The sequence below is a fragment of the Rhodopseudomonas palustris genome, assembly GCF_003031265.1.
GTDB classification, from domain to species: domain Bacteria; phylum Pseudomonadota; class Alphaproteobacteria; order Rhizobiales; family Xanthobacteraceae; genus Rhodopseudomonas; species Rhodopseudomonas palustris_H.
In genome coordinates this window covers 909,571-1,825,874 of the sequence record NZ_CP019966.1, presented here as the reverse complement: position 1 = coordinate 1,825,874, position 916,304 = coordinate 909,571, and the positions used below count along the sequence as shown (strand labels likewise).

General features: G+C 65.2%; 841 protein-coding genes, 7 tRNA genes, 6 pseudogenes and 2 riboswitches (2 of these 856 only partly in view). Of the genes and pseudogenes, 341 read left to right on the top strand and 513 right to left on the bottom strand.

From position 1 onward, the window contains the following. Positions 1–60 carry the 5' end (the start) of a superoxide dismutase gene (locus RPPS3_RS08460; protein ID WP_107343674.1) on the bottom strand. It extends 537 nt beyond the left edge of the window, so the window shows 60 of its 597 coding nt (coding positions 1–60); it begins with the start codon at positions 58–60; its stop codon lies off the left edge, out of view. A gap of 200 nt (positions 61–260) precedes the next feature. Beyond that, positions 261–1,496 carry an MFS transporter gene (locus tag RPPS3_RS08455; protein WP_107343673.1) on the bottom strand — a complete coding sequence of 412 codons (1,236 nt, stop codon included), beginning with the start codon at positions 1,494–1,496 and terminating at the stop codon, positions 261–263. 273 nt (positions 1,497–1,769) lie between these two features. Between RPPS3_RS08455 and RPPS3_RS08450 the strand changes: the two genes are divergently transcribed. Together RPPS3_RS08450 and RPPS3_RS08445 are read left to right on the top strand one after the other, a co-directional pair. Beyond that, complete coding sequence (locus RPPS3_RS08450) at positions 1,770–3,143, top strand: MATE family efflux transporter (RefSeq protein WP_107343672.1); 1,374 nt, start codon at positions 1,770–1,772, stop codon at positions 3,141–3,143. Between the two features lie 131 nt (positions 3,144–3,274). Next, positions 3,275–3,718, top strand: coding sequence for a DUF2147 domain-containing protein (locus tag RPPS3_RS08445; protein WP_107343671.1), 444 nt, complete (start codon positions 3,275–3,277; stop codon positions 3,716–3,718). On the opposite strand, the gene RPPS3_RS08440 is transcribed toward RPPS3_RS08445, so the two are convergent. From RPPS3_RS08440 to RPPS3_RS08430, 4 genes are all read right to left on the bottom strand, one after another. Then, entirely contained in the window at positions 3,715–4,878 is a 1,164-nt protein-coding gene (locus tag RPPS3_RS08440; protein WP_107343670.1) for a DUF3095 domain-containing protein, read from the bottom strand. The genes RPPS3_RS08445 and RPPS3_RS08440 overlap by 4 nt on opposite strands. A 71-nt stretch (positions 4,879–4,949) precedes the next feature. Next, positions 4,950–5,084 (bottom strand): hypothetical protein, encoded by a 135-nt coding sequence (locus tag RPPS3_RS24810; RefSeq protein ID WP_013503510.1) that lies wholly within the window; start codon positions 5,082–5,084, stop codon positions 4,950–4,952. Between the two features lie 215 nt (positions 5,085–5,299). After that, positions 5,300–7,555, bottom strand: a complete 2,256-nt coding sequence (locus RPPS3_RS08435; RefSeq protein ID WP_107343669.1) for an AAA family ATPase — start codon at positions 7,553–7,555, stop codon at positions 5,300–5,302. A 236-nt stretch (positions 7,556–7,791) separates the two neighbouring features. Beyond that, positions 7,792–7,868 (bottom strand) — tRNA-Met (locus tag RPPS3_RS08430). Between the two features lie 288 nt (positions 7,869–8,156). Between RPPS3_RS08430 and RPPS3_RS08425 the strand changes: the two genes are divergently transcribed. Both RPPS3_RS08425 and RPPS3_RS08420 read left to right on the top strand, forming a co-directional pair. After that, on the top strand, positions 8,157–9,590 hold the full coding sequence (locus RPPS3_RS08425) for a coniferyl aldehyde dehydrogenase (protein ID WP_107343668.1): 1,434 nt from the start codon (positions 8,157–8,159) through the stop codon (positions 9,588–9,590). 70 nt (positions 9,591–9,660) lie between these two features. After that, the gene (locus tag RPPS3_RS08420) at positions 9,661–11,265 is read left to right on the top strand and encodes a GMC family oxidoreductase (protein ID WP_107343667.1); all 1,605 of its coding nucleotides are present in this window, start codon (positions 9,661–9,663) and stop codon (positions 11,263–11,265) included. A 137-nt stretch (positions 11,266–11,402) separates the two neighbouring features. Here the strand turns inward: RPPS3_RS08420 and RPPS3_RS24460 are convergent, their stop codons facing one another. Together RPPS3_RS24460 and RPPS3_RS08415 are read right to left on the bottom strand one after the other, a co-directional pair. Next, a complete protein-coding gene (locus RPPS3_RS24460) occupies positions 11,403–12,128 on the bottom strand; it encodes a hypothetical protein (RefSeq protein WP_159060657.1) in 726 nt (241 codons plus the stop codon). A gap of 32 nt (positions 12,129–12,160) precedes the next feature. Then, positions 12,161–12,922, bottom strand: a complete 762-nt coding sequence (locus RPPS3_RS08415) for an SDR family NAD(P)-dependent oxidoreductase (RefSeq protein ID WP_107343666.1) — start codon at positions 12,920–12,922, stop codon at positions 12,161–12,163. A 108-nt stretch (positions 12,923–13,030) separates the two neighbouring features. Between RPPS3_RS08415 and RPPS3_RS08410 the strand changes: the two genes are divergently transcribed. Beyond that, positions 13,031–13,813, top strand: a complete 783-nt coding sequence (locus RPPS3_RS08410) for an SDR family oxidoreductase (protein WP_012495252.1) — start codon at positions 13,031–13,033, stop codon at positions 13,811–13,813. 50 nt (positions 13,814–13,863) lie between these two features. Here the strand turns inward: RPPS3_RS08410 and RPPS3_RS08405 are convergent, their stop codons facing one another. After that, positions 13,864–14,490, bottom strand: a complete 627-nt coding sequence (locus tag RPPS3_RS08405; RefSeq protein WP_107343665.1) for a response regulator transcription factor — start codon at positions 14,488–14,490, stop codon at positions 13,864–13,866. 426 nt (positions 14,491–14,916) lie between these two features. Between RPPS3_RS08405 and RPPS3_RS08400 the strand changes: the two genes are divergently transcribed. After that, positions 14,917–17,508: a hybrid sensor histidine kinase/response regulator gene (locus tag RPPS3_RS08400; protein ID WP_107343664.1), complete on the top strand. Its 2,592-nt coding sequence runs from the start codon at positions 14,917–14,919 to the stop codon at positions 17,506–17,508. A 33-nt stretch (positions 17,509–17,541) separates the two neighbouring features. On the opposite strand, the gene RPPS3_RS08395 is transcribed toward RPPS3_RS08400, so the two are convergent. From RPPS3_RS08395 to RPPS3_RS08360, 8 genes are all read right to left on the bottom strand, one after another. Continuing rightward, positions 17,542–18,792 carry an EAL domain-containing response regulator gene (locus tag RPPS3_RS08395; RefSeq protein ID WP_107343663.1) on the bottom strand — a complete coding sequence of 417 codons (1,251 nt, stop codon included), beginning with the start codon at positions 18,790–18,792 and terminating at the stop codon, positions 17,542–17,544. A 229-nt stretch (positions 18,793–19,021) separates the two neighbouring features. Next, entirely contained in the window at positions 19,022–19,336 is a 315-nt protein-coding gene (locus RPPS3_RS08390; protein WP_107343662.1) for a pilus assembly protein PilZ, read from the bottom strand. A gap of 11 nt (positions 19,337–19,347) precedes the next feature. Further along, the gene (locus RPPS3_RS08385; RefSeq protein ID WP_107343661.1) at positions 19,348–20,223 is read right to left on the bottom strand and encodes a CheR family methyltransferase; all 876 of its coding nucleotides are present in this window, start codon (positions 20,221–20,223) and stop codon (positions 19,348–19,350) included. 52 nt (positions 20,224–20,275) lie between these two features. Further along, a complete protein-coding gene (locus RPPS3_RS08380) occupies positions 20,276–20,746 on the bottom strand; it encodes a chemotaxis protein CheW (RefSeq protein ID WP_199852220.1) in 471 nt (156 codons plus the stop codon). A gap of 26 nt (positions 20,747–20,772) precedes the next feature. Continuing rightward, positions 20,773–23,595: a hybrid sensor histidine kinase/response regulator gene (locus RPPS3_RS08375; protein WP_107343659.1), complete on the bottom strand. Its 2,823-nt coding sequence runs from the start codon at positions 23,593–23,595 to the stop codon at positions 20,773–20,775. A gap of 180 nt (positions 23,596–23,775) precedes the next feature. Beyond that, positions 23,776–25,926: a methyl-accepting chemotaxis protein gene (locus RPPS3_RS08370; protein ID WP_107343658.1), complete on the bottom strand. Its 2,151-nt coding sequence runs from the start codon at positions 25,924–25,926 to the stop codon at positions 23,776–23,778. A gap of 642 nt (positions 25,927–26,568) precedes the next feature. Then, the gene (locus RPPS3_RS08365; protein ID WP_107343657.1) at positions 26,569–27,072 is read right to left on the bottom strand and encodes a response regulator; all 504 of its coding nucleotides are present in this window, start codon (positions 27,070–27,072) and stop codon (positions 26,569–26,571) included. Between the two features lie 177 nt (positions 27,073–27,249). Then, on the bottom strand, positions 27,250–29,601 hold the full coding sequence (locus RPPS3_RS08360; RefSeq protein ID WP_107346509.1) for a phosphoketolase family protein: 2,352 nt from the start codon (positions 29,599–29,601) through the stop codon (positions 27,250–27,252). Positions 29,602–29,985: 384 nt separating this feature from the next. Between RPPS3_RS08360 and RPPS3_RS08355 the strand changes: the two genes are divergently transcribed. Beyond that, positions 29,986–30,636, top strand: a complete 651-nt coding sequence (locus RPPS3_RS08355) for a BON domain-containing protein (RefSeq protein ID WP_107346508.1) — start codon at positions 29,986–29,988, stop codon at positions 30,634–30,636. A 46-nt stretch (positions 30,637–30,682) separates the two neighbouring features. Here RPPS3_RS08355 and RPPS3_RS08350 read toward each other — a convergent pair whose 3' ends face one another. Continuing rightward, positions 30,683–32,122: a serine/threonine protein kinase gene (locus RPPS3_RS08350; RefSeq protein WP_107343656.1), complete on the bottom strand. Its 1,440-nt coding sequence runs from the start codon at positions 32,120–32,122 to the stop codon at positions 30,683–30,685. Between the two features lie 3 nt (positions 32,123–32,125). Beyond that, positions 32,126–32,866, bottom strand: a complete 741-nt coding sequence (locus RPPS3_RS08345) for a metallophosphoesterase family protein (protein ID WP_107343655.1) — start codon at positions 32,864–32,866, stop codon at positions 32,126–32,128. 221 nt (positions 32,867–33,087) lie between these two features. Here RPPS3_RS08345 and RPPS3_RS08340 point away from each other — a divergent pair, with 221 nt between their 5' ends. The 8 genes from RPPS3_RS08340 to RPPS3_RS08305 all read left to right on the top strand — a co-directional run bounded on the left by RPPS3_RS08340 (position 33,088) and on the right by RPPS3_RS08305 (position 40,355). Continuing rightward, on the top strand, positions 33,088–33,516 hold the full coding sequence (locus RPPS3_RS08340) for a hypothetical protein (RefSeq protein ID WP_107346507.1): 429 nt from the start codon (positions 33,088–33,090) through the stop codon (positions 33,514–33,516). Positions 33,517–33,672: 156 nt separating this feature from the next. Beyond that, positions 33,673–35,370, top strand: a complete 1,698-nt coding sequence (gene bchE / locus RPPS3_RS08335) for a magnesium-protoporphyrin IX monomethyl ester anaerobic oxidative cyclase (protein ID WP_107343654.1) — start codon at positions 33,673–33,675, stop codon at positions 35,368–35,370. Next, positions 35,342–36,052, top strand: a complete 711-nt coding sequence (gene bchJ / locus RPPS3_RS08330; protein ID WP_107343653.1) for a bacteriochlorophyll 4-vinyl reductase — start codon at positions 35,342–35,344, stop codon at positions 36,050–36,052. The genes bchE and bchJ overlap by 29 nt, the downstream gene beginning before the upstream one ends. Before the next feature lie 28 nt (positions 36,053–36,080). Continuing rightward, positions 36,081–37,430 carry an oxygen-independent coproporphyrinogen III oxidase gene (gene hemN, locus RPPS3_RS08325; protein ID WP_107343652.1) on the top strand — a complete coding sequence of 450 codons (1,350 nt, stop codon included), beginning with the start codon at positions 36,081–36,083 and terminating at the stop codon, positions 37,428–37,430. A 255-nt stretch (positions 37,431–37,685) separates the two neighbouring features. After that, entirely contained in the window at positions 37,686–37,988 is a 303-nt protein-coding gene (locus RPPS3_RS08320) for a preprotein translocase subunit YajC (protein WP_011157224.1), read from the top strand. Positions 37,989–38,144: 156 nt separating this feature from the next. Beyond that, positions 38,145–38,687 carry a VOC family protein gene (locus RPPS3_RS08315; protein WP_107343651.1) on the top strand — a complete coding sequence of 181 codons (543 nt, stop codon included), beginning with the start codon at positions 38,145–38,147 and terminating at the stop codon, positions 38,685–38,687. A gap of 26 nt (positions 38,688–38,713) precedes the next feature. Next, positions 38,714–39,565 (top strand): 3,4-dihydroxyphenylacetate 2,3-dioxygenase, encoded by an 852-nt coding sequence (hpaD, locus tag RPPS3_RS08310; protein WP_107343650.1) that lies wholly within the window; start codon positions 38,714–38,716, stop codon positions 39,563–39,565. Positions 39,566–39,671: 106 nt separating this feature from the next. Continuing rightward, positions 39,672–40,355 (top strand): hypothetical protein, encoded by a 684-nt coding sequence (locus tag RPPS3_RS08305; RefSeq protein ID WP_107343649.1) that lies wholly within the window; start codon positions 39,672–39,674, stop codon positions 40,353–40,355. Between the two features lie 30 nt (positions 40,356–40,385). Here RPPS3_RS08305 and RPPS3_RS08300 read toward each other — a convergent pair whose 3' ends face one another. Beyond that, positions 40,386–40,661 (bottom strand): metal-sensitive transcriptional regulator, encoded by a 276-nt coding sequence (locus tag RPPS3_RS08300; RefSeq protein WP_011157220.1) that lies wholly within the window; start codon positions 40,659–40,661, stop codon positions 40,386–40,388. A gap of 51 nt (positions 40,662–40,712) precedes the next feature. Here RPPS3_RS08300 and RPPS3_RS08295 point away from each other — a divergent pair, with 51 nt between their 5' ends. Further along, a complete protein-coding gene (locus RPPS3_RS08295) occupies positions 40,713–43,625 on the top strand; it encodes a heavy metal translocating P-type ATPase (RefSeq protein ID WP_107346506.1) in 2,913 nt (970 codons plus the stop codon). A gap of 141 nt (positions 43,626–43,766) precedes the next feature. Then, positions 43,767–44,357 carry a hemerythrin domain-containing protein gene (locus RPPS3_RS08290; RefSeq protein ID WP_107343648.1) on the top strand — a complete coding sequence of 197 codons (591 nt, stop codon included), beginning with the start codon at positions 43,767–43,769 and terminating at the stop codon, positions 44,355–44,357. A 66-nt stretch (positions 44,358–44,423) separates the two neighbouring features. Here the strand turns inward: RPPS3_RS08290 and queD are convergent, their stop codons facing one another. Both queD and RPPS3_RS08280 read right to left on the bottom strand, forming a co-directional pair. Continuing rightward, positions 44,424–44,786, bottom strand: a complete 363-nt coding sequence (queD, locus tag RPPS3_RS08285; RefSeq protein ID WP_107343647.1) for a 6-carboxytetrahydropterin synthase QueD — start codon at positions 44,784–44,786, stop codon at positions 44,424–44,426. A 209-nt stretch (positions 44,787–44,995) separates the two neighbouring features. Then, on the bottom strand, positions 44,996–45,184 hold the full coding sequence (locus RPPS3_RS08280; RefSeq protein WP_107343646.1) for a histone: 189 nt from the start codon (positions 45,182–45,184) through the stop codon (positions 44,996–44,998). A 372-nt stretch (positions 45,185–45,556) separates the two neighbouring features. Between RPPS3_RS08280 and RPPS3_RS08275 the strand changes: the two genes are divergently transcribed. After that, on the top strand, positions 45,557–46,771 hold the full coding sequence (locus RPPS3_RS08275) for a GGDEF domain-containing protein (protein WP_107343645.1): 1,215 nt from the start codon (positions 45,557–45,559) through the stop codon (positions 46,769–46,771). A 29-nt stretch (positions 46,772–46,800) separates the two neighbouring features. On the opposite strand, the gene RPPS3_RS08270 is transcribed toward RPPS3_RS08275, so the two are convergent. After that, positions 46,801–47,496 carry a sulfite exporter TauE/SafE family protein gene (locus RPPS3_RS08270; RefSeq protein ID WP_107343644.1) on the bottom strand — a complete coding sequence of 232 codons (696 nt, stop codon included), beginning with the start codon at positions 47,494–47,496 and terminating at the stop codon, positions 46,801–46,803. A 102-nt stretch (positions 47,497–47,598) separates the two neighbouring features. Between RPPS3_RS08270 and RPPS3_RS08265 the strand changes: the two genes are divergently transcribed. The 3 genes from RPPS3_RS08265 (at position 47,599) to RPPS3_RS08255 (ending at position 50,555) form a co-directional block, all read left to right on the top strand. Continuing rightward, entirely contained in the window at positions 47,599–48,807 is a 1,209-nt protein-coding gene (locus RPPS3_RS08265; RefSeq protein WP_107343643.1) for an ABC transporter substrate-binding protein, read from the top strand. Positions 48,808–49,009: 202 nt separating this feature from the next. Further along, on the top strand, positions 49,010–50,023 hold the full coding sequence (locus RPPS3_RS08260; protein WP_107343642.1) for an aldo/keto reductase: 1,014 nt from the start codon (positions 49,010–49,012) through the stop codon (positions 50,021–50,023). A gap of 133 nt (positions 50,024–50,156) precedes the next feature. Further along, complete coding sequence (locus RPPS3_RS08255; protein WP_107343641.1) at positions 50,157–50,555, top strand: translational machinery protein; 399 nt, start codon at positions 50,157–50,159, stop codon at positions 50,553–50,555. 109 nt (positions 50,556–50,664) lie between these two features. Here RPPS3_RS08255 and RPPS3_RS08250 read toward each other — a convergent pair whose 3' ends face one another. Further along, complete coding sequence (locus RPPS3_RS08250; protein WP_107343640.1) at positions 50,665–51,486, bottom strand: flagellar hook basal-body protein; 822 nt, start codon at positions 51,484–51,486, stop codon at positions 50,665–50,667. A 603-nt stretch (positions 51,487–52,089) separates the two neighbouring features. Here RPPS3_RS08250 and RPPS3_RS08245 point away from each other — a divergent pair. After that, positions 52,090–53,307, top strand: a complete 1,218-nt coding sequence (locus RPPS3_RS08245) for an ABC transporter substrate-binding protein (protein WP_107343639.1) — start codon at positions 52,090–52,092, stop codon at positions 53,305–53,307. A gap of 98 nt (positions 53,308–53,405) precedes the next feature. Here RPPS3_RS08245 and RPPS3_RS08240 read toward each other — a convergent pair whose 3' ends face one another. The 3 genes from RPPS3_RS08240 to RPPS3_RS08230 are packed head-to-tail and all read right to left on the bottom strand — an operon-like array spanning position 53,406 to position 56,564. Next, a complete protein-coding gene (locus RPPS3_RS08240; protein WP_107343638.1) occupies positions 53,406–54,086 on the bottom strand; it encodes an ABC transporter ATP-binding protein in 681 nt (226 codons plus the stop codon). Beyond that, positions 54,079–55,305, bottom strand: a complete 1,227-nt coding sequence (locus tag RPPS3_RS08235; protein ID WP_107343637.1) for an ABC transporter permease — start codon at positions 55,303–55,305, stop codon at positions 54,079–54,081. Before RPPS3_RS08235 ends, RPPS3_RS08240 begins: the two co-directional genes overlap by 8 nt. Next, complete coding sequence (locus tag RPPS3_RS08230) at positions 55,302–56,564, bottom strand: efflux RND transporter periplasmic adaptor subunit (RefSeq protein ID WP_107343636.1); 1,263 nt, start codon at positions 56,562–56,564, stop codon at positions 55,302–55,304. The genes RPPS3_RS08235 and RPPS3_RS08230 overlap by 4 nt, the downstream gene beginning before the upstream one ends. Before the next feature lie 152 nt (positions 56,565–56,716). On the opposite strand from RPPS3_RS08230, the gene RPPS3_RS08225 reads away from it, so the two are divergent. From RPPS3_RS08225 to RPPS3_RS08210, 4 genes are all read left to right on the top strand, one after another. Continuing rightward, a complete protein-coding gene (locus tag RPPS3_RS08225) occupies positions 56,717–57,718 on the top strand; it encodes an alpha/beta fold hydrolase (protein ID WP_107343635.1) in 1,002 nt (333 codons plus the stop codon). 76 nt (positions 57,719–57,794) lie between these two features. Beyond that, on the top strand, positions 57,795–58,061 hold the full coding sequence (locus RPPS3_RS08220; protein ID WP_107343634.1) for a hypothetical protein: 267 nt from the start codon (positions 57,795–57,797) through the stop codon (positions 58,059–58,061). 97 nt (positions 58,062–58,158) lie between these two features. Continuing rightward, complete coding sequence (locus RPPS3_RS08215) at positions 58,159–58,386, top strand: DUF3222 family protein (RefSeq protein ID WP_107343633.1); 228 nt, start codon at positions 58,159–58,161, stop codon at positions 58,384–58,386. Further along, positions 58,376–59,125: a transglutaminase-like domain-containing protein gene (locus RPPS3_RS08210; protein ID WP_107343632.1), complete on the top strand. Its 750-nt coding sequence runs from the start codon at positions 58,376–58,378 to the stop codon at positions 59,123–59,125. Before RPPS3_RS08215 ends, RPPS3_RS08210 begins: the two co-directional genes overlap by 11 nt. On the opposite strand, the gene RPPS3_RS08205 is transcribed toward RPPS3_RS08210, so the two are convergent. The 4 genes from RPPS3_RS08205 to RPPS3_RS08190 all read right to left on the bottom strand — a co-directional run bounded on the left by RPPS3_RS08205 (position 59,116) and on the right by RPPS3_RS08190 (position 63,252). Then, positions 59,116–59,982 carry an FTR1 family iron permease gene (locus tag RPPS3_RS08205; RefSeq protein WP_107346505.1) on the bottom strand — a complete coding sequence of 289 codons (867 nt, stop codon included), beginning with the start codon at positions 59,980–59,982 and terminating at the stop codon, positions 59,116–59,118. The two genes, RPPS3_RS08210 and RPPS3_RS08205, sit on opposite strands and share 10 nt — an antisense overlap. Positions 59,983–60,146: 164 nt before the next feature. After that, a complete protein-coding gene (locus RPPS3_RS08200; RefSeq protein WP_234820143.1) occupies positions 60,147–61,667 on the bottom strand; it encodes a diguanylate cyclase in 1,521 nt (506 codons plus the stop codon). Between the two features lie 410 nt (positions 61,668–62,077). After that, positions 62,078–63,133: a helix-turn-helix domain-containing protein gene (locus RPPS3_RS08195; protein WP_107343631.1), complete on the bottom strand. Its 1,056-nt coding sequence runs from the start codon at positions 63,131–63,133 to the stop codon at positions 62,078–62,080. 43 nt (positions 63,134–63,176) lie between these two features. After that, positions 63,177–63,252 (bottom strand) — tRNA-Ile (locus RPPS3_RS08190). Between the two features lie 554 nt (positions 63,253–63,806). Here RPPS3_RS08190 and RPPS3_RS08185 point away from each other — a divergent pair. After that, entirely contained in the window at positions 63,807–65,498 is a 1,692-nt protein-coding gene (locus RPPS3_RS08185; protein WP_107343630.1) for a methyl-accepting chemotaxis protein, read from the top strand. A gap of 84 nt (positions 65,499–65,582) precedes the next feature. On the opposite strand, the gene RPPS3_RS08180 is transcribed toward RPPS3_RS08185, so the two are convergent. Further along, on the bottom strand, positions 65,583–66,827 hold the full coding sequence (locus tag RPPS3_RS08180; protein WP_107343629.1) for an MFS transporter: 1,245 nt from the start codon (positions 66,825–66,827) through the stop codon (positions 65,583–65,585). A 160-nt stretch (positions 66,828–66,987) separates the two neighbouring features. Here RPPS3_RS08180 and flhA point away from each other — a divergent pair, with 160 nt between their 5' ends. Further along, positions 66,988–69,219: a flagellar biosynthesis protein FlhA gene (gene flhA / locus RPPS3_RS08175; protein ID WP_107346503.1), complete on the top strand. Its 2,232-nt coding sequence runs from the start codon at positions 66,988–66,990 to the stop codon at positions 69,217–69,219. A gap of 331 nt (positions 69,220–69,550) precedes the next feature. Next, positions 69,551–69,751 carry a hypothetical protein gene (locus RPPS3_RS08170; protein WP_107343628.1) on the top strand — a complete coding sequence of 67 codons (201 nt, stop codon included), beginning with the start codon at positions 69,551–69,553 and terminating at the stop codon, positions 69,749–69,751. A gap of 262 nt (positions 69,752–70,013) precedes the next feature. Here the strand turns inward: RPPS3_RS08170 and RPPS3_RS08165 are convergent, their stop codons facing one another. From RPPS3_RS08165 to fliI, 4 genes are all read right to left on the bottom strand, one after another. After that, positions 70,014–70,961: an anti-sigma factor gene (locus RPPS3_RS08165; protein WP_107343627.1), complete on the bottom strand. Its 948-nt coding sequence runs from the start codon at positions 70,959–70,961 to the stop codon at positions 70,014–70,016. Further along, a complete protein-coding gene (locus RPPS3_RS08160; protein ID WP_107343626.1) occupies positions 70,961–71,509 on the bottom strand; it encodes a sigma-70 family RNA polymerase sigma factor in 549 nt (182 codons plus the stop codon). The genes RPPS3_RS08165 and RPPS3_RS08160 overlap by 1 nt, the downstream gene beginning before the upstream one ends. A 175-nt stretch (positions 71,510–71,684) precedes the next feature. Next, positions 71,685–72,113 (bottom strand): flagellar export protein FliJ, encoded by a 429-nt coding sequence (fliJ, locus tag RPPS3_RS08155; protein ID WP_011157193.1) that lies wholly within the window; start codon positions 72,111–72,113, stop codon positions 71,685–71,687. Positions 72,114–72,222: 109 nt separating this feature from the next. Continuing rightward, positions 72,223–73,548, bottom strand: coding sequence for a flagellar protein export ATPase FliI (gene fliI, locus RPPS3_RS08150; protein WP_107343625.1), 1,326 nt, complete (start codon positions 73,546–73,548; stop codon positions 72,223–72,225). A gap of 367 nt (positions 73,549–73,915) precedes the next feature. Between fliI and ctrA the strand changes: the two genes are divergently transcribed. Continuing rightward, on the top strand, positions 73,916–74,617 hold the full coding sequence (gene ctrA / locus RPPS3_RS08145; protein WP_011157191.1) for a response regulator transcription factor CtrA: 702 nt from the start codon (positions 73,916–73,918) through the stop codon (positions 74,615–74,617). Positions 74,618–74,905: 288 nt separating this feature from the next. Here ctrA and RPPS3_RS08140 read toward each other — a convergent pair whose 3' ends face one another. The 6 genes from RPPS3_RS08140 to chpT all read right to left on the bottom strand — a co-directional run bounded on the left by RPPS3_RS08140 (position 74,906) and on the right by chpT (position 81,634). Continuing rightward, a complete protein-coding gene (locus RPPS3_RS08140) occupies positions 74,906–75,784 on the bottom strand; it encodes a CheR family methyltransferase (protein WP_107343624.1) in 879 nt (292 codons plus the stop codon). Continuing rightward, positions 75,781–76,956, bottom strand: a complete 1,176-nt coding sequence (locus RPPS3_RS08135) for a protein-glutamate methylesterase/protein-glutamine glutaminase (RefSeq protein ID WP_107343623.1) — start codon at positions 76,954–76,956, stop codon at positions 75,781–75,783. The genes RPPS3_RS08140 and RPPS3_RS08135 overlap by 4 nt, the downstream gene beginning before the upstream one ends. Positions 76,957–77,034: 78 nt before the next feature. Then, positions 77,035–77,400 carry a response regulator gene (locus tag RPPS3_RS08130; RefSeq protein WP_011157188.1) on the bottom strand — a complete coding sequence of 122 codons (366 nt, stop codon included), beginning with the start codon at positions 77,398–77,400 and terminating at the stop codon, positions 77,035–77,037. A 67-nt stretch (positions 77,401–77,467) separates the two neighbouring features. Further along, on the bottom strand, positions 77,468–77,938 hold the full coding sequence (locus RPPS3_RS08125; RefSeq protein WP_174270123.1) for a chemotaxis protein CheW: 471 nt from the start codon (positions 77,936–77,938) through the stop codon (positions 77,468–77,470). Between the two features lie 26 nt (positions 77,939–77,964). Then, entirely contained in the window at positions 77,965–80,787 is a 2,823-nt protein-coding gene (locus RPPS3_RS08120; protein WP_107343659.1) for a hybrid sensor histidine kinase/response regulator, read from the bottom strand. Positions 80,788–80,977: 190 nt separating this feature from the next. Beyond that, entirely contained in the window at positions 80,978–81,634 is a 657-nt protein-coding gene (chpT, locus tag RPPS3_RS08115) for a histidine phosphotransferase ChpT (protein ID WP_107343622.1), read from the bottom strand. 133 nt (positions 81,635–81,767) lie between these two features. Here chpT and RPPS3_RS08110 point away from each other — a divergent pair, with 133 nt between their 5' ends. Then, positions 81,768–82,595: a 3'(2'),5'-bisphosphate nucleotidase CysQ family protein gene (locus tag RPPS3_RS08110; protein ID WP_107343621.1), complete on the top strand. Its 828-nt coding sequence runs from the start codon at positions 81,768–81,770 to the stop codon at positions 82,593–82,595. 8 nt (positions 82,596–82,603) lie between these two features. On the opposite strand, the gene RPPS3_RS08105 is transcribed toward RPPS3_RS08110, so the two are convergent. Beyond that, the gene (locus RPPS3_RS08105; RefSeq protein WP_107343620.1) at positions 82,604–83,110 is read right to left on the bottom strand and encodes a YHS domain-containing (seleno)protein; all 507 of its coding nucleotides are present in this window, start codon (positions 83,108–83,110) and stop codon (positions 82,604–82,606) included. A 107-nt stretch (positions 83,111–83,217) separates the two neighbouring features. Between RPPS3_RS08105 and RPPS3_RS08100 the strand changes: the two genes are divergently transcribed. The 3 genes from RPPS3_RS08100 (at position 83,218) to RPPS3_RS08090 (ending at position 85,549) form a co-directional block, all read left to right on the top strand. Further along, positions 83,218–83,811 (top strand): DUF1134 domain-containing protein, encoded by a 594-nt coding sequence (locus tag RPPS3_RS08100; RefSeq protein ID WP_107343619.1) that lies wholly within the window; start codon positions 83,218–83,220, stop codon positions 83,809–83,811. Between the two features lie 240 nt (positions 83,812–84,051). Beyond that, positions 84,052–85,332, top strand: a complete 1,281-nt coding sequence (locus RPPS3_RS08095; protein ID WP_107343618.1) for a hypothetical protein — start codon at positions 84,052–84,054, stop codon at positions 85,330–85,332. Positions 85,333–85,474: 142 nt separating this feature from the next. Continuing rightward, a tRNA-Val gene (locus tag RPPS3_RS08090) sits at positions 85,475–85,549 on the top strand. 275 nt (positions 85,550–85,824) lie between these two features. On the opposite strand, the gene RPPS3_RS08085 is transcribed toward RPPS3_RS08090, so the two are convergent. After that, complete coding sequence (locus RPPS3_RS08085) at positions 85,825–86,595, bottom strand: hypothetical protein (protein ID WP_159060656.1); 771 nt, start codon at positions 86,593–86,595, stop codon at positions 85,825–85,827. 553 nt (positions 86,596–87,148) lie between these two features. On the opposite strand from RPPS3_RS08085, the gene RPPS3_RS08080 reads away from it, so the two are divergent. Beyond that, positions 87,149–87,469 carry a hypothetical protein gene (locus RPPS3_RS08080; RefSeq protein WP_107343616.1) on the top strand — a complete coding sequence of 107 codons (321 nt, stop codon included), beginning with the start codon at positions 87,149–87,151 and terminating at the stop codon, positions 87,467–87,469. Positions 87,470–87,636: 167 nt separating this feature from the next. Here the strand turns inward: RPPS3_RS08080 and RPPS3_RS08075 are convergent, their stop codons facing one another. Both RPPS3_RS08075 and RPPS3_RS08070 read right to left on the bottom strand, forming a co-directional pair. After that, positions 87,637–88,068, bottom strand: coding sequence for a DUF5413 family protein (locus RPPS3_RS08075; RefSeq protein WP_107343615.1), 432 nt, complete (start codon positions 88,066–88,068; stop codon positions 87,637–87,639). Between the two features lie 112 nt (positions 88,069–88,180). After that, positions 88,181–89,725, bottom strand: a complete 1,545-nt coding sequence (locus tag RPPS3_RS08070) for an acetolactate synthase large subunit (protein WP_107343614.1) — start codon at positions 89,723–89,725, stop codon at positions 88,181–88,183. Between the two features lie 180 nt (positions 89,726–89,905). On the opposite strand from RPPS3_RS08070, the gene RPPS3_RS08065 reads away from it, so the two are divergent. Both RPPS3_RS08065 and RPPS3_RS08060 read left to right on the top strand, forming a co-directional pair. Beyond that, complete coding sequence (locus tag RPPS3_RS08065) at positions 89,906–90,487, top strand: L,D-transpeptidase (protein ID WP_107343613.1); 582 nt, start codon at positions 89,906–89,908, stop codon at positions 90,485–90,487. 68 nt (positions 90,488–90,555) lie between these two features. Beyond that, a complete protein-coding gene (locus tag RPPS3_RS08060) occupies positions 90,556–91,380 on the top strand; it encodes a DUF2927 domain-containing protein (protein ID WP_234820141.1) in 825 nt (274 codons plus the stop codon). Here the strand turns inward: RPPS3_RS08060 and RPPS3_RS08055 are convergent. Beyond that, a complete protein-coding gene (locus RPPS3_RS08055) occupies positions 91,377–92,171 on the bottom strand; it encodes a class I SAM-dependent methyltransferase (RefSeq protein WP_107343612.1) in 795 nt (264 codons plus the stop codon). The genes RPPS3_RS08060 and RPPS3_RS08055 overlap by 4 nt on opposite strands. A gap of 95 nt (positions 92,172–92,266) precedes the next feature. Continuing rightward, positions 92,267–93,439 (bottom strand): isovaleryl-CoA dehydrogenase, encoded by a 1,173-nt coding sequence (locus tag RPPS3_RS08050; RefSeq protein WP_107343611.1) that lies wholly within the window; start codon positions 93,437–93,439, stop codon positions 92,267–92,269. A gap of 346 nt (positions 93,440–93,785) precedes the next feature. Here RPPS3_RS08050 and RPPS3_RS08045 point away from each other — a divergent pair, with 346 nt between their 5' ends. The 5 genes from RPPS3_RS08045 (at position 93,786) to mdlC (ending at position 100,257) form a co-directional block, all read left to right on the top strand. Next, a complete protein-coding gene (locus RPPS3_RS08045) occupies positions 93,786–95,051 on the top strand; it encodes a cytochrome P450 (protein ID WP_107343610.1) in 1,266 nt (421 codons plus the stop codon). A 34-nt stretch (positions 95,052–95,085) separates the two neighbouring features. Further along, positions 95,086–96,258, top strand: a complete 1,173-nt coding sequence (locus RPPS3_RS08040) for an acyl-CoA dehydrogenase family protein (protein ID WP_107343609.1) — start codon at positions 95,086–95,088, stop codon at positions 96,256–96,258. Positions 96,259–96,406: 148 nt separating this feature from the next. Beyond that, positions 96,407–97,501 (top strand): CaiB/BaiF CoA transferase family protein, encoded by a 1,095-nt coding sequence (locus tag RPPS3_RS08035; protein ID WP_011157170.1) that lies wholly within the window; start codon positions 96,407–96,409, stop codon positions 97,499–97,501. Positions 97,502–97,513: 12 nt separating this feature from the next. Beyond that, on the top strand, positions 97,514–98,371 hold the full coding sequence (locus RPPS3_RS08030; protein WP_107343608.1) for an FAS1-like dehydratase domain-containing protein: 858 nt from the start codon (positions 97,514–97,516) through the stop codon (positions 98,369–98,371). A gap of 257 nt (positions 98,372–98,628) precedes the next feature. After that, on the top strand, positions 98,629–100,257 hold the full coding sequence (mdlC, locus tag RPPS3_RS08025; RefSeq protein ID WP_107346501.1) for a benzoylformate decarboxylase: 1,629 nt from the start codon (positions 98,629–98,631) through the stop codon (positions 100,255–100,257). Positions 100,258–100,267: 10 nt separating this feature from the next. Here mdlC and RPPS3_RS08020 read toward each other — a convergent pair whose 3' ends face one another. Genes RPPS3_RS08020 through grxD form a run of 3 tightly spaced genes read right to left on the bottom strand, consistent with a single transcriptional unit; the run spans position 100,268 to position 102,473 of the window. Further along, positions 100,268–101,548, bottom strand: a complete 1,281-nt coding sequence (locus RPPS3_RS08020; protein ID WP_107343607.1) for a serine hydrolase domain-containing protein — start codon at positions 101,546–101,548, stop codon at positions 100,268–100,270. 59 nt (positions 101,549–101,607) lie between these two features. Further along, the gene (locus RPPS3_RS08015; RefSeq protein ID WP_107343606.1) at positions 101,608–102,150 is read right to left on the bottom strand and encodes an O-acetyl-ADP-ribose deacetylase; all 543 of its coding nucleotides are present in this window, start codon (positions 102,148–102,150) and stop codon (positions 101,608–101,610) included. Then, positions 102,147–102,473, bottom strand: coding sequence for a Grx4 family monothiol glutaredoxin (grxD, locus tag RPPS3_RS08010; RefSeq protein WP_107343605.1), 327 nt, complete (start codon positions 102,471–102,473; stop codon positions 102,147–102,149). Before grxD ends, RPPS3_RS08015 begins: the two co-directional genes overlap by 4 nt. A gap of 280 nt (positions 102,474–102,753) precedes the next feature. Here grxD and egtB point away from each other — a divergent pair, with 280 nt between their 5' ends. Next, the gene (gene egtB / locus RPPS3_RS08005) at positions 102,754–104,013 is read left to right on the top strand and encodes an ergothioneine biosynthesis protein EgtB (RefSeq protein ID WP_107343604.1); all 1,260 of its coding nucleotides are present in this window, start codon (positions 102,754–102,756) and stop codon (positions 104,011–104,013) included. Between the two features lie 44 nt (positions 104,014–104,057). Beyond that, positions 104,058–105,026, top strand: coding sequence for an L-histidine N(alpha)-methyltransferase (gene egtD, locus RPPS3_RS08000; protein ID WP_107343603.1), 969 nt, complete (start codon positions 104,058–104,060; stop codon positions 105,024–105,026). A gap of 25 nt (positions 105,027–105,051) precedes the next feature. Here the strand turns inward: egtD and RPPS3_RS07995 are convergent, their stop codons facing one another. Continuing rightward, the gene (locus tag RPPS3_RS07995) at positions 105,052–105,780 is read right to left on the bottom strand and encodes a hypothetical protein (protein ID WP_107343602.1); all 729 of its coding nucleotides are present in this window, start codon (positions 105,778–105,780) and stop codon (positions 105,052–105,054) included. Positions 105,781–105,908: 128 nt separating this feature from the next. Between RPPS3_RS07995 and RPPS3_RS24455 the strand changes: the two genes are divergently transcribed. Continuing rightward, on the top strand, positions 105,909–106,268 hold the full coding sequence (locus RPPS3_RS24455) for a hypothetical protein (RefSeq protein WP_159060655.1): 360 nt from the start codon (positions 105,909–105,911) through the stop codon (positions 106,266–106,268). 186 nt (positions 106,269–106,454) lie between these two features. Beyond that, complete coding sequence (locus RPPS3_RS07985) at positions 106,455–106,979, top strand: MarR family winged helix-turn-helix transcriptional regulator (protein WP_234820139.1); 525 nt, start codon at positions 106,455–106,457, stop codon at positions 106,977–106,979. 83 nt (positions 106,980–107,062) lie between these two features. Here RPPS3_RS07985 and RPPS3_RS07980 read toward each other — a convergent pair whose 3' ends face one another. Then, a complete protein-coding gene (locus tag RPPS3_RS07980) occupies positions 107,063–107,299 on the bottom strand; it encodes a BolA family protein (RefSeq protein WP_107346500.1) in 237 nt (78 codons plus the stop codon). A 162-nt stretch (positions 107,300–107,461) separates the two neighbouring features. Here RPPS3_RS07980 and RPPS3_RS07975 point away from each other — a divergent pair, with 162 nt between their 5' ends. After that, entirely contained in the window at positions 107,462–107,824 is a 363-nt protein-coding gene (locus tag RPPS3_RS07975) for a DUF427 domain-containing protein (protein WP_107343599.1), read from the top strand. Between the two features lie 74 nt (positions 107,825–107,898). Beyond that, complete coding sequence (locus tag RPPS3_RS07970) at positions 107,899–109,080, top strand: acyltransferase family protein (protein WP_107343598.1); 1,182 nt, start codon at positions 107,899–107,901, stop codon at positions 109,078–109,080. A 184-nt stretch (positions 109,081–109,264) separates the two neighbouring features. Here RPPS3_RS07970 and purL read toward each other — a convergent pair whose 3' ends face one another. From purL to RPPS3_RS07950, 4 genes are all read right to left on the bottom strand, one after another. Next, the gene (gene purL, locus RPPS3_RS07965) at positions 109,265–111,475 is read right to left on the bottom strand and encodes a phosphoribosylformylglycinamidine synthase subunit PurL (RefSeq protein WP_107343597.1); all 2,211 of its coding nucleotides are present in this window, start codon (positions 111,473–111,475) and stop codon (positions 109,265–109,267) included. 288 nt (positions 111,476–111,763) lie between these two features. Beyond that, positions 111,764–112,015 (bottom strand): hypothetical protein, encoded by a 252-nt coding sequence (locus RPPS3_RS07960; protein ID WP_234820137.1) that lies wholly within the window; start codon positions 112,013–112,015, stop codon positions 111,764–111,766. A gap of 505 nt (positions 112,016–112,520) precedes the next feature. Next, a complete protein-coding gene (locus tag RPPS3_RS07955; RefSeq protein WP_107343596.1) occupies positions 112,521–113,474 on the bottom strand; it encodes a toll/interleukin-1 receptor domain-containing protein in 954 nt (317 codons plus the stop codon). 316 nt (positions 113,475–113,790) lie between these two features. Continuing rightward, positions 113,791–115,155, bottom strand: a complete 1,365-nt coding sequence (locus tag RPPS3_RS07950; protein WP_107343595.1) for a TrpB-like pyridoxal phosphate-dependent enzyme — start codon at positions 115,153–115,155, stop codon at positions 113,791–113,793. Positions 115,156–115,309: 154 nt separating this feature from the next. Between RPPS3_RS07950 and RPPS3_RS07945 the strand changes: the two genes are divergently transcribed. The 6 genes from RPPS3_RS07945 to RPPS3_RS07920 all read left to right on the top strand — a co-directional run bounded on the left by RPPS3_RS07945 (position 115,310) and on the right by RPPS3_RS07920 (position 120,095). Further along, on the top strand, positions 115,310–115,798 hold the full coding sequence (locus RPPS3_RS07945; protein ID WP_107343594.1) for a PaaI family thioesterase: 489 nt from the start codon (positions 115,310–115,312) through the stop codon (positions 115,796–115,798). 82 nt (positions 115,799–115,880) lie between these two features. Continuing rightward, positions 115,881–116,675: a glutamate racemase gene (gene murI / locus RPPS3_RS07940; protein ID WP_047308310.1), complete on the top strand. Its 795-nt coding sequence runs from the start codon at positions 115,881–115,883 to the stop codon at positions 116,673–116,675. Between the two features lie 53 nt (positions 116,676–116,728). Further along, positions 116,729–117,124, top strand: coding sequence for a cupin domain-containing protein (locus RPPS3_RS07935; RefSeq protein ID WP_107343593.1), 396 nt, complete (start codon positions 116,729–116,731; stop codon positions 117,122–117,124). Further along, positions 117,124–117,900, top strand: a complete 777-nt coding sequence (locus RPPS3_RS07930; RefSeq protein ID WP_107343592.1) for an acyltransferase — start codon at positions 117,124–117,126, stop codon at positions 117,898–117,900. Before RPPS3_RS07935 ends, RPPS3_RS07930 begins: the two co-directional genes overlap by 1 nt. A gap of 188 nt (positions 117,901–118,088) precedes the next feature. Then, positions 118,089–118,706 carry a 30S ribosomal protein S4 gene (gene rpsD / locus RPPS3_RS07925; protein ID WP_107343591.1) on the top strand — a complete coding sequence of 206 codons (618 nt, stop codon included), beginning with the start codon at positions 118,089–118,091 and terminating at the stop codon, positions 118,704–118,706. Between the two features lie 306 nt (positions 118,707–119,012). Beyond that, complete coding sequence (locus tag RPPS3_RS07920) at positions 119,013–120,095, top strand: threonine aldolase family protein (protein ID WP_107343590.1); 1,083 nt, start codon at positions 119,013–119,015, stop codon at positions 120,093–120,095. Positions 120,096–120,098: 3 nt separating this feature from the next. On the opposite strand, the gene RPPS3_RS07915 is transcribed toward RPPS3_RS07920, so the two are convergent. From RPPS3_RS07915 to trhA, 3 genes are all read right to left on the bottom strand, one after another. Then, positions 120,099–120,386, bottom strand: a complete 288-nt coding sequence (locus RPPS3_RS07915; RefSeq protein WP_107343589.1) for a hypothetical protein — start codon at positions 120,384–120,386, stop codon at positions 120,099–120,101. Between the two features lie 185 nt (positions 120,387–120,571). After that, on the bottom strand, positions 120,572–121,372 hold the full coding sequence (locus RPPS3_RS07910; protein WP_107343588.1) for an SDR family oxidoreductase: 801 nt from the start codon (positions 121,370–121,372) through the stop codon (positions 120,572–120,574). Between the two features lie 59 nt (positions 121,373–121,431). Next, entirely contained in the window at positions 121,432–122,127 is a 696-nt protein-coding gene (gene trhA / locus RPPS3_RS07905) for a PAQR family membrane homeostasis protein TrhA (RefSeq protein ID WP_107343587.1), read from the bottom strand. 241 nt (positions 122,128–122,368) lie between these two features. On the opposite strand from trhA, the gene RPPS3_RS07900 reads away from it, so the two are divergent. The 3 genes from RPPS3_RS07900 (at position 122,369) to RPPS3_RS07890 (ending at position 126,925) form a co-directional block, all read left to right on the top strand. After that, positions 122,369–123,838: a YcjX family protein gene (locus RPPS3_RS07900; RefSeq protein WP_107343586.1), complete on the top strand. Its 1,470-nt coding sequence runs from the start codon at positions 122,369–122,371 to the stop codon at positions 123,836–123,838. After that, on the top strand, positions 123,835–124,944 hold the full coding sequence (locus RPPS3_RS07895; protein WP_107343585.1) for a YcjF family protein: 1,110 nt from the start codon (positions 123,835–123,837) through the stop codon (positions 124,942–124,944). Before RPPS3_RS07900 ends, RPPS3_RS07895 begins: the two co-directional genes overlap by 4 nt. 211 nt (positions 124,945–125,155) lie before the next feature. Further along, positions 125,156–126,925, top strand: a complete 1,770-nt coding sequence (locus RPPS3_RS07890; protein WP_107343584.1) for an adenylate/guanylate cyclase domain-containing protein — start codon at positions 125,156–125,158, stop codon at positions 126,923–126,925. A 26-nt stretch (positions 126,926–126,951) separates the two neighbouring features. Here RPPS3_RS07890 and RPPS3_RS07885 read toward each other — a convergent pair whose 3' ends face one another. Further along, positions 126,952–127,599, bottom strand: a complete 648-nt coding sequence (locus tag RPPS3_RS07885) for a hypothetical protein (RefSeq protein ID WP_107343583.1) — start codon at positions 127,597–127,599, stop codon at positions 126,952–126,954. Positions 127,600–127,744: 145 nt separating this feature from the next. Between RPPS3_RS07885 and putA the strand changes: the two genes are divergently transcribed. The 3 genes from putA (at position 127,745) to RPPS3_RS07870 (ending at position 133,300) form a co-directional block, all read left to right on the top strand. After that, positions 127,745–130,747: a bifunctional proline dehydrogenase/L-glutamate gamma-semialdehyde dehydrogenase PutA gene (putA, locus tag RPPS3_RS07880; protein WP_107346499.1), complete on the top strand. Its 3,003-nt coding sequence runs from the start codon at positions 127,745–127,747 to the stop codon at positions 130,745–130,747. 254 nt (positions 130,748–131,001) lie between these two features. After that, positions 131,002–132,210, top strand: a complete 1,209-nt coding sequence (locus RPPS3_RS07875) for a CaiB/BaiF CoA transferase family protein (RefSeq protein WP_107343582.1) — start codon at positions 131,002–131,004, stop codon at positions 132,208–132,210. 316 nt (positions 132,211–132,526) lie between these two features. After that, entirely contained in the window at positions 132,527–133,300 is a 774-nt protein-coding gene (locus tag RPPS3_RS07870) for a ferredoxin--NADP reductase (RefSeq protein ID WP_107343581.1), read from the top strand. A gap of 156 nt (positions 133,301–133,456) precedes the next feature. On the opposite strand, the gene RPPS3_RS07865 is transcribed toward RPPS3_RS07870, so the two are convergent. Continuing rightward, entirely contained in the window at positions 133,457–134,434 is a 978-nt protein-coding gene (locus RPPS3_RS07865) for a hypothetical protein (RefSeq protein WP_107343580.1), read from the bottom strand. A gap of 208 nt (positions 134,435–134,642) precedes the next feature. On the opposite strand from RPPS3_RS07865, the gene RPPS3_RS07860 reads away from it, so the two are divergent. After that, positions 134,643–135,254 (top strand): glutathione S-transferase family protein, encoded by a 612-nt coding sequence (locus RPPS3_RS07860; protein ID WP_107343579.1) that lies wholly within the window; start codon positions 134,643–134,645, stop codon positions 135,252–135,254. Between the two features lie 81 nt (positions 135,255–135,335). Here RPPS3_RS07860 and RPPS3_RS07855 read toward each other — a convergent pair whose 3' ends face one another. From RPPS3_RS07855 to RPPS3_RS07835, 5 genes are all read right to left on the bottom strand, one after another. Beyond that, entirely contained in the window at positions 135,336–135,833 is a 498-nt protein-coding gene (locus RPPS3_RS07855) for a TPM domain-containing protein (RefSeq protein ID WP_107343578.1), read from the bottom strand. A gap of 13 nt (positions 135,834–135,846) precedes the next feature. Further along, the gene (locus RPPS3_RS07850) at positions 135,847–136,773 is read right to left on the bottom strand and encodes a TPM domain-containing protein (protein ID WP_107343577.1); all 927 of its coding nucleotides are present in this window, start codon (positions 136,771–136,773) and stop codon (positions 135,847–135,849) included. A 4-nt stretch (positions 136,774–136,777) separates the two neighbouring features. Continuing rightward, positions 136,778–137,386, bottom strand: a complete 609-nt coding sequence (locus RPPS3_RS07845; protein ID WP_107343576.1) for a LemA family protein — start codon at positions 137,384–137,386, stop codon at positions 136,778–136,780. Between the two features lie 77 nt (positions 137,387–137,463). Further along, complete coding sequence (locus tag RPPS3_RS07840) at positions 137,464–139,794, bottom strand: xanthine dehydrogenase family protein molybdopterin-binding subunit (protein WP_107343575.1); 2,331 nt, start codon at positions 139,792–139,794, stop codon at positions 137,464–137,466. A 253-nt stretch (positions 139,795–140,047) separates the two neighbouring features. Next, positions 140,048–140,923, bottom strand: coding sequence for a dihydrodipicolinate synthase family protein (locus RPPS3_RS07835; RefSeq protein WP_107346498.1), 876 nt, complete (start codon positions 140,921–140,923; stop codon positions 140,048–140,050). Between the two features lie 130 nt (positions 140,924–141,053). Here RPPS3_RS07835 and RPPS3_RS07830 point away from each other — a divergent pair, with 130 nt between their 5' ends. The 3 genes from RPPS3_RS07830 (at position 141,054) to RPPS3_RS07815 (ending at position 145,411) form a co-directional block, all read left to right on the top strand. Further along, complete coding sequence (locus RPPS3_RS07830; protein ID WP_107343574.1) at positions 141,054–143,171, top strand: S9 family peptidase; 2,118 nt, start codon at positions 141,054–141,056, stop codon at positions 143,169–143,171. 158 nt (positions 143,172–143,329) lie between these two features. Then, entirely contained in the window at positions 143,330–144,625 is a 1,296-nt protein-coding gene (locus RPPS3_RS07820; protein ID WP_107343572.1) for an O-acetylhomoserine aminocarboxypropyltransferase, read from the top strand. Positions 144,626–144,628: 3 nt separating this feature from the next. Continuing rightward, entirely contained in the window at positions 144,629–145,411 is a 783-nt protein-coding gene (locus RPPS3_RS07815) for an alpha/beta fold hydrolase (RefSeq protein ID WP_107343571.1), read from the top strand. A 311-nt stretch (positions 145,412–145,722) separates the two neighbouring features. On the opposite strand, the gene cbbX is transcribed toward RPPS3_RS07815, so the two are convergent. From cbbX to RPPS3_RS07785, 6 genes are all read right to left on the bottom strand, one after another. Further along, a complete protein-coding gene (cbbX, locus tag RPPS3_RS07810) occupies positions 145,723–146,649 on the bottom strand; it encodes a CbbX protein (RefSeq protein ID WP_107343570.1) in 927 nt (308 codons plus the stop codon). A 2-nt stretch (positions 146,650–146,651) separates the two neighbouring features. Continuing rightward, positions 146,652–147,074, bottom strand: coding sequence for a ribulose bisphosphate carboxylase small subunit (locus RPPS3_RS07805; RefSeq protein WP_013503624.1), 423 nt, complete (start codon positions 147,072–147,074; stop codon positions 146,652–146,654). Between the two features lie 154 nt (positions 147,075–147,228). Continuing rightward, positions 147,229–148,686 carry a form I ribulose bisphosphate carboxylase large subunit gene (locus RPPS3_RS07800; RefSeq protein WP_107343569.1) on the bottom strand — a complete coding sequence of 486 codons (1,458 nt, stop codon included), beginning with the start codon at positions 148,684–148,686 and terminating at the stop codon, positions 147,229–147,231. Positions 148,687–148,887: 201 nt separating this feature from the next. Next, positions 148,888–151,599 carry a PAS domain S-box protein gene (locus RPPS3_RS07795; RefSeq protein ID WP_107343568.1) on the bottom strand — a complete coding sequence of 904 codons (2,712 nt, stop codon included), beginning with the start codon at positions 151,597–151,599 and terminating at the stop codon, positions 148,888–148,890. Between the two features lie 15 nt (positions 151,600–151,614). After that, entirely contained in the window at positions 151,615–152,451 is an 837-nt protein-coding gene (locus tag RPPS3_RS07790; protein WP_107343567.1) for a response regulator, read from the bottom strand. Between the two features lie 21 nt (positions 152,452–152,472). After that, positions 152,473–153,300, bottom strand: a complete 828-nt coding sequence (locus RPPS3_RS07785) for a response regulator (protein ID WP_234820136.1) — start codon at positions 153,298–153,300, stop codon at positions 152,473–152,475. Positions 153,301–153,758: 458 nt separating this feature from the next. Here RPPS3_RS07785 and RPPS3_RS07780 point away from each other — a divergent pair, with 458 nt between their 5' ends. Beyond that, positions 153,759–154,727 (top strand): LysR family transcriptional regulator, encoded by a 969-nt coding sequence (locus RPPS3_RS07780; RefSeq protein ID WP_107343565.1) that lies wholly within the window; start codon positions 153,759–153,761, stop codon positions 154,725–154,727. A 289-nt stretch (positions 154,728–155,016) separates the two neighbouring features. On the opposite strand, the gene hemA (RPPS3_RS07775) is transcribed toward RPPS3_RS07780, so the two are convergent. From hemA (RPPS3_RS07775) to bchF, 14 genes are read right to left on the bottom strand one after another with little or no spacing between them, the layout of a single operon-like run. After that, positions 155,017–156,228 (bottom strand): 5-aminolevulinate synthase, encoded by a 1,212-nt coding sequence (hemA, locus tag RPPS3_RS07775; RefSeq protein WP_107343564.1) that lies wholly within the window; start codon positions 156,226–156,228, stop codon positions 155,017–155,019. Next, the gene (gene puhE / locus RPPS3_RS07770; RefSeq protein WP_107343563.1) at positions 156,225–157,289 is read right to left on the bottom strand and encodes a putative photosynthetic complex assembly protein PuhE; all 1,065 of its coding nucleotides are present in this window, start codon (positions 157,287–157,289) and stop codon (positions 156,225–156,227) included. The genes hemA (RPPS3_RS07775) and puhE overlap by 4 nt, the downstream gene beginning before the upstream one ends. Positions 157,290–157,302: 13 nt before the next feature. Then, positions 157,303–158,400 (bottom strand): magnesium-protoporphyrin IX monomethyl ester (oxidative) cyclase, encoded by a 1,098-nt coding sequence (gene acsF, locus RPPS3_RS07765; protein ID WP_107343562.1) that lies wholly within the window; start codon positions 158,398–158,400, stop codon positions 157,303–157,305. Continuing rightward, on the bottom strand, positions 158,397–158,696 hold the full coding sequence (locus RPPS3_RS07760) for a hypothetical protein (RefSeq protein ID WP_107343561.1): 300 nt from the start codon (positions 158,694–158,696) through the stop codon (positions 158,397–158,399). Before RPPS3_RS07760 ends, acsF begins: the two co-directional genes overlap by 4 nt. 2 nt (positions 158,697–158,698) lie before the next feature. Then, a complete protein-coding gene (gene puhC, locus RPPS3_RS07755) occupies positions 158,699–159,205 on the bottom strand; it encodes a photosynthetic complex assembly protein PuhC (RefSeq protein ID WP_107343560.1) in 507 nt (168 codons plus the stop codon). 12 nt (positions 159,206–159,217) lie between these two features. Then, complete coding sequence (puhB, locus tag RPPS3_RS07750) at positions 159,218–159,880, bottom strand: photosynthetic complex putative assembly protein PuhB (protein WP_107343559.1); 663 nt, start codon at positions 159,878–159,880, stop codon at positions 159,218–159,220. Further along, complete coding sequence (gene puhA / locus RPPS3_RS07745; protein ID WP_107343558.1) at positions 159,877–160,644, bottom strand: photosynthetic reaction center subunit H; 768 nt, start codon at positions 160,642–160,644, stop codon at positions 159,877–159,879. Before puhA ends, puhB begins: the two co-directional genes overlap by 4 nt. A gap of 22 nt (positions 160,645–160,666) precedes the next feature. Then, positions 160,667–162,100 carry a BCD family MFS transporter gene (locus RPPS3_RS07740; RefSeq protein ID WP_107343557.1) on the bottom strand — a complete coding sequence of 478 codons (1,434 nt, stop codon included), beginning with the start codon at positions 162,098–162,100 and terminating at the stop codon, positions 160,667–160,669. Beyond that, entirely contained in the window at positions 162,097–162,798 is a 702-nt protein-coding gene (gene bchM, locus RPPS3_RS07735; protein ID WP_107343556.1) for a magnesium protoporphyrin IX methyltransferase, read from the bottom strand. The genes RPPS3_RS07740 and bchM overlap by 4 nt, the downstream gene beginning before the upstream one ends. Beyond that, positions 162,798–163,736 (bottom strand): ferredoxin:protochlorophyllide reductase (ATP-dependent) iron-sulfur ATP-binding protein, encoded by a 939-nt coding sequence (bchL, locus tag RPPS3_RS07730; protein ID WP_107343555.1) that lies wholly within the window; start codon positions 163,734–163,736, stop codon positions 162,798–162,800. Before bchL ends, bchM begins: the two co-directional genes overlap by 1 nt. Then, complete coding sequence (locus RPPS3_RS07725; RefSeq protein ID WP_107343554.1) at positions 163,733–167,479, bottom strand: magnesium chelatase subunit H; 3,747 nt, start codon at positions 167,477–167,479, stop codon at positions 163,733–163,735. Before RPPS3_RS07725 ends, bchL begins: the two co-directional genes overlap by 4 nt. Further along, the gene (bchB, locus tag RPPS3_RS07720) at positions 167,454–169,076 is read right to left on the bottom strand and encodes a ferredoxin:protochlorophyllide reductase (ATP-dependent) subunit B (protein WP_107343553.1); all 1,623 of its coding nucleotides are present in this window, start codon (positions 169,074–169,076) and stop codon (positions 167,454–167,456) included. Before bchB ends, RPPS3_RS07725 begins: the two co-directional genes overlap by 26 nt. 2 nt (positions 169,077–169,078) lie before the next feature. Continuing rightward, a complete protein-coding gene (locus tag RPPS3_RS07715; protein ID WP_107343552.1) occupies positions 169,079–170,368 on the bottom strand; it encodes a ferredoxin:protochlorophyllide reductase (ATP-dependent) subunit N in 1,290 nt (429 codons plus the stop codon). After that, positions 170,365–170,850: a 2-vinyl bacteriochlorophyllide hydratase gene (gene bchF, locus RPPS3_RS07710; RefSeq protein WP_107343551.1), complete on the bottom strand. Its 486-nt coding sequence runs from the start codon at positions 170,848–170,850 to the stop codon at positions 170,365–170,367. Before bchF ends, RPPS3_RS07715 begins: the two co-directional genes overlap by 4 nt. Positions 170,851–171,379: 529 nt before the next feature. Between bchF and RPPS3_RS07705 the strand changes: the two genes are divergently transcribed. After that, entirely contained in the window at positions 171,380–172,063 is a 684-nt protein-coding gene (locus tag RPPS3_RS07705) for a cobalamin B12-binding domain-containing protein (protein WP_234820135.1), read from the top strand. A gap of 60 nt (positions 172,064–172,123) precedes the next feature. After that, positions 172,124–172,786, top strand: coding sequence for a heme oxygenase (biliverdin-producing) (locus RPPS3_RS07700; protein ID WP_107343549.1), 663 nt, complete (start codon positions 172,124–172,126; stop codon positions 172,784–172,786). Positions 172,787–173,043: 257 nt separating this feature from the next. Here RPPS3_RS07700 and RPPS3_RS07695 read toward each other — a convergent pair whose 3' ends face one another. Then, entirely contained in the window at positions 173,044–175,239 is a 2,196-nt protein-coding gene (locus tag RPPS3_RS07695) for a GAF domain-containing protein (protein ID WP_107343548.1), read from the bottom strand. Further along, on the bottom strand, positions 175,240–176,628 hold the full coding sequence (ppsR, locus tag RPPS3_RS07690) for a transcriptional regulator PpsR (RefSeq protein ID WP_107343547.1): 1,389 nt from the start codon (positions 176,626–176,628) through the stop codon (positions 175,240–175,242). A gap of 321 nt (positions 176,629–176,949) precedes the next feature. On the opposite strand from ppsR (RPPS3_RS07690), the gene RPPS3_RS07685 reads away from it, so the two are divergent. Continuing rightward, entirely contained in the window at positions 176,950–177,369 is a 420-nt protein-coding gene (locus RPPS3_RS07685) for a c-type cytochrome (RefSeq protein WP_107343546.1), read from the top strand. 144 nt (positions 177,370–177,513) lie between these two features. On the opposite strand, the gene RPPS3_RS07680 is transcribed toward RPPS3_RS07685, so the two are convergent. From RPPS3_RS07680 to RPPS3_RS07600, 17 genes are all read right to left on the bottom strand, one after another. Continuing rightward, entirely contained in the window at positions 177,514–177,786 is a 273-nt protein-coding gene (locus RPPS3_RS07680; RefSeq protein ID WP_107343545.1) for a hypothetical protein, read from the bottom strand. A 33-nt stretch (positions 177,787–177,819) separates the two neighbouring features. After that, positions 177,820–178,284 (bottom strand): TspO/MBR family protein, encoded by a 465-nt coding sequence (locus tag RPPS3_RS07675; protein WP_011157094.1) that lies wholly within the window; start codon positions 178,282–178,284, stop codon positions 177,820–177,822. Positions 178,285–178,303: 19 nt separating this feature from the next. Next, positions 178,304–179,509: a geranylgeranyl diphosphate reductase gene (locus tag RPPS3_RS07670; protein ID WP_107346497.1), complete on the bottom strand. Its 1,206-nt coding sequence runs from the start codon at positions 179,507–179,509 to the stop codon at positions 178,304–178,306. Between the two features lies 1 nt (position 179,510). Continuing rightward, positions 179,511–180,827 carry a BCD family MFS transporter gene (locus RPPS3_RS07665; RefSeq protein ID WP_107343544.1) on the bottom strand — a complete coding sequence of 439 codons (1,317 nt, stop codon included), beginning with the start codon at positions 180,825–180,827 and terminating at the stop codon, positions 179,511–179,513. Positions 180,828–180,829: 2 nt separating this feature from the next. Continuing rightward, positions 180,830–181,723 (bottom strand): chlorophyll synthase ChlG, encoded by an 894-nt coding sequence (gene chlG / locus RPPS3_RS07660; protein ID WP_234820134.1) that lies wholly within the window; start codon positions 181,721–181,723, stop codon positions 180,830–180,832. Continuing rightward, a complete protein-coding gene (gene ppsR / locus RPPS3_RS07655) occupies positions 181,716–183,149 on the bottom strand; it encodes a transcriptional regulator PpsR (protein ID WP_107343542.1) in 1,434 nt (477 codons plus the stop codon). The genes chlG and ppsR (RPPS3_RS07655) overlap by 8 nt, the downstream gene beginning before the upstream one ends. A gap of 285 nt (positions 183,150–183,434) precedes the next feature. Continuing rightward, positions 183,435–184,358 carry a photosynthetic reaction center subunit M gene (gene pufM, locus RPPS3_RS07650; RefSeq protein ID WP_107343541.1) on the bottom strand — a complete coding sequence of 308 codons (924 nt, stop codon included), beginning with the start codon at positions 184,356–184,358 and terminating at the stop codon, positions 183,435–183,437. A 27-nt stretch (positions 184,359–184,385) separates the two neighbouring features. Next, a complete protein-coding gene (pufL, locus tag RPPS3_RS07645; RefSeq protein ID WP_011157088.1) occupies positions 184,386–185,219 on the bottom strand; it encodes a photosynthetic reaction center subunit L in 834 nt (277 codons plus the stop codon). 131 nt (positions 185,220–185,350) lie between these two features. Beyond that, the gene (pufA, locus tag RPPS3_RS07640; protein ID WP_011157087.1) at positions 185,351–185,542 is read right to left on the bottom strand and encodes a light-harvesting antenna LH1, alpha subunit; all 192 of its coding nucleotides are present in this window, start codon (positions 185,540–185,542) and stop codon (positions 185,351–185,353) included. 15 nt (positions 185,543–185,557) lie between these two features. Next, positions 185,558–185,755, bottom strand: a complete 198-nt coding sequence (gene pufB / locus RPPS3_RS07635) for a light-harvesting antenna LH1, beta subunit (RefSeq protein WP_011157086.1) — start codon at positions 185,753–185,755, stop codon at positions 185,558–185,560. Positions 185,756–185,908: 153 nt separating this feature from the next. Beyond that, complete coding sequence (locus RPPS3_RS07630; protein WP_107346496.1) at positions 185,909–186,133, bottom strand: hypothetical protein; 225 nt, start codon at positions 186,131–186,133, stop codon at positions 185,909–185,911. A 76-nt stretch (positions 186,134–186,209) separates the two neighbouring features. Then, the gene (gene bchZ / locus RPPS3_RS07625; protein ID WP_107343540.1) at positions 186,210–187,658 is read right to left on the bottom strand and encodes a chlorophyllide a reductase subunit Z; all 1,449 of its coding nucleotides are present in this window, start codon (positions 187,656–187,658) and stop codon (positions 186,210–186,212) included. Next, complete coding sequence (gene bchY / locus RPPS3_RS07620; RefSeq protein ID WP_107343539.1) at positions 187,658–189,247, bottom strand: chlorophyllide a reductase subunit Y; 1,590 nt, start codon at positions 189,245–189,247, stop codon at positions 187,658–187,660. Before bchY ends, bchZ begins: the two co-directional genes overlap by 1 nt. Positions 189,248–189,270: 23 nt before the next feature. Next, the gene (locus RPPS3_RS07615; RefSeq protein WP_107346495.1) at positions 189,271–190,269 is read right to left on the bottom strand and encodes a chlorophyllide a reductase iron protein subunit X; all 999 of its coding nucleotides are present in this window, start codon (positions 190,267–190,269) and stop codon (positions 189,271–189,273) included. Beyond that, positions 190,269–191,207 carry a chlorophyll synthesis pathway protein BchC gene (gene bchC, locus RPPS3_RS07610; protein ID WP_107343538.1) on the bottom strand — a complete coding sequence of 313 codons (939 nt, stop codon included), beginning with the start codon at positions 191,205–191,207 and terminating at the stop codon, positions 190,269–190,271. The genes RPPS3_RS07615 and bchC overlap by 1 nt, the downstream gene beginning before the upstream one ends. 87 nt (positions 191,208–191,294) lie before the next feature. Further along, complete coding sequence (locus RPPS3_RS07605; RefSeq protein WP_107343537.1) at positions 191,295–192,416, bottom strand: methyltransferase; 1,122 nt, start codon at positions 192,414–192,416, stop codon at positions 191,295–191,297. Positions 192,417–192,465: 49 nt separating this feature from the next. After that, on the bottom strand, positions 192,466–193,332 hold the full coding sequence (locus RPPS3_RS07600) for a polyprenyl synthetase family protein (protein ID WP_107343536.1): 867 nt from the start codon (positions 193,330–193,332) through the stop codon (positions 192,466–192,468). A gap of 121 nt (positions 193,333–193,453) precedes the next feature. On the opposite strand from RPPS3_RS07600, the gene crtD reads away from it, so the two are divergent. Continuing rightward, positions 193,454–195,013: a 1-hydroxycarotenoid 3,4-desaturase CrtD gene (gene crtD / locus RPPS3_RS07595; RefSeq protein WP_107343535.1), complete on the top strand. Its 1,560-nt coding sequence runs from the start codon at positions 193,454–193,456 to the stop codon at positions 195,011–195,013. Between the two features lie 4 nt (positions 195,014–195,017). Beyond that, positions 195,018–195,971, top strand: coding sequence for a carotenoid 1,2-hydratase (locus tag RPPS3_RS07590; RefSeq protein WP_107343534.1), 954 nt, complete (start codon positions 195,018–195,020; stop codon positions 195,969–195,971). 332 nt (positions 195,972–196,303) lie between these two features. On the opposite strand, the gene RPPS3_RS07585 is transcribed toward RPPS3_RS07590, so the two are convergent. From RPPS3_RS07585 to RPPS3_RS24805, 3 genes are all read right to left on the bottom strand, one after another. Then, positions 196,304–196,606, bottom strand: a complete 303-nt coding sequence (locus RPPS3_RS07585; RefSeq protein WP_107343533.1) for a GIY-YIG nuclease family protein — start codon at positions 196,604–196,606, stop codon at positions 196,304–196,306. A 79-nt stretch (positions 196,607–196,685) separates the two neighbouring features. Continuing rightward, on the bottom strand, positions 196,686–196,829 hold the full coding sequence (locus tag RPPS3_RS24610; RefSeq protein ID WP_199852198.1) for a hypothetical protein: 144 nt from the start codon (positions 196,827–196,829) through the stop codon (positions 196,686–196,688). Continuing rightward, entirely contained in the window at positions 196,826–196,960 is a 135-nt protein-coding gene (locus RPPS3_RS24805; protein WP_283810854.1) for a hypothetical protein, read from the bottom strand. Before RPPS3_RS24805 ends, RPPS3_RS24610 begins: the two co-directional genes overlap by 4 nt. A gap of 300 nt (positions 196,961–197,260) precedes the next feature. Here RPPS3_RS24805 and RPPS3_RS07580 point away from each other — a divergent pair, with 300 nt between their 5' ends. Beyond that, a complete protein-coding gene (locus RPPS3_RS07580) occupies positions 197,261–198,097 on the top strand; it encodes a universal stress protein (protein WP_107343532.1) in 837 nt (278 codons plus the stop codon). Between the two features lie 39 nt (positions 198,098–198,136). On the opposite strand, the gene hemF is transcribed toward RPPS3_RS07580, so the two are convergent. The 5 genes from hemF to RPPS3_RS07550 form a co-directional block, all read right to left on the bottom strand. Further along, positions 198,137–199,048: an oxygen-dependent coproporphyrinogen oxidase gene (hemF, locus tag RPPS3_RS07575; protein WP_107343531.1), complete on the bottom strand. Its 912-nt coding sequence runs from the start codon at positions 199,046–199,048 to the stop codon at positions 198,137–198,139. A gap of 237 nt (positions 199,049–199,285) precedes the next feature. Then, positions 199,286–200,353, bottom strand: a complete 1,068-nt coding sequence (locus RPPS3_RS07565) for a phytoene/squalene synthase family protein (protein ID WP_107343529.1) — start codon at positions 200,351–200,353, stop codon at positions 199,286–199,288. Continuing rightward, complete coding sequence (locus RPPS3_RS07560) at positions 200,350–201,885, bottom strand: phytoene desaturase (protein WP_107343528.1); 1,536 nt, start codon at positions 201,883–201,885, stop codon at positions 200,350–200,352. Before RPPS3_RS07560 ends, RPPS3_RS07565 begins: the two co-directional genes overlap by 4 nt. Before the next feature lie 75 nt (positions 201,886–201,960). Next, positions 201,961–202,848, bottom strand: coding sequence for an alpha/beta fold hydrolase BchO (gene bchO / locus RPPS3_RS07555; protein ID WP_107343527.1), 888 nt, complete (start codon positions 202,846–202,848; stop codon positions 201,961–201,963). A gap of 10 nt (positions 202,849–202,858) precedes the next feature. Further along, on the bottom strand, positions 202,859–203,812 hold the full coding sequence (locus RPPS3_RS07550; RefSeq protein WP_107343526.1) for an alpha/beta fold hydrolase: 954 nt from the start codon (positions 203,810–203,812) through the stop codon (positions 202,859–202,861). Positions 203,813–203,922: 110 nt separating this feature from the next. Between RPPS3_RS07550 and hemE the strand changes: the two genes are divergently transcribed. Together hemE and RPPS3_RS07540 are read left to right on the top strand one after the other, a co-directional pair. Then, entirely contained in the window at positions 203,923–204,969 is a 1,047-nt protein-coding gene (gene hemE, locus RPPS3_RS07545; protein ID WP_107343525.1) for a uroporphyrinogen decarboxylase, read from the top strand. Between the two features lie 379 nt (positions 204,970–205,348). After that, positions 205,349–206,077 carry a PilZ domain-containing protein gene (locus RPPS3_RS07540; RefSeq protein WP_107343524.1) on the top strand — a complete coding sequence of 243 codons (729 nt, stop codon included), beginning with the start codon at positions 205,349–205,351 and terminating at the stop codon, positions 206,075–206,077. Positions 206,078–206,341: 264 nt separating this feature from the next. Here the strand turns inward: RPPS3_RS07540 and RPPS3_RS07535 are convergent, their stop codons facing one another. Genes RPPS3_RS07535 through hemC form a run of 3 tightly spaced genes read right to left on the bottom strand, consistent with a single transcriptional unit; the run spans position 206,342 to position 210,131 of the window. Beyond that, positions 206,342–208,114: a magnesium chelatase subunit D gene (locus RPPS3_RS07535; protein WP_107343523.1), complete on the bottom strand. Its 1,773-nt coding sequence runs from the start codon at positions 208,112–208,114 to the stop codon at positions 206,342–206,344. Beyond that, positions 208,111–209,133 (bottom strand): magnesium chelatase ATPase subunit I, encoded by a 1,023-nt coding sequence (bchI, locus tag RPPS3_RS07530; protein ID WP_107343522.1) that lies wholly within the window; start codon positions 209,131–209,133, stop codon positions 208,111–208,113. The genes RPPS3_RS07535 and bchI overlap by 4 nt, the downstream gene beginning before the upstream one ends. 5 nt (positions 209,134–209,138) lie before the next feature. Further along, positions 209,139–210,131, bottom strand: a complete 993-nt coding sequence (gene hemC / locus RPPS3_RS07525) for a hydroxymethylbilane synthase (RefSeq protein WP_415193287.1) — start codon at positions 210,129–210,131, stop codon at positions 209,139–209,141. A 238-nt stretch (positions 210,132–210,369) separates the two neighbouring features. Here hemC and RPPS3_RS07520 point away from each other — a divergent pair, with 238 nt between their 5' ends. The 5 genes from RPPS3_RS07520 (at position 210,370) to RPPS3_RS07500 (ending at position 215,630) form a co-directional block, all read left to right on the top strand. After that, positions 210,370–211,683: a DUF3422 family protein gene (locus RPPS3_RS07520; RefSeq protein ID WP_107346493.1), complete on the top strand. Its 1,314-nt coding sequence runs from the start codon at positions 210,370–210,372 to the stop codon at positions 211,681–211,683. Further along, positions 211,683–213,287, top strand: coding sequence for an alpha/beta hydrolase family protein (locus tag RPPS3_RS07515; protein ID WP_107343521.1), 1,605 nt, complete (start codon positions 211,683–211,685; stop codon positions 213,285–213,287). The genes RPPS3_RS07520 and RPPS3_RS07515 overlap by 1 nt, the downstream gene beginning before the upstream one ends. Beyond that, entirely contained in the window at positions 213,287–213,775 is a 489-nt protein-coding gene (locus tag RPPS3_RS07510; RefSeq protein ID WP_107343520.1) for a CIA30 family protein, read from the top strand. The genes RPPS3_RS07515 and RPPS3_RS07510 overlap by 1 nt, the downstream gene beginning before the upstream one ends. Before the next feature lie 60 nt (positions 213,776–213,835). Further along, positions 213,836–215,065 (top strand): Coenzyme F420 hydrogenase/dehydrogenase, beta subunit C-terminal domain, encoded by a 1,230-nt coding sequence (locus RPPS3_RS07505; RefSeq protein ID WP_107343519.1) that lies wholly within the window; start codon positions 213,836–213,838, stop codon positions 215,063–215,065. A 115-nt stretch (positions 215,066–215,180) separates the two neighbouring features. Then, entirely contained in the window at positions 215,181–215,630 is a 450-nt protein-coding gene (locus RPPS3_RS07500; protein ID WP_107346492.1) for a ferritin-like domain-containing protein, read from the top strand. A 444-nt stretch (positions 215,631–216,074) separates the two neighbouring features. On the opposite strand, the gene RPPS3_RS07495 is transcribed toward RPPS3_RS07500, so the two are convergent. The 9 genes from RPPS3_RS07495 to pufB (RPPS3_RS07455) form a co-directional block, all read right to left on the bottom strand. Further along, positions 216,075–216,530 carry a hypothetical protein gene (locus tag RPPS3_RS07495; RefSeq protein ID WP_107343518.1) on the bottom strand — a complete coding sequence of 152 codons (456 nt, stop codon included), beginning with the start codon at positions 216,528–216,530 and terminating at the stop codon, positions 216,075–216,077. Between the two features lie 126 nt (positions 216,531–216,656). Continuing rightward, on the bottom strand, positions 216,657–219,824 hold the full coding sequence (locus RPPS3_RS07490) for a multidrug efflux RND transporter permease subunit (RefSeq protein WP_107343517.1): 3,168 nt from the start codon (positions 219,822–219,824) through the stop codon (positions 216,657–216,659). A gap of 10 nt (positions 219,825–219,834) precedes the next feature. Continuing rightward, positions 219,835–221,034, bottom strand: a complete 1,200-nt coding sequence (locus RPPS3_RS07485) for an efflux RND transporter periplasmic adaptor subunit (protein WP_107343516.1) — start codon at positions 221,032–221,034, stop codon at positions 219,835–219,837. Positions 221,035–221,381: 347 nt separating this feature from the next. After that, on the bottom strand, positions 221,382–222,923 hold the full coding sequence (locus RPPS3_RS07480) for a flavin-containing monooxygenase (RefSeq protein WP_234820133.1): 1,542 nt from the start codon (positions 222,921–222,923) through the stop codon (positions 221,382–221,384). Positions 222,924–223,063: 140 nt separating this feature from the next. Beyond that, positions 223,064–223,357 carry a hypothetical protein gene (locus RPPS3_RS07475; RefSeq protein WP_107343515.1) on the bottom strand — a complete coding sequence of 98 codons (294 nt, stop codon included), beginning with the start codon at positions 223,355–223,357 and terminating at the stop codon, positions 223,064–223,066. Between the two features lie 15 nt (positions 223,358–223,372). Beyond that, on the bottom strand, positions 223,373–224,023 hold the full coding sequence (locus tag RPPS3_RS07470; RefSeq protein ID WP_107343514.1) for a hypothetical protein: 651 nt from the start codon (positions 224,021–224,023) through the stop codon (positions 223,373–223,375). A gap of 18 nt (positions 224,024–224,041) precedes the next feature. Further along, complete coding sequence (locus tag RPPS3_RS07465; protein ID WP_107343513.1) at positions 224,042–225,478, bottom strand: PucC family protein; 1,437 nt, start codon at positions 225,476–225,478, stop codon at positions 224,042–224,044. 186 nt (positions 225,479–225,664) lie between these two features. Then, positions 225,665–225,844, bottom strand: a complete 180-nt coding sequence (locus tag RPPS3_RS07460; protein ID WP_011157053.1) for a light-harvesting protein — start codon at positions 225,842–225,844, stop codon at positions 225,665–225,667. Positions 225,845–225,856: 12 nt separating this feature from the next. After that, entirely contained in the window at positions 225,857–226,012 is a 156-nt protein-coding gene (pufB, locus tag RPPS3_RS07455) for a light-harvesting antenna LH1, beta subunit (RefSeq protein ID WP_011157052.1), read from the bottom strand. Between the two features lie 345 nt (positions 226,013–226,357). Between pufB (RPPS3_RS07455) and RPPS3_RS07450 the strand changes: the two genes are divergently transcribed. From RPPS3_RS07450 to RPPS3_RS07440, 3 genes are all read left to right on the top strand, one after another. Continuing rightward, complete coding sequence (locus RPPS3_RS07450) at positions 226,358–228,670, top strand: GAF domain-containing protein (protein WP_107343512.1); 2,313 nt, start codon at positions 226,358–226,360, stop codon at positions 228,668–228,670. A gap of 19 nt (positions 228,671–228,689) precedes the next feature. Next, the gene (locus tag RPPS3_RS07445) at positions 228,690–229,361 is read left to right on the top strand and encodes a response regulator transcription factor (protein ID WP_107346490.1); all 672 of its coding nucleotides are present in this window, start codon (positions 228,690–228,692) and stop codon (positions 229,359–229,361) included. 133 nt (positions 229,362–229,494) lie between these two features. After that, complete coding sequence (locus RPPS3_RS07440; protein ID WP_107343511.1) at positions 229,495–230,697, top strand: CaiB/BaiF CoA transferase family protein; 1,203 nt, start codon at positions 229,495–229,497, stop codon at positions 230,695–230,697. Positions 230,698–230,700: 3 nt separating this feature from the next. Here RPPS3_RS07440 and RPPS3_RS07435 read toward each other — a convergent pair whose 3' ends face one another. From RPPS3_RS07435 to RPPS3_RS07385, 11 genes are all read right to left on the bottom strand, one after another. Next, positions 230,701–230,949: a DUF2249 domain-containing protein gene (locus tag RPPS3_RS07435; RefSeq protein WP_107343510.1), complete on the bottom strand. Its 249-nt coding sequence runs from the start codon at positions 230,947–230,949 to the stop codon at positions 230,701–230,703. A 40-nt stretch (positions 230,950–230,989) separates the two neighbouring features. Further along, positions 230,990–232,216, bottom strand: a complete 1,227-nt coding sequence (locus RPPS3_RS07430) for an NnrS family protein (RefSeq protein ID WP_107343509.1) — start codon at positions 232,214–232,216, stop codon at positions 230,990–230,992. 173 nt (positions 232,217–232,389) lie between these two features. Further along, positions 232,390–233,082, bottom strand: a complete 693-nt coding sequence (locus RPPS3_RS07425) for an NnrU family protein (protein WP_107346489.1) — start codon at positions 233,080–233,082, stop codon at positions 232,390–232,392. A gap of 177 nt (positions 233,083–233,259) precedes the next feature. Continuing rightward, on the bottom strand, positions 233,260–234,912 hold the full coding sequence (gene pgm / locus RPPS3_RS07420; protein WP_107346488.1) for a phosphoglucomutase (alpha-D-glucose-1,6-bisphosphate-dependent): 1,653 nt from the start codon (positions 234,910–234,912) through the stop codon (positions 233,260–233,262). A 349-nt stretch (positions 234,913–235,261) separates the two neighbouring features. After that, positions 235,262–236,107: an alpha/beta fold hydrolase gene (locus RPPS3_RS07415; RefSeq protein WP_107343508.1), complete on the bottom strand. Its 846-nt coding sequence runs from the start codon at positions 236,105–236,107 to the stop codon at positions 235,262–235,264. A gap of 130 nt (positions 236,108–236,237) precedes the next feature. After that, complete coding sequence (locus RPPS3_RS07410) at positions 236,238–236,633, bottom strand: response regulator (RefSeq protein WP_264075930.1); 396 nt, start codon at positions 236,631–236,633, stop codon at positions 236,238–236,240. Between the two features lie 102 nt (positions 236,634–236,735). Continuing rightward, complete coding sequence (locus tag RPPS3_RS07405; protein WP_107343507.1) at positions 236,736–237,566, bottom strand: phosphodiesterase; 831 nt, start codon at positions 237,564–237,566, stop codon at positions 236,736–236,738. Positions 237,567–237,590: 24 nt separating this feature from the next. Beyond that, positions 237,591–238,652: an ABC transporter ATP-binding protein gene (locus tag RPPS3_RS07400; RefSeq protein ID WP_107343506.1), complete on the bottom strand. Its 1,062-nt coding sequence runs from the start codon at positions 238,650–238,652 to the stop codon at positions 237,591–237,593. Beyond that, positions 238,649–239,434, bottom strand: a complete 786-nt coding sequence (locus tag RPPS3_RS07395) for an ABC transporter permease (protein WP_107343505.1) — start codon at positions 239,432–239,434, stop codon at positions 238,649–238,651. The genes RPPS3_RS07400 and RPPS3_RS07395 overlap by 4 nt, the downstream gene beginning before the upstream one ends. Positions 239,435–239,438: 4 nt before the next feature. Next, positions 239,439–240,254, bottom strand: coding sequence for an ABC transporter permease (locus RPPS3_RS07390; RefSeq protein ID WP_107343504.1), 816 nt, complete (start codon positions 240,252–240,254; stop codon positions 239,439–239,441). A 46-nt stretch (positions 240,255–240,300) separates the two neighbouring features. Continuing rightward, positions 240,301–241,308 carry an ABC transporter substrate-binding protein gene (locus RPPS3_RS07385; RefSeq protein WP_107343503.1) on the bottom strand — a complete coding sequence of 336 codons (1,008 nt, stop codon included), beginning with the start codon at positions 241,306–241,308 and terminating at the stop codon, positions 240,301–240,303. A 340-nt stretch (positions 241,309–241,648) separates the two neighbouring features. Between RPPS3_RS07385 and RPPS3_RS07380 the strand changes: the two genes are divergently transcribed. The 11 genes from RPPS3_RS07380 (at position 241,649) to atzF (RPPS3_RS07325) (ending at position 253,414) form a co-directional block, all read left to right on the top strand. Next, on the top strand, positions 241,649–241,888 hold the full coding sequence (locus tag RPPS3_RS07380; RefSeq protein ID WP_011157036.1) for a hypothetical protein: 240 nt from the start codon (positions 241,649–241,651) through the stop codon (positions 241,886–241,888). Between the two features lie 254 nt (positions 241,889–242,142). Further along, positions 242,143–242,607, top strand: coding sequence for a hypothetical protein (locus RPPS3_RS07375; protein ID WP_011157035.1), 465 nt, complete (start codon positions 242,143–242,145; stop codon positions 242,605–242,607). 375 nt (positions 242,608–242,982) lie between these two features. Beyond that, complete coding sequence (locus RPPS3_RS07370; RefSeq protein WP_107343502.1) at positions 242,983–244,602, top strand: ABC transporter substrate-binding protein; 1,620 nt, start codon at positions 242,983–242,985, stop codon at positions 244,600–244,602. 179 nt (positions 244,603–244,781) lie between these two features. Further along, a complete protein-coding gene (locus RPPS3_RS07365) occupies positions 244,782–245,795 on the top strand; it encodes an ABC transporter permease (RefSeq protein ID WP_107343501.1) in 1,014 nt (337 codons plus the stop codon). Between the two features lie 10 nt (positions 245,796–245,805). After that, the gene (locus RPPS3_RS07360) at positions 245,806–246,717 is read left to right on the top strand and encodes an ABC transporter permease (protein WP_107346486.1); all 912 of its coding nucleotides are present in this window, start codon (positions 245,806–245,808) and stop codon (positions 246,715–246,717) included. Positions 246,718–246,911: 194 nt separating this feature from the next. Further along, a complete protein-coding gene (locus RPPS3_RS07350) occupies positions 246,912–248,735 on the top strand; it encodes a dipeptide ABC transporter ATP-binding protein (protein WP_107343500.1) in 1,824 nt (607 codons plus the stop codon). A 151-nt stretch (positions 248,736–248,886) separates the two neighbouring features. Continuing rightward, entirely contained in the window at positions 248,887–249,066 is a 180-nt protein-coding gene (locus RPPS3_RS07345; RefSeq protein WP_107343499.1) for a DUF4089 domain-containing protein, read from the top strand. A 13-nt stretch (positions 249,067–249,079) separates the two neighbouring features. Then, positions 249,080–250,471, top strand: coding sequence for an AtzE family amidohydrolase (locus RPPS3_RS07340; protein WP_199852197.1), 1,392 nt, complete (start codon positions 249,080–249,082; stop codon positions 250,469–250,471). Positions 250,472–250,473: 2 nt separating this feature from the next. Beyond that, the gene (gene hpxZ, locus RPPS3_RS07335) at positions 250,474–250,869 is read left to right on the top strand and encodes an oxalurate catabolism protein HpxZ (RefSeq protein ID WP_107343497.1); all 396 of its coding nucleotides are present in this window, start codon (positions 250,474–250,476) and stop codon (positions 250,867–250,869) included. Then, a complete protein-coding gene (locus tag RPPS3_RS07330) occupies positions 250,866–251,612 on the top strand; it encodes a GntR family transcriptional regulator (RefSeq protein ID WP_234820132.1) in 747 nt (248 codons plus the stop codon). Before hpxZ ends, RPPS3_RS07330 begins: the two co-directional genes overlap by 4 nt. Then, on the top strand, positions 251,609–253,414 hold the full coding sequence (gene atzF / locus RPPS3_RS07325; protein ID WP_107343496.1) for an allophanate hydrolase: 1,806 nt from the start codon (positions 251,609–251,611) through the stop codon (positions 253,412–253,414). Before RPPS3_RS07330 ends, atzF (RPPS3_RS07325) begins: the two co-directional genes overlap by 4 nt. A gap of 13 nt (positions 253,415–253,427) precedes the next feature. Here the strand turns inward: atzF (RPPS3_RS07325) and RPPS3_RS07320 are convergent, their stop codons facing one another. Further along, positions 253,428–255,242 (bottom strand): chloride channel protein, encoded by a 1,815-nt coding sequence (locus RPPS3_RS07320; RefSeq protein WP_107343495.1) that lies wholly within the window; start codon positions 255,240–255,242, stop codon positions 253,428–253,430. A gap of 245 nt (positions 255,243–255,487) precedes the next feature. Between RPPS3_RS07320 and RPPS3_RS07315 the strand changes: the two genes are divergently transcribed. Next, positions 255,488–256,291 (top strand): gamma-glutamyl-gamma-aminobutyrate hydrolase family protein, encoded by an 804-nt coding sequence (locus tag RPPS3_RS07315; protein WP_107343494.1) that lies wholly within the window; start codon positions 255,488–255,490, stop codon positions 256,289–256,291. Positions 256,292–256,410: 119 nt separating this feature from the next. Here the strand turns inward: RPPS3_RS07315 and ilvD are convergent, their stop codons facing one another. Further along, positions 256,411–258,270, bottom strand: coding sequence for a dihydroxy-acid dehydratase (gene ilvD, locus RPPS3_RS07310; protein ID WP_107343493.1), 1,860 nt, complete (start codon positions 258,268–258,270; stop codon positions 256,411–256,413). 330 nt (positions 258,271–258,600) lie between these two features. Here ilvD and RPPS3_RS07305 point away from each other — a divergent pair, with 330 nt between their 5' ends. The 3 genes from RPPS3_RS07305 (at position 258,601) to RPPS3_RS07295 (ending at position 261,914) form a co-directional block, all read left to right on the top strand. Beyond that, a complete protein-coding gene (locus tag RPPS3_RS07305; protein ID WP_107343492.1) occupies positions 258,601–259,809 on the top strand; it encodes a GTP-binding protein in 1,209 nt (402 codons plus the stop codon). 154 nt (positions 259,810–259,963) lie between these two features. Beyond that, positions 259,964–260,920, top strand: a complete 957-nt coding sequence (locus RPPS3_RS07300) for a DUF4424 domain-containing protein (RefSeq protein WP_234820130.1) — start codon at positions 259,964–259,966, stop codon at positions 260,918–260,920. Positions 260,921–261,041: 121 nt separating this feature from the next. After that, on the top strand, positions 261,042–261,914 hold the full coding sequence (locus tag RPPS3_RS07295) for a formate/nitrite transporter family protein (protein WP_107343491.1): 873 nt from the start codon (positions 261,042–261,044) through the stop codon (positions 261,912–261,914). Between the two features lie 11 nt (positions 261,915–261,925). Here RPPS3_RS07295 and RPPS3_RS07290 read toward each other — a convergent pair whose 3' ends face one another. From RPPS3_RS07290 to RPPS3_RS07265, 6 genes are all read right to left on the bottom strand, one after another. After that, entirely contained in the window at positions 261,926–263,836 is a 1,911-nt protein-coding gene (locus RPPS3_RS07290; protein WP_107343490.1) for a nitric oxide reductase activation protein NorD, read from the bottom strand. A 144-nt stretch (positions 263,837–263,980) separates the two neighbouring features. Beyond that, positions 263,981–264,793 carry a CbbQ/NirQ/NorQ/GpvN family protein gene (locus RPPS3_RS07285; RefSeq protein ID WP_107343489.1) on the bottom strand — a complete coding sequence of 271 codons (813 nt, stop codon included), beginning with the start codon at positions 264,791–264,793 and terminating at the stop codon, positions 263,981–263,983. 56 nt (positions 264,794–264,849) lie between these two features. Continuing rightward, positions 264,850–266,196, bottom strand: a complete 1,347-nt coding sequence (locus RPPS3_RS07280) for a cbb3-type cytochrome c oxidase subunit I (RefSeq protein WP_107343488.1) — start codon at positions 266,194–266,196, stop codon at positions 264,850–264,852. Positions 266,197–266,233: 37 nt separating this feature from the next. Then, positions 266,234–266,686, bottom strand: a complete 453-nt coding sequence (locus tag RPPS3_RS07275) for a c-type cytochrome (RefSeq protein ID WP_107343487.1) — start codon at positions 266,684–266,686, stop codon at positions 266,234–266,236. Between the two features lie 112 nt (positions 266,687–266,798). After that, on the bottom strand, positions 266,799–267,068 hold the full coding sequence (locus RPPS3_RS07270; RefSeq protein WP_107343486.1) for a cytochrome C oxidase subunit IV family protein: 270 nt from the start codon (positions 267,066–267,068) through the stop codon (positions 266,799–266,801). A gap of 4 nt (positions 267,069–267,072) precedes the next feature. Next, positions 267,073–267,681, bottom strand: a complete 609-nt coding sequence (locus RPPS3_RS07265; RefSeq protein WP_107343485.1) for a cytochrome c oxidase subunit 3 family protein — start codon at positions 267,679–267,681, stop codon at positions 267,073–267,075. Positions 267,682–267,819: 138 nt separating this feature from the next. Here RPPS3_RS07265 and RPPS3_RS24605 point away from each other — a divergent pair, with 138 nt between their 5' ends. Next, a complete protein-coding gene (locus tag RPPS3_RS24605; RefSeq protein WP_012495088.1) occupies positions 267,820–267,975 on the top strand; it encodes a hypothetical protein in 156 nt (51 codons plus the stop codon). Positions 267,976–267,981: 6 nt separating this feature from the next. On the opposite strand, the gene RPPS3_RS07260 is transcribed toward RPPS3_RS24605, so the two are convergent. The 9 genes and pseudogenes from RPPS3_RS07260 to RPPS3_RS24885 all read right to left on the bottom strand — a co-directional run. Then, on the bottom strand, positions 267,982–268,935 hold the full coding sequence (locus RPPS3_RS07260) for a hypothetical protein (RefSeq protein ID WP_107343484.1): 954 nt from the start codon (positions 268,933–268,935) through the stop codon (positions 267,982–267,984). A gap of 32 nt (positions 268,936–268,967) precedes the next feature. Beyond that, positions 268,968–272,276 (bottom strand): acetyl-CoA carboxylase family protein, encoded by a 3,309-nt coding sequence (locus tag RPPS3_RS07255; RefSeq protein ID WP_107343483.1) that lies wholly within the window; start codon positions 272,274–272,276, stop codon positions 268,968–268,970. A 63-nt stretch (positions 272,277–272,339) separates the two neighbouring features. Next, positions 272,340–274,055, bottom strand: a complete 1,716-nt coding sequence (locus RPPS3_RS07250; protein ID WP_107343482.1) for an AMP-binding protein — start codon at positions 274,053–274,055, stop codon at positions 272,340–272,342. Between the two features lie 26 nt (positions 274,056–274,081). Then, the gene (locus RPPS3_RS07245; RefSeq protein WP_107343481.1) at positions 274,082–274,966 is read right to left on the bottom strand and encodes an ABC transporter permease; all 885 of its coding nucleotides are present in this window, start codon (positions 274,964–274,966) and stop codon (positions 274,082–274,084) included. Continuing rightward, a complete protein-coding gene (locus tag RPPS3_RS07240; protein ID WP_107346482.1) occupies positions 274,963–275,919 on the bottom strand; it encodes an ABC transporter permease in 957 nt (318 codons plus the stop codon). Before RPPS3_RS07240 ends, RPPS3_RS07245 begins: the two co-directional genes overlap by 4 nt. Before the next feature lie 52 nt (positions 275,920–275,971). Further along, positions 275,972–277,525 (bottom strand): ABC transporter substrate-binding protein, encoded by a 1,554-nt coding sequence (locus RPPS3_RS07235; RefSeq protein ID WP_107343480.1) that lies wholly within the window; start codon positions 277,523–277,525, stop codon positions 275,972–275,974. After that, on the bottom strand, positions 277,516–278,565 hold the full coding sequence (locus RPPS3_RS07230) for an ABC transporter ATP-binding protein (RefSeq protein ID WP_107343479.1): 1,050 nt from the start codon (positions 278,563–278,565) through the stop codon (positions 277,516–277,518). Before RPPS3_RS07230 ends, RPPS3_RS07235 begins: the two co-directional genes overlap by 10 nt. Then, positions 278,562–278,867, bottom strand: a complete 306-nt coding sequence (locus RPPS3_RS24890; protein ID WP_413776053.1) for an oligopeptide/dipeptide ABC transporter ATP-binding protein — start codon at positions 278,865–278,867, stop codon at positions 278,562–278,564. The genes RPPS3_RS07230 and RPPS3_RS24890 overlap by 4 nt, the downstream gene beginning before the upstream one ends. Before the next feature lie 39 nt (positions 278,868–278,906). Then, positions 278,907–279,470, bottom strand: a pseudogene (locus RPPS3_RS24885) (ABC transporter ATP-binding protein); the annotation flags it as partial. Between the two features lie 468 nt (positions 279,471–279,938). Here RPPS3_RS24885 and RPPS3_RS07220 point away from each other — a divergent pair. The 12 genes from RPPS3_RS07220 (at position 279,939) to RPPS3_RS07165 (ending at position 291,854) form a co-directional block, all read left to right on the top strand. After that, positions 279,939–280,754 (top strand): GntR family transcriptional regulator, encoded by an 816-nt coding sequence (locus tag RPPS3_RS07220; RefSeq protein ID WP_107343477.1) that lies wholly within the window; start codon positions 279,939–279,941, stop codon positions 280,752–280,754. 293 nt (positions 280,755–281,047) lie between these two features. Further along, entirely contained in the window at positions 281,048–281,860 is an 813-nt protein-coding gene (locus tag RPPS3_RS07215; RefSeq protein WP_107346481.1) for a uridine kinase, read from the top strand. 9 nt (positions 281,861–281,869) lie between these two features. Beyond that, on the top strand, positions 281,870–282,700 hold the full coding sequence (locus RPPS3_RS07210; protein WP_107343476.1) for a molybdenum storage protein subunit alpha: 831 nt from the start codon (positions 281,870–281,872) through the stop codon (positions 282,698–282,700). Positions 282,701–282,874: 174 nt separating this feature from the next. Further along, entirely contained in the window at positions 282,875–283,396 is a 522-nt protein-coding gene (locus tag RPPS3_RS07205) for a hypothetical protein (RefSeq protein ID WP_349626925.1), read from the top strand. A gap of 3 nt (positions 283,397–283,399) precedes the next feature. Beyond that, a complete protein-coding gene (locus RPPS3_RS07200; RefSeq protein ID WP_415193329.1) occupies positions 283,400–285,085 on the top strand; it encodes a sigma-54 interaction domain-containing protein in 1,686 nt (561 codons plus the stop codon). 523 nt (positions 285,086–285,608) lie between these two features. Further along, a complete protein-coding gene (gene nifH / locus RPPS3_RS07195; RefSeq protein WP_107343474.1) occupies positions 285,609–286,436 on the top strand; it encodes a nitrogenase iron protein in 828 nt (275 codons plus the stop codon). 48 nt (positions 286,437–286,484) lie between these two features. Then, positions 286,485–288,053 (top strand): nitrogenase iron-iron protein, alpha chain, encoded by a 1,569-nt coding sequence (gene anfD / locus RPPS3_RS07190; RefSeq protein WP_011157000.1) that lies wholly within the window; start codon positions 286,485–286,487, stop codon positions 288,051–288,053. A 12-nt stretch (positions 288,054–288,065) separates the two neighbouring features. Then, positions 288,066–288,506: a Fe-only nitrogenase subunit delta gene (anfG, locus tag RPPS3_RS07185; RefSeq protein WP_107343473.1), complete on the top strand. Its 441-nt coding sequence runs from the start codon at positions 288,066–288,068 to the stop codon at positions 288,504–288,506. Positions 288,507–288,518: 12 nt separating this feature from the next. Further along, entirely contained in the window at positions 288,519–289,904 is a 1,386-nt protein-coding gene (anfK, locus tag RPPS3_RS07180) for a Fe-only nitrogenase subunit beta (protein WP_107343472.1), read from the top strand. An 82-nt stretch (positions 289,905–289,986) separates the two neighbouring features. Next, the gene (gene anfO / locus RPPS3_RS07175; RefSeq protein WP_107346479.1) at positions 289,987–290,679 is read left to right on the top strand and encodes a Fe-only nitrogenase accessory protein AnfO; all 693 of its coding nucleotides are present in this window, start codon (positions 289,987–289,989) and stop codon (positions 290,677–290,679) included. Further along, the gene (locus RPPS3_RS07170) at positions 290,676–291,266 is read left to right on the top strand and encodes a gamma-glutamylcyclotransferase family protein (RefSeq protein WP_107343471.1); all 591 of its coding nucleotides are present in this window, start codon (positions 290,676–290,678) and stop codon (positions 291,264–291,266) included. The genes anfO and RPPS3_RS07170 overlap by 4 nt, the downstream gene beginning before the upstream one ends. A gap of 57 nt (positions 291,267–291,323) precedes the next feature. Beyond that, on the top strand, positions 291,324–291,854 hold the full coding sequence (locus RPPS3_RS07165) for a pyridoxamine 5'-phosphate oxidase family protein (RefSeq protein WP_107343470.1): 531 nt from the start codon (positions 291,324–291,326) through the stop codon (positions 291,852–291,854). Between the two features lie 190 nt (positions 291,855–292,044). Here the strand turns inward: RPPS3_RS07165 and RPPS3_RS07160 are convergent, their stop codons facing one another. Next, on the bottom strand, positions 292,045–292,878 hold the full coding sequence (locus tag RPPS3_RS07160) for an NAD(+)--dinitrogen-reductase ADP-D-ribosyltransferase (RefSeq protein WP_107343469.1): 834 nt from the start codon (positions 292,876–292,878) through the stop codon (positions 292,045–292,047). Between the two features lie 460 nt (positions 292,879–293,338). Between RPPS3_RS07160 and RPPS3_RS24450 the strand changes: the two genes are divergently transcribed. The 4 genes from RPPS3_RS24450 (at position 293,339) to RPPS3_RS07145 (ending at position 296,234) form a co-directional block, all read left to right on the top strand. Continuing rightward, positions 293,339–293,500 carry a hypothetical protein gene (locus RPPS3_RS24450; protein ID WP_159060654.1) on the top strand — a complete coding sequence of 54 codons (162 nt, stop codon included), beginning with the start codon at positions 293,339–293,341 and terminating at the stop codon, positions 293,498–293,500. A gap of 72 nt (positions 293,501–293,572) precedes the next feature. After that, entirely contained in the window at positions 293,573–293,764 is a 192-nt protein-coding gene (locus RPPS3_RS07155) for a hypothetical protein (protein WP_012495068.1), read from the top strand. Between the two features lie 251 nt (positions 293,765–294,015). After that, positions 294,016–294,801 (top strand): MetQ/NlpA family ABC transporter substrate-binding protein, encoded by a 786-nt coding sequence (locus tag RPPS3_RS07150; protein ID WP_107343468.1) that lies wholly within the window; start codon positions 294,016–294,018, stop codon positions 294,799–294,801. Positions 294,802–294,896: 95 nt separating this feature from the next. Then, positions 294,897–296,234 carry a phenylacetate--CoA ligase family protein gene (locus RPPS3_RS07145; RefSeq protein WP_107343467.1) on the top strand — a complete coding sequence of 446 codons (1,338 nt, stop codon included), beginning with the start codon at positions 294,897–294,899 and terminating at the stop codon, positions 296,232–296,234. Between the two features lie 548 nt (positions 296,235–296,782). On the opposite strand, the gene RPPS3_RS07140 is transcribed toward RPPS3_RS07145, so the two are convergent. From RPPS3_RS07140 to RPPS3_RS07115, 6 genes are all read right to left on the bottom strand, one after another. After that, on the bottom strand, positions 296,783–297,556 hold the full coding sequence (locus RPPS3_RS07140) for a MetQ/NlpA family ABC transporter substrate-binding protein (protein ID WP_107343466.1): 774 nt from the start codon (positions 297,554–297,556) through the stop codon (positions 296,783–296,785). 29 nt (positions 297,557–297,585) lie between these two features. After that, positions 297,586–298,254, bottom strand: a complete 669-nt coding sequence (locus RPPS3_RS07135) for a methionine ABC transporter permease (protein WP_107343465.1) — start codon at positions 298,252–298,254, stop codon at positions 297,586–297,588. Then, a complete protein-coding gene (locus RPPS3_RS07130) occupies positions 298,244–299,350 on the bottom strand; it encodes a methionine ABC transporter ATP-binding protein (protein WP_107343464.1) in 1,107 nt (368 codons plus the stop codon). The genes RPPS3_RS07135 and RPPS3_RS07130 overlap by 11 nt, the downstream gene beginning before the upstream one ends. Positions 299,351–299,539: 189 nt before the next feature. Further along, positions 299,540–300,487, bottom strand: a complete 948-nt coding sequence (gene epsC / locus RPPS3_RS07125) for a serine O-acetyltransferase EpsC (RefSeq protein ID WP_107343463.1) — start codon at positions 300,485–300,487, stop codon at positions 299,540–299,542. A gap of 159 nt (positions 300,488–300,646) precedes the next feature. Beyond that, the gene (locus RPPS3_RS07120; protein ID WP_107343462.1) at positions 300,647–302,626 is read right to left on the bottom strand and encodes a family 2A encapsulin nanocompartment cargo protein cysteine desulfurase; all 1,980 of its coding nucleotides are present in this window, start codon (positions 302,624–302,626) and stop codon (positions 300,647–300,649) included. Continuing rightward, positions 302,613–303,557 (bottom strand): family 2A encapsulin nanocompartment shell protein, encoded by a 945-nt coding sequence (locus RPPS3_RS07115; RefSeq protein WP_013503751.1) that lies wholly within the window; start codon positions 303,555–303,557, stop codon positions 302,613–302,615. Before RPPS3_RS07115 ends, RPPS3_RS07120 begins: the two co-directional genes overlap by 14 nt. A gap of 543 nt (positions 303,558–304,100) precedes the next feature. Between RPPS3_RS07115 and RPPS3_RS07110 the strand changes: the two genes are divergently transcribed. The 4 genes from RPPS3_RS07110 to RPPS3_RS07095 all read left to right on the top strand — a co-directional run bounded on the left by RPPS3_RS07110 (position 304,101) and on the right by RPPS3_RS07095 (position 309,628). Beyond that, complete coding sequence (locus tag RPPS3_RS07110; RefSeq protein ID WP_107343461.1) at positions 304,101–304,499, top strand: hypothetical protein; 399 nt, start codon at positions 304,101–304,103, stop codon at positions 304,497–304,499. Between the two features lie 96 nt (positions 304,500–304,595). Continuing rightward, positions 304,596–304,991, top strand: coding sequence for a FixH family protein (locus tag RPPS3_RS07105; protein WP_107346478.1), 396 nt, complete (start codon positions 304,596–304,598; stop codon positions 304,989–304,991). An 87-nt stretch (positions 304,992–305,078) separates the two neighbouring features. Beyond that, a complete protein-coding gene (locus RPPS3_RS07100; protein ID WP_107343460.1) occupies positions 305,079–306,473 on the top strand; it encodes an efflux RND transporter periplasmic adaptor subunit in 1,395 nt (464 codons plus the stop codon). Continuing rightward, positions 306,470–309,628, top strand: a complete 3,159-nt coding sequence (locus RPPS3_RS07095; RefSeq protein WP_107343459.1) for an efflux RND transporter permease subunit — start codon at positions 306,470–306,472, stop codon at positions 309,626–309,628. The genes RPPS3_RS07100 and RPPS3_RS07095 overlap by 4 nt, the downstream gene beginning before the upstream one ends. A 27-nt stretch (positions 309,629–309,655) precedes the next feature. Here RPPS3_RS07095 and RPPS3_RS07090 read toward each other — a convergent pair whose 3' ends face one another. The 6 genes from RPPS3_RS07090 to RPPS3_RS07065 form a co-directional block, all read right to left on the bottom strand. Further along, entirely contained in the window at positions 309,656–310,666 is a 1,011-nt protein-coding gene (locus RPPS3_RS07090; protein WP_107343458.1) for a branched-chain amino acid ABC transporter permease, read from the bottom strand. After that, positions 310,663–311,526, bottom strand: coding sequence for a branched-chain amino acid ABC transporter permease (locus RPPS3_RS07085; protein ID WP_011156981.1), 864 nt, complete (start codon positions 311,524–311,526; stop codon positions 310,663–310,665). The genes RPPS3_RS07090 and RPPS3_RS07085 overlap by 4 nt, the downstream gene beginning before the upstream one ends. 13 nt (positions 311,527–311,539) lie before the next feature. Continuing rightward, the gene (locus RPPS3_RS07080; RefSeq protein ID WP_107343457.1) at positions 311,540–312,244 is read right to left on the bottom strand and encodes an ABC transporter ATP-binding protein; all 705 of its coding nucleotides are present in this window, start codon (positions 312,242–312,244) and stop codon (positions 311,540–311,542) included. Continuing rightward, positions 312,237–312,956, bottom strand: coding sequence for an ABC transporter ATP-binding protein (locus tag RPPS3_RS07075; RefSeq protein ID WP_107343456.1), 720 nt, complete (start codon positions 312,954–312,956; stop codon positions 312,237–312,239). The genes RPPS3_RS07080 and RPPS3_RS07075 overlap by 8 nt, the downstream gene beginning before the upstream one ends. Positions 312,957–312,963: 7 nt before the next feature. Next, the gene (locus RPPS3_RS07070) at positions 312,964–314,208 is read right to left on the bottom strand and encodes an ABC transporter substrate-binding protein (RefSeq protein ID WP_107343455.1); all 1,245 of its coding nucleotides are present in this window, start codon (positions 314,206–314,208) and stop codon (positions 312,964–312,966) included. A gap of 124 nt (positions 314,209–314,332) precedes the next feature. Further along, positions 314,333–315,193 (bottom strand): MaoC/PaaZ C-terminal domain-containing protein, encoded by an 861-nt coding sequence (locus RPPS3_RS07065; RefSeq protein WP_107343454.1) that lies wholly within the window; start codon positions 315,191–315,193, stop codon positions 314,333–314,335. 245 nt (positions 315,194–315,438) lie between these two features. On the opposite strand from RPPS3_RS07065, the gene RPPS3_RS07060 reads away from it, so the two are divergent. After that, positions 315,439–316,251 (top strand): IclR family transcriptional regulator, encoded by an 813-nt coding sequence (locus tag RPPS3_RS07060; protein WP_234820127.1) that lies wholly within the window; start codon positions 315,439–315,441, stop codon positions 316,249–316,251. 157 nt (positions 316,252–316,408) lie between these two features. Here the strand turns inward: RPPS3_RS07060 and RPPS3_RS07055 are convergent, their stop codons facing one another. Beyond that, the gene (locus tag RPPS3_RS07055) at positions 316,409–317,968 is read right to left on the bottom strand and encodes a class I adenylate-forming enzyme family protein (protein ID WP_107343453.1); all 1,560 of its coding nucleotides are present in this window, start codon (positions 317,966–317,968) and stop codon (positions 316,409–316,411) included. A 120-nt stretch (positions 317,969–318,088) separates the two neighbouring features. On the opposite strand from RPPS3_RS07055, the gene RPPS3_RS07050 reads away from it, so the two are divergent. The 8 genes from RPPS3_RS07050 to atzF (RPPS3_RS07015) all read left to right on the top strand — a co-directional run bounded on the left by RPPS3_RS07050 (position 318,089) and on the right by atzF (RPPS3_RS07015) (position 328,852). Next, the gene (locus tag RPPS3_RS07050) at positions 318,089–318,880 is read left to right on the top strand and encodes an enoyl-CoA hydratase/isomerase family protein (RefSeq protein ID WP_107343452.1); all 792 of its coding nucleotides are present in this window, start codon (positions 318,089–318,091) and stop codon (positions 318,878–318,880) included. 193 nt (positions 318,881–319,073) lie between these two features. Then, positions 319,074–319,178: riboswitch (guanidine-I (ykkC/yxkD leader) on the top strand. A 75-nt stretch (positions 319,179–319,253) separates the two neighbouring features. Further along, positions 319,254–320,324: a putative urea ABC transporter substrate-binding protein gene (locus RPPS3_RS07045; RefSeq protein ID WP_107343451.1), complete on the top strand. Its 1,071-nt coding sequence runs from the start codon at positions 319,254–319,256 to the stop codon at positions 320,322–320,324. Positions 320,325–320,358: 34 nt separating this feature from the next. Beyond that, a complete protein-coding gene (locus tag RPPS3_RS07040) occupies positions 320,359–321,177 on the top strand; it encodes an ABC transporter permease (RefSeq protein WP_107343450.1) in 819 nt (272 codons plus the stop codon). Continuing rightward, the gene (locus RPPS3_RS07035) at positions 321,174–321,965 is read left to right on the top strand and encodes an ABC transporter ATP-binding protein (protein ID WP_107343449.1); all 792 of its coding nucleotides are present in this window, start codon (positions 321,174–321,176) and stop codon (positions 321,963–321,965) included. Before RPPS3_RS07040 ends, RPPS3_RS07035 begins: the two co-directional genes overlap by 4 nt. A 38-nt stretch (positions 321,966–322,003) precedes the next feature. Then, complete coding sequence (locus RPPS3_RS07030) at positions 322,004–322,843, top strand: urea amidolyase associated protein UAAP1 (protein WP_107343448.1); 840 nt, start codon at positions 322,004–322,006, stop codon at positions 322,841–322,843. 2 nt (positions 322,844–322,845) lie between these two features. Then, the gene (locus RPPS3_RS07025) at positions 322,846–323,481 is read left to right on the top strand and encodes an urea amidolyase associated protein UAAP2 (RefSeq protein WP_011156969.1); all 636 of its coding nucleotides are present in this window, start codon (positions 322,846–322,848) and stop codon (positions 323,479–323,481) included. A gap of 2 nt (positions 323,482–323,483) precedes the next feature. Beyond that, positions 323,484–327,032: an urea carboxylase gene (uca, locus tag RPPS3_RS07020; protein ID WP_107343447.1), complete on the top strand. Its 3,549-nt coding sequence runs from the start codon at positions 323,484–323,486 to the stop codon at positions 327,030–327,032. After that, positions 327,032–328,852: an allophanate hydrolase gene (gene atzF, locus RPPS3_RS07015; protein ID WP_107343446.1), complete on the top strand. Its 1,821-nt coding sequence runs from the start codon at positions 327,032–327,034 to the stop codon at positions 328,850–328,852. The genes uca and atzF (RPPS3_RS07015) overlap by 1 nt, the downstream gene beginning before the upstream one ends. Before the next feature lie 174 nt (positions 328,853–329,026). Here the strand turns inward: atzF (RPPS3_RS07015) and RPPS3_RS07010 are convergent. The 4 genes from RPPS3_RS07010 to mnmA form a co-directional block, all read right to left on the bottom strand. Continuing rightward, positions 329,027–329,103 (bottom strand) — tRNA-Met (locus tag RPPS3_RS07010). A 116-nt stretch (positions 329,104–329,219) separates the two neighbouring features. After that, the gene (locus tag RPPS3_RS07005) at positions 329,220–329,558 is read right to left on the bottom strand and encodes a hypothetical protein (RefSeq protein ID WP_107343445.1); all 339 of its coding nucleotides are present in this window, start codon (positions 329,556–329,558) and stop codon (positions 329,220–329,222) included. 45 nt (positions 329,559–329,603) lie between these two features. Further along, positions 329,604–330,242, bottom strand: a complete 639-nt coding sequence (locus tag RPPS3_RS07000; RefSeq protein WP_107343444.1) for a class I SAM-dependent methyltransferase — start codon at positions 330,240–330,242, stop codon at positions 329,604–329,606. 19 nt (positions 330,243–330,261) lie between these two features. Continuing rightward, on the bottom strand, positions 330,262–331,455 hold the full coding sequence (mnmA, locus tag RPPS3_RS06995) for a tRNA 2-thiouridine(34) synthase MnmA (RefSeq protein WP_107343443.1): 1,194 nt from the start codon (positions 331,453–331,455) through the stop codon (positions 330,262–330,264). A 312-nt stretch (positions 331,456–331,767) separates the two neighbouring features. Between mnmA and RPPS3_RS06990 the strand changes: the two genes are divergently transcribed. Both RPPS3_RS06990 and RPPS3_RS06985 read left to right on the top strand, forming a co-directional pair. Further along, on the top strand, positions 331,768–333,360 hold the full coding sequence (locus tag RPPS3_RS06990) for a flagellar hook-length control protein FliK (RefSeq protein WP_107343442.1): 1,593 nt from the start codon (positions 331,768–331,770) through the stop codon (positions 333,358–333,360). Positions 333,361–333,372: 12 nt separating this feature from the next. Further along, on the top strand, positions 333,373–334,086 hold the full coding sequence (locus RPPS3_RS06985) for a flagellar hook capping FlgD N-terminal domain-containing protein (protein WP_107343441.1): 714 nt from the start codon (positions 333,373–333,375) through the stop codon (positions 334,084–334,086). Positions 334,087–334,116: 30 nt separating this feature from the next. Here RPPS3_RS06985 and RPPS3_RS06980 read toward each other — a convergent pair whose 3' ends face one another. Continuing rightward, complete coding sequence (locus RPPS3_RS06980) at positions 334,117–334,935, bottom strand: lytic murein transglycosylase (protein ID WP_107343440.1); 819 nt, start codon at positions 334,933–334,935, stop codon at positions 334,117–334,119. 226 nt (positions 334,936–335,161) lie between these two features. On the opposite strand from RPPS3_RS06980, the gene RPPS3_RS06975 reads away from it, so the two are divergent. Continuing rightward, on the top strand, positions 335,162–335,533 hold the full coding sequence (locus RPPS3_RS06975; protein ID WP_107343439.1) for a hypothetical protein: 372 nt from the start codon (positions 335,162–335,164) through the stop codon (positions 335,531–335,533). 195 nt (positions 335,534–335,728) lie between these two features. Here RPPS3_RS06975 and RPPS3_RS06970 read toward each other — a convergent pair whose 3' ends face one another. The 3 genes from RPPS3_RS06970 to RPPS3_RS06960 form a co-directional block, all read right to left on the bottom strand. Further along, the gene (locus RPPS3_RS06970) at positions 335,729–336,292 is read right to left on the bottom strand and encodes a type 1 glutamine amidotransferase domain-containing protein (protein WP_107343438.1); all 564 of its coding nucleotides are present in this window, start codon (positions 336,290–336,292) and stop codon (positions 335,729–335,731) included. Between the two features lie 174 nt (positions 336,293–336,466). Continuing rightward, positions 336,467–337,420 (bottom strand): restriction endonuclease, encoded by a 954-nt coding sequence (locus RPPS3_RS06965; RefSeq protein WP_107343437.1) that lies wholly within the window; start codon positions 337,418–337,420, stop codon positions 336,467–336,469. A 216-nt stretch (positions 337,421–337,636) separates the two neighbouring features. Beyond that, positions 337,637–337,984 (bottom strand): cupin, encoded by a 348-nt coding sequence (locus tag RPPS3_RS06960; protein ID WP_107343436.1) that lies wholly within the window; start codon positions 337,982–337,984, stop codon positions 337,637–337,639. A gap of 299 nt (positions 337,985–338,283) precedes the next feature. On the opposite strand from RPPS3_RS06960, the gene RPPS3_RS06955 reads away from it, so the two are divergent. Together RPPS3_RS06955 and RPPS3_RS06950 are read left to right on the top strand one after the other, a co-directional pair. After that, on the top strand, positions 338,284–339,399 hold the full coding sequence (locus tag RPPS3_RS06955) for a beta-ketoacyl-ACP synthase III (RefSeq protein WP_107346476.1): 1,116 nt from the start codon (positions 338,284–338,286) through the stop codon (positions 339,397–339,399). A 188-nt stretch (positions 339,400–339,587) separates the two neighbouring features. Further along, positions 339,588–340,439 carry an SDR family NAD(P)-dependent oxidoreductase gene (locus RPPS3_RS06950; RefSeq protein WP_107343435.1) on the top strand — a complete coding sequence of 284 codons (852 nt, stop codon included), beginning with the start codon at positions 339,588–339,590 and terminating at the stop codon, positions 340,437–340,439. Positions 340,440–340,689: 250 nt separating this feature from the next. On the opposite strand, the gene RPPS3_RS06940 is transcribed toward RPPS3_RS06950, so the two are convergent. Together RPPS3_RS06940 and RPPS3_RS06935 are read right to left on the bottom strand one after the other, a co-directional pair. After that, on the bottom strand, positions 340,690–342,453 hold the full coding sequence (locus RPPS3_RS06940; protein WP_107343433.1) for a sensor domain-containing diguanylate cyclase: 1,764 nt from the start codon (positions 342,451–342,453) through the stop codon (positions 340,690–340,692). Positions 342,454–342,693: 240 nt separating this feature from the next. Next, positions 342,694–343,785 carry a sensor histidine kinase gene (locus RPPS3_RS06935; RefSeq protein ID WP_107343432.1) on the bottom strand — a complete coding sequence of 364 codons (1,092 nt, stop codon included), beginning with the start codon at positions 343,783–343,785 and terminating at the stop codon, positions 342,694–342,696. A gap of 926 nt (positions 343,786–344,711) precedes the next feature. Here RPPS3_RS06935 and RPPS3_RS06930 point away from each other — a divergent pair. Beyond that, positions 344,712–345,791 carry an RES family NAD+ phosphorylase gene (locus tag RPPS3_RS06930; RefSeq protein WP_159060653.1) on the top strand — a complete coding sequence of 360 codons (1,080 nt, stop codon included), beginning with the start codon at positions 344,712–344,714 and terminating at the stop codon, positions 345,789–345,791. A gap of 32 nt (positions 345,792–345,823) precedes the next feature. Beyond that, on the top strand, positions 345,824–346,147 hold the full coding sequence (locus tag RPPS3_RS06925) for a HigA family addiction module antitoxin (RefSeq protein WP_107343430.1): 324 nt from the start codon (positions 345,824–345,826) through the stop codon (positions 346,145–346,147). A gap of 169 nt (positions 346,148–346,316) precedes the next feature. On the opposite strand, the gene RPPS3_RS24880 is transcribed toward RPPS3_RS06925, so the two are convergent. From RPPS3_RS24880 to RPPS3_RS24845, 5 genes are all read right to left on the bottom strand, one after another. Further along, positions 346,317–346,589, bottom strand: a complete 273-nt coding sequence (locus RPPS3_RS24880) for a type II toxin-antitoxin system RelE/ParE family toxin (protein ID WP_434006774.1) — start codon at positions 346,587–346,589, stop codon at positions 346,317–346,319. Positions 346,590–346,613: 24 nt separating this feature from the next. Continuing rightward, a complete protein-coding gene (locus RPPS3_RS06915; RefSeq protein ID WP_107343428.1) occupies positions 346,614–346,892 on the bottom strand; it encodes a hypothetical protein in 279 nt (92 codons plus the stop codon). Between the two features lie 71 nt (positions 346,893–346,963). Further along, positions 346,964–349,060, bottom strand: a complete 2,097-nt coding sequence (gene rpoD, locus RPPS3_RS06910) for an RNA polymerase sigma factor RpoD (RefSeq protein ID WP_047307036.1) — start codon at positions 349,058–349,060, stop codon at positions 346,964–346,966. A 259-nt stretch (positions 349,061–349,319) separates the two neighbouring features. Then, positions 349,320–351,341, bottom strand: a complete 2,022-nt coding sequence (gene dnaG, locus RPPS3_RS06905) for a DNA primase (RefSeq protein WP_107343427.1) — start codon at positions 351,339–351,341, stop codon at positions 349,320–349,322. 274 nt (positions 351,342–351,615) lie between these two features. Continuing rightward, a complete protein-coding gene (locus tag RPPS3_RS24845) occupies positions 351,616–352,290 on the bottom strand; it encodes a VOC family protein (protein ID WP_107343426.1) in 675 nt (224 codons plus the stop codon). Positions 352,291–352,643: 353 nt separating this feature from the next. Between RPPS3_RS24845 and RPPS3_RS06895 the strand changes: the two genes are divergently transcribed. Further along, positions 352,644–352,886, top strand: a complete 243-nt coding sequence (locus tag RPPS3_RS06895; protein ID WP_011156850.1) for a hypothetical protein — start codon at positions 352,644–352,646, stop codon at positions 352,884–352,886. 16 nt (positions 352,887–352,902) lie between these two features. Here RPPS3_RS06895 and RPPS3_RS06890 read toward each other — a convergent pair whose 3' ends face one another. Continuing rightward, positions 352,903–353,310, bottom strand: coding sequence for a gamma-glutamylcyclotransferase family protein (locus tag RPPS3_RS06890; RefSeq protein WP_107343425.1), 408 nt, complete (start codon positions 353,308–353,310; stop codon positions 352,903–352,905). Between the two features lie 161 nt (positions 353,311–353,471). Here RPPS3_RS06890 and RPPS3_RS06885 point away from each other — a divergent pair, with 161 nt between their 5' ends. Beyond that, on the top strand, positions 353,472–354,257 hold the full coding sequence (locus tag RPPS3_RS06885) for an N-formylglutamate amidohydrolase (RefSeq protein ID WP_107343424.1): 786 nt from the start codon (positions 353,472–353,474) through the stop codon (positions 354,255–354,257). Between the two features lie 136 nt (positions 354,258–354,393). On the opposite strand, the gene RPPS3_RS06880 is transcribed toward RPPS3_RS06885, so the two are convergent. Further along, complete coding sequence (locus RPPS3_RS06880) at positions 354,394–355,011, bottom strand: LysE family translocator (protein ID WP_107343423.1); 618 nt, start codon at positions 355,009–355,011, stop codon at positions 354,394–354,396. Positions 355,012–355,140: 129 nt separating this feature from the next. Between RPPS3_RS06880 and RPPS3_RS06875 the strand changes: the two genes are divergently transcribed. Genes RPPS3_RS06875 through RPPS3_RS06865 form a run of 3 tightly spaced genes read left to right on the top strand, consistent with a single transcriptional unit; the run spans position 355,141 to position 356,473 of the window. Continuing rightward, the gene (locus tag RPPS3_RS06875) at positions 355,141–355,455 is read left to right on the top strand and encodes an ArsR/SmtB family transcription factor (RefSeq protein WP_107343422.1); all 315 of its coding nucleotides are present in this window, start codon (positions 355,141–355,143) and stop codon (positions 355,453–355,455) included. Further along, a complete protein-coding gene (locus RPPS3_RS06870; RefSeq protein WP_107343421.1) occupies positions 355,448–355,927 on the top strand; it encodes an SRPBCC family protein in 480 nt (159 codons plus the stop codon). Before RPPS3_RS06875 ends, RPPS3_RS06870 begins: the two co-directional genes overlap by 8 nt. Before the next feature lie 18 nt (positions 355,928–355,945). Then, the gene (locus tag RPPS3_RS06865; RefSeq protein WP_107343420.1) at positions 355,946–356,473 is read left to right on the top strand and encodes an SRPBCC family protein; all 528 of its coding nucleotides are present in this window, start codon (positions 355,946–355,948) and stop codon (positions 356,471–356,473) included. A gap of 27 nt (positions 356,474–356,500) precedes the next feature. Here the strand turns inward: RPPS3_RS06865 and RPPS3_RS06860 are convergent. After that, positions 356,501–356,851 (bottom strand): annotated as a pseudogene (locus RPPS3_RS06860) (DUF2189 domain-containing protein); the annotation flags it as partial. 172 nt (positions 356,852–357,023) lie between these two features. On the opposite strand from RPPS3_RS06860, the gene RPPS3_RS06855 reads away from it, so the two are divergent. Further along, the gene (locus RPPS3_RS06855) at positions 357,024–358,310 is read left to right on the top strand and encodes a hypothetical protein (RefSeq protein ID WP_107343419.1); all 1,287 of its coding nucleotides are present in this window, start codon (positions 357,024–357,026) and stop codon (positions 358,308–358,310) included. Here the strand turns inward: RPPS3_RS06855 and RPPS3_RS06850 are convergent. Further along, the gene (locus RPPS3_RS06850; RefSeq protein ID WP_159060652.1) at positions 358,307–358,933 is read right to left on the bottom strand and encodes a hypothetical protein; all 627 of its coding nucleotides are present in this window, start codon (positions 358,931–358,933) and stop codon (positions 358,307–358,309) included. The two genes, RPPS3_RS06855 and RPPS3_RS06850, sit on opposite strands and share 4 nt — an antisense overlap. A 206-nt stretch (positions 358,934–359,139) precedes the next feature. On the opposite strand from RPPS3_RS06850, the gene RPPS3_RS06845 reads away from it, so the two are divergent. Beyond that, positions 359,140–359,667 carry an SRPBCC family protein gene (locus RPPS3_RS06845; protein ID WP_107346475.1) on the top strand — a complete coding sequence of 176 codons (528 nt, stop codon included), beginning with the start codon at positions 359,140–359,142 and terminating at the stop codon, positions 359,665–359,667. 27 nt (positions 359,668–359,694) lie between these two features. Here RPPS3_RS06845 and RPPS3_RS06840 read toward each other — a convergent pair whose 3' ends face one another. After that, positions 359,695–360,543: a DUF2189 domain-containing protein gene (locus tag RPPS3_RS06840; RefSeq protein ID WP_107343417.1), complete on the bottom strand. Its 849-nt coding sequence runs from the start codon at positions 360,541–360,543 to the stop codon at positions 359,695–359,697. A 636-nt stretch (positions 360,544–361,179) separates the two neighbouring features. Between RPPS3_RS06840 and RPPS3_RS06835 the strand changes: the two genes are divergently transcribed. Together RPPS3_RS06835 and RPPS3_RS06830 are read left to right on the top strand one after the other, a co-directional pair. After that, complete coding sequence (locus RPPS3_RS06835) at positions 361,180–362,178, top strand: HlyD family secretion protein (RefSeq protein ID WP_234820123.1); 999 nt, start codon at positions 361,180–361,182, stop codon at positions 362,176–362,178. Between the two features lie 10 nt (positions 362,179–362,188). Beyond that, positions 362,189–363,769, top strand: coding sequence for a DHA2 family efflux MFS transporter permease subunit (locus RPPS3_RS06830; RefSeq protein ID WP_107343416.1), 1,581 nt, complete (start codon positions 362,189–362,191; stop codon positions 363,767–363,769). Positions 363,770–363,979: 210 nt separating this feature from the next. On the opposite strand, the gene RPPS3_RS06825 is transcribed toward RPPS3_RS06830, so the two are convergent. Both RPPS3_RS06825 and RPPS3_RS06820 read right to left on the bottom strand, forming a co-directional pair. Continuing rightward, on the bottom strand, positions 363,980–364,435 hold the full coding sequence (locus RPPS3_RS06825) for a GatB/YqeY domain-containing protein (protein ID WP_107343415.1): 456 nt from the start codon (positions 364,433–364,435) through the stop codon (positions 363,980–363,982). 159 nt (positions 364,436–364,594) lie between these two features. Further along, positions 364,595–365,299, bottom strand: coding sequence for an alpha/beta fold hydrolase (locus RPPS3_RS06820; RefSeq protein WP_107343414.1), 705 nt, complete (start codon positions 365,297–365,299; stop codon positions 364,595–364,597). Positions 365,300–365,447: 148 nt separating this feature from the next. Here RPPS3_RS06820 and carA point away from each other — a divergent pair, with 148 nt between their 5' ends. Continuing rightward, the gene (gene carA / locus RPPS3_RS06815; protein WP_107343413.1) at positions 365,448–366,641 is read left to right on the top strand and encodes a glutamine-hydrolyzing carbamoyl-phosphate synthase small subunit; all 1,194 of its coding nucleotides are present in this window, start codon (positions 365,448–365,450) and stop codon (positions 366,639–366,641) included. A gap of 232 nt (positions 366,642–366,873) precedes the next feature. After that, the gene (locus RPPS3_RS06810) at positions 366,874–367,398 is read left to right on the top strand and encodes a hypothetical protein (RefSeq protein WP_107343412.1); all 525 of its coding nucleotides are present in this window, start codon (positions 366,874–366,876) and stop codon (positions 367,396–367,398) included. Between the two features lie 246 nt (positions 367,399–367,644). Here the strand turns inward: RPPS3_RS06810 and RPPS3_RS06805 are convergent, their stop codons facing one another. Continuing rightward, on the bottom strand, positions 367,645–368,172 hold the full coding sequence (locus tag RPPS3_RS06805) for a Dps family protein (protein ID WP_107346473.1): 528 nt from the start codon (positions 368,170–368,172) through the stop codon (positions 367,645–367,647). Between the two features lie 280 nt (positions 368,173–368,452). Between RPPS3_RS06805 and RPPS3_RS06800 the strand changes: the two genes are divergently transcribed. Then, on the top strand, positions 368,453–369,148 hold the full coding sequence (locus RPPS3_RS06800; protein ID WP_107346472.1) for a class I SAM-dependent methyltransferase: 696 nt from the start codon (positions 368,453–368,455) through the stop codon (positions 369,146–369,148). A 258-nt stretch (positions 369,149–369,406) separates the two neighbouring features. On the opposite strand, the gene RPPS3_RS06795 is transcribed toward RPPS3_RS06800, so the two are convergent. After that, entirely contained in the window at positions 369,407–370,516 is a 1,110-nt protein-coding gene (locus RPPS3_RS06795) for an ATP-dependent DNA helicase (protein WP_107343411.1), read from the bottom strand. A gap of 221 nt (positions 370,517–370,737) precedes the next feature. Between RPPS3_RS06795 and RPPS3_RS24600 the strand changes: the two genes are divergently transcribed. After that, a complete protein-coding gene (locus tag RPPS3_RS24600; RefSeq protein WP_199852195.1) occupies positions 370,738–370,893 on the top strand; it encodes a hypothetical protein in 156 nt (51 codons plus the stop codon). Positions 370,894–371,076: 183 nt separating this feature from the next. Here the strand turns inward: RPPS3_RS24600 and flbD are convergent, their stop codons facing one another. The 6 genes from flbD to RPPS3_RS06765 all read right to left on the bottom strand — a co-directional run bounded on the left by flbD (position 371,077) and on the right by RPPS3_RS06765 (position 376,681). After that, positions 371,077–372,456, bottom strand: coding sequence for a sigma-54-dependent transcriptional regulator FlbD (flbD, locus tag RPPS3_RS06790; protein WP_107343410.1), 1,380 nt, complete (start codon positions 372,454–372,456; stop codon positions 371,077–371,079). A 47-nt stretch (positions 372,457–372,503) separates the two neighbouring features. Next, complete coding sequence (fliN, locus tag RPPS3_RS06785) at positions 372,504–372,851, bottom strand: flagellar motor switch protein FliN (protein WP_011156831.1); 348 nt, start codon at positions 372,849–372,851, stop codon at positions 372,504–372,506. Positions 372,852–372,868: 17 nt separating this feature from the next. Beyond that, positions 372,869–373,495, bottom strand: coding sequence for a FliH/SctL family protein (locus RPPS3_RS06780; protein ID WP_107343409.1), 627 nt, complete (start codon positions 373,493–373,495; stop codon positions 372,869–372,871). Beyond that, on the bottom strand, positions 373,495–374,583 hold the full coding sequence (gene fliG, locus RPPS3_RS06775) for a flagellar motor switch protein FliG (protein ID WP_011156829.1): 1,089 nt from the start codon (positions 374,581–374,583) through the stop codon (positions 373,495–373,497). The genes RPPS3_RS06780 and fliG overlap by 1 nt, the downstream gene beginning before the upstream one ends. A gap of 6 nt (positions 374,584–374,589) precedes the next feature. Next, positions 374,590–376,206 (bottom strand): flagellar basal-body MS-ring/collar protein FliF, encoded by a 1,617-nt coding sequence (gene fliF / locus RPPS3_RS06770; RefSeq protein WP_107343408.1) that lies wholly within the window; start codon positions 376,204–376,206, stop codon positions 374,590–374,592. 199 nt (positions 376,207–376,405) lie between these two features. Continuing rightward, positions 376,406–376,681, bottom strand: coding sequence for a DUF1153 domain-containing protein (locus tag RPPS3_RS06765; protein WP_011156827.1), 276 nt, complete (start codon positions 376,679–376,681; stop codon positions 376,406–376,408). A 232-nt stretch (positions 376,682–376,913) separates the two neighbouring features. On the opposite strand from RPPS3_RS06765, the gene RPPS3_RS06760 reads away from it, so the two are divergent. Then, positions 376,914–377,378 (top strand): hypothetical protein, encoded by a 465-nt coding sequence (locus RPPS3_RS06760; RefSeq protein ID WP_107343407.1) that lies wholly within the window; start codon positions 376,914–376,916, stop codon positions 377,376–377,378. Here the strand turns inward: RPPS3_RS06760 and RPPS3_RS06755 are convergent. The 4 genes from RPPS3_RS06755 to RPPS3_RS06740 form a co-directional block, all read right to left on the bottom strand. Next, positions 377,350–378,945, bottom strand: a complete 1,596-nt coding sequence (locus RPPS3_RS06755) for an FAD-binding oxidoreductase (protein ID WP_107343406.1) — start codon at positions 378,943–378,945, stop codon at positions 377,350–377,352. The genes RPPS3_RS06760 and RPPS3_RS06755 overlap by 29 nt on opposite strands. Positions 378,946–379,040: 95 nt before the next feature. Further along, the gene (locus RPPS3_RS06750; RefSeq protein ID WP_107343405.1) at positions 379,041–379,946 is read right to left on the bottom strand and encodes a universal stress protein; all 906 of its coding nucleotides are present in this window, start codon (positions 379,944–379,946) and stop codon (positions 379,041–379,043) included. A gap of 90 nt (positions 379,947–380,036) precedes the next feature. Further along, positions 380,037–382,781, bottom strand: a complete 2,745-nt coding sequence (locus RPPS3_RS06745) for a cation-transporting P-type ATPase (protein WP_107343404.1) — start codon at positions 382,779–382,781, stop codon at positions 380,037–380,039. 259 nt (positions 382,782–383,040) lie between these two features. After that, positions 383,041–383,463: a hypothetical protein gene (locus tag RPPS3_RS06740; RefSeq protein WP_107343403.1), complete on the bottom strand. Its 423-nt coding sequence runs from the start codon at positions 383,461–383,463 to the stop codon at positions 383,041–383,043. 178 nt (positions 383,464–383,641) lie between these two features. On the opposite strand from RPPS3_RS06740, the gene cobS reads away from it, so the two are divergent. Beyond that, positions 383,642–384,439: an adenosylcobinamide-GDP ribazoletransferase gene (cobS, locus tag RPPS3_RS06735; RefSeq protein ID WP_107343402.1), complete on the top strand. Its 798-nt coding sequence runs from the start codon at positions 383,642–383,644 to the stop codon at positions 384,437–384,439. 116 nt (positions 384,440–384,555) lie between these two features. Here the strand turns inward: cobS and RPPS3_RS06730 are convergent, their stop codons facing one another. From RPPS3_RS06730 to urtA, 7 genes are all read right to left on the bottom strand, one after another. Next, on the bottom strand, positions 384,556–384,900 hold the full coding sequence (locus RPPS3_RS06730) for an FmdB family zinc ribbon protein (RefSeq protein WP_011156820.1): 345 nt from the start codon (positions 384,898–384,900) through the stop codon (positions 384,556–384,558). A 179-nt stretch (positions 384,901–385,079) separates the two neighbouring features. Then, positions 385,080–386,309 carry a formamidase gene (gene fmdA, locus RPPS3_RS06725; protein ID WP_107343401.1) on the bottom strand — a complete coding sequence of 410 codons (1,230 nt, stop codon included), beginning with the start codon at positions 386,307–386,309 and terminating at the stop codon, positions 385,080–385,082. Between the two features lie 36 nt (positions 386,310–386,345). Then, on the bottom strand, positions 386,346–387,035 hold the full coding sequence (gene urtE / locus RPPS3_RS06720; RefSeq protein ID WP_011156818.1) for an urea ABC transporter ATP-binding subunit UrtE: 690 nt from the start codon (positions 387,033–387,035) through the stop codon (positions 386,346–386,348). Positions 387,036–387,182: 147 nt separating this feature from the next. Further along, the gene (gene urtD / locus RPPS3_RS06715; protein WP_012494928.1) at positions 387,183–387,938 is read right to left on the bottom strand and encodes an urea ABC transporter ATP-binding protein UrtD; all 756 of its coding nucleotides are present in this window, start codon (positions 387,936–387,938) and stop codon (positions 387,183–387,185) included. Between the two features lie 10 nt (positions 387,939–387,948). Continuing rightward, the gene (gene urtC / locus RPPS3_RS06710; protein WP_107343400.1) at positions 387,949–389,100 is read right to left on the bottom strand and encodes an urea ABC transporter permease subunit UrtC; all 1,152 of its coding nucleotides are present in this window, start codon (positions 389,098–389,100) and stop codon (positions 387,949–387,951) included. 14 nt (positions 389,101–389,114) lie between these two features. Beyond that, positions 389,115–390,041 (bottom strand): urea ABC transporter permease subunit UrtB, encoded by a 927-nt coding sequence (gene urtB, locus RPPS3_RS06705; protein WP_107343399.1) that lies wholly within the window; start codon positions 390,039–390,041, stop codon positions 389,115–389,117. Between the two features lie 162 nt (positions 390,042–390,203). Beyond that, a complete protein-coding gene (gene urtA, locus RPPS3_RS06700; protein WP_011156814.1) occupies positions 390,204–391,466 on the bottom strand; it encodes an urea ABC transporter substrate-binding protein in 1,263 nt (420 codons plus the stop codon). Positions 391,467–391,722: 256 nt separating this feature from the next. Between urtA and RPPS3_RS06695 the strand changes: the two genes are divergently transcribed. Both RPPS3_RS06695 and RPPS3_RS06690 read left to right on the top strand, forming a co-directional pair. Continuing rightward, on the top strand, positions 391,723–395,091 hold the full coding sequence (locus RPPS3_RS06695) for a hybrid sensor histidine kinase/response regulator (protein ID WP_107346471.1): 3,369 nt from the start codon (positions 391,723–391,725) through the stop codon (positions 395,089–395,091). Beyond that, the gene (locus RPPS3_RS06690) at positions 395,081–396,007 is read left to right on the top strand and encodes a response regulator (protein ID WP_107343398.1); all 927 of its coding nucleotides are present in this window, start codon (positions 395,081–395,083) and stop codon (positions 396,005–396,007) included. The genes RPPS3_RS06695 and RPPS3_RS06690 overlap by 11 nt, the downstream gene beginning before the upstream one ends. Here the strand turns inward: RPPS3_RS06690 and RPPS3_RS06685 are convergent. The 6 genes from RPPS3_RS06685 to RPPS3_RS06665 form a co-directional block, all read right to left on the bottom strand. Further along, a complete protein-coding gene (locus tag RPPS3_RS06685; RefSeq protein WP_234820121.1) occupies positions 396,004–396,891 on the bottom strand; it encodes a YihY/virulence factor BrkB family protein in 888 nt (295 codons plus the stop codon). The two genes, RPPS3_RS06690 and RPPS3_RS06685, sit on opposite strands and share 4 nt — an antisense overlap. Before the next feature lie 127 nt (positions 396,892–397,018). Further along, positions 397,019–397,177: a hypothetical protein gene (locus RPPS3_RS24440; protein ID WP_159059317.1), complete on the bottom strand. Its 159-nt coding sequence runs from the start codon at positions 397,175–397,177 to the stop codon at positions 397,019–397,021. Between the two features lie 5 nt (positions 397,178–397,182). Then, the gene (locus RPPS3_RS06680; RefSeq protein ID WP_107343396.1) at positions 397,183–397,896 is read right to left on the bottom strand and encodes a hypothetical protein; all 714 of its coding nucleotides are present in this window, start codon (positions 397,894–397,896) and stop codon (positions 397,183–397,185) included. Then, entirely contained in the window at positions 397,893–398,288 is a 396-nt protein-coding gene (locus RPPS3_RS06675) for a phage holin family protein (RefSeq protein ID WP_107343395.1), read from the bottom strand. Before RPPS3_RS06675 ends, RPPS3_RS06680 begins: the two co-directional genes overlap by 4 nt. Next, positions 398,272–398,880: a hypothetical protein gene (locus tag RPPS3_RS06670; protein ID WP_107343394.1), complete on the bottom strand. Its 609-nt coding sequence runs from the start codon at positions 398,878–398,880 to the stop codon at positions 398,272–398,274. The genes RPPS3_RS06675 and RPPS3_RS06670 overlap by 17 nt, the downstream gene beginning before the upstream one ends. A gap of 15 nt (positions 398,881–398,895) precedes the next feature. Next, positions 398,896–400,083, bottom strand: a complete 1,188-nt coding sequence (locus RPPS3_RS06665; protein WP_107343393.1) for a hypothetical protein — start codon at positions 400,081–400,083, stop codon at positions 398,896–398,898. 326 nt (positions 400,084–400,409) lie between these two features. Between RPPS3_RS06665 and RPPS3_RS06660 the strand changes: the two genes are divergently transcribed. Continuing rightward, complete coding sequence (locus RPPS3_RS06660) at positions 400,410–401,918, top strand: AMP-binding protein (protein ID WP_107343392.1); 1,509 nt, start codon at positions 400,410–400,412, stop codon at positions 401,916–401,918. Between the two features lie 19 nt (positions 401,919–401,937). On the opposite strand, the gene RPPS3_RS06655 is transcribed toward RPPS3_RS06660, so the two are convergent. From RPPS3_RS06655 to exbB, 3 genes are read right to left on the bottom strand one after another with little or no spacing between them, the layout of a single operon-like run. Beyond that, positions 401,938–402,810, bottom strand: a complete 873-nt coding sequence (locus RPPS3_RS06655; protein WP_107343391.1) for an energy transducer TonB family protein — start codon at positions 402,808–402,810, stop codon at positions 401,938–401,940. Further along, a complete protein-coding gene (gene exbD / locus RPPS3_RS06650) occupies positions 402,807–403,244 on the bottom strand; it encodes a TonB system transport protein ExbD (RefSeq protein ID WP_107343390.1) in 438 nt (145 codons plus the stop codon). Before exbD ends, RPPS3_RS06655 begins: the two co-directional genes overlap by 4 nt. A 4-nt stretch (positions 403,245–403,248) precedes the next feature. Beyond that, positions 403,249–404,046, bottom strand: coding sequence for a tonB-system energizer ExbB (exbB, locus tag RPPS3_RS06645; RefSeq protein WP_434006773.1), 798 nt, complete (start codon positions 404,044–404,046; stop codon positions 403,249–403,251). Positions 404,047–404,370: 324 nt separating this feature from the next. Here exbB and RPPS3_RS06640 point away from each other — a divergent pair, with 324 nt between their 5' ends. From RPPS3_RS06640 to RPPS3_RS06630, 3 genes are read left to right on the top strand one after another with little or no spacing between them, the layout of a single operon-like run. Further along, the gene (locus RPPS3_RS06640) at positions 404,371–405,219 is read left to right on the top strand and encodes an enoyl-CoA hydratase (protein ID WP_107343389.1); all 849 of its coding nucleotides are present in this window, start codon (positions 404,371–404,373) and stop codon (positions 405,217–405,219) included. Between the two features lie 3 nt (positions 405,220–405,222). Then, a complete protein-coding gene (locus tag RPPS3_RS06635) occupies positions 405,223–406,359 on the top strand; it encodes an acyl-CoA dehydrogenase family protein (RefSeq protein ID WP_107343388.1) in 1,137 nt (378 codons plus the stop codon). 18 nt (positions 406,360–406,377) lie between these two features. Next, positions 406,378–407,574, top strand: a complete 1,197-nt coding sequence (locus RPPS3_RS06630; protein ID WP_107343387.1) for an acyl-CoA dehydrogenase family protein — start codon at positions 406,378–406,380, stop codon at positions 407,572–407,574. Positions 407,575–407,752: 178 nt separating this feature from the next. On the opposite strand, the gene RPPS3_RS06625 is transcribed toward RPPS3_RS06630, so the two are convergent. The 12 genes from RPPS3_RS06625 to iorA form a co-directional block, all read right to left on the bottom strand. Next, positions 407,753–408,958, bottom strand: coding sequence for an ABC transporter substrate-binding protein (locus RPPS3_RS06625; protein WP_107343386.1), 1,206 nt, complete (start codon positions 408,956–408,958; stop codon positions 407,753–407,755). A 37-nt stretch (positions 408,959–408,995) separates the two neighbouring features. Next, complete coding sequence (locus RPPS3_RS06620; protein WP_107343385.1) at positions 408,996–410,696, bottom strand: AMP-binding protein; 1,701 nt, start codon at positions 410,694–410,696, stop codon at positions 408,996–408,998. Further along, positions 410,680–411,429, bottom strand: a complete 750-nt coding sequence (locus tag RPPS3_RS06615) for an ABC transporter ATP-binding protein (RefSeq protein ID WP_107343384.1) — start codon at positions 411,427–411,429, stop codon at positions 410,680–410,682. The genes RPPS3_RS06620 and RPPS3_RS06615 overlap by 17 nt, the downstream gene beginning before the upstream one ends. A 4-nt stretch (positions 411,430–411,433) precedes the next feature. After that, positions 411,434–412,195 carry an ABC transporter ATP-binding protein gene (locus RPPS3_RS06610; protein WP_107343383.1) on the bottom strand — a complete coding sequence of 254 codons (762 nt, stop codon included), beginning with the start codon at positions 412,193–412,195 and terminating at the stop codon, positions 411,434–411,436. Further along, the gene (locus tag RPPS3_RS06605) at positions 412,192–413,337 is read right to left on the bottom strand and encodes a branched-chain amino acid ABC transporter permease (protein ID WP_107343382.1); all 1,146 of its coding nucleotides are present in this window, start codon (positions 413,335–413,337) and stop codon (positions 412,192–412,194) included. Before RPPS3_RS06605 ends, RPPS3_RS06610 begins: the two co-directional genes overlap by 4 nt. 1 nt (position 413,338) lies before the next feature. Then, positions 413,339–414,211: a branched-chain amino acid ABC transporter permease gene (locus tag RPPS3_RS06600; RefSeq protein WP_107343381.1), complete on the bottom strand. Its 873-nt coding sequence runs from the start codon at positions 414,209–414,211 to the stop codon at positions 413,339–413,341. A gap of 212 nt (positions 414,212–414,423) precedes the next feature. Next, entirely contained in the window at positions 414,424–415,758 is a 1,335-nt protein-coding gene (locus RPPS3_RS06595; RefSeq protein ID WP_107343380.1) for a phenylacetate--CoA ligase family protein, read from the bottom strand. A 24-nt stretch (positions 415,759–415,782) separates the two neighbouring features. After that, positions 415,783–416,343, bottom strand: a complete 561-nt coding sequence (locus tag RPPS3_RS06590; protein WP_107343379.1) for a 2-oxoacid:acceptor oxidoreductase family protein — start codon at positions 416,341–416,343, stop codon at positions 415,783–415,785. Between the two features lie 14 nt (positions 416,344–416,357). Beyond that, positions 416,358–417,188 (bottom strand): thiamine pyrophosphate-dependent enzyme, encoded by an 831-nt coding sequence (locus RPPS3_RS06585; protein ID WP_107343378.1) that lies wholly within the window; start codon positions 417,186–417,188, stop codon positions 416,358–416,360. A 1-nt stretch (position 417,189) separates the two neighbouring features. Next, the gene (locus tag RPPS3_RS06580; RefSeq protein WP_107343377.1) at positions 417,190–418,353 is read right to left on the bottom strand and encodes a 2-oxoacid:acceptor oxidoreductase subunit alpha; all 1,164 of its coding nucleotides are present in this window, start codon (positions 418,351–418,353) and stop codon (positions 417,190–417,192) included. Then, positions 418,350–419,294: a 2-oxoacid:acceptor oxidoreductase family protein gene (locus tag RPPS3_RS06575; protein ID WP_107343376.1), complete on the bottom strand. Its 945-nt coding sequence runs from the start codon at positions 419,292–419,294 to the stop codon at positions 418,350–418,352. Before RPPS3_RS06575 ends, RPPS3_RS06580 begins: the two co-directional genes overlap by 4 nt. After that, complete coding sequence (gene iorA, locus RPPS3_RS06570) at positions 419,291–421,114, bottom strand: indolepyruvate ferredoxin oxidoreductase subunit alpha (RefSeq protein WP_107343375.1); 1,824 nt, start codon at positions 421,112–421,114, stop codon at positions 419,291–419,293. Before iorA ends, RPPS3_RS06575 begins: the two co-directional genes overlap by 4 nt. 268 nt (positions 421,115–421,382) lie before the next feature. Between iorA and RPPS3_RS06565 the strand changes: the two genes are divergently transcribed. From RPPS3_RS06565 to RPPS3_RS06555, 3 genes are all read left to right on the top strand, one after another. Beyond that, entirely contained in the window at positions 421,383–421,706 is a 324-nt protein-coding gene (locus RPPS3_RS06565; protein WP_107343374.1) for a hypothetical protein, read from the top strand. Positions 421,707–421,828: 122 nt separating this feature from the next. Continuing rightward, positions 421,829–422,761, top strand: a complete 933-nt coding sequence (locus RPPS3_RS06560; RefSeq protein WP_107343373.1) for a CHAD domain-containing protein — start codon at positions 421,829–421,831, stop codon at positions 422,759–422,761. Positions 422,762–422,789: 28 nt separating this feature from the next. After that, positions 422,790–423,581 carry a hypothetical protein gene (locus tag RPPS3_RS06555; protein WP_107343372.1) on the top strand — a complete coding sequence of 264 codons (792 nt, stop codon included), beginning with the start codon at positions 422,790–422,792 and terminating at the stop codon, positions 423,579–423,581. Between the two features lie 54 nt (positions 423,582–423,635). Here RPPS3_RS06555 and RPPS3_RS06550 read toward each other — a convergent pair whose 3' ends face one another. Beyond that, entirely contained in the window at positions 423,636–424,652 is a 1,017-nt protein-coding gene (locus RPPS3_RS06550; RefSeq protein ID WP_107343371.1) for a CBS domain-containing protein, read from the bottom strand. Between the two features lie 483 nt (positions 424,653–425,135). Between RPPS3_RS06550 and RPPS3_RS06545 the strand changes: the two genes are divergently transcribed. Then, positions 425,136–425,771 carry a hypothetical protein gene (locus RPPS3_RS06545; RefSeq protein WP_107343370.1) on the top strand — a complete coding sequence of 212 codons (636 nt, stop codon included), beginning with the start codon at positions 425,136–425,138 and terminating at the stop codon, positions 425,769–425,771. A gap of 291 nt (positions 425,772–426,062) precedes the next feature. Here the strand turns inward: RPPS3_RS06545 and RPPS3_RS06540 are convergent, their stop codons facing one another. Then, on the bottom strand, positions 426,063–426,491 hold the full coding sequence (locus RPPS3_RS06540) for a winged helix-turn-helix transcriptional regulator (protein WP_415193405.1): 429 nt from the start codon (positions 426,489–426,491) through the stop codon (positions 426,063–426,065). A gap of 42 nt (positions 426,492–426,533) precedes the next feature. On the opposite strand from RPPS3_RS06540, the gene RPPS3_RS06535 reads away from it, so the two are divergent. The 3 genes from RPPS3_RS06535 to RPPS3_RS06525 are packed head-to-tail and all read left to right on the top strand — an operon-like array spanning position 426,534 to position 428,158. Beyond that, positions 426,534–427,259, top strand: a complete 726-nt coding sequence (locus RPPS3_RS06535) for an SDR family NAD(P)-dependent oxidoreductase (RefSeq protein WP_107346469.1) — start codon at positions 426,534–426,536, stop codon at positions 427,257–427,259. Between the two features lie 10 nt (positions 427,260–427,269). Further along, positions 427,270–427,938 (top strand): DsbA family oxidoreductase, encoded by a 669-nt coding sequence (locus RPPS3_RS06530; RefSeq protein WP_107343368.1) that lies wholly within the window; start codon positions 427,270–427,272, stop codon positions 427,936–427,938. A gap of 25 nt (positions 427,939–427,963) precedes the next feature. After that, positions 427,964–428,158: a hypothetical protein gene (locus RPPS3_RS06525; protein WP_159060650.1), complete on the top strand. Its 195-nt coding sequence runs from the start codon at positions 427,964–427,966 to the stop codon at positions 428,156–428,158. A 126-nt stretch (positions 428,159–428,284) separates the two neighbouring features. Here the strand turns inward: RPPS3_RS06525 and RPPS3_RS06520 are convergent, their stop codons facing one another. Beyond that, positions 428,285–429,898 (bottom strand): ABC transporter substrate-binding protein, encoded by a 1,614-nt coding sequence (locus RPPS3_RS06520; RefSeq protein WP_107343366.1) that lies wholly within the window; start codon positions 429,896–429,898, stop codon positions 428,285–428,287. Between the two features lie 251 nt (positions 429,899–430,149). Here RPPS3_RS06520 and RPPS3_RS06515 point away from each other — a divergent pair, with 251 nt between their 5' ends. The 10 genes from RPPS3_RS06515 to RPPS3_RS06470 all read left to right on the top strand — a co-directional run bounded on the left by RPPS3_RS06515 (position 430,150) and on the right by RPPS3_RS06470 (position 443,040). After that, positions 430,150–431,280 carry a M20/M25/M40 family metallo-hydrolase gene (locus RPPS3_RS06515; protein WP_107343365.1) on the top strand — a complete coding sequence of 377 codons (1,131 nt, stop codon included), beginning with the start codon at positions 430,150–430,152 and terminating at the stop codon, positions 431,278–431,280. A 164-nt stretch (positions 431,281–431,444) separates the two neighbouring features. Continuing rightward, positions 431,445–432,386: an ABC transporter permease gene (locus tag RPPS3_RS06510; protein ID WP_107343364.1), complete on the top strand. Its 942-nt coding sequence runs from the start codon at positions 431,445–431,447 to the stop codon at positions 432,384–432,386. A 13-nt stretch (positions 432,387–432,399) separates the two neighbouring features. Beyond that, positions 432,400–433,290: an ABC transporter permease gene (locus RPPS3_RS06505; protein ID WP_107343363.1), complete on the top strand. Its 891-nt coding sequence runs from the start codon at positions 432,400–432,402 to the stop codon at positions 433,288–433,290. A 70-nt stretch (positions 433,291–433,360) separates the two neighbouring features. Next, the gene (locus RPPS3_RS06500) at positions 433,361–435,013 is read left to right on the top strand and encodes an ABC transporter ATP-binding protein (RefSeq protein WP_107343362.1); all 1,653 of its coding nucleotides are present in this window, start codon (positions 433,361–433,363) and stop codon (positions 435,011–435,013) included. 144 nt (positions 435,014–435,157) lie between these two features. Then, positions 435,158–436,663: a M81 family metallopeptidase gene (locus tag RPPS3_RS06495; protein ID WP_107343361.1), complete on the top strand. Its 1,506-nt coding sequence runs from the start codon at positions 435,158–435,160 to the stop codon at positions 436,661–436,663. A 225-nt stretch (positions 436,664–436,888) separates the two neighbouring features. Beyond that, entirely contained in the window at positions 436,889–437,884 is a 996-nt protein-coding gene (locus RPPS3_RS06490) for an alpha/beta fold hydrolase (protein WP_107343360.1), read from the top strand. Between the two features lie 182 nt (positions 437,885–438,066). After that, positions 438,067–439,113, top strand: coding sequence for a hypothetical protein (locus RPPS3_RS06485; RefSeq protein WP_107343359.1), 1,047 nt, complete (start codon positions 438,067–438,069; stop codon positions 439,111–439,113). Positions 439,114–439,131: 18 nt separating this feature from the next. Then, on the top strand, positions 439,132–440,241 hold the full coding sequence (locus RPPS3_RS06480; RefSeq protein WP_107343358.1) for an AAA family ATPase: 1,110 nt from the start codon (positions 439,132–439,134) through the stop codon (positions 440,239–440,241). Continuing rightward, entirely contained in the window at positions 440,234–441,610 is a 1,377-nt protein-coding gene (locus RPPS3_RS06475) for a vWA domain-containing protein (protein ID WP_107346468.1), read from the top strand. The genes RPPS3_RS06480 and RPPS3_RS06475 overlap by 8 nt, the downstream gene beginning before the upstream one ends. A 32-nt stretch (positions 441,611–441,642) precedes the next feature. Beyond that, positions 441,643–443,040: a carotenoid oxygenase family protein gene (locus RPPS3_RS06470; RefSeq protein WP_107343357.1), complete on the top strand. Its 1,398-nt coding sequence runs from the start codon at positions 441,643–441,645 to the stop codon at positions 443,038–443,040. 267 nt (positions 443,041–443,307) lie between these two features. On the opposite strand, the gene RPPS3_RS06465 is transcribed toward RPPS3_RS06470, so the two are convergent. After that, complete coding sequence (locus RPPS3_RS06465) at positions 443,308–445,197, bottom strand: sigma-54-dependent Fis family transcriptional regulator (protein ID WP_107343356.1); 1,890 nt, start codon at positions 445,195–445,197, stop codon at positions 443,308–443,310. A 258-nt stretch (positions 445,198–445,455) separates the two neighbouring features. Between RPPS3_RS06465 and adh the strand changes: the two genes are divergently transcribed. Together adh and yiaY are read left to right on the top strand one after the other, a co-directional pair. Next, positions 445,456–446,958, top strand: coding sequence for an aldehyde dehydrogenase (gene adh, locus RPPS3_RS06460; RefSeq protein ID WP_199852217.1), 1,503 nt, complete (start codon positions 445,456–445,458; stop codon positions 446,956–446,958). A 187-nt stretch (positions 446,959–447,145) separates the two neighbouring features. Then, positions 447,146–448,297: an L-threonine dehydrogenase gene (gene yiaY, locus RPPS3_RS06455; RefSeq protein ID WP_107343354.1), complete on the top strand. Its 1,152-nt coding sequence runs from the start codon at positions 447,146–447,148 to the stop codon at positions 448,295–448,297. Positions 448,298–448,425: 128 nt separating this feature from the next. Here yiaY and RPPS3_RS06450 read toward each other — a convergent pair whose 3' ends face one another. Then, positions 448,426–449,262, bottom strand: a complete 837-nt coding sequence (locus tag RPPS3_RS06450) for a DUF1194 domain-containing protein (protein ID WP_107343353.1) — start codon at positions 449,260–449,262, stop codon at positions 448,426–448,428. A gap of 235 nt (positions 449,263–449,497) precedes the next feature. On the opposite strand from RPPS3_RS06450, the gene clpS reads away from it, so the two are divergent. Next, complete coding sequence (gene clpS / locus RPPS3_RS06445) at positions 449,498–449,803, top strand: ATP-dependent Clp protease adapter ClpS (protein ID WP_047309913.1); 306 nt, start codon at positions 449,498–449,500, stop codon at positions 449,801–449,803. A 399-nt stretch (positions 449,804–450,202) separates the two neighbouring features. Here clpS and RPPS3_RS06440 read toward each other — a convergent pair whose 3' ends face one another. The 6 genes from RPPS3_RS06440 to RPPS3_RS06415 all read right to left on the bottom strand — a co-directional run bounded on the left by RPPS3_RS06440 (position 450,203) and on the right by RPPS3_RS06415 (position 456,165). Then, a complete protein-coding gene (locus RPPS3_RS06440; RefSeq protein WP_107343352.1) occupies positions 450,203–451,402 on the bottom strand; it encodes an adenylate/guanylate cyclase domain-containing protein in 1,200 nt (399 codons plus the stop codon). 107 nt (positions 451,403–451,509) lie between these two features. Further along, positions 451,510–452,598 carry a chorismate synthase gene (gene aroC, locus RPPS3_RS06435; protein WP_107343351.1) on the bottom strand — a complete coding sequence of 363 codons (1,089 nt, stop codon included), beginning with the start codon at positions 452,596–452,598 and terminating at the stop codon, positions 451,510–451,512. Positions 452,599–452,702: 104 nt separating this feature from the next. Further along, positions 452,703–453,296, bottom strand: a complete 594-nt coding sequence (locus RPPS3_RS06430) for a histidine phosphatase family protein (RefSeq protein WP_107343350.1) — start codon at positions 453,294–453,296, stop codon at positions 452,703–452,705. Between the two features lie 150 nt (positions 453,297–453,446). Beyond that, positions 453,447–454,268 carry an enoyl-ACP reductase FabI gene (fabI, locus tag RPPS3_RS06425; protein WP_107343349.1) on the bottom strand — a complete coding sequence of 274 codons (822 nt, stop codon included), beginning with the start codon at positions 454,266–454,268 and terminating at the stop codon, positions 453,447–453,449. A 398-nt stretch (positions 454,269–454,666) separates the two neighbouring features. Continuing rightward, the gene (locus RPPS3_RS06420) at positions 454,667–455,635 is read right to left on the bottom strand and encodes a DnaJ C-terminal domain-containing protein (protein WP_107343348.1); all 969 of its coding nucleotides are present in this window, start codon (positions 455,633–455,635) and stop codon (positions 454,667–454,669) included. Positions 455,636–455,754: 119 nt separating this feature from the next. Next, entirely contained in the window at positions 455,755–456,165 is a 411-nt protein-coding gene (locus tag RPPS3_RS06415) for an RT0821/Lpp0805 family surface protein (protein WP_107343347.1), read from the bottom strand. Positions 456,166–456,288: 123 nt separating this feature from the next. Between RPPS3_RS06415 and pdxH the strand changes: the two genes are divergently transcribed. Next, positions 456,289–456,927: a pyridoxamine 5'-phosphate oxidase gene (gene pdxH / locus RPPS3_RS06410; RefSeq protein ID WP_107343346.1), complete on the top strand. Its 639-nt coding sequence runs from the start codon at positions 456,289–456,291 to the stop codon at positions 456,925–456,927. Further along, the gene (locus tag RPPS3_RS06405; RefSeq protein WP_107343345.1) at positions 456,924–457,700 is read left to right on the top strand and encodes an SDR family NAD(P)-dependent oxidoreductase; all 777 of its coding nucleotides are present in this window, start codon (positions 456,924–456,926) and stop codon (positions 457,698–457,700) included. Before pdxH ends, RPPS3_RS06405 begins: the two co-directional genes overlap by 4 nt. Positions 457,701–457,846: 146 nt before the next feature. Here RPPS3_RS06405 and RPPS3_RS06400 read toward each other — a convergent pair whose 3' ends face one another. The 4 genes from RPPS3_RS06400 to petA (RPPS3_RS06385) form a co-directional block, all read right to left on the bottom strand. Next, positions 457,847–458,071: a hypothetical protein gene (locus RPPS3_RS06400; RefSeq protein WP_107343344.1), complete on the bottom strand. Its 225-nt coding sequence runs from the start codon at positions 458,069–458,071 to the stop codon at positions 457,847–457,849. 90 nt (positions 458,072–458,161) lie between these two features. After that, positions 458,162–458,836, bottom strand: a complete 675-nt coding sequence (locus RPPS3_RS06395; protein WP_107343343.1) for a dienelactone hydrolase family protein — start codon at positions 458,834–458,836, stop codon at positions 458,162–458,164. A 156-nt stretch (positions 458,837–458,992) separates the two neighbouring features. Next, complete coding sequence (locus RPPS3_RS06390; protein ID WP_107343342.1) at positions 458,993–461,059, bottom strand: cytochrome c1; 2,067 nt, start codon at positions 461,057–461,059, stop codon at positions 458,993–458,995. A 40-nt stretch (positions 461,060–461,099) separates the two neighbouring features. Further along, positions 461,100–461,627 carry a ubiquinol-cytochrome c reductase iron-sulfur subunit gene (gene petA / locus RPPS3_RS06385; RefSeq protein ID WP_012494887.1) on the bottom strand — a complete coding sequence of 176 codons (528 nt, stop codon included), beginning with the start codon at positions 461,625–461,627 and terminating at the stop codon, positions 461,100–461,102. Positions 461,628–461,903: 276 nt separating this feature from the next. Here petA (RPPS3_RS06385) and RPPS3_RS06380 point away from each other — a divergent pair, with 276 nt between their 5' ends. From RPPS3_RS06380 to RPPS3_RS06370, 3 genes are all read left to right on the top strand, one after another. Next, the gene (locus RPPS3_RS06380) at positions 461,904–462,359 is read left to right on the top strand and encodes a tRNA (cytidine(34)-2'-O)-methyltransferase (RefSeq protein WP_107343341.1); all 456 of its coding nucleotides are present in this window, start codon (positions 461,904–461,906) and stop codon (positions 462,357–462,359) included. A 12-nt stretch (positions 462,360–462,371) separates the two neighbouring features. After that, positions 462,372–463,004, top strand: coding sequence for a 7-carboxy-7-deazaguanine synthase (queE, locus tag RPPS3_RS06375; protein WP_107343340.1), 633 nt, complete (start codon positions 462,372–462,374; stop codon positions 463,002–463,004). A gap of 78 nt (positions 463,005–463,082) precedes the next feature. Continuing rightward, the gene (locus tag RPPS3_RS06370; protein WP_107343339.1) at positions 463,083–463,310 is read left to right on the top strand and encodes a YodC family protein; all 228 of its coding nucleotides are present in this window, start codon (positions 463,083–463,085) and stop codon (positions 463,308–463,310) included. A 129-nt stretch (positions 463,311–463,439) separates the two neighbouring features. Here RPPS3_RS06370 and RPPS3_RS06365 read toward each other — a convergent pair whose 3' ends face one another. The 4 genes from RPPS3_RS06365 to RPPS3_RS06350 are packed head-to-tail and all read right to left on the bottom strand — an operon-like array spanning position 463,440 to position 466,238. Next, positions 463,440–464,696 carry a CCA tRNA nucleotidyltransferase gene (locus RPPS3_RS06365; RefSeq protein WP_107343338.1) on the bottom strand — a complete coding sequence of 419 codons (1,257 nt, stop codon included), beginning with the start codon at positions 464,694–464,696 and terminating at the stop codon, positions 463,440–463,442. Then, positions 464,693–464,956 (bottom strand): DUF6111 family protein, encoded by a 264-nt coding sequence (locus RPPS3_RS06360; protein WP_107343337.1) that lies wholly within the window; start codon positions 464,954–464,956, stop codon positions 464,693–464,695. Before RPPS3_RS06360 ends, RPPS3_RS06365 begins: the two co-directional genes overlap by 4 nt. Then, complete coding sequence (locus RPPS3_RS06355) at positions 464,953–465,618, bottom strand: CoA pyrophosphatase (protein ID WP_199852194.1); 666 nt, start codon at positions 465,616–465,618, stop codon at positions 464,953–464,955. The genes RPPS3_RS06360 and RPPS3_RS06355 overlap by 4 nt, the downstream gene beginning before the upstream one ends. Positions 465,619–465,626: 8 nt before the next feature. Then, positions 465,627–466,238: a DUF1285 domain-containing protein gene (locus RPPS3_RS06350; protein WP_107343335.1), complete on the bottom strand. Its 612-nt coding sequence runs from the start codon at positions 466,236–466,238 to the stop codon at positions 465,627–465,629. A 233-nt stretch (positions 466,239–466,471) separates the two neighbouring features. On the opposite strand from RPPS3_RS06350, the gene RPPS3_RS06345 reads away from it, so the two are divergent. From RPPS3_RS06345 to RPPS3_RS06330, 4 genes are all read left to right on the top strand, one after another. Further along, a complete protein-coding gene (locus RPPS3_RS06345; RefSeq protein ID WP_012494880.1) occupies positions 466,472–467,476 on the top strand; it encodes an AAA family ATPase in 1,005 nt (334 codons plus the stop codon). Next, on the top strand, positions 467,476–468,408 hold the full coding sequence (locus tag RPPS3_RS06340; protein WP_107343334.1) for a DUF58 domain-containing protein: 933 nt from the start codon (positions 467,476–467,478) through the stop codon (positions 468,406–468,408). The genes RPPS3_RS06345 and RPPS3_RS06340 overlap by 1 nt, the downstream gene beginning before the upstream one ends. Next, positions 468,405–471,230 carry a DUF4159 domain-containing protein gene (locus RPPS3_RS06335; RefSeq protein ID WP_107343333.1) on the top strand — a complete coding sequence of 942 codons (2,826 nt, stop codon included), beginning with the start codon at positions 468,405–468,407 and terminating at the stop codon, positions 471,228–471,230. The genes RPPS3_RS06340 and RPPS3_RS06335 overlap by 4 nt, the downstream gene beginning before the upstream one ends. A 149-nt stretch (positions 471,231–471,379) precedes the next feature. Further along, positions 471,380–473,443, top strand: coding sequence for a hypothetical protein (locus RPPS3_RS06330; RefSeq protein ID WP_107346467.1), 2,064 nt, complete (start codon positions 471,380–471,382; stop codon positions 473,441–473,443). A 32-nt stretch (positions 473,444–473,475) separates the two neighbouring features. On the opposite strand, the gene RPPS3_RS06325 is transcribed toward RPPS3_RS06330, so the two are convergent. The 3 genes from RPPS3_RS06325 to RPPS3_RS06315 all read right to left on the bottom strand — a co-directional run bounded on the left by RPPS3_RS06325 (position 473,476) and on the right by RPPS3_RS06315 (position 477,342). Next, positions 473,476–474,330, bottom strand: a complete 855-nt coding sequence (locus RPPS3_RS06325) for a TIGR01459 family HAD-type hydrolase (protein WP_107343332.1) — start codon at positions 474,328–474,330, stop codon at positions 473,476–473,478. Between the two features lie 12 nt (positions 474,331–474,342). Then, positions 474,343–475,899, bottom strand: coding sequence for an EAL domain-containing protein (locus RPPS3_RS06320; RefSeq protein ID WP_107343331.1), 1,557 nt, complete (start codon positions 475,897–475,899; stop codon positions 474,343–474,345). A 96-nt stretch (positions 475,900–475,995) separates the two neighbouring features. Next, positions 475,996–477,342 (bottom strand): aspartate aminotransferase family protein, encoded by a 1,347-nt coding sequence (locus tag RPPS3_RS06315; protein WP_107343330.1) that lies wholly within the window; start codon positions 477,340–477,342, stop codon positions 475,996–475,998. A gap of 214 nt (positions 477,343–477,556) precedes the next feature. Here RPPS3_RS06315 and hisS point away from each other — a divergent pair, with 214 nt between their 5' ends. The 3 genes from hisS (at position 477,557) to RPPS3_RS06300 (ending at position 480,077) form a co-directional block, all read left to right on the top strand. After that, positions 477,557–479,086 (top strand): histidine--tRNA ligase, encoded by a 1,530-nt coding sequence (hisS, locus tag RPPS3_RS06310; protein WP_107343329.1) that lies wholly within the window; start codon positions 477,557–477,559, stop codon positions 479,084–479,086. 223 nt (positions 479,087–479,309) lie between these two features. After that, the gene (locus RPPS3_RS06305; protein ID WP_107343328.1) at positions 479,310–479,513 is read left to right on the top strand and encodes a tautomerase family protein; all 204 of its coding nucleotides are present in this window, start codon (positions 479,310–479,312) and stop codon (positions 479,511–479,513) included. A gap of 168 nt (positions 479,514–479,681) precedes the next feature. Beyond that, positions 479,682–480,077: a thioesterase family protein gene (locus RPPS3_RS06300; protein ID WP_107343327.1), complete on the top strand. Its 396-nt coding sequence runs from the start codon at positions 479,682–479,684 to the stop codon at positions 480,075–480,077. Positions 480,078–480,161: 84 nt separating this feature from the next. Here the strand turns inward: RPPS3_RS06300 and RPPS3_RS06295 are convergent, their stop codons facing one another. Beyond that, positions 480,162–480,557 carry a response regulator gene (locus RPPS3_RS06295; RefSeq protein WP_011156739.1) on the bottom strand — a complete coding sequence of 132 codons (396 nt, stop codon included), beginning with the start codon at positions 480,555–480,557 and terminating at the stop codon, positions 480,162–480,164. Between the two features lie 292 nt (positions 480,558–480,849). Here RPPS3_RS06295 and RPPS3_RS06290 point away from each other — a divergent pair, with 292 nt between their 5' ends. The 3 genes from RPPS3_RS06290 to RPPS3_RS24435 all read left to right on the top strand — a co-directional run bounded on the left by RPPS3_RS06290 (position 480,850) and on the right by RPPS3_RS24435 (position 482,495). Beyond that, positions 480,850–481,707, top strand: a complete 858-nt coding sequence (locus tag RPPS3_RS06290; protein ID WP_107343326.1) for a 23S rRNA (adenine(2030)-N(6))-methyltransferase RlmJ — start codon at positions 480,850–480,852, stop codon at positions 481,705–481,707. Between the two features lie 273 nt (positions 481,708–481,980). Further along, on the top strand, positions 481,981–482,196 hold the full coding sequence (locus RPPS3_RS06285; RefSeq protein WP_012494873.1) for a cold-shock protein: 216 nt from the start codon (positions 481,981–481,983) through the stop codon (positions 482,194–482,196). Between the two features lie 101 nt (positions 482,197–482,297). Continuing rightward, positions 482,298–482,495: a hypothetical protein gene (locus RPPS3_RS24435; protein ID WP_159060649.1), complete on the top strand. Its 198-nt coding sequence runs from the start codon at positions 482,298–482,300 to the stop codon at positions 482,493–482,495. Between the two features lie 347 nt (positions 482,496–482,842). On the opposite strand, the gene RPPS3_RS06280 is transcribed toward RPPS3_RS24435, so the two are convergent. After that, on the bottom strand, positions 482,843–483,466 hold the full coding sequence (locus RPPS3_RS06280) for an outer membrane protein (RefSeq protein WP_012494872.1): 624 nt from the start codon (positions 483,464–483,466) through the stop codon (positions 482,843–482,845). Positions 483,467–483,776: 310 nt separating this feature from the next. Between RPPS3_RS06280 and uvrC the strand changes: the two genes are divergently transcribed. From uvrC to prmB, 5 genes are all read left to right on the top strand, one after another. Next, complete coding sequence (gene uvrC / locus RPPS3_RS06275; RefSeq protein WP_107343325.1) at positions 483,777–485,879, top strand: excinuclease ABC subunit UvrC; 2,103 nt, start codon at positions 483,777–483,779, stop codon at positions 485,877–485,879. Positions 485,880–486,018: 139 nt separating this feature from the next. Beyond that, positions 486,019–486,645 carry a CDP-diacylglycerol--glycerol-3-phosphate 3-phosphatidyltransferase gene (gene pgsA, locus RPPS3_RS06270; protein ID WP_011156734.1) on the top strand — a complete coding sequence of 209 codons (627 nt, stop codon included), beginning with the start codon at positions 486,019–486,021 and terminating at the stop codon, positions 486,643–486,645. Beyond that, on the top strand, positions 486,642–486,893 hold the full coding sequence (gene moaD, locus RPPS3_RS06265) for a molybdopterin converting factor subunit 1 (protein WP_107343324.1): 252 nt from the start codon (positions 486,642–486,644) through the stop codon (positions 486,891–486,893). The genes pgsA and moaD overlap by 4 nt, the downstream gene beginning before the upstream one ends. Positions 486,894–486,919: 26 nt before the next feature. Then, a complete protein-coding gene (locus tag RPPS3_RS06260; protein WP_107343323.1) occupies positions 486,920–487,387 on the top strand; it encodes a molybdenum cofactor biosynthesis protein MoaE in 468 nt (155 codons plus the stop codon). Next, the gene (prmB, locus tag RPPS3_RS06255) at positions 487,387–488,409 is read left to right on the top strand and encodes a 50S ribosomal protein L3 N(5)-glutamine methyltransferase (protein ID WP_107343322.1); all 1,023 of its coding nucleotides are present in this window, start codon (positions 487,387–487,389) and stop codon (positions 488,407–488,409) included. Before RPPS3_RS06260 ends, prmB begins: the two co-directional genes overlap by 1 nt. Before the next feature lie 145 nt (positions 488,410–488,554). Here prmB and rsmD read toward each other — a convergent pair whose 3' ends face one another. Both rsmD and RPPS3_RS06240 read right to left on the bottom strand, forming a co-directional pair. Next, the gene (gene rsmD, locus RPPS3_RS06250) at positions 488,555–489,136 is read right to left on the bottom strand and encodes a 16S rRNA (guanine(966)-N(2))-methyltransferase RsmD (RefSeq protein ID WP_283812319.1); all 582 of its coding nucleotides are present in this window, start codon (positions 489,134–489,136) and stop codon (positions 488,555–488,557) included. A gap of 171 nt (positions 489,137–489,307) precedes the next feature. Beyond that, a complete protein-coding gene (locus tag RPPS3_RS06240) occupies positions 489,308–491,440 on the bottom strand; it encodes a pseudouridine synthase (protein ID WP_107343320.1) in 2,133 nt (710 codons plus the stop codon). Positions 491,441–491,606: 166 nt separating this feature from the next. On the opposite strand from RPPS3_RS06240, the gene RPPS3_RS06235 reads away from it, so the two are divergent. Next, the gene (locus RPPS3_RS06235) at positions 491,607–492,053 is read left to right on the top strand and encodes a nucleoside deaminase (protein WP_047309020.1); all 447 of its coding nucleotides are present in this window, start codon (positions 491,607–491,609) and stop codon (positions 492,051–492,053) included. Here RPPS3_RS06235 and RPPS3_RS06230 read toward each other — a convergent pair. From RPPS3_RS06230 to RPPS3_RS06210, 5 genes are all read right to left on the bottom strand, one after another. Continuing rightward, a complete protein-coding gene (locus RPPS3_RS06230; RefSeq protein ID WP_107343319.1) occupies positions 492,037–492,945 on the bottom strand; it encodes an alpha/beta fold hydrolase in 909 nt (302 codons plus the stop codon). The genes RPPS3_RS06235 and RPPS3_RS06230 overlap by 17 nt on opposite strands. 151 nt (positions 492,946–493,096) lie before the next feature. Next, positions 493,097–494,380, bottom strand: a complete 1,284-nt coding sequence (purD, locus tag RPPS3_RS06225; protein ID WP_107343318.1) for a phosphoribosylamine--glycine ligase — start codon at positions 494,378–494,380, stop codon at positions 493,097–493,099. 157 nt (positions 494,381–494,537) lie between these two features. After that, complete coding sequence (locus RPPS3_RS06220; RefSeq protein ID WP_107343317.1) at positions 494,538–494,840, bottom strand: transcriptional regulator; 303 nt, start codon at positions 494,838–494,840, stop codon at positions 494,538–494,540. 2 nt (positions 494,841–494,842) lie between these two features. Next, positions 494,843–495,394, bottom strand: a complete 552-nt coding sequence (locus tag RPPS3_RS06215) for a hypothetical protein (RefSeq protein ID WP_107343316.1) — start codon at positions 495,392–495,394, stop codon at positions 494,843–494,845. Further along, positions 495,391–496,380, bottom strand: a complete 990-nt coding sequence (locus tag RPPS3_RS06210) for an alpha/beta hydrolase (RefSeq protein WP_107343315.1) — start codon at positions 496,378–496,380, stop codon at positions 495,391–495,393. Before RPPS3_RS06210 ends, RPPS3_RS06215 begins: the two co-directional genes overlap by 4 nt. 117 nt (positions 496,381–496,497) lie before the next feature. Here RPPS3_RS06210 and xseA point away from each other — a divergent pair, with 117 nt between their 5' ends. After that, positions 496,498–498,111, top strand: coding sequence for an exodeoxyribonuclease VII large subunit (gene xseA / locus RPPS3_RS06205; protein WP_107343314.1), 1,614 nt, complete (start codon positions 496,498–496,500; stop codon positions 498,109–498,111). Between the two features lie 144 nt (positions 498,112–498,255). Next, positions 498,256–498,483 (top strand): DUF2093 domain-containing protein, encoded by a 228-nt coding sequence (locus tag RPPS3_RS06200; RefSeq protein WP_107343313.1) that lies wholly within the window; start codon positions 498,256–498,258, stop codon positions 498,481–498,483. 9 nt (positions 498,484–498,492) lie between these two features. On the opposite strand, the gene lpxK is transcribed toward RPPS3_RS06200, so the two are convergent. From lpxK to RPPS3_RS06175, 5 genes are all read right to left on the bottom strand, one after another. Continuing rightward, on the bottom strand, positions 498,493–499,515 hold the full coding sequence (lpxK, locus tag RPPS3_RS06195; RefSeq protein ID WP_107343312.1) for a tetraacyldisaccharide 4'-kinase: 1,023 nt from the start codon (positions 499,513–499,515) through the stop codon (positions 498,493–498,495). After that, a complete protein-coding gene (locus RPPS3_RS06190) occupies positions 499,508–500,812 on the bottom strand; it encodes a 3-deoxy-D-manno-octulosonic acid transferase (RefSeq protein ID WP_107343311.1) in 1,305 nt (434 codons plus the stop codon). Before RPPS3_RS06190 ends, lpxK begins: the two co-directional genes overlap by 8 nt. Before the next feature lie 69 nt (positions 500,813–500,881). Continuing rightward, positions 500,882–501,130, bottom strand: a complete 249-nt coding sequence (locus RPPS3_RS06185) for a DUF4170 domain-containing protein (RefSeq protein WP_107343310.1) — start codon at positions 501,128–501,130, stop codon at positions 500,882–500,884. Positions 501,131–501,167: 37 nt separating this feature from the next. Continuing rightward, the gene (locus RPPS3_RS06180) at positions 501,168–501,983 is read right to left on the bottom strand and encodes a 3'(2'),5'-bisphosphate nucleotidase CysQ (RefSeq protein ID WP_107343309.1); all 816 of its coding nucleotides are present in this window, start codon (positions 501,981–501,983) and stop codon (positions 501,168–501,170) included. Next, positions 501,970–503,367, bottom strand: coding sequence for a TldD/PmbA family protein (locus tag RPPS3_RS06175; protein ID WP_107343308.1), 1,398 nt, complete (start codon positions 503,365–503,367; stop codon positions 501,970–501,972). Before RPPS3_RS06175 ends, RPPS3_RS06180 begins: the two co-directional genes overlap by 14 nt. 298 nt (positions 503,368–503,665) lie before the next feature. Here RPPS3_RS06175 and RPPS3_RS06170 point away from each other — a divergent pair, with 298 nt between their 5' ends. Further along, positions 503,666–504,190, top strand: coding sequence for a DUF6101 family protein (locus tag RPPS3_RS06170; RefSeq protein WP_107343307.1), 525 nt, complete (start codon positions 503,666–503,668; stop codon positions 504,188–504,190). A gap of 36 nt (positions 504,191–504,226) precedes the next feature. Here the strand turns inward: RPPS3_RS06170 and ubiA are convergent, their stop codons facing one another. After that, entirely contained in the window at positions 504,227–505,177 is a 951-nt protein-coding gene (gene ubiA, locus RPPS3_RS06165) for a 4-hydroxybenzoate octaprenyltransferase (RefSeq protein WP_107343306.1), read from the bottom strand. Next, entirely contained in the window at positions 505,174–505,887 is a 714-nt protein-coding gene (locus RPPS3_RS06160) for a hypothetical protein (RefSeq protein ID WP_107343305.1), read from the bottom strand. The genes ubiA and RPPS3_RS06160 overlap by 4 nt, the downstream gene beginning before the upstream one ends. Before the next feature lie 191 nt (positions 505,888–506,078). Between RPPS3_RS06160 and RPPS3_RS06155 the strand changes: the two genes are divergently transcribed. Next, positions 506,079–506,828 (top strand): 16S rRNA (uracil(1498)-N(3))-methyltransferase, encoded by a 750-nt coding sequence (locus RPPS3_RS06155; protein WP_107343304.1) that lies wholly within the window; start codon positions 506,079–506,081, stop codon positions 506,826–506,828. Positions 506,829–506,844: 16 nt separating this feature from the next. Here the strand turns inward: RPPS3_RS06155 and RPPS3_RS06150 are convergent, their stop codons facing one another. Then, the gene (locus tag RPPS3_RS06150) at positions 506,845–507,174 is read right to left on the bottom strand and encodes a helix-turn-helix domain-containing protein (protein WP_107343303.1); all 330 of its coding nucleotides are present in this window, start codon (positions 507,172–507,174) and stop codon (positions 506,845–506,847) included. Between the two features lie 218 nt (positions 507,175–507,392). Here RPPS3_RS06150 and RPPS3_RS06145 point away from each other — a divergent pair, with 218 nt between their 5' ends. The 5 genes from RPPS3_RS06145 (at position 507,393) to RPPS3_RS06125 (ending at position 512,515) form a co-directional block, all read left to right on the top strand. Further along, a complete protein-coding gene (locus RPPS3_RS06145; RefSeq protein ID WP_107343302.1) occupies positions 507,393–508,541 on the top strand; it encodes an ATP phosphoribosyltransferase regulatory subunit in 1,149 nt (382 codons plus the stop codon). Continuing rightward, the gene (gene hisG, locus RPPS3_RS06140; RefSeq protein WP_107343301.1) at positions 508,538–509,515 is read left to right on the top strand and encodes an ATP phosphoribosyltransferase; all 978 of its coding nucleotides are present in this window, start codon (positions 508,538–508,540) and stop codon (positions 509,513–509,515) included. The genes RPPS3_RS06145 and hisG overlap by 4 nt, the downstream gene beginning before the upstream one ends. Before the next feature lie 92 nt (positions 509,516–509,607). Continuing rightward, positions 509,608–510,651 (top strand): glycosyltransferase family 2 protein, encoded by a 1,044-nt coding sequence (locus RPPS3_RS06135; RefSeq protein WP_107343300.1) that lies wholly within the window; start codon positions 509,608–509,610, stop codon positions 510,649–510,651. Beyond that, complete coding sequence (locus tag RPPS3_RS06130) at positions 510,648–511,541, top strand: ChbG/HpnK family deacetylase (RefSeq protein ID WP_107343299.1); 894 nt, start codon at positions 510,648–510,650, stop codon at positions 511,539–511,541. The genes RPPS3_RS06135 and RPPS3_RS06130 overlap by 4 nt, the downstream gene beginning before the upstream one ends. A 116-nt stretch (positions 511,542–511,657) precedes the next feature. Beyond that, a complete protein-coding gene (locus RPPS3_RS06125; RefSeq protein WP_107346466.1) occupies positions 511,658–512,515 on the top strand; it encodes a DUF2076 domain-containing protein in 858 nt (285 codons plus the stop codon). A gap of 84 nt (positions 512,516–512,599) precedes the next feature. On the opposite strand, the gene RPPS3_RS06120 is transcribed toward RPPS3_RS06125, so the two are convergent. Next, positions 512,600–513,388, bottom strand: coding sequence for a L,D-transpeptidase (locus RPPS3_RS06120; protein ID WP_107343298.1), 789 nt, complete (start codon positions 513,386–513,388; stop codon positions 512,600–512,602). 300 nt (positions 513,389–513,688) lie between these two features. Here RPPS3_RS06120 and RPPS3_RS06115 point away from each other — a divergent pair, with 300 nt between their 5' ends. After that, positions 513,689–514,480, top strand: a complete 792-nt coding sequence (locus tag RPPS3_RS06115) for a protein phosphatase CheZ (protein ID WP_107343297.1) — start codon at positions 513,689–513,691, stop codon at positions 514,478–514,480. 15 nt (positions 514,481–514,495) lie between these two features. On the opposite strand, the gene RPPS3_RS06110 is transcribed toward RPPS3_RS06115, so the two are convergent. Both RPPS3_RS06110 and RPPS3_RS06105 read right to left on the bottom strand, forming a co-directional pair. Then, positions 514,496–515,704, bottom strand: coding sequence for an MFS transporter (locus RPPS3_RS06110; RefSeq protein WP_107343296.1), 1,209 nt, complete (start codon positions 515,702–515,704; stop codon positions 514,496–514,498). Between the two features lie 41 nt (positions 515,705–515,745). After that, entirely contained in the window at positions 515,746–516,261 is a 516-nt protein-coding gene (locus tag RPPS3_RS06105) for a hypothetical protein (RefSeq protein WP_107343295.1), read from the bottom strand. 297 nt (positions 516,262–516,558) lie between these two features. On the opposite strand from RPPS3_RS06105, the gene groES reads away from it, so the two are divergent. From groES to RPPS3_RS06085, 4 genes are all read left to right on the top strand, one after another. Next, on the top strand, positions 516,559–516,855 hold the full coding sequence (groES, locus tag RPPS3_RS06100) for a co-chaperone GroES (RefSeq protein WP_107343294.1): 297 nt from the start codon (positions 516,559–516,561) through the stop codon (positions 516,853–516,855). Between the two features lie 39 nt (positions 516,856–516,894). Next, the gene (gene groL / locus RPPS3_RS06095; protein WP_107343293.1) at positions 516,895–518,538 is read left to right on the top strand and encodes a chaperonin GroEL; all 1,644 of its coding nucleotides are present in this window, start codon (positions 516,895–516,897) and stop codon (positions 518,536–518,538) included. 214 nt (positions 518,539–518,752) lie between these two features. Beyond that, the gene (locus RPPS3_RS06090; protein WP_107343292.1) at positions 518,753–519,946 is read left to right on the top strand and encodes a hypothetical protein; all 1,194 of its coding nucleotides are present in this window, start codon (positions 518,753–518,755) and stop codon (positions 519,944–519,946) included. Positions 519,947–520,058: 112 nt separating this feature from the next. Beyond that, positions 520,059–521,564, top strand: a complete 1,506-nt coding sequence (locus RPPS3_RS06085) for a phytoene desaturase family protein (protein WP_107343291.1) — start codon at positions 520,059–520,061, stop codon at positions 521,562–521,564. Between the two features lie 2 nt (positions 521,565–521,566). Here the strand turns inward: RPPS3_RS06085 and RPPS3_RS06080 are convergent, their stop codons facing one another. Further along, complete coding sequence (locus RPPS3_RS06080; protein ID WP_107343290.1) at positions 521,567–521,983, bottom strand: META domain-containing protein; 417 nt, start codon at positions 521,981–521,983, stop codon at positions 521,567–521,569. Positions 521,984–522,125: 142 nt separating this feature from the next. Further along, the gene (locus RPPS3_RS06075) at positions 522,126–523,790 is read right to left on the bottom strand and encodes an L-lactate permease (RefSeq protein ID WP_107343289.1); all 1,665 of its coding nucleotides are present in this window, start codon (positions 523,788–523,790) and stop codon (positions 522,126–522,128) included. Positions 523,791–524,062: 272 nt separating this feature from the next. Between RPPS3_RS06075 and RPPS3_RS06065 the strand changes: the two genes are divergently transcribed. Continuing rightward, the gene (locus RPPS3_RS06065) at positions 524,063–525,823 is read left to right on the top strand and encodes an ABC transporter ATP-binding protein/permease (RefSeq protein ID WP_107343287.1); all 1,761 of its coding nucleotides are present in this window, start codon (positions 524,063–524,065) and stop codon (positions 525,821–525,823) included. A gap of 264 nt (positions 525,824–526,087) precedes the next feature. Here the strand turns inward: RPPS3_RS06065 and RPPS3_RS06060 are convergent, their stop codons facing one another. The 24 genes from RPPS3_RS06060 to RPPS3_RS05945 all read right to left on the bottom strand — a co-directional run bounded on the left by RPPS3_RS06060 (position 526,088) and on the right by RPPS3_RS05945 (position 551,543). Continuing rightward, positions 526,088–527,059, bottom strand: a complete 972-nt coding sequence (locus tag RPPS3_RS06060) for a TorF family putative porin (protein ID WP_107346465.1) — start codon at positions 527,057–527,059, stop codon at positions 526,088–526,090. Positions 527,060–527,479: 420 nt separating this feature from the next. Further along, on the bottom strand, positions 527,480–528,403 hold the full coding sequence (locus tag RPPS3_RS06055; protein ID WP_107343286.1) for a hypothetical protein: 924 nt from the start codon (positions 528,401–528,403) through the stop codon (positions 527,480–527,482). Between the two features lie 74 nt (positions 528,404–528,477). Continuing rightward, positions 528,478–529,791, bottom strand: coding sequence for a glycolate oxidase subunit GlcF (gene glcF, locus RPPS3_RS06050; RefSeq protein WP_107343285.1), 1,314 nt, complete (start codon positions 529,789–529,791; stop codon positions 528,478–528,480). Next, positions 529,788–531,029: an FAD-binding protein gene (locus RPPS3_RS06045; RefSeq protein ID WP_107343284.1), complete on the bottom strand. Its 1,242-nt coding sequence runs from the start codon at positions 531,027–531,029 to the stop codon at positions 529,788–529,790. The genes glcF and RPPS3_RS06045 overlap by 4 nt, the downstream gene beginning before the upstream one ends. A 171-nt stretch (positions 531,030–531,200) precedes the next feature. Continuing rightward, positions 531,201–532,694, bottom strand: a complete 1,494-nt coding sequence (locus RPPS3_RS06040; protein WP_107343283.1) for an FAD-linked oxidase C-terminal domain-containing protein — start codon at positions 532,692–532,694, stop codon at positions 531,201–531,203. Between the two features lie 123 nt (positions 532,695–532,817). Beyond that, a complete protein-coding gene (locus tag RPPS3_RS06035) occupies positions 532,818–533,492 on the bottom strand; it encodes a TetR/AcrR family transcriptional regulator (RefSeq protein WP_107343282.1) in 675 nt (224 codons plus the stop codon). Positions 533,493–533,679: 187 nt separating this feature from the next. Next, on the bottom strand, positions 533,680–533,997 hold the full coding sequence (locus tag RPPS3_RS06030) for an AzlD family protein (protein WP_107343281.1): 318 nt from the start codon (positions 533,995–533,997) through the stop codon (positions 533,680–533,682). Beyond that, the gene (locus RPPS3_RS06025) at positions 533,994–534,743 is read right to left on the bottom strand and encodes an AzlC family ABC transporter permease (RefSeq protein WP_107343280.1); all 750 of its coding nucleotides are present in this window, start codon (positions 534,741–534,743) and stop codon (positions 533,994–533,996) included. Before RPPS3_RS06025 ends, RPPS3_RS06030 begins: the two co-directional genes overlap by 4 nt. 132 nt (positions 534,744–534,875) lie before the next feature. Continuing rightward, positions 534,876–536,792 carry an ATP-dependent zinc metalloprotease FtsH gene (gene ftsH / locus RPPS3_RS06020; RefSeq protein ID WP_011156690.1) on the bottom strand — a complete coding sequence of 639 codons (1,917 nt, stop codon included), beginning with the start codon at positions 536,790–536,792 and terminating at the stop codon, positions 534,876–534,878. A gap of 230 nt (positions 536,793–537,022) precedes the next feature. After that, on the bottom strand, positions 537,023–538,063 hold the full coding sequence (gene tilS / locus RPPS3_RS06015; protein WP_107343279.1) for a tRNA lysidine(34) synthetase TilS: 1,041 nt from the start codon (positions 538,061–538,063) through the stop codon (positions 537,023–537,025). A gap of 53 nt (positions 538,064–538,116) precedes the next feature. Further along, positions 538,117–539,133 (bottom strand): tol-pal system protein YbgF, encoded by a 1,017-nt coding sequence (gene ybgF, locus RPPS3_RS06010; protein WP_107343278.1) that lies wholly within the window; start codon positions 539,131–539,133, stop codon positions 538,117–538,119. Positions 539,134–539,288: 155 nt separating this feature from the next. Continuing rightward, on the bottom strand, positions 539,289–539,786 hold the full coding sequence (pal, locus tag RPPS3_RS06005) for a peptidoglycan-associated lipoprotein Pal (protein WP_011156687.1): 498 nt from the start codon (positions 539,784–539,786) through the stop codon (positions 539,289–539,291). A gap of 323 nt (positions 539,787–540,109) precedes the next feature. Next, entirely contained in the window at positions 540,110–540,856 is a 747-nt protein-coding gene (locus RPPS3_RS06000; RefSeq protein ID WP_107343277.1) for an N-acyl amino acid synthase FeeM domain-containing protein, read from the bottom strand. A gap of 188 nt (positions 540,857–541,044) precedes the next feature. Continuing rightward, complete coding sequence (locus RPPS3_RS05995; protein WP_107343276.1) at positions 541,045–543,375, bottom strand: putative bifunctional diguanylate cyclase/phosphodiesterase; 2,331 nt, start codon at positions 543,373–543,375, stop codon at positions 541,045–541,047. Between the two features lie 160 nt (positions 543,376–543,535). Beyond that, positions 543,536–544,870, bottom strand: a complete 1,335-nt coding sequence (gene tolB, locus RPPS3_RS05990) for a Tol-Pal system beta propeller repeat protein TolB (RefSeq protein WP_107346464.1) — start codon at positions 544,868–544,870, stop codon at positions 543,536–543,538. A 70-nt stretch (positions 544,871–544,940) separates the two neighbouring features. Next, positions 544,941–545,924 carry a protein TolA gene (locus RPPS3_RS05985; RefSeq protein WP_107346463.1) on the bottom strand — a complete coding sequence of 328 codons (984 nt, stop codon included), beginning with the start codon at positions 545,922–545,924 and terminating at the stop codon, positions 544,941–544,943. 50 nt (positions 545,925–545,974) lie between these two features. Then, positions 545,975–546,448 carry a biopolymer transporter ExbD gene (locus RPPS3_RS05980; protein WP_107343275.1) on the bottom strand — a complete coding sequence of 158 codons (474 nt, stop codon included), beginning with the start codon at positions 546,446–546,448 and terminating at the stop codon, positions 545,975–545,977. A gap of 34 nt (positions 546,449–546,482) precedes the next feature. Then, positions 546,483–547,193, bottom strand: a complete 711-nt coding sequence (gene tolQ, locus RPPS3_RS05975; RefSeq protein ID WP_107343274.1) for a protein TolQ — start codon at positions 547,191–547,193, stop codon at positions 546,483–546,485. Positions 547,194–547,499: 306 nt separating this feature from the next. Next, positions 547,500–548,405, bottom strand: a complete 906-nt coding sequence (locus tag RPPS3_RS05970; protein WP_107343273.1) for a sigma-70 family RNA polymerase sigma factor — start codon at positions 548,403–548,405, stop codon at positions 547,500–547,502. Then, on the bottom strand, positions 548,389–548,856 hold the full coding sequence (locus RPPS3_RS05965; protein WP_107343272.1) for a carboxymuconolactone decarboxylase family protein: 468 nt from the start codon (positions 548,854–548,856) through the stop codon (positions 548,389–548,391). The genes RPPS3_RS05970 and RPPS3_RS05965 overlap by 17 nt, the downstream gene beginning before the upstream one ends. A 149-nt stretch (positions 548,857–549,005) precedes the next feature. Continuing rightward, complete coding sequence (locus tag RPPS3_RS05960; RefSeq protein ID WP_107346462.1) at positions 549,006–549,473, bottom strand: DUF2852 domain-containing protein; 468 nt, start codon at positions 549,471–549,473, stop codon at positions 549,006–549,008. 142 nt (positions 549,474–549,615) lie between these two features. Beyond that, on the bottom strand, positions 549,616–550,320 hold the full coding sequence (locus tag RPPS3_RS05955) for a TetR/AcrR family transcriptional regulator (RefSeq protein WP_107343271.1): 705 nt from the start codon (positions 550,318–550,320) through the stop codon (positions 549,616–549,618). A 123-nt stretch (positions 550,321–550,443) separates the two neighbouring features. Then, positions 550,444–550,860 carry a YciI family protein gene (locus RPPS3_RS05950; protein WP_107346461.1) on the bottom strand — a complete coding sequence of 139 codons (417 nt, stop codon included), beginning with the start codon at positions 550,858–550,860 and terminating at the stop codon, positions 550,444–550,446. A 506-nt stretch (positions 550,861–551,366) separates the two neighbouring features. Next, positions 551,367–551,543, bottom strand: coding sequence for a DUF2934 domain-containing protein (locus RPPS3_RS05945; protein WP_107343270.1), 177 nt, complete (start codon positions 551,541–551,543; stop codon positions 551,367–551,369). A 210-nt stretch (positions 551,544–551,753) separates the two neighbouring features. Between RPPS3_RS05945 and RPPS3_RS05940 the strand changes: the two genes are divergently transcribed. Next, positions 551,754–552,542 (top strand): SDR family NAD(P)-dependent oxidoreductase, encoded by a 789-nt coding sequence (locus RPPS3_RS05940; protein ID WP_107343269.1) that lies wholly within the window; start codon positions 551,754–551,756, stop codon positions 552,540–552,542. 20 nt (positions 552,543–552,562) lie between these two features. On the opposite strand, the gene RPPS3_RS05935 is transcribed toward RPPS3_RS05940, so the two are convergent. From RPPS3_RS05935 to ruvC, 11 genes are all read right to left on the bottom strand, one after another. Continuing rightward, positions 552,563–553,831, bottom strand: coding sequence for an RNA polymerase sigma factor (locus RPPS3_RS05935; protein WP_107343268.1), 1,269 nt, complete (start codon positions 553,829–553,831; stop codon positions 552,563–552,565). Next, positions 553,828–554,199, bottom strand: coding sequence for a YciI family protein (locus tag RPPS3_RS05930; protein ID WP_107343267.1), 372 nt, complete (start codon positions 554,197–554,199; stop codon positions 553,828–553,830). The genes RPPS3_RS05935 and RPPS3_RS05930 overlap by 4 nt, the downstream gene beginning before the upstream one ends. A 292-nt stretch (positions 554,200–554,491) precedes the next feature. Further along, on the bottom strand, positions 554,492–555,037 hold the full coding sequence (locus tag RPPS3_RS05925) for a TetR/AcrR family transcriptional regulator (protein ID WP_107343266.1): 546 nt from the start codon (positions 555,035–555,037) through the stop codon (positions 554,492–554,494). Between the two features lie 18 nt (positions 555,038–555,055). Next, a complete protein-coding gene (locus RPPS3_RS05920) occupies positions 555,056–555,523 on the bottom strand; it encodes a DUF1348 family protein (protein ID WP_107343265.1) in 468 nt (155 codons plus the stop codon). Between the two features lie 57 nt (positions 555,524–555,580). After that, positions 555,581–556,789, bottom strand: coding sequence for an OpgC domain-containing protein (locus tag RPPS3_RS05915; protein WP_107346460.1), 1,209 nt, complete (start codon positions 556,787–556,789; stop codon positions 555,581–555,583). A 146-nt stretch (positions 556,790–556,935) separates the two neighbouring features. Continuing rightward, positions 556,936–558,246, bottom strand: coding sequence for an NAD(P)/FAD-dependent oxidoreductase (locus tag RPPS3_RS05910; RefSeq protein ID WP_107343264.1), 1,311 nt, complete (start codon positions 558,244–558,246; stop codon positions 556,936–556,938). Between the two features lie 99 nt (positions 558,247–558,345). Further along, positions 558,346–558,810, bottom strand: a complete 465-nt coding sequence (gene ybgC, locus RPPS3_RS05905; protein WP_107343263.1) for a tol-pal system-associated acyl-CoA thioesterase — start codon at positions 558,808–558,810, stop codon at positions 558,346–558,348. Positions 558,811–558,817: 7 nt separating this feature from the next. Further along, a complete protein-coding gene (gene ruvB, locus RPPS3_RS05900) occupies positions 558,818–559,867 on the bottom strand; it encodes a Holliday junction branch migration DNA helicase RuvB (RefSeq protein ID WP_107343262.1) in 1,050 nt (349 codons plus the stop codon). Between the two features lie 171 nt (positions 559,868–560,038). After that, positions 560,039–560,464 carry a cytidine deaminase gene (locus tag RPPS3_RS05895; protein ID WP_107343261.1) on the bottom strand — a complete coding sequence of 142 codons (426 nt, stop codon included), beginning with the start codon at positions 560,462–560,464 and terminating at the stop codon, positions 560,039–560,041. Continuing rightward, positions 560,461–561,078 carry a Holliday junction branch migration protein RuvA gene (gene ruvA, locus RPPS3_RS05890; RefSeq protein WP_107346459.1) on the bottom strand — a complete coding sequence of 206 codons (618 nt, stop codon included), beginning with the start codon at positions 561,076–561,078 and terminating at the stop codon, positions 560,461–560,463. The genes RPPS3_RS05895 and ruvA overlap by 4 nt, the downstream gene beginning before the upstream one ends. 280 nt (positions 561,079–561,358) lie before the next feature. Beyond that, positions 561,359–561,883, bottom strand: coding sequence for a crossover junction endodeoxyribonuclease RuvC (gene ruvC, locus RPPS3_RS05885; protein WP_107346458.1), 525 nt, complete (start codon positions 561,881–561,883; stop codon positions 561,359–561,361). A 328-nt stretch (positions 561,884–562,211) separates the two neighbouring features. Here ruvC and RPPS3_RS24725 point away from each other — a divergent pair, with 328 nt between their 5' ends. Further along, positions 562,212–562,385 (top strand): hypothetical protein, encoded by a 174-nt coding sequence (locus RPPS3_RS24725; protein ID WP_234820117.1) that lies wholly within the window; start codon positions 562,212–562,214, stop codon positions 562,383–562,385. Positions 562,386–562,430: 45 nt separating this feature from the next. Here RPPS3_RS24725 and RPPS3_RS05875 read toward each other — a convergent pair whose 3' ends face one another. Next, positions 562,431–563,177 carry a YebC/PmpR family DNA-binding transcriptional regulator gene (locus RPPS3_RS05875; RefSeq protein ID WP_107343259.1) on the bottom strand — a complete coding sequence of 249 codons (747 nt, stop codon included), beginning with the start codon at positions 563,175–563,177 and terminating at the stop codon, positions 562,431–562,433. Between the two features lie 196 nt (positions 563,178–563,373). On the opposite strand from RPPS3_RS05875, the gene RPPS3_RS05870 reads away from it, so the two are divergent. Continuing rightward, complete coding sequence (locus RPPS3_RS05870) at positions 563,374–565,125, top strand: methyl-accepting chemotaxis protein (RefSeq protein WP_107343258.1); 1,752 nt, start codon at positions 563,374–563,376, stop codon at positions 565,123–565,125. A gap of 12 nt (positions 565,126–565,137) precedes the next feature. Here the strand turns inward: RPPS3_RS05870 and RPPS3_RS05865 are convergent, their stop codons facing one another. From RPPS3_RS05865 to RPPS3_RS05830, 8 genes are all read right to left on the bottom strand, one after another. Then, positions 565,138–566,070 carry an MBL fold metallo-hydrolase gene (locus tag RPPS3_RS05865; protein WP_107343257.1) on the bottom strand — a complete coding sequence of 311 codons (933 nt, stop codon included), beginning with the start codon at positions 566,068–566,070 and terminating at the stop codon, positions 565,138–565,140. Between the two features lie 189 nt (positions 566,071–566,259). Next, a complete protein-coding gene (locus RPPS3_RS05860) occupies positions 566,260–567,474 on the bottom strand; it encodes an acyl-CoA dehydrogenase (RefSeq protein ID WP_107343256.1) in 1,215 nt (404 codons plus the stop codon). 60 nt (positions 567,475–567,534) lie between these two features. After that, positions 567,535–568,614, bottom strand: coding sequence for a 3,4-dihydroxy-2-butanone-4-phosphate synthase (ribB, locus tag RPPS3_RS05855; protein WP_107343255.1), 1,080 nt, complete (start codon positions 568,612–568,614; stop codon positions 567,535–567,537). A gap of 134 nt (positions 568,615–568,748) precedes the next feature. Beyond that, positions 568,749–569,120, bottom strand: a complete 372-nt coding sequence (locus RPPS3_RS05850) for a carboxymuconolactone decarboxylase family protein (RefSeq protein WP_011156656.1) — start codon at positions 569,118–569,120, stop codon at positions 568,749–568,751. A 75-nt stretch (positions 569,121–569,195) separates the two neighbouring features. Continuing rightward, on the bottom strand, positions 569,196–569,384 hold the full coding sequence (locus RPPS3_RS05845) for a YgaP family membrane protein (protein ID WP_107343254.1): 189 nt from the start codon (positions 569,382–569,384) through the stop codon (positions 569,196–569,198). Positions 569,385–569,499: 115 nt separating this feature from the next. Then, positions 569,500–570,174 (bottom strand): Crp/Fnr family transcriptional regulator, encoded by a 675-nt coding sequence (locus RPPS3_RS05840; protein WP_107343253.1) that lies wholly within the window; start codon positions 570,172–570,174, stop codon positions 569,500–569,502. Positions 570,175–570,325: 151 nt separating this feature from the next. After that, complete coding sequence (locus RPPS3_RS05835; RefSeq protein WP_107343252.1) at positions 570,326–570,586, bottom strand: hypothetical protein; 261 nt, start codon at positions 570,584–570,586, stop codon at positions 570,326–570,328. Between the two features lie 123 nt (positions 570,587–570,709). Then, entirely contained in the window at positions 570,710–572,101 is a 1,392-nt protein-coding gene (locus tag RPPS3_RS05830) for a methyl-accepting chemotaxis protein (protein ID WP_107343251.1), read from the bottom strand. 781 nt (positions 572,102–572,882) lie between these two features. Here RPPS3_RS05830 and RPPS3_RS05825 point away from each other — a divergent pair. Next, entirely contained in the window at positions 572,883–573,161 is a 279-nt protein-coding gene (locus RPPS3_RS05825) for a hypothetical protein (protein ID WP_107343250.1), read from the top strand. 43 nt (positions 573,162–573,204) lie between these two features. Here the strand turns inward: RPPS3_RS05825 and RPPS3_RS05820 are convergent, their stop codons facing one another. From RPPS3_RS05820 to RPPS3_RS05795, 6 genes are all read right to left on the bottom strand, one after another. Further along, positions 573,205–574,020, bottom strand: coding sequence for a lytic transglycosylase domain-containing protein (locus RPPS3_RS05820; protein WP_434006772.1), 816 nt, complete (start codon positions 574,018–574,020; stop codon positions 573,205–573,207). Continuing rightward, positions 574,002–574,943, bottom strand: a complete 942-nt coding sequence (locus RPPS3_RS05815; protein WP_107343249.1) for a CsgG/HfaB family protein — start codon at positions 574,941–574,943, stop codon at positions 574,002–574,004. Before RPPS3_RS05815 ends, RPPS3_RS05820 begins: the two co-directional genes overlap by 19 nt. Before the next feature lie 51 nt (positions 574,944–574,994). Continuing rightward, complete coding sequence (locus RPPS3_RS05810) at positions 574,995–575,411, bottom strand: curli production assembly/transport component CsgF (protein WP_107343248.1); 417 nt, start codon at positions 575,409–575,411, stop codon at positions 574,995–574,997. Next, a complete protein-coding gene (locus RPPS3_RS05805; protein WP_107343247.1) occupies positions 575,408–575,899 on the bottom strand; it encodes a curlin subunit CsgB in 492 nt (163 codons plus the stop codon). Before RPPS3_RS05805 ends, RPPS3_RS05810 begins: the two co-directional genes overlap by 4 nt. Then, positions 575,896–576,264: a curli-like amyloid fiber formation chaperone CsgH gene (csgH, locus tag RPPS3_RS05800; protein ID WP_234820113.1), complete on the bottom strand. Its 369-nt coding sequence runs from the start codon at positions 576,262–576,264 to the stop codon at positions 575,896–575,898. Before csgH ends, RPPS3_RS05805 begins: the two co-directional genes overlap by 4 nt. Positions 576,265–576,329: 65 nt before the next feature. Beyond that, entirely contained in the window at positions 576,330–577,664 is a 1,335-nt protein-coding gene (locus tag RPPS3_RS05795) for a curlin (protein ID WP_107343245.1), read from the bottom strand. A gap of 352 nt (positions 577,665–578,016) precedes the next feature. Between RPPS3_RS05795 and RPPS3_RS05790 the strand changes: the two genes are divergently transcribed. After that, positions 578,017–578,673, top strand: coding sequence for a hypothetical protein (locus tag RPPS3_RS05790; RefSeq protein ID WP_107346456.1), 657 nt, complete (start codon positions 578,017–578,019; stop codon positions 578,671–578,673). Between the two features lie 110 nt (positions 578,674–578,783). On the opposite strand, the gene RPPS3_RS05785 is transcribed toward RPPS3_RS05790, so the two are convergent. The 4 genes from RPPS3_RS05785 to RPPS3_RS05770 all read right to left on the bottom strand — a co-directional run bounded on the left by RPPS3_RS05785 (position 578,784) and on the right by RPPS3_RS05770 (position 582,192). Next, positions 578,784–578,860, bottom strand: a tRNA-Pro gene (locus tag RPPS3_RS05785). 122 nt (positions 578,861–578,982) lie between these two features. Then, positions 578,983–579,885, bottom strand: coding sequence for an amidohydrolase family protein (locus RPPS3_RS05780; protein WP_107343244.1), 903 nt, complete (start codon positions 579,883–579,885; stop codon positions 578,983–578,985). Next, complete coding sequence (locus RPPS3_RS05775; RefSeq protein ID WP_107343243.1) at positions 579,878–581,164, bottom strand: MFS transporter; 1,287 nt, start codon at positions 581,162–581,164, stop codon at positions 579,878–579,880. The genes RPPS3_RS05780 and RPPS3_RS05775 overlap by 8 nt, the downstream gene beginning before the upstream one ends. Positions 581,165–581,289: 125 nt before the next feature. Then, a complete protein-coding gene (locus tag RPPS3_RS05770) occupies positions 581,290–582,192 on the bottom strand; it encodes a helix-turn-helix domain-containing protein (RefSeq protein ID WP_107343242.1) in 903 nt (300 codons plus the stop codon). Between the two features lie 233 nt (positions 582,193–582,425). Here RPPS3_RS05770 and RPPS3_RS05765 point away from each other — a divergent pair, with 233 nt between their 5' ends. Together RPPS3_RS05765 and RPPS3_RS05760 are read left to right on the top strand one after the other, a co-directional pair. Next, positions 582,426–583,424 (top strand): L-threonylcarbamoyladenylate synthase, encoded by a 999-nt coding sequence (locus RPPS3_RS05765; RefSeq protein ID WP_234820111.1) that lies wholly within the window; start codon positions 582,426–582,428, stop codon positions 583,422–583,424. Positions 583,425–583,543: 119 nt separating this feature from the next. Beyond that, entirely contained in the window at positions 583,544–584,971 is a 1,428-nt protein-coding gene (locus RPPS3_RS05760) for an FAD-binding oxidoreductase (RefSeq protein WP_107343241.1), read from the top strand. 108 nt (positions 584,972–585,079) lie between these two features. Here RPPS3_RS05760 and RPPS3_RS05755 read toward each other — a convergent pair whose 3' ends face one another. Then, entirely contained in the window at positions 585,080–585,853 is a 774-nt protein-coding gene (locus RPPS3_RS05755; RefSeq protein ID WP_107343240.1) for an SOS response-associated peptidase, read from the bottom strand. Between the two features lie 61 nt (positions 585,854–585,914). Here RPPS3_RS05755 and RPPS3_RS05750 point away from each other — a divergent pair, with 61 nt between their 5' ends. The 4 genes from RPPS3_RS05750 to RPPS3_RS05735 all read left to right on the top strand — a co-directional run bounded on the left by RPPS3_RS05750 (position 585,915) and on the right by RPPS3_RS05735 (position 587,686). Then, a complete protein-coding gene (locus RPPS3_RS05750) occupies positions 585,915–586,412 on the top strand; it encodes a hypothetical protein (RefSeq protein WP_107346454.1) in 498 nt (165 codons plus the stop codon). Next, positions 586,409–586,852 (top strand): NUDIX hydrolase, encoded by a 444-nt coding sequence (locus tag RPPS3_RS05745; protein ID WP_107343239.1) that lies wholly within the window; start codon positions 586,409–586,411, stop codon positions 586,850–586,852. The genes RPPS3_RS05750 and RPPS3_RS05745 overlap by 4 nt, the downstream gene beginning before the upstream one ends. Before the next feature lie 62 nt (positions 586,853–586,914). Then, positions 586,915–587,292: a TIGR02301 family protein gene (locus RPPS3_RS05740; RefSeq protein ID WP_107346453.1), complete on the top strand. Its 378-nt coding sequence runs from the start codon at positions 586,915–586,917 to the stop codon at positions 587,290–587,292. 130 nt (positions 587,293–587,422) lie between these two features. Next, on the top strand, positions 587,423–587,686 hold the full coding sequence (locus RPPS3_RS05735; RefSeq protein WP_011156635.1) for a hypothetical protein: 264 nt from the start codon (positions 587,423–587,425) through the stop codon (positions 587,684–587,686). A 20-nt stretch (positions 587,687–587,706) separates the two neighbouring features. Here RPPS3_RS05735 and RPPS3_RS24595 read toward each other — a convergent pair whose 3' ends face one another. Together RPPS3_RS24595 and RPPS3_RS05730 are read right to left on the bottom strand one after the other, a co-directional pair. Next, positions 587,707–587,862, bottom strand: a complete 156-nt coding sequence (locus RPPS3_RS24595; protein ID WP_011156634.1) for a hypothetical protein — start codon at positions 587,860–587,862, stop codon at positions 587,707–587,709. A 488-nt stretch (positions 587,863–588,350) separates the two neighbouring features. Then, positions 588,351–589,685 (bottom strand): dihydroorotase, encoded by a 1,335-nt coding sequence (locus RPPS3_RS05730; RefSeq protein WP_107343238.1) that lies wholly within the window; start codon positions 589,683–589,685, stop codon positions 588,351–588,353. 147 nt (positions 589,686–589,832) lie between these two features. On the opposite strand from RPPS3_RS05730, the gene RPPS3_RS05725 reads away from it, so the two are divergent. Continuing rightward, positions 589,833–590,714 (top strand): YgfZ/GcvT domain-containing protein, encoded by an 882-nt coding sequence (locus RPPS3_RS05725; RefSeq protein WP_107343237.1) that lies wholly within the window; start codon positions 589,833–589,835, stop codon positions 590,712–590,714. Beyond that, positions 590,711–591,367, top strand: coding sequence for a DNA-3-methyladenine glycosylase I (locus tag RPPS3_RS05720; protein WP_107343236.1), 657 nt, complete (start codon positions 590,711–590,713; stop codon positions 591,365–591,367). Before RPPS3_RS05725 ends, RPPS3_RS05720 begins: the two co-directional genes overlap by 4 nt. Before the next feature lie 7 nt (positions 591,368–591,374). On the opposite strand, the gene RPPS3_RS24590 is transcribed toward RPPS3_RS05720, so the two are convergent. Next, positions 591,375–591,545 carry a hypothetical protein gene (locus RPPS3_RS24590; protein WP_199852193.1) on the bottom strand — a complete coding sequence of 57 codons (171 nt, stop codon included), beginning with the start codon at positions 591,543–591,545 and terminating at the stop codon, positions 591,375–591,377. A gap of 174 nt (positions 591,546–591,719) precedes the next feature. Here RPPS3_RS24590 and RPPS3_RS05710 point away from each other — a divergent pair, with 174 nt between their 5' ends. The 4 genes from RPPS3_RS05710 (at position 591,720) to RPPS3_RS05695 (ending at position 596,635) form a co-directional block, all read left to right on the top strand. Beyond that, positions 591,720–592,337 (top strand): YfbR-like 5'-deoxynucleotidase, encoded by a 618-nt coding sequence (locus tag RPPS3_RS05710; RefSeq protein ID WP_107343234.1) that lies wholly within the window; start codon positions 591,720–591,722, stop codon positions 592,335–592,337. A gap of 66 nt (positions 592,338–592,403) precedes the next feature. Continuing rightward, a complete protein-coding gene (locus tag RPPS3_RS05705; protein ID WP_107343233.1) occupies positions 592,404–592,910 on the top strand; it encodes a tyrosine phosphatase family protein in 507 nt (168 codons plus the stop codon). Further along, positions 592,907–593,902, top strand: a complete 996-nt coding sequence (locus RPPS3_RS05700) for an NUDIX hydrolase (protein ID WP_107343232.1) — start codon at positions 592,907–592,909, stop codon at positions 593,900–593,902. Before RPPS3_RS05705 ends, RPPS3_RS05700 begins: the two co-directional genes overlap by 4 nt. Before the next feature lie 51 nt (positions 593,903–593,953). Further along, entirely contained in the window at positions 593,954–596,635 is a 2,682-nt protein-coding gene (locus tag RPPS3_RS05695; RefSeq protein ID WP_107343231.1) for a DUF2339 domain-containing protein, read from the top strand. Positions 596,636–596,669: 34 nt separating this feature from the next. Here RPPS3_RS05695 and RPPS3_RS05690 read toward each other — a convergent pair whose 3' ends face one another. Together RPPS3_RS05690 and acuI are read right to left on the bottom strand one after the other, a co-directional pair. Then, complete coding sequence (locus tag RPPS3_RS05690) at positions 596,670–597,254, bottom strand: hypothetical protein (RefSeq protein WP_107343230.1); 585 nt, start codon at positions 597,252–597,254, stop codon at positions 596,670–596,672. Positions 597,255–597,368: 114 nt separating this feature from the next. Further along, on the bottom strand, positions 597,369–598,355 hold the full coding sequence (gene acuI / locus RPPS3_RS05685; RefSeq protein ID WP_107343229.1) for an acrylyl-CoA reductase (NADPH): 987 nt from the start codon (positions 598,353–598,355) through the stop codon (positions 597,369–597,371). Between the two features lie 350 nt (positions 598,356–598,705). Between acuI and nadA the strand changes: the two genes are divergently transcribed. The 3 genes from nadA to nadC all read left to right on the top strand — a co-directional run bounded on the left by nadA (position 598,706) and on the right by nadC (position 602,415). Beyond that, positions 598,706–599,818 carry a quinolinate synthase NadA gene (gene nadA / locus RPPS3_RS05680; RefSeq protein ID WP_012494788.1) on the top strand — a complete coding sequence of 371 codons (1,113 nt, stop codon included), beginning with the start codon at positions 598,706–598,708 and terminating at the stop codon, positions 599,816–599,818. Between the two features lie 93 nt (positions 599,819–599,911). Then, a complete protein-coding gene (locus RPPS3_RS05675; RefSeq protein WP_107343228.1) occupies positions 599,912–601,525 on the top strand; it encodes an L-aspartate oxidase in 1,614 nt (537 codons plus the stop codon). Positions 601,526–601,539: 14 nt separating this feature from the next. Next, positions 601,540–602,415, top strand: coding sequence for a carboxylating nicotinate-nucleotide diphosphorylase (gene nadC, locus RPPS3_RS05670; protein ID WP_107343227.1), 876 nt, complete (start codon positions 601,540–601,542; stop codon positions 602,413–602,415). Between the two features lie 330 nt (positions 602,416–602,745). On the opposite strand, the gene RPPS3_RS05665 is transcribed toward nadC, so the two are convergent. The 3 genes from RPPS3_RS05665 to RPPS3_RS05655 all read right to left on the bottom strand — a co-directional run bounded on the left by RPPS3_RS05665 (position 602,746) and on the right by RPPS3_RS05655 (position 607,758). After that, positions 602,746–604,176 (bottom strand): cell wall hydrolase, encoded by a 1,431-nt coding sequence (locus RPPS3_RS05665; RefSeq protein WP_107343226.1) that lies wholly within the window; start codon positions 604,174–604,176, stop codon positions 602,746–602,748. A 320-nt stretch (positions 604,177–604,496) separates the two neighbouring features. After that, the gene (gene ppdK, locus RPPS3_RS05660; protein ID WP_199852192.1) at positions 604,497–607,511 is read right to left on the bottom strand and encodes a pyruvate, phosphate dikinase; all 3,015 of its coding nucleotides are present in this window, start codon (positions 607,509–607,511) and stop codon (positions 604,497–604,499) included. Positions 607,512–607,602: 91 nt separating this feature from the next. Further along, positions 607,603–607,758: a DUF3096 domain-containing protein gene (locus RPPS3_RS05655; protein WP_013500996.1), complete on the bottom strand. Its 156-nt coding sequence runs from the start codon at positions 607,756–607,758 to the stop codon at positions 607,603–607,605. A gap of 469 nt (positions 607,759–608,227) precedes the next feature. Here RPPS3_RS05655 and RPPS3_RS05650 point away from each other — a divergent pair, with 469 nt between their 5' ends. Next, a complete protein-coding gene (locus RPPS3_RS05650) occupies positions 608,228–609,514 on the top strand; it encodes an MgtC/SapB family protein (RefSeq protein WP_234820109.1) in 1,287 nt (428 codons plus the stop codon). A gap of 13 nt (positions 609,515–609,527) precedes the next feature. On the opposite strand, the gene RPPS3_RS05645 is transcribed toward RPPS3_RS05650, so the two are convergent. The 8 genes from RPPS3_RS05645 to RPPS3_RS05605 form a co-directional block, all read right to left on the bottom strand. After that, positions 609,528–610,634: a hypothetical protein gene (locus tag RPPS3_RS05645; protein WP_107343224.1), complete on the bottom strand. Its 1,107-nt coding sequence runs from the start codon at positions 610,632–610,634 to the stop codon at positions 609,528–609,530. Positions 610,635–611,159: 525 nt separating this feature from the next. Continuing rightward, positions 611,160–613,316, bottom strand: coding sequence for a glycine--tRNA ligase subunit beta (glyS, locus tag RPPS3_RS05640; RefSeq protein WP_107343223.1), 2,157 nt, complete (start codon positions 613,314–613,316; stop codon positions 611,160–611,162). Next, positions 613,316–613,750: an endonuclease domain-containing protein gene (locus tag RPPS3_RS05635; RefSeq protein WP_107343222.1), complete on the bottom strand. Its 435-nt coding sequence runs from the start codon at positions 613,748–613,750 to the stop codon at positions 613,316–613,318. Before RPPS3_RS05635 ends, glyS begins: the two co-directional genes overlap by 1 nt. A gap of 190 nt (positions 613,751–613,940) precedes the next feature. Then, positions 613,941–614,888, bottom strand: a complete 948-nt coding sequence (locus RPPS3_RS05625; protein WP_107343221.1) for a glycine--tRNA ligase subunit alpha — start codon at positions 614,886–614,888, stop codon at positions 613,941–613,943. 424 nt (positions 614,889–615,312) lie between these two features. Continuing rightward, positions 615,313–615,501: a DUF4234 domain-containing protein gene (locus RPPS3_RS05620; protein WP_107343220.1), complete on the bottom strand. Its 189-nt coding sequence runs from the start codon at positions 615,499–615,501 to the stop codon at positions 615,313–615,315. A 119-nt stretch (positions 615,502–615,620) separates the two neighbouring features. Next, the gene (locus tag RPPS3_RS05615; protein ID WP_107343219.1) at positions 615,621–616,523 is read right to left on the bottom strand and encodes a S49 family peptidase; all 903 of its coding nucleotides are present in this window, start codon (positions 616,521–616,523) and stop codon (positions 615,621–615,623) included. Between the two features lie 245 nt (positions 616,524–616,768). Next, positions 616,769–617,548, bottom strand: coding sequence for a tRNA1(Val) (adenine(37)-N6)-methyltransferase (locus RPPS3_RS05610; protein WP_107343218.1), 780 nt, complete (start codon positions 617,546–617,548; stop codon positions 616,769–616,771). Beyond that, the gene (locus tag RPPS3_RS05605) at positions 617,541–617,768 is read right to left on the bottom strand and encodes a DUF2007 domain-containing protein (RefSeq protein ID WP_107343217.1); all 228 of its coding nucleotides are present in this window, start codon (positions 617,766–617,768) and stop codon (positions 617,541–617,543) included. The genes RPPS3_RS05610 and RPPS3_RS05605 overlap by 8 nt, the downstream gene beginning before the upstream one ends. A gap of 208 nt (positions 617,769–617,976) precedes the next feature. On the opposite strand from RPPS3_RS05605, the gene RPPS3_RS05600 reads away from it, so the two are divergent. Further along, positions 617,977–618,987 (top strand): polyprenyl synthetase family protein, encoded by a 1,011-nt coding sequence (locus RPPS3_RS05600; protein ID WP_107343216.1) that lies wholly within the window; start codon positions 617,977–617,979, stop codon positions 618,985–618,987. Positions 618,988–619,164: 177 nt separating this feature from the next. Here the strand turns inward: RPPS3_RS05600 and RPPS3_RS05595 are convergent, their stop codons facing one another. The 3 genes from RPPS3_RS05595 to RPPS3_RS05585 all read right to left on the bottom strand — a co-directional run bounded on the left by RPPS3_RS05595 (position 619,165) and on the right by RPPS3_RS05585 (position 623,865). Beyond that, positions 619,165–620,064: a 4-(cytidine 5'-diphospho)-2-C-methyl-D-erythritol kinase gene (locus RPPS3_RS05595; RefSeq protein ID WP_107343215.1), complete on the bottom strand. Its 900-nt coding sequence runs from the start codon at positions 620,062–620,064 to the stop codon at positions 619,165–619,167. A 105-nt stretch (positions 620,065–620,169) separates the two neighbouring features. Further along, on the bottom strand, positions 620,170–621,951 hold the full coding sequence (locus tag RPPS3_RS05590; protein WP_107343214.1) for a tetratricopeptide repeat protein: 1,782 nt from the start codon (positions 621,949–621,951) through the stop codon (positions 620,170–620,172). Between the two features lie 255 nt (positions 621,952–622,206). Further along, a complete protein-coding gene (locus RPPS3_RS05585) occupies positions 622,207–623,865 on the bottom strand; it encodes an electron transfer flavoprotein-ubiquinone oxidoreductase (RefSeq protein ID WP_107343213.1) in 1,659 nt (552 codons plus the stop codon). A gap of 201 nt (positions 623,866–624,066) precedes the next feature. Here RPPS3_RS05585 and RPPS3_RS05580 point away from each other — a divergent pair, with 201 nt between their 5' ends. Continuing rightward, positions 624,067–624,894 carry a uracil-DNA glycosylase gene (locus tag RPPS3_RS05580; RefSeq protein WP_107343212.1) on the top strand — a complete coding sequence of 276 codons (828 nt, stop codon included), beginning with the start codon at positions 624,067–624,069 and terminating at the stop codon, positions 624,892–624,894. Positions 624,895–624,952: 58 nt separating this feature from the next. Here RPPS3_RS05580 and RPPS3_RS05575 read toward each other — a convergent pair whose 3' ends face one another. The 3 genes from RPPS3_RS05575 to RPPS3_RS05565 all read right to left on the bottom strand — a co-directional run bounded on the left by RPPS3_RS05575 (position 624,953) and on the right by RPPS3_RS05565 (position 628,686). After that, entirely contained in the window at positions 624,953–626,461 is a 1,509-nt protein-coding gene (locus tag RPPS3_RS05575) for a glycosyltransferase family 39 protein (protein WP_107346451.1), read from the bottom strand. A 71-nt stretch (positions 626,462–626,532) separates the two neighbouring features. Continuing rightward, positions 626,533–627,429, bottom strand: a complete 897-nt coding sequence (locus tag RPPS3_RS05570; protein ID WP_107343211.1) for a ribonuclease HII — start codon at positions 627,427–627,429, stop codon at positions 626,533–626,535. A 96-nt stretch (positions 627,430–627,525) separates the two neighbouring features. Next, positions 627,526–628,686 carry a PA0069 family radical SAM protein gene (locus RPPS3_RS05565; protein WP_107343210.1) on the bottom strand — a complete coding sequence of 387 codons (1,161 nt, stop codon included), beginning with the start codon at positions 628,684–628,686 and terminating at the stop codon, positions 627,526–627,528. Positions 628,687–628,867: 181 nt separating this feature from the next. Between RPPS3_RS05565 and RPPS3_RS05560 the strand changes: the two genes are divergently transcribed. Continuing rightward, the gene (locus RPPS3_RS05560; protein ID WP_107343209.1) at positions 628,868–629,434 is read left to right on the top strand and encodes a glycosyltransferase; all 567 of its coding nucleotides are present in this window, start codon (positions 628,868–628,870) and stop codon (positions 629,432–629,434) included. A gap of 155 nt (positions 629,435–629,589) precedes the next feature. Next, a complete protein-coding gene (locus RPPS3_RS05555) occupies positions 629,590–630,531 on the top strand; it encodes a bifunctional helix-turn-helix transcriptional regulator/GNAT family N-acetyltransferase (RefSeq protein ID WP_107343208.1) in 942 nt (313 codons plus the stop codon). 159 nt (positions 630,532–630,690) lie between these two features. Here RPPS3_RS05555 and RPPS3_RS05550 read toward each other — a convergent pair whose 3' ends face one another. The 5 genes and pseudogenes from RPPS3_RS05550 to ypfJ form a co-directional block, all read right to left on the bottom strand. Then, entirely contained in the window at positions 630,691–631,443 is a 753-nt protein-coding gene (locus tag RPPS3_RS05550; protein ID WP_107343207.1) for a CoA-transferase, read from the bottom strand. Further along, positions 631,440–632,258, bottom strand: a complete 819-nt coding sequence (locus RPPS3_RS05545; RefSeq protein ID WP_107343206.1) for a CoA transferase subunit A — start codon at positions 632,256–632,258, stop codon at positions 631,440–631,442. Before RPPS3_RS05545 ends, RPPS3_RS05550 begins: the two co-directional genes overlap by 4 nt. A gap of 112 nt (positions 632,259–632,370) precedes the next feature. Then, complete coding sequence (gene moaB / locus RPPS3_RS05540; protein ID WP_107343205.1) at positions 632,371–632,919, bottom strand: molybdenum cofactor biosynthesis protein B; 549 nt, start codon at positions 632,917–632,919, stop codon at positions 632,371–632,373. Between the two features lie 130 nt (positions 632,920–633,049). Then, positions 633,050–633,336: pseudogene (locus RPPS3_RS05535) on the bottom strand (GIY-YIG nuclease family protein). 118 nt (positions 633,337–633,454) lie between these two features. After that, on the bottom strand, positions 633,455–634,375 hold the full coding sequence (ypfJ, locus tag RPPS3_RS05530) for a KPN_02809 family neutral zinc metallopeptidase (RefSeq protein ID WP_107343203.1): 921 nt from the start codon (positions 634,373–634,375) through the stop codon (positions 633,455–633,457). A gap of 380 nt (positions 634,376–634,755) precedes the next feature. Here ypfJ and RPPS3_RS05525 point away from each other — a divergent pair, with 380 nt between their 5' ends. Continuing rightward, positions 634,756–635,886 (top strand): site-specific DNA-methyltransferase, encoded by a 1,131-nt coding sequence (locus tag RPPS3_RS05525; RefSeq protein ID WP_107343202.1) that lies wholly within the window; start codon positions 634,756–634,758, stop codon positions 635,884–635,886. Between the two features lie 321 nt (positions 635,887–636,207). Here RPPS3_RS05525 and RPPS3_RS05520 read toward each other — a convergent pair whose 3' ends face one another. The 7 genes from RPPS3_RS05520 to RPPS3_RS05490 all read right to left on the bottom strand — a co-directional run bounded on the left by RPPS3_RS05520 (position 636,208) and on the right by RPPS3_RS05490 (position 643,658). Next, entirely contained in the window at positions 636,208–636,573 is a 366-nt protein-coding gene (locus tag RPPS3_RS05520) for a cytochrome b5 domain-containing protein (RefSeq protein WP_107343201.1), read from the bottom strand. Beyond that, entirely contained in the window at positions 636,570–637,832 is a 1,263-nt protein-coding gene (locus RPPS3_RS05515) for a ferric reductase-like transmembrane domain-containing protein (RefSeq protein WP_107343200.1), read from the bottom strand. The genes RPPS3_RS05520 and RPPS3_RS05515 overlap by 4 nt, the downstream gene beginning before the upstream one ends. Positions 637,833–637,836: 4 nt before the next feature. After that, positions 637,837–638,148 carry a hypothetical protein gene (locus RPPS3_RS05510; protein ID WP_107346450.1) on the bottom strand — a complete coding sequence of 104 codons (312 nt, stop codon included), beginning with the start codon at positions 638,146–638,148 and terminating at the stop codon, positions 637,837–637,839. Between the two features lie 235 nt (positions 638,149–638,383). Next, complete coding sequence (locus RPPS3_RS05505; RefSeq protein ID WP_107343199.1) at positions 638,384–639,037, bottom strand: DsbA family protein; 654 nt, start codon at positions 639,035–639,037, stop codon at positions 638,384–638,386. Positions 639,038–639,098: 61 nt separating this feature from the next. After that, entirely contained in the window at positions 639,099–642,323 is a 3,225-nt protein-coding gene (locus tag RPPS3_RS05500; protein WP_107343198.1) for an efflux RND transporter permease subunit, read from the bottom strand. Continuing rightward, on the bottom strand, positions 642,320–643,315 hold the full coding sequence (locus RPPS3_RS05495) for an efflux RND transporter periplasmic adaptor subunit (protein WP_107343197.1): 996 nt from the start codon (positions 643,313–643,315) through the stop codon (positions 642,320–642,322). The genes RPPS3_RS05500 and RPPS3_RS05495 overlap by 4 nt, the downstream gene beginning before the upstream one ends. 1 nt (position 643,316) lies before the next feature. Next, positions 643,317–643,658, bottom strand: coding sequence for an ArsR/SmtB family transcription factor (locus RPPS3_RS05490; protein WP_107343196.1), 342 nt, complete (start codon positions 643,656–643,658; stop codon positions 643,317–643,319). 80 nt (positions 643,659–643,738) lie between these two features. Between RPPS3_RS05490 and RPPS3_RS05485 the strand changes: the two genes are divergently transcribed. After that, positions 643,739–643,942, top strand: a complete 204-nt coding sequence (locus RPPS3_RS05485) for a YgaP family membrane protein (RefSeq protein ID WP_013500959.1) — start codon at positions 643,739–643,741, stop codon at positions 643,940–643,942. Between the two features lie 215 nt (positions 643,943–644,157). Here the strand turns inward: RPPS3_RS05485 and RPPS3_RS05480 are convergent, their stop codons facing one another. The 3 genes from RPPS3_RS05480 to RPPS3_RS05470 form a co-directional block, all read right to left on the bottom strand. After that, a complete protein-coding gene (locus RPPS3_RS05480) occupies positions 644,158–644,550 on the bottom strand; it encodes a NifB/NifX family molybdenum-iron cluster-binding protein (protein ID WP_107343195.1) in 393 nt (130 codons plus the stop codon). Between the two features lie 210 nt (positions 644,551–644,760). Continuing rightward, positions 644,761–645,294 (bottom strand): ubiquinol-cytochrome c reductase iron-sulfur subunit, encoded by a 534-nt coding sequence (petA, locus tag RPPS3_RS05475; RefSeq protein WP_107343194.1) that lies wholly within the window; start codon positions 645,292–645,294, stop codon positions 644,761–644,763. Between the two features lie 88 nt (positions 645,295–645,382). Further along, positions 645,383–645,973: a PadR family transcriptional regulator gene (locus RPPS3_RS05470; RefSeq protein ID WP_107343193.1), complete on the bottom strand. Its 591-nt coding sequence runs from the start codon at positions 645,971–645,973 to the stop codon at positions 645,383–645,385. Positions 645,974–646,277: 304 nt separating this feature from the next. On the opposite strand from RPPS3_RS05470, the gene RPPS3_RS05465 reads away from it, so the two are divergent. Together RPPS3_RS05465 and ccoG are read left to right on the top strand one after the other, a co-directional pair. Continuing rightward, positions 646,278–646,478, top strand: a complete 201-nt coding sequence (locus RPPS3_RS05465; RefSeq protein ID WP_107343192.1) for a hypothetical protein — start codon at positions 646,278–646,280, stop codon at positions 646,476–646,478. 118 nt (positions 646,479–646,596) lie between these two features. Beyond that, on the top strand, positions 646,597–648,039 hold the full coding sequence (gene ccoG, locus RPPS3_RS05460; protein ID WP_107343191.1) for a cytochrome c oxidase accessory protein CcoG: 1,443 nt from the start codon (positions 646,597–646,599) through the stop codon (positions 648,037–648,039). 45 nt (positions 648,040–648,084) lie between these two features. Here ccoG and RPPS3_RS05455 read toward each other — a convergent pair whose 3' ends face one another. The 3 genes from RPPS3_RS05455 to RPPS3_RS05445 all read right to left on the bottom strand — a co-directional run bounded on the left by RPPS3_RS05455 (position 648,085) and on the right by RPPS3_RS05445 (position 650,195). Further along, the gene (locus tag RPPS3_RS05455; RefSeq protein WP_107343190.1) at positions 648,085–648,609 is read right to left on the bottom strand and encodes a carboxymuconolactone decarboxylase family protein; all 525 of its coding nucleotides are present in this window, start codon (positions 648,607–648,609) and stop codon (positions 648,085–648,087) included. A gap of 42 nt (positions 648,610–648,651) precedes the next feature. Continuing rightward, the gene (locus RPPS3_RS05450) at positions 648,652–649,410 is read right to left on the bottom strand and encodes a sulfite exporter TauE/SafE family protein (RefSeq protein ID WP_107343189.1); all 759 of its coding nucleotides are present in this window, start codon (positions 649,408–649,410) and stop codon (positions 648,652–648,654) included. Positions 649,411–649,541: 131 nt separating this feature from the next. Next, positions 649,542–650,195, bottom strand: coding sequence for a 2-hydroxychromene-2-carboxylate isomerase (locus RPPS3_RS05445; protein WP_107346449.1), 654 nt, complete (start codon positions 650,193–650,195; stop codon positions 649,542–649,544). A gap of 262 nt (positions 650,196–650,457) precedes the next feature. Between RPPS3_RS05445 and RPPS3_RS05440 the strand changes: the two genes are divergently transcribed. Next, positions 650,458–652,404 (top strand): alkyl/aryl-sulfatase, encoded by a 1,947-nt coding sequence (locus RPPS3_RS05440; RefSeq protein WP_107343188.1) that lies wholly within the window; start codon positions 650,458–650,460, stop codon positions 652,402–652,404. Positions 652,405–652,506: 102 nt separating this feature from the next. Further along, the gene (locus RPPS3_RS05435) at positions 652,507–652,800 is read left to right on the top strand and encodes a hypothetical protein (RefSeq protein ID WP_159060648.1); all 294 of its coding nucleotides are present in this window, start codon (positions 652,507–652,509) and stop codon (positions 652,798–652,800) included. Between the two features lie 3 nt (positions 652,801–652,803). Here RPPS3_RS05435 and RPPS3_RS05430 read toward each other — a convergent pair whose 3' ends face one another. Continuing rightward, the gene (locus tag RPPS3_RS05430; RefSeq protein ID WP_107343186.1) at positions 652,804–653,991 is read right to left on the bottom strand and encodes a cytochrome P450; all 1,188 of its coding nucleotides are present in this window, start codon (positions 653,989–653,991) and stop codon (positions 652,804–652,806) included. 153 nt (positions 653,992–654,144) lie between these two features. Here RPPS3_RS05430 and RPPS3_RS05425 point away from each other — a divergent pair, with 153 nt between their 5' ends. Further along, a complete protein-coding gene (locus RPPS3_RS05425) occupies positions 654,145–655,035 on the top strand; it encodes a helix-turn-helix domain-containing protein (protein WP_107343185.1) in 891 nt (296 codons plus the stop codon). A gap of 379 nt (positions 655,036–655,414) precedes the next feature. On the opposite strand, the gene RPPS3_RS05420 is transcribed toward RPPS3_RS05425, so the two are convergent. From RPPS3_RS05420 to RPPS3_RS05405, 4 genes are all read right to left on the bottom strand, one after another. Further along, positions 655,415–656,272, bottom strand: a complete 858-nt coding sequence (locus RPPS3_RS05420) for a class III extradiol dioxygenase family protein (RefSeq protein WP_107343184.1) — start codon at positions 656,270–656,272, stop codon at positions 655,415–655,417. 15 nt (positions 656,273–656,287) lie between these two features. Next, positions 656,288–656,662, bottom strand: coding sequence for a protocatechuate 4,5-dioxygenase subunit alpha (locus RPPS3_RS05415; protein ID WP_012494745.1), 375 nt, complete (start codon positions 656,660–656,662; stop codon positions 656,288–656,290). Between the two features lie 140 nt (positions 656,663–656,802). Next, positions 656,803–657,453, bottom strand: a complete 651-nt coding sequence (locus RPPS3_RS05410; protein ID WP_107343183.1) for an NUDIX hydrolase — start codon at positions 657,451–657,453, stop codon at positions 656,803–656,805. Between the two features lie 78 nt (positions 657,454–657,531). After that, positions 657,532–657,738 carry a hypothetical protein gene (locus RPPS3_RS05405; protein WP_107343182.1) on the bottom strand — a complete coding sequence of 69 codons (207 nt, stop codon included), beginning with the start codon at positions 657,736–657,738 and terminating at the stop codon, positions 657,532–657,534. Positions 657,739–657,982: 244 nt separating this feature from the next. On the opposite strand from RPPS3_RS05405, the gene RPPS3_RS05400 reads away from it, so the two are divergent. Continuing rightward, entirely contained in the window at positions 657,983–659,617 is a 1,635-nt protein-coding gene (locus RPPS3_RS05400) for a class I adenylate-forming enzyme family protein (RefSeq protein ID WP_107343181.1), read from the top strand. Positions 659,618–659,870: 253 nt separating this feature from the next. Here RPPS3_RS05400 and modD read toward each other — a convergent pair whose 3' ends face one another. After that, positions 659,871–660,713, bottom strand: a complete 843-nt coding sequence (gene modD, locus RPPS3_RS05395) for a ModD protein (protein ID WP_107343180.1) — start codon at positions 660,711–660,713, stop codon at positions 659,871–659,873. A 247-nt stretch (positions 660,714–660,960) separates the two neighbouring features. Between modD and RPPS3_RS05390 the strand changes: the two genes are divergently transcribed. Together RPPS3_RS05390 and RPPS3_RS05385 are read left to right on the top strand one after the other, a co-directional pair. After that, the gene (locus RPPS3_RS05390) at positions 660,961–661,551 is read left to right on the top strand and encodes a DUF2478 domain-containing protein (RefSeq protein ID WP_107343179.1); all 591 of its coding nucleotides are present in this window, start codon (positions 660,961–660,963) and stop codon (positions 661,549–661,551) included. Between the two features lie 14 nt (positions 661,552–661,565). Continuing rightward, the gene (locus tag RPPS3_RS05385; protein ID WP_107343178.1) at positions 661,566–661,961 is read left to right on the top strand and encodes an ArsC/Spx/MgsR family protein; all 396 of its coding nucleotides are present in this window, start codon (positions 661,566–661,568) and stop codon (positions 661,959–661,961) included. 7 nt (positions 661,962–661,968) lie between these two features. Here the strand turns inward: RPPS3_RS05385 and RPPS3_RS05380 are convergent, their stop codons facing one another. After that, the gene (locus tag RPPS3_RS05380; protein WP_107343177.1) at positions 661,969–662,583 is read right to left on the bottom strand and encodes an SAM-dependent methyltransferase; all 615 of its coding nucleotides are present in this window, start codon (positions 662,581–662,583) and stop codon (positions 661,969–661,971) included. A 193-nt stretch (positions 662,584–662,776) separates the two neighbouring features. Here RPPS3_RS05380 and RPPS3_RS05375 point away from each other — a divergent pair, with 193 nt between their 5' ends. Together RPPS3_RS05375 and RPPS3_RS05370 are read left to right on the top strand one after the other, a co-directional pair. Next, on the top strand, positions 662,777–663,904 hold the full coding sequence (locus RPPS3_RS05375) for an NAD(P)/FAD-dependent oxidoreductase (protein ID WP_107343176.1): 1,128 nt from the start codon (positions 662,777–662,779) through the stop codon (positions 663,902–663,904). A gap of 44 nt (positions 663,905–663,948) precedes the next feature. After that, positions 663,949–664,323, top strand: a complete 375-nt coding sequence (locus RPPS3_RS05370) for a rhodanese-like domain-containing protein (RefSeq protein ID WP_107343175.1) — start codon at positions 663,949–663,951, stop codon at positions 664,321–664,323. Between the two features lie 13 nt (positions 664,324–664,336). On the opposite strand, the gene RPPS3_RS05365 is transcribed toward RPPS3_RS05370, so the two are convergent. Then, complete coding sequence (locus tag RPPS3_RS05365) at positions 664,337–664,765, bottom strand: ArsR/SmtB family transcription factor (protein WP_107343174.1); 429 nt, start codon at positions 664,763–664,765, stop codon at positions 664,337–664,339. A gap of 240 nt (positions 664,766–665,005) precedes the next feature. Here RPPS3_RS05365 and RPPS3_RS05360 point away from each other — a divergent pair, with 240 nt between their 5' ends. After that, on the top strand, positions 665,006–665,875 hold the full coding sequence (locus RPPS3_RS05360; protein WP_107343173.1) for an alpha/beta fold hydrolase: 870 nt from the start codon (positions 665,006–665,008) through the stop codon (positions 665,873–665,875). Between the two features lie 121 nt (positions 665,876–665,996). Here RPPS3_RS05360 and RPPS3_RS05355 read toward each other — a convergent pair whose 3' ends face one another. The 7 genes from RPPS3_RS05355 to RPPS3_RS05325 form a co-directional block, all read right to left on the bottom strand. After that, positions 665,997–666,698 (bottom strand): ABC transporter ATP-binding protein, encoded by a 702-nt coding sequence (locus tag RPPS3_RS05355; protein WP_107343172.1) that lies wholly within the window; start codon positions 666,696–666,698, stop codon positions 665,997–665,999. Next, a complete protein-coding gene (locus RPPS3_RS05350) occupies positions 666,691–667,425 on the bottom strand; it encodes an ABC transporter ATP-binding protein (protein ID WP_107343171.1) in 735 nt (244 codons plus the stop codon). Before RPPS3_RS05350 ends, RPPS3_RS05355 begins: the two co-directional genes overlap by 8 nt. After that, positions 667,412–668,467, bottom strand: a complete 1,056-nt coding sequence (locus tag RPPS3_RS05345) for a branched-chain amino acid ABC transporter permease (RefSeq protein ID WP_107343170.1) — start codon at positions 668,465–668,467, stop codon at positions 667,412–667,414. Before RPPS3_RS05345 ends, RPPS3_RS05350 begins: the two co-directional genes overlap by 14 nt. Positions 668,468–668,825: 358 nt before the next feature. Further along, entirely contained in the window at positions 668,826–670,049 is a 1,224-nt protein-coding gene (locus tag RPPS3_RS05340) for a substrate-binding protein (RefSeq protein ID WP_107343169.1), read from the bottom strand. 4 nt (positions 670,050–670,053) lie between these two features. Next, positions 670,054–670,911, bottom strand: a complete 858-nt coding sequence (locus tag RPPS3_RS05335; RefSeq protein WP_107343168.1) for a branched-chain amino acid ABC transporter permease — start codon at positions 670,909–670,911, stop codon at positions 670,054–670,056. A gap of 34 nt (positions 670,912–670,945) precedes the next feature. Beyond that, positions 670,946–672,460 carry an amidase gene (locus RPPS3_RS05330; RefSeq protein WP_107346448.1) on the bottom strand — a complete coding sequence of 505 codons (1,515 nt, stop codon included), beginning with the start codon at positions 672,458–672,460 and terminating at the stop codon, positions 670,946–670,948. A gap of 160 nt (positions 672,461–672,620) precedes the next feature. Beyond that, complete coding sequence (locus tag RPPS3_RS05325) at positions 672,621–673,805, bottom strand: substrate-binding domain-containing protein (protein ID WP_107343167.1); 1,185 nt, start codon at positions 673,803–673,805, stop codon at positions 672,621–672,623. Positions 673,806–673,964: 159 nt separating this feature from the next. Between RPPS3_RS05325 and RPPS3_RS05320 the strand changes: the two genes are divergently transcribed. Continuing rightward, the gene (locus tag RPPS3_RS05320) at positions 673,965–674,408 is read left to right on the top strand and encodes a MarR family winged helix-turn-helix transcriptional regulator (protein WP_107343166.1); all 444 of its coding nucleotides are present in this window, start codon (positions 673,965–673,967) and stop codon (positions 674,406–674,408) included. A gap of 163 nt (positions 674,409–674,571) precedes the next feature. Beyond that, the gene (locus tag RPPS3_RS05315) at positions 674,572–675,717 is read left to right on the top strand and encodes an acyl-CoA dehydrogenase family protein (RefSeq protein WP_107343165.1); all 1,146 of its coding nucleotides are present in this window, start codon (positions 674,572–674,574) and stop codon (positions 675,715–675,717) included. Positions 675,718–675,780: 63 nt separating this feature from the next. Here the strand turns inward: RPPS3_RS05315 and RPPS3_RS05310 are convergent, their stop codons facing one another. Next, complete coding sequence (locus RPPS3_RS05310) at positions 675,781–676,116, bottom strand: cysteine-rich small domain-containing protein (protein WP_107343164.1); 336 nt, start codon at positions 676,114–676,116, stop codon at positions 675,781–675,783. 190 nt (positions 676,117–676,306) lie between these two features. Continuing rightward, a riboswitch (cobalamin riboswitch) is annotated at positions 676,307–676,505 on the bottom strand. A 52-nt stretch (positions 676,506–676,557) separates the two neighbouring features. Then, entirely contained in the window at positions 676,558–677,133 is a 576-nt protein-coding gene (locus tag RPPS3_RS05305) for a histidine phosphatase family protein (RefSeq protein WP_107343163.1), read from the bottom strand. A 177-nt stretch (positions 677,134–677,310) separates the two neighbouring features. Here RPPS3_RS05305 and RPPS3_RS05300 point away from each other — a divergent pair, with 177 nt between their 5' ends. Then, positions 677,311–678,042: a Crp/Fnr family transcriptional regulator gene (locus RPPS3_RS05300; protein ID WP_107343162.1), complete on the top strand. Its 732-nt coding sequence runs from the start codon at positions 677,311–677,313 to the stop codon at positions 678,040–678,042. A gap of 15 nt (positions 678,043–678,057) precedes the next feature. On the opposite strand, the gene RPPS3_RS05295 is transcribed toward RPPS3_RS05300, so the two are convergent. Beyond that, complete coding sequence (locus RPPS3_RS05295; RefSeq protein WP_107343161.1) at positions 678,058–678,798, bottom strand: Crp/Fnr family transcriptional regulator; 741 nt, start codon at positions 678,796–678,798, stop codon at positions 678,058–678,060. A 254-nt stretch (positions 678,799–679,052) separates the two neighbouring features. Between RPPS3_RS05295 and RPPS3_RS05290 the strand changes: the two genes are divergently transcribed. Continuing rightward, complete coding sequence (locus tag RPPS3_RS05290; RefSeq protein WP_107343160.1) at positions 679,053–681,590, top strand: HWE histidine kinase domain-containing protein; 2,538 nt, start codon at positions 679,053–679,055, stop codon at positions 681,588–681,590. A gap of 19 nt (positions 681,591–681,609) precedes the next feature. Here RPPS3_RS05290 and RPPS3_RS05285 read toward each other — a convergent pair whose 3' ends face one another. The 7 genes from RPPS3_RS05285 to RPPS3_RS05255 all read right to left on the bottom strand — a co-directional run bounded on the left by RPPS3_RS05285 (position 681,610) and on the right by RPPS3_RS05255 (position 689,347). Then, positions 681,610–682,323, bottom strand: coding sequence for an ABC transporter ATP-binding protein (locus RPPS3_RS05285; protein ID WP_107346447.1), 714 nt, complete (start codon positions 682,321–682,323; stop codon positions 681,610–681,612). Further along, entirely contained in the window at positions 682,304–683,068 is a 765-nt protein-coding gene (locus RPPS3_RS05280) for an ABC transporter ATP-binding protein (protein ID WP_107343159.1), read from the bottom strand. The genes RPPS3_RS05285 and RPPS3_RS05280 overlap by 20 nt, the downstream gene beginning before the upstream one ends. Beyond that, a complete protein-coding gene (locus RPPS3_RS05275) occupies positions 683,065–684,063 on the bottom strand; it encodes a branched-chain amino acid ABC transporter permease (protein WP_107343158.1) in 999 nt (332 codons plus the stop codon). The genes RPPS3_RS05280 and RPPS3_RS05275 overlap by 4 nt, the downstream gene beginning before the upstream one ends. Position 684,064: 1 nt before the next feature. Continuing rightward, on the bottom strand, positions 684,065–684,931 hold the full coding sequence (locus tag RPPS3_RS05270) for a branched-chain amino acid ABC transporter permease (protein ID WP_107343157.1): 867 nt from the start codon (positions 684,929–684,931) through the stop codon (positions 684,065–684,067). Positions 684,932–685,307: 376 nt separating this feature from the next. Next, positions 685,308–686,480 carry an ABC transporter substrate-binding protein gene (locus RPPS3_RS05265; RefSeq protein ID WP_107343156.1) on the bottom strand — a complete coding sequence of 391 codons (1,173 nt, stop codon included), beginning with the start codon at positions 686,478–686,480 and terminating at the stop codon, positions 685,308–685,310. A 46-nt stretch (positions 686,481–686,526) separates the two neighbouring features. Continuing rightward, a complete protein-coding gene (locus tag RPPS3_RS05260; protein WP_107343155.1) occupies positions 686,527–687,957 on the bottom strand; it encodes a glutamine synthetase family protein in 1,431 nt (476 codons plus the stop codon). A gap of 31 nt (positions 687,958–687,988) precedes the next feature. Continuing rightward, on the bottom strand, positions 687,989–689,347 hold the full coding sequence (locus RPPS3_RS05255) for an aromatic ring-hydroxylating dioxygenase subunit alpha (protein WP_107343154.1): 1,359 nt from the start codon (positions 689,345–689,347) through the stop codon (positions 687,989–687,991). 359 nt (positions 689,348–689,706) lie between these two features. Between RPPS3_RS05255 and RPPS3_RS05250 the strand changes: the two genes are divergently transcribed. Continuing rightward, positions 689,707–690,498, top strand: a complete 792-nt coding sequence (locus RPPS3_RS05250) for an IclR family transcriptional regulator (RefSeq protein WP_107343153.1) — start codon at positions 689,707–689,709, stop codon at positions 690,496–690,498. A 21-nt stretch (positions 690,499–690,519) separates the two neighbouring features. On the opposite strand, the gene RPPS3_RS05245 is transcribed toward RPPS3_RS05250, so the two are convergent. From RPPS3_RS05245 to RPPS3_RS05110, 27 genes and pseudogenes are all read right to left on the bottom strand, one after another. Beyond that, the gene (locus RPPS3_RS05245) at positions 690,520–692,907 is read right to left on the bottom strand and encodes a PAS domain S-box protein (RefSeq protein WP_107346446.1); all 2,388 of its coding nucleotides are present in this window, start codon (positions 692,905–692,907) and stop codon (positions 690,520–690,522) included. Positions 692,908–693,014: 107 nt separating this feature from the next. Then, a complete protein-coding gene (locus tag RPPS3_RS05240) occupies positions 693,015–694,367 on the bottom strand; it encodes a sensor histidine kinase (RefSeq protein WP_107343152.1) in 1,353 nt (450 codons plus the stop codon). Then, complete coding sequence (locus tag RPPS3_RS05235; protein WP_107343151.1) at positions 694,357–695,805, bottom strand: sigma-54-dependent transcriptional regulator; 1,449 nt, start codon at positions 695,803–695,805, stop codon at positions 694,357–694,359. The genes RPPS3_RS05240 and RPPS3_RS05235 overlap by 11 nt, the downstream gene beginning before the upstream one ends. A gap of 40 nt (positions 695,806–695,845) precedes the next feature. Beyond that, on the bottom strand, positions 695,846–696,892 hold the full coding sequence (gene hypE, locus RPPS3_RS05230; protein ID WP_107343150.1) for a hydrogenase expression/formation protein HypE: 1,047 nt from the start codon (positions 696,890–696,892) through the stop codon (positions 695,846–695,848). Further along, a complete protein-coding gene (hypD, locus tag RPPS3_RS05225) occupies positions 696,889–698,031 on the bottom strand; it encodes a hydrogenase formation protein HypD (RefSeq protein ID WP_107343149.1) in 1,143 nt (380 codons plus the stop codon). Before hypD ends, hypE begins: the two co-directional genes overlap by 4 nt. Continuing rightward, on the bottom strand, positions 698,028–698,261 hold the full coding sequence (locus RPPS3_RS05220) for a HypC/HybG/HupF family hydrogenase formation chaperone (protein ID WP_107343148.1): 234 nt from the start codon (positions 698,259–698,261) through the stop codon (positions 698,028–698,030). Before RPPS3_RS05220 ends, hypD begins: the two co-directional genes overlap by 4 nt. Further along, positions 698,261–700,534: a carbamoyltransferase HypF gene (gene hypF / locus RPPS3_RS05215; RefSeq protein WP_107343147.1), complete on the bottom strand. Its 2,274-nt coding sequence runs from the start codon at positions 700,532–700,534 to the stop codon at positions 698,261–698,263. The genes RPPS3_RS05220 and hypF overlap by 1 nt, the downstream gene beginning before the upstream one ends. A 4-nt stretch (positions 700,535–700,538) precedes the next feature. After that, on the bottom strand, positions 700,539–701,492 hold the full coding sequence (hypB, locus tag RPPS3_RS05210) for a hydrogenase nickel incorporation protein HypB (RefSeq protein WP_107343146.1): 954 nt from the start codon (positions 701,490–701,492) through the stop codon (positions 700,539–700,541). Then, positions 701,492–701,833: a hydrogenase maturation nickel metallochaperone HypA gene (hypA, locus tag RPPS3_RS05205; protein WP_011156506.1), complete on the bottom strand. Its 342-nt coding sequence runs from the start codon at positions 701,831–701,833 to the stop codon at positions 701,492–701,494. The genes hypB and hypA overlap by 1 nt, the downstream gene beginning before the upstream one ends. Beyond that, complete coding sequence (locus RPPS3_RS05200) at positions 701,826–702,935, bottom strand: nickel-dependent hydrogenase large subunit (RefSeq protein ID WP_107343145.1); 1,110 nt, start codon at positions 702,933–702,935, stop codon at positions 701,826–701,828. Before RPPS3_RS05200 ends, hypA begins: the two co-directional genes overlap by 8 nt. Further along, a complete protein-coding gene (gene hybE, locus RPPS3_RS05195; protein ID WP_107343144.1) occupies positions 702,932–703,459 on the bottom strand; it encodes a [NiFe]-hydrogenase assembly chaperone HybE in 528 nt (175 codons plus the stop codon). The genes RPPS3_RS05200 and hybE overlap by 4 nt, the downstream gene beginning before the upstream one ends. After that, entirely contained in the window at positions 703,449–703,661 is a 213-nt protein-coding gene (locus tag RPPS3_RS05190) for a rubredoxin (RefSeq protein ID WP_107343143.1), read from the bottom strand. Before RPPS3_RS05190 ends, hybE begins: the two co-directional genes overlap by 11 nt. Then, complete coding sequence (locus RPPS3_RS05185) at positions 703,658–704,524, bottom strand: hydrogenase expression/formation protein (RefSeq protein WP_107343142.1); 867 nt, start codon at positions 704,522–704,524, stop codon at positions 703,658–703,660. The genes RPPS3_RS05190 and RPPS3_RS05185 overlap by 4 nt, the downstream gene beginning before the upstream one ends. Continuing rightward, positions 704,521–704,922, bottom strand: coding sequence for a hydrogenase accessory protein (locus RPPS3_RS05180; RefSeq protein WP_107343141.1), 402 nt, complete (start codon positions 704,920–704,922; stop codon positions 704,521–704,523). Before RPPS3_RS05180 ends, RPPS3_RS05185 begins: the two co-directional genes overlap by 4 nt. 220 nt (positions 704,923–705,142) lie before the next feature. Further along, positions 705,143–705,445 carry a HypC/HybG/HupF family hydrogenase formation chaperone gene (locus RPPS3_RS05175; protein ID WP_107343140.1) on the bottom strand — a complete coding sequence of 101 codons (303 nt, stop codon included), beginning with the start codon at positions 705,443–705,445 and terminating at the stop codon, positions 705,143–705,145. Positions 705,446–705,465: 20 nt separating this feature from the next. Continuing rightward, positions 705,466–706,059, bottom strand: a complete 594-nt coding sequence (locus tag RPPS3_RS05170) for a HupE/UreJ family protein (protein ID WP_107343139.1) — start codon at positions 706,057–706,059, stop codon at positions 705,466–705,468. A gap of 13 nt (positions 706,060–706,072) precedes the next feature. Then, positions 706,073–706,660, bottom strand: a pseudogene (locus RPPS3_RS05165) (HyaD/HybD family hydrogenase maturation endopeptidase). A 126-nt stretch (positions 706,661–706,786) separates the two neighbouring features. Beyond that, positions 706,787–707,515, bottom strand: a complete 729-nt coding sequence (gene cybH / locus RPPS3_RS05160; protein ID WP_107343138.1) for a Ni/Fe-hydrogenase, b-type cytochrome subunit — start codon at positions 707,513–707,515, stop codon at positions 706,787–706,789. 16 nt (positions 707,516–707,531) lie between these two features. Continuing rightward, entirely contained in the window at positions 707,532–709,325 is a 1,794-nt protein-coding gene (locus tag RPPS3_RS05155) for a nickel-dependent hydrogenase large subunit (RefSeq protein WP_011156496.1), read from the bottom strand. An 18-nt stretch (positions 709,326–709,343) separates the two neighbouring features. Further along, on the bottom strand, positions 709,344–710,456 hold the full coding sequence (locus RPPS3_RS05150; protein ID WP_107343137.1) for a hydrogenase small subunit: 1,113 nt from the start codon (positions 710,454–710,456) through the stop codon (positions 709,344–709,346). Positions 710,457–710,691: 235 nt separating this feature from the next. Next, positions 710,692–712,137 carry a nickel-dependent hydrogenase large subunit gene (locus tag RPPS3_RS05145; RefSeq protein WP_107343136.1) on the bottom strand — a complete coding sequence of 482 codons (1,446 nt, stop codon included), beginning with the start codon at positions 712,135–712,137 and terminating at the stop codon, positions 710,692–710,694. Continuing rightward, positions 712,134–713,135 carry a HupU protein gene (locus tag RPPS3_RS05140; protein WP_107343135.1) on the bottom strand — a complete coding sequence of 334 codons (1,002 nt, stop codon included), beginning with the start codon at positions 713,133–713,135 and terminating at the stop codon, positions 712,134–712,136. The genes RPPS3_RS05145 and RPPS3_RS05140 overlap by 4 nt, the downstream gene beginning before the upstream one ends. Before the next feature lie 953 nt (positions 713,136–714,088). Then, positions 714,089–715,579 carry a malate dehydrogenase (quinone) gene (gene mqo, locus RPPS3_RS05130; protein WP_107343134.1) on the bottom strand — a complete coding sequence of 497 codons (1,491 nt, stop codon included), beginning with the start codon at positions 715,577–715,579 and terminating at the stop codon, positions 714,089–714,091. Continuing rightward, complete coding sequence (locus tag RPPS3_RS05125; RefSeq protein WP_107343133.1) at positions 715,576–715,977, bottom strand: hypothetical protein; 402 nt, start codon at positions 715,975–715,977, stop codon at positions 715,576–715,578. The genes mqo and RPPS3_RS05125 overlap by 4 nt, the downstream gene beginning before the upstream one ends. After that, a complete protein-coding gene (locus RPPS3_RS05120) occupies positions 715,974–717,254 on the bottom strand; it encodes a threonine/serine ThrE exporter family protein (RefSeq protein WP_107343132.1) in 1,281 nt (426 codons plus the stop codon). The genes RPPS3_RS05125 and RPPS3_RS05120 overlap by 4 nt, the downstream gene beginning before the upstream one ends. Before the next feature lies 1 nt (position 717,255). Further along, positions 717,256–718,713: a class II fumarate hydratase gene (fumC, locus tag RPPS3_RS05115; RefSeq protein WP_107343131.1), complete on the bottom strand. Its 1,458-nt coding sequence runs from the start codon at positions 718,711–718,713 to the stop codon at positions 717,256–717,258. A gap of 132 nt (positions 718,714–718,845) precedes the next feature. Continuing rightward, entirely contained in the window at positions 718,846–723,984 is a 5,139-nt protein-coding gene (locus RPPS3_RS05110; RefSeq protein WP_107343130.1) for a trifunctional serine/threonine-protein kinase/ATP-binding protein/sensor histidine kinase, read from the bottom strand. 99 nt (positions 723,985–724,083) lie between these two features. On the opposite strand from RPPS3_RS05110, the gene RPPS3_RS05105 reads away from it, so the two are divergent. Continuing rightward, on the top strand, positions 724,084–725,067 hold the full coding sequence (locus RPPS3_RS05105) for a helix-turn-helix domain-containing protein (RefSeq protein ID WP_234820104.1): 984 nt from the start codon (positions 724,084–724,086) through the stop codon (positions 725,065–725,067). Positions 725,068–725,204: 137 nt separating this feature from the next. On the opposite strand, the gene RPPS3_RS05100 is transcribed toward RPPS3_RS05105, so the two are convergent. Genes RPPS3_RS05100 through RPPS3_RS05090 form a run of 3 tightly spaced genes read right to left on the bottom strand, consistent with a single transcriptional unit; the run spans position 725,205 to position 728,414 of the window. Further along, positions 725,205–726,146, bottom strand: coding sequence for an efflux RND transporter periplasmic adaptor subunit (locus RPPS3_RS05100; protein WP_107343129.1), 942 nt, complete (start codon positions 726,144–726,146; stop codon positions 725,205–725,207). Then, a complete protein-coding gene (locus RPPS3_RS05095) occupies positions 726,143–726,349 on the bottom strand; it encodes a DUF1656 domain-containing protein (protein WP_107343128.1) in 207 nt (68 codons plus the stop codon). The genes RPPS3_RS05100 and RPPS3_RS05095 overlap by 4 nt, the downstream gene beginning before the upstream one ends. Before the next feature lie 13 nt (positions 726,350–726,362). Next, positions 726,363–728,414 carry an FUSC family protein gene (locus RPPS3_RS05090; protein ID WP_107343127.1) on the bottom strand — a complete coding sequence of 684 codons (2,052 nt, stop codon included), beginning with the start codon at positions 728,412–728,414 and terminating at the stop codon, positions 726,363–726,365. A 268-nt stretch (positions 728,415–728,682) separates the two neighbouring features. On the opposite strand from RPPS3_RS05090, the gene RPPS3_RS05085 reads away from it, so the two are divergent. Beyond that, a complete protein-coding gene (locus tag RPPS3_RS05085) occupies positions 728,683–728,913 on the top strand; it encodes a DUF3551 domain-containing protein (protein WP_012494999.1) in 231 nt (76 codons plus the stop codon). Positions 728,914–729,279: 366 nt separating this feature from the next. Here the strand turns inward: RPPS3_RS05085 and RPPS3_RS05080 are convergent, their stop codons facing one another. From RPPS3_RS05080 to poxB, 7 genes are all read right to left on the bottom strand, one after another. Continuing rightward, entirely contained in the window at positions 729,280–729,912 is a 633-nt protein-coding gene (locus RPPS3_RS05080) for a sensor histidine kinase (protein ID WP_234820102.1), read from the bottom strand. Between the two features lie 259 nt (positions 729,913–730,171). After that, on the bottom strand, positions 730,172–731,020 hold the full coding sequence (locus RPPS3_RS24585) for a helix-turn-helix domain-containing protein (RefSeq protein ID WP_199852191.1): 849 nt from the start codon (positions 731,018–731,020) through the stop codon (positions 730,172–730,174). Positions 731,021–731,203: 183 nt separating this feature from the next. Continuing rightward, positions 731,204–731,512: a UBP-type zinc finger domain-containing protein gene (locus RPPS3_RS05070; protein ID WP_199852190.1), complete on the bottom strand. Its 309-nt coding sequence runs from the start codon at positions 731,510–731,512 to the stop codon at positions 731,204–731,206. 107 nt (positions 731,513–731,619) lie between these two features. Beyond that, positions 731,620–732,645 (bottom strand): cytochrome d ubiquinol oxidase subunit II, encoded by a 1,026-nt coding sequence (locus RPPS3_RS05065; protein WP_107343125.1) that lies wholly within the window; start codon positions 732,643–732,645, stop codon positions 731,620–731,622. After that, positions 732,642–734,039: a cytochrome ubiquinol oxidase subunit I gene (locus tag RPPS3_RS05060; protein ID WP_107343124.1), complete on the bottom strand. Its 1,398-nt coding sequence runs from the start codon at positions 734,037–734,039 to the stop codon at positions 732,642–732,644. The genes RPPS3_RS05065 and RPPS3_RS05060 overlap by 4 nt, the downstream gene beginning before the upstream one ends. An 18-nt stretch (positions 734,040–734,057) precedes the next feature. Beyond that, the gene (locus RPPS3_RS05055) at positions 734,058–736,451 is read right to left on the bottom strand and encodes an FdhF/YdeP family oxidoreductase (protein ID WP_283812315.1); all 2,394 of its coding nucleotides are present in this window, start codon (positions 736,449–736,451) and stop codon (positions 734,058–734,060) included. A gap of 253 nt (positions 736,452–736,704) precedes the next feature. Further along, positions 736,705–738,435, bottom strand: coding sequence for a ubiquinone-dependent pyruvate dehydrogenase (poxB, locus tag RPPS3_RS05050; protein ID WP_107343122.1), 1,731 nt, complete (start codon positions 738,433–738,435; stop codon positions 736,705–736,707). A gap of 370 nt (positions 738,436–738,805) precedes the next feature. Here poxB and RPPS3_RS05045 point away from each other — a divergent pair, with 370 nt between their 5' ends. The 10 genes from RPPS3_RS05045 (at position 738,806) to RPPS3_RS05005 (ending at position 749,469) form a co-directional block, all read left to right on the top strand. Continuing rightward, on the top strand, positions 738,806–739,981 hold the full coding sequence (locus RPPS3_RS05045; RefSeq protein WP_107346442.1) for an efflux RND transporter periplasmic adaptor subunit: 1,176 nt from the start codon (positions 738,806–738,808) through the stop codon (positions 739,979–739,981). Further along, on the top strand, positions 739,978–743,145 hold the full coding sequence (locus tag RPPS3_RS05040; RefSeq protein ID WP_107343121.1) for an efflux RND transporter permease subunit: 3,168 nt from the start codon (positions 739,978–739,980) through the stop codon (positions 743,143–743,145). The genes RPPS3_RS05045 and RPPS3_RS05040 overlap by 4 nt, the downstream gene beginning before the upstream one ends. Next, entirely contained in the window at positions 743,142–743,543 is a 402-nt protein-coding gene (gene crcB / locus RPPS3_RS05035) for a fluoride efflux transporter CrcB (protein WP_107343120.1), read from the top strand. Before RPPS3_RS05040 ends, crcB begins: the two co-directional genes overlap by 4 nt. A gap of 2 nt (positions 743,544–743,545) precedes the next feature. Continuing rightward, a complete protein-coding gene (locus tag RPPS3_RS05030; RefSeq protein ID WP_107343119.1) occupies positions 743,546–743,989 on the top strand; it encodes a fluoride efflux transporter FluC in 444 nt (147 codons plus the stop codon). 180 nt (positions 743,990–744,169) lie between these two features. Next, positions 744,170–745,306 carry an oxalate decarboxylase family bicupin gene (locus RPPS3_RS05025; protein ID WP_107343118.1) on the top strand — a complete coding sequence of 379 codons (1,137 nt, stop codon included), beginning with the start codon at positions 744,170–744,172 and terminating at the stop codon, positions 745,304–745,306. A gap of 101 nt (positions 745,307–745,407) precedes the next feature. Then, entirely contained in the window at positions 745,408–746,145 is a 738-nt protein-coding gene (locus RPPS3_RS05020) for a YoaK family protein (RefSeq protein WP_107343117.1), read from the top strand. Between the two features lie 317 nt (positions 746,146–746,462). Beyond that, complete coding sequence (locus tag RPPS3_RS05015; protein ID WP_107343116.1) at positions 746,463–747,443, top strand: RNA polymerase factor sigma-32; 981 nt, start codon at positions 746,463–746,465, stop codon at positions 747,441–747,443. A gap of 130 nt (positions 747,444–747,573) precedes the next feature. After that, positions 747,574–748,479 carry a helix-turn-helix domain-containing protein gene (locus RPPS3_RS05010; RefSeq protein ID WP_107343115.1) on the top strand — a complete coding sequence of 302 codons (906 nt, stop codon included), beginning with the start codon at positions 747,574–747,576 and terminating at the stop codon, positions 748,477–748,479. Continuing rightward, the gene (locus RPPS3_RS24430; protein WP_159060647.1) at positions 748,476–748,727 is read left to right on the top strand and encodes a hypothetical protein; all 252 of its coding nucleotides are present in this window, start codon (positions 748,476–748,478) and stop codon (positions 748,725–748,727) included. Before RPPS3_RS05010 ends, RPPS3_RS24430 begins: the two co-directional genes overlap by 4 nt. A 31-nt stretch (positions 748,728–748,758) precedes the next feature. Continuing rightward, positions 748,759–749,469 carry a sensor histidine kinase gene (locus tag RPPS3_RS05005; RefSeq protein WP_159060646.1) on the top strand — a complete coding sequence of 237 codons (711 nt, stop codon included), beginning with the start codon at positions 748,759–748,761 and terminating at the stop codon, positions 749,467–749,469. A 141-nt stretch (positions 749,470–749,610) separates the two neighbouring features. Here RPPS3_RS05005 and RPPS3_RS05000 read toward each other — a convergent pair whose 3' ends face one another. The 11 genes and pseudogenes from RPPS3_RS05000 to RPPS3_RS04955 all read right to left on the bottom strand — a co-directional run bounded on the left by RPPS3_RS05000 (position 749,611) and on the right by RPPS3_RS04955 (position 758,333). Next, complete coding sequence (locus RPPS3_RS05000) at positions 749,611–750,192, bottom strand: HdeD family acid-resistance protein (protein WP_107343113.1); 582 nt, start codon at positions 750,190–750,192, stop codon at positions 749,611–749,613. A 14-nt stretch (positions 750,193–750,206) separates the two neighbouring features. Further along, a complete protein-coding gene (locus RPPS3_RS04995; RefSeq protein ID WP_107343112.1) occupies positions 750,207–750,728 on the bottom strand; it encodes a Dps family protein in 522 nt (173 codons plus the stop codon). Positions 750,729–750,863: 135 nt separating this feature from the next. Next, positions 750,864–751,685 carry an alpha/beta fold hydrolase gene (locus RPPS3_RS04990; protein ID WP_107346441.1) on the bottom strand — a complete coding sequence of 274 codons (822 nt, stop codon included), beginning with the start codon at positions 751,683–751,685 and terminating at the stop codon, positions 750,864–750,866. 381 nt (positions 751,686–752,066) lie between these two features. Beyond that, positions 752,067–752,753, bottom strand: coding sequence for a response regulator transcription factor (locus tag RPPS3_RS04985; RefSeq protein WP_107343111.1), 687 nt, complete (start codon positions 752,751–752,753; stop codon positions 752,067–752,069). Beyond that, positions 752,750–753,136, bottom strand: a complete 387-nt coding sequence (locus RPPS3_RS04980) for a response regulator transcription factor (protein WP_234820100.1) — start codon at positions 753,134–753,136, stop codon at positions 752,750–752,752. Before RPPS3_RS04980 ends, RPPS3_RS04985 begins: the two co-directional genes overlap by 4 nt. Positions 753,137–753,236: 100 nt before the next feature. Beyond that, positions 753,237–755,135 carry a PAS domain-containing sensor histidine kinase gene (locus tag RPPS3_RS04975; RefSeq protein ID WP_107343110.1) on the bottom strand — a complete coding sequence of 633 codons (1,899 nt, stop codon included), beginning with the start codon at positions 755,133–755,135 and terminating at the stop codon, positions 753,237–753,239. Between the two features lie 226 nt (positions 755,136–755,361). Beyond that, positions 755,362–756,477, bottom strand: coding sequence for an NADH:flavin oxidoreductase/NADH oxidase (locus tag RPPS3_RS04970; RefSeq protein ID WP_107343109.1), 1,116 nt, complete (start codon positions 756,475–756,477; stop codon positions 755,362–755,364). A gap of 546 nt (positions 756,478–757,023) precedes the next feature. Next, positions 757,024–757,346, bottom strand: a pseudogene (locus RPPS3_RS04965) (ATP-binding protein); the annotation flags it as partial. A gap of 249 nt (positions 757,347–757,595) precedes the next feature. Next, complete coding sequence (locus RPPS3_RS04960) at positions 757,596–757,982, bottom strand: hypothetical protein (protein ID WP_159060645.1); 387 nt, start codon at positions 757,980–757,982, stop codon at positions 757,596–757,598. 9 nt (positions 757,983–757,991) lie between these two features. Then, positions 757,992–758,156, bottom strand: a pseudogene (locus RPPS3_RS24875) (DUF6538 domain-containing protein); the annotation flags it as partial. 102 nt (positions 758,157–758,258) lie between these two features. Beyond that, a tRNA-Gln gene (locus RPPS3_RS04955) sits at positions 758,259–758,333 on the bottom strand. A 216-nt stretch (positions 758,334–758,549) separates the two neighbouring features. Between RPPS3_RS04955 and RPPS3_RS04950 the strand changes: the two genes are divergently transcribed. Together RPPS3_RS04950 and RPPS3_RS04945 are read left to right on the top strand one after the other, a co-directional pair. Further along, the gene (locus tag RPPS3_RS04950; protein WP_159060644.1) at positions 758,550–760,331 is read left to right on the top strand and encodes an acyl-CoA dehydrogenase; all 1,782 of its coding nucleotides are present in this window, start codon (positions 758,550–758,552) and stop codon (positions 760,329–760,331) included. A gap of 206 nt (positions 760,332–760,537) precedes the next feature. Beyond that, a complete protein-coding gene (locus tag RPPS3_RS04945) occupies positions 760,538–761,299 on the top strand; it encodes an enoyl-CoA hydratase-related protein (RefSeq protein WP_107343106.1) in 762 nt (253 codons plus the stop codon). Between the two features lie 48 nt (positions 761,300–761,347). Here the strand turns inward: RPPS3_RS04945 and RPPS3_RS04940 are convergent, their stop codons facing one another. Then, on the bottom strand, positions 761,348–761,824 hold the full coding sequence (locus RPPS3_RS04940) for a hypothetical protein (RefSeq protein WP_107343105.1): 477 nt from the start codon (positions 761,822–761,824) through the stop codon (positions 761,348–761,350). Continuing rightward, a complete protein-coding gene (locus RPPS3_RS24425) occupies positions 761,821–762,048 on the bottom strand; it encodes a hypothetical protein (protein WP_159060643.1) in 228 nt (75 codons plus the stop codon). The genes RPPS3_RS04940 and RPPS3_RS24425 overlap by 4 nt, the downstream gene beginning before the upstream one ends. Here RPPS3_RS24425 and RPPS3_RS04935 point away from each other — a divergent pair. From RPPS3_RS04935 to RPPS3_RS04900, 8 genes are all read left to right on the top strand, one after another. Next, on the top strand, positions 762,041–763,723 hold the full coding sequence (locus RPPS3_RS04935) for a bifunctional metallophosphatase/5'-nucleotidase (protein ID WP_107346439.1): 1,683 nt from the start codon (positions 762,041–762,043) through the stop codon (positions 763,721–763,723). The genes RPPS3_RS24425 and RPPS3_RS04935 overlap by 8 nt on opposite strands. A 163-nt stretch (positions 763,724–763,886) precedes the next feature. Beyond that, positions 763,887–764,816, top strand: a complete 930-nt coding sequence (locus RPPS3_RS04930; protein ID WP_107343104.1) for a histone deacetylase family protein — start codon at positions 763,887–763,889, stop codon at positions 764,814–764,816. A gap of 82 nt (positions 764,817–764,898) precedes the next feature. Then, on the top strand, positions 764,899–765,150 hold the full coding sequence (locus tag RPPS3_RS04925) for an exodeoxyribonuclease VII small subunit (protein WP_107343103.1): 252 nt from the start codon (positions 764,899–764,901) through the stop codon (positions 765,148–765,150). A 413-nt stretch (positions 765,151–765,563) separates the two neighbouring features. Beyond that, complete coding sequence (gene dxs / locus RPPS3_RS04920; protein ID WP_107343102.1) at positions 765,564–767,489, top strand: 1-deoxy-D-xylulose-5-phosphate synthase; 1,926 nt, start codon at positions 765,564–765,566, stop codon at positions 767,487–767,489. 71 nt (positions 767,490–767,560) lie between these two features. Further along, positions 767,561–768,124 (top strand): nucleoside 2-deoxyribosyltransferase, encoded by a 564-nt coding sequence (locus RPPS3_RS04915; protein ID WP_107343101.1) that lies wholly within the window; start codon positions 767,561–767,563, stop codon positions 768,122–768,124. Between the two features lie 2 nt (positions 768,125–768,126). Then, positions 768,127–768,867, top strand: coding sequence for a TlyA family RNA methyltransferase (locus tag RPPS3_RS04910; RefSeq protein ID WP_107343100.1), 741 nt, complete (start codon positions 768,127–768,129; stop codon positions 768,865–768,867). Between the two features lie 62 nt (positions 768,868–768,929). Next, on the top strand, positions 768,930–770,354 hold the full coding sequence (locus RPPS3_RS04905; RefSeq protein ID WP_107343099.1) for an MATE family efflux transporter: 1,425 nt from the start codon (positions 768,930–768,932) through the stop codon (positions 770,352–770,354). Positions 770,355–770,400: 46 nt separating this feature from the next. Further along, positions 770,401–771,639: a class I SAM-dependent RNA methyltransferase gene (locus tag RPPS3_RS04900; protein WP_107343098.1), complete on the top strand. Its 1,239-nt coding sequence runs from the start codon at positions 770,401–770,403 to the stop codon at positions 771,637–771,639. Positions 771,640–771,777: 138 nt separating this feature from the next. On the opposite strand, the gene RPPS3_RS04895 is transcribed toward RPPS3_RS04900, so the two are convergent. Together RPPS3_RS04895 and RPPS3_RS04890 are read right to left on the bottom strand one after the other, a co-directional pair. After that, entirely contained in the window at positions 771,778–772,188 is a 411-nt protein-coding gene (locus tag RPPS3_RS04895) for a cell division protein ZapA (RefSeq protein ID WP_107343097.1), read from the bottom strand. Then, positions 772,185–772,529, bottom strand: coding sequence for a DUF4164 domain-containing protein (locus RPPS3_RS04890; protein ID WP_107343096.1), 345 nt, complete (start codon positions 772,527–772,529; stop codon positions 772,185–772,187). The genes RPPS3_RS04895 and RPPS3_RS04890 overlap by 4 nt, the downstream gene beginning before the upstream one ends. 328 nt (positions 772,530–772,857) lie before the next feature. Here RPPS3_RS04890 and tkt point away from each other — a divergent pair, with 328 nt between their 5' ends. The 8 genes from tkt to RPPS3_RS04850 all read left to right on the top strand — a co-directional run bounded on the left by tkt (position 772,858) and on the right by RPPS3_RS04850 (position 781,716). Further along, on the top strand, positions 772,858–774,843 hold the full coding sequence (gene tkt, locus RPPS3_RS04885) for a transketolase (protein ID WP_107343095.1): 1,986 nt from the start codon (positions 772,858–772,860) through the stop codon (positions 774,841–774,843). 215 nt (positions 774,844–775,058) lie between these two features. Then, on the top strand, positions 775,059–776,066 hold the full coding sequence (gene gap / locus RPPS3_RS04880; protein ID WP_107343094.1) for a type I glyceraldehyde-3-phosphate dehydrogenase: 1,008 nt from the start codon (positions 775,059–775,061) through the stop codon (positions 776,064–776,066). Between the two features lie 220 nt (positions 776,067–776,286). Further along, positions 776,287–777,483, top strand: coding sequence for a phosphoglycerate kinase (locus tag RPPS3_RS04875; RefSeq protein ID WP_107343093.1), 1,197 nt, complete (start codon positions 776,287–776,289; stop codon positions 777,481–777,483). Between the two features lie 82 nt (positions 777,484–777,565). Next, positions 777,566–777,760 (top strand): antitoxin MazE-like protein, encoded by a 195-nt coding sequence (locus RPPS3_RS04870; protein ID WP_159060642.1) that lies wholly within the window; start codon positions 777,566–777,568, stop codon positions 777,758–777,760. A gap of 253 nt (positions 777,761–778,013) precedes the next feature. Beyond that, the gene (locus RPPS3_RS04865; protein WP_107343091.1) at positions 778,014–779,048 is read left to right on the top strand and encodes a class I fructose-bisphosphate aldolase; all 1,035 of its coding nucleotides are present in this window, start codon (positions 778,014–778,016) and stop codon (positions 779,046–779,048) included. 5 nt (positions 779,049–779,053) lie between these two features. Continuing rightward, entirely contained in the window at positions 779,054–779,713 is a 660-nt protein-coding gene (locus RPPS3_RS04860) for a thiamine phosphate synthase (RefSeq protein ID WP_107343090.1), read from the top strand. Between the two features lie 16 nt (positions 779,714–779,729). Continuing rightward, positions 779,730–780,824, top strand: a complete 1,095-nt coding sequence (locus RPPS3_RS04855; RefSeq protein WP_107346438.1) for a tetratricopeptide repeat protein — start codon at positions 779,730–779,732, stop codon at positions 780,822–780,824. 103 nt (positions 780,825–780,927) lie between these two features. Then, on the top strand, positions 780,928–781,716 hold the full coding sequence (locus RPPS3_RS04850; protein WP_107343089.1) for an inositol monophosphatase family protein: 789 nt from the start codon (positions 780,928–780,930) through the stop codon (positions 781,714–781,716). Between the two features lie 344 nt (positions 781,717–782,060). Here RPPS3_RS04850 and RPPS3_RS04845 read toward each other — a convergent pair whose 3' ends face one another. From RPPS3_RS04845 to ubiT, 3 genes are all read right to left on the bottom strand, one after another. Further along, entirely contained in the window at positions 782,061–782,981 is a 921-nt protein-coding gene (locus RPPS3_RS04845; RefSeq protein ID WP_107343088.1) for a U32 family peptidase, read from the bottom strand. A 68-nt stretch (positions 782,982–783,049) separates the two neighbouring features. Continuing rightward, entirely contained in the window at positions 783,050–784,027 is a 978-nt protein-coding gene (gene ubiU, locus RPPS3_RS04840; protein ID WP_107343087.1) for a ubiquinone anaerobic biosynthesis protein UbiU, read from the bottom strand. A 3-nt stretch (positions 784,028–784,030) separates the two neighbouring features. Continuing rightward, positions 784,031–784,576 carry a ubiquinone anaerobic biosynthesis accessory factor UbiT gene (gene ubiT, locus RPPS3_RS04835; RefSeq protein WP_107343086.1) on the bottom strand — a complete coding sequence of 182 codons (546 nt, stop codon included), beginning with the start codon at positions 784,574–784,576 and terminating at the stop codon, positions 784,031–784,033. A 115-nt stretch (positions 784,577–784,691) separates the two neighbouring features. Here ubiT and RPPS3_RS04830 point away from each other — a divergent pair, with 115 nt between their 5' ends. Then, positions 784,692–786,230: a UbiD family decarboxylase gene (locus RPPS3_RS04830; RefSeq protein ID WP_107343085.1), complete on the top strand. Its 1,539-nt coding sequence runs from the start codon at positions 784,692–784,694 to the stop codon at positions 786,228–786,230. Further along, positions 786,227–786,829: a UbiX family flavin prenyltransferase gene (locus RPPS3_RS04825; protein ID WP_107343084.1), complete on the top strand. Its 603-nt coding sequence runs from the start codon at positions 786,227–786,229 to the stop codon at positions 786,827–786,829. Before RPPS3_RS04830 ends, RPPS3_RS04825 begins: the two co-directional genes overlap by 4 nt. A gap of 67 nt (positions 786,830–786,896) precedes the next feature. On the opposite strand, the gene RPPS3_RS04820 is transcribed toward RPPS3_RS04825, so the two are convergent. Next, a complete protein-coding gene (locus RPPS3_RS04820) occupies positions 786,897–787,475 on the bottom strand; it encodes a hypothetical protein (RefSeq protein ID WP_107346437.1) in 579 nt (192 codons plus the stop codon). 78 nt (positions 787,476–787,553) lie between these two features. Here RPPS3_RS04820 and RPPS3_RS04815 point away from each other — a divergent pair, with 78 nt between their 5' ends. Both RPPS3_RS04815 and RPPS3_RS04810 read left to right on the top strand, forming a co-directional pair. Beyond that, on the top strand, positions 787,554–788,129 hold the full coding sequence (locus tag RPPS3_RS04815) for a DUF2975 domain-containing protein (RefSeq protein WP_107343083.1): 576 nt from the start codon (positions 787,554–787,556) through the stop codon (positions 788,127–788,129). A gap of 3 nt (positions 788,130–788,132) precedes the next feature. Beyond that, positions 788,133–788,342, top strand: a complete 210-nt coding sequence (locus RPPS3_RS04810; protein ID WP_107343082.1) for a helix-turn-helix domain-containing protein — start codon at positions 788,133–788,135, stop codon at positions 788,340–788,342. A gap of 97 nt (positions 788,343–788,439) precedes the next feature. On the opposite strand, the gene RPPS3_RS04805 is transcribed toward RPPS3_RS04810, so the two are convergent. The 4 genes from RPPS3_RS04805 to RPPS3_RS04790 all read right to left on the bottom strand — a co-directional run bounded on the left by RPPS3_RS04805 (position 788,440) and on the right by RPPS3_RS04790 (position 791,049). After that, a complete protein-coding gene (locus RPPS3_RS04805; RefSeq protein ID WP_107343081.1) occupies positions 788,440–788,634 on the bottom strand; it encodes a hypothetical protein in 195 nt (64 codons plus the stop codon). 87 nt (positions 788,635–788,721) lie between these two features. After that, complete coding sequence (locus RPPS3_RS04800; RefSeq protein WP_205502341.1) at positions 788,722–788,889, bottom strand: hypothetical protein; 168 nt, start codon at positions 788,887–788,889, stop codon at positions 788,722–788,724. Positions 788,890–789,199: 310 nt separating this feature from the next. Then, a complete protein-coding gene (locus tag RPPS3_RS04795) occupies positions 789,200–790,225 on the bottom strand; it encodes an SAM-dependent methyltransferase (RefSeq protein WP_107343080.1) in 1,026 nt (341 codons plus the stop codon). After that, on the bottom strand, positions 790,222–791,049 hold the full coding sequence (locus RPPS3_RS04790; protein WP_434006771.1) for a DUF1295 domain-containing protein: 828 nt from the start codon (positions 791,047–791,049) through the stop codon (positions 790,222–790,224). The genes RPPS3_RS04795 and RPPS3_RS04790 overlap by 4 nt, the downstream gene beginning before the upstream one ends. Positions 791,050–791,229: 180 nt before the next feature. Here RPPS3_RS04790 and RPPS3_RS04785 point away from each other — a divergent pair, with 180 nt between their 5' ends. The 3 genes from RPPS3_RS04785 to RPPS3_RS04775 all read left to right on the top strand — a co-directional run bounded on the left by RPPS3_RS04785 (position 791,230) and on the right by RPPS3_RS04775 (position 793,875). After that, positions 791,230–792,249: a flagellar motor protein MotA gene (locus RPPS3_RS04785; protein WP_107343079.1), complete on the top strand. Its 1,020-nt coding sequence runs from the start codon at positions 791,230–791,232 to the stop codon at positions 792,247–792,249. Then, positions 792,249–793,274, top strand: coding sequence for a peptidoglycan -binding protein (locus RPPS3_RS04780; protein ID WP_107343078.1), 1,026 nt, complete (start codon positions 792,249–792,251; stop codon positions 793,272–793,274). The genes RPPS3_RS04785 and RPPS3_RS04780 overlap by 1 nt, the downstream gene beginning before the upstream one ends. A gap of 148 nt (positions 793,275–793,422) precedes the next feature. Next, the gene (locus RPPS3_RS04775) at positions 793,423–793,875 is read left to right on the top strand and encodes a GNAT family N-acetyltransferase (protein WP_107343077.1); all 453 of its coding nucleotides are present in this window, start codon (positions 793,423–793,425) and stop codon (positions 793,873–793,875) included. Between the two features lie 144 nt (positions 793,876–794,019). Here RPPS3_RS04775 and RPPS3_RS04770 read toward each other — a convergent pair whose 3' ends face one another. Continuing rightward, positions 794,020–795,924 (bottom strand): ABC transporter transmembrane domain-containing protein, encoded by a 1,905-nt coding sequence (locus RPPS3_RS04770; protein WP_107343076.1) that lies wholly within the window; start codon positions 795,922–795,924, stop codon positions 794,020–794,022. 197 nt (positions 795,925–796,121) lie between these two features. Between RPPS3_RS04770 and rpmE the strand changes: the two genes are divergently transcribed. Continuing rightward, the gene (gene rpmE / locus RPPS3_RS04765) at positions 796,122–796,349 is read left to right on the top strand and encodes a 50S ribosomal protein L31 (protein WP_011156453.1); all 228 of its coding nucleotides are present in this window, start codon (positions 796,122–796,124) and stop codon (positions 796,347–796,349) included. Between the two features lie 200 nt (positions 796,350–796,549). Here rpmE and RPPS3_RS04760 read toward each other — a convergent pair whose 3' ends face one another. Next, positions 796,550–797,059, bottom strand: coding sequence for a DUF1465 family protein (locus tag RPPS3_RS04760; protein ID WP_107343075.1), 510 nt, complete (start codon positions 797,057–797,059; stop codon positions 796,550–796,552). 420 nt (positions 797,060–797,479) lie between these two features. Then, positions 797,480–797,671 carry a DUF1192 domain-containing protein gene (locus RPPS3_RS04755; protein WP_107343074.1) on the bottom strand — a complete coding sequence of 64 codons (192 nt, stop codon included), beginning with the start codon at positions 797,669–797,671 and terminating at the stop codon, positions 797,480–797,482. 112 nt (positions 797,672–797,783) lie between these two features. Here RPPS3_RS04755 and RPPS3_RS04750 point away from each other — a divergent pair, with 112 nt between their 5' ends. Continuing rightward, entirely contained in the window at positions 797,784–798,782 is a 999-nt protein-coding gene (locus RPPS3_RS04750; protein ID WP_107343073.1) for an NAD(P)H-quinone oxidoreductase, read from the top strand. A 121-nt stretch (positions 798,783–798,903) separates the two neighbouring features. Continuing rightward, the gene (locus tag RPPS3_RS04745; protein WP_107343072.1) at positions 798,904–801,783 is read left to right on the top strand and encodes an EAL domain-containing protein; all 2,880 of its coding nucleotides are present in this window, start codon (positions 798,904–798,906) and stop codon (positions 801,781–801,783) included. A 204-nt stretch (positions 801,784–801,987) separates the two neighbouring features. Here the strand turns inward: RPPS3_RS04745 and RPPS3_RS04740 are convergent, their stop codons facing one another. Further along, positions 801,988–802,641: a YqgE/AlgH family protein gene (locus RPPS3_RS04740; RefSeq protein WP_107346435.1), complete on the bottom strand. Its 654-nt coding sequence runs from the start codon at positions 802,639–802,641 to the stop codon at positions 801,988–801,990. 134 nt (positions 802,642–802,775) lie between these two features. On the opposite strand from RPPS3_RS04740, the gene RPPS3_RS04735 reads away from it, so the two are divergent. Beyond that, the gene (locus RPPS3_RS04735; RefSeq protein WP_107343071.1) at positions 802,776–803,609 is read left to right on the top strand and encodes a protein-disulfide reductase DsbD domain-containing protein; all 834 of its coding nucleotides are present in this window, start codon (positions 802,776–802,778) and stop codon (positions 803,607–803,609) included. A gap of 14 nt (positions 803,610–803,623) precedes the next feature. On the opposite strand, the gene RPPS3_RS04730 is transcribed toward RPPS3_RS04735, so the two are convergent. Continuing rightward, complete coding sequence (locus RPPS3_RS04730; protein WP_107343070.1) at positions 803,624–804,547, bottom strand: LysR family transcriptional regulator; 924 nt, start codon at positions 804,545–804,547, stop codon at positions 803,624–803,626. A gap of 132 nt (positions 804,548–804,679) precedes the next feature. On the opposite strand from RPPS3_RS04730, the gene RPPS3_RS04725 reads away from it, so the two are divergent. The 3 genes from RPPS3_RS04725 to RPPS3_RS24580 all read left to right on the top strand — a co-directional run bounded on the left by RPPS3_RS04725 (position 804,680) and on the right by RPPS3_RS24580 (position 806,463). Continuing rightward, positions 804,680–805,378, top strand: coding sequence for a pirin family protein (locus tag RPPS3_RS04725; RefSeq protein WP_107343069.1), 699 nt, complete (start codon positions 804,680–804,682; stop codon positions 805,376–805,378). A 173-nt stretch (positions 805,379–805,551) separates the two neighbouring features. Continuing rightward, positions 805,552–806,151, top strand: coding sequence for an NAD(P)H:quinone oxidoreductase (gene wrbA / locus RPPS3_RS04720; protein WP_107343068.1), 600 nt, complete (start codon positions 805,552–805,554; stop codon positions 806,149–806,151). Between the two features lie 162 nt (positions 806,152–806,313). Continuing rightward, the gene (locus RPPS3_RS24580; protein ID WP_199852188.1) at positions 806,314–806,463 is read left to right on the top strand and encodes a hypothetical protein; all 150 of its coding nucleotides are present in this window, start codon (positions 806,314–806,316) and stop codon (positions 806,461–806,463) included. Between the two features lie 294 nt (positions 806,464–806,757). Here the strand turns inward: RPPS3_RS24580 and RPPS3_RS04715 are convergent, their stop codons facing one another. Genes RPPS3_RS04715 through RPPS3_RS04705 form a run of 3 tightly spaced genes read right to left on the bottom strand, consistent with a single transcriptional unit; the run spans position 806,758 to position 810,604 of the window. Next, a complete protein-coding gene (locus tag RPPS3_RS04715; RefSeq protein ID WP_199852216.1) occupies positions 806,758–809,046 on the bottom strand; it encodes a xanthine dehydrogenase family protein molybdopterin-binding subunit in 2,289 nt (762 codons plus the stop codon). Between the two features lie 41 nt (positions 809,047–809,087). Continuing rightward, positions 809,088–810,074, bottom strand: a complete 987-nt coding sequence (locus RPPS3_RS04710) for an FAD binding domain-containing protein (RefSeq protein WP_107343066.1) — start codon at positions 810,072–810,074, stop codon at positions 809,088–809,090. Beyond that, entirely contained in the window at positions 810,071–810,604 is a 534-nt protein-coding gene (locus RPPS3_RS04705; RefSeq protein WP_107343065.1) for a 2Fe-2S iron-sulfur cluster-binding protein, read from the bottom strand. Before RPPS3_RS04705 ends, RPPS3_RS04710 begins: the two co-directional genes overlap by 4 nt. A 215-nt stretch (positions 810,605–810,819) precedes the next feature. On the opposite strand from RPPS3_RS04705, the gene RPPS3_RS04700 reads away from it, so the two are divergent. Beyond that, positions 810,820–811,443 carry a TetR/AcrR family transcriptional regulator gene (locus RPPS3_RS04700; protein WP_107343064.1) on the top strand — a complete coding sequence of 208 codons (624 nt, stop codon included), beginning with the start codon at positions 810,820–810,822 and terminating at the stop codon, positions 811,441–811,443. Between the two features lie 76 nt (positions 811,444–811,519). On the opposite strand, the gene RPPS3_RS04695 is transcribed toward RPPS3_RS04700, so the two are convergent. From RPPS3_RS04695 to cpdR, 3 genes are all read right to left on the bottom strand, one after another. Beyond that, positions 811,520–811,792 carry a hypothetical protein gene (locus tag RPPS3_RS04695; RefSeq protein ID WP_107343063.1) on the bottom strand — a complete coding sequence of 91 codons (273 nt, stop codon included), beginning with the start codon at positions 811,790–811,792 and terminating at the stop codon, positions 811,520–811,522. A gap of 129 nt (positions 811,793–811,921) precedes the next feature. Further along, positions 811,922–811,996, bottom strand: a tRNA-Val gene (locus RPPS3_RS04690). Positions 811,997–812,080: 84 nt separating this feature from the next. After that, positions 812,081–812,440: a cell cycle two-component system response regulator CpdR gene (cpdR, locus tag RPPS3_RS04685; RefSeq protein ID WP_011156442.1), complete on the bottom strand. Its 360-nt coding sequence runs from the start codon at positions 812,438–812,440 to the stop codon at positions 812,081–812,083. Between the two features lie 311 nt (positions 812,441–812,751). Between cpdR and RPPS3_RS04680 the strand changes: the two genes are divergently transcribed. The 3 genes from RPPS3_RS04680 (at position 812,752) to hisN (ending at position 815,448) form a co-directional block, all read left to right on the top strand. After that, positions 812,752–813,639, top strand: coding sequence for an N-formylglutamate amidohydrolase (locus tag RPPS3_RS04680; protein ID WP_107343062.1), 888 nt, complete (start codon positions 812,752–812,754; stop codon positions 813,637–813,639). Between the two features lie 155 nt (positions 813,640–813,794). Further along, entirely contained in the window at positions 813,795–813,968 is a 174-nt protein-coding gene (locus RPPS3_RS04675) for a Flp family type IVb pilin (RefSeq protein WP_107343061.1), read from the top strand. A gap of 697 nt (positions 813,969–814,665) precedes the next feature. Next, on the top strand, positions 814,666–815,448 hold the full coding sequence (hisN, locus tag RPPS3_RS04670) for a histidinol-phosphatase (protein WP_107346434.1): 783 nt from the start codon (positions 814,666–814,668) through the stop codon (positions 815,446–815,448). 15 nt (positions 815,449–815,463) lie between these two features. On the opposite strand, the gene RPPS3_RS04665 is transcribed toward hisN, so the two are convergent. Next, the gene (locus RPPS3_RS04665; RefSeq protein ID WP_107343060.1) at positions 815,464–816,048 is read right to left on the bottom strand and encodes a TetR/AcrR family transcriptional regulator; all 585 of its coding nucleotides are present in this window, start codon (positions 816,046–816,048) and stop codon (positions 815,464–815,466) included. A 62-nt stretch (positions 816,049–816,110) separates the two neighbouring features. Here RPPS3_RS04665 and RPPS3_RS04660 point away from each other — a divergent pair, with 62 nt between their 5' ends. Both RPPS3_RS04660 and RPPS3_RS04655 read left to right on the top strand, forming a co-directional pair. Then, positions 816,111–816,542: a VOC family protein gene (locus RPPS3_RS04660; protein ID WP_107343059.1), complete on the top strand. Its 432-nt coding sequence runs from the start codon at positions 816,111–816,113 to the stop codon at positions 816,540–816,542. 32 nt (positions 816,543–816,574) lie between these two features. Beyond that, positions 816,575–817,342: a sulfite exporter TauE/SafE family protein gene (locus tag RPPS3_RS04655; protein ID WP_107343058.1), complete on the top strand. Its 768-nt coding sequence runs from the start codon at positions 816,575–816,577 to the stop codon at positions 817,340–817,342. Between the two features lie 14 nt (positions 817,343–817,356). Here RPPS3_RS04655 and RPPS3_RS04650 read toward each other — a convergent pair whose 3' ends face one another. Further along, on the bottom strand, positions 817,357–817,989 hold the full coding sequence (locus RPPS3_RS04650; protein WP_107343057.1) for a LysE family translocator: 633 nt from the start codon (positions 817,987–817,989) through the stop codon (positions 817,357–817,359). A 194-nt stretch (positions 817,990–818,183) separates the two neighbouring features. On the opposite strand from RPPS3_RS04650, the gene RPPS3_RS04645 reads away from it, so the two are divergent. Further along, positions 818,184–819,569 carry a lytic murein transglycosylase gene (locus RPPS3_RS04645; protein ID WP_107343056.1) on the top strand — a complete coding sequence of 462 codons (1,386 nt, stop codon included), beginning with the start codon at positions 818,184–818,186 and terminating at the stop codon, positions 819,567–819,569. Between the two features lie 38 nt (positions 819,570–819,607). Here the strand turns inward: RPPS3_RS04645 and RPPS3_RS04640 are convergent, their stop codons facing one another. Next, positions 819,608–819,862 carry a hypothetical protein gene (locus tag RPPS3_RS04640; protein WP_107343055.1) on the bottom strand — a complete coding sequence of 85 codons (255 nt, stop codon included), beginning with the start codon at positions 819,860–819,862 and terminating at the stop codon, positions 819,608–819,610. 345 nt (positions 819,863–820,207) lie between these two features. Here RPPS3_RS04640 and dapA point away from each other — a divergent pair, with 345 nt between their 5' ends. Both dapA and RPPS3_RS04630 read left to right on the top strand, forming a co-directional pair. Beyond that, the gene (gene dapA / locus RPPS3_RS04635) at positions 820,208–821,125 is read left to right on the top strand and encodes a 4-hydroxy-tetrahydrodipicolinate synthase (protein ID WP_107343054.1); all 918 of its coding nucleotides are present in this window, start codon (positions 820,208–820,210) and stop codon (positions 821,123–821,125) included. 146 nt (positions 821,126–821,271) lie between these two features. Next, a complete protein-coding gene (locus RPPS3_RS04630; protein WP_107346433.1) occupies positions 821,272–822,972 on the top strand; it encodes an SGNH/GDSL hydrolase family protein in 1,701 nt (566 codons plus the stop codon). A gap of 111 nt (positions 822,973–823,083) precedes the next feature. Here RPPS3_RS04630 and RPPS3_RS04625 read toward each other — a convergent pair whose 3' ends face one another. Next, complete coding sequence (locus tag RPPS3_RS04625; protein ID WP_107343053.1) at positions 823,084–823,818, bottom strand: SDR family NAD(P)-dependent oxidoreductase; 735 nt, start codon at positions 823,816–823,818, stop codon at positions 823,084–823,086. A 139-nt stretch (positions 823,819–823,957) separates the two neighbouring features. Here RPPS3_RS04625 and RPPS3_RS04620 point away from each other — a divergent pair, with 139 nt between their 5' ends. Further along, positions 823,958–824,734, top strand: coding sequence for an SDR family NAD(P)-dependent oxidoreductase (locus tag RPPS3_RS04620; RefSeq protein ID WP_107343052.1), 777 nt, complete (start codon positions 823,958–823,960; stop codon positions 824,732–824,734). Between the two features lie 864 nt (positions 824,735–825,598). After that, complete coding sequence (locus RPPS3_RS04615) at positions 825,599–829,021, top strand: hypothetical protein (protein WP_107343051.1); 3,423 nt, start codon at positions 825,599–825,601, stop codon at positions 829,019–829,021. A gap of 275 nt (positions 829,022–829,296) precedes the next feature. On the opposite strand, the gene RPPS3_RS04610 is transcribed toward RPPS3_RS04615, so the two are convergent. From RPPS3_RS04610 to gltB, 3 genes are all read right to left on the bottom strand, one after another. Next, positions 829,297–829,701, bottom strand: a complete 405-nt coding sequence (locus tag RPPS3_RS04610) for an endonuclease domain-containing protein (RefSeq protein ID WP_107343050.1) — start codon at positions 829,699–829,701, stop codon at positions 829,297–829,299. Between the two features lie 423 nt (positions 829,702–830,124). After that, positions 830,125–831,579 (bottom strand): glutamate synthase subunit beta, encoded by a 1,455-nt coding sequence (locus tag RPPS3_RS04605; protein ID WP_107343049.1) that lies wholly within the window; start codon positions 831,577–831,579, stop codon positions 830,125–830,127. Positions 831,580–831,776: 197 nt separating this feature from the next. Further along, a complete protein-coding gene (gene gltB, locus RPPS3_RS04600; protein ID WP_107346432.1) occupies positions 831,777–836,504 on the bottom strand; it encodes a glutamate synthase large subunit in 4,728 nt (1,575 codons plus the stop codon). A 480-nt stretch (positions 836,505–836,984) separates the two neighbouring features. Between gltB and RPPS3_RS04595 the strand changes: the two genes are divergently transcribed. After that, positions 836,985–837,743 carry a hypothetical protein gene (locus tag RPPS3_RS04595; RefSeq protein WP_234820097.1) on the top strand — a complete coding sequence of 253 codons (759 nt, stop codon included), beginning with the start codon at positions 836,985–836,987 and terminating at the stop codon, positions 837,741–837,743. A gap of 141 nt (positions 837,744–837,884) precedes the next feature. Here the strand turns inward: RPPS3_RS04595 and RPPS3_RS04590 are convergent, their stop codons facing one another. Next, complete coding sequence (locus tag RPPS3_RS04590) at positions 837,885–838,361, bottom strand: Hsp20 family protein (RefSeq protein ID WP_107343047.1); 477 nt, start codon at positions 838,359–838,361, stop codon at positions 837,885–837,887. 221 nt (positions 838,362–838,582) lie between these two features. Here RPPS3_RS04590 and RPPS3_RS04585 point away from each other — a divergent pair, with 221 nt between their 5' ends. Both RPPS3_RS04585 and galU read left to right on the top strand, forming a co-directional pair. Further along, a complete protein-coding gene (locus tag RPPS3_RS04585; RefSeq protein WP_107343046.1) occupies positions 838,583–839,527 on the top strand; it encodes an alpha/beta hydrolase in 945 nt (314 codons plus the stop codon). Between the two features lie 123 nt (positions 839,528–839,650). Continuing rightward, the gene (gene galU, locus RPPS3_RS04580; RefSeq protein WP_107343045.1) at positions 839,651–840,526 is read left to right on the top strand and encodes a UTP--glucose-1-phosphate uridylyltransferase GalU; all 876 of its coding nucleotides are present in this window, start codon (positions 839,651–839,653) and stop codon (positions 840,524–840,526) included. A 27-nt stretch (positions 840,527–840,553) separates the two neighbouring features. Here the strand turns inward: galU and RPPS3_RS04575 are convergent, their stop codons facing one another. Then, positions 840,554–842,062, bottom strand: coding sequence for a sensor domain-containing diguanylate cyclase (locus RPPS3_RS04575; RefSeq protein ID WP_107346431.1), 1,509 nt, complete (start codon positions 842,060–842,062; stop codon positions 840,554–840,556). Between the two features lie 167 nt (positions 842,063–842,229). On the opposite strand from RPPS3_RS04575, the gene RPPS3_RS04570 reads away from it, so the two are divergent. The 4 genes from RPPS3_RS04570 to RPPS3_RS04550 all read left to right on the top strand — a co-directional run bounded on the left by RPPS3_RS04570 (position 842,230) and on the right by RPPS3_RS04550 (position 845,670). Beyond that, positions 842,230–842,502 carry a DUF7662 domain-containing protein gene (locus tag RPPS3_RS04570; RefSeq protein ID WP_107343044.1) on the top strand — a complete coding sequence of 91 codons (273 nt, stop codon included), beginning with the start codon at positions 842,230–842,232 and terminating at the stop codon, positions 842,500–842,502. A 130-nt stretch (positions 842,503–842,632) separates the two neighbouring features. Next, positions 842,633–843,631, top strand: a complete 999-nt coding sequence (locus RPPS3_RS04565; RefSeq protein WP_107343043.1) for an ABC transporter substrate-binding protein — start codon at positions 842,633–842,635, stop codon at positions 843,629–843,631. A 208-nt stretch (positions 843,632–843,839) separates the two neighbouring features. Beyond that, complete coding sequence (locus RPPS3_RS04555) at positions 843,840–844,637, top strand: ABC transporter ATP-binding protein (RefSeq protein ID WP_107346430.1); 798 nt, start codon at positions 843,840–843,842, stop codon at positions 844,635–844,637. 178 nt (positions 844,638–844,815) lie between these two features. Then, positions 844,816–845,670, top strand: a complete 855-nt coding sequence (locus tag RPPS3_RS04550) for an ABC transporter permease (protein WP_107346429.1) — start codon at positions 844,816–844,818, stop codon at positions 845,668–845,670. Positions 845,671–845,714: 44 nt separating this feature from the next. On the opposite strand, the gene RPPS3_RS04545 is transcribed toward RPPS3_RS04550, so the two are convergent. After that, entirely contained in the window at positions 845,715–847,430 is a 1,716-nt protein-coding gene (locus RPPS3_RS04545) for an outer membrane beta-barrel protein (RefSeq protein ID WP_107343042.1), read from the bottom strand. A gap of 204 nt (positions 847,431–847,634) precedes the next feature. Between RPPS3_RS04545 and RPPS3_RS04540 the strand changes: the two genes are divergently transcribed. Then, the gene (locus RPPS3_RS04540; protein WP_107343041.1) at positions 847,635–848,648 is read left to right on the top strand and encodes a KpsF/GutQ family sugar-phosphate isomerase; all 1,014 of its coding nucleotides are present in this window, start codon (positions 847,635–847,637) and stop codon (positions 848,646–848,648) included. 386 nt (positions 848,649–849,034) lie between these two features. Then, positions 849,035–849,859, top strand: coding sequence for an AraC family transcriptional regulator (locus RPPS3_RS04535; RefSeq protein ID WP_234820095.1), 825 nt, complete (start codon positions 849,035–849,037; stop codon positions 849,857–849,859). A 102-nt stretch (positions 849,860–849,961) separates the two neighbouring features. Here the strand turns inward: RPPS3_RS04535 and RPPS3_RS04530 are convergent, their stop codons facing one another. From RPPS3_RS04530 to RPPS3_RS04505, 6 genes are all read right to left on the bottom strand, one after another. Further along, positions 849,962–850,411, bottom strand: a complete 450-nt coding sequence (locus RPPS3_RS04530; RefSeq protein WP_107343040.1) for an NfeD family protein — start codon at positions 850,409–850,411, stop codon at positions 849,962–849,964. A 16-nt stretch (positions 850,412–850,427) separates the two neighbouring features. Continuing rightward, the gene (locus tag RPPS3_RS04525) at positions 850,428–851,423 is read right to left on the bottom strand and encodes an SPFH domain-containing protein (protein WP_107343039.1); all 996 of its coding nucleotides are present in this window, start codon (positions 851,421–851,423) and stop codon (positions 850,428–850,430) included. A 155-nt stretch (positions 851,424–851,578) separates the two neighbouring features. Further along, entirely contained in the window at positions 851,579–852,616 is a 1,038-nt protein-coding gene (gene hemH / locus RPPS3_RS04520) for a ferrochelatase (RefSeq protein WP_107343038.1), read from the bottom strand. 174 nt (positions 852,617–852,790) lie between these two features. Next, entirely contained in the window at positions 852,791–854,005 is a 1,215-nt protein-coding gene (locus RPPS3_RS04515; protein WP_107343037.1) for a nickel/cobalt transporter, read from the bottom strand. Continuing rightward, positions 854,002–854,655 carry a DUF1007 family protein gene (locus RPPS3_RS04510; RefSeq protein ID WP_107343036.1) on the bottom strand — a complete coding sequence of 218 codons (654 nt, stop codon included), beginning with the start codon at positions 854,653–854,655 and terminating at the stop codon, positions 854,002–854,004. The genes RPPS3_RS04515 and RPPS3_RS04510 overlap by 4 nt, the downstream gene beginning before the upstream one ends. A gap of 4 nt (positions 854,656–854,659) precedes the next feature. Next, the gene (locus RPPS3_RS04505) at positions 854,660–856,750 is read right to left on the bottom strand and encodes a M3 family metallopeptidase (protein ID WP_107343035.1); all 2,091 of its coding nucleotides are present in this window, start codon (positions 856,748–856,750) and stop codon (positions 854,660–854,662) included. A 207-nt stretch (positions 856,751–856,957) separates the two neighbouring features. Between RPPS3_RS04505 and RPPS3_RS04500 the strand changes: the two genes are divergently transcribed. The 7 genes from RPPS3_RS04500 to RPPS3_RS04470 all read left to right on the top strand — a co-directional run bounded on the left by RPPS3_RS04500 (position 856,958) and on the right by RPPS3_RS04470 (position 862,706). After that, positions 856,958–857,218 (top strand): hypothetical protein, encoded by a 261-nt coding sequence (locus tag RPPS3_RS04500; protein ID WP_107343034.1) that lies wholly within the window; start codon positions 856,958–856,960, stop codon positions 857,216–857,218. Positions 857,219–857,881: 663 nt separating this feature from the next. Beyond that, positions 857,882–859,024: a type III PLP-dependent enzyme gene (locus RPPS3_RS04490; RefSeq protein ID WP_107343033.1), complete on the top strand. Its 1,143-nt coding sequence runs from the start codon at positions 857,882–857,884 to the stop codon at positions 859,022–859,024. A 200-nt stretch (positions 859,025–859,224) separates the two neighbouring features. Then, on the top strand, positions 859,225–859,812 hold the full coding sequence (locus tag RPPS3_RS04485; RefSeq protein WP_107343032.1) for a GNAT family N-acetyltransferase: 588 nt from the start codon (positions 859,225–859,227) through the stop codon (positions 859,810–859,812). Between the two features lie 10 nt (positions 859,813–859,822). Next, the gene (locus RPPS3_RS24575; protein ID WP_199852187.1) at positions 859,823–859,981 is read left to right on the top strand and encodes a hypothetical protein; all 159 of its coding nucleotides are present in this window, start codon (positions 859,823–859,825) and stop codon (positions 859,979–859,981) included. Between the two features lie 102 nt (positions 859,982–860,083). After that, positions 860,084–860,470 (top strand): RidA family protein, encoded by a 387-nt coding sequence (locus RPPS3_RS04480; RefSeq protein ID WP_107343031.1) that lies wholly within the window; start codon positions 860,084–860,086, stop codon positions 860,468–860,470. A gap of 292 nt (positions 860,471–860,762) precedes the next feature. Next, a complete protein-coding gene (gene rnk / locus RPPS3_RS04475) occupies positions 860,763–861,167 on the top strand; it encodes a nucleoside diphosphate kinase regulator (RefSeq protein ID WP_107346427.1) in 405 nt (134 codons plus the stop codon). Positions 861,168–861,275: 108 nt separating this feature from the next. Further along, positions 861,276–862,706, top strand: coding sequence for a homospermidine synthase (locus RPPS3_RS04470; protein ID WP_107343030.1), 1,431 nt, complete (start codon positions 861,276–861,278; stop codon positions 862,704–862,706). A 305-nt stretch (positions 862,707–863,011) separates the two neighbouring features. Here RPPS3_RS04470 and RPPS3_RS04465 read toward each other — a convergent pair whose 3' ends face one another. From RPPS3_RS04465 to RPPS3_RS04435, 7 genes are all read right to left on the bottom strand, one after another. Next, the gene (locus tag RPPS3_RS04465) at positions 863,012–863,410 is read right to left on the bottom strand and encodes a hypothetical protein (RefSeq protein WP_107343029.1); all 399 of its coding nucleotides are present in this window, start codon (positions 863,408–863,410) and stop codon (positions 863,012–863,014) included. Positions 863,411–863,470: 60 nt separating this feature from the next. Next, positions 863,471–864,193, bottom strand: a complete 723-nt coding sequence (locus RPPS3_RS04460) for an MgtC/SapB family protein (RefSeq protein WP_107343028.1) — start codon at positions 864,191–864,193, stop codon at positions 863,471–863,473. A 33-nt stretch (positions 864,194–864,226) separates the two neighbouring features. Beyond that, on the bottom strand, positions 864,227–865,246 hold the full coding sequence (locus RPPS3_RS04455) for a WD40 repeat domain-containing protein (protein ID WP_107343027.1): 1,020 nt from the start codon (positions 865,244–865,246) through the stop codon (positions 864,227–864,229). Continuing rightward, entirely contained in the window at positions 865,243–866,292 is a 1,050-nt protein-coding gene (locus RPPS3_RS04450) for a CobW family GTP-binding protein (protein ID WP_012494533.1), read from the bottom strand. The genes RPPS3_RS04455 and RPPS3_RS04450 overlap by 4 nt, the downstream gene beginning before the upstream one ends. A 146-nt stretch (positions 866,293–866,438) precedes the next feature. After that, positions 866,439–867,356 carry a metal ABC transporter substrate-binding protein gene (locus tag RPPS3_RS04445; protein ID WP_107343026.1) on the bottom strand — a complete coding sequence of 306 codons (918 nt, stop codon included), beginning with the start codon at positions 867,354–867,356 and terminating at the stop codon, positions 866,439–866,441. Positions 867,357–867,361: 5 nt separating this feature from the next. Beyond that, complete coding sequence (locus tag RPPS3_RS04440; protein ID WP_107346426.1) at positions 867,362–868,231, bottom strand: metal ABC transporter permease; 870 nt, start codon at positions 868,229–868,231, stop codon at positions 867,362–867,364. Positions 868,232–868,238: 7 nt separating this feature from the next. Then, positions 868,239–868,988 carry a metal ABC transporter ATP-binding protein gene (locus RPPS3_RS04435; protein WP_107343025.1) on the bottom strand — a complete coding sequence of 250 codons (750 nt, stop codon included), beginning with the start codon at positions 868,986–868,988 and terminating at the stop codon, positions 868,239–868,241. A gap of 567 nt (positions 868,989–869,555) precedes the next feature. Between RPPS3_RS04435 and RPPS3_RS04425 the strand changes: the two genes are divergently transcribed. The 5 genes from RPPS3_RS04425 to RPPS3_RS04405 all read left to right on the top strand — a co-directional run bounded on the left by RPPS3_RS04425 (position 869,556) and on the right by RPPS3_RS04405 (position 879,001). After that, entirely contained in the window at positions 869,556–870,272 is a 717-nt protein-coding gene (locus tag RPPS3_RS04425) for an outer membrane protein (protein WP_107343023.1), read from the top strand. Between the two features lie 213 nt (positions 870,273–870,485). Next, positions 870,486–872,624 carry a methyl-accepting chemotaxis protein gene (locus tag RPPS3_RS04420; protein WP_107343022.1) on the top strand — a complete coding sequence of 713 codons (2,139 nt, stop codon included), beginning with the start codon at positions 870,486–870,488 and terminating at the stop codon, positions 872,622–872,624. Between the two features lie 165 nt (positions 872,625–872,789). Next, complete coding sequence (locus RPPS3_RS04415) at positions 872,790–873,854, top strand: MBL fold metallo-hydrolase (protein ID WP_107343021.1); 1,065 nt, start codon at positions 872,790–872,792, stop codon at positions 873,852–873,854. Positions 873,855–874,073: 219 nt separating this feature from the next. Further along, positions 874,074–875,303, top strand: coding sequence for a 5-aminolevulinate synthase (gene hemA, locus RPPS3_RS04410; protein WP_107343020.1), 1,230 nt, complete (start codon positions 874,074–874,076; stop codon positions 875,301–875,303). Positions 875,304–875,491: 188 nt separating this feature from the next. Next, positions 875,492–879,001 (top strand): hybrid sensor histidine kinase/response regulator, encoded by a 3,510-nt coding sequence (locus tag RPPS3_RS04405; protein WP_107343019.1) that lies wholly within the window; start codon positions 875,492–875,494, stop codon positions 878,999–879,001. Between the two features lie 281 nt (positions 879,002–879,282). On the opposite strand, the gene RPPS3_RS04400 is transcribed toward RPPS3_RS04405, so the two are convergent. After that, on the bottom strand, positions 879,283–879,960 hold the full coding sequence (locus RPPS3_RS04400; protein ID WP_011156603.1) for a response regulator transcription factor: 678 nt from the start codon (positions 879,958–879,960) through the stop codon (positions 879,283–879,285). 336 nt (positions 879,961–880,296) lie between these two features. On the opposite strand from RPPS3_RS04400, the gene RPPS3_RS04395 reads away from it, so the two are divergent. Beyond that, positions 880,297–881,961, top strand: coding sequence for an MFS transporter (locus RPPS3_RS04395; RefSeq protein ID WP_107343018.1), 1,665 nt, complete (start codon positions 880,297–880,299; stop codon positions 881,959–881,961). A gap of 191 nt (positions 881,962–882,152) precedes the next feature. Here RPPS3_RS04395 and RPPS3_RS04390 read toward each other — a convergent pair whose 3' ends face one another. The 3 genes from RPPS3_RS04390 to RPPS3_RS04380 are packed head-to-tail and all read right to left on the bottom strand — an operon-like array spanning position 882,153 to position 883,914. Further along, the gene (locus RPPS3_RS04390) at positions 882,153–882,626 is read right to left on the bottom strand and encodes a secondary thiamine-phosphate synthase enzyme YjbQ (protein WP_107343017.1); all 474 of its coding nucleotides are present in this window, start codon (positions 882,624–882,626) and stop codon (positions 882,153–882,155) included. Between the two features lie 23 nt (positions 882,627–882,649). Continuing rightward, positions 882,650–883,243 (bottom strand): hypothetical protein, encoded by a 594-nt coding sequence (locus RPPS3_RS04385; RefSeq protein WP_107343016.1) that lies wholly within the window; start codon positions 883,241–883,243, stop codon positions 882,650–882,652. Positions 883,244–883,290: 47 nt separating this feature from the next. Further along, the gene (locus RPPS3_RS04380) at positions 883,291–883,914 is read right to left on the bottom strand and encodes a 2-hydroxychromene-2-carboxylate isomerase (RefSeq protein WP_107343015.1); all 624 of its coding nucleotides are present in this window, start codon (positions 883,912–883,914) and stop codon (positions 883,291–883,293) included. Positions 883,915–884,216: 302 nt separating this feature from the next. On the opposite strand from RPPS3_RS04380, the gene RPPS3_RS04375 reads away from it, so the two are divergent. From RPPS3_RS04375 to RPPS3_RS04355, 5 genes are all read left to right on the top strand, one after another. Next, complete coding sequence (locus RPPS3_RS04375; RefSeq protein WP_107346425.1) at positions 884,217–884,603, top strand: AtpZ/AtpI family protein; 387 nt, start codon at positions 884,217–884,219, stop codon at positions 884,601–884,603. Between the two features lie 69 nt (positions 884,604–884,672). After that, complete coding sequence (locus RPPS3_RS04370) at positions 884,673–885,419, top strand: F0F1 ATP synthase subunit A (RefSeq protein WP_107343014.1); 747 nt, start codon at positions 884,673–884,675, stop codon at positions 885,417–885,419. Between the two features lie 48 nt (positions 885,420–885,467). After that, on the top strand, positions 885,468–885,695 hold the full coding sequence (locus RPPS3_RS04365) for a F0F1 ATP synthase subunit C (protein WP_009796340.1): 228 nt from the start codon (positions 885,468–885,470) through the stop codon (positions 885,693–885,695). Between the two features lie 56 nt (positions 885,696–885,751). Beyond that, on the top strand, positions 885,752–886,309 hold the full coding sequence (locus RPPS3_RS04360; protein WP_107343013.1) for a F0F1 ATP synthase subunit B: 558 nt from the start codon (positions 885,752–885,754) through the stop codon (positions 886,307–886,309). A gap of 5 nt (positions 886,310–886,314) precedes the next feature. Then, the gene (locus RPPS3_RS04355) at positions 886,315–886,806 is read left to right on the top strand and encodes an ATP F0F1 synthase subunit B (protein ID WP_107343012.1); all 492 of its coding nucleotides are present in this window, start codon (positions 886,315–886,317) and stop codon (positions 886,804–886,806) included. 108 nt (positions 886,807–886,914) lie between these two features. Here RPPS3_RS04355 and RPPS3_RS04350 read toward each other — a convergent pair whose 3' ends face one another. The 12 genes from RPPS3_RS04350 to coxB all read right to left on the bottom strand — a co-directional run bounded on the left by RPPS3_RS04350 (position 886,915) and on the right by coxB (position 897,766). After that, positions 886,915–887,568 carry a hypothetical protein gene (locus RPPS3_RS04350; RefSeq protein WP_107343011.1) on the bottom strand — a complete coding sequence of 218 codons (654 nt, stop codon included), beginning with the start codon at positions 887,566–887,568 and terminating at the stop codon, positions 886,915–886,917. 97 nt (positions 887,569–887,665) lie between these two features. Then, positions 887,666–888,253, bottom strand: a complete 588-nt coding sequence (locus tag RPPS3_RS04345; protein WP_012494521.1) for a GNAT family N-acetyltransferase — start codon at positions 888,251–888,253, stop codon at positions 887,666–887,668. 61 nt (positions 888,254–888,314) lie between these two features. Next, positions 888,315–889,604, bottom strand: a complete 1,290-nt coding sequence (locus RPPS3_RS04340; RefSeq protein ID WP_107343010.1) for a M16 family metallopeptidase — start codon at positions 889,602–889,604, stop codon at positions 888,315–888,317. Next, positions 889,601–891,019 carry a threonine synthase gene (thrC, locus tag RPPS3_RS04335; RefSeq protein ID WP_164633885.1) on the bottom strand — a complete coding sequence of 473 codons (1,419 nt, stop codon included), beginning with the start codon at positions 891,017–891,019 and terminating at the stop codon, positions 889,601–889,603. The genes RPPS3_RS04340 and thrC overlap by 4 nt, the downstream gene beginning before the upstream one ends. Positions 891,020–891,166: 147 nt before the next feature. Then, on the bottom strand, positions 891,167–891,970 hold the full coding sequence (locus tag RPPS3_RS04330; RefSeq protein WP_107343008.1) for an SURF1 family protein: 804 nt from the start codon (positions 891,968–891,970) through the stop codon (positions 891,167–891,169). Continuing rightward, entirely contained in the window at positions 891,967–892,353 is a 387-nt protein-coding gene (locus tag RPPS3_RS04325) for a DUF983 domain-containing protein (protein WP_107343007.1), read from the bottom strand. Before RPPS3_RS04325 ends, RPPS3_RS04330 begins: the two co-directional genes overlap by 4 nt. Positions 892,354–892,457: 104 nt before the next feature. Then, positions 892,458–893,315 carry a cytochrome c oxidase subunit 3 gene (locus tag RPPS3_RS04320; protein ID WP_107343006.1) on the bottom strand — a complete coding sequence of 286 codons (858 nt, stop codon included), beginning with the start codon at positions 893,313–893,315 and terminating at the stop codon, positions 892,458–892,460. Positions 893,316–893,385: 70 nt separating this feature from the next. Then, a complete protein-coding gene (locus tag RPPS3_RS04315) occupies positions 893,386–894,012 on the bottom strand; it encodes a cytochrome c oxidase assembly protein (RefSeq protein WP_107343005.1) in 627 nt (208 codons plus the stop codon). Positions 894,013–894,026: 14 nt separating this feature from the next. Further along, the gene (locus tag RPPS3_RS04310; RefSeq protein ID WP_012494516.1) at positions 894,027–894,194 is read right to left on the bottom strand and encodes a hypothetical protein; all 168 of its coding nucleotides are present in this window, start codon (positions 894,192–894,194) and stop codon (positions 894,027–894,029) included. Positions 894,195–894,205: 11 nt separating this feature from the next. After that, positions 894,206–895,144, bottom strand: a complete 939-nt coding sequence (locus RPPS3_RS04305; RefSeq protein ID WP_107343004.1) for a heme o synthase — start codon at positions 895,142–895,144, stop codon at positions 894,206–894,208. A 72-nt stretch (positions 895,145–895,216) separates the two neighbouring features. Further along, the gene (gene ctaD / locus RPPS3_RS04300) at positions 895,217–896,842 is read right to left on the bottom strand and encodes a cytochrome c oxidase subunit I (RefSeq protein ID WP_107343003.1); all 1,626 of its coding nucleotides are present in this window, start codon (positions 896,840–896,842) and stop codon (positions 895,217–895,219) included. A 66-nt stretch (positions 896,843–896,908) separates the two neighbouring features. Then, positions 896,909–897,766 carry a cytochrome c oxidase subunit II gene (coxB, locus tag RPPS3_RS04295; protein ID WP_107343002.1) on the bottom strand — a complete coding sequence of 286 codons (858 nt, stop codon included), beginning with the start codon at positions 897,764–897,766 and terminating at the stop codon, positions 896,909–896,911. Between the two features lie 410 nt (positions 897,767–898,176). Here coxB and RPPS3_RS04290 point away from each other — a divergent pair, with 410 nt between their 5' ends. Then, positions 898,177–898,725: an invasion associated locus B family protein gene (locus RPPS3_RS04290; RefSeq protein ID WP_107343001.1), complete on the top strand. Its 549-nt coding sequence runs from the start codon at positions 898,177–898,179 to the stop codon at positions 898,723–898,725. Positions 898,726–898,957: 232 nt separating this feature from the next. Here RPPS3_RS04290 and RPPS3_RS04285 read toward each other — a convergent pair whose 3' ends face one another. Both RPPS3_RS04285 and RPPS3_RS04280 read right to left on the bottom strand, forming a co-directional pair. Beyond that, entirely contained in the window at positions 898,958–899,383 is a 426-nt protein-coding gene (locus tag RPPS3_RS04285; RefSeq protein ID WP_107343000.1) for an organic hydroperoxide resistance protein, read from the bottom strand. A 113-nt stretch (positions 899,384–899,496) separates the two neighbouring features. Beyond that, on the bottom strand, positions 899,497–899,967 hold the full coding sequence (locus RPPS3_RS04280) for a MarR family winged helix-turn-helix transcriptional regulator (RefSeq protein WP_107342999.1): 471 nt from the start codon (positions 899,965–899,967) through the stop codon (positions 899,497–899,499). Positions 899,968–900,198: 231 nt separating this feature from the next. Here RPPS3_RS04280 and tldD point away from each other — a divergent pair, with 231 nt between their 5' ends. Both tldD and lepB read left to right on the top strand, forming a co-directional pair. Next, positions 900,199–901,626, top strand: a complete 1,428-nt coding sequence (gene tldD, locus RPPS3_RS04275) for a metalloprotease TldD (RefSeq protein WP_107342998.1) — start codon at positions 900,199–900,201, stop codon at positions 901,624–901,626. Further along, entirely contained in the window at positions 901,623–902,393 is a 771-nt protein-coding gene (gene lepB, locus RPPS3_RS04270) for a signal peptidase I (RefSeq protein ID WP_107342997.1), read from the top strand. The genes tldD and lepB overlap by 4 nt, the downstream gene beginning before the upstream one ends. Positions 902,394–902,412: 19 nt before the next feature. On the opposite strand, the gene RPPS3_RS04265 is transcribed toward lepB, so the two are convergent. The 3 genes from RPPS3_RS04265 to RPPS3_RS04255 form a co-directional block, all read right to left on the bottom strand. After that, the gene (locus tag RPPS3_RS04265) at positions 902,413–902,964 is read right to left on the bottom strand and encodes a PAN domain-containing protein (RefSeq protein WP_107342996.1); all 552 of its coding nucleotides are present in this window, start codon (positions 902,962–902,964) and stop codon (positions 902,413–902,415) included. Positions 902,965–903,109: 145 nt separating this feature from the next. Further along, positions 903,110–904,480 (bottom strand): glutamate--cysteine ligase, encoded by a 1,371-nt coding sequence (locus RPPS3_RS04260; protein WP_107342995.1) that lies wholly within the window; start codon positions 904,478–904,480, stop codon positions 903,110–903,112. Between the two features lie 93 nt (positions 904,481–904,573). After that, positions 904,574–905,065, bottom strand: coding sequence for a MarR family winged helix-turn-helix transcriptional regulator (locus tag RPPS3_RS04255; RefSeq protein WP_107346424.1), 492 nt, complete (start codon positions 905,063–905,065; stop codon positions 904,574–904,576). 122 nt (positions 905,066–905,187) lie between these two features. Between RPPS3_RS04255 and gstA the strand changes: the two genes are divergently transcribed. Further along, the gene (gene gstA, locus RPPS3_RS04250; RefSeq protein ID WP_107342994.1) at positions 905,188–905,802 is read left to right on the top strand and encodes a glutathione transferase GstA; all 615 of its coding nucleotides are present in this window, start codon (positions 905,188–905,190) and stop codon (positions 905,800–905,802) included. A gap of 445 nt (positions 905,803–906,247) precedes the next feature. Here gstA and RPPS3_RS04245 read toward each other — a convergent pair whose 3' ends face one another. The 4 genes from RPPS3_RS04245 to RPPS3_RS04230 all read right to left on the bottom strand — a co-directional run bounded on the left by RPPS3_RS04245 (position 906,248) and on the right by RPPS3_RS04230 (position 912,232). Further along, entirely contained in the window at positions 906,248–908,464 is a 2,217-nt protein-coding gene (locus tag RPPS3_RS04245; protein WP_107342993.1) for a 3-hydroxyacyl-CoA dehydrogenase NAD-binding domain-containing protein, read from the bottom strand. A 123-nt stretch (positions 908,465–908,587) separates the two neighbouring features. Beyond that, on the bottom strand, positions 908,588–909,796 hold the full coding sequence (locus RPPS3_RS04240) for an acetyl-CoA C-acetyltransferase (protein WP_107342992.1): 1,209 nt from the start codon (positions 909,794–909,796) through the stop codon (positions 908,588–908,590). A gap of 165 nt (positions 909,797–909,961) precedes the next feature. Beyond that, entirely contained in the window at positions 909,962–911,752 is a 1,791-nt protein-coding gene (locus tag RPPS3_RS04235; protein WP_107342991.1) for an acyl-CoA dehydrogenase C-terminal domain-containing protein, read from the bottom strand. 93 nt (positions 911,753–911,845) lie between these two features. Then, positions 911,846–912,232, bottom strand: a complete 387-nt coding sequence (locus RPPS3_RS04230) for a nuclear transport factor 2 family protein (protein WP_107342990.1) — start codon at positions 912,230–912,232, stop codon at positions 911,846–911,848. 332 nt (positions 912,233–912,564) lie between these two features. Here RPPS3_RS04230 and RPPS3_RS04225 point away from each other — a divergent pair, with 332 nt between their 5' ends. Both RPPS3_RS04225 and RPPS3_RS04220 read left to right on the top strand, forming a co-directional pair. After that, a complete protein-coding gene (locus RPPS3_RS04225) occupies positions 912,565–913,122 on the top strand; it encodes a TetR/AcrR family transcriptional regulator (RefSeq protein WP_107346423.1) in 558 nt (185 codons plus the stop codon). 254 nt (positions 913,123–913,376) lie between these two features. Continuing rightward, positions 913,377–916,304, top strand: the 5' portion of a protein-coding gene (locus RPPS3_RS04220) for a tetratricopeptide repeat protein (protein ID WP_107342989.1). 408 nt of this gene lie beyond the right edge of the window; the window shows 2,928 of its 3,336 coding nt (coding positions 1–2,928); its start codon is at positions 913,377–913,379; its stop codon lies off the right edge, out of view.

Below are 916,304 nucleotides of genomic sequence, written 5' to 3'. Positions count from 1 at the left end.
CGACATGTACGGCTGCAACGCGTCGTAGGCATACGGCAATTCGGGTAGCGTGAAGGTCATGATGCATTTCCACGGTGGTGGGAGACGTCGTCTTTAACGGGAACCCTTATAAAAGGTTCCCCGGCGGGACCCAATATCTATTCTAACTTGCAACAGCATGTCTCGGCGGTCTGGCCGAAGCGAATACCGCTGCAACCTGAATACCTTACCGTTAGCACCCGATCGTACCATCGAGGCTCGGCAGCCCCCTTCCGGTCCGATCAGGCGGTTGCAGGGACCGCCAATTCGTCCCGCCGGCGCGGCGGCCGGACGTTCATCAGCATCTGGGCACAACCGGCGATCAGGCCGATGAGCACCGCGGCCTGCCAGGCACGATCATAGCTGCCGAGATGGTCGTAGATCACGCCGCCGCCCCAGGCACCGAGGAACGAGCCGACCTGGTGGCTGAGGAAGGCGATGCCGGTCAGCGTCGCCATGTAGCGCAGCCCGAACAGCTGGGCGACGAGGCCGTTCACCAGCGGAATCACCCCAAGCCACAACGATCCCATGATCGCGGCGAACACGATCGTCGAGGTCGCTGAAGCCGGGAAATAGAAATATGCCGCCACCGTCAGCGATCGCACGATGTAGATGCCACCGAGCAAATACTGCTTCGGAAACCGGCCGCCGAGCCAGCCGAACGCATACGAGCCGAACACGTTGAACAGCCCGATCACCGCCAGCGCCGAAGCGCCGAGCGACGGATCGAGGCCGCAGATCGCCAGATAGTTCGGCAGATGCGTGGTGATGAACACGAGCTGCAGACCGCAGACGAAGAACGCGATCGCCATCACCAGGAAGCCGGAATGGCCGAGCGCGGTCTGCACCACCTCGCCGGCCGACTGCTGCACGTCGTCCGACTTGTCGATGTCGAGCTTGTCGGCACGGCCGGCGAACAGCGCCGACGGCAGCATCGCCGCGGCGAGGCCAAGGAAGCCGATCAGCGCCATCTGCCAGCCGGCGGTCGAGATCAGCGTCTGCGCCAGCGGCGAAGCCAGTACCAGGCCGAGTGACCCGGCAGCCGAGACCGCCCCCATCGCGACGCTGCGCTTGGCCGGCGACACCGTGCGCGAGGTCACCGTCATGGTCATGCTGGAGGCGGTACAGGACAGCGCAATGCCGACGCAGACGCCGCAGCCGAGCGTGAACATCAAGGCCGAATCCGCGACCATCATGAGGACAAGACCAGCCGAATAGACCACGACGCCGCCAACCATCACCCAGCGGGTGCCGTAACGATCGGCGATCAGTCCCACCATCGGCTGCGTGACGCCCCAGATGATGTTCTGCAGTGCTGTCGCGAAGGAGAAGTCGGCGCTGGTGATGCCGACGTCGCGGATCACCGAGGGCTGAAACAGCCCGAAGCTCTGACGCATGCCCATGGCCAGGCTGAGCAGCACCGACGCGCCGATCAGGATCGACCAGCGCTGAAACGCGCTGAGCTGAGCTGCCTTCATAGGCGGTTTCCTCTCCCGGAGAATATTTATCCCTCTTCATGCCCTGGTTTGGGAGATTTGACCATCCATCCCAGCGGTATTCTGGTTCTGCGCCCAATGCAGGGATGCCGCGGCGTGGCCGGCCGCCTCAGAGCCCTGCGCGAAACGCCGTCGCGCCCGCGTATCCTGCAATGCCCCGCCGCTTGTGCCGGACAGAGCCTTGCGCTTATTGTATGTTAATCATCATACAAAAGACCGCCGTCAATCGCGAGGCGGCATCCGGGGAGCGACCGCATGACCATCGAGGCACCCGCCGACACGCCACTGTCCGCTCCGCCACCGAACCGGCTGCTGACCGCCCCGATCCTGCCGACACTGGTGCGGCTGGCGATCCCCAACACCATCGCGATGCTCGGCACAGCCTTGGTGGCGGTGGCCGAGACGTCTTATATCGGCCGGCTCGGCACCGAACCTCTGGCGGCGATCGCTCTGGTGTTTCCGTTCGCGATGCTGACGCAGATGATGTCGGCCGGCGCCATGGGCGGCGGCGTCTCATCAGCGATCAGCCGCGCCCTCGGTGCCGGTGATACACACCGGGCCGGCGTTCTGGCGCTCCACGCGATCCTGATCGGGATCGGCGGCGGACTGTTGTTCACGCTGGTGATGCAGCTATTCGGCCGATCGCTGTTCGCGCTGCTCGGCGGCCGCGGCGAGGTGCTGGAGCAGGCCTGCAGCTACTCGGTCGTTCTGTTCTCAGGCGCCGTATCGATCTGGCTGGTGAACACGCTCGCATCGATCCTGCGTGGCACCGGCGACATGGTCCTGCCGGCGGGCGCCCTGCTGGGCGTCGCGGCTTTGCAGGTGGTGATCGGCGGCGCGCTCGGCCTCGGCCTGTTCGGAATGCCGCGGCTCGGCATGCCTGGCGTCGCCTCCGGCCAAGCGATCGCTTTCACGATCGGCGCGCTGTTCCTGCTGATCTATCTCGCCAGCGGCCGCAGCCGGCTGCGGCTGCAACTGCGGACATTCAGCTTCCAACGTCCGATCTTCGTCGACATCCTGAAGGTCGGCGCGCTCGCCTGTCTCGCGCCGCTGCAGTCGGTCCTGACGATCCTGATCTTTACCAAGGTGCTGGCCAGCTACGGCACCACCACGCTAGCCGGCTATGGCATCGGCTCGCGGTTGGAATTCCTTCTGATCCCGATCGCGTTCGCGGTCGGTGTCGCCTCGATCCCGATGGTCGGGATGGCGATCGGCGCCGGTGATATCGCCCGCGCGCGGCGGGTGGCGTGGACTGCCGGAGTCGTATCCGCCCTGATCGTCGGACTGGTCGGCGTCGTGCTGGCGATCTGGCCGGCGCTCTGGGTGTCACTGTTCACCGCAGACCCGGCCGTCACAGACGCTGCGCATACCTACTTCCGCTTCGCCGGCCCGGGCTTCGGCTTCTTCGGTCTCGGCGTGACGCTGTATTTCGCCAGCCAGGGCGCCGCCAAGGTTGGCGGACCGGTGCTCGCCGCGACGGGGAGACTGGTGCTGGTGGCCCTCGGCGGATGGGCGCTGGTCGCCTTTGGGGCGCCGGCATCGGCGATGTTCGCGATGGTGGCGCTGGCGATGGTGGTGTACGGCCTCGGCAGCGCCGCCGCGATCTACCTGACACGCTGGGTCAAATGAATCGGAATTATCCCCAGCGTGCAGCAAGGGTCACACGATTGCACGAATCGGACGCTCTGCTATCCAACCGCCCGCCGCACTGCTTCTGAATGCTGTTCGCGGCTCCCGCGAGTATCGTTTGGAGGTATGGAATGGCCGTTCGGTCCGGTTTCGTCGCTGCTGCCCTGGTTGCCCTGGTGTCGCTGTCGCCCGCGGGGGCGATCGCCCAATCAGCCGGGCCGCAGGGCACCTGGTTGACTCAGGCGGGCGACGCCAAGGTCCGGATCAAGAGCTGCGGCAACGCGCTATGCGGGAGCATCGTCTGGCTGAAAACGCCGATCGATCCGAATACCGGCAAACCCCAGGTCGACGACAAGAACGCCGATCCGCAACTCGCATCGCGACCGATCATCGGCCTGCAGATCTTCGGCGACATGCGCCCGGTGTCGCAGGGCAAATGGAGCGGCCACATCTACAACGCCGACGACGGCAAGACTTACGAGAGCAGCATCTCGCACACCGGCCCGAATAGCCTGCGGGTCGAGGGCTGCGTCGGCACTCTGTGCGGCGGCGAAACCTGGACGCTGACGCGCTAAACGATCGCCCTGTCGGGCATCGCCTTCAAAGCCAGCGCGGCGGACGCATAGCCGCCGCCCGCGCCGTCGATGAAGTGCACATGGTCGCTACGCGCTACCGACGGCGTAAAACACGTCACCATCGCCGACTGCTGCCGCGATACGCCGTAACGCGCGACGCCCGCAGCAGCCGCCGTGGCGAGCTTCTGCTCCAACGCGTCGGCGAGCTCCGGCGCGCAGTCGACCACCATGCGCAGTCCGTCGTCGTATTTACGGAAGTCTGAATTCTCGACCAGCTCGGACAGATAGCGCCGCGGCACGAAGCCGCGCACGGTGATGCCGAAGCGGATGATCAAGTAGCTGAACAGAGTCCGGATCAGCAGGCCGGCGCGGCGCAGCGTCAGCGGTACGCCGCGTTCGGCGTGCGCTTCGAGATCGAGGCCCTGCGGCGGCCAGCGCAATCCCGGTCCTTCGTGGGGCACCGGCCTGCCCGCCTCCGGGCTGCGCTCGACCATCGTCACGATATCTTCGATCAGGCTACGATACGCCGCCCCATCGGTCTGCGCCGTCGGCACGATCAGCACCGACAGGATCACGCCGCGCCGGGCCGGCATTTGTTCGAACCGGCACGACAGGCCGGAGAGGTCCGGCGCGGTGCCGGGCGCCGCCGCCGGAATCGAAAATTCACCGCGCTTCATCGCCGCATCGGCCCAGCCGAGACCGCCGCCGGCGAACATCGCGTAGCTGACGTGCGGCGATGGCGCGAAACGGGCGACGCGAACCTCGAGCCCCTTGGCGCGGATCGCCGCGACCGGCACCAGTGCGATCCGCATCGTCAGGCCGAGTTCGTCGCGCACCCAGGCAGCGGTCGCGGCCAGCGCATCGCGGGCGGCGGCCAAATCAGCCGGTGCCACCGCAAAGCCGGCGCCATCGCCGCCGAACACGAACGGGAATTCGCGCTCTTGAAGCGCATTGGTCACCGCGGCAATCACCGCCGCGCCAGCCATGTTGACCGACTTGTAGCGCTGCTCGGCGATCGCGCGGGTGGAATCGACAATGTCGGCGACGCCGGCGGTCCAATCGTCCGGCAGCGGCGCGTAGAGGGCGGGATTCATCAGGCTGCGGAAGCCGCGAAACACCGCGACACTCTGGTAGAATCCGCCGCTATCGCCCGCGCTCATGCCGCCCGCCCCTCCTCGATTGATGCCGATGAGTTACGTCCGCAAACCCGATCGATTGCGAACGGCCGAGGTCAGTCGCTGCCCGAACACAGGCCGAGCGCAGCCGTGATCGTCCCGCGCGCACAGCGCGTCAGCGTGATGTCCGAATACAGGCCATAGGCGAACACAGCCAAAGCCAACAGAAAGATGATGCCGAGCGATTTCACGTTCGATGTCCGGTTCACCATCAGCGGTGCAAGCGTATCGCCCGCTGGCCGCTGAGGTCGCATCCGTTAGATCAGATCGGGCGCGGGAGGATCAAGCCGGAAGGCGACAAATCATAGGCTACGACTGGCTTGGTTGCGCGGAGAGACGTGAGATGCAATCTGGTGGACGGTCTGCCGCCGCGACAGATTTGAAGCTCACCAGATCTGCAGTCGAACTAATTTGCCGCCATTATTGCCGGTGCTGGCGGAACCGCAACGACGGCACCCGGCTCGACCGGCGGAATCCCCATCATCATGTTGTAATGGCCGATATGATGTGACTTCTCGAAAATCTCCTTGAACACGCGCAAATAGCTATCCATCGCCCTATCATCAGCAGAGATATACAAATCGTCGTGAACCGCATGCGAACCATCGTTGACCCAGGAGAAAAGCGATCCACAAATCTGCTTATCTCGACCTTCAAACATCTCAATGATTTCGTCTTTGTCCATATTCCCAAGAATCTTGAAGTAGTTTTCGACGATCCGCCGCAATGTATTCTGGATGGTCAAACGTGATCGATCCGGATTTTGCACCTCGGCCCAGAGAAGCTCGTAAGACGTCTTGATCGGATTGTGTTGATAGCGGGTAATGCGGGACTCCCCATTCACCTTTCGAACGATCCAGAACGCCTCATGAGCGCGACACTCCTGCCCGCGCTTTGGATCAAACGAAACCTCCTTGTGGAAATAGATATTGTGGGTAAGGACATACACTTGCTTGATATTGTCATACCCATCACATGCCAACTCAAGCACACGCTTGATGAGCGTGCTAACGATGAACAGTACATCGCTATCGAGACTGGAGACCGGATCGTCGATCACCACTATGCGATCCGCGCTGATCCCGCTTGTTGTCATGCTTCCGCGGATGAGGTGGTAGAAATAGAGGAAGGTAATAAACCCCTTTTCGCCCTCACTGAGCGTCGGCGCCGCATCGGTGCCGTCGTTTCGAACAATTTGATAAAATTGTCCCTTCTCCCCGGCCGTTTGTAGCCTGAAGTTGACAAAACCGAAGGACTGCAGAATGGCGTTGATCTCGGTGACCGTCGGCTGAACGCTCGTGATGGTCCTTTCGAGTTCAGCGATTCTGGCCTGAACGTTAAGAAGAGCCTCGCGCTTCTTCTGAATGCCGTTCTGAAGTCCGCTGATCGCCTTGTCTAGATCACTCTTCCCCTTCGCGTGTCGGTCGAGCATGTCCTTTTGATCTTCGATCAGGCGCCTCCATATTTGCCCGATAAGGAGCTGCCTCTCTGCCGTGACGTTCTCAACAAGTGAATTGTGATCGGAAATTGCTACGTTTGCGACTTCCACAATAGTCCGAATTGCGCTGGCAATCTCACTCATCGGATCAAGCTTTACGACAGCGCTCGGCTCCCGCCGTTTCCTCTCAAGGGCGAGAATATTTGCGCTTGTGTGAGCTGACAGGCGCTCGGCCTCAAGCTTCAGGCCGTCATTATTGATAAACGTGCTGGCACGAGAAAGAATGGCATCAACCTGCCCTGACAGGTTCTCTGACAGACTTCGATAGCTACGAAGGAGCCGGTCGATTTCGGCTATGTCGATTAGGTAGGCTTCGTCGAAGAATTCGTTCAGGCTCTTAGTGAGATCGGCCTTCACCTGTTGCTGACAGAACGGACACACGGGCCTGCTCTGATCCCAAAAACCACGACCGTCTCTTACCCAGTCGCTATTGCCGAGCCGCCGGACAAGTGCACCGATATCAACGTTCTCTTTTCCAACCACGTTCCTCGAAAGGATAGGCGCCGTTTCCAGGGTCAGGAGCTCGCTGAAATCGGGAACAGAGAAGACGTTGTGGCGCTCCAGCCCAGCGGCAAAAATGGTGGCCGCCTTCGTCTTCAACTCGTCAAGCGCCTTCAGATCGGACGTGTTCGAGGCATATTCCGATAGCACTCTATCGCAGAATGCCGTCTTTGAATTGCGGAGCCCCGCAAAAGCGGCTTGAAAATACTCGTCATGCGCTTGCTTAATCTTCCAGCAATTTGCCTCAACGTCGCCGCGAAGAACCTTAGCATCGGCTTTCTTTCCGCCGTTACCGTCGCTCCCCTGCAATGTGATCAACAAGGAATCGAGAGTGTTGAGATAGTCGGTTTCTTCACCCTTCAGCTTTTCAAGCGCTTCTAGAGTTTCCTTCGACTCGACGCCGAGCGTGAAGATGCCGGGCATGGTGGAAGCGAAATTTTTGCCGGCAAAATCGGAATTGTAGACAAGGGCATCCAGCGCCCTACCGTTTTCCCATGTCAGATTGCAGGAAGGATATCGGGAGGGATCACCAATCACGCGGGAAATAGTTGTTTTGCCCGATCCATTTGCGCCGAAAATGAAATTGATCCTCCGGCAATCCAGCAACTGCTGACCCGACGCGGGATAGCTTGCCTCTCCCGCGATCCGGACTTCCGTTAGCATGCCCCGCTCCCCAGCGTTTGTGCAAATCTAACGGTATATATGATCGCCCGAGACCGCAACCCATTGGCGAAAGACTATCATCGTACTACCAATATATCAACAAGGGGGAACCGCAGCCTGGAATATAGGAAGCACCAAGAAAGCGGTGCTAGCAGCCTATTAGGGGATGGTAAGCCCGCAAGACATGAAAAAGCCCGCCAAAGGCGGGCTTAATCACTGATCTGACGATCGAGATTTGGTTGCGGGGATAGGATTTGAACCTATGACCTTCAGGTTATGAGCCTGACGAGCTACCGGGCTGCTCCACCCCGCGTTAAACCTTTGCGCGGCTTTCAGAAAACCGATGATCATCAACGCCCAAAGGCGCTGATCGATCCTCCCGGAGGCTTCCTGAGAAGGTGCCCGGGGCGAATGCCCGGGGCGCGAGGGGTGTCTACCAACACCGGGGGGATTTGCAAAGCCCCAAGGGCGGATTTGGGAGAAGATTTTCAAGATTATATGACGAACGGAACCAGGTGTGGTTGCCGGAATCCTCTTCCCCTGCGAGAATTTGGCAAAATCAGCCCGTAACGAACCAATTGGGCATCGCAGGGAGCGAAAGATGGACCAGCCGGTCGGCGGTTTCGGGGGCAATGCGCTCCACGACAGCTTTCATCGCATGTTCGACATTTCGCGCGCTGCGCCGCCGCCGACGCTGGAGCAGCGTCAGGACCGGCTCGCGCGGCTGCGCGCGCTGATCAAGGACAACGAGAAACGATTCGAGCAGGCGATCTCCGCCGATTTCGGTCACCGCAGCTCGACCGAGACTCTGATCGCCGAGACGCTCAGCCTGCTCGGCGACATCAAACACACCTCGCGGCATCTGAGGCGCTGGATGGCGCCGCGCAAGGTGTCGACCCAGCTTCAGTTTCTGCCCGGCAAAAACCGGCTGCTGCCGCAGCCGCTGGGCGTGGTCGGGGTGATTGCGCCGTGGAACTATCCGCTGCAGCTCACCGTCGCGCCTGCCATCGGCGCGATCGCCGCCGGCAACCGGGTGATGATCAAGCCGAGCGAACTGTCGCCCCACTTCGCCGCGCTGCTGCAGGAGACTGTCGCGGCCAAGTTCGACGCGAGCGAGATGATGGTGACCGGGATCGAGCCCGGCGTCGCCGAGGCGTTCGCTCGGCTGCCGTTCGATCATCTGATGTTCACCGGCTCGACTCGTGTCGGCCGCATCGTCGCGGCGGAGGCGGGCAAGAACCTCACCCCGGTCACGCTCGAACTCGGCGGCAAATCGCCGACTATCGTCGACCGCTCCGCCGATCTCGACGAGGTGGCGCCGCGGATCGCCTATGCCAAGCTGATGAACGCCGGACAGACCTGCATCGCGCCCGACTACGTGCTGGCGCCGCAGGACCGGGTCGAAGCCCTCGCCGGCAAGATCTGGGGCGCGATGCAGCAGATGTGGGGCACCGACCCGGCCAATCCGGACTACACCTCGATCATCGCCGAGCATCACTACGCGCGGCTGAAGAGCCTGGTCGACGATGCCGCCGCCCGCGGCGCACGGCTGCTGCAGCCGGCGGCCGCGGATGATGCGGCGTGGGCCGGCAAACGCAAATTCCCGCCGACCCTCGTGCTCGGTGCCACGCCCGAGATGAAGATCATGCAGGAGGAGATTTTCGGTCCGCTGCTGCCGATCCTCGGCTACAGCGAACCGACCGAGCCGATCGATTTCATCAATGGCCGCGACCGGCCGCTGGCGCTGTATTGGTTCGGCACCGATGAAGCCGCGCGCGACCAGGTGCTGGAGCGGACCGTCTCGGGCGGCGTCACCATCAACGACTGCCTGGTGCATTTCGCTCAAGCCAACCAGCCGATGGGCGGCGTCGGCGCGTCCGGCACCGGCGCGTATCACGGCGAATGGGGCTTCAACACCTTCACCAAGATGAAGCCGATCTTCCATCGCTCGCCCTACAACCGCTTCGCCGATCTGTATCCGCCTTACGGCGCCAAGATCGCGCGTCTGTCGAAGGTGCTGCGCCTGATGTCGTAACAAGAGACGACCCGCACGGCCGAAGATGCCGGCGGCAATCAACAAAACAATATCCCGGAGGGAAACGCTCGTGAGCGAAACAGTGGATTTCGTCGTGGTCGGCGGCGGCTCTGGCGGCTGCGCCGTCGCCGGACGGCTGTCGGAAGATGCCAACACATCGGTGGCTCTGCTCGAAGCCGGCGGCACGGCCGACAATTGGGTGGTGAAGACGCCCTATGCGCTGTCGCTGATGGTGCCGAGCAAGTTGAACAATTGGCATTTCGAGACCGTGCCGCAGCCCGGTCTCAACGGCCGGATCGGCTATCAGCCGCGCGGCAAGGGCCTCGGCGGCTCGTCGGCGATCAACGCCATGGTCTACATCCGCGGCCACAAATGGGACTACGATCATTGGGCCGAACTCGGCAACGCCGGCTGGTCCTATGCCGACGTGCTGCCCTACTTCAAGCGCTCGGAGAACAACTCCGACTTCAACGGCGCCTATCACGGCCAGAGCGGACCGCTCCACGTCAACCGGCTGCGCACCGACAATCCGGCGCATGAGATCTTCCTGCAGGCGGCGCGCGAGGCGCAATTCCGCATCCGCGACGACTTCAACGGCGAGGAGCAGGAAGGCCTCGGCCTGTATCAGCTCACTCAACACAATGGCGAGCGCTGGAGCGCGGCACGGGCCTACGTGCATCCGCATATCGGCACGCGCCGCAATCTCCGGGTCGAGACCGAGGCGCAGGCGACCCGGATTCTGGTCGAAGGCGGACGCGCGGTCGGCGTCGCCTATCGGCAGAACGACCAGATCCGCGAGATCCGTGCGCGCCGCGAAGTCATCCTCGCCTCCGGTGCGTTTCAGTCGCCACAGTTGCTGATGCTGTCCGGCATCGGCGATGCCGCGGCGCTGAAGGGCCATGGCATCGACGTCGTGCACCATCTGCCGGGTGTCGGCCAGAACCTGCAGGATCACCCGGACTTCATCTTCGCCTATCAGTCGGACAGCCCGTATTTCACCGGCACCAGCTTCACCGGCATCGCGCGCCTGCTGTCGACGATCGGACAATATCGCCGCGAGGGACGCGGGCCGCTGACCACCAACTTCGCCGAATGCGGCGGCTTCCTGAAGACCCGGCCCGACCTCGACGTGCCGGACATCCAGCTGCACTTCGGCATGGCGATGGTCGACGATCACGGCCGCAAGCGGCACTGGGGCACGGGCTTCTCCTGCCATTTCTGCCTGCTGCGCCCGAAGAGCCTCGGCAGCGTCGGGCTCAGCAGCGCCGATCCCTTGGCACCGCCGCGGATCGATCCGAATTTCTTCGGCGATCCTGAGGACCTCGAAACCATGGTGGCGGGCTACAAGACCACGCAGCGGCTGATGCAGACGCCGGCGCTACGCGCGCTGCAGCAGAAGGATCTGTTCACCGCCAACGTCCGCACCGACGACGACATCCGCGCCATTCTGCGCGCCCGCGTCGACACCGTGTATCACCCGGTCGGCACCTGCAAGATGGGCAGCGATCCGATGGCAGTGGTCGATCCACGTTTGAAAGTGCACGGCATCGGTGGCTTGCGTATCGTCGACGCCTCGGTGATGCCCACCTTGATCGGCGGCAACACCAATGCTCCCACCATCATGATCGGCGAGAAAGCCGCCGACATGATCCGCGAGGAGATGCGGGCGATTTGAGTGCTGGCCTTACACGCGAGCCGTTCCGAGGACCTCGCAATGCATGAGGCTCGACATAAAACGTGAGCCGAGGTGGCTTACTCACCTTGCCACATCTGAATGGATGCCAACTCTGTCAATGACGCCGTGCCAGTAGATCATTTGCTACGTTCGGTCGGAGCATCACGAACGACAAAAGCAATTAGAGGATCCTGATCGCTGGAGCATCGCAGCCCACGATCGCTACGCCACCTTGACCAATTAACGGCATTTCCGAAAATGACTTTAACGCCCGTAATTCTGGTCCGTTTGCGAATAAACCAAAGGCCAATTAGAACTGCAATAACGCCAAGGAAGATTACGAAATACCGAAGGCTGTAAGTATCGAGACTGTGAACATCCAACCCCAAAAAACGGCATGCGACATAGGCCCCGGCTACCAACCAGAAAAACACAAACGAATAATTGAGCCGCTCGCTGACTTCCGATACGGAAAAACTAACCTCACCCCGATCAAGCCAAACAGTCTTATAGAGACGCCCCTCCAGCGCATCCTCCAGCATATCAATGTGATTCTCCCAATTGCGCTGCCAGAATTTTGATCCCTGGGCTGCAGCAATATTTGAAGCTGCCGTTAACACACCGACGCCGGCCAATACAAAAAGCAACAAATAGCCACCTTCCGCCTTTGCGTGGCTCCAAACAAAACCAAAGGCCGTGAACACACCAAGCTGAAATCCCCAGAAAAATGTCGCTCTCTTCCACAGATGCTCTATCTCAAACGATCTTTGTTCGTAGGCCCGCTTGAGCGCGGCTTCCAGTTTCTTTTCGTCTTTAGACGGATCAATTCCTAACTCAGAAAAATATGCATCTCGACGATTCATAACTCGCGCCCCAATGATGTGAACTCACACTCCTACCCCAGCAAGAATCCGCCATCCACCGTGACGACGCTGCCGGTCATGTAGCGCGAGGCGTTGGAGGCGAGCAGCAGGATGGCGCCGTCGAGGTCGGACTCGTGGCCGACGCGACGTTGCGGAATGCTCTTGAGCAGCTTCTCGCCGGCCGGCGTCGCCCACAGCTCGCGATTGATGTCGGTGTCGATGTAGCCCGGGGCCAGAGCATTGACGCGGATGCGCGAGCTTGCGAGTTCGAGCGCCATCGCTTTGGTGGCCTGGATGATGCCGGCCTTGGAGATCGCGTAGGGCGAGACGAATTTCAGCACGCTCTGGCCGAGCACCGAAGCGATATTGACAATGTTGCCACCCTGCTGGCGTGCGATCATCCGGCGCGCAACTTCGGTCGCCAGGAAGTAAGCGCCCTTCAAATTGGCGCCGATCACCTTGTCCCAATCGGCCTCGGTCTGATCGACCGCAAGTTTCTCGGTGGCGACGCCGGCATTGTTGATCAGCACGGTGATCGGGCCGATCGCGGCCTCGGCCTGATCGAGCCCCGCGGCCGTCGCGCCGAGATCGGTGACATCCATCCGCACCGCCACGGCTCGGCCGCCGCCGTCCTTGATCTCCTGTTCCAGGCTCCGCAGCTTGTCGATCTGTCGCGCGGCCAGCACGATCGCGGCGCCGCGCTCGGCGAGCACGCGGGCAAATTGCCGGCCCAGCCCTTGCGATGCGCCGGTGACCAGAATGACTTCGTTGCTGACGTCGAACAGTTGATCCATGCCGCGTTTCCCGTTGATGCGTTATGCGTTGCCCTCCCCTTACCATGCCGGAGCGGGATGGCTAGAGTGCCGGCCGCATCGACATCGCCATGCATCCGGGAGTGAAACGTGGATCTGGGAATCAAGGGTCGCCGCGCGCTGGTGTGCGCATCGAGCAAGGGACTGGGCCGCGGCTGCGCTGCGGCGCTCGCCGCCGAAGGCGTGCATGTGACGATGACTGCACGCGGCGCAGAGGCGCTGGCGCAGGCTGCAGCGGAGCTGCGCAAGGCCTATCCCGATGTCGAGATCATCGAGGTCGCCGGCGACATCACCACGCCGGAAGGCCGCGCCGCCGCGCTGGCGGCCTGCCCGGAGCCGGACATCCTGATCAACAATGCCGGCGGCCCGCCGCCCGGCGATTTCCGCAACTGGACCCGCGACGATTGGATCAAGGCGCTCGACGCCAACATGTTGACGCCGATCGAGCTGATCAAAGCGACGGTCGACAAGATGATCGAACGCAAGTTCGGCCGCATCGTCAACATCACCTCGGCCGCCGTGAAGGCACCGATCGATGTGCTCGGCCTGTCGAACGGCGCGCGCTCCGGCCTGACCGGTTTCGTCGCCGGCCTGTCGCGCAAGACCGTCCGCCACAACGTGACCATCAACGCGCTGCTCCCCGGCCCGTTCGACACCGATCGGCTGCGCGGCGTCGCGGCCGGTCAGGCGAAGGCGTCCGGTAAGCCGGCCGAGCAGATCCTGGAAGCGCGGAAAAACGAAAACCCGGCGGGACGCTTCGGCACGCCGGACGAATTCGGTGCCGCCTGCGCGTTCCTGTGCAGCGTCCACGCCGGCTACATCACCGGCCAGAACTTGCTGCTCGACGGCGGCGCGTTCCCCGGCACGATGTAAAGGCCACCCGACGACAAGAGACCGGCGGGGAGTGCCGCCGGTCTTCGGCCTTACTTCGGCGCCGTCATCACGATGCGCACCAGATCGGTGGCATTGCGGGCGCCGAGCTTCTTCATGATGTTGGCGCGGTGATACTCGATCGTGCGCGGGCTGATCCCGAGCTGCCGGCCAGCTTCCTTGTTGGTATTGCCGGACGAAAACAGCTCGAGCACTTCGCGCTCGCGCAGCGTCAGCGGCTCCTTGCCGGGGAAATTGTAGGACGGGGCCTTGCTGCCCTGACCGGCATCGCGCCGCCGCGAGAAGGCCTCGATCGCCTCCTCCACCCGTGACACGATCTCCTTGCCGCGGAACGGCTTCTCGATGAAGTCGAGGGCGCCGTTCTTGATGGCGTTGACGGCCATCGCGATGTCGCCTTTGCCCGAGATCATGAAGATCGGCGCCGGGTAATCCTCAGCGTGCAGCTCCGCCAGGATGTCGAGACCCGACCGACCGGGAATGTGAACGTCGAGCAAGATGCAAGCCGGGCTGCGGTTACGCGCCACCGCAAGCAACGATTCACCGTCAGCGAAACAGATCACCTGATAGCCCGCCGCCGAGAGCACGATCGACAGTGTCTCGCGCACCGCCGGATCGTCATCGACAACGAAGACTTCTCCTCCCGATGCCTGTTCGTTCATTACACGACCTCCCGGTAAAACCTTGAATGGAACGTACCGTTCAACTGCAGCCCGTAATTCTACGGGGAACCAAGTTAACGCGAAGACAGCACCAAACCGTTATGGTGATCTCAGAAACGTGCGAGGTCGCCGGTGTTATCTGCTTCCACCCCTACTAAGTACGCGCCCGCCTCGAGCGTCGCCCGCAACACTCTCATCTAGTACGAACCAACCGACCGGGAGTTTCCCGATATCCTCGATTAGAACCTAAGTTCCCGAATATCATTATGAACCGGATTCGAGCAAGCAAGCGCTATCAAAACGGCGAAGGCCGCGGGGATAAACTCCGGCCGGCACCGTTGCTGCGCTGCTTCCATCAAGACGCCACATGCGCGCGACGGGGCCCCGCTCCGGCCACGGATCATTGACCGGGAGCCCGTTCGTCCGATGCTGCCGCCGACCCGCCCGAACCTCAAGCGATCGCTGGTGGCCCTCCGCGTCACGACGATCGTGCTGATCGCCACTATCGTCGGCACCAACCTGATCTTCCTCGGCAACCTGCGCGAAAGCACGCTGCAGACGGCAGAGACCAATCTGGAGCGGTACACGCTGACGCTCGCCGAAGAGGCCGATCGGTCGTTCAAGTCGATGGATCTGCTGCTTTCCAGCATTCGTGATTATGTCAGCCGCGCCGGCGTGACCGACAGCGCCTCCTACCGACGGCTGATGTCGCAGCAGAGCGTGTATTCGCTGCTCAGCGAGAAGATCACCGGGATGCCGCAGGTCGACGCCGTCACCATGATCGACGAGACCGGCAAGCTCATCAATTTCTCGCGCTATTGGCCGATCCCCAACGTCGACATCTCCGACCGCGACTACTTCCAGGCCCTCAGCAGCGATCCGGCGCTGACCTCGTTCGTCAGCGCTCCCACCCGGAACCGCGGTTCCGGAACCTGGAACATCTACCTCGCGCACCGTCTGAACGATGCCAGCGGCGGCTTCATCGGCCTGCTGCTCGGTGCGATTTCGGTGCAGTATTTCGAGAACTTCTTCGCCGCAACCTCTCCCGGGACCGGCACCGAAATCTCCTTGATGCGATCCGACGGGACGCTGCTGGTCAACTATCCCCACTCGGACCGGCTCGGCACCGTCGTGACCGACGCCGGCCGCCTAGCCTTGGCCGCAGGGGGACGCCAGCGGGAGGCTGCGGCGTCGAACAAACGTCTTCGTGTGACGCGGATGCTGCCGAACTACCCGGTCGTGGTCCGTGTCACGCAACCGGAGGACAGCGCACTCCAGAGCTGGCAGGACATGGCCGCGCTGATGATCGCGATGTCGGTGATCAGCGCGCTTGTCATCATCACCGGCAGCGTGGCGATCGCACGCTGGTGGGGCAAGCAGCATCTCTATGCCGAGGCGGCCGAGGCGGCGAGCGCGGCCAAATCCAGCTTCGTGGCGATGATGAGCCATGAGATCCGCACCCCGATGAACGCGGTGATCGGACTTGCCACCAACCTGCTGGAGACACGTCTCGACGCCGAGCAGCGGCAGGCGGTGACCAGCATTCACGATGCCGGCGACAACCTCCTGCAAATCCTCGACGACATTCTCGATTTCTCCAAGCTCGAAGCCGGCCGCCTCAGCCTGGAGCCGATCCCGTTCGCACCGCGCAGCATCGTCGACAACACACTCAGCGTCATCGGACCGCGCGCGGTCGCCAAGGGTCTCGTGATCCATCAGGAAACACGCGGCGATATCCCCGAGGCGCTGACCGGCGACGCCGGCCGTATCCGGCAGGTGCTGCTCAACCTGATTTCCAACGCGGTGAAATTCACGACCGCCGGCCGGATCACCATCACGACCGAATGCATCTCGCGCGACGCTACAAGTGCCCGGATGCGCTGGATCGTCACCGACACCGGCATCGGGATCGCACCCGACAAGATCGACTCGCTGTTCAAGGATTTCGTGCAGGCGGACAGTTCGATCAGCCGGAGGTTCGGCGGATCTGGACTTGGTCTTGCGATCAGCAAGCGCCTGATCGAACAGATGGGCGGCAAGATCGGCGTGACCTCCACGCCGGGGAGAGGCTCCGAATTCCACTTCTCGCTGACGCTGCCGATCGCCGACGATGTGGCTCCGCCGGAGCAGGACGACCAGACCGTCTATGCGCAATTCCGCGCCCGGATCGAGGCCGCCGGCCGGCCGCTGCGGGTGCTGGTGGTTGACGACAATCCGACCAACCGGGCGATCGCAGCCCAGATGTTGGGCGAGTTCAGGGTCCAGACCAATACGGCCTGCGACGGCACCGAGGCGGTCACCGCTGCGACCCGCTTCAGCTACGACGTCGTGCTGATGGACGTGCGGATGCCCGAAATGGACGGGCTCGATGCCACCCGGGCAATCCGCTCACACGGTGGAGCGCTCGCCAATGTCCCGATCATCGCCTTCACCGCCAATGCCTTCGCAGAAGACGCCGCCGCCTGCCGGGACGCCGGCATGAACGATCATGTCGCCAAGCCGGTCCGCAAGAAAGCGCTGATCGAAGCGATCCTGCGCGCGCTGCCGCCGCTGCCGGCCACAACATCTCCCCGCCTTGTGCCCGCCCCGGCGCCGCTCGCTCCGCCCCCGGCTGACAACGCCGAACAGACTGCAGCGCCGTCGGATCTCGCCGGCGCGGGGCAGCTCTATGTCGGCCGCAAGGCGTTCGGCCATCTGGTCGAGGAGATCGGCGAGGATGCGACACTGGCGGTGCTGTCAGTGTTCGCGCGCGACACCGAAGCCAGGATCGCCCTGTTCGATACCCTCAACATCGCCAGCGAACGCCGCCGGATCGAACGAGAGGCGCATTCGCTCAAGAGCGCGGCGGCGACCTTTGGACTCGACCACCTGTCGGGACTGGCGCGCGAGCTGGAGCACGCCGCGCCGCATCTGACGCAAGCCGAATACATGGCGATGACCAAGCAGATCAAAGCGGCGTTCACCGCCGCACGCCGCGTGCCGGCCGACGACAATCAACTGGTGGAACTGGCGGGCTGACGCTGGATCGGGATGTGCGCGATGCTTGAGTGCTCAAGCCTCGCGCTGCAGCGGCACCACGGCCGCCCGCGTTGCCGGAGGACGCGCCATCCAGCCGCGATACCATTCGACGAAGGCGTCCTGGCGCAACGCACGCGAGAACTCGAAGCCCTGGCCGATATCGCAGCCGAGCGCATCGAGCGCGTGCCAGGTCGCGGCATCCTCGATGCCTTCGGCCACGACCTTCATGTTGTACTGATGCGCGATCGCGACGGAAGACGACACGATCTTCCACATGTCGGCGTCGGTCAGGCAGTCCTTGACGAACGAACGATCGATCTTCAATTCGCTGAACGGCATCCGCGCCAGCGCCGACAGCGACGAATAGCCGGTGCCGAAATCGTCCATCGAGATGCCGATGCCCTTCAGCCGCAGCCGAAGCAGCACGTCCATGGCGCGGCCGACATCGGCCATTGCGGTAGTCTCGGTGACTTCGATCATCAGCGATCGCGCCGGCACGCCGATCTCGGCGAGCAGGTGCTCGACCTCCTCCGGCAGTGCGGTGTCGGATAGTAGCGAGGCCGAAAGATTGACCGCCACGACGAATTTCGGCTCGGTCGGAAGAAACGCGGCAGCGAACGTCATCGAGTCGCGCAGCATCCGCAGCGTCATCGTCTTGATCAGCCCGCCCTGCTCGGCGAGCGGAATGAACACATCCGGGCCGACCGGACCGAACGCTGCGCTGTCCCAGCGTGCCAGCGCTTCGCAGCCGGTCACCTTGCCGGTGGAAAGATCAATCTTCGGCTGAAACGCGGCATAGACTTCGCCATCGTCGAGACCGCGGCGAATATCTGCCACAGTGATCTCGGACAGGCGCGCATCAACGCCGCGCCGCGACGACGCGGCTCCCTGGACCGGCGCCAGCGCACCGCGCAGCAGCGCCAGATCGATCGGCTTGGGCAGCGAAATGGTGTCGAGCATCCCCACGGCGTGGGCCATCCTCACCGTGGCATTGAGGATGCGCTCCTCGCATCCGCTGATCACGATGATCCGACGCGGCTTGGCTTCGGTCTCAGCGATCAGCCGCAGCAGTTCGATGCCGTCGTGATCGCCGAGCGACAGATCGATCGTGATGTAATCGAACCGGCCGGTCGCGAGCCGCGCCGCCGCTTCTTGATAGGACGAGGCAAAGTGCGGGCGGTAGCCGAGCTTGGTGCAGACACCGCTGACGATCGCCCCCTGAACCGGATCATCGTCGACGACGAGAACGTCGATCGCCGGATTATGGTTGGTTGGATCTACCATCGCCGTGCTCGCCTGCCAGAGCTCCTTGAAAGCGTCGCTTATGCTCGGCTTTTTCCTCACCCGAACTGACCGATCAGGTCGGAAACGAACCGACCTTCGCCAACCAGAACGCGAACCGATCCTATCACTCGACCGTTGAAAGAAGCGTTTGCAGAAACCAGAGTCGCGTCGCCTTCGGAAAATCGGTTAGCAATTCCCTGCCGAATTTGACGCAATTTAGAATCCGGGCTCAGGCCATCCGGTCGTCGCGGCTGGAGGATTTGACGCTCTTGTTGCGGGTGCTGAGGAAGCGCACGTCGATCTCCGAGCCGTTGACCCGGATCAGTTCGCAGCGGCGGTAGGCGAGGCCGGTAGACGACAGCAGAAGGAAGAACTCCTTCAGGTTCAGGCCTTCGATCGATCCTTCGAGCTCGAGCTCGGCATCGACACTCGACACCGCCTTGAGAACGCAGTTGCGCCGCCAAGTGCCGTCGATGCCCATGATCCAGACGTTGTAGCCACGCCCGAAGGACACCCGTTCCGGTCCGCCACTCTCGGACGCCACTTCGTCCTCCTTTATCGCCCCGTCAGGGCGCCCGCCTTCAAGCCGCCGAGCGCAAGCCCAGGAGCCGTCGAGGCGGCAGAACTGTTCGGCAGGTACACGCCGCGCCGTTTCGGACAGATCCGGTAGGAGTCGGTGAGACCGACCACAGTCTCGGCGGCGCCGAGAAATAGGTAGCCGTCCGGCTCGTTGACCTTCATCAGCCGGTTGAAGATATCAGATTTTGTCGCCTGGTCGAAATAGATCAGCACGTTGCGGCAGAAGATCACGTCGAACTTGCCGAGCGCGGTGAAGTCCTGCAACAGATTGAACAGACGGTACTGCACCATCGATCGCACGTCGGCATTGAGCTGCCACATCGTACCGACCTGCTTGAAGTACTTCACCAAAAGCTGGATCGGCAGGCCGCGCTGCACCTCGAACTGGGTGTAGAGACCGGCCTTCGACTTCTCCAGCACTTCGGGCGACAGGTCGGTGGCGACGATCTCGATCCGCCAGCCGGCGAGTTCGGCGGACTTCTCCTTCAGCAGCATCGCCAACGAATACGGCTCCTGGCCGGTCGACGACGCCGCGCACCAGATCCGCAGCGACTTGCGACCCGCGCGCGCCTTGATCAGCTCGGGGATCACGCTGTCCTTGAAGTGATCGAACGGCGTCTTGTCGCGGAAGAAAAACGTCTCGTTCGTGGTCATCGCTTCGACCACGTCGTTGATCAGCGAATCCGATCCGGCCCTCATCTTCTGCACCAGATCGGTGATGCCCGGCACGCCCGCCTTGCGGGCGAGCGGCAGCAACCGGCTCTCGAGCAGGTACTTTTTATCAGCCGACAACACCAGGCCGGAACGGTCCTTCAGCAGCTTTTGCAGGTACTCGTAATCGAGCGGTGTCATGCGGTCCTTCCCGGGAGATTCGAGGGCGGTGAGCTGAGTTCGGCGCGCTACATCAAGCAGCCATACGTTGAGTTGCGATTTCGAGCACTTTGTCGACGTCGAGGACGACCATGAGCTGTCCGTCGAGGCGGTGGACGCCGTTGGCGAAGGAGGCCATGCGGGGATCGAGGTTGACCGGGTTGGTCTCGCGGCCCTCGTCCGGCAGGGTCAGCACTTCGCCGATGGAGTCGATCAGAAGGCCATAGGATTCGCCGCGCAGGTCGACGCCCATCGCCATCGGCGGCTTGCCGTCCTGGTTCTTGGGCAGGCCGAGACGGGCCCGCATGTCGATCGCGGTGACGATCCGGCCGCGCAGGTTCAGAACGCCGGCGACGTCGTCCGGCGCCAGTGGCACCCGGGTCAGCCGTTCCGGCATGAACACGTCCTGCACCCGGCTGATCGGCAAGCCGAACAGCTGCCCGCCGATCATCGCGGTGGCGAACTGGGTGGTGTTGCCGCTGATCGCGTCGATCGGACGGGTCATCGCGGGGGTGTCCTTCCTGGTCTCGCTCATGCCGCCTGCTCCAGCACTTCGGGCGTCGCATGCATCGTGGTCTGCTCCTTCAGCGCCGCGATCAGGCCGGGACGGTCGAACTTGGCGATGTAGTCGGTCAGACCGGCCTGGCGGCCGCGCTCGATCGCCGCCGGCGACACCAGCGAGCTCAGCGCGATCACCGGCAGGCTCGACATCTTGGTGTCGGAGCGGATCGCCTCGGCGAACTCGAAGCCGTTCATCTCCGGCATCTCGATGTCGGTCAGGATCACGTCGAACTGTGCACCCGAGCGCAGCACCGCGAGGCCCTCGACCGCCGAGGTCGCAACCCGCACCTTGTAGCCCGCCGCCTTCAGCACCGGACCCAGCATGTTGCGGAAGAACGCACTGTCATCGACCAGCAGCACCGAGCGGGTGGTCATCGTCTGCCGCATCTCCTTGCGCGCCAGCCAGTCGGAGAACGCCATCGGCAAGAAGTGCGCGACGTCGATCACTTCGGTGGCCTGGCCCTTGATCACCGCAGAGCCGAGAATGCCGTCGCGGCTGGAGCCGACCTGGATGTGCAGATGCTCCTCGACGATGTCGACGATCTCGTCGACCACAAGGCCCATCGAGCGGTCCTCGTCGGCGAACACCAGGATCGGCTGCACGCCGCTTGTGGCGACATCGACGCCTTCCATCAGCACCAAGGGCATCAGCTGGTCGCGGTACTGCACCATGTAGCGGCCGTTCGACTTCTCGATCTTGTCGGAGGCGATCTCTTCCAGGCGCGTCACCAGCGACAGCGGCACCGCCTTGGGCTGGCTCGAGCCGGCGCGGAACACCAACAGCGAGGTGAGCTGTTCGGCCGAGGCGTTGCGGCTCGCCGCCGCCTGATCGGAGATGTCGTGCTGCGCCGACACCGCGGTGCCGAGCGCCTGCGCGATCCCGTTCGGATCGACGATCATGATCACCGCGCCGTCGCCCAGGATGGTGTTGCCCGAGAACATCCCGATGTGCCGCAGCTTGGTCGACATCGGCTTGACGACGATTTCTTCGGTGTGGAACACGCCGTCGACCACGATGCCGAAGGTCTGGCTGCCGACCTGGGTCACAACGATGAAGCCGTTCTCCGGCTCGCTATTGGCGCCCTCGTCGATGCCGAGCAGCTTCTTCAGATGGATCAGCGGCAGCAGCTTGTCGCGTAGACGAAGAACGGGCGTGTCCTTGATCCGCTCGATGCGGTGCTCGGAGTTGGCCCGCGCCCGCACCAGTTCGACCACCGCCAGCTGCGGGATCGCAAACCGGTCACCGCCGGCCTCCACGATCAGGGCCGAGACGATCGCCAGGGTCAGCGGGATCTTGATGGTGATCGCCGAGCCTTCGCCGGCGACCGACTTCACTTCAATCGTGCCGCCGATCTGGTCGATATTGGTCCGCACCACGTCCATGCCGACGCCGCGGCCGGACACCGAGGTGACGGCGGCAGCGGTCGAGAAGCCCGGCGCGAAGATGAACTTGTGGATCTGCGCCTCGGTCATCTTCTCGAGTTCGGCCTCGGTGACCAGACCGTTGGCCAAGGCCTTGGCCTTGATCCGTTCGGTGTCCAGCCCGCGGCCGTTGTCGGCGATGCAGATCACGATATGGCCGCCCTCGTGATAGGCGGACAGGCGGATGGTGCCCTGCTCGGGCTTGCCGGCGCGCGCCCGGTCCTCGGGCTTCTCCAGCCCGTGGTCGGCGGAGTTGCGCACCATGTGGGTGAGCGGGTCCTTGATCAGGTCGAGCACCTGGCGGTCGAGCTCGGTGTCGGCACCGTGCATCTCCAGCTCGATGTGCTTGCCGAGTTCAGCGGCCAGATCCCGGACGATGCGCGGCAGCTTCTGCCAGGCGTTGCCGATCGGCTGCATCCGGGTCTTCATCACCCCGTCCTGCAGCTCGGCCGTGACTGTGGAGAGGCGCTGCAGCGGCACCTTGAACTCGTTGTCCTCGTGGCGCCGGCTGATCTCCAGCAGCTGGTTACGGGTCAGCACCAGCTCCGACACCATCGTCATCAGATGTTCGAGGGTATCGACGTTGACCCGGATCGACTGGTTGGCGACGCCGCCGGCGGCACCACCTTCCGCCGCGCCCTCGCCTTCGCCGCCGGACTTCTTCGCCGCCGGCTTGGCGGCGGGTTTGGCGGGCTTGGCCGGCTTCGGCTCAGGCTGTGCAACCACCTCGGCCACGGCCGCCGGAGCCTCGCTCACGGCCGGCTGCAGCGGCGGGGAAGCCATCTCGATCTCGGTCTCGCGGAAGGCGCGCTCCAGCTCATCCAGCGACACTTCGCCCGGCCGCAGCGGACGCTCCAGCGTCTGCGCCACCAGGGTGCCTTCGGTCGAATTGGCGTCGGCCGCAACAGCTTCGGCAGCAGCTGCAACTTCGGCCACAGCAACCTCGGCGACGTCCACCGGCGCCGTGCCGCCGAGCTCGGCCGCGATCTCCTCCGGCGAGCGCATCGACAGCCGCTCCAACTCCCCGATCAGGTCGCCGTCCTCACCCTCGGGCTCGGCCTGGGTCGCCTCCAGCTGGGTCAGAATGTCCTTGATCCGGTCGATCGTGGTCAGGATCAGCGTCACCGCCTCTCCCGTCACCGGCATCCCGTCCCGGAATTTGCCCATCAGGGTCTCGGCCGCGTGCGCAAGCGCTTCAAGCCGCGGCAATCCTAGAAACCCGCACGTCCCCTTGATGGTGTGAACAAGACGAAAAATATTGTCCAATATCTTCGCGTTGTTCGGCTCCTGCTCAAACCGGACCAGCTGGTTGTCAACCGTGTCCAGGCTCTCGAAGGTCTCCGTCAAAAACTCACGAAGAAGATCGTCCATACGCGCTACGCCTTTTACCTACACACCGGTGACCGCAGGATCCGCGGCCGTCCACTCAACGAGCGGAATTTATGTCCACTGCCAGCCATATCCGGCGGTCGCCTACGCTCTCGTTAATTTTGCAGCACGTAGGAGTACGAGCCATTCGCGGGCGCGGCGCAGACTGACCGCGGACCGCGCTCAGGCGGCCCGTACCGTGCTGAGGAAGCGGCTGACCTCGGCCTTCAGCCGGTTGCTGTCGTGCGACAGCGCCTGGGCCGCCGCCAGGACCTGAGACGATGCCGACCCGGTCTCGGCAGCGCCCTGGCGGACGCTGGCGATATTCGAGCTGACCTGGATGGTACCGTGCGCCGCCTCCTGAACGTTGCGGGCGATTTCTTGCGTCGCAGCACCCTGCTGCTCCACCGCCGACGCCACCGTCGAAGCGATCTCGGCCATCCGGTCGATCGTGACGCCGATCTGCCGGATCGCCGCGACGGACTCCTCGGTGCCAGCCTGGATGCCGGAGATCTGCTGGCTGATATCGCCGGTCGCCTTCGCGGTCTGCTCGGCGAGGATCTTCACTTCCTGCGCCACGACGGCAAAGCCGCGGCCGGCCTCGCCAGCCCGCGCCGCCTCGATGGTGGCGTTGAGCGCCAGCAGATTGGTCTGGCCGGCGATGTTGTTGATCAGTTCGACCACCGCGCCGATCCGTCCCGCGGCCTCCGACAACTCGCTCACCCGATCATTCGTGTGCCGCGCCTGACTGACGGACTCGACTGCGATCCGCGCCGACTCCTGCACCTGTCGGCTGATCTCGCTGACAGTCGACGACATCTGCTCGGTGGCCCCGGCGACCGACTGCACATTGGTGGCCGCCTGTTCCGACGCGGCCGCCACCGTGACAGTCAGATCGCGCGAGCGTTCGGCGGTGGCGGTCAGCGAACTGGCGGAGGCCTCCAGTTCGGTCGAGGCCGATGAGACAGTTTCGATGATCTCCCCGACCGCGGCTTCGAACTCGTCGGCCAGCCGCTGCATATCACGCTTGCGCTGCAAGGCGATCCGCTGCGCAGTATCGTTCTCTTCCTGGCGGCTGAAGAACAACTGGTTCTGCATCGCCTGGATGTTGCGGAGCGCAACCCCGGCCTCGTCGTCGCGCTCTATCACCACGCGGCTGTCGAATTTACCCTGCGCGATATTGCCCATCACAGTGTTGAGCCGCTGCAGCGGAACGGTGATCGCGCGGGTCGTGAACATGCCATTCAAGACGCCGAGGATCAGGCCGATCACTAGCAGCGTGACCGAGATCACCAGCATGGTGACGTATTCCCGTTGGCCGCTGGCGTATTCGGCGCGGGCGCCCTGCACCTGCATCGCCACCAGCTTGTCGAGCTCGGTCTTGGTCGCCTTGAACAGCTCTTCGGCACGGCCGGTCATCAACTCACCAAGCCGATCGAATTCCCGGGCCGCCACCATGGCAATGCCGGGGCTAACCACTTCGGTGAAATAAGCCTGCCGCGCCGCTGCGAACTTGCCCGCAAGCGCCTTTTCGTCCGCCGACAGGCGCGTCGTCGTGTAGTCCGCGAGCAGCTTGTCGGAGCGTTCGCGGTTGGCGGCGATGCGACCCGCGACGTCGCGGATTTGCTTGCCAACCTTGGCGCGAACCACCGCGCCGCGCAGCGCCATTGCATCGTCGAGCAGACGCTCGTTGATTTCGGCGAGCTGTCCCAGCGGGACGGCGCGATCCTCATAAACCGACTGCAGGCGCTGATCCATATTGTGGACCGCAAAGATGCCGGCAGCGCCGATGATCATCATGATCACCGCCTGCACCGCCACCATCGTGGTGAGGCGCGAGCGCAGCGTCCGGGTGAACATCCCGAGCCGGTCGAACCACGACCGCCGCCGAATGATGCCGTCGTCGATCTTGTATCCGTGCGCCTTGTTGTTTCGCAGCAAGCCATAGACGTGTTCAGCTTCGGCGCGCTGATCGGCCGGCAGCTTGGTCCGCACCGACATGTAGCCGGTGACTTGGCCGTTTTCCCACAGCGGCGTCGCGCTTGCGAGTACCCAATAGAACCCGCCGGACTTACGCCGATTCTTCACGGCGCCGACCCACGGCCGCCCCGCCTTGAGCGTATCCCATAGATTCTGGAATGCCTCCGGCGGCATGTCGGGATGGCGCACGATGTTGTGCGGCTGCCCCATCAGCTCCTGCTCGCTGAAGCCGGACGCGATGACGAACTGATCGTTGAAATAGGTCAGCTTGCCTTTGACGTCGGTCTTCGAAACGATCAGCGTGCCGTCGTCGAGCACGTATTCGTCGTCGGTCACAGGCAAGTTCTTTCGCATTTCAGACTCCAAACACCACCGAACCGACGGCTCGGGCAGACGAGATCATTGTTGTTGAGGCGCGGCTAGCACGGGACCAAGTGCGGCTCGGGGCTATCGGCACGGTCGGGCCGCCCGCGCGGGTCGTACAACCGGCGCGTGAAGCATTCCGAAAACGGGATAGCTACTTTGGGGGCCTCGGATTCAGTCCAATTTCAGACTTCGCGCGAGAAACCGGATCAAACCGTGATCGACCTCGTGCAATCACCAGGATCGAATACGAAGGTCGCAATCAACGTTTGGATGACAATCGACATTTCACACCTACGGCTCGATCTGCTCGGCTGCACCGACATTCGTAACCGGTGATCAAAGCAGGCAATTTCCGCGACGATCCGGAGCTGTTTTCCGGACAGTTACTTGGTACGAGCACGAGGATAGGAACCCAATTCTATCCTATTCGTAAAACTGTCTGAAAATACGATCGATTTGCCGTTTACGGCAGTTCGGTGCGCTCTCCGAGCGTCACGATGAGTTAAGCCCGGTCACAAATCGAGCAACAGCTACGACGAACGTCGTAGTCGGTCGTGACGGCAGTCCGCAGCGACGCTCGGGCGCCAAACCATCAGAATCTAACGCGAAGCGAACAGGCGACGGAGACGCTCAGCCGTTGCGTTCGAAGCGGGGGCCGCACACCTCGCCCCAGGAATGAACGATCGGCAGGCCGGCCACGGTGCTGCGCAGATTGGCGAGCGAGATGCGGAGTGCGGCGAGATCGATCGGCTTCGGGAAGCTCTGCAGCAGCTCCATGCCGAGCGACCGCGCCAGATCGCGCGAGGCGCGGCGATGCTGGGAGTTCATGCCGCTAATGACGATCATCGGCCCATCGTACTTCGCCGCCGCCATCGCACGCATGACGTCGGCGCCATCGCCGTCTTCCAGCTTGAGGTCCAGCGTGATGCAGTCGAAATGCTTGTCGCGGATCAGGCTGATGCCTTCGGCGCAGGACGCCGCGTGGGTCACCGCGTAGCCGGCCTTCTCGGCCGCGCCGGCAATCAGCATGCGCTGCATGGCATCGTCATCGATCACCAGCAGATCGAGCAGGCCGAGCAGCTTGTCGGCGTGCAGGCCGTCCTGCCCCGCCTCAGTTCGCTCTTCACGACGCATCACTCAGCTCCTACCCCGTCACGCGATCGACGAGCGATAGCGAGGGTGCTGCAACCGTCGGTTAATGCGAAGAGGTAATGCGCCAGGACGGCGCATCACCATGCGTGGCTGGTTGACGATGCCTTGACCGGACCGGCGCAATTGTTCGGATCGCGCCGGTCCTTGGCGTCACTCAGGTCAAGCCGACCAGCGCCAATCGCGAACCTCGGGCATATCGTCACCGTGTTCGCCGATATATAGCTTGTGCCGCTGCATCGTTGCCCAGTAACGCGAGGTGGCGGCATCGCGCTGATCGGCGAGCCGCGGAATCCGCAGGATCGCGTCGAGCGCCAGGCGATAACGATCGAGGTCGTTCAGCACCACCATGTCGAACGGCGTCGTCGTGGTACCCTCTTCCTTGTAGCCGCGGACGTGAATGTTGACGTGGTTGCGGCGGCGGTAGGTCAGCCGGTGGATCAGCCACGGATAGCCGTGGAAGGCGAAGATCACCGGCTTGTCGGTGGTGAACAGCTCGTCGAAGCGACGGTCGTCCATGCCGTGCGGATGCTCCGAGCTCGGTTGCAGCACCATCAGGTCGACGACGTTGACGACACGGATCTTGATGTCCGGCACGTACTCCCGCAGCAGCTTGACCGCCGCCAGCGTCTCGACCGTCGGCACGTCGCCGGCGCAAGCCATCACTACATCGGGCTCGCCCTCGTCGCTCGCCCAATGCCAGATCCCGGCGCCGGTCGTGCAATGACGAACCGCCGCATCGATATCCAGCCACTGCCATTCCGGCTGCTTACCTGCCACGATCAGGTTGACGTAGTTGCGGCTGCGCAGGCAGTGGTCGGCGACCGACAGCAGGCAGTTCGCATCCGGCGGCAGATAGATCCGCACCACGTTCGACTTCTTGTTGGCGACGTGGTCGATGAAGCCCGGATCCTGGTGCGAGAAGCCGTTGTGATCCTGGCGCCAGACGTGCGAGGTCAGCAGATAGTTCAGCGAGGCGATCGGCTTCCGCCACGGGATCGTGGCACACGCCTTCAGCCACTTGGCGTGCTGATTGAACATCGAGTCGATGATGTGGATGAACGCCTCGTAGCACGAGAAGAAGCCATGCCGACCGGTCAGCAAATAGCCTTCGAGCCAGCCCTGGCACAGATGCTCGCTGAGCACCTCCATCACGCGGCCATCGGGGCCGAGATCGGTGTCGACGTCCTCGATCGCCGCCATCCACTCCTTCGGCGAGACTTGCAGCACCGCATCGAGCCGGTTCGACGCGGTCTCGTCCGGCCCGAACAGCCGGAAGTTCTGGCTGTCGAGGCTGTTCTTCATGACGTCGCGCAGGAAGGTGCCGAGCACCCGCGTCGCTTCGGCCTTCAGCGCGCCGGGCCCGGTCAGCGTCACCGCGTAGTCGTGGAAATCGGGCAGCGACAGCGGCTCGAGCAGTTCCCCGCCGTTGGCGTGCGGATTGGCGCTCATCCGGCGGCGGCCGGTCGGCGCCAGCGCCTGCAGCTCGTCACGCAGCTTGCCGGTGGCGTCGAACAGCTCATCGGGCCGGTAGCTGCGCATCCAATCTTCGAGCAGCGTCAGATGCTCGGGATTCTTGAAGTCCGCGATCGGCACCTGATGGGCCCGCCAAGTGCCTTCCACCGGCTTGCCATCGACGTGCTTGGGACCGGTCCAGCCCTTCGGGGTCCGCATCACGATCATCGGCCAGCGCGGCCGCTCGGTGGCGCCGTGGTTGCGCGCCTTGTCCTGAATCGAGCGGATCTCGCCGAGCACGCGTTCCAGCGTCGCAGCCAGCGTCTGGTGCACCACCGCCGGGTCGTCGCCTTCCACAAAGGACGGCTCGTAGCCATAGCCGCGCATCAGGTCGGTCAGTTCCTGCGGCGTGATCCGCGCCAGCACGGTGGGGTTGGCAATCTTGAAGCCGTTGAGATGCAGGATCGGCAGCACCGCGCCGTCGCGCGCCGGATTGAGGAACTTGTTGGAGTGCCAGCTCGTCGCCAGCGCGCCGGTCTCGGCCTCGCCGTCGCCGACCACGCAGGCAACGATCAGATTCGGATTGTCGAACGCCGCGCCGTAGGCATGCGCCAGCGAGTAACCGAGTTCGCCGCCCTCATGGATCGAACCGGGCGTTTCCGGCGACACGTGGCTCGGCACGCCATGCGGCCACGAGAACTGCCGGAACAAGCGCTGCATGCCGTTGCGGCTGCGCTCGATCGCCGGATAGCGCTCGGTATAGGTCCCTTCCAGATACGCGTTAGCGACCAGCCCCGGCCCGCCGTGACCCGGGCCGATGATGTAGATCATGTCGAGGTCGTGCGCGGTGATCAGCCGGTTGAGATGCACGTAGAGCATATTGAGGCCGGGGGTCGTTCCCCAGTGCCCCAGCAAACGCGGCTTGATGTGGTCGAGCTGCAGCTTCTGATCGAGCAGCGGATTGTCCTGCAGATAGATCTGTCCAACCGACAGATAGTTCGCGGCACGCCAATAGGCGTCCATCTTCTGCAACAGATCGTTGGACAACACGTCGGACATCATCATCTCCAGATTATCTATCAGTCGAGGCGCGCCAGGGCGGCGCAGATGCAGGGCCGGTGCCCTGCAGGCGGGTTCACTTCCACGTCACACGGTGCGGCGCGCCCCCGCGCACGGCGATGATGGCTGCAAACAATGTCAGCTTTGCGTGACATAGTCATGCGCGAACGCAACGCAATGTGAGCAATCATGCAGCAATCGAGTGCCGATTGCCGCACACCAGCACGCAGCCGGATCAATGACAGTGCCGCGACGCACCGACCCCGCTGAGGTTTGATGCGGATCAATCGCAAAGGTTGGATCTCGTTGATTCTGATCAATGTGTTTGCAGCGCCAGCAACCAAGATGCCGCGCGTCAGCGTAGCGGTACTCTTGAGGCCACGAATGTCCGAGTCCCAGCTTCGTCAAAACATCCTTGACGAGTTCGAATTCGATCCGAGCTTCAACAGCGGCCACATCAAGGTTGCTGTCGAGGCCGACAGAGTGATCCTCAGTGGTCACGTCATCAGCTACGCCGACAAGGTCGCGGCGATCGCGGCGACGCGCCGCGTCAAAGGCGTGCACGCGATCACCGACCATCTCGAAGTCCGCTCGCCGTTCAATCGCGCCGCCGACGATCAGATCGCACAACGCGCCTGCGATCTCCTCGAATGGAATGTGCTGGTTCCGTCGAGCTCGGTCGACGTTCAGGTCGAGAATGGCTGGCTGACGCTGAGCGGCACGGTCGATTGGCACTTCGAACGCGCCGCCGCCGAGGACGATGTCCGCAAGCTCGCCGGCGTGATGGGCGTCACCAACAACATCGTCATCAACAATCCGCTCGCCGATCATTCCTGCATCCGCGACAAGATCGAGTCGGCGCTGCGGCGCCACGCCGAGATCGGATCGAAGACCATCCGTGTCACGGTGAAGAACGGCAACATCGTGATCCTGGAAGGCCGGGTCGACACCTGGGATGAACGTCGGGCGGCGCAAAATGCCGCATGGTCGACTCCGGGCGTAGCAGCGGTCGATGACCGCTTGATGATCAACTGACCAGCGTTTCCCGAACCTATTGAGCTTTAACGTGCTCTAAGCAGGATCACGCATCCTGCGCGGCCGCACGCGGCGCGCTGCGCGGCGGCGCAACTTGCGCTTCACGCACGATCGTCACCGTGCAGCCGGCTTCGCTGGCGACCTTGGCCGAGACGCTGCCGAGCAGCGAGCGCAGCACCGAGCTGCGCCGCGCACCGATCAGGATGTGATCGACACGGCTGGCCTGGGCGAACTCCAGAATCGCCGACGCCGGATCGACCGCCTCGAGCACGTGCACGGTGAGGCGGTCGTCGGAGAGCTTCAGCGGTTCGGCCCAATGCCGAAGCTGCACCAAGCGATCGACGTGCTTGTTGTGGCCGTGCTCGTCGAGCGTCCGATCGATCGTCATGCGGCCGAGCTTGAGCACGTTGAGGCAGGCGAGCCGCGCCGACGGCAGCGTGGCGAGGATGCGCGATGCCGTGGTGCGGAGCGCATCGTTGAGCGGCCCGGAGCCTTCTGCAACATCGATCGCCACCGCCACGATCGGCGCCGATGCCAAATGAGCCGCCATCGTTTCCACAGCGCGTGGCCGGGTCAGCTCCTTATTGAAACGGCGTCGCAGCACGGTGCGCAGCGGATCATGCTTCAGCTTTTCCGAACGCGTGGTCAGCTTCACCTCGGTGGGATGCGTCAGGTCGAACACCAGCTGCGCGGCGGTCGGATAGCGCCACTCGGGCTGGATCTCCAGGCAGCGCAGCACGATCTCCTGCAGCCACAGCGGATAGTCGGGCCGCAGCTTGCGCGGCGGATGCGGATCGCGCCACAGCCGGCGGCGCATGCCGTACATCGTCTCAGTTTCGCCGAACGGCCGTACCCCCGTGGTGAAGAAATACAGCAGCACGCCGAGCGCAAACAGATCGCTGCGCGGCTCGTCGCGCGCGCCGAGCAGCCGCTCCGGTGCCATATAGGGCGCAGTGCCGAACGGCAGGCGAAACTCTTCCTGCATCAGATCCGGCAACTGATCGCTGCAGGCCAGCCCCATATCGAGCAACACCGCCTCGCCGCTCGGGCGGAACATGATGTTGCTCGGCTTGATGTCGTGGTGGATGACGTGCTGACGATGCAGGTCGGCGATCGCGGTAGCGACCTTGGCTGCGATTGCCACGGCCTCCTCATAGGGCAGCGGAAGCTCCGGCAGCCGCGCGAGCAGCGGCTCGCCGGCAATGCGCTCCATCACGATGTAGGGCTGGGTGGAGAAGTCGCGCATCGCCACGAATTTCGGAACATGCGGCCCCGACAGCCGCGGCATCAGCATCTGTTCCATTTCGAAGCTGACGATCGCCGCCGGATCTTCGCCCTCGCCCATCCGCGGGATCTTCATCACCATCGGCATCGGGTCGCCGTCCCGCCGCACCTTGAACAGCGTCGCCATGCCGCCGCGATGGATCGCTTCCTCGATGGTGAAACCATCGAGCGTCGAGCCGGGCTCGAAGGAAGGCTGGTCCATCCTTTAGCGCCCCACCAGCAAGCGGTCGGCGAGCCACAGCGGCAGACCGTTGTCGCGGATCCGGCGCGCCGCCTCGCTGGCGTCATACGCCACCCGGCAATAGGTCAGCTCGTGCTTGACGGTGTCGTACAGCGCGTAGGCCGCAGCCGGATTACCGTCGCGCGGCTGGCCGACCGAACCCAGCACTGCGTGCCACTGCCGCCCCGGCAGCAGATGCACCGGCACGTCCGTGGTCGGCACGAAGGTCGTCATTTTGCCGGTGACGGAGAGCGAATACAGCGCCGGCCTGTGGACGTGGCCGCAGAAGGTGACGTGAGCCGACACCGCCTGCATGCTGCGCGAGGCGATCGAGGTGTCAGTGACGTAGATCCAGGACTCCGGCCGGGTCGCTTCCGAATGCACGAACAGCAGGCTGTGCTCTTCGTGCCGCATCGGCAGATCGGCGAGGAACTTGCGCTGCGCCGAATCGAGCTGGCCGCGCGTCCACTCGATCGCGGCCTCCGCTTCGGCATTCATCTGCACTTTTGGATTACCGATCGCGGCATCGTGATTGCCGAGCACCGCGACCGCACCGTCGGCGACCAGGTCGCGGACGGTGCTGACGGTCCAGTCCGGGTCGGCGCCGTAGCCGACGTAATCGCCCAATAGAACGACACGCTCGATGCCGCGCTCGCGCGCGTTGGCAAGGCATGCAGTGAACGCCGGCCGATTGGCGTGAATGTCGGCAAAGAGCCCCAGCAGCACCGCGCCCCCTCCTGCTTCCTTTACCGCCCCCGCAGGGGCGTCTTCCCATCGTGTTTATGGCGCCGGCGCGTATCCGCCTCAGGCGAAAATTCGCACGGCCCGGCCGGAGTTTACGGCCTGTCTTTGATCGATCGCAACCGCGTTGCACTCCTTGATCCAGCGCAATGGGAGGCGCCTGCTTGTATGAGTATATCGCCCGGCAAGTTGCGTTGGAGGCGCTCATGACCGCACCAGGCAAGCCGACAAGAAATGCGCCCGTGACAGAAGCCGTCGCCGACGTCGTCCGAGAGTGGGAAGAGATTGCAGGAAGTCCGAGCGAGCTCGAAGCTTTCGGCTTGGCCATGGCCAACATGGTCAAGGATCTCGGACTGTCGCCAGCCGAAGTTCGCGCGCTTGCGACCAAGGGGACCAGCGCCAAGGAGTTACCTTGCCTGCTCGAAGCGCTGCGCATCAGCATCCGTGCGCTCGCCGAAAAGGAGCCGATGCTACTCAACGATCTGCGGCGCACCTGCGCCGTGTGTGAGCACAAGCAGGAGTGCGACGCCGATATCGCGGCCGGTACGCTGATCCCCGGCTATCAGCGCTACTGCTTGAACGTCGATACGCTGGACACTCTCAGCCACGACGCCAACTTCGTAGCGGAGTCGTGATTCCTTCCGATCTGCGCGGCGCTACTTGCCGCGATTTCTCAGCGGCGAAACGCGGACGCGTCTCGCCGAGTACCAAAGCACCATTCGTTTGATCTGCGTCAACAATCGTTGACATCGCACATGTCATCGTTTCTTGACAATCATGGGAGAAAGTCAGTGCGCATCCTTCTCATTCACCCGAATTATCATTCCGGTGGCGCGGAGATCGCCGGCCACTGGCCGCCGGCATGGGCCCCCTATCTGGCGGGCGCGCTGAAGGCGAACGGCTTCACCGACATCAAATTCGTCGATGCGATGACCGAAGAGATCTCCAATGAGGGTCTCGCCAAGATCATCTCCGACTATCAGCCCGACCTGGTCGGCGCCACATCGATCACCCCCTCGATCTACGCGGCCGAAGAAGCACTGAAGGTCGCCAAGCAGATCAACCCGAAGATCGTCACCATGCTGGGTGGCGTGCACGCGACCTTCATGTATCAGCAGGTGCTGAGTGAAGCGCCGTGGGTCGACGTGATCGTCCGCGGTGAAGGCGAAGAGATCGTCGTCGAGCTGGCGCGCGCCGTTGCCTCGGGCAACTGGCCGGCGAACCGCTCCGAGATCAAGGGCCTCGCCTACACCGAAGGCTCCAACGGCGAGAGCCAGATCGTCGCCACCGCGGCGGCTCCGACGGTCAAGGACCTCGATGCCATCAAGCCCGACTGGGGCGTTCTGAACTGGAATCTGTATCGCTACATTCCGATGAACACCCGCGTGGCGATCCCGAACATGGCGCGCGGCTGTCCGTTCACCTGCTCGTTCTGCTCGCAGTGGAAGTTCTGGCGCGACTACCGCGTCCGCGACCCGAAGAAGGTGGTCGACGAGATCCAGGAGCTGGTCGAGAAGTACGACGTCGGCTTCTTCATCCTGGCCGACGAAGAGCCGACCATCAACCGCAAGAAGTTCATCCAGTTCTGCGAAGAACTGATCGCGCGCGGCCTGAACAAGAAGGTGCAGTGGGGCATCAACACCCGCGTCACCGACATCCTGCGCGACGAGCAGCTGCTGAAGTTCTACAACGAAGCCGGCCTGATGCACGTCTCGCTCGGCACCGAAGCGGCGGCTCAGCTCAAGCTCGACCTGTTCAACAAAGAGACCAAGATCTCCGACAACAAGAAGGCGATCCGCCTGCTCCGCGAAGCCGGCATCGTCGTCGAAGCCCAGTTCATCGTCGGCCTCGACTCCGAGACCCCGGAGACGCTGGAAGAAACCTACCGCATGGCGATGGACTGGAAGCCGGACCTCGCCAACTGGTCGATGTACACCCCGTGGCCGTTCACTCCGCTGTTCAAGGAGCTGTCCGACAAGGTCGAGGTGTTCGACTTCGCCAAGTACAATTTCGTCACGCCGATCGTGAAGCCGGCGGCGATGGAGCGCGGCGAACTGCTCGACCGGGTTATGAACAACTATCGCCGGTTCTACATGTACAAGGCGTTCTTCTCGTATCCCTGGTCGGGAACGGGACGCCGGCGCCGCTACCTGCTTGGCTGTCTGAAGGCGTTCCTGAAGGCCGGCTTCGAGCGCAAGTTCTACGACCTCGGCCGCGTCGGCTATTGGGGTCCGCAGTCGAAGAAGAAGGTCGACTTCCAGTTCGATACCACGCGCAAGATTTCGCACGCGCAGATGGCGGACTGGGAAGCCAACGCCGACCGCTCCCGCAAGGCGGCGGCCTCGCAGATGGCCATCGTCTCGGCCTGCGGCGGCGGCACCGAGCAGATGGAAGAGAGTGAAGCCGATGCCAAGGCAGCGCTCGCCAAGACTGTAACCAGCCGCATGGCGGATACCACCCATGACGCAGGTTCGGCGACCCGTCACTGACGTGGAGACGCATTCAGCGGTGTCCGAAATTGGACCCAATGCCGTCATCCAACTGATCCACGCGCTCGACGCGGCCGGCCTCCAGCCGGCCGCGAAGGAGATCTTCTCCGAGGCGGCGGCGAGCGACTGGCTCGCCGCACCGCCGTCGGCGATGGTCGACGAACGTCCGGTCGCAGCGATCCATCAGGCGGTGCGCCGCGTGCTGCCGCAGCAGCAGGCCGCGGAGGTTCTCGCCGACGCCGGGCTGCGCACCGGCGATTACATTCTGGCCAACCGGATTCCCAAGCTCGCGCAGGCGGTGCTGAAGATCATGCCGGCCTCGATCGCAGCCAAGATGCTGACCAAGGCGATCACCGCGCACGCCTGGACCTTCGCGGGTTCCGGCAAATTCTCCGCGCACGCCGGCAAGACCGTGACGTTCGAGATCGCCGCTAATCCGTTGTGCGCTGGCGAACACGCCGATCACAATGTCTGCGTCTGGCACGCCTCCGTATTTCAACGGCTATTCCAGTCGTTGGTGTCGCCCTATACACGAGTGACCGAGACGGCGTGCGGAGCACATGGCGACAATTGCTGTCGCTTCGTGGCGGATTGGACCTCGATCCCCGACGCCGCCAACATTTACGCCAGCAGGCGATCAGAGCCGATCGCAGGCCAATCAGAAACCCTTTCCGCGCGTTGATCCGCGGGCGATCAGAGAGATCACGACGATGTCGTCTGCCCTCGACAAATACGCCAAGAGCTCGGTGCCGCGCTACACCAGCTATCCCACCGCGCCGCATTTCGCGAAGGACTTCCCGGAGTCGATTTATCGTGGCTGGCTTGCTCAGCTCGATACCGACGAACCGGTCTCGCTGTATCTGCACGTGCCGTTCTGCAAGCAGATGTGCTGGTACTGCGGCTGCAACATGAAGCTTGCTGCGAAGTACGATCCGGTCGCCGACTACGTCGAACACCTGATCGACGAAATCGATCTGGTCGCCGACGCCCTGCCCGGCACGATGCCGGTGCGCCATCTGCATTTCGGCGGCGGCACCCCGACGGTGATCGATCCGCAGGATCTCGGCGCGCTGATGACGCTGCTGCGCGAGCGCTTCGAATTCCTGCCCGACGCTGAAATCGCGATCGAGAGCGATCCCCGTACGCTGACCGAAGACATGGCCGCCAAGATCGGCGAGCTCGGCTTCACCCGCGCCAGCTTCGGCGTGCAGGAATTCGACCCGAAGGTGCAGGAAGCGATCAACCGCGTCCAGCCGCCCGAAATGGTCGCGCGCGCGATGCAGCTGTTCAAATCGGCCGGCGTCGAACGCATCAATTTCGACCTAATCTATGGCCTGCCCTATCAGACCGCCGAAGACCTGCGCCGCACCGTCGAACAGTGCGTCGAGATGAAGCCCGACCGGGTCGCGCTGTTCGGCTACGCCCACGTGCCGTGGGTCGCCAAGAACCAGCGGATGATTCCGGACGAGTCGCTGCCGAAGCCGGAGCTGCGCGCGACCCAGGCGGACACCGCTGCGGAAGCGCTGGTCAAGGGCGGCTACGTCCGCATCGGCATCGACCACTTCGCTCTGCCGGGCGACTCGCTGGCGGTTGCCGCCAAGACCGGCGAGCTGCACCGCAACTTCCAGGGCTACACCGCCGATGCGGCGCAGACCCTGATCGGGCTCGGCGCCACCTCGATCGGCCGCACCCCGAGCGGCTACGTGCAGAACATCAGCGAGACCGGCGCCTGGGCGCGCGCGGTCGAAGCCGGCAAGATTCCGGTGGCGCGTGGTCACGCCCTGACCCAGCAGGACAATCTCCGCGCCCACGTGATCGAACGCATCATGTGCGACGGCAAGGTCGATCTCGCAGCCGCCGGCAAGGCGTTCGGCTGTGCCGATGACTGGTACGCACCGGAGCAGGAGTCGCTCGCCGAACTGCAGCGCGACGGCGCCGTGGTGTGCAATGGCAGCAAAGTGACGCTGACGCCGGAAGGCGTCCGGCTGTCGCGCGTGGTGGCGTCGGTGTTCGACACCTACCTGCGCAACTCATCGGTCCGGCACTCGATCGCGGTCTGACCGACCTTACAATTTTACCAAACGCGAAAACGCGCGCCTCGGCGCGCGTTTGTCGTTTTGATGCAGCTCAATTGCAAATTCGCAGTTGGGTGGATTATTACCGCCGACGGTAATTCTAGCAGTCATCAGTATCCTTACGGAGCTGCATCTTTAACGGAAAATACCACATCTAGCAGCCTAATCGCCGCGTGGTTCTTCCCGTGCGGGTCGGCAACGTCGCAGCCCTCCACGATCGAACCAATCGAGGTACGTGCAATGGCCCACAAACTCAAAGTCACCGACGACATGGTTGCCAAGGCCGCCGCCGCATTCCGCGCCGCCAACGGCAACGAATTGTTCTGCCTCCGTGCCGCGTTGGAAGCCGCACTCGCCAACGAAACGTTCTCTGTCGGCGACGAAGTCACCACCCAGGGCGGCGCCACCGGCATCATCCTGTCGATCAACGGTGACGAAGCGCAGATCTCGTGGTCTTGCCGGGGCAAGACTTCCACCAAGCTCTCGGAGCTCGAACATATCGAGCACGCCGAGTCGGTGCTGGCAGATAACCGCGCCGCCTGATCCCTCCTGACTGTCTCGCGCCGGCTCCCTGCCGACGCCAAGCTCGCCGGCCGGCGTCTGTTACGCCGGCGGCTGGATCGTTGATCCACGTCAACCTCCCGACAGGCTGGTTTGATCCAATGCGGATCAAATGCACAAAACAATCGGGAGGACATCATGCAAATCCAGCAGATCCATCACGTCGCCTATCGCTGCAAGGACGCCAAGGAAACCGTGGCGTTCTACGGGCGGGTGATGGGGATGGAGCTGATCGGCGCGATCGCCGAGGACAAGGTGCCGTCGACCAAGGCGCCCGATCCCTACATGCACATCTTCCTCGATGCCGGCGCCGGCAACATCCTGGCGTTCTTCGAACTGCCGAACTCGCCGCCGATTGGCCGCGATCCGAACACGCCAGACTGGGTCCAGCACATCGCCTTTCAGGTCAATGACGTCGATGGGCTGATGGCGGCGAAGCAGCGCGCCGAAGCCGAAGGTCTCGACGTGGTCGGCCCAACCGATCACACCATCTTCAAGTCGATCTACTTCCGAGATCCGAGCGGCCACCGGCTCGAGGTCGCCGCCTGGACCGCAACGCCGGAGCAACTCTCCCAGATGAAGAGTGTCGCCCACGCGATGGTCGACGAATGGGCGGTGACCAAGAAGCCGCCGCGCCACACAGCGTGGCTGCACCAGAAAGAATTCGCCGACGTCGAATAGCACCAGCACGACTCGGGAGTTGCACGATGGGCAAGCTGGTGCTGGCGGCCAAGGTCAGTCACGTTCCCTCACTGATGCTGTCGGAGGCCTCCGACAGTCCGCTGCGGCAGGCACGAGCCGGTGCCGTCGCGGCGCTTCGCGAACTTGGCCGTCGCGCAAAGGAGCGCGAGGTCACAACCTTCGTGGTGTTCGACACGCATTGGCTGTCGAACTTCGGCTACCACATCAATGCCAATACGCAGCACCGTGGCTCGTTTACCAGTCACGAAGCGCCGCACATGATCCAGGACCTGCGCTACGACCTGCCGGGCGATCCGGCCTTAGCGCAGGCGATCGCCGTCGAGGCACAGAGCCGCGGACTGAAAGTCCTGGCGCATCAGGTACCGACGCTCGGGCTCGAATACGGCACCATCGTGCCGATGCACTATCTCAATCCCGACGGCTGGGCGAAGGTCGTTTCGATCGCTTCGCCACTGTTCACCTCGATCGAGGAGAGCCGCGCGCTCGGTGAAGCAACCCGCCGCGCGATCGATGCCTCCGACGAACGCGTAGCGATACTTGCTTCGGGCTCGCTGTCGCATCGGCTGTGGCCGAACAAGGATCTCGGCCCCGATGCCTGGACTACCATCGCCAGTGAGTTCAACCGTCAGGTCGACCTGCGGGTCCTGCAGCTCTGGCAGGAGCGGCGCTACCGAGAATTCACCGCGATGCTTCCGGACTACGCAGTGAAATGCAATGGCGAAGGTGGCATGGCCGACACGGTGATGCTGTTCGCGGCACTCGGGTGGGACGATTACACCGGCGAAGCCGAGCCATTATGCGATTATTTCCCTTCCAGCGGCTCCGGCCAGGTCAATGTCGAGTTTCATGTGAGTTAATTTGCACGTGTATTCAGCGCTCAGTACCGCCCCGGTGCCTTGACAAACCGCCTCGTCCCCGGCGGAATCCGGAATAATACGCCGCTACCCTAGCCGCGGGACAGGTATGACCGGAGTAAGCCATCTCGGAGTGCTTCAGCTCGCGATCCTGATCGGGATCGCGGCACCGGCGACGCGTGCTCAGGCGCAGTGGTGGCCGAACAAAGAGCCGGTCGATTACGAGGACTGCATCGCCAAGGGCGAGACCAAGGCGGCCACCCAGGACACCAAGGCGGCGCTGCAAACTCAGTGCGACGCCAAGTTCGCCGGCCGGCGCAAACCCGGCGGCGGCTACACCTATTTCGACTTCATGCAGAACCGCAGCTTCGATATCGCCGGCCCGAATCCGACGGCCGCCGAGCTACGGAAGATCGACGAGGAGTACACCGCGTTCCTCGACGAGCGCCGGCGGCAGATGATCGTGGCGGCGTTCACCGCCAAACAACAGCAGCTCGCCGCCCTGCAGCAACAGGCGACGGCCGCCGAGCCACCGCCCCCACTGCCGAAGCCCCGCGTTGTTGCTGATAAGCCGCGCTCTGCAGCTGACAAGCCCCGTGCCGCCGCTGACAAGACCCGACCTCGCGCTGAGAAGAAGCGCGCCGAGCGCAGACGCGCGACGGAGCCGCAGCGCTACGCCTGCGGCAGCAATGATCCGTTGTCCTGCGGTCTGACTCAGCTCTCCGCCGGCTTCAGCGCGGTGAAGACCTCGCTATTCGGGACATCGACGACGACCACCGCGCAACGTCGCTGAGCGCAGACCTCGCCGACTCACTCATCCGGTTCAGCGGCCGGAGCGCTGGATCACATCCATCAGTTCCGCGATCTTCTGGCGCTGATCGGCTTTGTCACCGCTGGCGATCGCGTGCTCGACGCAATGCGCGACGTGATCCTTCAGCACTTCCTCCTCCACCCGGCGCAACGCGGCGCGGACCGCTGAGATCTGGGTGACGATGTCGATGCAGTAGCGCCCCTCCTCCACCATCTTGGAGATGCCGCGCACCTGCCCTTCGATCCGCCCCAGCCGTTTTTGGCACGACGCCTTGATGTCTTTGTGCATGTCGGATATATACCCCTACACGGTATGGGTTACAAGCGCCAGGGTGACGCAATGCGCGACGCGGAGCATGCGGGGCAAGACGCCTCTGTCAAGAACACGGGCTGCTGCGGTTCTGCAGGGGCGAATGCGCCCGCAACCTCGTCCTGCTGCGGCGGACCAGCGAGCGCATCGGCGCCCGCCACGACAACGGCGACCGACCCGGTGTGCGGTATGACCGTCGACACCGCGACCGCGCAGCATCGCTTCGATCACGACGGCCAGACCTACTATTTCTGCTGTGGCGGCTGCCGCGACACTTTCGCGGCCGATCCCGCCGGCGTGCTGGCAAAGGCCGCCCAGCCCTTCACGCTGCCGCCGAAGGCAGCCCCGAAGCTGCATCAGCTGACGGATCTGCCGGCGAAGTCCTCATGCTGCGGCGGTGGCGACCACGCCCATCATCACCCAGCGCCTGAAGCGAAAGCAATCGATCCGGTCTGCGGCATGACCGTCGATGTCGCCACCAGTAAGCACAGCTTCGAACACGACGGCACCACCTATCACTTCTGCTGCGGCGGCTGCCGGACGAAGTTCGCGGCCGATCCGCAGCGCTATCTGGCCAAGGCGGCCAGTTCGTCCTGTTGCGGCGGTGCGCACGACCACGCCGACCATCATCACAGCGCCTCCGCTGACGACGGCAAGGTGATCGACCCGGTGTGCGGCATGAAGGTCGATCCCGCCACCAGCAAGCATCACTTTGCCTACAAGGGCACGACCTATCACTTCTGCCGCGAAGCCTGCCAAACCAAGTTCGCCGCCGACCCGGTGTCGTATCTGGACAAGAGCAAAGCCAAGCCGGCCGCCGACGTGCCGGAAGGCACGATCTACACCTGCCCGATGGATCCGCAGATCCGCCAAGTCGGCCCGGGCACCTGCCCGATCTGCGGCATGGCGCTCGAGCCGGAGCTGGTGTCGCTCGATGACGCACCGAACCCCGAGCTCGTCGACATGACGCGCCGGTTCTGGTTCGGCCTGGTGCTGGCGTTGCCGGCTGTTGTGCTCGAGATGGGTGGTCATCTCGTCGGCGGCCACGGCCTGATCGATCCGGCGCTGTCGAACTGGATTCAGCTCGTCTCGGCGACGCCTGTCGTGCTGTGGGCCGGCTGGCCGTTCTTCGTGCGCGGCTGGCAGTCGGTGGTGACGCGCAACCTCAATATGTTCACCCTGGTCGCGATGGGCACCGGCGTCGCGTACGTCTACAGCCTGGTGGCGACCGTCGCGCCGCAGCTATTCCCGCCCGCCTTCCGCGGCCATGGCGGCACCGTTCCGGTGTATTTCGAAGCCGCCGCCGTGATCACCGTTCTGGTCCTGCTCGGACAGGTACTCGAACTGCGCGCCCGTGAAGCCACCTCCGGCGCCATCAAGGCGCTGCTCGGGCTCGCGCCGAAGACAGCCCGCAAGATCGAAGCCGATGGCCGCGAGCACGAGGTCGAGATCGATAGTCTCAGCGTCGGCGACAGGCTGCGTGTGCGTCCCGGCGAGAAGGTGCCGGTCGACGGCACCATTATCGAAGGCCGCGGCACGCTGGATGAGTCGCTGGTCACCGGCGAGTCGATGCCGGTGAGCCGTGAGACCGGCGGCAAGGTGGTGGCGGGTACGCTGAATCAATCCGGCGGCTTCGTGATGCGCGCCGATCAGGTCGGCCGCGACACCATGCTGTCGCGCATCGTGCAGATGGTGGCGCAGGCCCAGCGCTCGCGCGCGCCGATCCAGCGCGTCGCCGATCTGGTCGCCGGCTGGTTCGTGCCGGCGGTGCTGCTCGCCGCCATCGTCGCCTTTGCGGCCTGGGCCACCTTTGGTCCGGAACCGCGACTGACCTTTGCGTTGGTCGCCGCCGTCAGCGTGCTGATCATCGCCTGCCCGTGCGCGCTCGGCCTCGCGACCCCGATGTCGATCATGGTCGGCGTCGGTCGCGGCGCGCAGGCCGGTGTGCTGATCCGCAACGCCGAAGCGCTGGAGCGGATGGAGAAGATCGACACCCTGGTGATCGACAAGACCGGCACGCTCACCGAAGGCCGGCCGAGCGTGGTGGCGATCGTAACCGCGGACGGAACAGATGAAGCCGAGCTCTTGCGGCTTGCCGCCAGCGTCGAGCGCGCCAGTGAGCATCCGCTCGCCGACGCCATCGTCCGCGCCGCCAAGCAGCGCAACCTCGATCTCGCCGACGTCACCGGTTTCGACGCCCCCACTGGTAAAGGCGCGACCGGCACGGTCGCAGGCCGGACGGTAGTGATCGGCAACCCGGCGTATCTCGCCTCGCTCGGCATCGACACGGCTTCGCTCGCGGCCAAGACCGAGCAGTTGCGCGGCGACGGCGACACCGTGGTGCATGTCGCGATCGACGGCCGCCTCGCCGGGCTGTTCGCCATCGCCGACGCTGTGAAACCCTCGACGCCCGCGGCCCTGACGGCGCTCGCGGCCGACGGCATCAAGGTGATCATGCTGACCGGCGACAACCGCGTCACCGCAAACGCGGTCGCCCGCAAGCTCGGTATCGCCGACGTCGAGGCCGAGGTGCTGCCGGATCAGAAGAGCGCAGTGGTCGAGAAGCTGCGGCAGCAGGGCCGCGTGGTGGCGATGGCCGGCGACGGCGTCAACGACGCCCCGGCGCTGGCTGCCGCGGATGTCGGCATCGCGATGGGAACCGGGACCGACGTGGCGATGGAAAGCGCCGGCGTCACGCTGCTCAAGGGCGATCTCGGCGGCATCGTTCGCGCCCGCAACTTGTCGCAAGCGACGATGCGCAACATCCGGCAGAATCTGTTCTTCGCCTTTGTGTACAACTCGGCCGGCATTCCGATCGCGGCCGGCATCCTGTATCCGAGCTTCGGCCTGCTGCTGTCGCCGATTATCGCCGCTGCCGCGATGTCGCTGTCGTCGGTCAGCGTGATCGGCAACGCGCTCCGCCTGCGCCGCACCGCGTTGTAACAGCAGCGCGGTTGCGACTGATAGCCGCCTGCGTCCAGTTGATCTAACGCAAGGATTGGCGATCGATTGGACGTATTTTGCGGTCGCGAAGGTTTGCCGCAAATCGCTGCGTATTTGCGGATAGCGACATCGAGGTCGGCCATGTCACGAATCATTGAATTGCTGAACGACGAGCACCGCAACATCGCGCGCCTGCTCGACGTGCTCGAACAAGAGCTCAGCGTCTTCGATCGCCGCGAGCGACCCGACTACGAAATCTTCCAGGCCATTATTCAGTACTTCAAGGAGTACCCGGAAGCCTGTCACCACCCGAAGGAAGACGTCGTCTATCGCATCCTGAAGGAGCGTAATCCCGCGGTTGCCGGCACGGTCGGTGACATCGAGAAAGAGCACGAGCTGGAAGTCGATCGCCTCGCGAACTTCGCCAAGGTGGTGGACGATGTGCTGGCCGATCAGGAATTGCCGCGCCAGACCTTCCACGCTGCGGCGCGCGACTTCATCGAGCACCAGCGCCGCCACATGCTGAAGGAAGAACAGCTGCTGTTCCCGGCCGCGCTCGAAACGCTGACTCCGGAAGACTGGGCGAAGATCGACGCGCGCATCGACGATCGCAAGGACCCGATGTTCGACGGCGAGACCGCGAGCAAATTCCAGAACCTGTATGCGACCATCCTGCGCTGGGAGCAGGAAACCGCAGCCGAGCGCAGCAAGACGGCGGCGGTGCGCGCCTGACCTTCGCCTCGGTCCGCGTCTCCCGCGGACCGATCTATGAGGGCGGCCTCTGAGCCGCCCGAGACGTCAGTCGTCTTCGCCGGCGTAATCGGCCCAGCACTCTGAGGTTTCGTAGACCCGCACGCCGCAGAGCTGCGGCAGCTCCGGCTTGGTGCGGCGCCAGATCCAGATCGCGATATTCTCCGCGGTCGGATTTTCCAGCCCCTCGACCTCGTTGAGACAGTAATGGTCGAGCCGCTTCAACAGCGGCCCGAACGCGGCCTCGATCTCGAAAAAGTCCAGCACGAAGCCGGTGACCGGATTAATCGGCCCGCTGAGCTGCAATTCGACCCGATAGGAATGCCCATGCATCCGCTTGCAGCGGTGGGTTTCCGGCACGTTGGGCAAATAATGGGCGGCTTCGAAGCGGAACGCTTGGGTGATCTTCATCGGTCTTGGGGGTTGGGGCGGCGGGTGCCGGCAGGAACGTCGGCGGGACCCTATAAGAGCGGCTGCCGCATTTGAAGCCGGCTATGCCCCCAAAACTGCCGCCGGGCAAGTCCGCCAGCCGCAGGGCCGCTCTGCCTCGGCATGCCGCTCAGGCCGCCGATACCGTGGGCGGCCGGCGGAGGCGCCCCGCCGGGGCGCCTCCGTGGCAGTTACTTCTTGGCCTTCTTGGCTTTCTTAGCCGTCTTGGCCTTCTTTACGGTCTTCTTGGTCGCCTTCTTCGTCGCTTTCTTGGCGGCCTTCTTCGTCGCCTTCTTCGTGACCTTCTTGGCGGCCTTCTTCACCGTCTTGGCCTTCTTGGCCTTGGCGACGGTCTTCGCCTTCTTGGCTTTCTTCGCCATCTCGTCCTCTCGAGCTGATGGATACTAACGCCACGCGAGACGGGACCGGGCTCGCCGATCTTGCAACCGCCTCCGTTTTGATCGGAACAGATTCGCTGCCACTTCTATCGGCTGACGAAGATATTTCGCATTGTTATCCACAATTGTTCGCTTATTTCGCGCAATTCGCATCGTTAATGGCGAGTGAACAGCGACTGTCACGCAATGGTGCGGCGCCGTTCACCGTTTCAAAACCAACTCGTATTTTTGCGAAGCATGATCAGAGTCCGTTAAACGCTCGCGGCGCACCCTCCGCTCAACTTTGGGAGTAGTCATGGGCGGACGGCAGATAACAATCGGAGGTTGGGTGGCCTCCATCGAGTGGAGGCACGCATGTTGAGCATGCCGACGCTCTGGATCGTCTTCCTGATCAATTTCGTTTCGCTGGGCCTGGTGTGGGTCCACGTCACCCGTAACTATCCGAACTTCACGCCCGCCCGTTACATGACGGCAGCCTGCTTCGTGCTCGCGACGGGCGCGGTCGTCGGCATGCTCCGCCTCGTGATCAATGTCGAACTCTCGCTGATCGGCGGCGGCACACTGGTGGTCTTCGCCTGCTGTTTGTCCGCGATGGGCATGTACGAGTTCTACGGCCGCCGCGTGCCCTGGACGATGGCGTTCATCGTCACGGGCGCAGTCGCGGCTGGACTGAGCTTCTTCATCTTTGTCGTCGACTCGATGGCGATGCGGATCGTGGTGTACTCGATGGCACAGCTGATCCCGACTGCCCTAACGCTGCCGCTGGTTATGTCCAAGGTGGGGCGGCGCAACCCGGGTGCACGGATGGCGGGCGTGATCGCCAGCCTGATCGTAGCGGTCTATGTGGTGCGCTCGATCGCGGCGATGATGGGCGTCGGCGGCGAACTCTCGCTGGTTCACTTCAACGACTTCCAGGCCGGGCTGGTGTTGGCGCTGGTATTCCTGTCGATGACGTGGAATTTCGCTTTCCTGCTGATGGCGATCGACCGGCTGCGCTCGGAAGTTGAAAATCTCGCGCTGCTCGACGACCTCACCGGCGTCTCCAACCGCCGGCATCTGCTGCAGCGGATGTCGGAGCAGTGCACGGTTTCGATGAGCACCGGCGAGCCGTTCGCCGTGCTGGCGATCGACCTCGACGGCTTCAAGGCGATCAATGACGGTCATGGCCATGCAGCCGGTGACGAATGCCTACGCCGGTTCTCGCGGGCCGCGCAGTCACGGCTGCGCCCCGGCGATCTGCTGGCACGCGCCGGCGGCGACGAATTCTGCGTGGTGATGCCGGGCACGACGCTGCGCGAAGGCGTCATGATCGCCCGCTATATCCTGGACGAAAGCCGCGCCGTGTCGGCCCGCGGCGAGGCTGGGATCAAGATCGCAGCGTCGATCGGCGTCGCGCAGTGGACCCCGCAGATCGGCCTCCACCCTGAGCGACTGATCGCAGCGGCGGATGTCGCGCTGTACAACGCCAAGAAGCTCGGCAAGGACCGCTACGCGGTGTACGAGCCGGCCCCCGAGCCGCCGCCCGAGACCCATCTCCCCTCACCTGAGACGCTGCGCAAGATCGCCTGACACTGCGCCCGCCGGCGCTTTGCTTCGCTCTAAGCGAGCAGCGTCGCGTGGATGGTGCTCACCCCGATCGCGATCGTGAGAACACCGACCGCGCCCTGCAGCAGGCGGTTAGCGGTCGTCAGCGAGCGCGCCGAGATCACCACCGGCACCGCGATCACGGCCGATAGTGCTCCCATTCCGACCATCGAGCCCAGTCCGAACAGCGCAACGTAAAGTAGCCCCTGTGCCGGGCTCGGCGCCTGCGACACCGCCAGCACCAACAGCGCCGCCGAGCCGGCCATGCCGTGCATCAGGCCGACCAACAGCGTCCGCCAGCGGAAGCCGTGCTCATGCCGATGCGCGGTGGGCGCGTCGTGGCTCAACCGGTCGGCATGGCTATGCAAATGGAGGTGGCGCACACCGTCGCCGTGCTGATGGACATGGACGTGAACCCGGTCGCGCCACAGCCGCCACAGCAGATGCCCGCCGAGTGCCACCAGCATGAAGCCGACCGCTCCCTCCAGCGGATGGGCGATCTGCTCGGGGATCGCGTGGCCGATCACCAGCGCGAGGCCCGCAAACAGGAACAGCGTCAGCGTGTGGCCGAGGCCCCAGGTCAGTCCGTGCTTGACGATATCGGCGACGCCGCTGCGCCGCGCTGCGATCGTCGACACCGCGGCGATGTGATCGACCTCGAGCGCATGCTGCATCCCGAGCAGAAACCCCAACCCCAGTATCGCGAACATCGGCCCCTGGTCATCGCGCCGCCGGTAAATTGCGGTGGCAGCAGAATGGTGTAAGTTTCTTAATCACAACACGGCCGCAGAGCCGGAACAAGGGAGAAACGAATGATCGCCAGATCGATCGCGGCGGCGATGATGACGGCTGCGCTGCTGTCATCGTCCATCGCCCGCGCGCAAGTCTCCGACGACGTCGTCAAGCTCGGCGTCCTCACCGATATGAACGGCCCTGCCTCGACACCGACCGGACAGGGCTCCGTGACCGCGGCGCAAATGGCGGTGGACGATTTCGGCGGCACCGTGCTCGGCAAGCCGATCCAGGTGATCGTCGGCGACCATCAGCTCAAGCCCGATATCGGCGCCACGCTGGCGCGGCGCTGGTACGACGTCGAGCAGGTCGACCTGATCCTCGACGTGCCGGTCTCCGCCGTCGGCCTCGCCGTCCAGAACATCGCCAATGAGAAGAAGCGGCTGTTCATCGCCCAGTCGACCGGCGCGGCGGACTTCCACGGCAAGTTCTGCAGCCCCTACGCCATGCAATGGGTATTCGACACGCATGCCCTCGCGGTCGGCACCGCACAGGAGGTGGTGAAGCGCGGTGGCGACACCTGGTTCTTCATCACCGACGACTACGCCTTCGGCCAATCGCTGGAGAAAGACGCTGCCGCAATGGTCACCAAGACCGGCGGCAAGGTGCTCGGCTCGGTGCGGCCGCCGTTTGCGACCTCGGACGTGTCGTCGTTCGTGCTGCAGGCGCAGGCCTCGAAAGCCAAGATCATCGGCATCGCAGCCGGCCCGCCCAACAACGTCAACGAGATCAAGACCGGCGGCGAATTCGGCATCTTCAAGGGCGGCCAGCAGATGGCGGCGCTGCTGGCGCTGATCACCGACGTGCATTCGCTTGGCCTGCCCACCGCGCAGGGACTGCTGCTGACGACGTCATTCTATTGGGACATGGACGACAAAACCCGCGAATGGTCGAAGCGCTATTTCGCCAAGATGAACCGGATGCCGACGATGTGGCAGGCCGGCGTGTATTCGGCGACCATGCATTATCTGCAGGCGATCAAGGACGCCGGGACCGACGATCCCTTGAAGGTCGCAGCCAAGATGCGGGAGAAGCCGGTCAATGACTTCTTTGCCCGCGGCGGAAAGCTGCGCGAGGATGGGCTGATGGTCCACGACCTGATGCTGGTGCAGGTGAAGACCCCGGAGGAGTCGAAATATCCGTGGGACTATTACAAGATCCTGGCTCACATCCCCGGCGAAGCTGCGTTTGGCCCACCCGATCCTGCCTGCCCACTGGTGAAGAAGTAGCGGGCACTGATTTCGAAGGCAGCGAGAGTCTCGATGCCTGTCTCCGTCATTGCGAGCGAAGCGAAGTAATCCAGCCCAGTGCTCGGAGGTGGATTGCTTCGTCGCTTCGCTCCTCGCAATGACGGCCTCGGGCGGCTATGATCTGAAATGCGGTGGCCGCCACCTGCATTACCGTGTCTAAAAAAATCTCGAAGGAAGCCCCATGGACTATCGTTCGCTCGGCCGTAGCGGCCTGAAGGTTTCGCCGCTTTGCCTCGGCACGATGATGTTCGGCGGCGCCACCGACGAACCGACGTCGGCGCGGATCATCGACAAGGCGCGCGACGCTGGAATCAATTTCATCGACACCGCCGACGTCTATTCGACCGGCGGCTCCGAGCAGGTGGTCGGCCGCGCGATCACGGCGCATCGGGAACACTGGATCCTCGCCACCAAGGTCGCCAATCCGATGGGGGACGGCCCCAACCGCGCCGGGCTGTCGCGCCGCCGCGTGCTGCAGGCTGCCGATGAAAGCCTGAAGCGCCTCGGCACCGACTGGATCGATATCTATTATCTGCACCGCGAAGATCATGCGACGCCGCTTGAGGAAACGGTGCGGGCGATCGGCGATCTGATCCGCGCCGGCAAGATCCGCTACTTCGGCGTGTCGAATTATCGTGCCTGGCGCGTCGCCGAGATCTGCAACATCTGCGACCGGCTCGGCATCGACCGCCCAGTCGTCAGCCAGCCGTATTACAACGCCATGAACCGGATGCCGGAGGTCGAGCACATCCCGGCCTGCGGCTTCTACGGCCTCGGTATCGTCCCCTACTCGCCGCTGGCGCGCGGCGTCCTGACCGGCAAATACGCGCCCGACGCGCAGCCGGACAAAGACAGCCGCGCCGGCCGCGCCGACAAGCGGATGCTGCAGACCGAGTGGCGGCCCGAGTCGCTGAAGCTGGCGCAGCAGATCCGGTCCCACGCCGAAACCAAGGGCGCCACCGCCGTCCAATTCGCGGTCGGCTGGGTGCTGAACAACGCGCTGGTGACCTCGGTGATCGCCGGTCCACGCACCGAACAGCAATGGGACGATTATGTCCGGGCGCTCGACTACCGCTTCACCGCCGAGGACGAGGCGCTGATCGACAGCCTGGTGGCGAGCGGCCATCCCTCCACGCCCGGCTACAACGACCCGGCCTACCCGATCGAGGGCCGCCGGGTGCGCCACGCCGGCTGACCGCCGGCCGCGCCTCCGGCCAAAGTTGCGGCCGATCAAGCCCAGACGCCGAGGCGGACCGTAATCTCGGCTCCGCCGTGCGGCCGCGATCGTTGTTGCCTGCGTGCCGTGCCAGAAGCCGGGAGACAGCCCTATGACCAGCCCCCATTTCCACGCCGTGATCTGGATCGACCACCGCGAAGCGCGGGTGTTTCACTTCAACCCGTCCGACGCCGACAAGCTCGTGGTGCACGCCGACAATCCGAACCGGCACGTCCACCATCACCGCGCGGTCGGCTCCGGCCATGAGCCGGTCGACGAGCATTTCCTCCAGGCTGCGATGGAGGCAATCGCCGACGCCGGCATCGTGCTGATCGTCGGCCCGGCGCAGACCAAGCACGCGCTGGAAAAGTACATCGCCGACCACAACCCGGCCCTGAAGGCGAAGATCGCCGCGGTCGAAACCGTCGATCACCCCAGCGACGGCCAGATCGTCGCCCACGCCCGCAAGTATTTCAAAGCCGAAGACCGGACCACGCCGCAGACGCGGTGAGACAGATCAGCAAGCGCCAGCAGCAGCCGGTTGATCCCGGCTGCTGACCTGCAATGTTGGGGGCACGTGCCGACGTCCGCACAGGAGATCACACTGCGTCACCGCCGGCTCAGATGGTGAGGCTGGTCATCGTTAGCATCATCTCGTTCGATGCGGTCACGACTCGTGTGCATGCTGAATAAGCCTGCTGCGCTTGAACTATCGTGGTCATCTGATCCGCAATGTCTACGTTCGACGCCTCCAGCGCACTTCCCACCACCGTGCCGGAATTGATGTAAAGGGCCGGACCGGATTGAGGCGTCGGCGAGAACGTTCCGCCGCTGCCTTGCTTCATAAAACCCTCGCCGGCGAAGCTGGCTATCGACAGCGACGCAACGTCGACCGTCTGGCCCTTGGAATAGGTGCCTTGCAGCTTGCCGGATGAACTGACCGACAGGCTTTGCAGAACGCCGAGATTTGGCACTTCCGTACTGGTATCGAACTGAAGCGGCGCCAGGCTGCCCACGGCGCCAGTGACGGGATCAATTTGAGATCCCATCAGGTAGTAACCCGCGCCATTGACGAGATAGCCGTTCTTGAGATCGAAATCGCCGCGGCGCGTATAGGTGGTCTCGCTGGTACTGAACGTCGGCTGGCCGCTCCCGCTCACCCCTGACGGCGCCTCGACCGTGAAATACCCCTCCCCGCCGATCGCCATATGGGTACTCACCGGATCATTGCTGATCGATCCCTGCTTATTGTTGGTCAGGACTGAACGCCATAAGACGGTATCCGAGACCTGCGGCGGATAGATCAGGTCGGAGAACGCCGTATTGGTCGCCTTGAATGCAGTTGTCTGCGAATTGGCGACATTGCCCGAGATGTTCTCAAAAGCGGCAGACTGAGCCTGCAGGCCCGTGGTCGCCGTCCACAATGCACCAAGTGATCCCATAAGGAGCTCCCTGATCGGTGTCTGCGCGGCGATTTCCGCGCACCCCAAAGAGCTCTGCAAGGCGCGCACCAGAACTGCACCTCAAGCAAATCAATAATATCGACAAGCCAACCCATTCTTCTACGGGGAAATTTCGTGCGACCGGTCGGAAAGTCTTTCCTCAAAAGCGGCCGAAGCGCACAACTTAAGTAATTCACTACACATGGCTTATCGTTGGCGAGCGGCCGAGATAGCTTGGCGCAAGCCACCTCAATTAGCAGACTGTCAGTCTGCTATCCGCATCCCGTAACGACCCGCCATTTGCGACAGAGAATTCAGATCGCGGACACGTTGGCGGCCAGCTTTGTGGAGGCAGTCCCCATCAGGCTAACGGCGCGAGCAAGACCAACTTCTTGCCGGCACAAAATGGCCGGCAACCGAAATTCCGCACAAAGCAATTCGATGGATCATTCCTCGCATCTTGCTTGCATCGTCCTCCGAGAGTGCTCAGTCAGATGCGCTGATCGGTCCACGTGATCGGGATTGCGCGCTCCACCTGCGGGCGTCTAGTATCGCCGCCGTGACGATCGAACAGATCGCGCCAAGAAAATGGGATGGAAACAGATGAGACTCTTCGGACTTGCGGCCGTTCTCGCGGCGACGTCGTTGTTCGCACCCGGCGTTGCGCTTGCGCAGAAATCTTACGGCCCCGGCGTCAGTGACACCGAGATCAAGGTCGGGAATTTCGTGCCGTACAGCGGCCCGGCGTCGGCTTACGGCATCGTCGGCCAGGTCCAGAGCGCCTACGTCAAGATGCTGAACGAAAAGGGCGGCATCAACGGCCGCAAGATCAATTTCATTTCGTACGATGACGCCTACTCGCCGCCGAAGGCGGTGGAGCAGACCCGTAAGCTGGTCGAAGGCGACGAGGTGCTGTTCCTGTACCACACGCTCGGCACGCCATCGAACACGGCCGTCATGAAGTATCTGAACCAGAAGAAGGTGCCGCAGTTGATGCTGTCGAGCGGCGGCACCCGGTTCGGCGACGATCCGAAGACCTATCCCTGGACCATGCCGTTCAATCCGCCCTATCAGGCTGAGGGGCGTATCTACGCGAAGTGGATCATGGCGACCTATCCCAACGCCAAGATCGCCGTGCTGGTTGCGAACGACGATTACGGCAAGGACATCTACAAGGGTGTCAAGGACGGGTTCGGCGCCAAGACCTCGATGATCATCTCGGAGGCGACCTACGACATCACCGATCCGACCATCGATTCGCAGATGGCCAAGCTCAAGGCCTCGGGCGCCGATCTGTTCCTCAATCTCTCCACGCCGAAATTCGCCGCACTGGCGATCCGCAAGATGGGCGAACTCGGCTGGAAACCGGTGCACGTTCTGAACAACGTCTCGTCGTCTGTCGGTGCAGTGATCAAACCGGCCGGGATGGAATTTGCCCAGGACGCGATCACCGCGAGCTACGTCAAGGATCCGACCGATCCGAGCTGGAAGAACGATCCGGGCGTGAAGGAGTGGGACGCCTTCCTCGAGAAATACATGCCGGGCTCCGATCGCTCCAACGGTCTGCTGCTGTATTCCTACGGTGCTGCGCAGACGCTGGAACACATCCTGAGGCAGGCGGGCGATAATCTGACGCGTGAGAACATCATGAAGGTGGCGACCAGCCTGAAGGGTTACGCGCCGTCCTCGCTGCTGCCGGGCATCACCATGAACACCTCGCCCACCGATCATTTCCCGATCGAGCAGATGCAGCTTATGCGCTTCAAGGGCGACCGCTGGGAGATGTTCGGCGACGTACTCGAAGCCCGGGTCACGAACTAACCCGGATCTCCACGATTGACGGATGCGCGGGCTCGGGGTGAGCCCGCGCATCACGCTTTTTGGACCTTGCTTGCGCCAAGCAGCCGCTCGATCAGCAGCTATCCCGCGATGTTGCCATCCACCACCCGGACGATGCGGTCGCAGCGTTCGGCGAGGTCGTCGTTGTGGGTGACGAGCAGAAACGTGGTGCCGCGCTCACGGTTGATCTGGCGCATCAGCTCGAACACGTCGTTGGCGGACTTGGTGTCGAGGTTGCCGGTCGGCTCGTCGGCCAGCACGAGATCCGGGTCCATCGCCAAAGCCCGCGCAACGGCGACGCGCTGCTGCTGGCCGCCGGACATGTTGGTCGCGCTATTGTTGCGCCATTTGGAAAGGCCGACCCGGTCGAGCAGCTCGTCGGCGCGCTGTTCCATCGCCGCATCTGGGCGCCCGCGATCGACCAGCATCGGCATCATCACGTTCTCTCGCGCGGTGAAGGCCGAGATCAGATAGTGATACTGGAACACGAATCCGATGGCGTGGCCGCGCAGATGCGTCAGCGCCGAATCGCCGAGACGGCCCGTATCCTCTCCGTTGATCAGCAGCCGTCCGCCGGTCGGCCGGTCAAGCAGACCGATGATGTTCAGCAGCGTTGACTTGCCCGAGCCGGACGGCCCCATCAGCGCCAGGAAGTCACCGCGCTGCATCGTCAGGTCGATGCCGTGCAACACTTCGGTCTCGACCGGCGTGCCGACGTTGTAGGATTTGCGGATCCCGTCGAGGTTGAGAACGTCAGCCACGGATCGCCACCACCGGATCAAGCCTCGCGGCGCGCAGCGCCGGTGCGATCGCCGCCGCGACGCCGGTCGCGGTTGCGAGCACCGAGGCCCAGACGAACAGATCGGGATCGAGCATCAGCGGAAACAGTTCGCTGCCGTCGACCTGCCGGGCCAGGCGATGCCACACGATCAGTGCCAGCGCGCCGAGCCCGGAGCCGATCAGCGAACCGACGAAGGCGAGCAGCCCGCCCTGGATCAGGAACACCTGCAGGATCTGCTCGCGCCGGGTGCCCATCGCCCGCAGAATGCCGATATCCTTGGAACGCTGGATCACCGACACGATCAGCACGGCGGCGATGCCGAAGGCCACCGACAATCCCACGAACAGCCGGATCAACGTGTTGGAGTTTTTCTGCGCCTGCACCGCCGTGAAGAACTGCGCATTGGTCTTGATCCAGCTGTCGGCCTCCACCGGCAGCGTCGCCTGGATTTCCTGGGCGATATCCTCGGCCGCGTAGATATCGTTGACGGTGAGGTCGATCGAGGTGACGCCGCCGAGCAGCCCGAGCATGCTCTGGGCGTTGCGCAGCGTGACATAGGTAGTGCGCTGGTTCGCGGCCTTGTTGCCGAAATCGAAGATGCCGTTGATGGTCAGCACGCGATTGCCGGCGAGCGGGGTCGAGACGATGATCTTGTCGCCGAGCGAAGCGCCGAGATCCCGCGCCAATTCGGTGCCGACCACGATGCCCTCGGTGGTGATCTTCGCGCTGCCGGCGACGATATAGTCGGGCACCTTGACGATCTTGAAATAGATCTCCGGCTCGATGCCGTTCAGCGTCACCGCCCGGCTGGTGTCGCCGCGCAGGGCCAGCGCCGAGCCGGACGCCGTGGCGGCGGCGTTGATCACGTCCGGCCTCGCCTGCATCTCTGCGCGGATCTTCGGCCACTGATTGATCGAAATCACCCGCTGCGTCGGGCGCTGCACGGTTGCTGCCTCGAACGTGCCGGGCGCGTCGCGCAGCGGCCGCGCCACCTGGTCCGGCGGGATCAGCTGAATCTGCGGCACGGAGGTCAGCACCCGCTTGATGAAATTGGCCTGCAGCCCGGCCAGCATCGCCGACATGAACACGATGACGCCGACGCCGATCGCGATGCCGCCGACGATCACCAGCGTCTGCACCGCGCCGTCGAGCAGAAACCGCGCCGCGGCGATCCACTCGAAAGGCACCCAGCGCTTCACGGCACCACCACCCGGATGCGTTGCCCGGCTTTGACGCCCGCGGTGAGCGGGATCACCGGCTCTCCGGGGCTGAGACCGTCGAGCACTTCGTAGAAGCCGACGCCGCGCAGGCCGAGCTTGATCTTGCGCACCACGGCGCGGCCGTTCTCGGACGTCAGAACGAACGGGGATGTCGCAGCATCATGCACGGCGCGCGCCGGCACGATCACCACGTCGTTGCGTTCTGCGGTGGCGATATCGACCGAGACCGTCATGTCCTGCCGCAGATAATCCGGCGGATCATCGACCTTGAGCTTGACCTCGACCGAGGCGCGATTGATGTCGACCGACGGATTGATGTAGCTCAGCACGGCGGAGAAGCGCTTGTCCGGATAGGCATCGGCAGAAGCCACCGCGTGCTGGCCGAGCGCAAGCTGGCCGAGATTCTTCTCGTCGATCTGCACCACAATCTGGACGTCGCCGGCCGGAGCCAGCACCAGCAGCGCCTTACCGGGCTGCACCACGGTGCCACGCTCGACATTGCGGGTGATCAGCACGCCGTCGCGCGGCGCCACGATGGTGGCGTAGCCGAGCCGCGCCTGCGCGGTGTTGAGATTGGCGAGCGCCTGGCTGAGCTGGGTCTCTGCCATCACGAAGTCGCTGCCGCCGGGACTGGTGGTGAACACCTGCAGCTCAGCGGTGCGCACCTGGGTGCGCGCGACGTCGAGATTTTTGGTCGCGTCGTCGAGCGTCGCCTTGGTGCCGTAGCCGGAGGCGGCGAGCTTGGAGGCGCGCTCGTAAGTCGCCTCGGCATTCAGCAGATTGGCCTGTGCCTGCTTCAGGGCTTCGTCGGCGGCGGGCTTGGTCAGCTCGCGAAGCTGGCGCACCCGCGCCCGCGCCTGCGCCACCGCCCCTTCCGCCTGCACCACTGAGGCCTGCAGCTCCGACGCCTCGATCGCGACGAGCTGCTGGCCCTGATGCACCTGCTCGCCCTCCTTGACCAGCACGTCCTTGACGGTGCCGGTGATCTGGCTGGCGATTTCGACGCGGTAAGGTGTTTCGATATGGCCGCTGGCAACCACGGTCTGGACCAGGTTGCCGCGCTGGACCGGCGCAGCCACCACTTCGGGCCCGAGCAGCAACCGGGCAAGCCCGAGACCCGCCGCGATCAGGACGAGGGCGATGCCAAGCACCGGCCATTTATGACGCCACAACCCGCCCGCCCAGCGCACCGCCAGATTGGGCCGCGGCGTGTCGATTTGCTCGACTTTCTGCAACATGATGGTCCGCGGTCGATCGCCCTGGCGAGACCTATCCCCGGACCGTTGGGCAGCCATTGCGAAAGATCAATTGCGACCACACGTCCGCGTGCTCAATTTCGCCTGCCGCTGCGGAGTCGTCCGCGGCCGATTGCCTATGGCCGAAGGATACGATGACGACGTTGATCTTGCTGGTGCTGAGCGTCGTCGTGCTGTTCACGGCGGCGGGCTGGGTGTCGTGCCGGCTGGCGCGCCGGCTGGAAGCGCGCTACCCGCCCCGCGGCGTGTTCATCAATGCCAACGGCGTGCGGATGCACGCGCTCGATCTTGCGCCTGCCCGCCCCGCCGCTTCCGGCCAGCCGACCGTGCTGCTGCTGCATGGCGCCAATCTGTGCTGCGAAGACATGCGGATGTCGCTCGGCGAGCGGCTGACGCAGCGGCTGCGGGTGATCATTCCAGACCGCCCCGGCCAGGGCTACAGCGTCACCGGCACCGGTCCGGTCGCCTCGCCGGCCTACCAGGTGACCCTGATCCGCGAAGTGCTGCGCGATCGTGACGCCGGCCCGCTGATCGTGGTCGGGCATTCGTTCGGCGGCCTGATCGCGCTGCGCTATGCGCTCGACAATCCCGACACCGTCGCCGGGCTGGTGCTGATCAATCCGACCACACATCCGCGGCCGCAGGGCCTGCCGCTGTTCCAGCGTGCCGCCGAACTGCTGATGAAGCCGCTGGTCACCTACACGCTGCTGCCGCCACTGTCGCTGGCGATGATGAAGCGGATCTCGGCGCGGATCTTCCGTCCGGAGACGCCGCCGGCGGACTACGCCGAGCGCAGCCGGCTGGCGCTGGCGCTGACCGCCAAGCGGTTCGCCGCCAGCCTCGAAGAATATGCCGGGCTGCGCGATCAGCTGATCGACCACGTGCCGCGTTATGGCGGCATCCAGGTGCCGACCGTGATCGTCGCCGGCACCGCCGATCCGGTCGTGCCGCCGCAGGTCCATGCCGAGGCGCTGGCCCAGGCGGTGCCGCAGGCACGGCTGCTGCGGCTCAACGGCGCCGGCCATATGGCGCATCATGCCCATGCGGACACCATCGCGGCCGAGATCGAGCGGCTGGCGGATGCGGTCGCAGAGCGCGCGGCGCCGACCCGTGCCGAAGCCGCCGAGCGCAGCTGACGCCAACGACGTCCGCGGCGCGATGAAACCTCAGCGCGTCGGGGACGTTCCTTTTCCGGAACCAACGGAGTGTGTCATGACCACGTTCAAGCTGGCCTGTGCCGTGATGATCCTGTCCACAGCCACCGCGATCCCGGCGCTGGCTGAGCATCGGCAGCATCGCGCGCAGCATCACCACCATTCACCCTACCATCAGTCCAGCGAGCCCTATCTGCATAACTATGGTCCGCCGATTTGGCCTGGACACACTTACGCCACCTATGACGGTCCGGTATCGGCACTGTGCGGCCAGGGAGCCGCCGCCTACCGGGGGCAGGACGGCCGCCGCCATCCCTGCTACTAAGCCCCGCACCGGGCCACCGTTCAGTTGCAACGCCCGGCGAACGGCGGCACACTCCGGCCGCGGCCGCCGGCCGCCACGCGTTCCACGGAATCAAACCATGACCGATACTGCCGCCGAAGACGTCCGCAAAATCGCCACCGCCCTGCTGAAGACGGCCATCGAGATCGTCTCAGAAGAGGATGGCGGCGCGCACAACCAGTGCAAATTGTGCGGCGCATCGGTGCCGTGGCTGCAGACCGGTGACGAAATCAAGCACGCGGACGATTGCCCCGTGGTGATCGCCAAGCAGATTGTGTCGTCCAGGCCAAAACTGCATGCGGTCTGAGCCCGGCAGCAGCGGCGCCAACTCCGGCACGGCCAAGACAGCCGCATCCGAGATCGCGGTGTGTCTGGCACCGGCGGAATTCGTCGACAGCGATCATCCCGAGGTGATCGCGCGCGCCGCTGACGCCACGCGCGGCGCCGAAACGCTCGCCGAGAAGCTTCGTGCGCTATACCTCGCGGTGCGCGACGGCGTCCGTTACGATCCCTATGTGGACTTTTCCAGCCCCGAGATCTTCCGCGCATCGAGCGTATTGCGCGCCGAACGCGGCTACTGCGTCGGCAAGGCTTCGGCGTTCGCGGCGCTGGCGCGTGCATCCGGGATACCGGCGCGGGTGCGCTTTGCCGATGTCCGCAATCATCTCGCCACCGAGAACCTGACCCGGACGATGGGCACCGACCTGTTCGCGTGGCACGGCTATGCCGAATGCTTCACCGGCGAACGATGGGTGAAAGCGTCGCCCACCTTCAATCGCACGCTGTGCGACAAGCTCGGCGTGGCGCCGCTCGACTTCGACGGCTCGTCTGACGCGGTGATGCAGGCGTTCGACAACAACGACGCGCGGTTCATGGAATACGTCCGCGAGCACGGCGCGTACTTCGATGTCCCGGTGAAATTCGTGCAGGCCGAGATGAAGCGGCAGTACCCTCACCTTGCGCAGCAAAGCAACCTGCGCGGCTCGATGGAAGACGAAGCGGCGCAGGATGCGGCGGCGCGCGACGCGCGTTCGGCTCAGCGCTGAACTTCTGCGCGGTTCTCGGCGACGACGAGCTGTTCGGGCGGCGCGGTCTTGCGGAGCAGCAGAACGACGCAGATCCAGTAGACGACGTAGAAACCGAGCTCGAGCAAATTCGGCTGTGACCGATAGCCGGTGAGCCCTGCCACCAGGGCACCGACTGCTCCATGGTCCGAAAGCAACGACGAACTGTCCCATAGCCGCCCCGTCAACGGCAGCATGCCGAGCCTGCTCAAGGTGTCGACGCCGCTGATCAACAGCGAGGCCGCCAGCAGCAACATCATCACTTCGGTGACGCGAAAGAACAGTCGCCAGGTTGCGATCCGGCTGCCGAGCTGCAGCAGCGCGTAGGTTGCCAGCGCTAGGCCGACGCCGACGATACCGCCCAGGATCGGCTCAGCCGGGGACGTGCTTTCGACTGCCGACAGCGCGCCGAGCAGAAACAGGATGGTCTCGGCGCCCTCGCGCGCGATTGCCAACGCCGCCAGCGTGAACACGCCCCACCAGCTCGCCGTGCTGGTTTCCTGGCGCAGCGCCGCTTCGAGCTCGTCGCGTAGCAGACGACCCTGGCCGCGCATCCAGGTGACCATGTGGACGATCAAGCCGGCTGCAAGCAGGGTCGCGATGGCCTCATAGACCTCGCGGCTGGTCACTGGGATCGTACTGCTGGATAGCGCGATGGTGGTGCCAAAGCCGATCGCGAGCAGCAGGCCTGTGGCGGCTCCGGACCACAGATAACGCCGCCCGATGCCGCTGGCGTCGTTATTGCGCAGCCATGCATTGAGGATGCCGACGATCAGCAGCGCCTCGACGCCTTCGCGCCACACCACGATGACGACGTTGCCGAACTGCGACCCGATCATCTTCGCCTCTACCCAGCCGGCGGCGGCCACGGGCGACAACGGCCCGACTCGCCTGCAGCCAGGAGTTGCGATCTTATCGAAGTTTAGCGAAAAGTCCCGATAGCGAATGCGGGGGCCAGATCACGGGCACGCGAAGGCCGCCCGATCCGGCAAGCCAATTGTGGTTAGAGCGACGACCGCCGTCGCTCCCGATGCACCGCTGCAGTCCCGCGCGGCGCGCCAGATGCGCCCAGCTTGTCGAACAGAGCAAAAAACCGCCGGTCATCCTTGAGCAAGTGGCCGAGGATCACCGAGTTGACCAGGAACTCGCGGAGCTCGCCGAGCGACTGGTGTCCCGACACCACAGCCTCACTCACGTTGCGAGCACGTAGCAGCAGATGGTCGTGCTCAGTACGATGATGTTCATATTCATCGTAGCCGGCGGCTTCGAGCACTGCCTGTTCGTACTGGAAGTGCTGGGCGACGCGACTGAGCAGCAGCTCGACCACCTCAGCCAGTTCGGCGGATTCCAGTGCCTCGATGTCGGGACCAAGGATGACGTTGGCAAGGTCGAACAACTCGCGGTGCTGAGCGTCGATGGTCGGCTCGCCGCACGCATAGCTCTCGTGCCACAGAATGTCGGGCCGCCGTTCGGCTGGATCTAGCACGACCTCGCCGGTTGGCCGGGTCCTGTCCCGTCGCGCCTGCTTGGCCGCGTACATCCAATGGTCGGCGCGCTCGACGAAATCGTCGGCCGTCTCGTCCGGCCGGAACTCCGCCGCGCCGATCGAGATCAAGAGACGCCCCAAGCTCTCATGCGTCGAACGGCGATGCAGCTCGCGCGCCGCGATCGCCGCGCGGATCGCTTCGCCGAGCAGCAGGGCCTCGCGCAGCGGCGTGCGCGGCACGATGATGGCGAACTCATCGCCGCCATACCGGCAAACCACGTCGTCCCGGCGGCAATTGTGCTTGATGGTCGAAGCCGCGAGCCGGAGCACGTCGTCGCCGACGACATGGCCGTGGCGGTCGTTGAACTGCTTGAAGTTGTCGAGATCGACGATCAGCAACGACAGCGGCCAACTCTCTTCGCTATTGACGTGCTGCGACAGCGAATTCTCGAAGTACTTCCGGTTGCCGACTTCGGTCAGCGGATCCGTCATGCTTTCAAGCCGGACCTGATCGAGCTGATCCTGCAACTGCCGCACCTGCTCGGCAGCAGACTTGAGGCGACCGACCAACAGAGAGTTGGCGGTCTGAATGTCGATCGTCCAGCTCAGCAGTTCATCGACAATGCTCTGCATGCCGTCCATCCGGCCGAGCGCCAGACGCGGCGCCGCGCTCGACAGACGGGTCTCGTAGCCATGGGTCGCATCGGACGCTTCTTCGATCACGTTGATCAGCGCGCTCGATTGCGTATGCACCAGGGCGCCAATCGTGTGGATGCGCGTCGCAGCCTTGGTTGGGAACAGAAACTGTTCGTACAGCCGCGTCAGATCGCGTGCACTCGGCCGGCCGGTCGCAGCCAAAAGCGCGTTGACGGCTTCGGTCAATGCTTTGTGCCGGCCCGAAAAGAACGTGTACCAGAGCTCAAAGCTGTTCGGCTCGAGCGCGAGATCGAGCTCCTGAATCTGCCTGAGAGCCTGGCCTGCAATATGATCTTTCCAGTCGCGGTCCGGATCTAAGTGCATCGTCATCAGCGGGTACAACAGTTTGTTCGGCCAGCTTCTCCGGCCGGGCGCGGCCCGGCCGTTTATTCAGTGCTGAACTCTAGACCCTTATCGGGCGGCGGGGCGTTGGCTTTTCGTCTCGCTTTCGCAGCAACCGGTCCCAAAAATCGATGGCGACCAATCGCGTCGATAACAGTATAAAAGTACCCACAAAGAAGAGACTGCGGCGGGCGTCGCAGGAGGGAAGCGGATCAGTTAAGCACGATTCGGGTCGGAAGAATGATACCCACGTACCAGTGAGCAATTTCGAACAACAGCGATAGCTCCGCTGAGCGGACCTGAACGCCCCGACGTTTTCAGATTACAGCGCAAAGATTTCGCGCGCATTGCAGGACGTCATATCTGGCGCAAGCCGGGACGATCCGCGGACAAGCGGTCTGTCGATTTCGTCAGGCCGTGGTCCGCAAGAATTCGCCCAGCGTCCGGCCGCCCTCCGTCGCCTGGCCGCAGAGGCGGCGGACCGATTGGCTGCAATCGGCGCGTAGCTCGGACGGGCTGTAGCCGTAGCGCTGGCGGAACGCGCGGCTGAATTCCTGCGCGCAGGTGAAGCCAAACGAGTCGGCGATTTGCTGAATCTGCCGGGTCTCTGCAAAGTCACACAGCGCGCGGTGAGCCGAGGCCAGGCGCGTGTTGCGAACATAGCGCGCCGCGCCGCCGTGCGGCTCGAACAGGCGATAGAGCACGCTCCGCGACACGCCCATGCTCTTGGCGAGACTCGCCGGTGTCAGCTTCGGATTCGACAGCTGAGACTGCACCACCCGGCGAGCCCGCTCGCCCAGGCTCAAGATGATCCCTTCGCGGGCTTCTTCCGCGCTGTGCGGCGCCGGCGCCAAACAGGCCGTAATCATCGCCTCGGTGGCTCGAACGATCGCCGGCACATCTTCCTTGGTCAGCTCCGGCAACCGGCGCTCCAATGCCAGCATGTAATCGGACAGCAACCGTCCGCGTGCGGTGTCGATAATCGTGTTGTTGAGCCGGTCCAACGTGCCGGCCTGCGGGGCGAACTGGTCGCGCGGGATGAACAGCATCAAAATTTCCATCGGCTGCATCTCGCCGTGGAATGCTTCACCGAGCGAATAGAAGCCGACCTGACCGGAGGTGCCGCGTGACACCTGCTCGGCCGAACAGCCACCATCGCTGACCACCCAGTTCGCGCCCTCCTTGATCAAAAAGAGATACCAATGGTCCGCGAAAATGGTCTTCACCCGGCGCGGCGTCCGGGAGAACCGGGTGCCGGAACTCCTCTCCTGGCACATGGCGAAGCTGCCGAGGTCCCATGTCGCCAGGTCGATCGAAGCCTTCCGCTGACGATGGGCAATCGGCGTCAGATCGGCCACCGGACGCAAGTACTCCCGCCAAGCATCGAATCGGTCGCGCTCCGGAACCGCAGCGGTCGAGAACCGAGCCGGCTGCAGCGGCACTGACGAGGATTGCACGTCGTTCATTTGAGAAGCCTCCCTTGGGGGCAAGGCTCCGCCACAGCATCTGTGGTGGGCCCGGCAGGACTCGAACCTGCAACCAGACCGTTATGAGCGGTCGGCTCTAACCATTGAGCTACAGGCCCCGCCGGCGGCCGCGGAGGGCGGACGGTGCGGCCTCCCCATACAATGGCAGAACTTCGCGGGCAATTGGCAGGTTGCGGGCGCCCGGGACCAAAACCGGCTGGACCGCGCTCGCGGGGCATGGCGGGGGTGCGCGGTTTCAGCCTGGGCATACCGACGATCAGCCACGGGGATTGAAGGTCCTGCGTCCGAGCGAAAGCGTCGAACCGCGCCGATGGCGACGCCGCGGGCTGACATTCGCGGCACCGACATGCTCGGCTCGTCCCACCGATCGGGAGCAAGGAAGGTCGGGGCCTGTGAGCAAAATCGATCAGTCAGCACATCGAGCTTTGAATCTCTCCGACGATCTCCTCTTTCATCAGTCGAAGATCGTTTCATCCAATCGATTAGTTCAGTCCTCGCTTCATGTGGGCGCGGACCGTGAGCTCTGCAGATTGCGCCGCGCAATATGTTCGATCGCGTACAAATTGATTAGCTTTTGAACAAACATTTTAACCGAGGATGCGGCCGATCATCGCGCGACATCTCGTCGCCTATAAGTTGAATTGGACCAACCATGCTCGCCAATGTCCCGTTACGGACGAAAATCACCACCCTCGTCGCTGTCTTGCTGATCGCGCTCTCTGGCCTCGGTTTACTTGGCCTGCTGCAGATGCGGACGTTGAATGCGAGCACTGTCGATATCGGCACCAATTGGATGCCGTCGGTCCGGGTTCTCGGCGAGATGCGCACCAACGTGGCGCTATATCGCAACACGCTGCGCGCGCACTTGCTCGAAGCTACCACCGAACGCAAGCTGGCAATCGAGAAGCAACTCGCCGCATTCGATGAGGCGGTGAAGCAATCGCTGCGCACCTACGCGCCGATGGTCGCCACACCGGAAGAGCGCAAGTTGTACGACACCCTCGTCGCGTCGTGGGCGAACTACACCAGCCTCGCTCCCGCCGGCCTGGAGATGTCGCGCAAAGCCGCCGGTGAGCTTCCGGTCGCCGCCAACGACTACATGCTCAAGACGATGGGCCCGATGAGCGGACAGATCGACGAGGTGCTGAAGAAGGACATCGAGCTCAACGACAAAGGCGCGGCAGGCGCCACCGCGAGTGCGGAAGCGACCTATCTGTGGGCGATCGTCGTGATGATCGGCATCCTGCTTGTCGCAATCGCGATCGGCATCACCGCCAGCATCCTTGTGATCCGCGATCTGTCGCGGGGTATCGCGTCGATCGTCAAGCCGATGCAGGATTTCACCCGCGGCGATCTCTCCGCCGAGGTGCCGCATCGTGGCAAGAACACCGAGATCGGCGCCATGGCCGATGCGCTGCAGGTGTTCAAGCAGGCGCTGATCGATAAGCGCGCGGCCGATGCGGCCGCAGCCAAGGACACCGAAGAGAAGATCGCCCGCGGCCACCGCATCGACGCCGCCACCCGGCAGTTCGAATCCTCCGTGGGCGAGATCGTCGAGACCGTATCGTCGGCTTCGACCGAACTGGAAGCTTCGGCGGGCACACTGACGAAAACGGCGGAGCACGCCCAGACGATCACCACCACCGTCGCAGCCGCCTCCGAACAGGCCTCCACCAACGTGCAGTCGGTGGCGTCGGCGACCGAGGAGATGACCTCGTCGATCAACGAGATCAGCCGGCAGGTGCAGGAATCCGCCCGCATCGCCGTCGAGGCGGTCGATCAGGCGCGCAAGACCAACGCCACCGTCGGCGAGCTGTCGCAGGCCGCCGCCCGGATCGGCGATGTGGTCGAACTGATCAACACCATCGCTGGTCAGACCAATCTACTCGCACTCAACGCCACGATCGAAGCGGCGCGCGCCGGCGAAGCCGGCCGCGGCTTCGCCGTGGTGGCGGCCGAAGTGAAGGCTTTGGCCGAACAGACCTCGAAGGCGACCGGCGAGATCAGCCAGCACATCGGCGGCATCCAGGCGGCGACCGGCGAGTCGGTGTCGGCGATCCGCGAGATCGGCCACACCATCGAGCGGATGTCGGAGATCGCATCGACGATCGCGTCGGCGGTCGAAGAACAAGGCGCCGCGACCCAGGAGATCGCCCGCAACGTTCAGCAAGCGGCGCGTGGCACCAACGAGGTATCAGCCAACATCGTCGACGTGCAGCGCGGCGCCACCGAAACCGGATCGGCATCGGCCCAGGTGCTGTCGGCGGCGCAGTCGCTGTCGCAGGACTCCAACCGGTTGAAGGTCGAGGTCGCCAACTTCCTGCAGAGTGTCAGGGCCGCCTGAGCCAGCCTCTTCAGCTTTTCCTCAAGAAGCCGCGCGGCTATCAGCTGCGCGGCTCTTTCTTTTCCGGCCTCCGATAAGATCCCGCTACGCCATCGCCACCTGTGGGCCGCGCCGCCGGCTGCGCAGCAACAGCATCAGTATGATCGCGACGTTGACCGCGTTCCACGCCATGCCGTTGACGAAGGCGGCCGCGTAGGAGCCGGTGGCGTCGAAGATCACCCCGGAAATCCAGCCGCCGAACGACATGCCAAGCACCGAGGCCATGATGACGATGCCGACTCGGGTCGCGGCCTCGCGCGCTGGCATCGCCTCGCGGACGATGATCGCATAGGCCGGCACGATGCCACCCTGGAACAGACCGAACATCGCCGAGATTACGTAAAGCGACCCGAGGCTGTCGAAGAACAGATAGAACATCAGCGCTGCGCCCTGCGCCACCGAGCCGAGCAGCAGCGTGCGGATGCCGCCGATCCGATCAGCCAAGAAGCCGGATCCGATCCTGCTGATAATGCCGAACGCCAGCATCAGCGACAGCATCTCGGCGCCGCGCGCTGCGCCGTAGCCGAGGTCGCCGCAATAGGCGACGATATGGACCTGCGGCATCGCCATCGCCACGCAGCAGGCGATACTGGCGACGCTCAGCAGCACCGTGAGCGTATTGGTGGGAAGCTGCAGATCGATCTTCGGCGGCGGCGCTGCGGCGTGGCTGGCAGCGGCGTGGCCGCGCATCCTGGCGCGCAGGATCAGCACCATCAGCGTCATCGCGACGACACAGAACCCGCTGATCGCCAGATGAGTGGCCCGCCAGCCGATGCTGGCGCTGCCCCAATTGACCAGCGGCGGCCAGATCGTGCCGGCGAGATAATTGCCGCTGGCGGCAATCGTCACTGCCAGCCCGCGATAGCGCTCGAACCAGTGCGAGGCTTCGGCCATCAGCGGGCCGAACGTCGCCGAGGCACCGGCGCCGATCAGGAGATGAAAGGCGGCGAACTGCCAGAGCGCAACCGACAGCCCGGCGCCGACATAGCCGAGCCCGAGCAGGCCGATGCCGCTGCCGATTGCAATCACGATACCGAACCGGTCGGTGAGCTTGCCGGTGGCGACGCCGCCGAGGCCGAAGCCGAGCATCGCCATGGTGAAGGCCAGCGAGGCTGCCCCGCGGCTGGCGGCGAACTCCGCCTGCACCAGCGGCAGCACCACCACCACCGACCACATCCCGACGCTGCCGATCGAGCCGATCACCAGCGCCACTCCGAGCCGAACCCACGCCTGGCGCGAGTCGAGCGTGAACGCCGGCGTTTTGCCGGTCTTTTCCACGAGCGTTTCCATTTGCACAGAGTTTCGGGCGCCGGGCTCGGGGTCAAGGCCGCCGGCCAGCGCCCTGCCATGCGGTCGCACCCGGGGCGGCGTTAACCCTTTGCTAACCATGAACCGGGCAAATTTTGCCCAGTGAAGAAGTGTCGTCGGCCGCGAAAAACGGGGAATGCCCGTGGACGCCAGTGCGCTGCCTCACGTCGGACCCAGCGCCCCTCCGGTCGCAGCGAAGACGTCCGGCCGGCGCAAGCGACGCGCACAGGGGACTGCGGCTGAAATGACGGACACCACGGTCGGCCAGGGCACGGGCGCCGGCATTCCCAGCCTCAAAGAAATGATCGCCATACTGCGGCGCGGCGACCTCGCGCTCGCGATCGGCGTGCTGACCATCCTGGTCGTGCTGATCCTGCCGCTGCCGGCGATCATTCTCGACCTGTTCCTGGCGATCTCGATCACACTGTCGATCTTGATCCTGATGACGTCGTTGTTCATTCAGGCGCCGCTGGAATTCTCGTCATTCCCGACCGTGCTGCTGATCTCGACCATGCTGCGGCTGTCGCTGAATATGGCGTCGACCCGGCTGATCCTGTCGCACGGCCACGAAGGCACCGCGGCCGCCGGTCACGTCATCGAGGCGTTCGGCGGCTTCGTGATGGGCGGCAATTTCGTGATCGGGATCATCGTGTTCACGATCCTGATCATCGTCAACTTCGTCGTCATCACTAAGGGTTCGGGCCGTATCGCCGAAGTCGCGGCACGCTTCCAGTTGGACTCGATGCCCGGCAAGCAGATGGCGATCGACGCCGATCTGTCGGCCGGACTGATCGACGAAGCCACCGCCAAAGCGCGGCGCAAGGAGCTGGAGGACGAAAGCGGCTTCTTCGGCGCCATGGACGGTGCCTCGAAGTTCGTCCGCGGCGACGCCATCGCCGGCCTGCTGATCGTGTTCATCAACGTGATCGGCGGCATCATCATCGGCGTGGCGCAGCAGGGGCTGTCGTTCTCCGAAGCCGGCCACACCTACACGCTGCTGACGGTCGGCGATGGCCTGGTGACCCAGATCCCGGCACTGATCGTTTCGACCGCGGCGGGCCTGTTGGTGTCGAAGGCCGGCATCTCCGGCTCGGCCGACAAGGCGATGATGGGCCAGCTCTCCGGCTATCCGCAGGCGCTGGGCATGGCGGCCGCGGTGATGCTGGTGCTGGCGGTGCTGCCGGGCATTCCGACCATTCCGTTCCTGGCGCTGGGCAGCGGCTCGGCCTTCCTGGCCTTGAAGGCGCGCAAGCGGAAGGCGGAAGTCACCGCCGAAAAGGCGCAGGCCGCAGTCGCGCCGGAAGCCGCCGCAGCTGCAGCCGCGGCAGCGTCCGCCGAAGAGCCGATCGCGGCGGCGCTGAAGATCGACGATCTGAAGATCGAGCTCGGTTACGCGCTGCTGCCGCTGGTCAACGGCCCGGACGGCACCGACCGCCTCACCGAACAGATCAAGGCGCTGCGCCGCTCGCTGGCGATCGAAATGGGCTTCGTGATGCCGGCAGTGCGCATCCTCGACAACGTTCAGCTCGAGGCCAACACCTACGTCATCAAGATCAAGGAAGTCGACGCCGGCACCGGCCGGATCTGGCCGAACCAGTTCATGGTGATGGACCCGGCCGGCGAACAGGTGACGGTGCCCGGTATCCACACCACCGAGCCGACGTTCGGCCTGCCCGCCACCTGGGTCGACGCCAACTTCAAGGAAGAGGCGTCGCTGAAGGGCTACACGGTGGTCGACGCCGCCACCGTGCTGTCGACCCACCTGACCGAACTACTCAAGGCCAACATGTCCGACCTGTTGTCCTATGGCGAAACCCAGAAGCTGCTCAAAGACCTGCCGAAGGAACAGGGCGAACTGGTCAAGGACATCGTCCCCGGTCAGATCACCGTCTCGGGCATCCAGCGCGTGCTCCAGCTGCTGCTCGCCGAGCGCGTCTCGATCCGCGACCTGTCGACCATCCTCGAAGGCATCGCCGAAGCGCTGGCGTTCTCGCGCAATCCGTCGACCATCGTCGAGCACGTCCGTGCACGGCTGGCCCGCCAGATCTGCGCGCAGAACACCTCGTACAACGGCTACCTGCCGCTGATCGCGCTATCGGCCAAGTGGGAGCAGGCGTTCGCCGAATCCATCATTGGCCAGGGCGAAGACCGCACCCTGGCGATGGCGCCGTCGAAGCTGTCCGAGTTCATGACCGCGGTGCGCGACAAGTTCGAACAGGCCGCCCGCGAAGGTGAAGCGCCGGTGCTGGTGACCTCCGCCTCGATCCGGCCGTTCGTCCGCTCCCTGGTCGAACGCTTCCGGGCCCAGACCACGGTGATGTCGCAGGCCGAGATCCATCCGCGGGCGCGGTTGAAGACGGTCGGCAGCGTCTAAAGCCGCCCGGTTCCCAGCCTTTGGAAGACAAGGCGACTGCGCGACTTTTGCGCAACAGACAAGGCCTATTGGCCTCGGGTGGTATTTTACTGCCGATGGCTGCGGGAACGGCCAAGGCAGCCTCGCCGCACCTGATTTGATTAATTTTCAGTAAGTTAGGCAAGCTTTTCGCACTGCATTCTCGCGCACTATCACGCTTGTTCACGCGTTTGTGACCCCCTCTGCGGAACGGCCGAGCGATTTCCTACGTTTTCTGCGTGAGTTCTTTGAACCTGCTTCGGGATCGCAAACACGAATTTCCGAGGGTGGAGAAGACACCAGGAGGCTCCGCATGAACCATTCGATCTACAGTGCCGATCGCAGCACCCACTTGAAGATTGTGGCGGTGGCTCTGGTCGCCGGGATCGCGGTGGCGGGCCTCGGCATCACCGCGCGGCTTGGGGCCGACGACGGCTACACCCAGACTGCCAAGGTGATCAAAGCCGGCAAACCGACCGCGATCAGCAAGGCGGAAACGATGGTGATCCGCTAACCGTTCCAGCGTTCACGCATGCCAGATAGCCCCCCTGGCTGACGCGTGAGCTGAGGAGGTCCCACTCACCCCAAGTGGAGACCCAAAGGAAAACGCCCGCTCCCCACGGGCGTTTTTCTTTTGTGCGATGAAGTTGGTCGCGCGGTTGGTCGAGCTTTTCAGCTTTTGTCCGCGCGCTGTCGCAGAACGCTTCGAAATAATCAGATTGGGCAGAACCTGAGGTGACGAGGCGCAACGCGTCGTCTCCGCATGGACCAGTCGATTACTGCCGTGGCGTGTTTCGGATCGGCTCCGGCGGCACGCTTTCCACCAGCTTGCCGGTGAACACGATCGGGCCAGTGGCGACGCCGGTCGGCGAGCCGCCTTCGGGCTCGACCGTCACCGCGTAGGTTGCTTTGCTTACCAGGTCGGGATCGTACGACGACAGCACCGGATTGACGGTGAAATCGCGGTTGCCGATCACGCCGAGCGAGCGCGGCTTCTGCAGCTTGTCGGAGACGATCCAGAGTTCGTAACTCTTGCCCGGCTCCGGCGACGCTGCAACCCGGCGCACCGTGAAAGTCTTGGTTCCGGCATCGACGGTGAGGATGAAGGCCGGCGCATTGCCGTCCTTCTGCAGCACGGCGACGTATTGCGCCGGCACCGCTGGCGGCGGCGTTTCGACCTTGACGATCTGGGTGCGGATCGGCGGACGAACCGCATCCGGCAACAGGTCCGGCTGATACACCTGCGCGCCGACCACCAACAGCAGCGACGCTGCGATCGCACTCGACAGCATCGCAACGCCGCGCCAGACGTAGGCGCGCTTGGCGAAGTGCACGACGCGTTTGGATTCCGGGCTGAGTTCGGTCGACTCGCTGACGGGTGCGGGACCGGTGTCGTTGGCAGGGCGCGGCAAGATCGGATCTCCCGGCGCGCCAAGCACCCCGGCACTGGCGACGTCACCGATCGGCGGCGCAGCCGGCGGCGGCACCGCGCGCTGTGACTCGGCGGCGATCGCCGCCTTGATCCGATCCCATACCTCGCCGCGCGGCTCGACCAGCCCGACCATCTGATTAAGCGCGCCGAGCTTCAGCTCCCACGCTTTGACCAGCGCGGCGAACTCCGCATCGCTGCGTATCAGCGCCTCGGCTTCCGCCCATTCGGCGGCGTCGAGCGTGCCGAGTGCGTATTCCGCGGCGAGCGCGCTATGGTCTTCGCTGTGGGCCATCAGGTCAGTCCCAAACACCCCCGAACATCGAGCAGGCTGCGGCGCAGCCAGGTCTTGATCGTGTTGGCCGGAGCGCCGAACTTGGCGCCGAGCTGCTCACGGCTCCAGCCGTTGTAGTACGCCAGCAGAACCAGTTTCTGCCGTTCGGGCTCCAAACGGCCGATGCACTCCAGAAGCCGCTTCAGCTCCTCGGTCATCTCCCGGCGCGCCAGCGGGTCGGGCGTCTCCGCCGCGACGTCATTGGCGGACGGCTCCTCCTCGATCGAGACTTCGCCGCGCTTGCGTGCGACGTCGATCGCCCGGTTGCGCGCGATCGACGCCATCCAGGTGATCGGCGAAGCCACCTTGGAATCGAACTGCGCAGCGTTGTTCCAGATCTTGACGTAGGCGTCCTGAATGACTTCTTCGGCGAGATCCTGTCGCCGCAAGATACGAAGCACGACGCCGAACAGTTTCGCCCGCGTCGCATCGTAGAGTCGCTGGAACGCGTCCTGGTCGCGCTCAGCGACCGCGGCGATCAGCGAAACCAACTCAGCCGGCGACAGCATTCCGAGACCTCACCATGGCCGTTGCGGCCACGCCCCCCGTCCGGCCGAACGGCCCGAACCACAGCAGCATATCGTGCAACGCAGTGTTCCACCACGCCACTGCATAGGCTGTGGATACCGCAAACGAAAGCCCGGACCGAGGGCCCGGGCTGTTTCGACGCAAAGTTGTGGAAGGTCAGGCGACGGCGCCCGCCCCACCGAGCCGTGCACGCATCAGGCCGATGCTGTCGAGATCCGCCTGTTCGCGGGCGCTTTCCTCGGCGCGTTCGCGCGCCTGGTCGCGCTCGTCGAGCAATTCGACCTTCTTCATCTCGTCGAACGCCTCGGACAGCTGGCCGCGGGCTTCTTCGAGCTGCACCCGCAGCTCGTCGGCAGAGCGGGTCAGGTTTTCGCGGCGCTGAATCGCCGCTTTGGCATAGGTCGGATAAGCGAAGTGGCTGGGGTCCGTGATCCCCGCGCGTTCCTGCTCGGTGACGATTTCGCGCTCCAGATCGGACGACATCCGCTCGAAATCCGCGATCATCGCTTCGATCTGGGCAACCCGTCTGCGCCGCTCGTCGACCTGAAATTTCTTCAGACGGATCAGCGTTTCGCGTGACTTCATCGACTCGTACTCCCCAGAAGTCCCAGTTCAACGCGGGACATCGCCGGATGGTCACGACAGGGCCACCCGGCAAATCGATTGACGTGCCAAGCATGATGGCCGGACAAAGTTAGCGTTCCGTTTCCGAATTACTCAGGATCTGCTCCAGTTGGGCATATCCTGACTGCAAGCTGGTCGCCTCGTCCTTGCCTTGGCGGAGGAAATCCTCCAGCGGCTCGTGCAGCCGCACCGCCTCATCGACCTCTGCGCTCGAGCCGGGGCGATAGGCGCCGAGCCGGATCAGCTCTTCCATGTCGGCGTAGGTCGCCATGATCTGTCGCGCACGCTTGATCATCGGCAGATAAACCGGATCGGCCGATTTCGGCATGGTTCGAGACACCGACTTCAGCACGTTGATGGCCGGATAGCGGCCGCGCTCGGCAATCGAGCGCTGCATCACAATGTGGCCATCGAGAATGCCGCGCACCGCGTCGGCGACCGGCTCGTTGTGATCGTCGCCGTCGACCAGCACGGTGAAGATGCCGGTGATGGTGCCTTCGCCCAGCCCGGGCCCGGCGCGTTCGAGCAGCTTCGGCAGTTCGGTGAACACTGTCGGCGTGTAGCCTTTGGCGGTCGGCGGCTCGCCGGCCGACAGCCCGATCTCACGCTGCGCCATCGCAAAACGCGTGACCGAGTCCATCAGGCACAGCACGTCCTTGTCGTTGTCGCGGAAGTATTCGGCGATCGCCAACGTCAGATACGCCGCCTGCCGCCGCATCAGCGCTGGCTCGTCCGACGTCGCGACCACAACCACGGAACGCGCGAGACCTTCCTCGCCGAGGTCATCCTGCAGGAACTCTTGCACCTCACGGCCGCGTTCGCCGATCAGCCCGATCACCGACACCGCGGCATCGACGTTGCGAGCAAGCATCGACAGCAGCACGGACTTACCAACGCCGGAACCGGCGAAAATACCCATGCGCTGCCCACGGCAGCAGGTGAGAAAGGTGTTGAGTGCACGCACGCCGAGATCGAGCGGCATGCCGACGCGCTTGCGCGAATGCGCCGGCGGCGGCTGATTGCGGAACGGCATCGGCGACGGACCTTGTACCAGCGGCCCCTTGCCGTCGATCGGTTCGCCCAAAGCGTTAACAACGCGGCCGAGCCAATGCGGCGACGGTCGCACCTGAGCGGCAGCGTTCGCGATGATCGCACGGCAGCCGCGGCGCACGCCTTCAAGTCCTGCGAACGGCATGACGATGGCGTTGTTACCGGTGAAGCCGATCACTTCGCACGGGATCGCACGGTTGGCGCCGGTTTCGACAACGATGCGTGCGCCAACGCTCATCGCGTGAATCGGCCCGGCGATCTCGACCATCAGACCGCGCACGCCGACGACGCGTCCATAGGTATTGACGCTGTCGATGTCGCCGATCTGTTCCGCCAAGGCCTTCATTGCGAAACTCTTAAGTTCATCGACGCGGGGCCTGTCGCCTTAACTTCGTGTTTACCCGCATCGTTAATCATTGCGTCACTGTCTTTGGTAGCTGAGCACGCTTGCCCCTCAGAATGAAGGGTGAGTCGCAAGAGTCGGTTGACGCCGACTCTTAAAGTGGAACTTGAAGGGGCCGGCCGACAAAAAGCTGCTTTCCCGCAACACCTTAGTGCGATTCGAGAAAAATTGCACGACAGGACCTTGCGGAGCCGAATCAGTTTTTGTTAACCATTCCTCGTCAGGATCCGAATCAGTTCTTCAAAGGCGTTTCCAGTGCCGCAAGTGTGCGGACGCCTGACGCCCGTAGCGGCGCTTAGAGGGGACTGGCATGCGCGTATTGCTGATTGAAGATGACAGCGCGACTGCGCAGTCGATCGAATTGATGCTCAAATCCGAGAGTTTCAATGTCTACACGACGGATCTCGGTGAAGAAGGCGTCGACCTCGGCAAGCTGTACGACTACGACATCATCCTGCTTGATCTGAACCTGCCGGACATGTCCGGTTATGACGTTCTCAAGCAGCTTCGCGTCTCCAAGATCAAAACCCCGATCCTGATCCTGTCCGGTCTCGCCGGCATCGAGGACAAGGTGAAGGGTCTGGGCGTCGGTGCCGACGACTACATGACCAAGCCGTTCCACAAGGACGAGCTGGTCGCGCGCATCCACGCGATCGTCCGCCGCTCGAAGGGTCACGCGCAGTCGGTGATCCAGACCGGCGATCTCGTCGTCAATCTCGACACCAAGACCGTCGAAGTCGGCGGCCAGCGCGTGCATCTGACCGGCAAGGAATATCAGATGCTGGAGCTGCTCTCCCTGCGGAAGGGCACCACGCTGACCAAGGAAATGTTCCTGAACCACCTCTACGGTGGCATGGACGAGCCGGAACTGAAGATCATCGACGTCTTCATCTGCAAGCTGCGCAAGAAGCTCGCCAACGCTTCCGACGGCCGCAACTTCATCGAGACGGTCTGGGGCCGCGGCTACGTGCTGCGCGAACCGTCCGAGGACGACGTCCGCATCCCGGCCTAACCGGTTCTACCAAGAGCGCCCTCGGGCGCTCTCCTTCCGAGTGGTCCTTGACCCCGCCGCAAATGGCGGGGTTTTTGTTTTTGGGATGCCGCTCTGTCCCCGCCAACTCCCCTCGCCTCAGTCATTGCGGGGTGCGCCCATCGGCGCGTACCAGCAATCTGACGCGGGGACGACTTGGGCAGCTTGCACAACAATCTCGGGATTCCGGGCTCGCGCGCTGATGCGAGCGCCCCGGATGACGAAGGGTGTGGAGCAGTGATCCGGCTAAAGAGCCGAAGGCTCCGTGCCTCAGCCGGCGCGCAGGCTGCTGAGGGCGGAGGTCGCGGGGAATGCCGGGACGATCGACGGCGCCGACTTCAGGTTCGGCAGATACACGCCGCGGCGCGAATTGTGCGGCTTGAACGCGTCGGTCAAACCCACCACGGTCTCGGCGGCGCCGAGGGTCAGATAGCCGTCCGGCTCGAGCCGCTTGGCGATCCGCTCCAGAATGGCGACCTTGGTGGTCTGATCGAAATAGATCAGCACGTTGCGGCAGAACACGATGTCGAAGGTGCCAAGCGACGAGAAGTCGTGCAGCAGGTTGAGCTGACGATGCTGCACCATGGCGCGGATCTCGGGGCTGAGCTCCCACACCTCGCCGGCCTGCTTGAAGTACTTCACCAACAGCTGGATCGGCAGCCCGCGCTGGACTTCGAACTGGCTGAACAGGCCCGACTTGGATTTCTCCAGAACCTGCGGCGACAGATCGGTGGCGATGATCTCGAACCGCCAGCCGGCCACAGCCGGGCCAAGCTCTTTCAGGGTCATCGCGATCGAATACGGCTCCTGGCCGGTCGACGACGCCGCGCACCAGATCCGCAGCGATCGCCGCGCCGCGCGCGCCTGCAGCAGCGCCGGCAGCATCTCCTCACGCAGGTGATCGAACGGCACCTTGTCGCGGAAGAAGAATGTTTCGTTGGTGGTCATCGCCTCGACGACGTCGGAGATCAGCGACTCTGCGCCCATCCCCTTCATCTTCTGCACCAGGTCGCTGATGCCCCCGAGGCTGAGCCGACGCGCCAGCGGCAGCAGTCGGCTCTCGACCAAATATTGTTTGTCGGCCGACAGATCGAGCCCGGAACGCTCCTTCAGGAGCTTGCGGAGGAAATCGTAATCCTGTGGGTTCACGAGCGGTCTCCTGCGAACAGGCGCACCACTTTCGGACCAATCTGATTGAGCGGCAGCACCGCGGCGCAGACGCCGGCATTGGCGACCGCACCAGGCATGCCCCACACCACGCTGGAGGCTTCGTCCTGCGCGATCACGCTGCCGCCGGCCGCGACGATGTCCTTGCCGCCGCGCATGCCATCCGAACCCATGCCGGTCAGCACCACGGCGAGAATGCCGCTCTGCCACACTTCGATCGCGGACATGAACAACGGATCGACCGCAGGCTTGCAGAAGTTCACCGGCGGACCATCGTCGAGCGCGATTACCGGATTGCCGCCCTGCTTGGCGACACGCATGTGCTTGCCGCCGGGGGCGAGATAGATGTTGCCGGGCTTGATCGCTTCGCCTTCGATACCTTCATGCGCCGGACGGCGGCTGGCGCGCGCCAAGTGCTCGGCCAGAATGGTCGTGAAGGTCGGCGGCATATGCTGGGTGATCAGCACCGGGAAACGATCGATCACCGGGCCGATATCGGCCACCATCGACATCAGCGCCTGCGGGCCACCGGTCGACGAGCCGATCAGCAGAACGCGCGGCGCGGTCGGACCGAACGAACGCTTCACCAGCGCAGCCTGGCTGGCAACGGTCGGCGTGGCCACGGCGGGATGCGGCACCGGAGCCGGATGCGGATCGCGCGCGATCGCCGGCGCAGCAACTCCGGGCACAGCGCGGCGGCGAACCCGGCCGCCGAGCGACCGGATCTTCTGCAGCAGATCGTGCTTGAAGATATCGGCGGCCTGCGGCTCGCGGGTAGTTTCCGGCTTCGGGATGTAATCGGCGGCGCCGAGCGACAGCGCCTTGAAGCTGATCTCCGCGTTGCGGCGGGTCAGCGTCGACGCCATGATCACGACCAGGTCGCGCTTCTTGGCGAGCAACTGCGGCAGCGCCGAAATGCCATCGAGTTCGGGCATTTCGATGTCGAGCACCGCAACGTCGGGGCGGACCCGTTCGAGCTGATTGACGGCGTCGAGCCCGGTGCGCAGCGATGCTGCGACCACCATGTCAGGCTCGGCCTCGACCCATCTGGAGATCAAACCGCGGATGACGACCGAGTCGTCAACGATCATCACGCGCAACGGCTCATATTGCGCCGAATTCGTAGCGGGACTACCTGCCAAAGCTACGCTCATAGAACACCGACGCAACGCATACTTCCACTCCCCACCGCGTCCCACACCGCGGCGTCAAAACCGGCCGTCCGACCCCCGTCAGATCAGGCCGACTTCCTGAAACTTCGCCGTGACGATGTCTTTGTCGAACGGCTTCATGATGTACTCGTTGGCGCCGGCATGCAGCGCCCGCGCGATGTGCGCGACGTCGTTCTCGGTGGTGCAGAACACCACCTTCGGCGCGTCGCCACCGGGCATCCGGCGCAGGTTGCGCAGGAACTCGTAGCCATCCATCACCGGCATGTTCCAATCGAGCAGAACGGCATCGGGCAGCCCGTGCTTGCAGGCTTCGAGCGCCTTCTCGCCGTCTTCAGCTTCGACGATCTCGAAGTCGAGACCTTCAAGGATGCGCCGCGCGACCTTCCGGATGACGCTCGAGTCGTCGACCACCAGACATGTCTTCATTTTCTGCCTCTATCAGTTCACGCCCGGATGGGCAGTTCCTGCGATTGCGCCGCAATCAGTCCAGACGTTATGCAGCCATACGTTGAGTTGCGATTTCGAGCACTTTGTCGACGTCGAGGACGACCATGAGCTGTCCGTCGAGGCGGTGGACGCCGTTGGCGAAGGAGGCCATGCGGGGATCGAGGTTGACCGGGTTGGTCTCGCGGCCCTCGTCCGGCAGGGTCAGCACTTCGCCGATGGAGTCGATCAGAAGGCCGTAGGATTCGCCGCGCAGGTCGACGCCCATCGCCATCGGCGGCTTGCCGTCCTGGTTCTTGGGCAGGCCGAGCCGGGCCCGCATGTCGATCGCGGTGACGATCCGGCCGCGCAGGTTGAGAACGCCGGCGACATCGTCCGGCGCCAGCGGCACCCGGGTCAGCCGTTCCGGCATGAACACGTCCTGCACCCGGCTGATCGGCAGCCCGAACAGCTGCCCGCCGATCATCGCGGTGGCGAACTGGGTGGTGTTGCCGCTGATCGCGTCGATGGTGCGGCTCATCGCGGGGGTGTCCTTCCTGGTCTCGCTCATGCCGCCTGCTCCAGCACTTCGGGCGTCGCATGCATCGTGGTCTGCTCCTTCAGCGCCGCGATCAGGCCGGGACGGTCGAACTTGGCGATGTAGTCGGTCAGACCGGCCTGGCGGCCGCGCTCGATCGCCGCCGGCGACACCAGCGAGCTCAGCGCGATCACCGGCAGGCTCGACATCTTGGTGTCGGAGCGGATCGCCTCGGCGAACTCGAAGCCGTTCATCTCCGGCATCTCGATGTCGGTCAGGATCACGTCGAACTGTGCACCCGAGCGCAGCACCGCGAGGCCCTCGACCGCCGAGGTCGCAACCCGCACCTTGTAGCCCGCCGCCTTCAGCACCGGACCCAGCATGTTGCGGAAGAACGCACTGTCATCGACCAGCAGCACCGAGCGGGTGGTCATCGTCTGCCGCATCTCCTTGCGCGCCAGCCAGTCGGAGAACGCCATCGGCAAGAAGTGCGCGACGTCGATCACTTCGGTGGCCTGGCCCTTGATCACCGCAGAGCCGAGAATGCCGTCGCGGCTGGAGCCGACCTGGATGTGCAGATGCTCCTCGACGATGTCGACGATCTCGTCGACCACAAGGCCCATCGAGCGGTCCTCGTCGGCGAACACCAGGATCGGCTGCACGCCGCTTGTGGCGACATCGACGCCTTCCATCAGCACCAAGGGCATCAGCTGGTCGCGGTACTGCACCATGTAGCGGCCGTTCGACTTCTCGATCTTGTCGGAGGCGATCTCTTCCAGGCGCGTCACCAGCGACAGCGGCACCGCCTTGGGCTGGCTCGAGCCGGCGCGGAACACCAACAGCGAGGTGAGCTGTTCGGCCGAGGCGTTGCGGCTCGCCGCCGCCTGATCGGAGATGTCGTGCTGCGCCGACACCGCGGTGCCGAGCGCCTGCGCGATCCCGTTCGGATCGACGATCATGATCACCGCGCCGTCGCCCAGGATGGTGTTGCCCGAGAACATCCCGATGTGCCGCAGCTTGGTCGACATCGGCTTGACGACGATTTCTTCGGTGTGGAACACGCCGTCGACCACGATGCCGAAGGTCTGGCTGCCGACCTGGGTCACAACGATGAAGCCGTTCTCCGGCTCGCTATTGGCGCCCTCGTCGATGCCGAGCAGCTTCTTCAGATGGATCAGCGGCAGCAGCTTGTCGCGTAGACGAAGAACGGGCGTGTCCTTGATCCGCTCGATGCGGTGCTCGGAGTTGGCCCGCGCCCGCACCAGTTCGACCACCGCCAGCTGCGGGATCGCAAACCGGTCACCGCCGGCCTCCACGATCAGGGCCGAGACGATCGCCAGGGTCAGCGGGATCTTGATGGTGATCGCCGAGCCTTCGCCGGCGACCGACTTCACTTCAATCGTGCCGCCGATCTGGTCGATATTGGTCCGCACCACGTCCATGCCGACGCCGCGGCCGGACACCGAGGTGACGGCGGCAGCGGTCGAGAAGCCCGGCGCGAAGATGAACTTGTGGATCTGCGCCTCGGTCATCTTCTCGAGTTCGGCCTCGGTGACCAGACCGTTGGCCAAGGCCTTGGCCTTGATCCGTTCGGTGTCCAGCCCGCGGCCGTTGTCGGCGATGCAGATCACGATATGGCCGCCCTCGTGATAGGCGGACAGGCGGATGGTGCCCTGCTCGGGCTTGCCGGCGCGCGCCCGGTCCTCGGGCTTCTCCAGCCCGTGGTCGGCGGAGTTGCGCACCATGTGGGTGAGCGGGTCCTTGATCAGGTCGAGCACCTGGCGGTCGAGCTCGGTGTCGGCACCGTGCATCTCCAGCTCGATGTGCTTGCCGAGTTCAGCGGCCAGATCCCGGACGATGCGCGGCAGCTTCTGCCAGGCGTTGCCGATCGGCTGCATCCGGGTCTTCATCACCCCGTCCTGCAGCTCGGCCGTGACTGTGGAGAGGCGCTGCAGCGGCACCTTGAACTCGTTGTCCTCGTGGCGCCGGCTGATCTCCAGCAGCTGGTTACGGGTCAGCACCAGCTCCGACACCATCGTCATCAGATGTTCGAGGGTATCGACGTTGACCCGGATCGACTGGTTGGCGACGCCGCCGGCGGCACCACCTTCCGCCGCGCCCTCGCCTTCGCCGCCGGACTTCTTCGCCGCCGGCTTGGCGGCGGGTTTGGCGGGCTTGGCCGGCTTCGGCTCAGGCTGTGCAACCACCTCGGCCACGGCCGCCGGAGCCTCGCTCACGGCCGGCTGCAGCGGCGGGGAAGCCATCTCGATCTCGGTCTCGCGGAAGGCGCGCTCCAGCTCATCCAGCGACACTTCGCCCGGCCGCAGCGGACGCTCCAGCGTCTGCGCCACCAGGGTGCCTTCGGTCGAATTGGCGTCGGCCGCAACAGCTTCGGCAGCAGCTGCAACTTCGGCCACAGCAACCTCGGCGACGTCCACCGGCGCCGTGCCGCCGAGCTCGGCCGCGATCTCCTCCGGCGAGCGCATCGACAGCCGCTCCAACTCCCCGATCAGGTCGCCGTCCTCACCCTCGGGCTCGGCCTGGGTCGCCTCCAGCTGGGTCAGAATGTCCTTGATCCGGTCGATCGTGGTCAGGATCAGCGTCACCGCCTCTCCCGTCACCGGCATCCCGTCCCGGAATTTGCCCATCAGGGTCTCGGCCGCGTGCGCAAGCGCTTCAAGCCGCGGCAATCCTAGAAACCCGCACGTCCCCTTGATGGTGTGAACAAGACGAAAAATATTGTCCAATATCTTCGCGTTGTTCGGCTCCTGCTCAAACCGGACCAACTGGTTGTCAACCGTATCCAGGCTCTCGAAGGTCTCCGTCAAAAACTCACGAAGAAGATCGTCCATACGCGTGGCCTTCACTGCACGCGGGCACGCGACCGTCGCCAATGCCCGACTAATGCGGCCACTGTGTGCGGAAAGCGTTTAATATTGGTTGCAGGCCGCGGGACGATGCGGCGGAAGTTCAAATAGTTAGGACCTTCGTACGATCCCGAGGCTGAGCGTCAATACAATCTTCACTATATCACTGCGCCTCTCAGGACGCAGTTACCACCATGGTGTCGCCTTCCGGCGCAAGTGACACGGTCAATCCGCAGGCCTGCGCGAGCAGCCGCGTGTAGTACGGCTGCACGCCGTGCGACTCGATCGGGCCGCTCTGCGTCCCGTTGAGCAGATCGACGATGTTGTGCGGCGTGCGGGCATTAATACCAGCCGCAACGATGCGGAACGACAAATTGTCGCCCTCGCCGATCGGATCGACCGTCAGCGTACCACCGCGCGGAATCGTCTGCTGAGCAATCACCAGCATGTTGAGCAGCAGCTTGACGCGGTTCTTGGCGAGCAGCAGCCGCGGCAGATTCCACGCCAGCTTGGTCTTGTCGTCTTCGAGGTGACCGCGCGCCATGTTCTGCGCGTCGCCGAGATCGATCTGCGCGCCGGCCGAACCGGCCGCACCGAACGCCAGCCGGCAGAACTGCAGCCGGGCCGATGCAGTTTTGGCGCTCTTTCGAATCAATTCGAGCGCGAAATCGCGATCTTCCTGTTTGGAGCTGTCGTCGAGCACTTCCAGGCCATTGACGATCGCACCGACCGGGCTGATGAGATCGTGGCACACCCGCGAACACAGCAGCGCCGCGAGCTCCAGCGCGTCGGGTGCGGGAGCCTGCACAGCGGGAGATTGGGTGTCGGACATCAGTCTGTTCCTCGGAAAACCGCTCGCAAGACGAATCAGCCTTGGTTAATGGCTTGATACACTGCGGCCGCAGGCAGTGCCAACACAACGGTCCGGCACGAACAGGACCACCGACGGAGGATGACACAGCTTGATGACTGCCGCGTTCGACCAGCCCGCCATCGTTTCCTCCGCGCACGCCGCAACTCTGCTCGAGCCGCTCACCGAGCTGGTGCTGCGCGCCGGTGCGGCGATCATGGCGATCCCCCGTGACGCCAAGGTCACCCAGAAGCCCGACGGCTCGCCGGTGACGCCCGCCGATCTCGCCGCCGACCGGGTGATCGCCGAGGGGCTGGCGAAGATCGCGCCGCACGTCCCGGTGCTGTCGGAGGAATGCTGCAGCAAGGGGCGGCCGACATTAGGGAGTTTCTTCGTGGTCGATCCGCTCGACGGGACCAAGGAGTACATCGCCGGCCGCGACGAATTCACCGTCAACCTGGCGCTGGTGTGCGATGGCCTGCCGGTGCTCGGCATCGTCGGCGCGCCGGCTCAGGGGATCGCCTGGCGCGGCGCGGTCGGCCATGGCGCCGAACGGCTGACGGTCGCCGCTGACGGGATCAGCTTCACCGCCACCCCGATCCGCACCCGGGCGCTGCCGCAGCCGGGCGAGCCGTGGATCGCCACGGTCAGCCGGTCGCATCTCGATGCCGCCACCGTCGCCTTCATCGACGCCCGCCCCGGCGCCGTGCACACGACGCTGGGATCGTCGTTGAAATTCTGCTGGATCGCCGAGGGCAAGGCCGACATCTACCCGCGGCTGGCATCGATCTGTGAATGGGACATCGCGGCCGGCGCCGCGATCGCGATCGCCGCGGGCGGCAAGGTGACCGACCGGACCGGCGCACCGCTGCGGTTCGACGAACCGCGGCCGAACTTCATCGTGCCGGAGTTCATCGCCTGGGGCGATCGCAACGGCAGCTAACGTTGAAGCTATTCGGCGAGCGTCGCCAACAGTCCCGGCCAGCGCTCGCGGGCGTCGTGGAGATAGCGCTCCGGACTAGCCGCGAAGGCGTCGCGGTTTTCCTCGCGGTCGAACAGATACAGCCGCTGGCCGCTGATCAGCCAGATCAGCGCGTTGCCGGCCAGCGGCACGCCGCGCGCCACCGCGACCGGATCGTAGCCGCCGAACTGCGGGCCGTAGATATCCGGCCGGGCGAGAAAGAACTTGCGGTTGTCGTCGTTGCAGAACCGCCAGACCGCGCCTTTTGCGGAGGCCTCGAACTCGGATTGGCCTTGCCGCGCCTGATGATCGGTGAAATACGCCACCGGATCGAAGCCATCGATCGCAAGACCGGTGGTGCGATCGACCACGAGGCGCTCGGTCGTACCGGCGAGCACGGTCGTGGGCGCAGAACTGCAGACGGCAACGAGGCCGAGCAGTCCGATCAAGGCGATTCGAAGGCGCATCCGGTTCCGTTCCTGCCGCTGTGCCGTCATAGTTGCTGCCGATAACGTTCCGAGTCGGGGACAAACGTCGCTACAGGATGCCCGTCAGCATCCGGTTAAAGCGGCGCAAGGGATTTGAAGACCCAGGGGTGAATTGCATGAGCTTCGTGACGCGTCGCGCCGCGCTGGCCTTTGTTGCGCTGGCGGCCCTGAATGTGCCGGCTGTGGCGCAGCAACAGCCATTGCCACCGAAGTCTCCCGCCGGCCCGAACACCTATGGGCCGGACGAACTGGTCGGCGCCGGCCACCGCTTCTTCGGCAACGTCTCGCGCGGCCTCGCCTCGGTGATCGAGCGCGCGGTCAGCCAGTGGGGCCTGCCCAACGGCTATGTGCTCGGCGAGGAAGGCTCGGGCGCCTTCGTGGCCGGCCTACGCTACGGCGAAGGCACGCTCTACACCAAGAACGCCGGCGACCTGAAAGTGTACTGGCAGGGCCCGTCGGTCGGCTTCGACTGGGGCGGCAACGGCGCCCGCACCATGACGCTGGTTTACAACCTGCCCTCCACCAACGCGATCTATCAGCGGTTCGGCGGCATCGACGGCTCGGCCTATGTGGTCGGCGGCTTCGGCATGACCGCGCTGACTGCCAACGGCATCGTGCTGGTGCCGATCCAGTCCGGCATCGGCCTGCGGCTCGGCGCCAATATCGGCTACCTGAAGTTCACCCCCTCGGCGACCTGGAATCCGTTCTGATCCAGGCCGCCTGCGCGGCCTACAGCCAGAGCGCGTAACCGGCTACCGATTCACGTTAACGCCGCAATGCACTGGCGCGAAGGCGCCGGCTTATGGCATTGTGCCGCAAATGGATTTGCGGCTGGACGGCGACGTTCGCCCGCGCCATCAACGGTTCATCGTCCGAATTCGCGCCGACGCGCTCCGCGCCAAGCTCCGCGGAACGCGCGCGCCTTGCCAAAGCGCGTGTGGGAGACATCGATGGTCGAACAGATCATGTATCTGGCGATCGGCTTTCTGGTCGCGATGCTGCTCGCGCTGATGCTGGCACCGCTGGTGCATAATCGCGCGGTGCGGCTGACGACGAAGCGGCTGGAAGCGGCGACGCCGCTGTCGATGGCGGAGATCCAGGCCGACAAGGACCAGCTCCGGGCCGAATTCGCGATGTCGGCGCGGCGGCTGGAGATGAGCGTCGACCAGCTCAAGAACAAGACCACCAGTCAGTTCGCCGAGATCGGCAAGAAGACCGACGCGATCAATCGCCTCAAGCTCGAACTCGCCGAGAAGAACGCCGCGATCGAGACGCTCGAAGCGCGCGAAAAGGCGGTACAGGAACAGCTTCGCAGCACCGAGCAGGACTTCGCCGCCAAAACCGAGGAGCTGCGCAGCGCCGAGAGTGCACTGGCCGACAAGCAGGCCGAACTCGCCCGCATCAACGCCGAGCTCAACGAGCGCTCCACCCTGGCCGACACCCGGCAGGTCGAACTGGTGGCGCTGCACACCAAGATCGAGGAGCTGCAGGCGCGGGTCGGTGAAGCCGAGAAGGAGTTTGCCGCGACCCGCAGCCGGCTCGAAGCGCAGCGCGGCGAATCTGCCTCCACCACGCGTGAGCTGGACGAAGCCCGCGGCCGCGTCGAGGCGCTGAGCCTGCGCGTCGGTGAGCTCGACCGGCAATTGCTGCTGCAGGTGAAGGAAGCCGAGCTGCTCGGCGGCCGCGTCCACGAGCTGGAAGAGCGCCTCGCCGCCCAGAGCAAGCTGCTGGCCGAACGCGAATTCGAGAACAACCAGCTCCGCGCCGCCAACGAGGCTGCGCTGCGCACCGTCGGCGAGCTGCGCAACGAGCTCGACGCCACCAGCAGCAAGTCGCCGGACCTCGCCCGCATCCGCAAGGACAAGGCCGCGCTCGAAGACCAGCTGACCCAGGCCCGCGACGAACGCGCCAAGGCGCAGCGCGAGCTGGTGGCGCTGAAGCAGCAGGCGGAAAGCTCGTGGGAAACCGAGCGGATGGAGAACGCGCTGCTGCGCGAGCGGATCAACGACATCGCCGCCGAGGTCGCCAAGCTGGCGATCACGCTGGAAGGTCCGGATTCGCCGATCCAGGCGATGCTGACCGCGCCGGCGCCGGCCAAGCCCGCGAAGGGCACCAAGGCCGCCAACGGTACCAAGAGCGCCGGCGTCACGCCGGTGGTGGCCGGCGGCACGCTCGCCGACCGCATCCGCGCGCTGCAATCCCACGCCTCGCGCGCGCGCCAGACCGGCTGAACCGCGCCGCGCCCTGCGACGATCTGGGCAAATCTGCCAAAGCCGGGTGTTGCCGCTTGACACCCCCGCCCCGCACTTCGTAAATCGCGCCTCTACGGTGGTTCGACCGGCCGCTTCGCGGCCCCTGTCCCCAACCGGTCCCGGGCGCATAGCTCAGCGGGAGAGCGTTCCCTTCACACGGGAGAGGTCCAAGGTTCGATCCCTTGTGCGCCCACCATTTTCCCTCTGAAAGTCTTTACCATTTCGCCTTGCCCTAAGTTCTTCCTGTTCGGGCAGCGGCAAGCAACTGGCGCGCACGAGTTTGTCTAACCCTCCAGCTGCATCCTTCAAGTAGTCGGGATGGAATCGGCGTGGGCCTCTGCCTGTCCCGGGTGCCGATGACCTAGCTGCGTGGCAACCCTTCATCACTCACCCGTTGTTGGCGCATCCCGAGCGCCGCTGTGCGGCGCTAACGCCATCAAGGTGGCTGATTCACTCCCTGTATTATGCGAACTAGAACAATCCTAACTTCACGTAGTCGCATTTGGCGTAGATCTCGCGAGACCTCCAACTGTAGCGATACTCCTGCTCATCGAGTTCGGAGCATTTCATTGCGCCGATTGCCGTGGCGTTCGGATTTGTTACTACTTTTCTCTGGACGTAGTTCCAGAAGAGTTTTTCACCAGGCTCGCGCTCTAGTCGTGCAATGGTTACAACGCCGCACGGTCCGCTTGGCCCCACGTTCGACGCCCACGCGTTGTCATCAACCTTCTTGAACACCATTGTGAACTGGTGGGCACTGACGTTACAGGTCCTGGAATCCTTCTCAAAATTGACAGAGACGAGCTTCGTCATTGTCTCAGCGCTTGGAGCGCGGCAGAATTCAACCGCAGCTGACAGCGACTTGAGTATGTCATTCTTCTGCATCGGATCCATGGCCATGATTTCTTTGGCGGCCCTCTCTGGAGCGCTCTGAGGGCTTTTGACCATCGCGACCATCTTGTCTAAACCGTCGCACTCTTCCGGCTTCATAGGCTTGTCCGTCTTCAGAGACGCCAGCCCTTTTGCAATTTGCTCTTTTAGACTTCTTCCATCAAACGTCCTCGACACCGACGCCTGCGCCATCGAGCAAAAAATCTGCCCATCACCTTGCAATGAGCATTCGTATTGAAGGCTTGACCACTCCGTCGTGCTGAACACGAGACCCGACATAGGCCGATCATCAGCAGCGACAGCATGCGAGCAGACGATGGATAAAGCCGAAAGCAGTACCGCTTTTTTCATTATCAGCTTCCCAATTCAGTAAACGCAGTGGGTCCTTAATGCACCCAAACCATCGGCTGGAGTATAATGACATTGGAAGATCGATTCCATCCGAACTAACAACTCGGATCACCCACTATGTCCGTTTCTCAGGAAACAGATACGGTTCGGCATCCTCGATGAGGCGCACCACCCGGCGCAATGAGCCGGCGAAGTCGTTAGTTGCTGCGAAAAAACCGAGCAGTCCTACCGCAGCAATCTAGCCAATTGCGACAGAGCACTGATCACGGTCGAACGCGGCCGATAAAACATGTACCGGATTGACCGAACTCGATGACGGGGTGCTGCTGCAGCGGCTAACTGTGTGCGCAGAACCGTGCGCCAAGCGCAGTCACCTAGCTTCGCCCCATCTGCGAGCTCATCGTCTCCTCGTCCGCCTGCTTCCCTCTGCCGCGCCACAACGCCGCACAACATCGCACCGCACCAATTGATCCGGCACAATGCGGCCGCACTGCACGCTCGTTTAGCGACGATCGCAGATGGCGTCTGTCCATCGTCGGGAAGGGAGCGGTCCATGCCTCATACCATCGATCAGAAGATCAACGCGTTGCTCGAGCAGGAGACTTCGCTGCGGCAGTGGCTGGAGCAGATCCGGGCGCTGACCAAGGACGCCCGCGGCGCCACCGTGATTGCCGGACTGACGCAGAAGGAGACCGAGGAGTTTCTGCTGCTCAGCCCGCTAGTCCGCGCCTTCGACAGCGGTATGACGACCGACCATGCGGCAGCGGTGCGAGCGCGCCATGCCGAGCTGAAGGCCAAGCTCGAAGGCGCCCTGCAGGACAATGCGATCGAAAGCCTGAGCGGCTGGGGCGAAGCTGCCGCGGCCGCCCGCTGAGCCGCCAAGACACCATCGCCAGCGCGGATCGTTCGAGACGGCGCGGGTGCGCGCCGTCATCATTAGGCTGCGCCTATTGCAAGCTCGTCAGCAGCCGCCAGGCAGCATGATGGGGTTCGCTGCGCTCAACCCATCCTACTGGAGTAGTTCACTGACAGCCTGCTCGGTCACACCGAGGCTTGCTTGGCCTCGGCGGTGACGGGGGCGCAGAACTTGTTGGCAAGCCAAGACGACAGCGTCGCCGGCACCAGGCCGACCAGGCCGTACAGCACGAATTGCAGCACGCCCGCATCGGCGCCGCGGTTGCCGTACATCACGGCGGTGGAGAGGAAGCCGATCACGCCGACGATCACCACACGGCCGCCGGGGCTGACCCGGCGGATGTGGCAGATGATCTCGTCGATCGCTCCCATCATCAGCGCCGGCAGCAGGCCGAACAGGTAGCTGTATTGCAGCGACTTGAACAACACGACGAAGAACTTCTTCACTTCGGTCAAATGGGTATGCGCCCAATAACCCGACAGATAGGTCGTCGCGAACAACAGCAGCAAGCCGCCGATCAACGGACCGATCGCGGCAAAGATCACGTAGCGCTTCATGCCTGCTCCACCCGCGGCCATGCCCGGCCGCGGCCGACAGGCTACGCTGCCGGCCACCGGTTCGACAACTGTCCGAAACGGGAACGCGCGGGTGGCGGGACCGCGCGCGGTGCTACATCTGCACCGCGATCACGTTCGGGCCGCCGCTGGCGAGGCCGGCGGCGAGCGCGGCGTTGAACTCGTCGGCGGTCGACACGTTCCGCGCCGGGACGCCCATGCCCTTGGCGAGCGCCACCCAATCGAGGTCCGGCCGGTCCAGCGTCAGCATGTCCTCGGCGCGCTGGCCGGGCTTGCCGGCGCCGACGCCGTCGAACTCGCCGCGCAGGATCTGATACTTGCGGTTGGCGAACACCACGGTGGTGACGTCGAGGTTCTCGCGCGCCTGGGTCCACAGCGCCTGCAGGGTGTACATCGCGCTGCCGTCGCCCACCATGCACAGCACCTTGCGGTCCGGGCAGGCCACCGCGGCGCCGACCGCGACCGGCGGCGAGAAGCCGATCGAGCCGCCGAGGTTCTGCAGCCAGTCATGCGGCGCGGCGGCCGCCGTCGGCGGGAAGAAGCCGCGGCCGGTGGTGATCGATTCATCGATCACGATGCCATTCTCCGGGATCGCCATCGCGATCGCCTGGGCGATGTTGTCGAGCGTCAGCGCGCCGGTCGGCTTGGCGATCTCGACCAGCTTCTGCGGCGCCGCGTCGCTCGCCTTGGCGCCGAGCGCACCGGCCAGCGCTTCCAGCGCCGCGACCGAATTCTCGCCGACCTCGGTGACGCGGTGCGCCTCGCAGCCTTCCGGCTTCAGCAGGCTCGGCTTGTCCGGATAGGCGAAGAACGCCACCGGATCCATCGCCTCGACCAGCACGATGTGGCGGAACTGCTTGAGGATCGGCAGCGCGGCATCGACCACATAGGGAATCCGCTCGATCCAGTAGCGCCCCTGCCCGCGCGCCATCCGGGCGTTGTAGGTCTGGCCCATCACCTTGCAGCCGGTCTTGCCGGCGATCCGCTGCGCCAGCTCCAGGCCATGCTCGGTGAGCGCAGCGCCGGACAGCAGCAGCAGGGTCGGCTCGCCGGAGCGCAGCACGCGCGCGGCGGCTTCCACCGCCTGCGGCGAATAGGTCGGGCGCTGGCTGTCTTCCGGCACGTCGGCGACGCCGTCGGCTTCGTTCCAGGCGGTGTCGGCCGGCAGGATCAGGGTGGCGATCTGCGCCGGCGAGCTCTTGGCCGCGGCGATCGCGGCGGCGCCGTCGCGCGCCACCGACTTGGCGTCGGGCGAGGTACGGACCCAGGCAGACATCGGCCGCGCCAGGCCTTCGATGTCCGAGGTCAGCGGCGCGTTGTAGTCGATGTGGTAGGTGGCATGCTGGCCGACGATGTTGACGATGCCGGAAGCCGCCTTCTTGGCGTTGTGCAGGTTGGCAAGGCCGTTGGCGAGGCCGGGGCCGAGATGCAGCAGCGTCGAGGCCGGCGTGCCCTTCATCCGATAGTAACCATCGGCGGCGCCGGTGACGACACCTTCGAACAGGCCGAGCACGCAGCGCATCCCCTCGACCCGGTCGAGCGCGGCGACGAAGTGCATTTCCGACGTGCCAGGGTTGGTGAAGCAGACATCAACGCCGCCCTTGACCAGCGTCCGCACCAGACTCTCGGCACCATTCATAGTTTCGCTCCCGATTTGCAATTTGTGCGCCCGATCAATCATTGTTCCATCGCTTCGTCAAAGGGGGACGGCGCGCGGCAGGACTGCGGCGAACGCGTGCGCCGACGTACAGCCGCCGGCTTGCGCAATCGCCGCGATTATGGCCAGTTCGGAGCGAAACGAAGATTGCGAGGTTTCGGAATGGTTCGTCGACTTGCCGCCAGCGCGCTCGCGCTGATCTCGATCGCCACCGCCCTGCCGACCGCCGCTTCGGCGCAAGAACTCGACCTGCGCTCGGTGATGGGATTCGGACCGTTCTATCGCTCCGGCCCGAGCGCCAATCCGATCCCGCGCGAGACCGTGATGTTCGACGGCAACTATGCCCCGGGCACGATCGTCATCAGCACCCGCGAGCGCCGGCTGTATCTGGTCCAGGGCGACGGCACCGCGCTGCGCTACGGCATCGGCGTCGGCCGCGACGGCTTCCGTTGGTCGGGCACCCACCGCATCACCGCCAAGAAGGAATGGCCGGGCTGGACGCCGCCGGCCCAGATGCTGCGCCGCCGCCCCGACCTGCCGCGCTACATGGCGGGCGGCGAGGACAATCCGCTCGGCGCGCGGGCGATGTATCTCGGCTCGACGCTGTACCGGATTCACGGCTCCAACGAGCCGGAAACCATCGGCCAGGCGGTGTCGTCCGGCTGCTTCCGCATGACCAATGACGACGTCAAGGACCTGTACGACCGGGTTCGGGTCGGCACCGTGGTGGTGGTGAAAAACTAAGCCAGCCGGGCGATCGGCCGCGTGCACAGGCGGCTGCGGCCGAATTGCCGGTTGTGCGCCGGACCGGAATGCGGCAGCCTTTCGTGATGCACTGCGGCGCTCGGCATCTTAGACCTGCGCTCGCGGCGGTCACCGCCGCGATCACGCTCCTTGCGACGGCGCCGGCCGGCGCCGCCGAAGCGACCGACTTCTCCGCCACCCAGCGCAGCGAGAAGACCGACTTCACCGACAGCCAGATCGTCGACGGTTTCTTCCGCACCGCGTTCGGCGCCGAATTCCATATGGCGGGACGGGTCGACCGGATTCGCAAATACGAGGCCCCGGTGCGGGTCTATGCCGAAGGCGACGGTCAGGCGCATCGCCGCGCCGAGCTCGCCCGGATCGTGTCGGACATCGCCGGCCGGGTCGAGCATCTCGACATCGCGATGACCGACAATCCGGACGAGGCCAACGTCACCGTCCACCTCGTCCGCGACCGCGACCTCGGCAAGACCATCGCGACGTTCTACGGCGAGGAACGCGCCCGGGAAATCCGCGAAAGCCTCGATCCGCAGTGCCTATCCGGCTTCCGCAAGAACGACCGGTACGAGATCGAGCGCTCCGACGTCATCCTCACCATCGACAACGGCGACTTCGTGTTCCGCGACTGCGCCTATGAGGAACTGCTGCAGTCGCTCGGCCCGATCAACGACACCGACAAGGTGCCGTGGACGATGTTCAACGACGACGTCCAGAAGGGCTATTTCGACGTCTACGATCAGTACCTGTTGAACATCCTGTACCACCCGGCGATCCGCCCCGGCATGACCGTGCCGGAAGTCAAAGCCGTGCTGCCCCAGGTCCTCGCCGACGTTCGCAGCTACGTCGCCAAGGTGAACAGGCTGACGCGTTAAGGCGTCATCGGGCGCTTCGCCAACACGTGCAAAAAGATCGGGGCCACCCGGGTGTCCGCGACGATCGGTTCGGCTGCAGCGACCTCCTCCGAGGCCATCGGCTCGCCGAACGCCTCGATCCTGAGCCCTGCCCCGACGATCATCGCGACCCAGGTCGACAGCGTGCGGTGAAACCGCGGAACCGCAAACGGCGTCAGCGTGGCCTGCTGCTCCGGCGAGAGGCCGGAAAACAACCACCGCTCAACCCGGCCGTCGCTCTCGTCGAAGTAATCGGCCAGTTCGATGGCCACTGGAACGCCGTGCTCATCGCGGATGTTGCGGCGTGTCGGCGGCACGAAGCAGGGATGCAGGATGGAAAACTGCAGAAAGCCGCCCGGCTTCAGGATTCGCGTCACCTCGCGGAGCACAGCCGCCTGGTCGACCATGTCCATCATCGACATGAAGGCCGTCACGAAATCGAAGCTGCCGTCTGCGAACGGCAGCGTGAGGCCGTCTCCCAGCACGTAGTCGATGCCGAGCGGATCACGTCGCTCGGCGTCCCGGGCATGACGCAGAAAGGTCGGGGCGATGTCGAGTCCGGTCATCGAGGCGCCGAGCCGCGCGACGGCGCGCGTGTTGGTGCCTTCACCGCAGCCAAGGTCCAGCCCTTTGAGTCCAGCGACCGTCGGCAACATCGCGAGGAAAGCCGGCGTATTCAGCGCATCGCGATATCGGTCATGGCCGGCACGCGAGAGCATCGTCCACGTCTCGGCGTTGCTCTCCCAATGCGCGGAGACCTCCTTGGCGTCCATTTTGTCCCTCCGATTTCAAGCGAGGGGCGGAGCCATAGGGGGCACAGATGTCAAAGCAAGGGCGCCAACATGGCGCCCTTGCAACGCGTGACGCTTCACGCCGTCTTGGTGAACAGCTCGCGCCCGATCAGCATGCGGCGGATCTCGCTGGTGCCGGCGCCGATTTCGTAGAGCTTGGCGTCGCGCAGCAGGCGGCCGGTCGGATAGTCGTTGATGTAACCGTTGCCGCCGAGCAGCTGGATCGCGTCAAGCGCGCATTGCGTGGCGCGTTCGGCGGCGTACAGGATCGCGCCGGCGGCGTCTTCGCGGGTGGTCTCGCCGCGGTCGCAGGCCTTGGCCACCGCATAGACGTAAGCGCGCGAGGCGTTCATCGTCACGTACATGTCGGCGACCTTGCCCTGCACCAATTGGAAGGTGCCGATCGGCTCGCCGAACTGCTTGCGCTCGTGCACGTAGGGCAGCACTACGTCCATGCAGGCCTGCATGATGCCGACCGGGCCGGCGGCCAGTACCGCGCGCTCGTAGTCGAGCCCGCTCATCAGCACATTGACGCCGCGGCCGACCTCGCCGAGCACGTTCTCCTCCGGCACCTCGCAGTCCTCGAACACCAGTTCGCCGGTGTCGGAGCCACGCATCCCGAGCTTGTCGAGCTTCTGCGCCGTTGAGAAACCCTTGAAGCCCTTCTCGATCAGGAACGCGGTGATGCCGCGCGGCCCGGCGTTCGGATCGGTCTTGGCGTACACCACCAGCGTCTCGGCGATCGGACCGTTGGTGATCCACATCTTGTTGCCGTTGAGGATGAAGCGGTCGCCTTTCTTCTCGGCCCGGGTCTTCATTGACACCACGTCGGAGCCGGCGCCCGGCTCGCTCATCGCCAGCGCGCCAACGTGTTCGCCGCTGATCAGCTTCGGCAGATATTTGCGCTTCTGCGCTTCGTTGCCGTTGCGGCGGAGCTGATTGATGCAGAGGTTGGAGTGCGCGCCATAGGACAGGCCAACCGAGGCCGAGGCGCGGGAGATCTCCTCCATCGCGATGCAGTGCTCGAGATAGCCGAGCCCGGCGCCGCCGTAGTCTTCCTCGACGGTGATGCCGTGCAGGCCGAGCGCGCCGAGCTTCGGCCACAGGTCGCGCGGGAACGTGTTGGTCTTGTCGATGGCTTCGGCGCGCGGTGCGATCTCGTTAGCGGCGAAGTCGCGAACGGTCTCCCGGATCGCGTCGGCGGTCTCGCCGAGATCGAAGTTGAACAGGCTCTGCGCGTTGGGAATCATGCTGGGTGCTCGCTCCGCTCGGCGGCGCCTGGCAGCGTCGCCGTGTGTTGTTTGCGTGCACCATGTCACGGCACCGGGAGCCTGAGAAGGCTCCAATGGTCGGGCGGTGCAGCATGGTCTCCAGCTTGTCGACGCAAGTCGCGCGCGGAGCGCTTTTCTACCGTCAAATCAATTTGTTCGAACGGCCGGTCAGGCTCCCCGAAAGCGCCCCACCGCTGCCGCCTATTGACGATCTGATCAGACGGCCGAACCCGCCGGACCGAACCATGGCGGGACCGAAAATCCGACCGCGACCGCCGCCGCCCACCCGCGGCGAGCGTCCATGACATGGCCAGGGAGGACGACGATGCACGGCACCATCGAGACCGGAAAAGCGGCGCGGCTACGGGCGGCACGCGAGGAAGCCTACGCGACCCCGCTGAAGGATTTCCATCCCGGCGCCCCGCGGCACTTCCGCGACGACACGCTGTGGCCGTGGTTCGAACGGCTGCGCAAGGAAGAGCCCGTGCACTACTGCACCAACGCGCCGATCGAGCCGTATTGGAGCGTCACCAAGTACAACGACATCATGCATGTCGACACCAACCACCAGATCTTCTCGTCGGACTCCACGCGCGGCGGCATCTCGATCCGCGACGCGCCGGTCGGTTACGATTGGCCGAGCTTCATCGCTATGGACGAGCCGCGGCACTCGGCGCAGCGCAAGACAGTGTCGCCGATGTTCACCCCGCAGCATCTGGACGAACTGGCGGTGCTGATCCGCGGACGGACCCAGAAAGTGCTGGACGGCCTGCCGCGGGGCGAGACCTTCAACTTCGTCGACCGCGTCTCGATCGAGCTGACGACGCAGATGCTGGCGACGCTGTTCGATTTTCCGTTCGACGAGCGCCGCAAGCTGACGCGCTGGTCCGACGTCGCCACCGCGCTACCGAAGAGCGGCGTGGTCGAATCCGAGCAGCAGCGCCGCGACGAGCTGAACGAATGCGCCGCGTATTTCGCCCGGATGTGGAACGAGCGGGTGAACTCGGAGCCGCGTAACGACCTGCTGTCGATGATGGCGCATCACGCCGCCACCCGGACGATGGACCGCGACAACCTGATCGGCAACATCCTGCTGCTGATCGTCGGCGGCAACGACACCACCCGCAACACCATGTCGGGCTCGGTGCTGGCGCTGAACGAGAACCCGCACGAATTCGAAAAGCTGCGGGCCAACCCGAAGCTGATCGACACCATGGTGCCCGAGGTGATCCGCTGGCAGACGCCGCTGGCGCACATGCGCCGCACCGCCCTCCAGGACACCGAGCTCGGCGGCAAGACCATCCGCAAGGGCGACCGCGTGGTGATGTGGTACGTTTCGGGCAATCGCGACGACGAGGTGATCGAGCGGCCGGAGGAATTCATCATCGACCGCGCCCGGGCCCGGATCCACCTGTCGTTCGGTTTCGGTATCCATCGGTGCGTCGGGATGCGCTTGGCCGAATTGCAACTGAGGATCGTATGGGAGGAGATGCTCAAGCGTTTCGAGCGTATTGAAGTTGTCGGGGAGCCGAAGCGGGTGTATTCGAGCTTCGTCAAGGGCTACGAGTCCTTGCCGGTCCGGGTCTCATGACCTTCCCCCCAAAACCAACAAGAAGACGCAGCCGATGAAACACCATGCCGCGGAGCAGGACGAATACCACGACATCCGCGACGCCGTCGCCAAACTGTGTGCGCAGTTTCCCGGCGAGTACTGGCGCAAACTCGACCGCGAAATGGCCTATCCCAAGGCGTTCGTCGACGCCCTGACGGAGGCCGGTTACCTCTCCGTTCTGATCCCCGAGGAATACGGCGGCGCCGGCCTGAAGCTGTCGGCCGCGGCGGCGATCCTGGAAGAGATCCAGCGCGCCGGCTGCAACGGCGGCGGTTGCCACGCCCAGATGTACACCATGGGCACCCTGCTGCGGCACGGCAGCGACGAGCAGAAGGCCAAGTGGCTGCCGAAGATCGCCAGCGGTGAACTCCGCCTGCAGGCGTTCGGCGTCACCGAGCCGACCTCGGGCACCGACACCACCTCGCTGAAGACCTTCGCCAAGAAGGACACGAACGGCGACTACATCGTCAATGGCCAGAAGATCTGGACCAGCCGGGCGGAGTATTCCGACCTGATGATCCTGCTCGCGCGCACCACGCCGAAGGATCAGGTGACCAAGAAGACCGAGGGTCTCTCGGTGTTCCTGGTCGACATGCGCGAAGCGCGCGGCCATGGCCTCGAGATCCGCCCGATCCGCACCATGATGAACCACGCCACCACCGAAGTGTTCTTCACCGACATGAAAGTGCCGAAGGAGAACCTGATCGGCGAAGAGGGCAAGGGCTTCCGCTACATCCTCTCCGGCATGAATGCCGAGCGCATCCTGATCGCCTCGGAGTGCGTCGGCGACGCCAAGTGGTTCATCGCCAAGGCCAGCGCCTACGCCAAGGACCGCACCGTGTTCGGCCGACCGATCGGCCAGAACCAGGGCATCCAGTTCCCGATCGCCAAGGCCTACGCCAACATGCGCGCGGCCGAGCTGATGGTGAAGGAAGCCACCCGCAAGTACGAAGCCGGCATGGATTGCGGCGCCGAGGCCAACATGGCCAAAATGCTCGCGGCCGACGCATCGTTCGAGGCGGCCAACGCCTGCATCCAGACCCACGGCGGTTTCGGCTTCGCCGAGGAATACGACGTCGAGCGCAAGTTCCGCGAAACCCGGCTGTATCAGGTGGCTCCGATCTCGACCAACCTGATCCTGTCGCATCTCGCCGAGCACGTGCTCGGGATGCCGCGGTCGTACTGAGGGCGCGGGCAGCAAACCGCTGCCCCGCTTGAACCGTCTCCTTCGTCATTGCGAGCGAAGCGAAGCAATCCAGAGCCGAGTGCACCGAGCCTGGATTGCTTCGTCGCTTCGCTCCTCGCAATGACGTAGCCATTGCAGGATTGATTGGATGCTTCCGCTCGAAGGACTGACCGTCATCGCCGTCGAACAGGCGGTTGCCGCGCCGTATTGCAGCTCGCGGCTCGCCGATGCCGGCGCACACGTCATCAAGATCGAACGGCCCGAAGGCGATTTCGCCCGCGGCTACGACGCCGCCGCCAAGGGCCAGAGCAGCTACTTCGTCTGGCTCAACCGCGGCAAGGAATCCGCGGTGGTCGACCTCGCGACCAAGGAAGGCCGCGCGGAGCTGGAAAAGCTGATCGCCTCGGCCGACGTCTTGCTGCAGAACCTCAAGCCCGGCTCGATGGACAAGCTCGGCTTTGCCCGCGAGCGGCTGCGCAAAGACTATCCGAAGCTGATCATCTGCACGATCTCCGGTTACGGTGACGAGGGCCCCTACGCCCATCGCAAGGCCTATGACCTGTTGATCCAAGCCGAAAGCGGTCTCGCGTCGATCACGGGCGGCCCGGAAAGCGCCTCCCGCGTCGGCATGTCAATCGTCGACGTCGCCACCGGCGCCACAGCGCACGCGGCGATCCTCGAGGCGCTGATCGGCCGCGGCCGTACCGGCCAGGGTGCCGACATCCGGATCTCGATGTTCGACGTGATGGCCGACTGGCTGACCGTGCCGCTGCTCAACGCCGAGGCAGGCAATCCGCCCAAGCGTCTCGGCCTCGCCCATCCGTCGATCGCGCCTTATGGCGTGTTCACCAGCAAGGACGGCAAGGACATCCTGATCTCGATCCAGAGCGAGCGCGAGTGGAAGAAGCTGTGCTCGGACGTGCTGCGCCAGCCCGACCTGCCGAACGATCCGCGGCTGTGCAACGGCGTCGAGCGGGTGAAGAACCGCGCCTACACCGATAAGATCGTGGCCGACATCTTCGGCTCGCTGACCCGCGACGATCTGCTCGAACATCTGGCCGCCGCAGACATCGCGTTCGCCGAAGTCAACGCGATGGAAGACCTGTCGCACCATCCGCATCTGCGCCGGATCGAAGTCGACACCCCGAACGGCAAGGTCAGCTATCCGGCACCGGCGGCGATCTTCGTCGGCGACGAGCGCCGCTACGGCGCGGTGCCGGGCATCGGCGACAAGCGCAAGTAAGCGAGGACCAACATGACCGACGCGCTCGACATCGATCATCTGCGGCAATGGATCGGCCGCAGCGAACAGGCCACCGACCTGGTCACGCCGCAACTCGTGAAGGGGCTGCGCGCGACGTTGTTCCTCGACATCGGCAAGCCGCAGACCGGCGATGCCGCTCCCTTCACCGTGCACTGGTGCCTCGGGCAGCCGGTGTACCCGATGGACCAGCTCGGCCCCGACGGCCACCCGACCCGCGGCGGCTTCCTGCCGCCGGTGCCGCTGCCGCGCCGGATGTGGGCGGGCGGCGAACTGCAGTTCGTCGACGCCCTCAAGGTCGGCGACGAAGTGACCCGGACCTCGACGATCGGCGACGTGACGATCAAGCAGGGCTCGACCGGCACGCTGTGCTTCGTCACCGTCAATCATGAGATCACCACGCCGCGGGGCGTTGCGATCCGCGACCGCCAGGACATCGTCTATCGCGACGTGCCGCCGCCGTCCGCCGCTCCCGCGGCGCCGGCCAAGCCTGCGGCTGCGCCGCCGGCCGCCAAGCATCGCGAAAGCCACCTCGCCGATCCGGTGCTGCTGTTCCGATATTCGGCGCTGACCTTCAACGGCCACCGCATCCACTACGACCGCGACTACGTCACCAAGGTCGAGGGTTATCCGGGCCTGATCGTGCACGGCCCGATGCAGGCCGCGCTGCTGGTCGAATTCGCCGCCAAACTCAAAGGCAGCGTGCCGAAGACCTTCAGCTATCGCGGCGTGCAGCCGCTTTTCGACGGCCCCGACTTCAGCGTCAACGCCAACGAGACCGCAGCCGGCCTCGACCTGTGGACCGCCAACGCCGACGGCGTGCCGACCATGAAGGCCACGGCGACCTGGTAGCTCTTGCAACATGCACGTCATTCCGGGGCGCTCACGAAGTGAGCGAACCCGGAATCGCGAGCTGTTCTGCCGCATTCCTGCTCTAACCTCTGGATTCCGGGTTCGCGAGCTTTCGCTCGCGCCCCGGAATGACTGTGCGATGTTCGTGCGCTCTGCGCCGCGGAATGACGCGTGATCCGTGTTGACTCCCCTCGCCGCCTGCGGATTTGATCGGTGCAAACAACAACACCGGCATCCGCCGCCCGAGGAAATCGCCCTTGCCCGCGAACAAATCCAAGCAGCCGAGCGCTGTCGTCACCACCGTCAAATCCGCCACGCTCGACCTGCTCCGCGCCTTCAAGATCGACAAGGTGTTCGGCAATCCCGGCTCGACCGAACTGCCGTTCCTCAGCGACTGGCCGGACGACATCGACTACGTGCTGGCGCTGCAGGAAGCCTCGGCGGTGGCGATGGCCGACGGCTACGCGCAGGCGACGCGCAACGCCGGCTTCGTCAATCTGCATTCGGCGGCCGGCGTCGGCAACGCGCTCGGCAACATCTACACCGCGTTCAAGAACCAGACGCCGCTGGTGATCACCGCCGGCCAGCAGGCGCGCAGCCTGCTGCCGCTGCAGGCCTTCCTCGGCGCCGAACGCGCCTCCGAATTTCCGCGGCCTTATGTGAAGTACAGCGTCGAGCCGGCACGCGCCGAGGATGTGCCCGCCGCGATCGCCCGTGCCTACTACGTCGCGATGCAGCCGCCGTGCGGGCCGACCTTTGTGTCGGTGCCGATCGACGATTGGGCCCGGCCCGCCGCGCCAGTCCCGCCACGCGCCGTCACGCGCGAACTCGGTCCAGATCGATCAGCGATGCAGGCGCTGGCCGATACGCTTGCCAAAGCCAAGAAGCCGGCGCTGGTGGTCGGGCCCGCGGTCGATCGCGCCGCTGCAGTCGATCTGATGGTCCAGCTCGCCGAGCGCACCAAGGCCCCGGTGTGGGTGTCGCCGTTCTCGGCTCGCTGCAGTTTCCCCGAGCGGCATCCGCTATTCGCCGGCTTCCTGCACGCGTCTCCGGGACAACTGTCTGAAGCGCTCGGCGCTTACGACGTCGTCGTGGTGATCGGCGCGCCGGTGTTCACCTTCCATGTCGAAGGCCACGCCGCGATCTTCGAGGGCGCCTCGAAGCTGTTCCAGATCACCGACGATGCCGAAGCCGCATCCGTGACGCCGCTCGGCACCAGCATCATCGCGACGATGACGCCTGCCCTCACGCTGCTGCTGGAGCTGCTGCCGGAAACCAAGCGGGCCGCACCGCCGGCTCGCGCAGTGCCGCCTGCACCCCAGCCGGCCGAGCCGATGCCGGTGGAGTATCTGCTGCACACGCTGCGCGCCGCGATGCCGGAAAGCGCGATGCTGGTCGAGGAGGCGCCGTCGCATCGTCCGGCGATGCAGAAGTTAATGCCGATGCCGGGCCAGGACAGTTTCGCCACGATGGCCAGCGGCGGTCTGGGTTGGTCGCTGCCGGCCTCGGTCGGCTTCGCGCTGGCGCATCCCAACCGCCGCACCGTCTGCCTGATCGGCGACGGCTCGGCGATGTACTCGATCCAGGCGCTGTGGACGGCCGCGCAGCGCAAGCTGCCGCTGACCGTGGTGGTGCTGAACAACGGCGGCTACGGCGCAATGCGCTCGTTCAGCCAGGTGATGCAGGTGCGGAACGTGCCCGGGCTGGAGCTGCCCGGGATCGACTTCACCGCTTTGGCGCAATCGCTCGGCTGCGACGCGGTTCGGGTGACGCGCAGCGAGGAGCTGGCGCCGGCGCTGACGCGCGCCCTTGCATGGGACGGCGTCAGCGTGGTCGAGGCGATGCTCGATACGTCAGTGCCGATGCTCTACGCGCGCAACGGCTGACGTCGCATCATCAGTTGTCCAGCGCCTCATAGACCAGCTTCTTCAGCTCGCGCTGGATCGGCTGGCGATGCGACGGGGTCTGCTCCATCAGCACGAAGAACATGTCGAGCTTCGGATCGACCACGAAGTAGCAGCCCGAAGCGCCGTCCCACTTCAATTCGCCGAGCGAACCGGGCGGCGGCGGCTTGGCGTTGCCGGCATCGGTGCGGACACCGAGGCCGTAGCCGTAGCCGAACCCGTCACCCGGGAAATAGAAGTAGTCGCGTTCGACGCCGGAGTTCGGACCGATGTGATCGGTGGTCATGTCCTTGAACACGGCTTCGCTGAGATAACGCTTGCCGTCGAGCTCGCCCTTGTTGTGCAGCATGCGGACGAAGCGGATCACGTCGGACGGCGTCGAGGTCAGGCCGCCGCCACCGGATTCCCATTTCTTGACGATGTCCGGCCGGCTCGGCCGCCCGACCCGGAAGTCGGCATCGTTCGGCATCGGCTGCGCCATCCGCGCCTTCTGTTCCTCGGTGGTCAGATAATAGCGGGTATCCTTCATCCCGAGCGGATCGAACAGCCGCTCCTTCTGGTACTCATAGAACGACTTGCCGGAGGCGACCTCGATCACCCGGCCGAGCACCTCGTAGGAATTGCCGTAGTCCCACAGCGTGCCGGGCTGCTCCTGCAGCGGCAGCTTGGCGATCCGCTCGGCGAATTCGGCATTGCTCGGATCGCCATCGTAGATTTTGGCCGCCGCGATGGCCTTGCGCACCAGGCTGTCGCCATAGAAACCGTAAGTGATGCCCGATGTGTGCAGCAACAGATCGCTGATCAGGATCGGCCGCTTCGGTGCGACGAAATCGAGATACTTCTCGCCGTCCTCGCGCTTCTTCTCGACGCCGACCTTGGTGTCGGCGAATGCCGGGATGTATTTCGACACCGGATCGTCGAGCTTGATCTTGCCGTCCTGGACCAGCGTCATCACCGCGAATGCCGTGAACGGCTTGGTCAGCGACGCCAGCCGGAAGATGGTGTCGTCGGTCATCGGCTCTTTGGTGGCGACGTCGCGAACGCCGAAGTACTTGTGATAGACCGGCTTGCCGTGGCGCTCGATATACACGATCGCGCCGGGAATCTTGCCTTCGGCGATGATCTTGTTGAAGAACTCGTCGATGCGTTCGAGTTTCTTGTCGGAGAACTGCACGCTCGGCGGCAGGTCGAAGGTGGTCTCGGCGATCGCCGGGCTCGCGGCCATTACGGCCAGCGCTCCTGCCATCAACCATCGCGCAGCGCGATGCAGCATTCTCGTATCCTCCTAAGTTCTTTTTCGTAGATGTGATGGTAGCGGCGCGTGGAGCGGTTTCAAGGGGCCGCTTCCGCTAGCGCCGCGCGGTGCAACTCGGCACTCGCGGGCGAGAAGCAACAGAACACCGCTCGGGTCACTGAAGTGGTCGAGCGCAGCGCATCCAGGGTGGTCTTAACCGCAATCGGCGCCGCTCGCTCCAGCGGGAAACCGTAAACGCCGGTCGAGATCGCCGAGAACGCAATCGAGCTCAGCGCATGCTCGTTCGCGAGCTGCAGGGCGCGGGCGTAACAGGAGGCGAGCGCGGCATCTTCGCCATAGCCGCCGCCGTGCCAGATCGGGCCGACGGCGTGGATCACATGGCGCGCAGGCAAACGGTAGCCGCGGGTGATCTTGGCATCGCCGGTGGCGCAGCCGCCGAGCGTTTCACATTCGGCGAGCAGCTCAGGACCGGCCGCACGATGGATTGCGCCATCGACGCCGCCGCCGCCGAGCAACGACGAATTGGCGGCGTTGACGATCGCGTCGACGGCGAGCGTGGTGATGTCGGCGACGACGACCTCACAGGTCGCCGTGCCGATCTGGCGAACGAAGGGGCTCAGGCGGCGGCCTTGATGCCCTTGTCGGTGAACAGCTTCTGCAGTTCGCCGGCCTGGAACATTTCGCGCACGATGTCGCAGCCGCCAACGAATTCGCCCTTCACGTAAAGCTGCGGAATGGTCGGCCAGTTCGAATAGACCTTGATGCCGTCGCGCAGTTCGGCGTTCTCGAGCACGTTGTGGCCCTTATACGGAATGCCGATGTGATCGAGGATCTGCACCACCTGACCGGAGAAGCCACACTGCGGAAACTGCGGCGTGCCCTTCATGAACAGCACGACGTCGTTGGCCTTCACTTCGTTGTCGATGAATTGCTCGATGCTCATGGCGAATCCTTTTGCGGCGCGGCCGGCTGACCACCAGCGGCCGGGTCGAACGGTCATATATGTATCCTGAAACCTCCGGATAGCCCAAGTCAAAACCGATTGAGCCCGGCTGTCGCGTTGACTTCGCTGCCCTTTTTCGGCGGCCCGATGCCGAACCCGAGCGGCGGCGCGACCGTCGGTAAAATCCTCGCCGGTACGCCGCCGGCCTTTCATCCGGGTCGCCAGCGCCTATCTGATCTGGAACTCATTCCCAACAGCAGCGTTTTCCACCAAACCGGAGATGCTCGTGACGATTTTGTCCTCCGCCGCAAGCTCTGCAGCCGAATCTTCCACATCGTCCGTCTCCGCCCGCGATCTGGCCGCTCAGCTGGCCCACGCCTATCGTACCGTGCGCGATGAGACCGAGCGGCGCGCGGCACCGCTGTCGCCGGAAGATCAGGTGGTGCAATCGATGCCGGATGCGAGCCCGGCGAAATGGCATCGGGCCCACACCACTTGGTTCTTCGAGCAGTTCCTGCTCGGCCCGCATTGTCCGGGCTATCAGCTGTTCCACCCCGACTACGCATTCCTGTTCAACTCCTATTACGTCTCGGCCGGGCCCCGGCATACCCGCGCCGCGCGCGGCCTTCTCACCCGTCCCGGCGTCGCCGAGGTCGCGGCGTATCGCTGCCACGTCGACGAGGCGATGCAGAGCTGGTTCGCGACCGCAGACGCTGCCAAGCTCGAAGAGATCGCTCCGCTGATCGAGGTCGGGCTCAATCACGAGCAGCAGCATCAGGAATTGCTGCTCACCGACATCCTCCATGCTTTCGCGCAGAATCCGATCCCGCCGGCCTACGACCCGGCGTGGCGCCTGCCGACAACGGACCATCGTGGTGAGGACTGGGTGACGCTGCCCGAAGGCATCCACCCGATCGGCCACGCCGGCGACAGCTTCCATTTCGACAACGAAAAACCGGTGCACCGCGCGCTGGTGGGACCGGTGCGGCTTGCACGCCGCCTCGTCAGCAATGCCGAGTGGCTGCAGTTCATGGCCGATGGCGGCTATCGCACCGCCACTCTGTGGCTGATGGACGGCTTCGCCTGCGCCGAGCGCGAAGGCTGGGAAGCCCCGGGGCATTGGCGGCAGGTCGACGGCGAATGGAAGATCATGACGCTCGGCGGCCTGCAGAGCATCGATCCCGCCGCCCCGGTCTGCCACATCAGCTACTACGAGGCCGACGCTTTCGCGCGCTGGGCCGGCAAGCACCTGCCGACCGAAATGGAATGGGAAGTCGCGGCGCGCGCCGGTCAGCTTCCCGACGCCTTCGGCACCGTCTGGCAATGGTCCCGCAGCGCCTACGCGCCCTACCCGGGCTACAAGGCGATTGAAGGCGCGCTCGGCGAATACAACGGCAAGTTCATGGTCAATCAGCTGGTGCTGCGCGGCTCGTCCTGCGCGACGCCGGAGGGCCACAGCCGCGTCACCTATCGCAATTTCTTCTATCCGCATCACCGCTGGCAGTTCACAGGCCTGCGGCTCGCCGACTACGGCGCCTGATTTGAAAATCTAAATGCGCCAAGCGCGCAGCCGGAGGATCGCCTATGAACGTGCACGTCGCTGTGCAGACGCAAGCGCATCGGCTCGATTCCAATACGGCTGCGTTTGCGCGCGACGTGCTGGATGGGCTGACGAGACCGCAGAAAGAGCTGTCGCCGAAATACTTTTACGACGACGCCGGCTCCGAGCTGTTCGTCGAGATCACCCGCCTGCCGGAATACTATCCGACCCGCACCGAGCTCGGCATTTTGCGGGACCGCGCCGCCGAGATCGCAGCCTTTATTCAACCGGACGCGGCGATCGTCGAATTCGGCGCCGGGGCCACCACCAAGATCCGCCTGCTGCTCGCCGCCCACCAGGTCGCAGCCTATGTGCCGGTCGACATCTCCGGCGATTTCATCATCACCCAGGCCGAAGCGTTGCAGCGGGACTTCCCGCAGCTCGCGGTGCATCCGCTCGCCGCCGACTTCACCAAGCCGTTCGCGCTGCCGCCTGCAGTCCGCGACCTGCCGAAGGTTGGGTTCTTCCCCGGCTCGACGATCGGCAACTTCGAGCCGCAAGAGGCGCGGCGATTCCTGGAGAGCGCCCGCGACATACTCGGCCGCGGCGCCCGGATGATCATCGGTGTGGATCTGGAGAAAGACGAGCGCGTCCTGGTGCCGGCCTATGACGATGCCGCCGGCGTCACCGCCAGGTTCAATCTCAACCTGCTGATCCGCATCAACCGCGAACTCGGCGCCGATTTCGATCTGCCCGCCTTCGCGCACCGCGCGATCTACAACCGCGATCAGCACCGCATCGAGATGCACCTGGTCAGCCTGCGCGACCAGACCGTGCATCTGTTCGGCGAACGCATCAGCTTCCGCGACGGCGAGACCATTCACACCGAGAACAGCTACAAATACAGCCTGGAGCGGTTTCGCGCGCTGGCGCAGCAGGCCGGCTGGACTCCGGCGCGGTGCTGGACCGATCCGGACGCGATGTTCTCGGTGCATGCGATCGAAGCGAACTGATAGCCACGTCTCGTCGGTCGCCTGACTAAACCGCAGCGTCCTCTGCGGCGGCGATCCGCGCGGTGCGCCGGCCGCGTGCTTCGGCGGCGCATTTGGCGACGTGGACCTCGCGATTGATCACCTGCAGGTTCGGCAGCCCCCAATAACCGAGCAGCTCCGGCCATGCGCGATCGCGGTGCTGCCGCCACACCTGAAAAAGCGGCACGAGGTGATCGACTTCAGCAGTCCGCCACAGCCGCCGATTGGTCTCGCGGCAACGGCGGCCTTGCAGCCGCCGCAACAGCTTGGTCTGGCCGCTCGGCGCATTCCAGAACTGCCAGGCCGTGACGCAGGCGCTGTGCCAGGTCGCATTCTTGTTGATGCCGGCGTCCCACAGATCGGCGTGCCAGCCGAACCGGTACACCGGCTGGCCGCAGACGCAGCAGAAGCCGGCGCCGCGCTGGTGCGCTGTCTCCCGATATGGCGCAGGCGGGGTTCGAAACGTCGCCGGCAGTCCAGCCTCGGGATCGCCGACGTGCCACTCCCAGCCGGCGGGGGTGCCGCTGCGGGCGGCGAGCACACGCGCCAGCCGCTCCGCCCGCAGCGGATGCGCCCGCCAATACGAGTCGACGGCAACTCTCAGGGTCGAGGGCACATAGGCGCGGGCTTTGGCATGGACCAGCACGGCCTGCGGGAAGACCTCCGGCAAGCGCTTGGTCAGCCGCGCCAGCGCCAGAGCATTGGCCTTCGCCTTTTCGTCCCGCCAGTTCGACATCTGTCCCACCCGCCGACACGGTGCTGCGCGGCTGTAAAGCCTTCGTTAACGTCGCGCCGCGCAGCGGACCGTGCCCATGCGTTCGCCCCGCCTTTGCGGATTGTGACAGATTTGTTATGCGATCCCGCATGAGAAGCGGATTCATGCGATGGCTTTCGACCGACACGGCACAGCCGCGCCGTCGCCTGTCGTTGATCGTGGTGATCTCGCTTTATCTCGTCTCAGGCCTGCTGCATCAGATCGTCTGCCTCCATCCGACAGAGGTAGCGGCGACCGCCGTGTTCAGCACGCGTTCTGTCGATGACAGCACCGACGCCCCGACCATCTCGGTCTGCGATCGCTGCCCCTCGTGTTCATCTGCCGTCATGCCGGCCTCCTTGGTCGGACGCCCATCGCCCGACAGACAAAAGGCCGCCTTTGCCTGGGCTTCGCCGGCGATCGCGCTGCGGGCAAGTCCCGATACGCCCCCGCCCAAACAGGCCGTCTGACCGACGACGAGTCCGGGCGCCGCGACACCGCTACGCCCGCCAAATGCCGAAGAAATTTCGCCACCCGTGCCGGGCGCATCAGCGCTCGCCGGCCTGACTCGAAGCATCCGCTCCGTTTTGTCTGGAGAGGCGATGCTTCGCGCAGGGCACCAAAGGCGTGGCACCTGCTGAAAGGACGACGGGATAATGCCCGAGACGAACAACAACGCCGCCGACGAGACGATCGGCACCGCCACCGACATCGATCATGCCGATCGTCTGCTACGTCGTCTGGTCTGGGACGTATCAGCCATCGGTTTTTCGATCCTGCGGATGGCCGAACTGCTCGGGCGCCGGGCCGGCCTGACGGGATCGCAATGGCTGCTGATCAAGGCGGTCGACTTTCTGGCCGACCGGGATGGCGTTCCGGTCGGCGAAGTCGCGGCGCTGCTCAATATGAAGGGATCGTTCGTCTCGGCGCAGATCCGGCCGCTGGAGCAGCGCGGCCTGCTCATCCGCACTCAATCCGCTGAAGACCGGCGGGTCGTTCTGCTGTCGCTGACCGGGAGCGCGAGACAGACGCTGGCGCGTGTCGAGGACGAGATGTGCCAAATCGAGGAGATCGCCCGCGGCACGCTGGTCGATCAGCATGTCGGAGAACTGTCCGACGGCGTCAACGCAATGCGCCGGCGCATGGATCGCGCAACCGCGCGCGTTGCGCGGCTCGACTAGCAGCAGCTCGAATGGCAATCGTGCGAGACGCTGGGCGGCCTAACGGCAAGGCCGCCCGGCTTCGGACAAAGGCCCGCCCGCCGTCAGGCTTCCGGCACGCCGGTCTGCAGCGCGAGCGCGTGCAGCACGCCGCCCATTTGCCCCTGCAGCGACTGATAGACGATCTGGTGCTGCTGGACCCGCGACTTGCCCCGGAACGACTCCGAAATCACGGTCGCGGCGTAATGATCGCCGTCACCGGCGAGGTCGCGAATCGTCACCTCCGCGTCGGGAATCGCGGCCTTGATCATGGCCTCGATGTCGCGGGCATCCATCGGCATTCGGTCATCCTCCAGATCGTCGCGGCCGCCGGCGCGGGGCGCGCGGTGGCAATCTTGCACCGCCATCCTATATGGCAGTGCGTCCCTTTCAAAGCCACCACGCCGGTACATCGCGGCGAGGTGACTGCGACGCCGGTCCGAAACGCACCCTGAGGTCCGCCCATGAAGCTCCCCGGCCCCGATCATCCGATCACGATCACGGCAAATCCGAACGGCGTCCGGGTCAGCGCGGACGGCAAGGTGATCGCCGAGACCCGCCGGGCGCTGACGCTGCAGGAGGCGAGCTATCCGCCGGTGCAGTACATTCCGCGGGAAGACGCGGACATGAGCCTGCTGGAGAAGACCACGCGTGTCACGCATTGCCCCTATAAGGGCGATGCCAGCTATTTCAGCATCGTGGCCGGGGGCGAGCCGCAGCCCAACGCGGTGTGGAGCTATGAGGAGCCGTTTCCGGCGATGGCGGAGATCGCCGGCTATCTGGCGTTCTATCCGCAAAAGGTTCAAATCGAAGAATTCAAACCCTAGCAATTCGCCGAAGAGGCGATTCAGCTATTGCGCAGTATCGTAATTGACCGGCGGCATCGCGCGGGGCTCTTGTTGTGACTGTAACCTATCCCACCACCGGCGGCATGACCGCGCACGCAGCTTCGCATGTGCGCGACCTGTCCCTCGACCGGACCCGGACCTTCCTGACCATCCTGGTGCTGATCCACCATTCGGTGATCCCGTACACCTATTTCGGTCACACCGATCCGGCGTCGTTCATCGGCTTCGACTGCATCGTGCTCGCCACCGACAGCTTCTTCATGGCGATGTTCTTCATGCTGTCGGGGCTGTTCTTGTGGCCCAGCCTCGACCACCGGCCGAAATTCGGCTCGCTGGCGCGCGACCGGCTGATCCGGCTCGGCATCCCGTTCGTGATCGCAGCCTTCACCGTGATCCCGATCGCCTACTACGCGCTGGCGCTACGCGCCGACCCGACCGAGACCTTCGCCAAATTCTACGAGAACATGATCACGGTCGGCCCGTGGCCGAGCGGACCGTTGTGGTTTCTGTGGGTGCTGTTCATCTTCAGCGTGATCGGCGGCGGGCTGTACCGGATTTCGCGGCATTCGCTCGATCCGATCAATCATCTGGCCAAGCTCGGCTATAAGTCGCCGGCGCTGTTCATCGGCGCCGTGTTCGTCGTCACCGCGATCCTCTACGTGCCGTCGCGGCTGTACTACACCTCGACCTATTGGTTCGAATGGGGACCGTTCGCGGTGCAGGCCAGCCGCGTGCTGCTGTACACTGCCTACTTCTTTATCGGCGCCGGCATCGGCGCCTGCCATCCCGAGCAGAGCGTGCTCGGTGCCGGCGGCAAGCTGGCGCAGCAATGGTGGATCTGGCTGCTGGTGGCGCTGGTGCCGTATCTCGGGATGTGGGGCCTAATCGGCATCAAGCGCGGAATCCTCGACAATCCCGACGATCTGCCGATGTGGTACGAGGCGAGCTACAGCGTAGCCCTCACCGCGTTCAGCGCCGCGATCATCTTTGCGATCCTCGCAGTATTCTTACGCTTCCGCCGCGGCGGCTGGAGCCTGCTCGATCCGTTGCAGCACGACGCCTACGGCATCTTCCTGGTGCACTACGCCTACATGCTGTGGCTGCAGTACTGGCTGTACGACTACGACCTGCCGGCGATCGTCAAAGCCGCCATCGTGTTCACCCTCGGCCTGCTGCTGAGCTGGGCCACGACGTATCTCTTGCGGAAGATTCCGGGCGCATATCGGGTGCTGTGAGGCCCCTCTTCCGTCATTCCGGGGCGCGAGCGCAGCTCGCGAGCCCGGAATCCATAACCACCGAATCTGTTGCTCGCGTACGGCGTCATCCGCCGTGCTCATCCGCGAGTCCAGGGGCTATGGATTCCGGGCCTGCGCTGCTACGCAGCGCATCCCGGAATGACGATGGAGAGACCTAAGGCAACTACGCCTTCCCCGCCATGTAGTCCGGCAGCCAATGCTCGTGGGCGTGACGCAGCGCCTTGATGTCGACGGTGCGTTCGCCTTCGATCTTCAGCGCGTGGCCGCCGGTGACGCCGATCTGGGCGCAGGGCACGCCGATCGTCTTCAGCTTGGTCTTCACCGCGAGCAGGTCGGCTTCCTTCACCGTGACCAGATAGCGCGCCTGGTCCTCACCGAACCACCAGGCGTGCGATACGATCTCGGCCGGCGGCGCGTCGAGCGCGGCGCCGATGTTGCCGGCGATCGCCATCTCGGCGAGCGCGACCAGGAGGCCGCCGTCGGACAGGTCGTGCACGGCGGTCGCGGTGCCGGCGTGGATCATCCCGCGCACCACGTCGCCGTGGCGCTTCTCGACTGCGAGATCGACCGGCGGCGGCGCGCCTTCTTCACGGCCGCAGATGTCGCGCAAGTACACCGACTGGCCGAGCCAGCCCTTGGTCTCGCCGATCAGCAGGATCGCCTCGCCTTCAGCCTTGAACGCAAGCGTCGCCGACTTGGTGAAGTCGTCGAGCACGCCGACGCCGCCGATCGACGGGGTCGGCAGGATGCCCCGGCCCGAGGTCTCGTTGTAGAGCGAGACGTTGCCGGAGACGATCGGCGAGTCGAGCGCGATGCAGGCTTCCGAGATGCCCTTCAGGCAACCAACCAGCTGGCCCATGATCTCGGGCCGCTCCGGATTGCCGAAGTTCAGGTTGTCGGTGATCGCCAGCGGCTTGCCGCCGACCGCAGTGATGTTGCGATAAGCTTCGGCCACCGCCTGCTTGCCGCCTTCGAACGGATCGGCCTCGCAGTAACGCGGCGTGACGTCGACGGTGAGCGCGAGGCCCTTCGGGCCGTCCTCAATGCGCACCACCGCGGCGTCGCCACCGGGGCGTTGCACGGTGTTGCCGCCGATAACGTGGTCGTACTGCTCCCACACCCAGCGCTTGCTGCACAGATCCGGCGTCGCCAGCAGCTTCTCCAGCGCCTCGGCCGCGCCCATCGGCGCGTTGATATCGCGGGCGTGGATCACCGGCAGCTTCGGCGACTCCACCCACGGACGATCGTAAAGCGGCGCCTCGTCGCCGAGCTCCTTGATCGGCAGGTCGGCCTTCACCTGCCCGCCATGCTTGACCACGAAGCGCTTGGTCGGCGTGGTGTAGCCGACGATCGCGAAGTCGAGGCCCCACTTCTTGAAGATCTCTTCGGCTTCCTTTTCCTTCTCCGGCTTCAGCACCATGAGCATGCGCTCTTGGCTTTCGGAGAGCATCATCTCGTAGGCGGTCATGCCGGTCTCGCGGGTCGGCACCGCGTCGAGGTCGAGCTCGACGCCGAGGTCGCCCTTGGCGCCCATCTCGACTGCCGAGCAGGTCAGGCCGGCCGCCCCCATGTCCTGGATGGCGATGACGCAGTCCTTGGCCATGATCTCCAGACAGGCCTCGAGCAGCAGCTTCTCGGCGAAGGGATCGCCGACCTGCACGGTCGGGCGCTTCTCCTCCGAGCCCTCGTCGAACTCGGCTGACGCCATGGTGGCGCCGCCCATGCCGTCGCGGCCGGTCTTGGAGCCGAGATAGACGATCGGCATACCGACGCCGCTCGCCGCAGCGAGGAAGATCTTGTCGGCATCCGCGAGGCCGACCGCCATGGCGTTGACCAGGATGTTGCCGTCGTAGCGGGTGTGGAACCGGGTCTGGCCGCCGACGGTCGGCACGCCGAACGAGTTGCCATAGCCGCCGACACCGGCAACCACGCCGGACACCAAGTGCCGGGTCTTCGGATGGCTCGGATCGCCGAACGACAGCGCATTGAGGCAGGCGATCGGCCGTGCCCCCATGGTGAAGACGTCGCGCAGGATGCCGCCGACGCCGGTGGTCGCGCCCTGATACGGCTCGATGTAGCTCGGATGGTTGTGGCTCTCCATCTTGAAGACCACCGCCTGATTGTCGCCGATGTCGATCACGCCGGCGTTTTCACCCGGGCCCTGCAGCACCCACGGCGCCTTGGTGGGCAGCCCGCGCAAATGGATGCGCGACGACTTGTACGAGCAGTGCTCGTTCCACATCGCCGAGAAGATGCCGAGCTCGGTGAAGGTCGGCTCGCGCCCGATCAGATCGAGAATGCGCTGATATTCATCCGGCTTGAGGCCATGGCTGGCGATCAGTTCCGGGGTGATCTTCGGCTCGGGAGCGGACATAGGGCAGCATTCCTCGGCACGCCGGAGGGGCCGGCGCGGACCGCTGTTATGTAGAAAGAACGGCCCAAAGGGGAAAGGCTTTTCTGCACGCCTGGGGATGGCGCTCGGTGCCGGCGATCGCCGCGAACCCGTTGATCTGGCACAGGATCTTGCCCCACCCGTCATGGCCGGGCTCGTCCCGGCCATCCACGGCCGCGGGCACCGTGCCCGAAAACGTCGATGCCCGGGCCAAGCCCGGGCATGACGTCGTTCTTGGATGGGGCGTCCGAGGAGTCCGCCCCGGGCTGCTCAGGCCGCGACCGCCGGCAGGCCGGCCAGCGCGGTGGCGAGGTCGGCTTCGTCGTAGTCCTGATCGACCAGCTTGCCTTCGAAGTAGTTGATGTAGGCCTGCATGTCGAAGTGGCCGTGGCCGGAGAGGTTGAACAGGATCGTTTCCGACTTGCCCTCATCCTTGCAGCGCAGCGCCTCGTCGATCGCGCAGCGCACCGCGTGGGTCGATTCCGGCGCCGGCACGATGCCTTCGGTGCGGGCGAACTGCACACCGGCTTCGAAGCAGCCGACCTGCTTGTAGGCGCGCGCTTCGATCAGGCGGACCTCGAAATATCTACTACCTTCAGTATGCGCCTTTCTTCACCGCGGCCAATAACCACCTGCCATCGTGCAAACCCAGCTGCGAAGTTATCGCGACATCGCGGCAAGCCGTTGACAATTGGACATTGAGTTACGCGAGAGAATCCTCGGTCATCTCGTGCCACGATCACCAACTCTGCCCCCCTACGCACCATCGCTCCAGGCGGCAGGCGCCAATTTTCCGCATCGAACATCGCGGTTTCATCAACTTCGATTTTTACTCCAGGAACAATCACACCCTTCCATGATTCATTGCCCCCAGACGGAAAACAAACAAACTCATGGTCACCTTGTAGCACGATTGCCGTTCCTGCGCTGACGAGAAGGAGGGACTCGTATTGCGTTCTCGGGATAACGAGGCATAACTCGCTTGCGTCCGCCAAACAGCCGACAACAAACTCAGACGCAGCGAGCATCATTGTTTCCCTTGCTGAAGGGGCTCAATGAACATGCTCCAGTAAAGCTCGGCCGCCCCTTCATAGCTAAATTTCTGTCTGTCACCACGTCCCATCGTCATGCCGAACGACTGAAAGTAAAGCGCTTGGTCGTCGGCCTCCACCGTCAACATTTCATTGTGCGAATTGCTCTCAGTTGTCTCTCTGGCAAGATAGGAGATGCCATTGCCCATCATCCCCCCCATGAAGACAGTGCAAGAGGTCGCTGATCGCCCGTTCCTGTAGGCCTTCGCGACGAAGCGGTTTGCGTCGATCTTCCGAAAGGTCGCCTCAATGCCAGGATTGCGTTTGGAGAGTTCTGCTATGGAGTTCTCAAAAAAGCGCGAGAGATACTCGAAGCCTTCCGTGCGAAACTCGTCTTTGTCTTTGTCGTTGAACGTTTTGGCCAACCGCAGATTGCTGCTTCGCGGCGCAGGCATACCCTGCACGCTCGAACGTGCGACATCTTGCTCAGATTTCTTGGGCGAAGCGACAGAGCCCAAACGCTCAGCCACGGAGCGGACCGCCCTTACCACTTCAAACATGGCGGCGTCACGATCGGCGAATTGCGTGATGGGCTTTCCATCACGGGGAACAGCGTTTAGTTTTCCGAAGGGCGCACCGTGCCAATCGCAGGCGCGGAGAATAACGGGAATCACGACGGCGTCGCCAGCATCATGCCGCGTCAACGCGCGGAGCATTTCCTTTTCATAGCAATAGTCGGACGCAAGGAAATCAGCGCTGACGAGAAGGAGGATGATCTCGTCGCTTTCGACGTGCTGATCAATCTCTCGCGCGAACTCTCGTCCCGCACCAATACGTCGATCATGCCAAACGTCGATGATTCCTTGGCGCTTGAGAAGCGCAAGTTGCGTCTCGATCTGGTCGCGCAATGCTTCGTCGGCGTGCGAATAGGAAAAAAAGACGTTGGGCATACCGCCCCCCAATAGTGACGCAAATGCACCCGTTGGAGAACCTAGCTGATTCTGCAACTTCTGCGGTGTTTCCCTTCAAACTCGGGCGCAGCCTTCGCCCTAGTCCGGGCAGGCTCCTTCGCCGCGCTCTGCGAGGGGGGGGGATGAGGCGGAATCTACCGCGGTCGACGTCGTGCTGGGAGGGGGGCTGTGCCGACCCGAGAGATCGACTGCGGATGAAGCCGTGTTACGCCCCTCACTCGGTGCCTCGCAATCGGGCCTCTCCCCGCGCAGGGCGGGGAGAGGTTGGGTCAGTACCTTGTGGTTGGCTTCAGAGCTATGCCGCGACCGCCGGCAGGCCGGCCAGCGCGGTGGCGAGGTCGGCTTCGTCGTAGTCCTGATCGACCAGCTTGCCTTCGAAGTAGTTGATGTAGGCCTGCATGTCGAAGTGGCCGTGGCCGGAGAGGTTGAACAGAATCGTTTCCGACTTGCCCTCCTCCTTGCAGCGCAGCGCCTCGTCGATCGCGCAGCGCACCGCATGGGTGGATTCCGGCGCCGGCACGATGCCTTCGGTGCGAGCGAACTGCACGCCGGCTTCGAAGCAGCCGACCTGCTTGTAAGCACGCGCTTCGATCAGGCCGAGTTCGTAGGCGTGCGACACCATCCCGCTCATGCCGTGATAGCGCAGGCCGCCGGCGTGGAAGCCCGGCGGCATGAAGGTCGAGCCGAGCGTGTGCATCTTCACCAGCGGGGTGAGATGCGCGGTGTCGCCGAAGTCGTAAGCATAAGTGCCGCGGGTCAGGGTCGGGCATGCCGCCGGTTCGACCGCGATGATGCGCCGCTTGCGGCCGCCGCGGAGCTGCAGGCCGAGGAACGGGAAGGCAAGGCCGGCGAAGTTCGAACCGCCGCCGGCGCAGCCGATCACCACGTCCGGATCATCGCCCGCCATTTCGAACTGCTTGATGGCTTCTTCGCCAATGATGGTCTGGTGCAGCATGACGTGATTGAGCACCGAACCCAGCGCGTACTTGATGTCCGGGTTCTTGGCGGCGACTTCCACCGCTTCGGAGATCGCGATGCCGAGCGAGCCGGGGCTGTTCGGATTCTTCTCAAGGATGGCGCGGCCGGAATCGGTCTCGTTAGACGGCGACGCGATGCAGCGGGCACCGTAGGTCTCCATCAGCGCGCGGCGATACGGCTTCTGGTCGTACGACACGCGGACCTGGAAGACGAGGACGTCGAGCCCGAACAGCGAGCCGGCGAACGCCAGCGACGAGCCCCACTGCCCGGCACCAGTCTCGGTCGACAGCTTCTTGATGCCGACCTGCTTGTTGTACCAGGCCTGCGGCACCGCGGTGTTCGGCTTGTGCGATCCGGCCGGCGAAACGCCTTCGTACTTGAAGTAGATCTTGGCGGGGGTGCCGAGCGCCTGCTCGAGGCGGCGCGCACGGATCAGCGGCGCAGGGCGCCACATCCGGAATACGTCGCGGACCGGCTCGGGAATCTCGATGTAGCGCTCGGTCGCGACCTCCTGGAGGATCAGCTCCATCGGAAACAGCGGCTCCAGATCGCTCGGACCGACCGGCTGATGCGTGCCCGGATGCAGGACCGGTGGCATCGGCGTCGGGAAGTCGGCGTTGAGATTGTACCAGGACTTCGGGATGTTCTCCTCGTCCAGCACATACTTGATCTGGTCGCTCATTCTATTCTCCCTTACGCGGCCGGTTTTGCGGCCCGGGAGGGTATACAGCGGCGACCTGCCTGCCAATTGCGCAGTGTCAATTAGATTTGTGGATTTGCATTGCAGCGCGGCATCAGTTTTATGGACCAAACGATAGACCAAAGGATAACGCCCCTTGACCACCACCGTCGAACCGACACGTCCCAGTCGCCCGGACCTTTTCACCGCAACCGAAGGTGAGTTCGCCGGCTGGCGAACGTGGACGCGGGACACTTTCGAATCGCACAACGGGCCGTTCTGGCATCGGATCGATGACGACGGCCGCGTCCGTTGCGCCTTCCGGGTCGAGAAGAAGCACCTCAACGGCATGAAGGCGGTGCACGGTGGCTGCTTCATGACCTTCGCCGACTATTGCCTGTTCGCGATCGCCGTCCGCGAATTGCAGGGCCCCGGCGTGACGGTGGCGTTCGGCGCCGAATTTCTCGATGCGGCATTCGAGGGCGAGCTGATCGAAGCGACCGGCGAAGTCACCCGGGCCGGCAAGTCGCTGATCTTCGTGCGCGGCATCCTCAAGAGCGGCGAGCGGCCGCTGTTCACGTTCTCGGGCACCATCAAGCGGGTCAAGCGCAAGGTACCGCCGACCGAGGTCGCCGACAGCCACTGACCCGGTGGCTTTGCCGTCTCCGCAGGGCTGCATCGCGCGATCGACAACCGAAAGCTAACCAAGATCGGGTAAGGTCGCCGCCGTGACCTCGCTCCCCACAATCCTGGTGTTCGATTCGGGCCTCGGCGGCCTGACGGTGCTGCGCGAAGTGGTCCGCGCGCGCCCCGACGCGCACTACGTCTATGTCGGCGACGACGCGTTCTTCCCCTACGGGCAGCGCAGCGAAGAGGCGGTGATCGGCCGCGTCGTGCCGCTGATGGGCGAGCTGATCGCGGCGCACGCGCCGGACCTCGTCGTGATCGCCTGCAACACCGCCTCGACCATGACTCTGGCGCCGCTGCGGGCCCGCTACCGGGTGCCGTTCGTCGGCACGGTGCCGGCGATCAAGCCGGCCTGCGCGGGCTCCCGCACCAAGCGTGTCTCGGTGCTCGGCACCTCAGCGACGGTGCGGCTCGAATACACCCGCGCGCTGATCCGCGATTTCGCCCAAGGCTGCGAGGTGTCGCTGGTCGGATCGATCCGGCTCGCTACGTTGGCGGAGACGGCGCTCGGCGGCGGCGAAGTGACCGACGCAGCGATCCGCGCCGAGATCGCGCCGTGTTTCGTCGAAGCCGACGCCAAACGCGGCCGCACCGATGCGGTGGTGCTGGCCTGCACACATTATCCATTGCTGCTCGACCGGCTGGTCCGTCTGGCGCCCTGGCCGGTCGATTGGATCGATCCGGCCCCCGCAATCGCCCGCCGCGTCGTCACCCTGCTCGGCCCGGCTACGGGCCATGCCCCGACGCCGGGCGCCGAGATGATCTTCACCTCGGGCCGCCATCCACGGGCCAGCGCGGCGCTGGCGCCGTATTTCGGCGGCCGCATTCCGGCCTGAGCGCTTTTCCGCCTGCCGGGACGCTGCTAGCTTTGCGCCCCGGAGGAGCCCCAATGACAATCAAAACCTTGCGTCACATCCTGGTCGCGTGCGCCATGGTAGCTGCTGCAGGCGCCGCCGTCGCGCAGCAGAGCGACATCAAGCGCACGCCGCTGCAGAAGATCGAATTCCCCGACGGCTATGTCACCGTCAGCGGTCTCGCCGAGCTGCCACCGGGCGGCAATATCGGCCGGCACACCCATCCCGGCATCGAGACCGGCTATCTGCTCGAGGGCGAAGCAGTGATGAGCATCGACGGCGAACCCGACAAGCACCTCAAGGCCGGCGATTCCTACGTGATCCCGGCTGGCGTGGTGCACGATGCCAAGGTGCACGGCGACAAGGGCGCCAAGGTGATGGCGGTGTGGGTGGTCGACAAGACCAAGCCGCTGGCAACACCCGCCAAGTAATGCGGGGCAAAACACGTCGGATTTCGGCGCCGCGCAGGTTGATTGCCGATTTGATGCACGCCTCGCAGGGCGTGCCGCTGATCAGCTACCGGCGCACGTTGCATCTTGGCCCGCTGGCGCGAGCCCGGGCTGCCGCAGCATCGCCGCCAGGCTTCGCCGCGATCTTCGCCAAGGCATTCAGCCTGGTCGCACGCGACGAGCCGGTGCTGCGGACGCTGTATATCGCCTTTCCGTGGCCGCACTTCTTCGAGGTGCCGAAGAGCGTCGGCATGATCGCGGTCGCCCGCCGCATCGACGGCGAAGACTGCGTGCTGATGCAGAAGGTGACCGCAGCCGACACGCTACCGCTGCCCGAGGTCGACGCGATCATCCGTAGCGCCAGCACCGCGCCGATCGAAACCGTGCCGATGTTCCGCAAGCTGCTGCGGATCAGCCGGATGCCGTGGCCGCTGCGGCGGATCGCCTGGTGGGCTGGGATGTCGCTGAATCGGCCGCGGGCGAACTTCTTCGGCAGCTTCGGACTGTCCTCGGTCTCGGCGTTCGGTCCCGGCGACCTCTATCCGGTCAGCCCCGGTCCCTACATCCTGAGCTACGGCCGACTCGCCGACGACGGCCGCTTGGAGGTGATCGTCCGGTTCGACCACCGTGTGATCGACGCTGCCCCGATTGCGCGGCTGACGACCCGGCTGGAACAGGTGCTGAACACCACGATTACGGCCGAGATCGAGCGCCTGGACCGCCCAGCCCGAGCGCTTCGGGCCGCAGCCGGGCCTTGAGCCGGCCCGAATTGACATCCCAGGGCTTTCCCCCTAGAAAGCCCCCGCTCGCGGGCCGGTTTCGGCCCGCGTTGCGTTTCGCGACCCGTGGTCCTCCCCTTATGCTTTAAGGACGGACCTGTCGGCAGGGGATTTTCCCCATGCACAGGAGGGCGCGTTTCCTCACAACTCCAACCCTAGAGGACGCGATGACAAAGCGCGCTGAAGCCAAGTATAAACTCGACCGCCGGATGGGCCAGAACATCTGGGGCCGTCCGAAGAGCCCGGTCAACCGCCGCGAATACGGCCCCGGCCAGCACGGCCAGCGCCGCAAGGGCAAGCTGTCCGACTTCGGCGTCCAGCTGCGCGCCAAGCAGAAGCTGAAGGGCTACTACGCCAACATTTCCGAGCGTCAGTTCCACGCCATCTACGTCGAGGCGACCCGGCTGAAGGGCGACTCGGGCGAGAACCTGATCGGCCTGCTCGAGCGCCGTCTCGACGCCGTGGTGTACCGCGCCAAGTTCGTGTCGACGATGTTCGCGGCCCGCCAGTTCATCAATCACGGCCACATCAAGGTCAACGGCAAGCGCGTCAACATCCCGAGCTACAAGGTGCGGGTCGGTGACGTGATCGAGGTCAAGGAAGCCTCGAAGCAGCTCGCCTTCGTGCTCGAAGCCAGCCAGCTCGCCGAGCGCGACGTGCCGGACTACATCGAAGTCGACCACAACAAGATGACCGCGAAGTTCGCGCGCATCCCGGCTCTCTCCGACGTGCCGTTCGCGGTGCAGATGGAGCCGCATCTGATCGTCGAATTCTATTCGCGCTAATTTCTTCGTACTGATTGCTGCTCAGTCCGATGCATCAAGGCCCCGGTTCGCCGGGGCCTTTTTGTTTGCGCGATGCGAATGACAAGTCACCGTCATTCCGGGGCGCTCACGAAGTGAGCGAACCCGGAATCTCGAGGATATTGCGCATGAGAGTTCAGCGGGTGCGTGGCGAAGGCCGCATGGGGTAACCGCGAGATTCCGGGTTCGCGCTTCGCGCGCCCCGGAATGACTGCCTTGGGGGTGGTACCAATCACATCCCGCTGACCTGATCGTGTCCGGACAGATCCCTTCCGCTTCGCGCCCGGCATGTTAGCCTCGGGCATGGCCTACATCCCATCAAAGCCCGATCCGAACGCGCCGCCGGTGTGGATCAACCTGCTCTCCGACACCCAGACGCGCCCCACGCCGGCGATGCGCGAGGCGATGGCGCGGGCCGAGGTCGGCGACGAACAGACCGGCGACGATCCGACCACCAACCTGTTGCAGGAGCGCGTCGCGGCGCTGCTCGGCAAGCAGGCCGCCGTGTTCCTGCCCTCGGGCACGATGTGCAACGTCACGACCACGCTCGCGACCTGCCGGCCCGGCGACGAGATCATCGCGCATCGCACCGCCCACATCCTGTCGCGCGAAGGCGGCGCGCACGCCGCGCTCGGCGGCTTTCAGATCACGGGCCTGGACGGCGACGACGGCCAATTCTCACTCGAGGCATTCCGCGCCGCGCTGCATCCGAAGACCCGCTACGAACCTCCGCAAGTCCTAGTCAGCGCCGAGCAGACCGCCAATATCGGCGGCGGCACGATCTGGCCGCAGGCCACGCTCGATGCGGTCGCCGCGGCCGGCAAGGAGGACGGGCTATGGACGCATATCGACGGCGCGCGGCTGATGAATGCGGTGGTGGCCACAGGTATCAGCGCCAAGGAGATGACCAAGGGCTGGGATTCGGCGTGGATCGATTTCAGCAAGGGACTCGCTGCGCCGGTCGGCGCGGTGCTGGCAGGCCCGCGCGACTTCATCGATGAAGTGTGGCGTTGGAAGCAGCGGCTCGGCGGCGCGATGCGGCAGTCCGGCGTGATCGCCGCGGCGTGTCTGTACGCGCTCGATCATCAGGTCGAGCGCCTCGCCGATGATCACGCCAATGCGCGTCGCCTCGCCTCAGGGCTGGCGCAGATCGACGGCATCGCGGTGCAGACGCCGCAGACCAATCTGGTGTTCTTCAAGCCGGACGGCGCGGGCGTCTCCGGCACCGACATGGTCGCACAGCTCCGCCGGCGCGGCGTCGTGCTGGCGATGATGGAAGGCCGGATCCGCGCCTGCACGCATCTCGACGTCAGCACAGACATGATCGAGCAAACGCTCGACCACGTCCGCGAGATCGTGCGGTCAGCCTGACCGTTACAGGCAGATCCGGACGCCGGCGGCGTTGACGACGCAGCGGCCGCCGTAATACCCGCCGCGGCCCCGTCCACGTTCCCAGCCGCGACCGCGGCCGCGGCCCCGGCCGCTATAGCCCCGGCCGCCATAGCCGCGTCCACGCCCGCGCTGGGCATGCGCTTGAGTACTGGTCACGCCTGAGACCACCGCCGCGGCGCCGACGAAGCTGAAGCAATAGATGCTGGTGAGGGCGATCGCCGCGAGGCTGCGCGCCACCCAGCTTGGCCGGCGATGGGAATGATCTGACATCAAGTTCTCCGTTGGCTGCCGATAATAAGAATCGCACCGCCGGACGACGGTGCGATCGCATAACAGACGCCCAGTGGGCGCCTGTACAGACGGAACGCCGAGTGGGCGATCCGTTCCTCGGCGCCGCTGTGACATACTGAAGCAGATGCCGAACGACAGGGCGCCGAGAGAACAAGCGAGACGATCTAAGCCTTGCCGCCGAAAGTCTCGCGGAGCTTGGCCTGGATCTTCGCCATGCCGCCGATCCAGCGGTCGTAGTTCTCGGTCTTCTTGCGCATGTAGTCGATCACTTGCGGGTGCGGCAGGATCAGGAAGGTTTCCTGCTCGATGCCCTGCAGCGCATCCTTCGCCACCTGCTCGGCGGAGAGATCACCGTCGGCCGATTGCGGCCCCTTCGGGATCGAGCGCAGCATGTTGGTGTCGACACCCTGCGGGCACAGAATCGAGACGCGGATGTTGTGCGCCTTGTGGGCGATGGCGAGGCTTTCGGCAAAGCCGACCGCACCGTGCTTGGTGGCCGAATAGGCCGGGCTGCCGACCTGCGACAGCAGCCCCGCCGCCGAGATGGTGTTGAGGAAGTAACCGCCGCCACGCGCCTTGTAGCGCGGCACCAGATGCCGCGCGGCATAGACATGCGCCATCACGTGGATCAACCAGCTCTTCATGAACGGCTCGTCGGAGGAGCCGCCGGCATTCTCGGCCATCGGATCGAAGCCGCCGCCGATCCCGGCGTTGGAGCAGAACAGATCGATCGGCCCGAACTGGCGCTCGGTCTCCTCGATCACGTGCTTGATGTCGGCCTCGCTGGCCACGTCGCATTTGAACGCCGCGCCGCCGATCGATGCGGCGACCGCTTCGGCGCGGGCCTGATCGAGGTCGGCGACAACGACCTTGGCGGCGCCGGCCTTGTGAAAGGCTTCGCACAGCGCCTGCCCGATTCCATTGCCGCCGCCGGTGACGACGACGACTTTGCCCGCGATCTGCATGGTTGTTTCCCCCGCTTGTTGTTGGCGGGGGCGTTCATATCGGAAAGATCCGGCGTCGGCTACGCCAGCACCAGGTCCATCACCGCAACGTAGTGGCAGCCGGCGGCGACCAGCACGAAGGCGTGCCAGATCGCGTTCTGGAACCGTAGCCGCCGCCAAGCGTGGAAGATCACGCCGAGCGTGTACAACAGGCCACCGATTGCCAGGAACCACATCGCCGTGGTCGGCAGCGTCTCCACCACCTGATCGTAGGCGATGATGCCGCTCCAGCCGAGCGCGAGGTAAAGCCCAACCGACAGCTTGTCGAACTTACCCGGCTTGAACAGCTTCAGCAGGATGCCGACCACCGCCACGCCCCAGACGCCGGCGAGCAGTGCCAGGCCGAACATCTGATCCTTGATCTGGCTGATGATCGGTGTGTACGTTGCGGCGATCAGAATGTAGATCGCCGAATGGTCGAACCGCCGCAGCAGCCATTTGCGCGGCGATACCGGCCAGAGATTGTACGCGGCCGACAGGCCGAGCATCGCCAGCAGCCCTGCAACATACACCGATACCGAGACGATCGTCGGCGTGGATGCGAACACGCCGGTCAGCGTGACCAGCGCGGTCGCGGCGATCAAACCGGCGACGAGGCCCAGCACATGCACGACGCCATCGGCGATCAGCTCGGCGCGATCGTAGTTCCAGTGGACCGCGCCTTTGGCGTCGATCCTGGCATGCGACACGATTTGCTTGAGGCGGAAGATCGTCATTCTGCAGCGAACACCCTGTTCTCGAACACCTTATCCGAATTGATCTGGCGCATTCATGACGCCGATCGGCGATGCGATACACATCCTGCGGCACGCTCGGCCACCGCCTCCGTCCGATCGAGCACGAATTTTCCGCCGGAAAGGCGGCAAAGCCAAGACCGGCAGTACAGGTCGGATTGTCGCACGAATCGGCGGTTTCCGGCTAGTTTCGCCGGCAACTCTGACGATTGAACCTTGGCGCATGGCCTTCAATTTTTCCAATCTTCTCGAAGATGCGTGGCTCTCGGCGCGGGCGCTCAAGGACTACAGCGAGAACCTGTTCAATCCCACGATCCGGCTCGGCGTCACCGGTCTGTCGCGCGCGGGAAAGACGGTGTTCATCACCGCTCTCGTGCACGGGTTGTGCCGGGGCGGCCGGTTTCCGATCTTTGAATCGATGTCGACCGGGCGGATCGCCACCGCGCGGCTGGCGCCGCAGCCGGACGATGCGGTGCCTCGCTTCGCCTATGAGAACTTCCTCGCCACGCTGATCGAGCAGCGGCAATGGCCGAGCTCGACCGTCGACATCAGCGAGCTGCGGCTGGTGATCGACTATCAGCGCAAGAACGGCTCTGAGACCACGCTGACGCTCGACATTGTCGACTATCCGGGCGAATGGCTGCTCGACCTGCCGCTGCTGACCAAGAGCTACGAGCGCTGGGCGGCCGAAAGCCTGGCGCTGTCGCGCCAGGACCCGCGAGCCCGGGTGGCGCGGGAGTGGCACGCCCATCTCGCCACCCTCGATCCCAAGGGGCGCGAGAACGAGCAGGAAACCCTGAAAGCGGCGCGGCTGTTCACCGCTTACTTGCGCGCCTGCCGCGACGAGCAGTTCGCGATGAGCCTGCTGCCGCCGGGCCGCTTCCTGATGCCCGGCAATCTTGCCGGTTCGCCGGCGCTGACCTTCGCGCCGCTGGACGTGCCGGACGGCGGCATCGCGCCGGACGGCTCGCTGTGGGCGATGATGCGCCGCCGGTTCGAAGCCTATAAGGACGCCGTGGTGCGGCCGTTCTTCCGCGATCACTTCGCCCGGCTCGATCGCCAGATCGTGCTGGCGGACGCGCTGTCGGCCTTCAACGCCGGGCCCGAGGCGCTGCAGGACCTTGAAGCCGCGCTGGCCGGCATCCTCGAATGCTTCCGGGTCGGCCGCTCGACGCTGCTCAGCTCGGTGTTCCGGCCGCGGATCGACAAGATCCTGTTTGCGGCCACCAAGGCCGACCATCTGCACCATTCCAGCCACGACCGGTTGGAGGCGATCCTCCGCAAGCTGGTCGACCAGGCGATGCGACGGGCCGAATTCGCCGGCGCCAAGGTCGACGTGGTGGCAATGGCCGCCGTCCGGGCCACCCGGGAGGCCCAGGTGCAGCGCGGCCGCGACCGGCTGCCCTCGATCGTCGGCACGCCGATCGCCGGCGAAATGGCCGAGGGCGAGGTATTCGACGGCGAAACCGAGGTCGCCACCTTCCCGGGCGACCTGCCGACCAATCTGCAGGGCCTGTTCCGCGGCGAGGACACCTTCCGCGGGCTGGCCGCCGGTTCGCACCAGGACGCGGACTTCCGCTTTTTGCGCTTCCGCCCACCGCGGCTCGACAGCCATGATCCGGACGGTCCGGCGCTGCCTCACATCCGCCTCGACCGGGCGCTTCAGTTCCTGATCGGAGACCGACTGCAATGACCGAGCGGGTTCCTCCTCGCCGGCCGGCGACCTTCAAGCTCAGCGACCCGAGCGTGGTGCTGATCGATTCCGATGACGGCGGCGGCAGCTACACGGCCAAGCCGTCCGCGAAAGCGGACGCCAAGCCTGCCGCGTCTGCGGCCGGCGCCGCACCGCCACCCCCGCCGCCGCGCGCCAGGGTCGAGCTCGCCCGCGAAGCCGAGCCGCCGATCTCGGCGCCGAAAGCGCCGAAGAGCGTCATCAACCCGAAGAAGGGTTTCCGCTGGGGCACCGTGTTCTGGAGCGCCGCGACCGGACTGGTGTCGCTGGCGTTCTGGCTGTGGATCAGCAAACTGGTCGAAGATCTGTTCGCGCAGAGCCAGACGCTCGGCACGATCGGCATGGTACTGGCCATCCTGGCTGGCGGCTCGCTGGCGATCATCATCGGCCGTGAGGCTTTCGGCCTGATCCGCCTGGCGCGGATCGAGCAGCTCCACGCTCGCGCTGCGCGCGTGCTGGAGACCGACAATAGCGCCGAAGCCCGCGCCATCATCCGCGAGCTGCTGAAGTTCGAACATCCCAACCCGCAGCTCGCCCATGGCCGCGCCACGCTGCAGAAGCACATCGACGACATCATCGACGGCGCCGACCTGATCCGCCTCGCCGAGCGCGAACTGATGACGCCGCTCGACCTTGAAGCGAAGGTGCTGATCTCGAAGGCCGCGCAGCGGGTGTCGCTGGTGACCGCGATCAGCCCGAAGGCACTGATCGACGTACTGTTCGTGGCGATCGCCGCGACCCGGCTGATCGGCCAGCTCGCGCGGCTGTATGGCGGCCGCCCCGGCGCGCTCGGCATGTTCAAGCTGATGCGGCAGACGGTGTCGCACCTCGCCATCACCGGCGGCATCGCGCTCAGCGACAGCGTGATGCAATCGGTACTCGGCCACGGCCTCGCCTCGCGGCTGTCGGCCAAGCTCGGCGAAGGCGTCGTCAACGGCATGCTCACCGCACGGCTCGGCCTCGCCGCCATCGACCTCACCCGCCCGCTTCCGTTCGATGCCCTGCCCCGCCCGCAGCTCGGCGATCTGGTCAAGGATCTGATGAAGAAGCGGGAGAAGGACGAGTAGCGCCCCGTTCGGCGGAGACCTGCGCTAAGCTACATTACGCCGAAGTTTCTTGTGCTGATCCGCGCCTGCTGACACAACGATCGTCATTCCGGGGCGCGAACCAAGTCGAGCGAGCCCGGAATCCAAAACCACACACCGGGATTGAGGATTCCGGCCCTGCGCTGCCGGCCAGCGCATCCCGGAATGACGCGATCGAGGTATGCACTCACTGATGGCGACGCGAGCGAAGCCGAACAAAAAGCAGAACGCTTCTGCCCGCGGGAAGAAGGCCGGCTGGCTCGGCGGCATCGGGCTTCGGCAAGTCCGGATGTTCTGCGGGCTGGTGCTGTTCACCTATCTGCTCAGCCACTTCCTCAACCATGCGCTCGGCAACATCTCGCCGGCGGCTCTGCATGCCGGCGTGATGTGGCACATGGAGATCTGGCAGTTCCTGCCGGTCGCGATGCTGTTCTACGGCTCAGTGACGGTGCACGCCGGGCTCGGGCTGTGGGCGCTGTATCAGCGCCGCCAGTTTCGCTGGAAGACGCTGGAGCCGCTGCAGCTCATACTCGGGCTGTCGGTGCCGCTGATGATCTACAGCCATGTCATCGTGATGCGGCTCGGCAGCGTGCTGTACGACCAGGACCGGCTGTATCCGCAGGTGCTGTATAATTACTTCGTGGCTTCGCCGACGTATCGGGCCTGGCTGATGGTCGCGGTGATGCTGATCGCCTGGACCCACGGCTGCATCGGGCTCTACGTCTGGCTGCGGATCAAGCCGGCCTTCCGCCGCGCGATGCCGTGGCTGCTCGCCGCCGCGGTGCTGGTCCCGACGCTGGCGCTGCTCGGCTTCTACCAGGGCGGCCGCGAGGTGGCGCGCGAGGCAACCTCGCCGCAATGGCAGGCCGATAACCTCGCACCGTCCAATCTCGGCACGCCGGAGCAGCAGCAGACGCTCGAAGCGATCAGCAACGGCTTCCTGATTTTCTATCTCGCCCTGATCGCTTTGGCGCTGATCGCCCGCGCGGTGCGCGCGATCATCGAACGGCGCGGCGGCATGGTCCGGCTGACCTATGACGGCGAGCGCAGCATCAGGGTGCCGAAGGGCCTCACCGTGCTGGAGGCAACGCAGCGCCACAACATCCCGCACGCCTCCGCCTGCGGCGGCCGGGCTCGCTGTTCGACCTGCCGGATCCGCGTGTTGGGCGATCCCGCCGCGTTGCCGCCGCCGTCGCCGCGTGAGGCCTTCGTGCTCGCCTCGATCGGCACCGGCGACGATCCGTCGATCCGCCTCGCCTGCCAGCTCAGGCCGACACAGGACCTCGCCTTCGTGCCGGTGTTTCCACCGCGCAACGTCGCAGCCGCGCGGAAGGCGGCGCGTGCGGCGCGGGTCGGCGAGGAGCGCTATCTGGTCAGCATGTTCGTCGATATGCGCGGCTCGACCAAGCTCGCCGAAAGCCGGCTGCCGTTCGACACCGTGTTCATCGTCAACCGCTTCCTCGGCGCGGTGTCGCGCAGCGTGATCGCCTGCGGCGGCCAACCCAATCAGTTCGTCGGCGACGGCATGCTGGCGCTGTTCGGACTTGCCGAAACACCGCGCGAGGCCTGCCGCAACGCTGTTCGCGCCGCCGCGGCGATTGGCGCGGCGATCGATGAACTCAACAACTTCCTCGGCCACGATCTGCCCGAACCGATCCGCTTCGGCATCGGCATCCACAGCGGCGAAGTGGTGGTCGGCGAGATCGGCTATCGCGACCACATGGTGTTCACCGCGCTCGGCGACTCCGTCAACGTCGCATCCCGGCTGCAGGACCTGACCAAGAGCCTCGCCTGCGAGACGCTGCTGTCGGACGAACTCCGCGCCACCGCGGGCCTGTCCGAACAGGCGCTGCCGACGCTGGAATTGGAAATCCGAGGCCGTACCGAACCGATGCTGGTCTGCGTGGTCGAGCGCGCCGGCGATCTTGCCGCCGTGCTGAACGAGGACCTGGTGCTGGCCTGAACGGCCCGCGCACCGAACCATCATTCTCAGTCGAGCTTGACCCACTGATCGACCGGCATCACTTCCGGTGTCTGCGCGTAGGCGCGGGTCCACATGTCGACCACCCATTGCGCGCCGGTGGCGCGCTCGGTCAGCACCGCGGTGTTGTGCGGCGTCTGCAGCACCAGGACATTGCCGCGATACTTGGGATCGCCGACGCTGTGATACTTGAACAGGCCCCACTCCTGCATCACCAGCAGCAGGCTAGTGGTGTTGCGGGTGGTGTCCCAGCAATCGAAATTGTGCTTGTCGTCGAAGTAACGGAAATCGGCGCGCGCGATCCGCTTGTCGGTGCCGAGCACCGGACCGAGACGACGGTCGAGCCACACCACCGCCTTCTGCACCGCCGCGCGTTCCGCCGCGGCCGAGGCCTTGCCGGACGCCATGATCCGCGACAGCGCGGCGCGATCGCCGGCCGAAAACGCCAGTTCGTAGCGGCGGCGGCAGACGAAGCCGTAGCACACCGTCATGCCCTTGGCGCTCGGCGGGAAGATCGACACCGAACTATACAGATACGAGACCTGCGAGCTGAGTTCGGCCGCCTTTGCCGGCGCACCGAACCAGGCGGCGACCAGCGCTACGGCCGCGAGCGCACCGAAATGTCGTGCGTTGGACTTGCCGCGCGTCACCCTCATCCCCGCTCCCAGCCTCCCTGTGGTGGAGGCGAAGCTAGCGTCCGGCCCCGACCGTGCCAATATGGCAGTCTGGATGGCACTGCATTTGCTGGCTGCACTGATGCACGCCGTCCACAGCTATCTCCGGCTTCGGGAGCCGACCGCCATGCCGTCCAACCCGCCGCTCGCCGAATTCACCGCGGCTTACGCACCGGATGATGCTGCGCTGGCCGCTGAGCTGCTGGCGACCGCCGCGCTGCCGCTCGCTCGTGAAGCTCGGATCGACCCTCTCGCCACCGAACTGATCACCGCGATCCGCGGTTCCGAACATGGCCTGGGCGGCGTCGAGGCGATGCTGCGCGAGTTCGCGCTGTCGACCAAAGAAGGCCTGGCCTTGATGGTGCTGGCCGAGGCGCTGTTGCGGGTTCCGGATGCCGCGACTGCAGACGCCTTCATCGAGGACAAGCTCGGCCAGGGCGACTTCGCGCATCACCGCATCAAGTCCGATGCCGTTTTGGTGAACGCCTCGGCCTGGGCCCTCGGACTATCGGCCCGTCTCGTCCACGCAGGCGAGACGCCGCAAGGCACGCTGGCGGCCCTGACGAGGCGGATCGGCGCGCCTGCTGTGCGCGCCGCGACGCGCCAGGCGATGCGGCTGATCGGCAATCACTTCGTCCTCGGCGAAACCATCGAAGCCGCGCTCGCACGCGCCCAGGCGCGCGAGGGCTCTCGCTATTCTTACGACATGCTCGGCGAAGGTGCCCGCACCGCCGAGGATGCCGAACGCTATTATCAGTCTTACGCGGATGCGATCACCGCAATCGGCCGCAGTGCCGGCAACGCTGCGCTGCCGGCACGGCCGGGGATCTCGGTGAAGCTCTCGGCGCTGCATCCGCGGTTCGAGGCGATCAGCCGCGACCACGTGATGCGGGAACTGACGCCGCGGCTGCTCGAGCTGGCGCGGCTGGCCAAGAGCCACGACCTCGCCTTCACGGTCGATGCCGAAGAAGCCGACCGGCTTGAATTGTCGCTGGAGGTATTCGCCGCCTGCTTCGCCGATGCCTCGCTCAAAGGCTGGGACGGCTACGGCCTCGCCGTGCAAGCTTATCAGAAGCGCGCCGCCGCGGTGATCGACCATGTCGCCGAGCTGGCGAACGCGCTCGACCGCCGCATGATGCTGCGACTGGTGAAGGGCGCCTATTGGGACACTGAGATCAAGCGCGCGCAGGAGCGCGGGCTTGCCGACTATCCGGTGTTCACCAGGAAGCCGATGACCGATCTCAACTACCTGCACTGCGCGCGCAAGCTGCTGGCACTGCGCCCGCGCCTTTTCCCGCAATTCGCCAGCCACAACGCGCTCACGATCGCGACCATCCTGGCCGAGGCTGGGAATTGCGACGGCTACGAATTCCAGCGGCTGCACGGCATGGGCGAAGCGCTGTACGCGCGGCTGCTGACCGATCGCCCGCAGGCGGTGTGCCGGATCTACGCGCCGGTCGGCGGCCATCGCGACCTGCTGGCCTATCTGGTGCGGCGGCTGTTGGAGAACGGCGCCAACTCCTCCTTCGTGGCGCAGGCCGGCGACGACAGCGTGCCGATCGCCGAGCTGCTGGAGCGACCAGCCACACTGATCGGCAATGCGGAGAAGGCACGCAACCCGGCGATCCCGTTGCCGCGCGATCTGTATCAGCCGCAGCGGCTGAATTCGCGCGGCATCGAGTTCGGCGACCGCAGCGCGCTCGCCGCGCTGCTCGGCGACATCGAAGGTGCACGCCCGCCGCTGCCGCCCCTCGCATCCGCCACACCAGAGCAAGCCGCGGCTGCAATGCGGGCCGCACGCAAAGGCTTCGAATCCTGGAGCCGAACCTCCGCCGATCATCGCGCCGCGATCCTACGGCGTGCCGGCGATCTGCTGGAGCAGCGCCGTGCGGCATTCATCGCCCTCTTGCTGGACGAGGGCGGCAAGACGCTCGACGATGGCGTGGCGGAGGTGCGCGAAGCGGTCGACTACTGCCGCTACTACGCCAGCGAGGGCCGCCGGCTGTTCGGCGAACCACTGGAGCTCCCCGGCCCGACCGGCGAACGGAATACGCTGGCGTTGCGCGGGCGGGGCGTGTTCGTCGCGATCAGCCCGTGGAACTTCCCGCTCGCGATCTTCCTCGGCCAGATCACCGCGGCGCTGATGGCCGGCAACGCGGTCGTCGCCAAACCGGCCGAGCAGACGCCGGTGATCGCAGAGGTGGCCGTGCGGCTGTTGCATGAAGCCGGCGTGCCGCGCGAGGCGCTGCATCTGCTACAGGGCGACGGCCGCATCGGCGCCACACTGGTCGAGCAGCCGGACGTCGCCGGCGTCGTGTTCACCGGGTCGAGCGAGGTGGCGCGCGCGATCAAGCGGACGCTGGCCGCCAAGAACGGTCCGATCGTGCCGCTGATCGCCGAGACCGGCGGCATCAACGCGATGATCGTCGATGCCACTGCGCTGCCCGAGCAGGTCGCCGACGACGTCATCACCTCCGCGTTCCGCTCCGCCGGGCAGCGCTGTTCGGCGCTGCGGCTGCTGTGCGTGCAGGACGACGTTGCCGACCGGGTGATCGCGATGATTGCCGGCGCTGCGCGCGAGCTGAAAATAGGCGATCCGCGCGATCCGGCGACGCATGTCGGACCGGTGATCGACGCCGAGGCCAAAGCCAGGCTCGACGCGCATATCACCAAGATGAAACGCGAAGCGCAGCTTCACTTCGCCGGCACAGCACCGGCCGCCAGCAACTTCGTCGCGCCTCATATCTTTGAACTCAGCCGCGCCTCACAGCTCACCGAAGAAGTGTTCGGCCCGATCCTGCATGTGGTGCGCTACAAAGCGGCGCAGTTCGACGATCTCCTCGATGACATCGCCGCCACCGGCTACGCCCTCACGCTCGGCGTGCAGTCGCGGATCGACGACACGATCGCGCGTGTGATCGCGCGGCTGCCGACCGGCAATGTCTATGTGAACCGCAACATCATCGGCGCCGTCGTCGGCGTCCAGCCGTTCGGCGGCTCCGGCCTGTCCGGCACAGGGCCCAAAGCCGGCGGCCCGCATTATCTGCCGCGCTTCGCGCTGGAACAGACGGTGTCGATCAACACCGCAGCAGCCGGCGGCAATGCCGCGCTGCTGACGGGCGAAAACTAGCTGCCGTCATTGCGAGGAGGCGAAGCCGACGAAGCAATCCATAGCTCAGTGCCGGGCGCTTCTGGATTGCTTCGCTGCGCTCGCAATGACGCGGCTAATTCCATCCTGATCCCGCATAGCACCCGGGATGACCGCCATGCCGGTTCCTATATTGCATCACGCCACGAAGCCGGCTCATATGCGAACGTATCCGGCGGCACGTAGCACCGAGAATTCCGGATCGCGAAAAACAAGAAAACAGGGAGCTCACGCGCATGGACGAGAACGGCATCTTCAGCGGCCTCAAGGTGCTGGATTGCGCGAGTTTCATTGCTGCACCGGCGGCCGCGACCGTGCTGTCGGATTTCGGTGCCGACGTCATCAAGATCGAGCCGCCGGGTGCGGGCGATCCCTATCGCAACCTGCCGAACCTGCCGGGCTATCCGATCAGCGACCACAACTACGCGTGGATGCTGGAGGCCCGTAACAAGCGCAGCCTCGCGCTCGACCTCGCCAAGCCCGAGGGCAAGGAGGTGCTGCGCAAGCTGGTCGCCGAGGCCGACGTGTTCATCACCAACTTCCCGCCGCCGGTACGGGCGCGGCTCGGCGTCGCTTATGCCGACCTCGCGCCGCTGAACGAGCGGCTGATCTATGCGAGCTTCACCGGCTATGGCGAGCGCGGCGAAGAAGCCAACAAGCCCGGCTTCGACAGCAACGCCTGGTGGGCGCGCTCGGGCATGATGGATCTGGTGCGCGCCGACGAAGACTCCACGCCGGCACGATCGGTCGCCGGCATGGGCGACCATCCCTGCGCGATGTCGCTGTTCGGCGCGATCGTCACCGCGCTGTACAAGCGCGAACGCACCGGCAAAGGCAGCGAGGTGAAGTCGAACCTGATGGCCAACGGGCTGTGGTCGACCAGCGTGCTGGCACAGGCCAAGCTGGTCGGTGCCGAGTTCCAGCCGCGGCGGCCGCGCGAGCGCGCCCTCAACGCGGTGGCCAATCACTATCGCTGCCGGGACGGCCGCTGGCTGATCCTGTCGCTGCTCAACGAAGAGAAGCAGTGGCCGACGCTGACGAAGTGCCTCGGCCGCGAGGATCTCACCGACGATCCGCGCTTCGCCACCAAGGCGGACCGCCACGCGCGCTCGATCGAACTGATCGGCATCTTCGACGAGATCTTTGCGACGCGCGATCTCGCCGAGTGGCGCAAGGCGCTCGACGGCACCGGTCTGGTGTTCGGCGTCGTCGGCATTCTGGACGACATCACCACCGACAAGCAGCTGATCGAAAATGAAGTGCTGGTGCCGTTCGAGAACGACACCACGCTCACCATCAACAGCCCGATCTGGATCGAAGGCAGCACCAAGACCCGGCCGCGCAAGCCGCCGGGCGTCGGCGAGCACAGCGACGAAGTGCTGCGCAATGCAGGCTACGACGACGCCGCCATCAAGGCGCTGCGTGCGTCGGGTGCCGTCGGCTAGGAGCCGACGCGCCCCTCTGCGAGCTGCAGCGTCAAGCCCGCGAGATCGGCCTCCATTTCCCCGGAGGCGAGCACTGTCCCCACGAGCGTTCCTCCTGTCGCAAGGGGCCTCAGGCTAGGTGCGAGGCCGCCTCGGGCCCGAAAACAAATTGCTCGGATTCGCGAAAAAACAGCACGTCGTGCCTCTCGGCGGTGCCCTCCGGGAAATTTTGCAACTTATTGACGGCGGGTGCCATTTCGCAATTGCGAAGAGGGGGCGATATCCGCGACATCGTCTCATCGGACGCAGGAGATGACCTGCGGGTGAGGAGAAGACGATGAGTGCATTCCAAACCGAAACGGTGTTGTCGGTCAGGCACTGGACCGACACCCTGTTCAGCTTCACCGCGACGCGCGACCCTGGATTCCGGTTCCAGAGCGGTCAGTTCGCGATGATCGGCCTGGAAGTCGACGGCCGACCGTTGATGCGCGCCTACAGCATGGCGAGCGCCAATCACGAGGAAGAGCTGGAATTCTTCAGCATCAAGGTGCCCAACGGTCCGTTGACGTCGCGGCTGCAGCAGATCAAGGAAGGCGATCAGATCCTGGTCGGGCGCAAGGCGACCGGAACGCTGATCGCCGGCAATCTGATCCCCGGCAAGCGGCTGCTGCTGCTGTCGACCGGCACCGGGCTGGCCCCGTTCGCCAGCCTGATCAAAGATCCCGAGATCTACGACATCTACGAATCTATCGTGCTGGTTCACGGCTGCCGACAGATTCCCGAACTGGCCTATGGCGAGCAGTTGGTCGAGGGCCTGCGCGACCACGAGTTCCTCGGGGATCTGATCCGCGACAAGCTGCACTACTACCCGACCGTGACCCGCGAGCCGTTCCGCAACCGCGGCCGCGTCACCGATCTGATCGCATCGGGCCAGCTGTTCGACGATCTCGGCCAATCTGGTCTCGATCTCGAGTCTGACCGCGTGATGCTGTGTGGCAACCCGGCGATGCTCGCCGAACTGCCGGCAATGCTGAGCGAGCGTGGCTTCCGCGAGGGCAACCACAGCGAGCCTGGCCACTTCGTAGTCGAGAAGGCGTTCGTCGAGCGCTGACGCGCCGTTCGGAAATCGCGCGCTGGCGACAACTCATTGCTATCGCCCGGCGCGCGCCTGAACAACTCAGCGAGGCTCCGCGGGAGAGCCAAATCAAAACGGCGCCGGCTGTCTCACAGCCGGCGCCGTTGAAATTTCAGGAATGAGGCTGCGCGATCAGCGGGCGACGATCAGACCGCGGCTGGTCACCACGACCCAGCGGCCGTCCTGGCGGCGGATCGCATCGACGCGGCCGACACCCGGGATCGGATCACCGGCATAGACTTCGTAAGTGCCGGAGCGGCCTTCGACCACCGCGCCGCCGTCATACACATCGCGCAGCACCCAGCCTTCGACCGTCGGCAAGCGGCCCGGCTTCGCAGCGTCGGCTTTCGGCGTGATCGAGCCGGTGACGTCCTTGGCGGGGACCGCGGCGACATTGGCCGGAGCCGGCGCGGGCGCAGCTGGCGGCTGGACCTGCGCGGTGCGCAGTTTCTCGACCGTCTCGCTCAGCTTGGCGATTTTGGCGGCCGGCTCGGCCTGCGCCTTCTCGAGCTTCTCGATCCGGTCCGCGGTCTTGCCGAGCTGCGCCGTGCTCTGCTTGGCAGCGTGGTCGAGATCGGCCTTGAGCGCCGTCAGTTCGGTCTGGAGCTGCACCACCTGCGCGTCGAGCGTCTTCACCTGCGCCGAAGCCGCAGTGGTCTCGGCGTCGCTCCGATGCGACAGGCTGGCGGTCGCGAGTGCACCACCGACCGCACCGGCGATCGCCGCAAGGATCACGGCCGCAGCAACCGCTGCAAGCTTGCGCACGCCGAAGCGATGAACCGCGGACTGGCTCGCCTCATCGGGCGCCTCGACTTCGATCTCATCGTCCCAGTGCCGATACAGATTTTCGCGAGGCGACGGCGCCATGATGGTTACGGTGCCGGGGCGCGGACGGCTGACGCCGTCCGACTTCTCGATCTCGGATTTGCCGGCGGGTTTCGCTTCGCTCGGCTTGGCGGCGCCCGCATTGGCCGGAGTATTGGCCGGGGTCGCCTGATGCGCGGAGGCCGAGCTAGTTTCCGGGCTGCCGGCGTTCGCCTGCGCTCCGTCCGTCGCGGCGGCCGCGCCGGTCTGCTGTTCACCGATGGGCTCGTTGCGATGCTCGTCCACGTGTCAAATCCTCCAGATCAGCTTGATACTATTCGGTAACTTTTATTACTTGCGAAATCGTTACTTCCGCCGACGGTTACGGAAATTTCACGAATCGTGAGGAGCGCGCACAGCATGACGCACCGCGCGGCTTTGCACCGCACGGTGTCCCGCGCTAGGACAGATCGATCAGCATAGGCGCAGCCAAGCGCCGATCAGGGAGACGACCATGAAGCTGTACGATTCGATCGGGCCCAATCCTCGCCTGGTGCGGATGTTCATCGCCGAGAAAGGCCTGACGATTCCGACCCACACGCTCGACGTCCGCGCCGGCGAGAATCGAACGCCCGAACATCTCGTGCGCAATCCCCACGGCCAGACGCCCACTCTCGAACTCGACAATGGCAGCTTCTTGGCGGAGATCACCGCGATCTGCGAATATCTCGAGGAGAAGCATCCGCAGCCGCCGCTGATCGGCACCACAGCGGAAGAGCGTGCCGAATGCCGGATGTGGACGCGGCGGATCGACCTCTACATCTGCGAGCCGCTGCTCAATGGCTTCCGCTTCGCCGAAGGACTGAAGATGTTTCAGGATCGGATGGTGTGCGTGCCGGAAGCCGCGCCCGGGCTGAAGAAGATGGCGGCCGATCGCATTCGCTGGATGAACGAGCAGATGAAGGGCAAGGAATTCGTCTGCGGCCCGCGGCTGACGCTGGCCGATCTGCTGCTGTACTGCTGGCTCGACTTCGGCGCCAAGGTCGGCCAGCCGCTCGATCCCGCCAACACCAACATCGCCGAGTGGTTCGAGCGCATCGCGGCGCGGCCGTCAGCGAAGGCGTGAGGCGCTTTCGTTTCGAAAGCCAGGCGCGACGCTTGCTCCCTCTCCCCGCATGCGGGGAGAGGTTAGACTGCCGCCATGTTACTATACCACCACCGGTGCGTCGGGGATTTCATTGGGGCTCGGGCCGCTGCGCGGGAAGTGTTCGGCCAGATGCGCGGTGATGCGCTCGATGCCGCGGAGCACGCCCTGCTCGAACCGGCCCTCGCGAAACTCGGCTTCCATCTCGCGGCAGATCGCCTCCCAGGTGTCGGCGCTGACGCGGCCGTCGATGCCGCGATCGGCGATGATCTCGACGTTGCGGTCGGCCAGCAGCAGATAGATCAGCACGCCGTTGTTGTGCTCGGTGTCCCAGATCCGAAGCTGCGAGAAGATGTCGAGCGCGCGCTCACGCACCGGCTGATCGCGAAACAGCGGCGCGCCGTCGAGCGCGCCTTCGACGACGAAGCGGATCTGGCCGACGTGGCGGGTTTCGCTCGCCTTGATGGCACGCTCGATCGCATCGAACGCATCCGGCGAAAACGCGCGGTGCACCGCGCCGCGGCTGGTGAACAGGTGCTTGCCGATCCGCCGGATGCCCATGCTGCGTCTCTCCTCACCAGCTTCCCGAGGCGCCGCCGCCGCCGAAGCTGCCGCCACCGCCGCTGAAGCCGCTGTCGCTCGAACCGCTCGACCAGGACGAGCCGCTGCTGCCACCGGTCCAGGTGCCGCCGGACCAACCGCTGCGTCGCCCCGAGGAGATCGTCGGCCCGCCAAACAGATCGATCACCAGCGCCAGCAGGAACGCGGCGAAGCCGACGACCAGCGCGATGTACCAGACCAGACCGAACAGCATCGCCACCGCGCCGACGATGATGCCGGTCAGCCCCGACGCTGCGACGCGGCCGAGCGCCGCTTTCAAGAAGCCGTTGAGCACCAGCGTGCCGAACAACAGCGGGATCGCCCAGCCGGTCAATTCATCCATCGATTCCGGCGCCGCCCATTCGTGCTGCGGCTGCGGCGTCGGCAGCGGTTCGCCGTCGATCACGCCGATCATCCGGTCGACGCCGGCCTCGATGCCGCCGTCGAAATCGCCGGCCTTGAATTTCGGCGTGATGATCTCGTCGATGATGCGCTTGGCGGTGACGTCCGGCAGCGCGCCTTCGAGGCCGTAACCGACCTCGATGCGCAGCTTGCGGTCGTTCTTGGCGACCAGCAGGATCGCGCCGTCATCGACCTTCTTGCGGCCGATCTTCCAGGCCTCGGCGACTCGGATCGAGAACTGCTCGATCGCCTCCGGCTGGGTGGTCGGCACGATCAGCACCGCGAGCTGGCTGCCCTTGCGCGCCTCGAACGCCTTCAGCTTCTGGTCGAGCCGCGCCACCGCAGCTTCGGACAGCGTGCCGGTCTGATCGACGACGCGGCCGGTCAGCGCCGGCACCGCCACGTCGGCCCACGCAAAAGGCGCCAGCGCCGCCGTGATCACGATCAGCAGCAGCGCCAGCCATCCGGCGCGGACGGCGCGCATCGTCGCCGCGGTCATGCGCTTACTTGGCCGGCGCAGGCGCCGGGGTGAAATCGACCTTCGGCGCGGTCGAAATCTCCTTCTCGTTCTCCACCGTGAAGTTCGGCTTTTCCTTGTAGCCGAACATCATCGCGGTGAAGTTGGTCGGCACCGAACGCACCGTGACGTTATAGGCCTGCACCGCCTTGATATAGCGATTGCGCGCCACGGTGATGCGGTTCTCGGTGCCTTCGAGCTGCGCCATCAGATTCTTGAACAGCTCATCCGATTTGAGCTGCGGATAGTTCTCGGTGACGACCAAGAGCCGCGACAGTGCGCTCGACAGTTCACCCTGCGCCTGCTGGAACTTCTGGAACGCCGCCGGATCGTTCAGCACTTCGGGCGTCGCCTGGATGCTGCCGACCTTGGCGCGGGCGTTGGTGACGCCGAGCAGCACGTCCTTTTCCTGCTGGGCGAAGCCCTTCACCGAGTTGACGAGGTTAGGCACCAGATCGGCGCGCCGCTGATACTGGTTCACCACCTCCGACCAGGTCGACTTCACCTCCTGGTCTTCGCTCTGGATGGTGTTGTAGCCGCAATTGCTCAGGCTGAGCGCGGCGAGCGCCGCCAGCACCGTCAGAAACTTCCGCATCGATCTCTCCCGCACGCGAACCGGCGCAGCATAGCATGCGCCGGTGTGTCTTTGTCGGTATTGCGGGCGTTGAGGTTCTAAGCCGCCTGGGCCGACTTGGCGTCCTGGATCGCGCGCCAGACCTTTTCCGGGGTCAGCGGCGTGTTCAGCGTGGTGACGCCGAGCGGGGCCAGCGCGTCGAGCACGCCGTGCACCACGCAGGGCGGGCCGCCGATCGCACCGGATTCGCCGCAGCCCTTGGCGCCGAGCGGATTGGTCTTGCACGGCGCCGACGGATCGAGCGTGACGTTGATCGGCGGCAGGTTATCGGCGCGCGGGATGCAGTAGTCGAGATAGCTCGCGGTCAGCAGCTGGCCGTCGTCATTATAGGCTGCGTTCTCGTACAGCGCCTGGCCGACGCCCTGGGCAACGCCGCCATGGATCTGGCCGGCGACCAGCATCGGGTTCACCGCATTGCCGACATCGTCCACCGTGGTGTAGCGCACCACGCGGCTGACGCCGGTTTCCGGGTCGACCTCGACCTCGCAGATATGCGCGCCGTTCGGCCACGACGGTCCGTCGACCTCGCCGGTGGAGTCGACGCTGAGGCGCGCGCCCTTCTCCTTGGCGGCGATCTCGAACAGGCTGATCTTGCGGTCGGTGCCGGCGATGGTCAGCATGCCGCCGGAGTACTCGATGTCCTCGATCGAGGCTTCGAGGATGTTGGCCGCCTTCTCGCGCGCCTTGGCGATCATCTCGGCCGACGACACTGCAACCGCGGTGCCGCCGACGAACAGCGAGCGCGAACCGACGCTGCCGAAGCCGATCGCCAAATCGGTGTTGCCCTGAACGACGTCGATCTTGTCGAGCGGAATGTCGAGCGCTGCGGCGATCATCTGGGTGTAGGTGGTCTCGAGCCCCTGCCCCATCGCCTGGGTGCCGGAATGCAGCACGACGTGGCCCTCGGCGGTGGCGTGCAGCTTGACGTTCTCGGTGTGGGCGCGGCCGCCGGTCCATTCGATGTAGCTGGTGACGCCGCGGCCGTAGAGCAGGCCCTTCTTCTGTGCCGCCTTCTTGCGCGCCTTGAAGCCGTCCCAGTCGGACAGCTCGGCGGCGCGGTCCATCATGTGGGCGAACGCGCCGCTGTCGTACACCTGCCCGACCGCGTTGGTGTAGGGCAGCTGCGACGGCTTGATGTAGTTGATCTTGCGGATCGCGCGCGGGTCCATGTTGAGCTTGCGCGCGGCAGCGTCCATCAGCCGCTCGACGATGTACACCGCCTCCGGCCGTCCGGCGCCGCGATAGGCGCCGACCGGCGCGGTGTGGGTCATCACCGCCTTGATGTCGAAATGCACCACCGGCAGGTGATACACGCCGGTCTGCACGAACGGGCCGAGCACCAGCGGAATGATCACGCCGGCACCCGCCAGGTAAGCGCCGGTGCCGCCGATCGAGGTGACACGATAGGCCAGCACCTTGCCCTTGGAGTCGAGCGCGAACGAGGCGGTCGAGGTCAGGTCGCGGCCATGGGTGCCGCCGACGAACTCATCGGTGCGATCGCCGCGCCAGCGGATCTTGCGGTCCAGCTTCACCGCCGCGTAAGCCACCAGCGCGTCTTCCGGATAGACGCCGGTCTTCTGGCCGAAGCCGCCGCCGATATCGCCGACCAGCACCTGGATGCTCTCCTTCGGCCGCTTCAGGATGGCCTCGGCGAGCGCATCGCGGGTCTGGCCCGGGGTCTGCGACTGGGTGTGCAGGATCAGCCGGCCGGTCTTCTTCTCGATCTCCGCAATGGTCGAGCGCGGCTCCATCGCCGATGGGATCAGCCGCTGGCTGACGAGATCAAGCGACACGGTATGGGCGGCGCTGGCGAACGCCGCATCGACCTTGGCGGCATCGCCATAGCTCATCGCCGCCACGATGTTGTCGGGCGTCTCCGCCCACACCGCCGGCGCGCCGGGCTGGATCGCCGCGGTCGGATCGGTCACCGCCGGCAGCTCGTTGTATTCGACCGCGATCGCCTCGATCGCCGCCTGCGCGGCGAGCTGCGAGGTCGCGACCACGGCGGCGACCGGCTCGCCGACGAAGCGGACTTTCTCATGCGCCAGCAGCCGGCGCAGCGGCAGCGCCATCGGCGAGCCGTCGGGCCGCTTGAAGATCGGCAGCGTCGGAATGGTGCCGACATCGTCGGCGATCAGATCGGCGCCGGTCAGCACCGCTTCCACGCCCGGCATTCCCTTCGCCGCCTCGGTGTCGATCGAGACGATGTCGGCATGCGCATGCGGGGAGCGCATCACCACCAGCCACAACGCGCCATCGGCGGCCTTGTCGTCGAGATAGCCGCCGTGCCCGGTGAGCAGGCGCTGATCCTCGAGACGCTTGACGGGCTGGCCCGCACCGAACCGCATGGAGCCGGGGAGAATGTTCATGCCGTTTCCTTTTGTTGCTTGCTTGGCCGCAGTTTTAGCGGAGAACCGAGCGGTACGCCAAGAGGGGCGCCTCTTCTCCCCCCTCCCCCTTGCGGGGAGGGGGCGGGGGTGGGGGTGCCACGAGCGAAGCGATGCGACCGTCAACGTGACAACGGCAGAGTTGAACGACCCAAGGACAAGCTGTGCCTGGGGACCCCCACCCCCTACCCCTCCCCGCAAGGGGGAGGGGAGCGCGCTGCGACGCGTGGCGTACTTACGCGATCTCGGCCAGCACCTTCTCCACCGCTTTCCGCTCCTCGGCCGTCAGCGCGGCTTGCGGCGGGATGGGGTCGCCGACGTCGTAGCCTTGCAGCGCCAGGCCGGCCTTGATGCAGGCGGCGAGGTTGAATTTGGCGAAGGCTTCGTTGACGCGCCACAGCTTGCGCTGCAGCTTCAAGGCCTCGTCCCAACGCTGCGCCTTGCACAGTTCGTACAGCTCAACGCTCTGGCGCGGCGCGATGCAGGCAGGGCCGGCCATCCAGCCGACGCCGCCGATCAGCATCACCGCGGCAGGAATATGCGCCGAGGCCGAGAACACCTGCAGCGCGTCGCCGCAGCGATTGATGATCGACAGCAGCCGCCCGGTGTTGGTCGAGGCGTCCTTGATGTAGCGAATCCGCGGATGCTCGGCGAGCCGCGCGATCACATCCAGCGTCAGATCCGAGCGCTGGAATTGCGGATTGGTGTAGATCACCACCGGGATCTCGACCGCATCCGCGATCGCGCGGAAATAGCTTTCGATCTGCGCATCCTTGAGCGGGAAATACGCTTCGAGAATCGCCAGAATGCCGTCGGCGCCGAGCTTCTCGTACAGTCTGGCCTGCGCCACCGCATCCGCCACCGAGGTCGAGGCGACCCCGGCGACCACCGGCACGCGGCGCTGCGCGGCCTCGATCGTCGCCCGCACCACCGCCTCGCGCTGCGCGGTGCCGAGATAGGCGAATTCCCCGGTCGAGCCGAGCGGCGTCAGCCCATGCACACCGGCCTGGATCAGATCGTCGCACAGCCGTCCCATCACATCGGCGCGAACGCGGCCCTCCGCATCGACCGGAGACACCAGATAAGGGAATACGCCGTGAAAATCCGCCATCATCCAATCCGTCACTTGTCCACATCCAGCCACCGGAACCGGCGCCCCCGCCTATCCAGCGCAATCCGCCCGGCGCCGCAAGGCGGAAACGTGCTAAGCCTGCCCGACCCACCCTGAACGAGACCTGCCGATGACCTCTGCCCTGCCCCGTGCCGCCAACCAGCAACCGCCGGTCGCGCCGCGCCGTCCGCATAGCTTCACCACCCACGGCATCACGCTGACCGACGACTATGCCTGGCTGAAGGATCCGAACTGGCAGGAGGTGCTGCGCGATCCGTCGCTGCTCGATCCAGACATCCGCACCTATCTCGAAGCCGAGAACGGCTACACCGACAGCGTGCTCGGCCACACCACGACTTTGCAGAAGAAGCTGGTCGCCGAGATGCGCGGCCGGATCAAGGAGGACGATTCCAGCGTCCCGTCGCCGGACGGGCCTTACGCTTACTTGCGCAAATATCGCGAGGGCGGTCAGCACCCGCTGTACGGCCGCGTCGCGCGCGACGGCAGCGGCGAGATCGACATCATCCTCGATGGCGACGAACTCGCGAAGGGCCACGACTACTTCCAGTTCGGCGACCGCCGGCATTCGCTCGATCATAAGCTCGAAGGCTGGAGCGCCGACACCAAGGGCTCCGAATACTACACCATCCGCGTCCGCGACTGGGCGACCAAGCAGGACCTGCCCGACGTGGTCGAGGAGACCGACGGCGGCCTGGTGTGGACCGCGGATTCGACCGCGTTCTTCTACGTCAAGCTCGACGACAACCACCGCCCGATGCAGGTGTGGCTGCACAAGCTCGGCACCCAGCAGGCCGACGACCTTCTGATCTACGAAGAGCCAGATTCCGGCTGGTTCACCCACATTCACGAAAGCACCAGCGGCCGGTTCTGCGTCATCGCCGGCGGCGATCACGAGACCTCCGAGCAGCGGCTGATCGACGTCTCCGATCCGACCGCGCCGCCGCGCCTGGTCGCCAAGCGCGAACTCGGCGTGCAGTATTCGCTCGGCGACCGCGGCGACGAACTGTTCATCCTCACCAATGCCGACGGCGCGATCGACTTCAAGATCGTCACCGCACCGCTGGCCCAGCCGACCCGGGACAATTGGCGCGACCTGATCCCACACCGCGCCGGGATCTATGTGATCGATTTCGATCTCACCACCGGCCATCTGATCCGGCTGGAGCGCGCCAATGCGCTGCCGTCGATCACCATCCGCGACCTCAAGAGCGGCGACGAACACGCCATCGCGTTCGCCGAGACCCCGTATTCGCTCGGCACCATCGGCGGCTACGAGTTCGACACCACGAATCTGCGGTTCTCGTATTCGTCGATGACGACGCCGTCGGAAGTCTATGACTACGACATGGCGACGCGGCAGCGCGTCTTGCGCAAGCGCCAGGAGATTCCCTCCGGCCACAATCCGGCCGATTATGTCACCACCCGGATCATGGCGAAGGCGGACGACGGCGCCGAGGTGCCGGTGTCGATCCTGCATCGGGCTGGCCTCAAGCTCGACGGCCAGGCGCCGCTGCTGCTGTATGGCTACGGCTCCTACGGTCACGCCATGGGCGCCGGCTTTTCGGCCAACGCGCTGTCGCTGGTCGATCGCGGCTTCGTCTATGCGATCGCCCATATCCGCGGCGGCGCCGACAAGGGCTGGGGCTGGTATCTCGACGGCAAGCGCGAGAAGAAGACCAATTCCTTCGATGACTTCGCCGCCAGCGCCCGCGCGTTGATTGCAGCGAACTACACCTCGCCCAAGCGAATCGTCGCCCACGGCGGCAGCGCCGGCGGCATGCTGATGGGCGCGGTCGCCAATCGCGCCGGCGAACTGTTCGCCGGCATCGTCGCCGAGGTGCCGTTCGTCGACGTGCTCAACACCATGCTGGACGACACCCTGCCGCTGACGCCTCCCGAGTGGCCGGAGTGGGGCAATCCGATCCAGAGCGAAGCCGACTTCAAGACCATCCTGTCGTATTCGCCCTACGACAACGTCGCCGCCAAAGAGTATCCGGCGATCCTGGCGATGGGCGGTCTCACCGATCCGCGCGTGACCTATTGGGAGCCGGCCAAATGGGTCGCGCGGCTGCGCGCCACCATGACCGGCGGCGGTCCGGTGCTGCTGCGCATCAACATGGGCGCCGGCCACGGCGGCGCCTCCGGCCGCTTCAGCCGCCTCGACGAAATCGCGATCGTCTATGCCTTCGCGCTGTGGGCGGTCGGCTTGGCTGACGCCGAAGCATGAGCGTGGCATAACGTCTCAAACACCGCCCTCTCCCCGTCATTGCGAGGAGCGCAGCGACGAAGCGATCCAGCACCGTGCACTAACCTCTGGATTGCTTCGCTTCGCTCGCAATGACGGACACCAACTAACAGGTTTTCAGGAAACAACCCGAGCACATCATGGCCGCACCCAAACCGCCCGGATTTGAAACCCTCAGCCTGCACGCCGGGCAGCATCCCGATCCGCTGACCGGCTCGCGCGCGGTGCCGATCTATCAGACCACCTCCTACGTGTTTCAGGACACCGACCACGCCGCCGCGCTGTTCAACATGGAGCGGCCCGGCCACCTCTACACGCGGATTTCCAACCCAACGATCGCGGTGCTCGAAGAGCGGATCGCCGCGCTGGAGAACGGCGTCGGCGCGGTCGCAACCGCGAGCGGCATGGCGGCGCTGCATCTGGCGATCGCGACGCTGCTGAGCGCCGGCGATCACATCGTCGCATCATCGTCGCTGTACGGCGGCACGATTAACCTGCTGGCGCACACGCTGCCGCGGTTCGGCATCACCACCACCTTCGTGGCGCCGCGCGACCACGTCGGCCTCGCGGCAGCGATCCAGCCGAACACCAGGCTGATGATCGGCGAGACCATCGGCAATCCGGGCCTCGAAGTGCTCGACATCCCCAAGGTCGCGGCGATCGCCCACGAGGCGAAGATCCCGCTCTTGATCGACAACACCTTCGCGACGCCGTACCTGAGCAAGCCGATCGAGCTCGGCGCCGACATCGTGATGCATTCGGCGACCAAATGGCTCGGCGGCCACGGCATCGCGATCGGCGGCGTCCTGGTCGACGGCGGCCGGTTCGACTGGCGCGGCTCCGGCAAGTTTCCGACGCTGACCGAGCCCTATGCCGGTTATCACGACGTCGTCTTCGACGAGCAGTTCGGCCCGCCCGCCTTCGTCATCCGCGCGCGGATGGAAGGCCTGCGTGACTTCGGTGCGTGTCTTTCGCCGACCAATGCGTTCCAGCTGCTGCAGGGCATCGAGACGCTGCCGGTGCGGATGGATCGGCATGTCGCCAACACCAAGGCAGTGCTCGATTTCCTCCAGGCCAACAAGGCGGTCGATTGGGTGCTGCATCCGACGCTGGAGAACCACCCGGACTACGAACTGGCGAAGACGCTGCTGCCGAACGGCGCCGGCTCGATCATCTCGTTCGGCATCAAGGGCGGCCGCGCCGCCGGGCGCAAGTTCATCGAAGCGCTGCGGCTGACCAGCCATCTCGCCAATGTCGGCGACGCCAAGACGCTGGTGATCCATCCGGCTTCGACCACGCATCAGCAGATGAGCGCCGAGCAGCTGAAGGCCGCCGGCATCGGCGAGGAGCTGATCCGGCTGTCGGTCGGCATCGAAACCGCCGACGACATTATCGCTGACCTGGCGCAGGCTCTGCGCGTTTCGCAGAAGGGCTGAGTCATGCAGATCAAGGTCAACGGGACAGACACTTTCGTTGCCACCGGCGGCAAGCCGTTCGACGCGTCGCTGCCCGCCGCGGTGTTCATCCATGGCGCCGGCTTCGATCGCTCGGTGTGGGCGCTGCAGACGCGCTGGTTCGCGCACCACGGCTATGCCGTGCTGGCGCCGGACCTGCCCGGCCACGGCCGCTCGGCCGGCGAGCCGCTGAAGACGATCGCCGAAATGGCCGACTGGGTCGCCGCGCTGCTCGACGCCACAGGCGCGCAAGCTGCCAAGCTGATCGGGCATTCGATGGGCTCGCTGATCGCGCTGGAGGCTGCCGCACGGCACCCGGCCAAGGTGGCGTCCTTGGCGCTGATCGGCACCACCTCGACGATGGCGGTCGGCCCCGATCTGCTGAAAGCCGCCGAAGCCAACGATCCTGCGGCAGTTGCGATGATGACGATCTGGGGCCTCGGCCCGGATGCCGAGATCGGCGGCAACCTCGCTCCCGGCCTGTGGATGCACGGCGGTTCGGTGCGCGTGCTCGAAGCCAACAAGCCCGGCGTGATCTTCAACGATTTGTCGGCCTGCAACGACTACAAGGACGCGCTGACCGCGGCGGCGAAGGTGACCGTGCCGACGCTGTTCATCCTCGGCGAACGCGACATGATGACCCCGACCAAGAACGGCAAGACGCTGGCAGCCGCAATCGCCGGCTCACGCACCGTCATCCTGAAAGGCGCCGGCCACACCATGATGGTCGAGCGCCCCGACGACGTGCTGAAGGCACTGCAGGGGTAAGCGCTCTCTGGCCCCACGCTCGTCATTCCGGGGCGCTCGCTTCAGCGAGCGAACCCGGAATCCCGAGCTGTGGAGCACCCGGCGTTTGCAACAACCTCTCTTCACCCTCCCCTGGAGGGGGAGGGTCGGCGGGCAGCGCGCGAAGCGCGGTACTCGCCGGGGTGGGGTGAGCCCCAGACACGGCAGCGGATGAACTCTTCGCCACCCCACCCCGCTCGCTGCGCGAGCGACCCTCCCCCTCCAGGGGAGGGTCATCCTCGCAGCGATTGCATACTCTCCTTTTGATCGCCCGCCGCGCGGGGAGAGGTGAACTACTCGCCGCTCTCCTCTCCCTTCCCAAACACCCGGCTCGCCAGCACATCGCCCGCCTCGATCGTCATGATGTCCTCGGCGGTCAGTGAACGGTCGAGGTCGGCGATCAAGCGGTTGGCCTGGCGGAGACGGATGCGGTCGAGCGCGTTGCGGATCGAGCGGGCGTTGGCGAACAACGGCTGGGTCTTGCGGATGCCGATGTAGCGCTCGAACGCAGCCTTCGCTTCGGGGGCGAAGTGATAGTTCTGCTCGTTCAGCATCCCTTCGGCGATCGTCAGCAATTCGCCGTCGGTGTAGTCCGGGAAGTCGATATGGTGGGCGATCCGCGAGCGGAAGCCGGGATTGCTCTGGAAGAATTTCTCCATCCGGTCGGCATAGCCGGCCAGGATCACCACCAGATCGTCGCGCTGGTTCTCCATCACCTGGAGCAGGATCTCGATCGCTTCCTGGCCGTAGTCTCGCTCGTTCTCCGGGCGATACAGATAGTAGGCCTCGTCGATGAACAGCACGCCGCCCATCGCCTTCTTCAGCACTTCCTTGGTCTTCGGCGCGGTATGGCCGATATACTGCCCGACCAGTTCGTCGCGGGTCACCGAGACGACGTGGCCGCGGCGAACGAAGCCGAGCTTGTGCAGGATCGAGGCGATGCGCAGCGCCACCGTGGTCTTGCCGGTACCGGGATTGCCGGTGAACGACATGTGCAGCGTCGGGTTGCCGGTGGCGAGTCCCATCCGCTTACGCAGGCGTTCGACCAAGAGCAGCGCCGCGATCTCGCGGATGCGGGTCTTGACCGGCTTGAGCCCGACCAGCTCGCGATCGAGCTGATCCAGCACCTCGCCGATGCCCACCTCGTTGAACTCGGCGCGGAGATCGACGCGCGCGGGCGGCGCGTCGTCTCCATTGGGCGTCGTTGCTGTCGCGTCCACGATCAGCCTCCGTAGCGGCGGCCTTCAGGCTTGTCGGCCGAATAGGCGCGCGTGGTGTACCGCATGTTGCGGCCGTCGGACTCCTGACGGTCGAGCCGGAAGCCGGGCTCGTCCTTCGGGCGGTTGACGATGAACGACAGCCGCACCGATTCCCAGCCATGCGAGGAGTCGAACGCCGACAGCCGGATGTAGCGGTCGCCGTAGATCTTGCGGCATTCGTTCAGTTCCATCATCACGCCGGCGGCGTCCTGCAGATCGAACATCGGCAGGCCCCACATCTCCCAATAGGTGTTGCGGGGATGCGGGTCGTCGGTGAATTCGAGGTTCACCGCCCAGCCCTTGGACAGCGCGTATTGCACCTGGGCGGCGATCTGCTCGTCGGTGAGATCGGGCAGGAACGAGAAACAGCCTTGGGTCAGTCGCATTGGAAATGGCTCCTTGGTTTTCGCCGTACACCGAAAGCCTGCGTCATTGCGAGCGAAGCGAAGCCATCCAGCGCAGTGCACCGGGCCTCTGGATTGCTTCGTCGCTTCGCTCCTCGCAATGACGGGTCAAGGCCTATCGGCCGGGTTGAGGTTGTTAGACCGACACCGACGGGGTCGGCGCGTAGTCGGGGGTGTCGGTGGATTCGTAGTTGAAGGTCACGTTCTTCCAGGTATCGAGCGCGGCCTTCAGCGGCGTGCAGGTCTGCGCCGCCTTGGCGAGGATTTCCGGACCTTCGTGCAGATAGTCGCGGCCCTCGTTACGGGCGAGGATCATGGCTTCCAGCGCGACGCGGTTGGCGGTGGCGCCGGCCGCGATGCCCATCGGGTGGCCGATGGTGCCGCCGCCGAACTGCAGCACGACGTCTTCGCCGAGCAGATGGAGCAACTGGTGCATCTGGCCGGCGTGGATGCCGCCCGAGGCCACCGGCATCAGCTTGTTGAGGCTGGCCCAATGCTGGTCGAAGAACAGGCCGTTCTCCAGCGCCATCGGGTTGAAGTCCTCGCGGCAGATGTCGTAGTAGCCCTTGGTGGTCGCCGGATCGCCTTCGAGCTTGCCGACCACGGTGCCGGCATGGATGTGGTCGACGCCGGCGAGCCTCATCCACTTGGCGATGACGCGGAACGACACGCCGTGATTGCGCTGCCGCGTGTAGGTCGAGTGACCGGCACGATGCAGATGCAGGATCATGTCGTTCTTGCGCGCCCACTTCGCCATTGACTGGATCGCGGTGTAGCCGATCACGAGGTCGATCATCACGATGATCGAGCCGAGCTCCTTGGCGTATTCGGCGCGCTCGTACATGTCCTCCATCGTCGCCGCGGTGACGTTGAGGTAGGTGCCCTTGATTTCGCCGGTCTGCGCCTGCGCCTTGTTGACCGCCTCCATGCAGTACAGGAAGCGCTCGCGCCAGTGCATGAACGGCTGCGAGTTGATGTTCTCGTCGTCCTTGGTGAAGTCGAGACCGCCCTTCAGCGCCTCGTACACCACGCGGCCGTAGTTGCGGCCCGACAGGCCGAGCTTCGGCTTGACGGTGGCGCCGAGCAGCGGCCGTCCGAACTTGTCCATGCGCTCGCGCTCGACCACGATGCCGGTGGCCGGGCCCTGGAATGTCTTCACATAGGCGATCGGCAGCCGCATGTCCTCGAGCCGCAGCGCCTTCAGCGGCTTGAAGCCGAACACGTTGCCGATGATCGATGCGGTGAGGTTGGCGATCGAGCCGGCCTCGAACAGATCGAGGTCGTAGGCGATGTAGGCGAAGTACTGGCCGGGCGAATTCGGCACCGGATCGACACGATAGCACTTAGCGCGATACTTCTCGGCCGCGGTCAGGCGATCGGTCCACACCACCGTCCAGGTCGCGGTGGACGATTCACCGGCGACGGCCGCGGCGGCTTCGATCGGATCGACGCCGTCCTGCGGAGTGACGCGGAACAGCGCGATGACGTCGGTGTCCTTCGGCTCGTAGTCGGGCTCCCAATAGCCCATCTTCTTGTATTCCATCACGCCCGAGCGATAGCGGTCCTTGCCGCGGATGGTGACTGCTTCGTTCATGTCGTCCTCCTTGAAAGCCCTGGCCGGCCGAGGCGGCTGGATGGTCGGACACCGTTCGGGAACTCGATCGCGAAGTTCGCGCTGTGCCGATCGGCGTCGCGGGATGCGTTGTGGGAGGACATTGACCACAACCGCAAAAATAAGAGAAATTTTATTATCTTCGATATCGCAAAAGAATTTCTTATATCACTGGCGTCGCGATCAGGCCACCTCAGACGGCGCGTCGAGCACCGGCTCGGCGTTGTCGAGCGCGGCGTGAAGCGCCGCAAACGCATCGGGAATATCCTTGTGGGGGGCGCAGGCGGCCTCCATTCGGCGGCACGCTGCTGCTAACTGCTTGAAGCCGAGTTGGCCGGCGAGCGATACTGTTTTGTGAGCTGTGGCGCCGAGCGCGGTCCGCGCCTCGTGATCGAGCTTCATCGCGTCGATGTGGTGCGGCCACTGCGTCCTGATGCGCGCGATGGTGTCACGGAGTTGTTCGGAAAAGCCCGCGATATCGTGGTCGCTGGCGAACATCCGCAGATCTTCCAGCGCAGCCTGATCGCGCACCGGATGGTCCGGCTCGGAGCCAAGCTCGATCGGCGCCAAAGGCTCGGACGGCACATGCGCGATATCGCCGTCGATCCATCGCGCCACGCAGGCCAGCAGTTCGGCGCGATTGATCGGCTTGCCGAGGTGGCCGTCGACGCCCGCCGCTTTGTAGCGCTCGACCTGCTCGGGAAGCACGTTGGCGGTGAGCGCGATGATCGGCACGTCGCGGTAAACACAGCCGAGCGCGCGTATCCGGCGGGTGGCTTCCAGCCCGTCCATCTCGCCCATCTGAACGTCCATGAAGATCAGGTCGTAGCTGCGGCTCGCCACCATCGCGATCGCGGCCGCGCCGCTGTCGGCGAGATCGACCAGGTGGCCGGCCCGGGTCAGCATGGTCTTGCACAGGTCGCGGTTCATCTCGACGTCGTCGACCACCAGGATCTTGGCCGAGCGGCTGCAATGGACCTGCGCATCGTGACGCTCGATATCGAGCCGTTCGGCGACCGGCATCTCGACTTCGAAATAGAATGTGCTGCCGGCGCCCGGCTGGCTTTCGATCTTGAGTTCGCTGTGCATCGCCTGGACGATCCGCTGCGAGATCGCCAGCCCGAGGCCGGTGCCGCCGAATTTGCGCGAGATCGTCTCGTCGGCTTGGCTGAAGCGCTTGAACAGCCCTTTTTGCGCCTCCGGCGAAATCCCGATGCCGGTGTCGGCGACGGAAATCCGCAGCCGGACCAGATGATCGACCCGCCCGATGCACGACACGATCAGCTCGACCGATCCGGCCGAGGTGAACTTCACGGCGTTGTTCATCAGGTTGAGCAGCACCTGACGGAGCCGCACCGCATCGCCGATCAGCACCGGCGGCGTCGCGCGCGCGGTCGCGATCAGCTTCAGCCCCTTCTCGTCCGCCTTCGGCTCGATGATCGAGGCGCAGTTGGCAATCAGCTCGTTGATGTAGAGCGGCTTGCTCTCCAGCGTGACGCCGCAGGCTTCGATCTTCGAGAAGTCGAGAATGTCGTCGATGATCACCCGCAGCGAGTCGCTGGCCTCGAAGATCCGCGTCACCTGACGGCGCGTATCCGGCGCCAGCGTCTCGTCCTCCAGCACCAGATCGGCATAGCCGATGATGCCGTTCAGCGGGGTGCGGATTTCGTGGCTCATATTGGCGAGGAAATCCGCCTTGGCGGCGCTGGCCTGCTCGGCGGTGGCGCGCGCGGCCTTGAGTTCGTCCTCGTATTTGAGCTGTTCGGTGAGATCGACCGCGATCCCCAGCACACCGAGATTGACGCCGTCGCTGGTGCGCAGCCGGCTGAGCGTGAGCCGGGTCGGGATCCGGTTGCCGAGCGCATCGATGTAGGTCCACACTGCGGTGTCCGGATCGTTGCGGGCGAGGCGCGCCTGCAGCACACCGAGATTGGTATTGACGGTCACCCCCTCCTTGCGCATCGCATCGGCACGCGCGGTGAGTTCGTCAGGATCGTGGAACAGCATCGCGGTCGCGCGGCCGATCAGATCCGAAGCCTTGTAGCCCAGCATGCGCTCGGCAGCCGGATTGAACAGCGTGATGGTGCCTTTGACGTCGGTGGCGATCACAGCATAAGCGGCGCGCTCGAGAATGGCGGTCTGCAGCGTCAGGGTCTTCTCGAGCTGGCAGGTACGTTCGGCGACCTGGCGCTCCAGCGCGGCATTGAGGTCGTGAACCTCGCGCTCGGCCTGCACCAGATCGGTGATGTCGCGCATCGACGCCGCCATCCCGATCAGCCGGCCGTCATCGGCGCGGATCGGCGAGATGCTGACCGCGACATCGACCAGCGTGCCGTTCGCCCGCCTGCGCTTGGTCCAGAGATAGGCGAACGCGGTGCCGTCGCTGATGCCGGACAGCATCTGCTGCTCTTCGTCGCGCAGATCGTCGGGGACCATCAGCTCGGTGGCATTCTGGCCGATCGCCTGCTCGGCGGTGTAGCCGAACAGCCGCTCGGCGGTCTTGTTCCAACTCAGTACCGTGCCGTCGATCGACTGGCCGACGATTGCGTAGCTCGATCCCTCGACGATCGCCGCAAGATGCGCCTGCCTGAGCTTGTGCGCGTTGCGCCGCTCGTAGCGTGATAATTGCAATTCGATCAGGCCGGCGATCGACAGGCCGACCGCAAGCGAGATCACAAAGATCCACCACGGCACGTCCAGCCCGTGCCCGAGGCCAGGAGGCTCCCAGGTGCGGGTGTATTGCGAGGCGACCCGACCTGCCATCACGCTGAGCGAGACGATCACCGCGACGCCGAACAGGCGGACCAAGGCACGTCCGCCCCGCCGCACCGGCCGTCGCGGCGCCGGAATCGGCGCACCTTCGAACTTCCGCTTGGCGTCGTTGAAGTCGTTCATCGGTGCGCCATCCGGCTAGACCGCAGCGTCCGGCCTGGACTCGCCGGTGCAGTACTGCTGGATCGCATCGAACAGCGCCTGCACGTCGAACGACTTCTTGAAGATCGCAACGGCGCCGGAATGGCCCAGCATATCGCGCTTCAGCAGCTTGGCGGTGGCTTCATCGATCTCCCATCCGCTGAGGACGATGACCGGGATCTGCGCCGTGGTGCGCGAGCTGCGCAGCCGCATGATCAGGAAATCGGCGTCGCCTTCCGGCATGTGATAGTCGGTCACCACCACGCTGGGATACTGACCGGCCGCCATCCGCAATGCACGGGCGGCGTTCGGCGCATACAGCACCTCGATCCCGAGTTTCTTCAGCCGGCTCGCCAGGAACTGGCCGACCTGCTCGTCGTCGTCGACCACCAGCACGCGCGGCCGGATCGGCAGCACGTCGGGCCCGGCCATCAGCGGCCCGGTGTGCTCGGCGATCGCCTCGGCCATCTGCGGAAAGATCTCGGTGAGCGCATTGCTGATGTGATGCCAGAACTGCTCACATTTGCAGGCGTAGAACATCCCCATCGCTTCGCAACGCTCCAGCGTCTCCTCGCAGGTGACGCCGGTGACGACGATGACATCGACCGGTAGGCCGCCCGGTTCGAGCAGATGAAACGAGGCGGTGAGCCCGTCGAGCTTCGGCATGTTGATGTCGACGATGATCAGGTCCGGCGACTTGCGCCGCGCCTTGAGCAGCATCTGCAGCCCGTTGGTGGCGGTGTCGACCTCGAAGCCGATCTTGCGGCATCGCGCCGACAACGCCGCCAGAACCGCCGGATCGTCGTCCGCAATCAGGATCACAGGGGCGCTCATACGGCTCTCCAGTCGCGCTGATCAATCCGGCCGCAGGCCGCTGTTCTGGTCCAAGAGGTCGAGCAATTCGTCGAGACGGGACACCACGTCGGCCCGGGAAGCCGGATCGTGCAGCGCATGCTTCAGCGCGCGTTCCACCTCGGCCGCAGCCGCGCTGATCGCCGCAAAGCCGTAGATCCCGGCAACGCCGACCAGCTTGTGAGTCACATGCCGCAGCCCGTCCGGCGCCGCGCCGGATTCGAACGGCTCCCGCAGCTCGCGCAGCAGCGCGGCATCTTCCCTGAAACGGTCGCGGATCTCGATCTCCGGAGCAGGCGCTTCATCGTCGACAGCCGCCGCGGCCAGCTCGAGATAACTGCGCACGCTGCTGATCAGTTCGCGCAGATTGAACGGCTTGGCGATGATGCCGGAGGCGCCGAGCGACTTGAAATCGGAGATGTCGTCGAACCGGCCGCACGCGGTGGTGAAGACCACCGGGATGCTCATGGTGATAGGCTGATTGCGGAGTTCTTCGAGGAATTGCACGCCGTCGACATCCGGCATCGAAACGTCGCTGAGGATCAGGTCCGGCAGCCATTCGGCCGCGGCGCGCACGCCTTCCTCGGCGGAAAGGCACCCCCTGGTTTCAAGATTCGGGTCTCGGGACAACACCGCGGCGACGACCTTCAGCATCGCTGGATCGTCATCAATATGCAGAATACGACTTTTCACACGACCTCCCTTTCGACGATCGCATGTCGCTTTTTGCCGTGGCGGCAGCCGGCCACTCCGTAGTACGCAACGAAACCGCGAGAATGATGATAACTCGCTCGCTAATATACCGTTTAAATGAACGTGATTCTCGTGCACCGCAAAGCTAAACAGACCGATACTCGTTATCTCACGTAGTTACATAGTAATCATGGCATTCACTGCAGCGCATCAAAAGAGCTGCATTCTAATGCATATTTTTTGCGGTCAAATCACAAGACCAGCCATTGCGGCGAACTAATCACTAGATCGTTTAATTCGTGAGGGAGCCTCAACAGCCAACCAACAGGATCAGGCACAGCCTCCCCACGCTGCGCGCCCAATTTCGTGCGGGCACCCGCCTCGCCATCGCCGCGCCCATAAGACCTGGCACGCAGCGAAGAACCCGGCCGTGGCTGTGTCAGTCGGCGACCAGCTCGATGCGAGCTCAGGGCGACACGCCTCGTGCACCCGCCCCCCATAAGCCCGGAGCCGGGCTGACAGATCCGCGTCCAGGTTGACCCTCTCGGGCGAATAGCCGACAGTTCGCAATCGTTCCCGTACGCCGTGTTTGTTTGATGAGCCGACAGTTCAAAACCGTCTCGATTCGCCAGCTCCGCGCGCTGGCGGCGCTGGCCGAGACCGGCAGCATCACAGCGGCGGCCGGCAAGCTGAACCTGACCCAACCGGCGGTCACGCTGCAGCTCCGCAATCTGCAGGCGCTGGCCGATCTGCCGCTGATCCAGCGCAGCAACGACGGGATGCGGCTGACCGATGCCGGCCGCGAAGTGCTGGCGCTCAGCGAGCGGATCGAGGCTGCGATCGCCGCCTGCGAGACCTCGCTGGAGATGATCGCCGGCAAGACCGCGGGGCGGATTTCGATCGGTGCGGTGTCGACCGCAAAGTACTTCGTGCCGTTCGCGATCTCCGGCTTCCTCAAGCGCCATCCGAAGATCGACGTCCACCTGTCGATCGGCAACCGCCAGGAGATCGGCGCCGAGCTGCGCAACTACGAGCTCGACATCGCCATCATGGGACGACCACCGGTCGACCTCGAAGTCGACGTCCACCTGATCGGCGACCACCCCCACGTCATCATCGCGCCGACCGCGCACCGGCTGGCGCGCAAGGACAACATCGCGCCGCAGGAGCTCGCGAACGAGACCTTCGTCACCCGCGAGCCCGGCTCCGGCACCCGCAGCCTGATGGAGCAGTTCTTCGGCGGCGCCGGGATCAGCCCGCCGGTCGGCATGGAGATGAGCAGTAACGAGACCATCAAGCAGGCGGTGATCGCCGGGCTCGGCGTCGCTTTCATCTCCGCCCACACCGTCGCCACCGAGCTCGACGAGCGGCGGCTGGTGATCCTGGACGTCGAGGGGCTACCGGTGGTGCGGCAATGGTTCCTGGTCAGTCGCAAGGACAAGGTGCTGCTGCCGCCGGCGCGGGCGATGCTGGAGTTCATCAAGGCCGAAGGCTCGCACTTCCTGCCGCGCACCCATGGCCGGATGCGCCTGACCCGGCCATCGCCGCGCGGCAAGCGAGGCTGAACCGAGGGGGCCGGTGGCTCTGATCCGCTGAGCCCGGCCCTCGCCGTCGAAAGATCTGAAGCTCGGATATGCCGAACCGCCCCTCACCCGGATTGCTGCGCAATCCGACCTCTCCCCGCGCGCGGGGAGAGGTTAGGCCGAGCGCGAGACTGAGGCTCTCAAACGCCCGAGCCAGTGTGGGCTTCGGCGTTTGACCGAAGCACACCGCCGCAGCGCAGAGCCCCGCCAAAAACAAAGGCGCGCGCCGGGAGGCGCGCGCCAGTCTTTCTCGGGTAGATCAGTGAAGAGCTTAGGCAGCCTTGGCGAGGCCGACCCGTGCCCAGATTTCAGAGAGCGCCTGCACCAGATGCTCGATGTCGGCGTCGGTGTGCTGCGGCGACGGCGTGATCCGCAGCCGCTCGGTACCACGCGGCACGGTCGGATAGTTGATCGGCTGCACGTAGATGCCGTAGCGGTTGATCAGCTCGTCGCTGATCTGCTTGCACAGCACCGCATCGCCGACCATCACCGGCACGATGTGGCTCGGGTTCGGCATGTGGGCGACGCCGACCTGGTCGAGCCGCATCCGCAGCCGCGCGACGCGATCCTGATGGCGATCACGCTCGGCCGAGCTGGAGCGGATGTGACGGACGCTGGCCAGCGCACCGGCGGCGACCGCCGGCGGCAGCGAGGTCGAGAAGATGAAGCCCGAGGCGAAACTGCGGACGAAATCGCACAGCGCCGCCGAACCGGTGATGTAGCCGCCGACGATGCCGAACGCCTTCGCCAGCGTGCCTTCGATCACGGTGAGGCGGTGGCTGAGGCCTTCGCGATCGGCGATGCCGCCGCCGTTCGGGCCGTACAGGCCGACGCCGTGAACCTCGTCCAGATAGGTCATGGCGTTGTGCGCGTCGGCGACGTCGCAGATCTCGGCGATCGGCGCGATGTCGCCATCCATCGAGTACACCGACTCGAACGCCACCAGCTTCGGCGCGTGCGGGTCGAGATCGGCGAGCTTGCGCTCGAGGTCGCGCGGGTCGTTATGCGCGAAGATCCGGGTCTCGCTGCGGCTGTGGCGGATGCCTTCGATCATCGAGGCGTGGTTCAGCTCGTCCGACAGAATCACGCAGCCGGGCATGCGCGAGGCCAGCGTCGACAGCGTCGCCCAGTTCGAGACGTAGCCCGAGGCGAACAGCAGGCCGGCTTCCTTGCCGTGCAGCGCGGCGAGCTCCTGCTCCAGCAGCACGTGATAGTGGTTGGTGCCCGCAATATTGCGGGTGCCGCCGGCGCCGGCGCCGCAGCTGTCCAGCGCCTCGTGCATTGCGCTCAGCACCGCCGGGTGCTGACCCATCCCGAGATAGTCATTGGAGCACCATACCGTAACTTCGCTGGTGCCTTCGGGCCGATGGTGAGTCGCGCGCGGGAACGAACCCGCGTGACGCTCGAGGTCGGCGAACACGCGATAGCGACCCTCGCGATGGAGGCCTTCGATCTGCCGCTTGAAATAGGCTTCGTAGTTCATGACGTCCTCCCGTTGAGCGTCGCGGCGGGTTCTGCGACCCGTGCCGTTGCCAAGCCGCTCCGTGGATGTTGCTCCAGGAAGGTCTGGCGGAACTGGTCTTCCAACCGCTGCCGGGCGCACAGCTGGCGCGCCTTCGGCTGCGCCTCTTCGGCGCGGGCGGTGGGGACGACGACGAGCTGCGGCGCGGCGGAGCGAGCCTCAGCGGCGGTCGGAGCTTCTGAAAGCTGCGCAGACGATCCCTGCGCGGATGCAGCCGTGATGGTGGCGGAGGGTTTCTGTTCCATGACGTTGTTCTCCGGCGAGAAACCTGGACGAATGCCCCAGCTCCACAGCGTGATGGCAGGCAGGGGCAGCAGCATGAACCAATGCTCAACGACGCCGAGCGCAAACAGCGTCGACACCAGCGTGAGACCAACCACTTCAAACGGCGTATCGGCGACTTCGACAATGCGCTGGATCATAACCACCAGCACTGCGGTCGCCATTGTCACAGAAATCGGGAAAAACGCGCTGACCGGCTTGCGGGCGAAGTAGGTCTTCAGAAACTGGACGGCATCCGGCATCAGCTCGTCATTGGTGACGGGCACGCCGAGGAACAGATTGATCTTGGCGCTCTGGCGCAGCACCCACAGCGCCGTATAGGTCCACAGCCCGACCTGGTTTTCGGCGCCAAACGTCACGGCGAGCACCACAGCGCCGCAAGCGAGCAGGCAGAGCTCGTGATAGAGGATGGCCTGCAGCGCGTAGCTGAAGCGCATGAAGCCCTTGGCGTCGGGCGGGCACGGTTCGGCCCGCGGGCCGGTGAGCCAGCCCGACAGGAACGCGATTTCCTGCGCGCCCCACAGGAAGATGATGCAGCTGAACGCCATGTAGGCCGCGCCGACGCTGACGTCGTGCGCGGTGACCGACAGGCCGCACAGCGCGATGGTGAGCATTCCCCCGGCGCACACCGCCCGCAGCAATTCGGAGCGGCCGACGCTGCCGACCAGGAGCAGCACCGCCCCGGTGGAGAACCACCAGACGAAGGCTGCGAAGACCGGTGGGCCGAGGTAGCTGACCATCACACCGTCCCCCTCACCACGCCGGACGCAGGCCGATGACGCGCGGCAGTTCGTTACGCTTGGCCGGCAGCAGGAATAGCCGGCCGAATGCCAGCGCCGCCGAGGCGGCGTAGAACGGCCGCTTCAACTTGCCGAGCAGGCCCTGGCGATGGCTCTTGTCGGTCTTCTCCGCAGCGATCCGCAGCCGCTCGAGGTTCTGGAGAAAACGCGGGTCGTCGAGATTGATCGTCACCGGGAAGACCTGCTTGGAGATCTCGGTGGTGATGCGGAACACCTGCATGCCGTAGTCGGTGGCATCGACCCCGAGCGCCTCATAGAACGCCGGGCGCATGTGGTCGCGCACATACATCGTGGCGAACACCGCCAGCAGGAAGAACCGGATCCACAGCTTGTTGACGCCGGACAGCAGCGACGGATCAGCGCGCATCAGGAGCGCGAACGCCTCGCCGTGCCGGAACTCGTCGTTGCACCAGCGCTCGAACCACTTGAAGATCGGGTGGAAGCGGAGCTCCGGATGCCGCTCCATCTGGCGATAGATCGTGATGTAGCGTGCGTAGCCGATCTTCTCCGACAGATAGGTCGCGTAGAAGATGAACTTCGGCCGGAAGTAGGTGTACTTCTTGACCTTGGTCAGGAACGACAGGTCGACGCCGATGCCGTGATCCTTGAGGATCTCGTTGATGAAGCCGGCATGGCGGGCTTCGTCGCGGCTGAGCAGGCCGAACAGTTCGCGGATCTCCGGGTTCTTGATCCGCTTCTTGATCTCGGCATAGAGCACGCAGCCGGAGAACTCGGCCGTCAGCGACGACACCAGAAAGTCCTTGAACTCGGCGCGCAGCTCGGGCGGCAGCTTGTCGAGGTCGCTGTTGAGAAACTCGTCGGTCTTCTTGAAGTGCGACTTGTTATAGTCGGCACGCAGCTCGTTCATCATCGCGGTCCATTCGGCCCGCACCAGGCTGACGTCGAGCTTGTCCATCGCCGCGTAATCGGTCGTGTAGAACCGCGGCGTCAGGATGGTATCTTGCTTGGCGATGTTGAGGCTGTCGACGCTGCCCTTGATGTCCGGCCGCGTTCGCAGCGCGCCTTGGGCGCCACCCTCCATTGGAATCATTGAACCCTCCCGGTCGAAAAGCTGACTTCGTACAGTTCGGTCAGTTCACGGTAGCCTTCGAACCGCGCACGAATCTTGTCGAGAAGACCGGCACGGACCACGGTTGCGGTGCGACGAACGACCAAACGTTCGCCGAAGTCGACGTGGGTCGGCGCATCATGAACCAGGACTTCGTCGCCAGGTCCGATTTCGATGTCGCCGTCGAGAGTGACGTGCGCGTGCAGGGTTTCCGAGGTCTGTTCGATCTCGACCGTGCAGGGGACGTCGAAGCTCGTGCGTTTCCCTAGTCCGAACATGCTTATTTCGAAGCGCCCTTCTCGTTGAGGATCTCATTATTGGAGGTGGTTTGATCGGTGCCGTTGCCGGCGGGCATCAACTGCGAAAAGGCGCGCAGATTGTCGGCGCCGAACGCGTTGAGGTCGATCACCTTGTTGGTGACCGGATCGGTCAGCGTGTACTGACCGTTGACGTAGCGGGCGAGCTTGAACGACGGCTGCGAGCCGACGCCGGCGAGTTGACGCTCGCGCGCCAGCCCATGCAACACCACGCGGACGAAGCCGGATTGACCCGGCTGCAACGACTTCACCAAGCTGCGATCGGAAGTCCGATACACGAGCACGGCGCCGTCGGGACTGTCTTCGAAGTTCAGGTCGAGGCTTTCGACCATCGCCGGAGGGGTCATTCGGGAATGACCGACCCCGGTCAGTCGGGCGGTTGCCGCCACGGCAATCGTGAACAACACGACCGCCGCAGCCGCGATCAAAGCGCCCTTCGGAACATTGAGATTGTGCGCGGCCTCGCTCATCTCGATCTCCGTTTAGGCTACTGCCGGTGCGGTGGGACTTGGCAGCGGACCGTCTTCTGGGCCGCTACTGGTGGATTGTACGATCGCCACCGCGGAGCTGTCGGTCTGCGCCTTCACCGCTTCGGTGAGTTTGGCAGCGACTGCGGCGACGTCCGGGACCGAGTTGAGCATCGGCTCCGGATTGTTGATGTACCAGGGCCGCACATGCGGCCACAGCAACACGTAGGATGCGCGCTTGTCGTCGATGACCCGCAGGGGGATATCGCCGCTGCCGTCACGATTCTGGCGGAGGTCGGCGTTGGCGATCCGGGTCAACGGGATGTTGATCGTGATCGGCAGCGCCACGCCCATCTGAAGCAGCACGCGCTTTGAGGTGATGGTGTAGCAGGTCGCCCGGCGGAACAGCCAGACGAGCAGTGCGAGCAGGCCGAGACCGGCGGCCGCCGGGATCAGAAGCATCGACGCGGACGTCAATGCTTCCGCCGGCGACTGGCCGTTCGACCAGTTCGACCAGGCCTTCCACGCGATCAGCAGGACGAAATAAATCGCCACGGCCCGCATGTGGAAGGACCTGATGGCCAACCCTTTGTAGGTCGGCTTCCCCTGCCAGATAACGCGCTCTCCCTCCGGCAAGGGCGACGGAAGCTCACGAAACTGGCTGGGGCTGTCGGTCATACGATCGACTCCGAACGCATCGGCGTGGCGTAGAGAGTGCCGGCGCCGTAGTACGCGCAGATCTTGTCTTCTTCGAGCTTGGAGACCTGATCGCTCTTCGAGGTGGTCGGGACGCCGGCGAACTGATCGCCGCGGATGGCGTCGACGGACACCTTGCCGAACGGGTCGTTGATCAGCGCGAACGGCACCGGGAGGAGCACGCGCTTACGGCTCTTGGCGACCTCGACTTCGAGGTAGCGGGCGATCACTTCGGCGCGGTCGACCCACACCTCGGTCACCGTACCACCGACCACGCCGTCGCAGCCCACGACCGACATGCCGACCGGGTTCGGGTCACGCGGGTCGAGGAACATGCCCTTCGCGGCGCGCAGCGGCGCGATGATCGGCAGGTTGTCGAGGCCGAGTTCCGGCACGTCGGCGCGCTGAGCGTAGGAGCCCGGGCCAACGCCATCGGCGAACGGATTGCCGGTCGGAACGAACGGCGCACCGGGCCACGGCGCAGACGGAGCGAGCGCCACGTTCGGGCGATCGTTGCTGGTCGACGGCACGGTCTTGGTCGCGCCACCACGCAGCAGGTAGGTCTTCGGATCCGGCGGCGCAGGCACGCCGATCTTCGCCAGGCGGGTGCCGGTGCCGGCATCGGCGACCAGCGGATAGCCCTCGCGCTTGTCTTCCCGGCGCAAGTAGAACAGCAAGCCAGCGAAGAAGATCCAAAATACGTACAGGGTAACCTGTGCTAAGTCCAAATACGCTCCGGGTTGCATGGGACAGACCCCTTCCTCTTAGTTAACCTGGAAATTCGGCAAGGCCGAATTTGGCTGACGACTGCGCGTAGTTCGTTCGTGTCGTGCGCACGAGCGGACCGACCGCAACAAGCGTTGCAAACAGCAACGCGATCTCGATGTAGTAAACGAAGCAGTAACCGATTGCCGGCCCCGACAGCACGGCACCGAGCATGCCGTCACTGGCGAGCGAAGCGACGGCGTCGCGAATGCCGCCGCCCAACAGGATGCCGCCGCCGGCAGCGGTCGCCTGCACTGCGCCCCACGTACCGAGCGCCATTCCCGAATCGCTACCGGACGCAACGGCCATCGCCGCCGTCAGCGTGCCGGCCGCAAACAATCCGCCGCCGAAACCGATCAGCGCCGTGCCGGCGCGGAACAGCAGCACCGACTGCGCCGGCGCCGACATCACCACCGCCGCGAAGGCGAACATGCCGATCATCGCGCCGAGCCCGGCGAGCCGATACGGATCGCCGCCGCGGCCGAGCATCCGCGCCGACAGCGCAAAGCCGCCCAGCGTGCCGATCGCGAAGAAAGCCGTCAGCGCGGTGGTCTGACCGACGGTGAGTTGCAGCACCTGGGCGCCGAACGGCTCCAGCAGAATGTCCTGCATCGAGAAGCCGGCGGTGCCGAGCGCCATCGCCACCAGCATCCGGGTCGAGCCGCCGGCGGCACGGAACTGCGCCCACGACTCGCCGAACTGCGGACGCAGCCGCGAGGCCGAAGTCAGCGTCGGGTTACGGGCTTCCTGCTTCCACAGCGCGACGATGTTCAGCAGCAGCTGCACCACCGCGACGCCCTGAATCACCTGAATGAGCTTGAGCTCGCTGAAGTCGCGCAGCAGCTCGCTGAAGATCACGGCGCTGCCGGTCATGCCGATCAGCAGCATCACATACAGAAACGCCACCACGCGCGGCCGCGAATCTTCCGGCGCGATGTCGGTGGCGAGGGCAAGACCGGCGGTCTGAGTGGTGTGCAGGCCGGCGCCGACCAGCAGGAACGCCAGCGCGGCGCCGAACTGACCGTATACGGCCGGATAAGCGCCCTCGCCCGACAGCACCAGCAGCGCGAACGGCATGATGGCGAAGCCGCCGAACTGCAGCAGCGTGCCCATCCAGATATACGGCACGCGGCGCCAGCCGAGCACCGAGCGGTGGTGGTCGGACTTGAAGCCGATCAGCACGCGGAACGGCGCGAACACCAGCGGCAGCGACACCATCAGCGAGACGAGCAGCGTGGTGACGCCGAGCTCGACGATCATCACCCGGTTGAGGGTGCCGTTGAGCAGAACGATCGACGCGCCGACCGAGACCTGAAACAGCGACAGACGCAGCAGACGACCGAGCGGGAGCTCCTTCGTCGCCGCGTCAGCGAACGGCAGGAAACGCGTCCCGAGACGCATCCAGCCTTTCGCCAATGTCGCCGCCAGTTGGCTCATCGTCGAACCATCTCCAGGGCTTGCGAGGTGTAGAAGCCGGACGACACCCGATGGGTGCGGCCGGGCTGCCATTGCGCCAGCAGCGGCTCTTCGGCCACCAGGCTGCGCAGTGTCTTTTCGCTGATCGGTTCGATCGCCGGCGCACGGTCGGCGCGCGGGAAGAAGCCGCCGACGAAATGCATCAGCGTCAGCAGCGGCGTCTTCGGTGCGAACGTCACCGCCATCGACTGCCGGGTGCGCGATGCCAGCGTCGCCAGCATGCGGCAGATGTCGTGCGGCAAATAGTGGATCAGCGAATCCATCGCGACCACGAAGTCGAACTCGCCGAGTTCGGGGTCGAGCATATCGCCGGAGCGGAAGTCGATCGCGGCCGGATCGATGTCGGCCGGCAAACGCTCGCGCGCCACCGCCACCAGCGTCGGCGACAGATCGATCGCAACGATCTTGGCACCGCGCCGCGCCGCCTCGATCGACAGCGCGCCGGTGCCGCAACCGGCGTCGAGCAGCCGAGTGCCGGTCATGTCGGCGGGAAGCCAAGACAGCAGCGTGTTGCGCATTTCGTCGCGGCCGGCGCGCACGGTGGCGCGAATGCCGCTGACCGGAGCATCCGACGTCAGCTTGGCCCAGGTGTCGGCCGCGGTGCGATCGAAATAGGTTTCAAGCTCGCCGCGACGCTCGATGTAGCTACCCAACGCCATCAATCAAATCCCAAGAGATCAAAGATGTCGCGATCCTTCAGCGGCTTGCCCTGGACCGGGGGTTCCTTCGCCTCCCACAAATCCGTCGCGAGCCGAAGATACTCATTTTGCACAGCTTCAATTTCTGGGGTGTGATCCATCTCAAAAAGCGTCATCTTTTTCAGACGGCTCTTTCGGATGACATCCAGATCCGGCAGATGCGCGACGCGCTTGATGCCGGTGCGCTCGCCGAACTTGTCGATCTGGTCGGTTTCGCGGCTGCGATTGGCAATCACTCCCGCCAGACGCACGGCATAGTTCTTCGACTTCGCCTGGATCGCCGCGGCGATGCGGTTGGCGGCGAAGATCGAATCGAAGTCATTGGCCGCGACGATCATCGCCCGCTCGGAATGCTGCAGCGGCGAGGCGAAGCCGCCGCACACCACGTCACCGAGCACGTCGAAGATCACCACGTCGGTATCTTCGAGCAGATGATGCTCCTTGAGCAGCTTGACGGTCTGGCCGACGACGTAGCCGCCGCAGCCGGTGCCGGCCGGCGGACCGCCCGCCTCGACGCACATCACGCCGTTGTAGCCCTCGAACACGAAGTCTTCGGGGCGCAGTTCCTCGGAGTGGAAGTTCACCGACTCCAAAACGTCGATCACCGTCGGCATCAGCTTCTTGGTGAGCGTGAACGTCGAGTCGTGCTTCGGATCGCAGCCGATCTGCAGCACGCGCTTGCCGAGCTTGGAGAACGCCACCGACAGGTTCGACGAGGTCGTGCTCTTGCCGATACCGCCCTTGCCGTAGATCGAAAACACCTTGGCGGTGCCGATGTTGAGGTTGGGGTCGAGCTGGACCTGGACACTGCCCTCGCCGTCGCCCTCGGCGCATTTCGACGCGTTGACGTCGGCGCAGCCCGAGGTCTTCAGCTTGTTGGGATCAGTCAGGATGTTCATGCGGCCACTCCCACGCCTTCCAGGCGATCCTCGAGCTCTTCGCCTGCCTTGCGCAGGGTCTCGAGCATTTCCGGGTCCGGAGACCAGTAGTTGCGTTCGTGCGCTTCGATCAGGCGGTTGGCGACTTTCGCCGAGGCTACCGGATTGAGCGCGGCGAGGCGTGCCCGCATTTCAGGATCGAGCACGAAGGTCTCGGTGAGCTGCTTGTACACCCAGGGGGCGACTTCACCCGTGGTTGCCGACCAGCCCATAGTATTTGTCACGTGCTCTTCGATCTGACGCACGCCTTCGTAGCCATGCTTGAGCATGCCCTCGTACCACTTCGGATTCAGCATCCGCGTGCGAGTTTCGAGTGCGACCTGCTCCGACAGCGTGCGCACCGTGCCGGCGCCGCGGGTCTGGTCGCCGATATACACCGGCGCGGCCTGGCCGCCCTTCGCCTTGCGCACCGCGCGGCTGATGCCGCCGAGCGTGTCGAAGTAGTGATCGACCGTGGTGACGCCGAGTTCGACCGAGTCGAGGTTCTGGTAAGCCAGATCGACGTCGGCGAGCGCGCTCTTGAGCAGCTCCGCGTGTTGCACCGGCTGGCCCTTGAGGCCGTAGGCGAAGCTCTTGCGCTTGGTGTAGGTCTCGGCGAGCTCGTCCTCGTCTTCCCAGCGGCTGTTCTCGACCAGATGGTTGACGTTGGAGCCGTAGGCGCCATCGGCGTTGCCGAACACCCGCAGCGAGGCCGTCTCCATGTCGCAGTTGTGCGCGGCCTGATAGGCCAGCGAATGCTTGCGGATGAAGTTCTGCTCGGCCGGCTCCTCGGCGCTCGCCGCCATGAAGGCGGCTTCGGCGAGCAGCTTGATCTGCAGCGGCAGCAGGTCGCGGAAGATGCCCGACATGGTGATGATCACGTCGATGCGCGGCCGCCCGAGTTCTTCCAGCGGGATCAGATCGGCGCCGGCGAGGCGGCCGTAGCCGTCGAACCGCGGCCGGGCGCCCATCAGCGCCAGGGCCTGGCCGATCGGCGCGCCTTCGTTCTTGAGGTTGTCGGTGCCCCACAGCACGATCGCGACCGTCTCGGGCAGCGGGTTGCCCTCGGCGATGTGCTTGTCGATCAGCCGCTGCGCCTGCTTGGCGCCGTCCTGCAGCGCGTAGGCCGACGGAATCCGGAACGGATCGAAGCCGTGCAGGTTGCGGCCGGTCGGCAGCACTTGAGGCGTGCGCAGCAGGTCGCCGCCCGGCGCCGGACGGATGAACTTGCCGTCGAGCGCGCGCAGGATCGCGGCGAGTTCGTGATCCTCGGCGAGCAGCTTGTCGATCCCGGCGAGCTCCTTGAGCATGTCGAGATTGGCCTGCGCTTCCGGACCGTTGCCCGACAGATGTTCGGGATGGCCGCCGCGCACCAGCGCTTCGAGCAGGGACTTGTCGGGGCGCTTGCCGTGCATCGCGTCGGCGACGGCTTCCAGCGTCTCGACCCGCTCCTCTTCGGACGGCACGTTGCCGACGACATGGAGGCCGTGCGGGATCAGCGCGTATTCCATCTCGAGCACGGCGTCGGCGAGCTTGGCGATGGTGTCGCCGGCTTCCTCGGCGGTCCAGGCCGGCTCGGCCGGGGCGAGGTCGAGACCCGCGGCCTGCGCCTGCACCAGGGTGGCGAGATTAGCGCGCTCGGTCTCTTCCTCCGGCGTCAGCCCGCGCCAGCGCTCGAGCGACGACTTCAGTTCGAGCAGCCCGCGATACAGGCCGGCGTGCGCGACCGGCGGCGTCAGGTAGCTGACCAGCGTCGCAGCCGAGCGGCGCTTGGCGATCGCGCCTTCGGACGGGTTGTTGGAGGCGTACAGATACATGTTCGGCAGATCGCCGATCATGCGGTCGGGCCAGCAGGTGCCGGACAGGCCGGTCTGCTTGCCGGGCATAAATTCCAGCGCGCCGTGGGTGCCGAAATGCAGCACCGCGTGGGCGCCGAAGTCCTGCTTGATCCAGCGATAGAACGCCGAGAAGGCGTGCGTCGGCGCAAACCCCTTCTCGAACAGCAGCCGCATCGGGTCGCCTTCGTAACCGAACGCCGGCTGCACGCCGACGAACACGTTGCCGAAGCGCTCGCCGAGAATGAAGATCGACGAACCGTCGCTCTGCTGCTTGCCGGGCGCCGGACCCCACTGCGCTTCGATCTCGCGCAGATAGCGTTCGTTCTTGACGTGATCGCCGGCCATCACGCGGGCATGGACGTTGGCATTGGCGCCGAACCGTGCCGCATTGCCGTTGATGATCGCCTCGCGCAGCGCGTCGACGCTTTCGGGGACCTCGACGGTGTAGCCTTCGGCCTGCATCGCCTTCAGCGTGTTGTAGAGCGACTCGAACACGCCGAGGAACGCCGCGGTGCCGGTGTTGCCGGCGTTCGGCGGGAAGTTGAACAGCACCGCAGCGACCTTGCGGTCCTTGCGTTCGCTCCGGCGCAGCGCCACCAGCTTGGCGGTACGCGACGCCAGCATTTCGGCGCGCTCGCTGCAGACATGCATGTCGCCGCCGCTCTCGTTGCGCTCGAACTTGCAGAACTTCTCGCAGCCCGGGCAGGCGACGTCGCCGCCGTCGGAGCGGCCGCCATACACCATCGGGTTGGAGCAGCCGTCGAGTTCGGGGATCGCCACCATGATGGTGCTTTCCACCGGCATCAGGCCGCGATCGGACGTCGCCCACTGCTCCAGAGTCTGGAACTCAACCGGATGCGCCGACAGATACGGCACGTCGAGCGCGGCGAGGATGTCTTCGGCCGCCTTGGAGTCGTTGTAGGCGGGACCGCCGACCAGCGAGAAGCCGGTGAGCGACACCACCGCATCGACCGTGGGACGGCCGTTCTTGATGAAGAACTGCTCGATCGCCGGGCGCTGATCGAGGCCCGAGGCGAACACCGGAATCACCCGCAGGCCCTTGGCCTCGAACGTCTCCAGCATGCCGTCATAATGCCCGGCATTGCCGGCGAGCAGATAGGAGCGCAGCAGCAGCACGCCGACCGTGCCCTTGGCTTCGGACGGGCCCGTCGGCAGCTTGTCGACCGACTCGGCGATCCTCCCCTTCATCTTCGGGTGGTACACGCCGATATCGGGATATTCGAGCGGCGGCTCGACCTTGGCGACGCCGCGCAGCCCCTTGCGCGGACCGTTGGCGTAGCGGTCGATCAGCAGCCGCACCATGTTGGCGATGTTCTGCTCGCAGCCCGCCAGCCAGTACTGCAGCGTCAGGAAGTAGGCGCGCATGTCCTGCGCGGTGCCGGGGACGAAGCGGAGCAGCTTCGGCAGCTGCCGCAGCATCTTCATCTCGCCCTTGCCGGCCGAGCCCTCGTGCTTCTTGCCGCGCAGCTTCTTCAGCCAGTTGATCATGCCGAGCGCTTCGGCGCTCATGTCGAACTTGCCGATGTGGGTGAGTTTCACCACCTCGGAGGCCGACATGCAGCACACCATCGCGTCGCATTCGGTGCGCCGCGCCTGCAGCGCCGGCATCACCGCACGGACGTGATCGTCCATGAACAGCATGGTGGCGATGATGATGTCGCCGGTGGCGATGTCGGCGAGGCAGCGCTGCAAAGCGTGTCCGTCGCTGCCCCACTCATCGGCGGAGTGCACCGTCAGCTCGATTCCTGGATAATCCTTCCGCAACACGTTGCGAGCACGTGCGGCGGCACCGGACAAATGGCTGTCCAGCGTGACGATGACGACCCGAACCGGGGTCTTGTCAGCGGGCGAAGTGCGCTTTGGCATCGTACAAGGTCTCGACAGTAATGGTTGCGACACCATTTTCGTTGGCGAAGCGCTCGGTATTCCGGCGAGCCTTGCCGCGGACGAAGAACGGTATCTTCAGCAGTTCCTTTTCGGCTTCCGGTGCCCACACAGCCCCGGTGGGGGCGGGTGCGGTCGGAGCCGGCTCAGATGCTGCACCGTCGAGAACCGGCGCGCTTTGCGGCAGCGCAACGGCGACCTCCGCCACAGCAGGCGCCGAAGCGGGTGCGTGGCCAGTGCCGAGATGCGACGGCAGCGCGCCGTCCTTGAATTCGAAATCGTCCTTGAACATCGCCAAAAGATGCTCTTCGAGGCCCATCATCAGCGGATGGACCCAGGTGTCGAAGATCACATTGGCGCCTTCGAATCCCATCTGCGGCGCATAGCGCGCGGGGAAATCCTGGACATGCACCGGCGCCGAGATCACCGCGCAGGGCACGCCGAGGCGCTTGGCAATGTGGCGCTCCATCTGGGTGCCGAGCACCAGCTCCGGATGCAGTTCGGCAACCTTGGCTTCGACCTCGAGATAGTCGTCGGTGATCAGCGCCTCGACGCCGTACTTCGCCGCCGCCTCGCGGACGTCGCGGCCGAATTCGCGGCTGTAGGTGCCGAGCCCGACCACCTTGAAGCCGAGCTCCTCCGACGCGATCCGCGCCGAGGCGATCGCGTGGGTGGCATCGCCGAAGATGAAGACGCGCTTGTTGGTCAGGTAGGTCGAGTCGACCGAATGCGAGTACCACGGCAGCCGGGTGGAAGCCGCCGCCAGCACCGGCTCCGGATCGACGCCGGCAAGGCCGGCGACTTCGCGCACGAATTCGCGCGTCGCCGAAACGCCGATCGGAATCGTCTTGGTGAACGGCTGATGGAAGATCCGCTGCAGCCAGGACGCCGCCTGCGACGCGACTTCCGGATACAGCACGACGTTGAAGTCGGCTTCGCCGAGGCGGGTCAGGTCCGCCGGCGTCGCGCCCATCGGCGCCACCACATTGACGTCGATCCCGAGCTGGCCGAGCAGCCTGGTGATCTCGGTGATGTCGTCGCGATGACGGAAGCCGAGCGCGGTCGGCCCGAGCAGATTGCACTTGGCACGCTGGCCCGGCGCGCGCTCGGCGCGCTTGGTGCCGGGCGGCGGCGCCTTCGGACCGGCGATCGCGCGCACCAGCTGATAGAACGTCTCGGACGCGCCCCAGTTTTCCTTGCGCTGATACGCCGGCAGATCGATCGGAATCACCGGAATCGAAAAGCCGAGCGACTTGGCGAGACCGCCCGGATCGTCCTGAATCAGCGAGCCGGTGCAGGACGCGCCGACGATCATCGCCTGCGGCTTGAAGCGTGCATAGGCGTTGCGGGCCGCGCTCATGAACAGCTCGGCGGTGTCCTTGCCGAGATCGCGCGCGGCGAACGTCGTGTAGGTCACCGGCGGCCGCTTGTTGCGGCGCTCGATCATCGTGAACAACAGATCGGCGTAGGTGTCGCCCTGTGGAGCGTGCAGCACGTAGTGCAATTGCTCCATACCCGTGGCAACGCGCATCGCGCCGACATGGGGAGGGCCTTCATAGATCCATACGGTGAGCTGCATGGTCAGGCCACCAACTTGGCGCGCCGCACCAGCGGCCGCGCGAACAATTCAGCAAGATCGGCCGCCTGCTCGTATCCCTGGATCGGGGTGAACACGAGTTCGATCGACCATTTGGTTGTGATGCCTTCCGCCTCGAGCGGATTGGCGAGACCGAGGCCGCACACCACGATATCGGGACGCGCAATGCGGCAGCGGTCGAGCTGATCGTCGACGTCCTGACCTTCGGTCAGCGCGACTTCGGCCGGCAGCAGCTTGAGCTCTTCGGCCAGCTGCTCGCGGTGCAGATACGGCGTCGCGACTTCGACGAGCTGCATGTCCAGCTCACGCGACAGGAAGCGCGCCAGCGGAATCTCGAGCTGCGAATCCGGGAAGAAGAAGATTCGCCGGCCGCCCAGCTCGCTCTTGAACGCAGCGAGCGCACGCTCGGCGCGGGCGCGGTTGGGCGCGGTGACTTGATCGAACTTCGCCGGGTCGACACCGAACGCATCGGCCGCAGCGCGCAGCCAGCCGGTGGTGCCTTCAACACCAAGCGGGAACGGCGCCGCGAGGCGCTTGGCGCCGCGCTCTTCCAGGGCCCGCACGGTGTCGGGCAGGAACGGCTGCGCCATCAGGATCTTGGTGTTCGGCCCGACACTCGGCAGCGAGGCCGAGTTGCGCGGCGGGAAGAACGCGACGTTGTCGACGCCGAGCGCATCGAACATCCGCTTGAATTGATCTTCAACGACGTCGGCCAGCGAGCCGATCACCAGCAGCGACGGCTTGGTGTCGGTCGCGGCGGGAAGCTCCGGCACCATCGACGCCAGGCAGGCGTCCTCGCCTTGGGTGAAGGTCGTTTCGATGCCGCTGCCCGAGTAGTTGAGGATGCGCACGCCCGGCGAGAACCGCTGCGACAGGCGGAGCGCGGCGCGCGACAGATCGAGCTTGATCACTTCCGACGGGCACGAGCCGACCAGGAACAAGAGCTTGATGTCGGGCCGGCGCGCCAGCAGCTGCGTCACCACACGATCGAGCTCGTCATTGGCGTCGGTGAGACCGGCCAGATCCTTCTCTTCCATGATCGCCGTGCCGAACCGCGGCTCGGCGAAGATCATCACGCCGGCGGCCGACTGAACCAGATGCGCGCAGGTGCGCGAGCCGACCACGAGGAAGAATGCGTCCTGGATCTTGCGATGCAGCCAGACGATGCCGGTCAGCCCGCAGAACACTTCGCGCTGTCCGCTCTCGGTGCGGATTTCGCGAGCGACCAGTTGATCCGCGGTCGCGGTCGAACAACCTGTGACGTGAGCGGTCATGCGCGGCTCCCGGACACCGAGGGCTCACGCAGGCCGGCCAGACGTTCGTCGCGGCGCGCGGCGCGCAGCTTGAGGACGAACTGGGTGGCGTTGACGACGTAAGTCGCATAGGCCGCGAGCGCGACGTACATCTGATCGCGCGCATCGCCGAGGCCGAGGAACAGCATCACCAGATAGACGGTGTGCAGCGCCAGCACGAGGAAGCTGAACACGTCCTCCCAGAAGAACGCGGGCGCGAACAAGTAACAGCCGAAGACTTCGCGCTCCCAAATCGCGCCGGTGATCATGATGGTGTAGAGCACCAGCGTCTTGATCACGACCGACACGGTCGCAGCGGTGTAGCCGTCGCCGGTTCCGAGATAGCGGAGCACCAGGCCGAGGCTGACGAGGAAGACGACGAACTGGACCGGCGCCAGGATACCCTGCACCAGCGTCCATTTTGTTGCGTCTCGGCGAACCCGCTCTTCGGGCGTGTAGAGCATCTTAACCGTCTGCTTTTGCTGAGAAACCGACCCAGCGGTGCCATCGTGCGGCACAGCACCCTCCGCGCTCTTCATGTAAAGAACGTTTGACACGTGCGTGTCGCGGTGGTGCGATACCGGAACGTTAGATTGGGAGGCCGGGACTGTCGCACCGAGACCCTCTTTTTCTTGATCTGATGCTGACGGACGATGCACCGCGCCACTCCCTAAAGTGCGGCTGATCAACAAAGGCTAGTCTCCACACATGCCACTGTCAATCAAACCATACGTAAATTAAACTTGACGGTCTGTCGGCCGTCAGCCTTAAGTCGAAGGTCAGGGAGTACCGCTCATGACGGACTGGGACGACCATCCGATCGCGGCCATTGCCGACGCCGAACCGGCCAACCTCCCGGTGACGCCCCTGCCCCCTCCGATCCCGGAGCCACTCTGGCGAGCACGCCCCCGGGTCCAGACCTCTGCCATTGTCCTATCGCTTCGAACGCTCACCCATTCCCGAATTAAGCTGCACACGATCCCGTTTTCGAACATGTCCGCCCCGGTCGATCCTGGTACGCCTTTCGGTGTGCAGCACTTCACCCTGCTGGTTCTCGGTCACGACGAGACTGCTGCCTTCGACTACGTGGAGAGTCTTATCGCGCAGGGGACTGCCACCGAATTGATCTTCCTCAACCTGCTCGCGCCGGCTGCGCAGCGCCTCGGCGAGATGTGGGAGCACGACAGTGCGAACTTCCTCAACGTCACGCTCGGCGTCAGTCGACTGCAACGAATTCTTCGCCATCTCGGCGAAAGCGTTGCCGATGATCACCGCGCCAGCGGTGGTGGCACGGTGCTGCTGACCACGCTGGACGGCGAACAACACAGCTTCGGGCTGACGATGGTCGCAGAGTTCTTCAGGCGCGATGGCTGGGACATCTGGACCGGCCCGTTCAACACGCGCCGCGAGATGATGTCGCTGGTGCAGGAGCGCATGTTCGACGTCGTCGGCTTTTCGGTCGGCGGCGATCGCCACCTCGATCAGCTCAAGCGCTACGTCCAGGACATCCGCCGCGACTCGCGCAATCGCGACGTCGCGATCCTGCTCGGCGGCCCGCTGCTGCTGCTCAGGCCGGAACTGATCCGCTCGATCGGAGCGGACGGCTATGCGGTCGATGGCGCGACCGCGCCGCGGCTCGCCCGCGCGCTGGTCCACGCCGCGCGGAACAAGAGCTGACGCGGGTTCGCAATCGCGAATCGATTTCTGCTATAAGGCCTCCTGCATTGGAGGCCTGGTATGGTGGTGGAAGCAGCGGAGCGCGGCGCCGAGAGCGTCGTTACCGCGTTGTATGTGCGGACCCGACAGCTGCATCTGGAAGCCGAGAAGTCGGGCATCCTCTCCGAGATTCTGCACGGCACCGCTGGCCGCAATGGCTACACGCTGTTGCTGCGCAATCTGCACCCGGCCTATCGGGCGATCGAAGCGGGCATCGAACGCCATCGCGACAATCCAATCCTGGCGCCGCTTGCCGCGCATCCGCTGGCCCGCACGCCGGCGATCGAATCCGACCTCGCCGCGCTTGCCGGGGCTGATTGGCACGAGCGGCTGCCGATGTTGCCGGCGGCGGAAGCTTATGCCGAGCGGATTGCAGAAGTGAGCGAAGGCGACGGCAGCCGCCTGATCGCACATGCCTACACCCGCTATCTCGGCGATCTCAACGGCGGACAGATCGTGCGCCGGCTGCTGGAGAAGACCATGCAGCTCAGCGCCGCTGAACTCGCCCACTACGACTTTTCGGCGATCGGCGATCCGGCCTCCTTGAAGACCGAATACCGCGAGGCACTGGAGCGCGCCGGCGCGGCGGCTCCCGATGCAGCAGCGGTGATCGAAGAAGGCGCAGTCGCGTTCACCTGCAACATCGCGCTCTCGGTCGCGGTGCAGCAGCATCTGGCTGCCTAAACTCGTTCGTCGATTGATTGCAGCCGATATGGTCCTTGTGAAGGGCACTGAATCCTCGTCCTGAGAAGCCCGGCGAAGCCGGGCGTCTCGAAGGATGAGGAGCCGCATCGCCTGCGGTGCATGGTTCGAGACGGCGCTTTGCGCCTCCTCACCATGAGGTTCTTCGTGTTGCAAAGATCGAGAGTCGCAGCCTGTCTCGATCGACCACAGAGCTGCTTAGGCGCTGGTCGCCACGCCTGCGGCTGAGAGACGCAGCGCTAAGTCTTATTCTGCGAGCCGCCATTCGAGCTGTCGCTGCCGGCGGTGCGCGCCGCGTGCTGCACCAGATGGCCGAGCACTTCGGCGGTGCGCAGCATCGACTGACGGACGCCTTCGAGCAGTTCGGCGATTCGTCCGGTCTCGACGCCGTAGGTGATCTCCAACGCGGCGAGCTGCGCGTTCTCGACCAGCGCCGACAGCAGCTTCTCGTGCAACAGGTCCGACCTGGAGTCGAGCCGCACGCCGGGACGCGCGCTGGCGAGAATGCCTTCCTGGAAACGCGTGCGTGCGGCGTCTGCCGTGCGACGATCGGTAGCGTCGCTAAAGATCAGCACGAAGCCGAGCGACTGATCCTCCGTCCGCGTCACCGGATCGGCGCGCACCGCCAGCGGCAGCGGGCTGTTGCCGGCGCCGCGCAGCAGCACTTCGCCGCGCCACCCACGGCCGTGATCGATCAGCTCGGCGACGTTGCGCAGGAAGTCGTTGGATTCGACGAACAGGCCGGCGAGATCGTCGAGATGGACGGCCGACGGCGCGCCAGCCGGCAGCATCTCGCGGAACGAGTCGTTCATCAGCAGAATGCGGCCCTCGGAGTCGGTGATCAGCACCGGCTGCATCGAGGCATGCACCTGAGACGAAAACTGTTCGTATTGTTCGCGGGCGATCAATGTCCGCACCGCGCGGAATTGCAGCACGATGTCGGCGACGGTCTGCCCAATGGTGCGGGCCGCAGCGAGATCGGCGGCCGTCCACGGATCGGACGTGCCTTCGACGACCTGATGCCATTTGGCAAAGGAGCGCCGCGGCGACAGATCCGCCGGCGTATCGCCCATCGTGAACGGCTTCTTCGGATCGCCGCCCCAGGTGACGGTGTGGACTCGCTCGGGGCGGAACCACATCAGAAACTCGCCGCGGTGATCCGAAATCGGCGCGGCGACCACGCCGCTCGCCATCCGCGTCAGATGTGCGAGCTCCGGCACGTCGAGGCCCAGCGAGGCGGTCGACGTCACCGCCGTGCGCGGCTGGCGATCGAGCCAGGCGGCAATCTCGCGGACGTCCTGCGTGGCCGGCACTTCGCCGATCGTTCGGATCTGATCTTCGTACACCAGCGCGCAGCCGGCGGCGTGCAGCGGCTGCAGAATCGACTGCGTGGTGTCGAAGATCGCCGCACGCCAATCGCCCTCACGGGTGATCGCCTCGATCATGCGCTGCTCGAGCCGCTGCACGAACAGCTCGGACTGGCTTTGCGCGAAGCTTTCGAGCGCGGTGATCCGCGTCGCCATCGCTTCGGCAAGCAGCTCACAGATCGCCCGCAATTCGAAATGGATGAAGCGCGGCAGATAGTGGTGGCAGGCGATCAGGCCCCACAGCTTGCCGCCGACCACCAACGACACCACCAGGGTGGCGCGCACGCCCATGTTCTTCAGGTACTGCAGATGGATCGGTGACATCGAGCGCAGGAAGCAGCCCGACATGTCGAGATCGCGCCCCGTGAGCGGCGACAGCCGCGGCTGCAGCGGCACCGGCTGGTAGCCGACGTCGACCAGCACGCGAACGCGCTGCCGCTCGTACAGCCGCCGCGCCATCTGCGGAATGTCCGACGACGGATAGCGGTTGCCGAAATAGGATTCGAGCCCGGGCACGTGGCGCTCGGAGAACACTTCGCCGTGGCCCTGCTCGTCGAAGCGATACACCATCACCCGGTCGTAGCCGGTGCGCTGCTGGAACAGCAGCGCGGCGTCGTCGCACAGTGCACGCAGCGATCCCGCCGTGCGGATGCGCTCCAGCGCCGGCGCCAGCGTGCCGGACAGATCGATCGGCGGGCCGGCGCGTTCGAGTTCGATGATCATCCCGCCTTCCGGCGGCCGATGGATCAAGCCATCATATTCCGCCGAGGGATTGCCGATCCGGCATCGCACCGCAACCGGCATGCCTTCGGCGGTGGGATCGAGGTGCGGCAGGATCTTGATCAAGAGATCGCCGTCGATCTCGGCAAGCGGAACGCCGAGCACGTTTCCGAGGTTCAGGAATTCTGCGGCGTTGGCGCTGGCCTGAATGACGCGATGATCCGGCTCGCTGACGACCAGAAGCGCGCCGTGCGGCTGGATCGAGGCGGCGAGGTGAATTTCTTCACGTTCGCAATTCGAAAGATCGGCAGTCCCGAATGCGGGGCTGCCAGAGGCATGACCTGCCACTCAATCCTCTGCGTCGTCTGAGGCGCTCTCTGCACCGTCGGCAGCAGCAGCGACGGCACCTTTGTCGTCGAAGCCGTAACGGTTGAGTTTTGCATAAAGACTCTGCCGGCTCAATCCGAGCAGTTCGGCAGTTGCCGTGCGGTTCCCCTTGGATCGCAGCAGCGCTTCCTTGACGTAGTGCTGCTCGACGATGCTCACGGCGTTCTTCACCAGCTTGCGCAGCGAGGATCGCCCGAGCTGCTTGCTGATCGGACCGAGCGCCTGGCGCAAGGCATCGTTGTCGTCGGCAGCGTCGAGCCGCCGCGCGACATTGCGCATCAGCACGCCGATGTACTGATCCTCTTCGCCATCGACGGCCGAGACTTCGACTTCGGTCTCAGTGCCGAGCTCGCCGCGGATCGTGGTCTGGAACAGCCGCACGGTCTTGTAGCGCCGCAGCAGCGTCAGCAAGCTCGACAGATCGGCACCCGGGCGGCCCATCCAGCTGCCCAGCGATCGTCCGACCGCCGCGGGCTTGGAGCCGATCTGCACCAGATCGAGAAACGCCTGATTGACGTGACGGACGACGCCTTCTGAATCCAGCGCGACGAAACCATCGGGAATGCGGTCGATCAGTCCGCGCAGCACGGCGTCGTCGTCGACTTCGTCGATCGCGGGCGTCGTCACCGGGGTGAAGTGCAGCAGGAAGACCTGACGGCGTTCCGACGACATCAGCGAGCCGCGCAGCATCCAGGCGCGGTCGTAGCGGCCAAGATGGACGAGGACGCTGAGCGCGGTGCCGCGCTGACGAACCTGGGCCAGCATGTCGCGCACCGCATCGCGATCGGCAGCGGCAACTTCGGCGAGGAAATCGCGACCGGCGAGGTCGTCATTGCCGCGCTCGCGGCTGATCGCATTGGCAGCCGCGCGGTTGGCTTCGACGATGCGCATGTCGCCGGCGGAGACGATCATCACCGCATCGGCAGCGGCGTCGAACACCAGCCGGTAACGGGTCTCCAGTTCACGCAACCGCCAATAGTCGCGCTCCATCGCCTGCTGCGCCGCGATCAGGCGGGAATGCAGCTCGGTGACGGCCTGCATGTTCTTGCCGACCGCGATCATGCCGGTGCGATCGCCCAGCAGCATCGTGGTGAATTCGATCGGGATTTCGACGCCGCTCGGGAAAGGCTGATTGATCTGGCGGAAAGCCGAGATGCCGCTGCGGCGGGCGTCTTCCACCATGCGGCGAACCTTGTCGCCACCGTCGGTGCCGGCGATGTCGCTCCAGCGACGCCCCAGCCAACCGTCCACGCTTTCAGCCGCCATTGTCGGAGACAGAGTGGCTTCGCGAATCACACCCTCCATATCGAGCAGAAGGGTGATGTCGGCATGAACGGATTTTGACGCCATGAGCTCCGCTCGCACACAGCGGGGCGTCAATACGACGCATTGTCCAGAACACCGCCGTGCTCACAAGCACTTATGCAGGTTACGCCCCCTTGACAAGGGCTTGTTCGGGCCTTGGAACGGAAAATTAGCCGAATTGTCTAACCGGTAATATAATTTCGACAGATCAACGTCATCTAGCACAAACGCATCGAACGAACGGTGTCCAATTGTGTTAGAACGACTTTACAGAACCGATCAGAACGGGTTTGGATGCGACTGTTTGTCGTGGCCTACGAGGCCCGGGGTCGCTTGACGCCAAGACGGGTTCTTAAGGAGAGAGACGTGGTCAAAAAACTTCTCACAATTCTCAGCATCGCCGCTACCGCCGGATCTCTGTCGATCGGCACTGCCTCGGCTCAGGACGCCAAGGCGGGTGAGGCGGTGTTCAAGCAGTGCATGACCTGCCACCGCGCCGACAAGAACATGGTCGGTCCGGCTCTCGGCGGCGTCGTCGGCCGTAAGGCGGGTACCGCGGCTGGGTTCACCTATTCGCCGCTGAACCACAACTCGGGTGAGGCCGGTCTGGTCTGGACCCAGGAAAACATCTTCGCCTACCTGAACGATCCGAACGCGTTCCTGAAGAAGTTCCTGACCGATAAGGGTAAGGCTGACCAGGCGGTTGGCGTCACCAAGATGACCTTCAAGCTCGCCAACGAGCAGCAGCGTAAGGACGTGGTCGCCTACCTGGCCACCCTCAAGTAAGTCGATCAGACCTACTGACGCTTGAGAATCACAAGGGCTTCGGTTCGCAAGAACCGAAGCCCTTCGTTTTTGGAAAGCACTTCGTGTTTGGGAAGCCCTCTGGCCGCGCGCCGGAAGCGTCCGCCGCGGCGCCCTCCCCGGCCTTCAGCGCCAGCGGCGCAGCACGTCGACCAGATGCGCGCCGCCCGCAGCCATCAGGCACAGCGTCGGCACCATCCAGCCGGCGCCAGCGAGCACGGCACGCAGCGCCAGCAGCATCAGCGCGCCGGAGATCATGCCCGGCAGGAAGTCGGCCGGCGCGATGCCGCGCTTGCGCCACAGCCAATAGCCGATCACCCCGATCGCCTCGACGAGCAGGAAGATCAGCACCGCGTCGACCACGGTGCCGCTGGCGAACAGTTCGGACATCATCTGCATGGCGGCTCTCGATGCGACCGCATCGTCAGGGGCTCAGAACGGCGTGTTGAGCGCGACCACGGTCCAGTTGAGGTAGGCGGCGAACGTCACCCAGACCAGATACGGCAGCAAATAGTAGCTCGCGGTGCGGGCGCTGCGCCAGAACACCACGACGCCGGCCAGCACCGACAGCCACAGCAGCGGCACTTCGAGCAGCGCCCAATCCGGCCGCCGCACCGTGAAGAACAGCATGCTCCACAGCACGTTGAAGAAGCCGTTGGCGGCGAACAGGCCGATCACCCAGTCGCGTTGCGCGCGGGTGCGGGCGCCGCGCCAGGCGTACACCGCCGACATCGCGGCGAGCGCGAAGATCACCGTCCAGGCCGGACCGAACGCCCAGTCCGGCGGCTGCCACCACGGTTTCACCAGGCTTTGGTACCAAGTCCCGGTGTCGGTCAGCGAGCCGCCGAGCAGACCAACGAAGATTGCGACGGCGGCCGCAACGAAAATCGGATTCACAAGCCACCGCCTGCAGGTATCAGACCGAAGCCAGCCCCGTCATGTGGGCCAGGTTCTTGAAGAAGATCCGGACGTGGGCGATCGGTTTCGCCCGCACCAGCTTTTTGTTCATGTAGGCGTCCCACGTCAACTTCTGCACGTCGCGATCGCGGCAGATGCTGACGAATTGTTCGCGGCGCTTGTCGTTGGCGTACCAATACCACTGCATCAGGCCGAGGATCCGGAACACCGAACCGTTGCCGCGCATGAAGCGCTTGCGCGCCAGCTTCAGCGCCTTGGCGTCGGCGGTCTGCAGGAATTCCTCGACCGCTTCGGCGGCGAGCCGGCCGCCGAGCAGCGCGTAGTAGATGCCCTCGCCCGAGGCCGGCGCAACCACGCCCGCGGCATCGCCGGCGAGCAGCACGCTGTGGCCGTCGTCCCAGCGCGGCAGCGGATGCAGCGGGATCGGGGCGCCTTCCTTGCGGATGGTCTCGACCTCGTCGAGCCCGGTCTGCTTGCGCAGCTCCGCGACCGAATCGCGCAGCGAGAAGCCCTTGTGCATCGAGCCGGTGCCGACGCTGACCGTATTGCCGTGCGGGAACACCCAACCGTAGAAGTCCGGCGAGACATGGCCCTGGTAGTACACGTCGCAGCGCCGGCTTTCATAAGCGGCCTTCTGCTCCGCTGTCGGCGCCTTGATGATCTCGTGATAGGCGAACACGAACGGCACGCGGTCGGCATCCTGCAAGAACTGCCGCGCCACGCCGGACACCGCGCCATCGGCGCCGATGATCGCGCGGCAGCGCACCGTCTGGTCGATCATCGCACCATCCGGCCCGCGCCCTTCGTAGTGTACGGTGTTGACGCCGGCTTCGTCGCGGCTGAACCGCTTGAACAGGCCGGTGCGCCGCTCGGCGCCGACCGTCGCGGCGCGCTGGCGCAGCCACTCGTCGAAATGCTCGCGGTCGACCATGCCGACGAAGCCGCCGTCGATCGGCATGTCGACTTCGGCATTGCTCGGCGACACCATCCGGGCGGCGTTGATCTTGGCGACCAGCATGCTGTCGGGAATCGCGAAGTCGCGGATCGCGCGCGGCGGAATTGCGCCGCCGCACGGCTTGATGCGGCCGGCGCGGTCGAGCAGCACCACCCGCTTGCCGGCGCGCGCCAGATCGCACGCCGCAGTAGCGCCGGCAGGGCCGCCGCCGACGACAACGACATCGTAAATTGCGGAGCTATCACTCATTTCAACCTCCGGCGACTGCTGCATTGGTCAAATCAACGTCACGACGATTTTGCGCGCGATGCACCCACACAGCCATCGCCGCCGACACTACAAACAAACCAGCTTCCGCGGCGAACACCGCCGCGTAGGACAAAGCGGGCGCCCCCAGGATCAGGCGCGCCAGGTCGCTCGCCAGCGTACCGATGAAGCCGCCGATGCCGAACGCGATTGCCTGCGCGGCGCCCCACAGCCCCATCCGCACGCCTTCGCGATGCTCGCCGCCGGCGCCGACCAATTCCATCATCGAGCCGATCGCCGCGACCGCATAAGCGCCGTTGGTGACGCCGAGCATGAACACGGTGCCGCGCAGCGGCCAGCTCGGACCGACGATCGCGGCCGACGACAGCCCCAGCAGCGCGATCGCCGATGCGATACAGCCGCCGATCGTCCAGATCTGCAGATTGCCGCGTGTCCTCGGAAACAGCGCGCCGATGATCGGCACCATCGCCATGCCGATCAGCGTGCCGCCGTGCTGCACGCTCGACAGCTTGGTGGTCTCACCCGGCGTGAAGCCGAACACCGCGCCGGCAAACGGCTCCAGAATCAGATCCTGCGCGCTGTAGGCCAGCATCGACACGAACACGAAGATCGCAAACCGCCGCGCCTGCGGCTCGTGCCAGACCTCGAGGAACGCCTTGCGGAACGAGCCCTTCGGCGCCGCCGCAGGCGCCGCGACCGCAGCGCGGCCCTCGACGCCCCACACGCCCGCGAAGGTCAGCACCATCGCGATCAGCGACACGCCGCCCGACACCGCGATCAGGCGCTGCGGCGAGAACGGATCAAGCAGTTGGCCGGCGATCGCAGTGGTGACGATGAAGCCTGCGATCATCATCACCCAGACGATCGTGGCCGCCGCCGCGCGGCGTTTCTCGTCGGTGCGCTTGGCCAGCAGCACCAACAGCGACGTGCCGGCCGCGCCGACGCCGCCGCCGATCAGGCAGAACGCGACGATCGCCAGCGCCGTACCGAACAGCGGCTGCACCGTCATCCAGGCCGTGGCGACCGCCGCCATGAAGCCGCCGAGCGCCAGCACCGCCATGCCGCCGATGATCCACGGCGTGCGGCGCGAGCCGCGGTCCGAGCCATGGCCCCAGGCGGGGCGGAACACCTGCAGCGCGTAGTGAATCGCGACCAGCGCGCCGGGCAGCATCGCCGGCAGCGCCAGCTCCACCACCATCACCCGGTTCAGCGTCGAGGTGGTCAGCACGACGATCGCACCAAGGCCGGTCTGCACCAGCCCCATCCGAACAATGCCGAGCCAGGACAGCGGTCGCATCATGATCAAGCTGCTCCGAACGATGAAACGGCGACGGCGCTGGCCATCATGCCGGACACATACAGCGCGACGCCGAGGCCAGAGAACCAGGTGGCGCGCTCGACCGGCGAGCGCAGAAACCGGACCATCAAGGCGAGCTGGACGACGAGCACGAAGCCGACGATGCCGGCCTGGATCGGCCGATCCCACGACAGCAGCAGCGCCACCACGATCACCTGCGGGATCGCCATCACGGCGCAGAGCACCCGCGCGGCGTTGTCGACGCCGAGCTTCACCGGCAGCGAGCCGACGCCGGTTTTGATGTCGCCTTCGATCGACTTGAAGTCGTTGAGCGTCATGATGCCGTGCGCGCCGGCGCTATACAGCAGTGCCAGCGTCACGATCCACCACGGCGGCAGGCCGCCAAGCATCACCGCGGCGCCGGTGAACCACGCAAAGCCCTCATAGGTGATCGCGCAGGCGCCGTTGCCGAGCCAGCCGTTCTGCTTCAGGCGGAACGGAGGCATCGAATACATCCAGGCCAGCACCAGGCCGAGCGCAGCGGCGCCGAACACCCAGGCGCCGAGCTGGCTGGCGACCAGCAGCGAGGCCGCGGTCCACAGGAACGACAGATACAGGCCCCAGCGGCCCGGAATGCGACCCGACGGAATCGGACGGTTCGGTTCGTTGATGGCGTCGACGTCGCGGTCGAACCAGTCGTTGACGACCTGACTGGTGGCGACCAGCAGCGGGCCGCACAGCACGATACCGGCGATGACTTCGACCCAGCGCGTGGAGATCGGCACGCCGGACGAGACGACGCCGCAGCCGAACGCCCACATCGGCGGAAACCAGGTGATCGGGTGCAGCACCTCAAGCACCGCCGAGGGCGCTGGACGCACGGCCACACTGTTACTCATCGGCTCCGTCTCCTTCCGGCGCATGTTCAGCTAAGCCGTACCGGCGCAATTTCACGTAGAGGCTCTGGCGGCTCAGTCCGAGCATATCTGCGGCCGAAGCGCGATTGTCGCCGGTCAATTCCAGTGCCGCCTCGATCGACAATTTTTCGATCACGTCGGTGGTCTCGCGCACCAGGTCGCGTAGCGGCACCCGGCCGATCAGTTCGGTGAGCTGCGCCACCGAGCGCGGCAGTTCGCGCTTCGATGTCGCCGCCGTGGTCAGCCGCTTCTCGACATTGCGGATCGCAAACCCGAAGCACGGCTTGTCATCATTATCCTTCAGGGCGACCGCCGAGACTTCAACCTCGGCGACCGCGCCGTATTCGCCACGCAGTACGGTAGCGAACAGTTTGATCGCCCCGCTCTGGCGCAGATTGGCGAGCGCCACCGACAGATCGACGCCGGTGCGGCCGAGCCAGCGATCGAGCAGCTCGCCGCGCGCCTGCTCGGCGCTGCCGAGCTGCGCCATCTCCAGGAACGCCAGATTGGCGCGGGCAACCCGGCCGTCATATTGCGTAATCACCAGCGCATCGGCGGCGGATTCGAAATAGTTGAGCAGCAGCGACGCAGTCTTGGCGCTGCCGGCTTCGGGCGGCGCGCCGTGCGACGCGAGCCGCACCAGATACAGCGACGCGTTCTCCTGGCGGAACAGCGACGCCGACAGCTCACATTCGCGGCGGCCATCGGCCAGCTTGACTCGGGCGCGACCGTCGCGGCCGGTCGAGCGCACATCGGCGAACAGGTTCAACACCGTCTGCTGATCGGCACCGTCGACGAATCCAATCACCGGCGCATTCAGCGCCTCGGGCGCGCTGGTATCGAACAACGCCAGCGTCGCCGGATTGGCATCCACGATGAGTTCACTCGCCGCATCCACGATCATCACCGCTTCCGACGACACCTGGAACAGCAGCCGGTACCTCGTCTCAGCGTGCCGCAGCCGGATGTAGTCGCGCTCCATCGATTGCTGCGCGTTGATTAACCGCTGCTGCATCATGGCGAGTTGACGCAGATCACGACCCACCACCAGCAGGCGGTCGTCTCTCCCGAAATTGATCGCGGAATAAAGCACCGGAATGTCTTCGCCATTGGGCGAAGGATGGTTGACCTGCCGCCAGGTCGGGGCGTCGCGCACGGTGGCGTCGAGCAGTAATTCGCGGATCTTCGGCTGGGTATCGGAGGTGACGATGTCAACGAGCCGCGAGCCGAGCCAACGGCTCTGGCCGTCCAGCTCGTGGGCCAGTTCGTCCCTAGTAAACGCTACGTCCCGGATCACACCCTGCGGATCGACCACCAGCGCGACATCGGTCGCAGCGGCGATCAGCTTCGCAGCAGACTGTGCACCGAGATCCCCCAGCGACTCCTTCGGAGATTTGAACACTTGCACCAGGGCAAATATCCTCCAGCAAGAACTCGTCCCTCCACTCCGGCGTCTGCGTCCTAAAAGCCCAGCCCTGTTCTTAAAGTCTTCTCAGGCTTTGTTTTGTTGGCCTCTCAGGCGGAGTTGGAGGCGCTTCGTTTACAGCAGGCCGCTTCCCTCGTCACCAGTCAGCGGTACAAAAGAACCGCCTGCTGTCATCTTTCTCGGGAGCCGAAAGCAGAAGCGCGCGCCTGATTGGGTCTATAACCATCAGGCGCGCGCATCATTCGTTCAGATAGACGTGCGGTTGTATTACCGCGGCGGCGCCAGGCCGTGCTTCACGCCCCAATCGAACCAGTTGTCGACAACCGGACCGGTCAGGATGATGCCGATGGCACCGGTCAGCGGGCAGAGCACCGCGAACCACCAGGCCCAACGATGGATCGATTCGGCCGTCGCGTTGAAGCCCATCGTCCAGCGCCAGAACAGAGCAGCGCGTTCAAGTGCAGTACCACGGTCCAGCATCTGCTCGATTTCGCGCTCGCCACCGTAGCGGCTCACAGCGAGGATGGTCGCACCGTGCATGGCGAACAGCAGGGCCGAGCCATACAGGAAGGCGATCGAGAGACAGTGGAAGGGGTTGTAGTACAGGTTACCGTACTTGATCGAGAAGTTGTTGGTCCAATCCAGGTGCGGGAAGATGCCGAACGGCGGTGCTTCACTCCAGGAGCCCATCAACACCGGCTGAATGAAGCCGAGCGCCAGGTACAGCAGGATCGCGGAAGCGAACGCCCACGACACGTGAGTGCCCATACCGAGCGCCCGCGAGCGCCGATAGGTGCGAACCCACCACAGGGCGATCGAGACGGTCAGGAAGAACCCGGCCATCAGCCACCAGCCACCTTCCTTCAGCGGCGGAATGGTCAGGCCGTATTCCGGCTTCGGCGGCTCGAGAGCCAGCCAGCAGAACTGACGCAGGAATTCGATCGGGCTCCAGTTCACCGACGCCAGCATATTGAGGCCGATGATCTCGAACGCGACCAACCCGCACAGCACGGAAGCCACACCGGTGAACCCGAGGTAGACAGGACCAACCTGCGCGTCACCGATTTTGCCGAGCCAGTAGTTGAACGTCGTCTGGGTCTCGCGAGGAGAGCTGCCGGGACGTAGCGGCACCCCCGCATAGGCAGGTCCTTCAACCTGGACCTGCGTAAAGATGTTCTGGTATTGGGCCATGACAAGACTCTCTTGTGACCGGTTGAATTACGGATTCCAGATCGGCAGGTTGCGCCACCAATTCCACCAATCGGGCCACGAACCACCTTCCGCCAGCACCGGACCGCTGATGATCATGCAGACCGCGCTGAAGAACACAGCCGACAACGCCAGGAACAGACCGAGGCGGTGAATGCCGATGGTACCAATCGAGTAGCCGACGAGATCACGGAACACGGTGTTTTCATGTTCCGGAGACTTCACAGGTTCGCCACGGTCGGGATTGAGCGCCGACAGCACCAGGCCGCCATGCAGCGCGAGCGCCAGACAGGTGGTGAAGAAGAACGTGATCGCGATCATGTGCGCGGGATTGTAGTGGAACTGGCCGTAGGAGTAGCCGGTGTTCGACACCCAATCGAGATGCGTGAAGATGCCGTAGGGGAAGCCGTAGCTCCAGGAGCCCATCAGGACCGGACGGATCACCACCAGCGTAACGTAAGCGAAGATCGCGAAGCTGAAGGCGAACGGAACGTGGAAGCCAATGCCGAGCTTGCGGCAGATTTCGACTTCACGCAGCGCCCAGGTGACGAACGCGCCAGTCGCGCAGATGCTCACCCACTGCCAAATGCCGCCCTCGGCGAGCGGCGCAAATCCCAGACCGTATTTCGCGTCCGGCGGGTTGACGCTGATCTGCCAGAGATTCCAGGTGGGGCCGAGCGCGGTATTCCACGCGATCAGCGCGATGCCGATCAGCGCGAAGAACACGGTCATCACCCCGAAGATCCCAACGTAGAACGGGCCAACCCAAAAATCGAACAGGTCGCCCCCGATTAGCGTTCCGCCACGAACGCGGTATTTTTTCTCAAAGCTGAGCATTGCCATCGATCGTTCCTCCGCGTGCGAGCCAGGGAAAATCCATCGTCGTCGTCCAGTCCATGTCGCTTCCCGGAAGGGTGTGGGCCCGGCAGATCGGTCCGTTTCCCAGCCCTTCCGGCAAGCAGTGAGTCACGCCATTAGACCGGCATGCTCGGCGGAGTGAACGGCAGCGAGATCGACGCCGCCTTCGCCGCACGCGGACCATCGAGCCAGTTGAACCGGCTGGTGCTCAGCAGGATGAAGTGGATGATGATGGCCAGGCCGAACAGGAACACGAACAGCAGGACCAGCGCGCGACGCGGATCAAACAGAAGCCAAATTCGCCACATAGTAGTCGTCTCCCCTTAGCACAGGAACGAGGTCAGTTGATGAACGCTGTCCATCGCGTAGCCGGTCGCTTTGGGCAGCCACGGACGCCACATCCAGGCGAGGATGTGAGCGACAACCGCAACGACGATGAAGAGGAAGAAGCTGGTCACGAAGATCGAGTGGAATTCCTTGGCTTCCGCTTCGGAAAGTCCCGAGATGGAACCGTCACTCATTTGGTCACCTCCTAGTGATGGCCTTTCGGCCGACACGCCGCCCGAGCGAGGGCGGCAACGATTGCCGTATCGTTTCCGAAACGACAGCGATTTACCGTTTCGTCTCCAAAACGGCAGCCTTCCGTCCGGCGGAGGCCGGACGAAATCCCCGAATTACATTCCCATGAACGAGGAGGTCACCAGCACGCTTGCGGCGTTGTGAGCCTCGCTAAATACCGATTCCTGGGAGCCGGATTTCTTGCGCCACGGCATGGCACGCACCACGATGGCGCGAGTCAGAAACAGCGCGTAGCACGCACCGAACATCACCCGACATTCGAACGCGGCACTATCCGGTAGAACCCTCGAGCGACGGCCGGTGTGGACATAGTCGGACATCGTCATCTCCTCACTCTTGGATTGCTCATATTTGGTCGCGACATTGTGAAGCGCATTGTTCTAGCTCAAATCATCGTTACACCGATTGTCCGTCGAGCAGCGCAGCACGCGCTTTACTGACGAATTCGGTAGTGACTTTTTCCTGTCCGGCACGGCGCGCGCTGTTTTCAGCGGCATCGCGCAGACGTTTTGCCGCAGAGATTCGCACCAGCACCGGATGCTGCTCGAGCACTTCGTCGAGCAGCGCCTTGGCTTCGTCGCTCCACAGCAGTTCTTCGTGCCGGCGCGCAGGCGTCGGATCGACGCGATCGAGATCGCTGCCGAGCGGAAGAATGTTGAAAAGTGCGTCGAACAGCGCGTTACAGACTTCCTGCACCAGGTAAGTGGCGCCGGAATACCCCATGAACGGCGTGCCGGTGTGACGGCGGATCACAGCACCCGGGAATGACGCCGGAATGTACACGGCGCGACCACCGGTCTCGGCCAAGTACATTCTTTCGTTGTAGCTGCCGAACATGATCAGCGGCGGGGTCTGACGAATCGCCGCACGCACCGCTTCGTTGTCAGTCTTTTTGCCGACACAGCGCGAGATCGCGAAGGTGCACGGCAGTCCCATCTCGTCTTCGAGGAAATGCCGCACGCCGCGGGCATAGGTATCGGTCGCGACGATCGCGAAGCTGGCGGTGCCGAAGAAGTCCTGCGTCACCGACCGCCACAGATCCCACAGCGGCTTGATGGTGGTGTTCTTCTCGCGCTCGATGAACGGCTCGGGATCGAGGCCGGTGAGTTCACCGAGCTTGCGCAGGAAGCGCGTGGTCGAATGCAGACCGATCGGCGCCTGCAGGTACGGCCGCTCCAGTGATTCGCACAGCAGCCGGCCGAACTCGCGATACATGCAGACGTTGACGTCGGCATTCACCAGCTTGGGAATATCAGACAGGTGCGTGCCCAGCGGGAACACCATGTTGACTTCGGCGCCGATGCCTTCGATCAGACGGCGGATTTCGGCGAGATCGGACGGCATGTTGAAGGTGCCGTAGATCGGTCCGATGATGTTGACCCGCGGCTTCTCGCCGTCCTTGCGCTTGCGCTCCGGAATCTTCTTCGGGCCGTATTCTTTCCACAGCCACGAGATCGCGCGGTCGGCGCTCTGCCACTGATCCTCGTCGATGGTGCGCGGCAGGAAGCGCTTGATGCCGGTGCCTTCGGGCGTCACGCCGCCGCCGATCATTTCGGCGATCGAGCCGGTGACGACGACGGCCGGCAGATAAGGATCAAGCGCCTTGTGGGCGCGGTGCATCGCGCCTTCGGTGCCGAGCTTGCCGAGTTCTTCTTCGCCGAGGCCGGTGACGACGATCGGCAATTCGTGCGGCGGCAGCGCATCGGTGTAGTGCAGGACCGAGGTCACCGGCAGGTTTTCGCAACCGACCGGACCGTCGATGATCACCTGCAGGCCCTTCACCGCGGTGAAGGCGTACACGGCGCCCCAATAGCCGCCGGCGCGATCGTGATCGAGGACGAGCATCAGATCATCTCCTCCGCCTTGCGCTTCTTGGCTGCGGCTTCGATCTGCTTCTTGTACTTCTCGCGATAGGCCGGAACGTCCTTCGGAGTGTCTTCCCAGACGCCGGCGGCATAGCCCTGCCCGACGTCGCCGAAGAACTCCTTCATCTCGTCGAATCGCGCCTTGTTGCCGAGCGCGGCGTTGATCACTTGCGCCAGCGAACCGGCGCCGGCGGGACCAAACAGCGGCCGCGCCGAGATCAGGTTGGTGAAATACAAGGCCGGGATCGACATCGTCTTGGCCTTCTGCACCACCGGGGTGGTGCCGATGGCGAGATCCGGCTTAAATTCATCGACCGCCGCGAAGTCCTGCTCGAGCGAGGCGCGGTACTGCACCCGCACGCCCTTGGCCTCGAGCCATTCGCGATCCGGATCCGACCACTGCGTGCGCGGCACCGCGGTGCCGACATAAGGCACGTTCGCGCCGCTCTCGATCAGCAGGCGCGCGACCAACAGCTCCGAGCCTTCGTAGCCCGACACGGTGATACGCGCATTGATCGGCTTGGCGGCGAGCGCGGCCTTGATGGCCGGCAGGAAACGATTCTTGGCGGCGTCGATCTTGGAGCGCTCGACGTTGCACGCCGTGCCGATCGCTTCCAGCCACGCTTCGGTGCCGTCGTGACCGACCGGCGCCGAGCCGACGACCTTGCGGCCGGCGAGATCGAACTGGCGGATGCACGATTTGTAGAACGGGTGAATCGCCGCAACGACCTGGCAGTCGAGCGCAGCATAGAGCTCACGCCACTCGCGGGTCGGCACCACCGGACCTACGGCGAGGCCGAGCGGGTCGAGCATCAGGTTGATACCAACCGGATCGGCCGGGAACATTTCACCCAGCAGCGTCACGGTCGGACGCTCGCTGCGGCCGCCGCGCGGCGCCTGCACCGGGCCCTGCTCGGCTTCCTTGCGGGCGTATTCGAGCATCGCGCCGGACAGCACGTCCTTGGCCTCGGCGTGAGTCGGCACGCCGAATCCCGGCACGTCGATGCCGATGATGCGGACGCCGTTGATCTCCTTCGGCAGCAGATCGAGCGGCACGCCCGACGCGGTCGGCACGCAGAGATTGGTGATGATGATGGTGTCGTACTGCGCCGGATCGGCCAGCTTGTAGACCGCCTCGCGGATGTCTTCGAACAGCTTGCCGGTGACCAGCGTTTCCGAACTGAACGGCACGTAGCCGACGGTGCGGCGGGCGCCGTAGAAGTGCGACACAAAGGTCAGGCCGTACACGCAGCAGGCCGAGCCGGACAGCACGGTCGCGGTGCGGCGCATCCGCAGGCCGACGCGGAGCGAGCCGAACGCCGGGCACATGCTCTGCGGCTGATCGTGCGGTCCCTTCGGATAGTCCGCGGCGTAGCGTTCGAGCACGTCGCTCTTGCCGGCGGCTTGCGCCGCCGCCTTCATCTCGGCAGCGCCGGCATGGCAGCCGAGACCGTCGGTTTTGGTCGCGGCTTCATTGATCGCGGGCGCGTCGATGTCGACGGAAAAGTCCGCCGCATCGTCGCCGATCGACCCGGCGATACGGCCGGAATAACGAGACATCCCACTCATGACGAACTCCCGATCACCCGATCTCAGACCTCGTCGTAGATCACTTCGAGCGACGGCTTGTTCAGCACCGAGGCGCCGCACATATCTTCCATCGTGGCGGGCTCGAGCACGACATCGCGGCCGGTGACGTCGCTGGAGAACAAGCCGAGCAGACCATCCTGGGTGAGCGGCTTCGGCCGCACCGGCGGCGCGGTGGCGACATTCTCGGCGAGCGTCGCGAACAGCGGGCCCCACTGCCCGTCCGGCAGCGCGACGATCTCGTAGTTGGCGCTCTTGCGGCGGATGCCTTCGTCGGCGGGAATCGCCGACAGCACCGGAATGCCGGCCGCCTTGGCGAACGCCTGGGCTTCGCCGGTGCCGTCATCCTTGTTGATCACCATGCCGGCGACGCCGACATTGCCGCCGAGCTTGCGGAAGTACTCGACCGCCGAACACACGTTGTTGGCGACGTACAGCGACTGCAGGTCGTTGGAGCCGACGATGATCACCTTCTGGCACATGTCGCGGGCGATCGGCAGACCGAAGCCGCCGCACACCACGTCGCCGAGGAAGTCGAGCAGCACGTAGTCGAAGCCCCACTCGTGGAAGCCGAGCTTCTCAAGGGTTTCGAAGCCGTGAATGATGCCGCGACCGCCGCAGCCGCGGCCGACTTCCGGACCGCCGAGCTCCATCGCGAACACGCCGTCGCGTTTGAAGCAGACGTCGCTGATGGTGACTTCTTCGCCGGCGAGCTTCTTCTTCGACGACGTCTCGATGATGGTCGGAGTGGCCTTGCCGCCGAACAGCAACGACGTGGTGTCGCTCTTCGGATCGCAGCCGATCAGCAGCACTTTCTTGCCCTGCTGCGCCATCATGTAAGACAGATTGGCGAGCGTGAAACTCTTGCCGATACCGCCTTTGCCGTAGATCGCAATGATCTGGGTTTCCTTGGTGACGGGAGTCGTCACCGGGGCATCGGGTTCAACCGACGCCTCGGCCCGGAGTTGTGCGTCTTGCAGGCTGATCTGCGGAACGACGTTCATCAGCTCGGTCTCCAATTCAGAACCATTTTGAGGCAAGCAGGGTCTTCGAAAGCGATCCGATAGGCGTCGGGTGCCGACGCCGCCTCCTGGTGGTGCGTGATCAGTCCATCGAGCGAGAGCTTGCCGCTTTCGATCAGCGCCTTGGTGGCGCCGATGTCCGGCGGCTGCCATTCCGCCGCAACCCGAATGCGTGCTTCACGCATGAAAGCGGGCGGGAACGAGAACGACAGCGGCTCGCTGTAAAATCCAGCGAGCACGATCTCGCCGGTGGCCGCGATGCGCGAGATCAAAGTGTCGAGTAATTTTGGATCGCCGCTGACGTCGTAGATGCTGCGATAGTCGCGACGTTCGTCGGATGCGGGATCGATCACCGCATAACCTTCGGCGCCGCCGCTGCGGATCGGGTTCTTCTCCCACACCACCGGCGGCGGATTGCCCAGCGCGATCGAAATCCGCGCCAACAGACGACCGAGCACGCCGTGGCCGACGATGCAGTCGGGCGGCGTCGCGCCGCGCGCGGCGATCGCATGATAGGCAGTCGCAGCCAGTGCGATCAGAATGCCGCGCTCGCCGAGCTGCGAATCCAAAGGCACCACGCGCTTGGCGGGCACAACGAGCCGCGACGCCGAGGCGCCGAACAGGCCGCGCACTTCGCCGAAGCACTTTGCGCCGGGCACGAACACCATCTGGCCCGGCTTCAGGTCGGTGGCCGAACCAGCCTCAACGACCTCGCCAACCGACTCGTAGCCGGGGACCAGCGGGTAACCCATTCCGGGGAATTGCGGCATCCGGCCCGACCACAACAGTCGCTCCGTACCGGTGCTGACGCCACTCCAAGCCACATCGACAACGATGTCGTCGTCAGTCGGCGCCGTAAGGCTCAAGCGACTGAGTTCGACCTGTTGTGGCTGCTTGAGTACGACCGCGATGGTGTCCATCGCTTACTCCAAATTCGAACGGCAGAGCTCTGCCGCCGAGTGTCATGCTAAACTGACGGATCACAGTGTCAAGCCAGATTAACACAACTACCGTTTGGATGCGGTAATTACGGAGGCAACCAGCGGCATCGGAACCGGGTGCAAAGTGACCTGGGAGAAGCCCGCATTCTCCAACATGGCCTGCAGTCGAGGGAAGCTCCGGGCTTTCCCGGAGCCCATGGCGTAAAGGTAGAAGGCGAAATAGGCGTCGGAGATCGCGGCGGTGCCGGGAATCCCGGCGATCGGCTCGGCGATCAGCAGTTTTCCGTTATCCGGCAAGGCCTTGTGGACGGCGCCCAGCAGCGCCTCGACGACCTCGTCGTCATGGTCGTGGATCACCCGGACCAGGGAAATGATGTCGGCGCCTTCGGGCAGCGGGTCGGTGGTGAAGCTGCCGCCGACCGCGGTCGCCCTGTCCTTCAGGCCGTTCGCCTCGAACCGGGCGGCGGCCTTCGCGGCGACCGCCGGCAGATCGAAAAGCATGCAGCGCAGCTGCGGCGCCTGCGCGGCGACCGCCGACAGGAACGAGCCGTCGCCGCCGCCGACGTCGAGCAGGCAGCGGTGGTCGCGGAACGAATAGACGTGCAGCACCTCGCGGGCGATCATCGGCTGCGACGCCGCCATCAGCGCCGTATAGGAGGCGATCGCATCGGCCGGCAGCTCGCCCGGCCGCTCGCCCCGCACATACGCCCAATAAGCCGCCAACTCGCCCGCCCCGCGCGGCGCGCGCAACAGCCCCACAGGATCCGCAAGATCCCGATAAAGCATGGCATGATGCGCCACGAGCGCCAGCACCCCCGAATTGCCGCGCAGCTCGGCGCCGAGTTGGCCGAGGCCGTAGCGTGCGCCGCTGCGCATCTGCAGCAACTGGAGGGCGACTGCGCCGTCGAGCAGCATCCGCATCGACTCGACCGGTAGCGACAGCTGCGCGGCGAGGTCTTCAGCGGTGGCGGGACGCTCGGCGACGATGTCGAACAGCCGGAGCTGCACGCAGGCCAGCAGGATCTGCGAATAGACGAAGCCGGCGAGCAGATCGAACATCGCCACGGCGCGCCGGCGCGCGACCGGACGCATCAACGGAAATACCGCGGCAAAGCGCTGAAAGCGCGGATTCGACAGGATCGAATCGCGCCAGCCGAGCAGCCGGTCACGCAGGCTCAAGGAGACCATTTGGTTCTGCTACCACCGGCCGGCCGCGAAGGCCAAGCCGGCGGCCGCGTCAGGCCGCAGTGGCGGCCAGCTTCGCCGGCACCAGGCGGGTCGCTTCCGACATGATCAGCGAGCGCAGCTCGTTGCCATTGGTGCAGTCCGGCATCGCCTCGACGGCGCCGCGCACCAGCGACTTCAGGTGGTAGATCGCGCCGTCGATGCCCATCTCGCGCACCGCGCTCGGGCGATCGTGGGCGATATCCTGGCCGACCGGCTTGCCGATCTCTTCGACGTCGGCAGCGGCGTCGCGGAGGTCGTCGGCAACCTGATAGGCCTCGCCGATCTTCTCGCCGACCATCCGCCACGGCTCCGGATCGGCACCGGCAGACGCCGCGCCCATCGCGGTGGCGGCGACGAACAGCGCGCCGGTCTTGGAGCGGTGATAGTGGGCGAGATTGATCTCGGTCTCGCATTCCCAGGCCTGGCCGGCGACGATGCCGAACGGCACACCGACCGCACCGCCAATGATCTGGGTCAGCTTCAATAGCCGGTCCGCCGGACCTTCGAACCGGGCGATGGTCTGGAACGCCAGCACGATCATCGCGTCACCGGCAAGCACCGCGAGCGGTTCGCCGAACGCCTTGTGCACCGACGGGCGACCGCGGCGCAGGTCGGCGCCATCGAAGCACGGAAGATCGTCATGGATCAGCGAAGCGCAGTGCATCAGCTCGAGCGCGGCACCGGCAGCTTCGGTAATTCCCGGATTGTCTTCGCCGCAGGCAAGGGCCACGCTGTGGCAGAGCCGCGGACGAACGCGCGCCCCGCGCGGGAACACCGCGCTGCGCATTGCTGCCGCCAGCCGCGGCGGACATCCGGCCATGTCGGCCTGATTGAGCGCATCAGTCAGAGCACGCTCGATCCGATTGGTCACGTCCATGGCCACACTCCCGCGCTGAAGGCACAAGTGTCAATTTAACTTGTCATGCGAAACTGTAAGTTATTATGGACACCTGTCAATGATATGGCTCAAAGACAGCTGAGCCGGAGTGAGAAAGCGGATGCGGGACCAGACCGCGAGGAATCGCGTCGTAGTGATCGGCGCCGGCATCGCGGGACTGACGTCCGCGCTGACCCTGGCTGCACGCGGCTTCGACGTGACGGTGCTCGAACGTGCCGCCGCCCCCGGCGGTAAAATGCGTGAAGTCTCGATCGGTCCGGCGCGGATCGACAGCGGCCCAACAGTGTTCACGATGCGCTGGGTGTTCGAGGAACTGTTCGCCGGCATCGGCCTGAACTTCTCCGACCACGTCCGGCTACGACCTTTGTCGATCCTGGCCCGCCACGCCTGGGATGACACTCAGCATCTTGATCTGTTCGCCGACGAGGCCCGTTCGGCCGATGCAATCGGCGCATTCGCCGGTGCTGCGGAAGCCAAGCGTTATCGACAGTTCTGCGCCGACAGCCGGCGCATCTACGAGATCCTGGAAAAGCCGTTCCTGCGTGCCACCGCGCCGAGCCTGCCGAAGCTCGCGACCGCGGGCGGCATCGGCGGCCTGATCGAACTGCGCAAAATCCGCCCCTTCACCACGATGTGGAAGGCGCTCGGCGATTACTTCCACGATCCGCGGATGCGGCAACTGTTCGGCCGCTATGCGACCTATTGCGGATCGTCGCCATTCGATGCGCCCGCCACGCTGATGCTGGTGGCTCATGTCGAACATGAAGGCGTGTGGATCATCGAAGGCGGCATGCACGCGCTGGCGCAGGCACTCGCCCATTGCGCCACCCGGTTCGGCGCTACGATTCGCTATCAGCAAAGCGTGCGCGAGGTGATGGTCTCGGGCGGCCGCGCCTCGGGCGTGATCCTCGACAGCGGCGAGCGCATCGAAGCGCATTCGGTGATCGTCAATGCCGATGTCGGCGCGCTGCCGGCGGGACTGTTCGGCGAGGCGGTACGAACTGCAGCAAACCCGCTGGCGCCGCGGCTGCGCTCCCTGTCCGCGGTCACCTGGAGCATGGTGGCGAAGACCCGCGGCTTTCCGCTGTGCCGGCACTCGGTGTTCTTCTCGCGCGATTATTCACGGGAGTTCGCCGAGATCTTTGGCCGCGGCGAGGTGCCGACAGAACCGACCGTGTATGTCTGCGCACAGGATCGCGTGGACGACGAGGCCCGGCTCGGCGCGAGCGGCGAAGAGGAATTGCTGGTGCTGATCAACGCGCCGCCGGTCGGCGATCGCAAGAGCTTCGATCAGGGCGACGTCGCGCGCGCTGCCGAGCGCGCGTTCGGCGTGCTGCAGCGCTGCGGCCTGCGGGTCGACATCGATCCAGGCAAGACCCGGGTGACAACGCCGGCCGACTTCAATCGTCTATTCCCCGCGACCGGCGGCGCGCTGTATGGTCGCGCCTCGCATGGCTGGAGTGCCTCGTTCGAACGTCCCGGAGCGCGTACAAGGATCCCCGGCCTGTATCTGGCGGGCGGCAGCACTCACCCGGGTCCCGGCGTGCCGATGGCCGCCCTCTCCGGCCGCGCTGCGGCGGCGACATTGTTCGCCGACCTCGACTCCAACCCCGCCGGGCCGCGGCCTGCGCTTCGCCCGGCTTCTTCCAAGACGACGTGAGATTATGATTGCCTGGCCTAACGAGACCGACGAACGCCGCGCCGGATTCAATGTAGACGTTCCGCGCAACGGCTACGCCTGGTGGTACATCGACGCGATCAGCGATGACGGCCGCGAAGGCCTGACCATCATTGCGTTCATCGGCAGCGTGTTCTCGCCGTACTACGCGTTTGCGCGGCGCCGTGGACCGGCCGATCCGCTCGATCACTGCGCCATCAATGTCGCGCTGTATCACGAGGCCGGCAAGCGCTGGACCATGACCGAGCGCGGCCGCGGCCGCGTGGCGCGCAACGTCAATTCCTTCCTGATCGGGCCGAGCGACCTTGGCTGGGACGGCAAGACGCTGACGATCAACATCCGCGAGACCGGCGCCCCCGTGCCGGGCCGGATCGAAGGCCGCGTCCGGGTGACGCCGGCCGCGCTCACCAAGGATTTCTTCGTCCTCAATCCGCAAGGCAATCACCGCTGGTGGCCGATCGCGCCGCGCGCGCGGGTCGAAGTCGACTTGCGGCGGCCCAATCTGTCCTGGCGGGGCGAAGGCTATCTCGACAGCAACGCCGGCGACGAGCCGATCGAGACCGGCTTCCGGCATTGGGAATGGGCGCGCGGTGCGATGCGCGACAAGACCGTGATCCTGTACGAAGCCGAGCGCCGGGACGGCAGCCGGGTCGATCTCGCCGTCACGTTCGACGCCGAGGGCAACAAGCAGGAATTCACCCCGCCACAACTGCTGCCGCTGCCACGCTCAGGTTGGAAGGTCGACCGCAGCGCCCGCAGCGAAGCCGGCGCCAAGCTGGTCCGCACGCTCGAAGACACCCCGTTCTACGCCCGCTCGATGGTGGAGACGACGCTGCTCGGCGAAAAGGTGACGCTGGTACACGAAAGCCTCTCCCTCGACCGCTTCCGCATGCCGGTGGTGCAGGCGATGTTGCCATTCCGGATGCCGCGGCGGAGGTAACAAGCGCTGCGAGCTGGATGCTCATACTCACATCCGTTTCGTGGAGCGCTCTGATTTTGTTCGAATCAACAGCGCGCCTATGGAGACTTACCCCAGGCAGACCTCATGGTGAGGAGGCGCGGAGCGCCGTCTCGAACCATGCGCCGCAGCCCCTTACGTCTCCTCATCCTTCGAGACGCCCGGCTTCGCCGGGCTCCTCAGGATGAGGACTCACTGCCCTTGAAACGCCAAATCCACTCCAATGAAGCGATGACCCGCTCCATATCTCATCCTTCGAGACGGTCGTTTCGCGACCTCCTCAGGATGAGGGCATAATCTGTTGTCGGCGATGTTCATGCGCCGAAAGGCGTTCTTCGCTTCGACAGAATGTGCAAGGCATCCATATCACCCCGGATCAGCGCCTCCTTCTTGGCACGCGACCATTTCTTCAGCTTGCGTTCGCAGGCAATTGCATCGGTGATGCGTTCGAACCACTCCGAATAGACGAGTACCACGGGACGCCGGGTCGAGGTGTAACCCTCGAAGGTGCCGTCGTTATGTTGAGCGATCCGCATGTCGAGCGAACCGCGCGTCGTGCCGACGTAGAGGCTGCTATCAGCGCACCGAACGATGTAGAGAAAAGCGCCCTCGGACATTGCCGCTGCCTCATCCTTCGATGGCCGCGACCTTTCGGCCTGCTCGCGATGAGAGACGAAAATCGTCGCACTCGCAACCTTATCGCCTCTCCTCCTGCTTCCCCTTATCCGCCTCACGCTTGCGATCCAGCCGCCGTCCCTGCCACTCGAGCACGGCCCAGCCGGCGGCGAACATTCCGAGCATCAGGATTTCGAAGTAGTTGAAAGCGCTGTCGCTGTTCATGGCGGGCTGCCCTTGTCGCGGTCGGCGCGGGCGCGGTCGAGGCGTTTGCCTTGACGTTCGAGGACCAGCCAGCCGACGGCCACACAGAGCACGACCAGGATCAGTTCGATCAGTCCGTAATACTCGTCCACGGCAGGCCTCCGTCGATGGCTGATGGCCAAGAGGTAGCAGAATAGCTCACCCTCGGGATTCCCGCACTGGCTTCCTCCATCGAGACGGCGCGGACCGGCGGCAGACATTCAGGTGCCGGCCTGCATCGGCAGGTGGCCAGGGACGCGGACTGCTCGTGCGTCATCGCGACACATCGAAGGGGGCGGCGATCTCGCCAATGGTGTCGTCCCGACCTCGCTCGGCCTGCAGGCGCTCGACGAACCGTGATCGTCGCATCGAAGCCCCTGCCCTCTTCAGCATGCCGGAATGGGAGACCCAACATGTCGATGCTCAAGCGAACCCTGGTCCTGCTCGGCGATACGCCGTCGTCGCTGGCGGCGCGCGCTTACGCGTTCCGGCTGGTGCAGCAGACAGGCACGGACCTGGCAGGACTTGCCGGCGTCGATCTCGGCGAGATCGAAGCGCCGATGCTCGGCGGCATTGGGATGTCGGCCTACCAGACCCAGCTCCAGACCGAGCTGAAGCGGCAGGCCGACACCACGCGTGACCGCCTGCAGGCTGAATTTGCCGACGACTGCCGGAGTCGGTCGCTCACCTGCGAAGCGGTGTCGTTCGAAGGCGATCCGGCCGACGGCTTTCGGCTGGCGACGGAAACGCGCGATGTTGCGGTCTCGGGCCACGACACCGGATTCGGCGGCAGCCAGGAGCCGCTATCGGCGATGATCGCCAAGCTGGTGGTGCGCACGCCACGGCCGTTGATCGTCTGTCCCGATGAACTGCCGGCGGGGGATGCGGTGCTGATCGCCTATGACGGCAGTCTACCGGCGATGCGCGCGCTGCAGGTGTTCGCGCTGTTGGGCCTCGGCGACGGCAAACAGATCTGCGTGCTGGCGATCGACCGCGACGAGGCAGCGGCCGTTCGCAAGGCCAATGCGGCAGCGGAATTTCTGAAGATTCACGGACATGCGGCCGAAGCTATCCCGACCTCATCGAGCGACGATCCTGCCGACTTAATCCGCGCCGCTGTCGCTGAGCGCAACATCGGCACGGTGGTGATGGGCGCCTACGGCAATCGCGGCTTCCGCGAAGCGCTGTTCGGCTCGACCACGGACGCGCTGGTCGACACCCCGCCCTCCGCGCTGTTTCTGTATCACTGAGACAGAGACGCGAGACCGCGACGACGTCGGCCGCCGGCGTCAGCTCCAGCTCACCAGCGGCGGCATCGAGCTCATGATGGTCTCGGTGCTGCCGCCGGTCTGCAGACCGAACATCGTGCCGCGATCGTACAGCAGGTTGAATTCGACATAGAGCCCGCGGCAGGCGAGCTGCTGCGCCCGCTCCTCGTCGGTCCACGGCTCGACCATGCGCTTACGCACGATGCGAGGATAAACGTCGAGCAGCGCCGAGCCGACATCGCGGGTGAAGGCAAAGTCGCGATCGAAATCGCCGCTGTTGAGATAGTCGAAGAAAATTCCGCCGACGCCGCGGGCCACGCCGCGATGCGGCAGGAAGAAATAGGTGTCGGCCCAGGGCTTGAACTTTTCGTAGTAGGTCGGATCGTGGGCGTCGCAGGCACGCTTCATCGCGGTGTGGAACGTCACCGCGTCTTCGGCCTCCTGGCTGCGCTGCTCCGGCAGCATCGGCGTGAGATCGGCACCGCCGCCGAACCAACCCTGCGAGGTCGACAAGAATCGCGTGTTCATGTGCACGGTCGGCACCCGCGGGCTGCGCGGATGCATGATCAGGCTGATGCTGGTGGAGACATAGTCGAGGCTGCCGTCGCCAGGCACGTTCTTGGCCATTTCCGGCGTGAGCTTGCCGTTCGCCGACGAGGTGTGGATGCCGATCTTCTCGAACAGCCGCCCGTTCGACAGAAAACCGCCGACACCGCCGCCTGAGCCGGTCTTCCGCTGCCAGGGTTTGTAAGTGAAAGTCGCCGGCTCGCCGGGAAACAGCTCGGCCGGCGCTTCGCGCTCCAGCGTCTCGATCTCGGCGCAGATCCGGTCGCGGAGCCCTTCGAACCAGGCGCGCGCCTGGGCGCGGCGGGCCTCGACGGGATTGTCGGTGGAAGCAGCGGGAGTGCGGTCGAGGTCGGTGTCGATGGTCATGGCCGTGATCCGTTGCGCAAGGTCAGCATCGGTATCACGCCAGTGTGGCGGCTTCGAGAGTTTTTGCAAATCAGTAGCGTTTGAGCGGACTCACTTCTGGCTTACGGCCAAACATCTCGCGTGCCGTCATGGCCGGGCTTGTCCCGGCCATCCACGCCTTTCGTGCGGCTTTCGCTGCAAGACGTGGATGCCCGGGACAAGCCCGGGCATGACGAAATTGAGACTGAGATCTGGTAACTACACCCGGCTGCGCTGCAGCATCTGATCGCGACGTTCGAGGCGGGTGAACAGGTCGACCAGCCAGGCGACCTTCTGCTCGAGCGGCTTGACCTTCTGGCGCGCCGGCAGTTCGCGCACCGGATGCGCGATCACCGCGTCGACCAGAAACTTGGTCTCTTCCATGTCGCCGAACTTGGCCGGCAGATACTTCGCCGGGGCCCATTCGGTTTCCTGGAACGCCAGCAGGCGGGCCAAGACCGCGAGCTTGCGGCCGGTCGAAACCACCGCGCGGCTCGACACCGAGTCGAGGCCGGAACGTTCGACCTCACGGCCGATCTCGGCATACAGCGCGCGCGCCGCGAAGATGCCGGGACGGCAGGAGCGCGGCAGGTTGGCAATGCCGAGCGTAGCACGATCGTACAGCGCGTCCGCGGTGTCGATCAGCCGCTTGACGATGCTGGCGATCTCCGGCGTGAACTTCGGATTGGCGAGCCAAGTCTCCGGATCGAGACCGGCCTCGCGCATCCACGACAGCGGCATGTAGATGCGGCCGTTGCGCGCATCCTCGCCGATATCACGGGCGATGTTGGTGAGCTGCATCGCGCAGCCGAGATCGCAGGCACGCGCCACGATGTCGGGTTTGCGCTGGCCCATCACCAGCGTCATCATCACGCCGACGGTGCCGGCGACGCGAGCGCAATACGAATACAGGTCCGACAGCGTGTCGAACCGGCGGCCCTGCGCGTCCCACTCCAGGCCCTCGATCAGCGCCTCGGGAATCGCCGGCGGAATCGAAAACCGCGCCACCACATCAGCGAAGGCGCGGTCGGACGGATAGGCGCGCGGCACGCCGCGGCAGGCGCGGTCGAGCCGGTCTTTGAGCACTTCGACAGCGGCAGCGCGATCGAGGCCGAGGTCGACGGCATCGTCGGCGACGCGGCAGAACGCGTACAGCGCGATCGCCGGATCGCTGATCCGCCGCGGTAGCACCTTGGAGGCCGCGTGGAAGGTGTGCGAGCCTTCCTTGATCATCTCGCGGCAGGCCAGCATGTCGGATTGGGCCAACATATCGGATTGCAGACTCATGATGTCACCAGACTGTCGGCCTCGGGGACCAGCGCATCGACCACCCGCGCCGAGGACAGAACCCCAGGCAGGCCAGCGCCGGGATGCGTTCCGGCGCCGACGAGATAAAGCCGTTTGACGTCTTCGCTCTGATTGTGCGGCCTGAACCAGGCGCTCTGCCACAGCACAGGCTCCAGACCGAACGCGGCGCCGCGGAACGACGACAGGCGGTCCTGGAAATCGAGCGGCGTCGTGATCTTGGAGGTCGCGATCTGGTTCTCCAGATCGGGCAGAACGGTTGCGCCGAGCATCTTGGCGATCGAAGCGCGATAGGTTTCCGCCTTGGTGTGCCAATCGGTATCGCCGAGCAGGTTCGGCACCGGCGACAGCACGTAGAACGTATCGCAGCCGGGAGGCGCGAGCGACGGATCGGTCGCAGTCGGGCGATGCAGATACAGGCTGAAATCGTCGGCGACCACCTTGCGGCTGAAGATGTCGCTGATCAGCTCCTTGTAGCGCGGCCCGAGCAGAATGGTGTGATGCTTGACGTCTTCGTAGCGGCGCTTCGTGCCGAAGTACCAGACGAACAGGCTCATCGAGTAGCGCGACTTCTCGATCTTAGCGTCGGTCCAGCGCCGGCGCGTCTCCGGCGGCAGCAGATAGCGATAGGTCGAGGCCGAATCGGCGTTCGACACCACGATATCGGCCTTGATCACTTCGCCGTCGGCAAGCTTGACGCCGCAGGCGGTGCCGTTCTGCACGACGATCTGGCGGACATCCTGATTGTAGCGGATCTCGTTGCCCTGGCCTTCGATCAGCTTGACGAGACCAGTAACAAGCGCGCCGGTGCCGCCCATCGCCGAATGCACGCCCCACTGCTTTTCGAGATAGGTGATCAGGCAATACACCGAGCTCGACATGAACGGGTTGCCGCCGATCAGCAGCGGATGGAAGCTGAACACCTGCCGCAGCTTCGGATCCTTGAAGTGCTTGGCAACCAGGCCGTAAACGCTGCGATAGCTCTCCAGCTTGATCATCGCCGGCGCGATCTTCAGCATGTCGGTGAAGTGGCTGAACGGCTGATCGCCGAGCTGCTCGAAGCCGACTTTGAAGATCTCGTGCGAGGCCGCCATGAAGCGGTCGTAGGCCGGAACGTCGTCCGGGCAGAACTTCGCGATCTGATCGAGCACCGCGTCGCGGTCGTCGGAGTAATCGAAGTGCGTGCCGTCGTCGAAGCGGATGCGATAGAACGGCGACATCGGCTTCAAGGTGATGTCGTCCGACATCCGCTTGCCGCACAGCTTCCATAGCTCTTCGAACAGATACGGCGCGGTGACGATGGTCGGCCCGGCGTCGAACGAGAAGCCGTCCTGCTTGTGGACGTAGGCGCGGCCGCCGGCCTTATCGAGCTTTTCGAGAACGGTTACTCGATACCCCTTGGCGCCAAGGCGCACCGCTGCGGCCAAGCCGCCGAAGCCGGAGCCGATCACCACCGCATGCGGGGCACGATCGCGAGGAAGACGGGGAGCAGGATTGGGGCCAGGATCGAGCATGGGTACCACTGTAACAAAAAATTGACAGAGGGCTAGCGGCAATCTGTAAGCAGATCCTGACAAGCCGTCTTTGATCTATTCGATATTCTCCAGTTTTTCCGCGTGGCGTTCGATCAGGGCGGCGATCAGCGCCGGACGCTCTTCATGGGCCAGATGGCCCAGCGCCGGAATTCGCTCGATCACCGCTTTCGGCAATATTTCCCGGACCTTAACCGCCACCGACGGCGGAATCGCACGGTCCCCTTCGGCCGCCACCAGCACCAGCAGCGGCTTCAGATTGGGCAAAGCTTTCAACAGCGGTTCGAGATCCCAGTTCGCCATCATCCGCAGCGCCGCGGCGACGTGATGCGGGCTGGAGACCAGCTTGCCGTAGAGCTTGATGCCGGCCGGATCGATGGTGGAGCCGGTGTTCCCAATCAGCCGTTCGACCGCGCCGCGGTGCCCGGCCTGCCAGGCGAACAGGCTCGGGACGAACGGATTCATCACCAGCATCTTGGCGAGCGGCGAGAAGAAGCTCGCCGCTGGGCCGCCATAAGGCAGGAACGCCCCGTTGAGGCTGAACAGGATTTTTGGATCGACCGCGCCGTCGAGGCACATCCGCGCGCCGATCGCCGCGCCCGCCGAATGGCCGACGACCAATTCCGGCGACACCTGAATCACGCGCAGCAACGCGCTGAGATCAGACGCCATGCCGGGCAGCGACATCCGATGGCCGCGCGGCGACTGGGTGAAGCCGTGCCCCGGCAAATCGGGCGCGACCACGTGATAATGGCGCGCCAGCAGCGGCGCCAAGCCGCGCCAGGAATGCGAGGCGGCGCCGGTACCGTGAATCAGCAGGATCGCCGGAGCGGCCGGCGATCCCATGCGTTGCACATGCCAGCGGAAGCCGCCGGCTTCGATGAAGCGGCTGGCCTCGCGATGAGGCCAATCCAGGCCGTCGCGACTCCAGACCAGGTCGGACATCGCAGCAGCCTCAGGTCCCGGTCTTGCTCACCCGGCCAAGAAACTCGTCATAGGCCCGCATGAATTCGCCCGGCACCTCGAAATGCGGCATCGCCCCGGTCTGAAACACCGTGACGGTCCAGTTCGGCCGGCCCTCCACCGTGGTCTTCAGGGTGTAGTCGACGAAGTCGCCGCGCACGCCGTGGCTGAACCACACCGGCATCGGCAGATCCTGATAGATCCGCAGGATGTCCTGGCTGAACAGATAACCGGCCACGAAGTAATACGGCGCGTGCTGGGCGCCCGGCTGATGCGTCGTCAGATAGTCGTAGTCGAGCATCCCCTGATCGATGCTGGGCGAACCGAACGCCTTCTTCAAGAACCAGCCGATCACCGGCTTCATCGTCAGCAGCTTGAAGATGCTTTCGCTCCACACCGGATTTTCGAAGAACGCATGCAGCCACGGAATCGCCCGCGATCCCTGGGTCCAGCGCTGGTTCTTCTTGTCGAATCCGGTCGGCGCCACGAGCGCCAGGCTGCGGAACGCCTGCGGCGTTTCGCTCGCGGCACGGGCGAGGAATTCGCTGCCGAGCGACAGCGCAAGTGCGTCGATCGGCTTGTCGCCGTGCACCTTCTGAATCTCGCCGACTACGGAATGCACCGCATCCGTCATCATCCGAATGGTGTATTGACGCTTTGCGCGCGACGAATGACCAAAGCCCGGCAATTCGATCGCATAAACCGGTCGGCTCCGTGCGTAGTGCTCGAAGATCGGCCGAACCTCGTAGGCCGAGCCTGCGGCATTGACACTATGGATCAGCAGCAGAGGCGGCTGCGACGTCGGCTCTGCCGGCGCTGCGGACCAATAGGTCAGCCGACCGCCGAAACTGTCGATGTCGTGACGTTCGCCCGGGACTGGCGGCGGTAGCGCCGGATTTCCGCTGAGCGTCTCGGACGATGCGGGGGTGGGTGCGGTTGCATTCATCTCGAAATTCCTATTCGCGGCATCTCCGCCGCAGGTCGGCGTGGTCAAGACGGTGCGCGCAGTGTATCAGACCGTCAAGAAGACTTGTCGTACAACAGTGGGTAGCTCTCTTGACACAGAATCTGGTGACCAAACCGTTCATGGAAGTGCTTTCCGGCAACCGGCAGGCCTCTCCTCCGATGTGGATGATGCGGCAGGCCGGACGTTACCTGCCGGAATACCGCGCAACGCGGGCGCAAGCCGGTAGTTTCCTCGATCTGTGCTTTAACGCGGAGCTCGCCGCCGAGGTGACGCTACAGCCGATCCGGCGATTCGGCTTCGACGCAGCGATCATCTTCTCCGACATTCTGGTGGTGCCTTACGCGCTCGGCCGCTCGGTTCGGTTCGAAGTCGGCGAAGGCCCGCGGCTCGACCCGCTGAATTCGCCCGATCTGGTCGGTACGCTGAACAACGCGATCGATCTGTCCAAGCTCGAGCCGGTGTTCGAAGCGCTGCGCATCGTTCGCCGCGAACTGAAGCCGGAGACCACGCTGATCGGCTTCTGCGGCTCGCCGTTCACGGTCGCGACCTACATGGTGGCCGGCCAGGGCACCTCGGATCAGCATCCGGCGCGGCTGATGGCGTATCAGCACCCCGGCGCGTTCGCCAAGATCATCGACGTGCTGGTCGAGAGCTCGATCCAGTATCTGCTCAAGCAGCTCGATGCCGGCGCCGACGTGCTGCAGATCTTCGACACCTGGGCCGGCATCCTGCCGCCGCGCGAATTCGAGAAGTGGTGCATCGAGCCGACCCGCCGGATCGTCGAGGGCATCCGCAAGGTCAAGCCGGGCACCAAGATCATCGGCTTCCCGCGCGGCGCCTGCGCGCTGCTGCCGGCGTTCGTCGAGCGCACCGGCGTCGACGCCGTCAGCATCGACTGGACTGCCGAACCCGCTTTCGTGCGCGAGAAGGTGCAGACCAAGGTCGCGGTGCAGGGCAATCTCGATCCGCTGCTGCTGATCGCCGGCGGCTCGGCGCTCGATGAAGCGGTCGACGACGTGTTGAAGAACTTCGCGTCGGGCCGTCACATCTTCAATCTCGGCCACGGCATCACCCCGGACGCCTCGATCGCTCACGTCGAGCAGATGATCAAGCGCGTCCGCGACTACAAGGCCTGAGGCGCCCTCGCCTCTCGCCATCTGATCTGATCGAAGAGCCGGTGCCGTCTGCACCGGCTCTTTTCTTTTTTCGATTGCAATAGACAATCATCACAACCTTCTCAGGCAGCTCGGCCATCAGGTTGTGCGGACGCTTAGTTCTCGTTTTTGAACTCGTTGTGCTGGGTAGTCGGCATTGGCCGGAACCCGTTGTTAGCTCGCGGGTGGTGAGAAAGCCCTGAAACGCTTGGGTTCCAGGTTCCCGAGCAAGCTTATCCGCAGCCACAAGATTTCGATAACCAAGGTTGGAATCATTGGCGTGTACTGAGCAATCCTGAAGATCTCCGGGAGGGTGAGTGCGTTACTAATCGACAGGTATTTTCCCGGGGGCCGAACCGCCGTGTCAGTCCAGCGATTTCTCAAGCAGCGCGCCGTCAACGTCACCGTTGGCGGCAACTACTCGCTGGCGAACTGGTACGATCAAAACGGCAAGCTGCGACAATTCGCCTGCCGCACCAGCCGCGTGTCGCCGTTCCGGATGATCGTCGACGTTCCGGTGATCGGCCGGGTCGGCGACCATATCTCGTCGTACTTCAGCGAGTTCGGCAAGCTGGACGGGCATATCAGCGACACCCTGCCCGGCGGCTTCCTGCTCGAACTGGCGGTGACCCGCGCGATGCGCGAGCGACTGTCGAATCAGCTGAGCTGGCTCGAGAAGAAGATGCTCGATCCTGCCATCAAGGATGCGCGTGAGCAGGCGCGGGTGGTTCCGGTGTGCCCGCATTCCAGCCTGACGCTCGCCGACGGCTCGTCGCACACCTGCTTCGTGATCGACATGTCGATCTCCGGCGTGGCGGTGTCGGCCGATGTGCAGCCCGAGATCGGAACCCCGCTGGCGGTCGGCAGCTGTGTCGGCCGCGTGGTCCGGCATCGGCCCGATGGTTTTGCGGTGAAGTTCACCGAGCTGCAGAACCGCAGTGAGCTGGAGTGGCGGATCGCCCGCCCGCCGCAGCGGAACTCGACGGTCGGCGCGAGGGTCGAGCGGCTCGCCACCATCGAGGCGCCGCCGCCTCCGCCGATGCCGCCACGCGTCGCCGGAGACGACGACGCATTCGTGCTCGACGCTTAAGATCCAGAATTCTCAGCGAGCTAGAGCGGTTCTGTTTTTGATAGAATCGAGACCGTGCTTCGGAGTGCTCACAACAGGCACAACCTCATGGTGAGGAGGCGCGAAGCGCCGTCTCGAACCATGCGCCGCAGGCGATGTGGCTCCTCATCCTTCGAGACGCCCGGCGATGCCGGGCTCCTCAGGATGAGGACTTTGGACCCTTGGCAAGGGCTAAATCCGCTTCGATGAATCGATGAAGCGCTCTAAGCGCCGGCAGGACCGCGATCAGTCCTGCCGCGTCGCTGCCGTGACGGCCTGCGCCAGCACGGTGGCGTCGGCATGCGGCAGTGGCAGGTAGCGTGCGTCCATTTCCTTGGCGAAGGATTCCGCCTGCGGTCCGGGACGCGGCGACATATCGATCACCACCGAGCTAATTCCGGCGACCCGGAACTGCCGGGCCGACGCCTTGGCATCTTCCTCGGCCTGCGGCCGTCCCGGCGCGCCGTCGCGCGCGATGTTGGCGCGGCCGTCGGTGAGCACGATGACGGTCGGCGTCTGGCCTTTGCGCTTGATCGAATCCGCCAGCATGAAGGCGCAGTCGAGCCCGGCCGACAGCGGCGTACCGCCGCCGCCCGGCAGCCCGGCGAGACTGCGCTTGGCGCGCGCCAGCGACCGCGTCGGCGGCAGCAGGATCTCGGCGATGGTGCCGCGGAACGAGATCATCGCCACCTGGTCGCGGCGCACGTAGCAGTCGGCAAGTAACAGTTCGACCGCGCCCTTGGCTTCGGCGAGCCGGTGCAGCGCCGCCGAGCCGGAGGCGTCGACCACGAAGATGGTGATGGTCTCGGTGCGCTGCTTGAAGCGCGCGATCCGGAAATCGTCCTTCTCGACCAGAATGCGCGGCGCGCTGCCGTTGCGACCTTCGGCCTGGCGCCGCCGCAGCGGCTGCCACGGCGCCGCAGCGCGCAGCGTCTCGATCACATTGAGCTTGGAGCCGTCGCGCAGTTCGCCGCGGATGCTGCCGGCGGGGCGGCCGCGCTTCTTCGACTTCTGCAGTTCGCCGGCTTTGCCGGCCGAGCGGGCCCGCGCCCGTCCGGCCGAGGCGCGCATCGCCTCCAACACGCCGGGCGGCATCGCGGCCTTGACGGCGGCGAGGATCACCTCGTCCAGCGCCTTGTCGATGTCGGGCGTCTGCTGTTCTTGATCGTTGTTGTCCTGATTGTCGTCTTCCGGCGGCGGGGGCTCGGGCGGCGGCGGCTCGTCGGCCTGGTCCGGCTGCTCCTGCTGCGGGAACACGGTCGCGCGCGGCGCCAGCACCAGGCGCGCGGCCAGCGTGATGTCGTCCTGTTCGATCTTGGTGCGATCGAACAACGCAGCGCTCGCCTTGGCGGCGCGGATCGCCAGCAGCGGCGCGCGCAGCGAGATGATGCCGAGCGCAGCCGCGGCGGTGCACACCGCCTCGATCTGGTCGCTCTCGACCTTGATATCGGGGAGCCGCGCGCGAGCCGCGCGAATATCGTCGAGCGAGATCGGGAAATCGTCGGTCTCGCGCCAGGCGAACTGATCGAGATCGAGATGGAATCCGAGCCGGTCGCGCAGGCCCGCCGGCGAGAACTCGTCCTCGAGCCCTTCGTCGAGCGCGACCACGCCGAACCGCGCCGGCATCCGCAGCGACAGGCCGTCGCGCTCCACCGCGGTCTCGTGCGCGTCCATCGCGGCGGTCAGATACACGTTGGTCGAGGACTGCAGCCGCTCGGCCATCGCCACCACCAGCACGCCGCCGTCGGATTCCGACAGCAAGCCGCGCTCAGCGACCGGGCGGCCGGCGAGCAGCGTCGCCGACAGGTCGAGCCCGCCGAGCAGGCGGCCGTCGGCGATATGCAGCGGGAGATGCTTGTAGGGTTGTTCAGGCGGCAGCGCGGCGCGCAGCATCGCGAGCCAGCGGTCGCGCACCGGGCCGGCGCGCGAGCGCAGCAACACACCGCCGGTGCCGACCGGATCGACCGCGAACAACTGCGCCGCGGTCACCGCATCGGACCATGCGAGCGCGATGCTCATCCGAAGATTTCGGCAAGCGCGCGATCGACCCGCACGCTGGAGCCGGCATCGTCGAGCGGATTGCGGCGCAGCCGGTGCCGCAAGGCAGAGGGCGCGATCCGCTTCAGGTGATCATCGGTCACGGTCTTGTCGTGCTCTAGCGCAGCTAGCGCCCGCGCAGCACGCATCAACGTCAGTTCACCGCGGAGGCCGTCGGTGCCGAGCGTCATGCACAGCTTGGCGGCCCGTTCCAGCGCCGCGTCGCTCACCGTGACTTCGGGCAGCCGCTCCTTGGCCTGCGAGATCTTGCGGCGCAGCTTGGTCTCTTCCTTCGACCAATCGGCCACGAAGGCGGCCGGATCGGTCTCGAACGCATCGCGGCGACGCACCACTTCGATACGTTCCGGCAGCGTGTCCGGGGTCTTCACTTCGACCGACATGCCGAAGCGGTCGAGCAATTGCGGACGCAGCTCGCCTTCTTCCGGGTTGCCGGTGCCGACCAGAACGAAGCGGGCCGGATGACGGATGCTGAGGCCTTCACGCTCGACCACGTTCTCACCGGAGGCGGCGACGTCGAGCAACAGGTCGACCAGATGGTCTTCGAGCAGGTTGGCTTCGTCGATGTAGAGAAAGCCGCGATGCGCCCGCGCCAACAAGCCAGGCTCGAACGCCTTCTCGCCCTTGGCCAGTGCACGTTCCAGATCGAGCGCACCGACGACGCGGTCTTCGGTGGCGCCGAGCGGCAGATCGACCACCGGCACCGGGACCTGCGCGGTCTTGACCTTGCCGTGCTTGACCTTCTCCTTGCACTCTTCGCAGTAGCGCTCGGGCTGGTCGGGATCGCAATTGTAGCGGCAGCCGACCACGGTCTTCATCTTCGGCAGCAGCGCTGCCAGTGCGCGAACCGCGGTGGACTTGCCGGCGCCGCGGTCACCGAAGGCCAGCACGCCGCCGACCTTCTGATCCACCGCCGCGATCAGCAGCGCCAGCTTCATCTCGTCCTGGCCGACGATCGCGGAGAACGGAAACACTGTGGCCATTGCGATTACTCCGGCCGGGTCTTTTCGATCACCGCGGCGGCGCCCTTGTCGAGCAGTTCGAGGCCCACCGTGCGGCCGAGCTCGCGCGGCCGATTGGCCGGGCCGGTGCGCGCCGCTTCGATGAACATCCCGCCCTCCAGGTCGAGAACCGAGGCGCGCAGCGTCATCTCGTCGCCGGTGATGACCGAGTGCGCCGCGATCGGCGAGTTGCAATGGCCGTTGAGCACCCAAAGCACTTCGCGCTCGGCGTCGCAGCACAGCCGCGACTGATGATTGTCGATCAGCGCCAGATACTGCCGGGTCTTCCACTCGTGCACGGGGCATTCCACCGCGACGATGCCCTGGCCAGCTGCGGGCAGCATTTCTTCCGGCGTGAAGTCGTGAGCGATGCGATCGACGAAGCCGACGCGCTCGATGCCGGCGCGCGCCATGATCAGCGCATCGGCGGGACCGACCTCGCTGCCGTCCGGCATCCGCTGCTTTTCGCCATTGTCGAGCTTCCGCATCCGGCTGTCGGCCGCGCCGCGGAAATGGATCACCTCGACTTCGGGGAACAACCGCTTGGCATAGGCCGCGCGGCGCACCGCGTTAGTCCCGATGGTGTAGCCCTTGCCGCGGGACTTCTTCAGCTCCTCGAGGGTGAGGCCCTTGCGCAGCACCAGCGAGTCGCAGGCCGGATCGCGCGCCAGCGTGGCAGCGACGATCAGGCCGGGCGTTTCTTCGTTGGCCGGCATGTCCTTGAGCGAGTGCATCGCGCAATGCAGTTCGCCGCGCAGCATCGCGGCGCGGATCTCGGCGACGAACGCGCCGCCCTTGCCGCCGTGCGGAAGCAGCTTGCTGATCTGATCGCTATCGCCGACAGTCTCGAACTTGATGATCTGGGGATCGAGCTCAGTCGCAGCCGCGCTCAGCTGCTTGGCGATGTCTTCAGTCTGGGCAAGCGCCATCACGCTCTTGCGCGTACCAATACGGACTGGAAATTTCACCACACGCTCCATTCGACAACCGCGACGGGCCCGCGGCGAAGTTCGGCCGAACCTTATGACCAGCCCGAGCCAGATTGCAAACGGATGACACCGATGTCGCGTAGAAGCCCGGCGGGGGGCCGGGGGTCGTTGATCTCGGACAATTCCGGCGCCTGCGACAGCCTTTCGCGGAACCTTTCAGCTTCTGTCTATCGCAATGCAATGGTACTCAAGTCAACTAGGCGCAATATTGAGCAAGGTCAAAAGCGACATGACGGCTGACGTTCTGATCGGAGACGGCGACGTTCGACTTTCGCCGCATCCATTGCGCGCGATCGTTCTCGGCGAAGTGCACGCGCGTCCGTTCACTGCGCTCAACCTGCCGGCGCGCGTCCTACACTTCGCTTTCGACACCTCAGGCTCGCGCGCCGCGGCCGACCGCGCCGCAATGATCAGCTTCTGTGAGTCGCGCGGACTGCAGCCGCCGCCGGTTGGCGAGAAGCATCATCGTGCCCGCTTCGGCACCACGATGCTGCGCTGGGAGCAGCACTCCGAGTTCACCACTTACACCTGGGAAATTCCGGCCGATCCCGCCGCAACGCCGTTCCACCCGGAAGCGTCCTCACTGGCTTCGCCGATGCGGCTGTTGCCGCAGCCCGGACCGCTACTGGTCGCCGTCGATCTGCACGCGATGCCGGAAGATCCGCCGCGCACTTCGCCGGAGCGCCTGTTCGATCGCGCCAGCCTCGCGGTCGCGGAGAATTCCGACGGGGCCGCGGTGTTCGCCACCGATTTCCAGCCCGGTCCCTCCGGCTTCGTGCGCGTGCTGGTGCTCGATCGCGGCATGACACCGGAGCGTGCCGGCGCCCTCGTGCAGCGCGTGCTCGAAGTCGAAACCTACCGGACGCTGGCGCTGCTCGGCCTACCCGAAGCGCAGCGGCTCGCGCCGTCGATCGCGACCAGCGAACGGCGCCTTGCTGAAGTCACCGCAGAGATGCGCCGCGTCGGCGATCTGGCCAACAACAACAAGCTGCTGCAGGAGCTGACGGAGCTCGCCGCCGTGGTCGAAGCCGGCGCCGCCGCCAGCCTGTATCGGTTCGGTGCCAGTCGCGCCTACGACGAGATCATGAACGGCCGCCTCGCCACGCTCGGCGAACGCAAGGTCGGCGGCCTGCCGACCTGGTCGTCGTTCCTCGCCCGCCGAATGAAGCCGGCGATGCGCACTTGCGCCACCACCGAGGCGCGGCAGTCGGACCTGTCGGTCAAGCTCGCACGCGCAGCCAACCTGCTGCGCACCCGCGTCGACGTCGAGCTCGAACAGCAGAACCAGGAACTGCTGAAGTCGATGAACGCCCGCACCCGGCTGCAGCTCCGGCTGCAGACCACGGTCGAAGGTCTGTCGACCGCGGCGATCACCTATTACGTGGTCGGGCTGTTCGGCTACATGGTGAAGGGCGCCGCCGAATCCGGCCGGCTCAAGATCGATCCAAGCCTGCTCACCGCGCTGTTCGTGCCGATCGCGGCGCTGTCGATCTGGTGGACGATCCGCCGCATCCGCAAGAAGCACATCCCGGACGTCGATTGATGGCCATGCGCCGCGCGCTGACGCCGCTTCGGATCATCGTCGCACTCGCTGCTGTCGTGGCGATCGTGATGGCGCTGTGGCAGCTGCAGCGCGGCAAGGACGGGCTGCTGATCACGACGGCCACGGTGGGGCAAACGCCCGTCACGGTGTTCCGGCAGCCCTCCGCCACCAAAGCGCCGGTGGTGGTGATCGCCCACGGCTTCGCCGGCTCGCAGCAATTGATGCAGCCGTTCGCCCAGACGCTGGCGCGCAACGGCTATATCGCCGTCACCTTCGACTTCACCGGCCACGGACGCAATCCGGTGACGATGGTGGGCGACGTCGATGAGCCGACCAAAATCACCGGCGTCCTGGTCGACGAACTCGGCCGGGTCACGGACTATGCCCGCAAGCTGCCCGAGAGCGACGGCCGCGCCGCCGTGCTCGGCCATTCGATGGCTTCCGATATCGTGGTGGCCTATGCGGTGGAACATCCGGAGATCGTCGCCACTGTCGCGGTATCGGTGTTCACGCGCAAATCCACCGCGACGCTGCCACACAATCTTCTGGTGATCGTCGGCGCGCTCGAGCCGCAAATGCTGAAGGACGAAGGCCTGCGCATCGTCAATCAGGTCGCCGGCGGCAACGCCGCCGAAGGGCGCACCTATGGCAGCTTCGCCGACGGCACCGCGCGCCGCTTCGTGCTGTCGTCCGGGGTCGAGCACATCGGCGTGCTGTACAGCCAGGACTCGATGCGCGAGTCGCTGCATTGGATGAACGATGCGTTCGGCCGCACCGGCTCGGGCTGGATCGACCAGCGGCCGCGTTGGCTGGCGCTGCTGTTCGGCGGCCTGATCACGCTGGCCTGGCCGCTTTCGAAGCTGCTGCCCCGTGCCGCGGCGCTGCCGATGGGTGCGAGCCTGAGCTGGAAGCAGCTTCTGGTCACCGCGATCGTGCCTGCCGTGCTGACGCCGCTGCTGTTGTGGAAGGCACCGACCGACTTCCTGATCATCCTGCTCGGCGACTACCTGACGCTGCACTTCCTGCTGTACGGCCTGCTGACGGCCGCGATTCTGGTGCTGATCCGGCTGCGCGGCAGCCGTGCGGCACCGAATCCCACGCGGCCGCACGCGCAGGAGCTGGCAGCGCTCGGCGCCCTGCCCGACCCCGCCCACCCGCGGGTCGCGATCGGGGCGCTGGTGATCGCAGCCGTGGCGGCGATCGCCTACAACATTCTCGGCTTCGGCTTCGCGCTCGACACCTATCTGTTCTCGTTCATGCCGATCGAACAGCGCGTCCATCTGATCGCGGCGGTGGCGTGTGGCACGATCCCGTATTTCATCACCGCCGAATGGATGGCGCATGGCCAAGGTGCCAAGCGCGGCGCCTATGCGCTGGCGAAATTCTGCTTCCTCGCCTCGCTCGCCGTCGCGGTGGCGCTCAATCTGCAGAAGCTGTTCTTCCTGATCATCATCGTGCCGGCGATTCTTCTGCTGTTCCTGGCCTTCGGGCTGATCAGCAACTGGACCTACAAGGCGACCAATCATCCGCTGCCCGGCGCGCTGGCCAACGCGGTGCTGTTCGCCTGGGCAATTGCGGTGACGTTCCCGATGGTGATCCGCTGATGCAATACGAGCTGTGGCCGGCGGCAGGACAGCGGCGCTGGCAGGTGATCACCGACACCGTGATGGGCGGCGTTTCGCAAGGCACGCTGCAGCTTGTGGAGATCGAAGGCCGCACTGCGGCGCGGATGCGCGGTGCGGTCTCGACCGAGAATAATGGCGGCTTCATCCAGATCGCGATGGATCTGTCGCCGGACGGCGGCGCGTTCGATGCCGGCAGCTTCAGCGGCATCGCCGCCGAGCTGCTCGGCAATGGCGAGGCCTACGGCCTGCATCTTCGCACCACCGATCTGGCGCGGCCGCAGCAATCCTATCGCCATCCGCTCCTGGTGGGGCCGCACTGGCAGGTGATCGAATTTCCATTCGCCGAGTTCATCCCGCACCGCACCGATGTGCCGTTCGATCCCCGGCGGTTGCGCCGAATTGGGCTTGTGGCGATCGGCCGCGAGTTTGACGCAGATCTATCGGTCGCCCGGCTTTGGCTCTATTGATCGGGAAAGCAACTTAAGGCGAATGGCGAGGCCATTGGCCGGTTCCTACAAGACGCGCCCATGCACGACCGCAACACCCCGTCTGCACTGTGGACGCCGCCGCTGAACCAGCCGGCGGAGCGGGAGCTGTGCACCGATTGCGGCGTGTCGCGGATGAGCGATCCGAAGCAGTGCGGCCAGGCCTGCCAGTTCATCAAGCCGGACTATCCGGCGATGGAACAGCGGGTGCACGGCCGCAACCGCGACAGCGCCTCCGGCGACGAGGCGTTCTTCGGCCCGTATCGCCGGATGCTGCAGGCGGCGATGAAGCAGCCGCGCCAGGGCGCGCAGTGGACCGGCATCACCACCACGATCGCGCAGCGCCTACTCGAGACCGGTGCGGTCGACGCGGTGATCGCGATGGCACCGGACCCGTCCGACAAATGGAAGCCGATGCCGGTGCTGGTGACCAAGCCGGAAGGCATGGCGCAGTGCCGCGGCATGCGGATGGGCTACGCACCGTCGCTGGCGCTGATCGAACCGGCCATCGCCGCCGGCTATAAGCGGCTCGCGGTGATCGGCGTGCCCTGCCAGATCTACGCGCTGCGCCGGCTGCAGGATCAGCTCGGCCTTGAAAAGCTGTACGTGATCGGCACGCCGTGCTCGGACAACACCACCACCGAAGCGTTTCACGGCTTCCTCGATCTGCTGTCCGACAAGCCCGAGACCATCACCTATCTGGAATTCTGCGCCGACTATCACGTCGAGATGCGGTTCGACGACGGCAAGGTGAAGCGGGTGCCGTTCCTGCTGCTGCCGATCTCGAAGCTGCCGCCGGACTTCTTCCCGATCACTTGCCGCACCTGCGTCGACTACACCAATACGCTCGCCGATATCACCGTCGGCTATATGGGCGGACGCGGCGAACAGTGGCTCCTGGTGCGCAACGAGCGCGGCGAGGAACTGCTGAGGCTGCTCGGCGACGACGTCAAACTGAGCGAACCGACCACAGCCGGCAATCGCGTGGCGCCGGTGAAGGGCTTCCTCAAGAACACCGAACTCGCCGCCGGCGGCCTGCCGGTGCGCGGCATGCCGAACTGGCTGCGGCCGTTCATGGGATGGCTGATGCCGAAGGTCGGGCCGCGCGGGATCGAATTCGCGCGCGCCCGGGTCGAGATGAAGGCGGTCGAGACCGTGCTGCATCTGCGGCGGCACTACAAACACAAAATGAAGAACATGATACCGGCCCATGTCTGGGCCCTGGTGAAGCCTTACGGGCTCGAGCCGCAGGACGGCGAACGCCGCAACTAACAACTTTCCGTGCCGTGGTTCCTGTCCGGAACCGAGTTTCCTGATCCCGGTTATCGCGCGGCAGGTGCGCGGGCGTTTGTCGCTCGCCATCGCTGAACCGAGCATGGAGGCTGACGTGGACACCGATATCATCGACCATCTCAAGACGCTGCACACCAGCGAGATCGACGCCCGCAACGGCTACGAGGAAGCGCTGGAAGACGCTGAAGGCAAGGGCATGACGCCGCTGTTTCGCGACATGATCGCCCTGCACCACGGCAACGCCGAAGAACTGGCCGGCCTGCTGATCAACGCCGGCGAAACCGCCGACGATTCCGGCTCGTTCATGAGCGTGGTTCACCGCACCATCATGAGCGTGCGCTCGTTGTTCGACGGCCTCGACGGCAGCGTGCTGCCCGGCCTGATCGACGGCGAAAAGCGCAATTTGTCGAAATACGACGACGCGCTGAAGGTCACCGCCGGCCTGCCGTCGATCGCATCGACGCTCTCCACCCAGCGCGCCAAGATCAGTGAAAAGATCGCCCTGATGGAGCAGCAGAAGGCAGCCTACGAGGCCGCGCACTAAGCAACGTCATCATCCATCAGGCACGACCTCGGGGGCCGCGGCCCCCGTTTTTGTGTCTGGCGCTCCGACGGACTCAGCAACACCCGCAACCTCGTGGGCAAGGAGCCCCGAAGCGCCGTCTCAATCATCCACCGCGGGTGAGGCAGCCTTCATCCGAGAGAATCTCTACATTTGACGGAATCAGGACCGCACTTCCTAGCGGTCGCAGCTTGCAGAACCTCATGGTGAGGAGGCGCAAAGCGCCGTCTCGAACCATGCGCCGCAGGCGATGTGGCTCCTCATCCTTCGAGACGCCCGGCTTTGCCGGGCTCTTCAGGATGAGGACTTCGGCCCTTGGCGGGGGCCAAATCCGCTTCAAATCAAACGATGAAGCGCTCTAACAAAGCAAAGGCCCCGGTCTTTCGACCGAGGCCTTCTTATTCACCCGGCTCAAGCTGCCGGAAATTACTTGGTCACCGTGCCGGTCGAGCCCGGCGAGTTGCCGACGCCGGTGTCGGACGCGGTCGGGGCGACGCGGGTGTCGGTGCCCGGGTTGTGCGGCTGATAGCGCTTCGGGTCGTTCTGCACGCCCTTCGGCTGCGCCATGCCGGTGGTGCCGGTGGCCCCCGACTCGGACGCCGGGCCGCTGACCTGCGCGGTGTCGCGCTCACCGCCCTTGTAGGTGGCGCCGAACGCCAGCAGGCCCATCGCGATGAACGCGAACACCGCGATGCCGGCGAGTTCGGGCAGAGCGCCATCGGGCGCCGCGCCGCGGGCGGAGGTGCTGCCTTCCAGCGTATCGGCCGCGATCGCCCGGTTGGAGCGCGAGCGAATGAAGTTGATGAAAGCGAGGCCGACGATCACCACGCCTGCAGCGAGCGTGAAGAACATCAGCCAGCTAATCGGTTGGTCTCCGTTCATGAATTCCTCCAGTTGTCTGTCGACGAGACGAGTTGTTCACCTGTCGACCAACAACTGGAGATAATTCGATTGGTTCCGGCTTTCCGCCCGCGGGAATCGCGAGCGGACAACGCTCGCAATTTCGATTTAAGCTTGATCGTGTGGCAGTTGCGCGTGCATCGGAACCTGATGCGTCAGGGTTTCCCCGACAGGATCGTCGGAACGGTCGCGGGCGAATAGCCGCTGCACGACGACAAAGAACACCGGAACAAATAGCAGCGCCAGCACCACGACCGCGATCATGCCGCCCATCACGCCGGTGCCAAGCGCCTGCTGGCTTTTGCCGCCGGCGCCGCTCGCGATCACCATCGGCAACACGCCCGAACAGAACGCCAGACCGGTCATCAGGATCGGCCGGAAGCGCAGATGGCACGCCTCCATGGTCGCCTCGCGCAGCGTCTTGCCTTCCTTGCGAAGGTCCTTGGCGAACTCGACGATCAGAATCGCGTCCTTGGCGGCGAGACCGATGATCGTGATCAAGCCGACGGTGAAGTACACGTCGTTCGGCAGCGAACGCGTCGTCGCCGCAACCACCGCACCGGCGATGCCGAGCGGCACCGTCAGCAGCACCGACAGCGGAATCGTCCAGCTTTCGTACAGAGCCGCCAGCACGAGAAACACCACCAGCGCCGACAGGGCCAGGATGATCGGCGCCTGCGAGCCCGACAGCTTTTCCTGCAGCGACTGGCCGGTCCAATCGTAGCCGAAGCCGCGCGGCAACTGATCGGCGAGGCGCTCCATCTCGGCGATCGCGTCACCCGAGGTGAAGCCCGGCCGCGCCTCGCCGCTGATGCGGATCGCCGGATAGTAGTTGAAGCCGACGATCTGGGTCGGGCCCTTGGCCCACTCCACCGTGGCGAAGGACGAGAACGGCACGAGCTGGCCGCGACTGTTCTTCACCGTGTAGGACAGGATGTCGTCAGCGTTCATCCGCCCTTCCGCGTCGGCCTGCACGATCACGCGCTGCATGCGGCCGCGATTGGGGAAGTCGTTGATGTAGGCCGAGCCGAGATTGGTCGAGATCGTGGTGTTGATGTCCTCGAAGGTGACGCCAAATGCGCCGGCCTTCTCGCGGTCGATCATCAAGTTGAGCACCGGCGCCGGCGGCAAGCCTTCGACATAGACCTTCTGCAGCACTGGGCTGGCGTTGGCGGCGGCAATCAGCTGCTCGCTGGCCTTGACCAGCGCCTCGTGGCCCTTCTGGCCGCGGTCCTGCAATCGGAAGCTGAAGCCCGACGAGTTGCCGAGGTTGTCGACCGGCGGCGGCTGCAGCGCCGAGATTCGGGCGTCGCGAATGCCACCGAGCTTGCGGTTGGCATCGTCGACGATCGCTGCGGCGGAGGAGTTCTCGTCGCGCTCGCCCCAATCCTTCAGCGTGACGAATGCCTGCGCGGCGTTCATGCCCTGACCGAGGAAGCTGAAGCCGGTGAGGAAGGTAACGTTCTGGACGCCGTCGCGCTTGAGCAGATAATCCTCGACCTGCTTCACGACGTCGTAGGTGCGGTTGTAGGACGAATCCGACGGCGTCTGCACGTCAACGGTGACGAAGCCCTGGTCGTCGATCGGCAGGAAGCCGCCGGGCATCCGCGACATGCCCCAACCGAGCACGGCAACCAGCACTGCGTAAATCACCATCAGCCGGCCGGTGCGGCCGAGATTCCAGCGCACGATGCTGGAATAGCGCTCGCGGATATTGTCGAGCGTGCGGTTGAACCAGCCGAACACGCCGCGCTCGGCGTGGGCGTGGCCCTTGTTGACCGGCTTCAGCAGCGTGGCGCACAGCGCCGGCGTCAGCGACAGCGCCATCAGCGCCGAGAACGCGATCGCCGACACCATCGTCACCGAGAACTGCCGATAGATGATGCCGACCGAGCCGGGGAAGAACGCCATCGGCAGGAACACCGCGATCAGCACCAGGGTGATGCCGATGATCGCCGAGGTGATCTGCGACATCGCCTTGCGGGTCGCCTCCTTCGGCGGCAGGCCTTCCTCGGACATGATGCGTTCGACGTTCTCGACCACCACGATGGCGTCGTCGACCAGAATGCCGATCGCCAGCACCATGCCGAACATCGACAGCATGTTGATCGAATAGCCGAACAGCAGCAGCGACGCGCAGGTGCCGAGCAGCGCCACCGGCACCACGATGGTCGGAATGATGGTGTAGCGGATGTTCTGCAGGAACAGGAACATCACCACGAACACCAGCACCACCGCTTCGACCAGCGTGTGCAGCACCTTGGTGATCGAGGCCTCGACCACCGGCGTGATGTTGTAGGGGATCTCGTATTTGATGTTGGCCGGGAAGAAGCGCGACAGCTCCTTCATCTTGGCTTCGACCGCGCTGGCGGTGGCCAGCGCGTTGCCGGTCGGCGACATCAACACCGACAGACCTGCAGTCGGCTTGCCGTTGAGGCGGGTGTTGAACTGGTAGCTGAAGCCGCCGATCTCGATCCGCGCCACGTCGCGCAGCCGCACCGTCGAGCCGTCGGAGTTGGCGCGCAGCACCACGGCGCCAAACTCGTCGGCCGAGGACAGCTGGCCCTTCACCAGCACCAGGGCGGAGATCTTCTGGCCCTTCGGGGTTGGCTCGGCGCCGATGCTGCCGGAAGCGACCTGGGCATTCTGCGCCTCGATCGCCTTGGTGACGTCGTCGGCGGTGAGGTTGTAGCCGATCAGCTTGGCCGGATCGATCCAGATGCGCAGCGCACGCTCGGTCGAATACAGCGTCGCACGGCCGACGCCGGGGATACGCCGGATCTCACCGAGCACGTTGCGGATCATGAAGTCGCCGAGGCCGACTTCGTCGAGTGATCCGTCGGTCGACGTCAGCGTGATGATCTGCAGCACCGCGCTGGAGGCTTCCTCGACCAGGATGCCCTGCTGCAGCACCGCGCGCGGCAGACGCGCCTCGATCCGCTTGATGCGGTTCTGCACGTTCACCGACGCCATTTCGGTGTCGGTGCCCGGCTCGAAGTTGGCGATGATTTCGACTTGGCCGAGCGAGTCGGAGGTCGACTCGAAGTTCAGAATGCCGTTGGCGCCGTTCAGCTCTTCTTCGATCAGCCGGGTGACGCTGTTGTACAGGTTCTCCGGCGAGGCGCCGGGATATTGCGTCGACACCGAGATCGAGGGCGGCGCGATGATCGGATATTGCGCGACCGGGAGAAACGGAATCGAGATCGCGCCGATCAAGCAGATGAACAGCGCGATCACCCAGGCGAAGACCGGCCTGTCGATAAAAAATGCGGGCATCGGGCGGCGCCTATCGCACCGCGTTCGCCGAACCCGTGGTGGTCGGCGCGGCAGCCGCCGACCGGCGATCACTGACGCTCACCGGCACCACGGTGTCACCCGCAGCGAATTTCTGGAAGCCTTCGACCACCACCCGCTCGCCCGGCTTCAAGCCGTCGAGCACCAGATAATGGCCGTCCTGCTGGGCGCCGACCCGCACCGCCTGTACGGCGACGCGGTTGTCGTCCTTGACGACGAACACTTCGCTGCCGCCGCCGCTGTTGCGCTGGACCGCCTGCTCCGGCACCGCGAGGGCGTCGGCGTCGATGCCCTGCTCGATCCGTACTCGCACATACATGCCCGGGAGCAGCTCGCGCTTCGGATTATCGAACTCGGCGCGCAGCGTCACCTGGCCGGTGTAGGCATCGACCTTGGCGTCCGAGAACAGCAGCTTGCCGTGCAACGGATAGTGCGTGCCGTCGTCGAGCACGAGGTGAGCGCGCACCGCATCGGCGGCGATCTGATCGAGCTCGCCGGAGTCGAACGCGCGGCGCAGCCGCGCCATCTCGGACACCGGCTGGGTGAAGTCGGCATAGACGTGGTCGAGCTGCTGAATCGTCGCGAGGCTGGTGGCATCGTTCTGCACCACGAGAGCGCCTTCGCTGACCAGCGCCGCACCGATCCGGCCGCTGATCGGCGCGCGGATGGTGGCGTATTCCAGATTGAGCTTGGCGCGTGCGACTTCGGCTTCGCGCACTGCGACTTCGGCCGCCGCCTGGCGCAGATTGGTGGTCGCGACTTCGTTGGCGGCACGCGACGCCGCCTGCTCGCTCGCCAGCATCGAGACGCGCTTGGCATGCATGTCGGCCTGATCGCGGGCGGCCGTAGCCTTGGCCAGCGCAGCTTCGGCAGCCTGCAGCTCCACCTCGAATGGGCGCGGATCGATCTGATACAACGGATCGCCGGCGTTGACCTCGCTGCCCTGCTGGAACGTCCGGCGCAGAATGATGCCGGAGACGCGCGGCCGTACGTCGGCGACACGAATCGGCGCGATCCGGCCCGGCAGTTCGCGCACAATCGAGCGCGGCTGCGGCTTCACGGTGACGATGCTGACTTCGGGCTTCTCCGCCGCAGAAGCGTTCGCGGCGGACGGTTCCTTGCACCCGGCAAGCGCCGGCGCCAAGACGGCGAGCGCAACGGCCGTCCAACCCAGCTTGGTCCATCCCCGCATCAAAATAACCTCTTCAATCCGTCTCGTGTCATCCGCGAGGCACCGACGCCTCGTCATGCGCAGCCGACCGTCGGCAGCCGATCGCAGCAACGCGATCGTGGACACGCTTGATGAATGGAAATTAATCGCGGAATTGTGCGGCACAACATCGTGCGGCGGCGGCGCAATGTCACACGGTACGGAACCGCATGAAGTCGTTGCGCTTTCGCCGCCTCACGGCTGTGTGAATCGGAGAACTACGAAGTGATAAGAGGCGCTGCGTTCCACCGAACTGAGTTAATCGAAAGTTAAAGATGCAGACCTACCGGCACGCTTACACGGAACCGGCAGGCGACCTCTACGGCAGATCAGCTGCCGTAAACAAACGCCGGATCGTCAAGATCAATCGCCGGGAACTGATCTTTCTCGGTCCAATAGTCCTGGCTGTGCTGCCACTCCGGCTTGTCGCCGCGCTTGGGCAGCAAGTGCATCCCGCGCATCAGGTAACCGGGATTGAAGTTCTCCGGATCGATCCACGGCAAGAGCGCCATGTCGCGGTCTTCCGGCCGCAGCGCCGGCACCACGCTGCGATGGCCGTTCTGCTTCATGTGGCTGAGCAGACGGCAGACGAAGTCGGCAACCAGATCGGCGCGCAGCGTCCAGCTCGCGCGGAAATAGCCGAACACCCACGCCATATTCGGTACGCCAGTGAACATCATGCCGCGGTAGGTCACGGTCTCGGCGAAATCGAGCGGCTTGCCGTCGATCGAGAATGCGATGTCGCCGAGCACGTTGAGATTGAAGCCGGTCGCGGTGACGACGATGTCGGCCTCGAGTGTCTCGCCTGACTTCAGCCGGATACCTTGCTCGGTGAAGCGATCGATCTCGTCGGTGACCACCGAAGCCTTGCCGGATGCAATCGCCTTGAACAGATCGCCATCGGGAACGAAGGCGATGCGCTGCCGCCACGGCCGATAGCTCGGCGTGAAGTGCGGATCGAGATTGGCATCCGCGCCAAGATGGGCGCGAACGCCGGCGAGCAATTCCTGCTTCACCACCTCAGGCTCGCTCATCGAGCGGCGGGTGAAGGTCGCCTGATCGAACAGGATCTTGCGGCGGACGATCTCGTGAATCCAATCTTCGGAGATTCCGAGCTCACGCAGCGTGTCGGCAATCTCGATCTTGTTGCGGCCGGGAATGAAATAGGTCGGCGAGCGCTGCAGGACGGTCACGTGCTCAGCCTTGGGGGCGATCGACGGCACCAGAGTCGCAGCCGTCGCGCCCGACCCGATCACGATCACCCGCTTGCCGGCAACGTCGAGATCGTCCGGCCAAGTCTGCGGGTGGACGATCCGCCCTTTGAACTCGGCCATGCCCGGCCATTCCGGGGTGTAGCCTTCGCTGTGGCGGTAGTAGCCTTGGCACATCCAGAGGAAGTTGGCGGTGAAGCGCACGGTCTCGCCCCCCTCGCCGCGCAGCGCCTCGATCGCCCAGCACGCATCCTCGTTCGACCAGTTCGCAGAAACGATGCGGTGGCGGTAGCGGATGTGGCGGTCGAGATCGTGCTCGGCGATCACCTCGCCGAGATAGTCGCGGATTTCGGCAGCCGTCGCGATCGGCTTTCCGGTCCATGGCTTGAAGCGATAGCCGAAGGTGTAGAGGTCGCTGTCGGAGCGAATGCCGGGATAGCGGTGGGTTCGCCAGGTACCGCCGAAGCCGTCCTGGGCTTCGAGCACGGCGAAGCGGGTGCCGGGACACTGCGTCGTCAGGTGGTAGGCGGCGCCAATGCCGGAAATTCCCGCGCCGACGATCAGCACGTCGACATGTTCGCAATCGGGATGGGGAGCGGGGCCGCTGAACGGCGCGGACGCCGCGGCGCTGCTGGACGCAGCGGAAGCAGAGTGGGTCATGTTTCCTCGACTTTTTTTGTGTCGTTGGAAACAGATTGACCGCTGGGCGCGCGTTTGCCCAGCATTTTCTTGCGACCCAAAAGCACGGCGCCGCGGGCATTGCTGCCCGCGGCGTCATGGGACCTGTAAGGCCGGCTGGCTCAGATGTTGAGCAGCAGCGGATAGCCGGAGAACGACTTGTACTCGCCTTCCTGCTTCAGGATCAGCGGCGCGCCGGAGAAGCCCCGGTACTCGCCTTCCTGCTTCAGGATCAGCGGGGTGCCGGAGAAGCTCTGATACTCGCCCTTCTGCTCGAGGATCAGCGGAGTACCGGAGTAACCCTTGTACTCGCCTTCCTGCTTCAGGATCAGCGGCTCACCGGAATAGCTCTTGTATTCGCCTTCCTGCTTGAGGATCAGCGGATGTCCAGAGTGTCCTTTGTATTCTTCGCTCATGGTCGATTCCTTTACTTAGAGTAGCACTGGCAGGCCCAGCCAGGAGGAGAAGGGTGTGGAGTTGTTGATCAACAGCGGCTCGCCCGAGTACGACTTGTACGGACCACTGGTGTCCAGCAACAGAGGAGTCCCTGAGAAGGACTTGTATGGGCCGCTGCTGTCGAGCAACAACGGTGTTCCGGAGAACGACTGATACGGGCCATCGCTGCTGATAACCAGCGGCGTACCAGAGAAGGTCTTGTCGCTGTCGACCAGCAGCAAGTCACCGGAATAGGATTTGTACGGGCCGGAGGTCTCGAGCAGCACCGGCGCGTGGATCAAATTCGAGAACGGCGCGGCATCGCTCTGTTCGGCGGCACGCGACGAGGACGACGACTTCAGGCTGATCGGGTTCGGCCCGTAGCCGTCGAGAATCTTGGTCAGTTTCGCGCCGTAGCCGAACTCGGCCTGCGCTGCGACGACGACGCCACCCTTCTTGAGATAGTCGGCATAGGTCGCGGCTTCCGCACGCAACACGCCGGCCTTGAGAAGCGCGGCAGCAGTTTCTTCGGTGGACGAACGGCCGGCCGTGACCACCGCGTATTTGAAGGAATTGCTCTTCAAATCGCTCTCGAGTGCCGACAGGCGGCTGCTCGAGTCATACAAGCGGGTGATGATGTGGGTCATAGCTACTCCGTCTCACTCTCAGGACCCGCGCAACTGGCCCTGCATCAGAATCGGCTCCCGCCGCCGTGTCAGAGGGAACATCGTCACCAGCGTGGCAATGAGCAACACTAGTTCGAGGTAATAGACAAAGTGATAACCCGCTGCAGCGCCGCCCCAACCATGCGGCGCATAAGCGGTTACCACGTCACGAAGAATACCACCGAGCGCGATAGCAATACCGGCGGCCGAAGCCTGCACAGCGCCCCAGGCGCCCAGTGCGAGACCGACCTGATCCTTCGGCGCAGCGTTCATCGTCGCGGTCAGCGTGCCGTGGCCGAACAGACCGGCACCGAAGCCGATCATCAACGTACCGAAGCCGAACACCAGCGCAGAGGCCGTGCTCGACGACAGATCGGCAGAGAAGATCACCGCAAGGAATGCCGGAATACCGACCAGGGCGCCGAAGCTCGCCATCCGGAACGGATCAGCGCCGCGGCTCAACACGCGCGAGGCGTAGCCGAAGCCGAACAGACCACCGACCGCCAGCGCCGCGGTGAGCTTGGTAGTGTCGCCGACGCTCAGATGCAGGATCTGACCGCCATATGGTTCGAGCAGCACGTCTTCCATGCTGAACGCCATGGTACCGAAGCCGACGGCGATCAGCCGGCGCATCGCGTTCGGACCTTGAATGAAAGCGTCCCACGACTCGCGGAAGCCCCCGCTCGGCGCCTCAGGATGCGCGGTCACCAGATTGGGATTGTCGCGGCGGCGCGCTTCCATCTTCCAGGACGCGATGCCGTTGAGCACGATGGTGACGACGGCGGAGCCCTGGATCACCTGAATGAGGCGCCCGGGCGAAAACTCGGCGAGCAGCACACCGAAGATGATCGCGCTCGCGATCATGCCGAACATCAGCATGGTGTACATCAGGCCGACCACCTTCGGCCGCGACTCCGGCGGCGACAGGTCGGTCGCGAGTGCGAGGCCGACGGTCTGGGTGGTGTGCACGCCGGCACCGATCAGCAGAAATGCCGCGGCGGCTGCAACCTGTCCAACCCACACGGGGGCCTGCGCCGAGTCGCCGCCGCCGGACAGAACCAGCAGCGCGAACGGCAGAATGGCGAGGCCGCCGAACTGCACCATCGTGCCCTTGTACAGGAACGGCACGCGGCGCCAGCCCAGCGCAGATTTATGAACGTCGGATTTGAATCCGATCAGCGCCCGGAACGGCGCAAAGATCAAAGGCAGCGAAACCATCACGCCGACGATCGAGGCCGGCACGTTGAGTTCGACGATCATCACCCGGTTCAGGGTGCCGACCAGCAGCACCAGCGACATGCCGACTGCGACCTGAAACAGCGACAGGCGCAGCAACCGGGATAGAGGCAGATCCGGCGTGGCCGCATCCGCGAAAGGCAGAAAGCGCGGCCCAAGCGAGGACCAGACTTTCATCATCTTTTGGCTGACTGTGTTCATCGTGCAGCGATTCCAGCTTGCGTGAGCCCGGCGGTCAGATCCGCCGGTGTCCGATCGAACAGCACCACTTTGCGACCAAAGATGAACTGCGGCAGATCAAATGTCCGCACCCCGCTCCGGCTACAAAGCAAGCGACCGGGACCCTTGGATCCCGGTCCAGCCACAACAGCTTCAAAAGAAGCTGAATTAGCCGATGGAGACCGAGCTCTCGATCGCCGCGGCCTTGCCGTTCCAGTACTTCGAGAACCAGGTGGTGTTGCTGAGAACAGCAAAGTGCACCAGGATCGCGATCACGGTCACGCTGCCGAGCAGGAGCGGAAGACCAACGGTCGGCTTCACAACAGTCCAAATACGACCTTGATTCATCTTACGTACTCCTTAGTGCAGCCAGGGCGAGTAAACATACGCCAGGAAGTGAGCGACGATGGCGATCGCGCCGAAAATGCGCGTACCGTCGATCACATGCTTGTGGAGCTCTTCCGATTCCGCGATCGTCAGACCGGTCGGCCAGACCTTGTTGGGATCGTCTGCCATAGTAAATCCTCCTGAGAGACTTACGATCAGTGTCGTGCTGAACCTGCACGTAGGTTGATTGCTGCTACGCCGAACATTTGTTCGCTTGGTCTCAGCATTCCCTGTTCGCTCCTGCACCCGCCCTCTGGACAACGACGAGTCGCCTCGCGTTGGAGCGGACCGGTGTGGATGCTTCCAGCCCTCGGATGACGAGGACTCACGCCCTGATCACATCCGAGTGATTGTAAGACTATCCTGACACACATCTTTGTCAATTTAACATGACACTGACGACTGTCCGTGTCATACCGGACATCCTCAAACCGGTCCGACGAGTCCCGGACACGGAAAATTGAGTAGATTGTGATGTACTCTGGCCTTGACAATTCTGCCGGGTTCAGGGTCTCGGACTTCGACCCGATCACCCTCGCCGGTGGGACGCGTACAGAGGTCCTGCCCGGTGCGATTCAGCCCCACGCCGCACTGCTGGCGCTGGCTCCGGCGGATTTGACCATCATCCACGCCGCCGGCGCGACCGCATCGCTGCTCGGCGCGGCCGCGGATCTGTTGCCGGGCACCGCCGCTTCGAGTGTGTTCTCGTCCGACCAGATCGCACGGCTGCAGACGCTTGCCGCTGCAGAGCGAGCGATCGAACGGCCGCAGCACGTCTTTACGCTGAGTGCGCCGGACGCCACGCCGATCGATGTCATCGTCCACCACGCCTCGGGGCTGCTGGTCGTGGAGCTCGATCCGCGGCGCGAACCCGCGCCGGAGAATTCGCTTGCCTTGGTGCAGTCGATGATCCGGCGGGTCCGGCCGGCGCCAAACCTGCAGGCCTTCTTCGACGCGATGGCCGCTGAGCTCCGCAACGTGACCGGCTTCGACCGGGTGATGGTGTACCGCTTCGCGCCGGAAGGCAGCGCCGACGTGATCGCCGAAGCGCGCGATCCCGATGCGAGCCCGTTCCTCGGCCTGCGCGATCCGCAACCGGACATTCCACATCGGCCGAGACCTGCCAGCCGGATTCGGGTGCAGCCCGACGTTCACGCGCCCGCTGCACCGCTGGTGCCGGCGCACAGTCCGCGCAGCGGCACCGCACTTGATCTCTCGTTCAGCGCGATCCGCAGCTGCTCCCCCGAGCACCGGCTGTATCTGGCCCAGCTCGGCGTCGCCGCATCGCTCTCGCTGTCGCTGGTAGTCGAAGGCGAAGTATGGGGCTTGATCGTCTGCCATCACGGCACCCCGCGATTTCTGCCCTACCGGATGCGAGAGGCCTGCGCGCTGTTCGCCGAGATGGCGTCGCTGCAGCTCGAGGCGCGGCTCGCCGCCGATCAGCTCGCCGCGCGGCTGCGCAGCACGCGCATCCACGAAGAGCTGGTCACGCGGATGAGTCAGGAGTCGGATCTCGCCGAAGGGCTGATCCGGTTCTATCCGAACCTGCTCGATTTCATTCCGGCCGCCGGCGTCGGCCTGTGGATCGATGGCCAGTTCACCGGCATCGGCGCGACACCGGGTCCTGCGCAGGTCGCCGCGATGATGGGATGGCTGCACGGCGTTGCGCACGACGGCGTCTATCACACCGACTGCCTGGCGCTGTCCTATCCGCCCGCCAAGGCGTTCGCCGGCTGCGCCAGCGGGCTTTTGGCGCTGTCGCTGTCCAATACGCCGCACAACTACGTGCTGTGGTTCCGCCCCGAAGTGGTTCGCGTCGTCACCTGGGCCGGCATGCCCAACAAGCCGGTCGGCGTCGGTGCCGATGGCAGCCGAACTCCCAAAGGCTGTGCGTCGAGTTGGCAAGAGTCGGTGCGGCTGCACGGCGAGCCGTGGCTCGACGCCGAAATCGATGCGGCGCACCGGCTCCGCGAGTCGCTGCTCGACGTCGTGCTGCGCCGGATCGACGGCATCGCCCGCGAGCGGCGCTCGGCGCAGCTGCTTCAGGAACAGCTGATGCGCCAGGTCGAGCTCGGCCTGAGCCGCTCCAAGGACGTCGCCAAGACGCTGCAGGAAGAGAAGCGGCGGCGGGTGCTGGTCGAGGCGGACCTATCCAAGGTGCTGCGCAGGACAGTCGAAGATCAGGAAGCCGAACGGCTGCGGATCGCCCGCGAACTGCACGACACGCTGGGACAGTCGCTGACGCTGTTACAGCTCGGCTTCGACAAACTCGGCCAGGCCGCCGGCGACAATCTCGAATTGCAGCAGCGCATCGCCGAGATGAAGAGCCTGACCGCCGATGTCGGCCGCCAGGCCAATCGGCTCGCCTGGGAAATCCGCCCCACCGCGCTCGACGACCTCGGCATCCAGACCGCGATCCAGAACCTGCTCGACTCCTGGAGCGAGAAGTCGAGCATCGAGTTCGACCTGCACATGACGCTCGGCTCGCGCCGGCTGCCGTCGCCAGTCGAGACCACGCTGTACCGCGTGCTGCAGGAAGCGCTCACCAACGTCGTGCGCCATGCCTCTGCCCGCCACGTCAGCGTCATCCTGCAGCTCGGCGACGACCAGGTGACGATGATCGTCGAGGACGACGGCTGCGGCTTCGTCACCGCCGGCCACAAGCAGCCGTCCGGACGGCTGGGCCTGCTCGGCATCCGTGAGCGGCTGACATTGGTCGGCGGCTCGCTCGAAATCGAATCCGCGCCCGGCAAGGGCACTGCGCTGTACGCGCGCATTCCGCTGTGACCAGATGAAAGCAACCGCGATGGACCAGCAATCCCCTTCCCGACTGCGCGTGTTTATCGCCGACGATCACCCGGTGGTGCTCAGCGGCATGAAGGCGCTGGTCGCAGGCGATCCCGGACTCGAAGTGGTCGGCGAGGCCAGCGACGGCCCGAACGCGCTCCGCCGCGCCACGGAATTAAAGCCGGACGTCGCCGTGCTCGATCTGTCGATGCCCGGCCTCAACGGCATCGAGGTGGCGCGCAAGTTCCTCGCCGCGTGTCCGGACTGCCGCGTGCTGGTGCTGACCGTGCATGAAGACGGCGCCTACTTGCGCCAGCTGCTCGATCTCGGCGTCGCCGGCTACGTGCTGAAGCGCTCCGCCACCGACGAACTGATCCGCGGCATCCATGCGGTCGGCAGCGGCGGCATCTATCTCGATCCGGCGATTGCCGGCCGTGCGATCGGGCGTACCACGCCGCATCTGCACAATGGCGACGAGCACAACGCGGTGTCGGAACTGTCGACCCGCGAGATCGAGGTGCTGCGGCTCGCCGCGATCGGCCATAGCAACAAGACCATCGCCGCCAAGCTGCAGATCGGCGCCAAGAGCGTCGAGACCTACAAGGCGCGCGGCATGGCCAAGCTCGGTTTCCACAACCGCGTCGAGGTGGTGCGGTTCGCGCTCAGCATGGGCTGGCTGTCGGACCCATAGTGTCCGTCCCATTTCGCCCCGTTGATCCTCTTCGATCGACCCGCTAGCCTGCTGTTCATTGAGCAAGCAACTTCCCGCAGGCGCTGGCGCTTTACGCGCCGCGCCTAGAACGGGAAGGATCAGGGGAGACCGAATGACCGTCGAAACGCGGACGCAGAAACCGCTGGCCACCTCCGCCAACGCCAAGGCCCTCGAGGGGCTCCGCGTGCTCGATTTTTCCACCACCATTGCCGGTCCGCACTGCACCCGGATGCTGTCCGACATGGGCGCCGAGGTGATCAAGATCGAAGCCGCCGACGGCGACACCATGCGGAACCGGCCGCCGGTGCGCGAGGCCTGCAGCACCGCGTTCGGCCAGCTCAACGTCGGCAAGAAGAGCATCGTGCTCGACCTGAAATCGCCCGACGGTCTCGAAGCAGTGCAGCGGCTGGTCGCCGGCGCCGACATCCTGGTCGAGAACTTCCGCCCCGGCGTGATGCAGCGGCTGCAGATGGACTACGCGTCGCTGCGCGGCTTCAATCCCGAGCTGATCTACTGCTCGATCTCCGGCTACGGCCAGACCGGGCCATCCGCAGAACTGCCCGCCTACGCGCCGGCGATCCATGCCGCATCCGGCTTCGACCTCGCGCATCTCGCCTATCAGCCCGGCCGCGACCGCCCGGATTATTGCGGCATCTATCTCGCCGACGTCGTCAGCGGGATCTACGCCTATGGGGCGATTACCTCGGCGCTGTATCAGCGCGTTCGCACCGGCGAAGGCCAGCATATCGACGTGTCGATGCTGGAGGCGATGCTGACGCTGACACTGAACGAGATGCAGTGGTCGCAGTTTCCGGTGACGCTGCCGGCGCGGCCGCAATTCGGCCCGGTCGAAACCTCCGACGGCTATGTGATGATCGCCGTCGCCAGCGAGAAGTCATTTCGCAGCTTCATGCTGGCGGCCGAGCGCCCCGACCTGATCACCGATCCGCGGTTCGAGAAATACGCCGACCGCCGCCTCAACTGGGGCGAACTGATGGACACGGTCGAGACGAGCTGGTCGAGCAAGCTGACGTCGAAGCAATGCCTCGCCGCGCTCGACAAGTTCGGTGTGCCCTGCTCGGCCTATCGCACCGTCGCCGAGGCGATGGCCGATCCGCAGACTGAACACCGCAAGGCGCTCGCCGAAGTTTACGACGATGCCGGCAGCTTCAAGGTGCTCAACCTGCCGTTCAGGATGTCGTCGGCCAATCCGTCGCCGAACCCGCGGGTGGCGCGGCTCGGCGAGCACACCAAGGCGGTGCTGCAGCAGGCCGGCTATTCGGACGAGGACATCGCCCGGTTCGGCGAACGCTGAGCGCTACGCGGCGCGGCGGAGCTGCACGCGCCACACCTCCGGTCCCTGCTCCAGATAAGTCCACTGGCAATCGTCGCCGTGGACCGACGCGAAGAACTGGCGGAGCGGCCGCGGATCGTGGTCGACCACGATCTGCATCGCCTGTCCGGGCGCCAGATGATCGAACAGCCGCGGGATGATCTCGTGGCGCTGATAAGGCGGGATCTCGCGGACGTCGAGCACGCGTTCGGTCGTGGTGGCGGCTTCGGTCATGACTATGTCCTGGTTGGAGTGGGGTGAAGGTGCGGGCGGATCAGTGCGGCTTGCCGCGGGCGAGCAGCGTCGGGCCATAGCTCAGCGCGAAGCCGAGGAAGGCGGTGGCCCAGCCGATCGCGGCCAGATGCAGCAACGGATCGCTCCAGGCCGGCAGCAGCGCCGCCGCGATGCGCGCGGTGACGGCGAACAGGGCGGCGAGATAGATCCCCTGCGTCGGCAGCGAGGCGGTGAGTTGTTGGCCAGTGTGACCGAGCGATGCGCGGGTCATCACCGCCAGCGTCATCACGCCGGCGCCGCCGACCATCCACGCGTGGATGCCTGCGCTGACCGGGATCAGCCCGAACGCCGCCGCTGAGGTCAAAAGGAAGCCGAGCGGGATGAACAGATAGCCGACGTGCAGCACCAGCAGCAGCTTCTCCTTGACGGTGCGGTCGCCGGCCCAACGCGCCAGCCGGACCAGATGCAGCACGCCGGCGATCAGTAAGGCCGAGCCGCTGATCGGGCTGAACGGCATCGCAACCCACAGCACCAGCGTCAGGCCGCTGAACGCGACGATCACCATGTCGAGCTTGTTGAACGGCTGCGGAAGCCGGCCGGGATTTGCGCGCACCAGCCAGTTGCGGGTGAAGCTCGGCGTGATACGGCCGCCGATCAGCGAGATCAGCATGATCACCACCGCGATGCCGATCCGGATGCTGTAGTCGGCCGTGCCGCCGAAATGCGCTTCGAGATGGAATGCGACGTTGCCGACTAGCAGCAGCGTCAGCAGCGCGACGACGTTGAGGTTGCGCCAGTTCCGCCCGGCGATGATCTCGCGCAGCGCCGCAAGCGCCACCAGCAGCAGGAAGCAGGCATCGATCAGCAGCGCGGCGAGCCACCCGGTGTCGGCCGAGAACGTCACCGCCAGCCGTCCGGCGAGCCACACCACCGCGAGCGTCGCCAGCGGCGCACCCTGCAGCGGCAGGCGTCCGGTCCAATTCGGAATCGCGGTGAGCAGGAAGCCGGTGATCACCGCCGGGAGATAGCCGTACAGCATCTCGTGGACGTGCCAATCGCGCGGCGCGAACGCGGTCTGCAGCGTCAGCTCGCCGTGATATACCGGCAGCCACAGCAGCACCGCGACCGCAGCGAAGATCGCGCCGAGCAGGAAGAACGGGCGGAAGCCGGCCGAAAGGATGGTCAAGCGGCTCTGTAACGGATAGCGCGGCACCGGCTTGCGCTTGGCGGGGCCGGCTGCGGAAGATTCGATCGTCGTGCTGCTCATCGCGGTCCACCGGAACTGACACCGGCGGTGCATCTGCCGGCTCATCCTGTGTAGGAGCGTGGCGTCCAGCGCTGGTTGTGCCAGCACAAACTCGCGAACGATTTGCAGGGAACAGCATCGTCCGCATGGCGCGGTGATGTAGCCGACGAAGCAATGACGGCTGAGACTGGCGGTTAGGGCAGCGGCGAGACGCCGATCACCAACGGATGCAGCAGCAGCAGCGACAGCCACGCCGCGATCCCGATGCCGAACCGCAGCGGGCTGATCCGCCAGCGCTGCGGCTTGAAGCGACCGCTGATCAGCGCCGCGAATGGCCAGAACGAGGTGCGCGCCGCAAGTTCCGCCCAACGCTCGGCACCGAGCTGGCGCCGCTTGCGACGGTCGATGATCATCATGCCGACCAGCGCGATCATCGCGAAGAAGCCGAACAGCAGCACATGCGCGAGGTCACCATTCGGCACGACATGCGCGCCGGCCCACAGGCCGATCGCCCACAACAGCGGATGCCGGACGATGCCGACGACGCCCCGGTGTTGCGGATCGAACGGTTTGCGCGGATCGCCGCCAAACGACAGCGGATTGGCGGCGCCAATGCCAAACGCCGCGAACTGGCAGGCGAGCGGCAGCGCCAGGTTCGGCACCCACATCTGCCAGGTCTCGAACGGCCACAGCTCGACGAACGGCGCCCGCTCGGTGGCGACGATCAGCCAAGTCAGCACGACCAACGACTCGATGCTGTAGGCGATCAGGAAGCCGCGCTCGCCGAGCGCACCGACCAGCCTCGTCCGCACCGCCGGCCGCGCCGGAATCGCGTGGCTGAGCAGGAACACGGCGAAGGCGGCGACGAATTCAGTCCAGCCGGACACGGTCGACCTCACACGTTGGCGGCGCAGTCCGTCATTGCGAGGAGCAAAGCGACGAAGCAATCCAGCGTCGTGCGTAGAGGTCTGGATTGCTTCGCTTCGCTCGCAATGACGGAGTGAAGCGATGACAATTTATCTGGCAGACATCGCCCGGCTTGCCGGTTCCAACGTTGTCGCGCGTCAACCTGCGGCGAACATTGCGCTCAGGGCGGCCTGGGCTTCGTGTTGGATCTTGCTGAGGTGATCGGCGCTGACGAAGCTCTCGGCGTAGATCTTGTAGACGTCTTCAGTGCCAGACGGACGCGCCGCGAACCAGCCGTTGGCGGTGGTGACCTTGACGCCGCCGATCGATTGGCCGTTGCCGGGCGCCTTGGTCAGCGTCGCCGTGACCGGCTCGCCGGCAAGCTGGGTGATGCCGAGCTTCTCGGCAGTCAGGGTCTTGAACAGCGCCTTCTGGGCCGGCGACGCCGCCGCATCGATCCGCGCATAGAACGGCGCGCCGAGTTCTGCGGTGAGGCGCTGATACAATTCGCCCGGGTCGACCTTGCTCACCGCAGTGATCTCCGCCGCGAGCAGGCCAAGGATGAGGCCGTCCTTATCCGTGGTCCAAACGCTGCCGTCGCGGCGCAGGAACGAGGCGCCGGCGCTCTCCTCGCCGGCGAAGCCGAAGCTGCCGCCAATCAGCCCGTCGACGAACCATTTGAAGCCGACCGGAGTCTCGACCACCTTGCGGCCGATCTTGTTGGCGACGCGATCGATCATCGCGCTTGATACCGCGGTCTTGCCGATCGCGGCGTCGCGGCCCCAATGCGGCCGGTGCGCGAACAGATATGCGATCGCGACCGACAGGTAGTGGTTCGGATTCATTAGCCCGCTGGAGCGGGTGACGATGCCGTGGCGGTCGGCATCGGTGTCGTTGGCGAACGCCACGTCGAAGTCGTTGCGCATCCCGATCAGCCGCGCCATCGCGTAAGGCGACGAGCAGTCCATCCGCACCTTGCCGTCCCAATCCGCGGTCATGAAACGGAAGGTCGGATCGACCGCGTCGCTGACCACCTTGGCGTCGAGCTTGTAGCGCTCGATGATAGGCTGCCAGTAATGCACCGCGGCGCCGCCGAGCGGATCGATGCCGAGCTTGACGCCCGAGCTGCGGATCGCCTCCATGTCGACCACATTGGCGAGGTCCTCGACATAGGGCGTGATGTAGTCGCGGCGATGCACGCAAGCCGCCTTGCGGGCGCGATCGTAGGAGATCCGCTTGACGCCCTTCAGCCCGTTTTCGAGCATCGCATTGGCGGCCTTCTCGACCGCCGAGGTGATGTCGGTGTCGGCCGGGCCGCCGTTCGGCGGATTGTACTTGAAGCCGCCGTCTTCGGGCGGATTGTGCGACGGCGTCACCACCACGCCGTCGGCAAGGCCGTCGGTGCGGCCGCGATTGTGGGTGAGGATCGCATGCGAGATCACCGGGGTCGGCGTGTAACCACCGCGGTCGTCGATCACAACGTCGATCTCGTTGGCGGCGAAGACTTCGAGCGCGCTGACCAGCGCCGGCTCGGCCAGCGCGTGGGTGTCGATGCCGATATACAGCGGACCGGTAATGCCGGCGGCGCGGCGATGATCGCACACCGCCTGGCTCACCGCCACGATGTGGTTCTCATTGAAGGCATTGTTGAGCGACGAGCCGCGATGCCCCGAGGTGCCGAACGCCACCCGCTCGGTCGCCACCGCGGGGTCCGGCTTGCCGGCGAAATACGCCGTCACCAGCCGCGGAACGTTGACCAGACTGTTCGGATCGACGGTCTTGCCCGCCAGCGGGCTCACCTTCGCAGCCATCTTGCACTCCATGACTTCAGATCAGGTCCGATCCCTCGCCCGCCGCGGGTCGGCCGTCAAGACGGCATCCGGATGAGTTGTTCGAACCAAGGCGCCAGCGCGGAACAGTTCGCGAGTGACACGGTTATCGCCCCAGGTTGGATGACTGGAGGATGAGACATGACTTTCGGAAAAGGCGCGTTGATGTGGCTGATCGGGATCCCGCTGCCGATCATCATTCTGCTGGCGCTGTTCTGGCGCTAATTCGCGCGCAGTAACAGCATTCTGGAAGGGTCTCGGCCGCGTCGGCGGCGCGAGGCCCTTTTCATTTGCTGGACCGGCGCTGATCGGACACGCCAGCGCTGCTGCGCTACGGACCCATCGCCCGCGGATCGTTGTACATCCGCTTGATGTCCTTCTGCACGTCGAGCGGCTGCAACTTGCTGCTGCCCTCGTCGGACAGGAATTTGTCGAGCGTCGACTGAATCCGCGCCTTGACGCTGTCGGGGCCGCGGTCGCTCAGCTCGGTATGCTGGGCGCCGGTGTCGATGATTTCGATGCCGGCCTCCTTGGCGGTCTTGGCATCGGGCAACACGCCGGGGTCGGTCTTGAACTGCGGGTCCTTGGAGCGGAAGGACAGGATCTTGGCGAAGCCGGAGGTGACGAACGGCACCCGCAAATTGTCCAGCGTCACCACGCGCCGCACCATTTCGGGGTGCTGCTGGGCGAAGAACATCGAGATGTCGCCGCCATTGGAATGCCCGACCAGAGTGAGATGATCGTAGTCGGCGTTGGGCTCGAGCCTCTTCAGCTCCTTGAGGGCGAAGAAGATGTTCTGCTCGCCGCGCTCGTACACGGCCAGGCGCCCGACATAGAGCGAGCCGGCGACCGTCATCAGCGGCTTGTCGTCGGGGAGATCGTGCTGAATGCTGGCGACCAGATAGCCGCGGGCGGCGAGCACGTTGGCCAGGAACGAGTATTCGGTGTTCTTGACGGTGTTGCCGTGGCTGACCACCGCGACCGGCAGCGTGACCATTCCGGCCTCAGCCTTCATTTCGGCGTCTCGCCGCACTGCGAGATCGATCGCGACCGGACGACCGCGCGCTTCGTCGAAGAAGGTCAGCGTCTCGTGCCTGATCGCCCAATGGCTGAATGAAAAGTACGCCGCGGCGGCGACCACGCTCAGCAGGGAGAAAATGATCAGTGGCCGTTTCATGATATCCTAGTCCGTCCTCCCTTATTCTTTAGCTGGGACGGGAGGATAGCTCGAAAAGACCTATTTCTAGAACGATACGATTAAATTTTGGAAAGCGCACGGGCAAGTGCCATCGTGGCCCGATCCCAGTTCAGGCCAACATTTCTCGCAGCAATCCGGTAATCTGCTCGGGAGTGTACGGCTTTGGTACAAAGCGGCCGCCGTCCGGCAGATCATCCGCAGTCACGTGCACCCGTCCCGAGGTGGCGACGATCTTGATCGGCGGCCATCGGCCGCGCACGGCGCGGGCCAGCTTTAAACCGTCCATCGAGCCCGGAATCTGGATGTCGGTGAACACCACGCGGATATCGTCGCGCTTCTCAAGAATCGCGATGGCATCGTCGGCCGATCCGGCCTCCAGCACCTGGAATCCAGCCGTCTCGATCATATCGACGGCGTTCATGCGCAGGAGCGGTTCGTCTTCGACCACCAGCACAACAGGTCTCCTGCTCACCTCAGTCATCCCTCTACCGTCCCGACCGATCATCAAGGGCTTAGCCTCTTGATCGTTCCGGGCCCGAGAGGTTTCCCTCGGTAAAATTGTTCCTAATTCCCGCAGCGTCGTTAATGCCGCAGGGTTCCTACGGCTTCACAGCAGTTTGCCGTCCGCGCCGAAGAACGGATGCGGGCCGTCGAACGCTCCGATCGAGACCTGATGCGTGACGAGTTCGCCGCGCTCGGCGAACCAGGCGTGCAGGTGAAACGCCGGCGGTTCGACGCAAAACGACGGCGCGAGCTGTTCGCCGAGATCCAGCGCCACCGCGTGATTGGGGGCCGGACAGATCGTCGCGACAGTCCCGGCAAAGCCGGTCACCGTTGGGCGGTGCACGTGGCCCGCAGCGACCAGCCGTACCCACGGATAGCGCTCGACGAGGGTTGCGAACTCCGCGGCGTTGCAAAGGTTCTGGCGATCCATGTGCCAGATGCCGGTGGCGAATGGCGGATGATGCAGGAACAGCAAGGCGGGCCGGTGATCCGACGACGACAGCACAGCCTCGAGCCATTGCAACGTGCCGGCATCGAGCTCGCCATGCGGCTGGCCATGAACATTGGAGTCGAGCAGCACGATATCGATCCCGTCGACGGGATAGAGCTGATTGAGCGGTCCCTCGGCTGGGAATGTTGGCTGCGCGAACGCGGTGCGCATCAGGTCGCGGGAATCGTGATTGCCCGGTACGGCAACGAACGGAATCTGCAGCGGCGCCAACAGCCGTTCGAGATGCGCGTATTCCTCAGCGCTTGGGGTGTCGACCAGATCGCCGGAGATCACCACCAGGTCGGGCCGCGGCGTCAGCGCGTTCAGCGCTGCGACGCAGCGGGTCAGCGCCGCCGCGGTGTCGACCTTGCCGTAGGCGAGTTCGCCGGGCGCCTTGATATGCAGGTCTGAAATCTGGGCGATCAGAATCGGCTTCGGCGGCATGGTCGGATTTCTCATTCTGGTTCGTCACAGGTGCTCGGGCAGCAGCCGGATGGCTTCGGGATCGGCCACGAGGCCGATGCGATCGCCGCCCCTGATCGGCAGCGCGTTCGGCGCGTCGATCGCCAGCGGCCGCGCGGCAGCGCCGGACACTACGACGCGCTGGCGGTCTCCGACGAAACTGACGCTGGCGACGACGCCGTGCAGCGTCGCGGCCTCGGGCGCTGCAATCCGGATCGTCTCCGGGCGGATCATCGCGACCGCGCGGCTGTGGCTATTGCTGCCCGCGACGCGCCAGTGTCCGCCCGGCAATCGCAGCGCACCATCGGTGATCTCGGCCTCGATGATATTGGCGGCGCCGACGAACTCGGCAACGAACCGAGTGGCCGGGCGGAAATAGATCTCGCGCGGCGTGCCGACCTGCGCGATCGCGCCCTTGCTCATCACCACGATGCGGTCACCGAGCGCCATCGCCTCGGCCTGATCGTGGGTGACGTAGATCGTGGTGATGCCGAGCGAGCGCAGCAACCGGTCGAGCTCGCCGCGGAGCCGCTCGCGAAGTGCCGCATCGAGCGCCGTAAGCGGTTCGTCGAGCAGGAGCACCGCGGGACGGATCGCCACGGCGCGAGCGAGAGCGACGCGCTGGCGTTGGCCGCCGGAGAGCTGATCGATCCGCCGATGCTCAAGCCCGGCGATGTTGGTCAGCGCCACCAGTTCGGCGATCCGCGCGGCGCGCTCCGCCTTGGCGACGCCGCGGATCTTGAGCCCGTAGCCGATGTTGTCGGCCACCGTCATGTTGGGAAACAGCGCGTAGGACTGAAACACCATGCCGACATTGCGTTTCTCGATCGGCACCGAGGTCACGTCGGCGCCGTCAAACAAGACCCGCCCGCCGGTATCCGGGCTCTCCAGCCCGGCGATGATCCGCAGCATCGTGGTCTTGCCGCAGCCGGACGGACCGAGCAGCACCAGCGTTTCGCCGCGTGCGATGCTGAGGCTTGCCGGCTCCAGCGCGCGGGTGCCGTCCGCAAAGGTCTTGCCACAGGCCGCGACCTCGACCGCCACGCCATGTCCGTCATCCGCCGTCATCGTTTCGGCTCCCGCTCCGCGAGCAATTGCATCGCCACCAGCAAGGGGACGATCATGATGAAGAAGATCAGCGTGTAGGCCGAGGCGACTTCGAGCCGCATCGACGCGTAGCTGTCCGCGAGGCCGACAGGCAATGTCTTGGTCAGCGGCGTGTGCAGCATCCAGGTGAGATTGAACTCGCCAAGCGACAGCGTCACCACCATCAGGGCGCCGGCCAGAATGCCGGGCATCGCATTCGGCACGATGACATCGACGAACCGCCGCGCCGGCGATGCGCCGAGCGAGGCGGCGCCCTCATCGAGGGTGCGGATGTCGATGGTGGCGAACACCGCCATCACCGATCGCACCATAAACGGCATGGTGAACACCACATGGCCGACCAGAATGAACAGCCAGGACCGGCGGAACTCACCGAAGCCGCCATAGGTGAGCAGCAGCGCCAGCGCGATTGCGAGGCCCGGGATCGCCAGCGGCAGCGTGATTACCTCTTCGATCAGCCGCGACCAGACGCCGCCGCGGATATGCAGCGCGTAGGCGGCCGGAACGCCGACGACCAGCGTCACGGCCAGCGTCGCCAGTGCGATCACGAAGGACAACACGATGCTGTCGGCATACAGCGTCCACACCTGCACCACCCATTGCAGAGTGACGCCGGATGAAATGCCGCGGAAGTAGTTCGCCGTGACACCCGCTGCGATCGACAGCAGCGCCGGCACCACCAGGAAAGCAGCAACCAGCAGCGTGAACAGCAATTGTCCGGCGAAGATCAGACGGTCGCGCATCTGCCTAGCCCGTCGCCGCCACGGTGCCGCCGGTCAGCGACCGCGCCAGCACCAGCATCGCCCAGGAAATCAGGCCGAGGCCGACCGACAGCGACGCCGCGGTGGCAAAGTTCGCCGCCAGCGTGAACTCGGTGTAGATCAGCATCGGCAGCACATCGATATTGGTGGCGAGCGTGAAGGCGGTGCCGAACGCGCCCATCGCGGTCGCAAATGCGATCGCGCCGGAAGCAACGAACGCCGGCACCAACGCCGGCAGCACCACGTCACGCTGCACAGCCCACGGGCTGGCACCGAGCGAGCGCGCGGCCTCTTCGAGCCCCGGATCGAGCTTCTGCACCGCCGCCATGATGGTGAGGATCACCCGCGGGATCGAGAAATACAGATAGCCGAGGAACAGCCCCCAGATCGAATAGGCGAACACCACCTTGGTGCCGGTCGCGAGCCGCGTCAGATCGCCGATCACGCCCTGCCGTCCGGCCAGCAGGATGATCAGAAAGCCAATCACAACGCCGGGGAACGCCAGCGGGAACGTCAGCATCGCGATCAGCACCGCGCGGCCGGCAAACTGGTGCCGCTGTAGGAAAAGCCCAGCGATGGTGGCGATGATCAGCGTCGCGACCGTGGTGGCGGCGGCGAGCAGCACGGTGTTGATCAGCGTCGCGCGGTAGCGCGGCTCCAGGAGGATCGCAAGATAACCGGCCGGCCCTTGCGGCCCCTCGGCGCCGACCACCACCAGCCGTGCCATCGGCAGCAGGAAGAACGCCGCGGTCAGTACGACCAGCGGCGCCAGACAGATCAACAGGAAACGTCGGTGCTTCATGATTTGGGGCTGTCCCGGCCGTGACCGGCCGGGAGGAGGGACCGGCTCAGCGGACTTCGGCGAGGTAGCGATCGGTGAAAGCCTTCTGCGCGGCTTCCATCTTGGCCCAGTCGACGTTCTTGGCGCGCGCGTAGTCGCTGTCCGGCAGGAACTTGGCCTTGACCTCGGGCGGCAGCGCGATCGGCCGCGCCGGGCGCAAGTACGCGTTGGTCCAAAGCGCCTGGCCCTTGTCGGACAAGAGATAGTCCATCACCTTCTTGGCCTTATCGGCGTCCGGCGCGCCCTTCACCAGGCTGACCACATAGGGGAACACGACCGAACCTTCGCACGGGATCACGAAGGCGAAGTTGCCCTTCTCGGTGTACTTGGCGCGATAGGCATTGAAATCGTAGTCGAACAGGATGGGAATCTCGCCCGACACGACGCGGGCGTAAGAGGTCTGCTTCGGCACGATCGCGTCATTGTCGTGCAGCTTCTTGAAGAACGACACCGCCGGCGAGAAATCCTGATCGCTGCCGCCGAGCGCGAGATTGACCGCGACCGCACCGACATAGCCGACCGCCGCCGAAGGCGGATCGAGATAGCCCACCATGCCCTTGTAGTCCGGCTTCTCGAGATCCTTCCAGCACGCCGGAACCGGCTTGCCGCCGAGCGCATCGACGTTGACGAACAGGCCGAGCGTGCCGGAATGGATCGCGGTCCACTCGCCTTCGGGATCCTTCAGGCCGGCCGGGACTTCGTCCCACTTTGCCGGCTTGTACGGCTGGGTGACGCCCTGCGCCTTCGCCTTCATGCCGAAATTGACGCCGAAGTAGCCGATGTCGGCGACCGGGTTGCTCTTCTCGGCGATCAGCTGCGACAGCGCCTGGCCGGAGTTTTTGTTGTCGAACGGGATGTCGTAGCCCAGATCGGCTTTGACCTGCTTCAGCATCGTCGCCCAATCGGCCCACTGCGGCGGGCAATTGTAGCAGATCACATCCGCAGCCTTCGCCGGCTGCAGCGATGCAAATGCGGACAGCGCACATAGCGCGGTCATCAACCGGACCAGTTTCATCGGCTTCCTCGTTTTCGACTGAGCGCAGCCTCGGGCGGCAAGGCCGCCACTGCGTGCCCTCCCCCTATCGATCGCCGATGACAGGTTTGCGACAGCGCCGGTAACAGGTGCCGCGAGCCGCAACCAGGAACTTTCGCTGCTGCAAATGATTGAGACGCGAACGACTGCGCCCGGCCTCCCGACGAGGGCTTGATCGCGTCCGGGCCAGTCCGATCGCCGAGCCTGTGCTGCGACCATCGAGAACCGAGCCGCCAGCCGCAGAGTTCGCGCACGAACCTTCAAATGCCCTGCCCGCGCGCTAGCCACCGGCGAGCGGGCCCGACAGCGAAAGGAGTTGCTGATGCCGACGTCCGCCAAGAGCAATGCTTGTAGACCGTGGGACGACGAACAGGTCGAGCGGTTGAAGGAGCTGATTGCCAGCGGCGCATCGGCGGTGCGCGCGGCAGCCGCCCTGAAGCGCGCCCGGTCGTCAGTGCAGGTGAAGGCGCGCAAGCTCGGCATGCCGTTCATGGCCAGCCGCGACGCCAAGCGCATCCGCAACGCCAAGATCGCCGAGGCCGAAAGCCGCCTCGCGCGCTGACGTTCTGCGGTAAGATCATCCTCGACAATCAGCGCACGGTCGTCGGGTCGCGGCAGGCTGTCGCACCCGGCGATCGTTTCTGGCGCAGAGCGCGCCATAACTAATTACCTTTGACCAAAGTGCTAATCGGATGAATAACTAACGCGCCAATTTTTTGCGGCGCCGCTGTGGAAAACAGCCCATAATGCACCGGCTAACGCCGCCATCGAATCAAATCTGAAAGGCGCCCGCCAAGCGGGTGAAAGGGTCACACAATGCAATACTGGATCATTGCATTCACGGCCGCGCTGGTCGTGGTCATCGGTTACGCCGCCGGTCCGGTCGGCGCGCTGGTCTCGCTGCTCGCTTTCGCGGGCTCGCTCTATCTGATGTGGGCGCGCAAGCTCGGCTTCGCCGGCGCGTGGACGCGGTTCGCGCTCGACCGGTTCTCGGCTCCGTTCTGGAAGGGCGAGAACTGGGAACGCTTCAACGCCATGTTCCACGACGGTGAGAGCGTCGTGAAGGCCGGCACGGTCGCAACCGCGCTGATCGCGCTGTCGCTGATCCTGCCGCCGAGCCAGGTTGCGCTGATCGCCGCCGTGGTCGCCGCTTGGTACGCTTTCGAAGTGTATCGCAGCCACCGTCCGGTGGTTCGCCCGACCACCGCGATCGAAGCCAAGCCGGCCAACGACAGCGTGCTGTACACCCAGGTCCGCAACGAAAGCGCCAAGATCAACTGATCGCCTCTGGCGGATCGTTCGAGCCACTGACGACGCAGGCGGCGGGGATTTCCCCGCCGCTTTTGTTTTGGCCGCTCCCGCTCCCCGACCATCGGACTAGTGCCGCGCAGCCGCCTTTGAAGGCCGATCTTCCGCAGGCGGCGCCAGTGCGGCGCGGCCCTTCCCGCCCACCATCGATCCACCGCACGACAACTGCACATTATTTGTGCAAATTCTGCGCATTGTATGCAATTGGGCGGGGCGGACGCGACCCTCCCAAACCCCCATTCCTAAAAATACAGCAACATTTCAGACGGTTATGCAGATTTGAGCGTCTGGCACGAAGCTTGCGAACCAGTTCCATCAGCTACTTCCTCGTTGCTTTTGGAGCCGCATATGAAGCGTCGTGATTTCCTCAAGTCCGCTACAGCCCTCGCCGCCGGCGCGATGGTGCCAGCACCGGCGATCTGGTCGGCCGCCAAGGCCGACGCCCGGTCGGAAACTCTGCTGGTCGTCTCCGAAAGCGGCCCGAACAACCTCGACATCCACGGCGTCGGCACCAACGTGCCCGGCTACGAGGTGTCGTGGAATTGCTACGACCGGCTGATCACCCACGAAATGAAGGAAGGCCCCGGCGGCGTTCCCTACTACGACAAGGACAAGTTCAAGGGCGAGCTCGCCGACGACATGGTGATCGGCGACATGTCGGCGACCTTCAAGCTGAAGAAGAACGCCACCTTCCAGGACGGCACGCCGGTCACCGCCAAGGATGTGAAGTGGTCGCTCGATCGCTCAGTCAGCGTCGGCGGCTTCCCGACCTTCCAGATGAGCGCCGGCTCGCTGACCAAGCCCGAGCAATTCGTGGTGGTCGACGACCACACCGTGCGGGTCGACTTCCTCAAGAAGGACCGGCTGACGATCCCGGATCTCGCGGTGATCGTGCCCTGCGTCGTCAACTCCGAGCTGGTGAAGAAGAACGCCACCGAGAAGGATCCGTGGGGTCTCGAATACACCAAGCAGAACACCGCCGGCTCCGGCGCCTATCGGGTGGTGAAGTGGACCGCCGGCACCGAAGTGATCATGGAGCGCAACGACAAATGGGTCGGCGGCCCGCTGCCGAAGATCAAGCGTGTGATCTGGCGGATGGTGCCGCAGGCCGGCAACCGGCGGGCGCTGCTGGAGCGCGGCGATGCCGACATCTCCTACGAGCTGCCGAACCAGGACTTCGCCGAGATGAAGCGCGACGGCAAGGTCAACGTGGTGTCGCTGCCGATCTCGAACGGCATCCAGTACCTCGGCATGAACGTCACCCAGCCGCCGTTCAACAATCCGAAGGTGCGCGAAGCGGTGGCCTATGCGGTGCCGTATCAGAAGATCATCGACGCGGTGATGTTCGGCCTCGCCAACCCGATGTTCGGCGCGGCCGCCGACAAGTCGACCGAAGTGAAGTGGCCGCAGCCGACCAAGTACAACACCGACATGGCCAAGGCGAAGGCGCTGATGGCGGAAGCCGGCTACGCGGGCGGCTTCGACACCACGCTGTCGTTCGACCTCGGCTTCGCCGGCGTCAACGAGCCGATGTGCATCCTGATCCAGGAGAGCCTGGCGCAGATCGGCATCCGCTGCACCATCAACAAGATCCCCGGCGCCAACTGGCGCACCGAGCTCAACAAGAAGGTGATGCCGCTCTACGTCAACATCTTCTCGGGCTGGCTCGATTATCCGGAGTACTTCTTCTACTGGTGCTATCACTCCGGCAAGTCGATCTTCAACACCATGGGCTACGACTCGCCCGAGATGGATAAGCTGATCGACAGCTCCCGCATCGCCGCGGCGACCGGCGACACCGCGACCTACGACCGCGACGTCAAGGGCTTCGTCGACCTCGCCTTCACCGACATCCCGCGCGTCCCGCTGTACCAGCCCTACCTCAACGTCGCGATGCAGAAGAACGTCTCCGGCTTCGCCTACTGGTTCCACCGCCGTCTCGACTACCGGACGATGGTGAAGGGCTGAGCGTGACGACGACGCTCCTCTTCTCCCTCTCCCGCTTGCGGGAGAGGGCCGGGGTGAGGGCGACGCGGGCACTGTGCCTGGGCCCCCCCACCCCGCCCCCTCCCCGCAAGGGGAGGGAGCAGGCTGCGGCGCTTAGCGACGCAATGCTCTCTAACGCGATGACTTAAGGGTATGATCCAATGCTCACCCTGATCGGCAAACGCCTGATGTTCGCGATCCCGAGCCTGATCGGCGTGGTGATCGTCACCTTCCTGCTGACCCGCGCGCTGCCGGGCGATCCGGCGGCGTATTTCGCCGGGCCCGCGGCCAGCAAGGAGGCGATCGAGCAGATCCGGCACAAGCTCGGCCTCGACAAATCGCTGCCCGAACAGTTCGTCCGCTACACCACCGATCTCGCCCGCGGTGACCTCGGCGAGTCGCTGACCACCGGCCAACCCGTCGTCACCGAACTGAAGAACCGCCTGCCCGCCTCCGCCGAACTGACGCTGCTCGGCCTCGCTCTGGCGATCGTGATCGCGATCCCGCTCGGCATCATGGCGGCGACGCGGCCGGGTTCGTGGATCGATCACCTCTGCCGCGTCACCACCACCGCCGGCGTGTCGCTGCCGGTGTTCTTCACCGGCCTGCTCTTGGTCTACGTGTTCTACTTCAAGCTCGGCTGGGCCCCGGCGCCGCTCGGCCGGCTCGACGTGTTCTACTCGGCACCGCCGACCGTCACCGGCTTCTATCTGATCGACAGCCTGATCGCGCGCGACTTCGAGACCTTCCGGTCGGCGCTGAGTCAGCTTCTGCTCCCCGCAGCAACCCTGGCGATCTTCTCGCTGGCGCCGATCGCTCGCATGACCCGCGCCTCGATGCTGGCGGTGCTGGCCTCTGACTTTGTCCGCACCGCGCGCGCCAGCGGTCTGTCGCCGCGCAAGGTGACGATGACCTACGCGTTTCGCAACGCGATGCTGCCGGTGATCACCACGCTGTCGATGGTGTTCTCATTCCTGCTCGGCGCCAACGTGCTGGTCGAGAAGGTGTTCGCCTGGCCGGGCATCGGCTCCTACGCGGTCGAAGCGCTGATCGCGTCCGACTTCGCGCCGGTGCAGGGCTTCGTGCTCACCATGGCGGTGATGTACGTGCTGCTCAATCTGACAATCGACATTCTTTACGGCGTGATCGACCCACGCGTGCGGCTGGAAGGCTAGGAGCATGACCATGACCAGCGTCGCCCCTCCGATCGGCGAAACCTCCGCCAGCGCCAAGCCCGCGCGCCGCTCCGCACTGCGGGACACCATCGAGCACACCCGCTACGTGCTCGGCGACAACCGCGTCACCGCCTTCGCCTTCGGCCTGTTGGTGGTGATCGTCTTCGCGGCGCTGTTCGGACCTTACATCGTCCCTTACGATCCGCTCGCCAGCGACACCGCGCAGGCGCTGAAAGCCCCGTCGGCAGCGCATTGGTTCGGCACCGACCAGCTCGGCCGCGACATCTTCAGCCGCGTCGTGGTAGCGACACGGCTCGATCTGTTCATCGCGGTCGCCTCGGTGGTGCTGGTGTTCCTGATGGGCGGCCTCGCCGGCGTCGCCGCGGGTTACTTCGGCGGCTGGACGGACCGCATCGTCGGCCGGATCGCCGACACCATCATGGCGTTTCCGCTGTTCGTGCTGGCGATGGGCATCGTGGCGGCACTCGGCAACACGGTGCAGAACATCATCATCGCCACCGCGATCGTGAACTTCCCGCTGTATGCCCGCGTCGCCCGTGCCGAAGCCAATGTCCGCCGCGAGGCCGGCTTCGTGATGGCTGCCCGCCTGTCCGGCAACAGCGAGATGCGCATTCTGCTGGTGCACATCCTGCCGAATATCATGCCGATCATGATCGTGCAGATGTCGCTGACGATGGGCTACGCGATCCTCAACGCCGCCGGCCTGTCGTTCATCGGCCTCGGGGTCCGTCCGCCGACCGCCGAGTGGGGCATCATGGTCGCGGAGGGCGCATCGTTCATGGTCTCCGGTGAATGGTGGATCGCGCTGTTCCCCGGCCTCGCGCTGATGATCGCGGTGTTCTGTTTCAACCTGCTCGGCGACGGCCTGCGCGACATCTTCGACCCGCAGCGGAGGACGTGAGCGATGAACATGTTAGCTGCTTCCCTCGCCCCGCACGCCTCCGTCATGGCCGGGCTTCACCCGGCCATCCATCCCGCTTCGCAAAACGTCTTCCCAAGAGCGATGGACCGCCGGGCCTTCGCCGCGCAGAAGGGGCTTCGGCCCCGCAGGCGGGTCAAGCCCGGCGGTGACAACTGGAATGTGGAGATGCCGCGATGACCACCCAGCCCCTGCTCGACGTCCGTGACCTCACGGTCGAATTCGTCACCCGTCGCGGCATCGTCAAGGCGGTGCAGCATGTCGATATCAGCGTCGGCAAAGGCGAGACGCTGGCGATCGTCGGCGAGTCCGGCTCCGGCAAGTCGGTGACCTCCTACGCGGTGATGCGGATCCTCGACCGCGCCGGACGGATCGCCGAAGGTTCGGTGATGTTCGGCGGCATGGATCTGAAGGCCGCCAGCGAGCACGAGATGCGTGACCTGCGTGGCCGCGAAATCTCGATGATCTTCCAGAACCCGCGCGCCGCGCTCAATCCGATCCGAAAGGTCGGCGATCAGATCGAAGACGTGCTGCGCCAGCACGTCCAATCAACCTCGACCGATCGCGGCGAAAAGGCGATCGCGGCGCTGGAGGCGGTGAAGATCGCGCGGCCGCGCGAGCGCTATCACGCCTATCCGTTCCAGCTCTCCGGCGGCATGTGCCAGCGCGTGGTGATCGCGCTGGCACTGGCCTGCAATCCGCAGCTGCTGATCGCCGACGAGCCGACCACCGGCCTCGACGTAACCACCCAGAAGGCGGTGATGGATCTGATCGTCGAGCTGACAAAGAGCCGCGGGCTGTCGACGATCCTGATCACCCACGACCTCGGTCTCGCCGCCGCCTATTGCGACCGGGTCGTGGTGATGGAGAAGGGCCGCGTGGTCGAAACCGCCTCGGCGGCCGATATCTTCGCCAATCCGCAGCACCCCTACACCAAGAAGCTGATGCGCGCGACGCCGCGGCTCGGCGTGAGTTTGCGGGAACTGCTGCCGGAGGGCGAAGACGGCGCGGCTCCGCGTGAAGGCGTCATCGCCGGGCTCGACCCGGCGATCCATCCCATTTCGGGAGAAGCTTGGTCGAAGACGATGGACCCCCGGGTCAAGCCCGGGGGTGACGATGAGGCGAGTGGCGAGCACGAGGACACGAGTAACTCGAAGAGCCCCGCCCCCCTCCTCCTCGTCGAAAAGCTGGTGAAGGAATATCCGCGCCAGGGTGCGACGGCGACGCTGAGCCGGTTGTTCTCACGCGGGCCGGCGCCGGAGCCGGAGGTGTTTCGCGCGGTCGACGGCATCAGCTTCCAGATCGGCCATGGCGAAAGCGTCGGGCTGGTCGGCGAGTCCGGCTGCGGCAAGTCGACCACCTCGATGATGCTGATGCGGCTGCTTGATCAGACCTCGGGCCGCATCGTGTTCGACGGCGAGGAGATCGGCACCATCCTGCCGCAGCGGTTCGCCCGGCTGCCGCTGCGCAAGTCGATCCAGATGGTGTTTCAGGATCCGACCGACAGTCTCAATCCACGCTTCACCGCGGCGCGCGCGATCGCCGATCCGATCCTGCAGCTCGGCGACATCAAGGGCCGAGCCGCGGTGCGGGCGCGCTGCGAGGAACTGGCCGAACAGGTCGGCCTGCCGCTCGATCTGCTCGACCGTTTTCCGCATCAGCTGTCCGGCGGCCAGAAGGCGCGAGTCGGCATCGCGCGTGCCATCGCGCTACGGCCCAAGCTGGTGATCCTCGACGAGCCGACTGCTGCGCTCGACGTCTCGGTGCAGGCGGTGGTGCTGAACCTGCTGCAGGACCTGAAGCAGACTCTCGGGATGAGCTACCTGTTCGTATCGCACGACCTCAACGTGGTGCGGCTGCTGTGCGACCGCGTCGTGGTGATGCGCTCGGGGCGGATCGTCGAGCAGGGAACGTCCGAGCAGGTGCTCGGCAGCCCGAAGCACGACTACACCCGCGAACTCCTCACCGCGATCCCGCATCCGCCGCTGCCGGTGACGTGATGACGCGATGCGCAATTCTACATGGTCATTCCGGGGCGCGCGCAGCGCGAACCCGGAATCCCGAGATGATCAAGAGATTCCGGGTTCGCTCGCTCACGCGAGCGCCCCGGAATGACGACCTGAACTATAGCGCTCGTGAAAGGTACTGGCTTTGAACGATCCCCTCGACTCCTACATCGACGCCGTTGCTGCTGCGCTTGGGCTGCCGATTGATCCGGCGTGGAAGCCGGCCGTGCGGGCCAATCTCGAGGTCTCGCTGAAGCTGGCGCGGATGGTCGATGAATTTCCGCTTCCCGACGAGACCGAACCTGCGAGCGTGTTCCGTGCCTGAAATCGACCCCACCATGTCCACTGACTGGATGACCGCCGCCGAGATCGCCGCAGCCGTGGCGAACCGGAGCACCACTGCGCTCGCCGCCACCGAGGCCGCACTCAGCCGTATTACCAAGGCCGATCCGACCCTCAACGCTTTCACCCATGTCGTCGCCGAGCGGGCCCGCGCACGCGCCCGAGACATTGATGCCGCGATCGCGCGCGGCGAAAGCGTCGGCCCGCTCGCCGGCGTGCCGTTCGCGGTGAAGAACCTGTTCGATGTCGCCGGTCTCCCCACCCGCGCCGGCTCCAAGATCAACCGCGACCGCAGCCCGGTCGCCAGCGACGCGCCGCTGATCAAGCGGCTGGAAGCGGCCGGCGCAGTACTGATCGGCGCGCTCAACATGGGCGAATACGCCTACGACTTCACCGGCGAGAACATCCACGACGGCCCGTCGCGCAATCCGCACGATCCGACCCGGATGACCGGCGGCTCCTCCGGCGGATCAGGCGCGGCGGTCGCCGGCGGCGAGGTGCCGCTGGCGCTCGGCTCCGATACCAATGGCTCGATCCGCGTCCCCTCCTCGCTGTGCGGCATCTTCGGGCTCAAGCCGACCTATGGGCGGCTGCCGCGCACCGGTTCGTTCCCGTTCGTGGCGAGCTTCGATCACCTTGGCCCGCTGGCACGCAGCGTCGCCGATCTGGCGCTGGCTTACGACGCGATGCAGGGGCCGGACGACGGCGACGCCGCCTGCACCACGCGGGCGCCGGAGCCGGTGTCCGGCCTGCTCGCGGGGGGCATCGACGGCCTGCGGATCGCAAAGGCCGGCGGTTACTTCGAGGCCAATCTGTTTCCGGAAGCGCGCGAGGCTGTCGACCGCGTGGTCAAGGCGCTCGATATCACCCGCTCGGTCGAACTGCCGGAGGCCGCCCGCGCCCGCGCCGCGGCTTACGTGATCAGCACGACCGAAGGCGCTTCGCTGCATCTCGACCGGCTGCGGCAGCAGCCGCATGATTTCGATCCCGCGGTGCGCGACCGGTTGCTGGCCGGCGCGATGGTGCCGGCGCCGCTGGTCGACCGGGCGCAGAAATTCCGGCGCTGGTACCGCGCCCGCGTGCTCGAACTGTTCGAGAAGGTCGACGTCATCATCGCCCCGGCAACGCCTTGTGTGGCGCCCAAGCTCGGACAAGTCACCTTCACGCTCGATGGCGTCGAACTGCCGGTGCGTGCCAACGTCGGCATCCACACTCAGCCGATCTCGTTCATCGGCCTGCCGGTGGTGGCCGCGCCAATCCCGCTCGAGCCGCTGCCGATTGGGGTGCAGATCATCGCCGCGCCGTGGCGCGAGGACATCGCGCTGCGCGTCGCCGCAGCGCTGGAGCGCGCCGGCGTGGCCCGCGCGCCGCGACCAAAGGATTTCTGACCATGGATATCGATCTGCCCGACGTTGTCGCCGAAGTCGGCGATGCCTTCGCCCGCTACGAGGCCGCGCTCGTCGGTAACGACGTCGCCACGCTCAACGAGCTGTTCCACGACGATCCGCGCACGCTGCGCTATGGCGGCGGCGAAAACCTCTATGGCTACGACGAGATTAAAGCGTTCCGCGGCGCTCGCTCGCCGGTCGGGCTGATGCGTACCACCGCGCGGACGATTATCACGGCTTACGGCCGTGACACCGCGGTCGCATCGACCTTATTTTACCGCGACAACGCGCCCGGCAAGGTCGGACGTCAGATGCAGACCTGGGTACGGTTTGCCGAAGGCTGGCGCATCGTCGCGGCCCATGTCAGCATGATCGACGAACCGCGGGCGTCGCCATGAGCTTCGATGATGCGCAGACTTCACGCCGAACCAGGTCGCCTCTCGCGCCGCCGGGAGTAATCAATCCGGACGCGCGGATCGTGCGGTCCGCTCCCCCTCCAATCAAGATCACCCGCGCCGAGGAGCTGCGGCGCCAACTTGCCGACGAGATCGTGCGCGGCACGCTACGACCCGGCGCGGCGCTCGACGAAACCGATATCGCACAGCGTTTCAAGGTCTCGCGCACGCCGGTGCGCGAGGCGCTACGACAGCTCGTCGCCAGCGGCCTCGTCGAGTCGCGGCCGCATCACGGCGCGGTGGTGGCGCAGCCGTCGTTCGAACGGCTGACCGGCATGTTCGAAGCGATGTCCGAACTCGAAGCACTGTGCGCGAGCTTCGCGGCCGAGCGGATGACGCCGCTGGAGCGCCGGACGCTGGAAACGATTCACGAAGAGCTGCGGATGCTCAGCTCGCAGGGCAATCCGGAACGCTTCCACGACGTCAACGAGCACTTTCACAACGCGATCTATGCGGGCGCGCATAACGACTACATCGCCGAGATCACCCTGGCGACGCGAGTGCGGGTACAACCGTTCCGCCGCGCTCAGTTCCGCAATCTCGGACGGCTGGCGAAATCCCACGCCGAGCACGACCGCGTGGTGATCGCGATCCTTCGCGGCGACCGCGACGGCGCCGCGAAGGCCATGCGCCATCACATCGATCTGGTGCGCGACGAATACGAAATTTACGCGGTGTCGGTATGAGCAAGTTTGAAACGATCAGTGAAATCGTCGCCGCGCATCGCGCCGGCACCACCACCCCGGTGCAGACGATCGCGCGCTGCTATCAGCGCATCCGCGCATATGCCGACCCGGCGCTGTTTATCACCCTGCGGGACGAGGCCGATGCGATCGCCGAGGCGGTTGCGCTGGCAGCGCGCGATCCATCGCTGCCGCTGTACGGCGTGCCGGTCGCGGTGAAGGACAATATCGACGTCGCCGGCCTGCCGACCACCGCCGCCTGCCCGGCGTTTGCGTATCAGCCAACCCGCGACGCCACCGCGGTCGCCAAGCTGCGCGCCGCCGGTGCGATCGTGATCGGCAAGACCAATCTCGATCAGTTCGCAACCGGTCTGGTCGGAGTCCGCTCGCCCTATGGCGTGCCGCGCAACGCGATGCGCAGCGATCTCGTGCCCGGCGGATCGAGCTCAGGCTCAGCGGTCGCGGTCGGTGCCGGTCTGGTGCCGCTGTCGCTCGGTACCGATACGGCGGGCTCCGGCCGGGTGCCGGCGATGCTCAACAACATCGTCGGGCTGAAGCCGAGCCTCGGGATGATCTCGACCACGGGTGTCGTGCCGGCGTGCCGCACGCTCGACTGCGTCTCGGTGTTCGCGCTGACTACCGATGACGCGATCACCGCCCTGCGGGTGATGACGGCGCCGGACGCTGAAGATCCGTTCTCGCGCGAGCGGCCGGTGGCGGCAGTCACGGCGATGCCGCCGCGGGTCCGACTCGGCGTACCGCAGAAAGGTCAGTTGCAGTTCTTCGGCGATGACCTCGCGGCAGGGGGATACGAGGAGGCGCTGGAGCGCTGGCGGCGGCTCGGCGCGGAGCTGATTGAGATCGACGTCGAGCCGCTCTACGAGACGGCTCGGCTGCTCTACGAAGGGCCATGGGTGGCTGAGCGCTTTCTGACGATCCGGGAGCTGCTCGAAACCCAGCCGGACGCGGTGCATCCGGTGACGCGGCAGATCACGCTCGCCGGCGCCAAGCTGTCAGCCGCCGACACCTTCGCGGCGCTCTACCGGCTGCAGGCGCTGCGCAAGATCGCCGAGCGCAGCTTCGCCGGCATCGACGCGCTGGTGCTGCCGACCGCGCCGACCGCCTACACAGTCGACCAGGTGCTGGCCGATCCGATCGCGCTGAACAGCCGGCTCGGCACCTACACCAATTTCGTCAACCTGCTCGACCTCTGCGGCCTCGCGCTGCCGGCGTCGATCCGCAGCGACGGCATTCCGTTCGGCATCACCCTGCTGGCGCCTGCCGGGCGCGATGCCGAACTCGCCAGCCTCGGCCGCGTCTTCCATGCCGACACCGCGCTACCGATCGGCGCCAGCGGCCAGTCCCAGCCGCCGCTCGCCGACGTCACCGACGGTGATGCGCCCGAGGAGATCGCAATCGCGGTGGTCGGAGCGCATCTGTCCGGCATGCCGCTGAACCGGGAACTGACCGCACTCGGCGGCCGGCTGCTGTCGGCCACCGCCACCGCACCGGACTACAAACTCTATGCGCTGAAAGGCACCGTGCCGCCGAAGCCCGGCCTGCTGCGCGTGGCGCCCGGTGGTGGTTCTGCGATCGCTGTGGAAGTGTGGGCGCTGTCGCCGGCCGCATTCGGCTCGTTCGTCGCGGCAATCCCATCGCCGCTGTCGATCGGCACGCTGATGCTCGCCGACGGCACCGCGGTGAAGGGCTTCCTCACCGAGCCGGCGGCGATCGAAGGCGCCCGCGATATCTCGCATTTCGGCGGCTGGCGCGCCTACATGGCAGATCTGGCGGCGACCGGCTGAACGGTCTCCGCCATCAGCGGAAGAACACTTCCTGATTACGGCGCTCGAGTTCGGTCGAATAGGTCCGCAGCACGTGCGCCTCGCTGACGGTGCCGATCGCGCGCCGATCCTCGTCGTTGTCGATCACCACCAGCACGTCTGCCTCGGTGCGATCGAACGCTGCGAGAATGTCGCGCACCGTCACTTGCGGCAGCAGAAATTGATCGCGCTGCTGCGCCAGGGTCTCCAGCAGCGCCTCTCCCGGATCAGCAACGCCGTGCAATTCGGCCGAGTTGACGATGCCGGCGTAGCTGCCGTCGCCATGCCGCAACACGATCTGCTTGACGCGGCCGGGCGGGAACAGCTTCTGCGCCTCGACGATCGGCAGGTCGGCCGGCGCGGTCGGGAAATCCGTCCGCATCAGCGTGGCAGCGCTGATCTGCTTGACCCAGCCGATGTCCTGCGGCCCGCGGATGGTCTCGCCGCGCAGATGGAAGCGCCAGGTGGCGAAGCTATAGCCGAACAGCTCGCGCACGATCAGCGCGCTCATCGATGCCGCCACCACCGCGCCGATCGTCACCCAGAAGTCGCCGGTCAGTTCGAGCGCGAGACAGATCATGCTGAACGGGGCGCCGATTACGCCGGTGCCGAGCGCCACCATGCCGGCCACCGCAGCCGTGCCGGGCTGCAGCGCGATGTCCGGGAAGTACGGCGTGAGCACCGTGCTGTAGAGCTGGCCGATCAGCGAGCCGAGCATCAGCGAGGCGAAGAACAGGCCGCCGCGGAAGCCGGCGCCGAGCGAAATCGCCGACGCCAGCGTCTTCAGGATCAGCGTCGTCAGCAGCATCAGCCAGGTCGGGTTGGTGATCAGCAAGAGCTGCATCGCGCCATGGCCCGATCCGAGCACGGTCGGGCTGAGCAGCGCCAGCCCGCTGAGCAGCAGTGCGCCGATCACCAGCCGCAGCGCGCCGCGCCAGATGCTGATGCGCTGAAACACCCGCTCCGAAAAAGCCACCGCCAGCATCACCAGGATGCTGAAGAATGCGCACAGCACGCCGAGCAACATGGTCTGGCCGATCATCTCGACCGAGGCCGGCGTCGGCACGCCGGGGATCTGCAGGAACGACGGGTGCACCAGATTGCGCATCACCAGCCACGACGACACCGCGCTGGCGATCACCGGCACCAGGCTCGCCGAGGTGTAGGCGCCGAGCACGACCTCGAAGGCGAAGAACGCACCGGCGAGCGGCGCGGTGAACGCCGCACTGATCGCACCGGCGGCGCCGCAAGCCACCAGCAGCCGCATGTCGGCGCGCCGGGCGGCAAGCCGCTGGCCGATCTGCGAGCTGAACGCGGCGCAGATCTGAGTGTAGCCCGCCTCCAACCCGACCGACGCACCACAGCCGTTCGACAGCAGCGTCTGCAGCGAGATCAGCAGGCTGCCGCGCATCGACACCCGTCCGCCATACAGCGCGTTGGCTTCGATCGCGTCGGCGAGCCGGCCCTTGAACCGGCCGGCGTAGAACAGGCCGATGATGGTCAAGATAATGGCGCCGCCGAGCGGCACCAGCAACGTGCGCTGCCAGGAGATCACGCCGTTGGCGCTGAGCCGTGTATCGAATGGGATACTGAACAGCACCGCATGCGCGAATTCGCTGAGGCGCCAGATGATCGCCACTAACAAGCCCGACAACAGCCCGATCACCACCGCAACCAACACCAGACCGATTTCCCGGTTGCGCACGAAATTGCGCACCACGGCAGGCAGTCGCCACGGCGTGGACGCCGCCGGCGCCGCGGAGGTGGGGCCTGCAACAGCGGGCGTATCCGGGCGCGAGACCACGCTCATCGGGCGGCCCCGCCGGCAAGGACGGTCATCGACATGAAGCGGGGCACATGGCTGCGGGCGATCCTCGGGAAAATACAAGCCCGTGCCGGCTCGGACGCCGCACGAACTCGGCTGATTGGCGCCAGCTTCTACCGGCTGATCAGACGGATCGCCAGTGCAGAGCTGGCAACCAATTAAGGCAGCATCGTCGGGCTCGATTTTCGTCGTTTTGGCTGTATGGTCCGAGGGTTGTCAGGGAGGACAGGATGACTGGCAGAGCGGTGATCGGCGTGATCGGCAACGCCCATCTCGTCGATAATCGGTTTGCCGTCCAGCATGTGGGCGAGCGCAACCTGCGCGCGGTGGCCGAGGTGGCCGGCGCGCTGCCGCTGATGTTCGGCGGCTCGTCCGAGTTCGCCCAGATCGAGGACCTGCTCGCGGTTGTCGACGGCATCCTGCTGACCGGCGGCCGGGCCAATGTGCATCCGACCTACTTCAAGACCGAGCCCAATTCCCGCCACGAGCCCTACGACCAGCCGCGCGACGAACTGGCGCTGGCACTGGTGCGCACCTGCGTCGAGCGCGGGGTGCCGCTGTTCGGGATCTGCCGCGGCTTTCAGGAGATGAACGTCGCCTATGGCGGCTCGCTGCATCCGGAGATCCGCGAGTTGCCGGGGCGGATGAACCACCGGATGCCGCGGCTGGAGAACGGCGAGATCCATCCCGATCCGACCGTGGTGTTCGCCGATCGCCACGACGTGCAGCTCACGCCGAGCGGCGTATTCGCGCGGCTGTTCGGCCGCGATCTGATCCGGGTGAATTCGCTGCACGGCCAGGGCATTCTCGAGCCCGGCCCACGCGTCGTGATCGAAGGCGTCGCCGAAGACGGCACCATCGAGGCGATCCGCATCGCCGATGCGCCGGGCTTCGCGCTCGGCGTGCAGTGGCACGCCGAATACGATCCGCAGGTCAATCCCATCAACCGCGCGCTGTTTTTGGCCTTCGGCGAAGCGGTCACCGCCTATCGTACGGCGCGGCAGCGGCCCGCCGTGCTGCGGCGGTCGGGCTGAGGCACAGCATCATTGCTACATGCAATGCGTCCGCGCCCTGAAGATATCGTTGTATTGAGAGCGGTCGCGGGCAGTTCTGCGTTCATCAACACAGAACTGCCCAGCCGTAAGTCAGACGCTTAGTTCGACTTACCGAACCGGCGCTTCACATCGCGCACCGCGCCGTTGGCGGCGCTGGTGGTCAGCATCGCATAGGCCTGCAGCGCCGCCGAGACGTTGCGCTTGCGGTCCTTCGGCGTCCACGCCGCTTCGCCGCGCGCGCGCTCTTCCTCGCCGCGCTTGGCGAGTTCGGCCTCTGAGACGTCGAGGCTGATGGTGCGGTTCGGGATGTCGATTGAGATCCGGTCGCCGTCGCGCACCAGACCGATCAGGCCGCCTTCCGCCGCTTCCGGCGAGACGTGGCCGATCGAGAGGCCCGAGGTGCCGCCGGAGAACCGGCCGTCGGTGATCAGCGCACAGGCTTTGCCGAGGCCCTTCGACTTCAAGTAGCTGGTCGGATACAGCATCTCCTGCATGCCCGGACCACCGCGCGGACCTTCGTAGCGGATCACGACGACGTCGCCGGCGACGATCTTATTGGTCAGGATCGCCGACACCGCGTCGTCCTGGCTCTCGAACACCTTCACCGGGCCGGAGAAGGTCAAGATCGAGGCGTCGACGCCGGCGGTCTTCACGATGCAGCCGTCCTGCGCGATGTTGCCGTACAGCACGGCGAGACCGCCGTCCTTGCTGAACGCATGCGCGGCGTCGCGGATCACGCCCTTCTCACGGTCGAGATCGAGCTCGTCGTAGCGACGGTCCTGGCTGAACGCGGTCTGCGACGGCACGCCGCCCGGGGCCGCTCGGAAGAAGGTGCGGACGCTCTCGCTGTTGCTCTGGCGGATGTCCCACCGCGCCAGGGCTGCGCCGAGCGTTTCGGAATGCACGGTGCCGCAGGAAGTATCGAGCAGGCCGGCACGATCGAGCTCACCGAGGATCGCCATGATGCCGCCGGCGCGATGCACGTCTTCCATGTGCACGTCCGACACCGACGGCGCGATCTTGCTGAGGCACGGCACCCGGCGCGACAGCCGGTCGATATCCTTCATCGAGAAATCGAGTTCGGCCTCGCGCGCGGCAGCGAGCAGATGCAGCACGGTGTTGGTCGAGCCGCCCATCGCGATGTCGAGCGTCATCGCGTTCTCGAACGCCTTGAAGTTCGCGATATTGCGCGGCAGCACCGAAGCGTCGTCGCGCTCGTAGTAACGCCGCGCCAGATCGACGATGGTGTGGCCGGCCTCGACGAACAGCCGCTTACGGTCGGCGTGGGTGGCGAGCACCGAGCCGTTGCCGGGCAGCGACAGGCCGAGCGCTTCGGTGAGGCAGTTCATCGAATTGGCGGTGAACATGCCCGAGCACGAGCCGCAGGTCGGGCACGCCGAGCGCTCCATGGTCTGCACGTCTTCGTCGCTCATCGCGCTGTCGGCGGCGGCCACCATCGCGTCGATCAGATCGACCGCGTGGGTCTTGCCCTTCAGCACCACCTTGCCGGCTTCCATCGGGCCGCCGGAGACGAACACAGCCGGAATGTTCAGCCGCATCGCCGCCATCAGCATGCCGGGCGTGATCTTGTCGCAGTTGGAGATGCACACCATCGCGTCGGCACAATGCGCATTGACCATGTACTCGACGCTGTCGGCGATCAGTTCCCGCGACGGCAGCGAATACAGCATGCCGTCGTGGCCCATCGCGATGCCGTCGTCGACCGCGATGGTGTTGAACTCCTTGGCGACGCCGCCGGCCGCTTCGATCTCACGCGCAACGAGCTGGCCGAGGTCCTTGAGATGGACGTGGCCGGGCACGAACTGGGTGAACGAATTGACCACCGCGATGATCGGTTTGCCGAAATCGGAATCCTTCATACCGGTGGCGCGCCACAGGCCGCGCGCGCCGGCCATGTTGCGGCCGTGGGTCGTCGTTCTCGAGCGATAAGCAGGCATTGAACTGTTCCGTGAAAATGTCCGTCGCCGGAAAGGCGCGCCCGGCGGCCGAAAACAGGCTTCAGTGAAAGGCGCGCCGAAGCAAAGCGACCATCGACAAGCCTTACTGCAGAACCAACGGCCTCTCAATGGTCGCCGGACGCGCAGCCCGATGCGAGCGGCACGAAAGCGACGCCGATCGCAGGCTAGCTCCAGCTCGCCACCGGCTGCGCACGATCAATTGAACGGCGTCCGTCCAAGCCGAACCGCGGCTGCTTGCCCGCCCCATATGCAATGTTATAACGTTGCATTTACAACCCTCCAGTACCTGCAACGAAGGCTTTCCTCGTCATGGATCACCCCCTGCTCCCGGTCACCGTGCTGTCCGGCTTTCTCGGCGCCGGCAAAACCACCCTGCTCAACCGGATGCTGGCCAACCGCGAGGGGCGACGGCTGGCGGTGATCGTCAACGACATGAGCGAGGTGAACATCGACGCCGAGCTGGTGCGGCAGGATGGCGGACTGACGCGATCGGAGGAAACGCTGGTCGAGATGACCAACGGCTGCATCTGCTGCACGCTGCGCGAGGACCTTCTGCAGGAAGTGCGCAGACTGGCCGAAAGCGGCCGGTTCGACGGTCTGGTGATCGAGTCAACAGGGATCGCCGAGCCGCTGCCGATCGCCGCGACGTTCGAATTCCGCGACGAGAACGGCGCCAGCCTGTCGGACATTGCACGGCTCGACACCATGGTGACGGTTGTCGACACCGCGAGCCTATTGGCGAACTACTCCAGCCAGGAATTCCTGCGCGATCGCGGCGAAGTCGCCGGTGCCGACGACGAGCGCACGCTGGTCGACCTGCTGGTCGAGCAGATCGAATTCGCCGACGTCATCGTACTCAACAAGGTGTCGGCGACCTCACCGAGCCGGCGCGAAACCGCGCGATCGATCGTGCGGGCGCTGAACTCGGATGCCAAGATCATCGAGGCCGATTTCGGCGACGTGCCGCTGTCGTCGGTGCTGCACACCGGGCTGTTCGATTTCGAGCGCGCGCATCAGCACCCGCTGTGGTTCAAGGAGCTGAACGGCTTCGCCGACCACGTGCCGGAGACCGAGGAATACGGCATCCGCTCATTCGTGTACCGCGCGCGGCGGCCGTTTCATCCGCTGCGGTTTCAGTCGTTCTGCAACCGGAGCTGGCCGGGCGTGATCCGGGCCAAGGGCTTCTTCTGGCTGGCGACACGACCGCAGCATGTCGGCGAAATCGCACAAGCCGGCGCGATGGTGCGGACTTCCAAGCGTGGGTTGTGGTGGTCGGCGGTGCCGAAGACGCATTGGCCGGATAGCGACGACTGGCACGAGGCGATGAAGCCGTACTTCGATCCGGTGTGGGGCGACCGCCGCCAGGAGATCGTGTTCATCGGCACCGGCGAGATGGACGAGACAACGCTGCGCCGCCAGCTCGATCTGTGTCTCGTCGGCGAGGATGCGAAGTTCGCGCCGGATGCGTGGCGGCAGTTGCCCGATCCGTTTCCGAGCTGGGCGCCGGCACAGAACTGATTACGGACTTCCTGTCACGCCATGCTTGATCCGGTCGTGCGCTCTGGCACATTTGGATCAAGCGCCGCGCTGCGTTCGCGGCAAAGCTTCGGCGTTGGGGGATACCGTGCACCGAACAATCGCTCCGTCCGCAGCAGCCGTTGTGGCTGCGCTGATGACGTACTGCCCGCCGGCGCGAGCCAATGATACCACCGCAGCCCTGACGACCGGCGGGCTCGAATTCCGCACCAATGCCGATATCGAGATGCTGTCGGAGGATCTGTCGATCTCGCGCGAGCGGATCGACGTGCGCTACCGATTCGTCAATCGCTCCGGCCCCGATCAGCACGTCACCGTGGCGTTTCCGATGCCGGAGATCGACTATTCGGACGCCAACAACATCGAAGTGCCGAACAACGAGGCCGACAACTTCCTGAACTTCCGCACCAAGGTCGATGGCCGCGACGTTGCGGCTCAACTCGAACAGAAGGCGCTGGTCGGCAAGACCGACGTCACCGCCCGGCTGCAAGCACTCGGCGTGCCGCTGCAGCCGCGGGCGAAAGCGACGCAGACCGTGCTCGAAGCGCTGCCGGCGCAGGCGCAACAGCAACTGCTCAAAGACGAGATCGTCCGGCCTGACGATTTCGACGCCGGCAAGGGCATGGAGCATCACCTCGCCCCGAATTGGCGGCTGCGGGCGACCTATTACTGGGATCAGACCTTCCCGGCCGGCCGCGAGCTGGTGGTCGAGCACAGTTACACCCCGAGCGTCGGCGGGAGCGTGCAGACCGGCATCACGGGCCCATATTCGACGGCAGAGGAGCGCGCCAACTACACGCGCAAGTTCTGCGCCGAGCCTTCGTTCGTCGAGGCGGTCGCAGCGATGACGCGGAAGAACGGCAACCAGCCGCCGCCGGAGCAGCGCGTCTCCTACGTCCTGACCACCGGCGCCAATTGGGCCAAGCCGATCGGCGATTTCCATCTAACGATCGACAAAGGCAAGCCGAACTCGCTGGTCAGCTTCTGCGAGACCGGCGTGGTCAAAACCGGCCCCACCCGGTTTGAAGTGCGCAAGACCAACTTCAAGCCGAGCCGCGACCTCGACATTCTGATCATCGACGCCCCCCAATAGCGGTCGCGAACGTCCCACTGCTGATCGGCTGGAACTTCCATCCGGCGCCGTACTTGATCTGCGGTTTCCGCAAAGGCGGCGAGCGATCCGGCTTGCGCGCCTTTGCGGCCAAGGACCGTCGATGGCGTCAGCGCAGCACCACACAGCATCCTCCTCGTCGCGCCGGGCCGACGAGCCGCAAGACAATCACGCCGCGATCACCGAGCGCGAGGTCGAGGACGTCGAATCGCGATCGAGCCCTCGCACACCGGTGATCTACGAGATCGTCCGCCGCCTCGGCGAAGAGGAAATGGCGCGACCGGTAGTGTCGCTGTGGTGGTCGGGGCTTGCCGCCGGCCTGTCGATCAGCTTCTCGCTGCTGGCGCAGGCGGTGCTGCAGCAGCATCTGGAGCCGACCGGCTGGCGACCATTGGTCACCAGTTTCGGCTATTCGATCGGCTTTCTGATGGTGGTGCTGGCGCGTCAGCAGCTGTTCACCGAGAACACCATCACGGTGGTGTTGCCGGTGATGGCGAATTGGTCGCTGCGTAATTTCGGCTGCGCCGCCCGGCTATGGGCCGTGGTGCTGCTGGCAAATTTCGCCGGCACGCTATTCGCCGCAGCATTCTGCAGCTTCACGCCGGCGATTACGCCGGAGCTGAAGCACGAGATGCTGGAGATCAGCCGCCACGTCGTCGAATACGGCTGGTTCGCCGCGATGATGAAGGCGATCGCCGCCGGCTTCCTGATCGCCGCGATGGTGTGGCTGCTGCCGAGCGCGGAAGGCAGTCAGGTCTGGATCATCGTGGTGATGACCTGGATGATCTCGGCCGGCGGCTTCATGCATATCGTCGCCGGCAGCATGGAGGCGTTCATGCTGATGCTGGACGGCTCGGTCAGCGTCACCCAGGTGTTCGGCGGATTCGTCGCGCCGGTTCTGATCGGCAACGTCATCGGCGGCACCGCGCTGTTTGCGTTGCTGACCTATGCGCAGGTGATGAAGGAGATGGAGTGAGCGGCGGCCGGTCACCCCATCAGGTTGCGGTAGATTCCGGGTAGCGCAGCGGGCAGCCGGCCGATGTGTCCGACGATGGCATAACCGGCGCGGCCGAACAGCGTCGGAAAGTACGACTGCGCATCGACATCGATGGTGACACCGAATACCGCAATGCCGCTGCGGCGCGCTTCCTGCACCGCCCTGCGGCTGTCCTCGAGCGCAAAACGGCCCTCGTAGTGGTCGACGTCGTTGGGCTTGCCGTCGGTCAGCACCAGCAGCAGTTTCTTGCGCTGCGGCTGTTTGGCCAGCTCCGCGCTGGCATGACGCAGCGCCGCGCCTATCCGCGTGTAGTAGCCGGGCTTCAGCGCGGCAATCCTCCGCTCGACCAACGGGCTCATGCTCTCAGCAAAGCCCTTCACCGTCTCCACTCGCACCCAATCCCGGCGCCGCGACGTAAAGGTCAGGATGCTGTGCTGATCACCGCAGGCTTCGATGCCGTGGGCCAACACCGTCAGCGCTTCTTTCTCGACATCCAGCACGCGGCGATTGTCGATCCAGGCATCGGTCGACAGCGAAACGTCGACCAGTAGCGTCACCGCCAGGTCGCGCGCCTGCGGCCGGGCTGCGAGATGGAAGCGATCGAAGCCGCCATCGCCGGCGGCAATCTCGCAGCGCGAGCGCACCAGCGCGTCGAGATCGAGATCGTGACCGTCGGCTTGCGCCCGCAGTACCTCGTGCTGCGGCCGCAACGCCTCGAACTGACGCCGCACCCGCTTGACCAGCGCCCGTGTCGCCTCACCGCATTGCCAAGCCTCACCCTGCTCCGGCGCGTCCTGCGCCAGAATGCGGCAATGATCCGCAAGGTAAGCGCCACGCTTATAGTCCCATTCCGGATACAGCTTGCCGGCAGTGAGCCGGCTGTGCTCGATCGCCTGCGGCGGCAGATCGAGATCGAAGCGGAATTTGCTCGCGGGCTTCTTGGTCGATTTGCCGATGGTGATTTCATCGAGATCGTCGGCAGCCTTGTCGGCGTGGTCGTCGTCGTCCTCGTCGGTCGGCCGATCGACATTGACCATCTCGGCCATCGCCAGGATCTTCTCGAACCGGTTGAGCGCCAGCGGATCGCGCTTCGGCCCGTCGTCCGCCTTTCGCTTCGCCGCCTTGCGCCGCGGCTCCGAACACGGCTTGGACGCCGCCTCGTCGGTGTCGTCGGGATCGCGGACCGGAGCCTCGACATCGCGGGTCCAGACCTCACCCCACAACGGGCACGGCAGGAACGGCTGATAGCCCGGTGGCGACCGAACCGTGATGTCGCCATCGGTCACGATCATCCGCCACAACTCGGGGTCCGGCGTGACTTCCGCGCCGAGCAGTGCCTGGATCGCGGCTTCGAGATCACCCTCCATCCGCGGCAAGGCCCGCCGCGGCCGCGCCGCCGCAGTCGCGGCCGCAAGCTGATGATAAGAGCGATGAAGCCCGGGATAGGCCGCGAGCACCTGCTGGGTCGTGGCATGCGCGCGACGCAGCAGCAGAACATCCCGCCGCAGCGGATCGGCTTCGTACACGCTGCCGGTCGGTGCCACCGCGAACCAAGCCGCCAGCCAGCGATACAGCGCGCGATTGAGCGCGACATCAGCGAACAGAGCGATCCGGTCGGGCAAGAATAGCGTGGCGTCGTCGCGGCCGGGCTGCATCAGCCGCTCCTCACCGAGCCCGATGCGCTGCCGCCAGCCGAGCCGGTGCCCCGAGGTGCGGGCGCTGCTGCCGGCAAGCTGCACCGCGGTCTCTCCCCCGAGCCCGCGGTACATCACACCGAGCGTGGCGCGGCAGTCGTTCAGCGTCGCCGCGTGCTCCGGATGCTCCGGATAGCTCGCCGCGCGACCCACGAGCCGATGCCAGGCGCGACCGACGGTTTCTTCGAGTTCGAGGAAGTCGAGCATGGCGTTTGCTCCAGCGAAATCCCAGGGTGTCATTCCGGGGCGCGAGCGCAGCTCGCGAACCCGGAATCCCGAGGTTGTTATCGAGAGAGATTCCGGGTTCGCCGCTACGCGGCGCCCCGGAATGACCGTGTCGAGGCGATCACGTCACCCCATCACCGCGCCGGCGACTTCGATCAGGGCGGCCTTCACATCGGCATCGTCGGTCAACGGCTCGATCAGGCCGGCGAGGACGGCGTCGCGCACCGAGAGGCCTTCGCTGATCAGGCTGGCGCAATACACTAATAGCCGGGTCGAGACGCCTTCTTCGAGATCGTGACCCTTGAGCTTGCGCAGCCGGCCGGCAAGTGCGACCAGCGGCGCGACACGTTCGCTCGGCAGGCCGCTCTCGGCGGCCACCACGGCGATCTCCTGTTCGGGCGCGAGGAAGCTGAATTCGATGGCGGCGAAACGCTGCCGGGTCGAGGGTTTCAGCGCCTTGAGCAGACTCTGGTAGCCGGGGTTGTAGGACACCACGAGCATAAAATGCGGCGGCGCCTGCAGTTCCTCGCCGGTGCGCTCCAGCGGCAGGACGCGGCGATCATCCGCGAGCGGATGCAGCACCACTGCGACGTCCTTGCGGGCTTCGACCACCTCGTCGAGATAACAGATGCCGCCTTCCCGCACCGCGCGGGTCAGCGGGCCGTCGACCCACACCGTCTCACCGCCCTTCAGCAGGTAGCGGCCGGTGAGATCCGCCGCGGTGAGATCGTCGTGGCAGGACACCGTGAACAGCGGCAGGCCGAGCCGCGCCGCCATGTGCGCGACGAAGCGCGTCTTGCCGCAGCCGGTCGGCCCCTTCAGCAGCAGCGGCACCCGCCGCTTCCAGGCGTGTTCGAACAGCGCGCATTCGTTGCCGGCTGGCGTGTAGGGCGGCGGAGCGGGCAGCGTCGCATCGATGGCATGCAGAGCGGGCTTCATGGCGATCTCCGTGTGTGGAAAGAGGCGGCCACGGATCCCCGTGGCCGCCAGGGGGCCTATTCGGCCGGTTGCAGGGCGCCAGTCAGCGTCGCCTGCTTGGTGCGTCCGGCGACGAGGATCGCCCAGACGAACATCAATGCGGAGATCAGCACGGCGACGCCGGAGCCGAGCCGCACCCAATAGAACAGTGCGATCTGGTCCTGCACCTCCATGTAGCCCTGGCCGAGCACGCGCTGCAGATGCACCTGGATGATGCCGGCGAAGGTCAGCGCGAAGGTCATCACGCTCATCGCCGTGCACATCAGCCAGAAGCTGGCGATCGACAGCGCCTGGTTGTACGGCGCACGGCCGCGGAGCTGCGGGATCGCGTAGGTCATCATCGCCAGGTTCAGCATCACATAGGCGCCGAAGAAGGCGAGATGGCCGTGCGCCGCGGTGACCTGGGTGCCGTGGGTGTAGTAGTTCACGCTGGACAGCGTGTGCAGGAAACCCCACACGCCGGCACCGAAGAACGCCATCACCGAACAACCCACCGACCACAACAGCGCGGCTCGGTTCTCATGCTTGCGGCCGGCCTTCCAGGTCATCTGCACGGTGAACACTACCATGGTGAAGAACGGCGCGACTTCGAGGGTCGAAAACAGCGAGCCGATCCACTGCCAGTAGCCCGGCGCACCGATCCAGTAATAGTGGTGGCCGGTGCCGAGGATGCCGGAGAACAGCGCGAGGCCGATGATGACGTAGAGCCACTTCTCGACCACTTCGCGATCGATGCCGTTGAGCTTGATCATCAGAAACGCCAGCACCGACGCCATGATCAGCTCCCAGACGCCTTCGACCCAGAGGTGCACGACGTACCACCAATACATCTTGTCGAGCGCGAGGTTGGCAGGGTTGTAGAACGCGAACAGAAAGAAGATCGCCACGCCCCACAGCCCGAACAGCAGGATGTTGGTGATGGTGGTCTTCCGCCCCTTCAGCACCGTCATGGTGATGTTGAACAGGAAGATCAGGCAGACCACGACGATGCCGATCTTGATCACGAACGGCTGCTCGAGGAATTCCCGCCCTTCATGATAATGGAACAGATAGCCGACCACCGCGGCGCCGGCGGCGCCGAAGAACAGCCAGAACTGCACTTTCGCCAGCAGCGGGCTGAACAGCTCGTTCTCGGCCTCTTCGGGCACCAGATAATAGGCACAGCCCATGAAGCCCATCAGCAGCCACACGATCAGCGCGTTGGTGTGGATCATCCGGACGATGTTGAAGGGCAGAAGCTCCGACAGCGTGTTCGGCAGCACATAGATGGTGCCGGCGAGCACGCCGAACGACACCTGGGCGAGGAACAACGTCAACGCGCCGTAGAAATACAGCAACGCGACCTTTTGGGTTTGATATTTCATCACGAGGTCTTTCTGATGCGGATGCGTGAAGGTCGGATCAGCCGGCGTCGTTCGGCGGCCAGTGCTGGGTCTTGATCTTGCTGGTCCACTCCAGGAAGTTGGCGAGGTCACCCACCTCCTGATCGGTCAAGTGGAACTGCGGCATCTGCCGCCGTCCCTGGACGCCGGACGGCTGCGACGCCATCCAGGATTTCAGCATCTCGCGGGCCTGAGCCGGATCCTTGTCGCCGCCCCAGCGCACCCAGACGTTGCTGAGTTCAGGAGCGAAATACGCACCCTCGCCGAGCAGGGTGTGACAGTTGATGCAGGAGTTCTTTTCCCAAACATGCTTGCCGCGGGCCACCGAGGGGGTCAGCGTCGAGACGTCGGTCGACTTGGTCGCGATGTAGTAATGGCTGTGAGCGGTGAGCCCGATGAAGATCGCGAAGAAGAAGGCCGAGCCGCCGAAGAACACATTGCGCGCGGCAGACTTGGTGAGGCGTTCAGCCATCACGTGATTCCTTTTCGATGTGGGGGAGGCGAAGGTGCGGCGCTGCAGCTTCGTCAGCGACACTAATCGACCGGATCGCCGCAACTTTGTGCTGGCTCAAGGTTCGGAACGATTAGCGAAGAGCTTGTACCAATGGCGAGGCGAGTGCACCGCACGCCACGAGCGCGATCCAGCCGAACAGCAGCGCCCGCCACGGCCCGGGTACGCCGCGGAACCCGAAGTAATCGAGTACGACCAGGCGGGCTTTCAGCACCGCGATCACCATCAGCGCGGCGCCGCCGGCAAACGCAGCAGCTGCACCACGACTGAGTAAAACACCGAGGATGGTCAGCAGCAGGAGAGCGACCGCGCTGCGATCTCGGCGCTGAGCGAACCGGATCATCGCGTCACCGCATCAGATAGACGATCGGGAACATCACCAGCCACACCAGATCGACCATGTGCCAGAAACAGGTTCCGCTTTCGACCGCAGCCTCATTGGCGCGCCACGCGACGCCGAGCAGGATCGCGATCCCGAGCGCGACATGCAGCAGATGGAATCCGGTGAGCAGAAAATACAGCGTGAAGAAGGTGCCGCCATCGATATCGGCACCGCGGCCGATCTCGCCGGCATATTCGAACAGCTTGATGGCGATGAACGCGGCACCGAGCAGACAGGCGCCTAACGTCCAGCGCCACGTCGCCTGGCGTGAGCCTGCATGAGCTGCGGCGTTGGCCTTGGCGGCGAACCATCCGCTCGACACCAGGCAGAGCGTATTGGCGGCGGCGAGCGCCGGATCGAGCTGGCCCTGCCCGGCCGCGAACGCTTCAGGCTGCAGCGCCCGCGCGATCTGGAACCCGATCAGCAGCGCGCCGAATGCGGCGAGTTCGCTGAAGATCAACACCCACATCATCAGGTGACCGGGCAGCGAATCCAGCGCGCTGGCACTGGACGTTGCGCGGCTGTCGGTGCTGTCGGAAACCGCGGGCAGGCCCGCTGCGATCGCGTCGGTCATGGCGCGACGATAGAGGCGGCGCCCGACGGAACGTTGTGCCGCGACAAACTCGCAGGCAACTCACCCGAGCTTGCGCCCCGACAAAGAGCCCGTCCCGCCGGCCGCTAGGATCGGGCTCCGTCAAACCATGAGGGACCCATGACCGAAGCCAAGCTGGGGCTGATCGTCGTCTCGGTGATCATCATCGCCTTCGCGTTCGCGATGCGGCGGTTCGGCGCGCTGCAGACCACGGGCGTGGTCGCCACCGCGATCATCACGGTGGCGATTGCGGCCAGCCTGTTCCTGACCCAATAGGCAGGACTATCCCGTCGGATACAGCGCAGCGTATTCCTGCGCATACGGGGCGTAGGAGTCTTTCAAGGTCGCCGAGTTCAGCAGCATGGTCGCCACCAAACGGCCAGTTGCGTCATAGGCTTCGCTGCGCACCCACATGCTCTCGGTCCGCTTGCTGCCGGATAGCGCCACCACCTTGCGCTCGATCCGATACGGCTCGCCAACATACAGCGGCCCCTCGATCAGCCGGATTTCCTGATCGGCGAACAGGCCGACCACCGGCCCGCGCACCGGCAAGCCGTCCTGCTTGCTGAGATACTGGAACAGCACGCTCAGCATCTCGAGCGGGATGATCGCCTTGCCCCACGGCGAACCGCCTCCCGGTCGATAATATGGCGACGGCTCGGTGATGACCTCGAGCTTCTGCGCCAGCGAGAACGGATACAGCTCGCCCATGACCTGCTCATGGTCCATGCGCGCCGCCTGGGTCTTGGTCGTCATCCCGACCGAGACGTCGCGCAGGATCACCGGATCGGCCAGCGGCTTCAGTTCGGTAAGGCGGACGTCGAGCGCGGACGGCGGCGCGGCGCGGCCGACCGAGACCGTGCCGCGCAGCACTTCGGTGCCGTCGCGCTTCACCATGCGGATGGTGGTGTGACGGCCACCGGCCGCGGGCTTGTCGACGATCGCCTGAACGTCCTCGCCCTCGAACGCGGCGTTACGATAGTGCGCCGAGATGCAACCGGTCTCGAACCATTCCTTGCCCCACAGCCGTTCGCACAGCGGCGTGAACTGGCTGAAATGCGTCGGGCCTTCGATGGTACCGCCCTTGAAACCGAGCTTCTGAGCGGTGGCGTCGTCGTGGATCGAGGCGTGCGAGTCGTACACCTGGGCGTGCAGCATCTGCCGCGGCTGGCGCCACGGCCCGACCAGCGCCTCGCCGGTGTCGTCGATCGGCGTCTCGAATGCAGCTTGCGTCATCGTTTCGCTCCCAATCGTTTCTGCGCCGGCTGTTACCAGGTGTCGATGCAGGGCCGCTTGCGCTCGCTGCGCTCCGGCGGCGTCGGCACCGAGCGCAGCCCGGCCATGACCCACCGCCGCGTCTCGGCTGGATCGATCACATTATCGATCTCGAACACCGACGCGATCGAGACCGCCTTGCCGTTGGCATACAACTCCGCGACCTTGTTCTTGTAGTAGGCCTCACGCTCCGCCGGATCGGCAATCGCCTCCATCTCCTTGCGGAAGCCGAGGCGTACGTAGCCCTCAAGCCCCATGCCGCCGAATTCGCCAGTCGGCCAGGCGGCGGTGAAGAACGAGGCGTGGAAGCCGCCGCCGATCATCGACTGCGCGCCGAGGCCGTAGCCCTTGCGCAGCACGATGCCGAACAGCGGCACGGAGAGGCTGGCGCCGGTGACGAACATCCGCGCGACGTGGCGAACGATCGCGGTCTTCTCGGCTTCCGGGCCGACCATGAAGCCGGGCGTGTCGCACAGCGACACAATCGGAATGTCGAATGCATCGCAGAGCTGCAGGAAACGCGCCGCCTTGTCGCCGGCATCGGCGTCGATCGCGCCGCCGAGATGCTTCGGATTGTTGGCAATCAGGCCGAACGGTTTGCCTTCAATTCGGATGAAGGCGGTGATCATGCCGACGCCGAAATCGCGGCGCAGCTCAAGCACCGAGTCCTCATCGGCGATCAGATCGATGACGGTGCGGATGTCGTACACCCGCAGCCGGTTCTCGGGGATTGCCCGGCGCAGCAGCCGCTGGTCCGGAGCCTTCCACTCGCTCACCGCGCCCTGGAAGTAGGACAGATATTTCTGCGCGACCCGGGTCGCCTCCTCTTCGTCCTGCACCAGGATGTCGACCACGCCGTTCGGCGACTGGAACGACACCGGCCCGACCTCGGCCGGATGATAGACACCGAGGCCGCCGCCTTCGATCATCGCCGGACCGCCCATGCCGATCGAGGCGTTCTGGGTGGCGATGATGACGTCACAGCAGCCGAGCATCGCGGCGTTGCCGGCGAAGCAATAGCCGGAGACGATACCGACCACCGGTACCAAGCCGGACAGCTTGGCGAACTGCACGAACGACGGACCGTCGAGGCCGGTCATGCCGAGCCGATCGGTGTCGCCCGGACGGCCGCCGCCGCCTTCGGCGTAGAACACCAGGGGCATCCGCCACTGCTCGACCAGCGTCAGCATCCGGTCGATCTTCTTGTGGTTCATGTGGCCTTGGGTGCCGGCCAGCACGGTGTAGTCGTAGGCAATCACCATGCAGCGCGCGGCGTGCTCGCCGAACTGCTTGGCGTTGACGGTGGCGACGCCGGTGACGAGGCCGTCGGCCGGCGTGTTCTTGATCAGGTCGTCGAGCGGACGGCGGCGGCGCTGAGCGGCGATCGCGAGGCTGCCGTATTCCATGAACGAGCCTTCGTCGACGAGCTGCGCGACATTCTCGCGCGCGGTGCGCTGGTTGGTCTTGCGCCGCCGCCCGACCGAGTCGGGGCGGTTCTCGTCGAACGTATTGGCCTGCCGCGCCAGCATCTCGGCGAGGTCCGGCCGGATCGCATCGAGATCGATATCCTCTTCGGCGACGACGTGGTCGCCTTCGACGTCCTGCGGCTCGAAATACAGGATCGGCTCGCCCTGCATCAGCGTCACGCCATCGGTGGCGACGATGCGCCGGATGCGGCCGCCCTGCTCGGCCGCGACCAGATGCTCCATCTTCATCGACTCGATCACCGCGAGCTGCTGCCCCGGCCGGACCACGTCGCCCTCGGCAACCGTGATCGCAACCACGGTGCCCTGCAGCGGCGCGGCGATCGCGACCGCGCCTTCCGGCACCGGCTCGGCGTTAGTCACGGCGCCGCTGCTCTGCTTGTCCAGGCTCTCCGTCGCGATCAGCGGCTGACCAAACTGCTGTGCGGCTTCGACCAGATCGGCGACGTGCCGATCGATGAAGCTGGTGCTGACGCGATTGGCCTTGAAGTCGGCGTGCGCGAGGATCGCCTGCAGCAGCGGAATGTTGGTGGCGACGCCGCCGATGCGGAACTCGCGTAGCGCACGGGACGCCTTGGCGACCGCCTCGGCCCAATCGCCGCGGCCATGCACGATCACCTTGGCGAGCAGCGAGTCGTAAGCCGCGCTGGTGGTGTAGCCGGCGTAGCCGAACGTATCGACGCGAACGCCGGGGCCGGACGGCGGCTCGAAGACCGCCAGCGTGCCGCCAGTCGGCTTGGTCGCGCCCTTGGCGTCCATCGTTTCCATGTTGACGCGGAGCTGGATCGCGAACCCGCGCGGCCGCGGCACCGAGGCCTGATCCAGCCCGAGCGCCGCCAGCATCGCGCCGCCGGCGACGGCGAGCTGCGAGCGCACCAGATCGACCGACAGCACCTCTTCGGTGACGGTGTGTTCGACCTGCAGCCGCGGATTGGCTTCGATGAAAGCAAAAGCGCCGTCGCCCTCGCCGGCTTCGCCGTCGACCAGGAATTCGAAGGTGCCGAGGCTATCGTAGTTCGCCGCTGCCGCGAGGGTCTTGGCCGCCTCGACGATGCGGCTGCGCAGCCCGTCCGGCAGCGACGGGCTCGGGGCGATTTCGATCAGCTTCTGATTGCGCCGCTGGATCGTGCATTCGCGCTCCCACAGCTGACTGACATTGCCATGCCGGTCGCCGATGATCTGCACTTCGATGTGCCGGGCATTGCGGATCAGCCGCTCGGCATAGACACCCTCATAGCCGAACGCCGCCTTGGCTTCGGACTGGCAGCGCGCATAGGCGTCGGCAAGATCCTCAGCGCGCTCGACCACACGCATGCCGCGGCCGCCGCCGCCGGCCATCGCCTTGATCATCACCGCCGGCTTGTCGCCAAGCGAGGCGAAGAACGCCTGCACCTCTTCCAGCGTTGACGGTCCGACCGTGCCGGCGATGATCGGCACGCCGCAGCGTTTCGCCAGCTCTTTGGCGGCGACCTTGTCGCCGAACAGCCGCAGCGCCTCAGGCGACGGACCGACGAAGGTGATGCCCTCTTCGGCGCAGCGCCGCGCCAGGTCCGCGTTCTCGCTGAGGAAGCCGTAGCCGGGATGCAGCGCATCGCAGCCCGCCGCCTTCGCCGCCGCGATCACCGCTTCGATATCGAGATAAGCCCGCGCGCCGCGGCCGGGAATTTGTTCTGCGTGATCGGCGATGCGGACGTGCAGCGACGCCGCATCGTCGGCGGGATGGATCGCCACCGTGGTCAGGCCGGACTCGGCAGCGGCGCGCGCGATACGGATCGCGATCTCGCCGCGGTTGGCGATCAGCAGTTTTCGGAACGGCATTGGGGATTTCCTCGGCAGGTAGCTTTGGGCCGGCAACGCCTGTGCGTCGCCGGCCGTCTCGTTTCACAGCGGCACGTTGGCGTTGAGCTCTTGCTTCTTCACCTTGCCGGTCGCGGTCATCGGCAGCGCGTCGATGATACGGATCTCCGGAACCTTGTAGACCGCCATCCGCTCGGCGCACCAGGCCTGCAGTTCAGCCGGCGTGACGGTGCCTTCGGCCTCCGGCTTGAGTTGGATGAAGGCGACCGGCACCTGGCCCTTGCCGGGATCGTCGCGCCCGACCACGCCCGATCCGAGCACCTTCGGATGCTGACCGAGCAGCGCCTCGATCTCCGGCGGAAACACGCTCATGCCCTTGACCTTGAGCATCTCCTTGCGGCGACCGAGGAAGTGCAGGAAGCCCTGCGGATCGATGGTACCGATGTCGCCGGTGCGCAGCCAGCCGTCGACCAGCGATTGGGCGGTCGCCTCCGGCTTATTCCAGTAGCTCTTGAGCAGCGACGGCGTCCGAACGCGAATTTCGCCTTCGCCGCCGAGCGGCACCAGCTCGCCGGTCTCGAAGTCGGTGATCTTGAACTCCGCACCCGGCACCGGCAGGCCGACGAAGATCGGCTGCGACACGAGATCGAAATCTTCGCCCTGAAAGCCTGCCGTGAAGGTGTTGGAGGTGTGGGTCTCGGTCATGCCCCACGCGGCTTCGGTCAGGATCGTGCCGGTGAGATCCTTCCAGCGCTTGCGATAGGTCGGGTTGAGCTTCTTGACGAACGACACCACCCGCACCTGGCTGAGCGAGGACAGGTCGAACTCCTTGAAGCGCGGATGATCCATCAGCTCGACCGCGCCGTCGACCGGCATGGCGGTGACGTTGATCTTATAGCGCTGGATCGCGGTGAGCACGCCGAGCGCATCCCAGCGCGCGAGCAGCACCAGCGTCGCGCCCGTGAACAGCGGGAAGATCAGGCCGAAGTTTTCACCCGCGATCCAGAACTCGGGGAAGAACGACAGAAACACGCTGTTCTGATCGGCCACCACCGAGATGCCGTGATTGGCGGCCGCCGTGTAGACCATGTCGCGCTGGGTGTGGACGCAGCCCTTCGGCATGCCGGTGGTGCCGCCGGTGTAGTTGAGCGCTGCGACCTCGTCGAGCGCGGCCGGCGGCAACGGCTCCGGCTTGGGCAGCGCGGCGAGCGCCGGCAGCAGGTCGGTCGCGCCTGGCACCGCTACGCGCGGGCCGTTCACCGAGTCCGGCACCGGGATCGTCGGATTGGCCGGAATCACATCGGCAAAGCTGGTGACGATCACTTCGCGCAGCGAGGTCTCGGCGCGCACCTGCTCGACCACGCCGGCGAGCTGGTCGAGCGCCACGATCACTTCGGCGTCGGTGTCGTTGAGCTCGTAGGACAACTCGAAGGCGCGCGACAGCGGGCTGACCGGCACGTGGATCGCGCCGAGCTTGAGGATACCGAAGAACACGATGTGGAACTGCGGGCAGTTCGGCAGGAACACCGCGACGCGGTCGCCCTTCTTCACGCCCTTCTGCATCAGCAGCGCCGCGAAGCGATCGCTCTGCTCGTCGAGATCCGCATAGGTGGTGACGTGACCGTAGAAGATCACCGCCGGCCGCAACGGCGCGGATTTGGCCCAGGCGCGCAGATATTCGCTGAGGGCGACCTCGCCGTGCAGATATTGCGGCTCGCGCGGCGTACCCTTCGGCCACGCCTTGGCCCACAGCTCGCGCAGCTTTGCCAGATAGTCAGCTTCCTTGGCGTCCACGGTCATGTCTCGTCCTTGTTGTTCTTGTTTGATCAGTTGCGCTTCATCGTCGGATCGAGTGCCGCCCGCAAGGACTCGCCGAGCGTGTTGTAGGCGAGCGCCGTGAACAGGATGGCGAGCCCGGGCGGATACATCTGCTCCGGCGCGATCTCCATGTTCTGATAGGCGCGCGCCAGCATCGCGCCCCAGCTCGGATCGGGCGGCTGGATGCCGAGACCAAGAAAGCTGAGGCTGGCCTCGGCGAGCAGCGCGGCGGCGAGCAGCAACGTCACTTGCACGATCACCGGCTGGATCGCGTTCGGCAGCACGTGGCGCCACAGAATGCGCGTGGTCGAACCGCCGAAGCAGCGCGCGGCGTCGACATATAGCTCCTGCCGCACTACCAGCGTGCGGGCGCGCACCAGCCGCGCAAGCTGCGGCGCGAACACGATGCCGACAGAGATCATGCCGTTAGTGAGACCGATGCCGAGCGCGCCGGTAACGGCGATCGCCAACACGATCGCCGGAAACGACAGAAAGCTGTCGATGACGCGGCTGATCATGGTGTCGACCCAGCCGCCGAGATAGCCGGCCAGGATGCCGACCGGCACACCGATCAGCACCGCGATCGCAACCGCCAGGAAGCTTGCATACAGCGACGCCATGCCGCCGTAGATCAGCCGGCTCAGCGTGTCGCGGCCGAGATCGTCGGCGCCGAGCCAGTGCTGCGCCGACATCGGCGCCAGCGCCGCATCGATGTCCTGGGCGACCGGGTTATACGGCGCGATCCACGGCGCCAGCAGCGAGATCACCAGCAGCACCAGCAGAAACGTCAGACTGATCGCGCCGCGCAGATCGGACACGAACCAGCGCAGGAAGCGGCGCATCCGGCGGCGGCGATGCTGATGCGATGGGGCGGTGAGCGAGACCGACGTCATGACGCGATCCTCGGGTCGAGCACGCTGTAGAGAATGTCGGTGAGCAGGTTCAGCGTCACCACGATCAGCACCATGGTGAACACCACTCCCTGCACCACCGGGAAATCGCGGTGCATCGCGGCGTTGACGATCAGCCCGCCCATGCCGGGGATCGCGAACACCGCCTCGACCACCACCGTCGCGGCGAGCATCCGGTTCGCCAGCAGGCTGATGACGGTGAGCAGATTGACGCTGACGTTCTTCAAGCCGTGCCGCCACAAAATCGACGACGGCGGTAGCCCCTTGGCGTGCAGCGTGCGGACCTGCTGCGACGACAGGATTTCCACCAGCGAGGAGCGCAGTTGCCGCGCCACCTCGGCGATGCCGCCGGAGGCCAGTGCGAGCGCCGGCAAAATGGCATGGCTAAGCGCGGCCGCCGGATCCTTCATCAGCGACGCGGCGCCGGTCGCCGGCAACCAATTGAGCTGCAGCGAGAAGAACGCCACCAACAGCATGCCGAGCCAGAAGTTCGGCACGGCAACGCCGAGCGAGGCGATCGCCATCACGATGCCGTCGATCCACGACCCCGGCTTTGCCGCCGCCGCGATGCCGAGCGGCACGCCGATCACCAACGCGGTGAGAAGCGCGAGTGCCACGATCAGCAGCGTGTGCGGCAGGCAGCGCTCGATCGACGTCAGCACCGCCTCGCTCGACACCAGCGAGGTCGACAGATCGCCCTGCACGGCCTTCCACAGCCAAGCGCCGTATTGCACCAGGAACGGCTGGTTCAAGCCATACAGTTCGCGGATCTCGGCGATGCGCTGCTCGGACGCGTTGTCGCCCGCCAGCGTCACCGCGACGTCGCCGGGCACCAGCTTGAGCAGCCCGAACACGATGAAGGTGGACAGCACCACCACCGGCACCGCGTGCAACAGGCGGCGGCCGATGATGCGCAGACGCATGGCGTTCAACATGACCAAACCCATTTGGCAGAACGGCGCCGCGAGCAGTCGCGGCGCCGTTTGATCAGGCGAGCGAGATGTTCTCGAACTTCGGCTTGCCGAGCAGGTTCGGCTGGAAGTCCTTGACCTTCGCCGACAGCGCGTCGAGCTCGTATTGGAACGCCAGCGGCGCCGACAGCGCCTGCTCCACGGTGAAGCGCTGGATCTTGGCGAACACCGCGGCGCGCTCGTTGAGATCCTGGCTGGCGCGGCTTTCCTGAATCAGCTTCGACAGCTCAGGATCGGCGGTGCGGCCGGCGTTGTAGTACGCGCCCTTATCGAAGCCGAGCCCGTAGGTCATGCTCGGATCTGGGCGACCGGTCCACGCCGACACCAGCATGTCGAACTTCTTCTCCTGGGCGAAGAACTGCGCGCTGATTTCGGCGATGGTGCCACGGGTGAACTTCAGCTTGATACCGACCTTGCCGAGCTGATCCTGAATCACTTCACCGCGCCGCACCGAGTCCTGATCGGTGTAGCCGCCGATGGTCATCTCCAGCCCGTCCTTGTAGCCGGCCTCGGCGAGCAGCTTCTTCGCCTTCTCCGGATCGTACGGATAGGTGCCGGCAACGTCCTTGGCATAGGCCCAGTGCGAGCTCGGCAACGTCATCCGCGCCGGCTCGCCGAGGCCGCTCAGCGCCGCCTTGACGAAGGTGTCGCGATCCAGCGCATAGTTGATTGCCTGCCGGACCTTGACGTTGTCGAGCGGCGCACGGGCGTAGTTGAAATACACCTGGATGCAATACAGCGTCGGCGACGACACCAGCTTGAGGTCCTTGGCGCGTTCGATCACCGGCTTCAGCCGCGCCGGCAGCTGGAACGCCATGTCGTTCTGGCCGGCGACCACCGAGCGTAGCGCCGTGGCATTCTCCGGGATGATGTTGAACTCGATGCCGTCGAGGAACGGCCGGCCCTTGCGCCAGTAGTTTTCGTTGCGCGCGACGACGACGATCTCATTGTCGTTCCAACGCACGAACTTCCACGGGCCGGCGCCGACCGGCTTGCGGTCGGTGTCGTTGCCGAGCGCCTTGATGTTGGTCGGCGACACCATCATGCCGGCGCGATCCGACAGGATCGCCGGGAGCGCGGTGTCGGGATTCTTCAGCTTCAGCGTGACCTGCAGCGGGCCGGTGACTTCGACGCTGTCGACGCTGGACAGGTCCGGCTTGACGTTGGAGCGCTGGTCGGAGCGATTGCGATCGAGGTTGAACTTCACCGCCTCGGCGTCGAGCGGCGTGCCGTCGTGGAATTTGATGCCTTCGGAGATGTCCAGCACCATGACCTTCGGATCGGGATACGACCACTTCGCCAGCCCCGGCTTCGGCTTCAGCGTGTCGTAGTCCCATTCCACCAGGGTGTCGTAGATCGTCCACAGGATGCTGTGATCGGAGCCGGCGCCGCCGGTCGCCGGATCGAGCGACGACGGATTGGCAGGCGCAGCGACCTTCAGGATGCCGCCGGTCTTGGCGGCGAGCGCCTGCCCCGGCAGTCCGAGCACGCCGGTCGCAGCCGCGCCGCCGAGCAGCGCCAGAACCTCGCGACGGCGCAGCGTGCGTTCACCGAAATCGATCACGCGCATGTTGGTCCTCCCATGATTGTTGTGTTTTGTGCTTGTCGTTGATCGGGCGGCGGACCGTCGGCGGTCGCGAAATGGCAAGCGACGCGATGCCCCGGCCTCACCTCGCGCCACGCCGGCATCTCATCCGCGCAGCGCGGCTGCACCGACGGGCAGCGGGTACGAAACCGGCAGCCGGACGGCGGCGCGACCGGACTCGGAATCTCGCCTTCGAGAATGATGCGGCGATCGACCCGCAGGTGCGACGGCAGCGGAATCGGCTCGGCGGAGAGCAGCGCGCGCGTATAGGGATGCAGCGGATGCTCGATCACGTCTTCGGCGGGGCCGAGCTCCATCAGCTTGCCCAGATAGGTGACGGCGATCCGATCCGAGATGTGCGACACCACCGAGATGTCGTGGGTAATGAACACGTAGGTGAGGCCGAACTCGCGCTGCAGGTCGGCAAACAGGTTGAGCACGTCGCCGCGGATCGAGACGTCGAGCGCCGCCACCACCTCGTCGCAGACGATCACCTTGGGGCGCAGCGTCAGCACCCGCGCGATGTTGACGCGCTGTTTCTGTCCGCCAGAGAGCTGGTGCGGATATCGATCGGCGGCTTCCGGAGACAGGCCGACGCGCTCCAGCGCCGCGATGCCGCGGCGGCGGCGTGACGCCGCATCGCCCTCGCCGACGATCTCCAGCGGCTCCATTACGCTGTCGATGATCGTCATCCGCGGGTTGAGCGCCGCATTGGGATCCTGAAACACGATCTGATAATCGCGGCGATGCTTGCGGAACGCCCTGGCGCCGAGCGCGGCGGGATCGACGCCCTGATGCAGGATCTGCCCCTCGGTCGGCTTCAGCAGCGACACGAGAGCACGGCCGAGCGTCGTCTTGCCCGACCCGGATTCGCCGATAATGCCGAAGGTCTCGCCGGTGCGAACCTCGAAATCCATGCCATCGACCGCCTTGACGGTGTCGTGGCCGTCGCGCGTCGGAAACAGGATGCGCAGATCGCGCACCGCGATGACATTGCTCGGAGACGCGGACACTGGCTCGGTCAATTCACTGCTCCCGGCAACGCCAGTTCGGTCGCTCGCCAGCAGCGGGCATCATGGCCGGCATCGACCGCGACCATCGCCTGCTCGCGCTCGCAGCCAGCCGCCGCATGCGCACAGCGCGCGCGGAACCGGCAGCCGGCCGGCATCGCATTCGGCGACGGCACCCGGCCGGGAATCGAGGACAGCACGCCGCGGCGGGCGCTGAGCCCAGGCAGCGAACGCAGCAAGCCCGAGGTGTAAGGATGGCGAGGCCGCATCAGCACGTCGTCGACCGGCGCGTCTTCGACGACTTCCCCGGCATACATCGTGATCATCCGCGTGCAGGTTTCGGCGACGACGCCGAGATCATGGGTGATGAAGATCAGTGCGGTGCCGGTACGCTCACTCAGCGACCGCAACAGGTCGGTGATCTGCGCCTGCACGGTGACATCAAGCGCCGTCGTAGGCTCATCGGCGATCAGAAGCTTCGGCTTGCAGATCAGCGCCATCGCGATCATCACGCGCTGCCGCATGCCGCCGGAGAGCTGATGCGGATACTCGTCGCAGCGCCGCTCCGGCGCCGGAATGCCGACTTCGCGCAGTGCCTCGATGGCGCGGTCGCGCCCCTCGGCGCGGCTCACCGGAAAATGCACCCGATAGGCCTCGCTGATCTGATCGCCGACGGTGAACACCGGATCGAGCGCGCTCATCGGCTCCTGGAAGATCATCGCGATATCGCGGCCGCGCACCGCCCGCATTCGCCGCGGCGACAGCTTCAGCAGATCGACGCCGTCGAACACGATCTCGCCGCGTACCTGCGCGTTGTGCGCCGGCAGCAATCGCAGCAGCGACAGCCCGGTCACCGTCTTGCCGCAACCGCTCTCACCGACCAGTCCGACGCGCTCGCCGGGCGCGATCGAGAAGCCGACGTTGCGCGTGATCGGCAGCGAGCCGCCGGCGGTCGCGAACGACAGCGACAGATCGCGCACCGAAAGCAGCGGCGCTCCGGCATTGCCAGGCACGGCTGCACGATCCAGCGCAATGGTTTGACTGGCCGACATCACGACACGTCAGCTCACAAGGCCGCAAGCAGCTACAGCAATAGCCGAAGCGATTTGCTTGAACTCGGAGGCGTGCTGCGGCGCTGCGGATAGTAAGCGCACCTTCGCCCCGACATTTCGGGTGCGGGTTCGCATCTGCGCGAACGTCATCGCCATCTACCTCCCTTGATCCGCAGCGTGCGCATGCGGTCCGTCGCCTGTCCGGCTTTGGCGCCGGTATCTGTCCGGCGACGGCGAGGCCATCAAAGGGCACCGGTTGTCGATTGTCAACAATCGACTGTCACGCTACGAATGAGAACCAGCACGCGAACCGCCGCGGGGAGCCGAGGAGACAACATGGCAGCGACAACCTATCGCAGGGCCGCTGGCGACGATGAGGCCGCACCGGTGGGGCGGTTCTCTCTGCGCACGCTGCCGGATCAGATCGCCGAGGAGCTTGGCGCCGACATCGTGTCCGGGCGTCGTAAGGCGGGCGAACGTCTGGTCGAGCTCGACCTCGCGCGTGACTTCGGCGTCAGCCGTGGCCCGATCCGCGAAGCGATCCGCATTCTCGAACGACGCCGTCTGGTCGAGCTCAATCCGCGCCGCGGCGCTTACGTCAAACCGCTGTCGCTGAAATCCGTCGCCGATCTGTTCAACGTCCGTACCGCGCTGTCGATGCTGGCGGTGCGAACGATGGCCACCTCGCCGATCGAGAGCTTCGTTGATACTTTGGCGCGGCGTGTTGATGAGCTGAATGCAGGCGTCGAGATCGACGATCCGCTCAGCTTCGCCCGCACCACGACGCGCGCGGTGCGCACCATCGCGCGCGGCTCCGGCAACGAACTGCTGGTCGAACTCCTCGCCGACCTCGCCAACCAGACGGTGTGGACGACGATCTGGAAATCACCGCTCGACTATCAGACCCGCAAGATCCGCCGGCAGAGTGCCGACCTGATGGCCTCGACGCTGCGGGCGATCCGTCAGCGCCGCCCGAATGCGGCCGAGACGCACTATCGCGAGCTGCTCGAGGGCGACCGCGACCGGGCGCTTGCGACGCTATCGCGGATGCGCGGCGAAGCGATCGACTTCAGCGGGATTGCGGCTGCCGAGAGCGCCGGTATTGCAGAACGTTCGGCCCGCTCTTCGGGACGTCCAGTCGCTCAGCCCTGACGGCAGCCCATCTGTACGCCAAATGACGCTTCGCAAAGCTGGCAGCGTCGTCACCGACAGCCACATAACGCCTTGAATTTACTCATTAATAGCTACTATTTCTAATTGACGGACAGATCCGTTAGCGACACATTTGGCGGGTTCCACCAAGGAGCCAGCTACCGCAACTGTTTCGGTTTGCGGTGCCCTGCTGCCAGACGGCCGAGGCCCCTGCCTCCCATAAACGCCAGCGCGAATCCCTCTCTGACGCCGCCCCGGCAGCGTTTGACCTGCCTATGCACAAGGAATCTTTCATGGCCCACACCCCTGCGGAGCTCGAAGCGCTGCTGATGCAGCGATCGATGTCCGATCCCGAGCTTCTGGCCGCCACCGAAGCTGCCGCGGATTATCGGATCCTGCCCGACGCCACCGTGATCAAGATCGGCGGCCAAAGCGTGATCGACCGCGGCCGTGCTGCGGTCTATCCGCTGGTCGAGGAGATCGTCTCGGCGCGCAAGGACCACAAGCTGCTGATCGGCACCGGCGCCGGCACGCGCGCGCGGCACCTGTATTCGATCGCGGCGGGCCTGAACCTGCCGGCCGGCGTGCTGTCACAGCTCGGCGCTTCGGTCGCCAGCCAGAACGCCGAAATGCTCGGGCAACTGCTCGCCAAGCACGGCATCTCGTCGGTCGGCGATGCCGGGCTGTCGGCGGTGCCGCTGTATCTCAAGGAAGTAAATGCCGTCGTGTTCTCGGGCATGCCGCCCTACGGCCTGTGGATGCGCCCCTCCGCCGACGGCGTGATTCCGCCGTATCGCACCGACGCCGGCTGTTACCTGATGGCCGAGCAGTTCGGCTGCAAGGCGATGATCTACGTGAAGGACGAGAACGGCCTTTACACCGAGAACCCGAAGACCTCGAAGAACGCCACCTTCATTCCGAAGATCTCGGTCGACGAGATGAAGGCCAAGGGTCTGCACGATTCGATCCTCGAATTCCCCGTGCTCGACCTGCTGAAGTCCGCACGCCACGTGCGCGAGGTTCAGGTCGTCAACGGCCTGGTGCCGGGCAATCTGACGCGCGCGCTCGCCGGCGAGCACGTCGGCACCATCATCACCGCGAACTGAGGATCGACCATGGCTGATACCAACCACATCAAGCACGTCGCCTCGCCGCTCGCGCGCCAGACGCTGCTCGACAGCAATCTCACCCGCCCGGTCGCCGGCAAGAAGCCGATCCGCATCCTGCCCTGGCTGCAGGTCGTGAAGATCGGCGGTCGCTCGATCATGGACCGCGGCGCCGAAGCGATCCTGCCGATCGTCGACGAACTGCGCGCGCTGCTGCCCGAGCATCGCCTGCTGATCCTGACCGGCGCCGGCGTCCGCGCCCGGCATCTCTACAGCGTCGCGCTCGATCTCGGCCTGCCGGTCGGTTCGCTCGCGCCGCTGGCGGCCAGCGAGGCCGGACAGAATGGCCACATCCTTGCGACCATGCTGGCGCCGGAAGGCGTATCCTACGTCGAGAAGCCGACGGTGGCGAACCAGCTCGCGATCCATCTCAGCGCGGCGCGTGCGGTGGTGGCGAGCGCCTTCCCGCCCTACCACAACCACGAATTCCCCGGCGCGCGCCTGCCGCCGCATCGCTGCGACGTCGGCGCCTTCCTGCTGGCGGATGCGCTCGGTGCCGCCGGCCTGACCATCGTCGAGGACGTCGACGGCATTTACAGCGCCGATCCGAACGCACCCGGCGGCGACAAGGCCAAGCTGATCGCCGAGACCAGCTATGCCGATCTCGCTAAGCACGACGGAACCCTGCCGCTCGACCGCGCGCTGTTCGACGTGATGGCCAATGCGCGCCACATCGAGCGGGTGCAGGTCGTCAACGGCCTGAAGCCCGGCAAGCTCACCGCGGCGCTGCGCGGCCAGCATGTCGGCACCTTGATCAGGACCGGCGCGCAGCCGGCCTGACCGTTGCGACACGGAGGCGCGCAGCTTTTGATGCAGCACGCTTCCATCTCTCGCCGCTTTTGCTATCCTGATGACGGTGCCGCGCCGTAAGCGCCCACCGTCGTCAGGAACGAGGGTTCCAACCATCTGCAACTCGACCGCATTTTCTGCGGGTCGAAGGTTGGAGCCTGCATGATGTCGATCGCACGCGCCCGGCGGGCCGCGATCATTTTGATCCTTCTCGGAATTTCCACCATCACGGCCGGCGCCGCGGAGCCGAGCGGCTGCGCGGCGTTCAAATGGCCGATCGATCAGGAGCGCGCCAGCCTGACCGCGCCCGACAAAACGCAACTCACGTCCGGTCAGACATTAGACGCGCTGCCGACGCGCGCGATCGTGCTGGCGTTGAAGCCGGCGGCCGAAGCTTCTCTGCCGAAGCCGCCCGAACGCGGCTCGGCGCCGGAGCGTTTCGCCGGCTTCATCCGCATCAAGCAGGTCGGCAAGGCCGGCCCCTATACGGTGGCGCTGCCGGCGGCCGCGTGGATCGACGCCGTGCAAGCGGACCGCACACTGAAGCCCAGCGGCTTTAGCGGCGCCGCCGATTGCGAGGGCGTGCGCAAGTTGGTGCGCTACGAGTTCGGCGCAGGCGAGTTGCTGCTGCAACTCAGCGGCGTCAGTTCCGAAACGATCGCTCTGGCGATCCTGCCGGTGGAGTGAGCGATGCCGATGGCCCAAAACCAACGCCGCGTCCCCGCCGATCCGGTGCAGCCCGAGCGCGCAAAGCGCCTGACGACGCTCGACCTCGGCAACGAGCCCGAAGGCTTCGTCGACGAATTCACACACTGCTTCACCGGCGAATGCCGGGTGAACGTGTTGCAAATCCTGTTTCGTATCAATCAGGTGCTGACGCAGAACGCCGACCTCGCGACGCTGGTGTCGATCATTCTCGACGGCATGCGCCAGCAGATGCGGATGCAGCGCGGCGTGATGATGCTGTACGACCGCCACTCCGACGCGATCTTCATCCACGACAGTTTCGGACTGACCGAGGAAGAGCGCGGCCGCGGCATCTATGCGCCAGGCGAAGGCATCACCGGCAAGGTGGTCGAGACCGGCAAGCCCATCATCATCCCGCGCGTGATCGACAGCCCCGATTTCCTCGATCGCACCCGCGCCCACAACAAGGGCCGCAAGCAGGACAAGCTGGCGTTCTTCTGCGTGCCGATCGTACTCGCCCAAAAGGTGGTCGGCACCATCTGCGCCGAGCGAGTCTATATGAATCAGCGGCTTCTGAAGCAGGACGCTGAACTGCTGGCGATGGTCGCCTCTCTGATCGCGCCGGCGGTCGAGCTGTATCTGATCGAAAATGTCGACAAGGTGCGGCTGGAGACCGAGAACCGGCGCCTGAAAAGCGAGCTGAAGCAGCGCTTCCGTCCGGCCAACATCATCGGCAATTCCAAACCGATGCAGGAAGTTTACGCTATGGTGCACAAGGTGGCCTCGACCAAGGCCACCGTGCTGCTGCTGGGCGAAAGCGGCGTCGGCAAGGAGCTGGTGGCGAGCGCCCTGCATTACAACAGCCCGGTCTGCGACGGTCCCTTCATCAAGGCGAACTGCGCGGCGCTGCCGGAGGCGCTCGCCGAAAGCGAACTGTTCGGCCACGAGCGCGGCGCCTTCACCAGTGCAGTGGCGACTCACAAGGGCTATTTCGAACAAGCCTCGGGCGGCACGATTTTTCTCGACGAAGTCGGCGAACTCAGCCTGCCGACGCAGGCCAAGCTGCTGCGCGTGCTGCAGGAACGGACGTTCGAGCGGGTCGGCGGCGCCAAGCCGGTCAAGGTCGACGTCCGCATCATCGCCGCCACCAATCGGAACCTCGCCGAGATGGTCGCTGAGGGCACTTTCCGCGAGGACCTGTTCTATCGCCTCAACGTATTTCCGATCACGATCCCGCCGCTGCGCGACCGCGGCTCCGACGTGATCACCCTCGCGGACCACTTCGTCACCACCTATTCGGCCGAAATCGGCAAGCCGATCAAACGGATCTCCACGCCTGCGATCAACATGCTGATGAGCTATCACTGGCCCGGCAACGTGCGCGAGCTTGAGAACGTGATCGAACGCTCGGTGATCCTGGCCGAGGAAGGCGTTATCCACGGCTACGACCTGCCGCCGTCGCTGCAGACGCCGACCGAGACCGGCACCGGCTTCAGCGGCACGCTGGAAGACCGCGTCACCGCAGTCGAATACGAGATGATCGTCGAGGCGCTGAAAGCCTCCAACGGCAATGTCGGCCAGGCCGCCACCGCGCTCGGCCTGACGCGGCGAATGCTCGGCCTGCGGATGGACCGGCACGGCCTCACCTACAAGACGTTCCGAACCGCAGGGCTGCGACCAAGGAACTGATGGCCTCTCACCCTACGCGTTGAAGACTCTGACGGCGGCTCTCACGAGCCGCCGTTTTGCGTTGGTGAGGGGGTCCCGCGCAATCCACCGCCGGGTAACTCTTGTCCCTGAAATCTACGCTTGACGTAACTTTTGCCGCGCCCGGCACAAAGGAGCAGGAAGTTACCCCGTGCGTCACGCCTCTATCGGAATTTACGCATCCAGAACATTCCCGCAGCAAGCGCGCGACGCGACCAGAGATCGATCCTTCTCCTCCACTCACCGGCTCGCCGCCGCCGCGGCCGAAGTACCGGATTCTACGGCGCTCGCTACGGTCCGTCATCGCGCCGCGACCTCACGTCATCGTCGACGCATGCGAACGCTTAGCATCCTTCTCGCTCGGGTCTCACGCGCTTTTGCCACTTCGCGTACTTCCGATTCAGCACTGCGCGATGCGCACGCGTTGGCACGTCCGTTGCTCTTAAGGATGGCGAGGCGATGGATCACTCATCGTCCCGTCAATTCATCGCAGGAGCTTCGGACCATGACCCGCAAGGTGGCGATCTACGGCAAGGGTGGCATCGGCAAATCGACGACCACTCAGAACACGGCGGCGGCGCTCGCTTACTATCACGACAAGAACATCTTCATTCACGGTTGCGACCCCAAGGCGGACTCGACCCGCCTGATCCTCGGCGGCAAGCCGCAGGACACCGTGATGGACACGCTGCGCACGCTCGGCGCCGAGAAGGTGACGCTGAACAACGTCGTGAAGAGCGGCTTCAAGGACATCCGCTGCGTCGAATCCGGCGGTCCCGAGCCGGGCGTCGGCTGTGCCGGCCGCGGCGTCATCACAGCAATCGACCTGATGGAAGCTAACAAGGCCTACACCGACGATCTCGACTTCATCTTTTTCGACGTGCTGGGCGACGTGGTGTGCGGCGGCTTCGCGATGCCGATCCGCGACGGCAAGGCGCAGGAAGTCTACGTCGTCGCCTCGGGCGAGATGATGGCGATCTACGCCGCCAACAACATCTGCAAGGGCCTCGTCAAATACGCCAAGCAGAGCGGCGTGCGGCTCGGCGGCATCATCTGTAACAGCCGCAAGGTCGACGGCGAGCGCGAATTCCTCGAGGAGTTCACCGCGGCGATCGGCACCAAGATGATCCACTTCGTGCCGCGCGACAACATCGTGCAGAAGGCCGAGTTCAACAAGAAGACCGTCACCGAGTTCGATCCCGCCGCCGATCAGGCGCTCGAATACAAGCAGCTCGGCGCCGCCATCATCGACAACAAGGACTTCGTGATCCCGAAGCCGCTGACGATGGATGAACTCGAAAAGATGGTCGTGAAATACGGCCTGATGGACTGACCTGCGCACCCGCGCCTGACGGCGTACTTCCCGCACGAGGACAACAAGATGCCATATCACGAGTTCGACTGTTCGAAATGTCTCCCCGAACGTCAGAAGCACGCCGTCACCAAGGGCGCGGGCGACAATCTGGCGACCGCACTGCCGCTCGGCTATCTCAACACCATCCCGGGATCGATCTCCGAGCGCGGCTGTGCCTATTGCGGCGCTAAGCACGTGATCGGCACGCCGATGAAGGACGTGATTCACATGAGTCACGGCCCCGTCGGCTGCACCTACGACACCTGGCAGACCAAGCGCTACATCTCCGACAACAACAACTTCCAGCTCAAATACACTTTCGCCACCGACGTCCGCGAGAAGCACATCGTGTTCGGTGCTGAGGGCCTTTTGAAGCAGAACATCATCGAGGCGTTCAAGGCCTGCCCCGACATCAAGCGGATGACGATCTACCAGACCTGCGCCACCGCGCTGATCGGCGACGACATCAACGCGGTCGCCGCCGAGGTGATGGAGGAGATGCCGGACGTCGACATCTTCACCTGCAACTCGCCCGGCTTCGGCGGCCCGAGCCAGTCCGGCGGCCACCACAAGATCAACATCGCCTGGATCAACGACAAGGTCGGCACCGTCGAGCCGGAGATCACTTCGGATTACGTCATCAACTATGTCGGCGAATACAACATCCAGGGCGACCAGGAGGTGATGCTCGACTATTTCACCCGGATGGGCATCCAGGTGTTGTCGACGTTCACCGGCAACGGCACCTATGACGGCCTGCGGGCGATGCACCGCGCGCATCTCAACGTGCTCGAATGCGCCCGCTCCGCCGAGTACATCTGCAACGAGCTGCGCGTCCGCTACGGCATTCCGCGGCTCGACATCGACGGCTTCGGATTCGAGCCGCTGTCGCAGTCGCTGCGCAAGATCGGCATGTTCTTCGGCATCGAAGACCGCGCCGAAGCGATCATCGCCGAAGAGACCGCGCGCTGGAAGCCGGAACTCGACTGGTACAAGGAACGGCTGAAGGGCAAGAAGGTCTGCCTGTGGCCGGGCGGCTCCAAGCTGTGGCACTGGGCCCACGCCATCGAAGAGGAGATGGGCGTCAAGGTCGTCTCGGTCTACACCAAGTTCGGTCACCAGGGCGACATGGAGAAGGGCATCGCGCGCTGCGGCGAGGATGCGCTGGCGATCGACGATCCCAACGAACTCGAAGGCCTCGAGGCGCTGGAGAAGCTGCAGCCGGACATCATCTTCACCGGCAAGCGCCCCGGCGAAGTCGCCAAGAAGGTCCGCGTCCCCTACCTCAACGCCCACGCCTATCACAACGGCCCGTACAAGGGCTTCGAAGGCTGGGTGCGGTTCGCCCGCGACATCTACAACGGCATCTACTCGCCGATGCACCAGCTCTCCGGGCTCGACATCAGCAAGGACGAGATCCCGGCCGATCGCGGCTTCGTCACGCAGCGGATGCTGTCGGACGCCAAGCTGCCGGAGGAGATCGCCAAGTCGGAGACTCTGCGGCGCTACACCGGCAAGGACGACATCATCTCCGACCTGCGCAAGAAGAACGCGCCCTACTTCACCCCGATCGTCAAAGCCGAAGCGGCCGAGTGAGACGAGAGCCCCATGACCAAGATCACCTACAAAGTCGCCTCGGAACATCCGTTCCCCGCCGACGCCGCCGCAGCGGCCGCCTCGCTCGCGGCCTATGAAGCTCTCGACGACGTCACCAAGGCCCGCGTCGACCAGATGGTCGACTGGATCATGAAGAACTGCCTCTGGCAGTTTCACTCGCGGGCCTGGGACCGCAAACGGCAGAACGAGGGCATCCTCGGTATCGCCGCCAAGCTGCTCGCCGGCGAGCCATTCACGCCGGAGACGCCGGAAGACCGCTGCTACTGGGTCGATTCGGTGACGCTGCAGCGCGCCTATCAGGCCACCTGTCCGTGGCTCGCCACGATGTCCAAGGACGACATCAAGGCGCTGATGAAAGAGCTGCACGCCCGCGTCGACTATCTCACCGTCACCGGCTCGCTCAACGAAGAGCTCACCGACCAGCACTACTGATTGGATCCCGCCATGAACTGTCAATTCAAGCCGAAGGACCGGATCGGCACCATCAATCCGATCTTCACCTGCCAGCCGGCCGGCGCGCAATACGCGTCGATCGGCATCAAGGACTGCATCGGCATCGTCCACGGCGGCCAGGGCTGCGTGATGTTCGTCCGCCTGCTGATCTCCCAGCACCTGAAGGAGAGCTTCGAAATCGCCTCCTCGTCGGTGCACGAGGACGGCGCGGTGTTCGGCGCGCTGGACCGCGTCGAGGAAGCGGTCGACGTGCTGCTGATGCGCTATCCCCACGTCAAGGTGGTGCCGATCATCACCACTTGCTCGACCGAGGTGATCGGCGACGACGTCGACGGCGTCGTCACCAAGCTCCAGGAAGAGCTGCTCGACGTGAAATATCCAGATCGCGAGGTCCATCTGATCCCGATCCACTGCCCGAGCTTCGTCGGCAGCATGGTGACCGGCTACGACGTCGCGGTGCGCGACTTCGTCAAGCACTTCTCCAAGAAGGACAAGCCGAGCCTGAAGATCAATTTGATCACCGGCTGGGTCAATCCGGGCGACGTCAAGGAGCTCAAGCATCTCTTGGCCGAGATGCAGGTCGAGGCCAACGTGCTGTTCGAAATCGAGAGCTTCGATAGTCCGCTGATGCCGGACAAGAGCGCGGTATCGCACGGCTCGACCACGATTGCGGACCTGACCGCGACCGCGGACGCGCAAGGCACCATCGCGCTCAATCGTTACGAAGGCGGCCTCGCCGCCACCTGGCTGCAGACCCGCTGGGACGTGCCGGCGGTGATCGGCCCGACTCCGATCGGGATCCGCAACACCGACACCTTCCTGCGCAACGTCAAGGAGATGACCGGCAAGCCGATCCCGGAATCGCTGGTCAAGGAACGCGGCATCGCGCTCGACGCCATCACCGACCTCGCCCACATGTTCCTGGCCGATAAGAAGGTGGCGATCTACGGCAATCCGGATCTGGTGCTCGGCCTCGCCGAATACTGCCTCGACCTCGAAATGAAGCCGGTACTGCTGCTGCTCGGCGACGAGCATGCCGGCTACGCCACCGACCCGCGGATCGCGGCGCTCAAGGACAACGTCGACTATCCGATGGAGATCATCACCAACGCCGACCTGTTCGAACTCGAAGACCGGATCAAGAACGGGCTCGAACTCGACCTGATCCTCGGCCATTCCAAGGGGCGGTTCGTCGCGATCGACTACAACATCCCGATGCTGCGGGTCGGCTTCCCGACCTATGACCGCGCCGGCCTGTATCGCTACCCCGTCGTCGGCTACGCCGGCGCGACCTGGCTCGCTGAACAGATGGCCAACACGCTGTTCAACGACATGGAGGTCAAGAAGAACCGCGAATGGATCCTGAACGTGTGGTGATCACGGTCATGATCTGGTCCGGCGACGGTTTGCCATGTCCGTCGCCGGACTCTTCTTTCTCCTGACGGCCGCGAGACAACCGATGAAGATCGCAGCTTACGTCAACGCCGAGGGCGAAGTCGCCAAGGTCTCGGACAAGGGCGTGATCTTGCTGTTCGAGCAGCAGGGCGAAGTCTGGAAGGTCCGCAAGACGATCCGCTTCGCGGTGCGGCCGGACGATGGGCTGGCCGAGATTCACGCATCGCTCGCCGCGATGGTCCCCGAGCTGGAAGATTGCCGGCTGTTTCTCTCCAGGAGCGTGCGCGGCGTCGTCAATTCGCTGCTGCAGGAGCTGGGCGTGCAGACCTGGCAGTCGCACGGCCCGCTGTTCACCCAGCTCGAGACCATCGCCCGCAAAGAGAACGAGCGCGCGCAGCAGAGTGTGAAGGCCGCCAGAGCCGAGCGGCGCTCACGCCGACGGCGCCATCACCAGGACGGCGCAGGCAATGATCTCGACGACATCAAGCCAGTGCTGGTCGGCGATGACGACAGCGGTCACTTCCGGCTCGATCTGGTGCGGCTGCTGCAGGACGATCCCGGGCTGAATTCCTGGGACATTCTGATCCCGTTCCTCACCGGCACGCCATTCCGTCAGCTCGATCTCGTCTGCGACCACATTCCGCGCTGGTTCTCCCGTGCCATGCGCGCGCTCAACATGGATGCCGAGATCATGGAGCTGCCAGGCCTCGGCGTCGCCGCCACCATCACCCCGAAACAACAGGCTGAGGCGACATGACCCCGACGATCACCACGCCGCTCCCGACCGCGCCGCGCGCCAAGCCGGCCCGCCGTCCGACCACGCTGCTGTTCGCCTATGGGGCGACGCTGAACCCCGAGCACATCATGGTGCGGCTGTGCCAGCCGAAGATCCGCGCGATCGCCCGGCTGCCCGACTACCGGCTCGGCTTCCACGGCCATTCGGAGATCTGGGACAGCGGCCTCGAAACCCTGGTGGATGAGCCCGGCGCGGAGGTGTGGGGCGTGCTCTATGAGCTGTCAGCCACCGAGCTCGACCGCTTCGATGCTTGGCAGGGCGTCAAGCTCGACGGCGGCGGATCGTATTTCCACTACCCGGTCGAAGTGATCGATGAACACGGCCAGACGCTCGACGCGCTGTTTCACCGCAAGACTGAAATGGGGCCGCAACAGCCGGCAAGCCGCGACTATCTCGACTTCATTCTCGCCGGCGCACGCGCCCGAGGCCTGCCGCCGCATGCAATCGCAGCGCTCGAAGCCTGCCCTGCGGTGCAGCCGCGCTATCCGGTTCCGAAGATGAACACCGACATCAAGGCACTCGCCTCGAAGCTGTCCTGCGCCTGCTGACAATGCGATCCAGCGGTCCCGGCCAAGCCGGAGCACCGCGCCATTAGGAGACTTGGAATGACCGACCCCGCCTCCGACCTGTTGTCCCGACCGATGCGGCGGCGAAGCCGCGAAATCACCGACCGCGCCGAGATCGATGCCATCCTGGCGAGCGACAAGGTGCTGCATCTGGCGCTGGCGCGGGACAACGTGCCGTTTCTCGTGCCGGTGTTCTACGGCTTCGACGGCAAGGCGCTGTATGTCCATTCCGCCAGCGCCGGCACCAAGATCGAGATCCTCAAGACCAACAACCGCGTCTGCTTCGAAGTGACGACCGAGAACGGCGTTGTGACCGCCGAGGCGGCCTGTGATTTCGAAGCCAAGCACCGTACCGTGATCGGCTTCGGCCGCGCCAGCTTCGTCGACGACGTCACCGAGAAGACCCGGGCGCTCGACCTGATCGTCAGCCGCTTCACCGACCGCAAGTTCGACTACCCGGCGGAAAAGCTCGGCATCACCAAGGTGATCCGGATCGACATCGACAGCATCAAGGGCAAAGCCTACGGCTTCGGCGAGCCCCGTCCCGAGCAGCCCGGCGAGACGGATTAGCGGGGCCCGCTCCCCACGCCGTCATTCCGGGGCGCGGCCGAAAGGCCGCGAACCCGGAATCCCGAGGTGCTCGAAAGCCCGCTGGTGCCTCGAACGACAAGATTCCGGGTTCGCTCGCTGACGCGAGCGCCCCGGAATGACGCGTTGAAAGGCCTTCGGCGAACCGCTGCGATATCCTGGACAACGTCCCTCAAAACCACCCGTGATACGCGCGCACCTTGTAGTTGCCCCCGATCACCAGGAACTCGCCTTCATAGCCGAGCACCTGGCGCTGCAGAAGGCCGGGAAAGAACAGCAGCTTCACCGTCGGCACCTCGGTCTCCAGCACCCAGTCGCCGAACTCCTCGGCGCGTTCTTTGGAGTCGCTGAACGACACCAGATTGTTCAGCCGAACCGTGCATAGCCGCTGCCTTGCATCGCCCTCGACCAGCTGCTGCTCGACATCATTGGTGCCGCGCCACAACCGCACGAAACGCGGGCCCGGTGTCTTGAAGCGGCGGATGCTCCATTGGCAGTACTCGTAGAGCAAATCGAATTGCTGGAAGATGCAGTTGTTGTGAAAGCGGACGTCGGTCTTCTCCTGCAGATAGGTCGCCCACGCCGCCGACGGAAATAGTCCGAGCCGCTGCTTGTGAAAGGTCGGCACCAGACCGAACCGGCTCTCGACCCAGCCCTTCAGTACCGCCGCCTTCGGGCAATCGGACTCGACGCCCCAGCCGCGTAGCAGATCGAGATAGCTGGTCGGATGCCGCGCTGAGCCGGGCTGCTGCGCTCCCGGCGCGAGGCCGAACTCAAGCTCCATGTAGTGCTCAAACACTTCGGCGGCCGTCGCCGGATACTCGCAAGCCGCCAATAGGCGGAACAGGCCGGGATGGGTCTCACGCGTGCCATGGATGGTGATCCGCCGCAGGCAGCGATTGAACGCCGTCGAGCCGATCAGCCCGACCGGCACGCCCACCATATTGGTGCAGTACCAACGTTCAGGATCCTCGCTCACCGGAGGAGAAGGGATAGGTTCGTCCATGCGGGGCTGCGAGACCGGAGTGCCGACGCTGCATTTGATCGGGACATCGGTCCCTCATCAAGCCCACCTGTCGGAGGGGGGCTGCGGCTCTGATCACGAGTGACTCGCAACTTATCCTGAATGATACCTCTTCAAGCGAGCCATCATTTCCGTACTCAACAGAGAGTCGCGAACAGAGTGCCTGTTTCGAGCCGGTTCGCGGGTGCGTGCGCCGCAGCAGAAAGTTCTCTTCATCGGATCGCGCAAACCGCGGCGTTTTCTCATTCGCGCGATCCCGCGCCAAATCGATCTTATTTTTCGGCGCACGTTGACTTCACACCGGCGTTTGGCAGAGTTGGCTCGTCCGACGTTCTTCGTGAGCTCGGATCGCGGGATTTGACGGAGCAGCTTGCGCCGCGGGTTTAATCGCTAAAGCGCCACGACACGGCTCGTGGGCTCCTTTGTTGACGGAGATCGGCTCATGAACGCCAACATCTCGGCCATTGGTAACTTAACTGCACCGCAATTCGGTTCTCCGCTTGCGCTCATCACGGCCGTCTCGGCCTTGCGCGGCGTGATCTCGTCGGGACGCGCACTCTCCCGTTCCGGCCTCTGTTGTAGCTGTCGAATGAATCTCGGCTGACGCCGACACCGTTTCGACACCACCGACATCATCAGAGATTCAGAAGGCGCTGGCTTTGCCAGTGGGAGAGTCATGTCCGACGCTTACGTTATCGAAGTTCAAGCCCGCACCGCCGGCATCGTCGTCCGGGACGGACGCAAGTTCTGCTTCTTCGCCGCGCATCACGACTTCAACAGTCTGGAGCGCCGGTCGTTCGGTTCGCTGGTCGCCGCCCAGAAGGCCGCGACCCGCTGCTGGAAGGAAGGCCGTCCGCGGCTGCAATAGCCCGGAGCGGCGGCGTTTCTCACCCCTATCCAGAACGGGCCGCCAAAGCCGCTTTCGCGACGTGATCGTCGCGGAGGCGCGGCTGGCACCATGAGCCGCGCCCACGACACGAATCTTCTGCGGCAGCGCAGGATCGGGAAATGCCGATCTCGCTCCGCTGCGGATTTCGAAATGGCCGCCGGATCGGGCGGCCGATAGTTTCCCCGCAAACCACGACCACCAAGATGGTCACGTATCGAGGTTCAATTCCCATGGTTCGTAAACTCGTTTTCGCCGCGGCCGCTTTCGCCGCGCTCACCGCCGCGGCCCCGGCCTTCAGCACCGAGGTGGTCCGGATCGGCACCACCGCCGGTCCGTACGCCGAGATCCTGCGCTACGCCGGCGACCTCGCCGCCAAGCAGGGCATCGAGGTGAAGATCACCGAATTCACCGACTACACTGTGCCGAATGCGGCGCTGGCGCAGGACGATCTCGACATCAACAACTTCCAACACCAGCCCTATCTCGACAACCAGGTGGCGCAGCGCGGCTACGACATCGTCTCGATCGCCAAGAGCATCATCGTGCCGATCGGGATCTATTCGAACAAGGTCAAGACGCTGACCGACATCAAGGACGGCGCCCGCGCCGCGATCCCGAACGATCCTTCCAACGGCGCCCGTGCGCTGCAGCTGTTCGAGAAGGCCGGGCTGATCAAGCTGAAGCCGGGCATCGGCATCAAGGCGACGATCGCCGACATCGCCGAGAACCCCAAGCATCTGAAGATCGTCGAACTCGACGCCGCACAGCTGCCGCGCTCGCTGAACGACCTCGATTTCTCGGCGGTCAATCTCAACTACGCGCTGAGCGCCGGCCTCGATCCGAAGAGTGCGCTGCTGCTCGAGGGCGCCGACACCAACTGGAACCTGGTGTTCGCGGTCCGCGCCAAGAACAAGGACAACGCCACACTGAAGAAGTTCGTCGAGATCTATCGCTCACCAGAGGTGAAGGCCTTCACCGAAAAGCGCTTCAACGGCACCATTCTCACTACCTGGTGAGACCGGCTGCCGAGACGACGATCCACGCCATTTCTATCATCGACAACGCGACCGGCCGCCCTGCGGCCGGTCGTCGGCATTCAGGAACACTGCACATGACCACGACTTCCGACGAGCGGCCGTATTGGGACGCCAAGCTCGAAACCCAATCGCGCGCCGACTGGGACGCGCTGAAACTGTCGCTGCTGCAAAAGCACGTCGCCCATGCCTATGCGGGCTCGCCGGCCTATCGCGCCGCGTTCGACGCCGCGAAGGTTTCGCCGGGCCAAATCAAATCGCTCGACGATATCCGCCGCTTTCCGTTCATCGACAAGCGCACGCTGCGTGACCGCCAAATCGCAGTGCCGCCGTTCGGCGATCTCGTCGCAGTGCCGGAGCGTGACATCGTCTATATCTCCGCGTCGTCCGGCTCGACCGGCGTGCCGACCGCCTCGCCGTTCACGCAGTCCGACTTCGACGGCTGGATCGACTATGAGGCGCGCCAGTTCTGGTCGTCCGGAATGCGGCCGAGCGATCGCTACGTGCACTCGCTGAACTTCTCGCTGTTCATCGGCGGTCCGTGCGTGCTCGGCGCGCAGAAGCTCGGCGCGCTGACGATCCACGCTGGCACCATTCCGTCCGACCGGCTGCTGCAGATCCTTCGCCAGTTCCAGGCCACGGTGATCTGGACCACACCGTCTTACGCCTGGTACCTCGGCGAGACCGCGATCAAAGAAGGCTACGATCTCCGCAAGGATCTGGCTGTCCGCCGAATCTTTGTCGCTGGCGAGCCCGGCGGCTCGATCCCCGAGACCCGGGGCCGCATCGAGCAGCTGTGGGGTGCGTCGGTGTACGACTATTACGGCCTGTCCGACATCTTCGGCTCTTGCGCCGGGATGTGCGAGCAGAAGGAAGGGCTGCACTGGGCCGAAGACCACATCCTGGTCGAAGTGATTGATCCCGACAGCGGTGAGCCGGTGAAGCCGGGAGACCGCGGCGAAATGGTGCTGACCACGCTGCAGAAAACGGCGCGGCCGATGATCCGTTTCCGCACCGGCGACATCGTCAGCTTCAATCCGGAGCCGTGCCGCTGCGGCCGCACCGCGATCCGGCTCAACGGCGTGCATGGCCGGCGCGACGACATGCTGATCATCAAAGGCGTCAACCTGTTCCCCAGCGACGTCGAAGCCGTCGCGCGGCAGGATCATGAGCTGACCGGCGAATATCGGCTGGTAGTCGACCGGATCAATCACCTCGACCGCCTCACCGTCGAGGTTGAGCACATCCACGGCTACAACGGCGAGACTCAGACGCTCGCCGACCGGTTCGAACGCAAGCTCAAGGCCATCACCGGCGTCTCGGCCGCGGTCTCGGTGCTGAAGCCCGACACCCTGCCGCGGGCCACGCACAAGGCCAAGCGGGTCGAGGACCGGCGCAGCGGGGTGTGGAGCTGAGGAAAAGGACTGAGGACAGGCGGACGACTTAGGCCGGGCGGCGGAGCGTCAGCGTTCCGCCGCGCCTCTCCGCACCGTCATTGCGAGGGGCGAAGCCGACGAAGCAATCCAGCTCCGTACACGAGACTTTATGGATTGCTTCGCTGCGCTCGCAATGAGGGGGAGAGGACGTGATTAACCAGCGAAGCAGGCGCGCATGCCGACCCCTGCCGTCATCGCCCGCGAAAGCGGGCGACCCAGTATCCCAGTCCAGTAGCCCGCATGGAGCGAAGCGAAATGCGGGGCGGCGCCTGCCGTTAAGCACGGCGTTATTAAAGGACCCGGATTGCGCTGCGCTCCATCCGGGCTACGTTCTACGATCGAGGCGGCGTAGTTGTTTGGCCAGGTTGATTGAAGTTGAGGCGTTACCGCGAATACAACGTCATCCGCGGGCTTGACCCGCGGATCCATCGCGCGCGTAGCGCGCATCTTGCAAAGACTGATGGATCGCCGGGTCAAGCCCGGCGATGACGCATCTGTCAGGAGTAGCCGCAGAGCGCGGCGCGTCCTCACCACGCCGGGATATACGTGCCCTTGAAGCGGGTTTCGACGAACTGCTTGACCGGGTCGGAGTGATAGGCGTCGATCAGCTGCTTGACCCAGGGCTTGTCCTTATCCTCTTCGCGCACCGCGATGATATTGACCCAGGGGCCTTCGACGTTCTCACGGGCGAGCGCGTCCTTGGACGGATCGAGACCGGCCTGCACCGCGTAGTTGTTGTTGATCGAGACCAGATCGACGTCCTGCAACGAGCGCGGCAGCTGCGCGGCGTCGAGTTCGACGAATTTCAGCTTCTTCGGATTGTCGATGATGTCGGCGACCGTCGCGGTGGCGCCGACGCCCTCCTTCAGCTTGATCAAGCCATGCAGCGCCAGGATCTGCAGGCCGCGCGCGCCGTTGGACGGATCGTTGGCGATCGCCACGGTTGCGCCCTGCTTGAGATCGGCGAGCGTCTTGACCTTGACCGAGTACACGCCCTGCGGCGACGCGATGGTGTTGGCGACCTTGACGATCTTCCAGCCGGTCTTGGCGACCTGCGCCTTCAGATAGGGCTCGTGCTGAAACGAATTGGCCTCGAGTTCCTTCTGCGCCAGCGCTTGGTTCGGCACCACGTAGTCGGTGAACTCGACAGGCTTGATGTCGAGGCCGCGCTCGGCGGCGACCTTCTTGACCACGTCGATGATCTCGGCATGCGGGCCGGCGGTGACGCCGACACGGATGGTTTCGGCATGGGCAGCGCCGGCGAAAGCCAGCGCGATCAGGGAGACGGCAAGACGGCGCATTCGAATACTCCTGGTCTGAACAGCGAAAATCAGTGACGGCGGATGCGGCGCTTATCGAGCTTGCGCGCCAGCGTGTCGCCAAGTGTCTGCACGCCCTGCACCAGCGCGATCAGCACCAGCACCACGGTCAGCATCACCTCCGGCATGAAGCGCTGATAGCCGTAGCGAATGCCGAGGTCGCCGAGGCCGCCACCGCCGACGGCACCGACCATCGCCGAATAGCCGAGCAGGCTGACGATGGTGAGCGTCAACGCCATCGTCACCGCCGGCATCGCTTCGGGCAGCAGCACCTTGCGGACGATCTGCAGCGGGCTGGCGCCGAACGCACGCGCGGCTTCGATCAGGCCGTGATCGACCTCGCGGATCGCCGCTTCGATCACACGAGCGATGAATGGAATCGCAGCGATCGTCAGCGGCACGGTCGCCGCTGCGGTGCCGATCGAGGTGCCGGCGATCAGCCGGGTCAGCGGCACGATCGCCACCACCAGGATGATGAACGGCGTCGAGCGCGTCGCGTTGACGACGACGCCGATCAGGCGATTGGCGATCGGGGCGGCAAACAGCTCGCCGGCCTGAGAGGTGGCGAGGAAGATACCGAGCGGCAGACCGATCAGCGTGCCAAACAGCCCCGCCAAGCCGACCATATAGAGGGTGTCGAGCGTCGACGACGCAATCATGCGAATGAGTTCAGGCGACATAGCCGAGCTGCTCCACCAGATTGTTGCCCGCCGACAGTTGCGCGATCACCTGGCGCAGCACGTCGGGACCAGCGTCGAGCGACACGATCAGCGTGCCGAACGGATGGCCGGCGATCATCTCGACCTGACCCGAGAGAATGTTGAGATTGACGCCGAGATCGCGCGACACCCGCGACAGCAGCGGCTGGTTGGCGTCGCTGCCCTTGAAGGTGATGCGCAGCACCGCCTGGCCGCCCGGCGGCTGCTGCGGCTGCAGCTTTTCCAAGAGCCAGTCCGGCGCGCCGCTGCCGGTCACCGACGAGACAAACCGCCGCGTCACCTCATGGCGCGGGGTGGCGAACACATCGAAGGTTGCGCCGTCCTCGACGATGCGGCCGCCTTCGATCACCGCGACGCGGTCGGCCAGCGCTTTCACCACAGCCATCTCGTGGGTGATGAACAGGATGGTGAGATGCAGATCGCGATTGATCTGCTTCAACAACTCGAGGATCTGATCGGTGGTTTCCGGATCGAGCGCCGAGGTGGCTTCGTCCGACAGCAGCACCGAAGGTTCGGTCGCGAGTGCCCGGGCAATGCCGACGCGCTGCTTCTGACCGCCGGACAGCTCCGCCGGATAGCGATCACGCTTGTCGGCGAGCCCGACCATGTCCAAGAGCGGCAGCACGCGCTTTTCGATCTCGGCTTTGGGCGTGCCGGCGATCTCGAGCGGCAGCGCGACGTTGCCGAACGCGGTGCGCGACGACAGCAGATTGAAGTGCTGGAACACCATGCCGATCGAGCGCCGCGCGGTGCGCAGATCGCGTTCGGACAGCGCGGTGATTTCGACGCCGTTGACGACGACGCGACCGCTCGACGGCTTGTCGAGGCCGTTGATCAGCCGGATCAGCGTCGACTTGCCGGCACCGCTGCGGCCGATCACGCCGAGGATCGAGCCTTTCGGCACGGTCAGGCTGATGTCGTCGAGGGCGACCACTTCGGCGCTGCTCTTCCGCGCCGGGTACACCTTGCGGACACGGTCGATCAGAATACCGGTCGTCGGCTGCGACGATACAAAGGCGGGGCGCTCTCCCGCGGGCGGTTGCCAGGGAGCATTCATAATGGGCTCGTTCATCGATTCCAGGTGGCCGCCCGCGTGGCGGCGTTCCCTATCGACTACCGGCCGGCCTCCCGCATCGCAATGCCTGGAGAATAAAAACAACGCGTCGGTCGCGCTGACAGTAAATCGCGACCAAGATCTGACCCGAAAGCACCAAACGAGAGAAAATTCTTTCGCAGGCACGCGGCCTCAGATACCGCCACCGTCCTCGAAGGCGTCATACCGCGCCTTGGCCTGGGTGATGACGCTGTTCGGCGGCACGTCGCGCGTCAGCCAGACGCCGCCGCCAACCTGTGAGCCCTGCCCGATCGTCACCCGCCCGAGCACAGTGGCGCCGGCATAGATCACGACCTCGTCCTCGATGATCGGATGACGGTCGCCACCCTTGACGATGCGGCCGTGCTCATCGGTCTCGAACCGCTTGGCGCCGAGCGTCACGGCTTGATATAGGCGCACCCGCTTGCCGATCCGCGCAGTCTCTCCGATCACCACGCCGGTGCCGTGATCGATGAAGAAGCTCTCGCCGATGGTCGCGCCGGGATGGATGTCGATGCCGGTCTGCGCATGGGCGATCTCCGCGACGATCCGGGCCAGCATGGGCACGCCGAGCACGTAGAGCCGGTGTGCGATGCGATGCCGGATCATCGCGGCAACACCCGGATAGCAGAACACGACTTCGTCCAGGCTCTTCGCTGCCGGATCGCCATCGAACGCAGCGCGAATATCGCTGTCGAGCAGCGCCCGGATCCGCGGCAGATCGTGGGCGAACTCCGCCGCGATGGTCAGCGCCTGCTGTTCGATCTCGCCGGGCGTGGCGGCGCCGTCGAGATCGGCAAGGCGCAATTCGCGCCCGACCTCGCGGCGCAGCCGGCGCAGCGCCTGCTCGATGGTGTCGGCAACATAGATGTCGAGACTGTCTTCCGACAGCCCCGCCGGCCCGAAGTGACGCGGATAAAGCGCCGCCACCAAGGCATCGACGATGCCGGCCACCGCTTCGCGCGACGGCAATTCCGGCAGCGACCGGCTGCGATAGCGCCGCCGCTGAGAGATGGCGCGGAGCCCTGCGAGTTCGGCGACGATCTCGCCGAGGTCCCATGCTGGCTCAGTGACGACACGGGGCTCGGCGGATTGCGACATGCAGGCGGCTCCGGTGAGTTGGCCTTACAGCGTTCAGTGACAATCTCTCCCCGTCATTGCGAGCCGAAGGCGAAGCAATCCAGCTCAGTGCACGAAGCTGGATTGCTTCGTCGCTTCGCTCCTCGCAATGACGACATCCTCAGACGCGACATCTTCCCATCAGTTCCCGCGCACGCCCCGCCCGCTCTGCAGTCGGCGCAACGCGTCGACCAGTGCGTCGATGTCGTCATGGGTGTTATAGAGGGCGAGCGACGGCCGCACCGTGCTTTCCAGCCCGAACCGGCGCAGGATCGGCTGGGCGCAATGATGGCCGGCGCGCACTGCGATGCCTTCGCGATCGAGCGCCTTTCCGACATCCTCGCTGCGGCAGCCATCGAGCACGAACGACAGGATGCCGGCCTTCTCGCGCGCAGTGCCGATCAGCTTGAGGCCCGGCACCGTCAGCAGGTGCTCGGTGCCATAGGCAAGCAGCTCATGCTCGTGCGCCGCAATGTTGGCCATGCCAATGCGGGTCAAGTAATCGATCGCCGCGCCAAGACCGACCGCATCGGCGATATTGCCGGTGCCGGCTTCGAACCGATCCGGCGGCCCCTGGAAGATCGTCTTCTCGAAAGTGACGTCGGCGATCATGTTGCCGCCGCCCTGCCACGGTGGCATCGCTTCGAGGACATCGGCCTTGCCGTACAGCACGCCGATCCCGGTCGGCGCGAACATCTTGTGACCGGAGAAGGCGTAGAAGTCGACATCCAGCGCCTGGACGTCGACCGGCATGTGGCAGACGCCCTGAGCACCGTCGACCAGCACCTTGGCGCCGTGGCGATGCGCCAGCGCGGTCATCTCAGCGACCGGGGTGACCGTGCCGAGCGCGTTGGAGACTTGCGTGAACGCGACGATCTTGGTCTTCGGCCCGAGCAGCTTCTCGTATTCGTCGAGCAGGATCTGGCCGTGATCGTCGACTGGCGCAACGCGCAAGCGCGCGCCCTTCTCGGCCGCGAGCTGCTGCCACGGCACGATGTTGGCGTGGTGCTCGAGATGCGACACCACGATCTCGTCGCCTTCGCCGACATTGCGGCGGCTCCAGGCCTGCGCCACGAGGTTGATCGCCTCGGTGGCGCCGCGCACGAACACGATGTCCTTCACCGACGGCGCATTGATGAAGCCACGCACCTTGTCGCGGGCTGCCTCATAGGCATCGGTCGAACGCGCCGCCAGCGTGTGGGCGGCACGATGGATGTTGGAATTCTCGTGCGTGTAGAACTGCACCAGCCGATCAATCACGCATTGTGGCTTCTGCGTCGTGGCGCCGTTGTCGAGCCACACCAGCGGCCGACCGTTGACGGTCTCGCGCAGGATCGGGAAATCACGCTTGAAGACGTTGGCGTCGAACGGCCTTGCGCCGGACAGATCGAGCACGTGCACGTCGGGGCGATGCTGCGGAGCCAATCCGGTGAGGTCGAAGGTATCGACACGGGGCGGCGCTGCTGATGCCGGCGTCGCATGGGCCAGGGCCGGATTGTCCGCAAGAAAGTACAACGGCGCTGCCGTCGCCGCGGCGTCGGCACCGAATGGCCCCGCGCTCGGCAATGCAGTGCGCGGCACGAAGCTGCGGGATTCGTCGAGCCGGCCGGGTAGCGCGGCCAGATCAGTGTCACGCGCAAACACAGGCTGCACCGCTGGTGCAGACGGAGGCGGCGGCGCCACAGGCGGAGCCGCGAGCGGCACCTTCAGCTCCTGCGGCAACGAGCCAACCGCCGTGGTCGGCTCCGGCGCCAGATTAGGATCGAGCGCGAAGATCGGTGCCGACGGCCGCGCCGCGCCCACGGTGGGGATCGGCGAGGCCGCGCCGGGATTGTGGTTCGGCTTATAGGAGGGCGATAGCGCCGGCGTGCCGGGAATCGCGTTGTGCAGCGGCTCGGCGGCAAACAGTGGCGCCGAGCCGAGCGCGGCGCCGGGCTCCGGCACCGCCCCGGTCGGCAACGCCGAGAAAAACGCGTTGGCCAGCCGCGCGATCGAGGCGACATCCGGTGCACCGACCGCTGCGGCGGACGCCTGCTCCAGCGACGCCGGATGCGGCAGCGCTCCGCCTTGCGGCAGTGCCGCCGAGCCCGGATGCGGCAGGGTCGGCTCAGGCGTACTCATGATACGTACCGACCTCGACGTCATCGAGCACACCGAGCGCGTCCTCGGTCAGCACCGCCAGCGAGCAGTACAGCGAGATCAGATACGAGGCGATCGCCTTGCGGTTGATGCCCATGAACCGCACCGACAGGCTCGGCGCCACTTCGCCCGGCACGCCGGGCTGGAACAGACCGACCACGCCCTGCTTCTTCTCGCCGGTGCGCAGCAGAAGGATCTTGGTGCGGCCGGCTTCGTCGAACGGCACCTTGTCGGACGGCACCAGCGGCAGCCCGCGCCAGGTGAGGAACGGCGAACCGAACATATTGATGGTCGGCGGCGGCACGCCGCGGCGGGTGCACTCGCGACCGAACGCAGCGATCGCGCGCGGATGCGCCAGGAAGAATGCCGGCTCCTTCCAGACCTTGGTGATCAGCTCATCGAGATCGTCCGGGGTCGGGGGGCCCTTCCGGGTCGAAATCCGCTGCGACGGCGCGGTGTTGGCGAGCAGGCCATATTCGGCGTTGTTGATCAGTTCGCCTTCCTGCCGCTCCTTGACCTTCTCGATCAGCAGCCGCAGCTGCTCCTGGATCTGATCGAACGGATGGCTGTAGAGGTCGGACACGCGGGTCTGCACGTCCAGCACGGTCGTCACTGCGTTGAGGAAGTACTCGCGCGGATGCTCCTCGTAGTCGACGAAGGTCTCCGGCAGATCCGGATCGCGGTCGCGCCGCGGGCTGCATTCGACATCGAACGAGGCAGATGCGGTCGCGCCGCGCGTTTCCTTGACGCGATTGAGACGGAAGATACCAGCCTCGACCGGCGTCCATTGCAACAGCGGCACCAGCCAGCGCGGGGAGATGCCGCCCCATTGCGCGCGGGTCTTGGTCGCGTTGGCGAGTTGGCGCGCAGCGCCTTCAGCGAGCGTCCTGCGGACTTCGGTATCTTCAGTCATGAATCACTACCCTCGGCGCCGCGGCACCCAAGTGCCGGCGCGTCGCTCAAATGGACCACCTTCGCGGAATAGGAGAAGATTTGAGTTGTGTCCATGTCAGCGATCTGTCGCCAAACACACAACTAATAGAATAGATTTCTACTAACAGATGCACTCAACTCATTGCTGTCGATTCAACCCGGACGATTAGCAGTGCATTTTCTCGAAGGCGCTCGCAGAAGAATGAGTTCCTTCGCGCCACGAGAATAATTCTTTAGATGGATGTGGAATTGTGTCCCGACGGCCACTGCAGGGCCGGCAGCAGGCGACGGACAGGTGTCACGGCACCAGGGAGGCTCGATGCAGCGCCCGGCGCGCGCGCCAGCCCCGTGGCGGATGCCGAAACGGCACCCTTGCGCCCGGATACCCTGCAGGGGTATGATCACCAAAATCGAGACCGTCGCGCCTTCTATAAGCGTCGGTCTTGAAATTGACGCGTGACAAGTCTTACCTCTGGCATCGTGCTATCGGATCGCCGATAGCCCTTGGCGAGCTGAAAGCGGGATGCGACTGTTCCGGACGATCTTGGCGCTGATGATGGCGTTGTCGCTGGCGGCTTTGCCGGTCGGCTCGGCGTCGGCCGTCATGCTGCCTACCGGACCGGCGGAAGCCGCGCAGCACGTCCAGCACCACGAGCATCACGCTGGCACCCACGTCACCGCCGCCGTCGAATCTTGCCACGGCGCCACCGCCGATGCGGCGCCAGTAACGCCCTCCCTGCCGAAACATCCGGCTAAGTGCCCGCTCGGGTTCTGCTGCGTCGGCGCCTCGGTCGGCTTCTCGCCGGTTGCTACGGTGCCGGTGAAGTTCATCGCCCAACGCGCCAGTCCAGTGTCCCCCCCGGCCGACCTGTTCGTGCCGGACCACGCCGGCAGCCCGCCGTTCCGGCCTCCTCGCGTCTGATCTCTCGCTGACCGCCGCGCGAGCGTTTCGCCCGCGCCGATAAATGCTGCGCGCCGTTCGGCCGCGGCACGAGATCAGACACGTTTGGAGATCATGATGACTGCGAAATTCAGCACCGCAGCGGCCTGCGCCGCCGCGCTCGCCCTGTTTGCGACCGCCGCGATGGCAGGCGCAGGTGACTACGCCTTCGAGCCCAAGACGCCCGAGATGAAGAAGGGCGACGACGTCACCGTCGCGATTCGCCTCACCCACAAGACCACCGGCAAGCCGGTGGAAGGCGCGGTGATCTTCAAGACCCGCGTCGACATGGCGCCGGACAACATGGCCGACATGGTGTCGCCGGTGACAGCGCTGCCGTCGCCGGAGCCCGGCGTGTACGCCTTCAAGACCGACCTGCCGATGGCCGGCCGCTACCAGATCACGCTGTCGGCGAAGGTCCAGGGCGAGCCCGAGACCGTCACCGGCAAGGTGATCGTCAAGGCATTCAAATAGGCCAGCGCGGCGCCGCAGCCGCGGCGCCGCCGTCCTTCCAATCTCCCGAATTCGGATGCGCCCTGGCGGCGCGCGACGGTGCACGTCATGACCAAGCTGCGCTCACCCTCCCTGCTGTTTCTGATCGGACTCTGTTTCGCTGCGCCCGCTGCGGCCGACGAGCGATCGCCGCTGTACTACCGCGATCCATCCGGCGCGCCGCGCTGGTCGGCCGTGCCGAAGGCCGATGCGCAAGGCCGCGCTTATCTGCCGGTGTATGAGGCCGACGAGCCCTCTGCGCAGCCGGCGCCGAAGCCCGCGCCCGATCCCACCCGCAAGATCCTGTACTACCGCAATCCAATGGGGCTGCCCGACATCTCCAAGGTGCCGAAGAAGGACTCGATGGGGATGGACTACGTCCCCGTCTATGAGGGCGAGGACAGTGCGGACGGCACGGTGAAGCTATCGCCCGGCAAGATCCAGCGCAGCGGCGTCAAATCCGAGCCAGCCGAACGCCGCGCCCTGCATGTGATGGTGAAGGCCCCTGGCGTGATCCAGCTCGACGAGCGCCGCGTCTCGGTGATCGCGATGCGCAGCGAGAGCTTCGTCGAGAAGATCGCCGACGTCACCACCGGCAGCTTCGTCAAGGCCGGGCAGCCGCTGATGCAGATCTACAGCTCGGCGATCGCGTCGGCCGCCGCCGAATATCTGTCGACCATCAACTCGAAGACCACCAGCACGATCGAAGCGTTCGGCCGCGGCTCGCGGCAGCGGCTGGTCAATCTCGACGTACCCGACGAGACTATCGCCGAATTGGAACGGACGCGGACCGCGCCGGTGACGGTGCAATGGCGCGCGCCACGCGACGGCATCGTGCTGGAGCGCAACGCAATCGACGGCATGCGCGCCAATGTCGGCGACGTGCTGTTTCGAATCGCCGACATCTCAACGGTGTGGGCGCTGGTCGACGTCGCCGAACGCGATCTCGGCTCTCTCGCTGTCGGCCAGAAGGTGACGATCCGGGCGCGCGCCTTCCCGGATCGCGCACTGTCCGGAACGATTGCGGTGATCTATCCGCAGGTCAATCGCGACACCCGCACCACGCGGCTGCGCGTCGAACTCGCCAATCCGGATCTGAAGCTGCTGCCGGACATGTATGTCGATGCCGAGATCGACATCGCCGGCGACGCACCGGCGCTGACGATCCCCACCTCCGCTGTGCTCGATAGTGGCAGCAGCCGCATCGTGCTGGTGGACAAGGGCGACGGCCGGTTCGAGCCGCGGACGGTGACGCTCGGACGTCGCGGCGACGGCGTCCTCGAGATCAAACACGGCATCGACGAAGGCGAGGCGGTGGTCACCTCCGCCAACTTCCTGATCGACGCCGAGAGCAATCTGAAGGCCGCGCTAAAGGGCTTTGCCGACGGAGCGAACGCCCCCACCACCGAGCCGCAAGCATCGTCTCACAATCACGCACACGACCACGCCGGAGCCCAGCCATGATTGCCCGGATCATCGCTTGGTCGGCGCGCAACCTGCTGCTGGTGCTGTTCGGCACCGGCTTCGCAGCGGCTGCGGGCCTCTACGCCCTGCTGCATCTGCCGCTCGACGCCATTCCGGATCTCTCCGACACCCAGGTCGTCGTCTACACCGAATATCCCGGGCAGGCGCCGCAGGTGATCGAGGATCAGGTCACCTATCCGCTGACCACCGCGATGTTGACGGTGCCGAAGTCGAAAGTGGTGCGCGGCTTCTCGTTCTTCGGCGTGTCGTTCGTCTACGTGATCTTCGAGGATGGAACCGACATCTACTGGGCGCGGTCGAGGGTGCTGGAATTCCTCAACGGCGCCGCCTCGCGCCTGCCGGCAGGCGTCGCGCCGAGCATCGGCCCGGACGCCACCGGTGTCGGCTGGGTCTATCAATACGCGGTGATGTCGAAACAGCTGAACCTTGCTGACACCCGCACCATCCAGGACTGGAATCTGCGGTTTGCGCTGGCCAAGGCCGAAGGCGTCGCCGAGGTCGCCAGCATCGGCGGCTTCGTCAAGCAGTACAACGTGGTGCTCGATCCGCAGCGGATGCGTGACCGCGGCATCACTATGGCGCGGATGCGCGAGGCGATCCGTGCGTCGAATGCCGATGTCGGTGGCCGCACCGTCGAGCTGTCGGAGTTCGAATACGTCATCCGCGGCAAAGGCTACATCAAGGACATCAACGACCTCGGCAACATCGTGCTGAGGGCTAGCGGCGGCACACCAGTGCTGCTGAAGGACGTCGCGCGGGTCGAACTCGGCCCCGATGAGCGCCGCGGCATCGCGGAGCTCAACGGCGAAGGCGAAGTCGCCAGCGGTATCGTGCTGCAGCGCTTCGGCGTCAACGCGCTCGATGTGATCGAGCACGTCAAGAAACGCTTCCAGGAGATCGCCAGCAGCCTGCCGAAATCTGTCGAGATCGTGCCGGTGTATGACCGTTCGACGCTGATCTACAGCGCGATCGACACGCTGAAGCACACGCTGCTCGAAGAGAGCCTGGTGGTCGCCGCGGTGTGCATCATCTTCCTCCTGCACGTCCGCAGCGCGCTGGTGGCGATCCTGATGCTCCCGATCGGCGTGCTGATGGCTTTCGCCGCAATGAAGCTGCTCGGCCTCGGCTCCAACATCATGAGCCTCGGCGGCATCGCGATCGCCATCGGCGCCATGGTCGACGCCGCGATCGTGATGATCGAGAACGCCCATAAGCACCTTGAGCGCGCCGAACCGGGCAAGTCACGCGTCGCGATCCTGATCGAGGCCGCCTCCGAGGTCGGACCGGCGCTGTTCTTCAGTCTCTTGATCATCACCGTGTCGTTCCTGCCGATCTTCACGCTGGAATCACAAGAGGGCCGGCTGTTCGGACCGCTCGCCTTCACCAAGACATTCGCGATGGCGGCGGCCGCGCTGCTGTCGGTGACGCTGGTGCCGGCCCTGATGGTGATCTTCGTCCGCGGCAAGATCGTTCCGGAGCATCGCAACATCATCAACCGGGCGCTGATCTGGATCTATCGTCCGGTGATCCGCGGCGTGCTGCGCGCCAAGACGCTGGTGATCGTGCTGGCTTTGGTGGTGCTCGGCGTCTCGATTTGGCCGGCGCGCCAACTCGGCACCGAGTTCATGCCCGCGCTCGACGAAGGCACGCTGCTCTACATGCCGACCACCCTGCCCGGCCTGTCGATCACCAAGGCGGCCGAGCTGCTGCAGATGCAGGATCGCATCATCCGCGGCTTCCCCGAGGTCGCCTCGGTGTACGGCAAGGCCGGCCGCGCTTCGACTGCGACCGATCCGGCGCCGACCGAAATGTTCGAGACGGTGATCAACCTCAAGCCGAAAGCAGAATGGCGACCAGGCCTGACCACCGACGGGCTGATTGCCGAGATGGACAAGGCGCTGCAATTCCCCGGCGTCTCCAATGCCTGGACAATGCCGATCAAGGCGCGGATCGACATGCTGTCGACCGGCATCCGCACGCCGGTGGGCGTCAAGGTGATCGGCACCGATCTGGTCGAGATCGACCGCCTCGCCAAACAGGTCGAGCAGGTGCTGAAGACCGTCCCCGGCACCTCCTCGGCCTATGCCGAACGCACCATCGGCGGCTATTATCTGGAGATTGTTCCGGATCGAACGGCGCTGGCACGCTACGGCCTCGCGATCCAGGACGTGCAGGACACCATTGCCACTGCGCTCGGCGGCCAAACCGTGACCACGACGGTGGAAGGCCGCCAGCGCTTCACCGTCAACATGCGCTATCCACGCGAGCTGCGTGACGATCCGCAAGGAATCGCCCGGGACGTGCTGGTGCCGCTGCCGGCCGGCGGCGCCGTGCCGCTCGGCGAGGTGGCGACGGTGCAGCCGGCGCGCGGCCCAACCTCGATCCGCACCGAGAACGGCCAGCTCGCGACCTACATCTATGTCGATATCCGCGACCGCGACCTCGGCGGCTACGTCGCCGACGCCAAGCAGGCGGTGCAGGCCGGCGTGAGCTTCCCGGCCGGCACCTATGTGACCTGGAGCGGGCAGTACGAGTACCTCGAACGCGCCACCGCGCGGCTGAAGATCGTGGTGCCGCTGACGCTCGCGATCATCTTCCTGCTGCTCTACCTCAACTTCCGATCGCTGACCGAAACGCTGATCGTGATGCTGTCGCTGCCGTTCGCGCTGGTCGGCGGGCTGTGGCTGATGTGGGCGCTCGGCTTCAATCTGTCGGTCGCAGTCGCAGTCGGCTTCATCGCGCTGGCGGGCGTCGCAGCCGAGACCGGCGTGGTGATGCTGATCTATCTCGACCACGCCCTGGCCGCCGCCAAAGCGCGATGCGCCGCTGAAGGCCGGCGATTAACGCCGCGCGATCTACAGGAGGCGATCATGGAAGGCGCGGTCGAGCGCGTCCGGCCGAAGATGATGACCGTGGTGGCGATCATGGCGGGCCTGCTGCCGATCCTGTGGAGCAGCGGCACCGGCTCCGAAATCATGCAGCGGATCGCGGTGCCGATGATCGGAGGCATGGTGTCGTCGACACTGCTGACGCTGATCGTCATCCCGGCGATCTACGGCCTGATCGAAGGCTTTAAGCAGAAGCGCGCGGCTCGCCGCTGCGATGCGGGGGCAGCGCTGGCGCCGGGAGCGTAGTCGCTCCCGGCAGTTGATGGTCTCGGCTTACGACGCTGAAGCCGGCCGCGGCTCCGGGCCGCGGCGGCGCAAGCTGCGCCACGCCCGCTCGGCTAGCGGCAGCAGACCGCGGGGCGTGACGAGGATCACCACGATCACGACGACGCCATAGATGAAATAGTGCAGCCCCGGCACCGCCCCGCCGAGCTGGCCGCGCAGCACCTCGCCGAGCGGCACCAGCAGCAGCGCACCCAGAGCCGGACCGAACGCGCGGCCGAGCCCGCCGACGGTGGCGAACAGCACGATCTCGATGGTGATCGTCGGAGTCGCCAGCAGATACGGATCGGCAAACGTCAGATAGCGCACATAGCAGGTGCCGACGATCGAGGTCAGCACCGCCGAGATCGTCATCGCGGTGATCTTGTGGCGCAGCACGTTGACGCCGATCGCCTGCGCGGCCTTCTCGTTGTCGCGGATGGTGCGCAGATAATAGCCGAGCGGCGCATTGAGGATCGCGACGTTGACCAGCACCACAGCGGCCGCCAGTCCCAGCATCACCCAGAACGCACCGCGTCCGCCACCAAACTGGAACGCCCAGAAATCACCGGTGTCACGCGGAAGCAGGAGACCGGACGCGCCGCCGAGGAATTCCCAGCCTTCGACGATGATCACGCCCATCTCGGCGAATGCCAGTGTGATCAGCACGAAGGAGAGATGGCCAAGCTGGAAGCGGAAGTCGATCCAGGCGATCATGGCGCCGAGCGCGCCGGCGATCGCCGCGGAGATCACCAGCCCGGCCCACATGTTGATGCCGAACTTGACCAACAGCGCGGTCGACAGCATCGCGCCGATGCCGATGAACAGGCTGTGCGCCAGCGACACCTGTCCGGCCATGCCGCCGACGATGTTCCAGGCCGACGCCAGCGCCACATAGACCAGCGCCAGGGTCAGAAGGTGGAGATGGTAGCTGTTCAGCGCCAGCGGCAGGCAGGCCGCAAGCACCAGAATGCCCCACAGCCACGGCGACGCCAGGGTCTGGTAGAAGCCCTTGCCGATCATGACGTCCTCCAGGTCAGGCCCTGCGGCCGGAACAGCATGATCAGCACGAAGATCGCGTAAGGCACCAGACGGCCGAGCGTATCCGACACGTAGATCTGGCCGAACGCCTCGGAGATGCCGATCACTAGGCCGCTGAGCATGATGCTGACGAAATTGGTCATGCCGCCGAGCACCACAACGAGCAGCGTGATCACGGTGTACTGCAGGCCCTGGGTCGGGGTGATCGGCGTGCCCGGCAGCAGCAGCGCCGCGGCGACGGCGAGGATGGCGACGCCGATCGCGAAGGTGACGACCTGAACCCGCCCGACATCGACCCCCATCAATGCCGCGGCACGCGCGTTCTGATGCACCGCACGGATCGAACGGCCGAAATCGGTCGAGCGCAGCATCACGTAAAGCCCGATCGCCATCGCGAATGCGACCGCGAACGCGATCAGATGCGGCAGCCGCAGCACGACGTCGCCGAGAATGATCAGCTTGGATTCAACGATCGACGGCGTGCGCGCCGGCTGGCCGCCGAACACCATCAGGATGCCGTTCTGCAGCACCAGGCTGAGACCCAGCGTGAGCTGCACGATCATCAGAAACTGGTGCCCGGCCATCGGCCGTAACAGATAGCGGTAGACCAGCCCACCGATCAGCGCCATCACCGGGATGGTGATCAGCGCCGAGACGTACGGATCGAGCGCGAATGCCGAGAACAGCGCCAGCGCCATGAACATCGCCAGCGAGATGAAATCGCCATGGGCGAAGTTGACGATGCCGGATACACCGTACACCAGGCCCATGCCCAGCGCGAGCAGCCCGTAGGTGCTTCCGATCAGGACGCCTTGCGCCAAGGCCTGCCAGAATTCGCTCACTTGCCGTCTCCGTTCACAGGCCCAGATAAGCCTGCCGCGTGCGCGGATCGTCCCTGACCAAATCGGCCGTGCCTTCGACCGCGACCTGGCCGCGTTCGAGCACGTAGCAGCGCTGCGCATGGCGCAGCGTCAGATTGAGGTTCTGCTCGACCAGCAGCATGGTGAGGCCGCTCTGGTGCAACTGGTCGATGATCTCGAAGATATATTGGACGAACAGCGGCGACAGGCCGAGCGAGGGCTCGTCGAGCATCAGAATGCGCGCTTCCGCCATCAACCCGCGGCCGATCGCCAGCATCTGCTGCTCACCGCCGGACAGCGTGCCGGCGGCCTGAGTCAGCCGTTCCTTCAGCCGCGGGAACAGATCCAGCACCTTTTCCATCTGCGCCGGGCGATGCGGCCGGGCGCGGTCGCAGAACCCGCCGAGCAGCAAGTTCTCGCGCACGCTCATCTCGGGGAACACAAGCCGCCCTTCGGGCACCTGGATGATGCCGAGTTCGACCCGTTCGCGCGCCGTGGTGCGGGTGACGTCCTGGCCGTCGAACACAATGCGGCCGGACATCGGCGTCACGATCCCCGACAGGCAGTTAATCAGCGTGGTCTTGCCGGCATTGTTGGCGCCGAGCAGGCCGACGATTTCGCCGGATGCGAGCCTGAGCGACACGTCGCGCAGGATCGGCGAGCCGCCATAGCCTGCGACCAGACCTTCGACCTCAAGCATCGAGATGCTCTCCGAAGTAAGCGTCGATTACCTTGCGGTCCTTGATGATCTCGTCGGGCGTGCCCTCGGCGATCTTCTCGCCGAAATTGATCACCACCATCCGGGTCGCCATCCGCATGATCACCGGCATGACATGCTCGACCATCACGATGGTGACGCCGGAGCGGTTCAGTTCGCGGATGATCGCCATCGGCGCTTCGGTCTCGGCCATGGTGAGGCCGGCCATCACCTCGTCGAGCAGGATGCACTGCGGATCGGTCGCGACGCATTTGGCGACCTCGAGCAGCTTCTTGTCCTGCAGCGACAGCGTCGCCGGCGTTTCATCGAGCTTGGCGCCGAGGCCGACGCGCGTGAGCACCTCGGCTGCATAATCGATCGCCTGCCGCAACGGCCGCCGGGTCAGCGCCGCCGTGGTGACGACCTCGAGCGTCGTCATGTCGGCGAAGGTCTGGACGATCTGGAAGCTGCGCACCAGGCCGCGGCGCGTCAGCCGGTCCGGCGAAATGCCGGTGATGCGCTGGCCGTCGAACCGGACGTCGCCGCTCGACGGCGCAATGAAGCCGGAGACGACGCCGAACAGCGTCGTCTTGCCGGCGCCGTTGGGGCCGATGATGCCGAGGATCTCGCCCTTCTCGACGCCGAACGAGACGTCGTTCAGCGCGAGCAGGCCGCCGAAGCGTTTGCTGATGTTGTCGACTTCGAGAAGGGCCACGACGAGATCAGCTCTTGGGACGCGGAGCTGCCTGTGCGAACTCCTTCGGGAACACGACCTCCTGGCTCTGATCCGGCATCCACTGGATCATCATCGCCGAGCCGTCGGTCAGCAGCCGGTCTTCGGCGAACTGCAGGCCCTTCGGCTTGGCGATGTAGAGATGCGGATCGCCGAACGGAATCTTAAAGCCCTTGAAAGCCGCGAGCAGCGCGTCCGGCTCCAGCGACTTGGCGTTCTCCAGCACCTGCTGCAGCACGCGGGCGCCCTGGGCGTATTGGACCGCGCCCTGGCCGATCCGATCGAGCTTGGCGACGTCGCGCAGCTCGGTGATGATCTTTTGCATCGAGTCCATCTTGGCGCCGGCGCTGAAGCCGGTCATGCCGAACAGGTTGCGCGTCAGTACCGCCTTGCCGATCTCCGGGCCGAGATCCTTCCACAGCGACAGGTCCGAGTAGCCGCCGGTGCCGCCGACGAACAGACTGCCCTGGTAGTTCAGGTTGTAGCGCGCCTGATGCATCAGAATGCCGTCACGTGGAGTCACCAGCCCGGTGACCACGTCCGGCTTGAGCGAGCGGATGCGGATCATCGCGGAGGTCTGGTCCTGCGCCTTGGTGTCGAGCGGCGCTTCGCCAATCACCTCGATGCCGCTGGCCTTCAGCTTCTCGACCAGGAATTTGTTGACCTGCTGGCCGGCCTCGTAGTTCGAGTAGCACATCACCGCGGTCTTGATCGGGAACTTGTCATTGTCGCGCAGCGACACGATGAAATCGTGCATCGACTGCGCGTAGCCGCGATCATACGGGTAGCCGAGCGAGAACATGTAGTTCGACTTTGCGCCGCCGGCCCAGATCGACAGCGTCGGCACCTTCAATTCGTCGAGCACCGGCGTCAGCGCCAGCATCTGGGCGCTGAGGATGGTGCCAGTGAGCAACGGCACCTTTTCTTCGGTGATCAGGCGGCGCGCTTCGGTCGCGGTCCGCGCCGGCTGGCTGGCGTCGTCCGCCTGCAGCAACTGAATCTTGGCGCCATCTTTGCTCTTGATGCCGCCGTTCTTGTTGATCTGGTCGATGATGTAGTCGAACGCCGGCTTGCCTTCCTGCGCGTAGGCCGACAGACCGCCGCTCATCGAATTGATCACGCCGATCTTGATCGGCGCCGGCTCGGCGCTGGCGTTGCGAACCCAAGGCGCTGCGACCGTTCCGAGCACCAGACCAGTCGCACCGATTCCGAATGAACGTCGGGAAATGGACACGGGCGTTCCTCTTTGTTGTTCGTTGTTGTTGCAGCGTCGGCGGACTTATACGTGATGCCCGCCGAAAGTCACTCTCCGCAGGCCGGTCGCTTCGTTTTCCTGCACGCGGAATAATCCACCAACGTCATGAAACCGCGGCGAGACCGTTGTTGATCACAACGACATCCCGTTCGGCCACTTTGGCGCGGAACGAGATTCGCCCAGCCGCTTCGTTCCAAACTTCGGTGACGATGGTTTCGCCGGGATACACCGGCGAGGAGAACCGCACCTGCATCTTGGTCAGCCGCGTCGGATCGCCATCGCAGCACAGCTCGACCAAGGCGCGGCACACCACGCCGAAGCTGCACAGCCCATGTAGAATCGGCTTGTCGAATCCGGCCTTGCGCGCGACTTCGGGATCGGCGTGCAGCGGATTGTAGTCGCCGGACAGCCGATACAGCAGCGCGGCGCGCGGCGAGGTTGCGATCCGCAGCGACAGATCAGGAGCACGCTCGGGCAGCGCGTGCGGCACCGGCAACGGTCCCGAAGGTCCTCCGAACCCGCCGTCGCCGCGCAGCATCGTGGTCGAGGTCAGGCGGCACAGCAACTCGCCGGTCGTTTTGTCGACGACATCGCGCTCCGACAGCAACACGGCGCCCTTGCCGGCGCCCTTGTCGAACAGACCGGTGACGCGCGAACGCCCGACCACCGTCGCCTTCGGCGGCAGCGTCTTGAAAATCTCGAACCCCTGCTCGCCATGCAGAACCCTGCGCCAGTCGACGCCGGTCTCCTCATTGCCGAGCCAGAATCCCGGATAGCCAAGCACCACCGACATCGACGGCAGCACTTGCAAATCCTGCTCGTAGACGTAACGCAGTTGCTTCGCGTCGAGCGGGGCGTCGCCATAGCCGACGCCGAGCGCGTACAGCATAGTGTCGCGTTCCGTATAGCTCTGCTCGATGTCGGGAATGGGCCAGTTGCGCAAGCGCGCGGGGTCGATCGGCATCCTTCCGCTTCCTCTTGTTTTTTGTGCAGCTTGCCACCGCGGTGGCTGTCGCACAATATGCGAAATCGATTTTCGCAAACATCTTTGACTCGCGGCCGCGCCGCACGGAAACCTCGATCATGGCGGCGAAGACAACCACGCGCGGGCCCGCAGCGGGCAAGCGACGCGGCGGAGCGACAACCGCGAAGCGGCCTCCTGCTGCGAGCTCGGAAGATCGTGCGCAACGCCGCGCCGAGCGGCAATCGTTGCAGCGCGCATCGCGCCGGCCCCGCGCCGACGCCGCCGAACGCGATGATGCCGGCGGCCGGCTGTTCGTCTCGGCGCTAGCGCGCGGCCTCGACGTGCTCGGGGCGTTTCGCGCCGGCGACCGCGCGCTCGGCAATCAGGAGCTCGCCGAGCGCACCGGCCTGCCGAAGCCGACGATCTCGCGGATGACACACACGCTGATCCAGCTCGGCTATCTCACCTACGAGCCGCGCTCGGCGACCTATCAGCTCGGCGCCCGCGCGCTGGCACTGAGCTACGCGGCGCTCGCCAACCTCGACGTCCGCAAAGCCGCGCTGCCGATCATGACCAGGCTCGCCGAAGACAGCCAGCTGCATGTCGGGCTCGGCACCCGCGAACGGTTGATGATGCTGAACATCGAAAGCTGCGAAAGCGACGCGCTGATCGGCCTGCGGCTGCCACCGGGCTCGCGCGTGCCGCTCGCCACCACGTCGCTCGGCAAAGCCTATCTGGCAACAATCGGCGACGACGAGCGCCGGGCGCTGCTGACGGAATTGCGCGAGCATCATGGCTCAGACTGGCCGAAGATCGAAAAATCGATCACCAAGTCGATGCGCGAGATGGCCCGACAGGGCTTCTGCATCTCGACCGGCGAGTGGCGCAAGGACATCAACGCAGTCGGCGCCGCAATCGTGCCGCCGAATGGCGGCCCGGTATATGCCTTGAGCTTCGGCGGCCCGGCCTATCTGGTGTCGCAGCAGCAGCTGATCGAACACCACGGCCCGGCGCTGGCCCACGCCGCGAGAGCAATCAGCGCCGCGCTGGGCGGGTAACGGCGCGCTCCGTCGTCCTTACGCACGGCAGAGGCACGGCCTCTCCCCGTCATTGCGAGCGAAGCGAAGCAATCCATCGTCCGGCGCACGAAGCTGAATTGCTTCGTCGCTGCGCTCCTCGCAATGACGACAGGGATGGCGCTATGCCCGAACAACCTCAATTCACACGCCGGTCCTTGTCGTTCCAATACGGCGCGCGAAGCGCCGCCTTGTTGATCTTGTTGACGCTGGACAGCGGCAGGGGGTCGTCGCGGAATTCGATGCTGCGCGGCGATTTGTAGTCGGCGATCACAGAGCGGCAGAACGTGATCAGCTCATCCGTCGTCAGCGAAGAGCCCGCGCGGCGCACCACCACCGCATGCACCGCCTCCCCCCATTTGGCATGTGGGATGCCGATCACCGCGCATTGCAGCACGTCGGGATGCGACGCGATCGCGTTCTCGACCTCGATCGAATACACGTTCTCGCCGCCGGTGATGATCATGTCCTTGATCCGGTCGGAGATGTAGAGATAGCCATCAGTGTCGAACCGACCGGAATCGCCGGTGTGCATCCAGCCGCCGCGCAGCGCCTGCGCGGTCAGTTTCGGCTGTTTCCAATAGCCCATCATCACCATGGGGCCACGGACCACCACCTCGCCGACCTCGCCAGGTTTCAGCTCGCGGTCCTCGGCATCGACGATCCTGACTTCCGCCGACACAATGGGCCGGCCGGCCGAGCGCAGCCGATGCCGCGGTGCGGACGGCAGATGATCGGCCGGCGACAAGATGGTCGCGACCGGCGACAGCTCGGTCATGCCGTAGGATTGGCCGAACCTGATCGACGGAAATCGCCGCAGGCACTCCTGCAACACCGCTTCCGGCATCGGCGAAGCACCATAGGTGATCAGCTTCAGGCTCGACAGATCGTAACTGTCGAGGTCCGGCAATTGCAGGATCATGCCGAGCATCGTCGGCACGAACGTCGCCACCGTCACCTTGTGCTGGCTGATCGCAGCCAGCACGTCGTTCGGCGAGAACTGCGGGATCACCACGTGTCGCCCGCCCATGATCGAGGTGGTGTAGACGCGAGCACCGGCGCCGAGATGGAACAGCGGCCCGGCGTGCAGCGCCACCGTGGTCTCATCGAAGCCGAAAGACAGCGACGTCACCACCGCGTTGACCCACAGATTGCGGTGGCTGAGCATCACGCCCTTGGCGCGGCCTGTCGTACCGCCAGTGTAGAACAGGCAAGCGAGATCGTCGTTGCCACGGCCGGCGTCGGCGCAAGGCTTCTCGTCCGCGAGCAGAGCCTCGTAATCGTAGAGCTTCGGCAGCCCTGCGGTGTTCGGCGCGGCAGCGATCACAGCGGCGATGCAGCGGCAGGCGTCGGCGAGTTGCAGCGCACTGTCGAGAAAGCTGCGATCGCTCACCAGCACCGTCGGCTCGGCATCAGTCACCTGCTCGATCATCTCGGCGAGCGAGAACCGGGAATTGATCGGCACCACGACGCCACCAGCCCACAGCACGGCGAAATAGCACTCAATGTACGCGTTGCCGTTGGCCGCCAGGATCGCAACCCGTTCGCCGGCTTCAATGCCGAAGCGGCGGAACACGCTTGCGAGCCGCGCCACGCGGTCCAGCACCTCGCCATGGCTGAAGCAGCGCTCGGGGGTCACGAGCGCGATGTCGTCGGCGCAGAACGAGGCCGCCTTGCGCAAGCCCGCCGTCAACTGCATGTCGCGCTCCCACCCTGTTCGTGTTGTTGCTTGAACGCGTTTTAGCATTGCGAAAATCGTTTTCGCAAATCGTCGCCGACTGCGTTATCGTCACCGGAAACAAAACAAGGGTGGAAACACATGCCTGCACACAGCGCCGCCGACGGCGATGCCGTCGTGTTCGAACGCCATGCCGACGTCATGGTGGTTCGCCTCAACAGCCCGTCGACGCGCAATGCACTGCAACCGGCGGTCAAGCAGCATCTCGAACTCCGCATCCCGGAATTGCTCTCCGATCCCACCGTGCGCTGTCTGGTGATCACCGGCAGCGAGGGCTCGTTCTGCGCCGGCGGTGATATCAACAATATGGGCGAGCGCGCCGCGCCGCAGGTGCGGCGGCGGATGCAGGTGACGCACGGCTGGGCCAAAATGTTGCTCACCGCCGAGAAGCCGGTGATCGCCGCAGTGAACGGATCGGCCGCCGGCGCCGGCTTCTCGCTGGCTCTGCTGTGCGACATCGTGCTGATTTCGGAGCAGGCTTACTTCCGCGCGGCGTTTCCCGGGCTCGGTGCCGCGCCGGATCTCGGCCTGGCGCTGACGCTGCCGCGCGCGGTCGGCGCGATGCGCGCAAAGGACATCCTGCTCACCAACCGCCGGGTCGAAGCGGATGAGGCGCTGGCGCTCGGCATCGCCAAGCGCGTCGTGCCGGCTGACGCGCTGATGGACGAGGCGCTGAAGCTCGCCGCTGATCTTGCCGCCGGCCCCGCCACTTCGTTCGGCCTCACCAAAATGCTGGTCAACGGCGCGTTCGAACCGATCGAACAGTTCTTCGCCCTCGAGGCCTTCGCCCAGGGCGTCGCCTTCGGCAGCACCGAATTCGCCGAAGGCGTCGCAGCCTTTCAGGAAAAGCGGAAGGCGGACTTCAGACGCTGAGAAAGCCTCGCAGAAGATACAGGCGAACTCGGTAGCAGATCTGTGCAGATCGGTAAGCTGGTCGTCGTGACCACACGATCATACCGATACCGCCGAACCGCTGGGCAGTTGACCGAACTACCGCCAGCGATTGCACATTGTTTGTGCCGTGCGGACCTTCAAAGATGCCGTCCGTTCGGGCAACAATTGGCGCAGAGTTGGTGGCTAGGGTTCCGGCCTGTTTCAGGCGCTGGTCCGAGAGCTGCCCCCCGAAGGGAGAAATCCTTCGGACGCACGGCGGGACAAAAGCCCGGGAGACCTCGTAAGCCGAGGAATTGGCAAACGATGGTCCACGTCAATTCCTCATCGCGACCAGATTCTGAGGAATGATCCGATGCGGAAGACTCGTTTCCTATCTTCTCTGATCCTTGCTGGCTCGATCGTCGCGCTGAGCGTCGCCGGAGCCTCCGCTGCCCCCAAGAAGGACTTCAAGGTCGCCTGGTCGATTTATGTCGGCTGGATGCCCTGGGGTTATGCCGCCGACACCGGCATCGTGAAGAAGTGGGCGGACAAATACGGCATCACCATCGAGGTGAAGCAATTCAACGACTACGTCGAGTCGATCAATCAATACACCGCGGGCTCCTATGACGCGGTGACCATCACCAACATGGATGCGCTGTCGATTCCCGCCGCCGGCGGCGTCGACACCACCGCGGTGATCGTCGGCGACTTCTCCAACGGCAACGACGCGGTGATCCTCAAGGATAAGAAGGATTTCGCCGCGATCAAGGGCCAGAAGGTCAATCTGGTCGAGTTCTCGGTGTCGCACTATCTGCTGGCGCGCGCGCTCGAATCCAACAAGCTGAGCGAAAAGGACGTCAAGGTGGTCAACACCTCCGACGCCGACCTCGCCGCCGCCTACAAGACGGCCGACGTCACCGCGGTGGTGACCTGGAATCCGATCGTCTCTGAAATCCTCGCCTCGCCCGACGCCCACAAGGTGTTCGACTCCTCGCAGATCCCCGGTGAAATCATGGATCTGATGGTCGCCAACACCGCGGTGGTGAAGGACAATCCGAACTTCGCCAAGGCGCTGGTCGGGATCTGGTACGAGACCATGGCGAAGATGACGGCGGAAGGCGCCGAGGCCAAGGCCGCCAAGGAAGCGATGGCGAAGGCGTCCGGCACCGATCTGGCCGGCTTCGAAAGCCAGCTCGCATCGACCAAGCTGTTCAGCAAGGCCGCCGACGCCGAAGCCTTCACCAAGAGCGCGGCGATCGGCAGCACCATGGACCGCGTCCGCAAGTTCCTGTTCGACAAGGACCTGCTCGGCAAGGGCGCGAAGTCGGCCGACGCCGTCGGCATCGAGCTCGCGGACAAGACCGTGCTCGGCGACAAGGCCAACGTGAAGCTGCGGTTCGACCCGAGCTTCATGAATGCCGCCGCGGCCGGCAAGCTGTAAGCGATCACGTCACAAGCCAAGCCGGAGCACGACGATGCGATGGGTGAACATCAGGCCTGGACGGCAACTCGCCATCTACATGGCGGCGCTGCCGTTCGTGCTGGTGATCATTGCGTATCTGCTGGGCTCCGGCGCGCGGCTGGCGGAGAATCCCAACGACAAGCTGCTGCCGGCGCTGTCCAGCATGGGCCAGGCGGTCAAGCAGATGGCCTTCCAGGTCGATGCCCGCACCGGCAGCTATCTGCTGTGGTCGGACACGCTGGCGAGTCTCGAACGGCTGGGCGCGGCGCTGGCGATCTCGACCTCGCTGGCGCTCGTGTTCGGCATCGTGATCGGCCTGCTGCCGGCCGCGAATGCCCTGCTCGGCTCGTTCGTGTCGGTCACCTCGATGGTGCCGCCGCTGCTGCTGCTGCCGATCCTGTTCATCGTGATGGGTCTCGGCGAGAACTCCAAGATCGCGCTGATCGTGATCGGCACGCTGCCCTGCATCATCCGCGACCTGTCGATGAAGGTGCTCGAACTGCCGCGCGAACAACTGATCAAGGCGCAGACGCTCGGCGCCTCGACTTGGCAGATCGCGCTCCGCGTGGTGCTGCCGCAGATCCTGCCGCGACTGATCGACTCGCTGCGCCTGCAACTCGGACCGGCCTGGCTGTTCCTGATCGCCGCCGAAGCGATCGCCTCGGACTCAGGGCTCGGCTATCGCATCTTCCTGGTGCGGCGCTATTTGGCGATGGACGTGATCATCCCCTACGTGGTGTGGATCACGCTGCTCGCCTTCGTGATGGACCTGGCGTTGCGACTGATCCAGCGCAAAGCCTTCCCCTGGTTCGCCGCGGTGAGGGCGGAATGAGCGCGATCCGTTTCGACAACGTCTGGAAAGAGTACGGTGACCACATCGTGCTGGAGCGGATCACGCTCGACGTCGCGCCGCGCGCCTTCGTCGCGCTGGTCGGGCCTTCCGGCTGCGGCAAGACCACCTTCCTGCGCATGCTGCTCGGCGAAGAGACGCCGACCCGCGGCCAGATCCTGATCGATGGCCAGCCGATGCCGAGCGAACCCGACGCCGATCGCGGTGTGGTGTTCCAGCGCTATTCGGTGTTTCCGCATCTCACCGTGCTCGACAACGTGCTGCTCGGCCGCGAGCTGCAGCAGTCGCGTCTGCTCGGCCGGCTGTTCGGCCGGGCGCGGCGCGAGGCGACCGAGCAGGCGATGGCGCTGCTCGACGAGGTCGGGCTGAAAGGCCACGAGATCAAATATCCGTCCGCACTGTCCGGCGGTATGCAGCAGCGACTGGCGCTGGCGCAGGCGATCATGCGCGGCCCAAAGATCCTGCTGCTCGACGAGCCGTTCGGCGCGCTTGATCCCGGCATCCGCGCCGACATCCACGTGCTGATGAAGCGGCTGTGGAACGAGACCGAGCTCACCGTGGTGATGGTCACGCACGATCTGTCCGAGGCCTTCAGCCTGGCGACGCGGGTGATCGCGTTCGAACGCAATCGCAACCGTCCCGAGGAACGCGAGCGCTACGGCGCCACGATTTCCCGCGATCTCGAAATCTTCCCGCGGCGCATCGCGCAGCCGCGCACCGACCATCCAATCCGCTCCGGCCGGGACGACCCGGCCGCACAGGGAGCATGAGCCGGGACGACCCGGCATTTGTTCACCGTGAGGACAGCATGATCCTGACCGAGCAAGAGAAGGCCGAAGTCGAGGCCAACCGCCGGCGCTACGAACAGCATAAGGCGCTGGGCCAGCAGCAGGCGCCGAAGGCCCTGCCGCCGCCGCTGCTGCGCGACGGCGCGCCGATCGCCGCCGACGCGATCATCCATCGCGAGACCGTGCCGGGCGGCTGGTACTACGTGACCAAGCTCGGCCGCGGCGAAGCGCTGCGACTCGTCAACACCAGCGGCACGTCCTGCGTTAGCATCCAGGCCTGGAATGCGCTCGACCCGAGCGAGCGGCTGAACCACGCCGACACCATTAAGGTGCAGTGGGCGGCGTCCTTGCGCAAAGGCCGTGTGATCCTCTCCGACATGGGCCGTGCGCTGCTGTCGATCATCGAGGACACCAGCGGCGCCCACGACACCATGGTGGGCGGCTCCAACGCCGCAACCAATGCAGCCCGCTATGGCACCGGCAATTTCCGCAACGCCCGCGACAACTTCGTGCTCGCCGCCGGCAAGCTCGGGCTTGATCGCCGCGACGCGCATCCATCGATCGGATTCTTCGCACCGGTCGCCGTCGACTCGCAGGGCCGGTTCGAATGGCACGGCGAGCGTCGCCACAAGGGCGACTTCGTCGATCTGCGTGCCGAGCTCGACCTGCTGATCGCGGTGTCGAACTGTCCGCACCCGCTCGATCCATCGCCAAGTTACGCACCGGGCGACATCGACCTCATTCGCTACCAGGCGCCTCAGCCCGCTTCCGACGATCTGTGCCGCACCGTGTCGCTCGAAGCCAAGCGTGCGTTCGAAAACAACGCCTTCTATCTCGCTGGCGCCGCAGGGAGGGCCTGAGCATGACCGCGATTCCCGCTTCCGCCCGCATCGTGCTCGACACCGAGATCCCGGCGCGCGTGCCGTGGTCGGCGATCATCCGTAAGGGCCAGACGCTGCGCATCGTCGACAGCCACGGCCAGCAGGCGGTCGACACTCTGTTCTACGCCGCCGACGATCATGGCGAGCGCTACAGCGGCCAGGACACACTACGCGCCCAGGGCTCGGCCTATGTCACCACCGGCACGCGGATCATGTCCACCGAGGGCCGCACCATGCTGCGCATGGTGGCCGACAGCTGCGGCCTGCACGACACTTCCGCCGGCGCCTGCTCCTGCGAGAGCAATACCGTGCGGTTCGGACATCAGACCAAGTATCTGCACGCCTGCCGCGAGAACTTCGTGCTGGAAGCTGCCAAGCACGGCCTGTCGAAGCGCGACATCGTGCCTAATCTGAACTTCTTCATGAACGTGCCGCTCGATCCCGACGGCAATTTCACCGTGGTCGACGGCGTCTCCAAGCCCGGCGACTACGTCGAGATGGTCGCCGAGATGGACGTGCTGTGCCTGATCTCGAACTGTCCGCAGGTCAACAATCCCTGCAACGGCTTCTTCCCGACGCCGATCCAGGTGGTGATCTACGAGGCAGGCGAGGACTGATCATGTTCAGCAAAGTTCTGATTGCCAACCGCGGCGAGATCGCCGGGCGGATCGGCCGCACCTTGCGTCGGATGGGGATCGCATCGGTCGCGATCTATTCGGACGCGGACCGTTTCACCCGTCCGGTGCGCGAGGCCGACGAAGCGGTGCGGGTCGGCGGCGACGCCGCCAGCGACAGCTATCTCAACGTCGACGCCGTGATCAACGCCTGCCTCGCCACCGGCGCGCAGGCGGTGCATCCCGGCTACGGCTTCCTGTCGGAGAACCGCGGCTTCGCCGAGCGGCTGAAGCAGCACGGCATCGCCTTCATCGGTCCGCGTCCAGAACATCTCGAGGCGTTCGGCCTGAAGCACCGTGCGCGCGAACTGGCGCAAGCCAGCAACGTTCCGCTGCTGCCCGGCACCGGGCTGATCGACAGCATCGAGGAAGCGCTCGAGGCCGCCGGTCGCATCGGCTTTCCGCTGATGCTGAAGAGCACCGCGGGCGGCGGCGGCATCGGCATGCAGCTGTGTCACGACGAGGCGACGCTGCGCGAGCGCTTCGCCACAGTGCAGCGCACCGCCCGCGCCAGCTTCGGCGACGCGCGGGTGTATCTCGAACGCTTCGTCGCCGACGCCCGCCATATCGAAGTGCAGATCTTCGGCGACGGCCAAGGCAACGTGATCGCGCTCGGCGAGCGCGACTGCTCGCTGCAACGGCGCAACCAGAAAGTGGTCGAGGAAACCCCGGCGCCCGGCATCTCGGACGAGATGCGTGCGCGGCTGCATCAGGCCGCGGTCGCGCTCGGCCAGAGTGTCGCCTACGAGTCCGCCGGCACCGTTGAGTTCATCTACGATGTCGCCCGCGACGAATTCTACTTCCTCGAAGTCAACACCCGTCTGCAGGTCGAGCATCCGATCACCGAAGCGGTGTTCGGGGTCGACCTGGTCGAATGGATGGTGCGCCAAGCTGCCGGCGACAGCCCGCTTGCGACCTACACGCCGCGTCCGCCGCAAGGCGCGGCGATCGAAGTGCGGCTGTATGCCGAAAATCCCGGTGCCGGCTTCCGGCCCTCGGCCGGCCGGCTGACCCAGGTGGCGTTTCCGGATGACGCGCGTATCGATGGCTGGATCGAAACCGGCGACGAGGTAACGCCGTTCTACGATCCGATGCTGGCCAAGCTGATCGTCCACGCGGCCGACCGCGACGCCGCGATCGACAAGATGATCGGCGCGCTCACCACGACCACCGTCGCCGGGATCGAGACCAATCTCGATTATCTGCGCGCGATCGCCGCGTCCGATCTGTTCCGCAGCGGCAAGGTCGCCACCAAGGTGTTGGCGGACTTCAGCTTCGCGGCGCCCACCATCGACGTGGTGGCGCCCGGCGCGCAGTCCGGCCTGCAGGAGCTGCCGGGCCGGCTGCATCTGTGGCACGTCGGCGTGCCGCCGAGCGGGCCGATGGACGAGCGCTCGTTCCGCCTCGCCAACCGGATCGTCGGCAATCCCGAAACCACCGCAGCATTCGAACTCACCGTCAGCGGCCCGACGCTGCGCTTCAACGCCGACGCCGTCGTGGCGCTGTGCGGCGCCGCCATGGCGGCCAAGCTCGACGGCACAGCGATTAGTAACGACACGCCGATCGCGGTGCGTGCTGGCCAAATGCTGGCGATCGGCAAGATCGAGGGCGCCGGTCAGCGTTGCTATCTCGCCATCCGCGGCGGCTTCGACGCGCCCGAGGTGTTCGGCTCCCGCGCGGTATTCACGCTCGGCGCGTTCGGCGGCCATGCCACCGGCGCGCTGAAGGCCGGCGACGTGCTGCATTTCGGCTCGGTCGCGCCGGTCGCGGAGCCGCGTGCGCTCACCGATGAGGAAAGGCCGGCGCTGACGCGAACCTGGCAGATCGGCGTGATCTACGGCCCGCACGGCGCTCCCGATTTCTTCCGGGACGACGACATCGCGACGCTGTTTTCCTCGGACTACGAAGTGCATTTCAACAGCGCCCGCACCGGCGTGCGGCTGATCGGACCGAAGCCGCAATGGGCGCGCACCGACGGCGGTGAAGCGGGCCTGCATCCCTCCAACATCCACGACAATGCTTACGCGGTCGGCGCGATCGACTTCACCGGCGACATGCCGATCATCCTCGGCCCCGACGGCCCGAGCCTCGGCGGCTTCGTCTGCCCGGCCGTGGTGGCGCGCGACGAATTGTGGAAGGTCGGTCAGCTCAAGCCCGGCGACAAACTTCGCTTCGTGCCGGTGACGCGCGCCGATGATCCGGTCGCGGGACCCACCGTGATCGCCGCACCTGCCGAGCTCGGCTCGGCGATCGTCGGCCGCCACGACGATGGCGAGATCCCGGTGGTGTATCGCCGCGCCGGCGACGACAATCTGCTGGTCGAATACGGCCCGATGGAGCTCGACATCGCGCTGCGGCTGCGAGTGCACGTGCTCGCCGAGGCGGTGGAGAAAGCGAAGCTGCCGGGTCTGATCGATCTCACGCCCGGAATCCGCTCGCTGCAGATCCACTACGACAGCGCGGTGATGTCGCGCCGCAAACTGCTCGACGCGCTGGCGAGAATCGAGCGCGAACTGCCGTCGGTCGAAGCGATGGCGGTGCCAAGCCGCATCATTCACCTGCCGCTGTCGTGGAACGATCCGCAGGCGGTGCTGGCGATGCGCAAGTATCAAGAGCTGGTGCGGCCGGATGCGCCGTGGTGCCCGTCCAACATCGAGTTCATCCGCCGCATCAACGGCCTTGCCAGCGAGGACGACGTCAAGCGCATCGTGTTCGACGCCAACTACCTCGTGCTCGGCCTCGGTGACGTCTATCTCGGCGCGCCAGTCGCCACCCCGGTCGATCCGCGGCATCGCCTGGTCACCACCAAGTACAACCCGGCCCGGACCTGGACGCCAGAGAACGCCGTCGGCATCGGCGGTGCCTATATGTGTATCTACGGCATGGAAGGCCCCGGCGGTTATCAGCTGTTCGGCCGCACCATCCAGGTCTGGAACACTTGGCGCAGCACCGAAGTATTCAAACCCGGTCATCCCTGGCTGCTGCGGTTCTTCGACCAGATCCGGTTCTTCCCGGTGACGCCGGAACAACTGCTCGACGCCCGCGCCGCGTTTCCGCACGGCGGCTATCCGCTCAAGATCGAAGAGACGACGTTCTCCTACGCCGACTACAAGGCGTTTCTGACGCGCGAAGCCGAAGGCATCACGGCGTTCAAGACCCGCCAGCAGTCCGCGTTCGAGGCCGAACGCCAGCGCTGGCGAGACGCCAAGCTCGACGAGGTGGTGGAGGACGACACTGCAGCCGCGCTCGGCTCCGGCGGCGACGTGCCGGACGGCTGTGTCGGCCAGTTTACCGAGGCACCCGGCAACGTCTGGAAGCTCACCGTCGAACCGGGCGAGCATGTCGAGATCGGCCAGACGCTGGCAGTGATCGAGTCGATGAAGATGGAGATCGCTATTCCGGCGACCGCGCGCGGCATCGTCAGGGCGCTCAACGCCAAGCCGGGTCAGACGCTGCGCGCCGGCGACCTGATCTGCGCGCTGGAGGAAGTGTGATGTCGGCTGCACCCGCCTCCTTCCCGACGATCGCGACGCTGCACGCCGCTTATGCGGCCGGCGCCTCTCCAGCAGAAATCATTGCGGCGACGTATCGCCGGATCGAAGCCGTGGCCGATCCCGGCATCTTCATCACGCTGCGGCCGGAGCATGATGTTGTTGCCGACGCCGCCGCGCTCGGATCGTTCGATCCCGATACCAAGCCGCTGTGGGGCGTGCCGTTCGCCGTCAAGGACAACATCGACGTCGCGTGCCTTCCGACCACGGCCGCCTGCCCCGACTTCGGCTACGCGCCGAACGAAACCGCGTTTGCGGTTCAGTGTCTGCTCGATGCCGGCGCGATCCTGATCGGCAAGACCAACCTCGATCAGTTCGCGACCGGACTGGTCGGCGTCCGCACGCCCTATCCGGTGCCGCGCAACGCGATCGATCCGCGCTACGTCCCGGGCGGATCAAGTAGCGGCTCGGCGGTCGCGGTGGCGTATGGGCTGGTGACATTCGCGCTCGGCACCGACACCGCAGGCTCCGGCCGCGTGCCGGCTGCGCTCAACAACATCGTCGGGCTCAAGCCATCGCTCGGCAGCGTGTCGTCGCGCGGCATGGTGCCCGCGTGCCGAACGCTGGATACGATCTCGGTGTTCGCCGGCACGGTCGACGACGCCCACGCGATCTATCGCGTCATGGCGACGTTCGACCGCGCCGATCCCTGGTCGCGGCCGCAACCTAGCGCAGCTGCTAAGCCTGCGGCTTTGCCGCCCGGTCTGCGCGTCGGTGTGCCGGACACGGCCAGTCGCAAATTCGCCGGCGACCTGCAGTCCGAACGCGCGTTCGATCTTGCGGTGACGGACCTTGCGACGGTGGTGTCTGCACCTGCTCGCGCGGTGGACCTATCACCGTTGTTCGAGGTCGCCAACCTGCTCTACAGCGGCCCGTGGGTCGCAGAGCGCTATCAGGCGATCCGTCAGGTGATCGAGACCACCCCGGACCTGCTGCATCCGGTGACGCGGAAGATCATCGGGTCTGCGACGGCGTTCAGTGCCGCCGATGCGTTCGCCGGGCTGTATCAGCTGGCAGAGCTGCGCCGCGCCGCGGATGCGATCTGGAGCAGCATCGACGTGCTGATGGTGCCGACCTATCCGCGTCCGCGCACGGTCGCAGATTTGGAGGCCGATCCGATCGGCCCCAACAGCGAGCTCGGCACCTACACCAATTTCGTCAATCTGCTCGACCTCTGCGCGCTGGCCGTGCCGAGCCGCTTCCGCGCCGATGGTTTTCCGTCCGGCGTCACGCTGATCGCACCTTCCGGCCGCGACGATATGCTCGCCGCGCTCGGCCAACGCCTTCACGCCGCGAGCGGCGTCCCGCTCGGCGCCAGCAGCACCAAGGTGCCGCCTCCCACTGAGGCTTCGACATCTGTGGCTGCGAACGAGATCGAGCTGGTCGTGGTCGGCGCGCATCTCTCCGGCATGCCGCTCAATCACGAGCTCACCAGCCGCGGCGCGCGTTTCCTGCGCGCGGTGCCGACCGCGCCCGACTACAAGCTGTTCGCACTGCAAGGCGGTCCGCCGTTCCGGCCCGGCCTGCTGCGCGTCGCGGCCGGCGAAGGCGTCCCGATCGCCACAGAGGTCTGGGCGATCTCCGCCGAAGGCTTCGGCAGCTTCGTCGCCGGCATCCCCGCCCCGCTCGGCATCGGCACCACGCGCCTGTCTGATGGCACCACGCCGAAGGGCTTCATCGTCGAGGCCGAGGGCCTGAAGGGCGCGACCGACATCTCGGCATTCGGCGGATGGAGGGCCTATATCAAAAGCCTTGCCGGGTAAGGCGAGAGGCGAAACGACACTGATCTGGAGAGCGCTGATCTGGATTCCGAAGTCGCGGACCACGGTCGAGAGGGCGTCTGCGCGACGAGCTCATCGTCCGCGATCAGCATGCCAAATCCTCGACGACGGTTTTGTCCGTCTCGAAGCGAGCGTTCCAGCGATGTCAGGAGAATGTGGTAGCGGGAGAGGGACTTGAACCCCCGACCCCAGGATTATGATTCCCGTGCTCTAACCAGCTGAGCTACCCCGCCACGGTGGTTCGCCGTCGGCCTTGCGAGTGAAGGCGATGCGAACGCGCGGCATATAAGGAGGCGCGGGTTGCCCTGTCAAGCAATGCCGGACCGGGCGGGAAAACTTGCCGATACGGCTATTTTGGACGGACCGTCGGATCGCCGCCCGGGCTGCCCGGCGGCGGAATCACCGGGGTTCTGCCGACGTCCGGGGTCGGCGCCCGGATTTCCGGGTCGACGCCGGTTGGCGGGCAAAGCACGCCATCCGTCTTGGCCAGCTTGTCGCCGAGCGGCTGCTGGGTCTGGCCGGTGGTGGCACCTGGAGCGTTCGTGCCGGGCGGATTGACGGTCGCATGCGGCGAGCATTCGGTCGCCGACGGTGCCGTAGTGGTGGGCGGCTTGGGCGGCGCCTGCGCCGCTGCGGGCGCGGCCGCCAGAGCCAAGCATCCGAGCGCGATGGTCAGTTTCGACATCATGCCCGGACAACGTGGCGAAGCTCGCCACGTTCCGGCGTCACACGGTCACAGTTTGCGATAGCGGATCAGCGAGAAGTGGCCCATCGGCGGCATCGGCCGGCGCTCTGCGAGTTCCACGCGGCGGTTGCGCGCTGCCCAGTTCACCAGCCGCTGCCACGGGAACTCGGGCCGCCAGCCGAGCCGGCGCGCGATCGGCGAGAACGCCAGTTCGAACAGCTTGCGGGGCCCGCTTTCGGCGCCGATGTGGTTGACCAGGATCAGCTCGCCGCCCGGCTTCAGCACGCGGACGAAATCGTCGAGCGTGGCTTCCGGGTCCGGCACCGCGGTGATGACGTATTGCGCCACGACGGCGTCGAAGTAATCGGCCGGAAACGCCAGGTTCTTGGCGTCCATCACGGCCAGCACGTCGACATTGCTGAGATTCAGCGTGCGGACGCGCTCATGCGCCTTGCGCAGCATTGGCTCGGAAATATCGACGCCGCACAGCCGCGTGGTCTTGGAATAATCCGACAGCGACAGCCCGGTGCCGACGCCGACGTCGAGCACACGCCCGCCGATCGCATCGGCCACCGCGATGGTCGATTGCCGGCCGCTGTCGAAGACTTTGCCGAAAACCAGATCGTAAATCGGCGCCCAGCGCGCGTAGGCTTTCGCCACGCCCGCGCGATCGATGTCGTTCGCCATACTCTGCCCCGAAAATCCTTTAGCCGCGCACGGCGGCCAGCGCCGGCGCCTCGATTTGCTCGCGCCCGCCCTCGAACCGGCGCGGCGCAGCGCTCTTGATGAAGCCACCGCCGAGCACGCGGGCCTGGCCCTCGGCCGCGTCGTAGAACACGCAAGCCTGCCCTGGCGACACGCCCTCCTCGCCGACCACGAGTTCGACCTCGTAGCCACCGTTCGCCGCACGCAGCCAGGCGGGCTGCGGTGCCCGCGTCGAGCGCACCCGGACGAACAGCTCCAGGCCGTCGCCGATCACGTCGTCGAGCGCCCCGTCGCCGATCCAATTGATGTCGCGCAGCACGATGCGATCCATCAGCAGCGCTTCGCGCGGGCCGACCACGACCTGCCGCCGCGCGGCATCGAGCCGCAGCACGTAAAGCGGCGAGCGCGACGCGATGCCGAGACCACGGCGCTGGCCGACGGTGAAATGCACGATGCCGGGATGCTGGCCGAGCACGCGGCCATCGACATCGACGATGTCGCCCGGCTCCATCGCGTTCGGCTTCAGCCGCTCGACAACATCGGTGTAGCGCCCGGTCGGCACGAAGCAGATGTCCTGGCTGTCGTGCTTGTCGGCGACCGACAGGCCGAACTGCCGCGCCAGCTCGCGGGTCTGCGGCTTGGTCATGTCGCCGAGCGGGAAGCGCAGAAATTGCAGCTGCTCGCGCGTGGTGGCGAACAGGAAGTAGCTCTGGTCGCGGTCGCGATCGGCGGCGCAGACCAGCGCCCGCGATCCGTCATCGAGCCGCCGCGACGACACGTAGTGACCGGTCGCCAGCGCCGAGGCGCCGAGCTCGCGCGCGGTCGCAAGCAGGTCGCGGAACTTGACCGAGCGGTTGCACTCGATGCACGGCACCGGTGTCTCGCCGGAGGCATAGCTGTCGGCAAAGCTGTCGATCACCGACTCGCGAAACCGGCTTTCATAGTCGAGCACGTAGTGCGGAATCCCGATCCGCTCGGCGACCGCGCGGGCGTCGTGAATGTCCTGGCCGGCGCAGCAGGCGCCCTTGCGATGGATCGCCTCGCCATGATCGTAGAGCTGCAGCGTGATGCCGACGACGTCGTAGCCCTGCGCCTTGAGCAGCGCAGCGGTCGTCGAGGAATCCACGCCGCCGGACATCGCGACCACGACGCGGGTGTCCTGCGGCCGGCCTTCGAGATCCAGACTGTTGAGCATTGGTTCAGTCATAAGCTGCGACCGGCGTCCGCCGCGCGGTCATCCTTCCGCAATGTCCGGAAGCGGCAGGGCCAATTCCGCAAACCTCGGTGATGCATGCTTTTAATATAGGCCGCCTCCCGGAGGCGCAATCGCAGCGGCCCGGTTTTGCGGGCCGCAGCCGCGGCAAATTCTGCCGCAGGGGCAGAAATAGCGTGGCAAAGCCCGGTTCCGCCCTCCCCTTGCAGACGCCAACCATCTGGATTCGCTCATTCTTTTGTTTGGCCCGGTCCTTGCTGAAGGTGCTTTGGACTGAAGAGTGAGAGATTGCCCGTGGTCAACGCATCGCCAGACGTCGCAGCTAGCACGCCCGCCCCCGCGCCTCGCACCCAGGCGCGCAACGAGCGTTCGTCGCATACGGACAATTTCGCCGCCCTCGTGGACAGCAATACCGCTGCCTACGACAAGGCCAGCTCGGCGCCGAAGCCGGATACCCGGTCCTCGAGCAGCGCCTCGGACGACCGCGGCACCAGCCGCAGCTCCCGCACCGACCGGAGCGATGCGACCGATCGAAGCCGCTCACGCGACACTAGCGACGACTACCGCCGCGCCGATAACGCCGCGTCGTCCGATCAGGCCAAGCCGGACGCCAAGACCACCGACACCACGGGCGGCGACAAGACCGCCACAGCGAAGAGCGACAAGACGGACAACACGAAGTCGGCCAAGGACGACAAATCCGGCGCCACCAAAGACACCGACGCCAAGGGCGCCGACCAGACCGACAGCAAGGACGCCGGCGCGACCCCGCCGGTGACGATCACGCCGAACGCGACCGCGCTGATCGCTGCCCAGATCACGACCGCCGCCACCGGCCCGAACGCCGAAGGTGACGCCGCGGGCAGCGCGACCGGCACGCCACTGGCGATCGCCGCCGCCGCGGCGCTGAAGGCCAAGGCCGATGCCGGCACGACGACGACTCAGACCGCTACCGCCGACCAGACGGGGACCGCCGGGGCGACCCAGACCGGCGTTGCGGCCGATCCGAAACTCGCCGCACTGGCGGCCCAGGCCAACGGCGCCAAAGCCGACACCAAGGCCGGCACCAAGACCGACGGGACAGCCAAGTCGGACACCAAGGGCGAGGCCACCACCCCAACGACCGCGCAGGCCGCGGCCGCTCAGGCGGCAACTGCCAACGCCACCACCGGAACGCCGGTGCCGCCGCAGCCCGGGCAGACCACGCCCGACGGCCAGCCGGCCGGAGACGCGAAGCTCGCCCACGCGCTCGCTGGCGCCGGCGACGATGCGTCGCCGAAGGCCGGCGCCTCGCACCTGAAGCCGGACGCAGCGCTGCCGCAAGCCCAGGCGCAGGCCGATGCCAACACTATGCTGCCGCAGACGCCAATCGCGGTGCCCCAGCATTTGCAGCCGGCGGCCACCACCGGCGTCAATGCAGCGGCCGCCTCGCAGCTCACCGCGACCAACGCCGCCAACGCGCCGGTGCCGATCGAAGGGCTCGCCGTCGAGATCGCCACCCGCACCAAAGGCGGCGCGACCCGCTTCGACATCCGTCTCGATCCGGCTGAACTCGGCCGCATCGACGTGCGGATCGACGTCGATCGCCACGGCCAGGTGACGTCGCATCTGACGGTGGAGAAGCCCGAAACGCTGCAGATGCTGCGCCAGGATCAGACCCAGCTGCAGCGCGCGCTGGACGACGCCGGTTTGAAGACCGGCGACAGCGGCCTGCAGTTCAGCCTGCGTGACCAGTCCTCGTCGGGTCAGCAGGGCCAGCAGCAGGAGAGCGGCCGCAGGTCGCAGCGGCTGGTGATTTCGCAGGATGAACTGCCGCCCACGCCGGTCGCGAGCCGCGGCTACGGCCGCATGCTCGGTGCGAGCGGCGGCGTCGATATTCGAATCTGAGGAGCAACGCGCATGTCCGTCGATTACACAACCGCGACTACGCCGTACTCGGCCCCGAATCCGAACTACTCCGCCGACAGCGCCAAGTCCAAGACCAGCTCGACCCCGGGCATCGCGGACAATTTCCAGACCTTCCTGACGCTGCTGACGACACAGCTCAAGAACCAGAACCCAACCGACCCGCTGGACACCAACCAGTTCACCCAGCAATTGGTGCAGTTCGCCGGCATCGAACAGCAGCTCAAGACCAATGACTCGCTGAGCTCGCTGGTGCAGCTGCAAACCACCGCACAAGCGACACAAGCGATGAGCCTGGTCGGCGCCAACGCCATCGTCGACGGCAGCAAGGTGCAGATGACCAAAGGCAATGCGATCTGGTCGCTGTCGACCGACAAGCCGGTCAGCGCCCAGGTTTCGATTCAGAGCGACACCGGCCAGACGGTGTATTCCGGCAAGTTCACCATCAATGCCGGCAAGGATCAGGCGTTCAAGTGGGACGGCCGCGGCAACGACGGCACCCAGTGGCCGGACGGCAACTACAAGCTGTCGATCGTCGCCACCGATGCGTCGGGCAAGACCGCCACGGTCTCCACCCAGATCCAGGGCACGATCGACTCCGTCGATCTCACCCAGACGCCGCCGAAACTGTCGATCGGCGGCCAGAACTTCTCGCTCGATCAAATCAACAAGCTGGTCCGGGCCAACAGCACCGCCACCTCGATGTGACGGTGCCGCGCGCCCGGATCTGCCGGGCGCTTACTGCTCGATCAGCTTGTCGGCGAAGTAAGCGATCGTCTTGCGATACACCAGCGCACGATTCCACTCGCGCATCGCTTCGAAATTCGCCGAGCCTTCCTCGTAGGAGCCGCCGGCCTTCCAGCCGGCGGTCTTCAACAGATTGGCGGTCGAGGCCAGCACGTCCGGCACGCTGTGGCGCAGGTCGACGTGGCCGTTGCCGTCATAGTCGACGCCATACTTGATGTAGGACGACGGCAGGAACTGGGTCTGGCCGATTTCGCCGGCGTAAGCACCGACCATGTCGCGCAGCGTCAGGTCGCCGCGCTGCAGGATCTGCAGCGCCGCCAGCAGTTCGCCCTGAAACAGCTCGGTCCGGCGGCAATCATGCGCCAGCGTCGCCAGCACGCGGAACACCGGCAGCTTGCCCATGTCGCCCTTGCCATAATCGGTCTCCAGGCCCCAGATCGCCACCACGATCTGCGGCGGCACGCCGAACTGGCGCTCGATCCGCGACAGCAGCGAGGCGTGGCGCATCAGCATCGCGCGGCCGGCCTTGATGCGGCCGGCGCCGACCCGGGTCGAGACGTATTGTTCGAAGCTCTTGTTGAAGGTGCCGCGCTGACGGCGATCGAACGCCAGCACGCCGGGGTCCTCGGTGACGCCGCCGAGCGCCTGCGAGATCACGCCCTGGGAGATTCCGGCCTGGGCTGCATCAGCGGAGAAGCTGGCGATGAAGCTGTTGAAGTCGCCGCCGCAGCGGGCGGCCTCAGCCGGCGCGGTGGACAACAGCGCGCCGCCGAGGGCGCAGGTGACGAGAGCTAGGCGTAGCTTCAACATCTGAATCGTGTCTCCAAGCAAGGGAAATGGCGAAGGGAAAGGACGGCGTACCGAACCTGAATGCGTATTGATGCGTATTGCTATGACAACCGCGCGAATCTACCATTTCATACTTGCGGTTGCGAGGCGGGACCAACAGCGCCATATCTGACCCGACAAGTCGGCCCCGAATCCAGGGACGCTGGCGACAACCTGGCGAACCATCGTTAGCGAAGGGAAGAACATCATGCCGCGCCGGAGTGCCTTGCTGGGCCAACCGCTGTTTCGCCTGCTGGCGATCAATCTGGCGATCGGTGTGATGATCGCGGCCTTGCTGCTCGGCGGGCTGCTGTATCTCAACCCCGGACATCTGCGCGATCTGATCTTCGCCGACGACTCGCCCGGCACCGCGCTCGGCCTGCTGCTGTTCGGCTTCGTCGTGACCTTCGGGTCGGCCGCAATGGGCTCGGCCATCATGGCGATGGGCAGCGATCTGCGCGGCGGCGGCAAGGGCGGCAAGAAGCTGGAATTGCCGATCGAACTGATCCCCGGCGCCAAGGCGATCCCGGTCTGCGCCGAGCATGGCGCCCGCGCAGTGCGCCGGCACGGCAGCCTCTGAGCCGGCAGGTTGCGGCGTCCTCCGGCGCCGCAGCGCTCCACCTCTCCCGATCCGCTCGGCCCGCGCCATCGCGGCTCCTCTGGCATCAAAACCGCGCCGATGAACCCATCGGCGCGGTCATTGTTCGCATCCCGGAACTGTCGCGGATCACCGTGGCGAAACGGCGGCTGAGTGCCGCCGTCACCCGTTCATGCATCAGGCCGCACGGCGCTGATGCTTGCCCTCGCGGATCTCCTCGATGATCTTGGCCGAGAATGCCTCGAGGTCGCCGGGGTTGCGCGAGGTGATCAGGCCGTTGTCGGTGACGACCTGGGAATCCTCCCACTTGGCGCCGGCGTTGATCACGTCCTGCTTGATCGAGTGGTACGAGGTCATCCGCTTGCCCTTGGCAATGCCGGTTTCGATCAGGAGCCACGGCGCGTGACACACCGCCGCCACCGGCTTGCCGGCATCATAGAACGCCTTGATCAGCTTCAGCGCGTCCGGATTGACGCGCAGCAGGTCCGGATTGATCTGGCCGCCGGGCAGCACGATCGCGTCGTAATCGTCGGCCTTCACCGCGCCGAGCTGCTTGTCGACCTTCACCGGCCGGCCCCAATCTTTCATGTCCCAGCCTTTGATCTCGCCCTGTTCCGGCGAGACGATATCGACCTGCGCGCCGGCCGCCTTCAGCTTGTCGCGCGGGGTTTCCAGTTCCGACTGTTCGAAGCCGTTGGTAGCCAGAATAGCGACGCGCTTGCCATCGAGTTGGCCTGCCATATGTGCTCTCCATGTCGTTGATCAGCGCCCCGCTGAGTAATCGCAGGCACGGATGATCGTTCCGCGTGGAACACTGCAGATCAGCCGCTGTCAGGGAACGGGGAAGAGCAGCGACCCGGTATTGAGAGGGGCAGGCAGAACACAGCAACCGTATCCCTGCGGTTACGGCCTCTCCTACAAATCGAAGCGAGGAGCTTCGAAGTGCCAAGATAGCAACTCGCCGGAATCAACGAGCGTTATCCGGCCCGATAACACCGCGGACTGCCGTGCCTCTTCTGAGAACGACGACGTCGTCACGATATAGCCGTGGTAGGCATTCTGCTCTTCGATGACCCCCTTGAACTGCTGCACGACGGGCCGCCCGACCCGATTGTCGGGCGCGTTCCGTTTGCACTGTGTGACGATGAGGCCTTTCGGGTGGACTGCAAATCCATCGACGCCGAGGTCGTTGGACCTCTGGGTGACCCATGACTTGCATCCCGCGCTCTCGAAGAAGCTCATGACGTGGCGTTCGAACTGGAAGGGATCCATCTTCAGCAGTGCGTCGTGGACACCGGCTCCTTCCTGGGGTGTTGCGAACCGAACCGGGTCCACCGGACGTTCGCGCATTGCGGCCTTCATTTTCCAGCTGGTCTCGCGCAGGCGTTCATCCTTGATGATGATGTCGATGACCTCTGCGATGGCCGGCCGCGCCGCGGGATCCCTGATGATCGCCTCGATAATCGATGTGATCCCAGCGGCACCGAGGAAGACCAGAAGCAGGATCGGCACGCCGATCGCGCCGCCGAATGCAGCCAGTCCAGCGGCTTGGCCTCCGACGAGAGGAACGGCGGCCAGGGTCGCCGGGATGGCAACTTTCACGGCGATAGGAAGATTCGAGTGCCTGTAATTCTGGACCGCCTCAGTGACGCGCGCCGCGACGAACTTCACCACAGAACGAGAGTCGACGAGACTAGAGAGACGCCTGACCTTGTCCGCAACACTCAGTTCGCTCGCGACGATGTCTCGCGATTGCCCGAGCCACCGGATCGCCTGCAGGCGATCGTCGGCACTCCCCAGTCGCTTGACGGAATTTGCGAAGACATCGACAGCCCACAGCCTTACGGCATCTTTGACCAAATTGAACATCGAACCACATTTGAAATGAACTTAAATCTTGCGCAGATACTAATTAGTTCAAAAATCAAATGACGCCTGAGATCATAACGGCGGCCTCAGAGTTCCGCCAGCAGTCTCCATAGGGATCGCGACAGACGCTGACGCTGCTTGCTAAAAAATACCAAGCAGATTGGGCGGATTCGGCCGGCCTGAATCGGATCCGTGTCGCCGCATCCGGGCTACCGACTACGTGGCCTTCACCGCTGCCGGCCAGAACATCGTCAGCCATACGCTCGGCTGGTCGGTCGCGGTGGCTTCGACGCGGTGGCGACAGTGGGCGGGGATGTCGATCCAGGTGCCGGGGATGAGATCGACGGTGCGGTCGCCGTCTTCGAACCGCAGCACGGCAGAGCCCGCGAGCAGCACGACGAACTCGTCTTCGCTCTGATCGTACCAGAACCCCTCCGGGCTCGACTGGCCGAACGAGACGATGCGCTCGACGCGGATGCCGCCGCGCGCCAGCAGGGTGTCGAGCACTTCGTCGGGGCCGGCGGGCGGCAGCGCGCTCAGCAGATTTCCGTGGGGTGCGTCCATCGTTCTCAATCCTCGGCGCGGAATTTGGCGCCGATCGGCGCCGGCCGCCATCCGTCTTGCGATGGAGCTTGTGTTTCGCCGCGCGGCGTTTCATACCGCTTTTGCCCGCGCCGGCCGAGATGCCCGCGCGCCCCGCCCCGCCGGCCTCCCCGCTCCCGACCAACGGACGATGCGGCCGAGTTCCGCCTTTTGTCCGGCGTCAAAGCAGACGCAGGTGAAACGGCGTCGGATACCGGCAGGGCGCGGCGGATCGCTTGGCCGGCGGTCCTCTCACTCAGCCACTGAGCCTGGAGCTTTCCGTGCGCCCTGCCGTCATTGCCGCGACCGGCCTCTACACCCCGCCCGACAGCGTTTCGAATGCCGAGCTGGTGGAGGCGTTCAACACCTATGTGGCGAACTTCAACGCGGCGAACAAAGCGCGGATCGAAGCCGGCGAGATCGAGCCGCTGCAGCCGTCGTCCTCGGAATTCATCGAGAAGGCCTCGGGTATCAAGTCGCGCTACGTGGTGGCCAAGCCCGGCATCGTCGATCCGGAAGTGATGCGCCCGATCATTCCGGAGCGCTCCAACGACGAACTGTCGATCCTCGCCGAGATGGCGGTGACCGCGGCCGAACAGGCGATCGAACGCTGGGGCAAGCCGCGCGAGCGGATCGGCGCGGTGCTGTGCGCCTGCTCCAATATGCAGCGCGCTTATCCGGCGATGGCGATCGAGGTGCAGAACGCGCTGGGCCTCGGCGGCTTCGCGTTCGACATGAACGTCGCCTGCTCGTCGGCGACCTTCGGGCTGAAGACCGCTGCGGATTTCGTCGGCGGCGGCTCGGTGGATGCGGTGCTGATGGTCAATCCGGAGATCTGCTCCGGCCATCTCAATTTCCGCGACCGCGACAGCCACTTCATTTTCGGCGACGTCGCCACCGCGGCGATCGTCGAGCGCGCCGACGATGCGCAAGGCGGCTGGTCGATCCTCGGTACCAAGCTGAAGACGCAGTTCTCCAACAACATCCGCAACAACGCCGGCTTCCTCAACCGCGCCTGGCCGGAAGGCCGCGACAATGTCGACAAGCTGTTCGTCCAGCAGGGCCGCAAGGTGTTCAAGGAAGTGGTGCCGCTGGTCTCGGAAATGATCATCGAGCACGCCCGCGAGATCGGCATCGATCCGCACGGCCTGAAGCGGATGTGGCTGCACCAGGCCAACATCAACATGAACGAGATCATCGGTCGCAAGGTGCTGGGCCGCGATCCGACGCGCGACGAGAACGTCATCATCCTCGACGACTACGCCAACACCTCGTCGGCCGGCTCGATCATCGCCTTCCACAAGCACCAGGACGACATGGCACCAGGTGACCTCGGCCTGATCTGCTCGTTCGGCGCCGGCTACTCGGCCGGCACGGTGTTCGTGCAGAAGCGGTAACAGTCTGACGTCGCGCTCTCCCCGTCCTTGCGAGGCGCGAAGCGGCGAAGCAATCAGAAGCCAGGTGCACGGCGTCGCTGAATTGCTTCGCTCGCAATGACGATCAAAGTCCGCTTGTCCCGCCGGCTTGCGTCTTCCGCCGCTGCGCCTATCTCCCGAGCATCGCCATCCGCCTCGAGGAGACCGCCATGCCGCATCCCGCCATCGCCAAGGATCAGGTCGCCGTGGTCACCGGCGGCGCATCGGGGATCGGCTTTGCGGCCGCCAAGCGGTTTCTGCAAGCCGGTATGAAGGTGGCGATCGCGGATCTGAACGCCGATCACCTCGCCCGCGCCGCCGAGCTGCTGTCGCATGTCGCAGGCGGCGGCGCCGCCGGCGCCCTGGCGAAGGAAACCGACGTCGCCAAACCCGACCAGCTCGAAGCGCTGCGCGCCGCCGTCACCGCGCGGTTCGGCGGTGTCGACGTGGTGATGAACAATGCCGGCATCGAGCCGCCGAGCACCGCGCTCGGGCCGCGCGAGGCCTATGAGCGCATCCTGGCCGTCAATCTGTGGGGCGTGATCCACGGCTCGCAGATCTTCGCGCCGGGCATGATCGCCCGCGGCCGGCCGGGGCTGATCATCAACACCGGCTCCAAGCAGGGCATCACCACGCCGCCAGGCAACCCGGCCTACAACGTCTCCAAGGCCGGCGTGAAAGCCTACACCGAAGCGCTGGCGCACGAACTGCGCACCACCGAGGGCTGCGCGGTGACGGCGCATCTGCTCATCCCCGGCTTCGTCTTCACGGCGCTGACGGCGCGCGGCCGCAGCGAGAAGCCGGCCGGCGCCTGGACCGCCGAGCAGACCGTCGACTTCATGCTGGCGCGGCTCGAGGACGGCGACTTCTACATCCTGTGCCCGGACAACGACGTGCCCCGCAGCCTCGACGAACGCCGCATCGCCTGGGCCGCCGGCGACATCATCGACAACCGCCCCGCACTGTCGCGCTGGCACCCGGCCTGGGCCGACCGCTTCCGGGCGTTCGTCGAGGGCAAGTAACAAGCCACGGCGCGGGCGTCTTGTTGAGAGCCTGGCCGGAAATGCGGGCAGCTCATTGAAAGGCTTTGATGAGCCGTTCAATTGACGATGAGTTTCGTCATGGCCGGGCTTGTCCCGGCCATCCACGCCTGTCTTGCTGCGTTCGCTGCAAGGCGTGGATGCCCGGCACGAGGCCGGGCATGACGGGTTGGACGAAAGTGCTTGATTTCACCGCGCGCTTTTCCAGTCGGGCTCTGACGCGCCCCCCGGCTCAGGCCTGCGCCGTCACCACTTCGCCGAGCGCTGACCCGTCGCCCGCGTCGAACAGCACGAACCGATTGCGGCCGGCGCGCTTGGCGGCGTAGAGCGCCGCATCGGCCTCCGCAAAGGCGGCATCGATCGAGCCGCCTGAGACAACCCGGCAGGCACCGATCGAGACCGTCAGCGCGATGTCCTGCCCATCGTCGGAGCGGATCGGCGCGGCGTTCATCGCGGCGACCATGCGCGCGCACAGCTCTCGCAGGGCGTCCGCATCGCGATCCTCGACCAGCACGACGAACTCATCGCCGCCCCAGCGGCCGCAGCTGTCCCGCTCGGTGAGCAGCGGCGCCAGTCGCCGCGCGGTTTCGCACAGCAGCCGGTCGCCGGCCAGATGGCCGAACACATCGTTGACGTCCTTGAAGCCATCGAGATCGATCAGCAGCAGCCCGGCCGACCGCGGCGCCAGGGGCGAGGCGGCCAGCCATTGTTCGAACACCTGGGTGAAGCCGCGGCGGTTGGGAATCTCGGTCAGCAGATCGATATTGGCGAGACGCCGCAGCTTCTCGGTCCGCTCGTCGACCAGCTCTTCGAGAATGCGGGTGTGGTCGCGCACGGCGTGCGCCATGCCTGACAAGGTGCGCGACAGCCGGCCGATCTCATCGCTGCCCTGGTCGACGACGATATGGTCGAAGTCGCCGTCTTCCACCCGCCGCGCCGCCGCCTCGACGGTGGCGAGCCGATCGAGCACGACCCGGCGGAACAGGATGGTGACGAGCGCGACCGCCGCCGTCATCATCACGATCAGCAACAACGCGATCGGGGTGAACAAGCTGCGATCGATGATGGCGTCGATGTCCATCAGCGTCACGTTGAACCAGCCCAGCTGGTCGAGATAGCCGACTCCGACCAGGAACTCGCGTCCTCCGATGTTCATGAAGCGCGATTCGACCGCCGCGGCGCCGGCGGAGACGCGCCGCATCATGGCGCCGAGTTCGGCGGCGTCGGCGGGACTGTCGACCTGCTGGAAAATCGTCTTCTTGGTCTTGGTGTCCTTGGTGAGGCTGTGGAAATCGACCATCGCCGGATCGCGATGCGCCTGGATGGCGCCGGCATGATCGACGAACATGCTGGTGACGCCGGTCTGCGGCAGCGCCACAACCTCGCTGATGAATTCGGTGAGGTCGACGCCGGTGCCGATCACGCCGAGAATTCGGCCCTGCTCGGCGATGACGCAGTTGATCCAGACTTTGGTGACGGCGAGATGGTCGTCGCGGTCGACATTGAGCTGGCAGGGCTGTCCGGCCGCGATCGTCTTGAAATACCAGCCGTCGCGCGGATTGTCGCGCTTGACCTGATAGCGCAGCTGGTTTCCGTCGTAGGCGTTCTCGGCGTTATTGAAGTAGTAATTGCCGGTCCCGTCGACGACGAAGAAATAGCTCTTGTCGTGAAACGACAGCCGGTAATGCTCGAGCTCGGCCAGCCCGAGCTTGGTCTTGGCGGGGTCGGCCTCGTCGCGGGCCCAGGCCCGCACCGCCGGCGACCGGGCGACCGTCTCGGCCAGCGAGACCTCCCGGGTCAGCGCCTCGAGGCCGCGATAGCGGTCGAACAGCACCTGCTTCTCGGCGAACAACGTGCCGAGCGCGACCGCGGTCTTGCGGGTGAGGAATTCGAACGCGGCATAGGCCGGCAGGGCGACCAGACCGAATACGCAGATGGTGACGACCAGAAACCGGGTCTTGAGGCTGGTGGCAATCTGATTCCAGAGACCGCGCATCGGGCTTCGTGTCATCTCCGCCGAAACAAGCCATCGCTCCGAGCGACCGCCGGACGCGGCTGCGCAGAATGCACCAGATACAATTCAGATCTGAATGCTTCACTAATGATTCACGCTTCAGTGCCGTTCGCCGTGATCATCGATCGCCGCAAAATCAATCAGGCAGCTCCACCAGGCATCTCGACAAAAGATGCGCCGTCGCCTCGATGGTTTGAACGGCGCCGAAGCGGCGGCTTGGCTCTAGCTCGCCCGGTCGAATTCGATCCGGGCAGTGGTGCCCGGGCCGGCGTCGTAGCTGATGCGGCCGCCGATCTGGGCGGCGAGGTTGTGGATGATCTTGAGGCCGAGGCTGTTACCAGGGCCGGGGGCCTCGGCCGGCGTCATGCCCTTGCCGTCGTCGGAGATGGTGAAGACGATGCGGTCGCCGTCCTGCACCAGCCGCAGCGCGATGGTGCCGCGGCCGTCGGGAAACGCGTGCTTCAGCGCGTTGGTGACGATCTCGACGGCGATCAACGACAGCGGCGTCAGCTTGGTGAGATCGAACCGCACCGGAGGCATCTCGACCGTGAAGCGCACGTCGCGGGCGCCCGCCGCGTCGCCGAGGTTGGCACACAGATCCTGGAAGAACTCGCCGACCGGCCTTGTGACGTTGGCCGGGTCGTAGAGATGGCGGTGAATCCGCGACATCACATCGAGCCGCACCCGCGCGTCGTCGAGCGCCGTCAGCATCGCGGCCGGATCGTCACCGGCGCGCTTGGCGTACAGCCGCAGCATCGCCGAGACGAACTGCATGTTGTTGGCGACGCGGTGCTGCAGCTCCTGAAACATCGTCCGCTGCTGCTCATACAGCCGCGCGGTCTCCTCGGCGTCGGCGCGCAGCCGCGCCGCGGCCAGGTGCATGATGTGGATCAGCGAGATGTCGACCGTGACGATGAACACGTAGAACGCCAGCGCGATCGTGGTCGGCGGCGACAGGTCGAAGCTGAAGAACGGTGGGATGAAGATATACCACGCCGCCAACCCGCTCAGCACCGCGCAGATGATGCCGGGCCGCAGCCCGAAGAAGAACGCGGTGAGAACGACGGCCGGAAAGAAGGTCAAATAGGGAAAGCCCGGCGGCAGCACCGGATCGAGCACCATACGCAGCAGCAGCGCCGCACCGGTTGCCGCCACCGCCGCCAAATCGCCGAGCAGCCCCAGCGACCGCAACCGCCGCGTGGCATGAATGATGTCCCAAACTTTAAGTCGCGCCAAAGCAGGCTCTACGGATTCGACACGTGAAACGGCGACTATGGACGAAGAGGAACTGGAAGGACAGGCGATCGCGGCCATGGCGGCTCTCCCTCGTCCCGGCGGCAAGCGGACATGCGTCATCGCCCCTATTGTTTGAACGGCGCGGGGGCGTCGATCGGCCTTGCGCTTCGGGGCGCCTGCCGCGTCGCGCTTCGCCCGAAACGAGGGCGCGCGGAACGCCGGACGCGCGATGCGTCCGCAGCCTCATGCGCAACGCAAAAAGCGCATGAGTTAGTCACCGCGAACGCACCAGACACGTCCGGCGTTCCGCACGCGGTGGGCTTCCGGCTTGCTTCGTACTCTCCACGGCACGATTGATACGCTGGCGTTCGTCACCGACGGGACTGAGCGGAGCGGACGAAAGCGTCCGGACCTTGTCTCCTGCGGCCGGTCGGCGTGCAGGCGCTCCGTCGCTTTCCGCCAGCGACGGGCGTCAGACCACACGACTCGGGCCGGCGCGCAAAGGCGATGCAGATGGGGCGCATTTCGCCCCGGCCCCCACCGCAAAGTATCGTCGTCTACGCGCAAGGTCGTCGGCTCCATAGGCCCCGAGGCTAGGCCCTGCGGACCTCCTGCCTTGCGGCCCCCTGCCGCCTTCCTCCGCGCCGACGCAGCCGCGTCCACCTCACCCCGCCCCGCGACTAGTGACGATCGAGTGGAGCAGGATAGATAGGAATATCCAATATAAGAATCTTGCCAAGATGATCTGTGACAGGGAGATAGATTGAATGAAGTGAGACACAGATTGCGCTGCCCTGTTGCGCGCCGTTACATCCAGCCTACGGTAGCCTGACCACCCGCCGGGACGAAGACAAACTATGAGGTCAATTTTGGATTCCGGGAAATTTAAGCTCTGCACCAAATGCATCGGCAATAAGGATCTTGTGAAGTGGATTCGAGCCAACGGACGGAGGGGAAAGTGTGATTTCTATTCGGCACACGGACGGTCGAGAAAAGCCATCACTGTGAGCGCATTTGCCGAGGAAGTAGACCGGTATTTCCGCGAGAACTACGGGTGGGGCGAAGAGTACATTTACGGCACAGACGATTCGGACCACCCGAGCTATGACACCAGGGGTGAACCTTACAAAGATATTTTGGCTAACGATCTGGAGGCGGACGGCGACCTGATCGACGCCATCGCAGACAACTTGCCGGATTGCGATCATGTCGACATCATGGACGGTGGCGAAGCATTTTATGACGAATGCAGGAATTATGAGTCTCTCGCCGATGCGCGAGCTCGCGAGGCCGCCGATGAAGAAGAGCGATGGTACGAGAGGCGTTTCGAATATCAGTGGAATGACTTTTGTCGCGTCGTTCAGTACGAGCGACGGTTCTTCAAGACCAAGGAGCTTCTCGACGATCTCTTTGGAACTCCGGAAGAGTATGAACAGGGCGCCATTCGTCCAATCTATCCACTTGAGATTGGACAGAGGATCTACCGGGCGAGATTGCTCGATGGCAGCTTTACGGCATCTCATCTCCTTAAGAACGCGGCACGAGAGCTGGGCGCCCCGCCAAAAGATAAGGCGCGCGCCGGTCGGATGAGCGTCGAGTACATCCCAGCATTCTACGGAGCTTTTAGCGAGGAAACAGCCATCGCCGAAATACGCCCCAGCATTGGCGATCAGGTCGCAGTCGGAGAATTCAAGCTACTGAGAGAGATTCGGATTTTCGACTTTACCGCTTTTTCGAGATCGCGCGGAGGATCATGGAGTGAGGTCTACGCCCACACTCGCTATGACTTTATCACTCAAATGCAGGACGAAATCAGCAAACCTATTCTGCCGTTTGAAAAGCAGCGAGAGTATATAGCCACGCAGATCGTCTCCGAATACTTGCGTGAGTATTTCAATTGCGATGCCATCATCTATAAATCTTCCATGAACAAAGGCCATAAGGGCGACAACCGGAACATCGTTGTACTTAATCGAGGAACCGACTTCATGGATCCCGCGACAAAGCCGTGCTTGGCGTTATCGCGCCACAATATCAGGCACATACAGAATGTTTCGTACGAGATCAGCCCAATATGGTTCTGAGCCTTACTTGGCGAGGCGCTTAGGACGCTTTGATGAGCTCGACGATACGGACAAAGACCAACCTGCGCATGAAAAGCCCGGCACACCCCGGCAGCTTTGTGAAGCACGAGATCATCGAACCGCTCCGGCTGTCCGTCACCGAAGCCGCGAAGGTCTTGGGCGTCACCCGGCCGGCGCTGTCCGCGGTTCTGAACGAGCGCGCCTCGCTGTCGTCCGAGATGGCGCTCCGCATCGAAAAGGCGTTCGGCGTGTCGATGGACACTCTGATGCGCATGCAGAACAGCTTTGATATCGCCGAGGCGCGCAAGCGCGCCGGCGATATCAAGATTGCGCGCTACGCGGGCGCGGCGGAATAGCAGCGCCGTAGGGCGCATAAGCCGGAGGCGTCATGCGCCGCGGCGAAGATGATGGGTTGTGGGTTCGGCTAACTTATCCTGTGGCGCTTGCCGAGTCAGTGCTGGTGTCGCCCTCACCCCACCCCTCTCCCGCAGGCGGGAGAGGGAGCGCGCTGCGGCTTGTGGTTACCTATGTGTCGCGCTGCTCGCGGCTGTGGAAGACGCGCAGGATGACGACGCCGTTGGCACCGTGGGCATAGCGAAGAACATAGGTCCCACCCATGACCGGAAGAACCAGCTCGCGAAAATCCCTATCACGGATCGGACGGCCAATTCCGGGTAGTCGCTGAGGACTTCCGCACGCTTTAGAATTTCGACGCCGATGCGCCGGGCCAAGGCGGGATGATGATCCTGAAGAAAAGCCGCAAAGCGGTTCAGGTCGGCAAGCGCAGCCCTCGACCACGAGAGCTTCATCGCACAGGGCGCTTCATTTCACCGGAAACGGCTTGTAGTCCGGCGTGCCCCAAGTCTCGAGCCAGCGCGCGACCTGATCATGAGGGACCACTCCCTCTTCGCCGGACTGAATCGCCGCCCATTGCCGGTGGAGGTCGGCGAGGTCTTCGGGGGAAATTTCGACAGGACTCTCGGCAATCGCTGTCAGGCCAGCGACCACTTCGGCGACCGAGATGCCCTGCGCGTCGGCCCGTTCGCGAAGGCGGGTTGCGGTGATCTCGTCGACCTCGATCAGGTGCCGCTTCGATGCCATCGCTTGGCCTCGGCTTCATCAGGCGTGCAGGGTGGGCACGGCGCAACTGTGCCTTTGCCCACCCGCTCTCGTCAGTTATCCAGGAAGCTACGCAGCTTCCGGCTCCGGCTCGGATGCTTCAGCTTGCGCAGCGCCTTGGCTTCGATCTGGCGGATACGCTCGCGGGTCACCGAGAACTGCTGGCCGACTTCTTCCAGCGTGTGGTCGGTGTTCATGCCGATGCCGAAGCGCATGCGCAGCACGCGTTCTTCGCGCGGAGTCAGCGAGGCGAGCACGCGCGTGGTGGTCTCGCGCAGGTTCGACTGGATCGCGGCGTCGATCGGCAGCACCGCGTTCTTGTCCTCGATGAAATCGCCGAGATGGCTGTCCTCTTCGTCACCCACCGGGGTTTCGAGCGACAGCGGCTCCTTGGCGATCTTCAGAACCTTGCGGACCTTCTCCAGCGGCATGCCGAGCTTCTCGGCGAGCTCTTCGGGGGTCGGCTCGCGGCCGATCTCGTTGAGCATCTGCCGCGAGGTGCGGACGATCTTGTTGATCGTCTCGATCATGTGCACCGGGATGCGGATGGTGCGGGCCTGGTCGGCGATCGAGCGGGTGATCGCCTGCCGGATCCACCAGGTAGCATAGGTCGAGAACTTGTAGCCGCGGCGATACTCGAACTTGTCGACCGCCTTCATCAGGCCGATGTTGCCTTCCTGAATGAGATCGAGGAACTGCAGGCCGCGGTTGGTGTACTTCTTGGCGATCGAGATCACGAGGCGGAGGTTGGCCTCGACCATTTCCTTCTTGGCCTGACGGGCTTCGCGCTCGCCCTTCTGCACCGAGTGGACGATCTTGCGGAATTCGCCGATCTCGAGGCCGGTCAGCGCCGCCATCGACTGCACTTCCTGGCGCAGGTCCTTGATCCGGTCTTTCTCGTGGTGGACGAAGTTCTTCCACCCCTTGGCCGAGAGCTTCGACACCCGGTTGAGCCAGCGCGGATCGAGCTCCGAGCCCTGATAGTTGCGCAGGAAGTCGTCGCGGGCGACACCGTGGCTGTCGGCGAGCCGCATCAGGCGGCTCTCGAACGACACCAGCTTCTTGTTGATGTCGTAGAGCTGCTCGACCAGGCTGTCGATACGGGCCTGGTTGAGGCGCAGCGACTTCACCTCGACGATGATCTCGTCCTTCAGCTTCTTGTACTTGCGCTCCTGCGACGGCGACAGCTGCTCGTTCTGCAGCTGGTTGGCGATATCCTGCTCCTGCAGCTTGCGCAGCTTCTTGTAGTTGTCGGCGATCTTGTCGAAGGTCTCGACCACCTTCGGCTTCAGCTCGGCCTCGATCGCGGCGAGCGACATCTGGTTCTCGAACTCGTCGTCGTCGCCGTCGCCCTCGGGGGCGCCTTCGCCCTCGCCTTCGGCCGGCGCGGCGCCGCGCTGCTGCGCGGGACGGAACGGGGTGGCGGACGGCGGAGCCGCCGGCGGCGCGACGTGCGCGGGCGCACCGCCCTCGCCTTCGGCCGCGGCTTCCTCACCGGGCTCGCCGATGTTGTTCTTGCCTTCGGGGCCGGCGTAGGTCGCTTCGAGATCGATAATGTCGCGAAGGAAGATCTTTCCTTCGTTGAGTTCGTCGCGCCAGATGATGATCGCCTGGAACGTCAGCGGGCTTTCGCACAGACCGGCGATCATCGCCTCGCGGCCGGCTTCGATCCGCTTGGCGATGGCGATTTCGCCCTCGCGCGACAGCAGCTCGACGGTGCCCATCTCGCGCAGATACATGCGGACGGGATCGTCGGTGCGCTCGCCGGGCTCGGACTTCTTGGTCTCGGTTACGGCCTTGGCGGTGACTTCGACCAGATCGTTGTCGAGCTCCTCGTCGGCCTCTTCCTTGGCCTCTTCTTCTTCGGCCTCGGTGTCTTCCGCCTCGGACACATTGATGCCCATGTCGGACAGCATCGACATGATGTCTTCGATCTGCTCCGGCGACGTGGTGTCGGAGGGCAGCACTTCATTGAGCTGATCGAAGGTGACGAAGCCGCGCTTCTTCGCCTGCTTGATCATCTTCTTGACGGCCGCATCCGACAGGTCGAGGAGCGGCGAGGGAGCGTCGACGGAGTCCTTCTCCGGCGCGTCTACCTTGTCGTCCTTGTCCTTGTCCTGCACCTGAACCGTCTTCGCCTTGCTGGCCATCCACTGCTCCTGAACGCGCTCACGGACGAGGCGTCACCGCGCCGCCATGAAAACTTGCCTTATCGGGAGAGACGCACAAAGGGCGGCGCCCGCCTGCGCCACCCCGCACGATCCCGCTCGCTGGTTACCCAAATTGGTCGCCCGAAGGCCTTCTACCGGAATGCCGTTAAGCCCTTACTAACCCTGTTTTTGCAGCTAAATCCGGGGATTGGCGAGTCTTTTCGACTCGACGCCCGCCCGGGGCCTTCCGCTGACCGCCTCACACGCTGCGCTGGAACCGGCCGGAGGATTCGCCGAATCCCTCGATCAGCGCCTCGGTCCCCTCGACCTGCGCCAGGCGCGCCTTGACGTCGTTCAACCACCGCATATTCGCCTCGCTGCCGTCTTCACCCAAAGCCAGCTCGGCATCCTTCAATTCCCTAAGTAAGGAGTGGGATTGTCGATGCAAGGCAACGAGTTGCTGCCACGTCGAAAGGACGTCCTCGCGCGCCGCCTTGGGGCCGGCCCCCCACACCGCCGAGGTCGTAATCACCCGCTCAACCCGCTGCAATTGCTCGGATAATCCTGCCTTAACCAAATCTGCGCGGAGCTTCTCGGCCTGCTCGGGGGGATCGTCGCCGCGGTGGTGATGCTGGGCGAATGCGGCGATGATCGCCGCCCGCAGCCGGTGCGCCTCCGGATGGGCGAATTCCAGCGCGGCGATTTCCTCCAGATGGTCGTCGAGCAGCCAGGGGTGGTTGAGCAGCGAGATCAGGATCAGCGCCTCGCGGCGCGACATCGCCGAGCGCTGGCCGCGCATGATCGGACTGGCGATCAGGTCCGGGCTGGCAATCTGGTAGGGGCCGCGGCCCAGCATCGGCGTCGGTTGTCCCGGACGCCCGCGCGGGGCGAACCGGCCGCCGCCCTGTGGAAAACCGCCGCTCGGGGCGAATCGGCGACCCGAATCGCCGCCCCCGCCGCCCCGGAAACCGCCCCCGAATCCCCCGCCATAGCCGCCCCCAAATCCGCCCTGCGGGGCGAACGCGGTGCGCAGCCGGTCGGTGAGGTCCTGGCGATAGTGCTTGCGGACGATTTCGTCGCGGATTCCGTTGGATAGCTCGTTGATCCGGGCCTCCAGCGCCGCGCGCCGCTCCGGGGTGGCGAACATCCCGCCCTCCACCTCGCGCGCCCACAACATGTCAGCGAGCGGCCGCGCCGCACCGATCACCTCCTCGACCGCGAGCCGGCCGCCGGCGCGGGCGAGATCGTCGGGATCCTGGCCTTCCGGCAGCAGCGCGAAGCGCAGGCTCTTGCCGGGCTTCAGATGCGGCAGCGCCAGATCGGCGGCGCGATACGCCGCCTTCTGTCCGGCGCGATCGCCGTCGAAGCACAGGATCGGCTCGTCGGCCATCTTCCAGAGGTGCTGAAGCTGCGCTTCGGTCAGCGCGGTGCCGAGCGGCGCGACGGTGGCGGGAAAACCGGCGGTGACCAGTGCGATGACGTCGACATAGCCCTCGACCACGATCACCGCGCCGCCGTCGTGCGCGGCTTTGCGCGCGGGCGCGTGGTTGTAGAGATTGTCGCCCTTGTGAAACAGCGGCGTCTCCGGCGAGTTCAGGTACTTGGCCGCGACATCTTTCTCCAGCGCACGGCCGCCGAACGCGATCACACGGCCGCGGAGATCGGTGATCGGAAACATCACCCGATCGCGGAATTTGTCGAACGGCACCGGAATATCAGGGCCCGCCGACAACAGTCCGGCCTCGATCATGTCGGGCACGGGCACGCCGTGTTTGCCGAGATACTCCTTCAGCGCGTAGCGCTCGTTCGACGCGTAGCCGAGGCGGAACTTGACCTGCGTGCCCGGCATGATGGCGCGATCAGCGAGATAACCTCGGGCGCGGGCACCGGCGCGCGAGGCGAGATTGTCGGCGAAGTAATTCGCCGCCAGCTCCATCACGTCGTACAGCGATTTGCGGCGCTGCTCCTGGCGCGCGGACTCCTGCGTCTGCACCGGCAGCGCGACGCCGGCCATCGCGGCCAGCCGTTCGACCGCTTCCGGGAAGTCGACGCCCTCGGTCAGCATCACGAAGTCGAAGATCGAGCCGTTCTTGCCCGAGGAGAAGTCGAACCACGCCTGCTTCTCGTCATTGACGAAGAAGGACGGCGTCTTCTCCTGCTGGAACGGCGACAGCCCCTTCCACTCCCGCCCGGCCTTCTTCAGCTTGACGCGACGGCCGACCACCTCCGACACCGACAGCCGGGCTTTCAGATCGTCGAGGAACTGCGGCGAGAAGCGCATGGGCTCGGGAGGTTTTAAGGGCTTCAGCAAACAGCGCTCACCAGCGGCGCCAACCGACCATGGATATAGGCTCACGCGAGGTGAAGACGAGGTTGCGCCGAATTGTCCCGGCTATCCACAGCGCAAACAGAGATGAATCCTCGCCAACGCCGACGTCTCGAAGGATGAGAGCCCCATGGACCAGCCCCGCCACCCATGGTTCGAGACGACGCTTCGGGCCTCCTCACCATATGAGGTTGTGCCCGCGTCGCGATCCGACAAGAACCAGGACCACCTAGCGCTCGGACACCGGGGGTGACGGGATCTCTGCGAAGATTTCCAGCAGGTTTCCGTCGGGATCCCGGAAAAACAGTGTTCGGTGTCCAAAGCTCTGGTCCATCGGGGGCGATAACAATGCGACGCTCTTCTGGGCAAGCTCAGCAGCGCATCGATCGACCTCGGCCAGAGGTACGCGAAACGCCAGCTGAACCGATGCAATGCCTAACGGGATCGGAGGATCTGCAGCTGTCAACCTTGGTTTGGCGAGCGCAAGGACGTTACCGCCGACCCGATACTCCACCCAGTTCGGGGACAGCTCCCGAATCAATGAAAACCCAAGCAAATCACCATAAAATGTCCGCATCGCAGGCATGTTGCGAGCGATAACGGCCGTGTAGTCGATCGCACAAATCTGAGACAGGGCGGATAGGGGATACTGCTTGAGCCCTCCAATCTGGAGCTTCCCGGTGTCACCGAACGACCCTCGCTCTGGAGCGATCTCACATGAAGCTATGTCGTCTTCATCAAAAGCAGTTTCGGCAATCGCGTAGGGCGGTCCGTCGTACCAACTTGTGTCGTCACCGCGATCGAGACGTATCGCTGTGATCGTACGTGTGCCGATATCCGTGCATCGCCATCGTCCGGCTTCCGTCACAAACTCCAGCCCAATTCGAAAGTCTGAGTGGTTCATAAAATGATCTGCCCGGATGCGGAGCGGGTACTATTTGCGTCGCCCGTGTCAGCCTCTAGTTGTCAGCTATATCAAAGCTACTTTAGCGCGAACAAACTAGGTTGCACACGCATGTCATCACCTCGCAATATTTCGCATTGCGGCATAGTCGATACCCTTGTAAACCCGCGACAATTCGCAAGCGGAGCCGGTTTGATCCAGCTCATTGCTGCACCGCGCAAGCGGGATTGAACTGCCGCACCCTGCGCAATGCGGGGGAGTCGGGGGAGAACGATCAGCCAAGGCTTAAAGGGCTCACCCGCGTCGCTTCCGAAGTTCTGGAGCGTCGCGTTCGAACGATAAGGAGCCAGACCATGGCTAATTGTGCCCATTGCAATGCGCAGATGACGTCGCTCGGCGTGGAAGCCATCGACGGGGTGTACGAGATCCATTCCTGGAAGTGCGACGACTGCGGCCACGTGCTCGATATCGCCACCGCTTCGGTCGAAGCCTATGACTTTCCGAGCTTCTGCCTCACCGAGCCGGGCGATCCGGATTGGCTGACCCTGCTGCCGCTGGCCGCCAATGCGCGGATCGAGCTGCACCTTACCGGCTAGAAGCCTTCAGGCCCTTTCAGCCGGAAAACGCTTCCGGCTGAAACCGCCCTGTTTCGATGCGCGGTAGCCGCGCCACATCCCAATTGAAATAGTACACGAACGCGTCGAGCTCCGTGCCGCTTGCCAGCGTCACGCGGGCGATCTCGCGCCGGTACTCCGCGCGCTGGTCACGCGGTCCGCAGCCTTCGTAATCGTCGAGCTGCGCCAGAACCTCGTCCGGCCGATGCAGCCGGAACACTTCGCCGTGAACGCAGTCCGCCGGATCATCCGACGGCACCAGGCCGGGATAGTGCCGCACCAGATACAGCCGGCCCGGCATCGAGGCTGCCCCAAGAAACTCCGCATTCGACGACAGCAGCCGGGCCATCGGATGGTCGTAGCCGCGCATCAGCGTGCCATAAACGAACAGACGATCGGACATCATTCACCGCAACTTCAGCAAGTCGGGCCGAAGCTATCCAAACGTCGGCGGGATGTCATGCCCGGTTCGTGACGGCGAAGTTCAATCGTCTCGACGCCGCGCCGGCGAATCCGCTACCGATTCGGTGGGGCTCGGACGACAAAAGGCGATAGGCAGGTTCGGTGATGGACGGCGTGCGCGATAATTTCCTTAGCCTCGATGCCGGAGAGCCTCCGGTGATCGAACGCAATCAGAACGGACAATCGCCGTTCCTGCTGGTGTGTGACCATTACGGCCGCCGGATCCCGGCACAACTCGGCGATCTCGGCCTGCCCGAAGCCGAACTGACGCGCCACATCGCCTGGGACGTCGGCATCGCAGGCGTCGCCGAACGGGTTTCCGATGCGCTCGGCGCACATCTGATCGCGCAGCGCTATTCGCGGCTGGTGATCGACTGCAATCGGCCGCCGAGCGCCGAGAGCTCGATCCCGCTGGTCAGCGAGGCGACGACGATCCCCGGCAACGACGGACTGACTCGCGAGCATGCCGCGGAGCGGCGGCGGCTGATTTTCGATCCGTATCACCAGCGGATCGAGGCGGCGATCGAAGATCGGCAATTATCCGGCCAGCCGACCGTGCTGCTGGCGTTGCATTCGTTCACGCCGGTGTATCACGGCATGGCACGGCCCTGGCACATCGGCACACTGTATCAGGACTGCACCGTGCTGCCGCCGCTGCTGCTCGCCGAGCTGCGGCGCGAGCCGGACCTGGTTGTCGGCGACAACCAGCCTTACGCGGTCGCCGACGGCACCGACTACACCATTCCGGTGCACGGCACCGCACGCGGCCTGATTACCTCGGGCATCGAAATCCGCCAGGATCAGATCACCGACGAGGCCGGCCAGGTGGAATGGGCTAGCCGGCTCACACGCGTTCTGAGCGCGATCAGCGACAAGCTGCGGCAACAGTAGGCGCTGCGATAGCGGCACCACCGCAACCTCGCTGATTCTTTGCGAGCCACGGCGAAACAATCCAGATGCGCCGAGCCCTCGGGAGCCGGATTGCTTCGTCGGCTTAGCCTACATATGACAAGGCAAAGGCCGCGCCTTACTTCGCACGGCTGAGCGCGAGCCAGACACCGCCGCCGATCATGAAGCCGCCGGAGATCCGCGACAGCAGCCGCGTGCGGTGCGCCGAGAACATCGTGCGGGCGCGGCCGGCGAGCAGCGCGTAGATCGCATCCGTCATCGCCGCGATCACCATGAAGGTGACGCCGAGCAGCGCCACCTGCGGCACCGTCTCGCGCTGCATGTCGACGAACTGCGGAATGAACGCGCCGAAGAACACCAGCACCTTCGGATTTGCCAGCAGCACCAAGAAGCCCTGCAGGAAGAAGCCGCCGCGCGGCGGAGGCGGCGGCTGATCGGTCGACAGACCTTCGACCGGCTTCCGGATCAGGCCGATGCCGAGCCACACCAGATAGGCTGCGCCGAGAAACCGTACCCAGTCGAACCAATAGCCCATCGTCGCCATCAGCGTGGTGAGACCGGCAGCGACCAGCGCGATCACCAGACCTAGCCCGAGCTGCGCACCGGCGATGTTCAGCAATGCTGCGCGGGTGCCGTGACGCAGGCCGTTGGCGATCACCAGCGTCACCACCGGCCCCGGCAGCAGAGCGAGCACGATGCAGGCGGTGACGAAGGTCAGGTACATTTCGAGAGACATGGCATTCCCATTCACGTAACGATTCCAGCCGAGACGTTAGCAGCCCTGCGCGACTGCGACGACTGGCGAAAAGGCCGCGTCGCTGCTCGGTGTTGACATGCAACTTTTTGGTTGCCTATTATCGCCGCCATGGATGAGGTCTTCAAAGCGCTGGCGGATGGTTCGCGGCGCGCCCTTTTGGACCGGCTCCACGCCCGTAACGGGCAGACGCTGAGCGATCTCTGCGACGGCCTCGCGATGACGCGGCAGGCCGTGACCAAGCACCTTGCGATTCTCGAAGCGGCCAATCTGGTCGCCACGGTCAAACACGGCCGCGAGAAGCTCCACTACCTGAATCCGGTGCCGATCCACGAGATCGGCGACCGCTGGATCAGGAAATTCGAGCGCGGCCGGCTCGCCGCCCTCAGCGACCTGAAACGCAAATTGGAGACGCGCGATGAGTAAGCCGGAATTCGCCTACGTCACCTATATCCGCACCACGCCGGAGCGGCTGTGGCACGCGTTGACCGACGCCGATTTCACCAGGCGCTACTGGATGGACTGCACGCTGCGCTCGGACTGGAGGGTCGGCTCGGAAATGACGATGGAGCGTGGCGGCGAGATCAAGAACCGCTGCACCATCGTGGAGTCCGATCCGCCGCGTCGGCTGGCGTACGATTGGGTCTCGGTGTGGGACCCGGCGATGCGCCAGGAGAAACCGTCGCGCGTCACCTACGAGATCGAGCCGCAAGGCGATCTCGTCAAGCTGACGGTCACCCACGAAGACTTCGACGAAGGCAGCGCGACATTGCCGAGCATCAGCTTCGGTTGGCCGATGGTGCTGGCCAGCCTGAAGAGCATTTTGGAGACCGGAGAGCCGCTGCCGTTCGCCGCCCCGGCGCATGCCGCCGCGGAAGCCGCTCATGTGTCAGCGTAACCGCAAACGGAGCACAGCATGACCGATGTCAGCGGCTGGGTGCCCCAAACGGTCTACACTATCTACATCGCGGCGCCTGCCGAACGGGTGTGGCAGGCGCTCACCTCGGCTGAGTTCAGCCGGGACTATTTCTCGGGCTTTGCGATCGAGATCGAACCGCGCGTCGGCGGCGCGTTGAGGCTGCTGGCGCCGGACGGAACGCCCCACATCACTGGCGAGGTGATCACCTGGGATCCCCCGCACAAGCTGAGCATCACCTGGAATGTCGGCTGGCCGAGCCTCGTCGAAGCGCTCGGCGGCACCGTGGTCAGCTACACGATCGAACAAGCCGGCGAAGCCGTGAAGCTGACCATGACCGAAGCGCACGAGCGTCCGCTCGACGACGATATCCTGTCGGGCGGCCGCCAAGGCTGGCCCGCGATCCTGTCGTCGCTGAAGAGCCTGCTCGAAACCGGACGCGCACCGCGGATCGCAGTACAGCCGCCGGTCAAGATGATCGCCGCGCTGCGGCGCGCCGGCGTCACAGTGCCGGGCGGGCCGGAATAGCCTGGGCCGCATCCGGTCGGTGTGGCGTCAGCCCGCAGCGGCGCGTTTCGGCATCGCCACGACGTTGCTGATCGCTTCGGCGTCCTCGGCAGCCGGCAGTTCGGCCGCGACCGGCGCGACTATCTTGCGATACAGGTGCCAAGTGGTATGGCCCAGCACCGGCAGCGTCACGATCAGGCCGAGGAAATACGGCAGCGCCGATACCGCCAGCAACACCACGATCGTGGCGGCCCAGCCGATCATCGGCAACGGACTCTTCACCACCGCGCGCACGCTGGTGACCATTGCGGTGACGAAATCGACGTCGCGGTCGGGCGGCAGCGGGAACGACGCCACGGTCAGCGAGAACAGCGCCAGCGCGGCGCCCGCGCCACCAGCCGCACGTGCGAAACCATCGCGGGTTACCGTATTTCATCTGGCTAATTGCGAACTACTAACAAAAACAATGATCTCGACCCCACAAGTACTATCCGAGCGGGGACGCGGATTGTCTTTTGATCGACGATCTGTAAGTTAGCTGAATTGCCGATATGTACATAGTGGGTGCTAAATGATTGACTATGAATTGTTCGATCGGGCCCCCAACCAGCGCGGCCGGACGATCGTGTCGCTCGGCGCGGACGCCATTCAGGTCAAGAAAGCAGGCCAGCAAATTGAGCTGATACCATACGGGGGCATTCGACGGATCTCGCTGTCATACTGGAAGAAATGGCACCTCGGCACCTACATTCGATGCCGGCTGTCGCTTGTCGGCGGCGGCCGGTACGACGTTTTCAGCGGCGCGACTGACGAGAGCAGGGACAAGGATTTCCAGTCGTTCTTCGCCGGATTGATGGCTCGCGCGCGGGCGGCCAATCCCGATCTGTCGCTCGTCGAGGGCGTGCCCATCGGCAGATGGGTGGCGATGCTGACGATCCACCTGGTCATCGCCGGCTTCTGGCTTCGCGCGCTGACCGAATCGCCGCGATACGTCTACGCGGCGACGCCGATCGCGACGTTCGCGGTGGTGCTTTGGGGCATTTCGCTGCTGCTGCTGATGAAGAACTTCCCTCGCAACGACACGCGCGGCGGAATGCAGTCGGCTTATGCCTACGCGTCGGCGCAAGGACATCGCCGCCTGGCGAGATTTCTGGACATCGTGAAGTTCGTGTTGTTCCCCCGCGAACTGGCCGACACGCTTCAGAGCTGGAATTCGGCTGCGTTTGCACGGGCGGCCAGGACATTGTTCTATACCTTGACCTGGTGCGTTGGCATCGAGCAGCTGCTGTTCTGGAGTTACGGATTAAGCAATCACTTGTCGTCTTGGGAGGTAGTCGGGATCAAGACGCTCTTTGCTCTTCTTCCCTCGATCAGCGCGCTGGTCACGTTCATAGCCCTGCGCTTCTCGTTCGGAAATCACGACATATCCGTTTTGGATTTCCTGCAATGCGCGCTGTATCCGATGATCCTCGTCACGTTTGCGGAGGGAGCGACTTACGCCATGTGTAATTGGATCATCCTCGCGAATTTGGATCTGGGTCCAGGCTGGACGATGAAATTGCCCGAGCTCATTCGGGAGAGTTGCAGGCAGTCGATGACGGCAAGCTGCGTTCTTGACAATTGGCGCTCGCTCGCGAACGACGTCGATGCGGTCATGGTCAAATGTATATGGGCGACCATGGCGGGTGTCGCCGCAATCCTGGTGGTGCAGGTGCGGTTCGTGGTTCTTCTAAAACACGCGATGAAAGTGAGCTACTTCGAGAGCGCGCTTGCGACGTTCGTCCCATTCATGGCTGGCGGCTACGGCATCTACCATATCGCTCGAGCGGTCAACGCATCGGTGAAAGCGTCGCTCTAGTGCTGTTCGAATGCCCCTGCGACATCGTTGTACCAGGACGTGATAGTCTCGTCCGACGGCGGACCGGGCGAGATCAGCCACGCGCTGAAGCGGGTATGCTCGCGATACTCGTCCACATTGGCCCGTATGATGTGCTTCAGCTCCTGAATTTTCAGAAAAGGCGCCCTTCGCTTGCGGGTATCGACGGCGAGATAGAAGCCGTATGTCTTCTCCTCCGGCCACGACAGAACGCCTGATATTTCGCCCTTTTTGAGAGCGAAGAGTACGGTGCCGTTGTCGTCTCCACGCTTGGCGAGCAATTGCGCCTCCGACCATTCGCCCAGGACGCTGAACCTGGTTGATACACCAGGCTGCTCCTTGCCGGTCGGATAGAAGCTTGCGACCGTTGCGGTCTTGCGCAGACGCGCGGCCTCGGTCGGATTGTCACGGAGGATCGCTCGCAGCACGACGACGTCTTCGTCCTTCCACTCCTTTTGCCAGCCGGCATAGATCGCGCTTTCCCACGCTGCGGGAACGCCTGGGAAAGGAAGGTTCAAATAGCCGAGCGCAAGACCGAGCGAGTACAACGGCAACAATCGAAGCATGATCTTCGGCCGGATTACGACACGCCGAATTTCAGCCACACCGGTGCATGCTGCGCAAGCGCATATTTCGGACATCGCGACCGCGTCGCCATGGCCACCGGTATCAAGTCACCCGCAAAATCGGAACGGCGCCGCGGCCGAACTACCCCCTCGCCCGCAATTCGCGGCGGAAGACTTTGCCGGTTGCGGTCATCGGCAGGGTTTCGGTGAATTCGATCAAGCGGGGATATTCGTGGGCGGCCAGCATGACCGGATACGGCGATTGGGCGCCGCAGACCGTGTACACGATCTACATCGCGGCGCCGGCCGAACGGTTGTGGGACGCGCTGACCTCGGCGGAGTTCAGCCGGGACTACTTCTCCGGCTTTGCGATCTGGATCGAACCGCGCGTCGGCGGCGCGTTGAGGCTGCTGGCGCCGGACGGAACGCCCCACATCACTGGCGAAGTGATCACCTGGGATCCCCCGCACAAGCTGAGCATCACCTGGAATGTCGGCTGGCCGGGCCTCGTCGAAGCGCTCGGCGGCACCCTGGTCAGCTACACGATCGAACAGGCCGGCGAAGTCGTGAAGCTGACCATGACCGAAGCGCACGAGCGTCCGCTCGACGACGATATCCTGTCGGGCGGTCGCCAAGGCTGGCCCGCGATCCTGTCGTCGCTGAAGAGCCTGCTCGAAACCGGACGCGCACCGCGGATCGCGATGCAGCCGCCGGTCAAGATGATCGCCGCGCTGCGGCGCGCCGGCGTCACAGTGCCGGGCGGGCCGGAATAGCCTGGGCCGCATCCGGTCGGTGTGGCGTCAGCCCGCAGCGGCGCGTTTCGGCATCGCCACGACGTTGCTGATCGCTTCGGCGTCCTCGGCAGCCGGCAGTTCGGCCGCGACCGGCGCGACTATCTTGCGATACAGGTGCCAAGTGGTATGGCCCAGCACCGGCAGCGTCACGATCAGGCCGAGGAAATACGGCAGCGCCGAGAGTGCAAGCAGCACGACGATGGTGGCGGCCCAGCCAATCATCGGCAGCGGGCTCTTCACCACCGACCGAACGCTGGTCACCATCGCGGTGACGAAATCGACATCGCGATCCAGCAGCAGCGGGAATGACACTACCGTCAGCGAGAACAGCACCAAGGCCAGACAAGCGCCGACGCAATTGCCGACCGCGAGGAAGACCAGGCCCTCGTTGGTGGTGAGCACCGCGGAGATGAATTCCTGCAGGCTGCCGAACGACGCGCCGACGCCGAGGAACAGCGCGATCAGCAGCCGAACCTGGTACATCCAGATCACGAACAGGAACAGCGTGACGAACGCCATCCAGCCGAGTTCGCTGCGGCTGCGCATCAGGCCGATGATCTGCATCATCGACGGCCGCCTGCCTGCCTCGCGCTGCCGGCTGACTTCGTAAAGCCCGAGCGCGACGAACGGCCCAAGCAGCGCAAAGCCGGCGCCGAGCGGATAGGCCAGATACACCATATGGAAAGCCGTCAGACAGGCGAGAATCAGCAATCCGCCCGCTGCATAGAACGTGCCGAAAGCGAGGCCGTAGAGCGGCGCGGCCTGAAAGTCCCGCAGCCCCTGACCCAACGCTTCCGCAATGTCGCCGATCGTGATTGGCCGCACCACGGGATCAACCTTACCGGAGATCGACATGGTCGCTCCTCCCTGGTTCGTGGGCATCGTTCGTTATTAGTTGCATGCATTAAGGCGCGGAGTTCGACGACCGTCAATCAGCTTGGTAACAAGCCAACCAATGCGAGCTATGCGTCTCGATTAGTTCCCGCCGCATCGCACAACTAATTCGCGCCGCAATACGTGCGAAATTGGCCACTCACCGGGGCATTCGAACGGGTTTTGGCAATCTCGCCGACTCCCCTCAACTGCCAGCGCGGTCGTCGAACCTCCTTTCACACCGTCGTGAACACTCGGACGAGCGGATTTTGTGTCGAGATCGCTGCCTCTGATCGCGGGCATCCTCTGCAGTTTCCGAATGGAACCTGTTTTGCACTGCAGTGTTGCTTCGGCTGGCGCGGCGATGCCGCGCGCAAGAGCGTTTTCCTCATGAGCACCTTGGACAGCCCCTCCTCCGCCAGTTCCGATTTCGCGGATCGCGACCGTCGTTCTGCAGATGCCCGGCCTGAAGCGGCGCCTGCGCCGTCGCGATCGCCGGCTCTCCCTCCGACCGAACAGCGACGCCGTGACGACGACACCCGCGACCGCCCCGGCAGCGAATCGGACCGCCGCGCGAACTCACCCGGCGGCCTTAAAGCGCTAATCGGTGGTCATCCAGTGGCGGCCAGCATCGGGGCGGTGCTGATCATCGCAGCGATCATCGGCGGCATTTTGTGGTGGCTGCATGCCCGCAACTACGAGAGCAGCGACGATGCTTTCATCGACACTCGCACGGTGCTGATCAGCCCACAGGTGTCGGGCGCGATCACCGGCGTCAACGTCACCGACAACCAGGTGGTCAAGGCGGGTGAACTGCTCGCCACCATCGACCCACGCGACTACAAGGCCGCGGTCGACCAGGCGGCCGCACAGATTCGGCAGGCGCAAGCTTCCATCACCGATATCGAGGCGCAGATCGGCGCCCAGCAGGCGCAGATCCAGCAGGCTAATCAGCAGGTGCAAGAAGCGCAGGCCGCGTTGAACTTCGCCACCGACGAGAACCAGCGCTATCAGGAACTGGTACAGAAGGGCGCCGGCACGGTGCAGCGCGCCCAGCAGGCCGAGTCGGACTTCCGTGCCAAGAAGGCCGCACTCGACGCCGCCAATGCCGCCAAGCTCGCCGCCGACCGCCAGATCGACGTGCTGCGCGCCAAGGTCGAGCAGGCCAAAGCCCAGCTCCAGGCCGCGCAAGCGCAGAAGGAGCAGGCCGATGCCAATCTTCAGCGCACCGAACTGCGCGCACCGACCGACGGCCGCATCGCCAAGCTGACCGGCGCGGTCGGGGCGCTGGCCTCACCGGGGCAGGCCATCATGGTGTTGGTGCCGCTCGACGTCTGGGTCACGGCCAATTTCAAGGAGACGCAACTCGAGCTGATGCGGGTCGGGCAGCCGGTCGACATTCACATCGACGCCTACGGCAAATCTTATCCCGGTCACGTCAACAGCATCCAGGCCGGCAGCGGCACGGCGTTCAGCCTGCTACCTGCCGAGAACGCCACCGGCAACTACGTCAAGGTGGTGCAGCGCGTGCCAGTGAAGATCACCTTCGATCAGCCGCCGGATGTCGAGCTCGGCCCCGGCATGTCGGTGGTGCCGCGCGTCACCGTCCGTCCGTAAGGCTCTCGCCATGGCCGACAGCGAAGGCGAATATGGCGGCGCCAATCCGTGGCTGATCGCGGTGCTGGTGTCGGTCGCGACCTTCATGGAAGTGCTCGACACCACCATCGCCAACGTCGCGCTGCGTTACATCGCCGGCGGCCTCGCGGTGTCGGGCGACGAAGCCTCCTGGGTGGTCACCACCTATCTGGTAGCCAACTCGATCGTGCTGTGTGCGTCGGGCTGGATCGCTCAGATGTTCGGCCGCAAGAATTTCTTTCTGGTGTGCATCGCGCTGTTCACGGTGAGCTCGCTGCTGTGCGGCTTCGCCTGGAATCTGCAATCGCTGCTGGTGTTCCGGATCCTGCAGGGGCTGGCCGGCGGCGGCATGACGCCGGTGGCGCAGTCGATCCTCGCCGCGGCGTTTCCGCCGGCCAAGCGCGGCCAGGGTTTTGCGTTGTATGGCATCGCCGTGGTGGTGGCGCCGGTGGTGGGGCCGACGCTCGGCGGCTGGCTCAGTGATAATTTGTCGTGGCACTGGTGCTTCCTGATCAACGTGCCGGTCGGCGTCATCACACTGGCGCTGATCTACCTGATCATTCCCTCCTCCGAGAAGCAGCGGCAGGAGCGCGCGAAGCTGTGGGCGAAGGGGCTGAACTTCGACATCGTCGGCTTCGTGCTAGTCGCGACCTTCCTCGGCGCGCTCGAAGTCGTGCTCGACCGTGGACAGGTCGACGACTGGTTCGGCTCGACCTTCATCGTCACCTTCGCGATCATCTCGGCGGCAGCGCTGATCGCCTTCGTGCCGTGGGAGCTGTCGCGCGAGCGGCCGCTGATCGACGTCAGGATGCTGACCGGCCGGCAGTTCGGCACCTGCTTCGTGATCATGCTGGCGACCGGCGCGCTACTGATCGCGACCACCCAGATCGTGCCGCAGCTTTTGCAAGAGCGGTTCGGCTACACGGCGACGCTGGCCGGGCTGGTGATATCGCCCGGCGGCCTCGTCACCATGGTGATGATGGTGATCGTCGGCCGGCTCGGCGGCTCGGTACAGCCGCGCTGGCTGATCGCGCTCGGCGCCACAATCGCCGGCGGCGCGATGATCGACCTGATGCGGATGTCGCCGGACGCCGACTACTGGTTCTTCGCGCTGTCGCGGATCTATCTCGGCATCGGCCTGCCGCTGATCTTCATCCCGATCACCACCGCGTCCTACGATGGCATCCCGCCCGACAAGACCGATCAGGCCTCGGCGATGATCAACCTCGCCCGCAATTTCGGCGGCTCGATCGGCGTGTCGATCAGCCAGACCGTGCTGGCCCGGCGCGAGCAGTTTCATCAGAGCCGGCTGAGCGAACACGTCGGCTCGTGGAATCCGGTGCTGCATGACACACTGGCGCAGATCCAAGGCTATCTCGGCACCCAAAACGCCACCGGCAGCAAGTCCGGCAGCGCGATGGCGGTGGTCGGACAGATGGTCGAAAACCAAGCCGCGCTGCTGGCGTATCTGGACGTGTTCGTCGCCCTCGGCCTGATCGCCGCCGCGATGATCCCGCTGGCGCTGTCACTCCGCAGCGTCGACCGCAGCGCAAAGCCGGCGATGGGGCATTGAGGGCGCGGTGGCGCGAGTCCGTCGTTGCGGCCTTCAGCCTCACGCATCGTCATTCCGGGGCGCCGCGCAGCGGCGAACCCGGAATCTCGAGGAGTTCATCCGGAGCGAACGCCGCGCGTAGCAACTTCGAGATTCCGGGTTCGCGAGCTTCGCTCGCGCCCCGGAATGACGTGCTTGGAGTTAGCGATGCAACTACCGCTCGACGACGAACTAACCCGTCAGCGCCGCCTTCACCATGCCGCTGGCCTTGCCAAAATCCATCTGGCCGGCGTACTTCGCCTTCAGGGCGCCGATCACCTTGCCCATGTCCTTGATGCCGGCTGCACCGGTTTCGGAGATGGTGGCGGCGATCGCGGCTTTGACTTCGTCGTCGGACATCTGCTGCGGCAGGTAGGCCTGGATCACGGCGATCTCGGCGCGCTCCTGGTCGGCGAGTTCGGGGCGGCCCCCCTTGTCGTACAGCTCGACCGATTCCTGGCGCTGCTTGATCATCTTCTGCAGCAGGCTGAGCAGATCGCCGTCCGACAGCGGCGGCTTGCCCTGGCCGCGCGCCTCGATGTCGGCGTTCTTGATGGTCGAGTTCACCATCCGCAGCGTCGACAGCTTGCGCTCGTCCTTGGCTTTCATCGCCTCTTTCACGGCGTTGTTGAGGTCGTCGCGCAGCATGTCGGGCTCCTTCGTATTCGATGCGTCATTGCGAGGAGCGAAGCTACGAAGCAATCCAGAGGCCGCGAAAAGAGCCTGGATTGCTTCGCCTTCGGCTCGCAATAACGGAAAATGGCAAATCTGCCGCTGATGTAGGCGGTTCAGCCGGCCGAAACAACTCTAGTTCCGCAGCCAGTCCGCCAGCGCGGCGGCGGTGGCGGCGGGCTGCTCAATCTGCGGCAGGTGACCGCAATCGGGGATGATCACCAGCCGGGCGCCGCTGATGCCCTCCGCCATTTCCTGCGACAGGCTGTTCGGAATGGTGGTGTCCGTTTCGCCGGAAACCACCAGGGTCGGACAGCCGATTGTCCCCAGCGTGGGCCGGGAATCGGCACGGGCGATGATCGCCCGCTGCTGGCGGACGAAGCCGGCGGCGCCGACGTCGTCGCCCATATCGTGGACGATCCGCTGCAGCGCGGCGTCCTCGCGGCGCGACGGATGGACAAAGCCGGGATACAGTTCGTCCAGCACCGCGTGCAGCCGGCCGGCCTCGGCTTCCCCGATCTGCCGGGTACGGCGCTCGGTGGCTTCCGGACTGTCGGGCCGGGCCTGAGTGTTGATCAGCGCCAGCTTGGCGACCCGGTCAGGCGCCTGACGCATAATCTCGAACGCGATGTAGCCGCCCATCGAGTGCCCGGCGAGCGCGAACCGCGCCGGCGCCTCGGCGAGAATCCGCCGCGCGATCGCCGCCATGCTGTCGTCGCGGATGTGGTTGGCGACCGTCACCGGCGAGCCGCAAGCCCATAGCGCGGGGAGGATCGGGGCGTAGATCCGTGGCGAGCCCGCCAAACCGGGCACCAGCACCACCGGCAATGATGTGTCCATTCAACCTCTCCCCGCGCACGATTCTGCCCCTGCGCCCGCCGCGAAGCCTAGGACAGCCAAATTCCCTGTCAAATCTCGTCCAAAAGCGAACAATTGGAGGGGGGCGGCGCTTTGACGTCGGCAACGCCCGCGACTATGTAGTGCGCTCATGACCAATCCAGCATCCCATCCCGCTTGGCCGGACCACAAGCCGACCGCGCTGCTCGTGCTCGCCGATGGCACCGTGTTCGAGGGCTTCGGCCTCGGCGCAGAGGGCCACGCCGTCGGCGAGGTCTGCTTCAACACCGCGATGACCGGCTACGAGGAGATCCTCACCGATCCGTCCTACGCCGGGCAGCTCATCACCTTCACTTTCCCGCATATCGGCAACGTCGGCACCAACGACGAGGATATCGAGACGGTGAACATGGCGGCGACGCCCGGCGCGCGCGGCGTGATCCTGCGCAGCGCCATCACCGATCCGTCAAACTATCGCTCGGCGCGCCATCTCGACGCCTGGCTGAAGGCACGCGGCATCATCGGCCTGTCGGGCATCGACACCCGCGCGCTGACCGCGCTGATCCGCAGCAAGGGCATGCCCAACGCGGTGATCGCGCATTCGCCGAACGGCGAATTCGACCTGCACGCGCTGAAGGAAGAGGCCCGCGAGTGGCCCGGCCTGGAAGGCATGGACCTGGTGCCGATGGTCACCTCCGGCCAACGCTTCACCTGGGACGAGACGCCGTGGGCATGGGGTGAAGGTTTCGGCCGGCAGGACAAGCCCGAGTTCAACGTCGTCGCGATCGACTACGGCATCAAGCGCAACATTCTGCGGCTGCTTGCCGGCGAAGGCTGCAAGGTCACCGTGGTGCCCGCCACCACCTCGGCCGAAGACATCCTGGCGATGAAGCCGGACGGCGTATTCCTGTCGAACGGCCCGGGCGATCCGGCTGCGACCGGCAAATACGCGGTGCCGGTGATCCAGAAGGTGATCGAGACCGGCGTGCCGACCTTCGGCATCTGCCTCGGCCACCAGATGCTCGGCCTCGCGCTCGGCGGCAAGACCGTGAAGATGCATCAGGGCCACCACGGCGCCAATCATCCGGTCAAGGATCTCACCACCGGCAAGGTCGAGATCACCTCGATGAACCACGGCTTCGCGGTCGACAAATCGACCCTGCCGGGCAACGTGCAGCAGACCCACGTGTCGCTGTTCGACGACTCGAACTGCGGCATCGCGCTGGCCGACAAGCCGGTGTTCTCGGTGCAGTATCACCCCGAGGCCTCGCCCGGCCCGCAGGACTCGCACTATCTGTTCCGCCGCTTCACCGATCTGATGCGCGCGAAGAAAGCCGCCGCGTAACCGCGGCGGCCTTATTCATATCATCCTCTCGACTTGTCATTCCGGGGCGCGAGCGTAGCTCGCGAACCCGGAATCTGATCCGGGCACAGTCACCGCTAGATTCCGGGCTCGCGCCTGTCCGCGCGCCGCGGAATGACGGGTATCAGGCGGGTGACGAACGCGGGAACGCCCGGCGCGACGTCACGTTATCTCAGCAAGCTGATGATCCTTCCCTGCACGCGCTGGAGACGCCATGTCGCTTGCCCGCGACCAGATCAAACCGCTTGCGCTGGTGTTCGATGACGACGGGCTGATCCCGAACAACCCGCTGCCGTTACTGCTCTATAAGCACGCGGTCGACATCGGCGGCCGCGATCCGGAGCAAGCGATCGAGGATCTGTTCGAACGCAATGGTTGGGGCGACCGCTGGCGCAACGGGATTTTCGATTACCAGCATTATCACGCCACGGTGCATGAGGCGCTCGGCGTCGCGCGTGGCCGTGCGATGGTGCTGTTCGGCGGCGAACAAGGCGAAGCGATCGAGTTGACGCCGGGTGACGTCGCGGTGCTGCCGGCCGGCACCGGCCACAAATGCCTGTTCGCCAGCCACGACTTCTCGGTGGTTGGCGCCTATCCGCCCGGGCCCAAGATGCAAGTCACACGTCCCACCCCGGACAATCATCGCAAGGCGCTGCAGACAATTCCGAAGGTATCGCTACCGGAGACCGATCCGGTATACGGCAAGAACGGGCCGCTGCTGCGGCTGTGGGCGAAGTAAGCGGTAGGGTCGTCGCACAGCGTCTCAAGGAACGTTGGCACCTCTCCCGGCGCGCCAGGAGAGGTGGCCGGCGCAGCCCGTCGGGTGAGTGTGTCCGCGAGAGTCGAAGATAAATTGAAGCTGTAAAATCAGTGCGCGTATCACCCCTCTCCCCACAAGGGTGGGGTGAGGGGTTCGCGGTGCTGGGGGAAGGCTTATCTTCTGACGGCCTATTCAATGAGGGCCTCTTGTAACGGCCCTCGCCGCTTACGCCTCGTTGGCGCCTTCCTGGCGGGTGGCTTCGAACAGGAACCAGGTGCGCTTTTCGGTTTCGTCGATGAAGTTCTCGAGAAGGCCGGCGCTGGCCGCATCCTTGCACTCGTCGACGATCTCGTGCGCCTTGCGCATCGCCGCAGCGACCTTCTTGTTGTCGTTCATCAGCTCGCGCAGCATCTCGCGCGGCGGCACGTAGTCGTCGTTATTGTCCTGGATGGTCTGCAGCTTGGAGATATGGCTGATCGAGCGCAGCGTGGTGCCGCCGACCTTGCGGACACGTTCGGCGAGCTCGTCGGTGGTGGCGAGAATCTGCGCCGACTGTTCGTCGAGTAGCAGATGATAATCTCGGAAGTGACGGCCGCTGATGTGCCAGTGGAAATTCTTAGTCTTCAGATACAGCGCAAACGAGTCGGCTAGCAGGCCGTTGAGCGCGGTCGAGATTTTCTCCACCGACTGCGGCGGCAAGTCGGTCGGGGTGTCGAGTTCGGGGGCGACGGAGGCGGATTTGGCTTTGGTCACGATGAAGCGTCCTGCGGTGATGCGGTTGACGAAGGGTGAATGCAACGGTCAGGCGGGGCGGCCGCGGCCCGGTCGATCCAAGCCGGTTCCGAAATCACGGTCTTGGATGTTTCGGCTGTGCATTGGTGTTTCCCGCGAAACACGTTAGACCCCTCATCAACGCGCTGCGTCCGCTGGCGTTCCATTCATGGAACAGCCATGCGAAGACAGCGGCACTGCACCGATCGGCCCTGATTTGGCCGCGTTCGGCCTGGTTCGGCGGGTGTTTCGGGGTCACGGGATGGACGACTGGATCGACTATTACGACTCCACCCACACGATCTATGTCAGCAAACGCCATCGCGACGTGCATTTTGCCGAGATCGCCCGGGACATCATCGACTACATCCCCTCTCCCGGTGCAGTGGTGCTGGACTATTCCTGCGGCGAAGCGCTGTCGGCGCCCAGCGTCGCGGATGCCTGCGGCAAGCTGATCCTGGCCGAGCCCGCCCCCGGGGTGCGCGGCCGGCTGATTGCCCGCTACGCGCTCAACACCAAGATACGGGTGCGGTCGCTGGACGACCTGCGCACCATGGCTGATGGGTCGGTCGACCTCGTGGTGATGAATTCGGTGGCGCAATACATGAAGCCGGCCGAACTCGACCAGGCCTTCGCGGTGATCCGGCGGCTGCTGTCGCCGCCCGGCAGCCTGGTGCTCGGCGATATCCTGCGGCCCGAAGTCGGGATGCCGCGGGATGTGCTGTCGCTGCTACTGATGGCGCGCCGCCACGGCTTCATGAAGGATGCGCTGTGGGGACTGGCGCGAACGGCGCTGTCCGACTACCGCGAGCTGCGCACCAAGATCGGCTTGCAGCGCTACAGCGAGGCCGAGATGCTAGCCAAACTCACCGCCGCCGGCTTCACCCCCCGCCGCGCCGAGCGCAACATCGGCCACAATCCATGGCGGATGACTTTTGTGGCGCGGAAGGCGGAGTAACTGGCGGGTCGCGACCACGTGGGCTCACTGCCTCGGGCGCCCTCACCCCAACCCTCTCCCGCAAGCGGGAGAGGGAGCAAGCAGTGCTCGGGAAAGTTCTCCGATCAAATACATTTGGATTCGCCAGAGAACCCCAATCTCTTGGGTGCAAGCACGCGCTTTTCGCGCCTGGCGCTGCCGCCGGCGCAGCGAACTCCCTCTCCCGCTTGCGGGAGAGGGCTGGGGTGAGGGCGACGCGAGTACAGACGGAGTGCCGCGCTACACCACCACGCTCAGCCGTTTCGCCGCGCGAGTGATCCCCGTGTAGAGCCAGCGGGCGCGGCTTTCCTGGAAGGCAAAGCTCTCGTCGAACAGCACGACGTCATCCCATTGCGAGCCCTGGCTCTTGTGCACGGTGAGGACGTAGCCGTAGTCGAACTCGTCGTAGGGCTTGCGCTGATCCCAGCTGATATCTTCGATGCCGCCGGAGAAACACTCCTGACGTACCGAGACTTTGGTGAGGCGGCCGCCGAACTCTTCATCGGGCGTCACCCGCATGGTGATGATCTTGGTCTTGATCGGCGAGCGCGACTTCACCCGCCACAGCCCGCCATTGAACAGCGCCTTCTTGCGGTTGTTGCGAAGGCACACCAGCTTGTCGCCGCCGACCGGAAACGGATCTTCGATGTTCAGCCGCTGCCGGAAACGCGCGTTGTAGGCGCGGCGGGTGTTATTGCGGCCGACCAGCACCTGATCGGCATCCATCACCCGCTGCGGATCGAGCTGATCGCGCGTCACCACCTCGGTGTCGCCATAGCGGCCGCGTTCGAGTCCCCTGCCCTCGCGCACGTCCATCGACAGCCGGACGATCGGATCGTCCTGGGCCTGACGGTGCACTTCGGTCAGCATCACGTCGGGCTCGGCATTGGTGAAGAAGCCGCCGCCCTGAATCGGCGGCAGCTGCGCCGGATCGCCAAGCACCAAGAGCGGGCAATCGAACGACATCAGGTCGCGGCCGAGCTCTTCGTCGACCATCGAGCATTCGTCGATCACGATCAGCTTGGCTTTCGACGCCGGCGCGTCGTCCCACAGCTCGAAGCTCGGCTGTTCGACGCCACTCTCCTTGGTGCGGTAGATCAGCGAATGGATGGTGGAGGCGTCGTCGCAACCCTTGTTGCGCATCACCAGCGCCGCCTTGCCGGTGAAGGCGGCGAACTTGACCTCGCCATCGACACCTTCGGCGATCTCTCGCGCCAGCGTGGTCTTGCCGGTACCGGCGAATCCGAACAGCCGGAACACCAGCGGCGTGCCGTTGCGGCCGGGCTTGGCTTTGAGCCAGGCGCCGACGGCTTTCAGCGCCTCGTCCTGGACAGGGGTGAAGGTGGTCATGGGCTTTCGGAACTGGCGCGGGGCGCCCCGCGACTCGGCTGGCTGCAAGCTAGCGTCTGCGGGCGGCAGTGCAAGTCGGAGGGGCGTGGTGGGTCAGGGCTGGCGGCCGCGCCGCAGCCGTTTTGCCGCGGCCGTTCGGTCTTCGCCGCCTTGCCGCCGGCACGATCCTGCGCCAATGCTCGCACCTGCGGCCGCATGGCCGGCGATCCTAAAGGCGAGCGATGAAGCGGTTCGGGATGTTCATGTTCTACGTGGTCGGCGCGCTCGCCTGCGGCTACCTCGCGCTGTACGCCTACGCGATGCTGACCACGCCGAAGTTGACACCCGGCGATCCGATCCGGATCTTCCGCAACCCCGACGCACCGAAATATTCGTGATCTGAATTGTTGTCATTCCGGAGCGCGCGACGCGCGAGCCCGGAATGACGGTGGGCGGCAGCTGATCTTTTGAGAGAGCGGCCCTCTCCGCCCCACCTCCTTTCAGGAGGAGGGGCGGAGGAGAGACCTTCCAGAGGGGGCCGGAGGGCTCTCTTCAGGGTCGCGGAAACACGAAGATGGCGCTCAACCCATCGACACGAAGGCGCGCGGCTCGCCGCCGCCCGCAGGCGGGATCGGCAGGCCGCCGTCGGCATATTCGTTGAGCTTGTTGCGCAGCGTGCGAATCGAAATGCCGAGGATGTTGGCCGCATGGGTGCGGTTGCCGAGGCAGTGCTTCAGCGTCTCCAGGATCAGATCACGCTCGACGTCGGCCACGGTACGACCGACCAGCGCGCGAGTGACCTGCTCGGCCGCGAAGGTGGCATGCGCCACCGCCGGCGGGGTCTTGGCTTGATCGAGCCGGTCGCCGTCCGGCGTGATGATGGCTTCGGGGCCGATCTCATCGCCCTGCGCCATCAGCACCGCGCGGTGGATGGTATTTTCCAGTTCGCGAACGTTGCCCGGCCAGCGATTGGTGGTGAGCACGCGGCGCGCTTCAGCCGACAGCGGCCGCAGCGGCACGCCATTGGCGTCGGCGTATTTCTTGGCGAAGTGCTGCGCGAGTTCGAGGATATCGGCCGGCCGCTCGCGCAGCGGCGGGATCTTCAGATTGACGACGTTGAGCCGGAACAGCAGGTCCTCGCGGAAGGTGCCTTCGCGGACCGCTTCCGACAGATTGCGGTTCGACGTGGCGAGGATACGGATGTCGACTGGCACCGGGCTCTTGCCGCCGACGCGATCGATCACCCGCTCCTGAATCGCGCGCAGCAGCTTGGACTGCAGCCGCACGTCCATTTCGGAGATTTCGTCGAGCAGCAACGTGCCGCCGCTGGCTTCTTCGAACTTGCCGATACGGCGGGCCACGGCGCCGGTGAAGGCGCCCTTCTCGTGGCCAAACAGTTCGGATTCCAAAAGGTGTTCGGGGATCGCCGCACAGTTGATGCTGATGAACGGCTTCTTGGCACGATTGGAGCGGCTATGGACGTAGCGCGCGAGCACCTCCTTGCCGGTGCCGGACTCGCCGGTGATCATCACCGAGGCTTCGGAGCCGGCGATCTGCTGCGCCAGCTTCACCACCTTGGCCATAGCGTCGTCGCGGTACACCAATTCGCGGCTGTCGTTCGCCACCGCCGCCAGGACCGCGGCGATCAGCTCCGGATCCGGCGGAAGCGGGATGTACTCCTTGGCGCCGGCATGGATTGCGGCAACCGCGGCGCGGGCATCGGAGGCGATGCCGCAGGCGACGATCGGCACGTGGATGTGCTCGGCCTCCAGCCGCATCACCAGATCGCGGATATCGAGCGCGACATCGACCAGCAGCAGGTCGGCGCCCTTGCCGCCTCGCAACACCCGCATCGCCTGTTCGTTGTCAGCGGCGTGCGTGACCGACGCACCGTTATCGATCGCGATCTTGGTCGCGGTGGTGAGTTGGCCCTTCAGGGTGCCGACGATGAGAAGCCGCATGGATTGCTCCTAGATCTCCTGCCGCGCGAGTCCCGCGCGCTTCGCGTTTAAGTGTCCGCCTTGATGATTTCCGTCATGGTGACGCCGAGCTTGTCCTCGACCAGCACGACTTCGCCGCGTGCCACCAGGCGGTTGTTCACATAGATGTCGATCGCCTCGCCGACGCGGCGATCGAGTTCCAGCACTGCGCCGGGTCCGAGCTTGAGCAGCTCGCCGACGTCCATCTTCGATCGGCCAAGCACGGCCGACACCTGCACCGGCACGTCGAACACCGCCTCGAGATCGGCGGCAACGCGCGAAATCTGTTCGTCTTCCTGGTAACCGACGTCGGCCAGCGGCGGCGCATCGGCACCGTTGAGGTCGGGAAGCGGCACCTGGCCATCATTGTCGCCCATGTCTCACCTTCCTCTTGTCATCGGCCGCTGTTGCGCGATGCCATGTAGCGGCCCACCAATTCGTCGATCTTGGCTTCGACGGTGGCGCGCTCCAGCACCACGCCGCCGTCGGCCCATTCGATCTTGCAATCGCCGCCGGCGATTTCCGGATCTGCCAGCAACACCAGACGGCCTGCGAAACCGCTCTGCTTGGCGAGCAGCTCGATGCGCTCGCGCGCGGCCTCGTACACAGCGTCGTTGATCCGCACCACCAGATGCGGCGTCGCCACCAGATGGCGGAAACATTCGCCGACCAGCGCGGTGATCTCGGCGAGCGGTTCGGCGGCGATCAGTTCGCCGCACAGTTTGCGCGCCGCGGCGATCGCGACTTCGACCGCTTCGGTCTCCATCCGGGTTTCGACACCGCCGATGCCGCTGGCGATCACGTGCATCGCCTGCGCGACCTGCTCCAGCGCCATCGCACTGCGCCGCTGCGCCTCGACTGAGGCTTCGTTCTGGCCGGCGGCAAATCCGTTCTGATAGCCGCGCTGCTCGGCGGCGGCGACGGCCTGCGCCAGCTCGGCCGCGGCGATCGCCTTCTCGCGGGTCTTCTCCGGTGCCCCGAAATCGTCGTTGAACAGAAATTTCTGTGCGGGAGCGGCCATCAGTACACCAGTTCGTCGTCAGCGCGGTTCTTGGTCAGCACGATCTCACCCTTGGCGGCGAGATCCTTGGCGAGATTGACGAGCAGCGCCTGCGCCTCGTCGACATCGCGCAGCCGCACCGGACCGAGCGCAGCCATGTCGTCCATCAGCATCTTGCCGGCGCGCGACGACATATTGCCGAGGAAGAAGCCGCGGACCTCTTCGTTGGCGCTCTTGAGCGCGATCGCCAGCTTGTCCTTGTCGATGTTGCGCATCAGCGTCTGCGCCGAGCCGGCATCGAGCTTGACCAGGTCGTCGAAGGTGAACATCAGCGCCTTGATGCGCTCGGCGGACTCGCGGTTGTCCTCTTCCAGCGAGGTGATGAAGCGGGTCTCGGTCTGGCGGTCGAAATTGTTGAAGATTTCGGCCATCACCTCGTGGGCGTCGCGGCGTCGCGTCTGCGACAGGTTGGACATGAATTCGGAGCGCAGCGTCTTCTCGACGCTCTCGATCACTTCCTTCTGCACCGCCTCCATCCGCAGCATGCGGTTGATGACGTCGAGCGCCATGTCCTCCGGCAGGATCGCCAGCACCTTGGCGGCATGCTCCGGCTTCAGCTTCGACAGCACCACGGCGGTGGTCTGCGGGTACTCGTTCTTCAGATAGTTGGCGAGCACCTCTTCGGAGACGTTGGAGAGCTTCTCCCACATGTTGCGGCCGGCGGGGCCGCGGATTTCTTCCATGATGCCGGTGACGCGGTCGGCGGGCAGATATTTCTGCAGCAGCCGCTCGGTGGCGTCGTAGTTGCCCATCAGGGCACCGGAGGCCGACATCCGCGACACGAATTCGAGCAGCAGATCTTCGACCGTTTCGGGCTCGATGGTGCCGAGCGTCGACATCGTCATCGACAGCTCGCGCACTTCTTCGTCGTCGAGCAGCGACCAGATCTTGCCGCCGTATTGTTCGCCGAGCGCGAGCATCAGGATGGCGGCGCGCTTCGGCCCGCTCAGCGGCTTGCTGGGCGCGCGGCCGCTCTGACGCTGCGCCAACGTCGCAACGACGGAGGCGATGTCATCCTGACTGGTTGCTGGGACGGGCGCGTCGGCCATGGCGGATTAGGTTGCGGGTTCGGCCAGCCATTGACGAATAATGGCGGCGGTTTCGTTGGGATTGCGTTCGGCGAGTTCGCCGACCCGGTGCACGGACTGGGCGTGAACCTGGCCTTGCACCTGGGCGATATCGATCATGCTGGGCACGCTGGCCGGTACCGGCTGACCATCGGCGCCGATCTGCGGCACAGTGCCGTCGGCCAGCGCCGGCAGGCCGCCGACGGCTTCCGGCGCCGGCTCGGCGGCGAGGATGCGCTTCACCAGCGGGCGGATCACCATGAACAGCACCACCAGGCCGAGCAGGAACATCACCCCGAGCTGGATCATGTTCATGATGTCGTCCTTGGTGAACTGGAACATCCCCATCAGCCCGGCCGGCTCCGGCAGCTTCTCGATCTGCGGCGCCTCGGCGAACTTCAGGTTGACCACTTCGATCTGGTCGCCGCGCTTCTGGTCGAAGCCGATCGCCGAGCGCACCAGCGCGGCGATGCGGTCGAGCTGCTCCTTCGGCCGTTCGGCATAGACCAGTTCGCCCTTGTCGTTCTTGGTGTAGGCGCCGTCGACCAGCACCGCAACCGACAGCCGGTTGACGCGGCCGGCTTCAGTCACCTCGGTCTTGGTGACGCGCGAAATCTCGTAATTGTTGGTCTCTTCCGACTTCTTGCTGACGTCGCGGGCGCCGGCGCCCTGGCCCTGGTTGGCGCCGGGCAGCTCGTTATTGACGGTGACCTGGCCGTCCGCCGCCGAGGTCGCGGCGGACTCTTCGCGGGTCTGGCTCGACCGCAGCACGCGGCCTTCGGGGTCGAACTTGTCGGAGGTCTGGGTGATCTTGTTGTAGTCGAAATCGGCCGAGACCTGGACGCGTGCACGGCCGGAGCCGACCACCGAGGACACGATGCCCTCGATCTGATTGCGCATCCGCTTTTCGAACGCGGCGCGGCGTTCGTCGCTGGTGGCGCCTTCGACCTGCTCGCCGCTGGCCGAGCCGTCGGCCAGCAATTGGCCGGCTTCGTCGACGATCGACACCCGCTGCGGCTTCAGGCCGTTGACGGCAGAGGCGACGAGGTGGCGGATGGCGCGCACCTGCTGCGGCTCCAGCGCGCCCCGCACGCGCAGCACGATCGACGCCGACGGCTCCGGCGCCTCTCGCGAAAACAACGGCCGCTCCGGCAGCACCAGATGCACCCGCGCCGCCTGCACCCGATCAATCGCCCGGATGGTGCGCGACAGTTCGCCTTCGAGCGCGCGCAGATGATTGATGTTCTGAACGAAGCTGGTGGTGCCGAGCGCGTCCGACTTGTCGAAGATCTCGTAGCCGACACCGCCGCCCTTCGGCAGGCCGCCTTCGGCAAGCTTCATCCGCAGCCGCGTCACTTTGTCCTTCGGCACCATCAGAATGGCGCCGTCGTTGCGCATTTCGAACGGAATGCCCTGGCGCTCCAGCTCCTTGATGATGCTGGAGGAGTCCTCAACGCTGAGATCCGTATAGAGGGTCGTCATCTGCGGCTGCGACACCCGCATGATGACAAAGGCGAAGAATCCCACCAGCGCAACCGTGACGGCAATCATCGCCATCAGCCGGGCGGCTCCCAAGCCTTTGAGAAAACCCAACAGATTCTGCAAGAAACGCCCCTCGGATGCGCAGCACGACCGACCGGCGGGCTCAGCCTCCCCGCACGGCTAGGCAAATCTTGCCTATGGGATGGTTTCCATATGGTTAACGAGTCTTAACGGACTGCAAAAACCCTTGAAAATACTGAAAGCCGGCTTCCCAAAACGGGGCCGGCTTTCGTCAAATCGTCAAAACCTGGAAAGGATTTGTTTACTGGCGATACTGCTGGATTCGCGTGGTGCGCAGGCCGGCCAGACCGTGATGGTCGATCGAGAACTGCCAGGACAGGAATTCGTCCACGGTCAGCGTGTATCGGCTGCACGCCTCCTCGAGGGAGAGCAGACCGCCGCGGACGGCAGCGACGACTTCGGCCTTCCGGCGGATGACCCAGCGCTTGGTGCCGGGTGCAGGCAGGTCCGCGATCGTCAATGGGCTTCCATCGGGCCCGATCACGTATTTTACCCTCGGGCGGTGGGGCTCTGTCATGGCGTACTCACAACTCGCAAAGCACTCAACTCACACGATTAACCTAAGCGAGCCGGCTTAAAATTTGCCTAAGCGAGCTGCAGGATTGTTCAGGTTGGTGTTAGTAAAGCGGTAACGAATGGCCGCCGCCCGGAATGTCTCAAAACGCCCGGCCTGATGTGATTACGTGGTTGGGCCGACAACCCGAAGGTTCGGCTTTCGAAGCAGCGATCGATCGTCTAGTTCTGACAACATGAGTGACGACAGCGCGCCGGCAACGAAGCCAACCACCAACTCACCCGTGATTGCGAGCGACAGCTTGCATGCGGTCGCACTCGACGACTCCACACTCGCAGCAGTCGATCAATGGGCCGCGAGCCGGTTGCTGTCGCGGGCTGAGGCGCTGGAGCGTCTGGTGCAACTGGGGCTCAGCATCGCGCCGGGGGCGCGGCCGCCGCTGGCGATCGCGCCGGACCGCGCCGTCGAACTCGCCGCATCACAGATTCACGCGCTGATCGATGCAGAAGCGCCGCCGGAAGAGCGCGACCGGCGGATCGCGCGGCTGGTCGAAGGCCCGCCGGAATTCGTCGAAGCACGGGTCGACCTGCCGCGTCGCCGCGCCACCGATCTACTGACGGACGACAACTCCGTGTTGCCGCCACCCGCGCCCGGGACGCCGCAGCGGCGCGCTACGGATCGATCAGCACTCCCGGATTGAGCATCGCCTGCGGATCGAGCTCGCGTTTGGCGGCGCGTAGCGCGGCGGCGAACAAGTCCGGCCGCTGACGGTCGTACCATTTGCGATGATCGCGCCCGACCGCGTGGTGATGGGTGATGGTGCCGCCCGCCGCGATCAGCGCATCGCTCGCCGCATCCTTGATCGCCTGCCATTGCTCGAGCAGTTCGCCGTGGCGACCGAGCGCATGAAACGAGAAGTACGGCGCCGGCCCGTCGGGATAGACGTGCGTGAAGCGGCAAGTGACTTCGCCCTTGATCCCAGTCGCATCAAGGATCGCCTGCTCGGTCGCTGACTTGACGCTGTCGTGGAAGCTCTCGAACCGCTCCCAGGTAATCGACGTCTCGAAAGTGTCGTTGATCAGCCCGGCGGGGGTCAGGAATTCGCGCGCATAAGGCATCCGGATGAAGGCGTTACGCCACAGCCCGGCGGCGCCTTCGAGATGCGCTGACGCGGCTTGCGCCTCCTCCTTGGTGCCGCCGTGATCCGCGCAGCATTCCAACGCCCGCGCCATCCACGGCTCGACCGGATGATCGCCGCTCTCGAACGCCAGCACCATGATGGCGACGCTGCCGTCGGCGGCGCCGGTGTTGTACGCCTCCTGTGGATCGAGGATGCGGCAGTTGGAGGGATAGAGGCCAGCCTGCGCCACCGCGCGAACTGCGCGCGCCGCAGCGAAGAAGGTCGGGAAGCGCACGGACGCGCCGGCGCGAAACGTCGGGCGTGATTGCAGCCGCATCCATGCCGCCGAGATCACGCCGAGGATGCCTTCCGAGCCGACAAACATCCGGTCCGGGCTCGGGCCTGCGCCGGAGCCTGGCAGCCGCCGTGTCTCGAGCACGCCGCGCGGCGTCACCACACGAACGCTTTCGACGAAATCGTCGATGTGAGTGTAGAGGCTGGCAAAGTGACCGCCGGAGCGGGTCGCGATCCAACCGCCGAGCGTCGAATATTCGAAGCTCTGCGGGAAGTGCCGCAGCGTGACATTGTGCGGCTTGAGCTGCGCCTCCAGCACCGGGCCGTAAGCACCGCCCTGGATTAGCGCCGCGCGCGAGGTGGCGTCGACCTCCAGCACTTTGCCGAGATGGCGGAGGTCGAGCGTCACCGCCGCCTTGTAACGGCTGCCATCGACCCGGCATTCGACGCCGCCGCACACCGACGAGCCGCCGCCGAACGGCGTCAGCGCCGCACCGGCGCCGCCGGCCCAATCCATCACCGCGGCGATCTCGGCCTCGTCACGCGGATAGGCAACGACGTCGGGCGCCGCGTCGTAGTCGCCGACCATGCCACGGACGTAATCCGGATAGGATTTGCCGTAAGCATGGGCGGCGCGGTGATAGACGTCGACCGCGCAAATTTCCGACAGCGATTTCGGCGGCACGATCCGCGGCTCGCGGAGCTTGATGTCGTCGAGAGGTACGACACCAACAGTGTCGAAGCTGTCGCGGCCGAACTTCGCTTTGTAGCGGCCGAGCACGAAGGCCTGCTCGGCCTCGGTCATCCCCTCGCCTTCCCGACCCCAGCCGTAGTGCTTCAGCCGCGCGCCCATTGTCGACCTCCCGGTTGTCGCCGGCGAGGTACCGATGCCGCGCCGATCGGCGGGTAGTGTGACGGGCAATGCCGAGGCCGGCAAGCCGGCTTGGCTCAGCTCGCAGCGTCGCGCACAGGTACCACCAGGATGTCGCGCTGCAGGCGGCGCAAGACCTCTTCGGTCACGCTGCTGAGCAATAGCCGCACTGCACCACGCCGCGCATGGGTCCCGATCACCACCAGATCCGGCCTCAATTCAGTGGCGGCCTCGATGATATCGGTGGCGGGGCCCGCCCCCTCCTTGACCACGGTCGAGTAGTCGACATCGTCGAGCTGCAGCGGCTCGAGGAAGCGCACCAGATCACGCACCGCATCGGTGCGAGTGTCGACGAGATAGTCGTCGAGGCTGGTCTTGTCGACACCAGCGTAATTCAGCATGCCGGCGGCGGCGGCGTCGTAGACGTGCATCACGATCAGCTTGGTTCGCTGCAGCAGGCCGAGCCGTCGCGCAGTCTCTAGCGCCTGAGCCGAGCAATCGGTCAGGTCGACCGGCGCAAGGCTTTTGGCATAGGGCAGCGCCGGGTCGAGATTAGCCATCAGCACCGGCACCGTGCTGTTGCGGATCACCCGTTCGGCCGTGGTGCCGGCGAAGATGTCGCGCAGGAAGGCGCGGCGGTGGCTGCCGACGACACACAGATCCGCACCATGCTGGTGAGCGGCACGAACGATGGCGTCGAACGGCGTGCCGAGCAGCACCAGCGGCGTGCATTCGAGGCCAGCGAGATAAGTGTGTTCGCGGATTGCGTCGGCGAGCGCGGATTCGGCGAGTTCGACCTCGACGGCGACGATGTGCTCGGGCTGATCGTCATCGACCACATGGGCGATCACCAGCCGTGCGCCGCTCTGCCGGGCGAGAGCTGCGGCGCGGCGCACCGCGCGATCGGAGCGCGCCGAGAAATCCGTGGCAGCGAGCACCACTTTCAGGCCGAACATCATATCGGGACGGGGCAGTTCGTTCATGATGAACCTCGTCGTTACTAAGGGCCGCGTGACCACACGCGATGGAAGCGGCGCGACGGTGTGGTGCCGTGCGCGCCGCGATGAAGCCGGTTACGGCTCGAGACTGCGCAGCGCGCCGATCCGGCGCATCACCCATTTCTCGAGTTCGAGCACGATCATCAGCACCACGCCGGCGCCGATCACCACGGCGCCGTCGACCAGCGAGATCGGCGTGGTGGCGAACAGGCTGTGCATGAAGGGCGCGTAGGTGAAGGCGATCTGCGCGGCGATCACCACCACCAGCGCGGCCAGCACCGGCATGGTGCCGAGTGCGCCGCGCAGCGAGATCGAGCTGGTGTGCAGATAGCGGACGTTGAACAGGTAGAAGATCTCGAACACCACCAGCACGTTCACCACCATGGTTCGGGCGGTGTCGAGCGACAGGCCCTTGCCGAGCGCGAAGAAGAAGATCGCCAGCGCGCCGACCGTGAACAGGAACGAGACGAAGAATATCCGCCACACCAGGAAGCGCGACAGTAGCGGCGCGTGCGCTGGCCGCGGCGGCCGCTTCATCACGCCCGGCTCCGGCGGCTCGAACGCCAGCACCAGGCCGAGGGTGACGGTGAGGATCAGGTTGATCCACAGGATCTGCACCGGCGTCATCGGCATGGTGAAGCCGAACAGGATCGCGACGATGACGGTGAGGACCTCGCCGCCATTGGTCGGGATCGTCCAGGCGATCACCTTGCGGATGTTGTCGTAAACGGTGCGGCCTTCCTGCACCGCGGCGACGATCGAGACGAAGTTGTCGTCGAGCAGAACCACCTGCGAGGCTTCCTTGGCGGTCTCGGTGCCCTTGTGGCCCATCGAGATGCCGACATCGGCCTGCTTCAGCGCCGGAGCGTCGTTCACGCCGTCGCCGGTCATCGCCACCACCGCGCCGGTCGATTGCAGCGCCTGGACGATGCGCAGCTTGTGCTCCGGATTGGTGCGGGCGAACACGTCGGTGCGACGCGCCAGTTCGACGAAGCCGGAATCCGGGGTACGGTCGAGATCGGCCCCCGTGACGACGTCGGGATGGTCGGTCAGATTGAGCTGCCGCGCGATCGCCTCTGCGGTCGCGGCGTGGTCGCCGGTGATCATCTTCACCACGATGCCGGCGGAGCGGCATTCGGCGATCGCCTGGATCACTTCGTCGCGCGGCGGATCGATGAAGCCGACCAGCCCCATGAACGCCAACCCTTCGTCGAGATCGGCAAAGCCGAGCTGATCCGACGGCCGCGCCGGCGAACGCAGCGCGAAGCCGAGCACGCGCTCGCCTTCCGCCGCCGCACGCGCGATCTGCGCGGTCCAGAACTCCTGATCGATCGGATGCAACGCCCCGCCGGGGCCGACTTGCGTTGCGCACATCGCCAGCAGCCGCTCCGGCGCGCCCTTCACGAAGATCACCTGCGCGCCGGAATCCGTGGCGTGGCGGGTCGCCATGAAGCGATGCTGTGCGTCGAACGGAATTTCGTCGGAGCGCTTCCACGCCGTTCGTTCAGCGTCGGGATCGAGCCCCGCCTTGATCGCAAGCGCGACCAGCGCACCTTCCATCGGATCGCCATCGACGACGTGATGGCCATCGACGTGACGGAGTTGCGCATCGTTGCACAGCAGCGCCGAGCGAACGAGCTGCATCGCCGACGCCACTGCTTCGGGGTTGTCCTTGCCATCGACGGTGAGATCACCCTTCGGCACATAGCCGGAGCCGCTGACAAGGATAGTGTGATCGGCGGTGACGATCCGGCGCGCGGTCATCTCATTGCGCGTCAGCGTGCCGGTCTTGTCGGAGCAGATCACCGAGGTGGCACCGAGGGTTTCCACCGCCGGCAGGCGGCGGATGATGGCGTTGCGCTTGGCCATCCGCTGCACGCCAATCGCCAGCGTGATGGTGATCACTGCGGGCAGGCCTTCCGGCACGACGCCGACCGCGAGCGCCACCACGGCGATCAGCGCATCGGCCCAGGCATAGTCGCGCACCAGCGTGGCGAAGGCGAAGATCGCCGCCGCCGCCGAGATCGCCACCCAGGTGAAACGCTCACCGAACTTGTTGATCTGGGCGAGCAGCGGCGTCGCCAATTGCTCGACGCCCTGGATCATCGTGCTGATGCGGCCGATCTCGGTGCGCGCGCCGGTCGCGACCACGACGCCGAAGCCCTGCCCGGCCGACACCAGCGTGCCGGAGAATGCCATGCACAGCCGGTCGCCGAGCGGCGCGTCCACCGCCGCGGGCTGGTCGTGCTTTTCCGAGGCCACCGACTCGCCGGTGAGCATCGCCTCGTCGATCAGCAGACCGCGGGCGCGGGTGAGGCGCAGATCCGCCGGCACGCGGTCACCGGCCTCGATCATCACCACGTCACCAGGCACCAGCTCTTCAGCCGGCACCACAACGCGGTGGCCGTCGCGCCAAGCATGCGCGCGCGGCGAGATCATCTTCTTGATCGCGGCGAGTGCCTTCTCGGCCTTGTCTTCCTGGATGTAACCAACGATCGCGTTGATCGTCACTACCGCAACGATCACCGCGGCATCGATCTGGTGGCCGAGGAACCCTGCCGCCACCGCGGCGGCGAGCAGGAAGTAGATCAGCGTGTTGTTGAACTGCGACAGAAACCGCAGGATCGCCGAGCGGCGCGGCGGCTCCGGCAGCGCGTTGGGTCCGTAGCTCTGCAGCCGGCGTTTGGCCTCGTCGGTGCTCAGGCCGCCGCGGTTGGTGGCGAGACCGGTGAGGACGCGATCGGCATCGATCGCGTGCCACATTTCGTCGGAGGCCTGATCGTTCGGGCCCTTGATGTCGGCTTGCAGCAGTTCGGTCATGGTGGGGATCTCGACGTCTTCGGCTCGACAGAAACGCTGCGGCCCGGAGTCGGAACGCCTCCCTTGAAGAGATGCGTCCATGGCCTCGGCTCCGTCCGGTCCCAAAGACGGGATCGGCCGCGCAGCGCGATGTGCGGAATCGGAAAAATGCCGGACGGCGTCGCCGCAGCGATCAGGCGAGGAAAGGCTCAGCGCCTCGCGCCGTCAGACGACGGCTCGCTCGATCGGACTTGGCAACACACGGAACCGCGGCGTGGGACTACGCGGCTATTGGCGGCCGCAGCTGCGGCGGCTCGCTGCGATCGAGCATCGGCTCGGCCAGCGGCAGGTGCACGCGGGTGGTCTGATCGCAGCCGATGGTTCTGAACGACACCGGGCTCAGCGCATTGGCGCTGTCGGTGGTCATGATCTCCGGATCGCCACTGAGATTCAGCGGCGGCACCGGCGGCGGCGTCTTGACGAAGACAAGCTCAGGCTGAGGCGCCTCATGAGCCGAGGCGGCCGAGACGTTGCCAAGAACGAGCACAACGAAAGCGCAGACGCAGATCGCCGCCTTGAGCCACAGGCGCAATGCAGCGGACGTCGTCCGGCCGTCGCTATATCGTTCGAACAGCATCGTCAGGAAGCGTACCCCATCTGGATCAGGAGTGACAAAGGTTAGCTGCCGGCGATTGGCCGTCACATTGACCTCTATCAAGGGGTTAGCCGTTTGGATGCGGCGGGTGGTCACAGCCGGCAGAAGGTCGCGGCGACTTCAACCAGGTACTGAGGCACCGCGCGCCAGCTATCGACGGCGTGCGCGGGCGCTTGACCGTAGCGGCTCGGGCGCGCAGTACGGCGGCTTCCGCAAAGGCAGATTCATGACCGACTCCCCTCAGATTTCGCGGCCGACGCCGACGCTGGCGCAATTGCTCGACGCCGTGCGCTTCCTGACCATCCTGCCGGTGCCGAGCGCCGACCGCGCGCCGGAGCCGGACTGGCTGATGCGGGCGATGACATTCTTTCCGGTGGTCGGAGTCGGCATCGGCGTGGTGTCGGCGGCGGCGATGATCGTCGGCACCTCGCTGTTCGGGCCGACACTCGGGGCCCTCCTGGCGGTGACCGCCTCGATCGCGCTGACCGGCGCCTTTCATGAGGATGGGCTCGCCGACACTTTCGACGCGTTCGGCGGCGGCTGGACGGTCGAACGCCGGCTGGAGATCATGAAGGACAGCCGGATCGGCACCTATGGCGCGCTCACACTCGGGATCGGCGTCGCATTGCGGGTCGCGGCGCTGTCCCTGCTGCCGCTGTGGGCGGCGCTGGCCGCGCTGGTCGCCTGTCATGCGGCATCGCGCGGCGCCTCGTGCCTGGTCGCGCACCGGATGAACTACGCCGGCAATACCGCGGCGATGAAAGCGAGCTACGCCGACACCACACTGCGCAAGGACGAACTGGTGCTTGGCGGGATCGCGGTCGCGCTCGGCGCGCTGCCGTTGCTGCTGGTGTCGCCGATCGCGGTGGTGATCGGACTTGCCGCAGGCAGCGTCCTTGCCGCCGCGATGGCCGGCTGGGCCAAGCGGCTGATCGGCGGCTACACCGGCGACGTGCTCGGCGCCAGCGAGCAACTATTCGAGATCGGCTTTCTGCTCGGCGTCGCGGCAGTGATTGCCGGATAGGGCCGTCTTTCAGGTCCCCGCGTCATTGCGAGGAGTAAAGCGAACGAAACAATCCCGAAGCTCGGTGTACCCGACTCCTGGATTGCTTCGCTTCACTCGCAACGACGGGGCCATAATCAGTGGCTGATCATCCACGGCCGCGCGGTGGGGAAGCCTTTGGCGCCGCTCTTGGTGCGGGTCTGCAGCCGGGCCGGCTTTTTGATCCCCGAACAGCAACTGCAGCCCGGCGCGTGTTTGGCTTTGTATTCGCCGACCGTCATCGGTGCGTTGCGGCTCTTCTCGTTGGTGGCGTGTGCGTTGCGCTGCGACGCCGGCATGCAGGAGAAATTTGGCGCCGTGAGGATCACCCGCGGCGACGAGGTCTCGCAGGTCGGGCAGAGCTGCGGATCGTCGCATTCGGCCATCGGCCGCAGATCGGTGAACGGCCCGCAGGCGTCGCACATATATTCATAAACAGGCATCGTCGTTTCCCTTGCGCTGACGATTTGTTCGACCTGTGCGATGGGAGCGGGGCGGAAAAGACGCCCCGTCCCGCTCCCCGTCGCGCAGGGAAGTCTTGGCGACCACGCAGCAGTTAGGCCAACGGTCACCGCAGTGAGCTCGTCATACCCGGGCTTGTCCCGGCCATGACGACGTTTGGTTATTTATCCGGCGAGATCGGCATCTGGACGTCGCCCTTGATCGCCTTCACCGGACCGGCCGAGGTCGGCATCATGTCGAAGTCGAAGATCTCGGTCGGGAGCCACAGCGTGGCGCAGGCGTTCGGGACGTCGACGACGCCCGAGATGTGGCCCTGCACCGGCGCGGTGCCGAGAATCGAGTACGCTTGGGCGCCCGAGTAGCCGAACTTCTTCAGGTATTCGATCGCATTGAGACAGGCCTGACGATACGCCACGGTGACGTCGAGGTAGTGCTGCTGACCCTGCTCGTCGACCGAGATGCCTTCGAAGATCAGATAGTCCTTGTAGTTCGGTGTCACCGGCGACGGCTTGAAGATCGGGTTCTTGATGCCGTACTTCGAGACGCCGTCCTTAATGATGTCGACCTTGATGTGCAGCCAACCGGCCATCTCGATCGCACCGCAGAAGGTGATCTCGCCGTCGCCCTGGCTGAAGTGCAGATCGCCCATCGAAAGACCGCCGCCCGGCACATAGACCGGGAAGTAAATCTTCGAACCGCGCGACAGATCCTTGATGTCGCAGTTGCCGCCGTGTTCGCGCGGCGGCACGGTACGGGCGCCTTCGGCCGCAGCCTTGGCCTTGTCGTCGCCCTTGAGCTTGCCCATGTGGGCGGTCGGGCCGAACGGCGGATTGGCGAGGCCAGGCACGCGGGTCGGGTTGGTGGCGATCAGCGCGGTCTCACGCTCGTTCCACGCCGACAGCAGCTTCGGATCGGGCAAGCAGCCGATCAGGCCGGGATGGATCAGGCCGGCGAAGTTCACGCCGGGGATGTGGCGCGAAGAGGTGTACATGCCCTTGAAGTCCCAGATCGACTTCTGCGCCAGCGGGAAGTGGTCGGTGAGGAAGCCGCCGCCGTTCTGCTTGGAGAAGAAGCCGTTGAAGCCCCACATGCTCTCGGCCTTCGGGCCGATGTCGAGCAGGTCGACGACCAGAAGGTCGCCGGGCTCGGCGCCCTTGACGCCGATAGGGCCTGACAGGAAGTGCACGATCGACAGGTCGATGTCGCGAACGTCGTCGGCCGAGTCGTTGTTCTTGATGAAACCGCCGGTCCAATCATAGGTCTCGACAATGAAGTCGTCGCCCGGATTGACCCACGCGGCCATCGGAATGTCCGGATGCCAACGGTTGTGGACCATCTCGTTGTCGTAAGCGGACTGCGTGAGATCGACCTTAATCAATGTCTCTGGCATCGGAAGCTCCCCTTGTTACCAGTGGACGTGTGAAAACTAGACGGACAGATATTTCGCGACCTGCGCCTCATCGACGCTGGCGCGCGGCTCATCGCGAACGATTTCGCCGTTTTCGATCACCAGCACCCGATCGGCGACGTCGAGCGCGAAGCTCAGCACCTGTTCGGAGACGATGATCGAAAGACCTCGGCTGTCGCGGATGCGCTTCAAGGTGCGCGCCATCTCGCGAATGATCGACGGCTGGATGCCCTCGGTCGGCTCGTCGAGCAGCAGCACCTTCGGCTTGGTCGCGAGCGCGCGCGCGATCGCAAGTTGCTGCTGCTGGCCGCCCGACAGATTGCCGCCGCGCCGCCCCTTCATTTCGAGTAGCACCGGGAACAGCTCGTAGATGTCCGCCGGCACTTCGCTGTCGCCGGAGGCCGCAAGCCCGGTTTCGATGTTCTCCTTCACCGTCATGGTGGAGAAGATCATCCGCCCCTGCGGCACGTAAGCGAGTCCCTTGGCCACGCGCTCGTAGCTCTTCAGACCGCCGAGCTCGATGCCGTTCATCGCAATCGAGCCCTTGCGCTGCGGGATGATGCCCATCAGCGACTTCATCAGCGTGGTCTTGCCCATGCCGTTGCGGCCCATGATCGCGACGATCTCATTCGGCGCGACATCGATATTGAGCCCGTGCAACACCTCGCTCTGGCCATAGGCGACGTGCAGATCGTTGATAGCGAGCATCGGGATCTCCTCTAATTGGCCGGAGCAACAAAGAACGGCGTCATTGCGAGGAGCGAAGCGACGAAGCAATCCAGCGCAGTGCACGGAGCTGGATTGCTTCGCTTCGCTCGCAATGACGGGGGAGAGGCGGTGCGCATCAGCAACCTCCTAGTGGCCGAGATAGACTTCGATGACCTTCGGATCGTTCTTCACCGTGTCCATCGAGCCTTCGGACAAGATCTGGCCCTGGTGCAGCACGGTGACCTTGTGGGCGATGTCTTCGACGAACTTCATGTCGTGCTCGATCACCAGCACCGAGCGGTCTTTGATGATCGTGTGGAGCAGTTCGGCGGTCTTGACGCGCTCGGACACGCTCATGCCGGCCACCGGCTCGTCGAGCATCAACAGGTCGGGGTCTTGGATCAGCAGCATACCGATCTCGAGCCACTGCTTCTGGCCGTGGCTGAGCAGATCGGCGCTCATGCCGAGCTTGTCCTTCAGGAAGATCGCTTCGGCGACCTCCTCAACGCGCTCGCGCACCGCAGCGGTGCGCTGGAACGCCAGCGCGCCGAACACCGAGCGGCCCTGCGGATAGGAGATCTCCAGATTTTCGAACACCGTGAGGTCTTCATAGATCGACGGCGTCTGGAATTTGCGGCCGACCCCGGCCTGGACGATCTCGTTCTCCTTCATCTTGGTGAGATCCTTGCCGCGGAAGTGGATCGCACCGGAGGTCGCTTTGGTCTTGCCGCAGATCAGATCCAGCACAGTGGTCTTGCCGGCGCCGTTGGGGCCGATGATCACACGGATCTCGTTCTCCTCGACGTAGAAGGACAGATCGTTGACCGCCTTGAAGCCGTCGAACGAAACGGTGAGCCCTTCCACGGCGAGCAGGAATTCGGGCGGTTGATGGCCGATCAGCATGGTGTCCTCCTCATTCCGCCGGGGCACCGTCGGCCACCCGGCCGAACGACTTGCCGCCGGTAGGATCCGAACCGGGCTTTCGCTTGGAGATCAGCTTGCCGAACAGCGGCTGGACGTAATCGCGCCAGATGCCGGCAAGACCATTCGGGAAGATCAGCACCACCGTGATGAACAAGGCGCCGAGACCGAACAGCCAGAGCTGCGGGAAGGATTCCGAGAGCGAGGTCTTGGCGAAGTTGACCACGAGCGTTCCATAGATCGCGCCGAAGATCGACAGCCGCCCGCCGACGGCGGTGTAGATCACCATTTCGATCGACGGCACGATGCCGACGAATGACGGTGACATGAAACCGACGTTGAGGGTGAACATCGCGCCGCCGACCGCCGCGAACATCGCCGCGAGGCAGAACGCGAAGATCTTGAAGTTGGCGACGCTGTAGCCGGAGAACCGAACCCGATCCTCCTTCTCGCGCATCGCCACCAGGATGCGGCCGAGCTTGGAGTGCCGCACGAACAGCGCCAGCAGGATCGCGCCGAACAGGAACGCGACTTCGACGAAGTACAGCACCACCTTGGCGTGATCCGGACGGATGTCCCAGCCCTTCAACGTGCGCAGGTCGGTAATGCCGTTGATGCCGCCGGTGTAGCCCTGCTGACCGATGATCAGGATGGTCATGATCGCGGCGATCGCCTGAGTGATGATGGCGAAGTACACGCCGCCGACCCGGCGCTTGAACATCGCCGCGCCGATCAGGAAGGCGAACACCGCGGGCACCACCAGGATGGCAATCACCGTGACGGTAAGGCTATGGAACGGCTGCCAGAACCAGGGCAGATGCGTGATCTGGTTCCAGTCCATGAAGTCCGGGATGCCCGGCGTCGACTGGATCTTGGTGTTCTCGACGCTGGAAGCTTCCAGCTTGAGATACATCGCCATGCAGTAGCCGCCGAGGCCGAAGAACACGCCCTGGCCGAGGCTGAGAATGCCGCCGAAGCCCCAGCACAGCACCAGGCCGATCGCCACGAAGGCGTAGGTCAGATACTTGGCGACGAGGTTGAGGCGGAATACGTCCAGCGACAGCGGCAGGATCACCACCAGGAGCACGGCGAGGACGGCGAGACCGAGCAGATCGGCACGACTGAGAAAGCGCGGGCTTTCCATGACGGAGGCTCCTGTTACTTGCGGACCTTGAGGGCGAACAGACCTTGCGGCCGCACCATCAAGATCGCGACGATGGCGAGCAGCGTCAGCACCTTGGCCATCGAGCCGGACATGAAGAACTCCATGGTCGACTGCGCCTGGGAGATGCTGAAGGCCGAAGCGATGGTGCCGAACAGACTGGCGGCGCCGCCGAACACCACGACCAGGAAGGTGTCGACGATGTAGAGCTGGCCCGAGGTCGGCCCGGTCGAACCGATCATGGTGAAGGCACTGCCCGCGATGCCGGCGATGCCGCAGCCGAGGCCGAAGGTGAAGCGGTCGACCCGCTCGGTGTTGATGCCGACGGCGCCGGCCATCACGCGGTTCTGCACCACGGCGCGAACCTGGCGGCCCCAGCGCGACCAGAACAGGACATAGAATACCGCGACGGTGATCAGCGCGGTCAGCGCCATCACGAACATGCCGTTGATCGGGATCTCGATCGAATCGGTGACCTGCTTGGAGCCCAGCATCCACTGCGGCAGCTCGACGCCGACCTCGCGCGCGCCGAAGATCGACCGGTAGGCCTGCTGCAGGATCAGCGACAGCCCCCAGGTCGCCAGCAGGGTGTCGAGCGGACGCTTATAGAGATGGCGGATCAGCGCCCACTCGACCAGCATCCCCAGCGAGCCCGAGGCGATGAATGCGAGGATCATCGCGATGAAGAAGTAGCCAGAGAAGAGCGACGGCAAATAGGCTTGGAAGAAGTTCGACGTCATCCAGGTGACGTAGGCGCCCAGGATCATGAACTCGCCGTGGGCCATGTTGATGACGCCCATCTGGCCGAAGATGATCGCGAGGCCGAGGGCCATCAGCACGTAGACGGAAAACAGAATGAGCCCCGCGAAGCCCTGCATCGCGAAGATCGCGCCGAGATCGCCAATCGAATATTCGCCGAACATGAGGCTGCCCCTGGATGGAATGGATCTGAACTCGGTGGTGGTCGGTGGCGCCCCACTCGCCACGTCATGCGCGGGCTTGACCCGCGCATCCATCTTCCGAAGAGGATGGATCGCCGGGTCGAGCCCGGCGATGACGTCCGGAGCGAAAGCGTTCGCCGACGCTTACTGGTAGCCCTTCGGGAACGGATCGGGCTCGACCAGGTCGGCGGTTTCGTAGATCAGCTCGTACTGACCGTCCGCCTTGGCGCGACCGACGCGGGTCTTCGACCACAGATGGTGGTTCTCGTGGATCCGGACGTAACCTTCCGGCGCGCCCTTGAACTCGACACCCGGCGAGGCCGCCGCGACCTTGTCGATATCGAACGAGCCAGCCTTTTCCACCGTCAACTTCCACAGCCACGGGCCGAGATAGGCAGCCTGGGTGACGTCTCCGATCACCGTCTTCGGCCCCCACATCTTGTGGAATTCCTCGACGAACTTCTTGTTGTTCGGGTTGTCGAGCGACTGGAAGTACTTCATGCAGGCGTAGGCGCCAGCGATGTTTTCGCCGCCGATGCCGTCGATTTCGTCCTCGGTCACCGAGATCGTCAGCAGCGTCTGCTTCGACAGATCGATGCCGGCCGCCTTGAGCTGCTTGTAGAACGCGACGTTCGAACCGCCGACGATGATCGCGTAGATCACGTCCGGCTTGGTCAGCTTGATCTTGTTGATCACCGAGTTGAACTGGGTGTGGCCGAGCGGGAAGTACTCTTCGCCGACGACCTTGCAGCCCTGCAGATGGTTCTCGATGTGCTTGCGGGCGATCTTGTTCGAGGTACGCGGCCAGATGTAGTCGGAGCCGAGCAGGTAGAAGCTCTTGGCGCCCTTGGTCTTGTTCACCCAATCGAGGCCGGCGATGATCTGCTGGGTGGCTTCCTGGCCGGTGTAGATGACGTTCTTGGACTGCTCGAGGCCTTCATAGAAGGTCGGGTAGTACAGCATGCCGTTGTACTGCTCGAACACCGGCAGCACCGCCTTGCGCGAGGCCGAGGTCCAGCAGCCCATAACCGCGGCGCACTTGTCGTTGACCAGGAGCTTCTTGGCCTTTTCGGCGAAGGTCGGCCAGTCGGAGGCGCCGTCTTCCTGGATGTACTTGATCTTGCGGCCGAGCACGCCGCCCGCGGCGTTGATCTGTTCGATCGCCAGCTTCTCGGCCTGCACCGAGCCGGTCTCCGAGATCGCCATGGTGCCGGTCACCGAATGCAGGATGCCGACCGTGACCTCAGTATCCGTCACCGCGAGTCCGGTCGTATTGACCGCAGAAGTTGCAGGCGCCTGCGCGAACGACGTCCGCGGCAACATCGTGAGGGCGGGAATCGCCGCCATCCCCATCAACAGTTTACGCCGGAGCGGCGAATTCAGGCCCGTCTTGTTTTCGTCTGACATTAACTACCCCTTCGTGGTTCGTGGGACGCGAGTGCAGTCGGGGAAACGATCGACGAATTCGGCGGCTGGACCGATACGCAAGATCACGTATGTTGCATCGCAAGATCGCGACGTAGGTTTTTCACGCGGCGGGATCTCGGGTCGCGGTGCCGTAACAACGAGCTCGAGGCTGATAAATTACGCGCGCCGTGACGGCAAAACCGGCAACGTCGCCGGCGGATCGGCGCTAGTGTCGGGCAAAGATGAGGAGAAGCGCGTGGCGGGGCGGCAGCGCATAGATCGCGTTCGGCGCCAGTACAATCAGTGGGTCGCCAACCAGACCCTCGAAGACTACGCGCTTCGCTTTACTGCCAAGAGTTCGCGCCGGTGGTCGGCAGCCCGCGTCGCCAACACGGCGCTCGGCGCGATTTCGTTCCTGGCCCTGGAAGCGATCGGCGGCACCATCACGCTGAACTATGGCGTCACCAACGCCACCGCGGCGATCCTGGTGGTCAGCGTGATCATCTTCTGCTGCGGCCTGCCGATCGCGTACCATGCGGCCAAAGGCGGCGTCGATATCGACCTGCTGACCCGAGGCGCCGGCTTCGGCTACATCGGCTCGACGGTCACGTCGCTGATCTATGCCTCGTTCACCTTCCTGTTCTTCGCGATCGAGGCGGTGATCCTCGCCAACGCGCTGGAACTGTGCTTCGGCCTGCCGCTGCCGATCGGCTACTTCTTCAGCGCGGTGGTGATCATCCCGGTGGTGACCTATGGCATCACGCTGATCAGCCGGTTCCAGCTTTGGACCCAGCCGTTCTGGATTCTGCTGCACATCCTCCCGTTCGTCGCGATCGCAGTGAAGAGCCCGGAGTCGTTCGCCGCCTGGACACGCTTTGCCGGCGAGCAAGGCAGCCCGGATGGCAAGCTGGATCTGCTGCTGTTCGGCACCGCGGCTTCGGTGGTGTTCGCGCTGGTGGCGCAGATCGGCGAGCAGGTCGACTTCCTGCGCTTCCTGCCGCGCGATCGCCGGGCCTCGCGGGGTGCCTGGTGGGTGGCGATGATCAGCGCCGGCCCGGGCTGGATCGTGCCCGGCGCGCTGAAGCTGCTGGCCGGATCATTCCTGGCCTATTTCGCGCTCAGCCGCGGCGCACCGCCGGATCAGGCGGCCGAGCCGGCGCACATGTATCTCGAGGCGTTCCGCACTGTGCTGGAGCAGCCCGGCCTGGTGCTGGCGCTGACCGGCGCGTTCGTGATCCTGTCGCAGATCAAGATCAACGTCACCAACGCCTATGCGGGTTCGATCGCCTGGTCGAACTTCTTTTCGCGGCTGACCCACAGCCATCCTGGCCGCGTCGTCTGGCTGGTGTTCAACGTGCTGGTGGCGCTGCTGTTGATGGAGATCGGCGTCTATAAGGCGCTGGAGCACACGCTCGCGCTCTACTCCAACGTCGCGATCGCCTGGGTCGGCGCCCTGGTGTCCGATCTCGTGGTCAACCGGCCGCTCGGGCTGCGGCCGAAGCACATGGAGTTCAAGCGCGCGCACCTCTACGACATCAATCCGGTCGGCGTCGGCTCGATGACGATCGCGACCGTGGTGTCGATCAGCGCGTTCTATGGCGTGTTCGGGCCGACCGCGAAGGCGCTGGCGCCGTTCGTGGCGCTGATGGTCGCGTTCGTCACCGCGCCGATGATCGCCTTCGTGACCGGCGGCCGGTTCTACATCGCGCGCAAGCCGAAGCGGGCTTGGCAGGGCGTCGAGTCGATCAAATGCTGTATCTGCGAGCACTCGTTCGAAGCGGAGGATATGGCGTCCTGCCCGGCCTATGCGGGGCCGATTTGCTCGCTGTGTTGCTCGCTCGATGCCCGCTGCCACGACCTGTGCAAGCCGCACGCGCGGATCGACGCGCAGTTCACCGATGCGCTCGGCAAGATGCTGCCGCAGCGGGCCTACGCGCTGCTGAACTCGCAGGTCGGTCACTATCTGACCGTGTTCGCGGTCTCGATCGGGCTGATCGGGCTGTCGCTGTTTCTGATCTATCTACAGGTCGCGACCGCCAACGAAACGCAGCAGATCGAGCTCGCCGAGATTCTGTGGAAGCTGTTCTTCGCGCTCACCATCATCGTCGGCGTGGTGAGCTGGCTGTTCGTGCTGGCGCGGCTGAGCCGACAGGCGGCCGAGGCCGAGACGCGGCGACAGACCCAGCTGCTGATGCAGGAGATCGACGCTCACCGCCAGACCGACGCCGAGCTGCAGCGCGCGAAGGAAGCGGCCGAGTCCGCCAACCTCGCCAAGAGCCGCTACGTCGTCGGCCTCAGCCACGAGCTGCGTTCGCCGCTCAACGCCATCAGCGGCTACGCGCAGCTCTTGGAGCAGGACAACACCCTACCGCCGCGGCCGCGGGACCAGATCCGGCTGATGCGGCGCAGCGCCGATCATCTGTCGGGGCTGATCGACGGCCTGCTCGATATCTCGAAAATCGAGGCCGGCCGGCTGTATCTATCGCGCGACGAGGTGCGGTTCGGCGAATTCCTCGATCAGCTCGTCGGCATGTTCCGGCTGCAGGCGGCCGCCAAGGACATCGAGTTCGTGTTCAAGCGGCCGCAATATCTGCCGCCGATGGTCTATGCCGACGAGAAGCGGCTGCGTCAGGTGCTGATCAACCTGCTGTCGAACGCCATCAAGTTTACCCAGGAAGGCAGCGTCCACTTCATCGTGCACTACCGCAACCCGGTGGCCGAACTCGAAGTGCGCGACACCGGCCCAGGCATTCATGCGGATGATCTGGAGCGCATTTTCGCGCCGTTCGAGCGCGGCGCGCTCGGTGCCGCGCAGCCCCACACCGGCACCGGCCTCGGCCTCACCATCAGCAAGCTGCTCGCCGGCGTGATGGGCGGCGACCTTACTGTCACCTCGACGCCTGGCAAAGGATCGACCTTCCGGGTCAAGCTGCTGCTGTCCGAGGTCACCAATCCGACCCGCACCCGCTCGATCCGCGCCCCGGTGCTTGGCTATCACGGCGCCCGCAAAACCATCCTGGTGACCGACGACGATCCGGCGCAGCGCGGCCTACTGCAGGACACGCTGGCGCCGCTCGGCTTCATCGTGCTGGTGGCGACCGACGGTTATTCCTGTATCGACCTCGCCGAGCACTGCCAGCCCGACCTTTTCCTGCTCGATATCTCGATGCCAGGGATGGACGGCTGGACCGTGGCCGAAACGCTGCGCACCCAAGGCCATCATAACGCGCGCATCCTGATGCTGTCCGCGAGTGCGCTGGAGGCGCACGGCACGCTGCTGTCGCAGCCGTTTCACGACGCCTATCTGATGAAGCCGGTCGACATTCCACGACTACTCGAACTGATCGGCCAGTTGCTCAAGATCGACTGGATCTACAAGGGCGAGGCGAGCGCCGCGGCACAGAATGCCACCGAGATTCAACATCCGCCGATGCAGCACGTCGAGGAATTGATCGAGCTCGGCAAGATCGGCTACATCCGCGGAATCGAATCCAAGCTCGATCAGATCCACACCGATTATCCGGAGACTTGGGCGTTCGTGTCGCAGATGCGAACGATGGTGGAGCAGTTCGACCTCGATTCCTACATGAAGACGCTGAACACGCTGTATCGCCATGAACAATGATTTGAAAAAGCGCGATATCGCTCTGGTCGTCGACGACTCTCCCGAGACGCTGCGGATGCTGACCGACGCGCTCGACGGCGCTGGCATGACCGTGATGGTCGCGCTCGACGGTGCAGCGGCGATGCGGATCGTCGAACAGATTACGCCGGACATCATTCTGCTCGACGCGGTGATGCCCGGCATGGACGGCTTCGAGACCTGCCGAAGGCTGAAGCGCAGTCCCGGTCTGTCCGACGTGCCGGTGATCTTCATGACCGGACTGTCGGAGTCCGAGCACATCGTGCGCGGCCTGGAAGCCGGCGGCGTCGATTACGTCACCAAGCCGATCGCGATCGTCGAGATGCTGGCGCGGATCCGCGTGCATCTGAACAACGCCCGCGTCAGCCAGAGCGCTCGCGCAGCGCTGGATGTTTCGGGACGTTTCCTGCTCGCGGTCGACCGGCTCGGCAAGGTGCTGTGGGCGACGCCGCAGGCCCAGAAACTGCTCGCCGCAGACGGCGCGCCGAAGGATGGGCTGCGGCTCGATCTGCCGAAGCCGTGGCTCGAATGGCTGGAGCAAGTGCACACCGGCCTCGCCCAGCCGAAGATGCCGATGAAATCCTCGATGCTGCGCAACGACGAGCTGCGGCTACAGTACATGGGCAAGCTCGGGCCCAACGAATTCCTGCTGCGGCTGGGCCGCGACACCGCGACCGAAGCGCCGGCGCAGTTCTCAGCCGAATTCGGCCTCACCAGCCGCGAAAGCGAAGTGCTGGCATGGCTGAGCAAGGGCAAGACCAACCGCGACATCGCGCAGATCCTGGGGCTCAGTCCGCGCACCGTCGACAAGCACCTCGAGCAGATCTACGCCAAGCTCGGCGTCGAAAACCGCACCGCCGCGGCGGCGATCGCCACCAATGCGAGCCGCCGAGACTAGCTGCTTGGCTCCGTACGCCCGAGCCGGCCGGCGTGGGCTTCGATCTCGGCATTGAGTTCACCACCGGCCAGCACGACGATCGCGGTCATCCACATCCAGATCATCAGGCCGATCGCGGCGCCGAGTGAGCCATAGGTCGCGTTGTAATCGGCGAAATTGGCCAAGTAGTAGGACAACGCAGCCGAGCCGGCGAGCCAGCTCAGCGTCGCGACTGCGCTGCCGGGCACCACCCAGCGCCACGGCGGCGCGGAGCGGTCAGCCGCGGTGCGATATAAAAGACCGAGGCCACCGAAGGTCAACGCCGCCAGCACCGGCCAGCGCCCGACATCGACCACCACCGCAACCAGGCTGCCGAGCCCGATCCGCGCCAGCACGATCGGCGCCGCGATCACGAGGCCAATGGCGGCCAGCACCGCTCCAAGCGCGCCGAGCGTGAACAGCAGCGAGAACCCATTGAGCTTGAAGAAGCCGCGCTGCTCGTCGACGTCGTACACTGCATTCAGCGCGTCGATGATCGCCTTGACGCCGCCATTGGCGCTCCAGAGCGCCAGCGACAGGCTGACCAGGAAGGCGAAGCCGAGCTTGGTCTGGCCGTTCGCCAGCACGCGTCCGACCTGATCCTCGATCACCGAGTAGGTGCCGGCGGGGACGATCGCGGCGAGCTGCGCGAGGTGGCCGCGGATGGTGCCTCCGTCAGTGAACAGCGCGTAGGACGACACCAATGCGGTGATGGCGGGAAAAAGCGCAAGCAGCCAATAGAACACCACGCCGGCGGCGACCAGCGGCAGCCGATCATCGCCAATCCGCCGGTAAGTGCCGACCGCGATCGGCTTCCACTCGGCGCGCAGCACCTGCCACGGGGAGGTGAAGTCAGGACGCGGCACTGCCGGGGCGCTCCTAGGAGTCGCGCGCCATCGTCGGCGCACAGCGAGGCTCGGCTCCGCGTTCATGTCGGATGCTTCAGGATGAGACTTGGATTGATAGACTTGGTTAGTGCGTAGATAGACTTGGTTAGTGCGTATTGGACTCTTGCCAACGCTCCAGATCCGGCTTGTCGGGCGGGTTCTGGTCATCGACTTGCGAGCTTTGCCCCGGCTTTTTCCAAGGCTCGCGCGTGCCGCTCTTCATTGCGTCGCCGGGGCGATCGTCGGGCGCCTTGTCGTCGGCCATCGCCATCACTCCAGCCGGACGTTGTCTTCAGCCGCTTCGGCGACGCGCTTGGCCTTCTCGCCGACCTCGCGAACCGCCGCCATCGCGGCTTCCGGCGTCAGGCCCTGGCGGCGGGCTTCTTCAGCGGCAGCGCCGGCGACATCGCGCGCCATATCGCTGGCCCGTGCGGCCTGCTGCCGCGCATAGTCGCGCGCCTGTGCCATCACCTCGTCGCTGGTATCGCCGAACAGTTCACGCTCCGTGTCAGTTGCCGGCAGCGAAGCGGCGATGCCCGCGCCAATCGCAACGCCGATTGCGCCAAGCAGCAGCGGCTGTTCGTTGAACAGGTCGCCGAGTGTGCTCTTGGCGCTATCGAACAGATCGGCGCCGGTCTCAGGAATCGCACGTCCAAACTCGGCCGCCCGATCGAATGCCTCCGCCCCGCGTTCCCGCGCCATCCGGGCCGTCTCGCTGGCGACACTTGCTGCGCTGTCGCGCACATCCGACAGTTTTTCCCCGACGTCGGCAAAGCGTTCGCCGACGCGGCCCATCGCGTCCGACGCGACGTCGGGCACGCGATCGAGGCCGGTGCGCCGCACGATCCGCTCGGCGCTGGCTTTGGCGCGGTCGCCGGTGAACAGCCACAGCAGCCCCATGCCAATCAGTGCGGTCGAGACGGGGTTGCGGCGCATCGCATCGCCAAGATCGCTGATCAAAGGCAAGCCATCCTTCTTGGTCATCGGATCATCTCCCCGGCCGCTTCCTTGTCGCGTTGCAATTGTTCGATGGTCATTTCAGGTTTCAACGTTTCGGGCGACAACCGGTTGGCGCCAAAGCCGATCAGCGCCGCCGCGATGCCGGTGGTGCAGCCGCCGACGATCAAATACGCGACCGAGCTGGAAAAGCCGTGCTCGACCAGCGCCGCGGCAGCGGCCATCAGCAGCACCACCAAACCCGGAATCAAGATCACGGCGCCGGCGCCGATCATGGCGGCGGCGCGGCCGACTTGGCCAAGCTTGTCGGACATTTCCGCCCGGGCCAGCTCGAACTCGTTGCTGATCAGCTTGGCGAACTGCGTGAAAGCGTCGCCGAACAGGTCCGGAATCGAACGGTTGTTATTCGGCGCGGTCATCATCGAAGCTCCGGTTGGGCTCGGCATCGACCACGCGACTGTCTCGTCCGCCGCTCGAGCTCTTCAGGAAGCGGACCGCGCCGAAGCCGGCAAGCACCGCCAGACCGAGAAACACAGTCGGCTGCCGGCGGGCAAAATCCTGGACGCCATGGATCAGGTCCGACAGATCGCCGCGCTGCACGGTGTCGGAGATGTCTTCGACCTTGGAGGCCGCCTTGCGCATGTACACGCCGGCGATCGGCAGATCGTTGTCGAATTCGCGCGAGGCGCGGCGGATGGCGTCCGCGATATTGGCGACATAATCGGCGCCGGCCTGTTTCTCCTCGTAAGCACGCCGCTTGAGCGATTCGCCGGCTTCGGCTGCGAAGTCGCGCGCGGTCTCGGCGAACTCCTCGGCCTTGGCGCGAGCGGCTTCCGCGGACTCGCTGGCGAGGCCGACGATCCGCTCCTTCAGATCCCGCTCCGGCTCGCCGCCGCTTCCCATCTCTCCGGCCATGTCCTGCGGATCCTTCTTTGCTGATTTCGGCGGCTGCTGGCGACCGCCATTGGCGTTGCCAGTCGAGCCGGGGGTCTTGACGATCTGCTCAGCCATGTCCGATGTCTCCGATCAATGTTTGTTCTGCGAAGGCGACGGCGCTTCGAATGAAGCAGCGGCCGCCTCGGCGACCTTGCGAACGCGCTGGCCGAGATCGCGAACATTCTCGGTGATGTCCTCGCCGGTCAATCCTTGCTGTTCGGCCTCCCGCGCGGCGCCTTCATAGGCGGCCCGGCCCTTCTCCATACCGCGCGTCATCGCATCCTTGGCGCGCTCGCCAACCTGCCGACCGACACGCTTGCCGCCGGCGCGGACACGCGGGAATGCGCTGGCGATGAGCCCGCCGATCAGTAGCCCGGCGCCAGCCACCAGCAGCGGATGGTCTGTCAGCGTCTGCTTGGCGGTCTTGGTCGCTCGGTTGCTGAAATCCGTCGCTTGGTCGCGCAGCCGCGCAGCCGCATCCATGCCGGCATCGCGGGTGTCGTGCAGGGTCTCGCGCATCTTTGTCGCTGCATCGCCGGCGCGCTCGCGGACCTGCTCGGCAGCATCGCGCACGGTATCGGCGACGACACTGGCAAGCCCAGCGCCGCGAGCGGCGAGCTGATCAGCCTCCCCGGCAAATGCCTCACCAGCCGCGGTGGCGCGGCGGCGCAGATCGTCGCCGCTATGCGCGACGCTGCGGCTGAGGTCATCGCCCTTGTGCTTGAGATCGGCAGCCGTCGCGGTGGCAGCTTGGCGGAATTGTTCGGCCCGGGTGGTCACCACATCGCTCGCCGCATCGATCGCACCGGCAGCGTATTCGCGCGCCGCAACGGCAGTGTCTGCGGCATCGGCTGAAAATTCACGGGCGCGGCGCTCGAGGTCACCAGCAAGATCGCGCGCCTTGTCAGATGCGCGCTGCGTCAGCTCGGTGCCGGAGCGGGTACCGGAGAGATACAGTCCGGCGCCAATCATCAGCACAGGCGCCGGGATCGCACGCGCCACCTTCCACAACGGATAGGCCAGCGTGGCGCCGACCGCGACCGCCTGCACCGGATTGTTGCGGATCGAGTCGCGAACACTGTCGGCGATCTCCTCACCGCGCGACTTGATGTAGCTGCCGACCTCGGCCTTGATGGCCGCTGGCGAATACTTCTCGCGCACCTCGTTGGCGGTGTCGGCGACGCTGGCGCGCAGCTGACCCACGGTCTCGGTCAGGCCGGCCCGGGCGCGCTCGGTGTCGCGGCGAATCTCTTCCAGGCTGCGTGTGTCGTTGGCCATGAGATGCCTCCAATCCTTGTCTCGCGTCCCCAACTCGGGCGGGTCGGCTATGTTCCTTGCCGTCAATCCATTCATACAAATGGGGATTCGGGAACAACAGCGGAAGCGGCCGGGCACCTGCAAGTCCGAGATTCAACGGTCGACCGCCGCCCGATGCGGTGTTTAGCGGTAGCGAGGTCGGGGTAAGGGGGAGGACGCGCGATCATGCTTTCCGCCACCTGACGATGTTCGCTACAAAGCGAGGCGCGAACGGCCGGCAAACCGGCGGCGCAGCAATCCGGACCCGCCCCACACCTTTGGCCGCGGTCCGCATCAGGGGGGACACGATGGCGCTTCACGACTTTACGCTGGCCGACGTCTATCGCCGCAACGCGGCGCTGTTTCCGGAGCGCACGGCTTTCGTCGTCGACGGCGTCCGCCTGAGCCACCGCGACTATCTGGCGCGGGCCGAGCGGCTGGCCAGCGGGCTACTGCGCGACGGCGTGCAGCCCGGCGACCGCGTGGCGATCCTGTCACAGAACTGCACCGAGATGGTCGAACTGATCGGCGCGGTGGCGCTGATCGGCGCGATCCTGCTGCCGGTGAACTATCGATTGAATGCCGACGAGATCGCGTTCGTGCTCGGCGACGGCGCGCCCACCGTGGTGGTGACCGGCACCGATTATCGCGACATCGTTGCCGGGGTGCTGCCGTCGCTCGGCGGCGTCAAGAAGGCCTACGCAATCGACGACGGCAGCGGGCCGTTTACGTCGTTCAAGGATCTTGCCTCGGACGCGCCGCTCAACGCGCCGGAATTCGGTGTCGCCGACGGCTTCGTCATCATCCACACCGCTGCGGTCGGCGGCCGGCCTCGCGGCGCATTGATCTCGCAAGGCAATCTCCTGATCGCGCAAAGCTCGCTGGTCGACGCCTGGCGACTGAGCGAGATCGACGTCAATCTCGGTATGCTGCCGCTGTTTCATGTCACAGGGCTCGGCCTGATGCTGACGCTGCAGCAGGCCGGCGGCGCGAGCGTGATCGCGGCGAAATTCGACCCCGCGCAGGCGGCGCGCGACATCGAAGCTCACAAGGTGACGGTGATGGCCGAGTTCGCCCCAATGCTCGGCAACATTCTCGATCAGGCGCAGCCGGGGCAACTCGCCAGCCTGCGCGCGGTGACCGGGCTCGACACGCCGGAGACAATCGAACGGTTCGAAGCCACATGCCCCAACGCGACGTTCTGGGCCACGTTCGGCCAGTCCGAAACCTCGGGCCTGTCAACGTTCGCGCCGTATCGCGACCGGCCGAAATCCGCCGGGCGGCCGCTGTTCTGGCGCACCGTCGCAGTGGTCGACGCCGAGGACCGGCCGCTGCCGCCGGGCGAAGTCGGTGAGATCGTGCTGCGTGGCCCGACGGTGTTCAAGGGCTATTGGAATAACGCGGCCGCCACCCAGCACGCGTTCCGCAACGGCTGGCATCACACAGGCGACATGGGCCGGTTCGATGCCGAAGGTTACTTGTTCTACGCGGGCCGCGCGCCCGAAAAGGAGCTGATCAAGACCGGTGGCGAGAACGTCTACCCGGCCGAGGTCGAAGGCGCGCTGAAGCAGCATCCGGCGATCGCCGAGGCGGTGGTGATCGGCGTGCCCGATCCGCAATGGAGCGAAGCCATCAAGGCGGTGTGTGTCTGCAAGCCGGGTGAGAGCATCGCCGCCGATGCCCTCGCGGAATTCGTCGCCTCACTGATCGCACGCTACAAGAAGCCGAAGCACGTGGTTTTCGTCGAAGCGCTGCCGAAGGATGCCAAGGGGGCTGTCGATCGGGCCGCGGTGAAGGCGGCGCACGGGCAAGCGTGACGCCGGCCGGCGCGCTCACTCACTGCAGCGAAAATCGCACCGGAACGGTGAAGCTGAGCGACGACTGGGTGATCTCGCTCGGGAACGGCGGCAGCGGCTGGGCGCGGCGGATCATCGCCATGGTTTCGGCATCGAGCGCCGAAAAGCCGGAGGTGCGGGCGAGCCGGCTGCCGAGCACTTGTCCGCCGCGGCCGACGGTGAACGACAGCATCGCAGTGCCCTGCTCGCGCGCCGCTCGCGACGCGGTCGGATATTGCTTGTAACGGGCGAGATGCGCGGCCAACCGATCGCGATACGACGGCAGTGCCGCGGCGGCAGCAGCCTGCCCGGCGTTCGCCGCGGCAGCGAGCGCCGCCTGACGCTCGGCCTTTGGCGCGGCAGTGGTGCGCGGCGCCGGCGGATGCGCATGCGGCTTGGCCTTGGCCTCGTCGCGCTTAGTATCGTCGCGCTTCGCCCGTTCGCGCCTGACCTCCTCGCGCTTCGGCTTGGCGTCGTCGCGCCGGGCAGGTTCGACCGCAGCGGGCGGCTGCGGCAGCACGACCTCCGATTGCGGCAGCACCGGCGCGGGGGGCTCAGGTTGCTGCGCCGCGAATTGCCGCGGCGCTTCGGGTGCAGGTGCCGGCGGCGGCTGCTTCGCCTCGACCTGTGGCTTGGGCGCTTCCTGCATCTCGGGTCCCGGCGCGAGATCCTGCGGCTGCAGCGTGGGCGCCGCGGAGCTCGGCGCCATGTCGATCAAGATCGCCGGCATCACCACACCTGGCGACGGCGACTGCTGATACCAGGCAACCGCTGCGACGATCAGACCGAAATGTGCCACGACGATCGCGGTCGCCGACAGCAGCCATTGACTGCGGCCGCGGCCGGGCGTCTCGTGCAGCACGTAGTCGTTCATGGCTGATTCCGGCCGTCGAGTCCGACCAGCGCGACCTTGAGATAGCCGGCGTCGCGCAGCAGGTTCATCACCGCCATCAGCTCGCCGTAAGCCACTGCCTTGTCGGCGCGCACGAAGATTCGCTCGTCCTTGTTCCCGCCCGTCGCGCTCTGCAGCGCGGAGGACAGCGCGTCACGCGCCACGATCGTTTCCCCGACCGCGAGCGTCAGATCCGGCTGCACCGACAGATAAACCGGCTTGTCCGGGCGCGGCTGCGGCGCTGCGGTCGAGGCCGGTAGATCGACGCCGATATCCACGGTGGCGAGCGGCGCGGCGACCATGAAGATGATCAGCAGCACCAGCATCACATCGATGAACGGCGTGACATTGATCTCGTGCGCGATCTCGAGATCGTCCTCCGCCGCGAGTCGTCGTCTACCGAGCCGCACGCCCATCGCCTCACCCTGCCCGCATCTGCCGCGCCGAGCGGCCGCGATCGCGGCTGACCAGCAGCAGCACCTGCGCCGATGCATCGCCGAGCAGCGCCCGATACGCCGCAATGGCACGAACGAGGTAGTTGTAGATCACCACCGCCGGCACTGCGGCGACGAGGCCGAGCGCGGTGGCGAGCAGCGCCTCGGCAATGCCCGGTGCCACCACCGCCAGATTGGTGGTGTGCGCTTCGGAGATGCCGATGAAAGCATTCATGATGCCCCACACCGTTCCGAACAGGCCAACGAACGGCGCCACCGCGCCGATCGTGGCGAGAATGCCGGTGCCACCGGCGATCTTGCGCGCCATCGCCGCCTCGACGCGCTCGAGCCGCAGCGCGACGCGATCCTTGAAGTCGGCATCGAAGGTCCAGCCCGACAAACTGCCTTCGCGCGCTGCGGTCTGGATCAGTTGCGAGACCGCGTCATGCGCGCCCCCACTGCTGCGGCCGAGTTCCGCCAGCGTCGTATCGGTTTCGAGTTTGGCAAGGCCGTCGCGGGCGCGCGCGGTTTCGCGCCGCAGCTCGACGGTCTTCGACAGCCACACCGTCCAGGTCGCGAGCGACGCCAGCGCGAGGCCGGCCATCACCACCTTCACGACGATGTCGGCGTTTTTGAACATGCCCCACGGCGACAGGTCGTGCGGCAGGCTGGCAATGTCGGCGGCGTGCGCGGCGCTGCCGAACAGCAGGACGGCTGCGGCGCCGAGCGCGCCGGCACGGACGAGATTGCGGATCATCGGCGTGACGCGAAACGGCGGCATCATCCACTTTCGACAGGCAAAGACGTTCGGCGCGGGGCCGCGAGCTATCGCATGGATCGCCGGCCGCCCGAAATCAATTCTGGCCCTTCCGCTCCCCTGCCCGACGGCCATCGCATAATCGCGGCGGACGCGGTTTGTTCTGGCTCAAAGCGGCTGGCTTCCGGAACTTCGCGGCGCACGCCAACAGCCTTCACGACAGCGCTCCGCGGCACGGAATTCCTCGGCAGATGCGGCAGAGAAGCCGTTTGCAGTCGCGCGCGCGACCTGCCACACTCGACGGAACACAACCGGCGCCATAAGCCGAGACAACAAGAAACGGGAGGAAGGATGAGCTCCTACGAGACGATCCTGGTCGAGCGACCGGATCCGGCGGTCGCACGAATCGTGATGAACCGTCCCGACGCGCGCAACGCGCAGAATTTGCAGATGACCTACGACCTGAACGCCGCTTTCGACGACGCGGTGCAGGACGACACCGTCAAGGTGATCATCTTGGCGGGAGCGGGTCCGCACTTCTCCGCCGGCCACGATCTGCGCGCGACCACCAAGAACGAAGCCGGCATCGACTTTCCGCCGGTCGGAGCCTGGGGCGGCTTTCGCGAGCCTGGCACGCACGGACGGATGGCGCGCGAGCAGGAGATCTATCTGCAGATCACCCGGCGCTGGCGCAATCTCGCCAAGCCGACGATCGCCGAGGTACACGGCAAGTGCATCGCCGGCGGGCTGATGCTGGCCTGGGCCTGCGACCTGATCGTCGCATCGGACAATGCGGAGTTCTGCGATCCGGTGGTGACGATGGGCGTGTGCGGCGTCGAATGGTTCGTGCATCCCTGGGAGCTCGGCCCGCGCAAGGCCAAGGAGCTGTTGTTCACCGCCGATAGCTGGAGTGCGCAAGAGGCGCATCAGCTCGGCATGGTCAATCACGTCGTGCCCGCCGCCGAACTATCCGCCTTCACCATGGCGCTTGCGCAACGCATCGCCGCCAAGCCGAGCTTCGCGCTGAAGATGACCAAGGAAGCGGTCAACCGCTCGGTGGATATCCAGGGGCAGCCGGCGGCGATCGATCAGGCGTTCGCGCTGCATCAGCTTTGTCACGCTCACAATCTGCAGGAGTTTGGAATGATCGTCGATCCGTCGGGACTGCATCCGTCGGTGCGTAAACAGGTGAAGGTGTAAGCGATGGATCTCACGCCGAGTGACGAACAGCGGCTGCTGCGCGAAAGCGCCGACCGCTTCATCGCCGAGACCTACACGCCCAAGCTGCGCGAACAGAACGCCAAGGAGCCGCACGGCTTCAGCGACGGAATCTGGAAGCAGTTCGCCGATCTCGGCTGGCTGGCGCTGCCGCTGCCGGAAGCCCATGGCGGCATCGGTGGCGGCGCAATCGAAGTCGGCATCCTGATGGAAGCATTCGGCCGCGGCTTGGTCAGCGAGCCATATCTATCAACCGTGGTGCTCGGCGCCGGCCTCGTCGCCGAACACGACCGCGACGAGCAGAAGGCGGCGCTACTGCCGAAGGTCGCGGACGGCACGTTGCGGCTCGCCTTCGCGCATGCCGAACGTGCGGCGCGTGCGGATCTGTCGCGTGTCGATACCACGGTCCGCAAGGACGGCGACGCTTACGTGCTCGACGGCGCCAAGGTCGCGGTGCTGGACGGCGCATCGGCCGATCAGCTGATCGTCTCGGCAAGGCTGCCCAACAACGGCAGCGGCTCGCTGCGGCTGTTCCTGGTGCCGCGCGACGCACCCGGGCTGACGCTCGCCGACTATCCGCGGCTCGGCGGCGGTCGCGCCTGCAATCTCACGCTGCAAAGCGTGCGCGTGCCGGCCGATGCCATGCTCGGAGACGATGTCGACGCCTATCCGGCGGTCGAGGCGGTGGTCGATCGCGCCCTCGCCGCGATGTCGGCCGAAGCGGTCGGCATGATGCAGACGCTGACCGACAAGACGCTCGACTACACCAAGGTGCGCAAGCAATTCGGCCGTCCGCTCGCCGCCAATCAGGTGGTGCGGCATCGTCTCACCGACATGTCGGTGCAGGTCGATGAAGCCCGTTCGATGGCGCTGCGTGCCGCGCTGAAAGCCGAGGCGGACGCTGCCGACCGCGGCCGTGCCTGTTCCGGCGCCAAGGCCAAGATCGGCAAGGGTGCGCGCTTCGTCGCCGAGCAGTCGGTGCAGCTTCACGGCGGCATGGGCGTCACCGAGGAACTCGACGTCGGCGTGTATTTCAAGCGCCTCTTGGCATTCGAGACGCTGTTCGGCGGCAGTACCCATCATTATCGCCGCCACGCCGCGCTCAGTGGCCGGCCTGTTTAAGCAAAGCGAGGCATCGACATGGACATGACCTTCGGCGACGCCGAGCTCGCCTTTCAGCAGGAAGTGCGCGACTTCATCGCGGCCAATCTGACGCCCGACATGAAGCGGGCGGAATCGCTCAACGCTTCGGTGTTCTCCGAGCCGGAGGCCGGCGTGCCGTGGCAGCGGGCGCTCAATGCCAAGGGCTGGGGTGCCCCGGGCTGGCCGGTCGAATATGGCGGCCCCGGCTGGACGCCTGCGCAGCGCTGGATCTTCGAGACCGAATGCGCGCACGCGGGCGTGCCTTCCCCGACGCCGATGGGCGTCAAGATGGTCGGGCCGGTGATCATCGGCTTCGGCTCGCCGGAGCAGAAGAACTACTTCCTACCGCGAATTCTGTCCTGCGAGGATTATTGGTGCCAGGGTTATTCCGAGCCCGGCTCGGGTTCGGACCTGTCGTCGCTGAAGACCCGTGCGGTCCGCGACGGCGACGAGTACATCATCAATGGCACCAAGATTTGGACCACCCACGCGCACAACGCCAACATGATGTTCGCGCTGGTGCGCACCAGCGACGAGCCACGGCAGCAGGACGGCATCAGCTTCGTGCTGATCGACATGAAGAGCCCCGGGATCACCATCCGGCCGATCCTGACGATCGGCGGCGACCACGAGGTCAATCAGGTGTTCTTCGACGACGTCCGGATTCCGGCGTCAAACCTGGTCGGCGAGGAAGGCAAGGGCTGGACCTACGGCAAGTATCTCTTGGAATTCGAACGCGGCTCGGGCATCGCCTCGGCAAAGCTGCGTAAGGCGCTGCACCGGGCGGCGGTGTTCGCCGAGTCGGACGCGACCGGACGGGCAATCGAGGATCCCGACATCGCGATCCGGATGTCGGAAGCCGAGGTCGATATCGATGCGCTGGAAATGACCGAGCTGCGTGTGCTCTCCGCGCTGCAGAACGGCCAGAACCCCGGCGCGGTGTCGTCGATCCTGAAGCTGCGCACCAGCGAGATCTACCAGGCAGTGAGCCGGCTCGCGGTCGACGTGATCGGCAACGACGGCCTCTATGTCGAACCGACCCGTCCGCTGCACCGCCTCAACGCCGCGCCGGCGATTCCCGAAGACGAACTCGCCGTGATGCCGACCCATCTCAACGGACGCGCTTACACCATCTTCGGCGGCACCTCCGAGATCCAACGCGACATCATCAGCAAGCTGGTGCTGGGGTTGTAGGGAACCACAACCGTCGTCGTTGCGAGCGAAGCGAAGCAATCCAGGCACCGTGCACGACGCTGGATTGCTTAGTCGCTTCGCTCTTCGCAATGACGAGGAAAGCGATTGGTATCTGCCAATCCCCAAAAAAATGCCCGGCGCAAGGCCGGGCATTTGCGTTTGAGGCGATGCGCCGAGATTATTTCTCGGTCTTGTAGGACTGGTTTTTGGCGATCGTCGTCCAGCGGCCGTCCTTGATCTGGCCGATCACCGCCGCCGAGACGCCGAGGTGGTTGTCCTTTGAGAAGCTGATCGGGGCGCCGCCGAAAATGTCATCGAAGGTCTCGCCGGATTCCAGCGCGGTCATCAGCGACTCGGTGGTGAGCGTCTTGCCGGCCTTCTTGGCGAAATGCGCGAACACCATCACGCCGTTGTAGCCGGCGGTCGACTGCTGGTTGGCGTCGATGCCGAACATCTTTTTGTAGTCTTCGATGAACTTCTTGACCTCGCCGGTGGCGGTGTCGGCATAGAAGATCTCGGTCTGGCCGACGCCATAGATGCCCTCGGTGGTTTCCTTGCCGAGCTGCGGAAAATCCGGCACGTAGCTCGGCGATGACACCACGAAGGTCGGCTTCCAGCCGAGCTTCTGCGCCGCGGTGGTGATGCCGACCGACTCGCGCACCACCGAGCCGAGCGCCACCATGTCACAGCCGTCCGCCTTCATCCGCGCGACCTGGGAGTTGAAGTCGGTGGCACCGCGCTTGAACGACACCATGGTGGCGCTCGGGATGTTCATTGCCTTGAGCTGGTCGGTGTACGCGTCGGTGAAATTCTTACCCATCTCGTCGTCCTGATAGACGATGCAGGGCTTCTTCGGTTTAGTGTTCTCGATGACGTATTTGATGCCGAGCCGCATCGTGTCGTAATATGGGCTGAACATGTTGAACTTCAGCCGATCCTCAGGCTTCGCCGGGTCCATCTTGAAGGTGAACTCGGCGGCGGTGATCGGAAACAGGTGCAGCATGCCGGCCGACTGCACCAGCGGCATCGGCGCCAGCGTCGTCGCAGAGCCCATTGCCGATACGATCGCGAACACCTTGTCGAGTTCGATCAGCTTCTGGGTAATCAGCACTGCCTTCTTCGGATCGTAGCCGTCGTCCTCATTGACGAGGCGGATCTTGCGGCCGTTGATGCCGCCGGCGTCGTTGATCTGCGCGATCGCCAGCTTCATGCCGTTGGTGGCGGGTACGCCCCAGGCCTTCAGCGGCCCGCTGAGATCCATATGGGTGCCGATCACGATCTCGCTGTCCGTGACGCCTTGAGTCTTGAACTGCGCGAGGGCGGGCTGGGCGCCGAGGCCGATCAGCGCCGCAGCGGCGAGCATCGGCAGAGTGCTGGACTTCATGGTTTCGCTCCCTCTTTGTTGTTTCGTTGGTTGATGGCTAATGCGCGCTGGCGGCCGACCGTCGCTCTTCCACGAGGTGGTCGTCGTCACCTTTCAAAAGATGCCGCCGCAGCGTTCCCGATGGCGCCAGCTCGGCATCGCCCGGACGCAACGCCCGCTCGATCAGCGTGAAGCGCTCGATCCGGATCGCCGCGTGGCGGCGATTGACGTCGGCGATCGCCGAACCCACCAGCGCGCGGATTTCGTCGGCCTGGCACAGGCTCTGGAAATGCGTGAACGGAATGCCGCGGTCCTGGGCGTAGCGAACCGCGTGGTCGCCATCGAGCAGCACACGCGCAACCGCGCGGCCGTGGCGGTCGAGATGCACGAAGGCATCGGCGATATAAGGCGAGGCGCTGAGCTCCTGCTCGGCGGCGAACGGCAGCACGCGTTCGCTGCCCCGCTGCATCACGTCGTCGAGCCGACCGACGACGGCGTAACGATCGGCGCTCTCACGGCGGGCGATATCGCCGGTGTGCCACCATCCGTCGCGATGTAGGACAGGCGTGGTGTCGCCCGCATAGCCGAGGAACAGTGCATCGCCGCGCAGCCAGAGCTCGTCATGATCGCCGAGCTTCCACTCCATCGCGTGATGATCGGCAATCCGCACGGCGCCGCCGGCTTCAGCATGGCCATAGATATCCGTCAGCGGCCGGCCGAGCGCGGCGAACCAATCGGCCACATCGGGCCGCAGCGCCGCGCCGCTCGACAGGCACAGCCGGGCGCGGCCGAGGCCAAGCCGCCGCCGGATCGGTGCGAGCACCAAGGGATCGGTGATCATGCGCAGCGGCGAGCCGTCGCGGCCATGGGCAAACGCGATGCGGCACGTCCAGCGCTGAAATTTCGTCGTTTCGCCGATCGCCAGCAGGATGCCGGCGTGCAGCCTGGCGTATAGCTGCGGCGAAGCCTGCACGATGGTCGGCTGTAGTTCGGCAAGATCGGCCAGCGCCGTGTCCGGACTTTCCGGGAAATTGATCACCGTGCCGGCGAGTAGCGAGGCATAGATGCCGACCACGCGCTCCAGCACGTGATGCAGCGGCGTCAGCGACAGCCGGTCGTCGCTGGCACGCAATCCCAGCACCTGCTTCGCCCGTTCGGCCTGCGCGATCACCGCGTCATGGCCGAGGATCGCGCCGCGAACCGGGCCGGTGCCGCCGGAGGTGTAGATAATCACAGCCTCGCGGCCGGCCGTTCCCGAGGCGCCGTCCCGTCCCGCTGCTTCGAGTGTCGACAGCGGGATCACGCAAGGATCACCGGCGCCATCGTCCCACTGCTGATGCATGGCGACGATGCGCCGGAGCGACGGGCAGCGTTCGCGGACGCGGAGCGCTTTGTGCAGTTGGTCGTCGCCGGCCACGAACAACACGCTCACTTTGCAGTCGCCAAGCACGCGCGCGAGGTCATCGACGTCGCCATGCGGATCGAGCCCGGCTGAGACACCGCCGGCCGCGCCGATCGCGAGATCCGCCAGCACCCACTCGTAACAATTGTCGCCGATCACCGCGCCGACCGAACCGGGGCCGACGCCTTGAGCGCGCAGGCCGGCGGCGATCGCCTCGATGCGGTCCGCGAACTGACGGCCGCCGACCGGCTGCCAGAGCCCGTAACGCTTCCAGCGCAGCACCGGGGCATCGCCGTGCTGGCGCAGCGCCGCGATGACGCGGCCCGCCAGCGTGGTCGTGTCAGTGCCGCTTGCCATGTCCGCCCTGTCCGTGGCCGAGATAGAATTCCCGGATCTGATCCGATTGCATCAGGCTGGCGCAGGTGTCGTGCTTCACCACCCGGCCGACCTCGAGCACATAGCCATAATGTGCGGTCTCCAGCGCCATCCGCGCGTTCTGCTCGACCAGCAGGATCGAGACGCCCTCCTCGGCATTGAGTCGCCGGATGATCGCGAAGATCTCCTTCACCAACAGCGGCGACAGACCTAGCGACGGCTCGTCGAGCAGCAGGACCTTGGGCCGCGCCATCAGCGCGCGGCTGATCGCCAGCAGCTGCTGCTGGCCGCCGGAAAGCTGCCCCGCGAGCTGATCCTGACGCTCGCGCAGCACCGGGAAATAGTTGAACGCCTTCTCGATGTCGGCGGCGACCTCGTGCTGATCGGTTCGGATGTAGGCGCCCATCTTGAGATTGTCGCGGACGCTGAGGAACGGGAAAATCTCGCGTCCCTCCGGCACGTGGCTGATGCCGAGCCGCACCACCTTGTCCGGCTCCATCGACTGGATCTTGCGGCCTTCGAATTCGACCGTGCCTTTCAGCGGATCGAGCACGCCCGAGATCGTCTTCAGGATGCTGGTCTTGCCGGCGCCGTTGGCGCCGAGCACGGTGACGATCTGGCCCCGCATCAGGTCGAGGGTGATGCCGCGGATCGCGGTGATCGGGCCGTAGCAGCTTTCGATATTGGCAAGGCGCAGAATCGGCTGGGCGCTCATGCGATCAGGCTCCCAGATAGGCGGCGACGACGTCGGGATGGTTCTGCACCTCGTCAGACGTGCCGAGCGCCATCATCCGCCCGTAGTTCAGTGCCAGCACGCGGTCGGAGACACGGCTGACCAGCGACATGTCGTGCTCGACCATCAGCACGGTGATGCCGAGCCGGCTGTTGATCTCGAGGATCCACTCCGCCATCGCGTTGGTCTCCTCGACGTTGAGCCCGGACGACGGCTCATCGAGCAGCAGCAGCTTCGGCCCGACGCACAGCGCGCGGGCGACCTCGATCACCTTGCGGACGCCATAAGGAAGGCTGCCGATCGGTGTGTCGCGATAGCGCTGCAGGCGCAGCACGTCCATCACCTCCTCGGCGGCCCGCCGATGCGCGATCTCCTCATCGCGAACCTTCTTCAGCCGCAGGACGTCCTGCCAGGTTGAGGTGGTGGAATGGCGATGACGGCCGACCAGCAGATTGTCGAGCGTGGAAGCACTCTCAAACAGCTCGATGTTCTGGAAGGTGCGGGCAATGCCGCGGCCGGCGATCTGCTGCGCCGACAGCCGGGTGACGTCCTCGTCGCGGAAGATAATGTGGCCGGCATAGGGCGTGTAGAGCCGACTGATCAGGTTGAACAGCGTGGTCTTGCCGGCGCCGTTGGGCCCGATGATGGTGAAGACCTCGCCTTCGGCGATGTCGAAGGAGACGTCGTCGACCGCGGTGAGGCCGCCGAACTTGACGGTGAGCTTGTCGACCTTGAAGAACGTACTCACCGGTTGCGCTCCGACTTCAAGAACATCCGCTGCGCGCGCGCGCTGGTCGGCCGATACAGCGGGAACTGCCGGAAATACGACTTCACCCGCGCCCATCGTCCATCGAGGCCCATCGGCTCAAAGATGATGAACAGGATGATGATCAGACCGAAGATCAGCGACTTCAGCCCTGGCGCGCCGGCGACGCGGACGATTCCGGCCTGGATCGCGTCGGTGAGCTGATCCGACAAGCCAATCCCCTGCATCGCCGCCAGGGTCAGTTGCGGCACCTTGTCCTTCACCACGATCAGGATCGGATCGACCATGATCATGAAGATCGCGCCGAACACCGCGCCGCGCAGGCTGAGCACGCCGCCGATGATGATGATCATGACGAACTCGATCGACATCGACAGGCTGAACATTTCCGGGCTGATGAACGACAGCTTATGCGCGTACAGCACGCCGGCGAGCCCGGTGAAGCCGGCCGATATTGCGAACGCCCGGGTCTTGTAGCGCGCGGTGTCGATGCCCATGCTGCGCGCAGCAGTCTCGCTGTCGCGGATCGCCAGAAACGCACGTCCCGTCGGCGAGCGCAGGATGTTGATCGCGGCCAGGATCACCACCACGGTGACGCCGAGGCAGAGATAATAGAAGCCCTGCGCGCCAAGCTTCAGCCCGAACAGCGACGGCGCGCCCAGCATCAGGCCTTCATTGCCGTTGGTGACGCTCTCCCAGCGGGTGACGATTTCCTCGACGATGAAGGCGAACGCGAGCGTGGCGATTGCCAGGTAGATGCCGTGCAGCCGTAGCGCCGGCAGCCCCACCAGATAGCCGATCAGCCCGGTGAAGCCGCCTGCCAGCACCAGATACACCGGCAGCGGCAGACCATGCTTTTCGCAGACCGCCGCCGTATAGGCGCCGATCGCCATAAAGGCGGCATGGCCGATCGAGACCTGCCCCGCCTGCCCCGACAGCACGTTCATGGCGATGCCGACGATGGCGTAGATCAGCACGAACACCAGCTGGCTGAGATAATAGGACTCCAGCACATAAGGCGCGGCGATCAGCGCCGCGACCAGGACGGCGTACCAGAAGGCAGCATTCTTCGACGGGAAAAGCTGCTCGCTTTGCGCGTAGCTGGTGCGGACATGCGCGCTCATCTCAGACCTTCTTCAGCGCGTTGCTGCCGAACAGGCCCTGCGGCCGCCACAGCAGCACCGCGAGCAGCACCACATAGGCGGCGACGTCCTTGAAGCCCTCCGGCAGATAGAACCCCGACAGCGATTCGACGATGCCGATGGTGATGCCCCCGGCGAGCGCGCCGGGGATGCTGCCGAAGCCGCCGAGCACCGCGGCCGGGAACGCCTTGATGCCGAGGAAGCCGAGATTGGCGTGGATGAAGGTGATCGGCGCCAGCAGCACGCCGGCGCAGCACGCCACGATCGCGCTCAGGCTCCAGATCAGCGAGAACATCCGCTTCACCGGAATGCCCATGTAGTAGGCGGCCAGCATGTTCTGCGATGTCGCCTGCATGGCGATGCCGATCTTGGTGAAGCGGAAGAAGGCGTAGAGCACGGCGCACAGCAGCGCGGTGGCGACGATGATCGACAGGCTGTCCTGCGACAGCACCAGCCCGCCGAGCTGGATCACGCCGCCAGTGAACGGCGTCTCGATCCGCAGATCGTCGGTGCCCCAGATGATGCCGACCAGCGAACGGATGACGAGGCCAAGGCCGATCGTCGCCATCACGATCGAGAATTGCGGATAGCCGAGGATCGGCCGCACCACCAGCCGCTCCATCGCGGCGCCGAGCACCGCCATGCTGACCACACACAGCAGAAACCCGAACCAGTAGTTCAGCCCGAGCGTGGCAATGAAGGTGAACGACAGGAACGCGCCGAGCATCATGATTTCGCCCTGCGCAAAATTGACGACTTCGGTCGCCTTGTAGATCAGCACGAAGCCGAGGGCGATGAGGCCGTAGACGCAGCCGAGGGCAATCCCGCCGATCACCTGCTGGACGAAATCGAGCATTTCTTCCCCGTGTGGTTCTTTGGCGAACCACATTTTTGCGGCCGACATTGATTGCCGGTCCGGCGTGACTGAGCGTTCCGTTAAGCGTTGACCGCGCATACGGCTTACTCAATCAGTTAATTAAAGTTAGATCATCGCGCGCCTGTCAAGGCGCGCGCCAATTACTTTTATGCTGCATCGCGAAGACGCGATTGCGGTCAGCAATCAGGCGATCAGATGTTCCGCTGATCTTTGACACGCACCGCCTTGCCCTGCGAGCGGGAAACTTCGCCTGGGGCTTTCACCGAGACCTTGCAGGTGACGCCGATCAGCGACTTGATGTGATGTGTCACTTCCGCCGCCTTCTTGGCGCGGGCCGCGTCATCGAACGGCGCACCGGGCGCGACTTCGACTTCGACCGTCATGGCGTCGAGCGCCTTCTCGCGGGTCAGCACAATCTGATAGTGCGGCGCGATGCCGGGGAAGCCGATCAGCACCGACTCCACCTGCGATGGATAGACGTTGACGCCGCGGATGATCAGCATGTCGTCGTCGCGACCGGTGACACGCATGATACGCAGATGGGTACGGCCACAGGCGCAGGGCTCGGTGTTCAGGCTGGTGATGTCGCGGGTGCGATACCGGATCATCGGCAGCGCTTCCTTGGTGAGCGTGGTGATCACCAGCTCGCCGACGGAGCCCATCGGCAGCACCTGAAGCGTTTCCGGATCGATGGTTTCGAACAGGAAGTGGTCTTCCCAGCCGTGCAGACCATTTTGCGCAACGTGGCATTCGCAGGCGACGCCGGGGCCCATGATTTCCGACAGGCCATAAACGTCGACCGCCTTGATGCCGAGGCGTGCTTCGAGATCGCGGCGCATCGCATCGCTCCACGGCTCGGCGCCGAACAGGCCGACCCGCAGCGGCGCATCGCGCAGGTTGACGCCCATCTGCTCGGCGACTTCCGCGATGTTCAGCGCATAGGACGGCGTGCAGCACAGCACGTTGGCGGCGAAATCGACGATGAGCTGCACCTGCCGTTCGGTGCCACCGCCGGAGGCCGGCACCACGGTGCAGCCGAGCCGCTCGGCGCCATAGTGAGCGCCGAGGCCGCCAGTGAACAGGCCGTAGCCATAGGCGTTGTGGACGATGTCGTCCGGCGACGCGCCGGCGCCGACCATCGAGCGCGCCATCAGGTTGGCCCAGTTGTCCAGGTCGGTCTTGGTGTAACCGACCACGGTCGGCTTGCCGGTGGTGCCGGACGAGGCATGAATGCGCGGCATCTGATTGCGCGGCACCGCGAACATCCCGAACGGATAGTTGTCGCGGAGGTCAGTCTTCTTGGTGAAGGGAAACTTCGCGAGGTCGGCCAGCGAGGTCAAATCCGCAGGCTTGACGCCGGCTTCATCGAAGCTGTTGCGATAGTGCGGAACGTCGCGATACGCCCGCTCGACAATCTTGCGCAGGCGCTCGAACTGCAGCGCCGCAAGCTGCGGCCGGGGCATCGTCTCGATGGCGCGGTCGTGCATATAGACGGTCTGTTCGCGCAATGCAGGCTGGGCGCTCATCGAAGCAATCCTTTGTCAGAAAAATCAGGAGGCCGCCGCGACGGCAGGCGCCTTGGCCAGCGCGTAGCCGGCGGCCAGCGCGTCCATGTTGAGATCGAGGAAGCCCCGCGGCGAGGACGCGCGCACTACCTGCTCGACCGATTTGTGTTTGCAGATGCCGGACAGTTCGATCAGCACGCCCAGCGCCACGATATTGGTAACGCGTTCGCTGCCGAGTTCGATCGCCGTGCGGCTGAGTGGCAGCGGGTAGCGCTTGAAACGTCCGCCCTCCGGCAGTTCGGGGCACAGCCGGACGTCGGAAATCACCAGCGCGCCGGCCTTGAGCTTCGGCCAGGACGGCTTGATCGCGATCTTGTCCAGCAGAACCAGATGGTCGAATTCGATCGGCAGCGGATAATCGACCTCGCCATGGGCGACGACGAGATCGGCGTTGCAGAAGCCGCCGCGCGAGGTCGGCTCATAGGTCTGCGACTGCGCGACGTGGCGGCCTTCCAGCGCCAGCGCGTCGGCGAGCAGCTTGGCGCTGAGCAGCAGGCCCTGGCCGCCGGTGCCGCCGAAGCGCAGTTCGATGCGGGATGTCGACATAGCTGGTCTCCCCGTCACTTGGCGGCACGCGCTGCTGCGGCGGCACGCAGCGCCGCGCCGTATTCCGGCCGGTTGTTCTGGGCCAGAATGCCGGTCGGCAGATCGGTCGAACGGAACGGCTCATCGACGCTGTCGCGATACGCGCTCGGGCGCATCTCGCTCTTCTGCCGCAGCACCATCTCGGCTGAAGAGCCCATGTCGTTCTTGCGGCCGTAGACTTCGGTGCAGTCCGACACCACTTCGACGAAGGCAAAGCCCGGATGCTGCAGGCCGGCCTTGATCAGCTCTTTCAGCTTCGGCACGTGCCGGGTGACTTCGCGTCCGACGAAGCCCGCACCGGCGGCCGTCGCCAACGCGCAGGCGTCGAAATTCGGCTCGGAATTGCCATGCGGCGTGGTGGTGGTGAGCCGCGTCTCCGACGTGGTCGGCGACACCTGACCGCCGGTCATGCCGTAGATCTCGTTGTTGAGCATCAAGCAGGTGAGCTTGAGATTGCGGCGGCAGGCGTGGATCAGATGATTGCCGCCGATCGCCAGACAGTCGCCGTCGCCGGAAATCACCACGACGTGCAGGTCGGGCCGCGCCAGCGCGAGACCGGTCGCATAGGCCAGTGGGCGGCCGTGCGTGGTGTGGAAGGTGTTGGCGTCGATATAAGCCGATAACCGTCCAGCGCAGCCGATGCCCGACACCACCGCGAGCTTGTCGCGGTCGATGTTCAGCTCGTGGATCGCCCACAGCAGCGCGCGCAACGCCATGCCGTGGCCGCAGCCCGGGCAGAGAAAGTGCGGCATCATCTCCTTTCGGAGATAATCGCGGACGTCGAAATGCGGCGCGTCGCGGAACATCTCAGACCTCCGAAGCGAGCTTGGTGGCAGCGGCTGCGATCTGCGCCGGCGTAATCGGTTCACCGCTGATCAGATGCAGGCCTTCGACGCGGCGGTCGCGAAGCTGACGCTCGATCTCGAGCCGCAGCTGGCCGATGTTGAGCTCCGGCACCAGGATCGCCTTGGCGTTCCGGGTCGCCTCGCGCAACGCGATCTCCGGGAACGGCCACAGCGTGACCGGGCGGAACAGCCCGACCTTCTTGCCTTCGGCGCGGCAGGCATCGACCGCGCGGCGAGCCGCACGGGCGCTAATGCCGATCGCAACGATCACCACCTCGGCGTCTTCGCAGCGCACGGCTTCATAGCTGTCGATCAGATCGCGATGGCGGTCGAGCTTGGCATAGAGCCGGCCGAGATTCCGCGTCACCGTCTCCGGGTCCTGGCTCGGGAAGCCGGTCTCGCTATGCGTCAGGCCGGTGGTGTGGGTGCGATAGCCGTCACCCGGACGCGGCATCGGCGGCACCAGATCGGCATCGGCCGCGTACGGCTTGTAAGCCTCGCGCGGGCCGCTCGCCCATTTGCGGGTCGCGTGCACCGACGTGCGGCCGCCGAGCGCCACGGTCTCGGACGACTGCGCGATCACCTGGTCGTACAGCAGGATCACCGGCGTGCGGCAGAGCTCGGCAAGATCGAAGGCGCGAATGGTCTCGTCGTAGATCTCGCGTGCCGAGGCCGGCGCCAGCACGATCATCGGATAGTCGCCGTGGCTGCCGTAGCGGGTCTGGAAGATGTCAGCCTGCGACGGCCGCGTCGGCATGCCGGTCGACGGACCGCCGCGCATCACGTTGACGATCACGCAGGGAATTTCGGCGCCGGCGGCGTAACCGATATTCTCTTGCTTCAGCGAGAAGCCGGGGCCGGAGGTCGCGGTCAGCGATTTGACGCCGCCCATCGAGGCGCCGACGACCGCGGCCATCGCGGCGATCTCGTCTTCCATCTGGATAAACACGCCGCCAGCTGCCGGGAGCATCGTCGACAGCCGCTCGGCGATTTCCGACGACGGGGTGATCGGATAGCCGGCGAAAAACTTGCAGCCGGCGTCGATTGCGCCCTGGGCACAGGCGGCGTTGCCGGACAGCAGCTTGGCAGCGGCGGCTTTGGGGACGTGACGATCCGGCGCGTTCATTGCGCGGCCTCCATCGCGGGCGCTTCAGTGTCGAGATGGACGCGGATCGCGAAATCCGGGCACAGCCATTCGCACAGCCGGCAGCCGGTGCATTTTTCCGGCGCCACCAGTTCGACGACGCGGTCGGCGTTGAGCTTCAGACAACGCTCGGGACACAGCTTGACGCAGATCTCGCAGCTCTTGCACCAGGCATCGGTGATCTCGAGCCGGGGCTGGTATGGCGTATGCGCCGGTGCCGCCGCAGGCGCGGCATCGGCGGACGGCGACTCGCTCTTGGCGTCCGCAATCCAGTTACGGCCGAGCTCGAATGCGGCCGAATTCACCGCGATCGTCTTCTTCGGCACGAAGGCGGTGACGGTCTTTTCCCATTCCGGCAGCGCGAATTCGAGCACGGTCGACAACGCACCGAGCAATACGACGTTGGCGGCGCGCTCGTTGCCGAGTTCCTCGGCCATCTTGGTGGCATCGATCGCGTAGGCTTCGGACACGTAGGCCGCGACTTGTTCAGCGGTTTCAGTCGAATAGCGCATCGGCGCGCCGGGACGGCGGCTGAGGCAGGCGAACGGCGGCACAATCCGCTTGGTGTCGCAGATGAACACACCGGTGTCGCGCTTCAGATGCGGCAGCCAGCGCAGGCCCTCGGCCCATTCCAGCGCGATCAGCACGTCGGCCTCGCCCTTGGCAATGGTCGGCGACCACACCCGCGGCCCGAAGCGGACGTGGCTGAACACGGTGCCGCCACGCTTGGCCATGCCGTGCACTTCGCTCTGCTTGACCTCGTAGCCGTGCGCCTGCGCCAGCGAGGCCAGCACCTTCGACACCATGATCACGCCCTGGCCGCCGACGCCGACGATCAGCACATTGGTGGGCTCCGCCAGCGCCGCGTTGAACGCCACCGGCTCACTCTCCGCATTCACTGCGATGTTGCTCTGCTCGTTCATTGCGTCACCGCCGGGCTCGCGATCTTGATGCAGTCGATGGTGCAGACCTGGGCGCACAGCGTGCAGCCGATGCACAGCGCGGGATCGATTTTCACCCGGTGCCGCCCCTCGAACCACTCGTCGCTCCAGGTCAGAGCGGGGCAGCCGAGATTCATGCAGGACTGGCAGGCGGTGCACTGGCTGGTGATGATCTCCAGCGGCGGGCCCTTGATCTTGATCGGATCGAGCACGCACGGCCGGTTCGAGATCAGCACCGCGACGCCGCGATAGTTGATCGCCTCGCGGAGTGCCTGATGGGTGGCGGCGAGATCGTAGGAGTCGACCTTCTTCACCCATTTGACGCCGCAAGCCTTGATCAGCGCCTCGTAGTCGACCTGCGGCGCGGGTTCGCCGCGCAGCGTCTTGCCCGTGCCGGGATGCTCCTGACCGCCGGTCATCGCCGTGATGTGGTTGTCGAGCAGCACCACCGCGATATTGGCTTGGTTGTAGACCGCGTCGATCAGCGCCGGCAGGCCGGCGTGCAGGAAAGTCGAGTCGCCGATGGTGGCCACCACCGGTTTGGTCTCGCCGGCCTTCGCCATGCCGATGGCGTTGCCGATCGAAGAGCCCATCGCCACGCAGGTGTCGATGCCGCGCAGCGGATCGAGCACCGCCAGCGTGTAGCAGCCGATGTCGCCGGCGACGCGAGCGCCGGAGGCCCGTACCGCCATGAAGCTCGACGTATGTGGGCAGCCGGCGCACAGCACCGGCGGACGCACCACCGGCTCCGGCACCCATGCGTTGTAGGACGGCGGTGCCGGCAGCAGGCCAGCCTGAACGAAGCCGGCGCGGACAACTTCGGGGGAGAACTCGCCGGCTCGCGGAAACAGCCGCTTGCCTTCGACTTTGATGCCGAGCGAGGCGACCTCTTTCTCGATGATCGGCTCGAGCTCCTCGACCACGAACACCTGCTCGACCGAGGCGCAGAATTCGCGCAGCAGCGTGTCGGGTAACGGCCAGGACGCGCCGAGCTTCAGCACGGTGGCGTTCGGCAGCACTTCGCGGAGATAAGGATAGCAGGTGCCGGCGGTGATGACGCCGAACTTGGTATCGCCCCTCTCGATCCGGGTGATGTCCGCGGTGGCGAGAAAGTCCTTCAGCTTGGTTTCGCGCTCGAGCACAAACAGATGACGGCCGCGGGCATGCGCCGGGATCATCACGTTCTTCGACGGCCGCTCCAGGAAGACGCGCGCCGGCACTTCGACGCGCTCGCCCACCGACACCGTGCTGCGGGTGTGGGACAAACGCGTGGTGCTGCGCACAATCACCGGCGTATCGAACTGCTCGGAGATCTCGAACGCCAGCTTGGTGAAGTCGTAAGCTTCCTGCGCGTCGCTCGGCTCCAGCACCGGGATATTGGCGAGCTGGCCGTAGATCCGGCTATCCTGTTCATTCTGCGAGGAGTGAATACCGGGGTCGTCGCAGACGATCAGCACCAGGCCGCCATTCACGCCGATATAAGTCGCGGTCATGAACGCGTCGGCAGCCACGTTGAGGCCGACATGCTTCATCGCGCACAGCGCTCGGCTGCCTGCGAACGACGCGCCCATCGCGACGTCGAGCGCGACCTTTTCGTTGGTCGACCACTGCGCGTGCAGATCCTCGACCGGATAGGTCGCAAGATTCTCAAGAACTTCGGTGCTGGGCGTACCAGGATAAGCAGCCGCGACACGCACACCGGCTTCCCACGCGGCCCGCGCGATCGCCTCGTTACCGGTGAGCGGGCGAAGCTCTTTGCTTTCGGTCTTTAGAGCGGTGGCGGCTTGCCAAGGTGTATGCATCACGAGCTCCCCCCAAGCGCACGCCGCTGCGGCGATTAGAACTGCTGTAAAGGGGCTCTCTTTCCCAAATTTACCTTCGGTCGTATTTGCGCTAAGTCAACGGGCCCGACAGTTATCGATCAGCATGATCACTACGCGTCCGCGTTTGCGGCAGTGCTTTTGTGCTGAGTCAATTCTGTGCAGTGCAGCGACGATTACTGCTACGCAAGAGCGGATTGCGACGGCGATCGCGCGGATAGTTGGACTTTAGACGAACAGTGAGGACGGCATGACGACGACGGCTCCGGACAGCGTCCAGAACACCCCGGCTCCGAGCAAACCGGCGCCGGAGCGCGGACCGGACAAGCACGTCGAAGCGCGGATGGCACGGATCGAAGCGGCGGTACAGCGCATCCAGCTGGTCATCGTGATGGGCGTCGGTGTCGGCGCGATCCTGTGGTGCCTTGATCTTGCGACGCAATTGATGCCCTTCCCGCCGCCGGCCGCTTGGTACTACGGCGGTCAGGCGGTCGCGGCGCTGATCGGCATGGGCATTGCGTATGCGGTGGCTAAGCTGATCGGCTACCCGTTGGAAGTTCTGAAGCGGGCCTGACCGACCGCCATCGCGGTGCGCGGATTTAGCACCCCTCGGCCTCGCCGCGACGCGGCGTCATCGGCGCGTAAATCTGCTAGGATACCGGGGGCGGTGAGCTTCTTTCGCCCGCGTGGGACACAATGCGTCGAGTTCTCAAGAAACCTGCGGCCAAGCCGAGCCCCGGCCAGGCCCATGACATCGTTCTGTCGCGAGGCGCCGGCAGCGGCGAGGCATTTCGGGCAATTGCGACCGAATTGCTACGCCTGATCGCCGCGCAGCAACCTAAGGTGCGGCGGCGCGATCCGACCGGCGTTCACCAGATGCGGATCGGCTTGCGGCGGATGCGGGCTGCGATCTCGGTGTTCGGCGAGCTGATCGACGGCCGCGACACCCAGCGGATGAAGCGCGAGCTGAAGTGGCTGGCCGGGCGGCTGGCTCCGGCGCGCGACCTGCACCTCCTGGAAGTCAAAATTAAGAGCGCTCAGCTCGGCACCGGCTCGCCGGCCTTCCTGAAGCGGCTCGGATCAGACCGCGGCGCTGCGTTCGACAGCGCCAGCGCCACCGTCGAGCTGCAGCGCTTCCGCAAGCTCTTGACCGATCTGAAGCGCTGGATCGAGGCGGGCGAATGGACCAAGGCGGCGGCCGGCGCGGACCGCCCGTCAGCGGTCGCATTCGCCGAACAGGTGCTGGCCCGCCGCGCCCGCAAGCTCAACAAGCGCCTGGAGAAGCTGGAGCAGCTCGATGACGAGGAGCGGCATCGGGTCCGGATCGCCGCCAAGAAGCTGAACTACGCGATCGGCTTCTTCGAAAGCCTGTTCGACGGGAGGGCCGGCAAGCGGCTGGAGCAGTTCCGTAAGCACCTGAAGAAGCTGCTCGACGCGCTCGGCGCCCTCAACGACGTCGCCGTGCACCGCAAACTCGCCGGCAAATTCAACCGCCGCGCCAAGGACAAGCTAGCCCCCGACGCCGCCCGGCAGCTTGCCGACCTTGATGATGCCGAGATCAGACAGCAGATGAAGGCGGCCGCCAAGGCCGCCGCCAAGCTTGCGGAGGACCCGCTTTTCGGCGATTGACGGCGATCGAGCCGCGCTGAAGGACACGATGCAGCCAGATCCCCACCCGCTCGTCGAGGCGGCGACCAGCACCTCACGCTTCGCGGTGACGCGGCGCTGGCTGACGCGGGTGTCCGAATGGTCGGCCAAGGCGACGTTCCGGATCAAGCGCGGCACGCCGGCGGTGACGATCGCCGAACTCGGCAAGAGCTGGGACCTGACAGAAGCGCAGCGCACCGTCCTGCTGCAGCTCGGCGAGACCAAGCCGGGCGCCGCGTTCATCGACGAGAAGGTCGCCAACATCAACCGCGCCGCGTTCCACCGTTCGGCCTTCGTGCTGAATGCGGCGACGCATCTGATCTTCGTCGACCTCGCCGCACAGCTCTTGCTGTCGGTGTGGGAATTGAAGGCGGTGCTGGTCGCGCTCAATCTGCTGCTGGCGCTGATCGCGCATTTTCAGATGCGCGAGAATTATCGGGCGCTGCTCGCCGGCCCGCGACAACTGCCGAAGAAACGCCGGCTGCTCGGGCTGCTGCGCAACCCCCGCTACAACAAGGCGGTGAAGAAGAGCTCCAGGCCCTATGCGCGTAGCGCCTGGAAGGAGCAGACGCTGTACCGCACCGCGTACTTCGCCAACGCGGTGATCATCTTCCTCGGCTCGCAATTCATTCTGCCCGCAGAGCGACTGATCTTCCCGTTTGGATTCCTGGTCGGAAAGATCACCGGACTGATCACCACCATCGTGGTGTTCTTCGACGGCTGGCGCGGCATCCGAGCCGGCGACGACGCCCGCCTCGCGCGCGAGCGCGAGGTCTCGGTGTACCGCAACCTCAAGATCTGAGAGCGCTACGCGTCCTCGCCGCGAGTGCGAAGAGCGAAGCGAACGAACGGCACCTCAGTGATGCTCCGCTTCGCTCTTACCCCAGGTCAGGAATAGGCCGATGTCTCCCGGGATGCCGTCGGGGAAATCGACCACGCGGGCCTGCAGCACGAAGCCGTGCGGGCGCAGCTCCGACTTCCACCGCAAGTAAATGTCGGCGGCCATGCCGCGCAGCGTGGACGGCCATTCCGGATCGGGCGCATTTACGGCGCGGCCGTGATCGGTGCACAGCTCTGCCGGAAACCGCAACAGCAGGCTTTCCTGCTCGCCCTTCTTGGCGGCGGATCGCGCGTTGCGCAGCAGCTTCTGCCAGGTCTCGTCCGTCAGATGCGAGGCCAGCATGTCGCTGGCGAGACGGTGATGCTTCTCGTCCGCCAGCTCCTTGGCATGTTTTCGCTTCTCGTCTTCTTCGTGCTCGTGCTCGAGCCCCAGCTCGCGGAACGCCGAGGCGGAGAGATCGTCAGCCGCCGGATCATGCGGCGGGGGTGCCGGCGGCGCGACGGGACGGGTCAGCGCTGCAAGCTTGTCGGACGGCGTCGGCCAGGCGTTCGGATCGTCGTGCACGGGATCAGCTCCGGTGTGATTGAGCCCAGTCATGGTCTTGAGCAGGTCGGCGCGGCTGACGATGCCGACGATGTGGCCCTCACGCACCACCGGCACCCGCTTGATCCGCTTCTCGACCAACAGGTCGGCGATGTCGGCGAGTGCCGTGGTTTCTTCCACCGTCACCACCGGGCCGACCATGACGTCCTTGGCGGTGCGGGTATCGGACTTCAGGAATCGGACGTAGTCCGGATGCACCGCCTCGCCTTCCGACAGCATCTGCAGCCACCAATCGTGACGCGCCTCGCGGTCGCTATCGGCGCGCGGCATCAGGTCGCCCTCGCTGACGATGCCGAGCGGCACCCCGGCGCCGTCGATCACCGGCACGGCGCTGATGCCATGCTTGAGCAGCGTCTCGGCGATGGCGTGGACGGGCGTGTCGGGCTGCACCGTCACGATGGCGGTGGTCATCACGTCTGCTGCCTTCATGGGAATCTCTTCGAACGTTGCGGGCTATCGAATGATATGCGGCGTATATGGCGGTCTGATGCGCGATCTACGCGGGACGGCGTTGCCGCGTCACAGCTGGTTTTTGCGAATCTCCGTCAAGCAACCGCCATATTCCGCTGTGCGCTCCGCTTCGGAAAGCCGCAGATAGGGCATCGATCGCGGTCGATCGACGCAGAGCCGACAGGCCGCACCGACATTGGACATTCGACCATAGAGAAAGCCGGGCCGCACTCGGCAAATGACGAGGTATTAATCGTCAACCCTAACAAATTGCGGCGCTTTCTGCCGCGATGACGCCACGCCCCCTGCCGTGCTACATCTCGACTGACGGCGCCTCAACGGTTTTGACATACCTCAACGCACCGTTGCATATGCGTGTTCATTTGATTTTCGACAATGCAGCTTGCGGCAGGCGAAACCTATACACCTCGCGCCGGCCTGCCCTGAATGGAAAGACGTAACATGGAGTATCTCTCCGCGCTCGGTCCACTGCTGATACTCATGTTGTTCGGTGGTGGCTTCGTGATCGCAGCGTATCTCACCTTCGACGATATGCGTTCCCGTGGCGGTTCGTTCGATGCCGCTTCCTTCGTCACCGCAATCCGCTCGACGGTCGATCGCGTCCGCGCGCTGCCGACGACGACGCTGATCATGATCGGCGCGGTCGTGGTCGCGGCCCTGTTCGTCTATCTGGTGTCGGCGAGCGGCTATTATGCCCGCCCGGCCGCCGTGGAAACTAGCGCCGCCCCGGCGGCGGTCGAAACTGCTGCGACGCCGGCCCCCGAGGCCGCTGCGCCCGCTCCGGCGACGAAGGCTGCCCCGGCACCCGCGCCTGCCACCAAGGCCCCCGCCGCCGACAAGCAGGCCACTGCTGCGGCCCCGGCGGCGATCGCCGCGGTGCGTAACGTCACCTCGACCAGCTGCGCCTCGGACGGCTGCCCGGTGACCTGCGCCGCCAACGAGACCCTGACCTCGGCCTATTGCGTCAACGGCGGCGCCGCCAAGCTCGCTGACCAGCTCACGGTCAAGGACGGCTCGGTGACGGCGAAGTGCAGCCCGAGCGCCAGCGCCATCAAGGTCGCCTGCGCCCGCAAGTGATCTAGGGGCGCGCCCGATCGGTATCGGGACAGCACCCAGCCAATCGAGCCCGGCTTCGCGCCGGGCTTTTTGTTGTTCAGCGCCTGACGTGCCGACAGTCGTATTGTCGCGCCTGATGGCCTAACCTCCTGATCCCGAAGAGCCCGGCAAAGCCGGGCGTCTCGAAGGATGAGGAGCCGCATGGCTTGCGGCGCATGGTTCGAGACGGCGCTTCGCGCCTCCCACCATGAGGTTGTGGTTGTTGTAAGAACTCCGAAGCGCGCTCCTGATTCTAACGAACGCGGAACTACTCTAGGGCCGGCCGCGGTCGTGATCGTCGCGGTGACGTTCGATCTCGTCGAGATGCTCCAGCACCCACGTCGCGAGGTGCATGACGGGGACCGAAAGGGATTGGCCGAGGGCGGTCAGCCCGTATTCCACCTGCGGCGGCACCGTCGGATAGACTTGCCGCGTCACCATCCCGTCGCGCTCCAGCGCCTTCAGCGTGCGCGTGAGCATTTGTTGCGACACGCCTCCGATCAACCGTTTCAGCTCGTTAAAGCGGCGCGGCTTCTGTGCGAGGGAGGTGATTGCCAGCACCGTCCACTTATCGCCCATCCTCGCCAAGACCTGGTTGACGCGACGGCATGCGTCATTGGTGCCGGGCGCAGCGGGCGGGGCGGTCACATCCATAGGGCCTGGCCCCACATCTATGCGTTCTTGTGACATGTACTGGTCCATATCACATTCCTGGTCATCGAAACATACTACCGGGAACGTATGATGGTTGACAGGAAGACGATCGCAATTTTCGGCGCGGGCATCGGCCTTGGCGCGTCGCTCGCCCGCCATTACGGCAAGCAGGGCTATCAGGTCGCGCTTGTTGCGCGCCATGAAGGCGCGCTTCATGAGCTGGCCGACAAGCTCAAAGATGAAGGGCTGGAGCTGGCCACCTTTCCGGCCGACCTGACCAATCTTGAAGAGCTACCCGGCCTGGTCGACGCGATCGAAACGCAGGTCGGCGCCATCGATGTAGCAGTATACTCGCCCGTTCCGTCCGAAGGCGGATTCGTCCCCGCTACCCAATTTGACGCTGCAGCGGTGCAGGATCTCGTTCCGATCTACACGCTCGCGCCGATAGAGCTTGCGCATCGTCTGACCATGATCATGAAGAAGCGCGGCGCGGGGGCGATTGTCGTCGTCGGCGGGCTTGCCGCGGTCAGACCCATACCGGGGGTGAGCGGCGCTCCGGCGCTGATGGCTGCCACCCGCAACTACATCCATGCTCTGCACGGCGAGCTTGCGCAGAGCGGCGTCTTCGCCGGCGCCGTCTATATCGGCGCGATGATCGAGGGCTCAACCGGCATGAAGGTCGCCACGTCGGGTGGCCGCACGATCGATCCGCGTTTGCCGACCATCTCTCCGGACACGATCGCGGAAGCGATCTGGAGGCTCACCACGGAGCGCACCCAAGCGGAGGCGATTCTTCCCGCCATCTCGCAATCCTGAGGCCTCGACCATGCTGCGCATCGACCTCTTCACCGAGATCACTTGCCCCTGGTGCATCATCGGACATCACCGCCTCGACAATGTCCTTGCACAACGGTTCCCCGCGCTGGATGTCGACATCCGCCAGCACCCGGTGCTGCTACTTCCCGACGCGCCGGCAGCGGGTCTCTACATCCCCGACCTTCTCCGCTCACGCTACGGAATCACGGACCCGAAGGCGTCGTTCGCGCGGCCTGAAGCTGAGGCGCGGGCGTCCGGCCTTGATCTTGACCTGAACCGCCAGCCGTGGACCTACAGGACACAAGCGGCGCACGGACTTATCCTCGCGGCGCGAACGCGCGGTACGCAGCATCAGCTCGCAGTCGCGATCACCGATGCCCATTTCCTGGACGCCAGGAATATCTCGGACGTTGACGTCCTTGCCGATATCGCCGCGGGCTACGGATTCGATCGCGATGAAGCGCGTGCGATCGCGTCGGACCCCGAACAGCACAGGCGTGTCGAGCGAGAGGCCGCCAAATCCGTAGCGGCGGGCGTGCGGTCGGTTCCCCACTTCGTTTTCGGCGGGCGCATCGCCATCAACGGGGGACGCAGCGAAGATGAGATCGCATCCGCCATCCGTGATGCTGCAGGCGTTGCCGCACCCGCCTCACAGGGGACATCCGGCTCGTCGCCTTAGGGCGACGACCGCCGGCCGGCCCGAAATGCCGTTGCGCCGTGATGCGCGCTCAGCGTGGTCGGCCTGGAGCTTCGTCGACAATGAGATCGCCGAGCAGGCGGTGGCTCGGCTACGTGGCGATCTGGAGACAGGCGCTTGGGACGAGGCCCATGGATCGCTCCGGACCCAGCCGGAATATACCGGCTCGCTCGACCTGTTCGTATCAACCCCGATCGCTTAGTCCAGCGCCCGCGTGTCGATCTTTGCAGTACGACGCGCTTACGATCGCGGCCCCAGCAAAGCGCCGCCCTGCTTTCGCAGGACGGCGCACCGATGACGTCAAGCATCTGAGACGTGGAGCGACCGCTTAGTCGCCCTGTTTGTCGATATTCCAGAACACCGGAGTTGCCGGGCCGTAGACGACGCCGGTGAGTTCCTTGCGCCACACGCTCGGCGCGGTGTACTGGCCGAGCGGGATGTAGATCACCTGGTCGTAGACTTCCTTCTGGATCTCCTCGGCGATCTTCTTCTGCTCCTCGGGCGAGTTCGCGCGCACGAACTTGTCGCGCAGCTCCTCGACCTTGGCGTCTTCCGCCCAGCCGAACCAGCCGCCCTTCTTGCCCTGACCGCCGACCGAGACGTTGGCGACCGGATTGAGAATGTCGGGTCCGGCCCAGTTGGTGAAGAACATATTCCAGCCGCCTTCGCTCGGCGGCTTCTGGCTGGCGCGGCGCGACACCACGGTCTGCCAGTCGGTGGCCTGGACGTCGACCTTGAAGCCGGCGTCACGCAGCAGCTGCGCGGCTACGATCGGCTGCGCCTTCAGGGTGACGACGTCGCCCGGCGCCATCAAGGCGATCGGCGTGCCGTCATAGCCAGACTCCGCGAGCAGCTTCTTGGCCTCGGCCATACCGTTGCCCTTGACCAGCGTCTCGGAGCCGACGTCGGTCTCGAGCGGCGTGCCGCAACCGAATACGGCGCCGCACACCTTGTAGTACTTGGGATTGCCGACCAGCGCGTCGAGCACCGGCTTCTGGCTCATCGCCAGGAAGGCCGCGCGACGGACCTTGGGATTGTCGAACGGAGGATGCAGGAAGTTCATCCGGCCGAGGGTCTGGAAGCCGAGCGGGCTCAGCGTATCGATCGTCAGCTCCTTGTCCTGCGCCAGCACCGGCAGCAGGTCGAACGACGGATTTTCGATGAAGTCGATGTCGCCCGACTGCAGCGCGTTCACCGCGGTCTGTGCGTCCGGCATGGTGATCCACTCGACCCGGTCGACCTTCACCATCTTGCCGCCCGAAGTCCAGTCCGGCGCTTCCTTGCGCGGAATGTAATCAGGGTTCTTGACGTACACCGCCTTGACGCCGGGCTGGAACTCGGACGCCACGAACTTGAACGGGCCGGAGCCGATCTGCTCGGGGATCGGCTTGTCGGCCGGCGTCTCGGCGATCCGCTTCGGCATCATGAACGGCACCAGTGACGACGGCTTGCCGATCGACTCCAGCACCAGGGCGTAGGGCTCCTTCAGCTTCAGCGTGATGGTCTTCGGATCGGTGGCTTCGAGGCTGGCGGTGAACTGCATCAGCTTCTGGCCCATGCCGTCCTTCTGGCCCCAGCGCTTCAGCGAGGCGACGCAGTCCTCCGCGGTGACCGGCGTGCCGTCGTGCCACTTCAGTCCGTCACGCAACGTGAACGTGTAGGTCAGCTTGTCGTCGGAGACTTTGTAGTCCGCCATCTGCGGCTGGACCTTGAACTTGGAGTCCATCGCCAGCAGCGTGTCGTAAACCATGTAGCCATGGTCGCGGGTAATGTAGGCGGTGGTCAGGCCTGGATCGATGATACGCAGGTCGGAATGCATGACGGCGCGGATCGTCTTGGCATCGACGGCCGCAGGCAGCGTCATCGATGCCGCGAGCGCGAACGCCGGCACAGCGAATTTCGACGCAACGGCCGAGCGCATCCAACGCGGTGGATGGAACATTCGATTTCTCCTGACTTGAAACTGATCAGTCACAGATGATTGCTTGTGCAGGGCAGTAAGTCTCCGGGCGCGGCGTCACGCGATCAGCGCATTGCCACATCCTGATAATCGAGACTTGCACCAAGTGTGCCAAGCGTCAATCATCCCGCTCGCCGCTGCCGGCGCTCGGCCGCGTAGTCGGCGGCGAAAATCTTTCGCTTTACAAAGCCGCCGGTAATCAGTCTCGTAATGCCATCAACAGAGAGTGCGCAATGAACCCAGCAAATCTCCCATTCGATTCCGATACGATGCTGCAAGGCCTGCGCGCCTGGGTTGAATGTGAGAGCCCGACCTGGGACACCGCCGCGGTGGAGCGCATGCTCGATCTCGCAGCGCGGGAGATGGCGATCATGGGCGCGACAATCGAGCGCATCGCCGGTCGCCAGGGCTTCGCCGGCTGCGTGCGCGCGCGCTTTCCGCACCCCAAGCAAGGCGAACCCGGCATCCTGATTGCCGGTCATCTCGACACCGTGCATCCGATCGGAACGCTGGCGAAGCTGCCGTTCCGCCGCGAAGGCAACAAGGCATTCGGCCCCGGCATCTTCGACATGAAGGGCGGCAACTACCTGACGCTGGAAGCCATCAAGCAGCTCGCCCGCGCCTCGTTCACGACGCCGCTGCCGATCACCATCCTGTTCACGCCGGACGAAGAAGTCGGTACGCCGTCGACCCGTGACATCATCGAAGCCGAGGCGGCACGCAACAAATACGTGCTGGTGCCGGAGCCCGGACGCCCCGACAACGGCGTCGTCACCGGCCGCTACGCGATCGCGCGATTCAACCTGGAGGCGATCGGCAAGCCGAGCCACGCCGGCGCAACGTTGTCGTCTGGACGTTCCGCCATACGGGAAATGGCCAAGCAGATTCTGGCGATCGATGCGATGACCACGGAAGATTGCACCTTCAGCGTCGGCATCGTGCACGGGGGCCAATGGGTGAACTGCGTCGCCACCACCTGCACCGGCGAAGCGCTCAGCATGGCCAAGCGACAGGCAGATCTCGACCGCGGCGTCGAACGCATGCTGGCGCTGCAAGGCAGCAGCAGCGACGTCACCTTCAACGTGACGCGCGGTGTGACCCGCCCGGTGTGGGAGCCGGATGCCGGCACCCTGGCACTGTACGACAAGGCGCGCGCGGTCGCTGCGCAGCTCGGCGTCGGCCTGCCGCACGGCAGCGCCGGCGGCGGCTCCGACGGCAACTTCACCGGCGCGATGGGCATTCCCACGCTCGATGGTCTCGGCGTGCGTGGCGCCGACGCGCACACGCTGAACGAGCACATCGAAATTGACAGCCTTGCCGAGCGAGGCCGGCTGATGGCGGGACTGCTCGCGACGCTGGAGTGAGCGCGGACCTGTGCAAATCAGATCGCACCGGCTTGCAGCCCTGGCACGGGACTTGCTGAACTCCGAGGGTGATTTCGACGGCTTCAAGCGCAGGTGATGATGACGAACCGCATCTTCGGGATAAGTTTCGCTAATCGTCGATCCAAATCCATGATGGAGCGCCGATGCTCGGCTATCTGATCCGTCGTTTGCTGGCGGCCATCCCGGTGATGGGTGTGGTCGCACTGTTCGTGTTCCTGCTGCTGCGCCTGACACCGGGCGATCCCGCCGCGATCATTGCCGGCGACAGCGCCACCCCTGAACAATTGATGCGCATCCGCACGTCGCTCGGCCTCAACGAGCCGCTTTACGTGCAGTTCTTCACCTGGGTCGGACGGCTGCTGCACGGCGACCTCGGCGTCTCGCTGATCTCGCAGGTGCCGGTGCTGCAGATGATCGGCCAGCGTATCGAGCCGACCATCACGGTGGCGCTGTCGACCATCGTCCTGTCGGTCATCGTCGCGGTTCCGCTCGGCGTCGTCGCCGCGTGGAAACACGGTACCTGGGTCGACCGCTTCGTGATGGGCCTGTCGGTGATCGGCTTCTCGGTGCCGGTGTTCGTGATCGGCTATGTGCTGATCCAGATCTTCGCGATCGAGCTGCGCTGGCTGCCGGTGCAGGGCTTCCGCCCGATGGCGCGCGGCTTCGGCCCGTTCGCCGAGCGGCTGGTGCTGCCGACGCTGACGCTGTCCTTCATCTACATCGCGCTAATCGCACGGATGACACGCGCGGCGATGCTCGACGTGCTCGGCGAGGATTATGTCCGCACCGCGCGCGCCAAGGGCATCACCGAGAGCCGCGTGCTGCTGCGCCACGCGCTGCGCAATGCGGCGGTGCCAGTGATCACCGTGATCGGGACCGGCTTTGCGCTGTTGATCTCCGGCGTCGTCGTCACCGAGAGCGTGTTCAACCTGCCCGGCATCGGCCGCCTCACCGTCGATGCGGTGCTGGCGCGCGACTACCCGGTGATCCAGGGCATGATCCTGCTGACCAGCGGCATCTACGTCGCGGTCAATCTGTTGATCGATCTGGCCTACACGCTGCTCGATCCCCGTATCCGGTACTGAGGGCGCGCGCACCATGGCGATCGATACCATGTCCGAACCGACCCTCCCGGTGCCGCGCCCGATGCGTCCGCGGCTCGGCTTCCTGCTGTCGACGCCGATCATCGCCGTCGCCACCATCTGTCTGACGCTGGTCGTGCTGATGGCGATCTTCGCGCCGTGGCTGGCGCCACACGATCCGGTGAAGCTGGCGCCGGCGCTAAGGCTCAAGCCGCCGAGCGCCGAATTCCTGCTCGGCACCGATGCCTATGGCCGCGATCTGCTGTCGCGGATCATCTATGGCGGCCGGGTGTCGCTGCTGATCGGCGTCGGCTCGGCGATCGTCGCCATCGCGATCGGCCTCGTTATCGGCCTGGTCGCCGGCTTCTTCCGCTGGGTCGACGCGGTGATGATGCGGGTGATGGACGGCCTGATGGCGATCCCCAGCGTGCTGCTGGCAATCGCCGTGGTGTCGCTGTCCGGCGCCAGCCTGACCACGGTGCTGATCGCCATCACCATCCCGGAGATCCCGCGCGTCGCCCGGCTGGTCCGCTCGGTGGTGCTCACCGCGCGCGAAGAGCCCTATGTCGAAGCTGCGATCTCGCTGGGCTCCAGCCTGCCGAAGATCATGGCGCGGCACCTGATGCCGAACACGGTGGCGCCGCTGATCGTACAGGGCACCTATATCGCCGCCTCGGCGATCCTCACCGAAGCGATCCTGTCGTTCCTCGGTGCCGGCATCAGCCCGGAGACGCCGACCTGGGGCAACATCATGGCCGAGGGCCGCGCCTACTTTCAGATCAAACCGATGCTGATCTTCTGGCCCGGCCTGCTGCTGTCGATCGCGATCCTGTCCGTCAACCTGATCGGCGACGCCGCCCGCGACGCGCTCGACCCGCGGATGAAACAGCGCGAGGGTTCGCGATGAGAGCCGGTCCAAAGCTTAGTCCGTCATTGCGGAACGCGAATCGACGAAGCAGTGACGTGGAGGCATCCCGATGACCGACAACGTCCTCGAAATCGACAACCTCGTCGTCCGCCTCGGCCGCAGCAATGACGGCGACAAGGTGATCGACGGCATCTCGCTCACCGTGCGGGCCGGCGAGACGATGTGCCTGGTCGGCGAAAGCGGCTCGGGCAAATCGGTGACGTCGCTCGCCACCATGGGGCTGCTGCCGAAGGGCGCGCTGCATGCCTCCGGCGGCGAGATCCGACTCGCCGGCGAGAACGTGCTGGCCGCCAGCGAGCGGCGCCTGCGCCAGCTCCGCGCGTCGCGGATGGCGATGATCTTCCAGGAGCCGATGACGGCACTGAATCCGGTGGTGCCGGTCGGCAAGCAGATCGACGAGGTGTTGCGCTTCCACACCGACCTGCCCGCCCGCGAGCGCCGCCGCCGCATCCTCGACATGATGCAGCAGGTACGGCTGCCGGATGTCGAGCGGATCTTCGCATCCTATCCGCACCGGCTCTCGGGCGGTCAGCGCCAGCGCATCATGATCGCGATGGCGCTGGTGCTTGAGCCCAAGCTGCTGATCGCCGACGAGCCGACCACCGCGCTCGACGTCACCACCCAGAAGCAGATCCTGACGCTGATCCGCGAGCTGCAGCAGGCGCACGGCACCGCGGTGCTGTTCATCACCCACGACATGGGCGTGGTGGCCGAGATCGCCGATCGCGTCGCGGTGATGCGGCAAGGCCGGCTGGTGGAGACCGGCCCGCTCGAGACGGTGCTGCGCCGTCCGCAGATGGACTACACCCGCAACCTGCTGTCGGCGGTGCCGAGCCTGGTGCCGCGGCCGCCGCGCGGCGTCGCCAAGACGCCGGTGGTGCTGGAGGCCAACGAGCTCGGCAAGGTGTATCGCGAGCGCTCCCTGCTCGGCCGCCAGCGCGAGGTGGTCGCGGCGCAGGACGTGACGCTGACGCTGCACAAGGGGCGCACGCTCGGTATCGTCGGCGAAAGCGGCTCAGGCAAATCCACCGTGGCACGCTGCATCGTTCGGCTGATCGATCCGACCTCGGGCGGCATCCGGCTCGCCGGCCGCGAGATCTCCGACCTTTCGCGCCGCTTGCTGCGGCCGCACCGCAAGAAGATCCAGATCGTATTCCAGGACCCGTACCGCTCGCTCAATCCGCGCGTCAGCGTCGGTGAGAGCATTGCGGAAGGGCCGATCAATTACGGCGTGCCGCGGACGCAAGCGCTCGCCAAGGCGCGGCAACTGCTCGAGCTGGTGCATCTGCCGGCGGATGCGATCTCGCGCTTTCCCCATCAGTTCTCCGGCGGCCAACGCCAGCGCATCGCGATCGCCCGCGCGCTGGCGCTCGATCCCGACGTGCTGGTCGCCGACGAGGCGGTGTCGGCGCTCGACGTCTCAGTGCAGGCGCAGGTGCTGAATCTGCTCGACGAGATTCAGACCCGGCTCGGCATCGCGCTGCTGTTCATCACCCACGACCTGCGCGTCGCAGCGCAGATCTGCGACGATGTCGCAGTGATGGAGAAAGGCCGCGTCGTCGAACAAGGACCGGCCGGCGAAGTGCTGACCCACCCCAAGCAAGCCTACACCCGCCAACTGCTCGAAGCCGCTCCCGGCCGGCATTGGGACTTCGCTAACTTCCGCCCGGTCAGCGAAGCGCCGGCAGCGATGGTGAGCTAACCCCCTCTCCCCGCTCTTTCCGGGGCGCCGCGCAGCGGCGAGCCCGGAATCCATAACCACCGCCAGGGGATATGGATTCCGGGCCTGCGCCCCAAGGGGCGCATCCCGGAATGACGAACGTTAAGTCAGCAAGAGAACAACAACATGACCCGCATTGCCGTCGGTGGCTTCCTGCACGAGACCAACACCTTTGCGCCCACCAAGGCGACTTGGGAGGCGTTCGTGCATGGCGGCGGGTGGCCGGCGATGACGATCGGCGCCGACGTGCTCAAGGTGATGCGCGGCATCAACGTCGGCCTCGCTGGCTTCGTCGAAGAGGCCGACGCCAAAGGCTGGAAGCTGATCCCGACCGTCGCCTGCGGCGCCAGCCCATCGGCGCATGTCACCGAGGATGCGTTCGAGCGCGTCGTTAAAATCATGATCGACGGCATCAAGGCCGCCGGCCAACTCGACGCGGTGTATCTCGACCTGCACGGCGCGATGGTCACCGAACATCTCGAAGACGGCGAAGGCGAGATTCTGGCCCGCGTCCGCGCAGTGATCGGGCCCGACCTGCCACTGGTGGTCAGCATCGATCTGCACGCCAACGTCACGCCGCGGATGATTGAACACGCCGACGCGCTGATCGCCTATCGCACCTATCCGCATGTCGATATGGCCGACACCGGCCGTGCTTCGGCCAAGCATCTGGAGCTGCTGCTGCGCAGCGGTCAGAAGTTCGCCAAGGCGTTCCGGCAACTGCCGTTTCTGATTCCGATCTCGTGGCAGTGCACGTTCGATCAGCCGACCAAAGGCATCTACGACAAGCTCGCCGCGCTGGAGAGCGAGGCGGTGCCGACGCTGTCGTTTGCACCGGGCTTTCCGGCCGCCGATTTTCCGGACTGCGCACCGTCGGTGTTCGCCTATGGACGCACCCAGGCCGATGCCGATGCGGCAGCGGATGCGGTGGCGGCGCTGGTGGCCGGTCACGAGGACGATTTCGACGGCAAGATCTATTCGCCCGACGATGGCGTGAAGCATGCGATCGAATTGGCGCGCACCGCCGCCAAGCCGATCATCATTGCCGACACCCAGGACAATCCCGGCGCCGGCGGCGATTCCGATACCACGGGCATGCTCCGCGCCTTGGTGCGCAACAACGCACAGCGCGCCGCGATCGGCGTGATCTACGATCCGGACGCTGCGAAGGCCGCGCATGCCGCCGGCGTCGGCGCGATCGTCTCGCTGTCGCTCGGCGGCAAGTCGGGCATTCCCGGCGACACACCATTCGAGGAGATCTTCGTCGTCGAGCAGCTCTCCGACGGCCGCTTCGTCGCACCCGGTCCGTATTTCGGTGGCCGCGAGATGGAGATGGGGCCGTCCGCCTGCCTGCGGATCGGCGGCGTGCGCGTGGTGATCGCGTCGCACAAAGCGCAGCTCGCCGATCAGGCGATGTACCGCTATGTCGGCATCGAGCCGACCACGCAGGCAATCCTGGTGGTGAAAAGCTCGGTGCATTTCCGCGCCGATTTTCAGCCGATCGCCGAGCGGCTGCTGATCTGTGCCGCGCCCGGCGCGATGCCGGCCGATACCGCGGCGCTGCCGTGGCAGCGGCTACGACCGGGCATTCGTGTCAAGCCGAATGGACAACCGTTCGTCGCGCCGAACTAACAACTCATCGCCATCACTGACGTCAATTCGCGCTGACGGTGTCCCTCGTGATCGCACCAGTCAGCAGCGGGACTATCATGCACGCACGAGTCGATTTTCGCGCGCGCGCCAATGTATGCAGATACCATTCTTGCTTTGAAGCAGCGTGAAGCGCGCGCGAATTGGAACCTTCCCGGTTTGACGCGATTGGCTCGACGGTTCGCTCAAATGCAAGAGAGGTCGCAGATGCCGTCGCTCAGCGGGCAAGCAATCAATACAGGTAGCATCAAGCAGCATCATGCGCGGACGGGGCTCGCCAATCCGGTGGCGGGTGCGCGCACCGATATCACCAGCGTGGTTGGCCGGTTTGCGATCTATGCGGCAGGCGACGCGCAGCCGAATGGCAGCACCACGCCGCTGCTGCTCATCCACAGCATCAACGCCGCCGGCTCCGCTTACGAAGTCAAGCCGCTGTACGATTACTACGCGAAGCAGCGACCGGTGTACGCGATCGACCTGCCCGGCTTCGGCCAATCCGATCGCGACGACCGCGAATACACCGCGCGAATGATGACCGACGCGGTCCACGCCGCGGTCGAACAGATCCGCCGCATCCATGGCGAGCAGCCGATCGACGCGCTCGCGCTGTCGCTGGCGAGTGAGTTCCTGGCCCGCGCGGCGACCGAGACGCCGCAGGCGTTTCGCTCGCTCGGCTTCATCAGCCCGACCGGCTTCGAAGGCCGGGCTCGCGACGAGCGCACGCCCGGCACCCGCGGTCGCTCCTGGATCATCGACGTGCTGCGGGTCAAACTGTGGGACCGCGGCTTCTTCAAGATGCTCACCGCGCGGCCGGTGATCCGCAAGTTCCTGGAGAAGGCATGGGGCTCGAAGGACATCGACGAGCCGATGGTCGATTACGACTACGCCACCACGCATCAGCCCGGCGCCCGCCATGCGCCGTATTACTTCGTCGCCGGCTTCATGTTCAGCACCGACATCCTGCACGTCTACGAGCAGCTGCGGCTGCCGGTGTGGATGGCGCACGGCGTGCGCGGCGACTTCGTCGACTATCGCCACAAGACCCGCGTCGCCGGCCGCTCGAACTGGACCATCGTGCAATTCGACACCGGCGCTTTCCCGCACTTCGAGGTGCTGGATCAGGTGGTATCTTCGTACGATCAGTTCCTGACGAAGGTGCAGCCGAGCGAGGTCGGCAAGCCGACGCTGGTGCAATCGGCGTAATGGCTCTGCGAATGTCCGAGGCAACTCCAGCAACCATGCACGATCAACAATAGCGTGAGTTGCCTTCGCTTCGCAGTTGAAGAAACTAGACCTGACGCGATTGATTTGGACGCGTGAATCGCGGCGCAGCCGACCTCAAGGCTGCGCCGCCTGGGCTTCACTTGCGGAGGTTGCTGACGGTAATGAACTACGCACAGCTTCTGACCGGATCGGCAGGCAGCATCGAGACCGCGCCGGTCCCGCCGTTCACCCACCACGAGATCCTCGGGCTTGTGCAACCGTTCACCCGCCGCGGCTATCAGGTCGACCTCGCCGCCAGCGATCGCCTCGCGCGGCGGCTCGTGTTCAAGCCGGTCATGCACGAGGAAGCCGGCCGCGGAGGCGTCAACGCGACCGAGCTGCTGCAACTCGACAATCCCCGCCCCGGCCTGCATCAGGTCACCCGCACGCTCACGCTGGAAGACGGCCTGACCGCGGCGCTCGAAACCCAGGGCGACGATCTCGACATCCTGCTACGGCGGATCGAGCAGGTGCTGCCCCAGCAGCAGTTCCGCAGCGTCGAAGGCGCCGTGGTCGCGCTGAGCTATCGCCTCACCCCGGTGAGCACCCGGCACGCCGCAGGCGATGCGACACAACGCGTGCTGCTGCGGGGTGAGGCCGTGATTGCGGGGTTCCGCGTATTGTTGCGCGGGGCGCTGGTGCGCGGTTATCCGGCCGAGATCGACGTCACCCCAAGCACACCAGGCGTGGCGCTGCCTGAGGATCTGCTCGCCGTGATCGGCTGGGCGTGGTCGCCGCTGCGCAAGAGCAAGGCCGGCTTCACCGGCAAGATCAAGGTGCGCGGCCAGGAGCCGGAGCTCAGCCGGCGAGTCGAAGCCGCGCTGGAAAAGACGGTGGCGCATCTCGCCCGCACGCTGACGCGGCCGCCGGCGGCTTACTACGAGAAGCTGCGCGGTGCGCGCTGGACGGTGACCTTCCGCCGCGCGATCCCGGCGCTGTTTTTCGGCGGCCTGATCGCCGGCGCCGCCAGCCTGACGCTGATCGACGTGCCGCAGGATTCGATCTTCAACCTGCTGCTGATGGGCGCGCCGCCGCTGTTGATGTTCGGCGCCTTCGGGATGCGCGAGACGCCGTCGCTGGAAATTCCGCCGCTACCGCGGCGCTGGAAGGCGACGTGGCTGCCGGAAGCCGAGGCGGCCCCGTCACAGATGGATGCACAGACGACCTGACGAGCGAGGACACGATCGATGCACGGCAACCCGATGAACATCCCCCCGGTCTCGATTGCCGCCGCCAAGGCCGCGCTGATCGAGCAATACGCCGACCCGACGCTGCGGCGGCGGGCATCGATGCTGTGGGGCACGCGCGGGGTCGGCAAGTCGTCGATCGTCCGTCAGGTCGCTGCGCATTATCGGGTGCCGCTGATCGATCTCCGGCTCACCACGATCGAGCCGGTCGACATCCGCGGCGCGATCTATGCGGATGAGAACCTGGCCAAGACAGTGTGGTTTCCGCCGGAATTCCTGCCGTCGCCCGACCAGCCCGAAGGCGTTCTGTTTCTCGACGAACTCACCGCCGCCGATCAGCGGCTGCAGATTTCGGCCTATTCGCTGATCCTCGATCGCCGCGTCGGCAATTATCACCTGCCCGACGGCTGGCAGGTGGTGGCCGCGGGCAACGCCAGCTTCCACGGCGCGATCAGCCACGACATGGGCACCGCGCTCGCCGACCGCATGTTCCACTTCAACGTCCAGACTGCGATCGACGCCTTCCTCAGCCACGCCATCACCCACGACTTTGCGCCCGAAGTAATGGCGTATCTGAAGATCCGTCCCGACAAGCTCGACGACACCCAGGCGCAGCTCGCCGGCGATCATCTGATCGGCGCCAGCCCGCGCGGCTGGGAGGACATCTCCAACGTGCTCAAATCCGGCCTGTCCGATCACGCCAAGCGGCTGTTCGTGCAGGGCCGGATCGGCGCCGCAAACGCCGCGGAGTTCTTCGGCGTGCTGCGCGAGATCCAGGCCGGCACCGACGTGCTCAAGCTGCTCGCGGCGCGCCCAGGCCCCGAGACCTCCGCGCTGCTGCCGAAGTCGCTCGATGCGCTGTACGGCATGCTGTACGGGCTGCTCGCCGCCAGCGCCGACAAGGACACCCTGGCGCGGGCGCTCGAGATCATCGAGCAGCTGCCGGACATCCGCAGCACCGTGCCGCTGCCGATCCGCGAAGCACAGACGCTGGCGATGGAACTGCTGATGCAGCGCGGGCTGGAGAACGGCCTTGAAGCCGCGATCCTCGACAGCCCGGCCTATGCCCGCTACGCCGACCGCCGGCAATTGGAAGCCGCCGATGCCTGAGCCGGGCGCGCTCTACTGCCACCGCGGCACGCGCGCAATCCAGCGCATGGTGGAGTTCGCGCCCTCGACCGGCGGACTGGCGTTATGGGTGCAACATGGCGATCTGCCGGACGAGACACCGGCTGAGACGCCAGCCGCGGTGACCGACGGCACAACCGTGTACTACAGCGCGGCGTTCGATCGGTTGCCCCTGCCCGACCAGGTCGGACTCGTTGCGCACGAGGTGCTGCACATCGCGCTGCGCCACTCGCAGCGTTTTGTCGAGCTGCAACGCACCCAGGGCGACGTCGACCTCGAACTGTTCAACATCTGCGCCGACGCCATCGTCAACACCACGCTGGCGCATCTGAGCTGGCTGCATCTCCCCGACAACGCGGTGATGCTGGAGCAGATCGTGTTCAAGGCGCTCGGCCGCGAGCAACAGCCGGAATCGGCGCTGCTCGAATGGGACGTCGAGAAGCTGTACCGGGCGATCGACGACCGCGACGACGGCACCAGCGGCAAGCAGCAATCCGGCCGGCAATCGCAGCAAGGCTCCAAGGCGGACTCGTCGGGCTCCGGCGGCAAGGATCAGGCCCAATCCCAATCCGGCACGTCGGAGAGCGAAACCGCCCAGCGCAGCGACGGCGCTCGTTCCGCCAAGGTGCGGGCGCTCGGCGCCGGTGGCGCGCGCGACCTGGTGCCGAACCCGGAGGCGCAGTCAGCCCCCGAACACGAGGCCGAGCTGGCGCGCGAATGGAGCGAGCGCATCCTGCGCGGCCATGCCGGCGACGGCGCATTCTCGATGCTGCGCGCGCTGATCGCCGATCTGCCGCACAGCCGCACGCCGTGGGCCCAGGTGTTGCGGGTGCAGCTTGCGCGCGGCCTCGCCCGCAAACCGGCGCTGACCTGGTCGCGCCCTACGCGCTCCTACATCGCCAACCAGGGCCGCGCCGGCAATCACCGGATGCCGTTCGAACCGGGCTTCAGCCCGACCAAGAACGAGCCGCGGCTGGCCCTGATCATCGACGTTTCCGGCTCGATCGACGATCAGCTGATGCAGCGCTTCGCCACCGAGATCGAAACCATCATCCGGCGCCAGGAGGCCGGCCTGGTGCTGATCATCGGCGACGAACGGGTGCGGCAGGTCGAGTTCTTCGAGCCCGGACGCCGCTTCGTGCTCAGCGAGATCGAATTTGCCGGCGGCGGCGGCACCAACTTCACGCCGCTGCTCGTCGAGGCCGACCGGCACAAGCCCGATATCACCGTGGTGCTGACCGATCTCGAAGGCCCGGCGGAGTTCAAGCCGCGCTGGCCGGTGATCTGGGCGGTGCCGCAGGAGCATGCCCATGCGGTGCAGCCGTTTGGACGGCTGCTTCCACTCGACTAATAACTTGCGGCAACGACGAGGAGACCGACGACATGCTGCAGGTGAGAGGCGTACCCCAGACTTGGGACAATATCGCGCCGATTCCGATGGAGTGCGACGCGCCGTTCCTCACCATCAAGGGCGAGCTGCCGCGCGAGCTGAACGGCACGCTATATCGCAACGGCGCCAACCCGCAATTCGTCTCGCCGAACGCGCACTGGTTCTTCGGCGACGGCATGCTGCACGCATTTCATCTCGAAAACGGCCGCGCGTCGTATCGCAATCGCTGGGTGCGGACGCCGAAATGGCTGGCCGAGCATGCCGCCGGACGGCCGCTGTACGGCGAATTCAACATGCGGCTGAAGGATGCGCCGGCCTCGACGCCGCGCGACGGCAACGTCGCCAACACCAACGTGGTGTATCACGCCGGTCGGCTGCTGGCGCTGGAGGAAGCGCATCTGCCGATGCAGATCGAACGCGAGACGCTGGAGACCCGCGGCTATTGCGACTATGGCGGCGCGCTGCAGGGGCCGTTCACGGCGCATCCGAAGATCGACCCGGTCACCGGCGAGATGCTGTTCTTCGGCTACAATGTCGGCCGGCCGCTCGGCCGCGGCATGATGCACGGCGCGATCGATGCCTCCGGTCGGCTGACTCGGCTGGAGCGCTTCAAGGCGCCGTATTCGGCGATGGTGCACGACTTCATCGTCACCGCAAAGCACGTGCTGTTTCCGATCTTACCGCTCACCGGCAGCATCTGGCGAGCGGTTCGCGGCAAGCCGCCGTATGCGTGGGAGCCGCGCAAGGGCTCGTATGTCGGCGTGATGCCGCGCAGCGGCAGCGTCCGCGACATCCGCTGGTTCCGCAGCGAGCCGTGCTTCGTGTTTCACGTCATGAACGCCTGGGACGAGGGTAACACGATCATCGCCGACGTGATGCAGTCGGAAGCGCCGCCGTTCTTCACCGACACCGACGGCAGGTCGCTCGATCCGGATAAATCCCGTGCGCGGCTGTGCCGCTGGACGTTCGACCTCGCCGGCCGCAGCGACAGCTTCCAGCGCAGCTACCTCGACGACATCAACGGAGAATTTCCGCGGATCGACGAGCGCCGCGCCGGCCTGCGCAGCCGCCATGGCTGGTACGCCTGCATGAATCCGGAAGCGCCCGACGTGCTGTCCGGCCTGGTGCATGTCGGCGGCGATGGCGAGCGCCGCGCCCGCTACTTCCTGCCGATCGGCGACACCATCGGCGAGCCGGTGTTCGTGCCGCGCAGCAAGGACTCAGGCGAAGCCGACGGCTGGCTGCTCGCGGTGGTGTGGCGCGGCTGCGAGAACCGCAGCGACCTCGCCGTCTTCAACGCCTCCGACATCGCCGCCGGTCCGATCGCTCTGGTCCAGCTCGGCCACCGCATTCCGGACGGCTTCCACGGCAACTGGGTGGCGGCTGACTGAACTCTCGTCAGCGCGCTCAATCGATTGATTGAAGCGGACTGGGCGCTTGCCAAGGGTCCTAAAGTCCTCATCCTGAGGAGCCCGGCAAAGCCGGGCGTCTCGAAGGATGAGGAGCCACATCGCCTGCGGCGCATGGTTCGAGACGGCGCTTCGCGCCTCCTCACCATGAGGTTGTGCCTGTTGTGAGCGCTCCGAAGCGCGATTCCAGTTCTATCATAAACAGAACTGATCCAGGGAGCGCAGGAGCTAACCTGCAAGCCCCACCGCTCATCGGCCGCGATCCTTGTCCTTCAGCAGGCGGCGATAGTACGTGCTTCGGTCGATGCCGAGCCGGCGTGCGGCGCGCGAGACGTTGCCGCCGCTGGCATCGAGCGCGGCCTGCAACGCCGAGCGGGTGTGTTCGGCGAGCGACGTCGGCGGCGGCGCAACGGGCGCTTGGGTCTCCGAAGCGCTTACTGCAGCACTGATTTCGGCGGGGAGCGCGGAGACCTCCACCGGATGCCCCGGCTCGCCGAGCACCAGCAGCGCGCGCAGCGTTCCGACCAGCTGCCGATAATTGCCCGGCCAATTGTAAGCCGCCAGCACGCGCTCGACATCAGTGGAGAGCTGAACGCCAGCCTGTTCGCCGCCGAGCTGGCGCCAGAGTTTTCGGACCAGCGCGAGGCGATCCGGGTGATGGCGCACCGGCGGCCGCTCGACGACGTATTGGGCAATCCGGAAGTACAAATCCTGGCGGAACGCGCCGGCGGCCAGCAATGAGCCGAGCGGCTGATGCGTGGCGCAAATCAGCGCGAAATCGACCGGCACCGGCCGGCCGCCGCCGAGCGGCGAGATTTGCTTGTCCTGCAGCACGCGCAGCAGCCGGCTCTGCAGCGACAGCGGCATGTCGCCGATCTCATCGAGAAACAGCACGCCGCCATCGGCCTGGCGCAGCAGCCCAGGCGCGCCCTGTCGCCGCGCGCCGGTGAAGGCACCGGCCTCATAGCCGAACAGCTCCGACTCGATCAGCCCTTCCGGCAGCGCCGCGCAGTTCACCGGAACGAACGGCTTGTTGCGCCGCGCACTCTCGGCATGAACGCGGCGCGCGAAGACGTCCTTGCCCGATCCAGTCTCGCCGAGCAGCAACACCGGGATTCCGGCCTCGACCAGCCGCACGGTGCGCGACAGCTGCGCCATCATCTCCGCATCGAGGATCGGCTCGACCTCCCCGGCCGGAGCGGCAGGCATTGATGCAACGGCAGGCGTAGCCGGCGCGCGCGGGCTGCGGCGCGGCGGTTCGACCAGCCGGCCCCACAGCCGGGTGCCGCGAGGGCCGCGCAGCATTTGAATCTGCTCGGAGGGGCGGACACCCGGCAGCAGCGTTTCCAGCCGTGCGAGGTCGAGCGCCGGCCAATCCAGGTTCATCAGCTCGAGGCCGTGCCTATTGGCACCGATCAGCACGCCATCGGCAAACGCCAGCACGCCCTCGCGCGGCGTGCCGAGCAGCGCGCGGTCGGTGTGCAGCCGCAGCATGGTGCAGTGCTCGAATCCTTCGGTGAAGAACCGGTGCTCGATCTGCTCGGCAGCAAGCCGCATCAGCCCGAGCGCGTGGACATGGCGGATCGCGGCCGGCCCGGTCATATCGAGCGCACCGGCCACCACACCGCGCGGATCGATCAGCGGCGCAGCCGCGCAAGCCAGGATGCGGTGACGTTCGAAGAAGTGCTCGGCACCATGCACCGCAATCGGCTGACGCTCGACCAGCGCGGTGCCGATCGCATTGGTGCCGGTGTCGGCCTCGCTCCACGACACGCCGGGCCGCAGCGCCACCTGCGCCGCTCGGCCCGCAAACTCACCGGAGCCGATCATGTCGAGGACGACGCCGACCGCGTCGGTGAGAATGACGACGCTGTCGGTGAGGCGCGCGTCGCCTTGCAGTGCATTCAGCTCCGGCCGCGCGAGGCGGCCGAGCCTGTCATGGCGTTCCTGCAATTCGCGCAGTTCGCGGGCGGTGGGCGGTTCAACCAGCGGCGAGCGGCTGGCGTCCAGCCCCTGGCCGGCGCAGCGCTGCCATGAGCGCAGGATCGGTGCGGCGAGCATTCCGTCGACGGGACGCCCCTCCCCGAAGAAGCGGCGGCGCGCAGTGACGACGGCATCACGGCTTGATGCGATTGACATGAGCGGATCCTCGGAGTGTTGGATTCTGCAACAGGTGTGGCGTCCAACTGCTGCAAGTATCACACGCAGCCGGAGGTGCTGTCCAGACATCACCACCCGGAGCGCGCGCGCTCCGATCTAGAATCCTCCCAGTCTTTTCAACGAACTGATCAGTTCGGAGGCCAATGGCCGCAGGCGTCCCGCACACCTGGCATGCGTCGTGCGTAGTTCCATCCGCTTCAAAACAAACGGGAGGAAGCCATGAACCTCATCACAACGATGCATCCGGACGCCAGCACGGTGTTCAAGACCCGCTACGGCAACTTCATCGGCGGCCGCTGGGTGGATCCGGTCGACGGCAGATACTTCGACAACACCACCCCGATCACCGGCGCAAAACTCACCGAAATCCCGCGTTCACAAAAGGAAGATGTCGAACTCGCGCTTGATGCAGCGCACACGGCCAGCATCAGCTGGGCCAAGACCACGACGACAGAGCGGTCACTCATTCTCAATCGCATCGCCGATCGGATGGAAGCCAATCTCGATCTGCTGGCGATCGCCGAAACGCTCGACAATGGCAAGCCGATCCGCGAGACGCGCGCCGCCGACCTGCCGCTGGCGATCGATCACTTCCGCTATTTCGCAGGTGCACTCCGCGCACAGGAAGGCTCGATCTCGGAGATCGATCACGACACCATCGCGTATCACTTCCACGAACCGCTCGGCGTCGTCGGCCAGATCATTCCGTGGAACTTCCCGCTGCTGATGGCGGCGTGGAAGCTGGCGCCCGCGCTCGCCGCCGGCAACTGCGTGGTGCTGAAGCCGGCCGAACAGACGCCGGCCTCGATCCTGGTGTGGGCCGAACTGGTCGGCGATCTACTGCCGCCCGGCGTCGTCAACATCGTCAACGGATTCGGCGTCGAAGCCGGCAAGCCGCTGGCCTCCAGCCCGCGCATCGCCAAGATCGCCTTCACCGGCGAGACCTCGACCGGCCGGCTGATCATGCAATACGCCAGCGAAAACTTGGTGCCGGTGTCGCTCGAACTCGGCGGCAAATCGCCCAACATCTTCTTCGGCGACGTTGCGGCCGAAGACGATCCGTTCTTCGACAAGGCGATCGAAGGCTTCGTGATGTTCGCGCTGAACCAGGGCGAGGTGTGCACCTGCCCAAGCCGCGCGCTGGTGCAGGAATCGATCTACGAGCGCTTCATGGAGCGCGCACTCGCCCGCGTCGCCGCGATCCGCCAAGGCGACCCGCGCGATCCGGCGACGATGATCGGCGCGCAGGCCTCGCAGGAACAGCTCGAGAAGATCCTGTCCTACATCGAGATCGGCCGCCACGAAGGCGCCGAACTCCTGGCGGGCGGCGCACGCGCAGAGCTGCCCGGCGATCTCGCCGGCGGCTACTACGTGCATCCGACCGTGTTCCGCGGTCACAACCAGATGCGGATCTTCCAGGAGGAAATCTTCGGTCCGGTGGTGTCGGTCACCACCTTCAAGGACGAGGCCGAAGCGGTCGCGATCGCCAACGACACCCAGTATGGCCTCGGCGCCGGCGTCTGGACGCGGGACGGCACCCGCGCCTATCGGTTCGGGCGCGCCATCGCCGCAGGCCGGGTGTGGACCAACTGCTACCACGCCTATCCGGCGCACGCGGCGTTCGGCGGGTACAAGCAGTCCGGCATCGGGCGCGAGACGCACAAGATGATGCTCGATCACTATCAGCACACCAAGAACCTGCTGGTGAGCTACGGCACCGGGCCGCTCGGCTTCTTCTGAGACGACAACTCATTTCATCGGCGGGTGCTCAGCACCCGGCCGCAGCAATGCCGGGCGGCGTATCGCGCCGCCCGCGTCGCAGGGCTTTGCCCTGCGAAACGGAGCGCGTCCGGCTCCAGGGCAACAGCCCGGCCGGACAGCTCATCGACTAGCGATCAACAACAAACTCAATGGAAGGAAGCAACCAATGACGGCGACTACATTCTTCATCCCCTCCCTCAACCTGTTCGGCGCCGGCTGCGTGTCGAGCGCGGCCGACCAGGCCAAGGCGCGCGGCTTCAAGCGGGCGCTGATCGTCACCGACAGCGGGCTGCACAAGCTCGGCGTGGCCGATCAGATCGCCTCGATGCTGATCGAGCGCAACGTCACCAGCGTCGTGTTCCCCGGCGCCAAGCCGAACCCGACGATCAAGAACGTCGAGGACGGGCTGGCGCTGCTGAAGCAGGAGAACTGCGACTGCGTGATCTCGCTCGGCGGCGGTTCGGCGCACGACTGCGCGAAGGGGATCGCGCTCACCGCCACCAATGGCGGCAGCATCAAGGACTATGAAGGCGTCGACCGGTCGGCGCACGCCCAGCTTCCGCTGATCGCCGTCAACACCACGGCCGGCACCGCAAGCGAGATGACGCGTTTCTGCATCATCACCGACGAAGAGCGGCAGGTGAAAATGGCGATCGTCGACCGCCACACCACGCCGCTGCTGTCGGTCAACGATCCGGTGCTGATGCTCGGCAAGCCGCCGGCCCTGACTGCTGCGACCGGCATGGACGCGCTGACGCACGCGATCGAAGCCTATGTGTCGATCGCCGCGACGCCGATCACCGACTCCTGCGCTCTGAAGGCGGTGTCGATCATCTCCAACAGCCTGCGCACCGTCGTCGCCGAGGGGCAGAATCTGGCCGCCCGAGAAGCGATGTCGTATGCGGGATTCCTCGCCGGGATGGCGTTCAACAACGCCTCGCTCGGTTATGTGCACGCGATGGCGCACCAGCTCGGCGGCTTCTACGACCTGCCGCACGGCGTCTGCAACGCGGTGCTGCTGCCGCACGTGCAGGCCTATAACGCGCAGGTCGCGGCGGGCCGGCTGAAGGACGTCGCGCATGCGCTCGGCGTCGATACCACCGGCATGACCGACGCCCAGGGCGCCGACGCTGCCATTCACGCCATCCAACGGCTGTCGGCCGACGTCGGCATTCCATCCGGCCTCGGCGGGCTCGGCATGAAGGAGGCGGACGTGCCGGTGCTCGCCGCCAACGCGCTGAAGGATGCGTGCGGCTTCACCAATCCGAAGCAGGCGACGCAGACCGAGATCGAAACCATCTTCCGCGCGGCGGCCTGACCGCCTTTGCGTCGCGGTCGGACACAACCGTGTCCGACTAGACATCGGAGCAGGATGGCTTCTCACCTAACCGCAAGTCATCCCGCTTCGATCCAAATCGCGTGGACGCACCAGATGCGTCCGCGCCCTCACCGCCCCCACCGGTCCTGCCAGACCTTCTCGCCGATCAGGCACGATACTCGCGCCGGACGGTGTTCATCGGCGATCGGAACGATGCGGGCCGGCGGGGTGTGGCCAGCGACCTCCATCACCAGCTTGGTGTGGATCGCCTCTTTGAACTTGGCGCGATCCTTGATGCCGACCACGAAGGCGCCGGGACCGCCGATCACGCAGTCCTCGTAGTAGTAATCCAGATTCTCGATATCCATCATCGAGTAGGACGGCTCTTTCACCATGATCGGCAGGCCGTTGATGACGACGCCCTTGGCGACCGCGGCATCGCGCGCGATCGTCACCGGTTCGCCGTTATTGTTCGGGCCATCGCCGGAGATATCGATTACCCGGCGCAGCCCGTGATACGGGTTCTGTTCGAACAGCGGCAGCGCGAAGTTGATCGCGCCGGAGATCGAGGTCCGCGAAGCACGGCGCAGCGGCGCTTTCAGGATCTCGGCCGCGACCGCATCGGCCGATTCCGGCCCGTCGATAATATGCCAGGGCAGAATGATTTTCTGATCTGAGGACGCGGCCCACTCGAAATACGTTACCGCGATGCGGCCGGTCGGACCGCTCTTCAGAGTCTTGAGGAATTCGCCGGAGATCAGCGCCTGCGCGTAGCCTTCGCGCTGCACTGCGAGTTCATCGACGTCCATCGAGTAGGAGACATCGACGGCCAACACCAGTTCGACGTCGACCTGTTTGGCGTCGTCACCCGCTGCTGATTGCGGCGCCTGGTTGGGCGCGGCAATCGCGGCGACACCGGCCGCCATCGCAGCGGCGAGCATTCCGATCGAGACCCACCAGCGCATTGCAGCCCTCCGGTCGACCAACCGCGATGGTGACATGCAAAACAGATGACGGAAAGCGGCCCAGCCGGTTCCATTCCGATCACTTTCCAGTCACTGATGATGATCGATCGTGAGCGTGCGATGGGAAGGGCGGCGCTACGCGGCTCAACGCAGGCAGGTTTTCGTCGGGCGGGCGACGCTGTAGGATAGGACCCGCATTGCAGGCATTTCAGCATTTCACGCGGGTCGGCATCTGATGAGCAACATCGACCTGAAGCCGAAGACCAAGGCCAAAATCAAGGTCGAGCGGCCGAAGCTGCACAAGGTGATCCTGGTCAACGACGACTACACGCCTCGCGAATTCGTGGTGTCGGTGCTGAAGGCCGAATTCCGGATGACCGAGGACCAAGCCTATAAGGTGATGCTCACCGCGCATCAGCGCGGCGTCTGCGTCGTCGGCGTGTTCACCAAGGACGTCGCCGAAACCAAAGCCACCCGCGCCACCGACGCCGGCCGCGCCAAGGGCTATCCGCTGCTGTTTACGACGGAGCCGGAGGAGTAGTGCCGGCGGCGTAGTACCAAATTCGGCGCGCCTGTTACCGGAAAAGAGCGTCATCGCCGGGCTCGGCCCGGCGATCCATCTCTCGCATTAGGCCATTCTAGAGCGCGCTTCATCGATTGTTTGAAGCGGATTTGGCCTTTGCCAAGCGTCCGAAGTCCTCATCCTGAGGAGCCCGGCAAAGCCGGGCGTCTCGAAGGATGAGGAGCCGCAGGGCTTGCGGCCCATGGTTCGAGACGGCGCTTCGCGCCTCCTCACCATGAGGCTGTACAAGCTGCGACCGCTAGGAAGTTCGGTCCTGATTCTGTCAAACGCAGAGATGCTCTAGATGCGCGCTACGCGCGCGATGGATCCGCGGGTCAAGCCCGCGGATGACGCTCGGCAACTTGATGGTTCAGTGTCTCACAGCCCTTCGGCGGCGAGCGGCGTCTCGTCGGTCAGGCCGTGGACGCGCTCGGCGTGGGAGAAGCCGGCCATCGGGAATTCGCCGAGGTCGCTCCAGCCTTCGGAGCACAGCCCGACGAAATCGCTGGAGGCGACCACGGTGCGGCCGAGCCGGGCGGCCAGCCGCTCCAGCCTTGCGGCGAGGTTCACCGCCGGGCCGATGCAGGTGAAGTCGAGCCGGTTGCCGCCGCCGATATTGCCGTACAGCACCTGACCGACATGCAACGCGACGCCGAAGCGGAAGCTCTCGATGACGTGGGCGCCCTCGACGAAATTCAGATCCGCGATGCTGGCCCGGCATTCATTGGCTGCGGCCAGCATCCGGCCGCAGACCTCGGCGGCGTCGCTGCCGTCATCGGCGATCGGAAACACCGCGAGCAGGCCGTCGCCCATGAACTTCAGCACCTCGCCGCCATGGCCCGCGATCGCCGCGACCTGGCAGTCGAAATACGCGTTCAGTAGCTTGACCATGATCTCCGGCGGCAGGCCGTCGGACAGCGCCGAGAAGCCGCGCAGGTCGGACAGCCAGATCGCGGCGCGGAGATGATCCGCATGGCCGCGGCGGATCTGTCCGGCCAGAATGCGGGCGCCGGCGCGGTTGCCCACATAGGTGTCGAGCAGATTGGTGGCGATGTCGCGCAGGCTGATCACCTCGACCAGCCGCGACAGCGGCGGCATCATCGCCCGCAGCGCGCTGAGCTGGGAATCGGTGAAGCCGCCCGGCTGCTTGGTGGCGAAACTCGCCGCGTGATAGGTGCCGTCGAGAAACCGCAGCGGCAGCGCGGTGTAATCGGTGACGGCCTCGGCGCGCAGATCCTCCAGGAACGGGAAGTTCTTGCTCTCCGGGTCGTCGAGCCGGAAGCGGACCTCGACGCCGTAATCGTACAGGATCTTCAGCGGGCTGCGCTGATACTCCTCCGACCGCTCGACGTCCTGGGTGGTCGAGCCGACCTCGACCTCGCCGTCGGCCCGCCAGATGAAGCGGTGGCCGTAGATGTCAGGATGCAGGGTTTCGACGAAGACGCCGACCCGGTGCAACGGGATGCCGGCCGCGACGAGCTGCTCGCAGGTCAGCTTCATCTTCATGGCCGGGTCCGGCTCGGACCGTGCGCCGTCGCTCAGCCAGTCGAGAATGCCGCGGATCTGCTCAGAATGCATGGCTGCATCTTAGCCGCCCCGCGTGGCGTTTTGTAGCAGGACTGGGCTCATGGCAGTCATCCAGCGGTCCTGCGCGGATGCTGGAGCGAGACAGGCGGCCCGGCTGGTCAGCCGCCGACCTGTCCCCGGTGCCGCAGCAGATGGTCGGCCAGCACGCAGGCGACCATCGCCTCGCCGACCGGCACGGCGCGGATACCGACGCAGGGGTCGTGACGGCCCTTGGTCAGGATCTCGGTGTCATGGCCGGTGCGGTCGACGGTCTTGCGCGGGGTCAGGATCGACGAGGTCGGCTTGACGGCGAACCGCGCCACCACCGGCTGGCCGGTGGAAATGCCGCCCAGGATGCCGCCGGCATGGTTGGACAGGAACGCCGGACCGTGATTGCCGGTGCGCATCTCGTCGGCGTTCTGCTCGCCGGTCAGCTCGGCGCTGGCAAAACCGTCGCCGATCTCGACGCCCTTCACCGCATTGATGCTCATCAGCGCCGCGGCGAGATCGCCGTCGAGCTTGGCATAAATCGGCGCCCCGAGCCCGGCCGGCACGCCCTCGGCGACGATCTCAACCACCGCGCCGATCGACGAGCCGGATTTGCGGATGCCGTCGAGATAGTCGGCGTAGAATGCCGCCTTGTCCTTGTCCGGGCAGAAGAACGGGTTGTTGCCGATCTCGTCCCAATCCCATTTGTCGCGATCGATCTTGTGCGGACCGATCTGCACCAGCGCGCCGCGCACCGTCATGCCGGCGATCACCTTGCGGGCGATCGCGCCGGCCGCGACCCGGCTCGCGGTCTCGCGCGCCGACGAGCGGCCACCGCCGCGATAGTCGCGGATGCCGTACTTCGCCTCATAGGTGAAATCGGCGTGGCCGGGGCGGTACTTGTTCTGGATATCCGAATAATCCTTGGAGCGCTGGTCGGTATTCTCGATCAACAGCGCGATCGGCGTGCCGGTCGTCACCTGCACCCCGGTCTCGGGATGCACCATCACGCCGGACAGGATCTTCACCTGATCGGCTTCCTGGCGCTGGGTGGTGAAGCGCGACTGGCCGGGCCGGCGGCGGTCGAGATCGCCCTGGATGTCGGCCTCGGTCAGCGGGATCAGCGGCGGGCAGCCATCGACCACGCAGCCGATCGCCACTCCATGGCTTTCGCCAAAGGTGGTGACGCGAAACATATGGCCGAAGGTATTGAACGACATGGCGCGGACCGACCCTTTTGGATTGCGCCGGTGTGGTAACGCGCCGGCCGGACAGGGTCAAACCGGCCTTAGGCCCCTCTCCCCTTGTGGGAGAGCGGAAGAGCTCAGCTGACGATCTCGAAGCCGCCGTCGCGGAAGACGTAGACGGCGCCCTGCTGGATCGGGCCTTCCAGCGCCTCGCGCGGGGTTTTCAGGCCGAGCGCGACGAACAGGGTGCGGCCGGTGCCGACGTGGCCGACCGCGACGGTGTCCCGCGTCAGCGACGCAACCCAGTCGGTGATGAACGGCAGCCGCTGGGCGTAGCTCTCGCCGCGCAGCGGCGCGACGTTCCAGCGGTCGGCATGGCGCGCGGCATACAGCGCCGGATCGGACTGCTCCATGTCCTGCAGGGTGAAGCCTTCCCAGGCGCCGTAGGTGATCTCGCGCAGCCGGTCGTCGACCGTGTAGTCCTGCGCCGGCAGACCCAGCGCACCGCGCACCAGCTCCACGGTGACCCGGGCGCGGCCGAGCGGGCTGGCGCGATAGTCCAGCTCCGCCGGCTGCTGGCCGTTCCGTGCGAGCAGACCGCCGAGCACGCCGCCGGCCGAAGCCGCCTGCCCCCGCCCCTTGTCGTTCAGCGGAATGTCGCGCGTGCCCTGATATCGCCCGGTGGCGTTCCAGTCGGTCTCGCCGTGGCGGATGAAGTAGATGGTGGGCATGAATGCCGATCAGCCTCAGCGTCATTGCGAGGAGCGAAGCGACGAAGCAATCCAGCAGCCACATGATCTGGGCCCTGGATTGCTTCGCTTCGCTCGCAATGACGGGACAAATGCAATGCGCGAAAGCACGCGCATGACGATCTCTTCGGCCTAGTCCTTCCCGCCGAGCGAGATGTCCGGCGCGTCGGGGTTTTTCATGCCGACGACATGGTAGCCGGAATCGACGTGGTGGACTTCGCCGGTGACGCCGCGCGACAGGTCGGACAGGAAGTACAGCGCGCTGTCGCCGACCTCTTCGATCGTCACCGTCCGGCGCAGCGGCGCGTTGTATTCGTTCCACTTCAGGATGTAGCGGAAGTCACCGATGCCGGACGCCGCCAGCGTCTTGATCGGGCCGGCGGAGATCGCGTTGACGCGAATGTTCTTCTCGCCGAGGTCGGCAGCGAGATAGCGCACGCTGGCCTCGAGCGCCGCCTTGGCGACACCCATCACGTTGTAATGCGGCATCCACTTCTCGGCGCCGTAATAGGTCAGGGTGATGATCGAGCCGCCGTCCGTCATCAGCTTCTCGGCGCGCTGCGCGATCGCGGTCAGCGAGTAGCACGAGATCAGCATCGACTTGGAGAAGTTCTCCGGCGAAGTGTCGACATAACGGCCGTCGAGCTCGTCCTTGTCGGCGAACGCGATGGCGTGGACCACGAAGTCGATCTTGCCCCACTTCTCCTTCACCACGTCGAACACCGCATCGATGGTGGCGCCGTCGGTGACGTCGCAGTGCCCGAGAACGAGGCCGCCGAGCTCGGCGGCAAGCGGTTCGACCCGCTTCTTCAGCGCGTCACCCTGATAGGTCAGCGCGATCTCGGCGCCCTGGGCGCGGCAGGCTTTCGCGATGCCGTAAGCAATCGAACGGTTGTTGGCGACGCCGAGAATAACGCCGCGTTTGCCTTGCATCAGGCCGGAAGCTGTCGACATGGACTATCCTATCGTCTTGCAATCGGCCTTCGACCTACACCAGCGGCCCGGCCGGGTACAGCCCCATGTCCCCGTGCAAATTCAACCATTTGGGCAAGGCTGGGCTGCTCCGCGCGGCATCGATCGGCGCCGCGCAGAACGGCTCTCGGCAATTAGTTGGAAAATCGTGCGCTATTCGAAATCGCGCAGCATTTTCAATGCGTGCTAACCGCGCGATCCCATTTTCGACATCGATTATCGCCAATCGGAACACCGACGTGCCGCAGAATCGCACCGGCCACTCAGCATCGTGTGAGTCGCGTCCGATCCGCCGGTCGACGCAAGCGGCCTCGGGCGGGGTTGCGCGCTGATCCCCCGCACCGAGGCCGCACCTGCGTCAGGGCCGGCCGATCGCGGCCTTAGCCGAGATCGGTCCGCGGATTGTAAGGGTGGTCGTCCCGCCACTTCTGCATCAGCTTCTCCAGCTCGGCATCGTGGCCGTCGGGCAGGATGATGCGGGTGGTTACGAACAGATCGCCGGTCGCGCCGCCTTTCGGCAGTCCCTTGCCCTTGAGCCGGAAGATCCGGCCGCTGGACGTATTTTTCGGGATCGACAGCTCGATCGCTCCCGTCAGCGTCGGCACCCGGACCTTGGCGCCGAGCACCGCTTCATACAGCGTCAGCGGCAGCTCGAGCTTCAGATCGTTGCCGTCGACCTTGAAGTAAGGATGCGGGGCGATGTTCACGGTGATCAGCAGGTCGCCGGCGCGGTGACCGGGCGCGCTTTCGCCCTGCCCCTTCAGCCGGATCTGCTGACCGGCGCCGACGCCGGCCGGAATCTTGACGTTGAGCTCTTTCCCGGTCGGCAGCCGCACCCGCTTTTCGGTGCCGCGCGTCGCCTCTTCGAGCGTCACCGTCATCGACACCGACTGATCGAGGTCGGGTGCGAAGCCGGTGTCGAAGTCGAAGCCTTGGGTGCGACCACGCGCACCCGCGCCGCGCGCGCCAGCCGCGCCGCCGAACATCGAATTCAAGATGTCCTCGAAGCCGGCCGCGCCGCCGAACCCGCCACCGGGGGCTCCGCCGCCGCTGCGGAAGGAATATTGCTCGAACCCGCCGGCGCCGCCCGCACGGCCACCGCCGCCAGGGAAACCCTGGAAGCGCGGCTTGCCTTCGGCATCGATCTCGCCGCGGTCGTATTGCTTGCGCTTGGTCTCGTCGCCGAGGATTTCGTTGGCGGAATTGATTTCAGCGAAACGCGCGGCGGCTTTGGGATCGTTTTTGTTGCTGTCGGGGTGATGCTTCTTCGCCAGCTTGCGATAGGCGCTTTTGATCGCCGCAGCGCTGGCGTCCCGCTGCACCCCCAGGACCTCATAGGGGTCGCGCATCCGTCTCGTCTCCTTCAGGAATTTCAACTGTGGGCGAACGCCCGTCGCCAGTCATCTGGGGGTTTCATGTCTTTTTTGCAACCGGAATCGGCCCGGTGGCGCGCGCAATTCGATCGGAATCAGCTCTTGCGCCACGGCCGCAGCGAGCGGATTTCCCAATGCCCCTGCGAGGTTCGGCACGCTGCGCCCTGCATCCAGCTCTCGGTCCGCTCTTTCACATAGGAGGCGAGAAAGTCGCGGCAGGTGCGGCCTTCGTTGCTGTAGGCCGCGGCCAGAGGCGTCACCGAGCCGCGCGCACCGGTGGTCGGGTTTTCCCACGGCTGGCTGGAATCCTTGTCGCCCTTGGTCAGCACATCGGATGCCGCAATCCGCGCCAGCGCCATATCGGCGTCGGTCGGGCCTTCCTCGCGGGCGGGCAGCACAGCACCGATCGAGCCGGTGAAGTCGCTGCTGTCCATCTGGGCGAAGGCGCCGTCGCGGCTATTCATGCCGCAGCCACCGAGCGAGGCGCCGATTAGAATCGCTATCATCGCTGGCGCGCCTTGCGCGATGGCCGATAGGCCATTGCGTTGCCGTGCCCTATATAGGTTGGACCTATACAGGACCCGCAGCGCGTTCCGGACCGCGGTGAAGCACAAGTCGGATTCCCTCGCATGAGCGACCCCTCGATCAGACCACAGAGTGAGTTAACGCCCGGTGATTTCACCGCGGCAGAGAATCCGTTTGCGCTGTTCGCTGAATGGCTTGCGGAAGCCAACAAATCCGAGCCCAACGATCCGAACGCGATGGCGCTGGCGACGGTCGATCCGGACGGCCTGCCCGACGTGCGCATGGTTCTAATGAAGGGCTATGACGAGCACGGCTTCGTGTTCTACAGCCACATCGCCAGTCAGAAGGGCCGCGAACTGGCCGCCAACCCGAAAGCCGCGCTGCTGTTTCACTGGAAATCGCTGCGCCGGCAGATTCGGATTCGCGGCACCGTGACCCCGGTGACCGACACCGAGGCCGATGCCTATTTCGCCACCCGGCCGAAGCAGGCGCAGATCGGCGCCTGGGCGAGCAAGCAGTCGCAGCCGCTGGAAAGCCGGTTCGCGTTCGAGCAGGCGATCGCCAAGGTGGCGGCGCGCCATCTGGTCGGCGACGTTCCGCGGCCGCCCGGCTGGAGCGGCTGGCGGATCACGCCGTCCCGAATCGAGTTCTGGCACGACCGCCCGTTCCGCCTGCACGACCGCATCGAATTCCGCCGGGACACCCCGGATCACCCCTGGACCAAGACAAGGCTGTATCCATGAGCCCCGACTCCCAAAAGCCGCGCCCGCCCGAGAGCAACGCGCCGCGCCGGACCATGCTCCTGACCGGCGCCAGTCGCGGCATCGGCCATGCCACGGTGATCCGTTTCTCCAGCGCGGGCTGGCGAGTGATCACTTGCTCCCGGCATCCGTTTCCGGAGCAGTGCCCGTGGGGCGCCGGCCCCGAAGACCACATCCAGGTCGACCTCGGCGACCGCGCCGACACCCTGCGGGCGATCGACGAGATCCGGGAGCGGCTCGATGGCGGCGCCCTGCATGCGCTGGTCAACAATGCCGCGATCTCGCCGAAGGCTCCCGGCGGTGCCCGGCTCGGCTCGATCGACACCGAACTCGACACCTGGGAGCACGTGTTCCGGGTCAATTTCTTCGCGCCGATCATGATGGCGCGCGGCTTGATCGAGGAACTGAAGGCGGTGAAGGGCTCGGTGGTGAACGTCACCTCGATCGCCGGATCGCGCGTGCATCCATTCGCTGGCGCAGCTTACGCGACCTCGAAGGCGGCGCTCGCAGCGCTGACCCGGGAAATGGCAGCGGATTTCGGCCCGGTCGGCGTGCGGGTGAACTCGATCGCGCCCGGCGAGATCGACACCTCGATCCTGTCGCCCGGCACCGAGAAGATCGTCGAGGAGCAGATTCCGATGCGCCGGCTCGGCACCCCGGATGAGGTCGCCAAGATCATCTACGTGCTGTGCACCGAGACCTCGTCCTACGTGAACGGCGCCGAGATCCACATCAACGGCGGCCAGCACGTCTGACCCTCAGACGGCGGCAAAGCCCGCTCTCTTCCCTCCCGAAAGACCAACGCCCCGCTTCCGATGATCGGAAACGGGGCGCTGCAGACGATCGCATCGAATGGGTGCGTGCGGCGTGGCGCTTGGCGGCCACGCCGGTCGTCGTCAAATCAGTCGGCGCGGAACACGCGCGTCGGTCGTCGGCGGGCCGGCGATTGCAGGGCAATGCCGGCACTCGAGCAATCATCCTCCAACTCGTCATCGAGCAGCGCCGCGCCGCAATGCCTGCACCGACGGCCTTCGGCCCCGGCGCCGCGCAGGCCGATCGGCTTGGCGCGGTAGCTGTCGAGGTCGACGACGTTTCGGAGATCCGGGTTTACGACTTTTTCAACCATGCTGTCCTCGTGGCGTATGCCGACGTTATCGCAGCAAACTGATCTGCCAAGTCTTCAGCCGAAAGCTCAAATTTTACCGGGCTGCAGCCGTCAGGAGAGATGCTTTCCAAAGAACTGCATCGCTCGCGACCACGCGAGTTCCGCCGCTTCGCGGTCGTGCACCGCCGCACGCTGCTCGTTGACGAAGGCGTGGTCGGCCTCATAGCGGAAGAACTCGGCCTGCTTGCCGGCGGCCTTCAATCCGGCCTCGAACGCATCCACCACCTGCGGGGTGCACCAATCGTCGCGGTTGGCGAAATGGCCTTGCATCGGCACCCGCACCTCGGACGGCTTGGCCGCCTGCTCCGGCGGAATGCCGTAGAACACCACCGCCGCGCTCAGTTCCGGGATCTTACAGGCGCCGATCACCGTCACGGCGCCGCCGAGGCAGAAGCCGGTCAGGCCGACCTTGGCGCCGTTGCGCGAGAGGTAGTTCACAGCGCCGCGCACCGTCTGGGTGGTGGCGTCCATGAAGTCGAGCGAGCTCATCTCTTTATTGGCCGCATCCGTGTCGTGATACGGAACCACCGTGCCGTTGTAGAGGTCCGGCGCGAGCGCATCGAAGCCGGCCAGCGCGAGGCGGTCGGTCAGTCCCTTGATCTGCTCGGACAGCCCCCACCATTCCTGGATCACCACCACGCCCGGCGCTTTGCCGCTGGCAGCGTTGGCGAGATAGCCGCTCGCTTCCTTGCCGTCCGGACGTTTGAAAGTGATCAGCGTGCCCATGGATCCTCCGCGCGGGTTACATGCAATTGCTTTTGATTATTTTGTCCGGAGCAGTCGCCGGATGCAATCGCTACTCATCGGCAAACGCCGGAATGCAGACAACAAAAAAGCCCCCGAAGGGGCTTTCCTGTCTCGTTGTGTTGGCTCGTTCGCCGCTTAGTGGACGTTCGACCACACCTTGCGCTTCACGAAGTACAGCAGGCTGGAAAGGATGACCAAGAAGATCATCACCTGCAGACCGAGGCGCTTGCGGGCCTCCATGTGCGGCTCGGAAGCCCACACCAGGAACGTCGAGACGTCCTTGGCGTACTGCTCGAGCGTTTCCGGCGTGCCGTCGTCGTAGCTCACCATGCCGGCCTGGATCGGCGGCGGCATCTTGATCGAATGGCCCGGATACCACTTGTTGTAGAACGAGCCGTCCGGGAGACTGAAGCCTTCCGGCGGGGTGTCTTCGTAGCCCTGCAGCAGCGCGGCGATGTAGTTCGGGCCCTGCTCCTGGAACTGGGTGAAGAAGTCGAAGATGAACTGCGGGAAGCCACGCGGATAGGTGCGCGCCTTGGCCAGCAGCGACATGTCCGGCGGAGCCGCACCACCGTTGGCCGCACGGGCAGCCTGCTCGTTCGGGAACGGCGAGTGGAAGGTGTCGGCGAGCCGACCGGGACGCTCGAACATCTCACCCTGATCGTTCGGACCGTCCTTGATCTGCGCAGCGGCCGCGATCTCCTTGGCCTGCTCCACGGTGAAGCCCGGACCACCCGGCTCGGCGAGGTTGCGATACTGCAACAGCTTCAGCGAGTGGCAGTTGGAGCAGACTTCCTTGTAGATCTTGAAGCCACGCTGCAGCTGGGCGCGATCGTAGGTGCCGAACGGACCTGCGAAGCTCCACTGCAGCGACGGCGGGTTCTCGCCACCTTCGTTGGCCTTGGCCGGCTGCACGCCGCCGACCATCAGGCCGCCTGCGAACAGCACCGCCACCAGGCCGGCAACGGCCTTGGCGACCTTGCCCTTGTTGAGCACGTCTTCGGCGATCGAGTTCGGCAGCGGCAGAGTCTTTTCCATACGACCCAGCACCGGGAGCACGATCAGGAAGTAGGCGAAGTAGAAGAAGGTGAACACCTGACCGAGCGTGGTGTAGATGCCTTCCGCCGGCTTCGAGCCGAGCCAGCCCAGCACCAGGCAGGTCACCACGAAGGCCCAGAAGAAGCGCTTGGCCATCGGGCGATAGCGCGACGAGCGCACCTTGCAGCTGTCGAGCCAGGGCAGGAACAGCAGCACGATGATCGCACCGAACATCGCGATGACGCCCATCAGCTTGTTCGGGATCGAACGCAGGATCGCGTAGAACGGCAGGTAGTACCATTCCGGCACGATGTGCGGCGGGGTCACGCCCGGGTTGGCCGGAACGTAATTCTCCGCATCGCCGAGGTAGTTCGGCATGTAGAAGATGAACCAGGAGTAGAACACCAGGAAGCACGACATGCCGAACACGTCCTTGAGGGTCGCGTAAGGCGTGAACGGAACGGTGTCCTTCTCGGTCTTCGGCTCGACGCCGGCCGGGTTGTTCTGGCCGGTGACGTGCAGCGCCCAGACGTGCAGCACGACCACGCCGGCGATCACGAACGGCAGCAGGTAGTGCAGCGAGAAGAAGCGATTCAGGGTCGGGTTGCCGACCGAATAGCCGCCCCACAGCAGCGTCACGATGCTGTCGCCGACGACCGGGAACGCCGAGAACAGGTTGGTGATCACGGTGGCGCCCCAGAAGCTCATCTGGCCCCACGGCAGCACGTAACCCATGAAGCCGGTCGCCATCATCAGCAGGTAGATGATGACGCCGAGAATCCACAACACTTCGCGCGGCGCCTTGTACGAACCGTAGTACAGGCCGCGGAGCATGTGGACGTAGACGGCGATGAAGAACATCGACGCGCCGGCGGCGTGCATGTTGCGCAGCAGCCAGCCGTAGTTGACGTCGCGGACGATCCGCTCGACCGAGTCGAAGGCGAGATCGACGTGCGGGGTGTAGTGCATCGCCAGCACGATGCCGGTGACGATCTGCACCGCCAGCATCATCGACAGGATGGCGCCGAACGTCCACCAGTAGTTGAGGTTACGCGGCGTCGGGTAGGCGATGAAAGAGGAATGAACGAGGCCCGCGATCGGCAGGCGCTGCTCCAGCCACTTCATCAAGGGGCTTTGTGGCTGATAGGTCGAGGGTCCGCTCATGATGCGATCCTAGTAAGCATTGGTACGGCGCACGGGAACGTCAGCCGATCTGGACTTTGGTGTCGGAGACGAATTGGTAGGGGGGAATCGGCAGGTTGAGCGGCGCCGGCCCCTGGCGGATACGACCGGAGCTGTCGTACTGCGAACCATGGCACGGGCAGAAGAACCCGTCGTATTTGCCCTCGTGCGCGATCGGAATGCAGCCCAGGTGGGTGCAGATGCCGACCACGACCAGCCAGTTCTCGTGGCCTTCCTTGGTCCGCGCCTGATCGGTCTGCGGATCCTTGAGGTCGGACAGCGGCGTGTTGCGCGCTTCTTCGACCTGCTTCTTGGTGCGGTTCATGATGTAGATCGGCTGACCGCGCCAGAACACCTTGATGTCCTGACCTTCAGCGATCGGGGTCAGATCGACTTCGATCGGCGCGCCGGCAGCGATGGTCGACGCGTCGGGGTTCATCTGCGAGATGAACGGCCACACCGCGGCCGCCGCACCGACGGCGGCAACCGCGCCGGTTGCGATATAGAGAAAATCACGGCGTGTCGGTTCCGCCGAAGCCTCTGTCGTCACGATCCAAAGCCCTTTCATCTCTGCGACCGGCACAGCGCTCTCGGCAAAGCTTGCGAGACGATTGCCCGGGGAGGTCGCGAGATCGGCGGCCTTCAACATGCCCCGGGCCGCTTGTCATGGCCGGTCGGGTAGAACAGACAGTCCAGAATCGTTCTATTGGCACCCTTGCCGGTAGAGCGCAAGCCCGCGAACGGCTAATTGGCGCGCCTCGATCGATTCCAAGATGTGCCATGACACACGGCACGTTATCGTTCAGTTGATAGGGAGCATTACGGGATGCGGATCGCGCTGTTTCAACCCGACATCCCACAGAACACCGGCACTATTCTTCGGTTTTGCGCCTGTTTGAACGTGGAAGCGCACATCATCGAGCCGGCCGGCTTTCCGACCTCCGATCGGCATTTCCGCCGCTCCGGGATGGACTACCTGGATCAGGTGAGCATAGTCCGGCACGATTCCTGGCTAAAATTCGAGCAATGGCGGAAAAACGCGGGTTGCCGGCTGATTTTACTTACGACCAAAGGTGAAAGGCCTTATTTCGAACAGCGTTACCAAGCGACTGACGTACTGATGCTCGGCCGGGAAAGTGCCGGGGTGCCGGACGAGGTCGCTGCCGCCGCCGATGCCAGGGTGGTAATTCCTATGCAGCCCGGCCTGCGCTCGCTGAACGTCGCGATGGCGGCGGCGATGGTGACCGGCGAGGCGCTGCGGCAAGTCCAATTCGCACAGTGAGGACCGACGCGGGTGAGCTACGCGGTTAAGGAGATATTTCTAACCCTGCAGGGCGAAGGCGCCCATGCGGGCCGTGCAGCGGTGTTCTGCCGTTTCGCCGGATGTAATCTGTGGACGGGCCGCGAGCAGGACCGCGATCAGGCGACCTGCAAATTCTGCGATACGGACTTCATCGGCACCGACGGCACGCTCGGCGGCCGCTACGCCAGCGCCGAGCTGCTCGCCGACACCATCAGCGATCAGTGGGTCGGCGAGATGCGCGATCGCTACGTGGTGATCACCGGCGGCGAACCGCTGCTGCAGCTCGACGGCGAACTGATCGCCGCACTGCACGCGCGCGGCTTCGCGATCGGCGTCGAGACCAACGGCACCATCGAGCCGCCGGCCGGCATCGACTGGCTCTGCGTCAGTCCAAAGGCCGGTGCCGAGCTGCGCATCCGCCGCGGCGATGAGTTGAAGTTGGTGTATCCGCAGCCGGATGCGATGCCGGAAGACTTTGCGGCGCTCGAATTCGAGCGGTTTTCGCTGCAACCGATGGACGGCCCGGACCGCGACGACAACACCACGCGGGCGATCGCTTACTGCCTGAAGCATCCGCAATGGCGGCTCAGCCTGCAGACTCACAAGATCACCGGCATCAGGTAGCTCGCGCCGGCGTGATCCGGCTGTCATGACGAATCGCTAGGCTCCTATGCGAGGTCAACAACCGAGCAGGAGCCGACCATGGACTTGAAACCGGGCGATATCGTCATGCTGAAATCCGGCGGCCAGGCGATGACGGTGGCGGAAGCCAACGACGACACCGCCACCTGCCTGTGGATGGGTGAAGACGGCGACCTGTTCCGCGAGACCCTGCCGCTTGCCGTGCTGGATTCCATCGCCGTCGAAGTCGACGATGATGAGGACGAAGACGACGATCTCGACGACGACGAGCAGACCAAGGTCGCCTGAACGAGCAGGCTGTCTTCGCCATCACTGACGCGGCCGCAGATCACCAAGCGGCCGCGAATTTTCAGGACCAGCTCAACGCTTAGCGTTACGTCGCTCCGGCGTGTTCGTGCCTGCTGATCGCCGCTTCCGTTACAGCAGATGATCGCGCGCGAATCTTGCTGCGGTCTGATCCGCGATGGTGCGGAGCGCGGCCGGGTCGAGCGGGAAATCGGCCGCCAGCCAGGCATCTTCGGCCAGCGTCAGCACGTGGCCGAGCGCGGGCCCCGCGGCGAAGCCGCGCGCGAGAAAATCAGCAGCCTTCAGCGGGAATGTCGGCGCCTGCCAGCGCTGCGGCAGCGCGATCAGTTGGCGCCACGGCGCCGGATCGGCCCCGAGGCCGGCGCGGGCCCAGGCCAGCATCATGCGATCGTGAAACCGCGCTTCGCCGAGCCGATATAGCCGGCGCCGCGCGGTCGCTTCGTCCATCCCGGCAAGACGCCACCAGCGATGCCCCATCGAGTCGAGCCGCTTGGCTTCGACGTTGGAGAGCCGCAGCCGCGATGCCAGCCGCTTGGCATCCTCAGTGACGGCGACCGCCAGCGCACCGAGCCGCCGCACCGCATCGGGTTCAAGACCAAGGTCGCGTTCGGCGGCGATCATCGCCGCGAAGGCGCCGAGATAGGCGACACCGCCGAGCACCGCGAGCAGCAGCCCGCCATCGGCCATCGCCACCACCGAAGCCTCCGCGCCGTCGGCGATCATCAGCTTCAACATCTCCATCCGCAGCCGTTCCGCCGACAGCGTCGCAAGCCCGCTGCGGCCGCGGATGCAGGCGAGATACGCCTCGCGGTCCGGCGCCCCGGCGCCATAGGCGGCGTGGATGCGGAAGAACCGCAGGATGCGTAAGTAATCCTCGGCGATGCGCTGATCCGGATCGCCGATGAAGCGCACCCGCCGCGTCGCGATGTCAGCGAGTCCGCCGACATAGTCGTGCACGGTGCCGTCGGCCGACATCGACAGCGCGTTGATGGTGAAGTCGCGGCGCTGCGCGTCGCGGTCCCAATCGCGGCCGAACGCCACCTTGGCCTTGCGGCCGAAGGTCTCGACGTCCTCGCGCAGCGTGGTGATTTCGAAGCCGTGCCCGTCGAGCACCAGCGTTACGGTGCCATGCTCGATCCCGGTCGGCACCGCTTTGATACCGCTCGCCTTGGCACGGCGGACCACTTCATCCGGAACCGCGGTGGTGGCGATGTCGACATCGCCGATCGGCTCGCCCAGCAATGCGTTGCGGACGGCGCCGCCGACCACCCGCGCCTCTTCGCCGTCGCCGTTCAGCAGCGCGAGTACCCGCGCCGCCGGTCCCGTGTGCAGCCACGGCGCATCGCTGCGCACCGGCACGTCGGTCATTTCTCCACCCCAGGCACCAGCCTGCCGTTCTCCATATGCGCCGGAACGTAAGTCGATCCCGGCGGTGCGCCCGAATAGTGCACAAGCAGCAGCAAGCTCAAGATCACCAGCACCAGGGCCGTTGCCACCAGCCATCCGACCACGCGAAGCGGCCAGGATGAATGATGCAGCATTGCCGACCGGGTGGCGATCAGGAAGACCGCGTAGAGCACGAAAGGTATGAGGAAAATTCCGACCTCAGTGAGCACCACGCGGATCATGGCAGGCAGACCCGTTCATACAGCGCGCGCAGGATGCCGGCCGTCGCGCCCCAGATGTAGCGCTCGGCGAACGGCATCGCGTAGTAGGACCGCTGCGCGCCGCGGAATTCCTTGCTGTGCAATTGATGATTGCCGGGGTCCATCAGGAACGCCAGCGGCACTTCGAAGGCGTCGTCGACTTCGGATTTGTTGATGGTGAGTTCGAATCCCGGCCGCACCCGCGCCACCGTCGGCAAAATCCGGAAACCGAAACTGGTGCCATAGACGTCGAGATAGCCGATCGGCTCGACATAGGAGCGATCGAGCCCGATCTCTTCCTCGGCCTCGCGCAAGGCGGCATCGAGCGGCGAATTGTCGGTGGCGTCGATCTTGCCACCGGGAAACGCGATCTGGCCGGCATGATCGTTGAGATGCGCGGCCCGCATCGTCAGCAGCACGGTCGGCTCGGCGTGCTCGACCACCGGAATCAGCACCGCGGCGGGACGGATCGGCCGTTCCTGCGCGATGGTGCGCAGCATCTGATCGTTGCCCTGATCGCCGGTGGCGGGAATCACCCCGGCGTCGGTGAGCGCCGCAGGCACGTCGAACCGCAGCCGGCGCTGGGCCCGATCGAAGAATTCCGCCGAACTGATGCTACCGCTGGCAGACTGCGTTCCCGTCATCGGTCCGGTCAATGCGCTTCCCTCATCAGCTCGGCATCGGCCATGGCGAAGAACGCGCCGCCGGACGCAATGCCGAACATCGGGTGACCATCGACCACTCGCTCCTCGCCGATGTCAACCAGATCGTAATACACCGCCCGCGTCACCTTGGCCCACAGATCGGCGCGCACGTGAAGGTACGGTGTCACTCCGCCATCTTCGGCGACCTCGAACCTTAGGCGGTGGTCGGCGTCACACGTCACCCAATCGTCGACATTGGTGCGGAAGCGCAGCAGCGCTCCGCGCTCGTCCGTGTCCTTGACCATTTCGACGGCCAGAAACGGCGCATCGTCGACCTTGATGCCGACCTTCTCGACCGGCGTCACCAGGAAGTGTTTGTCGCCCTCGCGCTTCAGAATGGTCGAGAACAGCCGCACCAAGGCGGGACGACCGATCGGCGTGCCGAGATAGAACCAGGTTCCGTCCGAAGCGATGCGCATGTCGAGATCGCCGCAGAACGGCGGGTTCCAAAGATGCACGGGCGGCAAGCCCTTGCCCTTGGCGGCGCTCGCCGCAGCCTCGCGCGCGGCCTCGGTGAGGCCGTCGAGATTGTGCGGTGAACTCTGCCCTTGCTTCGCCATTGTTTACCCTGACCCTCGATTTCCAACCCGGCACCCGAGCTGCCCTGTTTCGCCACGCGCGGCTTGTTTTAACTCTCCACAACGTGATCCGCGCCAATCCCGCGATGCTCATAATGTGGGGAAAGATTTGGTGAATGAAACCAGGGCCTTCGCTGTCTCGCGGCGAACAGCCTAACATGCTCCCGGTGAAAACAACCGGCCCGGCGGCGGCCGGTGTGGACAGGAGAGACGATATGGCCGGCGCAGACAGTGTCGAGAAGCTCGAAGACGTCATCGTCCGCTCGGCCGAGCAGGTCGCCGGCGAAGTGCGCGCTGCCAAGGAAGCAATCTCGACCGTGATCTTCGGCCAGGACCGCGTGGTCGAAAATACGCTGGTGACGATTCTGTCCGGCGGCCACGCGCTGCTGATCGGCGTCCCCGGCCTCGCCAAGACCAAGCTGGTGGAAACCCTGGGTGTGACGCTCGGGCTCGATGCCAAGCGCGTGCAGTTCACGCCCGACCTGATGCCGTCCGACATCCTCGGCGCTGAAGTGCTCGACGAGACCGCGGCGGGCAAGCGCTCGTTCCGCTTCATCGCCGGACCAGTTTTCGCGCAACTGTTGATGGCCGACGAAATCAACCGCGCCAGCCCGCGTACCCAGTCGGCACTGCTGCAGGCGATGCAGGAGCAGCACATCACCGTTGCGGGCGCCCGGCACGATCTGCCGAAGCCGTTTCATGTGCTCGCCACGCAGAACCCGCTGGAGCAGGAAGGCACCTACCCGCTGCCGGAAGCCCAGCTCGACCGCTTCTTGATGGAGATCGACGTCGACTATCCGGATCGCGACGCCGAGCGCCGCATCCTGTTCGACACCACCGGCGCCGAGCAGGCGGCGCCGCGCGCAACGATGAGCGGCGAAACGCTGCTGGCGGCACAGCGGCTGGTGCGGCGGCTCCCGGTCGGCGACTCGGTCGTTGAAGCGATCCTGTCGCTGGTGCGCTCGGCACGCCCCGGCCCCGACGCCGGCGACCTCGGCAAGCTGATTGCCTGGGGCCCCGGCCCGCGCGCCAGCCAGTCGCTGATGATGGCGGTGCGCGCCCGCGCGCTGCTCGACGGCCGGCTGGCACCTTCGATCGACGACGTGCTCGACCTCGCCGAACCGATCCTGAAGCATCGTATGGCGCTGACGTTCTCGGCCCGCGCCGAAGGCCGCACCATTCCGGACGTGATCCAGAAGCTCAAGAGCCGGATCGGCTGATGGCGCAGGCCGACGAGCATCGCACCCAGGAGACGCTGGCGGTTCGCCGCGCGGACGGAGAAAGCCGTTCGCTCGCCGCGTCGTTGCCGCGCCTGATGCTCGAGGCCCGCAAGATCGCCAACAACGTCACACATGGTCTGCATGGCCGCCGCCGCGCCGGCGCCGGCGAGAATTTCTGGCAGTATCGCCGCTTCGTCTCCGGCGAGCCGGCGCAAAATGTCGATTGGCGACGCTCGGCGCGCGACGATCATCTCTATGTCCGCGAACTGGAGTGGGAAGCTGCGCACACCGTCTGGCTGTGGCCGGATCGCTCGCTGTCGATGGCCTTCGCCTCCAAAACCGCGCGCGACAGCAAGCTCGAGCGCGGCCTGATCGTCGCGTTCGCGCTGGCCGATCTGCTGGTCGCCGGCGGCGAACGGGTTGGCATTCCCGGCCTGATGAACCCGACCTCGAGTAACAACGTCATCGACAAGATGGCACAGGCGATCCTGCACGACACCTCAACGCGCAGCAGCCTGCCGCCGTCATTCGTGCCGTCGTCGCGGGCCGAGATCGTGGTGCTGTCCGACTTCTGGTCGCCGGTCGGTGAGATCCGGCAAATGCTCGCCGGCCTGTCGGCTTCCGGTACGCACGGCACGCTGGTGCAGATCGTCGATCCGGCGGAAGAGAGCTTTCCCTATGCCGGCCGGGTCGAATTCGTCGAGCCCGAAGGTGGCGGTGCGATCACCGCCGGCCGCGCGGAGAAATGGGCCAGCGACTACGTCGCTCTGGTCGCCGCGCATCGTGACGCGATCCGCGCCGAGACCTCCAAGCTCGATTGGCTGTTCTCGACCCACACCACCTCGCGCTCGGCCGCCGAGCTGCTGTTATTCCTGCACGCCGGCATGACCACCGCCAAGGATGCCGGCGGCAAAGCAGGACGTGGCGCATGATCGGCGCCCTCCCCCTTTCGTTTGCACAGCCGCTGCTGCTGATCGGTCTGCTGGCGCTGCCGGCGCTGTGGTGGCTGCTGCGTGTGATGCCGCCGCGGCCGCGCCGCGTGGATTTCCCGCCGACCCGGCTGCTGCTCGACATCGCCCCGAAGGAAGAGACGCCGTCGCGGACGCCGTGGTGGCTGACTGCACTGCGCATGCTCGCGGCCGCGCTGGTGATCGTCGCGCTTGCCGGCCCAATCTGGAATCCGCAGACCGCTGCCGGCGGCAGTCAGGCGCCGCTGCTGATCCTGCTTGATGACGGCTGGAGCGCAGCGTCGAGCTGGGAGGCGCGGATCAAGGCCGCCGACGAACTGATCGCCGAAGCCGACAGCGCCCGCCGCGCGGTGGCGCTGGCGCCGCTGTCGGAGACAGCGCGCGATCCGGCCCTGATGCCGGCCGGCACCGCACGAGTCTCGCTGCGTCAGCTCGCGCCCAAGCCCTATGCGGTCGAGCGGGTCGAGGCGCTGCCCGGCATCGAGCGTTTCCTGAAGACCGCCGGTGATGCCGAACTGGTGTGGCTGACGGACGGTGTCGACACCGGCCGCGGCAATGATTTCGTCGCCGGGCTGAACAAGCTGGTCCAGAACCGCAGCCTCACCATCGTCGAAGGCGGCGCGCCGCCGGCCCATGCATTGGCGGCTGCCGAAAACGCCGCGGCGAAGATGACCGTGAAAGTGCTGCGCGCCAACAGCGGCGGCGTCGATGCCGGCGTCGTCCGCGCGCTCGATGCCAAGAGCGCGCCGATCGGCGAAGCCCGCTTCAGCCTTGCGCCCGGCGCCACCGAGACCGAAGCGGCATTCGACCTGCCGGTCGAACTGCGCAACGACATCGCCCGGCTGGAAATCGCCGGCGAGCGCTCCACCGGCGCCGTTCAGCTACTCGACAAGCGCTGGCGCCGCCGCGCGGTCGGGATCGTGTCAGGCGCGAGCGCCGACACGGCGCAGCCGCTGCTGGCGGCGACGTTCTATCTCGCCCGTGCGCTGTCGCCGTTCGCCGATCTGCGCCAGGGCGAACGCGCCGCGCCGCAGCAGGTGATCGCGCAATTCCTCGACCAGAAGCTGCCGATGATCGTGCTCGCCGATGTCGGCGCGCTGTCACCCGAAATCCGCCAGCGGCTCGATGCCTGGATCGAACAGGGCGGCGTGCTGGTGCGGTTTGCCGGCCCTCGTCTCGCCCGTCAGGACGAGGACGATCTGGTGCCGGTGAAGCTTCGCAAAGGCGGCCGCAGCCTCGGCGGCAGCCTGACATGGGAGAAGCCACAGCAGCTCGCTGCGTTCTCCGGCGACGGCCCATTCGCCGGGCTCGCGGTGCCGAGCGACGTCACCGTCAATCGCCAGGTTCTGGCCGAGCCGGACGCGACCCTGCCCGGCAAGAGCTGGGCGTCGCTCGCCGACGGCACGCCGCTGGTCACCGGCGAGCATCGCGGCAAAGGGCTGGTGACGCTGTTCCACGTCAGCGCCGACATGCGCTGGTCGAACCTGCCGATGTCCGGCACCTTCGTCGAGATGCTGCGCCGGCTGGTCGACATGTCCGGTTACACCTCGACGCCCGGCGCCGGCGTTGCGGCCGATCCGAATGCCGCCGAGACGGTGTCGCCGCTGCGCACGCTCGACGGCTTCGGCGCGTTCGGCCCGCCGCCGGCCTCCGCCAAGCCGATCCCGGCTGATTACCGGGAGCGCGGCAGCGCCGAGCATCCGCCCGGCTTCTATGGTCCCGCCGACGGACCGATCGCCGTCAATGCGCTGGCCGCTGCTGACCGGATTGCGCCGCTGGATACGTCGGCGATCAACGCCCGCCGCGCCGCCTACAGCAACGCCGAACCGCGCGATCTGCGCGGCATGCTGCTGGCCTCGTCGCTCGGCCTGTTCCTGCTCGACGCGCTGATCGTCGCCGTGCTCGGCGGCGGCCTCGCCGCGCTGCTGATGCGCCGCCGCCGCGCCGCGACCGCCGCGCTGGCGCTGATCATCGCACTGCCACTGGCGTCGATGCCGCTGCCGCTGCGCGCGCAAGGCGCCAAGGACGACTTTGCCATCAAGGCGACCGCACAGACTCACCTCGCTTATGTGATCACCGGCAACGCCGACGTCGACGCCATCGTCAAAGCCGGAATGAGCGGACTGACGTTGTTCCTGGCGCAGCGCACCGCACTCGAAGCCGGCGAGCCGGTCGGCGTCGATCCGGCGCGCGACGAGCTGTCGTTCTTCCCGCTGATCTACTGGCCGATCGTCGCCGGCGGGCCTAAGCCGCCGCAGGACGCTCTCAACAAGATCGACGCCTACATGAAGCAGGGCGGCACCGTGATCTTCGACACCCGCGACGCGATCGAAGCGCCGCCGGATCCGAACGGCGCATCGCAGACCCCCGGCATGATCACACTGCGCGACGTGCTGTCGTCGCTCGACGTGCCGGAGCTGGAGCCGGTGCCGCGCGAGCACGTGCTGACCAAGACGTTCTATCTCCTGCGCGACTTCCCCGGCCGCTTCACCGCCGGCCAGACCTGGGTCGAGGCGCTGCCGCGCGAGACCGACGATGACGACACCACCCGCCCGGCGCGCGGCGGCGACGGCGTGTCGCCGATCATCATCACCTCCAACGATCTCGCCGGCGCCTGGGCGATGCGGCCCGACGGCCAGCCGATGCTGCCGCTGACACCGGGCGAGCCGCGCCAGCGCGAATTCGCCTTCCGCGCCGGCGTCAACATCGTGATGTACACCCTGACCGGCAACTACAAAGCCGACCAGGTCCACGCGCCGGCGCTGATCGAGCGGCTGGGGCAATAGTTAGCTCATCCTTCGAGACGCCCGGCTTCGCCGGGCTCCTCAGGATGAGGGAGAGGTCTCGCTTGAGGCGGGACGACGAAACGAGGACCTCATGGTGAGGAGCATCGCGCAGCGATGCGTCTCGAACCATGAGCGACGAGGAGAACGCATTGCACTACGGCATCGCCTTTGCGCCTCTTGTTCCGACCGCAGTGCTGTGGGTCGCGATTGCCGCCGTGGCGATCATCGCACTCGTGCTGCTGATTGGGCGCTCGCGGGGCGCGTGGGTGCGGATCGCGGCGCTTGCGCTGATCGTGCTGGCGCTGGCCAATCCGTCGTTCACCCGCGAGGAGCGCGAGCCGCTGTCCTCGGTCGCCGCCGTGGTGGTCGACAAGAGCCCGAGTCAGAATTTCGGCAAGCGCACCGAAGAAGCCGAGCAGGCCAAGGAAGCGCTGGTCGATCGGCTGAAGCAGATCAAGGGCCTGGAGGTTCGCGTTGTCGAAGCCGGCCAGGCGGATGGCGAGACCGACGGCACCAAGCTGTTCGGCGCGGTGACTTCGGCGCTGTCCGACGTGCCGACCGACCGCGTCGCCGGCGCGTTCCTGATCACCGACGGCCGCGTCCACGATATCCCGGCGAACGCTCAGGCACTTGGCTTCCAGGCGCCGGTGCAGGCGCTGATCACCGGCCGCAAGGACGAGCGCGACCGCCGCATCGCCATCCTGGCGGCGCCGCGGTTCGGCATCGTCGGCCAGACCCAGACCATCACCTACCGGCTCGACGACCAGGGCATCACCGGCGACCGTGCCCGCGTCGTGGTGCGGCGCGACGGCGAAGTGCTGAACCAGCGCACCGTGCTCAGCGGCCAGACCGTCAACGTCGATGTCGAGATCAAGCATGCCGGCCAGAACATCGTCGAGATCGAAGCCTCGCCGGTCGAGAACGAGCTGACGCTGGTCAACAACCGCGCCGTGGTGTCGATCGACGGCGTCCGCGACAAGCTGCGGGTGCTGCTGGTGTCCGGCGAGCCGCATTCCGGCGAGCGCACCTGGCGCAATTTGCTCAAATCCGACGCCAGCGTCGATCTCGTGCACTTCACCATCCTGCGGCCGCCGGAGAAGCAGGACGGCACGCCGATCAACGAATTGTCGCTGATCGCCTTCCCGACCCGCGAGCTGTTCCAGCAGAAGATCAACGAGTTTCAACTGATCATCTTCGACCGCTACGCCCGCCAGGGCGTGCTGCCGATGGCGTATTTCGACAACATCTCGCGCTACGTGAAGAACGGCGGTGCGGTGCTGGTGTCGGCCGGGCCGGACTACGCGTCGACTACCTCGATCTGGCGTACGCCGCTCGACACGCTGCTGCCGGCCGAGCCGGTCGGCGTCACCGAAAAGCCGTATCACGCGCGGCTGTCGGACGCCGGCAAGCGCCATCCGGTGACGCGCGGCCTCGAAGGCTCGGCGTCCGAGCCGCCGCATTGGAGCCGGTTCTTCCGCACGGTCGACACCCGCAACGCGACTGCTGCCCCGCTGATGACCGGCGCCGACAACATGCCGCTACTGCTGCTGTCGCATTTCGGCGAGGGCCGGGTCGCGCTGCTGCTCTCTGACCACATCTGGCTGTGGGCGCGCGGCTACGAGGGCGGCGGACCGCATCTCGATCTGCTGCGGCGGATGTCGCACTGGCTGATGAAGCAGCCGGACCTCGATGAAGAAGCGCTGCGGCTGAAGGCCGAGGGCAAGAACCTCGAAGTGCTGCGGCAGACCATGGGTGACAGCGTGCCGCCCGTGACCGTCACCTCGCCTTCCGGCAAGACCCGCGAACTCACGCTCGCGGCGGGCGATCCCGGCACCTGGCGGGCGACACTGCCGGCCGACGAGCTCGGGCTGTGGTCGGCGACCGATGGCACGCTCAAAGCGCTGATCAATGTCGGGCCGGTCAACCCGAAGGAATTTGCAGAGGTCACCTCGACCACCGAGACGCTGCGGCCGCTGGCGCAGGCCACCGGCGGCGACGCCCGCCGGATCGCCGAGAACGGCAGCGTCGAGCTGCCGCGGATCGTGCCGGTGACCTCGGCGACGATTTTCCGCGGCGACGGCTGGCTCGGCGTGCGAATGCGCGATGCCAGCGTCGTCACCGGCGTCGGCGTGCTGCCGGTGTTCACCGGCCTGATCGGCTTGCTGTTGCTGCTCGGCGCGTTCGCGGCGACCTGGCTGCGCGAAGGCCGCTGATCAACTCTCGAAGAAGCGAAGTCGAGCTGCGCTTACCAGCGCAGCTCGCGGGTCAGTGCCAGCGGCGGGTGGCCGAACAGTTCGGTCACCGCAGCGGTGTCGAGCCGATCGATGCCCTCGAATGCGTCGGCATGGATGCCGCGGGTGACGAACAAGAGATCGATGCCGTAGCCCTGCGCGCCGGCCAGATCAGTCCGCACCGAGTCGCCGATCGCCAGCACCCGCTGCGCCGGCGTGTCGGTCCCGCGGATCTGTCGGGCGAGCGCCATCGCGCGATCATAGATCGGCCGGTGCGGCTTGCCGTAGAAGATCACCTCGCCGCCGAGCTCGCGATACAACTCGGCGATCGCGCCGGCGCAGTAGATCAGCCGGTCGCCGCGCTCGACCACGATGTCCGGATTGGCGCAGACCAGCGTCAGCTTGCGCTCCAGCGCCTGCCCCATCATCTCGCGATAGTCTTCGGCCGACTCGGTCTCGTCGTCGAACGGGCCGGTGCAGATGATGTAGTCGGCCTTGTCGAGCGGCGTCAGCACCGCGTCGAGGCCGCGATAGATCGAGTTGTCGCGATCCGGCCCGAGCCAGTAGATCGACTGGCCGGGATGTTCGGCCACGTAGATCCGGGTGAGATCGCCCGACGACACGATCGCGTCGTAGCAATCGTCCGGCACGTCGAGCTTGCGCAGCTGGCGCTGCACCGAATCCGCCGGCCGTGGCGCGTTGGTGATCAGCACCACGGTGCGGCCCTGGTCACGCGCGGTCTTGAGCGCCGCGCAGGCGTCCGGGAACGACTCCAGGCCGTTATGCACCACGCCCCAGATGTCGCTGAGCACGACATCGACCGAGCCGACGAGCTCGTGCAGATGCTCGACGAAACGCAGCTTCGTCATCGGCTGAAACGATCAGAACGGGCCGGCGGCGCGGCGAACCAGTGCGGCATTGCCGGTGACGCGTGCCGGCTCGATGCGAGCGAGCGGGCTCTGCGGTAGCTTGCCTGGATCAAGATTGATGTCCTGCTGGGCCGGGGCGTTGGAAGCCGGCGCGGCCGCGTTGGTGGCGGTCTCTGGCCGCAGCGGACGGGGCGCTGCGAACAAGAACCCCTGCCCAAACCGCACATCGTAGTCAAGCAGGTCGACCACGGCGCGTTCCCCCTCGATCCGCTCGGCGACCAGATCGATGCCGAACCGGCCGAGCAGATCGGACAGATCCACCGGGTGGATGTCGGCGGACGCCGTGTCATGCGCGGCGAGCAGCAGCGCCGCCGGCACCTTGATGAAGCGGACGCCGCGATCGGCCAGCTCGCGCGGCTCGAACCGCAGATCGGTGACATGGTCGATCGAGAACCGGTAGCCGCGCTGCGCCAGCGCCGCGAGGTGTTCGGTTTCGATCGGACCGAGGCCGCGCAGGGTGCTCTGCTTGAATTCGAGGATCAGCGACGGCGCCAGCGCGCGGTTGGCTTCGAGGAAGTCGAGGCACTGGGCGAAGGCGGCGGTGTCGGCCAGCGTCGCGCCGGCGATGTTGACGAACAGCCCGACGTCCTTGTTGCGCACCAGCAGGCGCCGGACCACCTGCACGGCGCGCAGCAGGATCGCGTTGTCGATCCGTCCCATCAACCCGGCTGTCTCGGCGATCGGCAAATAGGTTTCGGCAGGGATCGCCTGATCGGCGGTGTCGCGCAGCCGCGTCACCACCTCGTAGGCCCGCACCTTGCGCTGCGGCAGCGAGACCATCGGCTGTAGATAGAGATCGAAACGACCGCCCTCGACCGCGCTCGCCACCGCCTCCGCCATGTTGGGACCGGTAGGAGCTGAAACGACGGCGGGCGGCGGGACCACAGCCGGGACTGAGGCGGCGTCCGGCACCAGAGTCGTGGGAGCGGTAGCGGCCGGCGCCGGCGCGGGGGGAGCTGCGGGACTCGGCGTTTCGGGCTGAAGCGCCGAAACGGGCGCCGCAGCGGCAGCCGCCGGTACGGCCGCGGATGGGATCACGGGCGGAGCCAGAGCAGCCGGAGCCGGCGCTGCGATGGACTCGGGGCGGACCTCGCTGCGGGCGGCGGAGGTCAGAAGGTCTTCGTGGGCGGCGACCGAGGCAGCCAGCTGCTGCACCAGGGTACCAAGTTCGGTGATTTCGTCGGAGACGTGCTGGACCCGGTCCTGCTGGGAGGACTGGGCGGAAACCAGCTTGGCCTCGACCACCGCCAGCCGCCGGCCGAATTCGCCGACCTGGCGGGCGAGATCGGCGGTGCCGCGCGACAGGTCGGCGATCTGATCGCCGGCCTCGGCGCGGTCGCGCATCCGCATCGAAACCGCCTGGTACAGCACGAACAATGTCAGGGCGGTCAGGCCGACCAGCGACGCCTGGGCGAAGTTAAACCCGGCGACCGCATACACCACCATGCCGAGCGAGGTGGCGATCAGCACCATGCAGACGGCGATGAAAATGGTCGAGATGCGGATCATTTAAGCCGGTGGTTGCCTGCCGATCCGCCATCTTTGTCGATTCGGCGGACGAGTCCACTGGATTCGTCCGCCGTCCCAAGGGGATATCGGGCAGAATCAGGCGACCGCGCGGATCACCTTGCCGACCTTGTCGACGATCTCGCCGATGTGGTCCTCGCTGAGGATCAGCGGCGGGGTCAGCGCCAGGGTGTCGCCGGCGATCCGCAGCATCAGCTCGTGGTCGTGGAAGCCCGCATTCATCGCGTCGAAGCCGCGCTTGCCGACCGCATCGGTGATCGGGGCGAGGTCGATGCCGGCGGTCAGGCCGACGGTGCGGATGTCGACCACATTCGGGGCCGACTTCAGCGACATCACCGCCTCGGCGAACTTCGGCTCCAGCGCCTTGGCGCGCTCGAACAGCTTCTCGTCGCGGTAGATATCGAGGGTGGCGATGCCGGCCGCGCAGGCCAGCGGGTGCGCCGAATAGGTATAGCCGTGAGCCAGCTCGACCGCGTGCTCGGGACCGGTCATGAACGCATCGTGGATCTCGGCCGAGGTGATCACGCCGCCCATCGGCACCGCACCATTGGTGACGCCCTTGGCGAAGGTGATCATGTCCGGGGTGACGCCATAGCGTTCGGACGCGAAGGCGTAGCCGAGACGGCCGTAGCCGGTGATGACCTCGTCGAAGATCAGCAGGATGCCGTGCTTCTTGGTGATCTCGCGCAGGCGCTTGAGGTAGCCCTTCGGCGCCGGCAGCACGCCGGTGGAGCCGGCCATCGGCTCGACGATCACCGCCGCGATGGTGTTGGCGCCGTGCAGGTTGACGAGGCCTTCGAGCGCGTCGGCGAAGTGCGCGCCGTATTCCGGTTCGCCCTTGGTGAAGGCCTGCTTGTCGCGATCATACGTCGCAGGCAGATGGTCGACGCCGTTAAGCAGCGGGCCGAACATCTTGCGGTTGTTGCCGATGCCGCCGACCGCGGTGCCGCCGAAGCCGACGCCATGATAGCCGCGCTCACGGCCGATCAGGCGGGTGCGCGAGCCCTGGCCCTTGATCTGCTGATAGGCGACTGCGATCTTCAGCGCGGTGTCGCCGGCTTCCGAGCCCGAATTGCAGAAGAACACGTGATCGAGGCCTTCCGGCGCCAGATCGGCGATCCGGGTGGCAAGCTCGAACGCCTTCGGCTGGCCGAACTGGAACGGCGGCGAGAAGTCGAGTTCGTCGGCCTGCGCCTTGATGGCTTCGGCGATTTCCTTGCGGCCGTGGCCCGCATTGGTGCACCACATGCCCGAAGCGGCATCGATGATCTTGCGGCCATCGGCGGTGATGTAGTGCATGCCTTCGGCACCCACGACCATTTTCGGCGCGCGCTTGAAGGCCCGGTTCGCGGTGAACGGCATCCAGAACGCGTTGAGATCGTTCGGCGCGTTGACGGCGGACGTGGGCTTGATCTTGTCTAACATGGCGCTCCTCATGCACTGCGCGGCCGGGGGTGAAAGGCGCGGCACGGTATCAGCTTCACGCCCCTACGGGAACGCCGCGAGCCAGCAAATTTCCGTGGGGCATCCATCTGTTAATGGACGCCACTGGCGAGGGATTTGCGCTGGATCACACAACCCAACCTTGCTGCAAAGGGCACCGGCTGGTACCAACCCGGCCCTGAGTTGAAAGGCGATCATGGCTGAGAAACCGAAAAAACCCTCGAAACTGCGCGCCCGGCTGCCGCGCGGCCTCGCCGATCGCGGGCCTGCCGAAATCGCGGCGACGCGCGCGATGGTGGAGAAGATCCGCGAGGTGTACGAACGCTACGGCTTCGAGCCGGTGGAGACTCCGGCGTTCGAATACACCGACGCGCTCGGCAAGTTCCTGCCCGATCAGGACCGCCCCAACGAGGGCGTGTTCTCGCTGCAGGACGACGACGAGCAGTGGATCAGCCTGCGCTACGACCTCACCGCGCCGCTGGCGCGCTACGTCGCCGAGAACTTTGATAGCTTGCCGAAGCCGTATCGCAGCTACCGGTTCGGCTGGGTGTTCCGCAACGAGAAGCCCGGCCCCGGCCGCTTCCGGCAGTTCATGCAGTTCGACGCCGACACCGTCGGCGCCCCCACCGCCGCGGCCGACGCCGAAATGTGCATGATGGCCGCCGACACCATGGAAGCGCTGGGCATCCCGCGCGGCAGCTACATGGTGAAGGTGAATAACCGCAAGGTGCTTGACGGCATCCGCGAAGCGCAAGGCATCGACAGCGACGCGCAGTGGCTCACCGTGATGCGCGCGATCGATAAGGCCGACAAGTTTCCGATCAAGGATATCATCTTACTACTTGGCGCCGGTCGTTGGGACGGCGGCGAGGAAGGCAAAGGCGACTTCACCAAGGGCGCCGGCCTGAACGACACGCAGATCCAGGCGATCATCAGCTTCATCGGCGACAAGGATGCCGGCGTCAGCACCCAGGGCGCCGACAACCAGGCGACGGTCGCCAACATGCGGGCGCGGGTCGAAGGTTCGAAGACCGGCGGCGACGGCGTCGCCGAACTCGCCACCATCGCGGAGCTGGCGGAAGCCGGCGGCTATGGCGATTGCATCCGCATCGATCCTTCCGTCGTCCGCGGCCTCGAGTACTACACGGGCCCGGTGTACGAGGTCGAACTGCTGCTCGAGACCAAGGACGAAAAGGGCCGCCCAATTCGGTTCGGCTCGGTCGGCGGCGGCGGGCGCTATGACGGTCTGGTGTCGCGCTTCCGCGGCGAGCCGGTGCCGGCGACCGGGTTCTCGATCGGCGTGTCGCGGCTGCAGGCGGCGCTGACGCTGATCGGCCAGCTCGATAACAAACCGCAGCCCGGCCCTGTCGTGGTCACCGTGTTCGGCGGCGAGATCGCCGGCTACCAAAAGATGGTCGCCACGCTTCGCAAAGCCGGCATCCGCGCCGAATTGTACTTGGGCAATCCCAAGCATTCGCTCGGCCAGCAGATGAAATACGCCGACAAGCGCAACTCGCCCTGCGCCATCATCCAGGGCTCGGACGAGAAGCAGCAGGGTATCGTGCAGATCAAGGACCTGATCCTGGGCGCCGAACTGGCGTCGCTGGAGAAGGACCGCGACGAGTACTTGAAGAAGCAGGCCGAGGCGCAATTCTCCTGCAAGGAAGACGAACTGGTCGCCAAGGTGCAGGAGTTGCTGCAGCGCCGCGGGGTGGTGTGGGGTTGAGCCTCAGCCCCTCATGGTGAGGAGGCGCGCAGCGCCGTCTCGAACCATGAGGCCGGGGCAAAGCTCAGCGTCGCTCGCGGCGCATCCTTCGAGACGCCCGGCTTCGCCGGGCTCCTCAGGATGAGGCCTTGAGTGAGGTCGCGGCTAGATTCCGGGGTTCGCGAGCTTTCGCTCGCGCCCCGGGAATGACGAACAAGAAGGACAAACGAGGGAGAGAAACTGAATGCCTGAGGTCACCATCAACATGGCGGCAGGACGCACCGACGAGCAGAAGGCGGCGATCATGCGCGACATCACCACCGCGATCGCCACCCATGCCGGGGTCGATCCCGAGAACATCGTCATCCAGATCAACGAAGCCCCGCTCACCAACAAGATGAAGGGCGGCAAGACCTTCGTCGAGCGCAAGGCCGCGCAAGGGAAGTAGCTCACCCTGTCCCATCCGTCGTCATTCCGGGGCGCTCACGACGTGAGCGAACCCGGAATCTCGCGCTGTCGAATGGTGGGCTGATCACTTCGGGATTCCGGGTTCGCCGCTCGCGCGGCGCCCCGGAATGGCGAGAGTGCGGCGGGGCAATTAGCAAGGAAGACTGCGATGGACGCACGCGACTTCATCACCGTCGGCATGAGCGCCGAGCGGCTGACCACGGTGACGCAGGACATCACCGTGCAGCACTTCGTGCCGTCGATGCCGGCGGTGTTCGCGACCCCTATGATGATCCTGGTGATGGAAATGACCTCGGGCGACGCGATCGCGCCGAAGCTTCCCCAAGGCTGGGTGACGGTCGGCAGCGAGGTCGACATCCGGCATTTGGCGCCGGCCTTCGTCGGCCAGACGGTGCGGACCACGGCGGTGGTGAGCGCGGTGGAGCGCCGGGTGATCCGGTTCGACGTCGCCTCGTTCCTCGGCGACCGCAAGGTCGGCGACGGCCGCCACGCCCGCGGCCTGGTCGACGTCGCGCTGTTCACCAAGCGCTTCGCCGAAGGCTGAGCCTCGCCCTGCTCCAAAAAACAAACGCGCCCCTCGATGAGGAGCGCGCCGTAGAGCTGTGCGGAAGACGAAGGGTCGGCCGGCTTACGCCGCGACGTGATCCGGGAACACCGCCTCGATCTTGGTCTTCAGCGTCGCCGCGTTGAACGGCTTGACGATGTAGTTGTTGACGCCCGCCTTCTTGGCCGCGATCACGTTCTCGGTCTTCGACTCCGCGGTGATCATGATGAACGGGGTCTGCGACAGGTTCGGATCGGCGCGCACTTCCTTCAGCAGGTCGTAGCCGGTCATCGGCTCCATGTTCCAGTCGGAGATCACCAGGCCGTACTTCTTGGTGCGCATCTTGGCGAGCGCTGCCGAGCCGTCGCTGGCGTCATCGATATTCTCAAAACCAAGCTGCTTGAGAAGATTACGAATGATCCGGATCATGGTGCTGTAATCGTCCACCACCAAAACCGACATCGACAAATCAACCGCCATCTTCAACTCCCCAAGGCGCCGCAGGGTGGCTCGACCACCGCCCGACCGGCCGGCTAACGCAGGTTCTCTTGAAAGCCCTGGCGTACAACCGCCGGTCTTTCGCAAAGCAAGAACTAGCATCGGGGGTTAAACAGCGCGTTAATTGGGCTTCTGCGGCCAAATCGCCCAGCGCGGCCAAACTACTTGAAAAGTCGCAGGATTTGGAACCGGGCCGGCCTCGTAGTCGTACGGGGCTGGCGTCCGGATCGTCAAACCATGGCGGCGCAGGCCGCGCCCTGCTAGGGGACGGGCCATGAATTATCGCCACGCTTTCCACGCCGGAAATTTCGCCGACGTCATCAAACACCTCGTGCTGGTCCGCATCCTGACGTACCTGCACGACAAGCCGGCCGCCTTCCGGGTGATCGATACCCACGCCGGCGCCGGCCTGTACGACCTGACCAGCGAGGAGGCCCGCCGCGGCGGCGAATGGGCGACCGGGATCGCCCGGGTGCTGCAGGCGCGGTTTTCCGACGAGGCCTACGCGCTGATCGCGCCCTATCTCGATATCGTCCGGGCGTTCAACCCGCAGCGCGAGCTCACCGCCTATCCGGGCTCGCCGCTGATCGCCCGCGCCCTGCTCCGCCCCCAGGACAGCCTGGTGGCCTGCGAGCTCGAACCGGTGGCGCGCAAGCACCTGATCGCGGCGCTGCGCCACGACCCGCAGGGCCGGGTGGTCGATCTCGACGGCTGGACCGGACTCACCGCTTACGTGCCGCCGAAGGAGCGGCGCGGGCTGGTGCTGATCGACCCGCCATTCGAGCGCAAGGACGAGTTCGAGCAGATGGCCGCCAAGTTCGCCGCCGCCCACGCCAAGTGGCCGACCGGCGTGTATCTGCTGTGGTACCCGGTCAAGAACCGCCGCGCCACCGAGGCGCTGGCGGCTGCCGTGGCCGAGACCGCCGCCGCGGGCGGCGAAGGCAAGTGCCTGCGGCTGGAGTTTAGCGTGGCGCCACAGCAGTCCGACGGACCGCTGACGTCGACCGGCCTGCTGATCGTCAACCCGCCCTGGACGCTGGCCGATGAGCTGAGAACCGTTCTCCCCGAATTGGAGCGTCCGCTCGGCCTTGGTGGGGTCGGTCGTTACCGTCTTGAATTCCCGAAGTCTTGATTACTCATTGGCTGCCCCCAACAGCTTGCGAAAAGTCGCAACTCGACCGTAGGCAATCCGCTAAATTCCGTATTATGCTAGTTTCATTGGACTGGCTTTACGTTCCGCTTCCGCGAATGGGGGCGGCGGAGTGACAAGGCCTCAAAGCGTATTTTGATTGGACCCGCAGTCAGTAGCAGGTCCCGCTCTCGGCCAAGCTATCCGGCAGCGAAATGCCAGGTCGCACCGATGCGCCGGCGCGCGTCGGAAAGCATGCTGGGAGGAGTTTCCGGAATGGCAATGACGGGAACGGTGAAGTTCTTCAACGGCGAGCGCGGCTACGGCTTCATCAAGCCCGATGACGGTGGCCGCGATGTGTTCGTGCACATTACCGCAGTCGAACGGGCCGGCTTGAAAGACTTGACCGAGGGACAGCGTATTTCATTCGAAGTGGAGCCTGACAAGAAGGGCAAAGGCCCCAAGGCGGTCAACTTGGTGATCTCGCCGTAATCGGCTCGGAAAGCTGCAGCGTCACGGCGGCGCTGCACGGGTTGGGACGGGGCGCAACGACGTTGGCGCGTGCCGTTAGGTAGCGCGCAGTGAGTTCGGGCATGGGCGACGCGGGCATCACGCGGACGCTCCTTCCCGAAGCGATGGCGTTTCGCTTGCTGCCGACTTGCAGCATTTTGCAAAGCGCGGCCTTCGCAACAGCCTCCTTTCGCAAACCACATCACGCGACGCTTAGAGCGCTTCATCGATTGATTGAAGCGGATTTGGCCTTTGCCAAGCGTCCGAAGTCCTCATCCTGAGGAGCCCGGCAAAGCCGGGCGTCTCGAAGGATGAGGAGCCACATCGCCTGCGGCGCATGGTTCGAGACGGCGCTTCGCGCCTCCTCACCATGAGGCTCTACAAGCTGCGGCCGCTAGGAAGTTCGGTCCTGATTCTGTCAAAAGCAGAGATGCTCTAGGCGGCAGAGCCTGCCGGCGGCGCGCTACGGCTGGTGATAAGTCGGCGCTGCATCCACGAACGCAGCCACTGATAAAGAAAATCCCGGCCGGAAAACCGGCCGGGAGTGGATGATCCAAGTTTCTTGGTCTCGAAGGCTGCTTCGCGAACCTTGTTCGCAAAGGTTTTAGTCGCGACGATGAGGCGCGGCTTAGAAGTGATAGTTGATGCCGGCGCGGACCAACCCGGCGTTGTAGCCGTTCGGCATGCCGGTGATGAAGAAGTTGCTGGTCGACAGGCTCATGTACAGGTACTCGACCTTGGCGCTCAGCTTCGGCGCGAAGGCGAATTCGGCGCCGGCGCCGACCGTCCAGCCCGCAGAGCTGTGGCTCTCCGAGGCGAACACGTTCTGGCCCTTGAGCTGGCCGAACGCCAGACCGCCGGTGGCGTAGATCAGCACGTCGTTCATCGCGTAGCCGATGCGGCCACGGCCGGTGCCGAACCACGGGTTCGAGAACTTGTACTGCGCGAAAGTGTCGTCCGCGGTCGAGAACTGAATGTCGCCCTCGAGACCGAACACGATGTTGCCGGACTGCCAGTTGTAGCCGCCCTGCACGCCGCCGGAGAAGCCCGACGGCTTGGTGATGTTGTTGGTGACGTTGCCCCAGGAGTAGCCGAGGTTGCCGCCGAGATAGGGACCGGCCCAACTGAAGGCGTTGAGCGGCTGATTGACCGTATAGGGCGCATTCGACCGGTAATAACCCATGTCGGCCGCCTGAGCCGTCGACACGCTTGCGGCGATCACGGCCGCCGCTGCCAGTGTAACTTTACGCATCTTACTCTCCTCGACGACCCGCCCGCGCCAGCGGCGGCGCAGTCTGCGTCCGGTCATCGGCCTCCCGCGGCCGATGGGAAAATGTCCCGAATGGTTACGGCTTTCCTCTCTTTTCCCGTCGAATTTATCGAGAGTTTTAAGTTAAACGGTTCTTAACCCGCGGACCGATCCGGCGCGCATTGTTAACAAAATCTTACTTCCCGGCGTTCGCGGCAACACCATGGCAAGACAGCGGAATTTCCGGCGGCCCCGGTTCCGCCGAGGCCCTGCGCTGGCAACCGCGGAAGCGAGCGCATAGGTTGGAGCCGCCATGATTCATGATCCCGCCGAGCCGCCTGCGGCCGCGGCCGAACCACCGCTCGACACCGCCTCTCCCGTGGCCCCGGCGCCCGCCGCCGACGCGCGCCCGGATGCCGCCCCCCAAGACATCGACACCGCCACTGCGGAGCTGACGGTCGAGGAGGACGACGAGGCACGTCTGCCGGAGGCCGAAGACGAGACCGAGGCCGACGCAGCCGCTCAGCCCGCTGCCGGACCGATGGCGGTCGGCCGCTCGGCGATCGCGCGCGCGGTGCGACTCGCCCCGACCTCGCCGGGCGTCTACCGGATGCTGAACGCCGAGCGCGACGTGCTCTATGTCGGCAAGGCCAAGAACGTGAAGAAGCGGCTGGCGTCCTACGCCCGGCCCACCGGCCAGGTGTTGCGGATCGCCCGGATGATCGCGCTGACCGTCGAGGTCGAGGTGATCTCCACCACGACCGAGACCGAGGCGCTGCTGCTCGAAGCCAATCTGATCAAGCAGCTGCGGCCGCGCTTCAACGTCCAGCTCCGCGACGACAAGTCGTTTCCCTACATCCTGATCACCGGCGACCATTGGGCGCCGCAGATCCTCAAACACCGCGGCGCGCAGAGCCGTCCGGGGCGGTATTTCGGTCCGTTCGCCTCGGCCGGGGCGGTCAACCGCACCATCACGGCGCTGCAGCGGGCGTTCCTGGTGCGATCCTGCACCGACTCGTTCTTCGAAAGCCGGACGCGGCCTTGCCTGCTGTATCAAATCCGGCGCTGCGCCGGCCCGTGCACCGGCGAAGTCGACTTCCCCGGCTACAGCGAGCTGGTGCGCGAAGCGACCGACTTCCTGTCCGGCCGCAGCCGGGCGGTGAAGCAGCTGCTGGCGGCCGAAATGGAGAAGGCCTCGGAGGAGCTGGAGTTTGAGACCGCGGCGCTGTACCGCGACCGTCTCGCCGCGCTGTCGGCGATCCAGTCCCAGCAGGGCATCAATCCGCGCACGGTCGAGGAAGCCGACGTGTTCGCCATCCATCAGGACGGCGGCTACTCCTGCGTCGAGGTGTTCTTCTTCCGCACCGGCCAGAACTGGGGCAACCGCGCCTACTTCCCTCGCGCCGAGAAGTCGTTCACGCCGGCCGAAGTGCTCGGTGCGTTCGTGGCGCAGTTCTACGACGACAAGCCGCCGCCGAAGCTGATCCTGCTGTCGCACGAGATCGAAGAGGCCGAGTTGCTGGCCGACGCGCTGTGCGTCAAGGCCGGCCACAAGATCGAGATCACCGTGCCGAAGCGCGGCGAGAAGAAGGAACTGGTCGCCCACGCCCAGACCAACGCGCGCGAAGCGCTCGGCCGCAAGCTCGCCGACACCGCGACCCAGGCGCGGCTGCTGGAAAACCTCGCCACCACGCTCGGCCTGCCGAAGACGCCGCAGCGGATCGAGGTGTACGACAACAGCCACATCCAGGGCACCAACGCGGTCGGCGCGATGATCGTCGCCGGCCCGGACGGCTTCATCAAGAACCAGTACCGCAAGTTCAACATCCGCTCCGAGGGCCTGACGCCGGGCGACGACTACGCGATGATGCGCGAGGTGCTGCAGCGGCGGTTCAAGCGGTTGGTGAGCTCACAGACCGACGGCGACGCCGCCAAGCCGAAGGACGACGACGTCCCGCAGTGGCCGGACCTTGTGATCATCGACGGCGGCCGCGGCCAGCTCAACGCCGCGCGCGAAGCGTTGTCCGGCATCGGCCTGACCGATCAGGTCACCCTGCTCGGCGTCGCCAAGGGACCGGATCGGGACGCCGGACGCGAGACCCTGTTCCTGCCGGACCGCGACGCCATCAAGCTCGAGCCGCGCGACCCGGTGCTGTATTTCATCCAGCGGCTGCGCGACGAGGCGCATCGCTTCGTGATCGGGTCGCATCGCACGCTGCGCAAGAAGGACATCCGCGAAGCCGGCCTGCAGGAAATCCCCGGCATCGGCCCGACGCGCAAGCGCGCGCTGCTGCTGCATTTCGGCACGCTGAAGGAAATCGAACGGGCCTCGATCGCCGATCTCGGCAAGGTTCCGGGCATCAGCGCCGAAAGCGCCAAGCGAATCTTCGAGTTTTTCCATGCCCGTCCGGACTGACACACCGGCAGCCCCCGACCAAAGTCGGCGGCGCCGAAGGCGGCTGCGCCCAATGCGGATTTCACCTTTTCCTGATACGGAACGAGAGCAGCCGGGTCGGAGGTTGACCTTCCGTCGCGGGCAGTATTGGTAAGTCACGATGAACAACGTCTCGACGAGAGCGCCGGTGCGGGGAACGAAGACGTCGCTGACGCTTCCGAACATCCTCACCTATGCCCGCATCGCGGCGATCCCGGTGGTTGTCGGCTGCATCTTCGCGCAGTCGATCCTCGGCGGTCCGCTGGCGCTGCGCTGGGTGGCCCTGGCGGTGTTCATCGCCGCGGCGATCACCGATTTTCTCGACGGCCATTTCGCCCGGATCTGGGATCAGCAGTCGGCGTTCGGCCGGATGCTCGATCCGATCGCCGATAAGCTGCTGGTAGCATCCTGCCTGCTGATGCTCGCCGCCGACAGCATCATCCACGGCTGGACGCTGTGGGCCGCCATCGTGATTCTGTGCCGCGAGATCCTGGTGTCGGGGCTGCGCGAATATCTCGCCGCGCTCCGCGTCAGCGTGCCGGTGACCCGGCTGGCGAAGTGGAAGACCACCGCACAGCTGGTCGCGATCGGCTTCCTGCTCGCGGGCGAAGCCGGTGACGAGGTGCTGCCGTTCACCACCGAGATCGGCGTCTCGCTGCTGTGGCTGTCGGCGCTGCTGACGATGTACACCGGCTACGACTATTTCCGCGCCGGCATCCACCATCTGATCGAAGAGGATCAGGCATGAAGGTGAAGTATTTCGCCTGGGTGCGCGAGCGGATCGGCGTCGACGAAGAGACCGTCGAGCCGCCGGCGGCGGTCGCGACGGTCGCCGACCTGATCGGGTGGCTGGCGGCGCGCGGCGACGGCTATGCGCTGGCGTTCGAAAAACCCGGCGTGATCCGCGCCGCGATCGATCGCGCGCATGTCCGCGCCGAGACGCCGATCCAAGGCGCCCGCGAGGTCGCGTTCTTCCCGCCGATGACCGGCGGCTGAGCCGGCGCAACGCACGGGATGATCCGATGACCGTTCCGGTGACCATCCGTATTCAGGAAGCCGATTTCGATCTCGCCGCCGAGACCGCGGCGATGACGAAGGGCCGCACCGACATCGGCGCGGTGGTGTCGTTCACCGGCCTGTGCCGCGGCGTCGAAGGCGACGACACCGTCGCGGCGCTGACGCTGGAGCACTATCCCGGCATGGCCGAGGAGGAGATCCAGCGCCACGCCGATGAGGCGATCAAACGCTGGCCGATCACCGCGCTGACGATCATCCACCGCGTCGGCCGGCTGGTGCCGGGCGACAACATCGTGCTGGTGCTAACCGCCTCGGCGCATCGCCAGGCGGCGTTCGCGGCGGCGGAATTTCTGATGGACTATCTCAAGGCCAACGCGCCGTTCTGGAAGCGCGAGGAGCGCTCCGGCGAGTCGCGTTGGGTCGAGGCGCACAGCCGCGACGACGCCGCGCTGGCGCGATGGAGCAAGGATTGATGGCGAAGAAGGCGACCGCGACAACCAAGAAGGCGGGCAAACCGAAAGCACCGACGGCGAGATCCGCCAAGGCCAAGCCGGCCAGGCGCGGCGCGCCCCCGAAGGCCGCGGCCGCCAAGCCGCCGAAGGTGGCGCCGGGCGAACTGGTGACGCTGCTCGATTTCGTCCGCTACGCGGTCAGCCGGTTCGCCGAAGCCGGCGTGGTGTTCGCGCACGGCACCACCGATCCGATTGCCGAAGCCGTGTTCCTGATCGGCGAGACGCTGCACCTGCATCCCGATCAGTTCGAGATGTTCGCCTCCGCCCGCGTCACTGCGCGTGAAGCTGCCGCGATCCTCGGCCTGATCGAGCGCCGGATCGCCGCGCGGCTGCCGGCGGCGTATCTGGTGAACAAGATCTACATGCGCGGTGTGCAGTTCTACGTCGACGAGCGGGTGATCGTGCCGCGCTCCTATATCGGCGAATTGCTGGACTCGCATTTCGACGGCGGCGATACCTCGCTGATCGACGCGCCTGAGGCGGTCGAGCGCGTGCTCGACCTCTGCACCGGTTCGGGCTGCCTGGCGATCCTCGCGGCCTACGCCTTCCCGAACGCGACGGTCGACGCCGTTGACCTGTCGAAGGACGCACTCGCGGTCGCGACCCGCAACGTCGCCGAACACCGGCTCGACGATCGCGTCAGCCTGTATCACGGCGACCTGTTCGGCCCGCTCGGCGACGAGCATTACGACCTGATCATCACCAACCCGCCTTACGTCGACGCCGACGGAATGGCGAGCCTGCCGGCCGAATGCCGCGCCGAGCCGGCGATGGCGTTCGACGGCGGCGACGATGGTCTGACGATCATCCGCCGCATCCTCGCCGAGGCGAAGGATCATTTGACGCCGGACGGCGGCCTACTGTGCGAAGTCGGCCGCTGCCGGCCGCAGATCGAAGACGAATTCCCTCAGCTCCCGCTGCTGTGGCTCGACAGCGAAGACTCCGAAGCCGAAGTGTTCTGGATCGCCGCAGGGGATTTGTAAGGTCCTGCGCGCACCGTAATTCCGGGGCGCGAACGCTGTTCGCGAACCCGGAATCTCGACCTGTTCTGCGCCGTGCGAAACAACCTCTGGATTCCGGGTTCGCTCGCTTTGCGAGCGCCCCGGAATGACGTCGAAAAAAAACGGACTACTCGCCCTCGCCGAACCGCAGGAATGTGAACTCGGTGTCGTCATAGGCGCGGCGGGCGAGTTCGGTGTAGCCGGCCGGGGCCGTGAAGCCAGCATCCTTGGCTTCCTCGACGATCACCAGCGCGCCCGGCAGCAGCCAGCCGCCGTCGCGCAGCGACGCGAGGGAAGCCTCCGCAAGCTGCTTGCGGTATGGCGGATCGAGGAACGCGACGCCGAACGGCTCGACCGGATGCGCCGGCCCGAGATTGGCGGCATCGCGGCGATATACTTTGCTGACACCGCCGAGCCCGAGCGCCTCGACATTGGCGCGCAGCAATGCGCGCGCCTCGGCGCCGTTGTCGACGAACAGCACGAACTTAGCGCCACGCGACGACGCCTCGATACCCAGCGCGCCGGTGCCGGCGAACAGGTCGAGCACCCGCGCATCGAGCAGCGGATTCTCATAAGCGTGCATCAGAATGTTGAACACCGACTCGCGCAACCGGTCCGCCGTCGGCCGAATATCCCGCGACGTCGGCGCCACCAGATTGCGCCCCCGCAGCCGTCCGCCGATCACGCGCATGGGAGTGCTCGTAGAGATTGCAGGTAGCTCGAAACGAACGAGGCGCGCTCCCCTCCCCCTTGCGGGGAGGGGTCGGGGGTGGGGGTCCACAAGCAAAACCTTGCTTCGTAGCTACCCCCCACCCCGACCCTCCCCCGCAAGGGGGGAGGGAGCACAAGCGCCGTGCCGTCGATCAGCATGAAACCGAACTCACTCGTCCCGCGGCGCGGCGTCGCGTTTGCCGTGGTAGCGGCGGGCGGGGCCGCGCGACAGCGGGCGATTGCCGCCTTCGCTGGCAGTGCGTTCGACCTTGACCTTGCGGCCCTTGCGATCTTCGACCGCGCCGCGCTTGGTAATCGTCTTCTTCGGCGCGGGGGCAGCCTCGGCCACCGCCCACTCCTCGGCGGACACGACCTTGCCGGCGCGCGGCTTCGGCTTGGTCTCGCTCGGCGACGGGCCGGCGAAGTCGCAGCCGGCGAGCGCAATCACCTTCTCGCCGAGCTGATCGCGCAGCACGCGGGTCTTGACCTCGTCGACCTCGCCTTCGCCGAGCTCGAGCAGTTGGAACGGACCGTAGGAGACGCGGATCAGCCGGTTCACTTCGAGGCCGAGATGCGCCAGCACGTTGCGGACTTCGCGGTTCTTGCCCTCGCGGATCGCGAACACCAGCCAGACATTGGCGCCCTGATCGCGCTCCAGCTTGGCCTCGATCGGGCCATACTGCACGCCGTCGACCTCGATGCCGTTCTGCAATTCGTCGAGCTGGGCCTGGGTGATTTCGCCGTGGGCGCGGACGCGGTAGCGCCGCAGCCAGCCGGTCTCGGGCAGTTCGAGCGCGCGCGCCAGGCCGCCGTCATTAGTGAGCAGCAGCAGGCCCTCGGTGTTGAAGTCGAGCCGGCCGATCGAGATCAGCCGCGGCAAGCCTTCGGGCAGATTATCGAACACCGTCGGCCGGCCTTCCGGATCGCTGTGGGTCGTCATTAGCCCGCGCGGCTTGTGATACAGGAACAGCCGCGTGCGCTCGCGCTCCGGCAACGGCTTGCCGTCGATGGTGATGACGTCGCTGGCTTTGACGTCGAGCGCCGGTGAATCGATCACCTTGCCATTGACGGTGACACGGCCTTCCGTGATCCACGTCTCGGCATCGCGGCGCGAGCACAGCCCGGCGCGCGCCACCACCTTGGCGATGCGCTCGCCGGCCTTGTCGGACTTCGCGGGAGCGGCTGGCTTACGCTTGGCCGCTGCCGGATCCTGCTTGCGGAACGCTCCGCGGCCGCCGAACGCCGGACGCTTGGCGAAGACCCTGCTGTCGTCCTCATTGTCGCGGCGCGGACGATCGAAGCCGCGCTCCTCGTCCCGACCCTTGCGGGGACGATCGAAGCCGCGGCCTTCGCTGCGCGGATGCTCGTGCCAGTCGCCGTGCTTGGCGGCGCGGTCGCGCTGCGGGCGATCCTCACGCGGACGGTCGCTGCGGGGACGGTCACTCCGCGGGCGATCCTCGCGGGGACGATCAAAGCTGCGTTCGCGGAACGGACGCTGTTCGCCACGCTCGCCGTCGCGGGGGCGCGAGAATTTCGGCCGGTCGCCGCCGCGTTCCGGACGGTCCGAGCGCTCACCACGATCGAACCTGGGCTTGTCGCCGCGAGCCTTGTCGAACCGCGGCTTGTCTTCCCGATCCCGATCGAAGCGCGGCTTGTCGTCACGCGATTTCGAGAACCGCGGCTTGTCGAAGCCGCCCTTGTCGAACTTGCGGTCGCGATCGCCCCCGGCACGCGCCGGCCGATCCTCACGGGCCCGCCACGGCTTCTCGTCACCGCGGTCGCGGCCAGGCTCGCCGTCACGCTGGAACGGACGCTTCGGCCGATCAGCAAAATCCCGCTTGGGGCGGTCACCGAAATCCCGCTTCGGCCGATCACCAAACTCCTTGCGCGGCCCCCGCTCGGCACGATCGCCGCCGCTGCGCGCGGGCCTATCGTCGCGGCCAAAACGGGGACGCGGCGCCTCACCGTCTTCGCGGCGCGGACGGTCGGAAAAGTCGCGGCGCGGCGCGGCACCGTCGCGCTTGGCATAGGGCCGCTTGCCCTCGCCGCCGAACGACGAGCGCTTTGCATCGCCGCCGAACGACTTCTTGGCGTAGCTCTTCTCGCCGCGGGCCTCGCCGGCGCCTTCGGCGGCGCGCTTGGCGAACTTCTTCTCCGGCCCGCGGGCCGCGCCCGAGCGGCCCTTGCCGCCGAACGCTCCCTTGCCACCGGCGCCGGCTTTGCCGCCGAAACTGCCTTTGCTGCCCTGCCGGTCGCGGCGGCCGCGCGCAGAATCGTTGTCTTTACGGGTGTCGCGGGGCATGACTGGTCTTTCTATCGAAACACGAAATGGGGCTCAGGCAGTCGGGAACGGCTCGCAGGCCGCGCGCTCCGATTGAAACGCGCATGGTCACGCAAAACAGCCATCCACTTTTGCTGAAGTCGGTCTCCTAGCAGAGTTTTCGGGTCGAGACGAGCCAAGAACGACGATGACGGCTTCCACTTTCATGGAATTGGCGCTGGCCGAGGCGGCCGCGGCCGGAGCCGCCGGCGAGGTGCCGATCGGCTGCGTGATCGTCCGCGACGGCGTGGTGATCGCCAAAGCCGGCAACCGCACCCTGACCGACCGCGACCCCACCGCCCATGCCGAACTGCTGGCAATCCGGGAGGCCGCAGCCAAGCTCGGCAGCGAGCGGCTGGTCGATTGCGACCTCTACGTCACGCTGGAGCCGTGCACGATGTGCGCCGGCGCGATCTCGTTCGCGCGGATCCGGCGCCTGTATTTCGGCGCATTCGATCCGAAGGGCGGCGCGGTCGAATCCGGCGTGAGGTTCTACGGCCAGCCGACCTGCCATCACGCGCCGGAAGTGTATTCCGCCGTCGGCGAGCGCGAAGCCGCGACGATGCTGCGGGAGTTCTTCAGGGCCCGGCGCTGAAGAACTTCACCAAAGCCTCGGCGGTCTGGTCCGGCGCTTCCTCGGGCAGGAAATGCCCGGATTCGATCGGCGCGCCCTGCACGTCGGACGCCCATTTTCTCCAGACATCGAGCGGCGTCGCGGCCGACTGCGCGATGCCAGAGGCGCCCCACAGCGCCAGCATCGGCACCGGGATCTTGTTGCCGGCTTCGACATCGGCCTTGTCGTGCTCGAAATCCGCATAGGCGCCGGCGCGGTAGTCTTCGCACATCACGTGCCGCCGCATCGGGTCGGCAAACGCGATGCGGTAGTGCTCGATAGCCTGCGGATCGAACGCGGAAAGATCACCGGCCCGAGTCCAGCTCGCCAGCTTGGCCTTCACGTAGAAATCGGGATCGCCGCCGAGCAGGTTTTCTGGCAGCGGCGCCGGCTGCGCCAGGAAGCTCCAGTGATAGATCTTCAGCGCATAGGCGCGGTTCATCCGCTGCCAGTATTCGTAGGTCGGCAGGATATCGAGCACCGCGAGCTTCGACAGCCGGCCCGGCGAATCCAGCGCCATCCGATAGCTGACGCGGGCGCCGCGGTCGTGTCCGGCGAGTGCGAAATGCACGTGGCCGAGCTGCTCCATCGCCTCGATCAGCTGCTTGGCCATCGCCCGCTTGGTGTAGGGCGTGTGCTGATCGTCGCTCTCCGGCATATCGGACCAGCCGTAGCCGGGCAGATCGGCGACGATCACCTTGAAGCGCTCGGCCAGCCTCGGCGCGACGCGGTGCCACATCACATGGGTCTGCGGAAAGCCGTGCAGCAACAACAGCGGCGGCCCGTCGCCGCCGACGCGCGCGAAGATCCGGCCCGACGAGGTGTTGATCCATTCCGAGCCGAAGCCCGGAAACAAGTCGGCGAGATCGGGCATCGGCGGTCTCTCCATTGTTGTTAGTCTCCGTCATGGCCGGGCTCGTCCCGGCCATCCACGCCTTCGCGGCGGTTAGGCCCTAAAGACGTGGATGCCCGGGACGAGCCCGGGCATGACGACGTATCAGGTCTTACTACGATACTTAACGCAACTACTTCCCTCGTCGTTCCCGCGCCACCGCCTGCCAGCCGATGTCGCGGCGGCAGAAGCCTTCGGGCCAGTTGATCACGCCGATCGCCTCGTAGGCGCGGCGCTGTGCCTCGGCGACGGTCTTGGCCGACGCGGTCACGGCAAGCACCCGGCCGCCATTGGCGAGCACCCAGTCGCCCGACGCCACCGTGCCGGCGTGGAAGATCTGCACGCCCGGAATCGTCTCGGCACGGTCGAGCCCGGCGATGCGGGTGCCCTTTTCGTAATGGCCCGGATAGCCCTTGGCGGCCATCACCACGGTCAGCGCCGGCTCGTCGTGCCAGCGCAGACTGATATGCGAGAGCTGGCCGTCGGCGCAGGCGAGCAGCGCCGGCACGATATCGTCCTTCATCCGGATCATCAGCACCTGACATTCCGGATCGCCGAAGCGGACGTTGTATTCGATCAGCTGCGGACCATCCTCGGTGATCATCAGCCCGGCGAACAGCACGCCCTTGAACGGCGCCCCCATCGCTTTCATGGCCTTCAGCGTCGGGTAGATGATCTGCTGCATCGCCTGCTGACAGATCGCATCGGTCATCACCGGCGCCGGCGAATACGCCCCCATGCCGCCGGTGTTCGGTCCCTTGTCGCCGTCATAGGCGCGCTTGTGATCCTGCGCGGTGGCAAGCGGCAGCGCGTGCTCGCCGTCGCACAGCACGAAGAACGACGCCTCCTCGCCGACCAGGAAATCCTCGACCACCACTTCGACGCCGGCATTGCCGAGGCCGCCGCCAAACATCATGTCGATCGCGGCCTCCGCTTCGGCCAGCGTGCTCGCCACCACGACGCCCTTGCCGGCGGCAAGACCGTCGGCCTTGATCACGATCGGCGCGCCCTGGGCGCGGATATAGGCCTTGGCTTCGTTCGGATCGCCGAACCGCTCATAGGCGGCGGTCGGAATGTTGTGCGCCTTGCATAGATCCTTGGTGAAGCCCTTGGAGCTTTCGAGCTGCGACGCCGTCCGGCTCGGTCCGAACGCCTTGATGCCGGCCGCGGCCAGATCGTCGACGATCCCGGCGGCGAGCGGCGCTTCCGGCCCGACCACCACGAAGTCGACCTGATTGGCCTTGCAGAACTCGACCACGGCCTGGTGGTTGCCGACGTCCAGCGCCACGCAGGTCGCCTCGCGAGCGATCCCGGCATTGCCCGGCGCGCACCACAGCGTGGTGACCAGCGGCGAGGCCGCGATCTTCCAGGCCAGCGCATGTTCGCGCCCGCCCGAGCCGAGGAGAAGGATGTTCATGAAGGGAAGCTCGCACCATTGCCCGTTTGGCGCAGGGTGTAACACGGCAGCCCGCTGCCGCAACAATCGCCGGTGCGGCTATCACAGCTTCTTCAGACCGCCGCCGGATCCGCCGGGCGGCCCCGATAGGCCCGCAGCGGCGTAATGGTCAAGATCGCTACTCCGGCGCGCTGCCGGCGATGATTTCGCGCAAGCCAGCAACATGCCGGGCGAAGGCGGCACGGCCGGCGGCGGTCGCCGTCACCGTGGTCTGCGGCTTCTTGCCGACGAACGCTTTGTCGACCGCGACATATCCGGCCCGCGCCAACGTCTCGATATGCGCCCCGAGATTGCCGTCGGTCGCCCCGGTCAGCTTCTTCAGGCGGACGAATTCGAGTCCCTGGCGCTCCGGCAGCGCGTTCAGCGCCGCCATGATCTTCAGCCGCAGCGGCTGGTGAATGATGTCGTCGAGTTCGGCCATGATCAATCCCGGCGCATCCACAATCCGCCAAGGATCAGCCCGCCGCCGTTGACCATCGCCATCCACAGGTCGAACCAATCGCCGCTGAAGACATAGCCGATCAGCGTCAGCGCGATGATGGCGACCCCGATCACCACGAAGGCACGGCCGACCCAAAGACCGGCGATGCTGTACACCATCATGAAATAGATCGGCCAGAACACGCCGAGTTCGCGCGGGCCGAAATGGCCGAGAAAGCAGTTGAGATAGCCGAACGCGAAAAACAGCAAGAGCGCGAGCGGAATCCGGACGTCGAAGCCAACGCCGCTGCGCCGGCGCACGAACATGCCGATCGCAAAGGTGCCGCAGACGCCGATAGCGTTGACCGCGACCCAGAGCCAGCCGGCGGAACGCGGCCACAGATAGGAAGCGAGATAGCCGGCGAGCACCAGCGCGCCCCATTGCATCAGGATCAGGCTGGTCAGCTGGTAGATCCGCGACCGGCGCACCCGCCGAACGATCACCTCGATATCCGACAGCGCCTCGGCGGCCTGCTTGGCGTCGATACTGCTCATGAGCCGGCTCCGGCGCCGACGACCACATCGGCGATGCGCGACAACGCCGATGGATCGGCGACGATGCCCATGTGATCGACGCCGGGCAGCAACTTGACGCTGACGCGGTCACCCATCGTGGACTGATAGTTCTCGGGGCGCATCAGTTCATCAGCCGCGCCGACCATGACGGTGATTGGGCTCGTGGCGCCGGCGAGATCGGAGCGGAAATCGCGGCTCGGCCCGAAGCCGGTCAGCAACCGGAACGAATAAGCTGTGGTGACGTATTTCTCCGACCCCGCCGGGACCGCAAAGGCCACCACCGGAAGCTGGTCGCAGCAGGCGACGCCGAAGCCGCGCAACACATCGAGCGCGATGATGCGCGGCAGGTCAGGCGAGGCCCAGCCGCCGCTGCCGGGCCGATTGGTCGGTTCGCGGTAGCCGAGATAAGGCGCCAGCAGCACGGTCCGGGCGATGGCTCCGCCGACCGGCGAGCCCGCCATTCGCAGCGCGAAGCCGCCGCCGGAGGAATGGCCGACCAGAACCAGCGGCGCGCCCGGCCGCGCCGCCTGCACCATCGCGACCAGATCGGCGAAGTCATCCCCGAGCTGGCCGCGATAGCCGATGTCGCCGCGCGTGCCTGAACCGCCGTGGCCGCGGATATCCGGCACGAAGGTCTCGACGCCGCGCGCGGCGAGCGCCTGCGCCAGCGCATGCACCGCAATGCTGGAGCCAGCCGAGCCGTGGACCACGATTGCGACTTCTCGGCGTCCGTCCTGCTGTGGCTGGTAGCGGCGGTAGGCCAGCTCGGTGCCGTCGCGGGCCTGAAACCGCGACAGCGCCGGCATCGCGCTGCGATCGACCGCTCGGGCGCCTTTGTCGATCGAGGCCAGCGGCGCGGGCTTCGTCACCGGCACGGCGATCGCTACGGCAAAGGCCAGCGCCACCAGACCGACCCCGCCCAGCAGGTATCCCCCGACCCGCAGCCCTGCCCGCACCACTTTCATACCGGCGTCCTCGTCATGTTATAGAGAACTCTGTATTACAGAGTGTATCGCCCAGCAAGGTAGCCGGAACCGCAAAGACTCCCTACGTTGCCAGCTCCTCAACACACCGCGAATCGCATGGCCCGACTGCAGTCTCCCCAAACCCTCGCCAATGTCGGCGAATTCACCGTTTCCGAGCTGTCGCAGGCGCTGAAGCGGACGGTCGAGGACACCTATGGGCATGTCCGGGTGCGCGGCGAGATCACCGGGTTTCGCGGGCCGCATTCGTCGGGACATTGCTATTTTGCGCTGAAGGATGAGGGCGCCAAGATCGAGGCGGTGATCTGGAAGGGCGTGGCCGGGCGGATGCGGTTCAAGCCGCAGGAAGGCCTCGAGGTCATCGCCACCGGCAAGCTGACCACCTACCCCGGCTCGTCGAAATATCAGATCGTGATCGAGGCGCTCGAGCCCGCCGGCGTCGGCGCGCTGATGGCTCTGATGGAAGAGCGCAAGAAGAAGCTCGCCGCCGAGGGCCTGTTCGACGAGGCGCGCAAGCAGCTGCTGCCGTGGCTGCCGGAGGTGATCGGCGTCGTCACCTCGCCGACCGGCGCGGTGATCCGTGACATCCTGCACCGCCTGGAAGACCGTTTCCCGCGCCGCGTGCTGGTGTGGCCGGTGCGGGTGCAGGGCGAAGGCTCGGCCGAGCAGATTGCGGCAGCGATCCGCGGCTTCAACGAACTCAGCCCGGATGGGCCGATCCCGCAGCCGGATCTGCTGATCGTCGCGCGCGGCGGCGGCTCGCTGGAAGATCTGTGGTCGTTCAACGAAGAGATCGTGGTCCGCGCCGCAGCCGACAGCATGATCCCGCTGATCTCGGCAGTCGGCCATGAGACCGACGTCACCCTGATCGATTTTGCCGCCGACAAGCGTGCGCCGACCCCGACGGCGGCGGCCGAAATGGCCGTCCCGGTGCGCGCCGAGCTGTTCGTCGAAGTCGGCGGGCTGGCCCGGCGGATGCTGTCGAGCTGGCAGCGCTGCCAGGACTTCCGCCGCAACGAACTGCGCGCCGCCGCACGTGCCCTGCCCGGCGCCTCCGACCTGCTGGCGATCCCACGGCAGCGGCTCGACAACGCGGCCGCCTCACTGCCGCGCGCGCTGCGCGCCAACACCCATGCACATCACCGCCGCTTCGCCGCTGCGGCGGCCGGCATGACCCTCAAGGTGCTGCGAGCGCAGGTGGCGCACAGCGCCCACCGGCTCGACAGCGCCGGCACGCAATTGCAGCGCTGTGCCCGCGCCACGCTGCGGCACCGCCGGGAGCGGTTCGAGGGGCTGGCGGTGCGGCTGCAGGCCTCGAAGCTCGCCAATCAGCAGGCGCAGCGGATGCGGATCGCCCGCGAGCAGGAGCGGCTGGATCGCCTCGCCGAGCGGGCCCGGCGGGCGTTGATCACCCTGCTGGAACGCCGGCAGGCGCGGGTCGACGCCACCGGCAAGCTACTCACCGCACTATCCTACCGCGGAGTCCTGGCGCGCGGGTTCGCGCTGGTGCGGGATGCCGACGGTCGCTCGGTGCACGCCGCTGCATCGGTCGCCGCGGGCGCCCGACTCAGCGTCGAATTCGCCGACGGCCGGGTCGCCGTCACCGCCGACGGCGACAGCGGATCGTCGGCCGAGGCCACCAAGCCGGCGGCAACGCCGGCCAAACCGGCCAAGCGGCCGGCAAGCCCGGCGGGCCAGGGGTCGCTGTTCTAGCCGGACAACCGCTGGCCGCGGGGAAAACGACGCCGCCATGACAGGACGGCGGTTTGCAATGCGGCGCTTCCGTTCTATCTGTCAGGTGTATCGACCCGCAGCGTTGCCGCGTTCCGCAACCTGCGGTTTTCCAGGAGATCAGCCGTGCTGAACAAATTTGGCTTCTCGGGTTCTGGCGAAGCCCAGGTGCAGTATCTCGATGGCGACTTCCGCGTGATCTCGCCCGGCACCTATGTGCGCTGCGCCGTCACCGGGGTGCAGATCCCGCTCGACGAGCTGAAATATTGGAGCGTCGATCTGAAGGAGCCCTACGCCACGGCCGAAGCCGTGCTGAAGCGGCATTATCCGGACGCGTTTCAGCCCAAGGGTTGAGGCCGCGATTTAGCGCCGCCCGGCGAGCCTCTCGGCGCGCGCACCGTTGAGCCGGTCGAGCAGGAACAGCCGCAGCTTCGACTCGTCGCCGAACGCCAGCGTCACGGCAAAGGGCACGATCTCCACGCCGAGCGCCTGCTGCGCGCCGCCGATCCGCGCCAGATCTTTTTCGGTGGTGACCAAGGTCAGCCCATCGCGCTTGGCGATAGCGGCGAGTTCGGCCAGTTCCTCGGCCTTAAATGGGTGGTGATCGGGATACGCGCGCTGCTCGGCCACCTCGACGCCGCTGGCCTGAAGCGTTGCGACGAACCGCCCCGGATCACCGATGCCGGCGAACGCCAGCACCCGCCGCCCCCGCAGCGCCTCGACCGACGCCGGCTCCGGCACCAGCCGGGCTCGCAGCACCACGCCGCCCTTCTTCGTAATCTGCTGCGCGAGGCCGTCCGCGGCGGTGCCGTCGCCAACTACGACCAGCGCGTCCGTGCGCGCGATCTGCAGCGCAAGCGGCGCGCGCAGCGGTCCCGCCGGAAACACGCTGCCATTGCCGATGCCGCGATGGCTATCGACCACGATCAGCGCGGCGTCCTTGGTCAGCGCCGGATTCTGAAAACCGTCGTCCATCAGGATCACGCTGGCGCCGAGCGCGCAGGCCAGCGCCGCGCCGTCGCTGCGGTCGCGCGCCACCACCACCGGTACCCGGCCTGCCATCATCAGCGGTTCGTCGCCGATGTCGGCGGCGCTGTGCCGCGTCGGATCGACCTGGACCGGCCCGTGCAGCCGTCCGCCGTAGCCGCGACTGAGGACCACAGGGGTTTCACCGAATTCGCGTAGCAGCGCCACCAGCGCGAGCGTCGTCGGCGTCTTGCCGGCACCGCCCGTGTGATAGTTGCCGACGCACAGCACCGGCACGCCGACCGTGGTCCCGGTCTTCTGCATCCGCGCCGCGGCGATGTTGCCGTAGATCGCGGCGATCGGCAGCAGCAGGCGCGACACCAGCGAAGGAGGCCGGTGCCAGAAGCCCGGCTCACGCATTCCCGGCGCCCTGTTCGATCTGCAATTGCAGCAGATAAGGCTCAAGCGCCGCGATGGTGCGGTCGAGCGCGCCGCCGAGGCGATCGACCACCTTGGTGGCCGCGGTGATCGAGATCTGCCGCGCGTCGTGGTTCGACAGCAGCGACGAGATCCGCAGTACCAGCGCGTCGACATCGGGCACGGCGAACGCGCCGCCTTCATCGTCGAGCGCGCGATAGACCTCGGTGAAATTGGAGACGTGCGGGCCGTGTACGATCGCGGCGCCGAGCTTGACCGCCTCGATCGGATTCTGGCCGCCATGCTCGATCAGCGAGCCGCCCATGAACACGATCGGCGCCAGCCGATAGAACAGCCCGAGTTCGCCCATAGTGTCGGCGACGTAGATCGCGGTCGCGGCCATCGGCTGCTGCTCGCGCGAGCGCAGCGCCACCGGCAGCCCTGCGGCCTCGACCAGGCCGGCGACCTGATCGCCGCGATGCGGATGCCGCGGCACGATCACGGTCAGCAGCGTCGGGAAACTCGCCGACAGCCGGCGATGCGCTTCCACCAGCAATTCTTCCTCGCCCGGGTGGGTCGAGGCGGCGACGATCACCGGACGGCCGCGGGTGACCGCGAGCAACCGCTCCAGCCGGCCCGGATCGGCCGGCGGCGGCGCCACATCCATCTTCAGGTTGCCGGTGGTGATCACGCTCGGGCTGCCGAGCGCACTGAAACGTTCGGCATCGACCCGCGACTGCGCCAGACAAATATCGAAACGGCCGAGCAGCGCGCCGATGGTTGCTGACGCACGCTGCCAGCGCGGGAACGAGCGCTGCGACATCCGGCCGTTGATCAGCACCATCGGCACCCGCCGCGCCGAGGCAGCGAGGATCAGGTTCGGCCACAGATCGGATTCGATGAACAGTGCCAGACTCGGACGCCAGTGATCGAGGAAGCGGTCCACGAAGCGCGGCGCGTCGTAAGGAATGAACTGGTGGATGATGTCCGGCGGAAACCGGCTGGCCACCACCTGGGCCGACGTCAGCGTGCCCGAGGTGAGCAGGATGCGCAGGTTGAGCGCGCGCAGCCGTTCGATCAGTCCGGCCGCAGCCAACACCTCGCCGACGCTGGCGCCGTGGATCCACACCACCGGCCCGCGCGGCCGTGCATCATTGCTGAGACCGCGACGTTCACCGACTCGCGACGGATCTTCCTTGCCCTGCTTCAGCCGCCGGCCGATCCACAGCGACGCCAGCGGCGCCGCGGCAGCGGTCAGCTTGCGATAGACGCGGAGCGTCATCGGCACCGGATCAACCATCAACGGCCCCGTCTGTCACCGCGAAGGTGACGCGCATCATCGCCGAGCAGCATCGTCAGTCCCGCGCGATCAGTGCTGCGCGGACCGGGCTTCTTTTTCTGGATCGAGCAAGCGATGCAGATGAACGATGAAGTACCGCATGTGCGCATTATCGACCGTCTGATGCGCCCGGGCCTTCCATGCCGCATAGGCCGTTGCGTAGTTCGGGTACACCCCGACGACGTCGACCTTGTCGAGATCGCGAAACGTCACGTTCTCGAGGTCCGTCAATTCTCCCCCGATTACGAGGTGGAGCAATTGCTGCGCATTGTCCGACATCAAACTTCCTCATTGCGGCGAACAGGCATGCGCGCGCTCAGCCTCGCGGAGAAACGCGAAAATGCTCGACGATGTGAGCATGACGTTCGCGCCCCGCAGCCACCAGCACGCCATGTGTGACCTCGGGACGGTTGTAGACGATGGTCTCGCCCGCGAGAGTTGTCATTGTACCATCCGCTTCGTGCACGATCAAATCGGCCGCGGCAAGGTCCCAATCGCGGCTCTGCCCTCCGGCGAATGCAACGTCGACCTGACGATCAGCAACGCGGCACAGCCGCAGCGCCAGCGAGCCGATCCGCGGCAGGATGTGCGCGGTCGACGGCAAGGCCAGCCGTTCGATCAGCGGTTTCGGGCCGGCGACCTTGGCGCCTTCCAGCGTGGTGCCGACGCTGGCGTGCAGCGACGCGCCGTTGAGCGACGCACCCGCGCCACGCGTGGCAAAGAAGAACTCACCAGATACCGGCGCGAACACCGCGGCCAGCATCGGGTTGGCGTTCGCGATCAGCGCAACCGAAACGCACCAATCCTCCCGGCCGGCCAGATAGGCGCGGGTGCCGTCGATCGGATCGACGATCCACACCCAATCCTTGTCGAGCCGTGTGAGATCGTCGGCGCTTTCCTCCGACAACCAGCCGTAATGCGGCGTGGCGTCCTGCAGCCGCTGTCGAATCAGCTCATCGACGGCGATATCGGCTTCCGACACCGGCGAGGACGCGCCCTTGGTCCAGGTCCGCAGCTCGGTGCGGAACATCGACAGCGCCAGAGCGCCGGCCTCGCGCACGGTGTCGGCGAGCAGCGCTGCGTCGCTCTCAGATGTTTCGATGTGTCGCGTTTCTGGATTAGCGTCCGGCAATCGTCAGCCCCTCGATCCGCAGCGTCGGCGCGTTGACGCCGTAGCGGAAGGTCAGGTCGCTGGCCGGCGTCAACGTCTTGTACATGTCGATCAGGTGCCCGGCGATGGTGACTTCGCTGACCGCGTAGGTGCGCTGGCCGTTTTCGATCCAGAACCCGGCGGCGCCACGGCTGTAGTCGCCGGTGACACCGTTGACGCCGGAGCCGATCAGATCGGTGACGTAGAAGCCTTGCTTGATGTCGCCGATCAGTTCGGCCGGGCTGAGCGGCCCGGCTTCGAGATGCAGATTGTACGGCCCCGGCGACGGCGACGACGATACGCCGCGATGCGCGTGGCCGGTGGTGGTGAGGCCGAGCTCGCGCGCGGTGGCGCAATCCAAAAGCCATGACGTCAGCACGCCGTCGTCGACGATCGACAGCGGCTTGACCGCAACGCCTTCGGCGTCGAACGCCTGCGAGCGCAGACCGCGCTTGCGCAGCGGATCATCGACGATGCGGATGCCGTCCTTGAACAGCTTCTGGCCGAGACGATCCTTCAGAAATGAGGTCTTGCGCGCGATCGATGCGCCATTCGCGGCACCGACCAGATGGCCGACCAGCGAGCCGGCGACGCGCGGATCGAACACCACCGGCACCTTGCAGGTCTCGACCTTGCGCGGCCCGACCCGCGCAGCGGTGCGCTCACCGGCGACGCGCCCGACCTCCTCAGGCGACATCAGGTCGGCGGCATGCGGCGCGGTCGTATATTCATAGTCGCGCTCCATCCCGGTGCCCTCGCCCGCGATCGCGGTCATCGAGATGCTGTGGCTGGAGCGCAGGAACGAGCCTTGGAAACCGGTCGACGTCACCAGCACCATGCCGCCGATCCCCGACGACGCCGAGGCACCGCCCGATTTGGTGATGCCGGGAACTGCGAGTCCTGCGGCCTCCGCGGCGCAGGCGCGCTGCTCCAGTTCGGCGGTCGAGGGCGTGTTCGGATCGAGCAAATCGAGCTCGGGAAAATCGCGCGCCAGCAGATCCGGATCGGCGAGGCCGACATATTTGTCGTCCGGCGCGACGCGGGCCATCGCCACCGCGCGCTCGGCCAGCTTGGTGACCGCGTCCCCGCTGATGTCGTTGGTCGAGACCACCGCCTGACGGCGACCGACGATCACCCGCAGGCCGACATCGTCACCTTCCGAACGCTCGGATTCTTGCATACGCCCGTCGCGCACTTCGACGCCGTGTGACACCCCGCGGACCGCCACCGCATCGGCCTGATCGGCGCCGGCGTGACGCGCCGCCTCGACCAGCCGTTGTGCCAAATCGCTCAGCGCCGACTGATCGAACAAAGCGGAATCCACAGAGGAGGAAGCCGACGAACGTGCGCTTGGTGAAGAGTTCACAAATACAATTCCTAAGGCTGGAAGTAACGACGCGGGAGCAGCGGAGGCGCGCTGTGTACATCACAGATGTGCCTGTTCGGCGCGGACTTCAAGCACTTTGCTCCCAGCCGGAACAATTCATTGCCGGCGCCGGTGCAAGATTGCGTCAATCATGCTGGCCAAGGTTCTGTCAATCATGAGCGGCGAAGCAGCCGGGGTCAGTTTCGATTAACCAGCCTTATTAAGCGAATTCGGACCGGGCTCTGGCAAGCTCTCACCCATCGACCGGGAACATAATTCCGGCGGGGAGATCAAAGCCGTGAGGCGTCAAACAGCAACAGGCGGGGCTAACCTCGCCGGGTCGAGCCGCGACTTGCGGCTCGACCCTCTCTCACTGCCGATCCGCTTCGACGCGCACGATGTGCGGGCCGACGGTGGCATCCGGCAAATCGAACTACACCGCGAGCGGGTGGTGCTACGCCGCGCCGTCGCCGGCATGAGAATGGCGGTGAACGTCAGCGTCAGCGACTTCCGCGGCATCGGCTGCCGAGGTCTCGATGACGGCCGCATGCTCATGCTGGTGCACCGCGATCCGTCGCTGTCGATCCCGCTCGGGATCAGCGACGATCCCGAGGAGATCGAACGCATGTGGGCGCTCTGGAGTGAAATCTTCGGACTGCCGCAGCTGCCCGAAGACAAGCAGCGCGAACCCGCGCAGCGCCGCCGCCGTCATCACGTGATCAGCAAGCGTCGTCCGCGCTTCCTGATGCGCCGACGGGTCGGCCGCCTGCTCGACGCGCCGAAGTGCTTCGGCGGCGAACGCGAGATCATCGCGCGCAACTAATCAGAAATCGGATGAGAGCGCCGGGCTTGCCCGGCCTCACGCCATCGTGCGCGAGACGGCGTCGGCCACCAGGCCGCCGAACAGCAGCAGGCCGGCGTCGCGGTTCGACTTGAACAGCTTCAGGCACAGCGGGCTGTCGTGAATATCGACCCGCACGATCTGCTGCACCAGATGCGCCGCGAACGCGGCAAGGCCGATCCAGGCGAACCAGCCGGCATCGGCGAGCTTCAGCGCCACGCCGATCAGGCTCACCGCCAGACCGAACAGCAGCACCAGCGCCAGCTTGGTGTTCTCACCGAACAGCAGCGCGGTCGACTTGATACCAACCATCAGATCGTCTTCGGCATCCTGATGCGCATAGATCGTGTCGTAGCCGATCACCCAAGAGATCGAGCCGGCGTACAGCGCGAACGCGACCAGATCGAGCCGCTCGAACGTGCCGGCAAAGCCCATCAGCGCGCCCCATGAGAACGCGAGGCCGAGCACGAATTGCGGCCAGTAGGTGATCCGCTTCATGAACGGATAGGCCGCCACGATGATCAGCGACGCGATGCCGGTGAGAATCGCGAAACTGTTGAACTGCAGCAGCACGACGAGGCCGATCAGGCACAGCAGCACCATGAACACGGCGGCCTGCTTGGCGGTGACCTGCCCGGCCGGGATCGGCCGCGACCGGGTGCGCTCGACCTTGTCGTCGAGATCGCGGTCGGTGATGTCGTTCCAGGTGCAGCCGGCGCCTCGCATCACGAACGAGCCGATGAAGAACAACGCGCAGAACAGCGGCAGGCGGCTGAGGTCGTGGGCCATGCCGGCGGCCAGCGCCGCCGACCACAGGCACGGCATCAGCAGCAGCCAGGAGCCGATCGGACGATCGAACCGCGCCAGCCTCAGATAAGGCCGCGTCCACAGCGGCGCATGGTTGTCGACCCAATTGCCCGTGGAGTCGGCGACCCGCCCGGCCGCGCCGCTGGCCGGAATTCCGCTCATCGCGCCAGCACGTTGCCGTTGAGGGTATCGAAGGTGGTGCCGCCGAACTTCTTGGCGGAGGTGTTGGCCTCAGGCGTGGCGCTGGAGGAACCGAGCACGTCGGCGAAGCTCGGACCCGCCGGCCCGCGCTGCTGCTGCTCGGCGATGCTGCAGACCTGCTTCTGCATCTGCTCGGTGCGCTTGTGGCCGGTCTTGAGCTGTTCGGCGATGTCGTCCGGGATGCCGCAGCGCTTTGAGTTGCTGACAACGTATTTGATCATCGCCGTTTCGGAGCTGGAGAACGCGCCGATCAGCTTGCAGGCCTCGGAGGCCGGCGCCTTGCGCTTGCCGGCGGCTTGAATCGCCTGGCCGCGCTTCTCGGCTTCTTTCCGCAGCTTGAGGAAGTCGTTCATGCAGGCTTCGCCGCCGGCCTGCTGCCCCATCGGCGCGGCACCGGGAGGCGGACCAAATGCGCCGCCGCCACCGGCGATCGGAGCTGCGCCCGCGGCCGGGAACGATCCGCCGGAGCTGTTCACCGGGGGAAACACCGAGCTGTTGCTCGATGCAGCCGGCGATGACGACGACTGGTTCGGCAGCGGCGCAGGAAATGCCGAGGAAGATGAAGACTGGTTCGGCAACGGCGCCGGGAACGCGCCCTGGGCCAGCGCCGGGACGGCTTGAACGGCAAATGCGGCGGCTAACGCCGGTACAATCAAACGTCGGATGATCAAGGCTGCTCCTCCGGCAAGGTTCGATGGTCCCCGTTGGCCCGATGACGCGTCGAAAAACGACGTGGGGGCCTTTTACGATTCCGGATCGCCCTTAACAACCCGCCGATTGGGGCGGTAGCGCGGCGCTTCGCCCCACAGGCGGCTGATATTCTTGAAAAATTGGGTTAGAAGCGGCGCGTGAGACCCAGCCGATGAGCCGATACGACTTCCGCAGCCCCCGCCTTTTCGTCGATGCCGCCCTCGCGCCCGGTGCGCAGGTGCCGCTCGAGCGCGACCAGAGCAATTATCTCGGCAATGTGCTGCGGCTCGGTGCCGGCGCCGCCGTACTGGCCTTCAACGGCCGCGACGGCGAGTGGCGCGCCACCATCGCGGGCCGCAAGCGGCCGGACGCGCTGGAGGTGGCGGAGCAGACCCGGCCGCAGGACCGCCTGCCCGATGTCGCCTATGTGTTCGCCCCGCTGAAGCACGCCAGGCTCGACTATATGGCTCAAAAGGCTGTGGAAATGGGCGCCGGCCGGCTGCAGCCCGTGCTCACCCAGCACACCCAGGTGCACCGCCTGAACACCGACCGGATGCGCGCCAACGTGATCGAGGCCGCCGAGCAATGCGGTATCCTGAGCTTGGCGGAGGTCAACGAACCGATCGGGCTCGACCGGTTCCTGGCCGGCCGGGCCGGCGGCGAACGGCTGCTAGTGTTCTGCGACGAAGACGCCGAAATCGCCGATCCCGTCGCTGCGCTGCAGGCCGCGCAGGATGCGGCGGCGAAGGGTGTCGACCTGCTGGTCGGTCCAGAGGGCGGGTTTTCCACCGAAGAGCGCACCCTGCTGCTGAAACAGCCCAACATCCTACGGCTGGCGCTCGGCCCGCGGATCATGCGGGCCGACACTGCAGCAGTCGCCGCCCTGACTCTAGTTCAGGCGGTGATGGGCGATTGGACTTAGCCGAGGCTGCCGTTTGTCAAATCGATTTTGGACTAACTGAAACGTTGAACCCTTTAGCTTCAATTGCCTTCATCAAATCTTCAAGGGGCATGGCCTCAAGCGAAACAGTCTTCAAGCAAGACGAAACATCCTCACCATTCTGTAAAAATTCCTTTGTAACTCCAAGAACCTGGGCAATTGAAGACAGCATATCCGGCCGAGGCACAACGTCGTTTTTCTCCCAATTCCAAACGGCCGTGGGAGTCACATCCAATAACTTCGCCAAGTCCGAAGCGCTCATCGAGCGCGCTTCTCGGGTAGCGCGAAGGCGGCCAGCAAAACCATTATTCTTCATACCTTTAGACATACCCCAATCCTTTCTCAGATGCGTGACATTGAGAAAAGATAGCACATATTTGACATTTTTCAATACAATTTTTTATTTTAATGAATTTTTTTAAATTTTCAATGATCTGTCGCCTCACTTGTGCCGGGTCGAATCTGTCATTCACCCGTGTTAAGGGCTGCGCCGACTAGCGTTTTCTGTTTCACCCTCCCTGCCCGGGACCGCAGGACTGACCGATCATGACAAAGACCGCCGCCACTCGCGCGACCGGATCCGCCGCGTGGGCGGAGGCGCTGCTGCAATCCTTCGCGGAGGCCGGCTATGCCCAGGCCACGCCGCCGATCCTGCAGCCCGCCGAACCGTTCCTTGACCTGTCGGGCGAGGACATCCGCAAAAGCCTGTACCTGACCACCGACGCCACCGGCGAGGAACTGTGCCTGCGCCCGGACCTGACGATCCCGGTGGCACGCGACTACCTCGCCTCCAAGGCCGCGGGCCAGCCGGAGGGGTTCTGCTATCTTGGCCCGGTGTTCCGGCAGCGTGGCGGCAAGCCGAGTGAATTCCTGCAGGCCGGGATCGAGTCGTTCGGCCGCCAGGATCGCGCCGCGGCCGATGCCGAGATGCTGGCGCTGGTGTTCGGCGCCACCACCGCGCTCGGGGTCAGCGCGGTCGAAGTCCGCACCGGCGACGTCGCGCTGTTCGCCGCGCTGATCGATGCGCTCGACCTGATGCCGGTGTGGCGGCGCCGGCTGATGAAAGATTTTCATCGCAAGGCCAGCCTGGCGCAGGACCTGGAGCGGCTGACGCTCGCGCCCTCGACCAGCAACGAATACGAAGGCGTGCTCGCCGCGCTCGCCGGCTCCGACCGCAAGGCGGCGCTGGCGCTGGTCACCGACCTGATGTCGATCGCCGGCGCCACCACGCTCGGCGGCCGCTCGGTGGCGGAGATCGCCGACCGCTTCCTCGAGCAATCGACGCTGAAGAGCGGCGCGCTGCCGCGCGACGCGCTCGACAAGATCAAGCGCTTCCTGGCGATCGCCGGCGCACCGAACGACGCGCTGAAGGCGCTGCGCGCACTCGCCGCCGACGCCAAGCTGTCGATCGACGCAGCGATCGATCAGTTCGAAGCACGGATCGGCTTCATGGCCGGCCGCGGCATCGACCTGTCGAAGGTGCGGTTCTCCACCGCATTCGGCCGCGGCGTCGATTACTACACCGGCTTCGAATTCGAGCTGCACCATGCCGGCAATGGCGACGAGCCGCTGGTCGCCGGCGGCCGCTATGACGGGCTGATGAGCCAGCTCGGCGCAGCCTCGCCGATCCCCGCGGTCGGCTTCTCGATCTGGATCGAGGCGATGAAACAGACCAGCGCCGGAGGTGCCGCATGAGCGCGCCGTTCGTTCTCGCGGTCCCGTCCAAGGGCCGCCTGCAGGAAAACGCCGAAGCGTTCTTCGCCCGTGCCGGGCTGACGCTGAGCAAGCCCGGCGGCGCCCGCGACTATCGCGGCACGATCGCCGGCCTCGACAATGTCGAGGTCGCGTATCTGTCGGCGAGCGAGATCGCCGCCAACCTCGCCCGCGGCTCGGTGCATTTCGGCGTCACCGGCGAGGATCTGGTGCGCGAAAGCATCACTGGTGCCGACAAGCGCGTGCTGCTGATCGACGGGCTCGGCTTCGGCTATGCCAACGTCGTGGTGGCTGTGCCGCAGGCGTGGATCGACGTCCGCACCATGGCCGATCTCGACGACGTCACCACCGGCTTCCGCGCCCAGCACAACCGGCGGATGCGGGTCGCGACCAAGTACATCAACCTGACGCGCGGCTTCTTCGCCCAACACAACGTCGTCGACTACCGGATCGTCGAGAGCGCCGGCGCGACCGAAGGCGCTCCCGCGGTCGGCACCGCCGAGATGATCGTTGACATCACCACCACCGGCGCGACGCTGGCCGCCAACGGACTCAAGGTGCTCGACGACGGCGTGATGCTGCGCAGCCAGGCCAACCTCGTCGCCTCACGCGAAGCCGACTGGTCGGACACTGCGCGCGAAACCGCGCGCGTGATCCTCGATCACATCGCCTCGCGGGCCCGCGCCGGCAAGTACAAGGAAGTCCGCACCCGGTTCAAAGGCTGCAACGACGCGCTGCTCGCCGAGGCGCACAGCCGGTTCGGCGTGGTGTCGCCGTTCGGCGGGCCGACCTCGTCGGGGATGCTGACGCTGCACTGTCCGCCCGCGCAGATCTATGCGCTCGGCAGCTTCCTGCGGCAGCATGGCGCAGACACCGTGTCGGTGGCCGCGCTGGACTACGTGTTCGACAAGGAAAACCCGCTGTTCAGCAAGCTTGCGGCGTTCCTGCCGCAATAACGCCGAGCAGACCGGCGCCGGTGGCGCCGGCGGGTGGAACCACCATATAGTCACGAGACAAACAAGGCCGCGTGCAAGCCGGAAGTCGATCGATGATGCTTGGGAGTGACGTCTCGGGTCTGTCCACCGAAGCGGGTAGCGCCGCGGCGCTGGGCCTGTCCATCGTGGTGCCGGCCTTCAACGAAGCCGGCGGCCTGCAGGCGCTGCACGGCCGGCTGATCACGCTGGCCGCAACGCTGCGCCAGCGCTACGGCCTCGCCTGCGAAGTGGTGTATGTCGACGACGGCAGCTCGGACGCGACGCTGAGCATCGCCCGCAATCTGCCGGCCACCATGCTCGACGTGCAGGTGGTGTCGCTGTCGCGCAATTTCGGCAAGGAAGCCGCGCTGATGGCGGGGCTCGACCACGCCAGCCGCGGTGCCGTGCTGTTCATGGACGGCGACGGCCAGCACGCCCCGGAACTGGTCGAGACGCTGGTGGGGCATTGGATCGAAGACGGCTTCGACGTCGTCTATACGGCCAAGGCGCATCGCGACAATGAGCCGGCGCTGCGCCGCACCGCGGTGCGCGGCTTTTATGCGCTGATCAATTGGGGCGCACGGCAGAAGATCCCGGAAGACGCCGGCGATTTCCGCCTGCTGTCGCCGCGCGCCGCCCAGGCGCTGCGGCAGCTTCCCGAACGCAACCGCTTCTTCAAGGGCCTCGCGAGCTGGATCGGCTTCCGTCAGAAGCGGGTCGATTACGAGCCGGAGCCGCGTTCGCACGGCTTTTCGACGTTCTCGACCGCGCGGCTGATCGGATTGTCGATCGAAGGACTGACGTCGTTCTCGGTGGCGCCGCTGCGGATCGCCAGCCTGCTCGGCGTGGTGCTGGCGATCAGCGCGTTCCTGTTCGGTCTGTCGATCCTGTGGGAGACCTGGATCGACGGCAAGTCGGTGCCCGGCTATCCGTCGATCATCGTCGGGATGATGACGATCGGCGGCGTGCAGCTGCTGATGATCGGCATCGTCGGCGAATACATCGGCAAGATCCTGTCGGAGATGAAGGCGCGGCCGATCTACTTCGTGGCCGAGCATAGCGTGAAGCGCGCCGACACCGATGCCGGCGATCCGGCCAAGCGGTCCGCCGCAGAATGAGCGAAGCTGGCCAGCGCCGGATCTGGCTGGTCGCCGACGATTACGGCATCAGCCCCGGGGTTAATCGCGCGATCCGCGATCTGATCGAACGCAGCCGCATCAACGCCACCTCGGTGATGATGGTTGGCCCGGCCATCGGACGCGACGATGCGGCCGAGTTGCTCAACGCCGCCGCCGCTAATCCGCATGCGGCGATCGGGCTGCACGCGACCCTGACGGCGCCGTTCGCACCGCTGACGATGCATTATCACCCGCTGCATGGCGGCCAGTTTCTGCCGCTCGGGCGCAAGCTGCGCGGCACGCTGCTGCGCCGCCACGACAGCGCGGTGATCGCCACCGAACTCAGCGCCCAGATCGAAGCCTTCACCGACCGGTTCGGCCGTCCGCCGGACTACATCGACGGCCATCAACACGTGCAGCTGTTTCCGCAGGTGCGCGACGCATTCCTCGGCGTGGTGAAGACGCTGGCGCCGCATGCCTGGGTCCGGCAATGCGGCCGCAGCGTGCCGCTGGCGCGGCGGCTCGGCAATCCCAAGCCGCTGCTGCTCGACGCCCTCAGCGCACCGTTCCGCAGCCGCGCGGCGCGCTTCGGCATCGCATTCAATTCAGGTTTCGCCGGCGCTTACGACTTCCTGCGCGAGACCGACTTCGACATGCTGATGGGCTCGTTCCTCGATGGCCTGCCCGATGGCGGCCTGGTGATGTGCCATCCGGGCGAGGTCGACGACATCCTGATCAGCCTCGATCCGTTCACCGATCAGCGCGCGCGCGAATACGCGTATCTCGGTGGCGACCGCTTCCCGGAACTACTTGCAAAACACAACGTCAGCCTCGCTGCGATGCCGCCCCAGGCGCCGGGTCAGGCCGTTTTGTCGCATACAGAAATTTAATCCAGGGCCGGACTTACGGCCGCCTCAAGGTTCCTTAGATTTGACGACACCCGCGCCTGCGATCGCCGCCGGCGAGCGCCGCGGCGCAGGTTCGAGCGATGCTCAGGGAGATCATCATGACGCCGCAGGAACGCCAGCTTGTCGACGATCTGTTCGAACGGCTCGCCCGCCTGGAAGCCACCCCACGCGACCCGGACGCCGCCGCTGCAATTTCGCAAGGGCTGCGGATCGCGCCGAACGCGATCTACGGGCTGGTGCAGACCGTGCTGGTCCAGGACGAGGCGCTGAAGCGGGCGCACGAACGCATCCAGGAACTGGAGTCCGATCACGGCCCGCAGTCGCAGGAACGCGGCGGCTTTCTCGATTCGATGCGCGACGCGATTTTTGGCCAAGGCCAAGCGCCGCAGCGCGGCTCGGTGCCGAACGTCCCGCCGCCCGGCGCGGGTAGCCGTCCGGCCTGGAACACCGGGCAGGTGCTCGGCCAGCAATCTGCCGCGCCGCCTTACGGACAGCCGCAGCAGGCACCTTATGGTCAGCCGCAGGGCCAGTATGGCGGCCAGTTCGGCGGCCAGGGCGCCTCGCCGTTCGGCGGCGGAGGTGGCGGCGGCGGCTCGTTCCTCGGCACCGCAGCGGCGGCTGCAGCAGGCGTGGTCGGTGGCTCGCTGCTGCTCTCCAGCATCCGCGGCATGATGGGCGGCGGCTCGCACCAGAGCCTCGCCGACCAGGGCGGCCTTGGCAGCGGCCTGCAGAGCCCATGGGGCGGCAGCGACTCCTCAGGCGGCAACCTCGCACAGCAGGCCGGGCTTGGTGACATCGGCTCACAGCGCGGCGGCGTCGACGATAGCTCGCGCTACGGCATGACGGATCAGAACAACAACGATTACGACCAGGTCGCCGACGCCGGCTACGACCGCGACGACATGGACATGGACTCCGACGATTTCGACGGCGGCGGCGACAGCGACTTCGCTTAAAGCTCTCCAGCACCCGCCGACGTGCAACGGCCGCCCACTCGGGCGGCCGTTGTCGTGAGCAGGCTCAGTCTTGGCATCGACCGATCAGATCACCACCACCTTGGTGCCAACGCCGACGCGGCCATACAGGTCGATGACGTCCTCGTTGCGCATGCGGATGCAGCCGGAGGAGACGTTGGTGCCGATCGTCCACGGCTCGTTGGAGCCATGGATGCGGTACAGGGAGGAGCCGAGATACATCGCCCGTGCGCCGAGCGGATTGGCCGGGCCGCCTTCCATATGACGCGGCAGATCGGGGCGGCGCGCCAGCATTTCCTTCGGCGGGGTCCACGCCGGCCATTCGCGCTTGGCGGTGATCGTCTTCACGCCCGACCAGGTGAATCCGGGACGGCCGACGCCGACGCCGTAGCGCAGCGCCTTGCCCTCGCCCTGCACCAGGTAGAGGAACTTGTTCGGGGTATCGATCACGATCGTGCCGGCTTTTTCGCCGCCATGGTAATCAACAAGTTGCTTTTCGTAGCGCGGATCGAACTCGGGACGGGCCGGCTCGATCGCCGCTTCCTGCTCCTGCATCAGCTGCGGAGCGGTCGGCGCGATGTACTCTCGGCGTTGTTCATAGGCCGGCTCACGCTGATAATACCGCGAGGACGGCGGCGGAGCGCCATCGCTGAACAGGAATTCGATGAAGCCACCGCCGAGATTCGGGCGGTCGGCATAGGCGGTGCGCACCCGCGCCGGAGGGGCGGGCTGCGGCTCGGCATAGACCACCGTCGGCTCCGGGCTCGATGAAAATTCGTAAGCGACGGCGGGATGATAGCCAGCGGCGAGACAGGACACGCTGGTCAGCAACGCGAGGGTAGTTTTGTTGAACATCGACGTACTCTGCACCGTTTCGTCGTGGACTCGCCGAAATTTGCGGCGGTGAACGCAACGGATCAGAAACCAAAACCGGATCGGTTTGGTAAACGCGGGCGGCAAACGGATTCACCATGACGCTCTGGAACGCCCATTCCTGAGATCAGCGTTTATTTTCGATGAATGCCGCTGCGCCATGGTTAACAGTGCGTTCGCTCGTCCTATTACTTAGCGAAAATGCAGGTTCCGATCCGCAACGCACCGTTAAACAGATGCCGCTACGACAAGCCGGTGCCTTGAACTGGGATCAACCGACCGATGTCCTTCCAACGCAAGCGTTTCCGCATTGAAGAACTTACGCTCGGCGCAGCGCCGATGCTCGCACCGATCGAATTCGAAGCGGGTCCGACTAATCGCGACCTGATGGCGGAGCTACGCGCGATCCGAGCCCAGATCGTCAATGGCGTCCATCCTGCGCCCGCCACCGGCGAGTCAGGTACCAACAAAGAAATCGACGCTTCGCTCGCGGCGGAAGCCGCCGAGACCAAAGCACTGCTGGCGAGCTACAAGGCTCAAGTCGAGCAGTGCGAGAAGCTGAAGATCGAACTCGATCTGATCCACAACGCGATCGATCAGACCAAGCGCGAAATCGCCGTGCTGCACTCCAAGAGCTTCAGCGGCGAGGAGATGGCCAAGGTCAACGGTGAACTCGGCGCGGTCGTCGGCGGCACCGAGGAAGCCACGCAGCAGATCCTCGAAGCTGCGGAAGCGATCGATCAGGCCGCCACCGCGCTCGGCAAGGTCAACTCGGCCGATCAGCAGCAGGCGCTCAGCGAAGAAATCCAGGAGCGGGTGATCTCGATCTTCGAGGCCTGCAACTTCCAGGATCTCACCGGCCAGCGCATCAGCAAGGTGATGAACACGATGAAGTTCATCGAGCATCACATCGTGCAGATGATGGAGATCTGGGGCGGCGTCGACGAGATCAAGTCGCACGCGCCTGCAGTGGTCGACAACCGCGACGACGACGCCAAGCTGCTCAACGGCCCGCGCGCGCTCGGCGAAGATGGCCACGCCTCGCAGGACGACATCGACGCGATGTTCAACTGATCGCCGGCTGCCGCCTCAGCGCCGCTCGGCGGCGCGTGGCGGCTGCAGCGCCAGGAAACATCCCAGCGTCGCCAGGGCGCACACCATCCCGACCTCGACGACGGTGGCGTCGGAAAACCGCTCCACCGCCGCCGCTACGATGAACGGCGCCGACGCCTGCACGAACAGCGCAGGCCGCGCGATCCGGCCGATCACCCGGCCATAACCCTGCGCTCCGAACATCAACAGCGGCAGGCTGCCCCGCGCGATCGTCATCACGCCATTGGCGGCGCCGAACGCCACACAGAACACGCCGGCGACCAACACTGATGGGCCGGCAAACGCCAGCATCGCGAACGAACAGGCCATCAGCGTCACCGCCCCGCGCGCAATCCAGAGCGGATGCGTCCGGCCGGCGAGCAGGAAGTCCGCCAGCCGGGCCGCCACCTGCGACGGGCCGAACAGCGCGCCGAGCGTCACCACGGTGCCGGCATCAAGGCCACCGCGCTGAAACATCGCCAGCAGGTTCGACGTCACCCCGGACAGCATCAAGGCGTATATCGCGAAGGCGGTCGCGATCAGTACGAACGGGCGTCCCTCCGGGCGCAGCGGCTCCGCAGGCATCAGATGCGGGTTCGGGCTGGGCGCAACGACCGACGGCGCGGCCTTGCGCGGCAGCACCAAGCCATGCAGCGGCGCGACCACGCAGGCCAGCACCGCCGCGAAGGCGAAATAGGTGCCGCGCCAGCCGACGGCGTCGAGCAGCAGATGGGTCGCCGGCCAGCCGACGGTGGAAGCGAAGCCGCCCGCGAAGGTGACGAAGGTGATCTGCCGCCGGGCCGTGGTGCCGAACAGCCGCGCCAGCGTGGCGAACGCCGGATCGTACAGCGTCGAGGCCATCGCGACACCGAGCAGCGCCCAGCCGACGAAATACACCGGCCACAGGTCGATGCCGGCGATCAGCACCATGCCGAGCGCGCCGACCAATGCTCCCGGCGCCATCACCACGTTGCCGCCGTGGCGGTCGATCAGACCGCCAATGACCGGCGACAGGATGCCGGAGATCACCAGGGCCAGCGAAAACCCGGACATCCCGAAGGCCAGCGACCAGCCATGCGCCGCGGCGAGATGCGGCATGGTCAAGACCGGCGGATAGATCAGCATGCCCCAGCACAGAATCTGGGTGACCGCCAAAACGCCGACCGCGCGCTCCGGTCCGGACACCAGTCTGCGCAGTCCGCTCATCGGGTCATGGAATCAGATCGGCCCTGGATATTTGGCAGAGGTCAGGCGCGCGGGGCGCAGCGGACATAGACCATGTTGCCGTAGCGGGTGGCGGCGTCCTTGTCGACGAAGCGGGTGATCATCACGCGGCCGTCGAACGACACGATCTCGCGGTCCTGCTCGCCGATCGGACCGGCTGGCCCGATATAGTTCTTGCCGCTTTGCGAACCCTTCAGCCGCAGCTCCTGCGGGGTGGCCTGGTCGGCCAGATGCATGATCACGCCGCCGGTCGGACCGGCACCGATCACGTAAGGATTCTTGCATTGCGCGACCGCGGCCTTTTCGGTGCGAGCCCGGTCGGACGGATTGAGATACGACGCGAGGCCCCAGCGGCCGACGATTTCTTCCGAGCGGATGGTGGCGGGCAGTTCCGGCGGCGCCGCCGGCTCCTGCACTGCAGCCGGCTGCGAACCGCCAAGGCTGAAGCCACCGATGCTGCCGCACGCGCCGAGCCCCAGCGCCATCAGCGACGCCATGCCCAGATTGAGCGACGCGCGTGCGTTGCGTGAATTGACCATGATTTCTCCCCGAGCAAACGCCCCGTTCGCCCCGACCCCACACAACCGCAAAATGCCGCAGCAGGCAATGCGGTCGCGCCGATGAACAGTGTCCCGTCCGGCGGACGGAGCATCTTACACCGGCATCACCAAGCCCTTAAGCCCGTCAGCTTGACAGGAACAGCAGCAGGCCATATTTCCGGGCGCACAATTAGCACTCTTGCAGTACGACTGCCAACACGCGGACACGAATACGAGCCGCGATCACAAACCGGCACTCGAACGCCAAAGCCCCTCCAGCAACACACAGGATAGCCCATGGCTAAATTCAATTTTCGTCCTCTCCATGACCGCGTCGTCGTGAAGCGGATCGATGCCGAGACCAAGACCAAGGGCGGCATCATCATCCCGGACTCCGCCAAGGAGAAGCCGCAGGAAGGTCAGGTGATCGCCGTCGGCCCGGGCGGCCGCGACGAGACCGGCAAGCTGACCCCGATCGACGTCAAGGTCGGCGACCGCGTGCTGTTCGGCAAGTGGTCGGGCACCGAGATCAAGCTGGACGGCGAAGAACTCCTGATCATGAAGGAGTCGGACATCATGGGCGTGGTCGGCTAAGCCGCATCGCGACAGCATCGAGACATCAGGAGCGAATGAATGGCAGCCAAGGACGTCAAGTTTTCCGGTGAGGCCCGCGACCGCATGCTGCGCGGCGTGGACGTGCTCGCCAACGCGGTGAAGGTCACGCTCGGTCCGAAGGGCCGGAACGTGCTGATCGAGAAGAGCTTCGGTGCCCCGCGCATCACCAAGGACGGCGTCACCGTCGCCAAGGAAGTGGAGCTCGAGGACAAGTTCGAGAACATGGGCGCGCAGATGGTGCGCGAGGTGGCCTCGAAGACCAACGACCTCGCCGGCGACGGCACCACCACCGCCACCGTGCTGGCCCAGGCGATCGTCCGTGAAGGCGCCAAGGCCGTTGCGGCCGGCATGAACCCGATGGACCTGAAGCGCGGCATCGAGATCGCGGTCGCGGCCGTGGTCAAGGACATCCAGAAGCGCGCCAAGCCGGTCGCCTCCTCGGCTGAAATCGCTCAGGTCGGCACCATCTCGGCCAACGGCGACGCGCCGATCGGCAAGATGATCGCCCAGGCGATGCAGAAGGTCGGCAACGAGGGCGTCATCACGGTCGAAGAGAACAAGTCGCTCGAGACCGAAGTCGACATCGTCGAAGGCATGAAGTTCGACCGCGGCTATCTGTCGCCGTACTTCGTGACCAACGCCGAGAAGATGACCGTCGAACTCGACGACGCCTACATCCTGCTGCACGAGAAGAAGCTCTCGGGCCTGCAGTCGATGCTGCCGGTGCTCGAAGCGGTGGTGCAGTCGGGCAAGCCGCTGCTGATCATCGCCGAGGACGTCGAAGGCGAAGCGCTGGCGACCCTGGTGGTCAACCGCCTGCGCGGCGGCCTCAAGGTTTCGGCCGTGAAGGCGCCGGGCTTCGGCGATCGCCGCAAGGCGATGCTGGAAGACATCGCGATCCTGACCGGCGGTCAGCTGATCTCGGAAGACCTCGGCATCAAGCTCGAGACCGTGACGCTGAAGATGCTCGGCCGCGCCAAGAAGGTGGTGATCGACAAGGAGAACACCACGATCGTCGGCGGCGCCGGCAAGAAGCCGGAGATCGAGGCCCGCGTTTCGCAGATCAAGGCGCAGATCGAGGAGACCTCCTCGGACTACGACCGTGAGAAGCTGCAGGAGCGTCTGGCCAAGCTCGCGGGCGGCGTCGCGGTGATCCGCGTCGGCGGCGCGACCGAGGTCGAGGTCAAGGAGAAGAAGGACCGTGTCGAGGACGCGCTGAACGCGACCCGCGCTGCGGTTCAGGAAGGCATCGTGCCGGGCGGCGGCGTCGCCCTGCTGCGCGCCAAGAAGGCCGTCGGCCGCATCAACAACGACAATGCCGACGTTCAGGCCGGCATCAACATCGTGTTGAAGGCGCTGGAAGCTCCGATCCGCCAGATCTCCGAGAACGCCGGCGTCGAAGGCTCGATCGTGGTCGGCAAGATCCTCGAGAACAAGTCCGAGACCTTCGGTTTCGACGCCCAGAGCGAGGACTATGTCGACATGCTCGCCAAGGGCATCGTCGATCCGGCCAAGGTCGTGCGCACCGCGCTGCAGGACGCCTCGTCGGTCGCCTCGCTGCTGGTCACCACCGAAGCGATGGTCGCCGAGCTGCCGAAGGCCGACGCCCCGGCAATGCCGGCCGGCGGTGGCATGGGCGGTATGGGCGGCATGGGCTTCTAAGCCCGCGCCTGTCGCACTGAAGATCGATCACGCAAGGCCGCCTCCGGGCGGCCTTGTTTTTTGGCGCCGCAGCTCGCGCGCCTTGGTTCGGATGCAATTCGAATCGACTAGAGCATTTCCGGTTCTGACGCGTTGTGTCCCGGCGAACCGTTGTCCACTCGGCTCCCAAAAAGCTTTAGGTTCGATGCAGCCTGATTCTCGCGAGGTTCACGTGATGCGCGCATTCCTGTTCAGCCTGCTGGCGCTGCTGCCGGCGACCGATGTCGCCCTGGCTCAGAGCAAGTCCGCCACGAAATCGGCAGCGCCGCCGGCCAACGAGACGCGCTATTTCACTGCCATCGACGGCTTCATGGACGGCGCCGACGTCATCCTGAAGGAGAAGCGTCAGGGCAAGACCGTCACTTCGGCCGAGCTCGACGTCTGCTATTCGCCGTCGAAGACCTCGGACCGCCGCGATCGCTTCGTCGTCACCCTGACCCCGAACGGTCAGGCCCTGACCGGGACGACGCAGACGCTCGGCGGCAAGGCGCCGGTGTCGGTCAGCCTGCAGCAGCGGCCCAATGGCGAGACGTTCGACTTCAAAGGCGTGATCGGAATCGGAACCGCCACGCACGAGATTACCTCGACCGACAATGCCGATCTCAGCGAAAAGGAATTCCAGGAGAACCAGTCGGTCGACGACAGCATCGCGCAGGCGCCGAAGGACTTCACCGCGGTGTCGCCGGAAGCCGTCGGGGTCCGCGTCGCGCTCGAAGGCGCTTCGGATTTCCTGAAGACGCTGAAGACCGAGAATGTCGAAGTGTCGCTGTCGAGCCTCAGCATCGGCTGCGATGCGCTGCGCGCCGGCAAGCTGGTGGTCAACCTCACGGTTGATCCGGAGCGCGCCGCCGCGGTGATCGCCAAGGCCAAGGCGTTCCCCGGCGTCGCCGCGGCCGGCTGGACCAACGGCATCGTCGACATGGACCGCACAATCCTGTTCCCGGCCGCGGGCTGGCGCGACGGTGGCAAGCTCAATCGCGAGAAGATCGCCAATACCGTCACCGCCATCCTGTCGCAGACGCTGGAGGCCAAGCTCGCCTCGGCGGTGTGGGATGACGCAAGCGGCAAGCTGAAGATGACCTTCAAGCGGCCGAGCGAGACCTTCCCGGCGCTGCAGCTCACCGAGGTGATCACGGTGGAGGCACTGGTCAGCGCGGATAAGCCGGGCGGCACCGACAAGCTGATGCTGTGGCTCGGCAATGCCAGCGATACTACGGTCGACGAGAATGCGCCGCCGCGGCTCGGCCTCAACGACGACGCCCCCGGCGAAGAAGAAGGCGAACCGCGCCCCGATGGCGGCGCCGTCGCAGCCCTCGCCAAAGAGCTCAAGGGCCAGCGCTGGGATTCCGAAAGCTCGACCTGGCAATAGCGCGCCGCAAGCGCCCAGGATCGGCCGTCGCCAGATCATGGAACCGCGATTTGACATGCCGCTGCAATGCGGCAATGAAGCGCTTCCCTTGGATGGCAGGATGATCGGCTGAATGACGCGCTTTGATGCAGTGGTAATTGGCGCCGGGCTCGGCGGCCTGACTGCGGGCGCGATCCTGGCCCGCGAAGGCCGCAAGGTGCTGGTGATCGAGCGCGGTAACTCGGTCGGCGGCGCGGCCTCGAGCTACAAGGTCGGCGAACTGTTCGTCGAAGGCTCGCTGCATATCACCGGCAATCCGCAGCACGTCCGCGATCCGAAACACCGCGCCTTGAGCCGCGCCGGCGCGCTCGACGCGGTGCAGTGGATACCCGCCGGGGCGCTGTATCAGATGCGCGGCGGTCCGGTCGGCGAACCCTTCACGCTCCCGGACGAATTCGCCGCCGCGCGCGACGCGCTGAACAAGCGCTTCCCCCACGCCAGCGCCGGGATCGCGCAATGGCTCGGCGAGCTCGAGCGCCTCGCCGGAACGCTCGGCGATGGCGGCCTCGACGCGGTGCTGGCGCTGGCGCCGGAGTATCCCGATTGGCACGCCTCGCTCGGCGACAAGCTGCAGGCGCTGTTCGGCGACGACGAAGCGGTGAAGTGCGCGGTCGCCGGGAATCTCTCTTACGTTCACGATGATCCTGCCGCGCTGTGGTGGGTGCTGTTCGCGATGGTGCAGGGCAGCTTCCTGCTCAGCGGTGCGCGCTTCATCCAGGGCGGCTCGCAGCGGCTGTCGAGCGCGCTGGCCCGCGCGGTGCGCAAGGCCGGCGGCGAGGTGCTGCTCCGCCGCGTCGTCTCCCGCGTAGTGATGGGCGATCACGGCGGGCCGCATCAGGTCACCCATATTGCCCGCGACGGCGGCGATCCGCAGATCGTCGAAGCCTCGACGGTGATCGGCAATGCAGCGCCTTCGACACTGGCAAGCCTGCTTCCGGCCGAGCAGGCGAAGCTGCTGACCGACAGCTACGCCGATCGGACGCCGTCGCTGTCGCTATTCGCGCTGACGCTCGGCCTGTCCAAGCCGCCGCGCGAATTCGGCTTCAGCAGCTACGCCACACAGCTGCTGCCGGACTGGATGACGACGCTGGCGTCCTATGCCGATGCCAAGACCCTGATGGCGGACGAGCCGGGTGCGCGGATGCCGCCGCTGGCGATCGCCGACTACACCGCGATCGACTCCGGCGTGCCGTCGCCGCCTTACGTGCTGTCGGTGGTCGGGCCGGACCGGGTGTCGAACTGGGATAGCCTCGATCAAGACACCTATCGAGCCAAGCGCGCCCGCTGGCAGCAGGCGCTGCTCACCCATCTCGATCGCAGCTATCCGGGCCTGGCTGGCGCAGTAACAGCGGCGGCGTTCAACACCGCGTTTTCGGTGCAGCAATATCTCGGCGCGCCGCAGGGTGCGGTCTATGGCTTTGCGCCGCTGCTGCCGAATTCGGATGCGCCTTACCGCACGCCGCGCACAGCCCTGCCCGGTCTGTATCTGTCGTCGGCCTATGCGGGCATCGGCGGCTACAGCGGCGTGGTGCAGGCGGCGGAAGGTTGCGCCGAGCTGATCCTGCAGGATCAGAAATAGCGTCAGTTCGTATTGAGGTGGAACCGCAGCGGCTGCGGACCACCGGTGAAGCTGACGAAATCGCCTTGCCGGCTCCAGTTGGTCGACGCGGCAAGCGCTGCGACCAGTGCATCATCGGCCTGAGCGCGGTCCGCCGGACAATTGCGATCCTCGATCGCGCCCGGCATGAAGATCACCGTGCTGCCGGCGATGGAGAACTGCCCAACGCCGCCCTTGCACCACAGCTCCAGCCGCACGCTGCCCTGATCGCCGATTTCCAAATTGGGAATCCGCTTCGAGCCCGGCTTCGGCGGCGCGTCCAGCGTCAGTTCCAGACCGAACGGAAACTCCTGGTCGGATTGCGCAAGCGACGGCGTCGCGAAGCCGGCTGCCAGCACCACGGCGATGGCGGCGAAACGAAAGATCGACTGACGGTGCATGGTGCCTCGGCCGTTGTTCAGGACGGTCCGCTGTTTATCGCGAACCGCACCGGCTTGCCAGACCGCGGCGCCATCGAAACCTGCAACGAAAAGCCCCGCGGCCGAGACCGCGGGGCTTTGACGCCATTCAATGCGCGCTGCGTTACTTCAAGACCATCGCGGTGAACGGATAGACATAGGCCTGCAGCATCACCAGCACGCCGACCAAACACGCCAGTGTAATCGAGTGCAGGAAGACGTAGCGCAGGATCGTGCCTTCGTGGCCGTACCAGTTGGTCGCTGTCGAGGCGACAACGATCGACTGAGCATCGATCATCTTGCCCATCACGCCGCCGGAGGAGTTGGCGGCGCCCATCAGGATAGGGGACAGGCCGAGCTGTTCGGAGGTGATCTTCTGCAGATTGCCGAACAGCACGTTGGAGGCGGTGTCCGACCCAGTCAGCGCCACGCCGAGCCAGCCGAGTAGCGTGCCGAAGAACGGATACAACACGCCGGTCGCAGCAAACGCCAGGCCCAGCGTCGCGTCGACGCCGGACAGCCGCGTCAACGTGCCGATCGCCAGCATCGCCGAGATGGTGATCAGCGAGATCGCGCAGACCTTGATGGTGCGGCCGTACTCGGTCGCCATCTTGCCGGGCGACACGCCCATCAACAGCCCGGAGATAATCGCCGCGATCAGCATGCCGGTGCCGGTGAACGACAGATAGGTGAAGGAGAACACCGCGGCCTCAGGCGTCGGCTTGGCGGCGACCGGCGGCACCTTCTGAATCAGGTTGTGCAGCTCGGGCACCGGATAGTTCCAGACGAAGATCGAGTTTGCCCAGGCCTTGAAGGCGCCGTTGCCCCAGATCAGCATCACGATGCAAACGATGATCCACGGCAGCAACGCGCCCCACAATTGTGCCTGTGTCAGCGGGGCGCGGCTCAGCTCTTTCGGCGGGGCCATGGTCTCGGTGGAGGGATCGTGGCTGCGCAGCTTCGGCGACAGCCACAGCTCTTTCGGCTGCCACACTTTCAGGAACAGGATCAGGCAGCCCATCGAGATCAGTGAAGCGCCGATGTCGACGATCCACGGATTGATGTAGTTCGAGATCACGAATTGCGGGACCGCGAACGACACACCGGTGACGAGGATCGCCGGCCAGATCTGCATCATGCCGCGGAAGCCCGCGAACGCCCAGATCAACCAGAACGGCACCAGCAGCGAGAAGAACGGCAGCTGCCGGCCGACCATCGCGCCGAGGATGTAAGGATCGAGGCCGGTGACCGACGCGAGGCCCTGGATCGGCGTGCCGAGCGCGCCGTAGGCGACCGGCGCGGTGTTGGCGATCAGTGACAGGCCCGAGGCGGCCAGTGGCGAGAAGCCGAGGCCGATTAGCACCGCGCCGGTGATCGCCACCGGCGTGCCGAACCCGGATGCACCTTCGAAGAATGCGCCGAACGCAAACGCGATCAGCAGCAGCTGCAGCCGGCGGTCGGTCGTCACGCCACCAATCGCACGCTGCAGCAGCTCGAACCGGCCGGTGGCCACGGTGACCCGATAGAGAAAGATGACGTTGAGAACGATCCAGCCGATCGGGAAGAAGCCGGTGACGACACCGAGTAGCGAGGCACGGACCGACATGTTGGCCGGCATCGTGAAGACGAAGATCGCCACCGCGTTAGCGAGCACCAGAGCGATGATCGCAGCGAGGTGAGCTTTCACCTTGCCGCTCGCGATCAGCACCAGCAGCGTGACTACGGGAACGGCCGCCGCCAGGGTCGACAAAGCGGCGCTGCCAAGTGGATTATAGATTTGATTCCACACGCATTTCTCTCCCTTAATGTTATGTTTTTTGGCCGCGTCGGTGCGAGCCGGTCCGACACGGAGATCAATCGGGAGGCAGACGCCTCCTCAAAGTACGGCCGAGCTAGCGTGCCTGCTCACAAACGCGCGAAGCAGCTGACCGCCGAGCTTGCCGCCGGCACGATCATGCTAGGGTGCGACAACTGGGTGCGACAAGCCGCCGTAGGTTAATTTACCTACAACTTTCGTCTAATCACCAAACTCCCCGAGAGCCCGCACCGGAGACCTCATCCGTGAGCAACATCAAAGGAACGCTGGCGACCGCCTGGCGGATCGCCGCGCCGTATTTCAGTGCCGAAGACAAATGGATGGGCCGCGGGCTGCTCGCAGCCGTTGTCGTCATCGAGCTCGCCGTGGTCGGGCTCTCGGTGCTGTTCAACCGCTGGAACAACGTGTTCTACAACGCGCTGCAGGAGCGGAACTACGACGTCTTCACCTATCAGATCATCTACTTCTGCGTGCTGGCGGCGATCTGGATCGCCCTCAAAGTTTACCAGCTCTACCTCAATCAGTGGCTGCAGATCCGCTGGCGCAAGTGGATGACCGAGCGCTATCTCGGCGGCTGGCTGCACGACGCCAACCATTACCAGATGCAGCTCACCGGCGACGCCGCCGACAACCCTGATCAGCGCATCGCCGAGGACACGCAGTTGTTCGTCGAGCGCACGCTGGCGCTGGGCATCGGCCTGCTCAACGCCGTGGTGACGCTGGCCTCGTTCGTGGTGATCCTGTGGGGGCTGTCGAACGAAGCGCCGCTGCATCTGTTCGGCCAGGACGTGCCGATCCCCGGCTATCTCGTCTGGGGTGCGCTGATCTATGCGGCGCTGGGCACCGCCCTCACCCATTGGATCGGCTCGCCACTGGTCGATCTCAACTTCCGCCAGCAGCGTTATGAAGCCGACTTCCGATTCAATCTGGTGCGCGCCCGCGAGAACGCCGAACAGATCGCGCTGCTCCGCGGCGAGCCGGCCGAGCGCGACAAGCTGGCGTCCCGCTTCAGCTACGTGGCCGAGAACTTCATGCGGATCATGAGCCGGACCAAGCGGCTGACTGCCTTCACCGCCAGCTACTCGCAGGCGTCGATCATCTTCCCCTACATCCTCGTCGCCCCGGCCTTTTTCGCCCAGAAGGTGCAGCTGGGCGGCATGATGCAGACCGCCTCCGCCTTCAGCAGCGTCCAGGACTCGCTGTCGTTCTTCATCACCGCCTACCGGACGCTGGCGGAATGGCAGTCCGTCCTGCAGCGGCTCGACGGTTTCGAGCGCGCGATCGAAGGCACCGCCACCCGGCGCGACAATCCAGGCGTGATGCGCGTGCCGGCCCCAGCCGGCGGAATCGAACTGAAGGATCTCAACCTGACGCTGCCGGCCGGAGCGCCGCTGATCAGCGCCGACGGCTTCAAGATCGGCGACAACGAGCGGACGCTGATCGTTGGCCCATCGGGCGCCGGCAAGTCGACGCTATTCCGCGCGATCGCGGGGATCTGGCCGTTCGGCTCCGGCTCGATCGCAATCCCTGCGGATGCGACGCTGATGATGCTGCCACAGCGCCCATATTTCCCGGTCGGCGAGCTGCGTGCCGCAATCGTCTATCCGGCCGAATCCGGTGCGTTCAGCGATACTCAGGTCGCTGAGGTGCTGCACGAGGTCGGGCTGCCGGCGCTGGCGGAGCGGCTCGATCAGCATGGCCATTGGAACAGGACGCTGTCGCTCGGCGAGCAGCAGCGGCTCGGCCTCGCCCGGGCGCTGCTCCATGCACCGCAATACCTGTTCCTCGACGAAGCCACCGCGTCGCTGGACGAGCCGTCCGAAGCGGCGCTGTACAAGCTGCTCGACCGCAAGCTGCCGGGCACCACGATCGTCTCTATCGGCCACCGCTCGACACTCGAGGCCTTCCATCAGCGCGACGCGGTGCTGTCACGCACTGGCAACGGCTTCACCCTACAGGACCGGGCCAAAACTGCGGCTCCGGAAGTGGGGCTGGCGGGCAGCTGATCCACCATCTGCTCGATCCAACGCGGCAGTAAGCTAGAGATCGAAACGACGTGCGGCGGCCGATCGGCCGCCGTTGCTGCTCGGTGAGAGATTAGCGCGAACTCCAGTCGGTCGCTGGCCCCCACACCAGGCTGCCAAGCCCAGGAGGGGGAAGCCAGAAGGCTCGCGAGAAGGCCGTCAAAAGTCCCGCCCCTCAAGGCGAGAACAAACAAAAAGGGCGGCAGATTGCTCTGCCGCCCTCAGCCCCCCAGAAGGGATTTCGTCTTACTTGAGAGCGCCCAGCGTCACGTCAGCCGAGAGCTTGGCGATGAAGGTCGAACCGCACCAGTTCGAACCAACGCCGGTCTGGTTGATCGGGGTCCAGGCCGTGTTGCCGGAGGCAGTGAAGTCGCTGGTGAAGGCATTGCAATTACCCTTGGACAGATCGGTGTCCGAGTAACGCAGATCGAGGGTGAACACCTTATAGGTGAAGCCCACGCCGATGTTCCAGGTGTTGTAATCGGCCAGCTTGATCGGGCCGTAGAACGCATCGGTGCTACCGAACCACTGACGGCCGTATTCACCCGACACGTACATGCCGACGCCGCTGGAGCCGAACACGCTGGTCGGAGCAGTGAACTTGCCGGTCACCGAGGCGTAGTTGCCCCAGGCACCGGTGTTCAGGAAGTTCGGCGAGTAGAATTCGTTGGCACCGAACGCGAACATGTCGTTCGCGGTCCAGGTCACCTTGGCGTAGCCTTCGTAGAAGCTCACGTCCTTCTTCATGGCATTCTGGTTCAGCAGCGAAATCGGGAAGCTGCCGACGCCGCACTGCGTGGCTGAACCATTCGCGTTGCTGTCAACGCAGCTTCCACCCGGATACAGGTAGCCCCAGACACCGAAGTCGAACGCGAAGGCGCCGAAGGTCGGGCGGATACCGCCGTAGATGTCAACTTCAGCCGCAGCGCGGTTGGCGAACGAGATGCTCTCGAACGAGGTACCGACGTAGAGCTGCAGGTCCTTGGTGACGTTGTAGCGCGGCTCGAAATAGGCAGTGACCGAGGGCTTGTGGTTCGACTGGGTGACGCCGCGGAAGACGTAGTCGCTCATGACGGCCGCGCCGAACGCGATGTCCCACGGATCGAACGCCACGATCGGCGGAGCCTTGGTGTACACCTTGGCGGGCAGATCAGCCGCCGAGGCCGAGCCCACGCCGACTGCGAGCAAAGCCGCGACCGACAAGATTGTCTTCTTCATTTTGATCCCCATCGTTTCCAAGCCAGCCGGACCCGAAGTTCAAGGACGCGACATCGACCTGCACAAAACCAATTGTGACATCACTGTGCGGTGCCTCACGAAAACCGTGAAGCAAAAAACACATGCAGATGCCGACTTTTTGTGCAATCCCGCACACTCAACCATTCGTTGTTGGGGAGTGTTGCAAGAAAATCACTGCTTTGCGAACGGCTCTTAGGCCAAATTCACGAGACAGGGCGGTTAGAGCAACACTTTTGGCTAAGTAACAAGTAACAGGCCCAGGACCGAATCGCTGCGATACCCACGACCAAGGGGCGCCCGAGGCGTGCTCGGTTGTCGATCTCGCTGGTAGCCGCAACGACGAAGGCCGCGGTCCACGACCGCGGCCTCTGCAAAACAAGGATCAGATTACCGTCTCAATTACATCGGGTCTGCCGCCGGCTTAGCCGGCTCGGCGTGGTCAAACTCCTCGTCGGGAGTTTCCTCCTCTCCGGCCGCCTCGGTGGCGTGCGACTGGGGATCACCCGAGGTCTCGATCGAATCGGTCTCTGCAGCGGACTCGATCGGCTCGTTGTCTGCGGCCGATGTGGTCTCGTCGGCCGGAAACGGCTCAGCCGGGGCAACATCCTCGGTCTCCGGCGTCGCCTCGACCTGCTCGGACACTGCCTCGTGCGGAGTCTCTTCCGACTCGACGGCAACCGGCGCCGGCTTCTTCACGCGTGGCTTGCGCGGTTTCTTGGGAGCAGCAGGCGGCGGAGCAACCGGCTCGGCCGCCGCGCTGGGCGCGACCTCAGTGAGTTTCGGCGCTTTGCGGGACACAGGCTTCGGCTTGGGCGCTGCCGGCTTAGCGACAGGAGCCTTCGCCGCGGTTTTGGCGAGGAGTGCCTTGGTCGCCTTCTTCTTGGCCGCAGGGGACTTCGTAGCCGGCGCCTTGGGCGCGGCGGCCTTGGCCTTGGCCGGCTTACCCGAAACCGACTTGGCAGCGCTCTTCTTCGCGGGCTTCGCTACAGACTTGGCCGGGGACTTAGCGGCGGACTTGGCGGCCGGCTTGGCTGCCTTCTTGCCGGGTTTAGCGGCGGCCTTCTTCACCGCCTTCTTGGCGGACTTACCGGCGGAGGCCTTGGATTTGGAGGCGGACTTGGCCTTCGGGACCCGCTTGGCTTTCGATTTAGCCTTCGGCTTCGACTTGTCCTTCTTGGCCGATGCCTTGTCGGCAGATTTGCTCTTCTTCTTGTTCTTGCCTGCCTTGGCGGCCAGCAGCAGTTTGGACTTCTTCTTGGCCTTGGACTTCTCAGCCTTCTTGTCGGCCTTGTCCTTCTTCTTCGACTTCTTGTCTTTCGCCATGGTCGTCCTCCAGTTGTGCGGATTGCTGCTCGGCCAGCAATCACGCGCCCCGCGACCGGCGTTCCAGGCTCCGATCAGTGCGGAGCAGGACGGGGCCCGCCTGTCGCCCAATCGAGAAGTTCAATCGTGTGCACAACAGGGACTTCCGTTCCGCTGGCGATCTGCACCATGCAGCCAATATTGCCCGCGGCGATCATATCCGGCTTGACGGAAGCGATGTTGGCGACCTTCCGATCGCGCAATCTGGTCGCGATGTCAGGCTGGAGAATGTTGTACGTGCCCGCCGAACCACAACACAAATGACTCTCCGGGATATCTTTCACCACGAATCCAGTCTTGGAAAGCAGTTCTTTGGGGATCTGCGTGATTTTCTGGCCGTGCTGCAACGAACATGCGGAGTGATAAGCGACCACGACATCGTCATGAGGACGTGGCGATGACAGTTCGAGGCCGCTGACATATTCGCTGATGTCTTTGGCGAGCGCCGAAACCTTTGCGGCCGCGGCCGCATACTCCGGATCTTCTCGCAGCATGTAGCCGTAATCCTTGATCACCGTACCGCAGCCGGAGGTGGTCACCAGGATTGCGTCGAGCCCCCCGCGCTCGATTTCAGCCAGCCAGGCCTTGATGTTGGTGCGCGCGTATTCGAGCGTGCGGGTGTCCCGGCCGAGATGATGGATCAGGGCGCCGCAGCAGGCCTCGTCAGCGGCGAGGACGACCTCGATGCCGTGGCGGGTGAGCAGATTGATCGCCGCCCGATTGATGCGGGGGGCCAGCACCTGCTGGGCGCAGCCGTGCAGCAACGCCACCCGGCCGCGCTTTGGACCCACCGCCGGAAACGTCGTCCCGGAGTCAGGGCCCGGCTCCGGCAGATGCTTTGGCGCCAGCGCCAGCATCGCCTTGATCCGGCTGAGCAGCGTCGGGTGCGTCAGGTCGTGCGAGCCCGGCAACAGCGCCGCAACCGGCCGCACGATCCGCGCCGCCCACATCCCGAGCCTGAACATGCCCGGATGCGGCATCATCCACGACAGTGCCTCGCGGACAACGCGATCCCAGAACGGCCGCTGGTACTGTTTCTCGATCCGGACGCGGGCCTGATCGACCAGATGCATGTAGTTCACACCCGACGGACAGGTGGTCATGCAGGCGAGGCACGACAGGCAGCGGTCAATATGCTTGACGACATCTGCGGTCGGCGGCTTGTCGCTCTCCAGCATCTCCTTGATCAAGTAGATGCGCCCGCGCGGACTATCGAGTTCGTCGCCGAGCAGCACATAGGTCGGACACGTCGCAGTGCAGAAACCGCAATGCACGCAAGCGCGCAGGATCTTGTCGGCCTCGGCGATATCGGGATCGGCGAGCTGGGTCAGGCTGAAATCTGTCTTCATGTCGCGGATCCTCGCGACATCCGGCCGCGATTGAGAATGTTAGTGGGATCGAAGCTGCGCTTGACGCGGCTTCCGAGTGCCGCGAGGCCGGCCGGCTGCGGCTGGAACACGTCGATCCCAGCCCGCACCGCTTCGCTGCCGCGGATCAAGGTGGCATGGCCGGCGATCTTCTCGACCCGCTGGCGCAACGCTTTGGCGTGGCCGTCGGTTGCTGGCGGCAAGGCCGCCCAGATCAGGCCTCCGCCCCAATCATAGATCACCTCACCGCCGCTCTCGCGGCTAAGCTGCTCACCGAGAGCGCCTCCGGCCGCCGGCGGGCAGACGATCCGCCACACCGGCCACAGCGCTCGCGGACCTGCGGCGGCGAACGGCTCGACATCGCGCACCGCACGCCACAGCGCTGCGGAAGCATCGTCCTCGATCAGGTCGGCCTCGCCAAAACTCTTCAGCGCCGTGCGTAGCGACTGGGCGCGATGACTCGCCGACGAAGTGATGCCTTCGAGCCGCAGCAGAGTCAGCGACTGATCGGGCTGGGCGATCTCCGCCAGCGCACCGCCGGTGGTGCGCAGCGCGGAGCCGGGCAGTTGCGCGGCCCCGGTGACGTCGTAAGGCGAGCCAAGCGCCGCGGTCATGGCCTTGTTGGCGACGACGTCGCCGAGCCCGCGCAGAACCAGCGTCCGCTCGCTCTCCGGCCGCGGCGTGACCTTCAGGGTGACCTCGGTCATCACCGCCAGTGTCCCCCAGGAGCCGGCAAGCAGCTTGCAAAGATCGTAGCCGGTGACGTTCTTCACCACCTTGCCGCCGGCCTTGAAGCTCTCGCCGAAGCCCGACACCGCGTTGGCGCCGAGCAGATGATCGCGGGCGCCACCCGCCTTGATCCGCCGCGGACCGGCGAGACCGGCCGCAATCATCCCCGCCACGGTCCCTGCCCCCGGCGTGGTGCCGAGCAACGCGGCGGTGTCCATCGGTTCGAAGGCGAATTGCTGGTTTTTGGAATCGATCAGCGACAGCACGTCGGCCATCGGCGCGCCGGCCTGCACGGTGATGATCAGCTCGTTCGGCTCGTAAGCGGTGACGGCGTTGAGCGCCGACAGCTCCAGCACCGCATTGGTCGCCATCAATTGGCCGACGGTGCGTTTGCTGCCATGACCGACGATTTCGATCGGCTGCTCATTGGCGATCGCGGCGCGCACTGCGTCCTCGACCTCCTGGGCGTCGCGTACTTTCAGCGTGTCCACGGGCGAACGTCGTCCTTCAGAATGCGGTGCACTACCCCTCCCCCGTCATTGCGAGGAGCAAAGCGACGAAGCAATCCAGGAGCGACGTGCACCGAGGCCCTGGATTGCTTCGCTTCGCTCGCAATGACGGTAAAAGGCTCTACTTCGTGCATCGGAGATTACATTACCCGGTCAGAACCGCGGAATATCCGGGAACGGCAATTGGCCCTTGTGGACATGCATGCGTCCGAGCTCGGCGCAGCGGTGGAGCGTCGGAAACACCTTGCCGGGGTTGAGCAGGCCTTCGGAATCGAACGCGCATTTCAGTCGCTGCTGCTGGTTGAGGTCGATGTCCGAGAACATCTCCGGCATCAGATCGCGCTTCTCGATGCCGACGCCGTGCTCGCCGGTGAGCACGCCGCCGACCTCGACACACAGCTTGAGGATGTCGGCGCCGAAGGCTTCCGCCGCATCCTGCTCGCCGGGCTTGTTGGCGTCATACAGGATCAGCGGATGCAGATTGCCGTCGCCGGCGTGGAACACGTTGGCGACGCGCAGGCCGTATTTCTCCGACATCTCGTTCATCCGCCGCAACACCAGCGGCAGCTGTGCACGCGGGATCGTGCCGTCCATGCACAAATAGTCGGGCGAAATCCGGCCTACGGCGGGGAACGCCGCCTTGCGGCCGGACCAGAACAGCAGCCGCTGCTGCTCGCTGGTGGAGATCTGGCAGGTGGTCGAGCCGCAGCGCAGCGCAATCGCCTCGACGCGGCCGATCAGTTCGTCGACCTCGACCTGCGGACCGTCGAGCTCGATGATCAGCAGCGCTTCGACATCGAGCGGATAGCCGGCGTGAACGAAGGCCTCGGCGGCGTGGATCGCCGGCTTGTCCATCATCTCCATGCCGCCCGGAATGATGCCGGCGCTGATCACGTCGGCGACACACTGGCCCGCGGCCTCGACGCTCTGGAAGCCGATCATCAGAGCCCGCGCCGTTTCGGGTTTGCGCAGGATACGTACGGTGACTTCGGTGATGACGCCGAGCAACCCCTCCGAGCCGGTGATGACGCCCATCAGATCGTAGCCGGCGCATTCGGCCGCCTTGCCACCGATCTTGAGGATCTCGCCGGTCATCAGCACGATTTCGCAGCCGAGGACGTTATTGGTGGTCATGCCGTATTTCAGGCAGTGCACGCCGCCGGAGTTCTCGGCAATGTTGCCGCCGATCGAACAGGCGATCTGCGATGACGGATCGGGCGCGTAGTAAAAGCCGGCGTGATCGACCGCCTGGCTGATCGCCAGGTTAGTGACTCCAGGCTCGACCACCACGGCGCGGTTGTCGAAGTCGATCTCGCGGATCCGCTTGAACTTGCCGAGGCCGAGCAGCACGCCATCGGCGAGCGGCAATGCGCCGCCGGACAGCGAGGTGCCGGAACCGCGCGGCACCACCTTGATGCCATTCTGGTGGCAATAGCGCAGCACTTCCGACACCTGTTTGGTTGTGCTCGGCAGCACCACCACCATCGGCGGCTGCCGATACGCCATCAGGCCGTCGGACTCGTAGGGTTTCATTTCAGCAGCGCTGGAGATCACGCCCTCGCCCGGCACGATCTTGCGCAAGGCCGCGATGATCTCGTCGCGGCGGGCCAGCACGGACTGATCCGGCTCCGGCATCAGAATGGTCATGCGAGATACTCCTGCGCAGGCTGCTGTGCGCGAGGCGATTGTAGCGCCGCGGGCGGAAACGGTCGGATCAGGATACGCTGATTGTCATATCCAGCACACTCGCTCAGAGCAAACTGGAACTGATCAGGCTCCGACCAGACTACGCGGCGGCACCACCGCCTGGACCACGAGACCGCGGGCCCGGGCGTCCATCACACCGACTGCCCGGAGTGCCAGCAGCGTGACGGTTTGCACCGCATCACGGAGTTTCGCCGGGTCGTCGAGATTATCCGGCGCCAGCGGCCCCACCAGAGACTCGTGCACCGCGCCGAGCAGCGCGGTCGAGGCGAGCGCTGTGTCTTGCGCGGGCAGATGGCCGGCGCGCACCGCGGCAGCGATCCGCAGCTCGATCTCGCCGGCGATCTCACGGCGGCTGGCGAGCCGTGAGGCGGATACATCGACATCGACCGGTTCCGCCAAAATGCCCCATGCCAGCTTGCGATGGGACAGCACATGCACCGCGACCGTGGTGACCGCGGCCGCCAGTGCTGATGACGGGCCGGGCGCTGCGTCGGCTGCACGGCGGATCGCAGCGAGTTCGTCACGCGAAACGTCGGCGATGAGTTCCGAAATCAGATCGGCTTTGGACGGAAAGTAACGGTACACCGTGCCGGCGGCGACCTTAGCGCGCGCGGCCACAGGCGCGATCTGCACCGCGGCCATCCCGCCTTCGGCGGCGGTTTCACGCGCTGCAGCAAGGATAGCGCTGCGGCGCGCTGCTAAGCGCTTAACCACCTGATGGGTTCGCCGGTAAACCATGGCGCGTTCGTCCTGGAACGAGCGCGCCCGCGGTCTGCGACAAAATGGACCGGCGCGCTCATCAAGTTGCTGGAGAAGCGAGGGAAAACGGACGGAACACCCTCACCAAATCAGTGAAAAAAGTGAACACTTATTCAGAACCGAAGGCAAGCCCTTACGGCAATGAAATGAATAGCATTCCTGCAAACTAGCCCGGCAATCCCAGCGCGCGCGCCAACGCCGCTACTAACATACCGGTTATCACGGCCAGAAAATCATTGCGCCGCAGCACACTCACCGCAATCGCAGCCCCCAGCGCGAGCATCACGATCGGCCCGCCATTGACCGCGACCGGCAGCGCCGCCGCGACGATAATGGAGCCGGGCAGCGCGTCGAGCATCCGCCTGACCCGCGGCGTGACCTCGACGTAGCGCATCATGAAGTAGCCGCCGAGCCGCGACGCGACAGTGACCAAAGTCATGATCGCGAAGGCGATCATCACGTCGCTGCGGAGCATGTCGGTCATGACGAATGTCCCGCGTGGGACATCGCCGCTGGCGGTTCATCCATCAGCCCCGCAGTGATCGCACCTGACAGCGCGCCGGCGATGATGAACCAATAGCCCGGGACCAACCAATGCACCGTCAGGGCCACGATCCCCGACACCAGCCAAGGAATAGCCCGGCGCGGCCCCTTCCAGGCTGGTACCAACAGCGCGGCGAAGAACGCCGGCATCGCGATATCGACGCCGAACTTCTTTGGGTCGGCGAGCTGTTCGGCGAGCAGAAAACCCGGAACGGCCGAGACCAGCCACACCAAATAAAGCACCAACGCGCCGCCGAGGTAGAACCAGGCATTGGCACCGCCATGTTCGCGATAGCGCATCGCGGCGAGCCAGCCACCGTCGGTGACCAGCAGCAACGGCGGATAAGCCTGCCACGCCGGCAGCGTGCCGAACCACGGCCGCATCGACGCCGTCATCAGGAAGAAGCGAATGTTGACCGTGGTGGTGAGCAGCGCCAGCGCGGCGATCGATGACGGCGTCAGGACATCTGGCCACGCCTGCACGGCCACGAATTGCGACAACCCGCCATATACGGTCGCCATCATCACTTCGACTTCGGCAAGCGTGAAGTTCTTCTGCGCACACAGCGCGCCGAACGCCATGCCGAACGCCAGCGTGCCGGGCAGCATCGGCCCGACCGCGACAATGCCGGGCCAGATTGCGTCGCGCGACCAATAGGCCGGCGCCTTGGGGACATGAGTGGTCATTGCAGGATCCGTGACGACGCCCTCTGCGTGCGGGCTTTGCGGGATCAGGTCAAGCGCGGCGGCAGCGGACGACACGCAACAAAAAACGCGGCGTTGCCGCCGCGTTTTTCGAAGTCAGCTTGGCCGGTCGGCTTACGCCTGCGGCTGGGGCTCCAGGCCCGGATCGGGCCGCGGCCGCGGCTTGCCGGCCGGCGGCACTGCCGAAGTGCGGGGGCCCGACGGTTCGAGCACCGATTCGCGATTCGGCTTCTTGCCGTTGATCAGATCGGTGATCTCGTCACCGGTCAGGGTCTCGTATTCGAGCAGGCCCTTGGCGAGCGCTTCGAGGTCGGCGCGGCGCTCGGTGAGGATGCGCTTGGCTTCGTTGTAGCCCTCTTCGACCAGCCGCTTGATCTCGGCATCGATCTTCTGGATCGTCGCCTCGGAAGCGTTCTGGGTGCGCGACACCGACATACCGAGGAACACTTCGTCCTGGTTCTCGCCGTAAGCGACGGTGCCGAGCTCTTCCGACAGGCCCCAACGGGTCACCATCATCCTCGCCAGCTTGGTCGCCTGCTCGATGTCGGAGGCAGCACCCGAAGTCACCTTCTCGCGGCCGAACACCATCTCCTCGGCGACGCGGCCGCCCATCATGATGGCCAGACGCGAGGTCATCTGCTCGAGCGACATCGACAGCTTGTCGCGCTCCGGCAGCTGCATCACCATGCCGAGCGCACGTCCGCGCGGAATGATGGTCGCCTTGTGGATCGGGTCGGTGGCCGGGACGTTGAGGCCGACGATGGCGTGACCGCCTTCGTGATATGCGGTGAGGAGCTTCTCCTCTTCCGTCATCACCAGCGACTTGCGCTCGGCGCCCATCATCACCTTGTCCTTGGCGTCTTCGAACTCGGACTGAGTGACCATGCGCTTATTGCGCCGGGCCGCCATCAGCGCCGCTTCGTTGACGAGGTTCATCAGGTCGGCGCCGGAGAAGCCCGGAGTGCCGCGCGCGATGTTCTTCAGGTTGATATCGGGCGCCAGCGGCACCTTGCGAACGTGGACCTTGAGGATCTGCTCGCGGCCGACGACGTCCGGATTCGGCACCACGACCTGACGGTCGAAGCGGCCGGGACGCAGCAGAGCCGGATCGAGCACGTCGGGCCGGTTGGTGGCGGCGATCAGGATCACGCCCTCATTAGCCTCGAAGCCGTCCATCTCGACCAGCAACTGGTTGAGGGTCTGCTCGCGTTCATCATTGCCGCCGCCGAGACCGGCGCCGCGATGACGACCGACCGCGTCGATTTCGTCGATGAAGATGATGCACGGCGCGTTCTTCTTGGCCTGCTCGAACATGTCGCGGACGCGGCTGGCGCCGACGCCGACGAACATTTCAACGAAGTCCGAACCGGAGATGGTGAAGAACGGCACGTTGGCTTCACCCGCGACCGCGCGCGCGATCAGCGTCTTACCAGTACCGGGAGGGCCGACCAGCAAAACGCCGCGCGGAATGCGGCCGCCGAGGCGCTGGAATTTGCCCGGGTCGCGCAGAAATTCGACGATCTCCTGCAGGTCCTGCTTGGCCTCGTCGACGCCGGCGACGTCTTCGAAGGTCACGCGGCCATGCGCTTCAGTGAGCATCTTGGCGCGCGACTTGCCGAAGCCCATCGCCTTGCCGGCGCCGCCCTGCATCTGCCGCGACAGGAAGATCCACACGCCGATCAGCGCGATGAACGGCAGCCACGACACCAACAGCGACACGAACCACGGCACGTTGTCACCCGGCGGCTTGGCGGTGATCGACACCTTGCCGTTGTACAGGCGGGTCACGAGCGACGGATCGTTCGGCGCGTAGGTCTGGAAGGTCGAGCCGTTGGTGAAGGTGCCGCGGATTTCCTGGCCCTGGATCACCACGTCCCGGACGTGATTTTGGTCGATCTCGCTGAGGAGCTGCGAGAACGGAATTTCCTGCGACGCAGTGCGCTGGCCCGGATTCTGGAAGAGCGTGAACAGCGCCAACAGCAGCAGCACGATGATGACCCAGAGGGCGAAATTGCGCAGATTGGCGTTCATCGGTCTTCCTTATGGGTCGCGCGGATCGCGACCGGGTGGGCCCTGCGGCGCCGAAACGAATGGCTCTGCGGGAGCTTCCCGAGAGCCGGCCCGCCTAATCTAGGTGTGAGCCGAGCCCCTGCCAAGAGAACCACACAGGACTATTTGGCGCATTCTAACCGGTTTCTCGCTCAAATCGTGGCGATCAACGGCCTCTGCAGCGAGGTGGTTAAACGTACGTGGAGATGCCTTCAGCCGACCCGCGCCCGCCGCGGTGGGGCTGGGGCAATCACCAGGCGGTCGCTGGTGAGCGTGATCACGGCGCCTGCGAGGGTCTGCTTTAACCGGATTTTGCCGGCGGGCGGCGCCCTCCCGGCCGCTGCAAGCTTCAGCGCCTCGGAGAGCGCCTCGACTTTCCCGAGCTCGGCCGGCCCCTCGTAACCATGCCGCGCCAGCGCACGCAGCAACAAGCGAATCTGGATTTCTGCAGCTAGAGCCAGAAATGCCCGGGCATCCACACCGGGACGTCCCGCCCCCGCATCGAGGGTTTCCAAGAATTGCTCGGCGCCGTCGGTCATCAGTTCCAACGCTGCATCGGCCCGCGCCGCCCGCGCCGCCAGCCGAACCAGCGAACGGGCATCGCAGCCTTCAGCCGCCAGTTGCGGCATCAGCTCGCGTAGCCGCGGCCGGGTGAAGCGCGGATCGACATTGCTCGGGTCGGTGGCGAACGCGATTCGGGCTTTGGTCAGCGTGGCGACCAGCCGGGCCTTCGTAACATCGAGCAGCGGCCGGGCCAGCACCACCCCGTCCCGCTCGATTTCCCTTGCCATTGCGGCAAGGCCGGCGATTCCACTGCCGCGCGACAGACGCATCAGCACGGTCTCGGCCTGGTCGTCGCGGGTATGCGCGGTCATCACATGCGAGGCGCCGAGGGTTTTGGCGGCCTGCGCCAGGAGCCGATAGCGCGCCCCGCGCGCCGCCGCCTGGATTCCGGTCTTGGGCTTGTCCCCGTTCCAGCGCAGCGTCCGGTGCGGCAGGTCGAGCGAGGCCGCCAGTCGCTTCACCGCGCGCGCCTCGGCGGCGGCCTCGGGACGCAGGCCGTGATCGACGGTGACAACCGCCAATGCCGGGCCCTGCTTCAACGCCTTCCGCCAGCGGGCGGCGAGCCACATCAGCGCCAACGAATCGGGCCCACCGGAGACCGCCAGCACGATCGCCGGCGCCGCCTTCCAATCGGCGAACAGACGCCGCGCCTCGGTGGCGGATACTACCTCGTCGTCGGTTCCGGACATCGGCCGTCTGCCTGCCGGTTGTCAGGCCCCGCTATCGGCCGGGCCTGCTGGGTTCAGCACTTCAGCTTCTTCTGCTCGCGATCGACCGCCTTCTTCACGCTGGACGACGCCTGCGGATATTTGCGGCCGATCTCGCCGAGCGCGGCGCAGGCCGCTTCCTTTTCCTTCAACGCCGACAACGACTGACCGAGCCGCAGCAACGCGTCCGGCGCCTTGCCGGACTTCTCGTGTTTGCTGGTCACGGCTAGAAATGACTCGGCCGCCTCGCGATACATCTGGCGCTGGAAGAAGCTCTCGCCGAGCCAATACTGCGCATCGGCAGTCAACGGATTGTCCGGGTACTTCTGCGCAAAGTTGCGCATGGTTTCTTCGGCCAACGCGTAGTCGCGGCGCTGCATGTAGCCGATGCCGAGGTCAAACTCGTCGCGCGGCGTCTGCGACGGCGGCTGCGTCGTCAAGGCGCCGCCAGCTGCGGCGGCAGGCGCTTGCTGGGCCGCGGACGGCGCACCGCCTTGCGGATAACCGCCTTGGACGTAACCGCCATTGCCGTTCGACAGGTCCATCGGGGCGCCGGCGGCCCGGCCGGCCGGCATGCCGCCGCCCTGCTCCATCGGCAGTTGGCCGCCGCCAAGCGCGCGCGGTACGCCGGGCGCGTTCGGATCGCGCGACGGATCGAACGCGTCGCCGCGGCGGCCGCCGCCCTGCGGCGCGGCCGGCTGCGGCTGCACCATCGGCGCCTGCTGCTGGCCGTAAGCCGGTTGCTGCGCGGGCTGACCATAAGGTTGCTGCGGAGCGGCCGGCGGGGTCGCAGCCTGATTGGGGGCGGGCTGCTGCGCACCGGGCGCACCGGCGCCGCTCTGCAACTGCCGGACCTGATCTTCAAGCCGCCGGTTGCGGTATTGCAGTTCTTCGTTCTGGCCGGTCAGCGTCCGCAGCCGATCCTCGAGCTGCTGGATACGAATTTCGGGATCGACCTCGCCGCCGTATTGCTGGGCCAGCGCGGGAGCGGCGAAAGCGAGCGTCGCCACCAGAGCGAGGCTGCGCGCGGAGACGGCAAAACCTGATGACATGACAGTCCGACGAGTTCGAGGGCGGCCAAACGAGTGGCGCTGGATTGATCGCCGTACTACGCCAAAAATGTGACTGAGGCGACGGCCAAAGCCCCCGCCGAAAACAAAAACGGCGCCCTGCGGCGCCGTTTCACGACTTCGATGCGGCCGGACGATCAGGCGCCGGCGTTCAGCACCGTGACGGCGCGGCGATTCTGCGACCAGCAAGAAATGTCGTTGCAGACCGCGACCGGACGTTCCTTGCCGTAGGAGATGGTGCGCATCCGCTGCGCGTCGATACCACGCGACACCAGATAGTTGCGGACCGACTGCGCACGGCGCGCGCCGAGCGCAATGTTGTATTCGCGGGTGCCGCGCTCGTCGGCGTGGCCTTCGATGGTGAAGGTGTAGCGGCTGTAGGTCTGCAGCCACTGCACCTGCTTGTCGAGGGTCGCAGCCGCCTGCGGCGACAGATCCGACTGATCGCTCTCGAAGAACACACGGTCGCCGACGTTGACGACGAAATCCTGCTGGCTGCCCGGGGTGGCCGCACCAGCCATCGCGCCATCGGCACCGCCGAGCCCATTCTTGTTCGCGCATGCCCCCATCGACAGGGCCACCGCGAGCACCGCGGCCACCTTCAATCCCTGGAGGATTCGCTTGTGATTGGTCATTCCGGAGCCTCCACGCTCGCGATATTCCGACTGTGTTTTCGGTCTACAGGGCGATGGTTAAGCGAACGTTCCGTCAACCTTGACGAGGTGTTGCCGAACTCGATCAATTGCCCCCGGTCGGCCAAAAGCAAACGCGATGGTTAATGAGGTGCAAATGTGGCGCCAGAGTGAAGCCGGGGCGTTCCATTCTTGGATACGCCGGCAGCGTGGACACCCATCAGCGCTGGCAAGAAGGCCAAGCCTGCAATCATTGACGATCGTCGGTCTGTGCCGACGATCGATCTGAAAACGAATTCGATCGAATTGGCCGCAAGACGGCGTTGTCAGAGGTGCGTCCGACCGAAGGCGAGCGGCACCAGATTTGGAGCCTCGGCCAGAGTCAGATTGGGAACTCTCCTCGCGTGCTCGAACAAGCTGCGCCGCTCGGACTCAGTCGAGCGTAAGAACGGATAACGGGCGTACAGCTTGTCGCGCATCGCAGGGAAGTCGATCTCCATCAGGCTGATAGGCTTTTTCAACCCTGGATACGGCCGAGCTTCACAGATCAAGCGCATCATCACCCGACGATAAAAGGCCTGATGCTCGGTCCTCACCGAAGCGAGGCCAATGTCTGCGTTAAAGTACTCACAGGAGACATTAGCCAGACGCAGAGTCAGATACGGTAGTTCGGGCAGTCGGTTGGCGCTTGTCGGATCAGCCACGAACCTTGTCGGGTCGACGATGACTTTGCCCTCAGCCAGCCAGGGTTGAAGGAAGTCAGGAAAGACGTCTGTCGACGGGCAGTCCTGATAATCCGGGGATGCAACTGTGATCCGCAGTGAACTGCTGAGCATCCCCTCATAGAACACGCCGAAGATCCATGAATTCGGCAGATCGTCGTACCGGTCAGTCACAATGCCGCTGCTATTGGCATCGATCGCCCCTTCTTTGAGGTAGGCGCGATATCGCAACCGGTAGATCGCCTCACGTTCTGCCGGAGTTTCCGCGAGCCGATAATCGACCTTCTCAAGCAACGCGAGCCTTCGGGCCGCGATCCGGTCTTGCTGTTTTGCTGGACGTACGACTCCCATCACTCTCACCCCACCCACATGTCCCGACAACACACCGACCGTACGGTAAACGTTAACGAATCCTTAACGGCCCGGCAAAGCATTAGAATTATTAGGGTTAATTCTTATAATTCCACTTTAGTGAATTTCCAGCGACAGCGGTGGAATTGCGGGAAGTTTTGACCTGAGAGGGCCTGAAGAAGAGGGGTTTAGGCGATCGATCGAGTCGGCAAAGAAAGGACTTTGCCGTCTTTTTGGCGTGCACCCTGCGACGCGTTCAGCAATTGCCGAATGCGCTGGGCGGGGACCGGACGGCTGAACAGATAGCCCTGCGCCTCGGTGACGGTGCCGTCGGCGCTGATCAATTCGAGCTGGTCGTTGGTTTCGATGCCTTCCACCACCACCGACATGCCGAGATCACTGCTGAGGCGGGCGACGCCGCGTAGCAGAGTCAACGGCCGGTCACTGTCGATCCCCTCGAGGAACGAGCGGTCGATCTTCACCTTCTGCAAGGGGAAGCTGTGCAGATAGCTGAGCGACGAATAGCCCGTGCCGAAATCGTCGAGCGAGATCCGGACGCCTTCGGCGTGCAGCTGCTGCAACGCGTCGTGCGTCCACTGCGTGTTACGCAGCAGGGAGGACTCGGTGATTTCGATCTCCAGCCGACTGGCAGGCAGGCCGGAGACTTCAAGCGCGTAGCGCACTTCCGTCAGCACGTCACGCTGATGGAACTGCTGCGGCGAGAAGTTGATCGCGACACTCACCGGCTCCGGCCACAGCATGCATTCCATGCAGGCTTTGCGCAGGATCCAGCGACCGAGATCGACGATCAGACCCATGTCCTCGGCGACCGGAATAATATCGACCGGTGATACCGTCCCGCGCACCGGGTGATTCCAGCGCAGCAGCGCTTCGCACGTGGTGATCTTGCCCGATTTGAGATTCACGAGCGGCTGGTAGTACAGTTCGAATTCTTCGTTGGCGAGCGCCTTGCGCAGGTCGAGCTCGAGAATGCGGCGAGCTTCGACGGTTTGCGCCATTTCCTCGCGGAAGAAACAGTAATTGCCGCGGCCGTCGGCCTTGGCGCGATACAGCGCCATGTCGGCATTCTTGAGCAGGATGTCAGCCTTGGCACCCGGCGACGTCATCGCAATGCCGATCGAGGCACCGATCTCAACAACATGATGATCGATCAGATAGCGGTCGCTCAGGCGATCGACGATTCGGCGAGCCAGCGCAGCTGCATCTTCGTTCGAGGCGATGTTCTGTTGGAAGACGACGAATTCGTCGCCACCAAATCGCGCCACCAGATCGTCCGGCCGCAGCATGTCACGCAGCCGTTCGGCGACCGAGCACAGCAGCCGATCGCCGCAGGGATGGCCGAGCGTATCGTTGATCTGCTTGAACTGGTCGAGGTCTATGAACAACAGCGCCGACAGCCGGGTCTTGCCCCGGCCGTGCTCGGCCTCGAGAATACGCTCAATTTCGTCGCGGAAGCTCACCCGGTTCGGCAACGCGGTGAGTTCGTCGTAACGCGCCAGATGAACGATCCGCGCTTCGGCGTTGCGACGCTCGGTGATATCTTCGATCAGCACCACCGCGCCGCCATGTGCCATCGGCTGGAACGTCCAGCACAGCGAGCGAGGAACGGTTTCGTCGCCGACGGTGACGATTTCTCCCGCCAGGGAGTTTTCAATTTCAGCCAGGATCAAACGCCCGTTGGCAGCCGAAATTGCACCGATTGCCACGCAGGCGGACACGATCTCGGTCGCGGTCGGTGATCCTTTGACCAGTTCGTCGCGAAGCCGCATCATCTCGGCAAAACGATGGTTCATGACCGCGAGACGACCATCTGCGCGGAACATGCACAACCCATGCGGCATATTGTTAAGCGCGGTGTCGAACTGATTGGCGAGCGCAGCTTCGCGCTCGCGGCCGATCCAGGCGTCGAGGTAGATCCGTTGCAGGCTGGACGTCAGATGACGGATCGAGATGAAGAATACCGCACTGAGCAAGGCGAGCGTGAGATAGTAGACACCCCCCACCCTCACCATCGCGAAGATCAATGGGCCGCAGCTGAGCAGCACCTGGAGGTGAAAAATCTGGGGCCGACCGAAAGTCCGCCCGACACCAGCCGAGGTGTATGCCACCACGGTCGCAACGCAAAGCATATGCGCCGCCGAGTCGTCGGTGCCGAGCAACACCACGAGCGACCAAGCGCCAAGCGAGATGCCATGTGCAATGGCTCCCAGCCGATAGCGTCGCTCCCATATACCGGCTTCCTCCACCGTGAGAGGAGCATTGCGCTGCCGATAGCGATGCATCTGCAGCGCACGCGCAAAGCCGATCAGAACGAATAAGGGGACACACAGCCAATTCAGGATGCTTCCGGTAACCATCCCGATCACGGCGCCAGCAATCGCGGGCCCAAATGCCCCAACGATCATCGGCGCCGGATTCATGAACAACGAGTCGACCAAGCCCGCGCGAATCGCAGGCGACGTTTGCTCAGAATCCCGTTTGTGACTGGCGAGCAGCATCAAGCGCGAGCGTGTCCTTTCGGACTCCGTTGTATCCCTGGCAGATGAAGTCTTTCTGAGCGAACATGCTTAGCGGATCATTGCAACGTTCGCCGAGACTTAGAGCCGTAAAACGCGACCTGAGAGGTTCCAGACAGGGAACCCTCTGCTGCTTGCCGATTCAGGATAGCAGCGGCGACCACGCCGGATCCGAGGCGTAACCCGGGGTCGGCACCCGCAGTTCGTTACGTCCCGAAACGTCGACCGTAAACAGTGACGGGCCGGCGTTCCCGCCCGGATCGCGGAAGAACATCAGCACCCGGCCATTGGGCGCGAAGGTCGGCCCTTCGTTGTGGAACCCGGACGTCAGAATGCGCTCGCCGGAGCCGTCCGGCTTCATGATGCCGATGGCGAACTGGCCGCCGCCCTGCTTGGTGAAGGCGATGTAGTCGCCGCGCGGCGACCACACCGGGGTCGAGTAGCTGCCGTCGCCGAACGAGATCCGCTGCGCCTGGCCGCCATTCGCCGGCATGATGTAGATCTGCGGCTTGCCGCCGCGATCGCTCTCGAAGCAGATCCGACTGCCGTCGGGGGCATAAGATGGCGAGGTGTCGATCGCCGGCGTATCGGTCAGCCGCGTCGTCGCCTTGGAGCGCAGGTCCATCACGAACAGGTTGGAGTTGCCGCCCTGCTGCAGGCTCATGATGATGCGCTGACCATCCGGCGAGAACCGCGGCGCGAATGACATGCCGGGGAAGTTGCCGACGATCTCGCGCTGGCCGGTCTCGACGTTGAACAGATACACCCGCGGCTCACCCTGGCCGAATTCCATATAGGTGATTTCCTGGGTGGTCGGCGAAAACCGCGGCGTTAGCACGAGGTCGCTGCCGCGGGTGAGATAGCGCACGTTGGCGCCGTCCTGATCCATCAGTGCCAGCCGCTTGACGCGCCGGTCGGCCGGGCCGCTTTCGTCGATGAACACCACGCGGCTGTCGAAGTACCCCTTCTCGCCGGTCAGACGCTCATAGATCTGGTCCGAGATGATGTGGGCGATACGGCGCCAATACTCCGGCGAGGTGAAATACTGCTGGCCGGCGAGCTGCTGGCCGGTGGCGACGTCCCACAGCCGGAATTCGGCCTTGAGCCGGCCGTCGCCCTGCCGAGTCATCCGCCCGGTCACCAGCGCCTGAGCGTTGATGCTCGCCCAGCTCTTGAACTGCGGCGGCACGTCGATGTTGGTGATCTTTTCGAGATACGCGGCCTGGTCGATCGGCGCGAACAATCCCGAGCGCTTCAGATTGTTGGTGATCACCTGGGAGACACCGACGCCGACTTCATTGTCCGACGGCGTGCCGGCGACGAAATTCGGAATCGCGATCGGCAGCGGCGCGACGTTGCCTTCGGTGATCTGCACCCGGGCCTGACCGAACGCATCGCGGGCGGGGCCGAGCGCGAGTGCACCGGCCGCCGTCGCGGCGGAAATCATCAATTGGCGGCGATTGAGGTCAAACGACATAGCGGCAATCCATCGGTCGGTCAGGTGATCCGCGCCGGGCGGCGCGAGCAATGGTGAGCGGAGGTTCGCATTACGGACGTCGATCGGTGAACACGGGCGCGAAGAACTTCCATTCGTCGAAGAACTGCGCCGGCAGATTGTACGGCTGGCATTCGATGATCGCGCGCAGCGCACTCTCCTGATACACGCGCAAATACGGCGTCGCCGGATGGCCTTCCGGCTGCGGCAGAGTTTCGAGCGTGCCGTCACGCTTCAGGCGGATCACGAAGGACGCCTCGGCGCGCTGCGCTTCGATGCCGCCATACGGCTTCTTCCAGCAGCGCTCGACCTGCGACTGGAACATCGCGCCCCAGGTCGCCGAGTTGTCGGCGGACTTGCCCTTCGACAATCCGAGCGCCGCGTTGGAGTTCAACACGTCGCCGGTGACCGCGTTGCGGGTCGGGTCGCGCTTGTCGAGCAGCGCCGCGATCTTCGACTGATCGAATACCCGCTCCGACTTCGGCTTGGTCGGCTCCGGCGGCTTGGCGGCAGTCTCGGTCGGCTTCGGCGGCGGCTTCTTCTTTTCTTCCTTCTTCAGCGCCTCGGCGATCGGATCGACCTTAGGCTCCGGTTTCTTTTCGGCTTCCTTGGCCTCTTCCTTTGCCGGCTCCGGCTTCTTCTCGGCCTTCTTCGGCTCTTCCTTCTTCGGCTCTTCCTTCACCACCGGCTTCGGCGGATCAGGCTTCTTTTCGACCGGCTTCTCTTCCGGCTTCGGCTTGGGCTGGGGCGGCGGCGAGGTGTCGGTGACGACAGGCGCCTTCTCGCTGATCTTACCGACGGTGTCGTCGACCTGCTTGGCCTCGGCGACCTTCTCGACCAGCGGCTTGGGGTTTTCCTTCTTGCCGGTGCGCATGCCGGCCATCACTTTGGCGAGCTGATCTTCGGAGATGGTATCGACCGCAACCGAATCCTGCGGCTCGAGCTCGAAAGCCTTGGAGGTGAAAGACAGCATGGCCCAGCCGAGCACGAGGACGTGCAACGCCACCGACGCAGCCCATGTCTTGTCGATCTTCACCTTCAGAATTCCTGCTCCACCTTCGCGGCCGACGCCGGCGCGGTGCCGGCTCAACTCCCCTGTTCGGGAACGATGACGATGTTTGCCTTGAAGCCGGCGGTCCGGATATTGCCGAGCAGCTTCATCATGTCCGTGTAGCAGACGTCCTTGTCGCCCCGCAGATACACCACGTTGTCGGTCTCCGACCGGGTCTCACGGATCGCCTTCATCTTGGCTTCGAGCTCGGACGCTGCGATCGGGCTATCACCCAAATACAGCTCGACCTGAGAGTTGCAGGTGCCGCCGGTGCGCTTGACCGACAGGGTCAGCGGTGGCGAGTTCGACTGGATCTGATTGCCGCCACGGGCGACCGGCAGATCGATGTCGATCGAGGTGGTGAGCAGCGGCGCCGCGACCATGAAGATGATCAGCAGCACCAGCATCACGTCGACCATCGGGGTGACGTTGATCTCCGCCATCACCGGTCGCCGCCCGCCGCGACGCCGGCCGCCTCCGCCGCCGCCAGTGGCTACGTTCATTCCCATGATCGAATGCCCGCTGTGCTCACCTGGCCTCCGTTCACGTACGCTCGTCGATCTGCCGCGACAGGATTGCCGAGAACTCGTCGGCGAAGCCTTCCAGCCGCTGCGTCTGCCGGTTCACTTCCGACGTAAACTTATTGTAGAAAATTGTCGCCGGAATTGCGGCGATCAGGCCGATCGCAGTGGCGAACAGCGCTTCGGCGATGCCGGGCGCGACCACCGCCAGCGAGGTGTTCTTCGACGCGGCGATCGACTGGAAGCTCGACATGATACCCCAGACGGTGCCGAACAGGCCGACGAACGGGCCGGCCGAGCCGACAGTCGCCAGCACCAGCAGGCGGCGCTCCAGCCGTTCGACCTCGCGGGCGATCGAGACGTTCATCACCTTCTCGATCCGCATCTGCAGGCCGGCAAACGAGCGCGAATGACTTTCGAATGATCGCTTCCACTCACGCATCGCGGCGACGAAACACGCCGCCATCGAATGCGTCGGCTTGGCCGACAGCGCGCGGTATAGTTCGTCGATCGACTCGCCGGACCAGAACGCCTGCTCGAAGCGATCCATCGCGCGCTTAGTGCGCGAGAACAGCAGCAGCTTGTCGATCGCGATCGCCCAGACCCAGATCGAACAGCCGAGCAGACCCAGCATGATCGACTTCACGACCCAGTGTGCGTGCCAGAACAACGACAGCAGCGACACGTCGGTCGAGACCGCCGGAGCAAGCTGTGTCACGTCGGCCGGGTTCATCGTCGCAATCCTCTCACACGTTTCGGCATCAGCCGATTCCGCCAAAGGCTCCGGCTGTCCGCGGCCACGCGCCGCGATCTGGCCCAAGCGCCACCGTGGGAGCCTTCAGTTGTCGCAGGGGATGGCCTGTCCGAAGCCGGCCCCTCAATCCCCTGTCAACGTGTCAAAACAAGGGCTGATGCCGCATTTTGACGTCCCTCACCAAACCCCCATCAGGGTTAATAAGGGGTTACTATAACAGGGAAAATACCAGTGATCGGGAGCCGGGCGGCGGCTGGCGGGCCGAAGCGGGACGGCCGGATGCGGTCAGTGCAGACCGCCAGAGGGCGACCCGAGGACCAGATGCCGGAGCTTGTCGGGGTTCCGAACAACGTAGATCGCGACGATCCGCCCGCCTGCGATTTCGAGCGCCGTGGTCTGGATCAGGCCGTCCGGCTCCCGCGAGACAAAGCCAGGCAGGCCGTCGATCAGCTGGACGGCAAGCAGCGAACTCGCCCCCGCAGCTGTCTTGCGCGCGATTCCCTCCAGCAGGCGCATCACCCGATCGTGGCCGCGCACCGGATTGAGTGCGGCCGGCCGCTTGCCGCCGCCATCGCTGACGAACACCACCTCGTCCGCGAGTAAGGACGTCAGCGCGCCAAGATCGCCGCTCCGCGAGGCCTGGAAGAACGCGGCCGCGATCGCCTGCCCCTGCTCTGCCGAGACGGGAAAGCGCGGCCGCTCGGAACGGACATGCGCCCTCGCTCGCGCGGCAAGCTGGCGGCAGGCGGCCGCGTCACGTCCGAGCGTCGTCGCGATCTCATCGAAGCCGACACCGAACACGTCGTGCAGCAGGAACGCGGCCCGCTCCAATGGCGACAGCCGCTCGAGGGCCAGCATCAAAGTGAGGGTGATATCGTCGCCATCAGGCTCAGGCTCCGGGGCGATGATCGGCTCCGGCAGCCACGGCCCCACATAGGTCTCGCGCTGTTGTCGCGCCGACTTCAGCACGTCGAGACACAGACGGGTGACGGTGCGCGTGAGAAAGCCAGCCGGGTCACGGACCTCGCGGCGATCAGCACGGTGCCAACGCAAGTAAGCATCTTGCACGACGTCTTCGGCTTCGCTGATCGAGCCCAGCATCCGATAAGCAACGCGCAACAGCCGCGGCCGCAGCGGCGCGAAGCTCGCTGCGGCATCTTCGGATGGAGCTGGATCAGGAGGCCTTGGCATGCGCCGCGGCCGGGGTCGAATGCAGCATCCGGAAGCCGATCGCGATCCTGTTCCAGGTGTTGATCGCACCGATCAGCAACGTCAGATTGACCTGCTCGGCGTCGTTGAAATGCGACTTCACGGCTGCGTAGTCCGGGTCCGGCGCCTGGGTTTGCGCCACCAGTGTCAGCGCTTCGGTCCAGCCGAGCGCGGCGCGCTCGCGATCGGTGTAGAGCGGCGATTCCCGCCAAGCGTTGAGCAGATACAGCCGCTGCTCGGTCTCGCCACGGGCGCGGGCATCCTTGCTATGCATGTCGAGGCAGAATGCACAGCCGTTGATCTGCGAGGCGCGCATCTTGACCAGTTCGATCAAGCTGGATTCGAGGCCGCTGCCCTGGATGTACTTCTCCAGCGCGACCATCGCCTTGTAGGCGTCGGGCGCGGCAGTGGCGGGGTTGAGGCGCGGTGTCATGGTCGTCTCCCTTGGTTGACGAGCATAGGACGAGACAGCGGAGCGCGGTGTGACATTGCCGCGAGCGAAACCGCGACAAAAAAGAAGCCGCCCGCCTGGGGGCTCAGGCGGGCGGCGGTTGGCGCTGGAGGGTCAGATCAGGGCGCTGATCAGCCCTGCGCCGAATTATCGGGCGACGGGTTCGGCTTGGTCCGATGCTGGGCCATGAAGGCGTCGAACTCTTCCTTGTCCTTGGCGTGGCGCAGGCGATCGAGGAATTCCTTGAACTGGACCTGCTCCTCTTCGAGCCGGCGCAGCGTCTCCATCCGATACTCGTCGAAGGCGCGGTTGCCGCTCGACGGCGGACCGAAGCCGAAGCCGCCGCGATCCATGCGGTTGCGCATCCGCTCCATCTTCCACTGCATCCGCTCCATTTTGTTGGCGAAGCGATCGCGATCCCAGCAACCCATGTTTCTGCTCCAGAGTGTGTAGAAGAGAAGTGCGAGGCCGATCGGCCACCAGACGATGAAGCCGGCCACCGTCAGCAGGATCCAGCCCGGACTCCAAGACGACCGTAGCGCGGGCTGGTAGCGCGCCCCCGGGGGACCCCATCGATCGTAGTCAGCGGCGTTGGCCATTTGCTTCTCCATCGGCTCGGTGCCGTTGTGAATGTAAATAACATTTACATACTTGGAGCATTCCAGCAGTTTGTCAAGCAACAGCGGTCGGAGGTTTGGCGGATTTTTCGCCGCAGGGCTCACCTTGCGGTGAGCACGGCCCTCAAGCGGCCGGGCCCCACGGGCCGGACCGCTTTGGTTCTGCAGGCTTTTCAGCAGCAGCGGCGGACTCGGTCGAGAACCCGAGCCCTCGCAGATAGATCAGCACGCCGGCCTCGAGCAGGTCTTCGGCAGCCATCGGCAGCTTGCGGCGGGCACCATCACCCCGGCCGAATAGCGAGGCGATGCCGTGCGACATCGACCAGATGTGCAGCGCCATCATCAGGGCCGGCGGCCGGGTGACGCCCGACGGCGTCAGGGCCGCCAGCCGTTCGGCGGCGGCGCGGATCACGTTGAAGGCACGCTCCGAGGCGGTCAGCAGCATCGGATTGACGTCGATCGGAACGCCGGATTCGAACATCGCCGAGTAATAAGCCGGCTCGTTGCGGGCGAACGCCAGATAGGCCCGCCCGACCCTCATGAACGCCGTGACGGTGTCGGGACGGCCGTCATCCCAGGCTTTCGCCAGCACCTGCTCAAACAGCTCGAAACCACGCTGGGCGATGTTCGACAGCAATTCGTCGCGGTCGCGGAAATGCCGATACGGCGCCGCCGGGCTGACGCCGGCCATCCGCGCGGCATCGGCGAAGGTAAAGCCGCCGGGGCCCTTCTCCGCGATCAGCCCGAGCGCCGCCTGCAGCAGCGCTTCCTTCAGATTGCCGTGATGATAGCCGCGCTCGGCGCGGCCCTGTTCCTTGCGCCAGCTCATGTGAAGGGGTCTTACATGAGGGCGGTGTAAAGGTCACTAACCCAGTTGCCCGGGTGGGAGCGAGGCGCCGCCAATGGCAGGCCCAGCGGCGGATCGATCGACCCGCCGCCACGAGGTGCGGCCTCAACGCCGGGCGGCCGCCTGCATGGCTTCGAAGCCGGCGGCTTCGGCCTGCACGTCGGCCGGGAAATCGGCCATCTCCTGCACTTGCCGGATCTCTATGATCTCGTTCGGTCCGGCCGGGCAGCGCATCGCCCAGGCGATCGCCTCCTCCCGCGACGCAACTTCGATCATCCAGTAGCCGCCGAGAACTTCCTTGACCTCGGCGAACGGGCCGTCGGTGACGACCGGTTTGCCGGTATCAAAGCTGACGCGAGCGCCCATCGAGGGCGGATGCAAACCGTCACAAGTAATGAGTACTCCCGACTGCTGCAGCGCTTCGTTGTACTTCATCATCGCGGCGACAGCGGCGGCATCCGGCATCACGCCCGGCTGCGCCGCCTCGTACCCCTTCGGGATCATCAGCATCATGAAACGCATCATCACTCTCCCTGCTCGATTGGATTGGCAGCTTGAAGACGATCGGTAACGGCACGCGCCGACATACGATGCGAAAGATTTGCAGTGCAGTGCACGTCAGCGCACCAAACCGCCGACAAATTGCCGCCGCATTGAGCCACCAGCCTATCGAACGTCACTATTCGCAGAGTGGGGACTCTAAGTGCGAATGGTCGTCGCGGGGTGTTCAGCGTATCTCATCAACGATCAGGTCTGGCGCATCGTCGCCGGGCTGTGCCTGCGCGGTGCAGGTCATCTCCGATCGTGATGCCCGCGGGCCGCAGCAACGGCTCTGCAGACTGGGGAGAGAACCGCATGAACGACGCTACCAAACTCGCTGCTTCGCGGGCGATGGCTCATCTGCTCGCCGCCGCAGCGCTGCTGACGATCGCCGGCGTGGTGTTCTACGTGCGTTGACGCAACGCGAGGTGCCGACAAACGAAGCGCCGCCGGCACAACAACCGGGCGGCGCTTCGGCTTCGTAAAGATCAGCTATTCGTCGTGATGCTGGGATCCGACTTCAGCCGATCGTAGGTTTCTTTCTCACCACGGACTTCCTGCTCCGCCTGCAGCCAGAATTCGTCGCTGCGCCCCTCCGGCTGGCCCTGGGCCTCCCACAGCTCACGCGCGCGATGGCGGATCCGCTCTTCGAGTTCGTCTTGCATACAAAACCTCCCAAACCTCAAAGGCGGTGTCGTGCCCGCCTGGACGCGAAGTTGTATTTCAGTTCGATGTAAACCAGATGTCGTCGACTTGTTCCCAAGCGCGATCGCCCGCGACGGCGCGCCACGCTGGACAGCGATGGCACGGCGCTGGCATGTGAAGCCTCGACCTTCCACGTCTGACCTCCCCGCTTTCGCATGATTGGAACGCCCATGACCGCATCCTCGCCCCATGTCGCGCTGGTGACCGGAGCCGCTCGCGGCATTGGACTGGCAGCAGCCAAGCGCTTTCTCGCCGACGGATGGTCGGTGGCGCTGCTCGACCGCGACGATGACGGGCTGCGCGCCGCGATGCAGGCACTGGCGCTGCCCGACCGAACCATCGCGCTGCATTGTGACGTCGCCGATCGCGAGTCGGTGGCGCGCGATATCGCGGCGGTCACCGAGCGGTTCGGCCGCCTCGATGCGCTCGTCAACAACGCCGGGATCGCGGTGTTCAAGCCGCTGATGGAGACGACACCAGACGAATGGCAGCGGGTGATGGACGTGAATCTCACCGGTCCGTTCCTGATGACCCAGGCCGCGGTGCCGCTGATGCGCGATTCCGGCGGCGGCGCCATCGTCAACATCACGTCGATTTCATCGCTGCGTGCCTCGACGTTGCGCGTCGCCTACGGATCGAGCAAAGCGGGGCTGGCCCACTTCACCAAGCAATGCGCGGTCGAACTTGCGGCGCTCGGCATCCGCGTCAACGGCGTCGCGCCAGGCCCCGTCGACACCGCAATGGCCAAGCAGGTCCACACGCAGGACATCCGGTCGGACTATCGCGACGCGATTCCGATGGCGCGCTACGGCCTGGAGGAAGAGCTGGCGGAGGCGATTTTCTTCCTGTGCAGCGATCGCTCCAGCTACATCACCGGGCAGATCCTGGCGGTCGACGGCGGCTTCGACGCCGCCGGCATCGGCCTGCCGTCGCTACGCGGCGAACGCAAGACCAGTTAGCCGTTGGGCCTATCCGACAACTATGCACTCGCACGCCCCGCGGCTTCGCTCTCCTGCATCAGCCGATCGAGATGCATCCGGATGTGCGAGGCCTCGGCGGGAGTGCGAGCGAGCGCGATAGCCCGATCGAAGGCGACGCGGGCTTCATCACCGCGTCCCTGCTGCAGCAGCAGCGCGCCCTTGGCGCCGAAATAGTGAAAGTAGCTGCCGAGCCGCGCTTCGAGCGGCTCGATCATCGCCAGCGCCGCCTCCGGTCCGCGCAGCTTGGCCACCGCCACCGCGCGATTGAGCGTGATCACCGGTGATGGCTGCAGGATTTCGAGCGAGCCGTACAGCAGATCGATCTGCGCCCAGTCGGTGTCTTCGTAACGCGGCGCGCGAGCGTGCAGAGCCGCGATCGCGGCCTGGATCTGATACGCGCCGGTTCGGCGGTGACGCATCGCCTTGTCGATCAGTGCCAGCCCCTCGGCGATCATGGTGGCGTTCCACAGGCCGCGGTTCTGATCTTCCAGCAGCACGATCTCGCCGCCGGCATCGAACCGCGCCGGCGCCCGGGCCTGCTGCAGCAGCATCAGCGCCGTCAGCCCCATGATCTCCGGCTCGGACGGAAACAGCCGCAGCAGCAGCCGCGCCAGCCGTATCGCTTCCTCGCACAGCGGCGCGCGAACCCCGGCGGTCTCACCAGCGGCCGAGTAACCCTCGTTGAAGACGAGGTAGATCATCGCCGCTACCGCGCCGAGGCGCTCGGCGCGCTCGACCGCGCCGGGGCTCTCGAACGGCACGCCGGCCCGCGCGACCTTGGCCTTGGCGCGGGTGATGCGCTGCTCCATCGCCGCATCGGACACCAGGAACGCACGCGCGATCTGCGGCACCGTCAGTCCCGAGACGATGCGCAGCGCCAGCGCGATCTGCTGGGTCGGCGGCAGCTCCGGGTGACAGCAGATGAACAGCAGCCGCAGAATGTCGTCGCGATAATGCGAGCCGTCGAGCCGCTCGGCGATCGCGTCCTCGGCATCGTCGAGATCGGAAATCGCCGCGTCATCGGGAAGCGGCTGTTGCTTCTTGCCGCGGCGCAGATCGTCGATCGCAACATTGCGGCCGACCATGATCAGCCAAGCGGCAGCGTCACGCGGGGGCCCATTCTGCGGCCAGGATTTCAGCGCCCGCAGGCAGGCGTTCTGGAACGCCTCCTCGGCGGTGTCGAGATCGCGGAAGTAGCGCAGCAGCGCGCCGATCGCCTGGGGCCGCGCGGCGGTGATCGCGGTCTCGATCCAGGCGAGATCGGTCATGGCTGCATGGTCCCCGGCATGAACAATCCGATCGGACGGATTTCATAAGCCCCACCCGGATTAGCGCGGCCGAGATCGCGCGCGACGTCGAGCGCGCCATCGAGGTCCTCGCATTCGACCACGTAGAAGCCGAGCAATTGCTCCTTGGTCTCGGCGAACGGACCGTCGATCACCACCGGCGGCTCGGAATCCTTGCGCAGCGTCGTCGCCGCCGTGGTCGGCAGCAGCCGCGCCACCGACCCGAGCCGCCCGGCCTCGGCGAGCTTGCCGTGCACGGCCTTGAGCTTCTCCATCACGGCGGCATCTTCTTCGCGGCTCCAGGAACCGACGAAATTCTCGTCGTGATAGCAAAGGATGGCGTAGAGCATGGCGTGCGTCTCCCTCGGCTGTAAGACGATCATCGTCGTCCTTGGCCGACAGCATGGCGGAGAAGTTTGCACCGACCAAGACGACATCTCGGTTCCATTCAGCGGCAGCGGTTGGGCCGTGCACGGGGAGAGTGGTCGAGTGAAGCCATCAGCGAACCCAAGGTCGCTGCGCGCTCCCACTCCCGCTTGCAGGAGAGGGCTGGGGTGAGGGCGTCGCAAGCACTGACTCAGTGCCTCGCTGAGCGGAGCGCCCTCACCCGTTGCTCAGTGCGCAGGGAGAGAGAGTCGAAGACTACGGCAGCAGTCGCGCCTTCAATTCGGACAACGCGCGGGTGAATACGGCTGCGTCATTACGTGCACGCGCCAGCACGAGAGCGCCCTGGATCGACAGCACCGCATCCTCGGCGCGGCGCCGGGCCGCGGCGGCCGATAGGCCGTAACGGCGCAGCGATGCCGCCAGCGCGTCCTGCCAGCGCGTGAAATAGTCGTTCACCGGCGCGGCGAACTCATCGCGCGCATGGCCGAGCGCAATCACGCCGACCAAGCAGACGCGACGCCCCGAACGGAAATACTCGTTCACGCCCGAGAGCATCGCCGCGATGGCGGCGCGGGGATCGGCCGGATCGCGCAACGGCGCGAAGATGTTGGCCTCGAACCAGCCGTCGATCTCGGCCAGCACCTCTTCGGCCATCTGCTTTTTGCCGCCGGGGAAGAAGTGATACAGGCTGCCCTTGCCGAGCCCCGTCGCCTCCGTGATCAGCGCCAGCGACGCTCCTTCGTAGCCGTGGGTCCGAAATACTTCGCCAAGCAGCGGCAGCAGGGTAGCGCGGTCTTTCATGTCTCTCCCGACACGCTCTTAGAACGGCTCTGCGGCGAGCCCCGGTACATCGTCGGGACGCGGACCGGGCGCCGGCCAATGGAAGCGGCGGTCGCTCTCGCTGATCGCGACGTCGTTGATGCTGGCCTCGCGCCGGCGCATCAGTCCATCGTCGTCGAATTCCCACTGCTCGTTGCCATAGGAGCGATACCAAAGCCCGGCGTCATCGTGCCACTCGTATTGGAAGCGCACAGCGATGAACCGGCTGTCGAACGCCCAGAGGTCCTTGATCAACCGGTATTCGTGCTCCTTCGTCCATTTGCGGGTCAGGAATTCGACGATCGCGTCGCGGCCTTGCAGAAACTCGGCGCGATTCCGCCAGCGGCTGTCGGGCGTATAGGCGAGCGACACCCGCGCGGGATCACGCGAATTCCAGGCATCTTCGGCCATCCGCACCTTCTGGGCGGCGGTCTCGCGGGTGAACGGCGGCAACGGCGGACGCGACATGACGGCTTCTCCACTGCGAACGGAACGCAGCGAGACTGTACCGATCGGTACAACGAGTCAAGCGCGCTCGGTCGTCGATGGCTCCGTTTCGGCGGCAGCAGTGTTGTGCGTGTGGTCTGCCCGCTCTTCGCCGTGGTGTTCGACCGGCACGGTAGGAGGAACCGTCACCAGCGTCGGCAGAGTCCGGTACCACGTCGCAACCCAGGCCACGCCGGTCATCAGGCCGATGCCGCCGACGCTGACCAGGATCTGCATCGCGATGCTGCTCGACACCTGGACCAGGATCCAATGCGCCGTGAAAGCCAGGATCACACCGAAGCAGAACACCGGCAGCGATCGCTGGCCGCACAGGATGATGGGGCGCAGATGCTCCGAGCGTAGCGCCGGCAGATCCGGCGGCAGCAGCTTTATGACGATCGCGAGCAGCGCCAGGAAGTGGATCAGCCGCACCGGCGCCAGACTGGTCTTGTCGATCGGGTAAAGGATCTTGCCGATCGATTCCGGCACGAGGCCGTACAGCGCTTCGAAATTCCAAGACAGCGCGATCACCAGCGCAACCAGCACGATGGTCCAGCTCAGCAACTGATTGGGCAGCGACTTCACCCAGGGGCGGATCTGCGGGCCATTGCCGAAACCGCACCAGATGCCGAACACGAAGAGGAACTGCCAAGCGAACGGGTTGAAGTACCAGTGCCCGTCAGGGAACGACGGTAGATTCCAGCCGAAGTGTCGGGACGCGAAATACAAAACACCGGAGCACACCAGCGTCAGATGCGGCCGGCGCAGCAGGCCCCACAGGATCAGCGGTGCGGCAACCACCAGCACGATGTACAGCGGCAGCACGTCGAGATTGACGGGCTTGTACTTCAGCAGCAGCGCCTGCTGGATCATCACGTCGGGATTTTCGAGGAATTGCGCGACGTTGAACTCGTCCTTGTACATCGGATTGTCGAACCGACGCGCCGCGCGGGAGATCTGCGCGGTGAAGAACAGGAACAGGAAGATGTGCGCGACGTAGAGCTGGGCCGCGCGGGTCCACAGCCGCTTGGTCGCCGCGACCATTTCGCCGGCACGCACTGCTGGCCCGTAAGCGAACCCGATCGAATAGCCGGAGATGAAGACGAAGAACTCGGCCGCGTCGCAGAAACCGTAATTGCGCAGCGTGAACCAGTTGAGGAAATTGTACGGGATGTGATCGACGAAGATCATCCACTGGCCGACGCCGCGCAGGAAATCGAGCCGCAAATCGCGCTCGCCCTGCCCCATCAGCGGCACCTCGCGAGACTGCACTCCTCTGGTCACGCCTCGCCTCCCTTTGCGCCCGAATCAGCCGTTACGCCGCCAATCTAACCGACGGCGGACGCACAGGCTGTCCGGGAGACACCGGGGCGACCCACAGGCCGCTGGGCAGGCTAATGCAGCTTCACCGTAGGCGTGGGGCGCGTCGAGCCGGACAGCACGCTGAGCAGCGTGCGGCCACGGCCGTACAGCGCCGCTTCGTGCATCTTGTACAGCGAGCGATACATGAAGCGGGCGAAATAGCCCTCGATCAGGAAGCTCTTACCGACCAGCGACCCCATCAGATTGCCGACCGCCGAGTACTTGCCGAGCGACACCAGCGAGCCGAGATCGCGATAGCGGAACTCTCCCAGTGGCTCACCCTTCAGCCGCTTCTCGATCTGCTCCAGCATGAATTCGGCTTCCTGGTGAGCGGCCTGCGCCCGCGGCGGAACGCCGTTCTCGTAGCCGGGAATTGCGCAGGCGGCACAGTCGCCCATCCCGAACACATTGTCGTCGCGGGTGGTCTGCAGCGTCGGACGGACCACCAGCTGGTTGATGCGGTTGGTCTCCAGGCCGTCGATGCCTTCGAGGAAATCCGGCGCACGCACGCCGGCGGCCCACACCACCAGCTCCGACGGGATCACTTCGCCGTCGGCCAGACGAACCGCATGATCGAGCACTTCTGCCACGCGGGCGCCGGTGCGCACCTCGACGCCGAGATCGAGCAGCAGCTTCAGCGTCGCTTCCGAGATCCGCGGCGGCAGCGCCGGCAGAATGCGCGGCGCGGCTTCGATCAGCACGATCTTGAGATCGTGCTCCGGATCGATCTTATCGAGACCGTAAGCGATGATCTCGCGCGCGGTGTGATGCAGCTCGGCGGCGAGTTCGGTGCCGGTGGCGCCGGCGCCGATGATCGCAACGTGGAGCTGGCCGGGCTCGATCGGCGTGTGCTGATGCTGGGCGCGCAGGCAGGCGTTGACCATCCGCTTGTTGAAGCGGGACGCCTGCTCCGGCGTCTCCAGCGGCACCGCGTGCTCGCGGGCGCCGGGGGTGCCGAAATCGTTGGTGACGCTGCCGATCGCAATCACCAGCGTGTCGTAACCGAGCTCGCTCTCCGGATTGATCTCGCGGCCCTCGTCATCGATCACCGGGGCCAGCTTGACGACCTTGCGGTCGCGGTCGAGACCATTCATCTCGCCGAGGCGGTAGTGAAAGCCGTGCCAGTGCGCCTGGGCCAGATAGTTCAGCTCGTGCTGGGAGCGACGCAGCGAGCCGGCAGCGATCGCGTGCAGCAGTGGCTTCCAGATGTGGGTGCGGCTGCGGTCGACCAAGGTGACGCGAACGGCGTCCGACTTGCCGTATTTGTTGCCGAGCGCGGTGGCGAGTTCCAGGCCACCGGCGCCGCCGCCGACGATAACAATCCTATGGGGCGTATCACTCATCAAGATGTCCGAGGGGTTCGAGCTTCCGGCTCGCCCCCTGTAACATCAAATTCCGGAGCGCCCTAGCTCGGGAAACAGGCAACGGCCGCCCGGGCGGGATCAGGCGACGTCCGCCTTCATGGCGACCCGAAGCGGTATCGGGATAGGCTTCGCCCGACCGCCCGAGACGAACGCGACCTTGACCTTGGCCTCCATCAGCACGAGGTCGCCGCGCTTGATCTGCTGCTGCATGGTGATCGACGCGCCGCGGACTTCGACCGGCCGGGTGATCACCTCTAGCAGATCGTCCATCTTGGCCGACTTGAGGAAGTCGAGCTGCATCGACCGCACCACGAAGGCAAAGCCCGGGGTCTCGCTTTCGGCTTCCGCGAACAACTCGCTCTGTGCCGCCCCAAGCAGCCGCAGATAATTGGTCCGCCCCCGTTCCATGAAGCGCAGATAGTTGGCGTGATAGACGATGCCGGAGAAGTCGGTGTCTTCGTAATAGACCCGGACGTGCATGTGGTGAGCGCCATCGATGATGGCGCCGTCGAGGGAAGGATGATGCAAGCGAGAGTCAGTCATCGTTGAGCTACTCTTGGTCCCCGGTATCGCCAAACAGCCCGAACTGCGCGGGATCCCGCGAGGGGGCGGCGAGGCCGAGGTGACGAAAGGCGTGGTCGGTCAGCAGGCGACCGCGTGGGGTGCGCTGCAGGTAGCCGCACTGGATGAGATAAGGCTCGATAATGTCCTCAATAGCGTCGCGAGGCTCAGACAAAGCCGCCGCCATCGTCTCGACGCCGACCGGGCCGCCGCCATAGTTGAGCGCAATCGTGGTGAGGTAGCGTCGATCCATCGCGTCGAGGCCGGCGCTATCGACTTCCAGCGCGCCAAGCGCGTGGTCGGCGATGGCGCGGTCGATCGCTTCGGCATCCGCAGCCGACGCAAAGTCGCGGACCCGGCGCAGCAGCCGACCGGCGATCCGCGGCGTGCCGCGGGCGCGGCGGGCGATCTCGTTGGCGCCATCCGCCGTGATCGGCGTCCCGAGCACGCGAGCGCCGCGGGTGACGATGCTTTCGAGTTCCTCGATCGTATAGAAATTCAGCCGGATCGGAATGCCGAAGCGGTCGCGGAGCGGATTGGTGAGCAGGCCGGCGCGCGTGGTGGCGCCGACCAGCGTGAACTTCGACAGGTCGATCTTCACCGAGCGCGCGGCTGGACCTTCGCCGATGATCAGATCGAGCTGAAAATCCTCCATCGCCGGATACAGCACCTCCTCGACCGACGGGCTGAGGCGGTGGATCTCGTCGATGAACAGCACGTCGCGCTCTTCGAGATTAGTCAGCAAGGCTGCGAGATCGCCGGCCTTGGCGATCACCGGGCCCGACGTGGCGCGAAACCCGACGCCGAGCTCGCGCGCCACGATCTGCGCCAGCGTGGTCTTGCCGAGCCCCGGCGGACCTACGAACAGCACATGGTCGAGCGCCTCTTTGCGCTTGCGCGCGGCGTCGATGAACACCTGCAAATTCGCGCGCGCCTGCTGCTGGCCGACGAACTCGGACAGATTCTGCGGCCGCAGCGCCGCATCGCCGAGGTCGTCACCGCGGCGCTCGGGTGTAACGAGACGGGAAGGTTCAGTCATGGGGGAAATGTACCATGCCGCCGAGCACTGAGCGCTCCCCTCCCCCTTGCGGGGAGGGGTCGGGGGTGGGGGTCCACGAGCACTGTGCCCGCGTCGCCCTCACCCCAGCCCTCTCCCGCAGGCGGGAGAGGGAGCGCGCTGCTCCGGGAGCGATCTCATCGGCCAACACACTCACAACACCCGCTCCCGGCTGTATTTGTTCGGCAGCAGATCGCTGATCCCGACGGCTTCGACACCATCTGGTCCGGGCACCAGCACACGGGCGTTGCGGTCGTAGTCCCAGATCAGTTCGCGGCAGGCGCCGCAGGGCGAGACGACGCGGACTTCGCGGTCGGAATCATGCGGCTTGGGATGACGGACCGCCACGATGGTGTCGATCCCGGCCTCCCCAAGCTCGGTGATCACCTGGCCGAGCGCGACCGCTTCGGCGCATACCGCCATCCGGCCGAGATACGCATCGAGATTGACCGCGACATAACGCTTGCCGGTGCGGGTCAGCAACGCGGCGCCGACCTCCTGCCAATCATTGCGATAGCGCTTGGTGATCGCCGCGATCGCGGCATCGATCAGTGCGCGGTCGGCGTCGGTGATCCTCACTTCGACAGCTCCTTCAGGCCGAGCTTGATCAACTGCGCCGTCTCGGCATCCTCACCGGCGGTGCGGGAGGCTGCGGCGACGGCGGCCGCCGCCTGCGGCTGGCCGTAGCCGAGATTGACCAGCGCCGAGATCGCGTCGGCCACTGCACGCGGCGCGCGATTGTCGTCGATCGCGCCCGAGAGTTTCACCACCGCCGGATCGACCGCACCGAGGGCCGGCACCTTGTCCTTCAGCTCGGTGACGATGCGCTCGGCAACCTTCGGCCCGACGCCGGGGGTGCGCGCCACCGCGGCCTTGTCGCGCAGCGCAATTGCATTGGCGAGGTCATTCGGCGGCAGCGTCGACAGCACCGCCAGCGCCACCTTGGCGCCGACGCTCTGCACGGTCTGCAGCAGGCGAAACCACTCGCGCTCGTGATCGGTGCGGAAGCCGAACAGCTTGATCTGATCTTCGCGCACATAGGTTTCGATCGACAGCGTCGCCGCCTCCCCCGGCGATGGCAGCGCCTGCAACGTGCGGCTGGCGCAGTGCACCTGATAGCCAACGCCCTGCACGTCGAGGATCACGTAATCCTCGCCGTAGCTGTCGATGACGCCCTTGAGCTTGCCGATCACGTTGCGGCTCCAAGGCAAGGCGCCTCTTCTCCCCTCCCGCCTGCGGGAAGGGGTCGGCGGTGGGGGTCCCCGAGCACTGTGCCCGCGTCGCCCTCACCCCAGCCCTCTCCCGCAAGCGGGAGAGGGAACGCGCTGTTCTCTTCCCCCCTCCCCGCTGCGGGGAGGGGTCGGGGGTGGGGGGCCCTGAGCACTGTGCCCGCTTCGCCCTCACCCCAGCCCTCTCCCGCAAGCGGGAGAGGGAGTGGTCTGTGCTCGGAGCTAAGCATGGTCCCGATAGTCCTCACGCCCCCACCGCCTTCAGCCGCTGCGCGGCGCCGCGGTGGTGGGCGTGGGTGATGGCGATCGCCAGCGCATCGGCGGCGTCGGCGCTTTTCGGATCGGCTTTGGGCAGCAGGATCTTCAGCATCATCTGGATCTGGGTCTTGTCGGCATGGCCGGCGCCGACCACCGTCTTCTTCACGAGATTGGGCGCGTATTCGGCGACCAGGAGGCCGCGCATCGCCGGCACCAGCATCGCGACGCCGCGCGCCTGGCCGAGCTTCAGTGTCGCGGCGCCGTCCTTGTTGACGAACGTCTGCTCGACCGCCGCCTCATCCGGCGCGTGCTCAGCCAGAACTTTCGTCAGCCCGTCGTGGATCGCCAGCAGCCGCTCGGCCAGCGGCAACGTATCACGCGGCTCCACCGTGCCGCACGCGACATAGACCAGCCGATTGCCCTCGCTCTCGACCACGCCCCAGCCGGTGCGGCGAAGGCCGGGGTCGATGCCAAGGATGCGGATCGGGCTACGAATCGACGCTGGGGTCATGCGCATGTGATAGCGCCGAAAAGCTTAAGAACAAAATAGCAACGGCGCGCTGCGCGTAGCCTTCCCCAGCGCCGCATCGAGAGTCCCGGCAAACGCGACGCCCCTCGTGCAAACCCGAGGTGAGCGGATTGTGTTTTACAACCTAAAGTTGTGATGATTGCATAGTGCTATCGGAGATAGCCGATAGGAGATCATCATGAGCCGAGTTATCACTCACGGTCAGGTTAAACGGGTTTCGGAAACTGACGCCTACGCAGTGCCGGTGGAGAGCCTGACTTTTCCCACCCTCGCACCGGTCGGCCCTTTGCCGCCGGCTGGAACAACGGGCGTGCTCATCACCCAACGCGTGCCGAACACGCCTTACACGCCGGCTCCGCCGCCGCCACCACCGGTGCCGGCGAACCAGACCATCATCTACGAAGACGGAAACAACAACAACACCATCTACATGCGAGTGGTGTCGGTGGTCGGGCCTGCGAAGTACAACATCGCGGTGCTTTAAAGCGGCAAGTCATGGATGCGCGGCCGAGCGGCCGCGCAGTCCTGATCAGCCAGCCATCTTCGCCATCAGGGCGTCGGAGACTTCGAAGTTGGCGTAGACGTTCTGAACGTCGTCGTGGTCGTTGAGAGCGTCCATCAGCTTGAACAGCTTCTCGCCGGTCTCGTCATCGACCGCGACCGTGTTTTGCGGCTTCCAGATCACCGCCGCCTTGCGGGCCTCGCCGAACTTGGCTTCGAGCGCCTTGGCGACATCGCGGAAGGTTTCCTGCGAGGCATAGATCTCGTGGCCGGCCTCCGACGACACCACGTCGTCCGCGCCGGCTTCGATCGCCGCATCGAGCATATCGTCGGCCGAGGCCTTGTCGGCGTCGTATTCGACGATGCCGACGCGGTCGAACATGAACGACACCGAGCCGGTTTCGCCGAGGTTGCCGCCCGACTTGGTGAAGAACGAGCGGATGTCCGACGCGGCACGGTTGCGGTTGTCGGTCAGCGCTTCGACGATCACCGCGACGCCGCCGGGGCCATAGCCCTCGTAGCGGATCTCATCGTAGTTCTCGCTGTCGCCGCCGATCGCCTTCTTGATCGCACGCTCGATGTTGTCCTTCGGCATGTTTTCCGCACGCGCCGCCAGCACCGCGGCGCGCAGCCGGGGGTTCATCGCCGGGTCGGGGGTGCCGAGCTTGGCGGCGACGGTGATTTCGCGGGCGAGCTTGCTGAACAGCTTGGACCGCTGTGCGTCCTGGCGGCCCTTGCGGTGCATAATGTTCTTGAATTGCGAATGTCCGGCCATGCGCTCTCTCTCGCGGGTCGATCCGTTGGAATTTCGGGCTGCGGCGCGGGGTTATAAGCGGCGCATCCGCCAAAATCAAAGACTTGCCGCCGCCGTCCGGCGCGAAATCCGTAATTCCACTGAAAGAAAATTTAACCGTAACTTCACGGGGCGCCGCGAGAGTAGCAGGCTATGTTCTAGTTCTGCGGGAGGAACCATGGCGTTCGGCCTATTTCGCAAGCGGTCGCCGGAAACGGCGGCCCTGAACGTCGTGGCAGCTTCGCCCCCGGCGGCAGCCGAACCGACCGTCGCGGAGGCCGATTCCGCCCGTGAAATCCTCGAATTGCTGGAGCTGGAGCTCGGCTCGCTGATTCGGCAGCTCGAACGCGCCGCCCATTCCGTGACCACTGGCGTGCAGTCGACCACCTCGACGCTGCACACCATCCGCGAGCGCACCGACGCCCTCACCGGCCGCACCAGCGCGGCCCAGGCGACCGCCAGCTCGTTCTCCGAGGCCGCCGACAAGTTCACCCATTCGGCCCACGGCATCGGTGCCCAGGTCCGCCAGGCGTCACAGCTCGCCGACGACGCCAGCGCGGCCGCCAATGAGGCCACGGCCAATGTCGAGCGGCTGCGCGATTCGTCGGCCGCGATCGGCAACGTGGTCAATCTGATCTCCCAGATCGCCCGCCAGACCACGCTGCTGGCATTGAACTCGACGATCGAGGCGGCGCGCGCGGGCGCGGCCGGCCGCGGCTTTGCCGTGGTGGCGACCGAAGTGAAGGCCCTGGCGGTGCAGACCCAGGAGGCGACCGAGGAGATCAAGCGCAAGATCGACGCCTTGCAGCGGGATGCCTCCAGCTCGGCAGATGCCGTCCATCGCATCACCAGCGCGATCGCCGCAATCCGGCCGGTGTTCGACACCGTCAACGGCGCGGTGGCCGAACAGAACGCCACCACTGGCGACATCGCCGGCAACGCCACTTCGGCCTCGACCTTCATCGCTTCGGTCGGTGACAGCGCCGCGGAAATCGACAGCGCCACCCGTGAAGCCGAGCAGCACGGCGACGAGGTCGCACGCGCCGGCCAGAACGTTACCAATTTCGCCGACAAGCTGCGGGCGCGTACCGCGGTTCTGCTCAAGCTCGGCGACCGCGAGGATGTTCGGCGGCGCGAGAAGCTGCCGTGCCATCTGCAGATCAATCTCGACACCCCGCGCGGCAGGATCACCGCGCCGGTGTACGAGATCTCGATGGAAGGCGTGCTGATCAGCGGCCCGTCCGCCGACACGCTGGCGACCGGCCAACAACTGGCCGCTGAGCTTCAGGACATCGGCGCCTGCCGCATCCGCATCGCCGAGCACGGCAAGGCCGGCGCGCTGGCGCGGTTCGTCGCGCCCGACGCAGGCCTGCAGGAGCGGATCGAGGACCGGCTGTGGGCAATCCGCAATGAGAACACCGAGTTCGTCACCCGCGCGATCGAGGCCGGGCATGAACTTGCGAAGATCTTCGAACGCGGCATTGCGTCCGGCGCGCTGACGCTGGAGCAGATGTTCGACGAAAACTACGTCGAGATCGCCGGCACCGATCCGAAGCAATACCGCACGCAATATCTCGATTGGGCCGACCGCGCGTTGCCGCCGTTCCAGGAGGGCTTCCTGGCCAAGGACCCGCGGATGGCGTTCTGCGTGATGATCGACCGCAACGGCTATCTGCCGGTGCACAACAAGCTGTATTCGCAGCCGCAGCGGCCGGGGGATGTTGCCTTCAACACCGCCAATTCACGCAATCGCCGGATCTTCAACGACCCGGCCGGGCTCGCCGCAGGACGCAATACCCGCTCGTTCCTGATCCAAAGCTACGCCCGCGACATGGGCGGCGGCCAGACCGTGATGATGCGCGAGATCGACGTGCCGGTGCGCGTGCGCGGCCGGCACTGGGGAGGATTCCGCACCGCCTACAAGCTGTGAGCGGGTCGGCTGCTAACCGGCCAGCCGGTAGCGGCCGCTGATCACCGGGTCGCCCTCGGTGGCGACAACACCGCGCATCACCAGATCTTCCAGATGCGCCAGCACCGAGTAACCGGCGGCGCTGACGAGCCGCGGGTCGATGCCGATATAGATCGCCCGCACCATGCTGGGGATATCGGTCTCGCCCTTGCCAAGGCGATGCAGGATCGAAGCTTCCCGCGCCAGCCGGTGCCGCTTCAGGAACCGCGAGTAGCGCGGGCCCTCGGGAATCTCGGCGCCGTGACCGGAGAGATAGAGCTGCTCATCGCGGCCGATCAGCCGGTCGAGCGACGCCATGTAGTCCGGCATCGAGCCGTCCGGCGGCGCCACGATGGTGGTCGACCAGCCCATGATGTGATCGCCGACGAACAGCGCATCACCCTCGCGCCATGCGAACGCCATGTGGTTGGCGGTGTGACCAGGCGTCGCCACCGATTCAATGGTCCAACCGTCGCCTTCGATCATGTCGCCGTCGCGGATTTCGACGTCCGGCTTGAAGTTGCGGTCGGCGCCGGACTCCGTCGACACCGTCTCGCTCTCGAAATACGGCCGCGACGCCCGATGCGGCCCTTCGGCATAGACGGTGGCGCCGGTCGCCTGCTTTATCAGCGGTGTGCCCGGCGAATGGTCCTTGTGGGTGTGGGTGACCAGGATGTGCGTGACGGTCTCGCCTTTGACGGCGTCCAGCAGCGCATTGGCATGAGCCTCGTCCGCAGGACCCGGATCGATGATCGCGACCTTGCCGCGACCGACGATGTAGCTGACCGTGCCGGTGAAAGTGAACGGCGACGGATTGTTGCACAACACGCGGCGCAGGCCGGGACGGATTTCCTCGACGACGCCCGGCTGCAATCCGAACTCGCGATTGAACGGAACGTCGTCCTCGGGGCGATTGTCGTCGCTCATGGCGTTTCCAACCAAATTTGATTGTTGTTTGTTCTTACCAACTCACCCGGATGGTCATCCCCCGCGGATGCGGGGGATCCAGTACTCACCGCCATCGCATATAGCGAACGCTCTGGGATACTGGGGCGCCCGCCTATGCGGGCGATGACGGCAGAGCGGGAAACGGAGGGCGCGGACTTACGCCCCGCCTTACGCGAACGCCTGCAGCCCAGTGATGGCGCGGCCGAGGATCAGCGCGTGCACGTCGTGGGTGCCCTCGTAGGTGTTCACCGTCTCGAGGTTCTGGGCGTGGCGCATCACGTGATACTCGATCTGGATGCCGTTGCCGCCGTGCATGTCGCGGGCCATGCGGGCGATGTCCAGCGCCTTGCCGCAATTGTTGCGCTTGACGATCGAGATCATCTCCGGGGCCATCTTGCCCTCGTCCATCAACCGGCCGACGCGCAAGCTGGCCTGCAGGCCGAGGGTGATCTCGGTCTCCATGTCCGCGAGCTTCTTCTGCACCAGCTGGGTCGCAGCCAGCGGACGATTGAACTGCTTACGGTCGAGCGTGTACTGCCGGGCGCGGTGGAAGCAATCCTCCGCGGCACCCATAGCGCCCCAGGAGATGCCGTAGCGGGCGCGATTGAGGCAGCCGAACGGCCCCTTGAGGCCCGACACGTTCGGCAGCAGCGCGTCTTCCGGAACGACCACGCCGTCCATCACGATCTCGCCGGTGATCGAGGCGCGCAAGGAGAGCTTGCCGCCGACCTTCGGAGCCGACAGGCCCTTCATGCCCTTCTCGAGGATGAAGCCGCGGATCTGGTTGTCGTGCGCGGCCGACTTCGCCCACACCACGAACACGTCGGCGATCGGCGCGTTCGAGATCCACATCTTGCTGCCGGTGAGGCGATAGCCGTCGGCAACCTTCTCTGCCTTGGTCTTCATGCCGCCGGGATCGGAGCCGGCATCTGGCTCGGTCAGGCCGAAGCAGCCCACCCACTCGCCGGAGGCGAGCTTGGGCAGATACTTCTTGCGCTGGTTCTCATCGCCATAGGCGTAGATCGGATACATCACCAGCGACGACTGCACGCTGTTCATCGAGCGATAGCCGCTGTCGACCCGCTCGATCTCGCGCGCCACCAGACCATAGGCGACGTAGCTGGCGTTGGCGCAGCCGTATTCTTCGGGCAGCGTGACGCCGATCAGGCCGAGTGAGCCCATCTCATTGAAGATCTCGCGATCGGTCTTCTCTTCGAGATACGCCTGATTGACGCGAGGCAGAAGTTTGTCCTGAGCATAAGCGCGCGCGGTATCGCGGATCATCCGCTCGTCTTCGGTGAGCTGGTCTTCCAGCAGCAGCGGATCGTCCCACTTGAAGCTCGCCGGAGCCGGCTTGTCCTTGGTTTGCGCGCGCACGCTCATCGATTGTCCTTTCAGACCTTGCCGCATCGGGCGACGTTGATGGGGAGGGTAAGACCTCGGTCAGGTGCCTTCAAGGTGCTCGTTGCCGACGATTTCGATGCCGAAACCGGACAGGCCCTTGTAGTCGATCTGCGACGTGGTGAGATGACGGATCGACGTCACGCCAAGATCACGCAGGATCTGCGCACCAACGCCGATCTCGCGCCATTGCCGATGCCGATCGGCTTCGGCGGTCTTCTGCTCGTCGAGCGGAGCGACCGGCACACCCGCCGCGCCGTCGCGCAGATAGATCAGCACGCCGGAACCGTTCGCCTTGAAATGGTCGAGCACGGCCTGCATCCGCCGAGCCCCAGTGAACAGCTCCTTGACGATGTTCGGCTTGTGGAACCGGGTCAGCACATTCTTGCCATCGCCGATCCCATTGTAGACGCAGGCGACATGGGCGATCTCGTCGAACGGCGAGCGGTAAGCATACCCCTGCATCGGACCGATCGGACTGTCGATCGGAAACGTCGCGACGCGCTCGATCAGCTTCTCGCGCGCCTGACGGTACGAAATCAGATCCGCGATCGTGACCAGCTTGAGATTGTGCTTCTTGGCAAACTCGACGACCTGCGCACCCTTGGTGACGGTGCCGTCGTCGTTCATCAGTTCGCTGATCACGCCGACCGGCGGCAGCCCGGCGAGCTTGCAGAGGTCAACCGCGGCCTCGGTGTGGCCGGAACGCAGCAGCACGCCGCCCTCGCGCGCGATCAGCGGGAAGATGTGGCCGGGCCGGGCGAAGTCGTTGGCGCCGGCGTTCGGATTGGCAAGCGCGCGGCAGCACGAGGCGCGCTCGTCGGCCGAGATGCCGGTGCCGTTGTCCGGCTTGTAGTCGATCGAGACCGTGAACGCGGTGGTGTGGTTGCTGTCGTTGTGCGCCACCATCGGGTCGAGCCGCAACCGCCGCGCATCGTCCATGGTGATGGGCGCGCAGACGATGCCCGAGGTGTGGCGGATGATGAACGCCATCTTCTCCGCGGTGCACAGCGAGGCGGCGACCACCAGATCGCCTTCTCCCTCACGATCGTCGTCATCGGTGACGACGACGATTTCGCCGGCGGCAAAGGCTTGCAGAACTTCTTGAATGGGGTGCGCCATGGTCGGATCTCTGAGACAGGACCCGACCATATGACGCAGCGCGGGCGGCGACGCAAGGCGCGCGACGGAGCGGCCGCCTTGCGTGAAATTCCCTACCGCAGAGCGGAATTGAAAGGGCCGCGCGCGGTTGGCGGTTACTCCGCAGGCGAAGCCGCTGCGGCCTTCTTCTTCACGAACTGATCGTAAGCCTCGACCGCCTGGGCGGCATACATCACGCTCGGGCCGGCACCCATGTAGATCGCCATGCCCATCGTCTCCATCACCTCGTCGCGGGTCGCGCCGTGCTTCACCGCAGCTTCAGCGTGGAAGCCGATGCAGCCGTCGCACCGCGTCGCCACGGAGATTGCCAGAGCGATCAGCTCCTTGGTCTTGGTATCGAGCGCGTTGGCCTTGAGCGCGGCCTGGGCGATCGCCGAGAAGCCCTTCATGACGTCCGGCGCGCCGGTGCGGACTTCGCGCAGCGCCACCGACAACTCGCCGGTCAGATCGATCCAGTTCTTGTGCATGGTTTCACCTATTCAACAAAGGCAACTCCCGGGAGCGGGCTGCGCCGCCCCGAGAGCCACACTTGGGTAGTGACGTCAAGACTTGGTCGAGCAGGTCTTGATGCCGAGCAGCGTGTAGGCCGGGCAGAAGCCGATCCCCGCGGTCAGCAGCGGGACGACGCCGATCCAGGCCCAGATCGGACCGCCGGTCAGTGCCCAGTAGATCAGGCCGGCGCCGACGATGGCGCGCAGCAGACGGTCGATCATTCCCATGTTCACAGTCATCTTCGTTTCCCCTCGCTCGGTTGAGTGACACGCTCGTTCTAGGGCGCGCCACCATCACGGTCTGTGACCAAGTCACCGGCGACAAAGGATCGGTCGAAAATCTGCGAATAGAGGTTCAGCGGGCGGCTTGCGCGGCGGCCCGCAGTGGGGCGGCATTGCGCAATTCGACACGTCCGCGTCCGAGGCTGACCCAGCCGCGACGCTCGAACGTTTTCAAGTGACGGCTAACCACTTCGCGCGCCGAGCCGATCTCGGCGGCCAGTTGGGCGTGGGTGATCGACAATTCGCGGCCATCCGCCGCAAGCGCCAGCAGGCGTGACGCCAGACGCGTCTCGATCGAGGCGAACGCCACGTTCTGGATCACCGCCATCAGATCCGCCATCCGTGCCGCCTGGGCATTGAACACGAAACTGCGGAATTGCGCCGAGCGACCCATCAGGTCGTGGAAGGTCGCGGCGGGCAGGCCCACCGCCTCCACCGGGCTCTCGGTCACTGCGAAGGCGCTGTAGCTGTCCGAGGCGAGCAGCGCCAAGGTGGTGAGAATGCAGATGCTCCCGGGCCCGAGCCGGTACAGGACGATCTCGTTGCCGGCCGGATCGAGCTGAAACACGCGGACCGTACCGCGGCACACCAGGATGAACATGCCGCAGGGCTGGTCCGGCGCGAACACCGAAGCGCCGGCAGGCAGGCTCATAGCCATGGCTGCCTGCGCAAGCGAGGTTCGTTCCGTCTCCGGCAGTTCCCCCAGGGCCGGGAAACGGCGCAACCAATCCAATGCAGGCAAGCTCATCGCGACCAACCAGGTTCACGCTCGACCTGCCGAAGATAGGGGCCAGGACCGCAGCGCCCGGTTGATCTTAATCAACCAGGCACTGTGGCGACCAGCCGCGGCCTGATGCGCGGAAGTTGCTCGCGGACGTGTAAAACGTCGATAGAGCCGCTTAAGGATTGTCCGTCGCGGTCGAGGGGCCGGAGATGACGTCGCCGTCGCGATGGCGCCAATAACGGGCCCGCAGGCGCGGAGCGATCCACCAGGCAATCGGTGCAGCCAGAATGAAGCTCGCGATAACCGCCATCGGCACCCAGTCCATGGCGTTGCGCGCCAAAGCCGGGATCGTCATGATCGACACCATGCCAATGCCGAACAGCACGGCGTTGGTCATCATGTACACGAGCGAAGCGATGCGAAATCGGTTGGACATTTGAACCTCCTGTTGCGGGTTCAATGTCCTCGTAGCGCCGCTTGTTCCGGCGGAACCGCGACCTCGCGGTCGCAGGGAGTGCTCGTGAGCTACCGCGTGGGGTCTGAGGGCAGATCCCCGCCCCTACGCAGCGTTCGATTTCCCGGCCGCGAGGAGAACAGCCATCTCATCCAGTGCCGTAAAGACCTCCACGGAGGCCTTTTCCATCTTGTCGGCAGCGGTCACAGCGGCCTCGAAATCGCCCGCCTGGAAACGCGCGACGGCTTCTTTCCCCGCAGCGTGGACAAGCAGATGCGGGTCGTGGATGCGACGGTAGGCCGGACTGTTCTTCAACGCTGGATCTTTCAGGCTCTCGTACCACTTGCCGAACCGGCAATCGTGATGATCCGGCAGGTCGCTGGCCTTCACCTCACCGCGTCGATTCAATGTGTCGATCACGCGCTTCTTGAAACTGGCGTGATCGGATCTGGCGAGTTGAACCTGCGTACGGTCGTCCACTTCCTGCGCGCGAGCCCGAAGCCGTGGCTGCACCACTTGGCCGACCCTATCCATGGTCACGGCGAGGCGTTCGATGGCCGATAGAGCATGGTTTGACATATTTGCCGTGGCGGTAATCGCCTGATCGACCTCCGTCGTCGCAGCCATCTGCTGCTGAACAACCGCTGCCACAGTCGCCATATTGTGCGAGACACGATTGACGGCCTCATTGATGCTCTTGATCATCGTCCCGGCGCCTTGGACGGACGCGGACCCCGACTCGACGGTCTCACCGCTTTCCCGCATCGCGGACACGATGTCCTTCATTCCGGACTGAAGCCCCAAGATCCGTTGCCGAATGTCTTCGGTCGCCTGCGCGGTCTGCGTCGATAGAGCTTTGACCTCACCTGCAACGACCGAGAAGCCTCGGCCCGCTTCGCCGGCTCGGGCGGCCTCGATCGTGGCATTGAGGGCGAGGAGATTGGTCTGCCGGGCGATGGCGTCGATGGCTTTGACGATACCTGCGATGTCCTCGATCGAGCCATTCAATGCGTCGACCTTGTGGCTGAGACCTCCTACCGCATCGGCCGACCGACCAATCGAATCCACGGCCTGATCAGCCGCCACAACGCTCTCGTTTACGCGGTTGTGGACGTCGATGGCCTCATTCGCGACTTCCCCCGTCGCACGCCCGATCTCTGCGATCGATGACGAGAGCTCACTGACCGCGCCGGCGACCGCCTGCGTGCGACAACCAAGGTCCTGCATATCGGCATTCATCCGGGCGATGGCGAGGAGCGGCGTGGTCTGCGCGACCCAGATATCCGCCAGCACAGAGAGCGAGGCAAAATGGTTGTCGTCGAGCATGGTGACGATCGGGAGAAGAGACTTGGCGACCTCGTCCTCAGCCGCCTCTATCGGAGCGTGATCTCCATTGACGAGAAACCGGACAAGCTCCTGCAGGCGGGGCAGGACGTCGTCCTGCGGCTCGTTCTCGATTTCGGGCTGCGGTTTCTTGTTACGCCAATGATTGAACATGATGAGTCGTCTTCTGTGAGAGGCCGTGAGCGCGATCAGGTTCGGATGACCAAGAAGGGACGAGGCCGTTGTGAGTGTTATGCCTCGATATAACCGGAGTGCTTTCGGGAACTTAATGATCCTGCCCCGGTGAAGGCGCCCTCGTTGCACAGAGTCTCAGGACTTAGCGCTGCGTCCAAATCGGACGTGACGCATCAATCGACGCCGCAAGTATCAACTTTAGGATAGTGGGCCTGAAACGGCTGGCGACCGCCTATCCAAGGTCTGCCTTCCATAGCTTTATGACCGTACGACTCCGTTAGTACAGCCTCCCCAGCCATCGATTCGCGAAGGCTCCGATGGTGCTACGACGCCTGCCGGAATTCGCCTCGCGGTCACGGTGACGCCAGCAGATGCTCCAGCCGGAATAAGCTCGCCGCAATCGGCGCCAAGTCTATGGCGCTCCGCGCCACAGCCTGATGTGATGATCGACATCATGCTGATACCAAACAGGACAGCGTTGGTCCTCATGGACCCGAGCGAGCGATGAGAAAATGGTTGGGCGTCTGAACCTTCTGTTGCGGGTTCAGTGTCAATGATGCGAGAGTTGCCCCGGAGGAGAACAGGAACGTCCGCCTTCGGCGCATCGCCACAGGCGGGTACTGGCATCGTCCGGTGAGCGATTGACGCCGCACGCCCAGCGCTGGCGACCCCTCAATCGCATGACGGTGCGATATTACTAACGGCGGTTGATTTTCCAAGTACTCGATACTGTCGACAAGATCCTCAGGACCTCAACGCGATGTCTGGTTTCCCGAGAATGCTGCTAGTCAGTGCCGCCGTGATGCTCGCCGACCCGGTTCAGGCGCAGCTGTCGCCTAACCCGCGGGCGGTCAATGATTGCACGCTGTTGACCGACCCCACGGCGCTGCGCCGCTGCATCGAGAAGCAACAGGGCGTGACGACGTTTTCAGAGACACCACCGCCGCGGAGTGACGTTGCGCCGTTGCTGAAACGCGAGCGTGACTATTACCGCAACAGGGCCAACAAGCCGAAGCGCAAGCGCCACCGCATACCATGACGGCCGCATCGGCTGATCCGCACGACATCTTCGACCTGAAGCTTCAATACGCCGTCTGCAGAATACAGCTGCGTCCGCCGGCCGCGACCGAGGCACACAGCTCCGCCTCGGCGGTCGGCTTTTTTGCTCCCTTGCGACCGGCCTCGACGCGCGACGTTGCGCGCGGGACGGTCGGCGTTATCGCCGCGGCAGTCGCGCGGGGTGACGCGGCCGTTGCGAACGACGTGATCGGCGGCTTGGCGGGCACGGCTGCCGCGATAGCCGTCGCGTCGGCCCGGTTGGCTGCCCAATCCTCGGCACTGAAGCCAGTGATACGCAGCACGTAATCCCGGGTCTCGGCGGGCAGGTCGGAGCTGCCGCGCAGCCAGGCCGATACCCGGCCCGCGCCGGCATTATAGGCGGCGGCCGCGAGGCCGAGATTGCCGAACTGGCGGCGCAAGTCGGCGAGGTAGCGTGCCGCGGCGGGGATCGCTTTGAATGGATCGAACGGATCGTCGAGCCCGCGCGCTGCGGCGGTCCCGGGCATGAATTGGGCGATGCCCATGGCGCCGGCGCGGCTCACCGCCAGCGTGAACATGGTGCTTTCCTGATTGAGCAGGCGGGTCAGGAATGCCGGCGGCAGGCCTTTGTCCTGCGCGGCTTGCGCGATCACGTGCGCCCATGGGGCGGTCGGGGCAACGGGCGCATCAAACGACGAGTCGCCGGCGCGCGCCGTCACCACCAGGCCGCCGGCCTCGGCGACGCGCTGCTGCGCCATCGCACCGCCGAAACTCGCACCGATCGCGACCGCGGCAAGTGCCACTGTCCATAACCAGGCGAGAGTGGCCCGCGCTGCCATGATCAGCTCCGCGGCGCCCATTCCGGCGAATGATCGATCTTCTCCGCTTCTATCCGCTCCTCCTTGGTGAGATACGGCTTCATGAACGCCGGCTGCGGCTTGTCGCGGTCGAGATAGTCGCGGATCAACTTGGCTTCCATCACCGGATCGGAGAACCGCCACAGCTTGTCGCGCGCGCCCTCCATGATGGTGGAATACACCGCAAGGTCGATCGCCTGCCTCACCGCAAGCTGGGTCGGCTCGGTGCGGGTGATGCCGGCTTCGATCTGCAGCAGCTTGTCGAGCGCGACGTATTTGTACGTGTTGCCCTGCAACGACACCGAGTACACCGTCTTGGTGGTGGTGACGCTGGTCAGCACCTCGCCGGTCTGCACCGAGGCGACCCGCAGGGCGACGGTTACCATGTCGCGGCGAAACTTTGTGTCGGCGCCGATGCCGAGATAATTGGCGCCGATGCCGCCGGTCATGTAGTTGGCATCGAACGCCACGATGCCGCCCTCGATCAGGAGTCCTGCGAAGCGCATCGGCGGTAGCGGCTTGGCGCGGTCGCGGTCGAACTCCTGGCGGGTGGCGCGGACAAGCTGCCGCTCCTGCAGCAGATCGTTGAGACCGTTACGCTCGACGACGCGGAACCAGGCTCCACCACCGGCGCGCTTCAACGCATCGATCGCCAGCCCGGCGCCGCCCTGGGTCACGGCACGCGAGAACACCGCCACGTTGTCGTTCGGCTCGTTCTTGCCGGTGAGATCGGGGAATTGATAGATCGCGATGTCGATCTTCTGCTTCGGCGGCGGCAAGGTCTCGAGATTGACACCTGTCGGCGACGGCGGCGTCACCACCGGCGGCTCCTCGAAGAACGCGTCGCGATGGCCGGGGCGCGTGCAGCCGGCGAGCAGAGCGGCCACTGCGGCGAGGCCAATGATCGATCTGAAATAACGTGTCACGCGAAATATCCTCAAACAACCTCCGGCCAACGCCGGCAGGTGAACACAGGGTCAATGCGTCACGGTCGGCAGACTGATCTGGGTGACGGTCGAACCGTCGTTGATCGTGATGTTGGTCTGACCGTCGACTTTGGCGAAGCTGATCGTGGTGCCCTGGAACGTGAAGGTGCCGCTCTGCTGCGCGTTGGTGCCGAAGATCGCCTGGGTGACCTGGTTGGCGAGCGAGGCGTAGAGCTGGCTCTGCAGCTGCTGGGCAAAGATCTGCGACTGCGTCAGCTGCTGCGGCCCGCTGGTGGGCGCCGCGCGGTTGAAGTGATTGCCCGCGGTCGCCTGCTGCATCTGCCACGACCCGTTCAGCGGACTGCCGCCGAATGCCGGATTGGTCGGGGTATAGACCAGGCTGCCTGCATCCGCCCCGGCGGCACTGGCGCACAAGGCGAAGGCAGCGAGAATGCCGGCGTATTTCATCGATGACCTCCCATTTGTACGATGACGGCCCCGCCATTGTTGCCGACCTGGCTGAGGCCGTAGCTGAGATTGCTGCCGATCTGGGTGCTGCTGTAGGCGTTGCGGTTGCCGGTGACGTCAATCCTGGCGCTGTTGTTGTCGCCGATCTGACTGTTGTGCAGCACGTTCTGATTGCCGTTGACGGTGAAGCTGGAGTCATTGCCGGCACCCAGCTGCGACTGCAGCGTCACATTCAACGAGCCGCGCACATCGGACGTCACGGAGTTCGCATTGCCGGTCTGGCTGACGATCGCTGTATTGTGGCTGCCGCTCGGCAGCGCGCCGTCGGCGACTGCTCCCTGCTGCCCCCAGTTCACAAGATAACCGGAAAAATCGGTGTAGAGATCGGTCGACTGCGCCGATGCCGTACCGACAAACGCCAAGCCCCCGAGCATCGCCGCGGCTACTCGAAGCACCGCTGTTCGCATCGCTCGCGTTGATGCGGTCATTTGACTGTCTCCGGATCGAGATCGCATTGAATGGTGATGTTGCCGAACGACACATCCAGCTTGGCGGCGTATCGATTGGTGGTGCTGTAATCGAGCACGACGTTGCCGACGGTCACGCGCTGTTCGGCGGCGGCGCTGAAGGCGCCAGCTTGTTTGATCCGCGAGGTCCCGGTTGCGCCGGTCTTGTCGACGGCCAGCGTGTAGCTGCCGCCACCGTCGCGCGCCGCAGTGATGACGCCGCGCAACGTGACATGGCCGCCACTGACCGCAGCCTCGACCTCACACTGAACAACCGGCGGGACTTGATCCACAGCCATGTGACTCTCCGCGACGCAACCACTGGGAGTCCGGCGACGGATGTTCACGCCGCGACTCCCGAAGGGAAGCGAGGCGCGCACGCCTCGCTTCATAATAACAGAAGGCCAACGGCTTATTTCTGCGTGATATTCGCGTTATTGCCGGAGCCGTTCTGATTGAGACTAGAGTAGTTCCCGACGCCAGTCTGGGCGACGACAATCGTGTTGGCTGCGCCGTTCTGGACGTAGTAGCTCGCCTGGAGCGATCCGCTCTGCGTGACATTCGCGGAATTGCCATCGCCGCCGTACTGCTGTCCGCTGCTGTACTGACCGAAGCCACTCTGATTGACGACCGCGGTGTTCCGCGACCCTACAGTTCCTGCACCGTTCTGAATATTGACGATGTAATTGGCGCCGCCGCCGCTGTTGGTCTGCGTATACGCCAGCGTGCTGTACGATCCGAATTGACTGCTTGTGACGTTGTTATTGTTGTTGGTCTGCGAACCAGAGATCGAATTGTTGGCGCCCCCCTGATTGTTGAGAACGAAATTCACGTTGCCCGTCTGGGTGCCATTCGCGGTGTTATTGGTGCCGCTCTGATTAGAAGTGTACGAGTTGCCATTACCCTTCTGCTTGATCGGAGTATCCGAGCCGTAGATTCCCCCGGTGATGCCGACGGTGTTTCCGACGCCCGATTGATTGGAACTAAAGACGTTGCCAGCGCCCTCCTGCCAAGCATTGGCTCCGAGCAGATCGCCATTCTGGTAGATTCCCAGCGAATTCGAATCACCACCGCCTTGAACGGCAACGGCATAGTTCAGGCCGGCACTGTTCTGCGAAATCGTGACACCGTTGTAGTTGCCGCCGAACGGCATTTGGGCGCTTGTCGCCCCGTCGGTCTCGGCAGCACCGAGCCCCTGACGAACATAGGCCATAGCCCATTTGCCGGTCTGCGTGACCGAGGTGTTGTTGCTGATGCTTCCCTGCTTGATGCTGAATACGTTGTTTTCGCCATTCTGAACGACGGAAACCTTGCTGCTCACCGACGAAGAATCCTGGACGATCTTGTTGAAGACGCCCGAGTCATTGGTCCAGTCCCAGCCGGTCGGCACGGCACCGTTGCTTGTGCCGAACTGCTGCAACTCAACGTCGCTGCTGACACCAGCCTGCTTAATGTCGGCTGAGTTACCGGTGCCGGACTGAACGCCCTTGGTGTCGCGGCCGACGCTATTGCCGGTACCGGTCTGCGAGACTGAGAGAACATTACTGCCCGCAAGGCCACCGTTGTTCTGGTCGAACCCCGACCAACCATTGTAAGCGCCGACAGAGTTACCTGAGTTGAACTGCTCGATCGTGGCGTGTTGACTGACGTCGTACTGATTCAAAACAACCACGTTGCCGTCCGCGAACGCAGCACTCGTAGACAATGCCAGCAGGCTGGCCGTGACAAAAAACAGATTACGCTTCATCGACAAATACTCCCTGTTGAAAGATCAATGCCGTATGTCCAGCGGGACTTTGCCCGCCTGGAGCCCCGAATTGTTAGGGGGAAGCCAAAGGTTAAACAATGATTAAGTTGTGTCATTATGGGGCAAAACATGCTTTTAGCGATGTACACTTCATGAGTGAACTATACACTTCTAAGTAATCAGCTCCTATTTCCCGAAATAGAACAATTGATATGATCAGCCGCACATCGATTAGCTGCTACTAACCAAGTAATAATTGTTGAGACCACTAGACGGCAGCAAGATTGGACTCGCGCCATTCGAAGTTTCGGACTAGAAAATAACTAAGCGCCCAACCATGGGTGGTATCAAAATGATCCGTTTGATCTATGCGGCAGTGCTGGCTTCGAGTGTGGTCGGGGCGGCTCATGCACAGTCTTCACAGCCCGCTCCGGCGTCGAAGCCGGGGGCTGCCAACGTTGGTGGTAACCAATCACCATCAAACCCCGGGCCGGCAGCCGTCGATTCGCCGAAATGCCCGGAAGCGTGCGTGCGCGCCAACAACGAGAAGGCCTCGGCGATCTGCGCCCGCAAGATCGAGGCGCAGGCTCCCGGCGACTTCGAGTGGATCAGCAGGCCCTTCTCCGGCATTTTCCAGCAGGCCGACCCATCCAAGCCGGACAACGCAATCGTCAATTATCGTGGCGACTCGATCCGCTTTCTGTCGCCGCAGAAGGAGTGGGTTCGGGTCTCGTATGAATGCGCGTTCGATGCCGAGCGAGGCGCCGTGGTCGGCGTCCGCGTCCGCCCCGGCCGGCTCGACCAGCCAATGGCGCTGCAGGCCCCGCCGGGCCCCAATGGCCAGCCGCAACCGACTGACCCGGTCAAGGCCGGTCCATTGGCCGAGGCGATCCTGAAGGCCGCCAAGCAGCGTGGCGCGCAACCGCAAAAGCCGCCGCCCCCGCCCAAGGTCGGCGAACCAAGCCCGATCGATTTCACACAGATCGATTCCCGCCGCGGCAGTTGGTGAATGCTGCGTCGGCGCAGCGATGCGCTCGTCCGCGCAAAGCAACGGCCGCGTCATGATGCTGAGAAACGAAGAAGGGATCGGGAAAAGCCAGGGGAAATCGCTGGAAATCTTGGTCGGAGTGGCAGGATTCGAACCTGCGACCCCTGCGTCCCGAACGCAGTGCTCTACCGGGCTGAGCCACACTCCGACAAGAGGCCCGGCTTATAGCGTCCGCCTTCCGGCTTCGCAAGCGTTCCAATGGGGATAATGAGAGGATTTTTATCCAACCGCCGCCCTCCGGTCAGGGGCGGCGGTCGCGGGCCTGAAAGCTCAGCCCTGGAGGGGCTCGAAGCCGTAGAGACGATAGGCGTTGTCGGTGAAGACGCGGTCGCGCGCGGCCGCATCGGGCACCCAGTCGGCAAGCAGATCGAGCAGCTCGCCGACATTCATCATGTGCTGCCAGGTTGCGACATGCGGCCAGTCACTGCCCCAGACGCAACGATCCGGCGCCGTCTCGTGCAGCAAGCGGGCAAATGGAATGGTGTCGAGATAGGGGAATCCCGCCACCGTATTCCGATAGGCGCCCGACAGCTTGACCCAGGCGCCGTCGCGCACCAGCGACACCAGCGTCTGGAAGCCCGGATCGTCGATCCCGCGCGACACCGGGAAGTGCCCCCAGTGGTCGACGATGAACGGCACCGGCAGATCCCCGAGCTGCGGCGCCAGCGGCACCAGATCCTTGGCGTCGATCAGGAACTGCAGATGCCAGCCGAGCTCCTTGGCCATCGCCGCATATTCGCCGACGCGCTCGAACCCGATGCCGCCGCCATACAGGATGTTCAGGCGAAGGCCGACGACGCCGGCATCCTTCAGCGCCGCCAGCTCCTTGTCCGGCAGCCCGAGCGGGATCACAGCAATGCCCTTCAGCCGCTCGCGATGCGCCTGCAGCGTCTCCAGCATCAGCCGATTGTCGGTGCCGTGCACGCTGACCTGCACCAGCACGCCGTAGGTCATGCCGGTGGCGTCGAGCATCGCCAGATACGATTCCGGCGTTGCGGCAGGCGGCGTGTAACTGCGGGCGCCGACGAACGGATAAGTCGGCGGCAACCCGATGACGTGGGCGTGGGTGTCGACCGCGCCGGGCGGGACGACGTAACGCGTCGGCCGTTGCGGCGCCGGATCCGGCCCCGGACAGGCCGGAGCCGGTTCCTTGGACGTATCGGCCTTACTCATCGGCGCTCAGCACCGTGCCGCGGGTCTCCGGCAGCGCGTAAGCGGCGGCGAAGAACAGCACGTAGGCGAACACTGCGAACAGGCAAATCGCATTGGCGAGCGTGGTGACCTGCGACAGATAGCCGACTAGGAACGGGAACAGCGCGCCGACGCCGCGGCCGAAATTGTAGCAGAAGCCCTGCCCCGAGCCGCGCAGGCTGGTGGGGAACAGCTCCGTCAGGAACGCGCCCATGCCCGAGAAGTACCCCGAGGCGAAGAAGCCGAGCGGGAAGCCGAGCACCCACAGCATCTCGTTCGACAGCGGAAGCTGCGTATAGGCGAGCACCACCACCATCGCGCCGAGCGAGAACGCCAGGAACAGGCTGCGGCGGCCGAACCGATCGGCGAACCATGCGCCGACCAGATAACCGACGAACGAGCCGACGATCAGCGTCGCCAGATAGCCGGTCGAGCCGACGATCGAGAGCTTGCGCTCGGTGGTGAGGAAGCGCGGCACCCAAAAGGTGATCGCGTAGTAACCGCCCTGGCAGCCGGTGGCGACCAGCGAAGCCAGGATGGTGGTCTTGAGAATCCGGCCCTGGAAGATCGCCAGGATCGAGCGGCTGCCGCCCGCCGCGGTGGCTTTGGCGCGGGCTTCGACGGCGACCTGCGGCTCCTTCACATAAGCGCGCAGATACAGCACCAGCAGCGCCGGCAGCGCGCCGATCGCGAACATCCAGCGCCACGCCTGATCGGCCGGCAGCAGCGAGAACAGCGCAGCCTGCGCCAGCACCGCCATGCCCCAGCCGACCGCCCAGCCCGACTGCACCGAGCCGACCGCACGGCCGCGATACTGCGGACGAATCGTCTCGCCGATCAGCACGGCGCCGGCCGCCCATTCGCCGCCGAAGCCGAAGCCGAGCAGCGCGCGCAGGATCAGCAGCTGTTCGAAGTTCTGCGCGAACGCGCAGAGCAGCGAGAACAGCGAGAACCAGATGATGGTGAGCTGCAGCGTGCGAACGCGGCCGATCCGGTCCGCCAGATAACCGGCGGCCCAGCCACCGACCGCGGAGGCCAGCAGCGTCACAGTGCCGGCAAGGCCGGCCGAACCGGCGTCGACCTTCCACAGCGCGATGATCGTACCGATCACCAGCGGGTAGATCATGAAGTCCATGCCGTCGAGCGCCCAGCCTGTGGCACAGGCCCAGAACGTGCGCTTCTCGGTAACGGTCATGTCTTTGTAGAAGCCGGTCAGGCTGGTGTCAGTAATCGGCGCGACCGTGCTCGAAGATGTCGTCATACGTATCCTCCCTCGCTCGCCTTCACCGGGCGATCGCTCACGGCCGACAGATTTCCCAATCACGACAGCGCGTCTGCCGGAAAATTGTCAGCGTCCCGCGGTGTCCGCGGCTTTCTGTCGAAAAATTACTCGCGCCCGCGCTGCGCCCGGCGATACCGGGCGGGGCTCTCACCGGTGACTTGGCGGAACGCGACACCGAAATGCGACTGCGACGAGAAGCCGACGCCGAGCGCGATCTCGACGATCGGCAGATCCGACGTCTCGAGCAGCCGCCGGGCGGCAGCGACGCGCTGTTCCACCACGAAGCGATGCGGCGTCATGCCGGTGGAACGCTTGAAGCTGCGAATGAAGCAGGACGGGCTCATGCCCGCGACCTCGGCCATCGCCGCCAGCGTGATCGGCGCGCCGAGATCAGCACGGACGAACTCGGTGATACGGTCGCGGACCGGCGCCTCAAGCGGTGCAGATTGGTCCGCCGTCGCGGCGCGCGGCGCCGAATAGCGGTCCGTCAGATGCAGTGCGAGCGTATAGGCCAGTTGCTCGGCGAGCAGCGCATTCGGCCGGTCGCCGCTATCGCTTGCCTCGACCAGGCGCTTGGCCGACACTTCGAGCAGCGGATCGTCAACGTCCCACGCAGTGTCGCGCAAGCTGATCGGACCGGCGGAGCCCAGCGATGCCCCGACTTCTTTCAGCAGCGGTTCGCCGAGATACAGCAGCAGCAGCTTGCCCCACTGGGTATCCGGAATTGCATCCACCACGACGCGCCGGCCCGGTTGACCGATGCGAAACCGCCCGGACCGCACCGGTGCGTCACGGCGCACCTTGCCGTTTTCCATCAGAACATGGCGGCGCACGTCGTACAGCGTGATCGCCACGGTCGGCACCGGCAGCTCGCCAAACTCGTAGATATGCGGCCCCGTCACCTCGCTGACGGCCGCGGCAAATCCCGTGGTCGACCACAGATCGATCAAGGCCGATTGCCTTCGGCCGGTGACGCGTTCGGCATGAAGGAGGGGATTGAGCTGCATCAGAAGGGGCGCCTGTTTGAACGAACTATCCTCACTCTATATTGCAGGGGCTTGCAAGCCCCGGGCCCCAAACGCCGCCTAACCTGCGAGTTTGACGGGGCTTTTCGCGTGCGGACCGGCCGGATTCGCGGTTTGCGCGAGGCCGTCAGCCGCAAAGCGCGGTCGCAGAACTTCCTCGCGCGGTGCATCGCAGCGCGTCGACTTTGCTACTTCGCAACCGCGCGATTTGCGATATGAAACCCGAAATGATGCTCGACCTGATCACCAAGACGCTGGCCGCGACCGATGCGGACGAAGCTGCGCGCGTGCTGCGCGGCGGCGGGCTGGTCGCGTTCCCCACCGAGACGGTGTATGGGCTCGGTGCTGATGCGGCCAATGCTGAAGCGGTGGCGCGGCTCTATGCGGCGAAGGGGCGGCCGTCATTCAATCCATTGATCGCCCACGTCGCCAGCCTCGAAGCCGCAAGCAAGATCGCGCGGTTCGACGCCGCCGCGCTGCGCCTCGCCGAAGCGCTCTGGCCGGGACCGCTGACGTTGGTACTGCCGAAGGCAACGAATTGCTCCGTGTGCGATCTCGCCACCGCCGGCCTCGACAGCGTCGCACTCCGCGTGCCGTCGCATCCGGTGGCGCAAGCTCTGCTGCGCACCTTCGGCGGCCCCGTGGTGGCGCCGTCCGCCAACAGATCCGGTCACGTGTCGCCGACCACCGCAGCGCATGTCGCGTCCGATCTCGACGGCCGGATCGACGTGATCGTCGACGGTGGGCCAGTGATGGTCGGCGTCGAATCGACGATCGTCAGTTGCCTTGGCGCACCTGTCCTGCTCCGCCCCGGCGGCCTGCCGCGCGAAGCGATCGAACGCGTGCTCGGTCACAAGCTGGGCGCACCAGCGGCTACTAACAACGCCAATGATCACGCGCCACTGGCGCCGGGCATGCTGGCCTCGCACTACGCGCCGCGCGCAACGGTGCGGCTGAATGCGACCGAGGTGAAGCCGGGCGAAGCTCTGCTCGCATTCGGTCCTGATGTGCTGCCGGGTGCCGAAACGGCCGTCGCCGTGCACAACCTGTCGCCCGGCGGCGATCTCACAGAAGCTGCCGCACATCTGTTCGGCGCTCTCCGCGCGCTCGATGATCACGGCGCACGCGGCATCGCGGTGATGCCGATCCCGCACCACGGGCTCGGTGAAGCGATCAACGATCGCCTGCGCCGTGCAGCGGCACCGCGCCCATGACCAACAAACAAACCCATCGCGACGTCGTCGCAAGCGAAACGAACCGATTCAGAAGCGTCTAATACGCGCTTCGCATCGGCTCGCTTCGCTCCTCGCAACGACAGGGAAGAGGAAACACCATGAATATCGTCAGCCCGCTCTCGCCCACACCTCTCTCGCCCGAACTGATCGCGCGATTCACCGCGATCGTCGGCGACAAGCACGCGCTGACCGATCCTCTCGAGCTCGAAGCCTACATCACCGAGGAGCGCAATCTGTATCGCGGCCACTCGCCGCTGGTGCTGCGTCCGGGTTCGACCGAGGAAGTCGTGGCGATCTGCAAGCTGGCGAACGAAGCGCGCGTCGCGCTGGTGCCGCAGGGCGGCAACACCGGCCTTGTCGGCGGACAGACGCCGCACAATGGCGAGGTAGTGATTTCGCTGAAGCGGATGGACAAGATCCGCGAGGTCGATACCTCGTCGAACACCATGACGGTCGAAGCCGGCGTGATCCTGCAGCGCGCGCAGGAGAAAGCCGCGGAGGTCGACCGTCTGTTTCCGCTGTCGCTCGGCGCCCAGGGAAGCTGCACGATCGGCGGCAACCTCTCGACCAATGCCGGCGGCACTGCCGCGCTGGCCTATGGCCTCGCACGCGACATGGCGCTCGGCGTCGAGGTCGTGCTCGCCGACGGCCGGGTACTGAACCTGCTGTCCAAGCTGAAGAAGGACAACACCGGCTACGATCTGCGCGATCTGTTCATCGGTGCCGAAGGCACGCTCGGCATTATCACTGCGGCTATCCTGAAGCTGTTCCCGAAGCCGCGCGCGGTCGAGACCGCGTTCGTCGGGCTGCAATCGCCGGACGACGCGCTGAAGCTGCTCGGCATCGCGCAAGGAGAGGCGGCCGGCAACCTGACCAGCTTCGAGCTGATTGCAGAGACCCCGCTCGATTTCTCGGTGCGCCACGCCAACAACCGCGATCCGCTCGAGGCGCGCTACCCGTGGTACGTGCTGATCGAATTGTCGTCGCCGCGCGACGACGCCCGCGCCGCACTGGAGTCGATCCTCGAGCGCGGCTTTGAAGACGGCATCGTGGTGGACGCGGCGATCGCGAGTTCAGTTCAGCAGCAGCAGGCGTTCTGGAAGCTGCGCGAGGAGATCTCACCGGCACAGAAGCCGGAAGGCGGCTCGATCAAACACGATATCTCGGTGCCGGTCGCCGCGGTGCCGCAGTTCATCGAACAAGCCAACGCCGCGGTGGTGGAACTGATCCCAGGCTCTCGTCCGGTGCCGTTCGGCCATCTCGGCGACGGCAACATTCACTACAACGTCACGCAGCCGGTTGGGGCCGACAAGGCGGAATTCCTGGCGCGCTGGCACGACGTGAACAAGGTGGTGTTCGACGTCGTGCTGCGGCTCGGCGGCTCGATCTCGGCCGAGCACGGCATCGGCGTGATGAAGCGCGACGAACTCCCCGAGGTGAAGGACAAGACCGCGATCGAGCTGATGCGATCGATCAAGACCCTGCTCGACCCGCACGGCATCATGAATCCCGGCAAGGTGGTGTAGCTCTCTCCACCGTCATTGCGAGGAGCGAAGCGACGAAGCAATCCAGCGCTCAGTGCTCGGCACTGCTGGATTGCTTCGCTTCGCTCGCAATGACGTTGCTAACTACCGTCAGAACAACGAGCCCTGCCCGCTGTCATCCGCCGAGATCTTTGGCCGCGCCGCGCGCTTCGGTGGCGCCGGCTTCGCAACGGCTGGCGGCGGAGCCTCGACCTCCTCCGCGGTGATCGGCAGGATCAGTTGCGGATTGTCATTGGCGGTGCGGTTGACCGCGGTCGACACCGGGTGCCAGACGAACTCGCCCTCGCCCGGCGGGCATAACAGGGCCATCACCTCCCCGGCATCTGTTTCATCGGTCTCCAGCCAGCGCGCGAATTGATGCGGCGCGATCGTGACCGGCACGCGGTCATGCAGATCGGCGAGGCCGCCGCGCGCCGCGGTGGTGACGATCGCCACCGTATCGAGCTCCTCGCCGTTCGGGCCGGTCCAGGTCTCCCACAGCGCCGCAAATCCGATCGGGCCACCGCCGGCCGGATGGATGAAGTACGGCTGCTTGCGCGAGCCGCCGGCCTTCCACTCGTAGTAGCCATCGGCCGGTACCAGGCACCGCCGGCGCCTGAACGCGTTACGGAAGGCCGGCTTGTCCTGGACGGTCTCGGCGCGGGCGTTGATCAGCAGCGAAAACGTCCGCGGATCCTTCACCCAGGACGGGATCAGCCCCCAGCGCATCAGCCTGAACCGCCGGGTGCCTTCGTCGACGATCACCACGGGAATCGGCTGGGTCGGGGCGATGTTGTAGCGTGACGGAAAATTAGGCTGATCGGCGTAGCCAAAGAGCTGTCGGATAGCGGCGGGAGCCGAGGTGATCACGAAGCGTCCGCACATGCTGTCAGGACCCGGTGGCGTGTTCAGTGCTTGTTAACTTCGGTAAACAAAAATGCCGCCGATGGCGTCGAGTGAATCCACAACTGCGCAAAGTGCGCCCTCCCGTTACGACGAGGCGCGCGCCGCTCAGCTTGCTGCCGCCAATATCAATCCGAAGACCGGGCTGGCCACCGACTACCTGAATCATTTCAACGAAGCCGTGATGCTGCTCGAAATGATTCCGGACATGCCGGAGTGCTCGGAAGACTTCCTGTCCTGGCATCCCCTCTCCTACGCGGAACACTTCAAGGCCTCGAACTTCAAGGCCCGCGATCTCGCAATCGAAGCCTATGACACGGCCGATCCCGGGATTAGATCGGATTTCGACGACATCACCAACAATATGACCGCGATCCTGACCGCGGTCGGCGAAGCAATGCGCCAGGCCTCGCAGGACGCCACCCGGGCCAAGCTCGCCGAGAGCGCGGTCGGCTGGATCAAGCCGTTGATCGGCCGCGCTGGCGGCATCATCAACGGACAGGGCTGCGAAGCCGACGTCGACTTCATCATGGCGCATTGATCGCCGTGACCGAAGCCGCACCGGCGCAGCCGCGCCATCCGCAATTGGCCGTCAGCGCCGCGATTTTCCGGGAGGGCCGCCTCCTGCTGGTGCGCCGGGCAAGGATGCCCGGCAAGGGCCTGTACTCGCTGCCTGGCGGCCGGGTCGAATTCGGCGAGACGCTGGAGCAAGCGGTCGTGCGGGAAGTCGCCGAGGAAACCGCGCTGGCTATCGAGATCGTCGGCCTCGCCGGCCGGCGCGAGGTGCTGCCGTCCGTCGCCAGTGCTGCCGGGCATTACGTCATCATGGTGTTCGCCGCGCGCTGGGCAGGCGGCGAGCCGCAGCTCAACGGCGAACTCGACGACGCCCGCTGGATCAGCCCCGACGAACTGGCCAGCTTCTCGACCACCGAGGGGCTGGCCGAGCTGGTCGAAGGCGCCCGTGAGCTGATCAGAACCTGATGGCGCGTTCGGGAACCGGCAACTTCTTGCTGCGGCCGATGAAACGGCCTATCAGGCCGGCCATGCTGAAGCGTTCCCTTGCCGTGCTGATGATCCTCGCCTGCTGCGGGCTCGCCCCGGCGCGCGCCGAGGACGGCGCGGCGCCATTCGACGCTGAATTGCAGCGGCTGGCCGAGATTCTAGGGACGCTGCATTATCTTCGCGGGATCTGCGGCGGCGCCGACGGCGCCAAATGGCGCACCGAGATGCAGGCGTTGATCGACGCTGAGACCCCTTCGGGCGAACGTCGAACCCGGCTGATCGCCGCTTTCAATCGAGGTTACAACGGGTTCCAGCAGACCTACCGAACCTGTACGCCGGCCGCGACCGTGGCGATTCGGCGGTATCTGGAGGAAGGTTCGAAGCTCTCGCGCGACCTGACCGCTCGATACGCGAACTGACCGCTCTATGGCTGCGGGTTTATCCCATGCCGTTAACCTTTCCTAAAGAACTGCCTAGGCGTTCGGCAGCCGCGTGCTAACACTACCCCATCGCGCTTCGCGGTGGAGCGCGCCGAGACTGCTGAAGTTCATGAGCCTGACGACCTTCCCCATCGATCGCGAAGTGCAATCCGACCGAGAGCAGAAGCAAACTGCGCTCACCTATCTCAGCGAGGCATGGGCCGAAGCCCTGCACGACGGGGTCGACGGCGATTGCCTGGCGCAAGCCAGCCTGTTCACCGCTTTTGCCGAGCTCGTCGCCACCTATGGCGAGGATGCGGTGGCCAAGTTCGTCGAAGGCCTGCCCGGCCGTGTGCTCAACGGCGAGTTCTCGGTCGGCTTGGCGAAGCAGTAACGCGAATCAGTCGGCGACGATCAGGTGCGGGCGAACGCCTGCAGCCCCTTGAATGTCAGCCGCTTCGGATCGCGGACGCCGGCGAGATAGAACCGCCGGATGAATTCGGCCACGACGGCCCGGTCATAGCCGGTCAAGGCGACGATCGCTTCGACCGCGGTCTTTTGAGCTTCCATCTGGAATCCCCTTTCGGCGTATCGGTCAATCGACGATCCCGGCGATCGTGCGACGCGAAATGCTGCGCCTGTTGCGTTGCTTTCCTGTTAACCACCGGTCCTGCCGCGACCTCGCGCGGGCCGAATCGTTCTGGCCTCGATCATCGCGGATGATGATCGCGCAGTGGATACGCAAAATACCCCACCGGAGTTCCACGGAGGCACGGACAAAACGACGCGGTGCTAACCGGAATGACCGCTGATCATCTAGGCGGCTGCGGCGGGGATCAACGAAGACGGCTGATGGTTCGCGGGATCAATCCGCGCCGTTACAGGTCGTCCTGATCCACGGCAAGGTATCTGGAGGCTGTTACTACGCAGTGACCTGGAACCTGCGTGCCGCTTACCAGGACTTCGTAAGAGGCGTCGTTTGACCTCAACGCCGAGGCGGGACGGCCGCGTGTGACACGGCAGCCCTAGAAAACAACACTGCTGGGCGCAGCACTGCTTTACGGCTTCAGCGTCTCCAGAAACCGCACCGGCTCACCGCGCGAGGGCGTGGTCAGTTCGCCCTGCCACATCACCTTGGCTCCGCGCACGAAGGTGCCGACCGGCCAGCCGGTGACGCGGACGCCATCATAGGGCGTCCAGCCGGCGCGCGAGGCGACCCAGTCGTTGGTGATGGTTTCGCTGCGCTTGAGATCGACCACCGTGAAGTCGGCGTCGAAGCCGGCCGCGATGCGGCCCTTGCAGGCGATGTTGAACAGCCGCGCCGGGCCGGCGCTGGTGAGATCGACGAAGCGCGCCAGCGACAGCCGGCCGGCATTGACGTGATCCAGCATGGTCGGCACCAGCGTCTGCACGCCGGTCATGCCCGACGGCGATGCCGGATAGGTCTTGGCCTTTTCTTCCAGCGTATGCGGCGCGTGGTCCGAGCCGAGCACGTCGACCACGCCCTGCGCCAGGCCGTGCCAGATGCCGTCGCGGTGCCAGGCATCGCGCACCGGCGGGTTCATCTGCGCTCTCGTGCCGAGGCGCTCGTAGCACTCCGGCGCCACCAGCGTCAGGTGATGCGGCGTCACCTCGACCGACGCGACATCCTTGTGCTCGCGCAGAAATTCCATCTCCTGCCGGGTCGAGACGTGCAGCACATGGATACGCTTGCCGGTCTCGCGCGCGATCGCGACCAGCCGCTGCGTCGCCTGCAAGGCTGCGACGTCGTCGCGCCACACCGGATGCGAGCGCGGATCGCCCTCGATGCGCTCACCCTTGCGGTCGTTGAGCCGGTACTCGTCCTCGGCGTGGAACGCGGCGCGGCGCTGGATCACCGACAGGATGCGCTTGAGGCTCGGATCGTCCTCGACCAGCAAACTTCCAGTCGACGAGCCGATGAACACCTTGACGCCGCAGCAGCCACGGGCGCGCTCGAGCTTGGGCAGTTCCTCGACATTGTCGCGGGTGCCGCCGATGAAGAACGCGAAGTCGCAATGCATGCGGTGCTCGGCGCGCTTCACCTTGTCGGTGAAGGTCTCTTCGGTGATCGTCAGCGGATTGGTGTTCGGCATTTCGAACACCGCGGTCACGCCGCCCATCACGGCGCTGCGCGAGCCGGTTTCGAGATCTTCCTTGTGAGTCAGGCCGGGCTCACGGAAATGCACCTGGGTATCGATCACACCCGGCAGCACGTGCAGGCCGCGGCAATCGATCGTCTCACCGGCTTTTTCGGCGCCGAGCGAGCCCAGCGCAGCGATGCGACCGTCCTTGATGCCGATGTCACCGACGCCCTCGCCGTCCTGGTTGACGATGGTGCCGCCCTTCAGAATGGTGTCGAATGTGCCGGTCATGACGTCCTCGGGTGCCCGTTTTGGCGCGAAGCGGCGCGAGTCTTGCAAAGCCTTGTTGACCAGCGCCCGGCCGCCTAACTTGGGATGTCTTAGTCGGCCGGACCGTTAACGCAAGGATGTTTCCGGCCGGCCTCACGAGAGAGATCAATGAAGGCAGCCTTCCTCGCCGACCGTGGCGTTCTCAAGATCAGCGGCCCCGACGCGCGGCACTTGCTGAACGGCCTGATCACCACCGATCTGAATAGGCTCGAACCCGGCGCCGGGCGTTTTGGCGCCCTGCTGACGCCGCAGGGCAAGATTGTCACTGATTTCCTGATCACCGAGCTGGCGGCCGAAGACGACGGCGGTTTCCTACTGGATTGTCCGAAACCGCTCACCGAAGCGCTGGCGACGAAGCTGAAATTCTACAAGCTGCGCGCCAAGGCGCTGATCGAGAACCTGTCGGATCGGATCGGCGTGCTGGCGCTCTGGGGCGGCGAACCGTCGCAGCCGCCGGAGATGGGCTTCCGCGATCCGCGGGGCGATCAGCTCGGCTGGCGCATCCTGGTGCCGGAGATCCTGGCCACCGCGACCGCCGAGGCACTCGGTGCCACGATGGTGGCGGCGGACGAGTACGAAGCACATCGCATCGCCTGCGGCGTCCCGGCCGGCGGCCTCGACTTCGGCTATGCCGACGCGTTTCCGCACGAAGCCAATATGGATCGTCTGTCCGGCGTCGATTTCAACAAGGGCTGCTACATCGGCCAGGAAGTGGTGTCGCGAATGCACCACCGCGGCACCGCGCGCACCCGGATCGTGCGCGTCACCTTCGATGGCCCGGCGCCGCAACCGGGCAGCGAGATCACCGCCGGTGAAAAGAGCGTCGGCACCATGGGATCGTCGGCAACTGGCCGCGGGCTGGCGCTGCTGCGGATCGACCGCGTCGCCGAAGCGCGCGAAACATCCCTGCCGCTGAGTGCTGGCGGCGTCACCTTGCAGATCGCCGATCCCGAGGAGCTGACACCGGCGCAGCGGAAGACCGGCACATGATCCGCTCCGCGCGCGTCGGAGCTGACGGCCTCGTCCGCTGCCCGTGGCCAGGCGACGATCTGCTTTATGTCGCGTATCACGACACCGAATGGGGCGTGCCGGAATACGACGACCGCGCGCTGTACGAGAAGCTGATCCTCGACGGCTTCCAGGCCGGACTGTCGTGGATCACCATCCTGCGCAAGCGCGATAACTTCCGCCGCGCCTTCGACGATTTCGATCCGGCCAAGATCGCGCGCTACGACGCCGACAAGATCGCGGAGCTGATGAACGATGTCGGTATCGTCCGCAATCGCGCCAAGATCGACGGCACGATCGGCAGCGCCAAAGCGTGGCTGAAGATTCAAGAAGAAGGTCCGGGCTTCTCGAAGCTGTTGTGGGACTTCGTCGGCGGTGCGCCGAAGGTCAACAGCTTCAAGACTATCGCGAGCGTCCCGGCCTCGACCCCACTGTCGGTGAAAATTTCCAAGGATCTGGCGGGACGCGGCTTCAAGTTCGTCGGCCCGACGATCGTGTACGCGTTCATGCAGGCCGTCGGGATGGTCAACGACCATCTGGTCGACTGCCACTGCCACGCCACCTGCGGACAGATGAAGAAACCGGCGCGGCGTTCTGCGGCGCCGGTGAAGAGGGCTCCGTTACATCAGCGCTGAGATTCTTTCAGCGCTGACCGGCGACCCGCTTCATCACCAGTTCGGAGAGGCTGACGACGAGTTCCTTCAGCGTCTCGTTTTCCTTCTCCAGATCACGCGGCGCGATCGTTGGTGCGGTTCGTTCGTCCGCATCATGGCACTGCAACCGCTCCCCATCGCGGCGATCCAATCTCCCCATCGTGTATCCCCCTTGGTGCAATACGCCCACCAGCACAAGGACACCGATCGTACTCTCAAGATCGTGCAGAACTGGGCCGAGACGGTGGCTTAGTTCGGGCAAGGCTGCCTATATGGCGGTCATCGCTGCGGCCGCCGCGGCGCGTCTGCACAAGCTGTCCCATTTCGAATCGTCATGCCGTCTTCGCCGAAGAAATCGTCGCAAGCCTCCAGCCGTGTCTGGCAGCGCATGCTGTCCGGCCGCAGGCTCGATCTGCTCGACCCGTCGCCGCTCGATGTCGAATTCGCCGACATTGCGCACGGGCTCGCCCGGGTGGCGCGGTGGAACGGCCAGACCAGCGGCGCCCACATCTTTTCGGTGGCGCAGCACACTTTGCTGGTCGAGGCGGTGATGCGGGAAAAGAATCCACGGATCGACGCCAAGCTGCGGCTCGCCGCGCTGCTGCACGACGCCCCGGAATACGTGATCGGCGACATGATCTCGCCGTTCAAGGCGGTAATCGGCGAATCCTACAAGCGGGTCGAAAAGCGCCTGCTCGGCGCGATCCACATCCGGTTCGGCCTGCCGGCGGTGCTGGATGAGGCGATCGAACGCCAGATCAAGGCCGCCGACCGCGGCTCCGCCTACCTCGAAGCGATTCACCTGGCCGGGTTCACCAAGGCCGAGGCCAAGCGGCTGTTCGGCAACGATCCGGGCCTCCCGGAGGCGATGGTCGAGGATTATCTGACGCCCTGGCCGGCCGGAAAGGCCGAAAAGCGCCTGCTGGCCCGGTTCGAGAGCCTGAAGGCCTAAGTCCCGTCATCGCGCTTTCACCGCCCGCGGCGCAGGATTAAGATCGCGCCAACCTCGGAAAGGCCCATGATTCACGTCTGCTCGCTCGCAGCCTTGCATCCGACCGTTGCGGCGACCGAGGCCAGCCATGTGCTCTCGGTGATGGCCAATGTCGGTCAGGTGCAACGCCCGGCCACCGTGCTCGAATCCAATCATTTGCGGATCGAGATGGACGACATCACCGAGGTGATGGACGGCTTCAACGCGCCGAATCTCGATCACATCACCCAGGTGCTCGACTTCGTCCGAAGCTGGGACCGGTCGGCTCCCCTGGTGGTGCATTGCTACGCCGGCATCAGCCGCTCCACCGCCAGTGCGTTTGCGGCTGCCTGCGCGCTCAATCCGCACCGCGACGAGGTGACGATCGCGCGCCAGATCCGCCGGGCCTCTCCCTGCGCTTCGCCGAACCGATTGATCGTGGCGCTGGCCGACCGGGCGCTGGGGCGGCAGGGGCGGATGCTGCGCGCCCTCGAAGTGATCGGCCCAGGCGATCTCAGCATCGAGGGCGTGCCGTTTCGCGTCGATCTCGAATGAGCCTGCCCTTCGAGATGAGCGACAAGTCGACCGTTCCGATCGAGATCGGGCTGACCGCGGCGATCGTCGCGATCGAGGCCAACCAACCGATGATCCTGACCGCCTCGGGCGACGGCGGCGGTAGCCTCGCCGGTCTTCCTTCCGGCCCGTTCGACGCCATCACCCACCGCACCCTGGAAATCGGGCTGCGCGCCTGGGTGGAAGAGCAGACCGGCCTGCGGCTCGGCTATGTCGAGCAGCTCTACACCTTCGGCGACCGCGGCCGCCACGCGCGGCTCGGCGATACCGAAGTCCACGTCGCATCGATCGGCTATCTGGCGTTGACCCGAGCCGCCGACAACGCCGCACGCGCGGCGGGCGCCACCTTCGAACCCTGGTATCGTTTCTTCCCGTGGGAAGACTGGCGCGAACAGCAGCCGGCGATCATCGCCCGTGACATCATCCCCGAACTCACCGCCTGGGCCGCCCAGGCCGAAGAGCCGGGCATGGCGCGCGCGCTGGCGCGGCGGGATCGGGTGCGGCTGTTCTTCGGCATGGATGGCGCGCCGTGGGACGAGGAGCGCGTGCTCGACCGCTACGAGCTGCTCTACGAGGCGGGTCTGATCGAGGAAGCCCGCCGCGATGGCCGCCCGGCGGCGCTGTCGCGGAGCAAGATGCCGACGCTCGGTGTCGCAATGCGCTTCGACCACCGCCGTATTCTCGCCACCGCGATCGCGCGGCTCCGTGCCAAGCTGAAATACCGCCCAGTGGTGTTCGAACTTCTGCCGCCCGAGTTCACACTCACCGAATTGCAGCACACCGTCGAGGCGATTTCCGGCCGGCATCTGCACAAGCAGAATTTCCGCCGCCTGGTGGAAGCCGGCGCGCTGGTCGAACCGACTGGCGAGATGTCGACACGAACCGGCGGGCGCCCCGCTGCGCTGTTCCGCTTCCGCCGCGAGGTGCTGCAGGAACGCCCCGCCCCCGGCCTGCGCGTGCGCGGCCGGCGATAAGTCAGTCAAAGCGAGACGCCCAACCACCCGGGCCGCTCGCCTGGAGGTTGGATGTTCGAGCTACTGGCTTTTGCGATCGCCATCGTCGCCCTGGTGATCGCCCGCAAGACGCAGACCCAGATCGTTCAGCTACGCGCCCGGCTCGACGCCCTCACCGCAGGACAGTCCCTCCCCGCGACGCCCCCAGCCGCCACGGCTGCTCCGTCCGCGATCCAGGAAGCTCCGCTGGCTCCTGAGGCCGAGCCGGTGCCGGAGATGGTCGCGACGGTCACGGCCGAAGCCCCAGCTCTCGGAACAACGGCTGCCTCCTCCGTCGAGGCGGAGCCGCAAGCTGCGAAGCCAGGATTCGAAGAGCGGATCGGCACCCGTTGGGTAGTGTGGATCGGCGGCCTGACGCTGGCGCTCGGCGGCTTCTTCATGGTGCGCTACTCGATCGAGCAGGGCCTGCTCGGACCCGGCGTGCGGGTGCTGCTCGGCGGCCTGTTCGCGCTGGCGCTGCTGATCGCCGGCGAAGTCACGCGTCGCAAGGAAAGCGTCGCGCAGCTCGCCGCACTGCCGATCGCCAACATCCCGGCGATCCTCACCGCCGCCGGCACCGCGGTGGCTTTTGCAACCGTGTATGCGGCTTACGCATTGTACGATTTCCTCGCGCCCGCGACCGCCTTCATTTTGCTCGGCCTTGTCGCGCTCGGCACGCTCGCCGCAGCGCTGCTCCATGGACCGGCACTCGCCGGGCTCGGCGTCGTCGCCGGCTTTGCGACACCGGTGCTGGTGTCGTCGGGCGAGCCCGATTACTGGGCGCTGTATATCTATCTGGCGGTCGTCACAGCCGCTTCGTTCGCGCTCGCCCGCATCCGGCTGTGGCGCTGGCTGGCGGTGACGACGGTCATTCTTGCGCTGCTGTGGACGCTGCCCGGCCTCGAAGGCGCCGCAACGCTCGTCGCGCCGCATGCCTTCCACGTCATCGCAGGCTTCGCGCTCGCCGCACTCTTGGTGGTGTGCGGCCTGCTGTTCGGCCCCGCGATCGAGCCGGGCCGGATCGAGCCGGTGTCATCAGTCACGCTTGCGACCTATTTGCTCGGCGCCGCGCTGATCGTGGTAGCCAGCACGCACGGCGATGCGGCGCTGATCGTGTTCGCCGTGCTGGTCGCCGCTACGCTCGGCATCGCCTGGCAGGCTGCGTCCGCCACTGCCGCGGTCGGCGCTGCGGCTGGCTTAGTCGGTCTGGTGTTTCTGTCGTGGGTGGTGCGCGGCAGTCCCGAGCTGCTCGTCCTTCCTGGCGGAGCGCTGCCGGGGATCGGTGCCGATCCGCTGTCGGGTCCGGTGACGACGCATCTGATCGCCGCCGCGGTGTTCGGCCTCGGCTTCGCAGGCTTCGGCATTCTGGCGCAGGGACGATCTTCGAACGCAGCCGTTCCGGTGATCTGGGCTGCAGCCGGCGTGTTCACACCGCTGGCGCTGCTGATCGCACTGTACGCACGGATCGCGCATCTCGACCGCTCGATTCCGTTCGCGATCGTCGCCATCGTGCTCGCGGCGGCGTTCGGTTTCGCCACCGAACATCTCAGCAAGCGTGAGAACCGGCCGGGGCTGCCGATCTCGATCGCGCTGTTCGCAACCGGAACGCTCGGCGCGCTGGCGCTGGGGCTGACCTTCGCGCTGGAGAAGGGCTGGCTCACTATCGCGCTGGCGCTGATGGCGGCAGGCACCGCGTGGATCTCGCTGCAACGACCGATCCCGTTCCTGCGCTGGCTCGCCGCGATCCTCGCCGGCATCGTGGTGGCGCGGATCGGCTGGGAGCCGCGGATCGTCGGCGACGCGGTCGGCACCACACCGGTGTTCAACTGGCTGCTGTGGGGCTACGGCGTCCCGGCGGCCTCGTTCTGGCTGGCTAGCATCTGGATGCGCCGGCGCGGCGACGACAAACCGCTCCGCATGGTGGAATCCGCCGCGATCCTGTTCACGGTGCTACTGGCCTTTATGGAAATCCGTCATGCCGTAAACGGCGGCGACGTCTATCGCGACAGCGCGGGGCTCACCGAAGTCGCGCTGCAGGTTTGCGTCACGCTGGCCATGGCAATCGGCCTGGAACGATTGCGGCTGCGCAGCCACAGCCCCGTGCACAATATCGCTGCGATCCTGCTCGCGATCTTCGCAGCACTGGGCAGCGTTTTCGGCCTGCTGCTGTGGGAGAACCCCACGTTCTGGGCCACCGATGTCGGCGGGCTGATCATCAACCGCCTCGTGCTCGCTTACGCCCTGCCGGCCGTGCTGGCGCTGCTGCTGTCCTATGCGGTCGCAGGCGTGCGGCGCCCGGTCTACGGCAACGGCTTCGCCGTATTGGCGCTGATCATGGGGCTCGCTTACGTGACGCTGCAGGTGCAGCGCGTGTATCACGGCCCGATTCTGTCTTACGGGCCGACCACCGATGCCGAACAATACACCTACTCGGTGGCGTGGCTGATCTGCGGTGTGATCCTGCTCGGTGCCGGACTGCTGTTCAACTCGCAGCGCGCGCGACTGGCGTCGGCGGTGGTGATCGGCCTCACCGTGCTGAAGGTGTTCGTGATCGACATGTCGACGCTGACCGGCGTGTACCGGGCGCTGTCCTTCATGGGCCTCGGCGTGGTGCTGGTAGCGATTGGATGGCTGTATCAGCGCATCCTGTTCCGGCCGCGCAGCACAGCGGCGGCGGACGCGCCATCGCAGCCTCCGCCGTCGGCGGGGGCTTAACTGACCATAAGATCAGCAGCAGGAACGATCAGTGTTAGTCCGTCGAGCGGCGCAGTTCGGACGCGGCTTCGATCTTGGCGGTCTCGGCCCTCGGCGGATCGAGCCGGGCCGACTCGACGCGCGGCGTCGGAACGCTGGCGGTGACTTCGGCACGCTGCTGAGTGCCCGGCGCGTGCAGCGAGCGCGGCCGGCTCTGCGCGTGAGAATGCGAAATGGCGCGCGCGAGCTGGATCCGGCCCTGATGGCGGAAGTCGCAATACGCAAAGCCCATCCCCGACACCGAACCGCGGAAGCTGCGCTCGCTGGTCTTGTTGAGGTTGAAGCAGGGCTCGAACGGAATGCCCTTGATCGACGCGCAGATCGCCTCGCCGCGAACCTGCAGCGTGTTGCCGGGCAGCCGCATGAAACGGTTGGGACCGGAGCCGGAGAATTGGACCTGGCCGGCGGCGCCGCCATCGTCGAACACGCGGCCTGCGCCGCGGGTTCCGTCGAAGCAGGTGAATGCAAACACCTTGTTGGCGACGAATTTGCGCGCCTCGTCCGCATTCATCGAACCAGCCATCGCCGGAAGGACCGCAGCGCCGGATATCACAGCGCCGACAACGAAACGCGCAAACATGCCTGTACTCCTACTGGGAGCGGGTGAAACTCGCTTAACCCGATCCTTACCATACAAACTGCGGCAAGAATGGCGCAGCTTGGTTGGTAAAGTCTGAACGAAGTAACCGATCCCCTACGAAATTTTCACCACGATGCGGCCGCGGACCTGACCGGCCAGCACCTTGGCGCCGGCGTCGATGACCTGGTCGAGGGAAATTTCCTGCGTGATTTCCGCAAGTTTTGCCGGATCGAGATCGGTTGCGAGTCGCTCCCAGGCGCGCTTGCGCTCCGGCAGCGGGCACATCACCGAGTCGATGCCGTAAAGACACACTCCACGCAAAATGAACGGGGCGACCGAGCTCGGCAGGTCCATGCCGGCTGCGAGGCCGCAGGCCGCGATGGCGCCGCGGTACTTGGTCATCGACAGCAGATTGGCCAGCGTAGTCGAGCCGACGCTGTCGATGCCGCCGGCCCAGCGCTCCTTCGCCAGCGGCTTGGCCGGACCGGACAACTCGTTGCGGTCGATGATCTCGGCGGCCCCAAGCTGGCGCAAGTAAGCCTCTTCGGACGCCCGGCCGGTCGAAGCGATGACGTGATAGCCGAGCTTCGACAACAGCGCGATCGCCACCGAGCCGACGCCTCCGGCCGCGCCGGTGACCACCACAGGTCCATCCTGCGGGGTGAGCCCGTGCTTCTCCAGCGCCAACACGCTGAGCATCGCGGTGTAGCCGGCGGTGCCGATCGCCATCGCGTCGCGCGCGCTCAGCGACTGCGGCAACCGCACCAGCCAGTCGCCTTTGACGCGGGCCTTCTCCGCATAGGCGCCGAGGTGAGTTTCACCCATGCCCCAGCCGTTGCACACCACCTTGTCGCCGGCCTTCCAGTCCGGGTGCGACGACTCCAGCACAGTGCCGGCGAAATCGATCCCGGCGATCATCGGAAAACGGCGCACCACAGGCGCCTTGCCGGTGAGCGCGAGACCATCCTTGTAGTTGAGGGTCGACCACTCGACCGCGACCGTGACGTCGCCGTCCATCAGCTCGGCCTCGTCGAACTGGGTCAGCGCCGAAACGGTGCCCTTCTCGGCCTTGTCGATCCGGATCGCCTTGAACGTCGCCATTGTCGCTCCCCCTTGAATTGTGCTTGCCGATGCCGACGTGAGTTAGAGAAAGCGCAGGCCCGCTGTAAAGATCGCTGCGCTGCAGCGATGCAAATGCGTGACTCTGGTGTGACGATTTAACCCTTTCGGCCTCTGGCGGAACCTGGAGCCACGTGTTATATTAGTTATGCTCTGAATGAGGATAAGTGTTTCCTCATAGGTTCCTGGAAGCGGGGCGCGGGGACGCGAAGGCTTTAGGGAAGCGGTTCATCGCAGCGGTTGGAAGTTGCCGGCCCATCGTGGCCGGATTTCTCAAACCCAGCATATGCTCAAACTGAGTATATATTGGAGCGCGGTACAAGGAGGCGTCGATGCCGCTTGCTGAACTCTACGGTCCGGAGAATTTCGGCCTGCCGCCGCATGCGCGCCAAGGATCGCTTCCGCGCGCGCCGCTGAGTGCCACCGAACGCGCCCGCGCGCTGCCGATGCCGTCCTTGGAATGGACGCCGGAGGTCGAGGCCGCCACGGCGCACCTGTACGAGAAGGTGCAGACCGTCATTCCGCCGGTCGAGTGGCCGTTCATGGCGCCCTACGTCAAGGCGATCAACGAGCTGAAGCGCGAGCGCGACGCCGTGATCCTGGCGCACAACTACCAGACGCCGGAAATCTTCCACTGCGTCGCCGACATCGTCGGCGACTCGCTGCAGCTCGCGATCGAAGCCACCAAGGTGAAGGCTTCGACCATCGTGCAGTGTGGCGTGCACTTCATGGCTGAGACGTCGAAGATCCTGAATCCGGAGAAGCGCGTGCTGATCCCGGATTCTCGCGCCGGCTGTTCGCTCGCCTCTTCCATCACCGGCGCCGACGTTCGGCTGCTGCGCGAGAAATTCCCGGGCGTGCCGGTGGTCGCTTATGTCAACACCTCGGCCGACGTAAAGGCTGAGGTCGATATCTGCTGCACCTCGTCGAACGCCGTGCAGGTGGTCGAAAGCCTCGGCGTCGACCGTGTCATCATGGTGCCGGATCAATATCTGGCGAAGTACGTCGCTTCCCAGACCAAGGTGAAGATCATCGCCTGGAAGGGCGCCTGCGAGGTCCACGAGCGCTTCACCGGCGACGAGCTGCGCGTCTATCGCGAGGCCGATCCGAACGTGAAGATCATCGCGCATCCGGAATGTCCGCCGGACGTGCTGGCCGAAGCCGACTTCACCGGCTCGACCGCGCACATGATCAACTGGGTCAAGACCCAGCATCCGAAGCGCGTGGTGATGATCACCGAGTGCTCGATGGCCGACAACGTCCAGGCCGAGCTGCGCGACGTCGAAATGGTGCGGCCGTGCAATCTGTGCCCGCACATGAAGCGGATCACGCTGGCGAAGATCCTCGACAGCCTGGTGTACCTGCGTGAGGAAGTGACGGTCGATCCCGCCATCATCGCGCCGGCCCGGCGCTCGGTGGAACGGATGATCAACCTGAACAACTGAGCCTCAGGGCTTGCGACGAATGGCGGCGTCCGTGCCGCCATCGCTGTGCATCGAAGGCGTTCGCGGACAATCGCGTGAGAGTTGGATCGCCGCATGAGCACCACGCCCGAGTTCGCACATCTTGGCGTCCATGGTGACGTCGTTATCGTCGGCGGCGGTCTCGCCGGCCTGTTCTGCGCGCTGAAGCTGGCGCCGCGTCCGGTGACGGTGATCAGCGCCGCGCCGCTCGGCGAAGGCGCCTCCACCGCCTGGGCGCAGGGCGGCATCGCCGCGGCGGTCGGCGAAGGCGACAGCGCCGAATCGCATGCGGCCGACACCATCGCGGTCGGCGCCGGACTGGTCGACGAGGCGGTGGCGCATCGCCTCGCCGGCGAAGCCGCCGCGCGCATCCACGATCTCCTCAGCTACGGCGTGCCGTTCGACCGCGACCTCGAAGGCCGGTTGGCGGTGGCGCGCGAGGCGGCGCATTCAGCGCGGCGCATCGTCCACGTCCGCGGCGACATGGCTGGCCAGGCGATCATCAGCGCGCTCACCGACGCGGTCCGCAAAACGCCGTCGATCAAGGTGATCGAAGGCTGGTTCGCCGACGGGCTGCTGATGCACGACGACGCGGTCGCCGGACTGCGGCTGCGCAAGGTCGGCAACGCCGCCGGCACGCCGATGCACATCGCCGCGCGTGCCGTGGTGCTCGCCACCGGCGGCATCGGCCATCTCTATGCCGTGACCACCAATCCGATCGAGGCCCGCGGCGTCGGGCTGGCGATCGCGGCCCGCGCCGGCGCGCGAATCGCCGACCCGGAATTCGTGCAGTTTCATCCGACCGCCATCATGGTTGGCCGTGATCCAGCGCCGCTTGCCACCGAGGCGCTGCGCGGCGAAGGCGCGATCCTGATCAACGGCCAGGGCGAGCGCTTCATGCTCGCGGCGCATCCGCTCGCCGAGCTGGCGCCGCGCGATATCGTCGCCCGCGGTGTGTTCGCCGAAGTCGCCTCCGGCCGCGGCGCTTATCTCGACGCCACCAAGGCGCTGGGCACGCATTTCGCCGAGCATTTCCCGACCGTGTACGAGAGCTGCATCTCGGCCGGGATCGATCCTGCGACCCAGCCAATCCCGATCGCGCCGGCGGCGCACTACCACATGGGCGGCATCGCTGTGGATATGCACGGCCGCAGCTCGCTGCGTGGGCTGTGGGCCGCGGGCGAAGTGTCCTGCACCGGCGCGCACGGCGCCAACCGGCTTGCTTCGAACTCGCTGCTCGAAGCGGTGGTGTACGCGGCGCGGATTGCCGAAGGCATCGCCGGCACCGAACTCGCCGCCACCAAGTCGCGGCTCGATGTACACGAGACGCAAAGCACGCCGATCGATCCGGCGCAGGAGCAGTTGCTGCGGCAGACCATGGCCGGCAAGGTCGGCGTGATCCGCGATCGTGACGGGCTAAGCGAAGCGGTGCGGACCTTTGCGGCGCTCGAAGCCGAGACCTCGTCGACCACGCTCGCCAATATGGCCACGACCGCGCTGCTGGTCGCCACCGCGGCGCTGGCCCGCACCGAGAGCCGCGGTGCGCATTACCGGGCAGACTATCCGACCGAGAACCCTGCGCAGGCCAAGCGCACCACCACATCGCTGGCGCAAGCCCGCGAACGCGCCGCCGCGCTCGGCGACGCTGCCCCGCGCGCGCCACGTCTCGCTGCGCAATCCCTCGCCTGATCAGGACCCCCTTCATGTTGCCGTCTGCCCTGCTGCATCCCGATGCATTCCTGTCGCCATTGGCGATCACCGATGCGGTGCGCCGCGCGCTCGATGAGGATCTCGGCCGCGCCGGCGACGTCACCTCGGTCGCGACCATCCCGGAGGCGACCCAAGCCCACGCCATCCTGGTGGCGCGCCAGGCCGGCGTGATCGCCGGGCTGCCGCTGGCGATCGAGACCTTCAGCCAGCTCTCCGCGGAAGTCGCCATCACCGCCCATGTGCGCGACGGCGACAGTGTGGCGGCCGGCATTCAGGTGCTGACGATCTCCGGTCCGGCTCGCGCCGTTCTGACCGGCGAGCGCACCGCGCTCAACTTCGTCGGCAGGCTCTCTGGCATCGCGACGCTGACGGCGGACTACGTCCGCCACACCGCGGGCACCAAGATGCGGATCTGCTGCACCCGCAAGACCACGCCCGGCCTGCGGGCGCTGGAGAAATATGCGGTGCGCTGCGGCGGCGGCTTCAACCACCGGTTCGGCCTCGACGACGCCATCCTGATCAAGGACAACCACATCGCGGTGGCCGGCGGCATCCGCCCTGTGCTGGAAGCGGCGCGTGCCAAGATCGGCCATCTGGTCAAGATCGAGATCGAGGTCGACACCCTCGATCAGCTCCGCGAGGTGCTCGACACCGGCCTCGCCGACGTCGTGCTGCTCGACAACATGAACCTCGACACCCTGAAGCAGGCCGTCGCGATGAGCGCCGGCCGCGTCGTGCTCGAAGCCTCCGGCGGCGTGACCCGCGAGTCGATCAGCAGCATCGCCGCCACCGGCGTCGACTACGCCTCCTCCGGCGCGCTGACGCACTCGGCCCCGAACTTCGACGTCGCGCTGGATATCGACGCTTAGGCTGGCGCTCGGCAAACAGCACAAGACTTCTTGCTCTACTAACGTCATTGCCGGGCTCGACCCGGCAATCCATCCTCTTGAAGAACGGGCCTTCGCCGCGCCGAGGGGGCTTGTGCCCCGCGGGGCGGATCAAGCCCGCGCATGGCGTCGGCATACAAGTAATAACTCCGCCCCGTCATTCCGGGGCGCTCGCGAGAGCGAGCGAACCCGGAATCTGAAGCGGGGCAATGCGCCGCCTTCCAAACCGCGAGATTCCGGGCTCGCGCTGCGCGCGCCCCGGAATGACTGCTTAGGGCGACCGCGGGGCGATGCCCGCACACCACGACGCGCTTAGTTGCCCTTGGCCTGAATCTCCGCCGAGCTCTTGGCGGCTTCGGCGAGTTGGGCGGCGATCGAAGCGGTTTCGGCGGCGGTGCCCCAGCTCGGGGCGTCGCTGCCGTCGCCCCAGGCGCGCGGACGATAGAAGGTGTGTACGCCGAACTTGTACATCTTCTTCATCTCGTGGACCCAGGACGGCCGCACCCAGTAGGCGTGGTAATGAGTCGACTTGCCGACTTCGGGCAGCCACAGCTTGCCGTCGAGCATCGCGCGCGCGATCTTGCGGGCGCGATCCCACATCTCCGGCTCGCGCACCACGTCGGCGATGTTGTCGCAGGCGAAGGTGAACTGGCAGGCGTAGCGGCGGTTCTTGTTCTGATAGACCACGCCGCAGACGTTGGTCGGATAGAAGCCGGAGAACGCGCGGTTGAGCACCACCTGCGCCACCGCGATCTGACCGCGCACCTTTTCGCCGCGCGATTCGAAATACACCGCCTCCGCCAGGCACTTCTCGTGCTTGGCGCGGAGCTTGGAGTCGTTGGCGAGGCCGAGCCGCTCGGCAGGCGTCTTGACGTGGTGATCGGCGTTGACCTGGCCCTTGCCGGCGATGGTCTCGCCCGACGCGGACGGATCGAGTGCAGCGGTTTGCGGCAACGGCGACTTCATGTCGGGATCGGCTGCGTTCGGCGACACGATGATCGGCTCTTCACCCGGCTGCCATTGCTCGAGCGACTCATCCATGCCGCCGAGCGAGCCGGTGCCGAAGAACAGGCTGGCGGTCTTGAACGAGAACGGATCGCGCGGCCGCGGCGCGACAGCGGCCGCCTCGTGGTCCTTATCGAGCGACAGCGAGCCATCGTATTGCGGGAGCGGTTCGGACTTCAGCGCTTCGGCAAGCTCCGGATCGAGCGCCGGCGAGGCTTCGGCCGCGTGGACAGCGCCGTTCTGATCGGAACCCGGGATTTGGTCGGCGGTCTTGGCACCGGCGACGTTCGGCGCCTGCGCTCCGGCATCCTCCGGCGTCGGCGCGACTTCGAGGGTCGGCGACTGGTCGGGCTTGGCAAGCGCGAGGCGGTCGCCCTTCAGGGTGCGGTCGACCTTCGGGTAGTCGGACGCCTGGTAACGGGACGGCGCCTGCAGCAGCGGATTGTGGGTCGCGGCGAGGCCGCCGCTGCGGCCTTCGATGCTGACCAGGCGCGACGAGCCGAGCTGCGGCGTCCAGGTTCCGAGCGGCCGGCCGAACGAGAACGTCGCGACCTGCACCGAGCCGAGCGAGGACGCGAACATCCGCTTCTGCCAGCGCTCGGTGACGCCCGTCTGCCGAACCAGCAGCGACGCAATATCCTGGTGTCCGATTTCATTGGGCAGCGCCGCGAAGACACAGACCCCGAGGCCGAAGGACGCAATCCGCGCGCCCTTCGACCGGTTACGCATGACTGACATCGATACGCTCACGCAACGCTTACTCGCGATCAAGTCCGACGGTTTCGGACAAGTTGATCGTTTCTGTTGTTATCCGATTAAAGTTGCCCGTGCGTTAATGGCCGATGCATCCGCGCAACACGCAACGCCAAGCTGTTAGTTCGCGGAACCGGCTGCGAATGTGGTGAATCAGCGCTTCATAACGGTGGTTAAGAATGCGTTGTGCAACGTCGTTAACAAGGCGTTGCACATCAGCCGCGTCGTCGGTTACCAGCGCGCAAATACAAATGGCCGGGACAAAGCCCGGCCATTCGAAATCTGATCAGTTTTGCGAGGCGCGATTACGCCTGGCTGGCGATGCCCTTGCCGAGCGCAGCCTGCGCCGCGGCGAGCCGCGCGATCGGCACGCGATACGGCGAGCACGACACGTAGTCGAGGCCGACCTCGTGGCAGAATGCCACCGACGCCGGGTCGCCGCCGTGTTCGCCGCAGATGCCGACCTTGAGCTTGGCGCGGGTCTTGCGGCCGCGCTCGACGCCGATGCGGACCAGCTCGCCGACGCCGTCCCGGTCCACCGACACGAACGGATCGACCGAGAAGATGCCCTTCTCGATATAGGTGCCGAGGAAGCTGGCAGCGTCGTCGCGGCTGATGCCGAACGTCGTCTGGGTGAGGTCGTTGGTGCCGAACGAGAAGAACTCGGCGCTCTCGGCGATGTCGCCGGCCATCAGGCAGGCGCGCGGCAGCTCGATCATGGTGCCGACATGGTACTTCAGATTGCTGCCGGTATCGCGGTTCACCGCCTGCGCGGTGGCGTCGATCCGGGCCTTGACCAGCTCGAACTCGGCGCGGGTCGCGATCAGCGGCACCATCACTTCAAGACCGACCTGCTCGCCGGTGCGCTTCTCGGCCTCGACCGCGGCCTCGAAGATCGCGCGGGCCTGCATCTCGGCGATCTCCGGATAGGCGATCGCCAGACGGCAGCCGCGGAAGCCGAGCATCGGATTGAACTCGGCGAGCTCGCGGGCGCGATCGGCGAGCCGGCGCGGATCGGCATTCATCGCCCGCGCCACTTCCTCGATCTCCGCCTGGGTGTGCGGCAGGAACTCGTGCAGCGGCGGATCGAGCAGGCGCACCGTCACCGGCAGGCCCTTCATGATCTCGAACAGCTCGACGAAGTCGGCGCGCTGCATCGGCAGCAGCTTGGCGAGCGCGGAGCGACGCGACTGCTCGTCTTCGGCGAGGATCATCTCGCGCACGGTGCGGATGCGGGTCTCTTCGAAGAACATGTGCTCGGTGCGGCACAGGCCGATGCCTTCGGCGCCGAACTTGATCGCGGTGCGGGCGTCGGCCGGGGTGTCGGCGTTGACGCGGACCTTGAGCTTGCGGACTTCGTCGGCCCAGCCCATCAGCGTGTTGAAGTCGCCCGACAGTTCCGGCTCGATCATCGGCATCTTGCCGGCCAGCACCTGGCCGGTGCCGCCGTCGATGGTGATGATGTCGCCGGCCTTGAAGGTGCGGTTGCCGATCATCATCGTGCCACGGCCGTAGTCGACGCGGATCGCGCCGCAGCCGGAGACGCAGGGCTTGCCCATGCCGCGCGCCACCACGGCGGCGTGCGAGGTCATGCCGCCGCGGGTGGTGAGAATGCCTTCCGAGGCATGCATGCCGTGGATGTCTTCCGGGCTGGTCTCGATGCGCACCAGCACGACCTTGCGGCCGTCGGCATGCAGCTTGGCAGCCTCATCCGACGAGAACACGATCTCGCCGGAGGCGGCGCCGGGCGAGGCCGGCAGGCCGGTGGCGATCACGTCGCGCTTGGCGTTCGGGTCGATGGTCGGGTGCAGCAGCTGATCGAGCGAACCGGGCTCGATCCGGGTCACGGCGTCCTTGCGATTGATCAGGCCCTCGTTGGCGAGCTCGACCGCGATCCGCAGCGCCGCCTTGGCGGTGCGCTTGCCGCCGCGGGTCTGCAGCATCCAGAGCTTGCCCTGCTCGATCGTGAACTCCATGTCCTGCATGTCGCGGTAGTGCTTCTCAAGCAGGGTGTAGATCCGAGTCAGCTCCTTGAACGCCTCCGGCATCGCCATTTCCATCGACGGCTTGTCGGAGCCGGATTCGATGCGGGCGTGCTCGGTGATGTCCTGCGGGGTGCGGATGCCGGCGACGACGTCCTCACCCTGCGCGTTGATCAGGAACTCGCCGTACAGCCGGCTTTCGCCGGTCGACGGGTTACGGGTGAAGGCGACGCCGGTCGCCGAGGTCTCACCCATGTTGCCGAACACCATCGCCTGGACGTTGACGGCGGTGCCCCAGGATTCCGGAATGTCGTGCAGGCGGCGGTAGGTCACCGCGCGCGCGTTCATCCACGACGAGAACACCGCGCCGATCGCGCCCCACAGCTGGGCATGCGGATCCTGCGGGAAGTCTTCGCCGGTCTCGCGCGCCACGGCTTCCTTGTACTGGCCGACCAGATCGACCCAGTCGTCGGCATCGAGATCGGTGTCGAGCGTGAAGCCCTTGGCGTCCTTATAGGCGTCGAGGATTTCCTCGAAGTGATGGTGCTCGAAGCCGAGCACCACGTCCGAGTACATCGTGATGAAGCGGCGATAGCTGTCATAGGCGAAGCGGCGATCGCCCGACTTCTCGGCCAGCGCTTCGACCGTCTCGTCGTTGAGGCCGAGGTTGAGCACGGTGTCCATCATGCCCGGCATCGAAGCGCGGGCGCCGGAGCGCACCGACACCAGCAGCGGGTTTTTGGCGTCGCCGAACTTCTTGTTGGTGAGCTTGCCGACGTGCTCGAGCGCGCGCTCGACCTGCGACTGCAGCTCCTTCGGATAGGTTTTGCCGTTGGCGTAGAAGTAGGTGCAGACCGAGGTCGGAATGGTGAAGCCCGGAGGCACCGGCAGGCCGAGATTGGCCATCTCGGCGAGGTTGGCGCCCTTGCCGCCGAGCAGGTCGCGCATGTTGGCGCGGCCTTCGGCCTTGCCGTCACCGAAGGTGTAGACCCACTTGCCGGCCTTCGGCGCGGCAACGGCCTTGGCGACGGGCTTCTTGGCGGGCTTTGCAGCGGCCTTGGCCACCGCCTTGGCGGCCGGCTTGGTCGCGGGCTTCGTTGCCGGCTTGGTTGCAGCCTTGGTCACCGTCTTGGTGGCGGGCTTGGTCACCGCTTTCGACTTCGCGGCGGGCTTTGCAGCGGGCTTGGCGGCCGGCTTGCTAACAGCCTTCTTGGCCGGCTTCGGCGGGCTCTTCGCCACTGCCTTGCGTGCACTCGACGCGGCAGCGCCCTTTCCACGCGCAGTCCCGGAAGACTTGGATTTCGGGGCGGTCTTCTTCTTCGAAGCGGCTTTGGCCATGGCTCTCAACGGTCCGCGAAAGAGGAACAGAAAACGGGCGCTTTAGACCACGTTTTAGCGGTCTCAAGCAAGCTGGCGGAACCCGAGCCGACTAAAGATGCAGGAAACGCAACGCGCCCAGACCGATCAGTCCGACGCAGATCAGATAGATCGCGACGATGAAGTTCAGCAGCCGCGGCATCACCAGAATCAGGATACCGGCGATCAACGCGACGATGGCTGGAATGTGGGCAGTGGTGATTGTCATGGCAGTCTCCGGCGGAAGGAAGCGATCGGATCGAATCGCAGGCGGATTGGTAGCGGACACAGGCAAGGAGCGATACCGGCGGCTGATGACGCCGCTGCGTGGCTCAGGGTTCCCTGACCGGCAAAAATCCGGACCACTGCGACATCCCTGCACGGAACATCGCGCGCGGGCGGGCATTGCCCCAGCAGACCGAGCGGCGCAGCCTCGACAGGTCGCTGCTCTTTGATCGTTCAGGTGGACGCGCAATTCGCTTGAACGTGGGTCCGGACGCCACCGACGCGGCCGGATCGGAGAGCCCCGTCCCGTTCCCCCGCCGGGCGGGGCTCTTCTCCGTCGGTCCTCCCTCGCCTTCCGATTGCTTCTCCCGCATCGCCCCGCCTGCTAGAGTTCCGGCACCGGCTCGGCTCTCGCGCCGGCGTCGCGGTGCTCTGCCGCGCCGACGTCCTCCCGCGCAGATGCGGCTTCGCCGATGCCGATGATCGCAACACCGTCCGTTCACAGCCTCGCGCTGTTGTTGCTGCTGAGTTTCTTTCTCGGCTTCGCGTTCGAAGATTTCTTCGAGCAGCGAAAATCCGCGCGGCCGGGCGGCGTCCGCACTTTTCCACTGCTATCTCTCGGCGGCGGCGTTCTGTACTGGCTCGACCCCACCCATCTGGTCGCCTTCACCGGCGGCCTGCTGGTGCTCGGTGTCTGGCTGTCGATCTTCTACACGGTGCATTTGCGCGAGCGCGACGACCAAGGCGAACGAAATGCCGGCCTCGTCGTGCTGCTGCTCAACGTCCATGCCTATCTGCTCGGGGCGATCGCGCTGGCGCTGCCGCATTGGGTCGCGGTCGGCATCACGGTCACGGCGGTGATCCTGCTCACCAGCCGCGACTGGCTGCACCGGTTGGTGCGCAAGGTCGATACCCGCGAGATTACCACCGCGGCGCAGTTCCTGATCCTCAGCGGTGTCGTGCTGCCATTGCTACCGGCCGAACCGGTAACCTCGCTGACCAGCATCACGCCGCGACAGGTATGGCTGGCGCTGACGCTGGTGTCGGCGCTGTCCTATGCGAGCTATCTGGCGCAGCGCTATTGGCAGCGCGCCGCGCAGGGACTGTGGATGGCCGGCCTCGGCGGGCTGTATTCCTCGACCGCCACCACCGTGGTTCTGGCGCGGCAGGCCGCCGTCAGCGAGTCGTTCCGCCGCCAGGCGACGGCCGGTATCACGCTGGCGACCGGCATCATGTACCTGCGCATCCTGGTGGTGATCGCGGTGTTTAACATGACGCTGGCGCGTGCATTGGCTGCGCCGATGCTGGGGCTGGCGGCGGTCGCTTTGGCGATCGCAGCGCTGCAATACCTCATCATCAAGGCCCCCAGCGGCGAAGCCACCCAGCCATCGGAGCGCGGCAACCCGCTCGAACTCGGCGCCGCAGCGGTGTTCGCAGCCCTGTTCGTGGCGATCTCGCTGGCCTCGACCTGGGTCAAAACCGAATTCGGCACGCAGGGCATCTACTGGCTGGCAGCGATCGTCGGCTTCTCCGACATCGATCCCTTCGTGCTCAACCTGGCGCAGGGCGGCACCGCGGGCATCGGCGAACATGCGGTGGCGATCGCGGTGCTGATCGCGGCATCGTCCAACAATGTCCTGAAGGCCGCCTACGCGGTGGCGTTCGGCGGCCGGCGCACCTGGCAGAGCGCGGTGATACTGGTGGCGTTGGCGATCGCCGGCGTCGCGCTGGCGGCGTGGCTGGCGAAGATCGCGGCTTGAGCGGCGGCGAGCGCTAGCCGCGCTTCAGCATCGACAGCAGCGACGTGGTCGCCTTGTAGCTCTGCACCGCGTTGTCGCGGAATGCCGGCGTCCAGTTGGTCGCGGTGCGCTCCTCTGCGCTCATGCCGGAATAAGCGTTCAGCAGGCCGAGGCTGAAATCCGCCGGATTGCCGGAGGTCTGGCTCTGCTTCAGCGCGGTGAGGATGCTGGCGCGGTTACGGCCGTCGAGCTCGCGCTTGGCGGCGAACACCTCTTCTTGCGAGAACAGGTCGTCCTTGTTGAGCGAGATCGCCGACAGCGAGCGATTGTCGAGCACCGACAGATCCGCCTGCTGGCCGGTCTTGCGCGCCGGATCGTACACCAGCAGCTTGCCGGCGGCGGTCGCCTGCGCGGCCTGGTCGTCGAGCGTGGCGCGCGCCTGCTTGGCAACGCTGCCGAAATCCTTGGTGGCCGTGGTGGCGCTGCCGGAGGGATAGCGCGCCAGATAGGCCGCCACGGGATCGTTGCTGATGCCGGCCGGAATCTTCGACGGATCGGCCTGGGTCGCCGCCAGGCCCTTGGTGATCGCGGCGCGCTCGGCCTGCCAGGTCGCGGTCGCCTTCTCTTCGCTCGAAGCGCCGTCGAGATAGCTCGCAGCCGCCTTGTACACGGTGCTGTAGTCGCCGATCAGCTTGGCGGTCTGTGTCGCCGGCGACAGCGCGTCGTTGAACTGCGCGATCCGGGTGGTCGCCGCCAACGTCTGCTCGGCGTCGGTGAACCGGCCGCCGGCGTTCGAGGCGATGGCGAACAGCGCCCGGCGGTCGAGCCCGGACAGGTCGATCTTCGGCTTGCCGCTGTCGTCGTAGGGCGCAGTGACATTGGCCGCCTTGTACAGCTTGTCGATCGCGGCGCGGCTGTCGCTGATCACCGCGGAATAATCCTTCGACGAGCCGCTGGCGAGCTGCGCCCGCGCGGCCGCCGACAGCGTCAGCTGGGTCGCCGCATTGCTGCTGGCACCCGGCAGCACATCGTCACCATTGCCGTTCAGGATCGTGGCCAGCGAGGTCTGCGCGCCCGCGGTCCGCGCATAGGCGGCACCGTATTGCGCGTAATTGTTCAAGCCGTTGGTGATGCTGGTCATGGCATTGCGCCCCGCTGCCGAGGTGGACGGTTAAGGAACCGTTACCGCCAGCCAACCTGTCAGGACATGGTTAACGACCGGTTAATTGTTTCGCAATGTTGCTGATCGGTGCAGCTTTTGAGAGGGACGCGGGGCTTTCTTGAGGACACGCCCTCCCCCTCCGTCATTCCGGGGCGCTCCGCTTCGCCAAGAGCACTGTCATCCCGGGATGCGTGCGACAGCACGCAGACCCGGAATCTCGCAGTTATTGCAGAGGGTGACGCAGCGAGGCGCGTGGCGGTTGCCATGCACGACCACATCGAGATTCCGGGTTCGCTCGCTGACGCGAGCGCCCCGGAATGACGTGACGGCAGCCGCGGCAAGGAGGCTGCCCCACACCCGGCGTCATGCGCGGGCCCGCCCCGCGCATCCATCACGCGCTTAGCGCGTCTGCGAAGACACTTTGGGAAGAAGGATGGATTGCCGGGTCGAGCCCGGCAATGACGTGGCGTGGAAGCGGCTGGCGCGGCGGACCAACAGCCGCCGTTAGTCCTGGATCTTCGAGAAGTCCGCCACCGCGCGCGTCGCGGCGCGGATTTCGTTCAGCAGCTTCAGGCGGTTTTCACGGACGGCCTTGTCGTCGGCGTTGACCGTCACCTTGTCGAAGAACGCATCGACCGCCGGCCGCAAGCCGGCCATCGCGGTCATCGCCGCGGCGAAGTCTTCCTTGGCGACGGCAGCGCCGGCATCGGCCTTGGCGCGTTCAATCGCGGCGGCCAGCGCCTTCTCCTCGTCCTGCGCGTAGAGCGACGCGTCCGGCGCACCGTCATAGGCGCGGCCGTCCTTCTTCTCCTCGATGCGCAGGATGTTGGCGGCGCGCTTGGTGCCGGCCAGCAGGTTCTTGCCGTCGTCGGTAGCAAGAAACGCCGCCAGCGCCTCGACGCGGCGGACGATCATCAGGATGTCGTCCTGCCCTTCGAGCGCGAACACCGCATCGACGAGGTCATGCCGCGCGCCTTGGTCGCGAAGTTGGACTTTCAGGCGGTCTGCGAAGAAGGAGAGGAGGTTGTCACTGACGTCGTCATGCCCGCGCTTGTCGCGGGCATCCACGCCTTTCTTGCTGCCAGCCAAGTCGTGGATGGCCGGGACAAGCCCGGCCATGACGGCAGAATGCGCGGAGACCAAAGCGAGCAACCGCAAGCGCAGTGAGTTATCCAGCACCAGCCTAATCACCCCCAGCGCCGCGCGTCGCAGCGCATACGGGTCCTTGCTGCCGGTCGGCTTCTCGTCGATCGCCCAGAACCCGACCAGCGTGTCGAGCTTGTCGGCGAGCGCCACCGCGATGCTGACCGGATCGCTCGGGACGCGATCGGCCGGGCCCTGCGGCTTGTAGTGCTCTTCGCAGGCGGCGGCGACGCTGGCGTCTTCGCCCTGGGCGAGCGCGTAGTACTTTCCCATCAGGCCCTGCAGCTCGGGGAATTCGCCAACGACCTCGGTCAGCAGATCCGCCTTGCAGAGCTTCGCGGCACGCTTGGTCTTTTCGGCATCGGCGCCGACCAGCGGCGCGATCTCGGCAGCCAAGCGCTCGATGCGGGCGATGCGCTCGGCCTGGGTGCCGAGCTTTTCGTGGAACACGATCTGATCGAACTTCGGCAGCCGGTCTTCCAGCTTGGTCTTCAGATCGGTCTCGTAGAAGAACTTGGCGTCCGAGAGCCGCGCGCGGATCACACGCTCGTTGCCGGCGGTGATCGCGGCGCCGCCGTCGCTGGCTTCGATATTCGCGGTCAGGATGAACTTGTTGGCGAGCTTGCCGGTCGCAGGATCGGCGACCACGAAGCACTTCTGATTGGCGCGGATGGTGGCGCGGATCACTTCGTCCGGGATCGATAGGAAGTCCTTGTCGAAGGAGCCCATCAGCGCCACCGGCCATTCGACCAAGCCGGAGACTTCGTCGAGCAGCCCCTGATCTTCGACCAGTTCGTAGTTTTGCGCCTGCGCCAGCGTTTTCGCGTCCGCCAGGATGATGTCCTTGCGGCGGGCGGAATCGAGCACGACCTTGGCGGCGAACAGCTTGGCCTCGTAGTCCTCGAACCGCCGCACACTGAATTCGGCCGGGGCCATGAAGCGATGGCCGTGCGTGGTCTGCCCGGCCTCGATGCCGTCGACGTTGAAATGCACCACATCGGGCTCTTCGGTTTCCATGCCGAAGGTCGCGATGATCGAATGCAGCGGCCGCACCCATTGCAGCGCGCCCGGTTTGCGGGAGCGTTCGCCCCAGCGCATCGACTTCGGCCACGGGAAGGTGCGCACGATCACCGGCAGGAACTCGGCGATCACATCGATCGCAGGCTTGCCCGGCTTCTCGATCAGCGCGACGTAGAAGTCACCCTTCTTCGGGTCCTTCTGGATCTTGGCTTCGTCGAGCGAGGCGAGGCCCGCGGCCTTCAAGAAGCCCTGCACCGCCGCGTCCGGCGCGCCGACCTTCGGCCCCTTGCGCTCGTCCTTCAGATCCGGCTGCCGCGCCGGAATGCCATGCACCGTCAGCGTCAGCCGCCGCGGCGTCGCAAACGCCTTGGCGCCCTCATAGACGAGACCTTCGGCGACGAGCTTATCGGTGACCAGCCGCTTCAGATCATCAGCAGCCTTCCCCTGCATCCGCGCCGGGATTTCTTCGGAGAACAGTTCGAGGAGAAGATCGGGCATTACTTGCTCTCCCCACGAACGGCTTCACCCTCCCCTGGAGGGGGAGGGTCGCCTGCCGAAGGCAGGCGGGGTGGGGTGACAGCGGTCGCGTTGTAGATGGCGTCCATCACGGCGTCGGTCTTGCTCATCACATCATTGTTCCAAAATCGGATCACCCGGTAACCCTCCGACTGCAGCCATTGCGTTCGCACTTCGTCACGCTTTAGGCCGTCTTCGTCGCCGTGTTGTGATCCGTCCACCTCGATGATCAGTCGCTTCGCGAGGCAGGCGAAATCGGCGATGTAGGGCCCGATCACCACCTGCCGTCTGAAGTGACTTCCTTCCACATTCATTCGTCGCAACCGCCGCCATAGAATGTCTTCGGCAGCGGTGCTGTTAGCCCGCAGTTTGTTCGCAGTGGCGCGCTTGAAGTCGCTGATCTGGCGCTTGACCATGTCGCAACCGCTGTCACCCCACCCCGCCTGCCTTCGGCAGGCGACCCTCCCCCTCCAGGGGAGGGTAATTAGTCCGAACTCGCTGCCCCGCCCCTCCCCGCAAGGGGGAGGGGAGCAGAGGCGTCCTCGTTATCGTGTACCCCGCTCGCTTCAGCGAGCGCCCTCCAGGGGCGGGTGATTAGTCCGTGCTTTAAATCTCCGCCCGTCCCGCTTCGGTATGCACCCAGGCTTCGCCGCAGGCTTTCGCCAGTTCGCGGACGCGGAGGATGTAGCTTTGGCGCTCGGTGACGGAGATCACGCCACGCGCGTCGAGCAAGTTGAAGACGTGGCTGGCCTTGATGCACTGGTCGTAGGCCGGCAGCGCCATGGCGTGGGCTTCGCGCTTGCCGCCATCGGCAGACATCACCCAGCCGGCGTCGAGATATTTCTTGCAGGCGGCCTCGGCCATCTTGAACTGCTCGAACAGCATCTCGGTGTCGGCGACCTCGAAATTGTGCTTCGAGTATTCCTTCTCGGCCTGCAGGAACACGTCGCCGTAGGTGACCTTGTCGTCGCCGTCGCGGCCGTTGAAGTTGAGATCGTAGACGCGGTCGATGCCCTGGACGTACATCGCCAGCCGCTCGAGACCGTAAGTGAGTTCGCCGGCAACCGGCGCGCATTCGACGCCGGCAACCTGCTGGAAGTAGGTGAACTGGCTGACTTCCATGCCGTCGCACCAGCACTCCCAGCCGAGGCCCCAGGCGCCGAGCGTCGGGCTTTCCCAGTCGTCTTCGACGAAGCGCACGTCGTGCAGCGCGGTGTCGACCCCGATCGCGGCCAGCGACTTCAGGTACAGGTCCTGGATGTCGGGCGGGGACGGCTTCAGGATCACCTGGAACTGATAGTAGTGCTGCAGCCGGTTCGGGTTCTCGCCATAGCGGCCGTCCTTGGGCCGGCGCGACGGCTGCACGTAAGCGGCGTTCCAGCGCTTCGGGCCGAGCGCCCGCAGCGTGGTGGCCGGATGGAAGGTGCCGGCGCCGACTTCCATGTCGTAGGGCTGCAGGATGACGCAGCCATAATCGGCCCAGAAGCGCTGCAGCGTCAGGATCAGGCCCTGGAACGAACGTTCCGGGCGCATGTGCGGAGGCGTCGGGTCCATGATCGGCTTTGGATTCACGAGGGTTTTTGGAAAAGTGGCCGGACCGTATCGGCCACGACCCGGCAAATCAAGGCGATGAACGGGCCAAATCGCCGGTTAACGCCTCCTTAACCACCCGCCACGGCGATCGCTAAAAGCTGAAATTCGTTAGCAACTGATGGGTAACCATCGGCCTCCAGGGACGTGGCGCTCGGCTGGGAAGCCGGCGCCGAAACGACGGAGAGCCGAAATGACAGCCTTTCATGCCGTGAGTGCTGCGCTGGTCGTGCTTGTGGTCGCGCCGCTGCTCAGCGGATCGCTCGGCCGCTCATAAAAGTTTGCAACCTCCAAGGTTGCGCGCCGGCCCGATGGGTGATGCCCCGCCCTTCGGGCCGGCGCACCGATTCCCACATCACCGATTGAAGAGATCAGTCTGATCTGGAGTTCAGCCCGGCCGGTAGGCGCCGGTCACCGGGTCGGGCCGCAGCGTCGGCAGCTTGGCGCGGTCCGCTTCGGCAAACACCGTTGCGCGGGCGACCTCGAGCTCCTGATTGACGCGTCCGGCCGTGCGGAAGGCCCACCGCACCATGGCGATGCCCACCAGGCTTCCAGCCAATACGAGCAGCGGCGGCATCGTCCAACCTCTCCTTGAGTCGCGTCACGCCCCTGTTTGCATCTTCGCTCAGTGGGCGATCACTCGCAACTCACGCTGACGGGACCAAATGGCGCGGAGGCCGCGCGGCCGCGTATCTTCTAAAAGCCGTATTTGGCCCAGATCGCCCGTGTTTCCAGCGCCGTAATCATTGATTCGGGCAGTGCCGCGACGCCGTCGAGCGCAGTTCCGGCGCCGGCTGATTTGCGCGACAGGTTGGCGAGCAGACCGGTCGGCGGCGAGATCAGCGGGGTGCGGACCTTGTCGCCGAACTTGCCGCGTAGCACCGCACGCAGATCACCGATCGAATCAGCAAGGCCGAGCGACACCGAGGTGGCGCCGGCCCAGTACTCGCCGGTGAACAGCTTGGACTCCTCGCCCTTTAGCCGGGTGCCGCGGCTCTCTTTCACCAATGCGATGAACAGCGCGTGGATTTCCTGCTGCAGCACCTTCAGCCGCGCGACCTCCTGCGGGTCTTCCGGCAGGAACGGATCGAGCTGCGCCTTGCGCTCGCCGGCGGTGTAGAGCCGGCGCTCGACGCCGATCTTCTTGATCAGGTCCTGAAAGCCAAAGCCGCCGCCGACTACGCCGATCGAACCGAGGATCGACGACGGATCGCAATAGATCTCGTCGGCCGCGCACGCGATCATGTAGCCGCCCGAGGCCGCGACATCCTCGACGAACGCGTAGACCGGCAGCTTCTTCTCGGCGGCGAGCGCGCGGATGCGCAGATAGATCAGCCGCGATTGCACCGGCGAGCCGCCCGGCGAATTGATCGCCAGCGCCACCGCCTTGGCGTTGCGGGTGGAGAATGCGCGATCGAGCAGCTTGGCGACTCCGGCCAGCGTCAGGCCCGGCCGCAACGGCGTCACCGCGCCGATCGTGCCCGACAGCCGCACCACCGGCACCACCGGAATGTCGCGCCGAAAGCGCGCCGGAATCCAGTTACCGAGACCGGCGAGCCAACCCTGCTCGCTGCGACCGCTGATCGCAGCATCGCTCATCGCTTCACCCTATTGTCGACCATCTTGGATGCCACCATTTGGTAGGTATGGAACGTGTTTTGCAACGCAGGCTTCATATAGGGACGAGGCTGCCACGACGCAGCGGAGGGACCGATGAAAATTTACCTGCTGATGTTGTTGATCGCGGCAATTCTCGCGGCCGTGCACGTCACCAGCGCACCGGCCAAGCACAACGAACCGCAACCGCAGTAATCAGCACTGCGCAGTTTTTGCCCAGCCGCTGATTAGGATTGCGCCAGCGGCAGAATTTGCTCCCCGGCGAGCACGGCGCGCGCGATCGGGTTCGGGTGTCCAGACGGGTCGTTGAGCAGCAACCCCGGAACAAGCACCAGCGGCGCCCGCCCGCCCTTCGTCGCACGTACCAGAATACGGATCGCCGGCTTATCGGCATTCCCATGCACCGGCTGCACCATCACGCTGCCGAAGCCGCGCCCCAGCGCACTCAGAACATCGGCAAGCCCATCCGCCCGCCAAATCAGCGTCAGCGCCCCGCCCGACTTGAGCACCCGCCGCGCCGCATGAACCCATGCTTCCAAAGTCGTCGCCGTTGCCAGATGCGCCACCTGCCGCGCCGGATCCGGCGACCCCCGATGCCGGCCGGCATCATGGAACGGTGGATTCATCAGCACTGCGTCGGCCGAGTCGGGCCCGAGTCCGGCCGCCGCAAACGTCTCGGCTGAGCCTGTGACATCGAGACAGACGACTTCGGTTGCCAGCCCATTGAGGTGGGCATTGTCACGGGCAATCGCCGCAAGACCAGGGTCGATCTCAACCAGGACCGGAGCGATTCCGTCGACCCGCCACGCCACCGCGAGTCCGGCGGTACCGACCCCGCTGCCGAATTCGACCACCCGATCGCCGGCCCTCACCCGCGTCGAAGCCGCCAACAGAATCGCGTCGTGACCGGCACGATGGCCGGCGGCAGGTTGCCGCAGCCGCAGCCTGCCACCGAGAAAACCGTCTTCGGTAAGGCTTTGTGCTGCCGGATCAACCAGTTCAGCCATCGGACCGAAGCTCGTGCGCCAGTCCGGCGTCGGTCAGCAACTGGCGCGCAGCGCGCAGATCGTCCTCGTGCACCAGAACGCGGCGCGGGATGACCCCGAGCGAGCCTTCGAGAATGCTCATGTTCTGATCCAGCACCAGGTGGTCGATCCCGGCACCATCCAGCAATGCCCCCACCGCCGAAAGCAGTACCGCGTCGTTGGTCCGCAGCAGTTCTCGCAACCTTGCCTCTCCTGTCGTCCCTGCATTATAGCTCGCGCCGACCGTTGCGGGGGATCGATCGCCTCGTTGCAGGGTCGTTCCCGTGCTATAGAGGGAACCGCAATGAGGCGCGGAATGGTCGAGCCGGCCGGCGCCTCGATGACTGGACCAAGGCTCGGATGGCGCGAGCAGCTTCGCCGCATCCGTCCCCGGAATTTGGAGACCCAGCGTGGCCGTAATCGTACCCTTCGAGGGCCCCTCGACCGCCTCGATCGACCAACTCGTCGAACTCGTTGCGGCGGACATGGAGCGAGTCAACGCCACCATCCTGTCGCGGACCGGCTCCGACGTCACCATGATTCCTGAAGTCGCTAACCACCTGATCTCGTCGGGTGGCAAGCGACTGCGGCCGATGCTGACGCTGGCGATGGCAAACCTCACCGGCTACACCGGCGACGGCCACATCAAGCTCGCCGCCGCGGTCGAATTCATGCACACCGCGACCCTGCTGCACGACGACGTCGTCGACGAGAGCGAGATGCGCCGCGGCAAGAAGTCGGCGCGGATGCTGTGGGGTAACGAGGCCAGCGTGCTGGTCGGCGACTTCCTGCTCGGCCAGGCATTCCGGATGATGGTCGAGGTCGGCAGCTTGCGCGCGCTCGACATCCTGTCGTCGGCCTCCGCCACCATCGCCGAGGGCGAGGTGATGCAGCTCGCCGCCGCCAAGAACACCGCGACCACTGAAGACGAATATCTCGCGGTGATCCGCGGCAAGACCGCCGAACTGTTCGCCGCCGCCTGCGAAGTCGGCCCGGCGATCGCCAACCGGCCGAAGCCGGAGCAGTCGGCCTGCCGCTCGTTCGGCATGAACATCGGCATCGCCTTCCAGCTGATCGACGACGTGCTCGATTACGGCGGCAAGGCTGCCAAGCTCGGCAAGAACGTCGGCGACGACTTCCGCGAGGGCAAGATCACCCTGCCGGTGGTGCTGGCGTTCCGCCGGGGCAACGACGCCGAGCGCGAATTCTGGATCAAGTCGCTGGAGCGCGGCGAGATTTCGGATGCCGACCTTGATCAGGCGATCAAGCTGATGACCAAGCACCGCGCCCTCGACGACACCATCCAGCGCGCCCAGCACTACGGCGCAATGGCGGTCGACGCGCTCGCGCTGTTCCCGTCCTCGCCGATGAAGACGGCGCTGGAGCAGGTGGTGGCGTTCTGCCTCGCGCGCTCGCACTGAGCGGACGCAGCTCTTCCTGAAACAAGCACCGTCATTCCGGGGCGCTCGCGTCAGCGAGCGAACCCGGAATGCCGCGGTTGTTTGGCCGAGAAGCTTCCCGGATCTGCGCCGCCGAGGTGCCCTGAATCTCGAGATTCCGGGTTCGCGCTTCGCGTGCCCCGGAATGACAGAGAATGGTTAGCTCAGGCTGCCGGCGTGGACCCACCAGCCAGGATGCGCGGCGCGGAGCGTATCCGCGGCGGCACGAGCCGAGGCATCATCGGCGTACAGCGCAAAGCAGGTCGCCCCCGAACCGGACATCCGGGCGAGCTGAACGCCGGCGGTCGCCCGCAGCGCCTCTAGCACGGTGCCGACAACCGGCTCGACCTTGAGGGCCGGCGGCTCGAGATCGTTGGTACCGGCCTTGAGCGCCACGACCCAATCGGCGAGCGGCGCACCGGCTTTCGGCCAGGCGGGCGCAGCGAGGACGTCGGTCGCGCCGACCGCAAGCGAGCCTGGCTTCAGACCCAGCGCAGTGAACACGTCCTTGGTGGCCACCGGCACCCGCGGATTGACCATCACGGCCGGGATCCGCGGCAGCGGCAGCGGCGACAGTTTCTCGCCGACGCCGGTCATCACGCAGGGCTTCGACGGCAGGCACACCGGCACATCGGCGCCGGTCAGCCGGGCGGCCTCGATGAGACGTGGATCGTCAACGGCGAGATCATTGGCGCGGGCGAGCAGTCGCAGCGCCGCGGCAGCGTCGGCCGAACCGCCGCCGATGCCGGCAGCCACCGGCAGATGCTTGTCGAGCGTGAAGGCGCCGGTGATCAGGTTCGGCACACGTTCGCCGAGCAGCCGCGCTGCCTTCAGCACCAAATTGTCGGCGCTGTCGCCGCAATCCTGCGCGCCGGGGCCGATCGTGGTCAGGCTCAGCGCCGCACCCGGCTGCAAGGTCAGGTGATCGGCGCAATCGGCGAACGCCACCACGCTTTCCAGCTCGTGGTAGCCGTCGGGGCGACGGCCGACCACGCGCAGCGTCAGGTTCACCTTGGCGCGCGCCTCGTCACGCAGTGTTGTCGCAGAGCCGTCGGTCACGGAAATCGTCTCCTGGAGCGCCGGTTCTGAGCGAAACCGAACCGAAGCTCCACCCCCCTTTTAGGCGCGTTCGCGGTCCCGGCGCAAAGCCCTGACCGCGCCGCCTCAGCCGCCCTTGCCGTCTTCTTTCTTCTTGTCCGCGGAAGCCGCCGAGGCCTTGTCCTCGTCGGGCAGACCGTTGGAGATCTTGCCCTCGATCTTCGGCAGCTCCTCCGGATCGGGCTTGAGGTCTCGGGCGTGCGCCCACTGGAAGCGCGCTTCGAGCGTGCGGCCGACCCGCCAATAGGCATCGCCGAGGTGATCGTTGATGGTCGGGTCCTCGGGCTTCAGCTCGATCGCCCGCTCCAGCGTCTTCACCGCATTCTCGTAGTCGCCGATGCGGTAATAGGCCCAGCCGAGCGAGTCGACGATGTAGCCATCGTCGGGACGCTGATCGACCGCGCGCTTGATCATGGTCATCGCCTCGTCGAGGTTGATGCCCTGATCGATCCAGGAATAGCCGAGATAGTTCAGCACGTGTGGCTGGTCGGGCTGCATCTGCAGCGCCTTCTTCAGGTCGACCTCGGCCTTCGCCCACTGCTTGGAGCGCTCCTCGCAGATGCCGCGGAAGTAGTAATACACCCAGGCGTTCTTCTCGGCGCCGGTGAGCGCGTCGATGCCCTTGGAGTAAGTCTCGCCGCAATCGGCGAACTTCTTGCGGCCGCGCTCGATATTGCCGAGCGCCATGATGGCTTCGAGATCTTTGCCGTCCTCGGCGATCACGCCCTTGAGGATTTTGATCGCTTCCTCGCTGCGGTCGGAGGCGTCGAGGTCGGTGGCGAGCTGGATCTGGGCGTTGCGCTTCAGCGGCGAGGATGCCGGCACGCGCTCGTACACCTTGATCGCCATCTGCGGCTTCTTCACCGACTCGTAGAGATCGCCGAGCGCCAGCAGCGCGAGCGCATGGTTCGGTTCGAGGTAGAGCGCGAGCTGCAGATACACCAGCGCAAGATCTTCGCCACCGCGCCGGGTCAGCGACGCGCCAATGCCGTACAGCGCCTCGGCGGCGCCGGCCTGCGGGCTGTCGACCAGCGGCGACAACTTCTTGCCGGCCTTGACCTCGCGGATGCCGTCTTCGATCAGCGGATGACGCGGCAGCTTCTTGTCGAACGCCTGATAGACCGCGAGCGCCTCGGCTTCGCTCTTGTTGCGCGACAGCCAGCGCGCATAGGACTCGACCACGCGCAGCGCGGAATCGTCGAGCTTGTAGGCGCGCTCCAGCCGTTCGCCGGCGTCCTTCTGGCGGTTGGCCAGCTCAAGCATCATGCCGGAATGCAGATCCTTGAAGATCGGATACCACTCCGGACCGGCGAGCTTGTCGATGTTGCCGACCGCGGTCTTGACGTCGCCGGCGCCGTACAGCGACCAGCTCGAAATCAGGGTGGCGATCAGGTCGGTGATCGGGCCGCGAACCGACTGGTTCACGTTACGAACCGCCGCGGCATACTTCTTGGTCTTCAGATCACGGATACCGATCACCAGCCGGGCGACGCGGTTGGACTTGTCGATCTTCAGCACGCGATCGGCGAGCTTGACCGCCTCATCGATATCACCTTCGGCGAGCGACGAGATGAAGGCGCGGTCGAGCAGCTCGTTGTTGCTCGGATCGGTGCGCAGCGCCGAGCGGTAGAACGCAGCGGCGGAGGCCGCGTCACGTTCGATGCTGGCATGGCGGGCGGCCAGGTAGCTGCCGGCGGTCGTCATCGACCGCAGATCCTGGGTGGTCGGAAACTGTGCCGAATTGTCGGCCGGGTGATCGGGGGTCTGCGCCAGCGCCTGTCCGGCGATCGGCATCGCCACCAGCGTGAGGGCGACGGCCATCGATCGACGGATTCGAAGGGAAAGCATCAAGGTTGCCTAGCTCCAGGAAAAGGCTCGTTGGCCCGGCCGCCGAGCCGGCAGCATCGTGTCGACAATGCCGCGTTTGGCGCTCAACCGCAAGGATAGGCCCGACGGCGCACAATGCCGCGGTCCCCGACGGCGCCGGTGGGCGGTCGCTGGATTGAGACGGTGGCAACATGGCAGGATCGTGGCCGCGCGGCGAGGCATCGCCTCGCCGCCGCTCACGGACGCGTGGTCAAAGCTGCGGGATCAGAACAGCGATCACATGCCCTGATAATTCGGACCGCCGCCGCCTTCCGGCGGAACCCAGGTGATGTTGCCATTCGGGTCTTTGATGTCGCAGGTTTTGCAGTGGACGCAGTTCTGCGCGTTGATCACGAAGCGCGGGCCGGTCGGCTCTTCCACCCACTCGTACACCGCAGCCGGGCAGTAGCGGCCCGACGGGCCGGCATAGACGTCGTGCTCCGACGTCTTCTGCAGCTGCATGTCGGCGACCTTGAGGTGCACCGGCTGGTCTTCCTCGTGATTGGTATTCGACAGGAACACCGAGGACAGGCGGTCGAAGGTCAGCTTGCCGTCCGGCTTCGGATTTTTGTGCGGCTCATGCGACTTGGCCGGATCGAGCGTCGAGCGGTCGGGCTTGCCATGCGACAGCGTGCCGAACACCGAGAACCCGAACGTCGAACACCACATTTCAAAGCCGGCCAACACAACGCCAACCGCGGTGCCGAACTTCGACCACAGCGGCTTGACGTTGCGGACCCGGAACAGGTCCTTGCCGACGACGGAATCACGCCAGGCGTTTTCGTAGTCCACTGGCTCGTCGTTGGTCCGGCCGGCAGCGAGCGCCGCCGCGACGTGTTCGGCGGCCAGCATGCCGGAGCCGATGGCGTTGTGGACACCCTTGATGCGCGGCACGTTGACGAAGCCCGCAGCGCAGCCGATCAGCGCGCCGCCCGGGAAGGTCAGGCGCGGCACCGACTGATAGCCGCCTTCGGTGATGGCGCGGGCGCCGTAGGAGATGCGCTTGCCGCCCTCGAAGATCGGCGCCACCGACGGATGGGTCTTGAACTTCTGGAACTGCTCGAACGGCGACAGATACGGATCGTCGTAGTTGAGGTGCACCACGAAGCCGACCGCCACCAGGTTGTCGCCGTAGTGATACAGGAACGAGCCGCCGCCGACATTGTTGCTGAGCGGCCAGCCGAACGAGTGGGCGATCCGGCCCTTACGATGCTTGGACGGCTCGACCTGCCAGATTTCCTTGAGACCAATGCCGAACTTCGGCGGATTGGAATCCTTGTCGAGCTTGTAGTTGGCGATCAGCTGCTTCGACAGGCTGCCGCGCGCGCCTTCGGCGAACAGCGTGTACTTGCCGAGCAGTTCCATGCCGCGGGTGTAGGAATCCTTCGGCTGGCCGTCGCGGCCGATGCCCATGTCGCCGGTGGCGACGCCGCGCACCTCGCCATTGTCGCCGTACAGCACTTCGGTGGCGGCGAAGCCGGGATAGATCTCGACGCCGAGTTCCTCGGCCTTCGGCCCGAGCCAGCGGCACAGATCACCGAGCGAGCCGATGAAATTCTTATGGTTGTCGAGCATCGGAGGCACCATGATGTTTGGCACCTTGAGCGCTTTCGACGCGGTCATGACGTAGAAGTGGTCGTCTTCGACGTGGGTCTTCAGCGGGCAGCTCTCGTCTTCGCGCCAGCTCGGCATCAGGCGATCCAGCGCCGACACGTCGATCACCGCGCCCGACAGGATATGGGCCCCGACTTCGGAGCCCTTCTCCACGACCACCACCGACAACTCGGGGTTGATCTGCTTCAATCGAATGGCGGCTGACAGTCCCGACGGGCCTGCTCCCACGATCACGACGTCGAATTCCATCGATTCGCGGGGCGGCAGCGTTTCATCACTCATCGTTTTTTCTCGCAGGACTCTCGGAGACGTTTCCTCGGGTGTTCTTTCGCATTTTTAGAAGAAGAACAACCACCCAAATGTACCGGCTGGCTCATCTTTCCAGCTTCGAGATCATAGATGCGAAAATAAGTTTCGCATTGCGGAACATGATGCATCGAGATCGGCTGTTCTGTTTCCCGCATTCACGGTAAACCACGCCGCATGACACCCGATCCTGTGCCGAGCCTGCGTCAATTGCTCGCGTTCTATCTGGACGCAGGGGTGGATTGCGCGCTCGCAGAGGATCCGATCAACCGGATGCTCGACGACGCGCCTGAGCCGGCTGCACGCGAGGCGGCGCCGGAACCTCGCGCGATGGTCAAGCCAGCCTTACATGCACCGCCGCCGCCGCTGGCATTCGGTGCGCCACCTGCGAGCCCGGACGCTGCGATCATCTCAGCCCGCGAGGCCGCAGCGACCGCACCCAGCCTGGACGTGCTGCGCGAGCTGATGCAGCGTTTCGACGGCTGTGCGTTGCGCGCGACTGCAACGCAGCTGGTGTTCGCCGACGGCAATCCGCAGGCCAAAGTGATGTTCGTCGGCGAAGCGCCCGGCCGCGACGAGGACATCGAAGGGCTGCCGTTCGTCGGCCGCTCCGGCAAGCTGCTCGACCTGATGCTCGCCGCGATCGGGCTGAACCGCGGCAACGTCTACATCGCCAACGTGATCCCATGGCGGCCGCCGGGTAACCGCACGCCGACGCCTCAGGAGACCCAGATCTGCCTGCCGTTCATCCGGCGGCAGATCGAACTGGTGAACCCGGACCTGCTGGTAACGCTCGGCAACCCGTCGACCCAGGCGCTGCTCGGCACCCGCGACGGCATCATGCGGACCCGCGGCCGCTGGTTCGACTACGACACCGGCACCCGCACCATCCGCGCCCTGCCGACGCTGCATCCGGCCTATCTGCTGCGCCAGCCGACTTACAAACGGCTCGCCTGGCAGGATCTGCGCGCGATCGCGACCGCGCTCGCCGCGACGTCCAACTAAGCAAAAACAATCAAGAAGGTCAGTTCGTCTGCGATCGCGCCGCGCAGCTGCGGCGGGCTTAAGGCGCTTTCGGCCGCACGATCGCCCAACCGATCCGCAGCAGCGGCTGACGCCCGGAGATCATCCGGTCGAAACCGCGCGGCAGCTCCGGCACGATGCCCGGGAAGCGTTGGGCGATCTCGTCCGGCGGCCGGCCCGCCGTATCGGCCGCACGCCACACCACCACGCCGCCGTTACGTTCGAAGTCGCCTTGCTTGATCCACGGCGTCCGCGCCGGCGTGGCATCGAGCAAAAGATGCGGGCGCGACGGCGCCAGAGCGATCAGGCTGGCGAGCTGCGGATCGCCGGCGACCGCAGGCAGCGGCTTGCCGGTGCGGCGTTCGAAACTGTCCGCGAAGAACTGCGCCATCTGCTTGGATGGCATCGAGGTCGGCACCTCGGCGCGCGTCAGCCAGGGCTGCACAACCACGGTGAAGATCACCGCGACGGCGGGTGCTGCGATCAGCGCCGCCCAGGCCGAGCGCAACAAGCGCTGGCGATGCAGATACAGCACGTCGCCAATCACCATCATCACCGCGAGACCGGCGAGCAGCAGCACCACGCCCGCACCGCCGACCACATGGCCGAGGCCGAACACGGCGGCCGCGATGCTGGCGACAATCGGCGGCACCAGCGCGAACACATAGACGAACTGCCGCGCCAGCGGATCGACCGGCGGCCGCGCGATCATCGGCGCGTCGTGGTGCTTGGGGGCGAACCGGCCGATATTGAGCACCGCGAGCAGCGCAATGCCGGCGAGCGAGATCACCAGTCCGCCGAACAGCTTCAATCCCAGCAGCGCGCGATCGCCGAGATCCGCCGTGGTCGGCAGCGCCGGCAGCGCAAACTGATCGGCGCGCAGCAGCCAGACGCCATAAGGCAGCGCCAGCACGGCGATCACCAGCAGGGCGAATACCGTATCAAGCGCGACCAGCGCCCGGCGGCAGCGCGCATTGGCGAGCGCGAAGGCGAGCGGCAGCAGGAGCAGCGCCGGCGCCGCAACGGTGGTCAGCAGCAGCAGGCCGATCTCAATCGACAACGCGAACCAGGCCGCACGGCGGTGCTGGCCGATCACCTGCCAGCCGTGCCACAGCACCAGCGCCCACAGCGGCCGCGCCAGGATCAGCGGGCCGAACTCGACGCCCGAGCCAGCAAAGGCGGTGACCGTCGAGGTCAGCAGCACCGCGACCACAGCGTATTGTGGCCCGACCACGCTGCGGGCGAGCTGGAACAGCGCATAGAACGTGACGACGAAGCAGAGCTGCGCCAGCACATAGACGCCGATCATGTGATTGCCGGCGGCCCGATAGGCGACATCGGCGAGCCAGAACGCCAGCGGCGGACCAAGATCAGTGCCGACCTGGTACTCGCGGCCATAGGCCAGCACCACCGCCACATCGCCCGGAGGGCTGGCGTAGAACAGCGTCGGCACCAGCACCCACAGCAGCGCCTGGGCGCACACCACCAGCCAGAACACCAGCAGCGGCCGTGCGCGGATCAGTTCGACGATCAGGGAGGCGAAGCGCATGTGGGGCCAGCGAAATTCGGTCTGACCGTGATAGAGCCCGGCGGCCGCACGCGCAACCGGCGCCGCCGCACTCACGCGGTGGCTTCGACCGTAACGTCGGCCTCGAACAGGTCGCGGATCTGCGGCGGCCGAGCGCCTTCGATCTTCTGCCAGGCTGCGGCGACCGGCGCGAAGAAGCGGCGGTGATGCACCGTCGGACCAAGCCGCGCGAGCGCATCGAGATGCTCCGGCACGCCGTAGCCCTTGTGCTGCTCGAAGCCATAGCCGGGGCATTCTTCGGCGAGACGGCACATCATCCGGTCGCGTGACACCTTGGCGATGATCGAGGCCGCGGCGATCGAGGCAATCAGACCGTCGCCGCCGATCACGGCTTCACAGTCGCATTTAGTTGCCAGCCGGTCACGGCCGTCGACGAACACATGGCGCGGCATCTCGGGCAGCGCATGCACCGCGCGGGTCAGCGCCCACAACGACGCACGCAAAATGTTGTCGCGATTGATCCGTTCCGGCGAGGCATAGACCACCGAGACTTGCGCAGTGGCGCAGATCTCGTCGAACAGCGCCTCGCGCTTCTCCGCCGTCAGCCGCTTGGAATCGTCGAGCCCCTTGGGCACGCGCTTGGGATCGAGCACCACCGCGGCCGCCACCACCGGACCAGCCAGCGGACCACGGCCGGCTTCGTCGCAGCCGGCGATCGGCCAGATGCCGCGCTTGATCAGCGTGCGCTCGCGCCGGAAGCTCGGCGGCGCCACCGCGATCACGCCCTTCAACCCCTTGGCAGAGGCGGGCTTGCTGCCGGCAGCTTCCTTCGCGCCGGCTTTGGAAGAAACAGCCTTGGACGCAACAGTCTTCGAAGCCCGAACCTTCGCGGTGGACGCTTTCCCGCCATCCGCTCTGGCGGCCTTGCCGCCCGATCGGCTCGCGAGCTTGGCCGGAACCTTGATCGGCTGTTTGGTATCCCGAATCATGCCGCGATGCTGCGGGCGAGGCACAGCCGGCGCAACCGTAAACTCCGGATCATGCCCGCAATTCAGCGAGACCAGCGGGAACCGGGCCCCCTGCCCTCAGAACAGGCTGAGTTGCTGCCCGGCCTTCTCCGGCTTCTCGAAATGATCGAGGGTCAGCTTGGAGCGGCGCTTGTTCAGCCCGAGCCGCGTGCAGGCGGTCTCGAACCTCCGGCCGATCATCCAGGCGATCGGGCCGGTCCCCTTCATCCGGGTGCCCCATTGCGAGTCGTAGTCACGGCCACCGCGCATGTCGCGGATCAGCGTGAAGACGTGGCGATAACGGTCCGGATAGTTCGCCATCAGCCATTCGCGGAACAGGTCACGCACTTCCAGCGGCAACCGCAGCAGCACATAGCTCGCTTCCTTGACACCGGCATGGGCGGCGGCATCGAGGATGCGCTCGATCTCCATGTCGTTGAGCGCCGGGATCACCGGCGCCACCATCACAGTGGTGGGGATGCCGGCATCGGCGAGCAGCTTCAGCGCTTCGAGTCTCTTGGCCGGTGCCGAAGCGCGCGGCTCCATGCTGCGGGCAAGCTTCGGATCGAGCGAGGTGACGGACAGCGCCACCTTGGCGAGCTGCCGCTTGGCCATCCGCGCCAGGATGTCGATGTCGCGCACCACCAGTGCCGATTTGGTGACGATGCCGACCGGGTGGCCGGTCTTCTCCAGCACCTCGAGGATGCCGCGCATGATTTTCCGTTCACGCTCGATCGGCTGATACGGATCGGTGTTGGTGCCGATCGCGATCATCCGCGGCTCGTATTCCGGCGCCGCCAGTTCACGCTCGAGCAACGCAGGCGCATCGGGCTTGGCGAACAGCCGGGACTCGAAATCCAATCCCGGCGACAGACCGAGATAGGCGTGGGTCGGCCGGGCGAAGCAGTACACGCAGCCGTGTTCGCAGCCACGATACGGATTGATCGAGCGATCGAAGCCGATATCGGGCGAGTCGTTGCGGGTGATGACTTTGCGAGCGGTATCCAGCGCCACCGTTGTCTTGAACGGCGGCAGGTCCTCAAGGCTCTCCCAGCCGTCGTCGAAGGCGGTTCGCGCCTCGGCCTCGTAGCGGCCGCTGGCGTTGGACTGCGCGCCGCGACCGCGGCGTCGCTGCTCGTCAACCGCCGCCTCGGTGGCAGGGAAAGGGGAAGGCGCGCCCACCGGCTCGGAGGGCGCCGTGACCGGCGGGCGCTTGAGGGCATTGGATGCTCTGCTCATGCGTCCAAGATAGCGAGTCGAAAGAACAAATCAAGAACAAACGTTCGACTCGCACCGTCCGTCACCGGCGACGCGCCGGAGTTTGCCCGGATGATGGGCATTGCGCAATTCGCGGCTGATTTCGCGGCAGTGAGGTGCTAAGCGTGGCGCGCATCTGTCGTCGTAGGGTCACCCGCCGGACATGTTGAGTGTGATCATTTCTACCGAAGGCGTCGAGCGGACCGCCGTCGCCACGCTGGCGTCGCTGGTCCCGGGCGCTGCGGCCGGGGTCGTCAGCGACGTGACCTTGGTCGATCGCGGCGGCAGCGACACCATCGCCCGCGTCGCCGATGTGGCCGGCTGCAACTATCTCGCCTTCGACGGCAATCGCGCCGCAGCGCTCGCGGCCGGAGCCAAGCAGGCCCGCTCACCTTGGCTGATGTTTCTCCATGCCGGTGCGGTGCTCGATCCGGGCTGGATCGAGGAGACCACCCAATTCATCGAAGGCGTCGCCGCCAGCGGCCATCCGCGCGCCGGCATCTTCCGCTACGCCAGATCGCCCTATGCCCCGAGCGGGTGGCGCGAAGGCCTGACGGCGCTGATCCGCAGCTTCTCCAGCTCCGGCGCTGACCAGGGGCTTGTGATCGCGCGCGACCACTACGTTCGCCTCGGCGGGCACGCTGGACATGGCGCGGAAGCAACGTTGCCGCGCGACCTCGGCCGCTCATCCCGCACCCTGCTGCGCAGCCGCGTCATCCTCGCCGCCTAACCTCGTTTCGAAGCCGCCCCTTCGATCGAACCGCACGTCGCAATAGTTGCCTTTGGCAATCATTTTGTTGACACAAGCAATTAATGCGGCTGAGATGGTTTCGCTCGCCCAGCGATCTCACAAGAAGATCGCCAAAGGCCGACCGGAGACGACGAATGGAAGCAGCCATCGCGCAGCAGCAATCGAACCACGGCGACGAGGTCGCGCTGGTGCGGGCCTTCAACCGGTTCTACACGGCACGGCTCGGCGTGCTCGAGCAGCGGCTGATGGACAGCCCGTTCTCGCTCACAGAAGCGCGGATTCTGTACGAGCTGGCACATCGCGACTCGCCGACCGCCAAAGAGATTGGTACCGAACTGAGGCTCGATCCCGGCTATCTGAGCAGGATCATCCAGGGTTTTGCCGATGACGGCCTGTTGAAGAGATCGCCCTCGCCAGCCGACCGGCGCCAGCATCTATTGACGCTGACCGCCAAGGGCCGCGCCGCCTACGCCAAGCTCGAACGCAGTTCACAGAACGAAGTGACCGCGATGCTGTCGGGCCTGCCGCCGGGCGAGCGGACGCGGCTGACCGCGGCGATGTCCACCATTCAGGGGTTGCTTGGTGCAGGGAGCGCGCCGCCGCCGATTCTGCGCAGTCCGCGGCCGGGCGATATCGGCTGGGTGGTGCAGAGCCACGGAGCGTTCTATGCGGCCGAATACGGCTTCGATGCGTCGTTCGAAGCCCTGGTGGCGGAGATCGCCGGACAGTTCCTGGCGTCGCAAGATCCAGGCCGCGAGCGTTGCTGGATCGCCGAGTACGACGGCGCACAAGCCGGCTCACTGTTCCTGGTGCGCGACAGTGACGACGTCGCCAAGCTGCGGCTGCTGCTGGTAACGCCACAGGCGCGCGGGCATCAGCTCGGACGCAAGCTGATCGAGGAGGCGATCGGCTTTGCGCGCCACTGCGGCTATCGCAAGGTCACACTGTGGACGCAGAGCATCCTGACCGCGGCTCGGCGGATCTATCAGGACGCGGGCTTCCAGCGTGTCGCGGCCGAGCCGCATCGCAGCTTCGGCCAGGACTTGATTGGTGAGACCTGGGAGCTGAGCCTGTAATGCCGCCGCGGCGCACCGAGACGCCGCGTGTCACCGCCGAGCTGATCGCCTTCCACACCAAACGTGGGCGGGCGCTGCGGCGTGCCGCGCTCGTGACCGCTCTCCAGATCCTCATTCGCCGGCTGCGCGCCGCGCGGACGTCGCAGCCACAAGGAGCGCCTACGCCGCCCGATCCGCCACCAGCGTTTCGGCAAATCGCGGGTAGCACTCGGCAAGCTCGTCGGTGACGCGGCCGCGCAGCAGCGCCAGCGTCTCCGCGTCCGGCTCCGGCGTGAACGGCACCTGCGGCGGAACGTCGTAGTCGAATCCGGTGGCGGCGCGGATTTCCTCCGCCGAGCTGCCGCGATGCACGCTGCGCAGACAGAACCGCTTGCGCTGCTGATCGAAACCAAACAGCGCGAGCCCGGTGAGCAGCGCGTACGGCCCGCCGCTCCGATAGATCCGCTCGCTCGCGCCTGGCGCGCTGACGAAATCGACCTTGTCGACCAGGACGCGCGGCGAATGCTCCTCGCGAAACAGGATCACCCGCGGCACCAGATAGTACATGAAGGCCGAGCCGAACGAGCCGGGCCAGCGCACTTGGCTCGCCGGGTAGTCGCCAGTGCCAACCAGATTGATGTTGGCCTGGCCATCGATCTGGCCGCCGCCAAGAAAGAACGCGTCGATCCGCCCTTGCGCGGTGGCGTCGAACAGCTCGAACGCACCATTGGTGAAGAAGTTGTGCTGGCGCGACCCGAGCACGATCACCCGCACCGGGTCGCGGCCGCGGCTCTCACTGCGGGCGCGCAGCAGCATCGCGCCGGCGGCCGGAATCGGAGACGAGGCGCCGACCGCGACGGTGCGGACGCCGTCGAGCAGATCGGCGATGGTGGCGATCAGGATTTCACGCGAAGTCGCAGGTGCTCGGCTCATGCCACCGCCTCGAACTTCCGGGCGAAGCCCTGCATGTAGGCGGCGAAGCCGTCAGCCGAGCGCGCCATCTTGGCGTAGCGCGCGACCTCGGCGGTGTCGGTATTGTATTCGCCGGCGAGGCTGAGCGGCCACGCACCATTCTTGGCCTCGGCGATCGCACTGACATACAGCGCCGGCAGCACGCCGGCGGCGGCGTTCTCGTCCGCCAGCAGCGAAGTCTCGACGATACGCTCGACCGTCACAAGTGTGGTCTTGGCCGCATAGGCCATCGCGGCGAGTTCGGTCTGCCGGCCGATCCGGACGTTACCGAACCGGTCGGCTTCGGGCGCGTGGAACAGCGCGACATCCGGGCGGATCGCCGGCACCACCACGATCGGATCGTCCGGCGCGTAGGGATTGTCGATCACCTTCCAGTCGTCGCGCGCGCTCAGAATATCGCTGCCGATGATGCCGCGGATCGGCATGAACGGCACGCCCTTCTGACCGGCGACGAGGCCGGCGAGGATCGCCGGGCAGGTCGCGTCCTTCATTACAAACGCGCTGCTGCGGATGCCTTCGGCGAACCGCGGCGCGCCGCCGGCTTCGCCAAGCGAGATCGCACTGGTCTCGACCGTGCCGACCAGGCCTTCACCAATCAGAATATCGGCCTGCAGGCCGCTGATCGGGATACAGACGAGATGCAGATTGCGCGGCCGGTTGGCGATGATCGCGGCGGTTGCCGTCATCGCTACGCCGCTGGTGTCGGACGGCACCGCCACCATCATGCCGTCGCGGATCTGCGCGGCAAGCGCCTCGATCGAAACGATCTGGCCCAAAGCATCCTCCCATCGTCGCGGCGCCTTGTTGCGCCTTATGATTGGAGGCGATGGTTCCGTGGCACGTCGCGGCTGTCAAGGCACGCCGACGGTGGATGCCGATGCGCGCGGGTCAGCTCTTGCTGCGGCGCAGATGCTCGTCGAGCCGCGGCATGATTTCGACGAAGTTGCAGGGGCGCGTGCGATAATCGAGCTGCGCGGCCAAAATGCCATCCCAGCCATCGCGGCAGGCGCCAGGCGAACCCGGCAGGCAGAAGATATAGGTGGCGCCGGCAACGCCCGCGGTCGCGCGCGACTGGATCGTCGAGGTGCCGATCTTGCCCCAGCTGATCATGTGAAAGGCAATCGAAAACCCATCCATCCGCTTCTCAAACAGCGGCTCGATCGCCTCCGGGGTCACATCGCGCCCGGTGAATCCGGTACCGCCGGTGGTGATAATCGCGTCGACGCCATCGTCGGCAATCCAACGGCGGATGATGGCGCGGATCTTCTCGACGTCGTCGGTGACGATCTCACGCGCCGCCAGCCTGTGCCCTGCCCCGCTGAGCCGCTCGACCAACGTGGCGCCCGACTTGTCGTCATCGAGCGAGCGCGTATCGGACACCGTGAGAACGGCGATGTTGAGCGGAATGAAGGCTTTGGGTTGGGTGACGGATGCCATCGTCAGATTCCTGCGTCATTGCGAGGAGCGAAGCGACGAAGCAATCCACAAGCTCGGTGCACAGCGCCTGGATTGCTTCGCTTCGCTCGAATGACCGATGCCTCTGTTGCAGTCAATCTGCAGATTTCGATCAGATCAACCTATCAAAAAGGTCCTGCCATCCGGATTTAGGCCTTCGATCAAAGCAATCTTCTTGGCACGATTGCCAGCCTTGATTTGCTTCTCGCGTGTGATCGCTTCGAGCATGGTCTCGTGAAGCTCGTACCACACCAGCAAGCGACAGCCATACTTCTTGGTAAATCCGTCGACGAGGCCTTCCCGGTGTTCATAAGCCCGCTTCGGGAGATCGCTCGTCACCCCAACATACAGCGTGCCGTTTCTGCGGCTGGCGACGATGTAAACGTAGGGCTGCTTCATAGCGCTCTCCCGAGCAGAGCAGTAACGGCCGGGGTTTTGCTTGAGGCTCCTGGATTGCTTCGCCTTCGGCTCGCAATGACGGGACTTGGTTGGCGCTCTCTTTCTTATGGAGCGCTTGTTACAGCCGCTCCGCCCCAAACGTGTTGCAGGCCTGGACGGTGCCCTGCTGATAGCCGGTCATGAACCAGCGTTTGCGCTGTTCGGCGGAGCCGTGGGTGAACGAGTCCGGCACCACTTCACGGCCGGCGCGGCGCTGCAGCGTGTCGTCGCCGATCGCGGCGGCGGTGGTGAGCGCGGCGTCAATATCGCCGTCCTCGATGAAGTTGGGACGCTTCTTCTTTTCGCGGTTGACCCAGACGCCGGACAAGCAGTCGGCCTGCAGTTCGACGCGCACCTGCAGAGCGTTGGCTTCGGCCCGCGAGCCGGCAGCTTCCTGAGCCCGCGTCACCTTCGGCAGAATGCCCAGCAGGTTTTGAACGTGATGGCCGGCCTCATGCGCGATGATGTAGGCGGCGGTGAACTGGCACGCCGAGCCGGAGCAGCCGCGGAAGCGGGTCTCGACCTGCTTGAAGAACGAGGTGTCGATGAAAATCTGCTTGTCCGGCGGACAATAGAACGGTCCCATCGCCGCCTGCGCCATGCCGCAGCGCCCGCCATTGGTGCGGCCGCGGAACAGGACGATCTTCGGCCCGACATAGGTCTGGCCATTGGCCTTGAAGATTTCGGTCCAGCGATCGTCGATTTCGCCCAGCACACCCGAGATCATGCTGCCCATCTCGTCGGTCGGCGCGCCCTGCTTGCCGGACCGGCTGTCGGCCTGATGATGCTGCGTCGTCTCCGAGATCATCTCGGCGCCGCTGATCAGCAGCCGCGGATCGATCCCCAGCGCCCAGCCGACGATACCCAGCACCACGATGGTGCCGATGCCGAGGCCGCCGCCGCCCATCGGAAATCCGAATCCACCACCACCACCCCCGCCGCCCTCTTGATCCCGGCGGTCATCGATATTGTCGCTGCGACGGAAGTCATCGAAACGCATCAGCCTGTCCTCGGTTTGGCCGCACCGGCGATTCGGGGCCGGTCCTCGTGTGTAGCCGATCGGAAAAAATCGGCGACAATTAGCATTAACCCGCCCGGCAAATATTGCCTAGTGCGCAGCCCTGACACCGGCGAGGACAACGCACAGCCGGCGTCCGGGCAGCCAAAGCCGTGCGTAAACACCGATGGTGTAAACGTTTGCACGCGTTCATCGCGATCGACATGCCGGCAGAGAGAACTGTTCCTCCGTCCGTTCGTTCCGTGGTCACCAAACTGCAATCCAATTAAGTCGATTTTTACTTTGACGGGTCATTGTAGTGGCTAGTCGGTTTGTTGGTCCCGCGTCGCCGACGGCGTCACATGAGTCAGGTTAGTTGAGTCATGGTTGTGTCGCGTCGCGGGGCGTCTGCAAAGGCGCCCCGCACTCAATTTGAAGATATGCCCGAGAGCCGAATCATCGTCGGTGATTGCATCGCCGAGATGGAGAAGCTCCCGCCGAAGTCGGTGGATCTGGTGTTCGCCGATCCGCCGTACAATCTGCAGCTCAAAGGTGCGCTGAAGCGTCCCGACGAATCGGAAGTCGACGCCGTCGACGACGATTGGGACAAGTTCGCGTCCTTCGCCGCTTACGACAACTTCACCCGTGCGTGGCTGCTCGCCGCGCGACGGATCATGAAGCCGTCTGCGACGCTGTGGGTGATCGGTTCGTACCACAACATTTTCCGCGTCGGCACGATCATGCAGGACCTCGGGTTCTGGGTGCTCAACGACATCGTCTGGCGCAAATCGAATCCGATGCCGAACTTCCGCGGCCGTCGTTTCACCAATGCGCATGAAACGATGATCTGGGCGGCGCGTGACGAGAACGCCAAGGGCTACACCTTCAACTACGATGCGTTGAAGGCGGCCAACGAGGACGTTCAGGCGCGCTCCGACTGGCTGATTCCGCTGTGCACAGGCGACGAACGGCTGAAGGGCAAAGATGGCAAGAAGGTGCACCCGACGCAGAAGCCCGAACAGCTTCTGGCGCGCGTACTCCTGAGCTCGTCGAAGCCCGGCGATCTGGTGGTCGACCCGTTCAACGGGACCGGCACGACAGGTGCTGTCGCCAAGCGTTTGCGCCGCAACTACATCGGTATCGAACGCGACAAGACCTACGCCGAAGCGGCGCGGGCGCGAATCGATGCGATCGAGCCGCTGCCGGACGACACACTGAAGCCGTTCCTCACAGCGCGCGATGCACCGCGGGTGGCGTTCTCCGAACTGATCGAGCGCGGCATGATCTCGCCGGGCGCACGACTGGTCGATTCTAAGAAGCGGCACGGTGCGCTGGTGCGTGCCGACGGCGCCATCATGCTTGGCGACAAGGTCGGCTCGATCCACCGGATCGGTGCGATGGCGCAGGGCTCCGAAGCCTGCAACGGCTGGACGTTCTGGCACGTCGAAACCAGCAAGGGTCTTCGGCTGATCGACGAACTCCGCGCCGAAATCCGCAGCACGATGAACGCCTAGGGCAAAAAAGTCTCTCCGGTTCTGGTCCAATCAGAACCGGAGCTGTCTTTTTACGCGGTGCTCCATGCAAGCCGCGTCTGATGTCCCTAAGACATCGCTCTAGAGCGCTTCATGGATTCATCGAAGCGGATTTAGCCCTTGCCAAGGGTCCAAAATCCTCATCCTGAGGAGCCCGGCATCGCCGGGCGTCTCGAAGGATGAGGAGCCACATCGCCTGCGGCGCATGGTTCGAGACGGCGCTTCGCGCCTCCTCACCATGAGGTTGTGCCTGTTGTGAGCACTCCGAAGCATGGTCTCGATTCTATCAAAAACAGAACCGCTCTAGCCTCCGCCGACGAACCGTCCGATCCGGTACTTCGGCAGCAACGCGTCGGCTTCGGGCGAGTGCTTCCGTCCCTTGGTCTTGGTGTCGTACGCCTCAGATGCTTCCTTGCCGCACCACGGCTCGATGATGCTCGGCCGCGATGGGTGATCCGGCAGATACGCCGTGATGTCGTAAACGTTGCCGCGAATCGCCATCCAGCAATCCTGCGGCACAGCGTGCCGGGCCAGCTCGGCCGAGCCGATCTCGCGCTCGGCAGCGGTCGCACTCGTGTCGGTGCCGGGCACTAAAAGGTTGCCGATCCAGAAGCCGGCAACGGCGATCCAAAACGCGGCGGTCGAGACGTAGAACAGCTTGCGCATCATCTGAACTCGAAATTCTCGTAGTGGACATGCTGGGCGGTGACGCCGCGCGCCGCGAGCGCCGATTTCAATGCGGCGACCAGACCGGGCGGTCCGCACAAATAACACTCCGCGCGCGACAACTCGCCGGCAGTCGGCAGCAGCGGGCCGAGATCGGGAACATCGTCGCCGGTCTCAACGGCGTGGAGCGTGAACTTCGGATCCGACGCTGCGGTTGCGCGCAGCTCCGGCAGAAATGCCGCGTCAGCTTCGCTGCGATACAAATACAGGAGCCGCGTCGGATGCAGCAGCGGACCGGCGTTCAGCAAAGCCACGAACGGCGTGACACCGATCCCACCTGCCACCCAGAACTGCGGTGCCTTTCCGTGCGGATCGACGAAGCCGCCGAAACCTCCGATGACGCGGGCGGCCACGCCGGGCTCGATCGCCAGCATCCGGGTGGTGCAGTCCCCGAGCGCCTTGATGGCGAGATGCAGCTCGTCACGGTTCGCGATTGTGCTGACCGTAAACGGATGGAATTCGCCGCAGCCGCGATAGCGTGCGCCGTTGCCGAATTCCGCCAGGACGAACTGGCCGGGCGTCACCATCGCCGGGTCGCCGAGTGGACGCAGCACGACCTCGACCGATCGCGCAGCCAACGGCCGCGCCGACGTGACGACATACGGCCGCGCGGCAAGGCCGAGATCCCCGCGGATCAGCCGCCAGCCGAGGATCGCTGCCGCGACCGCGAGGATCGGCAGTACCGGCTCGTCGATGCCGAGCAGGATCAGGTGCACCAGCCCGGTCAGCACGCCGAGGCCGAGTAGCGCGTGCAGCCAGCGCCAAGTGCCGTAGCGAATGCTGCGGATGAAGGTGGTGACGAGGCCGCCCATCAGCAGCAGCAAGCCAAGCCAGCCGGACCATACCGGCCAGCTCTCGGTGAACGGCGACAGCGTCTGCCAGGCGACCCGCGCCGCCGGCAGGTTGTTGGCGGCGAGCAGCAGCGGATGGAGCAACAGAACCAAATAAGCAGCGAGCCCGGTGCCGTGGTGCCAGCGATACATCCGCTCCAGGCCGCCGAGCCAGGCGGCTAATCGCGGCTCGCGCAGCATCAGCAGCAGGCTGACCAGCAATAGACCACAGCCGAGCCAACCGGTGACGATGCCGGCGGCGCGGATCGGCGGCAGACCTTCGGGAAACGCCCAGACCGCAAAGCCCACCGGCACCACGCACGACAGCAGCGGAACCGACCACTGGCGCACAGCTGCGGCAGCGGCTGCCATGGCCTCAATCCCGCCCGGACTTCAGATGGTCACAGAAGTCGCGGCCGCCATGCGGCAGGTCGAGCCCGCGCTCGCGTGCCCGCTGTACCATCAGCGCGTGATGTTCCGCCCGATAGGCTTCGCACGCATTGTAGTCGGTGAAGCTGCGCACCCGTCCCTGATGTTCGATCCGCTCCTGCGGCGACATCAGCATCCAGCCGCGGGTATTGCCCTCGTCGGCGCGCCATGGCGCAGCCTGTGCTGGGGTAGCCCACGGTACCAGCGCCAGCACATTGATCATCACGGCAGCACACGCCGCCAAGCGGATGCAGAGCATGACCGTCATCCCGCTGCGATGCGACGGCTCAGCTTAGCGCGCCCACAGCGGTTGTGAAGATGACTCAGATCAAGCAACGGGCGAGATTGGCGACTGAATCTGCCCTCTCTCCGTTATTGCGAGTGAACTCTCCGTCATTGCGAGCGAAGCGAAGCAATCCAGGCCACAGACGCAGCTTGGATTGCTTCGTCGCTTCGCTCCTCGCAATGACGAGAAGGGAACGTTGACGAAGCTATTACTTCTTGTCGGTCTTCTTCGCCGCTTCGCGGGCGTCCTTGATCGCCTGCTTGAACAGCGCGACATCGAGCACGCCGGGCACGCGGAAGCGGCCGACGATGAATGACGGCGTACCTTGAAAGCCGAACGCCTTGGCCTGGGTGTCATTGCGCTTGAGGATCGCCTCGATCGTGGCGCGGTTGGCGTCGAGATCCTTGGTGGCGCGATCGACATCGATCCCGCCGGCCTTGAGCGTCTCGTTCAACGTGGTCTCGGTCAACTTCGAGGTCGCGCCGATCAGCGCTTCGTGCGCCTGCAGAAACTTGCCCTGGTACTTCGAAGCGAGCACCAGCTTGGCGGCATCGACCGAGACGCCGCCAAAGATCGGCCAATCCTTCAAGACCAGGCGGATGTTGCCATCCTCCTTGACCACCTTCATCAGGTCCGGCGCCACTTTCTTGCAATACGGGCAGCGATAGTCAGACCATTCGACGATGGTGATGTCACCCTTCGGATTGCCGGCGACCGGGATCTCGGCGTCGTAAAGCACCGCGTCGGTCGACAGTACATCCTCGGCGTCCGGCGCGGTCGGGGCCGCTCCGGCCTTGGCGGCAACAAGCGCGGGAGCGAGAGCGAGCGCCGCCGTCATGGCCGACCGTCGGGAGATCATCATCAGGTTCCAATCCTCAGGCTTTGAGCGCGCCTGTTGTGCACCGGATCGCAGCGCCGTGCCATCACTTTGCCGTGGCCGGCGGCGGATTTGGCGTTTTGTCGCGCAACACGATGTAGATCGCCGGAATCACCAGAACCGTGAGCAGGGTCGATGACGCCAGGCCGAACAGCAGCGAGATTGCCAAGCCCTGGAAGATCGGGTCGAGCAGGATCGTCGCCGCACCGATCATCGCCGCGAGCGCGGTGAGCAGGATCGGCTTGAACCGGACCGCGCCGGCCTGCAGCACGACCTCGCGCAACGTCTTGCCGGCGCCGCCAGAGTGCCGAATGAAGTCGACCAGCAGGATCGAGTTGCGCACGATGATGCCGGCGAGTGCGATGAAGCCGATCATCGAGGTGGCGGTGAATGGCGCCCCGAGCAGCCAATGGCCGATCAGGATGCCGATCAGCGTCAGCGGGATCGGCGTCAGGATCACCAGCGGCAGCTTGAAGCTTTTGAACTGCGCCACCACCAGCACGTAGATTCCGAGGATCGCCGCGCCGAACGCCGCGCCCATATCGCGGAACGTCACCCAGGTGATTTCCCATTCGCCGTCCCACAACACGGTTGGCTTCGACTCGTCTGACGGCTGGCCATGCAGGCTGATCGCCGGCTTCGGCAGTTTGCCCCAGTCGTGGGATTCGATCAGCTTGTCGACGTCGAGCATGCCGTACAGCGGCGCTTCGAATTTGCCGGCGAGTTCGGCCATCACCATGTCGGCGAACCGGCCGTCACGCCGGAAGATCATCGGCGAGCCGACTTCCTTGGTGGCCTTCACCAATTGGCCGAGCTCGACCACCGTCTTGGCGCCGGGCAGCGAATTGGCCGGCACCGGCGTCGAAGCCAACGCCTCATTCCATTCGAGATCGCGCTTCGGCAACCCGACCGTAATGGCGATCGGATTGCGGCCTTCGCCGCGATGCGAGTAGCCGATCGAGGTGCCGCCGAACAGCGCCTGGATGGTGTCATAGACGTCCTTTTGTTCGACGCCGAAGAACTCCAGGCGATCCTGATCAATCGACAGCCGCAGCCGCGGCCGCGGCTCGCCGATCGAATTGTCGACATCGACGATGAACGGCACCTGCTTGAAGATCTTCTCAACCTCGGCGGTGACCGCACGACGGGTGGCGGCGTCGGGACCGTAGATCTCCGCCAGCAGCGTCGACAGCACCGGCGGACCAGGCGGCACCTCGACGACCTTGAGGCTGGTGCCTTCGGGCAGCTTTAGCGTCTGCAATCGCTTGCGCAGATCGAGCGCGATGTCGTGGCTGGCGCGGCTGCGCTCGCCGCGCTCCTTCAAATTCACCTGCAGCTCGCCGAGTTCCGGCCGCTCGCGCAAGTAATAATGACGTACCAGACCGTTGAAGTTGAACGGCGCTGGCGTGCCGGCGAAGGTCTGCACCGAGGTGATCTCGGGCAGGCCGCGGGCGATATCGGCCGCAGCAAACAGCGTACGCTCGGTGTCCTCCAGCGTGGCGCCTTCGGGCAGGTCGAGCACCACGGCGATCTCGCTCTTGTTGTCGAACGGCAACAGCTTCACCGTCACCGACTTGGTGTAGAATAGCGCCATCGACATCAGCGTGGCGATGCCGACGCCGAGCAGGAAGATCCACGCCGCGCGCTTGCTGGCGACGATCGGCGAAGCGAAGCGGCGGTACAGCCGGCCGAGCCGGCCCTCGTCGTGCTCGCCATGCGCGGCCACAGATACGCCCTGCTTCGGCGCCAGCTTCAGCATCAGCCACGGCGCCACCATCATGGCGACGAAGAACGAGAACAGCATCGCGGCCGATGCATTGGCCGGGATCGGCGCCATATACGGCCCCATCAGCCCGGACACGAACAGCATCGGCAACAGCGCTGCCACCACAGTCAGGGTCGCAATCACAGTCGGATTGCCGACCTCGGCCACCGCCTCGATGGTGGCCTGCAGCCGCGGCCGGCCGTCCTTCATCCCCCAATGCCGGGCAATGTTTTCAACGACCACAATCGCGTCGTCGACCAGGATGCCGATCGAGAAGATCAGCGCGAACAGGCTGACGCGATTGATGGTGTAGCCCATCAGATTGGCGGCAAACAACGTCAGCAGGATCGTGGTTGGGATCACCACCGCGGTGACGATCGCCTCGCGCCAGCCGATCGCGATCGCGATCAGCACCACGATCGAGATCGTGGCGAGACCGAGATGGAACAGCAGCTCGTTGGCCTTCTCGTTGGCGGTCTCGCCGTAGTCGCGGGTGATGGTGACGGCGACATCCTTCGGGATCAGCGAGCCTTGCAGCGTCGCCAGCCGCGCCTTGATGTCGTGCGACACCACCACTGCATTGGCGCCGGCGCGCTTGGCGAGCGCGAGCGTCACCGCCGGCACGCGGTCCCATTGGCCGCCGGCGTCGCGGGCGTCGTTCCACACCCGGTGCTCGGCGATATTCGGCCCGATGATCACCGAGGCGACGTCTTTAACGTAGACCGGACGATTGTCGCGGGTCGCGACCAGCAGCAGGCCGATGTCTGGAATACCCATCAGGGTCTGACCGGCTGAGACGCTGCGCATCGTGCCAGCGTCGCGCACATTGCCGGCGAGGAACGAGCGATTGGCGTCCTTCACCTTGGCGACAAGCTGCTGCAGCGTCACGCCATATAGCGACAGCTTCTCCGGATCGGGCTCGACCCGGATCTGCTGCGCGCCACCGCCGGAGATATAGGTCAGGCCGATGCTGTCGACCTTCATCAGCTCGGAGCGCAGCTTGTCGGCGACTTCGTACAGATCCTTATCGGTCCAGCGTGCCGCAGCCTCCGGCTTCGGCGACAGCGTCAGCACCGTGACGGCAACGTCGTTGATGCCGCGGCCGACAATCAGCGGCTCGGGAATGCCGACCGGGATGCTGCCGATGTTGGCGCGGATCTTCTCGTGCACGCGCAGGATCGCGTCTTCGGCCTTGGTCCCGACCAGGAAGCGGGCGGTGACCATGACGCGGTCGTCTTCGGTCTGGCTGTAGACGTGCTCGACACCGTCAATGCCTTTGACGATCGCTTCCAACGGCTTGGTGACAAGCTCGACCGCATCCGGCGCGCGCAGGCCATCGGCGTTGATACGGATGTCGACCATCGGCACGCTAATTTGCGGCTCTTCCTCGCGCGGGATCGCCGCGAGCGCGATCAGCCCGGCGATCAGCGATGCCAGCAGGAACAGCGGCGTCAGCGGCGACTGGATCGTGGCCTTGGTCAGGCGGCCTGAGATTCCGAGGTTCACGGCTGCACCAGCCTGTCACCGGGACGCAAGCCCGACAGAATTTCGAGACCGTCCGGCATCTCCTGCGTCGGATGCTCGCGGCCGCGCTGCACCGGCACCGCCACCGTCTTGCCGGGTTCGCCAAGATGCACGTAGTCGATACCGAATTCGGTGGTGATGAACTTCGACGGGATCACGAAGGCGGGGCGCTCGCCGCCGGAAATCCACACCCGCAGCCGGTCGCCAACGAAGTACTGCGGCAGCCCTTCGACCGTTGCGTCGGCAACGACGCGGCCGTCTTCGATCTGCGGATACACCAGGTCGATAGTGCCGAATTTGGCGACCTGATCGCCGAACTCGCTGCCGTCCACCCGGATCTTGTCGCCGGCCTTGAGAAAGCGCGCGTGCCGTTCCGGCACCCGCAGCCGCAGCTTGTAGTGCTGCTGCGCCACCGTGACGATCGGATCGCCCTGCAGCACCACCGAGCCGACGGTGATCATCTTCTTCAGCACCCGGCCGTCGTCCGGCGACAGCACCTGGCCTTCCTTGAACTGCTGTTGCACCACCGACCGCTCCGCGGTCTTGGCGCGCAGATTGTTCTCGGCGACGTTGAGCGCGGTGCGCGCTTCGTCCAGCTTGGTGCGCGGCAGCGTACCGCGCTCGACCAGGCCCGAGGTGCGGTCGTAGTCGATCTGCGCCTGGCTGGCTTGCGCCTGCAGCGCCTGGATCTGGGCATCGAGCGAATTCATCTGCAGCGTCAGCTTGTCGTCGCCGATCGTCGCGATCTCCTGGCCGCGGGTGACGCTATCGCCCTCCCGCACCTTCAGCGCCACCACCGTGCCGCCGATCCGCGCGCGGGCCGGCACCACGCTGATACTTTCAACGGTGGCGAATACCGCCTTCTCGTCGGAGATTCTGGTCTCCGCCACGGTCAGCGTCGCCGCGGCATGCGCCGCCACCGCTCCGAGCAGCAATGCGGCGACCGCGCCGCTCATCGTCCATCGCAGTCCCATGTCATGCCCTTGCAGGTTTGCGGCCCGTTATTCCGATCGCCTGCCCCGGGCAGAACACCCGGTACAGCGTCGTCAGCACTTCGCGCGCCGGTTCGCTGGTGATCGAATAGAAAATCGACTGCGCATCGCGTCGCGCCGACACCAGCCCGTCGCGCCGCAGCAGCGCGAGATGCTGCGACACCGTCGAGTCGCGCAGATCCAGCGCTTCGGCGAGTTCTCCAACCGAGCGCTCGCCATCCACCAGCTGGCAGATGATCAGCAGCCGATGCCGGTTCGACAGCGCCTTCAGAAGCTCGCTGGCCTGGTCGGCGGCAACCACCATCGGATCGTCTGTTATTTTCATATTTGCGTATATACGATTATTCGAATATATAGTCAACACGAACGCAGACGGCGGGGCCGTCACACAGGAGGAAGAATGCGATGAATCTCGATCAAACCGTGCTCGCCTTCGCCGGCACTGTCGTGCTGGTGAGCCTCGCGCTCGGCTGGCTGGTCAGCCCCTATTGGCTGCTGCTCACGGCATTCGCCGGGGTCAACATGATCCAGGCGTCGTTCACGGGCTTCTGCCCGGCGGCGATCGTGTTCAAAAAGCTCGGCCGTCCGGCCGGCAACGCGTTTTCGTAAGGGCGACTGGAAACCAACAACAGACGTCATTGCCGGGCTCGACCCGGCAATCCATCTTCAGGCGACAAAGTTTTCAATGAAGAGCGATGGATGCGCGGGCCTTCGCCACGCCGAAGCGGCTACGGCCGCGCAGGCGGGTCAAGCCCGCGCATGGCGCTGTTGGTTTGGCGCCGCAGCGGCTGGAAGCGATGCGGCACCTCGAAGCCAAGCGGCGCTCAGGCCGCCCGGCCGCAATTGCAATTGCAGCCGCCTTCTTCTTCCTCGTCGTCATGATCGTGCGGCGCTGCCGGCGGCAGCGACCCGGCCAGGTAGTTCTGGATGGCGGTGATCGGATCGGTCTCGGACGTGGTGATGGCGACCACACCGCGTGCGGCCATCCGCGCGAGGAAACCGGGCCCGGCGCTGCCGGCGATCACCACGCTCACCTTGTCGAGCGGATGCTCGCCATCTTCCTTGAATTCATGGATCGACATCTCCTTCGGCAGGTCGAGCCGGTCGACCTCCTGCGGCGGGCGGCACGGCGCCGCATCGAACACCAGGAAGCGGCGGGTCTTGCCGGCATGGCCGGTCACGGTGCGGAAATTCTGGCTGGCGATCGCGATCAGCATGATTGGGGCTTTCGAGATAATGGGAGAAAGAAGGGCTTCTTCCTGCAACGTCGGCAGGTGTGCGCAGGCGCGAACGAAAAATGGCTCGTGGTTGCCGGGCTTGACCCGCACTCCATCGTCTTCGCGCAAGCGTTCGGGTCGCGCTAAAGCGCGCGATGGATGCGCGGGCCGAGCCCGCGCATGACCAATTCGATTGTGGCTGAGCTGCGCTCAGGTCTCGCCGATGATGATCTGCGTGTCGGTGGCGAACTTGTAGGGCACCAGCGGCAGGTTACGCGGCGCCGGCCCCAGCCGGATGCGGCCGGCAGAGTCGTATTGCGAGCCGTGGCACTGGCAGAACCAGCCGTCGTAATTGCCCTGATGCTCGGTCGGCACGCAGCCGAGGTGGGTGCAGATCGCCGACACCACCAACCACTGCTCCTTGCCGGGCTTGACGCGAGCAGAGTCGGGCTCAGGATCACGGAAGCTCTGCCAATCGGCGGACTGCGCCGACTGGATTTCCTTCGGCGTGCGGTGGCTGATGAAGATCGGCTGGCCGCGCCAGAACACCTTGACGACCTGACCTTCCGCAATCGGCGCCAGATCGACTTCGAGCGGGAAGCCGGCCGCAACCGTGCCGGCATCGGGATTGAGCTGAGACACGAACGGCCACACCACGGCGGCAGCGCCGACCGCGGCCAGGGCCCCGGTCGCCAAATACAACACGTCGCGGCGGGTCGGCTGTTCAGACGTAATGGCGGTCATCTTCGTCTCCTGAAGGTTATCCGTTGGCCGGATTGCCGTGCCGGCCCGCGGTCGAATGCGTCGTCCAATGATGCGGATCGCGCCGCACCTACGTTTTGCGAAGCTCGCCGGCGGCGCGGGCGAGGATCGCAACAAGCTCTGCTTCGTTGTCCGGGTCTTTGACGATCTGGCGGATCGCGACTTCCCGGAGGTTGTCGAGCGCCGCCCGCAGCAGCGGCGGCAGCTCGTTGCCCTCGGTGCCGCTGTCGCCGTTCTGTTGCCGCATCATCTCGCCGAACGCGGCGAGGCGGTCGAACACCGCATCGGCCAACGCGCGATTGGCGGCCAAGTGCTCACGGCCCTCGTCGGTGACGAAATACAGCTTCTTGGCGCCTTCCGGCTGGGCGATGACGTGGCCGGTTTCTTCAAGGAAGGTGAGCGTCGGATACACCACGCCCGGGCTCGGGGCGTAGAAACCGGCGGTCTTCTCCTCGATCATCTTGATGATGTCGTAGCCGTGGCGCGGCTGTTCGGCGATCAGCGCCAGCGCGATCAGCTTGAGGTCGCCCTGCGCCAGCATCCGTCCGGCGCGCATCATCTCGCCGCCGCCCATTCCGCGGCCGCCCATGCCCCGGCGGCCCCACCGGCACCCGGGCATCCCAAACCCGCATCGTCGCGGGCTGTTGTCGACGCCGTCCATGACGACCTCCTGAAAGATATATCTTACCTAGGGACGCCTCCGCGGGAAGTAAAGATATATCTTTTGAGAGCGCAGCGACATTTCAGCCCGGTGCGACAGAAAGGTGCCTTGTTACTTATCCCGTTCCACGGCCTGTGGTTTTCCGATACAGATCGTTTGATCCAGATCAAACTTAGAACGGGACCAAAATATATCGTCCGAACATATTCAAATGTTTCCCCGACATTTGAACCCCGCCATTGCGCACCCTGCGCTCGGCTCGGGCGCGAGGCTGACGGCCCCGGCAGAACAACAGGAGAAGATCATGATCAAGGTTGCCATGTTGCTTTGGATTATCGGCGGCGCGACGCTGGCGGGCATGATGATTATCGCGGTGCTGGCGGTGCCGAGCCTGTCCGAGCAGGCGATGCATTGGATTCCGATCGCGGTCGGCTGCGGCTTCGTGATCGCGATGCCGATCTCGTTCCTGGTCGCGCGCAAGATCGCGCGGCCCTCGATGCGCTAAACGACTCCCCTCGAGACGCTCGCGCGAGCGTCTCGATCCTGCGTGATTGATCCCGCATGATTTCGCCCGGAGACGGCCGTCCCCTCTCCGGGGCGAAGCTCCAGCGAAAGCCCTCCCTATGACAGAAACCAATATCGAGGGGCCGCTCTACGCGCCCCGCAAGAAAGTCTATCCGCAGGCGGTGCACGGCCGCTTCCGCAGGATCAAATGGGCGCTGCTGGCGATCACGCTGTCGATCTACTACTTCACGCCGTTCTTGCGCTGGAACCGCGGCCCCGGCCTGCCCGATCAGGCGGTGCTGATCGATCTGCCGGCGCGGCGGTTCTATTTCTTCTTCATCGAGCTGTGGCCGCAGGAAGTGTATTACTTCACCGGCCTGTTGATCATCGCCGCGCTGGCACTGTTCCTAATGAACGCACTCGCCGGCCGACTGTGGTGCGGCTATCTGTGCCCGCAGACGGTGTGGACCGACCTGTTCTACGCGGTCGAACGGCTGATCGAGGGCGACCGCCGCGATCGCATCACCAAGGACAAGCACGGGCTGACCGTGCGCCGCGTCGGCGAACTCGCGCTCAAGCACTTCATCTGGCTGATGATTGCGTGGTGGACCGGCGGCGCCTGGGTGCTGTACTTCGCCGATGCCCCGACGCTGGTGAAAGAGCTGGTCACCTTCCAGGCGCCGATGGTCGCCTATGTCTGGATCGGCATCCTCACCTTCACCACCTATACCCTCGCCGGCTTCATGCGCGAGCAGGTGTGCATCTATATGTGCCCCTGGCCGCGCATCCAGGCGGCGCTGACCGACGAATGGGCGCTCAACGTCACCTATAAATACGACCGCGGCGAACCGCGGATGTCGGTGAAGAAGGCCGAAGTGGTGCGCGCCCACGGCGAGACCGCCGGCGACTGCATCGACTGCCACCAGTGCGTGAACGTCTGCCCGACCGGCGTCGACATCCGCCAGGGCCTGCAGCTCGGCTGCGTCCAGTGCGGCCTGTGCATCGATGCCTGCAACACGGTGATGAAGCAGGTCGGCCGTCCGCCGGATCTGATCGCCTACGACACCGACATCAACATCCAGCGTCGGCTCGCCGGCAAGCCTTCGGTGTATCGGCCGATCCGCGCCCGCACGCTGCTGTATTCCGGGCTGATCGTGCTGGTCGCGGCGGTGATGGTGTATGCGCTGGCGACACGCGGCTCGCTCGACATCAACGTGCTGCACGAGCGCAATCCGCTGTTCGTGACGCTGTCCAACGGCGGCGTGCGCAACGACTACACCGTGCGGCTGCTCAACAAGCGCCCGACCGCCCGTGTGATGCAGGTGTCGGTGAGCGGCGTGCCGGGCGCGCGGCTGCAGGCGGTCGGCGTCGATCCGGACGCCAAGGACCGGCTCGACGTCGAAGTCGGCCAGGATCAGACCCGCGAACTGCGGCTGTCGGTGATGGTTCCGAGCGAGCAGGTGCCGAGCAAGTCGATGAACATCACCTTCGAGATCAAGGACCCGCAGACCGGCGAGACGGCGACCGCAGTCGACCACTTCGTGCCGCCGACCTCGAACTGACCGAACCGGCCCGGGGCGGCGCAGACTGCGCCTCCCCGCCTCGCCCTACACCACGTCGTCGACCGGCTGCAGGTCGATCCCGAAGGTTTCGAGAAACTTCGACGTCATGATGTAGAATCCGATCGCGAGTTGCAGTTCGACCAGCGCAGCCGGCGTCAACCGTCCGGCGATGTCGTCGAACACCGCGTCGGTCGGCCGATCGAGCTTCACCACCTCGTCGGTAAAGGCGAGCGCGGCGCGCTGGGTGGCATCGAAGCAGTCGGCACTGCGCCAATCATCGAGCGCAGCGTTCTGCGCGGCGCTGACGCCGACACCGGCGCCGATCTTTTTGTGGGCGGCGACCTCATAGGGCGCGTTGCACAGGATGCCGGTTCGGGTGATCGCGAGCTCGCGCAGCACCGGGTCGAGTTCGCCCTTGAACCGGATCGCGCCGCCGAGCCGGCAGTATTGCTCGAAATGGCTCGGCGCATGCGCCAGCATCCGGAAGATGTTGGCGTTGCGGTTCTTGGCCAGAACCTCGCGGGTGCGCGGGCTCGCTGTGGCCTCGTCGCAATAGTCGATCCGCGCCATCGGTCTCTCTCCCTTGTTGTTGTTGTTCGTGTTGCGTCGCGATCAGCCGCGGATCAGGTGCGACAGCCCCTGATAAACCAGCGCCACCGACACCACGAACAGCAGCGCGTAGGCAATCCGGTAGAACAGCCCGGTCGGCGTCCGCTTCACCAGCCAGATTCCCGCCATGTTGGCGGCCGCGGCAAGCGGCAACAGCGCCAACGACGTGCCGAGGTTGGCCGGGGTGAATTGCCCGAGCAGAAAATACGGACCGATCTTCAGCGCATTGATGATGGCAAAGAAGATCGTGGTGGTGCCGACCAGCACCAGCTTCGGCAGCAGCTGCGGCAGCATATAGACCTGATATGGCGGGCCGCCGCCTTGCGTCATGAACGAGGTGAAGCCCGACACCGCGCCCCAGAATACGCCGGCCGCATCCGACAGCTTCACGGCCGAGGCATGCGGCCGCAGCCAGACGTTGAGCACGAACACCAGCCCCACGCCGCCGACGATCAACCGCACCGCATCGTCCGACACGATCGAGGCCGTCCACCACGCGATCGCCATTCCGGCCAACGCCCCCGGCAGCATCACCTTCAGGCTGCGCGCATCCCAATGATGCCGATACACGTACAGTGAGATCAGGTCCTGGGTGATCAGCACGGGCAGCAACAGGCCGGCAGCTTCGAGCGGCGGCAGATACAGCGCCAGCAGCGGCGTCGCCGCAATGCCGACGCCGGAAAAGCCGCCTTTGGCGAGGCCGAGCAGAAGCACCGCGGGAATTGCGACGGCGTAGAACCAGGGATCGAGGATGATCGACAACGAACGGACTCGAACTGATGGAGGATCACCGCGCGACCGGCGGCGCTCCCGCTGTACAGAGGAATATCGGCCCCGGCAAACCGCATCGGCGCATATCGCCCTCGCGGACACTCGCGCTCCGAACTGACGGATCAGCCCCGCTCCTTCAGCCCATGCTGCTGCAGACGCCACAGCAACAGATCCAGCCGGTCTTGACCGAAGAACGGCTCGCCCTTGAACACGAAGGTCGGCACACCCCAGTGGCCGGACGCGGCGTGGTCGCGCTCGTTGCTGCGGATTGTCTCATCGTATCGGTCGGGATCGGCTGCGATCTCAGCCCCGAGCTGCGCCAAATCGAGCCCGGCGCGCACGGCGGCTTTGGCCAGATGATCGCCTTCGTGCCAGTTGTCGACCACGCCGCCATACAGCACGGAGCTGACCTCGCGGATGAACGGCAGGCCGCGGCCGGCAAGCTGGGCGGCGGCGCCGAGGCGCGTCAGGCGGGTGATGTAGGGCTGCTCTGCTGCAACTTCGAGCGTCTGCATGTTCTGCACGATCGGATCCGGTCGCGGGAAGCGAAACGGAATTCCCTCCTTCTGCGCGACACGAAAGCTGTCGAGCACGACGTAGCGCGCGAACCTCGGATCGGTACGCTTGAAGAATGTCGGATCGCGCACCGCGAGCGGATACACCGGCCGCGCGTTGATGACGAAGTCGTATTCCTCGACCAGCTTCACCGCCTTGGGCAATGCCAGATAGCTGTAGGGGCTCCGAAATGACCAGAACAGATCGACGCTGAGACTCATCGGGCAACCTTTGTCCGGACCACCGCCACGGGCGTCCCGCAATGCAAAACGCGCCCCGCCAATTTCCGCCGCGCGGGTATGGATGGCCTCGCGGCGCCATTGATTAGTCTCATGACTCCCTCCCTGATTGGTGCACCGCTTCGGCGGCATCTATCGTTTCATGAACTAATCGTAAGGTGCAGACCTGCGATTGCAATCCGTTTCTGCATCGGCTGTGATGCCACCGTCGCGACAGACGACGAAGGCAGGGAGGAGACCGACGATGAGCGAGACCGTCACAGTCGCCAACGAGGCAATTGAGCCGAAAGATGCCTCCGCTTCGGTCCTCGCGCGTCATAAGACGGTGCTGGACGAATTGCCGTTCTCCGACACCAGTGATTTCGACGATGCCGCGCGCGGCTTTCTCGGCAGCATCGACCACGCCGCGATCAGTTCGGCGCAAGGCCGCACGGTGTGGAGTCTCGAGCCCTATGGTTTCCTGCGTGACGAGGTCGCCCCGGCAACCGTCGATCCGAGCCTGTGGCGGCAATCGCGGCTGAACATGCAGCACGGCCTGTTCGAGGTCGTGCCGGGCGTGTACCAGGTCCGCGGCTTCGACATCGCCAACATGACGCTGATCGAGAGCGACAACGGCGTGATCGTGGTCGACACCCTGACCTCGATTGAAGGCGCCCGCGCGGCGATGCAGCTCTATGTCCGTCACCGCGGCGACAGGCCGGTGGTGGCGGTGATCTTCACCCACACCCATGCCGATCATTGGGGCGGCGCGCGCGGCGTGCTCGACGAGGATGCAATCGCGAGCGGACGGATACCGATCATTGCGCCTGATCTGTTCATGGAGCACGCCGTCTCCGAGAACATCATTGCGGGGCCGGCGATGCTGCGGCGGGCGCAGTATCAGTTCGGACCGTTGCTCGCCAAAGGACCACGCGGCCATGTCGATTGCGGCCTCGGCAAAACAATGGCTGCCGGCACCGCGGCGCTGCTGCGCCCGACCGACCTGATCAAGGCGACCGGCGACACCCGCCGCCTCGACGGCGTCGACTTCGAATTCCAGATGGCGCCGAATTCCGAAGCGCCAGCGGAGATGCACTTCTTCGTTCCGCGCTACAAGCTGCTCAACCTCGCCGAGAACTGCACTCACAACTTTCACAATCTGCTGCCGTTCCGCGGCGCCGACGTGCGCGATGCGCTGGCGTGGTCGGGCTATCTCGGCGAGGCCTTGCAACTCTGGGGCGGCAAGGCCGAGGTGATGTGCGGGCAGCACCATTGGCCGGTGTGGGGCATGAAGCGGATCGACCTGATGATCCGGCAACAGCGCGACATCTACAAATTCGCCCATGACCAGACGCTACGACTGATGAACCACGGCCTCAACGCCGCCGAGATCGCCGAAACCATCCGCCTGCCGAAGAGCCTCGATGGCGCCTGGCACGCGCGCGGCTATTACGGCCACATCCGCCACAACGTGAAGGCGATCTATCAGAAGTATCTCGGCTGGTACGACGCCAACCCGGCCAACCTCGATCCGCTGCCGCCGGTCGACGCCGGCAAGAAGTACGTCGAGTATATGGGCGGCGCGGACGCGTTGTTGGCGAAGGCGCGCGCGGATTTCGAGCGGGGTGAATTCCGCTTCGTGGCGCAGGTGCTCAGCCATCTGGTGTTCGCCGATCCGGACAATCAGGACGGCCGTTTGCTGCTGGCCGATACGTTCGAACAGCTCGGCTACCAGTCCGAGAGTTCGACCTGGCGCAACGCCTATCTGTTCGGCGCCCAGGAACTGCGCCACGGCATGCCGAAAATGCCGACGCGCCCCGGAATGCCGCGCGAGACGCTGTCGGCGCTGAAGACCTCGCAAATCTGGGACGTGCTCGGTGTCCGGCTCAACGGGCCAAAGGCGGAGGGCAAGACCATCGTGCTGAACTGGCAGTTCACCGACACCGGCGAAACCTGTGTGCTGACGCTGGAGAACTGCGCCCTGACCTATGTGGCCGGCACGCAATCCGCCGCGGCCGACGCCGGCTTCGTGCTGCCGCGAAGCCTGCTCGACGAGGTGATCGCCAAGCAGACCTCGTTTCCCGAGGCGGTGATCGCGGGCAAGATCAAGGTCAGCGGCAATCCGATGAAGCTCGCCGAACTGATGGGGCTGATGGACGAATTTCCACGGATGTTCGAGATCGTCGAACCCCGTCGCAATCCGATCAGTTGAGCCGCTGCGGTCCCGCTCCGGACACTGACGGGGCAATGTACCCTACTTAGGAACGTCGTACCACAAGCCGCGTTGGCGCCTCAGCAAGCGAGGGTGACCGCCATGCGTGGAAAGAAGCCTTCAGTTCGAGCGCCCCAGGCCAGGATCAAGAAGCCGAGCCCCAAGGCACGCAGGTTGTCGCGGCTGACGGCGATCGCCAGTCACGCGATGATGGGCGCCGCGATCGGGCTAGGCTTTGCGTTCGTGGCGACGCGGTCCCCGAATTTCGGCGTAACGCCGGCACTGCTGAGTCTGCCGGCGTTTCGGCTGTTCGATTTCGCCCTGACCTCGGCGACCGGGTTTGCGATCGTCGCCGCACTCACCGGCCTCGCCCTGAGCGAGGCCGAGGAGCGCTGATCGTCAGGCGGCAGACCGCGCAGCGGCCTGCTCGACTGCAAACGCGAGCCGCAGCGGACTGCGGAAGGTCGACGAAGGCATCCAGTTCAGCCGCTGTTCGGTGCGCGTATAGTCCGGCACCACCTTGTGGAACTCGTCGAATGCGATCTTGATCGCCATTCGGGCGATCGCCGAGCCGAGGCAGGCATGGACGCCACCGCCGAAGCCGAGGTGGCCCTTTGGCTTGCGCTTCAAGTCGTAGACGTCCGGATTCGGAAACTGCCGTTCGTCGCGATTGGCCGAGCCATAGGCCAGACAGACGAAATCGCCCGCCTTCATGGTGACGCCGTGCAGCGTCAGGTCGCTCTGCAGGCAGCGCTTAAATCGCTGCGCCGAGGTGTTGTAGCGCAGCGACTCCTCGACCGCGTCCGGCAAAAGCGTCGGATCGGCCACCACCGCGCGGCGCGCATCGGCCAAATCAGCCAGGTTCAGCGCCAGCATGCTCATGAAGCCGCCGAGCGACTCGATGCCCGCCATGATCAGCGTCGTGGTGGTAAGCAGCACCTCCCGCTCGTCGAGCCGGTCGCCATCGATCTCCGCCATGCTGAAATGCGAGATCAGATCGTTTTTCGGCTCGGCCCGGCGCTGCGCGATCACGCTCGACGCGTAGTCCTGCATCCAGGCGTAAGCGGCGAGATGCTCCGGCCCCTTGGCGCGGGTCACGGGATCACTCTGCACCATCAACACCGCCTTGTCGCGCACGGTCTGCTCATCGCCCATCGGCAGGCCGAGCGCCGCGAACAGCACCCGCACGGTGAACTTGGACGAGAAGTCGCTGATGAAATCGAATTGGTCGCGGCCGCGCAGCGCCTCGGCGGCGTCGCGGGCGATCTCCCGCATCGGCTCGGCCAGCGCCTCGAGATTGCGCTTCATGAAGGCGTGTTGCACCAGTCCGCGCAGCCGGTCGTGGCGCGGCGGATCGGTGGTGCCGAGCGTGGCGCCGGCCCGGTTCGGCAGCTCGGTCATCAGGTTGCCCTTGGCCGAGGAGAACACCTGCCAGTTGCTGCCGGCGCCGGCGACGTCGAGATAGCGCGACAGAATCCACATCTGCGCCGGCTCGCTCCAGTACACCGGATGTTCGTCACGCAGCGTCTTGTAGAGCGGAAACGGATCGGCATCGACGGCGGGCGAATAAGGATCGAAGCTGAACATGAGCTGATTTCCTCTCTTGTTAAGGCCGCCCGGTTCGCTTGTTTGTCTATTAGTTGCGGCGATCGTCGGAGTGTAGTTGGCACCACCTCGCGCCGTGAGACGCCGCGGTGACAAAAACTTGCACTTTTCCGACGTTCGGTCTTAGCTGCGCAGATGGCCCGTTCACGCCGCAAAGCAGCAATTCCGATCTTCGCGCTGTACGGCGAGACGCCCGCCGCGCCGGTCGACATGCTGCATGTCGAAGCGATTCAATCGCGCAGCCGATTGTATCAGTGGGAGATCGACGTCCACGCCCACCGCAGCCTGCATCAGATCCTCTGGATTGGCTCTGGAACAGCGACAATCGCGCTCGATGAGCAGCGCGTGCAACGCGATGGTCCGGTCGCGGTGATCGTGCCGCCCGGCGTCGTTCACGGCTTCAAATTCTCGCCGCACACCGAAGGTCAGGTCTTCACCTTCAATCCGCATGCGATGATCGAGGGCGACGTGCCGGCGACCGGCCAGGCGCTGCGCGATCTGTTCGCCGCGGCCCGCATCCTGGAATTCGAGCCTGACGGGGCCGCGACGATGCGGATCGAAAGATTATTCGCCGAGCTTGCCGACGAGTTCGCCTCGCCGGACGCCGGCAATTCGCCAGTGCCGTTGTGGCTCGGCCGCGCCATCGTCTGGCGGCTGGCGCAGCAGAGCGAGCGGCAGGCGCGCCATGCGGCGCGCGGCGGCGATCAATTCACCCGCTTCCTGCTGCTGGTCGAAGCGCATCATTGCGAGCACTGGCCGATCGCACGCTACGCCGACGCGCTCGGTATGACGCCGGAGCGTCTCAACCGGCTGGCGAAAGCCGAAACCGGCCAGAACGCGCTCGATGTCGTCCATGCCCGTCTCACCCGCGAAGCCTGCCGCCGGCTGACTTATATAGCTGCGCCGATCTCCAAGCTCTCGTTCGAACTCGGCTTCGAAGACCCCGCCTATTTCTGCCGCTTCTTCAAACGGCGGACCGGACATAATCCGCGAGATTATCGGCGGATGGTGAGTGAGGAGGCGTGAACGACGAGGCGGTGAGCTACAGGCTTGAGTAGTGAGCCTCCGACGCTTCCTCTCACACTCCGTCATGGCCGGGCTTGACCCGGCCATCCACGGCCATAACCACCGCCTTGCGTGAATTCGTGGATGCCCGGGTCGAGCCCGGGCATGACGATTTTTGTGTAGCGGCGCCGCGGCCCAACATCACTTCGTACTTTAGTCGCCACCTGCACCAACCTCATCCTGAGGAGCCCCGGCGAAGCCGGGGCGTCTCGAAGGATGGGCTCCGAGCACACGCGTAGCAGCGCATCGGCCTCGTGGTTCGAGACGCCCCGGCTTCGCCCTACGGGCTTCGCCGCGGCTCCTCACCATGAGGGACTAAGGCCTCGGACGCACAAAGGCCCTACGCCGCCTGCGCCAGCTTCGGCCGGTTCTCGATCAGCATGATGCCCGAAGCGGTGTTGGAGATCGGCAGGTGATAGTTGCGGTGCAGCTCGCGGACGTCGCCGGTCAGCGCGCCGCGCATCGCGACCCAGTTCATCACCTCGACGCCCTGGCTGCCGGCGAGCTCGACCAGTTCGTGCGGGTCGATCCCGAGCAGTCCCTCGATATCACCGGTCATCGCATCCATGCAGCGCTTGTCGAACGCGGTGTTGATGAAGCCGGCGCGCTGGCCTTCGAGCTGATGCGACAGCCCGCCGGTGCCGATCACCACCACTTTCAGGTCTTCCGGATAGCTCTCGATGGCGCGGCCGATCGCCTGGCCGAGCTTGAAGCAGCGGCGCAGCGACGGCAGAGGGTGCTGCACGGTGTTGACCACCACCGGCACGGTCGGAATGTCGTGAGCGCGACCGCGCAGGAACAGCTCCATCGGCAGGCTGTAGGCGTGATCGACCAGCATCTCCTGGCAGGTGACGGGGTCGAACTCGGACTCCACCAGCGTTTCGATGATGTGCCACGACAGTTTGGTGTCGCCCTTGAACGGCGCCATCACCGGGATGCCCCAGCCTTCGTCGTCGTTGCGATATTCCGGCGCGGCCCCGACCGCGAAGGTCGGCATCTTGTCGAGGAAGAAGTTGAGGCCGTGATCGTTGTAAATCACCACCGCGGCGTCAGGCTTGGCCGCCTCCAGCCAGCGGCACGGCGCATCGAAACCGTCGAAAAACGGCGCCCAATACGGGTCCTTCTGGAGGCCCTTGGCCATCGCCCCGCCGATCGCCGGGACGTGCGAAGCGGCCAGGCCGCCGATGATCGTCGCCATGTCAGCAATCCCCTCTCAATTGTCCCGCGCCGCCAACAGCTTTGCTTTGAACTGCTCGACCGTCATGCCGGTCTGCAGCGCGCCGATGTCCTGCATGTTGAGGCCGAGGATGCCGGCAAACTTGGCGAGGTAGTAGGCGTTGCCGCCCTCGTCGAGCAGCTTGAGCAGATCGCGCTTGAGGATCGCTTCGGTCTGCGCCGCGGTGAGACCGTAGCGCGCACAATACGCAGCCTCGTCCTTGACGAACGCAGCGCGCGCGCCGGCGTCGTTGAACGAGAAGCACATCTTGTTGAGAGCGTAGCCCTTCTGCGCCGACTCGGGACCGAAGATCGGCGTCCCGAAAATCTCGCGCTTGGCGCGTCCGGCGCCAGCCGCCAATGCCTCACTCATGGCATCCCCTGATGACGTTTCCTGCCTGTGGCCATGCGGCCAAATTTCGCGAACGATAGGCGGCGGCAGGACGGGTTATTTGACGTGCGTCAAATGTCAGGAGAATCCGGACAGCAGAAGACCGCCCCGAAACAGAGCGATCAGGAGCGCGTCGTCCCTCGCAGCCATCGCCGCAGTCGTTGCAGCATCGACAGCGGCGGCTCGGGTTCGATGGCGTCCGAAGGCTGTTCGAGCGCCAAAGACGGAGCTTCGGCAAGGTCTGTGATGATCTCGTCTCCGGTCGGCAACGGGCTGGTCGGGCAGCGCGGTGGCGGCGGCGCTGCGGGAGTTGCAGATACGAAGTGGCCGGCGGATTGCAGCACCAGCGGCCCGACCTCGGTCAGAAACGCCTGCTCGTAGCTACGGGACAGCCGCTGCAGGGCTTCGTCGAGCGGCAACCAATCGACCGCGCGGATGTCCTTCATTAGCGGCAGGGTCTGCCGTGGCTCGGCTTCCATCCGCCAGAAATGCACCACCTTGGAGCGGCCGCCGGAATCATAAGCGAGCGTGCCGATGAACTCGTGGACCTCGACGACGTGGCCGGTCTCTTCCAGCACCTCGCGCTCGGCGGCCTGGCGGGGCGTCTCGCCGTGATCGAGCTTGCCCTTGGGCAGCACCCAATCGTTGCGCTTGCGCATCCGAACCACCGCGAACAGCGGATCTTTGCCGCGCCGCAACACGATTCCGCCTGCTGCCAGCACCGGAGTTCGCAACTTATCGCCCTTCGTCGTCGGGAAATCGACCTCCACCATATAGGATTAAGCATCCTTCAAGCGAGGCACGACGTGTCGCGCCGCTTCGAAAAATCAAACGCGCCTTCGAGCATGCGCTTACGGCGCGGGTGGCGGCGGCACCACCGGATAGCTGCGATCCGGCGTCAGCACGCAGCGATACACGCGCTTGCTGCGGGTCTGCCACGCCTCGACGATCCGGCCGCAATTGGCGCAATGCAGATTGCCAGGTTCACCGTCGAGTGTTTCGGATTCGGCGCAGCGGTACAGCGCGCCGCATTCACATTCCACGTCGGAGAGTCTCATCGCTTCTTCCCTGATATCGACTTGCGGCGGTTCCCGCCGTCGCAAATTGCTATCCTAGGTGGCAATGCTGACGCCGCTGTGTCAGCCCATCGCGGAAGGCGAATAATTTCCGCGAGATGACACACCGAAACACCGGCTGGCGGTTCACGGCCGAGCCGGGATAGAATTGCGCTGGCGCTGCAAACAGCCGCCGGACGATCGCGGAGGTAACCGTGGCGTCCCAACGATCAACGAGGAAACACCCATGACGTTCTGGCCCGAGGCCGGCATCGGTGGCGCACTGCGCCGCGAGACTCACTACGACGGCCGGTCGATGTTGTGCTTCTCCGAGCGCCCGGCCCATCTCGCAGCCATGTTCGACGATCTGGTCGCTCGGTTCGGTGACCGTCCGGCGATCGTCGATGACCGCGCGCTCAGCTATCGCGAACTCGATCTGCTGGTGCGCAAGATCGCGGTGTCGCTGTCCTCACTCGGCATCGGCAAGGGCGACCGCGTCGCGCTGTTCCTCGGCAATTGCTGGGAGTTCCTGGCGGTGACGCTCGCCTGCAACCGGCTCGGCGTGCTGGTGGTCCCGATCGGCATCCGGCAGCGCCGCGCCGAGCTCGAATTCCTGCTGAACAACAGCGGCGCCAAGGTCGTGGTGTTCGAGGCCGAACTGGCGGGCGAGATCCCGTCTGCCGTCGACGTGCCGCAGCTCGCGCATCGCTTCGTCGCGCACGGCAGCTCCAAGGACGCGCGACCGTTCGAGGATCTGCTCGCCGTCGATCCGGCGAACGCGCCGCTCGCGGAGATGCGCGAAGACGATACCGCGGTGATTCTCTATACCTCGGGCACCACCGGCAAGCCGAAGGGCGCCGAGCTGACACATCTCAGCATCCTGCACTCATCCTACGCGTTCGCACGCGCCCATGAGCTGACCGAACGCGACCGCGGGCTGGTCGCGGTGCCGCTGTCGCATGTGACGGGCCTCGTCGGCGTATCCTACGCGACCATCGCGGCCGGCGGCTGCGTGGTGCTGATGCGGCAGGCGTTCAAGACCACCGACTTCCTCGCCCTCGCGGCGCGCGAGCAGATCACCTATTCGATCCTGGTGCCGGCGATCTACACGCTTGCCGTGATGCACCCCGACTTCGACAAGCACGATCTGTCGGCGTGGCGGATCGGCTGCTTCGGCGGCGCGCCGATGCCGGTGCCGACCATCGAGATGCTGGCGAAGCGACTGCCGAACCTGCAGCTCCGCAATGCTTATGGAGCGACCGAGACGACTTCACCGACCACGATCATGCCGGAGGCCTATTGGCGCGATCACATGGACAGCGTCGGCCAAGTGATCCCTTACGCGCATGTCCGCGTGCTCGACGCCGACGACAACGAAGTCGCCCCTGGGGAGCCGGGCGAACTGTTGATCGCCGGCCCGATGGTGGTGCCGCGCTATTGGCAGCGGCCCGACGCCAACGCCAAGGAGTTCGTGAACGGCTACTGGCGCAGCGGCGACATCGGCTCGATCGACCAGGACGGCTTCGTCCGGGTGTTCGACCGCAAGAAGGACATGATCAACCGCGGCGGCTTCAAGATCTTCTCGGCCGAAGTCGAGAACGTGATCTGCGGCATCGACGGCGTGCTGGAGACCGCGATCATCGGCACGCCCGATCCCGTTCTCGGGGAGCGCGTCAATGCCATCGTGGTGACGAGCGAAGGCGCCAGCGTGAATGAACGCGACGTCGCCGCCTACTGCGCGGCGCGGATGTCGGATTACAAAGTCCCCGAGAGCATCATCATCCGCACCACACCCCTGCCCCGCAACGCCAACGGCAAGATCCAGAAAACGGTGCTGCGCGAGACAATCGCGGACCGGGCGGCGAGTTACGCGAGGTCGTAGTCCACGAATTGAAAGATCAAGGCCTCGCGTCAATAGGGACCGTCATGCGCGGAGTTAGCACGCTCTCGCCCCAGCGGCAGCGCAACCTCTCCCGCTTGCGGGAGAGGTCGACGCGCGAAGCGCGGCGGGTGAGGGCACTCCTCTCCGCGAGAGGCAAACTCACTGCCCGGGAGGCCCTCACCCCAGCCCTCTCCCGCAAGCGGGAGAGGGAGCGCGCCTTGCTTGTGGAACGGCGCGACCCTGCAGCCAATTATTACTTCGCCGGCGTGATCCGCACCTGCACGTCGCGCGGTTTTGCTGTGTACGGCGCCGACGTCACCAGCACCTCAGCGCCGGCTTCTGCATAAGCCGCAGCGTTGCCGGCGTTGACGCCGCCGGCAACCGCGACCACCGGGCGCGACGGCCGCGCGGCAAGTTGCTGGATCAAAGTCGCGACATCGGCGGGAGCGAATTTTTCCAGTTGCAGTACGTCGAACCCGGCCTCGGCCGCGGTGAGGGCCGCGTCGATCGACGCTACTTCGGTAATCAGTTTCTTCTCGGGCAGCGTGGCGCGCAGCCGAGACACCGTGGCCGCCAGCGGCTCATCGAGAAAGCCGCGATGCTCGCCGAACACCAGCACGGTTTCGGACAGGCCGAGCCGGTGCATAGTGGCGCCGCCGGCCTTGACGGCAGCGACCGCGAACCGCTTGGTGCCCGGTGTGTTCTTGCGGGTGCAGGCGACCGCGATCGTCGGCGACACCGCGCGGGCCGCATCGACGATGTCGCGCGCCGTGGTGGCAACGCCGGACCAGATCTCGATCAGCGTCTGCGCCACCTTCCAGCTGCGCAGCAGGCCCGAGGCGCTGCCACGGGCGGTCAGGATCGGCGCGCCCGCCGCGAGCCGACTGCCGGATGAAGCAGAGAGTTCAACCTCGCAGCCGCACAACCGGATGATCGCGGCGGCATCTTCGGCGAGCGCCAGCACCATCGGATCGCGGGCGGTGAACTGCATCACCCCGGACGCCGCACCGATGCCCAGCGCCTCGGTCGTCAAATCGCCGCAAGGCACGTCGTCGTCGAGCAGGCGCTCCAGTTCGGCAGTGGTGGCGGCAGGCATACGGCAGGTCCCCGATGATCGTCGTTCGGCGCATTTGACGCTCGGCAGTTCCGGCGCAACATCTCCGCTTCGGACCGTTATGTCCATGACTATACAACGCTGTCAGGTTTGCGACCAAAGCTCGCAGCCGGTTCGCCGGAGCGAAACGATCGACAAATCAATCGCATAGCAAGCGAACGCGCCGGCCAAATAACCGGCACGGCGCTTGCTGAACTCACGACGAGCACACCGACTGGAGGGTGCAGAGATGGCCGACAGCAGCGCAGAGGCACCAAGGATCGCCGCGATCATCTATCGTGCCGACGACGACGTCGACGCGCTGCTGGCGGAGTTCGCATTCGCCCGGCTTGCAGCCGGAGAGCGGCTCGGCGGCATCGTGCAGCGAAACATCAAAGACGCGGCCGGCAAGAAGATCGACATGCAGCTGATCGACCTGATGACCGGCGAGGCGATCGGGATTTCGCAGACGCTCGGCAGCGGCGCGGGATCGTGCAAGCTCGACGCCGGCGGCCTGGCTGAGTCCGCCCAAGCCGTGACGCGCGCGGTCGCGAGCGGGGCCGCGCTGGTGGTAATCAACAAATTCTCGAAACAGGAAGCGACCGGCAAGGGGCTGCGCAACGAATTCGCCGAGGCGATCGTCGCCGGACGGCCGCTCCTCACCGCGGTGCCGGAGAAATGCGCCGACGCGTGGCGCGAGTTCATCGGCGACGAGGGCGCGGTGCTGCCGTGCAGCCGCGCAGCGATCGAGACATGGTGGGCCGGCCTCGCACCGCGACTGGCAGAGCCATCGGCCTACGGCACGAACGCTGATGAGCGCGCGCACAAGACGATCTGTTGAAGGAGCCTTCGGCGATGGCCAAAGTGGTGTTTTACGAGAAGCCCGGCTGCGTCGGCAACGCGCGGCAGAAGGCGCTGCTCACCCAATCCGGTCACGAGCTCGAGGTTCGCAACCTGCTGGCCGAGCCGTGGACGCGCGAGACGCTGCGGCCATTCTTCGGCGACAAGCCGCTCATCGCCTGGTTCAACCAGTCGTCGCCGAAAGTGAAGGCCGGCGCGATCGATTTCGCTACGCTCGGTGAGGAGGCGGCACTCGCTCTGATGATCGAGGATCCGCTGCTGATCCGCCGCCCGCTGATGCAATCAGGCGACCGCCGTGAAGTCGGCTTCGATCAGGCCACCGTTGACGCCTGGCTCGGGCTGCAGATTGGCGCACCGCGCGTGTTCGACGGCTGCGCGATGGACGATTAACCGCCGGCTACTTTGGCTTCCATCCGATCAGATCGATCAGCGCCGATAGTCCGACGTGACCGGCGCCTTCGACGATCTCGCTATCGTGCTCGCGAATGCTGAGATTGTCGAAGTCGCCGAACGCTTGCTCCAGGAGTTCGCGGGTGTAGAGGTTTTCGGCGCGGCTCGGACCGCCGGTCTTGTAGACGAGCTGCTTAGGGCGATAGCCCTCGATCAGTAAGAGCCCTCCAGGCTTCAGCGCGTCGCGGATCTGTTGAAAGATCTGCGGGCGCTGCTCCGGTTCGACGAACTGGAAGAAGATGCCGGCGATCACGTCGAATCCGTCCGGCCACTGCGAGCTCAAGAGATCGACGGTTCGGGTTTCGATCGTGACGCCGTGCTCGGCTGCGAGCTTGTGCACCTTGGCCTGCGCGGTCGGCGAGAAATCGACCGACAATACGGAGAGTCCGCATTCGGCCAGGAATACGCCGTTGCGCCCCTCACCATCGGCGATCGCCAGCGCGCGCCCCTGCTTCGGCAGCAGATCACGGCACGACGCGAGAAAAGCGTTCGGCGCAGTGCCGAACAGATAGCCGTCGGCGGAAAAACGGCTCTCCCACATGTCGAAATGTTCGGATGCCATGATGCCGGTTCTCCTTCCCACACGCTGCACTGCTGCGCCAGCTTGGCGGCGGCACGCGCGCCTTCGCAACGCCCGCTTCCTTGATGCCCAATCGGCCGCGTTGCCGCGGTGACATCGTCACAGACCGCCGGGTCATAGCATGCGACGCATCGCCCGGAGGCGACACGGCGCGCGCCAACGAGGATACGCGAGGATGCGCAACATCACCATCATCGGCTTGGGCTTTGCCGGCCTCACCGCCGCCCGCGAGCTGCGCAAGCATAACATCGACGCCGCAATCACGATGATCTCGCCGCGACGGGAACTGCACTTCCTGCCGAGCTCGATCTGGATTCCCGCCGGCCTCCGTCAAGCAGAACGGCTGAAGGTGCCGCTCGACAGTTTCTTGACCAAACACCGGATCGACTTCGTCGAAGCCTCCGCCACAGGTCTGAAGGACGGTGGCCGCAGTGTCGTCACCGACCGCGGCGAACTGCGTAACGATCATCTGATCATTGCGACCGGCGGCCGCTTCATCCGCAAATTGCCGGGTATCGAGCACGCGCTGATCCCGTGCGAAGGCATCAAGATCGGCGAAGAGATCGGGCGTCGGCTCGACGCGCTGAAGGGCGGCACCATCGCGGTCGGCTTCGCCACCAATCCGAACGAGCCCGGCGCGATGCGTGGCGGGCCGATGTTCGAGTTCCTTTTCATCATCGATGCGCTGCTGCGCCGGCAAGGAAAGCGGCCGGGCTTCGAGATCGTGTTCTTCAGCCCCGCGCCGCGTCCCGGCGCGCGGCTCGGCGAACGCGCGGTCGACGGCCTGCTGCAGGAAATGAAAAACCGCGGCATCGCGACCCGACTCGGCCGCAAGATCCTGCGGTTCGAAGAACGCAAAGTGGTGCTCGACGGCGGCGAGATCGACGCCGACCTGATCCTGTTCATGCCGGGTCTGACCGGTCCGGCCTGGCTCGAGGACACTGACCTGCCGCTATCGGCCGGTGGCATGATCAAGGCGGACGAGCTGTGCCGGGTCGAGGGGCAGCCCAACGTCTGGGTCGCCGGCGACGCCGGTTCATTCCCCGGCCCGGACTGGATGCCGAAGCAGGCGCATCAGGCCGATCTGCAGGCGATTGCGGTTGCGGCCAACATCGCCGCGATCGAATCGGGACAGCAACCGATCACTCGCTTCAAGCCGGAGCTGGTCTGCATCGTCGATATGCTCGACTCCGGCATGCTGGTGTTTCGCAATCAACGCTTCAACTTCGTCGGCCCGAAGATGAAGCTGTTTCATTGGCTGAAGCGCTTGTTCGAACGTCACTACCTGACGACATTCCGCTGACGACTGCATCGCCACACAGCCGACAAGATGGAGACGAATGGCCCATGAGCGTGAAGACGATTTCGCCGATCGAAGCCCACCGCCTCGTGACCGACGGTCGTGCGGTGCTGGTCGACGTGCGCGAGCGACACGAGATTGCCCGCGAACATATCAACGGCGCGATCGAACTGCCGCTGACCGGTTTCAAGCACCGCGATCTCGGCGCAGCGCAGGGACGCAAGGCGATCTTCTTCTGCCATTCCGGCGGACGGACGCGGATGTATGCGGGCCAGATCGAAGCCAAGGCGAGCGGCGTATGTGAGCCTTACGTGCTCGGCGGCGGCATTCTGGCGTGGCGCAAGGCCGGCTTTCCGACCGTGCAGGGCCCGAAACCGCCGGGCCTGTTTCAGCGCCTGTTCGGCCGCAAGCCGGCTGACTGAACCAGCGCGCCGTTCAGGCGTCGACGCTTTGGCGCTGACGGCGTGGCGCTGTCGCGGGCTTCGCGCGCGAGGCTGCCGCGGGTCTGTCCTTGTCGCGATCCTTGCGACAGAAGGTGGCATGCAACGCCAGGATCAGGCTGCGGACCTCTTCGCTGGCGAGCGAATAGAACACCTGCTGCCCCTCGCGCCTTGCCTGCACCAGCTTTTCGCTGCGCAGCCGCGCGAGTTGCTGCGACACCGTCGGCTGCCGTTCGTCGAGCAGCTCAGTGAGTTCCGACACCGACTTTTCGCCTTCGGCGAGCTGACACAGCATGATCAGCCGCGACACGTTCGACAGCGTCTTCAGAAACTCGGCCGCCACCACGGCATTTTCGCGTAGCTCGCGGGTATCGACACGCCTCAGCGCCGGAGAGGTCTTTCGGGCTCCGCTGGCCGCAGCCATCAAGGGATCTCCGCTCAATTCATGATGGACGCTGAAGACGCATGCACGAGGTCTGCGACGTCGACCGCGCGCTCTCTACACAGCGATATTCGAAGCCCCTCCATACCCGTGTTGCAACAGATTGTCAGCCCGTCGGCTTGTGCCGATGAGGATCCCCCATGGGACGTTGCCAGCCGGCAGGGCATTGAAGCGGTCACCGGCTCGGGCTATTGCAGCCATGGAAACGCTCGAAAACCAACAATGCAACAACCACAAAGTCACTTCTTTCAATCCCACGGCCAGCGCCTGCACTATTGGGACTGGGGTAACGCCGCCGCGCCGCCACTGCTGCTGATTCATGGCGGCAAGGACCACGGCCGAAGCTGGGATGGCCTCGCCCGCGCGCTACAGCCGCACTTTCACGTGATCGCGCCGGATCTGCGGGGCCACGGCGATTCCGACTGGGCGCGCGGCGGCAGCTACGCACTGCCCGAATACGTCTACGACCTGACCCGCCTTCCACCGCTGGCGGATGCTGCGCCCGCGACCGTCATCGGCCATTCGATGGGCGGCATGATCGCGATGCTGTATGCGGGCACGTTTCCGGAGAAGGTGAATCGGCTCGTGGTGCTCGACGGCGTCACGGTCCGCCCTGACGCGAAGATGGCTGCGGTCCACGAGCGGATGATCAAATGGCTCGGGCAGCTGGAGCGGCTGGAAGGCCGCGAGCCGCGCCGCTACGCAACGATCGCCGACGCTGCGGCCCAGATGCGCGCACACAACAAGCGACTGACGCCGGAGCTGGCGTTGCATCTGGCCACCCATGGGGCGCGCCGCAACGACGACGGCAGCTATTCATGGAAATTCGACCCGTATCAACGGGTGACGGCGCCGCATCGGCTCGCGCCGCAGGAATACGCCGAGCTGTGGGCGCGGATCACTTGCCCGACGCTGCTGCTGTTCGCCGGTGAGAGCTTCATCGATCCGGCCCAGGCAGCCGAGGCTTCGCGCAGCTTTAAAGACGTTCGCGCCGAGATCGTCTCCGACGCCGGCCACTGGCTCCAGCACGACCGGCCCGACGAGGTGCTGCGGCTGATTTCGGAATTCGTCGAGCTTCCTTCCGAGGCTTGACCGACTACCGCCCTCTCCCGTCATTGCGAGGAGCGCAGCGACGAAGCAATCCAGCTCTTTGCCCGGATCTCTGGATTGCTCCGCTTCGCTCGCAATGACGGGGAGAGGCGGAGCACCGCAGTTATGGCGCCAGATATTGCAGCAGCCGCGGATCGTTGCGGACTTCATCGGCGGTGCCGGTGAGCGCAATGCGTCCGCGGTCGAGCACGAAGGCGTGGTCGGCAACGCGCAGGGCGAGGTCGAGATGCTGCTCGACGATCACCACGGCAATCTCTTTCGCCAACGCGATCAACCGGTCGGTGATCTCTTCGATTACACCGATCCATACCCCTTCGGTCGGCTCGTCGAGCAACAGCACGCTCGGCTCCGACAGCATCGCACGGCCGATCGCCAGCATCTTGCGCTCGCCGCCAGACAACGTGCCGGCGATTTGGTCAAGCCGCTGGCCGAGCTTGGGAAACATCTCCAGCACACGGTCGACCGCGCGGCTGTCTTTATTCGTCAGCGCCCCGACCGCAAGATTGTCGCGGATCGTCAGCCGCGCAAACACCGGGTGGTCCTGCGGCACATAGCCGAAGCCGGCGCGGACGCGTTGTTCGGTCGGCAGCTTGGTGACGTCCCGCGAATCCAGCGACACGCTGCCGCGCTTGACCGGCAATTCGCCCATGATCGCCTTCATCAACGTGGTCTTGCCGGCGCCGTTGCGGCCCAGAATGGCCACGCCACCGCGCCACGGCGCTGTCAACGACACGCCGAACAGCACCTGACTGCGTCCGTAGCCGGCATCGAGATCGCGAATGTCGAGATAATGATCCTCAAGCACGGCGGAGATAGACCTCCTGGACCTTCGGACTCGCCTGGATCTGCTCGACCGTTCCGGTATCGAGGACTGCGCCCTGATCCAGCACGGTGAGGCGATCGCAGATGTCGCGGATGAAATCGAGATCGTGCTCGACGATCACCAGCGAGCAGCGCGATTTGATCGGCGCCAGCAGCTCACCGGTGACGCGGCGCTCTTCCAGGCTCATGCCGCCGGTGGGCTCGTCGAGCAGCAGCAGTTTCGGGTCCGGCGCCAGCGCCATGGCGATCTCCAGCCATTGCTGCTGGCCGTGCGACAGCGCAGAGGCATGCTCACTGGCGCGGTCGACGAGGCGAAACTGCTCCAGCATCGCCATCACCTTGTCGTGCAGCAGCCCGCGGGTGCGCGAGAACATCAGCTTGGTCAGCGCAGTCTGGCCCTGCAGCGCCAGCAGCACATTGTCGTACAACGTCAACGCCGGCAGCACCGAGGTGATCTGGAATTTCAGACTCATGCCGGCGCGGGCGCGCTCGGCCGGTGATGCCCCGGTGATATCAGCGCCGTCGAAGCCGACGCGGCCAGCAGTCGGGACTTCGGCGCCAGCGATGCATTTCATCATCGTACTCTTGCCAGAGCCGTTGGGGCCGATCAGACCGTGAAACTCGTTCGGCTGCACCGTCAGTTCGGCCCCGTTCAGGGCGGTGAGCTCGCCGAACACCTTTCTCATGCCGCGCGCTTCAAGCAGGGCCATGGCTGCGCTCCCTACGGCCCGGCTTCGGCGGCCGGCCGAAGCTGCCGATCCGCTCGCTGTGGCCGACGACCAGGCTGATCAGTCCGGCGGGACGGAACAGGATCACCAGCAACATCAACGCGCCGAGAATGATCGGCCAGATGTCCTGGTAGGAATTCGACAGCCAGAACGACACGATCTCGATCACCACGGTGCCGATCACCGCGCCGATCAGCGTGCCGGAGCCGCCGAACAATACGTACAACACCACCTGGGTCGACATCACCACGCCGAGCATGTTGGGCCAGACGAATCCCTCGTGGAAGGCGTAGAGGCTGCCGGCGAGCCCCGCGATCGCTCCACCGAGCGAGAACACGATCGCCTTGAGATGCTGAACCTTGTAGCCGAAGAAGGCGATACGCTGCTCATTCTCGCGGAGGCCGGCCAACGCCAGCCCGAACTGTGACCGCACCAGAAAGCGGCAAGCGAGATACACCGCGAACAAGATCGCCAGTGCCAGATAATAGAACACCGGGCCCTCGCCCAGTTCGTAACTACCCATCGTCATCTGCGGGATCGACGGGATGCCGTTCTGGCCGCCGAGATAGTACCAGCCCCGCGCCAGCCGATCGAACGCATAGGATGCGGTCAGCGTCCCGAGCGAGACGAAGATGACGCTCGACGGATTGCGTCCAAGCAGCAGAAAGCCGCCGATCAACAGCGCCAGCGCGAACCCGATCAGCACGCCGGCCGGCACCACCAGCAACATCGAGGAGATGCCGAGATCGCGACCAAGCAGTGCCACGCCGTAGCCGGCGCCGCCAAAGAACACGGCCTGGCCAAAGCTCATGATCCCGGCGTAGCCCCACACCAGGTCGAACGACAGCGCGAACAGGCACAGGATCAGCACCCGCGTCATGAACACGGTGAGGTAATCCTGCAGCACAACCGGCAACAGCAAGAAGATCGCCAGCACAGCGATCTCGATGATCGGCAGCACCGCGGGGCGGCGCTTGGCGCGCGGCGGCGAGACAGCTTCGACGGTCGGGGATGCTTCAGTCATTGAGCCGCCCGACGTGGTGGATGGAGCGTCGCGCGTGCGGCCGGATTACCGAAAATAAGCTCACGCCGGATGGCCACGTACGATTTTGGCGCAGCCTATCCGCACGTCGTCCCCGCGCAGGCGGGGACCCATACGCCGCAGTCTCCCGACTGGAGCCCGAAGGCAGAGACATCTCTCGACTCGGAGCGGCAGGGGTTATGGGTCCCCGCCTGCGCGGGGACGACTCGGGGTGGATGCAGCGACCGAACAATTCATCCATATGCGATCACCCACCCGCACGCTCGGAGAGGTGAAGTCCGTGCGCGCCCCACACGGCGCGGCATGTGAATTTTGGCCAAGCGAGACGCTGGTGACCGCATCAGCATTCCTTCGGGTCGACCAGACCTTCGCTCCGCGCGACGATCTCGTAGCTGCCGCTCTTGGCGACCGCGGTGTACATCTTCATTTTGCAGTGGCGCTTGCCGGGCACCATCTCGGCTGGCCCACCAGGACCTTCGGCGATCTTGGCATGATCGAGCGCCGCGGCGACGCCGTCGCGGTCGATCTTGCCCGCTTCCTTCACAGCCGCCTCCCACAGCTTGAGGCCGCGATAGGTGCCGGTGGCGGCGCTGCCTGCCGCAAACAGGAAGTTGCCCGGATAGGCCTTGTCGTATTCGGCCTGCAGTTTGGCGCTGACTGGATCGTCTTTGGCGAGCGCCTTGAAATAATCGAGGCAGCTCGCCAAGCCCTCGATCTCCGCCGGCTGATTGATGCCGAGCGTGTTCTCGTCGTAATACACGCAGGCAAGCCGACCGCCGCTCTTCAGGAAGCCCGCTTCATAGAGCTGCTTGAAGAACGGACCGACACCAGGCGGGATCACGGTGTTGAACACGACGTCGACCTTGTTGGAGATGATGCGGTTGACGGTGGACGAAAAGTCGATCTGGTCGAGCGGGTAGTACTCTTCAAGCACCACCTCGCCGCCATTGGCCTCGATCACCTTCCGGGCATAGACGTTGAGGGTGTGCGGCCAGACATAGTTGGCGCTCGGCAGCGCGAACTTCTTGCCGCCGTTCTTGATCAGCCAGGGGATGAACTCGTCGCATTGCTGCGCCGGAGTCGGACCGGTGCAGAACAGATACGGCGTGCACTCCTTGCCCTCATAGAGCTGCGGATAGATGTACAGCGTCTTGCCTCGAGCGACGATGACGTCCTTGATGGCGTTGCGCATCGAGGACGTGATGCCACCGAGCACGACATCGACCTTGTCACGCTGGACCAGCTTGCGGACATTGCCGACCGCGACCGCTTCGTTCGACGCGGTATCCTCGATGTGCAGTTCGAGCGGCCGGCCGAGCAGACCGCCGGCATCGTTGATCTGCTTCACCACCATCTTGGCGACGTTGGCGTCCGCGTTGCCGGCATAGCCCATCGGCCCCGTGATGTCGGTGGCGACGCCGACCTTGATCGGACCTTCGGCGGCATTGGCCCAATCGGCCGGGATCACCCAGCTTCCGACGCCGGTAGCAATCGCGGTACTGGCAAAGGCGAAACTGGAGAGAAAGCGGCGGCGGTCGAGCTGAAAGCTGAAGTCGCTGGACATCAGGCTAGATCCCTTTTCCCGAAACGAGGCCCTGCGGCCGGAATTTGATGAAGATGATGGCGAGCACGAACACGAGGACGTCGGCGATCACCGGCTGGATCACCCAGGGCAGCGCCGCCGACAGCGTGCCGATGATGCCGGCCCCGGCCACCGGCCCGGCGAAGGACCCGACTCCGCCGACCATCACGGCAATGAAGCCCTGGATCAGGAAGCGCAGCCCGAGATCGGCGAATAGCGAGAACACCGGAACGATAAGGGCGCCGGCGAGGCCGGCCAGTGCCGCACCGAAAGCAAAGGTCGCACCATAGATTGCGTTGGTGGAGATGCCGGAGGCACGCGCCAACGCCGGGTTCTCCAGCGAGGCGCGGACCCGCAGACCGAACGAGGTGCGCGACAACAGCAGATAGCTTCCAATCATCACCAGCGCGGTGACGATCACGATCACCAGCCGCCATGTCGACAGATGCATGTCACCGATGGTGATCGAACCACCGACCGGCTCCGGCACCGAGATGTAGAGGCCGCCGATCAGGCCGCGCACGATCTCGCGGATGATCAGGCCGAGCGCATAGGTACCGAGCATTGCCACGATCGGCGCGGCGTAGAAGCGCCGCACGATCAGCCGTTCGAGCACCAATCCGAACGCCCCGACCACAAACGGCGCCGCGACCATGCCGGTCCACACCGGCAGGCCGGCGGTTTGGGCCAGGTAGGTGACGTAGGCACCGAGCAGGACGAATTCGCCCTGCGCGAAGTTGAAGATGCCCATCATGCTGGCGATGATCCCGAGCCCTAGCACCACCAGCACGACGATGGACCCGAAGCTCAGGATTTCGAACAGGGCGGCGAACAGGTTTTCCATTCGGCGTTACCGGCTGACGGACCTCGCGCGCGTGCTACATCGTCTTCCAGTCGCCCGACTGTTCGAACGCATGGGCCGCGCGATAGATCGTCGGCTCGTCGAAGTGCTTACCGACCAGCATCAGCCCTATCGGCAGGCCATCGACCATTCCGCAGGGGATCGACATCGCCGGGTGATGGGTGATGTCGAACGGGGCGGTGTTGGTGATCATCTCGAACGCGCGACCGATCACCTCCTCACGGGGCGCGTTCGGCGCCGGCAGCGGCGTTGCCTTCATCGGCGTCGTCGGCATCAGCAGAAGATCGAAATTTGCCAGCGCCGCATCGTAGGCGGCGGTGATGCGCCGCGAGATGTTGACGGCCTTGCCGTAGTAACGCGGCCCGAAGGTGTTGTTGATATAGGTGCCGAGCAACAGCATCATCTTGGTGGTCTCGGACAGCGAGTCCGCCTGGCCGCGCCAGCCGCGATGCGCCTTCATTAGCGTTGTCGAATACAGATCCGGCCGGCTGAGGCCGTAGCCATCCCCCACCATCATGGTCTGGGTCATGCCCTCGGTGCCGATCGGCATCCACACCGCGCCGGCCAGATTGTGCGCAGGGATCGAGATTTCCTCGATGGTGGCGCCGAGGCCAGCGAGGCGTTTGGAGGCCTCGCGGACGCTTTCGTTCACTGCAGGCTCTGCCCCGGGCTGCTCGAAGCCTTCGCGGACGATGCCGATCTTCATGCCCTTGATGCCTTGGCCGAGCGCCTTGGTGTACTCGTGCACCTTAGGCGCGCGGATGCGAGGGTCGTAACCGTCGTCGCCCGCGAGCACTTCGAGCAGCAGCGCGTTGTCTTCGACGTTCGCCGTCATCGGCCCGGTGTGGTCGACATAGATCTCGATCGGCATGATGCCCGTGTAAGGCACGAGACCCCAGGTCGGCTTCATGCCGTAGGTACCGCTGAATGACGACGGCATCCGGATCGAGCCACCCTGGTCCCCGCCAATCGCCATATCTGCCTCACCCAGCGCCACCACCACGGCGCTGCCGGACGACGAGCCGCCGGCCGAGTAGCCCATCTTGTGCGGGTTGTGCACTGGGCCATTGGAGCCGGTGTGGCTGCCGCCGGACATGCAGAAGTGCTCACAATGCGTCTTGCCGAGAATCTCGCCGCCGGCGTCGAGGATGCGTGTGACGACGGTGGCGTCGAAGTCCGGCACGTAGCCTTCGAGCGTCGAAGAACCGTTCATCATCGGCACGCCGGCCAGCATGATGTTGTCCTTCAGCGCGACCGTCTTGCCTTTGAGCTTGCCGGAGGACGCGCCCTGCACGCTCGCCTTGCGATACCAGGCATTACGCTGGTTCTCGTCCGGGCCCGGTGTGTAGCCGGGCGTGCGCGGGTACTTCACCAAGGGCACTTCGTCGGGCAGCGCCGCAACCACATTGTAGGCATCGATCGACGGCTGCATCAGCCCACGAAACGAGACGATGTCCTCGTCGGTGAGCGACAGGCCGCACTGATCGGCGACTTCGAGAAGCTGCGTCGGGGTGGGAAGCGAAACGGCCAAGATCATTCTCCTGCGCGTAGGCGGATCGGCGATGCGGCCCGGGGAAGGCCTGGAGCTGCGCGCGCGAACGGCGCCGCGTCACAGCGATAATACATACGGAAATATTTTCCGTTTCAAGTATTATTTTTCTACTGAATAGCGCGAGTGCGAATGGCGCCGTCTAGAAGGTGCGGAGCAACTTGAAATCCAGGCCGTCGGCCTCGGCAAGGTGCATCGTCATCCGTGCACGGCCGTCTCTGATCGTCACGTCGCCGCGGCCGCCCTGGTACACGACATTGCGCGCCGCCTGCAGCAGCGAGCGGGCCTGCAGCGTCTGCGCCTTCTCGGCAATCGTCGCCAGAAATCGCAGACCTTCATAGTTGGACTGCCCGACCGACCCGATCGGCGGCGCCGTCGGTCCGAACATCCGGCGATAAGAATCGCGAAACGCATCGTTGGCGGTGCAGTCGTAACAGCCGAAATAGCCCGATGCGCAGAACAAGTTTTCGGTGTTGTCGGCGCCGATGCCCAGCAGCACCGTCTCGTCCATCGCACCGGCCAACCGGAGCACATGGCTCGAAAGCCCAGCTTCGGCGAAGGAACGATTGAACGTCACGCTGTCGTTGCCGATCAGCGAAATCAGTACGACATCGGGTCGGGCGGCGCGAATCCGGTCGAGGTGCCGTTCGTGATCGTCCTCGCCGAGCGGCACGAACTCCTCACCGACCACCTTGCCGCCCGCGTCCTTGATGTACTTCTTCACAGCGCGATGCGACAGCCATGGCCAGACGTAATCGCTGCCGATCAGGTACCAGCGCTGCGCCCTCTTCTCCCGGGCCAGCCAGTCGATCGCTGGCCGGCTCTGCCAGCGCGGCGTCTCCCCGATTGCCATCACGCCGGGAGCACGCTCGCCGCCTTCATAGACCGGCGTGTAGATATAGGGCACGCGACCTCGGATGGCGTTCCGCAGTGCTACCCGCACTGCACTGATGTGCGAGCCCATCACGATATCGACGTCGTCGTAGTCGACCGCCAGCGCAACCCGCCGAGCGACATCCTCGATCGGCCCCCCGGCATCGCTGAACACCAGTTCGACCTCGCGGCCCAGGATGCCGCCGCGCTTGTTGATTTCGGCAGCCGCAAGCAGCGCCGCATTGGTCGAGGCCGGTCCCCACAGCCCGGGCGAGCCCTGGAAGGTGACGAAATTCGCAACGCGAAGCTTGTTGCGTGCGCGGCGCGAGGCCGCGCCGCCGCCGTCTCCCGGCCCTTCCACCCAACGCGCGTCGGGAAGCGCACCGCGCTCGAGAAAGCCGAGCGGCGGCACTCCATAGGCGCCACTATGTCCGAGATCGACAGCCGAAAGCACGCCCTCTCCTGCCTGGTGCGGGTGATCCCCGCCGAAGTCCCCTCCCCGGGTTCGACGATCGATGCTATTCGAAAATATTGAATCTTCAAGGATTGCTGTGCATATAGATGCAGCAAACTGCGCATCCGATTCACTCAGACGGAACGATAAAGTCTCATCGTGGCCAAATCGCCGACCCGCAATCCGCCGATCACCGAACACCTCGCCTATCTGCTGGCGCAGGCCAATCGGGAGATCAACCGCCAGCTCGAAGCACGGCTACGCAGCGAAGGGGTGCCGGTCGAGCAATGGCGCATCCTCAAGGTGCTGTCCGACGGCAAGGGCCATTCGATGGGCGAACTCGCCGAGGCGGTGCTGCTCAATCATCCGACCCTGACCAAGATGATCGACCGGATGGTTTCGGATTCGCTGGTGTATCGCGTCCAGGATCCGGAGGATCGCCGCAAGGTGCTGATGTACACCTCCGACCGCGGCAAAGCTCTGACCCAGCGTCTCAATACGTTGGCGTTGAGCCAAGAGGCGCATATCGCCGAAAACTACGGCGACAAGGCTACCGCTGAGCTGAAGCGGCTGCTTGAAAGCCTGATCGACAGCGCCACCTGAGCGCCCTCCATCATTGCGCATGCTGCGGCTGCGAACAGCGCAGCCCCCTGCAGCGACACGCCGCAAGATACGGCGGTCGCAACGTCTATCCTGCACCGCCGAACTGGCCTAGATCAGCGGGCGATGCGCCGTGCCAAGCGGCCGCCCATTCGAGTGAGGAAACATGGAATACCGATCGCCCTGGATGACCGAAGAGCTGGACACGTTCCGCGACCAGTTTCGCAAATTCCTCGCCAAGGACCTCGCACCCCATGGCGACAAGTGGCGCAAGCAGAAGATGGTCGATCGTTCGGCCTGGCTGAAGCTCGGCGAAATGGGGGCGCTGTTGCCCAGCGTTCCGGAAGAGTATGGCGGGCTCGGCGCCAGCTTCGCCTATGATGCCGCGGTCTATGAGGACATGGAGAAGATCGTCCCCGACGCGCTGTCCGGCGTCACCGTGTCGAGCGGCATCGTGGCGCACTACATCCTCAACTATGGCTCGGAAGAGCAGAAACGGCGTTGGCTGCCCGGAATGGCGCGCGGCGAGCTGATCGGCGCGATCGCGATGACCGAACCCGGCACCGGCTCGGACCTGCAGAGCGTGCGCACCACCGCCAAGCTCGACGGCGACGACTACGTCATCAACGGCCAGAAGACCTTCATCACCAACGGCCAGAACTGCGACCTGATCATCGTGGTCGCCCGCACCGGCGGCGCCGGCGCCAAGGGGCTGTCGCTGATCGTGCTAGAGACCAAGGACAACCCCGGCTTCAAGCGCGGCCGCAACCTCGACAAGATCGGCCTGCACGCCTCCGACACCTCCGAGCTGTTCTTCGAGAATGCCCGCACGCCGAAGGAGAACCTGCTCGGCGGCGAAGAGGGCAAAGGCTTCGTGCAGCTGATGCAGCAGCTGCCGCAAGAGCGCCTGATCATCGCGATCGGCGCCGTGGCAGCGATGGAGCGCGCGGTTGCGCTGACTTCGGAGTATACGCGGGAGCGCAAGGCGTTCGGCCAGCCGATTATCGAATTCCAGAATACAGCTTTCACGCTCGCCGAACGCAAGACCGAAGCCTTCATCGCGCGAGTGTTTGTCGATTACTGTCTGGTGCAGCTGATCGCCGGCAATCTCGATGCGGTGACCGCCTCAATGGCGAAATGGTGGACGACGCAGAAGCAGGTCGAGACCGTGGACGAGTGCCTGCAACTGCACGGCGGCTACGGCTATATGCAGGAATACCCAATCGGCCGGATGTTCATCGACTCGCGGATCCAGAAGATCTACGGCGGCACCAACGAGGTGATGAAGCTGCTGATCGCCCGCTCGCTCTAAGGCGAAAAATGCCGGCACCTCCGCTGCTGCTGCAATCCAGCGGTGCGGAGGCGCCGGCAATGTTCAGTCGCCGCTTTCGGAGACTTCACGCTTGAGGTGGCGCGGATCCTGGGGCTGGCTGTCCCAAGGCACCGGCCGCTCCAACCAGCGCTGGATGAAATTCCACGACCGCCGATAGCCGTTGTGCGGCAAGGTGCAGTCCGAACAATCCTTGCGCGTCAGCCCATTGCGATCGACGAAGGTCTTGTAGGGGCCGGGGCACTGATAGGCGCTCAGCGGGCAGTAGCAGAACAGGCAGTTGAATTCCCGCTCGACGCCGCGATGGCACGGCAGAAACGGGCAGGCCTCGTTGGTGAAGCCCTTGAAGGCTTCGTTGGTAGTTGTGTCTTTCGGCTCCATGACCGTTCCCTCGCGCCGCAGCAATGGCCGCCGGCTCAATCGCGGCGGCGCTGTGGCTGGTTCTGATTGAAGGGGAATGAGTGCTAGGCGATGCCAAGCGTCGCGTGACGCCTATCGCGGCTGCACGCGGCTTTGCCTGCTAAGAGAATTCGGTCATCGCTGCTCCGCTCTCGACCCGCCGTCGATCGGTTAGATGCTTCCGTCTTCGGCCGGTCTCCTGGCTCACGGATGTCGCCTGGATCGCCTTCCCGACGCCATTGGCGTCAGTGGCATATGATCCGGACAGATCCGCTTACAGTTGCGGGGGCAGCTACGGATTTGGCGAAAAACACCGCACCGTATTCCCAGTTTCACCTCGCACGCGAGGCACCGAAGACGTCAAAACCAGAGCACGGGGCCGCAGCCTGTGCAAGCAAAAAGGCTTCGTTCTAAACGGCCGGCCTAACCGACTACGCGATTGACCCAGACGATCCGCCAGCCGGACGAGCCCAGCCGGTCGATCTGCGTCAGCGACAGCGGATCGATCACAAAGCTCAGCGCAGCCTCGGGGGATGTCTTAATGGCAATCGCCAGTACGGCGCGAATGGTGCCGGAGTGTACCACCAGCACGACATCACCAGCGGGCAGCCGCGCCAGACCGCGCCGCACCCGTTCGATCTGGTCGACGAAGCTCTCGCCGCCTGGCGGCGCCAAGCGCGCCGCATCCTGCCAGAATGCATCGTAGGCAGGGCCGAGTTCGCGCGACAGATCGTCGTGGCGGCGCCCGGTCCAGGTGCCAAAATCCTGCTCGCGAAAATCGGGGTCGAGCATCGCATCGAAGCCGAGTGCTGCGGCGGTCTCGCGCGTGCGCCGGCTCGGGCTTGCGACCACCGTCGCATCGTGCGGCAGTTTTTCGCCTAGCGCAGCGAGCACCGCAGTGTCACCGAGATCAACCGGCGCGTCGGGGGCGTGAATCACGCCCTTTGGCCCATCCACCGGCGCATGCCGCACCAGCCACAGCCGGCTGAAGTCGTTCATCTGTCATCCTCGCGCAGTCATGATCCGTCCGACAGAGCACGTCGGAGCCATGCCTCGCAAGCAACGACGAAAACGGCCGCCCGGCGCTCGAAAAAATAGCAACCTCTGCCGCCTCTCGGAGTTGAAGCCCCCAAGTTCCATCAACCCTATCAGATGATCTAACTTGAAAGGCGGACCATGAAGGATGTCCATCGCGTCCTGATCGACAAACTGCGCGAGCATTCCCGTCTGTCGGCCGATGACCTCACCGCAATCCGCAATTTGAGTTTTACGCTGCGGGAGCTTGAGAGCAGCGAAGATCTGATCCGCCAAGGCGAAACGCCGAAGGGCGCCGCGCTCGTCGTCGAAGGCATGGTCGGACGGTATCATTTGCAGCGAAACGGCCGTCGACAATTCCTGTCGTTTCACATGGTCGGCGACCTGCCGGATGCGCAGGGGATTTTTTTGGAGCGGATGGATCATTCGCTGTGCGCGATCGGGCATGCGGTGACGGCAATCATTCCGCATCGGGAGATCCTGCGGATGTTCGAAGCCCGGCCCGGGCTCGGCTTTGCGATCTGGCGCGAAACCCTTGTGGATGCGGCGATTTTCCGCGAAGCGATCACCAACAATTCGGCCCGGACGATGAAGGCTCGGATGGCGCATCTGTTCTGCGAATTGTTCTACCGCGCCGAGGTCTCGAAGCTGACCGACGGTAACTCGATGCAGCTCCCCATCAGCCTTGCCCAACTCGGCGACACGCTGGGCATGGCGATCGCCACCGTGAACCGCACCATCTCGTCGTTGCGGGCGTCGAAGACGATGGACTTTCGCTATGGGGTGCTGACGATCCGCAACTGGCAGGGGCTCGCCAAGATCGGCGAATTCGATCCCGGCTACCTGCACCTGAAGCGCACACCGGCGCGCTGAAGCTCGCCGACAACGCTACGCGGCAGCGTCGTCCGGCTCGGGATAGACGCCGCGCAGCACCACGTCGAAGTGCTCCTTCACCGCATCATTGCAGCGGCAGGCCCGCGTCCGCAGCTTGTCGGCATCGTCGACGATCAGAGCGCCGCGCCGCGTCGTGAGGATGCCCTCCTGGCGAAACGCCTGCAGCACGCGGCTGGTGTAGCTGCGGCCGACGCCCATCATCGCCGCGAGCTGCTCGTGGGTGAGCGGCACCATGCTGTCGCCGGTGCGGTCCATCGCCGCAGCGATCCACTTCGCGGTGCGCTGCTCGATCGAATGGATCGCGTTGCACGCGGTCGATTGAAACATCTGCGCCATCAGACAGTCGGCGTAGCGCGCGAAAAAGGACTTGAAGCTCGGCGACCGATCCTTGGCAGCCTGAATGTTGAGGATCGGCATGCGGACGAACGGGCCCTCGAACTTGACGACGATCAGGCAATACGCCGGCAGGAAACCGGAGCTGACGATGCCGCCGACCGCGCCTTCGCGCCCGACCAGCACCGTCTCGACGCCGCGACCGTCGCCGTCGGTCACCTCATAAGATACGAGGCTCGGCCCACACGGAAAGAACGCGCTGCCGACGTGATCGCCGGGGCGATACAACAGATCCCCGGCGGCCCGGGTCTCGCACCGCAGATGCGGGCGCACCAGCTCGAAATCGCTTGGGCTCAGTGCTCGCAACAAGTTGTTGTTCGGCCGTTCAGAAGAGGCGATCACGGCTGTTCCTCTGTGTACTAGTGAACGGAACAAATAATGCGCTGCGGCTACATTGGTTCCAGCGTCCAAGCGAGGCACGTTGCGAGTGTCTCCAGCCTTAGCCCGGTGGACGGCTTGTCAGCTCGCTCCTCCCCACACCGTAAGGCACCCATTGGCTGTAGGCGCAACGATCCTATCGACGACTGCTTCTGCTCATCGCTCAAATGAGATCAGGCGTGTAGCACCCTGCGCCGCGGCGACGCGGAGGGCACGCCATGCCGCATAAGGTCGATCTCACCTCCTGCGATCGCGAGCCGATCCACATCCCCGGCAGCATTCAGCCGCGCGGCTGCCTGCTGGCGTGCGACTCGCAAGCGGTGCGGATCACACGCATCTCGGAGAACGCCGGCGCGATTCTGGGCCGCGAGACGCCGCGGGTCGGCGAGCTGCTGGCCGATTACTTCGGCGAGACGGAGGCACACACGTTGCGCAACGCGCTGGCGCAGGCGTCCGATCCGAAGCGGCCGGCACTGATCTTCGGCTGGCGCGACGGCGGCACCGGTCGCACCTTCGACGTCTCGCTGCATCATCACGACGGCACCTCGATCATCGAATTCGAGCCCGCCGCCGCCGACCAGGCCGACAACCCGCTGCGGCTGACGCGGCAGATCATCGCACGCACCAAGGAACTGAAGTCTCTCGACGAGATGGCGGCGCGGGTGCCACGCTATCTACAGGCGATGCTCGGCTATCATCGGGTGATGATGTATCGCTTCGCGGCCGACGGATCCGGCAAGGTGATCGGGGAGGCCAAGCGCAGCGACCTCGAGAGCTTTCTCGGCCAGCACTTCCCGGCCTCCGACATCCCGCAGCAGGCGCGATTGCTGTATCTGAAGAACGCGATCCGCGTGATCTCGGATTCGCGCGGCGACAGCAGCCGGATCGTGCCGGAGCGCGATGCCTCCGGCGCCGCGCTCGATCTGTCGTTCGCACACCTGCGCAGCGTTTCGCCGATCCATCTCGAATATCTCCGCAACATGGGCGTCAGCGCTTCGATGTCGCTGTCGATCATCATCGACGGAACGCTGTGGGGGCTGATCGCCTGCCATCACTACGAGCCGCGCGTGGTACCGATGGCCCAGCGCGTCGCCGCCGAAATGTTCGCCGATTTTTTCTCGTTGCATTTCACCGCGGTCCACCACCAGCGTCGCTTCCAGTCGTCGCTGCGCACCCGGCGAACGCTCGACGCGCTGACCAGCCAGATGTCGTTCGATGCCTCGGTCGACGACTTTCTGCGCGCCAACCTCCCGCGCATCGCCGACCTGATTCCGAGCGATGGTGTCGGCCTCTGGATGAACGGGGTCTGGACCGCGCATGGCTCGACGCCGCCGGCCAACGCGCTGCCGTCGATCATGTATTTGCTCACCGGCCGGGCCGGAAACGAGATCGTCGCCACCCATGCCCTTGCCGACCGGATCGTGGCGGCGACCGACTATGCGGGCGCGGCCGCCGGCATGCTGGCGATCCCGCTGTCCCAGACCGCCGGCGATTACTTGCTGTTCTTCCGCAAGGAGCAGGTACAGACGCTGAACTGGGCAGGCGATCCGAACAAGACCTACGACACCGGGCCGCTGGGCGACCGGCTGACGCCGCGCAAGAGTTTCTCGATCTGGAAAGAGCAGGTCGAAGGGCAGTCGATCCCGTGGAGCGCGGACGATCGCGACACCGCGGCCACCATCCAGGTCGGCCTGCGCGAAGTGCTGCTGCGGCAGAGCGAAATTCTCTCGGCCGAGCGCAAGAAGGCCGAGGTGCGCCAACGCGTCCTCAACGAGGAGCTCAATCACCGCGTCAAGAACATCCTGGCGCTGATCAAATCGCTGGTGAACCAGCCGGCCGGCGAAGGCAAATCGCTGGAGGAATTCGCCTCGGCCTTGCGCGGGCGGATCATGGCGCTGTCGTTCGCACACGATCAGGTGGTCCGGTCCGACGGCGGCGGGGCGCTGCTCGATCTGATCCGCGCCGAGCTGTCGCCCTACCCCGCCGCGCAGATCACGCTGGATGGCCCGGACGTCGGCCTCGATTCCCGCGCCTATTCGGTGCTGGCGCTGGTGCTGCACGAGCTGGCCACCAATGCGGCGAAGTACGGCGCGCTGTCTCGTTCATCGGGCCGCCTGCGGGTGAGCTGGTCGGTGCGCGACGACGGACGCTGCGATATCGAATGGACCGAGAGCGGCGGCCCGCCGGTCCGGCCGCCGACCCGGCACGGCTTCGGCACCGTGCTGCTGAGCCGCAGCATTCCGTTCGATCTCGGCGGCTGGAGCGAGATCGACTACACGCCCGGCGGTGTTGTCGCGCGCCTCGGTATTCCCGGCCAATTCGTCACCGAGTCGCTGCAGCGGCTGTCGAGCCCGCAGCCGAACAATACGAGCGTCGACAGCAGTTCGCTGAATATCGCCAATGCGGCGATCCTGCTGGTCGAAGATCAGCTCGTGATTGCGCTCGATGCGGAGGAAATGCTCGGGGCGATCGGTGCAAAGTCGGTGATCTCGGTCGCGTCCGCCGAAGAGGCGCTGCTGACGATCGCGCAGCGACCGCCGACGCTGGCGATCCTCGACGTCAATCTCGGCAACGGCAGTTCACTGCCGGTCGCCGACGAACTGGAGCGGCTCGGAATCCCGTTCATGTTCGCCACAGGTTACGGCGACACCGCGATGATCCCGGAGCGCATGCGCGACCTGCCGATCGTGCGCAAGCCATATTCGATCGAGTCGCTGCGCGGCGCCCTGTCGGCGATGCTCGACGCCCGCGGCTAACGAGCTTCCCGCCGCGGCCTCAGCCGATACCGACACCGAGCAGACGGTCGGCCAATTCCCGATCGGCCCTGAACTCCGCCGCCTGGCCACGCCAGACGATCCGGCCGCGCTCGACCACCAGCACGTCGTCCGCGAAGTCGAGTGCGCGCTCGATCTGCTGTTCGACCAGCACCACGGTCATCTCGCCGGACTGCGCGAGCTTGACGATGGTCTCCATCAGCTGATCGCAGATCACCGGCGCGAGGCCCTCGAGCGGTTCGTCGAGCAGCAGCACGGTCGGCTTGCCGAGCAGCGTGCGCGCCAGCGACAGCATCTGCTGCTCGCCTCCGGAGAGTTGCATGCCGCCGTGGTTGCGGCGTTCCGCGAGCCGCGGAAACATCGCGTACACCGACTCGAGTTCGGACCGCGGCCGGCCCTTCAGTCCGGTGAACAGGTTTTCCTCGACGGTGAGTGAGCGAAATACGTCGCGAGTCTGCGGCACGTAGCCGAGGCCTGCGGCGGCCCGCGCATAGGTCTTCAGCCCCGTCACCTCGCGTTCGCCGATCCGAACCGTCCCGCCCTTGTGGGTGGTCAGTCCCATCAGCGTCGCCAGCAGCGTGGTCTTGCCGACGCCATTGCGGCCGAGCACGGTCAGCCGCCCGCCTGCCGGCACTGCAAAGCTGATGTCGCTCAGGATGCTCACCGAGCCGTAGCCGGCCGCGAGACCTTGAACTTCAAGACGTGCGGCGGGCATCGGCATAGTTTCCCAGATAGGCCGCACGGACGGCGTCGTTTTCCTTCACCTCGGCGGGCGTGCCTTCGAAGATCAGCGCGCCATTTGCCAGCACCAGCACGCGCTTCGCAAATTTGAACACCAGATCCATGTCGTGCTCGATCATCAGGATCGCGATCTCCGGCGACATGCGGCCGATCGCTTCGAGAATCCGCGGCGACTCGTCGTGCGGCACGCCGGCCGCAGGCTCATCCAACACCAGCACCCGCGGCTTCATGGCAAGACCGATCGCCAGATCGAGCAGCCGCTGCTGGCCGTAAGCCAACTTGGTCACCGGCGTCGCCGCCAGATGGCCGATGCCGAGCAGGCCGAGCACGCTCTGCCACTCGTCGCGGACGTCGGCCTTGTCCATCACCGAGGAGAACATCCGCTTGGTCAGGCCGCGGCGCTGCATCACCGCCAGCGCGACGTTCTCGGCGACCGTGAGGCTGGTGAACAGCCGCGTCACCTGGAAGGTGCGTACCAAGCCGCCGCGGACGCGCTCAGGGATCGAGGCGGTGGTGACGTCCTGGCCCGCCAGCAGGATACGGCCGTCGGACGGCGCCAGATCTCCGGAGAGCTGATTGACCAGCGTGGTCTTGCCGGCACCGTTCGGCCCGATCAGCGCGACGCGATCGCCGCTCGCCAGCGAAAAGGAGACGTCGTCGGTGACGCGCAGACCGCCAAACGATTTCGACAGACGCTGGACTTCGAGCAGGGTCGTCATCGCGCCGCCCTCGCCTGCCGGAAATCGCCGATCCGCCGGGTCAGTTCGTTGACCAGCCCCTTGGGGAAGAACAGCACCACCACGATCAGCAACACGCCGACCAGGATCATCCAGTGGAACGGGCTCGCGGTCGAGACGTAGTGGTGAAACAGCTCGAACAGGATCGCGCCGATCAACGCGCCCCACAGATTGCCGGCGCCGCCGAGGATCAGCATGATCAGCGCTTCGGCGGAGCGTTCGAAGCCGACGCTGTCGAGCCCGACCACGCCGGTATTGATCGCCGTCAGCGCACCGCCGAGCCCGGCGACGGCGCCGGCGACGCAGTACATCACCACCAGCCGCGGATACACCGAAACGCCGATCATCCGCGTCCGCAGCGTGTCGTCCTTGATGGCACGGCACATCAGCGCGAATGGCGAGCGGGCGAACCGCAGCAGCGTCACCATCGTCACCAGCAGCACGATCACCGAGAACACGTAGCCGGTGCGGCCGAACATGTCGAAGTTGAAGATTCCGAACACCGGGCTCGGCGAGATGCCGGCAAGGCCGTCGCTGCCGCCGGTGATCGACGACAGCTTGTTGGCGAGCGCGGCGACGAGCTGACCGAACGCGATCGACAGCACGAGCTGGGGCAGACCGCGGAAGCGCGTCACCAGCAGGCCCGAGACCAGCCCGGAGGCCGTGCCGGCAAGCGCACCGATCAGCAGCATCAGGATCGGATCGGTGACGCCGGCGAGACAGAAATTGCCGGCCGCATAGGCGCCGACGCCGAACAGCGCTGCATGGCCGAGCGTGGCGACGCCGCAATAGCCGGTGACGAGATCCAGCGAGATCACCAGGAATGCGAGGCCGATCACGCGGATCAGGAAGGCGAGGTCGTCGGGATAGACGAAATACCCGATCGCCCCGAGCGCGGCGATCACCGCGGCGGCGATCAGGTCGTTGCGAAGACCGGCCCAGGCCGACGGCGCAGCAGTGACGGACAAGGTCGCCATCTTAGTGCGCCTTTCCGAACAGGCCGTGCGGGAACACGTAAACGATCACGATCACCGCGACATAGAAAAAGAACTCGCCGAACTCCGGCGCCAGATATTTGCCCGTGGTGTCGGCAAGGCCAAGCAGCAGCGACGCCGCCATCGCACCGGTCACCGAGCCGGCGCCGCCGACCGAGACCACGACCAGGAAGGTCACCATGTAGCGCAGCGCGTAGAACGGCTCGACCGGCAGCAGCTCGGCGCCGACCACGCCGCCAAATGCCGCGAGGCCGACGGCCAGCGCGAAGGTCGCCGAATAGACGATCTGGGTGCGGATACCAAGCGCCTCGGCCATATCGCCGTTGTCGACGGCTGCGCGCAGCCTGACGCCGAATTCGGTTTTCTCGATCATCAGCCACAACGCTACCGCGGTGACGACACCGCAGCCGATCACGAATAGCCGGTGCGCCGGGATCATGCGAAAGCCAAGATCGAACGGTCCCTTCAGCATCTCCGGCAGCGGGATCGGCTTCGAGGTCGGACCGAAAATGTAGTTGGCGATGCCGACGATGAAGAAGGTGATGCCGATCGTTAGCAGGATCTGGGTCAGTTCATCGGAGCGACGATAGATCCGCCGGTACAGCAGAAATTCGAACGGCACCGAGATGATCACTGCACCGATCACCGCGATCAGGATGGCGATCGGATAGGATACGCCGAGCGAGGTCAGCGCGAACGAGGCGAGGTAACCGCCGATCATCGCGAACGCGCCGTGTGCGAGATTGACCACCCGCATCAGGCCCATCATGATCGACAGGCCGATCGAGATCGTGAACAGCACCATGCCGTAGGCCAGTGCGTCCGGCAGGATTCCGAGAATCGTCCTCATCACAGGGCCGCTCGCGCGGACGCCGCCGATTCCGTTCGATTCGATCCAGCCTTCACCAATCTCACTCCCGACTCGACTTCACGCCGCTTTGCAAGAGCGCCTCACCGATTGATCGAGGCGCTATCGCCCATTCCACATTGCACTGTGTCCTCATCCTGAGGAGCCCGGCGAAGCCGGGCGTCTCGAAGGATGGGGCCACGCGTTCCTTGCGGCCCATGGTTCGAGACGGCGCTTCGCGCCTCCTCACCATGAGGGGGTGGTCGCGGCAACCAGCCCGACAGCCAGCCTGATTCTACGACGAACTGAACCGATCTAGTCGACCGGAGCCCTCCGCGCCAAGTCACGAACGAAGGCGCGAAGGGCTCAAAGTTTCGGCTTACTGCTTAACAAGTCCCCAGTCCGGCTGATCCTTGAAGGTCTCAATCTCCTTATTGATCAGCTTGCCGTCCTTCTTTTCCACTTCGCGCAGATAGACGCTCTGGGTGATGTGGCGGGTGGTCGGATCGATCGACACCGGGCCGCGCGGGCTGGTCCACTTCATGCCTTCGACAGCCTTGACCGCCTTCTCGGGATCCTGCTTGCCGCCGGTGGCCTCGATCATCTTGTAGATCAGACGGGCACCGTCATAGGCCGCAACCGAGGTCATGGTGACGTCGCTGAGCTTGGCGCCACCCTTTTCGAGCTGGGCCAGGAACGCCTTGTTCTCGGGCGAGTCGTGCGACACCGCGTAGTGATAGGTCGAGAGGATGCCGATGCCGGAATCGCCGATATTCGGCAGATCGGGCTCGGTCACCACGTCGCCGGTCGACATCAGCTTGACGCCGCCCGCCTTCAGGCCGTTATCGATATAGGCTTTGACGAAGCCGAGGGTCGGCGGACCGGCCGGCAGGAAGGTGAAGATCATGTCGGCGCCCGAATCCTTGATCCGCTGCATGATCGGACCGAAGTCGGTGGTGGCGAGCGGCATCCGGATCGCCTCGACGACGCTGCCGCCTTCAGCCTCGAAGGTCTTCTTGAACGCGGTCTCGGCGTCGATACCCGGACCGTAATCGCTGACGGCGATCGCGACCTTCTTGGCGCCCTTCTGCTTGGCAACCTTCGCGGCCGGCACCGTGTTCTGGAACATCGTGAACGAGGTGCGGACGATGTAGGGGCTCTTTTCGGTGATCGAGGAGGTCGCCGCGTTCAGCACCACCATCGGCACCTTGGCTTCCTGCAGCAGCGGCGCCACCGCCATCGCGTTCGGCGTGAAGTACAGGCCGGCGATGTACTGCACCTTCTCCTTGACGATCAGCTCCTGCGCCAGCGCCTTGGATTGCGCCGGATTGGGCGAGACCTCGTCACGATAGACGAACTCGACGGTGTGGCCGCCGACCTTGTTGCCGTGCTCGGCGACCCAGGCGTCGATGCCCATCTTGAAGTTCTGGCCGAACAGCGCGTACGGCCCGGACATGGTGCCGATCACGCCGACCTTGATGGTATCGGCGTGGGCGCCTGCCGCGACGAACGACAAGGCCGCGGCCGCGCAGACCGATCGAAGTCCCTTCATGTTGTGCTTCCTCTCCTCTGGCTGACGAAATTGGTGCCGCTGATCGCTAGAACATCTCGAAATATTCGCGCTGCTCCCACTCGGTGACTTCCGCCTGGAAACGCTCGATCTCGGCATTCTTGATGAAGGTGTAGTAGTCGATGAACCCGTCGCCCATCGTGGTGCGGAAGAACGGATCGTCGCGCAGCGCGAAGATCGCCTCGCGCAGCGACTTCGGCAGCAGGTCCGCCTGGGTCTCGTAGGGCGTGTCCGCCGAAGGACCCGGATCGAGCTTGCGGTCGACGCCGTCGAGGCCGGACAGGATTTGCGAGGCCATATACAGATACGGATTGGCCGCCGGCTCGCCGACCCGGTTCTCCATCCGGGTGGCGCGGTCGCCGGGACCGCCGAGGACGCGGATCATCACGCCGCGATTGTCGCGGCCCCAGATCGCGCGATCCGGCGCCAGCGAATACGAGCGATAGCGCTTGTAGCCGTTGATCGTGGGCGTGGTGAACACGGTCGCGGCGCGGGCGTGGTGCAACAGACCGGCGAGATAGTGTCTGCCGAGATCGGACAACACGTCGGTCTGCGACACGAAGGCGTTGCTGCCGTCGGTCCGCGACACCAGCGACTGATGCAGGTGCCAGCCCGACGACACCACGTTGGGAATCTTCGGCCGGCACATGAAGGTGGCGTGGTAACCATGCCGGCGGCAGATCTGCTTCACCGCGCTGCGGAACAGCACCATCAGGTCGGCGGGCATCAGCCCGACGGTGGGCTGGAAGGTGAATTCACACTGGCTCGGCCCGAACTCGACTTCCATCGAGCGCAGCGGCAGGCCGAGCGCCATCACGTCATGACGGATCAGGTCGAGCACCGGCTCGATCTGATCATAGCGCTGCTCGGTGAGATACTGATAGCCGTGCGACAGCAGGCTGACGCTCGGTGGCTCGCCGGGCTGGCCGGCGTGCTCCGGCGACATCATTACGTCTTCGAGCTTGAAGACGTGGAATTCGACTTCGAGCCCGGCCATGTAGTCGTAGCCGCGGTCGGCGAGCTGCTTCAGCACCGACCGGTAGAGGCCGCGCGTTGCGAACGGCACCGGCTGACCATTGCCGAAATACAGATCGCACAGCACCCAGCCGGTCTTCGGCGCCCAGGGCAGGACGCGGAAGGTGGTCGGATCAGGCAGCATGATGGCGTCGGCGCCGCCTTCCATCTCCTTGATGCCGAAGCCGCCGCCGGCCTTGAACACCGGAAACACGGTGCGGTGCGAGGTGTCCTTGCACAGCATCGTGGTGGTGATCGAAGCGCCGCTGTCGAGACAGCTCAGCGCCTCGGCGGCGATCAACGTCTTGCCACGCAGGATGCCGTGCTGATCGGGGAACGAGAACCGGATGGTCTCGAGCCCCTGCTCTTCGGCGATCCGCCGTACCCGCGCCGCTGCTTCGATCTGCTCGTCGGACCAGAGGCCGTACTTCTCAACCAGACTCAACGTTCGATCCTCGATCCGTTGCCGCGCCGTCTCATTCCGCTGCCGTCAGATGCGGCACCTTCGCCGCGATCTCGGACGGCACCGGCGCGGCCCACGGCGCGCCGCGGCGACGCTTGACGTCGACCTCCATCCAATAGGTTTCCCAGCCGCGGCTCGGGCCGATGCCGTCCATTGTGGCCGGTCCCTGGATCGCGCGGGCCGCGGCCTCGTCGAGCGCCAATAGCGGCTTGGCGCCGGAGGCGGCCTTTTCGATCTCCTGCCGCAGCAGCCGGCGATACTGAATGATCGCCTTGTCGGACTGCCCGAGATGTTCGCGCGTACGATCCTGAATCGCGCCCATCGACTCCACCGCCCACTGGTCGTGCACGTTGATGTCGAGACCCATGCCGGTGTAGGTCGACGTCGCCTGTTCGTGCGGATCGAAACCGTAATCGTTGGTCTTGTTGCGGCGCGACTTGTAGTCCGGCAGCTCGTACAGCTCGAGACGTTGGTCGCGCATCTTCACCTTGTCGACCGGCGCGGCATAGCTGGTGAAAATCGCGTACCAGTAGCAGTTGGTATCGTCGACCGGGACGTGCCATTGCGTGATCGTCATCTCTGTGCTCATCGGGATGACGAAGCCGTGCGGAAACAACTGATTGGTGACGCGAACGTGGGTGCGTTCGTCGTCGATCTCACGCAACGCGATCAGCCGCAGGCCGTATTCGGTGTGCTCGACATTGATGATCGGCCGGTCATATTCGCGCAGCACTTTGGTCATCGGCAGATCGCTGCCGGCAGATGCGCCGCGGAATTGCTTGCCGTAGGCCTGCGAAGTGTCCTCATCCTCGAAGAAGCGATGCAGGAACGAGGCGTGCGCCGGATCGATGCCGACCTCCAGCGCCTGCAGCCAGTTGCATTCCATCAGCCCCTTGAACGCGAACACGTGGGTGTCGGGCGCGATGAAGCAATCGATCTCCGGAAACGCCGGCGGCTCGCCCGCGCCGAGATAGGCCCACAGAATGCCGCCCTTCGCGACCACCGGAAACGCGCGCTGCTTGATGTTCTTGCACAGCGGCGAGCCGGCCGGCTCGGCGGGGGTGTCGATGCAATTGCCGTCGACATCGAACAGCCAGCCGTGGAAGGCACAGCGCAGGCCGCCGTTCTCCAACCGTCCGAATGCGAGATCGGCGCCGCGATGCGGGCAATCGCGATCGATCAGGCCATAGCGGCCGGTCTCGTCCTTGAACAACACGAAGTCTTCGCCGAGCAACCGTACCGGCTTGATCGGGCGCGCGCCCTCCAGCTCGTCGACCAGCGCCGCCGGCTGCCAATAGGCGCGCATCAGCTTGCCGCACGGCGTCCCCGGCCCGACCCGGGTGATCAGATCATTCTGTTCCTGGCTCATCATGGCGTTGGCCTCCTTCGCGCAGCCTCGACGGGCCGCTTGTTGTGAGCGCAGGAGCGATCGCGGGTCAGCGAGCGCAGCAGCTGGCCGGTGCCATAGCCGCTCGAATTGATCCTGACCATCATCCGCCCTGCGCAACAAAGCGTTCGATAGACGAACATTCGTTCGTTTAGAATGAAACTGCCTCTAAAGAGCATTTCAGGCAAGAACAAATTCTCCGCGTTCCGTGCCTACGAGGATGGCAGCCGCCTAAGTCCCCGGCGAACTTGTGTTCGTTGAGCGAACAATCGTATAGCTCAGCGCTCAAAGGTCGCGGCGCCTGCCATCAGCGCCCCCGCTTCACCCCATACCGAAGTACCCGCATGCCCAAACTGAAACGAGCCGCCGACGATGTGCCAAGCGAGGGCGCCGAGTTCATCGAAAGCCTGTCGCGCGGCCTGCGGGTGATCGAGGCGTTCGGCGCCGAGAAGCGGCCGATGACGCTGAGCGATGTCGCCAAGGCGTGCGGCCTGCCGCGCGCCACCGCGCGGCGGATCCTGCTGACGCTGCAGACCTCCGGCTATGTCAGCAGCGACGACCGGCTGTTTGCGCTGACGCCGCGCGTGCTTGGTCTCGCGTCGGCGTATCTGGCGTCCAATCAAATCAGCGCGGTGCTGCAGCCGCTGATGGATCGGGTGTCGGCCAGCGCCAAGGAAGTTTGTTCGCTGGCGATTCTCGATGGCGACGACGCGGTGTTCGTGGCGCGGGCCAGCCCGGCGCGGGTGTTCTCGGCCGGGATCGATCTCGGCTATCGGTTGCCGCTGTTCTGCACCTCGGTCGGCCGCGTTCTGCTCAGCCGGCTTGATAATAACGAGCTGACCGCGACGATCGGCGCGATGACGCTGACCAAGCAGACCGAAGACACCATCACAGACAAGCAGACGGTGATCGCAACGATCATCGCCGATCGCACCAAGGGATACTCGCTGGTCGATCGCGAAGCCGAGCCCGGCTTCCGTTCGGTCGCGGTGCCGATCCGGCGCTACGACGGCACGATCGTCGCCGCCGCCAATATCGGCGCCCATGTCGACCGCATCACCACCGGCGAAATGATCGACCGCTTCCTGCCGCTGCTGCAGGCGATGGCCGAAGAGGCCCGGCCGCTGATGATGTAGTACGCCGACCGCGTACTTGTATCATCCGGTCGGCCGCGCCCTGCGCTCGGAAATCGCCCGCCGCAGCACGCGCGAGATCGCCTCGACCGAATACGGCTTCTGCACCAGCTCGAAGCCCTGGTGCGCGTTCTCAGCGAGCACGCTGCTGTAACCGCTGGTCAGTACCACCGGCAGGCCGGGATAGCGCTCGCGGATGATGGTGGCGAGTTCGACGCCGTTCTTGCCGGGCATGATCACGTCCGAGAACACCAGGTCGAACGCGAACTCGTCCTCGGCTAGCGCCGCCAGCGCCTCGTCGGCGGATTTCGCCCATTTGATGGTGTAGCCGAGATCCTGCAGCAGCTCGGTCGAGAATTTCCCGACCTCGACATTGTCCTCCACCACCAGGATGCGATGGCCGAGCCCGCCGGCCGGATCGGCGCGCGACAGCGTCGCCGCCGCGGTCTGCTCCGGCGCCTGCGCCTGCGGCAGATAGATGGTGAACGTCGCGCCCTCGCCCAACGTGCTGTGCACGCTGATCTCGCCGCCGGACTGTTTGGCGAAACCGAATGCCTGGCTGAGGCCGAGCCCGGTGCCGCGACCGACTTCCTTGGTCGTAAAGAACGGTTCGAAGATCACATCGAGATTGGTCGGCGCAATGCCGCTGCCGCTGTCGGTGACCGAGATCGCCACGAACTCGCCGGGCCGCGCCGGCTGCGACCGCACCGGCGGAATTTCGTCGACGCGGCGGAGCGCGATCGACAGTCGGCCCTCGCCATTCATCGCGTCGCGGCCATTGACGGCAAGATTGACCAGCGCAGTCTCGAACTGGCCGACGTCGGCGATCGCGTAGTTCGGGCCCAAGCCAGTGTCGACGTCGATCTCGACGCGACTGCCGACCAGCGGGCGGATCAGGTTGGCGATGCTCTGGATCTGCGCCGCGACGTCGAACACAACAGGCGACAGCGGCTGCCGCCGCGCGAACGCCAGCAGTTGCCCGGTCAGCTTCGAGGCGCGATCGGCCGTATCCGAGATCGCATCGACATATCGCCGGCGGCGCTCCTCGGGCAGATCGCGCCGGCGCAGGAAGTCCACCGCGGAGCGAATGATGGTGAGCAGGTTGTTGAAGTCGTGCGCGACACCGCCGGTGAGCTGCCCGACCGCCTCCATCTTCTGCGCCTGCCGCAGCGCCTCTTCGTTGCGCCGGCGTTCGGTGGAGTCGATGCCCTCCGCCAGCACAGCCATCACGCCGCCTTGCTCATCCGACACCGGCCGCAGCGAGAAATCGATGTGCCGCGGCCCGGCCGGGAGCTGCAGCTCCAGATCGAGCTTGGCGATCTCACCCGCCCGCGCTGATCGGAACGCACGCTCAATCACCACCGGCGCGTCGGGCGTCGCGTCGAACCACGGCGTGTTCCAGAACAGCGCGCCCAGCACCTGCGCCGGTTCGGCCTGAATGCCCGCGAGTGCGGTACCGTTGACGTAGAGTAGCCGCCCCTTCAGATCGAGCAGGCCCTGATACTGGTTGGTGGTCTCCAGGATCGCGCGGAGTTGCGACTCGCTGGAATGCAGTTGTGCGGTGCGCTGCGCGATCAATCGCTCCAGCACATCGTTGACGTTGCGCAGATCGATCTCCGCCTGCTTGGCGCTGGTGATGTCATGGGCGACGCCGATGAATCCGATGTGGCGGCCGGCCGGATCCCAGCGCGGCTGCGACTCCGACCTGATCCATCGCCATTTTCCGTCGGCGCGGCGATAGCGGCCCTCGAGCACGAACGGCTGCAGCGAGGCTTCCCCGGCGACGCTGTTACGGACCACTTCGGCGACATCGTCGGGATGGATGATGCTGCGCCAGTCGAACACCAGCGCTTCCTCGTAGGGCAGTCCAATGAAGTCGCAATAGGCGCGGTTGGCGAAGCTGCGGGTGCGGTCGAGCCGGGTCACCCAGATCGGCACCGGCGCGCTGTCGGCGATCAGCTTGAAGCGCTGCTCACTCTCGCGCAGCATCTCGCGGGCGACGGCGCGATCGGTGATGTCGATATGCGCACCGACCATCCGCACCGCACGCCCCGACGCATCGCGCTCGATCCGGCCCTCGGCCGCGATCCAGCGTACTTCGCCGTCGTTCGGACGGATGATGCGATACTCGGCCGAGTAACGTTCGGAGGTGCTGTTGACGAGATCGAGAAACTGCCGCTCGGCGCGTTCGCGATCCTCGGGGTGCAGTCGGCGCACCCAATCTTCATGCGTCTCGTTGACGGCCTCCGGCGGCAGGCCGTGGATCGCCAGATACTCCGGCGAGCGGTGATTGCGGAACCCGGCGGTCAGATCCACCACCACACCGCCGACCTTGGCGATGCGCTGAACCTCCGCGAGTTCCCTTTCCCGATCGATAAGCGCCTGCTCGGACGCCGACAGCTTGTTGGTCACCTGCAGCCTCTTGGGGCCTTGTTGCGCCAAACCTAGCGCAATCTTCGGTGACGAGTCGACCTGGGACGCTCCGATTGCGATGGAACTCATCGGTTCCATCGCACGGCTTACGGCGCAGGTAGCATCAGGGTGAAGACCGCGCCGCCACCGCTGCGGTTCGCCGCCGCCAGCGTGCCGCCATGTTCGCGCGCGATGCCGTAGCTGATCCACAAGCCGAGCCCGGTACCTTCACCGACCGGCTTGGTGGTGAAGAACGGTTCGAATATCTTGTCGATCAGGCCGTCAGGCAGACCGGCTCCGTTATCCGAGATAGTGATGACGATCTGGTCGCCGTCGCGGCGCGCGACGATCTCGATCCGCGGCGCCGCCTGGCCGCGCACCGCGTCGAGCGCGTTGTCGATCAAATTGACGATAATCTGGTGGAACTGGCCTTCATTGCCGAGAATCTGCAGCTCCGGCGCAATATCGAAGGCGAAGTCGACGTGATGCGGCTTGGCCCGCGCCGCCCAGCGCACCGCGGTGCGCACCACGCGATCGACATCGACACGCAGGCTCTCGCCGCTCTTCGGGAAGCTGAGCCGCCGCAGGTTCTTGACGACGTCGGCAACCCGCATCGCACCTTCCAGCGTGCCTTCGATCAGCGAGCCGTAATCGGCGAGCAGCGCGTCGATCTTCAAGTCGCGGCGCAGCCGTTCGATCTCGGCAGGTTCGGCGCCGCGATGGATCGCGCCGAGATACGCCGACATCCGGTCGCGATAACGATCGAGCGTATGGATGTTGCCGTAGATGAAGCTGATCGGGTTATTCAGTTCGTGCGCAACGCCGGCGACCAGACGGCCGAGGCTCGCCATCTTTTCCTGCTCGACGAGCTGGCGCTGCGCATGCTGCAGCTCGCTGTGCGCGGCATGCAGCGCCTCGTAGGCGCGGCGCAGCTCGCCGATCGGCCGCCCGGTCAGCACCGCACCGAGCCGGTGCCCCGCCGGATCGCAGCGGGTGGCACCGTTGATCGCATAGAGATCGGACAGCCCGCGCTCGGTGACGAAGCGGATTTCGAGGTTGCTGATTTCGCTCGGACACTGCGCCTGCAACAGCGCGTCGATCCGGCCGCGATCGGCGGGATCGACAAGATCGGTGAGCGACCGATGCAGCAGCGTGCCGGTGCGGTCGCCGAGCAGCCGCACCGCCGCCGGATTGACCTGCAGGATGCTGCCGTGGCGGTCGCAGACGATCAGGATGTCCGACACCGACTCGATCACGCTGGAGATGAATGCCTGCGCCTCCTCCAGCGCCGCGTTCTTCTCTTCCAGATCGGTCTCGTAGCGCAGCAGGTCGGCGTAGACCTCGTCCATCTTGCGGATCACTTCGATCCACGCTGCCTCCTGGTCGCCGGCAAACGGCGACGGCAGTTGCGAGCCGACCCGGTCGATCAGACTCTCGCGACCGCCGCGATCAGACCTCATCGGCAAGACCCTTGCGCAGATCGTAGCGGCCGAGCTTGTTGCGCAGCCCGACGCGCGACAGCCCGAGCTCGCCGGCGACGCGGCTGATATTGCCGCCATGACGATCCAGCGCCTCGGCGATCATGTGCCGCTCGAGCGCTTCGATGTTGGTCTTCAGCGTTGCGCAGCCGTTGCGCACCGGCTTGAGCTGGATCGGCTCGCCGCCCTGCCGCACCCGCGGCGACAGATCGCCTTCCTGCAGCCGATCCTCGGTCGCCAGCACCACCATGCGCTGGATTTCGTTCTGCAGTTCGCGCACGTTGCCCGGCCAGTCGTAGTGCCGCATCCGGTTGAGGGCCGCTGGCGCGAAGCCCCCAACGTTGCGGCCGTAGGACTTGGCGACATCGGCCAGCACCTTGGCGGCGATCAGCGGAATGTCCATCGGCCGCTCACGCAGCGCCGGCATATGCAGCGGGAACGCCGCGAGCCGGTAGTACAAATCGCGCCGGAAACGGCCGGCGCGCACTTCGGCTTCAAGATCGCGGTTGGTCGCCGCGACGACGCGGACGTCGACTTTGCGGACCCGCTGCGCGCCGAGCGGACGGATCTCGCTCTCCTGCAGCACGCGCAGTAGCTTGACTTGAAACGCCGGTGAGGTCTCGCCGATCTCGTCGAGAAAGATCGTGCCGCCATCGGCCACTTCAAACAGACCGATACGGTCCTGATAGGCGCCGGTGAACGCGCCCTTCTTGCAGCCGAACAGTTCGCTTTCGAGCAGTTCGTCCGGCAACGCGCCGCAGTTCTCGACCACGAACGCCTTGCCGGCGCGCGCCGAGCCGTAATGGATCGCTCGCGCCAGCAATTCCTTGCCGGTGCCGCTCTCGCCGGTGATCAGCACCGAGATGTCGAACTCCGCAGCGCGCTTGCCGAGCTCGATGACCTCGCTCAGCGGACTGTCCGGCGCATGCACGATGCGATCGAATTCGTAAAGCTTCCGGGCGGCACCGCGCTTTTCGGTGACGACGCGCTGCGCCCGCTCCGGTGTCAGCTTGATGTCGATGCCGGCCGTCTCGGTTTCCTTTTGCAGCATGAACAGCTGCACCGCGCCGCGGACGATGTCGAGCAGCCGATCCGGGTGCCACGGCTTGGCGATATACTGATAGATCCCGGCTTCGTTGATGCCGGCGATGATGTCCTCGCTGTCGGAATAACCGGAGATGATCATCCGCACCGGGTCGGGCCAAGTCTTGCGTACGTCCTTGAGGAAGTCGACGCCGGTCTCGTACTGCATCCGCTGGTCGCACAGGATGGCGTGAACGATCTCGCTTTCCAGCACGCGCCGCGCCTCACCGGCGTCGCGCGCACAGATCACTTCGAACTCGTCGCACAGCACCCGCTTCAGCGATTCGAGCGACCGGATCTCGTCGTCGACCACCAGCACTGTCGCCTGTCCACTCATCCCCGTCGTCCCGTCACGCAACGAATTGAACCAAACACCATCAACAAATCCGCGGCAACTGCTCGCCGGCCAGCCAATCGACGATCCGGCCGCCGCCGAACGCCGTAGTCATCTGCACAAAATGATGATCGTCCTCGATCACCTCGCCGATGATCGCGGCATCGCGCCCGAGCGGATGCGCCCGCATCGCGGCGAGCAGCGTATCGGCCGCCTCGGGCGCTGCCACCGCCACCAACTTGCCCTCGTTGGCGACATAAAGCGGATCGAGCCCGAGCAGCTCGCACGCCGCCGCCACTTCGGGCCGCACCGGCACCGCATCCTCATCGAGCCGGAAGCCGACTGCGGATTGCTGCGCCAATTCGTTCAGGGTCGCAGCGAGCCCGCCGCGGGTCGGATCGCGCATAACCCGCAGGCCCTGCGGTGCAGCCGACACCATCGCAGCGACCAGCTCGTGCAGCGCGGCGCTATCGGACTGGATTGACGTCTCGAACGCGAGGTTCTGCCGCTGCGACATCACCGCAACGCCGTGGTCGCCGATGAAGCCTGACAGCAACACCTTGTCGCCCGGCCGGGCCTGCTCGGCGGACAACACCAGGTCGCGCGGCGCGATGCCGACGCCGGTGGTGGTGATGAACACGCCATCGGCCTTGCCACGCTCAACCACCTTGGTGTCGCCGGTGACGATCGGCACACCGGCTGCGCGCGAGGCCGCCGCCATGCTGTCGGCGATCCGCTTGAGGTCGGCGAACGCAAAGCCCTCCTCGATGATGAAGCCGGCTGACAGATACAGCGGCCTCGCGCCAGCCATCGCGACATCGTTGATGGTGCCGTGCACGGCGAGCGAGCCGATGTCGCCGCCAGGGAAGAACAGTGGCGACACCACATAGCCGTCGGTGGTCATCACCATCCGCCCGGCCGCGACTTCGAACGCCGCCTGGTCGTTGCCGGCGCGCAGCATCGGGTTGTCGAAGGCGGCGTGGAAAATCTCGCCGATCAGATGCGCCATCGCGCGGCCGCCGGCGCCGTGCGAGAGGTCGACGCGGCCGTGCGCGAGATCGAGCTTGCGCCGCTTGATCCGATCGCTCATGCCACCGCCCTCCGTGCGTGGTCGCGGAAGCGACCATAGGTCCAATGCGCCGCGCAGGCGCCTTCCGACGACACCATGCACGATCCCATCGGCGTCTCCGGCGTGCATAGCGTGCCGAACAGCTTGCAATCGGTCGGACGCTTGATGCCGCGCAGGATCGCGCCGCAGTCGCAGGCCGGATTGTCGGCGGCGGAGATCTCAGCCATCGCGAAGCGGCGCTCGGCGTCGAAGGCCGCATAAGCTTCGCGCAACTGAAGGCCACTCGCCGGCACGCGGCCGAAGCCGCGCCACTCGAAGCTGTCGCGCAGCTCGAAGATCGCCGCGACTTCTGCCTGCGCGATGCGGTTGCCCTCCGGCGTCACCGCGCGGATGTACTGGTTCTCGACGACATGGCGGCCGTCGTTGACCTGCTGCACCAGCATCAGGATCGACTGCATCACATCGAGCGGTTCGAACCCGGCGACCACCACGGGCTTGGCAAAATCACGCGCGAACTCCGCAAACGCATCGGCACCGATCACCGCACTGACATGCGCGGGACCGATGAATCCGTCGAGGCGTGGCCCCGGCTGGCCGGCGAGATCGGGATGTTCGAGGATGCCGCGGATCGCCGGCGGCGTCAGCACGTGATTGCAGAACACGCTGAAATTGCTGAGCCGCTTGGCGGCCGCGAGCTTGATCGCCAGCGCGGTCGGCGGCGTCGTGGTTTCGAAACCGATGGCGAAAAACACCACCTCGCGGGTCGGCTCCGCCTCGGCGATAGCGACCGCATCCAGCGTCGAATACACCATCCGGATGTCGGCGCCGGCCGCCTTGGCGCGCAGCAGCGAGGTGCCGTGCGAACCCGGCACCCGCATCAGGTCGCCATAGGTGCACAGCGTCACCTCCGGGCGCTGCGCGAGCCGGATCGCCATGTCGATCCGTCCGACCGGCAGCACGCAGACCGGGCAGCCCGGTCCGTGCACCATCCGGACGTTCGACGGCAGCAGATCTTCCAGGCCATAGCGCGAGATCGCGTGGGTATGGCCGCCGCAGAACTCCATGAAGTGATAGCTGCGCGACGGATCGGCCGCCTGCGCGATTGCCGCCGCGATCTGCCGCGCCACCTTGCCGTCGCGATACTCGTCCACGTATTTCATCGCGCCGCCTCCGCCGATTGGCCCATCTCCGCGAGCAGCGCCAGCGTCTGTTTCGCCTCGTCCGGGTCGATCCGGGTCAGCGCGAAGCCGACATGCACCACGACGTAGTCGCCGACCGCCACGCCTTCGACCAGCGCGACCGACACCACCTTGCTCACGCCGTCGAGCGACACCCGCGCCATCTGCTCGGGCAGCAGCTCGACCACTTCGGCCGGAATGGCGAGACACATCAGTGCGGCTCCTTGCTGGCAGTGAGATGTTGTCCGGCGATCCAGGCCTGACCAAGGCTGAGGCCGCCATCGTTCGGCGGCACCTGCCGGGCGAGCAGCGGCGTCAGCCCCCGCGCCCGCAGCCGTGCCGCCAGATCTTCGCTCAGCACGCGATTGAGGAAACAGCCGCCGCCGAGCGCGATGGTGGTGAGTCCACTCTGCTCCGCCGCCTGCACGGCCCACTCGGTCAGTGCGGCCGAGAGCGTGCCGTGGAACAGTTCGGCGCCGTCCCGCGGATCAATCCGCAACGTCGCCAGATGGGCGAGTAGCGGCGAGAGATCGAGCGTGCTGGCGCCGATCTCCCAGCCGCCGCCCAGCACGCGCGGGATTTGCACCAGCGCTTCGAGCTGCATGGCCGCCTGGCCTTCGTGGCTTTGCACGGCGCAGACGCCGAGCAGGCCGGCGGCGGCATCGAACAGCCGGCCGGCGCTGGTGGTGGTGGCGCAGCCGTGATTGGCGAGCATCGCGGCGAGCGCAGCGGCGCGAGGGTAATCGACGAAGCGCGATGCGATCTCGTCGTCGCGCCCCAGCGCGTGCAGCGCAGCCGCCGCCATCCGCCACGGCTCGCGTGCCGCCGCATCGCCGCCCGGCAGCGCCAATGGTTTCAGATGGCCCAGCCGGGTGAACCGGGCGCCGTCGACACTCAGCAGCTCGCCTCCCCAATTGCCGCCGTCGCTGCCGAGGCCGTGACCGTCGAGCACCAAACCGAGCAGCGGCGTGTCGATGCCGTGCTCGGCGGCGATCGAGGCGACATGGGCGTGGTGATGCTGCACGGCAATCAGCGGCAGCGCCAAATGGTCGGCGGCGAGGCTCTCGGCAAACCGGGTCGAGGCGAAGTCGGCGTGCAGATCGTGCGCGATCGCGGCGGGCTTCACGCCGACGAGACGCATCAGGTGATCCACCGTCTCTTCAAAGAACCGCACGGTTTCGGCGGTCGCGAGATCGCCGACATGCTGCGACACGAACGCTTCGCGGCCGCGGGTCAGCGTGATGGTGTTCTTCAAGTAAGCGCCGACCGCCAGCACCGGCGGCATCTGGCGCGGCAGTGTGATCGGGCGCGGCGTGAACCCGCGTGCGCGGCGGATGAATGACGGCGCGCCATCGATCACCCGGACGACGCTATCATCGGCACGCACGACGATGCCTCGATCATGGCTGACGATCAGGTCGGCGACAGAGGCCAGCCGCCGCTGCGCATCGTCGGTCACGATCGGGTCGCCGCCGAGATTGGCGCTGGTGGCGACCACGACCAGATCGACCGGTGCGCGCTGCCACGCGCGTCCATCGGGCGCGCCGTGGGCGGCATGGAAGATCAGATGATGCAGCGGCGTATAGGGCAGCATCACGCCGACCGCATCCAGCGCGGGCGCGACCGACGGCGCCAGTGCGCCGCGATCTCGCATCAGCACGATCGGCCGCTCGACCGACGACACCAACGTGCGCTCCGCCTCGGACGCGATGACGATGCGATCGAGCGAAGCTTCGGAGGCAACCATCACGGCGAACGGCTTGGCGTCGCGGCCCTTGCGCCGGCGCAGCTCGGCGACGGTGGCTTCGTTGGTGGCGTCACACAGCAGATGATAACCGCCGAGGCTCTTCAGCGCGACGATACGGCCAACGCGCAAACACGCCACGATCTCTTCGATCGGATGGCTGAGCTGCGGGCCGCAGCGCGGGCAGGCGATCGGCTCGGCGTGAAAGCGGCGGTTGTGCGGATCCTGATAGTCGCGGCGGCAATCCTCGCACATCGTGAAGCCGGCCATCGAGGTGTTGGCGCGGTCGTACGGCAGGCCGCGCGTCAGCGTGTAGCGCGGGCCGCAATGGGTGCAATTGACGAACGGATAGAGATGAAACCGGCTCGCCGGATCGAACAGATCGTCGAGGCAGGCCTCGCAGATCGCCGCATCCGCCCCGATCCGGGTGGTCACCACCCCGCCGCGGCTCTCCGCGATGCCGAAGTCCCGCTCGCCGCGCGCCCGAACCGTTTCGGTCTCGATGGTGTCGACCCGCGCCAGCGGCGGCGCCTCACAGCGGAGCGCGACCAGGAACTCCGGCAACGCCGCACCTTCGACCTCGATCAGCACGCCTTCCGCATCGTTGGCGACGAAGCCACCGAGCTGGTAGCGCTGTGCCAGATGGTACACGAACGGCCTGAAACCGACGCCCTGTACCGCGCCGCGCACGCGCACGCGGGCGCGTTCGGCGGCAGCGGTGAGCGGCGCGGCCGGCTGCATCGCGTTACTCGGCAGCGCTGGCGGCGGCGCGGACCGCAGCCGCGCGCTTGCCGATCCAGGCGTAGAACGCGGCCAAGCCTTCGCCGGTCTTCGCCGACACCGTCAGCACTTCGATGGTCGGGTTGACGCGCCGCGCATATTCGATCGTCGCGGCAAGATCGAAATCGAGATGCGGTAGCAGGTCGATCTTGTTCAACAGCAGCAGCTTCGCAGCGGCGAACATGTGCGGATACTTCAGCGGCTTGTCTTCGCCTTCGGTGATCGACAGCACCACCACCTTGTGCGCCTCTCCGAGATCGAAGCCTGCGGGACAGACGAGGTTGCCGACGTTCTCGATGAACAGCAGCCCGCCCTCCTGGCGCGGCAACTGATCGAGCGCGTGGCCGACCATGTGGGCATCGAGGTGGCAACCCTTGCCGGTGTTGATCTGGATCGCCGGCGCGCCGGTGGCGCGAATGCGCTCGGCATCGTTGGCGGTCTGCTGATCGCCTTCGACCACCGCGATCGGATACTGATCCTTCAGGTCCGAGATCGTCTTCACCAGCAGCGACGTCTTGCCCGAGCCCGGGCTGGAGACGAAGTTGAGCGCGAAGGTGCCGCTCGCCGCCAGCCTGGCTCGGTTCTCCGCCGCGTACGTGTCGTTCTTGGACAGGATATCGCGCTCGATCTGCACGATCCGCGGCTGCGACAGGCCGGGGATGTGCACGCCGGCGAGCCCGGCCCCAAAATCGATGCTGCCACCAGCCGGCGCATGCACGTGAACGTGGTCATGCCCGTGATCGTGGTGATGATCATGGCCGTGGTCGTGATCATGCGTGTGAGGATGCGCGTGATCATGATCGTGGTGATGGTGATGATGTCCGTGGCCATCGCCGTGAGAATGGCCATGGCTGTGCGGATGGTCGTGACCATGACCCGGATCCGCACTGGCATCGCCACATCCGCAAACCGTACACATCAGTCGACCTCCAATTCCCTGATCCGCAATTCTTCGCCGGCGGTGATCTGCAAGTGATGGCCGCCGCAATCCGGGCACGGCGCGTCACGCTGCGCGATCGTCACCGTCTTGGCGCAGTCCATGCACCAGGCGGCGCCGGGCATTTCGAGTATTTCAAGCCGCGCATCGGCCGCGATGCCGCCATGCGCCACCGCTGAGAAACAGAACCGCATCGCCTCCGGGTCGACATGACCCAGCGCGCCGATCTCCAGCCACACCGCGCGCACCCGCGAAAACTGCTGCTCGCGCGCCTCGCGCTCGATGATTTCAATCATGCTCTCGCACAGCGCCATCTCATGCATCGGCGACCTCGCGGAAACGAACATCGAAGCCGACGCAGGGATCGAACGCCGCGACCAGCCGCTCGACCCGGCGGCGATCGGCTTCGCTGGCTTGCAGCTTCGTCCCGACCAGCGCGCGGGCGAGCGGCCCCCCGGGATGGAAATTCCACTCGGTCGGAGCCAGGATCTCGAACTGCCGGATCGCTCCTTCGGCGTCGAGCGCCATTAGGTGATACAGCCGGCCGCGGGCGCATTCGACGGCGGCGAGGCCGATGCCATCGTCCAGTCTCATGCTCTGCACCACTGCAGCGGCGTCCGCATCTCCGTGCCGTACGGCGCGTAGCTGCTCGGGCGTTGCGGCGATCTCGATCAGCCGCGCGAGCAGCCGGCCGAACAGGCCCGAGCCGAACGCGGCGACCACCGGGTGATGCGCATTGCGGGCGAAGGCGCCGGTCTCCGGGACGCGGCCCGCCAGATCGGGGCGCACCGCGAAGGACGGCCCCAACGCGATTAGTCGCTCGCCGAGTATGACATCGTCCGCCGCGGTGAGCGGATCGACCGCCGCCGCACCGAATTCAGCTTCGGCCACCAGCGGGCGGTGGAGCTCAGCCAACAGCGCATCCGAGCCGAGCCAGCGCCGGCAGGCGGCGACATCCGCAAACGAATCCGGCGTCAGCCCGAGTGCTTCAAGTCGCTGCGCGATGCACGCGATCGCGTCGTCGTCGAGCGGAGCGGCCGGATTGCTCGGCCGCGCGGCAATCATCAGATCGCGTAGCTGATGAGTGAGGGCGGGCGATCCGCCGCCGCCGAGCAGCAGCACGGTGCCGCGCAGCAGCTCGATCATGCGCTCCGCCAGCACCGCGCTGGCCTGCGCCGCAACGATCGCTGGCCCGAGCGAAATGCCGCGTGCCGCCGCGAGCGCTTGGGCCGCCGCTACGCCCTGCGCCGATGCGCACAGCGCGAACAGCCGCGGCACCAGCGCGACGATCGTCTCGCCGGATTTGCCTTGCGCCAGCCGACCGATGCCGATCGGCCGCCGCGCCGTGATGTCGAGCCGAACGACGCGATCGCCGCGGCGGACGATTCCGACCTCGATGCGATCCTCGCCCGGCGCCGCGGTCATGGCCGCCGCTCCATCCATGCGCCGCGCAGCAAGCCGCGGCGGTCGAGCGTGGTCGCCATCTTGCCCGGAGCTCGAGACGGCGACGTCTCATCAGCAGCCTGCTCGGGTTCGAGCACCGCGGCGAGCGCGGCAGCGGCAGCCGTTTCCGCCGCCGCTTGATCGGCGAAATCGAACATCGGCGAGAACAGCGAGCAGCTTTCGATTCCGCCGACGCCGTCGAGTCGCCCCACGGTGAACTCGAGCGCGCCGACCGGCAGCACGCGCGTCACCACCTCGCCCTGGCGGCGTTCGGCGGCCGTGGCGGAATCGAGCGGCAGCCGGACCAGATTCATGAACCAGGGCGTGACGATCACGCCGAACGCATGATCGTCCAGCGCGCGGAAGCCGATCGCTGCGACATCGAGCGCGGGATTGAACACCGGCAGATCGCGCATCGCCGGCACCGCCGCGCGGTAGATCGCCGCCACCGCCTCGCCGGCGGCGCGCGCTTCGGCATCGCGGGGCGCTGCGACCTCAGCGGTCATCGTCCAGCCTCAGGAATTTGGCCGGTGGTGCATCGCAGGTCGGGCAGCACCAGTCGTCCGGCAACGCCGCGAACGGCGTGCCCGGCGCGGCGCGGCCGAGCGGATCGCCTTCGGCCGGGTCGTACACCGTCCAGCACACGCCGCATTCCATCCGGGTGCGCGGATCTGTTTCGCTGTCGTGCGAGGTGGCGAATTCGGTCATCGGAAATACGCCTCGATGATTTCGCCGAGGCGTTCGGCGGAGTCCTGGAAGTCCTCATCGGCGGCGCGCACCGCGGCCGGCACGTCGCCGATCTCGATGGTGTCGAGGATCGGCGCATCCATCGCATTGAGGAACTGCACCGACCAGACGTAGCGCGCGCCGGTCGCCAGCACGCGGCAACTGCCGTAGCCGCGCGACCATAGCTGGATCGCACCATTGCCGAGCGTCGTGGCGAGATGATCCATGTCGGCCTCGCTCATCGGCAGCAGCGTGAAGTTGATCACATGCGACGGCTGGCCGATCTGGTGCGCCGCCATCCGCTCGCGGATCTCCGCCAGCACCGGCTGCACGTTCATCGCCCCGGCCGGCGGCGCGGTGATGTCGATGTCGGGCGCGGGGAAATCCTGCGCGGCGCGGCTGACGATCGCCGGGATCGAGCCGATCTCCAGATAATCGCGCGCCGGTCCGTCGGCGTCGCCCTCGATCCGCACCCGCCACAGCCCGGCGAGCACCGATTCCTGCACCTGCGCGACCCGGCGGTCAGGCAGCGCGACAATCCCTGAGACCTCCCCTTCGCCGAGGATGTCGTCCAGCAGGCTGCGTTCGGCCTCGGACAGATGGTCGATCGATAGCAGCGTGGTCGGTGCTTCGACGCGCTGGGCGGCGAGCGCTTCGGCAAGCTGAGTCAGCGTTCCGGCAAGCAGCGGGCATTGCCGCGTCAATTCTTCGCCGCCGCGGGTCGCCAAGGCGGCAATCGCGCCGGCACCGGTGACGCCGAAGCGCCCGGCATCGCCGGCGCCGATCGGCAGCAGCGTCATTTCGATGTCGTCGCTGTCCGGCTTGGTCCAGTAGCCCACTCTCATGACTGCAACTCCGCATCACCGCGCTGATCGACCTCGGCCAGCATCGCGCCGATCTGCGCCAGATAGCTGGACCAATCCTGGATCTTGGCGATCACGCCGAGCGTACGCTCCGGCTGCACCACCGCCAGGCTCGGACACACCGCGACGCCGAACTTAGCCATCAGGCCGCGCTCGGCCTCGGCGCCGACTTCGGCCGCGACCAGCCGGCCCGGAAACGCATTGATCAGTTCGGGCAGCACCACCGCGAGATCCGCGGCTTCCGGAAAGCGTGCGGCATCGCCGCGGAAAAACAGCACGACGATCTTGCCGGAGCGGGCAATGAAGTCGTCGACGTTGGCTTCGTCCACCAATGTCGGTGCATTTGGCCGCGCAGCCGCGCGCGCGAGCGAACCGCTCATGTTTCCTCCACTCCCGTTCCGGCGCTTGTTGTTGTCGCCGCCGCTAATTCAGCAAGCGACGTGCCAGCCGGTAATTGCCTCGAATTGGCAGCAAACCAACCATTTTGCGATCGGTTCTGACCAATCGCCCGCTGCCGAGGTGGGGCTATGGAAACATAGTAACCGGCAGGTGGGAAGTAGACTTGTAGATAACGCGCGTTGATGCGCGAACAGTTCGCAACTACTGCGGGTCGCGGCGCAGATGCTCGGGCAGCTCAGGCTCGCGATCGATCAGATCGGCGAACAGATGCTCGAACGGCTTGCCCTCCAGCGCGGCGGCGACGCCGTCCAGCGCATCGTCGATCAGCCGCGCCTCTTCGGCATCGAGCCGGCGAATGGCGCTGTCGATGAACACCAGAAGCTGATCACCCGGGGCGACCTCGCCGATCAGCATGGTCGAGACACTGCGATGCTCGCCGCGGCGCACGCACAGCGCGGTGCCCTCCTCGGTCGAAATCACCGTCATCGGCAGACCGACGCACATCGCAGCAATCTCGCCTGTAATTACAGCGGCAGAGCGAGCGCGACACCGGCCGCCGCGATCGCACCACCGGCAAGGCGGATCGACGGCGCCGGCGCAAACCGCGGCAGCGTCGCGCCGAGCGCGAGACCGATGCCGTGCAGAAGCGCGGTGGCGGCGACGAAGCCGGCGCCATAACCGAGCGGCTGCGCCAGCGCCGGCATTTCGGCGCCGTGGGCGAAACCATGAAACAGGCCGAACAGCGCCACTGCCGCCGCGGCAGCGATCGTCGGCACCCGCACCGACAGCGCTACCAGCACGCCGAGCACGATCACCGACAGCGCGATCATCGGCTCGACCGCCGGCAGCGAGACGCCGGACGCGCCGAGCGTCGCGCCAATCGCCAGCAGCGCCACGAAGCTCGCCGGCACGATCCAGCGCGCCGCGCCGCCGAGCGACCACGCCCACAGGCCGACCGCCACCATCGCCAGCAGGTGATCGAGGCCGCTGAACGGATGCACGAAGCCGGCGGCGAAACCGTCCGCCGCCATCAGGTGAACACCGGTGTGGGCCTCGGCGAGGCCGGACAGGCCGAGCAGCGCAATCAGGGCGGCGCCGGCGCGGAGCAGATGGGTCATGAGGTTTCCTCGCTCAGATCGTGGAAGATGCGGCGACTTCGCGCCGTTCGTAATGGTCGTGGTCGATATCATTGGCCAGCAGAGCGGCACCTTCGGGCAACGGTTCGGCGCGCGGCGCCACCGGCACGCCCCATTCGGCCAGAATCGCACAGGCCACCGCCAGTGATTCAGCGATACGGCCGCGCACCGGCTCGGTCAGCGCTCCGCCCCAATCTTCCAGATCGAGCGGCTGGCAGCCGATCAGCGCCAGCTGTCATTCCGCGGCGCCGAGCAGATCGGCGGCGCTCAGCACCTCCTGAAACCCGGTCTGATGCAGGCTCATCTTTTTGGCGCCGGTGAATTTCGGCACTTCATCGCCGCGCACCAGCTTCAGCGTGCCGGGCTCGAGCCCGTAATCGATGGCGTCGAACACCAGCAGGTGGTCGTGGTCCTGCAGGAAGTTGACGAGGTACAGCCCCTGGGTGCCGCCATCCAGGACAGTAACGTTCGCCGGCACATCATAGGCGCGGTGAAACGCTTCGACCGCACGCACGCCGAAGCCTTCGTCGGCCCACAGAATGTTGCCGATACCGAGGATCAGGACGCGGGGCGCATCTGTCATGGAGTTCTCACGGGTCAATGCGTCAATGCGAGAGCGAAGCGACGAAACAATCCAGCTCGGTGCATCGCACCTCTGGATTGCTTCGCTGCGCTCGCAATGATGGGGAGAAACCCACTTCAACCAACCTCAATCCGGCAGATCGTCGCGGAACAGGCGTTCGCCGGAGACGATCGACGAGATCATGCTCTGCCGGCTGAGGATGTCCTCGCGCACGGCGGCGTAGATGTGCACGATCACGAACACCACGATCGCCCACATTCCGAGATGATGCACGGTGTGCAGATCCTGGCTGTTCGGGAAGATCGAGAACATGAAGCCGAACATCTTGTACTGCCAGCTATCGATGCCCTGGCCTTCGGCATACAGCGCCATGCCGCTGCACATCATGAAGATCATGAACAGCATGAAGGTGAACATCGCCACGTGCGCCAGCGGATTGTGGCCGATGTACTTCTTCGGATCCTTCACCAGGAAGGCGTACCATTTGAACTCGTAAATCATGCCCCACCACCAGGTCCGGCTGGTGATCGGCATGTAGAACAGCTGCTTGGAGTATTTATTGCCGACGATCGCCCAGTAGGCCCGCAGGATGAAGAACACGATCAGCGTCTGGCCCGACGCGAAGTGGATGAAGCGGATGTAGCCCATCTGGAAGCTGGCGCTTGCCTCACCGGGCACCGAAGGCGGCGGCGATCCGATCAGATAGCCGGTGACGCAAAGCGCCACGATCAACAGCGCGTTGACCCAGTGCCACAGCCGCACCGGCGCCTGATAGACATAGACCGTCTGCAACGACCGGGCGCGCTCCCCGGCCGAGTCGATGGCGCCCTGGACCCGTGCGATTTCCGTGGTCATCGTCGCCTCCCCTGCGTCAGCTGACCTTGACCTGTGCCATTTCCTGACCGTCCTCGCTCATCACGTGGGTCGAGCAGGCCAGGCACGGATCGAACGAATGCAGCGTGCGGATGATCTCCAGCGGTTGGTTCGGATCGGCCATCGGAGTGTCGAGCAGCGCCGCCTCGAACGCACCGATATTGCCTTGCGGATCGCGCGGGCTGCCGTTCCAGGTGGTCGGCACCACGCACTGATAGTTGTCGATGCGGGTGTCCTTGATCTTGACCCAGTGCGCCAGCGCGCCGCGTGGCGCCTCGGTGAAGCCGACGCCCTTGACGTCTTTCGGCCAGCTCGACGGGTGCCATTTGTCGGTGTTGGCGGTGGACAAGTCGCCGGCCTTGATGCTGGCCATCAGCTTGTCCTGGGCCGCACGCAGCTTGCGCGCCGCCCACTGGCATTCGAGGCCACGCGCCGCGGTGCGGCCGAGCGTCGAAAACAGCGCGGTGACCGGCACGTCGAGCGTCTTCAGGAGCTTTTCGGTCGGCTCCTTGAACTCCGGCTTGCCCTGGGCATAGCCGATGATGTAGCGCGCCAGCGGACCGACCTCGACCGCGTGGCCCTTCCAGCGCGGCGCCTTCAGGAACGAGTATTTGGCCGACTCGTCCAGCGCCTCGATGTTGGTGCGGGTGCCCTTGGCGTTGGGGCCGAGCACGAAGTTCGGCTCAGTGACGCCGTCATACGGATGCAGGCCCTTGCCCTCGTCGGCGTACTTGTACCACGAGTGGGTGACGAATTCCTGGATCTGGTCCGGCGCGCTCAGATCGACCGGCAGCACCTCGTTGAGATTGCCGTTGATGATCACGCCGCGCGGCAGCATCAGGCTCTTGTCGGAATAGTCGTTGGCGTATTCCGGCAGATCGCCGTAGGACATCACCGACTTCGACGACAGCCCGCCGCCATACAGCCAGTCCTTATAGAATCCGGCAATCGCCACCAGATCGGGCACATAGACCTGCTCGACGAAGGCGACGGTCTGGTCGATGATCGACGACACCAGATTGAGCCGCTCGATGTTGATCGCACCGACCGCGCCGGTACCATCGACGTTGATCGAGCACGGCACGCCGCCGACCAGCCAGTTCGGATGCGGGTTCTTGCCGCCGTAGATGGTGTGGATCTTGACGATCTCCTTCTGGAAATCGAGCGCTTCGAGATAGTGCGCCACCGCCATCAGATTGGCTTCAGGCGGTAGCTTGTAGGCGGGATGGCCCCAATAGCCGTTCTTGAACGGGCCGAGCTGGCCGCTCTCGACGAACTTGGTCAGGCGGATCTGCAGATCCTTGAAATAGCCCGGCGACGACATCGGCCACGGCGAGATCGACTGCGCCAGCGCCGAGGTGGCTTTCGGATCGGCCTTCAGGGCCGACACCACATCGACCCAGTCGAGCGCGTGCAGATGATAGAAGTGGACCAGATGGTCGTGCACATACAGCGCGAGCTGCATGATGTTGCGGATGGTGTTGGCATTCTCCGGCACGTTGATCTTCAGCGCGTTCTCGACCGCGCGCACCGACGTGAGCGCGTGCGTGCCGGTGCAGACGCCGCAGATCCGCTGGGTGAACGCCCAGGCGTCGCGCGGGTCGCGGCCCTTGAGGATCACCTCGATGCCGCGCCACATCGTGCCGGTCGACACCGCGTTGCGGATGACGTTGTTGCTGTCGACATTGACCTCGACGCGCAGGTGCCCCTCGATCCGGGTCACCGGATCGACGACGACGCGGCGGCCGGCATTGTCGAGCTTGAAGCCGTTGGGAGTCGTGACGTTGGTCATGATGCTGCGTCCTGGGCCTTAAGCCGACTTGCCGTTGGAGGTGCCGTTGCCGTTCGGGACTTCCTTGCGGCGCGACAGATTGCGCACGGTGGTCACCGCGGCGTGCGCGGCGATCGCCGTGCCGACGATGCCGGCGACCGTGGCGCCGATCTTGTCGGCGTTGGCCTCGATACCGAACTGATTGATGGTGGTGAGCCGGTCGTAGAACGAGCCCTTGTCCCAGAACGCGTCTTCCGAGCAGCCGATGCAGCCATGGCCCGACTGGATCGGGAACGACACGCCGCCGTTCCAGCGCACCGTCGAACAGGCGTTGTAGGTGGTCGGGCCCTTGCAGCCCATCTTGTAAAGGCAATAGCCCTTGCGCGCGCCGTCGTCGTCCCATTCCTCGACGAACTGACCGGCGTCGAAATGCGGCCGGCGATAGCATTTGTCGTGGATGCGCTGGGAGTAGAACATCTTCGGCCGGCCCTGGCGGTCGAGTTCGGGCAGCCGTCCGAAAGTGATGATGTAGGAGACGACGCCAGTCATCACCTCGGCGATCGGCGGGCAGCCCGGCACTTTGATCACCGGCTTGTTGCGGATCACCTTGTCGATCGGGGTCGCATTAGTCGGGTTCGGCTTGGCGGCCTGCACGCAGCCCCACGAGGCGCAGCTGCCCCAGGCGATCACCGCCATCGAGTCCTCGGCCATTTCCTTCAGCTTCTCGACGAACGGGCGGCCGCCGTCGATGCAGAACATGCCGTCTTCGTTCAGCGGCGGATTGCCTTCCACCGCCAGCACGTACTGGCCTTTGTACTTCTTGCGGGTCTCTTCAAGGATCGCATCGGCCTGATGGCCGGCCGCCGCCATGATGGTGTCGTCGTAATCGAGCGAGATCATCGACAGCACCGCATCCTTCACCAGAGGATGCGCCGAGCGGATGAAGCTTTCCGAGCAGCAGGTGCATTCCAGCCCGTGCATCCAGATCACCGGGACGCGCGGCTTGGTCTCCAGCGCGTGCGCGATCTGGGTGGCGCCGATCGGCCCGAGGCCGAGACTGGTGGCCGTGAGACTGCAGAACTTCACGAAGCTGCGCCGCGTGATCCCCTGCCGCCTGATCACCTCGTAAAAGGTTTCCGTCACTGCACCCATGATGGCTCCCGGTGTCCCGCCCTCTCGAAGTCTCGTTCCGGACTTCGCAACTTCACGAGAGATCGCAAGAACCATGCCAGCGACGCGCAGAAATGATGCGGTGCATCAAGTGCTTGATACGAACGGTAAAGCGCGGCGCGCTCGGGTGAGTCCCGTGAGCTTCGGAAAACGACGAGGTGATAAGCCGGTTGCGGCGCTGACAACCGAGTGACCGCAGCTGCGATCAGTCAAGCAGTTAGTGTGCAGTGCACACCATGCAGGGATCGAACGAACGCACGACGTGCTGGATCGTGACCGCGCGCGCGCCGGCGTCGCCGACCGGCGTGCCGACCAGCGCTTGTTCGAGCGGGCCGGGAACGCCGTCGCGATCACGCGGCGAGAAATTCCAGCTGGTCGGCGCGATGATCTGATAGCGGCGGATACTGTCGCCGCGCAGTTCGATCCAATGGCCGAGGCTACCGCGGGCAGCTTCGACGAGGCCGATGCCGGTCCCATCGCAGCCACGCTCCCCCCGCTCCAGAAACGGTTCGGCAAGATCGAGCTGTCGTGCCCACTGGTGCATTGCCAGCGCCAGCCGGGCCGTCTCGCGCAATCGCGCGACAACGCGGGTGGTGACGCAGGGACCGAAACGGGCGAGACAATCGCGGATCAGCGGATCGCCGTCGACCGCCTGCCGCGCCAGGGCCCCGACTTCGGCCGGGCCACCGGCGAGCCGGGGTGCCTTGCACCAGCTATAACCGGCCGGTTTGTCGGCATCAGGATCGGTGTCGGCTTCCATCGGCAACAAGGAAGTCTCGCGCATCCAGGCGTGAGCAACATCCTCGGTGATCGCGGCGGGATCGAACGACGTCCGCTCCGCACTGGAAGGATCGAGCACGCCGGCTGCAAACAGCGCTGCATCCTCGCCCTGATAGGCGCCGAAGCTCATCAGCGGCAGCGCGATCCGGCCGAGCTGGTGAAGCGCAAGATCATCGGCAATGCCGAGAAAGCCGGCGAAATCACTGCCGCGACCGTCCCGCCATGCCTCGAGGCCCGCCACGCTGTCGATCGCCAGCACGTTGTCGAGATTGTCGCCGAACACGGTGCGTTCGAGAAAGTCGCGGAAGTCGCCGATGATCGACAGCAACTGCACTCGCTCGCCGAGATCAATCGCGCAGGTGGTACCGCCCGGCTGAAACGCCAGACTGTGCGGCCATTTGCCGGCGAGCAGGCCCATGATCTGCAACAGCCGCGCCCGCGCCGGCAGCATCGCCTGCGCCGCACGCCCTTGCACCGCCTTGAACCGGGCCGCGATCTCTGGATGCCACCGCCGCGCCGCATAAGCGTCGCGGGCGAAGTCCGGCATGAAGAACAGATAGAAGTGGGTCAGGTGATCGGCCGCATTCTCGGCGGCGTGCGCCAGATTGGCGGCGAGCACGCCGTTGCGCGCCGGCCGCACCCCGCCGGCGGCCCGCAGCGCCGCCACCGCGGCCATCGACTGCGACACCGAGCAGATGCCGCAGATCCGCGGCACCAAAGTCAGCGCATCCATCGCCGATCGCCCGCGCAGGATCTGTTCGAAGCCGCGATACAACGGCGCGGTGACTTCGGCCGAGCGAACGACGCCGTCGGCAAGATCGAGCCGCACCTCCAGATCGCCCTCGACGCGGTTGAACGGGCCGACCGTGATCCGCCGCGTCATGGCCGCCGGCCGGGATCGCTGCGCGGCGGCACCACGATGTGATCCGCTGCCGCGTTGGCGCGGACCCGCTTCGGCGTCGCCGATTTCGATAGCGCCGCCAGCGCGACGAACCACGCTTTCGGCATATCGAGCGGCAGGCCGACTGGGATGCCGGCGAGCTTGGCGGTTTCCATGAAGCCCTGCGAGGTCTCGAAGCCCGGCGAGGTGCAAGCAATGCAGGCATAGCCGCCGCTGGTGCAGGAGCCGCTGCCGTTCCAGCCGCGCTGATTACAGTCGCCGACTGCCTGGGTTGCCTTGCAGCCGAGATGCTCCATCAGGCAGCCCTGTTGCGACAGCTCCTCGGCGCTGGCCTTGAACTCGTAGTACTCGTTACGGGCGCAGCCGTGATGCGCCAGATGATCGGCAAAGAACCGCGGCCGGCCGAACGCATCGAGCGCGGCGGTGTCGACAGCGCCGAGCGCCAGCGCCGCCAGCGTTTCGGAAATCCAGCCCGGATGCGGCGCGCAGCCGGCGATGTTGATGACCGGCAGCCCGGCGCGGGAGCGGAAGCTGGCGCCGAGCACGCCGCCGGCCTCAGCCGCCGCATATTGCAGGCCGCTGGCATCGGTCGGATTGCTGCCGGCCATCGGCACGCCGCCGAACGCCGCGCAGCTCCCAGCCGCAACCACATAATCGGCGCGCGGCGCCAGCGCCGTCACCCAATGCAGCATCGAACGGCCGGTGCCGCCGAGCATGTTGAACCGGCCACTGCCATTCGGCCCACGCAGCACCGCGCCTTCCAGCACCAGCGCGCCGAGCCGCTGCTCACCGGACGCAATGCGCTCGAAGATCGCCACCGCCTCGTCGGCGGTCGCCTCGCTGACCGACGGATGCCACAGCAGATTGATCCCGAACCGCTTCAGCTCGGCAAACCAGCCAGAATGCCCGCCCTCCAGCGCCGCCATGGTGCAGCCGCCGCAACTGGCTCCTTGCAGCCAAAGGATGTCGAAGGAGTCCATCGCCGCCGGCCTCCCAACCAGCTCTGTGGCCAGCGACTATGCGGGAGTTCGCGCGACCGCCGCAAGGCGGATGTCCAACACGCGCGCATCGAGACGCGCCGGCGCGCATGACCTAAGTTGCTGAAATGATTGGCTGGGGCGGGAGGGTACTCAGCCAGCAGCCAACCGGATCCAACTTATTGAAATTACTGAGTTTCTATTCGCGACACACGGCTTGTATAGCATCAAGGTGTCGCATGGGCAACTCTGAGCAGACGTAGAAGGCAAAGCCGCCGGCTTGCCTGCCTTCTTTCAAGATTAGGATGACGAGGACATAGCGCAATCTGATGTCCAATCCTCGGGCCATGGCCGAAGGCTTGGCGCTACCTAGAGCCCAAAGGGAGCCGTGGAATTGATCGGATAGCGTGTTCCTGCCAACGCATCGTTCGAATTCAAGAATGCGTCAAATGCCTACGATGACATCGCCCATCGGGCGATTTTCGTAGACGGCATTGTAGGCATCAGCGTGGGAGGCAAATTCGTCTACGCCCCCCGTTACATACCCCCTTTTGTAACGCTTAAATTAGGAAAAATAACGCCTAAATTCGGATGTTTGGCGCCGCCTGCCGCGATGTCGAAATTCGATTTAGGCGTTACAAAAGCCCTCGTTTTGCGTTTCCAATTTCGATACCAGCGTTACCAACGGTCGCGGCTATGTCGCTCGAGATCGTCTGCCCCGCGGAGCCGAGTCGCCTCTCGCCGTAGCGAGTCCCAAATGTCGGTCGCTGCAACGGCGGCAAAGCCTACCCCCTCGGGGCAATGTGAGTGCGCATGTCCGCTTGTGACCCAAAACGGACAAAGCGAACACGTCGCAGGGAGCAATCGTCGATCGAAATGCAGCAAGGCAAGCGGTACGTCTTGGCATCGCCAATGCGCCCGTTAGCGGTACTTTCAAGACATCGTTGCAACGAAGGCTAGACGAAATCGAGCTGCAGCACCTTCGCGGTCCGGGCGCGGCTGTCGCGGCAGGCGGCGGCGTCCTGTTTCAGATCGATGCCGTAGGTCGGGATCATCTGCTTCAGCGCCCCGAGCCAACCGTCCGGCGTGAGCTTGTCATCGAAACATTTCTGCAGCACCTCCATGGCGATGAAGGCGGCGGTCGAGGCGCCCGGCGAGGCGCCGAGCAGCGCGACGAAGGACTTGTCGGCGCTGGCGACGAGTTCGGTGCCGAATTCGAGCACGCCGGTGTGCTGCGGATCGGGCTTGATGATCTGCACCCGCTGGCCGGCGACGGCGCGCTGCCAATCCTCGCGCTGGGCCTTCGGGAAGAAGCCCTGCAGCGCGGCAAACTGATGTTCGGAGGTCTGCAATACCTGGCCGATCAGATATTCGCTGAGCTGCCAGTCCTCGCGCGCCACTGCCAGCATCGGCAAAATGTTGCCGGGCTCGATCGAGCGTAGCAAATCCGCGTAGGAGCCGTGCTTGAGGAATTTGCTGGAGAAACCCGCATACGGCCCGAACAGCAGCGAGCGCTTTCCGCCGATGATGCGAGTGTCGAGATGCGGCACCGACATCGGCGGCGAGCCGTGCGCGGCTTTGCCGTAAACCTTGGCATGATGCCGCACGCTGATGTCGTCGACGTCGCAGCGCAGCCAGATGCCACTCACCGGAAAGCCCGCATAGCCGTTGCCTTCCGGAATGCCCGACTTCTGCAGGATGTCGAGCGCGCCGCCGCCGGCGCCAGCGAACACGAAGCGCGCCGATGTGGTGGTTCGCTCAGTGGTCGCGACGTTCTCGACCGTCACCAGCCAGCGCCCGTCGTCGCGCGCCAGCGCGACAACGCGGTGCTTATAGTGCACCGAGAAGCCGGACTTCGCCTGCAGTTGCTTCACCAGCAGATGCGTCAGCGCGCCGTAGTCGACGTCGGCGCCGGTGATGATTCGCGTCGCGGCGATCGGCTGGCCCGGCTCGCGCCCCTCGATGATCAGCGGCGCCCAGGCGGCGATTTGCGCCGGGTCCTCGCTGAACTCCATGCCGTGATAGCAATGATGCGCTGCCATCTCGCGGTGGCGCTCGCGCAGGAATTCGACGTTGTCGTCTCCCCAGACGAAGCTCATATGCGGACAGGCATGCAGGAAGGCACGCGGATCCGGAATCGCGCCCTTGCCGACGAGATACGCCCAGAGCTGGCGCGAGATGTCGAACTCGGTGTTGACCTCGAGCGCCTTGGAAATGTCGACGCTGCCGTCCGGCCGCTGCGGCGTGTAGTTGAGTTCGCAATTGGCGGCGTGGCCGGTGCCGGCATTGTTCCAGGCCTGCGAACTTTCCTGGCCGCAATCGTGCAGCGTCTCGAACATCGTCACGGAGAGCGACGGCTCCAGCTCTTTCAGCACGGTGCCGAGCGTCGCGCTCATGATGCCGGCGCCGATCAGCACGATGTCGGAGGTCTCGGGGATCGCGCTCATGCCTGGGGCTCCTTCGGCGCAGCGACGAATTGCAGCTCGGAGCCTTCGCGGTACACCACATAGGCGCGGCGCCACGGCTCCTCGCCAATCAGCCGCCATTTGTGGCCGGAGCCGCTGTTGTCCTGCGCCAGCAGGATGTCGCCGGGACGGATCTTGAAGGTCGCGCCCGACTTGGTCTCGAATTCGAGCGTGCCCGACAGCGTAATCACATAGCGCGGCACCGGGTCCTGATGCCATTCGAACGAGCCGCCCGACTTCGTCTCCTGAAACGACACCTCGATGGCGGGCACCGGCTTGCCGACCGCGTCGCCGCGCGCGCCTTCGGTCAGATCGATCCAGCCCTCCTCGAACAGCGAGTTGCCGTCCTCGCCAGTCCACATCCGCACGCAGCGTATCATCGGATCACTCCTTCCTGGTTCGATTGGCCGCCCAAAGCAGCCGGAAGCGGCGCGGCCAGCGCCAAGCACAGGCCGACGCCCAGAGCCGCCGTCACCACCATCACGGTGACGATCAGGCCGAGCGTGTCGGCGATCAGTTCGGGCGCCACCGAACCGCCCGCCTTCATGATGGCAAGCCCGCCGATGCCGGCGCGAAACGCGTAGGAGCCCGGGATCATCGCGACAATGCCGGGAAATGCAAAGGTGACGGCCGGGACTCGGAAGTGGCCGGCGAATATCCTCCCCAGCAGAGCGGCGACGAACGCGCCGATCAGGCAGGCGAGGCTAAGCTCGAGGCCGAGATGTTCGAGCCCGGTGCGCAGCCCGTGGCCCGCCATGCCGCAGATCACGCAGACCCATGCGGCGCGCGCCGGCACATTGAACAGCAGCGCGTAGCCGGCACCGGCCAGCGCAGAGAACAACAGATCTTCGGACGTGGCGAGCAGCGGTGGACTGCCGTTAACCTGCAGCACATCGCCCATCAGGCTTGCGGACAAAAACAGCCCGAGCGTGATTGCCAGTACGGCGACGGCCGCGAGCAACAGCCGGCCGAGGCCGGTGCCGATGTGGCTGCCCAGGATATCACGAACTCCGTTGAGCAGCGGCACGCCGGGGACCAGGATCATGCCAGCGGCTACCAAACACAACGTCGGCGAGACGCCTGGGAAAGCCCGCATCGCCAGCAGCCCGACCATCGAGCCGCCGAAGGCGGCGAGGGCCGCGCCGGCGACAGGGTTGGTCCCGCTCGCCGCCAGATATTGCCGCAGGCTTTGCGTGACGATGCCGACCAGCACCGAGACGCCGACCACCGGCCACGCGGCGCCGAACAACCGGGCCAGCGCGGCGGCGGTGACGCCCATGCCGAGCGCCACCAGCCAGCGAGGATAGTGAGCACCGCCGTGTTCGATGTCGTCGAGCGCACGGTCGATCGCGGCGAGATCATCGGCGTCGGCAATGGTGCGGCGGCGCAGCTCGCCGAGCGCACTGAGCACGCCCATGTTGACGGCGGTGCCGGCGATCGCCGGGCCCAGCCGGGTGCGAAAGCCTTCGTCGTCTTCGAGCGTCAGGATCAGCCCTTCGAGGCCGACGAACAGGCGGACGCGATAGCCGAGCCGTTCGGCGAAGCCGGTGACGGCGCTCACTACATGCGCGGTGTCAGCGCCGTTCGCCAGCATCAGTCGTCCGAGCCGTAGCGCGACATGCGCGGCGTGCTGCGCCGGGATCGGTTCACGCAGCACCTCAGGCGCCCGCGAGGCCGCTGCCGACCATGTCGATCGGCCTGACGATGCGGTCGAACGTCGCCTCGTCGACCTTTCCGGACGCGAGCGCTGCCTGCTTCAGCGTAAGATCCTTTGCAATCGCATCCTCGGCGATGTGTGCGGCGTTCTGATAGCCGATCACCGGCGACAGCGCGGTGACCAGCATCACGCTGCCCTCGACATACTGGGCGATGCGGTCGCGGTTGAGCTCGGTGCCTTCGACCGAATAGGTCCGGAATTTTTCGCAGCCGTCGGCAAGGATGCGCGCCGAATGCAGGAAGTTGTTGATGATCACCGGGCGCATCGCGTTGAGCTCGAAATTGCCCTGGCTGCCGGCGAAAGCGACGGCACTGTCGTTGCCCATCACCTGAATGCAGATCATCACCATCGCTTCGCACTGCGTCGGGTTGACCTTGCCGGGCATGATCGAGGACCCGGGCTCGTTGCTCGGCAGCAGCAATTCGCCGAAGCCGCAGCGCGGCCCCGAGGCGAGCCAGCGCATGTCGTTGGCGATCTTCATCAGCGCCACCGCGAGATCGCGCAACGCGCCGTGGGCGCGCACCATCGCGTCGAGCGAGCCTTGGGCGGCAAATTTGTTCGGAGCGGTGACAAACGGCTTGCCGGTGAGCTCGGCAATCCTGGCGGCGACGTCGGCCGCAAACCCCTTCGGCGCGTTGAGGCCGGTGCCGACCGCAGTGCCGCCGACGGCGAGCTGATACAAACCGGCGCGGCTGGCTTCGATCGCATCTCGTGCGTCGCGCAACTGGCCAGCCCAACCGTGCCACTCCTGGCCGACCGTCAGCGGCACGGCGTCTTCGAGATGGGTACGACCGATCTTGACGACATCCTTCCAGCCGTCGGCCTTGCGTTCGATGATCTCGATCAGCTTGGAGAGCTGCGGCATAACTTGGTCGTCGATCGCCGTCACCGCGGCAATGTGCATCGCGGTCGGAAAGGTGTCGTTCGAGGATTGGCCCATATTGACGTCATCGTTCGGCCCGACCGGCTGCTGCGTGCCGAGCGTACCGCCAAGCAGCTGGATCGCCCGGTTGGAAACGACTTCGTTGACGTTCATGTTGCTCTGGGTGCCGGAGCCGGTCTGCCACACGAACAGCGGGTAGTGATCGTCCAACGCGCCCGAGATCGTCTCGTCGGCGGCCCGGACGATAGCCTCGGTCTTCCAGGCCGGCAGCCGCCCCGCCGCGTGATTGACCAGCGCGCAGGCTTTCTTGACGTAGCCATAGGCGTGGTACACCGCTTTCGGCATCCGGTCGCCGCCGATCGAGAAATGCTGCAGTGAGCGCTGCGTCTGCGCACCCCAATAGCGGTCGGCGGGAACGTCGACGCTGCCCATGCTGTCGAATTCGCGGCGATCGCCTGTCGCCGTGAGGCCGATCGCCACATCACGCAGGGTCGGTGTCACAGTCTCGCTCGCCATTGCTTCCGCTCCAGAACCTTTGGCGCGCTTGTCCGGCCGGAACCTTTCAACGAGGCGGCAGCGGTGACTTCGCGCGGCACCGGTTAGGAGTTGGGACCGCAAATGTCAGGCCCCAATAATACCAAGATATGCTCAGGTCGCGACGTGCTCGCAGACGGGGATGGAGATCTCGAACGTACTGCCCTGCCCAGGCGTCGAACGCACGTCGATCGTGCCGCGATGCAGCTCCACGATCGAGCGGCAGATCGCGAGCCCAACGCCCATGCCCGCCGTCTTAGTGGTGAAGAACGGTTCGAAAATCCTGCTGCGCACCTCCTCGGACATGCCGCAGCCGCTGTCCTCGATGGTGAGGCGAACCATTCCGTCGCCGGCTTCGGTGGTCCTGATCACGATCCGCCTCGCGCTCACCTCCATCTCGGCCATCGCGTGAATCGCATTGGTGACGAGATTAAAGATGACCTGCTGCAGCTGGACGCGATCGGCAAAAATACTGCGCCGTCGATCGGACAGCTCCACCGCCATCTGCACGCTGTCCGCATCGAGGTCTTCGGCGACCAACCTCGTGACTTCCTCCACCACTTCTTCCAGAAAGATCGGAGATAATGTCGCCGGCGCCTGCTTTCCCAGCGCCCGCAGCGACTTGACGATATCGGCGGTGCGGCGTCCCGAATTCCTGATCCGGGTCAGCCCTTGGGTCACCTCGCCGATGTCGGGCTGCTCCCGGTTGAGCCAGCGCAGCGCGGCCTCGGTTTGTGCCAGAATACTGGCGATCGGCTGATTGATCTCGTGCACAATCGAGGCGGCGAAACTGCCGAGCGCGGTCATTTGCGAGGTCCGCCCCAACTCCGCCCGGGCCTCCCGCAGTTGAAACTCCGCCTCGGCCCGGCGCCGATTCTCGTCGATCAGGTTGCGATACAGCCGCGCCGCGTCCAGAGAGATCGCCGCCTGCGCGGCCAGCACCTCAAGCATCGCGGTCCGGCCGGGGGTGAAGACATTGGCGGCCAGCGAATTCTCCAGATACAGCACGCCCACCAGATCGCCGCGCTTGATGAAGGGGATGCAGGCCAGCGAGCGGGCGGCCCGGCGGCGCGGTCCGGCAGCATCGAGCTGCGGCGCGTCCGCCGAGACGTCGGAGAAGGTCACAGCCTTCTTGGTCCGCATCACGGTCTTCATCAACGACAGCGGCAGGTCGTCGTCCGTCGGGATCGCGCTGTAGAGATCGACCCGGATCTCCTGCCGCTCCACCCGTGCCGAGGCTTCGATTCCCGCAGCTCCGTCCTGCACCAGCAGGAACAAACCGAACTGTGCGCCCGCATGGACGACCATGCTCCGCATCAAGGTTCGTAGCACCTGCTCGAGGCCGACCTCTTCGGCCAGCGTCTGGGCCGCCGCCGTCAGCGCCGCAAGATCGAGCTCGCGCTGGCCGATCCCGTCCTCCGCCGGAGCAACCCTGCCCGCGTGGAGCGGAAATCGAACGGCGAGATGCGTGGCCTTGCCGATCGCGCCCCACTGACGATAACAGGCGCCCGCCGCAATCAGGTAGCCCTGCGCCGGGACGAATAGACCGGCCTCCGTGTAGTAAGTCCCGGCCAGCTCGTGGGCGAGCGCCTGCTCGTGGATGAAGCCCGTTCTCTCCGCGACACGGGCCGCCCGCTCGTACAATCTCTGCGCGGCCACGGCGTCACCGCCCAGCCGCGCGGCTTCGGCTTCAAGCATAAGATGCTTGCTCTCGAACGTGTCCGGATTCAAACGCGCCCATTCGGCGAAGCGCGTGCGGACCGTGTCGAGGCGCGCGATCTTGTCATCGGTCGGTCGGCCTGCCGCGATCGAACGGCACGATGCCAGCGCGAAGAAGAACTGGCACTGCGCGGTGTCGATGTGCGCCGGCGCGGACCACGCCAAGTCCATCGCCTTCTCCAGATGGCGCAGCGCCGCGGCATCCCGATTGAACAGCAAGGCGGTGACGCCGGCGTAGTAGCTCACCCAGAACTGGGTCACCTTCGACGTGATGGAGTCAGCGTCGGGGACGCGATGGCGATCGATGTCTCCGCTCAGCAGTGCGGTGACGAGGCCCATCTGGGCGTCGAGGATACGCTCGATATCCTTGTAGCCGATCTCGATGGTATAGGTGAGGCCTTCCGATATCTCGGCTCGAACCGCGTCGAGGGGCTCGCCGAGCACGAGAAGATTAGAGGCGATGTGGTTGCGCGCATAGCAGGCCATGCCGAGATCGCCCGCAGCCTGGCCGACGCGGGCACCTTCGCGCGCGCGCTCGAGCGCAAAACGCATCGGCCTGGTCCAGACGCTAACTTGGTCCAACGCGATCAGAGCCGCGGCCCGTTGCGCTTCGTAGCCCTCGCGCTCCACCATCCGGCAAGCGACTTCCGCCCAGATCACCCCTTGCTCATACGCCGCGAAGTGATGCGCGCCGTAGACGCCAAACCATGCCAGCCCATAGGCGGACTCCGGCGTCAGGCCGTAGTCCAATGTGAGCTCGACGATTTTGAGAACGTGAAGAAAGCGAAGGTCGCCGGGAACAAAGGACGCTGAGATCAGCGTCGACAGCAGCGGGAGGGCTGCGCGTGCGACTTCATCGGAAGCGTCGGGCAGAGCCAATATCCCGGCAGGCGTCAGTTCATCCAGCCGCGCCTGGCAAGCGCGATAGAGCTGCTCCAGGTCGGCCAGATCTGGGAGACGCTGGATTTCGATGCCGATCGCCGCGAGGCCCTGCAACGCGGCCTCGATCGCCGAATCGTATTCGGACCTGATGGTCAGAGCCAGTGCCCGCAGACGATAAGTGTCGGCGATTTCGACGGGCGTCACGGCGACGTCCATTAAATGGCCGAGTGCAAGGAGCGCGTCCTCGGTATCAGCGAGCGCGAGCAGGCAATCGCATCGCAGCCACTCGATCGCGAAGACCGGAAACTCGCGGTCCGTGGCGCCGCTATGCGATCGCAGGTCGCGGGCCACGTCGAGAAATCGCAACGCCTGCTCGACCGCGCCGGTCGATCGCGACGTCCTCGCCGCGGTCAGAAGCACCCCGGCGAAGATCACACGCTCGCGGTCATCAAGCCTGCCTCTATCGGCGCGCGTGATCTGCGTCGCGATATCGAAGGCCAGATCCGGGGTGCAGTCGCCGTCACCACCAGCAACAAAATAGCGCGCGATGCGGAGGTGCTCACTGGGCCGACGCTGCTCCGGCGTGAGCGAATAGGCCGCCTCGCGAACGCGATCGTGCGAAAATGTGAGATAGCCCCCGGCGCGCAAGATGAGATTGGCCTGCACCAGGCTGTCGACAAGTTTGCGCGCATCGTCCGAAGGAATCGCCGTCAGTCCGGCCAGAACCTCGATCGATCCTCGCCGACTGAGGCAGGCGAGATGACGAAGCACCTCGCGCTGGCGCTTGGGCAGCGCCTCGAGCCGGCGCGCCATGAATTCGATCACCGTGAAGCCCTGAAACAGGCGGCCCTGGTCCCACACCCACTGCTGTCGCGCTTCGTCGAACGAAACGATCTGCTCGTCGGTCAATTTCTGCACGATCTGACCGATGTAGAACGGATTGCCATTGGTCTCGCGATGAATGATCGCCGACATCTCCCTGACCTGATCGATCGGATGGTTCAGGGCGAAGGCGATAAGTTCGGCCGTGTCGCCCAGCGAAAGCGCCGCAAGGTTCATTTCGGTGCAGGGAATGCCGGAGGCGCGCGCTTCGTCGGACAGCGAGCTCCAGGGACCATCACTCCGTTCGTCGCTGCGATGGCTACAGATCAGCAGGATGTGCGACGAGCGCGCGTCGAGCAGCGCCTTGGCGACGTCGAGACTGGCGCCGTCGAACCATTGCAAATCGTCGAGAAACAGGATGAGCGGCGTTTGCGCAGAGGCCAGCGCGGCGAAGGTCTCGCGGATGATGCGCGTGGTGCGGACCTGCGCGAGATGGGCAGGAACCTCGGGCAGAGGCCGACTGCTCCCTGATAGCAACTCGACATCGGGGATGAGTTCGGTCAGCAGCCGGCCGCAGCCGGGGACCTCGGCGAGACGACTACGTACCGCCTCGCGCGCCTCACGATCCCCGGCCACGAGGCTGATCATGGCCGAGCGCAGTGCCTGAACAATGGGCGCATACGGGATCGCCTTGCGCAGCGGGTCACCCTTGCCGACAGCGCTGATGGCGTCGCTCGGACTGACGCGCTTCAGCAGACAGCCGACGAGAGCGGATTTTCCCGCGCCCGGTGGCCCCGACAACAGCACCACTTCGGCCCTGCAGGATTGCCGCACATTGTCCAGCGAACGAACCAAGCTGTCGAGCTCAGCGTTGCGGCCAAACAACGCGTCGGCGAGACGGGCCCGGACGGCCAGCTTTCCGGACGGATAGGAAAGTGCATCCTCCGCGCCTGCCGTTCCACGCAAGGCTGCTATCCGTGCAATCTCGGCCTGCAGCTCGCCCGCAGTGTCGTAACGCTGGTCAGGATCTTTCGCCAACAGCTTGAGCAGAACTGCATCGATCGCAGGCGGAATACGCGCCCGGACCTGGCTCGGCGGCGGCACATCGATTGCCACATGGGCGTGTAGCCACTCGGCAATGCTCGCCGCGAGCAGTGGCGGACGACCGACCAGAAATTCGTAGAGGATCACTCCCACTGCATAGAGGTCGCTTCGCGTATCCAGCACGGGGTGATCTCGCCGGGCCTGTTCTGGGGCCGTATACTTGAAGTCGATCTGCGGCAGCCCGGATATATCGGGCGCAAACTCCTGTCCGGTCAGGCGCGCCCGGCCGAACTCCGCAAAGCGGACGCTGCCGTTCCCGTCGAGGAGGACTTTACAGGGGTCCAGGGTTCCGTGGACGACGTCACATGCATGCACTCGCGACAGTGAAATGGCCGCGGCCTCTGCAATCGCGAGAAAGCGATCGACCGCGACCTCGCCGATCGGCAACGATGCCAATGCGCGACGGGCGGCGGCGGGATAGACAAGGACGACCTTGTCGCTATTGCCGACATAGGCGGGTAACTCGGCCGCGGCGGCGCCCACGCGGGCCGCGACCGATGCCTCGCGCTCCAGTCGGGTCGCTGCAAAAGTTCCCGCAGCCGCGCTGCGGACGCGCCAGATTCGACCGCTCTTGTCCTCCGCGAGATGCGTTTCGATCCCGTCAGCCAGGCCTATGAAGGAAAAAGCGAGTTCGGACCACCATTGGCGATTGATCGCTTGGTAGGGCCCAGGCTCCGCGGAGCTGCTCCGCGCGTCGCCGTGACATGTCTGCTGCGAGGTTGCCAAGGTCGCATTCCACAGCTGTTGATGACCTGAGGGATAGGCTTACCTCAACCGGCTGGCTCGGTCTTTGCACGGACGAGCGACGTTTTGGCCAGGATTGATATGCTTGATCCGCACGAGGCTCGGGTCCAGATTGCCAACGGGCGACGGGATGCAGCCGATGAGCCTGAGGACGAGGACCAGATGACCAGACTGGAGGCGTTCGGAGATCGAAAGTTTCCAGCCGCCGAGCTTATTCTGAGCTCCGAAGGACGAGGCTGGGACGGCATCGGCACGCAGGTTCGACGCCATCCCGCCGGCGAGATCCCGGTGCCGATTCCCGACCAGATGGAGGTCACCCTCGCCATCGCCGGCTCACAGACAGGACGCGTGGAGCGTCGCTCCGGCAGCGCGTTTCAGAATACGACGGCGCGACCGGGCACACTGTGGTTCTGTCCCATTGGCGTCACCGAGGATTCGATCCGGATCACCGAAACGCTGCCGGTAGTGCAGCATGTCTTCCTTGCAAAGTCGCAGTTCGACAGTCTTTCCGAGCTGAGTTCGAGATCGCTGTCACCTGCAAGCATCGCCTATCTGGCGGACGTCAACGACGAGCTGGTCCGCCAGATTTGCCAGCGGATCTATCGGGAGGCGCAGGAAGAAACCAGCAGCGGCAAGATCCTGATCGACTGCCTCGCCCAGTCCCTGGTGGCGCATCTCGTTTCCGACTATTCCCACGACATCCGGATCCACCTCAGCCCCGACAGCGGACCATCGAAGCTCGACGACGCGAGGCTGCGCCGGGTGCTGGACTACATTTACGACAACATCGATCAGGACCTGTCTCTGTCGAAGCTGTCAGAGGTCGCCTGCCTCAGTAAACATCATTTTGCACGGGCGTTCCGGGAAGCGACGGGAACGCCGCCGTACCGCTTCATCAGTGAGCGCAGGCTCGATCACGCGCTGAACCTGCTCAAAGACGGCCGACTGAGCTTGGCGGAAATCGCCTACATCTGCCGGTTCTCCTCACAGGCCACCTTCACCCGGGCGTTTCGACGCCATGTCGGTACCTCGCCGGGTGAATATCGACATCTCTCCCGCACCTGAGCCTGGGGCGACGGCCTGGAGCTTTTCCGGTTCTGATAGAATTAGAACCGGAGTTCTCGATCTTTGTTTGACGCGTTCTCTTCACGCGAACAGGTATCTACTTCGCTCGAAAACGCTCTAGATGCATCGCTGCGATGCTACTCCGCTGGCGGCGGCACGATCGGCTTCGCGCCGGCGGGAGCGCTGTTCGGCAGGATCGACACCGTCGCCGTGAGGCCCGCAGCGAGCACGATCGACGTTGGTACATCCTTCAACGCGATCCGGACTGGGACGCGCTGCGCCAGCCGCACCCAGGTGAACACCGGATTCACCGTTGCAAGTCCGGACGGATCGGACTCGGCGTTGGGCACCGCGATACCCCGCTCGATTCCGACCACCTCGCCCGCGAGTGTCTGCGGATACGCCATCAGCGCGACCCGCGCCCGGTCGCCGACGCGAATGCCGCGGAGCAAGGTTTCCTCGAAATACGCATCAACCCAGAAACTATCGCTATCGACGATCGACAACGCCCGCTGGCCGCTGGTGGCGTAGTCGCCCGCCTGGGTGACCAGATTGGTGACGTACCCGTCGACCGGTGAGACGATCTCCGTCCGGCCGAGTGCCAGCCGCGCCTTGTCGAGGTTGCTGAGCGCCTGATGCAAGGCCGCAGCGGCCATGTCGGCCGCGGTCGCATAGATCTGCTGCTCCTCCTTGGAGACCGCGAGGGACGAGAGACGGTTGCGGCGCTCGGCTTCGGCCTGCTTGTTCACGAGGTCCGCCCTGGCGCTGGCGACGGTCGCTTCCGCGCTCGCCAGCGCGATCTGGAAATCGACCGGATCGATTTTCATCAGCGGATCGCCCTTGCGGACATACTGCGCCGCCTTGACCGAAAGCTGCGAAATCCGGCCCGATACCTGTGGCGTCACGCCGACCACATAGGCCCGCACGGTGCCGTCGCGCGTCCACGGCGCGGCCATGTAGGCCTGCCACATCAGCCGGCCCATAAAGGCCGCTGCAGCGACTGCGGCGAGCGTGGCCAGGACCGAGAGCACCGTCCCGACCGACAGCCGGCGTGCTGCAGGAGTATCAACGGCCGTCATTGATGAGCTCCCGAGACGATGACGACGATCGAGAGGACGATGACGTAAATCGACAGATTGAAGAGACCCGGGTGCCAGACCCACCGGCCCAGCTGCAGCCGCGCGCCCAAGATGCCGAGCGGTACGGAGGCCGCCCACGCGATCACCATCATCACCACGAACGGCGCGACGTAGACGCCGAATACATTGACCTCCCGATACATCACATCGGTCCCCTCACCTGAATGCCTTGAAGAACGGCTGCCAGCCACGGAACGGAGTCGCCAGCAGCACTGGATGGTTGTCGATCGCGTCGATGATGACGGCGATGTGCGACTGGCTGGCGATCCAGCGCCGGTGGTCCGCACCGTCGGGCGGATCGAGCGCGAGGCTCTGGCCACGCCATGTCACCAGCATCATCCGCGCGTCCGCCAAATGGCCATCGGCAAGCGCAGTCAGGGCGGCTCGGAGCAGGCCCAGCGCGCGGTCGTCCGAAACCTCTTGCCCGAGGCGGAGAGCTGCACGACCGACTGCATGGAGCGCGAGCAGATCGGCGACGTCGTCCGCCGTCGCCTCCGACGGCAGAAGCTCGATGCGCCGCGCCATCAGCGCTGTCCAACGAAGCTGATCGGGCGTCCTCCGAAGCGACAGCAGCCGACGCAGATCGCGCAGCGAGAGAGCGATCAAGCGGCGCAGCCGAAGGCTCGGCGGCACGACCGGGATGGCGACGAAGAACATCGCCCCCACCGCACTTCCAGACACGATCGCCAGCGCCAAATTGAAATACGCCGAGGCGTCGTAGGTGAACGGGTTTCCGACACCGAGCAGCGGCAGCGACGAGATCGTCATCGCCAGGAAGACGACGCTGTGCCACGGCCCCGCTTGCATCATGCCGAGCACGATGAACAGCACCGACAGCACGGCGATGAGGGCCGCGAAGCTCGATAGCGCCGGCAGCACGCCAAAATAGAGCACGCTCCCTACCACGGCCATCAGTGCGACGCCGATCGTGTAGTCCTTGGCGAGATCACCCGCGTGGTCTCCAAACGACGCGAAGATCAGCGTGGCCACCGCGGTGAAGACGATTGCAAACGGCCCCGACGGCCAGGCCGTCAACACCCAGAACCAGGTGATCGCCAGGATCGCCGCGGCTGTCCGGGCCCCGTTCACCAGCGCGGGCAGCGGGTCGGCGACAACGAAGAAAGCTCGCCATGTTGAGATGTTGCTACCGGCAGCCCCCTTGGCCAGCATTCCGTCAGCCGCGGCGGCGAGGCCTTGGACGACGTCGCGAGCCGCCACCACGATCGGCGCGTCGACATCGCTACTCCGCGTCGCGTCGATGCGACCGAGCGTGGTGCGGCAGCTATCCCGGAAGCCCGCCGGATCGGTCTGGAATCGGGCCGGATCGATTGCAGCGAGCGAGGCGCGCAGCTCGCCGCGGCTGGTAGTCTCCGCCACGCTGGACCGCTCGCCGAAACGAGCCGCATTTCGCCAGCTGGTCAGTGCATCCAGCAGCGCGAACGGAATTCGGCGCAGTCGAGCACGATCGGCGAGCACCGGCGATTGCTCACCCAAGGCTGCGTCGATGGCGAGATTGAGCGGGCCCAACTCGCGCGCGAGGGCGATGCGTGCGGTACGACTATCAGCGGCACCGCGACCGGAGGTGACATCCGCGGAGAAGCCGGCGAGGAGATTGGCCGCGATCCGGCCGAGTGTCTGGCACAGCTGTCGCCGGGCCGACCCAGAGCCGGTCAGCATCGCGACGACAGTGGCCGACCAGATGCCGATGTAGATCTCGCCTACACGGACGATCGCAAGAAAGGGAGCCGAGGAAGGATCCATCATGGTGTCGGCGAAGATGATGGCGCTGGTGATGCCAGCCAACGCAGCCGCATAGGCCGCCAGATTGCGCAGCAATGTGGCGGCGGCCGCGCACAGACCGCAGAACAGCGCGAGCAGCAGCAGCGCCGGTTCGCGCTGCTGGGGAAACGCGACCAGCAGCGCCACCATGACCAGAGCGCCGAGAGCCGATCCGATCGCGCGAAAGCGACCCTTCTGGATCGATGCGCCGAGATTCGGCTGGCAAACGATCGCCGCCGTCGTCGCCGCCCAAAACGCGTTCTGCAATTCGAGATAATAGGTGGCGAACAGCGCGAGGCAGACAGAGGCCGACAAGCGTAGACCGAACAGCACGCGGGGAGCCAACGCTTCGAGACGCAACAGCACCGCCTGCCGTAAGCCGTGCCAGAAAAGCCGAGCATCGCGGCCGCTGTGGTCGAATACGCTCATCTCGGACACCTCGAGGCTGGGTGCATCTCAGATGGATCCGGCGGGTGACGAGCTCCATCATACGATGGTTTGCCAGCGCAGGTTACTCGCTCTCCAATGAGCTAAGCGCCTTGCGCAGGCGAAACGGCGTAATTGATACCAACCTTGGTTTGAGTGACCAGCCGTTCGAATCCGAACAACCGCGAAATAATCGGAAAAGAACATCACGAACCGGCGCGCAAATGGCTTGTGCACGGCAAATGGCTGCCGATCAAGCGAGGATGGAACGATGAAAAAGCTTTTGATGCTGTCGGTTGTTGGCGTCGGCATGCTGACCGCGAGCGCGGCCTCGGCCGCTTCCTACAAATGGTGCATCGATTACGGCACCGCTGACGCGCTGGAATGCGAATATCGCACGCTCGCCGCGTGCCGGGCCAGCGCCTCGGGCGTGGGCGGCGAGTGCACCGTCAATCCGCATCTGCTGTTCGGCAACGCCAGCACCGCGCAGTCGGCGCGTTGACCACGGCAGATCGAACCAAAAGGGAGCGCCAGCACACTGCGGCGCTCCCTTAGTCCTTCCGCATTGCGGCACGGGCTCTCATGCTGAGGTTCGCTCTGCAGGCGAGTATCGCAATCCACCGCCGTCATCATCACAGCTGAATTCTGTATATCGAGCTGAGATTCCGAGGCCGTCAGGCTGACTTCAAATCGTCAAGTCGCCATCGCTCAGGCTCGCGCGCCGGGCGTTCGCGCGAAGTACTTCAACAGGCATCGTCAGGCCGTGTTTTTCTAAGACAGGAATTCGCTTGTGCGTCGGGCACCGGAAGGCAGAGCGCTGTCGTATCGTCGACCCCCCTCGCCCCTGCGACCGGCCTCGCTTCGGGGATTATTCAGATCCTGACAATACCGGGTACTGCGTGGAAGATTCGACCGGGAAATCGACGATCAGCCGCGTCCCCGGACGATTGTCCTCATAGCGGACGGTGGCGCCGATACGGTCCGCCGCGAGATCGATCACGCGACTTCCGAAACCAGACCTCGCAGCTCCATCATCAACTGAACGTCCACACCCGGTATCGGCGATCGAAATTGTTCCTCTGTCAAGACCGTTCCGGCGGATCTCAATGATAACATCGCCGCATCGCCCATCGCTGTAGGCATATTTGCAGGCATTGACGACCGCCTCCGCCGTAATGAGACCAAGGCTGGTTGCCGTTTCGGGCGGCACCGTCATCGGGATGAGGTCCGCAAGCAGTCTGCCCGAATTAAGAGACGGCAGACACAGCGGACGAAGGTTACCGATCAACGAGATCAGATAATCGGCCAAATCAAGAGAGTCTTCGCCCAGAGACGTGGAATAGAGCCTGCGATGCACCCCAGCGATCGCCTGTATTCTCAAGCCCGCCATTTCGAGGCTGCGCCGCGCCCGGTCATCGTGAAGCTGCATGCTTTCCATCGAAATCAGCGACGCGACCATCTGCAGACTATTTGCGATCCGATGATTGCACTCGGCATTCATGTATAGTCCGATCGGAGTCTCAAGGATTACCGACGTCCCGCCGTGAATGTAAGCCTCGCTAATCATTATTCGCCTCTCCACGATTGTGGGCGGATTATGCCATTCGGCTTGGTAAGCAATATTGTACTCAGGTGTTAAATTGGGCGACCGCGGTCGCGAAATGCGGAGGACGCGACACAAAACAGGCAGCAGCGGCGAACTGATGGGCGATGAATTCGCCCGGAAGCGCCACCGATTGTAACGGGAAAGCGGCCGTGCTCTACGGGACGACGGCGTGGCCGCCGAACTGATCGGGATGCGAGCTCTGCGACATCACCATCTCCCGCCACTTCGCCGGCGTCACACCGGTGATCTTCTTGAAGACCGTGGTGAAGTGCGCCTGGGTCTGAAATCCGACCTGAATGGCGATCTGGATGATTGGCTGGTTGGAGTCCAGGAGCAACTCTTGTGCCACCCCAATTCGCCGCTGCAGTAGATATTGATGGGGCCGCATGCCGGTTGCGCGCAAAAACAGCGCCGCAAAGTGCATCCGGCTCAGCCGTGCCGCGGTCGCCATGTCGGCCAGCGTCACCTTCTCGCCGAGATGTGTGGTGACGTAATCGTGGACCAGCTTGAGCCGCCACTTCGGAAGGCCCGCGGCGGCCGTCGTTTGCGACTCGCGGACGGCATCGGTGTGTCCCTCGATGCTGAGGCGACGAACCACTGTGACGAGGCGGACGGCGTCCGCATAAAGCGCCGAGAATTCCGATGGATCGCGCTCTGCTGCCGCCAGCGCCTCCGACAGCCGGACCGCCACCGGATCCTGATCGCCAGAGACGGCCTGACCTTCGCAGGTGAACCAATGTACGACGTCAGGAACGCTCAAGACCGTCTCGCGGCTGTCGTTGGCGACACGGCACCGCCATCCCTGCTTGATCGCCGAAGCCGCTGCTGCATCGCCCGTCACGATGCTGATCGACGCAGCGATGCTCTTGAAATCAATCTTCTCGGGCTGGGGATGCGGCGGCCCGTCCTGTTGCCGATCGCCGACGTCCAGTTGGGTCCGGATGTCACCGTCCTGGCGTTGCGGCTGTGCTTCACGGACGAACTGACAGGACTGATGCGACACGGTCGACCTCCACATTGACGGTCACGCGCCACGTTGCGCGCTTCCTTTATATGAAGGGGGGCGCTCGACCGAACATCATACGAATGTATGCGCAACCGGACCCTCATGATGGGCCCGCGAGAGGTACCGCCTGCGCAGTCACATTCGAAACGTAACCGCGAGCGCCAGGTCCTAAGTGACGCTTCAGACGTAGCGCGGAATAGGTCCGTTGTGCAGGGTCATGCGGTCCGACAGGTCGAACATGACCTCGTCGACATAGCACCACCCCCATCCTTCCGGCGGGTCGTAGCCCTCGATGATCGGATGACAGGTCGCATGGAAATGCCGAGTGGCGTGCTTGTGCGGAGAGTCGTCGCAACATCCGACGTGACCGCAGGTTCGACAGATCCGCAAGTGGACCCACGGGCTGCCGATCTTCAGACACTCCTCACAACCGAGCGCGCTCGGCGTGACGGTACGGATCCCCGCGACATGTCTGCATCCCATCGTCATGTGCATTTCCCTCGCTGTGGCCGCGCCGGATCGCGAACTGATTTGAGTTCAATGTCCGGCGCTTCGCCGAAGCAAAGCGCCGGACATTGAATCTGGCCATCGCGACGTCAGCGTGGCGGAAACTCCGGCACCGGTTTGGTCTTGCCGCGGAACAGCCAGTAACCATAGCCGATATAGGCCAGGATGATCGGCACGATGATCACGACAGCGCCGGCGACGATGACCTGCGTCCTGTGCATCGACGAAGCCTGCCAGATCGTCATCACGCCCGGAATGGCTTCCGGCCACACGCTGGCGCCGAGCCCGGCAAGCGAGGTGACGAACAGCAACAGCGACAATGCCAGCGGCACCCATTCGCGCTCGCTCCAGCGCGTCAGCAGAATGCCGATCCCGGCCAGAAACGCGATGATCGGCAGCGGTGTCAGCCAGAGAAAATCCGGCCATGCAAACCAGCGTTCGGCGATCTGCGGCTTGGCAAACGGCGTCCAGACGCTGATCAGCAGGATTGCGGCGCCGGCGCACAGAAGCGTCGGCAGCATCAATTCGCGGCCGAAATTCTGAGTCGATCCGCTCGTCTTCCAAACGAGCCAACAGGCGCCGAGCAGGCCGTAGGCGGCGACCACGCCCAGTCCCGTCGCGAGCGAAAACAGCCCGAGCCAGTCGAACGGACCACCCGCGAACGCGCCATCCGACACGGTGATGTTGCGCCCGACGAACGCCCCGAGAACGGCTCCCTGGCAGAACGCCGCGATGAACGAACCGGCCGCGAAGGTCGCCGACCAGACGATCTGGAATCGTCCGCCCTGCGAGCGGAATTCGAACGCTACGCCGCGAATGACCAGTCCGAACAGCATCAGGCACAGTGGCACGTAGAACGCCGGCAGCAGGATCGCGAACGCGAGGGGGAACGCGCCGAGCAGCACCATGCCGCCGAGCACCAGCCAGGTCTCGTTGCCGTCCCAGAACGGCTCGAGCGTCGCCATCATCGCGTCGCGATCTGACGCGCGCGGCGCCAACGGAAACAGGATGCCGACGCCGAGGTCGAAGCCGTCCAGCACGACGTAGAGCCCGATCACGATCGCCGCGGCGACGGCGAAGAAGGACGCAAAGTCGAAGTTCGCCAGCATGCTCATTTTGCACCTCCGGTGGCTTGTGGGATCTGACCGAGCGCGGCGGCGACGGTCGCCAGCGGCACGGCCGGATGAGTCGGCAGTCCGCTCATTGGACCGCGCCACGCCAGCCGGCCGGCGTACCAAAAGAAGACGAGCAGCAGGCAATTGTAGAGCACGAAGGCGACCGCCATCGAACCGGCAACGGCACCGGTGGCGAGTGGCGACACCGCCTCGGCCGTGCGGAAATGCCCGTAGATCACATAGGGCTGCCGGCCGACCTCGGTGACCACCCAGCCCGCCAGTGTGGCGATGAAGCCGAGCGGGACGCAGCCCATGCAGGCGATTTGATACCAGCGCGTAGTGTAAAGCCGTCCGCGCCAGCGCAGATACAAGCCGGTGAACGCAACCGCGAGCAGCAGCATCCCGCAGCCGACCATGACGCGGAAGGCCAGGAACACGGGAAGCACCGGCGGTCGCTCGGAGGCCGGCACTTCCTTCAGGCCCTTGACCTCTCCGTTCAGCGAATGCGTCAGGATCAGGCTGCCGAGCAGCGGGATCTCGAGCGCGTAGTCGTTACGCTCGGCTTTCTCGTCCGGCCATGCGATCAAATTGATCGGCACGCGGCGCGCCGTGTCCCAGCGCGCCTCGATCGCGGCGAGCTTCATCGGTTGATATTTGCGGGTGTTCAGCCCGTGCTGATCGCCGATCAACATTTGCGCCGGCATTAGCACCGCCAACAGGCCGAGGCAGACCGAGAACGCCTTGCGGGCCGCCGGCTGATCGGCGGGACGTCCGCGCCACAGCCAGAACGCCGAGACGCCGGTCACCACGAAACCGCCGGTGATGAAGCTCGCGGCGATCATATGCGCCAGCCGGTAGGGCATCGACGGATTGAACACCACGCCCCAGAAATCGGTGGCGACGAAGCGGCCATCCGCCGTGGTGGTGAAGGCAGTCGGCGTCTGCATCCAGGAATTGGCCGAGATGATCCAGAACGCCGAGATTACCGTGCCGATCGCGACGATCAGGCAGGCGACGAAGTGCAGCTTCTCCCCGACCCTTTCTTGTCCGTACAGCATCACGCCGATGAATCCGGCTTCAAGGAAAAACGCCGTCAGCACCTCCATCACGAACAGCGGCCCGATCGCATCGGCGGTCGCTCGCGCGTAGCCGGACCAATTGAGCCCGAGCTGATACGAGATGACGACGCCGGTGACCACGCCCATGCCGAAAGCAAGCGCGAATACCTTGGTCCAAAACCGAACCAGGTGCTGATAGACCGCATTGTGCGTGCGCAGCCACAACGCGCTCAGCACCACGATGAACCAAGCGATTCCGATGGTGAAGGCCGGCCACAGGATGTGATAGCCGATCGTAAACGCGAACTGCAGTCGGGAGAGAAGGAGCTGATCCATCGGGTGAGCCTGTTCAGTTCATTCGCTGGGGGATATGGGCGAAGCATGTGCGGCGGCGGTTGCGGCCGGGGATCTGCCGACGATCCCGTCGCGTGCCACCGCCCGATTGCCGGTGAGCGACGCCGCGGCGGGAGTTATCTTGACGGGGATCGATTTGTAGGACGGCGTCAGGCACTCCGGATCACGGAAGTCGAGCGCCACCAGCGGCTGGATCTCCGGGTAGTAAGAGGCGCAGCAGCCGTCCGGCAGATTGTAGCTCACCAATGTCAGGCCCTGGACAATGCGGTCGGGCCGCGCGTAGTCCAGCGCAGTGGCAACGTCGACGACGTCGCCTTCGGCAAAGCCGAGCCGTGCCAGATCGCGGGGATTGACGAACAGCACATCGCGGCGGCCGAACACGCCGCGGTAACGGTCGTTGAGGCCGTAGATCGTGGTGTTGTACTGATCGTGGGCGCGCAGCGAAGTCATCCGCAACACGTCGGGATCCGCGGTGGTCTCGTCCTCTCCGAGGCCGGCGAAGATGGCGAAATTCGCCTTGCCGGTCGGCGTGTTCCAGATCCGCATCGCCGCCGAATTCGGCAGCTGGAATCCGCCGGGCTTGCGGATCCGATCATTGTAGGCCTCGAATTCCGGAAAGACTTCTTCGATGGCATCCCGGATCAGGTCGTAGTTGCCGGCCAGCGCATCCCAATCGACCCGTGTCCGGCCGGCCAACGTCGCTTTGGCGATGCCGGCCAGGATCGCCGGTTCGGAGCGCACCTGATCGCTCGGCGGCGCGAGGAAGCCGCGCGAGGCATGCACCATCGACATCGAGTCTTCGACGGTGAGCGCCTGCCGCCCGGACGCCTGCATGTCGGCGTCGGTGCGGCCCAGAACCGGAAACAGATAGGTCGTCCTGGCCGCGAGTAGATGCGTGCGATTGAGCTTGGTAGCGAGATGCACGGCGAGATCGAGCCCGCGGAATCCCGCAAAGCACGCCTGCGGATCGGATGCCGCCATCGCCAGATTGCCGCCGAGGCAGATCACCGCCTTGGCGGCGCCGTCGCGCATCGCCGCGATGCTGTCGACCACCGAATGGCCGAAGGCCCGCGGCGGCTCGAAGCCGAACACGTCGCGAAGACGATCGAGCAGTTGCGCCGACGGCCGCTCGGTGATGCCGACGGTGCGATCGCCCTGCACGTTGGAGTGCCCGCGCAGCGGACAGATGCCGGTGCCGGGCTTGCCGATGTTGCCCTTCAGCAGCAGCAGATTGACGATCTGCTGCACATTGGCGGTGCCTGTGACGTGTTGCGTGACGCCCATGCCGTAGCAGACGATGGTGGCGTTCGAGGCCGCGTAGTCGTCGGCGATCCGCTCCAGATCGGCACGCGGCAATCCGCAAGCGCGCTCGATCGCCGACCAGCTGCAGGCCTCGAGATCGGCGACCATCGCGTCGAATCCTGCGGTGTGGCCGGCGATGAAGGTGTGATCGAGCAGCGGCGCCAGATCGGCGGCCCGCGCCGCCTTGTCCTTCGCCACCAGCGCCTTGCAGATCCCCTTGAGCGCGGCGGCGTCGCCGCCGACCTTGACCTGGAAGTAGCACGAGGCGATCGGCGTCGACGAGGTGGTCGCCATTTCGATCGGCGCCTGCGGGGCCTCGAAGCGCTCCAGCGCGCGTTCGCGCAGCGGGTTAAGCACGATGATCTTGACGCCGCGCCGCGACGCATTGCGGAGCGGCGTCATCATCCGAGGATGATTGGTGCCGGGGTTGTGGCCGATCGAGATGATCAGTTCGGCCTTGTCGAAATCCTCGAGCGTGACGGTGCCCTTGCCGATGCCGATCGACCGCGGCAAGCCGACCGAGGTCGCCTCGTGGCACATGTTCGAGCAGTCGGGGAAATTGTTGGTGCCGAACTGGCGGCCGAACAGCTGAAACAGAAACGCCGCTTCGTTTGAGGCGCGGCCGGAGGTGTAGAGTTCGAGCTGATTGGGATCGTCGAGCGCGCTCAGTCGCGTGGCGATATCGTCGAACGCGGCCTGCCAGTCGACCGCCTCGTATTTGTCGGTTTCGGCGTTGTATCGCAGCGGATGGGTCAGCCGGCCCTGATCTTCGAGCCAATAATCGGATCGCTCCCACAGCGATGCGACCGTATGCTGCGCGAAAAACTCAGGTCCGACCCGCTTCTGCGTCGATTCCCAGGTCACCGCCTTGGCGCCGTTCTCGCAGAACTCGAAGGCCGAGGTGTGCTTGGGGTCCGGCCAGGCGCAACCCGGACAATCGAAACCGTCCGGCTGGTTCTGCCTCAAGAGAGTGGGAACGCCGTCGACGATGAGCTGCTGTTCCTTCAACGCGACGGCCAGCGCCTTCAGCGCACCCCACCCGCCCGCCGGCTCCTCGTAGTCTCGAATCCCCTCTGGTCGCCGCTTTGTCACCATGGCCCCTCTGCGAGAACTGGCAGCGGGACCGTATCCCGCGCCTCTCTCAGGTGGTGACATCGGGACCAATGCATTTTCATTTCGCATTGCGGAGTGCGAAACGAACGCCCGAAGAGTTGGTAATCGGGGGGCATCCGCTGCCGGCCGGGCGCGCGGCGGCACGCGTCCGGCTCAGGCGCGATTGACACGAAGATGCGCCGCCAAGGCTGGGCTGGTGCGGCGCATCTTCATTCTTCCACTGCCGATATGCCTAGCGGGGCAACATATTCTGTTCGGCGAGATCAATCACTTCGTCGCCGCGCCCGCTCATCACCGCCCGGACCAGCCACAGGCTAAAGCCCTTGACCTGCTCGGCGCCGATTGTCGGCGGCATCGACAGTTCCTGCTTGGCGGTTACAACGTCGAGCACGGCGGGGCCGTCGTGAGCGAGAAACTCGGCCACCGCAGACGGAAGGTCGCCGGGATCCTCGACCCGAGCGCCGTGAATGCCCACCGCCCGCGCCATCGCGGCGAAGTCCGGATTCTGCAGATCGGTACCGAGCTCGACGAAGCCGGCCGCCTTCATCTCCAGCGCCACGAAGCCAAGCACGCCGTTGTTGAAGATCACGATCTTCACCGGCAACTTCATCTGGGTCAGCGTGATGAGATCACCCATCAGCATGGTGAATCCGCCGTCGCCGGACAGCGAGATCACCTGCCGGCCCGGCTGCGCCGCCTGGACGCCGATCGCCTGCGGCAGCGCGTTCGCCATCGAGCCGTGCGCGAGGGAGCCGATCAGGCGGCGACGACCATTCATCTTCAGATAGCGCGCCGCCCAGATCGTCGGCGTGCCGACGTCGAAGCTGAACACCGCATCCTCGGCGGCGCTGTCGCTGATCAGCTTGGCGAGGTATTGCGGATGGATCGGCTTGTGGCCAGGCGTACCCTTGGCGAGGTCGTCGAGACCCTCTCGGGCCGACACGTAGTGCGCCACGCAGTGGTCGAGATGCCGGCGATCGGTCTTGGTCGTCAGCTTCGGCAACAGCGCTGCGATGGCCTCGCGCACGCCGCCGACGACACCGAGGTCGAGCTTGCAGCGGCGGCCGAGCTGTTCGGCGCGGAGATCGATCTGGGCGATCTTCACGTCGCCTGGCAAGAACTGCTTGTACGGGAAGTCGGTGCCCAGCATCAGCAGCACGTCGCAGGCGTGCATGGCCTCATAGCCCGATGAAAAGCCGATGAAGCCGGTCATGCCGACGTCGTAGGGATTGTCGTATTCGACGTACTCCTTGCCGCCGAGCGCGTGAACCATCGGGCTCTTCAGCGCCTCTGCCAGCGCCATCAGCTCGTCGTGCGCGCCGGCGCAGCCGCGGCCGCAGAACAGCGTGACCCTGCCGGCGCCGTTGAGCAATGTCGCCAGCGCCTCGATCTCCGCCTCGCCCGGCGTGACGACCGGTGCCGGCGGCAGCAGGCCCGAGACCGGCGACACTCCGCGCCCCGTCGCCTCACGCAACGCAACGTCGCCGGGGATCACCACGACGGCGACGCCGCGACGGCCGATGGCGGCGCGGATCGCGTTCTCGATGACGAAGTCGAACTGATGCGGATCAGAGACCAGCTCGCAATACACGCTGCATTCACGGAACAGATTCTGCGGGTGCGTCTCCTGGAAGTAGCCGCCGCCGATCTCGGCCGACGGGATCTGCGCCGCGATCGCCAACACCGGCGTACGTGTCCGCTGCGCGTCGTAAAGGCCGTTGATCAAATGGAGATTACCCGGGCCGCAGGAACCTGCGCAGACCGCGAGTTCGCCGGTGATCTGGGATTCGCCGGCGGCGGCGAAGGCGGCGACTTCCTCGTGGCGGACGTGCACCCACTGGATTCCGCCGTGCTCGCGCAGCGCCTCCGTCAGTCCGTTGAGGCTGTCTCCGACGACGCCGAAGATGCGCCGGACTCCGGCTTGATGAAGGGTCTCGACAATTCGATCCGCGACCTTGGGCATGCACCCGACTCCCTGACTGAGCTGTGAAGGATCAGCAATTGGGCGCGACCACCACACCGCGATTCACGCCTTCACCGATTGAAGCTTTGAGCAGGTGGAAAGCCGCGCGCCGAATCACAAGACTATTTCATCCGAGGCCCACGCGGCGTGCCGAGCAGAGCTGCAATGCTCTCAGGCCCCGCTATGGCGCGCCTGTGCCGTGCAAATTTGCAAAATCGCGCGGCGCCACAGTCCAGCTGTCTAATCGATCTCCGGCTGCAACGCACCGCCGATTGCGCTCCGCTTGCTCCGCCTGCAGGCGTCGAAGTCGCGGCTCGGACAGCGGCATGGTGCGGCGTGAATTCGTCAGACTCGCAAGGACATGTCGACCATGCGCAAATCCGCCATTCTCGCCTCCACGCTGGCCGGAGCCGCGCTTGCGGCAAGCCTCTGGTACGTCCGACAAGACGAGTCCGTCGTTGCATCAGCCGTGGTGCAGGTGCCAAGCGCAGCGGTGCCGGTGATTACCGCGAGGGTCACGCGCAGCGATGTGCCGATCTATTTGCGCGGCATCGGGACCGTCGTCGCCTACAACACCGATGTGGTCCGCAGTCAGATCCAGGGCCAGCTCACCGCGATCGATTTCACTGAAGGGCAATTCGTCAAAGCCGGCGACCTGCTGGCGCAGATCGATCCGCGTCCCTATCAGGCGCAGATCGCACAGCTGACCGCTAATCGCGACCGAGATGCTGCACACCTTGGCAACGCCAAGGCTAATCTCGATCGAGATACTCAGCTCGGCGACAAGGGCTTCGCCAGCACCCAAGCGATCGAGACCCAGCAGGCGAAGGTCTCTCAGCTTCAGGCAGCCGTAGAGGCCGACCAAGCGGCGATCGATCAGGCCAACGTTCAGCTCGGCTACACCCGTCTGACCTCGCCGATCCCCGGCATCACTGGCGTTCGACAAATCGATATCGGCAATATCATTCATCCGACCGATCCCAATGGTTTGGTGGTGGTGACCCAGATCGAGCCGATCTCCGTTCTGTTCGCTTTGCCCGAAGCCGATCTGCCCCGGATTCAGACTCAGATGGCCAAGGGCTCCCTCCCAGTGATCGCCTATACCCAAGACGGCCGGACCAGGCTCGACGAAGGCAAGCTTCTGCTCGTCAACAACCAGATCGACCAGGCGACCGGCACCGTGCAGCTCAAGGCGGAGTTCGCCAACACCGAGCATCGGCTGTGGCCGGGCCAGTTAGTCACGGTCAATCTGCTGCTGACGACGCGAAAGAACGCCGCCACCGTCGCGGGCTCCGCCGTGCAGCAGGGGCCGAATGGCTCCTACATCTACGTGGTTTCGCCGTCGGGAACAGCCGAGATGCGGCCTGTGACAGTCGGTCAAATCAGCCGCGGACAGGCGCTGATCGACTCCGGCCTCGCCGGCGACGAGACGGTAGTGGTCGACGGGCAGTATCGACTGACGGACGGAAGCCGAATTCAGCCATTGTACGGCAAGGCGGCGCAGGAAGCCGATCTGCAGAGCGCCGTTCAGGACGCCCTACCATGAATCTCTCGGCTCCCTTCATCAGCCGTCCAATCGCAACCTCGCTATTGATGTTCGGCCTGCTGCTGTGCGGGCTCGCGACTTATCGGCTTCTCCCCGTCGGCGCTCTGCCGAACGTCAATTATCCGACCATCCAGATCTCGGCGCAGCTGCCAGGCGCCGATCCGCAGACCATCGCCTCGTCGATCGCGACGCCGCTGGAGCAACAGCTCAGCCAGATCCCCGGCGTGGTGCAGATGACGTCCTCGAGCGCGCTCGGCGTCGCGCAGCTGATCGTGCAGTTCGATTTGTCGCGGAACGTCGACAGCGCCGCGACAGACGTGTTGGCCGCAATCAACGCCGCGAGTCCGTACCTGCCGCCGAATATCCCCTACCCGCCGACGATCCGCAAAGTGAACCCGGCCGAAACGCCGGTGATGCTGCTGGCACTGACGTCCGACAGCCTGCCGCTCACCACCGTCGACGCCTATGCGGAAAACATCCTGCTGCCGAAGATTTCGCAGATTCCCGGCGTCGGGCTGGTCGGCATCGGCGGCCAGCAGAAGCCGGCGATCCGCATCCAGGTCGATCCGGAGGCTTTGGCGGCCCGCGGCCTCAGCCTCGAGGAGGTCCGCAGCGTCGTCGCCGGCGCCAATGTCGATCTGCCCAAAGGCACGCTCAACAGCCCGCGCGTCACCTATACCCTCAACACCAACGACCAGCTGCTCAAGCCGGACCAATACGACGCTCTGATTATCGCCTATCGCAACGGCTCACCGATACGAATCCGCGACATCGGCAAAGCCATCGAAGGTCCCGAGAATGATCTGTTGGCCGGCTGGTACAACAAGGACCGCGCCATCATTCTCGCGGTCCAGCGAGTACCCGGCGCCAATGTGATCGCAACGGTGGACCGGATCAAGGCGCTGTTGCCGGAGCTGCAGGCCTCGCTGCCCCCCGCCATCAAGGTGACGATCGCCGCCGACCGGACGCAGACGATCCGCGCCGCGGTGTCCGACGTGCAGCACACGTTGCTGCTCACCATCGGGCTTGTCGTGATGGTGATTTTCCTGTTCCTGCGCAATGTCTGGGCGACAGTGATTCCGGCGGTGACCGTACCGCTGTCACTAGTCGGCAGCTTCGCGGTACTCTATCTGCTCGACTACAGCCTCGACAATCTGTCGCTGATGGCGTTGTCCATCGCGGTCGGCTTCGTCGTTGACGACGCCGTCGTGGTGATCGAGAACATCGTGCGCCACATCGAGAACGGCCTCAGCCCGATGCAGGCGGCGATCAAGGGATCGGGCGAGATCGGCTTCACCATCGTGTCGATCACGCTGTCGCTGATCGCGGTGTTCATCCCGCTGTTCCTGATGGGCGGTTACGTCGGCAAGCTGTTCCAGGAATTCGCCGTCACCATCACCGCCTCACTGATCCTGTCGCTGATCATCTCGCTGACGCTGACGCCGATGATGTGCGCGCGGCTGCTCAAGGACGAGACCCGCAAGCGGCATGGACAGGTCTATCTGGTCGTCGAGCGGGCTTTCGATTCTCTGCTGGCGCTGTACGCACGCGGATTGCGCGTCGTGCTGCGGTATCGCTTCTCGACGCTGATGGTGATGGCCTCCACCATCGCGCTGACCGGCTACCTCTATAGCGTGATCCCCAAGGGCTTCTTCCCGCAGGAGGACACCGGGCAGATCGTCGGCATCACCGAAGCCTCGCAGGACATTTCGTTCCCTGCGATGTCCGAGCGCCAGCAGGCGATCGTCGGCGTGCTGCTGAAGGATCCGGCGGTGCAGTCGGTCGCCAGCTATATCGGGCCGGGCGGCCCGACCGCGACGCTGAATCAAGGCCGTATCTTCATCATCCTGAAACCACGCGAGCAGCGCCACGTCAGCGCCGACGAGATCATCGCCCGGCTCAAGCCGGAGCTGGCCCGTATTCAGGGTGTCGAGCTTTACATGCAGTCGGCACAGGACATCACGATCGGTGCCCGGCTGTCGAAGACGCAGTATCAGTACACGCTGACGGATGCCGACTCCGCCGAGCTGGCCCATTGGGCGACGATCTATCTCGCTAAGCTCAAGCAGATCCCGGGCATCACTGACGTCGCCAGCGATCAGGCAAATGCGGGACCGCGGCTGGACATCACGGTCGACCGCCAGGTCGCCTCCATCTTCGGCATCCTCCCAAGCACGATCGACAATACACTCGACGACGCCTTCGGCCAGCGCATCGTCTCGACGATGTTCACCTCGCTGAACCAGTACCACGTCATCCTGGAAGTCGACCCGCGTTACCAATACGGCCCTGATGCGTTGCAACAGATATACGTGCCGTCGTCCAGCGGCCAAGAGGTGCCACTCAGCACGCTGGTGACCAGCAAGATCGTGCCGAGCCCGATCCTGATCAATCACCAGAGTATGTTTCCTTCGGTGACGCTGTCGTTCAACCTACAGCCCGGGATCGCACTCGGCGATGCCGTAGCGGCGATCAAGGCTTTCGAGAAGTCATCCGGCAAGCCGGCGGCGCTGGCTACTTCATTCCAGGGCAACGCCCAGGCGTTTCAGTCGTCTCTGGCCGGCACGCCGCTGCTGATCGGCGTTGCGTTGATCGTGATCTACATCATTCTCGGCGTGCTCTACGAAAGCCTGATCCACCCCATCACGATCCTTTCGACCTTGCCGTCGGCCGGAATCGGCGCGCTGCTATTGCTGATGGCCGTGAAGATGGATCTCAGCGTGATCGCGCTGATCGGCATCATCCTGCTGATCGGCATCGTCAAGAAGAACGGCATCATGCTGGTCGACTTCGCGCTTGATGTCCGGCGCACGCAGGGGCTCTCGCCCGAGGACTCGATCTATCAGGCCTGCACCCTGCGGTTCCGGCCGATCCTGATGACGACCAGCGCGGCGATCCTGGGCGGCTTGCCGTTGATGCTCGGCACCGGCACCGGATCGGAGCTGCGGCAGCCGCTCGGCACCGCCATCGTCGGCGGACTGCTACTGTCGCAAGTGCTGACCCTATACACGACGCCCGTCGTCTATCTCTATCTCGACGCGCTCGGAAACCACATCGCGCGGCTGCGATCGCATGCGGGCACGCCGCCCGCGCCCCCGCCTGCGCTGCCGATCGATGACATCAACACGTCTCCGTCGACGACGCATCTGAGGTGCAGACAATGACGCTCGAGGCCTGCTTGTTGGTCGGTGTCGGCGGCGCCATCGGAGGCGCTTCCCGCTTCGTCGTTTCGGATGCGGTCGGACTGCGATGGGGGACGACGTTCCCCTGGGGCACACTCGTCGTCAACGTGACCGGCGCGTTGCTCATCGGCGTCTTCGTCGGCTTCGCCCGGGTCTATGCGGGTGCATTCGACGGCCCGCTCACACGAGATCTGATCATCACCGGCGTGCTCGGCGGCTACACCACGGTGTCGTCGTTCAGTCTGCAGACCATCAATCTGGTGCTCGACCGTCGCGCAGGGCTCGCCGTGCTCAACGTGATCGCATCGACCACTCTGTGTCTGATCGCCGTGGCGCTGGGCTATTTCGGTACGATCTGGGCGGCGGGCGGAGGAGCTTAACCATGCCGGCCTCGCGCATCGTTCTCTGCACCGCGGTAGCGCTCGGCAGCGCGCTCGGGGCGCTGTCGCGGTTCACCTCAGCTGCGATCATCATGGATGTCGGAGGCAACGGCGATCTGATCGCGACGGCCGTCGTCAACATCGTCGGCTCGTTCATCATCGCGCTTTACGCCACGCTGACAGATCGGCGCGGGGTTTTCCCCGCGAGCGCGGTGTCGCGTCAGTTCGTGATGGCGGGATTCTGCGGCGGCTTCACGACACGGTCACTGATGGGACTGGAGACGTTCACGCTCATTCTGGATCGTCACCCGCTCTTGGGAATCGCCTATGTGACCGGCGTCGTCGCACTCTCACTGCTCGCTGCCGCAGGCGGATATCGATTGGGCCGTTCGTTCGAGCCTGCTGCTGGGGTCAAAACGATCGAAGAATGCCGGGCGCTGTCATGACGCATGCCGTTCACAACCCGCCCTGCGCGATCGTTCGATAGCGGAACCGCTCCACCATCGGCGTGCAATTGGACAAGCGTAGCGCGGGACATCCGTCTCACTTGAGCAACGCCACTCGCTCGACCGCCCTCAGCGGCGCGCCGAGACACCCGGCTCAATCCAATGCAGCGGAGACACGCAATGCCGACATCAGCCAAACCTCAACCGATCCGCGGCAGCTACGGCGCCGACGATCCCGGTCCGCGCAATATCGAACTCGATCTGCAGAACCCCGATATTCTCATTCCGCCGCCAACCGACAACGGCTCGATCCCGAACCTGAAGTTCTCGTTCGGCATGGCGCACAACCGGCTCGAAGCCGGCGGCTGGGCGCGCGAAGTCACGGTCCGGGAATTGCCTGCCGCCAAGGGCATGGCCGGCGTCGACATGCGCCTCGGCCCCGGCGTGGTCCGTGAGCTGCATTGGCACAAGGAAGCAGAATGGGGCTACGTGCTCGAGGGCCGCTGCCGCGTCACCGCCGTCGATGCCGATCGCGGCGTCTTCGTCGATGATCTGAAGGCCGGCGACATCTGGCTGTTCCCCTCCGGCATCCCGCATTCCATCCAGGCGCACGCGGAAGGCTGCGAGTTTCTGCTGGTGTTCGACGACGGCAACTTCTCCGAGAACGAAACGCTGCTGGTGACCGAGCTGATGGCACACATGCCGATCGATGTCGTCGCCAAGAACTTCGGCATCCCGGCGACGCATTTCGCCAATCTGCCGCCGAAGGAGAAGTACATCTTCCCGCTGCCGGTGCCGCCGCCGCTCGGCGAGGTGATGGCCAAGCTGCCGAAGAACCGCCCTGCCACGCCGTTCACGGTGCATGGCGGCGACTTCACGCCGACGCAGTGGGACGGCGGCAAGACCACGGTGATCGACGTCCGCAACTTCCCGGTGACCAACATGGCGGCGCTGATCATCGATCTCGAGCCTGGCGCGCTCCGCGAAATTCATTGGCACCCCGACGCCGACGAATGGCAATACTACATCCAGGGCGAGGCCCGGATGACGGTGTTCGACGCCACCTCCAAGGCGCGGACGTTCAACTATCGCGCCGGCGACGTCGGCTATGTGCCGAAGACGCTCGCGCACTACATCGAGAACATCGGCACCACCCCGGTGCGCGTGCTGAACGTCTTCAACAAGCCGCTTTTCAGGGACGTTCCGCTCAATCAGTGGCTGGCGCTGACACCGCCGGATCTGGTCCGCGGTCACCTCGAGCTCGACGACGTCGCGATGGCGGCGCTCAATCCAAACCCACGTTCCGTGACGCGCTGACGCAGGACGGTCCCGACTGATGCTTGCGTGTGAATAATCGCGCGCAAGCATCGTTGTTTCTCGTCCAAGTGCAGAGCCGACATCCAGAGCGAGTGACCACGATGCGGTCGGATGCCGACAGGACAGGAGCGCCGGAGATCGCGACCGGTGCCGGCGCAAGCTCGATGCTCCACGGCGTGTTTGCAATGTCGCTTACGTGCATGGCGGGCTACCTCGACGCCGTGGGCTACACCCATTTGGCCGGCTTGTACGTCTCGTTCATGAGCGGCAACAGCACCCGCCTGGGCATTGCGATTGCCGAAGGCGATCGGGCCCTTCTGGTACTTTGCGCCGTGGTAATCGTCGGATTCGTCACAGGCGCATTCATCGGATCGTGGATAGGTGATGCCGTTAGTCGCTTCAAGCTGACGGCAGTCCTGGCCACGGAGATCGCCCTTCTGCTGTTGACGATCGCTCTGAGCCTCGGCACCGCGAGCTACGCCGCGCTGCTTCCTATCTGCGTCGCGATGGGCATTCAGAACGCCGCTCACGAGACGATCGCCGGCGCCGACCTCGGCAAGAGCTTCATCACCGGTTTTCTATTCAATCTCGGCAAGGCTCTGGCACATCTGGCGCAGGGTCGAGGAGGCGCGGCTCAGGCGCTGGCCTATGGAGCCTCATGGAGCGCCTTTCTCCTCGGCGTCGTTCTGGGCAGCTCGGCACTGGGGCATTTCGGCCTGACCGGCTCAATGTCGGGGGGCGCTGGGGTGCTGGTGGCCCTCGCAATCGGCGCGGCGTCCGACCAGCTCGACTCGCCGAACCCGATCGCCGACTCACAGCAGCGGTCGACCAGCCCGTAACGGGCCGGCGCATCCGACAGGGCCGTCAAGCCGACAGCCATCGGGCGCGTACCATCAAGATAGACGAATCGTGAGTAGCCGGACGCATCTACGGCATCGATTCGCGGTCCCGTCTTGTCGAAATAAACGATGCCTTGTGCATTTCGCGCGCAGCAACGTCGTCCAAGGTCGGATATCCAGCCTCGCCCGCTGGACGCGACGGGACGAAGCGCAGATTATTCGTTCCGCTGTCCACTTAACACCTAGATTTAATGTTCAGTCGAAGGGGGCCTCGCTACCTTGCTTACTAGAGTTCAGCATCGGTAGTGGAGATTACTATGGCCTCATCATTTCCTATGGCGGCGCCCGCATCGACACACGTCAATTCCGTGCTGTTCGACGAGCAAGACTACATGCGGGCGATCGGCCGCTATCCGGTGCTCGAACCGGATGAAGAGGCGCGCTTGTGGCAGCGCTGGCACACTGCTCGCGACAAAGCTGCGGCTGACGTGCTGATCACAAGCCATCTTCGGCTCGCGGCGAAGCTGGCCCGCAACTATCGACGCTACGGATTTCCGATCGGCGATCTGATCGCCGAAGCCAATCTCGGCCTGATGATGGCGCTCGACAAGTTCGATCCGACGCGCGGCGCACGCTTTGCGACCTGCGCCGTGTGGTGGATCCGGTCGGCGATCTACGATCATATCGTTAGGTCGTGGTCGCTGGTGCGCATCGGTCGAACGCCGGCGCAGAAGAAGCTGTTCTTCCGTCTCCGCGGCGAGATCCGCCGGCTCAGGCCCGACCACCACGGTGCCCTCACCAAAGACCTGGCGGAGCAGATATCGACCTCACTCGAGGTCCCGCTGCGCGAGGTCGTCGAGATGGAGCAGCGCTTGGCGGGCGATCTGTCGTTGAACGCACCGCTGTCGGACCTCGACGAAAGCGGCGAGTGGCAGGATTTGATCGCCGACGACTCGCCGAATGCCGAAGCCATTCTGGCGGGCCACGACGAACTCGATCGTCAGCGCGGCGCGCTCCGGGACGCGCTGGTGCAGCTCGACGCGCGTGAGCGCTACATCTTTTCGGCGCGGCATCTGGGCGACCGCCCCGCCAGCTTCGAGGCCATCGGTCAATCGCTCTCGCTTTCTGCCGAACGGGTCCGGCAGATCGAAGCGCGCGCGTTCGCCAAGGTAGCGACAGCGGCGCGGCGGCATTGCGGCACGGCCCAGCAAGTTGCCCGAGGCAGGATCGACCGACATCCGCATCCGACCATCCAGAGCCGCCGACTCGGAATGGAGCAGATGGCGCATGCCTCGTGACGAATGGACCGCGCTCAACCGTTCGGAATGAGCACCGCTCATCCTGCACTCCGGCCGACGAACCGCCGCGTGACCCTCAGCGTGTCGACAGGCAGCTCCGTCGGGCTGCCATACCCAGCAAGGAACGCGGATGAGCAGCGCCGAATTCTACGGCACACGGCTGGACGAGCATTGGCGTGGGCAGTGTTCGGTCACATCGCTGCTGGTGAAGGGAAAGGCGCAAAGCGACGTCACGGTGGCCCGCTTGATCGGAGGCCCAGGGTTCGGAATGGTCGCACCGGTGCCGCCTGAAGAGGGCTACGCGCTGACGATCGAATTGATCGACTATCAGAAGGGTGAGCTCTGGCTCGGCGGCCGAACCACTCCGCAGACCGATCTGCTCAGGAATCACAGCGTCTTCTTCGACCTTCGCAATGGCGTCGAAGCCAAGCTGGAGGATCCGTTCGATTTCCTTCATTTCCATATTCCGCGACAGTACTTTTCCGACCTTGCCGCCGCCAGCGGCGTGAGAGCGATCGACGAACTCCGCGCGCAGAGCGGCCAGGGCTTCTTCGACCCGACGATGCTGCATCTGGGGATGGCGATGCTTCCCGCGCTCGAGCGCCCCACGGAGGCCAATCGGCTCTTCCTCGATCACACGATGCTGGCGCTCTGTGCGCACATTGCCGGCACTTACGGCGTCGCGATCGAGCCGCGGGTCCTGGCGAAGGGGCTGTCGGGCTGGCGGCTGCGGCGAGCCAAGGACCTGATCGCGAGCCGTCTTGACGGCGACGTTTCGATTGCCGAGATCGCGGCCGAATGCGGGCTTACGCCGAGCTATTTCGCGCGGCAGTTTGCCGAAGCCACCGGGACGACACCGCATCGTTGGCTGCTCAAGATGCGCGTCGAAACCGCCAAGCGCCTGATCGTCGAAGGCAGACTTTCGCTCGCGGAGATTGCGGCCGCCTGCGGCTTTGCCGACCAAAGTCATTTCACACGGGTTTTCGCCCGCGAGACCGGCGCGACGCCGAGGGCGTGGCGCGACCATCTCCGGTGAGCAAGCGTCAGGCCGCTCCCAATCTGCACAAGCGGATTCGCATTTCGTTCAAGACGCATGGTTCTGGGCCGGGCATCATCGCGATCGAGGAAGGGCTGCCGGCCGAGGCGTCGGCGCGCCGCTCTCCGATTTCCGAGGAATGCAAGGATGCGAGAACCGCCTGCTTCGGCCCCGCGAACTTTCCGCACCCCCCAGATGTGCTGGTCCGGCGAAAGTCCGGCCCTGAGCGACCTCCGCTCGTCGCCTGACAGCCGCAGTCGCAATGGCATCGGCGATCCGGTGAAGTCTGTGAATGCTGCCAGCTCCGACGAAATGGCAGCCGTTGGGCATTATGCCGCGGTGATGTCGCGGGAGCTCCATCATCCGCTCACCAGCCTGGTGTTCGATGCGGAGGCGGCGCTTCGCTGGCTCGACCGGCCGCAAGCCGAGCTCGGTGAAGTCATCCGGGGGCTGGAACGCATGCGCGACGCGGCGCTTCGCACCGTCGCCATCGCACGGTCCTTGCAAGCTCTGGCTGTTCACGCCGCACCGTCATTCGAGCCCGTTCTGATCGAGGATCTGCTTGAAGCAGTGCTGCGGAATGTTGCGAAGGATATCGAACGGCATAGGATCGCGGTCGAAACTGAGCTCCCTGCGATGCGGAGCTATGCGAGGGCCGATGCCGTGCAAGTCCAACAGGTCCTGCTCGACCTCATCGGCAACGCAGTCGACGCGATGGCCGTCACAGAAGGCCGAGACCGGCGCCTGTCGATTGCCATCCGGAATGTCGGCAGCGCGGTCCATTGCAGCATCAGCGATACTGGAACAGGGATGGAAGCGGACACCGTGGCTCGCGTGTTCGAGCCGTTCTTCTCGACCCGTCCGGCCAAGAGAGGCCTCGGCCTGACGATCGCGCGCGCCATCATCGAAGCGCATGGCGGCAAGCTCCAGGCGCGCTCCCAGGCTGGGATCGGCAGCACGCTCTCGTTTCATCTCGATGTGACACACTGACCTCTGCACACCGAAGGTCCTGGAGGCAGCCAGGAGTCGACGACTGAAAGTCTTCGGCCGGGAAATGCTTCAGCGGACAAGCAGCCAGCGGAGCACCAAGTGCCCGCCGGCTAGCGGCTACTCGGCTGGACGACGACTGCGTCACGCCGCCCGCAGCTCCCGCACCTTGAGCGCAATGCCAAAGGCGAGGTTACCCCAGCCCTGCACGATGAGGTCGACGACAAGCAACGCACCAAACAGCCAAAGGCCAATCCCCGGCGAACTGACGATCAGCACGCTGCCAGTTGCAAAGCTGACAATGCCGGCGGCAACGATCCAGCCCCAACCCGCCGCAGGCCGTGTCTTGATGCCGACAATGGTGCGCATCACGCCCACGCTCGCCAGGAAGAATCCTGCCAGCAGCGCGAGTTCGAGCGACGCCAGCAGCGGATCATACACGATGAGGGCCCCGGCGGCCGTATAAATCAAGCTGCTGAGAAACCAAAACGCCGTGCCTCGCGGCCCGCGAGCCGAAAAGGCATGCACGACCTGGGCAATGCCGCTGACGATCATCGCAGCGCCGATCACCACCACGGATACCAGATTGGCCAGCATCAGGTTGGTGGATGAGATCCCGCCGATGATCAGATCGATCAACCCGATCGCGACGAACCAGCCCCATTTGTCGTCCAGGACTCGGGGCACGCTGCCGAGCGAAGGGCTCGCCTCGGAAGTCATTGTCATGTGGTGCCTCCCGTCTATTCGCCGTGCGAGTTATGGCCGTGCCGACCAGCTTCGTAGAGAAACCAGACCCGCCGCTCAGCCTCGTCGATCCAGTTCTCGATGAGGCTAGTCGTCGCGATATCGCCATATTGGTCGCAAAGCCCGTGCAGGCGGCGTAGCTCGACGGTCAGTTGTTGATTGTCGCCGCGAAGCTCGGCCAGCATGTCTTGCGGATCCACGTAGTCGGCGTCGTTGTCGAGGATGCGCTGGGTCCGGGCGATGTGTCCGATCGAATGCAGTGCCGTGCCCCCGATCTTGCGGGAACGTTCGGCGATCTGATCCGTCATGCCGAAGATCTGGTCCGACTGTTCGTCGAGCATCAGATGGTAGTCGCGAAAGTGCGGACCGGACATGTGCCAGTGGAAATTCTTCGTCTTTAGATAAATGGCGAAGACATCGGCCAGCAGGGCGCGCAACGCGGCAGCAATGTCGCGAATGGCCTCGGACGACAGATCCGTTGGACTATCCAGGTTCGGGCGGACGAGGGGCAGCTGCATGTGAGGGTCCTTTCATCGGTCGTAGGGAGGGTCGTGATTGGCCTGGGCAAAGCGCTGGCGTGAGGGTCGAGCGGTCGGCTCAACGAAGGGCCTGATCGACAAGGAGGAACGAGCTCGGCCGGCCGACGCAAGCAACTACTTCTGGAAGAAGGCGAGCAGGCGTTCGTTGATCAGGTCCTTGTGGGTCGTGCACATCCCGTGCGGCGCGCCGGGAATCACCTGCAGTTCGCAATTCTTCAGCAGCTTCGCTGAGAGTTTTGCCGAATCGTCGATCGGGACGATCTGATCGGCGTCGCCGTGCAACAACAGCGTCGGCACTTCGATCTTCTTGAGGTCGTCCGTCATGTCGGTTTCGGAGAACGCCTTGATGCAAAAATACGCAGCCGGAAGACCGGCCATCATGCCCTGCAGCCAGAACGACTCGCGCACCGCCTCGGACACCTGCGCGCCCGGCTTATTGTAGCCGTAGAACGGCAGGCTGAGATCCTTCCACAATTTGGAGCGATCGGTGGTCACGCCGGCGCGCAGACCGTCGAACACCGAGATGTCCAGTCCACCGGGGTTGGTCGCGGACTTCACCATTACTGGCGGGACCGCGCCGATCAGCACCGCCTTGGCCACCCGCGCCGCACCGTGACGGCCGATGTAGCGCGCCACCTCACCGCCGCCGGTGGAGTGCCCAACGTGGATCGCATTCGAGAGATCGAGGTGCTTGACCAACGCCGCGAGATCGTCGGCGTATGTATCCATATCGTTGCCGGTCCACGGCTGGTCCGATCGGCCATGACCGCGACGATCGTGGGCGATCACCCGGAAGCCACGCTGGGCGAGGAAGAACATCTGGTCCTCGAACGCGTCCGACGATAGCGGCCAGCCGTGACTGAACACGACCGGCTGGCCGCTGCCCCAATCCTTGTAGTACAGTTTCGTGGTATCGGCGGTCGTGAAGGTCGACATGATCGTCTCCTGATTGCGGTGCGACAGCGTCGAGGCCGAGGGTAGCTGCGCTACCTTTCGACGGCCGCGTGACATCGATCTGGCAACGCAGGGACGGAAGCCGTTCCGGATCAGCACTGCGTTTGCGCAACAGCACTTCGAAGACATCAGCGGGTCATCACGAACAATGTCGGGTCTCGCGCTTCGTCAGCGGCCGACAGGTTCGTGTGATCGTCGATCTCGTAACAGACATGATGCGTCCGCCGCACGATTCATCTGACAGCCGCCGGATCACCGAGCGACAACGACGCCTGACGAAGCGCCCTTCGAGTCGGCACGCGCCTCCGCGGCACCGAACGAGCCGCCGAGCCTTACCTAAATCCGAACTGGATAGACGCAGAGCTAACGTTGCGACGTCGGCGGTTCACGCCGGCGGCCGTCGAGCCGAGCAGCAGACGTCGCCCGGACGCCAAGCGCGTCGGCCATCCGGACCAGCTCGGCAAGAGACTTCGCCTGCATCTTGCGCATCATGTTGCCGCGGTGAATCTTGACGGTGATCTCGCTGAGCGACAGCTGCCAGGCAATCTGCTTGTTCATCAAGCCGGCCGTGACAAGCCCCATCACCTCGCGTTCGCGCGACGTCAGCGATTCGTAGTGCATGCGGAGACTATGATCCCGGTCCGCCTCGCTCCGCTTCTGCCGCGCGCGAGACACGGCCTCCCGGACGCCGGCGAGCAGCGCCGCCTCGGCGAAAGGCTTGGGCAGAAAGTTGACGGCGCCGGCCTTCATCGCCCGGACCGTCATCGGAATGTCGCCGTGCCCCGAGATCAGGATGATCGGAATCGGCGTATCGGCGGCGACAAGCTCCTCCTGGAATTCCAAGCCATCTGCTTCTCCGAGCCGGATATCCAGAATCAGGCAGGAGGCGGTGTCCACGGCGTCGGAGGCAAGAAATTCTTGCGGTCCGGCGAAGGTCTTCACCCGATAGCCGACCGAGCGCAGCAGGCTGCTGATCGAGCTACGGACGTCTTCGTCGTCATCGACGACACAGATCAGTGATGGTTCTGGCCCACCCGACGGCTCGCTCATGACGTCGGCTCCGGCGAATCTGGATCGCGATCATGAGCCGATGCCTCCCGCAGGATCGTTTCGACGTTCTGCAGTAGGATTTCGGGATCGACCGGCTTCTCGACGAACCCGGCGGCGCCAAGATGGCGAGCTTCCGCACGGGCCTCCGGTGTCGAATAGGCCGTCATCACGATGACCGGCACCTGGACGCCGCGACGCTGCAGTTCGCGGTGCAATCCAAGCCCGTTCATTCCGGGCATATGCAGGTCCGTGATCAGACACGCGGCACTGTCGATCGTCGCAGACGACAGACAGTTCTCGGCGGTGCCGAAGCCGACGACCTGGAGCCCGACCGACCGAAAGAAGCTGGAAATGCTCTCTCGCACGTCTTCGTCGTCGTCCACGATGCAGATCGTATTTCCCTGCGCCAAAGTCGTCTCCTGCGGCGTCCGCGAACCTGGCCCCGCGATGGTATGACGGCTTTGGCCTGCAGAACCCATCATATCAAGATATGAGGCCGCGATGATGCCGCCCCTCTTGCGGGTTGCTCCGCGGCAAAGTGAACGCCACGGTGGCGCCGGAACCGTCGTTGTTCGACGCCAGGATCTGGCCGCCTTGTGCCTCGATGATGGTCCGGCAGATCGACAATCCCAGACCCATCCCATCGGATTTGGTCGAGAAAAACGGCTCGAAGATCTGCTTGGGGTCCCCCGCGATCCCCGCCCCGGTGTCGCAGACGGCGACCGCCACTGTGTCGCCGCTGTCGTCGAGACTGACCAGGATCTCACGACGTGCATCGAGCCCTCGCATTGCCTGGAGCCCGTTCATCAGCAGGTTGACGATCACCTGCTGAACCTGAACGCGGTCGCAATCGATCTCCGCGATCGGACCGCCGGGTTCGACACGCACAGTCGCCTTGGCGCGGTGGATCTCCCGTCTCAGCAACTCGATGGCATCCTGAACCATCACCACCAGATCGACCGAATCCGACCGCGGCGCCGATTTGCGCGTCAGAAAGCGGACGCGGCCGACGACCTCGGCCGCGCGATTAGCGTTCGACACGATCTTGTCCAGGCAATCGGCAACCTCGCCGAGATCCGGGGTCGGCCGCATCAGCCAGCGTTTGCCTGATTTGCCGTAGTTGATAATCGCGGCAAGCGGCTGATTGACTTCGTGCGCAACCGATGCCGCCAGTTGACCGAGCACCGAGACGCGCCCGGCGTGGGCGAGCTCGGCGGAGATCCGCTCGATCTTGGCCCGCGCCTCGTTGCGTTCGGTCACGTCGAACGCCATCAGCAGCACCCGCGACCAGTCGGCTCCGTCCGGCAACACCGACAATCGCAACACCGCGTCGATCGACCGCCCGCTCCGTGTGATGAAGCGCGTTTCAGTCTCGATCTGTGTCGCACCGCCGACGAGCGCGACGAAAATGGTTTCGAGCGCCTGCCGAACCTCCGGGATCGAACAGGCCAGCAACTCGGCCGCAATCAGATCGCCAGTGTCTTTGGCGTCGAACATCTCCAAGGCGGCCGGATTGGCATTGTAAATCGTGATCCGCTCTACTGCGGCTACCAGCAGCGTCAGATCCGCGCACAGCGCACCGACTACATCGCCGGTCCCGGACGACACCAGACGCAAAGCACTGCTGAGATCGCATTCCAGGGCCGCAAAGCCGGCGGAATTGAAGATGGTGCTGTAGCGCCGCTCCGAGTTGAGCCGTTCCGCATGTGCCCGCCGGCTCTCCGTGAGGTCGGCGCTGGCCTCGATGATCCCGATCGCCCGTCCCTCCGGATCGCGCCGCTGCAACCAGCGGCTTGCCAGAATCAGCCGGGCGCCGTCGCGGCGTATGCGGACGACCTCGCCGGACCACGTTCCGCTATCTCGGATCGATCGATCAATGTCCTCGACCGGTGCCGCTTCGTCGAAGAGTTCGGCGTAGTGACGCCCGATCGCCTCATCCCGCGACCAGCCGTACAGACGCTCGGCGCCCTCGTTCCAGTAACCAACGATCCCGGCGGAATCGCGAATGATCACCGTGTCGTGTGCCGCCTCGAGAATTCTCACCTGCTCGGCCAGCGAAATGCGGGCGGATCGGTCCCGCACCGACAAAAGAACAGTGATCAGGATGGCGACCAGACTGACGACGAGCCGCAGCAGTGCGCCACCGACCAGTTCGGACGCATGCCCCCACAGAAAGGCCGTCAGCGCCAGCAGCGCCGCGATGCAACCCGCAGCGACGATGAACCTGCGGCCGAGCGGAGCGACCATCAGCACCACACCGGTGTAAAGCACCGCCACCGCACCATCGATCGGACTCAGCGCATCTGCAGCAAAGATCAACGCCGATGCAACGACGGCTATCACAAGCACGGCCCGACGTTTTTTCCGGTCGATCGTCCTCACAGTTCGCCCCTACGGAACCCCAGCGCATCGGCCAAGACGCGAGCGCCGACGCCTGACATGCTCTGGTCACGAACTCCGCACCATATTGGTCGGTCGAGCGAACTGCAGCCATACCTAGGTTTGGTTGAGCCGCCAGAGGGCTCAGCGAGGACGCCTCATGAGCCGCCATATTTGGGAGCCGGCTCAATAGCCGACCAGCGCGCGGACGTTGATGTCGAGCGCAAGCTCACGCCGGGGATTGGTAGTCGAAAAGATTCTTGTACTGACGAGGCTGAGAGCGAAGGTACTGATCCGGCGCGCGTACGCGGCCACCCAGGTGCGCAGCGGCGTGCCAGGGCCAGCGCGGGTCGTACAGGATGCCGCGGGCCAGCGCGACAAGATCGGCGTCGCCGGTCGCGATGATCGCTTCTGCCTGTTCATAGTCCGTGATCAGCCCGACGGCGGCCACCGGGATCGAGACAGCCTGTTTCACGGCCCGCGCAAACGGAACCTGGTAGCTGGGCCCATCGGTGATCCGCTGGAGCGGATCGATCCCGCCGCTGGAAACGTTGAGAGCCGAGCAGCCGCGTGCTTCCAGCGCCTTCGCGAAGGAGACCGCGTCGTCGATTGTCGCGCCTCCTTCGATCCAGTCGGCTCCCGAAATGCGAACCGTGACCGGGCGATCTGCGGGGAAGGCAGCACGAACTGCGTCGAAGACTACCAGTGGAAAGCGCATCCGATTCTCGAGCGACCCGCCATATTCATCCTCTCGCTTGTTCGAGATGGGCGAGAAGAACTGATGCAACAGATAGCCGTGCGCCGCGTGCAATTGCACAGCATCAAGGCCGAGTCGGGCCGCGCGTCGCGCGCTCTGGGCAAAGCCCTGGCGGATCTGCTCGAGACCTGCGGCATGGAGGGCGACGGGAGACCGGCCGCCGACACTGAGCGGGAGCGCCGAGGGCGCCACGGTCTGCCAGCCGTTAGGGTCGTGCGGCGGGAGATGGCGGCCGCCCCGCCAAGGCACATCGACCGACGCCTTGCGGCCGGCATGTGATAGCTGGATCGCAATCGGGATCGATGACCAGCTCCGAATCGCATCGACGACCCGACCGATCGCCGCCTCGGTACGGTCGTCCCAAAGGCCGACATCGAAAGCCGTGATGCGGCCTTCAGGAGCGACCGCGGTGGCTTCTATCGTAAGCAACGCCGCGCCCGAAAGGGCCAGATTGCCTAAGTGCATGAGATGCCAATCCGTCATCTCGCCTTCACGCGCCGAATACTGGCACATCGGAGCGATCACGATACGGTTTTCGAGCTCCAACGCGCCGACCTGTAGGGGCGTGAACAGTTTCGGATGGGACATGAAGGGCTCCGGCTGGGGCAGTTACTTGCGAAAGAGCACGCCAGGATCTTCGTCCCGGCGACGAACTTGGCCTGCTGCCGGATATGTGATCAATAATCTCGGCAAACATCATACATTGGTTTGCCGCTGCAAAGAGCGGCACTCAATCAATACCGAGGCAGCAGCACAATTCTGCGCGCCCTTAACTCTCTTGGCAATCTCGTCACTTTGACCCCGGTGATCACAAATGTCGTCATCCATCGCATAGGCCATCTTCGGCCATACGAGCGCAGCTTTAGGCGCAACGTTGGCTCAGGGGCAGTAGGCATCGAGGATGCGTGTAAGTCCAGAACGCCGATCATCGCGACGAGCTTGATAGTTCCGGCGAACCCTGTGCGATCAACGCAAACGTATCAAGCTTCGTCAGATGTCGGCTGAGGACCGTCCGGAGCATAGCTTCGATCCGTGTGTCAATGATCGTCCGAGAGGGCCCCTCTGGTAAGCTGGTGCGCGCCGGTGTAGCTGGCCGAGGCTTGCGGCGTCGGCGCTCGGATCAACAGGGTGAGTTCAGGCGCGGCTTTTGAAGTGCCAGCTGTCGTTGCCGGGTTCGATGAGATCGCAGTGGTGCGTTAGGCGGTCGAGCATGCCGTGGTCTTCTTTGGATCGCCGAACGCCTTCGGCCATCCGCCGAAGGCCAATTGGAAGTTACGATGATCAAGGTTCGCTCGTAGAACCCGCTGATGACGTGGAACAGGAGTTGGCGACCGGCCTGGGTAACGTCAGATAGCCGAGTTCATCCAGCATGACAAAGTTGAGGTGGGTGAGATAGTCGGCGAGCCTCGTCGGCGTCCGGAGCGGGTCTCGGCTTCCAGCCGGTTGACGAGATCGACGGTCGGCAGCGGATGAAAGCCGTCGAACTGGCCTCGATACGGAATGAGGTGCGACCGCTCGTACTCGAACGCCTCCAGATCGTGGCGAGATGTGCGCGGCTCTTGGCGTAGGCGACGCACTTGTCGACCAGCCAGGCGTGCGACTCGTCGTAGCTCTTCTCCTCTGGACGCGGTGCATACCGCGCGTGCATAGTTCTTGAAGAACGCGAAGGCGCGCTCGTGCGCGTCGAACACCATCTCCTGGCTTATCTACGACACTGTCGAGACCGCTTTGGCCGCAACGCCTTCAATCAATCCCCGAAGAATATGCTGTTTGGTCGGGACGAGCCCGTTGTCCTTCAGCATCTTCAGGTGACGCTTCACCGCCTCGATATCAGCATCACATAGGCCGTCATCCACCATACGGACATGATCGCTATCCGTGACCTCGGCGTAGGGACCGCTGGCATCGAGGAGCGAGTAGGTCCAGAAAGCTCTCCTATCGTCGCGACGGGCTTGATCTGGATCGAAGCCCGTGAACCCCTTGGCGACCAACGCGACCCTATCGAGCTTCGTTAGATGCCGATCCACGACCGTCCGAAGCATGGCATCGATCTGGGATTTCGAAAGCGTTGGATCGGCACTTTCGGCGAGCATCACTGCGTCCTCAAGCTTTGCATCAAGCGCCACCGCCAACCGACGTGCCGATGGCAACGCGGTTGTGCGCAGGCTCACTAGAATATGCGAGGGAGCCCAAAAACTGGCAAGCTGGAGCGGCCTGCGACGCCTCCAATAGTAGGTGGCTCGGCGGCGAAAAATGTGGAAAGCCACGGTCGTACGACACCCTAGTGTAGCAGCGGTGTGTCGCAGGGCTGTGCATCAGCCCCCCAGCTCGGAAATTTACTCCAATACTATCAATAAGATAGGGTATTCTGGCTGGGGCGGGAGGGATCGAACCTCCGCATGGGGGAATCAAAATCCCCTGCCTTACCGCTTGGCTACGCCCCAACAGCCGGTTCCGGACCGCGCTGGGGCGGCCGGATGGCGGATTCGCTTCGGCTCCGCCGGTCTATCGACACCCAAGCGGCATTTCAACCGCCGAAAGCGTCGTGCGCCGGGTGTGGGCGGCCCGGCTGCAGAGCCGGCGCGACGCGACGGACGGTTGAGGGGAATGGGTTTTCGTGGAAAAAGGCCGGCATTCCTTCCGTCAGCCGGGACTTCAACATGACCTATCGCGCTCCGATCGACGACATCCTTCTTTCCCTGAACCACGGTGCAGGACTGCAGGCCGCCGTCGCCGCCGGCCATTTTGGCGACTACGACAGCGAGATCACTGCGCAAGTCCTGGACGAGGCGGGCAAGTTCGCCAGCGACATCCTGGCGCCGCTGAACCGGGTCGGCGACAAGCACGGCATCAAGCTGGAGCATGGCAAGGTCACCACCGCGCCGGGCTGGCCGGACGCCTATCAGCGCTGGATCGCCGCCGGCTGGAATGCGGTGTCGGGACCGGAGGATTTCGGCGGCCAGGGGCTGCCGATGGCGGTCAACGCCGCCTGCACCGAGATCTGGGCGTCGTCCAATATGGCGTTCGGGCTGTGCCCGCTGCTGACCCTGTCGGCGATCGACGCCCTGCATACGCACGGCAGCGACGCGCTGAAGCAGGTCTATCTCGGCAAGCTGATCGCCGGCGAGTGGACCGGCACGATGCAGCTCACCGAGCCGCAGGCCGGCTCCGATGTCGGCGCGCTGCGCACCCGCGCCGAGCGCGCTGCCGACGGCAGCTACAAGATCTTCGGCAGCAAGATCTTCATCACCTACGGCGACCACGACATGACCGATAACATCGTGCATTTCGTGCTCGCGCGGCTGCCGGATGCGCCGGCCGGCACCAAAGGCATCTCGCTGTTCCTGGTGCCGAAATTCCTGGTCAACGCCGACGGCTCGCTGGGTGTCCGCAACGACATCTATCCGAGCGGCGTCGAGCACAAGCTCGGCATCCACGCCTCGCCGACCTGCACCATGACGATGGGCGATCACGGCGGCGCAATCGGCTATCTGATCGGCGAAGAAAACCGCGGCATGCAGTGCATGTTCACGATGATGAACCAGGCCCGTCTCGCGGTCGGCCTCGAAGGCGTCGGCATTGCCGACCGCGCCTATCAGCAGGCGCTGGCCTATGCGCAGGAGCGCAAGCAAGGCCGCGCGGTGGGCAGCGCCGGCCCGGGCTCGGATCCGATCATCAAGCACCCCGACGTCAAGCGCACGCTGCTGACGATGCGCGCGCTGATCGGCGCCGCGCGTACGATTTGCTACTCGACCGCGGTGGCGCTCGACATTGCGGCGCGCAGCACCGATCCGAAGGTCAAGGCCTCCGCGGCGGCGCGTGGCGCGCTGCTGACGCCGATCGCCAAGGCGTTTTCCACCGACATCGGCATCGAAGTCGCCTCGCTCGGCGTGCAGATCCATGGCGGCATGGGCTTCATCGAAGAGACCGGCGCCGCGCAGCACTATCGCGACGCGCGGATTGCGCCGATCTACGAAGGCACCAACGGCATCCAGGCGATCGACCTCGTCACCCGCAAGCTCGGCACGAGCGGCGGCGCCTCGGTGTTCGCGCTGCTCGACGAGCTGACGCTGATCGTCAAGGATGTCGAAGCGTCGAACGATCCGGGCTTCGGCCTCACCGGCCTGCGACTGCGCGAGGCGCTGGAAGCGCTCGACCGCACCAGCCGCTATCTGCTCGACAAACTCGGCAGCGCCACCAACGATGCGCTCGCCGGTGCCACTCCCTATCTGCGACTGTTCGGCGCCACGCTGGGCGGCTGCGCGCTGGCGGCAGAAGCGCTCGCGGCGCGCGATCTCGAGGGCATCAACGATCCGTCGCGCTACGTGGCGCTGGCGCGGTTCTTCGCCGAGACCGTCGCGGTGCAGGCCCCTGCGCTGGAGCGCAGCGTGGTCGACAGCGCCGCTTCGGTGGCCGGTGCCGAGGCGGTGCTGACCGCTTAAGTTGATCCTTCGGCTTACGAAGAACTCCGGGGTGGCTGCATTGCAGCCACCCTTTATTTTGTGCACATCGCGTTGGGCGTGAGCTTCGACAGAAATTCATCGCGGACGGCGGGCCGTCAGCTGACGTCACGAACGAACGTGATACTGTGCGTGCCGAGGAGCGCTCCGCTTGAGGCGGGGACGCCGGGTCTTACGGGGGAAATGCCATGACGGAGCATCTGATCGTCACGGATGAGGACGGCACGCGCGTGATCACCATGCGCCGGCCGGAAAAGAAGAACGCGCTGACGCAGGACATGTATCGCGAGATGAGTCACGCGATCGACACCGCGCAGAACAATCCCAGCATCCGTTGCCTGATCATCACCGGCGGCTCCGGCGTGTTCACGGCCGGCAACGATCTCGACGATTTCCTCAAAGCCGGAACCGATACCAGCGGCGCGGCGCGCGTCACCAACGCCACCAAGTTTCTGTATTCGCTGGCTCACAACGTGAAGCCGATCATCGCGGCCGTCGACGGCATTGCGATCGGCATCGGCACCACGATGCTGTTTCACTGCGACTACGTGCTGGCCTCGACCACGGCGACGTTCTCGACGCCGTTCATCCAACTCGGGCTGGTGCCGGAGGGCGCGTCCAGCCTGCTGATGCCGCGCACCATGGGTTATCAGCGCGCGTTCGCCACGCTGGTGATGGGCCACACCATGACGGCCGAAAACGCCCGCGTCGCCGGCTTTGTCAACGTCGTGGTGGCGCCCGGGCAGACCGAAATGGAAGCCAAGAAAGCCGCGCGGGAAATCTGCGCGCTGCCGGCCGAAGCGGTGGCGATCTCGCGCAAGCTGCTGCGGCTGGCGCCCGATGAGATCACCCGGCGGATCGATCAGGAAACGCATCTGTTCGGCGAGCGGATGAAGTCGCCCGAAGCCGTCAACGCCTTCATGCGCTTCTTTCAGCGGAAGAAGGGGTGAGATGACGGCTGCGGCTGTGGCACCCGGCGGGCGCCGCAGCCGGACCGATTACTTTTTCCCGGGCGCGAAATTCTGATCGCTGAACGGGTTCGACGCCGGCGTCCGCAGATGGACGAAGCCGAGCTTGAGCTCGCGGTGGCACGAATTGCAGCCGGCGGTGAGGTCATCATAGGCCCGGGCGAATTCGCGGGCGTCCTTGGCGGCGATCGCCGCCGACACCGCATCGAGCGGCTTGGCCATGGTGGTGACGTCGTTGACCGGCAGGCTCTGATAGAGCTGGGCGGCATCTTCGAGCCTCGCCTTGAGCTGCTTGGTCTCGTAAGTCGCAAGCCCCCAATTGCCCGCCTTGCCGGCGTACCACAGCTTGATGTGCGCGACCTGCGCGCCCTGCATCAGATCGGAAAGGCGCGGTTGAGGCCGTTCGCCTCCCCGCGGCTGTTGCGCGACGGCGAACGACATCGTGCCGGCGAACGCCATCGCACCGATAACAACGGCTGCGGGCCCAGCGAACGAAAACCTCTTCATGCGTCATCCCCGGTCTTGTACGAGCATCGCGACTCGCGGTCCGTCGCGCGATTGAGTGCCATCAGTAACGCCGCGCCGCCGTGAAGTTCAATCGGCACGTCGGCAAGGTTGGTATTCGGCGGCGCATTCGCGTCGTCCTGCGGCAAACCGACGCCACTTGCATTCGCGCGCGCGGCAGGCGATGCGAAGCGTGAAAAAGCTCTGCTCGGATCGCCGATGATCAAGCTCCGCTCTCGCCTGCCCCTGCTCGCCACCGCCGCCGCGCTCACTGTCGCATCCGTATCCGCCCCGCGCGCGGCCGAATTGCTGCCTCCGCCGGTCGATCTGCGGATTCTGGCGATCAACGATTTCCACGGCAATCTGCAGCCGCCGCCCGGCGGCATCGCGATCGACGACCCGGCCGATCGGACCAAGAAGATTCACGTCCCCGCCGGCGGCGCCGAACATATGGCAACGCTGGTCAAAGCGCTGCGCAAGGATCATCCCAACGCGATCTTCGTTGCGGCAGGCGACCTGATCGGCGCCAGCCCGTTTCTGTCCGCGATGTTTCACGACGAGCCGACCATCGAGTCGCTGTCGCTGATGGGTCTGGCGCTGTCCTCGGTCGGCAATCATGAATTCGACGAGGGCAAGACCGAGCTGCTCCGGATGCAGAACGGCGGCTGCCATCCGGTCGACGGCTGCCAGGGGCCGCATCCGTTCAAGGGCGCGGCGTTTAACTATCTGGCCGCCTCCACGGTCGAGACCGCGACCGGCAAGACGGTGTTTCCTCCCTACGCAATCCGCAAGTTCGGCGGCGTGCCGGTGGCGTTCATCGGGCTGACGCTGAAGAACACACCCAACATGGTGTCACCGCCGGGTGTCGCCGGCCTGTCGTTCAGGGACGAGGCCGAGACCGTCAACGCCCTGATCCCGGAGCTGAAGGCCAAGGGCGTCGAGGCGATCGTGGTGCTAATCCATGAAGGTGGTTTTCCGACCGGCGACTACAACGAATGCCCGGGGATCTCCGGCCCGATCGTCGAGATCGTCAACAAGCTCGACCGCGCCGTCGACGTGGTAATCAGCGGTCATACTCACCGCGCCTACACCTGCCGGATCGACGGCCGCCTCGTCACCAGCGGCGACAAATACGGCACCATCGTCACTGCGATCGACCTCAAGCTCGATCCCACCACCCGCGACGTGATCAGCGCGGCGGCCAATAACACGATCGTCCGGACCGACGCGCTGGCCAAGGATCCGGCGCAGACCGCACTGATCGCCGCCTACGACAAACTGGCCGGCCCGATCGCGGCGAGGCCGGCGGGTTCGGTGACATCGGCGCTGTCGCGGATGCCGAATGCGGCGGGCGAGAGCGTGCTGGGCGACGTGGTGGCCGATGCCCAGCTCGCCGCGACATCGGATAAAGACAAAGGCGGCGCCGAGATCGCGCTGACCAACCCGGGCGGCGTCCGCTCCGATATTCTCGGCGGCGAAGGCGGAGCAGTCACGTTCGGCCAAGTGTTCGCCGCGCAGCCGTTCCGCAATCAGCTGGTGACGATGACGCTGACCGGGGCTCAGCTCAAGGCGGCGCTCGAACAGCAATGGGCGGAGCCGGCGCGGCCGCGAATTCTGCAGGTGTCGAAGGGCTTTCACTTCGCCTGGGATGCAGCGGGCGTCTCGGGTGCGAGAATTCCGTCGGACAGGATGACGTTGAACGGAGCGCCGATCGATCCGAACCGCGCCTACCGGGTGACGCTGAACGCCTATCTGGCGGCAGGCGGCGACGGCTTCACCGTGTTCAAGGACGGTGTTGCACTGCAAACCGGCGTGTACGACGTCGACGCGCTGTTCGCCTATTTCAAGACCCACAGTCCGGTGGCGCCGCCGCCGACCGACCGGGTGACGCGCTTGAATTGAGCGAGCTCTAGTTGTTTGTTTTGATGTGTTTTCTTCGAGCGGAGCAGTGTCCCTGTCGCTGGAAATCACTCTAAGCCTTAAGCGGCCCTTTCGCTCGCCGCAGCGAGTAACTACATTCATTCGAATATAATACAGACACAGATCGGCGCCCGGGCACTTCTGAATGACCACGCTTTTTCTGACCCATTCCGCGTGCCTCGACCATCACACGCCGGAAGGACATCCTGAGCGCGCTGCGCGCCTCGCCGCCATCAACAAGACGCTGGGCGAAGAACGCTTTGCACCGCTGGCGCGCGCGGAGTCGCCGATCGGCTCGCTCGAGCACATCGCGCTGTGCCACACCGATCACCACATCGTCGAGCTGCGCCACATGTCGCCGTCCACCGGCATCGTCTATGTCGACGGCGACACCTCGATGTCGCCGGGCACATTCGAAGCCGCGCTACGCGGCGTCGGCGGTTCGGTCGCCGCGGTGGATGCAGTGATGAAGGGCGAGGCCGCCAACGCCTTCGTCGCCACCCGGCCGCCGGGTCACCATGCCGAAATCACCAAGCCGATGGGGTTCTGCTTTTTCGGCAATGCCGCGATCGCCGCGCGCTATGCCCAGCGCCAATACGGCATCGAGCGCGCCGCGGTGGTGGATTTCGACGTCCACCACGGTAACGGCACCCAGGACATCTTCTGGGGCGACCGAACGGTGATGTATTGCTCGACCCACCAGATGCCCCTGTTCCCGGGTACCGGCTCGCAGGGCGAGCGCGGCGAATATGACAATATCGTCAACGCGCCCCTGGCTTCCGAAGATGGGGGGACTGAGTTCCGGTTCGCGTTCGAGCAGCTGATCCTGCCCCAGCTCAAGCGGTTTTCGCCGGAATTGATCGTGATTTCGGCCGGTTTCGACGCCCATTACCGCGATCCGCTCGCCAGCCTGAACCTGCGCGCCGAAGATTTCGGCTGGGTCACCGAACGGCTGATGGAGGTCGCAACCCAGACCGCCGGAGGCCGCATTGTCTCGGTGCTCGAGGGGGGATATGACCTCCAGGGCCTGAGTGAATCGGTGGCTGCGCATGTGGGCGCCCTGATGGGCGCTTGAACCAGCCGCCCCGCCAGGCGACCAAGAACAACAACCAAAACAATGCTGCCGCGCCCCAGCGCGGGGCAGCCGGGAATGCGAAATGGCCGAAGCCGCAACCGCCGATGTGAAGAAGCTCAGCTTCGAGCGCGCCCTCGAGGAACTCGAGACCATCGTCAAGCGGCTCGAAGACGGCAAGGTGCCGCTCGAGGAGTCGGTCACGATTTATGAACGCGGTGAAGCTTTGAAGCGCCGCTGCGAGGATCTGCTGCGGCAGGCCGAAGCCCGCGTGGACAAGATTACCACCGACGCGCAGGGCGCTCCGACCGGCACCGAGCCGCTGGACGTGCAATAACCCCGACATCCGCAAAGGTAATTGCTTGCGCCGCCGTCCGGCCACGACCGTGTTTGCGGCGCAACACTGGAGTTCCGAAACTACCCCCATCAACCCTGTTGGCCGAAAGTTTACGCAGCCTGACCAAGCCTTGGGCGGCCGATGGTTGGATTTAATGACGGGTTTGTGTAAAGGTATGAGCTTATGCGCCGCGCTTGACACTCGCCGGGATGGCACTGTCAAGTTCGGTGGACGTGTGCAGCCGCAATAAGTGATCGAGGTCACTTCGACGATCGGGAGCGCACACTACGCTTCGATCGTTGATTTCTCCTGAAGTAGGAGTGCGGGAGCCGGGTGAGGCTCACGCAGACTGGACACTCGGACCATTCGTCGAGGGACTCACCACCCTATAGTTATAAGACTGGAATATCGCCGTGACCGAATTTAGCAAAACACCGCTTCTCGACACCATTCGTACACCGGAAGATCTGCGCAAGCTGCGGGTCGACCAGGTTCGGCAGGTCGCCGACGAATTGCGATTGGAGACGATCGACGCGGTATCGGTCACCGGCGGGCATTTCGGCGCCGGTCTCGGCGTAGTCGAGCTGACTACCGCACTGCACTATGTTTTCGACACCCCCCGCGACCGCCTAATCTGGGACGTCGGCCACCAGGCCTACCCGCATAAGATCCTGACCGGCCGCCGCGACCGCATCCGCACGCTGCGGACGCCGGGTGGCCTGTCCGGCTTCACCAAGCGCACCGAGAGCGATCACGACCCGTTCGGCGCCGGCCATTCCTCGACCTCGATCTCGGCCGGCCTCGGCATGGCGGTGGCCAGCGAGCTGTCGGGCGTCAAGAACAACGTCATCGCGGTAATCGGCGACGGCTCGATCTCCGCCGGTATGGCCTATGAGGCGATGAACAACGCCGGCGCGATGAACTCGCGGCTGATCGTGATCCTCAATGACAACAACATGTCGATCGCTCCGCCGGTCGGCGCGATGTCGTCGTATCTGTCGCGGCTGTATTCGGGCAAGACCTACCGGTCGCTGCGCGAGGCCGGCAAGCAGATCGGCAAGCACCTGCCCAAGCTGATCGCCGACCGCGCCGCCCGCGCCGAGGAATATTCCCGCGGCTTCATGATGGGCGGCGGCACCCTGTTCGAAGAACTCGGCTTCTACTACGTCGGCCCGGTCGATGGTCACAATCTGGACCACCTGCTGCCGATCCTGCAGAACGTCCGCGACGCCGACACCGGCCCGTTCATGATCCACGTCGTCACCCAAAAGGGCAAGGGTTACGGCCCGGCCGAAGCGGCGGCTGACAAGTATCACGCGGTGGTCAAGTTCGATATCGCCACCGGCGCCCAGGCCAAGGCCAAGTCGAACGCCCCGTCCTACCAGAACGTATTCGGCCAGAGCCTCGTCAAGGAAGCCCAGAAGGACGACAAGATCGTCGGCATCACCGCGGCGATGCCGTCGGGCACCGGCATCGACATCTTCGAGAAGGCCTTCCCGAAGCGCACCTTCGACGTCGGCATCGCCGAACAGCATGCCGTGACCTTCGCGGCCGGCCTCGCCACCGAGGGCTACAAGCCGTTCTGCGCGATCTACTCGACCTTCCTGCAGCGCGCCTACGACCAGATCGTCCACGATGTCGCGATCCAGAAGCTGCCGGTGCGCTTTGCGATCGACCGCGCCGGCCTGGTCGGTGCCGACGGCGCCACCCACGCCGGTTCGTTCGACAACGCCTATCTCGGCTGCCTGCCCAACATGGTGATCATGGCTGCGGCGGACGAAGCCGAACTGGTGCACATGGTCGCCACCCAGGTGGCGATCAACGACCGTCCGAGCGCGGTACGCTATCCGCGCGGCGAAGGCCGCGGCGTCGAAATGCCGGAAGTCGGCGTTCCGCTGGAAATCGGTAAGGGCCGCGTCATCCGCCAGGGCAACAAGGTCGCGCTGCTGTCGTTCGGCACCCGCCTCGCGGAAGCCGAGAAGGCTGCCGACGAACTCGCCACCCTCGGCCTCTCCACCACCGTCGCCGACGCGCGCTTCATGAAGCCGCTCGACGTCGAGCTGGTGCTGAAGCTCGCCCGCGATCACGAAGTGCTGCTCACCATCGAAGAAGGTTCGATCGGCGGCTTCGGCAGCCACGTGATGCAGACGCTGGCCGAGCACGGCATGCTCGACGGCGAAGTGAAGATGCGCGCGCTGGTGCTTCCCGATGTGTTCCTGGATCACGACAACCCGGTGGCGATGTACGCCCGCGCCGGCCTCGACGCCAAGGCGATCGTCAAGAAGGTGTTCGACGTGCTCGGCAAGGACGCCAAGGCCGACACCGTGAAGCTGGCCTGATCCGGCTGCTTTCGCTAATTCATCAGGACGGCGGCACGGGCGACCGTGTCGCCGTTTTGTTTTAGGCGCCCATGAAGATCTACCTCGCCGGCCCCGATGTGTTTCTGCCCGATGCGCTGCAGATCGGCCGGCGCAAGGCCGAGCTGTGCGCGGATCACGGCTTTGCCGGGCTGTTTCCGCTCGACAATGCGGTCGCGCTCGCGGCGCACGACGCGTCGCTGCAGATCTTCCGTGGCAACGAAGCGATGATGAATGAAGCCGACGCCATCATCGCCAATCTGACGCCGTTCCGCGGTCCCAGTGCCGACGCCGGCACGGTGTACGAACTCGGCTACATGGCCGGACGCGGCAAGTTGGTGCTCGGCTATTCGAACGATCCGGCGAACTACGTCGCGCGGGTCAAGCAGTTCGAAACCGTCGAGAGCCGCGACGGCCTGCTGATCGGCGCCGATGGCCTTGCGGTCGAAGACTTCGGCCTCGCTGACAATCTGATGCTGATCCACTGCCTCGACCTGCACGGCGCGCCGCTGGTGACGCCGCGCCAGATGCCGGCCGATCCATGGCACGACCTCGACAGCTTCACCGCCTGCGTCCGGATCGCGGCGGAGCGGCTGCGGCCGCATCGGGCGCGCTGACCATGGCGAAGCCACCGGAGTCCACGCCACGCAAACGCGCCGATATCGTACTGGTCGAGCGCGGCCTGTTCGATAGCCGTGCGCGGGCGCAGGCGGCGATCGAGGCCGGGCTCGTAGTTGCGGACGGCAAGCCGGTCACCAAGGTCTCCGAACCGATCGCGCTCGACGCACAGCTTGAAGCGCAGCCGGCGCATCCCTGGGTATCGCGCGGCGGCGTCAAGCTCGCCGGCGCACTGGAGCGCTATCCGATCGAGATCGAGGATCACGTCTGCCTCGACGTCGGCTCCTCCACCGGCGGCTTCACCGAGGTGCTGCTGGCGCATGGGGCCGCGCTGGTGTTCGCGGTCGATGTCGGCCGCGATCAGCTCCACGCTTCGCTGCGCGGCCATCCCAAGATCGTCTCGATGGAAGAGACCGACATCCGCAAGCTCGAGGGCACGCGGCTGCCGCAGCGGCCGGACGTCGTGGTGATCGACGCCAGCTTCATCTCGCTGAAGCAGGTGCTGCCGGCGGCGCTGTCGCTTGCCGCATCGCCGATGAGTCTGCTGGCGCTGATCAAGCCGCAGTTCGAGGCGCCCTCGAAGCGCGGCATCGTGCGCGACGCCAAGGTGCATCGCGCGGTGTGCGACGATGCGATCGCCCTCGCCGCCTCGCTCGGCTGCCGCGACATCGAGGTCTTTGCGTCCTCGATCGCCGGCGGGGACGGCAATGTCGAATTCTTTCTCGGTGCAAAGCGCGGCTAAGGGCCTTCAAGGCGCGACGTCTTGGCCGGAACCAAAGTCTTACTCCGGCCGCAACTTCGGTTATGGTGCGCGCCATGGCCGTACCTGGTTCCAACATCGCCGCCGGCGCGCTTGCGCCGGCGAAATCGTCTGCGTGGCGGACAGAGCTGATCGAAACGCTGTGGCTCGCGTGGCCGATGGCGATGACGCAGCTCGGCCAGATCGCGATGATGACCACCGATCTGGCGCTGATCGGCCGGCTCGGCGACACCGCCGTGGCCGCGGCTGCGCTCGCGCATATCGTGCTGTTCTCGACCTTCACGATGGGCCTTGGACTGGTCTCCGCAGTAACGCCGCTGGCGGCGCAGGCGTTAGGCGCGCGCGCGCCGCGGCAGGTGCGTGCGTCGCTGCGCGTCGGGCTGTGGGCGGGTGTGATCGCCGGCGTGCCGCTCACGCTCGGCCAGCTCTATGGCGAAGAGCTGCTGGTCGCGCTCGGCCAGAATCCTGAGACCTCGCGCCTCGCCGGCGATTATCTCGACGGACTGGCATGGTCGCTGGTGCCCGGCTGGCTGTTCATCGCGCTGCGCGGCTTCATGGGCGCGGTGAACCGGCCCGAGCCGGCGCTGTGGATCATGCTGACCGCAATCCCAATCAATCTCGGCCTCGCTTACGTGCTGATCCATGGCTTGTTCGGCCTGCCGCGGCTGGAGATCTTCGGCGCCGGCCTCGCCACCACGATCGTATCCTGGGCGATGTGCATCGCCGCCGCGGTGGTGTGCGTGACGATGCGCCCGTTCCGCAAGTACCAAGTGTTCGGCGAGCTGTTTCGGTTCGACGGCGAGCTGATGCGCCGGCTGCTGCAGCTCGGCCTGCCGATCTCCGGCGCTTCCGTGCTGGAATACGGCGTGTTCGGCGCCGCGGCGCTGCTGATGGGCAAGTTCGGCACCACCGCGCTCGCCGCGCATCAAATCGCTCTGCAGGTCGCCGCGATCATGTTCATGGTGCCGATGGGAATCTCGGTCGCAGCCACGGTGCGGGTCGGCCATGCGGTCGGCCGCGGTGATCCGCCGTCGGCGCGACGCGCCGGCTTTGCGGCGATCGGCCTCGGCTTCATCTTCATGGCCGCGATGACGCTGCTGGTCGCGTTGACGCGGCATCAGATCCCGCAGCTGTTCCTCGGCGATTCCGACACCTCGATCGAAACCGCAACGCTGACCGCAGCGCTGCTGATCGTCGGCGCGAGCTTCTTCATTGCCGACGGCCTGCAGGTCGTCGCCAACGGCGCGCTGCGCGGCCGCAATGACACCAAGGTGCCGCTGCTGTTCGCGGTGCTCGGGTTCTGGCTGATCGGCTTTCCGTTCTGCTGGGTGCTCGGCTTCCATACCGACCTCGGCCCGTTCGGTGTCTGGATCGGGTTGGCAATCGGCCTGACCGTCTATGCGGCGCTGCTGGTGTGGCGTTTTCACCGGCTGACGCGCGACGCAATGGCAGCGGCCGTCGCCGCCTGATCACTTCCGGCTTTACGGCCTGCCGGCCGGGGACTATCGCATCGCCATGATCCAGACCCTGACGATCGATCAGCTCGGCCACCGCGGCGACGGCGTCAGCCTGTCGCCAGGCGGCGCGACTTACGTGCCGTTTGCGCTGCCCGGCGAAACCGTCGAGGCCGAACCGGTACAGGGCCATCCCGACCGCCGCAAACTGCTGCGCGTCGAGGTCCCCAGCCCCGACCGGGTGGCGCCGTTCTGTCCGCATTTCGGCGTGTGCGGCGGCTGCGCGATCCAGCACTTGCGCGACGAGCCATATCGGACGTGGAAGCGCAACTTGGTAACCGAGACGCTGGCGCAAGCGGGGATCGACGTTCCGGTCGATCCCCTGATCGATGCCCACGGCGCCGGTCGCCGCCGCGTCACGCTGCATGCACGCAGAGGCACGCATGACATCCTCAAGGTCGGGTTCAGCGCCACCGCGAGCCACGACATCATCGCCATCGATCACTGCCCGATCCTCGATCCGGCGCTGAGCGGCGCGCTGGAAGCGGCCTGGGCGTTGGCCGAAGCGCTGACGCCGGTCGGCAAGCCGCTCGATATTCAAGTCACCGCCACCGAGAACGGTCTCGATATCGACGTACGCGGCTCCGGGCCGCTGCCGCCGAAGATGATCACCTCGCTGTCGCAGCTTGCCGATAAGCACAAGCTCGCGCGGCTGACGCGGCACGGTGAGTTAGTGCTGCTGCGGCGGCCGCCGGTGGTGGCGATCGGCAAGGCCAAGGTGACCTTGCCGCCGGGTGCGTTTCTGCAGGCGACGGCGCTCGGCGAACAGACGCTCGCGGAGCTGGCGATGGCGAATCTCGGCCGCGCCAAGCAGGTCGCAGATCTGTTCTGCGGCGTCGGCCCGTTCGCGCTGCGCCTCGCCGAGAAGGCGCGGGTGTTCGCCTGTGACAGCGACGCGCCGGCCGTCGCGGCACTACAGAAGGCCGCGCCGGCGACGCCGGGGCTGAAGCCGGTGAAGGCCGAAGCGCGCGATCTGTTCCGTCGCCCGCTCGCACCACCCGAACTCCGCGACTTCGATGCGGTGCTGTTCGATCCCCCGCGCCAGGGCGCACAGGCGCAGGCCACGCAACTCGCGGCCAGCCGGGTGCCGCTGGTACTCGCGGTCTCCTGCAACGCCACCACCTTCGCCCGCGACGCAAAACTGCTGATCGATGGCGGCTACAAACTCGAACGCGTGATCCCGGTCGATCAGTTCAAGTACACACCGCATGTCGAGTTGGTGGCGGTGTTCAGGAAGTAGTAGTTCAAAGCGTCATTCCGGGGCGATCGCGAACGCGAGCGAACCCGGAATCTGGAGCTGTTGAGCAACCGGCATTTCAACATATCGGGATTCCGGGTTCACGCGCTCTGCGCGTGCCCCGGAATGACGGAGTAACAATTACCCGATCGCGATGCCGCCGCCGATGGTGCGGTTGAGGACCTGGGTGGTGCGTTCGATGCGTTCGGCGGCGCTGTTGAGCGCGGCGGCGACGGCGCGGTTGGTCGACACGGTGCGATCGAGCGAAGCGGCGCGGTCGTTGCGCAAAGCATCGACTTCCTGCTGCAGCGAGGCGATGCGGCCGTGGGCATCGAGGAGTTCATCGGCCATCATCAGCGCCGCCATCACGGTGAGGCGCGCATCGCCGATCTCGCCGAACCGGCCGCGCAGGCTCTGAATCCGCGTCTCGAGATTTTCAGCAAGCCCGAGCAGTTGCGGCTCCTGGCCCGGCTCGCAGGCCATCCGGTATTGCCGGCCGTTGATGGTGACGCTGACGTGGTTGGCGGATCCAGCGGAGTCGCTCGAGCTCATGACTCCTCCTCGGCCGGCTGTGGATCGCCCGCTTCCGTGTCGAGCACGTGGCGAATGGTGTCGATGGCGGAGTCGAGCCGCTGCGCGATCTCGCGGTTGACCCGCTCGAGCTTGCGGCTGCGCACCAGCGCACCGTCGAGTTCGTCGGCGAGGCGCGACCGATCGGCGCCGAGCGCCTGGATCCGCGAAGCCAGCTCGTCCTCGTCGCGGTCGGCCTCGGCACGCCGTTCCACCGCGCTTTCCAGCGCTTCGAGCGCCGCCGCGAGGCGGCGAGCCGCCGCAACGATCTCGGCCGGTGCCTGATCGGCAGCGATGGAACCGTGGGCAGGACGATCCGTCATGCTCGTTGCGCGACCCCTCGCAAGCTCCCACACCCAAGGTCTCTGGGGACCCCCACAAAAGCCACGATTGAACAAGCCTTTAGAGCATGAAATTTACGTGGCGCAGAAGCCCAGCGCAACGCTGCCGCTGAACTATGCACCGCAAAGCGCCCGCTGCAGGGCCGGTTCCGGGGCGAAATGTTGGCCCTAGCGGTATCGGGTGCTATGCCGAACTGGCTTCCCCGGCTGTCCAGCCCCATCTGTTCTGTTCATCGCCCTGCCATGGAGGCAGGGCACGTTCCGATTCTACCGGAACAACCGCAACCCTCATTTTCAGGCGAGATCCATCATGGCGCAGGTCGATCATTCCCGTATGGCAAACGCAATCCGGGCGCTGGCGATGGATGCGGTGGAGAAGGCCAAATCCGGCCATCCCGGCCTGCCGATGGGGGCCGCCGATGTTGCGACCGTGCTGTGGTCGCAGTTTCTGAAGTTCGATGCCGCCGATCCGCACTGGCCGGACCGCGACCGTTTCATCCTGTCGGCCGGTCACGGCTCGATGCTGCTCTATGCGCTGCTGTATCTGACCGGCAACGAGGAGCTGACGCTCGATCAGATCAAGAATTTCCGCCAGCTCGACTCCAAGACGCCCGGCCATCCCGAGAACTGCATCACTTCGTCGGTCGAGACCACCACCGGCCCGCTCGGCCAGGGCATCGCCTCCTCGGTCGGCACGGCGCTGGCGGAGCGGCTGCTGCAGGCGGAGTTCGGCGACATCGTCGATCACTACACCTACGTGCTGTGCTCGGACGGCGACCTGATGGAAGGCGTCAGCCACGAGGCGATCGCGCTCGCCGGTCACCTCAAGCTGTCGAAGCTGATCTTCCTGTACGACGACAACGGCATCTCGATCGACGGGCCGCTGTCGCTCACCGACAATGTCGACCAGGTCGCGCGCTTCCAGGCGCATGGCTGGAATTCGTTCCGGATCGACGGTCACGACCACAAGGCGATCGCCGACGCGATCCGCAAAGCCCAGGCCTCCGACCGGCCGACCATGATCGCCTGCAAGACCACGATCGGATTTGGCGCGCCGCATAAGGCCGGCACCTCGAAGGCGCATGGCGAACCGCTCGGAGCCGAAGAGCTTGCCGGCGCCAAAAAGGCGCTCGGCTGGGATTACGGCCCGTTCGAGATTCCGGACGACGTGCTCGGTGCCTGGCGCAATGTCGGCAAGCAGGGCGCCTCCGCCCGCGCCGACTGGCTGGCCCGGTTCGACGCGCTGCCGGCGGACAAGCGCGAGGATTTCAAACGCCGGGTGATCGACCGTAAGCGGCCGGCGGCGATTGCGGATACGATCCGTACGCTCAAGGACAAACTGGTCGCCGAACCGCAGACCATCGCCACCCGCAAGGCCAGCGAACTGGCACTGGAAGCGCTGACGCCGGTGGTGCCCGAGCTGCTGCTCGGCTCCGCCGACCTGACGCCCTCCAACAACACCCGCGTCAAGCAGGCCAAGGACGTGACACCGGACGATTTCTCCGGCCGCTACATCCACTACGGCATCCGCGAGATGGGCATGGCGGCGGCGATGAACGGCCTTGCGCTGCACGGCGGGTTCGCGCCCGCGGGCGGCACCTTCCTGTGCTTCACCGACTATGCGCGGCCGTCGATGCGGGTCGCGGCACTGTCACATGTGCCGGTCGTCTACATCATGACCCACGATTCGATCGGGCTCGGCGAAGACGGCCCGACGCATCAGCCGGTCGAACACCTCGCTGCGTTGCGGGCGATGCCGAACATGCGGGTATTTCGCCCGGCCGACGCGGTCGAGACCGCCGAATGCTGGCAGCTCGCGCTGGAGAACACCAAAGGGCCGACCGTGCTGGCGCTGTCGCGGCAGAACCTCGCTCAGGTCCGCACCGCGACCTCCGAGGCCAACCTCTGCGCCACCGGCGGCTATGAGCTGATCCCGGCACCGGGCACGGCGCAGGTGTCGATCTTCGCCACCGGCTCCGAGGTCGAGATCGCCGTCGCGGCGCAGAAGCTGCTCGAGGTGCAGGGCGTCGCCGCCCGCGTCGTCTCGGTGCCGTCGCTCGATCTGCTGCTGGCGCAGGACGACGCCACCCGCGCCGCGATCATCGGCGATGCGCCGGTCAAGGTCGCGGTCGAAGCCGCGGTGCGGTTCGGCTGGGACGCGGTGATCGGTCCGGACGGCGGCTTCGTCGGCATGACCGGCTTCGGCGCCAGCGCGCCGGCCAAGGACCTTTACAAGCACTTCGGAATTACCGCCGAGGCCGTGGCGGACGCCGCTAAGCGTCGGCTCGCCGCCTAATATCGCGGCGCCCGCACGCGGGCGATTAAGGATCGCGCAATTTTTCGGGCGCGGCAGTTCACCGCATCAGGTGGGCCGCGCCTGCGGTAAGTCTTTGATCTGAATCATGAACGAGCGGATTGCAACCGCTCGGTATTTTGGGCATGAAACCGCGCAAGAGTACGGGGAGCGCCCCGTCGTAGAATTGAAAATCATCTGCAGCGAGGAGAAGTTGGATGGCAGTTCGGGTCGCGATCAATGGGTTTGGCCGCATCGGCCGCAACGTTATGCGGGCGATCTACGAGTCCGGTCGTAAGGATATCGAAGTCGTTGCGATCAACGATCTCGGCCCGGTCGAGACCAATGCCCATCTGCTGCGCTTCGACTCCGTCCACGGCCGCTTCCCGCACGAGGTCAAGGTCGACGGCGACACCATCGATGCCGGCCGCGGCAAGATCAAGGTGACGGCGATCAAGGATCCGTCGGCGCTGCCGTACAAGGAAGTCGGCGTCGATATCGCGCTGGAATGCACCGGCATCTTCACCGCGCGCGATAAGGCCGCGGCGCTGCTGACCGCCGGCGCCAAGCGCGTTCTGGTTTCGGCTCCGTCGGACGGCGCTGACGCGACCATCGTGTATGGCGTCAACCACGCCACCCTGTCGAAGGACCACATGGTGGTTTCGAACGGCTCGTGCACCACGAACTGCCTGGCTCCGGTCGCCAAGGTGCTCAACGACACCGTCGGCATCGAAACCGGCTTCATGACCACGATCCATGCCTACACCGGCGACCAGCCGACGCTGGACACCATGCACAAGGATCTCTACCGCGGCCGCGCTGCGGCGATGTCGATGATCCCGACCTCGACCGGCGCCGCCAAGGCGATCGGCCTGGTGCTGCCCGAGCTGAAGGGCAAGCTGGACGGCGTCGCGATCCGCGTGCCGACCCCGAACGTCTCGGTGGTCGACCTCAAGATCATCGCCAAGAAGGCCACCACCAAGGAAGAGATCAACGAAGCGATCAAGCGCGCCGCCGAGCAGGAGCTGAAGGGCATCCTCGGCTACACTAACGCGCCGAACGTCTCGATCGACTTCAACCACGATCCGCACTCGTCCACCTTCCACATGGACCAGACCAAGGTGCAGAACGGCACGCTGGTGCGCGTGATGTCGTGGTACGACAACGAGTGGGGCTTCTCCAACCGCATGGCCGACACCGCCGTCGCGATGGGCAAGCTGATCTAATCGACCAAGTCTCGATCTAATCGACTAAGCCGCTCAGCGGCGAAGTCGACGACGACACGGCGCCTCGTGGACCAAGCTCGGGTATCACCCGCTTCTGCCATGAGGCGCCGCATTCGACGCGCCGAAGCTGTTCTTCGTGCGCCCATCATCCTCCCTCATCCTGAGGAGCCGAGCGCAGCGAGGCGTCTCGAAGGATGACACCCAAGGCACCGGGTTCATCATGACAAAGACATTCCGCACCCTCGACGACGTCGATGTGAAGGGCAAGCGCGTGCTGCTGCGCGTCGATCTGAACGTGCCGATGGACGCCGGCAAGGTGACCGACAACACCCGGCTTGAGCGCGTGATGCCGACCATCACCGAGCTGTCGAGCAAGGGCGCCAAGGTGATCCTGCTGGCGCATTTCGGCCGGCCGAAGGGTCGCGACGACAAGAACTCGCTCAAGCCGGTCGCCGCCGCGCTGGCCGACGTCATCAAGAAGCCGGTCGGCTTCGCTGATGACTGCATCGGCGAGCCCGCCGCCAAGGCGATCGCCGCGATGAACGACGGCGACATCCTGTGCCTGGAAAACACCCGTTTCCATCCCGAGGAAGAGAAGAACGATCCGGCGTTCGTCGCCAAGCTCGCCGAGCTCGGCGACATCTGGGTCAACGACGCGTTCTCGGCCGCGCACCGCGCCCACGCCACCACCGAAGGCCTCGGCCACAAGCTGCCGGCCTATGCGGGCCGCACCATGCAGGCCGAATTGGTCGCGCTGAACAAGGCGCTGGAAGCGCCGGTGAAGCCGGTGATCGCGATCGTCGGCGGCGCCAAGGTGTCGACCAAGATCGACCTGCTCGAAAACCTCGTCACCAAGGTGCAGGCGCTGGTGATCGGCGGCGGCATGGCCAACACCTTCCTGCACGCCCAGGGCGTCAAGGTCGGCAAGTCGCTGTGCGAGAAGGACCTGGCCCCGACCGCGCTGCGCATCCTCGATAAGGCTGAAGCCGCCAACTGCGCCATCATCCTCCCGGTCGACGCCACCGTGGCCTATCACTTCGAGGCCAACGCGCCGTCGTTCGCCTACGGCCTCGACGCGATCCCGCCGGACAGCATGATCCTCGACGTCGGCCCGCGCTCGATCGAGCGCATCCACGCCGCGATCGACGACGCAGCCACCCTGGTGTGGAACGGCCCGGTCGGCGCGTTCGAGTTGACGCCGTTCGACAAGGGCACCGTCGAAGCCGCCAAGCATGCCGCCAAGCGCACCAAGGCCGGCAAGCTGGTGTCGGTAGCGGGCGGCGGCGACACCGTCGCGGCGCTCAACCACGCCGGCGTCGCCGACGACTTCACCTACATCTCGACAGCCGGCGGCGCCTTCCTGGAATGGATGGAAGGCAAGCCGCTGCCGGGCGTGGAAGTGCTGCGGGTCAAGTAGGCCCAGCTCAGCCCACTCGGTCTCGAAGAACGCCCAGGTTGTAGATACAGCGTTTCGCACCTACACTCCGAGCAGGAGTGTGGTGCGGATCGCACGGCCGATGACGGCGCCTGGGCTGCGGCCGACCGATCCGCCGCTCCCTGACTTGAATGATCCAGAGATCAAGACAGAAATTCGCCGGGCGTGTGCGGCCATCAACGCGAGTGCAGAAGACCAAGAGCTCCTTGAGCAGCTCGCCGTTATGCAGATCGAAGTCTGGGGCGACGACGGGAAGTGACACGCCCGTCCCTACCGCATTCTCTCTCGTCATCGCCCGCGAAGGCGGGCGATCCAGTATGGCAGTGAAAGGCGGATCGAACACGAGCGCTCTGGAATACTGGTTCCCCCGCCTTCGCGGGGATGACGCTAGCCGCCTCTCCACTGGCGACATGGCCGCGGTCAATCGCGCCCTCGCCATCTTCCTCGGCATTGTCTAAGACCCTGTCCGAACGGCTTCCCAAACCAACAAGAACAGCCAAAGGAGAGACGCGATGAACCTCGCTGACTTGAACCAGATCGCTCGCGCCATGGTCGCGCCCGGCAAGGGCATTCTCGCTGCCGACGAGTCGTCGGGGACGATCAAGAAGCGGTTCGACGTGATCGGGGTGGAGTCGACCGAGACCAACCGCCGCGATTATCGCGAGATGCTGTTCCGCTCCAAGGAAGCGATGAGCGACTACGTCTCCGGCGTGATCCTGTACGACGAGACGATCTGGCAGAACGCCGCCGACGGCACTCCGCTGGTGAAGCTGATCGAGCAGGCCGGCAGCATCCCCGGCATCAAGGTCGACGAGGGCACCCAGCCGCTGCCGAACTGCCCGGGCGAGACCATCACGGTCGGCCTCGACAAGCTCGCCGAGCGGCTGGCCAAGTACTACAAGCAGGGCGCCCGTTTCGCGAAGTGGCGCGCCGTGATCGACATCGACACCGCCCGCGGCGTGCCAACCCACACCGCGATCATGACCAACGCCCATGCGCTGGCGCGCTACGCAGCGCTGTGCCAGCAGGCCCAGATCGTGCCGATCGTCGAGCCGGAGGTGCTGATGGACGGCGCCCACGACATCGACACCTGCTACAACGTCACCGAATGGGTGCTGAAGGAAACCTTCCAGCAACTCTACTTCCAGGGCGTCGCCCTCGAAGGCATGATCCTGAAGCCGAATATGGCGGTCCCCGGCAAGAAATCGGCTAAGAAGGCTTCGGTGCAGGAAGTCGCCGAGAAGACCGTGAAGCTGCTGAAGGCCTGCGTGCCATCGGCAGTTCCAGGCATCGCCTTCCTGTCCGGCGGCCAGTCGGACGAAGAAGCGACGGCGCATCTCGATGCCATGAACAAGATCGGCGGCCTGCCCTGGGGCCTCACCTTCTCGTACGGCCGTGCCCTGCAGGCCGCGCCGCAGAAGGCGTGGTCGGGCAAGGCCGAAAACGTCGCGGCCGGTCAGGCCGCGTTCACGCACCGGGCCCGGATGAACTCGCTCGCCGCCAAGGGCGAGTGGAGCGCCGAGCTCGAAACCAAGAAGGCCGCCTGAGCCGTATGAACGCCAAGCCTGCTCCATCGCGTCCGGCGCCGCGCCTGTATCTGGCGACGCCGGTAACTGCCGATCCCGCCGCCCTGGTCGCGGCTCTGCCGAAGCTGCTCGCCGCCGCCGATATCGCGGCGGTGCTGCTGCGGCTGGAGCCGTCCGATCCGCGGACCCTGACGTCGCGGATCAAGGCGGTGGCGCCGGTGGTGCAGGCAGGCGGCGCAGCTCTCCTGGTCGACGGCCACGCCGACCTGGTGGCGCGCGGCGGTGCCGATGGGGCGCATCTGTCCGGCCTCAAGGATATGCAGGAATGGCTGCCGCAATTGCAGCCGTCCCGGATTGCCGGCGTCGGCGGGCTGGAAACCCGCCATGATTCGATGATCGCCGGCGAAGCCGGCGCTGATTACGTGCTGTTCGGCGAGCCCGGCGCCGACGGCACCCGGCCGTCGGCCGAGGCGATTGCCGAGCGTTTGGACTGGTGGGCCGAGCTGTTCGAACCGCCATGCGTCGGCTATGCGACCAGCCGCGACGAAGTCCATCAATTCGCCACAGCAGGTGCCGATTTCGTGCTGGTGGGCGACTTCATCTGGAGCGCCGACGTTCCCACGGCCGCGCTGGCGGACGCCGGCGAAGCGCTGCGCCAAGGCTTCGCTGCCGCCCCCCGGCAATAACACATTGGATTCCAAGATGAAGGCGCTGCGCGCGTTCGCGATTGTTGCGGCTTCGTTGCTGCTTGCCACCGGCGCAGCGGCGCAAGTCTCGCTGTCGCCGCCGTCCGGCCCCAACCCGTTCCCGAAGCCGCTGGAGCCGGAAAAGCCGAAGCCCCGGCCGCCGGCCCCGGCCAAGGCCCCCGCCACCGAGGCGAAGGACAAGTCCAAGAAGCCGGCCGACAAACCCGACGCCAAGGCTGCCCCCGAGGGCGGCGGCGCGGCCGCGGCCGAAGATCCCAATGTCGACCTGGTGTACGGCGCCTATCAGCGCGGCTTTTACAAGACGGCGTTCGAGCTGGCCCAGAAGCGCGCCGCCGATAACGACGCCAAAGCCATGACCATGCTGGGCGAGCTTTACGCCAACGCCCTCGGCGTCAAGCGCGACTACAAGAAGGCGGTCGAGTGGTATTCGAAAGCTGCCGACCTCGGCGACCGCGAGGCGATGTTTGCGCTCGCCATGGCGCGGATGGGCGGCCGCGGCGGCCCGCCGAACCGTGAGGAAGCCGCCAAATGGCTGGCGCAGGCCGCCAAGCTCGGCGAGCCGAAGGCGGCCTATAATCTGGCGCTGCTCTACCTCGACGGCCAGACCTTCCCGCAGGACGTCAAGCGCGCGGCCGAACTGCTGCGGATGGCGGCCGACGCCGGCAACCCGGAAGCCCAATACGCGCTGGCGACCTTCTACAAAGAAGGTACCGGGGTAACAAAAAATATCGAGCAGTCGGTGCGGCTGCTGCAGGCAGCCGCGCTTGCCGGCAACGTCCCGGCCCAGGTCGAATACGCCATCGCGCTTTATAACGGCACCGGCACTCCGAAAAACGAGCCGGCCGCCGTAGCGCTGCTGCGCAAGGCGGCGCGCGCCAACAATCCGATCGCCCAGAATCGCCTCGCCCACGTGCTGGTCTCCGGCCAGGGCGCGCCGCGCGACATCAACGAAGCGATGAAATGGCACCTGGTCGCCAAGACCGCCGGTAAGGGCGACTTGCAACTCGACCAGACGCTGGCGCAGATGTCGCCCGAGGATCGCGCCAAGGCCGAAGAGGCGGCGCGGACCTGGATCGGCGGCGGCAAATGATCCGGGTTGACGCCGCCCGCCGCACAGGGCACCCCTTGCGGCCGCAAACCCCACACATCCCCTTCCCGACCAGACCGTTCGCAGGTCGTCACGAGACCAGACCATGATCCATTCCGCTCTCATCAACGTCATGGTCAAGGCGGCGCGCCGCGCCGGCCGCAGCCTCAAGCGCGACTTCGGCGAGATCGAAAATCTCCAGGTGTCGCTGAAGGGCCCGGCCAACTTCGTGTCCCGCGCCGACAAGCGCGCCGAAGAGATGCTGTACGAGGACCTGTCGAAGGCGCGCCCGGGTTACGGCTTCCTCGGCGAGGAAGGCGGCAGCCGCGAAGGCGCCGACAAGACCCATCGCTGGATCGTCGATCCGCTCGACGGCACCACCAACTTCCTGCACGGCATCCCGCATTTCGCGATCTCGATCGGGCTCGAGCGCGAGGGCACGATGATCGCCGGCGTGATCTACAATCCGGCCAATGAGGAGCTGTACATCGCCGAGCGCGGCAAGGGCGCGTTCCTCAACGACACCCGGCTGCGGGTCGCCAACCGCCGCGAACTCCACGACTGCGTCATCGGCTGCGGCCTGCCGCATCTCGGCCGCGGCGACTTCGCGCAGAACCAGCGCGAGATGGCCGCGCTGCAGCCCAAGGTCGCCGGCCTGCGTCGGTTCGGCACCGCCTCGCTCGACCTCGGCGCGGTCGCGGCCGGCCGCTTCGACGGCTTCTGGGAACGCAATCTGTCGCCGTGGGACATCGCGGCCGGCATCGTGATGATCCGCGAAGCCGGCGGCACCGTCGGCGACATCAACGGCGGCGACGTGCTCAAGACCGGCGACATCGTCTGCGGCAACGAAACCATCCACGCCGAACTCGCCCGGATCCTGAAGCCGCTGAGCTGACGCGTCGATCGGCCGACGGTCCTAACAAGGGCCGTCATCGCCGGGCTCGACCCGGCGATCCATCTTCTTCAATTGATGTTTGTTGAACACGCGCTCACGCGCGGGATGGATGCGCGGGTCAAGCCCGCGCATGACGGAACCGGGTGCTGGTCCGCAGTGCTCACGACGAGTGCCGGTCCGCCGTGCCACAGCATCGGTCGTCATCGCCCGCGCAGGCGGGCGACCCAGTATTCCAGAGCTTTGCTTCAAGAATCAGCACAACACCGTACTGGATCCTCCGCATAGGCGGAGGATGACGGTTGGTGGTTGTGGAGACGGCGCCGAGCTTCAAATAGTCGCTGTGCTTACGCCGCCGGCACGATCCGTCGCACGTCGCCAGAGTCGGTGACAAACGCAGCGCCCGGCTTGGAGAACAGGAAGCCGTTCGACTTCTTCAGCGAATAAAGCTGGTCGAGCTTCTGCGCACCTTCGGCCACCGCGGTCTTGCCGTCGATGACGTCGCGATACAGCTTGGCGACCGCCACCATGTCGCACTGCTGCGGCGACAGGCGCATCGAGGAAACGCCGGCGTCCTTGAGCTTGTCGATGTCGCCGAGCAGGCTGGCGCAGGTGTAGGACAGCGTCTGCACGCCGTTCATCGCCAGGAACGGCTCGTCATCGAGCGTCGTCACGGCGAGACCATCCGGGTCCTGCTCGCAGACGAACTTGCAATTGTCCTTCGCCAGCTTGTTGAGCCGGGCGTGATAGCACCGCGCCGAGATCGCCAGCGGTACGCGGCCGAACGAGAACACCTCGAACGACACGTTGGGCAGCGACTTGGCGATGCTGCGGATCGCCGACAGCGGCAGCTCCGGCGGCAGGCAGATGCGGCTGGCGCCGCGCGAGGCGAAATACGCCGCGGTCGCCTCGTTGTAGATGTTGACGAACGGACCGATCGCGTGAGCCTTGCCGCCGAGCATGCCGAGGCAGGAGAGGTCGTTGACCTCCATCATGAAGCCGTCGTCGGCGGCGAGCTCGGCCATCGCCTTGCGCTCGCGCGGCAGCGACATCAGCACCAGCGAGCCCATCAGCACTTTCTTGCCGGCGCTGGCGAGGCGCTCGACCACCGCCGGGATGTGCTCCTCGAGGAACGGCTGGCGCTTCGAGCACACCACCTCGCCGACCACGACGGTATCGACCGGCGCTTCGTCCGCGATGCGGAAATAGAAGTCGCGCCACTCTTCCGGCTTCCAGTTGAACAGCACCGGTCCAAGCGTGAGTTGCATGGGAGTAGCCTCGCTGTAGGTGGTTCGCGAAAAATCACTCGGCGCCGACAGGCGTCGGCGCCACGTTGTCAGCGCCAGGTCTTCTTGTAGGCGCCGGTGGTGGTCGACTGGCCTTCGGTCAGGCCGCGCAGTGCATCGACCGGGAGCGGCCGGCCGTCGTCGAGCGCGGCGAGCACGTCCTTGAAGGTCTTCACCACCCGCTCGATATAGGCCCGGCCGCGCTGGCGGCCTTCGATCTTCAGCGCCGCAACGCCGGCGGCGCGGAGGTCCGGCAGCATCGTGGTGGCATCGAGGCTGGCCGGGTCTTCGAACAGATAACCGCAGCCTTCGTCGGTCTGGTAGCGGCCCTTGCACAGCGTCGGATACGCCGCAGCCTCGCCCTTGGCGAACTTATTGATGGTGAACTCACCGAGCCGCGACACCAGCGAGCCGTTCTGCTCGCGATACTGGATCGAGGCGGCCGGCGAACACACGCCGTCCATGTTGGGCGACTTGCCGGTGGCGTAGGACGACAGCGAGCAGCGGCCCTCTTCCATCACGCACAGGCCGCCGAAGATGAAGACCTCGGTCTCGACCTTCACCTCTTTGGTGATCGCGGCGATTTCCTGCACGCTGAGCACGCGCGGCAGCACCACGCGCTGGGCGTTGAAGCTGTCGACATAGAACCGGATCGAATCCGGATTGGCGGCGGCCGCCTGCACCGAGACGTGCAGCCGCTGCTCCGGATGAGTCTTGGCACAGTAATCCATCACGCCGACGTCGGCGAGGATCAGCGCATCAGCTTCGGCCTCGACCGCGTCGTCGACCGCGCGCTGCCACAGCTCGACATTGCCGGCGCGCGCGAAGGTGTTGATCGCGACCAGCACCTTGGTGCCATAGCGATGCGCATGCGCGATCGACTCCCGCATCTCGTCGCGGCTGAAGTTCAGCCCCGGGAAGTTGCGCGCGTTGGTTTCGTCATTGAAGCCGCAATAGATCGCGTCGGCGCCTGCGGCGACGGCATCATGCAGCGCTGCCGGCGTACCAGCGGGACAGATCAGTTCCATGCTCTAACCTCCGCCTCCGACACCCAGCTCTTCGCGATAGCCGGGCTGCGCGCCGACCAGGCTGCGCAAGATCCGTTCGATCGGCGCCGCCAGCGGGCCGAACCACGCCACCGACTCTTTCAGGAAGTCGACGCGGGAATCGTCGATCGCATTGCGCAGCGCGACCACCGCTTCCATGTCGCCGTCGATTTCGATGTCGCGCGAGAAGAACAGCGCGTCGCCGTCATAGGAGCCGTCGGTCATGCCGATCAGCGCCGACAGCGGCCCCGCGATCCGCGCGTGGATGTTGGTGGGCAGCTTACGCACCACCGTGACCCGCGGACTCATCCGACGCGGCTCGAGCACGAACGCAATCGGCAGGTCGGTCGGCGCGAGGCCGTAACGCTTGCCGGTGTGCGGACCGAGGCGATCGAAGATCCGGGGATGGCGCGCGCGAATTTCGCGCAAGCAGATTCCGAGCAGCACCTGCAGTGGCAACAGCGGCAACACCCGCGTCGCGAGGGCAAGCGGCACGGGCATCCTGGAGACGGACGAGTTGGATACCGACATGGGCCACCTTATCGTGAACAGTCCGCGTAGCCCGGCCCCGACGGTACTTCTTTGCGCCTGATCAAAGACAGCGTCGATGGCAAGTGCTGACCAGTGTTGTCCGCAGGGAGACATCATGCTGAGCCGCGTCAAACCGCCCTTCCCTGATCTGCGTGCATTTATTGGCTATCTCGAATCACGCGGACAGTTGCACCGCATCCGCAAGCCGGTGTCGGTGGTCCACGACCTCACCGAAATCCATCGCCGCGTGCTGCATGCCGGTGGCCCGGCACTCCTGATAGAAAACCCGATCAAGGCCGACGGCAGGCCGTCGGAGATGCCGATCCTGGTCAATCTGTTCGGCACGGTCGAACGGGTGGCCTGGGGCCTCGGCATCCTGCCGGAAAACCTCTCGCGGCTCGGCGAGGCGCTCGCCGAAATGCGGGAGCCGGCGCCGCCCCAGAGCCTGACCGACGCGTTGAGCAAACTGCCAATGGCCAAGGCCGCGCTGGCGATGCGGCCGAAGATGGCGAAATCGGCGTCGGTGCAGGAAGTGGTGCTGACCGGCGACGCGGTCGACCTCGGCCGGCTGCCGGTGCAGATCCCCTGGCCGGGAGAGCCGGCGCCGCTGATCACCTGGGGCCTCGTCTTCACCAAGCCGCCGCCCGGCGCGCACGGCACCGACAATGTCGGCGTCTACCGGATGCAGGTGCTGGGCAAGGATCGCCTCATCATGCGCTGGCTGGCGCACCGCGGCGGCGCCAAGCACCACCACCAGTGGAAGGCCGACAAGCGCGAGATGCCGGTCGCGATCGTGATCGGCGCCGATCCGTCGATGATTCTCTCGGCGGTGCTGCCGCTGCCGGAGACGGTTTCGGAGATCAAATTCGCCGGCCTGCTCGGCGGCGAGCGGCCAAGTCTGACGCCGTGCCAAACCGTTCCGATCAGCGTGCCGGCCGATGCCGAGATCGTGCTCGAAGGCTTCGTGTCGCCGACCGAAACCGCGCCGGAGGGGCCGTATGGCGACCACACCGGCTATTACAACGCGGTCGAGGAATTCCCGGTGATGCGGATCACCGCCATTACCATGCGCCGGCACCCGATCTATCTGTCGACCTATACGGGCCGGCCGCCGGACGAGCCGTCGCGGCTCGGCGAGGCGTTCAACGACGTGTTTCTCCCGGTCGCGCGCCGTCAATTCCCCGAGATCGTCGACCTGTGGCTGCCGCCGGAGGCGTGCTCCTATCGGATCGCGGTCGCCTCGATCAAGAAGCGCTATCCTGGCCAGGCGCGCCGGCTGATGATGGGGCTGTGGTCGATGCTGCCGCAGTTCAGCTACACCAAGCTCCTGATCATCGTCGACGACGACGTCGATGTCCGCGACTGGGCCGACGTGATGTGGGCGGTCTCGACGCGGAGCGACACCTCGCGCGACATGGTGTCGATCAGCGACACCCCGATCGATTATCTCGACTTCGCCTCGCCGAAATCCGGACTTGGCGGTAAGCTCGGCATCGACGCCACCAACAAGATCGGCACCGAAACCGAGCGCGAGTGGGGCAAGGTGTTGGAGATGGACAAAGACGTGATCGCGCGGGTCGATGCGATGTGGACCAGCCTCGGGCTGTCGCCGGAACATCAGCCGGCGGCCGGGCAGCGCCGACTGATTCGATGAGCACGCAGCACCGCATCGTGGTCGGCATCAGCGGCGCCTCGGGCGCAGCGGTAGGGCTGCGGGTGGTCGAACTGCTGGCCTCGGTCGATTGCGAAGTGCATCTGGTGGTGTCGAAGGCAGCAAGACGGACCATCGCCTACGAGGTCGGACCGAACGCGCTCGATCACGCCGCCGACCTGGTGCATCGCTTTCACAAGATCGACGACGTCGGCGCCTGTATCGCCTCCGGCTCGTTCCGCACCTCCGGCATGATCGTGGCGCCGTGTTCGATCCGCACCCTGTCGGCGATCGCCCACGGCGATCTCGACAATCTGCTGGTGCGCTCCGCTGACGTGCAGCTCAAAGAGCGGCGCCGGCTGGTGCTGATGCTGCGCGAGACGCCGCTGCATCTCGGCCATATCCGCAGCATGGCGCAGGCGACCGAGATCGGCGCAATCGTGGCGCCGCTGTCGCCGGCGTTCTATCAGCGGCCGCGCTCGATCTCGGAAATGGTCGACCACATGGCGCTGCGCGCGATCGGCTTGCTCGGCCTGAACGATCTGGAGCTGTCGGCTCCAGAATGGTCCGACGACACCCCGCCGACCTGTCCGAAGCCCTGAGCCGTTCCTTCGCTGCTCGGCCTGCTCCTTCTCCCCGCACGCGGGGAGAAGTGAAGAACTGCCCCTTCTAGTTACACAGCGGAATGCGCTCGGGCACAGCCTCTTTCGGCACGTCCTTGCGCAGGTCGACGTCGCGCGTCAGCGGGAAGAAGTCGCCGGTGCGCTCGGTCTTCAGATAGGTCGTGACCAGAGTCTTGGCCGGCAGCGTGCCGGTGCGGCAGGCTTCGGCGCCGACCCCGATCGTCAGCGAGCCGCGCTCGCCCTTTTCCTTGTGAGCCGCCATTTGGTCGCGGACCGCGAGCAGCCGCGGCACATCCTCGGGTGCGATCCGGAAGGCGTAGATCATGGTGTCGTTCGTCACGTCATCCTTCAGCGACAACAGTTCGCCGGGATCATCCAGATCGGCCAGCACGAACGCCTGCTCGCGTTTATCCGCGCCCACCGCCACGGTGACGCGCAGGGTGACCCGGCGCGGCCGCAGCCCTTGCGGCAACCGCACGGCAATGCGCAGCGCCGCCGGATCGGTTGCGGCCAGATCGGTACGTACCAGCTTGACCATCGAGGTGATCGGAACGGAGCTGCAGGCAGTCAGGGCACCGAGCGCCATGGCGGCGGCGGCAAATCTGAAAGAGGCGGCGAAGCGCATGACGCTCATCCTATCTTGACGATGATAAATTATCGTTTTACGATAATTTCATCTCGAAATAGATGATGGAGCCTTGCAATGCAAGCACGACTATCCGGCACCTCGATCGGACTGACCGGTCCGGCGGCCACCAAGCTGGTGCGGCTGTCGCGCGCGATGGAATGGATGAGCACAATTGGGATCGTGCTGATCGTGGGGCTGATCGGCGCCGTCTTCCTGGTCCCGAGCTGGACCCGCAATCTGCTGCTGACCAAGCTCGGCGAGATCGGCACGCGCCTGCCGCTCGACGCCGGCAATCAGGCGCTGGCGGCGGTGATTATCAGCGTGCCGGTTGCCGTGATGCTGTGGGGGTTGGTCAATGTGCGGTCGCTGTTCGCCGAGTTCGCGCGAGGCCAGGTCTTCACCACCACAGCAGCCACCCACCTGCAGCGCTTCGGCATCGCCGTGCTGGCGCAGGGTCTGCTTGGCCCCGTCACCGCGACCGCTTTGGCGCTCGCGCTGTCGCTCAGCAATCCCCCCGGTCAACGTCTGCTGGTGCTGACGTTCTCCAGCAACGACTATGTTTCGGTGATCGTCGGCGGCGTCCTGGTGGCGGTCGCGGCGGTGATGCGCGAAGCGGCGCGGCTGGCGGACGAGAATGCGAGCTTCGTGTAGGCGATGGCGATTGTGGTGAATCTCGACGTGATGCTGGCGCGGCGCAAGATGCGCTCGAAGGAGCTCGCCGAGCAGATCGGCATCACCGAGCAGAACGTCTCGCTGCTGAAATCCGGCAAGGTGAAGGGCATTCGGTTCGAAACGCTGTCACGGATTTGCGCGGTGCTGGAGTGTCAACCCGGCGACATTCTCGAATACGTCGAAGATAAATAGCACCGAACAAGAAAAGGCCGGCAGCTGCGAGGCGCAGGTGCCGGCCTTCGAATTTTCAAGTTGGCGCCGCGATCGGCGCGGGCGGATCGACGTCCGATCAGGCCGTCGCGGGCCGCGAGGCGTGTTCGTGCGGCCGCCAGTCTTCCGCCGCTTCGTCCCAGTAATGGGCGTCGTCGAAGCGCTTCCAGTGCGCGTTCTGCGCCACGACCTCACGGCCGCCGATGATCAAGGCCACCAGACCGATCAGGCCGACCAGCCCGTAGATCGCTGCGATCAATGCAACAATGGTCAAGGCTCTTTCCTCACTGTTTGCGATGAGCACCCTGGAAGCTCGACGGCGGGTGCGCCCGTCTTGAACTCGTAGCTTAGTTCACCGAACTCAGTTCGCCCACGCGAACCAGCCGAAGCGCCGCTCGGGCGCCTGCTTGGCGGTCACCACCGGAGCCGGGGGCTGCGGTTGCGCACGCTGAGTTGCCTTACGCCACAGATCGTCGACGACGAGATACGCAATCAACGCAGGGCCGACGGCGCACGTCAGGAACAACACGAGCGATCCGACAGAATCTAGAAACACGTCACACCTCCTGCTTTCGTCGAAGGCAAAACTAGGGAAAGTACCGCTGCCCGCATTGCGCCGGATCAATTTTGTCGGCCCGGTTCAGGAACCAAGAAGTGATTAGTTCCATGTAGTTAGCTGTTTATTAAGCGGGATTTTTGGGCCCAGAACCGCTTGAAAACACTACTGCTCACTGTGTTGTGAATTGGCCGCGAGAGCGGCGCCACAACGAGCGCGCGCATCGTCGAGCTTTGCAGCACACGCAGAGCGACAACACGTCGCGCCCCCCGTGCGCGAACAGTCAGGCCGGCTTCAGGCGGTAATGACTCACGCCCCATTCGTCGCCGTCGGCATAGCCGAACAGACCGGAGGTTGCGAGGAAGAACCAGCGCCAGCGACGCATCCACAACGCGGTGTCGTCGCCATAGACCGGGCGCAGGATGGTTTCGATCTCGTCGCGGTGACGATCGAAATTGACCAGCCAGTCTTCGGCCGTGCGCTGGTAGTGACGACCGCTCCAGCGCCACTGCTCGTCGATCTCGAACAGATCGGCGTATTGCCGGATCAGCCGGTGGCTCGGCATCACTCCGCCGGTGAAGAAATGCTGCGCGATCCAGTCGGCAGCGTCGGTTCGGTCGAACAAGTAAGTGCCGCGGCGGTGACTGAAGACGTGCATGAAAAACAACCCGCCCGGCTTCAGCCAGCCGCGGATCCAAGTCATCAGCTTGCGCCAGTTCATCATGTGCTCGAACATCTCGACCGAGACCACACGGTCGAATTTGTCGTGGGGTTCGAACGCATTCATGTCGCAGGTGACGACGCGCAGGTTCATCAGCCGCCGCGCGGCGGCCTGAGCCTCGATGTACTGCCGCTGCGACGCCGAGTTCGACACCGACAGGATCCGCGCATAGGGAAACCGCTCGGCCATCGCCAGCGACAGCGAACCCCAGCCGCAGCCGAGTTCGAGGATCGCCTGGCCGTCGCGCAGGTCGGCGTGCTCTATCGTCAGCCGCAGCGCCTCCGCTTCCGCCTGCGCCAGCGTGGTCTCGGCATCGCGATAGAAGCAGGATGAGTATTTGCGGTGCGGCCCGAGCACCTTGCCGAAGAACGCCGCCGGAACCTCGTAGTGCTGGGCGTTCGCCGCGTCGGGATGCTCGGCGACCTCGCGCGCCGCCATCGCGTGCGCGAATGCCGCGTCGCTGGTCTCATTGCCGAGCGCCATCTTGGCGGCGGTGCGGGCGCACAGCATCCGGATGCCGGCGCGGATCACCGCATCCGGCAGCGGCACCCGCTCGGCAATGTCGATCAGCGAGGCGAGCCCGCTCATGGCGTGGCGGAGCGCCGGGGCGGCAGCGGGAAGAACATCGAGGTCCTGGCCTGGTAGTCGCGATAGCGGTCACCGCGCGATTTCAGCATCTGCTCCTCGAGCGGCGGAATGCCGGTGACGTACACCAGGATCCAGTACATGAACAGCGGCGCTGCCACGGCCGCATAGCCCCAGAGGTAAGACAGCGGCTCGGCGAACGGGATCGCGATCACCGGATAGGCCAGCCAGCCGAACCACTGGAAGAAGTAGTTCGGATGCCGCGACCACCGCCACAGCCCGGCGTCGCACACCTTGCCCTTGTTGGCGGGATCTTCACGGAACGCCTTGAGCTGGGAGTCGGCCAGCCCTTCGCCGGCGATGCCGACGATCAGGATCAGCACGCCGAGATAGTCCTGCAGCCGCAAGCTGCCGGCCGGCGCATGCGCCGCGACGAAGATCGCAAACACCAGCGGAATGGTGGCGTAGGCCTGATTCTGCAGGAAGAAGAACATCTTCTTCGGTGCATCCGCGCCCCACTCCGCCGCGTAGGCGGCGTAGCGCGGATCGTCGGAAATTTGCTGGGTGCGGGCGGCGATGTGCGAGCCGAGCCGCAGCGACCACGCCGCGACCAGCACCGCCACCAGCCATTGCCGCGCATCCGGCGCAGCGCCGTCGATCGGCCACAACGACGACACCGCGCCGGTCAACCCGAGCGAAAACGTCCAGATAGTATCGACCCAGCCGGAATTGCCGGTCCGCTGCTGCACCACCCATGCGCCGGCCATCAGCACCGCCAGCGCCACCGCGATTCCCGCCAGCGCTCCGAGATACACACCCGTCATCATCCACCCGTCGTTCGACTGCCATGCTGAGACGGCAGATACGTTCTGCGCCACGTCGGAGTTTCGATTCGAGTTCCCCCACGACGCGGTGGCGGATAACCGCCGCAACGGCTTTCTTCCGCGCCGTGCTGTGCCATATTGGGTGAAACAGCCGCTTCCGGCAAACCGGAGACCAAACCGACGATGGCTTCAGGCCCTTCCCCGCGCCACGCGATGGAGATCGAACTCGACAAGTTGTCGTCGCCGCGAATCTTCCTGGTGCGGATGCTGGTGTTCCTGGTGCTGTGCGCGCTGATCGTGGTGGTGTTGTACAAGCAGGTGCTGGCCGCGTTTATGGCCAATCCGGGCCTCAATGGCCTGATCGGCGCGGTGCTGGTGATCGGCGTCGTGCTGGCCTTCCGCCAGGTGATCCGGCTGTATCCCGAGGTCGCCTGGGTCAATAACTTCCGCATCAACGATCCGGGGCTGGCGCTCGACCGGCGGCCGAGTTTGCTGGCGCCGATGGCCGCGATCCTCGGCGGCGAGCGCTCCGGGCGGATCGCGATCTCGCCGCAGACAATGCGGCACCTGCTCGACTCGATCGCCACAAGGCTCGACGAAGCACGCGACATCTCGCGCTACATAACCGGGCTTTTGGTCTTCCTCGGCCTGCTCGGCACGTTCTGGGGCCTGATCGAGACCGTCGGATCGATCGGCGGGGTGATCGGCAGCCTGAAAGTGACCGGCGACGCCGGCTCGCTGTTCGACACCTTGAAGGAAGGCCTCGCCGCCCCGCTCGGCGGCATGGGGATTTCGTTCTCGTCGTCGCTGTTCGGTCTCGCCGGCTCGCTGATCCTCGGCTTCCTCGATCTGCAGTCCAGCCAGGCACAGAACCGTTTCTACACCGACCTCGAAGATTGGCTGGCCTCGACGGTGCGGAGCTCGGCCGGCGATGGCGCGCTTGCCGGCAGCGCCGACCTGCAGGCCGCGCTCGAGCGGCTGCGGCTGACACTGGAGGACGGCGGCGCCAACCGCGCCACCACCGCCGCGATGGCCAACCTCGCCAACGCGATCCAGAGCCTGGTCGCGCACATGCGCAACGAGCAGCAGATGATCCGCGAATGGGCCGACGCCCAGGGCGAGCAGAACCGCGAGATCAAGGAGCTGTTGTCCGCCCTGGTGCAGCGGCCGGAGAAGAGCCTGCGCGAGCCGGAGAAGAGCTGATGGCGCTGGCCCGTGGCCGCCGGCAGGAATCCGGCTTCAATTACTGGCCCGGCTTCGTCGATGCGCTGTCGACCCTGATCCTCGGCATCGTGTTTCTGCTCACCGTGTTCCTGGTAGTTCAGTTCTTCCTGTCGCAGGAGGTCACCGGCAAGGACAAGGCGCTGGCCGAGCTGAACGCCAAGATCGCGCAGCTCAACGACATCCTGTCGCTGGAAAAGCTCGGCAAGCTCAATCTGGAGGAGCAGCTGGCGCAGATGCGCGCCGGGCTATCGGCGGCCGAGAGCGAACGCGACCGGGTCAAGGGCCTGTATGACGGCCTCGCCGGCGCCGGCAACGACGCTGCCGGCCGCGCCACCGAACTCAACAAGGCGCTGGATTCGGAAAAGCAGATCTCGGCCCGCGCGCTGGCACAGGTCGAAGTGCTGAACCAGCAGATCGCCGCGCTGCGCCGCCAGCTCGCCGCGCTGGAAGAAGCGCTCGACGCATCCGAGAAGCGCGGCAAGGAATCCCAGAACAAGATCGCCGATCTCGGCCAGCGGCTGAACGTCGCGCTGGCGCAGCGGGTGCAGGAGCTGTCGCGCTACCGCTCGGAGTTCTTCGGCCGCCTGCGCGCCATCCTGGGCGACCGGCCCGACATCCGCATCGTCGGCGACCGCTTCGTCTTCCAATCCGAAGTGTTCTTCGATACCGGCCAGGCACTGCTGCTGCCGGAAGGCCGCGCCGAGCTCGACAAGGTCGCCGAGGCGCTGAAGGAGCTCGACAAGAAGATCCCGGCCGAGCTGCCCTGGGTGGTGCGGGTCGACGGCCACACCGACAAGCGGCCAATCACCGGCGCCTTCAAGTCGAACTGGGAACTGTCGAGCGCCCGCGCGATCTCGGTGGTGCAGTATCTAATGTCGCTCGGTGTGCCGGCGCAGCGCCTGGTCGCCGCCGGCTTCGCCGAATTCCAGCCGCTCGACACCGCCGACACCGACGACGCCTATAAGCGCAACCGGCGGATCGAACTGAAGCTGACGGAGCGGTAAGGTTGTTCTTGTCGTGGGTCCCTCGTTGGTCATTCCGGGGCGCCGCGAAGCGGCGAACCCGGAATCTCGATCGGTGCGCGTGTCAGATGCCGGGTTCACGCGCAGCTGCGCTGCGCCAGCCCCGGAATGACGGTTCATGGTACGTGCGATGACATCACACACCTTCTCTCTCCGCCCCTACACCAAAGCCGACGAAGACCCCGCGATCGCGCTGTGGCTGCGGACCTGGCAACTCGCTTACCCGGCGATCGACTTCACCAAGCGGGTCGATTGGTGGCGCGAGCGCTGGCGCAGCGAGCTGGTGCCGCAAGCCGCCATCATCGTCGCCGAACAGGGCATAGCGCTGATCGGCTTCGTCACGATCGACGCAGCCGGTTATCTCGACCAGTTGGTGGTCGAACCCGAACACTGGGGATGGGGTGTCGCCGAAGCACTGGTCGACGAGGCCAAGCGCCGCTCGCCGACCGAGGTCACCCTCAAGGTCAATGCCGACAACTACCGCGCCATCAAGTTCTATCGCCGCAACGGCTTCGCGGTGACCAGCGAGGAACTCAACAGCTCCGGCCGGCCGGTGCTGAACATGCTGTGGCGGCCGGCCTGACGAGTTGTCGGTTCAACCAGGACAGTGGTCATCCTCCGCGAATGCGGAGGATCCAGTATTCCGAAGCGTTGCTTTGGAAGTGAAAGGCTCGGGGGGTACTGGATCGCCCGCCTGCGCGGGCGATGACGGCGTTGATGTAGCTAACTACGCCGCCTCGAACTGCAGCTTGGCGAGGCGGGCGTAGAGGCCGCCGCGGGCGACGAGCTGGGCGTGGGTGCCCTGCTCGACGATGCGGCCGTGCTCCATCACCACGATGCGGTCGCACGACAGCACGGTGGCGAGGCGATGGGCGATCACCAGCGTGGTGCGGTCGCGCATCAGCTGCTGCAGCGCCGTCTGCACCAGTACTTCGCTTTCAGCGTCGAGTGACGAGGTCGCTTCGTCGAGCAGCAGCAGCGGCGCATCGCGCAGGATCGCGCGGGCGATGGCGATGCGCTGGCGCTGACCGCCGGACAGCGTCACGCCGCGTTCGCCGAGCCGGGTGTCAAAGCCCTCCGGCAGGCGCGAGATGAATTCAGTGGCGTGGGCCTGCTGCGCGGCGCGCTCGACGTCGAGCTCGCTGGCGTCATCGCGGCCGAACCGGATGTTGTCGCGCGCGGTCGCGGCGAACACCACCGAATCCTGCGGCACCAGGGCGATCCGCTCGCGCACTGCCTGCGGATCGGCGGCGTTGATGGCGACGCCGTCGAGCGAGACCGTGCCGGAGGTCGGATCGTAGAACCGCAGCAGCAGGTGAAACAGCGTGCTCTTGCCGGCGCCGGAGGGGCCGACGATCGCGACCTTCTCGCCTGCACGAATGCTCAGCGACAGGCCGTCGAGCGCCAGGAAGTCCGGCCGGGTCGGATAGGAAAAGCTGACATTGTCGAACACCACGTCGCCGCGCACCGGCATCGGCAGCGCCTTCGGCTGCGCCGGCGCCGCGATCTCCGGCTTGACCCGCAGGATTTCGAACAGCCGTTCGGCTGCACCCGAGGCTGCCGACACTTCGCCCCAGACTTCGCTGAGCTGGCCGAGGCTGGAAGCCGCGAACACCGCGTACAGGATGAACTGACCGAGCCGGCCCGGCGACATGGCGCCAATGGCAACGTCGTGGGAGCCGACCCACAGGATCGCCACCACGCTGGCGAACACGATGAAAATGATGATCGCGGTGAGCAGCGCCCGCGCACCGGTCGAGCTGCGCGCCGCCTCGTAAGACTCTTCGACCGCGCCGCCGAACCGGGCATTGGCGACGCGTTCGTTGGTGTAAGCCTGCACGGTACGGATCGCGCCGACCAGTTCGGCCGCATAGGCCGACGCGTCCGCCAGCGTGTCCTGCGCGTTGCGCGACAGCCGCCGCACCCAGCGCCCGAACGCGACCAGCGGAATTACGATCAGCGGAATCGCCGCCAGGACGAAGCCGGACAGCCGCGGGCTCGAGATCACCATCATCGAGATCGCGCCGACGAACAGCAGCATGTTGCGCAGCGCGATCGACACCGAGGCGCCGACGGCGGATTTGATCTGGGTGGTGTCGGCGGTCAGCCGCGAGATCAGCTCGCCGCTGCGGGCGGAATCGAAAAACGCCGGCGACAGCGCGGTGAGATGCCGGAACACGTCGCGCCGGACGTCGGCGACGATCCGCTCGCCGATCGTCATCACCAGGTAATACCGGGCCGCACTGGCGGCCGCGAGCACCACCACGACACCGAGCATGACGCTGAAATAGCCGTTGATGAGCTCGACACCTTCGGCGCTGAAGCCGAAATCGATCAGCCGACGCACCGCGACCGGAACCACCAGGGTCGTGGCAGCCGCAACGATCAGGGCGATCAGCGCAAGCGTGGCGCGGCCGCGGTAGCGGGCCACATACGGCATCAGCGAGAGCAACGGCTTCAGCCGGCTGCGCTTGACGACGGCCGCGACCTCCTCGACCTGGCTCGGATCGGCATCGGCCCGCAGGGTGCCGGTGCGGGGCCCGACGTTCTCGGTCGCCGCGATCGCGTCCAGCGACAAACTGATCGCCGACGCGTCGGAGTTGGAGCTCTGCGGTTTATTCGGTGCCGTCATTCGGAACTGCCAAATCGATGAAAACGCTTTAGCCGGCACCACATAGGCCGCAATGCCCGCGGCTGGCAAATCCGGGACAACCCGGTCACCGGATCGTGTGCTGTGCCTTGTGCATGCGGCGCGCCTGGGATATAGAGCCCAGCAAATTCGCCCGAAATCATCGCGATGCAGGCGCCGGCGAGCGCAAGGGATCACCCATGAAGACCGAAATTCACCCGGACTATCATACCATTACCGTCGTCATGACTGACGGGACCGAGTACCAGACGCGGTCGACCTGGGGCAAAGAGGGCGACAAGCTGAACCTCGACATCGACCCGAAGTCGCATCCGGCGTGGACCGGCGGCACCCAGCAGGTGCTGGACCGCGGCGGCCGCGTGTCGCGCTTCCAGAAGAAGTTCTCGGGCTTCCTCAAGAAGGATTGAGCCGGCGCCGGCTTTTCGCCGGCTGCTCGCCGCTTCTTTCGAGACCCAATACGACAAACGCCCCGCTCGCGCGGGGCGTTTTGCGTTGGCGGATCAAGTGGCTGCGGACCTTGGGCGCTGGGGATAACCAGCCGGTCCCCCAAAAATGCCAATGGCCGGGACGAGCCCGGCCACAGCGACTTTAGATCTGATCGGAGCGCTCAGTTCTCGAACGCGGCCTTCAGCATATTGAGCTGCGGCACCAGCGGGTTGCCGAGCGCCGGCGGCTCCGGCGGGGTGTGCATGGTGGAGTCGAGCCGGCGGATCCGGCTTTGCAGGCTCATCGACCGCGCGATCAGCGACTGCAGCTGTTCCGGCAAGCGCTCCAGCACATCAGGCGCGCCGGGATCGGCGGCCGACAGCTTGACCTTGGTCTTTTCGCGGTTGGCCTGGATAAGCGTCATCTCGCCTTCCTTCACGGCGCGGTGCAGCAACAGCCAGGAGGCGAGCTGCATCAGCCGGGTGGTCAGGCGCATGCTCTCGGTGGCGTAAGTCAGGCTCACGGCGCGGTCGAGCAGCTTGGCCTCCGCGCGGCCGGAGCCGTCGAGATAGGCGGCGGTCTCTTCGACCAGATCCATGCCCTCCCGAAATAGAGCCGTGAACGCTGCCGAACTGGTCAGCCGTTCGCTGAGCACCACCAAGGCGGATTCGCCCTGCGCGACATCAGACATGGTCAACGCCTCACACTACCGAATACTTGTACCGGCTCGCTAAGCTGCGCACCGGCTTATGATGAACAAATCATTACGCCGCCCATGCGTGGAGTCCAGCGGACCCGCGCGCAAAGGTTAACGCAGCTTCAGAGACAGCATTGTGGCGGTCAATGACCAAAGCGTGACGCCGGCACTGCGGACGATACCGAGGCCAAAAAAGAGCCGCCGTTTCCGGCGGCTTTTAAGTTGATAACAGGGAGGCGTCAAAACAGAGTGGACAGGAGCCACTCGGTCCAAAGATGGACATCCACAGTAATAGGCGGGAAAGCTTAATCGCGCGTAAATGAGTGAATTTGTTTACGGTCGATTTGCCATACCGCGGGCGCTAGCAAATGTCCCAGCATGAGACAGCGGCGCGCCCTGCTATCAACTTTTCGTTCAAGATTTGAAGATGCGATCCGCTGCTTCGCGGGTGGCGCGCTTCATCGTCAGCGCAGTTTCGAGCCGGGCGATCTCGGCTTGCAGCAGAGCGATCCGCCCGCTGAGTTCTTCGACCGACAGCAGCGACAAATCCTGACCGATGTCGTGACTGATCTTGGTCCTCGGCTTGTCATCTTCTTCAAGCGCCATGTCGTCCTCGCCCGTTCGTGATCCGCTGCGGTTGCCAGCCGCCCTCCGGCTGTCTAATCACAACCTACTCCGCCAGATGACACCCACCCGCCTCGCCAGCCAAGGAAAAATCATGGAACCGATCCCTTCGCAAATGACCGTGGTTGGGATCAGCAAGCCGGGCGGTCCCGAAGTTTTGCTGCCCGAGACGCGCGACGTGCCGAAGCCCGGCCCCGGGGAAATCCTGGTCAAAGTTGCGGCCGCCGGCGTCAACCGTCCCGATGTGGCACAGCGCTCCGGCAGCTACCCGCCGCCGCCCGGCGCCAGCGACCTGCCGGGCCTCGAAATCGCCGGCGAAGTGGTGGCGCTCGGCGATGGCGCCTCCCGGCACAAGCTCGGCGACAAGGTGATGTCGCTGGTAGCTGGTGGCGGCTACGCGGAATATTGCATCGCCCAGGACGCGCAGGCGATGAAGGTGCCGGCCGCCTATTCGATGATCGAAGCCGGCGCCACGCCCGAGACGCTGATGACGGTGTGGCACAACGTGTTCGAGCGCGGCGGCCTGCAGCCCGGCGAAACGTTGCTGGTGCACGGCGGCTCGTCCGGCATTGGTACGATGGCGATCCAGCTCGCGGTCGCGCTCGGATCGAAAGTGATCACCACCGTCGGCTCGCAGGACAAAGCCGACGCCTGCCTCAAGCTCGGCGCCAGCCGCGCCATCAACTACAAGACCGAGGACTTCGTCGCGGCGGTGAAGGAAGCCACCGGCGGCAAAGGTGTCGAAGTGATCCTCGACATGGTCGGCGGCGATTACATCGAGCGCAACTACGACGCCGCCGCGATGGACGGCCGCATCGTGCAGATCGCGTTCCTCGGCGGTGCCAAGTCCAACGTCAACTTCGTCAAGCTGATGACCAAGCGGCTGCACCACACCGGCTCGACGCTGCGGCCGCGCTCCAATGCCGACAAAGCCGCGATGGTCGCGGCGATCGAAGCCAAGGTGCTCCCTCTGCTCGAGCAGGGCCGGATCAAGCCGCTGATCGACGGCACCTTCGCGCTGCGGGACGCCGCCGATGCTCACCGGCGGATGGAAACCAGCCAACATATTGGCAAAATTGTGTTGACTGTGTGAGTGGGGCTACCCCGGGGGCCGGCGAGAGAGTCTATGTTTTCACTCGCTTTCATGGCATCTATCGGGGCTCGTGGCGCGCGGGGCCGCGCCATTCGGACTGGTGTGAACGCGGAGAACCGACTTGCGTCTGATCAGATGCCTCGCGCTGCTGGCGCTGGGCGTGATGATGGTTGCGGCTGTCCCGCAGGCACACGCCATCGATGCCGTCAGCGTCCGCAGCGACGCGCCGGCGATCGACCTCACCGGTGTGCTGGAGCATCTGCACAGCGATAATGATCGCGTTCAGATTTCCACCGCGCCCGGCAATGACGGCATCGTCCGCCGCGTCGAGGTGCGCGCCCGCGAGGGCGGCCAGAATTGGGTGGTGTTCGCGCTCGCCAACAACTCCGACGACCAGCTCGATCGTTTGATCGTGGCGCCGCACTATCGGATGGTCGGCTCGGGGCTGCTGTGGCCCGACCTCGGTATGTCGCGCATCGCCACCATCACGCCGTCGACCGGCGACCGCCCGGAGCGGCAGGACAGCGCGACCGCCGACATCTTCCGCGTCACGCTCGATCCCGGCTCGGTGATCACCTTCGTGGCCGAGCTGCGCACCGACAAGCTGCCGCAGCTCTATCTTTGGGAGCCGGAAGCCTACAAGGACAAGGTCAACTCGTTCACGCTGTATCAAGGCATCGTGATCGGCATCTCCGGCCTGTTGGCGCTGGTGCTGACCATCCTGTTCGTCGTCAAGGGCAGCATCATGTTTCCGGCCGCGGCGGCGCTGGCCTGGGCGGTGCTGGTCTATATCGGCATTGATTTCGGCTTCTGGGGCAAGGTGCTCGACATGTCGTCGGGCGCCGAGCGGGTGTGGCGCGCTTCGGGCGAAGCGATCCTGGCCGCGACGCTGCTCGTCTTCCTGTTCGCCTATCTCAATCTCAGTCGCTGGCACGTCCGCTATTCGCACATCACGCTGGGATGGCTCGCCTTCCTCGGCTCGCTGGTGGCGCTGGCGCTGTTTGATCCTGCGGTGGCGTCCGGCATCGCACGCATCTCGCTGGTGCTGATCGCCTTCGCGGGCTTCGCGCTGATCGTCTATCTGTCGACCCACGGCTTCGACCGCGCGGTGCTGCTGATCCCGACCTGGTTCCTACTGGTGGTGTGGGTGGTGGCCTCCGGCATGGCGGTGGCCGGCACCGTCACCAACGACATCGTCGGCCCGGCGCTGCTCGGCGGCCTGGTGCTGATCGTGATGCTGATCGGCTTCACCGTGATGCAGCACGCGTTCTCGGGCGGCGGCGCCACCGGCGGGGTGATCTCCGACGTCGAACGCCGCGCGCTGGCGCTGATCGGCTCAGGCGACCTGATCTGGGACTGGGACGTCTCGGCCGACAAGGTGTTCACCAGCCCTGAGACCGAAGCGCTGCTCGGCCTGAAGCGCGGCGCGCTGGAAGGCTCCGCCGCAAGCTGGCTCGAAGTGCTGCACCCGCTCGACCAGGACCGTTTCCGCGCCGCTCTCGACAGCGTGCTTGACCAGCGCCGCGGCCGGCTGACCCAGGACTTCCGGCTGCGCACTCCGGACGGCCACTTCATGTGGTTCTCGCTGAAGGCGCGCCCGGTGGTCGGCACCGACGGTGAAGTCACCCGCGTGGTCGGCACCTTGACCGACGTCACCGAGATCAAGATCGCCGAAGAGCGGATGCTGCACGACAGCGTGCACGACAACCTCACCGGCCTGCCCAACCGCAAGCTGTTCATCGACCGCCTCGGTGCGGTGGCGAACTTCGCCAAGACCATGCCGGCGCTGCGGCCAACCCTGATGGTGATCGACCTCGACCGCTTCAAGCAGGTCAACGATTCCGTCGGCATCGCGGTCGGCGACTCGATCCTGCTGACGCTGGCGCGGCGGCTGAGCCGCATCCTCAAGCCGCAGGATACGCTGGCACGGATCGCCGGCGATCAGTTCGGGCTGATCCTGCTGTCCGAGCAGGACCCGGCCAAGATCACCGCCTTCGCCGAGACCATCCGCAAGACCATCAAGGCGCCGATCGCGTTCAACGATCGCGAGATCTTCCTCACCGCCTCGATCGGCCTCGCACTCTCCGACCCGCAGACCCAGTTGTCCGACGAGATCATCAAGGACGCCGAGCTGGCGATGTATCACTCCAAGCGGATCGGCGGCGACCGCATCGACGTCTACAAGCCGGCGATGCGGGCGCGGAAGTCGGACCGGCTGACGCTGGAATCCGAACTGCGCCGGGCGATCGAGCGCAAGGAAATCACCATCCTGTATCAGCCGATCGTGCGGCTCGAAGACCGTTCGATCGCCGGCTTCGAGGCGCTGGCGCGCTGGGATCATCCCAAGCTCGGACGGATGTCGCCGAGCGAGTTCATCTCGATTGCCGAAGAGATCGGGCTGATCGTCGAGCTCGGCACCTTCGTGCTCGACCAGACCGCCAAGCAGCTCTCGATCTGGCAGCGCGCGATGCGCGCCCGCGAGCCGATCTTCGCCTCGGTCAATGTGTCGTCGCGGCAGCTGCTGCGCCACGATCTGCTGCACGACATCCGCACCGTGACGTCGCGCTCGTCGGTCGCACGCGGCACGCTGAAGCTCGAACTCACCGAGTCGCTGGTGATGGAGAATCCGGAGCACGCAGCCCAGATGCTGCAGCGGATCCGCGAGCTCGGCATCGGGCTGTCGCTCGACGATTTCGGCACCGGACATTCGTCGCTGAGCTACCTGCAGCGCTTCCCGTTCGACACCATCAAGATCGATCAGTCGTTCGTCCGCACCACCAGCCGCGGCACCCGCCCGGTGATCCTGAAGTCGATCATCGCGCTGGCGCACGACCTCGGCATGGACGTAGTGGCGGAAGGCGCCGAGACGGATTCGGATGCGGTGGAGCTGTATCAGCTCGGCTGTGAATACGCCCAGGGCTTCGCCTTCGGCGAACCGATGGACGCCGATGCGGCGATGAAGCTGCTGACCGAAGAGCAGCGCCTGGAAGCGGCGAGCTGAGAGATCAACCCGGCAGCCGCTTGTGCAGCAGCGCCTCTCCCCAATAATCCGTCATCCCCCGCGCATGCGGGGGATCCAGTACTGCGGTGCGTTCGTAATTTACAACAGATGCCCTGGAATACTGGGTCGCCCGCCTTCGCGGGCGATGACGTTTGTGCGTGGGGCGGCCTTGGCGCACGACCCGACGTGCCGGCGACTGGAGCGCTACGCGTGCCCAGCCTCGGCGGACAGCATCCCCGGCTCGATGCCGAGCTTGTGCAGTGCGCGGTCGTATTTGTCTTCGATGTCGTCGCCGAAGATCAGGTCGGCATCGGCGTCGCAGTGCAGCCAGCCGTTTTCCTGGATTTCATTCTCGAGCTGGCCGGGCGCCCAGCCGGCATAGCCGAGCGCCAGGATGGCGTGCTTCGGCCCGGTGCCGCCGGCGATCGCCTTGAGGATGTCCACGGTGGCGGTCAGACAAATGCCGTCATCGATCGGCAATGTGGCATCCTTGATAAAGAAGTCGCTCGAATGCAGCACGAATCCGCGGCCGGTCTCGACCGGTCCGCCCCTCAGCACCTTCATGGACTCGGCGTGATCAGGAAGCTTGATCTGCTCGGGCTTCTCGACGATGTCGAGCTGCACCAGCAATTCGGGGAAATCGATGCTGCCCGCGGGGCGATTGACGATGATCCCCATGGCGCCTTCCGATGAATGCGCGCAAATGTAGATCACCGAGCGCGCAAAGCGCTCGTCTTCCATCACCGGCATCGCGATCAGGAGCTGGCCGTCGAGATAGCTCGGCCCATCGCCGCGCGCCTTGCTGGCGGCGGGCTTCTTGGCTGCGCCGGACTTCGGCCTTTTGGATGCAGTCTCCATCAGGGGATCCTCGCGTTGCACCATCATCCTGATATCGGGTGCCGATCCTGTCAATCAATCTCGGGACGCCGAATAGTCGCGGTTTCACCGCCATTTCAGTGGCCCCAGCCTCGCGCAAACTCTAGATACGCCAGATGACCGCAATCGTTCCGTCTCGTGCCGTTCTGTTCGCCGCCGCCGTGCTCGCGGCCACCGCCTGCGGCGCCCGCGCCGACGACGTGTCGCCATGGGTTACCGAGCAACATTCCGCCGTCCGGCTGCTGGCCGGCTCACGTAGCGGCGGCGTGCTGCTGGGTGGGATTGCCTTCCAGTTGCAGCCCGGCTGGAAAACTTACTGGCGCACGCCGGGCGATTCCGGCGTGCCGCCGCGGTTCGACTTCTCCAAGTCGGAGAACGTCGAGGCGGTGACGATCCTGTGGCCGGCACCGCAAGCTTTTCCCGATGGCGCCGGCGGCACCTCGCTCGGCTACAAGGAGCAGGTCGTACTGCCGCTGCGCATCGTGACCAAACATGCCGACAAGCCGGTGACACTGCGTCTCACTGTTGACTACGCGGTGTGTGAGAAGCTGTGCATTCCGGTGGTGGCGAGCCCTGAGCTGGAATTTGCCAGCGTCGCCTCGACCCAGGACGGTGCGCTCGCCGCGGCACTCGACACCGTGCCGGTGCCGGCCAGCGTCGGAGACAGCAATCCGGTGACGATCCGCGACGTCGTCCGCAAGGGCGACAAGGATGTAGAAGTGGATGTCGTCGCGCCGACCGGCGCCAAGGTCAGCCTGTTCGTCGAAGGCCCGACGGCCGAATGGGCGCTGCCGGTGCCGAAGGAGATCAAGGGCGCCCCGGCCGGCCTGCGCCGCTTCAGCTTCGCACTCGATGGATTGCCGTCCGGCGCCCAGGCCGCCGGCGCCGCGCTGAAGTTCACCCTGGTCGGTCCCGACAAGGCCTACGAGTTCAACGTCACGCTCGAATAACGCGGACGCGCCGATCAGCGCGCGCTCCGCCGCTTGCGGCCGAGACGGCCGAGCTGATCGGCAAGGAATTCCGACAGCACCTCGACCCGCGCCGGCCGCGGCCCGCCGGGCGGCGTCACCAGATGCACCGCGCTCTCGCGCTGGTGCCAGCCATCCAGAATCACTTCGACTTCGCCGGCCGCGATCGCATCACCGACGATGAACTCCGGCAGATCGGCGATGCCGAGCCCGGCGATCACCGACGGCAGCAGCGCCTCGCCGTTGTTGACCCGCAGCGGCCCGCCCGGCCGCACCGCGACCTGATCGCCGGCGTCGTTGGTGTAATGCCAGGTGTTCGGCGTCGACAGATAAGCGTAGCCGAGACAGCGGTGCTGGGCGAGATGCATCGGATGCGTCGGCCGGCCGTGCGCCTGCAGATAGGCGTTCGACGCCACCGTGTAGCGCGGCATCGCGCACAGCCGCCGCGCCACCAGCGAGGAATCCGGCAGCGTGGCGATGCGGACGCCGGCATCGAAACCGTCGCCGATCAGGTCGACCATCGCGTCGGACAGATGCAGATCGATCGACACGTCCGGATAGGCGGCGAAGAACTCCGGCAGCAGCGGCGCGATCACCTTGACGCCGAAAGTCATCGGCACCGCCAGCCGCACCAGGCCGCGCGGTGCCGCGGATTGCGCCAGCGCCTCGGCCTCGGCGGCCTCGCCGTCCGCAAGCAGCTGCGCGGCACGCTCGGCGAGCCGGTGGCCGGCATCGGTCAGCGCCAGCCGCCGCGACGTGCGGTTGAACAGCCGCGCGCCGAGCCGCGCCTCCAGCCGGGTCACCGCCTTGGAGACCGTGGCCTTCGACAGCCCGAACTCGGCCGCCACCGCCGCGAACGAGCGCAGCTCGACCACCTTGGCGAAGATCGCCAGCGCTTCGAAGTCCGGAAGCTTGCTCATGGTACCGCTCCGGGTCGTTTTCAGAAACAATGAGTTTCGATCATTTCTATTTATGAAACGATTGGGCATCCTTATTCAAGAGCCAACGCAAGTCACTGGCGCCAACCCGGCGCCCGACATGAGGAGGCTTCAATGATTGAACTCCGTCCCTTCGACCGGCTCGGCGGCGCCGACCATGGCTGGCTCAAGGCCAAGCACCACTTCTCGTTCGCCAGCTACTACGACCCCAACAACATGGGCCACGGCGCCTTGCGGGTCTGGAACGACGACGAGATCGCCCCGGATACCGGCTTTCCGCCGCATCCGCATCGCGACATGGAGATCATCACCTATGTGCGCGACGGCGCAATCACCCACCAGGACTCGCTCGGCAACAAGGGCCGCACCCAAGCCGGCGACGTTCAGGTGATGAGCGCGGGTTCGGGCGTCCGGCACTCCGAGTACAACCTCGAGCCGGAGACCACCCGGATCTTCCAGATCTGGATCGAGCCGACGCAAGGTGGCGGCCAGCCGACCTGGGGCTCCAAGCCGTTCCCGAAGGCCGACCGCTCCGGCAAGCTCGTCACCATCGCGTCGGGCTTTGCGACCGACACCGACGCGCTGCCGATCCGCGCCGACGCCCGAGTGCTGGCGACGACGCTGAAGGCAGGCGAGACGGCGACTTACGACGCCGAGAAGGCGCGGCACCTCTATCTGGTCCCGGCCGTCGGCAACGTCGAGGTCAACGGCGTCCGCGTCAACGCTCGCGACGGCGCCGCGATCCACGGCGAGACCAAGCTCACCATCACGGCGCTCGCAGACGCCGAGCTGGTGCTGGTCGACGCGGCGTAAGGCCGTGCAGCCTTTCGTCACCCACAAACGTCATGCGCGGGCTTGACCCGCGCATCCATCCTACTTCGCAACAATTCTCACGAAGAGGATGGATGGCCGGGTCAAGCCCGGCCATGACGGTTAACTAACAGCAATCACTCCCCACCCAATCACCAACCAAACGGAGACTCCCCATGGCGAAGGTTCTGGTTCTTTACTACTCGGCTTACGGTCACATCGAAGCGATGGCCAACGCGGTCGCCGAAGGCGCGCGTGAGGCCGGCGCGCAGGTCGACATCAAGCGCGTGCCCGAACTGGTACCGCCGGACGTCGCCAAGGCATCGCACTACAAGCTCGATCAGGCTGCGCCGGTCGCAACCATCGAGGACCTCGCCAATTACGACGCGATCGTCATCGGCACCGGCACCCGGTTCGGCCGCATGGCGTCGCAAATGTCCAATTTCCTGGACCAGGCCGGCGGCCTGTGGGCGCGTGGCGCGCTGAACGGCAAGGTCGGCGGCGCCTTCACCTCGACCGCGACCCAGCACGGCGGCCAGGAAACCACGCTGTTTTCGATCATCACCAATCTGCTGCATTTCGGCATGGTGGTGGTCGGCCTCAACTACGGCTTCGGCGACCAGATGCGGCTCGATCAGGTGACGGGCGGTGCCCCCTATGGCGCCACCACGATCACCGGCGGCGACGGATCGCGCCAGCCGAGCGAAACCGAACTCGCCGGTGCCCGCTACCAGGGCAAGACCATCGCCGAAACCGCCATCAAGCTGCACAGCTAACGACACAAGGGAGGCGTGGCGGGGCGCTCGAACGCACCGCGCCACGCCTTTCCGCCCAACTCAATGCAGATGCATGTATCGCATGCCTGCTGCGCTGCAGCGGGGCTACTGCGCCCGCTGCCTCGGCCCCATCTCACATATTGCTAGTGGGGAGACGACGACATGCTCGAGATGGTGTTCATGCTTCAATTGGCGCGCAGCCCGCTGCAGGCGATGGCCAAGCGTTTAGTTTGCAAGAGCCTCAGCATCGCGACCTATGGCAAGCGGCAGTGCCGAAGCTGCACCGGCGCCACGCCGCCGGACGCGGAGTAATTTCCACGGCGGTCACCTGCACTTAGCCCGCTCATCAGCGCGTAGTTCAAGCAGCTTTCTCTTTGCCGCATCGACCGGCCCCGCACCCTTTGAGGTGTTCATCCGTTTCCCCCTCGGACCATAAACCCGTCATTGCGAGCGTAGCGAAGCAATCCAGGAGCTCCGTGCACCGAGCCCCTGGATTGCTTCGTCGCGTCGCTCCTCGCAATGACGGGCATGATTTCGCGACGCGGCGGAACGTTGATCGCCGCGCGCGATGGCGGGCCGCGAGCAAGGCCCGCAACCCGAATGCCGTTACATCAGCTTATCGAGCGTCAGCGGCAGATCGCGGATACGCTTGCCGGTGGCGTTGAACACAGCGTTGGCAACCGCCGCGCCGACGCCGGTGATGCCGATCTCGCCGATGCCGCGGGCGCCCATCGGCGCGCGCGGATCGGGAATGTCGGTCCAGATCACGTCGATCTCCGGCACGTCGAGATGCACCGGGATGTGATACTCGGCCAGACTCGGATTCATGATCCGGCCATTGCGCTCATCGAACTGCGTCTCTTCCATCAGCGCCAGGCCGAGGCCCATGATGATGCCGCCACGGAACTGACTCGCTGCCGTCTTCGGATTGAGGATACGGCCGCAATCGTACGAGCCGAGGAAACGCCGAACACGGGTCTCGCCGGTGACGCTGTTGACGCCGATCTCGCAGAACAGCGCGCCGAACGAATGCATCGACCAGTGCATGGTTTCGAGCGGCGCCGAAGCGCTGCCCTCGGCCGAGACGTGATCGCGGCCCGAACGGGTCAGGATCGACACGTAGCTCTCGTGACGCGACGTGTCGTCGAGCTTGGCGAGGCCGCCGTTCACGGTGCCGACCTCGTCGGCGCTAAGGCCCGCCAGAGGCGAGTCGTTGCCGGCGAGCTTGAGCAGTTCCTTGATCAGCACGTGATGCGCAGCGATCACCGAGGCGCCGATCGACGCGGTCTGCTGAGAGCCGCCGGCCAGCACGACGCCGGGGAACATCGAGTCGCCATAGGCAAACGTCACCTGATCGCGCGACAGGCCGAGCCGTTCGGCAGCCACCTGAGTATGAGCCGTCGCCGTACCCATGCCCATTTCGTGCGCGGCGATCTCGACCTTGGCGCCGCCGTCGCGGGTCAGCGTGATCCGCGCCGCACCGCCCGGCATGCGGTGATACGGATAGGTCGCGGTGGCGCATCCCATGCCGACCAGCCATTCGCCGTCGCGAACGCTGGCGGCGGTCGGATTGCGCTTTGACCAGCCGAAGCGTTCGGCGCCTGCACGCCAAGCCTCGGCGATATGCCGCGATGAGAACGGCGTGCCCTTCAGCGGGTCTTCTTTCGGCTGATTGAGAATGCGCAGCTCGACCGGATCGATGCCGAGCGCCACGGCCATCTCGTCGATCGCCGACTCCATCGCGAAGGTGCCGACGGATTCGCCCGGCGCACGCATGAAGGTGTTGGCCAGCATGTCGAGGTGTACCGTCTCGACGTCGAGCTTGATGTTGGGCGATCCGTAACTACTCATCGTCGGCAGGATGAACGGCTCAGGGAACGCATTCTGTCGCGAGGTGGGGGCCGTGCCGGTGTGGATCAGCGACACGAAGCGACCATCGGGCTCGGCGCCGATCGCGAAGCGCTGTTCGGTGAGCGTGCGGCCGCCGATCAGCCGGTACACCCCCTCGCGCGACAGCGCGATCCGTACCGGACGGCCGGCAAGCTTGGAGGCCGCAGCGCCCAGCACCTGATGCTGCCATAGACACTTGCCGCCGAAGCCGCCGCCGACGAACGGCGAGGTGACATGGACCTGCTCCTCGGCAATGCCGAACACATCCCCGAGCGACCACGCGGTGTGCTGCACCGCCTGCGAGGCGTCGTGCACGATCAGCTTGTCGCCCTGCCACATCACCGTGGCGGCGTGCGGCTCGATCGCATTGTGATTGTGCCGCGGCGTCGAGTAGCGGCCAGCGACTCGAACCGGCGCTTTGGCGAACGCCGCTTCTGCGACGCCTTTCTGAGCCTGAAGCGGCTGCCCCATGAACAGGCCGGGCTCGGTGCCCTTGGCCTTGGCAGCGGCATAACTGGTCAGCGCGGGTTCCGCCTCATAGGTCGCGCGGATCAGCGAGACGGCGTAATCGGCCTGCTCCTGCGTGTCCGCGAGCACCACGGCGATCGGCTGGCCGTTCCAATGGATACGGTCGTCCTGCATGATCGGCAGGTTGTCGCCGCCGCCAGCCTTCTCGGCCGTCATGAACAGCGGCATCGGCTTCATCCGCGGGGCGTTACGGTGAGTCATCACCAGAGCGACGCCCGGCGCGGCTTCGGCCGCGGCAGTGTCGAGCGTGGCGATCCGGCCTTTCGGCACGGTGCTGAAGATCAGTGCGGCATAGAGCATACCGTCGAGCGCAAACTCCGCCGCGAACGGCGCGGCGCCGCGCACCTTGAGCGGGCCGTCGATCCGCGAGATCGATGCACCGATCGAGCCGTGTTTAGTGCGGATCAAAGGGTCGGGATCGCCGCCCGGCATCCAGCTATCGGGCGCAAGCGCGACGGCTTTCTCCATCACGTCCATCGCGGCGCCGCGCACGGCTTGTTTGGCTTCGTTGATGATGCTCATCGGGCATCTCCTGCGAGTTCGCCGAGGACGGCAGTGATCGTTCGTTTGGCCAGTTCGATCTTGAAAGCGTTGTCGCGCAGCGCGACCGCATCGGTCAGCTCCGCTTCGGCGGCCGCACGAAACGCATCGGCGGTGGCCTCTCTGCCGCGCATCGCCTGTTCGGCTTTCACCGCCCGCCACGGCTTGTGTGCAACGCCGCCGAGCGCCAGCCGGACGTCCTTTACCCTGCCGTCTTCGAGCTCGATCGCGGCCGCGACCGACACCAGCGCGAACGCGTAGCTCGAACGGTCGCGCACCTTGCGATAGGTCGAGCGCGCGGCGATCGGCTGCGCCGGCAGTTCGATCGCGGTGATCAGGTCGCCCGGCTGCAGCACTGTCTCGAGGTCTGGCCGATCGCCCGGCAAACGATGGAAGTCGCCAAACGGCAGCGCCCGCTTCCCGCCGTGCCCTTCGACATGAACCACCGCATCGAGCGCCGTGAGTGCGACGCACATGTCGGACGGATGCGTCGCCACGCAGGATTCAGACGCACCGAGAATTGCGTGATTGCGGTTGAAGCCTTCGATGGCGTCGCAGCCCTGCCGCGGATTGCGCTTGTTACAGCGCGAGCCGGCGTCGTCGTAAAAGTAAGTGCAGCGCGTCCGCTGCAGCAGATTGCCGCCGACCGTTGCCATATTGCGGATCTGCGCCGAGGCGCCCGCCAGCATGGCGCGCGACAGCATCGGATAGCGCCGACGCACGGCGGGGTGCTCCGCGAGCGCAGTGTTGCGCACCGCTGCGCCGATCAGCAGGCCGCCCCCCTCGCGCTCGGTGATGTCGGCCGGCAGGCGGGTGATATCGACCAGCGCCGCCGGGCGCTCGATCGTCTCGCGCATCAGGTCGACCAGATTGGTGCCGCCGCCGAGAAACTTGGCCTGCGCGGCGCCGCCAAGCCGCAGCGCTTCAGCGACGTCGCCGGCGCGTGAGTAATCGAAGGGAGTCATTCTGCAGCCTCCGCATAGGTGTCGCGGATCGCCGCGATGATGCCGTTGTGCGCGCCGCAGCGGCATAGATTGCCGCTCATGCGTTCGCGGATTTCGTCGTGAGTGGGCGCGATATGGTCGGCCGCCAGATCGCGGGTGACGTGGCTCGGCACGCCGCGCTGCAGTTCGGATGCCATGCCGATCGCCGAGCAGATCTGCCCCGGGGTGCAGTAGCCGCACTGGAATCCGTCGTGTTCGATGAACGCCTGCTGCAGCGGATGCAGCCCCGCCTCGCTTGCGAGACCTTCGATGGTGGTGACGCTGCGGCCGGCGTGCTGCACGGCGAGCGACAGGCAGGATACGATGCGTTCGCCGTCGACCAGCACAGTGCAGGCGCCGCAGGCACCCTGATTGCAGCCCTTCTTGGTGCCGTGCAGGTTCAGCGTCTCGCGCAGCAGGTCGAGCAGTGAGACCCGCGGATCGGCGGGGACCGGACAGTCCACTCCATTGATGCGGATCGCGTCAGGCGCGACAGTTCGATCAGCGGTCATAAGACCTCCTTGAGGACAGGATGAAGCAACGCGCGTGGATCCGTATTCGCGCGCACATTGTGCGAACGGAAAAATCGCTAACCGCCGAGCGGCTTGTTGGTTCGGGGCGTTGGTTGGCGTGGCCGATGCCGCGTAGCCCGGCAGGCATCGATGTGAGATAACGGGCCAGCAACTCCTTATACGGAACATCGTTCCGTTTATCAAGAGGTATTCCTGTGCCCGAAAAGCGGCCGCGCAAAGACGCCTCAGCGGCCGGTACGCCGCGTCGGGTCCGGGCGGACGCGCAGCGCAATCTGAAGACGCTGCTCGAAGCGGCGCTGGCGGTCTTCGCGACGGCAGGCGTGGATGCGCCGGTGCGCGACATCGCCGAGAAAGCCGGCGTCGGCGTCGGCACGCTGTATCGGCACTTCCCGCAGCGATCCGACCTGATCGTGGCGGTGTTCCGCAACGAGGTCGATGCCTGCGCCGATGCAGCCGCAGCCCTGGCAGCCGGCTATTCGCCCCTCGAGGCGTTGTCGCGCTGGATGCAGCGCTATGTCGACTTCATCGCGACAAAGCGCGGTTTGGCGGCGGCGCTGTATTCGGGCAATCCGGCCTATGACAGCCTGCCAGTCTATTTCGAACAGCGGCTCCGCCCCGCGCTGCAATCGCTGCTGGATGCGGCCGGGGCGGCCGGCGAGGTTCGCCGCGATGTCGACCCGTTCGATTTGCTCAAGGCGGTGGCACAGCTCTGCAATTCCGCGCCGGGCGGAGATCCCGACCACACCAGCCGGATGGTCGGGTTGCTGACCGATGGCCTGCGCTACGGCGCAGTTGGCAGCAAGGCCAATCCGGGTTGAGGGGATGCTGCGGCCGCGCCGCTGGGATCCACCCGAGACGAAAAAACGGCCTCCGCGAGGGAGGCCGTTGGTCGTCTTAATCGTCATCGTGCTCGATGATCACACGGCGGCGGGGTTCTTCACGGTATTGCCGGCGAACCACGACGGTCTCATCGGGCTCGCGCTCGCGATAGATCCGGCGCTCGCGCACATACCGATCCTCATGGCCGTAATACGGGCCGTGACTGGTGCCGACGGTGACACCTGCCGGCCCCACTCCGATGCCGACTTCATCGGCGCTGGCCGGCGCAGCGGCGGCGGTGGAAAGAGCCGCCAGCGCGGCGGCGGTGATGGCAATCTGCTTGATCATCGTGTCGCTCCATGCCGAATGGCGATGTTGAGCCAATTCGTCGCAGGCAGCTTCGTTCCGCAAAGCAAAGCGGCCGCCGAGCGGTCAGACACGAGATCGGGGAAGATGGAATTCGACGATGCTGGGGAATGGTGGGCGCGACAGGGATCGAACCTGTGACCCCCTCGATGTCAACGAGGTGCTCTCCCGCTGAGCTACGCGCCCTCAGATCGTCTTCACGGGTGGCGTCCCTATATCGGCTCCGAGCCGGTCAGGCAAGGACACCAAAGCAGGATTTCGACGCCAATTTTACGCGGCGAGCATCTTATTCACTTCGCTGACCAATTCCCGCAGGTGCACCGGCTTGGCCAGGACCTTGGCGTTCTTTGGCGCGTCCGAATCGGAATTCAGCGCCACCGCGGCGAATCCGGTGATGAACATGATCTTGATGTCGGGATCGAGTTCGGAGGCGCGGCGCGCCAGCTCGATTCCGTCCATCTCCGGCATCACGATGTCGGTCAGCAGCATTTCGAACGGCTCTTCGCGAAGCCGCTGGTAGGCCGACATGCCGTTGTCGAACGAGGAAACCTGGAATCCGGCGTTTTCCAACGCCTTCACCAGGAAGCGGCGCATGTCGTTATCGTCTTCGGCGAGGAGAATTTTGTGCATGGTGGCTGGAACTTCAAATCCGGGCGAGGAAAACCGATCGATCCAGTTAGACCGAAGTCTGGTAAATTTCGGGTGAAATTCCCATCGCCCATCAAGTGAGGAAGCGGGGATAATCCTGCGCCCGATCGGGCTCTGAATCAACAAATCCGCAAGCGGGCACTTTTGTTCGGCTCCAGCGTTTTCGACACCGCTCTCTGGAATGATTTTGCTTGGCAGCGCCGGCCCTATTGCCGACAATACCGCTCACCAAATCACCAGATGCGCTGTCGCAGAGGCAGGAGACGGGCGGATTTGACGAGTGGCGGACGACGATGACCGAGTTCGACGGTGAGTTCTCCCCCGCCTTCGAGATCGCCGAACCGGCGGTCTGGCGCGCCCCGATCATTTTCAATTCGCCGCATTCCGGTTCGGTCTATCCGAACGCCTTCCTGAACGCCTCGCGGATCGATCTTGAAGCGCTGCAGCGCTCCGAAGATTCGTTCATGGACGAGCTGATCGGCCACCTGATCCACGACGGCTTTCCGGTGGTGCGGGTGCATTTCCCCCGCTCCTATATCGACGTCAATCGCGAGCCCTACGAGCTCGATCCGCGGATGTTCAACGGCCGGCTGCCGAGCTTTGCCAACACCCGCTCGATGCGGGTCGCCGGCGGCCTTGGCACGATCCCGCGCGTGGTCGGCGACGGCCAGGAGATCTACCACGAGCGCATCCATATCGACGACGCGCTCGGCCGGATCGAGACGCTGTACAAGCCGTATCACCGCGCGCTGCGCCGGCTGATCAACCAGGCGCACCAGCAGTTCGGCTCGGTGCTTCTGGTCGACTGCCATTCGATGCCGTCGGTCGGCATCTCGCGCGACGAGCCGAAGCGGCCGGATGTGGTGATCGGAGACCGCTACGGCACCAGCTGCTCGCCGTTGATCGCCGCCGTGATCGAAGAGACGATGGCGGCGCGCGGCTATTCGACCGGCCGCAACAAGCCTTATGCGGGCGGCTTCATCACCGAGCATTACGGCAACCCGGCCACCGGGCTGCACACCGTCCAGGTCGAGCTCAACCGGGCGATTTACATGGACGAACGGCTGCGGCTGCGCAGCGACCGCTTTGCCACCGTGGCCGAGGACTTCAGCCGCCTCGCCGAGAGGCTGTCCGAGATACCGCTGGACGATCTCCGCCCGTTTCAGGCGGCAGCCGAGTAGCTGGCTGGCGGACCCAAGTGCCGTTTTGCCGCTTATCCGCGTCAATCGGCGAATCGTGCTCCTAAATTCACGGGAACCGATTCAGCCGGAATTAACGTGGAACCCGCAATCTTCAGTTGTGAACCCCAAACCGCAGGCTATCCTGGGAGAACAACGTGAAGCGTCTTGTTCTGAAATTCTTGTCGGAAGAATCCGGCGCCACCGCAATTGAATACGGTCTGATCGCCGCCGGCATCTCGCTGGCGATCATCGCCGCAGTCACCGGGCTCGGCGACAAACTGAATTCCACTTTCACGTCGGTGAAAGACGGCCTCACCGGCGGCGGCTAGCAGACGGTCGATCGCGTCAGGACTGCACCTTTAAGAAGCCGGGCTCCACGGCTTCTCGACGGCGTTCTCACCTGCCGCTCTCCGACCTGATGCAGGCCGAGAGAGGTATGGTGCGGCCGAGAACCGCCGACGGACACCCGCGATCAGGTGGCTGCTGGCGAAGCGCAAGCGGCCACCGACGAGCAGACAGCGCCGCTGGCGCTGCCGAGCCTCGATCCAAAGAAAAGACAATCCAAAAAGAAAAAAGGGCCGCTTGCGATGGCAAGCGGCCCAAGTCTAGGGAGGAAACGCCCAAGGAGGGCAGCGATAGCGCGAGGCGCTACCGCACCGCAACAATATGCGACCGCGCCGCACAAAGCGCAAGTGTTTTCAGGCGATTTTCCATGCAAAAAACGCATGTCAGAGCACCGTCCACGCCGCGGAACTGCTGAAATTATTTGAGACAGATCAATGAGATGAATGAGGTCGCGACCAAAGCCCGCACCGCATCCTCGGGCGATTCCGAGCGGTCTTGTCGCACCTAGTTCCCGCAGCGCCGCGAGCCGCTTCAAAGCTGTGAGTGCGGCTTATTGCCGACGATTCAGACTATGGACCGGGAGTCACCCGCCATAATAAAGGAGCAAGGGTTCGGCCGCTCCCGTCTAAGATGGTGGCGCGGTTCCATGTCCCGCCCGCAATGCTCGCAAAGGATCGCTCCGTGACGGTCATCGATTTCGCCGCCTTTATCGGCCGCCTTGCGACCTCGTCGGGCGACACCATCCTGCCGTTCTTCCGCACCACGCTGACGATCGACAACAAGCAGCCCGGCCGCGATTTCGATCCGGTGACCGAAGCTGATCGCGCCGCCGAAGCGGTGATGCGCCGGCTGATCAAGGCGAGCTTTCCCCAGCACGGCATCATCGGCGAAGAGTTCGGCAACGAGCGCGAAGACGCCGATTACGTCTGGGTGCTGGACCCGATCGACGGCACGAAGTCCTTCATCGCCGGCTTTCCGGTGTGGGGAACGCTGATCGCGTTGCTGCACAAGGGCGCGCCGGTGTTCGGCATGATGCATCAGCCCTTCATCGGCGAACGCTTCTCCGGCGACAATGGTTCGGCGACGTACAAAGGCCCGTCCGGCGAGCGCAAACTCGGCGTACGCCGCTGCGCCGCTATCAAGGACGCGGTGCTGTTCACCACCTCGCCGCTGCTGATGAACGCCAGCGACCGCGGCATTTTCGAGAAGGTCCAGGCCGAGGCGCGACTGACCCGCTACGGCGGCGACTGCTACTCCTACTGCATGCTGGCCGCCGGGCAGCTCGACCTCGTGATCGAAACCGAGCTGAAGCCCTACGACGTCGCCGCGCTGATTCCCATCATCACCGGTGCCGGCGGCATCATCACGACCTGGGACGGCAAGCCGGCGCAGAATGGCGGCCGGATCATCGCGGCGGGCGACAAGCGCGTGCACGAAGCCGCAATGAAGATCCTCAACGCCTGAACCACGCTTTAGCGGTTATAACCGCAGTCCTTCGATCAGCGCCCGCAGTACAGCGAGGCAGCTCCCGCGGTCGCCTCCTTGCGCGATTTCGAGCGCGGCGCGATCGAACGCGGCGCCGAGCAGCTTCGCGGCCGCCTCGACCGGAATCGGTGCGATCGCTTGCTGTTCGATCGCCGCCGCCAAGCCCTCCCGCAGCGTCCTGACGCCGTGCTGCGCATCGATGGCATCGACCTCGGCACGGCCAAGCACCGCAGCCGCCTCAATCAGCAATAGCCGCGTGCGGCCCGGCACGGCCATCGCCGCCAGATAGGCTTCCCCCCCGGAGATCAAAGACTCGAGCGGTGGGCACTCGTCGGCGCCGGCCTCGACCTCCGTGGCGACGGCCGCGGATTCGGCCTCGACGACGGCCCGGAACAGCGCCTGTTTGTCGGCGAAGTGGTGATACAGCGCACCGCGCGTGACGCCCGCGGCCTCCACCAGATCGGGCGTGCTGGTGGCCGCATAGCCGCGAACCACGAATGCCTCGCGGGCCGCTGCGATCAGGGCCGCCTGGGTGGCACTGGACCGTTCGGGGTTGGTGCGTCGCTTCGTCGCCTTCATACATTCAGCCTGCATGTTTTATACATACATACTGTATCTTTTTGTTGGCGAGGAGGAAAGCGATGCGATCGACCAGCTACTACCCGGTGATCATGACGTCGGATGTCGCCGCGACGGCAGCGTTCTACTGCCGGCATTTCGGCTTCCGTCCGCTGTTCGAAGCCGACTGGTACATGCACCTGCAGTCGGCCGAAGATCCTGCTGTCAATCTGGCGATCCTCGACGGCCAGCATGCGACGATTCCCGAAGCTGGCCGCGGCCAGGTGTCAGGCCTGATCCTGAACTTCGAAGTCGACGATCCGGACCGCGAATATGCCCGGCTGCAGCAAGCCGGCCTGCCGATCCTGCTGTCGCTACGCGATGAAGATTTCGGGCAGCGCCATTTCATCACTGCCGATCCGAACGGCGTGCTGATCGACATCATCAAACCGATCCCGCCGAGCGCGAACTACGCGGCGCAGTATGCAGGTGGCGCCGCTGCCGCACAGCCATGAGCGAAGCATGGGTTGCGTGAGGCTCGGCGAGTGTGCAATCTGCGGCAGTGTTCGATCCATTTCTCCTCATCATCGCTGCGGTCTTCGCGTTCGCCGGCTTCATCAAAGGCGTGATCGGTCTCGGTCTGCCGACCGTGTCGATCGGATTGCTCGCCGTCGCCATGCCGCCGGCCCAGGCGGTCGCCATTGTCATCGTGCCGGCGATCGTCACCAACATCTGGCAAACCTTCGCGGGCAGCTATCTGCGGGACATCCTGCGCCGGCTTTGGCCGCTGCTGCTCGGCACCGTGATCGGCATTCGTCTCGGCGCCGGGCTGATGACTGGCCCCTATGCCCGATACGGGTCGCTGGTGCTCGGCGTGCTGCTGGTCGCTTATGGCATTCTCGGCCTCAGCAAGCGCAGCTTCCACGTCGCGCCGAACCGCGAGAAATGGATCGGCGGTCCGGTCGGGCTGATCACCGGGGTGATCTCGGCGGCGACCGGCGTGCAGGTGATTCCCTCGATGCCGTATCTGCAGGCGATCGGGATGGAGAAGGATGAGCTGGTCCAGGCGCTCGGCGTGTTCTTCACCACCGCGACGCTGGCGCTGGCCGTCAACCTCACCGACGCCGGCCTGCTGTCGACCGCCACCGCCCTGCCCGGCCTGATCGCGCTGGCGGCCGCGTTCGCCGGCATGTTCGGCGGCCAGGCGGTGCGCACCCGGATGCATCCAGACACATTCCGCCGCTGGTTCTTGATCGCCCTGATGGGGCTCGGCCTGTATCTCGCCGCCACCACCCTCGTGAAGCTGGTCGGCTAGTAGCGCGTCCTCGGTCAGGCGCGCGCCAGCGCCACCCGGATGCCGAGCGCCACGAACAGCGCCCCAAGACCTCGATTGATCCATTGCAGCACCGAGCCGGAGCGTCGCAGCCGATCCGCCGCCCGCGCCGCGAAGGCCGCGAGCGCCAGGCAATACAGCGTGCCGTTGACCACGAAGATCAGCCCGAGCACCAGAAACGCCAGCGCCTTGTTGGACGCATCGGCGGCGACGAACTGCGGCAGGAAGGCGAGAAAGAACAGCGCCACCTTGGGGTTCAACACATTGGTGAGCATGCCCTGGCGAAACACCGAGCCCAGCGACAGCGTCGGGGCAGCGCCTGCGGTTGCGGTGAAATCGCTCGGCTTCGACAGCAGCATCCGCAATCCCAGCCAGATCAGATAGGCGGCGCCGACCCACTTGAGCACGCTGAACGCCAGCGTCGACGCCATCAGGAGCGCCGACAGGCCCGCGGCCGCAGCCGCAACGTGGACCAGGCAGCCGGTGCCGACGCCGAGCGCCGCAGCCGCCCCGCCGCGCCAGCCGAACTGCAGGCCACGGCCGACGATGTAGGCGGTGTCCGGCCCAGGCGTGACATTGAGCAGCAGCCCGGAAGCGACGAACAGCCAGAAGTCGTGAATGCCGAGCATCTCGGTCCCATTTCCATGCGCGTTTCCCACCATCCTCCGGCGATCGCGCCGGCCGTCAAGGGCCGCCTGCGCACGTGAAAACTCGGTACGGGCGCGGGCGGCCGGACGGCAAAAAGCCGCTTTGTTAAGCTGATGGAAACCATCACGGCGCCTCCTGCCCCGGGGGCCTCGCAACAGGTGGGATGCAATCGGCGATGACGGGACACAACCGGCTGGCAGCTGCCGCGCTCGCGGCATGGTTCGGCGGCGTGGCGCTTTCGGCCACGGCGGCGCAGGCGCAATCCGGCAATCCTCTGAACTTCCTCGACAGCATTTTCGGCAATCCGTCGCCGAGCCGCCCAGCCGCGCCCGGCGCGAGCGCGCCCTCCGGCGGCAGCTCCGCTGCACAGCCCTGGAGCGGCGAGGACGGCGCTTCGGGCCATCCGCTGATGACCGCCGCCGCAATCCGCGAGGCCGCGGCGAATTTCGACAATTGCGTCGCGGCGATGTGGCCGGACGCGGCGCGCCGCGGCATCTCGCGCGAGTCGTTCGAGCGCTACACCGCGGGCCTGTCGCCGGACCTGCGGCTGATGGACCTGATGGATTCACAACCGGAGTTCACCAAGTCGATCTGGGATTATCTCGACATCCTGGTCAACGATACCCGCCTCGCCAGGGGCCGAGAAATCCTGGCGCAGTACAAGCCGCAGTTCGACGCGGTCGAGCGCGCTTACGGCGTCGACCGCTACATCATCGCGTCGATCTGGGGCATCGAATCGAACTACTCGACCCAGATGGGCGATCGCTACGTGGTGAACTCCACCGCGACGCTGGCCTGCGTCGGCCGCCGCCAGGCGTACTTCAAGGACGAATTCCTCACCGCGCTGGAGATCCTGCATCGCGGCGATCTGCGGCCCGAGCAGCTGCGCGGCTCATGGGCTGGCGCGTTCGGCCCAACCCAGTTCATGCCAACGGCATTCAAGCGCTTCGCGGTCGACGCCGATGGCGACGGCCGCCGCGACGTGGTCGACAATCCCTACGACCTGATCGCCTCGACCGCCAATAACCTGAAGAAGGACGGTTGGCAGACCGGCCAGACCTGGGGTTACGAGGTCGTGGTGCCGAAGGGCTTCAACTACATGCTGGCCGACCGCCGCCAGACCCAGACGCTGGCGCAATGGGAGCAGATGGGGCTGCGCCGCGCCGGCGGCCAGCCGTTCCCGCGCTCGAGCGAAAAGGCCTATCTGCTCGCTCCCGCCGGCGCCGCCGGACCCGGCTTCCTGATGCTCACCAATTTCCGGGTGATCATGAAGTACAACCCGGCCGAGGCCTATGCGCTGGCGATCGGCCATTTCGCCGACCGGCTGCGCGGCGGCGCCCCATTCGTCCAGGACTGGCCGCGCCAGGAGCGCGCCCTGTCACGCACCGAAAAGCTGGAATTGCAACAGCTCCTCGCCCAGCGCGGATTCTACCGCGGCACGCCCGACGGGCAGTTCGGCTCCGAAACCCGCAGCGCACTGCGGAATTTCCAGGCTTCGATCGGCGCACCGGCGGATGGATTTGCGACGGGGGAAATGTTGGAGAGGTTGAGAGGGCGCTGAGTTCAGCGCGTCCCTCGAAGGCTAGGTCTGACGAGTAATTACTGCTGCGGGCTCGGCGTTGGTGCAGCACCAGTTGTTGTGCCCGCTCCTCCGGCTGTCTGCGGCGTGGCGCCAGTTGCGGTGACGCGCCACACCGTGTTGCCGACGTCGTCGGCAATCAGCAGGGCGCCGATGCAAGCAATCGGGATAGGTACCAGCATCGGATGAATCGGATGCGCGCCGATCCGCGCGGTCGATGTCAGTCGGAGTGAGTTTGCATGGACTGAGTGTGCGGGGAATGCGTCGTGCGCCATGGCGAGAATCCGCTGCCGTCTTCCTGACAAGTGCGAACACCGGCGGTGCCGCGATGTTCCTGACGACGGCGGAGTAAGCAGGCCCATTCACGGCATTGTTTGCGGCAGACGCGCAGGCCGAAGACCGGCGCCCGGCTTGACACCCGGCAGCGCGCCGCCCATCCTCCGCCGCATGATCCGCCGTGCCGCCGCTTTGAAATCGAAATCCCGCGCTCCTTCAGGGGCCGGTGGCTTGCGCGCGCGATAGATCAATCTCGCCTTCACGCATGCACCCAACCCCGCCGGTTTCGACGGGGTTTTTTGTTGCAAGCTCCGCCTCCGGCCCGACCTCTCAGGAGACCGAAGATGGAGACGACCCTGGACGCGACAGCCGAACAGCCGCGCGGGCTATGGCTGCCGCTGATCACGCCGTTTCGAGACGGCGCGCTCGACGCCGCATCGCTGCGCCGGCTGATCACCCACTACGCACGGGCACCACTCGACGGGCTGATCCTCGGCGCCACCACCGGCGAAGGACTGACGCTGGACGAGACGGAGCTCGAACGCCTGGTGATGCTGACCGCCGACGCGCTGGCGGCGGGCGGCCGCAAGCTTCCGGTGTATCTCGGGCTGTCCGGCAGCGACACGCGCAAGCTGGTGGAGACTCTGGCGCGGACTGCACACTGGCCGACCGACGGCGTGCTGATCGCCTGCCCGTACTACACCCGTCCGTCGCATCAGGGACTGGTGCTGCATTTCGAAGCCGCAGCCGACGCCACCGCGCGGCCGATCCTGATCTACAACATTCCGTATCGCACCGGCGTCAATCTGCAGAACGAGGCGATGCTGCGACTCGCCGAGCGCGCCAACATCGTCGGCGTCAAGGATTGCTGCGCCGATCCTGCGCAGACCGCCGAGCTGCTGCGGCTGCGGCCGCCGGGCTTTGCGGTGCTCACCGGCGAGGATGCGCTCGCTTTCGATGCCTTGAGCCGCGGCTGCGACGGCGCGATCCTGGCCTCGGCGCATCTGGAGACCGAGGCGTTCGCCGCGGTGATGCATCGGCTGCAGGCCGGCGACCGGCTCGGCGGGGCGACCGAATGGCAACGCCTCGCCGACCTGCCGAAGCTGCTGTTTGCCGAGCCGTCCCCGGCGCCGGTGAAATATGCGCTGTGGCGGCGCGGGCTGATCGACAGCCCGGAGGTGCGGCTGCCGACGACACCGGTGTCGCCCGCGCTCGCCGCCGCCCTCGATGCGCGGCTCCTGCCCGGCCGATCCGCGGCTTAGACGATCCGATGCGGCCCGGCCGAAGCCCTTGACGGGCGCGGCCGGGCCCGCCTTATGGAGCCGGCGAAAGCTGCCCGGTTGCGGCCCGAATCCGCTAGTATAGGGATCAGCTTCCGTTTTTCCGGTGGCGATTGCGCAAGATCCGCATGTCCGACAAGCCGAGATCCTTCTTTGGCGTCTTTACCGAGCGCGGCCCGCTGGGTGCGCTCGCGGTCGCCGGCGTGCTGCTGTTCGGCATCGTCGGGCCGGCCTCGGCGCAGTTTTTCGATTTCGGCGGCCCCCCGCCCGCCCGCCAGCAGCGTGGCGGCGGCGGTGGTGGCGGATTCGGCTGGTTCGGCAACGACGTGTTCCAGCCGTTCCACCAGAACCAGCCGCAGCGCCGTGCCGCCCCGCGCGAGGACTATTCCAAGGCGCCCGCGCCTGAGAAGCGCGAGACGATCCCGGATCGGACCGTGCTGGTGCTCGGCGACTCGATGGCCGACTGGCTCGGCTACGGCCTGGAGCAGGCTTACGCCGAGCAGCCCGAAATGGGCGTGGTTCGCAAGTTCAAGACCATCTCGGGCCTGCTCCGCTACGCGCAGAAGGGTGAGCCGTCGGACTGGGTCGCCGCCGCCAAGGAGGTGATCGCCCAGGAGAACCCGGACGCGATCGTGGTGATGCTCGGCCTGTCGGACCGCATTGCGATCCGCGAGCAGGCGACGACGCCCGAGAAGGACAAGAAGAAGGACGACAAGGCCGCCGCCAAGCCCGGCGAAGAGGCCAAGCCGGACGCTAAGACCGACAACAAGACAGACAACAAGACCGACGCGAAGCCTGACGGCAAAACCGACGCCAAGCCGGACGACAAGGCCGCCGACAACGCCGCTGCAGACGACGACGAGGATGACGACGACTCGCTGCGGATCATGAACGAAAAGGGCAAGCGCGCCGCAGGCGGCGTCGCCCAGTTTCGCGAGGATCGCTGGTCGGAGCTTTACGCCAAGAAGATCGAGGACCTGATCAACGTCCTCAAAGCCAAGAACGTCCCGATCCTGTGGGTCGGCCTGCCCGCGGTGCGCGGCACCAAGGCGACCTCGGACATGCAGTTCCTCAACGCGCTGTATCGCGACGGCGCCGCCAAGGCCGGCATCACCTATGTGGATGTCTGGGACGGCTTCGTCGACGAAGGCGGCCGCTACGTGTTGCAGGGCCCGGACTTCGAGGGCCAAATCCGGCGGCTGCGTTCGTATGACGGCGTGTATTTCACCAAGGCCGGCGCCCGCAAGCTGGCGCACTACGCCGAGCGCGAGATCGCCCGCCTGCTGGCAGCACGCAGCGGCCCGATCGCCCTGCCGACCGAACCGGCCGCGCCCGACACGGCCGCCAAGCCTCCGGCAGGCCCGGCGCCGCGCCCCGCTGCCGGTCCGATCCTGCCGCTAGTCGCTTCTTCAGTGTCGACCGACCGCCTGCTCGGCGGCCCGGGCACCGCGCCGGCGCCGGTCGATGCGCTGGTTGCCCGCACGCTGGTGAAGGGCGAGCCGCTGTCGGCGCCCGCCGGCCGCGCTGACGACGACGTCTGGCCGCGCCGGGAAGTGTCGATCGAAAAGGCGCAGGAGCCGCCGCCGCCGAAGGAGCAGCCGAAGCCGGAGACCCCGGTGGCAAGCGCCAAGCCCAGCGGCGGCGCGCCGAGCGCTTCGGCGGGAGCGCAGCCGCCGCAGCAACAACAGCAGCGCCGTGTCACCCGCTCCGCGCCGCCGCCCCCGCCGCCGACCGCGTCCGGTTTCTTCGGCTTCGGCGGTCCGCCGCAGCAGCAAGGCCGCCGCGCGCCGCCGCCGAGCGCGTCGGGCTTCTTCTCGATCTTCCGCTGAGGCACACGCCCCTCTCGTGGTCATTCCGGGCCGCGCTTCGCCTGTCCCGGAATGACGACTGGTTAGTTCGCAGGATGGGTTGAGCGGAGCGAACCCATCCTGCGAACTCCGTTACAAAATCAGCCCGCCGTCGACCACCAGCGTCTGGCCGAGCACATAGGCCGACAGCGGCGACGCCAGGAACAGCGCGGCGCCGGCCATGTCTTCGGGCGTGCCGAGGCGCTTCATCGGGATGCCTTCGATTGCGCCGGCGAGCCGCTTCGGATTGTCGGTGGTGACCTTGGTCATCTTGGTATCGACCAGGCCCGGCGCGATGCCGTTGACGCGGATGCCGTCCTCGGCCCAGGCCTGCGCCAGCGTCCGGGTCAGCCCGTAAGCGCCGGTCTTCGACGCGTTGTAGGCCGGGTTGCCCTTGGTGGCGTGGAACGCCGCGGTCGACGACACGATGATCAGCTTGCCGGACGCCGCCTTGAGCTGCGGGTGGAATTTCGCCGCGCAGGCCATCAGGCTCATCAGGTTGACTTCCATCACGTGGCGGAAGCCGTCCATCTCGAACTCACCGCGGCGATAGATCACCGCGCCCTGCGCCAGCACCAGCACGTCGAGCCGCTCGATCGGCGGCGCGAACGCGTCGACCGCCTGCGCCTTGCCGACATCGAGCTGCACGTAAGTCAGTCCGTCGAAATGGCTGCCGTCTTCAGCCGAGTAGTCCGACGGCGCCGCGCGCGTGCCGGTGACGCAGACCTTGGCGCCGCGGGTGCGAAACGCCTGCGCGATGCCGTTGCCGATGCCGCTCGAACCGCCGACCACCAGCACCTGCTGGCCACTGAAATCGAGATCGTTCACGCGCGTCCTCCTGTTTGTTGTTGTTCGTCGTCTGCGCGACGTTTGACCTGTGTGTCGATCGATGCCAGCCTTGTCAATCGGAAGACACGCGCGCCGCGCGCCCGCACATTCCGCAACAAGAAACAACCGGAGGAAACCGATGTCGTACAAGCCGCTCAGCCGTTCCGTCAAAGGCCTGCGCGTTCTCGTCACAGGCGCCGCGAGCGGCATGGGCCGCGCCACCGCGCACGTGTTCGCCGACGAAGGCGCACGCGTCGCCGTCACTGATGTCGCCCTCGCCGGCGCGCAGCCGGTCGTCGACGCCATCAAGGCGCGCGGCGGCGATGCGACCGCGTTTGCGCTCGATGTCGGCGACGCGCAGGCGATCAAGAGCGGCGTCGAGCACATCGCGCAATCACTCGGCGGGCTCGACATCGTCATCAACAATGCCGGCATCTCGGCGGCGCTGCCGATCGATGATGCGGGCTACGATGCGGTGTGGGAGCGCGCGCTCAACATTCTGCTTACCGCGCATCCGCGCGTGATCCGCGCCGCGCTGCCGTATTTGCGCAAGTCGCAATCTCCGCGCATCGTCAATATCGCCTCGACCGAAGCGCTCGGCGCCACCGCAACTCACAGCCCATACTCGGCGGCGAAAGCCGGCGTCACAGGCCTGACGCGCTCGCTCGCAGTCGAGCTCGGCCCCGAAGGCATCACCGTGAACTGCATCTGCCCCGGCCCGATCACCACCGGAATGACCGACCGCATCAGCGCCGACCACAAACAGAAATACGCCCGCCGCCGCACCGCTTTGCACCGCTACGGCGACCCGGAAGAAGTGGCCCACATGACGCTGAGCCTGTGCCTGCCGGCGGCGTCGTTCATTACCGGCGCGGTGATCCCGGTCGACGGTGGTTTGATGGCGCGGAATGCGTGAGGAGATACGCGAGGCTGCGTTCCTCGCCCCGCACCGTCGTTCCGGGGCGCGTAGCACAGCTACGCGAACCCGGAACCCCGAAGCGTTCTGCCGCCTTGAGCTGCCGGGGTCACGCAGCTTCGCTGCGCGCCCGGAATGACTCATGGATAGTATGTAAACCCGTGGGTAGTTTGTACTTCGCAGCGTCGCTCCGCCCCAACCGTCATCCCCGCGTAGGCGGGGATCCAGTATCCCAGAGCGCTCGCAGCAAAGCACCGCATCGCCACAGGCGCTCTGGAATACTGGGTCGCCCGATCAAGTCGGGCGATGACGCCGTGAGTGAGGCAGGCGCCCCGCATCTCCCCGTTGTCCGATCCACGTTTCAAACAGCCACGGCCAATCGTTCTCGCGGCTCGATGAGCCCGAGTTGTGCGCCCGTCGCTATCGCAGCGAGGGGCTGGGGCGCGCCGTGCGGCGCTAAGGGTGGATCTTGTCGCGAGGGCTTGCGATCCCTCGCGCAACGCCTCACGGCGCGCCCACCGCGGCGATCTTTGGGCCGAAGGACCGTTCTTCCGGGACACAGCGAGCTTGCGGGCTTTCCCCGGCCTCCACTGTACCCGTCCAGCCTCTGAAGCGGCGGCCGCTCGTAGTAGCGGCGGACGGTGACCCTCGGCCTCCCGGGCCACGTGGCTGCGAACCACGCAACGCAGGACGCCGCCCCTCTCCCCGCCTCAAGACGCCTCCGGAGGCGCCCCTCGATGAGAGAGGGTTTTGTGTATTTATTCCTATTGAACACGCTTGTCAACCCATAGGATCGCATCTAGACCACCGCAAGTCCCCGGATCAACGCTTCGCTATAAATCGTTCATTTCCTAGAGCATTTGCATGGACGAACCCATCAACACGTTTGATATTTCGCTTGAACAGCAGAATACAGCAGCACTGATCCAGCGATTGCTCGGACAACGCATTGCGGATCGATACGTTGATTTTTGCCGCTTGGCGGCGGGCGCATTTCCACTGCGCGTTTCGAGCCCGGTGGCCGCCCACGCCCTGCGTGAGTTGGAATCAATCCTGCGGCAAACGCTAGAAGTCCCCATGGACGTGGCGATCACACCGTCACGGGAGCAGATCGAACGGATCGAACAAGCAAAGGCGCAGTTGCAGGCACTTGGATTCAAGGACGACGAGATACAGCGTGTGGCCAAGGAACTGAAGCCGAGACTGAGCCACAAGCAACAAATACAAGCAATCGCAACGCGTCTTGGCCTTGCGCCCGATGGTGACATCGCAAGGGCGTGGAATTCGATTTCAGGGGCAAACGCAGAGGCGCATGGGGGACGTGCGCTTCATCAGTCGATCGTCGTCGACGATGCATTCCGGGCCGATTGGCAGGCGCCATTCGATACCGTCATGCGCGGCCTCATGATCGCCCTTCAGGGAAAATACGCGGCGTTCGTGCAACGGATCGACCAGTTGATTGCAATGCCAGATCGCGGCGCGGCAGCGACAAGCTTCTCAAAGGAAATCCCGGGGGCCTTGCCGCTGCTCTGGCATTTCTTCAACAAGCTGGAGACACCGGATTGGCTGCCTCATCTGGCAAAGCGAAACCTGCTTGCCGCCCCGTTGTCGCAAGCCGATGAGGCCGGAGTCGATGGCTCGTTTCTGCGCCAGTGGCCCGCGGGCCGCTACCTTCTGCGTATGGCGAAATCGTCTGACGCCAAAGCCCGTGCATTGATCGCGGATACCCTTCGCAGCGTAGCCGAATCCAAGCATCCCGATGTTCAGCAGATGGCACTGGAAATCCTGGCAGCGCTTCCCGCAAACGAGGCGGCACCATTGGTGCATCTTGCCGAGGCATGGTTGACCCCAGACGCCCGTTTCATCATGGCTCAGGGACCGCACGAGTTGATCAAAACCCTCGCACAAGGCGGCGAATGTGACGCCGCCCTGCGCGTGACGCGCGCCGTGTTCAAAGTCTTTGCGGAGAACGAGAGGCTCGCTACGCTGTTCGGCAGCCACATGTACGAGCACCACTTGCCGGAAGCTATCGACTCAATCGCTCCGGTCTGCAAGGCAGATGCGGTCGCCCTCGTCTCCGATCTGCTCGACCAAGCGGTTCGTATCAGCCGCAAGGTGACGGATGATCCATCTCATGATTACACCTACTTCCTATCCGGAGAGGTTTCCGAGCACGGCATCAAGCATGATGTGATTGACGCGCTTGTTGGCGGGATTGTCAGGGCGTCGAAGCTTGCCATCGAGGCCGACCCCGCCTGTATGCGCGATATCGTAATGCGTATCCGGGGTCATTCGCCGAAGGTTTTTACCCGGATTGTCCTGCATGTACTGTCGATCAATCCGGCGTGTGTGCCCGATCTAGCCCAAACCTGCCTAACCGATCCCGACCTCATCGAAGAAACCTGGTGCCGCACCGAATACGGAGAGCTCGCGCGGGCGTGGTTTCCATCCTTACCCGCGTCGGTCCAGCAGGAAATTCTGGCGTGCGTGGACTCCGTTCCGGACAAATACCGTGACCGCTTCAACGAACGCTTTGAACAACACGAGAAGAGGCCTCCGACTCTTGAAGAGCAACGGAACCGCGATGAATCTGTCGTCCGGGACCTTCTGTGGCATTGGCGGGAGGTTCTGCCCGCCGACCGGCGAGAAGCCCTAGAGAAGCTCGGCGATCCCGACGCATGGCGGCATCGCCTCTATGAGCCGGAGAAGAGCCCGCTGACGGCACCGGACTTCTCGACCACGCCAATAGAGGAAATCGTCGCCTTTCTCGAAACGTGGCGGCCGTCTTCCGGCGAGCAGCGTGAAACAGCTACCGCGCTTGCACAGGAGCTTCGAAGCGCCGCCATGGGTAGTTCGTCCCTCTATTCGACAAACGCGGCACGTTTCGCGCAACTTCCACCCATCTATGTGCGCCGCCTCCTTGAGGGGCTTTCGAACGCGTCGAACAATAAGAATGGTGTGGACTGGAATGGCGCCCTTGTTCTGATCGAAGTGGTGGCGCGACCAGCAGTTAAGCCCTTGTCGAGTGGAATCGAGGGCGACGACCCAGATTGGTCTTGGACGCGGAAAGCGGCAATCGAACTGCTTGCCTCCGGCCTGCGCCGAGGGGCCGATGGAATCCCATTCGCGTATGCCGGGCTCGTCCAGGAGCTGATCCTCGAACTATATCGCGCTGCGCCACGCCAACCGGATACGGAGAATTTTGAAGAGAGCTACCGCAGGTTTCCGCACTTCGGAGCGCAATCGACGTGGCGCGGCGCAGCGGTCGAGCTTGCCATTCTTTTCGTTTCCTGGCTCAGCAAAGATCAGGACAGCGAAGTCGGCAGGGCGCCGCGGGAAGCACTCGAAAAGCTCCCCGAGATCCGCCAGATATTTGAAACGGAATTGACTGACCGCACAGCGTCCGGGCGAATCCCCCGCGCCGTTATGGGCCGCTATCTCACTTGGTTCGCGTTCTTTGCGGACCCATGGCTACGGCAGTGCCTGCCCGCACTTCTTCCGGGAAATGACCTATCGCTCCGCGATGCTGCATGGCTAGCACATCTTAGTGCAGACAACGGCCCGATCAGTGTGCTCGCACCGGACATGCGCGATTGCTATGTGGCCGAAATCAACCGGCTTGGGAAAGACACTGCGGCCCGTGATCAGCAGCATGTGGATGATCGTCTTGCCGAGTACCTGATCATTCTCTACATCCAGGCTGCATTCGCGGACGATGTGTTTGAGCTGTTTTGGAATAGCGCCCCTGTGCGGTCGCGCCAACACGCCATCTGGTTTCTTGGTGTCCAGCTTGATCTGCCGCCCGACAAACTTCCCGCCGATTTTCGTGCACGCGCTCTGTCCTATTGGGATCGGCGGCTGGCAGCGGCGAAAGCCTCCACCACACCGGACCACTTCCGTGAGGAACTAGGCGCAATTGGGCAGCTCTTTTTTCGCAAGGGTATTTCGGACGAATGGCTCATGGACCAAGTTCTATCTATGTCCGAAGCGGGCTTCGCGCCGGGTGAGCCTTATAGGGTGATAGACCGTTTGGCGAAGATATCACCCAATTTCCCGGATCGCGCAGCTGAAACGCTCTCGACGCTGGTGAAGAATCCGCGTTTTGATCGCTGGGTTTACATGACCCAATCCGCCGGAATGCGGGTCATCTTTGTGAACGGTCTTGCAACCGGCTTTCCGAAAACGGCAGTTTGCGTTTCGGAGGCCGTTAATTACCTCGCAGCGATGGGAGATACTAGCTATCTCGACCTTCTTCCGAATCCACAGTTGACGAGACCTAAGCCATGACACCGATCAAGGTCGCTACGATCGTGATGGCGTGCTTTGGGTTTATCGCCGCCATCGTTGCGGCGCATTACGTGAGTGATAGCCTGTAGGATGGGTTGAGCGACGCGAAACCCATCGCTGCGCGGCGAGGAGGTGATGGGTTTCGCTGCGCTCAACCCATCCTACAGCGCTGCTGATAGCAAAGTGATTCCGGGTTCGCGACCTAGCGGTCGCGCCCCGGAATGACTCGGGGTGGGCTGAGATAACAACTCGACGTCAACGCCAGACGTCACCCATCACCCGCCACTCTCTCCCGCTCCTTCATGGATGGAGTGACTGGTTCGCGGCACGTGAGGTCGAATGGCAGGGGTCGCCAGCACATCGAGCACCGTCTGCATCACGCCGTCGAAGTATCGATCGATGTCGGAATCCCAGAAGTGCAGCACACGGAAGCCTTGACGGCGCAGGACAACACCGCGCTGCCGATCAGCGGTGAAATACGCCGGCATGGCGTGCTGATCGCCATCGGCTTCGATAATCAACCTGGCGGACAAGCAGACGAAGTCGACCACATAACAACCGATCGGCACCTTGCGCCGAAAGTGATAGCCGCGCGGCTTGAGCCCGCGCAGCCCAGCCCACAGCCGCGCTTCCTGCGGCCTGAGACGCTTGCGAAGTCCACGTGCGGTGGCACTGGCCACGGCTGATCCTCTCGCTCGGCTGCAAGAGATTTGATCCGCGTGGCTGCTTCGTCAACCAGGACGGGTAGTAGGCGAGTAAGATTCGCGTTTTTGGATGCGACCGCCTCTCGCTAGGTGGGAGTCCGCTACCCCTTCGTGAGGCGGCAGCGTGAAGGCAGGAGTTGCGGCTGACCGGCAGTTCGTTGCAACCACCAACGTCATTGCCGGGCTTGACCCGGCAATCCATCACTCTTCCTGTACGTAATGTTGATCGCGCGCTAATGCGCGCGATGGATGCGCGGGTCGAGCCCGCGCATGACGCTTCAGCGTGTAGCTGGCGGCGACGTCCGCAGGCCGTAGGATGGGTTGAGCAACGCGAAACCCATCGCTACGCAGCGAGGTGGTGATGGGTTTCGCTGCGCTCAACCCATCCTACGGCGCCGCCTACCGCGGCAGCGTGGTTGAGCCCATCAAAAACCGGTCGATCGCCTGGGCGCAGAGGCGGCCTTCGCGGATCGCCCAGACCACCAGCGACTGGCCGCGGCGCATGTCGCCGGCGGCGAACACCTTGTCGACCGACGTGGTGAAGTGCGACAGGTCGGCGGCGACGTTGCCGCGCGGGTCGAGCGCGACGCCGAGCTGGGTCAGCAGGCCTTCCTTGACCGGCGAGACAAAGCCCATCGCCAGCAGCACGAGGTCGGCTTCGAGCACGAATTCGGTGCCGGGGATCGGCTGGAACTTGGCGTCGACCCGGACACAGTTAAGCTTCTTGACGACGCCGCCCTCGCCTTCGAACGACTGGGTCATCACGGCGAATTCGCGCTGCGCGCCTTCGGCCTGGCTCGACGAGGTGCGCATCTTCATCGGCCAGTTTGGCCAGGTCAGCGCCTTGTTCTCACGCTCCGGCGGCGCCGGCATGATTTCGATCTGGGTCACCGACTTGGCGCCCTGGCGGATCGAGGTGCCGATGCAGTCCGAACCGGTGTCACCGCCGCCGATCACCACCACGTTCTTGCCGGCGGCGAGAATGTCGGTGCCGTTCACGGCTTCGCCGGAGACGCGGCGGTTCTGCTGGGTGAGGAAGTCCATCGCAAAATGGATGCCGCCGAGCTCGCGGCCCCGGACCGGCAGATCGCGCGGCGCTTCGGCACCGCCGGTCAGCGCGACGGCGTCGTACTGCTTGAGCAGCTCGGCCGGATCGACTGCGCCGGGAGCGCTGCCACCGACCGGCGCGCCGTAGTGGAAGGTGACGCCTTCGGCTTCCATCTGAGCGACACGGCGGTCGATCAGAGTCTTCTCCATCTTGAAGTCCGGGATGCCGTAGCGGAGCAGGCCGCCGGCCTTGGCGAACTTCTCATAGACGTGGACGTCGTGGCCGGCGCGCGCCAGCTGCTGGGCGCAGGCGAGGCCCGCCGGGCCGGCGCCGACGATCGCGACGCTCTGGCCGGTCTTGACCGCGGCGATCTCCGGCTTGACCCAGCCGTTGTCGAACGCGGTGTCGACGATCGCGCATTCGATCGTCTTGATGGTGACCGGGTTGTCGTCGATGTTCAGCGTGCACGACGCTTCGCACGGCGCCGGGCAGATCCGGCCGGTGAATTCCGGGAAGTTATTGGTCGAGTGCAGGGTGCGCGCGGCTTCCTGCCAATAGCCGTTGTAAACCAGGTCGTTCCAGTCGGGGATCTGGTTGTTGACCGGGCAGCCGGTCGCGCCCGGCTGCGGCGAACCGGTGCCGTGGCAATACGGGATGCCGCAGTTCATGCAGCGGGCGGCCTGGTCGCGCAGGTCTTTCTCGCTGAGCGGAACCACGAACTCGCTGTAGTTCTTCACCCGTTCGGCGACCGGCGCATAAGCGCGATCGTGCCGCTCGATTTCCAGAAACCCCGTGACCTTGCCCATCGAACTCTGACGCCTCGAATTCTTGTCTTCGACTTTAAGTCTTCGTTTCGTGGCCCTCATGGTTCGAGACGGCGCTTCGCGCCTCCTCACCATGAGGGGACTGTGCTGGTTGCCGGACAGCGGCACGCCGCGCGTCCAGCCCTCATCCTGAGGAGCGCGCCTGCGGCGCGCGTCTCGAAGGATGATCGATCGAGAGCCTACGCCCCGATCGCGATCTTCGGCTCCTCGGCGGCGCGAGCTTTCATCTCGCGCAGCGCGCGGCGATACTCGACCGGCATCACCTTGCGGAATTTCGGCAAGTAGCTCTTCCAGTTCGCCAGGATGTCCTGGGCGCGCTTGGAGCCGGTATACTTGGCGTGGCGCGAGATCAGCACGTGCAGCCGCTCGACGTCGGCGCCGAGCAGATCGGCGAACACATCGACCTTGCCGTGCGCTTCGAGATCGCCGGCCTGATGGAACGCGCCGGCGTTGATCATCTCTTCCGACAGCACCGGCTCGAGCTCGACCATCGCCATGTTGCAGGTCTTGGCGAAGCTGCCGTCCTCGTCCAGCACGTAGGCGACACCGCCCGACATGCCGGCCGCGAAGTTACGGCCGGTCTTGCCGAGCACCACCACGATGCCGCCGGTCATGTATTCGCAGCAATGATCGCCGGCGCCTTCGACCACCGCGACCGCGCCCGAGTTACGAACCGCGAAGCGTTCGCCGGCGATGCCATGGAAGTAGCACTCGCCCTCGATCGCGCCGTACATCACGGTGTTGCCGACGATGATCGATTCTTCCGGCACGATGCCGGAGATCGCGGGCGGCCGGACGATGATCTTGCCGCCCGACAGGCCCTTGCCGACATAGTCGTTGCCTTCGCCTTCGAGATCGAAGGTGATGCCGCGCGCCAGCCAGGCGCCGAACGCCTGACCCGCAGTGCCCTTGAGGTGCACCTGGATGGTGTCGGCCGGCAGGCCGGCGTGGCCGTAATGCTTGGCGACGGTGCCGGACAGCATCGCGCCGGCCGAGCGGTCGGTGTTGTTGATCTCGATCTCGAACTTCACCGGTGCGCCGCGGTCGATTGCCGGCTGCGACTTGGCGATCAGCTTGCGGTCGAGCACGCTGTCGAGATGATGATCCTGGCCTTCCGAATGGAAGATCGTCTGGCCCTTGTCCGCCTTCTGCTTGAAGAACAGCTTGGAGAAGTCGAGGCCCTTGGCCTTCCAGTGCGCCACCAGAGCGGCCTGGTCCAGCATCTGCGACTGGCCGACCATTTCATTGAAGGTGCGGTAGCCCAGGCTCGCCATCAGTTCGCGAACTTCTTCCGCGACGAAGAAGAAGTAGTTGATGACGTGCTCGGGCTGGCCGGTGAAGCGCTTGCGCAGCACCGGGTCCTGGGTGGCGACGCCGACCGGACAGGTGTTGAGGTGGCACTTGCGCATCATGATGCAGCCGGCCGCGATCAGCGGCGCGGTGGCAAAGCCGAACTCGTCGGCACCGAGCAGAGCACCGATCACGACGTCACGGCCGGTGCGGAAGCCGCCGTCGACCTGGACGGCGATGCGCGACCGCAGCCGCTCGCGCACCAGGGTCTGGTGGGTTTCGGCGAGGCCGATTTCCCACGGCGAACCGGCGTGCTTGATCGAGGTCAGCGGCGAAGCGCCGGTGCCGCCTTCGAAGCCCGAGATGGTGACGTGGTCGGCGCGCGCCTTGGCGACGCCCGCCGCGACGGTGCCGACGCCGATTTCCGACACCAGCTTCACTGAGATCGCGCTCGACGGATTGACGTTCTTCAGATCGTAGATCAGCTGCGCCAGATCTTCGATCGAGTAGATGTCGTGGTGCGGCGGCGGCGAGATCAGGCCGACGCCCGGGGTCGAGTGGCGCACCGCCGCGATGGTGGCGTCGACCTTGTGGCCGGGCAGCTGACCGCCTTCGCCGGGCTTGGCACCCTGCGCCATCTTAATCTGGATCATGTCCGAATTGGCGAGGTATTCGGTCGTGACACCGAACCGGCCCGAGGCAACCTGCTTGATCGCCGAGCGCATCGAGTCGCCGTTCGCCATCGGCTTGAAGCGATCCGGCTCCTCGCCGCCCTCACCGGTGTTCGACTTGCCGCCGATCCGGTTCATGGCGATCGCCAGCGTGGTGTGCGCCTCGCGCGAGATCGAGCCGAAGCTCATCGCGCCGGTCGAGAACCGCTTGACGATCTCGGCGGCCGATTCGACTTCGGCCAGCGGCACCGGCTTGCGGCCTTCGGCCTCGGCGCCCTTGATCTTGAACAGGCCGCGCAGCGTCAGCAGCCGCTCCTGCTGCTCGTTGAGCAGCTTGGCGAACGCGCGGTAGCGCTCCTGCGAGTTGCCGCGCACCGCGTGCTGCAGGGTCGCGACCGAGTCCGCAGTCCAGGCGTGGTCTTCGCCGCGGGTGCGGAAGGCGTATTCGCCGCCGACGTCGAGCGCGGTCTTGTACACCAGCGCGTCGCCGAACGCGTCGCGATGCCGGCGCACGGTCTCTTCGGCGATTTCGGCCAGGCCGACGCCTTCGATCTGCGAGTGGGTGCCGGCGAAGTACTTGGCGATGAAGTCGTGACGCAGGCCGACGGCATCGAAGATCTGCGCGCCGCAATACGACTGATAGGTCGAGATGCCCATCTTCGACATGACCTTGAGCAGGCCCTTGCCGATCGACTTGATGTAGCGCTTGACGATTTCCTTGTCTTCGAGCTTGGCCGGCAGCCGGTCCTTCAGCGCGATGATGGTCTCGAACGCCAGATACGGGTTGATGGCTTCGGCGCCGAAACCGGCCAGGCAGGCGAAGTGATGCACTTCGCGCGGCTCGCCCGACTCGATCACCAAGCCCACCGAGGTGCGCAGACCGACGCGGATCAGGTGATGATGCACCGAGGCGCAGGCCAGCAGCGCCGGGATCGGAATCCGATCGGCGCCGGCGGCGCGGTCGCTGAGGATGATGATGTTGACGCCGTCACGCACCGCAGATTCGGCGCGGCCGTTGAGGTCGTCGAGCACCTGCTCCATGCCGGCAGCGCCGAGCGCGGAGTGGAAGGTGGTGTCGAGCGTGCGCGACTTGAAGTGCGGATCGCCGATCTCGGAGATCGAACGGATCTTCTCGAGGTCGCCGTCGGTCAGGATCGGCTGACGCACTTCCAGACGCTTGGTGCCGGCGAGACCTTCGGTGTCGAACAGGTTCGGCCGCGGGCCGATGATCGACACCAGGCTCATCACCAGCTCCTCGCGGATCGGATCGATCGGCGGGTTGGTGACCTGGGCGAAGTTCTGCTTGAAGTAGGTGTAGAGCAGCTTCGGCTTGTCCGAGAGCGCCGACAGCGGAGTGTCGTTGCCCATCGAGCCGTTGGCTTCCTCGCCGGTCGACGCCATCGGCGTCAGCAGGATCGAGATGTCTTCCTGGGTGTAGCCGAATGCCTGCTGCCGATCGAGCAGCGGCAGGTTGGAGCGCTGGCCCTTGACCGGCGCGTCCTTCAGCTCTTCCAGCACGATCTGGGTGCGATGCAGCCAGTCGGCATAGGGCTGGCTGGCGGCGAGCTGCGCCTTGATCTCTTCGTCCGGGATCAGGCGGCCCTGCTCGAGGTCGACCAGCAGCATCTTGCCGGGCTGCAGCCGCCACTTGGTGACGATCTGATCCTCCGGAATCTTCAGCACGCCCATTTCGGACGCCATCACGATGCGGTCGTCCTTGGTGACGAGATAGCGCGCCGGGCGCAGACCGTTACGGTCGAGCGTCGCGCCGATCTGGCGGCCGTCGGTGAAGGCGAGCGCGGCCGGACCGTCCCACGGCTCCATCAGAGCGGCGTGGTACTCGTAGAAAGCGCGGCGCTTCTCGTCCATCAGCGGGTTGCCGGCCCACGCCTCCGGAATCATCATCATCACGGCATGCGTCAGCGAGTAGCCGCCGCGCACCAGGAATTCGAGCGCGTTGTCGAAGCAGGCGGTGTCGCTCTGGCCTTCGTAAGAGATCGGCCACAGCCGGCTGATGTCTTCGCCGTACAGCTCCGAATGCACCGACGCCTGACGCGCCGCCATCCAGTTGACGTTGCCGCGCAGGGTGTTGATCTCGCCGTTGTGCGCGACCATGCGGTACGGATGCGCCAGCGACCAGGTCGGGAAGGTGTTGGTCGAGAACCGCTGATGCACCAGCGCCAGCGCGCTGGCGAAATCGTCTTCGTGCAGATCCGGATAGTACTTGCCGAGCTGGTCGGCCAGGAACATGCCCTTGTAGATCACGGTGCGGCACGACAGCGACACCGGATAGTAGCCGGCGAGCGCGCGCTCGCGACGCTGATAGATCGCGTTCGAGATCGACTTGCGCAGGATGTAGAGCTTGCGCTCAAAATCGTCTTCGGAGGTGATCGCGGTGCCGCGGCCGATGAACACCTGCATGTTGGCAGGCTCGGTCGGCTTCACGGTCTCGCCGAGCGAAGAGTTGTCGGTCGGCACGTCGCGCCAGCCGAGGAAGGCCAGGCCTTCGGCCTTGATGCGATCCTCGATGATGCTCTTGATCACCTTCCGCCACGAGGTCTCGCGCGGCATGAACAGCGCGCCGACGGCATATTCGCCCGGCGCAGGCAGCGAGAAGCCGAGTTCGGTGGCCTTGCGGCTGAAGAAGGCGTGCGGGATCTGCACCAGGATGCCGGCGCCGTCACCGGCGCGCGGATCGGCGCCGACGGCGCCGCGATGCTCGAGGTTGCACAGGATGCGCAGCGCGTCGCAGACGATCTGATGCGACTTGACGCCCTTGATGTTGGCGATGAAGCCGACGCCACAGGCGTCCTTTTCGCGCGACAGGTCGTACAGACCTTCGGCCGGCGGACGCCAAGTATGCTCAGGACCGGTGGTTTTGACAGCCGAGTCCGCCGTCAGCGCATTGGCAACCATAATTTCGCGCTCGCACTCAGACCCGCTCATCTTCGTCCTCTTCATCCCGGGAGGGGATACACTATCCAGCATCGGCGCACTTCGAACGCTCGCGGCACCCTCCGGGCCACCGCTCGCGCTCTGCGAGCCACGATTTGCGTATTCAGACCCCGGTGTCCATATCGCCCAACGGACAATCAGGTGCCGCGCGCGACGTCAATCGTCTCGCGTGACGCTGCAAACCCCGTGCCGGGCTACCACCGTAAATGAGACAGCGATGCTGTCCTAGCACGACTTTGCCAAATTTTTGTCTAGCACACAAGCGCGCCCACGTCCCCCATTCGATGGTGGGCCGGCCGTTTCTGCATCGGTTTTGCAGCAGCGACGCGATCGCGGCTGCCGCGGATTCACGCCAAATGCGCCGCGTTTGGGCCAAGCCCAGGCCAAATTCCCCCGCGAGGCTCCCGCCCCGCACCAGAATGGGACAGACGCTGCAGGGAGCATGAAGCTATGAAATTCAAGGGGTGGGTAATGTCGGCGGGTCTTGCCGCGACCGCCGCGACCACGGCGATGGCCGATCCGCTGCCGGCCGGCGGCGCCGCGCGGCCGCCCGTCACCAGAGTGTCGGACCTTCAGGGCTCGTATGCGGCGATGTCGCCGCCCCGGCGCGATCTGCGCCGCGCGGCCCCGCTGGCCGAGGTGCTGGAGGTGCTGTCACCGGATGAAGTCACCCGCGCGGCCCGCGCCGAGGGCTTTTCGCCGCTCGGCTATCCGCGCCAGCGCGGCGCGGTCTACACCATGGCGGCGATCAATCCGGACGGTGACGATGGCCGCCTGGTGATCGACGCCCGCTCGGGCCGCCTAGTCCGCTTCATGCCGGCCTGGCAGATGGGCGACCGCATGGAAGAGGTGACGGTCGCCAGCTATGGCCGGATTCAGGGACTGCCCCGATTCGTCGAGACCAATCCGCCGCGGCCGCCAAAACCGGTGGCCCGCGTCGCCAACCGCAATGCGGCCACACCGATCCCGCGGCCGGCGCCGCAGCACCCGGCCGGCGACAAAGCCGCCAAGGCCGCAGGCGACGCCGCCGCCAAGGACGGCTCCAAGCCGATGCTCGATCAGGCCAGGCCGGACGGCGGCAAGGACACCAAACAGGACACCGCAGCGGTGCAAAGCCCGGCCAGCGCAGTGCCGTCGGCTGCAGGCCCCTCGCCGGTGCGAGCCAGGCCCTCCTCCTCGGCGACGATCCGTCCGACCGAAGCAATGCCGCCGGTGCAGGGGCTGGAGTAGCCGCTTGGTCGGCTTTTCAGACGACCTGTGCGCTTCGCGACGGACCGCGACGGCTCCAAAAGCAAAGCGCCCCGGTTACCCGGGGCGCCTGCTTGGCTAGGGGTCTATGCAGCGAAAGAAAGTTCGCAAGCCGGCGGCGCGTTACGCGGCCGCCTTCTCGCTGTTGTCGGTGACCACTTGCGGGCCAGCCTGCGCATTGATGCTGATCGGAATGCTGCGCGGCTTTTTCGCCTCAGGAATCTCGCGCACGAGGTCGACGTGCAGCAGACCGTTTTCGAGGCTTGCGTTCTTGACCGTTACGTAATCGGCGAGCTGGAAGGCCCGCTCGAAGGCGCGCGCGGCAATGCCGCGATACAGCACTTCGGCCTTGCCGGCCTCTTCACCGGTCTTCTCGCCCTTGATGGTCAGCGTGTTCTCCTTGCTGACGATCGACAGCTCGGAGGGAGAGAACCCGGCGACCGCAACGGTGATGCGATACGCATTCTCGCCGGTGCGCTCGATGTTATAGGGCGGATAGCCGGGCGCGGCCGCATCCGCAGAGGTCTGGTCGAGCAGATTGAACAGCCGGTCGAAGCCGATGGTCGAACGATAGAACGGGGTGAGATCGAAGCTACGCATGGTCAAAGTCCTCCTAGAAGCGACTATGTGATGACCCGCCCGCCATCGGGCCGGGCCTTGTCCGTGCAGCCGGGGAAGTCAGTTCCTGACCCCTTGGTGTGGCCTGCACGGAAATGATATGGGAGGGGCGTTTCGGGGTTCAAGAGGGGGCCCGAAGCTGTTCGCGCCCGCCGCTTTCATCCCGATTTTCCAGACATTTGCTCCCCTTCCGGACCCGGTCCATGACGCTCGTCTCGACTCCTGCCAATCCGGTGCCCGAAGACGCCGTCTCCGGTTTCATCAAGACGCCCGACGGCGTGCAGCTGCGCTTCGCGCGGTGGGAGCCGGCGGGGCACCGCAAAGGCACCGTGTGCGTCTTCACCGGACGCACCGAACAGATCGAGAAGTACTTCGAGACGGTGCGCGATCTGCGCGACCGCGGCTTTGCGGTCGCGGCGCTCGACTGGCGCGGCCAGGGCCACTCGGAACGCCGCTTGCGCGACTATCGCAAGGGCTATGTGCGCAACTTCGCCGACTTCGAGGTCGACGTCGAAACCTTCGTCCGCGAAGTGGTGCTGCCGGACTGCCCGCCGCCGCATTTCGCGCTGGCGCATTCGATGGGCGGAGCGGTGATGCTGCGCATCGCCCGCTCCGGCAAACGCTGGTTCGACCGCATGGTGCTGTCGGCCCCGATGATCGACCTCGCCGGCAACACCACCGCGCTGCCGATCAGGCTGCTGCTGCGGGCGATGCGGCTGGCCGGCCAAGGCGGCCGCTATGTGCCAGGCGGCAACGACGTGCTCGCCAACACCGAGCCGTTCGTCGGCAACAAGCTGACCTCGGACCCGGTGCGCTACGCCCGCAACGCCGCGATCATCGCCGAAGACCCGACCCTCGGCCTCGCCTCGCCGACCGTTGCCTGGGCCGACACAGCCTTCCGTGCCATGCACGCCTTCAAGGCGACCAACTATCCGTCGCAGATCCGGCAGCCGATCCTGATGATCGCGGCCGGCATGGACGGCGTGGTGTCCACGCCGGCGATTGAAGAGTTCGCTTATCATTTGCGGGCCGGTTCGCATCTGGTGATCCCCGGCGCCAAGCACGAAATCCTCCAGGAGCAGGATCGTTACCGCCAGCAATTCTGGGCGGCGTTCGATGCTTTCGTACCGGGGACGCCGCTTTTCTGATGTGACATTCTGTCTCCGGCGACGCTTCGCGCCGCGTTTCGGAACTTCACACATCCGCCTTGGTTGCAGGCTGCAAGACCGTACGGTTTCGCCCTTCCGTCCCTCTCGAAAGATTTCCAGATCATGAAAATCCGTAAAGCCGTCTTCCCGGTCGCCGGCCTCGGCACCCGCGTTCTCCCCGCCACTAAGGCGATGCCGAAGGAGATGCTGACCATCGTCGACAAGCCGCTGATCCAGTACGTCGTCGACGAAGCGCGGGAAGCCGGGATCGAGCACTTCGTGTTCGTCACCGGGCGCAACAAGGGCATGATCGAGGATCATTTCGACCGCCAGTTCGAGCTCGATGTGACGCTGGAGAAGCGCAACAAGAAGAACGAGATGGAAATCCTGGCGCGCGACCAGCCGGAGGCCGGCGCGATGAGCTTCACCCGCCAGCAGGCGCCGCACGGGCTCGGCCACGCGGTGTGGTGCGCTCGCGACATCGTCGGCAACGAGCCGTTCGCGGTGGTGCTGCCGGACGAATTGGTGCTCAACACCCCGGGCTGCCTGAAGCAGATGATCCAGGCCGCCGAGAAGCTCGGCGACAAGGCCAACGTCATCGCGGTGGAAGAAGTGCCGGCCGACCGCACCCATCAGTACGGCATCTGCGGCGTCGGCAAGCGCACCGGCAAGGTGTTCGAGGTCGACGGCATGGTCGAGAAGCCGGCGCCCGGCACCGCGCCGTCGAACCTGTCGATCACCGGGCGCTATATCCTGCAGCCCGAGATCTTCAAGATCCTGGCGACGCAGGAGCGCGGCGCAGGCGGCGAAATCCAGCTCACCGACGCGATGATCGGGCTGTCGAAGACCCAGAAGTTCTACGGCGTCGAGTTCGAAGGCGAACGCCACGACTGCGGTTCGAAGGCCGGATTCCTGCGCGCCAACATCGCATTCGCGATGCAGCGCGACGACCTGCGTGCCGGGCTGATCGAAGACATGAAGCGCTATCTGGACAAGTAATCGCGCGGCACCGAGGCGCCGGAGAGGTTACGCCACCAGCGTGACCTCGCCGCGCACGGCGACGACGCAGCGATTGCGGCCGAGTTCCTTGGCCGCATACAGCGCACGGTCAGCGGCTTCGACCAGATCGTGCCATTGATGCGCGGCCATCGGCGTGGTGCTGGCGACGCCGATCGACACGGTGACGCCGCCCTCGATATCCGACCATTCCTCGACCTTGCGCCGGATGGTCTCGGCGATGGCCTCGGCTGCCGGCGCGGTCAGCCCCGGCAGCAGCACGGCGAACTCTTCGCCGCCGAACCGGGCGACGCAATCACCGGCGCGATGCACGGTGTCGGCGATACACACCGCGATCCCGACCAGCATCTGGTCGCCGGCCTGATGGCCGAAGCTGTCGTTGTAAGCCTTGAAGTGATCGGCATCGATCATCAGCAGCGCGATCGGCGTGTTCTGCCGGATGGCGCGGCGCCACTCGGTGTCGATCGCGGCGTCGAATTTGCGCCGGTTGGTCAGCCCGGTCAGCGGATCGGTGGTGGCCAGCTCCTCGAGCCGGCGCTCGGCCGCGGCGCGGCGCTCGATCTCGCGGATGAAGAACACCGTGACGGCAGCGACGAAGCCGGCCAGCACCAGCAGCACGATGCCGATCCAGATCGCCTCCTTGCGCCACATCGCATAGATGTCGTTCCACGACTTGGCGACCAGCACCACCAGCGGCTTGGTGCTGTCGCTCCAGACGAACATCCGCTGGACGCCGTCCAGCGTGCCGGTGCCGGCGAACCAGCCGTTGCGGCGACTGAACATCTTCTGCACACCGGAGGTGAACAGCATGTTCTTGCCGATCAATTCCGGCTCGAACGGGGTACGGACGATCAGGGTGCCGTCGTGCGCGATCACCGCGATCATGTCCTGCGGGCGCAGCCGCAGCCGCTTGAACAGGTCCTGGAAGTAACCGAACTTGATCGAGCCGGCGACGACGCCGAGAAACGTGCCGTCGGAGCCGGTGACACGTCGGCTGAGGATCACCGAGTAGTGGCCATCGATCTGCTGCGGCTTGCTGATGTACAGCCCGGCATATGGCTCGTCGCGCTGCACCGTGAAAAACGGCTCGTTCGCGCGGTTCTCCTTCGGCGGATTGGTGAGGGCGGAGTCGCGGGTGAGGTTGCCGTGCTCGTCATAGACCCGGATCGCGCCGAAATGCGGACCCGTGACCGGATGATCGAACAGGATCAGCCGCGCCAGGCGGGCGTCGACCTGGCTGAGTTCGGGTAGCACCAGATTGGACGCGACCGCGCGCAACGAGGCGTCGTAGAGCTCGACATTGCGATTGATGTCGGCGTCCATCGAGGCGGCGAGATTTTCGAGCGTCTGCCGCGCCAGCTCTTCGGCGCCGCGCCGCATGTCGAGCAGCACGCTGCCGCACACAGCGGAAAAACCCAGCACGGTGATCAGCGAAAACATCACCATCACCCGCGCCGACATCCGGCGCCGACGGTGGAGCTCCTTGCTGATCCTGTCAAACAGAGCGTGCGTGTCCATCATCTCAGGTTCCACGCAATGTCTTGCAGAGCGCTTAAGTTGCGCTATTGACGTAATGCGGGGTTAACACGCTGTTTCACCGCATAACGCCGGACTCGGCCGGAGAACGCACTCAGCGTCCTCCAAACGACCATCCACCCGCTCCCTTCGACCAACCACGGCGCCCGATGAAATCCTACGACCCCCTACGAGAGTATCTGGCGCAGCAGACCGCCCCGGAGCTGGTGCTCAGCATCGACGCCATCGAGGAGATGCTCGGCTTCGACCTGCCGCGTGCGGCGCAACGGGCGGCGTGGTGGGATTCGACCTATGCGCCGGACGAGCAGATGCCGCAGCGCGAAGCCTGCCTCGCCGCCGGCTATATCGCCACCCGCTTGCCGGATGGCTCCGGTGTGCGCTTCCGGCGGATCAAGGCCGAACGGTCGCGCTGGCGAAGCTGACGAGTTCCGCGGCGGGCGCGGCGGCGCGCGCAACCGGCATTGACAGATTGCCGCACCCCGCGTCCTGATGCGTGACACGCGTCGCAGCCCGCCTGGGCCTGCGAGCCGCGAACGTCATGAGGAAACGCCGATGCGCAGAGTTGTCGCCGCCCTGTTTGCCGTCCTGCTGACCGCCGTGCCGGCGGCTGCGCAGACGTCGCTGAAGATCATGGTGGGCGGCATCGACAAGCAGATCTATCTGCCGGCGAAGCTCGCCGCTCAGCTCGGCTTCTTCAAGGAGGAAGGGCTCGACGTCGAGCTGTTCAACTCGACCTCGGGCTCGCAGGCCGCCACCGCGCTGTTGGCGCGCGAAGTTCAGGGTGTCGTCGGATTTTACGATCACACTATCGACCTGCAGGCCAAGGGCAAGTTCATCACCGACGTGGTGCAGTTCTCGGTCGCGCCCGGCGAGGTCGTGCTGGTGAAGGCGGCCGAGGCCGACAAGCTGAAACAGCCGGCGAACTGGAAAGGCCTGGCGCTCGGGGTCACCGGCCTCGGCTCGGCCACCGACTTTCTCACCCGCGCGCTCGCCGCAAAGGCTGGCCTGAAGATGCAGGACTACACGCTGGTGCCGGTCGGCGCCGGCGACACCTTCCTGGCGGCGATGCAGCAGGGCAAAATCAGCTCCGGCATGACCACCGAGCCGACCGTGCAGCGTGCGCTCAGTTCCGGCACCGCCAAGATCGGCATCGACCTGCGCTCGCCGGACGAGACCCGCAAGGCGCTCGGCGGCGACTACCCAGCCGCCTGCCTGTACATGGACCGCGGCTGGATGGAGGCCAACAAGGCCACGGTGCAGAAGCTGGTCAATGCCTTCGTCAAGACTCTGAAATGGATCCAGGCGCATTCGGCCGAAGAGGTCGCCGACAAGATGCCGAAGGATTACTACGCCGGCGACCGCGCTCTCTACGTCCAGGGCCTGAAGGACGGCAAGGTGCAGTACTCGCCCGACGGCGTGATGCCGACCGGTGCGCCTGAGTCCGTCGCCAAGATCCTGGCGAGCTTCTCGCCCAACCTGCAGGGCAAGACCGTCGATCTGTCGAAGACCTACACCACGGAATTCGTGGCGAAGGCGAATGCTGGGCAGTGAGGGCGGCGATGCCTGTCGATCGGGCCAATGCACACGAGCATGGAGTGACGCGACGCGTCTTCTCCCCTCCCCCTTGCCGGGAGGGGTTGGGGGTGGGGGTCCCCAGGCACTGTGCCCGCGTCGCCCTCACCCCACCCCTCTCCCGCAAGCGGGAGAGGGAGCGCGCCGTGCTCGCTGCTAGCTCTTCACCCTCATGGGCGATCCTTCGATGACTTCCTCCCCCTCCGCCGTCGAACTCCATCACGTCGCCCGCCGCTTCGTCACGCCGTCGGGCGAGGTGCTGTCGGCGCTGGAGGATTTTGACCTGTCGATCGCGCCCGGTGAGTTCTGCGCCATCGTTGGCCCGACTGGCTGCGGCAAGTCCACGACGCTCGGGCTGATCGCCGGACTGGCGAAGCCGCAGGCCGGACGCGTCACCTTGTTCGACGCACCGGTCGAGGGCGTCGATCGCCGCGTCGGCTTCGTGTTTCAGCAGGACGCGGTGTTTCCCTGGCGCAGCGTGCTGCACAACGTGATGGCCGGGCCGCTGTTTCGCGGCGTCGGCAAGGCGGACGCCGAGGCGCAGGCGCGCGACTGGATCGTCCGCGTTGGCTTGAAGGGTTTCGAGAACCATCATCCGCATCAGCTGTCCGGCGGCATGCGCAAGCGCGTGGCGCTGGCGCAGACCTTCATCAACAATCCGCAAGTGCTGCTGATGGACGAGCCGTTCTCGGCACTCGACGTCCAGACCCGCGAGCTGATGCAGGAAGAACTGCTGCAGCTGTGGGCGCAGGCACGTTCCGCGGTGCTGTTCGTCACCCACGACCTCGACGAAGCGATCCTGCTGGCCGACCGTGTCGCGGTACTGACGACGCGTCCGGCGCGGGTGAAGTCGGTCCACGCCATCGACCTGCCGCGCCCGCGCGACGTCGCCACACTCCGCTACGACGAGCGCTTCATCGCCATCGCCCGCCGCATCAGCGACGACCTGCGCGAAGAAGTCCTGCGCGCGAGGGCGGGACATTGAGGAGGCATCGCGCCATTCGGCATCGCCACAACTCGCAGCGTCCTCATCCTGAGGAGCGGCGTCTTCGCCGCGTCTCGAAGGATGAGAGCCGCGCAAACTCATGGTTCGAGACGGCGCTGACGCGCCTCCTCACCATGAGGGCCTCGCATGGGACCGGCGACGTGCGAGGAGCATGCTGATGGCTGATACGACAATCAGCAAGCCGGAGACGGACATTCGCGCCGAGCCAATGGCTGTCCGCATGCGACGGCGTGCGCGGCTGGTATTGGCGCTGCGGCTCGCGGTGCTGGTGGTGCTGATCGCCGGCTGGGAGCTGGGCGTACGGTTCGGCGTGATCGATCCGTTCTTCTTCGGCCAGCCGAGCGGCATCGTGCTCAAGCTGATCGACTGGATGCAGAACGGCACCTCGATCGGCCCGCTGTGGCAGCAGGTGTGGGTGACGATCTACGAGGCCGGCGCCGGCTTCGTGATCGGGGCCGTGCTCGGGGTGCTGTGCGGCATCGCGCTCGGCCGCAATCACCTGCTGTCGGACGTGTTCTCGATCTACATCAAGGTCGCCAACTCGATTCCCCGCGTGGTGCTCGGCTCGATCTTCATCGTCGCGCTCGGACTCGGCGCGGCGTCGAAAGTCGCACTGGCGGTGGTGATGGTGTTCTTCGTGGTGTTCGCCAATGCGTTTCAGGGCGTGCGCGAAGCCGACAAGAACCTGATCGCCAATGCGCGGATTCTCGGCGCCAGCCCGTGGCAGGTGACGACCTCGGTGGTGATCCCCTCGGCGCTGTCGTGGATCCTGGCGAGCCTGCATGTCAGCTTCGGCTTCGCGCTGGTGGGCGCCATCGTCGGCGAATTCCTCGGCGCCCGCGAAGGCATGGGCCTGCTGATCGCCACCGCCCAGGGCTCATTCGACTCCAACGGCGTGTTCGCCGCGATGATCGTCATCGCCGTGGTGGCACTCGTCGCCGAAGGACTGCTTACCGCGCTGGAGAAGCGATTGCTGACGTGGCGGCCGGAGGCCTCGGCCCTCAACGATTAGCCGGCAATTGAAGCCGGTGGCGACGGCGTCGAACGCCCCGCGGCTCAGTTCTGCAGCCGGACGCTGAGCATCACCACGGTGGCGTCGTAGCTGCCGCCGACGACGTTGGAATCCAGCTTGTCGTAGCGAAGCTGGCCCTTCACCCATACCGAGCGGTTCAGCTTGTAGATCAGGTTGCCTTCGATCGAATTCAGCCGGTCGGAGCGGCCAGAGCCCTGATAGTCGTAGGTGCCGTAGGTGAATTTGCCGATCGCCGTCAGCCAGCGGCGGAAATCGTGGTCGACCTCCGCCGTATAGGTGCGGGTGAACACGCCGGACACGCCGGGCAGCGGCGATTCCGAGATCTGGGTGTCGGCGTTGAACTTCACCGTAGTCAGCGGCGTCACTGTCCACACCAGCGAGGCGGTGGTGAGCAGGCCGCCGAGCTTCTCCAGCCGCGGGTCCACATAGGTGCGCGTTGCATAACCGATCGAGATTTCACCGGTGAGCAGCCGCGTCAGTTCGAAGCTGGTGCCACCCTTGGCATAGCCGCCATTGGAGCCGCGCAAATACAGATAGCGATCCACCGGCACATCGTGCACGCGGGTGTCGCCCTCGATCTCGACGAACGGCTTCAGGCCCGGCTTCAGCTCGTAGCTGACCCGGCCGACGCCGCCATATTGATTGTAGTTGCGATCCTTGTTCGAGTCGCTGGTGCCGTCGGTCAGTTGCGAATCCTGATACACGGTGCGATCGAAATTGCCGACCGCAGAGACCTGCAGGCGATTGAAGCTCTGATCGATGCCGCCGGAAAAGCCGGTGGTGGTGAACAGCGGATATTTAGTCAGGCCGGCCTGAATGTTCGGGCTGCCCGGGTTGTCGGTGCCGACGATCAGGCGGCCCTGGCCGATCAGATGCGTGTCGCGGCTGACGTCGAGCCGGCCGTCGACATGGCCGTTGAACTCCGGCCGGTCGAGGCTGATCGGCGCCGGCGACACCGTTCCGGCCGGCGGATTGAAGTCGTGGCCATAGCCGGTGAACGCGCCGCGCAGATCGGCCACCAGCGCGTGCCGCTCCCAATCCGAGGTGATCATCAGTTCCGGCGCCACCTTGTAGAAGCCGGAGCTGCGCGGCGTGTTGGTGCGCGCCGGGTTGGTGTCGTAGCCGCCGCCGACTTCGAGCGCGCCCTTGATCAGGAAGCTGCCGGCGTAATCGCCTACCGGACCGAACGGATCGTCGTCGGTCTTGAGCTGCCGGCGCGTCGGCTGCCCGGGCACACGGCCGGCGAGCGCGGGCGGGAGCGGCGGTTTGGCGGCGGTCTGCCGCGGCTGCAGCGGCAGCGCCGGCGGCGGCGCCGGGGTGACCATCGGCGATCCCGGTCCCACGGCCTTCGGGCGCGGCGCACCCGGATAGTATTTCGGCCGCTGGCGCTTTCGGTTCAGCGCGTCGTAGGCGACGCCGGCATTGTCCGGATTGGCGCTGCCGGGCGGAGGCTGCAGCGCCGCCGTCGAAGTCGGCCGCAGCGGCGTATTGGTGTCATCGTCCTGGGGCTGCGTGAACACGTTGCGCCCCCGGGATGCCGAGCTGATCGCGGCGCCGGGCGTCGGCCGCAGCGGCAGGTCCTGGGTGGCGACAAAGCCGCCACGCTGTGGGTTGAACAGATCGCGGGTCAGGCTCTGCGCAGCCGCCGGAGTCGTGCCGATCGTAGCGAGCGCCAGGCATGCGGAACCGGCGCACAAAGCTGTGCGAGAGCGGCGGCCCGGTGCTGGAGCCCACGTCACGACTGCAAAAACTCCAACGAAATCAGAATCCTGAACAACGATAAGGAGCAGACGCGCCGCTCCTCATCGTTAATGGAGTTAAAACAACTATGGTTAAGGAGCGGTTGAGAACGACGGCAGGCTGGGATCGGCCGCGTCGCATCCCGGCCGGCGCCATGCTAGGAGAAGGCCCGGCCGCTTCGCGGCCCATGCCGGAGACCCTGCATGGCACTGTCCAAAACCCACACCAAGATACCCGCAATGAGCGAGCAAGCTGCCGCCGCGATCCCCTCGGCCCTGCGCACCCTGGAGGCTGAAGCCAGCGGTGTGACCGCGCTCGCCACCGCGCTGCAATCCGATCTCGGCGTGCGCTTCGCCGCCACGATCGACCTGATTCAGAACGCCAAGGGCCGCCTGATCATCACCGGCCTCGGCAAATCCGGCCATATCGGCCGCAAGATCGCCGCGACCTTTGCCTCGACCGGCACGCCGGCGTTCTTCGTGCACGCCTCCGAGGCGAGCCACGGCGATCTCGGCATGATCACCGCCGACGACATCATTCTCGCGATGTCCTGGTCCGGCGAGCAGCCGGAGATGAAGAACCTGATCAACTACGCAAAGCGCTTCAAGATCGCGCTGGTGGCGATGACCTGCGACCCCAATTCGACGCTGGGCACCGCCGCCGACATCGCGCTGGCGCTGCCGAAGGCGCGCGAGGCCTGCCCGCACAATCTGGCGCCGACGACCTCGTCGCTGATGATGCTGGCGCTCGGCGATGCGCTGGCGATCGCGCTGCTCGAAAGCCGCGGCTTCACTCCGGGCGATTTCAGCGTGCTGCACCCCGGCGGCAAGCTCGGCGCGATGCTGAAATACGCGCGTGACTTGATGCACACCGGCGAAGCGATTCCGCTGAAGCCGCTCGGCACCCGGATGTCGGATGCGCTGGTCGAAATGTCCGCCAAGGGTTTCGGCTGCGTCGGCATCATCGACAGCAACGGTCAGATCGCCGGCATCGTCACCGACGGCGACCTCCGCCGGAATATGCGGTCCGACCTGATGACCGCCACCGTCGACGAGGTGATGACGAAGAATCCGAAGACGATCAGCCCGAACCTGCTCGCCGGCCAGGCGCTGGAACTGCTGAACTCCTCGAAGATCACCGCGCTGCTGGTCGCCGAAGGCAAGAAGCCGCTCGGCATCGTGCATCTGCACGACCTGCTGCGGGCCGGGGTGGCGTAAGCGCCACTTCGCCCTAGCCTGGGCACCTCTCCGAAAACACGACCGAACAAAAGGACGGTCGCAGGCTCTTCCCCGCGCCATGTCTGGGTTCGATACCCAGCGCAATGGCATGACCGGCGGAAGTCCGCCGACATAGTCGATCCGTTATCGTAGCTGGGTTTGGCTGCTGGAAGCCAAGTCCATGCCCGGCGTGGGTGGCGGGCCGGAGCACGGCGCGATGCCGCTGGTTGCGCCACAAGGCTGGCGAGGGCCGCGCCTAATGACTGGGGTCGGTCGAAAGTCCGCAGGATTTATCAACCCGCTGCATGTCACTCCGCGACAGCAACTGTCGCGCGCGGGGACCGATGATCATGACACGAACGAACTACCAGGACCGACTTGACCGAGTGACGTCGTACATTCACGACAATCTCGATGGCGAGCTTGACTTCGACAGGATCGCCGAAGTCGCGTCGCTCTCGCCATATCACTGGCATCGAATCTATCACGCCTGCCGAGGTGAAACCGCCGTTGCCACCGCACGCCGTCTGCGGCTGCAGCGCGCCTCCGTCAGTCTGGCGCAGACCGATGACCCGATCGCGCAGATCGCGACCAAAGCAGGATATGCCAGCCCGGCGGCGTTCACGCGCGCCTTTGCGGACGCCTATGGGTTGCCGCCGGCGACCTATCGAGAGCGGGGTAGTCATGCCGATTTCCGGCCGGGGCAACTCGCCACTCAGCAAGGTGGCTGGTCGATCGAAATCCAACGATTCGATGCCATTCCCGCGTTCGCCGTCCGCCACGACGGTCCGTATATCGAGATCGGCAAGGCCTTCGGAATGCTGTTCGGTCAACTCGCCGCTCGCGGCGCCCTGCCGGAGCGGATCGAAATGATCGCGGTGTATCTCGACGATCCGACGGCCGTGCCGCCGGAGCGGTTGCGCTCGTTGGCAGCCCTCGCAGCGCCGGGCGGCAAAGACCTCGATCCGCCGGTCGAGCGCATCGAGATCGCCGGGGGCGACTATGCGGTGCTTCGGCACAAGGGCCCCTATGCCGATATGTCGGCCGCTTATAACTGGCTGTTCGGCACCTGGCTTCCGCAATCCGGCCGCGAAGCTGACGACCGCCCGGTCGTCGAGAAGTATCTCAACAGCCCGCAGGACACCAAGCCCTCGGACCTCCTCACAGACCTCTGCCTGCCGCTGCGCTCGATCGCTCCATCTCCAGATTGAAAGCGGATTGGCGCTTTCTCCCGAGGGCTCAGTGTCGTCATCCACACATCTCGGTGTGAAAACCACGAAACTAGGCTCATTACCTCGAGGACGAAGGCCGAGTTACAGCGCCGCCACCGTCAGCTTCGCACCATCCGCCGCGACGATCCGCACACGTTGGCCGGCCGGCGTATCGGGGCCGAACACCCGCCAGACGGTGTCGTCGATCCGCACCATGCCGACGCCGCCCTCGATGGGCTTTTCGAGGGTGAATTCACGGCCCACCAGAGCATCGGTGCGGCGGTTGAGGTAGGGGTTGGTCGCATGAACCTCGACGTCGCCGCCGCGCGCCATCCGCCGCCACAGCGGCACGGCGGCGGCCGCGAACAGGCCGAATAGCAGGATTTGCAGCTGCCATCCCGGCTCCAGCAGCAGCGCAAGCACTCCGACCAGGAGTGCTGCGAGCCCGAGCCAGAACAGAAAGACGCCAGGCGCCAGCAGCTCCAGCGCCATCAGCACCAGGCCGAAGATCAGCCAGTTCCAGGCGCCGAGCGCGGTGAGGATCGCGGTCATGGCAGCGGCCTCCGTCTCACCGCGCCGGCGGCACCGGCGTCGTCGGCGGCACCGAGCCGCGGCGGGCGGCCTGCGCCGAGGCGGCGCTTTCGCCGAAGGTCGCCTTGGCGATCTCGCCGATGCCGGCGAGCGAGCCGAGCATGCTCATCGCCTCGACCGGCAGCATGATCACCTTCTGGTTCGGCGATTCGGCGAGCTGGCCGAACGCCTTGATGTACTTGTCGGCGATGAAGTAGTTCAGCGCCGCGACATCGCCCTTGCCGATCGCTTCCGACACCATCTGGGTGGCCCGCGCTTCGGCTTCGGCGGAGCGCTCGCGCGCCTCGGCGTCGCGGAACGCAGCTTCGCGACGGCCCTCGGCTTGCAGGATCTGGGCCTGCTTGGCGCCCTCGGCGCGCAAGATCTCCGACTGGCGCTGACCTTCGGCCTGCAAGATGTCGGCGCGCTTGACGCGCTCGGCCTTCATCTGCCGGCCCATCGCCTCCACCAGATCGTTCGGCGGCACGATGTCCTTGATCTCGATGCGGTTGACCTTGATGCCCCACGGCGACACCGCAGCATCGACGACGCGCAGCAGCCGCTCGTTGATCTCGTCGCGATGCGACAACACTTGGTCGAGATCCATCGAGCCCATCACCGAACGGATGTTGGTCATGGTCAGCACGATGATCGCCTGCTGCAGATTATCGACCTCGTAGCTCGCCTTGGCGGCGTCAAACACCTGATAGAACGCGACGCCGTCGACTGTCACGGTGGCGTTGTCCTTGGTGATGACTTCCTGCTGCGGGATCTCGATCACCTGCTCCATCACATTCATCTTGCGGCCGACGCGATCGAAATACGGAATGATCAGGTTGAGGCCCGGCGACAGCGTCCGGGTGAACTTGCCGAACCGTTCGATGGTCCAGTTGTAACCCTGCGGCACCGTCTTGACGCCCGCGAACAGCGTCAGGATCACCAGCAGGACGAGAACGATGGACACCACATCGAACCCGCTGAGATCATAAAACATGCAAACTCTCCTCGCCGGATACCGACATCCGTGCGGTCATGGTGATGCGTGCGCCGGCACGGCGCAACACTGGTGGGTCGCGGTCGCCGCAATCCAGGTTCGACGATGGGGGATTTGGTCGCGGAAGGCTGGCGCTGACGACAGCCTTCGCTTGGTTACAGCCAGCCTTGCAGCTCGCGCAGTACGAGCTGGCGGATCACCTGCACACCGGCGTCGGAGTCGTTGAGGCAGGGAATCGCGGTAAATTCCTCGCCGCCGTGCTCCATGAAGATCTCGGCGTTTTCCTGCGCGATCTCTTCCAGCGTCTCCAGGCAGTCGGCCGAGAAGCCGGGCATCACCACGGCGAGCTTGCGCACGCCCTTGCGGGCCAGCGCCTCGATGGTTTTGTCGGTGTAGGGCTGCAGCCACTGGTCGAAGCCGAACCGCGACTGGAAGGTCAGCAGCAGCTTGTCGTCGGCAACGCCCATCCGCTCGCGCAACGCTTCGACGGTTGCCACGCACTGCGCCTGATAGGGATCGCCCTTGTCGATATAGGCCTGCGGCATGCCGTGGAACGAGGCCACGATCAGTTCGGGCTCAAACGACAGCGACGCGAGGTGCGATTTGATCGAGGTCGCAAGCGCGTCGATATAGGCCGGGTCGCGATAATACGGCGGCGTGACCCGCAGCGTCGGCTGAGCGCGCAGCTCGCGCAGCACGCGAAACGCCTGGTCGCACACCGTCGCCGAGGTCGCGGCCGAGTATTGCGGATACAACGGCACCACCAGCAGTCGGGTGCAGCCCTTCGCCACCAGCGCCTCGATCCGGTCGCGCAGCGACGGGTTGCCGTAGCGCATCGCCCAATCGACGATCAGATGGCCGCGATCGCCCAGCGACGCCGACAGCTTCTCGGCCTGCGCGCGGGTGATGGTCTTGAGCGGCGACTCGTTCTTCTCGTGGTTCCAGATCTTCTGGTAGTCCTTGGCCTTGCGAGCCGGGCGGGTGTTCAGAATGATGCCGTTGAGCGCGAGCTTCCAGAACAACCCCTGGTTCTCGATCACCCGCGGATCCGACAGGAACTCGCGCAGATAGATGCGCACACCCTTGGTGTCACAGCTGTCCGGGGTGCCGAGGTTCACCAACAGCACACCGACCCGCTCCGGCGCGGGCGCCGGGGCGATCGCTGGTCCATGGATCGGAACAATGACGCTCATGTTGCTGCTGGCTTCGCGCTTTGGACTATCGTTGTCAAGACGACGCGGTGACGGTCGGTGCGTCGTACACCGCGGCATCGCGAGGGCGGTTCCATGGTGTCCTGATCATCTACGCACGAGCCGCCGCCGGGTTTTGCCTAAACCCACGCAAGGCGCAGATTTGCAGGCTGCTGGTTAAAGACACGTCACACGTTCGGCTGCGACATACCCTAGGAGAAGTCCGCAGCCGAGCAGCAGCACCAGACCGGCGGCGCCAAACTCGAGGCCCCGCATCACCAGCATGCCGCCGCCATCGCGCTGTGCAGCCAGCTTGCGGGCCAGCCCCTTTGCCGACACCGCTGCCACCGCGATGGTCGCGACCGTGATCGCGGTGCCCAGCGCCATCACGAAGGTGGCGACGATCCCGGCCCAGAACAAGCCCTGGGCGAGCGCAAACACCATCAGCAGGATCGCCCCCGAGCAGGGGCGGATGCCGACGGTCAACACCGCACCAAGACCGCGGCGCCAGCCGCCCGGGCCGGCGAGCTCGCTCGGTTCCGGTCCGTGGGAATGGCCGCAATGGTCGCAGGCTTCGCCAGGACCGTGATGATGGTGGTGATCGTGGTGGCTATGCGCATGACCGTGGTCGTGGCCGTGCCCATGGTCATGATGATGGTGCTGATGATCGCCATGCTCCGCGCGGGCGTGGGCATGGCCGTGCCCAGCATGGTCGTGATCATGATCGTGGTGGTGATGGTCGTGATCCGTCAGCGCCGCCGGCACGCCGGCCATCGCCAACTGCGGCTTGCGCATCGAGGTCTGCAGGGCGCGCAGAAAGCCGCCGCCCTTGACCCAGACCAGCCGCGCCCCGAACAGCGCGATCAGCGCGTAGCTGCCGATCTCGATCGCGCGCTCGGCGCTGCACATCGTGCTCGCGGTAGCATTCAGCAGCCAGGCGCAGATGCCGACGATCAGAACCGCCACCACCGCCTGCAGCATCGCCGAGACGAACGACAGCGCGATGCCGCGCCGCGCGGTCTCTTCATTGGCGACCAGATAGGACGAGATCACCGCCTTGCCGTGGCCCGGTCCGGCGGCGTGGAATACCCCGTAGGCGAACGAGATCGCCAGCAGGGTCCACACCGCGCTGCCGTCGGCCTTGGCGGCGCGGATCGTCGCCGACATCTGCTTGTAGAACGCCGATTGCTGCGCCAGCAGCCAACCGATGATACCGCCGGCCTGCGGCTCTGCGGCCCCCTTCGGCGCCCCGAACGGATTATGCGCCAACGCCGCGTGCAGAGCGCCGTCGGCGAACAGGCCAGCGACGGCGATGCCTAGACAGAGGGCGGCCACCGTTCCGAGCTTCCACCTATCCGCGCCCGCCCCACCAAGTCGTTCCGGCTGCGTCATGGGCAGGTCACCGCGATCTTGTTGGCGAACATCGCGCCGTAGTTGGAATTGTCGCCGTTCAGGAAGTTGTCTTCGCTCATCCGCTGCGCGGTGGCGCTGCCGTCGGTCGGGCGCTGGAAGTTCAGCGCGCAGCCGGACGGCGCACCGACCAGGCTGACCGGGTTCTTTTCGGCGAACGAGAAGTCGATGAAGTAGCTCGGGTCGAACACCTCGACCGACAATTCGTTGCTCTTCACCGGCGTCTTCAACGGCAGGAAGAAGTGCAGCGTCAGCACGTTGTCCTTGTAGGACAGGTAGTAGTCGACCGGCTCGCCGAACTTCTGCTTCTTGCCGCCGACCTTGGCGAAGGTGAAGTAGGCGAATTCTTTCAGCGATTCGACATTGGTCTGCGCCAACGGAGCCAGCTCCTCGCGGCTATAGACGCCTTTCTCCTTAGTCTCGATGCCCTGCAGCGCATAGGTCGAGAACATGTCGTCGAACGCCCAGGCGTGGCGGACGCCGGTGAACGAGCCATCCGGCGCATAAACCAATTCGCTGGTCGAGGTCACCCAGACGTGGGGGTGGGCCTCGGCAGTGCCGAAGCCGAACAGGGCCACGACCGCCGCGACCAGCGCGGAGCGGACGGCGGCGCGGCGCAATAGGCCGATCATGCGGCTACGCGGCCTCCGGCGTGTCGAGCAGGCCGCGGCGGCGCAGCAGCGCGTCGGGCTCCGGCTTGCGGCCGCGGAACGCCACATAGGCCTCCTCCGGGTCGCGCGAGCCGCCGGACGAATAGATGTCGTCGCGCAGCCGCTTGGCCACGTCGGCCGCGAAGATGTCGCCGGCCTCCTCGAACGCGCCGAACGCGTCGGCGTCCATCACCTCGCTCCACATGTAGCTGTAGTAGCCCGAGGCGTAGTGATCGCCGGAGAAGATGTGGCCGAACTGGGTCGGCCGGTGCCGCAGCGCGATCTCTTCCGGCATGCCGATCTTGTCGAGCTCCTTGCGCTCGAAGGCGCGGATCTCGCCGATGCTGGCGGCCGGCTGGGTGTGGAATTCGAGATCGAGCAGCGCCGAGGAGACGAACTCGACGGTGGCGAAGCCCTGGCCGAACTTGCGGGCGGCAATGAAGCGCTGCAGCAGGTCGTCCGGCAGCGGCTCGCCGGTCTGGTAGTGGCGGGCGAACTGCCGCAGCACCTGCGGCTGCTCCTGCCAGTGCTCGTAAAGCTGCGACGGCAGCTCGACGAAGTCGGTGAACACGCTGGTGCCGGACAGCGACGGATAGGTCACGTCCGAGAGCATGCCGTGCAGGCCGTGGCCGAACTCGTGGAACAAGGTGCGGGCGTCGTCGGGCGACAGCAGCGACGGCTCACCGCCGGCACCCTTGGCGAAGTTGCAGACGTTGATGATCAGCGGCGCCACCGCGCCGTCGAGCTTCTGCTGATCGCGCAGCGACGTCATCCAGGCGCCGGAGCGCTTCGACGGCCGGGCGTAATAATCTCCGTAGAACAGCCCGCGATGCGCGCCGTTTGGATCCTTGACCTCCCACACCCGGACATCCGGATGCCACACCGGGACGTCCTTGCGTTCCTCGAAGGTGATGCCGAACAGCCGCGTGGCGGTGTCGAACGCCGCAGCAATCATGCCGTCGAGCGTCAGATACGGCTTGATCGCGGCGTCGTCGAAATTGGCGCGGCGCTGGCGCAGCTTCTCGGCGTAGTAGCGCCAGTCCCACGGCGCCAGCTTGAAGTTGCTGCCCTCTTCAGTGACCAGCTCCTGCAGCGCGTCGCGGTCGGCGAGCGCGCGAGCCCGCGCCGGCTTCCACACCCGCTCCAAAAGGCCACGCACCGCTTCGGGCGTCTTGGCCATCGAGTCTTCGAGACGATAGGCCGCAAAGGTCGGATAGCCGAGCAGCTTGGCGCTTTCCTCGCGCAGGCTCAGGATCTCGCCGATGATCGCGTTGTTGTCGTTGTCATTGCTGTTGTCGCCGCGGGCGATGAAGGCGCGGTACACCTTCTCGCGCAGATCGCGCCGGCTCGACATCTTCAGGAACGGCTCGACCGACGACCGCGACAGCGTCACCACCGCCTTGCCGGGCATCCCGCGCTCTTCGGCCGCAGCGCGGGCGGCGGCCACAAAGCTGTCAGGCAGCCCCTCGGTATCGCCCTCGCCGAGCTCCATCACCCACTCCTGCTCGTCGCCGAGCAGATGATGGCTGAAGCTGGTGCCGAGTTGCGCCAGGCGCTCGTTGATCTCGGCCATGCGCGCCTTGGCGGCCTGGTCGAGGCCGGCGCCGGCGCGGTGGAAGCGGGTGTAGCTGCGTTCCAGCAGCCGGCTCTGCTCCGGCGTCAGGTTCAAAAGCGCCGCCTTGTCGCGCAGCGCCGCGATCCGGCCGAACAGCACCGCGTTCATCATGATCGGATTCCAGTGCCGCGCCATCCGCAGCGACACCTCTTCGTCGATCTTCAGCAGCTCCGGGCTCGAATGCGCGGACACCAGGTCGTAGAACACCGCGGCGACACGGTTCAGCAGCTTACCGGCGCGCTCCAGCGCCGTAATGGTGTTGTCGAAGTCCGGCTCGGTCGGATCGTTGACGATCGCGGCGATCTCGCCGGCGTGGTCGGCGAACGCCTGCTCGAAGGCCGGCATGAAGTGCTCGGGCCTGATCTCGGCGAACGGCGGAGTCTCGAACGGGGTGGTCCAGGCGGCCAGCAGCGGATTGCCGGCATCAGCGGGTGCGGCAATCGGTCCGGAGCTTTCTGACATCAATCCATCCTGAATGCGGGGCCTCGTAATCGCACGACATATACCATTGCGTACGGCTTTTTTGCGCCCGGATTGCCTTGTTGCTGCTGGTAAATTACGCAAGGCGCGCCAGACGCCCCACTGCTGACACTTTACGGGATCATCGGCTTGCGCTTGCCGACGCGGGCGATTTCGTTAGATTGCGCCCGCCAGAAGGACCTTCGAACCATGAGCAAGCCTGCCACCGCCGCCGGATCGCGCCAGATCGCCTGGCCGAGCGTCATCACCGTCATCAGCGCCGCCATCCTGATTGGCGCCGAGGTGTTCGGAGCCGCATTCGCGGGCGGGTGGGCACTGGCGATCCTGTTCGGTCTCGGCGAGAGCGCCGCCCACATCCTGCAGGTGGTCCTGTTTGTGATCGGCGTAGTGATCATGGTCGGCTTCATCCGCAACGCTCAGCGCATCGAACCATTCTTCAAGCGCGCCTGATTTGGCTCCGCGGTCAGCCGCCGCGCCGACGCACCGCCGTCATAATTGTCCCCGTCGTTATTGACGAACTTGAACAGACGTTCAGCTTCGCCGTTGCCGGTGTGATTGATCGGCAACGCTTCCCGACGAGCCGGGATAATTCTCCGGTTAAGACAAAAAAAATCTTGCGGCCCGGCATCGAAACACCTATCTCCAGCCTTGCCCAATTTCGCACGTGCCCGTGGTCGTGTGTCAGTCGGTAGGTATCCGGACAAGAGGCCGGACAGCCGCCAAGGGATGAAGAGCCGAGGGTCTCCAAGCGGCAACGCGACGAGGCCAGCATCTCTCTCAAGAGATGCCGTTGAAGGTGGCTTCCTCTCTTGCAACCGTGACTGACAGCCGGAGGCGAACCGGCGCACCTCGTTCTCAACGGGGGACGCGACTTAAAGCAACGACGGAGCGGGCTTTTTTGGTCTCTGCCGGCTTTCCATCAGCCGGCGCGAATACCGAAGAGGCTTGTCCTTCATTGCCAGTGAGCGGGCGGGATCCTTCCCAACCAATCCAAGGCAGCACTGCTCGTCCGAGCTGATCGCTCGTCGCGCCTCCATCGCGCGACGGCGCTGAAGCCGTCGGATCAGCGCCATCGTTGGTAAGCGCCCGTCGCTGGGCGCGTGGGAGAGTGCCATGACCGAACGTATCCGTGAATTCCTGCGCGACCGCCGCGCCAAGGGTCTGGACGTCGAGCCGTGCCTGGTCGTCGACCTCGAAGTGGTCCGCGACAACTTCATGCATTTCGCCAAGGCGCTGCCGGACAGCCGCGTGTTCTATGCAATCAAGGCCAACCCGGCGCCGGAAGTGCTGTCGCTGCTGGCCTCGCTGGGCTCGTGCTTCGACTGCGCCTCGGTGCAGGAAATCCAGATGGCGCTGGCCGCGGGAGCGACCCCGGACCGCATCTCGTTTGGTAACACCATCAAGAAGGAGCGCGACATCGCGCGCGCCTACGAGCTCGGCATCCGCCTGTTCTCGGTCGACTGCACCGCCGAAGTGGAGAAGGTCGCGCGTGCGGCGCCCGGCTCGAAGGTGTTCTGCCGCATCCTGTACGATTGCGCCGGCGCCGAGTGGCCGCTGTCGCGCAAGTTCGGCTGCGATCCGGAGATGGCGGTGGACGTGCTCGACAACGCCAAGCGTCTCGGCCTGGAAGCCTATGGCATCTCGTTCCATGTCGGCTCGCAGCAGCGCAAGGTGAAGGCGTGGGACCGCGCGCTGGCGATGGCCGCGCAGGTGTTCCGCGACTGCGCCGAGCGCGGCATCACGCTGTCGATGGTCAACATGGGTGGCGGCTTCCCGACCAAGTATCTGAAGGAAGTCCCGCCGGTCGTGCAGTACGGCCGCTCGATCTTCCGGGCGCTGCGCAAGCACTTCGGCAACCAGATCCCGGAGACCATCATCGAGCCGGGCCGCGGCATGGTCGGCAACGCCGGCGTGATCGAGACCGAAGTCGTTCTGATTTCGAAGAAGAGCGACGAGGACGACGTGCGCTGGGTGTATCTCGACATCGGCAAGTTCGGCGGTCTGGCCGAGACGATGGACGAGTCGATCCGCTACGCGATCCGTTCGCGCCACGACGGCGCCGAGATGACGCCCTGCGTGCTCGCCGGCCCGACCTGCGATTCGGCCGACGTGCTGTACGAGAAGATGCCGTATCCGCTGCCGGTGACGCTCGAGATTGGCGACAAGCTGCTGATCGAAGGCACCGGGGCCTATACGTCGACCTACTCGTCGGTGGCGTTCAACGGCTTCCCGCCGCTGGCGACCTACCACATCTGATGTCCGCTCCTCCGCGCTGCGGGGGGCGGATAGCAGGGTGAATCAGCGACTCGTGTCGCCCTCACCCCGGCCCTCTCCCGCAGGCGGGAGCGGGAGCAGAACAATTGAGGCCGGCTTGCCGGCCTCTCCCTGTCACATTGCTATCTGCTGACAACACGCTGCCGGCGCGGTTCGCCGGACGGCGTGGGGATCGACGTGCCATGACGAACACCCTCGCCCACCTGACTGCCTTGAACGTCGCAGCCGTTCCGTTCGCGATCCGTGCGGAAAAGAGCTCCGACATTGCCGCGCGTGAGCGCCTGCTGGATGCGTGCTTCGGCGAAGGCCGGCATGCGCGCACCTGCCAGCGTTTGCGTGATGGACGCGCGCCCGCGGAAGGCCTCGCTTTCTCCGCGGTCCGTCAAGGCCGGCTGGTCGGCACGGTGCGGCTCTGGCACGTTGACGCAGGGGGCCGAGCCGCACTCGTGCTCGGCCCCCTCGCCGTCGATTCCTCCTGCCGCGAGCTCGGCGTCGGCGGCGCCTTGATGCGCGTGGCGCTGGCGGAAGCCGCCGCCCGCGGCCATGGCGCCGTCATTCTGCTGGGCGATGCGCCGTACTACGCGCGGTTCGGCTTCTCGGCCGACAAGATGGGCGCGCTGGCGTTGCCCGGCCCGTTCGAGCGCGACCGCCTGCTCGGGCTCGAACTGCGTGACGGCGCGCTCGATGGCGCGTCCGGCCTGATCGTCGCCACCGGCGCAGCCGCCAAGCCGGCGCGCGCCGAGCGGGTGCGTCTTCGTCGCGCCGCGTAAGGAGGGTCCGATGCGTTTTCCCCGTCCGACCCACCGCGTCTTCGCGCCGCGCGATCCGGCCAAGCGGCCGCGCGTGACCGTTTTCGTGCTCGCCGTGTTCGCGCTCAAGATCGCGGTCGACGCCTGGCGGCGCCGGCGCACCCGCGTTTCGGAGACCACGACCGCCTGATCCCGCCACCGCCGCTCCCGTCTTCAGCAAGGCTTGATTTGCCGGGGCAGACGCGGCATTGGCTGCTCACCCAAGTTCCCTCAGCTTTAAGGTCGTCCCGATATGTCGCGTCGCCTGATTTCCACCGGATCGCCGTTCGAAAAGACTGCCGGCTACAGCCGCGCCGTGGTCGATGGTGATTTCGTCTTCGTCTCCGGGACCACCGGCTACGACTACACGACCATGAGCCTGCCCGAGGACGTGACCTCGCAGACCCGCAACTGCTTCAAGACCATCGGCGCAGCACTGAAGGAAGCGGGCTTTGCGATGGAAGACATCGTGCGCGCGACCTACTACATCACCGATCCGAAGGATGCGGATGCGGTCTTCGCAGTGTGTGGAGAGAATCTGAGCGAGATCCGCCCGGCGGCGACGATCGTCGCGGTTGCCGGCCTCTACAAGCCGGAAATGAAGATCGAAATCGAAGTCACTGCGAAGCGCCGGAGCTGACGCGGGGCGGCCAAAATGCCGCACCGCTCCTTCGCGCAACCGCCCCTTCTCGGCTTCCCCGTTGACTTTCGGACGGGGAGCCCTACGTTCCGACGATCATGATGATCTTGCCCCGCAACCGCTTGACGCTGCGCGCCGGTCGCCTTCACGCAGGAAGGTGACCCGGGCGCGCGCGTGCGCCGTCCGGGCTTAACGATCTCGTCGACGACTTCTCCCCTTTTTCAGACTGCTACTTATCCCGTGAATGCCGATGCGCATGACGCGCTCGGCGTGACAAGGACCCGTGAAAGACATGATCCAGTCCATTCGTACCCAACGACCGCCGATTACCATCCGGAATCGCGATGCCGAACGGCTCGGCCAGCTCGCCGAAGCCGCTGCGCAGCGCTATCCGGCCACGGCCGATTTCCTCGCCGGAGAGGTCGCTCGCGCCAATGTGGCGTCCGACCACGATCCCCTGCCCGGGATCGTCTGCATGGAGTCAGCCCTCACCTTCCGGGACGATACCACCGGCAAGGAAAAGCAGGTGACGCTGGTCTATCCGACCGAAGCCGACGTCGAGGCTGGTCGTATTTCGGTATTGACCCCGATCGGGGCGGCCCTTATCGGCCTCTCCGTCGGACAATCGATCAGTTTCGAGACCCCGTCGGGCGAGCGGCGCTCGCTGACGGTGCTCAGCGTGTCCGAACCGAATTGAGTAGCCGTCGCAGGTGACATCTGAAATTCACCTCGCCGTCACATTCCCGAACTGTCCTGCCCGCACATAGCGGCGTAACCCCTGCCCCCTGTCCGGAGTTCAAACCTGATGTCGTCTACTTCGAAGATCCACGCCAAGATCACCGGCCCCATTGTGATGATCGGCTTCGGCTCGATCGGCAAGGGCACGCTGCCCTTGATCGAGCGGCACTTCGAGTACGACAAGAAGCGGTTCGTGATCATCGATCCGCACGCGGACAGTGAACTCGCCGAGAAGCACGGCGTCCGCTTCATCAAGCAGGCGGTGACCAAGGACAACTACCGCGAGCTGCTGGTCCCGCTGCTGACCGAGGGCGGCGGCCAGGGCTTCTGCGTCAACCTGTCGGTCGATACCGGCTCGGTCGACCTCATGACGATGTGCCGCGAGATCGGCTCACTTTACATCGACACCGTCGTCGAGCCGTGGCTCGGCTTCTACTTCGACAAGAACGCCGGCCCGGAGAAGCGCTCCAACTACGCGCTGCGCGAGACCCTGCTGGCCGCCAAGGCCAAGAACCCGGGCGGCACCACCGCGGTGTCGACCTGCGGCGCCAACCCCGGCATGGTGTCGTGGTTCGTCAAGCAAGCGCTGCTCGATATCGCCCGCGACACCGGCGTCGAAGTCAACGAGCCGAAGAGCCGCGAAGGCTGGGGCCAGCTGGCGCAGAAGCTCGGCGTCAAGGGCATCCACATCGCCGAGCGTGATACCCAGCGCGCCAAGACCCCGAAGCCGATGAACGTGTTCGTCAACACCTGGTCGGTCGAGGGCTTCGTGTCCGAAGGCCTGCAGCCGGCCGAACTCGGCTGGGGCACCCACGAAAAGTGGATTCCGGACAACGGCCGCAAGCACACCGAAGGTTGCCAGGCGGCGATCTACCTGCTGCAGCCGGGCGCCAACACCCGCGTCCGCACTTGGTGCCCGACGCCGGGCCCGCAGTACGGCTTCCTGGTGACTCACAACGAGTCGATCTCGATCGCCGATTACTTCACGGTCCGCGACGGCCAGAACGTGGTGTACCGGCCGACCTGCCACTACGCCTATCACCCGGCGAACGACGCGGTGCTGTCGCTGCACGAGATGTTCGGCGCCGAAGGCAAGATGCAGCCGAAGTGGCACATCCTCGACGAGAACGAGATCGTCGACGGCATCGACGAGCTCGGCGTGCTGGTCTACGGCCATGCCAAGAACGCCTACTGGTACGGCTCGCAGCTCTCGATCGAAGAAACCCGCAAGGTTTGCCCGTATCAGAACGCCACCGGCATGCAGGTGTCGTCGGCGGTGCTGGCCGGCATGGTGTGGGCGCTTGAGAATCCGGAAGCCGGCATCGTCGAGGCCGACGAGATGGACTTCCGCCGCTGCCTCGAAGTGCAGACGCCGTATCTCGGCCCGGTGAAGGGCTACTACACCGACTGGACCCCGATCACCGACCGCCCCGGCCTGTTCCCGGAAGACATCGACACCTCCGATCCGTGGCAGTTCAAGAACGTGCTGGTGCGCTGACGTCCAGCCGCTTTTGTCGTCGCAAGAGCGGGCCCGCGCACAGCGCACCTCTCCCGCGTGCGGGAGAGGTCGGATCGCGTAGCGATCCGGGTGAGGGCACTCCTCTCCGCGAGTCGCGGACTCACCGCTTGGGGCGCCCTCACCCCAGCCCTCTCCCGCAAGCGGGAGAGGGAGCGCGCTGCGGTTGGGACGCTCGTGCAGTTACCGTAAGCTGGAATCGGCGCAGCTGAACTGCTCACCAAAAAACCGAGCCCGCAAATGCGAGCCCGGTGAGGTGATCGTCGGCCGTTTCTTGGTGGCGGCGGTTAGCCGCCCTTCGGTTGAATCGGGTCGCCGAGTTTCTCCGGCGGCGCTGGCGGCAAGGCGGGTTTGGCGCCGGACTGCACGGCGTCGGCATCCGGCCGGGCCGGTTGCGGCGGAATGTCGTGCGGGCGGGCGCCGCTGTCCTGGGCGGGCTCCGGCGCGCTCGGCTTGCTCTCAGCGCCTGGAGTGGACTGCGGCGGCTGCGGCGTTGCCTGGGCGAATTGCAGCCGCCCTGTGCTGGTATCAACCTGGGTCAGCGACAGGCCGGATAGCGCCACGCCCGCCGCGATCAGCACACCGGCCAGCAGCAGATCCCGCTTGAGGCCGCGCTCCTTGTCGTTGTTGTTCGCCGTCATGACCCTCATCCCTTGCTCGCCGAACCAACGGACGCGCGCGGGCATCGTTCCGGGTTCCGGTGTCGCACCGGGTTCCCGAACCGTCAGAATTAGCGACAAGGTGAATCAATCTTTAGTGCTGGTTTCCCAGGTGGCGAATTCGACGCCGGCTTCCTTGCCGAGTTCGTCGACCACCGCATCCAGTTCGCTCGGCTCCACCGCGGTCGATACCAACGTGGCAACGATCTCGACCTTGTCCTCGACATGCTCGAGCGCTTCGACCTCGACTTCCGCCACCGGATAGTCGGCCTTTTCCAGCCGCTCCTCGAGGTGCTCGCGCAGCCGCCCGGCAGCCGCGCTGCCGGCGGTGAGACGCACCGCATAGGTCGCCTCCGAAGTGCGTTCGTCGAACGGGATGCGGTTGATCGCATTGACCAGCGGCCGCAGCAGCGTGTTGCCGGCGATCACGAACACCGTCAGCGCCACCGCCTGGGCCACCAGATCGCCGCCGGCGCAGCAACCGACAGCCGCCGAGCTCCACAGCGTCGCCGCGGTGTTGAGGCCGCGGACGTTCATGCCCTCTTTCATGATCACGCCGGCGCCGAGGAAGCCGATGCCGGAGACCACATAGGCGATCACCCGGACCGCGCCGTCGGCACCGGCCAGATGCATCGCCAGATCGACGAAGGCTGCGGCGCCGACTGCCACCAGCACGTTGGTGCGCAGCCCTGCGGTGCGGGTCCGGTACTGCCGCTCGGCGCCGATCAGCATGCCGAGCACGAAGGCAACGGCGAGGCTGACCAGCGTGTCGAAGAAGTCCGCTGTCTGGAAGGTGGTGAGAAACCGCATCGGGAGCCGCCTGCTTTCGGAGACGGTTCCCTCTTACAGCGGAAGGATGCCGCCCGCACCATCCTCGTCGGAAAACGCCAGCAGCGTGCCTTTGGCGTTCCAGGCGAGCGCGGCGATCGGCGGCGTGTCATTACGGCGGGCGAGAATCTCGGCGCCGTCATTCATCCGCACCAGCAGCACAGTGCCGTCGCTGTAGCCGGCCGCAAGAATGTCGTTCTTCGGATGGCAGGCGACCGCGCTGACGCGGGCCTGCAGCGGCGCCAGCATCGCCGGCTGCTTGCCCATCGGACCGTCCTTGCTGGCGAACGGCCAGATGATCACGGTGTCGGCGCCAGACGTGGCGAGCCCCTTGCCGCCGACTGTCCAGGACATCGACCGCACCCGGCCGGGATAGCCGGTCATCCGCATGTGCTTGGCATCCGCCAGCCGCCAGCCGTGCAGCGCCGGCTCGTGCATCGCGGTGACCAGGAAGCGGTTATCGGGACTGAAGATCACGCCGAGATGCGAACCGGCCCATTCGAGGAATTCGGCGTTGCCGGCCATGTTCGGAAACCAAAGCGTCACGCCGTTGTAGTGCGCGATCGCGAGCCGCAGCCCCTTCGGCGCGAAGGCGAGGCCGCCGACGGTCGATGGCACCTCGAAGAACTTGTCTTCGCCTTTCGGCGCGCGAACGTACGCGATCTTGCCGGCCGACCACGCCACCGCGCCGTCCGGATGCAGCGCGACGTTGTCGATCCAGCGCCGCTTGGCATCGGTCGCGAAGGTCTCGGTCTTGCCCGACCCATCCAGCAGCGTCACCTTGCCGTCGTCGCCGCCGGTAACGATGCGCTTGCCGTCACATGCCGCGCTGAGAATGCCGCCGCCGTGCAGCGGAACGGTCGAGGTCGTGCCGTCGGCAGCGACCAGCGTCGCGTTTTCTTCGGTGCCGATGAACACCGCGGTGTCGCCGAGGAAGTGGACCGCACTGGCGCCGCCTTCGATCGCAACCGGCTTGACCCGGTCGGTGACCGACGCGATCGACCCGGCCTCGCCGGGCGCCTCGAAGCCGCTCATGACGCGATGCACTTGGCAAAGCCGTCGCGGATCGCCTGTTCGGGCAGATCGCGACCAATGAACACCACGCGGCTCTCGCGCGGCTCGCCCTCTTTCCAGGCCCGCTGGTGATCGCCTTCCAGCATCATGTGCACGCCCTGGAACACGTAGCGGTCGTCGTCGCCGGTGAAAGCGAGGATGCCCTTGGAGCGCAGGATCTTGCCGCCTTCGGTCTGCACCAATTGCTGCAGCCAGGGCATGAACTTGGCGGGATCGAGCGGCTTGTCGCTCTTCAGCGACAGCGATTGCATGTCCTCGTCGTGATAGTGCTTCAGCCCGTGATCGTGATGATGGTCGTGGCCATGGTGATGGTGGCCGTGGTCGTGATCATGATGGTGATCGTGATCATCGGCCTCGAGAAAGGCCGGCTCGATTTCGAGGATGCGGTCGAGATCGAATGCGCCGCGCTCCAGCACGTCGGCGAGCGCGACCTGGCAGCGCTCGGTTCGATGCAGCTTGGCGTAAGGGTTGATCGCACGGATGCGCGCCTCGACTTCGGCGAGTTCGGCCGGGCTCACCAGATCGGTCTTGTTCAGCACGATGACGTCGGCGAAGGCGATCTGGTTCTTGGCCTCGGGCGCATCCTTCAGCCGTTCGCTTAGCCATTTGGCGTCGGCGACGGTCACCACCGCATCGAGCCGCGCGGCGTTCTGCACATCTTCGTCGACGAAGAAGGTCTGCGCCACCGGGGCCGGATCGGCGAGGCCGGTGGTCTCGACGATGATCGCGTCGAACTTGCCTTTGCGCTTCATCAGGCCGGCGAGAATGCGCACCAGGTCGCCGCGCACCGTGCAGCAGACGCAGCCGTTATTCATCTCGAACACTTCTTCGTCGGCGCCGATGATGAGGTCGTTATCGATGCCGATCTCGCCGAATTCGTTGACGATCACCGCGTATTTCTTGCCGTGGTTTTCCGACAGGATGCGGTTGAGCAGCGTGGTCTTGCCGGCGCCGAGATAGCCGGTGAGCACGGTGACGGGAATCTTCGAAGCGGCCGTAGAAGTCATCAGGCAGTTACTCCAGCGCGGAGCCCCGGCCCGAAACACACGGCGTGCGCGTCTCCAAGGCTGAGGCCGAAAATCATGGCGGGACCGCGGGATTCCGGGCGACCGCCGCGGCGGTCCAGGCTCGGGTCAGCGGGACCGGCGCTGCGTCATCCGCTCAGCGCGCCGGTCAGCGTTCTTATATTGTGCCGGACCATATCAATGTAAGTGGGGGCGTCGCCGTTTTCGGGCGTCAGGCTGTCGGAATACAGCGTGCCGCCGATCTTGGCGCCGGTCTCGGCGCTGATCCGCTGCATCAGCCGTGGGTCGGTGACGTTCTCCAGGAACACCGCCGGCACCTTGTCCTTGCGGATCTGGGTGATGATCTTGGCGACGTCGCGGGCGCTGGCTTCGGATTCGGTGGAGACGCCCTGCGGCGCGATGAAGACGATCCGGTAGGCGGCGGCGAAATAGCCGAAGGCGTCATGGGTCGAGATCACCTTGCGCTTGCTCTCGGGGATCTTCGCCGCAGCCTCGCGGACGTCGCGGTCGAGCGCATCGAGCTTGGCCAGATACGTCGCGGCGTTGGCACGGTACGCAGCCTCGCCGGCCGGATCGGCGGCGATCAGCGCGTCGCGGATATTGCCCACATAGGTCTTGGCATTGGCGACCGACTGCCACGCATGCGGATCGGCGTGGCCGTCGCCGTGATCGTGTGCGTGCCCACCGCCGGCGTGGGCGTCATCCTCGTCGGCATCGCGCGGCGTAATGCCCTTGGTGGCGGTGACGACGGTGGCCTTGCTGCCGGACGATTGCACCAGCCGCGGCAGCCAGCCTTCCAGGCCGAGACCGTTGACCACCAGCAGCCTGGCGTCGGCGACTTTCTTGGCGTCGGTCGGGGACGGCGTATAGACGTGAACGTCGCCGCCAGGGCCGACCAGCGTGGCGATATCGACGCGATCGCCGCCAACATTGCGGACGAAATCACCGAGAATCGAGAAGCTCGCGACCACCCGGACGCGCTCCTGCGCGTGTGCCGGCAGCATCGCGGCAAAGCCGGCGGCGAGGATCAGGACGACACGGAACATCGGCGTTACGCCTCCAGATGCGGTGCGGGAAACAGCTTACGAATCACGCCGCCGAAGCGGCCGAACAGCACCGAGCCGAGATACAGCACGGCGGCGACCAGGATGATCGCCGGGCCCGACGGCAGGCCGGCCTGATACGACAACACCAGCCCGACATAGCCGGACAGCATGGCGCTGGAGACCGCCACCATCATCATGCCGGTGATGTCGCGCGCCCAGAATTTGGCGATGCCGGCGGGCAGAATCATCAGGCCGACCGCAAGCAGCGTGCCGAGCGCGTGGAAGCCGTTGACCAGATTGATCACCACCAGCGCCAGGAAGGCGAGATGCGCGGGCGCGCCGGCGCGGCTGACCGTCCGTAAGAATAAAGGGTCGACGCATTCGATCACCAGCGGTCGCCAGATCACCGCGAGCGCCACCAGCGTCAGCGTGGCGTTGAAGGCGATCACCAGCAGGGTGCGATCGTCCATCGCCAGGATGTTGCCGAACAGCACGTGCAGCAGATCGATATTGGTGCCCTTCATCGACACGATGGTGACGCCGAGCGCGAGCGACACCAGGTAGAACGCCGCCAGCGAGGCGTCCTCTTTCAATTCGGTGATGCGCGACACCACGCCGGCGAGAATCGCCACCGCGAAGCCGGCGATCAGGCCGCCGAACGTCATCGCGAACAGGTTGAGGCCCGACAGCAGGAAGCCGATCGCCGCGCCCGGCAGAATCGCGTGCGCCATCGCGTCGCCGACGAGACTCATCCGCCGCAGCATGAGAAACACGCCGATCGGCGCGCCGCCGAGCGACAACGCCACGATACCGGCGAGCGCCCGGCGCATGAATTCGAACTCGGTGAACGGCGCGATCAGCGCCTGGTACAGCATCATAATGTCAGGCCGCCTGGGAAGCTGCGGTACAGGCCGGCGCGCCGTCGTCGAACGCTTCGCACATCCGCCGCGCTTCGGCCTGGTTGTCGGCGGTCAGCACCTCGGCGGTCGGACCCCACGCCACCGCGGTGCGCGCCAGCAGGAGAGTCTCCGGGAAGCTGGCGTTGACCAGGTCCATGTCGTGCAGCGCCGCCACCACGGTGCGGCCTTCGCCGTGCCAATGCTGCACCAGGTGGACGAGGTCAGCGGTGGTGCGGGCGTCGACGGCGTTGAACGGCTCGTCGAGCACAATCACGGCCGCGTCCTGCAGCAGCACCCGGGCGAACAGCATGCGCTGCATCTGGCCGCCCGACAGCGTTCCGATATTGCGGTTTTCGAAGCCGGACAGGCCGACGGCCGCCAGAGCCTGGGAGATCCGCAGCCGCGCAGACCGGTCGATACGAACGAACGCTCCAGTCGAGCGCCACAATCCGGTGCCGACGAAATCGAACACCGAGATTGGAAAGGTGCGATCGATCTCGGCGCTCTGGGGAAGATAGGCGATATCGTGAACGTCCAGGCCATCCCGATCGATCGATCCCGCCAGCGGCTTCAGGATACCCACGATGCCGCGAAACAACGTCGACTTGCCGGCGCCATTCGGCCCGACCACTGCCAGCAGCGAGCCGGCGTCGATTCGTCCCGACAGGTGATGCACTGCCGGGTGGCGGTCGTAGCCGAGGGTGACATCCTTGAAAGTCAGTTGGGCCCGCATAGTCATCTCATCGCCACCAGCACAAGCGTCCAAAGACCGGCACTGACCGCCAGCGCCGCCGCGATTCGGGCCGCAAGCCCCATCCGCAGGATCGACCAAGGCGCCGGCTGCGGAGGGTGCGGCGATTCAGCACCGTGGACATGCAGATGCACATGGCCGGACGACGTGCCCAGATGGGATGGCGAGGGAGGCGATTGTGGCACGCGCGACAGTCCACTTCATCGAATTCTGTTACATTATAACATTATCGGATGGCCGGCCCGCAAGTGTCCCGAACTGCACAAAACGCCGAGATTCAATATGTTAAATGGTTCGTTGCAGTCGCGGAATAATTGGGCAGCCTCATGCTCCTGACTCGCCATCAGGCAGGTGCCCGGCCGTTTCAAATTAAGGCGGAATTTGGATCTCTTTAAGGTTCCATTAGGTATAAAAAATTGTGCGTCGTCATGAGGTTAGTTCCAAAGGGAGTGTGGCCTCCCGGTGACAGCATTTTACGCAAAATCCCGCTAAGCCATGATGCAGATGGCGCCGACTAGCGGTGCGTCTGACAAAGTCTGGAGACAACACATGAAGAAGATTCTGCTCGGCACCGTGGCCCTGGTCGCCCTCGGCGCGGCCCCGGCCCTCGCCGCGGACCTCGCCGCCCGCCCGTACACCAAGGCTCCCGCCTACGCCCCGGCCCCGGTTTACAACTGGACCGGCTTCTACATCGGTGGTCACATCGGTGGCGCCTTCTCGGGCGACAACAGCATCGGCACCGGCGTTACCGCCAGCGATAACGGCAAGTTCCTCGGCGGTCTGCAGGCCGGTTACGACTGGCAGTTCGCTCCGAACTGGGTGCTCGGTGTTGAAGGCCAGTACTCTTGGCTGAGCGGCACCAACCAGTCGGTTGGCTTCACCGTGGTTGGCGGCCCGAACGCTGGCAACTACATCTATTCGGATAACCAGCGTGGCCTGGCGTCGGTCACCGGCCGCCTCGGCTACACCTGGGGTGCCGCGCTGCTCTACGCCAAGGGCGGTTGGGCCTACGCCGACTACAGCAGCAGCCTTGTTGGTCCGACCGGCGGCATTGCGATCGACAGCAAGAAGGACGGTTACACCGTCGGTGGCGGTCTCGAATACCTGTTCGCTCCGAACTGGTCGGGCAAGATCGAGTACCAGTACTACGACTTCGGCAACGTGACCTTGGCTCCGGGCTTCTCGGCCAAGAACGACGAGCACGTCGTCAAGGCCGGCCTGAACTACCGCTTCAACTGGGGCGGTCCGGTCGTCGCCAAGTACTAAGACCTGATCACTTCTTTTGCGGGAAGTTGGAAGGGCCGGCCTCGCGCCGGCCCTTTTTCATTTTCGAAACCATGTCAGAACCGGGCGTACCGATCGCTCAAATAGCGATCGGTACTCGTAGAGCGACGTGAAGAATATTAACCCCCTAAACTGATACTCCCGGCCAGCGTCGCTGAGACGACGCGTCAGTGCAAAGTCCAGGTTGGGGGAAACATGTCTGGGAAATTCGCGAAATTCCGGCGTCCGCGGCTGAAATTTCCGCAACTCGGAATTCGTGGCAGCCTGTTTGCTGCGTTCACGGTGATCGCTGGCATGGCGATCCTGATCAGCGCGTGGGCCGGGATCAGCCTGCATCAGCTTGGGCGTACGATCGCCGAGCTGAGCGGCCGCGACATTCCCAAACTTGCCGCCAGCCTCCAGCTCGCCACCGAAAGTGAAAGTCTCGCCAGCCAGGCGCCGATCCTTCTCGACTCGCTTTCCGCCGAACAACTCCGTGAGCGCTCAGCCCGGATGAAGGCGGCCCAGCAGGTCGCGATCCAGAAGCTCGCCGACATCACGGCTTACGGTGGCGACAAGGCAGTCGTTTCGGCGCTCAACGAAACCCTGAAGAACATCGACGACACCATCCGCAGCCTCGGCGCAGCCGCCAAGGAGCGGCTCGATCTGACCACGCAACACGCCAAGCTCTATGAAGAGCTGCGTCGCTCGCACGACGCCTTCATCGCTGTCGCCAACCCTGCGATGCTCGATGCGCAGACTCAGATGAATGCCGTGCTTGGTTCGGCCAATCTGTCGCAGGACGACGCGACGGCGACCGGACGCCAGATCGAACAGCTCGGCAACGTCATCGCCCAGAGCAATCTGATCGCCTCGAATCTGATGGCCGCACTGTCGGCTTCCAGCGCCGATGATCTGGAGCCGGTCGAAGCCAGCTTTAAGGAAGCCCGTCAGGTGGTGAATACCAACCTGGAAGGTCTCCCGCAGAATCAGACCACCGCTGACATCAAGGCCGCAGCCCAGAAGCTGATGGCGCTCGGCGATGGCAAGACCGGCGCGTTCAAGTTGCGCCAGCTCGAACTCGATGCTCGCGACTATCGCGATCTCCTGCTCGACGAGACCCGCAAACTCAACGTCGGCCTCGGCATCAGCGTCAAGCAACTCGTCGACAATGTCCGCAACGAGACCACCGTCGGCACCTCGGACGCGCAGGCGCAGATCACGTTGGCCACGCGGGTGATGATCGCACTCGGCGCGGCGACCCTGATCGGCTCGGCGCTGTTCGTCTGGCTGTATGTCGGACGCAGCATCCTGCGCCGGATTGGCGGCCTGCAGAAGTCGATGCAAAGCCTGTCGGCCGGCGACCTCAGCACTGCCATCGAGCGCGGCAGCCGCCGGGACGAAATCGCCGTGATGGCCGAATCGCTGGAAGTGTTCCGCGACAACATGATCCGGGCGCGGACGCTAAGCGAAGAGCAGGACAAGGATCGCGCCGCCAAGGCCGAACGTACCCAGCGGATCGAGGCGCGGATCGCCGAATTCGAGGCGACGGTGCGGAGCGCGATGGAGAAGCTGCAATCCTCCGCCGACCAGATGCAGGAGACCGCGCACACGATGGCGACCACCTCTGAGCAGTCGAGCGCGCTGGTCACCACCGTCGCGTCGGCTGCCGAGGAAACCTCGGTCAACGTCCAGACCGTGGCGACCGGTACCGAGCAGCTTGCGTCGTCGATCGCCGAGATCAGCCGTCAGGTCACCACCTCGGCCGAAATCGCAACCCGCGCGGTGCGGGAAGCGGGCGAGACCGACACTACGATGCAGGGCCTCGCCGATAACGCGGAACGGATCAGCGCGGTGATCGACCTGATCCAGAGCATCGCCTCGCAGACCAACCTGCTGGCGCTCAACGCCACCATCGAAGCCGCGCGCGCCGGCGATGCCGGCCGCGGCTTCGCGGTGGTGGCGGCGGAGGTCAAGGACCTCGCCAGCCAGACCGCCAAAGCGACCGAGGAGATCCGGGCGCAGATCGCCGCCATGCAGGGGGTGACCAGCTCGGCCGTTGGCGCAATCCGCAACATCGGCCAGACCATTACTTCGATCAACGAGGTGACCACCGCCATCACGGCGGCGGTCGAAGAACAGGGCGCGGCGACCCGCGAAATCGCCCGCAACATCCAGCATGCGGCCGGCGGCACCAGCGAAGTCTCCAGTAACATCGTCGGCGTCAGCGCCGCCGCCTCGCAGGCAGGATCTGCAGCCGCCGAGGTCCTGAATGCCTCGGGCTCGCTGCGCCAGGAAGCGGCGCTGCTGCGCGAGGAGATCGACGCATTCCTGACCAATATCCGCGCCGCCTGATCGGCAACCGACATGAAAGTCAGGCCGGCGGCTAGCCCCGCCGGCCTTTTTTTGCGTCCAGATGCTGGAATTTGAGGCCTGTCAGGACTGCAACCGGCCCTGACGGTTTTTCGGCTGGCGCCGCCGCTCCGCGCCCGGTAAGCCGGATCAGGGAGCATGCGCCGAATGCATAAGAAGACCGACGCGACCGAGACGCCGCACGACGAATTGCACTACTTGCAGGACAGCCACCCCGGCCCCGACCAGACGGTCGAGATCGCGCCGGGCGTGCTGTGGCTGCGGCTGAAGCTGCCGTTCCGGCTCAACCACGTGAACATCTATCTGCTCGCCGACGGCGATGGCTGGGCGATGGTCGACACCGGCTTCGGCAACGATGCGACCATCGCGGCCTGGGAAACGCTGTTCGACGGTGCGCTGGCGGGCTTTCGCATCAGCCGGGTGATCGTCACCCATGCCCATCCGGACCATGTCGGCATGGCGGGCTGGATCGTGCAGCGGTTCGGCTGCCCGTTCTACATGTCGCAGATCGAGTATCTGCAAGGCGTGTATCATCAGAACCGTCGCACCGAAGAGCGGCTGGTCAACAACCGCGCGTTCTTCCGCCGCCACGGCATCGACGAAACCGTGATCGACCAGCTTGTCGGCCGCGGCCAGGATTATCTGAAGAAGACCGTGCCGCTGCCGGCAGCGTATTGCAGACTCGCCAAGGGCAAGGACATCACGATCGGGCAACGGTCATTCCGGATCATCACCGGTGCCGGCCACTCGCCTGATCAAGTGATGCTGTATTGCGAGGCCGATAAGCTGTTCCTTTCCGCCGACCAGGTGCTGAGCAAGATCTCGCCGAATGTCAGCGTGTGGGCACACGAGCCTGACGAAGACGCGCTCGGCTCGTATCTTTCGTCGCTTGCCGAGCTCGACACACTATTACCGGACGACGTATTGGTGCTGCCGGGCCATGGCCTGCCGTTCCATGGCGTCAAGACCCGCATCAAACAGCTCGCCGATCATCACGAGGAGCGCTGCGGGATGATTGCGGACGCCTGCCGCTCCACCCCGATGAGTTCGGCCGAACTGGTCCCGGTGGTATTTCACAAACACGTGTTGGATGCGCATCAGACCGGCTTTGCGGTCGGCGAGCTGATCGCGCACGTCAACTACATGCTGACGCAGAACCGTTTGCAGCTGGCGCCGACGACGGACGGCGTATTGCGGTTCACCAGCGCTTAACGTTTGCGGCGTTGTCCGCGTGATCCCTGACAAGGCCGCATTCGAGCCAAGGCATTGATCTTCATCAAGCCTTGCCCTGCGGAACCGATGATATGGATCGCGTCGGGCGCAGCTCGATCGCCGAATTGCGCCTCGACTTCCTTGATGGAAGAGTTCTAATAGTTTCGCCGGTTCTGCGGCGTTCCGTCGTTCGATCCGCCTCCCCAACAGGTCATCGCGATGCAGTACAATCAATTCTTTCAAGACGCTCTCACCCGCCTTCACGACGAGCGTCGTTACCGGGTGTTCGCTGATCTCGAGCGGATTGCCGGCAGGTTCCCGCATGCTACGTGGCACTCGAACTCCGGAGCTCGCGATGTCGTGATCTGGTGCTCGAACGATTATCTCGGCATGGGCCAGCACCCGAAGGTGGTCGGCGCGATGGTCGAGACCGCGACCCGGATAGGCACCGGCGCCGGCGGTACCCGCAACATCGCCGGTACGCATCATCCACTGGTGCAGCTGGAGCAGGAGATCGCCTCGCTGCACGGCAAGGAAGCGGCGCTGCTGTTCACCTCGGGCTACGTTTCCAACCAGACCGGCCTGTCGACCCTCGGCAAGCTGATCCCGAACTGCCTGATCCTGTCGGACGCGCTCAATCACAATTCGATGATCGAAGGCATCCGTCAGTCGGGCTGCGAGCGCGTGGTTTGGCGCCACAACGATACCGCTCATCTCGAAGAGCTGCTGATCGCCGCCGGTCCCGACCGTCCGAAGCTGATCGCGTTCGAGAGCCTGTACTCGATGGACGGCGACACCGCTCCGCTGGCGAAGATCTGCGATCTCGCCGAGAAGTACAATGCGATGACCTACTGCGACGAAGTGCACGCGGTCGGCATGTACGGTGCGCACGGTGCCGGCGTCGCCGAGCGTGACGGCGTGATGGCCCGCATCGACATCATCGAAGCGACCCTCGCCAAGGCGTTCGGCTGCCTCGGCGGCTACATCACCGGCAAGACCGAAGTGATCGACGCCGTACGCTCCTACGCGCCGGGCTTCATCTTCACCACCGCGCTGCCGCCGCCGATCTGCGCCGCGGCCACCGCAGCGATCAAGCATCTGCGCAGCTCGACCTGGGAGCGTGAGCGCCATCAGGATCGCGCCGCGCGCGTCAAGGCCGTGCTGAACAACGCCGGCATTCCGGTGATGCCGACCGACACCCACATCGTGCCGGTGTTCGTCGGCGACGCCGAGAAGTGCAAGAAGGCGTCGGACATGCTGCTCGAGCAGCACAACATCTACATCCAGCCGATCAACTACCCGACCGTCGCCCGCGGCCTCGAACGGCTCCGCATCACGCCGTCGCCGTATCACGACGACAAGCTGATCGACGCGCTGGCCGAAGCCCTGGTGCAGGTGTGGAACGAGCTAGGCCTGCCGCTCGGCGCCAAGGCGATCGCTGCGGAGTGATCCGCATCGCTCGCACGCCGCGGTAACGATCTTCAGCGGGGGCGCCCGCGGCCGGGAAAATCCCTGTCGCAGGCGCCCCTTCTGTTTTGGTAGACTTGCAATTGCGTCCTGCAGGCCTGCATCCGGCGGCCTGCACGGGAAGTGATTGATCAATCGCCTGCCGCCTGACGCGAGGGAGCACGACCGCGATGCTGCACGACTGGGGCGTGATCGCAGCCGCCCTCGCCTACATCGGGTTTCTATTCGTCGTCGCGAGCTGGGGCGACCGGCTCTCGCAAGGCCAGCGCGAGCGCGCCGGCGGGCTGATCTATCCGCTGTCGCTGGCGATCTACTGCACGTCCTGGACCTTCTTCGGCTCGGTCGGCTTCGCCAGCCGCTCCAGCTTCGACTTCCTGGCGATCTATGTCGGCCCGGTCCTGGTGGTATTGGTCGCTGCACCGCTGCTGCGCCGCGTCATCCGACTGGCCAAGTCGCAGAACATCACCTCGATCGCCGACTTCATTGCGGCCCGCTACGGCAAGAGCCAGAAGGTCGCCGCCACCGTGGCGATCATCGCGATCATCGGCTCGGTCCCCTACATCGCGCTGCAACTGAAGGCGGTGTCGTCGTCGCTGCAGACCATCCTCGGCGACGACCACAACATCGCCGACATCCCGATCGTCGGCGACATCGCGTTGATCGTCGCGATGGCCATGGCCTTGTTCACGGTGCTGTTCGGCACCCGGCAGGCCAGCGCCACCGAGCATCAGCACGGCCTGATGCTGGCGGTCGCCACCGAGTCGATCGTCAAGCTGGTGGCGTTCCTGGCGGCCGGCATCTTCGTCACCTTCTGGATGTTCAGCCCATCGGCGCTGATCGAACGGGCGACGCAGATGCCCGAAGCGGTGCGCGCGCTGGATTCGACGTCGCCGGCCAACTTCCTGACCATGACGGCGCTGTCGTTCTGCGCCTTCATGATGCTGCCGCGGCAATTCCACGTCAGCGTGGTGGAGAATTCGAACGAGGCCGAAGTCGGTCGCGCCCGCTGGCTGTTTCCGCTGTACCTGATTGCGATCAATCTGTTCGTGATCCCGATCGCGCTCGCCGGCCTGGTCAAATTCCCGTTCGGCAAGGTCGACAGCGACATGTACGTGTTGGCGCTGCCGATCGACGCCGACGCCCCGATGCTGAGCGTCGCGGTGTTCATCGGCGGGCTGTCGGCCGCGACCGCGATGGTGATCGTCGAATGCGTCGCGCTGGCCGTGATGGTGTCGAACGATCTGGTGATGCCGCTGGTGCTGAAGCGGCACGGCGCGCCCCGTCCCGACGAACAGCGCAATTTCGGCAGTTTCTTGCTGACGGTGCGCCGGGTCGCGATCTTCGCGATCCTGATCCTCGCCTATCTTTACTACCGGGCACTCGGCAACACCCAGCTCGCCGCCATCGGCCTGTTGTCGTTTGCCGCGATCGCTCAGTTCGCGCCGTCGTTCTTCGGCGGCCTGGTCTGGCGTCGCGCCACCGCGCGCGGCGCGATCGGCGGCCTGCTGGTCGGATTCGCAGTGTGGGCCTACACGCTGTTCATCCCGAGCTTCATGGAGAACAGCACCACCGGACTGCTGCTGTTGCAGCACGGCCCGTGGGGCATCGAGGCGCTGCGGCCGCAGGCGCTGTTCGGCTCCGATCTGCCGCCCCTGCTGCATGGCGTGCTGTGGAGCCTGTCGCTTAATCTCGTCGCCTACATCCTTTTGTCGCTGCTGCGGCAACCGTCCTCGATCGAACGGCTGCAGGCCGAAGTCTTCGTCCCGGACACGCTGACGCCGATGACCCCGGCGTTCCGGCGCTGGCGCACCACCGTGACGGTGCAGGACATTGTCGGCGCCGTGTCGCAGTATCTCGGCCCGGATCGTACGCGCGATTCCTTCCGCAGCTTCGCCGCCGGCCGCCGCATCACACTCGATCCCGCGGCACCTGCCGATTTCGAACTGTTGAAGCACGCCGAGCATCTGATCGCCTCGTCGATCGGTGCGGCTTCGTCCCGGCTGGTGCTGTCACTGCTGCTGCGCAAGCGCACGGTGTCGGCTGAAGCTGCCCTGAAGCTGCTCGACGATTCTCACGCCGCGCTGCATTTCAACCGCGAGATCCTGCAGACCGCGCTGAACCACGTTCGCCAGGGCATCGCGGTGTTCAATCCCGAGCTGCAACTGATCTGTTCGAACCGGCAGTTCGGCGAGATCCTGGGATTGCCGCCGCACATCATCCAGATCGGCATTCCGCTGATCGAGATCCTGGAATTCCTCGCCAGCAACAGCACCGCACCGATCGACGCCGAAGCGCACACCCAGATGCGGATGGCGGCCTACACCACCGAGGGCGAACCGTTCATCGAGCGCTTCCCGGACCGCCATCTGGTGGTCGAGGTCCGCGCCAACCGGATGCCCGACGGCGGCCTGGTGATCACCTTCTCCGATGTCACTCCAAGCTTCGAAGCCGCCGAAGCGCTGGAGCGCGCCAACGCCACGCTGGAACGCCGGGTGCGTGAACGCACCGAGGAACTGACCCGGCTGAATTCGCAGCTAGCTCTCGCCAAGAGCACGGCCGAAGAAGCCAACATCTCCAAGACCCGCTTCCTCGCCGCCGCCAGCCACGACATCCTGCAGCCGCTCAACGCGGCCCGGCTCTACGCCACCAGCCTGGTCGAACGCCAGAACGGGGGCGAAGATTCTCGCCTGGTCGAGAACATCGACGAGTCGCTGCAGGCGATCGAAGAAATCATCGGCGCGCTGCTCGACATCTCGCGGCTCGACGCTGGCGCGATGACGCCGTCGCTGACCAACTTCGTGGTCGGCGACCTGATGCGCTCGCTGGAGATCGAGTTCTCGCCGACCGCGCGCGCCAAGGGGCTGGAGCTGACCTTCGTGCCGTGTTCGCTGCCGGTGCAGTCGGACCGGCTGATGCTTCGCCGGCTGATGCAGAACCTGATCTCGAACGCGATCAAATACACTCCGCAGGGCCGCGTGCTGGTTGGCTGCCGCCGTCAGGGGCAGTCGCTCCGGATCGGCATCTACGACACCGGCGTCGGCGTGCCGATCCTCAAGCGGGGCGAGATCTTCAAGGAATTTCACCGGCTCGAACAGGGCGCACGGATCGCGCGCGGACTGGGCCTCGGGCTGTCGATCGTCGAACGGCTGGCCCGCGTGCTCAACCACGGCATTGCGCTCGATTCCAACCGCGGCGGCGGCTCCTGCTTCTCGGTGACGGTGCCGGTCGCCGAAGCCGTCAACCACACCGCAGCGGTGACCAGCGCCACGCCGCTATCGCGCGCCTCGATGAGCGGCATCCTGGTGGTCTGCATCGAGAACGATCCGGCGATCCTGGACGGCATGAAGACGCTGCTGACCACCTGGGACGCCAAGGTGATCGCGGTCGCCGATCCGGAAGCCGCGGTCCGCGCCATCGAGGGCAGCGAGCAGCGCGTCACCGGCCTTTTGGTCGACTACCACCTCGACCGCGGCAACGGCATCGCGGCGATTCGCGAAATCCGCGCCCGCTTCGGCCAGAGCATCCCGGCGATCTTGATCACCGCCGATCGCAGCCCCGGCGTCCGCGCCTCGGCGCGGCAAGAGGAGATCGCGGTGCTGAACAAACCGGTGAAAGCCGCCTCGCTGCGGGCGCTGCTGAGCCAGTGGCACGCCCAGCAGTCGGTCGTGGCGGCGGAGTGAGCGCCGCCGAGACAGGTCGGCGCAAGGGCCGAGTTCGCAGCGTCATTGCGAGGAAGCGAAGCCGACGAAGCAATCCAGAGCCCCGTGCGCCGGAACCCTGAATTGCTTCGCTTCGATCGCAATGACGGGGAGATAGGCCGACGACTTGCGTCATGCCCGGCCTTGTGCCGGGCATCCACGCCTTGCTGCGCAGCTACGCTCGTCTAAAGACGTCGATGGCCGGGACGAGCCCGGCCATGACGGAATAAACAAGAATTGGTCGACCTAAGCCAATGCTGGGCTTACGACGCGATCGGTTCTTCCTGGCGCCACTGGCTGCCGGAGATCTTGGCCGCGGCGATCACCGCCTGGGTGCGGCTTTCGACGCCGAGCTTCTGCAGGATCGCCGAGACGTGAGCCTTGATGGTCGCTTCCGACACCCCGAGCTCGTAGGCGATCTGCTTGTTGAGCAGGCCTTCGGACAGCATCATCAGCACCCGGACCTGCTGCGGGGTCAGCGTCACCAGCCGGTCACGCAGCTTGGAGGTCTCGGGATCGGCCGCCGCCGACAGGTCGACATCCGGCGGAACCCAGACGTCGCCGTCCAGCACCCGCAGGATTGCCTCGCCGAGCTTTTCGACGCCGAACCGCTTCGGCACGAAGCCGGAGGCGCCGAAATCGAGCGAGCGGCGGATGGTTTCGACGTCGTCGCTGGCCGACACCACGACGACCGGGATCGCCGGATACTGGGCCCGAAGGTAGATCAGCCCGGAAAACCCGCTGATCCCCGGCATTTTGAGGTCGAGCAGCACCAGGTCGACGTCGCCCTCGCGCTCGAGCATTGCAGTCAGGTCTTCGAAGGAACCGACCTCACCGATCTTCGCGGAGGACACCACGCTGGCAACCGCCAGACGGAGCGCATCGCGAAACAACGGGTGGTCGTCGGCAATGATCAAGTGCGTGCTGGCGGGGGTGCTCATGGTGTCCATTACTCGCAAGCTGGAACCAAACCGTCTTCGCTCTCGGAACGCCAAAGCGAACCGATGGCAAGTTGGGTGGCAAGTGTCGCCCTCTGATGGACGGCTGGCAAGGCGGACGTGAATGCCTTGTCCATACCATCATGCCCTTATGGCAACCCAAAAACATTGAGCAAGCGCAACTATCAGCGGATTTGGCGTCGAAAGTCGTAATGCCGCAGGACGGTACCGGTGCTACCGTACACTGACGGACCGTTGCCGCGCGCCCGGCGCTGTGGCTCGGACCTCAAACAAAACAACAACATAGCCCTCGAAACAACCCAAGGGAGGCAGACGCTGATGGCTACACTTGCCGAGACGAGCAGGCGGTCGGGTGGAATGACCCGTGACGAGCGCTTCGTCATTCTTGCATCTTCGCTCGGTACCGTTTTCGAATGGTACGATTTTTACCTGTACGGCTCGCTCGCCGCGATTATCGGCGCCCAGTTCTTCAGCGCTTATCCGCCGGCCACCCGGGACATCTTCGCGCTGCTCGCTTTCGCCGCCGGCTTCCTGGTGCGTCCGTTCGGCGCCATCGTGTTCGGCCGGGTCGGCGACATCGTCGGCCGTAAATACACCTTCCTGGTCACCATCCTGATCATGGGCCTGTCGACCTTCATCGTCGGCCTGCTGCCCAACGCGGCCACCATCGGCATCGCCGCCCCGATCATCCTGATCACGCTGCGCCTGCTGCAGGGCCTGGCGCTCGGCGGCGAATATGGCGGCGCCGCCACTTACGTGGCCGAGCATGCTCCGCCCGGCAAGCGCGGCTACTACACTGCGTTCATTCAGACCACCGCGACCCTCGGCCTGTTCCTGTCGCTGCTGGTGATCCTCGCCACCCGCACCATCGTGGGCGAAGCGGCGTTCGCCGATTGGGGCTGGCGCGTGCCGTTCCTGGTGTCGGTCGCCTTGCTCGGCGTCTCGGTCTGGATCCGGCTGCGGCTCAACGAGTCGCCGGTGTTCAAGAAGATGAAGGAGGAAGGCAAGAGCTCGAAGGCACCGCTGACCGAAGCGTTTGCCAACTGGGGCAACGCCAAGATCGTGCTGATCGCGCTGCTCGGCGCGGTGATGGGCCAGGGCGTGGTCTGGTACACCGGCCAGTTCTACGCGCTGTTCTTCCTGCAATCGATCCTGAAGGTCGACGGCTACACTTCGAACCTGCTGATCGCGTGGTCGCTGCTGCTCGGCACCGGCTTCTTCATCATCTTCGGCTGGCTGTCGGACAAGATCGGCCGCAAGCCGATCATCCTCACTGGCTGTCTGATCGCGGCGCTGTCGTTCTTCCCGATCTTCCGGATGATCACCACCTACGCCAACCCGGCGCTGGAAAAGGCGATCGAGACCGTGAAGGTGCAAGTCGTCGCCGATCCGGCGGGCTGCGGCGACCTGTTCAACCCGGTCGGCACCCGCGTCTTCACCAAGCCGTGCGACACCGCGCGTGACTTCCTGTCGAAGTCGTCGGTGAAGTACTCCACTATCAACGGCCCCGCCGGCTCCGGCGTCAAGGTGATGGTGAACGACAAGGAAGTGCCGTACACCGACGCCAAGACCTCCAACCCGCAGGTGCTCGCGGCGGTGCAGGAAGCCGGTTATCCGAAGGCCGGCAATCCGCAGATCATCAAGATGGCGCACCCGTTCGACGTGTTCAATTCGAGCACCGCAGCGGTGATCGGATTGCTGTTCGTCCTGGTGCTGTTCGTCACGATGGTCTACGGCCCGATCGCGGCGCTTCTGGTCGAACTGTTCCCGACCCGTATCCGCTACACCTCGATGTCGCTGCCGTATCACATTGGCAACGGCTGGTTCGGCGGCCTGCTGCCGGCGACCGCGTTCGCGATCGTCGCCTCGACCGGCGATATCTATGCCGGCCTGTGGTACCCGATCGTGTTCGCATCGATCACGGTCGTGGTTGGCCTGATCTTCCTGCCGGAGACCAAGAACGTCGACATCAGCAAGACCTGATGATCAACGGGCCGGCGCCGGCCCTACCAAATAGCAACGGCCGCGGAGCAATCCGCGGCCGTTTTGTTTTGGGAAACTGAGATTCCTCACAGCTTCCTCGCGAGGAGCGAAGGGACGATCCAATCCATCTCGGTGCACCGTGCTGGATTGGATCGCGTCACTCGCAAAGACGAAGCGATCAAGAAGAGGAACTATCCGGTCGTACCGATGAACTGCAGCACGACCTCGCGGCGATGCGGCCGCGCCCGGTGCTCGATCAGATACACGCCCTGCCAGGTGCCGAGCGCGAGCCGGCCCTGCAGCACCGGGATCTGCAGCGAGACCGACGTCAGCATCGTCTTGACGTGCGCCGGCATATCATCCGGGCCCTCGGTGTCGTGACGCCAGCCGGCATTCTCCGGCGCGAGCCGGTTCAGCACTGTGGCGAGATCCACCAGCACGGTCGGATCGGCATTCTCCTGGATCGTCAGCGACGCGGAGGTGTGGCGCACGAACACGGTGAGGCCGCCGTCCTTGGCCTGCGCCTCGGTCACGAATGCCGCGAGCTCGCGTGTGATGTCGGTAAAGCCGGTCCCATTCGTCTGCACGGTCAGGAGCGACGAGGCGACGCTGGTGGCGGTCGCGTGCGCCAGCGGCGCGCGACTGAGAGTACGGGATGAACTCATCAATGACCTCGTGTCGCGACCGATCAGATCTTGTCGCCGCTGAAGTCCTTCTGCAGCCGGTTGGCGGTCTCGACCAGACGGCGCCAGGCGCGCTCGAGGAAGCCCATCACCCGATTGACGTCCTGATCGCTCGGCAGCGGGATTTCCAGTTTGCGCTGGCCGTCCTTCTCGGTGATCTGCGGCTGGGGCAGCTTGTCACTCTTGGGCAGCGCCTCATCGGTCTTCACGCCGGGCTGCCCGGCGCTGGCAAGCTGCGCCTTCAGGCCGTCGTTGGCAGCGCGCAGTGTATCGGCCTCTTTCTTCAGCCGCTCGATTTCGGCCTGCAGCCGTCCGGTCTCGGCATCGAACGCGGCGCGTTCATCGGCGATCTCGTAGCAGGCCCATCCGCTGCCTTTATCGGTGCAGGTCGAGACCTTGCCCGTGCGGGTATCGAGCCGCACCACGCCCTCGGTTGCGGGCTTGAAGGCATAGCGGCCGTTCTCGCTGTCCGGCAGTGGCGTTTCGGCCAGCGCGCCGCCGGCGCCGCCGACAGCAAGCAGCAATGTCAGCGCGGCGAGGCGCGGGCCGCGCCTGGCGCCCGCGGGCAAGAAGGCCACGACCATGGGTGCAAAGCTCATTGGGATGCTCCGCCTCTCGGAATCAAAGACCCCGCCTATATGGGGCCTCAGTTCGTCGGCCGGTACGGGGCGCGACCGGATTTCAACGCATCCTCGAGCAGTTCGATCCGGTCCTGGCCCCAGAACACCTCGCCGTCGAGCACATAGGCGGGCGAGCCGAACACGTCGGCGGCGATCGCATCCAGCCGGTTCTGCTCGTAAGCGGCGCGAATTTGGTCCGAACCGGCATGCGCCACCAGCTTTTCGCCGGGCAGGCCGGCCGCATTGGCGAGCTCGATCAGCACGGCTGGCTCGGCGAGATCAAGCTCGAGCTCCCACACCGCGGCAAAAGCGCGCTGCAGATACGGCTCGGGATCGTGTCCAGCGGCGAGCGCCGCGATCACCACGCCATCGGCGAGCCGCGCATCGAACGGCCAGTGCTTCGGCCACAACTTGAAGTCGAGCCCGCGCCTGTCGCGCCAGCGCTGCAGCTCGACCAGCCTGTAGCGCTGCCGCGCCGGATGGCGCTTCGCCAGCGGCGTACCGCCGGTCTCTGAAAACAGCCCGGTCAGCAACACCGGCTTGTAGACGAGCCGCAGATCGTAGATCTCGACCAGCCGCCGCAACGGCTGGTGGCCGATATAGGCCCAGGGCGATTGAAACGAGAAGTAGTAGTCGATCCGGCGCGACATACCGTCTCCGATAACGATGGCTTTCCGCGAGACCGTTGCGAACCGATCGCCGGAAGCAATCGCATCGGATCAGAGCCATTCCGGCCATGCAAGCCGGATCATGGCGCACCGCCGCAAATGCACTGCGGACAAGTTAGCGCACGGACTCGCAAATCCTCAATAAAATCAGCCAAAACAACGCTGTAAGCGGCTGCGACCGAATCTTGACTTGCCAACAGGTGGTCAGTATGGTCCGCGCGGCTTTTAAGGGTTTCTGGGGCGTTATTTCATCGTTAGCGGCAGCTAGTTCGGGTCTCCACGACATGGCGGACGACACGCACGACAGCAGCCGACCAACGCATGAACCGCGCGACGGATCGCCTGAGGAGGCTGCGCTTTCCGCACGGCTCGGAAGCCTGGAACAACGGTTAACCCATTCTCGGGTGAGCCGGAAACTCCAGACGGATCAATCCGAAACAGGAAGTGAAAACGGACATGCCAAAGCCTCGGCGATGGCGCTCGGTTTTCGGCTTTCATCGGAGTTGATTGCGGGCGTTCTCGGCGGAGCGGCTCTCGGCTGGGGTATCGATCGTTTGTTTTCGACCTCGCCCTGGGGTCTCATTGCGTTTGCGCTGATCGGCTTTATCGCCGGTGTAGTCAACGTGATGCGGGCAGCAGGCGTCATGGCAAAACAATCCGAGCGACTCTGAGCGGGATCCAAGGCGCACCGATCGTTCGAATCCCGCGCAAGCTCGCGACACCGACAGACTGAGAGACGAATGGCCGCCGATCCGATCCATCAGTTCCAGATCACCAAGCTCTTCACCCTCGGTCACATTGGCGGACAAGAAATCGCGTTCACCAATTCGTCGGCCTACATGTTCGGCACGGTGGCGTTGATCGCCATCTTGATGCTGGTGCCGGGCCGCCAATTGGTGCCGGGCCGGTTCCAGTCGATCGCGGAGCTGTCCTACGAATTCGTCGCCAACATGATACGGTCGACGGCCGGCAAGGAAGGCCTGAAGTTCTTCCCGCTGGTGTTCTCTCTGTTCATGTTCATCGCCGTATCGAACCTGATCGGCATCGTGCCCTACACCTTCACGGTGTCGAGCCACCTGATCGTCACCGTCGCGCTGGCGCTGCTGGTGTTCTTCACGGTGCTGATCTACGGGTTTTCCAAGAACGGTCTGAAGTTCTTCAAGCTGTTCGTGCCCTCCGGCGTTCCGGTCTACATCCTGCCGCTGGTCGTCTTCATCGAAGTGATCTCGTTCTTCCTCAAGCCGGTTTCGCACTCGGTGCGTCTGTTCGCCAACATGCTGGCGGGCCACATCGCGCTGAAGGTGTTCGCGAGCTTCGTGGCGATGCTCGGCGCACTCGGCATCGTCGGCTGGTTCGGCGCCGTGCTGCCGCTCGGCCTGACCATCGCGCTGACCGCGCTGGAGCTGCTGGTCGCGTTCCTTCAGGCTTATGTGTTCGCCATTTTGACTTGCATCTATCTCAACGATGCAATTCATCCGGGCCACTAAAGACCCACTCGCAAACGACTACACCCAACCCCAACAGGAGTTCGTTACATGGATCCGATTGCCGCGAAGTACATTGGCGCTGGTATTGCCTGCATTGGCATGGGCGGCGCCGGCGCTGGCGTGGGCATCATCTTCGGCAACTACCTCGCCGCTGCGGTGCGTAACCCCTCGGCCGCCCAGGGCCAGTTCGGCAACCTGATTTTCGGCTTCGCGGTGACCGAAGCGCTCGGCATCTTCTCGCTGCTGATCGCGCTGCTGCTGCTGTTCGCCCTCTAAGATCCAAAATCCGGTCCTGACCTTCCGGGTCGCGACCGGCCGAACAGGAGAAGCCCGTGGCTCAAGGTCATGGCGACGCCAAGGGCACCACTGCCCACACGGAAGCGGGCGGAGGCCACAAGGCGCCGTTCCCGCCCTTCCAGCAGGAAACCTTTGCCTCGCAACTGGTGTCGCTGGCGATCGCATTCGTTGCGCTCTACCTGATCGTTTCCAAGATCGCACTGCCGCGCGTCGGCGGTGTGATCGAAGAGCGGCAGAAGACCATCGACGGCGATCTGGCGGCGGCTCAGAAGCTGAAGGGCGAGGCGGACGACGCGCTGAAAGCCTATGAGGCCGAACTCGCCGACGCCCGCGCCCGGGCTCAGGCGATCGGCGCGGAAACCCGTGAAAAGCTCAATGCGCAGGCGGAAGCCGAGCGCAAGACGCTGGAACAGCGGCTCGCGGCGAAGCTCGCCGACGCCGAGAAGACCATCGCAGCGACTCGTACCGCCGCGATGGGTAACGTGCGCAACATCGCGTCGGACGCCGCTTCGGCGATCGTCCAGCAGCTCGCCGGCGTGACGCCGGACGGCAAGGCGGTGGACAGCGCGGTTGACGCTTCGTTGAAGGGCTGAGGCTGATGGCAATCTTCGGAGAAGCAGAAACCTGGGTCGCGATTGCGTTCGTCATTCTGCTCGGCGTGTTCGCCTATTTCGGCGTGCACCGCACCGTGCTGCAGGCGCTGGACAAGCGTCGCGACCGGATCAAGGCGGAGCTCGACGAAGCGCGCAAGCTGAAGGAAGAGGCCGCCAAGCTGCTCGCCGACTATCGCGCGCGCCGTGCCTCTGCCGAACGCGAAGCGCAGGCGATCGTCGAAAGCGCCAAGGCCGACGCCGAGCGGATCGCGGCGGAAGCCAAGGCCAAGCTGGAAGACTTCGTCGCTCGTCGCACCAAGACTGCGGAGAGCAAGATCGCCCTCGCCGAAGCCCAGGCGCTCGCCGACGTTCGCGCGGCGGCAGCCGAAGCAGCGGTGGCGGCGGCTTCGCGTATCCTGTCGGAATCGGTCAAGGGCAACCTCGCCGACGAGCTGCTCAGCAAGGGCATCCAGGAAGTCCGCGGCAAGCTCAACTGAGCTGACGCCTGTACAAATCAAAGGCCGGCGCGAGCGATCGCGCCGGCCTTTTTGTTTTTGCAGTCGCGGCGCGGGCAGCGTTGTCGCTGCCGTCGATCGCCGCCGCCGCTATTTCCGCTTGCGCGCCTTCGGCTCCGGCTTCAGCGCCTGCGGATCGAAGCCGACATAAAACACATAGGCGTCGTTGTCCGAGACCGACGGCGCCGGATAGGCGACGTCCTCGGCCACCAGGCTGAACGGCACGCTGCCGTCCGGCTGCATCGAGACGCTGGTGCGATAGGCCTTGGTGAAGACCGTCTTCGGCGACACGCCTTCCTGCACCACCGCGACGCGCAGCGGCACGTCGACCGAGGTCGGCGCACCAGCCGGACCGGCGATGATCCGGCCCTGGATGCCGATCTTGGCGGTGATGACGCCGGTGTTCAGATTGCATTCTCGCGCGGTGCGGCTGATCACCGCCTGGTAGCGCAGATCCGAACCGCTGGCTTCCTTACCCGGCAGGCCGACCGCATAGGTCGAGGCACCGGAGCGCACCGTCACCGACGGACAGGTCAGCTCGCTCTCGACCGGCGGACCGTTGGAAACGGTCGGCGCCTGATCCTTCTCGGAGCTGCCGAACAAGCTCTTGAAACGATCGGTGATCGATTGCGACCACGCCGGCGTTGCCGCCAGCACAGTACCGCAGATCGCCACCGCGACGGTGGCGCGCGCCGCGCGCGCGATCCGGTGCCGCGACGGCACCCGTTCAATCTCCTGAGCCATTCACCCTACCCGGCTGTCCAATTCGTTGCGACCGGCGGGGTTATAGCAAAGCAATGCCGGCGAACCAAAGGCGGCAGGTGCTCCCGGACCGGCCGAATCAGCCGCGGAAATCGTCGTGCAGCAGCCCGAACAGCAGATGGTCCTGCCAAACGCCGTTGATGCACAGATACCGCCGGGCCAGTCCCTCGCGGGTGAAGCCGCACTTCTCCAGCACCCGGATCGACGGCGCATTGGTCGGGATGCAGGCGGCCTCGACGCGGTGCAAATTGAGCTCGCCGAACAGAGTCGGCAGCAGCACCCGCAGCGCCGCCGTCATATAGCCCTGATGCGCGAACGGCTGGCCGATCCAATAGCCGATGGTGCCGGCCTGAACGATGCCGCGGCGGACATTGGCGAGGGTCACCCCGCCCACCAGCTGGTTGTCGTGCTCACGAAACACCAGAAATGGGTAGGAGCGGTCGGAGGCAACGTCTTCGGAGTAGCGGCGCAGCCGGCGGCGAAAGCCGGAGCGGGTCAGGTCGTCGGATGGCCAGATCGGCTCCCACGGCGTCAGATAGGCCCGGCTGTACTCGCGCAGCTCGGCCCATTGCGGGAAATCGGCCATCTGCGGCGCACGCAGCAACAGCCCATTGCCGCGCGGCGCCAGCGCAGCGGGCCCGACGGATGGCATACGAAACAGCGCCATGCACGGCACTCCCGACCCGCAGAATCGGCGGGCCTCGAACGCCGCGACCCGCGGCGTCAGCTCAATGATAGGACGTCTTGGCCTTGGACTGTGTCAAGCCTTCAGCAAAGCTGACAGCTCTGTCGAGACCGCGGCCACTGCCGAGTGCCACCACGGCCGGCCGGCTCCGTGCCAGCAGCGTGCGTCCGGCTTCCCGCGCGGTGTCAATGGTGACGGCATCGATTCGCCCGACCAGTTCGTCGACCGGCAACGGCCGGCCATAGGCCAGGATGTGCCGCGCAAGCTGCTCGGCACGCGACGAACAGCTCTCCAGCGCCATCAGCAGGCCGGCCTTCATCTGGGCCTTGGCCCGCGAGATCTCGGCGTCCGTCAGGGTGTCGACCGCGTCGTTGATGACGTCGACGATCACTTCCATCATCTCCGGCGCATCGGCCGGATCGGTGCCGGTGTAGAGACCGAAGAATCCGGTGTCGCTGTAGGGCGCGTGGAAGGTGTAGATCGAGTAGCACAGCCCGCGCTTCTCCCGCACCTCCTGGAACAGCCGCGACGACATTCCGCCGCCGAGGATGTTGGTGAACACCTGCAGGCTGAACAGCGTCGGCGCGCCCTGCGGCAGCCCTTCGAGCGCCAGCGTCAGATGCGCCTGCTCGAGATCGCGATGCACGACCCGCGAGCCGCCGGCGCCGAACATCGCCGGCTGCGGTTTCGGTGCCGGCGTGGCGTCGAAGCTGGCGAAGCGGTGCGACACTTCTTCGACGATGCGGGCGTGATCGACCGCGCCGGCCGCCGCCACGACCATGTCGGGACCGCGATAATGCGTCGACAGATACGATTGCAGCTTTTCGCGGCTGAAGCTCTTCAGCGTCTTGGCGGTGCCGAGCAGCGAGCGGCCGATCGGCTGCTCCGGGTAGCACAGCTCGTTCAGATACTCGAACACGACGTCGTCGGGCGTATCCTGCGCGGCGCCGATCTCCTGCACGATCACGCTCTTCTCGCGTTCGAGCTCTTCGGCCTCGAACGACGGATTGGCCAGAATGTCCGACAGCACATCGAGCGCCAGCGGCACGTCCGCTTTCATCACCCGCGCATAATACGCGGTGGTCTCCGTCGAAGTGCCGGCATTGAGGTCACCGCCGACCGCCTCGATCTCCTCGGCGATCTCGCGCGAGGTGCGGCGCGTGGTGCCCTTGAACGCCATATGTTCGAGCAGATGCGAGATGCCGTGCTCGTCCGGCTTTTCGTCACGGCCGCCGACGCCGGTCCAGACGCCGAGTGCGGCGGTCTCGAGATGCGGCATGGTGTCGGTGACGATGGTGAGGCCGGAGGGAAGCTTACTGACTTCGACGGTCATCCGGCGGCTCCTTGCTTGGCGGCGCGGCTCACCGCCAGCACGTGACGTTCGATCGCCACCTGATCGCGCGGCATGATCTTGATCGTTTCGGTCTTGCTCATCAGCCCGTCGAGCCAGGCCGGCAGATCCGGCCGGATGCCGCAAGCAGCTTCCACCGCATCCGGGAACTTCGCCGCATGGGCGGTCGACAGCACGATGTTCGGCACGCTCGAATCGGTGGTGTCGCGATCGGCCACGGCCAGCGCCACCGCGGTGTGCGGATCGATCAGATCGCCCGCCTCGCGCCAAGCGGCACGGATCGCCGATTCGGTCTCCGCCTCGTCGGCACGGCCGGCATCGAACTCCTCGCGCACCGCGGCGAGCACCGCATCCGGCAGCACGAAGCGGCCGGACTGGCCGAGCGAGCCCATCAGCGACCGGATCAGCGCCGCGTCGCGCCCCGAGGCTTCGAACAGCAGCCGCTCGAAATTCGACGACACCTGGATGTCCATCGACGGCGAAGTGGTGGCGTGGACCTCGCGCACCTCGTAGATGCCGGTCTTCAGGGTGCGCGCCAGGATGTCGTTGACGTTGGCGGCGATCTTCAGCCGGCGCACCGGCAGGCCCATCTTCTTGGCGACGTAGCCGGCGAAGATGTCGCCGAAATTGCCGGTCGGCACGGTGAAGTCGACCACACGGTTCGGCGCACCGAGCGCGACCGCGCTGGTGAAGTAGTACACCACCTGCGCGACGATACGGGCCCAGTTGATCGAGTTGACGCCGGACAGCGCCACCTGGTCGCGGAACTTATGGTGATTGAACAGCCCCTTCACGATCGCCTGGCAGTCGTCGAAGTGCCCTTCGATCGCCAGCGGATGCACGTTCGGAGCGCCCGACGTCGTCATCATCATCCGCTGCACGTCGGAGATCCGGCCGTGCGGAAACAGCACGACGAGGTCGACATTGTTCAGATTGGCGAAGGCTTCGACCGCAGCACCGCCGGTGTCGCCGGAAGTCGCCACCACGATGGTGGTGCGCTGTTTGCGCTTCTCCAGCACGTGATCCATCAGCCGCGACAGCAGCTGCATCGCGACGTCCTTGAACGCCAGCGTCGGCCCATGGAACAGCTCGAGCACGAACTGGCTCGGGCCGGTCTGCCGCAGCGGCACCACCGCCGGATGCCGGAAGGTGGCGTAGGCGTCGCTCGCCATCCGGCCGAGCTCGGCGTCGGAGATCTCGCCGGCGACGAACGGCCGGATCACCTCGACGGCGACCTCCCAGTACGGCCGGCCGAACAGGCTGGTGATGGTATCGGGAGTGAGCTGCGGCCAGACTTCCGGAATATATAGTCCGCCGTCACGGGCGAGCCCGGTCAGCATCACGTCGCAAAAGCCGAGGCGCGGGGCTTCGCCCCGGGTCGAAACATAGGTCGTCAAGGGTGCCTCCAAAGGCCCGGCCCAACGCCCAAGCCTTTGATATTGATCGAGTTCAGTCTCACGCGCGGGTGAAATCGGCCTCACCATAAAGGAGTTTGACCCGCAGGGGAAATCGCTCCCTGTGGCGGATGCGCCCACCGAGGGGGCTCAGGCGATGCGACGTGATGCCTTCGCCGACGGCACCGCCACCTGCCGCCCCTGGCCGCGCAGCCAGAACGCGAACGCCACCAGCACCGCAGCGGCAAGCCCGAACCAGGTGATGGCGTATTGCAGGTGGTTGTCGCGCAGATGCACGCCGAGCGGCCCCGGCTTCGGCACACCGCTGGCCGGCATCGGTGCTTCCAAGTCGATGTAAAACGGCGCGATCTCGGCCGGCTTATCCCAACCGAGCGCAGCGGCCATCGCCGGCACGTCGCGGCTGAACCAAAGCCGCTTGTCGAGATTTGGGCCCGGCGCGAACAGGCCGGGCTGCTCGGGAAATCGCAAATAGCCGGTCAGCGCCGCCGTCTCCCCGCTCAGCAGCGGCTTTACCGCGCGATCCTCGGCGCCGCGCTCCTGCATGGTGTTGGGCACAAAGCCGGCGTTGATCACCACAATGCGGCCGTCCGCCAGCCGCGCCGGCAGGAACGCCCAGGTGCCGGGACCTGCGACGTCGTCACGAACCGCCGAGCCGGACGAATACACCATCACATCCGGCAGTTTCAGATAGGTCGCGGTGAAGCGGACGCGGCGAAATTCATCGTTCGGCGGATCGAGCGCCGGCCAGTCGCGCGCTGAGGGCAGCGCCACCGGCTCGGTGGCCAGCCGTTCACTCAGCGCCGCGATCAGCCGATGCTTCTCGTCGCGCCGCTGCAACTGCCAGATCCCCAGCGACAGCAGCACCGCCACCATCGTCAGCGCGATCAGGCTCATCCCGGCGATGCTGCGCCGGCGCGCGGCTTGCGCCGTCATTGCGGCTCGCGACCGGCGAGGCGGCCCTCCTGCGCCTTGTGGTGGAACTGCAGGGCGATCAACAGCGCCTTGATCGAGCGCAGCGGCACCAGCGTCGTGATCACCACCAGTGGCAACCAGAGCGCTGCGTGCAGCCAGAACGGCGGCTGATACTTCACCTCGACGATCAACGCGCACAGCACCACGATGGCGCCGCCGATCAGGATGGTGAAAACCGCCGCGCCGTCACCGACATCGGTGAAGCCGAAGTCGAGACCGCAGACCTCACAGCGCGGCGCCAGCGTCAGAAAGCCGGCATACAGCCGCCCCTCCCCGCAACGCGGGCACCGGCACGCAAGGCCGCGGAGCGCGCTCTGCAGGACGGAGGGCGAAGACTTTTCCATTTGGCGTCATTGCGAGGAGCGAAGCGACGAAGCAATCCAGGGGCTCCGATACGTAGCTCTGGATTGCTTCGCTTCGCTCGCAATGACGAACGTGGCCGAGGGCATCAATGCGCGCCGTGCGCCATCGCCGAGGCGCCGTGGCCCCAGACGTAGATGCAGACGAACAGGAACAGCCAGACCACATCGACGAAATGCCAGTACCAGGCGGCAAATTCGAAGCCGAGATGTTGCTTCGGCGTGAAGTGACCGGCGTAGGCGCGGATCAGGCACACCAGCAGGAAGATGGTGCCGACCAGCACGTGGAAGCCATGGAAGCCGGTCGCCATGAAGAAGGTGGCGCCGTAGACATTGCCGGCGAACGAGAAGGTGGCGTGGCTGTATTCGTAGGCCTGCACGCAGGAGAACGTCGCGCCGAGCAGGATGGTGCAGATCAGTCCCTGCTTCAGACCCTTACGGTCATTGTGCAGCAACGCATGATGCGCCCAGGTCACCGTGGTGCCTGAGGTGAGAAGGATCAGCGTATTGAGCAGCGGCAGGTGCCACGGATCGAAGGTCTCGATGCCTTTCGGCGGCCACACCCCTCCGAACAACGCCTCGCGGGTGGCGTGGACCGGATCGGCCGGAAACAGCGCCGCGTTGAAGTAGGCCCAGAACCAGGCGACGAAGAACATCACCTCGGAGGCGATGAACAGGATCATACCGTAGCGGTGGCTGAGCTGCACCACGCGGGTGTGATCGTGCTGATACTGCGCCTCGCGGATCACGTCGCTCCACCAGCTCGCCATGGTGTAGAGCACGCCGATCACGCCGACGCCGAACACGATCGGGGCGCCCTGATACAAATGGTGCATCCAGGACACCGCGCCGAACGCCATGATGAACGCTGACACCGACCCGACGAACGGCCAGGGGCTCGGATCGACGAGATGATAGTCGTGGTGCTTGACGTGCGCCGTGGCCATTGTCGCTCTCCGTTTCGATCCCTCCGGGATGGTGATGCGGTCCCGGTCGTTTTTGTTGCTGCGTTTCCTGTCAGAGATTGCCCTTGCGCGGTGCAGGTTCGCTCGAAGCCACCGGCTTCGGCGCCGGATCGCGCACCGGGTAGTAGGTGTAGGACAAGGTGATGGTCTTGACGGTGTCGTTCTCCGAATCGGCGGCGAATGCCGGATCGATGTAGAACACCACCGGCATGTCGCGGCTCTCGCCGGCCGCCAGCGTCTGCTCGGTGAAGCAGAAGCAGTTGATCTTGGTGAAGTAGGAACCGACCGTCAGCGGCGTGACGTTATAGGCCGCCTGCCCGACCGTGTCGGATCGCGACAGATTGGTGATGCGGTAATACACCGTCACCACCTTGCCGATCGGCACCTCGATGTCGCGCTGCTCAGGCTCGAACTTCCACGGCAGCCCGTTGACGTTGGAATCGAAGCTGACCGTGACGGTGCGGTCGAGCGGCGCCGAACTCGGCGCGGCACGCGCCACCTGCGTGGTGCCGTTGAAGCCGGTCGTACGGCAGAACCAGTTATAGAACGGTACCGCCGCGAACGACGCCCCGACCATAAGGGCGACCACCAGACCGCATGCCGCTGCTACCGCCGTATCGCGCCCGAGGCCGCGGCGCGGCGCCGGCTGCTGCGGAGCTTGCGGAAGCGGTGGCGACATCGGCGGCACCTTTCTCACATCGGCCGGTGCAGCACCGCCGGCCCTTTGACCAGCGTCACGGCGAAGAACAGCACCACCAGCACGCCGAGCGCCACTGCGATCGCAATCGAGCGTTCACGTTGGCGCTTCTTCTGCGCATCGGTGAGGACGATACCGGGCGGCGTCTTATGAGCTGGCTCCATCGCGCCCTCCATCAGCCGATCAACCGGAGCACGGCCGCGGCGACGACCTCGACCAGGAGGATCGCAAACAGCGCGAACAGATACAGGATCGAGAACTTGAACAGATTGCGGGTCGCGCGCAGCGCGGCACTGCCGGAGCGATGGCGATACACCCGCACCGCCAGCACCAGCATCCAGCCGCCGAGCGCCAGCGAAGCCACGCCGTAGATTGCATCGAAGTATCCGAGCGGCCACGGCGCCGCCGCCACCGCGACCAGCGCGACGGTGTAGAGCAGGATCTGCAGCCGGGTATGATCGGGGCCGGCGACCACGGGCAGCATCGGCACGCCGGCACGGGCGTAGTCGTCGTTCCGAAACAGTGCCAGCGCCCAGAAGTGCGGCGGCGTCCAGAAGAAGATGATCAAGAACAGCAGGATCGGTTCGACCGCCAGCGATCCGGTCACCGAGGCCCACGCCACCACCGGCGGCAGCGCACCGGCGGCGCCGCCGATCACGATGTTCTGCGCGGTCCAACGCTTCAGCCACATCGTGTAGATCACGACGTAGAAGAAGATCGTGAAGGCGAGCAGCGCGGCGGCGATCCAATTGACCAGGATGCCGAGCGTCACCACCGAGAAGAACGCCAGCGTCATGCCGAAGGTCAGCGCCTCCGACCGCGTCACCCGACCGCGCGGGATCGGGCGGTTGGCGGTACGCGTCATCTTGGCGTCGATGTCGTCCTCGTACCACATGTTCAGCGCGCCGGCGGCGCCGCCGCCGACCGCAATGCAGATGATTGCGGTGATCGCCAGCACCGGATGGAAGCTCCCCGGCGCCATCAGCAGCCCGACCAGGGCCGTGAACACCACCAGCGACATCACCCGCGGCTTCAGCAGAGCGATGTAGTCGGCGACGCCGGCTTCGGAGATCCGGGGCGCAAGCGGGATCGGATTGACGTCGATGACCGACACTGGCTCACCTCTTCTTTCGAGCTGCATCCGCTGCCGCAACGACGGCGGCGGATGCAGGTTCCAACACCGGCCTCAGCGCACCTGCGGCAGCACCTCGAACTGATGGAAGGGCGGCGGCGACGACAGCGTCCACTCAAGAGTGGTGGCGCCGGCGCCCCACGGATTGTCGGCCGCACGCTCCTTACGGATGAAGGCGAGCGCCATTCCGTACAGGAAGACCAGCACGGCGAAGCCGGAGATATAGGAGCCGATCGAGGACACCAGATTCCAGCCGGCGAAAGCGTCCGGATAATCGACGTAGCGCCGCGGCATTCCCGACAGACCGAGGAAGTGCTGCGGGAAGAACACCATGTTGACACCGATGAAGGTGAGCCAGAAGTGCAGCTTGCCGACGGTCTCGTTGTACATGTAGCCGGTCATCTTCGGGAACCAGTAGTACCAGCCCGCGAAGATGGCGAAGACGGCGCCGAGCGACAGCACGTAATGGAAGTGCGCGACGACGTAGTAGGTGTCCTGCAGCACCCGGTCGACGCCGGCATTGGCCAGCACCACGCCGGTGACGCCGCCGACGGTGAACAGGAAGATGAAGCCCACCGCCCACAGCATCGGCGTCTTGAACTCGATCGAGCCGCCCCACATCGTGGCGATCCAGGAGAACACCTTCACGCCGGTCGGCACCGCGATCACCATCGTGGCGGCGACGAAATAGGCCTGCGTCGTGCTCGACATGCCGACGGTGTACATGTGGTGCGCCCACACCACGAAGCCGATCACACCGATCGCCACCATCGCGTAGGCCATGCCGAGATAGCCGAACACCGGCTTCTTGGAGAAGGTCGAGACGATCTGGCTGATCATGCCGAAGCCCGGCAGGATCAGGATGTAGACTTCTGGATGGCCGAAGAACCAGAACAGATGCTGGAACAGCAGCGGATCGCCGCCGCCTTCGGCCGAGAAGAAGGTGGTGCCGAAGTTGCGATCGGTCAGCAGCATGGTGATGGCGCCGGCGAGCACCGGCAGCGACAGCAGCAGCAGAAACGCGGTGATCAGCACCGACCACACGAACAGCGGCATCTTGTGCAGGGTCATGCCCGGCGCACGCATGTTGAAGATGGTGGTGATGAAGTTGATCGCACCGAGGATCGACGATGCGCCGGCCAGATGCAGAGCCAGGATCGCGAAGTCGACGGCTGGCCCGGGGTGCCCGATGGTCGATAGCGGCGCATACATCGTCCAGCCGGCACCGACGCCGTTCGACGACGGCTCGCCCTCGACGAAGGTCGAGATGATCAGCAGCGCGAACGCGGCCGGTAGCAGCCAGAACGAGATGTTGTTCATCCGCGGGAACGCCATGTCCGGCGCGCCGATCATCAGCGGCACGAACCAGTTGCCGAACCCGCCGATCATCGCCGGCATCACCATGAAAAAGATCATGATCAGGCCGTGGGACGTGACGAACACGTTGTAGGTGTGGGTGTTGTGGAAGATCTGAATGCCGGGGAACATCAGCTCGACCCGGATCGCGATCGACATCGCCGCGCCGATGATGCCAGCGATTACGGCGAACACCAGATACATCGTCCCGATATCTTTGTGGTTGGTCGAGTACAGATAGCGTCGCCATCCGGTCGGATGCGCATGCGCGTGATCGTCGTGCGCGTGTTCGGAATGAGCGACCCTTGCAGCTTCCATTGCCATCTTCAGATCCTGACTTGAAAACCTCAGACCTTGCGGTCTCCGTTCGACGTCTTGCGATCCCGCCGCTTAGCGCGTGGCGGAAGCGGCCGAGGCGTAGGAATCGTCACGCATGCGCGAGGCGACCTGCTGCTTTTTCTTCCAGGCTTCGTACTCCTGTTCGTTCACCACACGGACGACGATCGGCATGAAGGCGTGGTCGCGGCCGCAGAGTTCCGAGCATTGGCCGTAGAAACGGCCTTCCTTGGTGGCCTTGAACCAGGCTTCGTTGAGACGGCCGGGGACGGCGTCGATCTTCACGCCGAACGATGGGATCGCCCAGGAGTGGATCACGTCGGCCGCGGTGGTCTGAATCCGCACCACCTTGTCGACCGGCACCACCATCTCGTTGTCGACGCCGAGCAGGCGCGGCGGGACCGGATTCATCTTGGCCCGCTCTTCATCGGTCAGCATGATCGAGGTGAACTCGATCTTGTCGTCGGGATAGGTGTAGGTCCAGTTCCACTGATTGCCGGTCGCCTTCACGGTGAGGTCCGGCTTCGGAATATCGAGTTCGAGAAACAAGAGGCGGAACGACGGCACCGCGACCGCGACCAGAATCAGCACCGGCACAATCGTCCAAGCGACTTCGATCAGCGTGTTGTGAGTCGTCTTCGACGGGACCGGGTTGGCCTTGGCGTTGAACTTCACCACCACGATCACGAGCAGCGCCAGAACGAACAGCGTGATCAGAGTGATCAGCCACAGCATGAAGCCGTGAAACCAGACGATGTTTTGCATCACCGGAGAGGCGGGTTGTTGCAGGGTAACTTCCCACGGGGCCGGCTGCCCCATCTCGGCGAATGCGGTCCCGCCGACCGCCGCCGCACAGCAGGCGATCGCGAGTCCCAGCGACCACCGCCCCAAACGCCCCTTCGACACCTTCATGCCGCCGCGCTCCCTATGACTTGTCACAGCGAGCCCGCCGTATCGGCGTGACCGGCCGTGCAGTTTTATTGCGCTCGGCACAAAAGCGTAGCCTAAGTGCGAACGCTTCTTATTCTACTTTTCAAATCACAATTCTCGGGACGTCGCAATGCAGGAGTGAGGGTTCGCGCGTGCAAACAACCCAGGCCTGCTCATCGGTTAAGAATTTTGTCCGGTGCCGCTGACACAGCGCGGCAGTCTTGTGAGGCCGGCTTGACAGATGTGCCCCTCGCTGTAGGCAAAGCACCCGGATGTCACGGAAGCCTGATTCGCTGGCGCGCGCGCTGCCTTCATGGCGCCGTCATTGCCGGTCAGTCGGAACCCGCCGCCGACCATCCCGTTCAACCGTCACCACCTCGGAAACATCTCTGATGGGCTTCGCCAGACTTTCGCCAATCCTTGCCTCGAGCCGCCGCGCTGCGTCCGGGGCCATGCTGGCGGTCGGGTTGATCGCGCTGGGGGCGCTGGCCGGCAGCAGCACGGCTCAGGCCCAGGGCGCGGTGCGGTCGGTGCATGGTGACTGGCAAATCCGCTGCGACACCCCGCCCGGCGCCAAGGCCGAGCAGTGCGCGCTGATTCAGAGCGTGGTGGCGGAGGATCGCTCCAACGCCGGCCTCACCGTCATCATCCTCAAGACCGCCGATCAGAAGAGCAAGCTGATGCGCGTGGTGGCGCCGCTCGGCGTGCTGCTGCCGTCGGGTCTCGGCCTCAAGCTCGACAACGCCGACATCGGCCGCGCCGGCTTCGTGCGCTGCCTGCCGAACGGCTGCGTCGCCGAAGTGGTGATGGACGACAAGCTGCTCGGCCAGCTGCGCAACGCCAAGACCGCGACCTTCATCATCTTCGAAACGCCGGAAGAAGGCATCGGCTTCCCGCTCAGCCTCAACGGCCTCGGCGAAGGCTACGACAAGCTGCCGTAGGACGCCCTGCGCAAGAACGACGGCGTAACGCAAGCCCTCCTCGTGTTGGGCGAGAAGCCCGTGAACAGAATGATGCTGTCATCCCCCGCGCATGCCGGGGACCCAGTATCGCAGAGCCTCCGTGGCAAGCGCGCGGCGAGCCAACAAGCGCCCTGGAATACTGGATCGCCCGCATCCGCGGGCGATGACGTCAGTGTTGGCAACGGCCGCCTTAACGAGGCGGCCCGGCCGCTCACACCAGCGTCAACGTCACGTCGATATTGCCCCGCGTGGCGTTGGAATACGGGCAGACGATGTGGGCGCGGTCGACCAGCGTCTGGGCCTGCTCGCGATCCATACCCGGCAGGCTGATCTTCAACTCCACTTCGATGCCGAAGCCGGTCGGGATCGGGCCGATGCCGACCGAGCCGGTGACGCTGACATCCTTCGGAATCGGCAGCTTGTCACGGCCGGCGACGAACTTCATCGCCCCCAGGAAGCAGGCCGAGTAGCCGACCGCGAACAGCTGCTCCGGATTGGTGCCGGCGCCACCGGCGCCGCCAAGTTCCTTCGGTGTGGTCAGGGCGACATCGAGATGGCCGTCGCTGCTGACGCCGCGTCCGTCGCGGCCTCCGGTGGCGGTGGCCGTGGCGCGGTAGAGAACTTTCTCGACTGACATGGTGGTGTCCTTTCAGGTGGGAGAGAGGCGCGGATTAATATCGCGCGAGGCTATATCGCGAACGATATATCAAAGAAGCAAATGCGGCTGAACGTGCTGAACGTCATCCCTGATCAGGCGCTACGAAACAGATTGGTACGAAGACCGGTCAGCCGGTCGCGCAGCTCGGCAATCTCGCTGCCGGAATAACCCATGGCTTCGGCGAGGCAGTCGGGCACGTGCTTGACCCGCGCCCGCAGCCCCCGTCCCTCGTCCGTCAGCGACACGATCACTTGGCGCTCGTCCTCGGCCGACCGCCGCCGCCGGATCAGCCCCCTGGCTTCGAGCCGCTTCAGCAGCGGCGTCAGCGTGGTGGTTTCGAGGAACAGCTGATCGCAGATCTCCGAGACGTTGACCTGATCCTTCTCCCACAGCACCAGCATCACGAGATATTGCGGATAGGTCAGATCGAGCTCGCGCAGCAGCGACCGATACACCTTGTTGACCCCGAGCAGCGTCGAATACAGCGCAAAGCAAAGCTGGGTCTCCAGCTTCAGCTTGTCGGCGGGGCGCGGCGCGCGTGACGATGTCGAGGGCGATTTCATAGACCTCGATTTATATCGCGCACGATATATTGTCAAGCGAGGCATCTGGGCGCGAATGCGTCTCCCTGAGACCCAGCTTGGTGCAGACAGCTGGATTGCTCCGCAGCGCTCGCAATGACGGCATGTTGAACCGATGCCTGCAAACGCCGGGCGCCCTCATCCGCCAACCCCTCGCAGAACCAGATCAGACCGCCTATCTTGTGACCCAAACAACTTCGGGAACAGGACCTCATGACCAACCCAGCCCAGACCTCGCTCATCGACCGCGCCAATCTCGATCGCGACGAGGTGAGGCGCGAGATTGCGCGGGGCCTGCAGGGGGCGGACGACGGCGAATTGTTTCTCGAATACAGCCAGACCGAGGCGCTCGCCTTCGACAACGGCCGGCTGAAGCAGGCGACCTACGACACCGCGCAAGGCTTCGGTTTACGCGCCGTTAAGGACGATGCGGTCGGCTACGCGCATTCCTCCGACGTGTCGCTGCCCGCGCTGATCCGCGCCGCGGATGCGGTCGCTGCGGTGCGCGGCGACTACAGCGGCAGCCTGTCGGTGGCGCCGCCGCACACCAATGTGCAGCTGTATGGTGACGACAACCCGCTTGACGCGCCGGGCTTCGAGGCCAAGGTCAAGCTGCTCGGCGAGATCGACGCCTATATCCGCGACAAGGACCCGCGGGTGCGACAGGTGTCGGTCTCGGTCGGCGCCACCTGGCAGGTGGTCGAGATCCTGCGCCCCGACGGCGAGAGCTATCGCGACATCCGCCCGCTCGTGCGCGTCAACGTCTCGGTGGTCGCCGGCCAAGGCGACCGTCAGGAGAGCGGATCCAAGGGCTATGGCGGCCGCGAACCCTATGCGCGGTTCATCGAAACCAAGGCGTGGCGCGACGCCGCCGACGGCGCGCTGCGCGAAGCGCTGGTCAATCTTGAATCGGTGCCGGCCCCCGCCGGCGAAATGGACGTGGTGCTCGGCCCCGGCTGGCCCGGCGTGATGCTGCACGAGGCGGTCGGCCACGGCCTCGAGGGCGATTTCAACCGCAAGAAGACCTCGGCGTTTGCCGGCCTGCTCGGCCAACAGGTCGCCGCCAAGGGCGTCACCGTGGTGGACGACGGCACCATCTCGGCACGGCGCGGCTCGCTGTCGATCGACGACGAAGGCACCCCGACCAGCCGCACCGTGCTGATCGAGGACGGCATCCTCACCGGCTACATGCAGGACCGCCAGAACGCCCGGCTGATGGGCATGAAGCCGACCGGCAACGGCCGCCGGCAGTCCTACGCCCACGTGCCGATGCCGCGGATGACCAACACCTACATGCTGGCCGGCCAGCGCGATCCTGCCGAAATCCTCGCCTCGGTGAAAAACGGCATCTACGCGGTGAACTTTGGCGGCGGCCAGGTCGACATCACGTCAGGCAAATACGTGTTCCAGTGCACCGAGGCCTACCGGATCGAGAACGGCAAGATCGGAGCGCCGCTGAAGGGCGCGATGCTGATCGGCAATGGTCCGACCGATTTGCACCGCATTTCCATGATCGGAAGTGACATGCAGCTCGACGACGGCATCGGCACCTGCGGCAAGAACGGCCAGGGCGTGCCGGTGGGCGTCGGTCAGCCGACGCTGCGCATGGACAGGATTACGGTCGGAGGCACCGGCGGATGACGACGAAGACGGAGACGGCCGCGAGCACCGCGCGGCGCTGGGGCTCGCAGCTGACGCAGCTCGCCGCCGTGGTGGCGATCGTGCTGGTCGGCAAGGGCGCGGTCGCCGAGCCGTTCTACGTGCCGTCCGGTTCGATGGAGCCGACGCTGCTGATCGGCGACGCTTTGCTCGCCTCGAAATATCCGTACGGCTATTCGGCTGCCTCGCTGCCGATCCACGTCTCGGTGCCGGAAAGCGGCCGGGTGTTCGGCTCCACACCACACCGCGGCGACGTGGTGGTGTTTCGCTGGTCCGGCGATCGCTCGCAGGTCTGGGTCAAGCGCGTCGTCGGCCTGCCCGGCGACCGCGTGCAGCTCGACAACGGCCGGGTGTTCATCAACGGCGTTGCCGCCAAGGTCACGCCGGACGGGGTCGGCCGCGCCGAGGACGACAACGGCTCGTATGAGACCGCCGCGCGCTACATCGAGACGCTTCCCGGCGGCGTCGCCCACCCGATCTTCAAGCTGTACGACAACGGCCGGCTCGACAACACGGCGGAAGTCACCGTGCCGCCCGGCCACCTGTTCGTGATGGGCGACAATCGCGACAACTCCGCCGACAGCCGCGTGCCGGTCAGCGAAGGCGGCGTCGGCATGCTGCCGATCGACGACCTGGTCGGCCGGGTCGATGCCATCGTCGGCTCGTGGAATCCCGGCGTCCGCCGCCAGCCGCTCACCGACTGGTTCTCCGGCTTCCGCGTCGCGCGGTTCTTCACCGCGGTGCATTGAGCCGCAAGCGTTTTGCGCCTCAGCGCACCACGCCGGAGATGAACCCGGCCTTGCGGCGCGGCGGCTTGATCTGACTTTTCAGGAAACAGCGGGCGTTGCGGCCGACATAGCCGGGACGCGCATAGGTCCAGGCCCGGCACTTATGCTCGTCGACGCAGGCCGCCTTGCAGGCCTCGTCGCCCTCGCCCGATTTCAGTTCGAAATTGCGATAGTCGCCGCCGAAGCGGTCGATCGAAACCTCGTTGGAATCGTTGCGCGGCTCCAACACGCCGGCACCGCGGACGCCGGACACGCAGCACGAGTTCGGCGTGCGCGGCGGAACCGTGCTCTTCAGCCAGCACATCGCACCGTCTTCGGGCGAGCGCGGATAGCTGAAGGTCCACGACCGGCAGCGCTTGTCGCGCTCGCACATCAGCGCGCATTCGGCCGGGTCGCCGCTGGTCACAGGCGTGCGCAGGTAATCGCCGCCGATGCGATCGATATTGGCTTGGGCACGGGACGCATGCGGCGACAGCGCCGCCGCAGCCACGGCGAGCACGAGCAAACACGCCCTGAGCAGGCCGCTTCGCATTCACACTTGCTTTCGCGTTAGGCCCGGAACTTTGGCCGATGGAACTCAGGCCAATCCGGAGCGCAGCCCCACGGCCCATCTGACGGCCGGCAACCTGTATGGCGGATGAACGGCGCGGGCCAGCGCGGTCTTGGTCCGCCAGCGCTCAGAACGCGTATTCGTCGTAAGCCGGCTCTACCGAGCCGCGCCACGCACCGTGATACTTCTCGAGCATCTCCTCGGCCGGGGTATGCCCGTTATCGAGAATACGGTCGAGCGGGGCCAGATGCCGCGATTCGTCGAGGCCGGTTGGATCGACGCGGCCGCGGCGACGCAGCCCGGCATGCGCCAGCACCAGGCAATCCTTGGCGATTTCGAACAGGAAGCGGTTGCCGATCTTGGCCTTGAAGCCGAGCCGCGGCACCTCGTCCCGCAGCGTCTGGCGCTCCTCGGCGCTCCAGCCTTTGACCAGCTCCCAGGCGGCGTCGAGGCTGGTGTCGTCGTACAGCAGGCCGACCCAGAACGCCGGCAGCGCCGTCAGGCGGCCCCACGGCTGGCCGTCGGCACCGCGCATTTCCAGGTACCGCTTCAGCCGCACCTCGGGGAAGATCGTCGACAGATGATTGGCCCAGTCCGACAGCGTCGGCCGCTCGCCGGGCAGCTTATCGTTCTTGCCGTCGAAGAAGTCGCGGAACGACGAACCGGCCACGTCGATATAGCTGTCGCCGCGCTTGACGAAGTACATCGGCACGTCGAGCGCGTAGTCGACCCAACGCTCGAAGCCCATGCCGTCCTCGAAAGCCCACGGCAGCATGCCGGAGCGATCATTGTCGGTGTCGCGCCAGATCTCGGAGCGGAACGACAAGAAGCCGTTCGGCTTGCCTTCGGTGAATGGCGAGTTGGCGAACAGCGCGGTCGCGACCGGCTGCAGCGCGACCGAGACCCGCAGCTTCTTGACCATGTCGGCTTCCGACGAGAAGTCGAGATTGGTCTGCACCGTGCAGGTCCGGTACATCATGTCGAGGCCGTAACGACCGACCTTCGGCATGTAGTTGGTCATGATCTTGTAGCGGCCCTTCGGCATCACCGGGATTTCGCTGCGCGACCACGACGGCGTCATGCCGAGGCCCAGAAAGCCGATCCCGAGCGGCGTCGCCACTTCGCGCACCTGCGCCAGATGCGCCATCAGCTCGGCGTGGGTCTGGTGCACGGTCTCGACCGGCGCACCCGACAATTCGAACTGGCCGCCCGGCTCCAGCGAGATCGCGCCGCCGCCGGTGACGTCGTGCAGCCCGATGATGTGCGGGCCTTCCATGATCGGCTCCCAGCCGAGCAGGATCTGCATCCCTTCGAGCAGGGCGCCGATGCCCCGGGCGCCCTCGTAGGGCACCGGATGATGGCCGTCGAGCGTGAACGGGGTCTTTTCGTGTTCGGTGCCGATGCGGAATTCGGCCGGCGATTTCACGCCCGCCTCGATCCATGCGACGAGTTCGTCACGCGAATTCAGCGGGGTCATATCGAGCTGGTCACGCGCCATGGGAAGTCCGGAAAAAGCGCGCGGGATCGGGCGACGCGAGGTGGTGGAAGCCGCGGCCGGAAGCAACCGCGAACACGAAGCGAGAGCTGTTTATCATCGCGAGACTGCGGTGTCTCGCGCATCGAGCGCAGCGGCGGAGCCGTCGCACGAACAGCCGAGCCGGTCGAGCAGCCCGCACAGCCGGACGGCGTCGGCATCGGACAATTTCGAACCGACGTGCTTTTCGATTGCCGCCGAATAGGCGGCCCACATCTTCTTCTGCAATTCGCGTCCAGCCTCGGTGATTTCAACGAACTGGCCGCGCTTGTCGCTGCGGCATTCGCGGCGCACCACCAGCTCCTCATCGACCAGCCGGTCGACCAGGCGCGAGGTGGAGTATTGCGGGATCAGCATCTGCTTTTCGAGCTCGACCGGGCGCATCTCGCCGCCCGGCGCGCGCGATAATTCGAGCAGCGCGTCGTACCAAGCCAGCGGCGGGAAGCCCGCCTTCTTCAATTCCTGCTCGACAGCGTCCAACACCCGGCTCCGGACCCGCATCAGGCGGACCCAGGCCGCAGTGGCCTCGGTCGACGGTTTGCGTTTCATCGGTTCGTCCATCCGCGGCGACTGTAACCTAGTGTATGCAGCTGCATCAATCTTGACTTGCCCATGCACTGGCATTTAATCGCCCGCGCGCCTGAATCCAATCCCGCCGAGGAGCCCCTGCCATGAAGCTGTATTATTCGCCCGGTGCATGTTCGCTGTCGCCGCATATCGCGCTCAGCGAAGCCGGCCTGCCGTTCGACCTGGTCAAGGTCGACATCCGGGCGAAGAAGCTGGAGAACGGCGACGACTACGCCGCGATCAACCCGAAGGGCTCGGTGCCGGCGCTCGGCCTCGACGACGGCTCGGTGCTGACCGAGGGCCCGGCGATCGTGCAATTCATCGCCGACAAGGAAGGCTCCGGCAAGCTGGCGCCGGCCAACGGATCGCCGGAGCGCTACCGGCTGCAGGAATGGCTGAACTACATCTCGACCGACCTGCACAAGAGCTTCGGCCCGCTGTTCGCCCCGACGCTCGGCGAAGACGCCAAGAATTTCTTCAAGGACCGCATCGCCCGCCACCTCGGCTATGTCGACAAGCAACTCGCCGGCAAAGACTATCTGATGGGCTCGTCGTTCACGGTCGCCGACGGCTACCTGTTCGTAATCCTGAGCTGGTGCGACCGCATGAAGATCGACCTCGCCCCCTACCCCAACCTCGCCGCCTTCAAGGCCCGCGTCGCCGCCCGCCCGAAGGTGCAGGAAGCGCTGCAAAGCGAAGGTCTGCTGCAGAAGGCGTAAGGGATTTCGTTTCTCGCTCGTCATTGCGAGGAGCGAAGCGACGAAGCAATCCAGCGCGGTGCACTGAACTGGATTGCTTCGCTTCGCTCGCAATGACGGAGTGGGGTAGCGGGGAAAGACAAAGGGCCGGATCACGATGATCCGGCCCTTGTTATTTGTACTGGACGTAAGACGAGGCCTCGCCCCAGCGGCAGTGCGCTCCCTCTCCCGCTTGCGGGAGAGGGTTGGGGTGAGGGCGACGCGAGCACTGAGGCTCGATCGCGTGACCCATCCCCGCCTGCGGGAGAGGTCGCATCGCGTAGCGATCCAGGTAAGGCCAATCTCTCCGCAGATTGCGAACTCATTGCCTGGGGCGCCCTCACCCCAGCCCTCTCCCGCAAGCGGGAGAGGGAGCCGGCTGTGCTCGGAGCCGGCTTCCCCGTCTTCTCAAAGAGTCAGCAACTGACTACGCCGCCGCCTGCTTCTTCGGGGCGAAGCGGTGGTAGAAGGTGTCGCCGGTCTTGGCCATGTCTTCGAGCAGCTTCGGCGGGGTGAAGCGCGAGCCGTATTTGCCCTCGAGCTTGTGGCACAGCGCCACGAACTCCTTGGTGCCCATGAAATCGATGTAGCTGAGCGTGCCGCCGGTGAACGGCGCGAAGCCGAAGCCGAGGATCGAACCGACATCGGCCTCGCGCGGATCGACGATGACGTTGTCCTCGACGGTGCGGGCCGCTTCCACCGCCTGCACGGCGAGGAAGCGCTGCTTCAGCTCTTCGACGTCGATGGTGTCGGGATCGAGATGCTTGGGCTGCAGCGCGGCGATGCCGTCCCACAGACTCTTCTGCCCCTTGCCCTTCTCCGGATAGACGTAGAAGCCCTTGCCGTTCTTGCGGCCGAACCGGCCCTGCTTCTCGACCAGCTCGACCATCAGCTTCTTCTGTTGCTGATCGACCGCCTGTTCGCCGAGGTCGGCTTCGGTGGCCTTCATGATCTTGAGGATCAGGTCGAGCGCGACTTCGTCGGCCAGCGACAGCGGGCCGACCGGCATGCCGGCCATCTTGGCGGCGGTCTCGATCATCGGCGCCGGGACGCCTTCCATCAGCATCTCGAGGCCTTCGGCGGTGAAGCGCAGCACGCAGCGGTTGGCGAAGAAGCCGCGGCTGTCGTTCACCACGATCGGGGTCTTGCCGATCTGGCGGGTGTAGTCGAGCGCGGCCGCCAGCGTGGCGTCGCTGGTGTTGTTGCCGAGGATGACTTCGACCAGCATCATCTTCTCGACCGGCGAGAAGAAGTGGATGCCGATGAACTTCGACTGGTCCTTGAACTCTTCGGCCAGCGAATTGATCGGCAGAGTCGAGGTGTTGGAGGCGAAGATCGCGCCTTCCTTCAGCAGCGGCTGCGCCTTGGCGTAGGTCTCGGCCTTGACCTTGCGATCCTCGAACACGGCTTCAATGACGAGGTCGGCGTCCGAGATCGCATTGAAGTCGGCGGTCGCGGTGATCCGCGACATCAGCGCGTCGCGGTCGGCCTCCTTGGCACGCCCCTTCTTGATCAGCCCATCGATGACCGACTGGCAGTGCGCCTTGCCCTTGTCGGCGCTCTCCTGGTCGCGGTCGATCAGCACCACTTCGATGCCGGCCTTGGCCGAGACGTAACCGACGCTGGCGCCCATGAAGCCGGCGCCGATGATGGCGAGCTTCTTGACCTTGGTCGGCGGCACACCCTGCGGACGGCGCGCGCCCTTATTCAGCTCCTGCATCGACAGGAACAGGCTGCGGATCATCGCAGCCGCTTCCTTGGTCTGCAGCACATGCGCGAAGTAACGCGACTCGATGCGCAGCGCGACGTCCATCGGCACCAACAGGCCCTCATAGACGCAGCTCATGATGGCGCGGGCGGCCGGATAGTTGTCGTAAGTCTCACGGCGATAGATGGCGTTGCCCGCCGGGAACATCATCATGCCCTGCTTGGAGAACACCTGACCGCCGGGCAGCTTGAAGCCCTTCTCGTCCCACGGCGCCACCGCCTTGCCGCCATTCTTGATCCAGTCCTTGGCGGTCTTGATCAGATCGGCCGCAGGCACCACGGCGTCGACCAGCTTCAGCGCCTTGGCCTTGTCGAGCTTGATCTGATCGCCCTTGAGCAGGATGGTCATCGCCTCCTGCGGATTGACGATGCGCGGAATCCGCTGGGTGCCGCCGCCGCCCGGGAACAGGCCGACCTTGATCTCGGGCAGGCCGAGGCGGGTCTTCGGATTGTCAGACGCGACGCGGTAGTGGCAGGCCAGCGTCACTTCGAAGCCGCCGCCGAGCGCCAGGCCGTTGATCGCCGCGACCCACGGCTTGCCGCCGGTCTCGATGCCACGCAGGATCTGCGACAGCTTGCGGCTCTCGTCGAACAGCATCTTCTGGGCGGCTTCTTCGCCCTTCTCTTTGCGGATCTGGGCGAACTGCTGGTTCATGCCTTCCAGCATCGACAGGTCGGCACCGGCGCAGAACGCCTCCTTGGCCGAAGTGATCACCACGCCCTTGACCGCGGCGTCCTTACTGGTCTGTTCGGCGATCGCGCCGAGTTCCTCGATCGTGGTGGCGTCGAGCACGTTCATCGACTTGCCGGGCAGGTCCCAGGTCACCAGCGCGATGCCGTCGGCGTCGGTCTCGACTTTGAAAATCTTGAAGGCCATCTGATTAGCTCCTTCGATGCCAGCAGCCGTTGCGGCGCGGCGGTTGATGTTCTTCTCCCCTCCCCCGCAAGGGGGAGGGAGCAGGCCGACGCGCGTTGCGCGGCCCGCGGCGCTATCGAATACTCACACCCGCTCGATGATCGTTGCGGTGCCCATGCCGCCGCCGATGCACAGCGTCACCAGCGCAGTCGCCTTGCCGGTGCGCTCGAGCTCGTCGAGCACGGTGCCGAGGATCATCGCGCCGGTAGCGCCGAGCGGATGGCCGAGCGCGATCGCGCCGCCATTGACGTTGATCTTGTCGTTGTCGATCTCGAACGCCTGCATGTAGCGCAGCACCACCGAGGCGAACGCCTCGTTGAGTTCGAACAGATCAATGTCGCTCTTCTTCATGCCGGAGCGCTCGAACAGCTTGTTGGTGACGTCGACCGGACCGGTCAGCATCATCGCCGGCTCCGAGCCGATATTGGCGAAGGCGCGGATCTTGGCGCGCGGCTTCAGACCGTGCTTCTCACCGGCTTCCTTGCTACCGAGCAGCACCGCGCCGGCGCCGTCGACGATGCCCGACGAGTTGCCGGCATGGTGCACGTAGTTGACCTTCTCGACTTCCGGGTGCGACTGGATCGCCACCGCGTCGAACCCGCCCATTGCGGCGATCGGCGCGAACGACGGCTGCAACTGCGCCAGCGACTGCATCGTCGTCGACGGACGCATGTGCTCGTCCTTGGCCAGGATGGTCAGGCCGTTGATGTCCTTCACCGGCACCACCGACTTGTCGAACCGGCCTTCGTCCCAGGCCTTCGCGGCGAGCTGCTGGCTGCGCACCGCATAGGCGTCGACGTCGTCGCGCGAGAAGCCGTATTTGGTGGCGATCAGGTCGGCCGAGATGCCCTGCGGCATGAAGTAAGACGGGATCGCCATCGACGGATCCATCGGCCAGGCGCCGCCCGAGGCGCCGAGACCGATGCGGCTCATCGATTCCGCGCCGCCGCCGATCACCAGCTCGTGCTGGCCGCTCATGATCTGCGCCGCGGCAAAGTTCACTGCGTCCAGACCCGAGGCACAGAACCGGCTGATCTGCACGCCGGGCACCGCTTCGCCGAGGCCCGCCTTCATCGCCGCGAACCGCGCGATGTCCGAACCGGCTTCGCCGACCGGATCGACCACACCCATCACGACGTCGTCGACCACGTCCTTCTTGAGGTTGTTACGCTCCTTCAGCGCCTTCAGCGGCACGGTGGCGAGCGCCAGCGCGGTCACCTCGTGCAGCGAGCCGTCGGCTTTGCCGCGGCCGCGCGGAGTGCGAACGTGATCGTAAATATAGGCTTCGGGCATCCGTTTTCTCCCGTTTCGGTCCGGGCTCACAGGAGCCGGACGAATTGAACAATCGCGTGTCGAGGCGTCATTGCGAGGAGCGTAGCGACGAAGCAATCCAGACTTCGTGCGCGGCTCGGACTACTTCGCTTCGCTCGCAATGACGACGTTGGTTTGACGAAAGCGTCAGAACGCTTCCGCCGGCAGTTCCATCAGCGTGGCGCAGCCGGATTCGATCCGGGTCAGCCGCAGCGCGGTTTCGGGCAGCATCCGCTCGGCGAAGAACCGGCCGGTGACCAGCTTGCGGGTCAGGAAGGGCTTTGCACCCTCAGCCGCGATCTTGTCTTGCGCCACCTTGGCCATCTTGGCCCACATGTAGCCCATCGCCACCAGGCCGAAGAGGTGCATGTAGTCGGTGGCGGCGGCGCCGGCGTTATCGGGCTGCGCCATCGCATTCATCATCAACCAGGTGGTGGCCTTCTGCAGATGGCCGAGCGAGGTCGACAGCGGTGCCACGAACGGCTTCATCGCCTCGTCGCCGCCATGCTCCTTGGCGAAGGCGCCGACCTCGGCGAAGAACGCCATCACGGCGCGGCCGCCGTCACGCGGCAGCTTGCGACCGACCAGATCGAGTGCCTGAATGCCGTTGGCGCCTTCGTAGATCATCGCGATGCGGGCATCGCGGACGAACTGCTCGACGCCGTTGGCGGCAATGTAGCCGTGGCCGCCATAAACCTGCTGCGCGGCGACCGCATTGGCAAAGCCGCCGTCGGTCAGAACGCCCTTCAGCACCGGCGTCATCAGGCCGAGATGATCGTCGGCTACCTGGCGCTCCTTGGCATCGCTGGAGCGATGCGCGACGTCGCTCTTCAGCGCGGTCCACAGCACCAGCGCCCGCGCCGCCTCGTTGAACGCGCGCATCGTCAGCAGCGCGCGGCGGATGTCGGGATGCACGATGATCGGATCGGCCGGCTTATCGGTCGCCTTCGGCCCCGACAGCGCCCGGCCCTGCAGCCGCTCGCGGGCGTATTCGACGGCGTTCTGATAGGCGACTTCCGACTGCGCCAGGCCCTGCACCGCGACGCCGAGGCGAGCCTCGTTCATCATCACGAACATGCCCTGCATGCCCTTGTTCTCTTCGCCGACCAGCCAGCCGGTGGCGCCGTCGTAGTTCATGGTACAGGTGGCATTGCCGTGAATGCCCATCTTGTGTTCGATCGAGCCGCAGATCACGCCGTTGCGGGCGCCGACGGTACCGTCGGGGTTGACCAGGAATTTTGGCACCACGAACAGCGAGATGCCCTTGATTCCGGCCGGTGCGCCTTCGATCCGCGCCAGCACCAGATGGATGATGTTGTCGGCCATATCGTGCTCACCGGCCGAGATGAAGATCTTGGTACCGGTGATCTTGTAGCTGCCGTCCGCCTGCTTCACCGCCTTGGTCCGCAGCAGGCCGAGATCGGTGCCGCACTGCGGCTCGGTGAGGTTCATCGTACCGGTCCACTCGCCGGACACCATCTTGGGCAGATAGGTCTGCTTCTGCTCCGGCGAGCCGTGCACCGTCAGCGCCGCCGCGGCACCCATCGTCAGGCCCGGGTACATCGCAAACGCCATGTTGGCGGAGTTCAGGAATTCCTGCACCGTCTGGGTCAGCGTGATCGGCAACCCTTGGCCGCCATATTCGGCCGGCGACGACAGGCCCATCCAGCCGCCTTCGGCGATCTGCTTGTAAGCGTCCTTGAAGCCCTTCGGCGTGGTGACGCTGCCGTCGTCGTGACGGGTGCAGCCTTCGTGATCGCCGACCGCATTGAGCGGATGCAGCACTTCCTCGCTCAGCCGCGCCGCCTCGTTGATGATCGCGTCGCGCACGTCGGCCGCAGCATCGGCGAACCCGGGCAGGTTGTTGTAGCGGTCGAACTGAAAAACGTCGTTGAGCAGGAAGCCGACTTCTTCAACCGGGGCCTTGTAGATCGTCATGCGGTTCTCTCGATCGGGATCAGGTGTGAAGTGTGCGCCGCCTGAAACAACTTCAGGCGACGGCGAGATGAATTCGACCAGTCGCCGGCGCGCTTATTGCTGCGCCAGCTGTTCTCCCATCAAGCGATGCAGCAGGTTGATCGCTTTCAGGGGTCTTACCATGACCTTGAAGTGGGTAATACGTCCGTCGTCGGCGAAGGTGATGATGTCGACGCCGTTGATCTTGATGCCTTCGATCACGTTCTCGAATTCGAGCACCGCACTGTTATCGCTGCGCCATTCGCCCACATAGGTGAAGCCCGGGCCGCCGAGCACCTTTTCGGCACCCTTGAGGTACTTGAACACGATGTCGCGCCCGACCTGCGGGGTGTGAACCACCGGGCTTTCGAACACCGCGTCCGGATGCAGCAGATCCCACAGCGCATCTGAGTCGTGGGACTTCATGAAGGCATACCAGGTGTCGAGCCCGTTCAAGGCCATCGGCAGTTCTCCGGATCAGCGAGATAGAATTGTGGCGAAGACGCAAGGCGGGGCGGATGTTCGACCATCATCGGTCGCGACATCAAGCGCGATGACGCCGCGGCGCGTTCGGGCGCCGGCACGTCTCCAAATCTCTGCAAAGCACCGGGATGGCGGCTCGGGACAGGTCGACCATCGGCCGCTGGACCAACATGGCGTGCACGAGCGCTCCTCCGATGTGATGATTTCCAGCGGCCGCAACGTACCAGCCTGCCAGATCATCTCCATACACCTCTGAATGGCATCTAACGGCGCGGCTTGGCCGTGTCAATACACGCGTGTATGGTGCCGGCATGGATTCGGATACCAAAGATCGGCTGACGCGCGCGGACTGGCTTGCCCACGGGCTGCGGACACTCGCCCGACACGGCGCCAACGCCCTCAAAGTCGGCGATTTGGCCGCCGGCCTGGACGTGTCGCGCGGCAGTTTCTACTGGCACTTCAAGGACGCCACCGACTTCCGCACCCAGCTGCTGCAGCTCTGGAAGGAGCGGGTTACCGAGCAGGTGTTTCGCGAGATCGATGCGGCGATCATCGGCCCCGCACGGCTGACACATCTGATGAAGCTCGCCTTCAACGAGGACCGCAGCCTGGACCGCGCCATCCGCGAGCTCGCCGCGACCGATCCGGCCGCCGCCGAGATGGTCGCCGCGGTCGACGCGAGGCGAGTCGAATACCTGTCCAAGCTGATGATCGAATCCGGCGTCGAGAGCCGCCATGCCCGGCCGCGGGCCGAGTTCCTATACTGGGCCTATATCGGCCAGACCGCGGTGATGAATCCGGCGCTCAACGCCGTGACGGAATCCGACATCGACGACCTCAGCGCGCTGTTCACCCGCGCGGGCGGTTAGCGCGCCGGCGGTAACGGACAGCCTCCCGAGCCGCTCCCGCCTCGCTGAAAGCGCGGCAAAATAGCTGCAAAACCAAGCTATCTGCCTCGATCGTTAAGTTTCACCGCCGTCCGCGCTGATCCTTAACTCGGTATTTACCCTAACGGGAAAAAGTCGATCCAGAGGCAGACTCCCGCGTCGTGTCGATGTTCGCTTGAGCACGACGCGGAGGTGTGCGGGGCGCGGCTGGGGCCGGCTTGGGTGCGGACAAGAGCATGAATCGCGTGTCGTGGAGTGTCGAGGAGATCGAGCCGTCAGTGCGCGAGAAGGCCGAGGCCGCCGCAAAGCGCGCCGGGCTGTCGCTCACCGACTGGATCAATGCTCAGCTCGGCGAGGCTGCCCCGCAGCAGCCGGCCACCGAACAACCGCGCATGCCCGGCCGCCCGGCAATGCCCGAGCGCAGCGCTACCGAAGTCGCTGAAATCCATCAGCGGCTCGACGCCATCGCCCGCCAGATCGACCATATTTCCCGCACGCCGGCGCGCAGTGAGCCGCCGGTCGCGCGGCAGCTGAACGACGCGATTTCCCGGCTCGACGCCCGCCTGGCGCGGATTACCGAGCCGAAGCCCGCGGCAGCTCGGCCGGCCGAGGCCGCAGCCGTGCCGGCCCAATCGCCCACCGAGCGCGTCGAACGCGCCGCCGAGCAAGTCTACCCCTCCCCCACACTCGACCCGAACGCGCTCGACAAAGCGATTGCCGAAATCGCCGCGCGGCAGAGCGAACTCGATGCCAGCATCGGCCGGATGCCGCGGCAGCCGGCGTCGTTTGCGCCGCCGATCGCACCCGCGATGGCCCCCCCGAATCCGCTGGCCGGGCCGGATTTCACCAGCCTGGAGAAGCAGCTCCACAAGATCACCAGCCAGATCGACGCGCTGCAGCGCTCCGACAAGGTCGAACAATCGATCGCCGCGTTCCGTGCTGACCTCGCCGAGATCCGCCAGACCATCACCGAAGCGATGCCACGCAAGGCGATCGAAACGCTGGAAGGCGAGATCCGCTCGCTGGCGCAGCGGCTCGATGAAAGCCGGGCCAACGGCAGCGACAGTGAAGTGATTGCCGGCATCGAACGCGCGCTCGGCGAGATCTACACCGCGTTGCGCTCGCTGACGCCGGCCGAACAGCTCGCCGGCTTCGACGAAGCGATCCGCAATCTCGGCGGCAAGATCGACATGATCGTCCGCAACAGCGACGATCCGGGCACGGTCCAGCAGCTCGAGAACGCCATCGGCGCGCTGCGCGGCATCGTCTCCAACGTCGCCTCGAATGAAGCGCTGGGGCAGCTCAGCGCCAACGTCCACGCGCTCGGCGAGAAGATCGAACAGCTGGCGCTGGCCGACAACCACAGCATCTCGTTCGCCGCCCTGGAGCAGCGCATCTCCGCGCTGACCGCGGCGCTGGAAAGCCGCGAGCGCCCTGCCCCGAGCGAATCCACCGAGCAGCTCGAAAGCGCCGTGCGGGCGCTGTCGGAACGGATCGATCATCTGCCGATCGGCAACGACAATCAGTCGGCGTTCGCGCATCTGGAACAGCGCGTTACACATCTGCTGGAGCGGATGGAAGCCGCGACCGAGCAGCGCGGCGGCAGCGCCAATCTCGGACGGGTCGAGGAAGGCCTGCACGACATTCTGCGGATGCTGGAGCGGCAGCAGTCGCAATTTGCGGTACTGACGGAGCTCGATCGCCGACCGGCGCCGGCGCTCGACCCGAGCTTCGTCGACACCATCAAGCGCGAACTCTCCGACATGCGCTTCAGCCAGTCGGAAACCGATCGTCACACTCAGGATTCGCTCGAGGCGGTGCACAACACCCTCGGCCATGTCGTCGACCGGCTGGCGATGATCGAAGGCGATCTTCGCACCGCGCGGGCGACGCCTCCGCTGGCACCGCCACCCGCCCCGCCCCCGGCACCCGAACCGGCGAAGCCCGCTTTCCTGGCCGCCGCGCCGATCGCGCCGGCCCCGGTTGCTCCCGCGGCCACGCCTGTTCCGCCGCAGCCTCAGCCCGAGATGGCCAATCCGGCCGTCGAGGCGTTCGCTGCCGCGCCGCGCGAATTCGCCGCCGCCAAACCCGCCGCCGAGCCATCGGCCCCGGCGCCCGAGCCGCGTGGGCCGCGCGCGTTCCACGACATCCACGAGTCCGCCGCGGGCCCGCACCAGCCGCAGAAGATCGAGCCGGTCGTTGCTGTGCCGCCGCCCGCGCGCCGGGAAGCCACACTGCCGCCGGACCATCCGCTCGAGCCCGGCACCAAGCCGCCGGCCCGGGTCGCTTCGCCGTCGGAACGGATCGCCGCTTCTGAAAGCGCGCTGGGCGAGATCGCGCCGGCGCAGCCGGAGCCGGCCAACGCCACCAGCTTTATCGCTGCCGCGCGCCGCGCCGCGCAGGCGGCAGCGTCCGCCAGCGCCGGCAAGGCCAAGCCCGGCAAGCCGAAGACCGATGGCGACAAGCCCGATCCGGACGGCGGCACCCCGGGCTCGCCGCTCGGCTCCAAGATCAAGTCGCTGCTGGTCGGCGCCAGCGTCGTCGTGATCGTGCTGTCCAGCTTCCAGATGGCAATGAAACTGTTCGACAGCGGTGAAACGCCGCCGGTCGCCAGCGTCACTGCGCCAAAGCCCAGCCCGGCACCGGAAAAACAGCGCCTACCTGCGGACGAGCGGCAATCCGATCCGACCGAGCCCGCCGCGCCGCCGTCTGTCGCGCCGGTCGCTCCGCCGCCGTCGATGATTTCGCCGACTCCGGTCGAGCGTCAGTCGCTGTACACGCCGCCGGCGGCGCAGCAGACCGAGCCTGCCGCGTCCAGCGACATCACCGGCACGATCCCGTCGCAGCCGAGCGCGGCGCCGGAGAAGTTCGGCACCGTCGCGATTCCGTCCGCCGAGCGGCTGCCTGACACCATTGGCGGTGCGACGCTGCGTACCCTGGCGCTCAAGGGCGATGCCGCCGCCGCTTACGAAGTCGCGACCCGTTACGCCGAAGGCAAGGGCGTGCCGGTGAACTACGACGAAGCCGCCAAATGGTATCAGCGCGCAGCGGATGCCGGCGTGACGCCGGCGATCTTCCGCATCGGCACGCTGTATGAAAAGGGCCTCGGCGTGAAGCGCGACCTCGACGTCGCGCGGAAGCTGTATTCGACCGCGGCCGATCGC

Coding starts and splice junctions, on each gene's coding strand:
- RPPS3_RS08455 (WP_107343673.1), bottom strand. CDS start 1,496: ATGAAGGCAGCTCAGCTCAGCGCGTTTCAGCGCTGGTCGATCCTGATC.
- RPPS3_RS08450 (WP_107343672.1), top strand. CDS start 1,770: ATGACCATCGAGGCACCCGCCGACACGCCACTGTCCGCTCCGCCACCG.
- RPPS3_RS08445 (WP_107343671.1), top strand. CDS start 3,275: ATGGCCGTTCGGTCCGGTTTCGTCGCTGCTGCCCTGGTTGCCCTGGTG.
- RPPS3_RS08440 (WP_107343670.1), bottom strand. CDS start 4,878: ATGAGCGCGGGCGATAGCGGCGGATTCTACCAGAGTGTCGCGGTGTTT.
- RPPS3_RS08435 (WP_107343669.1), bottom strand. CDS start 7,555: ATGCTAACGGAAGTCCGGATCGCGGGAGAGGCAAGCTATCCCGCGTCG.
- RPPS3_RS08425 (WP_107343668.1), top strand. CDS start 8,157: ATGGACCAGCCGGTCGGCGGTTTCGGGGGCAATGCGCTCCACGACAGC.
- RPPS3_RS24460 (WP_159060657.1), bottom strand. CDS start 12,128: ATGAATCGTCGAGATGCATATTTTTCTGAGTTAGGAATTGATCCGTCT.
- RPPS3_RS08415 (WP_107343666.1), bottom strand. CDS start 12,922: ATGGATCAACTGTTCGACGTCAGCAACGAAGTCATTCTGGTCACCGGC.
- RPPS3_RS08405 (WP_107343665.1), bottom strand. CDS start 14,490: ATGAACGAACAGGCATCGGGAGGAGAAGTCTTCGTTGTCGATGACGAT.
- RPPS3_RS08400 (WP_107343664.1), top strand. CDS start 14,917: ATGCTGCCGCCGACCCGCCCGAACCTCAAGCGATCGCTGGTGGCCCTC.
- RPPS3_RS08395 (WP_107343663.1), bottom strand. CDS start 18,792: ATGGTAGATCCAACCAACCATAATCCGGCGATCGACGTTCTCGTCGTC.
- RPPS3_RS08385 (WP_107343661.1), bottom strand. CDS start 20,223: ATGACACCGCTCGATTACGAGTACCTGCAAAAGCTGCTGAAGGACCGT.
- RPPS3_RS08380 (WP_199852220.1), bottom strand. CDS start 20,746: ATGACCCGTCCGATCGACGCGATCAGCGGCAACACCACCCAGTTCGCC.
- RPPS3_RS08375 (WP_107343659.1), bottom strand. CDS start 23,595: ATGGACGATCTTCTTCGTGAGTTTTTGACGGAGACCTTCGAGAGCCTG.
- RPPS3_RS08370 (WP_107343658.1), bottom strand. CDS start 25,926: ATGCGAAAGAACTTGCCTGTGACCGACGACGAATACGTGCTCGACGAC.
- RPPS3_RS08365 (WP_107343657.1), bottom strand. CDS start 27,072: ATGCGTCGTGAAGAGCGAACTGAGGCGGGGCAGGACGGCCTGCACGCC.
- RPPS3_RS08360 (WP_107346509.1), bottom strand. CDS start 29,601: ATGTCCGACGTGTTGTCCAACGATCTGTTGCAGAAGATGGACGCCTAT.
- RPPS3_RS08355 (WP_107346508.1), top strand. CDS start 29,986: ATGTCCGAGTCCCAGCTTCGTCAAAACATCCTTGACGAGTTCGAATTC.
- RPPS3_RS08350 (WP_107343656.1), bottom strand. CDS start 32,122: ATGGACCAGCCTTCCTTCGAGCCCGGCTCGACGCTCGATGGTTTCACC.
- RPPS3_RS08340 (WP_107346507.1), top strand. CDS start 33,088: ATGACCGCACCAGGCAAGCCGACAAGAAATGCGCCCGTGACAGAAGCC.
- bchJ (WP_107343653.1), top strand. CDS start 35,342: ATGACGCAGGTTCGGCGACCCGTCACTGACGTGGAGACGCATTCAGCG.
- hemN (WP_107343652.1), top strand. CDS start 36,081: ATGTCGTCTGCCCTCGACAAATACGCCAAGAGCTCGGTGCCGCGCTAC.
- RPPS3_RS08320 (WP_011157224.1), top strand. CDS start 37,686: ATGGCCCACAAACTCAAAGTCACCGACGACATGGTTGCCAAGGCCGCC.
- RPPS3_RS08315 (WP_107343651.1), top strand. CDS start 38,145: ATGCAAATCCAGCAGATCCATCACGTCGCCTATCGCTGCAAGGACGCC.
- hpaD (WP_107343650.1), top strand. CDS start 38,714: ATGGGCAAGCTGGTGCTGGCGGCCAAGGTCAGTCACGTTCCCTCACTG.
- RPPS3_RS08305 (WP_107343649.1), top strand. CDS start 39,672: ATGACCGGAGTAAGCCATCTCGGAGTGCTTCAGCTCGCGATCCTGATC.
- RPPS3_RS08300 (WP_011157220.1), bottom strand. CDS start 40,661: ATGCACAAAGACATCAAGGCGTCGTGCCAAAAACGGCTGGGGCGGATC.
- RPPS3_RS08295 (WP_107346506.1), top strand. CDS start 40,713: ATGCGCGACGCGGAGCATGCGGGGCAAGACGCCTCTGTCAAGAACACG.
- RPPS3_RS08290 (WP_107343648.1), top strand. CDS start 43,767: ATGTCACGAATCATTGAATTGCTGAACGACGAGCACCGCAACATCGCG.
- queD (WP_107343647.1), bottom strand. CDS start 44,786: ATGAAGATCACCCAAGCGTTCCGCTTCGAAGCCGCCCATTATTTGCCC.
- RPPS3_RS08280 (WP_107343646.1), bottom strand. CDS start 45,184: ATGGCGAAGAAAGCCAAGAAGGCGAAGACCGTCGCCAAGGCCAAGAAG.
- RPPS3_RS08275 (WP_107343645.1), top strand. CDS start 45,557: ATGTTGAGCATGCCGACGCTCTGGATCGTCTTCCTGATCAATTTCGTT.
- RPPS3_RS08270 (WP_107343644.1), bottom strand. CDS start 47,496: ATGTTCGCGATACTGGGGTTGGGGTTTCTGCTCGGGATGCAGCATGCG.
- RPPS3_RS08265 (WP_107343643.1), top strand. CDS start 47,599: ATGATCGCCAGATCGATCGCGGCGGCGATGATGACGGCTGCGCTGCTG.
- RPPS3_RS08260 (WP_107343642.1), top strand. CDS start 49,010: ATGGACTATCGTTCGCTCGGCCGTAGCGGCCTGAAGGTTTCGCCGCTT.
- RPPS3_RS08255 (WP_107343641.1), top strand. CDS start 50,157: ATGACCAGCCCCCATTTCCACGCCGTGATCTGGATCGACCACCGCGAA.
- RPPS3_RS08250 (WP_107343640.1), bottom strand. CDS start 51,486: ATGGGATCACTTGGTGCATTGTGGACGGCGACCACGGGCCTGCAGGCT.
- RPPS3_RS08245 (WP_107343639.1), top strand. CDS start 52,090: ATGAGACTCTTCGGACTTGCGGCCGTTCTCGCGGCGACGTCGTTGTTC.
- RPPS3_RS08230 (WP_107343636.1), bottom strand. CDS start 56,564: ATGTTGCAGAAAGTCGAGCAAATCGACACGCCGCGGCCCAATCTGGCG.
- RPPS3_RS08225 (WP_107343635.1), top strand. CDS start 56,717: ATGACGACGTTGATCTTGCTGGTGCTGAGCGTCGTCGTGCTGTTCACG.
- RPPS3_RS08220 (WP_107343634.1), top strand. CDS start 57,795: ATGACCACGTTCAAGCTGGCCTGTGCCGTGATGATCCTGTCCACAGCC.
- RPPS3_RS08215 (WP_107343633.1), top strand. CDS start 58,159: ATGACCGATACTGCCGCCGAAGACGTCCGCAAAATCGCCACCGCCCTG.
- RPPS3_RS08210 (WP_107343632.1), top strand. CDS start 58,376: ATGCGGTCTGAGCCCGGCAGCAGCGGCGCCAACTCCGGCACGGCCAAG.
- RPPS3_RS08205 (WP_107346505.1), bottom strand. CDS start 59,982: ATGATCGGGTCGCAGTTCGGCAACGTCGTCATCGTGGTGTGGCGCGAA.
- RPPS3_RS08195 (WP_107343631.1), bottom strand. CDS start 63,133: ATGAACGACGTGCAATCCTCGTCAGTGCCGCTGCAGCCGGCTCGGTTC.
- RPPS3_RS08185 (WP_107343630.1), top strand. CDS start 63,807: ATGCTCGCCAATGTCCCGTTACGGACGAAAATCACCACCCTCGTCGCT.
- RPPS3_RS08180 (WP_107343629.1), bottom strand. CDS start 66,827: ATGGAAACGCTCGTGGAAAAGACCGGCAAAACGCCGGCGTTCACGCTC.
- RPPS3_RS08170 (WP_107343628.1), top strand. CDS start 69,551: ATGAACCATTCGATCTACAGTGCCGATCGCAGCACCCACTTGAAGATT.
- RPPS3_RS08165 (WP_107343627.1), bottom strand. CDS start 70,961: ATGGCCCACAGCGAAGACCATAGCGCGCTCGCCGCGGAATACGCACTC.
- RPPS3_RS08160 (WP_107343626.1), bottom strand. CDS start 71,509: ATGCTGTCGCCGGCTGAGTTGGTTTCGCTGATCGCCGCGGTCGCTGAG.
- fliJ (WP_011157193.1), bottom strand. CDS start 72,113: ATGAAGTCACGCGAAACGCTGATCCGTCTGAAGAAATTTCAGGTCGAC.
- fliI (WP_107343625.1), bottom strand. CDS start 73,548: ATGAAGGCCTTGGCGGAACAGATCGGCGACATCGACAGCGTCAATACC.
- ctrA (WP_011157191.1), top strand. CDS start 73,916: ATGCGCGTATTGCTGATTGAAGATGACAGCGCGACTGCGCAGTCGATC.
- RPPS3_RS08135 (WP_107343623.1), bottom strand. CDS start 76,956: ATGAGCGTAGCTTTGGCAGGTAGTCCCGCTACGAATTCGGCGCAATAT.
- RPPS3_RS08130 (WP_011157188.1), bottom strand. CDS start 77,400: ATGAAGACATGTCTGGTGGTCGACGACTCGAGCGTCATCCGGAAGGTC.
- RPPS3_RS08125 (WP_174270123.1), bottom strand. CDS start 77,938: ATGAGCCGCACCATCGACGCGATCAGCGGCAACACCACCCAGTTCGCC.
- RPPS3_RS08120 (WP_107343659.1), bottom strand. CDS start 80,787: ATGGACGATCTTCTTCGTGAGTTTTTGACGGAGACCTTCGAGAGCCTG.
- chpT (WP_107343622.1), bottom strand. CDS start 81,634: ATGTCCGACACCCAATCTCCCGCTGTGCAGGCTCCCGCACCCGACGCG.
- RPPS3_RS08110 (WP_107343621.1), top strand. CDS start 81,768: ATGACTGCCGCGTTCGACCAGCCCGCCATCGTTTCCTCCGCGCACGCC.
- RPPS3_RS08105 (WP_107343620.1), bottom strand. CDS start 83,110: ATGACGGCACAGCGGCAGGAACGGAACCGGATGCGCCTTCGAATCGCC.
- RPPS3_RS08100 (WP_107343619.1), top strand. CDS start 83,218: ATGAGCTTCGTGACGCGTCGCGCCGCGCTGGCCTTTGTTGCGCTGGCG.
- RPPS3_RS08095 (WP_107343618.1), top strand. CDS start 84,052: ATGGTCGAACAGATCATGTATCTGGCGATCGGCTTTCTGGTCGCGATG.
- RPPS3_RS08085 (WP_159060656.1), bottom strand. CDS start 86,595: ATGAAAAAAGCGGTACTGCTTTCGGCTTTATCCATCGTCTGCTCGCAT.
- RPPS3_RS08080 (WP_107343616.1), top strand. CDS start 87,149: ATGCCTCATACCATCGATCAGAAGATCAACGCGTTGCTCGAGCAGGAG.
- RPPS3_RS08075 (WP_107343615.1), bottom strand. CDS start 88,068: ATGAAGCGCTACGTGATCTTTGCCGCGATCGGTCCGTTGATCGGCGGC.
- RPPS3_RS08070 (WP_107343614.1), bottom strand. CDS start 89,725: ATGAATGGTGCCGAGAGTCTGGTGCGGACGCTGGTCAAGGGCGGCGTT.
- RPPS3_RS08065 (WP_107343613.1), top strand. CDS start 89,906: ATGGTTCGTCGACTTGCCGCCAGCGCGCTCGCGCTGATCTCGATCGCC.
- RPPS3_RS08060 (WP_234820141.1), top strand. CDS start 90,556: ATGCGGCAGCCTTTCGTGATGCACTGCGGCGCTCGGCATCTTAGACCT.
- RPPS3_RS08055 (WP_107343612.1), bottom strand. CDS start 92,171: ATGGACGCCAAGGAGGTCTCCGCGCATTGGGAGAGCAACGCCGAGACG.
- RPPS3_RS08050 (WP_107343611.1), bottom strand. CDS start 93,439: ATGATTCCCAACGCGCAGAGCCTGTTCAACTTCGATCTCGGCGAGACC.
- RPPS3_RS08045 (WP_107343610.1), top strand. CDS start 93,786: ATGCACGGCACCATCGAGACCGGAAAAGCGGCGCGGCTACGGGCGGCA.
- RPPS3_RS08040 (WP_107343609.1), top strand. CDS start 95,086: ATGAAACACCATGCCGCGGAGCAGGACGAATACCACGACATCCGCGAC.
- RPPS3_RS08035 (WP_011157170.1), top strand. CDS start 96,407: ATGCTTCCGCTCGAAGGACTGACCGTCATCGCCGTCGAACAGGCGGTT.
- RPPS3_RS08030 (WP_107343608.1), top strand. CDS start 97,514: ATGACCGACGCGCTCGACATCGATCATCTGCGGCAATGGATCGGCCGC.
- RPPS3_RS08020 (WP_107343607.1), bottom strand. CDS start 101,548: ATGCTGCATCGCGCTGCGCGATGGTTGATGGCAGGAGCGCTGGCCGTA.
- grxD (WP_107343605.1), bottom strand. CDS start 102,473: ATGAGCATCGAGCAATTCATCGACAACGAAGTGAAGGCCAACGACGTC.
- egtB (WP_107343604.1), top strand. CDS start 102,754: ATGCTCGTGACGATTTTGTCCTCCGCCGCAAGCTCTGCAGCCGAATCT.
- egtD (WP_107343603.1), top strand. CDS start 104,058: ATGAACGTGCACGTCGCTGTGCAGACGCAAGCGCATCGGCTCGATTCC.
- RPPS3_RS07995 (WP_107343602.1), bottom strand. CDS start 105,780: ATGTCGAACTGGCGGGACGAAAAGGCGAAGGCCAATGCTCTGGCGCTG.
- RPPS3_RS24455 (WP_159060655.1), top strand. CDS start 105,909: ATGAGAAGCGGATTCATGCGATGGCTTTCGACCGACACGGCACAGCCG.
- RPPS3_RS07985 (WP_234820139.1), top strand. CDS start 106,455: ATGCCCGAGACGAACAACAACGCCGCCGACGAGACGATCGGCACCGCC.
- RPPS3_RS07980 (WP_107346500.1), bottom strand. CDS start 107,299: ATGCCGATGGATGCCCGCGACATCGAGGCCATGATCAAGGCCGCGATT.
- RPPS3_RS07975 (WP_107343599.1), top strand. CDS start 107,462: ATGAAGCTCCCCGGCCCCGATCATCCGATCACGATCACGGCAAATCCG.
- purL (WP_107343597.1), bottom strand. CDS start 111,475: ATGTCCGCTCCCGAGCCGAAGATCACCCCGGAACTGATCGCCAGCCAT.
- RPPS3_RS07955 (WP_107343596.1), bottom strand. CDS start 113,474: ATGCCCAACGTCTTTTTTTCCTATTCGCACGCCGACGAAGCATTGCGC.
- RPPS3_RS07950 (WP_107343595.1), bottom strand. CDS start 115,155: ATGAGCGACCAGATCAAGTATGTGCTGGACGAGGAGAACATCCCGAAG.
- RPPS3_RS07935 (WP_107343593.1), top strand. CDS start 116,729: ATGACAATCAAAACCTTGCGTCACATCCTGGTCGCGTGCGCCATGGTA.
- RPPS3_RS07930 (WP_107343592.1), top strand. CDS start 117,124: ATGCGGGGCAAAACACGTCGGATTTCGGCGCCGCGCAGGTTGATTGCC.
- rpsD (WP_107343591.1), top strand. CDS start 118,089: ATGACAAAGCGCGCTGAAGCCAAGTATAAACTCGACCGCCGGATGGGC.
- RPPS3_RS07920 (WP_107343590.1), top strand. CDS start 119,013: ATGTTAGCCTCGGGCATGGCCTACATCCCATCAAAGCCCGATCCGAAC.
- RPPS3_RS07915 (WP_107343589.1), bottom strand. CDS start 120,386: ATGTCAGATCATTCCCATCGCCGGCCAAGCTGGGTGGCGCGCAGCCTC.
- RPPS3_RS07910 (WP_107343588.1), bottom strand. CDS start 121,372: ATGCAGATCGCGGGCAAAGTCGTCGTCGTCACCGGCGGCGGCAATGGA.
- trhA (WP_107343587.1), bottom strand. CDS start 122,127: ATGACGATCTTCCGCCTCAAGCAAATCGTGTCGCATGCCAGGATCGAC.
- RPPS3_RS07900 (WP_107343586.1), top strand. CDS start 122,369: ATGGCCTTCAATTTTTCCAATCTTCTCGAAGATGCGTGGCTCTCGGCG.
- RPPS3_RS07895 (WP_107343585.1), top strand. CDS start 123,835: ATGACCGAGCGGGTTCCTCCTCGCCGGCCGGCGACCTTCAAGCTCAGC.
- RPPS3_RS07890 (WP_107343584.1), top strand. CDS start 125,156: ATGGCGACGCGAGCGAAGCCGAACAAAAAGCAGAACGCTTCTGCCCGC.
- RPPS3_RS07885 (WP_107343583.1), bottom strand. CDS start 127,599: ATGAGGGTGACGCGCGGCAAGTCCAACGCACGACATTTCGGTGCGCTC.
- putA (WP_107346499.1), top strand. CDS start 127,745: ATGCCGTCCAACCCGCCGCTCGCCGAATTCACCGCGGCTTACGCACCG.
- RPPS3_RS07875 (WP_107343582.1), top strand. CDS start 131,002: ATGGACGAGAACGGCATCTTCAGCGGCCTCAAGGTGCTGGATTGCGCG.
- RPPS3_RS07870 (WP_107343581.1), top strand. CDS start 132,527: ATGAGTGCATTCCAAACCGAAACGGTGTTGTCGGTCAGGCACTGGACC.
- RPPS3_RS07860 (WP_107343579.1), top strand. CDS start 134,643: ATGAAGCTGTACGATTCGATCGGGCCCAATCCTCGCCTGGTGCGGATG.
- RPPS3_RS07855 (WP_107343578.1), bottom strand. CDS start 135,833: ATGGGCATCCGGCGGATCGGCAAGCACCTGTTCACCAGCCGCGGCGCG.
- RPPS3_RS07850 (WP_107343577.1), bottom strand. CDS start 136,773: ATGACCGCGGCGACGATGCGCGCCGTCCGCGCCGGATGGCTGGCGCTG.
- RPPS3_RS07845 (WP_107343576.1), bottom strand. CDS start 137,386: ATGCGGAAGTTTCTGACGGTGCTGGCGGCGCTCGCCGCGCTCAGCCTG.
- RPPS3_RS07840 (WP_107343575.1), bottom strand. CDS start 139,794: ATGAACATTCTCCCCGGCTCCATGCGGTTCGGTGCGGGCCAGCCCGTC.
- RPPS3_RS07835 (WP_107346498.1), bottom strand. CDS start 140,923: ATGGCGGATTTTCACGGCGTATTCCCTTATCTGGTGTCTCCGGTCGAT.
- RPPS3_RS07830 (WP_107343574.1), top strand. CDS start 141,054: ATGACCTCTGCCCTGCCCCGTGCCGCCAACCAGCAACCGCCGGTCGCG.
- RPPS3_RS07820 (WP_107343572.1), top strand. CDS start 143,330: ATGGCCGCACCCAAACCGCCCGGATTTGAAACCCTCAGCCTGCACGCC.
- RPPS3_RS07815 (WP_107343571.1), top strand. CDS start 144,629: ATGCAGATCAAGGTCAACGGGACAGACACTTTCGTTGCCACCGGCGGC.
- RPPS3_RS07805 (WP_013503624.1), bottom strand. CDS start 147,074: ATGCGACTGACCCAAGGCTGTTTCTCGTTCCTGCCCGATCTCACCGAC.
- RPPS3_RS07800 (WP_107343569.1), bottom strand. CDS start 148,686: ATGAACGAAGCAGTCACCATCCGCGGCAAGGACCGCTATCGCTCGGGC.
- RPPS3_RS07795 (WP_107343568.1), bottom strand. CDS start 151,599: ATGAACGACTTCAACGACGCCAAGCGGAAGTTCGAAGGTGCGCCGATT.
- RPPS3_RS07790 (WP_107343567.1), bottom strand. CDS start 152,451: ATGAGCGCCCCTGTGATCCTGATTGCGGACGACGATCCGGCGGTTCTG.
- RPPS3_RS07780 (WP_107343565.1), top strand. CDS start 153,759: ATGAGCCGACAGTTCAAAACCGTCTCGATTCGCCAGCTCCGCGCGCTG.
- hemA (WP_107343564.1), bottom strand. CDS start 156,228: ATGAACTACGAAGCCTATTTCAAGCGGCAGATCGAAGGCCTCCATCGC.
- puhE (WP_107343563.1), bottom strand. CDS start 157,289: ATGGTCAGCTACCTCGGCCCACCGGTCTTCGCAGCCTTCGTCTGGTGG.
- acsF (WP_107343562.1), bottom strand. CDS start 158,400: ATGATTCCAATGGAGGGTGGCGCCCAAGGCGCGCTGCGAACGCGGCCG.
- RPPS3_RS07760 (WP_107343561.1), bottom strand. CDS start 158,696: ATGTTCGGACTAGGGAAACGCACGAGCTTCGACGTCCCCTGCACGGTC.
- puhC (WP_107343560.1), bottom strand. CDS start 159,205: ATGAGCGAGGCCGCGCACAATCTCAATGTTCCGAAGGGCGCTTTGATC.
- puhB (WP_107343559.1), bottom strand. CDS start 159,880: ATGACCGACAGCCCCAGCCAGTTTCGTGAGCTTCCGTCGCCCTTGCCG.
- puhA (WP_107343558.1), bottom strand. CDS start 160,644: ATGCAACCCGGAGCGTATTTGGACTTAGCACAGGTTACCCTGTACGTA.
- RPPS3_RS07740 (WP_107343557.1), bottom strand. CDS start 162,100: ATGAGCCAACTGGCGGCGACATTGGCGAAAGGCTGGATGCGTCTCGGG.
- bchM (WP_107343556.1), bottom strand. CDS start 162,798: ATGGCGTTGGGTAGCTACATCGAGCGTCGCGGCGAGCTTGAAACCTAT.
- bchL (WP_107343555.1), bottom strand. CDS start 163,736: ATGAACATCCTGACTGATCCCAACAAGCTGAAGACCTCGGGCTGCGCC.
- RPPS3_RS07725 (WP_107343554.1), bottom strand. CDS start 167,479: ATGCCAAAGCGCACTTCGCCCGCTGACAAGACCCCGGTTCGGGTCGTC.
- bchB (WP_107343553.1), bottom strand. CDS start 169,076: ATGCAGCTCACCGTATGGATCTATGAAGGCCCTCCCCATGTCGGCGCG.
- RPPS3_RS07715 (WP_107343552.1), bottom strand. CDS start 170,368: ATGACCGCTCACGTCACAGGTTGTTCGACCGCGACCGCGGATCAACTG.
- bchF (WP_107343551.1), bottom strand. CDS start 170,850: ATGCTCTACACGCCCGAAGAGCGGGTTCGCCGAGACGCAACAAAATGG.
- RPPS3_RS07705 (WP_234820135.1), top strand. CDS start 171,380: ATGTCCGCCCCGGTCGATCCTGGTACGCCTTTCGGTGTGCAGCACTTC.
- RPPS3_RS07700 (WP_107343549.1), top strand. CDS start 172,124: ATGGTGGTGGAAGCAGCGGAGCGCGGCGCCGAGAGCGTCGTTACCGCG.
- ppsR (WP_107343547.1), bottom strand. CDS start 176,628: ATGGCGTCAAAATCCGTTCATGCCGACATCACCCTTCTGCTCGATATG.
- RPPS3_RS07680 (WP_107343545.1), bottom strand. CDS start 177,786: ATGCAGATGATGTCCGAACTGTTCGCCAGCGGCACCGTGGTCGACGCG.
- RPPS3_RS07670 (WP_107346497.1), bottom strand. CDS start 179,509: ATGAGTGATAGCTCCGCAATTTACGATGTCGTTGTCGTCGGCGGCGGC.
- RPPS3_RS07665 (WP_107343544.1), bottom strand. CDS start 180,827: ATGATGCGACCGCTGTCCTGGCTCGGCATTGTTCGGATGGGGCTGGTG.
- chlG (WP_234820134.1), bottom strand. CDS start 181,723: ATGAGTAACAGTGTGGCCGTGCGTCCAGCGCCCTCGGCGGTGCTTGAG.
- pufM (WP_107343541.1), bottom strand. CDS start 184,358: ATGGCCCAATACCAGAACATCTTTACGCAGGTCCAGGTTGAAGGACCT.
- pufL (WP_011157088.1), bottom strand. CDS start 185,219: ATGGCAATGCTCAGCTTTGAGAAAAAATACCGCGTTCGTGGCGGAACG.
- pufA (WP_011157087.1), bottom strand. CDS start 185,542: ATGTGGCGAATTTGGCTTCTGTTTGATCCGCGTCGCGCGCTGGTCCTG.
- pufB (WP_011157086.1), bottom strand. CDS start 185,755: ATGAGTGACGGTTCCATCTCGGGACTTTCCGAAGCGGAAGCCAAGGAA.
- RPPS3_RS07630 (WP_107346496.1), bottom strand. CDS start 186,133: ATGTCCGACTATGTCCACACCGGCCGTCGCTCGAGGGTTCTACCGGAT.
- bchZ (WP_107343540.1), bottom strand. CDS start 187,658: ATGCTCGTCCTCGATCACGATCGCGCCGGCGGCTATTGGGGCGCCGTG.
- bchY (WP_107343539.1), bottom strand. CDS start 189,247: ATGAGTGGGATGTCTCGTTATTCCGGCCGTATCGCCGGGTCGATCGGC.
- RPPS3_RS07615 (WP_107346495.1), bottom strand. CDS start 190,269: ATGAACGTCGTTCCGCAGATCAGCCTGCAAGACGCACAACTCCGGGCC.
- bchC (WP_107343538.1), bottom strand. CDS start 191,207: ATGGACACCATCGCGGTCGTACTCAAGCAGCCACAACAGGTCGAACTC.
- RPPS3_RS07605 (WP_107343537.1), bottom strand. CDS start 192,416: ATGGTCTCCTTGAGCCTGCGTGACCGGCTGCTCGGCTGGCGCGATTCG.
- RPPS3_RS07600 (WP_107343536.1), bottom strand. CDS start 193,332: ATGGACGTGACCAATCGGATCGAGCGTGCTCTGACTGATGCGCTCAAT.
- crtD (WP_107343535.1), top strand. CDS start 193,454: ATGCGGGACCAGACCGCGAGGAATCGCGTCGTAGTGATCGGCGCCGGC.
- RPPS3_RS07590 (WP_107343534.1), top strand. CDS start 195,018: ATGATTGCCTGGCCTAACGAGACCGACGAACGCCGCGCCGGATTCAAT.
- RPPS3_RS07585 (WP_107343533.1), bottom strand. CDS start 196,606: ATGTCCGAGGGCGCTTTTCTCTACATCGTTCGGTGCGCTGATAGCAGC.
- RPPS3_RS24610 (WP_199852198.1), bottom strand. CDS start 196,829: ATGAACAGCGACAGCGCTTTCAACTACTTCGAAATCCTGATGCTCGGA.
- RPPS3_RS07580 (WP_107343532.1), top strand. CDS start 197,261: ATGTCGATGCTCAAGCGAACCCTGGTCCTGCTCGGCGATACGCCGTCG.
- hemF (WP_107343531.1), bottom strand. CDS start 199,048: ATGACCATCGACACCGACCTCGACCGCACTCCCGCTGCTTCCACCGAC.
- RPPS3_RS07565 (WP_107343529.1), bottom strand. CDS start 200,353: ATGAGTCTGCAATCCGATATGTTGGCCCAATCCGACATGCTGGCCTGC.
- RPPS3_RS07560 (WP_107343528.1), bottom strand. CDS start 201,885: ATGCTCGATCCTGGCCCCAATCCTGCTCCCCGTCTTCCTCGCGATCGT.
- bchO (WP_107343527.1), bottom strand. CDS start 202,848: ATGTCCGACCTGGTCTGGAGTCGCGACGGCCTGGATTGGCCTCATCGC.
- RPPS3_RS07550 (WP_107343526.1), bottom strand. CDS start 203,812: ATGAATGCAACCGCACCCACCCCCGCATCGTCCGAGACGCTCAGCGGA.
- RPPS3_RS07535 (WP_107343523.1), bottom strand. CDS start 208,114: ATGAGCATCGCGCTCGCATGGTCCGATGCGGTGACCGCGGCGCAGTTG.
- bchI (WP_107343522.1), bottom strand. CDS start 209,133: ATGGCCACAGTGTTTCCGTTCTCCGCGATCGTCGGCCAGGACGAGATG.
- hemC (WP_415193287.1), bottom strand. CDS start 210,131: ATGGAGCGTGTGGTGAAATTTCCAGTCCGTATTGGTACGCGCAAGAGC.
- RPPS3_RS07520 (WP_107346493.1), top strand. CDS start 210,370: ATGACGGCTGACGTTCTGATCGGAGACGGCGACGTTCGACTTTCGCCG.
- RPPS3_RS07515 (WP_107343521.1), top strand. CDS start 211,683: ATGGCCATGCGCCGCGCGCTGACGCCGCTTCGGATCATCGTCGCACTC.
- RPPS3_RS07510 (WP_107343520.1), top strand. CDS start 213,287: ATGCAATACGAGCTGTGGCCGGCGGCAGGACAGCGGCGCTGGCAGGTG.
- RPPS3_RS07505 (WP_107343519.1), top strand. CDS start 213,836: ATGCACGACCGCAACACCCCGTCTGCACTGTGGACGCCGCCGCTGAAC.
- RPPS3_RS07495 (WP_107343518.1), bottom strand. CDS start 216,530: ATGAACGGAGACCAACCGATTAGCTGGCTGATGTTCTTCACGCTCGCT.
- RPPS3_RS07490 (WP_107343517.1), bottom strand. CDS start 219,824: ATGCCCGCATTTTTTATCGACAGGCCGGTCTTCGCCTGGGTGATCGCG.
- RPPS3_RS07485 (WP_107343516.1), bottom strand. CDS start 221,034: ATGCGGGGATGGACCAAGCTGGGTTGGACGGCCGTTGCGCTCGCCGTC.
- RPPS3_RS07480 (WP_234820133.1), bottom strand. CDS start 222,923: ATGACCCACTCTGCTTCCGCTGCGTCCAGCAGCGCCGCGGCGTCCGCG.
- RPPS3_RS07475 (WP_107343515.1), bottom strand. CDS start 223,357: ATGAGCGAAGAATACAAAGGACACTCTGGACATCCGCTGATCCTCAAG.
- RPPS3_RS07470 (WP_107343514.1), bottom strand. CDS start 224,023: ATGACCCACATCATCACCCGCTTGTATGACTCGAGCAGCCGCCTGTCG.
- RPPS3_RS07465 (WP_107343513.1), bottom strand. CDS start 225,478: ATGAACACAGTCAGCCAAAAGATGATGAAAGTCTGGTCCTCGCTTGGG.
- RPPS3_RS07460 (WP_011157053.1), bottom strand. CDS start 225,844: ATGAATCAAGGTCGTATTTGGACTGTTGTGAAGCCGACCGTTGGTCTT.
- pufB (WP_011157052.1), bottom strand. CDS start 226,012: ATGGCAGACGATCCCAACAAGGTCTGGCCGACCGGTCTGACGATCGCG.
- RPPS3_RS07450 (WP_107343512.1), top strand. CDS start 226,358: ATGTACTCTGGCCTTGACAATTCTGCCGGGTTCAGGGTCTCGGACTTC.
- RPPS3_RS07445 (WP_107346490.1), top strand. CDS start 228,690: ATGGACCAGCAATCCCCTTCCCGACTGCGCGTGTTTATCGCCGACGAT.
- RPPS3_RS07440 (WP_107343511.1), top strand. CDS start 229,495: ATGACCGTCGAAACGCGGACGCAGAAACCGCTGGCCACCTCCGCCAAC.
- RPPS3_RS07435 (WP_107343510.1), bottom strand. CDS start 230,949: ATGACCGAAGCCGCCACCACGACCGAACGCGTGCTCGACGTCCGCGAG.
- RPPS3_RS07430 (WP_107343509.1), bottom strand. CDS start 232,216: ATGAGCAGCACGACGATCGAATCTTCCGCAGCCGGCCCCGCCAAGCGC.
- pgm (WP_107346488.1), bottom strand. CDS start 234,912: ATGGCTGCGAAGGTGAGCCCGCTGGCGGGCAAGACCGTCGATCCGAAC.
- RPPS3_RS07415 (WP_107343508.1), bottom strand. CDS start 236,107: ATGAAACGGCCACTGATCATTTTCTCCCTGCTGAGCGTGGTCGCCGCC.
- RPPS3_RS07410 (WP_264075930.1), bottom strand. CDS start 236,633: ATGATCGGTCGGGACGGTAGAGGGATGACTGAGGTGAGCAGGAGACCT.
- RPPS3_RS07405 (WP_107343507.1), bottom strand. CDS start 237,566: ATGCCGCCGAAGCCGATTCTGATCGCCCAGATTTCAGACCTGCATATC.
- RPPS3_RS07400 (WP_107343506.1), bottom strand. CDS start 238,652: ATGACGGCGGATGACGGACATGGCGTGGCGGTCGAGGTCGCGGCCTGT.
- RPPS3_RS07395 (WP_107343505.1), bottom strand. CDS start 239,434: ATGCGCGACCGTCTGATCTTCGCCGGACAATTGCTGTTCACGCTGCTG.
- RPPS3_RS07390 (WP_107343504.1), bottom strand. CDS start 240,254: ATGAAGCACCGACGTTTCCTGTTGATCTGTCTGGCGCCGCTGGTCGTA.
- RPPS3_RS07385 (WP_107343503.1), bottom strand. CDS start 241,308: ATGAAACTGGTCCGGTTGATGACCGCGCTATGTGCGCTGTCCGCATTT.
- RPPS3_RS07380 (WP_011157036.1), top strand. CDS start 241,649: ATGCCGACGTCCGCCAAGAGCAATGCTTGTAGACCGTGGGACGACGAA.
- RPPS3_RS07375 (WP_011157035.1), top strand. CDS start 242,143: ATGCAATACTGGATCATTGCATTCACGGCCGCGCTGGTCGTGGTCATC.
- RPPS3_RS07370 (WP_107343502.1), top strand. CDS start 242,983: ATGAAGCGTCGTGATTTCCTCAAGTCCGCTACAGCCCTCGCCGCCGGC.
- RPPS3_RS07365 (WP_107343501.1), top strand. CDS start 244,782: ATGCTCACCCTGATCGGCAAACGCCTGATGTTCGCGATCCCGAGCCTG.
- RPPS3_RS07360 (WP_107346486.1), top strand. CDS start 245,806: ATGACCAGCGTCGCCCCTCCGATCGGCGAAACCTCCGCCAGCGCCAAG.
- RPPS3_RS07350 (WP_107343500.1), top strand. CDS start 246,912: ATGACCACCCAGCCCCTGCTCGACGTCCGTGACCTCACGGTCGAATTC.
- RPPS3_RS07340 (WP_199852197.1), top strand. CDS start 249,080: ATGTCCACTGACTGGATGACCGCCGCCGAGATCGCCGCAGCCGTGGCG.
- hpxZ (WP_107343497.1), top strand. CDS start 250,474: ATGGATATCGATCTGCCCGACGTTGTCGCCGAAGTCGGCGATGCCTTC.
- RPPS3_RS07330 (WP_234820132.1), top strand. CDS start 250,866: ATGAGCTTCGATGATGCGCAGACTTCACGCCGAACCAGGTCGCCTCTC.
- atzF (WP_107343496.1), top strand. CDS start 251,609: ATGAGCAAGTTTGAAACGATCAGTGAAATCGTCGCCGCGCATCGCGCC.
- RPPS3_RS07320 (WP_107343495.1), bottom strand. CDS start 255,242: ATGAGCGTGGTCTCGCGCCCGGATACGCCCGCTGTTGCAGGCCCCACC.
- RPPS3_RS07315 (WP_107343494.1), top strand. CDS start 255,488: ATGACTGGCAGAGCGGTGATCGGCGTGATCGGCAACGCCCATCTCGTC.
- ilvD (WP_107343493.1), bottom strand. CDS start 258,270: ATGCCTGCTTATCGCTCGAGAACGACGACCCACGGCCGCAACATGGCC.
- RPPS3_RS07305 (WP_107343492.1), top strand. CDS start 258,601: ATGGATCACCCCCTGCTCCCGGTCACCGTGCTGTCCGGCTTTCTCGGC.
- RPPS3_RS07300 (WP_234820130.1), top strand. CDS start 259,964: ATGACGTACTGCCCGCCGGCGCGAGCCAATGATACCACCGCAGCCCTG.
- RPPS3_RS07295 (WP_107343491.1), top strand. CDS start 261,042: ATGGCGTCAGCGCAGCACCACACAGCATCCTCCTCGTCGCGCCGGGCC.
- RPPS3_RS07290 (WP_107343490.1), bottom strand. CDS start 263,836: ATGCTCGACTTCCTCGAACTCGAAGAAACCGTCGGTCGCGCCTGGCAT.
- RPPS3_RS07285 (WP_107343489.1), bottom strand. CDS start 264,793: ATGAAGCCCGCTCTGCATGCCATCGATGCGACGCTGCCCGCTCCGCCG.
- RPPS3_RS07280 (WP_107343488.1), bottom strand. CDS start 266,196: ATGAAATATCAAACCCAAAAGGTCGCGTTGCTGTATTTCTACGGCGCG.
- RPPS3_RS07275 (WP_107343487.1), bottom strand. CDS start 266,686: ATGGCTGAACGCCTCACCAAGTCTGCCGCGCGCAATGTGTTCTTCGGC.
- RPPS3_RS07270 (WP_107343486.1), bottom strand. CDS start 267,068: ATGATCCGGTTCGCTCAGCGCCGAGATCGCAGCGCGGTCGCTCTCCTG.
- RPPS3_RS07265 (WP_107343485.1), bottom strand. CDS start 267,681: ATGACCGACGCGATCGCAGCGGGCCTGCCCGCGGTTTCCGACAGCACC.
- RPPS3_RS24605 (WP_012495088.1), top strand. CDS start 267,820: ATGACCGAAGCCAAGCTGGGGCTGATCGTCGTCTCGGTGATCATCATC.
- RPPS3_RS07260 (WP_107343484.1), bottom strand. CDS start 268,935: ATGACGCAAGCTGCATTCGAGACGCCGATCGACGACACCGGCGAGGCG.
- RPPS3_RS07255 (WP_107343483.1), bottom strand. CDS start 272,276: ATGCCGTTCCGAAAACTGCTGATCGCCAACCGCGGCGAGATCGCGATC.
- RPPS3_RS07250 (WP_107343482.1), bottom strand. CDS start 274,055: ATGACCGTGGACGCCAAGGAAGCTGACTATCTGGCAAAGCTGCGCGAG.
- RPPS3_RS07245 (WP_107343481.1), bottom strand. CDS start 274,966: ATGACGTCGGTCTCGCTCACCGCCCCATCGCATCAGCATCGCCGCCGC.
- RPPS3_RS07240 (WP_107346482.1), bottom strand. CDS start 275,919: ATGTTGAACGCCATGCGTCTGCGCATCATCGGCCGCCGCCTGTTGCAC.
- RPPS3_RS07235 (WP_107343480.1), bottom strand. CDS start 277,525: ATGCGCGTGATCGATTTCGGTGAACGCACGCTGCGCCGTCGCGAGGTT.
- RPPS3_RS24890 (WP_413776053.1), bottom strand. CDS start 278,867: ATGTATGCCGGGGAAGTCGTCGAAGACGCGCCGGTCGACGACGTGCTG.
- RPPS3_RS07220 (WP_107343477.1), top strand. CDS start 279,939: ATGGCAGCGACAACCTATCGCAGGGCCGCTGGCGACGATGAGGCCGCA.
- RPPS3_RS07215 (WP_107346481.1), top strand. CDS start 281,048: ATGGCCCACACCCCTGCGGAGCTCGAAGCGCTGCTGATGCAGCGATCG.
- RPPS3_RS07210 (WP_107343476.1), top strand. CDS start 281,870: ATGGCTGATACCAACCACATCAAGCACGTCGCCTCGCCGCTCGCGCGC.
- RPPS3_RS07205 (WP_349626925.1), top strand. CDS start 282,875: ATGTCGATCGCACGCGCCCGGCGGGCCGCGATCATTTTGATCCTTCTC.
- RPPS3_RS07200 (WP_415193329.1), top strand. CDS start 283,400: ATGCCGATGGCCCAAAACCAACGCCGCGTCCCCGCCGATCCGGTGCAG.
- nifH (WP_107343474.1), top strand. CDS start 285,609: ATGACCCGCAAGGTGGCGATCTACGGCAAGGGTGGCATCGGCAAATCG.
- anfD (WP_011157000.1), top strand. CDS start 286,485: ATGCCATATCACGAGTTCGACTGTTCGAAATGTCTCCCCGAACGTCAG.
- anfG (WP_107343473.1), top strand. CDS start 288,066: ATGACCAAGATCACCTACAAAGTCGCCTCGGAACATCCGTTCCCCGCC.
- anfK (WP_107343472.1), top strand. CDS start 288,519: ATGAACTGTCAATTCAAGCCGAAGGACCGGATCGGCACCATCAATCCG.
- anfO (WP_107346479.1), top strand. CDS start 289,987: ATGAAGATCGCAGCTTACGTCAACGCCGAGGGCGAAGTCGCCAAGGTC.
- RPPS3_RS07170 (WP_107343471.1), top strand. CDS start 290,676: ATGACCCCGACGATCACCACGCCGCTCCCGACCGCGCCGCGCGCCAAG.
- RPPS3_RS07165 (WP_107343470.1), top strand. CDS start 291,324: ATGACCGACCCCGCCTCCGACCTGTTGTCCCGACCGATGCGGCGGCGA.
- RPPS3_RS07160 (WP_107343469.1), bottom strand. CDS start 292,878: ATGGACGAACCTATCCCTTCTCCTCCGGTGAGCGAGGATCCTGAACGT.
- RPPS3_RS24450 (WP_159060654.1), top strand. CDS start 293,339: ATGAACGCCAACATCTCGGCCATTGGTAACTTAACTGCACCGCAATTC.
- RPPS3_RS07155 (WP_012495068.1), top strand. CDS start 293,573: ATGTCCGACGCTTACGTTATCGAAGTTCAAGCCCGCACCGCCGGCATC.
- RPPS3_RS07150 (WP_107343468.1), top strand. CDS start 294,016: ATGGTTCGTAAACTCGTTTTCGCCGCGGCCGCTTTCGCCGCGCTCACC.
- RPPS3_RS07145 (WP_107343467.1), top strand. CDS start 294,897: ATGACCACGACTTCCGACGAGCGGCCGTATTGGGACGCCAAGCTCGAA.
- RPPS3_RS07140 (WP_107343466.1), bottom strand. CDS start 297,556: ATGCGCCGTCTTGCCGTCTCCCTGATCGCGCTGGCTTTCGCCGGCGCT.
- RPPS3_RS07135 (WP_107343465.1), bottom strand. CDS start 298,254: ATGTCGCCTGAACTCATTCGCATGATTGCGTCGTCGACGCTCGACACC.
- RPPS3_RS07130 (WP_107343464.1), bottom strand. CDS start 299,350: ATGAATGCTCCCTGGCAACCGCCCGCGGGAGAGCGCCCCGCCTTTGTA.
- epsC (WP_107343463.1), bottom strand. CDS start 300,487: ATGTCGCAATCCGCCGAGCCCCGTGTCGTCACTGAGCCAGCATGGGAC.
- RPPS3_RS07120 (WP_107343462.1), bottom strand. CDS start 302,626: ATGAGTACGCCTGAGCCGACCCTGCCGCATCCGGGCTCGGCGGCACTG.
- RPPS3_RS07115 (WP_013503751.1), bottom strand. CDS start 303,557: ATGACTGAAGATACCGAAGTCCGCAGGACGCTCGCTGAAGGCGCTGCG.
- RPPS3_RS07110 (WP_107343461.1), top strand. CDS start 304,101: ATGCGACTGTTCCGGACGATCTTGGCGCTGATGATGGCGTTGTCGCTG.
- RPPS3_RS07105 (WP_107346478.1), top strand. CDS start 304,596: ATGACTGCGAAATTCAGCACCGCAGCGGCCTGCGCCGCCGCGCTCGCC.
- RPPS3_RS07100 (WP_107343460.1), top strand. CDS start 305,079: ATGACCAAGCTGCGCTCACCCTCCCTGCTGTTTCTGATCGGACTCTGT.
- RPPS3_RS07095 (WP_107343459.1), top strand. CDS start 306,470: ATGATTGCCCGGATCATCGCTTGGTCGGCGCGCAACCTGCTGCTGGTG.
- RPPS3_RS07090 (WP_107343458.1), bottom strand. CDS start 310,666: ATGATCGGCAAGGGCTTCTACCAGACCCTGGCGTCGCCGTGGCTGTGG.
- RPPS3_RS07080 (WP_107343457.1), bottom strand. CDS start 312,244: ATGCTTGAGGTCGAAGGTCTGGTCGCAGGCTATGGCGGCTCGCCGATC.
- RPPS3_RS07065 (WP_107343454.1), bottom strand. CDS start 315,193: ATGCCGATCGACCCCGCGCGCTTGCGCAACTGGCCCATTCCCGACATC.
- RPPS3_RS07055 (WP_107343453.1), bottom strand. CDS start 317,968: ATGCAGTTGACGGCGGGCTTGCGCAAGGCGGCCTCGTTCTGCGCCGAC.
- RPPS3_RS07050 (WP_107343452.1), top strand. CDS start 318,089: ATGCCTGCACACAGCGCCGCCGACGGCGATGCCGTCGTGTTCGAACGC.
- RPPS3_RS07045 (WP_107343451.1), top strand. CDS start 319,254: ATGCGGAAGACTCGTTTCCTATCTTCTCTGATCCTTGCTGGCTCGATC.
- RPPS3_RS07040 (WP_107343450.1), top strand. CDS start 320,359: ATGCGATGGGTGAACATCAGGCCTGGACGGCAACTCGCCATCTACATG.
- RPPS3_RS07035 (WP_107343449.1), top strand. CDS start 321,174: ATGAGCGCGATCCGTTTCGACAACGTCTGGAAAGAGTACGGTGACCAC.
- RPPS3_RS07030 (WP_107343448.1), top strand. CDS start 322,004: ATGATCCTGACCGAGCAAGAGAAGGCCGAAGTCGAGGCCAACCGCCGG.
- RPPS3_RS07025 (WP_011156969.1), top strand. CDS start 322,846: ATGACCGCGATTCCCGCTTCCGCCCGCATCGTGCTCGACACCGAGATC.
- uca (WP_107343447.1), top strand. CDS start 323,484: ATGTTCAGCAAAGTTCTGATTGCCAACCGCGGCGAGATCGCCGGGCGG.
- atzF (WP_107343446.1), top strand. CDS start 327,032: ATGTCGGCTGCACCCGCCTCCTTCCCGACGATCGCGACGCTGCACGCC.
- RPPS3_RS07005 (WP_107343445.1), bottom strand. CDS start 329,558: ATGATGTCGAAACTGACCATCGCGCTCGGATGCTTGGCTCTGGCGGCC.
- RPPS3_RS07000 (WP_107343444.1), bottom strand. CDS start 330,242: ATGGCGAACGACATCGATCGCGCGGGCGTGGCGAAAGCCTACGCGCGC.
- mnmA (WP_107343443.1), bottom strand. CDS start 331,455: ATGCTCAACAGTCTGGATCTCGAAGGCCGGCCGCAGGACACCCGCGTC.
- RPPS3_RS06985 (WP_107343441.1), top strand. CDS start 333,373: ATGTCCGTCGATTACACAACCGCGACTACGCCGTACTCGGCCCCGAAT.
- RPPS3_RS06980 (WP_107343440.1), bottom strand. CDS start 334,935: ATGTTGAAGCTACGCCTAGCTCTCGTCACCTGCGCCCTCGGCGGCGCG.
- RPPS3_RS06975 (WP_107343439.1), top strand. CDS start 335,162: ATGCCGCGCCGGAGTGCCTTGCTGGGCCAACCGCTGTTTCGCCTGCTG.
- RPPS3_RS06970 (WP_107343438.1), bottom strand. CDS start 336,292: ATGGCAGGCCAACTCGATGGCAAGCGCGTCGCTATTCTGGCTACCAAC.
- RPPS3_RS06965 (WP_107343437.1), bottom strand. CDS start 337,420: ATGTTCAATTTGGTCAAAGATGCCGTAAGGCTGTGGGCTGTCGATGTC.
- RPPS3_RS06960 (WP_107343436.1), bottom strand. CDS start 337,984: ATGGACGCACCCCACGGAAATCTGCTGAGCGCGCTGCCGCCCGCCGGC.
- RPPS3_RS06950 (WP_107343435.1), top strand. CDS start 339,588: ATGCCGCATCCCGCCATCGCCAAGGATCAGGTCGCCGTGGTCACCGGC.
- RPPS3_RS06940 (WP_107343433.1), bottom strand. CDS start 342,453: ATGCGCGGTCTCTGGAATCAGATTGCCACCAGCCTCAAGACCCGGTTT.
- RPPS3_RS06935 (WP_107343432.1), bottom strand. CDS start 343,785: ATGGCCGCGATCGCCTGTCCTTCCAGTTCCTCTTCGTCCATAGTCGCC.
- RPPS3_RS06925 (WP_107343430.1), top strand. CDS start 345,824: ATGAGCTCGACGATACGGACAAAGACCAACCTGCGCATGAAAAGCCCG.
- RPPS3_RS06915 (WP_107343428.1), bottom strand. CDS start 346,892: ATGGCATCGAAGCGGCACCTGATCGAGGTCGACGAGATCACCGCAACC.
- rpoD (WP_047307036.1), bottom strand. CDS start 349,060: ATGGCCAGCAAGGCGAAGACGGTTCAGGTGCAGGACAAGGACAAGGAC.
- dnaG (WP_107343427.1), bottom strand. CDS start 351,341: ATGCGCTTCTCGCCGCAGTTCCTCGACGATCTGAAAGCCCGGCTGTCG.
- RPPS3_RS24845 (WP_107343426.1), bottom strand. CDS start 352,290: ATGAACCACTCAGACTTTCGAATTGGGCTGGAGTTTGTGACGGAAGCC.
- RPPS3_RS06895 (WP_011156850.1), top strand. CDS start 352,644: ATGGCTAATTGTGCCCATTGCAATGCGCAGATGACGTCGCTCGGCGTG.
- RPPS3_RS06890 (WP_107343425.1), bottom strand. CDS start 353,310: ATGATGTCCGATCGTCTGTTCGTTTATGGCACGCTGATGCGCGGCTAC.
- RPPS3_RS06885 (WP_107343424.1), top strand. CDS start 353,472: ATGGACGGCGTGCGCGATAATTTCCTTAGCCTCGATGCCGGAGAGCCT.
- RPPS3_RS06880 (WP_107343423.1), bottom strand. CDS start 355,011: ATGTCTCTCGAAATGTACCTGACCTTCGTCACCGCCTGCATCGTGCTC.
- RPPS3_RS06875 (WP_107343422.1), top strand. CDS start 355,141: ATGGATGAGGTCTTCAAAGCGCTGGCGGATGGTTCGCGGCGCGCCCTT.
- RPPS3_RS06870 (WP_107343421.1), top strand. CDS start 355,448: ATGAGTAAGCCGGAATTCGCCTACGTCACCTATATCCGCACCACGCCG.
- RPPS3_RS06865 (WP_107343420.1), top strand. CDS start 355,946: ATGACCGATGTCAGCGGCTGGGTGCCCCAAACGGTCTACACTATCTAC.
- RPPS3_RS06855 (WP_107343419.1), top strand. CDS start 357,024: ATGATTGACTATGAATTGTTCGATCGGGCCCCCAACCAGCGCGGCCGG.
- RPPS3_RS06845 (WP_107346475.1), top strand. CDS start 359,140: ATGACCGGATACGGCGATTGGGCGCCGCAGACCGTGTACACGATCTAC.
- RPPS3_RS06840 (WP_107343417.1), bottom strand. CDS start 360,543: ATGTCGATCTCCGGTAAGGTTGATCCCGTGGTGCGGCCAATCACGATC.
- RPPS3_RS06830 (WP_107343416.1), top strand. CDS start 362,189: ATGGCCGACAGCGAAGGCGAATATGGCGGCGCCAATCCGTGGCTGATC.
- RPPS3_RS06825 (WP_107343415.1), bottom strand. CDS start 364,435: ATGCTGCGCGACGACCTCAACAACGCCGTGAAAGAGGCGATGAAAGCC.
- RPPS3_RS06820 (WP_107343414.1), bottom strand. CDS start 365,299: ATGGACACATCATTGCCGGTGGTGCTGGTGCCCGGTTTGGCGGGCTCG.
- carA (WP_107343413.1), top strand. CDS start 365,448: ATGACCAATCCAGCATCCCATCCCGCTTGGCCGGACCACAAGCCGACC.
- RPPS3_RS06810 (WP_107343412.1), top strand. CDS start 366,874: ATGTCGCTTGCCCGCGACCAGATCAAACCGCTTGCGCTGGTGTTCGAT.
- RPPS3_RS06800 (WP_107346472.1), top strand. CDS start 368,453: ATGGACGACTGGATCGACTATTACGACTCCACCCACACGATCTATGTC.
- RPPS3_RS06795 (WP_107343411.1), bottom strand. CDS start 370,516: ATGACCACCTTCACCCCTGTCCAGGACGAGGCGCTGAAAGCCGTCGGC.
- RPPS3_RS24600 (WP_199852195.1), top strand. CDS start 370,738: ATGAAGCGGTTCGGGATGTTCATGTTCTACGTGGTCGGCGCGCTCGCC.
- flbD (WP_107343410.1), bottom strand. CDS start 372,456: ATGCGGCTTCTCATCGTCGGCACCCTGAAGGGCCAACTCACCACCGCG.
- fliN (WP_011156831.1), bottom strand. CDS start 372,851: ATGGGCGACAATGATGGCCAGGTGCCGCTTCCCGACCTCAACGGTGCC.
- RPPS3_RS06780 (WP_107343409.1), bottom strand. CDS start 373,495: ATGGCCGCTCCCGCACAGAAATTTCTGTTCAACGACGATTTCGGGGCA.
- fliG (WP_011156829.1), bottom strand. CDS start 374,583: ATGGCCGACGCGCCCGTCCCAGCAACCAGTCAGGATGACATCGCCTCC.
- RPPS3_RS06765 (WP_011156827.1), bottom strand. CDS start 376,681: ATGACAGAGCCCCACCGCCCGAGGGTAAAATACGTGATCGGGCCCGAT.
- RPPS3_RS06760 (WP_107343407.1), top strand. CDS start 376,914: ATGAGTGACGACAGCGCGCCGGCAACGAAGCCAACCACCAACTCACCC.
- RPPS3_RS06755 (WP_107343406.1), bottom strand. CDS start 378,945: ATGGGCGCGCGGCTGAAGCACTACGGCTGGGGTCGGGAAGGCGAGGGG.
- RPPS3_RS06750 (WP_107343405.1), bottom strand. CDS start 379,946: ATGAACGAACTGCCCCGTCCCGATATGATGTTCGGCCTGAAAGTGGTG.
- RPPS3_RS06745 (WP_107343404.1), bottom strand. CDS start 382,781: ATGACCGAACTGCTGCAAGCCGACATCAAGGGCCCGAACGATCAGGCC.
- cobS (WP_107343402.1), top strand. CDS start 383,642: ATGACCGACTCCCCTCAGATTTCGCGGCCGACGCCGACGCTGGCGCAA.
- RPPS3_RS06730 (WP_011156820.1), bottom strand. CDS start 384,900: ATGCCTGTTTATGAATATATGTGCGACGCCTGCGGGCCGTTCACCGAT.
- fmdA (WP_107343401.1), bottom strand. CDS start 386,309: ATGCCAGAGACATTGATTAAGGTCGATCTCACGCAGTCCGCTTACGAC.
- urtE (WP_011156818.1), bottom strand. CDS start 387,035: ATGCTCGCTATCAACGATCTGCACGTCGCCTATGGCCAGAGCGAGGTG.
- urtD (WP_012494928.1), bottom strand. CDS start 387,938: ATGCTGATCGGCCATCAACCGCCCGAATTCCTGCTCGCCGTGGAAGGG.
- urtC (WP_107343400.1), bottom strand. CDS start 389,100: ATGGAAAGCCCGCGCTTTCTCAGTCGTGCCGATCTGCTCGGTCTCGCC.
- urtB (WP_107343399.1), bottom strand. CDS start 390,041: ATGTTCGGCGAATATTCGATTGGCGATCTCGGCGCGATCTTCGCGATG.
- urtA (WP_011156814.1), bottom strand. CDS start 391,466: ATGTCAGACGAAAACAAGACGGGCCTGAATTCGCCGCTCCGGCGTAAA.
- RPPS3_RS06690 (WP_107343398.1), top strand. CDS start 395,081: ATGAACAATGATTTGAAAAAGCGCGATATCGCTCTGGTCGTCGACGAC.
- RPPS3_RS24440 (WP_159059317.1), bottom strand. CDS start 397,177: ATGGCCGACGACAAGGCGCCCGACGATCGCCCCGGCGACGCAATGAAG.
- RPPS3_RS06680 (WP_107343396.1), bottom strand. CDS start 397,896: ATGACCAAGAAGGATGGCTTGCCTTTGATCAGCGATCTTGGCGATGCG.
- RPPS3_RS06675 (WP_107343395.1), bottom strand. CDS start 398,288: ATGACCGCGCCGAATAACAACCGTTCGATTCCGGACCTGTTCGGCGAC.
- RPPS3_RS06670 (WP_107343394.1), bottom strand. CDS start 398,880: ATGGCTGAGCAGATCGTCAAGACCCCCGGCTCGACTGGCAACGCCAAT.
- RPPS3_RS06665 (WP_107343393.1), bottom strand. CDS start 400,083: ATGGCCAACGACACACGCAGCCTGGAAGAGATTCGCCGCGACACCGAG.
- RPPS3_RS06660 (WP_107343392.1), top strand. CDS start 400,410: ATGGCGCTTCACGACTTTACGCTGGCCGACGTCTATCGCCGCAACGCG.
- RPPS3_RS06655 (WP_107343391.1), bottom strand. CDS start 402,810: ATGAACGACTACGTGCTGCACGAGACGCCCGGCCGCGGCCGCAGTCAA.
- exbD (WP_107343390.1), bottom strand. CDS start 403,244: ATGGGCGTGCGGCTCGGTAGACGACGACTCGCGGCGGAGGACGATCTC.
- exbB (WP_434006773.1), bottom strand. CDS start 404,046: ATGATGCCGCCGTTTCGCGTCACGCCGATGATCCGCAATCTCGTCCGT.
- RPPS3_RS06640 (WP_107343389.1), top strand. CDS start 404,371: ATGAGCTCCTACGAGACGATCCTGGTCGAGCGACCGGATCCGGCGGTC.
- RPPS3_RS06635 (WP_107343388.1), top strand. CDS start 405,223: ATGGATCTCACGCCGAGTGACGAACAGCGGCTGCTGCGCGAAAGCGCC.
- RPPS3_RS06630 (WP_107343387.1), top strand. CDS start 406,378: ATGGACATGACCTTCGGCGACGCCGAGCTCGCCTTTCAGCAGGAAGTG.
- RPPS3_RS06625 (WP_107343386.1), bottom strand. CDS start 408,958: ATGAAGTCCAGCACTCTGCCGATGCTCGCCGCTGCGGCGCTGATCGGC.
- RPPS3_RS06620 (WP_107343385.1), bottom strand. CDS start 410,696: ATGGCAAGCGGCACTGACACGACCACGCTGGCGGGCCGCGTCATCGCG.
- RPPS3_RS06615 (WP_107343384.1), bottom strand. CDS start 411,429: ATGAGCGCCCAGCCGATTCTGCGCCTTGCCAATATCGAAAGCTGCTAC.
- RPPS3_RS06605 (WP_107343382.1), bottom strand. CDS start 413,337: ATGAGCGCGCATGTCCGCACCAGCTACGCGCAAAGCGAGCAGCTTTTC.
- RPPS3_RS06600 (WP_107343381.1), bottom strand. CDS start 414,211: ATGCTCGATTTCGTCCAGCAGGTGATCGGCGGGATTGCCCTCGGCTGC.
- RPPS3_RS06595 (WP_107343380.1), bottom strand. CDS start 415,758: ATGAGCGCCCAGCCTGCATTGCGCGAACAGACCGTCTATATGCACGAC.
- RPPS3_RS06590 (WP_107343379.1), bottom strand. CDS start 416,343: ATGTCGACATCCCGCATCGAACTGCGCTTCGGCGGCACCGGCGGCCAG.
- RPPS3_RS06585 (WP_107343378.1), bottom strand. CDS start 417,188: ATGTTCCGCGACGCGCCGCATTTCGACGTCCGCGATTATCTCCGAAAG.
- RPPS3_RS06580 (WP_107343377.1), bottom strand. CDS start 418,353: ATGAACGCGCCGGATCGTCACGTCCCCAAAGCCGCCGCTGCCAAGCTG.
- RPPS3_RS06575 (WP_107343376.1), bottom strand. CDS start 419,294: ATGAACGAGCAGAGCAACATCGCAGTGAATGCGGAGAGTGAGCCGGTG.
- iorA (WP_107343375.1), bottom strand. CDS start 421,114: ATGCATACACCTTGGCAAGCCGCCACCGCTCTAAAGACCGAAAGCAAA.
- RPPS3_RS06565 (WP_107343374.1), top strand. CDS start 421,383: ATGACGACGACGGCTCCGGACAGCGTCCAGAACACCCCGGCTCCGAGC.
- RPPS3_RS06560 (WP_107343373.1), top strand. CDS start 421,829: ATGCGTCGAGTTCTCAAGAAACCTGCGGCCAAGCCGAGCCCCGGCCAG.
- RPPS3_RS06555 (WP_107343372.1), top strand. CDS start 422,790: ATGCAGCCAGATCCCCACCCGCTCGTCGAGGCGGCGACCAGCACCTCA.
- RPPS3_RS06550 (WP_107343371.1), bottom strand. CDS start 424,652: ATGAAGGCAGCAGACGTGATGACCACCGCCATCGTGACGGTGCAGCCC.
- RPPS3_RS06545 (WP_107343370.1), top strand. CDS start 425,136: ATGGAGTATCTCTCCGCGCTCGGTCCACTGCTGATACTCATGTTGTTC.
- RPPS3_RS06540 (WP_415193405.1), bottom strand. CDS start 426,491: ATGGACCAGTACATGTCACAAGAACGCATAGATGTGGGGCCAGGCCCT.
- RPPS3_RS06535 (WP_107346469.1), top strand. CDS start 426,534: ATGGTTGACAGGAAGACGATCGCAATTTTCGGCGCGGGCATCGGCCTT.
- RPPS3_RS06530 (WP_107343368.1), top strand. CDS start 427,270: ATGCTGCGCATCGACCTCTTCACCGAGATCACTTGCCCCTGGTGCATC.
- RPPS3_RS06525 (WP_159060650.1), top strand. CDS start 427,964: ATGCCGTTGCGCCGTGATGCGCGCTCAGCGTGGTCGGCCTGGAGCTTC.
- RPPS3_RS06520 (WP_107343366.1), bottom strand. CDS start 429,898: ATGTTCCATCCACCGCGTTGGATGCGCTCGGCCGTTGCGTCGAAATTC.
- RPPS3_RS06515 (WP_107343365.1), top strand. CDS start 430,150: ATGAACCCAGCAAATCTCCCATTCGATTCCGATACGATGCTGCAAGGC.
- RPPS3_RS06510 (WP_107343364.1), top strand. CDS start 431,445: ATGCTCGGCTATCTGATCCGTCGTTTGCTGGCGGCCATCCCGGTGATG.
- RPPS3_RS06505 (WP_107343363.1), top strand. CDS start 432,400: ATGGCGATCGATACCATGTCCGAACCGACCCTCCCGGTGCCGCGCCCG.
- RPPS3_RS06500 (WP_107343362.1), top strand. CDS start 433,361: ATGACCGACAACGTCCTCGAAATCGACAACCTCGTCGTCCGCCTCGGC.
- RPPS3_RS06495 (WP_107343361.1), top strand. CDS start 435,158: ATGACCCGCATTGCCGTCGGTGGCTTCCTGCACGAGACCAACACCTTT.
- RPPS3_RS06490 (WP_107343360.1), top strand. CDS start 436,889: ATGCCGTCGCTCAGCGGGCAAGCAATCAATACAGGTAGCATCAAGCAG.
- RPPS3_RS06485 (WP_107343359.1), top strand. CDS start 438,067: ATGAACTACGCACAGCTTCTGACCGGATCGGCAGGCAGCATCGAGACC.
- RPPS3_RS06480 (WP_107343358.1), top strand. CDS start 439,132: ATGCACGGCAACCCGATGAACATCCCCCCGGTCTCGATTGCCGCCGCC.
- RPPS3_RS06475 (WP_107346468.1), top strand. CDS start 440,234: ATGCCTGAGCCGGGCGCGCTCTACTGCCACCGCGGCACGCGCGCAATC.
- RPPS3_RS06470 (WP_107343357.1), top strand. CDS start 441,643: ATGCTGCAGGTGAGAGGCGTACCCCAGACTTGGGACAATATCGCGCCG.
- RPPS3_RS06465 (WP_107343356.1), bottom strand. CDS start 445,197: ATGTCAATCGCATCAAGCCGTGATGCCGTCGTCACTGCGCGCCGCCGC.
- adh (WP_199852217.1), top strand. CDS start 445,456: ATGCATCCGGACGCCAGCACGGTGTTCAAGACCCGCTACGGCAACTTC.
- yiaY (WP_107343354.1), top strand. CDS start 447,146: ATGACGGCGACTACATTCTTCATCCCCTCCCTCAACCTGTTCGGCGCC.
- RPPS3_RS06450 (WP_107343353.1), bottom strand. CDS start 449,262: ATGCGCTGGTGGGTCTCGATCGGAATGCTCGCCGCTGCGATGGCGGCC.
- clpS (WP_047309913.1), top strand. CDS start 449,498: ATGAGCAACATCGACCTGAAGCCGAAGACCAAGGCCAAAATCAAGGTC.
- RPPS3_RS06440 (WP_107343352.1), bottom strand. CDS start 451,402: ATGCATTCTGAGCAGATCCGCGGCATTCTCGACTGGCTGAGCGACGGC.
- aroC (WP_107343351.1), bottom strand. CDS start 452,598: ATGTCGTTCAATACCTTCGGCCATATGTTTCGCGTCACCACCTTTGGC.
- RPPS3_RS06430 (WP_107343350.1), bottom strand. CDS start 453,296: ATGCCCACCATCTACTTCATCCGCCACGGCGAGACCGACTGGAACGCC.
- fabI (WP_107343349.1), bottom strand. CDS start 454,268: ATGTCGACAGCTTCCGGCCTGATGCAAGGCAAACGCGGCGTTATTCTC.
- RPPS3_RS06420 (WP_107343348.1), bottom strand. CDS start 455,635: ATGCGCGACCCCTATGAGGTCCTGGGGGTGCAGCGGGACGCCAGCGCT.
- RPPS3_RS06415 (WP_107343347.1), bottom strand. CDS start 456,165: ATGATAGCGATTCTAATCGGCGCCTCGCTCGGTGGCTGCGGCATGAAT.
- pdxH (WP_107343346.1), top strand. CDS start 456,289: ATGAGCGACCCCTCGATCAGACCACAGAGTGAGTTAACGCCCGGTGAT.
- RPPS3_RS06405 (WP_107343345.1), top strand. CDS start 456,924: ATGAGCCCCGACTCCCAAAAGCCGCGCCCGCCCGAGAGCAACGCGCCG.
- RPPS3_RS06400 (WP_107343344.1), bottom strand. CDS start 458,071: ATGGTTGAAAAAGTCGTAAACCCGGATCTCCGAAACGTCGTCGACCTC.
- RPPS3_RS06395 (WP_107343343.1), bottom strand. CDS start 458,836: ATGGGCACGCTGATCACTTTCAAACGTCCGGACGGCAAGGAAGCGAGC.
- RPPS3_RS06390 (WP_107343342.1), bottom strand. CDS start 461,059: ATGAGCGGACCCTCGACCTATCAGCCACAAAGCCCCTTGATGAAGTGG.
- RPPS3_RS06380 (WP_107343341.1), top strand. CDS start 461,904: ATGCGGATCGCGCTGTTTCAACCCGACATCCCACAGAACACCGGCACT.
- RPPS3_RS06370 (WP_107343339.1), top strand. CDS start 463,083: ATGGACTTGAAACCGGGCGATATCGTCATGCTGAAATCCGGCGGCCAG.
- RPPS3_RS06365 (WP_107343338.1), bottom strand. CDS start 464,696: ATGACCGACGTGCCGGTGCGCAGCGATGCGCCGTGGCTGCACACGGGA.
- RPPS3_RS06360 (WP_107343337.1), bottom strand. CDS start 464,956: ATGATCCGCGTGGTGCTCACTGAGGTCGGAATTTTCCTCATACCTTTC.
- RPPS3_RS06355 (WP_199852194.1), bottom strand. CDS start 465,618: ATGACGGGAACGCAGTCTGCCAGCGGTAGCATCAGTTCGGCGGAATTC.
- RPPS3_RS06350 (WP_107343335.1), bottom strand. CDS start 466,238: ATGGCGAAGCAAGGGCAGAGTTCACCGCACAATCTCGACGGCCTCACC.
- RPPS3_RS06345 (WP_012494880.1), top strand. CDS start 466,472: ATGGCCGGCGCAGACAGTGTCGAGAAGCTCGAAGACGTCATCGTCCGC.
- RPPS3_RS06340 (WP_107343334.1), top strand. CDS start 467,476: ATGGCGCAGGCCGACGAGCATCGCACCCAGGAGACGCTGGCGGTTCGC.
- RPPS3_RS06335 (WP_107343333.1), top strand. CDS start 468,405: ATGATCGGCGCCCTCCCCCTTTCGTTTGCACAGCCGCTGCTGCTGATC.
- RPPS3_RS06325 (WP_107343332.1), bottom strand. CDS start 474,330: ATGACGAAGCTGCGTTTCGTCGAGCATCTGCACGAGCTCGTCGGCTCG.
- RPPS3_RS06320 (WP_107343331.1), bottom strand. CDS start 475,899: ATGATCCGCATCTCGACCATTTTCATCGCCGTCTGCATGGTGCTGATC.
- RPPS3_RS06315 (WP_107343330.1), bottom strand. CDS start 477,342: ATGTTAGACAAGATCAAGCCCACGTCCGCCGTCAACGCGCCGAACGAT.
- hisS (WP_107343329.1), top strand. CDS start 477,557: ATGGCTGAGAAACCGAAAAAACCCTCGAAACTGCGCGCCCGGCTGCCG.
- RPPS3_RS06305 (WP_107343328.1), top strand. CDS start 479,310: ATGCCTGAGGTCACCATCAACATGGCGGCAGGACGCACCGACGAGCAG.
- RPPS3_RS06300 (WP_107343327.1), top strand. CDS start 479,682: ATGGACGCACGCGACTTCATCACCGTCGGCATGAGCGCCGAGCGGCTG.
- RPPS3_RS06295 (WP_011156739.1), bottom strand. CDS start 480,557: ATGGCGGTTGATTTGTCGATGTCGGTTTTGGTGGTGGACGATTACAGC.
- RPPS3_RS06290 (WP_107343326.1), top strand. CDS start 480,850: ATGAATTATCGCCACGCTTTCCACGCCGGAAATTTCGCCGACGTCATC.
- RPPS3_RS06285 (WP_012494873.1), top strand. CDS start 481,981: ATGGCAATGACGGGAACGGTGAAGTTCTTCAACGGCGAGCGCGGCTAC.
- RPPS3_RS24435 (WP_159060649.1), top strand. CDS start 482,298: ATGGGCGACGCGGGCATCACGCGGACGCTCCTTCCCGAAGCGATGGCG.
- RPPS3_RS06280 (WP_012494872.1), bottom strand. CDS start 483,466: ATGCGTAAAGTTACACTGGCAGCGGCGGCCGTGATCGCCGCAAGCGTG.
- uvrC (WP_107343325.1), top strand. CDS start 483,777: ATGATTCATGATCCCGCCGAGCCGCCTGCGGCCGCGGCCGAACCACCG.
- pgsA (WP_011156734.1), top strand. CDS start 486,019: ATGAACAACGTCTCGACGAGAGCGCCGGTGCGGGGAACGAAGACGTCG.
- moaD (WP_107343324.1), top strand. CDS start 486,642: ATGAAGGTGAAGTATTTCGCCTGGGTGCGCGAGCGGATCGGCGTCGAC.
- RPPS3_RS06260 (WP_107343323.1), top strand. CDS start 486,920: ATGACCGTTCCGGTGACCATCCGTATTCAGGAAGCCGATTTCGATCTC.
- prmB (WP_107343322.1), top strand. CDS start 487,387: ATGGCGAAGAAGGCGACCGCGACAACCAAGAAGGCGGGCAAACCGAAA.
- RPPS3_RS06240 (WP_107343320.1), bottom strand. CDS start 491,440: ATGCCCCGCGACACCCGTAAAGACAACGATTCTGCGCGCGGCCGCCGC.
- RPPS3_RS06235 (WP_047309020.1), top strand. CDS start 491,607: ATGACGGCTTCCACTTTCATGGAATTGGCGCTGGCCGAGGCGGCCGCG.
- RPPS3_RS06230 (WP_107343319.1), bottom strand. CDS start 492,945: ATGCCCGATCTCGCCGACTTGTTTCCGGGCTTCGGCTCGGAATGGATC.
- purD (WP_107343318.1), bottom strand. CDS start 494,380: ATGAACATCCTTCTCCTCGGCTCGGGCGGGCGCGAACATGCGCTGGCC.
- RPPS3_RS06220 (WP_107343317.1), bottom strand. CDS start 494,840: ATGGCCGAACTCGACGACATCATTCACCAGCCGCTGCGGCTGAAGATC.
- RPPS3_RS06215 (WP_107343316.1), bottom strand. CDS start 495,394: ATGAGCAGTATCGACGCCAAGCAGGCCGCCGAGGCGCTGTCGGATATC.
- RPPS3_RS06210 (WP_107343315.1), bottom strand. CDS start 496,380: ATGAAAGTGGTGCGGGCAGGGCTGCGGGTCGGGGGATACCTGCTGGGC.
- xseA (WP_107343314.1), top strand. CDS start 496,498: ATGGCCCGACTGCAGTCTCCCCAAACCCTCGCCAATGTCGGCGAATTC.
- lpxK (WP_107343312.1), bottom strand. CDS start 499,515: ATGCGTGAGCCGGGCTTCTGGCACCGGCCTCCTTCGCTGGTGTCGCGC.
- RPPS3_RS06190 (WP_107343311.1), bottom strand. CDS start 500,812: ATGGTTGATCCGGTGCCGATGACGCTCCGCGTCTATCGCAAGCTGACC.
- RPPS3_RS06185 (WP_107343310.1), bottom strand. CDS start 501,130: ATGTCGGACAATGCGCAGCAATTGCTCCACCTCGTAATCGGGGGAGAA.
- ubiA (WP_107343306.1), bottom strand. CDS start 505,177: ATGAGCGGAATTCCGGCCAGCGGCGCGGCCGGGCGGGTCGCCGACTCC.
- RPPS3_RS06155 (WP_107343304.1), top strand. CDS start 506,079: ATGAGCCGATACGACTTCCGCAGCCCCCGCCTTTTCGTCGATGCCGCC.
- RPPS3_RS06150 (WP_107343303.1), bottom strand. CDS start 507,174: ATGTCTAAAGGTATGAAGAATAATGGTTTTGCTGGCCGCCTTCGCGCT.
- RPPS3_RS06145 (WP_107343302.1), top strand. CDS start 507,393: ATGACAAAGACCGCCGCCACTCGCGCGACCGGATCCGCCGCGTGGGCG.
- hisG (WP_107343301.1), top strand. CDS start 508,538: ATGAGCGCGCCGTTCGTTCTCGCGGTCCCGTCCAAGGGCCGCCTGCAG.
- RPPS3_RS06135 (WP_107343300.1), top strand. CDS start 509,608: ATGATGCTTGGGAGTGACGTCTCGGGTCTGTCCACCGAAGCGGGTAGC.
- RPPS3_RS06130 (WP_107343299.1), top strand. CDS start 510,648: ATGAGCGAAGCTGGCCAGCGCCGGATCTGGCTGGTCGCCGACGATTAC.
- RPPS3_RS06125 (WP_107346466.1), top strand. CDS start 511,658: ATGACGCCGCAGGAACGCCAGCTTGTCGACGATCTGTTCGAACGGCTC.
- RPPS3_RS06120 (WP_107343298.1), bottom strand. CDS start 513,388: ATGTTCAACAAAACTACCCTCGCGTTGCTGACCAGCGTGTCCTGTCTC.
- RPPS3_RS06115 (WP_107343297.1), top strand. CDS start 513,689: ATGTCCTTCCAACGCAAGCGTTTCCGCATTGAAGAACTTACGCTCGGC.
- RPPS3_RS06110 (WP_107343296.1), bottom strand. CDS start 515,704: ATGAGCGGACTGCGCAGACTGGTGTCCGGACCGGAGCGCGCGGTCGGC.
- RPPS3_RS06105 (WP_107343295.1), bottom strand. CDS start 516,261: ATGGTCAATTCACGCAACGCACGCGCGTCGCTCAATCTGGGCATGGCG.
- groES (WP_107343294.1), top strand. CDS start 516,559: ATGGCTAAATTCAATTTTCGTCCTCTCCATGACCGCGTCGTCGTGAAG.
- groL (WP_107343293.1), top strand. CDS start 516,895: ATGGCAGCCAAGGACGTCAAGTTTTCCGGTGAGGCCCGCGACCGCATG.
- RPPS3_RS06090 (WP_107343292.1), top strand. CDS start 518,753: ATGCGCGCATTCCTGTTCAGCCTGCTGGCGCTGCTGCCGGCGACCGAT.
- RPPS3_RS06085 (WP_107343291.1), top strand. CDS start 520,059: ATGACGCGCTTTGATGCAGTGGTAATTGGCGCCGGGCTCGGCGGCCTG.
- RPPS3_RS06080 (WP_107343290.1), bottom strand. CDS start 521,983: ATGCACCGTCAGTCGATCTTTCGTTTCGCCGCCATCGCCGTGGTGCTG.
- RPPS3_RS06060 (WP_107346465.1), bottom strand. CDS start 527,059: ATGAAGAAGACAATCTTGTCGGTCGCGGCTTTGCTCGCAGTCGGCGTG.
- RPPS3_RS06055 (WP_107343286.1), bottom strand. CDS start 528,403: ATGGCGAAAGACAAGAAGTCGAAGAAGAAGGACAAGGCCGACAAGAAG.
- glcF (WP_107343285.1), bottom strand. CDS start 529,791: ATGAAGACAGATTTCAGCCTGACCCAGCTCGCCGATCCCGATATCGCC.
- RPPS3_RS06040 (WP_107343283.1), bottom strand. CDS start 532,694: ATGACCATTCTGATGCCGGAGCCGGATCAGTCCGTGCTGGCCCGCCGC.
- RPPS3_RS06035 (WP_107343282.1), bottom strand. CDS start 533,492: ATGGTTTACCGGCGAACCCATCAGGTGGTTAAGCGCTTAGCAGCGCGC.
- RPPS3_RS06030 (WP_107343281.1), bottom strand. CDS start 533,997: ATGACCGACATGCTCCGCAGCGACGTGATGATCGCCTTCGCGATCATG.
- RPPS3_RS06025 (WP_107343280.1), bottom strand. CDS start 534,743: ATGACCACTCATGTCCCCAAGGCGCCGGCCTATTGGTCGCGCGACGCA.
- ftsH (WP_011156690.1), bottom strand. CDS start 536,792: ATGAACGCCAATCTGCGCAATTTCGCCCTCTGGGTCATCATCGTGCTG.
- tilS (WP_107343279.1), bottom strand. CDS start 538,063: ATGTCCGGAACCGACGACGAGGTAGTATCCGCCACCGAGGCGCGGCGT.
- ybgF (WP_107343278.1), bottom strand. CDS start 539,133: ATGTCATCAGGTTTTGCCGTCTCCGCGCGCAGCCTCGCTCTGGTGGCG.
- pal (WP_011156687.1), bottom strand. CDS start 539,786: ATGACCAATCACAAGCGAATCCTCCAGGGATTGAAGGTGGCCGCGGTG.
- RPPS3_RS06000 (WP_107343277.1), bottom strand. CDS start 540,856: ATGGGAGTCGTACGTCCAGCAAAACAGCAAGACCGGATCGCGGCCCGA.
- RPPS3_RS05995 (WP_107343276.1), bottom strand. CDS start 543,375: ATGCTGCTCGCCAGTCACAAACGGGATTCTGAGCAAACGTCGCCTGCG.
- tolB (WP_107346464.1), bottom strand. CDS start 544,870: ATGTCGTTTGACCTCAATCGCCGCCAATTGATGATTTCCGCCGCGACG.
- RPPS3_RS05980 (WP_107343275.1), bottom strand. CDS start 546,448: ATGGGAATGAACGTAGCCACTGGCGGCGGCGGAGGCGGCCGGCGTCGC.
- tolQ (WP_107343274.1), bottom strand. CDS start 547,193: ATGAACCCGGCCGACGTGACACAGCTTGCTCCGGCGGTCTCGACCGAC.
- RPPS3_RS05970 (WP_107343273.1), bottom strand. CDS start 548,405: ATGCCAAGGCCTCCTGATCCAGCTCCATCCGAAGATGCCGCAGCGAGC.
- RPPS3_RS05965 (WP_107343272.1), bottom strand. CDS start 548,856: ATGACACCGCGCCTCAACCCCGCCACTGCCGCGCCCGACGCCTACAAG.
- RPPS3_RS05960 (WP_107346462.1), bottom strand. CDS start 549,473: ATGGCCAACGCCGCTGACTACGATCGATGGGGTCCCCCGGGGGCGCGC.
- RPPS3_RS05955 (WP_107343271.1), bottom strand. CDS start 550,320: ATGAGCTGGCGCAAGGAACAGGGCCGCGCCGAGCGCGGCTATCATCAC.
- RPPS3_RS05950 (WP_107346461.1), bottom strand. CDS start 550,860: ATGCGTTTCATGATGCTGATGATCCCGAAGGGGTACGAGGCGGCGCAG.
- RPPS3_RS05945 (WP_107343270.1), bottom strand. CDS start 551,543: ATGCAAGACGAACTCGAAGAGCGGATCCGCCATCGCGCGCGTGAGCTG.
- RPPS3_RS05940 (WP_107343269.1), top strand. CDS start 551,754: ATGACCGCATCCTCGCCCCATGTCGCGCTGGTGACCGGAGCCGCTCGC.
- RPPS3_RS05935 (WP_107343268.1), bottom strand. CDS start 553,831: ATGACCGATCTCGCCTGGATCGAGACCGCGATCACCGCCGCGCGGCCC.
- RPPS3_RS05930 (WP_107343267.1), bottom strand. CDS start 554,199: ATGCTCTACGCCATCCTTTGCTATCACGACGAGAATTTCGTCGGTTCC.
- RPPS3_RS05925 (WP_107343266.1), bottom strand. CDS start 555,037: ATGAAAGACCGCGCTACCCTGCTGCCGCTGCTTGGCGAAGTATTTCGG.
- RPPS3_RS05920 (WP_107343265.1), bottom strand. CDS start 555,523: ATGTCGCGTCCGCCGTTGCCGCCGTTCACCCGCGAGACCGCCGCCCAG.
- RPPS3_RS05915 (WP_107346460.1), bottom strand. CDS start 556,789: ATGGGGCAGGGCGAGCGCGATTTGCGGCTCGATTTCCTGCGCGGCGTC.
- RPPS3_RS05910 (WP_107343264.1), bottom strand. CDS start 558,246: ATGAGTGATACGCCCCATAGGATTGTTATCGTCGGCGGCGGCGCCGGT.
- ybgC (WP_107343263.1), bottom strand. CDS start 558,810: ATGACTGACTCTCGCTTGCATCATCCTTCCCTCGACGGCGCCATCATC.
- ruvB (WP_107343262.1), bottom strand. CDS start 559,867: ATGACTGAACCTTCCCGTCTCGTTACACCCGAGCGCCGCGGTGACGAC.
- ruvC (WP_107346458.1), bottom strand. CDS start 561,883: ATGACCCCAGCGTCGATTCGTAGCCCGATCCGCATCCTTGGCATCGAC.
- RPPS3_RS05875 (WP_107343259.1), bottom strand. CDS start 563,177: ATGGCCGGACATTCGCAATTCAAGAACATTATGCACCGCAAGGGCCGC.
- RPPS3_RS05870 (WP_107343258.1), top strand. CDS start 563,374: ATGGCGTTCGGCCTATTTCGCAAGCGGTCGCCGGAAACGGCGGCCCTG.
- RPPS3_RS05865 (WP_107343257.1), bottom strand. CDS start 566,070: ATGAGCGACGACAATCGCCCCGAGGACGACGTTCCGTTCAATCGCGAG.
- RPPS3_RS05860 (WP_107343256.1), bottom strand. CDS start 567,474: ATGAGCGTGCGCGCGCAAACCAAGGACAAGCCGGCTCCGGCGAGCTTC.
- ribB (WP_107343255.1), bottom strand. CDS start 568,614: ATGGCGCACCCCATTCAAGAAGTTCTGCAAGCCTTTGCCGCCGGCGAA.
- RPPS3_RS05850 (WP_011156656.1), bottom strand. CDS start 569,120: ATGCACAAGAACTGGATCGATCTGACCGGCGAGTTGTCGGTGGCGCTG.
- RPPS3_RS05845 (WP_107343254.1), bottom strand. CDS start 569,384: ATGACTGTGAACATGGGAATGATCGACCGTCTGCTGCGCGCCATCGTC.
- RPPS3_RS05840 (WP_107343253.1), bottom strand. CDS start 570,174: ATGAGCTTGCCTGCATTGGATTGGTTGCGCCGTTTCCCGGCCCTGGGG.
- RPPS3_RS05835 (WP_107343252.1), bottom strand. CDS start 570,586: ATGTCCAACCGATTTCGCATCGCTTCGCTCGTGTACATGATGACCAAC.
- RPPS3_RS05830 (WP_107343251.1), bottom strand. CDS start 572,101: ATGTTCAATCATTGGCGTAACAAGAAACCGCAGCCCGAAATCGAGAAC.
- RPPS3_RS05825 (WP_107343250.1), top strand. CDS start 572,883: ATGTCTGGTTTCCCGAGAATGCTGCTAGTCAGTGCCGCCGTGATGCTC.
- RPPS3_RS05820 (WP_434006772.1), bottom strand. CDS start 574,020: ATGGGCGCCGCGGAGCTGATCATGGCAGCGCGGGCCACTCTCGCCTGG.
- RPPS3_RS05810 (WP_107343248.1), bottom strand. CDS start 575,411: ATGAAATACGCCGGCATTCTCGCTGCCTTCGCCTTGTGCGCCAGTGCC.
- RPPS3_RS05805 (WP_107343247.1), bottom strand. CDS start 575,899: ATGACCGCATCAACGCGAGCGATGCGAACAGCGGTGCTTCGAGTAGCC.
- RPPS3_RS05795 (WP_107343245.1), bottom strand. CDS start 577,664: ATGAAGCGTAATCTGTTTTTTGTCACGGCCAGCCTGCTGGCATTGTCT.
- RPPS3_RS05790 (WP_107346456.1), top strand. CDS start 578,017: ATGATCCGTTTGATCTATGCGGCAGTGCTGGCTTCGAGTGTGGTCGGG.
- RPPS3_RS05780 (WP_107343244.1), bottom strand. CDS start 579,885: ATGAGTAAGGCCGATACGTCCAAGGAACCGGCTCCGGCCTGTCCGGGG.
- RPPS3_RS05775 (WP_107343243.1), bottom strand. CDS start 581,164: ATGACGACATCTTCGAGCACGGTCGCGCCGATTACTGACACCAGCCTG.
- RPPS3_RS05770 (WP_107343242.1), bottom strand. CDS start 582,192: ATGCAGCTCAATCCCCTCCTTCATGCCGAACGCGTCACCGGCCGAAGG.
- RPPS3_RS05765 (WP_234820111.1), top strand. CDS start 582,426: ATGAAACCCGAAATGATGCTCGACCTGATCACCAAGACGCTGGCCGCG.
- RPPS3_RS05760 (WP_107343241.1), top strand. CDS start 583,544: ATGAATATCGTCAGCCCGCTCTCGCCCACACCTCTCTCGCCCGAACTG.
- RPPS3_RS05755 (WP_107343240.1), bottom strand. CDS start 585,853: ATGTGCGGACGCTTCGTGATCACCTCGGCTCCCGCCGCTATCCGACAG.
- RPPS3_RS05750 (WP_107346454.1), top strand. CDS start 585,915: ATGGCGTCGAGTGAATCCACAACTGCGCAAAGTGCGCCCTCCCGTTAC.
- RPPS3_RS05740 (WP_107346453.1), top strand. CDS start 586,915: ATGCTGAAGCGTTCCCTTGCCGTGCTGATGATCCTCGCCTGCTGCGGG.
- RPPS3_RS05735 (WP_011156635.1), top strand. CDS start 587,423: ATGAGCCTGACGACCTTCCCCATCGATCGCGAAGTGCAATCCGACCGA.
- RPPS3_RS24595 (WP_011156634.1), bottom strand. CDS start 587,862: ATGGAAGCTCAAAAGACCGCGGTCGAAGCGATCGTCGCCTTGACCGGC.
- RPPS3_RS05730 (WP_107343238.1), bottom strand. CDS start 589,685: ATGACCGGCACATTCGACACCATTCTGAAGGGCGGCACCATCGTCAAC.
- RPPS3_RS05725 (WP_107343237.1), top strand. CDS start 589,833: ATGAAGGCAGCCTTCCTCGCCGACCGTGGCGTTCTCAAGATCAGCGGC.
- RPPS3_RS05720 (WP_107343236.1), top strand. CDS start 590,711: ATGATCCGCTCCGCGCGCGTCGGAGCTGACGGCCTCGTCCGCTGCCCG.
- RPPS3_RS24590 (WP_199852193.1), bottom strand. CDS start 591,545: ATGGGGAGATTGGATCGCCGCGATGGGGAGCGGTTGCAGTGCCATGAT.
- RPPS3_RS05710 (WP_107343234.1), top strand. CDS start 591,720: ATGCCGTCTTCGCCGAAGAAATCGTCGCAAGCCTCCAGCCGTGTCTGG.
- RPPS3_RS05705 (WP_107343233.1), top strand. CDS start 592,404: ATGATTCACGTCTGCTCGCTCGCAGCCTTGCATCCGACCGTTGCGGCG.
- RPPS3_RS05700 (WP_107343232.1), top strand. CDS start 592,907: ATGAGCCTGCCCTTCGAGATGAGCGACAAGTCGACCGTTCCGATCGAG.
- RPPS3_RS05695 (WP_107343231.1), top strand. CDS start 593,954: ATGTTCGAGCTACTGGCTTTTGCGATCGCCATCGTCGCCCTGGTGATC.
- RPPS3_RS05690 (WP_107343230.1), bottom strand. CDS start 597,254: ATGTTTGCGCGTTTCGTTGTCGGCGCTGTGATATCCGGCGCTGCGGTC.
- acuI (WP_107343229.1), bottom strand. CDS start 598,355: ATGGCGACGTTCAAGGCGATCCGGATCGACAAGGCCGAGAAGGGCACC.
- nadA (WP_012494788.1), top strand. CDS start 598,706: ATGCCGCTTGCTGAACTCTACGGTCCGGAGAATTTCGGCCTGCCGCCG.
- RPPS3_RS05675 (WP_107343228.1), top strand. CDS start 599,912: ATGAGCACCACGCCCGAGTTCGCACATCTTGGCGTCCATGGTGACGTC.
- nadC (WP_107343227.1), top strand. CDS start 601,540: ATGTTGCCGTCTGCCCTGCTGCATCCCGATGCATTCCTGTCGCCATTG.
- RPPS3_RS05665 (WP_107343226.1), bottom strand. CDS start 604,176: ATGTCAGTCATGCGTAACCGGTCGAAGGGCGCGCGGATTGCGTCCTTC.
- ppdK (WP_199852192.1), bottom strand. CDS start 607,511: ATGGCCAAAGCCGCTTCGAAGAAGAAGACCGCCCCGAAATCCAAGTCT.
- RPPS3_RS05655 (WP_013500996.1), bottom strand. CDS start 607,758: ATGACAATCACCACTGCCCACATTCCAGCCATCGTCGCGTTGATCGCC.
- RPPS3_RS05650 (WP_234820109.1), top strand. CDS start 608,228: ATGCCGATGATCGCAACACCGTCCGTTCACAGCCTCGCGCTGTTGTTG.
- RPPS3_RS05645 (WP_107343224.1), bottom strand. CDS start 610,634: ATGACCAGCATCACCAACGGCTTGAACAATTACGCGCAATACGGTGCC.
- glyS (WP_107343223.1), bottom strand. CDS start 613,316: ATGCCCGATCTTCTCCTCGAACTGTTCTCCGAAGAAATCCCGGCGCGG.
- RPPS3_RS05635 (WP_107343222.1), bottom strand. CDS start 613,750: ATGGTCAAGCGCCAGATCAGCGACTTCAAGCGCGCCACTGCGAACAAA.
- RPPS3_RS05625 (WP_107343221.1), bottom strand. CDS start 614,888: ATGGACCCGACGCCTCCGCACATGCGCCCGGAACGTTCGTTCCAGGGC.
- RPPS3_RS05620 (WP_107343220.1), bottom strand. CDS start 615,501: ATGCCGCCGCTGCTCGTATTGGCTGGAAGCCTGGTGGGCATCGCCATG.
- RPPS3_RS05615 (WP_107343219.1), bottom strand. CDS start 616,523: ATGAGCGATGCTGCGATCAGCGGTCGCAGCGAGCAGGGTTGGCTCGCC.
- RPPS3_RS05610 (WP_107343218.1), bottom strand. CDS start 617,548: ATGGCTGAACTGGTTGATCCGGCAGCACAAAGCCTTACCGAAGACGGT.
- RPPS3_RS05590 (WP_107343214.1), bottom strand. CDS start 621,951: ATGCTTTCCCTTCGAATCCGTCGATCGATGGCCGTCGCCCTCACGCTG.
- RPPS3_RS05585 (WP_107343213.1), bottom strand. CDS start 623,865: ATGAGTGATGAAACGCTGCCGCCCCGCGAATCGATGGAATTCGACGTC.
- RPPS3_RS05580 (WP_107343212.1), top strand. CDS start 624,067: ATGACACCCGATCCTGTGCCGAGCCTGCGTCAATTGCTCGCGTTCTAT.
- RPPS3_RS05575 (WP_107346451.1), bottom strand. CDS start 626,461: ATGCGCTTCGCCTCCCTGATCGTCGAACTGATCCGCGCACGGCCGCTG.
- RPPS3_RS05570 (WP_107343211.1), bottom strand. CDS start 627,429: ATGATTCGGGATACCAAACAGCCGATCAAGGTTCCGGCCAAGCTCGCG.
- RPPS3_RS05565 (WP_107343210.1), bottom strand. CDS start 628,686: ATGAGCAGAGCATCCAATGCCCTCAAGCGCCCGCCGGTCACGGCGCCC.
- RPPS3_RS05560 (WP_107343209.1), top strand. CDS start 628,868: ATGTTGAGTGTGATCATTTCTACCGAAGGCGTCGAGCGGACCGCCGTC.
- RPPS3_RS05555 (WP_107343208.1), top strand. CDS start 629,590: ATGGAAGCAGCCATCGCGCAGCAGCAATCGAACCACGGCGACGAGGTC.
- RPPS3_RS05550 (WP_107343207.1), bottom strand. CDS start 631,443: ATGAGCCGAGCACCTGCGACTTCGCGTGAAATCCTGATCGCCACCATC.
- moaB (WP_107343205.1), bottom strand. CDS start 632,919: ATGGCATCCGTCACCCAACCCAAAGCCTTCATTCCGCTCAACATCGCC.
- ypfJ (WP_107343203.1), bottom strand. CDS start 634,375: ATGCGTTTCGATGACTTCCGTCGCAGCGACAATATCGATGACCGCCGG.
- RPPS3_RS05525 (WP_107343202.1), top strand. CDS start 634,756: ATGGTTGTGTCGCGTCGCGGGGCGTCTGCAAAGGCGCCCCGCACTCAA.
- RPPS3_RS05520 (WP_107343201.1), bottom strand. CDS start 636,573: ATGATGCGCAAGCTGTTCTACGTCTCGACCGCCGCGTTTTGGATCGCC.
- RPPS3_RS05515 (WP_107343200.1), bottom strand. CDS start 637,832: ATGGCAGCCGCTGCCGCAGCTGTGCGCCAGTGGTCGGTTCCGCTGCTG.
- RPPS3_RS05510 (WP_107346450.1), bottom strand. CDS start 638,148: ATGCTCTGCATCCGCTTGGCGGCGTGTGCTGCCGTGATGATCAATGTG.
- RPPS3_RS05505 (WP_107343199.1), bottom strand. CDS start 639,037: ATGATGATCTCCCGACGGTCGGCCATGACGGCGGCGCTCGCTCTCGCT.
- RPPS3_RS05495 (WP_107343197.1), bottom strand. CDS start 643,315: ATGGGACTGCGATGGACGATGAGCGGCGCGGTCGCCGCATTGCTGCTC.
- RPPS3_RS05490 (WP_107343196.1), bottom strand. CDS start 643,658: ATGAAAATAACAGACGATCCGATGGTGGTTGCCGCCGACCAGGCCAGC.
- RPPS3_RS05485 (WP_013500959.1), top strand. CDS start 643,739: ATGAATCTCGATCAAACCGTGCTCGCCTTCGCCGGCACTGTCGTGCTG.
- RPPS3_RS05480 (WP_107343195.1), bottom strand. CDS start 644,550: ATGCTGATCGCGATCGCCAGCCAGAATTTCCGCACCGTGACCGGCCAT.
- petA (WP_107343194.1), bottom strand. CDS start 645,294: ATGACCGCCATTACGTCTGAACAGCCGACCCGCCGCGACGTGTTGTAT.
- RPPS3_RS05470 (WP_107343193.1), bottom strand. CDS start 645,973: ATGGACGGCGTCGACAACAGCCCGCGACGATGCGGGTTTGGGATGCCC.
- RPPS3_RS05465 (WP_107343192.1), top strand. CDS start 646,278: ATGATCAAGGTTGCCATGTTGCTTTGGATTATCGGCGGCGCGACGCTG.
- ccoG (WP_107343191.1), top strand. CDS start 646,597: ATGACAGAAACCAATATCGAGGGGCCGCTCTACGCGCCCCGCAAGAAA.
- RPPS3_RS05455 (WP_107343190.1), bottom strand. CDS start 648,609: ATGGCGCGGATCGACTATTGCGACGAGGCCACAGCGAGCCCGCGCACC.
- RPPS3_RS05445 (WP_107346449.1), bottom strand. CDS start 650,195: ATGAGTCTCAGCGTCGATCTGTTCTGGTCATTTCGGAGCCCCTACAGC.
- RPPS3_RS05440 (WP_107343188.1), top strand. CDS start 650,458: ATGAGCGAGACCGTCACAGTCGCCAACGAGGCAATTGAGCCGAAAGAT.
- RPPS3_RS05435 (WP_159060648.1), top strand. CDS start 652,507: ATGCGTGGAAAGAAGCCTTCAGTTCGAGCGCCCCAGGCCAGGATCAAG.
- RPPS3_RS05430 (WP_107343186.1), bottom strand. CDS start 653,991: ATGTTCAGCTTCGATCCTTATTCGCCCGCCGTCGATGCCGATCCGTTT.
- RPPS3_RS05425 (WP_107343185.1), top strand. CDS start 654,145: ATGGCCCGTTCACGCCGCAAAGCAGCAATTCCGATCTTCGCGCTGTAC.
- RPPS3_RS05420 (WP_107343184.1), bottom strand. CDS start 656,272: ATGGCGACGATCATCGGCGGCCTGGCCGCTTCGCACGTCCCGGCGATC.
- RPPS3_RS05415 (WP_012494745.1), bottom strand. CDS start 656,662: ATGAGTGAGGCATTGGCGGCTGGCGCCGGACGCGCCAAGCGCGAGATT.
- RPPS3_RS05410 (WP_107343183.1), bottom strand. CDS start 657,453: ATGGTGGAGGTCGATTTCCCGACGACGAAGGGCGATAAGTTGCGAACT.
- RPPS3_RS05405 (WP_107343182.1), bottom strand. CDS start 657,738: ATGAGACTCTCCGACGTGGAATGTGAATGCGGCGCGCTGTACCGCTGC.
- RPPS3_RS05400 (WP_107343181.1), top strand. CDS start 657,983: ATGACGTTCTGGCCCGAGGCCGGCATCGGTGGCGCACTGCGCCGCGAG.
- modD (WP_107343180.1), bottom strand. CDS start 660,713: ATGCCTGCCGCCACCACTGCCGAACTGGAGCGCCTGCTCGACGACGAC.
- RPPS3_RS05390 (WP_107343179.1), top strand. CDS start 660,961: ATGGCCGACAGCAGCGCAGAGGCACCAAGGATCGCCGCGATCATCTAT.
- RPPS3_RS05385 (WP_107343178.1), top strand. CDS start 661,566: ATGGCCAAAGTGGTGTTTTACGAGAAGCCCGGCTGCGTCGGCAACGCG.
- RPPS3_RS05380 (WP_107343177.1), bottom strand. CDS start 662,583: ATGGCATCCGAACATTTCGACATGTGGGAGAGCCGTTTTTCCGCCGAC.
- RPPS3_RS05375 (WP_107343176.1), top strand. CDS start 662,777: ATGCGCAACATCACCATCATCGGCTTGGGCTTTGCCGGCCTCACCGCC.
- RPPS3_RS05370 (WP_107343175.1), top strand. CDS start 663,949: ATGAGCGTGAAGACGATTTCGCCGATCGAAGCCCACCGCCTCGTGACC.
- RPPS3_RS05365 (WP_107343174.1), bottom strand. CDS start 664,765: ATGGCTGCGGCCAGCGGAGCCCGAAAGACCTCTCCGGCGCTGAGGCGT.
- RPPS3_RS05360 (WP_107343173.1), top strand. CDS start 665,006: ATGCAACAACCACAAAGTCACTTCTTTCAATCCCACGGCCAGCGCCTG.
- RPPS3_RS05350 (WP_107343171.1), bottom strand. CDS start 667,425: ATGGCCCTGCTTGAAGCGCGCGGCATGAGAAAGGTGTTCGGCGAGCTC.
- RPPS3_RS05345 (WP_107343170.1), bottom strand. CDS start 668,467: ATGACTGAAGCATCCCCGACCGTCGAAGCTGTCTCGCCGCCGCGCGCC.
- RPPS3_RS05340 (WP_107343169.1), bottom strand. CDS start 670,049: ATGTCCAGCGACTTCAGCTTTCAGCTCGACCGCCGCCGCTTTCTCTCC.
- RPPS3_RS05335 (WP_107343168.1), bottom strand. CDS start 670,911: ATGGAAAACCTGTTCGCCGCCCTGTTCGAAATCCTGAGCTTCGGGTCC.
- RPPS3_RS05315 (WP_107343165.1), top strand. CDS start 674,572: ATGGAATACCGATCGCCCTGGATGACCGAAGAGCTGGACACGTTCCGC.
- RPPS3_RS05310 (WP_107343164.1), bottom strand. CDS start 676,116: ATGGAGCCGAAAGACACAACTACCAACGAAGCCTTCAAGGGCTTCACC.
- RPPS3_RS05305 (WP_107343163.1), bottom strand. CDS start 677,133: ATGAACGACTTCAGCCGGCTGTGGCTGGTGCGGCATGCGCCGGTGGAT.
- RPPS3_RS05300 (WP_107343162.1), top strand. CDS start 677,311: ATGAAGGATGTCCATCGCGTCCTGATCGACAAACTGCGCGAGCATTCC.
- RPPS3_RS05290 (WP_107343160.1), top strand. CDS start 679,053: ATGCCGCATAAGGTCGATCTCACCTCCTGCGATCGCGAGCCGATCCAC.
- RPPS3_RS05285 (WP_107346447.1), bottom strand. CDS start 682,323: ATGCCCGCCGCACGTCTTGAAGTTCAAGGTCTCGCGGCCGGCTACGGC.
- RPPS3_RS05280 (WP_107343159.1), bottom strand. CDS start 683,068: ATGACGACCCTGCTCGAAGTCCAGCGTCTGTCGAAATCGTTTGGCGGT.
- RPPS3_RS05275 (WP_107343158.1), bottom strand. CDS start 684,063: ATGGCGACCTTGTCCGTCACTGCTGCGCCGTCGGCCTGGGCCGGTCTT.
- RPPS3_RS05270 (WP_107343157.1), bottom strand. CDS start 684,931: ATGAGGACGATTCTCGGAATCCTGCCGGACGCACTGGCCTACGGCATG.
- RPPS3_RS05265 (WP_107343156.1), bottom strand. CDS start 686,480: ATGAAGGGACTTCGATCGGTCTGCGCGGCCGCGGCCTTGTCGTTCGTC.
- RPPS3_RS05255 (WP_107343154.1), bottom strand. CDS start 689,347: ATGATGAGCCAGGAACAGAATGATCTGATCACCCGGGTCGGGCCGGGG.
- RPPS3_RS05250 (WP_107343153.1), top strand. CDS start 689,707: ATGCCCAAACTGAAACGAGCCGCCGACGATGTGCCAAGCGAGGGCGCC.
- RPPS3_RS05240 (WP_107343152.1), bottom strand. CDS start 694,367: ATGAGGTCTGATCGCGGCGGTCGCGAGAGTCTGATCGACCGGGTCGGC.
- RPPS3_RS05235 (WP_107343151.1), bottom strand. CDS start 695,805: ATGAGTGGACAGGCGACAGTGCTGGTGGTCGACGACGAGATCCGGTCG.
- hypE (WP_107343150.1), bottom strand. CDS start 696,892: ATGAGCGATCGGATCAAGCGGCGCAAGCTCGATCTCGCGCACGGCCGC.
- hypD (WP_107343149.1), bottom strand. CDS start 698,031: ATGAAATACGTGGACGAGTATCGCGACGGCAAGGTGGCGCGGCAGATC.
- RPPS3_RS05220 (WP_107343148.1), bottom strand. CDS start 698,261: ATGTGTCTCGCCATTCCGGCCGAAGTGGTCGAGCTGCTGCCCGAGCAG.
- hypF (WP_107343147.1), bottom strand. CDS start 700,534: ATGCAGCCGGCCGCGCCGCTCACCGCTGCCGCCGAACGCGCCCGCGTG.
- hypB (WP_107343146.1), bottom strand. CDS start 701,492: ATGTGTACGGTTTGCGGATGTGGCGATGCCAGTGCGGATCCGGGTCAT.
- hypA (WP_011156506.1), bottom strand. CDS start 701,833: ATGCATGAGATGGCGCTGTGCGAGAGCATGATTGAAATCATCGAGCGC.
- RPPS3_RS05200 (WP_107343145.1), bottom strand. CDS start 702,935: ATGACCGCGGCGCCGGGCGAGGATCGCATCGAGGTCGGAATCGTCCGC.
- hybE (WP_107343144.1), bottom strand. CDS start 703,459: ATGACCGCTGAGGTCGCAGCGCCCCGCGATGCCGAAGCGCGCGCCGCC.
- RPPS3_RS05190 (WP_107343143.1), bottom strand. CDS start 703,661: ATGACCGAATTCGCCACCTCGCACGACAGCGAAACAGATCCGCGCACC.
- RPPS3_RS05185 (WP_107343142.1), bottom strand. CDS start 704,524: ATGAGAGTGGGCTACTGGACCAAGCCGGACAGCGACGACATCGAAATG.
- RPPS3_RS05180 (WP_107343141.1), bottom strand. CDS start 704,922: ATGAGCGGTTCGCTCGCGCGCGCGGCTGCGCGGCCAAATGCACCGACA.
- RPPS3_RS05175 (WP_107343140.1), bottom strand. CDS start 705,445: ATGTGCGTCGGTCTGCCGATGACGGTGATTTCGACCGAGGAGGGCACC.
- RPPS3_RS05170 (WP_107343139.1), bottom strand. CDS start 706,059: ATGACCCATCTGCTCCGCGCCGGCGCCGCCCTGATTGCGCTGCTCGGC.
- cybH (WP_107343138.1), bottom strand. CDS start 707,515: ATGACCACGGAAATCGCACGGGTCCAGGGCGCCATCGACTCGGCCGGG.
- RPPS3_RS05155 (WP_011156496.1), bottom strand. CDS start 709,325: ATGACCAACGTCACGACTCCCAACGGCTTCAAGCTCGACAATGCCGGC.
- RPPS3_RS05150 (WP_107343137.1), bottom strand. CDS start 710,456: ATGGGTGCAGTGACGGAAACCTTTTACGAGGTGATCAGGCGGCAGGGG.
- RPPS3_RS05145 (WP_107343136.1), bottom strand. CDS start 712,137: ATGACGCGGCGGATCACGGTCGGCCCGTTCAACCGCGTCGAGGGCGAT.
- RPPS3_RS05140 (WP_107343135.1), bottom strand. CDS start 713,135: ATGGACTCCTTCGACATCCTTTGGCTGCAAGGAGCCAGTTGCGGCGGC.
- mqo (WP_107343134.1), bottom strand. CDS start 715,579: ATGAGCGCGATCCCCGAGACCTCCGACATCGTGCTGATCGGCGCCGGC.
- RPPS3_RS05125 (WP_107343133.1), bottom strand. CDS start 715,977: ATGATACGCTGCGTGCGGATGTGGACTGGCGAGGACGGCAACTCGCTG.
- fumC (WP_107343131.1), bottom strand. CDS start 718,713: ATGGCGAGCGAGACTGTGACACCGACCCTGCGTGATGTGGCGATCGGC.
- RPPS3_RS05105 (WP_234820104.1), top strand. CDS start 724,084: ATGCTTGATCCGCACGAGGCTCGGGTCCAGATTGCCAACGGGCGACGG.
- RPPS3_RS05100 (WP_107343129.1), bottom strand. CDS start 726,146: ATGACGGCCGTTGATACTCCTGCAGCACGCCGGCTGTCGGTCGGGACG.
- RPPS3_RS05095 (WP_107343128.1), bottom strand. CDS start 726,349: ATGTATCGGGAGGTCAATGTATTCGGCGTCTACGTCGCGCCGTTCGTG.
- RPPS3_RS05090 (WP_107343127.1), bottom strand. CDS start 728,414: ATGAGCGTATTCGACCACAGCGGCCGCGATGCTCGGCTTTTCTGGCAC.
- RPPS3_RS05085 (WP_012494999.1), top strand. CDS start 728,683: ATGAAAAAGCTTTTGATGCTGTCGGTTGTTGGCGTCGGCATGCTGACC.
- RPPS3_RS05080 (WP_234820102.1), bottom strand. CDS start 729,912: ATGAATGCCGAGTGCAATCATCGGATCGCAAATAGTCTGCAGATGGTC.
- RPPS3_RS05070 (WP_199852190.1), bottom strand. CDS start 731,512: ATGACGATGGGATGCAGACATGTCGCGGGGATCCGTACCGTCACGCCG.
- RPPS3_RS05065 (WP_107343125.1), bottom strand. CDS start 732,645: ATGAGCATGCTGGCGAACTTCGACTTTGCGTCCTTCTTCGCCGTCGCC.
- RPPS3_RS05060 (WP_107343124.1), bottom strand. CDS start 734,039: ATGGATCAGCTCCTTCTCTCCCGACTGCAGTTCGCGTTTACGATCGGC.
- poxB (WP_107343122.1), bottom strand. CDS start 738,435: ATGCCCAAGGTCGCGGATCGAATTGTCGAGACCCTTCATCAAGCCGGA.
- RPPS3_RS05045 (WP_107346442.1), top strand. CDS start 738,806: ATGCGCAAATCCGCCATTCTCGCCTCCACGCTGGCCGGAGCCGCGCTT.
- RPPS3_RS05040 (WP_107343121.1), top strand. CDS start 739,978: ATGAATCTCTCGGCTCCCTTCATCAGCCGTCCAATCGCAACCTCGCTA.
- crcB (WP_107343120.1), top strand. CDS start 743,142: ATGACGCTCGAGGCCTGCTTGTTGGTCGGTGTCGGCGGCGCCATCGGA.
- RPPS3_RS05030 (WP_107343119.1), top strand. CDS start 743,546: ATGCCGGCCTCGCGCATCGTTCTCTGCACCGCGGTAGCGCTCGGCAGC.
- RPPS3_RS05025 (WP_107343118.1), top strand. CDS start 744,170: ATGCCGACATCAGCCAAACCTCAACCGATCCGCGGCAGCTACGGCGCC.
- RPPS3_RS05020 (WP_107343117.1), top strand. CDS start 745,408: ATGCGGTCGGATGCCGACAGGACAGGAGCGCCGGAGATCGCGACCGGT.
- RPPS3_RS05015 (WP_107343116.1), top strand. CDS start 746,463: ATGGCCTCATCATTTCCTATGGCGGCGCCCGCATCGACACACGTCAAT.
- RPPS3_RS05010 (WP_107343115.1), top strand. CDS start 747,574: ATGAGCAGCGCCGAATTCTACGGCACACGGCTGGACGAGCATTGGCGT.
- RPPS3_RS05000 (WP_107343113.1), bottom strand. CDS start 750,192: ATGACAATGACTTCCGAGGCGAGCCCTTCGCTCGGCAGCGTGCCCCGA.
- RPPS3_RS04995 (WP_107343112.1), bottom strand. CDS start 750,728: ATGCAGCTGCCCCTCGTCCGCCCGAACCTGGATAGTCCAACGGATCTG.
- RPPS3_RS04990 (WP_107346441.1), bottom strand. CDS start 751,685: ATGTCGACCTTCACGACCGCCGATACCACGAAACTGTACTACAAGGAT.
- RPPS3_RS04985 (WP_107343111.1), bottom strand. CDS start 752,753: ATGAGCGAGCCGTCGGGTGGGCCAGAACCATCACTGATCTGTGTCGTC.
- RPPS3_RS04970 (WP_107343109.1), bottom strand. CDS start 756,477: ATGTCCCATCCGAAACTGTTCACGCCCCTACAGGTCGGCGCGTTGGAG.
- RPPS3_RS04960 (WP_159060645.1), bottom strand. CDS start 757,982: ATGCTCGCCGAAAGTGCCGATCCAACGCTTTCGAAATCCCAGATCGAT.
- RPPS3_RS04950 (WP_159060644.1), top strand. CDS start 758,550: ATGACCTATCGCGCTCCGATCGACGACATCCTTCTTTCCCTGAACCAC.
- RPPS3_RS04945 (WP_107343106.1), top strand. CDS start 760,538: ATGACGGAGCATCTGATCGTCACGGATGAGGACGGCACGCGCGTGATC.
- RPPS3_RS04940 (WP_107343105.1), bottom strand. CDS start 761,824: ATGAAGAGGTTTTCGTTCGCTGGGCCCGCAGCCGTTGTTATCGGTGCG.
- RPPS3_RS04935 (WP_107346439.1), top strand. CDS start 762,041: ATGATCAAGCTCCGCTCTCGCCTGCCCCTGCTCGCCACCGCCGCCGCG.
- RPPS3_RS04930 (WP_107343104.1), top strand. CDS start 763,887: ATGACCACGCTTTTTCTGACCCATTCCGCGTGCCTCGACCATCACACG.
- RPPS3_RS04925 (WP_107343103.1), top strand. CDS start 764,899: ATGGCCGAAGCCGCAACCGCCGATGTGAAGAAGCTCAGCTTCGAGCGC.
- RPPS3_RS04915 (WP_107343101.1), top strand. CDS start 767,561: ATGAAGATCTACCTCGCCGGCCCCGATGTGTTTCTGCCCGATGCGCTG.
- RPPS3_RS04910 (WP_107343100.1), top strand. CDS start 768,127: ATGGCGAAGCCACCGGAGTCCACGCCACGCAAACGCGCCGATATCGTA.
- RPPS3_RS04905 (WP_107343099.1), top strand. CDS start 768,930: ATGGTGCGCGCCATGGCCGTACCTGGTTCCAACATCGCCGCCGGCGCG.
- RPPS3_RS04900 (WP_107343098.1), top strand. CDS start 770,401: ATGATCCAGACCCTGACGATCGATCAGCTCGGCCACCGCGGCGACGGC.
- RPPS3_RS04895 (WP_107343097.1), bottom strand. CDS start 772,188: ATGAGCTCGAGCGACTCCGCTGGATCCGCCAACCACGTCAGCGTCACC.
- RPPS3_RS04890 (WP_107343096.1), bottom strand. CDS start 772,529: ATGACGGATCGTCCTGCCCACGGTTCCATCGCTGCCGATCAGGCACCG.
- tkt (WP_107343095.1), top strand. CDS start 772,858: ATGGCGCAGGTCGATCATTCCCGTATGGCAAACGCAATCCGGGCGCTG.
- gap (WP_107343094.1), top strand. CDS start 775,059: ATGGCAGTTCGGGTCGCGATCAATGGGTTTGGCCGCATCGGCCGCAAC.
- RPPS3_RS04875 (WP_107343093.1), top strand. CDS start 776,287: ATGACAAAGACATTCCGCACCCTCGACGACGTCGATGTGAAGGGCAAG.
- RPPS3_RS04865 (WP_107343091.1), top strand. CDS start 778,014: ATGAACCTCGCTGACTTGAACCAGATCGCTCGCGCCATGGTCGCGCCC.
- RPPS3_RS04860 (WP_107343090.1), top strand. CDS start 779,054: ATGAACGCCAAGCCTGCTCCATCGCGTCCGGCGCCGCGCCTGTATCTG.
- RPPS3_RS04855 (WP_107346438.1), top strand. CDS start 779,730: ATGAAGGCGCTGCGCGCGTTCGCGATTGTTGCGGCTTCGTTGCTGCTT.
- RPPS3_RS04850 (WP_107343089.1), top strand. CDS start 780,928: ATGATCCATTCCGCTCTCATCAACGTCATGGTCAAGGCGGCGCGCCGC.
- RPPS3_RS04845 (WP_107343088.1), bottom strand. CDS start 782,981: ATGCAACTCACGCTTGGACCGGTGCTGTTCAACTGGAAGCCGGAAGAG.
- ubiU (WP_107343087.1), bottom strand. CDS start 784,027: ATGGAACTGATCTGTCCCGCTGGTACGCCGGCAGCGCTGCATGATGCC.
- ubiT (WP_107343086.1), bottom strand. CDS start 784,576: ATGTCGGTATCCAACTCGTCCGTCTCCAGGATGCCCGTGCCGCTTGCC.
- RPPS3_RS04830 (WP_107343085.1), top strand. CDS start 784,692: ATGCTGAGCCGCGTCAAACCGCCCTTCCCTGATCTGCGTGCATTTATT.
- RPPS3_RS04825 (WP_107343084.1), top strand. CDS start 786,227: ATGAGCACGCAGCACCGCATCGTGGTCGGCATCAGCGGCGCCTCGGGC.
- RPPS3_RS04820 (WP_107346437.1), bottom strand. CDS start 787,475: ATGCGCTTCGCCGCCTCTTTCAGATTTGCCGCCGCCGCCATGGCGCTC.
- RPPS3_RS04815 (WP_107343083.1), top strand. CDS start 787,554: ATGCAAGCACGACTATCCGGCACCTCGATCGGACTGACCGGTCCGGCG.
- RPPS3_RS04810 (WP_107343082.1), top strand. CDS start 788,133: ATGGCGATTGTGGTGAATCTCGACGTGATGCTGGCGCGGCGCAAGATG.
- RPPS3_RS04795 (WP_107343080.1), bottom strand. CDS start 790,225: ATGAGCGGGCTCGCCTCGCTGATCGACATTGCCGAGCGGGTGCCGCTG.
- RPPS3_RS04790 (WP_434006771.1), bottom strand. CDS start 791,049: ATGATGACGGGTGTGTATCTCGGAGCGCTGGCGGGAATCGCGGTGGCG.
- RPPS3_RS04785 (WP_107343079.1), top strand. CDS start 791,230: ATGGCTTCAGGCCCTTCCCCGCGCCACGCGATGGAGATCGAACTCGAC.
- RPPS3_RS04780 (WP_107343078.1), top strand. CDS start 792,249: ATGGCGCTGGCCCGTGGCCGCCGGCAGGAATCCGGCTTCAATTACTGG.
- RPPS3_RS04775 (WP_107343077.1), top strand. CDS start 793,423: ATGACATCACACACCTTCTCTCTCCGCCCCTACACCAAAGCCGACGAA.
- RPPS3_RS04770 (WP_107343076.1), bottom strand. CDS start 795,924: ATGACGGCACCGAATAAACCGCAGAGCTCCAACTCCGACGCGTCGGCG.
- rpmE (WP_011156453.1), top strand. CDS start 796,122: ATGAAGACCGAAATTCACCCGGACTATCATACCATTACCGTCGTCATG.
- RPPS3_RS04760 (WP_107343075.1), bottom strand. CDS start 797,059: ATGTCTGATGTCGCGCAGGGCGAATCCGCCTTGGTGGTGCTCAGCGAA.
- RPPS3_RS04755 (WP_107343074.1), bottom strand. CDS start 797,671: ATGGCGCTTGAAGAAGATGACAAGCCGAGGACCAAGATCAGTCACGAC.
- RPPS3_RS04750 (WP_107343073.1), top strand. CDS start 797,784: ATGGAACCGATCCCTTCGCAAATGACCGTGGTTGGGATCAGCAAGCCG.
- RPPS3_RS04740 (WP_107346435.1), bottom strand. CDS start 802,641: ATGGAGACTGCATCCAAAAGGCCGAAGTCCGGCGCAGCCAAGAAGCCC.
- RPPS3_RS04735 (WP_107343071.1), top strand. CDS start 802,776: ATGACCGCAATCGTTCCGTCTCGTGCCGTTCTGTTCGCCGCCGCCGTG.
- RPPS3_RS04730 (WP_107343070.1), bottom strand. CDS start 804,547: ATGAGCAAGCTTCCGGACTTCGAAGCGCTGGCGATCTTCGCCAAGGTG.
- RPPS3_RS04725 (WP_107343069.1), top strand. CDS start 804,680: ATGATTGAACTCCGTCCCTTCGACCGGCTCGGCGGCGCCGACCATGGC.
- wrbA (WP_107343068.1), top strand. CDS start 805,552: ATGGCGAAGGTTCTGGTTCTTTACTACTCGGCTTACGGTCACATCGAA.
- RPPS3_RS24580 (WP_199852188.1), top strand. CDS start 806,314: ATGCTCGAGATGGTGTTCATGCTTCAATTGGCGCGCAGCCCGCTGCAG.
- RPPS3_RS04715 (WP_199852216.1), bottom strand. CDS start 809,046: ATGGACGTGATGGAGAAAGCCGTCGCGCTTGCGCCCGATAGCTGGATG.
- RPPS3_RS04710 (WP_107343066.1), bottom strand. CDS start 810,074: ATGACTCCCTTCGATTACTCACGCGCCGGCGACGTCGCTGAAGCGCTG.
- RPPS3_RS04705 (WP_107343065.1), bottom strand. CDS start 810,604: ATGACCGCTGATCGAACTGTCGCGCCTGACGCGATCCGCATCAATGGA.
- RPPS3_RS04695 (WP_107343063.1), bottom strand. CDS start 811,792: ATGATCAAGCAGATTGCCATCACCGCCGCCGCGCTGGCGGCTCTTTCC.
- cpdR (WP_011156442.1), bottom strand. CDS start 812,440: ATGCACAAAATTCTCCTCGCCGAAGACGATAACGACATGCGCCGCTTC.
- RPPS3_RS04680 (WP_107343062.1), top strand. CDS start 812,752: ATGACCGAGTTCGACGGTGAGTTCTCCCCCGCCTTCGAGATCGCCGAA.
- RPPS3_RS04665 (WP_107343060.1), bottom strand. CDS start 816,048: ATGAAGGCGACGAAGCGACGCACCAACCCCGAACGGTCCAGTGCCACC.
- RPPS3_RS04660 (WP_107343059.1), top strand. CDS start 816,111: ATGCGATCGACCAGCTACTACCCGGTGATCATGACGTCGGATGTCGCC.
- RPPS3_RS04650 (WP_107343057.1), bottom strand. CDS start 817,989: ATGCTCGGCATTCACGACTTCTGGCTGTTCGTCGCTTCCGGGCTGCTG.
- RPPS3_RS04645 (WP_107343056.1), top strand. CDS start 818,184: ATGACGGGACACAACCGGCTGGCAGCTGCCGCGCTCGCGGCATGGTTC.
- RPPS3_RS04640 (WP_107343055.1), bottom strand. CDS start 819,862: ATGGCGCACGACGCATTCCCCGCACACTCAGTCCATGCAAACTCACTC.
- dapA (WP_107343054.1), top strand. CDS start 820,208: ATGGAGACGACCCTGGACGCGACAGCCGAACAGCCGCGCGGGCTATGG.
- RPPS3_RS04630 (WP_107346433.1), top strand. CDS start 821,272: ATGTCCGACAAGCCGAGATCCTTCTTTGGCGTCTTTACCGAGCGCGGC.
- RPPS3_RS04620 (WP_107343052.1), top strand. CDS start 823,958: ATGTCGTACAAGCCGCTCAGCCGTTCCGTCAAAGGCCTGCGCGTTCTC.
- RPPS3_RS04615 (WP_107343051.1), top strand. CDS start 825,599: ATGGACGAACCCATCAACACGTTTGATATTTCGCTTGAACAGCAGAAT.
- RPPS3_RS04605 (WP_107343049.1), bottom strand. CDS start 831,579: ATGGGCAAGGTCACGGGGTTTCTGGAAATCGAGCGGCACGATCGCGCT.
- gltB (WP_107346432.1), bottom strand. CDS start 836,504: ATGAGCGGGTCTGAGTGCGAGCGCGAAATTATGGTTGCCAATGCGCTG.
- RPPS3_RS04595 (WP_234820097.1), top strand. CDS start 836,985: ATGTCGGCGGGTCTTGCCGCGACCGCCGCGACCACGGCGATGGCCGAT.
- RPPS3_RS04590 (WP_107343047.1), bottom strand. CDS start 838,361: ATGCGTAGCTTCGATCTCACCCCGTTCTATCGTTCGACCATCGGCTTC.
- RPPS3_RS04585 (WP_107343046.1), top strand. CDS start 838,583: ATGACGCTCGTCTCGACTCCTGCCAATCCGGTGCCCGAAGACGCCGTC.
- galU (WP_107343045.1), top strand. CDS start 839,651: ATGAAAATCCGTAAAGCCGTCTTCCCGGTCGCCGGCCTCGGCACCCGC.
- RPPS3_RS04575 (WP_107346431.1), bottom strand. CDS start 842,062: ATGGACACGCACGCTCTGTTTGACAGGATCAGCAAGGAGCTCCACCGT.
- RPPS3_RS04570 (WP_107343044.1), top strand. CDS start 842,230: ATGAAATCCTACGACCCCCTACGAGAGTATCTGGCGCAGCAGACCGCC.
- RPPS3_RS04565 (WP_107343043.1), top strand. CDS start 842,633: ATGCGCAGAGTTGTCGCCGCCCTGTTTGCCGTCCTGCTGACCGCCGTG.
- RPPS3_RS04555 (WP_107346430.1), top strand. CDS start 843,840: ATGACTTCCTCCCCCTCCGCCGTCGAACTCCATCACGTCGCCCGCCGC.
- RPPS3_RS04550 (WP_107346429.1), top strand. CDS start 844,816: ATGGCTGATACGACAATCAGCAAGCCGGAGACGGACATTCGCGCCGAG.
- RPPS3_RS04540 (WP_107343041.1), top strand. CDS start 847,635: ATGGCACTGTCCAAAACCCACACCAAGATACCCGCAATGAGCGAGCAA.
- RPPS3_RS04530 (WP_107343040.1), bottom strand. CDS start 850,411: ATGACCGCGATCCTCACCGCGCTCGGCGCCTGGAACTGGCTGATCTTC.
- RPPS3_RS04525 (WP_107343039.1), bottom strand. CDS start 851,423: ATGTTTTATGATCTCAGCGGGTTCGATGTGGTGTCCATCGTTCTCGTC.
- hemH (WP_107343038.1), bottom strand. CDS start 852,616: ATGAGCGTCATTGTTCCGATCCATGGACCAGCGATCGCCCCGGCGCCC.
- RPPS3_RS04515 (WP_107343037.1), bottom strand. CDS start 854,005: ATGACGCAGCCGGAACGACTTGGTGGGGCGGGCGCGGATAGGTGGAAG.
- RPPS3_RS04510 (WP_107343036.1), bottom strand. CDS start 854,655: ATGATCGGCCTATTGCGCCGCGCCGCCGTCCGCTCCGCGCTGGTCGCG.
- RPPS3_RS04505 (WP_107343035.1), bottom strand. CDS start 856,750: ATGTCAGAAAGCTCCGGACCGATTGCCGCACCCGCTGATGCCGGCAAT.
- RPPS3_RS04500 (WP_107343034.1), top strand. CDS start 856,958: ATGAGCAAGCCTGCCACCGCCGCCGGATCGCGCCAGATCGCCTGGCCG.
- RPPS3_RS04490 (WP_107343033.1), top strand. CDS start 857,882: ATGACCGAACGTATCCGTGAATTCCTGCGCGACCGCCGCGCCAAGGGT.
- RPPS3_RS04485 (WP_107343032.1), top strand. CDS start 859,225: ATGACGAACACCCTCGCCCACCTGACTGCCTTGAACGTCGCAGCCGTT.
- RPPS3_RS24575 (WP_199852187.1), top strand. CDS start 859,823: ATGCGTTTTCCCCGTCCGACCCACCGCGTCTTCGCGCCGCGCGATCCG.
- RPPS3_RS04480 (WP_107343031.1), top strand. CDS start 860,084: ATGTCGCGTCGCCTGATTTCCACCGGATCGCCGTTCGAAAAGACTGCC.
- rnk (WP_107346427.1), top strand. CDS start 860,763: ATGATCCAGTCCATTCGTACCCAACGACCGCCGATTACCATCCGGAAT.
- RPPS3_RS04470 (WP_107343030.1), top strand. CDS start 861,276: ATGTCGTCTACTTCGAAGATCCACGCCAAGATCACCGGCCCCATTGTG.
- RPPS3_RS04465 (WP_107343029.1), bottom strand. CDS start 863,410: ATGCCCGCGCGCGTCCGTTGGTTCGGCGAGCAAGGGATGAGGGTCATG.
- RPPS3_RS04460 (WP_107343028.1), bottom strand. CDS start 864,193: ATGCGGTTTCTCACCACCTTCCAGACAGCGGACTTCTTCGACACGCTG.
- RPPS3_RS04455 (WP_107343027.1), bottom strand. CDS start 865,246: ATGAGCGGCTTCGAGGCGCCCGGCGAGGCCGGGTCGATCGCGTCGGTC.
- RPPS3_RS04450 (WP_012494533.1), bottom strand. CDS start 866,292: ATGACTTCTACGGCCGCTTCGAAGATTCCCGTCACCGTGCTCACCGGC.
- RPPS3_RS04445 (WP_107343026.1), bottom strand. CDS start 867,356: ATGTTCCGTGTCGTCCTGATCCTCGCCGCCGGCTTTGCCGCGATGCTG.
- RPPS3_RS04440 (WP_107346426.1), bottom strand. CDS start 868,231: ATGCTGTACCAGGCGCTGATCGCGCCGTTCACCGAGTTCGAATTCATG.
- RPPS3_RS04435 (WP_107343025.1), bottom strand. CDS start 868,988: ATGCGGGCCCAACTGACTTTCAAGGATGTCACCCTCGGCTACGACCGC.
- RPPS3_RS04425 (WP_107343023.1), top strand. CDS start 869,556: ATGAAGAAGATTCTGCTCGGCACCGTGGCCCTGGTCGCCCTCGGCGCG.
- RPPS3_RS04420 (WP_107343022.1), top strand. CDS start 870,486: ATGTCTGGGAAATTCGCGAAATTCCGGCGTCCGCGGCTGAAATTTCCG.
- RPPS3_RS04415 (WP_107343021.1), top strand. CDS start 872,790: ATGCATAAGAAGACCGACGCGACCGAGACGCCGCACGACGAATTGCAC.
- hemA (WP_107343020.1), top strand. CDS start 874,074: ATGCAGTACAATCAATTCTTTCAAGACGCTCTCACCCGCCTTCACGAC.
- RPPS3_RS04405 (WP_107343019.1), top strand. CDS start 875,492: ATGCTGCACGACTGGGGCGTGATCGCAGCCGCCCTCGCCTACATCGGG.
- RPPS3_RS04400 (WP_011156603.1), bottom strand. CDS start 879,960: ATGAGCACCCCCGCCAGCACGCACTTGATCATTGCCGACGACCACCCG.
- RPPS3_RS04395 (WP_107343018.1), top strand. CDS start 880,297: ATGGCTACACTTGCCGAGACGAGCAGGCGGTCGGGTGGAATGACCCGT.
- RPPS3_RS04390 (WP_107343017.1), bottom strand. CDS start 882,626: ATGAGTTCATCCCGTACTCTCAGTCGCGCGCCGCTGGCGCACGCGACC.
- RPPS3_RS04385 (WP_107343016.1), bottom strand. CDS start 883,243: ATGAGCTTTGCACCCATGGTCGTGGCCTTCTTGCCCGCGGGCGCCAGG.
- RPPS3_RS04380 (WP_107343015.1), bottom strand. CDS start 883,914: ATGTCGCGCCGGATCGACTACTACTTCTCGTTTCAATCGCCCTGGGCC.
- RPPS3_RS04375 (WP_107346425.1), top strand. CDS start 884,217: ATGGCGGACGACACGCACGACAGCAGCCGACCAACGCATGAACCGCGC.
- RPPS3_RS04370 (WP_107343014.1), top strand. CDS start 884,673: ATGGCCGCCGATCCGATCCATCAGTTCCAGATCACCAAGCTCTTCACC.
- RPPS3_RS04365 (WP_009796340.1), top strand. CDS start 885,468: ATGGATCCGATTGCCGCGAAGTACATTGGCGCTGGTATTGCCTGCATT.
- RPPS3_RS04355 (WP_107343012.1), top strand. CDS start 886,315: ATGGCAATCTTCGGAGAAGCAGAAACCTGGGTCGCGATTGCGTTCGTC.
- RPPS3_RS04350 (WP_107343011.1), bottom strand. CDS start 887,568: ATGGCTCAGGAGATTGAACGGGTGCCGTCGCGGCACCGGATCGCGCGC.
- RPPS3_RS04345 (WP_012494521.1), bottom strand. CDS start 888,253: ATGGCGCTGTTTCGTATGCCATCCGTCGGGCCCGCTGCGCTGGCGCCG.
- RPPS3_RS04340 (WP_107343010.1), bottom strand. CDS start 889,604: ATGACCGTCGAAGTCAGTAAGCTTCCCTCCGGCCTCACCATCGTCACC.
- RPPS3_RS04330 (WP_107343008.1), bottom strand. CDS start 891,970: ATGACGGCGCAAGCCGCGCGCCGGCGCAGCATCGCCGGGATGAGCCTG.
- RPPS3_RS04325 (WP_107343007.1), bottom strand. CDS start 892,353: ATGGAAAAGTCTTCGCCCTCCGTCCTGCAGAGCGCGCTCCGCGGCCTT.
- RPPS3_RS04320 (WP_107343006.1), bottom strand. CDS start 893,315: ATGGCCACGGCGCACGTCAAGCACCACGACTATCATCTCGTCGATCCG.
- RPPS3_RS04315 (WP_107343005.1), bottom strand. CDS start 894,012: ATGTCGCCACCGCTTCCGCAAGCTCCGCAGCAGCCGGCGCCGCGCCGC.
- RPPS3_RS04310 (WP_012494516.1), bottom strand. CDS start 894,194: ATGGAGCCAGCTCATAAGACGCCGCCCGGTATCGTCCTCACCGATGCG.
- ctaD (WP_107343003.1), bottom strand. CDS start 896,842: ATGGCAATGGAAGCTGCAAGGGTCGCTCATTCCGAACACGCGCACGAC.
- coxB (WP_107343002.1), bottom strand. CDS start 897,766: ATGAAGGTGTCGAAGGGGCGTTTGGGGCGGTGGTCGCTGGGACTCGCG.
- RPPS3_RS04290 (WP_107343001.1), top strand. CDS start 898,177: ATGGGCTTCGCCAGACTTTCGCCAATCCTTGCCTCGAGCCGCCGCGCT.
- RPPS3_RS04285 (WP_107343000.1), bottom strand. CDS start 899,383: ATGTCAGTCGAGAAAGTTCTCTACCGCGCCACGGCCACCGCCACCGGA.
- RPPS3_RS04280 (WP_107342999.1), bottom strand. CDS start 899,967: ATGAAATCGCCCTCGACATCGTCACGCGCGCCGCGCCCCGCCGACAAG.
- tldD (WP_107342998.1), top strand. CDS start 900,199: ATGACCAACCCAGCCCAGACCTCGCTCATCGACCGCGCCAATCTCGAT.
- lepB (WP_107342997.1), top strand. CDS start 901,623: ATGACGACGAAGACGGAGACGGCCGCGAGCACCGCGCGGCGCTGGGGC.
- RPPS3_RS04265 (WP_107342996.1), bottom strand. CDS start 902,964: ATGCGAAGCGGCCTGCTCAGGGCGTGTTTGCTCGTGCTCGCCGTGGCT.
- RPPS3_RS04260 (WP_107342995.1), bottom strand. CDS start 904,480: ATGGCGCGTGACCAGCTCGATATGACCCCGCTGAATTCGCGTGACGAA.
- RPPS3_RS04255 (WP_107346424.1), bottom strand. CDS start 905,065: ATGAAACGCAAACCGTCGACCGAGGCCACTGCGGCCTGGGTCCGCCTG.
- gstA (WP_107342994.1), top strand. CDS start 905,188: ATGAAGCTGTATTATTCGCCCGGTGCATGTTCGCTGTCGCCGCATATC.
- RPPS3_RS04245 (WP_107342993.1), bottom strand. CDS start 908,464: ATGGCCTTCAAGATTTTCAAAGTCGAGACCGACGCCGACGGCATCGCG.
- RPPS3_RS04240 (WP_107342992.1), bottom strand. CDS start 909,796: ATGCCCGAAGCCTATATTTACGATCACGTTCGCACTCCGCGCGGCCGC.
- RPPS3_RS04235 (WP_107342991.1), bottom strand. CDS start 911,752: ATGACGATCTACAAGGCCCCGGTTGAAGAAGTCGGCTTCCTGCTCAAC.
- RPPS3_RS04230 (WP_107342990.1), bottom strand. CDS start 912,232: ATGGCCTTGAACGGGCTCGACACCTGGTATGCCTTCATGAAGTCCCAC.
- RPPS3_RS04225 (WP_107346423.1), top strand. CDS start 912,565: ATGGATTCGGATACCAAAGATCGGCTGACGCGCGCGGACTGGCTTGCC.